Source organism: Pseudomonas sp. LPB4.O (assembly GCF_038383825.1).
GTDB classification, from domain to species: domain Bacteria; phylum Pseudomonadota; class Gammaproteobacteria; order Pseudomonadales; family Pseudomonadaceae; genus Aquipseudomonas; species Aquipseudomonas putida.
Window position 1 is genome coordinate 965,744 of sequence record NZ_CP151298.1, and the last position, 899,183, is coordinate 1,864,926.

Genomic DNA, 899,183 nt, shown 5'->3' on the forward strand with positions numbered 1-899,183 from the left:
ACTTGACGTTAAACTGTCATCTCCCCAGCAATGGACAGGAGATCCGGCGTGACCCCACCCCGCAGTTTCCCCAGTGACCTCTGCCTCGACAGCCCGCGTCTGCACTTGCGCCCCATGCGCCATGCCGATGCTGCGCAATGGCTGGCGATCATGGCCGACCCCGAGGTCATGCGTTATTGGCACCATGCCCCCTGGCAAGACCTGGCCGAAGCCGAAAGCGCCCTGGCCGCCGACCGCGAAGCCTATGCCAATGGCGACCAGCTCAAGCTCGGCATGTATCGCCGTGATAACGGCGAGCTCATCGGCATGGTGCAGCTGTTCAATATCGACGATGTGTCCCGCCGCGGCGAAATCGGCTACTGCCTGGCCAGTGCCGTGCAGGGCAGGGGCTACATGGACGAAGCATTGACCTGCTTCATCGACTACCTCGCCCACACCCTGCACATGCGCCGCCTTGAAGGGGAGATTGACCCGCGTAACCAGGGCTCGGCGCGCACACTCGAGCGGCAGGGCTTTGTGCTGGAAGGCACCCTGCGGGCGCGCTGGTGCGTGGCCGGCGAGTTGTCCGACTCGGGTATCTACGGGTTGTTGCTTGAACCACCTGTTGCATAGTCTTACGGCGAATAGCTACTATTCGGGAACAATTCTCACTTGTGTCCCGGTACCCGATGCCCGTAGCCGACTCAACCAGCCCGTACCCGCTTGAACAGCTGTACAGCGAGCACCACGGCTGGCTGTTCAGCTGGCTACGCCGCAAGCTGCGCTGCTCTCACAGCGCAGCCGACCTGGCCCAGGACACCTTCGTGCGCATCCTGGCTTCGCGTGATGCCCTGCTGGGCATGCGCGAGCCACGCGCCTACCTCAGCACTACGGCGCGCCGCCTGCTGATCGACCGGGTACGCCGGCAGCAGATCGAAGCGGCCTACCTCAGTGAACTGGCCCAGGCTGCCGAGGCGCTGGAAGGGCACCAGTCCCCCGAGAGCATCCTCATCACCCTTGAGGCGCTGGAGCAGATCGCCTTCCTGCTCGAAGGCCTGCATGTAAATGCACGTGAAGCGTTCGTGGGTTACTACCTGGACGACCTGACCCAGGTGCAGATTGCCGAGCGTCTGCAGATTTCCCCGCGCATGGTGCGCAAGTACCTGGCCCAAGCGCTTATCCACTGCCACCGCACGCTGGACATTGCCGCACCGTGAACCCGTCCCGCATCGAACAGGAGGCTGCCGAGTGGGCCCTGTGCCTGGGCGAAGGCGAACTGGATGCCGCTGATGCGTGCGAACTTGAGGCCTGGCTGCAGGCCGACCCGCGCCACGGCGCCACCTTGCGCCGCATGCAGGGGGTGATCAGCCAGGTCCAGGCGCTGCGCCAGCAACGCGGGCCGGTGGGCGCCGGGTTGCGCGCCGGGTTACAGCTTTCGACGCCACGCTCGGGTGCGCGGCGCACCCTGTTCGGCCTGGTGCTGGCGGCCTCGTTGCTGGGCGGCTTGCCGCTTGCCGGCGTATCGCCAACGGACTGGTTGGCCGACCTGCACACCGCGCCGGCCGAGTGGCATAGCGAAACCCTGGCAGATGGCTCACAGCTGACGTTGGCGGGCAATTCTGCCGTGGATGTGCAGTTCAGCGCTGGCGAGCGGCGCATCCGCCTGCTGCATGGCCAGGTGCTGGTGGATGTCAGCCATGACCCGACGCGGCCGTTCGTGGTGCAAACCGATGAGGGCAGCTTCAAGGCGCTGGGAACGCGCTTCGTGGTCAGCCAAGGTAACGCACGCAGCGAGCTGACCATGCTCGAATCCAGGGTCGAGGCGCGCAGTGCGGTGTCCGGTGATCAGTTGGTCGCCGGGCGAGGTGAACGCGCCTGGGTGGCACGCGACGGCCTTGGACCACTGCCGGCCATCGACCCGGTGCGGGTGGGCCGGGCCTGGCAGCGCCACCAACTGGTGGCCGAAGACGTGCCGCTTGATCAGGTGCTGGACGCGTTGTCGCAACAGCGGCGCGGCGTGCTGCGCTTCGACCGCCAGGCCATGCAGGCCATCAAGGTTTCGGCGGTGCTGCCGCTGGATGACAGCGAGCGCGCCCTGCGCCTGCTGGCCGAGGCGTTGCCGATTCGTATCGGCGGTGTTGGCCGCTGGTGGACCACGGTCGAGCCAGCCCCGCGAGAAAATCGATAAAGGTGGTTCCGCTTCTGCGCAGTGGCCCGTCAAACAAGAGGCCAACCGATCAAGAACAAGGAGCCGATCCACCATGCGCCGATTCCCTGGCCACCCCGTCTTCAGCCCGCTAGCCCTGGCCTTGCGCCTGTCCTGCGCCGGGCTGGCCCTATCCATTGCAGCCCTGCCGGCCGTGGCCGAGGAGGCCGCCCGCCGTAGCTTCGACGTGCCCGCCGGCAACCTGGCCGAGGCGCTTGGCAGCTATGCCCAGCAAGCCGCCGTGTCGCTGGCCTTCACCCCCGAAGCGCTGACCGGGCTGCAAAGTAGTGGCCTGCACGGTCTGTATTCGGTGGACAGCGGTTTTGCCGTGTTGCTGGCTGGCAGTGGTTACCGGGTGAAGCGCAGCGACAACGGCTACCGGCTGGTGGCCGAGCCGCAGGTGGCCGTGGCGGGTGACGCGATGGAACTGGGCGTTACTACCGTGGCCGGCCAAGGCATGGGCGAGAGTACCGAGAACACCGGCTCGTATGCCCCAGGCCTGATCAGCGTCGGCTCCAAGACCCCGACCAGCTTGCGCCAGACGCCGCAATCGGTATCGACGGTGACCCGACAGCTGATCGAAGATCAGCAACTGACCGACATCAACCAGGCGATGAAAGTAACGCCGGGCATCGTCACCCAGAGCACCACCTTCCGCACCCAAGACTTCCTTTCACGCGGCTTCAGCATCCAGAACCTGCAGATCGACGGCGCTGCGCCACAGGCATTGGGGACCGCGATGGGCTCGTTCTATTCGTCGAACATCTTCGAGCTGGCCGAGTTCGACCATATCGAGGTGCTGCGCGGTACCGCGGCGCTGTATGGCGGCTCGGGCGACCCGGGCGGCATCATCAACATGGTTCGCAAGCGGCCGACTGCTTACAACCAGCTCAAGATGACCCTGTCGGCCGGCACCTGGGACAACTACCGCCAGGAGTTCGACCTCTCCGGCCCGCTAGGCTGGGATGGCCGCCTGCGCGGACGCCTGGTGATGTCCAACACCGATCGCCAGTATTTCACCGACAACCGTGCCACCGAGCGGCCGTTGGTGTATGGCGTGCTGGAGGCGGACGTTACGGACGACACCATGCTCACCTTCGGTGCTCGCTACAACAAATCCCACGAAACCGGCAGCAATAGCGCGGTGCCGCGCTACAGCAATGGTGCGGACCTGAACCTGCCACGGCATACCGGCCTGACCAAGAATTGGGCCTACCTCGACGCCACCGCGCGCGAGTACTTCGCCAAGGTGGACCACCGATTCAACGACGACTGGAAGCTCAACCTCAGCTACACCAACACGTGGGACCTTGGGTTGTTCAAGACGGCGACCACCCTGAATGCAGTAGACCCGGTGACCAATAGCGGGGCGACCTGGTACGGCACCTCGACCCGCCAGGAGAACGAGCAGCACCTGTATGACGGTAACGTCTCTGGCCACTTCCAGGCCTTTGGTCTTGACCATGAAGTAGTCTTCGGTGCCGACTACCAAAAGATTGACAGCCGGTGGCTGGGCACTGCGCCTTATGCCGCCTCGGGCGCGCCGGCCAACGTGTTCGACCCCGACAGCTCGGCGTTCGACGACCCCGGCAACGGGCGTGACTACAAGCGCGACTACAGCCCCAACTCGCAACGCCAGTACGGCCTGTACGGCAGCCTGCGTTTGCAGCTGGCCGAACCCCTGCACCTGATTGTCGGGGCGCGAGCACAGCGTTTCCACTTTTGGCAGACCTACACCAACAACCTGACCTCGCCAGCAAGTATCTCCAGCCCGGAGCAGCGTATAGGCACGAAGGTCACCCCGTTCGGTGGCCTGGTCTACGACCTTGACGATCAATGGTCGACATACGTCAGCTATTCGGAAATCTACAAACCGCAGTCCAGCCGAATCAGCGGCCCTGCGCAAAGCGGTGCGCCGCTTGAGCCCATGACCGGCAAAACCTACGAAACCGGCCTCAAGGGTGAGTTGTTCAATGGCGCACTCAACGCCAGCGTGGCGCTGTACTACAGCACCCGCGAAAACGAAGCGGTGCAAGACCCGAACTTCCTGGCCACCAATGCCGGCTTCTCGGGCAGCTGCTGCTATGTGTCCAACGGTAAGGTGGTGAGCAAGGGCATCGACATGGAGCTGTCTGGCGAGCTGCTGCCGGACTGGATGCTGGTGGGGGGCTACACCTTCAACCTGAACCGTAACCGCAGCGCCGATGCACCGCTGAGCACGGTGATGCCAAAGCACCTGTTCAAGCTGTACAGCACCTACCGGCTGCCGGGTATCCTCAGCGACTTCAAGGTTGGCGGCGGCGTGCAGGTGCAAAGCGCCACGTACATGAGCGGTACAGTGAATCGCTACGACAGCAGCGGCGCGCTGGTTGAGCGAAACGTACCGTTCGACTTCGACCAGAGCGGCTATGCGATCTGGAACGCGTTGGTCGAATACCGTGTCGATGATCACTGGAACGTCACGCTCAACGGCAACAACCTGTTCGACAAGAAGTACTACGAAACCGTGGGTACTTCGACCTATGGCAACTACTATGGTGAACCACGCAACTTCATGGTGACCCTGCGCGGCACCTATTGAGGGTTTGGAAGCGGGGCAGGGCCTGGGTTAAGGTCGTAGGCTGTCCCGTTTCTCTCAGGAATCCCCTTTGCCCGCTTTCTACCTGAGTATCAGCCTGCTGCTGTATTTGCTCGCCCTGTTCTTCGATGGCGCGCTGATGAGCGGCGAGCGTCATATGCCGGCCTTGCAGATGTTGCTGTACGGGCCATGGGGCATGCCCTTCGGTTTGTACCAATGGTTTGCCAACCCGCTGCTGGCCCTGGCCATCCTTGCCCATCGGCGGTTCCGCCGCTTGGCATTGCTGGCCGGGTTGGCGGCGGTGTACCTGGCAGCCAGCAGCTTCGGCATCACCCGCCTGCCCGACAACCAGAGTTATGAGTTTCACGACCTGACCGGTTTTGGTGCTGGTTTCTATCTGTGGCTGGCGGCCATCGGGGTGTTCTGCCTGGGGCAGGCCTGGCATTGCTGGAAGGCACGTAGCGCCGACGACATGCCGGGCTGGAACTGGCTGGATGTGGCGTTGATTGCGGCGCTGGGCGTGGCGCTTTATTCAGCCACGCAGATGCCATCGCTGCGCTTCCACCCAGGCAAGGTACTGATGCCGCCGGAACAACCGCAGTCGTTTTGATACCCGCAAGGAGGGTTTGCATGATCAAGCATTGCCTGACAGGCCTGGCACTGGCCTGCGTTTTGCCGCTGGCCGTGGCGGACGATTACACGCCGGCCTACGGAAAGTGCATGGACAAGGCCTCCAGCACCGTGGCCATGAGCGAGTGCATCCAGGCCGAGACACACGTGCAGGACCAGCGTCTGAACCGGGTGTACAAGCAGTTGATGGGCAAGCTGGATGCCGGGCGGCAGAAAAGCTTGCGGGATGTGCAGCGTAAATGGCTTGCCTACCGCGATGGCAATTGCCAGTTTCATGTGCAGGCCAGTGGGGGGACGATGGCGCAGCTGGAGGGAGGGTCATGCATGATGGACATGACCCGCGACCGGGCGGCGGAGCTGGAACGGGTGCTCAGCCCCGGGCAGTGAGGTTGCCTGTCCCGGCCCCATCGCCGGCAAGCCAGCTCCCACAGGTACAGCTCACAGGCAGAAGATGGCACTCAACCTGTGGGAGCTGGCTTGCCGGCGATGGGGCGCGAAGCGGCCCCGCTTTTACTGGCGAGGCTCGCGCAGCGCCCGGGCCTTGAGGTATTCGCGCACTTCCACGGCATCCCCGGCAAACTCGATACGCTCTGCCTTGGCTGCACGCTGGTAGGCATACATCGGGTCGTAATACTCGTTGAGCAAGCCTTCGATCCAGCCCCGGTGCAGGTCCACCGCGCCGCTGCGCTGTTGCGCTTCAAGGGCGAGGCGCAGGATCTGCGAAAGCCGCTGATAGCGCTCCCCACCCAAGCGCTTGCAGATGTTGGCCATGCTTTGCAGCATGCGCTCGGCAAACAACCGGCGGCCATCCTCTTCGCCATGCACGGAGATAAACTCGGCACTCAAGTTGACCACGTAGTCGCGCAAGATGCGCTCCACGCGGTTGGCGAAGCTGTCTTCCAGCCACACCAGCGGGTACTGCTGCATACCCTGATACAACTCCAGTGGCACCGTGCAGCTGCCGACGATGCGGCCTTCATCTTCCAGCACGAACTGCTCGCAGCCGCGGGCGCGCTTTTTCAGCACATCGATGGCCAGCTGGTTTTCGAAGTCGATTTGCGCCGGCTGCGCGGTGGCGCGTTTGCCGAAGCTGGAACCGCGATGGTTGGCGTGGCCTTCCAGGTCGAGCACGTTGTCCAGCTGGTGCAGCACATCGGTCTTGCCGGTACCGGTCAAACCGCCCACCAGCACAAAATCGCATTGCGCCACCGCCTGCTGGGTGGTTTCCAGCAGGAAGGTGCGCATGGCCTTGTAGCCACCTTTGACACGCGGGTACTGGATGCCTGCTTCATCGCGCAGCCAACCCTGCACGATCTGTGAACGCAGGCCGCCCCGGAAGCAGTACAGGTAACCTTGCGGGTGGGTCTGGGCAAACGCTACCCAGGCATCCATCCGCGCCTGCTTGGTGGCGCCGCTGACCAGCTGGTGACCCAGGACGATGGCGGCCGCCTGGCCTTGCTGTTTGAAGCAGGTGCCGACCTTCTGCCGCTCCTGGTCGTTCATCAGCGGCAGGTTGACCACGCCAGGGAAGGCGCCTTTGGCGAATTCGAGCGGCGCGCGCATGTCCATCATCGGCACGTCGTCGAGGAACAGCTGACGGAAGTCGGTGCAGTCGGGGCGCATCAGATCACCTCGACCGCGTGGCTCTGTCGCTCGACCAGCTTGCCGATAGGCGACAGTTGCAGGCCCAGTTCGGCAGCCACGGCGAGGAAGTCGGTTTCACCCTCCGGGGTAACGGCCACCAGCAGGCCCCCGCTGGTCTGCGGGTCGCACAGCAGGTGCTTCTGGTCGTCAGTGAGGGTGCCGATCTTGTGCCCGTAGCTGTCGTAGTTGCGCAGGGTCCCACCGGGGATGCAGCCCTCGGCCAGGTAGTGGTCGACACTGGGCAGGCGCGGTACCGCGGCGTAGTCCAGGTGCGCGGTGAGGCCGCTGCCTTCGGCCAGCTCGACCAGGTGGCCGAGCAGGCCGAAGCCGGTGACATCGGTCATGGCCTTGACCCCGTCGAGTTTGCCGAAGCGGCTGCCAGGTGTGTTAAGGGTGCACATCCAGTCGCGGGCGAGGCCCTGGTCCTGCGGGCGCAGCTTGGCCTTTTTCTCGGCGGTGGTGAGGATGCCGATGCCCAGTGGCTTGGTCAGGTACAGCTGGCAGCCTGCAGTGGCGGTGTCGTTGCGCTTGAGGTGGCGCTTGCTGACCACACCGGTGACGGCCAGGCCGAAGATTGGCTCGGGGGCGTCGATGGAGTGGCCACCCGCCAGCGGGATACCGGCTTCGGCGCACACGGCGCGGCCGCCACGGATCACTTCACGGGCCACTTCCGGTGGCAGCACGTTGACTGGCCAGCCAAGAATGGCGATGGCCATCAGAGGGTCGCCGCCCATGGCGTAGATGTCGCTGATGGCGTTGGTGGCGGCGATGCGGCCGAAGTCGTACGGGTCATCGACGATCGGCATGAAGAAGTCGGTGGTCGAGACCACACCGCGCTCTTCGTCCAGCGCGTACACTGCTGCATCGTCGCGTGACGCGTTGCCGACCCACAGTTTAGGGTCCAGGGCCTGGGTGCCGCTTTCGGCGAGGATCACGTCCAGCACCTTGGGGGAAATCTTGCAGCCACAGCCGGCACCATGGCTGTACTGGGTCAGGCGAATCGGCTCGCTCATGTGTACCTCAGCAGGTCAAATTGTTGCGCGATTGTAGCAAAGCTGGCCTTTGGGCCCTTGCCTCTTATAATTCCCGATGTCGGCGGATTTGTCGGCACTTCCCCGCTATTGAACCGGAGAACACCCATGCTCAAACGCCCCCTGGCGCTCGCCGCCGGCCTCGTGCTGTCTTGCTGTGCCGTTGTCGTACAGGCCGCTGAAACCCTGCGGGTCAGCGCCATCCCCGACGAAGCGCCGACCGAGCTGCAGCGCAAATTCAAGCCACTGGGTGAGTACCTGGCCAAGCAACTGGGCATGGAGGTGAAGTTCGTACCCGTGGCGGACTACCCGGCGGTGGTGGAGTCGCTGGCCGCAGACCGTCTCGACCTGGCCTGGCTGGGGGGCTTCACGTTCGTTCAGGTGCACCTGAAGGACCCGACCGCCACGCCACTGGTACAGCGTGAGCAGGACGCACAATTCACGTCCAAGTTCATCACCGCCAACCCCGACGTGAAGAGCCTGAGTGATCTGAAGGGCAAGTCGTTTGCCTTCGGTTCCATTTCGTCTACTTCGGGCAGCTTGATGCCGCGTTACTTCATGCTCAAGCAGGACAATATCAAGCCTGAAGAGTACTTCAGCCGCGTGGCCTATTCTGGCGCCCATGATGCCACCGTGGCCTGGGTGCAGGCTGGCAAGGTCGAGGGTGGCGTGCTGAACGCCAGCGTGTGGCAAAAGCTGGTGGATGCAGGCAAGGTCGACACCACCAAGGTGAAGGTGTTCGCCACCACCCCAACCTACTTCGACTACAACTGGACCGTGCGCGGCAACATGGACCCGGCGTTGAAACAGAAAATCAAGAAAGCCTTCCTGGACCTCGACCCGAGCAACCCGGAGCACAAGGCGATCCTTGACCTGCAGGCCGCCAGCCGCTTCATCGAGACCAAGCCTGAGAACTACAAGGGCACCGAACAGGCTGCACGCGAGGCCGGCCTGCTCAAGTGACAGCTTCGAATGCGGCAATTCATCTGCACGGTGCCAGCCTGCGCCATGGCCAGGTACGCGCGCTTGACGCGGTGAGCCTGCGTATCGCGCAGGGCGAGCGTGTCGCCATCATCGGGCCGTCGGGGGCGGGCAAGTCCAGCTTGCTGCACCTGATGGCCACGGCCATCCAGCCCAGCAGTGGGCGCCTGGAGTTGCTTGGCGAGCAACCTTGGGCACTGTCGGCAAGGGCACGCCAGCGACTGCGTGCGCGGGTTGGCCTGGTGCATCAGTCGCCGCCTTTGCCACCGCGTCAGCGGGTGGTGACCGCCGTGCTGGCGGGTCGCCTGGGGCAGTGGGGTACGCTGCGCGGCTTGCTCAACCTGCTGTATCCCAGCGATGTGCCGGGGGCGCGCCAGGTGTTGGCTGAACTGGGCCTGGCCGACAAGCTATTCGTGCAGTGTGGGCAGTTGTCCGGTGGCCAGTTGCAGCGGGTGGGCATTGCTCGGGCGTTGTACCAGCGTCCGCAGGTGCTGCTGACCGACGAACCGGTGTCGGCCATGGATCCGGTGTTGGCCGACCACAGCCTGGCTTTGCTCAATCGCCATGCCCAGGCCACTGGCGTGACGTTGGTGGCGAGCCTGCACGCCGTAGAGTTGGCGCTGGCGCATTTTCCGCGGGTGATTGGCATTCGGGAAGGGCAGGTTGTGTTCGACTGCCCGGCCGAAGCGGTCACCGAGCAACTGCTGGACGCGCTATACGCCAACGAACAACTGGCTCCGCCGCCAACCCAGGGGCCGACCCTGACCGTGCAGATTCCGCGATGCTGAAGGCCGACGCCCGCGACCCCGCGCTGCTGCCGCGGTTGCTGCTGGCCCTGTTGGCGGTAGCGGTACTGTGGCCGGCTATCCTGACAAGCGAACTGAACCCCGGGGTGCTGTTGCAGGCGGACAACCGTCAGCAGATTGCCAGCTTTACCAGCGCCTTCTGGCCGCCGGCACATGATGCCGATTTTCTTGCACTGCTCTATGAAGCCACCTTGCAGACCCTGGCCGTGGCGACTGCCGGCATGGGGCTTGCGTTGTTGTTGGCGATCCCGGCTGGCTTGTTGGCCAGCCGTGCCTTGTCCTTGCGTGCTGCTTCACGCGGCGGGCGGGCCGGGTTCTGGTCGCGACTGTTGCGTCTGCCGGTGCGCGGGCTGCTGATTTTCCTGCGTAGCGTGCCGGAGATCGTCTGGGCGTTGCTGTTCGTGCGCGCCGTGGGGCTGGGGCCGACGGCGGGCGTACTGGCTATCGCCATCACCTACAGTGGCATGCTCGGCAAGGTTTACGCCGAAATATTCGAGTCGGTCGACCAGCGCCCGGCGCATGCCTTGTTGCAGGCGGGCAGTGGCCGGCTGGCGGCGTTTTTCTACGGCATCCTGCCCAATGCTGCCTCCGAAGTGGTGTCGTACACCGTGTACCGCTGGGAGTGCGCGGTGCGGGCTTCGGTGGTGATGGGCTTTGTCGGTGCCGGCGGGCTGGGCCAGCAGATCGACCTGTCGATGCGCATGTTCGATGGTGCGCAAGTGGCGAGCATGCTGCTTACGTTCTTGCTGCTGGTGATGCTGGCCGACCTGCTCAGCCGCCTGCTGCGCTGGAGGCTGGCATGAACCGCGCAATCAACCTGTTGCTGCTTGGCGCCATCGCGGTGGCGGTGGTGGCCTCGTTTGCTTACCTGGAGCTGGACCTGCGCGCACTGGTAGGCAACGGCGGGCTGGGGCAGATGGGCGAGTACGCCGGGCGCTTCCTGCAGCCGGATCTGTCTGCGGGGCATCTTAAGGCGGTGTGGCGCGGGGCGCTGGAAACCCTGGCCATGTCTGGCATGGGCACCTTGTTGGCAATGGTAGTGGGGATGTTGCTGGCACTGCCTGCGGCGGGCCGCTTCGGTTGGCCGTTGCAAGGGGCCGCGCGTTTGCTGCTCAATGCCTTGCGTGCCATTCCTGAACTGGTGTGGGCTGCGCTGACTGTGCTGGCGGCTGGGCTGGGGCCGAATGCCGGTACCCTGGCTTTGGCGTTGCACACCGCTGGCGTGCTGGGGCGGTTGTTTGCCGAGGCGCTTGAGAATGCCCCGCCCGAGCCGGCGGCGGCGATCCGTTTGCAGGGGGGCAGCCAAGTGGCGGCGTTCTGCTTTGGTACCCTGCCCAACCTGTGGCCGCAGTTGCTGGCCTACAGCTTGTACCGCTGGGAGAACAACATCCGCATGGCCAGCGTGCTTGGATTCGTCGGGGCGGGCGGGTTGGGGCAGATGCTGTACACCACCTTGAGCCTGTTCCAGGAGGCCCAGGCCAGCACGGTGATCATCGGGATGCTGGTGCTGGTGTTGCTGGTGGATGTGTTGAGTGACGTGTTGCGCCAGCGCTATGTGCGGGCCTGACGGAAAGCCCGGGCTGCAATGCAGCCCCGACATCTCTCAGGCGTCTACAGCCTCGGCACACTGCGCCTCCCGCTGCATCGACTCCAGGTTACGCTCGATCGTCTCGCATATGGTATCCATCTGGATCTGATGCTCGCTGAACCTGAACGGGCTCTGCAAGTCCGTGCCGATCCGCTCGATGGCCAGCAGCATGAACCCTACCACCGTCGATGCCAGCGGCGTGAACCAACCCAGCGATTCCACCAGCCCCACCGGCACGATCAAACAGAACAAAGTAATGAACAGCCGCGGAAAATACACATAAGGGTAGGGCAGCGGCGTGTTGGCGATCCGCTCCATGCCACCCTGGGCATTGGACAGGTCCACCAGCGTCGACTCCAGCCGTGCGAGGCGGATGCTGTCCAGCCGCCCGGCCTGGTATTCCCGCGCCAGCAAGGCCGCTGAACCGCCGAGAATGTCATTGGCGAAGTTATTCGAACGGTTGCGCCGCTCGAACTCCGCAGGCGGGATGAAGGCCATCAGCTCGTCCGGGCAGCGTTCACCCTTCAGGTGCGCCGCCAGGCAGTTCACATAGGCGATATGCCTGCGCAGCAGGGTGGCCTTGACCGGGTTCAGGCCATCATCCGGGTCGTCGATCAGGGTCAGCGTCTGCCGGGCGAAGCTGCGCGACCCGTTCACCAGCGCCCCCCACAACGTGCGTGCCTCCCACCAGCGGTTGTAGGCGCTACTGTTGCGAAAACTCACCAGCACCACCAGCGCCGAGCCCAGCAAGGTCAATGGGATCAGCGGCAGGGTGAACTTGCTGTTGAAGAACAGCATGAAGTCGATGGTGACCAGCACATCCCAGATCAGCAGCCAGAACAGCGACCAGCCGATGTAGCCGATGGTCTTCACGGCCAGGCGGTACTTGCGGGTGATGATGTCTTTCACGCGGGGGCGCCTCGAAACGCGGGGGATGCAGGATGGGACGCCGAGGCTCGTCGAAGGTTCGAGGGTTGAATGTTGCAAGGGATTTTGTAGCTGAAACGAAGGGAAAAATCCGACCAGCCTGTCAGATGTGCCTGAATTCCTGATTCAGCTCAAAAACGACAGAGTGGGTCGCTTCAATCCTTGAATAGGTGTATCCATAAGGATACGATTGGGTGACCATTTGATGTTTCTCGTTGAACAGACGGAAAGCTTTGCCGCTTGGCTACTGCCACCCAGGCCGCCGATATCCTCAAAGCCAGAAAGCTGCTGAAGGAGATGAAATGAGCGAAAAATTGATCCCGTTTGATATGGCAGCCTTGTTGAGCAGCGATGAGGCAATCAGTGAATACCTTAGCCAGGTGCTATCAGATGGCGATACCGAGGAAATCATTCGAGCACTTGGACATATCGCTCGTGCACGAGGCATGACAAATATTGCTACGGAGAGTGGGCTGGGTAGAGAAAGCCTGTACAAGGCGCTGAGCCCTGGCGCGAAGCCTCGTTTTGACACTGTATTGAGGGTCATTCGTGCTCTGGGGGTGGACCTTCTCGTTCAGCCACATGCAATGACCCGCTGATCCAGCTCGGTTAAGTCAGTATTTGCTTCATCTGCACCAACGCTACCCGCGTGCCGTCCCACGCCTGCCGCTCCTCGATGCCGAACGGTGTGAAGCCCAGCTGTGGATAAAGCAGCAGGCCGGCGGTGTTGTGATTGAAGCATGACACCCAGACCTCCCGAGCGCTGTACTGCTGACGGGCGAGGTCGATCATTGCCGTTACCAGATAACGCGCTACACCAAGGCCGCGGGCGCTGGGGGCCACCACTACGTTGCCCAGGGCACATACGCCGCCATGTTCGGCTTTGTAGAAATTGGCGAAGGCCAGGACAGCGCCGTTACCTTCCACTACCGTGGAGCCGCTGCGTTGGGCAATGGCGTCGCTCAGCTGGTTGGGGGTGAGGGGGTAGGTGGCTTTGGGGAACATGTAGAACAGTTCGTCCGGGTTCTGCGGGAAGCTGCAGATGACGGGGATGTCTTCAGGCCGGATGGGGCGGTGAGTCAGGTGCATGGCAGGTCCTTCTCGCGTTGGTTGGCACGGCCTCTTCGTGGGTACTGCACAAGGCTCAAATCCTGTGCAGGCCCTGTGGGAGCGGGTTTACCCGCGAAGAGGCCATCAGCCTCACATCATAGGCCGCTTTCCATCCAATACCGCGACCCGATTCACGGCTTGGCGGCCACCGCCACGTAGCCTTTGACCGAAGCCGGTGCCTGGGGCTTGGCCTTGTGCGCCAGCAGGTACTGGTAACGCCGCCATTCCTTGTCGATTTCGCTGAACGACATGAACACGCTGATGCGGTCCTTGCCGGCCAGGTCCGGCCGCTTGCCGGCGTCGATCTCGCTGGTGGGGATGATGGCCACGTTGATGCCCACCACCTTGCCGTCATCGGCAAACACCGGCCCACCCGACATACCCTTGGTGATCGGGCCGTCATGCACTGAGTAGAAGACGCTGCCAGGCGTACCTTCAAGCCGTACCAGTGACGACAGGGCATGGCCCTTGCCCTGCATTGGCATCATGAAACTGTTGAAACCCACCGCCGTCACGGCTTCCCCAGGCACGTACTGGCGCCAGTGCGGCACGCTGCTGGCCTTGTGCTTGAAGAACACTACATCACCGAGGCCCTCGTGGACCACGTTGCGCAGGAAGGGGGTGTGTTTGGCGGTTACTGCGTAATCCTCGTTCCACTGGATGGCGCTGGCCATCAGCAACATCGGCAGAGGGGCACCAGAAGTGACCACGAAAGCCTGGCTGTAGACGGGATCTGAAACGTACGACGTTGGCACTCCATTGCACCCACTGAGCAGCATCATTGCCGCCATGCAGGGCGCGATTGTTTTCATGTGTCACACAGGGTGTGGAGAAATGGGAGCGCAACTATGGCTAAGTGCCATTACGCTGGCAATACTTTCGGCATATACCCGACGAATGACAGCTTAAGTGTTAGTCATGACGGCGGCCAATAGAATGCAGGTATGGCTACAGGTCCCAGAGCCATTGGGGCGGCGTCAAAGTGGAGGGGTTTTTTTCGGGCGATCTGATGGGTGTGAGCTGCATTGGGCTATCACACTGACAAGCTACCTTTTTCAGGGCGACCTGTTCATAGTTGCCAGTCGACTTACCCTGAAAGGAATCAGAACATTGTTTAAGCTAAATCCCTTGGTGCCCGAGCTGATCGTTTCTGATCTACCTCGCAGCCTGGCATTCTACTGCGGCGTACTCGGCTTCAAGATTGAATACGACCGGCCAGAAGAGCATTTTGCCTTCCTGTCCTTTGGTGGCAGCCAGCTGATGCTGGAGCAGGACTGGCAGAGTGAGTCACCCTGGCGGGTCGGCCCGCTGGAGCCGCCGTATGGTCGAGGCATCAACCTGTCGATCGAATGCGCTGATGCACTGTCCTTGGTCGCGTCGCTGGGGGTTGCGGGGCATAGCATCAGAAAGCCGATTGAAGAGTGTTGGTACCGCCAGGGCGGCATGCTGGTCGGCCAGCGCAATTTCCTGGTGCAAGACCCGGACGGCTACCTGCTTCGGTTTGCTGAAGATCTCGGCGTGAAGAGCGCCTGAGCCAAGGGCGGATCCACGGAAAATTGACCCCAGGTTGCGCTCGATGGTCTCGAAAAGGGTATCCATCTGGGTCTGGTGCTCACTGAACCTGAACAGGCTCTGCAAATCCGTGCCGATCCGCTCGATGCCACCCTGTGCATTGGACAGATCTACCACCGTGAGATGCTGATGCCTTTGTCCACACTGAATATGTGGCAATGAAGAGTCGCCACATAGCGCTATACACCCCACAGTTACTGAATTCTCAGCGCTTATTGCCTCCGTGCACTTTCGAAACTAAGCCAGCATCTTTTCTCGAACTAACTTCCCTCTTTCGAGTGCTGAATGTCGCCATATCAACTATTTATGTCCCCTGCGCGATAGTTTCAAAATGGCTGAACTAAGTATTTGCCCACAGCGCTTTTTCCCGAAGTGGGTCATCAACAAAATAGCCGCCCCTCAATTTTAACCATCAGCCTGACGCGGTGGCCGAAAGTTGACCGCGGCGGCTGGCGGCCAAGTAGGTGGCTCGCCGCCTGAACTGATGACCCCACACCGTTTACCAGGAAAGGAAAGTGTCATGGGAATGACGAGGCGTAAGTTTTTGATCGGCGGCGGCGTCGTGGCCATTGCAGGTGGCGCAGGCATTCTGACCCCCTTGCTGACCCGCGAAGGCCGGTTGATCCCCGGCAAACCGCGGTTTGGTTTTGTAGAAGGCACGGAAGGTGCACTTCCCAAGCAGGCGGACGTGGTAGTTGTTGGCGCTGGTATTCTGGGGCTCATGACCGCGATCAATCTTGTCGAGCGTGGCCTCTCGGTAGTCGTCGTTGAAAAAGGTGATATTGCCGGCGAGCAGTCATGCAGGTTCTATGGTCAGGTCATGACCTACAAGATGCCTGATGCGACGTTCCAGTTGCACCATCTTGCCAAACAACGGTGGCGCGAGATGAACGCCAAAGTGGGTGCAGATACCAGCTATCGCACACAGGGCCGGGTCGAAGTTCCTTTCGATGAAGAAGATCTGGAAAGCGTCAGAAAGTGGATTGATGTCAAAAGCCGGGAAGTAGCAGCGGACAACCCCTTCAAGACTCGGATCATTCAGGGGAATGAACTCGAACAGCGGCTGCGCGGTGCATCATCGAGCTGGAAAATTGCAGGCTTCGAGGAAGACTCCGGTAGCCTGGACGCCGAGCGCGCATCGTTTGTCATGGCGGAGTACGCCAAGAAAATGGGGGTGCGCATCTACACCCACTGCGCCGCAAGGGGTCTGGAAACCCAGGCAGGCGTCATCTCCGATGTGGTGACCGAGAAGGGCGCCATCAGCACTTCTCGCGTGGTCGTGGCAGGCGGCGCCTGGTCCAGGCTGTTCATGCAGAACCTGGGCGTCGATGTGCCTACCTTGCCGGCCTACCAGTCCCAGCAAATCATCAGCGCGGCACCCCGTGCACCGGGGGGCAACGTTGCATTGCCAGGGAACATCTACTTCCGCGAGCAGGCCGACGGTACATACGCCACCTCACCGCGCGTCGTCGTTGCCCCGGTGGTCAAAGAATCGTTCATGTATGGCTATAAATACCTGCCATTGCTGGCCATCCCCGACTTCCCGGTGCACATCTCACTCAACAAGCAACTGATTGATTCGTTCACTCAGCCCACCCAGTGGAGGCTGGACGAGGTATCGCCCTTCGAGAAAAACAGGCTGATGACGGCGGCCCCGGATATTCCAGAGCTGGATGCATCTCTGGAAAAGCTCAAGGTCGAGTTCCCTGCCTTCCAGGATGCGAAGTTGATCGATCAGTGGAGCGGTGCCATGGCCATCGCCCCGGATGAGAACCCGATCATTTCGCAGGTCAATGAGTACCCTGGCCTGGTCATCAACACCGCCACCGGTTGGGGTATGACGGAAAGCCCGGTGTCGTCCGAGCTGACGGCAGACCTGCTGCTTGGAAAGGCGCCGGTGCTGGACCCTAAACCCTTCAGTTTGTATCGATTCTAAGCACACATACCGCAATGGAATGACCCGTACACGCATCACCGGTGCGTGTACATTCTTGTGTAACCATCAGGAGAGAAATATGAAATTCGCGTTCAAGACCGTTGCTGCATTGGCGTTGGGATTAGCCGGTGCCGGCAGCGTTCATGCACAAGATATCGTGCGCCATGGCGCAGGTAGTTTCCCTATCTCCTCGGCAGTAGAGATTCCTGCCGGGAAGTCGATCGTCTATCTGAGCGGTTCCGTCCCGTCGGTGATCCATCCCGACGCGCCCAAGGATTCGCTGGAAGCCTACGGTGATACCAAGGCACAAACCATCAATGTGCTTGAAAGCATCCAGCAGCAGCTGAAAGCGCTGGGTCTGGGCCTGACTGACGTGGTGAAGATGCAGGTATTCCTGGTGGGCGGGCCGGAGAACGGCGGGAAGATGGATTTCGACGGTTTCATGGCCGGCTACACCCAGTTCTTCGGGCCAGCCGCCAAGCAGCCGGTGCTACCTGCGCGCTCGGCGTTCCAGATTGCAGGCCTGGCGCACCCCGCCTGGCGGGTTGAGATCGAAGTGACAGCGGTTCGTCCCTGAGAGGACCTTGGCCCAGCCCGACATAATCGCCGGGCACAAAAAAACCGACCATAAGGTCGGTTTTTTCCGGATTTTGGTGCCCCGAGGGAGACTCGAACTCCCACTCCTTTCGAAAACGGATTTTGAATCCGCCGCGTCTACCAATTCCGCCATCAGGGCGTGTGGCGCGCAGTATAGAGAGGTGCCGCTAGTCGGTCAATCGGCTTTCATGGTCAATTTTCACACATTGGGCTAAACTTCCCGGCCCTGCCGAACCGAACATCATCATGCGCGTCGCCGATTTTTCCTTCGAACTCCCTGATTCCCTGATCGCCCGCCACCCGTTGGCCGAGCGCCATGGCAGCCGTCTGCTGGTGCTCGATGGGCCGACCGGCGCGCTGGCGCACCGGCAATTCCCCGACCTGCTCGAGTACCTGCGTCCCGGCGACCTGATGGTGTTCAACAACACCCGGGTCATCCCGGCGCGGTTGTTTGGCCAGAAAGCCTCCGGGGGCAAGCTGGAAGTGCTGGTCGAGCGCGTGCTCGACAGCCACCGGGTGCTGGCCCATGTGCGTGCCAGCAAGGCGCCGAAAGTGGGCTCGGTCATCCTCATCGATGGTGGTGGCGAGGCCGAAATGGTCGCGCGCCATGACACGCTGTTCGAGCTGCGTTTCACCGAAGAGGTGCTGCCATTGCTCGACCGCGTCGGCCATATGCCGCTGCCGCCCTACATCGACCGCCCCGACGAGGGCGCCGACCGTGAGCGCTACCAGACCGTGTACGCCCAGCGCGCCGGTGCGGTTGCCGCGCCCACTGCGGGCCTGCACTTTGACGAAGCGCTGCTGGAAAAAATTGCTGCCAAAGGTGTGGAGCGGGCTTTCGTTACCCTGCACGTGGGCGCGGGCACGTTCCAGCCGGTGCGGGTCGACAAGATCGAAGACCACCACATGCATAAAGAATGGCTCGAAGTGGGCCAGGATGTGGTCGATGCCATCGAGGCCTGCCGCGCACGTGGCGGCCGGGTGGTCGCGGTCGGCACCACCAGCGTGCGTTCGCTGGAAAGCGCGGCGCGCGATGGCGTGCTCAAGGCCTTCAGCGGCGACACCGACATCTTCATCTACCCGGGCCGGCCGTTCCATGTGGTCGATGCCCTGGTCACCAACTTCCACCTGCCGGAGTCCACGCTGCTGATGCTGGTCTCGGCGTTCGCCGGTTACCCCGAGACCATGGCTGCCTACGCGGCGGCGGTCGAGAACGGGTACCGCTTCTTCAGTTACGGTGATGCCATGTTCATCACCCGCAATCCGGCGCCACGCGGCCCCGAGGATCAAGCATGAGTCGCACCTGTCGAATGTCCTTCGAACTGCTGGCTACCGACGGCAAGGCCCGTCGTGGTCGCATCACCTTCCCACGCGGCACGGTGGAAACCCCGGCGTTCATGCCGGTGGGCACCTATGGCACGGTCAAGGGCATGCTGCCACGCGACATCGAGGCCATTGGCGCCGAGATGATCCTGGGCAACACCTTCCACCTGTGGCTGCGCCCGGGCACCGAGGTGATCAAGAAGCACAACGGCCTGCACGATTTCATGCAGTGGAAAGGCCCGATCCTCACCGACTCCGGTGGCTTCCAGGTGTTCAGCCTGGGCGCCATGCGCAAGATCAAGGAAGAGGGCGTGACCTTCGCCTCGCCAGTCGATGGCTCGAAGGTGTTCATGGGCCCTGAAGAGTCGATGCAGGTGCAACGCGACCTGGGCTCGGACGTGGTGATGATCTTCGACGAGTGCACCCCGTACCCGGCCGAGCACGACGTGGCACGTACTTCCATGGAGCTGTCGCTGCGCTGGGCCCAGCGCTCGAAGAACGCCCACGCCGACAACACGGCGGCGCTGTTCGGCATCGTCCAGGGCGGCATGTACCAGGACCTGCGCATGCGCTCGCTGGAAGGCCTGGAAAACATCGGTTTCGACGGCCTGGCCATCGGCGGCCTGTCGGTGGGCGAACCCAAGCACGAAATGATCAAGGTGCTGGATTACCTGCCGGGCATGATGCCTGCTGACAAACCTCGTTACCTTATGGGGGTAGGCAAACCGGAAGATCTCGTTGAGGGTGTGCGCCGCGGCGTCGACATGTTCGACTGCGTGATGCCTACGCGTAACGCGCGTAACGGCCATCTGTTCGTCGATACAGGGGTGATCAAGATCCGCAATGCGTTTCATCGCCACGATGAATCGCCGCTGGATCCGACCTGTGACTGCTACACCTGCACCAACTTCTCCCGTGCCTATCTCCATCACCTGGACAAGTGCGGCGAAATGTTGAGCAGCATGCTGAATACCATCCACAACTTGCGCCATTACCAGCGCTTGATGGCCGGTTTACGCGAGGCTATTCAACAGGGTAAATTGGCCGCCTTCGTCGACGCCTTCTACGCCAAGCGCGGGCTTCCTGTACCGCCTTTGGACTGACTGTCTGCATCCATTATTAGAAAATTACATTAGGAGTGCCCAATGAGCTTCTTCATCCCCGCCGCATACGCGGACGCTGCAGCACCTGCCGCTGGCCCAGCCGGTACCGGTTTCGAGTGGATTTTCCTGGTCGGTTTCCTGGTCATCTTCTACCTGATGATCTGGCGCCCACAGGCCAAACGTGCCAAAGAGCAGAAGAACCTGCTCGGCAACTTGCAGAAAGGTGACGAAGTTGTCACCAACGGCGGTATCGCCGGCAAGATCGTCAAGGTTTCCGATGATTTCGTGGTGCTGGAAGTTTCCGACACTGTCGAGCTGAAGTTCCAGAAGGGCGCCATCGCGGCAACCCTGCCAAAAGGTACGCTCAAGGCTATCTGAGTTACCGGTTTTATTTTCCAGTCGGGGCGCGCAAAGCGCCCCGCGTCTTGAACGGGCGGCGTGATGCTGAACAAATACCCTCTGTGGAAATATGCACTGATCGTGCTGGTACTGGTGGTCGGTTTCATTTATTCCGCTCCCAACCTCTACCCGGATGATCCGGCGGTACAGATCAGCGGTGCCAGTTCGGCGCTGCAGGTGAACCAGGCCGACCTCGATCGCGTCAGCAAGGCGCTGGTCGATTCCAAGATCGCCGTCAAGGGCGTTAGCCTGGGTGAGAAGGGCAGCGGGCTGATCCGCCTGACCAACCAGGAAGACCAGCTGCCAGCCAAGGATGTGGTACGCAAGGCACTGGGCGATGATTACGTCGTGGCCCTGAACCTGGCACAAACTACCCCGCAATGGCTGCGCAACCTGGGTGCAAGCCCGATGAAGCTGGGCCTGGACCTGTCCGGTGGTGTGCACTTCCTGCTGGAAGTGGACATGGACAAGGCCATGACGGCCCGCATGAAAGTCTACGAAGGCGAGGTCAAGACCTTGCTGCGCAAAGAGCGCGTCCGCTACCGCAGCCTGCCTCAGCAGGATGGCGGCATCATGCTGGGCTTCGCTGACGATGCTACCCGCGAACAGGCACGTGCCCTGATCCGCAAGAATTTCAATGATTTCGACCTGACCACCACCGAGCGCAACGACCTCGCCGTGCTGCGTCTGGCGCTGACTCAGGCAAAAGTTGCCGAGATCCGCGAATACTCGATCAAGCAGAACCTCACCACCGTCCGCAACCGTGTCAACGAGCTGGGCGTGGCCGAGCCGCTGGTGCAGCGCCAGGGCGCCAACCGTATCGTGGTCGAGCTGCCGGGCGTGCAGGACACTGCCGAAGCCAAGCGTATCCTCGGTAAAACCGCCAACCTGGAGTTCCGCTTTGGTGCCGAGCCGGGTGCGTCCAAGGCCACTACCGAAGTGTTCGAGTTCCGCGAAGGCGGCCGTTCTGCGCCGGTCGAGCGCGGCCTGATCATCACCGGTGACCAGGTTACCGACGCCCAGGCCAGCTTTGACGAGCACGGTCGCCCACAAGTGAACATCCGCCTGGATGGCCACGGTGGCGAGCTGATGAGCCGTGCTACCCGTAGCAACGTCGGCCGCAGCATGGCAGTGATCTTCATCGAGCAGAAGCCGGTCACTCGCTACGTGAAGCAGACCGTCGACGGCGTCGAGAAGGACGTTGCCGTACAAAGCTTCGTGGAAGAAAAGAAGATCATCAGCCTGGCGACCATCCAGTCGCCACTGGGCAGCCAGTTCCGCATCACCGGCCTGAACGGCCAGGGCGAATCGTCCGAGCTGGCCCTGCTGCTGCGTGCCGGTGGTCTGGCCGCGCCGATGTACTTCGCTGAAGAACGTACCATTGGCCCAAGCCTGGGTGCCGACAACATCACCAAGGGTATCGATGCGTCGCTGTGGGGCATGCTGTTCGTCTCGCTGTTCATCATCGCCATCTACCGCGGCTTTGGCGTGATCGCCACCATCGCCCTGGCGGGCAACATGGTGCTGCTGCTGGCGCTGATGTCGCTGCTCGGTGCCACCCTGACCCTGCCGGGTATTGCCGGTATCGTGTTGACCATGGGTATGGCGGTGGACGCCAACGTGCTGATCTTCTCGCGTATTCGCGAAGAGCTGAAAGCCGGCATGTCGGTACAGCGCGCCATCCACGAAGGCTTCAACCGCGCCTACACCGCGATCATCGACGCCAACCTGACCAGCCTGCTGGTCGGCGGCATCCTGTTCGCTATGGGTACCGGCCCGGTCAAAGGCTTTGCGGTTACCATGTCCCTCGGGATTTTCACCTCGATGTTCACCGCCGTCATGGTGACCCGCGCAATGGTCAACCTGACCTGCGGCGGGCGTGACATCAAGAAGCTGTGGGTTTGAGGGAGCTGCGATGAAAACCATCAACTTCATGGGCGTGCGCAATGTTGCGTTCGCCATTACCGTGCTCCTCACCGTGCTGGCGCTGTTCAGCTGGTGGCAGAAGGGCCTCAACTTTGGCCTGGACTTCACCGGCGGTACGCTGATCGAGCTGACATACGAGCGCCCGGCCGACCTCAAGGCGGTGCGTGCCGAGCTGGTCGACTCCGGCTTCCACGAGGCCGTGGTGCAGAGCTTCGGCGCTACCACCGACCTGCTGGTGCGTATGCCGGGCGATGACCCGCAGCTGGGTAACAAGGTAGCCGCTGCCCTGCAGAAGGCTGGCGGCGACAACCCGGCCACGCTCAAGCGTGTCGAGTTCGTTGGCCCGCAGGTGGGGGAAGAGCTGCGCGACCAAGGCGGCATGGGCATGCTCATGGCCTTGGGCGGCATCCTTATCTACCTGGCCTTCCGTTTCCAGTGGAAGTTCGCCGTGGGTGCGATCGTTTCGCTGATCCACGACGTGGTGGTCACCCTGGGTATCCTGTCGTTCTTTCAGATTACCTTCGACCTGACGGTGCTGGCGGCGGTGCTGGCGATCATCGGCTACTCGCTGAACGACACCATCGTCGTGTTCGACCGGGTGCGTGAAAACTTCCGCGTCATGCGCAAGGCTTCGCTGATCGAGAACATCAACGTTTCGACCACCCAGACCCTGCTGCGCACCATCGCTACCTCGGTTTCGACCTTGCTGGCCATTGCCGCACTGCTGTTCTTCGGTGGCGACAACCTGTTCGGCTTCTCGCTGGCCCTGTTCATCGGTGTCATGGCCGGTACCTACTCGTCGATCTACATCGCCAACGTGGTACTGATCTGGCTGAACCTGAACAGCGAAGACCTGATCCCTCCAGTCAAGGCTGAAGGTGTGGACGAGCGCCCGTAAGGCCTTTTCCCTACGCCGTGCGGCGACCAAAAGGCGCGAGTGTTGAACTCGCGCCTTTTTTTTTGCTCCAAGGCTGGGAGAAGCGCGGGTTAATGCCCGCTGGTACGATCAGGAGGTTCACGTGAACAAATCAATGCTGGTGGGTGCGGTACTGGGTGCTGTCGGTGTAACAGCCGGAGGTGCTGTGGCGACCTACAGCTTGGTGAACAAAGGCCCCGAAGTCGCCCAGGTGACGGACGTGCAGCCGATCAAGCAGCAGGTGAAAACCCCGCGTGAAGTATGCAAGGACGTGGCCGTGACGCGTCAGGCGCCGGTCAAGGACCAGCACCAGATTGCCGGTACCGTGGTCGGTGCGCTGGCAGGTGGCTTGTTGGGTAACCAGATTGGTGGTGGTACTGGCAAGAAGATCGCTACCGTAGCCGGTGCGGTCGGTGGTGGTTATGCCGGTAACAAGGTGCAGGAAGGCATGCAGCAGCGTGACACCTACACCACCACGCAAACCCGCTGCAATACGGTCAATGACATCAGCGAGAAGGTGGTGGGTTACAACGTGACCTATTCCATCGGTGATCAGGTAGGCAAGGTGAAGATGGACCGCGAGCCGGGGTCCACCATTCCGCTGGACAAGAATGGCAAGCTGATCCTGAGCGAAGCTGCCCAGTAATCAATGTCGCCTGGTTTGGCCTCTTCGCGGGTGAACCCGATCCCACATCTGTAATGCGATCGCTGGGGGAGCGGGTTCACCCGCGAAGAGGCCAGACCAGGCAATACACAGCTGTCAGGTATAAAAAAAGCACCCCGAGGGGTGCTTTTTGCTTTCTGGCAATTCGCGCTTAGCGCTTCATGCTTTCTGGCAGGTGCGGCTGGATTGCGGTCAGCACGGCCTTGAAGCACTTGATGTTGCCTGCAACGATGTGGCCTTTGTCGAGGAAGTCGTGGCCACCGTTGAAGTCGCTCACCAGGCCACCGGCTTCCTGGATCAGCAGCACGCCAGCTGCCATGTCCCATTCGGACAGGCCCGACTCCCAGAAGGCGTCGAAGCGGCCGGCGGCTACGTAGGCGAGGTCCAGGCTGGCGGAGCCGGCGCGGCGGATGCCGGCGGTCTGGCCAGTCAGGGCGCGGAACATGCCCAGGTAGTTGTCCATGTCGGCCATCTGGCCATCACGGAACGGGAAGCCGGTACCCAGCAGGGCGCCTTCCAGGCTGGTGCGCGAGCTGACACGCAGGCGACGGCCATTGAGCTGGGCGCCACGGCCACGGCTGGCGGTGAATTCTTCCTGGCGTACCGGGTCGAGCACCACGGCGTGCTCAAGGCGACCACGGTATTTGCAGGCGATGCTGACGGCGAAGTGGGGGATACCGCGCAGGAAGTTGGTGGTACCGTCCAGTGGGTCGATGATCCACAGGTAGTCTTTACCTTCTTCGCCGGTGCCCGCGTGCATGCCCGTCTCTTCACCCTGGATGGAGTGGTTCGGGTAGGCCTTGCGCAGCGCGTCGACGATCTTCTGCTCGGCGGCACGATCAACCTCGGAAACGTAGTCCTTAGCCTCTTTCTCGTCCACCTTGATGCTATCCAGGCGTTCGATGGAGCGGAAAATCAGTTCACTGGCGCTGCGAGCGGCGCGCAGGGCGATATTCAGCATAGGCTGCATGGGCGGGTCACCTGGAGATGTTAAAGAAGAAAGCCGATCATTCTAGCAGAAAAGTTTGTCGGCAGAAGTGTCACATTTGCTTTCATGGCGTTACGTCTGTCGGTTCTGTAAGATCGAAGGCCCTGATTCCTGCATCTGTGAGCACAACACCTTGCTGCAAAATATTCGTGTTGTTCTGGTCAATACCAGCCACCCCGGCAACATCGGCGGCGCTGCGCGTGCCATGAAAAACATGGGCTTGTCGCGCCTGGTGCTGGTGCAGCCGAAAGAATTCCCCGCCCTGGAAGCCAGTGCCCGCGCCTCGGGCGCCGACGATGTGCTGGATAACGCCCAGGTGGTCGACAGCCTTGAACAGGCGCTGGTCGGCTGTAACCTGGTGATGGGTACCAGCGCCCGTGAGCGCAGCATCCCCTGGCCGTTGATTGGCCCGCGCGAGTGCGGCGCCAAGGCGGTGGAGCATGCCAAGGGGGGCGAAGAAATCGCCCTGGTGTTCGGGCGCGAACACGCCGGCCTGACCAACGAAGAACTGCAGCGATGTCACTTCCACGTGCACATTCCCTCCAACCCCGACTTCAGCTCGCTGAACCTTGCGGCCGCTGTGCAGGTGCTCTCTTACGAGGTGCGCATGGCATCGCTGGCTGCCGGTGAGGCGCCGGGCAAAGTCGAGAAGGTTGACGCCAGCGAGCTGGCGACAATGGACGAAATGGAGCTGTTCTACGACCATCTGGAGAAAACCCTGGTGGGCATCGGCTTCCTCGACCCCGAAAAACCCAAGCACCTGATGCCGCGCCTGCGCCGGCTGTATGGGCGGGTGGCGGTCGAGCGTACGGAAATGAGCATTTTGCGCGGCATCCTCACCGAGACCCAGAAAGTGGTCCGTGGCGAGCCGCATAAACGGAAGGACTGACAGATGTTCGAACGCCTGCGTGAAGATATTCAAAGCGTATTCCACCGTGACCCGGCTGCGCGCAATGCCTTCGAGGTGCTCACCTGCTACCCGGGCATGCATGCCATCTGGCTGCACCGCCTGGGCAATGCCCTGTGGAAACGTGATTTCAAGTGGCTGGCCCGGCTGGTGTCGAACTTCGGCCGCTGGCTGACCGGTATCGAGATCCATCCCGGTGCCACCATCGGCCGGCGCTTCTTCATTGACCACGGCATGGGCATCGTCATCGGCGAAACCGCCGAGATCGGCGACGACGTCACCCTTTACCAGGGTGTGACCCTGGGCGGCACCAGCTGGAACAAAGGCAAGCGCCACCCCACCCTGGAAAACGGCGTGGTGGTAGGGGCGGGGGCCAAGGTGCTGGGCCCGTTCACCGTCGGCGCCGGGGCCAAGATCGGCTCCAATGCGGTGGTGACCAAGGCTGTACCGGCCGGCGCCACAGCGGTGGGTATCCCGGGGCGGATCATCGTCAAGAGCGAGGACACCGAAGTCGAGGCCAAGCGCAAGGCCATGGCCGAGAAGATCGGCTTCGATGCCTACGGTGTCAGTGGCGACATGCCTGACCCGGTGGCGCGAGCCATCGGCCAGATGCTCGACCACTTGCAGGCCGTCGACGAGCGGTTGGAGGGCATGTGTGGCGCCCTGACCAAGATGGGTAGCGACTACTGCGCCAAGGAACTGCCGGCTCTGCCGGAAGATGATTTCACCGAGGTTGCCCAGGTGGCCCAGCGCGACACTCAGTCGCATTGATTGCGCCGCGCTGAAACCCTGGTGACATACGGGGCGTGTGCTCACGCCCCTCGTCTGCTACAATCGCGCCCGCCTCCCCGACGCAAACCCGACTAAAGCAGTAGGTCTAATAGTTGACTTAAATGCTCGGGAATCGCATACTCGCACACATCCCGAAACTCCCGTGGTACCCAATAGCCATGCGACTGACTACCAAAGGCCGATACGCCGTGACTGCCATGCTCGACCTGGCGTTGCACGCGCAGCATGGGCCGGTGTCTTTGGCCGACATTTCCGAGCGCCAGGGCATTTCCCTCTCTTATCTGGAACAGCTGTTCGCCAAGCTGCGCCGCAGCAGCCTGGTCTCCAGCGTGCGCGGTCCAGGTGGTGGCTACCAGCTGTCGCGGGGCATGGAAACCATCCAGGTGGCCCAGGTCATCGATGCGGTCAACGAATCGGTCGATGCTACCCGTTGCCAGGGCCTCGGGGACTGCCATGCCGGTGATACCTGTCTGACCCACCACCTGTGGTGTGACCTCAGTCAGCAGATCCATGAATTCCTCAGCGGCATCAGCCTGGCCGACCTCGTCATGCGCCGTGAGGTGCAGGAAGTTGCCCAGCGCCAGGACCTGCGTCGTGTCGCAGGCCGAACCGCCCAGCTGGACAAGATTGAGACGTCCGCCGTCGATTGATCCCCCAGGGACGACGAGCGACGCCACCGCCTGATAGGAGAGACAAATGAAGTTGCCGATCTACCTCGATTACTCCGCGACCACCCCGGTCGACCCACGTGTGGCCCAGAAAATGGCCGACTGCCTGCTGGTCGACGGGAACTTCGGTAACCCGGCCTCGCGCTCCCACGTTTTCGGCTGGAAGGCCGAGGAAGCGGTCGAGAACGGTCGTCGCCAGGTTGCCGAACTGATCAACGCCGATCCGCGCGAAATCGTCTGGACCAGCGGTGCCACCGAGTCCGACAACCTCGCACTTAAAGGCGTCGCGCACTTCTATCAGACCAAGGGCAAGCACATCATCACCTCCAAGATCGAGCACAAGGCGGTCCTGGATACCGCTCGCCAGCTCGAGCGTGAAGGTTTCGAAGTGACCTACCTCGAGCCAGGCGCAGACGGCATCGTCACCCCGGCCCAGGTCGAGGCAGCATTGCGCGATGACACCATTCTGGTCTCGCTGATGCACGTGAACAACGAAGTCGGCTCGATCAACGACATCGCCGCCATTGGTGAACTGACCCGTTCGCGCGGCGTGCTGTTCCATGTCGACGCCGCCCAGTCGGCCGGCAAGGTCGAAATCGACCTGCAAAAGCTGAAAGTCGACCTGATGTCGTTCTCGGCGCACAAGGTCTACGGCCCGAAAGGCATCGGCGCGCTGTACGTCAGCCGCAAGCCGCGTGTACGCCTTGAAGCCATCATTCACGGCGGTGGCCATGAGCGCGGCATGCGTTCGGGCACCCTGCCGACCCACCAGATTGTCGGTATGGGCGAAGCGTTCGCCATTGCCAAGCAGGAAATGGCCGCCGAAAACGTGCGCATCAAGGCCCTGAGCGACCGCTTCTTCAAGCAGGTCTCGGACCTCGAAGAGCTGTACGTCAACGGCAGCAGCACCGCTCGCGTGCCGCACAACCTGAACCTGAGCTTCAACTACGTCGAAGGCGAGTCGCTGCTGATGTCGCTGAAAGACATCGCCGTATCGTCCGGTTCGGCCTGCACCTCCGCTTCGCTCGAGCCGTCGTACGTACTGCGCGCTCTGGGCCGCAACGACGAGCTGGCGCACAGCTCGATCCGCTTCTCCTTCGGCCGCTTCACCACCGAAGAAGAAGTCGACTACGCCGCGCAGAAAGTCTGCGAGGCCGTTAACAAACTGCGTGAGCTGTCGCCGCTGTGGGACATGTACAAAGACGGCGTTGACATCTCCAAGATCGAGTGGGCCGCCCACTAAGCAGTCGCCGGCAAGAGCGGCTCCCTGATGAGGAAGGAATTGCACCATGGCATACAGTGAAAAGGTCATCGACCACTACGAAAACCCACGCAACGTCGGCAAGATGAATGCCGAGGACCCGGATGTCGGTACCGGCATGGTCGGTGCTCCAGCGTGCGGTGACGTGATGCGCCTGCAGATCAAGGTCAACGAGCAGGGCGTCATTGAAGACGCCAAGTTCAAGACCTACGGCTGCGGTTCGGCCATCGCTTCCAGCTCCCTCGCCACCGAGTGGATGAAGGGCAAGACCCTGGACGAAGCCGAAACCATCAAGAACACCCAGCTGGCGGAAGAACTGGCGTTGCCGCCAGTGAAGATCCACTGCTCGGTACTCGCCGAGGATGCCATCAAGGCAGCCGTTCGCGATTACAAGCAGAAAAAAGGCTTGATCTAAGTCGCCTGCAAGGTAAGAGGTAAGGAGTTCTGATGGCTATCAGCATGACAGAAGCCGCCGCCAACCACGTGCGGCGTTCCCTCCAGGGGCGCGGCAAGGGCGAAGGCATTCGCCTGGCCGTGCGCACCACCGGCTGCTCGGGCCTGGCCTACGTGCTGGAGTTCGTCGACGAAGTGGCGGGCGAAGACCAGGTGTTCGAGAACCACGGCGTGAAGGTCATCATCGACCCTAAAAGCCTGGTGTACCTTGACGGCACCGAACTGGACTTCGTCAAGGAAGGGTTGAACGAAGGCTTCAAGTTCAACAACCCCAACGTGCGCGGTGAGTGTGGCTGCGGCGAAAGCTTCAACGTCTGAGGCTGGCTGTGGGTACTCCTTGTCATTACGCTCTGTTTGATCTCCAGCCGTGCTTTCGGCTGGACCTCGACAAGCTGGCCACTCGCTACCGCGAGCTGGCCCGCGAGGTCCATCCTGACCGCTTTGCCGACGCTTCCGAGCGTGAGCAGCGGGTAGCGCTGGAGAAGTCCGCGGCCCTCAACGACGCCTACCAGACGCTGCGCAGTGCGCCGCGCCGTGCCCGCTATCTGCTGGCCATCGGCGGCCACGAAGTGCCCCAGGAGGTCACGGTCCACGACCCCGACTTCCTGCTGCAGCAAATGCAGTGGCGCGAAGAGCTTGAAGAGCTGCAGGATGAAGCCGACCTCGATGGTGTTGCCGTGTTCAAGAAGCGCCTCAAAGGTGCACAGGACACGCTGAACGAGGATTTCGCCGCCTGCTGGGATGTGCCTGCCGAGCGCGACAAGGCCGAGCGCCTGATGCGCCGCATGCAGTTCCTCGACAAGCTCGCCCAAGAAGTGCGCCAACTGGAAGAGCGCCTCGACGATTAACCCGGCGTTGCCCGTGATGACGCCTAAGGTATTCAGATAAGCATGGCCCTACTGCAGATCGCCGAACCCGGTCAAAGCCCTCAGCCGCACCAGCGCCGCCTGGCGGTTGGTATCGACCTGGGTACCACCAATTCTCTGGTCGCTGCCGTACGCAGCGGTCGCAGCGAACCCCTGCCCGATGCGCAGGGCAACGTCATTCTGCCCTCTGCGGTACGCTACCTGGCTGACCACACTGAGGTCGGCCAGGCTGCGCGTGAGGCGGCCGCCAGTGACCCGCTGAACACCGTGTTGTCGGTCAAGCGCCTGATGGGGCGCGGCCTGGCCGACGTCAAGCAATTGGGTGAGCAGCTGCCGTACCGCTTCATTGGCGGTGAATCGCACATGCCGTTCATCGACACCGTCCAGGGGCCGAAGAGCCCTGTGGAAGTGTCCGCTGACATCCTCAAGGTGCTGCGTGAGCGTGCCGAAGCGACCCTGGGCGGTGACCTGGTAGGCGCGGTGATCACCGTGCCGGCTTATTTCGACGACGCTCAGCGCCAAGCGACCAAGGATGCGGCCAAGCTAGCCGGCCTGAATGTGCTGCGCCTGCTCAACGAGCCAACTGCCGCTGCCGTTGCCTACGGCCTGGACCAGAATGCCGAAGGCCTGGTGGCCATCTATGACCTGGGGGGCGGTACTTTCGATATTTCGATCCTGCGCCTGACTGCTGGTGTGTTCGAAGTGCTGGCCACTGGCGGTGATACCGCTTTGGGTGGTGACGACTTCGACCACGCCATTGCTGGCTGGATCATCGAGCAGGCCGGCCTGTCCTCCGACCTCTCCCCGGGTACCCAGCGCCAACTGTTGCAGGCTGCCTGCGCCGCCAAGGAAGCCCTGACCGACGCTGACGTGGTCAGCGTCAGTCACGGTGCCTGGCAGGGCGAGCTCAGCCGGGCGGCCTTCGATGCCATGATCGAGCCGCTGATCGCCCGCAGCCTCAAGGCCTGCCGCCGCGCCGTCCGCGACAGCGGTGTCGAGCTTGAGGAGGTAGGTGCGGTGGTCATGGTCGGTGGTTCGACCCGCGTACCGCGTGTGCGTGAGGCTGTCGGTACACTGTTTGGCCGCACGCCGCTGACTTCGATCGACCCTGATCAGGTGGTCGCCATCGGTGCCGCCATCCAGGCCGATACCCTGGCAGGGAACCGCCGCGAAGGCGGTGAGCTCCTGCTGCTTGACGTCATCCCGCTGTCCCTGGGTCTTGAGACCATGGGTGGGCTGATGGAGAAAGTGATCCCGCGCAACACCACCATTCCGGTGGCGCGTGCCCAGGAGTTCACTACTTATAAAGATGGCCAGTCGGCCATGATGATCCACGTGCTGCAGGGCGAGCGCGAGCTGATCAGCGACTGCCGCTCGTTGGCGCGCTTCGAGCTGCGCGGCATTCCAGCGATGGTTGCCGGGGCTGCAAAAATTCGCGTCACCTTCCAGGTGGATGCCGACGGTCTGCTCAGCGTTGCCGCCCGGGAACTGGGTTCGGGTGTGGAAGCCAGCATCCAGGTCAAGCCGTCCTACGGCCTGACCGACGGCGAAATCGCCCGCATGCTCAAGGATTCCTTCGAACACGCAGGTTCCGACAAGCAGGCCCGCCAGTTGCGTGAGCACCAGGTGGACGGCGAGCGCTTGCTCGAAGCGGTACAGGGCGCCCTGGACGCCGACGGTGAGCGCCTGCTTAGCAGCGACGAGCGCGACGCCATTGCATTCCAGATGCAAGAACTACGTGATTTGCTGGCCGGCACCGATGGCGCAGCCATCGAGCAACAGACCAAGCGTCTGTCGCAGGTGACCGACGCATTTGCCGCCCGTCGCCTTGATTCGACGGTCAAAGCCGCACTGGCCGGGCGCAACCTGAATGAGATCGAGGAGTAACCGATGCCGCTGGTGACATTCCTGCCGCATGAGAAGTTCTGCCCAGAAGGGCTGACCGTGGAGGTCGAGCCCGGGACCAACATCCTGGAGCTGGCCCACGACCATCACATCGAGATGGAAAGCGCCTGCGGCGGCGTCAAGGCCTGCACCACTTGCCACTGCATCGTGCGCAAGGGCTTCGATTCGCTCGAAGAAGCCGACGAGCTGGAAGAGGACATGCTGGACAAGGCATGGGGCCTGGAAGCGCAGTCGCGCCTTGGTTGCCAGGTGGTCGTGGGGGATACCGACCTGACCATCGAGATCCCCAAGTATTCGCTCAACCACGCTGCCGAAGCGCCGCACTGAGGTCTTGTACATGAGTCTGAAATGGGTTGATGTACTTGAGATCGCCATCCAGCTTGCAGAAAGCAAGCCTGAGGTCGATCCTCGTTATGTGAATTTCGTGGACCTGCACCGCTGGGTGCTGGCATTGCCAGAGTTCAGCGACGATCCGTCACGCGGCGGTGAGAAAGTGCTTGAGGCAATCCAGGCCGCCTGGATCGACGAAGCCGACTAAGCGTCATGTGCAGGTTAGGCAATCCCCTGAAACCCGCGTATAATTCGCGGGTTTAATTTTTCGTAACACTCATATTCTGGAGTTTTCCATGGCTGTTCAACGTACTTTCTCGATCATCAAGCCTGACGCAGTTGCCAAAAACGTCATCGGCAAGATCACCACTCGCTTTGAAGACGCCGGCCTGAAAATCGTTGCCTCGAAAATCAAGCAACTGTCCAAAGCCGAAGCCGAAGGCTTCTACGCTGAGCACAGCGAGCGCGGCTTCTTCGGTGACCTGGTTGCCTTCATGACTTCCGGCCCGGTTGTTGTTCAGGTTCTGGAAGGCGAAAACGCCATCGCTCTGAACCGCGAGCTGATGGGCGCTACCAACCCTAAAGAAGCTGCTGCCGGTACCATCCGTGCTGACTTCGCCGAGTCGATCGACGCCAACGCCGTTCACGGTTCGGACTCCGAAGCTGCTGCTGCTCGCGAAATCGCTTACTTCTTCGCTGCTACCGAGGTAACCACTCGCTAAGCGAAAGCTTACGGGTGAGGGTGAATCCATGACGACATCTACTGGCAAAATCAACCTGTTGGGTCTGACCCAGCCGGAAATGGAACAATTCTTCGACTCAATCGGGGAGAAGCGCTTCCGTGCCGGCCAGGTGATGAAATGGATTCACCATTTTGGCGTGTCCGACTTTGCGGCCATGACCAACGTAGGCAAGGCCTTGCGCGAAAAGCTTGAGGCCGTTGCCGAGATTCGCCCACCGGAAGTGGTCAGTGAAGACATTTCCGCCGACGGCACCCGTAAGTGGGTGATCCGCGTTGCCTCCGGCAGCTGCGTCGAGACCGTCTACATTCCTACCGACGACCGCGGCACCCTGTGCGTATCGTCGCAAGCCGGCTGTGCCCTGGATTGCAGCTTCTGCTCCACCGGCAAGCAAGGCTTCAACAGCAACCTCACCGCCGCTGAAGTCATCGGCCAGGTGTGGCTTGCCAACAAATCCTTCGGGACCGTTCCTGCCAAAGTCGACCGCGCGATTACCAACGTGGTCATGATGGGCATGGGCGAGCCCTTGCTGAACTTCGACAACGTCATCGCTGCCATGAAAATCATGATGGATGACCTGGGCTATGGCATTTCCAAGCGTCGCGTCACTTTGTCCACCTCGGGCGTGGTGCCGATGATCGACGAACTGGCCAAGCACATCGACGTGTCGCTGGCCCTGTCGCTGCACGCACCGAACGACGAGCTGCGCAACAAACTGGTACCTATCAACAAGAAGTACCCGCTGAAAGTGCTGCTGGAGTCGTGCATGGGCTACATGTCCACCTTGGGTGGCAAGCGCGTGCTCACCGTCGAGTACACCTTGCTCAAGGACGTCAACGACCAGCCCGAGCATGCCGCGCAGATGATCGAGTTGCTGCGCGATGTGCCGTGCAAGATCAACCTGATCCCGTTCAACCCATTCCCGCATTCGGGCTACGAGCGGCCGAGCAACAACGCCATTCGTCGCTTCCAGGACCTGCTGCACCACGGTGGTTTCAACGTCACCACCCGTACCACCCGTGGTGAGGACATCGATGCCGCCTGTGGCCAGCTGGTCGGCCAGGTCAACGACCGCACCCGTCGCAGCGAGCGCTACATCGCCGTACGCCAGCTTTCCGCGGACGTCGAGCTGCAAGACAGCGCCGCCAGCCACTGACCGGGACTTAGCCCATGAGCCTGCGCGCTGCGCTGTCGATCCTTGCGCTTTTGCTGCTGGCCGGCTGCGTGTCGGGCGGCGCGGGCGACCCCCTGGCCAGCCGCCAGGGCAGGGCGGATGCGGGGCGTGCTTATGTGCAGCTTGGCCTGGGTTATTTGCAACAGGGTTTGACCGAGCAGGCCAAGGCGCCGCTGGGCAAGGCCCTGGCCCTGGACAGCCGTGATGCCGACGCACATGCCGCCCTGGCGCTGGTGTTCCAGGCCGAAGGTGAGCCGCCACTGGCGGAGGCGCATTTTCGCAAAGCCTTGCAGGCCCGCACGGGCGACACGCGAATTCGCAATAATTACGGCAGTTTCCTTTATGCTCAGGGGCGATTTGCCGAGGCCGAGCAGATGTTTCGCCTGGCCAGTAGCGATACCCTGTATCCTGAGCGCTCACGCGTGTACGAGAACCTGGGCCTGACCGCCCTCAAGCTCGATAGCCGCGAGGCGGCGCACGCGTATCTGCTCAAAGCGTTGCAACTCAACCAGCGGCAACCGAAAGCGTTGCTGGAAATGGCTGAGTTGTCCTACGAAAACAGGCATTATGTGCCGGCCCGGGACTACTACGATCGTTTCAGCCAGCTGAGCGACCACGATGCCCGTAGCCTGCTGCTGGGTAGCCGCCTTGCCAGGGTGTTCGACGAGCAGGGCACATTGGCCGAGCTGGGCCAGCAATTACAACGACTTTATCCCGGTACGCCGGAATATCAGCAATACCTGTCGGAGCAACGATGAACGCCGCGCATCCCGAAGTAGCAGTAGCGCCTGGCCAGAACCCCGGTGAGCTTTTGCGCCTGGCCCGTGAGAAACGGGACTGGTCTCAAGCCGAGGTGGCCCGCAAGCTCAACCTCACTGTCAGTTCGTTGAACCATGTGGAAACCGGCGCCTTCGACAAGCTGCCCGGGCATACCTTCGCCCGTGGCTATATCCGCGCCTATGCCAAGTTGATGGACCTTGACCAGGCCACCCTGGTAGAAGCCTTCGACCGCTACACCGGTACCCACGCCAAAGGCAGCGATGTGCACTCGCTGGGGCGCATCGAAGAGCCGGTACGCCTGTCGCACAACATCCTGCGCGGCGTCAGCCTGTTGTTGCTGGTGGCCGTGGTCGGCGGTGGCTTCGTCTGGTGGCAGGACCAGGGCAGCCTGCGTGGCAAGGACCTGGCCAAGATGGCCCTGGAGCACGTCGAAGTCGAAAGCGCCGACGGCACCACTCAGATTCACCCGCTTGACGAGCCTGAAGATCAGGCTGTTACCGCTGGCCAGCAGCCTGAGAGCGCGCCGCTGGCACTGGAGCAGGGCACTGCCGAACAGCCTGCCGCTACCGCCGAACAGGCCCCGGCAAGCCCGGCGCCAACGGCTGCTGCACCCGCACCCGCCCAGCAGGTGCCTGCGCAGCCCGCAGCCAGCGTAGCGCCTGCTCCGGTCGCACCGGCCACCCCTGCACCGGCCGCCGTTGCGCCAGCAGCACCTGCAGCCGCCGTGGCCGCTGCCGAGCCCGCCGCAGTACCGGCAGGCAGCGCCAAGGTCGCCATCCAGTTCACCGCCGATTGCTGGACCCAGGTCTCCGATGGCAACGGCAAGGTGCTGTTCAGCGCCGTCAAGCGCAAGGGGGACAACCTCGAGCTGACCGGCAAGCCGCCGTTCGCGGTGCGCCTGGGCTTTGCCCGTGGCGCCCAGGTCAGCTACAACGGCCAGGCCGTCGATGTTGCCCCGTTCACCAGTGGCGAGACTGCTCGCCTGAAGTTGGGACAGTAAGTCATGCACGGCGAATCTCCGATCAAACGTCGCGAATCCCGCAAAATCTGGGTCGGCAATGTGCCGGTAGGTGGTGATGCACCTATCGCGGTGCAGAGCATGACCAACACCGACACCAACGATGTCGCCGCCACCGTGGCGCAAATCCAGCGCCTGGTCGATGCCGGCGTGGACATCGTGCGGGTTTCGGTGCCGGACATGGACGCGGCCGAGGCGTTTGGCAAGATCAAGCAACTGGTCAGCGTGCCGCTGGTCGCCGACATCCACTTCGACTACAAGATCGCCCTGCGCGTGGCCGAACTGGGCGTCGATTGCCTGCGTATCAACCCGGGTAACATCGGCCGCGAAGACCGTGTACGCGCCGTGGTCGATGCTGCCCGCGACCGTGGCATCCCGATCCGCATCGGCGTCAACGCCGGGTCCCTGGAAAAGGACCTGCAGAAGAAGTACGGCGAACCGACCCCGGCGGCGCTGGTGGAGTCGGCCCTGCGCCACGTCGAGCACCTCGACCGCCTGGACTTCCAGGACTTCAAGGTCAGCGTCAAGGCATCCGATGTGTTCATGGCCGTCGAAGCCTACCGGCTGCTGGCCAGGCAGATCGTGCAGCCGCTGCACCTGGGCATCACCGAAGCCGGTGGCCTGCGTTCAGGGACGGTGAAATCCGCCGTCGGCCTCGGTATGCTGCTGGCCGAGGGCATTGGCGATACCATCCGTATCTCGCTTGCGGCCGACCCGGTCGAAGAAGTGAAAGTCGGCTACGACATCCTCAAGTCGCTGCACCTGCGTTCGCGTGGCATCAACTTCATCGCCTGCCCGAGCTGCTCGCGGCAGAACTTCGATGTGGTCAAGACCATGAACGAGCTGGAAGGGCGCCTGGAAGACCTGCTGGTGCCGCTGGACGTGGCGGTGATCGGTTGTGTGGTCAACGGCCCGGGTGAAGCCAAGGAAGCCCATGTAGGCTTGACCGGCGGCACGCCGAACCTGATCTACATCGACGGCAAGCCGGCGCAGAAGCTGACCAATGACAACCTGGTCGATGAGCTGGAAAGGCTCATCCGTCAGAAAGCGGCCGAAAAGGCCGAAGCCGACGCGGCGCTGATCGCCCGTGGCTGACACACAGAATTCGTAAGGACTTTTCGTGAGCAAATCGCTGCAAGCCATCCGTGGCATGAACGACATCCTGCCAGAACAGTCGCCACTGTGGCGCTACTTCGAAGGCACCGTGGCCGGTCTGCTGGACACCTACGGGTACAGCCAGATCCGTACGCCGATCGTCGAGTTCACCGAGCTGTTCAAGCGCTCGATCGGTGAAGTGACCGACATCGTCGAAAAAGAGATGTACACCTTCGAGGACCGCAACGGCGATTCGCTGACCCTGCGCCCCGAAGGCACCGCCGCGTGCGTACGTGCCGTGCTGGAGCATGGCATCACCGGCAACGGCCAGGTGCAGAAACTGTGGTACATCGGCCAGATGTTCCGCCACGAGCGCCCGCAGAAGGGTCGCTACCGGCAGTTCCACCAGATTGGCGTGGAAGTGTTCAACCTGGATGGCCCGGACATCGATGCCGAGCTGATCATGCTGACCTGGCGCCTGTGGGGCCTGCTGGGCATCCAGGATGCGGTCAAGCTGGAGCTCAACAGCCTGGGTACCAGCGAAGCCCGTGCGCGCTACCGTGATGCGCTGGTCGAGTTCCTCTCGGCGCGCCTGGAGCAACTGGACGAAGACAGCCAGCGCCGCCTGAAGAGCAACCCGCTGCGCATCCTCGACAGCAAGGACCAGAACACCCAGGCGGTGCTGGTGGGTGCGCCGAAGCTGGAAGATTACCTGGACGAAGCCTCGCGCGTGCACTTCGAGGGCCTCAAGGCCCGCCTGGACGCCGCCGGCATTCCGTTCGTGATCAATACCAAGCTGGTGCGTGGCCTGGACTACTACAGCAAGACCGTATTCGAGTGGGTCACCGACAAGCTCGGCTCCCAGGGCACCGTGTGCGCCGGTGGCCGCTACGACGGCCTGGTCGAGCAGATGGGCGGCAAGCCGACCACTGGCGTCGGTTTCGCCATGGGTATCGAGCGCCTGATCCTGCTGCTGGAAACCCTGGGCAAGGTGCCGGAGTCCATCAACCGCCAGATCGACGTCTACCTGTGCGCCTTTGGCCAGCAGGCCGAGCTGGCTGGCCTGCGGCTGTCCGAAACCCTGCGCGACCGTTTGCCGGGCCTGCGCCTGGCGGTGAACGCGGGCGGTGGCAGCTTCAAGAGCCAGTTCAAGAAAGCCGACAAGAGCGGGGCGCTGTTCGCCCTGATCCTCGGTGACGAGGAACTGGCCAGGCAAGAAATCGGCTTCAAGCCCCTGCGTGGCCAGGGCGAACAACAGAACATTGCCTGGGATGCTCTGGCAGAGCACCTGGAAACCGCGATCGCGCAAGCGTAACGCGGTTCAACAAGCGAATAGGCGAAAAGGAGTATTGGGGTGTCGAGTACCGATGATGATGACCTGGCAGGGGTCAAGGACTGGTGGAACCGCAACGGCAAGCCGCTGCTGACTGGCGCATTGCTGGCAGGCGTGGTGGTGTTGGGCTGGAATACCTGGCACAAGTACCAGAACAACCAGTCGCAAGGTGCCTCGCAGCTGTATCAGGCGTTGCTTGAAACCAGCCTGACGCCGACTGGCCAGCCAGACGCCACCAAGGTTGCGGAACTGGCCGGCAAGCTCAAGAGCGAGTTTGGCGGTACCGCCTATGCCCAGTACGGCAGCCTGTTCGTGGCCAAGGTCGCGGTCGAGAGCGGCAAGCTCGACGACGCCGCTGCCGAGCTCAAAGGCGTGCTGGACAAGCCGGCCGACGTGACCCTGGGCGAGATTTCGCGCCAGCGTCTGGCCCGCGTGCTGGCCGCCCAGAACAAGGCCGAGGATGCCCTCAAGCTGCTCGACGGCGACGCCGACAAAGCCTTCCTGGCCAGCCGTGAAGAGTTGAAGGGTGACCTGCTGGTACAGCTGGGTCGCGCCGACGACGCGCACAGCGCTTACGAAAAAGCCAAGGCTGCGTTGTCCGATGAGGCGGCGGTCGGTGGCCTGCAATTGAAGCTGGATGACCTGGCTAAAGGGGACGCGTAAGTGATCGGTTGGAAACATGCAGCAGTGCTGACCCTGGCCGTACTGGCCGCCGGTTGCAGCAGCAACAGCAAGAAGGAACTGCCCCCGGCCGAGCTGACCAAGTTCACCGAGGAAGTGGTCCTGAAGAAGCAGTGGAGCCGTTCGATCGGTGACGGCCAGGGTGAGACCTACAACACCCTGGTACCGGCCATCGAAAACGACCGTATCTACGCCTCCGACGTCAATGGCGAAGTCTTCGCCCTCGACCGCATCACCGGTGACGTGGTGTGGAAGAAGGACCTGGAGCTGCAGGTTTCCGGCGCTGTCGGCGTGGGCTACGGCCTGGTCATGCTCGGCACCCTCAAGGGCGAAGTCATTGCCCTGGACTCCAGCACCGGTGAAGAGCGTTGGCGCTCGCGCGTGACCAGCGAAGTGCTGGCCCCGCCTGCCAACAACGGTGATGTGGTGGTGGTGCAGACCCAGGACGATCGCCTGATCGGCCTGGATGCCGCCACTGGCGACCGCCGCTGGATCTACGAGAACTCCCCGGCCGTACTGACCCTGCGTGGTACCGGTGCTCCGATCGCCACCAACCGCCTGGCCGTCGCCGGCCTGTCCACCGGCAAGGTGGTGGCGGTGGACATCAACAACGGTGTGCCGGTGTGGGAAAGCCGCGTGGCCATCCCGAAGGGCCGTTCCGAGCTGGACCGTGTGGTTGATATCGACGGCGGCTTGCTGCTGTCTGGTGGTACCCTGTACGTCAGCACCTACCAGGGCCGTGTAGCGGGCCTGGACCTGGAAAGCGGCCGCGAGCTGTGGCAGCGCGATGCTTCCAGCTATGTGGGCGTCGCCCAGGGCTTCGGTAACGTCTACGTCAGCGAAGCTTCGGGTACTGTGGAAGGCGTGGATGAGCGCTCTTCCAGCGCCCTGTGGAGCAACGACAGCATGGCTCGCCGCCAGCTGACCGCCCCTGAAGTGTTCAGCAGCTACGTGGCTGTGGGTGACTTTGAGGGTTACCTGCACCTGCTGAGCCAGGTGGATGGCCGCTTCGTCGGCCGTGAACGTATCGATAGCGATGGCCTGCGCGCCCGCCCACTTGTGGTCGGCGACACCATCTATGTCTTTGGCAACAGCGGCAAGCTCGAGGCACTGACCATCCGCTGAAGCTATGCTTGAAGCCTTGGCGGGCTTCAAGCCGCGGCGTAGGACACGCCGCCCAAACTCCGGCCGCTGCCTTGCAGCGGCCTTTGCATTTTCAAGAATTCGAGAGTGGAGAGCCGATGGTTCCCGTAATTGCCCTGGTGGGCCGCCCGAACGTCGGCAAATCCACCATGTTCAACCGCCTGACCAAAACCCGCGATGCCATCGTGGGTGACCTGTCGGGCCTGACCCGTGACCGCCAGTATGGTGATGCCAGCTGGCAGGGTCGTTCCTTCATCCTGATCGACACCGGCGGTATTACCGGTGACGAAGTAGGCATGGACGAAAAAATGGCCGAGCAGTCGCTCATGGCCATCGAAGAAGCCGACTATGTGCTGTTCCTGGTCGATGCCCGCGCCGGCATGACCGCCGCTGACCAGATGATTGCCGAGCACCTGCGCAAGCGCAACAAGTCGGCGATTCTGGTCGCCAACAAGATCGACAACATCGACCCCGATGTTGCCCGCGCCGAGTTCTCGCCGATGGGCATGGGCAACGCCATTCCGGTGGCGGGCTCCCAGGGCCGTGGTATCAGCGCCCTGATGGAAGCCGTGCTCGGCCACCTGCCACGTGATGCCGAGGAAGAAGCCCTCGACCAGAACGTCGCCGAAGGCGAGGAGGCTGTGCGCATTCCTGGCCCGAGCGAGAAGGATGGCATCAAGATCGCCATCATCGGCCGCCCGAACGTCGGCAAGTCGACCCTGGTCAACCGCATGCTCGGCGAAGAGCGTGTGGTGGTCTACGACGAGCCGGGTACTACCCGAGACAGTATCTACATCCCGTTCGAGCGTGATGGTGACAAGTACACCTTCATCGACACCGCCGGGGTGCGCAAGCGCGGCAAGATCCACGAGGAGGTCGAGAAGTTCTCGGTGGTCAAGACGCTGCAGGCGATCAAGGACGCCAACGTCGTCATCTTCGTCATGGACGCCCGTGAAGGGGTGGTCGACCACGACCTGAACCTGCTGGGCTTCGCCCTCGAAGCCGGCCGCGCCATCGTCATCGCGCTGAACAAGTGGGATGGCATGGAGCCGGGTGAGCGCGCCTACGTGAAGACCGAACTGGAGCGCCGGCTGTTCTTCGTCGACTTCGCCGACATCCACTTCATCTCCGCCTTGCACGGCACCGGTGTAGGCAACCTGTACAAGTCGGTGCAGGCCGCATTCACCTCGGCTGTGACCCGCTGGCCAACCAGCCGCCTGACGCAGATCCTCGAAGATGCTGTCAGCGAGCACCAGCCACCGCTGGTCAACGGCCGCCGCATCAAGCTGCGCTATGCCCACCTTGGTGGTGCCAACCCGCCGCTGATCGTGATCCACGGCAACCAGACCGAGAGCATTCCCAAGTCGTACTCGCGTTACCTGGAAAACACCTACCGCCGGGTGCTGAAGCTGGTCGGTACGCCGATCCGCATCGAGTACAAGGGTGGTGAGAACCCGTTCGAGGGCAAGAAGAACACCCTCACCGACCGCCAGGTCAACAAGAAGCGCCGCTTGATGTCGCACCACAAGAAGGCTGAGAAGAAGCGCCGCGACAAGCGCTGATTCCGCGTCAGATTCTTCGCGGGCTTGCCCGCTCCCACAGGTCCTCCACAGATTTTGAATATTGTGCAGCACCAATGGGAGCGGGTTCACCCATGAAGAGGCCCTTTGATCCAAAGCAATCCCCCTATTGTTTCAACCTTTTTCCTGACTGCTTGATCCGCTATGCTCGGTCTCCACCCCGTGCCGGATACACCCCAGGAAAGAGGGCTCCATGATCCGCAGCAAACTGCCGAATGTCGGCACGACCATCTTCACCACCATGTCCCAGCTCGCCGTGCAGACCGGCGCGCTCAACCTGTCCCAGGGCTTCCCTGATTTCAACGGCCCGCAGGCCCTGCTTGATGCAGTGGGCCGGCATGTGGCTGCCGGGCACAACCAGTATTCGCCAATGACCGGCCTGCCGGCCTTGCGCCAGCAAGTGGCGGCGAAGGTGGCGCGACTGTATGGCGCACAGGTGGATGCCGACCAGGAAGTGACCATCACCCCCGGTGCTACCGAGGCGATCTTCTGTGCCATCCAGGCGGTGGTCCACGCCGGTGACGAGGTGATTGTCTTCGACCCGTGCTACGACAGCTACGAGCCGTCGGTGGAACTGGCCGGTGGCCGCTGTGTGCATGTGCAACTGAGCGACGGCGACTTCCGTATCGACTGGCAGAAGTTCAGTGATGCCCTGAGCCCGCGCACCCGCATGGTCATCCTCAATTCGCCGCACAACCCCAGCGGCGCTCTGATCACTCGCGAAGACCTTGAGCAGTTGGCAACGCTTATTGCCGACCGCGATATCTACCTCATCAGCGATGAGGTCTACGAGCATCTGGTTTACGACGGCGTTCACCACGCCAGCGTGCTGGCCTACGAGCAGTTGTATCAACGTGCCTTTGTGGTCAGTTCGTTCGGCAAGACCTACCACGTTACCGGCTGGAAGACCGGCTACGTAATCGCGCCCCCGGCGCTGAGCGCAGAGCTGCGCAAGGTGCACCAGTACGTCAACTTCTGTGGCGTGACGCCATTGCAATGCGCCCTGGCTGATTTCATGGCCGAGCACCCTGAGCATATCGATGAGCTGCCGGCCTTCTACCAGGCCAAGCGCGACCTGTTCTGCGGCTTGCTGGAAGGCTCGCGTTTCAACTTTACCCGTACGGCGGGCACTTATTTCCAGCTGGTGGACTACTCGCAGATCCGCCCGGACCTGAACGATGTCGACATGTCGCTATGGCTCACCCGTGAGCACGGTGTGGCGACCATCCCGGTATCGGTGTTTTACCAGCAACCCATCCCCGAGCAACGCCTGGTACGCCTGTGCTTTGCCAAACGTGAGGAGACGCTGCGTGAGGCAGCGGAACGACTATGCGCGATCTGAGCACTCTGCCCAACCTGAAAGTCGCCCTGGTGCAAACCACCCTGGCCTGGCATGACCGCGAGGCCAACTATGCACACTTCGAGGTGTTGCTGGAGCAGGTAGGGGAGGTGGACCTGGTGATCCTGCCAGAGATGTTCACCACCGGTTTTTCGATGGACTCCGAAAGCCTGGCCGAACCGGAAAATGGCCCGAGCTACAAATGGCTGAAGGCCCAGGCGAAGAAGTACAACGCGGTGATCACCGGCAGCGTGATCATCCAGGCCGCCGATGGCAGCCACCGCAACCGCCTGCTATGGGCGCGGCCGGACGGCGAGATATTGCACTACGACAAGCGCCACCTGTTCCGCATGGCCGGTGAGCACAAGCACTACACCCCCGGTGAACGCCAGGTGCAGTTCGAGCTCAAGGGTTGGCGAATTCGCCCGCTGATCTGCTACGACCTGCGGTTCCCGGTGTGGAGCCGTGACGCCCAGGACACTGACCTGCTGCTGTACACCGCCAACTGGCCGGCTGCGCGCCGCCAGCACTGGAACCGTCTGCTACCGGCGCGGGGCATCGAGAACCTGTGCTATGTGGCAGCGGTGAACCGGGTGGGCACGGACGGCAAGGGCTTTGCCTATTCGGGCGACAGCCAGGTGCTGGACTTCCAGGGCGAGAGCCTGCTCAGTGCAGGCGAGGCAGACGGGGTGTTTACCGCCGTGCTGAGTGCGTCGGAACTGGCGGCGTACAGGGCCAAGTTCCCGGCCAACCTGGATGCCGATACCTTCGATTTACACTGACAGCTTGTACCGGCCCTGTCGCCGGCAAGCCGGCTCCCACAGGTACAGCACTGGGCCCGAGGGCAGTGGGTTACCTGTGGGAGCCGGCTTGCCGGCGACAGGGCCAGCACCGGCTACATCAATGGATGATCAGTACACATCCCGCCGATACCGCCCATCCTCGATCAACTGCTGCACAGCGGCTTCACCAAGCATGCCGTTGAGCGCCGCATCCACCCCCGCAGCCATCCCTTGCAGGCTGCCGCAGACATACACACAGGCGCCATCCGCCACCCAGCGTTTGAATTCCTCGGCTTGCTGCAGCAACACATCCTGCACATACACTTTCTCGGCCTGATCCCGCGAGAACGCCAGGTCCAGGCGTGCCAGGTCGCCGCTCTGCAGCCAGCCTTGAAGCTCGTCACCACACAGCAGGTCATGCGCCCGGTTACGCTCGCCAAACAGCAGCCAGTTGCGCTGTTCGCCAGCATTCACCCGTGCGCGGATCAGGCTGCGCAGGCCGGCCAGGCCGGTGCCGTTACCGATCAGGATCATCGGTGCTGCGGTCTCCGGCAGGTGGAAGCCGCTGTTGCGCCGCAGGCGCAAGCTCAGCGTGCCGTTCAGTGGCAGGTATTCGGTGAGCCAGCCGGAGCCCAGGCCCAGGTTGCCATCGGTATGGCGCTCCTGGCGCACGATCAGCTCCAGCGCGCCGTCACTGGCGATTGAGGCGATGGAGTATTCGCGGCTGCCGATCGGCACCAGGGCGTCTACCAGCGCTTGCGGCTGCAAGCCGATCAGGTGATCACGGCGCGCCGGCAACTGGCGGCCAGCGAGGGCTTGGGCAAGTGTTTCGCCCAGGCCATTCACCTGTACCGGGGCGCTGGCGTCCAGCGCCATGCCCTTGAGGAACGCGTCGATCCGTGGCTGCCCATTGAGCGGCAGTATTTCAACCAGGTCGCCGGCTTCCCAACTGGCAGGCTCTTCAGCCAGCAGGCCAAGCAAGTACACCGGCTGGCCCTGGCTGCCCGGGTTGAGCAGTTCGCGACGCACCAGTGACCAGTTGCCAAAGCTTGGCGGCTGCCAGGCGGCCACTGGCTGGGCGCCGGTCAGTTGCGCCAGCTCCTGCTGCCACTGCTGCAGGGCGGCCTGGTCGGCGTTGTCCACTTCCACCGGGCTGAACGCGCTGCTGGCACCGCGCTCCCCCAGCCACGCCTGCAGGCGACGGGCGAAGCCGCAGAAGTGCGGGTACTGGCGGTCGCCGAGGGCGAGCAGGGCGTAGTTGAGGTTGTTCAGCGCCCAAGGCTGGCCGAGCACCTTGCGCTCGAACCCGCGGGCGCTGTCGGGTGCTTCGCCGTCGCCGAAAGTACTGACCACGAACAACGCGCGGCGGGCCTGGCGCAGGTCGTCTTCACGCAGTTCGGCCAGTGCGCGAACCTGCACCGGTAGGCCGGCTGCCTGCAACTGGCCGGCACTTTGCCAGGCCAGTTGTTCGGCAAAGCCGCTTTGGCTGGCAAAGCCGATCAGCCAGCTGTCGCCGCTGCCGGTGCCGGTGGCGACGTTGCCACGGGCTGCGCGGACTTGGCGCTTCTTGCGGCGGCGGTCGAGGTATAGCAGCCAGCCCGTGACGAAGAACAGTGGCATGGTCAAGCTGGCGATGGTGACGATGATGCGCCCCGGCAGGCCGAAGTATTCGCCCACGTGCAGCGCGTAGACGCTCTGCAGCAGCTGGGCCTTGAAGGATTTGTCGGAGTAGCGGTCGTGTCTTTTCACCTGGCCGGTTGCCGGGTCCAGTTCCAGGGTGTTGAAGGCGCGCGGGTGATCGGCGCTCTCCAGCAGGTAGAAGAGGTTGGCCGGCTGGCCGCCAACCGGTGGCAGGCGCAGGTTGTAGGCGGCAAGGCCTGGGCCTGCGGCGTCTTTGAGGTTGGCCCAGATGGCGTCGTAGTCGACCACCAGCGGCGGGGCGTTCTTGTCGACCTTCTGTGGCCCGTGACGGCCACGGCCTTCGCCGCGTTTTTGTTGCTGGCCGGCTGCCGGCGCGTCGGCCAGCAGCTTGTTCAGGCCTTCGCGGTACCACTCATAGGACCAGAACAGGCCGGTCAGGGCGAACAGAAGATAGAACAGCAGGCACCATGTACCAGCCACGGCGTGCAGGTCCCAGTTGAAGGCTCGGCCTTTCTTGGCCCAGTCGAAGGTCAGCCAGGTACGCCAGTCCAGCGCCTTGCGCGGCCAGCGCAGGTACAGGCCGGACAGGCAGAAGAACACCAGCATCAGGGTGCAGGCGCCGGTGATTTGCCGGCCGGTGTCGCCAATGGCCAGAAAACGGTGCAGGTTGAGCATGAGGTTGAAGAAGCCTTGCCCGGCCACTTCACCTTTGAGTTCGCCCGTATACGGGTCGGCATAGCGCAGCTCGCCACGGCGCTCGCCCGGTGCCGGCATGAAGAAGATGCGTGCGGCATTGCCTTCACGCACGTCCACCCACAGCATCGACACCTTGTCGTGTTGCTGGGCCTCGACCCGTTGCACCAGCTCGGCCGGCGGCAGTACGCCTTCGGCGCGCACTTCTACCTTGAGCACATCGGCATTGAACGCGCGCAGCAGTTCTTCCTGGAACGAATACAGGGCCCCGGTGATGCCCATCAAGGCCAGCACCAGGCCAGCGGTGATGCCAAAGAACCAGTGCAATTGGAACAGCGTCTTCTTCACCACATCGATCACCTTGTGTTGCTGCCGCAGACTGCGCGGCGTGCATTATGCCTTGATACGCAAAAGCCCCGCTCACTGGAATGAACGGGGCCCTTGGTTGTTGCTTTAGAAGTGGACGCTGGTGGTCAACAGTGCAGTCCGCCCGGCCGCCTGATTGGCAAAGTGGGTGGAGAAGGCCTTGTCGTAGTACACCTCGTTGGTCAGGTTCTGCACGTTCAGCTGCAGGTCGACGTTTTTGGTCAGCTTGTAGGCGGCCATGGCGTCGTAGCGTACGTAGCTGTCGACCATGGTGGTGTTGGCCACGCTGCCATACACGTCATCCACGTAGAACGCACCACCACCCACGGTCAGCTTTGGCGTGATCGAGTAGGTCGTCCACAGGCTGGCGCTGTTGTTCGGGGTGTTCGGCAACTGGTTGCCATCGTTGGCTTTGCCCAGCGGGCCGCCGTCGATCTGGCGAGCCTGCATGTAGGTGTAGCCGGCAAACACCTGCCACTTGTCGGTGATCTTGCCGCTGGCCGACAGCTCGATGCCCTGTACGCGGGTTTCGCCGACGTTTTCGTAGGTGGTGGTGTCCACCTGGACGCGGGCGTTTTCCTTCTCGGTCCGGAACAGCGCTGCGGTCAGCGACAGGCGCTGGTCGAGCAGGTCCCACTTGGTGCCGATCTCGTAGTTGGTGGTTTCCTCTGGCTCCATGTCACTGGCCAACAGGTTGCCGTTACGATCCGGGGTGCCACCCAGCGGGTTGCCTTCTGTACCTTCGCCGAGCATCGAGCCTGGTGGCGTTGCAGAAGTGGCGTAGGAAACATAGATACTGCCGTTTTCGGCCGGTTTCCACACCAGGCCCAGTTGGCCGGTCACGAACTCGCTGACATCCTTGCCTTTGGCGGTGGTGGTGCCAGCGGCGTTGTAGGTCTTGTAGTCGGTATCGAAGTGGTCGTAGCGCAGGCCCAAGTTGACCAGCCACTCGGGGGTAAGCTCCAGAGTGTCGAACACGTAGATCGCCCGGGTCTTGCTATTGGTGGTGGTGCCGGCGTAGTTGCGCGAGATGGTACCGTTCCACGGGTCATCCGGGTTCGGGTTGCTCAGTGAGGTGCAGTTGTAGCCACTGGTGGCGCCGATCATGCCGGGGGTGCAGTTGGTGTTGGCGGCGCCGCCTGGCACGGTGTCGGTGTCGACGGTGTAGGACGAACGGTCGCTCTCTTCACGGCTCAGCTCGATACCGGTGGAGAAGCTGTTTTTCAGACCACCGACGTAGAACTCGCCGAACAGGTCGGTCTGGTTGGTGGTGGTGGCGGTGTTGCCAACACGGGTGTTGGCACGGCGCCAGACGCTGCCGTTGTTAACGTTGCCCTTGCTGTCGTCAGGCTGGGTCAGGATGTAGTCCTGCATGCTGTTGCCGTGACGCAGGGTGTTCTTGATGGTCAGCGAGTCGGTCAGGTCGTGCTCGATCGCGAAGGTGGCGATGTCTACACGGCTCTTGCGGAAGTCACGGCCGGTCAGGCCATAGAAGTTGTCGCTGTCGCCGCCGTCATTCGGCTTGCTCGGGTGTGCCGAGGTGCGCCCGCCGCTGCCGTTGGTCGGGATGGTGTACGGGATGCCCGAATCCGGCAGGTCGTCGCTTTCCAGGTGGTAGTAGTCGAGGTTGACGCGCGTCGGTGTGCCCAGGCCGAAGGCCAGCGACGGGGCGATGCCCCAACGGTCGTAGTTGACCTTGTCGCGGCCGGCGACGTTGCTTTCGTGGGTCATCAGGTTCAGGCGGCCGGCAACGGTATCGCTGAACTGGTAGTTACCATCGAAGGTGTAGCGCTGGGTCTGGTCACTGCCCCAAGTCCAGGCGCCGTCCAGCGAGTTGCCCAGGTGCGCACGCTTGCTCACCAGGTTGATGGTACCGCCGGCAGCACCACGGCCACCGATGGCCGAGTTCGGGCCCTTGGCCACTTCTACCGACTCGATGGCGAAGATTTCGCGGGTTTGCGCGCCAGTGTCACGCACGCCGTCCAGGTAAGTATCGCCTTGGGCGTCGAAGCCGCGGATGAACGGGCGGTCGCCTTGCGGGTTGCCGCCTTCGCCGGCGCCGAAGGTGATGCCTGGCACGGTGCGCAGGGCGTCCTGCAGGGTCAAGGCGTTGGTGTCCTTGATCACTTGCTGCGGGATGACGGTGACCGAGCGCGGGGTGTCTACCAGCGGCGCGGTGTACTTCTGCGAGGCGGCCTTCTCGACTTTGTAATCGGTGCTGGCCTGTTCAGCCTTGCCGTTGACGCTGGTAGCGTCGAGGGTGATCGCGCTATTGGCGGCCGGGTCGGCGGCATACACCGATGTGGCGCTAAGCGCGACGCCCATGGCGGATACGATCAGGCGTGGCGAACTCACTGCAGATGGTACGTACTGGCGCATTGCTAAGGACCTTCCCCAAGGTGTTGAGGCGGCGGATCTTAATGTAAGCAATTGTGACTAACAATTGAGAGTCGTTACCATTCGTGAAGAATTTACAATCTTTACATTTGGCCTTTACGGTTTCATCAAGCTGAAACGTCTTAAGCGGCGAAAAGGCTTGTGCAGCGCAAAAGGGAATCAATATCATTGCCACCTTTACATTTCCTAACGGTGCTGCCGCCATGCTGCTTCACATCCCAGGCCTGTTTGACGCTGACGAACTGGCCCGTATCCGCGAGGCGCTGGAGCAGGCCGACTGGGCTGATGGCAAGGTGACTGCCGGTTATCAGTCGGCCAAGGCCAAACACAACCTGCAGTTGCCGGAAGGGCACCCGTTGGCCAAGGAGATCGGCACTGCGCTGATCGACCGCCTGTGGAAAACCCCGCGCTTCATGTCGGCGGCCCTGCCGCACAAGGTGTTCCCGCCGTTGATCAACTGCTACCGCGAGGGCGGCAATTTCGGCTTTCACATCGATAACGCCTTGCGTCAGCCCAAGGGCAGCCCGGAGCGGGTGCGTACCGACCTGTCATCGACGTTGTTCCTCAGCGACCCGGACAGCTACGACGGCGGTGAACTGGTGATTCAGGACACCTATGGTGAGCGGCAGGTGAAGCTGGCGGCCGGTGATCTGGTGCTGTACCCCGGTACCAGCCTGCACAAGGTCAACCCGGTGACCCGAGGCCAGCGTTACGCCGCGTTCTTCTGGACCCAGAGCCTGGTGCGCGAGGACAGCCAGCGGGCGCTGCTGTTCGAGATGGACAATGCCATCCAGCAACTGACTGCCGATGTACCCGAGCACCCCTCGTTGCTGCAGCTGACCGGCACCTACCACAACCTGCTACGCCGCTGGGCCGAGGTCTGAACCGTGTCCTATCAGTTGCGACGTGAGGAAGTGGTGGATGTGGCTGGCTTGCAGTCCATGCTAGAGGAGAGCCCCGGCAAAGCTGCCCAGGCAATCCTGGCAGCGGCGGGGCAGGGCGCGGTCGAGGCGCAGTTGCTGCTGGGGCAGATCCTGCTGGATGGGCGCGGTATCGAAGAAGATGCCACCGTGGCCCGGCGTTGGTTCGGCATCGCCGCACAGGGCGGCAGTGCCATGGCGCACAACATGCTCGGGCGTTGCCTGGAGCATGGCTGGGGCGGTGAGCCAAGCCTGACGCAGGCGGCCATTCATTATGCGCGTGCGGCCGACGCCGGGCTGGACTGGGGCCTTTACAACCTGGGCAACCTGCTGGCCACCGGGCGCGGGGTGCCGGCCAACCAGGCACAGGCGCTGCAGTGTTACGAGAAGGCTGCGCAGCTGGGGCATGCCAAGTCGATGAACCTGTATGGGCGTTACCTGGAGCAGGGCATTGCCACGGCGCCCAGCCCGGCGCGGGCGGTGCGCTGGTATCGGCGCTCGGCCGAGGCGGGGGATTTCCGTGGGATGTTCAGCCTGGGGCTGGTGCTGGTCGAGCGCGGGCAGCTGGCCGAAGCAGGGCAATGGCTGGAGCAGGCGCGGGTTGAGGGGAACATGAATTTCCTGCGTGCTGCGTTGGTAACCTTGCAGGGTGCAGGGCCGGTGTTGATGGCCTTTGCGGCGCGGTATGCCGAAGAGATCGAACGGCGCGGGGATTGAAGTTGCCTGTGCTGGCCTCTTCGCGGGCAAGCCCGCGAAGGGGCCGGTACAGCGGAGCACACATGAAAACGGGGCCTTGCGGCCCCGTTTTGCGTTACAGGTAGTAAGCCTTCAGCGGCGGGAAGCCGTTGAATTCGACCGCGCTGTAGCTGGTGGTGTAGGCACCGGTCGACAGCCAGTACAGGCGGTCACCGATGGCCAGGTTCAGCGGCAGGCCGTACTTGTAGTTTTCGTACATGATGTCGGCGCTGTCGCAGGTCGGGCCGGCGATGACGACTTCTTCGGTTTCGCCTTTCTTCTCGGTCCAGATCGGGAACTTGATGGCTTCGTCCATGGTTTCGATCAGGCCGGAGAATTTGCCCACGTCGGTGTAGATCCAGCGCTCGACGGCAGTGCGCGACTTGCGCGCAACCAGCACCACTTCGCTGACCAGGATGCCGGCGTTGGCAATCAGCGAACGGCCTGGCTCCAGGATGATTTCCGGCAGCTCGTCACCGAAGTCTTCCTTGAGGAAGCGGATGATTTCTTCGGCGTAGGTTTCCAGGCTGTTGGTACGGGTGATGTAGTTGGCCGGGAAGCCGCCACCCATGTTGATCAGCTTAAGCTCGATGCCGTCTTCTTCCTTCAGGCGCTCGAAGATCACCTTGACCTTGGCGATGGCGGCGTCCCACACACTGATGTCGCGCTGCTGCGAGCCCACGTGGAAGGAGATGCCGTAAGGCACCAGGCCCAGGTCACGGGCGAGGATCAGCAGGTCCATGGCCATGTCGGTCTGGCAGCCGAATTTACGCGACAGCGGCCAGTCGGCAGTGGTGGAGCCTTCAGTCAGGATACGCACATACACTTTCGAACCCGGTGCGGCCTTGGCGATGTTGCGCAGGTCGGCTTCCGAGTCGGTGGCGAACAGGCGCACGCCCTTCTCGAAGAAGTAGCGGATGTCCTTGGACTTCTTGATGGTGTTGCCGTAGCTGATGCGGTCGGCGCTGACACCGCGGTCCATCACCTTGTCCAGTTCGTAGATCGAGGCGATGTCGAAGCTCGAACCTTTCTCTTTGAGCAGGTCGATGATTTCGACGGCAGGGTTGGCCTTGACCGCGTAGTAGACCTTGGCGAATTCGAAACCGGCGCGCAGGTCGTCATAGGCCTGGCTGATCATCTGGGTATCGATGAGTACGAACGGGGTTTCCTGCTTGTCGGCGAACGCCTTCATTTTCTGGAAGGTGTCACGCGCGAAATAGTCTTCGACCTGGATCGACATGCTCAGGGACTCCATGGGCAAACAAAAAGAATAAGTGGCTGCAAACTGAACGTCCTCCGTATCCCCACTTTGGTTCGCCTACTCAGTACTTGAGCCGGATGGATCGTTTCCAGCATGGACGTTCGGCGCGCACTTTAGGGCGTGAAGAATGCAGAATCAACAGGCAATCCGGGCGTGATCGGCGTGGATCGACGACCAGCCATTTGAATAACCGACTCATGTGACCGGCTGATGTTCCCCGCGATGTTTCAAGCGTTAAATATTGTGGAATAGACCGTGTTGGTCCCTTTGTAGGTAAACCCGCTCCCATAGGCTTTTCGCAATTCTCGGGTGGGCGGGGTCACCCGCGAAGGGGCCAGAGGTGTTCATATTTATGGCCACATTTTCCTGGTACCCACGTACAGGAAATGGCCCATAAATTTTTTGTTACCGACTGGCGGATTTGCTGGTTTTGATGAGAAACATTACTATTCGCACCCTTATCCGCCTCCCTGATGACCCAGACCGTGTCCGGACACAAAGGCTTCCTCGACCATTACCATGAGCTGATCGGCACCTGGACGCGCAAACTGCGCAATCGCCAGCAGGCTGAAGACCTCACCCACGATGCCTTTGTCCGGGTACTGGAAAACCCGCGCGACCAGGTCGAGCAGCCCCGCGCCTACCTGCACCAGACCGCACGTAACATTGCCGTGGATGGCTTGCGCCGCGAAGACCGCCGCCAGGCCCTGGCGCTGGAAGCGTTCGACGAGGGCACTGGTGGCAGCGATGACCCGGAGGCCTACGTGCATGCGCTGGAATTGGCCGACAGCGTCGAGCGGGCGCTGGCCGAGTTGCCGCTCAACTGCCGGCAGGTGTTCATCTGGCAGAAGCTCGAAGGCCTGACCCAGGCCGAGATCGCCGAGCGGATGGGGTTGAGCAAGAACATGGTCGAAAAGTATATGATCCGCACGCTCCGGCATTTGCGTGAGCACCTGGATGTGTCGGCATGATGAGTCAGGAGACCTTTTCGATGAAACAGCACGGTACCGATACCGTCCGCGAGCAGGCGGCCGCATGGTTTGCCCGCGTGCAGGATGCGCCTCGGGATGCCGGGCTGCAGAAACAGTTGCGCGCCTGGTTGGCCAGCGACGAGCGTCACCGGGAGGAGTACCAGCACCTGTGCCGCGTGTGGCAGGCCGCCGACTTCATTCCACGCCAGCGCCTTGAAGCGTTGTGCCAGCCGGACCCGGTGCAGCAACTGCCGCGTCGGCGCTTCGTGCGTCAGGCCCTGGCCGCCAGTGTCGCGGTGTTGGCGTTGGGCCTGGGTTGGGGCGGCTGGCACTACCAGCAACTGAATCACCAGGGTAGCTTGCAGACCGCCTTCAATGAACGCCGCCAGGTCGAACTGCCGGATGGCTCCTTGCTGGATCTCAATGGCAGCACACAGCTGCAGGTCGACTTCAGCGCCGGCCAGCGGCATATCCGCCTAAGTGCCGGCGAGGTGATGTTCAACGTCGCCCACGACAGTGCCCGGCCGTTTGTGGTCGACACCGCCCAGGGCAGCGTGACGGTAACCGGTACCCGCTTTGACGTGCGCCAGGACCCTGTCAGCACCCGGGTGGCGGTGGAGCAGGGTTCGGTGCGTGTGCAGGGCAAGGGCGACGCGCTGGCGCAGCTTACGGCCGGCCAGGGTTCACATATAGATGCACAGGGCGGGGTGGCTGCGCCCTACGCCGTCAACACCGCTGCCGTGACAGCCTGGCGCCAGGGCAAGCTGGTGTTCGACAACGCCACCCTCGCCGAGGTGGTGGCCGAAGCCTCGCGCTATCGTAGCCAACCGCTGCGGGTCGCCCCCGGTAAAGTCGCCCAGATGCGCCTTTCGAGCACCTTCAGCACCGACGACACCGACGCACTGTTGCGGGCCTTGCCGAGCATCCTGCCGGTGGCCATCAAGGCCCATGAAGACGGCTCTCGCGAAATAATTGCGAAATAGATTCAGGTTTTTTTTCGCTCGTTCGTCTTCCTCGCCAGCTGCAACTGCCAAGCATTTCCATTTGCACGCGGTTGGCGTTTATTCCGCACTCCAGGATGTTTCGACGACGTGAACAACAACAAACCCTTCCCACGCTTCCGCGCCCTGGCGCTGGCCCTGGCGGTCAGCGCCGTGGCCGTCAACAGCCAGGCTGCTGAGGCGGGCAACACCATCCAGATCCAGGCCCAACCGCTCGCCTCGGCCCTGAATCAGCTGGGTCAGCAAACCAACCTGCAGCTGTTCTTCAGCCCCGAGCTGGTGGCCGGCAAACAGGCCCCGGCGGTGTCCGGCAACCTGGCGCCGGTGCAGGCGCTGCAACAGTTGCTGCAAGGCAGCGGGCTGACCTTCGAGATGTCCCAGGACACCGTCGTGGTAAAGCCGCTGCCGACTACCCTCGACCTGGGCAGCGGCAGCCTGGAGCTGGCGCCCACCGACATCAAGGTGGTCGGTGACTGGTTGGGCGATGCCCAGCAGAGCGTGGTGCAGAACCACCCCGGTGCGCGCACCGTGGTGCGCCGCGAGGCGATGGTGGAGAAGGGCGCTATGAACGTGCGCGACGTACTGCGCGGCATCCCGGGTGTGCAGGTGCAGGACTCCAACGGCACCGGCGGCAGCGACCTGTCGCTGAACGTGGGCGTACGCGGCCTGACCTCGCGCCTGTCGCCGCGCTCCACCGTATTGATCGACGGCATCCCCGCCGCCTTCGCGCCGTATGGCCAGCCACAGCTGTCGATGGCGCCGATCTCCTCGGGCAACCTCGACAGCATCGACGTGGTGCGTGGAGCCGGCTCGGTACGCTATGGCCCGCAGAACGTGGGAGGGGTGATCAACTTCGTCACCCGGGCGATTCCGGAAAAGGCATCAGCGGAACTGTCCACCACCCTGGAAACCTCCCAGCACGGCGGCTGGAAGCACACCGAGTCGGCTTTCGTCGGCGGCACGGCTGACAACGGCATGGGCGTGGCGCTGCTGTACACCGGGGTGAACGGCAACGGTTACCGTGAAAGCAACAATGGCAACGACATCGACGACGTCATCCTCAAGACCCACTGGGCGCCCACCGATGTCGATGAGTTCTGGCTCAACTTCCATTACTACGATGGCCGTGCCGACATGCCCGGCGGCCTGACCCAGGCCCAGTACGACAGCAACCCGTACCAGTCGCTGCGCGACTATGACTACTTCGCCGGTCGGCGCAAGGATGTGTCGTTCAAGTGGCAGCGCCAGCTTGACGATGCCACCCAGTTCGAAGTGCTGACCTACTACACCGACAGCTTCCGCGGCAGCGCCATCGCCTCGCGTGACATGAAGACCCTGTCGTCGTACCCGCGCAACTATCACACCTTCGCCATCGAGCCACGGGTGTCGCGCATCTTCTTTGCCGGCCCGACCACCCAGGAAGTCAGCGTGGGTTATCGCTACCTGAAGGAAGCGATGCGCGAACAGTCGACCCGCCTGGCGCTGATCGACAACGTGCCGACCGTGACGCCGACCTCTGACGGCCACGTGTTCCAGGACCGCAGCGGGGGTACCGAGGCCAGCGCCTACTACATCGACGACAAGATCGATGTGGGCAACTGGACCATCACCCCGGGCGTGCGCTTCGAGCACATCAATACCGACTGGCGCGACCGCCCGGTGCTGGATGCCAACAACCGCCCGGTGGCGGAGAAGAAGCGCAGCATCACCAGCAACGAGCCGCTGCCGGCGCTGAGCGTGATGTACCACATCTCCGACGCATGGAAAGTGTTTGCCAACTACGAAACCTCGTTCGGTAGCCTGCAGTACTTCCAACTGGGCCAGGGCGGTACCGGCAACAGCACGGCCAATGGCCTGGAGCCGGAAAAGGCCAAGACCTACGAAATCGGCACGCGCTATGACAATGGTGGCTTTGCCGGCGAGCTGACGGCGTTCTACATCGACTTCGATGACGAGCTGCAGTACATCAGCAACGATGTGGGCTGGACCAACCTCGGGGCGACCAAGCACCAGGGTATCGAGGCGTCGGTGCGCTACGACCTGGCCGGGCTGGACCCGCGCCTGGAAGGGCTTTCGGTGAGCGGTGGGTACACCTTTACCCGCGCCACATATGAAGGTGAGATCCCGGGTTTCAAGGGCCGTGACTTGCCGTTCTATTCACGTCAGGTGGCCACCGCCGGCGTGCGTTACGCGGTCAACCGCTGGACCTGGAACCTGGACGCCTACGCCCAATCCAAGCAGCGCGCGCCGGGGACCGGGATCAACGCCGATGGCAGCTTCAACGGCGACTACATCACCGAGCCAAGTGCGGATGGGCAGTATGGCGATATTCCGGGTTACGTGACCTGGCATGCCCGTGGCGGGTATGAATTCGGGCCCGAGATGTCCAACCTGAAGCTGGCGGCGGGGGTGAAGAACCTGTTCGACAAGCAGTACTTCACCCGCTCCAGCGACAACAATGCCGGCATCTATGTAGGTGAGCCGCGGACCTTTTATGTGCAGGCCAGCGTAGGGTTCTGACTCGAGATTGCTGGGGCGCGAAGCGCCCCCGGCTTTCTAGGAAACCACCGCGTCAGCCGGCGAAACAATGCTGGTCTTGCCCCCGCGCGATCTGCCCGAGCTCAGGTACGCCGCAATCGACTCCTGCGTCACCTCGCCCAAAAACACCTGCTCAGCGTCCAGCACCGGCAACCACGCCCGGTTGAACTCGTACATGCGCGACAGCAGGATGCGCAAATGCTCATCGTGCGAGGCCGTGGCATTGAACGGCCGCAGGAAGTCGCCACACGTCCCTTGCTGGCGGTGCATGTCACGTCGGCGTACATAGCCCAGTGCCTTGTTCTGTGCATCGGTCACCACCACGTAGCGGCGGTCGTGCTCATCCAGCAGCTCCAGTGCATCGCTCACGGGCGTCTCCGGGCTCACCGATGGCGCGTTGTCCGCTGCATCCTCGGCACGCACCAGCAGCAGGCGCTTGAGCGTGCTGTCCTGGCCAACGAAGTTGCTGACAAAGTCATCCGCCGGGTGCGCCAGCAGCGTGTCCGGGTGGTCCAGCTGCAACAGTTTGCCGGCACGGAAGATGGCAATCTTGTCGCCCAGCTTGATCGCTTCGTCGATGTCGTGGCTGACCATGATCACGGTCTTGTTCAGCGCCCGCTGCATCTCGAAGAACTCGTTCTGGATCATCTCGCGGTTGATCGGGTCGACTGCGCCGAATGGCTCGTCCATCAGCAATACCGGTGCGTCGGCGGCAAGCGCGCGGATCACGCCGATGCGCTGCTGCTGGCCACCGGACAGCTCGCGCGGGTAGCGCTGCAGGTACTGCTTGGGTTCGAGCTTGATCATGTGCATCAGCTCGCGGGCGCGTTCATGGCACTTTTGCTTGTCCCAGCCGAGCAGGCGCGGGACCACGGTGATGTTTTCTTCGATGGTCATGTTGGGGAACAGGCCGATCTGCTGTATCACATAGCCGATATGGCGGCGCAGGGTGACTTCGTCCAGCCCGGTGGTGTCCTCGCCATTGATGAACACCTGGCCCGAAGTAGGCGTGATCAGCCGGTTGATCATTTTCAGCGTGGTGCTCTTGCCGCAGCCCGAGGGGCCGAGGAACACGCAGATTTCCCCTTCGTTGACAGTGAGGCTTACCGCGTCGACGGCTTTGACGTCCTTGCCGTTGACGTTGAAGGTTTTGCTGAGGTTCTTCAGTTCGATCATGGGCGCAGTCCTTCTGGAGTCAGGGCACGTTGCAGGGTTTGCAGCAGCAGGTCGGCAATGATGGCCAGCAGGCTGACCAGTACGGCACCGACCAGCAGCATCGACATGTCGCTGCGGCTGATGGAGGTAAGAATGAGCACGCCCAGGCCGCCGGCGCCGATGGTGGCGGCAATGGTCATGACGCCGATGTTCATGACCACGGCAGTGCGCACACCGGCGAGGATCACCGGCACGGCGATGGGCAGCTCGACCATGCGCAGGCGCTGGCCGAAGGTCATGCCGATGCCGCGCGCAGCTTCACGGATACCGGGCTCTACGTTGGTCAGGGCCAGGTAGGTGTTGCGCAGGATCGGCAGCAGCGAATAGAGGAACACCGCAGTGATCGCTGGCAATGGCCCCAGCCCCTGGCCGAACTTGGAATAGAACGGCAGCAGCAGGCCGAACAGGGCAATCGACGGGATGGTCAGCAGCACCGTGGCGCTGGCTTGCAGCGGCCCGGCAACGGCCGGGAAGCGGGTCATGAGGATGCCCAGCGGCACGCCGACGAGAATGGCCAGGCTCACCGCAACGCCCACCAGCATGATGTGCTGCCAGGTCAGTTGCAGCACCTGGGCCCAGTCCAGGTGGCTGAAGGTATCGATCAGGTTCATGGCTGGCCCTCGCTGTTCAGTGGGTGCTCGCGCAGGAAGGTGGCGGCCACGGCGGTGGGGTTCTGGTGCTCCACGTCGACCTTGGCGTTGAGCTGGCGCATGGTTTCGTCATCCAGCTGCTCGGCCAGTGGCTTGAGCAGTGCGGCCAGTTGCGGGTTTGCGTCGAGCACGGCTTTGCGCACCACGGGCGCTGCGGTGTAATCGGGGAAGTAGTGCTTGTCGTCTTCCAGCAGCTTGAGGTTGAACGCACTCAGGCGGCCGTCGGTGGTGTACACCAGCCCGGCGAATACCTGGTTGTTGCGCATGGCGGTGTACACCAGGCCACCGTCCATCTGGCGGATGTTGCGCCGGTCCAGCGGCAGGCCGTACATCTCGCGCAGGCCAACGAGGCCGTCGGGGCGGTTGGCGAACTCGGTGTCCAGCGCCACCAGGTGGTTGTGCTGGCTTTCGTCACGCAGTACCTGGTTGAGGTCACTGATGGTGTTGACCTGCGGGTAGGCCTCGGCCACTTGCTTGGGCAGGCCCAGCGCGTAGGTGTTACTGAACTTCGACGGGGACAGCCAGATCAGGTCCTTCTTTGCATCCAGCTCCTTGACCTTGGCGAAGGTGGCTTCGGCACTGGGCATGCGCTCGTCGATGTGGTTGTACGACACCAGCGAAACCCCGGTGTATTCCCACATCAGGTCGAGCTGGCCGGTCTCCTGGGCCTGCCGCGCGATGTTGCTGCCAAGGCCGCTGGTGACACGCACGTCAAAGCCATTGGCGCGCAGGTATTGCGCAGTGATTTCGGCGAGCACGGTCTGCTCGGTGAACACCCGCGCGCCGATGCGCACCAGCGGTTTTTCCACTGCCTGGGCAAATCCTGCGAACAGCAGGGCCGCGCCCAGCAGCAAGGCGATTCTCTTGTTCATACGTTCCCTATCCTTATTGGGCCAGGCCACGTTCCAGCCAGCGCTTGCTGGAGAAACTCACCGCCGCGTCCAGCACCAGTGCCAGCAGTGCGGTGCAGGCGGCACCCAGCAGCAGCTGTGGCTGGTTGTTCAGGGCGATGCCGGGGAAGATCAGGCTACCCAGGCTGTTGGCGCCGATCAGGAAGGCCAGCGGTGCGGTGCCCACGTTCAATGCCAAGGCCACACGGACACCACCGACGATGATCGGCACGGCATTCGGTAGCTCCACCTGCCAGAGCTGCTGGCGCGGGGTCATGCCGATGCCGGTGGCGGCTTCCTTGAGCGAGGCGGGGACATTTTTCAGGCCCTCGTAGGTGTTGCGCACGATGGGCAGGAGGGAGGCGAGGAACAGCGCGAAGATCGCAGGCCCGGCGCCGATGCCCAGGATACTGAGCGCGATGGCCAGAACGGCCAGGGGAGGAATGGTGTTGCCAACGTTGAAAAACTGCATGAAGCGCTCGGCTTTGTCGACCCGGTGCGGTCGACTGAGGGCAATGCCAGCCGGGATGCCCACGGCCAACGCCGCCGCCATCGAAGCCAGAACAAGAACCAGGTGCGCTTGCAGGTAGAACCCAAGATCGTCGCGGTAACGCGCGATCGTGTCGATGCCGATCCAGTGGACCAGCAGGGCCAGGATGACGAGCACGGTGGCGCATCCCAACAGCCCTTTTCCGTAGCGTTTAGCCACAGGCGGACTCCTTGTGTTGTCGGCGAGCACACTTCTTTTTTGCCGGCCAGTCCTGGCGGCGGTTGGTGTGTTCGCGAGTAGCAGCGTGACGCACGCCGAAGGCTGCGATCAGGCCATGAGCCGAACCCCGTCGGGCCCGAAAATGCTGATGAAACCAGTCCCCAACCGAAGCGGGTTGCAGGGGAATGGACGTCTCCGTGGGCGCAAAGGTTCCCATTTGAGGCGGCATTTGGCCAGCGTTAATCACTGGGTGTCAGGAATTTTGGCGAGAAAAAACAGCAGCTTAATGCGCTGCAGGCGTTGAAATAACTGCGCTTTGGCCATTTGTCGTGATAAAGCGATTGCCTGATGATTTTTTGCTGTCGGGCTGGCCCTGTCGCCGGCAAGCCAGCTCCCACAGGTACTGCTCAAGGCTTGAAAACAGCGCAGTCATTGTGGGAGCGGGTTCACCCGCGAAGAGGCTGGAACAAGTGCCGCTGGTTCAGCAGATTTTGGTCCCAGCCCAACTTCAGGTATGATATCGCCCCTTTTTGAATCCCCCAGTCAGGCGATTTCCCATGACCAACCAGGCCGCCGAAGTCGCGAAGCGCCGCACTTTCGCAATCATTTCCCACCCCGACGCCGGTAAGACCACCATCACCGAGAAGCTGCTGCTGATGGGCAAGGCCATTGCCGTCGCCGGTACCGTGAAGTCGCGCAAGTCCGACCGCCACGCCACCTCCGACTGGATGGAAATGGAGAAGCAGCGCGGCATCTCCATCACCACCTCGGTGATGCAGTTCCCGTACCGCGAGCACATGATCAACCTGCTCGACACCCCCGGCCACGAAGACTTCTCGGAAGACACCTACCGCACCCTGACCGCGGTGGACTCGGCGCTGATGGTGCTCGACGGCGGTAAAGGTGTAGAGCCGCGTACCATCGCCCTGATGGACGTGTGCCGCCTGCGCGATACGCCAATCGTCAGCTTCATCAACAAACTCGACCGTGACATCCGCGACCCGATCGAACTGCTCGACGAGATCGAAGCCGTTCTGAAGATCAAGGCTGCGCCGATCACCTGGCCGATTGGCTGCTACCGTGACTTCAAGGGTGTGTACCACCTGCAAGGTGACTACATCATCGTCTACACCCCGGGCCACGGCCATGAGCGTACCGAGGTGAAGATCATCGAGAAGCTCGACTCCGATGAAGCCCGCGCGCACCTGGGTGACGAATATGATCGCTTCCTCGAACAGCTTGAGCTGGTACAGGGCGCATGCCACGAGTTCGATCAGGACGAGTTCATCAATGGCCAACTGACCCCGGTGTTCTTCGGTACGGCGCTGGGCAACTTCGGTGTCGACCATGTGCTCGATGCCGTTGTCGACTGGGCGCCGCGCCCGCTGGCCCGTGTCGCCCACGAGCGTACCGTGGAGCCGGTGGAAGAGAAGTTCACAGGCTTCGTGTTCAAGATCCAGGCGAACATGGACCCGAAACACCGCGATCGTATCGCCTTCATGCGCATCTGCTCGGGCAAGTACGAGAAGGGCATGAAGATGCGCCACGTGCGTACCGGCAAGGACCTGCGCATCGGTGACGCGCTGACCTTCTTCTCCTCCGAGCGCGAGCAACTGGACGAGGCCTTTGCCGGTGACATCATCGGCCTGCACAACCACGGCACCATCCAGATTGGCGACACCTTCACCGAAGGTGAGGCGCTGGGCTTCACGGGTATTCCGCACTTCGCCCCGGAGCTGTTCCGCCGCGTGCGCCTGAAGGACCCGCTCAAGTCCAAGCAGCTGCGCCAGGGCCTGCAGCAGCTGGCCGAAGAGGGTGCAACCCAGGTGTTCTTCCCGGAGCGCAGCAACGACATCATCCTCGGGGCGGTCGGTGTGCTGCAGTTCGATGTGGTCGCCAGCCGCCTGAAGGAAGAGTACAAGGTCGAATGCGCCTACGAGCCAATCACCGTGTGGTCGGCGCGCTGGATCAGCTGCGATGACAAGAAGAAGCTCGAGGAATTCCAGACCAAGGCCATGGAGAACCTGGCCATCGACGGTGGCGGGCACCTGACCTACCTGGCGCCGACCCGGGTCAACCTGGCACTGATGGAAGAGCGCTGGCCGGACGTCAAGTTCCGCGCGACCCGCGAACACCATTAAGGCCTGAAATCGGGGGCCGCTAGGCGGCCCCATTTCAATTTCCGGCTTTGATACTGGTCCAGATCCGGGTGCGAATGCGGTCGATCTTCGCCGGCATCGCTTCCAGCGCATACAATTTACCCATCATGTCTTCGCTCGGGTAAATCATCGTATTGCCCTTCATGGCCGGCTCCACCAGCCCGTCCGCTTTCAGGTTGCCGTTAGCGTATTGCACATGGTTGCTGATGTTGGCCATCACCTCTGGCTGCAGCAGGTAGTTCATGTAGGCATACCCGGCTTTTTCGTCCGGAGCATCGGCCGGCATGGCCACCATGTCAAACCACATGGGCGCGCCTTCCTTGGGTATCGAATAGCCCACCTTCACCCCGTTCTTCGCTTCTTCGGCACGGTTTTTCGCTTGCAGCACATCCCCCGAGAAGCCCACCACCACACAGATATCGCCATTGGCCAGGTCGCCGGTGTACTTCGATGAATGGAAGTAGCTGATGTAAGGCCGCACCTGCATCAACAACGCCTTGGCCTTGTCGTAGTCCGCCGGGTTCTGGCTGTGGTGCGGCAGGCCCAGGTAGTGCAGGGCAATCGGCAGCAGTTCGGGGCCGTTGTCCAGTACGGCGACGCCACAGCTTTTCAGCTTGCTCATGTACTCGGGCTTGAAGATCAGGTCCCACGAGTCCACCGGCGCGTTGTCGCCGAGCACCGCCTTGACCTTGTCGATGTTGTAGCCGATGCCGGTACTGCCCCACAGGTACGGGAAGCCGTACTGGTTGCCCGGGTCGTTCACCTCCAGTGCCTTGAGCAGCACCGGGTTGAGGTTTTGCCAGTTGGGCAGCTGCGACTTGTCCAGCTTCTTCAGGGCCTTGCCCTGGATCTGCCGGGCCATGAAGTGGTTGGAAGGGAACACCACATCGTAGCCGGAGTTGCCGGTCATCAGCTTGCCGTCGAGGGTTTCGTTGCTGTCGTACACGTCGTAGGTGGGCACGATGCCGCTGGCTTGCTGGAAGTTCTTCAGCGTGTCGGGGGCGACGTAGCTGGACCAGTTGTAGATTTTCACCGTTTCGGCGGCGCCGGCCACACTGGCGGCCAGCATCAGGGGAGCGAGAAGGAGCGTGCGCATGTCGGGTTTACCTTGCTTTGTCTGTTGTTATCGAAGGCAGGCGATCAGCGGATCAGAAAATGAGTACGTAGGTCTTGCGCACGGTCTCCTGGATGTCCCAGATGCCGGTGCTGTTGGCCGGTAGCATCAATGCGTCTCCGGCTTCTATGACCAGGGGCTCGCCACCGTCGGGGGTGAAGGTGCAGCGGCCCTTGATGAAATGGCAGAACTCCTGTTGCACGATCTGCCGCCGCCAGCGCCCCGGGGTGCACTCCCAGATGCCGGTTTCGACGCCATCACTGCGTTCCACGCAGGTGACAGATGTCACCGCCACGGGTTCGCCAAGCGGCACCGCGACCGGGTTGGAGCTGTCGAGCACAGCGCTGTCGGTGTTCTTGAACTGGGTAATGCTCATGACCGGTGGATCCTGTGCAGTTGATAAGGGAAGTCAGTGCATGAAGCCTTCCATGAAGTCCGCAAGCGAGCTGGCCAGGCGCCGCCTCCACGGCGCGCTGGCGGGGTTGGCGAGGGTCCGGTCCTCGTGGACGAAGCTTTGGATGATCGCGTTGTAGCCCAGCCAGCGGCAGGGCTCTGGCGGCCAGCTGGCCAGACTCGATACGGGGCGGTTGTCCAGTACCCAAGGTTGCGCAGTCAGTTCGTTGTGCTGGTTAAGGATTAGCGCCGCCAGGGTGCGTCCGCCCAGGTTGGTGGCACCGACGCCTTCGCCACCGTAGCCACCGGCCAGGGCAATGCCGCGCTGACGGTCGCAGAGCATGTGCGGGCGGAAGCGTCGCGCCATGCCCAGGTTGCCGCCCCAGGAGTGGGTGATGCGCACATGCTTGAGCTGCGGGAACAGCTCGCTGAACAGGTAGCGGCGCAGTTCGATTTCGTGCTCTTGGAGGTTGAAGTTTTCGCGCAGGCGGCCACCGAAGCGATAACCACCGCGTGCGCCGAATACCAGGCGGTTGTCGGCAGTGCGCTGGCCATAGGTGACCTGACGGCTGCTCTCGCTGAAGGCTTGGCCCTGGCTCAGGCCGATCTGCTCCCAGGTCGATTCCGGCAGCGGTTCGGTGGCTATCAGCAAACTCTGTACTGGTAACTGGTGCTTGCCCAGCGGCGGCAGGCTGGCGGCGTAGCCTTCGACGGCCGGCACCATCCACTGGCAGCGAATCCGCGCCAGCGGGGTGCGCACCTCGCCGGGTTGCCAGTCGATGGCCGGGGCGTTTTCGTAGATTGGCACCCCCAGCGCTTCCACGGCCCGCGCCAGGCCACGCACCAGCTTGGCCGGCTGGATGGTCGCTGTGTGCGGGCTGTAGATGGCACCAAATGCATTACTGACCCGCAGCTGGTTTTCCAGTTGCTCGGGGCGTAGCCAGCGGTAGTCGTCCTCGGTCATGCCTTGGCGATACAAGTCATCGAGGTAGGCACGCAGGCTGCGTTCTTGCTCCGGGTAGCGCGCGGCGCAGTACAGCACGCCGCCCTTGCGGTAGTCGCAGTCGATGCCTTCGCGTTGCAACACACCCTGCACTTCATCGGGAATGCCGTGCAGCAGGTCGATGCTGGCGCGGCGCTGTTGTGGCGACAGGGTGGCGAGCAGGCGGTCTTCGCCCAGCAGGTTGCCCATCAGCCAGCCGCCATTGCGCCCGGACGCGCCGAAGCCGGCGATGTTGGCGTCGATCACGGCGATGCTCAGTTGTGGCGCCTGGCGCTTGAGGTAGTAGGCGGTCCACAGGCCGGTGTAGCCGGCACCGATGATGCACACATCCACTGCCAGGTCTTCGTGCAGGGCCGGGCGGGCGCACAATGGCTCTTCGAGCTGGTCCATCCACAGGCTGAGCGTGCGCAGGGGTTGCATCGGGTTCGGCTCCACATCGGTCAAGGTCTGTGGGCGATCCTAGTGCTGTCAGCCAGTGGCTGTCTTACGTGCGTGCACGCAGAGAAATTTGCTTGAGGTAGGCCTTGGGCGTGAGCCCGGTGTGCTCGCGGAAGCACTTGTAGAACGCCGACAGCGAGTTGAAACCGGCGCTGAACGCCAGCTCGTCGATCGTCGCCTCGACGCTGTCGTCGTCGAGGCTGGCCATCAGGTGCTGCAGGCGGGCCTGGTTGACGTAGCGGTAGAAGCTTTGCCCGAGCACCTGGTTCAGCAGGTAGGAAATCTGGTTGCGGCTGTAGCCGCTGGCGTCGGCCACCTGCTGCAGGTCCAGCTCCGTGTCCAGGTAGGGGCGCTGGCGCTGGAAGTAGTGCTCCAGGTCCTGGGCCATGGTCGACAGCTGCCGCGGCGACAGGCCCAGGCGGCTGGTGGCCGGGCGCGGGCCGCTGCGGCCATCCCCGCTGTCGTTCTGGCGAACCAGCGTGGCGTATTCGTTGACCCGCCAGATCAGCCCGTCCTTGACGGTGATCGCCTCGCTGGACTGGAACGCCACCAGGCCGTCACCGCCCTGGACGGTGACCTGGTACTGGATGAATGCGGTGCAGCCATCGACGCGGATTCGGTCGCTGTGAACGATATCTTCGCCGGCTTCATGGGGCAGGCAGGCGCGCACGTAGTCGCGCAACTCAACGTAGCCAAGCACGCGGTTCTGGAAGAAATCGTGGTACTGGATGTCGGGGTGGTACAGCGCAATGACGCCGTCGAGGTCGCGATGCTTCCAGCACAGGTGGTAGCGCAGCACCGTGTCGGCGGTAATCGGGGTCTGGGCAGGGCCATCAGGGAGCGTCATGGGTGAATGATGCCTCGGCGCAAAGCTTGCTACAAGAATGCAGAACACCTGATGCACAGCGCCAAGTCGCGCAATTTGCACGATCATGAACAAGCCGATATTTCTAACTCTTTGTTTTATAAGGGTGTAATTTTTTGTCGCAAATGGCACAGCCGCTGCAGTGGTTACTGCGCGAATGGACTTGTCGCTAACCACTTAAGGCGAAAACATCATGATCACCCCTGCCGACTATCCCGCTGTCGATTCACAAAGCCGCTCAGGTGTTTCCTGGGCTGCGATTTTCGCTGGCGCCGCTACCGCAGCTGCCTTGTCCCTGATCCTGGTGGTCCTTGGTGCAGGGCTTGGCTTCGCAGCTACTTCCCCTTGGGCAGACGAGGGGGCCAGTGCCAAGGCCCTGGGCATTTCCACCATCGTATGGCTGCTGCTGACGCAGATCATCGCTTCGGGCCTGGGCGGCTACATTGCCGGTCGGTTGCGGGTGAAATGGGCCAACTTGCATGGCGATGAAGTGTATTTCCGCGATACCGCGCATGGCTTCCTGTCCTGGGCTGTAGCTACCCTGGTCACGGCCATGCTGGTGCTGGGCGCTGCGGGCAACCTGGTGGGCGCTGGTGCCAGCGCGGCTTCGCAGGCGGCCACAGTATCGGCGGCTGCCGGTGGTGTGGCGGCGTCCGGTGACAACAACGATTCGATGGGCTATTTCGTCGATAGCCTGTTCCGTGGCGATGGCCCTGCACCCGTGAGCGACGATGCAGCAAACGGCGTAGCCGCACGCATCCTGGCCAAAGGCATTGCCAGCGATGGTGCGCTACCTGCCGAGGACCGCACCTACCTGGCGCAGCTGGTGGCCCAGCGCACCCGTCTGACCCAAGCCGAGGCCGAAGCCCGTGTCGATCAGGTGATGGCCCAGGTGCAACAGTTGAAAGTGCAGGCCAAGCAAGCCGCTGATACCGCCGCCAAAGTAGCTGCCTGGACAGCATTGTGGACCTTCGTCGCGCTGCTGTGTGGCGCCTTCTTCGCCAGCCTTGCAGCGCTTTACGGTGGTCGCCGTCGTGACCAGGTGCAGTGGCTGGAAGGTGAGTACGTCGCACATCGCACCATTCAACGTTAAGCAAGGAGAACCGACATGCGCTCGATACTGCTCTGGATGCTTGGTGTACCGATCCCGGTCATCATCCTCATCGCCATTTTCATGCATTGACCGAGAGGGCCGCCTTGCGGCCCTCTCGCAGCACAAGGCTGCTCCTACAGACGACCGCGATATCCCCTGTTATCGCGATCCCTTGCAGGAGCAGCCTTGTGCTGCGAATGGGGCGCAAAGCGCCCCCGGTCATCTACAGGAACTGCTCGGCATAGTGGCAAGCCACCTGCCGGCTACTCACCTGCCGTAACGCCGGCACCTCCTTGGCACACCGCTCGGTCGCATACGGGCAACGCTTGTGAAACGCGCACCCATCCGGTGGATTCAGCGGGTTGGGCAGCTCCCCGACAATGCGGATCTTCGGCTTCAGCGGGTCGGGATGAATGGCTGGCGTCGCCGACAGCAGCGCCTGGGTGTAGGGATGCAGCGGTTTCTCGTAGATATCATCCTTGGCCCCCATTTCCACCGGGCGCCCCAGGTACATCACCAGCACGTGATCGGCCACATGTCGCACCACAGCCAGGTTGTGCGAGATGAACACGTAGGCGGTGTCGAACTCCTTCTGCAAGTCCATGAACAGGTTCAGCACCTGTGCCTGGATCGACACGTCCAGCGCCGAGGTCGGCTCGTCCGCCACCAGCACTTTGGGTTGCAGCATCATCGCCCGGGCCAGGGCAATGCGCTGGCGCTGGCCCCCGGAGAACATGTGCGGGTAGCGCTGGTAGTGTTCCGGGCGCAGGCCCACCTGCTCCATCATTTTTTGCACTTTCTCGCGCCGCTCGGCCTTGCTCAGCGAGGTGTTGATCAGCAGTGGCTCGGCCAGCTGGTCACCAATTTTCTGCCGTGGGTTAAGCGAGGCGTAAGGGCTCTGGAACACCATTTGCACATCGCGGCGCAGTTGCTTGCGCTGCGCCTTGCTGGCGCCTGTCACCTCGGTACCGGCGATTTGCAGCGAACCGGACGACGGTTCTTCGATGAGGGTCAGGGCACGGGCCAGGGTCGACTTGCCGCAGCCGGACTCGCCGACCACCGCCAAGGTCTTGCCGGCTTCCAGTTCGAACGACACGCCATTCAGTGCGCGGACCAGGGCGTGGCCTTTGAACAGCCCGCGGGAGACTTCGTAATGCCGGGTCAGGTCCCGGGCAGATAGAACGACGGCCATCACGCCACCTCCTGGTTCAGCGGATAGAAGCAACGCACCAGGCTGTGGGCCTGAGGATCGAGAGGCGGGCGCTGGCGCCGGCAGTTGTCTCGCACGTAGGGGCAGCGCGGCGACAACAGGCAGCCGACCGGGCGGTCGTAGCGGCCGGGGACGATGCCGGGCAGGGTGGCCAGGCGCTCGGCGCCGATGCTGTGCTCGGGGATCGCCGCCAGCAAGGCTTCGCTGTAAGGGTGGGCGGGCACGTCGAACAGCGTCGGCACCTGGCCCACTTCGACGGCTTCGCCTGCGTACATCACGCATACCCGCCTGGCCGTTTCGGCGACCACGGCAAGGTCGTGGGTGATCAGGATGAGCGCCATGTTGCGCTCCTTCTGCAGGTTGACCAGCAGCTCCATGATCTGCGCCTGGATGGTCACGTCCAGCGCGGTGGTCGGCTCGTCTGCGATCAGCAGCTTGGGCTCGCCGGCAATGGCCATGGCAATCGCCACGCGCTGGCTCATGCCGCCAGACAGCTGGTGCGGGTAGGCGTCCAGGCGGCTTTCCGCTGCCGGGATCTCGACCTTTTTCAACAGTTCAAGGGCACGCTGGCGCGCGGCCTTGCCCTTCAGGCCCAGGTGCTGGCGCAGCACTTCTTCGATCTGGTAGCCCACGGTATAGCTGGGGTTGAGCGCGGTCATCGGGTCCTGGAAGACCATGGCGATGTCCTTGCCCACCACCTTGCGCCGCTGGCGGCCGCTGAGCTTGAGCATGTCGGTGCCGTCGAAGCTGAGGGTGTCGGCGGTGATGCGCCCGGGGGCGTCGATCAGGCCCATCAAGGCCATCATGGTCACGGATTTGCCCGAGCCGGATTCGCCGACGATGGCCAGGATTTCCCCGGCGTCCACCGACAAGTCCAGGCCATCGACCACGGGTACCGCATTGGCATCGCCGAAGCGCACGTTCAGGTTTTTGATTTGCAACAGTGACATGGCGTTCTCCTCAGGCGGCGTTCTTGAGTTTCGGGTCCAGCGCATCGCGCAGGCCGTCGCCCATCAGGTTGATTGCCAGCACACTGAGCAGAATGGTCAGGCCGGGCAGGCTCACCACCCACCAGGCACGCTCGATGTAGTCACGGGCCGAAGCCAGCATGGTGCCCCACTCCGGGGTCGGCGGTTGCACGCCCAGGCCGAGGAAGCCCAGGGCGGCAGCGTCGAGGATCGCCGAGGAGAAGCTGAGGGTGGCCTGCACGATCAGCGGCGCCATGCAGTTGGGCAGCACGGTGACGAACATCAGCCGTGGCAGCCCGGCACCTGCCAGGCGTGCGGCGGTGACGTAGTCGCGGTTCAGCTCGACCATCACCGCAGCCCGGGTCAGGCGCACGTAGGAGGGCAGGGATACGATGGCGATGGCGATCACCGTATTGATCAGCCCTGGGCCGAGGATGGCGACGATGGCCACGGCCAGCAGCAGGGAGGGCAGGGCCAGCATCACGTCCATCAGGCGCATGATCGACGGGCCGAGGATGTGCGGGAAGAAGCCGGCCAGCAGGCCCAGCAGGATGCCCGGGATCAGCGACATCACCACCGACGACAGGCCGATCAGCAGCGACAGCCGCGCCCCTTGGATCAAGCGCGAAAGCAGGTCGCGGCCCAGTTCGTCGGTGCCGAGGATGAACTGCCAGGTGCCGCCTTCGAGCCATACCGGCGGGGTCAGCAGGAAGTCGCGGTACTGCTCGCTCGGGTCATGGGGGGCAACCCATGGCGCGAACAGTGCGCAGAACACCACCAGGCACATGAAGGCCAGGCCCATTACCGCGCCTTTGTTGCGCGCGAAGGCTTGCCAGAATTCTTTGTACGGCGAGGGGTAGAGCAGGCTCTGGTCCACCGGGCTGGCCGGCGACACGGATTTTGCAATCGGGCTAGTCATGGCAAAGGCCTCAGCGCTGATGACGGATGCGTGGGTTGGCCAGTCCGTAGAGGATGTCCACGACGAAGTTGACCAGGATCACCAGGCAGGCAATCAACAGGATGCCGTTCTGGACCACGGGGTAGTCACGGGCACCGATGGCTTCGATCAGCCACTTGCCGATGCCCGGCCAGGAAAAGATGGTTTCGGTCAGCACTGCACCGGCCAGTAGTGTGCCGACCTGCAGGCCGAACACCGTGAGCACCGGAATCAGGGCGTTGCGCAGGCCATGCACGAACACCACCCGGGCGGGCGAAAGGCCCTTGGCGCGAGCGGTGCGGATGTAGTCTTCGCGCAGCACTTCAAGCATCGACGAACGGGTCATGCGGGCGATTACCGCCAGCGGGATGGTGCCGAGCACGATGGCTGGCAAAATCAGGTGCATCACCGCGTCCTTGAACGCGCCTTCTTCGTCGCTGAGCAGGGTATCGATGAGCATGAAGCCGGTCTTCGGCTCGATGTCGTAAAGCAGGTCGATACGCCCGGACACCGGGGTCCAGCCCAGGCTTACCGAGAAGAACATGATCAGGATCAGGCCCCACCAGAAGATCGGCATCGAGTAGCCGGCCAGGGATATGCCCATGACCCCGTGGTCGAACAGTGAGCCGCGCTTGAGCGCGGCAATCACCCCGGCCAGCAGGCCGACGATGCCGGCGAACAGCAGGGCAGCGAAGGCCAGTTCGAGGGTGGCCGGGAACAGCGTGAGGAATTCGGTCCACACGCTTTCGCGGGTGCGCAGCGATTCCCCGAGGTCACCCTGGGCGAGCTTGCCGACGTAGTCCAGGTACTGGACCGGCAGCGGCTTGTTAAGGCCCAGGCGTTCCATGGCCTGGGCGTGCATTTCGGGGTCGACCCTGCGCTCGCCCATCATCACTTCCACCGGGTCCCCGGGGATCAGGCGTATGAGCGCGAAGGTGAGCAAGGTGATGCCGAAAAAGGTCGGTATCAACAGGCCAAGGCGCCGGGCAATAAAACTCAACATTGTCGGGGTTACCTCATCAGGCCGTGGGGCGATCAGCCCGCTACGGCAGTGCCGCCGGTTCCCGTATGGGTTGCCGGCGGTCGTTGTTGTTCTACTTCACCTTGGTGGTGGCGAAGTTATTGTTGGTCAGAGGGCTGATCACGTAGCCCTCCACGTTGTCACGCATGGCGGTGAACATCTTTGGATGGGCCATGCTGATCCAGGGTTGGTCGTCATCGTACACCTTCAATGCCTCGCTATAGAGCCTTGCACGCTCCTCGTTGTCGACCACCTCGCGGGCACGGGTGATCAGTTCCTGGAATTTCGAGTTGCACCAGCGGGCATAGTTCTCGCCGGTCTTGGCCGCGTCGCAGCTAAGCAGTGGGGTGAGGAAGTTGTCTGGATCGCCGTTGTCGCCCGCCCAGCCGGTGGACACCATGTCGGCTTCGCCCTTCTTGGCGCGGCGCAGCATTTCGGCCCACTCCATCACGCGGATATCCAGCTTCAGGCCGATCTGTTTCAGGTCGGCCTGCAGCATTTCGGCAGATAAGCGAGGGTTGGGATTGGTCATACCGCCGCCGTTGCGGGTGAATAGCGTCATCACCGTGCCGTCCGGCACGCCAGCTTCCTTGAGCAGGGCGCGTGCTCTTGCGAGGTCACGGGGCGGGTTCTGGTTTGCAGTGTTGTAGCCAGGCATGGTCGGCGGGTAGGGGTTCACACCCACCAGCGCGTTGCCTTTGCCAAACAGCTGGTCAACATGGGTCTGGCGGTCGAAAGCCATATTGATGGCTTTGCGCACGCGTACATCGCTGAGGTATTTGTGCTCGGTATTCATGGCGATGTAGCCGGTGACCAGGGCTTCGATTTCGGCGACCTGGAGCTTTGGGTCGGTCTTGATCGATGGCACGTCATCCGGCTTGGGATACAGGGCGACCTGGCATTCATTGGCGCGCAGCTTTTGCAGGCGCACGTTGCTGTCGGAGGTAATGGCGAACACCAGGGCGTCGGCCGGCGGTTTACCGCGGAAGTAGTCCGGGTTGGGTTTGAAGCGCACCTGCGCGTCCTTGTTGTAGCGCTGGAAAATGAACGCGCCGGTGCCGATCGGCTTGCTGTTCAGCTCAGCGGTTTTACCAGCCTTGAGTAACTGGTCACCGTACTCGGCGGAGTAGATCGAGGTGAAACCCATGGCCATGTCATGCAGGAAGGGCGCTTCCGGGCGGGCTAGGGTGATCACCACGGTGCGCTCGTCGGCCTTCTTCACCGACTTGAGCAGCTCTTTGAAGGCCATGCTTTCAAAATACGGGTAACCGACACTGGTCTTGTCGTGCCACGGATGGTTCGGATCCAGTTGGCGGTTGAGGCTCCACAACACGTCGTCGGCGTTGAAGTCGCGGGTTGGCTTGAAGTAGTCGGTGGTGTGAAACTTCACCCCTTGGCGCAGATGGAAGGTGTAGGTCAGGCCGTCTGGCGAGATATCCCAGCGCTCGGCCAGGGCTGGCTGGATGTCAGTGGTGCCGGGCTTGAAGTCGACCAGGCGGTTGAAGAGCGTCTCGGCCGAAGCATCAAAGGTGACGGCGGTGGTGTACTGGACAACGTCGAATCCTTCCGGGCTGGCCTCGGTACACACCACCAGCGGTTTGGCTGCAAGCTGCGCGGCGCTGCCCAGCACCAGCGCGGCCAGGGCCAGGCGTAGCGGTAGCGATTTGATGAAAGCTCTCTGCATGGGTTGAAGACTCCCTGCTTTTGCATTGATTCCAGCGTAGCCGCCACGGCCCGTCACGAAGGGGCCGTGGCGCCAGCGGTCAAAGAATGTTGAATGGAATGGTGGTGACCACGCGGAACTCGTCCAGGCTGCCGTCACCCTGGGCCTTGCTGGCACGGTGGGTGGTGTAGGTGGCGCGGACGCTGGTGTCTTTCAGCGGCCCGCTCTGCACCGCGTAGCTGGTGCCGATGCCCCACTCGTAGTGGGTTTCGCCGTTCAGGCCATTCACGTCGTAGGCGGTGCCGCGGTAGTGGGTGCCGTCGATGCCCCAGCCGCGGGCGTTGTACAGGTTGAACTTCAGGCCGGGCACGCCGTAGGGCGCCATGTTCAGTACGTAGGAGATCTTCAGCGATTTTTCGTTGGGGCCGTTGAAGTCCGACAGCAGCGAGTTGGCCAGGTAGATGCCGTTGGTTTCGTGCAGGTAGTCGAAGTACTCGTTGCCGTTCACCTGCTGCCAGGAGGCACCGAGGGTGTGGGCCTGGTGGGTCAGGTCGAGCGACAGGCTGTAGGTGTCGTTGTCGATCTTGCCCATTTTCTGGCTGCCGGCATCCACGGTCTTGTAGTAGTTCAGGCCGGTGCTCAGGCTGAGCACTGCGCTGTCGCCGAGCACGTGGTTGGCGCCGAAGTAGTACTGGTTCCAGAAGTCGTCGACCTGGGTGGCGTACAGGCTGGTGCTCAGGCTCCTGAACGGCTGGTAGTTGATGCCGGCGGTGCTGGCGCGGTCGGTTTCCACACCCGTGGCGCTGTATTCGCTGCGGAACTTGCTCAGGCTCTGTTCGGTACGTGGCGAGACACGGTCGAAGGTGCCCAGGTCGAAGCTCAGGTTGTCGAACTCGGCGCTGTGCAGGAACGCGCCCTGGAAGCTCGATGGCAAGGCGCGGTTGCCGATGTAGGCGATCATCGGCGTGTCCACCGACTGACGGCCGAGGGTAAGGGTGGTGTTGGACACACGCGCCTTGATATTGCCCAGGCCCAGCTTGCTCCACTGGCCGATGGGGTCGCCATCGCTGTGGGTCAGGGTGCGGTTGTTGGGGCCGGCGACGGCCTGGCGGTTCTGTTGCAGGGCAATGGCGTTGTAGGCTGCGGCCTCGACGGCGATGCCCACGGTGCCTTGGGTGAAACCGGAGCTGTAGTTGAGGATGGTGCCTTGCACCCAGTTTTCCCGGCTGTGGGTGGGGTGGCGGGTGCCGTCGCTCTTGTAGTAGCGCCACAGCGGCGCGCGTGCGGCGCGTTCACGGGCGTACCAGTTGCGGGTGGTGCCGGACAGGCTCTGGCCGTCGATGAAGCCGCTGGCTTGCGCCTGCTCGCTGCTGGCTTTGAGGGTGAGCGGGATGAAGGCCTGGCTTTGCGGACCGGCCTGGGCCACGGTGGAAAAGGCACTGATGGATAAGGCCAGTGCGGTCAGGGTGAATACTCTCAAGGTTGAAGCTCCCATTTTTTTCTAGTCATTGCCGGCCTTGTGGGCCGGATGGTTGTTGCGGTGTTGCCAGGGTTGCCCGGGGTCGCCGGGCTAAATCGGGGGTGTTGTGCTACCTGTACCGGCCTTTTCGCGGGTAAACCCGCTCCCACAGGGACCTGTGCAGGCCCTGGCTGATGGGGGTACTTGTGGGAGCGGGTTTACCCGCGAAGAGGCCCTTGAAGGCTAAAAGTCAGTCAACACTCACGCCGGAGAAATCATTGCGCCCAAACGGGCTGACCTTGAACCCGGAAACCTTGACGCTGAGCGGCTGGTTCACGGTGGAGTGCGCCACCGGGGTAATCGGCACCTGCTGCTTGAGCCGCTGCTGGGCCTGCTGGTACAGGGCGCTGCGCTGCGCCTGGTCGGTGACCTGCTTGGCCTGCTTGACCAGGCTGTCGTACTGCGGGTCGCACCACAGCGAGTAGTTGTTGCTGCCGATGGCATCGCAGCTGTAGAGGGTGCCCAGCCAGTTGTCCGGGTCGCCGTTGTCGCCGGTCCAGCCAATCAGGGCGATGTCGTGTTCGCCGCTTTTCATGCGCTTGAGGTACTCGCCCCATTCGTAACTGACGATGCGCACCTTGAAACCAAGCTTGTTCCAGTCGGCCTGGAGCATTTCGGCCATCAGCTTGGCGTTGGGGTTGTACGGGCGTTGCACCGGCATGGCCCACAGGGTGACTTCGGTGCCCGGTTTGACGCCCGCCTGCTGCAGCAGCTGCCTGGCCTTTTCGGGGTCGTAGGGCTCGTCCTTGAGGCTTTCGTCATAGGGCCACTGGGTGGGCGGCATGGCGTTGACCGCCAGTTGGCCGGAGTCCTGATAAACCGCCTGCAGGATGGCTTTCTTGTTCACAGCCATATCCATCGCCTGGCGCACCTCCAGCCGGTCGAAGGGTGGGTGCTGTGTGTTGTAGGCGATGTAGCCGAGGTTGAAGCCCGGTTGCTGCAGCACCTGCAGCGAACGGTCGGCCTTGAGCGCCGGCAGGTCGGCGGGGCGTGGGTGCAGGGTGACCTGGCATTCGTTGCGGCGCAGCTTCTGGATGCGTACCGAAGGGTCGATATTGATCGAGAACACCAGGTTGTCGATCTTCACTTCATCCGGTGCCCAGTAATCCTTGTTGCCCTTGTAGCGGATCTGCGAATCCTTCTGGTAACGCTGGAACACGAACGGCCCGGTGCCAATGGGCTGCTGGTTGATGTCGCTCGGCCTTGCGCTGGCCATCAGGTGTTCGGCGTATTCGGCGGAGAGGATGGAAGCGAAGCTCATGGCCAGATTCTGGATGAACGCGGCATCGACCGTGTTCAGGGTGAATGCCACGGTGAGTGGGTCGATTTTCTCGACGTGGGCGATGTTCTTGTCCAGGCCCATGCTGATGAAGTAAGGGAACTCGGTGGGGTAGGCCTGGCGGAACGGGTGGCTCTTGTCGAGCATGCGGTTGAAAGTGAACAGCACGTCGTCGGCATTGAAGTCACGGCCAGGTTCGAAGGCCTTGTTGCTGTGGAACTTCACCCCTTCACGCAGGTGGAAGGTGTAGCGCAAGCCATCGTCGGAGACTTCCCAGCGGGTCGCCAGGGCAGGGTGCACGGCAGTACCGCCGCGCTCGAACTCGACCAGGCGGTTGTAGACCGGTTCGGCGGCGTCGTTGTCGGTGGCGCTGGTGTACTGGGCGGTGTCGAAACCGGCGGGGCTGCCTTCGGAGCAGAACACCAGGTTGTTGGCCAGCACGACAGGGGATTGGCTGAGCAGGCCCAGGGCCAGCAGCGCAGAAAGGCGGGTAACGTGGCGCATGGCAAATCCTTTTTCATCTGTTCGCGCCGCCTCCGGGTACGAATGGCGGCAACAGTTTGCCGACCCCGCAGCGTTTGGCCGCAGGACAACATGAAGAGGTGGCGGGGGTGAAGGGCACCCGCGATTCAGCGGGTGCCTCAGTCAGCCTATTTGTCCACGCTGACGCCGTAGAAGGAGTTCAGCGCGAATGGGCTGATCTTGAAGTCCTTCACCTTGGCGCTCATGGGCTGGTACACGGTGGAGTGGGCGATCGGGGTGATCGGCACCTGCTCCTTGAGGATGTGCTGCGCCTTTTGGTACAGCTCGGTGCGCTTGGCCTGGTCGGAGGTGGCCTTGGCCTGCTTGATCAGGTCGTCGTAGGGCTTGTAGCACCACTTGGAGAAGTTGTTGCCGTCGACGGCATCGCAGCCGTAGAGGGTGCCCAGCCAGTTGTCCGGGTCACCGTTGTCGCCGCTCCAGCCAATCAGCATGGCGCCCTGTTCGCCACCCTTGGAGCGTTTGATGTACTCGCCCCATTCATAGCTGACGATCTTTGCCTTGATGCCGATCTTGGCCCAGTCGGATTGCAGCATTTCGGCCATCAGCTTGGCGTTGGGGTTGTACGGCCGTTGTACGGGCATGGCCCATAGGGTGATCTCGGTGCCTTCCTTGATACCGGCTTCCTTCAGCAGTTGTTTGGCCTTTTCGGGGTCGAAGGCGGCGTCCTTGATGCTGTCGTCATAGGACCATTGCGTTGGCGGCATGCCATTGACTGCCAACTGGCCGGCACCCTGGTAGACCGACTCGATGATCTTCTTCTTGTCCACGGCCATGTCCAGCGCCTGGCGCACTTTCAGCTGGGCCATGGGGTTGGGCTCGTTGCTGCCCTTGATCTTGCCCATCACGTTGTAGGCGATGTAGCCGAGGTTGAACCCGGCTTGCTGCGGCATTTGCAGATTTTGGTCGGCCTTTAGCGGCTCGATGTCGGCCGGGCGCGGGAACAGGGTGACCTGGCACTCGTTCTTCTTCAGCTTCTGCATGCGCACCGAGGCATCGGTGGTGATGGCGAAGATCAGGTTATCGATCTTCACGTCATCGGGCTTCCAGTAGTCCTTGTTGCCCTTGAAGCGGATCTGCGCGTCCTTCTGGTACTTGCTGAACACGAACGGGCCGGTGCCGATCGGTTTCTGGTTGATGTCGGCAGCCTTGCCATTCTTGAGCAACTGGTCGGCGTATTCGGCCGACTGGATGGAAGCAAAGCTCATGGCCAGGTTCTGGATGAACGCTGCGTCGACTTCGTTGAGGGTGAACTTCACCGTCTTCTCGTCTAGTTTCTCCACCTTGGCGATGTTCTTGTCCATGCCCATGTCGGTGAAGTACGGGAACTCGGTGGGGTAGGCCTTACGGAACGGGTTGTCCTTGTCGAGCATGCGGTTGAACGTGAACAGCACGTCGTCGGCGTTGAAGGGGCGGCTGGGCTTGAAGTAGTCGGTGGTATGGAACTTGACCCCTTCGCGCAGGTGGAAGGTGTAGGTCTTGCCGTCGTCGGACACTTCCCATTTGGTCGCCAGGCCCGGGATGACCGCAGTGCCGCCCCGTTCAAACTGGGTCAGGCGGTTGAACACGGTCTCTGCCGAGGCGTCGAAGTCGGTCCCGGTGGTGTACTGCCCCGGGTCGAAACCGGCCGGGCTGCCTTCGGAGCAGAACACCAGGTTGGACGCGGCCAGGGCCGACGGTGCACCGGTGAGTAAGCCTGCGCCAAGCAGGAACGGAATGACTGCGTGTTTGAGCATGGTGGCCTCATTGTTGTCATTTTTTGGATGAGGTGGCCTCGTGAGCCGACCTGCGGATACTTATGCAGGGGATGTTCCCAATGCAACAGGTAGAAGGATAGTTGGCGCCGGAAAAGTGGTACGACCGTACATGGATGTCGCATCGCTATAACTTTCGACGAAGTTAAACGTTTGCGCAGGCAAAATGATGGCATTTTGCGGGATGTTTCGAGCCGGGGGTATGCGTAGGATGCACCTTGGTGGTGCGTAGGAAACGTCTGAAAAGCAGGTTCAAGCGGCAGGCTTCAAGCAACAAGACAAAGCAGACCGGGTTCACCGTCAACTTGAAACTTGCCGCTTGAAGCTTGTGGCTGTCAGGGCATCTGCACTTCGATCAGGCCATCGGCATTCATGCTCACTTCGCTGGTACCCGCCTCGATGTCCGGCGCTGGCGCGGCTTCATCAGCCCCCATGGCTTTCATTGCCATCGGCGCACTGCGCAGGTACGGGCGCGGGTAACCGCTGCTGTTGAGGTTCAGGCTGACCACTTTATAGCCCTTGCCGCCCAGCGCTTCGGTGGCCAGTTGCGCGCGTGCCTTGAAGGCATCGACCGCGTCCTTGAGCAGTGCATCCTCGCTTGCCTTGCGCGTGGCCGGGGCGATGGCGAAGTCCATGCCGCCCATTTTCAGCTCTTGCAGCAGGTCGGCGGTAAGCTGGGACAAGGCCGGGAAGTTGTCGCTTTCCAGGCGCAGCTCGGCGCGCTCGCGCCAGCCGGTAATCTTCTGGCCCTTGCTGTCATACACCGGGTAGCTGTTGCGGCTGCCCTGGCTGATCTTCACGTCCTTGACCTGGCGCGACTGCTGCACGGCCTGGTTCATGGTTTCGGTGATCTGCTTGGCGAGCTTGCCCGGGTCGGTGTTCTGCGCTTCGCTGTACAGGGTCACGACCATCAGGTCGCGCGCCACTTCCTTGCTCACTTCGGCACGCAGCGATACCTGGTTGTAACGTGGCTCATCGGCAGCCAGCGCCGGCAGGCTGGCGAGCAAGCCGCAAGACAGGATCAGGGCGGCGCCGCGACGTGGGATTTGCATGTGGTACTCCTTGGCAATAAAAGGCGTGGGGTCTGGTCATCCATTCCACGCATGGCCCATCAGACCGGCAACAGTGTAGTGGGTTCAAAAGTGCCATCATCAACCTGTGACAAAGTGTGGCGCTTTGCCGCATCGCTGCAGTGAGGCGCCCGGCTTCGGTATACTCCAGCCGATTTTCTGGAGCACTCATCAGGAGAGCTCATGCTCGCTGCCGTACAACCGCTGTCCGCTACCCGCCAGAACCTGTGGCGCCTGACCGTCATTCGGGTCCTGGTCCTGGCTGCCCAGGCCGGCTCCGTGGGCGTCGCCTACTGGACCGAATTGCTGCCGTTGCCCTGGCTGTCGCTGGCTGGCACCTTGGCGTTGTCCTCGCTGCTGTGTGCCTTTACGGCGCTGCGCTTGCGCCTGTCGCTGCCAGTCACCGAAATGGAGTACGCCCTGCAGCTGGCCTGCGACCTGCTGATCCACAGTGCCTTGCTGTACTACTCCGGCGGCTCGACCAACCCGTTCGTGTCGTATTACCTGGTACCGCTGGCGATTGCCGCGGTGACCTTGCCGTGGCTGTATTCGCTGATACTTTCGGGTATCGCCCTGACCGCCTACAGCCTGCTGCTGGTGCAGTTCTACCCGCTCGAAGGCCTGCCCATGGCGCGGGACAAGATGCAGGTCTACGGCATGTGGCTGAGCATTGCCCTCGCCGCGGCGGTGATTACCTTCTTTGCCGCGCGCATGGCCGAAGAGCTGCGCCGCCAGGAGCAGCTGCGCTCCGAACGGCGTGAAGAAAGCCTGCGCGACGAGCAATTGCTGGCCGTGGCCACCCAGGCCGCCGGTGCCGCCCATGAGCTGGGCACGCCGCTGGCGACCATGAGTGTGCTGATCAACGAAATGCGCCAGGACCATACCGACCCGCTGCTGCAGGAAGACCTGCAGATCCTCCAGGACCAGGTAAAGCTGTGCAAAGAGACCTTGCAACAGCTGGTGCGCGCTGCCGAAGCCAACCGCCGCCTGGCGATCGTGGAGCAGGATGTGACCGCCTGGCTGGACGAGGCGCTGAACCGTTGGCACCTGATGCGCCCCGAAGCCAGCTACCGCTTCCAGCGCCTGCGCGATGGCAAGGTGCCGCGGCTGACACCGCCGCCAGACCTGACCCAGGCGTTGCTGAACCTGCTGAACAATGCTGCCGATGCCTGCCCCGATGACCTGGAGGTGCACCTGGACTGGGATGCCCAGGACATCGTCATCAGTATCCGCGACCATGGCCCTGGCGTGCCGCCGGCCATTGCCGAAGCCATCGGCAAACCCTTCATTACCACCAAAGGCAAAGGCTTCGGCCTGGGCCTGTTCTTGAGCAAGGCCAGCGTGACCCGTGCGGGCGGTTCGGTAAAACTCTATAGTCATGAACAGGGTGGCACCCTGACCGAATTGCGCCTGCCCTATGGCAAGCGAGGAGATGAATGATGAGCGAAGAAAACCAGGTCGAAAGCGAAGAGCTGCCGCACCTGCTGTTGGTGGATGACGATGCCACCTTCACCCGGGTCATGGCCCGGGCAATGAGCCGTCGCGGTTTCCGCGTGAGCACCGCCAGTTCTGCCGAAGAAGGCTTGATCCTGGCGCAGCAGGACTTGCCGGACTACGCCACGCTGGACCTGAAGATGGACGGTGATTCCGGCCTCGTGCTGCTGCCCAAGCTGCTGGAGCTGGACCCGGAAATGCGCGTGGTGATCCTGACCGGCTACTCGAGCATTGCGACTGCGGTGGAAGCGGTCAAGCGCGGCGCCTGCAACTACCTGTGCAAGCCGGCCGACGCCGATGATGTGCTGGCAGCGCTGCTGTCGGAGCACACCGACCTGGATACCCTGGTGCCGGAAAACCCCATGTCGGTCGACCGCCTGCAGTGGGAACACATCCAGCGCGTGCTGAACGAGCACGAGGGCAACATTTCGGCCACCGCACGGGCGCTGGGCATGCACCGGCGGACCTTGCAGCGCAAGCTGCAGAAGCGCCCGGTCCGGCGCTGATCCCTTTCGCCTGTACCGGCCTCATCGCCGGCAAGCCAGCTCCCACAGGGACCCCGCGGGTTCCGGCCTGCATGCAATACCTGAGGGGAGCCGGGTTGCCGGCGATAGGGGCGGCACTGTCGGAAACGTCTCTTTATCGCACCTGATCCCCGCAACTAGCGGCCGTTGGCGTATCATTAGCCACCTAACGGCAACCCTCTCCAGGATCGCTTGCGCATGCTCGCCCTTCTCATCCAGACGCTGAACATCACGGCACCTGTCTTCGCCATGCTGTTCATGGGCGTGCTGCTCAAGCGCATCCACCTGATCGACGACAATTTCAACCGTGTCGCCTCGCAGTTGGTGTTCAACGTCTGCATGCCGGCGCTGCTGTTCCTCGGTATCTACCACGCCGACCTGGCTGCAGCGGTAAAGCCCGGCGTCATCCTCTACTTCATTGCCGCCACCCTGGTTGGCTTCGCCGTCGCCTGGGGCATGGCCATCTGGCGCAGCCCGCTGGCCGACCGGGGCATCTATACCCAGGGCGCGTTCCGCGGCAACAACGGCGTGATCGGCCTGGCCCTGGCTGCCAGCCTGTACGGCGACTACGGCATTTCGCTGGGGGCGGTGCTCGCCGGCCTGGTCATCCTCATGTACAACTCGCTGTCGGCCGTAGTACTGGCGGTGTACAGCCCGGACCTGAAGTCCGACCCGTGGAGCATCTGCAAGAGCATCTTCAGCAACCCCCTGATCATCAGTGTGCTGGTCGCGACACCCATGGCTTACGGCCAGGTGCCGCTACCCAACTGGCTGCTGACTTCGGGGGATTACCTGGCGCAAATGACCCTGCCGTTGGCGCTGATGTGTATTGGCGGCACCCTGTCGCTGGCGGCATTGCGCGACAGCGGCAGGCTGGCCATCGACGCCAGCCTGGTGAAGATGGTCTGGCTACCGCTGGTCGGCACCCTCGGGGCCTGGCTGTGCGGCTTTCGCGGGGCCGAACTAGGCATCCTGTTCCTGTACATCGGCAGCCCTACCGCAGCAGCCAGTTACGTCATGGCGCGAGCAGCCAATGGCAACCATGAGCTGGCTGCGTCGATCATCGTCATTACTACGCTAATGGCGGCAATCACCACCAATATCGGCATTTTCATCTTGCAGTGGGGCGGATGGATCTAGATCCTTGACTGCAAACAACACAAAAAACACAGCCTCACTGAGCTAAAGGACACTTCATGCAAGACCAGAGCACGCCCGAGCTACAGCGCGGGCTGAAGAATCGCCATATCCAGCTGATCGCGCTGGGCGGGGCCATCGGTACCGGCTTGTTCCTGGGCATCGCCCAGACCATCCAGCTGGCCGGCCCCTCCGTGTTGCTGGGGTATGCCATCGCGGGCCTGATGGCCTTCCTGATCATGCGCCAGCTGGGCGAAATGGTGGTGGAAGAGCCGGTAGCCGGTAGCTTCAGCCACTTTGCCCACCAGTACTGGAGCGAGTTTGCAGGCTTCGTGTCGGGCTGGAACTATTGGGTGGTGTATGTGCTGGTGGGCATGGCCGAGCTGACGGCTGTGGGTATCTACGTGCAGTACTGGTGGCCGGATTTCCCCACCTGGGCCACGGCGGCGATCTTCTTCGTGGTGATCAACCTGATCAACCTGACCCAGGTCAAGGTCTACGGCGAAATGGAATTCTGGTTCGCCCTGATCAAGGTAGTGGCCATCGTCAGCATGATCGGCTTCGGCGCCTGGTTGCTGAGCAGTGGCCATGGCGGCCCGGATGCCAGCGTGGCCAACCTCTGGCAATACGGCGGCTTCTTCCCTAACGGTGTTAGCGGCCTGGTGATGGCGCTGGCGGTGATCATGTTCTCGTTCGGTGGCCTGGAGCTGGTGGGTATCACCGCTGCCGAGGCCGACAACCCGCGCGAAAGCATCCCCAAGGCCACCAACCAGGTGGTGTATCGCATCCTGATCTTCTACATCGGTGCCCTGGCGGTGCTGCTGTCGCTGTACCCGTGGCAGAAGGTGGTGCAGGGCGGTAGCCCGTTCGTGATGATCTTCCACGAACTGGACAGCGACCTGGTGGCGACCATTCTCAATATCGTGGTGCTGACGGCCGCGCTGTCGGTCTACAACAGCTGCGTATACGCCAACAGCCGCATGCTGTTTGGTCTTGCCAGCCAGGGCGATGCACCGCGCCAGTTGCTGAAAGTCAGCCGCAGCGGTGTGCCGCTGACTGCGCTGGGCGTGTCGGCCTTCGCTACCGGGCTGTGCGTGGTGATCAACTACCTGATGCCGGGTGAGGCCTTTGGCTTGCTGATGGCCTTGGCGGTGTCGGCGCTGGTGATCAACTGGGCGAGCATCAGCATTACCCACCTGAAGTTCCGCAAGGCCAAGCTGGCGGCCGGGATTACCCCGTTCTACAAGAGCCTGGGGCACCCGCTGACCAACTACCTGTGCCTGGCGTTCATTGTGCTGATTCTGGTGGTGATGTACCTGACCCCGCCGATTCGCATCTCGGTGATGCTGATCCCGGCATGGATTGCCGTGCTGTGGGTGGCCTTCAAGCTGAAGAAGGCTCGGCAGGTTCGCCGTTAGATTTGTATCGCCTGTGAGATCGAGCGCCGCCCGCGCGGCGCTCGATCTAAAGGGCGACACAAGGCTTAAGGCATGCGCCAGATGACATGGCCCGATCAATGCTGCCGGCGCCAGGCACGCACAGTGGTATACAGCAGCACCACGCCGAGCACAGGCAGTACATAGAACAGCATCAACCGCTCCAGGCGCCCGGCCAGCGGCATGCCCATTGTGAATGCCGCCACGTGCAGCCCGTACGCCAGGTACAGGCAGAGGAATACCAAGCCTTCGGCGCGGGTGATCCGGTAACCGGAATAGAACACCGGCAGGCTCAGCACGGCAACCCCGAGCATTACTGGCAGGTCGAACGCCAGGGCGTTGGGCGAGATCGACAGCGGCTCAGGGGTGATCAGGGCGGTCAGGCCCAGCACGGCCAGCAGGTTGAACAGGTTGCTGCCGATGACCGTGCCCACGGCAATTTCCCGTTCACCGCGCAGGGCAGCGATCAATGCGGCGGCGAGCTCTGGCAGGGATGTGCAGATGGCGACGACGGTCAGGCCGATGATGCGCTCGGACAGCCCCAGGTCGGTGGCAACCTCCACGGCGGCCTCCAGCAGCAGGTGCCCCGCCAGGCTCAGCAGGGCAAGGCCGGCCAACACCAGCAGCAGCGTGCCTGACCAGAAGCGCCGGGCGCTGGATTTGGCGGTGTCCGGCGCGGGGAAGGTGCGTGCGTAGTGGCGCGACTGGTGCCAGAGCATTACCAGGTAGCCGACCAGGCCAAGCAGCAGCAGCCCTCCTTCAACCCGGCCCAGGTAACCGTTGGCGCACAGGGCATAGACCAGGCCGCTGGCGACGATCATCAGCGGAATGTCCAGGCGCACCAGCTGGCGCGACACGCGCAAGGGGATGATCAGCGCGGCCAGGCCGAGAATGACCAGTACGTTGAATATGTTGCTGCCGATCACGCTGCCGACCGCCACATCCGGCGCACCCTGGTAGGTGGCCTGCAGGCTCACGGTGAGTTGTGGCGCGGTACTGCCGAAAGCCACCAGGCTCAGGCCGATGATCAACGGGCGAACATGAAGGCGTTGTGCCAGGCGCAGCGCTGCGCGCACCAGCAATTCGGCGCCGCCGACCAGCAACAGCAGGGCAATGCCCAATTGCAGCAGGCTGAAGGTGGGAAGGGTGGCCAGGTCGAAAATGGTCGGACTCCTGTCGCGTCAGTCGCTAAGCCCTTGTACTCGCACGCGCGCTGTTCCGCTACGGAGCATGCCGATTTTTTCTGCTGCGGCGCGAGACAGGTCGATCAGGCGGCCGCGGGTGTGCGGGCCACGGTCGTTGATGCGCACCACCACACTGCGCTGGTTGGTCGTGTTGGTGACCAGTACGCGAGTGCCGAACGGCAGGCTGCGATGGGCGGCGGTAAGGCCGTGCTGGTTGAACGGTTCGCCGCTGGCGGTGCGTTTACCGTGGTGGCGCGAGCCGTAATAGGAAGCGGTGCCCGTCTGGTCGTAACCGCGCGGGTCGATGTCGTGGCTGGCGCAGCCGGCCAGCAGGGAGAAGAGGGCGAGAGTACCCAGGGATCTTTTCAGCAAGTCAGATGCGCTCCAGTGCGGCCATTCGCGGGCTTGCCCGCTCCCACAGGCATATCACCGCCTGTGAGAGCGGTCCAGTACTGTGGGAGCGGGCAAGCCCGCGAACGAGGGCAGAGCCCTCGCAGCATATTCAGGTCAGCCTTCGAGCTTGGCCTTGAGCAATTGGTTCACCTGCCCCGGGTTGGCCTTGCCTTTGGAAGCTTTCATCGCCTGGCCGACAAAGAAGCCGAACATCTTGCCACGCTTGGCCTCGTCGGCGGCGCGGTACTGTTCGACCTGCTCGGCATTGGCTGCCAGCATTTCGTCGAGCATCTTGTCGATCGCACCGGTGTCGGTAACCTGCTTCAGGCCTTTGCTTTCGATGATGCTGTCAGCATCGCCTTCACCGGCAGCCATGGCCTCGAACACGGTCTTGGCGATCTTGCCGCTGATGGTGTTGTCGCGGATGCGCAGCAGCATGCCACCCAGGTGCGCGGCGCTGACCGGTGACTGGTCGATCTCGATGCCCAGCTTGTTAAGCAGGCTGCCCAGCTCGACCATGACCCAGTTGGCCGCCAGCTTGGCGTCGCCACCAATTTTCACTACTTCTTCGAAGTAGTCCGCCTGTTCGCGGCTGGATGCCAGCACATTGGCGTCGTAGGCCGACAGGCCGTACTGGCTCTGGAAGCGTTCGACCTTCTGCGGCGGCAGCTCCGGCAGGCCGGCGCGGATGGTTTCGAGGAAGCTGTCCTCGATCACCACCGGCAGCAGGTCCGGGTCGGGGAAGTAACGGTAGTCGTTGGCTTCTTCCTTGCTGCGCATGGAGCGGGTTTCGTCTTTGTTCGGGTCGTACAGGCGGGTTTCCTGCACGACCTTGCCGCCGTCTTCGATCAGGTCGATCTGGCGCTGGATTTCGCTGTTGATCGCGCGCTCGATGAAGCGGAACGAGTTGACGTTCTTGATCTCGCAGCGGGTGCCGAACTCGACCTGGCCTTTCGGGCGGATCGACACGTTGCAGTCGCAGCGTAGCGAGCCTTCGGCCATGTTGCCGTCGCAGATGCCCAGGTAGCGCACCAGCGCGTGGATCGCCTTGACGTAAGCCACGGCTTCCTTGGCACTGCGCATGTCAGGCTCGGAGACGATTTCCAGCAGCGGGGTGCCGGCACGGTTGAGGTCGATGCCGGTGGAGCCGCTGAAGTCTTCGTGCAGGCTCTTGCCGGCATCTTCTTCCAGGTGCGCGCGGGTTACCCCGATGCGCTTGATGGTGCCGTCTTCCAGGGCGATATCCAGGTGACCCTTGCCGACGATCGGCAGGTCCATCTGGCTGATCTGGTAGCCCTTGGGCAGGTCCGGGTAGAAGTAGTTCTTGCGCGCGAACACGTTGCGCTTGCCGATTTCGGCATCGATGGCCAGGCCGAACATGCACGCCATGCGCACGGCTTCCTGGTTCAGCACCGGCAGTACGCCGGGCATCCCCAGGTCAACCAGGCTGGCCTGGGTGTTCGGCTCGGAACCGAAGGTGGTGGCGCTGCCGGAGAAGATCTTCGACTGGGTGGCGAGCTGAGTGTGGATTTCCAGCCCGATCACAACTTCCCATTGCATGTGTGAACTCCTCAGAAGCCGTTGGGGGCACGGGTGTGCCAGTCGGTCACTTGCTGGTAGCGGTGCGCGACGTTGAGCAGGCGGCCTTCCTGGAAGTACGGCGCCAGCAGCTGCACACCGACCGGCAGGCCGTCGACGAAGCCGGCCGGCATCGACAGGCCCGGCAGGCCCGCCAGGTTGGCGGTGATGGTGTAGACGTCTTCCAGGTAGGCGGCGACCGGGTCGCTGCTCTTGGCGCCAAGCTTCCAGGCCGGGTTCGGCGTGGTAGGGCCGAGGATCAGGTCGACATCGTTGAAGGCGGCCATGAAGTCGTTCTTGATCAGGCGGCGGATCTGCTGCGCCTTCACGTAGTACGCGTCGTAGTAGCCGGCCGACAGGGCGTAGGTGCCGACCATGATGCGGCGCTGCACTTCAACGCCGAAGCCTTCGCCACGGGAACGCTTGTACAGGTCGGTGAGGTCTTTCGGGGCTTCGCAGCGGTAGCCGAAGCGCACGCCGTCGAAGCGCGACAGGTTGGAAGAGGCTTCAGCCGGGGCGATCACGTAGTAGGCCGGGATGGCGTGCTGCATGTTCGGCAGGCTGATTTCCTTGACCACTGCGCCGAGCTTTTCCAGCTCTTTGACACTGGCCTGGACCAGGTCGGCGATACGCGGGTCGAGGCCTGCACCGAAGTACTCTTTCGGCAGGCCGATGCGCAGGCCCTGCAGCGAACCATTGAGGTTGGCGCTGTAGTCCGGCACCGGCTCTTCGATGCTGGTGGAGTCCTTGGCGTCGAAACCGGCCATGCCTTGCAGCAGCAGGGCGCAGTCCTCGGCAGTGCGGGCCAGCGGGCCGCCCTGGTCGAGGCTGGAGGCGTAGGCGATCATGCCCCAGCGCGAAACACGACCGTACGTCGGTTTGAGGCCGGTGAGGTTGGTCAGTGCCGCCGGCTGGCGGATCGAACCGCCGGTGTCGGTGCCAGTGGTGGCCGGCAGCAGGCGCGCGGCCACGGCAGCGGCCGACCCGCCCGACGAACCGCCTGGGACGTGTTCGAGGTTCCACGGGTTCTTCACCGCGCCGTAGTGGCTGGATTCGTTGGCCGAACCCATGGCGAACTCGTCCATGTTGGTCTTGCCCAGGGTGACCATGCCGGCTTCAGCCAGCTTGGCGACCACGGTGGCGTCGTACGGCGCCTTGAAGTTGTCGAGCATCTTCGAGCCGCAACTGGTGCGTACGCCGTTGGTGCAGAACAGGTCCTTGTGGGCGATGGGGGCACCCAGCAGCGTGCCGGTTTCGCCTGCGGCGCGACGGGCGTCGGCGGCACGCGCCTGGCCCAGGGCCAGCTCTTCGGTGACGCTGATGAAGCTGTTGATTTGAGGGTCGAGTTGCTTGATGCGCGCCAACAGGGCGCCGGTCAGCTCTTCGGAGGAAAACGACTTGTCGGCGAGTCCGCGGGCGATCTCGGCCAGGGTCAATTGATGCATGGCAGGCTCTATCCCTTACTCGATGACTTTGGGAACCAGGTACAGACCGCTTTCGGTCGACGGCGCGATAGCCTGGTAGGCGTCGCGCTGGTTGCTTTCGGTGACCTGGTCGGGGCGCAGGCGCTGGCTGGCCTCCAGCGGGTGGGCCAGGGGCTCGATGCCAGTGGTATCGACCGCTTGCATCTCGTCGACCAGCCCGAGGATGCTGTTCAGGGCATCGGTAATGCGTGGCAGTTCGCCATCATTCAGCCCCAGACGGGCCAGATGGGCGATCTTTTCCACGTCGCAGCGTTCAAGCGCCATGAAGATCTCCAAGGGAAACAAAGAACGGAATTTGGGTCCGCGATGAGGAACATGTCAGCTTTCTGGCGGTCCAACGGCCGCGATCATCGGCTGGCATGCTCGGAAAAACAGCCAATTTAACATATTGGCTCCTTGCCCAAAATCCCTGCCATTGTTAGAGTTTGCCGCACTTTTTTACCCACGCTTTCCCCAGGGTCACTTTCCCATGTTCAAGAAACTGCGTGGCATGTTTTCCAGCGATCTCTCCATCGACCTGGGTACTGCCAACACCCTTATTTACGTGCGTGAGCGCGGTATCGTCCTGAATGAGCCCTCGGTTGTTGCCATCCGTACCCATGGCAATCAGAAAAGCGTTGTCGCCGTCGGTACCGAAGCCAAACGCATGCTGGGCCGTACGCCTGGCAACATTGCTGCCATTCGTCCGATGAAGGACGGCGTTATCGCCGACTTCAGCGTTTGCGAAAAAATGTTGCAATATTTTATCAACAAGGTTCACGAGAACAGCTTCCTGCAGCCAAGCCCGCGCGTGCTGATCTGCGTGCCGTGCAAGTCGACCCAGGTAGAGCGCCGCGCCATTCGCGAGTCGGCCCTGGGTGCCGGTGCCCGTGAAGTGTTCCTGATCGAAGAGCCAATGGCGGCTGCCATCGGTGCCGGCTTGCCGGTTGAAGAGGCTCGCGGTTCGATGGTCGTCGATATCGGTGGTGGTACCACTGAAATCGCACTGATCTCCCTGAACGGCGTGGTCTATGCCGAATCCGTACGTGTTGGCGGCGACCGCTTCGATGAAGCCATCGTCACCTACGTGCGCCGCAACTACGGCAGCCTGATCGGCGAGTCCACCGCCGAGCGCATCAAGCAGGAAATCGGTACCGCTTACCCGGGCGGCGAAGTGCGCGAAGTCGATGTGCGTGGCCGCAACCTGGCCGAAGGCGTACCGCGTGCCTTCACCCTGAACTCCAACGAAGTGCTCGAAGCGCTGCAGGAATCGCTGGCGACCATCGTCCAGGCCGTGAAGAGCGCCCTGGAGCAATCGCCGCCCGAGCTGGCTTCGGACATCGCCGAGCGTGGCCTGGTGCTGACCGGTGGTGGCGCGCTGCTGCGTGACCTCGACAAGCTGCTGGCCCAGGAAACCGGCCTGCCGGTGATCGTCGCCGAGGACCCGCTGACCTGTGTCGCCCGTGGCGGCGGTCGCGCCCTGGAGATGATGGACAAGCACGCGATGGACCTGCTCTCCAGCGAGTGATCCCACTCGCTGTTCACGAGCGCCCGGTTTACAGGTAGCACGCACAGTGCTACCTGTATGTGCTGGGCTGGCGCCCGTCAAGGGCGCCGTATCCGTCAACCCGCAACCAGGCTGGTGCGTAGTTCCATGTCCAATGACCTCCTGAGTCGTCCACGAGGAACGGCCCATTAAACCGCTTTTCTCCAAGGGCCCTTCGCTGGGCGTTCGCCTGCTCGTTCTGGTGGTGATGTCGGTCGCGTTGATGGTTGTCGACGCGCGCTTTGACGTGCTCAAACCCGTGCGCAGCCAGATGGGCATGGTGCTGATGGAGTCGTACTGGATCACCGACCTGCCGCAACGTGCGTGGCAAGGCGTGGCCGGCCAGTTCGGCAGCCGCACTGAACTGATCGCCGAAAACGAAAAGCTCAAGACCGAAGCCCTGCTGTTGCAGGGGCGTCTGCAGAAACTGGCAGCCCTGACAGAGCAGAACGTGCGCCTGCGCGAGTTGCTGAACTCTTCGGCGCTGGTCAACGAAAAGGTCGAAGTGGCCGAGCTGATCGGTGTCGACCCCAACCCGTTCACCCACCGCATCCTGATCAACAAGGGCGAGCGTGATGGTGTGTTCCTTGGTCAGCCGGTGCTCGATGCGCGCGGTCTGATGGGCCAGGTGGTCGAGCTGATGCCCTACACCTCGCGGGTACTGTTGCTGACCGATACCACCCATAGCATTCCGGTGCAGGTCAACCGCAACGGCCTGCGCGCCATTGCCAGTGGCACCGGCAACCCGGAGCGCCTTGAACTGCGTCACGTGGCCGATACCGCCGACGTCAAGGAAGGCGACCTGCTGGTCAGCTCCGGCATGGGCCAGCGCTTCCCGGCTGGCTACCCGGTGGCGACGGTCAACGAGGTGATCCACGATTCCGGGCAGCCGTTCGCCATCGTGCGCGCCATCCCCACCGCCGCGCTCAATCGCAGCCGTTACATGCTGCTGGTGTTCAGCGACCGGCGTACCCCGGAGCAGCGCGCCACTGATGCTGCCATCGCCCAGGAAGAGGCTGACCGCAAGGGCACCACGGTCCCCGGCCAACCGGCGGGTACGGGCGAGCAGGGCACACCTGCCAGCACTACGCCTGTAACCCCAGTCACACCCGCAGCGCCGACAGCACCGGCCGTACAGCCTGCAGCCCCGGCGGCTAACCCTGCCACGCCTGCCGCAGCGCCTGCCGCACCCGCTCACACCCGGAGACAATGATGGCTGCTTCGCGCCGCAACAACGGCTGGGTCATCTGGCTGACTTTCGCCATCGGCCTGCTGCTCAGCGTCTCGCCCATGCCGCAGTTCATGGAAGTGTTCCGGCCCATGTGGCTGGCTTTGCTGGTGTCATTCTGGACCCTGGCGGTGCCGGGCAAGGTCGGCATGACCACGGCGTTCGTGCTGGGCCTTGCCGAGGACGTGTTGTACGGCACCCTGCTGGGCCAGAACGCGTTGATCCTCACCCTCATCACCTTCCTGGTGTTGTCCCTGCAGCAGCGCTTGCGCATGTTCCCCATGTGGCAGCAGAGCCTGGTGATCCTGGTCATTTTCGGCATCGCCCAGCTCATCCAGCTATGGCTCAGCGCCCTGACCGGCAACCGGTTGCCTACCCTGGCGCTGGTCTGGTCGGCGGTCATCAGTGCCTTGCTTTGGCCATGGATCAGTTTCGCCCTGCGCGACCTGCGCCGACGCTTGCATATCAACTGACGGCGATGCCGCAACTGACAGGGAGATGTCTGCATGAACCCGTTATACCTGGCCTCTGGCTCTCCCCGTCGTCGTGAACTGCTGACCCAGATCGGTGTGCCTTTCACCGTTGTCAGTGCACCCATCGATGAATCCCCGCTGCCTGACGAAAGCGCCCCGGCCTACGTTGAGCGCCTGGCTCGGGCCAAGGCTGCGGCTGGTCTGGCCCGTGTCGAGGGCCCGGCTGTGGTGCTGGGGGCGGACACTGCCGTGGTGCTCGATGGTCGTATTCTGGGCAAACCGGAAAACCGCGAAGATGCCATGGCCATGCTGGCTGGCCTGTCGGGCCGCGAGCACCAGGTATTGACTGCGGTTGCTCTCAGCGACGGCCTGCATACGCAAAGCCTGTGCGTCACCAGCAAGGTGCGCTTCCGGGCGATCAGCGCCGATGAAGCACAACGCTACTGGGCCAGCGGCGAGCCTGTGGACAAGGCCGGTGGCTACGCCATCCAGGGCCTGGGCGCAGTGTTCGTCACCGGTCTGTCCGGCAGTTATTCGGCCGTGGTAGGCCTGCCCCTCAGTGAGACGGCCGAGTTGCTTGGCACGTTTGGTATCGCCTGTTGGCAATCGCCCGTGCATACGCCAGAGGTAACAAACCCGCAGTAGCCAGCACGGCATACGCCATCCATCATTACAAAAGACCTTTGACGAGAGCCGGCCATGAGTGAAGAGATCCTGATCAACATCACCCCGATGGAGTCACGCGTGGCGGTGGTGGAAAACGGGGTACTGCAGGAAGTGCACGTCGAGCGCACCCAGCGCCGTGGCATCGTCGGCAATATCTACAAGGGCAAGGTGGTGCGTGTGCTGCCAGGCATGCAGGCGGCCTTCGTCGACATCGGCCTGGAGCGCGCTGCGTTCATCCATGCGTCGGAAATTTCTCAGCGTGAAGGCTCGGCGGTCGAGACCATCACGGCGCTGGTGCACGAAGGCCAGGCCCTTGTGGTGCAGGTGACCAAGGACCCGATTGGCACCAAGGGCGCACGCCTGACCACCCAGCTGTCGATCCCTTCCCGCTACCTGGTGTACATGCCGCGCAGCAGCCATGTCGGCATTTCGCTGAAGATCGAAGACGAAGCCGAGCGAGACCGCCTCAAGCAGGTGGTCAGCAACTGCATGGAAAGCGAAAACATCAAGGATGCCGGTGGTTTCATCCTGCGCACCGCCGCCGAAGGCGCTCGTGCCGAAGAGATCTTGCAGGACATCCGCTACCTGCGCCGCCTGTGGGAGCAGATCGGCGCCCAGATCAAGACCTGCGGCGCGCCGATGGTCATCTACGAGGATCTGGGCCTGGCCCTGCGTACCCTGCGTGACCTGGTCAACCCGAAGATCGAGAAGATCCGCATCGACTCGCGTGAAACGTTCCAGAAGACCACGCAGTTCGTCGGTGAACTGATGCCGGAAATCGCCGACCGCCTCGAACACTACCCGGGCGAACGGCCAATCTTTGACCTGTACGGTGTCGAAGACGAAATCCAGCGCGCCCTCGAGCGCAAGGTGCCGCTCAAGTCCGGTGGCTACCTGGTGGTCGACCCGGCCGAAGCGATGACCACCATTGATGTGAATACCGGTGCATTCGTCGGCCATCGCAACCTTGAAGAGACCATCTTCAAGACCAACCTGGAGGCTGCCACCGCCATCGCCCGGCAACTGCGCCTGCGCAATATCGGCGGCATCATCATCATCGACTTCATCGACATGGAAGATGAAGAACACCAGCGCCAGGTGCTGCGCACACTGGAAAAACAGCTGGAACGGGATCACGCGAAGACCAACATCATCGGCATCACCGAGCTGGGGCTGGTGCAGATGACCCGCAAGCGCACCCGTGAAAGCCTGGAGCAGGTGCTGTGCGAGCCGTGCCTGGCCTGTCAGGGCCGCGGCAAGCTGAAAACCCCCGAGACCATCTGCTACGAAATCTTCCGCGAGATCCTGCGCGAGGCACGTGCCTATCAGGCCGAGGGCTACCGTGTGCTGGCCAACCAGAAGGTGGTCGACCGCCTGCTGGATGAAGAATCGGGCAACGTGGCAGAGCTGGAGGCGTTCATCGGTCGAACCATTCGCTTCCAGGTCGAGTCGATGTATTCGCAGGAACAATACGACGTGGTGCTGCTCTGAGGTCTTCTCGAACGCGCCACTGGATGGTCGGGCTGGCAAAACCGCCACTACCGGCCATCATGGATAAACGACTTGGAGGGCCATGGCCATGGGACGTCTGACCCGCGTTCTTGTCGCCTTGACCCGCTGGGGGCTGGGCTTTTGCGCCCTGCTGGCGGTATTGGTGGCGTTGTATGTCAGCCTCGGCCGCGAGCTGGTACCGCTGGTGGCCGAATACCGTGCCGATGTGGAACGCAAAGCCGAGCAGGCGCTGGGGCTGCCGGTGCATGTCGGTGCCCTTGAGGGGCGCTGGAGCGGCCTGGCACCGGTGCTGCGTGTGCGTGACCTGCAACTGGGTGAAGGCGCGACGGCGCTGCGCCTGGACGACGTCAAGGTTGTGCCCGATGTCTGGGCCAGCCTCAGTGCCCGCGAAGTGCGCCTGGCGCGTATACAGTTGGGTGGCCTGCAACTGATCCTGCGTGAGAACGAGCAGGGGGCCTGGGACCTTGAAGGCCTGCCGAAGAAGGACGATGCGCCGCTTGACCCCGCCGAACTGCTGCAGCGCCTGCGCCAGCTGGGCCGCATTGATGTGTTCAACAGCCAGGTCACCTTGCACCCGTGGCAGCGAGACCCGCTCACCCTGACGTATGTGAGCGCCGGCCTGCAGGCGGGTGCTTCGCGCCAGGCCCTGGACTTGAGTGCGACCCTGCCCGATGGCCAGCCCCTGGCGCTGAACCTGCGTAGCCGTGCGTCGGCAAAGGCCTGGCGTGACGCCCAGGTAGATGCCTACCTGAGCCTGCCGCAAAGTGACTGGGCGCGATGGTTGCCCCCACGCCTGCTGGGCCAGTGGCATGCCGAGGCGCTGCGAGCGGGCGGCGAGTTGTGGGTCGACTGGCGCGAAGGGCAATTGCAGCAGGCAGTGGTGCGGCTCAATGCACCCGAGCTGCAGGGCGGTTATGCCGGGCGCAAGTCCGCGACACTGAACAACCTGGCTGTGGGCGCCTGGTTCCAGCGCCAGGCCCAAGGCTTTGATGTAGTGGTCGACTCCCTGGCCATGGACATCGGCAAGACCCGTTGGGAGTCGCACCTGCAGTTGCAGCAGCGTCCCGGCCAGAGCGCTGCTGATGAAAGCTGGAAGCTGCAGGCTGACCGGCTGCACCTTACGCCCCTTACCCCGCTGATCGAAGCCCTGGCACCGCTGCCTGACAATGTCATGGCCGTAGTCGATGGCCTCAAGGTAACCGGCGCGTTGCGCAATGTACGGCTGGAGGCCCGGCCCAAGGCCGAGGGTGACCAGCGCCTGCAATTCGACGCCAACCTGGAGAAGGTCGGTTTCGATGCCTATCACGGTGCCCCGGCTGCCGGTAACGTCAGCGGCAGCATCAGCGGCGACCTGGGGCATGGTGAACTGCGCCTGGATACCGATGCATTCATGCTGCACCTGTACCCGATCTTCGCTAAACCCTGGCACTACCAGAAAGCCAACGCGCGCCTCACCTGGGCGCTGGACAAGGAAGGCTTCACCCTGGTTGCGCCTTACCTCAAGGTGTTGGGCGAGGAGGGCAAGATTGCTGGTGACTTCCTTATTCGCCTGTTGTTCGAAGAAGGCCGCGAGGACTACATGGACCTGCGTGTCGGCCTCACCGAGGGCGATGGCCGCTACACCGCCAAGTACCTGCCCGAGGTGCTCAGCCCGGCCCTCGACGAATGGCTGCGCAGCGCCATCGTCAAAGGCACGGTGGATGAGGGCTACTTCCAGTACCAGGGCTCGCTGAATCATGGCGCCGCACCGCAAGCCCGCAGCATCAGCCTGTTTTTCAAGGTGCGGGACGCGGCGCTGGACTTCCAGCCTGGCTGGCCGCAGGTTCAGCACGTAGATGGCGATGTGTTCATCGAGGACAGCGGTGTGCGCATCAAGGCCCAGCGTGGCCTGTTGCTCGACACCAAGGTGAGCGATGTCAGCGTTGATATCCCGCATGTCGAGGGTGAGCAGCACAGTCGCCTGTACCTGGATGGCGACTTCGACGGCAGCCTGGGCGATGGCCTGAAAATACTCAAGGAAGCGCCGATCGGCACGGGCGAGATCTTCGCCGGCTGGGAGGGCGAAGGGCCGTTGAAGGGCAAGGTCAAGCTCGACATCCCGCTGGCTCGTGGGGAACGGCCGAAAGTGCAGGTGGATTTCGCCACCAGCGATGCGCGCCTGAAAGTTGCCCCGCCGAGCCTGGAGTTGAGCCGCTTGAAGGGTGATTTCAGCTTCGATTTTGACAAAGGCCTGAGTGGCAAGGGCATCAGCCTGCAGGCGTTCGGCAAGCCGGTGACGGCGCAAATTACTGCCGAAGGCCAGCCGGGGCAGATGCAGACGCGCATCGACGCCAATGGCCAGGTATCGCTCAAGGCACTGACCGACTGGCTGCAGTTCAAACAGGCTTTGCCAGCGTCCGGTGACCTGCCTTACCAGTTGCAACTCAGCCTGGGTAGCCGGGACAACCGGCTGAGCGTCAATTCGAACCTGAAGGGCTTGGCCATCGACCTGCCGGCGCCCTTCGGCAAAGCCGCAGCAGACACCCGCGACAGCCGTTTCAGCATGAGCCTGCAAGGCCAGGAGCGGCGGTTCGATGCCGCTTACACCGACCTTGCACGCTTTGCCTACGCCGCACCGGCCGACAAGCTCATGCAGGGGCGTGGTGAATTGCTGTTGGGCACTGGTGACGCCCAACTCCCGGCTGGCCAGGGTTTGCGGGTACGCGGGCGCCTGGAGTCGCTGGACCTGGCGCCCTGGCAAGAACAGGCGGCCCGGCTTGCCGGTGACGACCCAGGTGGCAGCGCGCGACAGAACCTGCAAAGTGTCGACCTGAGCATCGGCCAGCTGAAAGCCTTCGGCATGGACCTGAACCAGGCCGTGGTGCGTATGGCCCGTGGCGGCCCGGCCTGGGACCTGCGCCTGGACAGCAAGGAAGTGATTGGCAACGCCCGTGTGCCGGATGCCAAGGGTGCGCCAATGGTCGTGCGTATGCAGACCCTGCGCCTGCCCGCTGCCGACCCTGCCCAGGCTCAGGCCGAAGAGGGCCCGGACCCGTTAGCCTCGTTCGACCCGCGCAAGGTACCGGCGCTGGACTTGAGCATCGATAAGCTTTACCGCGGCGACGACCTGTTCGGCAGCGCGGCGATCAAATTGCGACCGACAGCGCGGGGCGTGACCGCCAGCGATATCGACCTCGACTTCAAAGGGCTGCGCATCGACGGCGGTGGCGGCTGGGAGGGTGAGCAGGGCAGCACCAGCAGCTGGTACAAAGGGCGCCTGGACGGCAAGAACCTGGCCGATGTGCTCAAGGCCTGGGGCTTCGCTCCGACTGTGACCAGCCGTGACTTCCGCCTGGATGTGGACGGCCGCTGGCCGGGTTCGCCCGCTGCGGTGGGCCTGAAGCGCTTCTCTGGCAGCATGGACGCGGCGCTGCGCACCGGCCAGTTCGTCGAAGTCGAAGGCAGTGCACAGGCACTGCGCGTGTTCGGCCTGCTCAACTTCAACTCCATTGGCCGGCGCCTGCGCCTGGACTTCTCCGACCTGTTCGAAAAGGGCCTCGCCTATGACCGGGTCAAAGGCCTGCTCGTGGCCAGTAATGGTGTCTATGTCACCCGCGAGCCGATCAGTGTCACCGGCCCGTCGAGCAACTTTGAGCTGGAGGGCACCCTGGACATGGTGCGCGACCGGGTCGATGCCAACCTGCAAGTGAGCCTGCCGGTGACCAACAACCTGCCGCTGGCGGCACTGATTATCGGTGCGCCAGCCGTAGGCGGCGCGCTGTTCCTGGTCGACCGGTTGATCGGTGACCGCGTGTCGCGCTTTGCCAGCGTGCACTACCGTGTCGAAGGGCCGTGGAAAGAGCCTAGAATCACATTTGTGAAACCTTTCGAGAAAACCCGCTAGGAGTGCCCATGAAGGCAGCGGTAATCCAGATGGTCAGCCAGGATGATGTGCTGGCCAACCTGCAACGTGCCGGTGCCCTGTTGGAGCAGGCCGCATCTGGCGGCGCACGGCTGGCGGTGCTGCCGGAAAACTTCGCCGCCATGGGCCGCAAGGACGCCGCTGCCATCGGCCGCGCCGAAGCATTGGGGGAAGGGCCGATCCTCCCATGGTTGAAACGCACCGCCCGCGACCTCAAGTTATGGGTTGTGGCCGGTACCTTGCCCTTGCCTCCGGTCGGCCAGCCCGAGGCCAAGGCGCATGCCTGCTCGCTGCTGATCGACGAACACGGCGAGGTGGCGGCACGCTATGACAAGCTGCACCTGTTCGACGTGGACGTTGCCGACAACCGCGGTCGGTACCGTGAGTCGGATGATTACGCCCATGGCGCCCAGGTGGTGGTGGCTGACACGCCGGTTGGGCGGTTGGGGCTGAGTGTGTGCTACGACTTGCGCTTTCCTGAGCTGTACAGCGCACTGCGTGCTGCCGGCGCGGAACTGATCACTGCCCCAGCGGCCTTTACAGCCGTGACAGGGGCGGCACATTGGGAGGTGCTGGTACGCGCCCGCGCAATCGAAACCCAGTGCTACCTGCTGGCTGCGGCGCAGGGCGGCACCCATCCAGGCCCTCGGGAAACCCATGGCCATGCGGCGATCGTCGACCCTTGGGGGCGCATCGTCGCACAACAGGCGCAAGGCGAAGCAGTACTGCTTGCCGAGCGCGACATTGAAGAACAAGCGTCCATCCGGGCGCGCATGCCGGTGGTATCGCACCGGCGCTTTTTCTCGCAGGGCGCGTTGCGGCCTGCGCACACCTCGGAGTGACTATGAGCCAGATGTTATCCACCGTCAGTGAGCAGCTCCTGGCCCCAGGCGGCTTGACCCTGGACAGCCTGCAGAGCGTACTGGGTGAGTTGGCCGGCCCCGGCATCGACGCCGCCGACCTGTATTTCCAGGGTCAGATCTCGGAAACCTGGGCGCTGGAAGACGGCATCGTCAAAGAGGGCAGCTTCAACCTGGACCAGGGCGTGGGCGTACGTGCCCAGTCCGGTGAAAAGACCGGCTTCGCCTACAGCAATGCGATCAACCTCGAGGCATTGACCTCGGCGGCGCGCGCCGCCCGTTCGATTTCACGTGCCGGGCAAAACGGCAAGGTCCAGGCTTTCCGCAGTCAGGAAGTGGCCGCCCTGTATGCCGCAGACAACCCGCTGGATGTACTCAGCCGTGCCGAAAAGGTCGAGCTGCTCAAGCGTGTCGATGTCGCCACCCGCGCCCTGGACCCGCGCATCCAGCAAGTCAGCGTGAGCATGGCCGGGGTCTGGGAGCGCATCCTGATCGCTGCGGCCGATGGCAGCCTGGCCGCCGACGTGCGCCCACTGGTGCGCTTCAACGTCAGCGTCATCGTCGAACAGAATGGCCGTCGCGAGCGCGGCGGGCAGGGCGGTGGCGGGCGTACCGACTACCGTTTCTTCACCGAAGAACGGGTAATGGGCTATGCCCGCGAGGCATTGCGCCAGGCGCTGGTAAACCTTGAGGCGATCCCGGCACCTGCAGGCACCTTGCCGGTTGTACTGGGCTCGGGCTGGTCGGGCGTGTTGCTGCACGAGGCTGTAGGCCATGGCCTGGAGGGTGACTTCAACCGCAAAGGCAGTTCGGCGTTCAGCGGCCGCATTGGCGAGAAGGTGGCATCGAGCCTGTGCACCATCGTTGACGATGGCACGCTCGAGGGCCGCCGTGGCTCACTGAGCGTGGATGACGAAGGCACTCCGACCGAATGCACCACGCTGATCGAGAACGGTGTGCTCAAGGGTTACATGCAGGACAAGCTCAACGCGCGCCTGATGGGCATGGCGTTGACCGGCAACGGTCGCCGGGAGTCCTACGCGCACCTGCCGATGCCCCGCATGACCAACACCTACATGCGTGCAGGCGAAAGCGACCCGCAGGAAATCATCGCGTCGGTGAAGAAGGGTATCTATTGCGCCAACCTGGGCGGTGGCCAGGTGGACATCACCAGCGGCAAGTTCGTGTTCTCGACCAGTGAGGCCTACCTGATCGAAGACGGCAAGATTACCGCGCCGGTCAAGGGTGCGACCCTGATTGGCAATGGCCCGGAGGCGATGAGCCGGGTGTCGATGGTCGGGAACGACCTGGCGCTGGACAGCGGGGTAGGGACGTGCGGCAAGGACGGGCAGTCGGTGCCGGTCGGGGTGGGGCAGCCTACCTTGAAGCTGGATGCGATTACCGTCGGCGGTACCGGGGCGTGATGGCCATCTGGGACCGCTTTGCGGTCCTTTCGCGACGCAAGGCCGCTCCCACAGGGGCTGCGCCACGCAGGAATGGCTGCGCGAATACTGTGGGAGCGGCCTTGTGTCGCGATTGGGCCGCACAGCGGCCCCAGGGGCTCAGCGCAAACCGCGCTGCAGCTCGTCGAGGTCGCGGATGTACTTGAACACCTTGCGCGCAGCAGCAGGCGGCTTGTTACGCGCTTTTTCGTGCTGGGCATGTCGGATCAGCGAGCGTAGTTGCTGGCGATCGGTATCGGGGTATTCGTTGACGAAACGCTCGAGGTCTTCGTCATTACCGTCGATGAGCCGGTCGCGCCAGCGCTCCAGGCCGTGGAAGCGCTCGTTGTACTGGCGGGTCGAGCTGTCCATCTGCTCAAGCAAGGCGTGGATGGCATCCAGGTCCTGCACGCGCATCAGCTTGCCGACAAACGACATGTGGCGTTTGCGGGCACCGTGAGCGGTGTGCTTGGAAGCCTCGGCCAGGGCCTTGCGTAGCTCGTCGGTCAACGGCAGACGCGCCAGAGTGTCGGCCTTGAGCGTAGTGAGGCGCTCGCCGAGTTCAACCAGCTCATGCAGTTCGCGCTTGATCTGGGTTTTGCTTTTTTCGCCGTCGTAGGCGTCGTTTGAATCAACCATGGTGGCAGTCCGCTAGAAATCGTCGCCATGATAACCAGTCGGGGGCCGCTTGTCCGGCCCGGTCGTAGAATGACCCCAAGCCGTACGCAGAATTTTAGTGGAGAGAACCATGAGTGCAGTCCAGAGCGTAGGTCCGAAAGACCTGCCAGCATTGCAGGAGCAGGTCGAGGCGATCATTGCCGAGGCGCGCCGCCAGGGGGCCAGCGCCTGCGAAGTGGCGGTGTCGCTGGAGCAGGGCCTGTCCACCACGGTACGCCAGCGTGAGGTTGAAACGGTCGAGTTCAACCGCGACCAAGGCTTTGGTATCACCCTTTATGTTGGCCAGCGCAAAGGCTCGGCCAGCACCTCGGCCAGTGGCCCGGACGCGATCCGCGAGACCGTCGCCGCAGCGTTGGCCATTGCCAAGCATACCTCCGAGGACGAATGCTCAGGCCTGGCCGACGCGGCGCTGATGGCCCGCGAAATCCCGGATCTGGACCTCTATCACGACTGGGCCATGGAGCCTGAAAAGGCCATCGAAATGGCCTTGGCCTGCGAGGCTGCGGCGTTCGATGAAGACCCGCGCATTCTCAATGCCGATGGCACCACACTCAATACCCACCAGGGCTGCCGGGTGTATGGCAACAGCCATGGCTTCATCGGCAGTTATGCTTCGACCCGGCACAGCCTGAGCTGCGTGATGATCGCTGAAGGCGACGGGCAGATGCAGCGTGACTACTGGTACGACGTGAACCGCCAGGGCAACCTGCTGGCCGACCCGCGCAGTATCGGCGCCCGCGCTGCCCAGCGCGCAGCCAGCCGTTTGGGCGCACGCCCGGTACCGACCTGCGAGGTGCCGGTGCTGTTCTCCGCCGAGCTGGCCGGTGGCCTGTTCGGCAGTTTCCTCTCGGCCATTTCCGGCGGCAACCTTTACCGCAAGTCGTCGTTCCTTGAAGGCACCATTGGGCAACGCCTGTTCCCCTCCTGGCTTACCCTTGACGAGCGCCCCCATATCCCACGGGCACTGGGTAGCGCGGCATTCGACGGTGATGGCCTGGCTACCTATGCCAAGCCGTTCGTCGACAAAGGCGAGCTGGTGTCGTACCTGCTGGGCACCTATTCCGGGCGCAAGCTGGGCTTGCCTAGCACGGCCAACTCCGGTGGCGTGCATAACCTGTTCGTCACTCACGGTGTGGAAGACCAGGCCGCATTGATCCGCCGTATGGGGCGCGGGCTGCTGGTGACCGAGTTGATGGGGCATGGGCTGAATATGGTGACGGGGGATTACTCCCGTGGTGCGGCTGGCTTCTGGGTCGAGAATGGCGAGATTCAGCATGCGGTTCAGGAAGTGACCATTGCCGGCAATATGAAGGATATGTTCCAGCAGATTGTCGCGATTGGTAGCGATCTGGAAACCCGCAGCAACATCCATACGGGCTCGGTTCTGATCGAACGGATGACTGTTGCTGGTAGCTGATCATTAACCTGTACTGCTCAGATAAAATGAAGACCCGGCCCCTGCGCCGGGTTTTTTTCATCACCTTTTTCTTGAAGTGATTCTGTTTATCACTTAATAATGAATATCATTATCCAGTAACCCGGCGATGATGTTCATGAAACCCGTCCTCCGCGAACTGCCCTACCTGGAAAACTGGCGCTGGCTCAGCCGGCGCATCCGCTGTGCGCTCGAGCCCGACGAGCCGCGCCTGATCGAGCATTACCTTGCCGAAGGCCGCTATCTGGTGTGCTGCACCGAGACCTCGCCATGGACGGTGGCACTCACCTCTTTCCGCCTGCTGCTGGATACCGCCTGCGACCGCATGCTGCCCTGGCATTGGCGCTGCCTGTGCCTGGACCAGGCCTGGCGCCCACTGCTGGACATGCGCAACCTCGACCGCCAGGAACAGAACCAGCGCTGGCAGCCCTATGCCCTGCAGTTGGCCAATTGCCGTCTGCTGCCGTCGATTTCTCCCGATGAACTGATGCAAGGATTTGATGATGAGTGATACCCGTATCGAGCGTGACAGCATGGGTGAGCTGCAGGTGCCGGCCCAGGCCCTGTATGGTGCCCAGACCCAGCGCGCGGTCGACAACTTCCCGGTCAGTGGTCTGCGCATGCCGGCCCAGTTCATTCGTGCCTTGTTGCTGGCCAAAGCTGCTGCCGCCAAGGCCAACGTGGAGCTGGAGCAACTGTCTGCAGCGCAGGGCCACGCCATCGTCAAGGCTGTCGAGCAACTGCTGGCGGAAGACTTCATCCAGCACTTCCCGGTGGATGTGTTCCAGACCGGCTCCGGCACCAGCTCGAACATGAACGCCAACGAGGTGATTGCCACCTTGGCAAGCCGCGTGCTGGGTGACGCTGTCAACGCCAATGACCACGTCAACTGTGGCCAGAGCAGCAACGACATCATCCCCACGACCATTCATGTCAGCGCTGCGCTGGCCTTGCACGAACAGTTGCTGCCGGCCCTGAGCCACCTGGTACAGGTGATCGAGACCAAGTCGGCGCAAGTGCATCAGTATGTGAAAACGGGCCGTACCCACTTGATGGACGCCATGCCGGTGCGCATGAGCCAGGTGCTGGATGGCTGGGCGGCACAGATCAACGCTGCCAAGGGGCACATCGAAGCGACCCTGCCGAGCTTGCAGGCGCTCGCCCAGGGCGGCACCGCCGTGGGTACGGGCATCAACGCCCACCCTCTGTTCGCTGCCGGTTTCGCCCGACAGCTCAGCGGCCTGACCCAGGTCCAGTTCACCCCAGGGCAGAACCTGTTCGCCCTGATCGGCTCGCAGGACACCGCCGTGGCGCTGTCTGGCCAGCTGAAGACCACCGCCGTGGCACTGATGAAGATCGCCAACGACCTGCGCTGGATGAACTCCGGCCCACTGGCCGGCCTGGGCGAAATCGAGCTGCAAGGCTTGCAGCCGGGTTCTTCGATCATGCCAGGCAAGGTCAACCCCGTGATCCCGGAGGCCACCGCCATGGTTGCCGCCCAGGTGATCGGTAATGACGCGACCATCGCTGTAGCTGGCCAGTCCGGCAACTTCGAGCTGAACGTGATGCTGCCGGTGATCGCCCGCAACTTGCTGGAGAGCATCGAGCTGATGGCCAACGTCAGCCGTTTGCTGGCCGACAAGGCCATCGCCAGCTTCAAGGTCAACGAGGCCAAGCTCAAGGAAGCCCTGGCGCGCAACCCGATCCTGGTCACTGCGCTGAACCCGATCATCGGTTACCTCAAGGCTGCCGAAATTGCCAAGACCGCCTACAAGCAGGGTCGCCCGGTCATCGATGTGGCGCTGGAGCACACCGACCTGTCACGTGACCAGCTTGAAGCGCTGCTGGACCCGGAAAAACTCACCGCCGGCGGTATCTGACCCTGCGTCACCGCCCAGGAGACAACCCATGCAGCACTGGAAACGCACCACGGAAACCGCCAACCGCCTGTTCGAACAAGGCGAGCTGGTCGACGCCCGGGAACACTACCTGCAAGCCCTGGCGCTGGCCCAGGTGCTGTTCGAGCGCTGGCATGACGTCGACGAAGCGGTGGCCGTGTTCGTCATCGCCCACCACAACCTGGCCGACCTGCACGTGCGCCTGAATCAGCCGCACGAGAGCGCCGACTACTTGTGCGCCGCCCACCAGCGGCTGCTGCACGCCAGCCAGGAGGCGCGATTGCCCCAGCCGCTGCGTGACGCAGCGCTGCGCCACAGTGGGCGAACCTACACCGAACTGCTGAATTTCATCGCCGAGTACGGCCAGTACCCGCGAACCGAGCGCCTGCTCAACCGCCACAATGCCGGGGCCAGCGAACTCGCTGCCCAGCCGGACGTGGCGCCTGGAACCCATGCCTACGGAATTCACTGACATGCCCCATACCTTGCCTGCTTTGCCTTACGCCTACGATGCGCTGGAGCCGCACATCGACGCCCAGACCATGGAGATCCACCACAGCAAGCACCATCAGACCTACGTCAACGGCCTCAATGCCGCCATCGAAGGCACTGAGTGGGCCGAATGGCCGGTGGAAAAACTGGTCGGTGCGGTCAAGCAGCTGCCAGAAAACCTGCGCGCTGCGGTAACCAACCATGGCGGCGGCCACGCCAACCACAGCCTGTTCTGGACTGTGATGTCGCCGCAGGGCGGCGGTGAGCCACAGGGCCAGCTGGTACAAGCCATCTCCTCGCAACTGGGCGGTTTCGATGCCTTCAAGGATGCCTTCACCAAAGCGGCGCTGACCCGCTTCGGCAGCGGCTGGGCCTGGCTCAGCGTGACCCCGCAGAAAACCTTGGTGGTGGAAAGCAGCGGTAACCAGGACAGCCCGCTGATGCACGGCAATACGCCGATCCTCGGCCTGGACGTGTGGGAGCATGCCTACTACCTGAAGTACCAGAACCGTCGCCCGGAATACATCGGTGCTTTCTACAACGTCATTGACTGGGCGGAAGTGGAACGTCGTTACGTTGAAGCCCTGAAGTGAGTCGGACCGGTATGCGCTCTGAAGTGATGTCTGTCAGCAGTGTGCGCCTGTTTCGCCTGGCGCTTGGGACTTTGCTTTTGCTGGCGGGCACCGCGCTGTTGGTAGCGCGTGGCCTTGCCTGGCTGGACCTGGAACCACGGATGTTGCGCGCCCTGGAGGGCGGCGCATTGTGCGCACTGGGGACGGCGTTGGGGGCGGTACCGGTACTGGTCATTCGCAACATGCCAGTGGCGCTGGCCGACACGCTGCTGGGCTTCGGTGCTGGCGTTATGCTGGCAGCCACCGCGTTTTCCCTGATCATTCCGGGTCTGGGCGCGGCCCAGTCCATCGGTTTCAGCCCTTGGGGCGCGGGCGGCCTGATCAGCTTTGGCTTGTTGTTCGGTGCGCTCTGCCTGTTTCTGGTTGACCTCAAGGTGTCTGGCACCTCACCAGAAGCGCTGGTCGGCACCGACAACCAGCCGGTGATTGCTGCGCGCATCTGGCTGTTTGTCATCGCCATCATCGCGCACAACATTCCCGAGGGCATGGCCATCGGTGTGTCCGCCGGTGGTGGCATGGCCGACGCCGACAGCCTGGCCATGGGCATTGCCTTGCAGGATGTGCCTGAGGGGCTGGTAATTGCGCTGGTGCTGGCCGGGGCGGGCATGTCGCGCTTCAAAGCCTTCTTGATAGGCGCAGCGTCAGGCCTGGTCGAGCCGGTGGCTGCGGTGATCTGCGCCTGGCTGGTGAACATCGCCGAACTGCTGCTGCCGCTGGGCCTGGCCTGCGCGGCGGGGGCAATGCTGCTGGTGGTGACCCAGGAGATCATCCCGGAATCGCGCAGTAACGGCCATCATCGTCTGGCCAGCCTGGGGCTGTGTATTGGCTTCTGCCTGATGATGGTGATGGATACAGCATTGTCGTGAGCAAGCTTGGGTGCGCCTGCTCCATGCAGGCGGCACTCAGGTGATAATGACTTCAACCCGCCCTTCGCGACGGGAGCGAGGGGCTGGCTTGACCACAATCTGGATATCGCGCCCCAGTCGCGCCAGGCAATCGATCATCTTGGTCTCACTGATGCCGCGAAACTTGCCCCGCATCATTTCAGATACTTTGGGTTGGGGTAATCCAAGTACCGCTGCGGCTTCCAACTGGGTGAGGTGCCGAGCCTTGATGATGCTGCAGATCTTGCTGGCAAGCTGTGCCTTTACCAGCATTTCATTGGCGTCGGCACCGTTGAGGTCGGCATAGACGTTCCCACTGCCTGCTTCGATCTCAGTCATTTATTTCTCCTCTTGAGTGTGCCTCGGCCAGCTTCAGACGAGACCTGATCAAGGCGATGTCGTGACTGGAAGTCTTGATGCCGGAGACGGACTTCTTCTGAAAGCAATGCAGGACATAAATAGCCGAGCCAAAGCTCACGGTGTAGACCGCCCGGTAGGTGTTCCGGTTGTGATCCTCCATGATTTCCAGCACCCCCGCGCCTGAGAATCCCTTGAGGCATTTGGTTTGCTGATGCTTGCCGCCTTCCTGCGCCAAGTGCAGTGCAAAGCCGAAGATGTCCTGTACATCTTCAGGAAGTGCCTGAAGGTCTTTCTTGCTGCTGCCAACCCAATACAGCGCCCTGATTCGTTTTAATGCATCCATTGCATGGCCACAATCTATACCCATATAGGTATAAAGACAACCACGGCCGATTGCATCCTGATAATTGGCAGGAGATGTTGCGGGAGGGCTATTCGCCTTCGTCGAAGAAGTTGTTGATCAGCTCGACCAGCGCATCCATGGCGTCGTTGTCCTGCTCGCCTTCGGTGTGCAGGTGCACCTGGGTGCCTTTGCCGGCCGCCAGCATCATCACCGCCATGATGCTCTTGCCGTCCACCAGCTTGTCCGGCGTACGGCCAACCCGCACCTGGCAGGGGAAGCGGCCTGCCACGCCGACGAACTTGGCTGCCGCCCGGGCATGCAGGCCCAGCTTGTTGATGATGGTGATTTCGCGGGCGGGCATCGTGGGGCGGATCCTTGGGCTAGAGGTCGCGGTGGCGGACCTGGACGTTTTTCAGGGATTGCTGCAGCAACTGGCCAAGGCGCTCAGTGATGTACACCGAGCGGTGGTGGCCGCCGGTGCAGCCGATGGCAATGGTGACGTAGGCACGGTTGCTGGCGGCGAAGCGGGGCAGCCACTTGAGCAGATAGCTGGAAATGTCGCTGAACATGTCTTCGACATCCGGCTGTGCGGCCAGATAGTCGATTACCGGTTGGTCGAGGCCGGAGTGCTCGCGCAGCTCGGGCTTCCAGTAAGGGTTTGGCAGGCAGCGCACATCGAACACCAGGTCTGCATCGACCGGCATGCCACGCTTGAAACCGAACGACTCGACCAGGAACGCGGTGCCGGGCTCGGGTTGGTTGAGCAGGCGCAGCTTGATCGAATCACGCAGCTGATACAGATTCAGGTTGGTGGTGTCGATCTTCAGGTCGGCCAGGTCGGCGATCGGGCCCAGAAGCTCACTCTCGACCCGAATTGCTTCGGCCAGCGAGCGGTTGGCATTGGTCAGTGGGTGGCGTCGGCGGGTTTCCGAGAAGCGCTTGAGCAGCATGTCTTCGTCGGCATCCAGGAACAGCACATCACACTGGATGTTTCGCGCACGGGCTTCTTCGAGCAATTCGGGGAAGCGCGTCAGGTGGCTGGGCAGGTTACGCGCGTCGATCGACACGGCAACCTTCGGCTGTAGCAGTTCGGTGTTGATCAGAGCCTCTTCCGCCAGCTCCGGCAGCAGCCCGGCGGGCAGGTTGTCAATGCAGTAGAAACCGTTGTCTTCCAGTACATCGAGGGCGGTGCTCTTGCCGGAGCCGGAGCGGCCGCTGACAATGATCAGGCGCATGTTCAGTGCTCGTTCTGTACGTCCAGGACAACCTGGAACAGGGCCTCGTTACTGCTGGCGGCACGCAAGCGATCACGAACCTCCTTGCGATCGAGCATGCTGGCAATCTGGCGCAGCAGTTCCAGATGGGCATCGGTAGCGGCTTCAGGCACCAGCAGGACGAACAGCAGGTCCACGGGCGCGCCATCGATGGCGTCGTAATCGATTGGAGCTTGCAGATGCAGCAAGGCACTGACCGGGGCGGAACAGCCTTCAAGCCGGCAGTGGGGGATGGCGATGCCATTGCCGAAACCGGTCGAGCCGAGTTTTTCCCGGGCGACCAGTTTTTCGAAGACGTCTTGCATCTCCAGTTCTGGCACTTGGTCGGCGATGACGGTGGCGACCTTTTCCAGGGCGCGCTTCTTACTGCCGCCCGGCACGTTCACGAGTGAACGGCCGGGGGTCAGGATGGTTTCAAGTCGGATCATGGATGAGGGGGATCAGCGTGCAGCTGCACCTTGCAGCAGGCTTTGCTGTTTTTCCTTGTGTTTTTTCAGTTGGCGGTCGAGCTTGTCGGCCAAGGCGTCGATTGCTGCATACATGTCTTGGTCTTCGGCATTGGCAACCACTTCACCGCCAGGAATCTGCAGGGTCGCTTCGACCTTCTGCTGCAGCTTCTCGACTTTCATGATGACCTGCACGTTGGTGATCTTGTCGAAGTGACTCGCTACGCGTTTGAGCTTCTGCTCCACATAATCACGCAGCGGTGGGGTGACTTCTACATGCTGTCCACTGATATTGACTTGCATACAGCTTCTCCTTTGTTGCCCGTGCATAAAGAGGCAGGTCTCGCACCTGCCCCACAAACGCTGTGGCTCATCTCAGGGGCTACATCAGTCGCTTGCGCTCGCTCGACGGTGCGATGCCGAGGGACTCGCGGTACTTGGCGACGGTGCGACGGGCTACCTGGATGCCTTGTGCCTCCAGTAAACCAGCGATCTTGCTGTCACTCAATGGCTTTTTCTGATTTTCCGCCGCAACCAGTTTCTTGATGATCGCGCGAATCGCCGTGGACGAGCATTCTCCGCCTTCGGAGGTGCTGACGTGGCTGGAGAAAAAGTATTTCAGTTCGTAGATGCCACGCGGTGTGTGCATGTACTTTTGCGTGGTAACCCGCGAAATGGTCGACTCGTGCATCCCCACCGCTTCGGCAATGTCATGCAGCACCAGCGGCTTCATCGCTTCGTCGCCGTGGTCGAGGAAACCCCGCTGGTGCTCGACGATCTGCGTGGCAACCTTCATCAGGGTTTCGTTACGGCTTTGCAGGCTCTTGATGAACCAGCGCGCTTCCTGCAACTGGTTGCGCATGAAGGTGTTGTCGGCGCTGGTGTCGGCGCGGCGCACGAAACCGGCGTATTGCGGGTTCACCCGCAGGCGCGGTATGGCTTCCTGGTTCAGCTCCACCAGCCAACGGTCGGTATCTTTGCGCACGATGACGTCGGGCACCACGTACTCGGGTTCGCTGGACTCGATCTGCGAACCAGGGCGCGGGTTGAGGCTTTGTACCAGTTCGATGACCTGGCGAAGCTCGTCTTCCTTGATTTTCATGCGCCGCATCAGCTGGCTGTAGTCGCGGCTGCCGAGCAGGTCGATGAAATCGGTGACCAGGCGCTTGGCTTCGGTCATCCACGGGGTATTGGCAGGTAGCTGGCGCAGTTGCAGCAGCAGGCATTCGCCCAGATTGCGGGCGCCGACACCTGCCGGTTCGAACTGTTGGATGCGGTGCAGTACCGCCTCGACTTCGTCCAGCTCGATGTCCAGCTCAGGGTCGAAACCGGCGCAGATTTCTTCGAGGGTGTCTTCCAGGTAGCCCTGGCCGTTGATGCTGTCGATGAGGGTAACGGCGATCAGGCGGTCGGTGTCGGACATCGGCGCCAGGTTCAGTTGCCACAGCAGGTGGCTTTGCAGGCTTTCGCCGGCCGATGTGCGGGTGGTGAAGTCCCACTCGTCGTCATCGTTGCTCGGCAGGCTGCTGGCGCTGGTCTGGTAGATGTCTTCCCATGCGGTATCGACTGGAAGCTCGTTGGGAATGCGCTCGCTCCATTCACCGTCTTCCAGGTTGTCGGCACTGATGGTGCTTTCCTGGAAGCTGTTGTCCTGGGCTTCGGCTGTCGGCTTGTTCTCGGCGTTGTCCGCCATCGGGTCGCTGTTGTCGAAGTCCTCGCCGTCTTCCTGACGTTCGAGCATCGGGTTCGACTCCAGCGCTTCCTGGATTTCCTGTTGCAGGTCCAGGGTGGAAAGCTGGAGCAGACGGATGGCCTGTTGCAACTGCGGTGTCATCGTCAGTTGCTGGCCCATTTTTAGGACGAGCGATGGTTTCATGGCAGGGGCTTGTACCTTGTTCGCCGGCGCGCATGCGCCATCCACTACACGAGGGCGCCGGGGCGCCAGATCAAGCAAGTTTTATGCCTTAAATTGTAGCGTTTGCCTAGAGCACCGTAACAACTTTACCCGCAGTTGTGCGGCTATTTTCCGGTGCTCCAGGCGCGTGCCGGGGTCAGAGACGGAACTCGTGGCCCAGGTAAACCTCTTTGACCAGGTCGTTGGCCAGGATGGTTTCGGCGTCGCCTTCGGCGATCAGTCGGCCATCATTGACGATATAGGCGGTTTCGCAGATATCCAGGGTCTCGCGCACGTTGTGGTCGGTGATCAGCACACCGATGCCCTTGGCCTTGAGGTGGTGGATGATCTGCTTGATGTCGCCGACCGAGATCGGGTCGACACCGGCGAATGGTTCGTCCAGCAAGATGAACTTGGGTGCGGTCGCCAGGGCGCGGGCAATCTCGACGCGACGGCGTTCACCACCAGAGAGGCTCATGCCGAGGTTGTCGCGGATGTGGCTGATGTGGAACTCCTGCAGCAGGCTTTCCAGCTCCTTGCGCCGGCCGTCGCGGTCGATGTCCTTGCGGGTCTCGAGGATGGCCATGATGTTGTCGGCCACCGACAGCTTGCGGAAGATCGAGGCTTCCTGCGGCAGGTAGCCGATGCCAGCACGGGCGCGGCCGTGCATGGGCTGGTGGCTGACATCGAGGTTATCGATGAGCACGCGCCCCTGCTCGGCCTGGACCAGCCCGACAATCATGTAGAAGCAGGTGGTCTTGCCGGCGCCGTTGGGGCCGAGCAGGCCGACGATCTGGCCGCTGTCGATCGACAGGCTGACATCGCGTACGACCTGCCGCCCCTTGTAGCTCTTCGCCAGGTGCTGGGCTTTGAGGGTTGCCATTTACTCGGCCTTCTTCTTGGGCTGGATCACCATGTCGATGCGCTGACGCGGTGTAGTCACGTTGCCACCGCGACCGGCGGTCGCCACCTGGGTCTGGGTGTTGTAGACGATCTTCTCGCCTTCGGTGGTGTTGCCTTCGTTCTCGACCTTGGCGCGGTCGGTGAGGATCACCAGGTCTTTCAGCGCCTGATACTGGATGGTCACGCCCCAGCCTTTCATCTTGTCTGGCTTGGCCGCGCTCTGCTGCTGCTCGAAGTAGGCCAGGTTGCCCACCGAGGTCACCACATCGATGTCGCCGGAAGCGGAGCGGGTGATGGTCACGGTGTTGCCTTTGATCATCATCGAGCCCTGGGTAATGACCACGTCGCCGGTGTAGGTGGCTACGCCTTGCTTGTCATCCAGGTGGGCCTGGTCGGCCTGGATGCGGATCGGCTGATCACGGTCATTCGGCAGTGCGAAGGCGCTCGCGCTTCCCAGTGCTGCGCTCAGGCTGAGCAAAAGGGGGAGGGTTTTAACGAGCCTCATACTGTCCTCTTACGTTAGAGAGCAGGTCCATCCTGCTTTCTTTCAAATACGCTTTCATTCCTTTGCCCGTAGTTGTGCCACCGGCGCCGTCGATTCTAACGGCTTGCTCGGTCTGCGCATATTGCTTCTGCGGGAACACGGTCATGCGTGAGCTGGTAATGATGGTTTCACGCTGCTTTTCGTCGATGCGCGCAATCCGGACCTTGTCGATCAGTTCGACCTCGGTGCCGTCCGGGTTGACCTCGGCGCGGGTGCTCTGCACGTGCCACGGGTATTCGGTACCGCGGTACAGGTGCAGGTCCGGCGTGGTCAGCAACGTGATTTCGCTGGCCTTGAGGTGCTCGACCTTGTCGGCAGTCATTTCGTACTGCAGCTTGCCATCAGGCAGAAACTGCACGCTGTGGGCGTTGATCGCATAGTAGTCGATGGCGCTTTCGTCGACCTGGGCCACCGGCTTGTCGAGGAAGCTTTCCGGGCTGACGTTCCAGTAGCCGACCGCCGCCAGCAGGGCGGCGATCACTGCTAGCAGCGCAATATTGCGGGCTTTCTTGCTGAACATGGGCAGCCTTACAGGTAATTGGCGTTGGCAGCGTCCAGGGTGCCCTGGGCCTGCATGATCAGTTCGCAGAATTCACGGGCTGCGCCTTCGCCGCCGCGTGCCTGGGTCACGCCGTGGGCGTGCTGGCGAACAAACGGAGCGGCGTTGGCCACGGCCATGCCCAATGCTACCCGGCGAATGACCGGCAGGTCGGGCAGGTCGTCGCCCAGGTAGGCCACTTGATCATAGCTTAGGCCCAGTTCGGCGAGCAGGCCGTCAAGCACGACCAATTTGTCCTCGCGGCCCTGGTACAGGTGCGGGATGCCGAGGTTTTTCGCCCGGCGTTCGACCACAGGCGTTTTACGCCCGCTGATGATCGCGGTGGTCACGCCCGAGGCCATGAGCATCTTGATGCCCTGGCCGTCGAGGGTGTTGAAGGTCTTGAACTCGCTGCCGTCTTCGAGGAAGTACAGGCGCCCGTCGGTGAGCACGCCGTCCACATCGAACACTGCCAGTTTGATGGTTTTGCCGCGTTGCATGAGATCCTGGTTCATTCCATCACTCCTCACATTACACCGGCGCGCAGCAGGTCGTGCATGTTCAGGGCGCCGGTCGGGCGGTCCTCGCGGTCCACCACCACCAGTGCGCCGATCTTGTGGTCTTCCATGATCTTCAGGGCTTCGGCAGCGAGCATTTCGGCGCGGGCCGTCTTGCCGTGCACGGTCATCACCTGGTCGATCAGGGTGGTGTGTACGTCGATGTTGCGGTCCAGGCTGCGGCGCAGGTCGCCGTCGGTGAAGATCCCGGCCAGCGTGCCGTCGGCTTCGACGATCACGGTCATGCCCAGACCTTTGCGGGACATTTCAAGCAGCGCATCCTTGAGCAGGGTGCCGCGGGCTACCTGGGGCAGCTCGTCGCCGCTGTGCATCACGTTCTCGACCTTGAGCAACAGGCGGCGGCCCAGTGCACCGCCCGGGTGCGAGAAGGCAAAGTCTTCTGCCGTGAAGCCGCGGGCTTCGAGCAGGGCGATGGCCAGGCAGTCGCCCAGCACCAGCGATGCGGTGGTGGAAGAGGTGGGTGCCAGGTTAAGTGGGCAGGCCTCTTGCTCTACGCGGGCGTCGAGGTTGACCTCGGCCGCCTGGGCCAGGGGCGAATCGGGGTTGCCGGTCAGGCTGACCAGCTTGATGCCCAGGCGCTTGATCAGCGGCAGCAGGGTGACGATTTCGGCAGTGCTACCGGAATTCGACAGGGCAAGGATGACATCATCGCGGGTTATCATGCCCATGTCGCCATGGCTGGCTTCAGCCGGGTGCACGAAAAACGCCGGCGTACCGGTGCTGGCCAGGGTGGCGGCGATCTTGTTGCCGATATGCCCGGACTTGCCCATGCCGACCACGACCACCCGGCCCTTGCTGGCCAGGATCAGTTCGCAGGCTTTGACGAAATTGTCGTCGATGCGCGCCAACAGGGCCTCTACGGCCTCGAGTTCCAGGCGCAGGGTGCGTTGGGCGGATTGGATCAGCTCGCTGGATTGGCTCATGTCGAGAAAGCAATGCCTGATGAAAAGGCAGCGATTATACGCGCAATGACGAAAACCCTCACCCCTTCGATTGCTGTAGCGAATGTCATCAAAGCCTGTCACAGGGCTGAACGACTGCTTGCCTGGCCTTGGGGCGGTGGCGTCAGCGGTGCTATAGTTCGCCGCTATTCGGCCTGGCAGGGGCGCTTGTGCCTTCCTGATGGAGGCTGGCGTCCACTAGGACGAGGCTGCACTAGCAAGGAGTCTAGATGAGTGTGGATAGCGCCTACGCGGTCGAGTTGAAGGGGGTTACCTTCAAACGCGGTTCGCGCAGCATTTTCAGCAACGTCGACATTCGCATCCCGCGCGGCAAGGTCACCGGCATCATGGGGCCATCGGGTTGCGGCAAGACCACGTTGCTCCGCCTGATGGGCGCGCAGCTGCGCCCCTCCAGCGGTGAGGTATGGGTTGCCGGGCAGAACCTGCCGACCCTGTCGCGCAGCGACCTGTTCGATGCCCGCAAGCAGATGGGCGTGCTGTTCCAGAGTGGTGCACTGTTCACCGACCTTGATGTGTTCGAGAACGTCGCGTTCCCGCTGCGCGTGCACACCCAGCTGTCGGAAGAAATGATCCGCGACATCGTGCTGATGAAGCTGCAGGCCGTGGGCCTGCGCGGTGCCATCGACCTCATGCCCGACGAGTTGTCCGGTGGCATGAAGCGCCGTGTGGCGCTGGCACGGGCAATTGCCCTGGACCCGCAGATCCTCATGTACGACGAACCGTTCGTCGGCCAGGACCCCATTGCCATGGGCGTACTGGTGCGCCTGATCCGCCTGCTCAACGATGCCTTGGGCATCACCAGCATCGTCGTCTCCCACGACCTGGCGGAAACCGCCAGCATCGCCGACTACATCTATGTGGTAGGCGACGGCCAGGTGCTGGGGCAGGGCACCCCTGACGAGCTGATGGGCTCCGACAACCCACGGATTCGCCAGTTCATGAAGGGCGACCCGGACGGCCCGGTACCCTTCCACTTTCCTGCGCCTGACTACCGCGCCGACCTGCTGGGAGCGCGTTGATGCGCAAAAAATCCTTACTCGAACGTGTACGCCTGCTGGGGCGTTCGGCCATCGACGTGCTGGCCGTGCTGGGGCGTTCGTGCCTGTTCCTGTTCCATGCGCTGGTCGGCCGTGGCGGCATCGGCGGCGGCTTCCAGTTGCTGACCAAGCAGCTGTATTCGGTAGGCGTGCTGTCGCTGGCAATCGTTGTCGTGTCCGGTGTGTTCATCGGTATGGTGCTGGCGCTGCAGGGCTACAGCATCCTGACCAAGTACGGTTCGGAGCAGGCGGTGGGGCAGATGGTCGCCCTGACCCTGCTGCGGGAGCTCGGCCCGGTGGTGACGGCGTTGCTGTTTGCCGGCCGTGCAGGTTCTGCGCTGACCGCCGAAATCGGCAACATGAAGTCCACCGAGCAGCTGTCGAGCCTGGAAATGATCGGCGTCGACCCGCTCAAGTACATCGTCGCGCCGCGCCTGTGGGCCGGCTTCATCTCGCTGCCGCTGCTGGCGCTGATCTTCAGCGTGGTAGGCATCTGGGGTGGCTCGTGGGTAGCCGTGGACTGGCTGGGCGTCTACGAGGGCTCGTTCTGGGCCAACATGCAGAACAGTGTTTCGTTCACTGACGACGTGCTCAACGGGCTGGTCAAGAGCCTGGTGTTCGCCTTCGTCACAACCTGGATCGCCGTATTCCAGGGGTACGACTGTGAGCCCACCTCAGAAGGGATCAGCCGTGCCACCACCAAGACCGTGGTCTATGCCTCGTTGGCAGTGCTGGGTCTGGACTTTATTCTGACCGCCTTGATGTTTGGAGATTTCTGATGCAAAACCGCACCCTGGAAATCGGTGTCGGCCTGTTCCTCCTGGCCGGGATCCTGGCGCTGCTGCTGCTGGCCCTGCGTGTCAGCGGGCTGTCGGCCAGCCCGAGCAGCGATACCTATAAAGTTTATGCCTACTTCGACAATATCGCCGGTTTGACGGTCAGAGCTAAAGTGACCATGGCCGGTGTGACCATCGGCAAGGTCACCGCCATCGATCTGGACCGCGATTCCTACACCGGTCGGGTAACGTTGCAGTTGGACAAGACGGTAGACAACCTGCCGACCGACTCCACTGCCTCGATCCTGACCGCCGGTTTGCTTGGCGAGAAGTACATCGGCATCAGCGTGGGCGGTGAAGACCAGGTGCTCAAGGATGGCGCGACCATCCACGACACCCAGTCGGCACTGGTGCTGGAAGATCTGATTGGCAAGTTCCTGCTCAACTCCGTTGGCAAGGAACCGAAAGAAGCGCAACCGGCTAATTAAGGAGTTTCCATGATTTCGATCCTGCGACGTGGCCTGCTGGTTTTGCTGGCGGCTTTCCCCCTGCTGGTCGTGGCCGCGCAGTCGCCCCACGATGTGATTCAGGGCACCACCACCGAACTGTTGGGCGACCTCAAGGCCAACAAGGAACAGTACAAGTCCAACCCTGGCGCCTTCTACGATGCACTTAACCGCATCCTCGGCCCGGTGGTGGACGCCGACGGCATTTCCCGCAGCATCATGACCGTCAAGTACTCGCGCAAGGCCACGCCTGAGCAGATGCAGCGCTTCCAGGAAAACTTCAAGCGTAGCCTGATGCAGTTCTATGGCAACGCGCTGCTCGAATACAACAACCAGGGCATCATCGTCGACCCGGCCAAGGCCGATGACGGCAAGCGCGCCAGTGTCGGCATGAAGGTCACCGGCAACAACGGTGCCGTTTACCCGGTGCAGTACACCCTGGAAAACATTGCCGGCGAGTGGAAGGTGCGTAACGTCATCGTCAACGGCATCAACATCGGCAAGCTCTTCCGTGACCAGTTCGCCGATGCCATGCAGCGCAACGGCAACAATCTGGACAAGACCATCGACGGCTGGGCCGGCGAAGTGGCCAAGGCCAAGCAAACCGCGGACAGCTCGCCTGACAAGGAAGTGAAATGAGTGATACCGGTGTGAGCATGGCCGAACCAGGCGTGCTGCGCCTGGCTGGCGTGCTGGATTACCGCAGCGGCCCGGGCTTGCGCAAGCAAGGCAAGGCGTTGATCGAAGCCTCTCGCGAGCCACGCCTGGTGCTGGATTGCTCGGCTGTCGAGAAGTCGTCGAGTGTCGGCCTGTCGCTGTTGCTGGCGTTCATTCGCGATGGTCAAGCCGCCGGCAAGGCCTTCGAGGTGCGCGGCATGCCCGACGACATGCGGGAAATCGCCGAGGTTTATGACCTCGATGAAGTGCTGGCGAGCTGATGGCCCGCCACTGATTGAGGCCCCTCGGTCAGCGCACGCCCTCGGTGGGCTTCGCAGGCGAGGGGCTTTTTTGTATGATGGCCGACCCGTGCGCATCGGGCGCCGATTGAGGTTGAGCATGCAGGCCCTAGAAGTTAAGAGCTTCCTTGAAGAAAAATTGCCGGGATCCCTGGTTGAAGTTGAAGGCGAAGGCTGCAACTTCCAGTTGAACGTGATCAGCGACGAGTTGGCTGGCCTGAGCCCGGTCAAGCGCCAGCAGGCGATCTATGCTCACCTTAATCCCTGGATCGCCAATGGCAGCATCCACGCGGTAACCATGAAATTTTTCAGCAGCGCAGCCTGGGCTGAGCGCACCTGAGCCAACTTGGCGGCGAGACTCCAATGGACAAACTGATTATTACTGGCGGCGCTCGCCTTGACGGCGAGATCCGCATTTCGGGCGCGAAGAACGCAGCCCTGCCGATTCTGGCGGCGACCCTGCTGGCCGATGGCCCGGTCACCGTGGGCAACCTGCCGCACCTGCACGACATCACCACCATGATCGAGCTGTTCGGCCGCATGGGCATCGAGCCTGTGATCGACGAAAAGCTGTCGGTGGAGATTGACCCACGCACCATCAAGACCCTGGTTGCGCCTTACGAGCTGGTCAAGACCATGCGCGCCTCGATCCTGGTGCTGGGCCCGATGGTTGCCCGTTTCGGCGAAGCCGAAGTGGCCCTGCCTGGCGGTTGCGCGATTGGTTCGCGCCCGGTCGACCTGCACATCCGCGGCCTCGAGGCCATGGGCGCGAAGATCGAAGTGGAAGGTGGCTACATCAAGGCCAAGGCGCCTGAGGGTGGCCTGCGCGGCGCGCACTTCTTCTTCGACACCGTCAGCGTCACCGGTACCGAGAACATCATGATGGCCGCTGCCCTGGCCAAGGGCCGCAGCGTGTTGCAGAACGCCGCACGCGAGCCTGAAGTGGTCGACCTGGCCAACTTCATCAATGCCATGGGCGGCAATGTCCAGGGCGCGGGTACCGACACCATCACCATCGATGGCGTCGAGCGCCTGCACTCGGCCACCTACCGCGTGATGCCGGACCGCATCGAGACAGGTACCTACCTGGTCGCTGCTGCCGTCACCGGTGGCCGCGTCAAAGTCAAGGACACCGACCCGACCATCCTTGAAGCCGTACTGGAAAAACTCAAGGAGTCCGGTGCCGACATCAACGTCGGCGAAGACTGGATCGAGCTGGACATGCACGGCAAGCGGCCGAAAGCCGTCAACCTGCGTACCGCCCCGTACCCGGCGTTCCCGACCGACATGCAGGCGCAGTTCATTTCGCTGAACGCCATTGCCGAAGGCACTGGCGCGGTGATCGAGACCATCTTCGAAAACCGCTTCATGCACGTTTACGAAATGCACCGCATGGGCGCGCAGATCCAGGTCGAAGGCAACACTGCCATCGTCACTGGCGTCAAGTCGCTCAAAGGCGCACCGGTCATGGCCACCGACCTGCGTGCTTCCGCCAGCCTGGTGCTGTCGGCGCTGGTTGCAGAAGGCGATACCCTGATCGACCGCATCTACCACATCGACCGTGGTTACGAGTGCATCGAAGAGAAACTGCAGATGCTCGGCGCAAAAATCCGCCGCGTACCGGGCTGATAGCCCGCAGGTGCAAGGATGCACCTTTCGAATTGAATGCGGCCAGGTCGATGACCTGGCCGGCAGCAGCCGCTTAAGGACCGACGTTCCAATGTTGACCATCGCGCTTTCCAAAGGCCGTATTCTCGACGACACCCTGCCGTTGCTGGCCGAGGCCGGTATCGTGCCGACCGAGAACCCGGACAAGAGCCGCAAACTGATCATCCCCACCACGCAGGACGATGTGCGCCTGCTGATCGTGCGTGCCACCGACGTGCCGACCTATGTCGAGCATGGTGCCGCCGACCTGGGTGTGGCCGGCAAGGACGTGCTGATGGAGTACGGCGGCCAGGGTATGTACGAACCCCTGGACCTGCAGATTGCCCAGTGCAAGCTGATGACTGCCGGCGTGGTCGGCGCAGCCGAGCCCAAGGGCCGCCTGCGCGTGGCCACCAAGTTCGTCAACGTAGCCAAGCGCTACTACGCCGAACAGGGCCGGCAGGTCGACATCATCAAGCTGTACGGCTCGATGGAGCTGGCACCGCTGATCAATCTCGCCGACAAGATCATCGACGTGGTCGACACCGGCAACACCCTGCGTGCCAACGGCCTGGAACCCCAGGACCTGATCGCCACGATCAGCTCGCGCCTGGTGGTCAACAAGGCCTCCATGAAAATGCAGCATGCCCGTATCCAGAGCCTGATCGACACACTGCGTAACGCGGTCGAATCGCGACACCGCGGCTGACTCCTGAGCGCGGCCTTCGCTGTCGCGCCCGTCTATCCGCGTCATAGCCACTTTTCTCGGGTGCCCGCGCGGATGGACTGGTAGCCTAGGGCGCCTGAGCATTCGCTAATAATCGAGGCCCTCGCCATGACCGTGTCCACTGCAATTGCCCGTCTCAACGCTGCTGATCCGGATTTCGCCCGACATCTGGATCATCTGCTGAGCTGGGAAAGTGTGTCTGATGACGCGGTCAACCAGCGCGTGCTCGACATCATCAAGGGCGTGCGCGAGCGCGGCGATGCAGCACTGGTGGAGTTCACCCAGCGTTTCGACGGCGTTGCCGCCAACAGCATCGATGACCTGATCCTTGGTCGCGAGCGCCTTGAACTGGCCCTGACCCGCATTACCCCGGTGCAGCGTGAAGCCCTGGAAAAGGCCGCCAACCGTGTGCGCATGTACCACGAGCGGCAGAAGCAGGACTCCTGGCAGTACACCGAGGCCGACGGCACGGTGCTGGGCCAGAAGGTTACCCCGCTGGACCGTGCAGGCCTGTACGTGCCGGGCGGCAAGGCGTCGTACCCGTCGTCGGTGCTGATGAACGCCATTCCGGCCAAGGTTGCCGGCGTGGCCGAAGTGGTGATGGTAGTGCCGACCCCACGTGGTGAGGTCAACGAACTGGTGCTGGCCGCCGCCTGCATCGCCGGCGTCGACCGCGTGTTCACCGTCGGTGGTGCGCAAGCTGTCGCGGCGCTGGCCTACGGCACCGAAAGCGTGCCGCAGGTGGACAAGATTGTCGGCCCGGGCAACATCTACGTGGCCACTGCCAAGCGCCACGTGTTTGGCCAGGTAGGCATCGACATGATCGCCGGCCCGTCGGAAATCCTCGTGGTATGTGACGGCCAGACCGACCCGGACTGGATCGCCATGGACCTGTTCTCCCAGGCCGAGCACGACGAGGATGCCCAGGCCATCCTGGTCAGCCCGGATGCCGCGTTCCTCGACCGCGTTGCCGCCAGCATCGACAAGCTGATGCCGACCATGGAGCGTGCCGATATCATCGAGAAATCGATCAACGGTCGCGGCGCGCTGATCCAGGTGCGTGACATGCAACAGGCCATGGATGTGGCCAACCGCATCGCCCCGGAGCACCTGGAGCTGTCGGTGGCCGACCCGCAAGCCTGGTTGCCGCACATTCGCCACGCTGGCGCGATCTTCATGGGCCGCCACACCAGCGAAGCGCTGGGTGATTACTGCGCCGGCCCCAACCACGTGCTGCCTACCTCCGGCACCGCGCGTTTCTCGTCGCCGCTGGGGGTGTATGACTTCCAGAAGCGTTCGTCGATCATCTTCTGTTCCGAGCAGGGCGCGTCCGAGTTGGGCCACACCGCTTCCGTGCTGGCCCGCGGCGAGTCGCTGACCGCCCACGCCCGCAGCGCTGAATACCGTATCCTGACCCAAGAGAAGGGGAACTGAGCATGAGTCGATTCTGGAGCCCCTTCGTCAAGGATTTGGTGCCTTACGTGCCGGGCGAGCAACCCAAGCTGGCCCGTCTGGTCAAGCTCAACACCAACGAAAACCCCTACGGCCCGTCGCCCAAGGCGCTGGAGGCCATGCGTGGCGAGCTGAACGACAACCTGCGCCTGTACCCGGACCCGAACGGCGACCGGCTAAAGCAGGCGGTTGCCGAGTACTACGGCGTAACCCCGGGGCAAGTGTTTGTCGGCAACGGCTCGGACGAGGTGCTGGCGCACATTTTCCACGGCCTGTTCCAGCACGATGCACCGCTGCTGTTCCCGGACATCAGCTACAGCTTCTACCCGGTCTATTGCGGCCTGTACGGTATTGCCTTCGAGCAGGTGGCGCTGGATGAGCAGTTCCAGATCCGCATCGAGGACTACAACAAGCCCAACGCCGGCATCATCTTCCCCAACCCCAACGCGCCGACTGGTTGCCTGATGCCGCTGCAGGCGGTGGAGCAATTGCTGCAGGCCAACCGTGACTCGGTGGTGGTGGTCGACGAGGCCTATATCGATTTCGGTGGCGAGACGGCCATCAGCCTGGTGGACCGCTACGACAACCTGCTGGTGACCCAGACCCTGTCGAAGTCGCGCTCCCTGGCCGGCCTGCGGGTTGGCCTGGCGGTCGGGCACCCGGACCTGATCGAGGCGCTGGAGCGGATCAAGAACAGCTTCAACTCCTACCCGCTGGACCGTGCGGCGATCGTTGGCGCGGCGGTGGCGTTTGAAGACCGCGAGTACTTCGAGCAAACCTGCCGCAAGGTGATCGACAGCCGCGAAGTGCTGGTCGGGCAGCTTGAGGCCAAGGGCTTCGAGGTACTGCCTTCGGCCGCCAACTTCATCTTCGCGCGCCACCCGCAGCAGGATGCCGGCGAGCTGGCAGCACGTCTGCGCGAGCAAGGTGTAATCGTGCGTCACTTCAAGCAGCCACGCATTGCTCAGTTCCTGCGCATTACCATCGGTACGCCAGAGATGAACCAGGCGCTGCTCGATGCGTTGAACTGATTGCATCGCCACTCAGGCTGACGCATCACCCTGTAGGAGCAGCCTTGTGCTGCGAAGAGGCCGGTAAGGCAAGAGACTTTCTTTGGCTGCAATGGCCTCTTCGCAGCACAAGGCTGCTCCTACAGGGCTTTTGTTAACCTTGAAATCGACGCAGGACTGCTCCAGCACGGCTTAATAGCTGCTCTCTTCGATAACAAATGCCTTGGCCGCTGGCCGGTTGCGCACCGCCGTCGGCGTGCCATCAAGCACCAGCACGTAATCGTTCTGCTTCTCCATCCCTTGCGGATCAGTCCATTGCCCGTCCTTGGCCGGTACCTGTGCAACCACTTGCCCGTTCTTCAGAATCGTCAGGTAGCCAGTGGCATTGCTGTTCCAGCGTAACCGTCCCTTGTGTTCATCGGCCCGAGCCTTGCGCGCACCGGTTTTTCCCAGCAAAGGCGTGCCATCCAGTAGCCATTCCGGCTGCAGCGTCAGGCCCATGTGGCGTAGCACAGTGGGTGCTACCGAAGTCTGCGCGGGAAGGCCGTACAGGTTGTTGGGCCCTGGCATTTCCGCAGGAATACTCAGCTCGGTCAGCTCCTGATTCAGCGGCTTGTTGCTGGCGATGAAGATGCTCTTTTCCTGCTCCGAAGCGCTGCCATGGCCTTTCCCCCAGTAATCGCGCCCATGGTCTGTGCTGATGATCACCAGCCAGTCTTCCTGCGGGTGCAGGCGCCGGCGTTCGTCGACCTTGTCCAGCAAATGCCCGATCTGGCTATCGAGTGTGCGCAACGCCTGCTGATAGTGATCGCCAAAGCCACTGTCGTGCCCGACCTGGTCTGCCGCATCCAGCTGAATGAATGTGAAGTCGGCGGGCGTGTTGGCAAGGATTTCCAGCGTTCGCTCAATTACCCGCGCATCTGACAAACCACTCTCGCGTACATCGGCACCATGGGCATCTTCCAGCAGGAATGCCGTGTTCAGCGGTGACCAACCCACCACACTGGACAGGTAAGCGTTGGGCATGGCCAGGCGGAGCCGTTTGAACAGGCTGGGAAACGCCGGATCTACCCGCAACGACTCGGTATCCGAGTCGACGCCATGCTTGTTGCTCCAGACGCCGGTAAGCAGCGTGACCCAGCCCGGACCGCTCAAGGTAGGCTGCTCGCTGGCGCTGCCGTTGATTCCGCCAGCGTAGGCCTTGCCGTAATACAGCCGTTGATTCAGGTTGGTGGCGTCGCCCAACAGCAGGTATTGCTCCAACTGCACACCGTCCAGCCCGATGAGCAAGGCTTTGGGGCGGCTGGGGTGTCTGGCCGGATCGCAACCCGGCAGCATTGCCAGAAACAGCATTAACAGCAGGCTCGCCAGTCGCATGTAAGTACACCCCTGAAAAAACAATGCGAGCGTTGCAACAAAGGGTTTTCTTCACAACTGGCAGAAATACCAGGTGGTTTGCGGCGTTACCCGGCATCCAGTAAGCTGTGCCAATTCATCGGATGATTGGTTGAGTAAGATGAGCACTGAGTTGACCAAGCGTTCCCTGGTCGAACTGGCCGTGGAGCGCATGCGCGAGCGCATCGTGTTGGGCGACTGGCAAGTCGGCCAGCGTTTGCCCACCGAGCCGGAACTGGCCCTTCAGCTGGGCATTAGCCGCAACACTGTGCGTGAGGCCATGCGCGTGCTGGCGTTCAGTGGCCTGGTGGAAATTCGTCAGGGCGACGGCAGCTACCTGCGCACGGCCCAGGACCCATTGCAGGCGGTGCAGGCAATGTCCCGCTGCACCCCCGAGCAGGCCCGTGAAACCCGCCATATCCTCGAAGCCGAGGCCATTGGCCTGGCGGCGTTGCGCCGCACGGATGCCGACCTGCAAGCGCTGCGCGAGGCCCTGGCCGGCAGTGCCGGGCACTTCCACGGGAATGTCGATGCCTATGTGGCGTGTGACCTGGTGTTTCACCAGCGGCTGGTAGATGCCGCCCACAACCCGGCATTGAGCGAGCTGTACCGGTACTTTTCCGGGGTGGTGGCTGCCGCTCTTCAGCACAACATGGCGACCGTGCCCCGTTGCCAGGCCACGTTCGATCTGCATGGGCAGATCCTCGATGCCATCGAACAACGTGATGCGGAGCGGGCCAAGCGCCTGAGCCGTACCCTCATCGAATCCTGACTCCGAGAAGGCCATGGCTGAATCCATCACCCGTAACAACCCGCGCAACGAGCGGGATCTCGATGAGCTGCTGATCGACGCTGAAGCGGACGACGAGCAGGTGCAGCAACAGCCTGTGGTATTGCGGCGGCCCTGGCTGTTGCTGCTTGGCCTGGTGCTGGTGGCATTGAACCTGCGCCCTGCATTGTCGAGCATGGCGCCGGTGCTGGGGCAGGTTGCCGAAGGCCTGGGGCTGAGTGCTTCGCAGGCCGGGTTGCTGACCACCTTGCCGGTGCTGTGCCTAGGGCTGTTCGCCCCACTGGCGCCGGTGCTGGCGCGGCGTTTTGGCAGCGAGCGGGTGATCCTGGGCATCCTTGTCACCCTGGCGCTGGGCATCGTTGTGCGAAGCGCCTTTGGGGCTATCGGGGTCTTCCTTGGCAGCCTGATGGCGGGGGCCAGCATCGGAATTATCGGCGTGCTGTTGCCGGGTATCGTCAAGCGCGACTTCCCGCAGCACGCTGGCACACTGACCGGTGTGTACACCATGGCGTTGTGCCTGGGCGCAGCGATGGCAGCCGGTGCCACCGTACCTTTGGCCCAACATTTTGACGGCAGCTGGGCGCTGGGGCTGGGCTTCTGGGTGCTACCGGCCTTGATGGCCATGCTGGTGTGGCTGCCGCAGGCCCGCCAGGGGCATGGCCTGCACAAGGTGGCCTATCGCGTGCGTGGCCTGTGGCGTGACCCGCTGGCCTGGCAGGTGACCCTTTACATGGGCCTGCAGTCATCGCTGGCTTACATCGTGTTCGGCTGGTTGCCATCGATCCTCATCGGTCGCGGCCTGAGCCCGACCGAGGCGGGGCTGGTGTTGTCGGGGTCGGTGATCGTGCAGCTGGTCAGCTCGCTGAGTGCGCCTTGGCTGGCCACTCGCGGCAAGGACCAGCGGCTGGCGATCGTGCTGGTCATGCTGATTACCTTGGCTGGCCTGTTCGGTTGCCTCTATGCACCGGTGTCGGGGCTGTGGGGATGGGCCGTGGTGTTGGGCCTGGGGCAGGGCGGAACCTTTGCCCTGGCGCTGACCTTGATCGTGCTGCGCTCGAAAGATGCCCATGTGGCCGCGAACCTGTCGAGCATGGCCCAGGGGGTAGGTTATACCCTGGCGTCGATGGGGCCCTTCGCTGTGGGCCTGGTGCATGACCTGACAGGGGGCTGGGCGGCAGTAGGGTGGATTTTTGCTGTGCTGGGGGTAGGGGCAATCGTGTTCGGGCTGGGTGCCGGGCGGGCGTTGCATGTGCAGGTGACCAGCGAAAAAGTTTGAGACTGGCATAAGCCATCGGGGCAGATTATCGTGCTGCTTTCGACCCCAGGACGGACCTGCCCCATGAGTGACGCCAACCGCGACCTGATCACCCGCTTCTACCAGGCCTTCCAGCGCCTGGACGCCGAGGGCATGGTCGCTTGCTACAGCGACGATATCGTTTTCAGCGACCCGGTTTTCGGTACCCTGCGCGGCAAGGATGCGGGGGACATGTGGCGCATGCTCACCACCCGCGCCAAAGACTTCACCCTGGCATTCGACAGTGTGCGCGCCGACGAGCGCAGCGGCGGCGCGCACTGGGTGGCGACTTACCTGTTCAGCCAGACTGGCCGTATTGTGGTCAACGACATCCAGGCCCGCTTTGTGATCCGCGATGGGCTGATCTGCCAGCATGACGACACCTTCGACCTGTGGCGCTGGTCGCGGCAGGCGTTGGGTGTGCCGGGTATGTTGCTGGGCTGGTCGCCACTGGTGCAGAACAAAGTACGCCTGCAGGCATTCAAGGGATTGCGCGCATTCCAGCAGGCCCAAGGTGAGTGATGCCTTTGAGACGGTTGTTGGCAAACCCTGGTATGTCTACCTGGTAAGGGCTGCCAACGGCTCGCTGTACTGCGGCATCAGTGATGACCCGCAGCGCCGGTTTACCGCGCATCAGAAAGGGCAGGGCGCGCGTTACTTCAAGACCAGCCCGGCCCAGGCGCTGGTGTATGTCGAGCAATGGCCGGACAAAGGCGAAGCGTTGCGCCAGGAGCGGTTGGTGAAGCGGCTGCGCAAGTCGGCCAAGGAGGCGCTGGTGGCCTCCTTCAGCGGCCTTGGGGGTATCAGTCCTTGCGCCGCTTCAGCTGATCCACCAGGGTTGTAGGCAAGCCCTTGATGATCAAGGTCCCCGCCTCTTCGTCATACTCCACTTTGTCGCCCAGCAAGTGCGCCTCGAAGCTGATCGACAGCCCCTCGGCACGCCCGGTGAAGCGGCGGAACTGATTGAGGGTGCGCTTGTCTGCGGGGATTTCCGGCGACAGGCCGTAATCCTTGTTGCGGATATGATCGTAGAACGCCTTGGGCCGGTCCTCGTCGATCAGGCTGGACAGTTCTTCCAGCGTTACCGGTTCGCCCATTTTGGTCTGGCTAGTCGCGTATTCGACCAGGGTCTGGGTCTTTTCGCGGGCGGACTCTTCGGGCAAGTCTTCGCTCTCCACGAAGTCACTGAAGGCCCTGAGCAGGGTGCGGGTTTCGCCCGGGCCGTCGACGCCTTCCTGGCAGCCGATGAAGTCGCGGAAATAGTCCGAAACCTTTTTGCCGTTCTTGCCCTTGATGAACGAAATGTACTGCTTGGAATTCTTGTTGTTCTTCCACTCCGACAGGTTGATGCGCGCTGCCAGGTGCAACTGGCCAAGGTCAAGGTGGCGCGAAGGGGTCACATCAAGCTCGGCGTTCACCGCCACGCCTTCACTGTGGTGCAGCAGGGCAATCGCCAGGTATTCGGTCATGCCTTGCTGGTAGTGAGCAAAAAGGGTGTGGCCGCCGGTGGACAGGTTGGACTCTTCCATCAACTTTTGCAGGTGCTCCACCGCCACGCGGCTGAATGCGGTGAAGTCCTTTTCCTCGTCGAGGTACTGCTTCAGCCAGCCGCTCAGCGGATACGCCCCGGACTCACCGTGGAAGAACCCCCAGGCCTTGCCTTGCTTGGCGTTGTAACTATCGTTGAGGTCTGCCAACAGGTTTTCGATGGCGTCGGAAGCCGCCAGCTCGGCGTCGCGGGCGTGCAATACAGCAGGGCTGCCATCGGGCTTTTTGTCGATCAGGTGAACGATGCAATGACGGATTGGCATGGGATTCTCGGCGAGCTGCAAAAGGCGTCAAGTTTACCCTAGACACAAGGTGATGCAGTGGCCGTATGTTGGCAGATATGTCGGTTGTTCGTTTTTTGTTCAGTTTTGCGCGTTTTAGGCTAAAACCCCCGAAAAACCTGCATTAAATCGAAGTGCGCAGCGGATATTTATCCATTCCTGTGGTAGTTTTGCGCGGTCTTGCGCCCCTCGTGTGGCGCAGTGCTGGCAGCGTGCTGTCGTCGTGTCGAACCAAACGTCGATTTACGTATCTACATACGCGATTGGCGCGGCCCTCCACTGTAAGGGGCTGGCCCGATAACGTCGTAGTTCGCTGCATAACCATCGAATTTGATAGGGAAGGAACATCACCATGGCATTGACCAAAGACCAACTGATTGCCGACATCGCCGAATCGATCGCCGCGCCAAAAGCCACCGCTAAAAACGCTCTGGAGCAACTGGGCCAGATCGTTGCCGACCAACTGGAAAACGGCGCTGAAATCACTCTGCCAGGCATCGGCAAGCTGAAAGTCTCCGAGCGTCCTGCCCGTACCGGCCGCAACCCTTCGACTGGCGCTGCCATCGAAATCGCTGCCAAGAAAGTCGTCAAGTTCGTTCCAGCCAAAGTGCTGACCGATGCCATCAACAAGTAATTGTTGAAGCGTTGACAAAAACCGCGCCTGGCTTGCCAGGCGCGGTTTTTTCATGCCTGTGATTTACGCTGGGCGTGCCAGGCCTGGCGCGCGGCGTCGTCATGGAAGCTCCAGGCGACCATGCGGCTCTGTTTCTGCCCCTGGCCCATCTCGATGATGCGTACGGCCTTGGCACCGGCCTTTTTCAACGCAGCGTCTATCCCCGGCAGGTTGCTGACCTTGGACACCAGGCTGGTAAACCACAGCACCCGCTTGGCGTACTGCACGCTTTCGCCAACCAGTTGGGTGACAAAGCGGATTTCGCCGCCTTCGCACCACAATTCATTGTTCTGGCCCCCGAAGTTCAGCACCGGCAGCTTGCGCTTGGGGTCCTGCTTGCCGAGGTTTTTCCACTTGCGCTGGCTGCCGCGGGTGGCTTCCTCGCGCGAGGCATGGAAGGGCGGGTTGCACAGGGTCAGGTCGAAGCGGTCGTCATCCTGCAGCAGGCCGCTGAGGATATGCGCGCGGTTGGCCTGCTGGCGCAGGGTGATGGCCTTGCCCAGGCCATTGGCCTGGACGATGGCCTTGGCCGAGGCCAAGGCCATCGCGTCGATGTCCGAGCCGAGGAAGCGCCAGCGGTAGTCGCTGTAGCCCAGCAGCGGGTAGATGCAGTTGGCACCCACGCCGATATCCAGCGCACGCACCTGTGCGCCTTTGGGCACCTCACCGGCATTGTCGTCGGCCAGCAGGTCGGCGGCCGCGTGGATGTAGTCGGCGCGACCGGGAATGGGTGGGCACAGGTAATCGGCGGGGATGTCCCAGTGCTGGATGCCGTACTGGGCCTTGAGCAGGGCGCGGTTGAACACCCGCACGGCTTCGGGGTTGGCGAAGTCGATGCTGGGTTTGCCGTGGGGGTTGGTGATGGTAAAGCGCGCCAGGTCAGGGTGGGCCTTGATCAGGCTGGGGAAGTCGTAACGGCCCTGGTGGCGGTTGCGCGGGTGCAGGGTGGGTTTGTCTTGGGTCATGCTCGGGTCCGGTGCTGCATGTGCTGGCCAGGCGGCCGCTGTGCGGCCCATTCGCGGCACAAGGCCGCTCCTACAGGATAGCGGCGCCCTTGAAACCGGCGCCGTCCCTGTAGGAGCGGCCTTGTGCCGCGAACGAGGGCGAAGCCCTCGCTGGTCAGATCAGCAGTGTCAAGTTACAGCGCTGCAATCCGCGCATGCTGCTCGGTGAAGTTGGCCAGGGCCTGTTCGGACTCGGCCAGCTTGGCGCGTTCCTTCTCGATCACGGCAGGCGGAGCCTTGTCGACGAAGGCGGCGTTGGACAGCTTGCCGCCTACACGTTGCACTTCGCCTTGCAGACGCTGGATTTCCTTGTTCAGGCGCGCCAGCTCGGCATCCTTGTCGATCAGGCCGGCCATTGGCACCAGCACTTGCAGGTCACCGACCAGGGCAGTGGCCGACAGCGGCGCTTCGTCGGTATCGCCGAGGACGGTGAACGACTCGACCTTGGCCAGCTTCTTCAGCAGCGCTTCGTTTTCGTGCAGGCGGCGCTGGTCGTCGGCATTGGCGTTTTTCAGGAACAGCGGCAGCGGCTTGCCCGGGCCGATGTTCATCTCGGCGCGGATATTGCGCAGGCCGACCATCAGTTCCTTCAGCCACTCGATGTCGCCTTCGGCAGCTGCGTCGATGCGCGCTTCATTGGCCACCGGCCACGGCTGCAGCATGATGGTCTTGCCTTCGATACCGGCCAGCGGCGCGATGCGCTGCCAGATTTCTTCGGTAATGAACGGCATGAACGGGTGCGCCAGGCGCAGCGCCACTTCCAGTACGCGCACCAGGGTGCGACGGGTGCCGCGGGCGCGCTCGACCGGGGCGTTTTCGTCCCACAGTACCGGCTTGGACAGCTCCAGGTACCAGTCGCAGTACTGGTTCCAGATGAACTCGTACAGCGCCTGGCTGGCCAGGTCGAAGCGGAACTGCTCCAGCTGGCGGGTCACTTCGGCTTCGGTGCGCTGCAGCTGCGAGATGATCCAGCGGTCAGCCAACGACAGTTCGTAGGCTTCGCCGTTCTGGCCGCAGTCTTCGCCTTTGTCCAGCACGTAGCGGGCGGCGTTCCAGATCTTGTTGCAGAAGTTGCGGTAGCCTTCGACGCGGCCCATGTCGAACTTGATGTCGCGGCCAGTGGAGGCCAGCGAGCAGAAGGTGAAGCGCAGGGCGTCGGTGCCGTAGCTGGCGATACCTTCGGGGAACTCGGCCTTGGTCTGCTTGGCGATCTTCTCGGCAAGCTTGGGCTGCATCATGCCGCTGGTGCGTTTTTCCAGCAGGGCGTCGAGGGTAATGCCGTCGACGATGTCCAGCGGGTCGAGGACGTTGCCCTTGGACTTGGACATCTTCTGGCCCTGGCCGTCACGCACCAGGCCGTGCACGTACACGGTCTTGAACGGGACTTGCGGGGTGCCGTCTTCGTTCTTGATCAGGTGCATGGTCAGCATGATCATGCGCGCAACCCAGAAGAAGATGATGTCGAAGCCGGTTACCAGTACATCGGTGGAGTGGAACTTCTTGAGGAACTCGGTCTGTTCCGGCCAGCCCAGGGTGGAGAAGGTCCACAGGCCCGAGCTGAACCAGGTGTCGAGTACGTCGTCGTCCTGGCGCAGGGCCACGTCGGCGCCCAGGTTGTGCTTGGCACGCACTTCGGCTTCGTCGCGGCCAACGTAGACCTGGCCGGCCTCGTCGTACCACGCCGGGATGCGGTGGCCCCACCACAGCTGGCGGCTGATGCACCAGTCCTGGATGTCACGCATCCAGGAGAAGTACATGTTCTCGTACTGCTTGGGCACGAACTGGATACGGCCATCTTCAACGGCAGCGATGGCAGGTTCTGCCAGCGGCTTGGTGGAGACGTACCACTGGTCGGTCAGCCACGGCTCGATGACGGTGCCCGAACGGTCGCCTTTCGGCACTTTCAGGGCGTGGTCGTCGATGCTTACCAGCAGGCCCTGGGCGTCCAGGTCGGCAACGATCTGCTTGCGCGCGACGAAGCGGTCGAGGTTGGCGTACTGGGCCGGCAGGCGGGTGTCGACCTGCTCGTTGATACTGCCGTCGAGGTTGAAGGCCTGGGCGCTGGCCAGCACGAAGGCATTCTTGTCGAAGATGTTCAGCAGCGGCAGGTTGTGGCGCTTGCCGACTTCGTAGTCGTTGAAGTCGTGAGCCGGGGTGATCTTCACGCAGCCGGTACCGAACTCGGGGTCGCAGTAGTCGTCGGCGATGATCGGGATGCGGCGGCCAACCAGCGGCAGTTCGACGAACTTGCCGATCAGCGCCTGGTAGCGTTCGTCAGTCGGGTTGACCGCAACGGCCGCGTCACCCAGCAGGGTTTCCGGACGGGTGGTGGCAACGACCAGGTAGTCCAGGCCCTCGGCGGTCTTGGCGCCGTCGGCCAGCGGGTAGCGCAGGTTCCACAGGTGGCCCTTTTCGTCGTGGTTTTCCACTTCGAGGTCGGAGATGGCGGTGTGCAGCTTGGTGTCCCAGTTGACCAGGCGCTTGCCGCGGTAGATCAGGCCGTCTTCGTGCAGGCGCACGAAAGCTTCCTTGACCGCGTCGGACAGGCCGTCATCCATGGTGAAACGCTCGCGGCTCCAGTCTACCGACGAGCCCAGACGGCGGATCTGGCGGCTGATGTTACCACCGGACTGGTCCTTCCATTCCCAGACTTTTTCCAGGAACTTCTCGCGGCCCAGGTCATGCCGGTTCTGGCCCTTGGCTTCGAGCTGGCGTTCGACCAGCATCTGGGTGGCGATACCGGCGTGGTCGGTACCTGGCTGCCACAGGGTGTCGCGGCCTTGCATGCGGCGGAAACGGATCAGGGCGTCCATGATCGCGTTGTTGAACCCGTGGCCCATGTGCAGGCTGCCGGTCACGTTCGGCGGCGGGATCATGATGGTGTAGGACTCGCCTGCACCTTGTGGGGCGAAATAGTTCTCGGACTCCCAGGTGTTGTACCAGGAAGTTTCGATGGCGTGCGGCTGGTAGGTCTTATCCATGCGCGGCGGGACCCTGTGCATTTATTCGGGAAAGCCGGGAAGTATAACCAAGCTGGGGTGTTGAGGCGACAGCCGCTGGGGCTGCTTTGCAGCCCATTCGCGGCACAAGGCCGCTCCTACAGGGATCGCGGTGCCTGCAGAAGCTGCCTTGTGCTGCGAATGGGCCGCAAAGCGGCCCCGGAATATCACTCGGTACGCTTGATCAAGCGCTCGATCCGCGCATCCAGCCGGCGCTTGATCTCGTTCTCGATATGCGGGGTAAAGTCGTTGATCACGTCCTGCATGATCATCTGCGCCGCTGCGCGCAGCTCGCTTTCCAGGTGCAGCAGGGTGTCCTGCCGGCGTGTCTGCGGGTCTTCCACGGGCTCGACAGCGATTGGTTCACCATCAGGCGCAGGGTTACCGGCAGGTTCTTCCAGCAGCAACGGGATCTGCTCCACCGTCTCGGTCAGCAGCGGTGGTTGCAGGTCGGCGTCGCCAAGCAGCTGGCGGATCGACTCGAGGTCATCGAGCAGATGGGCGGAGTCGGGCAAAGAGGAGGGCTTGTCCATCGTCGTCAAAGTCGCTGTAAGCGGTGGTCTTGCAGAGCATAGCCCTGTTCACGGTAGAAACGGAATCGCTCCCGGGCTGATTGGCGGATGCCAGGCTCTTCCACCACGATTTCGGCCACCCGCACGAACTGGCCGACGAAGCCCGGCACGCCGGCCCCCAGGTTGATCAGCAGGTCGCAGTGATCGCCCGCGTTGTCAGCCAGGCCAAGGGCCACGCCGGCATCGGCATGCAGCTCGGCCAGGTCGTGGGGCACGAAGGCCTCACCCTTGAAGCGCCACAAACGCAGGTCCAGCTCGCTGCGCTGTTCTTCATCCTGGCAATGCAGATAGACCCGGTGGCCGAGGCGCCAGGCCTTTTCGCACAGTTTGCAGGCGAAATCGAGCCGCGCCGACAGCGAGTCGGTGGGCAGGATGTAAAAGTCGACTTTGCTCATGGTGGTAATCGCCGGCCGGAGGTGCGCAAGGCACCACCGGCCTCACGGCGTCAGGCGCCAGCGCGGTCCAGCAGGTACTGGGTCAGCAGGGGCACTGGGCGGCCTGTGGCGCCTTTGTCCTTGCCACCACTGATCCATGCGGTACCGGCGATGTCCATGTGCGCCCAGTTGTAGGCCTTGGCGAAGCGTGACAGGAAGCAGCCTGCGGTGATGGTGCCGGCCTTCGGCCCGCCGATGTTGCCCATGTCGGCGAACGGGCTGTCCAGCTGCTCCTGGTATTCATCGAACAGCGGCAACTGCCAGGCACGGTCGTCGGCGCGCTTGCCAGCGTCGAGCAACTGGCCCACCAGGTCGTCGTTGTTGCCCATCAGGCCGGTGGTGTGGCTGCCCAGGGCGACGATGCAGGCGCCGGTCAGGGTGGCGATGTCGATCACCGCCTGCGGCTTGAAACGCTCGGCGTAGGTCAGGGTGTCGCACAGCACCAGGCGGCCTTCGGCGTCGGTGTTGAGGATTTCGACGGTCTGGCCGCTCATGGTGGTGACGATGTCACCCGGGCGGGTGGCGCCGCCGCTTGGCATGTTCTCGGCACAGGCCAGCAGGCACACCAGGTTGACCGGCAGTTGCAGTTCGAGCACCGCACGCAGGGTGCCGAACACGCTGGCAGCACCGCACATGTCGTACTTCATTTCGTCCATGCCGGCGCCTGGCTTGAGGCTGATGCCGCCGGTATCGAAGGTGATGCCCTTGCCCACCAGCACGAACGGCTTGTCTGCCTTCTTGCCGCCCTGGTAGTTGAGCACGATCAGGCGGGGTGGCTGGTCGCTGCCCTGGCCCACGGCGTAGAACGCGCCCATGCCCAGGTCCTTGATCTTCTTCTCGTCCAGCACCTCGACCTTCAGCGCCTTGTGCGCCTTGCCCAGCTCCTTGGCCTGTTCGGCGAGGAAGCTTGGGTGGCACAGGTTAGGCGGCAGGTTGCCCAGGTCGCGGGTGAAGGCCATGCCGGTGGCAATGGCGCTGGCGTGCTTGACGGCGCGCTCGACCTCGGCCTGGCCGGCCTTGTCGGCCAGCAGGGTGACTTTTTTCAGGGCGCGTGGCTCGACCTTCTGGCTCTTGAAGCGGTCGAACACGTACTCGCCGTCGAGCAGGGTTTCGGCCAGCAGGCGGTATTTGCCGTAGTGTGCATCGCGGTTGTTGACCGCGACATCGTCCAGGGCCAGCACTGCATCGGCGCCATTCAGGCCCTTGAGCACGCCGGCCACGCTGGCGACCAGTTTGCGCCAGGCGCGGTCGCCCAGGGCTTCGTCCTTGCCGCTGCCTACCAGCAGCACGCGCTCGGCTTTCAGGCCCTGCAGGTTCTGCAGCAGCAGGGTCTGGCCTGGCTTGCCAGCCAGGTCGCCGCGCTTGAGCACAGCGCTGATGGCACCTTCGCTGGCCAGGTCGACAGCCTTGGCAACAGTGCCGAGCTTGCGGTTTTCACCTACCGGAATGACCAGGGTGGCGGTTTTTACGGATGCAGCAGCTACGCTTTTTACAACCAGTTCCATGTCAGGGTCCCCGAATGATCGATACGAATGGCGCTGTGTATTCCAGCGCTCTGGACGGGCCTGGCGGCGGAGTCGCGCGCCAGCGGAAAAGCTGCCAGTTTGAGCCTGCGGCAAGCGTGCTGACAACCCCGTTATGCGCCTTCATGCGCGGCCAAGTGACAGGCGCGGTCAATCACAGGATAATGCGCGCACTTTACATGGAGGTTCGCCTTTGGCGAACCGGCATTGGTCTTGGCTGTACTAAGTCATTGTTTGGCGCCATTGCATGGCAGTCCGCCCTGACAACCCAGGAGTGTCTGGTTTGATCGTCTTTCGTTATCTGTCCCGCGAGGTCCTGGTGACCTTGAGCGCCGTCAGCGCTGTGCTGCTGGTGATCATCATGAGCGGGCGCTTCATCAAGTATCTGGCCCAGGCGGCCCAGGGCGTGCTCGACCCGGGCGTGCTGTTCCTGATCATGGGCTTCCGGCTGCCGGGTTTCCTGCAACTGATCCTGCCTCTGGGGCTGTTCCTCGGCATTCTCCTGGCGTACGGGCGGCTGTACCTGGAAAGCGAGATGACCGTGCTGTCCGCAACCGGTATGAGCCAGCAGCGCCTGTTGGGGCTGACCATGGTACCGGCGGCGCTGGTCGCCCTGCTGGTGGCCTGGCTGAGCCTGAGCCTTGCGCCGTTGGGCGTTGCCCAGGTGCAGCAGATCATTGCCCAGCAGGACACGCTGACCGAGTTCGACACCTTGGTGCCGGGCCGCTTCCAGACCTTGCGTGACGGTTCGCGGGTGACCTACACCGAGCAGCTGTCGGACGACCGCGTCAACCTGGCCGGGGTGTTCATCTCCGAGAAGCGCTTCAACCAGGACAAGACCAAGGACCGCGCCCCATCGGTACTGGTCGCTGAAAAAGGTCACCAGGAGATCCAGGCCGACGGCAACCGCTACCTGGTGCTGGAAAACGGCTATCGCTATGACGGTAACCCGGGCCAGGCCGATTACCGCGCGATCAAGTACGACACTTATGGTGTGCTGCTGCCCAAACCGGAAGTCGCCGAGGAAGTCACCGAGCGCGAGGCCATCCCCACTTCCGAGCTGATCGGCAAGAAGGGCCTGCGAGAGCGTGCCGAGCTGCAATGGCGGCTGTCGCTGCCGATCCTGGTATTCGTCGTGACCCTGCTGGCGGTACCGCTGTCCCGGGTCAACCCCCGCCAGGGCCGCTTCCTCAAGCTGCTGCCGGCAATTCTCTTGTACATGGCCTACCTGACAATGCTGATTTCCGTACGCGGCGCCCTCGAGAAGGGCAAATTGCCGATTGGCCTGGGCATGTGGTGGGTCCACGGCCTGTTCCTGCTGATCGGCCTCGGCCTGTTGTACTGGGAACCGATGCGCCTCAAGCGCGCCGCCCGTCGTGCGGAGGTGGCCCATGGGTAAGCTGGACCGCTACATCGGCCAGAGCGTACTGCTGGCCATCCTGGCTGTGCTGGGCATCATCCTCGGCCTGGCCTCGCTGTTCGCCTTCATCGACGAGATGAGCGACCTGAGTGACACCTACACGGTGATGGAGGCTGGCAACTTCGTCATGCTCACCGCACCTCGGCGGCTGTACGACATGCTGCCGATGGCCGCCCTGATCGGCTGCCTGATCGGCCTGGGCAGCCTGGCCAGCAGCAGCGAACTGACCATCATGCGTGCGGCCGGGGTGTCCATCGGCCGCATCGTCTGGGCGGTGATGAAGCCGATGCTGGTGCTGATGCTGGTCGGCCTGCTGATTGGCGAATACGTGGCGCCGGTGACCGAGAACAAGGCCCAGGCCGACCGTTCCCTGGCCCAGGGCGGTGGTGAGGCGCAAAGCTCCAAGCGCGGCATGTGGCACCGACAGGGTGAAGAATACGTGCACATCAACGCCGTGCAGCCCAACGGCCTGTTGCTGGGTGTGACCCGTTACCGCTTCGACAGCGAGCGCAAGATCGTTACTTCGAGCTTCGCCCGCCGCGCGCAGTACCAGAGCGACCACTGGTTGCTCGCCGACGTGCGTACCACCTACTTCCGTGGCGACCACACTGAAGTCGTCAGCGCACCGCAGGAGCGCTGGGATGTCTCGCTCACGCCAGAACTGCTCAATACGGTAATCCTGGCGCCGGAGTCGCTGTCCATTACCGGGTTGTGGGATTACATCCACTACTTGTCCGACCAGGGCCTGAACAATGCCCGTTACTGGTTGGCGTTCTGGACCAAGGTGCTGCAGCCGATGGTCACCGCGGCGCTGGTGCTGATGGCGATTTCCTTCATCTTCGGCCCGCTGCGCTCGGTAACCCTCGGCCAGCGCGTGTTCACCGGTGTGCTGGTGGGTTTCGTGTTCCGCATCGCCCAGGACCTGTTGGGGCCTTCGAGCCAGGTGTTCGGCTTCCCGCCGCTGCTGGCGGTGGTGATCCCGGCGGGGATCTGCGCCTTGGCCGGTGTCTGGCTGTTGCGTCGGGCAGGATAGTGGCCTGAGTTGTACAAAAAAGCCGACCTCAGTGTCGGCTTTTTCATGGGTGTTGCCTGTTCAGGCCTCTTCGCGGGTAAACCCGCGAAGAGGCCTGAACAGGCAACACAACGCTCGGATCATTTCTTCTGCTTCGGCACCCGCACCAGCTGGCTTTCCGAATAGATGTCATGCCAGCCACGCTTTCGCTTGTCGATCAACACCCAGAAAAAACCCAGCCCCAGACACAGCCATGAGGCAATCGATACCACGAAGCGCAACAACGCCTGCCACAGGCTGATGGCAGAACCATCGGCATTCTGCACGCGCACGCCCCACACCTGCATACCCAGCGTCTGCCCGCCATGGGTCCAGAACTTGGCAAAGAAGCCGAACAAGGCGAACAGCAGTACCGTCGACAATAGCGGGTCGCCATCCAGTGCGCCGGCTTCGGTCAGCTCTCGCATGCGCGCTTCGCCGATGATCGCCATCTGGATCAGCTTGTAGGCACCGGCTGTCACGATGAGCAGCGCAGTACATAGCAGGAAGTCATAGAACATTGCGGCCAGTCGTCGGCCCAGGCCAGCAGCGGGGAAATCGCCCTGAGGGATAAGGTGGGGCTTGGGCATCGCTCGGCAACTCCAGGGGAAAAAGCTCATTCTATGGAATCGCAAGCAAAAAAAAGCCCCTGCGCGTCAACGCAGGGGCTCTTTTTTAGAAGTATCAGGCTTCAGCCTGGACTTCGTCAGCCTGCATGCCTTTTTGGCCTTGCACAGCAACGAAGGTCACTTTCTGGCCTTCTTTCAGGCTCTTGAAGCCGTTGCCCTGGATGGCGCGGAAGTGCACGAACAGATCCGGACCGCTTTCTGGGGTGATGAAACCGTAACCTTTTTCGTCATTGAACCACTTGACGGTACCGTTCTGACGCTCAGCCATTGTCTTATTTCCTATGAAACTTAAATTTTGATGACAGTTTCTTCTGCATTGTTTGTAAGCAAAAGATTACTGGGCTGGGTTGCAGGAAAGTAAGAGACGTCGAACGGGTTGTAGCAGATTGCGGCTACTGGCCCAGGTCACGAACTGTTGCGACCCATGCAAACACAGTGCACTGACTCTACGACAACTCCCGAGCGAAAAACAAGCCCTTGGTCGAATGGAAAATCGGCCGCTTGCCGATAACCGACCAATTTGTCGGAAACGGCATGGCGCCTGGCCTGGCGCCATGTTCAAAAGTTATTGGGCAGGTTCGAAAACGAATATGTCGAACCTGGCCATAATCTTCACAAAGCCGTTTCAACCACGGTAGTAACGTTGCGCCACGAAAGGCATTTTGCTGACTTTCAAGGCAACCTTCTTGCCGCGCACCACGGCAAACAATGCGGTGTCGAGTGCAGCATGTTCACTATCGATATAACCCATTGCAACAGGTGCGCCGAGTGTCGGGCCAAAGCCGCCGCTGCACACTTTACCTACCGGCTTATCGTTCGCATCGACAATATCCGCGCCTTCACGTACTGGCGTGCGCTCCTGCGGCAACAGGCCGACACGTTTGCGCGCCACACCGTCGCGCTGGTGGGCAAAGATCGCTTCGGCGCCGGGGAAGCCGGCCGCACGTGCACCTTCGGCACGGCGCACCTTGGAAATCGCCCACAGCAGGCTGGCTTCGATCGGGGTGGTCTCGGTATTCATGTCATGGCCATACAGGCACAGGCCGGCTTCCAGGCGCAGCGAGTCGCGTGCGCCCAGGCCGATAGGCTGTACTTCGGGCTCGGCCAGCAGGCGGCGGGCCAAGGCTTCGGCGGCCTGGACCGGTACCGAAATCTCGTAGCCGTCTTCGCCGGTGTAGCCTGAGCGGCTGACGAAGCAGTCTTCACCCAGCAGTTTTACCGGCCGGAACTGCATGAAGGTCATGCCGCCCACTTCCGGGGCCAGGCGCTCCAGTACCTTGACCGCTGCCGGCCCTTGCAGGGCAAGCAGGGCACGTTGTTCGAACAGCGGCTGCACCTCGCAACGGCTACCGATGTGCGTTTGCAGGTGAGCCAGGTCCTGGTCCTTGCAGGCGGCGTTGACCACCAGGAACAGGGTGTCGTCGCCCAGGTTGGCAACCATCAGGTCGTCAAGGATGCCGCCTTGTTCATTGGTGAACATGGCATAGCGCTGCATGCCCACCGGCAGGTCGATGATATCCACCGGTACCAGGCTTTCCAGGGCCTTGGCGGCATCGGCACCGCGCAGGATGATCTGGCCCATGTGCGAGACATCGAACAGGCCGGCCTGCTCGCGAGTGTGCAGGTGTTCCTTGAGCACGCCCAGCGGGTACTGCACCGGCATGTCGTAGCCGGCAAACGGCACCATGCGCGCACCCAGTTCCTGGTGCAGGGCGTGCAGTGGGGTCTTGAGCAGTGTTTCGGACATCGGTGACTCCTTGGTTTTATTGTTGGGTCAACATTCGATGATGTTGACGGCAAGACCGCCGCGGGCGGTCTCCTTGTATTTGCTTTTCATGTCGGCGCCGGTCTGGCGCATGGTGCGGATGACCTTGTCGAGCGACACGAAGTGCTGCCCGTCGCCGCGCAAGGCCATGCGCACCGCGTTGATCGCCTTCACCGAGCCCATGGCGTTGCGCTCGATGCAGGGCACCTGGACCAGCCCGCCGATCGGGTCGCAGGTCAGGCCCAGGTTGTGTTCCATGCCGATTTCGGCAGCGTTTTCCACCTGCTGCACGCTGCCGCCCATCACTTCGCACAGCGCGCCGGCGGCCATGGAACAGGCCACGCCGACTTCACCCTGGCAGCCCACTTCGGCGCCGGAGATGGAGGCGTTCTCTTTGTACAGGATGCCGATCGCCGCGGCGGTGAGCAGAAAACGCACCACCCCGTCGTCGCTGGCGCCCGGCACGAAGCGCATGTAGTAGTGCATCACCGCCGGGACGATGCCCGCCGCGCCGTTGGTGGGTGCGGTAACCACACGCCCGCCATTGGCGTTTTCCTCGTTCACTGCCAAGGCGTAGAGGTTGACCCAGTCGAGCACCGACAACGCATCGCGCAGGCTGGCTTCCGGGTGGCGGCTCAGCTGGCGATACAGGGCTGGCGCCCGCCGCTTGACCTTGAGCCCGCCCGGCAGGATGCCTTCATGCTGGCAGCCGGCTTCGACGCAATCCTGCATCACCTGCCAGATACGCAGCAGCCCGGCGCGGGTCTCCGCCTCCGGGCGCCAGGCGGCCTCGTTGGCCAGCATCACCTGGCTTACCGACAGGTTTTGCGTGGTGCAGTGGCCAAGCAGTTCCTTGGCGGTCTTGAACGGGTAGGGCAGCACTGTGCTGTCCTCGACGATACGGTCGTGACCGGCGGCATCCTCGTCGACCACGAAACCACCGCCCACCGAGTAGTATTCGCGGCTGCGGATTTGCAGGCCGGCGTCGTCGAAGGCGCGGAAGATCATGCCGTTGGGGTGGTAGTCCAGCGGCTTGCGGATCATTGCCAGGTGCTGCTTTTCGATGAACGCAATGCGCTGTTCGCCCAGCAGGTTGATGTGGCCGCTGTCGCGGATGGCTTGCAGGCGGCCTGGGATGGAGCCGGTGTCGACGGTGTCGGGGTGTTCACCTTCAAGGCCTAGCAGTACGGCCTTGTCACTGCCGTGGCCCTTGCCGGTGGCGCCCAGGGAGCCATACAGCTCGGCCTTGACGCTAACCGTGCTGGGCAGCAGTCCGTCGCGGCGCAGGCCTTCGGCAAAACGTGCGGCAGCACGCATCGGGCCGACCGTATGGGAGCTGGAGGGGCCGATGCCGATCTTGAACAGGTCGAAGACGCTCAGTGACATGGTGGTTCCTCCAGCCAGGAAAATTAGGCGGACGGTGAACCCTGTGGGAGCGGGCGTGCCCGCGAATGCGTCGGTGAAGGCATCATCGCATTCGCGGGCGCGCCCGCTCCCACAGAGGTCCACACCTCAAGTCAGGTAGCGGGCCTGAGCGCAATCAGGCGTCCTGATAGCTCTCGATCGACGGGCAGGCGCACACCAGGTTGCGGTCGCCGAACACGTTGTCGACCCGGCCGACCGGCGGCCAGTACTTGCTTTCCACCAGGCTTGGCAGCGGGTAGACCGCCTGCTCGCGGCTGTAGCCGTGGGCCCACTCGCCAACCAGCTCGGCCGCCGTGTGCGGGGCGTTCTTGAGCGGGTTGTCGTCCTTGTCCAGGCTACCGCTTTCGACCGCACGGATTTCTTCGCGGATCTGGATCATCGCGTCGCAGAAGCGGTCCAGTTCTTCCTTGGCCTCGCTTTCGGTCGGTTCGATCATCAGCGTGCCGGCCACCGGGAAGGACATGGTCGGGGCGTGGAAACCGAAGTCGATCAGGCGCTTGGCCACGTCGTCGACGCTAATGCCGCTGGTGTCTTTCAGTGGGCGCAGGTCGAGGATGCACTCGTGGGCCACCAGGCCATTGCCACCGGTATACAGAACAGGATAGTGCTCTTCCAGGCGGCGGGCGATGTAGTTGGCGTTGAGGATCGCCATCTGCGAAGCACGCTTGAGGCCGGCACCGCCCATCATGCGGATGTACATCCAGGTGATCGGCAGGATGCTGGCGCTGCCGAACGGTGCGGCGCACACCGCCCCTTCGGTGTTTTCCAGCTGCGCATGGCCTGGCAGGAACGGCGCCAGGTGCGACTTGACGCCAATCGGGCCAACGCCCGGGCCGCCGCCACCGTGCGGGATGCAGAAGGTCTTGTGCAGGTTCAGGTGCGATACGTCGCCGCCGAACTTGCCCGGCGCGCACAGGCCGACCATGGCGTTCATGTTGGCGCCGTCGATGTACACCTGGCCACCGTTGTCGTGGATGATCGCGCAGATTTCGCCGATCGCTTCCTCGAACACACCGTGGGTCGACGGGTAGGTGATCATGATCGCGGCCAGGCGTTCGCGGTGCTCGATGGCCTTGGCGCGCAGGTCCTCGACATCGACGTTGCCGCGGGCGTCACAGGCGGTGACGACTACGCGCATGCCAGCCATGTGTGCGGTGGCCGGGTTGGTGCCGTGGGCCGACGACGGGATCAGGCAGATGTCGCGGTGGCTTTCGCCACGGCTGCGGTGGTAGGCGCGGATGGCCAGCAGGCCTGCGTACTCGCCTTGGGAGCCGGCGTTGGGCTGCAGCGACACGGCATCATAGCCGGTGGCGGCGCACAGCATGGCTTCCAGCTCGGTGGTCATCTGCAGGTAGCCCTGGCTCTGCGCGGCCGGGGCGAACGGGTGCAGGTTGCCGAACTCGGCCCAGGTAACCGGGATCATTTCACTGGCCGCGTTCAGCTTCATGGTGCACGAGCCCAGCGGGATCATGCTGCGGTCCAGTGCCAGGTCCTTGTCGGCCAGGCGGCGCAGGTAGCGCATCAGCTCGGTTTCGCTGTGGTAACGGTTGAACACCGGGTGTTCGAGGATGGCCGACTGGCGCAGCAGGGCGGCAGGCAGGAGCGAACCGGTGCTGGCGGCCAGGGCGGCGAAGTCAGGCTGGGCCTTGTCGTCACCGAACAGCTGCCACAGGGATTCAACGTCAGCCTGGCTGCTGGTTTCGTCCAGCGACAGGCCCACGTGGGCGGCATCGATCTGGCGCAGGTTGATGCCCTGGGCGCGTGCCTTGTCATGCAGGGTTGCGGTGGCAGTGCCAGTAGCCAGGGTCAGGGTGTCGAAGGCGCTGGCGCCCACTACCTGTACGCCCAGCGTCTTCAGGCCGGCGGCCAGGATCGCGGTCAGTGCATGGGTGCGTTCGGCAATGCGCTTGAGGCCGGCCGGGCCGTGGTAAACGGCGAACATGCTGGCGATGTTGGCCAGCAGCACCTGGGCGGTGCAGATGTTGCTGGTGGCCTTTTCGCGGCGGATGTGCTGCTCGCGGGTCTGCATGGCCAGGCGCAGGGCGGTCTTGCCGAAGCGGTCGATCGATACGCCGACCAGGCGGCCCGGCATGTCGCGCTTGAACGCGTCCCGGGTGGCGAAGTAAGCCGCGTGCGGGCCACCGAAGCCCAGTGGTACGCCAAAACGCTGGGCGCTGCCGATGGCCACGTCGGCATCAAACTCGCCCGGTGGGGTCAGCAGGGTCAGGGCCAGCAGGTCGGCCGCGACGGCGACCAGCGCGTTGGCGGCGTGGAAGCGCTGTACCACTTCACGGTAGTCAAACACTTCACCGTTGCTGGCGGGGTATTGCAGCAGGGCGCCGAAGAAGGCACTGACATCGCCCAGCTCACGCTCGTCGCCGACCACCACCTCGATACCCAGCGGCTCGGCACGGGTGCGCAGCACGTCGAGGGTTTGCGGGTGGCAGTGCACGGAGGCGAAGAAGGCGTGGCTGGCCTTGTTCTTCGACAGGCGCTTGCAGAAGGTCATGGCCTCGGCCGCAGCAGTGGCTTCGTCGAGCAGGGAGGCGTTGGCGATCGGCAGGCCGGTCAGGTCGCTGATCAGGGTCTGGAAGTTCAGCAGCGCTTCCAGGCGGCCTTGGGAAATTTCTGGCTGGTACGGTGTGTAGGCGGTGTACCAGGCCGGGTTTTCCAGCAGGTTGCGCAGGATCGGCGCCGGGGTGTGGGTGTTGTAGTAGCCCTGGCCGATGTAGCTTTTGAACAGCTGGTTCTTGCCGGCGATGGCCTTGAGCGCGGCGAGCGCGTCGGCTTCGCTCTGGCCGTCGTGCGAGCCCAATACGCTGGTGCCCTTGATGCTGTCTGGGATGACTGCGGCCGTCATGGCGTCCAGCGAGTCGAAGCCCAGGGCGGCGAGCATGGCCTGCTCGTCAGCGGCGCGAGGGCCGATGTGGCGGGCGATGAATTCGTTGGCTGTGCTGAGGTTGATGGTCATGGCGGGGTTCCTCAGGCGTCGTCGTTGGCTTTGATCAGGCGGTCGTACGCGTCCTGGTCGAGCAGGGCGGTGACTTCGCTCATGTCGGCCGGGTTGAAGCGGAAGAACCAGCCTTCCCCCATCGGGTCTTCGTTGACCAGTTCAGGGCTGCTTTCGAGCTGGCCGTTGACCTCGACCACTTCGCCGGTCAGCGGCATGTACACGCCGCTGGCGGCCTTGACCGACTCGACGGTGGACGCTTCGCTACCTTTCTCATACTGCTGCAACTCGGGCAGTTGCACGAAAACCACATCGCCAAGGGCGTTCTGGGCGTAGGCAGTGATGCCCACGGTGACGCTGCCATCGGCTTCGACGCGCAGCCATTCGTGATCTTCAGTGAAACGCAACTCGCTCATGGGGAATCCTCGGGAAGCAGGGCGTTGGGCGCGGTGGCTCCGCGCTCTTGGGTTGGGATTCCCTAAGCAATAATGCGGCCAATCATAATAAATCCTTTTAAATCAACAACTTATCTAGTTAATTCAATCCATTTGTCATTTTTGTGGAATGAAAACGCTACAGTTAGCGAGGAGGAGGAATGGGTTTTGGGATCAAACCCTTGTGCAGGCGCATTCGAATGCGTGTGTATCGATTTCAATCCGATGTATTGAAATCGATACAGGTGGGGTTGTCGGGATTCAACCTCCAGTAAGGAAGGGCAATGCCAGGTACAACTTGATCACGATCACATTGATGATGTCGATGAAGAACGCGCCCACCATCGGCACTACCAGGAAAGCAATGTGCGAGGCGCCGTAGCGCTGGGTCACCGCCTGCATGTTGGCGATGGCCGTCGGCGTTGCCCCCAGGCCGAAGCCGCAGTGCCCGGCAGCCAGTACTGCCGCATCGTAGTTGCGGCCCATCACCCGGAACGTCACGAAGATCGCGAACAGTGCCATGACCAGTGTTTGCGCGGCCAGCAATATAAAGAAGGGTAAGGCCAGTGCGGCCAGGTCCCACAACTTCAGCGACATCAAGGCAATGGCCAGGAACAGGGACAAACTGACATTGCCCAAGACCGAAACTTCCCGCTCGAATACACGGTAGAAGCCGAATGCGGAAAGAACGTTGCGCAACAGCACGCCGACGAACAATACGCACACGAAGGTCGGTAATTCAAATGCAGTGCTTTTCAATAAACCGTGAAGGAGGGTGCCCGCCAGCAAGCTGACGGCAATCAGGGCCAAGGTTTCGATGAATGAAGATGATGTAATCAGGCGCTCTTTATTCGGCTGCTCAAAGCCTTTTGGCAGTTGGGGGGCTTCTTCTTCGCTGCCGTGCGTCTTTACCCGCTTGATCAGCAGCCTGGCAACCGGGCCGCCAATAAGGCCGCCCAATACCAGGCCGAAAGTGGCAGAGGCCATCGCCAGTTCGGAGGCCGAAGGCAGGCCAAATTTTTCAGTGAACGTCGCGCCCCAGGCGGCGCCTGTGCCGTGGCCACCGGAGAGACTGATCGAACCGGCCAGCAGGCCCATCAACGGGTCGAGCCCCAAGGCCGTTGCCAGGCCGATGCCCATGGCGTTCTGCACCAGGAGCAAGCCAGTCACCACCAGCAGGAACACGGCGACCACACGCCCGCCTTTCTTCAGGCTGGCGAAGTCTGCACTCAAACCGATGGTGGCGAAGAACGCCAGCATCAACGGGGTTTGCAATGAGGTATCAAACTGGACCTGTATATCGAAGCTGCGTAATGCCAAAAGTGCCAAGGCAACGACCAATCCGCCTGCAACAGGTTCCGGGATATTGTAAACGCGCAGGAAACCAATGCGCGCGACCAGCCCGCGCCCCAGTAGCAGTACTAAAGAGGCGGCTACAAGTGTCCCGTAAAAATCGAGTTCAAACATCAAGGTACTCTTCGTTCAAGGTGACATGCGAAATTACGATGTCACCATTCTACGGCGAGCACTCCAGTCAATTGCGGCTACACGGCTAGGAAAAGTCTGAATGAGCTGTCGGTTTTGACGACACGCATCAAAGTTTCCCGGGTATTCCATATTTACGCAGCCGCTGGGCAATAGCGGTGTGCGAAGTTTGCAAGCGCCCGGCCAGCTGCCGCGTCGACGGGTAACTGGCATACAGGCGCTGTAACAGTTCCCGCTCGAAATCACCCACGGCCTGTTCCAGGCTGGCCACTTCGCCGTCCTGCCCGCGGGCCACCGAGGTGCCAGCAATGTCCAGGTCGCCGATATCCACCAGGTTGCCCTCGCAGATGGCTGCAGCGCGGAAAATCACGTTCTGTAGCTGGCGCACGTTGCCCGGCCAAGGGTTGGCCAGCAGTGCAGAGTGGGTGGCGGGGGTCAGCCGGCAGGCTGGGCGCTGGATCTGTGTGCAGGCTTGCTGCATGAAGAAGTGCGCCAGCATCAGGATGTCCTGGCCCCTGTCGCGCAAGGGCGGTACCTGCAGGTTGAGCACGTTGAGGCGGTAGAACAGGTCTTCGCGGAAGCTGCCTTCGGCGACCATGCGCTCCAGGTCGCGGTGGGTGGCGCTGATGATGCGCACATCCACCTTCACTTCGCGGTCGCCGCCCACCCGACGGAAGCTGCCATCGCTTAGAAAACGCAGCAGCTTGGCCTGCAAATACGGTGACATTTCGCCAATTTCATCAAGGAACACCGTGCCCTGGTTGGCCAGCTCCATCAGCCCAGGCTTGCCACCGCGTTGCGCGCCGGTGAAGGCGCCAGGGGCGTAACCGAACAACTCGCTCTCGGCCAGGCTTTCGGGCAGTGCGGCACAGTTCAGCGCCAGGAATGGTGCCGCATGGCGGCTGCTGATGGCATGGCAGGCGCGGGCCACCAGCTCTTTACCGGTGCCGGTTTCGCCATGCACCAGCAGCGGTGCATCGAGCGCCGCCACGCGCAGGGCCCGGGCCTTGAGGGTGCGGATGGCGGGCGACTCGCCGAGCAGGGCATCGAAGCCTTCGGCGTGGTCGTGGTGCAGGGCCGACAGGCGTTCGCCCATGCGCGTCGGGGGGTACAGCGTCAGCAGGCCACCGGCGTTGGTGATCGGCATGGCGTCCAGCAGCAGGCTCTGGCCGTTGAGCTGCATCTCGCGCATGGGCAGGTGGAAGTTGTTGTCCAGCAGCGCTTGCAGCAGCGCGGGGTCGCCGAACAGTTCACCCACCGAGCGCCCGGCGGATTCGCGGCCGCACAGGGCGATCAGCGCCGGGTTGGCCAGCAGCACCAGGCCTGCGCTGTCCACTGCCAGCACCGGGTCGCTCATCGCTGCCAGCAGGGCATCGAGCTGCAGGTGACGACGCTGGCCTGGGAGGATGTCGACCACGTCCACCGATTGCACGCCCTGCACCTCGAACAGTGCATCATGCAGTTCTTCGAGCACGGCGGGGCTGAGGGTGGGGGCGTCGATGTAGACGTTCGGCGGGACCATCTCCACGGCGTCCAGGTTGAGGTGGCGGGCACCGAGCAGGGCGAGGACTTCCTGGGTGATGCCGACGCGGTCGATGAAGCTGACGTGGATGCGCATGAGGAGGCGAAAGGTGGTGGCCGGGGAGGGCGGTAGTATGCCTTAACATTGCCGGGGCCGCTTTGCAGCCCCATCGCGACACAAGGCCGCTCCCACAAAGTTTATGCATTCTCCTGTAGGAGCGGCCTTGTGCCGCGAATGGGCTGCAAAGCAGCCCCAAAATTCTGAAATCACTCCAGATGTTCAGGCTTGATCGAGTCGCCCGACTTCACATCCAGTTTGGCGCGGATATCTTCGAACATCGCGTCGTAGATCTTGTGCGGTGAGCTAAGGGTTTCGAATTTCTTGGGCGGGGCGAGGTGGGCCTGGGCCTTGCGGCTCATCACCATCAAGAAACTGGGCAGCACCTGGTCCTTGGGCAGAAAGAACTTTTCATCAATCGTCTTGCCTTCGATGCTGCCATGCATATGGAACTGTATGCCGCGGCCTTCCTTGGGATCTTGCGTCGCTTCGTACTCGATGTTGAGGTCGTAACTGTGGTCGGTGCTGTTCAGCGCAGTGCGCTCGATATGCACGTGACCGGGTTGAAACTGAGCCATGGCGAATCCTCCCGGAGGTCGAAAACGGCGGGCGCCAGGCACCCGCCAACTGCATTCAACGGTAGCTGATCCCAGGCTTCTCGGTGGAAACCCGTGTGCCGGCAGTACCTTTGACAATGTCTTCAATGTTTTCCAGCGAACTGATCACCGCCACCTTGCCGGTGTTGCGGGCAAAGTCACTGGCAGCTTGCACTTTCGGCCCCATGGAACCGGCGGCGAAGCCGAGGCGTTCGAGTTCGTCCGGGTGGGCCTGGGCAATGGCTTTTTGCGTCGGCTTGCCCCAGTCAATGTAGGCTGCATCGACGTCAGTGGCGATGATCAGAAGGTCGGCTTCCAATTGCTCTGCCAGCAGTGCCGAGCACAGGTCCTTGTCGATGACCGCTTCGATACCTTTGAGCTTGCGGTTTTCATCGTACATGGTGGGGATGCCGCCACCGCCTGCGCAAATCACGATGCTGTTCTTTTCCAGCAGCCACTTGATCGGGCGGATTTCGAAGATGCGCTTGGGTTTCGGGCTGGCCACCACACGACGGTACTTGTCGCCATCGGCCTTGACCACCCAGCCTTTCTCTTTGGCCAGGCGCTCGGCCTCTTCCTTGCTGTAGACCGGGCCGATGAACTTGGTCGGGTCCTTGAAGGCGGGGTCGTTGGCGTCCACTTCCACCTGGGTGAGCAGGGTGGCGAACGGCACCTCGAAAGCCAGCAGGTTGCCCAGTTCCTGTTCGATCATGTAGCCGATCATGCCTTCGGTTTCTGCACCCAGCACGTCCAGTGGGTAAGCCTCGTCAGGCTTGTAGGACAGGGCCTGAAGCGACAGCAGCCCGACTTGCGGACCGTTGCCGTGGGCGATGACCAGTTCGTTGCCAGGGTGAATCTTAGCGATCTGTTCGGTGGCGGTGCGGATATTGGCGCGCTGGTTGTCAGCGGTCATGGGCTCGCCGCGACGCAGCAGGGCGTTGCCGCCCAATGCAACAACGATACGCATGGGGAATGTCCTTTACGCAGATGGGGTGAGCGCCTCGATCCTTTGTGGGAGCTGGCTTGCCGGCATCGCCGGAAGCCAGCTCCCACAGGAGCGAAGTGATTGTCAGAGGTCAGCCAGGGTCGAAACCAGGATCGCCTTGATGGTGTGCATGCGGTTTTCCGCCTGCTCGAAGGCGATGCAGGCCGGCGACTCGAACACGTCGTCAGTCACTTCGATGCCGTTGGCCAGGTCCGGGTACTGTTCGGCGATCTGCTTGCCGACCTTGGTGTCGGAGTTATGGAACGCTGGCAGGCAGTGCATGAACTTGGTCCGTGGGTTGCCAGTGGACTTCATCAGCTCGGCATTCACCTGGTAAGGCTTGAGCTGCTTGATGCGCTCACCCCAGGCTTCGATCGGCTCGCCCATCGAAACCCACACGTCGGTATGAACAAAGTCCACACCCTTGACCGCCGCTTTCGGGTCTTCGGTGAGGGTGATGCGGGCGCCGCTTTCCTCAGCGTACTTCTTGCAGCGCTCGACCAGGTCGTCATGCGGCCACAGTGCCTTGGGCGCAGCGATGCGCACATCCATGCCGAGCTTGGCGCCAATCAGCAGCAGCGAGTTGCCCATGTTGTTGCGGGCGTCGCCCAGGTAGGCGTAGCTGATGTCGTGCAGCGGCTTGTCGCTGTTCTCGCGCATGGTCAGCACGTCAGCGATCATCTGGGTGGGGTGGTACTCATCGGTCAGGCCGTTGAACACCGGTACGCCGGCAAACTTGGCCAGCTCTTCGACGATTTCCTGCTTGAAACCGCGGTACTCGATGGCGTCGTACATGCGCCCGAGCACGCGGGCGGTGTCCTTCATGCTCTCTTTGTGGCCGATCTGCGAAGAGTTGGGGTCGATGTAGGTAACGTTCGCGCCCTGGTCGTAAGCCGCCACTTCGAAGGCGCAGCGTGTACGGGTGGAGGTTTTTTCGAAGATCAGCGCGATGTTGTTGCCCTTCAGGTGCTGCTGCTCGGTGCCAGTGTACTTGGCACGCTTGAGGTCGCGGGACAGGTCCAGCAGGTAGCGCAGCTCACGGTTGGTATGGTGTTCCAGGCTGAGCAGGTTGCGGTTGTGAATGTTGAACGCCATGATTGCTTCTCCTTGAGTTCGGTAGTGTCCCGGCCGGCACTTTGTGGGCGCGGCCGGGTGCAATGGTCGTTAGTAGTCGATCGGGTCACGCACAATCGGGCAGGTCATGCAGTGGCCGCCGCCCCGACCCCGGCCCAGTTCGCCGGCGCTGATGGTGATGACCTCGATGCCGGCCTTGCGCAGCAGGGTGTTGGTGTAGGTGTTGCGGTCATAGCCCATGACCACGCCCGGCTCGATGGCCACCACGTTGTTGCCGTCATCCCATTGTTCGCGCTCGGCGGCAAAGCTGTTGCCGCCGGTCTCGACCACGCGCAGTTTGTCTTTGTTGCCCAGCAACTGTTCGGATACCACCTCGAGGAACGAGGCATCCTGCGGCGCGATGTTCATGCCATAGGGCTTGCTGGAGTCTGGGGTGATGATGAATGGCTTGATCTCTTTCACCACCTCCGGGAACACCGTTACCAGGTCGCGGTCGCAGAAGCTGAACACGGTGTCCAGGTGCATCGCCGCGCGGGACTTCGGCAGGCCAGCGACGATGACTTTCTCGGCCGCGCCTTTCTCGAACAGGTTCTGAGCCAGTTGGCCGATGGCATGGCGCGAGGTGCGCTCACCCATGCCGATCAGCACGATGCCCTTGCCGACCGGCATCACGTCGCCGCCCTCGAGGGTGGCGTTACCGTGATCCTTGTCCGGGTCGCCGTACCACACCTGGAAGTCGGCGCCGGTGAATTCCTTGTGGAACTTGTAAATGGCTGTGGTCAGCAGGGTTTCCTGGCGTCGCGCAGGCCAGTACATCGGGTTGAGCGTCACGCCACCGTAGATCCAGCAGGTGGTGTCGCGGGTGAACTGGGTGTTGGGCAGCGGCGGCAGAATGAAGCTGGAGTGGCCCAGGTACTTGTTGTACATCTTGATCACTTCGGCGCCTTCGCTTACTGGAAGGTCCTGGCCCGCCACGCCGCCAATCAGGAACTCTGCCAGGTGGCGTGGTTCCAGCCCTTCGAGCCAGCTACGCACCTCGTTGGTCAGGCCGACACCCACGGTGTCAGAGGTAATCTTGCGGTCAAGGATCCACTTGAGGGCTTCGGGTTGCTGCACGATGTCGGTCAGCAGGTTGTGCATTTCCAGCACATCCACGCCGCGCTCGCGCATTTTGGTGACGAAGTCGAAATGGTCACGCTTGGCCTGGTCGACCCAGATCACATCGTCGAACAGCAGCTCGTCACAGTTGCTCGGCGTCAGGCGCTTGTGCGCCAGGCCCGGCGAGCAAACCATCACTTTGCGCAGTTTGCCGGCTTCGGAGTGGACACCGTACTTCTGTTTTTCAGCGGACATGGTTTCATTCCTCCAATTGAACGAAGACGTGGGTCAAAGGGTCAGGAAGCCGTCGTACAGGCCATAAGCTGCCACCAGGGCGCCAATGACCACGGCTGCGAAGATCAGTTTTTCCACGCTGGTGAAGATAGGTTGGCCAACTTCACGCTTGGCTTTGGCGAACAAAATCGCCCCAGGTGCGTAGAGCAGGGCCGAGAGCAGCAGGTATTTCACGCCGCCGGCGTACAGCAGCCAGATGGCGTACAGCAGGGCGATGCCGCCGATGATCAGGTCTTTCTTGCGTTCGGCCAGGGCCTGCTCGTAGGTTTCGCTGCGCAGTGCCAGCAGGAACGCATAGGCTGCCGACCACAGGTAGGGCACCAGGATCATCGAGGTGGCGAGGTAGATCAGCGACAGGTAGGTGCTGTTGGAGAACAGCGTGATCACCAGGAAGATCTGCACCATGGCGTTGGTAAGCCACAGGGCGTTGGCCGGTACCTGGTTGGCATTTTCGCGGCGCAGGAACTCCGGCATGGTGTGGTCTTTGGCGGCAGCGAACATGATCTCGGCGCACAGCAGTACCCACGAAAGCAAGGCCCCCAACAGCGAGATGATCAGGCCGACGCTGATAAGCACCGCGCCCCAGTGGCCGACCACATGCTCCAGTACGGCTGCCATCGACGGGTTCTGCAGCTTGGCCAGTTCCGGTTGGGTCATGATGCCCAGCGACAGTACGTTGACCAGCACCAGGAACAGCAGCACGGTGACAAAGCCGATGACCGTGGCCTTGCCCACGTCAGAGCGCTTTTCCGCCCGGGACGAGAAGATGCTCGCGCCCTCGATGCCGATGAACACCCACACGGTGACCAGCATCATGTTGCGCACCTGGTTCATCACGCTGCCCAGCTCCGGTGTACCCAGGGCCCAGATGTCGGCGGTGAAGATGTCGAGCCTGAAGGCAAACAGGCAGATCAGCGCGAACAGCACCAGCGGCACCACTTTGGCCACGGTGGTGACCAGGTTGATGAATGCGGCTTCCTTGATGCCGCGCAGCACCAGGAAGTGCACCGCCCACAACAGCACCGATGCGCCAATGATGGCGGCCGGCGTGTTGCCTTCCCCGAAGATCGGGAAGAAGTAACCCAAGGTGCTGAACAGCAGCACGAAGTAGCCGACGTTACCCAGCCAGGCACTGATCCAGTAGCCCCAGGCCGAGGAAAAGCCCATGTAGTCGCCGAAACCGGCCTTGGCGTAGGCATACACCCCGCCATCCAGGTCAGGCTTGCGGTTGGCCAGGGTCTGGAACACGAACGCCAGGGTCAGCATGCCGACCGCGGTGATGCCCCAGCCGATCAGCACGGCGCCAACCCCTGCACTGGCGGCCATGTTTTGCGGCAGCGAGAAGATCCCGCCGCCAATCATCGAACCGACGACAAGTGCAACTAACGCGCCGAGCTTTAGTTTTCCGGATGAATCAGACATTTAACAACTCCTGCCAGGAGAAAGTTGACGTCAGCATAAATCCGACGCCGTTGCCGTAAGCTGACTTGTGTCAGTTTAAGGCGACGTGAAGGAGGCAATTCCTTCACGGGTGCTCCTGGAGAGTGCCGACAGCTAAAGCTGCAAGCCTTGCGCGCTGGCACCTCCATGTCTTTCTAGAGCAAACGCTCTGTTCAGCCTGCGATGCTTGAAGCTAGCCGTTTTTGACGCTTTCGCAAATTTTTCACAATAATTTTGAGTTTTATCGGGAACTGTTCTAGTTGCTGTCCAGCTGCTAGCTTTTAAGGAAGGGTGCATAGACAAAGCAGTTATGAGTGCTATAGCTTGAGTGGCGGGTTCCCTTATAAGTAACCACATTTATATGACCCGCAGGGCTGTTTCAAAGGCATGACAGCGCGTAAAAAAATGGGGGATGCATGAGCGAACCGGGACAGAAGCTGCGCCTGGGCGCGCTGATCGCACTGGTGGTCGGCTCGATGATCGGTGGCGGGATCTTCTCGCTGCCACAGAACATGGCGGCGCGTGCCGATGTCGGGGCGGTGCTGATCGGCTGGTGCATCACCGCCGTCGGCATGCTGGCCCTGGCGTTTGTGTTCCAGACACTGGCCAACCGCAAGCCGGAACTGGACTCGGGGGTGTACGCCTACGCCAAGGCAGGGTTCGGCGACTACATGGGCTTCTCGTCAGCCTGGGGCTACTGGATCAGCGCCTGGCTGGGTAATGTCGGCTATTTCGTACTGCTGTTCAGCACCCTGGGCTTTTACTTTCCGGTTTTCGGCGAAGGCAACACGCCGATCGCCATCGGCTGTGCCTCGTTGCTGCTGTGGTCAGTCCACTTTCTGGTTCTGCGCGGCATCAAGGAAGCTGCGTTCATCAACCAGGTGACCACCGTGGCCAAAGTGGTGCCGTTGCTGATGTTCGTGGTGATTGCGGCGTTCGCCTTTCGTGCCGATATCTTCACCCGTGACATCTGGGGCTTGAGCAACCCGCAATTCGGCAGCGTGCTGGAGCAGGTGCGCAACATGATGCTGGTGACCGTGTTCGTGTTCATCGGCATCGAGGGCGCCAGCGTGTACTCCGGGCGCGCCGAGCGTCGTTCGGATGTGGGCAAGGCTACCGTTATCGGTTTTCTTGGTGTGCTGGCGCTGCTGGTGCTGGTCAACGTGCTTTCGCTGGGGGTGATGACCCAGCCTGAACTGGCCGGTTTGCAGAACCCGTCGCTGGCCTCGGTCCTGGAGCATATCGTCGGCCCTTGGGGGGCGTTGCTGATCAGCCTCGGCCTGGCGGTTTCGCTGCTGGGTGCGTTGCTGTCCTGGGCGCTGCTGTGTGCCGAGATCCTGTTCGCCACGGCGCGGGACAAGACCATGCCGCGCTTTCTGGCCAAGGAAAACGCCAACCATGTGCCCTCCAACGCCCTGTGGCTGACCAACTGCATGATCCAGGGCTTCCTGCTGATTACGCTGTTCTCGGCCGGTACCTACACCAGCCTCATCTACCTGGCTTCGTCGATGATCCTGGTGCCTTACCTGTGGTCGGCGGCGTATGCCGTGCTGCTGGCTGTGCGTGCAGAAACCTACGCCGGGCAACCGGGGCTGCGCCGCAAGGACTTGCTGGTGGCGCTGGTTGCCTTGCTTTATGCCGTGTGGCTGTTGTATGCCGGCGGGCTCAAGTACCTGCTGCTGTCGGCGCTGCTGTATGCCCCCGGCGTGATCCTGTTCGCCAGGGCCAAGCATGAGCAGGGCCAGGCATTGTTCACCACATGGGAAAAGCTGATTTTCGCCGCCGTGCTGGCGGGCGCTGCACTGGCGGCCTACGCCCTGTATTCAGGGTTGTTGAGCTTGTGACGGGGCAGGGCAGGCGTGTTCCGGGCGTGACCAGATCCACAGGTTGCCCAGGGTCATGCCGGCGATTGCCACGAACACCGGCCAGTGGTGCTCCAGAAACGTCAGCATCAGGCCCGCGCACAGCAGCATGCTGATGGTAGCGCTTACCTTGGCCCGGCGCTGGATCACCTTGCCGTTGCGCCAGTTGTAGAGAATCGGCCCGAACAGCCGGTGGTTCTCCAGCCAGGCAGACAGGCGCGGCGAGCTGCGGGTCGCCGCCCAGGCGGCCAGCAGGATGAATTCGGTGGTCGGCAAACCGGGTATGACGATCGCGACCAAGCCCACCCCGAGGCTCACGTAAGCCAGGATTCCATACAACAGGCGGGCGATCTTCGAGCGGGCAGGTCGGGTCATGGTCTCACTGCAAAAAGCGGTTCGGCCACCGGTAGGGTGGCCGGGTACGGCGTATCAGACCAGCGCGGCATCCGCAGCATAGGCATGTTTGAGCAGTTCGGTGAAACGCTCGAAGGCGGCAACTGCACCGCGTTCGGCAGCGGCTTCCTCTTCAGCGGACAGCTCAAGGCCATCGAGGATGCGGGTGAACTGCTTCCAGCCTTCGGCACGGCCACCGGCTGGCTCGCCCAGGTGGCGGGCACCGAAGGTGTCGGACAGCTCCAGGGCCACGGCACGCTTGATCAGAAACGCAGCGCCCAGTTTGGAGCCTTCAGAGACGAAGATCCAGCCCATTGCCTCGCCCAGGCTCGGCTTGCCCACGGCGCCTGGCACGGCGGCTGGCACTTCGGTGTCGAGGTCGGCGAGGTCCAGGCGGGCCTGGTCGGCACGGCAGCGCTCGGCCAGGTCGGGGACTATGGCGTTCAGCTGCGGATCGTTGTACAGGGCTTGCAGCTCGGACTGGAACAGGTACTGGGCAACGACGAAGCGGGCGAAGCTTTCGCGGCTGTCGAAGGGCGCGTGGGATTTGACCAGGCCATCCAGCTCGGCGTGCGGGGCGTGGGTGATCTGGTTCAGGCGCTGGGAGCGCAGGGCTGGGCGTTCGGTCATGGGGGCAGTCCTTGGAAAGAGGGGCATCTAGATACAAGACGAAACAGCGGCGGCGGGACAGTAAAAAAACTGCGTTTTTGGCTTGAGAGCGGCAGCGTCTGTGGAATCGAGCGCCGCCCGCGCGGCGCTCGATCTCACAGGCGATTCAAAGTTAAAGCCCTCAGATATCCCAAACCACATTGATACCGAAGTTGCGCCCCGGCATGGTCAGGCGGTCGATGTTGGCTGGCTGGGTCACAGCCGCTTCACCCTGGCCGTCGTAGCTGCGTACCGAATCCCACTGCCAGTACTTCTTGTCGGTGAGGTTGTACAGGCCGGCGTTGATGGTCACGTCGTCGGTGACCTTGTAGTAGCCGGTCAGGTCCAGCACGCCGTAGCCCGGGGTGCGGAACTTCGAGCTCGAACCGTCTGGCGAGTAGAAGCTGGAGTCGTCGACACGGGTCTTGCGCTTGACCAGCGTCCAGCTCAGCAGGCCGCCGTAGTTCTGCTGCTCGTAACCAAGGCCGAACACGCCCTTCAGCGGGTTGACGCTGTTCAGCGGCTCACCAGTGTCATCGTTACGACCATAGGTGTAGGCAATCGAGCCCTGGGTATACAGGCCTTGCGGCGCGCCGAAGTGGTCGAGGTTCAGGCGGCCCTTGACCTCGGCACCCTTGATGGTGGCGTGCTTGATGTTGTTGGCCTGGAAGGTCTGTTCCAGATTGGCGCTTTGCACCGCATCTTCGTCGATGAAGTCGCGGTACTTGTTGTAGTACACCGCCACATCGAAGTTACCTGCGTCGAAGTTGCCACGCAGGCCCGTTTCGTAGCTCTTGCTCTTTTCCGGTTCCAGGCCTGGGTTGCCTTCTACGCGGTAACCTTCCTCAAGGTTCACGAACTTTCCGTACATGGCCTTGGCGGTCGGAGTACGGAAGCCTTCGGCATACTGACCATACCAGGTGTAGTTGTCGTTGAAGGCGTAGGTCAGGCCGAACTTGGGCGAGACGCGGTGCCACTTCTTGTCCGAGTCGTCCTGGGAGGTGGGTGCCGTGCCGGTGGACTCCAGGCCACGCAGGAATTCGTCGGTGAACTTGGGTTCCATGCGCGTGTAGTCGTAGCGCGCACCGGGCATGAAGGTCCAGTTGTTCCAGCGGATTTCATCCTGCACGAACAGGCTGTAGGTGTTCACGGTCGGGTCCGGGAAGTCGCTGACCAGAACCTGGCCGTCTGCCGGGCGTTCGGCGCCTGCGGCGGAGCAACCGGAGCCCACGGCCAGGCAGGTGCCCGTGCCGCTGCGCGTACCGGTGATTTTCTCGTGCTTGATCGTGGTGCCATAGGTCAGCAGGTGGCCGGTGGCGCCGATGCTGAATGCCTTGTCCAGCTGGGCATCGAAGACCCACTGGCGGTCCTTGTAGGTCGTGTCACGCGTGCGCAGTACCTGGCGGCCAGGCGGTGCGTAGACTTCTTCGGTGTGCTGGTCGGTCTTGGCGATCTGGTAGTTGAGGCTCCACTTGACGTGGTCAGCGACCAGCGAATCCAGGCCGAACTCATGGTTGATGCCAAAGCGCTCGCGGGTGATGGTGTCGTTGCCACTGCGCGCCTTGTAGTAACCCATGCCGCCAAAGCCCGGAATGAACGGCCCGCCCACCGCGCTGAGGATGTTCTGGTCGCGGTCATCCTTGTAGCGCTCGTAGGTGAAGCCCAGGCGCGCGTCGTCGTCGTAGTTCCAGCCCAGCTTGGCCAGCACGTTGGTGGTGCGCACGTCCATCGGGTTGGCTTCGGTGCGCGACAGGCCGGCACCGCTGTGGCTGCCGTGGGTTTCGGTCTCGTGGCCGTTACGCTGGCTCAGGTGCAGCAGGCCATCGAAATCACCCTCCCGGCCGGCAACGGTGGCGGAGGTCAGCCAGCTTTCGTCGGCCGAGCTGTAGCCGGTCTTCAGCCGCGCACCCACGTCTTTGCCGGGCTTGATGATGTCGTCGGGGTCGAGGGTGAAGTAGCTCACAGCGCCGCCGATGGCATTGCTGCCGTACAGCACCGAGGCCGGGCCGCGGAGGATTTCCACGCGCTTGACGATTTCCGGGTCGACGTAGTTGCGTTGGGTCTGGGCGTAGGGGCCGTAGAAGAAACTGTCCGGGATCGATACACCGTCGACCTGGGTGAGGATCCGCTCGCCGTCGATACCACGGATGTTGTAGCCGTTCAGGCCGCTGCGCTGGCCGGTGCCGGCCACCGATACGCCCGGCTCGTAGCGCACCAGGTCCTGGATGTTGTTGACGTTCTGCCGGTCCAGCTGCTCTCGGGTCTGCACACTGACGGTGCTTGGCACCAGGCTGACGTCCTGGGCACTCCGGGTTGCGCTGACGGTCACCTGCTGCAGGGCGATTACGTTGCCGCCAGCCTGGCGCTCAAGCACCACGTTGCCGTTGCTGATCTTGCGAAAACTCAGCCCGGTACCGTGCAGCAGGCGCTTGAGGGCGGCATCTGGCGGCAGCGAGCCTTGTACACCCGGCGAAGCCACGCCGTCGGCCAGCTCGGCGCTGAAGCCGACTTGCCAGCCGGTGACCTGGCTGAAGGCGTTGATCGCCGACACCAGCGGCTGCTGGCCGATGCTGAAGCGGTAGTCCCCCATGCGCGGGCTGCTGGCCCGGGCCGGTTCGGCGGCCAGCGCTGGCAGGCTGCAAGCGCCGCTGGCGAGCAGGGCCAGGGTCAACAGGGACAGTTGCCCGGTTCGGCGGGGAAGGGTGGACGTGCGGGTAGGACCAGTGGACATCGAAAGCGCTCCCTGATGCGCGGGCTGTTATAGATGATTGCTGTTCTCGTTTTCAAACAAGAATCAGTTGCATTGGCTATAACGAGACGGGCGGGGCAGGGCGATCGCGTAAAAATAATTTCGGGGTCAGTTCAGAATCACCAGCGCAGGGTACTCATGCAGCTGTGCCGAGGTGATATGGGCCAGTGCGCGCAGGGTTTCCAACGGCTGGTCGAGGCGGTAATTGCCGGTGACTGAAACGTCTTCGAGCTGGGCATTGCGGTTGATGATCCAGCCGGGATAGTAGCGCCGCACTTCAGCCAGCACCTGGCTCAGTGGGCAATTCTCGAACACCAGGCGGCCGTCGACCCAGGCCAGGTCCTTTTGCATGTCGGCGCGTTGGCGCTGGCCGAAGCCCTGCGGGCCCACGCTGATGCTGTCGCCGGCACTCAGGCGGATGCGCTGGTCGCGTGCCCCTTGCAGGTCGACATCACCGCGTTGCACCCGCAGCTGGGCCTCGCCATCGAGGTAGCGCACGGCAAAGTCGGTATCGCGCACCTGTGCGCGCAACGGCCCGGCCTCTACTTCAAGCGGCAGCAGTGCGCCCTCCGGTATCTGGAAGTAGGCCTCACCCTGCAGCAGGCGGGCGACCGGGCGGCCGTCCCGGCGGTCGCTGGCAAATGCCGAGTTGGTGTTAAGCAGCACTTTCGCGCCGTCTTCCAGTTGCAGGCGCTGGCGCTCGCCTACCACCGTCAGGTGGTCGGCCTGCAGGCGGGTGGGCAGGTCGCCAACGGTGAACAGGCCGACCAGCAGCACCGCAGCGGTGGCCAAGGGTTTCCAGTGGCTGCGCAAGCGCCCGCGCCATGAGCGGCGCTGCTGCTGGTGCATCTGCGTGGCAGCCTGGTGCAACGGCATACCGTTCCACAGTGCTTCTGCCTCGACATAGGCCTCGGCGTTTTCCGGTGCGGCGCTCAGCCAGGCTTCAAAGGCCTGGGTGTCTGCGGCATCGGCGCATTGCAGGCGCACCAGCCAGTCCAGCGCCTCGTCCATGGCACGAGCACGGGCACTAGGCCCGGCAGGTGACGGGCGAGGGGCAGGGCTGTCGGTCACGGTGAATCCTTGAATGGTTTTTTGCGAATGATCAAGGCTAAGACGGGGTGTGGCAAGGGCTTTGCGTCGCCGTTCGCCTGCGGTCAGCTTACTTGAGGCGTTCGGCAACACCCATGCAGATCGCCATGATCAGTTTCAGTTCCTTTTGCACCGTACTGGGCGAAACACTGAGTTGTTCGGCGATTTCCAGGTATGTGGCGCCGTGCAGGCGGCTGAGGATGAAAATGCGCTGCTGGCGTTCACTCAGCTGGTTGAGGCTGACGCTCAGGTGCTTGAGCAGCTGCTCGGCGTGGGCGGCATCCTCGCTGCTGGTGGCGGGTGCGGCCACGCTGTGCAGCACTTCGTCGGGCACGTCGTCGACCAGCATGCGTGCCTGCACCCGGCGTGCGCGCAGGTGGTCCAGTGCCAGGTTGCGCGCGGTCTGGAACACGAACGGCTCGATGTGCTCGATGGGCCGCTCGCCCAAGGCGCGCGACACCCGCAGGTAGGTTTCCTGCAGCAGGTCTTCGGCCGTGCTGGGGTTGCCAACCATGCGCTGCAAGGTACGCAACAGGGTGAGGCGCTGGACGAGGAAGACGGAGTTGAACCGGGACTGACTCACGGGGTGACCTGGCCGACGAAAGGTTAATGATAATGCTTATCATCCGTAGCGTTGGTCAAGTGTGGATGTGCTAGGAAATGGTAAAGATTGTGAGTTCCCAGTCGCTGCGCATTCCTTGTAGGAGCAGCCTTGTGTTGCGAAGAGGCCGATAGCCGCACAGAAAATGATGGGCTTTACCGGCCTCTTCGCAGCACAAGGCTGCTCCTGCAGGGGAGCGTATGCCCTATGGATTACCGGGCCTGGCACAACGCCAGGCAGTTATCCAGCATGCGGTTGCTGAACGCCCACTCGTTGTCATACCACGCCAGCACCTTGAGCATGCGCCCGTTGGCCCGGGTATGGTTGGCATCGAAAATCGACGACAGCGGGTTGTGGTTGAAATCGCAGGAAACCAATGGCAACGCGTTGTAGCCCAATACCTTGGAATGCTGGCTGGCTTCAAGGAACAGTTGGTTGACCTGCTCGGCCGTGGCCTCGCGCTTGAGGTTGACGGTGAGGTCCACCAGCGACACGTTGATCACCGGCACCCGCACTGCCATGCCAGTGAGCTTGCCGGCCAGCTCCGGCAGCACCAGGCCCACGGCCTCGGCGGCGCCGGTCTTGCTGGGGATCATCGACTGGGTGGCCGAGCGAGCCCGGTACGGGTCGCTGTGGTACATGTCGGTCAGCACCTGGTCATTGGTGTAGGCGTGAATGGTGGTCATCAGGCCTTGCTCGATGCCGAACTCGCGGTGCAGCACCTGGGCGATCGGTGCCAGGCAGTTGGTGGTGCAGGAGGCGTTGGAAATGACCTGGTGCGAGGCCCGCAGGATGTCATGGTTTACCCCGTACACCACGGTGGCATCGGCACCTTTGGCCGGCGCCGAGACAATGACCTTGCCCGCCCCTGCCGCAAGGTGTGCAGCGGCCTTGGCGCGGTCGGTGAACAGCCCTGTGCACTCGAACACCACGTCGATCGCCTCGGCTTTCCAGGGCAGTTCGGCCGGGTTGCGGATGGCACTGACCGCGATACGGTCACCATTGACCGTCAGGCTTTCGTGGTCGGCCTCGACCGTGGCGTCGAACGTGCCGTGCACGCTGTCGAACTTGAGCAGGTGAGCATTCATGGCGCTGTCGCCCAGGTCGTTGATGGCGACGACCTGCAGGTCCTGGCGGTAGCCTTGGGTATACAGTGCGCGCAGGACGTTGCGACCGATGCGGCCGAATCCATTGATGGCGATGCGTAGGGTCATGACAGTACCTCTGGCAGTCCGAGTGAAACCTGTGGCAAAAAGGAGCTTCACTGAAACGGTTTTGTTGTTGGAATTACAAGATTATTCACTAGCCGATAGAAAACAAGCCTTTTTAATGGCAGTATTTTGTTTAAACATACAACGAGTGGTTGGGCGATGCGCCTCCACCGATGCAGCAGGCTCCTTTGCTTGAGCCTAGGCCGCAATCGTTTGGAGGGGAAATGCCCGGTAAACCGCCCTTACAATTAGCCTGGAGTCCAGTACATGCATCCGCGCATCCTTGAGGTCACCCAGCGGCTGATCGAACGCAGCCGAGCCACCCGCGAACGCTACCTGCAGCTGATTCGCGGCGCGGCCAGTGAAGGCCCCATGCGTGCCAGCCTGCAATGCGCCAACTTCGCCCATGGCGTGGCCGGCTGTGGCAGCGAGGACAAGCAGACTCTGCGCCTGATGAACGCGGCCAATGTGGCTATCGTCTCGGCCTACAACGACATGTTGTCTGCCCACCAGCCGTACCTGCACTTCCCCGAGCAGATCAAGCAGGCCCTGCGCGAGGTCGGTTCGGTCGGGCAGTTCGCGGGGGGCGTGCCGGCCATGTGCGACGGCGTGACCCAGGGTGAGCCTGGCATGGAGCTGGCCATCGCCAGCCGCGAAGTCATCGCCATGTCCACGGCGGTAGCGCTGTCGCACAACATGTTCGATGCCGCGCTGATGCTGGGCATCTGCGACAAGATAGTCCCAGGCCTGATGATGGGCGCGCTGCGCTTCGGCCACCTGCCGACCATCTTTGTCCCGGGCGGGCCGATGGTGTCCGGCATTTCCAACAAGCAGAAGGCCGATGTGCGCCAGCGTTATGCGGAAGGCAAGGCCAGCCGTGAAGAGCTGCTGGAGTCGGAGATGAACTCCTATCACAGCCCGGGTACCTGCACCTTCTACGGCACCGCCAATACCAACCAGCTGGTGATGGAAGTGATGGGCCTGCACCTGCCGGGCGCCTCGTTCGTCAACCCGTACACGCCGCTGCGCGACGCCCTCACCGCCGAGGCCGCGCAGCAGGTCACGCGCATGACCAAGGCCAGCGGCAGTTTCATGCCGTTGGGCGAAATCGTCGACGAGAAGGCACTGGTCAATTCGATTGTCGCCCTGCACGCCACGGGCGGCTCGACCAACCACACCCTGCATATCCCGGCGATCGCCCAGGCGGCAGGTATCCAGCTGACCTGGCAGGACATGGCCGACCTCTCCGAGGTGGTGCCAACCCTGTCCCACGTCTACCCCAACGGCAAGGCCGACATCAACCACTTCCAGGCCGCCGGTGGCATGGCCTTCCTGATTCGCGAGCTGCTGGATGCCGGGCTGCTGCACGAAGATGTCAACACCGTGGCTGGCCACGGCCTGCGCCGCTATACCCAGGAGCCGTTCCTCGACAATGGCAAGCTGGTGTGGCGTGAAGGGCCGCAACAGAGCCTGGACGAAAGCATCCTGCGCCCGGTGGCGCGGCCGTTCTCGGCCGAAGGCGGCCTGCGGGTGATGGAAGGCAACCTGGGCCGTGGCGTGATGAAGGTGTCTGCTGTCGCCCCCGAGCACCAGGTGGTCGAAGCCCCGGCGCGCGTGTTCCAGGACCAGCAGTCGCTGGCCGAAGCGTTCAAGGCCGGCGAGCTGGAACGTGACTTTGTCGCCGTGGTGCGCTTCCAGGGCCCGCGTTGCAACGGCATGCCCGAATTACACAAGCTCACACCCTTCCTCGGTGTGCTGCAGGACCGTGGCTACAAGGTGGCGCTGGTCACCGACGGGCGCATGTCCGGTGCCTCGGGCAAGATCCCGGCGGCCATCCACGTTTGCCCCGAGGCGTATGACGGCGGCCCGCTGGCGCGGGTGCGCGATGGTGATATCGTGCGGGTCGACGGTGTCGAAGGCACATTGCGGGTCATGGTGTCGGCCGAAGAACTGGCCAGCCGCGACCTGCCGCCGGCCCCCCAGGGCAATGACCTGGGCTGCGGGCGCGAGCTGTTCGGCTTCATGCGCATGGCGTTCAGCCCGGCAGAACAGGGCGCGAGTGCCTTCACCTCGGCCCTGGAGAACCTCAAATGAAGGACCTGCTGGTTGGCGACATTGGTGGCACCAATGCCCGTTTTGCGTTGTGGCGTGACAACCAGCTGCATGAGGTAAAAGTCTTCGCCACTGTGGACTACACCAGCCCGGAGCAGGCTATCGAGGCTTATCTCGAAGACCAAGGTATCGCCCGTGGCGGGTTGGCGGCTGTATGCCTGGCGGTAGCCGGGCCGGTCGATGGCGATGAATTTCGCTTTACCAACAACCATTGGCGCCTGAGCCGTACGGCTTTCTGCAAGACTTTGCAGGTTGAACGGCTGTTGCTGATCAACGATTTCACCGCCATGGCGCTGGGCATGACCCGCCTGCGCGATGGGGAGTTTCGCGAGGTGTGCGCTGGGCAGGCTGACCCGTTGCGACCTGCGCTGGTGATCGGGCCAGGCACAGGCCTGGGCGTGGGTTCGCTGCTGCGCCTGGGCGAACAGCACTGGCATGCCTTGCCGGGGGAGGGCGGCCATGTCGACCTGCCAGTGGGCAATGCGCGCGAAGCGGCGATCCATCAGCAGATCCACGGCCAGATCGGCCATGTCAGTGCCGAGACCGTGCTCAGTGGCGGTGGCCTGGTGCGGCTGTACCAGGCAATCTGTGCGCTGGATGGCGATACAGCCCGGCACAAGACCCCGGCGCAGATTACCGACGCAGCGCTGGGCGGCGAGCCACGGGCGCTGGCGGTGGTCGAGCAGTTCTGTCGGTTTCTTGGGCGCGTGGCGGGTAACAATGTGCTGACCCTGGGCGCGCGGGGTGGGGTCTATATTGTCGGCGGTGTGATTCCGCGTTTTGCCGAGTTGTTCCTGCGTAGCGGTTTTGCCGCGAGTTTTGCCGACAAGGGCTGCATGAGTGGTTATTTCGCCGGTGTGCCGGTGTGGCTGGTAACGGCGGAGTTTTCCGGCTTGCTGGGGGCCGGTGTGGCCCTGCAGCAGGCCTTGGACCACAGATAAATGTAAGGGGCCGCTGATAGTTCCGGCACAGCACGCTCCCGGTAGGAGCGGCCTTGTGCCGCGATGGGGCGCGAAGCGGCCCCAATAACAGGCAACCAAGACCTGTAACTAACAAGAGGAAGGACCACCTTGAGCACTGCCGGCAAATCGATCCTGATGGTCGACGACGACCAGGAAATCCGCGAACTGCTGCAAACCTACCTGAGCCGCTCAGGCTTCCAGGTGCATGCCGAAGCCGATGGAAAAGGCTTTCGTCACGCGCTGGAAACCACCCCCTGCGACCTGGTCATCCTCGACGTCATGCTGCCCGACGAAGATGGCTTCAGCCTGTGCCGCTGGGTGCGCCAGCACCCGCGCCAGGCACGCGTGCCGATCATCATGCTCACCGCCAGCTCCGACGAAGCCGACCGAGTCATTGGCCTGGAGCTGGGCGCCGACGACTACCTGGGCAAACCCTTCAGCCCTCGGGAACTACAAGCAAGGATCAAGGCCCTGCTGCGCCGCGCCGAATTCGGTCAGTCGGCGCCGGGCAGTGCGGTGCTGGCTTTCGACGACTGGCGCCTGGACACGGTCAGCCACCGTCTGTTCCACCACGACGGCGAAGAGGTGATTCTGTCCGGCGCCGACTTCGCCCTGCTCAAACTGTTCCTCGACCATCCGCAGCAGATTCTCGACCGCGACACCATAGGCAACGCCACCCGTGGTCGCGAGCCGATGCCGCTGGACCGCATCGTCGACATGGCGGTCAGCCGCCTGCGCCAGCGCCTGCGCGATACCGACAAGCCCCCGCGGCTGATCCGTACGGTGCGTGGCAGCGGCTACCTGTTGGCGGCGCATGTCTGCAGTGCGCCCTGAGCGGCGCTGGCGCCTGCTGCCGCGCTCGCTGCTGGGGCGCATGCTGCTACTGACCCTGCTGGTGGTGCTGCTGGCCCAAGGCTTGTCGAGCATCATCTGGGTGGCGCAGTTGCGTGCCAGCCAGCTGCAGGGCCTGCGCGCCAGCGCCAGCAGCCTGGCCCATTCCATGAGCGCCAGCGTCAGTTACTTCCGCTCGCTGCCGGTGGCCTATCGGCCGATGGTGCTCGACCAGTTGCGCAGCATGGGCGGCACGCGGTTTTTCGTCTCGCTCAACGCCAAGCCGCTCGACATGCCGGTGCTGCCCATCACCCCGCGCAAGCAGGCGGTGATCGATGTATTCCAGCAGGTACTGCATGAGCGACTGGGCTCGCAGATGGATATTTCCGTTGAGTTCGTCGCGCCCGACGATCTGCGCATTTTCAACAGCGGCCTGAAACTCGACGAGCTGCCACGCTCCTGGGCGCATTACTCACTGACCCTGGAGCCGCTCAACCCGCCGGTGCTGGTGACGCAGATCCGCCTGGGCGAGGGCGAGTGGCTGTACATCGCCTCGTTGCTGCCCGAGCCCTATACCAGCCTTGAGGCCGAACGCCTGCCACGCCAGCAGATCGGTTTCATCGTGCTCACCACCGCCTTGCTGCTGTTGTTCATCGGTTTGCTGGTGCACTGGCAGAGCTGGCCGCTCAAGCGCCTGGCGCGCGCTGCGCGGGAGATGTCGCTGGGCGCCGATGTGGCGCCGGTGGCGGAAGGGGGTGGTAGCGAGGTGGTCGAAGTAAGCCGGGCGTTCAACAGCATGCGTGAGCGCATCAGCCGCTACCTGACCGAACGCAGCCAGCTGTTCAGCGCCATCTCCCACGACCTGCGCACGCCGATCACCCGCCTGCGGCTGCGTGTCGAACTGCTGGAGGACGAGCGCCTGCAGGCCAAGTTCAGCCAGGACCTGGACGAGCTGGAGCTGCTGGTCAAAGGTGCCTTGCAGTGCGTGAAGGACACCGATATCCACGAGAACATAGAGCCGGTCGACCTCAACCAGGTGCTGGAGATTCTGGCCGAGCCTTATTTGCGTGATGGCCGTATCACCGTCGAAGGTCGGGCGCTGGCGCCTTACCCAGGCAAGCCGCTGGCGCTGCGGCGCTGCATCGGCAACCTGATCGACAACGCCATCAAGTACGGCGCGCAGGCGCGGCTGCGCATCATCGACAGTGCCGAGGGCTTTGTGCTGCAGGTGGACGACCAGGGGCCGGGCGTACCGCAGCAGCAGTTGGAGCAAGTGTTCGAGCCGCATTTCCGCCTGGCTGGACAGCAGCAGGGCTATGGGCTGGGGTTAGGGATTGCGCGCAACATTGCCCATAGCCATGGTGGCGAGGTGAGCTTGCTGAACCTCAGGCAGGGTGGCTTGCGGGTGACTTTGCACCTGCCGCGGGGCATGGAGTGAAGCGTTGTGTTGCCTGCGCGGGCAATGTAACCAAACGATGACATTCACGCATCGCTTCGTTACCTGGCGGGGTGGGCACGCTGTTTAGAATCCATGCAACGCAAGCGACCGACTTGCACGGCATAACAACAAGAAAGGTGCTTCGATGAATCCCACGCTCCGTCTCGCTGCCGCAATTTCCCTGGCTTCCTTACTCCCGCTCAGTGCCCTGGCTGCCGAACCCAAAGGCAGTGTCGAGGTGGTGCACTGGTGGACCTCCGGTGGTGAAAAAGCAGCCGTCGATGTGCTCAAGGCCCAGGTCGAGAAAGACGGCTTTACGTGGAAGGATGGAGCCGTGGCTGGCGGTGGCGGTGCCACGGCCATGACCGTGCTCAAGAGCCGCGCCGTAGCCGGCAACCCGCCGGGTGTCGCGCAGATCAAAGGGCCAGACATCCAGGACTGGGCGGCCACCGGCCTGCTCGACGGCGATGTGCTCAAGGATGTGGCCAAGGAAGAAAAGTGGGACACATTGCTCGACAAGAAGGTCGCCGACACCGTGAAGTACGACGGTGACTATGTCGCCGTGCCGGTAAACATCCACCGTACCAATTGGCTGTGGATCAACCCCGAGGCCTTCAAGAAAGCTGGCATCGACAAGGCGCCTGCCACCCTCGACGAATTTTACGCTGCTGCCGACAAGCTCAAGGCCGCCGGTTTCATCCCGCTCGCCCACGGCGGCCAGCCGTGGCAGGACAGCACCGTGTTCGAAAGCGTGGTGCTGTCGGTGATGGGCGCCGAGGGCTACAAGAAGGCCATGGTCGACCTCGACAACGCCGCCCTGACCGGCCCGGACATGGTCAAGGCGCTGACCGAACTGAAGAAGGTTGCCACCTACATGGACCCGGACGGCAAAGGCCAGGACTGGAACCTGGAAGCGGCCAAGGTCATCAACGGCAAGGCCGGCATGCAGATCATGGGCGACTGGGCCAAGAGCGAATGGACCTTGGCCAAGAAAACCGCCGGCAAGGATTACCAGTGCGTGCCGTTCCCCGGTACCGAAAACGCCTTCCTCTACAACATCGACTCGCTGGTGGTGTTCAAGCAGAACAACGCCGGCACGTCTGCCGGCCAGCAGGACATTGCCCGCAAAGTGCTGGGCCAGGACTTCCAGAAGGTCTTCAGCGGCAACAAGGGGTCGATCCCGGTGCGTAACGACATGCTTGCCGACATGGGCAAGCATGGCTTCGATGCCTGCGCGCAGGCGTCGGCCAGGGACTTCCTGGCCGACGCCAAGAATGGCGGCTTGCAGCCGAGCATGGCGCACAACATGGCCACCACGCTGGCCGTGCAGGGCGCGTTCTTCGATGTGGTGACCAACTACATCAACGACCCCAAGGCCGACCCGGCCGATGCGGCGAAGAAGCTGGCGGCGGCGATCAAGGCTGCCCAGTAAAGCTGACAATCATCCTGTAGGAGCAGCCTTGTGCTGCGAAAGGGCCGGGATGGCTTGAGGCATTGCTGTGCCTGCAATGGCCTCTTCGCAGCACAAGGCTGCTCCTACAGCAGTGCGTGCCGTTTCTGAAACGGGGATCTGAACCATGACCACGACTACCGCCCAACTGCGGGCCTCACCCCTGGACGCGCTTCAGCGCTGGCTGCCCAAGCTGGTGCTGGCCCCCAGCATGTTCATCGTCCTGGTGGGCTTCTACGGCTACATCCTCTGGACGTTCGTGCTGTCCTTCACCACCTCGACCTTCCTGCCCACCTACAAATGGGCCGGCCTTGCGCAATACGCGCGGCTATTCGACAACGACCGTTGGTGGGTCGCCAGCAAGAACCTGCTGCTGTTCGGTGGCCTGTTCATCGCCATCAGCCTGGCCATCGGCGTGTTGCTGGCGGTGCTGCTGGACCAGCGCATCCGCCGTGAGGGCTTCATCCGCACCATTTACCTGTACCCCATGGCGTTGTCGATGATCGTTACCGGCACCGCCTGGAAGTGGCTGCTCAACCCCGGCATGGGCCTGGACAAGTTGTTGCGCGACTGGGGCTGGGAGGGCTTTCGCCTGGACTGGCTGATCGACCCCGACCGGGTGGTGTATTGCCTGGTGATCGCTGCTGTGTGGCAGGCGTCGGGCTTCATCATGGCGATGTTCCTGGCCGGCCTGCGCGGGGTCGACCCGTCGATCATCCGTGCGGCGCAGATGGATGGCGCCAGCCTGCCGCGCATCTACTGGACCGTGGTGCTGCCCAGCCTGCGCCCGGTGTTTTTCAGTGCACTGATGATCCTTTCGCACATTGCCATCAAGAGCTTCGACCTGGTGGCGGCGATGACCGCTGGCGGCCCGGGCTACTCGTCCGACCTGCCGGCAATGTTCATGTACTCGTTCACCTTCAGCCGCGGCCAGATGGGTATGGGCTCGGCCAGCGCCATCCTCATGCTCGGGGCGATCCTGGCGATCCTCGTGCCGTACCTGTACTCGGAGCTGCGGAGCAAACGCCATGCATAGCCCTGTCGACAAACCCACGCTCAGCCTCAGCCGCATCGCCATCCACGCGGTGTTGCTGAGCGCCGTGCTGCTGTACCTGGTGCCGCTGGTGGTGATGCTGCTGACCAGCTTCAAGACCCCTGAAGACATCAGCACCGGCAACCTGCTGAGCTGGCCGGCGGTGATTACCGGCATTGGCTGGGTCAAGGCCTGGAGCACGGTCAGCGGTTACTTCTGGAACTCGATCATGATCACCGTGCCAGCGGTGCTGATCTCCACCACCATCGGCGCACTGAACGGCTATGTGCTGTCGATGTGGCGCTTCCGTGGTTCGCAGCTGTTCTTCGGCCTGCTGCTGTTCGGCTGCTTCCTGCCATTCCAGACCGTGTTGCTGCCGGCCTCGTTCACCCTCGGCAAGCTGGGCCTGGCCAGCACCACCGGCGGCCTGGTGCTGGTGCACGTGGTCTACGGCCTGGCCTTCACCACGCTGTTTTTCCGCAACTTCTACGTGAGCATCCCTGATGCGCTGGTCAAGGCCGCGCGCCTGGACGGGGCCGGGTTCTTCACCATCTTCCGGCGCATCATCCTGCCGATGTCCACGCCGATCATCATGGTCTGCCTGATCTGGCAGTTCACTCAGATCTGGAACGACTTCCTGTTCGGCGTGGTGTTTTCCAGCGGTGATTCGCAACCGATCACCGTGGCCTTGAACAACCTGGTCAACACCAGCACCGGAGCCAAGGAATACAACGTCGACATGGCGGCAGCGATGATCGCCGGCCTGCCAACCCTGCTGGTCTATGTGGTTGCAGGCAAATATTTCGTGCGCGGGCTGACGGCCGGCGCGGTAAAGGGGTAAGTCATGGCAACGCTCGAACTTCGCAATGTGAACAAGTCCTACGGCAGCGGCCTGCCGGACACCCTCAAGGACATTCAGCTGTCGATCAAAGATGGCGAGTTCCTGATCCTGGTCGGCCCCTCTGGCTGTGGCAAATCCACCTTGATGAACTGCATCGCCGGCCTGGAGCAGATCACCGGCGGTGCGATCCTCATCGACGAGCAGGACGTCAGCGGCATGAGCCCCAAGGACCGTGACATCGCCATGGTGTTCCAGTCCTACGCGCTGTACCCGACCATGAGCGTGCGCGAGAACATCGAATTCGGCCTGAAGATCCGCAAGATGCCGCAGGCGGCCATCGATGAAGAAGTGACGCGGGTCGCCAAGCTGCTGCAGATCGAGCACCTGCTGGCGCGCAAGCCGGCACAACTGTCCGGTGGCCAGCAACAACGGGTAGCCATGGGCCGCGCGCTGGCGCGGCGGCCGAAGATCTACCTGTTCGATGAGCCGCTGTCCAACCTCGATGCCAAGCTGCGGGTCGAGATGCGCACCGAAATGAAACTGATGCATCAGCGCCTGAAGACCACCACCGTTTACGTCACCCATGACCAGATCGAGGCCATGACCCTGGGTGACAAGGTGGCGGTGATGAAGGACGGCATCATCCAGCAGTTCGGCACCCCGCAGCAGATCTACAACGACCCGGCCAACCAGTTTGTTGCCAGCTTCATCGGTTCGCCGCCGATGAACTTCATTCCGGTGCGCCTGGCCAGGCAGGATGGCCGCTTGCTGGCGCTGCTCGACAGCGGCCAGGCGCGCTGCGAGTTGCCCCTGGGGCTGGCAGCTGACGAACTGGATGGCCGCGAGATCATCTTGGGCATCCGCCCTGAGCAGATCGCCCTGGGCGCTGTGCAGGGCAATGGCTTGCCGGGTATTCGCGCCGAGGTGCAGGTTACCGAACCTACCGGGCCCGACTTGCTGGTGTTTGTCACCCTCAACCAGACCAAGGTGTGCTGCCGCCTTGCGCCGGATGTGGCGTGCAGCGTGGGTGACACCCTCAACCTGCAATTCGACCCGGCCCGGGTGCTGCTGTTCGACGCCGGCAGTGGCGAGCGGATACGCCTGGCCAGCACTGTCGCAACCGCAAAGGACAACGTGGCTCACTTGAAAGGCCGTTGACTCGTCTACACCATCAATAAGAAAAAAGAGGACGCAAAGGGATGGAACAGCGCAAACGTATCAGGACATTGGGCTCGCTGGCTTTGCTCGCCGTTGTCGGCAGCAGCGGCGCGCAGGCTGCCGAGGCTTTTTCCAGCGAATCGAAATGGATGACCGGGGATTGGGGCGGCACTCGTACCGAGTTGCTGGAGAAGGGCTACGACTTTACCCTCGACTACGTCGGGGAGGTGGCCGGCAACCTTCATGGTGGCTACAACGACGACAAGACTGCACGCTACAGCGACCAGTTTGCCCTTGGCGCACACCTGGACCTGCAGAAGATCTTCGGTTGGCACGATGCCGAGTTCAAGCTGGCGATCACCGAGCGCAGCGGCCGCAACCTGTCCAACGACCGCATCAGCGACCCGCGCGCCGGGCAGTTCAGCTCGGTGCAGGAGGTGTGGGGCCGCGGCCAGACCTGGCGCCTGACCCAGATGTGGATCAAGCAAAAGTACTTCGACGGCGCGCTGGACGTGAAATTCGGCCGCTTTGGCGAGGGCGAGGACTTCAACAGCTTCCCGTGCGACTTCCAGAACCTGGCCTTCTGTGGCTCGCAAGTGGGCAACTGGGTGGGCGGCATCTGGTACAACTGGCCGGTCAGCCAGTGGGCGCTGCGGGTGAAGTACAACATCACCCCGGAATTCTTCGTGCAGGTCGGCGCCTTCGAACAGAACCCCTCCAACCTGGAAACCGGTAACGGCTTCAAGCTCAGCGGCAGCGGTACCAAGGGGGCAATCCTTCCGGTGGAAGCGGTGTGGTCGCCCAAGGTCAACGGCCTGCCGGGGGAGTACCGTCTGGGTTACTACTACAGCACGGCCAAGGCCGACGATGTGTTCGACGACGTCAACGGCAACCCGCAGGCGCTGACAGGTGGGGCATTCAAGTCGCATTCCAGCAAGCACGGTTGGTGGGTAGTGGCGCAGCAGCAGGTCACCGCCCAAGGTGGCGACGTCAACCGCGGCCTCAGCCTGTTCGCCAACTTTACCGTGCACGACAAGGCCACCAACGTGGTCGACAACTACCAGCAGGTGGGGTTGGTCTACAAAGGCGCCTTCGACGCCCGGCCCAAGGATGACATCGGCTTCGGTGTGGCGCGTATTCATGTGAATGACGACGTGAAGAAGCGCGCCGAACTGCTCAACGCCCAGAGTGGTATCAACGATTACGACAACCCAGGCTTCGTGCCGCTGCAACGCACCGAGTACAACGCCGAGCTCTACTACGGCTTCCACGTCACCAATTGGCTGACCGTACGGCCCAACCTGCAGTACATCAAGAGCCCGGGCGGGGTGGACGAAGTGGACAACGCGCTGGTCGCAGGCTTGAAGATTCAGTCGTCATTCTGAGGGCATTTGTTGTAAATTTACGCCAATCCCTTTTCGGTTCCCGGCACCCACTGGCCTGCAGTGGTTGTCGGGGATAGGCCGAGACAGCGCTATCTCAAACAACAAGAGCTCTGAACCATGCCCGAACATCCGCTCCATCGCTTCTTTTCCTCGCAGCGGCCAAGGCCGACATTCGAGTGGGAGCGTTACCAGCAGCGCGATGTGCTGATCATCGATCACCCCCGTTGCCAGGCGGTATTCAGCCGCCAGGGCGCACAGCTGCTGCACTTTCAGCCGGCAGGTGAACGGCCTTGGCTGTGGTGCGCCGAGCAGTGGCCGCAGGTGGGGGCGATCCGTGGCGGTGTGCCGGTGTGCTGGCCGTGGTATGGCCGTCACCCCAGTGAGGACCTGTGGCCGGCCCATGGCTGGGCGCGCCTGCTGGACTGGAAGCTGGTGGACAGCCGCGAAGACGAGGAGGGCGTGACCTTGAAGTGGCGCCTGGACCTGTGCGACTGGCAGGTCGACCTGCACGCAAGGCTGGGCAGCCGTATGGAGCTGAGCCTGAGCACCGAGCACCAGGACAGCGAACCCTGCCAGCTGAGCCATGCGCTGCTGGCGTACTGGCGTATCAGCGACGTGTCCGAGATAGCGCTGTCCGGGTTGGAGGATATCGAAGGTTACGACCGCCTCAACCGCCAGGCCTGCCGTGAAGAGGGCGCGCTGAAGCTCAAGGGCGGCTGTCAGAAGGTTTACCCCGGCACGCCGAGGGTGCAGCTGCAGGACCCGGCCTGGCAGCGCGAGCTGTGCATCGATACCGGCGACAGCGACGACACCGTGGTCTGGCACCCGGGTAACCGACCGCTGATGGGCGTGACCGGCCGTGAAAGCCAGCGCTTTGTCTGTGTCGAGGCCGCCAGCGGCAGTGGCGAGGGCCTGAGCCTGGCGCCGGGGCAGCGTGCCCACCTGCGGCTGCAGGCGCACCGGCTCAGTTGAGTTCGTCGTCCTCGATCGGGTAGCGGCTGGCGTTCAGGCTTTCCTTGATCTTGCGCAGGTGCGGCTGGAAGTCGACGCCACGGCGCAGGGTCATGCCAGTGGCCAGCACATCGAGCACGGTCAGCTGGATGATCCGCGAGGTCATCGGCATGTAGATGTCGGTGTCTTCCGGCAACGGGATGTGCAGGCTCAGGCTGCAGGCGTTGGCCAGCGGCGAGCCTGCGGCGGTCAGGCCCAGCACCGAGGCGCCGTTTTCACGGGCCAGGCGGGCCACTTCGACCAGTTCGCGGGTGCGCCCGGTGTAGGAAATGATCACGAACAGGTCGCCAGTGTGGGCCACCGAGGCCAGCATGCGCTGCATCAGTACATCGGCGTGGGCCGACACCGCCAGGTTGAAGCGGAAGAACTTGTGCTGGGCGTCCAGGGCCACCGGGGCCGAGGCGCCCAGCCCGAAGAAGTGGATCTGCCGGGCCTGGATCATCATGTCCACGGCGCGGCTGACCTGCTGCGGGTCCAGTTGCTGGCAGGCGCCGTCGAGCGAGGCGATGGCACTGGCGAAGATCTTCTGGGTGTAGGCTGCCGGGTCATCGTCGGCCTCTACCGCGCGGCTGACGTAGGCGGCGCCGCTGGCCAGGCTCTGTGCCAGTTGCAGCTTGAGTTCGGGGTAGCCGCTGACGCCAAACGAGCGGCAGAAGCGGTTGACGGTCGGTTCGCTGACCTTGGCCGCCTGGGCCAGCGCAGCAATGCTGAAGCGGGTGGCTTGTTGCGGGTTGAGCAGGATGACTTCGGCGACTTTGCGTTCGGCCTTGTTCAGCTCGTCGAGGCGTCCCTGGATCTGCTCCAGGAGGTTTCGCACGCGGTCCATGGGTGTGTCCTTGGGTCGGGAAGACAGCCGGCTGACGAAGCAGCAGGCTTTTTGCACGGTCGTCTATCGTACTGTCGGTGCGGGTGGCGCACCACTTGTCTGTAATACTTGTGTTTAATGTTGTGGTTTTTACTACATTATCCCTTGAAAACCGTATTCGAAAGCGGTATTCCTAGACCAACTTTAGGAAAGAACCTACATCATGGCTGCGATCAGTGTCGATCCTTGCACATTTGCCCTGTTTGGCGCCCTTGGCGACCTGGCGTTGCGCAAGCTGTTTCCTGCGCTCTACCAGCTCGACCGTGCCAACCTGCTGCACCCGGACACCCGCCTGCTGGCGCTGGCCCGCGAGGCAGGCAGCGCGCAGGAGCACCTGAACAGCATCGAAGCCCACCTGCGCCGGCATGTGCCCGAGGCCGATATCGAGCCTGCTGCATTGGGCCGCTTCCTGGCCCGGTTGAGCTACCAGCACCTGGACTTCCTGCAACCTGAGGGTTACCAGGCCCTGGCCGAGCAGTTGCCGGGCGACCTGCCGCTGATCGCCTACTTCGCCACGGCGGCAGCGGTGTACGGGGCCATCTGCGAAAACCTCGACAACGCCGGGCTGGCCCCGCGTACCCGGGTGGTGCTGGAAAAGCCCATCGGTCACGACCTGGAGTCGTCGCGACGGGTCAACGATGCCGTGGCGCGGTTCTTCCCCGAAAACCGGGTGTACCGTATCGACCACTATCTGGGCAAGGAGACGGTGCAGAACCTGATTGCCCTGCGTTTCGCCAATAGCCTGTTCGAAACCCAGTGGAACCAGAATTCCATCTCCCACGTGGAGATCACCGTTGCCGAAAAGGTCGGTATCGAAGGCCGCTGGGGCTACTTCGACAAGGCCGGCCAGCTACGCGACATGATCCAGAACCATCTGCTGCAGTTGCTGTGCCTGATCGCCATGGACCCGCCCAGCGAGCTGTCCGCCGATGCCATTCGTGATGAGAAGGTGAAGGTGCTAAAGGCCCTCGCACCGATCACGGGCGAGGGTTTGAGCACCCAAGTGGTGCGTGGTCAGTACATTGCCGGCTACAGCGAGGGCAAGCCGGTACCTGGCTACCTGGAAGAGGACAACGCCAACGCCCGCAGCGACACCGAAACCTTCGTCGCCCTGCGAGCCGATATCCGCAACTGGCGCTGGTCGGGTGTGCCGTTCTACCTGCGCACCGGCAAGCGCATGCCGCAGAAGCTGTCGCAGATCGTCATCCACTTCAAGGAAACGCCGCACTACATCTTCGCCCCGGAACAGCGTTTGCAAATCGGTAACAAGCTGATCATTCGCCTGCAACCGGACGAAGGCATTTCTTTACGGGTGATGACCAAGGAGCAGGGCCTGGACAAAGGCATGCAACTGCGCAGCGGCCCGTTGCAGCTCAATTTTTCTGACACCTGGCGCAGTACGCGGATTCCGGATGCCTACGAGCGCCTGTTGCTCGAAGTGATGCGTGGCAACCAGAACCTGTTCGTGCGCAAGGACGAAATCGAATATGCCTGGAAGTGGTGCGACCAGTTGATCGCTGGCTGGCGTAATGCGGGCGATGCGCCCAAGCCATACGCGGCGGGCTCCTGGGGGCCGATGAGCTCGATTGCATTGATCACACGCGATGGGAGGGCGTGGTATGGGGATATCTGAACTGAAATTGCCGGCAGCCGTGAAGGTTCACGAGCTGGCCGACGCCAAGACGCTGGCTGCAACCCTGGCCCATGATGTGGCCGAGCGCCTTCGTGCAGCCATTGCCGCCAAGGGCCAGGCCTGCGTGGTGCTGTCTGGTGGCCGCAGCCCGGTGCCATTCCTTGAGAAGCTGGCCAGTGAACACCTGGACTGGGCCAAGGTTACCGTCAGCCTGGCCGATGAGCGCTGGGTGCCGGTGGAGCATGCTGATAGCAACGCTGGCCTGTTGGCCCGCCACCTGCTCACGGGGGCGGCGGCCAAGGCCCGCTTTGTTAGCCTGTACCAGCAGGCGGAAAACCTTGATGCCGCTGCGCTCAAGGCCGACCAGGCCTTGACCGGGCTGCCGCCGATCGACGTGCTGGTGCTGGGCATGGGTGACGATGGCCATACCGCCTCGCTGTTCCCCGCCAGCCCCAACCTGGAAGCAGGCCTGGACCTGGCCAGCCCGCGTCGCTGCCTGCCGTTGCTGGCGCCGAGCGTGCCGCACCAGCGCCTGTCGATGACCCGCTCGCTGCTGGCCAGCGCCGCCTTCATCGCGCTGTCCGTGCAAGGGCCGGGCAAACTCGCTACCCTGCGCGCCGCGCTGGCTGGCAACGACCTTACTGAAATGCCGATTCGCGCTTTTCTTCACGACCCCCTGGACATCTACTGGTGCCCATGAGCCAAGGATCCACTGTCATGACCACCCTCGAACGCCCACAGCCAAAGCTCTCGATGGCCGACAAGGCCGCCCGGATCGATGCCATCTGCGAAAAGGCGCGCATCCTGCCGGTGATCACCATCGCCCGTGAGGAAGACATCCTGCCGCTGGCCGATGCCCTGGCCGCCGGCGGTATCCGTACCCTGGAAGTGACCCTGCGTTCCCAGCATGGGCTCAAGGCCATCCAGGTGCTGCGTGAGCAGCGCCCAGAGTTGTGCGTTGGCGCAGGCACCGTACTGGATCGCAGCATGTTCGCCGCCGTCGAGGCTGCCGGCGCACAGTTCGTCGTCACCCCGGGCATTACCCAGGACATTCTCGAAGCGGGCGTGGACAGCGAAATCCCGCTGCTGCCAGGCATCAGTACGCCCTCCGAAATCATGATGGGCTATGCCCTGGGCTACCGCCGGTTCAAGTTGTTCCCGGCGGAAATCAGCGGCGGCGTTGCGGCGATCAAGGCCTTTGGTGGCCCGTTTGGCGATATTCGTTTCTGCCCAACCGGCGGCGTGAACCCGGCCAATGTGCGTAACTACATGGCCTTGCCCAACGTGATGTGCGTGGGCGGAACCTGGATGCTCGACAGCAGCTGGATCAAGAACGGCGACTGGGCGCGGATCGAAGCGTGCAGTGCGGAGGCGATGGCACTGTTGGACGCCAGCTGAATTTGTTGTGTGCTTTACAGCTTGAGGGGCGCTTGGTCAGCGCCCCTTTTTTTATGGGCGTTTTTTGTGTGACCGGGTCGCCGGTGCAAGAAGCCTTTCCCGATTATCGATACCGAATACGACGATTACGATGGCGCTGCAATCCTGAATGCAAAGCGGAGAGTTTGTATGGGCTTCATCGATAAAGAAATGATTAGAACGATTGGCAACTTTCCCCATAAGCGGGGAGCTTATGAAATAGAAACTTATTTGTATGGCGTAGACGGTAAGGTCAATCCTGGCTGCTGGATACTTGGCGACACCGTTTACGGTGACATGTATGTCGTCAATCAGAACTGGGGTACCTACTCTACCCCGATAATGGCGTATCTGGAGTATGCGGGAATGGCACGGGTTCCCAGTAGCGTAACGCATACTGAAGAAGTGTCTACGGTGGAGGGGTATAGCCGCTCGTTCTCTTCCTCTGTAGAAACAGAGGTCAACCTCGGGGCGGGATTTCTGGGGAGCGTTGTGGGTGGGAAGCTGACATCCACGACCACTCAGGGTATTAGCCACTCGACTACGCGGTCCCGGAAAATTGAATTGGAAGGGCCGGGTATTTTCAACTTTTATCAGATGCACATGGTCTATGCGCATTGTGTTACAGGTGCCGGAAATTTCGCGGATTTCTTTAAATACGCAAAGGCTAAAACCTACGCCAAAGCGGGTAGGAAGGACAGGGAGGATCTGTGCATACTTACGTCTATTGCAACCAGTTCAATCATCACGGTAGCTGCTGAAAATTCGGTCAAGCCGCTAGGGTGGGATGAAATTCAAGAGGCAGCGTTGGTGAAGGGCCATCAGTTCCCGGAAAATAGTGGCCGATGGGTATTCAATTATGGTGCTTACTTCACACCCGGTAATCGCTATTAAATTCTGACGGAAAAAAACCGCATCATGGATGCGGTTTTTTTGTAGCTGGAACCATCAGGCTGCTTTGGCTTCCTGCTGACTCAGCGAGCGGTTCAGCGCGCTGAACAGGGCCTTGAAGCTGGCCGTGGTGATGTTCTCATCGATACCCACGCCATGTACCGGGCGGCCACCGGCCACGCGCAGTTCGATGTAGGCAGCTGCCTTGGCGTTGGTGCCAGCGCCAATCGCATGCTCGTTGTAGTCCATGATCTCCACGGCAATCGGCAGGCCGGCCACCAGTGCTTCCAGGGCGCCGTTGCCCTTGCCGCGCCAGTGCAGTGTGGTTTCGCCTTCGCCAGCAACTTCCACTTCCACGGCGCTGTGGCCGTTTTCTTCCTGCAGGCGGTGGCTGACCAGCGCGTACGGCGCGTTGGCCTGGAGGTATTCCTTGTGCAGCAGGCTGTAGATCTGCTGGGCGGTCATTTCCAGGCCCAGGCGGTCGGTTTCACCCTGTACCACCTGGCTGAATTCGATCTGCATGCGACGCGGCAGGCTGATGCCATATTCCTGCTCGAGCAGGTAGGTGATACCGCCTTTGCCCGACTGGCTGTTGACGCGGATTACCGCTTCGTAGCTGCGGCCGATGTCGGCCGGGTCGATCGGCAGGTATGGCACTTCCCACAGTTCGCCATCCTGCTGCTTGGCGAAGCCCTTGCGGATGGCGTCCTGGTGCGAGCCGGAGAAAGCGGTGTGGACCAGGTCGCCCACGTACGGGTGACGTGGGTGCACCGGCAGCTGGTTGCACTCTTCGACCACTTTGCGCACGCCGTCGATGTCGGAGAAGTCCAGCAACGGGTCGATGCCTTGGGTGTAGAGGTTCAGTGCCAGGGTCACCAGGTCGACGTTACCGGTACGCTCGCCGTTGCCGAACAGGCAACCTTCGGCACGGTCGGCGCCGGCCATCAGGCCCAGCTCGGTGGCGGCGATGCCGGTGCCACGGTCGTTGTGGCAGTGCAGGCTGATGATCACGCTGTCGCGGCGGCTGACATTGCGGCAGAACCATTCGATCTGGTCGGCGTAGATGTTCGGCGTGGACACTTCCACGGTGGCCGGCAGGTTGAGGATGATCTTGTGCTCGGGCGTCGGGTTCCATACCTCGATGACCGCGTCGCAGACTTCCTTGGCGAAGTCCATCTCGGTGGCACTGAAGGTTTCGGGCGAGTACTGGAAGGTCCACTGGGTTTCCGGCTGCTGGGCAGCGTACTTGACGAACAGCTTGGCCGCGTTCACCGCGATGTCCTTCACGCCTTGCTTGTCCTGGTTGAAGACAATGCGGCGGAACGACGGGCTGGTGGCGTTGTACAGGTGGACGATGGCCTTCTTTGCGCCGCGCAGCGATTCGAAGGTGCGTGCGATCAGGTCTTCACGGGCCTGGGTCAACACCTGGATGGTGGTGTCGTCCGGGATGTGGCCGTCCTCGATCAGGGTGCGCACGAAGTCGAAATCGGTCTGCGAGGCAGACGGGAACGACGCTTCGATTTCCTTCACGCCCACCTGCACCAGGGTCTTCCAGAAGCGCAGTTTCTTCTCCGAATCCATCGGCTCGATCAGCGACTGGTTGCCATCACGCAGGTCGGAGCTGCACCAGATCGGCGCGGCGGTGATGGTCTTCGACGGCCAGGTACGGTCGGGCAGGTCGATGGTCGGGAAGGCGCGGTACTTCTTCGAAGGGTCTTTGAGCATGGACATGGAAGCAATCCTTTTTGTGTGCGGCCGAGATCGGGCCTGCCGAGCGATAACGAGATGAAGAGGCGAGGCGACGCGATTCAGCCTGGTAGTCGGGCGCTGACCAGGCAGAGGCTGCGATGTTGTCGGAGCAGGATGAGGGTGCTGAAGGTTTTCATGCCTTCAACCCTAACCAGAGAGGTCAGGGATGGCAAGTGCTCGGGAAAAATTGAGAGAAATGCTTAAAAAAAGCCATTGAGCGAGATTTTATGGCTGTAATTAGCTGAGTGTTTCTTTATTTTTGCGCGGTATATTTCGATGGCGCAACCCAGTGGTATGGGTGATGACAGTGCTGGCCTCAGGGTTGGAATGCGCCAATGAAAATCGCCGGGTCCACCCGCGCGTCATTCAGGCTGATGTTCCAGTGCATGTGCGGCCCGGTTGCCCGCCCGGTCGAGCCCACGCGCCCGACCACCTCGCCACGGCGCAGTTGCTGCCCCACCTGCACATCGATCTTCGACATATGGCAGAACATGCTGATAAAGCCCTGCCCATGGTCGACGAACACCGTGCGGCCATTGAAGAAGTAATCCCCCACCAGGATCACCTTGCCATTGGCCGGGGTCTTGATGGGTGTGCCCGCCGGCACCGCGAAGTCCAACCCGGCATGGGGGTTGCGCTCCTCACCGTTGAAGAAGCGGCGCACGCCGAATTTGCTCGACAGCGGGCCGTTGACCGGCTTGTCGAGGATCAGGTTGCTCGGCAGGGTAGGGCTGAAGCTACGGTAGGCCTTGATCTGCTCGGCCAGTTCGCGGTCGATGCGCTTGAGGTCGGCCGGGTTCGGGTTCACCTGGCGAGTGTTCTTCAGGGTGATGCGCTGTTCAGGGTACTTCTTGCTCCCGACGCTGAAGGGCAGGGTGCGGCCGTCCTGGCTCAGCACGGCTGTACCGGGCTTCTGGGTCAGCGGGATGCCGACGATGGCCAGCCAGTTGTCCTGCTCCTTCACCACCAGCACCGGCTTGCCGTCGAAACGGGCGCTGGGCGCGCTGGTGGCGGGGCCCAGGTCAACCACCGCCACGCCACCCGGCACCGGCTTGTTCAGTGTGCGGGTGATATAGCTGGCCTGGGCGCCGCTAGCCAGCAGCAGGAGGGAGAGGGCGAGCAGGGGCGCGAGCAGGCGGGGCATGTGTCAGTCCAGTAGTGAAAGAGTGACCGGGGTCAGGTGGTTGTCTTCGACCCGCACCTGCAGTTCGCCTTCGTTCAGGCGGGCGGTGAGGCGCTGGCCGTTGCGGGTCTGTTCGGCACTGCGAATGGCCTGGCCCTGGTCGTCCAGCAGGATGCTGTAGCCGCGGGCGAGGGTGGCCAGCGGGCTGACCACTTGCAGGGTTTGCAGCTGGGCCTGGAAGCGTTGGCGACGGTCTTTCAACACATCGCGCATGGCCCGGGGCAGGCGCTCGGCCAGGCTGTCGAGGCGCTGGCTCAGCAGTTTCAGATTGCGCCCCGGGTGCTGCGCGGCCAGGCGGGTGTCCATGCGTGCCAGGCGCTCGCGGCGCTGGTTGAGGCTGAGCATGAAGGCGCGGCGCAGGCGCATGTCCAGGTCGTCCAGGCGCTGGGCTTGCTGACGCAGGCGCTCGCCCGGGTGACGCAGGCGCCGGGTCAGTGACTCCAGGCGCAGGCGGTCATGGGTCAGACGGTTCTGCATGCGCAGCAACAGGCGCCGTTGCAGGCCGTCCAGCCGTTGCTGCAAGCCACTGTTGTCGGGGGCCAGCAACTCGGCCGCGGCAGACGGCGTGGGGGCGCGTACGTCGGCGACGAAGTCGCTGATCGACACGTCGGTTTCATGGCCCACGGCGCTGACAATAGGGGTGACGCAGGCGGCCACGGCACGCGCCACGGCTTCTTCGTTGAAGCACCACAGGTCTTCCAGCGAACCACCACCCCGGGCCAGGATCAGCGCATCGAAACCAAGGCTGTCGGCCAGGCGAATGGCGCGCACGATCTGCGCGATGGCTTCGCGCCCCTGAACCGCCGTAGGGATCAGGTTCAGTTCCACCTGTGGGGCTCGGCGGCCAAACACGCTGATGATGTCGCGGATCACAGCGCCGGTAGGCGAGCTGATGATGCCGATCCGTTGAGGATGGGCCGGTAGCGGTTTTTTGCGTTCGGTGCTGAACAGCCCCTCGGCACTGAGCTTTTCCTTCAGCGCCTCGAAGGCAAGGCGCAATGCGCCGTCACCGGCTGGCTCGACGGTGTCGAGAATCAGCTGGTAGTCGCCACGCCCTTCGAACAGCGAAACCTTGCCGCGTACCCGCACCGCCAGGCCGTCGCGCAGGGCCTGGCGCACCCGCGTGGCGTTTTGCCGGAACAGCGCGCAACGCACCTGGGCGCCGCTGTCCTTGAGGGTGAAGTACATGTGGCCGGATGCCGGGCGGGCAAGATTGGAGATTTCGCCTTCCACCCAGACGCTGCGGAACACGTCTTCCAGCAGCACGCGGGCGCGGCCGTTGAGTTGGCTGACGGTAAGGACCTCACGGTCCAGGCCGAGTCGTTCGAAGGGGTCTTTGATCATGGCGGGCATCATCGCAGTTGCAGGCAGAGAGCTTCAAGCAATATGAACCTCCATTTGCCAGATTGGCGCCACCTCAACTCAGACCTGACATATTGTACATAGGCTCAAATTGAGGCACGGCGACGACTGGGTGAATTGGCTCGTAACTCATGTGCCTGCATTCTGATATCTGTTACCTCCGTTGTGTTCGGAGTTGTAGTTTGCACCGATTGTTGTATCGCCGACGGGAGGTCGGTGAGCGAAGAGTTTTCACTGCTTTGCAGGCTCTCCATTGACGCGTAAGGGGTCGCTTCAGCGCTACCGATAACCTCCTGCGGGCGGGGTTGTGCACGCTGCGTCAGTTCCCGTTGCAGGGTGAGAGCTCGCTCAGTTTGTGCAATTAGATCTGCGGCTTCAGTCGTTTCTTGCTGCTGCGCAAGCCTCTCGAATGCCGAAGTAAGGCTGGGTCGCCTGGAAGAGGTTGCCCGGCGTGTTTGGGCAATACGTTTCGGAGGCGCTAAATGCCCAGATGGGTCAGCAAAGTTCACCGGGTCACCCGCACAGTAGGCATAGCTATTGATTCCCCCTTTGCCGAAGGGGCTCAGGCTATCTGGCGAAAGGAAACGCAATAGGCGTGGGTTGTAGGCGCGATATCCTCTGCCCAGCATGTAGTACTCAGATTGTCGGTCTTGGGGTTCTCCGTTGAATCCCAGCCAAGTTGTAAGGTGGCCTTCCGATTTGCGGTGCCCGTAAGGGCAGTACGGCGTTGCGCGTTGAAGTGCGCAGCACTTGATGCTTTGCAGTGGTTTGAACGCTTCCATGGCGTGAGCCCTGCTTCGTTTCCAGATGTTATTCAAACCCTCTAGCGGGGCAAACTCAACTGGCAGATTTGACTGGTAGGGTGGTGGCTTGGGTCAACGCTGCATCGCTGCCACGAACTGCCGCACCATCTGCCCCGCATCACGTCGGCAAGCCAGCGCTACGGTGCTCTCGCAGCCCCCTTTCAGCGCCACGAAACTGACCGAAGCCGATGCAATTTCACGCATGCACGCTGGCAGTAACGCCACCCCGAACCCCGCCTGAATCAGCTGCAATTGTGTAGTTTTGCGCGACAGCACCTGCGCCGCGCGCGGAAAGAAGCCGGCCTCCATGCACAACGAAGCCGACAGGTAACTCAGCCCGCCACGGTCCCGGTGCGGGATGGAAATAAAGCGTTCTTCCCTCAATTGCTCCAGTTGAACGTGCTGCGCGTTGGCCAACGGGTGCCCAGCGGCGACCGCCAGCAACAGCGGTTCGCTGAACAGTTCATGCAGCATCACGCCTTCGTGCTGGCGCAGCACTGGCAAGCGCAGCAGGCCAATGTCCAGCCGGCCGGCCGCAATATCTTCCAGCTGGGCCTCCGACGACTGCTGCGCGATCTCCAGCGAAACTCCCGGGTTTTCCCGCAAATAGTCCCCCAGGCGAGCCAGCATCGGGCCGATCAGCGGCACAGTACTGGAATGATTCAGGCGCAGGCTGCCCTGCAACCCCTCCCCAATGTCGCGCGTTACGCGCTCAGCTTGCGCCAGGTCGGCCAGCAAGCGGCGTGCCCGTTCCAGAAAGGCCTGGCCGGCCAGCGTCAGGCGCGGCAGGCGTGCCGTGCGTTCGAACAGCGGCGTGCCCAATTGCTGCTCCAGCTCCTTGATCTGCCGGCTCAGCGCCGACTGGGCGATGTACAGCCGTTCGGCGGCGCCGCTGAAGCTGCCACACTCGGCAATTTCCACGAAGTAACGCAACTGGCGGATCGACGTCATGTCATGCCTTTTCGAGATGGCTTTGGCGATAAAGGCATATTAGTCGGCATGGCTCATCGCTGGCTAACCTTGGCCTGTCTTCCCAGGAATTGCTGCCATGCTTGCCCAACTGTCTTTTTCCGGCCTTGAATGGTTACCCATCCTGCTGGGTGTTGGTGTTGCCTACATCGTCTTTGGTATTGCCGGTTTCGGTACCGCGCTGGTGGCCGGGCCGGTACTGATCCATTTCATGCCGTTGTCACGCATCATCCCGCTGCTGGTGCTGCTGGACTTTGTTGCCGCGTTCGGCAACCTGCTGCCGTCGCGCCGGGATGTGGTGCGCAGCGAGTTGTTACGGCTGTTGCCGTTCATGGCCCTGGGCTGCACGTTGGGCGTGGTGTTCCTGCTGCAACTGAAGTCCGACCTTTTGCTGCTGTTGATGGGGGTGTTCGTGACCGCCTATGCGTTGTACGGGCTGGCAGTGAAAGTGCGGCCGGCCAGCCTGTCGGGCTTGTGGGCGTTGCCGATGGGTACGGCAGGCGGGTTGTTCGGGGCGCTGTTCGGCAGCGGCGGGTTTCTTTATGCCCTTTACCTGAGCGCACGGCTGGAAGTGAAGGAACAGGTACGCGCCACCCAGAGCGCGCTGATCAGTTGCAGCACGGTCGTACGCCTGACGCTGTTCCTGATCGCCGGTGTGTATGCCGACCAAAGCCTGTTGCTGCTCGCCGCCTGCTTGCTGCCAGTCATGTTCGTCGGCCTCTGGGTGGGGCGCCGGCTGACCAACCGGCTGTCCCGTGAAGCCTTTGTTCGGCTGGTCACCTGGCTGGTGCTGGCCAGTGGGCTGGCGTTGATTGGTCGCTACCTGAGCGCCTGAGCGGTAGAATTGCGTCATTACCGGCGTTTTTCAGGCTTGTCCCGTACATGAACACCCAGAGCATCATCGTTCCCAAGCTGTCCACCGTCCCGGTGCATGAAGCCCGCGCCCGCGCCATCCTGCGCTGGCTGGTGCGCGAGAAGGTCGTCGAAGAACAGCTGACTACCTGTGGCCGCACCGGCAACCGTATGGGCCATGCCCTGGCCGCAGGGGCGCGCAAGGTGGCCCTCCACCCGGAAAAGCTGCCCTTCGACCAGCAGGTCAACGGCATGGAGGTGGTGCTCAAGCGCTGCATCTACACCCCCACCGAAGGCTTTCTCGAAGAAGCCGGTTGCCCGGAGTGCCGGCGCGAGGTGGGCGAGCCGCTGTTCGAAAGCCTGGAAGAGTGGTCGCCGGCGGTAACCGACAACTTCACCTGCCCGCTGTGCGGCTTTGAAGATGACATCAATGGCTTCATTTACCTGCAGCCATGTGCCTTTTCCAACCTGGGGTTCATCTTCAACAACTGGGGCGAGGCCGGGTTTACCCAGGCCTTTCTCGACAGCTTTGCCGACTGGCTCGACCAGCCGGTGGCCGTGGTGCAGGTAAAAGTGCCACAAGGCTGACCGAAGGCCCTTATTTTGCATTGAGCGGCGCGCCCTGCATGAGTATAATGGCGCGCTTCCATTTTTCCCGCCCGGGAGCCCCCGCGATGCTGCGTATCAGCCAAGAAGCCCTGACCTTCGACGATATCCTCCTTGTACCTGGCTACTCTGAGGTACTGCCTAATGAAGTCAGTCTCAAGACCCGTTTGACCCGTGGCATCGAGCTGAACATTCCGCTGGTTTCCGCCGCCATGGATACCGTGACCGAAGCGCGTCTGGCCATTGCCATGGCCCAGGAAGGCGGCATCGGCATCATCCACAAGAACATGACCATCGAACAGCAGGCCGGCGAAGTACGCAAGGTCAAGAAGTTCGAGGCTGGCGTGGTCAAGGACCCGATCACCATCGAAGCCGACGCCACCGTGCGTGACCTGTTCGACCTGACCCGCCTGAACAACATCTCCGGTGTTCCGGTGCTGGCGAACGGCGACCTGGTCGGTATCGTCACCTCCCGTGACGTGCGCTTTGAAACCCGCCTGGACGCCAAGGTCCGCGAGGTGATGACCCCCAAAGAGCGTCTGGTCACCGTCCGCGAAGGCGCCGACAAGAACGAAGTCCGCGAGCTGCTGCACAAGCACCGTCTGGAAAAAGTCCTGATCGTCGACGACAAGTTCAGCCTCAAGGGCATGATGACCGTCAAGGACATCGAAAAAGCCAAGGCCTACCCGCTGGCCAGCAAGGACGACCAGGGGCGTCTGCGCGTCGGCGCTGCGGTCGGCACCGGCAAGGACACCGGCGAGCGCGTTGCCGCCCTGGTTGCCGCTGGCGTTGACGTGGTGGTTGTCGACACTGCCCACGGTCACTCCAAAGGCGTGATCGACCGCGTTCGCTGGGTTAAAGAAACCTACCCGCAAGTGCAGGTGATCGGCGGCAACATCGCCACCGGCGCCGCAGCCAAGGCTTTGGCCGAAGCTGGCGCTGACGCCGTCAAGGTCGGTATCGGCCCAGGCTCGATCTGCACCACCCGTATCGTTGCCGGTGTCGGCGTGCCGCAAATCAGCGCCATCGCCAACGTCGCCGCTGCACTGGAAGGCACTGGCGTGCCACTGATCGCCGACGGCGGTATCCGCTTCTCCGGTGACCTGTCCAAGGCCATCGTTGCCGGTGCTTCCTGCGTGATGATGGGTTCGATGTTTGCCGGTACCGAAGAGGCCCCGGGTGAAGTCGAACTGTTCCAGGGCCGTTCCTACAAGGCCTACCGCGGCATGGGCTCGCTGGGTGCCATGGCACAGGCGCAAGGCTCGTCCGACCGTTACTTCCAGGACTCCTCGGCCGGCGCCGAGAAGCTTGTTCCTGAGGGGATCGAAGGCCGCGTGCCTTACAAGGGCGCCCTGGCCGCGATCATCCACCAGCTGATGGGCGGCCTGCGTTCGTCCATGGGCTACACCGGCAGCGCAACCATCGAAGAGATGCGCACCAAGCCGGAATTTGTACGCATCACTGGTGCCGGCATGGCCGAGTCCCACGTGCATGATGTGCAAATCACCAAAGAAGCCCCTAACTACCGCGTAGGCTGAGGCTTCCAGCAATATAAGGATGCGGGGCTGTCACGACAGCCCCGCGTCGTTTCCGATTTCCACTGACGAGATTGAGTCATGGCCCTCGACATTCACGCTCACCGCATCCTGATCCTCGATTTCGGTTCCCAGTACACCCAGCTGATTGCCCGCCGCGTGCGCGAAATCGGCGTGTACTGCGAACTGCACCCGTTCGACATGGACGATGAAGCGATCCGCGAATTCAACCCGCGCGGCATCATCCTCGCTGGCGGCCCCGAGTCGGTCCACGAAGCCAACAGCCCGCGTGCCCCGCAGGCTGTGTTCGACCTGAACGTACCGGTGCTGGGCATCTGCTACGGCATGCAGACCATGGCCGAACAGATGGGCGGCAAGGTCGAAGGTTCCGAGCTGCGTGAGTTCGGTTATGCCCGCGTAGACGTGGTCGGCAAGAGCCGCCTGCTCGACGGCATCGAAGACCACGTTGACGCCGACGGCGTGCTGGGCCTGGATGTGTGGATGAGCCACGGTGACAAGGTCACCCAGATGCCGGGCAACTTCCATGTACTGGCCAGCACCCCGAGCTGCCCGATCGCCGGCATGTTCGACGATACTCGCGGCTACTATGGCGTGCAGTTCCACCCTGAAGTGACCCACACCAAGCAGGGCGGTCGCATCCTGTCCCGCTTCGTGCAGGACATCTGCGGCTGTGAGGCCCTGTGGACCGCCTCCAACATCGTTGAAGACGCCATCGCCCAGGTGCGTGCGCAAGTCGGTTCGGCCAACGTCCTGCTGGGCCTGTCTGGCGGCGTAGACAGCTCGGTGGTTGCCGCACTGCTGCACCGCGCCATCGGCGACCAGCTGACCTGCGTCTTCGTCGACAACGGCCTGCTGCGCCTGCATGAAGGCGACCAGGTGATGGCCATGTTCAAAGAGAACATGGGCGTCAAGGTGATCCGCGCCGACGCTGAAAAGCAGTTCCTCGACAACCTGGAAGGCGAAGCCGACCCGGAGAAGAAGCGCAAGATCATCGGCCGCACCTTCATCGACATCTTCGATGCCGAAGCCAGCAAGCTGGATAACATCCAGTTCCTCGCCCAGGGCACCATCTACCCGGACGTGATCGAGTCGGCTGGCGCCAAGAGCGGCAAGGCCCACGTGATCAAGTCGCACCACAACGTGGGTGGCCTGCCGGAGGAAATGAACCTCAAGCTGGTTGAGCCGCTGCGTGAACTGTTCAAGGACGAAGTGCGCAAGATCGGCCTGGAACTGGGCCTGCCGTACGACATGGTCTACCGCCACCCGTTCCCGGGCCCGGGCCTGGGCGTGCGTATCCTGGGTGAAGTGAAGAAGGAATACGCCGACATCCTGCGTCGCGCCGACCACATCTTCATCGAAGAACTGCGCAAGGCCGACTGGTACCACAAGACCAGCCAGGCATTCGTGGTGTTCCAGCCGGTCAAGTCGGTGGGTGTTGTTGGCGACGGTCGTCGCTACGCCTGGGTCGTGGCGCTGCGTGCCGTCGAAACCGTGGACTTCATGACTGCGCGTTGGGCACACCTGCCATACGAGCTGCTGGAAACCGTCAGCGGCCGTATCATCAACGAAATCGACGGTATCTCGCGCGTTACCTACGACGTGTCGAGCAAGCCGCCGGCCACCATCGAGTGGGAATAAGTTGAGCCACAAGGGCGCCGCAAGGCGCCCTTGTCGTATCTGCGCCTTGCCTGGCTCAAGGAGCAATGTGTTGCATGCCGCGTAATCTCAGCTGGGCATGAAGCTCGGCAAGGTTTTGAAAGCGACGTTCATGAATGGCCGGCCAGTCGGGGCGCTCCACGTAGTAAAATCGCCCATCGCGCTTGATCAGCGTGCGTCGCAAGGTCGAATCCCGGCTGCGGTTGATCAGGTATTCCTGGCCATTGGTGCGTTCGATCGCGTAATCGCCAGGCCTTACCAGCAGGCTGTCAAAGTCCGGTGATGGCGGGCGGGTGGTCAATACTGCGGCACGTAGACGCAGGTCGCTTTGCACATGCCTCACCGTGCCACCTTCGTCCAGGGCATCCATACCAGGGTCTTCGCTGTAAGCGTCAGGCTCGCCGATTGGGCGGTCTTCGACGCGCAGTCCAATCGCGCCTTCGGTTTCTGCCAGGCCGGTTACGCCATGGAAGGTGTTGGCGTGGGTACTGCCTACCAGCGCAATCCATTTTCCCGAGCCGCGCGCTGCCTGGTCTGCCTCGATAATCAAGTGTGCATGGAAGTTCATCATGCGCTGGCGTGCCACATCGGAAACGGGTGTCGCCCACGCCTGGCGGTAACTGGCCATGCAGTCGATGGACTGTATGCGTACGCCGTTTTTCTGTGCGCTGACCAGTACCTGCCGAAAGGTGTAGCGGCCTTCGGCGTCGGTGCGGTGGCCGACATCCTGGCCTTCTACATAGCGATCCAGCTCCTGCGGCATCACGCCTGTGCGGTTGAAGGTATCGATGTCTGCTTGCTGAAAGTCGGTGGTGAAGTGCTCCATGTACAGTGTGTTTACCTTCAGCTTGCGTAGCAGGCGCATGTTGTCGATCAGCAATCGCTTGCTGCCAAGGCCACTGTGCGCTTCGCCAATCACCAAGCCGTTAGTGTTCTGGTACAGGGTTTTGAAAACGGTTTTGGATGAAGCGTTGGCGGGGATTTCGGGTATCTGTGGACGTGGCGGTGTTTGCACTGTGGCCATGAACGCATCGGCATCGGCCGCCAGTTGATCACGTACCTGGCGGAAGCGGGCTATGGCGGCCTGTCGATCCGGGGCGTCGAGGAACGCTCGCGCACCTGTAATCTCATCATCGGAAACATCCTTCAGCGAGGCGCGCAAGTCAGCTGGTATTTCGTAAGGGGTGCCGGGCAAGGGCGGCACGCTTGCGCTTGCCGACGGCCGACCCCAGATTTTCAGGCTCGAAAGCATACCCCCGTTGAGGCCGAGGCGTTCCACTGGCTGCCACTGGCCTGCGCCATCCAGGCGGATGGGTAAGCTTTTGTAAAATGAGAAAGGGTTTTCAGGGTCGACGATGGTCCAGGATTTCAGTTCGGGTACAAAACGCACTTGGTAAGGCATCTCATCGATCAGTGCGTAAAACTGCCCATCTTGCAGATGGATACCTTCAAGAAATCCTGTACCAGGTTTGCCGCCAAGTACTACATTCGTCTCGAAAGGGCGTAGTGCAGCCCACCTTTCGCTTGGCTGGAAGGGCTGAGGTACCCAGGTTTCAATCGCGTCCGCCACCTCTGAAGCACTTTCATCAGTGGGTTCCCCGCTGTGTTCATGCGCTGATTCTTCCGCCGGTATCGGGGCTTCCCCTTCCTCAGTCGCAGCGCCTGCTTCAGCCACCTCTGCGACCTCGTCAAGGGGTTTGCCGGGTGCGCTGAGCAGAAAGGTCGCGTTGAACAGTGTCTCGATGGCGGCGAAAATCGCGCCGGTAATACCTGCCTTGCGTTCACGCGTGGTGTGCCCGTGAATCGCCTGGTAGATGTTCAAACCCATTTCAGCAATGCCGGCCCCCACCAGCGCCAAAGCTACCGGCCAACTCACTGCCGCCATGGGGCCGAACACCTGCACGCCCGCTTTCAGATAACCGATCCACAATTGTCTGCGCAGGTCGGCGTTGGAGCGCAAAGAGAAATGCGCATCATCGATCATCCGCTGGCGAGCTTTGTTGCGCAGCCAGTCGAAGGCATCCTCTTCAATTGCCAGGTCGAGGGTGTTGAGACCGGTGTAATCCTGTTTGCTCAAACCATGAAAGAGCAGATCAATCAGGTGATTCAGCCCGACTTTACCGTCAGCCTCTTCGCGATCGTCGAGGGAGAAATGTGCCAGAAAACGGGTTCGGTTTTCGACATAAGTGCAGTTCGTGAGCACCCAACAGAACAGTGCCAGGTCATTTGGAAAGTAATGTAGACCGTCGACATCGCCCGGCATGTAAATCAGCTGGCTGCCATTGGCCAACTGCAGGCGAAGGATGTCCGTCGCCACATACCCGCCAATGTCCAGCGCGCATACGCGCGTTGCTCCACCCGGCAAGACCCTTTGTTGCAGTGCTTCCAGCGACGGCGGCCAGGTCGTCTCGCCCACCAGGGCATGAGCGATATCCTGGCCGTGGCGGGCTAGCTCGGATGAGGGATCTTCCGCGCATGCCTCCAGTAATTTGCTCATGAAGTTGGCTTTGGCCAACGTGCGGAAGTTCTCTGAATGCTCGGCCCAGAAAGACGTCATCCGCGTTTTGAATGCCGTGGCAAAATCAATGCTCCAGAAATAATCCAGAACATCCTTGGCTTGGAGTCGAACTTCATTGCGCTCGTCATACGCGTCTTTGCCTGGCCCATCGCTGTAGAAGCCAGCGAGATAACTGAGCACGTCTGCGTTGTCCTGGGCCTGGGCATCGAAGCGGTGCATCACCAGTTGTGGCAGGGTCAGGGATTCATACGGCTGATCCAGGTGTTGCCAACCGTTGAAGGTTCGAGGGCTGCTGACGGCGGTGTGAAAACGGTGCAGGTAGACATTGTCGGGCTCCAGCGCTTTCAGATCATGGCGCGCGAGGAGTTGTTGCGCGACTTCACGCGCCATCTCGCGCATGTCAGGGCAGTCTTCAGTGAGGTGTGCGGCGAGGGTCATCAGCATTTGCTGGTCGCCAGGGAGGGTGTCGGTAAGCATCACGGTGGTCCAGTTAAAGTGAAAGGGTGCCAGCTTCGAACGGCCGTGAGCCAGGGCGGTGGTGCTTATTGCTTGTCAGGTCGCTTCGGGATGCCGGGTTTTCACTTAATATTTCCCATTTGCAGGTGTATCGTATTCGCCCTTTATCGCCAGCCACGGCTGGCAGCTTGATTGCGCAGAACACGAGGTACCCGCACCGATGTCCTTCACCCGTCGACAAATGCTCAAGGGCCTGACCGGCCTGGTTGTGGTTGGCCTGGGCGCCGGTGGCGCGGCGCGTTACTGGCTGGGCAAAGTCGAAGATGACAATGCCGGGCATGATTACGAGCTGATCGCCGCGCCGCTGGATGTCGAGCTGGTGCCAGGCTTCAAGACCGAGGCCTGGGCGTTCGGGCCGTCGGCACCGGGCACCGAGCTGCGCGTGCGCCAAGGCACCTGGTTGCGGGTGCGCTTCATCAACCACCTTCCGGTGGAGACCACTATTCACTGGCACGGCATTCGCCTGCCGCTGGAAATGGACGGCGTGCCTTATGTGTCGCAATTGCCGGTCAAGCCGGGCGAGTACTTCGACTACAAGTTCCGCGTGCCGGATGCTGGCAGCTACTGGTATCACCCGCATGTCAGTAGCTCCGAAGAGCTCGGCCGCGGCCTGGTCGGCCCGCTGATCGTCGAGGAGCGTGAGCCCACCGGGTTCCAGCATGAGCGCACGTTGAGCCTGAAAAACTGGCATGTGGACGAGCAGGGCGCCTGGCTGCCTTTCAGCATCCCTCGCGAGGCGGCGCGCAATGGCACCGCAGGGCGCTTGATCACCATCAATGGTCAGGCCGGCTCGGTCACCGAGCTGCCGGCTGGCCAAGTGGTGCGGGTGCGCCTGCTGAACCTCGACAACACCTGGACGTACCGCCTGAACCTCAAGGGCAACTGCGAGGCGAAAATCTATGCCCTCGACGGCAATCCGGTGACCCCGCGACTACTGGAGGACGAGTACTGGCTCGGCCCCGGCATGCGCATCTGCCTCGCCATCCGTATTCCCCAGGCCGGCGAGGAGATCTCCCTGCGCGATGGTTTCGTGCGCCTGGGTACCCTGCGTTCGGTGGCCAGCAATGACGCACCGAGTGACTGGCCGCCAGCGCTGCCGGCCAACCCGATCGCCGAGCCGGACCTGGAGAATGCCGAAAAGCTCAACTTCAATTTCGAGTGGGCGGCCGGCGTCTCGGTCACCCCAGACCCGGGCAAGCCGTCGAGCATGTGGCAGATCAACGGACAGGCCTGGGATATCACCGACAAGACCTGCGCCGACCGCCCTATCGCCACGTTGACAAAGGGCAAGAGCTACATCTTCGAGCTGAAGAACATGACCCAGTACCAGCACCCGATCCACCTGCATGGCATGAGCTTCAAGGTGATCGGCTCCAACCGTCACGACATCAAGGAGCCGTGGTTCACCGACACCTACCTGCTGGGCAAGAACGAGCGCGCACAGGTGGCACTGGTGGCGGATAACCCGGGCACCTGGATGTTCCATTGCCACGTCATCGACCACATGGAAACCGGCCTGATGGCCGCGATTGCGGTGGTCTGATGCGCCCGCAAATCGTCGATCGCAGCCGCGATCAGGAATTCATGCGCCTGGCCCTGGCCCTGGCCGCCGAAGGTGCGGCGCTGGGCGAGGTGCCCGTGGGGGCGGTGCTGGTGCAGCATGGGCAGGTGATCGGCCAGGGCTTCAACCGGCCGATCATCGACAGCGACCCCAGTGCGCATGCCGAGATGGTGGCCATCCGTGCAGCGGCGAAATCGGCCAGCAATTACCGCCTGCCCGGCAGCACCCTGTACGTGACCCTGGAACCGTGCAGCATGTGCGCGGGGCTGATCGTGCATTCGCGGGTGATGCGCGTGGTATTTGGCGCGCTGGAGCCCAAGGCAGGTATTGTGCAGAGCCAGGGGCAGTTCTTCGGCCAGGGGTTCCTCAACCACAGGGTGATGGTGGAGGGCGGGGTGTTGGCGCAGGAGTGCGGGCAGATCCTCAGCGACTTCTTCAAGGCCCGCCGGGCCAAGACCTAGCGCTCCAGAGAGGCGCGGTTCCTGTAGGAGCAGCCTTGTGCTGCGAAGAGGCCCGCATGGCAATAGATTCTTTGTGGCTATACCGGCCTCTTCGCAGCGCAAGGCTGCTCCTACAGGAAATCTATTGGCCTGAGGGCGATGGTGCCTACATCGGCGGCGACTGGTCCGCCGGCTTGGTCTTGTTGACCCCGGGCACATGCAGGTTGCCTTCGGCCACCTGGCCTTCGAGCTGCGGCTGGGTCACCCAGGTAAGGATGTCGTAGTAGCGGCGAATGTTGGCCACGAAGTGCACCGGCTCGCCGCCACGGGCATAACCGTATTTGGTCTGGCGATACCACTGCTTCTGCGACAGGCGCGGCAGCATCTTCTTCACGTCCAGCCACTTGTTCGGGTTGAGCTTCTCGCGCTTGGCCAGGGTACGGGCGTCTTCCAGGTGGCCACTGCCGACGTTATAGGCAGCCAGGGCGAACCAGGTGCGGTCCGGCTCCTGGATACTGTCGTCCAGCTCGGCCTTGATCTTCATGAAATACTTGGCACCACCCTGGATGCTCTGTTTCGGGTCCAGCCGGTTGGACACACCCATGGCCTGGGCGGTGCGCTGGGTCAGCATCATCAGGCCGCGAACACCGGTCTTGGAGGTGACCTCCGGCTGCCACATCGATTCCTGATAGCCGATGGCGGCCAGCAGACGCCAGTCCACCTGCTCGACCTTGGCGTAGCTCTTGAAGTGCTTTTCGTACTTGGGCAGGCGCTGTTGCAGATGCTGGGCGAAGGTGTAGGCACCCACATAACCCAATACGTCGACATGGCCGTAATAACGGTCTTTCAGGCGTTGCAGGGTGCCGTTCTTCTGCGCCTTGTCGAGAAATTCGTTGATTTCGTTAAGCAGGCTGTTGTCTTCGCCGGCTGCCACTGCCCAGCGTTGGTCGCGGGTGTCGCCCACGTCGAAGGCCACGCGCACGTTGGGGAAGTACACCTGGTTCATCGCCAGCTCGTTGGAGTCGACCAGGGTCAGCTCGATCTGCCCTTCGTCGACCATGCGCAGCAGGTCGACCACCTCCACGGCATCCGACTCTTCATATTCCAGGCCGGGGTTCTGTTTTTTCAGCTCGGCCAGCAGGTCGGCATGGCTGCTGCCTTTGAGCACCATGATTTTCTTGCCGACCAGGCCCTTGGCATTGGTCGGGCGCGGGCGGCCGTTGCGGTAGATGACCTGCGGGGTCACTTCCAGGTACGGGTGCGAGAATTTCGCCTGGGCCGTGCGCCGCTCGCTGCTGACCAGGCCGGCGGCTGCCAGCACCGGGCCGGAGGGTTTGCCGAGGTCGTCGAACAGCTCATCGAGGTTGTCGGCAGTCTCGATCTCCAGCTTCACCCCGAGATCGTCGGCGAAATGCTTGACCAGCTCGTACTCGAAACCGGTTTCGCCGTTGCGATCCTGAAAGTAGGTGGCCGGGCTGTTGCGGGTGATCACGCGCAGCACGCCATCCTCCTTCACGCGCTCGAGGGTGCTGGGTTTTTCAACGCAGGCACCGAGCAGCAGAAAGAGTCCGGTTGCGAGAAGCCATTTGGCGCAACGCTGGCGCAAAGCAGTGTGGGCGAACATAGGTTGCAGTATACGCAAAGGACCGGTTCAACCATATCTCGACAACGGTTAGCTTGTCTGGTAGCGGGTTTTGTGGTTTGAGGGGCTTGCCTGGCGATGCGCCGCGCGGGCGGCGCTCGATTCCCCAAGCGCTGAAGAACCCAAGGCGAACCCCTCGGAAATCTGACCCGAAAGTCCGGTTACGCCGCCCGGCAGCCGTGGCGTAGAGCGGGTGCCGAAAGCCATCGAATTAGGCTAGAATGCACGGCCTCTAAGCACACCCCTTCCTGAGGCTGTCCCGACGATGTTGATCCTGCGCGGCGCTCCTGCCCTTTCTGCCTTTCGCCACGGTAAATTACTCGAGCAACTGAGCCAGAAAGTCCCCGCTGTTACTGGTTTGTATGCCGAATTCGCCCACTTCGCCGATGTCGATGGCGAGCTGACCGCCGACCAGCAGCAGGTGCTGGGCCGTCTGCTCAAGTACGGCCCGAGCGTGCCGGTACAGGAGCCGACCGGCCGCCTGTTCCTGGTCGTGCCGCGGTTGGGCACCATTTCGCCGTGGGCCAGCAAGGCCAGCGACATCGCCCACAACTGCGGCCTGCAGTCGATTCAGCGCCTGGAGCGCGGTATCGCCTACTACGTGGCCGGCACCCTGAGCGACGCTGATGCCGCACTGATTGCCGCCGAATTGCACGACCGCATGACCCAGCGTGTGCTGGCCCAGCTGGAGCAGGCATCCGACCTGTTCAGCCACGCCCAGCCCAAGCCGATGACCTCGGTGGATATCCTGGGCGGTGGCCGTGAGGCCCTGGCCCAGGCCAACATCGACCTGGGCCTGGCCCTGGCCGAAGACGAGATCGACTACCTGGTCGCCGCCTTCCAGGGGCTCAAGCGCAACCCGAACGACATCGAACTGATGATGTTCGCCCAGGCCAACTCCGAGCACTGCCGCCACAAGATCTTCAACGCCAGTTGGGACATCGACGGCCAGGCTCAGGAAAAAAGCCTGTTCGGCATGATCAAGAACACCTACCAGATGCACAGCGAAGGCGTGCTGTCTGCGTACAAGGACAACGCCTCGGTCATCGTCGGTAACGTGGCCGGCCGCTTCTTCCCGAACCCTGAGACCCGCCAGTACGGCGCGGTGCAGGAGCCGGTGCACATCCTGATGAAGGTGGAAACCCACAACCACCCGACCGCCATCGCCCCGTTCTCCGGCGCCTCCACCGGCTCTGGTGGCGAAATTCGCGACGAAGGTGCTACTGGCCGTGGCGCCAAGCCCAAGGCGGGCCTGACCGGCTTCACCGTGTCCAACCTGCGCATTCCGGGCTTCGAACAGCCTTGGGAGCAGGCCTACGGCAAGCCTGAGCGTATCGTCGACGCCCTCGACATCATGATCGAAGGCCCTCTGGGTGGCGCAGCGTTCAACAACGAATTCGGTCGCCCCGCCCTGACCGGTTACTTCCGTACCTTCGAGCAGTCGATCAACACTCCGCACGGCGAAGAAGTGCGCGGCTACCACAAGCCGATCATGCTGGCCGGTGGTATGGGCAACATCCGTGAAGACCACGTGCAAAAGGGCGAGATCACCGTCGGCGCCAAGCTGATCGTGCTCGGTGGCCCGGCCATGCTGATCGGCCTGGGCGGCGGCGCCGCTTCGTCGGTGGCGACCGGTGCCAGTTCGGCTGACCTGGACTTTGCTTCGGTACAGCGCGAAAACCCGGAAATGGAGCGCCGTTGCCAGGAGGTCATCGACCGCTGCTGGCAGCTGGGCGACAACAACCCGATCGCCTTCATCCACGACGTGGGCGCCGGCGGTATCTCCAACGCCTTCCCCGAGCTGGTCAACGACGGTGGCCGTGGTGGCCGCTTCGAGCTGCGTAACGTGCCCAATGACGAGCCGGGCATGGCCCCGCACGAAATCTGGAGCAACGAATCGCAAGAGCGTTACGTGCTGGCCGTCAGCGCCGTCGACTTCGAGCGCTTCCAGGCCATCTGCGAGCGTGAGCGTTGCCCGTTTGCCGTGGTCGGGGAAGCAACCGAAGAGCCACACCTGACCGTAAGCGACAGCCACTTCGGCAACACGCCTGTGGACATGCCGCTGGACGTGCTGCTGGGCAAACCGCCGCGCATGCACCGTTCGGTTACCCGCGAAGCCGAGCTGGGCGATGACTTCGACCCGAGCGAGCTGGACCTGGACAACGCCGTCCAGCGCGTGTTGAACCACCCGGCCGTGGCCAGCAAGAGCTTCCTGATCACCATCGGCGACCGCACCATCACCGGCCTGGTTGCCCGCGACCAGATGGTCGGCCCTTGGCAGGTACCGGTCGCCGACTGCGCCGTCACCGCCACCAGCTTCGACGTCTACACCGGTGAAGCCATGGCCATGGGCGAGCGCACCCCGCTGGCGCTGCTGGATGCCCCGGCGTCCGGCCGCATGGCCATCGGCGAAACCCTGACTAACCTGGCGGCCTCGCGCATCGATAAGCTGTCCGACATCAAACTGTCGGCCAACTGGATGTCCGCTGCCGGCCACCCGGGTGAAGACGCCCGCCTGTACGACACCGTCAAGGCTGTCGGCATGGAACTGTGCCCGGAGCTGGGCATCACCATTCCGGTCGGCAAAGACTCGATGTCGATGAAGACCAAGTGGAGCGATGAGGGCGGCGAGAAGAGCGTCACCTCGCCAATGTCGCTGATCATCACCGGCTTTGCCCCGGTCACCGACATCCGCAAGACCCTGACTCCTGAGCTGCGCATGGACAAGGGCGAAACCGACCTGATCCTGATCGACCTGGGCCGTGGCAAAAACCGCATGGGCGCCTCGATCCTGGCCCAGACCTACGGCAAGATCGCTGCCCAGGCACCGGACGTCGACGACGCCGAAGACCTCAAGGCCTTCTTCGCCGTAATCCAGGGCCTGAACGCCGACGGCCACCTGCTGGCCTACCACGACCGCTCCGACGGCGGCCTGGTCACCACCGTGCTGGAAATGGCCTTCGCCGGCCACTGCGGCCTCGACCTGCAACTCGACCCGCTGACCGACAACCGCAAGGACGTCCCGGCCATCCTCTTCAACGAAGAGCTGGGTGCGGTCATCCAGGTTCGCCAGGATGCCACCCCGGACGTACTGGCACAGTTCAGCGCCGCTGGCCTGGGTGAAGAGTGCGTCGCGGTGATCGGCAAGCCGGTCAACAACGCCGAAGTGTCCATCAGCCTGAACGGCGAAGTGCTGTTCGACGACGACCGTCGCATGCTGCAGCGCCAGTGGGCCGAGACCAGCTACCAGATCCAGCGCCTGCGCGACAACGCTGACTGTGCCGACCAGGAATTCGACCTGCTGCTCGAGGAAGACAACCCGGGCCTGTCGGTCAAGCTGGGCTTCGACGTCAACGACGACATCGCCGCACCGTACATCAAGAAGGGCGTGCGCCCGCAAGTGGCCATCCTGCGTGAGCAGGGCGTCAACGGCCAGGTCGAGATGGCAGCCGCCTTCGACCGCGCCGGTTTCGCCGCCATCGACGTGCACATGAGCGACATCCTCGCGGGCCGTGTCGACTTCGAGGCCTTCAAGGGCCTGGTCGCCTGCGGTGGCTTCTCCTACGGTGACGTGCTGGGTGCCGGTGAAGGCTGGGCCAAGTCGGCGCTGTTCAACGCCCGTGCCCGTGACGCCTTCCAGGCCTTCTTCGAGCGTACCGACAGCTTCGCCCTGGGTGTGTGCAACGGTTGCCAGATGATGTCCAACCTGCACGAGCTGATCCCGGGCACCGAGTACTGGCCGCACTTCGTGCGTAACCGCTCGGAGCAGTTCGAGGCACGCGTGGCCATGGTCGAGGTGCAGAAGTCGAACTCGATCTTCCTGCAGGGCATGGCCGGTTCGCGCATGCCAATCGCCATCGCCCACGGTGAAGGCCATGCCGAGTTCGCCAACGAAGCGGCACTGCTGGAAGCCGACCTGTCCGGTTGCGTGGCCCTGCGCTACGTCGACAACCACGGCAAGGTTACCGAAGCCTACCCGGCCAACCCGAACGGCTCGCCGCGTGGTATCACCGGCCTGACCAGCCGTGACGGCCGCGTGACCATCATGATGCCGCACCCGGAGCGTGTGTTCCGCGCCGTGCAGAACTCCTGGCGCCCGGATGAGTGGCAGGAAGATGCCGCGCTGATGCGTATGTTCCGCAACGCGCGGGTGTGGGTGAACTAAGGCGTGTACAAGCTCGCCTTCTTCGTCCCCGCCAGCCACGTCGAAGTGGTCAAGGCCGCTGTGTTCGCTGCGGGTGGCGGGCGCATCGGTCACTATGACCACTGTGCCTGGCAAACCCTGGGCCAGGGCCAGTTCCGCCCGTTGGACGGCAGCCAGCCGTACCTCGGGCAAACCGGCCAGGTCGAGGTGGTAGAAGAGTGGAAGGTGGAGCTGGTGGTGGCTGACGACCTGATTGCCCAGGTCGTCGCAGCGCTCAGGCAAAGCCACCCGTACGAGACGCCAGCCTATGAGGTCTGGCGGCTCGCCGAGTTCTAGACCGCATCAAGGCCATCGCCGGCAAGCCAGCTCCCACAGGGATATCACCCTTTTCACATCCTGTGATATCCCTGTGGGAGCTGGCTTGCCGGCGATAGGGCACTGTCAGTCAGCCACAATCTCCTTGCCTTGCCCAGGCTGCTTCAACATTCCACAAGCCAGCAACCCCACCTCGAACAGCACCCACATCGGCACCGCCAGCATCGTCTGCGAAAACACATCCGGCGGCGTCAGGATCATCCCCACCACAAAGCACCCGACGACCACGTAGGGCCTGCTGCGCCTCAGTGTGGCTACATCTGCCAACCCCACCCAGACCACGATGAACGTCGCCACCGGGATCTCGAACGCCAACCCGAACGCCAGGAACAGCGCCAGGATGAAGTCCAGGTACTGGCTGATATCGGTCATCATCGCCACGCCGTCCGGCGTTACGCTGGCAAAAAAGCCGAACATCATCGGGAACACCAGAAAGAACGCGAACGCCATGCCGGCATAGAACAACACGATGCTCGACACCAGCAGCGGCAAGGCAATGCGCTGCTCTCGGCGGTACAGCCCCGGTGCCAGAAAACCCCAGGCCTGGTGCAGCAGTAGCGGCATGGCCACGAACAGTGCGCACATTGCGGTCAGCTTGAAGGGTGTCAAGAATGGCGAGGTGACGCTTGTGGCGATCATGCTCGCGCCTTCCGGCAAAAAGCGCCGCAGCGGCTCGGATACGAGCGTGTACAGCGTCTGGGCGAAAGGGAACAGGCCGGCGAACACCACTGCTACCAGCGCCAGGCAACGCACCAGGCGTTTGCGCAGGTCGCGCAGGTGTTCGGTCAGCGGCATGCCGGCCGCCGGGTCCATGGCAATACTCATGAGGCGTTTTCCTTGGGCAGCGTGACGGTGGCCGCGTCATTGGCCGGCTCCGTGTTCAGGCTGATGCCTTGGCGGATCTCCTGTTCCAGGCGCTGCAAGGGGGCGCTGTCGAGGTCGGGCAACTCGATCTCGCGCTCTACCTGCGTGCGCAAGGCATGCATGGCCCGGCGCGCCTGGCCCAGGCCGCGCCCGAGGGTGCGCGCTGCCACCGGCAGGCGCTCCGGGCCCAGCACCAGCAGCGCGACGACGCCAACCAGCAGCAGTTCGCTGAAGCCTACCTCGAACATCAGGCCTGACGGTCCGCTTGAGGCTGCTGCGTGGCCTGGCCGGTCAGCGGGGCCTGTTGCTGAACCTGCGCCTGGCCAGGTGCGTTGGCGTCAGCGTCGCCGCCCATGGACTTGCGAAAACCCTGGATCGCCTCGCCCACATCGCTACCAAGGCCCTTGAGGCGCTTGGTACCAAACAGCAGAAATACGATCAGCAGTACGATCACCAGTTGCCAGATTCCAATGCCACCCATTGCGACCACTCCTGTAAGGTCATGAAAAGGAACGGCAATCCTGCCTCGTGTAGATGACGTGCACATGACGAACGGGCATTGCCATCTACCTGCAACACGCCGCGTGTTGACTGGCGTCTTTATTCCACGAGCGAGGCACGCACGGATGGGTGGCAGGCAACAGCAGGGTGCGGCCCTGCTGATGGTGATGGTGGTGCTGGCAATGCTGGCGGCGGGCATGGCCTGGCTGGTGGAAGATGGCCGGCGCCAGGTGGATGAAGTGCGCCTGCTGCACCAGCGGGTGCAGGCGCGGGCCATGGAGCAGGCTGGCCTGGCCTATGCCGGGCAGGCCCTGCGCGACCCCGCCTGGCGGCTTAGCCCGCTGTTTTGGCAGGCCTTGCGTGGGCAGCCGCTGAACTACGATTTTGGCGCCGGTCAGGCGCAACTGCGGGTGCGCGACCAGCACACCTGCTTCAACGTCAATGCGCTGCTGGGCGCCGATGGCGAGCGTGCCGAACGCCAGTTGCGCTACCTGCTGGGCGACGACATGGCTGCCGAGCGCCTGGTCGATGCGCTGGCCGACTGGCTCGACGCCGACAGCGACACCCGCCTGCAGGGCGCCGAAAGCGCCCAGTACCTGCGCCAACAACCGCCGCGCCTGGCGGCCAACCAGCCGATGCTCGACACCAGCGAGCTGAACCTGCTGCTGAAGCCGGACGCCGCTCGCCAGGCTCGTTACCCGATGCTGTGTGCCTTGCCCCAGGTCACCGGCTGGCGCCTGAACGCCAATGCGCTTGGGCTGGAGCACCTTCCGTTACTGGAGGCGCTGTATGAAGGGCGCTATTCGCGGTCGTTGCTCAGCCGCATCATCAGCGGGCGGCCGGCGTCGGGGTACGTGGATGCAGCCGCGTTGCGCCAGGCGCTGGGGGCGGTGGATGACGAAACGTTCGAACGGCTGAGCGAAGGGTTGCTGCTGAACAGCGGGTATTTCCTGTTGCAGTTGTCGTTCGAGGAAGAGGGGCGGGCGATACGCAGCGAATTCCAGGTGGAAGCGCTGGGGGTGGTGCAATGGCATGCCCGGGTGCCGGCGCAGCAAGTGCGGGTGCGTAGCCGGGAGCCGATGGCCTGGTAAGGCTTGAGATGGTCGGGGCTGCTGTGCAGCCCATTCGCGGCACAAGGCCGCTCCTACAGGGGTACGCGATCCCTTGTAGGAGCGGCCTTGTGCCGCGAATGGGCCGCAAAGCGGCCCCTGTACGCTGGACGATCAGGCAGTTCCGATCTCCCCGCCATCATTGCGCTGAATCACTACCGTCGAAGCCCGCGGGCGAACGGTGGCACCAGCCGGCGTAGCATCGGTCGCCTTGTCGGTATACGGCCAGTTCCCCGGGTGCTGAATGTTGACGAACAGCGTCTTGTTGTCCGGGGTAAAGGCAATCCCGGTCACTTCGCAATCATTCGGCCCAACAAAGAAGCGGCGCAGGTCTACCTGGTTCTGTGCGTTCACCGGCACTTGCTTGCCGGTGGCATCCACCAGGTCGGTAGGGATCACCGCCAGCAACTGGTCGTTGGTGTAATCGGTGAGGGTACTCTCGCCGTTGTCGGTCTCGAACCACAACACGCCGCGGCTATCGAAGCTCATGCCGTCGGGGCTTGCGAACTGGTTCAGTTCGGTCAGGCCGGAACGGTTGATGTCGGCAGTACCGGCGGCGTTTGCGCCGAACACGAAGATGTCCCAGTTGAAGCTCAACTGGTCGTCGCTGTCGTGCCAGCGAATGATGTGGCCGTGGCGGTTCGGGCCTCGCGGGTTGGCCGCATCGACCTTTTCCGGAGTGCGCGCGCTGTTGTTGGTCAGGGTCAGGTACACGTCGCCGTTCAGCGGGTTGACCGTCGTCCATTCCGGGCGGTCCATCGGCGTTGCGCCCACGGCATCGCCAGCCCCACGGGTGTTGAGGATGATGCCTGGCAGGTCACCATACAGCGCACCCAGGGTGCTGCCACCCGTGGTGGCGGTGGCCACGTCCAGCAGCAGCCATACGCCGGTGCCATCGGCATTGAAGCGCGCCACATAGAGCTTGCCCTGGTCCAGGTACTTGGCGCCGGTGGCGAGGCGGTCGGCCGGGTTGGCATCGGCGGCATCCCACACAGCGGTGGACACCCACTTGTACAGGTACTCGTTGTTCGAGTCGTCACCCATGTACCACACCAGCGGCTTGCCGGCGACTGGCAGGCCTGGGGCGCAGCCCTCGTGGCGGAAGCGGCCCAGCGCGGTGCGTTTGGTGGCCAGGGTGCTGCTGTTGTACGGGTCGATCTCGACGATGTAACCGTAGGTGCTGGCTTCGTTGCGGTAGTCGTCGGTGGCGCTGGCGCCCTTGACGGTGACGTCGAAACGGGCGAACTCGTCGGCCACTTCGGTGCTGTCACCGGCAGCGCTTTCCCACTTGTACTGGCCGCTGGAGGTGCCCACGCCAATACGGCGCTGGTCTTCGGGGCGGGTGCCCTTGTTGACGAAGATGCCCGGCCAGTTCTCTTCACAGGTCAGGTAGGTGCCCCACGGGGTGTAACCGTTGCCGCAGTTGTTGTTGGTGCCACGGCAGTGGGTACCGGCGGTGGAGTATTTGGTCTTGACGTGGTCGGTGCCGCGCAGCGGTCCGGTGATTTCCATGCGCGACGCTGTGGTGAAGCGGCGGTTCAACGGGTCGTTGTCGACCACCTGCCAGCGGCCGCTGACTTTCTTCAGGCGCACCACGCCAGCCCCATGGGCGTTGATTTCCTTGCGCACTTCCTCGACCGGGCGCTTGCCGTTGACATCGGTGGTCGGGCCGGCCGGGTGCAGGGCGGCGGCGTCGATGTACTCGAAGTTGATCGCCAGCAGGCCGTCTTCCGAGCTGCCGTTGATGGGGAAGAAGTGCATGCCGTCATGGTGCATGCCCATGGCGTTGGCTTGGTCGGTCGAGGTGTTGCTGCCGTCGGACTTCCATGGGTTGGCGTTGCTGTTCAGCGGCGTGCCCCACGGCGCCAGCACGTAGGCGCTGTAGCCGGCGGCAACCACACAGGCGTCGGTGCGCGAGCCCGGGATGGACTGGAAGCCCAGTGCCAGTTTCGGTACTTCCGGCTCGGTGACAGGCGGCTCGGTCACCGGTGGCTCGGTGACCGGATCATCGTGATCGGAACCACCACCGTCGAAGCAGCCTGTCAGGCCGGTACCGGCAATCATGGCGATGGCGGCGCCCAGGCTGCCGCGCATCACGCTGCGGCGGCTGAGGTAGGCGTCCATGACGTTGGCCATCGGCATGTTGGCGCTGTGGTTCCGGTCCAGGTTGTCGCCGGTATCTCGACTCATCAGGGTGTCCTTGTAGTGGCTGAGTTAGAGGAACCCGCGACTTTAGTGAGGAAATATGATGATTGATTGGCAGAAATGTTAAGGGGTTTTTAAAACGGCTCGCTCTTAGAAGGTCTTCTGACAGATCAATTTGGAATGTCTGTCGGATTTCTGCCATCAAACTGTAATGCCAACGCCGCAACATCCGGGGCCCGGAATGAATGTGGAAAAGGATGGCAGGTGCGATGGCGAGCAGTGTGCACAGGCGCGAAGTGATCGGCTGGATGGGTGTCGGGGCATTGGCACCGCTGCTCGGCGCTTGTTCCGCCTTCCCTGGGCAGCAGGGCAGCAACGCCGGGCTCGATCTGCTGTACGTGGCCGATACGCTCGATGCCCGCCAACCCGGCCAGGCCGTGGTGCCAGCGACCCGCCTGGGCCCGGTCAGCCACTTGGGCCGCGCGCCCTGGATGACCGGCAGCAGCGCCCGCCTTGCCTACCCGCACCTGGCACCTCTGCTCGATGCCAGCCAGGCAGCCGCCGCGCAGCTGGGCGGCTATGCGGTGCTGGCGGCGCTGCTGGAGCAACTGCGCGGCGAGGCCGGCGCAGGCAACAGCCTGACCCTGGAGAATGGCCAAGGCTGGAACGGCAGTGGCCTGGCCTACCTGACCCAAGGCGAAAGCGGGGTGCAGGGCAGTCAACTGCTGGGCACCGAAGCGCGGGTCAGCAGTGACGAGCGTGTGCTGTGGCCACAACGCAGTACCGGGCTGTATCGCCAAGCTGGCGGCGTTACCCTCGGCGCAGGCCTGGCGGACGCGCAACGCAAAGCCCTGGGCCTTGAAGCCTTGCACGTCTTCGAGCGCGGCGGTGCACGGATTGCCGTAGTCGGCGTGACCGACCCCTATGCCCAGGATCAGAAAGCCTCCCTCAAACTGTGGTACCAGTCGCTGCAGCCGGTGTTCGAGCAGGCCCGGCGCGAGGCCGACCTGGTGGTGGCCATGGCCGATGTCGGCACCGGCCCCGGCCTGTGGCTGGCCGAGCGGGTGCCGCAAATCGATGTGCTGTTGTGCGCCCGTGGCCAGGACCTGTGGCCGGCGCCCGTCGAGGTAACCCAGGCCAGTGGTCGGCGTGTGCCGGTGCTGTTTGCCGGTTGCCGGGGCAGCGGTGCCTTCCGCCTGCGCTGCCAGCGCGTGGCCGGGCTGTGGCAGTTCGACGGGCGGTTCTTCCCGGCCTTTGAACAGCAACTGGCGCCTGCCGCGCAGCTGCGTGTGGGGGCATTGCAGGCAGAACTGCGCCAGCAACGTGCCGGCCATGCGGCGTGGCTCGATCAACCGCTGGCCCGCGCGCCACAGGCCTTGTGGCGCCGTGATACCCGTGGCGGCAGCTGGGACCGCCTGCTGCATCAGGCCTTGGCCGATGACAGCGGCATGCCCGTGCTGTTGCCGGGCCTGCGTTACGACTACCCGCTGCCCAAAGGTGCGTCGATCACACGGGAACACCTGATCAGCCTCACCGGTGGCTACCCGGCACCGGTGGTCGAAGCGCCGGCCCGGCAGGTGGAACAAGTGCTGGAGAACGCTGCAGAGCAGCTGTTCGGCGACCCGCTGCTGCTCGACAACAGCCAGGACCTGCCGCGCTGGCAGGGCCAGGCCTGGGGTGTCAGCTACAGCCCGCAAGGCAAGCGCATCACTGGGCTGGAGCCGGTGCAGGGCCTGTGCCGCACCTTCGGCCTGCAGTTTGAAAGCCAGGCTGGCGAACCCCTGTGGCAACGGGTCGAAGCCTGGCTCGCCCGCCAACCTGGCGACTGGCAACTGGCGCCGCTGCAATTGCCCGAAGTGCGTTACGTGCAGGGGCACCCGGGCTGGCACCCACGGCAGTTGGCCTCGTGACACTCGCCTCGCGCTTTTTCACCGGCGCTGGCCTGACGCTGGCCGGCTGGCTGGCCGCCCAGTGCGTGCTGCAACTGAGCCGCCAGCCGCAGCCGGCCATGGCGCCGACGGCAGCCGTAAGCCCGCTGCCAGGGCTGATGGTCGGTCACTGGCAAGCGCCCATCGACGACGGCGCCATCGCCATCACTCGCCTGCCATTGCACTACCTCGGCGGCCTCAGGGCGCAGCCGCTGTCTTCCAGTGTGGTGGTGCTGCGCTACGGCGAGCAGGTGCGCACCCTGGCCCGCGGTCAGCGCCTGGCGCCGGGGATCGTGCTGCAGGACATCGACACCGATGGCCTGATTTTCAACAACCAGGGGCGGCGTGAACGCCTGCCCTGGCCGCCACGCCCCGCCGTGACCGGCTTCAAGCGGCAAGGATGAACGATGCCTGTTAGATACTGCGTGGCCGCCGTGCTGAGCTTGGCCCTGGCCACAGGCCTGCCAGAGGCCCGCGCCGAAGAGCCGGTGTTCGATGAAAATGGTACGCCGATGTACGAGGTGAACTTCGTCGACACCGAACTGGGCGAGTTCATCGACAGCGTGTCGCGCATCACCGGCACCACCTTCATCGTCGACCCCCGGGTCAAGGGCAAGGTCACCGTGCGCACCGTCGACCTGCACGACGCCGATGCCATCTACGACATCTTCCTGGCGCAGTTGCGCGCCCAGGGCTACGCCACTGTCGACCTGCCCAACGGCAGCGTGAAGATCGTCCCCGACCAGGCCGCGCGCCTGGAGCCGGTGCCGGTGGAGGCGGGTGGGCAGCAGGGCGAAGGCAGTGACAGCGTGGCGACGCGGGTATTCAACGTGCGCAACGCCGCCAGCGAGCAGGTGCTGGGCATCCTCAAACCGCTGATCGACCCACGGGTCGGTGTGATCACACCGTACCCGGCGGCGCACCAGTTGGTGGTGACCGACTGGCGCAGCAACCTGGACCGAATCGCCAGCCTGCTGCGCCAGCTCGACCGCCCCCAGGAAGCACCTGGCAACGGCAGTACCCAGGTCATCTACCTGCGGCACGCCAATGCAGGTGAAGTGGTCAAGGTGCTGCGCGGGCTGAGCCAGGAAGGCATGGCGCCGGCTGAAGGCACGGGCGAAGGCGAGGGCAAGGACAGGCCGGTAATGGCCGCCGCCGGTGGCCCGGGCATTCGCCTGGAGTACGAAGAAGGCACCAACGCTGTGGTCATGGTCGGCCCCGACAGCGAGCTGGCCGCCTACCGCACCATCGTCGAACAGCTGGATATCCGTCGTGCCCAGGTGGTGGTGGAGGCCATCATCGCCGAGGTGTCCGACAGCAGCGCCCAGGAGCTGGGTGTGCAATGGCTGTTTGCCGACGAAAAATTCGGCGCCGGCATCGTCAACTTCGGCAGCAACGGGGTGAACATCGCCAATATCGCCGGGGCTGCTGCCAGTGGTGACAACGAGGCGCTTGGCGACCTGTTGTCCGCGACCACCGGCGCCACGGCGGGCATCGGCCATTTCGGCGGCGGGTTCAACTTTGCCATGCTGGTCAATGCACTGAAGGGCAAGAGCGGCTTCAACCTGCTGTCCACGCCCACCCTGTTGACCCTGGACAACGCCGAAGCGTCGATCCTGGTCGGCCAGGAAGTGCCCTTCGTTACCGGCTCGGTCACGCAAAACAACGCCAACCCGTACCAGACCATCGAGCGCAAAGAGGTCGGGGTGAAGCTGCGTATCAAGCCGCAGATCAACATCGACAACAGCGTGCGCCTGGACATTGTCCAGGAGGTGTCGTCGATTGCCGAGTCCAGCGCGGCCAGCGACGTGATCACCAACAAGCGCGAGATCAAGACCAAGGTCATGGTCGAAGACAATGGCCTGGTCATTCTCGGCGGCCTGATCAGCGACGAGTTGAGCACCAGCAACCAGCGCGTGCCGCTGCTCGGTGATATCCCTTACCTGGGCCGGCTGTTCCGCTCCGATGCCACCAGGAACACCAAGCAGAACCTGATGGTGTTCATCCGCCCGCGCATCCTGCGGGACGGGCCGAGCCTGGCCGGGCTCAGCGAAGACAAATACCGCACCCTGCAGCAGACCACAGCGCTGCAATTGCCGGACCTTGCAGAGGGCACGCCGCTGTTGCAGGTGTTCCCCTCCAGCCGCGCACGCCTCGAAGGCGGTGCCTGGTGATGTTGCCGTATCGCCAGGCACGCCAGAGCGGGGTGGCCATGACCACGACGGAACAGGGCTGGCAGCTGTGGCTGCGGCCCGACGCCGACAGTGCCCAGTTGCAGGAACTGCTGCGGGTACATGGCCAGCCCTGCATGCTCGAATACCTGGAGCCTGCCGTGTTCGACGAGCGCCTCGGCCAGCTGTACCAGGCCGGCGATGGCGCCAATCAAGCGCTGATCGAAGGCATCGGCGACCAGGTCGACCTGGACAGCCTGATGAGCGAGATGCCCCAGGTCGAAGACCTGCTGGAAAGCGATGACGAAGCCCCGGTAATTCGCCTGATAAACGGCCTGTTCGGCCAGGCGCTGCGCCTGCGCGCCTCGGACGTCCATATCGAAACCTTCGAGCAAAGCCTGGTGGTGCGCCTGCGCGTCGATGGCCACCTGCGCGAAGTGCTGCGCCCGCCGCGTGCGCTGTCGGCCATGCTGGTGTCGCGGATCAAGGTCATGGCACGGCTGGATATTGCCGAGAAGCGCCAGCCCCAGGACGGCCGTATTACCCTGCGCGCGGCAGGGCGCGAGGTGGATGTGCGGGTTTCGACCCTGCCCGGCATTCATGGCGAGCGCGTGGTCATGCGTGTGCTCGACAAGCAGGCCAGCTTGCTCGCACTGGGCAACCTGGGCATGCCGCCCGCGGTGTTGCAGGGCCTGCGCAGTTGCCTGGCGCGGCCCAACGGTATCGTGCTGTCCACCGGCCCGACCGGTTCGGGCAAAACCACCACCCTGTACGCCAGCCTCAACAGCCTCAACGATGGCAGCCGCAACATTCTCACCGTCGAGGACCCGGTGGAATACGCCATCGCCGGCATCGGCCAGACCGCCATCAACCCGCGTGCGGGGCTGACCTTCGCCAGTGGCCTGCGCGCCATCCTGCGCCAGGACCCGGACGTGATAATGCTCGGCGAAATCCGTGACCAGGAAACCGCGCAGATAGCCGTGCAGGCCAGCCTGACCGGCCACCTGGTGCTGTCCACCCTGCACACCAACAGTGCCGTGGGGGCGGTGACCCGCCTGCGCGACATGGGTATCGAGCCGTTCCTGATTGCCTCGTGCCTGCGCGGTGTGCTGGCCCAGCGGCTGGTGCGGCGTTTGTGCAGTTGCGCCGTGGCGCACCCGCTGCAAGCTGCCGAGCGTGACCTGTGGCCAGAACTGACGTCGCTGGGCAGCAGCTACCACGCGGTGGGCTGCGAGCAGTGCCAGGGCAGCGGCTATGTCGGGCGCTTGGGCCTGTACGAATTCATCGAACTGGATGCCGGGCTGATCGGCCTGCTGTATGACGGCGCCAGTGAACTGGCCATGCAGGAGTACCTGGCCGGGCGCCGGCAGAGCCTGGTCGCAATGGCCAGCGACTGCCTGGCCAGTGGCGAGACCAGCCTGGCCGAAGTACTGCGTGTGGTGCAGGGCTAAACCATGCCGACCTATCGCTACGTGGCCGTCGACCTCGCCGGCAAGACCCGTAAGGCCAGCGTGCAGGCTGACAGTGAACGCCATGCGCGCCAGTTGCTGCGCGATCAGGGGCTGTTTGCCCGCCAGTTGCAGCGCCAGGACATCGGTAATCGGCAACCCCGACGCCAGCGTTTGAGCCGTGCCCAGCTGTGTGAACTGACCCGTCAGCTGGCCACATTGACCGGTGCCGGCATCCCCTTGGTCGATGCCTTGGGCACCCTTGAGCGCCAGTTGCGTCAACCTGCCCTGCACAGTGTGCTGGTGGCCCTGCGCGGCTCCCTTGCCGAAGGCCTGGGCCTGGCCCGCAGCCTGGCGCGCCAGGGGGCGCCATTCACTGGCTTGTACTGCGCGCTGGTCGAGGCCGGCGAACGCTCCGGGCGCCTGGCACAGGTGCTGACCCGGCTGGCCGATCACCTTGAACAGGTCCAACGGCAACAGCACAAGGCGCGTACTGCGCTGATCTATCCCACCGTACTGATGGGCGTATCGCTTGCCGTGGTCGTTGGCCTGATGACTTTTGTCGTGCCCAAGCTCACCGAACAGTTTGCCCACGCCGGGCAAAGCCTGCCGCTGATCACCGCGTTGCTGATCGGCCTGAGCCAGGGGCTGGTGCAGGCCGGGCCCTGGTTGCTGGGCCTGGCGCTATTGATGGGCGTGCTCGGCACCTTGCTGTTGCGCAAGCCGCACTGGTGCCTGCGCCGCGACCAGATGCTGCTGCGCCTGCCTCGTATCGGCAGCCTGTTGCAGGTGCTGGAAAGCGCACGCCTGGCACGCAGCCTGGCGATTCTCAGCGGCAGTGGCGTAGCCCTGCTCGAAGCTTTGCAAGTAGCTACCGAAACGGTCGGCAACCGGCGCATCCGCCTGGCCATGGAGCAGGTGCGCCAGCAAGTGCAGGGTGGCACCAGCCTGCACCGTGCGCTGGATGCCAGCCAGCAATTCCCGCCGCTGCTGGTGAACATGGTCGGCAGCGGCGAGGCCAGCGGCACCCTGGCCGACATGCTCGAGCGCGTGGCCGACGACCAAGAGCGCGGCTTTGCCCGCCAGGTGGATACCGCCATGGCGCTGTTCGAACCCCTGATGATCCTGGTGATGGGCGCCGTGGTGCTGTTCATCGTGCTGGCGGTGCTGCTGCCGATCATGCAACTCAACCAGGGCCTGCAACTGTGAATACAAGGAGTACTGCCATGCAGCATCGACGTAACCGCCAGCGCGGTTTCACCCTCATGGAAATCATGGTGGTGATCTTCATCATCGGCCTGCTGATCGCCGTGGTCGCGCCCAGCGTGCTGGGCAACCAGGACAAGGCCATGAAGCAGAAGGTGATGGCCGACCTGGCCACCCTGGAGCAGGCGCTGGACATGTACCGCCTGGACAACCTGCGCTTTCCCAGCACTGAACAGGGCCTGGCCGCGCTGGTGAAAAAGCCGAGCCAGGAACCGCAGCCGCGGGCCTGGCGCAGTGACGGCTATGTGCGCCGCCTGCCGGAAGACCCATGGGGCACCCCGTACCAGTACCGCATGCCCGGTGAGCATGGCCGGGTGGATGTGTATTCGCTGGGTGCCGATGGCCAGCCGGGCGGTGAAGGCCAGGATGCCGACCTGGGTAACTGGGCGCTGTAAGGGTGAGCCGTCAGCGGGGCTTCAGCCTGATCGAGCTGCTGGTGGTGCTGGCCATCGCCGGCCTGATGACGGGGCTGGCAGTGGCCGGGCTCGGCAGCGGTCAAGCGCCTGTCGATCAGGCCCTGCAACGCCTTGCCAGCGAAACCCGGGCCCAGGCGGCGCTGGCCCGGCATGCGGGGCAACTGCGTGGGCTGCGCTGGAATGGGCAGCGCCCGGAGTTCGTGCGGCGTGAGGGCAATGCCTGGGTGGTCGAGGCGGTCGGGCTTGGCGACTGGCCCAAGGGCCTGCACCCGGACTGGCCCGCCAGCCCGCAGCCCCACTTGCTGTTCACCCCGCACGGCTGGGCACAGCCGGGCAGCGTGCGCTGGCGCTGGGCCGATGGCAGCCAGCAATGGGCGTGGGGCCGCGATGGCCGCTTGCAGGTGGCGGTTGCGCCATGAAGCAACGTCAGCGTGGCTTCACCTTGCTGGAGGTCACTGTGGCCTTGGCGATTGCCGCCGTGTTGGCGGTGATCACCAGCCAGGTCCTGCGTCAGCGCCTGGCCGTACAAGATAACCTGCAACAACACCGCCTTGGCCTGTTGTGTGCTCGTGAACTGCAAACACGTTTCGCCGTCGAGCAATTCTGGCCTTCTGCCAATCAAGTGAAGGGTGAACTGAGCCAGGGTGGCCTGCCGTGTCATTGGCAACTGCAACTGCGCCGCACCGGCGTGCGTGACCTGCGCCGTGGCGAACTGCAACTGTACGCCGACCGCGACCAGCGCCTGCCGCTGGGCCAGTACACCGTGTTTCTGGAACGCCCATGAAAAGCTCCCCACCACTCCGCGGACCCGGTAGGAGCAGCCTTGTGCTGCGAAGTGGCCAGTGTGGCCACAGCAAATCTGCCAGTCATTCCGGCCTCTTCGCAGCACAAGGCTGCTCCTGCAAAGGTTCTGGGCAGGCATTGAACCCGAGCATCAATACATGAAGCGCCGCCAGGCAGGCCTGACCCTGATCGAACTGATGGTGGCCCTGGCCCTGACAGTCCTGCTCGGCATCATGCTCGCTGCGTTGGTCAATGGCTGGATGAAAGTGCGCGAACGCCTGCAAGTGACCACCCAAGAAACCTCGGTGCTGGATTTCTGCCTGGCCCTTGAGCGGCGTTTCGACAGCCCGGTGCTGCGCCGCGTCTACGACCAGCGCCTACCCCTGGCCAGCCGCTGGCTGGACTGGCAACCGGCAAGCAACCAATTACAGTGGGTCGCCACCACCGGCCTGCCGGAAGCCGAAGGTGGCTCGCGGCTGCAACGCCAGCGGCTGCGCTTCGAGGCCCGTGAGCAGCGCCTGCTGCTGGAAAGCTCGGTCGACCTGTACGCCGCCGCCACGCCGCGCTGGGTCCAGCGTGAGCGGCTCGACCGGGTTGGCGCCATGAACGTCCTTTATTACCAGGGCGGCCAGTGGCTGGCCTGGCCTTCTGACCAACCTGCGCACCCCGGCCGTGGTGTGCGTCTGGAACTGCAGCGTGATGGAGCACCCTATGTCTGCACCTTCGCCCTCCCGTGGGGGCGCTCATGAAATTTGAATGGCGACAGCGCGCACCTGCTCAACCGTGGTTGTTGCTGCGCCCGGGTGTTGTCTGGCACTGGGCGCTGGCCGAGGGCGGCATCGTGCAAAGCCAGGGGCAGGGTGAGCCACCGGCAAACCTGCAAGCCCGGGTTGCCCTTGTTCTGCCTGCCGAGGCCTGTAGCGTCTTCCACGTGCCTGCCCCACCCGGGCTCAAGCGTGAGGAGTGGCCGTTGTTGCTCGAAGACCGCTTGCTGCAACCGCCGCACGAGGTGGACTGCGCCTGCCTGGCCCGCCAGCCCGGCCACCTTCGCTTGCTGGTGGTGGCGCGTCAGCAACTGGACGACTGGCGCGGACAGTGTGGCGTATGGGGCTTGCAGGTAGAACGTTGCTGGGCGGAGTTGCAGTTGCTGCCCAGGCCTGAGGCAGGCAGTGCCTGGCATTGGCAGCGAACGCCCGGCATGTCCTTGTACAAAGGGCTGGCCGAGGACGAGCAGGAGCATTGGCTGGCATGGCCGCAAGCACTGGGTGAAGCGCCGCGGCAACCCTGGGCACACATGCAAAGCGTGCCACTGAGTGGCGACTGGCCAAGCACGCTGGCACCGCTTGACGCGATGCCCGGCCTGTTCGAGCGCGCTCGCAAGGTACCTTCGTTGCCCATCGTTTCACGCCCGCAGCAACGCCTGTTGGCCGCCTGCCTGGTACTGGCGGCAGTCTGGGGTGGGCTGTGGTTGAACCAGCAGTGGCGTCAGGCACAACTCTGGCGCGCCCAGGTGTTTGCCGTGACGGGTAAGCAGGCCAGCCCACGGCACGCCGCGCAGGCGCTCAAACGCCTGCGGGAAAGCGAGCTTCAACAGCAAGTACGCACCCGCCAGCTCGAAGACCTGCAGGCAGCCTTGCAGGCCTGGCTGCAGGATCACCCTGGCTGGCGCTTGCAAGCGGTGCGCTTCGATGGCCAGCGCTGGCACCTGCGGTTAGAGGGCGACGGCGCCGCGCCACCCTGGCAGGACATGGCCAACGCCGCCGGTGCTGCCGTACAGATACAAGGTGGCGAAGTGGTCTTTGACCTGGGAGTAGCAACATGAGCCGGGACTGGATACAGCGTCATCGGCTGAAGGTCGCCTGGCTGCTGATCGCCGTGTTGCTGACCTTTCTGGCCCTGCGCGAGGGCCTCGCGCAATGGCGCGAGCTCAGCCAGTGGCAGGGGCTGGCAGAACAAGCCGCAAGCCTGCATGGCGGCCAGCGCTTGAGCCTGGAGCGTCTGAAGCAGTCGGCTGAAGCGCGACGGGTCGTACTGGCCGAGGTCGATGCGCAAGGCAAGACCTGGCAACTGCGTGGCCAGGTGGCCGATGAGCGGGTGCTGCAGGGCTGGTTGCAGTCCCTGCATGAAGAGGGCGCAACGCCGCTGCAATGGGGGCTGGAACAGGATGGCAAGGCGTTGCGCTTCGACGTGGTGGTGCAGCCATGAGCCGTAAAGGTGTGGCGTGGGTCCTGCTGGTTTTCGGCCTGACCGTGCTCGTTGAGCTGCCCGCCGCCTGGGTCGCTCGCGGGGCTGGGCTGCCAGTGCGTGAGGCCAGCGGCAGCCTGTGGCAGGGACAGGCACAACAGTTGGGGCCAGTGGGGCCCCTGCGCTGGTCGGTGCAGCCTTGGCGCTTGCAGGCGACTGCGCAGTTGGGGTTCCAGGGGCAGGCCTGGCAGTTGCGCGCCGAAGGCTGGCCGTGGCGCTGGCGGCTGGAGGCAACGGCGATGGGCGCCCAGGCGACGGTGGCCACGGATTACCGCCTGGCCGGGCTGTGGCAGGGCGCAGTCCGCATGCAGGGGGCAGGGCGCCAATGCCTGGGCAGCGAGGGCCGTGTAACGGTGAGCGACCTGGCGCTCAGCGAACCGTGGTCACTGGGCCTGGGGCAGGGCTGGCTGGAAATGGACTGCCGCAGTGGCTGGCGCCTGCGGGGGCAACTGGCGCAGCAGGGGCAACATGAGCTGTTCGTGGATGCTGACCTGCCAGGGCGGCGGGCCCAGGTGGGGTTCGAGCTGCAGCCGGAGGCGGCGTTGACGCCCTTGCTGCGGGGCGCGCAGTGGCTGGGGCCGCAGGCGCTGGCAGGACAACGCGATTTACGCTGGTAAGCTGTGGGCGCAACTGTCTTTCATCATCACGCCGGCTACCGCCTCACCTTGTAGGAGCAGCCTTGTGCCGCGAAGAGGCCCGTATGGCTAAAGATCATCTTCGTCTGCAATGGCCTCTTCGCAGCACAAGGCTGCTCCTACATGAGACTGTGTTTCTCTTCAGGGCCGGATTTCGATCAGCGTGCCATCGCGCACCAGTTCCCAGACTTCCTGCATGTCACGGTTACGCATGGCAATGCAGCCATCGGTCCAGTCCAGGGTGTGGAAATACCACTCCGGGTACTCGTCGTTGATCGGCGTGCCGTGAATCATGATCATGCTGCCGGCACTCACCCCTTCGCGGGTGGCGCGGGCGGCATCGCTCACGTTCGGATAGTTGATGTGCATGGCCAGGTTGAAGCGGTCGCTCTGCTTGCGCCAGTCCAGCCAGTACAGGCCTTCGGGGGTTTTCTTGTCGCCTTCGCGTTCCTTGGCGCCCTTTGGTTGCTTGCCCAGGGAAATACGGTAGGTTTTCAGCGGCTCGCCGCGGCTGATCAGTTGCAGGCGACGCTCGGACTTGATCACCAGCACCTTGTCGATCAGCGGTTGCATCGCCTGCTGTGAAGGCGATGGCGTTTGCGCTGCCGGCACGGGCTTGCGAATGATGGTCTCGGTGAAAGCCGCCTGGGACACCGAGGTAACGCAAAGGCAGAAAAGGGCAAGCAACCAGCGCATGTAACGGTATCCCTGAAGGCTTCTTCTAAGTAGAGGTCGAGGTCGAGACGTTCATCGGCGGCAGGTACTCATGGCCTATGGGGTAGTGCTGCCCGATGCGGTCGCGATAGTAGCATTCTAGTGTGCGTGTGACGGTGCGGAAAGCCAGCTCGCCCCACGGTATCTCATGTTGCTCGAACAACCGCACTTCCAGGCTTTCGACACCCACATCAAACGCCAGGTCTGCCAGCTCAGCGCGGAAGAACACATGCACCTGGTCGATGTGCGGCAAATCGAACAGCTGGTACAGGCTCATCGGCCCGACTCGGGCGCAGGCTTCCTCGACGGTTTCGCGACGGGCGGCCTGGTCGAGGGTTTCGCCGTTCTCCATGAAGCCGGCGGGCAGGGTCCAGAAGCCGCGGCGTGGTTCGATGGCACGCCGGCACAGCAGCACCTGGCTGCCCCAGGTCGGTAGCACGCCGGCGACGATGTTGGGGTTCTGGTAATGGATGGTCTGGCAAGACTCGCAGACATACCGCAGGCGGCTATCGCCTTCGGGAATCCGCTGAGTGACCGGCTGGCCGCACGCGCTGCAGAATTTCATGTGGGGTTCCCTTTTGTTCAAGGCTATCTTGGCGCGCCGGCAGGGCCGCCGCAAGCGCGGGGGCTTGGGTGCTTCGCGGCTTTGGTGCATCATGCAAGGCAGGCCTTGGATACGAGCGTGCGCAATGCTGGACGAGCTACTTCGCCGAATGAGCAATCACCAACCCGCATCACTGGAAACCGACCGGCGGTTCCCCGAAGCGGCGGTCCTTTTGCCCATCACCCGCAGCGAAGCGCCCGAACTGGTCCTGACCCTGCGCGCTCAGGGCCTGTCCACCCATGGTGGCGAAGTGGCCTTTCCCGGTGGCCGACGCGACCCGGAAGACCCGGACCTGGTGTTTACCGCCCTGCGTGAAGCCGAAGAAGAAATCGGCCTGCCCCCTGGGCTGGTGGAGGTGATAGGCCCGCTGAGCCCGCTGATTTCGCTGCATGGCCTTAAAGTGACGCCATTCGTCGGGCTTATTCCCGACTTCGTCGAATACCGCGCCAACGATGCCGAAATCGCGGCAGTATTCACCGTGCCGCTGGAATTCTTCCGCCAGGACCCGCGTGATCATACCCACCGTATCGATTATCAGGGGCGCAGCTGGTACGTGCCCAGCTACCGCTATGGCGAATACAAGATCTGGGGGTTGTCGGCGATCATGATCGTCGAACTGGTCAACGTGCTGTTCGATGCCGGCATCAGCCTGCACCAGCCCCCTGAGCGTTATATCGAAAACTGAGCGGGGCCTGCCCCGCCGTCTGCGTTCCAGCCTGAGGAGCATGCATGAAATACCGCCTGGGCGACCTGCGGGTCGAAAGCCACCCCACCAGTTGGGCCGCACCCAACGCCACGCTGATCGGCAACGTGCGCCTGCAGGCCAATGCCAGTGTGTGGTTTGGCGCGGTGCTGCGCGGGGATAACGAGCTGATCGATATCGGCGAAGGCAGCAACGTGCAGGATGGCACGGTGATGCACACCGACATGGGCTCGCCGCTGACCCTGGGCAAGGGCGTCACCGTTGGTCACAACGCCATGCTGCATGGCTGCACGGTGGGCGACTACAGCCTGGTCGGTATCAATGCCGTGATCCTCAATGGCGCGCGCATTGGCAAGCACTGCATCATCGGCGCCAATGCACTGATCGCCGAGGGCAAGGAAATCCCCGACGGTTCGCTGGTGGTCGGCTCGCCCGGCAAGGTCGTACGTGAATTGACCGAGCAGCAGAAGCGCATGCTTGAAGCCAGTGCCGCGCATTACGTGCAAAATGCCCAGCGTTATGCGCAGGAGCTGGTGGTTGATGATGAGTAAGGTGGTAGAGCGGCCGGTGGCTTCGCCGTGCGTAAGCATTTGCGCGCTGGACGAGCAGGATATCTGCACGGGCTGCCAGCGTACCGTGGCGGAGATTGGCCGCTGGGGGCGGATGGACAACGATGAGCGCCGGGCGGTGCTGAAGCTGTGCCATGAACGGGCAGTAGAGGCCGGCCTCATCCTGTAGGAGCGGCGTTGCCTGTCGAGGGCGCCAGCGGTAATCTGTACGGCTTGCCCATAGACTACCCGCCATGTTCTATCTGATTGCCTACATCAGCAGCGTAGTGCTGATCAACTACGCCTTTTCCAGCGCGCCGCACCTGGACATCATCTGGTCCGCCTGGGGCGGCCTGGTGTTCATCCTGCGCGACATGGTGCAGACCCGCTTCGGCCATGGTGCGCTGGTTGCCATGCTGGTGGCCCTGGTGCTGTCCTATGTCACCTCGGAACCGGCCATCGCCCTGGCCAGCGCCACCGCGTTCTTCATTTCCGAGCTGATCGACTGGCTGGTGTTCAGCATCACCCGCCGGCCGTTGCGCGACCGCCTGTGGCTGAGCTCGGCGCTGAGCATCCCGGTGGATACCTTCATCTTTTTCGGCATGATCGGCGCCCTGACCCCGGCAGTGATCGGCACCGCCATGGCGTCGAAGTTCGCCGGTGTCACTGCCGTGTGGCTGGCCATGGCATTTCGCGCCCGACGGGCTGCCGTCGCCGGTTGATGGTGTAGAATAGCGGTCCTTTTTCAGCGGGCGGCGCATAGCCTGGCGCGGCCCCGGACGCCTTCGAGGACCTGAAATGACCCGTATCGGAACCCCCTTGTCGCCCACCGCGACCCGTGTACTGCTGTGCGGCTGTGGCGAGTTGGGCAAGGAAGTGGTGATCGAGCTGCAGCGCCTGGGCGTCGAAGTGATCGCCGTCGACCGCTACGCCAATGCCCCGGCCATGCAAGTGGCGCACCGCAGCCACGTGGTCAACATGCTCGATGGCGTTGCCCTGCGCGCGGTGATCGAGGCCGAGAAGCCGCATTATATCGTCCCGGAAATCGAAGCCATCGCCACCGCCACCCTGGTCGAGCTGGAAAACGAAGGTTTCAACGTGGTGCCGACAGCCCGCGCCACGCAGCTGACCATGAACCGTGAAGGCATCCGCCGTCTGGCCGCCGAAGAGCTGGACCTGCCAACCTCGCCGTATCACTTCGCCGACACCTATGAAGACTACGCCAAGGCCGTGGCCGATGTCGGTTACCCATGCGTGGTCAAGCCGGTGATGAGTTCGTCTGGCAAAGGCCAGAGCCTGCTGCGCAGCGACGCCGACCTGCAGAAGTCGTGGGACTACGCCCAGGAAGGCGGCCGCGCCGGCAAGGGCCGGGTGATCGTCGAGGGCTTTATCGACTTTGAATACGAAATCACCCTGCTGACCGTGCGCCACGTCGGCGGTACCACCTTCCTGGAGCCGGTTGGCCACCGCCAGGAAAAGGGCGACTATCAGGAGTCGTGGCAGCCGCAGGCCATGAGCCCGAAAGCGCTGGCCGAGTCGCAGCGCGTGGCCAAGGCTGTTACCGATGCCCTGGGCGGTCGTGGCCTGTTTGGCGTGGAACTGTTCGTGAAGGGCGACCAGGTGTGGTTCAGCGAAGTGTCGCCGCGCCCGCATGACACCGGCCTGGTCACCCTGATTTCCCAGGACCTGTCGCAGTTCGCCCTGCATGCCCGTGCCATTCTCGGCCTGCCGATTCCGGTGGTGCGCCAGTTTGGCCCGTCGGCCTCGGCGGTGATCCTGCCAGAAGGGCAGTCGCAGCAGACCAGCTTCGCCAACCTGGGCGCAGCGCTGAGCGAACCGGATACCGCCATTCGCCTGTTCGGCAAGCCGGAAATCAACGGCACCCGCCGCATGGGCGTGTGCCTGGCGCGTGATGAGTCGGTCGAGTTGGCGCGGGCCAAGGCGACCCGCGCTTCGCAGGCGGTAAAGGTCGAGTTCTGATTCGAAACCGCAGGGGGCCGCGTTGCGGCCCATTCGCAGCACAAGGCTGCTCCTACAACGGCAACGCACGTCCCTGTAGGAGCAGCCTTGTGCTGCGAATGGGGCGCAACGCGGCCCCCATTGCTTACAGCTCGGTATTACGGGTCTCTTTCAGGCACAGCACCGCAATCAGGCTGATCACCGCCGCAGCCGACACATAGCCCCCCACCCAGCTCAACCCGCCCATGCTCACCAGCTTCTGGGCAAAGAACGGTGCCGCCGAGGCCCCGACGATCCCGCCCAGGTTATACGCCGCCGAAGCCCCGGTATAACGCACGTGAGTCGGGAACAGCTCGGGCAGCAGTGCCCCCATCGGCGCAAAGGTCACACCCATCAGGAACAGCTCGATGGCCAGGAACAGCGCCACACCCGTCGTCGATCCCGAAGTCAGCAGTGGCTCCATGGCAAAGCCCGAAGCTACGGCCAGCAGGCCGCCGACGATCAGCACCGGCTTGCGCCCGTAACGGTCGCTGAGCCAGGCCGACAGCGGCGTGGCCAGGGCCATGAACACCACCGCGAAGCACAGCAGGCCCAGGAACGTCTCGCGGCTGTAGCCCAACGTGGTCACGCCGTAGCTCAGCGAGAACACCGTGGAGATATAGAACAGCGCGTAGCACACCACCATCGCCGCAGCGCCCAGCAGGGTGGGCAGCCAGTAGCTGGAAAACAGCTCGACCACTGGCATTTTCACCCGCTCGTGGCGGGCGACAGCTTTGGCGAAGACCGGGCTTTCTTCAAGTTTCAGGCGCACATACAGGCCCACCAGCACCAGCGCCGCACTGAGCAGGAACGGAATACGCCAGCCCCATTCACGGAACTGCTCGTCGCTGAGCGTCAGGGCCAGGCTCAGGAACAGGCCGTTGGCGGCCAAAAAGCCGATCGAAGGGCCCAACTGGGGGAACATGCCGAACCAGGCGCGCTTGCCTTCGGGGGCGTTCTCGGTAGCCAGCAGCGCCGCGCCACCCCATTCACCGCCCAGGCCCAGGCCTTGGCCAAAGCGCAGCAGGCACAGGATGATCGGCGCCCACACGCCAATGCTGTCATAGCCCGGCAAAACGCCGATGGCGGTGGTGGAGACACCCATCAGCAGCAGCGAGGCAACCAGGGTCGATTTGCGGCCGATACGGTCGCCAAAGTGGCCGAACAACGCCGAACCCAGCGGGCGAGCGAGGAAGGCGATGCCGAAGGTGAGGAAGGCTGCCAGCATTTGCGCGGTGCCCGACCCGGATGGGAAGAATACCGGGCCGATCACCAGGGCAGCAGCAGTGGCGTACACGTAGAAGTCGTAGAACTCGATGGCGGTGCCGATGAAGCTGGCAGTGGCTACCCGCGCGGGCGAGTTGACCGGCGCGGCAGGCGCTTCGGCGTAGGTGCTGCTTGTCATTAAGTAGGTCCCTAACAGTCTGGTCCGGCTCCATGGGCATGGCCCGCGCGGTGTGCTGAGCGAAAGGGCAGGCACGGTTGCGCGGACGCCGGAGCGTTTTGTTGTTGTGTGCGCCCGACTGACGATAGCCCAGGGGGGATAGGGGCGGGGCGGGCACTGTTCGGGGTGTTGAAGCAGGACCGCGGGGCGTGTCAGTGGAGCGGACTGGCCGTGGAACGCCGGGTGCGGGTAGCAGGCGTGACGGCGGGGCTGGGTAAGCGTGACCCGAGTATAGCTATCGGGTCACGGTCCACACCAGTACCTTACTGGCACAATTGTCCTCTGTTTCGAGGATTTCCAGGCGATAGCGGCCGATCTTCAGGCAAACGGCACTTTCCGGGATGCTTTCCAGTGCTTCGGTAACCAGCCCGTTGAGGGTTTTCGGCCCGCCGTCGCAGGGCAGGTGCCAGCCCAGGGTGCGGTTGATTTCGCGCAGCGAGGCGTTGCCGTCGATGACGAAGGTGCCATCGGGCTGCGGGTGTACGTGGGGGTTTTCCAGGCTCTGTTCGTCCTCGAACTCGCCAACGATCTCTTCGAGGATGTCTTCCAGGGTGACGATGCCCTGCACCTCGCCGTACTCGTCCACTACCACACCCAGCCGGCGCTGCTGCTTGTGGAAGTTCAGCAGCTGCATTTGCAGGGGCGTGCTTTCTGGCACGAAATAGGGTTCGTAGCAGGCACCGTGCAGTGCCTCCAGGGTCAGGTCGCCCTTGGGCAGCAGGTGGCTGATCAGCTTGGTGTTGAGGATTGCTTCTACCTGATTGATGTCGTTGTGGTAGACCGGCAGGCGGGTGTGGCGGCTGACGATCAACTGCTCGATGATGCGCTCGATCGGCTCGTCGAGGTTGATGCCGTCCACTTCGTTGCGCGGTACCAGGATGTCGTTGACGGTGATTTTGTCCAGCGACTGCAGGCCGTCGAGCAGGCCATGGCGAGGTGGTTCGTGCTCCTCGTCTTCGTCGAAATCATCGGCTTCCTGCGGGTGCAGGGCCACGGCCGTAGGCTGCACGCGGAACGGGCGCAGGAGCAGCTTGGCGAAACCGTCCAGCAGGCAGGCCAGCGGCTGCAGGAGGGCGAGGGGCACTTTAAGCAGGCTGCTACCGAGGCTGACGCAGGCGTGCGGGTTACGCCGGGCCAGGCGCCGCGGCACGTACTCGGCAAACACCAGCAATGTGAGGGTGGCGGCCAGCCCTGCCAGCCAGAAGCCGTGCTCGCCGCTATGGCGCTGGCCTATCAGGCAGGCGAGGCCCAGCACCAGCAGCTTGCCCAAACTGGCGCACAGCACCAGTGCCTGGGCCGGGAGCAAGGGCTGGCCGTCATCAAGGGTGCGCAGCGAGCCATTGAGCAGCAGGCGGGCGGCATCCACCGTGGTGAACAGCGCCGACCACAGCAGCGCCAGTGCCAGGGTGCCGAGTAGCGGTGCGTACGGCAGTGTGTCCATGAGCGGCCGTCAGATATGCAGGATGAATTCGCGAACCAGCTTGCTGCCGAAATAGGCCAGCATCAGCAGGCAGAAACCGGCCAGCGTCCAGCGGATGGCCTTGTGACCACGCCAGCCCAGGCGGGTGCGGCCCCACAGCAGTACGCTGAAAACCACCCAGGCGACACAGGCCAGCAAGGTCTTGTGTACCAGGTGCTGGGCAAACAGGTTGTCGAGGAACAGCCAGCCGGAGATCAGCGACAGCGACAGCAGGCACCAGCCGGCCCAGAGGAAGCCGAACAGCAGGCTTTCCATGGTTTGCAGGGGCGGGAAGTTGCGAATCAGCCCGGAGGGGTGCTTGTTCTTCAGCTGGCGGTCCTGCAGCAGCAGCAGCAGCGACTGGAACACCGCGATGGTGAACAGCCCGTACGCCAGGATCGACAGCAGGATATGCGCGAGGATGCCGGGCTCTTCGTTGATCAGCGGCACGGTGCCAGGCGGCGCGAACTGCGCCAGCAGCGCCGTCACCGCGCCCAGCGGGAACAGCAACACCAGCAGGTTTTCGACCGGTATGCGCAGGCAGGCCAGCAGGGTCAGGCCGATGACGGCCACGGCGATCAGGCTGGCGGCGCTGAAGAAGTCCAGGCTCAGGCCCAGCGGGGTGATCAGCTGGAAGTACAGCGCACCGGCCTGGGCGAGCACCGCGAAGGTACCCAGCAGGGCGAGCAGGCGCTTGTCGGACTTGCGGCCCTGGGCCAGGTGCGAGCCCTGGTAGATGGCCGCCGCTATATATAGGCCGGCAGCGATCAGGTTGGGGATGAGGCTGGGAGAGGAGACCATAAGTCCTGGTTGGCGAGCCTTAAAGAGACGGAGTTTGGCATAGATTCCGCTGATCAAGGAAGACTGAAGGCTTGCGTCAGGGCATTCGCGGGCTCGCCCGCTCCCACAGGTAAGGCGCAGGTCCGCAACAGGGTTGAAATCCTGTGGGAGCGGGCATGCCCGCGAAGGGGGCAGTGCAGCCACCGAATATCTCCCAAGGTGTGCGCCGCCGCCGCACTTCGCTATAATCGCCGCCTTGCTGTGCCCGGCGGGTGTGTATTTCCCCCAGGGTGCCTGACAAACCTCGGCTTTTACTGGGCCTGAAAGGATCACCATGTTCGAAAACCTGACCGACCGCCTGTCACAGACGCTGCGCCATGTCACCGGCAAGGCCAAGCTGACCGAAGACAACATCAAGGACACGCTGCGCGAAGTGCGCATGGCCCTGCTCGAGGCCGACGTTGCCCTGCCGGTGGTCAAGGATTTCGTCAATAGCGTCAAGGAACGTGCGGTCGGCACCGAAGTGTCGCGCAGCCTGACCCCGGGCCAGGCGTTCGTGAAGATCGTCCAGGCCGAGCTGGAAAGCCTGATGGGCGCGGCCAACGAAGACCTCGCGCTCAATGCCGCACCGCCTGCCGTGGTACTGATGGCCGGCCTGCAGGGCGCGGGTAAGACCACCACCGCCGGCAAGCTGGCGCGCTTCCTTAAAGAGCGCAAGAAAAAGACCGTGATGGTGGTATCCGCTGACGTCTACCGCCCGGCGGCGATCAAGCAGCTGGAAACCCTGGCCAACGACATCGGCGTCACCTTCTTCCCGTCCGACATCAGCCAGAAGCCTGTGGCCATTGCCGAAGCGGCCATCCGCGAAGCCAAGCTGAAGTTCATCGATGTGGTCATCGTCGACACCGCCGGCCGTCTGCACATCGACGCCGACATGATGGACGAGATCAAGGCGCTGCACGCTGCGGTCAAGCCGATCGAGACCCTGTTCGTGGTCGACGCCATGACCGGCCAGGACGCCGCCAACACTGCCAAGGCCTTTGGCGAGGCCCTGCCGCTGACCGGCGTGGTCCTCACCAAGGTTGACGGTGACGCCCGTGGCGGTGCTGCACTGTCGGTGCGTGCCATCACTGGCAAGCCGATCAAGTTCATCGGTATGGGTGAGAAGACCGAGGCCCTCGAGCCGTTCCACCCCGACCGCGTCGCTTCGCGCATCCTCGGCATGGGCGACGTGCTCAGCCTGATCGAGCAGGCCGAGCAGACCATCGACAAGGCCAAGGCCGACAAGCTGGCCAAGAAGCTGAAGAAGGGCAAGGGCTTCGACCTCGAAGACTTCCGCGACCAGCTGCAACAGATGAAGAACATGGGCGGCCTGGGCGGCCTGATGGACAAGCTGCCGAGCATCGGCGGGGTCAACCTGTCGCAGATGGGCAATGCCCAGGGCGCGGCCGAGAAGCAGTTCAAGCAGATGGAAGCGATCATCAACTCAATGACCCCGGCCGAGCGCCGCGACCCTGACCTGATCAGCGGTTCGCGCAAGCGCCGTATCGCCCTTGGCTCCGGCACCCAGGTGCAGGACATCGGCCGGCTGATCAAGCAGCACAAGCAAATGCAGAAGATGATGAAGAAATTTTCTGCCAAAGGCGGCATGGCCAAGATGATGCGCGGCCTTGGCGGCATGATGCCCGGCGGCGGCATGCCCAAGCTGTAAACAGATTCAGGCCAGTGGCGGCAACCCCGCCACTGACCGGAACCCGCTTCGGCGGGAACACCGCCGCCCCTATGATGAGGCGGCTTAATAGCAGATCAGCAGGCTGGCCGTTTTATTTGAAGTAAAAAGGCATTTGCAAATGTCCGTATATTCCTTGAGAATGTGCGGCCTTTCGGGCACCCGTGTGCCCGCTGTGCATCATGATTTGCAGCACCGACTACAGGAACGATGTTCAATGCTTACCATTCGTCTTGCCCGTGGCGGCTCCAAAAAGCGCCCGTTTTACCAACTGACCGTAACCGACTCGCGTAACCCGCGTGACGGCTCCCACATCGAACAGGTTGGCTTCTTCAACCCGATCGCTCGTGGTCAGGAAGTTCGTCTGTCCGTTAAACAAGACCGCGTTGCTCACTGGCTGAGCATCGGCGCACAGCCGTCTGAGCGTGTTGCTCAGCTGCTGAAGGAAGCGGCCAAGGCTGCTGCCTGAACCGTATGAACGCGACGCCAGAAAAGGCTGACGACCTCATCGTCGTTGGCAAGATTTTTTCGGTTCACGGCGTTCGCGGCGAGGTGAAGGTGTATTCCTTTACCGATCCGATTGAAAACCTGTTGGATTACCGTAACTGGACGCTTCGGCGCGAAGGGTCGGTCAAGCAGGTCGAGCTGGTCAGTGGCCGTTCCAATAAAAAGGAGCTGGTCGCCAAGCTCAAAGGGCTCGACGATCGTGACGAAGCGCGTCTTCTGAGCGGTTACGAGATTTGCATCTCGCGCAGCCTTTTGCCCAACCTGACGGACGACGAGTACTACTGGTACCAGTTGGTCGGTCTGAAAGTCATCAACCAGGACGAACAGCTGTTCGGCACGGTTGATCACCTGTTGGAGACCGGCGCGAACGATGTAATGGTGGTCAAGCCTTGCGCAGGCAGCCTGGATGACCGTGAGCGCTTGTTGCCCTATACGGCGCAATGTGTGCTGGCAGTCGACCTTGAAGCCGGTGTGATGCGGGTCGAATGGGACGCGGATTTCTAACTGATGGGTAACCTTCGCGTAGAAGTCATCACGTTGTTCCCCGAGATGTTCTCGGCCATTACGGAGTACGGCATTACCAGCCGCGCGGTGAAGCAGGGCTTGTTGCAAGTCACTTGCTGGAATCCGCGGGACTACACCAGTGATCGCCACCACACGGTGGATGATCGGCCTTTTGGCGGTGGTCCGGGGATGGTGATGAAGATCAAGCCTCTGGAAGATGCGCTGGCCAGTGCCAGGCAAGCGACCGGAGCAACGGCAAAGGTAATCTATCTTTCGCCACAAGGCCGCAAGCTGGATCAGCAAGCGGTCAAAGGCTTGGCCGAACAGGAATCTTTGATCCTGATCGCCGGCCGTTATGAAGGCATTGACGAGCGTTTTATTGATGCTTATGTCGATGAAGAGTGGTCGATTGGCGACTATGTGCTTTCCGGTGGTGAGCTACCGGCCATGGTACTGATCGATGCGGTTACGCGGCTGCTGCCCGGAGCTTTAGGGCATGTAGGCTCGGCGGAGGAAGATTCCTTCACCGATGGCTTGCTGGATTGCCCGCACTACACCCGACCTGAGGTGTATGCGGATCAGCGTGTTCCCGACGTGTTGCTAAGTGGCAACCATGCACATATCCGGCGATGGCGGATGAAGCAGTCCCTTGGTAGGACCTTCGAACGACGCGCCGATCTTCTGGAAAGTCGCTCACTTTCTGGAGAAGAGAAAAAGCTGCTCGAGGAATACCTCCGCGAGCGGAACGATAGTTAACGTATCGATGGTGGATCACGTTTGTCCACCTTAGGAGCACAGCATGACTAACAAAATCATCCAGCAGCTCGAAGCAGAGCAGATGAGCAAGGAAATCCCGACCTTCGCACCAGGCGACACCGTTGTCGTTCAGGTTAAAGTGAAGGAAGGTGAGCGTTCCCGTCTGCAGGCGTTCGAAGGCGTTGTTATCGCCAAGCGTAACCGTGGTCTGAACAGCGCCTTCACCGTGCGCAAGATCTCGAGCGGCGTTGGTGTTGAGCGTACCTTCCAGACCTACAGCCCGCAAATCGACAGCCTGGCCGTGAAACGTCGTGGTGACGTGCGTAAAGCCAAGCTGTACTACCTGCGCGACCTGTCCGGCAAAGCCGCTCGCATCAAGGAAAAACTGTCCTGAGGACAGTTTGCCCGGTGGCCAAGGCCGCCTAGCGAGAAAAAAGCAGCCTTCGGGCTGCTTTTTTGCGTTTTGAACCCCCGAAGATGTGATTGCCATGACTACCCGAGACCAGGAAATCCAGCGCCGCACCGAGTTGTCGGTGACCCGCGTGACCAAGGCGGTGTTCCCCAACACCACCAACCACCACAACACCCTGTTTGGCGGCACCGCCCTGGCCTGGATGGACGAAGTGTCGTTCATTGCCGCCACGCGCTTCTGTCGCCTGCCGCTGGTGACCGTGTCCACTGACCGCATCGACTTCAAGCACCCGATCCCGGCGGGCTCGATCGTCGAATTGGTGGGCTCGGTGATCAAGGTCGGCAATACCAGCCTGCAGGTGCAGGTGGACGTGTTTGTCGAGAACATGTACCTGGACGGCCGCGAGCGGGCGATTCACGGTGTCTTCAGCTTCGTCGCCATTGATGAAGACAAACGCCCGGTGCCGGTGCTGCCAGGCGCCTGAGTATCATGCTTGCGGCGCTGGTTCGATCAGTGCCACCAAGGTCCACCCCGGTTGCGGCTGTAACGGGTTGTCGGGGCTGGCTACATGCACCCAGCCATGCCCGTCGCGAGCAAACAGCAAGTGCGCACGCTCGCCGTGCAGGGCCTGGTAGGCGTCCCAATCAAAGCCTTCGGTCAGGTTGGTGCTGTACAGCTCGGCGCCCTGATGCAAGCGGTTGGCCAGTTGCAGATACGTCATCGAGCTGGCCCCCAGCAAGTGCCCGCGGTGCTCCTCGGCCGCCCGATGCTTGTCGCTGCGTTGTTTCTCCAGGCCGCTTGCCAGCACGAACAGCCGGCCGTGGCCGAAATCATGGCGGAACCTGGCGCAGGCCAGGGCATTGATTTCGCCGGCGGGGGAGAGGCCAAGCAAGTGCCCGAGCCCGACCAGGTCCAGGTGGGCGTCGGCATGCTGCGAGGCGGGGTTGCCAAAATAAGTCGGTAGCCCGTCCATGCGCGCGGCGCGAATGTTTTCCCAGCTGGAATCCGTCAGTAAAACCCGGCAGCCCAATTGTTGCAGGGCTTTGGCGATGGCCCGGGCCGGCCCGTTGGCACCGACGATGAGAAACCCGCTGGGTGCCGGTTCGGCGACCTTCAGCAAGCGCGCCAGCGGCCTGGCCGTGGCGCTTTGCAGTACCACCGTGCCGATGATCACTGCGAAGGTGAGCGGTACCAGCAGCAAGGCGTCCTCGTGGCCGGCCTGGTGCAGGCGGATGGCGAAAATCGCCGAAACGGCCGCGGCAACGATACCGCGTGGCGCGATCCACGCCAGCAGCGTGCGCTCCCGCCAGCTGAGTGCCGAGCCTAGTGTGGCCAGCCATACGTTGAGCGGGCGTGCCAGCAACTGGATCACCAGCAGCAATGCCAATACTGCCGGGCCGAGCCCCAGCAGGGCATGCAGGTCAAGGCGCGCAGCCAGCAGGATGAACAGACCGGAAATCAGCAGCACGCTGAGGTTTTCCTTGAAGTGCAGGATTTGCCGCACATCGACCCCGCGCATGTTGGCCAGCCACATCCCCATCACGGTCACCGCCAGCAACCCGGACTCGTGCATTATCTGGTTGGCGGCGATGAAAATACCCAGCACAGCCGCCAGCGAGGCCAGGTTGTGCAGATACTCCGGTAGCCACTGCTCGCGCATGATCTGCCCCAGCAGCCACCCACCGGCCGCGCCCAGGGCAGTGCCGCAAAAAATCACCCCGGCAAAGGTGGTCAGGCTGTGGCTCAGGCCGTTGCCGTCGGCGCTGGCGATGATGAAGCTGTACACCACCACGGCGAGCAGCGCGCCGATCGGGTCGATCATGATCCCTTCCCAGCGCAGGATATTGGCGATGGTCGACTTTGGCCGCACCACACGCAACATGGGCACGATTACCGTGGGGCCGGTCACCAGGGTCAAGGTGCCGAACAGGATAGACAGCGGCCAGTCGAACCCGAGCAACCAGTGGGTCGCCAGGGCGATCACCAGCCAGGTGACCAATGCGCCCACGGTGACCAGGCGATGCACCACGCTGCCGATCTCGCGCCACTGCGACAGGTGCAGGGTCAGGCTGCCTTCGAACAGGATCAGCGCTACGGCCAGCGACACCAGCGGCATCAGAAACGGGCCGAACAGCGCCTCGGGGTCGAGCCAGCCCAGTGCCGGCCCCGCGATGATCCCGGCCAGCAGCAGAAACAGAATCGCTGGTAGTTTCAGGCGCCAGGCCAGCCATTGGCAGGCAAGCGCAGCGGCACCGATACCACCGACGCTGAGAAGAATCTGCTGTTCGTTCATACGGGCTCCCTATGCCTGCAGTGTTATGAAAGACTAAGCGCCAATTCGCCGTTTGCCACCGAGTCTTCATGCCCGCCCTCGACCACCCCCTGATCGACCAGTTTCTCGACGCCCTGTGGCTTGAAAAAGGCCTGTCCGACAACACCCGCGTGTCCTACCGCAGCGATCTGGCATTGTTCAACGGCTGGTTGCAGGAACATTCGGTTTCCCTGCCCGACGCTGGCCGTGACCTGATCCTCGACCACCTGGCCTGGCGCCTCGATCAGGGCTACAAGCCACGCTCCACGGCGCGCTTCCTGTCCGGCCTGCGCGGTTTCTTCCGCTATCTGCTGCGGGAAAAGCTGGTGGCGGTAGACCCGACCCTGCAGGTCGACATGCCGCAACTGGGCAAGCCGCTGCCCAAGTCGTTGTCCGAAGCCGACGTTGAAGCCTTGCTGCAGGCCCCGGACCTGGGCGAAGCCATCGGCCAGCGCGACCGCGCCATGCTCGAAGTGCTCTATGCGTGCGGCCTGCGCGTCACCGAGCTGGTCAGCCTGACCCTCGACCAGGTCAACCTGCGCCAGGGTGTGCTGCGGGTGATGGGCAAGGGCAGCAAGGAGCGCCTGGTGCCCATGGGCGAGGAGGCAGTGGTGTGGCTGGAACGCTACCAGCGCAATGGCCGTGCCGAGTTGCTCAATGGCCGCCCCAGCGATGTGCTGTTCCCCAGCCAGCGCGGCGAGCAGATGACCCGCCAGACCTTCTGGCACCGCATCAAGCACCATGCCCGGGTGGCAGGTATCGACAAATCGCTGTCGCCGCACACGCTGCGCCACGCGTTCGCCACCCACCTGCTCAACCATGGCGCCGACCTGCGCGTGGTGCAGATGCTGCTTGGTCACAGCGACCTTTCGACCACCCAGATTTACACCCACGTTGCCAAGGCCCGCCTGCAGCAGTTGCACGCGCAGCACCACCCGCGTGGATGAATGTTTTTCATGTTCCGCCGACTGGTCCTTGCAAGGCCCTTCACCGGTGGTGTGATGTGGTAGGCTTGGGCGGTTTGCACCAAGGGCCGCACGGCCACCGCGTCTTTTCCGCAGGTGGCGCCCTCCGGTCCCTGTCCGCCTTCAGGAGTTCCCATGCGCGTGACCCAGTTTTTCGCCGCCGCCGCGTTGGCGCTGGCCAGTACCTTCGCTGTTGCCGCGGCAACCGATAGCAACGCCGTCGCCGAGCAGGCCATCCGCAAATCGCTGCAGAACCTCGAGCTGGAAGTGCCCGTCGAAAGCGTGGCCAGCAGCCCGCTGAACGGCCTGTATGAAGTCAAGCTGCAGGGCGGCCGCGTGCTGTACGCCAGCGCCGACGGCCAGTTCGTGATGCAGGGCTACCTGTTCCAGATCCAGGACGGCAAGCCGGTCAACCTCACCGAGAAAACCGAGCGTATGGGCGTCGCCAAGCTCATCAACGGCATTCCAGCGGCCGAGATGGTGGTTTATCCTGCCAAGGGCGAGACCAAGTCGCACATCACCGTGTTCACCGACACCACCTGCCCGTATTGCCACAAGCTGCACGCCGAAGTGCCCGAGCTGAACCGTCGCGGTATCGAAGTGCGCTATGTCGCCTTCCCGCGCCAGGGGCTGGGCTCGCCGGGTGACCAGCAGTTGCAGGCTGTGTGGTGCTCCAGCGATCGCCGTGGGGCGATGGACAAGATGGTCGAAGGTGAAGAGATCAAGGCCGCCAAGTGCGCCAACCCGGTCGGCAAGCAGTTCCAGTTGGGGCAGTCGATCGGTGTCAATGGCACGCCGGCCATCGTCCTTGAAAGCGGCCAGGTCATTCCGGGCTACCAGCCGGCACCGCAAGTCGCCAAGCTGGCACTTGCCAAGTAATCCAATTCAGTACGCCGTCGTCATGGGGTGACGGCATGTTTCACGGTCGGCGAAGGTGTCGGCCGTTCAATGGGGAGTTCACAGTGAAACCGGTCAAAGTAGGCATCTGTGGGTTGGGGACCGTCGGTGGCGGAACCTTCAATGTACTTCAGCGCAACGCCGAGGAGATTGCCCGCCGTGCCGGGCGCGGTATTGAAGTGGCACAGATCGCCATGCGCTCGCAGAACCCGAACTGCCAGATTACCGGTACCCCCATTACCGCTGACGTGTTCGAAGTTGCGAGCAACCCGGAGATCGATATTGTCATCGAGCTGATCGGTGGCTACACCATCGCCCGCGACCTGGTGCTCAAGGCCATCGAAAACGGCAAGCACGTGGTCACCGCCAACAAGGCGCTGATTGCCGTGCACGGTAACGAAATCTTTGCCAAGGCCCGCGAGAAGGGCGTGATCGTCGCCTTCGAAGCGGCCGTGGCGGGCGGCATCCCGGTGATCAAGGCCATCCGCGAAGGCCTGTCGGCCAACCGCATCAACTGGCTGGCCGGCATCATCAACGGCACCGGCAACTTCATCCTCACCGAAATGCGTGAGAAGGGCCGTGCCTTCCCGGACGTGCTGGCCGAAGCCCAGGCGCTGGGTTACGCCGAAGCCGACCCGACCTTCGACGTCGAGGGCATCGACGCCGCGCACAAGCTGACCATCCTGGCGTCGATCGCTTTTGGCATTCCGCTGCAGTTCGACAAGGCCTACACCGAAGGCATTACCCAGCTGACCACTGCTGACGTGAACTATGCCGAGGCCCTGGGCTACCGCATCAAGCACCTGGGCGTGGCGCGTCGCACCGCCGAAGGCATCGAGCTGCGCGTGCACCCGACGCTGATCCCGGCCGACCGCCTCATCGCCAACGTCAACGGCGTGATGAACGCTGTCATGGTCAACGGTGACGCCGCCGGTTCCACCCTGTACTACGGTGCGGGCGCCGGCATGGAGCCTACTGCTTCGTCGGTGGTGGGCGACCTGGTCGACGTGGTCCGTGCCATGACCTCCGACCCGGAAAACCGCGTACCGCACCTGGCCTTCCAGCCAGACTCGCTGTCGGCCCACCCGATCCTGCCGATCGAAGCCTGCGAAAGCGCCTACTACCTGCGCATCCAGGCCAAGGATCACCCGGGCGTACTGGCCCAGGTGGCCAGCATCCTGTCGGAGCGTGGCATCAACATCGAGTCGATCATGCAGAAGGAAGCCGAGGAGCAGGACGGCCTGGTGCCGATGATCCTCCTGACCCATGGTGTGGTCGAACAGAGCATCAACGACGCCATCGTCGCCCTGGAAGCCCTGCAGGACGTGATCGGCAAGGTCGTGCGTATCCGCGTCGAACAGCTCAACTGACAAAATTATTGCCGTCGGGCCGCCAGCGCGGCCCCGGCCCCAGCATCGAAGGTTTGCACCCATGCGCTATATCAGTACCCGCGGCCAGGCACCGGCCCTGAATTTCGAAGACGTGTTGCTGGCTGGCCTGGCCAGTGACGGCGGCCTGTACGTGCCAGAAAACCTGCCACGCTTCACCCAGGAAGAAATCGCTTCCTGGGCTGGCCTGCCATACCACGAGCTGGCCTTCCGCGTGATGCGCCCGTTCGTTGAAGGCAGCATCGCCGACGCCGATTTCAAGAAGATCCTCGAAGAAACCTACGGCGAGTTCGCCCACGCTGCGGTCGCCCCGCTGCGTCAGCTGAATAGCAACGAATGGGTGCTGGAGCTGTTCCACGGCCCGACCTTGGCGTTCAAGGACTTCGCCCTGCAACTGCTCGGCCGCCTGCTCGACCACGTGCTGGCCAAGCGCAACGAGCGCGTGGTGATCATTGGCGCCACCAGCGGTGACACCGGTTCCGCCGCCATCGAAGGCTGCCGCCGTTGCGATAACGTCGACATCTTCATCCTGCACCCGCACCAGCGCGTGTCGGAAGTGCAGCGCCGCCAGATGACCACCATCTTCGGGGACAACATCCACAACATCGCCATCGAAGGCAACTTCGACGACTGCCAGGAAATGGTCAAGGCCAGCTTCGCCGACCAGTCGTTCCTCAAGGGCACCCGCCTGGTGGCAGTCAACTCGATCAACTGGGCGCGCATCATGGCCCAGATCGTCTACTACTTCCACGCAGCCCTGCAGCTGGGCGGCCCGGCACGTTCGGTGGCGTTCTCGGTACCAACCGGCAACTTCGGCGACATCTTCGCCGGTTACCTGGCGCGCAACATGGGCCTGCCGATCAGCCAGCTGATCGTCGCCACCAACCGCAACGACATCCTGCACCGCTTCATGAGCGGCAACCAGTACGTCAAGGACACCCTGCACGCGACCCTGTCGCCGTCGATGGACATCATGGTCTCGTCCAACTTCGAGCGCCTGCTGTTCGACCTGCACGGCCGCAACGGCGCCTCCATTGCCGAGCTGATGGACAACTTCAAGCAAGGTGGCGGCTTCAGCGTCGAGCAAGGCCGGTGGACCGAAGCCCGCAAACTGTTCGACTCGCTGGCTGTCAGCGACGAGCAGACCTGCGAAACCATTGCCGAAGTCTTCGCTGCCACCGGTGAAGTGCTGGACCCGCACACCGCGATTGGCGTCAAGGCTGCCCGCGAGTGCCGTCGTAGCCTGGACACGCCAATGGTGGTGCTGGGTACCGCGCACCCGGTCAAGTTCCCGGAAGCGGTGGAAAAGGCGGGTGTAGGCAAGGCGCTGGAGCTGCCGGCGCACCTCAGTGACCTGTTCACCCGTGAAGAGCGTTGCACGGTGCTGGCCAATGACCTGAAAGCAGTGCAGGGCTTTGTCAGCCAGCACGGCAACCGCGGCAAACCGTTGTAAGCGCGTTGCCATGTGGGGCCGCAAAGCGGCCCCACATGTCAGCCTTTTCCTTTGATCCTTCAGAAATTTCCTCTTCGGCCCGTCCAGCGCCAAGCCTAAATTAGCCGGTCCTCCCACCAGGAGCGGCATATGCACCAGCCCTACGTGTTGATCCACCAGGCTCGCCCGTCCCACCAGATCCTCCTGCACCAGGCCCTCAACGCCCAAGGCATTTTCAACGTGCGCATCAGCGCAAACGCCACCGACCTGGACGCTTGCCTGGCTGCTGAACGTCGCCCCGACCTGCTGATTCTCGACCACGCCATGCCAACCCGGGCCGGCCTTTCTCTGCTCGCACGGCAGCATCGATCACGAGCGTTGCTGTTCGTCGGTCAGGCTACCCCCAAGCACCAGAACCTTGCCCAGGAGGCAAGAAAGCGGGGCCTCTGGGTACTCGCCGAACTCCCCTGGCCGCTTTCGACGACACGCCTGCAGCGTGCCCTGCAAGCGCTGCACGAGCGCCCGTGGCGGCGTATTCAAACTGTCATGTCTGCCCCGCATGCTCAATGAAACAGCTGCGGCATACGAACTTTGCGCTGCGCCTGTTGGTCAGTTCCTTTATATCCCACCACGCAGCGAGTGAACCGGATGGAAAGAATCTGCAAACTGCTCAACGAAGCCCTGACTCCCTATCAGGCCCAGCTTGGCATCGCCGATGCCAGCGGCAATCGTCAGTTGACCGTTCACGACCGCGTTGCCGGTATTACCTTGCGACGCATGGTCAGCGAGCGTCAGTTGCAAGAGCAACGCCTGTTGATCGATCTGGTAGATGGCCTGCACCGTGACTTGCAGATTGCCGAAGGGCGGTTGCAGCCTTGTGTGATCGCGGCGCTGCAGCAGCGTCAGCAACCCCAGGGAACCTTTGCCTGAGTGGTGTATCAGACAGTGTAAGGGTAGCCAGCCAGTGCTTTGCTCCGGTGCTGGCAAGGCTGCCTCGGGAAGTCCCCAAGGACTTTCGCTTGGCCCCGGGCGTCCTCCCCAGCGTCCGGGGTTTCTTTTTTCTGCGCAGGCACATTTCCCTGCAGGAGCAGCCTTGTGCTGCGAAAGGGCCAGTGCAGCTTGAGAATGTCGTTTGTCATGAGGGCCTCTTCGCAGCACAAGGCTGCTCCTACAGCGACCGTGTATGTCGGTTGGCTTATTGGCCTTCGAAGAAGCGTTTGCTGTCTTCCAGATAGTCTTCCTGTAACGCCGGATCCAGCCAACGCGCATACAACGCCGGCAAAACATCCCGGCGCAGTGCAGGTAACAGCTGATCGATATGCGCGATCGCTTCGCGGCCCAAAGGGCTGTCCGTGCAACCCACATGCAGAAACTGGTAGCGCTCTACCCCCTGCACCGGATGAAACTGGTAATCCGCCAGTGCCTCCCCTTGCTGCTGAATCAGATAGCGCACTTCCGGCCAGTAGCCGAGCACCATGCGCAGGCGCCCCAGCTGTTGCATCTGTAGCAGGTTGGCGGTGGCATCGTTGCCGTAGTGACGGCTGAGCACGCTGTCGGGCAACTGGCGCAGGATGGCGTCGATCTGGGTGCCGTAGCTGCGTTCTGCAACAATCCCCAGCTTCAGCGAGTCGTTGCTCAGCAGACCATGCAGGTCTACCTGCTGACCGTCGAGGTACGGCACCACCAGCGCCTGGTTTTCCTTGCGCAGCACCAGGCCACCGCTGAGCACGCCCAGCGATGGCATGGAAAAGCGCACATATTCGGCACGTTCCGGGGTCCATAGCAGGGTAGGGTCGCAGGTGAAGCTGTTGCGGTCTTGCAGCATCTGGATGCCACGGGCGCGGTTGACCCGCACAATGCTGTGGTCGTATTCGGGCATCTGCCCAATCAGCAGCGGCAACAACTGGTCGATCACCCCTTGGCCTTTTTCCGGGCCTGCAAAAATGGTGAACGGCGGCAGGTCACGCACCAGCCAGAACATGCGTTCCTTGGCACTGACAGGCTGTAGCAGCAATGCGGGCAGTAGCCCGCACAGCAGGATCAGGTGGCGTAGCCCGCGGGTAGCGCGCATGGGCGAGGGCGGCGCCAGGCGTCAGACCGCGCCGGCTTCGCGCAGGCCGGCAATGGCCGCTGCGTCGTAGCCCAGGCGGGAGAGCAATGCCTCGGTGTGTTCGCCCAGCGCCGGGCCGACCCATTCGGTGGAGCCAGGGGTATCCGACAGCTTCGGCACGATGCCCGGCATGCGGAACGTCTTGCCGTCCGGCAGCTTGGCCTGCAGGAACATTTCCCGCGCCAGGTACTGCGGGTCATTGAACATGTCCTCGGCCGAATAGATACGGCTGGCCGGTACTTCGGCCGTGGTCAGTACCTGCATCAGTTGCTCAAGAGGCAGGCTGTTGGCCCAGCGGTCGATCACCCCGTACAGCTCGTCACGGCGCAGGTCGCGGCCATCGTTGCTGGCCAGGGTCGGGTCATCTGCCAGGTCGGCACGGCCGATGGCCTGCATGAAGCGCTTGAAGATCGCATCGCCGTTGGCGCCGATCTGCACGTGCTTGCCGTCGGCGCTGGTGTGGATGGAGGAGGGGGTGATACCCGGCATGATGTTGCCGGTGCGCTCGCGGATAAAACCGAACACATCGAACTCCGGGACCATGCTTTCCATCATGGCGAAGATCGCTTCGTACAGCGCCACGTCCACCACCTGGCCCTGGCCGCCATTGACCTCACGGTGGCGCAGCGCCATCAACGCACCGATCACCCCCCACAGGGCGGCGATCGAATCGCCGATGGAAATGCCCGTGCGTACCGGCGGGCGGTCGTCGAAGCCGGTGATGTAGCGCAAACCGCCCATCGACTCGCCCACCGCGCCGAAGCCCGGTTGGTCTTTCATCGGCCCGGTCTGGCCAAAGCCCGAGAGGCGCACCATTACCAGGCGCGGGTTAAGGGCATGCAGCACATCCCAGCCCAGGCCGAGTTTTTCCAGCACGCCCGGGCGGAAGTTCTCGATCAGGATGTCGGCGTCGGCCAGTAGGCGCTTCAGAATCTCGAGGCCTTCGGGGTGCTTGAGGTTGAGGGTGAGCGATTGCTTGTTGCGCGCCTGCACGAACCACCACAGCGAAGTGCCCTCGTACAGCTTGCGCCACTTGCGCAACGGGTCGCCGCCATCGGGGGATTCGACCTTGATCACCTCGGCGCCGAATTCGGCACAGATGCGCGAGGCGAACGGCCCGGCAATCAGGGTACCAAGTTCGACAACTTTGAGGCCGGCGAGGGGTTTGCTGGGCGTCGACATGGGGCATCCGTGGCAGCTGGGCAGAGCCGTGGTTTTATCACACGTCGGTTTCGCCGGGTACTGCTGCGGCGCATGGAAGGTGCGGATGGGTTAGACTGTGCCACTTTTCTTTTGCACGAAGCCCGTCGACCATGGCCCAGCCGTCCACCACCTACAAGTTCGAATTGAATCTGACCGACCTTGATCGCAATGTCTACGAAAGCGTCAAGCAGACCATTGCTCGCCACCCTTCGGAAACCGAAGAGCGTATGGCGGTTCGTCTGTTGGCGTATGCGCTCTGGTACAACGAGAACTTGTCGTTTGGCCGCGGTCTGTCGGATGTCGATGAGCCGGCACTGTGGGAAAAGAGCCTGGACGATCGCGTGTTGCACTGGATCGAAGTGGGCCAGCCAGACGCCGACCGCCTGACCTGGTGCTCGCGCCGTACCGAACGCACCAGCCTGCTGGCCTATGGCAGCCTGCGTGTGTGGGAAGGCAAGGTGGTGGGCGCGGTCAAGAACCTGAAAAACCTGAACATCGCTGCCGTGCCTCAGGAGGTGCTGGAGACGCTGGCCACCGACATGCCGCGCAGCATCAAGTGGGACGTGATGATCAGCGAAGGCACGGTGTTCGTGACGGATGACCGTGGCCAGCACGAAGTGCAACTGCAGTGGCTGCTTGGTGAGCGTGGCTGAAGCGACCCATGCGCATCGAACCTCGTCCCCTGCCGCCGACCCTGCCATTTCTGGGTAACTTGCCACCCTTGCTGACCCGCCTGTACGCCGCGCGCGGCGTGCAGTCCGAGGCCGAACTGGACAAAAGCCTGGCGCGCCTGCTGCCGTACCAGCAGCTCAAGGGCATCGAGGCCGGTGTCGACCTGCTGGTCGAGGCGCTGGACCAGCGCCAGCGCATTCTTATCGTTGGCGACTTCGATGCCGATGGCGCCACCGCCAGCACCGTCGGGGTGCTGGGCCTGCGCCTGATGGGTGCAGCCCACGTCGATTACCTGGTGCCCAACCGCTTCGAATACGGCTACGGCCTGACCCCGGAAATCGTCGAGGTGGCACTGCAGCGTCAGCCGCAACTGCTGATCACCGTGGACAACGGCATTTCCAGCGTCGAGGGTGTGGCGGCAGCCAAGGCCGCCGGGCTCAAGGTACTGGTCACCGACCACCACCTGCCGGGCCAGCAATTGCCCGATGCCGACGCCATCATCAACCCTAACCAGCCGGGCTGTACGTTCCCGAGCAAGGCGCTGGCCGGGGTAGGGGTGATCTTCTATGTGCTGATGGCCCTGCGCGCGCGCCTGCGCAGCCTGGGGCGCTACGAGACGCACCCACAGCCGAACATCGGCGAACTGCTCGACCTGGTCGCGCTAGGCAGCGTCGCCGACGTGGTGCCGCTGGATGCCAACAACCGCATCCTGGTGCACCAGGGTCTCGAGCGCATCCGCGCCGGCCGCGCCCGGCCAGGGCTGAAGGCGATTCTCGAAGTGGCCCGCCGCGATCACCGGCGCATCACCTCGACTGACCTGGGTTTCATCCTCGGCCCACGGCTGAACGCCGCCGGTCGCCTGGACGACATGAGCCTGGGCATTGAATGCCTGCTGTGCGAAGACGCGGCACTGGCCCAGGACATGGCCCAGCAGCTGGACGACCTGAACCAGGACCGCAAGTCCATCGAGCAGGGCATGCAGCGCGAGGCCCTGGCCCAGCTCAAGGACCTGCCGGTCGAGTCGATGCCGTATGGACTGTGCCTGTTCGATGCCGACTGGCACCAGGGTGTGATCGGTATTCTGGCTTCGCGCCTTAAAGAGCGTTATCACCGGCCAACCATCGCCTTCGCTGATGCCGGCGAGGGCATGCTCAAAGGTTCGGCGCGCTCGGTACCAGGCTTCCACATCCGCGATGCACTGGATGCCGTGGCGGCGCGTCACCCGCAACTGATCAGCAAGTTCGGCGGCCACGCCATGGCTGCGGGCTTATCGTTGCCTGAGGGTAATTTCCCGGCCTTTGCCGAGGCGTTCGACGAAGAAGTGCGGCGCCAGCTGCGTGAGGAAGACCTGACAGGCCGGCTGTTGTCAGATGGCAGCCTGGCCGTGGAGGAATTCCACCTCGACCTGGCCAAGGCCCTGCGCCATGCCGGGCCTTGGGGCCAGCATTTCCCCGAGCCGCTGTTCCACGGCGTGTTCCAGCTGGTGGAGCAGCGCGTGGTGGGCGAGCGGCACCTGAAGGTGGTGCTCAAGAGCGAGTGTGGTTCGGTTCGACTGGATGGCATTGCCTTTGGCGTCGACCGCGAAGTGTGGCCGAACCCGACCGTGCGCTGGGTCGAACTGGCGTACAAGCTGGATGTGAACGAGTTTCGTGGCAACGAAAGTGTGCAGTTGATGATTGCCCACATGGAGCCGCGCTGACGGGTTCGCTGGGCTTGCCTTGATTCTTGTGGTGTGCGGAAATCCAGCGCCGCCCGCGCGGCGCTCGATCTCAAAGCCGACATCACTCTCAAGGCAGGCACCCAAATCCCATGGAACCTCCCCCCCACCCATTCTGGTCTAGTCTGAAGTTATGACCGGACCTGGGCCAGGGACGTGCAATTGAGTGTCCGGGCCGGATCACCATTGGAGTCCTTGGGAGGTGCCCTCATGAGCCTGCTGCTCGAGCCTTACACCCTGCGTCAGCTGACCTTGCCCAACCGCATCGCGGTATCGCCGATGTGCCAGTATTCCGCCGTCGATGGCCTGGCCAACGACTGGCACCTTGTCCATTTAGGCAGCCGTGCCGTTGGTGGCGCGGGCTTGGTGATCACGGAAGCCGTGGCGGTGACCGCCAATGGCCGTATCACCGCCGAAGACCTCGGCCTGTGGGACGACACCCAGATAGCGCCGCTGCAACGCATCACCCGCTTCATTACCGCCCAGGGTGCCGTACCTGGCATCCAGTTGGCCCATGCCGGGCGCAAGGCCAGCACTTACCGCCCATGGTTGGGCAAGCAAGGCAGCGTCAAGCTGGAAGAGGGCGGCTGGCAGCCAGTAGGCCCGTCGAAGATCGCGTTCGACCCGCAACACACACCGCCACATGAGCTGACCCCGGCCGAGATCCAGGATGTGATCGCGGCCTTCGTCGCCTCGACCGCGCGCGCCTTGAAGGCCGGTTTCAAGGTGGTGGAAATCCATGCAGCCCATGGCTACCTGTTGCATCAGTTCCTGTCACCTTTAAGCAACCAGCGCCGCGACGAGTACGGCAGTTGTTTCGAAAACCGCATCCGCCTGACCCTGCAGGTGGTCGAGGCCGTGCGCAAGGTGTGGCCTGCCGAGTTGCCACTGATGGTGCGGGTATCGGCAACCGATTGGGTGGAGGACGGCTGGAACCCGGATGAAACCGTCGAACTGGCTCGTCGCCTGCGAGGGTTGGGTGTGGACCTGATCGATGTATCCTCTGGGGGCACCTCGGTAAACGCCGAGATCCCCACCGGCCCCGGCTACCAGACCCGCTTCGCTGAACGCGTGCGCAAGGAATCGGAAATTGCCACCGGCACCGTGGGCATGATCACCGAACCGGCCCAGGCCGAGCACATCCTGCGCACCGGCCAGGCCGACCTCATCTTCCTCGCCCGCGAGCTGCTGCGTGACCCGTACTGGCCACTGCACGCCGACGACGACCTGGGCGGCAACAAGGCCACCTGGCCTGCGCAATACCAACGCGCGACCAGCCGCGCCAACCCGATTCACGAGTCCGACCTGCGCGATTGACCCAACCCTTGCGCGGTCCCTGTAGGAGCGGCCTTGTGTCGCGACAGGGCTGCGAAGCGGCCCCAGATTTTTCAGCTCCGCCGCTGACAATTCTGGGGCCGCTTCGCAGCCCTTTCGCGACGCAAGGGCGCTCCTACAATGACCGTGTTGGCAGCTCGAATCAGTTATGGGCAGCCTTGCTGAGGATATCGCTGACCCATTGGTTGATGCTCTTTTCCGCCAGCTCTGCCTTGGCCGCCACGCTGGCGTGAAGGGTAGGCTCAAGGCGTAGGCTAAGCTTTCCGGAGTACGTTTTCTGCGGCTCCCTCCCGAGGCGTTCGCAAGTCTCAAGATAATCGTCAACGGCCTCTTCAAATGCTTGACGCAATTCACTGATCGATTCGCCATGAAAACCGATCACGTCGCGAATACCTGCGACATGGCCGATCAGCAACTGGTCTTCGTCGCTGTATTCGATACGAGCGGCGTAGCCGCGGTAAGTCATTACATTCATGGTAATAGTCCTGCCTGCTCAATGAACTGACGGGCGTCTCGCAGTTGATAAGGCTTGGCGTGCCTGTCCGGATGAGGGCGGTGGAAGGTTGCCACCGCTCCATTGAGTTCAAAGCGAACCCGTGACCCCCTTCCTTCTATGACCCTTGCACCCAGCGATACCAGCAGTGACTCCACTCGCGCCCAATCCAGTGTCTTGGGAACCGGCCTTTTCAGTAATGCTTCAAGTGTGGCTTGCTGATGATTATTAATGGTATCAGATTATGATACCAATCATAAAGGCTCAATGGGCGCGCAGTAGGAGGACGTAGATCGCGGTTGAAGGAAAATTCTGAGATGTTGACCGAGGGGCATTGGAGGCCCTCGGCCAACGCGAGCGCTTAGTGCTTGATCATCACATGCCGCACACAGGTGTAGTCCTCCAGCCCATACATCGACATATCCTTCCCATACCCCGAATGCTTCTGCCCGCCATGGGGCATTTCGCTGACCAGCATGAAGTGGGTATTCACCCAGGTGCAGCCATACTGCAGGCGCGCCGCCAGGCGGTGGGCGCGGCCGGTGTCGCGGGTCCAGACCGATGAGGCCAGGCCGTAGTTGGAGTCGTTTGCCCATTCCAGCGCCTGCGCTTCGTCCTTGAAGCGGGTGACCGATACCACCGGGCCGAACACTTCGTTGCGCACGATCTCGTCGTCCTGCTGGGCATCGGCCAACACCGTCGGTTCGAAGAAGAAACCATCGCCATCAATCGCCTTGCCGCCGGTCACCAGGCGAATGTGCGGTTGGGCGATGGCCCGCTGCACAAGGCCTGCGACCTTGTCGCGGTGCTGGGCACTGATCAATGGCCCCAGCTCGGTGTCCTCGGCCTCCTGCAGGCCCGGTTTGAGGCTGGCTACGGCTTCACCCAGGCGCTCGACAAAGCGCTCGTAGATGCCGTCCTGCACGTACAGGCGGCAGGCTGCGGTGCAGTCCTGGCCGGCGTTGTAGAAGCCGAAAGTGCGGATGCCGTCGATGGCAGCGTCGATGTCGGCGTCGTCGAACACCAGCACCGGGGCCTTGCCACCCAGCTCCATGTGCATGCGTTTCACGCTGTCGGCGGTGGCGCTGATGATGTGCGCACCAGTGGGGATGGAGCCGGTCAGCGACACCATGCGCACCTTGGGATGGTTGACCAGCGGGTTGCCGACGGTCTGGCCGCGGCCAAAGAGAATGTTGAGGACGCCCGGTGGCAGCAGATCCTGGGCCAGTTCACCCAGGCGCAAGGCGGTCAGCGGGGTCAGTTCGGAGGGTTTGATCACCACTGTATTGCCGGCTGCCAGGGCCGGCGCGATCTTCCACGCCAACATCATCAGCGGATAGTTCCACGGTGCGATGGAAGCAACTACGCCCAATGGGTCGCGGCGGATCATCGAGGTGTGGCCGGGCAGGTACTCGCCCGCCGCCAAGCCCCCCAGGCAACGCGCTGCACCGGCGAAGTAGCGGAACACGTCGGCAATCGCCGGGATTTCATCGTTCAGCGCGGCGCTCAGGGGCTTGCCGCAGTTCTGCGATTCCAGCCGGGCCAGTTCATCGCCATGGGCTTCGATGGCATCCGCCAGCGCCAGCAAGGTTTGCGAGCGGTCCTTGGGGCTGGTTTGCGACCAGCTGTCGAAGGCCTGGTCGGCGGCGCGCACGGCGCTGTCCACCTGGGCTTCGGTGGCTTCGTTGATCTGTGCCAGGGCGGTTCCCAGCGCCGGGTTGAGCACGGTCCAGGCCGGGCCTTGGCCAGCGACCAGTTGGCCGTTGATCAGCATCTGCGTTTGCATCGGGGACTCCTCCAGGGTCATTTGCCACTGCCCGCGACGCTCTCGCCGCCACGGGTCAGGTAGTAGGCGCCAAGGATTGGCAGCATGGTCACCAACATCACCAGCATGGCGACCACGTTGGTCACCGGCACGTCGCGCGGGCGGCTGAGCTGGTTCAACAGCCAGATCGGCAGGGTGCGTTCGTGGCCGGCGGTGAAGGTGGTGACGATGATTTCATCGAACGACAGGGCAAAAGCCAGCATGCCACCGGCCAGCAGTGCCGAGCCAAGGTTGGGCAGGATGATGTAGCGGAAGGTCTGCCAGCCATCGGCGCCCAAATCCATCGACGCTTCAATCAGGCTCTGCGAGGTGCGCCGCAGGCGGGCGATCACGTTGTTGTAGACGATCACCACGCAGAACGTGGCGTGACCGATCACGATGGTGAACACCCCGGGCTCTATCCCCAGGGACTTGAAGGCCGAGAGCAGGGCGATGCCGGTGATGATGCCGGGCAGGGCGATAGGCAGGATCAGCATCAGCGAAATGCTCTCTTTGCCGAAGAAGCTGCGCCGATACAACGCGACCGACGCCAGTGTGCCCAGCACCAGGGCAATCAGCGTGGCCAGGCAGGCCACCTGCAGCGACAGCTTGATCGCCTCCAGTACATCGGGCCGGGCGAAAGCCACGCCGATCCATTTCAGGGTAAAGCCCTTGGGCGGGAAGCTGAACGCCGCGTCTTCGGTGTTGAAGGCGTACAGGAAGATGATCAGGATCGGGAAGTGCAGGAATAGCAGCCCGCCCCAGGCCGCCAGTCGCAGCCCTGTTGAAGCTTTTTCAGAGTGCATCGAAGGCCCCCAGGCGCTTGACGATGGACAGGTACACGGCAATCAGCGCGATGGGCACCAGGGTGAACGCGGCGGCCATCGGCATGTTGCCGATCGCCCCTTGCTGGGCATAGACCATGCTGCCAATGAAGTAACCGGGTGGGCCGACCAGCTGCGGCACGATGAAGTCACCCAGGGTGAGCGAGAAGGTGAAGATCGAGCCGGCGGCGATGCCTGGGATCGAAAGCGGCAGGATCACCTGCACGAAGGTTTGCCCGGGCCGTGCGCCAAGGTCTGCCGAGGCTTGCAGCAGCGAAGGCGGCAGGCGCTCCAGCGAGGCCTGGATCGGCAGGATCATGAATGGCAGCCAGATGTACACGAACACCATGAAGCGCCCCAGGTGGGAAGTCGACAGCGTGCTGCCGCCCACGCCCGGCACGGCCAGCAACGCCTGCAGCAGGCCATCCAGGTGCAACTGCTGGACGAACCACTGGGCGACGCCGCCCTTTGCCAGCAGCAGGGTCCAGGCATAGGTTTTGACGATGTAGCTGGCCCACATCGGCATCATCACCGCGATGTAGAAAAACGCCTTGGTCTTGCCGCTGGTGAAGCGCGCCATGTAGTAGGCGATGGGGAAGGCCAGTACCGCGCTGGCCAATGATACGGCCACCGCCATGCCCAGGGTGCGCAGGATGATGTCGAAGTTCGACGGGTTGAACAGCGCGGCGAAGTTGCCCAGGGTCAGGTCCGGGGTCACCGCCATGGTGAAGTCGTCGAAAGTGTAGAAACCTTGCCACAGCAGGTTCAGCAACGAGCCCAGGTAGATTGCGCCGAACCACGTCAGCGGGGGGGCCAGCAGCAGTGCGAGGTAAAGGCTCGGGCGCCGGTACAGCAGGTTGGACAGGCTGCGCAGTGTGCTCATGTCAGCGGGCCTCGGTTTCCTGCAGCACCGTCATGGCCTCGCGGGGCCAATGTGCCAGCACCCGTTGCCCGGGCTGCCACGCTGGGGGCTGCGCCTGCCAGCGGTCGTTGGCCTGGCTCACCGCCAACAGCTGGCCGCTTTCCAGTTGCAGCTCGAAGCGTGTGGCGCTGCCCTGGTACTGGACATCGCGCAACAAGCCGCTGACCTGCACTTCATGGCTGGTCACCACCGGCTCGCCCAGGCGGATGTGCTCGGGGCGGATGGAGAAGGGCGCCGGGCTGCCATTGAGCTGCTTGGCCAGCTCGCCACGCACTACGTTGGAGGTGCCGACGAATTCGGCGACGAAGGTGGTAGCGGGCTTCATGTACAGGTTGCGCGGGGTGTCGACCTGTTCGATACGGCCGCGGTTGAACACCGCGACCCGGTCGGACATCGACAGGGCCTCGGTCTGGTCGTGGGTGACGAAGATGAAGGTGATGCCCAGTTGGCGCTGCAGTTTTTTCAGCTCGCCCTGCATCTGTTCGCGCAACTTCAGGTCCAGCGCGCCCAGGGGTTCATCCAGCAGCAATACCCGTGGCCGGTTGACCAAGGCACGGGCCAGGGCCACACGCTGGCGTTGGCCGCCGGACAGCTGCGCCGGCTTGCGCGCGCCATAGCCGGCCAGGGCCACCATGGCCAGGGCTTCTTCGGCGCGGCCGTGGCGCTCGGCCTTGGCCACACCTTTCACTTTCAGGCCATAGGCGATGTTGTCCAGCACGTTCATGTGCGGGAACAGCGCGTAGTCCTGGAACACGGTGTTGACGTCGCGCTGGTAGGGCGGCACGCCAGCGGCTTCGATGCCGTGGATACGGATCGAACCGCCGGTGGGTTGTTCGAAGCCGGCGATCAGGCGCAGGCAGGTGGTCTTGCCCGAGCCGGAAGGGCCGAGCATGGAGAAGAATTCGCCATCGATGATGTCGATGCTGACCTGATCGACAGCCTTGACCTCGCCGAAGGTGCGGGAAACCTGGGTGAACTGGACGGCTAGGGGCATAGGCAGTACTCAGTTGTCTATGTATTGCCTGCCCTGGCCCTGTCGCCGGCACGCCAGGGCAGGCCAAGTAACTTTTAGCGCCCACCCATGATCGCAATGTAGTCCTGGGTCCAGCGGCTATACGGCACGAACTTGCCCCCCTGGGCCTGCGGGGTTTTCCAGAAGGCGATCTTGTCGAAGTTGTCGAACCCGTTGGTCTTGCAGCCCTCGGCGCCCAGCAGTTCGCTGCCGGTGCACGCTGCCGGCACCGCCGGCAACGAGCCGAACCAGGCCGCTACGTCACCCTGCACCTTAGGTTGCAGCGACCAGTCCATCCACTTGTAGGCGCAGTTGGGGTGCTTGGCCTCGCTGTGCAGCATGGTGGTGTCGGCCCAGCCGGTTGCGCCTTCCTTGGGAATGGTCGAGGCCACCGGCTGGTTCTCGGCCTTCAGGCCATTGACCATGTAGCCCCAGGAACTGGCGGCGACCACGCCTTCGTTCTTCACGTCGCTCATCTGCACCGTGGCGTCATGCCAGTAACGGTGGATCAGCGGTTGCTGCTGGCGCAGCAGTTCCAGCACGGCCTTGTATTGCTCCTCGTTCAGCTCGTAGGGGTCCTTGATGCCCAGTTCGGGCTTGGTCGACTTCAGGTACAGCGCCGCGTCGGCTATGTAGATCGGCCCGTCGTAGGCCTGCACGCGGCCTTTGTTCGGCTTGCCGTCGGGCAGGTTCTGCGGCTCGAACACCACACCCCAGCTGGTAGGGGCCTGCTTGAAGGTGTTGGTGTTGTACAGCAGCACGTTCGGCCCCCACTGATACGGGGTGCCGTACACCTGCTTGTCGACCACGTACCAGCCACCGTTCTGCAGGCGCGGGTCGATGTTCTTCCAGTTGGGGATCAGGGTGGTGTTGATCGGCTGCACGCGCTTGCCCACGATCAGCCGCAGCGAGGCATCGCCCGAGGCGGTGACCAGGTCATAACCGCCCTTGGTCATCAGGCTGACCATCTCGTCCGAGGTGGCGGCGGTCTTCACACTCACCTTGCAGCCGGTTTCCTTCTCGAAGCCGGTCACCCAGTCGTAGGCCTTGTCGCTTTCACCGCGCTCGATGTAGCCGGGCCAGGCAACGATATCCAGGCGCCCCTCGCCGGGCCCCAGGGCTTTGGGCGGTTCGGCAGCCTGCAGGCTGGCGCTGGCCAGCACGGCACCGGTCATGGCGCCGAGCAATGCGGTCTTGAGCACTGACATGGTGTTCCCTCTTTTTGGAGATCTTGTTCGGGGCAGTCATCAAGCAAGCCGTGAAGCAATTGTTATAAGCGTAGTGCGATCGCGCGAGGTATTGGCGATATCGAGTCTAGTTGGCTTTTTGCCAGCCAATGCAACATCCGGAAGCAAATCCGCGATGGCGTGCGTTCTGCCAAGCCTTACTCTGGCGGTTGAATCTTCTTGCGTGGAGACACATGAATGAACACTCGGGGCTTGCTTGATCAACTCCTCAAATCCGGCCAGCAGATGCTCGAAAAACAGGGGGGCGCCAACAAGTCCGGCGGCGCTGGCGGTGGGCTTGGCGGGCTGTTGTCCGGTGCCGGTGGCGGCCTGTTGGGTGGGGGCGCCCTGGGCCTGCTGCTCGGTAGCAAGAAAGCCCGCAAGTACGGCGGCAAGGCCCTGACCTACGGCGGCCTGGCTGCGCTGGGTGTGCTGGCCTACAAAGCCTACGGCAACTGGCAGGCCAATCAGCAGGGGGCCGCAGCCGAACCGCAAACCGTCGACCGCCTGCCGCCTGCCCAGGTCGAGCAGCATAGCCAGGCGGTGCTGCGGGCGCTGGTAGCGGCGGCCAAGTCCGATGGCCATATCGACGAGCGCGAACGGGCGCTGATCGAGGGCGAATTTACCCGCCTGGACAGCGACCGTGAACTGCAGCACTGGCTGCATGCCGAGCTGAACAAACCGCTGGACCCGGCCGAGGTGGCCCGCGCCGCGCAAACACCAGAAATGGCCGCCGAGATGTACCTGGCCAGCGTGATGATGGTCGATCAGGAAAACTTCATGGAGCGCTCCTACCTGGACGAACTGGCCCGCCAGCTGCGTTTGGACCCGGCGCTGCGTCAGGAACTGGAAAGCCAGGTACGGCTTGCTGCTGGCCAGTAATCACTCATTCAGGCGTGCGCGCTCCCTGTAGGAGCAGCCTTGTGCTGCGAAGAGGCCATGAAGGCCCATGCAGAAGCATTGATCATCCAGGCCCTTTCGCAGCGCAAGGCTGCTCCTACAGGGGCCATGGTGCGCTCATGATCTACGAAACAAATGGCATGTCCATCAGCAGGGATGCCTGTTTACCCCTCACTTCATCCGAAAATGTGTAAGGCCTCTGGGCTATACTTCAGCGATTTTTCCCGCTCGTTGAGAATTCCTGAGGGCTGAATGTGAAAAACTGGACCTTGCGCCAACGGATCCTGGCAAGTTTCGCCGTGATCATCGCCATCATGCTGCTGATGATCGTGGCCGCCTACTCGCGGTTGGTGGCCATCGAAACCGCCGAGGAGGCAGTGGGGACCGACAGCATTCCCGGGGTCTACTACAGCTCGATGATCCGCAGCGCCTGGGTCGACAGCTACGTCACCAGCCAGCAACTGGTGGGCCTGTCCAACCACCGGGAAATCACTTCGGCCGACATGGAGCTGTTCAAAAGCTTCGAGGACCGGCTCAAGCAACACATGGCCAGCTACCAGACCACCATCCAGGACAAGGACGACCAGACCCGCTTCGACAGCTTCGTGCAGTTGGAACAGAACTACATGAAGATCGTCGGTCAGGTACTGGACACATACCGTCAGCACAACTACGCCGAAGCCGAACGGCTGATCATCGAGGTGCTGACGCCGGCCTGGGTAGATGGCCGCAAGCACCTGAATGAAGTGATCGAGCACAATCGGGCCTCTGCCGACACCGCCACCAACGAGATCGTCAGCGCCGTCAGCACGGCCAAGGGCAGCATGGTGGTATCGCTGCTGCTGGCAATCGTCGCCGCCGGCATCTGCGGCCTGTTGCTGATGCGCGCCATCACCGCGCCCATGCAGCGCATTGTCCATGCCCTCGACAAGCTGCGTTCGGGTGACCTGAGCATGCGCCTGAGCCTGGACCGCAAGGACGAGTTCGGCGCCATCGAAAGCGGCTTCAACGAAATGGCCGAAGCACTGGCCAACCTGGTAGCCCAGGCCCAGCGCTCGTCGGTGCAGGTGACCACGTCGGTTACCGAAATTGCCGCCACGTCCAAGCAACAGCAGGCCACCGCCACCGAAACGGCCGCCACCACCACCGAAATTGGCGCCACCTCGCGGGAAATCGCCGCCACTTCGCGTGATCTGGTGCGTACCATGACCGAAGTCACCTCCGCCGCTGATCAGGCTTCCAGCCTGGCCGGCTCCGGCCAGCAGGGGCTGGCGCGCATGGAGGAGACCATGCACCAGGTGATGGGCGCCGCCGACCTGGTCAACGCCAAGCTCGGTATCCTCAACGAAAAGGCCAGCAACATCACCCAGATGGTGGTGACCATCGTCAAGGTGGCCGACCAGACCAACCTGCTGTCGCTCAACGCCGCCATCGAAGCGGAAAAGGCCGGCGAGTACGGCCGTGGCTTTGCCGTGGTGGCCACCGAAGTGCGCCGCCTGGCCGACCAGACCGCCGTGGCCACCTACGACATCGAGCAGATGGTGCGTGAAATCCAGTCCGCAGTGTCTGCCGGGGTCATGGGCATGGACAAGTTTTCCGAAGAAGTGCGCCGCGGCATGTTCGAGGTGCAGCAGGTGGGCGAGCAGCTCAGCCAGATCATTCACCAAGTGCAGGCCCTGGCGCCGCGTGTGCTGATGGTCAACGAAGGCATGCAGGCCCAGGCCACCGGTGCGGAGCAGATCAACCAGGCGCTGGCGCAGCTCAGCGATGCCAGTACCCAGACCGTCGAGTCGCTGCGACAGGCCAGCTTTGCCATCGATGAACTGAGCCAGGTGGCCGCCGGCCTGCGTGGCGGCGTGTCGCGTTTCAAAGTCTGAACGCGATGAACGACTTGCCACCGCACGCCGCATCCGCGCACAACGCCAAGGGCGCGTTGTACCTGCAGTTTCGCCTCAGGGAACAGCGCTTTGCCCTTAGCGTGCACGAGGTGATCGAGGTGCTGCCGCGCCAGCCGCTCAAGCCGATTGCCCAGGCACCTGCCTGGGTCGCGGGCATCCTCGCCCATCGTGGCCATCTGGTTCCTGTGATCGACCTTGGCGCGCTGAGTTTTGGCCAGCCGGCGGCGCAGCGCACCAGTACGCGCCTGGTGCTGGTGCATTATCGTGGCAGCCTGCAACTCGGCCTGATCCTGGAGCAGGCCACCGAGACCCTGCGTTGCCACCCGGAGGAATTCCAGCCTTATGGCGTGGACAGCGGCGAAGCGCCGTATCTGGGCCCGGTACGCCAGGATGAGCAGGGCCTGCTGCAGCGCATCGAAGTCAACGATCTGCTGCCTGATGCCGTGCACCACCTGCTGTACACGGATGAGCCGACAGGGATGCCGACATGAACGAACAGCGTTTCTTCCGCTTCTTGCGCGAGCGCATCGGCCTGGATGTTGAGTCGGTAGGTGCGCCCATGGTCGAGCGCGCGCTGCGTCAGCGTTGCGTGGCCGTGGGCGCCGTCGACCTGGACCATTACTGGCTGCGCCTGCAGCAGTCGGCGGATGAGCAACAGGCGTTGATCGAGTCGGTGATCGTTCCGGAAACCTGGTTTTTCCGCTACCCGGAGTCTTTTACCGCCCTGGCCGGCCTGGCACACAAGCGCCTGGCCGAACTGGCCGGGGCCCGCCCACTGCGCCTGCTCAGCCTGCCATGCTCGACCGGCGAGGAACCCTATTCGCTGGCCATGGCCTTGCTCGACGCGGGCATTGCGCCTGGTGCGTTTCTGATCGATGGCATGGACATCAGCCCCAGTTCGGTGACCAAGGCCGGGCAGGCCGTGTATGGGCGCAATGCGTTTCGCGGCAGCAACCTGGGCTTTCGCGAGCGCTACTTCGATGCCCTCGATGAAGGCCACCGCCTGCACGGTCGGGTGCAGCAGCAAGTCAGCCTGCAGGTGGGCAATGTGCTCGATCCCGCGCTGGCCAGCCGCGACGGCCTGTACGACTTCGTGTTCTGTCGCAACCTGTTGATCTATTTTGACGTGCCTACCCAGCAGCGTGTATTCGAGGTGCTCAAGCGCCTGCTGCATCCGCAGGGTGTGCTGTTCATCGGCCCGGCCGAAGGCAGCTTGCTGGCGCGGCTGGGCATGCGCCCGCTAGGGATCGCCCAGTCGTTTGCCTATGTACGCCAGGAAGGTGGCAATGTCCCGTTGGCAGTGGCACCTGAACCCGCACGGCGCACCGTACCGCCGCTGGCCACGGCGGGTTATCCGCCACCCGGCGCGCCGCTGCCGCGCCCGCTGCGTGTATTGCCGATGGCGCCCAAGCCAGCGCCGGCCCGCGAGCGTGCGCGTGAGGACGCGAGCGAGCTGCTGGCCAGTATCGCCCGGCTTGCCAACGCCGGCGCCAGCGAGCGGGCGCGTGCCGAATGCCAGCGCTACCTGGGCCAGTTCGCGCCGTCGGCGCAGGTGTACTACTGGCTAGGGCTGCTCAGTGATACCGAAGGCGATGCGCAGCAGGCGCTGACCCATTATCGCAAAGCCCTGTACCTGGAGCCGCAGCACCCCGAGGCGCTAGTACACCTGGCGGCCTTGTTGGCGTCCCAGGGTGACCTGGCCGGTGCCCGGCGCCTGCAGGACCGCGCTGCACGGGTTGGCAGGGAGCCTGAACGATGAAGGGTGAAATGGCGATGCAACTGCTGGCCGAAGATGACGCGCACATCGACGACTGCTGGAACCGCATTGGCGTCCACGGCGACAAGCAGTGCCCGCTGCTGGAGCGGCATGTCCACTGCCGAAACTGCGATGTGTATGCGGCTTCGGCCACCCGGCTGCTTGACCGCTACGCGCTGATGCAGGACCACCAGGCTGCGCCGGCGCAGCCAGTAGAGGAAAACACCGGCCGCTCCATGCTGCTGTTCCGCCTGGGCGAAGAGTGGCTGGCGCTGGCCACCGCCAGCCTGGCCGAGATCGCCCCGATGCAGGCCGTGCATTCGCTGCCGCATCAGCGCTCGCGGCTGCTGCAGGGGGTTGCCAATGTGCGCGGTGCGTTGGTGCCGTGCCTGTCACTGGCTGACTTGCTGGGTGTGCAGGCCGACACCGCCGAGCAACGCAGCGGTCGGGCCATGCCACGCATGCTGATTCTGGCGGCCGAGGGAGGGCCGGTAGTGATGGCCGTTGAGGAAATCGACGGTATTCACCGGCTAGACCCACTGCTGCTCGGCAGCGGCCAGGACGCCACGCGCTTTACCGCCGCAGTCCTGCAGTGGCGCGGCCGCAGCGTGCGGGTGCTGGACGATCAACACTTACTGTCTGCCGTGCAGCGGAGCCTGTCATGACCCCAGAGCAAATGCGCGACGCATCGTTGCTCGAACTGTTCAGCCTGGAGGCAGAGGCGCAGACCCAGGTCCTCAGCGCCGGCCTGATGGCGCTGGAGCGCAACCCTACCCAGGCTGACCAGCTTGAGGCTTGCATGCGCGCCGCCCACTCGCTGAAGGGCGCGGCGCGCATCGTTGGGGTGGATGCCGGCGTCAGCGTCGCCCACGTCATGGAAGACTGCCTGGTGGCGGCACAGGAGGGCCGCTTGCGCCTGAGTGCCGAGCACATCGACGCGCTGTTGCAAGGCACCGACCTGCTGATGCGTATCGCCACACCCGGCGACGTCGGGGCGCAGGCGACCCTGCCCGTGTTCCTGGCGCAAATGGCCAGCCTGCTCGACCCAAGGGCTGCGGCCATGCCTGCCCCGCCGCCGTCAGTGCCCGTGCTGCCAGACTTGCCGCTGGCAACCTTGCCAGCCGAGCCTATGGCGTTGCCACTTGATGCTTTGGAGTCCGACCCCGAACCTGCCCCGCGCCGCAAGGCCGGCAAACGCGGCGGCGAAGGTGCCGAGCGGGTGCTGCGGGTCACCGCCGACCGCCTCAACAGCCTGCTCGACCTGTCCAGCAAGTCGCTGGTGGAAACCCAGCGGCTCAAACCTTACCTGGCCACCTTGCAGCGGCTCAAGCGCATGCATGGCCAGGGTATGCAGGCGCTTGATGGCCTGCGCATGCAGTTGGAGGACAGTGGCCAGGACAGCGAGGTGCTCGAAGCCCTGGCACAAACCCAGCGTCTGCTGGCCGAAACCCAGCAGATCCTGCAGCAGCAGGCCGCCGATCTGGACGAATTCGGCTGGCAGGCCAGCCAGCGTGCACAGTTGTTGTACGACACCGCCCTGGCCTGCCGAATGCGGCCGTTCGCCGATGTGCTGACCGGCCAGAGCCGTATGGTCCGAGACCTTGGCCGCTCGCTGGGCAAACCGGTACAGCTGGCGGTAGAGGGGGAAAAGACCCAGGTCGACCGCGATGTGCTGGAAAAGCTTGAAGCACCGCTGACCCACCTGCTGCGCAACGCGGTTGACCACGGCATCGAGCTGCCGGAGCGTCGCCTGCTGGCGGGCAAGCCAGAGGAAGGCGTGATTCGCCTGCGCGCCTCGCACCAGGCCGGCATGCTCAGCCTGGAACTGATCGACGATGGTGCCGGCATCGACCTGGAGCGCTTGCGCAGCAGCATCGTCGAGCGCGCCCTGTCGCCTGCCGACACGGTGGCGCGGATGAGTGATGCAGAACTGCTGACGTTCTTGTTCCTGCCCGGCTTCAGCCTGCGCGACAAGGTCACCGAGGTGTCTGGGCGCGGCGTGGGGCTGGATGCGGTGCAACACATGATCCGCGAGCTACGCGGCTCCATCGAGCTGACCCAGGTGGCGGGGCAGGGCTGTCGCTTCCATCTGCAGGTGCCATTGACCCTGTCGGTGGTGCGCAGCCTGGTGATCGAGGTGGGTGGCGAGGCCTATGCCTTCCCGCTTGCCCACATCGAACGCACGCTGGAAGTGACCACCGAGCAGATCGTGCAGATCGAAGGGCGCCAGCATTTCTGGCACGAAGGCCGGCTTATCGGCCTGGTGGCGGCCAGCCAGTTGTTGAACCGGCCTGCCGGCCAGGCGCAAGACGGCAGCCTGCGGGTGGTGGTGATCCGTGAGCGCGAGCAGCTGTACGGCGTGGCCGTGGAGCGGCTGATAGGTGAGCGGGTACTGGTTGTGATGCCGCTCGACTCACGGCTAGGCAAGGTGCAGGACATTTCTTCCGGCGCCTTGCTCGATGACGGCTCGGTGGTGTTGATCGTCGATGTCGAAGACCTGCTGCGTTCGGTGGAGAAACTGCTCAGTACCGGCAGCCTGGAACGCGTCGAACGCGGAAGCAGCGGCGCTCGTGGTGTGGTGCGCAAGCGCATCCTGGTGGTCGACGATTCGCTGACCGTGCGCGAGCTGCAACGCAAGCTGCTGGGCAACCGTGGCTACGATGTGGCGGTTGCGGTAGATGGCATGGACGGCTGGAACGCCCTGCGCAGTGAGGACTTCGATCTGCTGATCACTGACATCGACATGCCACGCATGGACGGCATCGAACTGGTCACCCTGGTGCGTCGCGATCAGCGCCTGCAATCGCTGCCGGTGATGGTGGTGTCCTACAAAGACCGTGAGGAAGACCGACGGCGTGGCCTGGATGCTGGCGCCGACTACTATTTGGCGAAAGCCAGTTTCCACGACGATGCGTTGCTGGAGGCTGTAGTCGAGCTGATCGGAGGTGCTCAAGGATGAAGATCGCCATCGTCAATGACATGCCCATGGCTGTCGAGGCCCTGCGCCGGGCGGTTGCCTTCGAGCCCGCACACCAGGTGGTGTGGGTGGCCAGCAATGGCGCCGAGGCGGTGCAGCGTTGCGCCGAGCAACTGCCGGACCTGATCCTGATGGACCTGATCATGCCGGTGATGGACGGCGTGGAGGCCACCCGGCGGATCATGGCCGAAACCCCGTGCGCCATCGTCATCGTCACGGTGGACCGCCAACAGAACGTGCACCGCGTGTTCGAGGCCATGGGCCATGGCGCCCTCGACGTGGTCGACACCCCGGCACTGGGCGCTGGGGATGCCCGCGAAGCGGCGGCGCCACTGCTGCGTAAAATCCTCAATATCGGCTGGTTGGTCGGCCAGCAGCGCACGCCAGCGGCAAGGCCGGTGGCCACACCGCTGCGTGAGGCCTCGCAGCGTCGCGGGCTGGTGGCGATCGGTTCGTCGGCGGGTGGCCCGGCAGCCCTCGAAGTGCTGCTCAAGGGCTTGCCTGCAGCGTTTCCGGCGGCCATCGTACTGGTTCAGCATGTGGACCAGGTGTTTGCTGCCGGCATGGCAGAGTGGCTCAGCAGCGCAGCCGGCCTGCCGGTGCGCCTGGCCCGTGAAGGCGAGCCGCCGCAGCCGGGCCAGGTATTGCTGGCCGGCACCAACCACCACATTCGCCTGCTACAAAATGGCCAACTGGCCTACACTGCCGAACCTGTCAATGAAATCTACCGGCCCTCGATCGATGTGTTCTTTGAGAGCGTGGCACGTTACTGGAATGGCGATGCGGTGGGCGTGCTGCTCACCGGCATGGGGCGCGACGGCGCCCAGGGCCTGAAGCTGATGCGTCAGCAGGGCTTTCTGACCATTGCCCAGGACCAGGCCAGCAGCGCAGTGTACGGCATGCCCAAGGCCGCCGCGGCAATCGATGCCGCAGTGGAAATTCGCCCGCTGGAACGCATCGCCGGGCGCTTGATGGACTTTTTCGCAAAATGACGAAATGTATTGAATCACGCCGCCAGAACGGCAGTGATCGGGTGAACAGGTATGAATGACTTACCGATCGAAGGTTTTGCCACCACCAACGAAAACTCGGCGATGGTGCTGCTGGTCGACGACCAGGCCATGATCGGCGAGGCGGTGCGGCGTGGTCTGGCCAATGAAGACAACATCGACTTCCACTTCTGTGCCGACCCGCACCAGGCGGTGGTCCAGGCCATGCGCATCAAGCCCACGGTTATCCTCCAGGACCTGATCATGCCTGGCCTGGACGGCTTGACCCTGGTACGCGAATACCGCAACAACCCGGCCACCCAGGACATCCCGATCATCGTACTGTCGACCAAGGAAGACCCGCTGGTCAAAAGCGCGGCGTTTGCCGCCGGGGCCAACGATTACCTGGTCAAGCTGCCGGACACCATCGAACTGGTAGCGCGCATTCGCTACCATTCGCGCTCCTACCTTACCCTGCTGCAACGCGACGAGGCTTACCGCGCCCTGCGCGTCAGCCAGCAGCAGTTGCTCGACTCCAACCTGATGCTGCAGCGGCTGATGAACTCCGATGGCCTGACCGGGCTGTCCAACCGCCGTCACTTCGACGAATACCTGGAGCTGGAGTGGCGCCGCGCCATGCGTGAACAGCAGCAGTTGTCGTTGCTGATGATCGATGTGGACTATTTCAAGGCCTACAACGACAGCTTCGGTCACCTGGCCGGCGACGAGGCCTTGCGCCAGGTGGCCGAGGCGATCCGTGGCTCATGCTCGCGGCCGACCGACCTGCCGGCCCGCTATGGTGGCGAGGAGTTTGCCCTGGTGCTGCCCAACACCTCGCCAGGCGGGGCACGCCTGGTGGCTGAAAAGCTGCGTCAGACCGTTCTCGGCCTTGGCATCCCGCACAGCGCCCCGGTGGCCGACTCACACCTGACCGTGAGCATCGGCCTGGCCACCCAGACCCCGGCCGTCGGCAGCCACTGCCGGCAGCTGATTTCGGCGGCGGACAAAGGCTTGTACCAGGCCAAGAACAGCGGGCGTAACCAGGTGGGTATCGCCTGACACAGTGCCGCTCCTGCAGTGCCCGCTGACAGGCTATACGAATGTGACCGCCCGGCGGGTCTGCCGCCGTGCTGCGGACTCGGTTATACTCGCGGGCTTTTCACCGAATTCGTACGAGAGCCGCGCGCCCATGGAAATCCAACCGATTCTGAACACCATCAAGGACCTCACCGAGCGTTCCCAGTCCATTCGGGGGTATCTTTGACTACGATCACAAGCATGACCGCCTGATCGAAGTCAATCGCGAGCTGGAAGACCCAAACGTCTGGAACAAGCCCGAATACGCCCAGGAGCTGGGCCGCGAGCTCGCTGCCCTGAAGCAGATCGTCGAAACCCTGGATGAACTGTCCGGTGGCCTGAACGACTGCCGCGACTTGCTGGACATGGCCGTCGAAGAAAAAGACGAAGCCGCTGTCGAGGACGTGACCGCCGAGCTGCAGCGCCTGGAAGAAGCCCTGGCGAAGCTTGAGTTCCGCCGCATGTTCAGCGGCGAGATGGACATGAACAACGCCTACCTGGACATCCAGGCCGGTTCCGGCGGCACCGAAGCCCAGGACTGGGCCAACATTCTGTTGCGCATGTACCTGCGCTGGGCCGACAAGCGCGGTTTCGACGCCACCATCATCGAGCTTTCCGAAGGTGAAGTCGCCGGCATCAAAGGCGCTACCGTGCACATCAAGGGCGAGTACGCCTTTGGCTGGCTGCGCACCGAGATCGGCGTGCACCGCCTGGTGCGCAAGAGCCCGTTCGACTCCGGCGCCCGTCGTCACACCTCGTTCTCGGCGGTGTTCGTGTCGCCCGAGATCGACGACAAGGTCGAGATCGACATCAACCCGTCCGACCTGCGTATCGACACCTACCGCTCCTCGGGCGCCGGTGGTCAGCACGTGAACACCACCGACTCCGCGGTACGTATCACCCACGTGCCGACCAACACCGTGGTGGCTTGCCAGAACGAACGCTCCCAGCACGCCAACAAGGACACCGCCATGAAAATGCTGCGGGCCAAGTTGTACGAGCTGGAAATGCAGAAGCGCAACGCCGCTTCGCAAGCGCTGGAAGACAGCAAGTCGGACATCGGCTGGGGTCACCAGATCCGCTCGTACGTGCTCGACGCGTCGCGTATCAAGGACCTGCGTACCAACGTTGAACGCAGCGACTGCAACAAGGTGCTCGACGGTGATATCGACGAATACCTGGAAGCCAGCCTGAAACAGGGCCTGTAAGCTTCACTCCTGCTGAAAGACCCTCGCCTGCGGGCGAGGGCAATGAATTCCCTGATGGAAGATGTGACGACATGAGCGACCTCAAGACCGACTCGCAAGACCTGCAACAGGAAGAAAATGCCCTGATCGCCCTGCGCAAGGAAAAACTTGCCGCCGAGCGCGCCAAAGGCAACGCCTTCCCCAACGACTTCCGTCGCGACAGCTACTGCAACGACCTGCAGAAACAGTACGCGGACAAGACCAAGGAAGAGCTGGAAGCAGCCGCGATTCCGGTCAAGGTTGCCGGCCGTATCATGCTCAACCGTGGCTCGTTCATGGTTATCCAGGACATGACCGGTCGCATCCAGGTCTACGTCAACCGCAAGACCCTGTCGGAAGAAACCCTGGCCGCAGTCAAGACCTGGGACCTGGGCGACATCATCAGCGCCGAAGGCACCCTGGCACGTTCCGGCAAGGGTGACCTGTACGTCGAAATGACCAACGTGCGCCTGCTGACCAAGTCGCTGCGCCCGCTGCCCGACAAGCACCACGGCCTGACCGACACCGAACAGCGCTACCGCCAGCGTTACGTCGACCTGATGGTCAACGAAGAAACCCGCCACACCTTCCGTGTGCGTTCGCAGGTTATCTCGCACATTCGCAAGTTCCTCATCGAGCGTGACTTCCTCGAAGTCGAGACGCCGATGCTGCAGACCATCCCGGGCGGCGCCGCTGCCAAGCCGTTCGAAACCCACCACAATGCCCTGGACATGGCCATGTTCCTGCGTATCGCGCCGGAGCTGTACCTCAAGCGCCTGGTGGTGGGTGGCTTTGAGAAAGTGTTCGAGATCAACCGCAACTTCCGTAACGAAGGTGTTTCGACGCGTCATAACCCCGAATTCACCATGCTCGAGTTTTACCAGGCCTACGCCGACTACAACGACAACATGGACCTCACCGAGGAACTGTTCCGCGAGCTGGCGCAGTTGGTACTGGGCAGCACCGACGTGCCTTACGGCGACAAGGTGTTCCACTTCGGCGAGCCGTTCGTGCGCCTGTCGGTGTTCGACTCGATCCTCAAGTACAACCCGGAACTGACCGCTGCCGACCTGCAGGACGTTGACCGCGCCCGGGACATCGCCAAGAAGGCCGGTGCCAAGGTGCTGGGCCACGAAGGCCTGGGCAAGCTGCAGGTGATGATTTTCGAAGAGCTGGTCGAGCACAAGCTGGAGCAGCCTCACTTCATCACCGAGTACCCGTTCGAAGTGTCGCCGCTGGCTCGTCGCAACGACGACAACCCGGCCGTTACCGACCGCTTCGAGCTGTTCATCGGTGGCCGCGAAATCGCCAACGCCTACTCCGAGCTCAACGATGCCGAAGACCAGGCCGAGCGCTTCCTGGCCCAGGTGGCCGAGAAGGACGCTGGTGACGACGAGGCCATGCACTACGACGCCGACTTCGTGCGTGCGCTGGAGTACGGCATGCCGCCGACCGCCGGTGAAGGCATCGGCATCGACCGCCTGGTCATGTTGCTGACCAACTCGCCGTCGATCCGCGACGTGATCCTGTTCCCGCACATGCGTCCACAGGCCTGAGTGAATTGAACAAGCCGCCTTTCGAGGCGGCTTTTTCTTGCCTGAAGCTTTATGTTGTCTGTACTGGCTCCATCGCCGGCCAGTGCAGGCCGCAGATGACTTGAACCGTGAGGTATCCCCCGTGACACCCGCCATGCCTGATCAAGGCGCCGCCGGCATCGCTACCGCCGTCGCCGAAAACGTGCAATACCAAGGCCGCAAGACTGCCCGCCAAGGCAGCGAACAGCGCCGCCAGCTGATCCTCGACGCCGCCATGCGTATCGTCGTGCGCGATGGCGTGCGCGGTGTGCGCCACCGTGCGGTGGCCGCCGAGGCCGCTGTGCCGCTGTCGGCCACCACCTACTACTTCAAGGACATCGAGGACCTGCTCACCGATACCTTCGCCCAGTATGTCGAGCGTAGTGCCGCCTACATGGCCAAGTTGTGGGCCAACACGGAAGTGGTACTGCGCCAGTTGCTGGCCCAGGGTGACGGCAGCCCGGCGGCACGGGCGCGGCTGGCTGACGAAGTGGCGCGCATGACTGCTGACTATGTTCAGCGGCAACTGCTGAACCGCCGCGACTTCCTGATGGCCGAACAGGCCTTCCGCCAAGAGGCGCTGCTGTGCCCACGCCTGGCTGAGCTGGTGCGTGCCCACGAGCAGATCCTGCTGCACGGCACCCGTCAATTGCTGCAGGTGGTGGGGTCGCGACAACCAGAACAGGACGCCCAGATGTTGACGGCGATTATCGAGCAGATGGAATATCAGGGCCTGCTCAAGGATGCGAACGCGCAAGCCGATGGGCAGATGCTCGCTATGCTTACCCGATACCTGCAGCTGGTGCTGGCATCGGCCTGAGCCGAGACCGATTTTTCAAGGAGAACCTGATGAAAGCCTGGCGTGTGGTGTTGTTGACTCTGTCATTCCTGCTGCTGGGCGGTTGTCTGGTGACCTTCCATGAGCCCTTGCCCAGCAACCAGGCGGCGCCCAAGGCGCTGCTCGGCAAGTGGAGCAGCAAGGACGCCTGGGGCGAGCCGTTGAAGCTGACCATCAGCCGCAGCGGTGGCGGTGCCTACAAGGCGGTGGCCACGGCCAAGGGCAAGGCCCCTGAGGAGTACGTGTTCACCGTGTCGCGCCACGGCAACCGCTGGTACCTGTCGGCCGGAGTGCCCAAACGACTGGGGGGCAACTTCCTGATCGGCGGTTTCGACATCGTCGAGGGCAAGGAGCTGGTGGTCTACAACCTGGATGTCGAGCAGGTGCAGCAGGCGGTGGACAAGAAGGAACTGACCGGGCGCAGCACCGAGGTGCCTGAAGACAACGGCGACGGCGTGCTGATCGATAGCCCCTCGGCGCGGGTGCTGGCGTACCTGGACGACCCGGCCAACTCCGACCTGTTCGTCGAAGTGGCGCGGTTCCAGCGTACTGGCAAGTAGTTACCTGTGCCGGCCTTTTCATGGTTTGAAATTGCAATGCGATCCCGGTAGGAGCAGCCTTGTGCTGCGAAAGGGCAGGTAAGACAACAGATATTTGCTGCCGATAGAGGCCTCTTCGCAGCACAAGGCTGCTCCTACAGGGACCGAGGCCGAGACAGATAAGGAGTCCCCGTTGGACGAATACCAGCAAACCATCCGTGCCCTGTCCGACCGCATCGTTGCGGCGCAGACCCCGATCCGGGTCCTGGACGCGGTTAAATGGGACGAAAACATTCGTCAGGGCTTCCTCAAAGCCAAGGGCAAAGAGCCGCCGGCCGTCGACCGTGCCTATTACCAGTCGCGCCCGCTATCGTTCGACTCCGGCGCGGTGAAGGCCGAGTTCCAGGGCATCGAGCGTGACATCATCCGCCAGCTAGGTCAGTTCAACCCGGTCGGGCAGATCATGAAGCGCATGTGCCGCGAGTACCGCATGGTGGTGCGCATGCTCGAAGCGCGCGGGACCGAGGACTTCGGCCTGATCTCCCAGGAACTGTATGGCGCTGCCTCCGATGCCTTCCATGCCGGTGACCCGACCCTGGCCGACCTCGGTCTGATGCTGTCGGATTACCTCAACAATATCGATGGCCGTGGCGACCTGAAGGACGAACCGAAGAACCTCACCGCCAAAGAGGCGGTGGAGATCCTCCAGCGCCGGCTGAACAAGGTGTTCGGCGAGGCCGAGGGAACCATCCGCGTGTTCGAGTCCGACGGTATCGTCGCCGATGCCGCGGCCGGTGCCGACTACATCAAGGTGCGCGCCGATGCCATGTTCAACGCCCGCGACGTGCGCGCCCTGGAGGTGCACGAGGGGCTGGTGCATGTCGGTACCACGCTCAATGGCCTGAACCAGCCGATCTGCACCTTCTTGGCCAAGGGCCCGCCCTCGTCGACGGTGACCCAGGAAGGCCTGGCCATCCTCATGGAAGTGATTGCCTTCGCCTCCTACCCCAGCCGCCTGCGCAAGCTCACCAACCGCACTCGCGCCATCCACATGGTCGAGGAGGGCGCCGATTTCCTCCAGGTGTTCGATTTTTTCCGTGGGCAAGGCTTCGAGATGGCGCAGAGCTACAGCAACGCCAGCCGGGTGTTCCGCGGTTCGGTGCCCAATGGCCTGCCATTCACCAAGGACTTGTCCTACCTCAAGGGCTTCATCATGGTTTACAACTACATTCAGTTGGCCGTGAAGAAGGGCAAGCTCGAACAGATCCCGTTGCTGTTCTGTGGCAAGACCACCCTGGAAGACATGCGTACCTTGCGCCAGCTGGTGGAGGAGGGCCTGGTTGCGCCGCCCAAGTACTTGCCCGAGCAGTTCCGCGACCTTAACGCGCTGTCGGCCTGGATGTGCTTCTCCAACTTCCTCAACCACCTGAGCCTGGACCGTATTGAAGCCGACTACGCGAACATTCTCTGAGTGCTGCCGCCTGCTGGCCCTGGGCTTGGTCCTGCTGGGCCTTGGCGGCTGCAGCAGCCTGCTGTTCTACCCCGAGCGTGGTCAGGCCTTTACGCCTGAGCGGGCCAAGCTGGCGTACCGCGATGTAACGTTGACCACAACTGATGGCATCCGCCTGCACGGTTGGTGGTTGCCGGCCAAGGTCGGGGTCGAGGTCAAAGGTACGGTACTGCACTTGCACGGCAACGGCGGCAACCTGCCGGGGCACTTGGGTGGCAGCTACTGGCTGCCGGAGCAGGGCTATCAGGTGCTGATGATCGATTACCGCGGTTATGGCCTGTCGCAGGGGGCGCCAAGCCTGCCAGAGGTGTACGAAGATATCGCCGCCGCCATGGCCTGGCTGGACCAGGCGCCCGAGGTAAAGGGCAAGCCCCTGGTGCTGCTGGGGCAAAGCCTTGGAGGGGCCATGGCCATTCACTACCTGGCGGCCCACCCCGAGCAGCGCCAGCGCTTCAGTGCCCTGGTGTTCGATGGCGTGCCGGCCAGTTACCGTTCAGTCGGGCGCTTTGCCCTCAGCACGTCGTGGATGACCTGGCCGTTGCAGGTGCCGCTGTCGTGGCTGGTGCCGGACGGTGACAGTGCAATCCGTTCGATCGAGCAACTGAGCAGCCCGCCCAAGCTGTTTTTCCATAGCATTGACGACAACCTGGTGCCGATGGACAACGGCATCCGCCTGTACCAGCACGCGCCACCGCCGCGGGTGCTGCAACTGACCCGCGGTGGCCACGTGCAGACCTTCGCCGACCCCACATGGCGCCAGGTGATGCTGCGTTTCCTCGACGACCCTAGCCATTTCAACGGCCTGCGGCGGCTTGCCGAAGTGCCCAATTTCCCTGACGAGAAGAACAAGCAATGAGTGAAGAACGCAACGCCATCCCGCTGATCCTGACCGGCGTCGGCAGCATCATCGTGACGGTGGGGGCCTTGTGGTACTACGGTTACCTGCATTTCGCCAAACCCGAGGATGCCCTGTTGCTGCAGGACTTCACCATGCTCAAGACCATCCCGGGCGAGGACTACAAGGTTTCGCTGGACCCGGCGCCGCAAGTGGCCCAGTGCGTCGATGGCGTGCTGGTGTTGTTCGACACCGAGCAGAAAGGCCTGACCGGCGTGCTGGTGGACAACCGCAAGCGTGCGGTGCGCTGCATGGGCGAGGAAACCCCGCAGCAGGTGAAGTGAGCCATTATCCCTACTGCCTGTACCGGCCTCTTCGCGGGCGTGCCCGCGAAGAGGCCGGTACAGGCAAAAAAAAGCCCCGCGTCGAGCGCGGGGCTTTCTTTTCAGCTAGCCAGCCTTACCGCTGAACCTGGCTCACCGAACGGGGTGCCACTGGCTGGTTGTCGTTGGAGATGGTTACCTCCACGCGACGGTTTTGCGCACGGCCCGAGTTGCTGCCGTTGTCCGCTACCGGGTACTCCTTGCCATAGCCCTGGGAGACGATGCGCGCCGGATCTACGCCGGCACGTACCAGTGCCATGCGTACGCTGTTGGCGCGGCGCTCGGACAGGGTCTGGTTGTAGTTGGCCGAGCCGACGCTGTCGGTGTAGCCCTCGACAATCACCTTGCGCTCCGGGTTTTCCTGGAGGAACTGGGCCAGCTTGGTGACGTTCGGGTAGGCGTTGCTCTTGAGTTCGGCCTTGTTGAAGTCGAACAGCACGTCGCCGAAGGTCACCAGCGTACCGCGGTCGGTCTGCTTGGCGTTGAGGCTGTCCTGCAGCTTGGCGATCTGGGCGTCGCGGGCATCCAGCTTGGCCTGGGCGCGTTGGGCCGAGGCATTTTTCAGCTCGCCTTCGGCGGTGCGCAGGGCAATGGTCTGCTTGGCCACTTCAACGCGCTGGTTGGTCAGATAGGCCAGTTGGTCGACCTTCTTCTCGTCTTCACGGTCCATGTAGGCCTTGTCGGCCTTGTTCAGCCAGTCCTGGGCGTCCTTGGTCTCCAGTGCCGCGACCTTGCTCGATTGCGGGTCGCTCTGCAGCGAGGAGAAGTTGGTGCGGGCCGACTCCAGGTTGGCGTTAGGGTCGTGCGAGCAGGCAGCAAGACCAACGCTGAGGGCCAGCAGGGCGGGAATCATGACGTAATTGCGCATAGTGTTCATCCTTTGATCGAGTGCGAAGGCTAAGGTTGGCGGGGCAGGGCTCACTGAGCGCTGCGCAGGCCTTCCTCACGTACGTCCTGAACGCCCTGACGGGCATCCTGCACGGCCTTCTGGGCCTTGGCCGCCTGGGCCTTGCGTTCGGCGAGGCGTGCGTCCCACTCGGCCTGTTGGGCCAGGCGCTTGGCCTCGTCGTACTTCTTGTCGTGCATGGCGATTTCGGCTTGCTTGAACTTGTCCTGGGCCGCTTTCATTTCCACGGCGGCGAACTCGGTGCCACCCGCGCTCACGGCGGAGTTCACGGCGGATTGGGTAACTGCGTACTGCTCGGTAGGCGGGTTGCCCGCACAGCCGGCCAGGACCAGGCTACTGCCCAGGGCCAGCGCGGCCAGCTTGAACCCGCGCACATGAGTGGATGACAGTTTGCTAGTGCGGGTCTTCATGGTGGTCAGTTCCATTGGATCACTCCTGATTACGACGATGTCCGTAGCAGTCCATCGCTTATTCCCTGACAAAACCGCGCGCTTCAGCTGAACGGTGCACGAGGGCAGTGTGCAGGGTTTTAGCGTGATGGCTATTGGCTCCGACTCGACCGCTTTTGGAATGGTTCAGAAAAAAGTGCACTAAACGAGGAATTATTTCTGACTGATCGGTCAGCGCGATTTGCCTGGAACTTTCGCAGGAAAAGGCGGTACTCCGGGCCTTGCCGAGGCCCGGAACGGTGGTGCGGGTGGTTATCTTTCGCTATCGTCGTCGGTGGTGCTCAGGCTGTGCAGGTGCTGTCGCGAGAGGGCCAGAAAGCGCGGAGTAGAGCCGACATCTTCGTACAGCGGGTCACCTTCTTCATCGGTGGCGATGACCTGGCGACCCTGCACATAGGGGAAGCTGGCTTCCAGCTCTTCGAGTGCGGCCGCCACCAGTTCGCCGAGCAGTTCCTCGGCGGTGCGCTTGGGGTACATGTCGATCAGCGCGGCCAGGCGCGCCTCGGACTCCAGGTCCAGATGCAATACATGGCCCGTGCGGCTGAGGGTACCGGCGGCATTCTGTTCCCAGTGCTGGGCGAGTTCACGGATTTTCATGATGACCTCTGTTGACGCCTGCTATGGCTGCATTGCATGGGAGTGCTTGCGTTCACTTTAGTTTGCTTTGGCTGATCACGGCTTGCCATTGGCGCTCGGCAGGGGGCACTCTTCGGTAGAGCTGTGTACAGGAGTGCGCCAGAGCCGCGCCAAAGAGAGGGCCAATGACCGATATCGATGTGCGTTTGCGTGAAGATGTCCATGTGTTGGGTGAGCTGCTCGGCGAAACCATTCGCCAGCAGCATGGCGATGCGTTTTTGCAGAAAATCGAAGATATCCGCCACAGTGCCAAGGCCGACCGCCGTGGCCCTGGCGAGCAACTGACGTCCACCCTGGCCGACCTTGCCGAAGAAGACTTGCTGCCCGTGGCCAGGGCCTTCAACCAGTTCCTCAACCTGGCCAACATGGCCGAGCAGTACCAGTTGATCCGCCGCCGCGACGCCGGCCAGCCCGAACCCTTCGAGGCCCGTGTGCTGCCCGAATTGCTGGCGCGCCTGAAGCAGGCCGGGCATAGCAACGATGCCCTGGCTCGGCAGCTGGCCAAGCTCGACATCCAATTGGTGCTTACCGCGCACCCCACCGAGGTGGCCCGCCGCACCTTGATCCAGAAGTACGACGCCATCGCCGGCCAGCTGGCTGCCCAGGACCACCGTGACCTGACCCCGGACGAACGCCAGCAGGTGCGGGAACGCCTGCGCCGGCTGATTGCCGAGGCCTGGCACACCGAAGAAATCCGCCGCACCCGGCCGACGCCGGTAGACGAAGCCAAGTGGGGCTTCGCGGTGATCGAGCATTCGCTGTGGCACGCCATCCCCAGCCACCTGCGCAAGGTCGACAAGGCTCTGCTGGATGCCACCGGCCTGCGCCTGCCGCTGGAGGCCGCGCCAATCCGCTTTGCCTCGTGGATGGGCGGTGACCGTGACGGCAACCCCAATGTGACTGCCGCCGTTACCCGGGAAGTGCTGTTGCTGGCGCGCTGGATGGCCGCCGACCTGTTCCTGCGCGACATCGATGCACTGGCCGCCGAGTTGTCCATGCAGCAGGCCAGTGACGCTTTGCGCGAACGGGTGGGCGACAGTGCCGAACCCTACCGCGCGGTGCTCAAGCAACTGCGCGACCGCTTGCGGGCGACGCGTGCCTGGGCGCATTCGGCATTGACCAGCAGCCAACCGGCCAGCGCCGAAGTGCTGGTGGATAACCGCGACCTGATTGCGCCGCTGGAGCTGTGCTATCAGTCGCTGCACGAATGCGGCATGGGCGTTATCGCCGAAGGGCCGTTGCTCGATTGCCTGCGCCGCGCCGTCACTTTCGGCCTTTTCCTGGGCCGCCTGGACGTGCGCCAGGACGCTGCCCGCCACCGTGACGCGCTGACCGAAATCACCGACTACCTGGGCCTGGGCCGCTATGCCGACTGGGATGAAGATCGCCGCATCGAATTCCTTCAGGCCGAGCTGAAAAACCGCCGCCCGCTGTTGCCCGCGCACTTCAGGCCGCAGGCAGACACCGCCGAGGTGCTGGCCACCTGCCGGGAAGTCGCCGCCGCGCCCGCTGCCTCGCTGGGCTCCTATGTCATTTCCATGGCCGGGGCCGCTTCGGATGTGCTGGCGGTGCAACTGTTGCTCAAGGAAGCCGGCCTGACCCGCCCCATGCGTGTGGTACCGCTGTTCGAGACCCTGGCTGACCTGGACAACGCCGGGCCGGTGATGCAGCGCCTGCTCGGCCTGCCGGGTTACCGGGCCGGGCTGCGCGGCCCGCAGGAAGTGATGATCGGCTACTCCGACTCGGCCAAGGATGCTGGCACCACGGCGGCGGCCTGGGCGCAGTACCGGGCCCAGGAAAACCTGGTGCGCATCTGCGCCGAACACCAGGTCGAACTGCTGCTGTTCCACGGCCGGGGCGGTACGGTAGGGCGCGGCGGTGGCCCGGCCCACGCAGCGATCCTGTCGCAGCCACCGGGTTCGGTGGCGGGGCGGTTCCGCACCACCGAACAGGGCGAAATGATCCGCTTCAAGTTCGGTTTGCCGGGCATCGCCGAGCAAAACCTGAACCTGTACCTGGCCGCTGTGCTCGAAGCCACGCTGTTGCCACCGCCGCCCCCGCAACCGGCCTGGCGCGAGGTGATGGACCAGTTGGCTGCTGATGGCGTCAAGGCGTACCGCAGCGTGGTGCGCGACAACCCCGATTTTGTCGAGTACTTCCGCCAGTCCACGCCGGAACAAGAACTGGGGCGCCTTCCGCTGGGCAGCCGCCCGGCCAAGCGCCGGGCAGGCGGGATCGAAAGCCTGCGGGCCATCCCATGGATCTTCGGCTGGACCCAGACCCGGCTGATGCTACCGGCCTGGCTGGGCTGGGAAACCGCGCTGAGCAATGCCTTGGCCCGTGGCCAAGGTGAGTTGCTGGCGCAGATGCGCGAGCAATGGCCGTTCTTCCGCACCCGCATCGACATGCTGGAAATGGTGCTGGCCAAGGCCGATGCGCAAATTGCCGAGGCCTACGACGAACGTCTGGTGCAACCCCGCTTGCTTCCTTTAGGTGCACACCTGCGCGACCTATTGTCGCAGTCTTGCCAGGTGGTACTGGGGCTGACCGGGCAGCAGGTGCTACTGGCGCACAGCCCCGAGACGCTGGAATTCATCAGCCTGCGCAACACCTACCTGGACCCGCTGCACCGCCTGCAGGCCGAGTTGCTGGCCCGCTCGCGCAGCCGCGAAGCCGCTCTGGACAGCCCGTTGGAGCAGGCCTTGCTGGTGACCGTGGCGGGTATTGCCGCCGGGCTGCGCAATACCGGATGACGGTGTGCCCAAGCCAGCAGGGGTGAGTGGCGTGCAGGCCCTGCACGGGTAAGGGGAGGGTGGTTGCGCCGGGCGCAACCACCTGCCCGGTCGGCCACAAGTGGCGCATTCCTGCAACTTTGGGACGCTTGTATGGCTGCCGGGCGCTGTGTATCTTGAGCAGCCTTCTGACCGTTTTATGGTCATACCCGATTTTCCGGACTTGGCCCTGGTTGCCGAATCCATTGAATTTCATAAAAAAATTTGAGGAGCACAAGATGCGCGTAATTCTGCTGGGAGCTCCCGGGGCCGGTAAAGGTACTCAGGCAAAGTTCATCACCGAAAAGTTCGGTATTCCACAGATCTCCACCGGTGACATGCTGCGTGCCGCCGTCAAGGCCGGCACCCCGCTGGGCCTGGAGCTGAAGAAAGTCATGGATGCCGGCCAGCTGGTCTCCGACGAGCTGATCATCAGCCTGGTCAAGGAGCGCATCGCCCAGCCTGATTGCGCCAACGGCTGCCTGTTCGACGGCTTCCCACGCACCATCCCGCAGGCCGAAGCCATGGTCTCTGCCGGTGTCGACATCGACGCCGTGGTCGAAATCGCCGTGGACGACGAAGAAATCGTCGGCCGCATGGCTGGCCGCCGCGTACACCTGGCCTCGGGCCGTACCTACCACATTCAGTACAACCCGCCGAAAGTGGAAGGCAAGGACGACGTCACTGGTGAAGACCTGATCCAGCGCGACGACGACAAGGAAGAAACCGTTCGTCATCGCCTGTCGGTCTACCACACCCAGACCAAGCCGCTGGTGGAGTTCTACCAGAAGCTGTCGGCCGCCAATGCCGGCAAGCCGAAGTACAGCCACATTGAAGGTGTCGGTTCGGTCGACGCCATCACTGCCAAGGTCCTGGCAGCCCTGAGCTGATCAGCGCCTGACGCCCCCCGACAACGGCCCGCTAGCGGGCCGTTGTCGTTTCAGGCCTGCGATCCACGGCCTGGCGCTCCTACAGGGACCGCGCCAGGCCACCTGCAAAGGCCGCACAGCGCCCCTTCGGGACACAACGCCGCTGCTGCTCTATACTGCCGCTCTTTTCATTCGCACCTGGATACCCGTTCGATGACCACCCTGCTGGCCCTGGATACCGCCACCGAAGCCTGTTCCGTCGCGCTGCTGCATGACGGCAAGGTAACCAGCCATTACGAGGTGATCCCGCGTCAGCACGCGCAGAAGCTGCTGCCGATGATCAAGCAGTTGCTGGCGGAATCCGGCGTTGCGCTGAATGCACTGGATGCTATCGCCTTTGGCCGTGGCCCGGGCGCCTTCACCGGCGTGCGCATTGCCATTGGTGTGGTCCAAGGCCTTGCCTTCGCGCTGGAGCGCCCGGTGCTGCCGGTGTCCAACCTGGCCGCGCTGGCCCAGGGTGCCTTGCGCGAGCAGGGCGTGCAGCAGGTGGCGGCTGCGATCGATGCGCGTATGGATGAAGTGTACTGGGGCTGCTACCAGGCCACGGCCGGCGAAATGCGCCTGGTCGGCCGCGAGGCGGTGTTGCCGCCCGAACAGGTAGCGCTGCCGGCGGGCAGCAGTGGCGAGTGGTTCGGTGCCGGTACCGGATGGGGCTATGCCGAGCGCCTGGCGGTACAGGTGGCGGCCAGCAACCCTGGCGCCTTGCCCAATGCGCTGGACATTCTCAGCCTGGCTACCTTCGCCTGGGCTCGTGATGAGGCAATCGTTGCCGAGCAGGCGCAACCGGTATATCTGCGCGATAATGTAGCTACGCCCAAGAAGCACTGAGTGTTGTTCGTCGGTTATCGCCGATCACTCTAAAACCTTTTGCGCGATCTGTGGTCCAGTTATCAGTCAAGCATTAGCGACGGAACCCTGATGCTGCTAAATTGCCATCATTGGTCCTGAGTGCTCATGCCATGCGTATCGACGGTTTCTCTTCGCAGTCCTACCCGGTCAAGCGCACCCCGCGCAAGGCACCGGCGCGTGACGAGGCCATCGATGATGCCGAGCTGATTGAAGACAGCCAGGGCGCCCCCGTGGAGGCCACCGCCCGCCGCCGCAGCGGTGGCCTGCCAGCCCGCCAGCAGGACATGGTCTTCCCCCGCGCCCGTGACCGGCGCACCGCCACTGCCTTGGCCAGCTACCTGAGCACCGCCGGTTTCACCGACTGGGACATGGAAGTACTGGGGCTCGACCTGTACATTTAGTGGATGAGTCCACCACCACTGCCTTATTTTCTCGGTTGCCCGTCCTGGAGCGAAAACGCCTGGCGCGACTACCTCTATCCCGCCGATGCCAACAGCAACGAAATGCTTGGCCTTTACAGCCAGGTGTTCAACGCCGTCGAGGGCAATACCACCTTCTATGCACGCCCCGCCCCCGGCACCATTGCCCGCTGGGCGCAGGTGATGCCCGGGCACTTCCGTTTCACCGCCAAGTTTCCCCGGGACATCAGCCACGAGGGTGACCTGCGTGATCAACTGGAGCCTGCCTTCGACTTCACGCGGCTGATGGCCCCGCTGGGCAAGCGCGTTTCGCCGTACTGGCTGCAGTTGCCGGCCCAGTTCGGCCCGGCGCGCCTGGGCGAGCTTTGCCACTTCCTCGATGAGATCGGCCTGCCGGTGGCCGTGGAAGTGCGTAACCAGGCCTTCTTCGCCAAGGGTGAAGAAGAACGCCTGCTCAACCGCCTGCTGCACGAACGCGGCGTGGAGCGCATCTGCCTGGACCCGCGTGCGTTGTTCAGCTGCACCTCGCGCGACCCTGCCGTGCTGCATGCGCAGTCGAAGAAGCCCAAGGTGCCGCCACGCCCTGCGGCCTTCAGCCAGCACCCACAGGTGCGCTTCATCGGCCATCCGGAGCTGGAGGCCAATCACACCTTCCTCAGCCCTTGGGTAGAAAAAATCGCCGATTGGATCGAGGAAGGCCGCAACCCCTATATCTTCCTGCACACCTCGGACAATCGCCTGGCTGCGGCGTTGGCCCAGCATTTCCATCAACGCCTGATGGCACGCCTGCCAGGTCTTGCACCTTTGCCGGAATTGCCGCGCGCGCCCGAGGTCGAACAACTGGGCTTACTCTGACCTTTCCCTGACTGCCGGAGGTTGAACCATGGATGTGCAAACCCTGCGAGCCGAAGCCTTCAAGGCTTTACACGAGCGCGAAGGCGCGTTCGTCATCCCCAACCCGTGGGACGCCGGCTCCGCCAAGCTGCTTGCCAGCCTGGGTTTCGAGGCGCTGGCCACCACCAGTGCCGGCCTGGCATTCAGCCTGGGCCGCCCAGACGCCGAAGGCGCCTTGAGCCTGGACGATACCCTGGACAACGCCGGCGAGATCGTCGATGCCACTGCGTTGCCGGTGGCTGCGGACCTTGAGAACGGCTTCGGCGACATGCCTGAAGATTGTGCCCAGACCATATTGCGTGCTGCCGAAATCGGCCTGGTAGGTGGTTCCATCGAAGATGCCAGTGGCCGCAGTGATGCGCCCATCTATGACCTCGGGCTGGCCGTGGAGCGCGTGCGCGCCGCCGTGCAGGCTGCGCGTAGCCTGCCGTTCCCGTTCACGTTGTGCGCCCGGGCAGAAAACCTGCTGCATGGCCGCATGGACCTCGACGACACCATCCTGCGCCTGCAAGCCTATGCCGAGGCCGGCGCCGATGTGCTCTATGCCCCCGGGCTGCGCACCGTCGAGGAAGTACGTGCGGTGGTGCAGGCCGTCGCACCGCGGCCGGTGAACGTACTGATGGGCATGGCGGGTGTGTCGCTGAGCGTGAACCAGTTGCAGGACCTGGGCGTGCGCCGCATCAGCGTCGGCTCGTCGCTGGCCCGTGCTGCGCTGGGGGCCTTCCACCGTGCTGCGTTGGAGATTCGCAACGAGGGTACGTTCGGCTACGGTGAGCAGGCACTGCCGTTTGCCCAGCTCAACGACCTGTTCCGCCGCTGATGCGGGCAATGCTGGCGCTGCTGGCCGGCCTGTTGGTGCTGGCCGGCCTGGCCTGGCACTTCGGCTGGCGCCTGCCTGCCGTGTGGAACCCCTGGGCGCCGCTGGATGTGCGTCAGCCGCCCAACCTGCTGACGCCGTACAAGCTTTCACGCCTGCGCAATGACCCGGCCTTGTGCCGGCAGGCACTGGAAACCAGCCAGCTGCGCTACCGGGCGCAAGCCGACAGCCCGGCTGCGGCCAACTGCCCGTTGCAGAACGTGTGGCGCATCGAGGGCGGCCAGGCGCGGCTAAGCAGCAGCTTCCTGGCCAGTTGCCCGCTGGCGGTGGCTTATGCACTTTTCGAAAACCACGGCTTGCAGCCGTTGGCGCAGCGGGTGCTGGGCCAACCGGTGACGCAGGTCGATCACCTGGGCAGCTTTGCCTGCCGCAATGTCTACCACCGCAAGCAGGGCCGCCTGAGCCAGCACGCTACGGCCAATGCGCTGGATATCAGCGGTTTTCGCTTGCAGGACGGCCAGCGCATCGTCCTGGCGCGTGACTGGCAGGCAGGGGGGCAGAAGGCAGAATTCTTGCGTCAGGTGCAGCAGGCGGCTTGCGAGAGCTTCAGCACAGTACTGGGGCCGGGCTACAACGCCGCGCACCACAATCACTTCCACCTGGACATGGGGCGCTGGCAGGTGTGCCGTTAGCCTCAGGCGTGAACGCGTACGTTGTTCAGCACCACCGGGCGTGCCCAATGGATGTCGAATTCCAGATCGTTCTGCTGCCTGGCCAAGGTAGCGTCGTCGAACGGCTCGGGGGCCGGGTCCAGCAAGTTGGTCTCGAACTCGGCAATGGGCAGGAACAACGACCGCGGGGCTGGGCCCGGGCCGGGCTCGGCAATCGGATGGCCTTGGCTCATCACCACCGGGCGCATCCAGCTATTGCTGGTGTCGAGCTGGCGCTGCTGTTCAATCAGTTCCATGGCACTGAACGGCTCAGGCGCAGGCGGCAGCAGGCTGGCTTCAAGCTCTGCCTTGGGCAAGAACAACGGCTCGGGCGGTGTTACCTCGTTGTCCAGCACCGGGCAGGCGCGCTGGGCGTCGATCAGGGCCAGCGCACGGGCGCCGCCGATGGGTTCGCCGCTGTCGTGGTCGTACTGCACGAACGACTGGCTGACGCTGTCTACGGGCTCTTCCTGCTGCTCGGCCATGGCCCGGGCAAAGAAATCCTGCCACAGGTGGCTGACGCCCCCGAGTGCCTGGGTGTTGTGCTGACTGTAGTTGCCGACAGGCGACAAATAGGTCAAGCCGATAGGAAGAGTATCTGACATGGCAGTCGCGCGCGTTGTGCTCTGGCAGAATAGCGGGATATTGCCTGTATCGGCCGTGGCTGCTGATTCATTAAGGCTTGGTTTGATTTTTTAGGTGTGGACGATGGAAGAGCAAGGCACGGGTATCAGGGTCGAGGCGATGTCGGCTGAGTATGCGGAGCAGGCCAAGGTGTGGGCTGAACGCCTAAGCCTGCCGCTACAGGACGAGAGCGCCGGCTTCGCCGTGCAGGTCGGCGCCGAGGGTTTGCAGATCCAGCAGCTTGGGCCACAGGCACCAGGGCCGGTGCGGGTGGACTTTGTCGAAGGCCAGGCCGCCCACCGGCGCCAGTTTGGCGGTGGCAACGGGCAGATGATCGCCAAGGCCGTGGGCATTGCCCAAGGCGTGCGGCCGCAGGTGCTGGATGCTACGGCAGGTCTTGGCAAAGATGCGTTCGTGCTGGCCAGCCTGGGCTGCCAGATGACCCTGATCGAGCGCCAGCCGCTGATTGCCGCGCTGCTGGAAGATGGCTTGGCGCGGGCGCGCTCGGATGACGAGGTGGGCCCGATTGTCGGGCGCATGCGCCTGCTGACCGGCAACGCCATCGAGCGTATGCGCGCCTGGGAAGGGGAGGCGCCGCAGGTCATCTACCTCGACCCGATGTTCCCGCACCGCGACAAGAGCGCCCTGGTGAAAAAGGAAATGCGCGTGTTCCGGCCCTTGGTGGGGGACGACCTGGATGCCCCGGCCCTGCTCGAAGCGGCCCTGGCGCTGGCCAGCCACCGGGTGGTGGTAAAGCGCCCGCGCAAGGCGCCGATCATCGACGGGCCGAAGCCCAGCCATAGTCTAGAGGGCAAGTCGAGCCGGTATGATATATATCCGAAGAAGGCGCTGAAGGCCTGAGCGCAACTGTGAAATCACTTTGTTAGCTTCGCCTTAAGGCCATTCTGCGATACTGCGGAGTCTATTTACTTCCCGGTTGATGTAATTACCTGTGAAATCAAGGAGGTTTTGCGATGGTGGCTTGTTTCTCGGCCAGGTATGCGAAGGCTGATTCGGTATCCCCGAGAAGGTAGCGGAGGTAGGGGCAATGTCGCTCATGCCTACAGCTTTGATTTTTTCAAATCTGTCGTTTAGATCTTCCCAGGATGGTAAGTCTATCGAGCCGATGTATCGTGTTTTACCCTTGATTTTTACAGGCGTAAGGCTCGTTAATATGGATTCTTGGAGGGTGGCGTTGAGTATTCTTTGGTCACCTTCGTTTTTTATTTTGTTGTCGTGGGATTTTGTCTCTGTCGCGCCTTTAGCTTTTTGGGTCGCAATGTGATTTTTAAGTATTTTGTATTGTCGGCGTGTGAGGCTGGGGTTTTCTTGATCCAAGCGGGAAGAAATTTTTTTTACGCTGTATCCTCCCTTCATGAGTTTTACTATCGAAAACATGCCGCTAGGATCCGATCTGTTAATAGGATCATTGGTGCAGTAAGCGTAAGCATTAATCCCCCCCCTTTCAAATGGCGACCAGGTATCTGGACTGTGAAAGCGCATCAGTCCTGGATTGAACAGACGATGACCATTACCCAGCAAGTAGCCTATGGCAGAGGGTAACCAGCTCTGGCCTGTGAATCGAGATAACAATGTATTGGCCGGCGGGGTACTGTCATAGCCGTAGGGGCCGTAAGTAATGGTCGTCTGGCTTTCTGAAACCATGTTAATGGTTGATGCTTGTGTGTCAGTGCCCAAGAGGCTCGCTTGCGAAGGTAGGCTTATCATTTCGCATAGGTTTAGGTTATTGGCGCTGAGCACGGTCTGCTGAGCGCTGCTTGTATATAAAGTTGACAGCTTATTGCCTTTGTAAAAGATCTTCAGTTTTTGAACTGTCATGGGGGCGTGCTTATATTCGTAGCTTAAATACAAGCTTGCGGGCGAATTGCATGGTTGGCTACTGGCAAAAATGCTAGGTGGGCGTGTCGGTTAAACGGGCTCTGGCTGATTGGCGAGCGTGGTCCGTGCAGGAGCGGCTTGTATCCAGCCCCCGATGTGTGTCCACCACCGATCAGTGTGGAGGTTTACCCTCGAATACGGTGGTGGCTGCAACGGTGAACGGCAGGTGGGAATTGGCCGGTAGGCCCAGCCCTTTCGCGGGTAAACCCGCTCCTACCGTGGGGCGTGATAGGTGTTTTCAGGATGGAAAGCCCGCAAGAATACTCTTACCACCTCGCGCACATGCGCCTCGGCTTCATCGCCCTCCAGCGGCCCCGCGCACCCCAGCAGCAAGCGGTAATCCGGCGCTCCCTTGACCAGGCAGAAGAAGTGCTCCGCCGCACGCAGCGGGTTGTCGATGCGCAACAGCCCGCGCTCATCCGCGCCGCGCAGCAGCGCTTCCATCCCTGCCAGCACGCGCTTGGGCCCGGCTTCGTAGAAGTACTCGCCAAAACTCGGGTCCAGGCTGCCCTGGGCCATGATCAGGCGGCTGAGCTTGACCGCTTCGTCACTGCTGATAAGCGCCTGGAAGTTGCGGGCAATGGTCAGTAGCACTTCTTCCACCGGCACCCCCTCGGGATACTCGAACAGCAGGTCAGGCAATTGGATCTGGCAGGTGGCCATGACCGCCGAGCAGAACAGGGTCTGCTTGTCGGTGAAGTGGCTGTACACGGTGAGTTTTGAAACACCTGCCGCCGCAGCGACCGCATCCATGCTGGTGTTGGCGTAACCAAGGCTGAGGAACAGGGCCTTGGCCGCTTCGAGAATCGCCTCGCGCTTGACCAGGTCCTTTGGCCGGCCTGGGCCGATGGGTGCGTCGTTGGGCATTGTGGTCTGCATCTGGTTTAAGAATCACCATCTTAACGGGTCAGGCGCGATCCGGCTAAAACCAGCTCACATTTGCCTGCTGTCTGCCAGCGGACAGTTGTTCGACAGTGATGTCGTCGCTCAGGCATCAGTGCTGTTTTTTTGTATATAAATTACTGATTTATAACGATTATTTTTGGCATGAATCGTGTTGATAAAGAACTCGCCGACTGGGTCGGCATCGGCGGCTTTGGCCCGCTGATCGTCGGCAGTGCGCAAACGGTGGCGGACGAACTGCAGGCCTGGGTTGAAGAAACCGATGTCGACGGCTTCAACCTGACCTATGCCCTGGCCCACGAAACCTTCCGCGACGTGGTCGAGCTGCTGGTCCCCGAGCTGCAGCAACGCGGCGCCTACAAGACCGAATACCGCGCCGGCACCCTGGGCGAGAAGCTGTTCGGCGACGGCCCGCGGCTGCCGGCCAGCCACCCGGCAGCCGGTTATCGCGACCTCAGCCGCCAACACCAAACAGCCTGAAATAGTCGGGGCTGCAAAGCAGCCCCGCTTTTACGACTGCTTCGCACCCCCGCCAATCTGCCAAACGTACGGCGGTTGAGTACCGTTCACGTGCCAGTCACCAATAATCCGCTCCTTGTAGATCACCGGGTTGTGCGAGGCCGCCGTGCGGGCATTGCGCCAGTGGCGGTCGAGCTGGCGGCTGGTGCTGGTGGTGGAGGCACCCAAGGCGTTGAACAGGTCGCTGGTGGCGCGTAGCACCAGGTCGATGGCCGCCACCTGGGCCTGGGCGGACGCCAGTTCGGCAAACACATTGGCCTGCTGTTCAGCGGCCGGGTCATTGGCAAAACGTGCCAGGTACGCCTGCTGACTGGCCTCGGCGGCACGCAGGGTCGCAGCTTCGGCTGCATACACCTGGCCCGAGGCCTTGCCGATCACCTGCAGCACCTGTGGGTCCTGGCTGACGGCAGCGCCGTTACCATGGCTGAACACGCGGGTGCGCTGGCTGGTCTCGTGGCTGAAATCGCGCACTGCAGCACGCCCGGAGCCGGTGATCACTGCCAGCAGGACCAGCTGGTAGAAGGCGGTCTGGTATTTGAAACGGGTGGCGAAGTCGATGATGTTCTCTTCCTCGACCACGGCATTTTCGAACACCGAGGTACCGCTGCCGGTGGTGCGCTGGCCGAAGCCATCCCAGTCGTCGCTCTGGCGCACGCCGGGCTGGCGGGTGCGAATGGCCGCTATCACGTCGGCGCCGGTGTCGTCGCGGCGGGCGAACAGGTCGATCCAGTCGGAGAACAGGCTGCCGGTGCTGTAGTACTTGGTGCCATTGACCACCCACTGCTCGCCCTGGCGTGACACGCGCGTGATGACATCGCCAATCTTCACCGCGCCAATCTCGGTCCAGGCACAGCCCACCAGGTCGCCGGCGACAAAACGCCGGAACCATACATCCTGTGGCGCGCTGGCGTGGGCGTTGAGCCGGTCTTCGACGAAGGCGAAGTGGCCGCGCAGCGCTTGGGGCACATTGGAGTCGGCTGCGGCCAGTTCGATCAGCAGCTGAAACAACTGCGGCAAGGATGCGCCGCCACCGCCATGTTCTACCGGTACCCGCACGGCGCCAAAGCCAGCTTCCTTGAGCCACTGGATAGCCTCATGGGGCAGGGTGCGGTTGCGCTCGCGCGCCACGCTGGTTTCGGCAATGCGGCTGAAGATCGGCCGAAAGCGTGCGGCGAGCGTGGCGTAGTCGGCGCCGTTGGCGGAGGCGGGCAGGTGTTGTTCGAGGGCAGTCATCGGAATACTCCAGGTACATGAAGAAGGGTATGTACGGGTGATTGCACAGGTCGTGCCGGGCGCTGGAGGGGCCGTGGGGCGGGGTTTGCGCCGTGTTTGCCGGTTTTAGGCTGTGGCGGGGCAGGGCAATTTGTTGGTCGGCTGTGGGCTGGGCAACAGCGGGCGGCCTTGCAAAAAACGCTTGGATTTCTTTGTAACGCTGGCTTCCCGGCATCGCTTGCCTGACTTAATATACTCGCCAGTACAAATATTCGAAGTGCCCTCCGCGAAAGGATTCATCATGTTGCGCCATGCCTTGTCCATCGCCTTGCCCGCCGTTGCCGCGTTGTTACTGACGGCATGCGGTCAGGAAGCCACCCCGCCTGCCGCGCCGCGCCCGGCGCTGGTGGTGCAGCCGCAGCCGGCCGAAGCCGCTGCCGACAGTTACCCCGGCGAAGTACGTGCGCGCTTCGAGCCGGACCTGGCCTTCCGCATTGGCGGCAAGGTCACCAAGCGTCTGGTTGAGGAGGGGCAGCGAGTCAAGGCCGACCAGCCGCTGGCTGAGCTGGACCCGCAGGACGTGCGCCTGCAACTGGAAGCCAACCGCGCCCAGATGGCGGCTGCCGAGGCCAACCTGGCGCTGGTGCGCGCCGAGCGTGACCGCTACCAGAAGCTGCTGGACCGGCAGATGGTCAGCCATTCCCAGTTCGATAATGCCGAGAACCTGTACCGCGCCGGCCTCGCCCGGCTGAAACAGGCCAAGGCCGAGTTCGACGTGGCTGGCAACCAGGCCGAATATGCCGTGCTGCGCGCGCCGCAGGCCGGGGTGGTTGCCAAGCGTCAGGTCGAAGTGGGCCAGGTGGTTGCCGCCGGGCAAACCGTGTTCACCCTGGCCGCCGATGGCGAGCGCGAAGTGGTGATCGGCCTGCCGGAGCAGCAGTTCGCCCGCTTTGCCGTGGGGCAACCGGTCAGTGTGGAGCTGTGGTCACACCCGCAAGCGCGCTTTCAGGGCCGTATCCGCGAGCTGTCACCGGCCGCCGACCCCCGCTCGCGCACCTTTGCTGCGCGCATCGCCTTTACTTCGGCCGCCACGCCGGCGGAGCTGGGCCAGAGTGCCCGGGTGTTCATCGCCCATGAGGGGCTGATCCCGTTGGCAGTGCCGCTGTCAGCGGTTACAGCGGAAAACGGCCAGGCCTATGTGTGGCGCGTCAACAAGGATAGCCGCCTGGAGCGGGCCGAGGTGCGTCTGGGGGCTTATGGCAGCGACAGTGTGCCAGTGCTCGAAGGCCTCGCCGCCGGTGACTGGGTGGTCGCCGCCGGTGGCCATGTACTGCGTGAGGGCCAGGAAATACGCCCTGTTGACCGCAGCAACCGTGTAGTGAAGCTGACGGCCAAGGAGTAAGTCCCGATGGGTTTCAACCTTTCTGCCTGGGCGCTGCGCAATCGCCAGATCGTCCTGTTCCTGATGATCCTGCTGGCGGCCATTGGCGCCATGTCCTACACCAAGCTCGGCCAGAGCGAGGACCCGCCATTCACCTTCAAGGCCATGGTCATTCGTACCCTGTGGCCGGGCGCCAGCGCCGAGGAAGTGTCGCGCCAGGTCACCGAACGTATCGAGAAGAAGCTGATGGAAACCGGCGAGTACGAGAAGATTGTCTCGTTCTCGCGCCCCGGCGAATCGCAAGTCACCTTCATGGCCCGCGACTCGCTGCATTCCAAGGACATCCCCGAGCTGTGGTACCAGATCCGCAAGAAGGTCGCGGACATTCGCCACACCCTGCCACCGGAGATCCAGGGCCCGTTCTTCAACGATGAGTTCGGCACCACCTTCGGCAATATCTATGCGCTGACCGGTAAGGGCTTCGACTACGCGGTGCTCAAGGACTACGCAGACCGCATCCAGATTCAGCTGCAGCGGGTCAAGGATGTGGGCAAGGTCGAGCTGGTGGGCCTGCAGGACGAGAAAATCTGGATCGAGCTGTCCAACCTCAAGCTGGCCACCCTCGGCGTACCCCTGGAGGCCGTGCAGCAGGCCCTGCAGGAGCAGAACGCGGTGAGCACCGCCGGCTTCTTCGAGACGCCCAGCGAGCGGTTGCAACTGCGGGTGAGCGGGCGCTTCGACAGCGTGGAGCAGATTCGCCAGTTCCCCATCCGCGTAGGTGACCGCACGTTCCGCATCGGCGATGTGGCCGAAGTGCACCGTGGCTTCAATGACCCACCCGCGCCACGTATGCGCTTCATGGGCGAGGATGCCATTGGCCTGGCCGTGTCGATGAAGGACGGCGGCGACATCCTGGTACTGGGCAAGGCCCTGGAAGGCGAGTTCGAGCGCGTGGCGCGCAACCTGCCGGCCGGCATGGAGCTGCGCAAGGTCTCGGACCAACCTGCGGCGGTCAAGGCCGGTGTGGGCGAATTTGTCCAGGTGCTGGTCGAGGCGCTGGTCATCGTGCTGTTGGTGAGCTTCTTCTCGCTAGGCCTGCGCACCGGCCTGGTGGTGGCGCTGGCCATCCCCCTGGTACTGGCCATGACTTTCGCCGCCATGCACTATTTCGGCATCGGCCTGCACAAGATTTCCCTTGGCGCGCTGGTACTGGCGCTGGGCCTGCTGGTGGACGACGCGATCATTGCCGTGGAAATGATGGCGATCAAGATGGAGCAGGGTTACGACCGGCTCAAGGCAGCCAGCTATGCCTGGAGCAGCACTGCCTTCCCGATGCTGACCGGTACCCTGATCACTGCGGCAGGCTTCTTGCCCATCGCCACTGCTGCTTCCAGCACTGGCGAATACACCCGCTCGATTTTCCAGGTGGTGACCATCGCCCTGTTGACCTCGTGGGTGGCGGCGGTGGTGTTCGTGCCCTACCTGGGCGAGCGCCTGCTGCCAGACCTGGCCAAGCTGCACGCTGCGCGTCATGGCAAGGACGGCCACGCGCCAGACCCTTACGCCACGCCCTTCTACCAGCGTGTGCGGCGGGTGGTGGAGTGGTGCGTGCGACGGCGCAAGACGGTGATTCTGCTGACCATCGCGGCCTTTGTCGGCAGTATCCTGCTGTTCCGCTTCGTGCCCCAGCAGTTCTTCCCGGCCTCCGGGCGTCCGGAGTTGATGGTTGACCTGAAGCTGGCCGAAGGCGCCTCGCTGGCCAATACCGCCGAGCGGGTCAAGCAATTGGAGGCACTGCTCAAGCAGCAGGATGGCATCGATAACTACGTGGCCTACGTGGGCACCGGCTCGCCGCGCTTCTACCTGCCGCTGGACCAGCAGCTGCCTGCAGCCAGCTTTGCCCAGTTCGTGGTGCTGGCCAAGTCGATGGAGGACCGCGAGCGCCTGCGCAGCTGGCTGATCAGCACCGTGGACCAGCAATTCCCCGACCTGCGTGCCCGCGTCACGCGCCTGGAAAACGGCCCGCCCGTGGGTTACCCGGTGCAGTTCCGGGTCACCGGCGAGCACATCGAGAAGGCCCGTGCGCTGGCCCGCGAAGTGGCCGACAAGGTGCGCGAGAACCCGCATGTGGTGAACGTGCACCTGGACTGGGAAGAACCCAGCAAGGCTGTGTTCCTCGAAATCGACCAGGACCGCGCCCGCGCCCTGGGCGTGAGCACCGCGCACCTGGCCAGCTTCCTGCAAAGCTCGTTGACCGGTACCACGGTCAGCCAGTATCGCGAGGACAACGAGCTGATCGAGATCCTGCTGCGCGGCACCCAGCAGGAGCGTGGCGAACTGGGTAACCTCGGCAGCCTGGCACTGCCGACCGACAACGGCCAGAGCGTGGCGCTGTCGCAGGTAGCGACCCTGGAGTACGGCTTCGAGGAAGGCATCATCTGGCACCGCAACCGCTTGCCGACGGTAACCGTGCGCGCCGATATCTACGACAAGGAGCAACCGGCCACGCTGGTGAAACAGATCGAGCCGACCCTGCAGGCGATACGCGCCAAGCTGCCGGATGGCTACCTGCTGGAAGTGGGCGGTACGGTTGAAGATTCCGAGCGTGGGCAGAAGTCGGTGAACGCCGGCATGCCGCTGTTCGTGGTAGTGGTGCTGAGCCTGCTGATGATCCAGCTGCGCAGCTTCTCGCGCACGGTGATGGTGTTCCTCACCGCACCGCTGGGGCTGATTGGCGTGACTCTGTTCCTGCTGGTGTTCCGCCAGCCGTTCGGCTTTGTCGCCATGCTGGGCACCATTGCCCTGGCGGGCATGATCATGCGCAACTCGGTGATCCTGGTGGACCAGATCGAGCAGGACATTGCGGCAGGGATGGAGCGTTGGCAGGCGATCATCGAAGCCACGGTGCGGCGCTTCCGGCCAATCGTGCTGACTGCACTGGCGGCGGTGCTGGCGATGATCCCGTTGTCGCGTAGCGTGTTCTACGGGCCGATGGCGGTGGCGATCATGGGTGGCTTGATCGTGGCCACGGCGTTGACCCTGTTGTTCCTGCCGGCATTGTATGCGGCATGGTTCAGGGTGAAGAAAACCTGACTGACCTCACCGCCCTGTAGGAGCAGCCTTGCGCTGCGAAGAGGCCGGTGCAGCAAATGAAAATTCATCTTGCTGTCCCGGCCTCTTCGCAGCACAAGGCTGCTCCTGCGAGGGTACTGCGGCCGCGTTGCGGATCAGAGGGCGCCGAAGACCTTCTTGGCCAGGCTGGTAGCGGCCTGCGCCGGGTTCTGGCGAATGCTCTGCTCCTGCTTGCCAATCATCTCGAACAGGCCGTCCAGCGCCTTCTCGGTCACGTAGTTCTCGATGCTGGCGCTCTTGGCGTCGACCACACCCAGTGCCACCGCCTGCCCGGCGAAGTTGTTGTACTGCTGGGCCAGGCCGACCTTGTCGGTAGCCTGCTTGACGATTGGCAGGAACTTGGCGCGGATCTGCTCGCGGCTGCTCTTGTTCAGGTACTGCGTGGCCGAGTCGTCACCGCCGCTGAGGATACCTTTGGCATCGGTCACGCTCATGTTCTTCACGGCATCGACCAGAATCGCCTGGGCCTGCGGCACGGCGGCTTCGGCGGCCTTGTTCATGCTGGCTTCAAGGGCATCGACCTGTGCACCTTTGCCGAACATCTTCATGGCCTTGGCCGCTTTGCCCAGGTTGCCCGGCAATTCGATGCGCACGTCGGGGTTATTGCTGAAACCACCCGGGGTGCTCAACTGCTTGACGGCCAGCTGCGCACCCTGGGTCAGGGTATCTTTCAGGCCGCCAGTGGCGTCTTTCTGGCTCAGGTCGCCCAGCGACAGGGCCAGTGCGCTGGCCGACAGCAGCAGGCCGGCGCACAGGGTGGAAAAACGCAGGGAAGTGCGGATCATGAAGCTTTCCTTGTAAACAGATGAATACGGGTGTCAGCGAACCTGGTCGACCTTGATGCGTACAGTTTTCGGGTCACTGCCGTCGAGCATGACACCATGGTGTTCGGTATTGATGAACAGCAGCTTGCCATCCAGCTCGATGCGCGCACTCACCGCATAGCGGTGGCCGGGTTTGACCTGGGCTGGGTCGTAGCTGAGGTGGAACGGCAGCGGCACGTTGCCTTTGACCGGGCCGGCCTGGCGGGCGAGGGTCACGGCAGGGGCGTCCATCAGCGAAACATCCTGCAGCTCCACGCTCAAGGTAGCAGCAGGCGGCAGGGCGATACGCTGCAGGTAGAAGACTTCACCGTCCAGGCTGGCCTGGGTGGATGGGCTTTGGCTGGAACAGGCTGCGAGCAGGGATGCGCAACACAGCATAAAGAGCTTTTTCATGGAATCTCCATAAGTCCTTGGAGCTGGCTTGTGGCCAACCCCAGGGACTTTAGCGGATTTTCCCGGTAGATGAACCGTTAGATGGTCGAAGTTTCCAGGCCATCGTCACGGTGCAGGGCCACCTGGCGGATCGACAGGCGCAGCTCGGCCGACAGCACACGCTTGGCTACGCCCTCGGCCAGCTCGGCGAGCTTGTCGTGATAACCCAGCTTGCCGTGCCCGTCTGCATGCACCACGCCTTGCTGGAGCAGGGTCTGGATGAAGTGGCGGAACAGCGTCTTGTCGAAGAACTCCGGGGCATTCAGGCCATGCAGGATCGACAGGCGCTGGGCCATCATCACGCAGAGGTCTTCCAGCGCTTCGGCGCTGAGTGTGTTTTGTCCGCTATTGAGCAGCAGCGAGGTGGCCATGTAGAAGCGCTGCAGGGTCTGGGTGATGGTGCGGGCGAGCAGGGTCAGCAGCACGAACTGCCGCGAGCTGGGCGCCGGGCGTACGTACACGTCGTTCTCCTGGCGCAGCAGGCCTTGCCCGACCAGCGCGGCCAGCCATTGGTCGATCACCTCGTCCAGTTGCTCTGGCGTCCAGCGCAGGAACAGTTCGGCCTGCAGGTATGGGTACAACGCGTGCACATACTGGCCCAGCAGTTCGCGGCTCATGCGCGAGCTGCTGAGGAAGAAGCTGGCCAGCAGCGCCGGCAGGGCGAAAATGTGCAGCACGTTGTTGCGGTAGTAGGTCATTAGTACCGCATTGCCTTCATCCAGGTAGAGGATGCGGCCCAGTGCGTCCTTCTGCTCGGCCACCAGGTTCATGCTGCGCACGTGTTCGATCAGTGCCTGGCCGTCGCCGTCGGGCAGGGTGGTGTGCGGCGAGTAGGGCACCTGGCGCAACAAGGCCAGGTAAAGGTCGAGCACGCGGGTCAGGGCGCGTTCGTCCAGGGCCAGGCGGCTGGTGGACAACAGCGCCAGGGCCACCAGGTTGACCGGGTTGATGGCGGCCGCCTCGTTGAGGTGACGGGCCACGGTTTCGCCCAGGCGGGTAGTGGCGGCGTTGAGCCAGGCCGGGCGGTACTGCGGGCCGTGATCCTGTTCACGCCAGCCGGGCTGCTGCTCATCGAGGAAACCGGCGAGACGGATGGGTTCGCCGAAGTTGACGTAGACCTGGCCAAAGCGCTGCCTGAGCGCGCCAAACACCTTGAAGATGTCGAACACCGACTCCTTCTTTTTGCTGGCACCGCGCAACTCGCCCAGGTAGGTGCGGCCTTCGAGCACGCGCTCGTAGCCGATGTACACCGGCACGAACACGACCGGCGTGCGTGACGAGCGCAGGAAGCTGCGCAGGGTAATGGCCAGCATCCCGGTACGCGGCTGCAGCATGCGCCCGGTACGCGAGCGGCCACCTTCGACGAAGTACTCGACCGGAAAACCTTTGGTATACAGGGTATGCAGGTACTCGTTGAACACGGCGGTGTACAGCGGGTTGCCCTTGAACGTGCGGCGCATGAAGAAGGCGCCGCCACGGCGCAGCAGGTTACCCACCACCGGCATGTTGAGGTTGATGCCTGCGGCCACGTGCGGTGGGGTAAGGCCGTTGCGGAACAGCAGGTACGACAGCAGCAGGTAATCGATGTGGCTGCGGTGGCACGGCACGTAGATCACTTCGTGGCCGGGGGCTATGCCCTGAACCTGTTCGATATGGTTGACCTTGATGCCGTCGTAGATCTTGTTCCAGAACCAGCTGAGCACCACTTCGAGAAAGCGGATGACCGTGTAGGTGTAGTCCGAGGCGATCTCGTTACCATAACGCAGTGCCTGTGCTTCGGCCTTGGCCAGCGGCAGGTTCTCGCGTTGGGCCTCGTCGGCGATGGCCTGGCGCACCTGCGGGGCATGGATCAGGCCTTTGACCAGGTTGCGCCGGTGCGAGATGTCCGGGCCGATGACGGCGGTCTTGAGGTTGCGAAAATGCACGCGCATCAGGCGCTGGGCCATGCGCACGGTGCGCTCGTGGCCCTTGTTGTGCTGCACCAGTTCGCGCAGGTGGATGGGCGCGGAGAACTGCACCCGGGTCTTGCGCCCCAGGATCAGCACGGTCAGCAGCCGGCGCAAACGCCCGGTCACCGCCCAGCTGTCGGCGAACAGCAGCTTCCATGGGCTGGACTCACTGGCCGGGGTCTGGCCCCAGAACACGCTGACCGGGATGATCTGCGCATCTTCTTCGGCATGCTGGCTGACGGCAGCCACCAGGCGCTCAAGCGTGGGCGGGGCGCCGCTTTTGTCCTGGCGGCCAAGCCAGTCCGGGTCGGGGGTCAGGTAGAAGAACCCGGCCGGCTCCTGCAGCGGGCCGACAGCCACCGGCAGCACCGGGCGCGGCAGCCCCGCCTTGGTGCACTCGTGGTCGAGCACGGCCAGGTCGGTGAGCGCGGGCGAGGGCAGCGCATAGAACACCGGCCGACTGCGGTCGAGGTTGAGGGACATGGAAGACTGGTTGATGGTCTCGGAGCGCACCCACAGGTACAACAGGCGACGCAGGGCGCCGAAGATCAGGCGGCGCAGGGGGGAACGGGTCATGGGGTGAGTGCCCTGGGTGTGATTTTCAGGTGAGTATCCAGCTATTTAGTCTGCCGTATCGGCGTAAGTTCAGCAAAAAACGGCCAACTGCGGGACCGTCATCAATTTTTTTTGTTCTGTGTCATATACTCGGCCTGCCACTTGCAGGATATTTCAGCAAGCGGCGTTGGCACGGGGCCGTGAGCTCATGCCTACAAGGCGATCTTCACAATAAAAATCCGGAGTAGTTCAGATGTCGTCTCGTGAGACTGGGAATGTAAAGTGGTTCAACGATGCCAAAGGCTTTGGCTTCATTCAGCGCGAAGGTGGTGCGGATGTGTTCGTCCATTATCGGGCGATCCGCGGTGAGGGGCATCGTTCCCTGGTCGAGGGGCAGCGGGTTGAGTACTCCTGCGTGCAAGGCCAGAAAGGCCTGCAAGCCGAGGACGTAGTAGGGCTCTGAGCCTCAAGCTGTAAGCCTCAAGCTGCAAGTGACCGTGTACTTGCAGCCTGATGCGATCCGTCTTGGCGCTTGCAGATTAAAGCTTGCAGCTCAAGAAGTGCGCCAGGTGATTTCCTCTTCACCGTCGGCGCTGATGCGGACCCAGCGGTCGGCATCTTCTTCCCCGTCTTCCTCGACCCAGCCACCCGGCGCGCAGCGCACTTCCACACCCAGTGCGGCGAATGCAGCGCGGGCGCAGGCGATATCATCGGCCCATGGCGTCTGATCACTTTCCAGGTACAGGCTGTTCCATTTCCCTACAGCCTTGGGTAGCCAGGTGACCGGAATGTTACCGGCCTTGCATTTGAACGTCTGGCCTTTCTGCTGCCATTCGCTGCAGGGGCCAATCGCCTGGGCGAGCCACTCGGCAATCTGCTTGTGGTCGACGTCGGCGTCCTTCAGGTAGATCTCGATATCGGGTTGGCGCATAAGGGCTCCGGGTTTGCTCAGTCTTGGCGCACGAAATAGTCATAACGCATTGAAACCGTGACCTCGAACGGCTCGGGCTGGTCGATCACCCGGGCGCGCTTTTCGGCGCTGGCGCGCCACCCGTGCGGGGTCATCGCCAGCAGGTCGGCGCGTGCCTTGGGCACGGCCAGGCTCAGGCGGAACTCGAGCGTTTCGCTGTGGGCGTGGGTCATGCCTTCGGGGACGAGGGCCAGGTGCTTGTCGTCGGCGTAAGGGCGTACTTCATCGTACAGCACCTCGCGCAACTCCATCAGGTGGCCGCTGGTCGGGCCCACCCGCATCAGGCCACCGCCGGGGCTGAGCAGGCGCTTGGCCTCGGCCCAGTCCAGCGGGCTGAACACGCTGGCGATGAACTGGCAGGTGGCGTCGGCCAGCGGCACGCGGGCCATGCTGGCGACCATCCATGTAACCTGCGGCGCGCGGCGGCAGGCACGCTTGACCGCCTCGCGGGAGATGTCCAGGGCGTAACCGTCGGCAGCCGGCAGGGCCTGGGCGAGCAGCGCTGTGTAGTAACCCTCGCCGCAGCCGATGTCCAGCCAGGCGCCGGGCTGGCGCTCGGCGGCCAGCTCGGCCAGGCGGCGGGCCACCGGGGCGTAGTGGCCAGCGTCGAGGAAGTCGCGGCGGGCCTCGACCATGGCCTGGTTGTCACCTGGGTCGCGGCTGTTCTTGTGCTGCACCGGCAGCAGGTTCAGGTAACCCTGGCGGGCGCGGTCGAAGCGGTGGCCGGCCGGGCACACCACACTATTGTCGAGCCGGCTCAGCGGCGCCTGGCAAAGGGGGCAGGCGAGCATCAGGCGAGCAACCGAACCAGAGTCTGGTAGTAGATTTCGGTCAGCAGGTCGAGGTCGCTGGCCAGGATCCGCTCGTCCACCTGGTGAATGGTGGCGTTGACCGGGCCAAGCTCGACCACCTGGGTGCCCATGGTGGCGATGAAACGGCCATCGGAGGTGCCGCCGCTGGTGGATGGCTGGGTATCGCGGCCGGTGACGCCCTTGATGCTATGTGCCACTGCGTCGAGCAGTTCACCAGGTTCGGTGAGGAACGGCAGGCCCGACAGCGCCCAGTCGACCGACCAGTCGAGTTCATGCTTGTCGAGAATCGCCGACACTCGCGCCTGCAGGCCTTCGACAGTCGACTCGGTGGAGAAGCGGAAGTTGAACAGCGCGGTCAGGTCGCCCGGTACCACGTTGGTGGCGCCGGTGCCGGAATTGAGGTTGGAGATCTGGAAGCTGGTTGGCGGGAAGAACGCGTTGCCTTCGTCCCAGTGCTCGGCTGCCAGTTCCGCCAAGGCCGGGGCGGCCAGGTGGATCGGGTTACGTGCCAGGTGCGGGTAGGCCACGTGGCCCTGCTTGCCGCGCACGGTCAGCTTGGCACCCAGCGAGCCACGGCGGCCGTTCTTGACCACGTCACCCAGCTGGGTGGTGCTGGAGGGTTCGCCGACGATGCACCAGTCCAGGCGTTCGTTGCGTGCTTTCAGGCGCTCGACCACTGCCTTGGTGCCGTGGTGGGCCGGGCCCTCCTCGTCGCTGGTGATCAGGAAGGCGACCTTGCCGCGGTGGTTCGGGTAGTCGTGCACGAAGCGCTCGCTGGCGATCACCATGGAGGCCAGGCTGCCTTTCATGTCGGCGGCGCCGCGGCCGCAGAGCATGCCGTCAGCGTCGATCAGCGCTTCGAACGGTTCGTGCTGCCATTGCTGCACCGGGCCGGTGGGCACCACGTCGGTGTGGCCGGCAAAGCACAGCACCGGGCCGTCCTGGCTGCCATGGGTGGCCCAGAAGTTGTCTACGTCTTCAATGCGCATCGGCTCGAGCTCGAAGCCCACGGCGCCCAGGCGTTTCATCATCTGCGCCTGGCAGTCGGCGTCGACAGGGGTGACCGAGGGGCGACGGATCAGGTCGCAGGCCAGTTGAAGGGTAGGCGAGAGCTCGGCAGGGGCCGTCATGGGGGACTCCGGGGCAAGGCAAGGCGGGGAAATCTGAGGGGCGTTATCTTATATCAAACCGAAGGGCCAATGGGGCCGCTTTGCGGCCCTGTCGCGACGCAAGGCCGCTCCCACAAGCGATCGCGGGTTATCTGGCTGCCGCGGTCCCCTGTAGGAGCGGCCTTGTGCCGCGAAAGGGCTGCAAAGCAGCCCCGGCAATCTCAAGCCTGTTGCGGCTCGGCAGCCTTCTCCACTGGCTTGGGCAGCGAAGACAGCAACGCCATCACCAGCGCCGCCACGTAAGGCAACGACTGCACCAGCAGCATCCCCACCCAGAAGCGCATGTCCGAACTCGGCAGCCCCTGCACCAGGTAGATACCCAGCGCCGCACCCCACAGCAGCAACATGATGAACAGCTCTTCCCGCGCTTCGGAAAGTGCCACCAGCAGCCCATGGCTGTCGGCATTCTTTGGCGTGCGGAAGAACGGCATGCTGCTGGTGAAGAAACCGTACAGCACCGCCTTGGCAATGGTATGCGACAGCGCCAGCCCGGCCAGTGCTGCGGCAAAGGCGTCCTTGAGGTTGACCCCCACTGCGCGGCGGTAAAGGAAGATGATCTTGCCGACCTTGAAGAAGAACAACGCCAGCGGCGGGATGGCGAAGATCATCAGCGGCGGGTCGACCCGGTGCGGCACGATGATCATCGCCGCCGACCACAGCAGCGCGCCGATGGTGAAGAAGATGTTCATGCCGTCGGCGACCCACGGCAGCCAGCCGGCCAGGAAGTGGTAGCGCTGGCCACGGGTCAGCTCGCTGCCCTTGCCGCGCAGCAGGGCACTGGCGTGGTGCTTGATGATCTGGATGGCGCCGTAGGCCCAGCGGAAGCGCTGCTTCTTGAAGTCGATGAAGGTGTCGGGCATCAGGCCCTTGCCGTAGCTGTTGTGGGCGTAGGCGGCCGACAGGCCCTTCTCGAACACGCGCAGGCCCAGCTCGGCGTCCTCGCAGATGCACCATTCGGCCCAGCCCAGCTCTTCCAGTACCGTGCGTCGGGTCATGGTCATGGTGCCGTGCTGAATGATGGCGTCACGGTCGTTGCGGGTGACCATGCCGATGTGGAAGAAGCCCTTGTACTCGCTGTAGCACAGCTTCTTGAAGGCGCTTTCGTGCTGGTCGCGATAGTCCTGCGGCGACTGCACCACGGCAATTTTCGGGTCGGCGAAATGCGGCACCATGTGCTTGAGCCAGTTGCGGTCGACGCAGTAGTCCGAGTCGATCACCGCGATCACTTCGGCGTCCTTGGCCGTGTGCGGGAGCAGGTAGTTCAGTGCGCCGCCCTTGAAGCCGGCCAGTGGCGCGACGTGGAAGAACTTGAAGCGCTCGCCGAGCTTCTCGCAGTGGGCCTTCAGCGGCTCCCACACGGCCGGGTCCTTGGTGTTGTTGTCGATCACCAGCACTTCGTAGTCGGGGTAGTCCAGTGCGGCCAGGGCGTCGAGGGTCTGCTTTACCATCTCGGGTGGCTCGTTGTAGCACGGCACATGCACCGACACCTTGGGCCGGTAGGCGCTGTCGGCCTGTACCGGCAGGAACTCGCGTCGGCGCTTGTGTATCCATACTGCCTCGGCCAGTTCATGGGCCTCGGTCAGCAGCACGATGAACACGCCCAGCGCGCCAAGGGCAAGCAGCACGCCCACGGTGAGGCTGAACCAGGTGCTGTATTGCTGGCTGTAGTCATAGGCAATCCACACCAGCACCGACCCGCACAGGAAGGTGATGAAGGTGAGGAATGTGCGGCCACGCTGGCGCAGCGCCGAGCCGTCGATGAACAGCACCATCAGCGCAATCATCGCCAGCACCACCGAGGCTACCGCCAGGGCACGCCACTGCGGGATCGCCACCACGGGGCCGTCGAAGTTGAATTTTTGCTGGCGCTCGGCGTTGTACACGCCCCAGTAGGCGCCTACCGAGCCTTCGTCGCTGGCCTTCCACGGCTGGTCATAGGCTTCGATGACGAAGTAGTTGTAGCCACGGCGGTTTAGGGTGTTGACCAAGGTGCGCAGGTAAATGGCCTGGTCGGCCTGGCTGGCATCGGCACCACCGCGCATGCGGCCGTTGCTCGGCCAGCCGACTTCCGACAGCAGCAGCGGTTTGCGCGGGAACTGGTGCTTCAGCTCACGGGCGCGGTCGAGCACGAACTCGACCGAATCCTTCATCGGCACGAATTCCCAGTAGGGCAGGATGTGCGCGGCAATCAGGTCGACGTGCTTGGCGATCTCCGGGTTTTCCTTCCAGATGTGCCATTGCTCACTGGTGGTCACCGGTACCTTGACGGCTGCGCGTACCCGGTCCAGGTATTTGATCAGGTTTTCCGGGGTGACTTCTTCACGGAACAGCGCCTCGTTGCCAACCACTACCCGCACCACGCTGCGCGAGGTGTTGGCCAACTGGATGGCCGTGGCGATTTCGCGTTCGTTGCGCTCCAGGTCCGGGCTGATCCATATCCCCAGGGTCACGCGCAGGCCGAATTCCTCGGCCAGACGCGGGATGTCGGCCTGGGTGCCCTCCACCGTATAGATACGGATGCTGTCGGTGAGTTTGCTCAACTGCTCCAGGTCCTGGCGCATCTCGTCGTCAGTGGGGTACTGGCCCTTCTGCGGGCTTTCACCCAGACGGAACGGCGAATACGAAAAGCCAGAGATCTGCTCTGGCCAGGCGGGGGCGGAGACCGGGCGGTTGATCAGTGCCCAGAACCCGGTGAACAGCGCGGCGATGGCCAGCACCACAACCAGGTTCAGGCCGAATTTACGTGAAGACATTGTCGTCCATTTGTGTCGAAGTGATAGGACATTAAAGCAGGGTTGGTAGTGTCTTTCCTAACGATGCAGGCCATGGGCCCGCTGGCATATAATGCGCGCCGGTTTTTTGGGGTATGAACATGAGCACAGAAGATCCACGCTTCGCCGGCGTTGCCCGGCTATATGGCGACCAGGGGCTGCAACGCCTGGGCCAGGCCCATGTGGGCGTGGTCGGTATTGGCGGGGTTGGCTCGTGGGTGGCCGAAGCGCTGGCCCGCAGCGGCGTGGGTGAAATTTCCCTGTTTGATCTGGACGACGTCTGCGTCAGCAACACCAACCGCCAGGCCCATGCCCTGGAAGGGCAGGTGGGGCGGCCCAAGGTGGAGGTCATGGCTGAGCGCCTGCGGGCGATCAACCCGGCATGCACGGTGCATGCGGTGGCCGACTTCGTCACCCGTGAAACCATGGCCGAGCACATCCACGAGCAGCTGGACTGTGTAATTGACTGCATCGATAGCGTCATGGCCAAGGCTGCGTTGATTGCCTGGTGCCGGCGGCGCAAGATCGCCATCGTGACCACGGGTGGCGCTGGTGGTCAGATCGACCCGACACAGATCCAGATCGCCGACCTGAACAAGACCTTCAACGACCCGTTGGCCTCGCGGGTGCGCTCCACCCTGCGCCGCGATTACAACTTCTCGCGCAATGTCAGCCGCAACTATGGTGTGCCGTGCGTGTTCTCCAGCGAACAGCTGCGTTACCCCAAGGGAGATGGCAGCGTTTGCCTGCAGAAGAGCTTCGTGGGTGAGGGTGTAAGGCTGGACTGCTCGGGTGGCTTTGGCGCGGTGATGATGGTGACCGCGACCTTTGGCATGGTGGCGGCGAGCAAGGCGATCGAGAAACTGGTGGCAGGTGCACGGCGGCCTTCGGAACGTATCAAGCCTGAGTAATCATTCACAGGTCAACTCGGTCCTTGTAGGAGCGGCCTTGTGCCGCGAAAGGGGCGCGTAGCGGCCCCATTTCAGCCTCTCCACGAAGATTGCTGGGGCCGCTGGGCGGCCCTTTCGCGGCACAAGGCCACTCCTACAGGGAGCAGCGTATGCCCTGGATTTAGCGGGTAGACGCCAATTTTGTCATCCGCTGCAACACTGCATGCAGCCCATTGCTGCGCGACGGCGAGAGCTGGCGCTCTAGCCCCAGTTGGGTGAACCACTCGCGCAGATCAAGCCTGGCCAGCTCTTCACTGGTCAAACCCTGCACCCGCACCAGCAACAACGCCAGCAGCCCGCGCAACAAGCGTGCATCGCTACTGGCCTTGAACCGCCACTGCCCATCGACGCGTTCGGCCACCAGCCAGACCAGGCTTTCGCAGCCATGCACCCGGTTGGCTTCGGTCTTGTCAGTCTCGGCCAGTGGTTCCAGGCGGTCGCCCCACTGCATCAGCAGCCGGGCGCGCTGTTCCCAGCCCTTGCCCTCCTCAAACGCTTCCAGCGCCTGGCGCGCCTGTTCCGACATGCTCATCGCAGCAACTCCAGACCCTGATCAAGCGCAGCGAAGAAGCGCTGCAAGTCGTCGCTGTCGTTGTACAAGCCCAGCGATACGCGGATTGCGCCCTCCAGCCCCAGCCCTTGCAAGAGCGGCATGGCGCAGTGGTGTCCGGCACGCACGGCTATCCCTTGCTCGGTGAGCAAGTGGGCGATATCGGCGTTGTGCACGCCCTCGATGACGAAGCTGGCCAGCGCCGTCTGCGGTGCCCCCAATACCCGCACGCCCTCACGGTCAGCCAGGCCGCGCAGCAGGTGCTGGTGCAGGCTGGTTTCGTGGGCTTCGACAGCCTGGGCGTCGAGGCTGGCCAAATAATCCAGGGTTGCCCCCAGGCCTATCACCCCGGCGATTGGCGGCGTACCTGCCTCGAACCCCAGCGGTGCGGGGCGAAAGCTGGCGCTCTGGTACTCGGCCAGTTGCACCATCTCGCCACCGAACTGCCAATGGCGCAGCAGCTCCAGCGCCTGAGTGTGGCCGTACAGCACGCCAACCCCATCCGGGCCGTACAACTTGTGGCTGGAGAACACATAGAAGTCGCAGCCCAGTTGCTGCACATCGTGGCGGCCATGCACCACGCCCTGGGCACCGTCGACCACGGTCAGCGCGCCTTGTGCGCGGGCATGGGAAAGCAGGGCCGGCAGCGGTTGCCAGGTACCCAGTACGTTGGACAGCTGGCTGACGGCGAGCACCCGGGTGCGCGGGCCTATCAGTTGCAGTGCCTGGTTCAGGTCGATGCGGCCAAAGGCATCCAGCGGCAGTATCACCAGGCGCAGGTTGCGCCGGCGTGCCAGCTGTTGCCAGGGCAGCAGGTTGGCATGGTGCTCCAGCGCGCTGATGGCAATTTCGTCACCGGCTTCGAAGCGGTGCTCAAGGCCGTAGGCCAGCAGATTCAAGGCCGAGGTGGCACCGTGAGTGAACACGATCTGCCGTGAGTCCGCAGCATTCAACCAGGCGGCGACCTTGTCGCGGCTGGTTTCGAAGGCCTGGGTCGCCAGTGCACCGGGCAGGTGCTGGGCACGGTGTACGTTGGCCGCGCCATGACCGTAGTAATGGCTCAAGGCATCGATCAGGGCTTGCGGCTTTTGGGTGGTAGCGGCGCTGTCCAGATAGGTCTGGTGCTGCCGTTGCAGGGCGGCGATGGCGGGGAAGTCGGCACGCCAGGGGGAGGGCTGGAACATGTTCACGGGGCCTGGAATGAAAATCGGGTCTGGCGTGGTGCCAGACCCGATCTTAACATTTCAAACGCCGAGCATGCTCAGTTGTGAGCGTGCAGGGCCTCGTTCAGCTCGATGGCCGACTTGTGGGTCTTGCACTCTACCGCGCCGTTCAGCGAGTTGCGGCGGAACAGCAGGTCGGTCTGGCCGGCCAGGTCGCGGGCCTTGACCACTTTGACCAGCTCGTTGTTTTCGTCCAGCAGGTTCACCTTGGTGCCAGCGGTGATGTACAGGCCGGCTTCAACGGTGTTGCGGTCGCCCAGCGGGATGCCGATACCAGCGTTGGCGCCGATCAGGCAGCCTTCGCCCACCTTGATGACGATGTTGCCGCCACCGGACAGGGTACCCATGGTCGAGCAACCGCCGCCCAGGTCGGAACCTTTGCCAACGAATACGCCGGCGGACACGCGGCCTTCGATCATGCCCGGGCCTTCGGTGCCAGCGTTAAAGTTGACGAAGCCTTCGTGCATGATGGTGGTGCCTTCGCCGATGTAGGCGCCCAGGCGCACACGGGCGGTATCGGCGATGCGCACGCCGGCCGGGACCACGTAGTCGGTCATCTTCGGGAACTTGTCCACCGAGAACACTTCCAGCAGCTCGCCCTTCAGGCGCGCTTCCAGTTGCAGCTCGGCCAGTTCGGCCAGGTCGACCGCGCCTTGGTTTGTCCAGGCTACGTTCGGCAGCAGCGGGAAGATGCCAGCCAGGCTCAGGCCGTGTGGCTTGACCAGGCGGTGCGATAGCAGGTGCAGCTTGAGGTAGGCCTCCGGGGTGGAGGTCAGGGCAGCGTCTTCGGCCAGCAGGGTGGCGACCAGCGGCTTGTGGCTTTCGGCCAGGCGGGTCAGCAGGGCGGCCTGGGCAGCATCCACGCCTTTCAGGGCTTCGGCCAGTTTCAAGGCCTGGCCGTTGCTGAAGGCGATGGCCTGGTTGCCACCTTCGTAACCGAGAACAGGGGCTACAGCGGCAACCAGCTCGGCGCTCGGGTTGAGCAGCGGTTGTGCGTAGAACACTTCCAGCCAGGCGCCCTGGCGGTTCTGGGAGCCGACACCGAAGGCCAGGCTGAACAGGGTATTGGACATGTGATTACCTCGTGCGAAATAGGGTGGGGGCTCAGGCCAGGGCAGCGGCGTACAGGTCCGGCTTGAAGCCGACCAGGGTGCGCGCGCCAAGGTCCAGCACCGGGCGTTTGATCATCGACGGCTGGGCCAGCATCAGCTCGACGGCCTTGGCCTGGTCGAGGTCTGCCTTGCTGGCGTCGTCCAGCTTGCGGAAGGTGGTGCCGGCACGGTTGAGGATGACTTCCCAGCCGTGTTCGTCGCACCAGCGGTTCAGGCTGTCGCGATCGATGCCTTGGTTTTTGTAGTCGTGGAATTCGTAGGCGATGGCTTTGTCTTCGAGCCAGGTACGCGCCTTTTTCATGGTGTCACAGGCTTTGATGCCGTAGAGCGTGTAGGTCATTGTGTACATTGGGGTTACAAGTCGCCCCAATCTCTCCGTTTTTCGATGTCAGTCGCGGGATTATGCGGGAACGAAACAGTGAGCGCCACGGGTGTGCTTGCCTTGAGCCTTGCAGCGTGTCGGAGATCGAGCGCCGCCCGCGCGGCGCTTCGCAGCACAAGGCTGCTCCTACATTTATTTCGGGCCAGTGACGCCTTTTCCAAAGCACCCGCCCGCCTTGTTCGTCGATTGAGGTGGACGCCAAGGGGCCGCGCGCCTCCGTCACAGGAATAATTGGCCCGAAACAACTGTAGGAGCAGCCTTGTGCTGCGAAGCGCCGCGCGGGCGGCGCTCGATCTCAAGGGCGCTGCAAGAATCAAGGCCTCCACCTCCTGATCGACAAGGTATCCACCCGGCCCCACCACCCTCATGAAGTATCATCATGTTACATATTCCCCCGTCACCTGCGACTATCGTGCAGCGGCCCCGAACCGTCGGTCGCCGCTAACATATTGTTCCAATGGCGATGTTTCGCCTTGCTATCGTTTCTGGTTCACAAAGGAAGCTTTCCCGGATGCAGTCCGCCTACACCGTCCTCATCCTGCTGACGCTGGTCAGCCTGTCGAAGCTGGTCGGCCGCATGATTCCGCTGCCCCTGCCGCTGGTACAGATCGCTGCCGGTGCCTTGCTGGCCCTGCCGACCCTGGGCCTGCACGTGGCCTTGGACCCCGAGTTGTTCCTGTTCCTGTTCTTGCCGCCGCTCCTGTTTGCCGATGGCTGGCGCATCCCTAAGCGTGAGTTGTGGCGCATTCGCGGGCCAGTGGTGGCGCTGGCCGTTGGTCTGGTGCTGTTCACCGTGGTCGGGGCCGGCTACTTCATTCACTGGCTGCTGCCGAGCATCCCCCTGCCGGTAGCGTTCGCCTTGGCGGCGGTACTCTCGCCGACCGATGCCGTGGCGGTTTCGGCCATCGCCCAGGACCGCCTGCCCACCCCGCTGATGCACATGCTGCAGGGGGAGGCCCTCATGAACGACGCATCGGGCCTGGTGACCTTCAAGTTCGCCCTGGCGGCGGCGATCACCGGGGTGTTCTCGCTGACTGATGCAAGCTTCAGTTTCGTCCTGGTGGCGCTTGGCGGCCTCGCGGTGGGTGTGGGCCTCAGCTGGCTGGTGGGCCGTCTGCGCGCCTGGATGATCGCCCGCGGTTGGGACGACCCGGCCACCCACGTGGTGTTCATGTTGTTGCTGCCATTCGCCGCCTACGTGCTGGCCGAGCGTCTGGGCGTGTCGGGCATCCTGTCGGCGGTGGCCGCCGGCATGATGCAAAGCTGGCTTGACTTGCTGCCACGGCAGACCAGCACCCGCCTGCTCAATCGCAGCGTCTGGTCGCTGCTGGAGTTCGCCTTCAATGGCCTGATCTTCCTGCTATTGGGCCTGCAGTTGCCGGACATCATCAAGGCGGTGGTCAGCCACGAAGCCACCGTCTGGCCGACCCTGGCCTACCGATGCCTGGACGTGGTGGCGATCTTTGCTGCGCTGATCCTGCTGCGGTTCATCTGGGTGCAGAGCATCTGGCGCTCGATCGGCGTGGTGCGCCGCTGGCGCGGCAAACCGGCGCTGGTGCTGATGCCTACGGCGCGCTCCTGCTGGCTGCTGACCCTGGGCGGTGTGCGCGGTGCGGTGACCCTGGCGGGTGTGATGTCGGTGCCGTTGCTGATGGGCGCGGGCAAGGCCTTCCCTGAGCGTGACTTGCTGATCTTCATTGCCGCCGGGGTGATCCTGCTGTCGTTGATCAGCGCCTGCATCGCGCTGCCGATATTGCTGCGCGGGGTGACCAAGAGCCCGGACGAGCGCTTGCACCAGGAAGTGCAGGAAGCCTGGCGGCGCACGGCCGAGGCGGCGATCCATGCCCTGGAAGCAGAGGAAGTGATCGACGCCAATGCCCCGCAGGATGCTGCGCAGGCAACCCTGGCGACCGAGCTGAAGGCGCGCTTGATGGCTGAGTACCGGGATGAGCTGAACAGCTACAACGACAGTGCCGAAGCCAAGGCCCTGGCCGAGCAGATGGACTTGCTGGAGCGGCGCTTGCGCTTGCGTGCGCTGAGGGCGCAGCGGCTGGAGCTGTATAACCTGCATCGCCAGCACCTGGTGGGCGATGAGGTGGTGCGGCAGGTCCTCGGGGAGCTGGATATGAGCGAGGCCAACCTGGGGCAGGTCAGGTAGACCCTTCGCGGGCACGCCCGCTCCCACAGGTGCTGCGCTGGGCTTGGAATCAGCGCATTACCTGTGGGAGCGGGCATGCCCGCGAATTGGCTGTCAGCGGTTTTGCAGGAAGGCGCGAATCCGTTCTGCCGCCTCGATGCATTCGGCCAGCGGTGCCACCAGCGCCATGCGCACGCGCCCGGCACCGGGGTTTACACCATCCACTTCACGCGACAGGTACGAGCCCGGTACCACCGTCACATGTTGGGCTTCGAACAGGTCGCGGGTGAACTCGGCATCACAGCCCGGCACCTTGGCCCACAGGTAGAAGCTGCCGTCCGGGCGCTGCACGTCCAGCACCGGCTGCAGGATGTCCAGCACGGCATCGTACTTGGCGCGGTACTGGTCGCGGTTCGCGCGTACATGCGCCTCGTCCTGCCAGGCGGCGATGCTGGCCAGCTGGGTTTGTACCGGCATGGCGCAGCCGTGGTAGGTGCGGTACAGCAGGAACGGTTTGATGATCTCGGCATCGCCAGCCACGAAGCCCGAGCGCAGGCCCGGCAGGTTGGAGCGCTTGGACAGGCTGTGGAACACCACGCAGCGCTTGAAATCACTGCGGCCGAGCTCGGCGCAGGCGGTCAGCAGGCCCGGTGGTGGCGCGTCTTCATCGAAGTAAAGCTCGCTGTAGCACTCGTCGGCGGCGATCACGAAGTCGTGTTCGTCGGCCAGGGCGATCAGCTTCTTCAGGGTGTCCATCGGCACCAGCGCGCCGGTGGGGTTGCCCGGCGAGCACAGGAACAGGATCTGGCAGCGCTTCCACACCTCGGCTGGTACGGCGTCGAAGTCAGGGTTGAAACCGTTGTTTTCCAGGCACGGCAGGTAGTGCGGGGTAGCCCCGGCCAGCAGCGCTGCGCCTTCGTAGATCTGGTAGAACGGGTTCGGGCTGATCACCAGGCCGTCATCGGCACGGTTGACCACCGCCTGGGTGAAGGCGAACAGCGCTTCACGGGTGCCATTGACCGGCAGGATGTGACGGTCGGCATCCAGCCAGCCGGCTGGCACGCCAAAGCGACGCTCGCACCACTGGCCGATCGCCTGGCGCAGGCCCGGCAGGCCGATAGTGCTGGGGTATACCGCCAGTTTGTCGAGGTTGTCGGCCATGGCCTGGGCGACGAACGCCGGAGATTCGTGCTTTGGCTCACCGATTGACAGGGCGATGGCGCGTTTGTCTGCCGCAGGCTTCACGCTGCCCAGCAGGGCACGGAGTTTCTCGAACGGGTAGGGCTGAAGCTGGGTCAAGGCATGGTTCATCGGCGCAAGGTCTCGTCAATCGTCTAGTCGTTAAAAGGTCACGCGGGTAGGGCTGGCATCGCTGGCCTGGCCGGCCTGCAACTGCTGGACGATGGCCTCCTGCAGGCGGCTGCACAGCTGCGGGTCGGACAGCGGCTGGTTGTCGGCATCAGTGATGAAGAACACGTCTTCCACCCGTTCGCCGAGGGTGGCGATCTTGGCGTTCTGCAGCGACAGGTCGAACTCCAGGAAGATCCGCCCCAGCCGGGCCAGCAGGCCTGGGCGGTCTGGTGCGGTGATTTCGAGGATGGTCACCGGCCGCTGGGCATCGTTGAGGATGGTCACCTGCGGCGGGAAGTTGAAGTGTTTGAGCTGGCGCGGTACCCGGCGCTGGATGATGGTCGGGTAGTCCTCGGGGTTGCGCAGCGCTTCGGTCAGGCCGTCGCGAATCTGCTTGACCCGCTGCGGGTTGTCGCCGATAGACCCGCCGTCGTTGTCCAGCACGATGTAGGTGTCGAGGGTGAACTGGCTGCTCGACGTGATGATGCGTGCATCGTGGATGTTCAGGTTCAGCTGCGACATGGCCGCCACCGTCACGGCGAAGAAATCGTGCTGGTCAGGGGCGTAGATGAAGATCTGCGTGCCGCCTTCGAACTCGCGCTGGGTGGTTTCCTTGATCAGCACCAGCGGCCCGCCATCGGCCGGTTGCTGCAGGATCGCGTCCGTGTGCCAGGCCACATCGCCGGCGTTGTGCTTGAGAAAGTAGTCATCGCCCAGCTGCGACCACAGTTGCTCGACATCGTCCGGGTCGGTGCCCTCGCGTACAAGGATGTCCAAGGCTGCAGACTGGGTCTGGCGAATCTGTTCTTCGCGGTCCAGCGGGTTTTCCAGGCCGCGGCGCAGGGCGCGCTTGGTTTCGCTGTAGAGCTGGCGCAGCAGGCTGGCCCGCCACGAGTTCCACAGGCTGGGGTTGGTGGCGTTGATATCGGCCACGGTCAGCACGTACAGGTAGTCAAGGCGCGTCTCGTCGCCCACGTGCAGGGCAAAGTCGTTGATCACCTGCGGGTCGGACAAGTCCTTGCGCTGGGCGGTGGTCGACATCACCAGGTGGTTTAGCACCAGCCAGACGATCAGCCGGCTGTCCCAGGCCGGCAACTGGTGGCGCTCGCAGAACTTCTGCGCATCCACCGCGCCCAGCTCGGAATGGTCGCCCTGGCGACCTTTGCCTATGTCGTGGTAGAGGCCGGCCAGGTAGATCAGTTCGGGCTTGGGCAGGCGCCCCATCAGCTTGCTTGCCAGCGGGAATTTCTCGGACACCGGCGTGTACTGCAGCTTGCGCAGGTGCTTGATGAGGTTGAGCGTGTGCGCATCGACCGTATAGATGTGGAACAGGTCGTGCTGCATCTGCCCGACGATCAGGCCGAACTCCGGCAGGTAGCGGCCAAGGATGCCGTAGCGGTTCATCCGCCGCAGGTTGCGGTGGATGCCGATTTCGCACTTGAACAGCTCGATGAACAGGCTGGTATTGCGGATATCGGTGCGGAAGGTGTCGTCGATCAGGTGGCGGTGCTCACGCAGCAGGCGCACCGTATCGGCACGCACGCCCTTGATTTCGGGGTGCTGGGCCATCAGCACGAAGATTTCCAGCATGGCGAACGGTGTGCGTTTGAACACATTCGGGTTGGTAGCCTCGATATAGCCGTCATGCAGGCGAAAGCGTGCATTCAGCGGCTGGGTGGTGCCGCTGTCTTCGTCGGCGAGGATGACCTCTTCGAAGTGCTGAATGATCAGGTCGCACAACTGGCTGATGCTCATCACCACCCGGTAGTACTGCTGCATGAACTGCTCGATTGCCCGCTTGGGGTTCTCGTCGCTGTAGCCCAGCAGTGCGGCGAGGCTGCGCTGGTGGTCGAACAGCAGGCGGTCCTCGGCGCGACCGGCCAGCATGTGCAGGGCGTAGCGCACCTTCCACAGAAAATCCTGGGACGAAGCCAGCAGTTCGTTCTCACTTTCCAGCAAGAAACCTTCGCCGGCCAATGCGTGCAGGTTCAGGGTGCCGTACTGACGGCGGGCCACCCACAGCACTGTCTGGATGTCACGCAGGCCACCGGGCGAGCCCTTGACGTTGGGTTCGAGGTTGTACTCGGTGTCGTTGTACTTGTGGTGACGGGCCTTGAGTTCGGCGCGTTTGGCCAGGAAGAAGTCTTTGCTCGGCCACATGTGCGCGGTGCTGGTCACCTCCAGCATGCGCTGGCGCAGGGTTTCGGGCCCTGCAATGGTGCGGCTTTCCATCAGGTTGGTAATCACCGTCAGGTCGGCGCGGGCCTGTTCGGCGCACTCGTCGACGGTGCGCACGCTTTGGCCCACTTCCAGGCCGATGTCCCACAGCAGGGTGAGAAAACGCTCAATGGCGTTGCGGTACTGCTCGTGCTCGGCGGCGCCCAGTAAAATGAGCAGGTCGATGTCTGAATGCGGGTGCAGCTCACCACGCCCGTAGCCACCCACTGCGACCAGGGCGATACCGCTGTGGTCGCCCCAGTCGAACTGGTTCCAGGCCTGTTGCAGGATATTGTCCACGAGCCACGCGCGGGCTTCGATCAGCGGGCGGATTTCGCCGCCACTGCGGAAACGCTTGTCGAGCACCTCGCCGGCCTGGCGGATGGCTTTCTTGAAGGCGGCGATGGGGCTCGCCTTGAGGGCCAGTTCCGCCTGGAACTGGCCGCGATCGAACAGCTCGGGGTCCACCTGGGGCATCGCGTCACGTTCCTGTCGTCGGGTGGCCTGTCTCGGTGCGGTCAGGCCGAGGTGCGCGGGATGGTGTCGTCCTTGCGCAGGGTGAAGATCTCGTAGCCGGTCGCAGTCACCACCAGGGTGTGTTCCCACTGAGCCGAAAGCTTGCGGTCCTTGGTGATGGCGGTCCAGCCGTCGCCCAGCACCTTGGTGTCGGCCTTGCCCTGGTTGATCATCGGTTCGATGGTGAAGGTCATGCCTTCTTTCAGTTCCATGCCGGTGCCGGCGCGGCCATAGTGCAGGATCTGCGGCTCTTCGTGGAACACCTTGCCGATGCCGTGGCCGCAGAACTCGCGCACCACCGAGAAGCCGTTCTTTTCAGCGTGCTTCTGGATCACTTCGCCGATATCGCCCAGGCGGCAGCCCGGCTTGACCAGCTCGATGGCCTTGTACATGCACTCCTGGGTAACCTTGGACAGGCGCTCGGCCCAAACCGGCACAGTACCGACGTGGAACATGCGGCTGGTATCGCCGTGGTAGCCGTCCTTGATCACGGTGACGTCGATGTTCAGCGTGTCACCTTCCTTGAGCGGCTTGTCGTTGGGGATGCCGTGGCAGACCACATGGTTGATCGAGGTGCAGATCGACTTCGGGTAGCCCTTGTAGTTGAGGGGCGCCGGGATGGCCTGCTGGACGTTGACGATATAGTCGTGGCACAGGCGGTCGAGCGCTTCGGTGGTAACACCGGGCTTGACGTGCTCCTCGATCATTTCCAGCACGTCAGCGGCCAGGCGGCCGGCGATGCGCATCTTCTCGATGTCTTCTGCGGTCTTGATGTTGACGGTCATTACAGGCTCTCTACGGCGCCGCACGCGGCGCGAACAAACGGGAAAGGCCGGATTCTAGCAGAGCAGGGCGGCATTCTGTCGGGATAAAGGCGGCCATGCTGCTGTCTACAGGAGGCATTCTGGCCTGTTTGGCGGGGCGCTGCAAAAACCGCTGACAGACGCAACCTCATTCGGGTTTCGTTCGCTCGCGGTCTGTGGTATAACATGCGCCGCTTTCGGGGACGACCCCGTGAGCTTAAACCCACACACGTGTCGACACGATGACCTGGGTGCCCCGGATTTTCGAATTTGCGGGTTGGTCATTGGGATGCGTGGAGGCCCAACCCGACTTATCAAGGAACTATCATGTCCCAAGTCAACATGCGCGATATGCTGAAGGCCGGTGTGCACTTCGGCCACCAGACCCGTTACTGGAACCCGAAAATGGGCAAGTACATTTTCGGCGCGCGTAACAAGATCCACATCATCAACCTGGAAAAAACCCTGCCAATGTTCAACGAAGCTCTGGCTTTCGTAGAGCGTCTGGCTCAGGGCAAGAACAAGATCATGTTCGTCGGCACCAAGCGTTCCGCCGGCAAGATCGTCGCCGAGCAAGCTGCTCGTGCCGGTTCGCCATACGTTGACCACCGCTGGTTGGGCGGCATGCTGACCAACTACAAAACCATCCGTGCTTCGATCAAGCGTCTGCGCGACCTGGAAACCCAGGCCGAAGATGGCACCTTTGCCAAGCTGACCAAGAAAGAAGCCCTGATGCGTTCGCGCGATCTGGAAAAGCTGGACCGCAGCCTGGGTGGTATCAAGGACATGGGCGGTCTGCCTGATGCCCTGTTCGTGATCGACGTTGATCACGAGCGCATTGCTATCACCGAAGCTAACAAGCTGGGCATCCCGGTTATCGGCGTTGTCGATACCAACAGCAGCCCGGAAGGTGTTGACTACATCATCCCAGGCAACGACGACGCCATCCGCGCCATCGAGCTGTACATGACTTCGATGGCCGACGCCATCATCCGCGGCCGCAACAACGTTGCTGGCGGCACCGAAGTCTATGTTGAAGAAGCGGCTGCACCTGCTGCTGAGTAATAGGCGCTAGCGTCTACTTGGCACGCAAAAAGGGGGCTTAGCCCCCTTTTTGCCACCTTGAAATCCTGCTGTCAGCAAGGGCCCCGCATTATGGGGTGGCTGAGACAATAACAGCGGATTCGCAGAATTTAACGCCCGTGTCGAGCGGGTGGAATGGTTGAAAAACTTTCCAAGAGGATTTTGAAATGGCAGCAATTACTGCAGCGCTGGTAAAAGAACTGCGCGAGCGTACTGGCGAAGGCATGATGGATTGCAAGAAAGCCCTGGAAAAGGCTGGCGGCGACATCGAAAAAGCCATTGACGACATGCGTGCCTCGGGCGCCATCAAGGCCGCCAAAAAGGCTGGCAACGTCGCTGCTGAAGGCGCTATCGCGGTCAAGACCGACGGTAAATCCGCCGTTCTGCTGGAAGTGAACTCGCAGACCGACTTCCTGGCCCTGCAAGACGACTTCAAGAACTTCGTTGCCGAAAGCCTTGAAGAAGCCTTCGCCCAGAAGCTGACCGACGCTGCTCCGCTGATCGCCTCGCGTGAAGCTGCTCGTGAAGCCCTGGTTGCCAAGTGTGGCGAAAACGTCAACATCCGTCGCCTGGTGCGCGTTGAGGGTGACGTTGTCGGTGCCTACCTGCACGGCAACAAGATCGGCGCTGTCGTCGTTCTGAAAGGCGGTGACGTCGAGCTGGCGAAGAACATCGCCATGCACGTTGCAGCGTCGAACCCTGAGTTCCTGGATTCGTCGGAAATCTCCGCCGAGGCCATCGAGCGCGAGAAGAATGTCTTCCTGCAGCTGAACGCCGACAAGATCGCCGGCAAGCCGGAAAACATCGTTGAGAACATGATCAACGGCCGTATCACCAAGTTCAAGGCCGAAGCTTCGCTGAAAGAGCAGGCTTTCGTCATGAACCCAGAAGTCAAGGTTGGCGAGCTGGCCAAGAAAGCCGGCGCTGAAATCGTTTCGTTCACCTACTTCAAAGTAGGTGAAGGCATCGAGAAGCCAGTCGACGACTTCGCTGCTGAAGTTGCCGCTCAGGTAGCTGCTGCCAAGCAGTAAGACAGCCCCGTCTGTCGCCCCAAAGAGGCTGCCCGCTCACGCGCGCAGCCTCTTTGTCAAAGCGGGAGCGGTTTACGAGACCGTTGCTCGCTGACGCAGTCGCTGCGTCACGTTAGAGTTACATGCAGGCTCAAGCAGCCCGCCAGAATTTTTTACAAACGCCGCAGGAGAGATTCGCAATGGCTCAGCAGGGCAGTGGTCATCAGGCTCGCTATAAACGCATTCTACTCAAACTTAGCGGCGAGGCCCTGATGGGCTCGGAAGAGTTCGGGATCGACCCAAAAGTCCTGGATCGCATGGCGCTGGAAGTCGGCCAACTGGTCGGCATCGGTGTTCAGGTAGGTCTTGTGATCGGTGGTGGCAACCTGTTCCGTGGTGCGGCGCTCAGTGCAGCCGGCATGGACCGCGTCACCGGTGACCACATGGGCATGCTGGCGACCGTAATGAACGCCCTGGCCATGCGCGACGCGCTGGAGCGGGCGAACATTACCGCCATTGTCATGTCGGCTATTTCCATGGTTGGCGTGACCGATCACTATGATCGCCGCAAAGCCATGCGCCACCTGAACGCCAAAGAAGTCGTAATTTTCGCGGCCGGTACCGGCAACCCGTTCTTCACCACCGACTCTGCTGCCTGCCTGCGCGCCATCGAAATCGATGCCGACGTGGTATTGAAGGCAACCAAGGTCGATGGTGTATACACTGCTGATCCATTCAAGGACCCGCATGCCGAGAAGTTCGATCATCTGACCTACGATGAAGTGCTGGATCGCAAGCTGGGTGTGATGGATCTGACGGCAATCTGTCTCTGCCGCGACCACAAGATGCCGCTGCGCGTCTTCAATATGAACAAGCCCGGCGCCCTGCTGAACATCGTGCACGGCGGCGCGGAAGGAACCCTGATCGAGGAAGTTCAAAAATGATCAACGCTATCAAGAAAGACGCCCAGGACCGCATGGGCAAGTCCATCGAGGCGCTGGGTCGTCACCTGGCGGCGATCCGTACCGGTCGTGCCCACCCAAGCATCCTGGACAGCGTCAAAGTCACTGCCTGGGGTAGCGAAATGCCGCTGAACCAGGTCGCTGCGATCAGCGTCGAAGATGCCCGCACCCTGAAGATTGTCGCTCACGACAAAAACCTCAGCGCTGCCATTGAGAAGGCCATTCTCACCTCCGACCTGGGCCTGAACCCGTCCAGCGCCGGCACCACCATTCGCGTGCCGATGCCAGCCCTGACCGAGGAAACCCGCAAGGGCTACACCAAGCAGGCCAGCGGCGTGTGCGAGGATGCCAAGGTAGCCGTGCGCAACGTGCGCCGCGACGCCTTGGCCGACCTGAAGAAGCTGACCAAGGACAAGGAAATCAGCGAGGACGAAGAACGTCGCGCCGCTGACGAGATCCAGAAGCTTACCGACAAGTTCGTTGCCGAAGTCGATGCTGCCTTCAAGGCCAAGGAAAAGGACCTGATGGCCGTCTAAGGCCGGGGTTTCTTAATGGAAAAGACCAAGCCAGTGGCGCCGTCCTCGGTGCCGCGTCATGTCGCGATCATCATGGATGGCAACAACCGCTGGGCGAAAAAACGCCTGCTGCCCGGCGTTGCCGGGCACAAGGCGGGTGTCGACGCCGTTCGCGCGGTCATCGAGGTGTGTGCCAAGTCCGGGGTCGAGGTATTGACCCTGTTCGCGTTCTCCAGCGAAAACTGGCAGCGCCCCGCCGAAGAGGTCGGTGCGCTGATGGAGCTGTTCTTCTCGGCCCTGCGCCGTGAAGCCAAGCGCCTCAACGAGAACAACATCAGCTTGCGCATCATCGGTGACCGTTCGCGCTTCCATCCCGAGTTGCAGGCTGCCATGCGCGAAGCCGAGGCGCTGACCGCCGGCAACAACCGCTTCATCCTGCAGATCGCGGCCAACTACGGCGGCCAGTGGGACATCGCCCAGGCCGCGCAGCGGCTGGCGCGGGAAGTGCAGGCCGGGCACCTGCGCCCGGAAGACATCACCCCGGGCCTGCTGCAGACCTGCCTGGCAACCGGCGAGCTACCGTTGCCGGACCTGTGCATTCGCACCGGTGGCGAGCACCGCATCAGCAATTTCCTGTTGTGGCAGCTGGCCTACGCCGAGCTGTACTTCTCCGACCTGTACTGGCCGGACTTCAAACACGAGGCCATGCGCAATGCCCTGGTCGATTTCGCTTCGCGCCAGCGCCGCTTCGGTAAGACCAGCGAGCAGGTCGAGGCTGGAGCTCGTGCTTAATGCTTAAACAACGCATCATTACTGCGCTGATCCTGCTGCCGATCGCGCTGGGTGGCTTCTTCCTGCTCAACGGCGGGGATTTCGCCCTGTTCATCGGCTTCGTGGTGACCCTTGGCGCCTGGGAGTGGGCGCGCCTGGCCGGGTTGATGACCCAGCCAATGCGCATCGCCTATGCCGCGGTGGTCGCCGGAGCGCTGATGTTGCTGTACATCCTTCCGGAGCTGGCGCCCTGGGTGCTGGGTGCCGCGGTGATCTGGTGGGGGCTGGCCACCTGGCTGGTGCTTACCTACCCGCGCAGCAGCGAGCTGTGGGCCAGTGCGGCCTGCCGGTTGCTGATCGGCCTGCTGGTATTGCTGCCGGCCTGGCAGGGGCTGGTGCTGCTCAAGCACTGGCCGCTGGGCAACTGGCTGATCCTGTCGGTCATGGTGCTGGTGTGGGCCGCCGATATTGGCGCTTACTTCTCTGGCAGGGCCTTCGGCAAGCGCAAGCTGGCCCCGCAGGTCAGCCCGGGCAAGAGCTGGGAAGGCGTGTATGGCGGCCTGGCGGTGAGCCTGGCCATTACCTTGGCGGTCGGCATCAGTCGCGACTGGGGTTTCGGTCAGATCCTGCTGGGCCTGCTGGGCGCCGCACTGCTGGTCATGTCCTCGGTGGTCGGTGACCTGACAGAGAGCATGTTCAAGCGCCGTTCCGGTATCAAGGACAGCAGCAATCTACTGCCCGGCCATGGTGGTGTACTCGACCGCATTGACAGCCTTACAGCAGCGATCCCGATTTTCGCCGTGTTGTTGTGGGCTGCCGAATGGGGTGTGATGTGAGCCGCCCGCAGCGTATTACCGTTCTCGGGGCCACCGGCTCCATCGGCCTGAGCACGCTGGATGTGATCGCGCGCCATCCCGATCGCTACCAGGTGTTCGCCCTCAGCGGGTATTCGCGCATCGACGAGTTGCTGGCCCTGTGCGTGCGCCATCGCCCGGCGTTCGCTGTGGTGCCGAGTGCCGAGGCGGCCGTGCGGCTGCGCGAAACCCTGGCAGCGGCCGGCTGCGCCACCGAGGTGCTGGAAGGCGAGGCCGGGCTTTGCCAGGTGGCTTCGGCAGCGGAAGTGGATGCAGTGATGGCAGCGATTGTCGGTGCCGCCGGCCTGCGCCCGACCTTGGCTGCCGTGGAGGCGGGCAAAAAGGTGTTGCTGGCCAACAAGGAAGCCCTGGTGATGTCCGGTGCGCTGTTCATCGAGGCAGTGCGGCGCAGCGGCGCCGTATTGTTGCCGATCGATAGCGAGCACAATGCGATCTTCCAGTGCATGCCCGGCGACTACGCACGCGGCCTGAGCGCGGTTGGCGTGCGTCGGATTCTGCTGACGGCTTCCGGTGGCCCGTTCCGCGAAACGCCGGTCGAGGCGTTGCTCGATGTGACGCCGGAGCAGGCCTGTGCGCACCCCAACTGGTCGATGGGGCGCAAGATTTCCGTGGATTCGGCCAGCATGATGAACAAGGGGCTCGAACTGATCGAGGCTTGCTGGTTGTTCGATGCCGCGCCGGCCAAGGTCGAGGTGGTGGTGCACCCACAGAGTGTCATCCACTCCCTGGTCGATTACGTGGACGGCTCGGTATTGGCGCAGCTGGGTAACCCGGACATGCGTACGCCCATCGCCAATGCCCTGGCCTGGCCTGAGCGCATCGATTCCGGGGTGGCTCCGCTGGACCTGTTTGCCATCGCCCGTCTGGATTTCCAGGCGCCCGACGAACAGCGCTTCCCTTGCCTGCGCCTGGCGCGGCAGGCTGCCGAGGCCGGCAACAGCGCACCCGCCGTACTCAATGCGGCCAACGAAGTGGCGGTCGAGGCATTTCTTGAGCGGCGTATCCGCTTCCCGGAGATCGCGGGTATGATCGAACAGGTGCTCGATCAGGAGCCCGTCGTGCCGCTGCCGTCGCTGGACGCGGTGTTCGCCGCCGACCAGCGTGCCCGGGAGCTTTCCCGTGAGTGGCTGAGGCGTCACGGTCGCTGATGCAAGCCCCCCCAGGTTCGTGAGGGGGTTGGCATGATGCCGGCCCGCTGAACATCATTCGGAGATGGACATGACAGCGCTCTACATGATTATCGGCACCCTCGTGGCTTTGGGTGTGCTGGTCACTTTCCATGAATTCGGCCACTTCTGGGTGGCACGCCGCTGCGGCGTCAAGGTGCTGCGCTTCTCGGTGGGCTTCGGCACGCCGCTGCTGCGCTGGCATGACCGCCATGGCACCGAATTTGTGGTAGCAGCAATTCCGCTGGGCGGCTACGTGAAGATGCTCGACGAGCGCGAGGGCGATGTACCGCCTGCGCTGGCTGATCAGTCGTTCAACCGCAAGTCCGTGGGCCAGCGTATCGCGATTGTCGCGGCGGGCCCGATTGCCAACTTCCTGCTGGCCATCCTGTTCTTCTGGGTGCTGGCGATGCTGGGTACCCAGCAGGTCCGTCCCGTGATCGGTACGGTCGATGCTGGCAGCCTGGCAGCATCGGCCGGGCTGACTGCAGGTCAGGAAATCGTTTCAATCGACGGCAAGCCGACCAACGGTTGGTCGGCGGTCAACCTGCAGCTGGTTCGTCGCCTGGGCGAAAGCGGCACGTTGCAGGTTGGCGTGCGCGACGAAGGCGCCACGGCTGAGCGCCAGCTGCAGGTCAAGCTGGACAGCTGGCTCAAGGGTGCTGACGAGCCGGACCCTATCCAGTCCTTGGGGCTGCACCCTTGGCGCCCGGCGATGGTGCCGGTGCTGGCCGAGATTGATCCGAAGGGGCCGGCTGCCGCTGCGGGTCTCAAGACAGGCGACAAGCTGCTGAGTGTCGATGGCGTGCCGGTGACGGAATGGCAGCAGGTCGTCGACAGCGTGCGTGCTCGCCCGGATGCCAATGTGGTCGTGCGTGTGGAGCGCGACGGCGCTGCCCTGGAGGTGCCGGTGACCCTGGCACGCAAGGGTGAGGGCAAGGCTGCCGGTGGCTATCTTGGCGCCGGGGTAAAAGGTGGCGAATGGCCTGCCAGCATGCTCCGCGAAATCAGCTACGGCCCGCTCGAGGCGGTGGGTGAGGGGTTGTCCCGCACCTGGAACATGAGCGTGCTGACCCTTGAATCGCTGAAGAAAATGCTGTTCGGGGAGCTCTCGGTAAAAAACTTGAGTGGACCGATAACCATTGCTAAAGTGGCGGGCGCTTCAGCCCAGTCCGGCGTGGGGGATTTCCTGAATTTCCTGGCCTACCTGAGCATAAGCCTGGGGGTTCTTAACTTGCTGCCCATCCCGGTACTGGATGGGGGGCATTTGCTGTTTTACCTGGTCGAGTTGGCGCGCGGTCGTCCGCTGTCAGATCGGGTGCAAGGTTGGGGGGTCCAGATCGGTATCAGTTTGGTCATAGGGGTGATGTTGCTCGCCCTGATCAACGATCTGGGTCGACTATAAAGCTTCGCTCAATTGCGAACCTGCCGCGTTGTCGCGGCAGGTTGTTTATTGCCAGTTGGAATAAAAGGACTTCATGAAACGTCTGCTGCTAACTGCGGTCATGTCCGCACTGATGATCGCTGAAGTTCACGCCGAGTCCTTCACCATCTCCGATATTCGCGTCAACGGCCTGCAGCGGGTTTCCGCTGGCAGTGTCTTCGGTGCCTTGCCGCTGAACGTCGGCGATCAGGCCGATGACCGCCGCCTGGTGGACTCGACCCGTTCCCTGTTCAAGACCGGGTTCTTCCAGGACATCCAGCTGAACCGCGATGGCAATGTGCTGATCATCAACGTGGTCGAGCGCCCGTCGGTGTCGAGCATCGAGATCGAAGGCAACAAGGCGATCAGCACCGAAGACCTGATGAAGGGCTTGAAACAATCGGGCCTGGCCGAAGGCGAGATCTTCCAGCGTGCCACCCTTGAAGGTGTGCGTAACGAGCTGCAGCGCCAGTACGTGGCCCAGGGCCGCTATTCGGCCGAGGTCGACGCCGAAGTCGTGCCGCAGCCGCGCAACCGCGTGGCGCTGAAGATCAAGATCAACGAAGGCACCGTCGCTGCCATCCAGCATATCAACATCGTTGGCAACAACGTGTTCGATGATGACACCCTGGGCCAGCTGTTCGAGCTGAAGACCACCAACTGGCTGTCGTTCTTCAAGAACGACGACAAGTACGCCCGCGAAAAACTGTCCGGTGACCTGGAGCGGCTGCGTTCCTACTACCTCGACCGCGGCTACATCAACATGGACATCGCCTCCACCCAGGTGTCCATCACGCCAGACAAGAAACACGTCTACATCACCGTCAACATCAACGAAGGCGAGAAGTACACCGTTCGCGACGTGAAGCTGTCCGGTGACCTGAAAGTGCCGGAAGACCAGGTCAAGTCGCTGCTGCTGGTGCAGCCGGGCCAGGTGTTCTCGCGCAAGGTGATGACCACCACCTCCGAGCTGATCACCCGTCGTCTGGGCAACGAAGGCTACACCTTCGCCAACGTCAACGGCGTGCCACAGCCGAACGACCAGGACCACACGGTCGACATCATGTTCGTGGTCGACCCGGGCAAGCGTGCCTACGTCAACCGCATCAACTACCGCGGCAACACCAAGACCGAAGACGAAGTGCTGCGTCGCGAAATGCGCCAGATGGAAGGCGGCTGGGCTTCGACCTACCTGATCGACCAGTCCAAGACCCGCTTGGAGCGCCTGGGCTTCTTCAAGGAAGTCAACGTCGAGACTCCGCCGGTGCCAGGCACTGACGACCAGGTCGACGTCAACTACAGCGTTGAAGAGCAAGCCTCCGGCTCGATCACCGCCAGCGTCGGTTTCGCCCAGAGCGCCGGCCTGATCCTCGGTGGTTCGATCAGCCAGAGCAACTTCCTGGGTACCGGTAACAAGGTGTCCATCGGCCTGACCCGTTCGGAATACCAGACCCGCTACAACTTCGGCTTCGTGGACCCCTACTTCACCGCCGACGGTGTCAGCCTGGGTTACAACGCCTTCTACCGCAGCACCGACTACGACGACCTCGACGTCGATGTGGCCAGCTATGCGGTGGACAGCCTGGGTGCCGGCGTCAGCCTTGGCTACCCGATCAGCGAAACCTCGCGCCTGACCTACGGCCTGAGCGTGCAGCAGGACAAGATCAAGACCGGTAAGTACACCGTTGACGAGATCTTCGACTTCCTCGAACAGGAGGGCGAGAACTTCCTGAACTTCAAGGCCTCGATCGGCTGGTCCGAGTCGACCCTGAACAAAGGCGTGCTGGCCACCCGTGGTCACTCGCAAAGCCTGACCCTGGAATCCACCATTCCGGGCAGCGACCTGTCGTTCTTCAAGCTCGATTATCGTGGCCAGCTGTTCCAGCCGATCAACAACGACTACACCCTGCGCCTGCACACCGAGCTGGGCTATGGTGATGGTTATGGCAGCACTTCCGGCCTGCCGTTCTACGAGAACTACTTCGCAGGGGGGTTCAACTCTGTCCGTGGCTTCAAGGACAGCAGCCTGGGCCCGCGCAGTACGCCAAGTGACGGTACGCGAGAGGGCACCATCGCCGACCCGGATCAGGATCCGTTGCCGTTCGGCGGTAACGTGCTGGTGCAAGGTGGCGTCGAGTTGCTGTTCCCGCTGCCGTTCGTCAAGGACCAGCGTTCGCTGCGCACCTCCGTGTTCTGGGACGTGGGTAACGTGTTCGACACCAATTGCGGCAACAAGCCTGATTGCGAGAAAGTCGGCTTCTCGGGCATGGCCAGTTCGGTCGGCTTGGGTGTGACCTGGATTACCGCACTGGGCCCGTTGAGCTTCAGCCTGGCAATGCCGGTCAAAAAGCCGGACGATGCCGATACCCAGGTGTTCCAATTCTCTCTGGGCCAGACCTTCTAAGGTCGGCCCTTGCTTAACGACAACGGTTTATCCAGGAGTGCATCGTGCGTAAATTGGCTCAACTGGCCGTAGTGGCCGCGGCGCTGGTCGCCACCCCGGCATTCGCCGAAATGAAGGTTGCCGTGCTGAACTATCAGATGGCCCTGCTCGAATCGGATGCCGCCAAGAAATACGCGGTCGATGCCGAGAAGAAGTTCGGTCCGCAACTGACCAAGCTGAAAAGCCTGGAAAGCAGCGCCAAGGGCATCCAGGACCGTCTGATCAAGGGCGGCGACAAGATGCAGCAGCAGGAGCGTGAGCGCCTGGAGCTCGAGTTCAAGCAAAAGGCCCGTGACTTCCAGTTCCAGTCCAAAGAACTGAACGAAGCCAAAGCCGTTGCTGACCGCGACATGCTCAAGCAACTGAAGCCGAAGCTGGATGGTGCTGTCGAGGAAGTGATCAAGAAGGGCGGTTTTGACCTGGTCCTCGAGCGTGGTGCGGTCATCGATGTCAAACCTCAGTACGACATCACCCGCCAGGTCATCGAGCGCATGAACCAAGCCCGTTGATATGAGTGTGACCATGACGCTAGGCCAACTGGCCGAGGCCCTCGGTGCCACCCTCAAGGGGCCCGAGGCGTTGCAGATTACCGGGCTGGCCACCTTGCAGGAGGCAGGCCCCGGTCAATTGAGCTTCCTCGCCAACCCGCAGTACCGCAAGTACCTGGATAACTGCCAGGCAGGTGCGGTATTGCTCAAGGCTGCGGATGCCGAAAGTTTCGCTGGCAATGCCCTGATCGTGGCCGACCCGTACCAGGCGTATGCGCGTATTTCCCACCTGTTCGACCCCAAACCCAAGGCTGTGGCGGGAATCCATCCCAGCGCCGTGGTGGCTGGGGACGCGCAGGTGGACGCCAGCGCCAGCATCGGGCCGTTCGCGGTGATCGAAAGCGGTGCGCGCATCGAGGCTGATGTCTGCATCGGCGCCCATTGCTTCATCGGTGCGCGTTGCGTTGTAGGTGAAGGCGGCTGGCTGGCGCCGCGGGTGACGTTGTATCACGACGTCGTGATCGGCAAGCGCGTGGTCATCCAGTCGGGTGCTGTGATCGGCGGCGAAGGCTTCGGCTTTGCCAATGAGAAGGGTATCTGGCGCAAGATCGCCCAGATCGGCGGCGTCACCATTGGTGATGACGTGGAAATCGGCGTCAATACTGCCGTCGACCGTGGTGCGCTGTCCGACACGCGGATCGGCGACGGGGTCAAGCTCGACAACCAGATCCAGATCGCCCACAACGTGCAGATCGGTGACCACACGGCCATGGCCGCTTGTGTGGGCATTTCCGGCAGTACGCGCATCGGCAAGCATTGCATGCTGGCCGGGGGCGTGGGCCTGGTAGGGCACATTGATATTTGCGATAACGTATTTGTTTCAGGGATGACAATGGTAACCCGTTCGATCACTGAACCCGGTTCCTATTCATCCGGCACAGCCATGCAGCCTTTGGCTGACTGGCGCAAGAGCGCTGCGCGGATCCGCCAGCTGGATGACATGGCCAAGCGTCTTCAGCAGCTGGAAAAACGCGTCGATACCGTGACCTCAGGTGGCCTGCCGACATCAGAAGGCTGATACCATTCCCTGAGCAAGAGTGAACAGTCGCTAGCTGGCTCCTCTTTGGATTGCTAAAGGAGCGTGTGGTCAGCACCTGCGCTCCCTATTCTTATTACAGGCTTCCCCCCCGAAATGATGGACATCAACGAGATTCGCGAATACCTGCCTCACCGTTACCCGTTCCTGCTGGTGGACCGGGTGACGGATCTGGACTTCGAGGCCCAGAGCATTCGTGCCTACAAGAATGTCAGCATCAACGAGCCGTTCTTCAACGGCCATTTCCCGGCGCACCCGATCATGCCGGGCGTTTTGATCATTGAAGCCATGGCCCAGGCGGCCGGCATCCTCGGTTTCAAGATGCTCGATGCCAAGCCCGCTGATGGCACCCTGTACTACTTCGTTGGTTCTGACAAGCTGCGTTTCCGTCAGCCGGTACTGCCGGGTGACCAGTTGGTGCTGGAAGCCAAGTTCCTCAGCCGCAAGAGCATGATCTGGAAGTTTGAATGCCGCGCCCTGGTCGACGGCAAACCGGTTTGCTCGGCACAGATCACATGCGCGGAACGCTCCCTATGAATTCGATTGATCCTCGGGCCATTATCGACCCGTCGGCCAAGCTGGCCGATGGTGTCGAGGTCGGCCCTTGGTCGATCGTTGGCCCCGATGTGGAAATCGGGGAGGGTACCGTTATCGGCCCGCATGTTGTGCTCAAAGGGCCGACCCGCATCGGCAAGCACAACCGTATCTTTCAGTTTTCCTCCATTGGCGAAGATACCCCGGACCTCAAGTACAAGGGTGAGCCGACGCGCCTGGTGATCGGCGATCACAATGTGTTCCGCGAAGGGGTGACCATTCACCGCGGCACCGTTCAGGACCGTGCGGAAACCACCGTGGGCGACCACAACCTGATCATGGCCTATGCCCACATCGGCCACGACAGCGTCATTGGCAACCACTGCATCCTGGTCAACAACACGGCCTTGGCCGGCCACGTGCACGTAGGCGACTGGGCGATTCTGTCCGGCTATACCCTGGTGCATCAGTACTGCCATATCGGTGCCCACGCGTTTTCCGGCATGGGCACGGCGATCGGCAAGGACGTCCCGGCCTTCGTCACCGTGTTCGGCAGCCCGGCCGAAGCCCGCAGCATGAACTTCGAGGGCATGCGCCGCCGCGGTTTCAGCGACGAGGTGATCCACGTGCTGCGCCGTTGCTACAAGATTGTCTATCGTCAGGGCCTGACCGTCGAAGACGCGCTCAAGGAACTGGCCGAAATGGCGGCGAAGCACCCTGAGGTCGACCTGTTCCGTCAGTCGATCGTGAATTCCGCCCGCGGCATCACCCGCTGACATGGCCCCGCTTTGCGTAGCCTTGGTCGCAGGTGAGGCCAGCGGCGATATTCTTGGTTCAGGCTTGATGCGTGCCCTCAAGGCACGCCACCCCGATGTACGTTTCATTGGCGTTGGCGGCCCGTTGATGGAAGCCGAAGGCCTGCAATCGTACTTCCCCATGGAGCGCCTGGCGGTCATGGGCCTGGTCGAAGTGCTGGGGCGCCTGCGCGAGCTGCTCAAACGCCGCAAGCTGCTGATCCAGACACTGATCGACGAAAAGCCGGATGTTTTCATCGGCATCGACGCCCCCGACTTCACCCTCAACATTGAACTGAAACTGCGCCAGGTCGGAATCAAGACCGTGCACTACGTCAGCCCGTCGGTCTGGGCCTGGCGGCAGAAGCGCGTACTGAAGATTCGCGAAGGCTGCGACCTGATGCTGACGCTGCTGCCGTTCGAGGCGCGGTTCTATGAAGAGCAGGGAGTGCCGGTGCGCTTTGTCGGTCACCCGCTGGCCGACACCATACCGCTTGAAACCGACCGCCCGGCAGCACGTGCTGCACTGGGCCTGGGCGACGGGCCGGTGGTTGCACTGATGCCTGGCAGCCGGGGTGGCGAGGTAGGGCGCCTGGGGGCGTTGTTCCTCGACGCCGCCGAGCGCCTGCAGCAGCAGGTGCCAGGCGTGCACTTCGTGCTGCCCTGCGCCAACGCCGCGCGGCGTGCCCAGGTCGAACAGATGCTCGAAGGGCGCCAACTGCCACTGACCCTGCTCGATGGCCGGTCGCACCAGGCCCTGGCGGCCTGTGATGCAGTACTGATCGCCTCGGGCACAGCCACCCTCGAAGCGCTGCTGTACAAGCGGCCAATGGTGGTGGCCTACCGCCTTGCGCCCTTGACCTACTGGATCCTCAAGCGCCTGGTGAAGAGCCCTTACGTGTCCCTGCCAAACCTGCTCGCCCAGCGTGAACTGGTGCCCGAACTGTTGCAGGACGCCGCCACCAGCGAAGCCTTGGCCAACACCCTTGCACCGCTGGTGCGCGATGGCAGCCAGCAGACCGAACGTTTCGACGAAATTCACCGCACCCTGCGCCGTGACGCCTCCAACCAGGCGGCCGAGGCGGTACTGGCCTTGCTCAAGGACCGCTGACATGCAAATTGGACTGGACTTCAACCTGGTCGAGGACCTGGTCGCCGGCGTCGACGAAGTGGGCCGCGGGCCGCTGTGCGGGGCGGTGGTGACGGCGGCGGTGATCCTTGATCCGGCGCGCCCGATCCTCGGCCTGAACGATTCGAAGAAACTCACCGAAGCCAAGCGCGAGGCGTTGTTCGACGAGATCTGTGAAAAGGCCTTGAGCTTCTGCATCGCCCGCGCCGAGGTCGAGGAAATCGACCGCCTGAACATCCTGCAGGCCACGATGCTGGCCATGCAGCGTGCGGTGCAGGGCCTGCACATTACGCCGAAGCTGGCCCTGATCGATGGCAACCGCTGCCCGAAGCTGGCCGTGCCGGCGTCGCCGGTGATCAAAGGCGATAGCCAGGTGCCGGCTATTGCAGCTGCCTCGATCCTGGCCAAGGTAACCCGTGACCGTGAGATGAGCGCGTTCGAGCTGATCTACCCAGGGTATGGCATGGGTGGGCACAAAGGTTACCCGACCCCGGTGCACCTTGAGGCGCTCGCACGCCTGGGCCCTACGCCCATCCATCGGCGTTCCTTTGCCCCGGTGCGTGCGGCCTTGGAAGCACGCGAAGGCGTCACCGATTCCCTTATCTGACCTGCCAGGGCACTTCGCGGCCCTTTCGCTCTTGTAGGAGCAGCCTTGTGCTGCGAAAGCGCCAGTCAGGTAAATGAAGTTGCTGTGCCTGTACTGGCCCTTTCGCAGCACAAGGCTGCTCCTACAGGGAGGGTGCAAGCAGCCCCAAATCTCTTCCCCATTTAAGCTACAATCCCGCCCTTGTCGTTAAGCACTGCTACAGGATCTTCCATGTCGGTTCCCTTCGTTCACCTGCGCGTCCACTCCGAATTCTCGCTGGTCGACGGCCTGGTGCGGATCAAACCGCTGGCCAAGGCGCTGGCCGGGATGAACATGCCGGCGGTGGCGATCACCGACCAGAGCAACATGTGCTCGCTGGTGAAGTTCTACAAGGCTGCCATGGGCGCGGGCATCAAGCCGATCTGTGGTGCCGACCTGTGGCTGGCCGGTGCCGATCCGGAGGCGCCGCTGTCGCGCATCTGCTTCCTGGCCATGGATGCCAAGGGCTATCGCAACCTCACCGAGCTGATCTCGCGCGGCTGGACCGATGGCCAGCGCAACGGCTTGGTCATCCTCCAGCGTGAATGGATCGCCCCCGCCAGCGAGGGCCTGATTGCCCTGTCAGCGGGCAAGGAAGGCGATATCGGCATGGCCTTGTTGTCCGGCCGGGATGAAGAAGCCCAGGCCCTGCTGCAAGACTGGATGGGCATGTTCCCCGAGCGCTTCTACGTTGAAGTGCAGCGCACCAACCGCGCCCGCGATGAAGAATACGTGCACGCGGCGGTGGCCCTGGCCGACAAGCTTGGCGCCCCGCTGGTGGCCACCAACGACGTGCGTTTCATCAAGCAGGCGGACTTCGACGCCCACGAAACCCGCGTTTGCATTGGCGAGGGCTGGACCCTTGACGACCCGCGCCGCCCGCGTGGCTACAGTGACCAGCAGTACCTGAAATCGTCCGAGGAAATGGCCGAGCTGTTCAGCGACCTGCCCGACGCCATCGCCAACACCGTCGAGATCGCCAAGCGCTGCAACATCCAGGTTCAGCTGGGCAAGCACTTCCTGCCCGACTTCCCCACGCCGAACGGTATGGGCATTGACGACTACCTGCGGCTTGTGTCCCACGAAGGCCTGGAAGAGCGCCTGGCGGTGTTGTGGCCGAAAGACACCACACCCAATTACGAAGAGAAGCGCCAGGTCTACCTGGACCGCCTGAAGTTCGAGCTGGATATCATCATCCAGATGGGCTTCCCCGGTTACTTCCTGATCGTGATGGACTTCATCAAGTGGGCCAAGAACAACGGCGTGCCGGTCGGACCTGGCCGTGGTTCGGGCGCAGGCTCGCTGGTGGCCTACGTGCTGAAGATCACCGACCTCGACCCGCTGGCCTACGACTTGCTGTTCGAGCGCTTCCTCAACCCTGAACGGGTTTCCATGCCCGACTTCGACGTCGACTTCTGCATGGATGGCCGGGATCGGGTGATCGAATACGTGGCCGATGCCTACGGGCGCAATGCGGTCAGCCAGATCATCACCTTTGGTACCATGGCCGCCAAGGCGGTAGTGCGAGACGTGGCGCGGGTGCAGGGCAAGTCCTACGGCCTGGCCGACCGCCTGTCGAAGATGATCCCGTTCGAAGTGGGTATGACCCTGGAGAAGGCCTACGAGCAGGAAGAAATCCTGCGCGACTTCCTCAAGGGCGACGAGGATGCCCGCGAAATCTGGGATATGGCGCTGAAGCTGGAAGGCGTCACCCGGGGTACCGGCAAGCACGCCGGTGGTGTGGTTATCGCGCCGACCAAGCTCACCGATTTTTCGCCGATCGCCTGTGACGAAGAGGGCGGCGGCCTGGTAACCCAGTTCGACAAGGACGACGTCGAGGCCGCCGGCCTGGTCAAGTTCGACTTCCTCGGCCTGCGGACCCTGACCATCATCAAGTGGGCGATGGAGATCATCAACCGCGAGCAGGCCAAGAAAAACCTGCCAGATCTCAACATCGACTTCATCCCGCTGGATGACCGCAAGACTTACGAGCTGCTGCAAAAAGCCGAAACCACTGCGGTGTTCCAGCTTGAATCCCGTGGCATGAAGGAGCTGATCAAGAAACTCAAGCCCGACTGCCTCGAAGACCTTATCGCACTGGTGGCGCTGTTCCGCCCGGGCCCGCTGCAGTCGGGCATGGTGGACGACTTCATCAACCGCAAACACGGCCGCGCCGAGCTGGCCTACCCGCACCCCGATTACCAGTATGAAGGCCTGCAACCGGTGCTGGCGCCTACCTACGGCATCATCCTGTACCAGGAACAGGTGATGCAGATCGCCCAGGTGATGGCAGGCTACACCCTCGGTGGTGCAGATATGCTGCGTCGGGCTATGGGTAAGAAAAAACCCGAGGAAATGGCCAAGCAGCGTGGTGGCTTCATCGAAGGTTGCGCCAACAACGGCATCGATGCCGACCTGGCCGGTAACATCTTTGACCTGGTGGAAAAGTTTGCGGGTTATGGCTTCAACAAATCCCACTCCGCCGCCTATGGCCTGGTGTCCTACCAGACGGCCTGGCTGAAAACCCACTTCCCGGCGCCGTTCATGGCTGCCGTGCTGTCCGCGGACATGCACAACACCGACAAGGTGGTGGTGCTGGTCGAGGAGGTGCGCAGCATGAAGCTGCGCCTCGACGCGCCGGATGTGAACTTTTCCGACTTCAAGTTCACCGTCAACAACGATGGTCGTATCGTCTATGGCCTGGGCGCCATCAAGGGTGTCGGCGAAGGCCCGGTGGAAGCGATCGTCGAGGCGCGTGCCCAAGGCGGGCCGTTCAAGGACCTGTTCGACTTCTGCGAGCGCATCGACCTCAAGCGGGTCAACAAGCGCACCCTGGATGCGCTGGTGCGCAGTGGCGCACTGGACCGTCTTGGCCCGCACTTCCATGATGAGATCAAGGCCTACCAGGCCAACATCGACATCAACCGTGCAACCTTGCTCTCGGCCCTGGGTGAGGCCATCAAGGCTGCAGAGCAGGCGGCTCACACCGCTGACAGCGGCCATGTCGACCTGTTCGGCAGCATGTTCGACGAGGTGGAAGTCGACGTCTATGCCAACCACCGCAAGGTGCGCGAGCTGACCCTCAAAGAGCGCCTGAAGGGCGAGAAGGACACCCTTGGCCTGTACCTCACCGGCCACCCGATCGATGAGTACGAGGCCGAGATCCGCCGCTTCGCCCGCCAGCGCATCATCGACCTCAAGCCGTCGCGCGAAACCCAGACTGTCGCCGGCATGATCATTGCCCTGCGCGTAATGAAGAACAAGAAGGGCGACAAGATGGGCTTCGTCACCCTGGATGACCGCTCCGGGCGCATCGAGGCTTCGCTGTTCGCCGATTCCTTCATGGCGGCACAGTCCTTGCTGCAGGCCGATGCGATGGTGGTCGTCGAAGGCGAGGTCAGCAACGACGACTTCTCCGGCGGCCTGCGCCTGCGGGTAAAGCAGGTGATGACAATGGAAGACGCGCGCACCAAGCTGGCCGAGAGCCTGCGCCTGAAGGTGGCACACGAGGCGCTCAAGGGCGACCGGCTGAAGTGGCTGGGCGAACTGATCACCCGCCATCGCGGTGCTTGCCCGATCACCCTGGAGTACACCGGCAGCGACGCCAAGGCCATGCTGCAGTTCGGTGAGCAGTGGTCTATCGACCCGGCCGATGGGCTGATTCAGGCGCTGCGTGACCAGTTCGGGCGTGAGAACGTCTTCCTGCAATATCGTTGAATCGACAAAAATTTAATCTCGACCTGAATGCGCCTGATCCCTTAAGGTAGGGCGCCAAACGGATCAACCGGCCGGCCGCCTGGCCGTAGACCCAAGACGGATGACTATGAACCCGAATTTTCTCGATTTCGAACAGCCGATTGCCGACCTGCAAGCCAAGATCGAAGGCCTGCGCCTGGTAGGTAACGACAACTCGCTGAACATCAGCGATGAAATTGCCCGTCTGCAAGACAAGAGCAACACACTGACCGAAAGCATCTTCGGCAACCTGACCAGCTGGCAGATCGCCCGCCTGGCACGTCACCCGCGTCGTCCTTACACACTGGACTACCTGGAGCACATCTTCACCGAGTTCGAAGAGCTGCACGGTGACCGCCACTTCTCCGACGACGCCGCCATCGTCGGTGGTACCGCGCGCCTGGATGGCAAGCCGGTCATGGTGATCGGCCACCAGAAGGGCCGTGAAGTGCGCGAGAAGGTACGCCGCAACTTCGGTATGCCGCGCCCTGAAGGCTACCGCAAGGCTTGCCGCCTGATGGAAATGGCCGAACGCTTCAAGATGCCGATCCTGACCTTCATCGACACCCCGGGTGCCTATCCGGGTATCGATGCCGAAGAGCGCAACCAGAGCGAGGCAATCGCCTGGAACCTGCGCGTGATGGCGCGCCTGAAAACCCCGATCATTGCCACCGTGATCGGTGAGGGTGGTTCTGGCGGTGCACTGGCCATCGGCGTGTGCGACCAGCTGAACATGCTGCAATACTCCACCTACTCGGTGATCTCGCCGGAAGGCTGCGCGTCGATCCTGTGGAAGACTGCCGACAAGGCGGCCGACGCCGCTGAGGCCATGGGCATCACTGCCGAACGCCTGAAGAGCCTGAACATCGTCGACAAGGTCATCCAGGAGCCGTTGGGCGGCGCCCATCGTGATCCGGTGAAAGTGTCGGAAAGCATCCGTGCTGACCTGATCGAACAGCTGGACATGCTCGGCAAGTTCGATAACGACGCGCTGCTGGCTCGCCGCTACGAGCGCCTGATGAGCTACGGCCTCTGACATACCACCGGGGCCGCTCTGCGGCCCATTCGCCGGCAAGCCAGGCTCCCACAAGGCTCACTGTGGGAGCCTGGCTTGCCGGCGAAAGAGGTGCAAAGCACCCCCGGCAATCTCAAGCCATGTGAGGCCCTCATGATCAACCTCACCCCCTGGCTGCAAGCCCCCACCTGGTGCATAGCCTTCTCCGGCGGCCTCGACTCCACCGTCCTCCTGCACCTGCTGGCCGACCACGTCCGCAACCACGCATCCCCCCCACTGCGCGCCCTCCATATCCACCACGGCCTGCAAGCCGCTGCCGACGCCTGGCCCGCCCATTGCAAAGCCGTCTGTGACAATCTCGGCATCGAACTCCAGGTCATCCACGTCCAGGTCAGCCCCGGCGCGAGCCTGGAACAGGCTGCCCGCGACGCTCGCTATGCCGCTTTCAAGCAGTCCCTCGGCCCTGGCGACATTCTGTTCACCGGGCAGCACCGCGACGACCAGGCCGAAACCCTGTTGTTCCGCCTGTTGCGCGGCGCCGGGTTGCGTGGCCTGGCGGCGATGCCCGGGCAGCGGGCGCTAGGGCAGGGCACCCTGGTCAGGCCGTTGCTGGGTTGTTCACGCCAGCAACTGCATGACTATGCCAAGGTGAATGGGCTTGCATGGATCGAAGACCCGTCAAACACCGACACACAATTTGCCCGCAACTACCTGCGCGGCGAAGTGTTCCCGCAGTTGCAACAACGTTGGCCACAGGCCAGCCAGAATCTCGCACGCGCCGCAGAGCACCTGGGTGAAGCCCTGGGCCTGCTGGATGAACTGGCCCAGGGCGACCTGGCGCCTGCGCAGGAGGGGGCGTCCGTCGCCTGGTCGGGCCTGGACTCCCTTGACCTGGCCACGCTCACGGCGCTGTCGCCAGCCCGTCAGCGCAATGCCTTGCAATACTGGCTGAGCCGGCGCACCCGTCTGCCCGACACTCGGCATTGGGCCGGCTGGGCAGACCTGCGCGATGCTGCCGCCGATGCCCGGCCGGTCTGGCGGCTTGCCGATGGGCAGCTGCTGCGCAGCGATGGCCGCATCTGGTGGCTGAGCGGCGACTGGCTGCAACAGCCTGTCGGAGAAATGGCCTGGCCGAATTCAACGTTGCCCTTGGTACTGCCAGGTAACGGCAGGGTGCGTCTTGATGTCGCCGTGCCAATGGCTGGTCTGCGCATTGCCTACCGCCAGGGCGGCGAAATGCTGGAGGTTCCCGGTCGCGGCCGGCGCGATCTCAAGCGTCTGCTCAATGAGCAGCGGGTGCCGTATTTCCTGCGTCCGCGCCTGCCGTTGCTGTACCAGGGGGAGCGCCTGCTGGCGGTGGCCAACCTGCCTGGGCTGGTGCAGGCGGATTGCCAGCTGCATTGGCAGTTGCCGACGAGCGCGCAAGGTTTGAGATGAAGGGTACATTCCGGTAGACTACCCTCCCTTCTTGATACAACTTCTGTGGCTTCCGCGAAAACACAGGGGTTGCCGGTTACCAAGCAGTTTTTTGCTGGGCTGATTCTGAAAATGACGAGCGAGCTCCATGCCGGGGATACCCCTGGTCTGTACAGACGCGACAGTTTTTCGAGATGCACTGTGACTGACGCAGGTGATCGGGGGCTTCGGCCTTCCTTCGCTTTCTCCGGCGGCGCTGGCCGCCTTAACGCAGACTTCTAGGGTTTTTCATGACGCGCTACATATTCGTCACGGGCGGTGTTGTTTCTTCATTGGGGAAAGGCATTGCCTCGGCTTCCCTGGCGGCCATCCTGGAAGCGCGGGGCCTGAAGGTCACCATGCTCAAGCTGGATCCGTACATCAACGTCGATCCGGGCACCATGAGCCCGTTCCAGCACGGTGAAGTGTTCGTCACCCACGATGGCGCCGAGACTGACCTCGACCTGGGCCACTACGAGCGGTTCATCCGCACCACCATGACCCAGAACAACAACTTCACCACGGGTCGAATTTACGAGCATGTGCTGCGTAAAGAGCGTCGTGGTGACTACCTGGGCGCGACCATCCAGGTCATCCCGCACATCACCGACGAGATCAAGCGTCGCATCATCAAGGGCGCCGGCGATGCCGACGTGGCCCTGGTGGAAATCGGCGGTACCGTGGGTGACATCGAGTCGCAGCCGTTCCTCGAGGCCATTCGCCAGCTGCGCGTCGAGGTGGGCTCCAAGCGCGCCATGCTGATGCACCTGACCCTGGTCCCGTACATCGCCACCGCTGGCGAAACCAAGACCAAGCCGACCCAGCACTCGGTCAAGGAGCTGCGCTCCATCGGCCTGCAGCCTGACGTGCTGATCTGCCGCTCCGACCACCCGGTCGATGCTTCGTCGCGTCGCAAGATCGCGCTGTTCACCAACGTTGAAGAGCGTGCGGTGATTTCGCTGGAAGACGTCGACACCATCTACAAGATTCCGGGCGTGCTGCATGCACAGGGCCTGGACGACTTCGTCGTCGAGCGTTTCGGCCTGCAGTGCAATGGCGCCGACCTGTCCGAGTGGGACAAAGTGGTCGATGCCAAGCTCAACCCTGAGCACGAAGTGACCATCGCCATGGTCGGCAAGTACATGGAGCTGCTGGATGCGTACAAGTCGCTGATCGAAGCGATGAGCCACGCCGGCATCACCAACCGCACCAAGGTCAACCTGCGCTACATCGACTCGGAAGACATCGAGAACCAGGGCACCAGCCTGCTCGAAGGCGCCGACGCCATTCTGGTGCCGGGCGGTTTCGGCCTGCGCGGCGTGGAAGGCAAGATCACCGCGGTGCAATACGCCCGTGAGAACAAGGTACCGTACCTGGGCATCTGCCTGGGCATGCAGGTGGCCGTGATCGAGTTCGCCCGTAACGTGATGGGCTGGAAAGACGCCAACTCCACCGAGTTCGACCGCAACAGCGGCCACCCGGTCGTCGGCCTGATCACCGAGTGGGCTGATGCCACCGGTGCCGTCGAGACCCGTACCGAGGCTTCCGACCTTGGCGGCACCATGCGCCTGGGCGCACAGGACTGCCAGCTGGCTGCCGGTTCCAAGGTGCACGACTGCTACAACAAGGACGTGATCACCGAGCGTCACCGTCACCGCTACGAAGTGAACAACAACCTGCTGCCGCAACTGGTCGATGCCGGCCTGGTGGTTTCCGGCCGTTCCGAAGACGGGGCGCTGGTGGAAGTGGTCGAGTCCAAGGACCACCCATGGTTCGTTGCCTGCCAGTTCCACCCGGAATTCACCTCCACCCCGCGTGACGGCCACCCGCTGTTCAGTGGTTTCGTCAAGGCAGCCCTGGCTCAGAAGAACAAGGCCTGATCAATGACCCAGAAGATCATTCGCGTCGGTAACATCGAGATCGCCAACGACAAGCCGTTCGTCCTGTTCGGCGGGATGAACGTCCTGGAGTCCCGTGACCTGGCAATGAAGGTCTGCGAAGAGTACGTGCGGGTGACCGAGAAGCTCGGTATCCCGTACGTGTTCAAGGCCAGCTTCGACAAGGCCAACCGTTCGTCGGTGACGTCCTACCGTGGTCCGGGCATGGAAGAAGGGCTGAAGATCTTCGAAGAGATCAAGCGCACCTTCAACGTGCCGGTGATCACCGACGTGCACGAGCCTTACCAGGCCGAGCCCGTAGCCAAGGTGTGCGACATCATCCAGCTGCCGGCCTTCCTGTCGCGGCAGACCGACCTGGTGGTGGCCATGGCCAAGACCGGCGCGGTGATCAACATCAAGAAGGCCCAGTTCCTCGCACCCCAGGAAATGAAACACATCCTGGCCAAGTGCGCTGAGGCCGGTAACGACCAGTTGATCCTCTGCGAGCGTGGTTCGAGCTTCGGCTACAACAACCTTGTAGTGGACATGCTCGGCTTCGGCATCATGAAGCAGTTCGAGTACCCGGTGTTCTTCGACGTGACCCACGCCCTGCAGATGCCGGGTGGTCGCAGCGATTCCGCCGGTGGCCGCCGCGCCCAGGTCACCGACCTGGCCAAGGCCGGCATGAGCCAGGGCCTGGCCGGCCTGTTCCTCGAAGCCCACCCCGACCCGGACAACGCCAAGTGCGATGGCCCATGCGCCCTGCGCCTGGACAAACTGGAGCCATTCCTGGCCCAGCTCAAGCAACTGGACGACCTGGTGAAAAGTTTTCCGACGGTAGAAACCGCGTAAAGCTCATTTCTCGGGTAAAGTACCGCCCGATCCACCCCTGACCAATCGGTCAGGGGCTCCCTTCACCCGGCCTGCCCACTGCAAAGTCCGCCTGGTGAACGGCAAGAATTTCTTAAGCTAGGTTGTTTTCGTCAATTCTGGAGTGCTTACAACAATGGCAAAAATCGTCGACATCAAAGGTCGTGAAGTTCTCGATTCGCGTGGCAACCCCACCGTGGAAGCCGATGTACTGCTCGACAACGGCATCATCGGCAGCGCTTGCGCGCCGTCCGGTGCTTCCACCGGCTCGCGCGAAGCGCTGGAGCTGCGTGATGGCGACAAGAGCCGTTACCTGGGCAAGGGCGTGCTGAAAGCCGTCGGCAACATCAACGGCCCGATCCGTGAGCTGCTGCTGGGCAAGGACCCTTCCGACCAGAAGGCCCTGGACCGCGCCATGATCGAACTGGACGGTACCGAGAACAAGGCCAAGCTGGGCGCCAACGCCATCCTGGCTGTTTCCCTGGCTGCCGCCAAGGCCGCTGCCCAGGACCAGGACCTGCCGCTGTACGCGCACATCGCCAACCTGAACGGTACCCCGGGCCAGTACTCGATGCCGGTACCGATGATGAACATCATCAACGGTGGCGAGCACGCCGACAACAACGTCGACATCCAGGAGTTCATGGTTCAGCCGGTTGGCGCCAAGACCTTCTCCGACGGCCTGCGCATGGGCACCGAAATCTTCCACCACCTCAAAGCCGTGCTGAAGGCCCGTGGCCTGAACACCGCCGTGGGTGACGAAGGTGGCTTCGCGCCTAACCTGGCTTCCAACGAAGACGCCCTGGCTGCCATCGCCGAAGCGGTCGAAAAAGCCGGCTACAAGCTGGGCACCGACGTGACCCTGGCACTGGACTGCGCGGCTTCCGAATTCTACGAAGACGGCAAGTACAACCTGTCCGGCGAAGGCAAATCGTTCGACGCCGAAGGCTTCGCCGAGTACCTGAAAGGCCTGACCGAGCGCTTCCCGATCATCTCGATCGAAGACGGCCTGGACGAGTCCGACTGGGCTGGCTGGAAGATCCTCACCGACAAGATCGGCGAGAAGGTACAGCTGGTTGGCGACGACCTGTTCGTGACCAACACCAAGATCCTCAAGGAAGGCATCGAGAAGGGCATCGGTAACTCGATCCTGATCAAGTTCAACCAGATCGGCTCGCTGACCGAAACCCTGGAAGCCATCCAGATGGCCAAGGCTGCCGGCTACACCGCGGTGATTTCGCACCGTTCCGGTGAAACCGAAGACTCGACCATTGCCGACCTGGCCGTGGGTACTGCTGCCGGCCAGATCAAGACCGGTTCCCTGTGCCGTTCCGACCGCGTTTCCAAGTACAACCAACTGCTGCGCATCGAAGAGCAACTGGGTGCCAAAGCGGTTTACCGTGGTCGTGCCGAGTTTCGCGGCTAAGCAAGAGATGGTAAAAAGACAGCAGCCGGAGCTGTAGGACGTTCGTGCTGAACGTTACTGCGTTCCAACGGGTTTCTGTCTACGAAGCCTGGCCTCGGCCAGGCTTCGTGCTATTTGAGACCCCGAAATGCATAGTGTGCGGCGGTCTTTTTAACCTGGATACCTAGATGCGCAGTCCTTATTGGTTGTTCCTCGTCCTGCTCCTGCTGCTGGGTGGCCTGCAGTACCGCCTGTGGGTGGGTAATGGCAGCCTGGCGCAAGTGGCCGAGCTGAAGCAGCAGATTGCCGAGCAGCATGCCGAGAACGAGCGCCTGCTCGAGCGTAATCGTGTGCTCGATGCCGAAGTGCTGGAGCTGAAAAAAGGCATGGAGACCGTTGAAGAGCGGGCTCGCCACGAATTGGGAATGGTCAAAGAGGGCGAAACCCTCTTCCAGTTGCCACAGAAATGATCGATACCTTGCCGGCCTTCTGGGCCGTGATTCCTGCTGCGGGCGTTGGTGCCCGCATGGCTGCCGACCGCCCCAAGCAATACCTGGAGCTGGCCGGGCAGACCCTTCTCGAGCACAGCCTCGACTGTTTTCTTGGCCATCCGGGGCTTAACGGCGTGGTGGTCAGCATTGCTGAAGATGACCCGTTCTGGCCCACCCTGCGTTGCGCCAGCGACTCGCGCATCCAGCGCGCAGCGGGCGGGCGTGAGCGCGCCGACTCGGTGCTTAATGCGTTGCTGTTGCTGCATGCCCAAGGGGCCTCGGACAGCGACTGGGTGCTGGTGCACGATGCCGCGCGGCCGAACCTTGCGCGCAGCGACCTGGACAAGTTGTTGTCGGAGCTGGCAAACGACCCGGTGGGTGGCCTGCTGGCCGTGCCGGCGCGCGACACCCTCAAGCGTGCCGACAGCGATGGCCGGGTCAGCGCTACCGTGGACCGCAGTACTATCTGGCAGGCGTATACGCCGCAGATGTTCCGCCTGGGGGCGTTGCATCGGGCGCTGGCCGAGTGCCTGGTATCGGATGTGGTGGTGACCGATGAGGCCTCTGCCATCGAATGGTCCGGCCAGGCGCCGCGGCTGGTGGAAGGGCGCAGTGACAACATCAAGGTGACCCGCCCCGAAGACCTGGAATGGTTGCGCCAGCGCTGGGCGGGCAGGCGTTGAACGTCGCTCTTCTGTACCGGCCTCTTCGCGGGTGAACCCGCTCCCACAGGATCTCCACCGGATCAGCAACTTGTGGAATACCTGTGGGAGCGGGTTCACCCGCGAATGGACCGGTACCGCAAATGTATCCCTTCAGCCAAGCTTATATTCCGGCAACCCCGCCAACCCTTCCTTCAGGTAATCCACCAGCCGCCGCACCTTCGGTGACAGGTGCCGCTGCTGCGGATACAGCGCCCACACTGCCGTATTTGGCGGCTGGTGCGCCTCCAGCAAGGACACCAGCGCACCACTGTTCAGGTGCTCCAGCACGTAGTAATCCGGCAACTGGCACAACCCTATCCCCTGCAGCGCCGCGTCCAGCACTGCCTGGCCACTGTTGCAGCGCCAGTTGCCCTGTATCCGCTGGCTGAGCTCGCGGCCGTCCTGTTGCAATGCCCACAAGTCCGAACTGCCCACCAGGCAATTGTGCCGCGCCAGTTCCGACAGGCTGTGCGGCCGGCCATAACGTTCCAGGTAGGCCGGCGAGGCGCACAGGTACATGCGCCGCGGCGCCAGGCGCGTGGCCACCAGCCGGGAATCGGCCAGGCGGCCCAGGCGGATGGCCAGGTCCATGCCCTCATGCAGCAAGTCGAGGGTGTGGTTGCTCAGTTCCACATCCACCCGCAACTGTGGGTATAGCGCCATGAACCGTGTTACCAGCGGCACGATGAAGCGCTCGCCGTAGGCGACCGCGCAGGTCATGCGCAGCAACCCTTTGGGTTCGCTGGCCAGGTCACCCATCGCGCGCAGGGCTTCCTCGCGGCCATCCTGGAGGCGCTGGCAATGCTGCAGAAAAGTCTGCCCGGCCTCGCTCAGGGTGACCCGACGGGTGCTGCGGTAAAGCAGGCGCGTCTGCAGGCGCTCCTCCAGCCGCGCGATCTGGCGACTGATGTGCGATGACGAAACCCCCAGGCGTTCGGCTGCTGCCGTGAACTGGCCCGATTCGGCCACGGCGACGAATTCGTCGATGCCTTCCCAGCGGCTGCTCATGGATTGTCCCTGTGTGGCAATAATGTTTTGTCTTTGGCCGGATTATTCATCAAAAGGCGGTGAATTACACTGTTAGTCTGAATCGACCCTCTGTCTGGAGACCTTTGATGATCAAGTCCCGTGCTGCCGTAGCCTTCGAAGCCAAGAAACCCCTGGAAATCGTCGAAGTCGACGTGGCCATGCCCAAGGCCGGTGAAGTGCTGCTGCGTGTGGTCGCCAGTGGTGTCTGTCACACCGATGCCTATACCCTGTCCGGTGCCGACCCGGAAGGCATCTTCCCGTCGATCCTCGGCCATGAAGGCGGCGCGATCGTCGAAGCGGTAGGCGAGGGCGTGACCTCGGTGGCCGTGGGCGACCATGTGATCCCGCTGTACACCCCGGAATGCGGCAAGTGCAAGTTCTGCCTCTCGGGCAAGACCAACCTGTGCCAGGCCATCCGCGCTACCCAGGGCAAGGGCCTGATGCCGGACGGCACCACGCGCTTCTCGTACAAGGGCCAGCAGCTGTTCCACTACATGGGTACCTCGACCTTCTCCGAGTACACCGTGCTGCCGGAAATCTCCGTGGCCAAGATCCAGAAAGAAGCACCCCTGGAAAAGGTCTGCCTGCTGGGCTGTGGCGTCACCACCGGTATCGGCGCGGTGCTCAACACCGCCAAGGTCAAACCCGGTGATACCGTGGCCATCTTCGGCCTGGGCGGCATCGGCCTGTCGGCAGTGATCGGTGCGGTCAAGGCCAAGGCCTCGCGCATCATTGCCGTCGACATCAACCCGGCCAAGTTCGAGATCGCCCGCCAACTGGGTGCCACCGACTGCATCAACCCGAAAGAATACGACCGCCCGATCCAGGAAGTGATCGTCGACCTCAGCGACGGCGGCGTGGACTTCTCCTTCGAGTGCATTGGTAACGTGCAACTGATGCGCGCTGCCCTGGAATGCTGCCACAAGGGCTGGGGCGAGTCGGTCATCATCGGCGTAGCCGGTGCCGGGCAGGAAATCGCCACCCGTCCGTTCCAGCTGGTCACCGGGCGCGTCTGGCGTGGTTCGGCGTTTGGCGGCGTGCGTGGCCGCAGCGAGCTGCCAAGCTACGTGGAAATGTCTGAAAAAGGCGAGATTCCGCTGGATACCTTCATCACCCATACCATGGGCCTGGAGGACATCAACAAAGCCTTTGACCTGATGCATGAAGGCAAGAGCATCCGCAGCGTGATCCACTTCTGAGAGGTGTGCCATGAGCCTGGATAACATCTCCTGCCAGAAGAGCTTCGGCGGCTGGCACAAGCGTTACCGGCATCACTCCAAGGTGCTGGGCTGCGACATGGTGTTTGCCGTGTACCTGCCACCGCAGGCCGAGCAGGGCGAGAAGCTGCCGGTGCTGTACTGGCTTAGCGGCCTCACCTGCACCGACGAGAACTTCATGCAGAAGGCCGGCGCCCAGCGCATGGCTGCGGAGCTTGGGCTGATCATCGTGGCCCCCGACACCAGCCCGCGTGGCGAGCAGGTGCCGGGCGACCCGGACGGCGCCTGGGACTTCGGCCTGGGGGCCGGCTTCTACCTCAACGCCACCCAGCAACCCTGGGCCCAGCACTACCGCATGCACGACTATGTGGTGGAGGAGTTGCCGGCGCTGATCGAGGCGCACTTCCCGGCGTCGGGCGAGCGCAGCATCAGCGGCCACTCCATGGGTGGGCACGGCGCGCTGGTGTGCGCCTTGCGCAACCCGGGGCGCTACCGCTCGGTGTCGGCGTTCTCGCCGATCAGCAACCCGATGGATTGCCCGTGGGGCGAGAAGGCCTTCAGCCGCTACCTGGGTGAAGACCGGGCGCGCTGGCGCGAGTGGGATGCCAGCGTGCTGCTGGCCGAAACCCCTGCTGGCCAATGCCCGCCGTTGCTGGTCGATCAGGGCGACCGTGACGACTTCCTCGAAAAGCAGCTCAAGCCTGAAGCGCTGGAGCAGGCGGCACGCAAAGGGGGGCATGAAATGACCCTGCGTTTGCAGCCGGGCTACGACCATAGCTACTACTTCATTGCCAGCTTCATCGAGGATCACCTGCGCCATCATGCGGTGGCACTGGGGCGGGTTTAACGCTTCGAAGGCTGCGTTGTTTTCTTCGCGGGCACGCCCGCGAAGGGCTGCACAGCAGCCCCAATCCCACAAATCCCCTGCAAAGCAGGTAGAATCACGCCCTGACTCATTCAGGGCGTTTTTCTATGCGTATTGGCCATGGCTACGATGTGCACCGTTTCTGCGACGGTGATTTCATTACCCTGGGCGGGGTGCGTATCCCCTACAAGTACGGCCTGCTGGCCCATTCCGACGGCGACGTGCTGCTGCATGCCCTGAGCGATGCCTTGCTGGGCGCCGCGGCGCTGGGCGACATCGGCAAGCACTTCCCCGACACCGACCCACAATTCAAGGGTGCCGACAGCCGCGTGCTGCTGCGCCATGTAGTCGGCATCGTCAAGGCCAAGGGCTGGAAGGTCGGCAATGTCGACGCCACCATCGTCGCCCAAGCGCCGAAGATGGCCCCGCACATCGAGACCATGCGCCAGCTGATCGCCGAAGACCTGCAGGTCGAACTCGACCAGGTCAACGTCAAGGCCACCACCACTGAAAAGCTGGGCTTCACCGGCCGTGAGGAGGGGATTGCCGTGCATTCGGTCGCCCTGCTGCTGCCTGCATGACCGAACCGGAACTGCTGGGCCCGCGCGCATCGGGCGAACCCTTGGGCACTGCCGTCCTCAAGGCGGTAGCTGAAGACTTCCAGGTCGATGAAGTGCTGGACATTCCGCTGTCCGGCCAAGGCGAGCACCTGTGGCTGTGGGTCGAAAAGCGTGACCTGAACACCGAAGAGGCTGCCCGCCGCCTGGCGCGCGCCGCAGGCGTGCCGGTGCGTTCGATCAGCTACGCCGGGCTCAAGGACCGTCAGGCCCTGACCCGCCAGTGGTTCAGCCTGCACCTGCCGGGCAAGGCCGACCCGGACCTGTCGCGCGCTGAAGATGCCAGCCTGCGCGTGCTCAAGCAGGTGCGCCACCAGCGCAAGCTGCAGCGTGGCGCGCATTCGGCCAACGGCTTCACCCTGCGCCTGACGGCCCTGGCTGCCGACCACCAGGCTGTGGATGCACGCCTGGCACAGCTCAAGCAGCACGGCGTGCCCAACTATTTCGGTACCCAGCGCTTCGGTCACGGCGGGGGCAACGTCCATGACGCCCTCGACTGGGCCGCGCGCAAAGCATTACCCGAGCAGCGCAACCTGCGTTCGCGGCTGCTTTCGGCCGGGCGCAGCTACCTGTTCAACCAGGTGCTGGCGGCACGTGTCGCCGAAGGTAGCTGGGCGCGGGCCCAGGTCGGCGACCTGCTGGCGTTCACCGACAGCCGTAGCTTCTTCCCGGCTGGCGAGGCGGAATGCGCCGATCCACGCCTGGCGATTCTCGACCTGCACCCGACCGGCCCGATGTGGGGCGAGGGCGACTCGCCTGCAGGCGCCACCACCGCGCAGCTGGAAAATGCCGTCGGTGCACGGCAGCCGGCACTTTGCCAGTGGTTGGCCCAGGCGGGCATGGATCACGAACGGCGTATTTTGCGGCTCCCTATTGGCGGCCTGACATGGCATTATCCCGAGCCTGATATCCTGCAACTGGAATTCGTCCTGCCGGCCGGATGCTTCGCCACCGTAGTGGTACGCGAAGTCTTGGATCTGGTGTCGGCAGGGCAGACGGACAGCCCATGCGTATTCTGATTTCGAACGACGACGGTGTTACCGCACCCGGCCTCGCCGCGCTGCACGCTGCGCTGGCGGATTACGCCGAGTGCGCGGTGATCGCCCCGGATCAAGACAAGAGCGGCGCCAGCAGTTCACTGACGCTGGACCGGCCACTGCACCCGCAGACCCTGGCCAACGGCTTCATCAGCCTCAACGGCACACCGACCGACTGTGTGCACCTGGGGCTCAATGGGCTGTTGCCGCAGGTGCCGGACATGGTCGTGTCGGGGATCAACCTCGGCGCCAACCTGGGTGATGACGTGTTGTACTCCGGTACGGTCGCCGCTGCGTTGGAGGGCCGTTTCCTGGGCACCACATCGCTGGCGTTTTCGCTGTTGTCGCGTCAGCCGGACAACCTGCCGACGGCGGCCTACATCGCCCGTCGCCTGGTCGAGGCACAGTCGCGTCTGGTGCTGCCGCCACGCACCGTCCTCAACGTCAATATCCCCAACCTGCCGCTGGAGCACATCCGTGGCATCCAGCTCACCCGCCTCGGTCACCGGGCGCGGGCGGCGGCACCGACCAAGGTGGTCAACCCGCGCGGCAAGGAAGGCTACTGGATCGCCGTGGCCGGTGATGCCGAAGATGGCGGTCCTGGCACCGACTTCCATGCGGTGATGCAAGGCTTCGTCTCGATCACGCCGCTGCAGCTCGACCGTACCTTCAATGATGCCTTCGAGCAGCTCGACGGTTGGCTGGAGGGCGTGCTCTGATGCGCGAGGACGATATGCTGCGGCGTGGCATCGGCATGACCTCCCAGCGTACCCGGGAGCGTCTGATCCAGCGCCTGTGCGAAGAGGGTGTGTCGAACACCAAGGTGCTCGACGTGATCCGGCGTACCCCGCGTCATCTGTTCGTCGACGAGGCACTCGCGCATCGTGCATACGAAGACACCGCGTTGCCGATCGGCCACAACCAGACCATCTCCCAGCCCTTCATGGTTGCCCACATGAGCGAGCTTCTGCTCGAAGCCGGTCCGTTGGACAAGGTGCTGGAGATTGGCACTGGCTCGGGTTACCAGACGGCGATCCTTGCCCAACTGGTGGAGCGGGTATTCTCGGTTGAGCGTATCAAGGTGCTGCAGGACCGGGCCAAAGAGCGCCTGGTGGAGCTGAACCTGCGCAATGTGGTATTCCGCTGGGGCGATGGTTGCGAAGGCTGGCCGGCGCTGGCCCCGTACAACGGCATCATCGTCACGGCAGTGGCGCCGGAAGTGCCGCAGGCACTGCTTGACCAACTGGCACCTGGTGGCCGCATGGTTATCCCGGTGGGGCCGGCCGGCGAAACCCAGCAACTGATGCTGATCGTGCGCGAGGAGCATGGATTCTCCCGCCGAGTGCTGGGGGCAGTGCGCTTCGTACCGCTGCTCAATGGCCCGCTGGCCTGAGCACTGCGTCGAGCCGGGCGCTGGCGGTGTAAGCTGCGCGGTATTTTTGCGCCGGCGGCGAATTCTTGCAGCTTCGCCCTGTCTATCTGGCGGAGCGAAGCGCTAGTACGCAGCGCGCACCATGGCTTTGCAACAGCCTTTTGCATCAGCCTGCCATTACCGGCCGGCTTGGTTATAATTGCAACAATATTGCATTTCTTGTCTTCATATCGTATTTCGGCACCATGAGGGGAGCGCGGGTGGGTCACACAGTCATTCGGCAGCGCAAGGATGGGTCGGGTTTCAAGCTTCTGGTGATTGCACTGGCCATGGGCACGCTACTGGTGGGTTGTTCGAGCACCAGTAACACCAGCGCGCGGGTTGTCGACCGCAACAACAGCGTGCCCAAGCGCCCGGCGGTTACGTCCGGGCAGTACGTCGTCAAGCCGGGTGACACGCTGTTCTCCATCGCCTTCCGCTACGGCTGGGACTACAAGGAGCTGGCTGCGCGCAACGGCATCCCGGCGCCTTATACCATCCGGCCGGGCCAGGCGATTCGTTTCAGCAGTGGTTCGAGCAGCAGTACCACGGTCGTGACCAACCCGTCCTCGTCGAGCCGCACCACGGTCACGCGGCGGCCTGTGGGCAGCACTGCCACGGTGCCTGCCAGCACCGGCAAACCGGCCACGCCGGCACCTTCCGCCAGCTCGCCGGTGGTTGCCACCGTGCCCGCTGCGGAGCGCGCGGTAGGCGGCTGGACCTGGCCTGCCAACGGCGTGCTGATTGGAAAATTTGCTTCAAACGGTAGTTTGAATAAAGGCATTGATATCGCCGGTGATTTGGGACAGCCTGTTTTTGCTGCGTCTGATGGTGCGGTGGTTTACGCCGGGAGTGGTTTGAGGGGCTACGGCGAGCTGATCATCATCAAACACAGCGATACCTACGTCAGTGCCTACGGTCATAACCGCAGGCTGTTGGTTCGGGAGGGGCAGCAGGTCAAGGCAGGGCAGTCGATTGCTGAAATGGGGTCCACGGGCACAGATCGGGTGAAGCTGCATTTTGAGATTCGCCGCCAGGGCAAACCCGTCGATCCACTCCAGTTCCTGCCACGCCGTTGATTGTTGTACCCGGCCTGTTCCTGTGATGTAGAGGGGACAGGCTCCAGCGCTGCCAGGGATCAAGGTGCCGCTCGAGTCTGAGTTCGAACTCAGCAAAGGACTATAACAATGGCTCTCAGTAAAGAAGTGCCGGAGTTTGACATCGACGATGACGTCCTCCTCATGGAGACGGGCATCGTTTTGGAAACGGATGTGGTGTCAGACGAACCTGCTGTATCTTCGGTTCGGACGAGGGCCAAGTCGGGCTCTTCGCTCAAGCAACACAAGTACATCGATTACACCCGGGCGCTAGATGCCACCCAGTTGTATCTCAACGAGATCGGCTTCTCGCCGCTGCTTTCGCCGGAAGAAGAAGTGCACTTTGCGCGCCTGTCGCAGAAGGGCGACCCCGCTGGCCGCAAGCGCATGATCGAAAGCAACCTGCGCCTGGTTGTAAAAATTGCCCGTCGTTACGTGAACCGCGGCCTATCGCTGCTCGACCTGATCGAGGAAGGCAACCTGGGGTTGATCCGTGCGGTCGAGAAATTCGACCCAGAGCGTGGTTTCCGTTTCTCGACCTATGCGACCTGGTGGATTCGCCAGACCATCGAACGGGCGATCATGAACCAGACCCGCACCATCCGCCTGCCGATCCACGTGGTCAAGGAACTCAACGTCTACTTGCGCGCCGCACGCGAGCTGACCCAGAAACTCGACCACGAACCCTCCCCGGAAGAAATCGCCACGCTGCTGGAGAAGCCGGTCGCAGAGGTCAAGCGCATGCTGGGCCTGAACGAGCGGGTATCGTCGGTGGATGTGTCGCTTGGCCCGGATTCGGACAAGACCCTGCTCGACACCTTGACCGACGACCGCCCCACCGACCCGTGCGAATTGCTGCAGGATGACGACCTGTCACAGAGCATCGACCAGTGGCTGGGCGAGCTGACTGACAAGCAGCGGGAAGTGGTGGTGCGCCGCTTTGGCCTGCGTGGGCATGAAAGCAGCACCCTGGAGGATGTTGGCCTGGAGATTGGCTTGACCCGGGAACGGGTACGGCAGATCCAGGTAGAGGGGCTCAAGCGTCTGCGCGAGATCCTTGAAAAGAACGGCCTGTCCAGCGAGTCGTTGTTCCAGTAGCGAAGGCCTGTGACACAAAACGCCCCGATGACCTCGGGGCGTTTTTGTGTGTGTCATTTGAGAATGTCGGGGGCGCTGCGCGCCCCATTCGCAGCAGAAGGCTGCTCCTACAAGAGACCGTGATTGCCTGCATGATCGCGTATATCTGTAGGAGCAGCCTTGTGCTGCGAATGGGCTGCAAAGCAGCCCCCAAAATCTGCCAGGTAAAACAGATATCTAATGTGTACTGCGCTACCCCAGTAACATTGCGTGTAAGCCTTTTCTTACTTGTTTTGTAAGCTATCTATGCAAGTCGCAGTAAATCATTGTCGTTTTCAGCCCCTGTATTTTTACAACCCATTGAAAAGCATGGCTTATTCGGTTGTGAGGAAATGTGTCCCCTGTAATACCTTGTGAGGTCTCGCGCTTGCCCGCCCGGCTGAACCCGCTAGTATTCGAACTGTGCACAGGGACATGCACAGGCATTCAGGACGAAGGCCAAGGACATCGCAAGAAGCGATTTCATCAGGAAGATGTTCGGGACAAGCAGGGACTACGGAAAAAAATGTGGGCGGGTCAAACCGCCCCTTTTTTTGCCCGCAGAAAAACAAAAAAGGCCCCGAGGGGCCTTTTTCGTGTCCGGTCGCTATCAGCGCTCCAGGTCTGCAATCTTGCCAGTCTTGCCGTCCCACTCTTCAGCGTCAGGCAGGGCATCCTTGCGCTCGGTGATGTTTGGCCAGACTTCCGCCAGTTCGGCGTTCAGCTCGATGAAGTTCTCCATCCCGGCAGGGATTTCGTCTTCCGAGAAGATGGCTTGCGCCGGGCATTCCGGTTCGCAGAGCGCGCAATCGATGCACTCGTCCGGGTGAATGACCAGGAAGTTCGGGCCTTCGTAGAAGCAGTCCACCGGACAGACTTCCACGCAGTCGGTGTATTTGCATTTGATGCAGTTGTCGGTGACGACGAAGGTCATTTCTAGTTCTCTCCTCAGGCGACGGCGGCGGCCCTTCCTCTCAGGGCCGCGCGGTTTACAGGTATGTGGCTGCAGGCCAGGCTAATAACCTGCAGCACCAGCAAACCGCGGCGGATTCTACCAGCTTGTAGTGGGCGCCGTTATAACAGGTTCTTTAGTTGATATAGCATTTCGATAGCTTGGCGCGGGGTCATGTCGTCCAGTTGCAGCTTGCCCAGCTTCTCGATGGCCGGGTGTGGCAGGCTGGCGAACAGATCGCTCTGGTGCGGCACCTGTGGCACATCCCTGGCCTTCTCGCTCGGGACTTGCTCATGCGGCAGGCTGGTGGTTTCCAGGCGCGCCAGGTGTTCGCGAGCACGCTGGATCACCACACCCGGCACGCCGGCCAGTTGTGCCACGGCCAGGCCGTAGCTCTGGCTGGCAGGGCCAGGCAGTACATGGTGCAGGAACACGATGCGCTCGTTGTGCTCGGTGGCATTCAGGTGCACGTTGGCCACCAGCGGCTCACTTTCTGGCAGCACGGTGAGCTCGAAATAGTGAGTGGCGAACAGTGTATAGGCGCGCAGCTGGGCCAAACGCTCGGCGGCAGCCCACGCCAGCGACAGGCCGTCGAAGGTGCTGGTGCCGCGGCCCACTTCGTCCATCAGCACCAGGCTGCGGTCGGTCGCGTTGTGCAGGATGTTGGCGGTTTCGCTCATCTCGACCATGAAGGTCGAGCGCCCGCCGGCCAGGTCGTCACTGGAGCCGATGCGGGTGAAGATGCGGTCGACCAGCGACAGTTCGCAGCTGGCCGCCGGCACGAAGCTGCCGATGTGCGCCAGCAGCACGATCAGGGCGGTCTGGCGCATGTAGGTGGATTTACCGCCCATGTTCGGGCCGGTGATGATCAGCATGCGCGTGCTGTTGTCCAGGCCCAGGTCGTTGGCCACGAACGGCGTGGTCAGTACCTGCTCCACGACCGGGTGGCGGCCTTGCTCGATACGCAGGCACGGCTCGTCGACGAAGCGGGGGCAGTTCAGGTCGAGGTTCAGCGCACGTTCGGCCAGGTTGCTGAGCACATCCAGTTCGGCGAGGGCGGCGGCGCTGTCTTGCAGTGGCGCCAGGTGGCTGATCAGGGTTTCCAGCAGGGCGTCGTAGAGCATCTTCTCACGGGCCAGGGCGCGGCTCTTGGCCGACAGCGCCTTGTCCTCGAACACTTTCAGCTCGGGGGTGATGAAGCGCTCGGCGCCCTTGAGGGTCTGACGGCGGATGTAGTCGCCCGGCGCCTGCTCGGCCTGCTTGGTCGGCAGCTCGATGAAGTAGCCGTGCACGCGGTTGTAGCCGACCTTGAGGTTGGCAAGGCCGGTGCGGGCCTTTTCCCGGGTTTCCAGGTCGATCAGGAACTGGCCGGCGTTCTCGCTGATCGCCAGCAGCTCGTCCAGCTCGTTGTCATAGCCGGTCTTGAGTACGCCGCCGTCGCGGATCACCGCTGGCGGGTTGTCGATGATCGCCCGCTCCAGCAGGCTGGCCAGCTCCGGGTAGGTGCCGGTAATGGCCGCCAAGCGTGCAAGGTGCGGCGCCTCCAGCTCGCTCATGGCATTCTGCAGTTCGGGCAAGGCACCCAATGCGTCGCGCAGGCGCGCCAGGTCACGAGGGCGGGCATTGCGCAGGCCGATTCGGGCGAGGATCCGCTCGATGTCGCCAATTTCTTTCAACTGCGGCTGCAGCTTCTCGAAGCTGTAGCTGTCGAGCAGGCAGCGGATCGAGTCCTGGCGTGCCTGCAATACCTTGAGGTCGCGCAACGGGCGGTTCAGCCACCGGCTCAGCAAGCGGCTGGCCATGGCAGTCTGGCAGCGGTCGACCACCGATTGCAGGGTATTGTCACGCCCGCCCGCCAGGTTGACGTCCAGCTCCAGGTTGCGACGGCTGGCACCATCGAGGATGACAGTGTCGTCCAGGCGTTCGTGGCGCAGGCTGCGCAGGTGCGGCAGGGCAGTGCGCTGGGTTTCCTTGGCGTAGGTCAGCAGGCAGCCGGCGGCGCCGATGGCCAGCGTCAGCTTGTCGCAGCCAAAGCCCTTGAGGTCCTTGGTCGCGAACTGCTGGCACAGGGCCTTGCGCGCCGAATCGCGGTCGAAGTCCCACGGCGCACGGCGGCGTGCGCCCGGGCGTTTTTCGGCGGGCAGGTCGCGCGGCCAGTCGTCAGGGATCAGCAGCTCGACCGGGTTAAGGCGCTCAAGCTCGGCCAGCAGGTTCTCCCAGCCTTTGATTTCCTGCACGCTGAAATTGCCGCTGGTGATGTCCAGCACGGCCAGGCCGAACAGGCGTTCGTCACCGAGTAGCGCGGCAATCAGGTTGTCGCGACGCTCGTCCAGCAGCGCCTCGTCGCTGACCGTGCCTGGGGTGATGATGCGCACCACCTGACGCTCCACCGGGCCCTTGCTGGTGGCCGGGTCGCCAATCTGTTCGCAGATCACCACCGATTCGCCCAGCTTGACCAGCTTGGCCAGGTAACCTTCCAGCGAATGGAACGGAATCCCGCACATGGGGATGGACTGGCCGGCCGACTGACCGCGCGCGGTCAGGGTGATGTCCAGCAGTTTCGCGGCCTTCTTCGCATCTTCGTAGAAGATTTCGTAGAAGTCGCCCATGCGGTAGAACATCAGCTGGTCCGGGTGCTGGTTCTTCAGCTTCCAGTACTGCTGCATCATCGGGGTGTGTGCGGAAAGATCGGAGATTGCTTTATTCATCAAAGGCTTAGAAAGTAGGTCTCAACATTGTGGGGCAAATTGGGGCGTTCCGTGTTGCGTGCGCGGCGCCGAGACCCACCTGATTTTTCAAGCCGCATAGCGTACCACGGCAACCGCACGGGCAGTACCTGCACGTCCTGGCAGCGATCAGGGTTGAAGTGAGGGCATATTGACAGCACGGCGCCCCCATGGAGAATTGGCGGCTTTTTCACATCAGGGAAGACCTGCCGGAATCAACTGCGGTGGCGTGTGACCCAATAAACAGTTATTGCAATCGGGTTGATTAAAGCAGTGAGCGGAATTCGTTTTGATGTCGATGCAGTTTTTTGCATCTCTCTCGATACCCGGGGTGACCGGCGTAAACTATTCACAGAAACTATCGGTCAGCAGCTGGACAATGAGGTGGTTTTTCATGTCGTCCAGAAACACAGCGATCCCGCGCGTGGTTGCTACGAGTCGCATCAGCAACTGGCTCGCCATGCACTGGAAAACGGCCTGGATAGAATTTTGATTTTCGAGGACGATGCCAAGGCCTATGAATTTACGGCTACGCGGGTTCGCTGGGTAAACCGCTTCATGCAGAAGCGGCCTTTCGAGGCTCTGCACCTGGGCTACTCCATGGGGCGGACGTGGCTGACCTGGTTTCCGTTTATCGCCCGGGGGCGGGTGGTCGCGTTGCACGCCTATGTGTTGTCGCGCCAAGGCTGCCGGATCCTGGCCGACACGCCCTACGATGGCACGCCGGTGGATGTGGTTGTCAAACACAGGATCCGCCAGCATTGCGTGTTCCCCATGATGTTCCGCCAGCATGCTGCCGCTGTTACCGGCAGTGATCTGGAGCAGGTGGTACGCAATGAAGATGAATGGTGGGAGCGCAACTGGGCCAAGCATCGTCGTTCACCGGCGAAGAACATCTGGCGCACCGTGCTTCGGTTGAACTTCTGATATGACCGAATGGCTCAGGCTTGTGCTGTGCCGGCTGTACAGGCACAAGCCTGTCGAAGTCGAGCGCGTGTTTGTCGGCGAAATCGTCATTTCACGGCAGGCCTGCTGCCGTTGTGGTCGCAGGCTTCGCGAGCTGGCCGAATATCAGTGAAACACACAAGCTGGTAGGGTAGGTGCAGCCTTCAGGAGCCCGACATGGACCCGATCACCACACTTGCCACCCGCCTGGGTAAACACCTGCGCCGTTTCAATGCACAGGTGGCTACCGCCGAATCCTGCACCGGCGGTGGCATTTCCGAAGCCATCACCCGTATACCTGGCAGCTCGGCCTGGTTCGAGGTTGGCTACGTGACTTATTCCAACGCCCAGAAAACCCGCCTGTTGGGCGTGCCCGAGGCCTTGTTCGGCCAGGTGGGCGCAGTCAGCCAGGAAGTGGTCGAAGCCATGGTCCGCGGTGCCCAGGCCGCCAGCGGCGCGCGCTTCGCCGTGGCGGTGAGCGGCGTGGCCGGGCCGGACGGTGGTTCGCCAGCCAAACCGGTAGGTACCGTATGGCTCGCCTGGGGTGACGGCAACCGGGTGTTCAGCGAGCGCCGCCAGTTCGAGGGTGACCGCGAAGCGGTACGCCGACAGACGGTGAGCGCCGCGTTAGACGGCTTGTTACAGCTTGGTGCCGAGTAAATCGACGACAGGGGTTTGCGCGGGCGCCTGCCTGTGGAATAATACTGGCTACTTATACAGGTATTCCGGCCGTCAGGGCCAAGTCGAACACGTGAGGATTTCAATGGACGACAACAAGAAGCGCGCCTTGGCTGCGGCCCTGGGTCAGATCGAACGCCAATTCGGCAAAGGCGCAGTCATGCGCATGGGTGACCAGGAGCGCCAAGGCATTCCGGCCATCTCCACCGGCTCCCTGGGCCTGGATATTGCCCTCGGCATCGGCGGCCTGCCAAAAGGCCGTATCGTCGAGATCTATGGCCCGGAATCGTCGGGTAAGACCACGCTGACCCTGTCGGTCATCGCCGAAGCCCAGAAAAGCGGTGCCACCTGCGCCTTCGTCGATGCCGAACACGCCCTCGACCCTGAGTACGCCGGCAAGCTGGGCGTCAATGTCGACGACCTGCTGGTCTCGCAGCCGGACACCGGCGAACAGGCCCTGGAAATCACCGACATGCTGGTGCGCTCCAACGCCGTTGACGTGATCATCGTCGACTCCGTGGCCGCGCTGGTACCCAAGGCCGAGATCGAAGGTGAAATGGGTGACATGCACGTGGGCCTGCAGGCTCGCCTGATGTCCCAGGCCCTGCGCAAGATCACCGGTAACATCAAGAACGCCAACTGCCTGGTCATCTTCATCAACCAGATCCGTATGAAGATCGGCGTGATGTTCGGCAGCCCGGAAACCACCACCGGTGGTAACGCCCTGAAGTTCTACGCCTCGGTGCGTCTGGACATCCGCCGTACCGGTGCGGTCAAGGAAGGCGACGAGGTGGTCGGTAGCGAAACCCGCGTCAAGATCGTCAAGAACAAGGTTTCGCCGCCGTTCCGTCAGGCCGAGTTCCAGATTCTGTACGGCAAAGGTATTTACCGTAATGGCGAGATCATTGACCTGGGTGTGTCCCAAGGCCTGATTGAGAAGTCGGGTGCCTGGTACGCCTACCAGGGCAACAAGATCGGTCAGGGCAAAGCCAACGCTGCCAAATACCTGGCCGAGAACCCGGCTATTGGTACCGAGATCGAGAAGCAGATTCGTGAGAAGCTGCTGAAAGCCGGTGCTGCCGCTGAAGCCAACAAAGCTGCCGCCGTTGATGTCAGCGCCGACGATGTGGCTGACGCCGAAGCCGGTTATTGATTGCGCGGTAGATAGCCAATATGTCCGCCGTACTCGACACCCCCGTCGCCATTCGGCGGACAGCCATGGACCTGCTCGCGCGACGTGAGCACGGTCGCGTCGAGCTGACGCGCAAGTTGCGTCAGCGCGGCGCTTCGGACGAGCTGATCGAGCCTGAGCTCGACCGGCTCGCCGAAGAAGGGCTGCTTTGTGAAGCCCGCTACCTCGAAAGCTTCATCAGGTACCGTTCCAGCGCTGGCTATGGCCCTTCGCGTATTCGTGAGGAGCTGGGCCAGCGTGGTCTGGCGCGTGCTGATATCGAGCAGGCATTGCGCAAGAGCGAGGTGGACTGGCGCGAGCGCATGCGTGATGTGTGGCAGCGCAAGTTTGCCGGGCAGCACCCGCAGGATCCGCGCAGCCGTGCCCGGCAAACCCGTTTTCTGGCTTACCGGGGTTTCCCCATGGACATGATCAGCCGCCTGCTCAGTGGGCGTGATCTCGACGATTACTGACCACCAGATCTGCAGTTGTAGGCGGTCTTGCATGGTTAAGGTCTGACTTAAAATCCGAAAGCTGACGCAATCCATGTGGGAGTGGGCGAGCCCGCGAACACCGGCAGCGCCGGTGCCATCCACCGCGCTGGATTCTTCGCGGGCACGCCCGCTCCCACAGGTACAGTGCAGGAAGCGAATCTCAAGCGGCATCAGCTCACCTTCAACGCCTCCCTGGCCCGCTGCGTGGTATGCATTGGCTGAGGCTTGGCCCAGTTCTCCGGCAAGTTGATGAAATCCACCAGCTCGCGCAGCCGGCCCTGGTCGCGGCCATTGAAGGCGAATGACAGCCGGGTCAGGTGGTTGAAGTTGCCCACTTCATGTTCGGCACTGCTATCCGCTTGCTGGTGGTACTTGCCACTCAGGCGCAAGTCGGCAAAGCCTTCCTGAATATCAAACAGCGCTGCTTCGCTGAGCGGGTGGTGCATGCGGATCACGAACTGGTTCTTCAGCCAGCGGCTGGAGTGATAGTTGCTGTAGAACTGGTTGATTTCCTCCACGGCCTCATCGGCACTGTGCACCAGGCGCACCAGCTTCAGGTCGCTGGGCAGGATGTAGCGGTTTTCTTCCAGCTGGCGGCTGATGAAGTCCAGGCAGTCGCGCCAGAAGCTGCCGCCGGGCGAGTCCAGCAGCACCACCGGCACCAAGGGGCTCTTGCCGGTCTGGATCAGCGTCAGCACTTCGAGCGCTTCATCCAGGGTGCCGAAGCCGCCCGGGCACAGCACCAGGCCATCAGCTTCCTTGACGAAGAACAGCTTGCGGATAAAGAAGAAATGGAAGGGCAGCAGCTTGTCGGTGCCGCCCACGGTGGGGTTGGCGTGTTGCTCGAAGGGCAGGGTGATGTTGAAACCCAGGCTGTGGTCGCTGCCAGCGCCTTCGTGGGCGGCAGCCATGATGCCGCCGCCGGCACCGGTGATGACCATCAGATCGGAGCGCGCCAGGGTAGCGCCCAACTCGCGGGCCAGGGCGTACATCGGGTGCTCCAGCGGGGTGCGTGCCGAGCCGAACACGGTCACCTTGCGCCGGCCCTTGTAGCGCTGCAGAGTGCGGAACGATTGGTCCAGTTCGCGCAGCGCCTGCAGGGTGATCTTGGCGCTCCAGCGGTCGCTGTCGTCATGGGCCATGCGCAGGATGGTCAGCATCATGTCGCGGTATAGCGGCAGGTTGGGGCTGTCGGGGGCTACCAGTTGAAGTTGTGCGTCGATGTTGCTCAGGTCGATATTGTTGTCACGGAAGTGGCTGAACAGCAGTTCATTCGCTTGGTAAGGCATGCAACGTCTCCTTCTGCACCAATACCTCTGACCTCAATCTAGACCCTCGCGCAGGATCGTGCCGGGCTGTTTGGCGCAGCCGCCCGTCGGTATGTGGCCACCGGCAGCAGGGGTTTGGTTAACTGGTAAAGCGAAACGTATCGATGCAGGAGGTGGCGGTATGCATCGCTTGATCATCGAGATTGACCGGCAGCTCTACCAGCAGCTGGAGAGTGCGGCTCAGGTGCATCACTTGAGCCTTGAGGACGAGTGCTGCCGCAGGTTGGCGGGGCTGGAGTGCCAGTCGCGCTACTTGCAGGCGTTATTGGCCGAGATGCGCGCCGATGCGGCCGAAGGGCGCTGGCGCGCCCGTGAGGATGAGAAGGTATAGCTTGAACAGCTGCTGTTACTTCTTCTTGTTGCCGGCCACGCAGCTGGCACTGTCGAATGCCTGGTCCATGATCGGCTGGTTGGTCTTGTACACCGTGAAGCGATAGACCATGACCGCGCCCTTGGACATCAGGTTGCGAAAGCCGCTGTTGCGGCACACGCTGTCGCCCAGCTGGCTGCGTACCTGGGCGGGATTGGCCTGCATGCGCTCGGCGTGGCTCTGGCGTACGCTCAGGTGGTTGACCAGTGCCTTGCCTTCCACGGTGTAGCCCTGGTCGAGGATGTCCTCGTTGATCGCGCGCGGGGTACCGACGCTGCTTTCTTTGGCAACCTTCTGCAATGTCCTGTTCAGGTCGTAATCCTGCTTGGAGGCTGCCTGGGCTGCCAGGGGCAGAGCGAGTAGCAGGCTCAGGGCGGGGACGATAAGGCGCAGCATGAATCTCTCCTGGTTCGATGACTGGCGCTTTGACATGCGCAGGTCGACGGCGTTCCGTGAAAGTCGCGCGAGCGCGAGGTTCGGGCACGGTAAGCGTCGATTATAAGGGGCACTTCGCCAGCTGCACAGTAAATGGCCCCTGTTCTGCTAAACTGGGCGCCTTGTTTTTTCCGAGTCATCCTTGTGCCCATTTCCTACCTGTCCAGAGGCCTGCCGGCATGAGCCACGCGGTAGCGCGGCTGCGCGCCGAACGCCTGGCCCGCAGCAACAAGCCTTTCATCGCCCGTGGCTCGCGTGCCGAGCGCTGCGCGGATTGCCGGGTCATCGCCACCCATTGCCTGTGTGCCTGGAAGCCTCGGGTGCAGGCCGAGTCGGGCGTATGCCTGCTGATGCATGACACCGAGCCGTTGAAGCCCACCAACACCGGCTGGCTGATTGCCGACCTGATCCAGGACACCTGGGCCTTTGGCTGGCTGCGCACCTCGGTCGACGAGCGCTTGTTGGCGTTGCTGGACGACCCGCACTGGCAGCCCTATATCGTCTTCCCCGGTGAGTTCGTGGCCGAGCAGCGGGTGGTCAGCGAGGTGGCGCGTGAGCCGGGCAAGCGCCCGCTGTTCATCCTGCTGGATGCCACCTGGACCGAAGCCCGCAAGATGTTCCGCAAAAGCCCGTACCTTGACCGCTTCCCGGTGTTGAGCCTGCAGGCCGAGCAGATGTCGCGCTACCGCCTGCGGCGCTCCAAGCGCGACGACCATTTCTGCACGGCAGAGGTCGCAGCCATGTGCCTGGACCTGGCCGGCGACAGCCAGGCTTCGCAGGCGCTGGATGCCTACCTGGATGTATTCAGCCTGCACTATCTGAGCGGCAAGCGGCGTCTGCCGCTGGATGATCAGGACGACACCCACCAGCGTTTGCATACCTTCCTATAGTCCAAGGGGCACAACCCCTGCTTTGGTTCATAATGACGGGGCTGGCAGCCAAGGTGGGCGAGACGGCAGGGCAATGGCTTGACCACCCTTGACCGTGCTCGGCATCCTTGGCGCCGATTCCCCGCCGGGCGCTTCTCAATCCCCCGAGCGCCTGGCATAGAACAGGATCCTTAGATCGATGGCCACTTACGAAATCCTGATTGCCGATGACCACCCGCTGTTCCGTGGCGCCCTGCGCCAGGCCGTTACCCTTGGCCTGGGCCCGGATGTGCGCCTGGTCGAAGTCGCAAGCATTGCCGAACTGGAAACCCGCCTGAGCGAAAAAGCCGACTGGGACCTGGTGCTGCTGGACTTGAACATGCCGGGTGCTTATGGTTTTTCCGGGCTGGTGCTGCTGCGCGGGCAATACCCGCAGATCCCGGTGGTGATGGTGTCGGCACAGGAGGAGGCCGCGGTGGTGGTCAAGTCCCGCGAGTTTGGCGCCAGTGGCTTCATTCCCAAGTCCAGCACCCTCGAAGTGATCCAGGATGCCGTGCGCAAGGTGCTCGATGGCGAAGTCTGGTGGCCGCCGCAGGCGTTCGAAAAGGTCGATGTCTCGGCCGAGGCCAAGGCCGCAAGCGAGGGACTGGCCAGCCTCACGCCGCAGCAGTTCCGCGTGCTGACCATGGTCTGCGAAGGCCTGCTGAACAAGCAGATTGCGTATGAGCTGAGTGTCTCCGAGGCCACGATCAAGGCCCACGTCACTGCAATATTCCGCAAGCTGGGCGTGCGTACCCGCACCCAGGCCGCGCTGCTGCTGCAACAACTTGAATCGGTTGCCAGCAACTGACTGCGCGTGGCTTCACGCTTTTTTGACCCGAGCCGGTCTAGTCTGCTGGCCTTTCTGTTGTTAAGTGACCCACATGACATCGCCATTCAAGGGCCAGACCGGCCTGAAACGCATCTTCAACGCCGCCGGCTACTCGCTGGATGGCCTGCGTGCCGCCTTCAAGGGTGAGGCCGCATTCCGCCAGCTGGTGCTGCTTAACGTGCTGCTGATCCCGATTGCCTTCTGGCTGCCGGTCAGCCGTGCCGAGCGGGCGATCATGATTGCGGTGTGCCTGTTGGGGCTGATCGTCGAGCTGTTCAACTCGGCGGTGGAGGCGGCCATCGACCGCATCTCGCTGGAGCGCCACCCGCTGTCGAAAAACGCCAAGGACATGGGCAGCGCCGCGCAACTGGTGGCACTGACCATGGTGGCGCTGGTTTGGGGCGTGATCCTGCTCTAAGCGATCGGCGGCAGCACGATTTCATCACTGCGGGTATAGCCCGCAGTGAAGTTGCGGCACAGTTCCAGAAACTCGCGCATGGCCGAGGTCTGGTACTTCTGTTTGTGCCAGATGAAATAGAACTGGCGCATCAGGTCCAGTTCCGGCGTTTCCACCGGTACCAGGCTGCCCCGGCGGAAAGCGTCACGCAGCGCCAGCCGCGAAATGCAGCCAATGCCCAGGCCCGACTCCACCGCGCGCTTGATCGCTTCGGTGTGTTCCAGCTCCAGGCGGATGTTGAGGTTGGCGCGGTGATGGCGCATGGCCTGGTCGAAGGTGAGGCGGGTGCCTGAGCCTTGCTCGCGTAATATCCACGCCTCTTGCGACAGGCTTTCGATATCAGCCCGGCCCGGCTTGGCCAGTGGATGCTGCGGCGCGCAGAACACCACCAGTTCGTCCTCGACCCACGGCTGCACTTCCAGGTCGGGGTGGTTGCAGTCACCTTCGATTAGACCCAGATCAATTTCGTAGTGCGCGACCTGTTGCACGATATGCACTGTGTTCTGTACATGCAGCTTGACCTGGCTTTCCGGGTGGGTCTGCATGAAGCTGCCGATCAGCAGGGTGGCCAGGTAGTTGCCGATGGTCAATGTGGCGCCGACCGCCAGCGAACCGAAACCGGACTTGCCGTTAAGCAGGTCTTCAATTTCCTTGGCCTGGTCGAGCAGGGCCACTGCCTGTGGCAACAGTTGATGGCCCAAGGCGTTGAGCGCCAGGCGCTTGCCGGCACGGTCGAACAGCTGGCAGCTCGATTGCCGCTCCAGTTCGGTGATGGAAGTGCTGGCGGCCGACTGCGACAACGCCAGCAGGCTAGCGGCCCGGGAGACGCTTTGGTGCTGTGCGACGGCGACGAAGACTTGCAGTTGACGGAGTGTGAATCGCATATCGATATAACCGATAACACATATCTTGATAATCCAGTTAACAGATATTGTCGCTGCCCCTAAACTATCGCGCAACTGCGCGTTTTGCGCGCCGCGTTTTTCTTCAGGAGCCCCATCGATGAGCAACATGAACCACGAACGTGTCCTCAGTGTGCACCACTGGAACGACACCCTGTTCAGCTTCAAGTGCACCCGCGACCCGGGGCTGCGCTTCGAGAACGGTCAGTTCGTGATGATCGGCCTGCAGCAGGAAAGCGGCCGTCCGCTCATGCGTGCCTATTCCATCGCCTCGCCGAACTGGGAAGAGCACCTGGAGTTCTTCAGCATCAAGGTACCTGACGGCCCGCTGACCTCGCAGCTGCAGCACCTGAAGGAAGGCGATGAGATCATCATCAGCAAGAAGCCTACCGGTACCTTGGTGCTCGACGACCTGAACCCGGGCAAGCACCTGTATCTGCTGAGCACCGGCACTGGCCTGGCGCCGTTCATGAGCGTCATCCAGGACCCGGAAACCTACGAGCGCTTCGAAAAAGTGATCCTGGTACACGGCGTGCGTTACGTGAACGAAGTGGCTTATCGCGAGTTCATCACCGAGCACCTGCCGCAGAACGAGTTCTTCGGTGAGTCGGTCCGCGACAAGCTGATCTACTACCCGACAGTGACCCGCGAGCCTTTCGAAAACCAAGGCCGCCTGACCGACCTGATGCGCAGCGGCAAGCTGTTCAGCGACATTGGCCTACCACCGATCAACCCGCAGGACGACCGTGCGATGATCTGCGGCAGCCCGAGCATGCTCGACGAGACCAGCGAAGTGCTGGACAGCTTCGGCCTGAAAGTCTCCGCCCGCATGCGCGAGCCGGGTGACTACCTGATTGAGCGTGCCTTCGTCGAGAAGTAAGACGCAGGCTGGTACTAGAAGGCGACCCCCGGGTCGCCTTTCTTATGCCGGTGATTTTTGCATTGCTTGTGTCGGCTTTTTCGCGGGCTTGCCCGCGATGAGGCCGGCCCCTATTCGACGCGGGTCTCGCCGCTGTACACCAGAATCTCCCGGCAGCGTTTGCACAGGTACCGCCGCCCCTGGCGCACCAGCTTGTGCCGCTGTGCGGTAAACGGGAAATCACCCTGCGGGCACGGGCAGCGGTAGATGTAGCGAGTTACCACGCGCCGTTGCACTTCATAGTTGTGGCAACGGTTGGGTGGCAGCTCATACACCCCGCGCATGATCAATTGCCACTCTTCGCCATGGGCCTGTATGCGGTCGCCAAACAACTGGTGGGCCACCAGGTGCGCCACTTCGTGGGCAACGGTCTGGCGCAGGAAGTCTTCCTGGTTTTCCCGGTAAAGCTGCAGGTTGAAGCGCAGCAGGTTCTCGTGCAGGTGGGCGACGCCGGCTTTTTGCCCGCGCAGCTTGAAGCTGACTTCCGGGCGCGGGAAGGGGCGTTTGAAAAAGGTTTCGGCTTGCTGGTAACAGGTTTCGACGCGTTGTTTGAGCAGCTCGGGCATGGTGGGGCGGTTCTCCTGACCGGGCATTATGCCGCAAGCATCGGCGGCCTGCCGTGCCACCGGTCTGCGCACAGCCAGAGGCCGCCTTGCGGCGGCCCCTGGTTGATGCCCCAGTGTTGGTTGAGTCTGTTCTAGTTGGTGTAGACGGGCCCCACGCCCAGTCCCCAGATAATTACCGTGGCAGCCATGATCGCCACGAGTACCACAAGGCCCACTGCCAGCACCGAGCTGGAGAACAGGAAGCCTTCGTCGGACGGTATGTTCATGAACGTCGGCAAGCCGACATACAGCAGGTACACCGTGTAGCAGATAGCAGCAGTGCCGATCAGCATGCCCAGCCAAAGGTGCGGGTACAGCGCCGCCAAGCCGCCGATGAACAACGGTGTGGCGGTGTAGGTGGCAAAGGCGATGCACTGCGCCATGGACGGATTGGCATCGTAGGTGCGAGCCATCCAGTGGATGAACGCGCCCATTACCGCCACCCCGCCGAGCATGGCCAAGTACGACATGATGCTCATCCAGATGGCGCTTTCCATGGTGAGCATCACGGCTGGCCGGTCACCGATTACCCAGCCCACCTGGGTGGTGCCGATGAATGCGGAAACGGCAGGGATCGCCGCCAGGATCAAGGTGTGCGTCAGGTACATGTGGCTGATGGTTTCTTCTTCGCCACGAATTTCCCGCCATTCCTGATCGGGATGGGTAAACAGCCCCACAACGTGATGAATCATGCCGATCACTCCTCTCAATGTTGCCAAACGCCCCCCAGATGGAGCGCAAGCGGCCCGAGGCCCGAACACCGATGCAAGCGGTAATGTGGCCTTATGTCGCAGTATAGGAAGCGGTTACCGGCACGAACCGTGCTTTTTAGAGCAAATTGCGCTGTAAGGGGGGCTGTTGATTACATCGAAGTCTTTATCGGAATGCCTACAGCGATGCTGCGTTTGTGCGTAAAATAGCCGGCTTTTGTCACACCTCGCGGATCCAAGCGCTATGGGCACCCTCTCGGTCAACCAGAACAAACTGCAAAAACGCCTGCGTCGTCTCGCCGGCGAAGCCATCACCGACTTCAACATGATCGAGGATGGCGACAAGGTCATGGTCTGCCTGTCTGGCGGCAAGGACAGCTACACCATGCTCGACGTTCTGTTGCACCTGCAGAAGGTGGCACCGATCAAGTTCGAGATCGTCGCGGTGAACATGGACCAGAAGCAGCCAGGCTTCCCTGAGCACGTGCTGCCGGCCTACCTCAAAGAGCTGGGCGTCGAGTACCACATTGTCGAGAAAGACACCTACTCGGTGGTCAAGGAGCTGGTACCCGAGGGCAAGACCACGTGTTCGCTGTGCTCGCGCCTGCGCCGTGGCACCCTGTACACCTTCGCCGACGAAATCGGCGCGACCAAGATGGCGCTGGGGCACCACCGCGACGACATCGTCGAAACCTTCTTCCTCAACATGTTCTTCAACGGTGCGCTCAAGGGCATGCCGCCGAAGCTGCGCGCCGACGACGGCCGCAATGTGGTGATCCGCCCCCTGGCCTACTGCAGCGAGAAGGACATCCAGGCCTACTCGGACATGAAGGAATTCCCGATCATCCCGTGCAACCTGTGTGGCTCGCAGGAAAACCTGCAGCGTCAGGTGGTCAAGGACATGCTGGTGGAGTGGGAGCGCAAGCACCCGGGCCGTACCGAGAGCATCTTCCGTGCCCTGCAGAACGTGGCGCCGTCGCAACTGGCCGACCGCAACCTGTTCGACTTCATCGGCCTGAAGATCGACGAAAACGCCACGCCGCGTTTCCTCGACGTGCTGAATATCTGAGCCCATGCGCGATTACCAGTGGCTGCATGAGTACTGCCTGAACCGTTTTGGCTCGGCCCAGGCGCTGGAGGCCTTCCTGCCGCAGCCGCGCACAGCTGTGCAACTGCGCGGTATCAGCGACGACCGCTACCTGTCGACCTTGGCCCTGCGCGTGTTCCGCGCGGGGCTCAAGCACAGCCTGGTGGATGCCAAGTGGCCAGCGTTCGAGCAGGTGTTTTTCGGCTTCGACCCGGAGAAGGTCGTGCTGATGGGCGCCGAGCACCTGGAGCGGCTGATGCAGGACGAGCGCATCATCCGCCACCTGGGCAAGCTCAAGAGCGTACCGCGCAATGCGCAGATGATCCTCGACGTGACGAAGGAGAAGGGCAGCTTTGGCGCCTTCATCGCCGACTGGCCGGTGACCGACATTGTCGGCTTGTGGAAGTACCTGGCCAAGCACGGCAACCAGCTGGGTGGGCTGTCGGCGCCGCGCTTTTTGCGTATGGTTGGCAAGGATACCTTCATCCCTACCGATGACATGGCGGCGGCGTTGATTGCACAGAAGGTGATCGACAAGCAGCCGACCAGTCAACGCGACCTGGCCTTGGTGCAACAGGCGTTCAACCAGTGGCATGAAGAAAGTGGGCGGCCGCTGTGCCAGTTGTCGGTGATGCTGGCGCATACCGTCAACCATTGAGATCGTCGGGGCTGCAGGGCAGCCCCCGAATTCAACTCCCTTCGCCCGCCATGCGCCGCTCATGCTGGAACTTCCAGCGCACATACAGCAGCCCGGCAATGAACAACCCCAGGCTCACCAGCACTTCAACCCAGCCAAACACCGCCCGCGCCGGGTCGAACGCCGCCAGCACGCCCTTGATGAAATAGATATTCACCACGAAACAGGCCCAGGCATGTGCCCGGGCGCTGCCTGTCAGCATGCCCGGCAACAGCAGCAGCAGTGGCACCAGTTCGATTGCCAGAATCACCCCGACTCGCGCCCCATGCAGGTTGGCGAACCACAGGTTGTTCACCAGCAGCAGGCCGATCAGGCCGAAGAAAAACGCCAGGCTCAACGCCCGTGTCAGGCGCAGGCGCGGTGCCAGCCATTCCAGCGGCGGCAACACCTTGGGCTTTTTAGCCACGCGCGTCCTCCAGGGCCTTGGCCGTGGTCGCCAGGCGTTGGCCCAGAGCGCGGCACAGGGCAATTTCGTGCTGATCAAGCTCACGCTTGCCATCGGCCCCCGCATGGTGGCTGGCGCCGTAAGGGGTGCCGCCGCCGCGGGTTTCCAGCAAGGCCGACTCACTGTACGGCAGGCCCATCACCAGCATGCCGTGGTGCATCAACGGCAACATCATCGACAGCAGGGTGGTTTCCTGGCCACCGTGCAAACTGGCGGTAGAGGTGAACACCCCCGCCGGCTTGCCGACCAGATCACCGCCCAGCCACAGGCTGCTGGTGCCATCCAGGAAGTACTTCAGCGGCGCTGCCATGTTGCCGAAGCGGGTCGGGCTGCCCAGTACCAGGCCTGCGCAGTGGCGAAGGTCGTCCAGGGTGGCGTACAGCGCACCACTGGCCGGAATGTCCGGTGCCACCGCTTCACATTCGGTAGAGATAGCAGGCACTGTGCGCAGGCGCGCCTCCATACCGGCCAGTTCGATGCCGCGGGCGATGTGCCGGGCCATTTCGCTGGTCGAGCCATGGCGGCTGTAGTACAGCACCAGGATGTAGGGCGCGCTCACGGCAGGATCTCCAGCACTTTTTCCGGCGGGCGGCCGACCACGGCCTTGTCACCAGCGACCAGAATCGGCCGTTCGATCAGTTTAGGGTGCTGGGCCATGGCCTCGATCAGTTGTGCGTCGGTCAGCGCCGGGTCGGCGAGGTTCAGCGTTTTGTATTCGTCCTCGCCGGTACGCAACAGCTCGCGCGGGGCGATGCCCAGCTTGGCGAGCAGGGCCTTGAGGGTGGCGGCGTCGGGCGGGGTTTCCAGATAACGCACGATGGTCGGGGCGAGGCCACGGGCTTCGAGCAGTTCCAGCGCGCCGCGGGATTTCGAGCAGCGCGGGTTATGATAGAGCGTCAGGTCAGTCATGTCGGGTCGCATCCAGCTGGGTGTGGCGGCTATTCTAACCGCAGCGACTGACCCATTTGCTTTAAAACTCGAGAAGGATTGACCCATGGCAAGGCGTCTGGCAGCAGTACTGGCCATCACCGCGAGCCTGTTGCTCGGTGGTTGCGGTGCCGATTATGGCGTGGACCAGCACGGTAATACGGTTAAGGCCGAACAGATAGAAGGGCACTGGGTGGTGCTCAACTATTGGGCCGAATGGTGCGGGCCGTGCCGTACCGAAATCCCGGAGCTGAACACGGCGGCCAAGCAGTGGGCGGCCGATGGCATCAAGGTGGTGGGGGTGAACTTCGATGGCTTGCAGGGGCAGGACCTGAAACAGGCCTCTGAAACCCTGGGCATCGGTTTTACCGTGCTGGCCCAGGACCCGGCCGAGCGCTATGACTTGCCGCGTAGCGAGGCGCTGCCGGTGACCTACATCATCGATGACAAGGGCAAGGTGCGCGAACAGCTGCTGGGCGAGCAGACCCTGGAAGGGCTGCAGGCCAGGATCAAGGCCCTGAAAGGCGCCTGATGCAGTTGGGGCCGCTTTAGCGGCCCATCGCGGCACAAGGCCGCTCCTACAGGGAATCGCGCGCCCTTGTAGGAGCGGCCTTGTGCCGCGAAGGGCTGCAAAGCAGCCCCCATGATGTCAGCCTTCCTCTGGCCAGAACCGCAGCGGCTTGCCTTCGGCCGGCCAGAAGCGCATCTGCTCCACCGGCGACACATCCCAGCGCTCTACCGTTTCCAGCGCCTGCAAAAAGCGCTTTTCCTGCTCCATCAACGCCGGTGCGCACAGCTTGCGGGTCTTGCCGACCTTGCCGAAGCTCAGGCGCTCACCCTCCAGCGTATACGGCGCAAACCAGTGGTTGCAGCCGCCATTGCCGTAGGCGCGGCCGTCGCTGGCCAAGGTCAGGGTCAGGTGGCTGTAGTCGATCAGCGGGCGCTCGCCAATCCACTCCAGCACGTAGCTGCGCTCCTGCTGCAGCTTTGAAGGTTCTGCGGCGCAGCCGAGCAGGCCGGTTGCAATCAGCACGCCGGTCAGCAGATTCTTCACTCGGCGCTCTCCTGGCAACGCGGGCACAGGTGTTTTTCGCCACGGCTGGCCCAACCCAGTTCGGCAATGCGTGCGCTGGCGGCGGGCTGACGGGCTTTCTTGCCCAGCTTGGCGTCCACGGCAAATTCAAAATCCAGCACGGCGTCGCAGCTGTCGCACTCGACCTGCCAGGTGAGAATTTCCAGTTCGTTGAACACCGGTCCGCTGGCCACGGCGACCCACTGGCCGCGCGGGTTGATCAGGTGGCGCACGCTGTCCACGGTCAATCGCATGGACAAATCCTTGCTGCCCTTGAGGGTCACCAGCAGGGTGTCGCCTTTATGCATCGAACCACCGTTGCCGGTGACTTGATAGCGGCCCGGCACCAGTGCACGGCACTCGATCAGGGTGTGTTGCGGGTTGAAAAGGGTGTAGCGGAAATCGTGCTCGACCATGGGTCCTCCAGAAATGCCGCGTATCCTAGCACTAACCCATTACCAGATTCTGTGGATTGCCCGCCGCCCAGCAGTTGATGTTGTCGAGCGTGGTCGCGGCAATGGCGTCCAGCGCCTCGCGGGTAAGGAAGGCCTGGTGGGCAGTGATGATCACGTTGGGGAAAGTCAGCAGGCGGGCCAGCACATCGTCTTGCAGCGGCAGGTCGGAGCGGTCCTCGAAGAACAGCTGGGCTTCTTCTTCGTAGACGTCCAGGCCCAGGTAGCCAAGCTGGCCGCTTTTCAGCGCGTCGATCAGTGCCGGGGTGTCGACCAGTGCGCCACGGCCAGTGTTGATCAGCATGGCGCCGTGCTGCAGTTGGGCCAGGCTTTGTGCATTGATCAGGTGCCGGGTGTGCTCGGTCAGCGGGCAGTGCAGGCTGATGATACGGGCTTCGCGCAGCAGCTCAGGCAACGTCAGGTAGCGCGCGCCGAGGGCCAGCAGCTCCGGGTTGGGGTAAGGGTCGTAGGCCAGCAGTTGGCAGCCGAAGCCGGCCATGATGCGGGCGAAGGCAACGCCGATCTGGCCGGTGCCGACCACGCCGACGGTTTTGCCATGCAGGTCGAAACCGGTCAGCCCGTGCAGGGTGAAGTCGCCTTCGCGGGTGCGGTTGTAGGCCCGGTGCAGGCGCCGGTTGAGGGCCAGGATCAGTGCCACGGCGTGTTCGGCCACGGCGTGTGGCGAGTAGGCCGGCACGCGTACCACGGCAAGGCCCAGGCGCTTGGCAGCGGCCAGGTCGACGTGGTTGTAGCCGGCCGAACGCAGGGCGATCAGGCGTGTGCCGCCTTCGGCCAGGCGCTGGAGCACCGGGGCGTCGAGTTCGTCATTGATGAAGGCACAAACGGCTTCGTAGCCACTGGCCAGGGCGGCGGTGTCGAGGGTCAGGCGGGTGGGCTGGAAATGCAGCTCCAGCGCGCTGCCATTGGCGGCCTGGGTGAAACTTTCCTGGTCGTAATGTTGGCTGCTGAACAACAGGACGCGCATGGTGAAGGTTTCCTTTGTGGTACATGTCTTGTGTTGGCCGCTGCCCGTGAGATCGAGCGCCGAATCTAGCCGTTCAGGCACTCAACCTGGCCTGCGCCGCCAGCCGGCTGATCGCGCCGTCCAGCTCATCCAGCGCTTGCTGCGCCTGTGGGTGTTCCTGCTTGAGCAAGGTCTCGCTGCGCTGGCAAGCGGCGCGCAGCTGTGGCACCCCGCAATAACGCGAGGCACCGTTCAGGCGGTGTACCTGTTCTATCAGGCGGTCGCGGTCGTCCGCCTCGCGAGCAGCGCGTATGGCATCGCGGTCCGCGTCCAGCGACGACAGCAGCATGCTCAGCATGTCGGCCGCCAGGTCCGCCTTGCCCGCCGCCAGGCGCAGGCCTTCTTCGGGGTCGAGCACCTTCAGGTCATCACTGCTGGTCGCTTGCTCGGCCTGCGCCTGTTGCGGCACGCCCAGGCTCATGCCGGTCCACTTCATCACCACCTGGGCCAGTTGCCGCTCGCTGATCGGCTTGGTCAGGTAGTCGTCCATGCCGGCGTGCAGCAATGCGCGTTTTTCGTTGGCCATGGCATGGGCGGTAAGGGCGACGATCGGCAACGGGTTGCCACTTTGGGTGTTTTCCCAGAGGCGGATCTGCTCGGTGCAGACACGGCCGTCCATGCCGGGCATCTGCACGTCCATCAGCACCAGGTCGAACGGTTCATCCTGCACGGCCTGTACCGCTGCATAGCCGTTGTCGACGGCCAGCACCTCGGCGCCCAGGTCTTCGAGCAGGGTCTGCACCAGCAGCAGGTTGGCGGCATTGTCGTCGACGCAGAGGACCTTCGGCTGGCGCTGGCCGTTGAGGCTCTGTGCCTCGCTCTGCGGGCGGCGCGGTTGCACCAGTTCCATCAGCAGGCGGCGCAGTTTGCGGGTGCAGGTGGGCTTTGACAGCAACTGGCCATGGCCGTTGGGCAGGTACGGGTGGTACAGCGCCTGCTCGGTGGTCGGGCACAGCACCACGCACTGGCAGTGGTAACGTTCGAGTTGCTGGTAGTAGTGGCCCAGTTGCTCGGGCGAAAGGTTGCCCAGGTTGGCCCCGAGCACGGCGAACTCGAACGGCAGGCCGGCCTGGCTGGCAGCCTGAACCGCCTGCAGCAACTGGTCGTAGGAAGCAAACAGGCTAACGCTGAGGCCGCAGTCTTCCAGTTGGTGCTCCAGCGCCTGGCGTGCCAGCTCGTGGCCATCGACGATGGCTGCGCGACGGCCCAGCAGCGGCTGCATCGGCTGCTCCTCGAGGTCGTCGTGGGCTTTGGGCAGGTTAAGGCTGATCCAGAACTGCGAGCCCTCGCCCGGGGTGCTGTCGACGCCGATTTCGCCGCCCATCTGCTCGATCAGGCGCTTGGATATCACCAGTCCCAGCCCTGTGCCGCCGGGTTGGCGGGCCAGCGAGTTGTCGGCCTGGCTGAAGGCCTGGAACAGCGTGCGCACCTCCTGCGGCGACAGGCCGATACCGGTGTCCTGCACGCTGATGCGCAGCTGCGCGCTGTCTTCGTGCTCGTCTTCGAGCATGGCGCGCACGACGATGGTGCCTTCGCGGGTGAACTTGATGGCGTTGCTGACCAGGTTGGTGAGGATCTGCTTGAGCCGCAGCGGGTCGCCGATCAGCGAAGCAGGGGTGTCGCGGTAGATCAGGCTGAGCAATTCCAGCTGCTTGGCGTGGGCGGCCGGGGCGAGGATGGTCAGGGTGTCCTGGATCAGGTCGCGCAGGTTGAACGGAATGCTGTCGAGTACCAGCTTGCCGGCCTCGATCTTGGAGAAGTCGAGGATCTCGTTGATGATCCCCAGCAGGTTGTCGGCGGACTTCTCGATGGTGTTCAGGTAGTCCAGCTGGCGTGGCGTCAGCTCGCTTTTCTGCAGCAGATGGGTAAAGCCGAGGATGCCGTTGAGCGGGGTGCGGATCTCGTGGCTCATGTTGGCCAGGAATTCCGATTTGATGCGGCTGGCCTCAAGGGCCTCCTTGCGCGCCATGTCCAGCTCGATGTTCTGGATTTCGATGGTTTCCAGGTTCTGGCGCACGTCTTCGGTGGCCTGGTCGATGCTGTGCTGCAGTTCTTCGTGGGCGTTCTGCAGGGTTTCGGCCATGCGGTTGATGCCGCGGGCGAGCTCGTCCAGCTCATGGCTGCCCATGGTTGGCAGGCGTTCTTCGAGGTGACCGTCCTTGAGTTGGTTGACCGCGTGCTTGATGCGTTCGATGGGGTCGTTGATGGTGCGGCTCATGCGCAGCGCCAGCAGGCCGCTGAGCACCAGGCAGGCGAGGATCAGAAGCAGGCTTGTGAACAGGTTGCGGTAACCGCGCAGCAGGGTGCCGTCGTGCGACAGCTCGATCTCGACCCAGCCTAGCAGGCGCTCGGCTTCGGCCGGCACGGCATCGGTGGCGAGATCGCGGTGGTGGCCGAATACGGGCATCAAATAGCGGGTGGCGTCATTGCCGCTGCGCTGCAGCAATTGCGTGCCGGTACCGCCGCTGGGAGGCTGGTTGAGCATGCTCGGGCCGGCGTGTGCCAGGCGCGTGCGGTCCGGGGCCAGGAAGGCAACGGCGCGAACGTCGGCCTGCTCCAGGGTTTGCGCGGCAATGCGCTCCAGCTGTGCGGGCGCAAGCCGGGCCATGGCGGGCGCAGCCAATGGCGCCAGTTGCTCGGCGATCATCTTGCCGCGTTGCAGCAGCTGGGTGCGCAGGTCGTTCTGTTGCAGCCAGGTGAAGTAACTGCCCAGCACCAGGGCCATCAGGCCGGCAGGCAGCAGGGCTAGTAGCAGAACCCGGCTGCGGATTCCCAAGCGATCGAGCACACTCGCCTCCTGTGATGTGCCTGGAAGCCGTCAAGCGATGACGGCCAAGCCGGGAAGTTACTCCGCCTGCAGCGCTATTGCACCTCTTTAGTCGCTGTTTTGCGTTGTTGCCGGGGCATTGGTCGCAGGGCGGTTGCCTGACCGGTAGTGGATACTCAATAATTGCGCAATTGAGAATGCATGGCAGTTGCCAATGAATCCTGTAGCTATTTACAACTCCAATATCCTCGCCATCGAGGATGACCCGGTCCTGGGTGCCTACCTGCACGAAGAGCTGCAACGTGGCGGCTTCCAGGTCACCTGGTGCCGTAATGGGCTGGAAGGCCTGGAAACGGCTGGTCGCGAGATTTTCGATGTGGTGCTCATGGATATTCTGCTGCCCGGGCTGAACGGCCTGGACGCCCTGGCGCAGCTGCGCAAGCGCAGCGCTACGCCGGTGATCCTGATGTCGGCGCTGGGGGCCGAGGCCGACCGCATCAGTGGCTTCCAGCGCGGGGCCGACGATTACCTGCCCAAGCCCTTCAGCATGGCCGAGCTGCAGGTGCGCATCGAGGCAATCCTGCGCCGCGTGGCCCTCGAACGCCGTCATCAAGCCCCGCAGGAGCAGGCTGCCTGCGGCGAGCTGCAGTTCGACGAGGGGCTGTGCGATGTACGCCTGAATGGCCGCCTGGCAGGCCTGACCCCCAGCGAGTACCGGTTGTTCGACATCCTCAACCGCAACTTCGATGATGTGCTGAGCAAGCCGTTCCTTTACCAGCAGGTGTTGCAGCGCGGCTATTCGCGGCACGACCGCAGCCTGGACATGCACGTCAGCCAGATCCGCCGCAAGCTCAAGGGCATCGACTATCACGAGCGGCAGATCCGTACCGTGTGGGGCAAGGGGTACGTACTCAGCACCGGCGAGGCAGAGTGAGCCATGCTTGACCGCCATTCGCTGTTCTGGAAGCTGGCCATCCTGCTGGTGGGCTTTTGCCTGCTGATGATCGGCCTCAGTTACACGTGGGGCCGGCACATGGAAATCCAGAATGCCTTCCTCTCGGAACCGGCGCGGCAGACGCTGCGAGGCTACGCCAGTGAGGCTGAGCAGGCGTGGCGCAGTGGTGGGCGGGAAGGGCTGGACAAGTGGGTGACGGCGATGCACCAGCGCGAACGGGGCTGGGTTGGCGTGCTCGATATCAACCTGCGACCGCTCGACAGCGCTACTCTCGATCCGCAGATCATGCAGCGACTGACGCGTCTGCGCGGTGTCGACTGGCCGATGAGCCGGCGCAGCGTCGACCAGCCGTGGGTACGCATACCGTTCCCGGGGGCACCGGAGCAGGGCATGCTGGTGATCGAACTGCCGCAGCGGTTCAACCCGGACCAGTACCGGTTGCTGTGGCGCATCGTCACCAACGGCATCATCCCTGGCCTGTTCACCTTGCTGTTGTGCGTGGGCCTGTACCGTATGTTGATCGTGCCGCTGAACCAGCTGCGTGAGCAGGCCAATGCCTGGCGCGCCGATCAGCTATCGGCGCGCCTCGACTCGCGCACCATTGCCCGGCATGACGAACTGGGCGAGCTGGCCCGCGCTTTCGACCAGATGGCCGAGCGGCTGCAGGGCACGGTGGCCATGCAGCAGCAGTTGCTGCGCGACCTGTCGCACGAAATGCGCACGCCATTGAGCCGGTTACGGGTGGCCTGTGACGGCGAAACCGACCTGACGCGCCTGCGCGAACGCCTGACCCGTGAAGTGGACTGCATGCAGCAGTTGGTGGAGGACACCCTGCAGCTGGCCTGGCAGGACGCCGAGCGTGCGCCGATGAACCTGGAACCCATCGAAGTCCACGCGCTTTGGGAACTGCTGGCCGAAAATGCCAGCTACGAGAGTGGCTGGTCGCCCGAGCGCCTGCGCTGCGAAGTACCGGCCGACTGCTGGGTGCAGGGCAACCTCAATCATCTGGCCCAGGCGCTGGAAAACATCTTGCGCAATGCCATTCGTCACTCGCCGCCCGAGGGTGTGGTGCGCCTGGGTGGGCAACGCGAAGGCAGTTATTGGTGGCTGTGGCTGGAGGACGAGGGTGGCGGTGTGGCTGAAGAGGACCTGGAGCGGATCTTCGCGCCCTTCTCGCGGCTGGACGGTTCTCGGCCGGGGGATGGTGGTTTTGGCCTGGGCTTGAGCATCGCCCGCAGTGCCATCCAGCGCCAGGGCGGCACCTTGTGGGCGCAGAATGGCAAGCATGGGCTGCGGCTGTGGATGCGATTGCCGTTACATGTGGCGGCCCCTTCGCGGGTAAACCCGCTCCCACAGGGTCACCACTACTCTTGAGGCCAGTGGAGTACCTGTGGGAGCGGGCGTGCCCGCGAAGAGGGCGATGCAGACCATCGATATAGCTTGTAGCTATATGCACCACAGATTGCGTGATATGGCCGCGAAGGGTTTGCCGGTATGATAGGCGCCCCTGCCGTCCGGATTGTGAAATACGCCATGACCTTGCAGTACCCAACCATCGCCGATTGCGTCGGCAATACGCCCCTGGTTCGCCTGCAGCGCATTGCTGGTGAAACCAGCAACACCCTCCTGCTCAAGCTTGAAGGGAACAATCCTGCCGGCTCGGTGAAGGATCGCCCGGCGCTGTCGATGATCACCCGCGCCGAATTGCGTGGCCAGATCAAGCCCGGCGACACCCTGATCGAAGCCACGTCCGGCAACACCGGTATCGCCCTGGCAATGGCGGCGGCGATCAAGGGCTACAAGATGATCCTGATCATGCCCGACAACTCCACCGCCGAGCGCAAGGCCGCCATGACCGCCTATGGCGCCGAGCTGATCCTGGTGACCAAGGAGGAGGGCATGGAAGGCGCCCGCGACCTGGCCGAGAAGCTGCAGGCCGAAGGCCGTGGCCTGGTGCTCGACCAGTTCGCCAACGGCGACAATCCGATTGCCCACTACAACAGCACCGGCCCTGAGATCTGGCAGCAGACCCAGGGCAACATTACCCATTTCGTCAGCTCCATGGGTACCACCGGCACCATCATGGGCTGCTCGCAATACCTCAAGGAGCAGAACCCGGCGGTACAGATCATCGGGCTGCAACCTATGGAAGGCTCGGCCATTCCGGGCATTCGCCGCTGGCCCGAGGAATACCTGCCGAAAATCTTCGACGCCACGCGCGTCGACCGCGTGGTCGACATGTCGCAGCAGGAAGCCGAAGACACCACCCGCCGCCTTGCCCGTGAAGAGGGCATTTTTTGCGGCGTGTCCTCAGGTGGTGCGGTTGCAGCCATGCTGCGCCTCTCCCGCGAAGTGGAAAATGCCGTGATGGTCGCCATCATCTGCGACCGCGGCGACCGTTACCTGTCCACCGGCCTGTTTGATCCGAGCTAAATGTCCAAGAAAAAAAGCAACAGTGGCCTGCGCTTCCAGCCGGCCGGCGGCAACCGCACTCCCCAGGTCCCCGTGGGCAAGAAGCAGCGCCTGGACATCGAGCGCCTGGCCGGTGACGGCCGTGGCATCGCCTTCCTCGACGGGCGCACCTGGTTCGTCAGTGGTGCCCTGGCCGGTGAGGCCGTGGAGGCGCGGGTGCTCAACGCCCGTGGCAAAGTGGTCGAGGCCCGCCTGGAGCGGCTGCTGCAGGCCAGCCCTGAGCGCCGTGAGGCACCGTGCCGCCATTATGCGCGCTGTGGTGGCTGCAACCTGCAGCATCTGCCGCATGACGCGCAGCTGGCGCTCAAGCAGCGCACCCTGGCCGAGCAACTGCAGCGGGTGGCCGGCGTGCAACCCGAGGAATGGGCCGCACCCCTGAGCGGGCCGGAATTCGGCTACCGGCGCAGGGCCCGTGTGGCCGTGCGCTGGGACGTCAAGGCGCGTCAGCTGGAGGTGGGCTTCCGTGCCGAAGCCAGCCAGGACATCATTGCCATCGACGATTGCGCAGTGCTGGTACAGCCCTTGCAGTCGATTCTGCGCCACTTGCCGACGGTGCTGCGCTCGTTGAGCAAACCGCAGGCGCTGGGCCACGTGGAACTGTTCAGTGGCACCGCCGAGGCGGTGTTGGTGCGCCACGTTGCGCCGCTGCCGGCAGAAGACCTGGCAAAGCTGCAGGCGTTCTGCGACCAGGCCAATGCCCAGCTGTGGCTGCAAGGTGAAGATGAGCCGGCGCCGGTGAACCCTGCCGCGCAACTGGGCTTTGCCCTGGCGCCGTGGCAGCTTGAGCTGGCCTGGCGCCCAGGTGACTTCGTGCAGGTGAATGCCCAGGTCAACACGGCGATGGTCGAGCAGGCCCTGGCCTGGCTCGCACCGCAGGCCGACGAGCGGGTGCTGGACCTGTTCTGCGGCCTGGGCAACTTTGCCCTGCCGCTGGCCCGCAAGGCCCGCGAGGTAGTGGCAGTCGAAGGTGTACAGGCCATGGTCGATCGGGCCGCGGCCAATGCCCGGAACAACAATGTGCATAACGCACGGTTTTTTCAGGCCGATTTATCGCAGCCTTTGGCAGGCACCGGATGGGCCGCCGAGGGCTTTTCTGCGGTACTCTTGGATCCACCGCGCGACGGTGCGTTCGAGGTGGTGCAAGGCATCGCACGCCTCCAGGCCAAACGGCTGGTTTACGTATCGTGCAACCCGGCCACGCTGGCGCGAGACGCGCAGGTGCTGGTCGGCCAGGGGTACCGGTTAAAAAGGGCCGGGATTCTCGACATGTTTCCTCAAACGGCGCATGTCGAGGCCATGGCGTTATTCGAAGCGGGCTAGCAGACTGGCCCCTTGGTGTGGCTTCCATGGAATGGCAGCCACACGGTGATCGCCAGCGCACCCGCGTGGTGCGCTGTATGGAAAGGTAAAACAAAGATGGTACAGGTGAGAGTGCACCAGCCGGTCAACACCGACGGCAGTATCAATCTCGAAGGATGGTTGGACCATGTGGTAAGCGTCGATTCGGCACTGGATCGCGCAGCGCTCAAAGAAGCCTGCGAGTTTGCCCATGAGATCGAGAAAAAGGGCAACCCGGCCAAGCATTCCTGGGCGGACGGTACGTCCAGCTTCCAGGCGGGCCTGGAAATTGCCGAAATCCTGGCTGACCTCAAGCTGGACCAGGATTCCCTGGTGGCCGCGGTCATCTACCGTTCGGTACGCGAGGGCAAGGTGACCCTGGCCGAGGTCAGCCAGCGGTTCGGTCCGGTGGTGTCCAAGCTGATCGACGGCGTGTTGCGCATGGCCGCCATCAGCGCCAGCCTCAGCCCGCGGCAGTCGCTGGTGCTGGGCTCGCAGGCGCAGGTCGAGAACCTGCGCAAGATGCTTGTGGCCATGGTCGATGATGTGCGTGTGGCACTGATCAAGCTGGCCGAGCGTACCTGCGCGATCCGTGCGGTCAAGGCCGCCGACGACGAGAAACGCCTGCGTGTCGCGCGTGAGGTATTCGACATCTATGCGCCGCTGGCGCACCGCCTGGGTATCGGCCACATCAAGTGGGAGCTGGAAGACCTGTCCTTCCGCTACCTCGAACCCGACCAGTACAAGCAGATCGCCAAACTGCTGCACGAGCGCCGGCTGGACCGCGAACGCTTCATCAGCGACGTGATGAACCAGCTGCAGAACGAGCTGCTGGCCACGGGCGTCAATGCCGACATCAGCGGCCGGGCGAAACATATCTATTCGATCTGGCGCAAGATGCAGCGCAAAGGCCTGGAATTCAGCCAGATCTACGACGTGCGTGCAGTGCGCGTGCTGGTGCCGGAAATTCGCGACTGCTACACCGCGCTGGGTATCGTGCACACGCTGTGGCGGCACATCCCCAAAGAGTTCGACGACTACATCGCCAACCCCAAGGAAAACGGCTACCGCTCGCTGCACACCGCAGTGATCGGCCCCGAGGGCAAGGTGCTGGAAGTGCAGATCCGCACCCACGGCATGCATGAAGAGGCCGAGCTGGGGGTTTGTGCCCACTGGCGATACAAGGGCACCGACGTCAAGCCCAGCTCCAACCATTACGAAGAGAAGATCTCCTGGCTGCGCCAGGTGCTGGAATGGCACGAAGAGCTGGGCGACATCGGTGGCCTGGTCGAGCAATTGCGGGTCGACATTGAGCCGGACCGGGTCTACGTGTTCACTCCTGACGGCCACGCCATCGACCTGCCCAAAGGGGCGACCCCGCTGGACTTCGCCTACCGTGTGCACACCGAGATCGGCCACAACTGCCGGGGGGCCAAGATCAACGGCCGTATCGTGCCGCTGAACTACAGCCTGCAGACCGGTGAGCAGGTGGAGATCATCACCAGCAAGCACGGCAACCCCAGCCGTGACTGGTTGAACTCCAACCTGGGCTACGTCACCACCTCGCGGGCGCGGGCCAAGATCGTGCACTGGTTCAAACTGCAGGCGCGTGACCAGAACGTCGCCGCCGGCAAGACCTTGCTCGAGCGCGAGCTCAGCCGCCTGGGCTTGCCGCAGGTGGACTTCGAACGGCTGGCCGAGAAGACCAACGTCAAGACCGCCGAGGACATGTTCGCCTCGCTCGGCGCGGGCGACCTGCGCCTGGCCCACCTGGTCAACGCCGCTCAGCAGTTGCTGGAGCCCGAGCGTATCGAGCAGATCGAGCTGGTGCCACGCAAACCTACCGGGCCGCGTACCGGCAAGCGTGGTGACATCCAGATTCAGGGGGTCGGCAACCTGCTGACGCAGATGGCCGGGTGCTGCCAGCCACTGCCGGGCGATGCCATTGTCGGTTACATCACCCAGGGCCGAGGCGTGAGCATCCACCGCCAGGACTGCGCCTCGGTGCTGCAACTGGCGGGCAAGGAGCCGGAGCGCATGATCCAGGTGAGCTGGGGGCCGATCCCGGTGCAGACCTACCCGGTCGACATCGTCATCCGCGCCTACGACCGCCCAGGGCTGCTGCGCGATGTGTCGCAGGTGCTGCTGAACGAGAAGATCAACGTGCTGGCGGTGAACACCCGCTCGAACAAGGAAGACAACACGGCGCTGATGTCGCTGACCATCGAGATTCCGGGCCTGGACGCGCTGGGGCGCCTGCTGGGACGAATTTCGCAGTTGCCGAACATCATCGAGACGCGGCGTAATAGAACCCCTTGAGACCGGGGCGCCTGCTTCGCGGGTAAACCCGCTCCCACAGGTACGTTACAGGTGCTCGGTCCTGTAGCCATCCTGTGGGAGCGGGCAAGCCCGCGAAGAAGCCACCGCCGAAGGACCTGCCTAGATGACCTACACCCTCCAAGACCTGCTGCACCTCATGGCCCGTCTGCGCGACCCGCAGTACGGCTGCCCGTGGGACCTGAAGCAGAACTACGCGAGTATCGTTGCCCACACCATCGAGGAAGCCTACGAGGTCGCCGACACCATCGAGCGCGGCGACTTCGAGCACCTGCAGGGTGAGCTGGGCGACTTGCTGTTCCAGGTGGTCTATTACAGCCAGCTGGCCCGGGAAGAGGGGCGTTTCGAGTTCGATGGCGTGGTGGACAGCATCACCCGCAAGCTGATTCGCCGCCATCCGCATGTATTCCCCACTGGCGAGCTCTATGCGCCGCTGGACACCCCCAGCCTGAACGAGGCCCAGGTCAAGTCACGGTGGGAAGAGATCAAGGCGCAGGAACGTGCCGAGAAAAGCACGCCCGAACAATTGTCGCTGCTCGACGACGTACCGTCGGCCTTGCCGGCCCTGTCACGGGCAGCCAAACTGCAGAAACGTGCGGCCACGGTCGGTTTCGACTGGCCGGAAGCATTGCCGGTGCTGGACAAGGTGCGCGAAGAGCTGGATGAAGTACTGCAGGCCATGGCCGACGGTGATGCCGATGCGCTCGAGGATGAGGTCGGCGACTTGCTGTTTGCCGTCGTCAACCTGGCTCGCCATCTTAAGCAAGACCCTGAAAATGCCCTGCGCCGCGCCAACCGCAAGTTCGAGCGACGTTTCCGTTTTATCGAGCAGGCATTGCGCGACAGTGGCCGCTCCATTGAAGATTGTAACCTTGACGAACTGGACGCCCTTTGGGGTGAAGCCAAACGTCAGGAAAAGAACCTGCCCAGCTGCGGCTGAGCTGTTGCATAAGTGAGTGAACATTCATGAGCCTTTCCCTTCGCGACCAATTGCTCAAAGCCGGTCTGGTCAACCAGAAACAGGTCTCGCAGACCAACAAAGCTGAAAAGAAACAGAAGCGCATGGAGCACAAAGGCCAGGTCGAAGTCGACGACAGCCAACAGCGCATCGCCAAGGAAGCCATGGCCGAAAAGGTCAAGCGCGACCAGGAACTGAACCGCCAGCAGCAGGAAAAGGCTGAGCAGAAAGCCCGTGCCGCACAGGTCAAGCAGTTGATCGAAGCCACGCGCCTGCCCAAGCTGAACACCGAGGATTACTACAACTTCGTCGATGACAAGAAGGTCAAGCGCATTGCCGTCAACGCCCTGATGCGGACCCGGTTGAGTAACGGCGCACTGGCGGTGGTGGCCCATGCCGGCGGCTACGAGGTCATTCCCCGTGAGGCGGCGGTGAAGATCCAGGAGCGCGACCCCAGCCGTATCCTGCTGCTCAACACCCATGTCGAGGAAGCGGACGAGGACGACCCGTATGCGGCCTACAAGATCCCGGACGACCTGATGTGGTAAACACGAAAAACCCCGCTTTGGCGGGGTTTTTCATTTGAAGAGTGCTCACTGCGAGGTGCGCTGGCCTTCCAGGACTTCCAGCTCTACGCGGTACTGGTGCGCTTCGTGTTCATTGTGGAACATGCCCACCAGTTGGCCTTGTTGGTGCACATCCCAGATCCGCACGCCAGCGGCCAGGCCTTCGTGGGACATTTTCGATTCGTCGCGTTCGGTTACTTGGACTGTCATCGGTAAACTCCACTTCTTCAGTTGGCTGCGACAGTGTGTCGCACACCCTCTTTATAGAGTTTGTTAGCAGGCTAAGTAAATAAAACAGCCATGAAACAAGTTTCATGTACGGCTTCCGGGCCTGGCTTTTCGTAGGAGCGGCCTTGCGTCGCGATAAGGCCGCAGAGCGGCCCTGGAGAGCATGAAAAAGCCCCGCACTGGGCGGGGCTTCGGGGGCAGCAGGCGGTGCTGGATCAGTTGCCTTTCACCGGCTTGCCATCGACCGTGCCATCCTGCAGCACGATCACGTACTCCTTGCCATCCGTCTCGACCTGGCGCAGTTGCACCAGCAGGTAGTCCCAGTTCTTGGCGAACCACAGCTCGGTGATGCGCTTGCTCTGGCTCGGGTCGCGCACACGCTCGACCTTCACTGCATCAACCTGGCCGGTCTTGGTGGCGACCTTTTCAGTGCCCAGCACGCGGAAGTCGTAGGTGTCGATCTCGTCACCGTCAACGACCTGGTAGGTCATGCTTTTCTTGCCGGCGGCTACATCATGCTGCAGGGCCAGCTGGTAGGACGACTTGTCCAGCACGCCGCGGTTCAGCGGCAGGCTGACTGCATCGCCACGGTCGCTGCCGGTGACCTTCTTGCCGGTCCAGTCGAAGTTCAAATCGACCTTCTTGGCTTTGCCCAGGCCGCCGCGCTCGAAGTGGTACTTCTGCGGCAGCAGGGTATCGTTTTCCAGGCGCAGGGTGCTTTGCTCGGTCAGGCTGGCGATCATCATGGAAGCCTTGAAGTTAAGGTCCCAGGTACCGTTGGCATTCTTGACCAGGCTGCGCTCGGCGGTGCCACTCATGGGCAGCTGCTTCCAGTCGGCGGTGTAGCTGGCCGAGAAAGGCTTGAGATCAGCTGCCTGGAGGGGCAGGGCAAGCACGGCGAGAGCCAAGAGCAGGGCGCGACGCATAAATTCTCCTAGGATCGAATCAAGTGACCGCTGGCCGCCAGCGGCTGGCCATCCAGTAATGCACCCTGTTCGCCAAGGCGCAAGCGCCCTTCAGCGAACCAGCGCACCGCCAGCGGGTAGATCAGGTGTTCCTGGTGGTGTACCCGCTGGGCCAGGCTTTCGACGGTGTCGTCAGACGCCACCGGTACTACAGCCTGTACGACCAGTGGGCCGCCATCGAGTTCCTCAGTCACGAAGTGTACGCTGCAGCCATGCTCGGCGTCGCCTGCCTCCAGCGCCCGGCGATGGGTATGCAGGCCCTTGTATCTGGGCAGCAGCGACGGGTGGATGTTGAGCAGGCGGCCCTGATAGTGGCGTACGAAGCCGCCACTGAGGATACGCATGAAACCGGCCAGCACCACCAGGTCCGGGGCATAACCGTCGATGCGCGCAACCAGTGCGGCATCGAAGGCTTCACGGCCGTCGAACTGGGTGTGGTCGAGCACGACGGTGTCGATGCCGGCCGCCGCCGCACGTTGCAGGCCGTAGGCATCGGCGCGGTTGGAAACCACCGCACGGATGCGCACCGGGCTGTCCTGGCCTTGGCAGCTGTCGATCAGGGCTTGCAGGTTGCTGCCGGAACCCGACAGCAACACCACTACATTGCAGGTCTTGCTCGGCATCAGTGTGCCTTGAGGTTTTGCAGCTCGACCTGGGCGGCGCCTTCGGCGGCTTCGGCGATGTGGCCGATGACCCATGGCTGCTCACCGGCGGCGCGCAGTTCGTTCAGGGCAGCTTCGACCTGATCCTGGGCTACGCAGATGACCATGCCGACGCCGCAGTTCAGCACGCGGTGCATTTCATGCTCGTCGACGTTGCCTTTTTCCTGCAGGAAGTCGAATACCACCGGGCGCTGCCAGCTGGCGACGTCAACCACGGCCTGGGCGTTTTTCGGCAGTACGCGCGGGATGTTGTCCAGCAGGCCGCCACCGGTGATGTGGGCCATGGCCTTCACGGCACCGGTGTTCTTGATCAGCTGCAACAGCGGCTTGACGTAGATGCGGGTAGGCGCCATCAGCAGGTCGGTCAGCGGCTGGCCGTCCAGCTGGGTGTTCTCGATGTCGGTGGCGGACACTTCGAGGATCTTGCGGATCAGCGAGTAGCCGTTGGAGTGCGGGCCCGAGGACGGCAGGGCGATCAGCGCGTCGCCAGTGGCAACCTTGGAGCCGTCGATGATTTCGGCCTTTTCCACCACGCCGACGCAGAAGCCGGCCAGGTCGTAGTCTTCGCCTTCGTACATGCCAGGCATTTCGGCGGTTTCACCACCAACCAGCGAGCAACCGGCCAGTTCGCAACCGGCGCCAATGCCGGTGACGACGGTGGCAGCTACGTCAACGTTCAGTTTGCCGGTGGCGTAGTAGTCGAGGAAGAACAGCGGCTCGGCGCCGCACACCACCAGGTCGTTGACGCACATGGCGACCAGGTCCTGGCCGATGCTGTCGTGCTTGTTCAGGTTCAGCGCCAGGCGCAGCTTGGTGCCAACGCCGTCGGTGCCGGAGACCAGCACTGGCTGCTTGTAGCCGGCCGGGATCTCGCAGAGGGCGCCGAAGCCGCCCAGGCCACCCATGACTTCAGGGCGTGCAGTGCGCTTTGCCACGCCCTTGATGCGTTCGACCAGTGCTTCGCCGGCGTCGATGTCTACACCGGCGTCCTTGTAGCTCAGGGAGGGTTGCTTGCTCATTGATCCAGGCCTTTAGGAGGGAGGGATTCTTAAAAACGACCATGACGGCCAAGACCGACGGGTAAGCGGCGGCTGCCTGAAACATCAGTGGTCTGTGAAGGCGCGCGATTTTATCAGGGTTGCCGGGCAGCGGCCATCCTCAGGCCGACGGGCAGGGCGGTAAATTGTTGAAAAAGGGCCGAGGGTGGTTGATGTGGTTGCATGTGTATAAGCTGCAAGTAGCGAGCTTCGTGCTCGACTGGACAGGAATCCTCCATGCGTTTTTTCAATATTCTGGCAGCCGGTTGCCTGGCCCTGATAGCGGCCACCGCTCAGGCTGAAAACGTCTCCGGCCTTTATCAGGTACGCGAGCCGGTCACCGGGCAGGGCCCTGAAGCCCGTACCGCAGCTACCGCCAAAGCCCTCGACACGCTGGTGCTGCGCCTCACCGGCGACGCCAAGGCCGCGCAGAGCCCGGCGCTGGCCGAGCTGCGCAAGGACCCGCAGCAAATCATCAACCAGGTTGGCAGCGAAGCCGGCCCGCCCGAGTCGGTGCTGGTGGAGTTCGACCCCGGCAGTACCGAGCGTGCCCTGCGCAAGGCCGGCCTCGCGCTGTGGGGCAGCAATCGGCCTTCGATTCTCGGCTGGTGGCTGAATGACAGTGTCGACGGCAGCAGCCTGGTCGGTGACGGCCAGGCCAGCGCCCAGCCTCTGCGTCGTGCCGCCCAGCACCGTGGCCTGCCGCTGCGCCTGCCGCTGGCCGACCTGCAGGAGCAACTGGTGGCCAATGCCAAGCAGATCGAAGGCAGCGACCCGGCACCGTTGCGTGAGGCCTCCGAGCGCTATGGCGCCGACGCCTTGCTGGCGGTACATGCCCAGGAAGCCGATGGCAAGTGGCAGGGCAAGTGGCAGCTGTGGCTGGGCGACCAGCGTGAGCAAGGTACTGCCGAAGGGGCCGACCCGGCAGCCTTGGCCGATGCGGTGATGCTGGCGGTAAGCAGCCGCCTGGCGCCGCGTTATGTCGCCCGCCCGGGCGCCAGTAGCCAGATGCAGGTGCAAGTACAGGGGATGACCCTGCAGCGCTATGCCGAGCTTGGCCGCGTACTTGAGCCTTACGGCCCGCGCCTGAAGATGGTTGAAGGCACCACCCTGACCTATGGCGTGACCGGCAACCGCGAGCAATTGCGTGCCCAGCTTGGCCTGGCCAAGTTGCAGGAACTACCCGTCGAGCAAGCGCCCGCAGCGCCCGTCACGCCAGCCCCGGTCGCGAGTGCAACGGGTGAGCAACCCGCGCCGGCCTCGGCTGCGCCCAAGCCGTTCGACGGCCTGCATTTTCGCTGGTAAAGGGAGCATACCTTGATCGATGTCCGTCGATGGATCTGGCTGGGTGCAGCCCTGCTGATCGCTGTGCTGCTTTATAGCTTGCACAATATTCTTACACCGTTTCTGGTCGGCATCCTGCTGGCCTACCTGGCCGACCCGCTGGTTGACCGCCTGGAGCGCCTGGGGCTGTCGCGCACCTGGGGCGTGGTGGTGGTGTTCGGCCTGTTCACCTTGTTACTGATGGCCTTGCTGCTGGTGCTGGTGCCGATGCTGGCCAAGCAGCTGGTGCGCCTGTACGAGCTGGCGCCGCAGATGCTCGACTGGCTCGAACAGGTGGCGCTGCCATGGGTGCAGGGTCGTCTGGGCCTGGCCGATGGCTTCTGGAAGTTCGACAAGATCAAAGCCGCCATCGGCTCGCACATGGGGCAGACCACCGATATCGTGGGCATGCTGTTGTCCCATGCCACCGCCTCGAGCCTGGCGTTGATGGCCTGGTTGGCGAACATGGTGCTGATTCCTGTGGTGGGCTTCTATCTGCTGCGCGATTGGGACCTGATGATGGCCAAGCTGCGCGGCCTGCTGCCGCGCCAGCGTGAGCCGCAGGTGATGAACCTGGCTGGCGAATGCCATGAGGTACTCGGGGCATTCGTGCGCGGGCAGCTCATGGTGATGGTGGCCTTGGGTATCATCTATTCGGCCGGGCTCATGCTGGTGGGGCTCGAACTGGGCCTGCTGATCGGCATGCTCGCTGGCCTTGCGGCCATCGTGCCGTACATGGGCTTCATCATTGGCATTGGTGCCGCGCTGGTGGCTGGCCTGTTCCAGTTTGGCGGCGACCTGTACCCGATGCTGGGCATCGTCGCGGTATTCATGGTCGGGCAGGCGCTGGAAGGCATGGTGCTGACCCCGCTGCTGGTGGGCGATCGCATCGGTCTGCACCCGGTTGCGGTGATCTTTGCCATCCTCGCCGGTGGTGAGCTGTTCGGCTTTACCGGGGTGCTCCTGGCCCTGCCGGTGGCGGCGGTGATCATGGTGCTGCTGCGGCATATGCATGACTTGTACAAAGAATCGGACATGTATGCCGGGGATATTGACCCGGAGCTGTAACGTACAGGCTTATGTTAAACCTGTGGGAGCGGGCACGCCCGCTCCCACAGGCACCGATTTCAGCCGCAAGACAGCGCAACTTGTTGATTTTGCTTGCGCTATCTATTGCCGTGATTGTGCGCCTCGCGTTGCGGGTATAGACTTTGCAGATTGTTCACCAAAGGCCCCCTGCGGTCCTGCTGACCGCCCGCGAGCATGAAACCACCGATCCAGTTGCCCCTGGGTGTGCGCCTGCGCGATGACGCCACCTTCATCAACTACTATCCGGGCGCCAATGCTGCGGCATTGGGTTACGTCGAGCGGCTATGCGAAGCCGACGCCGGCTGGACCGAGAGCCTTATCTACCTGTGGGGCAAGCAGGGTGTTGGCCGTAGCCACCTGCTGCAGGCCGCCACCCATCGTTTCCAGCAACGTGGTGAGCCCGCCGTCTACCTGCCGTTGGCGCAATTGCTCGACCGTGGCGTAGAGGTGCTCGACTACCTGGCCCAGTACGAACTGGTCTGCATCGACGACCTGCATGTGATTGCAGGCAAGGCAGACTGGGAAGAGGCCATGTTCCACCTGTTCAACCGCCTGCGCGACAGCGGCCGGCGCCTGCTGCTGGCCGCCTCGGCATCGCCACGGGAGCTGCCGATCAAGCTCCCCGACCTGAAGTCGCGCCTGACCCTGGCCCTGGTGTTCCAGATGCGTGGCCTGTCCGACGAAGACAAGCTGCGCGCCCTGCAATTGCGTGCTTCGCGCCGCGGCCTGCACCTTACCGACGAAGTCGGCCACTTCATCCTCACCCGCGGTGCGCGCAGCATGAGCGCGCTGTTCGACCTGCTCGAACGCCTCGACCAGGCCTCGCTCCAGGCACAACGCAAGCTCACCATCCCTTTCCTCAAGGAAACCCTCGGCTGGTAACCCCCTGAAAACGCTGGGCCAGAGCGGCAAAACAGAAAAGTCACATCTTTTTCGATAAAATTTGCAAATGGCCATGATAGAGGGCATAGTTTCCCCCTCTAAAGGATTACAGACACGGTCGTGCCCATGCTAAAGCGCTTCGCACCCCTCGTGCCACTCGCACTCGTGACCCTGCTGTTTGGCTGCGCGGCCCAAGGCCCAGCTTCTCAGGTTCAGGATCACACCCCGGTCGCCGCACAATCGGTGATCAAGGCCAAGGCCTCGTCCTCGTCGGTATTCGGCGAACCGGAAGAGCTGGCCACTGAAGATGATCTGGAGGCTTTCTCCAGCAACAGCAAGCCTTACCAGCTGCCAGTGCTGGCGGACAGCATTCTCGAGCGCGGTATGTCGTTGATCGGCACCCGCTACCGCTTCGGTGGTACCTCGGAGAAGTCTGGTTTCGATTGCAGTGGTTTCATCGGCTACCTGTTCCGCGAAGAGGCGGGCATGACCCTGCCGCGCTCCACGCGTGAAATGATCAACGTCGATGCCCCGAAAGTGGCACGCAACAAGCTCAAGCCAGGTGACTTGCTGTTCTTCAGCACCAATGGCCGCGGCCGCGTCAGCCATGCCGGCATCTACCTGGGTGACAACCAGTTCATCCACTCCAGCAGCCGCCGCAGCGGTGGCGTGCGCATCGACAGCCTCGGTGACCGCTACTGGAGCAAGACCTTCATCGAAGCCAAGCGTGCCTTGGCCATGGCGCCGACCAACATCGCGCGCAACTGATGGCGAAATGATATATCCTGCCGCGGCGGCGATGCTTTGAAAAAAGCTCGCCGCCGTGCGCATTTATAGAAAGCGTCTAATCTAAATTCTCAACTCTTTTCGGCTGCTGCGCAGCGGTCTCAGACAGGATGTTCTGGCCATGATAAAGATGGCGCGCTTCGCATTTCTCTCCTTGGCGACATTGCTTGCTGCCTGCTCCAGCCGTGCGCCTGCGCCGGCCCCTGTGGTTCAGCCGCAGGTTAGCTATAGCCAACCGAGCCCTTCGCCGATTGCCGATGACGTGCTAATCCGCGCCATTGGCCTGGTGGGTACGCCTTATCGCTGGGGCGGCAACACCCCGGACTCCGGCTTCGATTGCAGTGGTTTGATCAAATATGTCTACCGTGATGCAGCCGGCATCAGCTTGCCGCGTTCCACGCGGGAGATGATCGTCATGCGTGCACCGACGGTGGATGCCAAGGCGCTGCAATCCGGTGATCTGGTGTTCTTCGCCACCAGTGGCGGCTCGCAGGTCAGCCATGCAGGCATTTATGTAGGGGAAGGGCGTTTCGTGCATGCGCCCTCAACGGGCGGCACGGTACGATTGGACTACCTGTCCAACAGCTACTGGGCCAAGGCCTATCTGCAAGCCAAGCGTGTGATTCCGCAAGGCCATCTGGCACAGAACCCCTGATTCTCAATGCCTGAAGCAGCGGCCCCGTTCAGCGGGGCCGGTACAGGCCGTCGGGTTCAAGGTGCTTTGCTCACCCGCCAGATGACATTGCCCACATCGTCGGCCACCAATATCCCGCCTTTCCCGTCGTTGATCACTCCCACCGGTCGCCCCATCGCCTTGCCATCGCTGTCGAGAAACCCGGTGAGCAGGTCGATGGGGTGGCCTGCAGGTTTGCCTGCACGGTTGAAGGGTACGAACAACACTTTGTAGCCACTGTGGGGTTTACGGTTCCACGACCCGTGCTGGCCGACCAAAGCTCCCTGTTCGAAAGGCGGCGGCAGCATGCCAGGTTGGACAAATGCCAGCCCCAGGGATGCGGTATGCGGGCCCACCGCGTAGTCGGGCGCTAGCGCCTGGGCGACCTTCTGCGGGGCCTGCGGTTGCACCCGTTGGTCTACGTGCTGCCCGTAGTAACTGTATGGCCAGCCATAAAAGCCGCCGTCTGTCACTGAGGTGATGTAGTCCGGCACCAGGTCGCTGCCGATTTCGTCACGTTCGTTGACTGCTGTCCACAAGGCGTTGCTGTGCGGCTCCCAGGCCAGTCCGTTGGGGTTGCGCAGGCCGGTGGCGAACAGCCGGTGCTTGCCGCTTGCCCGGTCCACTTCCCAGATCGCGGCGCGGCCTTGCTCTTTTTCCATGCCGTTTTCCCCGACGTTGCTGTTCGAGCCAACCGTGACGTAGAGCTTCTTGCCGTCGGGGCTTGCGATCACGTTCTTGGTCCAGTGATGGTTCAGCGGCCCGCCCGGCAACTCGGTCACCGGGTGGCCCTTGTCGGTCACCTTCATGGCGCCCGGTTCATAGTGAAAGCGCAGCAGCCTGTCGGTGTCGGCCACGTACAAGTCCTTGCCCACCAGCGTCATGCCGAACGGTGAGTTGAGCCCTTCGATGAAAGGGCTGCGGATTTCTGCCACGCCATCGTGGTCGGCATCGCGCAGCAGGGTGATGCGGTTGGCGCTGGGTACGGTCGCGCCGGCGCGTTTCATCGCCTTGCCCATGGCCCAGCCGCGGATGCCCTTGCCATCTTCGGGCTTGGGTGGCGCGTTGGTCTCTGCCACCAGCACATCGCCGTTGGGCAGCAAGTAGAGCCAGCGCGGGTGGTCGAGGCCGCTGGCGAAGGCTTCGACTTGCGTGCCTGCAGCTGCGGTCGGCTTGCTGCCTTTTGGCCAGCCGACGGCGGGGGCGATTTTTACGGTGGGGATCAGTGTTTTGACGGGGGCGGGGAGGCTAGGGGTTGGCCCGCTGCCCTCGTTTACGCTCAACAGGGCTGTTTCGCCGCAGCCTGCCAAGCTGGCTGCGATTAACCAAGGCATCAGGCATTTCATGTGCGGCGTCCTCTCAAGAAGCCTGTTGAATTGAGAGGCCGGCCGTGTTCGCCAGGTTCCCCACCGTTTGCTCTGGCTATTGCTCTTGCTCTTGCTCTTGCTTCGGCTTTTGCTTCTAAGCGCGCGGTAGTTCAAGCGACGCAGATTGCGACTTCAGGAGGGCGAGCGCAGGGCTTGCGAAGGGAGGTGACGGGCATGGATGCCCGTCAAGCGCTGGGCCCCAGGATGGGGCCTGCAGCGCGGTCCTCCCGGGAGCAAGCCCGGAGCGAGGGGACCCCGGAGCGCAGCGCAGGGGCCGGATGATGGGAGCGGACGGTTTTTGGTTCCTTTTTGCCACGACAAAAAGGGACCCGCCGTAAGGGCGGAAAGGTGACTAAGCGCCACCTTTGAAAATGAATGTTGACCTCATTGTTGATGCCCACGCCTTCAAGCGAAAAGCGAAACAGTGGTGGTTTTTAGCTCGCGCAAAGGCCATTTGCGATGGCGACGCTGACTCACCTTTTCGCCCTTACGGCGAGTCACTTTTTGTCAAACGCGGTGCGTGTCAATGTACCTGTCGCCTTAACGTCAGCTAGCTATGGCAACGCCAGCTTCAGAGCGCTCCGGATTCAAGTAAACAGCATCTGCAAGTCGCCAATTTCGCGTCTCACCGCTCCAGCGTGTTGGATTAGCTGCTTTGGCAGACGAATACAATGCCGCTCGCGCCTCTAGCAACGCGGTCGCTCTGCCTTCGTGACGCTCGTTGGGCGTGATGTATCGCAGGGCACTGTGCCGGTGCTCTTCGTTGTACCACTCGACAAATCTCTGTACGCAGAGTCTCGCTTCCGTAAGGCTGTCGAACGGATGGTCGGGCCACAGTGGGCAGTACTTCGCAGTGCGGAAGAGTGTTTCCGCATAAGCATTATCATTGCTCACCCGCGGACGACTGAACGAAGGCTTAACACCCAGCGAAATCATTTGTTCGCGTAACAGTGAGCCCCTCATCACGAGGCCGTTGTCAGAGTGCAGCACCAAAGGACGACCCGCTGTTCGCTCACGCAAACACCCCTTCTCAAGCAGCACGCAGGCGTTCTCAGCACATTCGGATTCATGGACTTCGTTAACTACAAGCTTGCGGCTGTAGATGTCTTTGACCATGTACCAGTAGTAGAAACGCCCCTTGATCGTGGTCGGCAACCATGTGATGTCCCAGCACCACACCTGGTTCGGGCCATCCGCTCGATGCGTAGTCAAGATTCGGCGTTTCGGTGCTTTAGCCCGGCCTCGGCGCACATTTTGATTCGCCTCTTTGAGCACTCGATAGAAAGTCGACTCCGATGCTAGGTAAATGCCTTCATCCGCTAACTTTGGCACGATCTGATGCGGCGTCAGACTTGCATAACCTGGCTGATTTGCAGCGGCTAATACTGCCTGTCGCTCCGCCACACTTAGCTTGTTCGGTGGTGCCTTGCGTTGAACTGTCTGACGCCTATCACCGTTGCTATGGCGCCAGCGCTGGATCGTTCGAAGGCACAGCCCTAGCTCGCGGCACGCATGGGATCTTCTTGCCCCCGCTTCCACAGCTTCGGCTATTAAACCTAACGCCTGCATGCGATCTGAGGGACTGATCAGTCTTCCTTGTCCTTGCCCCAGATCGCATTGGCTTTTTTTCGCAGTTCCAGTAAAGCCTCCGCCTCTTTGCGACCAGCATCTGACTTCGACAACTGACGTTCTAGTTCCTTGATGCGTCGTTGTTCGGCAGTTTTCTTGGCGCAAGGTTGGGGCTCAGCTACCTCGTTGGCGTTCTGGCAAGCCAAACGCCACTGCTGGATCTGCTCAGGGAATATCCCTTTCATACGGCAATACTGTGAGAGCTCAATCTCACTCAAGGGAGCTGTCTCCATGACAGCATTGAATTTGTCGGCGCTGGACCATTGATCGCTGGTCTTGTTGTTACCAGGGACGATCAACCCTTTATCTCTAGCCATTTGTCTCCAGTTTCGCAGCGACTGCGGAGTAACGCCGATTGCAACGGCAAGCTCCGCCACAGAACGGTTCAGAGGCGGCATCATTTGCTGGACAGCCCAGTCTCTGAACTCATTGTCATAATGCTCTTTCATTACTGTGCACCTTCGCCCCCTTGAATAATTGAGTCAATCAGTAGAGGCGACAGGTAGGCTGACACGGGGGGAACGCGACAAAAAGTAACCAAAAAACGCTGCGCTCCGATCATCCGGCCCCTGCGCTGCGCTCCGGGGTTCCCTCACTCCGGCCTCGCTCCCGGGAGGACCGCGCTGCAGGCCCCATCCTGGGGCCCAGCGCTTGACGGGCATCCATGCCCGTCACCTCCCTTCGCAAGGCCTGCGTTCGGCCTCCTGAAGTCGCGAAGATCAAAAGCAAGATCAAGAGCCAGATCAAGAGCCAGATCAAAAGCCGGAGCAAGATCAAGCGCATACGTCGCGGCAACACCCGCTTCGATTGACGCTCAGGGTGCAACCCTCTAACCTTCGCGCGTGTTTCAGGTGCCCTGCCAGCCCCAACTGGGCAGGGTGAAACTGGGAAGCCGGTGGGCGCCAGCATGGCGCGATTCCGGCGCTGCCCCCGCAACGGTAGGTGAGTAGAAGGCCGCGCAGGGCCACTGGATGCCAGCATCCGGGAAGGCGCGCAGGCCAGGGCCAAGGCCCGCTCACAAGCCCGGAGACCGGCCTGAAACTGTCAACGGCATCACGGAGGGTGATGCGCGGTGCACCGTGGCGCCCTGCCATGGCCCCTGCGCGTTCTTCGTCTGCCTGCCTATTACCTGTCGCCACGCCTTGCCGTGGCGCCAGCCTGCGGAGAACCCTTGATGAGCGAACCCACCGACCGCGACGAACGCCACCTCGCGCGCATGCAGCGCAAGAAGGCGGTCATCGACGAACGCATCGCCAATTCCCCCAACGAATGCGGCCTGCTGCTGGTGCTGACCGGCAATGGCAAGGGCAAGAGCAGCTCGGCCTTCGGCATGCTCGCGCGCGCCCTGGGCCATGGCATGCAGTGCGGTGTGGTGCAGTTCATCAAGGGCCGCAACAGCACCGGCGAAGAGCTGTTTTTCCGCCGCTTCCCCGAGCAGGTACGCTACCACGTGATGGGCGAAGGCTTTACCTGGGAAACCCAGGACCGCCAGCGTGACATCGCCGCCGCCGAAGCCGCCTGGGCGGTGTCGCGCCAGTTGCTGCAGGACCCGAGTGTGCAATTTGTGGTGCTGGATGAGCTGAATATCGCCCTCAAGCACGGCTACCTCGACCTGGATCAGGTACTGTCCGACATCCAGGCCCGTCCGCCCATGCAGCACGTGATCGTCACTGGCCGCGCTGCAAAGCCGGAGATGATCGAACTGGCTGATACCGTGACCGAGATGGGTATGCTCAAGCACGCCTTCCAGGCCGGTATCCGCGCGCAGAAGGGCGTCGAACTGTGAGTCAATCGCGCCACTGCCCCGCCGTGTTGATTGCGGCACCGGCCTCTGGCCAGGGCAAGACCACTGTCACTGCTGCCCTGGCCCGCCTGCACCGCAACCTCGGGCGCAAGGTGCGGGTGTTCAAGTGCGGGCCCGATTTTCTGGACCCGATGATTCTCGAGCGGGCCAGTGGCGCGTCGGTGTACCAGCTGGATTTATGGATGATCGGTGCCGAGGAAAGCCGCCGCTTGCTGTGGGAAGCGGCCGGCGAGGCCGACCTGATCTTGATCGAAGGGGTGATGGGGCTGTTCGATGGCACCCCGTCCAGCGCCGACCTGGCGCGCCACTTCGGCGTGCCGGTGCTGGCGGTGATCGACGGCACGGCCATGGCCCAGACCTTCGGCGCCCTGGCCTTGGGCCTGGCGCGATACCAGGCCGACCTGCCGTTCGCCGGCGTACTGGCCAACCGGGTGGGCAGCCTGCGCCACGCGCAACTGCTCGAAGGCAGCCTGACCGAAGGGCTGCGCTGGTATGGCGGCTTGTCCCGCGAGCGCGGCATCGAGCTGCCCAGCCGCCACCTTGGGCTGGTGCAGGCCAGCGAGCTGAACGACCTGGATGCCCGCCTGGACGCCGCAGCCGAGGCGCTCGGCGCCAGCTGCGACGCAACCTTGCCACCGCCGGTGACTTTTGCCGAACCCGAACCGCAAGCGTGTGCTGCCTCGCTGGCTGGTGTGCGCATTGGTGTGGCGCGGGACGAGGCGTTCGCCTTCACCTATGGCGCCAACCTGGAACTGCTGCGCAACCTGGGTGCACGGCTGGAATTCTTCTCGCCGCTGCATGACCGTGAACTGCCGGTGGTGGACAGCCTGTACCTTCCGGGTGGTTATCCCGAGCTGCATCACCACGCCCTGGGCGCCAATGCGTCGATGAGCGAGGCAATTCGTGCCCATCATGCTCAGGGCAAGCCGTTGCTGGCTGAATGTGGCGGCATGCTGTACCTGCTCGATGCCCTGACTGACGTGGCCGGTGAGCGTGCCGAACTGCTCGGCCTGCTGCCGGGCGAGGCGACCATGCAGAAGCGCCTGGCGGCCCTGGCCTTGCAGGCGGTGGAGCTGCCGGAAGGTACCCTGCGCGGTCACACCTATCATCACTCGCTGACCAGCACGGCGCTGGACCCGATTGCCCGTGGCCTCAGCCCCAACGGTGGGCGTGGCAACGAAGCGGTGTATCGCCTGGGCCGGTTGACGGCCTCCTACGTGCACTTCTACTTCCCCTCCAACCCCGATGCGGCGGCGGCGTTGTTGCGACCATGAGCGAACACGCTTACAGCGACGCCGAACGCGCCGCGATCTACCGCGCCATCGGCGAGCGCCGTGACATGCGCCATTTCGCCGGTGGCCAGGTGGCGCCGGAGCTGCTTGGCCGCCTGCTGGCGGCCGCGCACCAGGCACCCAGCGTCGGCCTGATGCAGCCCTGGCGGTTCATCCGCATTACCCAGCGTGACTTGCGCACCCGCATCCAGGCCCTGGTGGAGGCGGAGCGGCTGCGCACCGCCGAAGCATTGGGCGAGCGGTCGGATGACTTCATGAAGCTGAAAGTAGAAGGCATCAACGACTGTGCCGAGTTGCTGGTAGCGGCCTTGATGGACAACCGCGAGCCGCACATCTTCGGCCGTCGCACCCTGCCGGAGATGGACCTGGCCTCGCTAGCCTGCGCCATCCAGAACCTGTGGCTGGCGGCCCGTGGCGAAGGGCTGGGCATGGGCTGGGTATCGCTGTTCGACCCCCTGGCGCTGGCGGCACTGCTGGGCATGCCTGATGGAGCCAAGCCGGTCGCGGTGCTGTGCCTGGGGCCGGTGACCGAATTTTACCCGGCACCCATGCTGGTGCTGGAAAACTGGGCCGATGAACGGCCCCTGAGTGACATGCTGTACGAAAACCAATGGGGAGAGCGCCAATGAGCGTGGCCTTGCTGACCATGGCCGGGGTGGCCCTGGATGCCTTGCTGGGCGAACCGCAGCGGCGCCACCCGCTGGTGGCCTTCGGCAATATGGCCGGTAACCTGGAGCGCCGCCTGAATGCAGGTGGCCGCGGCTGGCGCAGCCACGGTGTGAGTGCGTGGTTTCTGGCAGTGGTGCCGCTCACCCTGGTGGCGCTGATCCTGTCCTGGCTGCCCTATATTGGCTGGCTGGTGGATGTGCTGGCGCTGTACTGCGCCCTGGGCCTGCGCAGCTTGGGTGAACATGTGCTGCCGGTGGCCAACGCCTTGCGCCAGGGCGACCTGGAAGAAGCGCGACGCCGCGTCGGCTACCTGGTCAGCCGCGAAACCCGCGAGCTGGACGAGCCTGCCGTGGCCCGGGCCGCCACCGAGTCGGTGCTGGAAAACGGCAGTGACGCGGTGTTCGCCGCGCTGTTCTGGTTTGTGGTGGCCGGTGCGCCGGGCGTGGTGTTGTACCGCCTGAGCAACACCCTGGACGCCATGTGGGGGTATCGCAACGAGCGCTTCGAGCGCTTCGGCTGGTGCGCGGCGCGCGTTGATGACGTGCTCAACTATATTCCCGCAAGGCTTGTGGCGCTCACCTACGCACTGCTGGGCAAGACCCGCCTGGCTCTGGCCTGCTGGCGCAAGCAGGGCCCGTTGTGGGACAGCCCCAACGCCGGGCCTGTGATGGCCGCCGGTGCTGGTGCGCTGGGGGTAGAGCTGGGCGGCCCGGCGGTTTACCACGGCGAACTGCATCAGCGGCCACGACTGGGTGAAGGGCCGATGGCTGACGCCGATGCCATCGAGCGTGGCTGGAGCCTGGTGCAGCGCGGCGTGTGGCTGTGGCTGTTGTTGATCTGCCTGGGGGCTTACGTCAATGCTTGAACACGGTGGCCGCCTGCTGCGCGCGGTGCAGCAATACGGTATCCCTCGCGAGCAGTGGCTCGACCTGTCCAGTGGCATCGCGCCCTGGCCATTCCCGATTCCCGCGATACCCACTGATGCCTGGGCCCGCCTGCCAGAGACCGAGGACGGCCTGGAAGAGGCTGCCCGTGCGTATTACGGCGCCCGCCAGTTGCTGCCGGTGGCGGGCTCCCAGGCGGCGATCCAGGCGTTGCCGCTGCTGCGTGCGGCTGGCCGGGTAGGGGTGTTGACGCCGTGTTATGCCGAACACCCGTACGCCTGGCAACGGGCGGGGCATCAACTGGTTGAGCTGGATGAGGCGCAGGTCGAGGCAACACTCGACAGCCTCGATGTACTGGTGCTGGTCAACCCCAACAACCCGACCGGGGGGCGGGTGCCGCGTGAGCGCCTGCTGGGCTGGCATGCCCGCCTGGCTGCCCGTGGTGGCTGGCTGTTGGTCGATGAGGCGTTCATGGACAACACCCCGGCGGATGGCGTGGTCGATTGTGCCGAGCGCCCGGGGCTTATCGTGCTGCGCTCGTTCGGCAAGTTCTTTGGCCTGGCCGGGGTGCGCCTGGGCTTCGTCGCCGCCGAGCGCAGCCTGTTGCTGCGCCTGGCAGAGCTGCTTGGCCCGTGGACGGTCAACGGGCCAACCCGGGTGCTGGCCCAGGCCAGCCTGGCCGACAAGCCTGCCCAGCGCATGCAGATAGAGCGTTGCGCTGCCGCCAGCCAGCGCTTGGCTACATTGCTGTCCAGTAACGGCCTTGCGCCCAGCGGTGGCTGTGACCTGTTCCAGTACGTGCGCAGTGAGCGCGCCGTGCAGTTGCATGGCTTTCTCGCCCGCCGCGGCATTCTGGTGCGCTTGTTCGAACACCCACCGGCCGTGCGCCTGGGGCTGCCCGAATGTGCGGCGGACGAACAGCGCCTGGCCCAGGCCCTGGCGGACTACCAAAAGGAATCGGCATGACCACCCTCATGGTGCAAGGCACCACCTCCGACGCCGGCAAGAGCACGCTGGTAACTGCCCTGTGCCGCTGGCTGTTGCGCCAGGGCGTTGGCGTGGTGCCGTTCAAGCCACAGAATATGGCGCTGAACAGCGCGGTGACTGCCGACGGCGGCGAAATTGGCCGCGCCCAGGCGGTGCAAGCGCAAGCGTGCCGGCTGGCACCCCACACCGACATGAACCCCGTGTTGCTCAAACCCAACAGCGATACCGGCGCCCAGGTCATCATCCATGGCCGTGCGGTCACCAGCATGAACGCGGTGGCTTACCACGACTACAAAGCCATCGCCATGCAGGCGGTGCTGGCTTCGCACCAGCGCCTGAGTGCCGCCTGGCCGGTGGTCATGGTCGAAGGCGCGGGGTCGCCGGCGGAGATCAACCTGCGTGCTGGCGACATCGCCAACATGGGGTTTGCCGAAGCGGTGGACTGCCCGGTGATCCTGGTCGCCGACATCAACCGCGGCGGCGTGTTCGCCCACCTGGTGGGCACGCTGGAGTTGCTGTCGCCCAGTGAGCAGGCGCGGGTCAAAGGCTTTGTCATCAACCGCTTCCGTGGTGATATCGCCTTGTTGCAGCCGGGGCTGGACTGGCTGGAGCAACGCACCGGCAAGCCAGTGCTGGGGGTGCTGCCTTACGTCACCGACCTGCACCTGGAAGCCGAAGACGGCATCGATGTGCGCCAAGGCGCCAAAAGCGAGCGTGTGCTCAAGGTGATCGTCCCGGTATTGCCGCGCATCAGTAACCACACCGACTTCGACCCGTTGCGCCTGCACCCGCAGGTCGACCTGCAGTTCATTGGCCCGGGCCAGCCGATCCCGGCTGCCGACCTGATCATCCTGCCGGGTTCCAAGAGCGTGCGCGGTGACCTGGCGCAGTTGCGCGAGCGCGGTTGGGACAAGGCCATCGAGCGGCACCTGCGCTACGGTGGCAAGCTGATCGGGGTCTGCGGCGGCCTGCAGATGCTTGGCCGCGACGTGCATGACCCGCTGGGTCTCGAAGGGGCTGCCGGTTCAAGCCCGGGGCTGGGCCTGCTCGATTACGCCACGGTGCTGGAAGCCGAGAAGCAACTGCGCAACGTTGCCGGCACGCTGAACCTTGAAGCAGCACCGGTTGGCGGCTATGAAATTCACGCTGGCGTCACCACCGGTCCTGCCTTGGAGCAGCCCGCCGTGCAGTTGGCCGATGGCCGCTGTGATGGCGCTGTCAGTGCCGATGGCCAGATCCTCGCCACCTATCTGCATGGCCTGTTCGAGGGCAGCCAGTCGTGTGCTGCGCTGCTGCGCTGGGCTGGCCTGGAGGATGTGCAGAGCATCGATTACGAAGCCCTGCGTGAACGCGACATCGAGCGCTTGGCCGACCTGGTGGAAAAGCACCTGGACACCGCTCACCTGCGCCAACTGTGCGGGGTGGCCTGACATGCGCAGCCTGATCCTCGGTGGCGCCCGCTCCGGCAAGAGCCGCCTGGCCGAACAGTTGGCCAGCGCCAGCGGCCTGCCAGTGACCTACATCGCTACCAGCCAGCCGCTGGACGGTGAAATGAACGAACGAGTGTCGCTGCATCGCCAGCGCCGTCCCGCAGACTGGGGGCTGATCGAAGAACCGCTGGCCCTGGCGGCAGTACTGCGCGCCGAAGCGGCCGAAGGGCGCTGCCTGCTGGTGGACTGCCTGACGTTGTGGTTGACCAACCTGCTGATGCTCGAAGACGACCAGCGCCTGGCCGAAGAGCGTGATGCCCTGCTGGCCTGCCTGGAGCAGCTGCCTGGCACCCTCATTCTGGTCAGTAACGAAACCGGCCTGGGCGTGGTGCCCATGGGCGAGCTGACCCGTCGCTATGTCGACCTGGCCGGCTGGTTGCACCAGGCCGTGGCCGAACGCTGCCAGCGTGTGGTGCTGACCGTGGCCGGCCTGCCCTTAATGCTCAAAGGAGCTGCACTATGACTCAAGCCTGGTGGCGCGACGCCTGCCAATCCCTCGACAATGCCGCCATGGACCAGGCCCGCGCCCGTCAGCAACAGCTGACCAAACCTGCCGGTTCACTCGGCCAGCTGGAGGGCCTGGCCATCCAGCTGGCGGGCCTGCAAGGGCGTGAACGGCCAACCCTGGACCAGGCTGCCATCAGCATTTTTGCCGGTGACCACGGTGTGGTCGAAGAGGGTATCTCGGCCTATCCGCAGGCGGTCACCGGGCAGATGCTGCGCAACTTCGTCGGCGGTGGTGCGGCGATCAGCGTGTTGGCCCGCCAGCTGGAGGCCAGTCTTGAGGTGGTCGATCTGGGCACCATCGACCCTCATCTGGAACTGCCTGGTGTACGCCACCTGCGCCTGGGGGCCGGTACGGCCAACTTCGCCGGTCAGCCAGCGATGACCGAGGGGCAGTTGCAAGCTGCCTTGCAGGCCGGCCGCGACAGCGCCTTGCGTGCCGCCGAACAGGGCGCGCAGCTGTTCATCGGCGGCGAGATGGGTATTGGCAACACCACGGCCGCCGCTGCCTTGGCCAGCGTCCTGCTAGGTTGCCCGCCTGCTGAACTGAGCGGCCCGGGCACCGGCCTGGACAACGCTGGCGTGCGGCACAAGGCCGAGGTCATCGAGCGGGCGCTGAGTCTGCATGGCCTGCAGGCCGCAGATCCATTGCAGGCACTGGGTTGTGTCGGCGGTTTCGAGATCGCGGCCTTGGCCGGGGCCTATATCGGCTGCGCGCAGGCGGGCATCGCCGTGCTGGTGGACGGCTTCATTTGTAGCGTTGCCGCCCTGGTGGCGGTGCGCCTCAACCCGCAGTGCCGGGCGTGGTTGCTGTTTGCCCATCAGGGCGCAGAGCCTGGGCACAAGGCGTTGCTGGATGCATTGCAGGCTGAACCGCTGTTGGCGTTGGGCCTGCGCCTGGGCGAGGGCAGTGGTGCTGCGTTGGCCGTGCCATTGTTGCGCCTGGCCTGTGCGCTGCACGGACAGATGGCGACCTTTGCCGAGGCCGCCGTGGCGGACCGCCCGGCATGATCCTCGACCTGTTGCGCCACGGTGAAACGGAGCAGGGCGGCCTGCGTGGCAGCCTGGACGATGCGCTCACCGACAAGGGCTGGGCACAGATGCGCAGCGCCGTGGCCGAAGCCGGCCCGTGGCAGGTGCTGGTCAGTTCGCCGCTGCAGCGCTGTGCGTGTTTTGCCGATGAACTGGGTGGGCGGCTTGATTTGCCTGTGCAGCGTGAACCAGGTTTGCAAGAGCTGCATTTCGGTGACTGGGAAGGCCGTAGCGCGGCGCAGATCATGGAAGACCAGGCCGATGCGCTGGGGCGCTTCTGGGCGGACCCGTACGCCTACACCCCGCCCAATGGCGAACCGGTGCAGGCATTTGCCGAGCGAGTGCTGGACGCTGTCGAGCGTTTGAGCCGCCAGCATGCAGGTAAGCGGGTGCTGCTGGTTACCCATGGCGGTGTGATGCGGTTGCTGCTGGCCCGGGCGCGAGGCTTGCCGAAGGCGCAGTTGCTGCAGGTTGACGTCGGGCATGGGGCGCTGGTGCGGCTAGTGATGGGTGACGACGGTCAACTGGCCGAGGGCCACTGAAATGTTGCCGTTCTGGATCGCCTTGCAGTTCCTCAGCAGCTTGCCCGTGAGCCTGCCGGGCATGCCGGAGCCGCGTGAGCTGGGGCGTTCGCTGCTGTTCTATCCGCTGATCGGGGTGTTGTTCGGGCTGCTGCTGTGGCTGGCCAGCCTTCTGCTGCAGGGTACGCCAGCGCCGTTGCATGCGGCTTTGCTGCTGACGGTGTGGGTATTGCTCAGTGGCGCCTTGCATCTGGATGGCCTGGCCGACAGCGCTGATGCCTGGTTGGGTGGTTTCGGCGACCGTGAGCGCACCCTGCAGATAATGAAAGACCCGCGTAGCGGGCCGATTGCCGTGGTCACCCTGGTGCTGGTGCTGTTGCTGAAGTTCTGCGCCTTGTGGGTGCTGGTGGAGCAGGGTATCGGGGCGCAATTGCTGCTGGCTCCCTTGATTGGGCGCGCGGCGATGTTGGGCCTGTTCCTCTGTACCCCTTATGTGCGGCCTGGCGGCTTGGGCCAAGCGTTGGCCGAGCACTTGCCGCGACGTGCAGCTGGGTGGGTGCTGCTGGCCAGTGCACTTTTCTGTCTGGTCTTGGGCGGCTGGGTGGTGGTGCTGGCGCTGGCCATGTTTGCCTGGCTGCGGCACCTCATTTGCCGACGACTGGGTGGGACTACCGGGGATACAGCGGGTGCGCTGCTGGAGTTGCTGGAACTGGCAGTGATACTTGGCTTGGCAATGGGCCTTTAATCGCTCGGCCAGGGCCTGGGATCTGTAGGAGCGGAGTTGCCGGTAGCGAGGGTGCAGTAACGTCTGGCAACGGTTTGATAAATCCTGCACTCCATTGTCATCGTATTCTCAGTCTTCCCCCCTGCAACCAGGTAGGCCTCCCGTGCGAAACCGGATCCTCGCCAGTCTATTGGTGCTGTCCAGCCTTCCAGCCACTGCGGCAGATCTCATGGCATTCTGGGACGCGCCACGCCACGGCGGCAACAGCTTCAACCGGCTGCCACCCGATCAAGCCTACTTCGATGCCCTGAGGGGCTATGGCGCGACATGGGTACGATTGTCGTACGATAAATGGCAACCGGTAGAACGTGATTTCCTCCTCGGTAATGCCGATGGCTATGAAGGCCTGCCCGCCGCCGACCTGGCTACGCTGCGCGCCACCCTCGATCGTGCTCATCAGGCGGGCCTCAAGGTCGTCATTGCCCCTCTCTCGCTACCCGGTATGCGCTGGTCGCAAAACAACCAGGGCCAATTTGATGATCGGCTGTGGCAAGACAAGCGCTACTGGTCCCAGGCTATGACCTTCTGGCGAGACATGGCGCGCGAACTGAAGGGCCACCCGGCCATTGCCGCCTACAACCTGATCAATGAACCCGCCCCGGAAAAACAGGGCGGCCTGGCCGAACACGACGAACTGGGGCAAATGCGGCAGTGGTATGTGAAAGAGCAGGGCACCGCGCGGGATCTGCCGTTGCTGTACCGGCAACTGATAGCGGCAATTCGCGAGGAGGACGCCGACACTCCGATCATGGTCGATGCCGGCTGGTATGCCGCCGCAGACGCCTTCGGCTACTGGCCTGCCCACCTGGAAGACCCGCGAGTACTGTACAGCGTGCACATGTACGAACCCTATGCCGCTACCAGTGCGCCCAACATGGCGCGTAAACACCCCATCCCCTACCCCGGCCCCACACCCTTCGCCGGGCAGACACAGCAGTGGGATGGTCAACGCGTTGAGCGCTATTTGCGCCAGCCGCTGGCATGGGCCGAAGCCATGGGCCTGCCGCGGTCGCGGCTGGTGGTAGGCGAATTTGGCTGCATGCGCAGGCTACCGGGTTGCTCGCAGTATCTGGAAGACGTACTCACCGTTCTGGATCGCAACCAGTTGCACTGGGCTTTCTATAGCTTCCGTGAAGACAACTGGGACGGCATGGACTACGAACTAGGTTCGGCAAAGGTGCCGTGGCGCTACTGGCAGGCGATCGAGCAAGGGGCGCCAGACCCTTTGGCGCGCAAGGCCACGGCTGAGTTCGAGCCGATTCGAAGGCGCTTGAACACGGACTGATGCGTATCGGCAACAGTGAACCCTCTTGCAACACTCATGATGCGGGTATATACACGTATCCATGCTGACCAGTGAATGCATCTGTACCCATCTGCGTCGTGCCGCCCGCGGGGTGAGCCGGCATTACGACGAGGCTCTTGCCGGCTTCGGGGTCAATGTCGCGCAGTTTTCCCTCCTAAGGCACCTGCAGCGGCTTGATCGCCCCAGTATCACTACCTTGGCCGAAGCCATGGGCCTGGAGCGCAGTACCCTGGGCCGTAACGTGCGGGTGCTGGAGGCTGAAGGGCTGGTGGCCCTGGCTGATGGCGACGACCAGCGCAACCGCGTGGTGCTGCTGACCGAGGCTGGAACGAAGCTGCTGCGCGACGCGCATCCGGCCTGGGAACAAGCCCAGATCGAGCTGGTGGAGCGATTGGGCGCAGGGCAACGGGATGAACTGGTGCGTTTGCTGGACCAACTGGCTTGAATTGATACGACTCTAAGCGGGTATATACCCGTAAAAACCTTGCGATGTGCTGGAGATAACGACAATGACTTCGGTGTGGCGAACCAGCGGGTGGGTATTGGTAGGGGCGGCTTTGATTCTGGCGCTGTCTCTGGGTGTGCGGCACGGCTTTGGTCTGTTTCTGGCGCCGATGAGCGCCGATTTTGGCTGGGGTCGTGGGGTGTTCGCCTTTGCCATTGCCTTGCAAAACCTGATCTGGGGGCTGGCGCAACCGTTCGCCGGTGCCTTGGCCGACCGTATGGGGGCGGCGCGGGTGGTAATCATCGGCGGTATTCTTTACGCCGCCGGCTTGCTCCTCATGGGCATGGCTGATTCTGCCTGGTCGTTGTCGCTCAGTGCCGGTTTGCTGATCGGCATCGGCCTGTCCGGCACATCGTTCTCGGTCATCCTCGGCGTGGTCGGGCGTGCGGTGCCGGCAGAGAAGCGCAGCATGGCCATGGGCATTGCCAGCGCCGCCGGTTCGTTTGGCCAGTTCGCCATGCTGCCGGGCACCCTTGGCCTGATCCAGTGGCTGGGTTGGTCCGCAGCGTTGCTGGTGCTGGGCCTGATGGTGGCGTTGATCGTGCCCTTCGTTGGCCTGCTGCGTGACCGCCCGCTGCCCAGCCATGGCGCCGAACAGACCTTGGGCCAGGCGCTGCGCGAGGCGTGCTCGCATTCCGGCTTCTGGTTGCTGGCGCTGGGTTTCTTCGTGTGTGGTTTCCAGGTGGTGTTCATTGGCGTGCATCTGCCGGCCTACCTGGTTGACCAGCACCTGGCCGCGACCACCGGTACCACCGTGCTGGCGCTGGTCGGCCTGTTCAATATCGTGGGTACGTTCACGGCTGGCTGGCTGGGTGGTCGCATGTCCAAGCCGCGCCTGCTGACCGGGCTGTACCTGCTGCGTGCGGTGGTGATCGTGTTGTTCCTCTGGGCGCCGGTGAGTGCCTTCAGTGCCTACCTGTTCGGCATCGCCATGGGCCTGCTGTGGTTGTCCACGGTGCCGTTGACCAATGGCACCGTGGCTACATTGTTCGGGGTGCGTAACCTGTCCATGCTCGGCGGTATCGTCTTCCTGTTCCACCAGCTGGGTGCCTTCCTCGGTGGCTGGTTGGGCGGGGTGGTCTATGACCGTACCGGCAGCTACGACCTGGTCTGGCAGATTTCCATCCTGCTCAGTCTGTTGGCCGCTGCCCTTAACTGGCCCGTGCGCGAACGGCCGGTTGCGCGCCTGCAGGCGCAGGCCGCATGAACCGCTACCTGGCCCGCGGGTTGCTGGCCTTTGGCGCGCTGGTGCTGCTGGCGCTGGCGTGGTGGGGATGGCACAAGGGTGGGATGGCATTGATGCAACTGGGCATGAGTGTTTGTTAGGCGCTACCCTGCAAGCTCAAGGGTTGTCTAGCAGGAGAAACGAATCATGCGTGCTCATTGGTTGACAGTGCCGTTGTTGGCCGTGCTTGCCAGCGCTTCGAGCTGGGCTGCCGATTGCCCGGCGTTATTGCAGGGCAGCCTGCCGGAGTTGCGTGGCAAGGGGCAGGTCGACCTGTGCCAGCGCTTTTCCGGCAAGGCTTTGGTGGTGGTCAACACGGCCAGTTATTGTGGTTTTGCACCGCAGTTCGAGGGGCTTGAGGCGACGTACAAGGAGTATCACGACCAAGGCCTGGAAATGCTTGGTGTGCCGTCCAATGACTTCAAGCAGGAAGATGCCGACAGCGAGAAGACTGCCAACGTTTGCTATGCCAACTATGGCGTCACCTTCACCATGACCAAGACGCAGGCCGTGCGGGGCAAGGATGCGATACCGCTGTTTGCTGAGTTGGCCAGCCAGAGCAGTGCGCCGAAGTGGAATTTCTACAAGTATGTTGTCGATCGCAAGGGCAAGGTGATCGGTGACTTCTCCAGCCTCACCAAACCGGATGATCCGGAATTCCGCGCAGCCATCGAGAAGGCCATCGCTTCGCAACAGTAATCGGGCAGCTCTGGATCTTGATCTTGATCTTGATCTTGATCTTGATCTTGATCTTGATCTTGCTTTGGCTGCTAAGCGCGCGGAAGTTCAGGCGACGCAGATTGCGACTTCAGGAGGCCGAGCGCAGGGCTTGCGGAGGGAGGTGACGGGCATGGATGCCCGTCAAGCGCTGGGCCCCAGGATGGGGCCTGCAGCGCGGTCCTCCCGGGAGCAAGCCCGGAGCGAGGGGACCCCGGAGCGCAGCGTAGGGGCCGGATGATGGGAGCGGACGGTTTTTGGTTCCTTTTTGCCACGACTGTAGAGACCGGACACATGGTGGACACGTGTACGGAGACATGGTTGACACTTTCTGGTAGCCCACTTGCCAGGATTTTCACCATGCCTTGGAACGTGAGAAACGCCATGAGCCTGAAAGAAGAGTTCGTATCCCTGGCGCGACAACCGGATGCCAATATTCGAGCGTTATGCCGACACTTCAGTATCAGCCCTCAAACCGGATACAAATGGCTGCGCCGTTTTGAAGAAGGCGGCTCGGCCGCTTTACAAGAGCGATCTCGGCGGCCGGCTAGCAGCCCTCGCTTGACCGAGGCTAGCTTGGAAGCCCAAGTCGTAGCCCTTCGACAGGAGCATCCGGCCTGGGGCGGACGCACCATCAGCAACCTGCTGAGCAAGGGTATTGCCCCCAGTACCGTCACTAACGTGTTGCACCGTCATGAACTGATCCAGAGTCCTGAAAAGACGCGAGAGGCGCGGCTTAGGTTTGAACACGATGCGCCCAACGATCTCTGGCAGATGGACTTCAAAGGCCACTTCGCCCTGCAGCAAGGCCGGTGCCACCCGCTGACCATTCTTGACGATCACTCCCGCTTCAACTTGGCCATTCATGCTTGCGATAACGAGCGAGGAGCGACGGTCAGGGCTAAAATGATCGAGGTCTTCCAGCGCTATGGCCTACCGGTACGAATCAACGTCGATAATGGTGCTCCCTGGGGTTCGCCGCGCAACCCTGGAGAGGTGACAGAACTAAGTATCTGGTTGATTCAGTTGGGAATAAGGATCAGTTTTAGTCGCCCGTACCACCCTCAGACGAATGGCAAGATTGAGCGTTTCCACCGCTCCTTGAAGGCTGAAGTACTCGATGGTCGGCAGTTCTCGACCCTGGAACAAGCCCAAACGGCGTTTGATCGATGGCGTGAAATTTACAACCTACAGCGACCCCACCAGGCTTTGGGGTACCAAGTACCGATGGCCAGATATCACACCAGCCCGTGGGCCTACCCCAATCGGCTTGAGGAGTTTGAATATGGGCCGGACGATATCCTCGCCAAGGTTTATCACAGTCGCTTCCACTTCCAGAAACGCTATTTCAGCATCGCAAAAGGCCTGGTTGGGCATACTGTAGCGATTCGCCCTGGGCGGGATGGCGGGGACATGTTCGATGTCTATTTTTGCCATCAGCGGCTGCGAACCATCGACGTAAATAAACCTGATTACGGACCATAATGTGTCAACCATGTCTCCGTACACGTGTCAGCGATGTGTCCGGTCTCTACAGCCACGACAAAAAGGGACCCGCCGTAAGGGCGGAAAGGTGACTAAGCGCCACCTTTGAAAATGAATGTTGACCTCATTGTTGATGCCCACGCCTTCAAGCGAAAAGCGAAACAGTGGTGGTTTTTAGCTCGCGCAAAGGCCATTTGCGATGGCGACGCTGACTCACCTTTTCGCCCTTACGGCGAGTCACTTTTTGTCAAACGCGACAAAAAGTAACCAAAAAACGCTGCGCTCCGATCATCCAGCCCCTACGCTGCGCTCCGGGGTTCCCTCACTCCGGTCTCGCTCCCGGGAGGACCGCGCTGCAGGCCCCATCCTGGGGCCCAGCGCTTGACGGGCATCCATGCCCGTCACCTCCCTCCGCAAGGCCTGCGTTCGGCCTCCTGAAGTCGCGAAGATCAAAAGCAAGATCAAGATCAAGATCAAGAGCCGGCGCCGATGGCGTGGCTCGGCATCGGATTATTTCATTTCGCATGCACCGTAATCGCCACCAACCGCACCACCACCGGCCTGACCATCAACACGCAAACGAACGCCACTGGCATCGCCAATTGATAGGCCTTTAGCACATTGCTCAGGTACTGCGCAGTAACCCCGGCATTCGCCGCGGTGATCACGAAGCACATTAGCAGCGCCATGATTGACGACATGAAAAAGGCAAAAACGTAGGGCGTAGCGCCCGGGTGCAATTTGCGTCGGCTGCGCGACTGGGACAGGTTGCTCATGTGAACTCCTGAAAGGTGAGTGGACGCGCAGGTTAACAATCCCCTCAGCCGCAGCTGTAGACCAGCCTCGCTGAGTTCTTTATAAAGAGATTCTTATGAATGCACGAGCTCTCGCATGGACCTGCTCAACGCCATCCGCAGCTTCATCAAGGTGGTCGAGGCCGGCAGCATCGCCGGGGGCGCCCGTACCCTGGGCCTTAGCCCGGCAGCGGTCAGCCAGAACCTGGCACGCCTGGAGGGCCATCTGCAGGTGCGCCTGCTCAGCCGTACCACCCGCAGCATGGCGCTGACGCCGGCGGGTACGCAGTATTATGAGCGTGTCAGGCATATCGAACGTGACCTGGCCCTGGCGGAGCAGGCCATCGCTACGCCAGACAGTGAACCCCAAGGGCGGCTTTGCATCGCCTCTACATCCGCGTTTGGCCGCCACGTGCTGGCGCCACTGATACCCGCCTTCAGTGCCCGCTATCCACTGCTTTCGATAGAGTTGCTAACGACTGATCGTCGGGTCAACCATGCACGTGAAGACGTCGACGTCAGCCTGCGCATTGCCCCGCAGCTGGAAGACCAGCTGATGGCCAGGCATATCGCTCGGATCCCGTTCATTTGCTGTGCCTCGCCCGGGTACTTGCAAAGCGCTGGGGTGCCGGGTTCGCCTGAGGCATTGCGCGACCACCGTTGCCTGGTGTTCCGTTACCCGGTGGATGGGCGGTTTCTGCGCTGGGGTTTCATGCGTGATGGGCTGCGTTTTTGAAGCGGAGTTCGGCAGTGTACTGATCAGCGACGACATCGACGCCCTGACCCAGATGGCGCTGCACGATGGCGGTATCACCCGCCTCGCCGAGTTCATCGTGCGACCGCACCTGGCCAGCGGTGCGCTGGTGCCGTTGTTCGAGTACTGCGACAGTGGCCAGGCCTACGCCCAGACCGAACCAATGGACATCTACCTGTGCCTGGCCGACCGTTTCGCCATGACCGCGAAAGTGCGTGTGTTCATGGACTACCTGCGTGAATGCCTGGGGGACAGTTGGCAGGTGCAGGCATGAAAAAACCGCCACGAGGGCGGTTTTTAATGGGGTGCGTACGAATCAGAAGCGGTAGGTGAGGGATGCACCGATACCGTGAGCGCTGTTCTCGTACTTGGCCTGGTAGCTGCCTTTGGTCGCGCTTACCTGATTGACCTTGGTGTCTTCTTCCCACAGGTAGGAATAGGCCACGTCGATGGTCATATCGTTGGTTGGACTCCAGCCGGCACCCAGGCTGAACACCTTGCGGTCGCCCGTCGGGATACGTGGTGAACGGTCATGGTTGTTGGTCGGCGACTGGTCGACGGTGAAGCCGGTGCGCAGCACCCACTCCTTGTTGACCTTGTACGACGCACCAATGGCGTGGGCCCAGGTGTCATGCCAGTTCTGTTCTTCGGTGATGGTCTGGAACGCCGAACCTGCCAATGGCGCCGGGACATCGTTCTGCACGGTGATGTCTTTCAGGCGGCTCCAGCGGGTCCAGGTGCTGCCTGCATACAGGGTCCACTGGTCGTCGAGTTCGTGGGTAACCGAGAAGTCGACCGATTCCGGCGTCTTGATCTTCAGCGAGGCGTCGAACTTGTTGCCGTTGAACGGCCCGATCAGCGGGGTGCTGACGCGGGTCTTGCCCTCGAGCTTGTAGTCGACCATCGAGTGGTAGGTCAGACCGAGGCGGGTGCTGTCGGTAGCCTGTACCAGGATGCCGATGTTGTAACCAACGGCGGTATCGTCGCCCTTGATTTTCACTTCGCCATCGTTGCGGCCGGGGGTGAACGGGTTGATCAGGCTCGAACCCAGTTCACCCTTGATGCGGTTGATGGTAGGGCCGAAACCGATCGAGACCTTGTCATTGAAGGCGTAGCTGACGGTTGGCTGGAAGGTGACTACCTCGACGTGGCTCTTCTTGCCCCAGTAGCGTGCGGCATCATCGCTGCCGTAGTCGGTTACCAGGCCGAACGGTACATAGACACCGAAGCCGACGCTCCAGTGGTCGTCGATCGGCTTGACGTAGTAACCCATGGGGACGCCAACGAGAGGCACCATGTCACCATCGGTTTCCCCCCCGAGGTTGCTGCCCCGGCCCGAGATGTCGGACTTGGCGATGACGGCAGCGCCGCCCACGGTGAATTGTTCGCGTTTGAGGCGAGACATGCCGGCCGGGTTGCCAAACACGGTGCTGGCATCTTCGGCAGAAGAAGAACGTCCCGCGAAACCTGTCCCCATGCTGCTGATGCTCTGTTCGTTCAGGGCGAAGCCTGCAGCGAACACTTGGCTGGATGCCACGGCAACAGCGACGGCGAGGGAGGTTTTGAGCATTACTTTTTTCATTATTAGAAAACTCCTTGGGATCTCCGGGGCGAAAAGCTACCAACAAATCACGCACCGCGCCATAGCCTCAATCGCGGAAGATAGAGCCGTTTTGTAGGACAATCCGACCAAAATTCCCTTTTTTCCGGTAATGTTGTAGGACGATTCTTAAGATACCTGTGGCAATCTCTGATCTATGCAGGTCTGCCAGGCATGAGTGAAGTCGCGCAAGCGACCTTGGGGGTGGAAAATCTGGCGCCATATCCGCGCCAATGCCAACAGGTCGTCAGCGGCAGGCAGTGGCGTGGCCTGCTCTTCGATGAGCATCCAGGCAATGGCTGTGGAATAGCGCAGGTTTACGGTGAGTTCCAGGTGCGGGCCGCCGAGGAAGGCGTGCTGGCTGGCCAGGCCGCGCACAAGGCTGGCCAGGTCGGGGTCGCGGGCCAGGTAATCATCCCAGAGCGCCTGGTGACGGTGTTCGCCAATGCGGTAAAGGCCGTGCCCGCGTCGGTCATGCAAGGCGGACCCGAGCGCCGACTGGCTGGCGGCAATGCCCAATAGCAGGGCTTCCGCGCTGGCACAGTGACGGTTCAGGTAGACCAGGGTGGGTCGGATCACATACTGACACAATTCATTCGCCGCAATACCCATGATGCCCTCGAGCAATTAAGGGCCGGACGGGCGCTGGAGCTTGGCAGCTGGTGAATGATCAGGCCCGCCGGAAGCGGCAAGCACCGCTCGAGTTGAAGTGTAGTGTGATAATCGTGGTGTAAAGGGCTGTTTTTAAATCGATTGCTGCCTGACGTACCGGGCTATATGCCCGTAGGCAATTACGCCAAGAACGTTCAGGCAGGCTTGCGATGGGATGATTCAGCGCTTGAATGCCCCGGTATTCGCCACTCACGCGGTGAGCGATTGGCGAGTCCGGGCGATGACCGCCTGCAGCGGTTCATTGCGGCTGTACTGTTCATGGTACAGGCGCTCGGTGTGGCAGGCGACGCCGTGTTCGTCTACCAAGGTGAAGCTGAAGCTGCCCTTGCGTGGGGCAACGATAAGGCACTTCAACGGCGAGAAGGCCTGGGAGAGCGTGCCAATGGCAGCCTGAATCTGATGATGAGTTTGCATATTGTTGGAGGTTCCTGCTTTAAACACGGGAGATATGATCCGTGCATGATAGAAACGTTCCAGTGACGCCTTTATTAAGGGACGAACGAACCTGACTGGAACAAAGCAGCCAGAGAGAGCGCAATCAAAAGTGGGCGCTTGGGCTGACTGGTAGGTACTTCGGAAGGCAGGCAGCACGTCGGGGCCAAGGTTCTAGGCCGTCGGGTGGAATCCTGATCAATCTGTCACGTGATTCGTGCTTGAGCAGCCTGAGGCTGGCGAGTGAATCATCGAATGGGCAATCCTGCTTCAGCAGCGCACTCTTGGGAAAGTGGGTCTGCAAGGATGTTGTGGCCCGAATTGACTTTCAGCTTGGTACTAACGAGGCGCACCTTACCGGAAATACCGGCGCTTGGCAAGCACTACGTTTGTTCAGGTGAGCCGAGCAGTATGGCGCGTATTTGTACCGCTGTGAAGAGGGGGCAAATAGCCCACACACAGGCGGATGTGCCCATTTCGTGCACTCATATGAGGGATCATGGTGCACTTGTTCACATTCGGGGCAAGGGTTGTAACAGGCCGGCAACAGGCTGCAACGGCCTCGCCAATGCCTTGACTAGGCGGTTAAGTCAATGAAAAAAAACACTATTTTCAGCTGGTGAAAAAATCGTCAGTTTGACACAAAGCCCCAATTCACGGGGCTTTGCGGGGTGTGCAAGGGGGTTGTCCACCGAGTTATCCACAGGAACTGTGGATTGTCCCGGGCGCTTGCTCTAGAACGGGCGTGCCAGCAGTGCAGTGAACTGTCCGACAATCGACATGCCCCGACAGACCGGTCGGTCATCCACTCGAAAACGTCAAGAAAAGATCATTGAAATATTTTTTCAATTCTCCATAAATCGACAGTTCACAGCGAAAAAAAAAGAGTAGAGTGGCGCGCCTTTCGAGTTGCCAAACCTGTTGCTCATGAAGTTTCGCGGTAAACACCTCGCCAGCGCTGCAGCATCGACGCCTCCTTCCGAGCGCTTTTCCTTGAAAGTGGCCTTGTGGCTGCTCGACAGCCCGCGCCTGGGCGACAAGCCCCAGGTCAAGCACCTGGCCGGGCGCCTGCTCAAGCAGCCGGCGCGTCAGGGCGTGGTGGTGGCACAGAGCCGCTTGGGGCAGATGCTGTGCCGCGATTGTGGCAACGCCCGTGACCGGCGTATTGGCCACGAACTGCTGCGCCAGGCAGCCCGCGCCGGTGACCGGCGAGCACAGCTGGAGTATGCGCGGCTATGCCAGCAAAACGATCCGGACCAGGCGAAGTAATGCTCCGACAAGCCCCAGGCTGATAAGCTGCACTCAATTTGCATCAGCGTGATCGGGGTAAGCATGACAGTGGATCTGGCCAGCATTCTGCTGGGCTTGGTGGCAGGTGCTTTACCCTGTCTTTTTTGGGTCATGCAGGTGCAGCGCCGGCAGGGCGCGCGGCAAGGCGAGCAGGCCTTGCTCGAAGAGCGCCTCAACGCAGCCCTGCTGGCCCAGGCCGGCCTGCAGGCGCAGCTTGAGGCCAGCCGCGACGAAGTCAGCGACCTCAGCGAAGCCAACACCGTCAAGCAGGCCCAACTGGCCGCCCAGGGCCGTGAACTTGAACTGCTGCAGATCGACCGCGACAACGCCCGTGACGCTGCCCACGCCTGGAGCCTGGAGCGCGCCAACCGTGAAGCCGAGCTGCGTCGTCTGGAGTCTCAGGGTGCGCGCCTGGAGGCTGAACTGCGCGAACAGCAAGAAAGCCATCAGCAGCGCCTGGAAGACCTGCAGGAAGCCCGCGACACCCTGCGCGCCCAGTTCGCCGACATGGCCACCAAGATCTTCGACGAGCGCGAGCAACGCTTCGCCCAGACCAGCCAGCAGCACTTGGGCCAGTTGCTCGACCCGCTCAAGGAGCGTATCCAGTCCTTCGAAAAACGCGTCGAAGAAAGCTATCAGCAGGAAGCCCGCGAACGCTTTTCCCTGGGCAAAGAGCTTGAGCGCCTGCAACAGCTCAACCTGCGCCTGTCCGACGAAGCCACCAACCTGACCCAGGCCCTCAAAGGCCAGAAAACCCAGGGCAACTGGGGCGAACTGATCCTCGAGCGGGTGTTGGAACATGCTGGCCTGGAAAAAGGCCGCGAATACCAGACCCAGGTCAGCCTCAAGAGCGCTGACGGCGAGCGTTTCCAGCCCGATGTGCTGATCATGCTGCCCGGCGACAAACAGGTGGTGGTGGACGCCAAGGTCAGCCTTACGGCGTACCAGCAGTTTGTCGCCAACAACGACGAGGCCGCGCTCAAACAGCACGTGCAGTCACTGCGCAGCCACGTCAAAGGCTTGTCGAGCAAGGACTACAGCCGCCTCGAAGGCCTGCACAGCCTGGATTTCGTGCTGCTGTTCGTGCCCATCGAAGCGGCCTTCTCGGCAGCCCTGCAGGCTGAGCCGAATCTGTTCCAGGAAGCCTTCGACCGGCATATCGTGATCGTCAGCCCTACCACCTTGCTGGCTACCTTGCGGGTGATCGACAGCCTGTGGAAACAGGAGCGCCAGGGCCAGAACGCCCGGGAAATTGCCGAGCGCGCCGGCTGGCTTTACGACAAGTTCGTGTTGTTCATCCAGGACCTGGACGAGCTGGGCAGCCGCCTGCAACAGGTGGACAAGGCTTATGCCGCTGCCCGTAACAAGCTGTGCGAAGGGCGCGGCAACCTGGTCAGCCGCAGCGAACAGCTGAAGCTGCTGGGCGCCCGCGCCAGCAAGAGCCTGCCGGCAGACTTGCTGGAACGGGCGCTGTCCGATGAGGTGCCGGACACCACAGTTACTGAACCTGGCTCAGATGGCGATTGAGCATGGCGCGCAAGGCTGCCGGCTTGACCGGTTTGGCCAGGTAATCCAGGCCTGCCGCATGCACCATGGCGATGGTTTCCTTGCTGCCGTCGGCGCTGATCACCACGCCTGGCACCGGTTCGCCCAGGCGCGCACGTAGCCAGCCCATCAGCCCGGTGCCGGTCTCGCCGTCATCCAGGTGGTAGTCGACCAGTGCCAGATGCGGGCGCATGCCCTTGGCCAGCAGGGCTTCGCATTCCGCCTGGTTGCGCGCGGTCCATACCTGGCAGCCCCAGCGGCTGAGCAGGCTGTTCATGCCAATCAGGATGCTGTCTTCGTTGTCCACGCACAGCACTTGCAGCCCGGCCAGCGGCTGGCCGCCCTGTTGTTCAGCGGGGGCGCTTGGTGCCGGGGCGGCCTGGCGGGCAATCGGCACGCTGACGCGGAACACCGTGCCCTTGCCCGGCCACGACCGCACTTCCAGCGGGTGCCCCAGCACCCGGCACAGGCCGTCGGCAATTGCCAGGCCCAGGCCCAGGCCTTTCTCGGCGCGTGTCTGGTGACTGTCCAGGCGTTTGAACTCCTGGAAGATCACTTGCAGCTTGTCGTCGGCGATGCCCGGGCCACGGTCCCACACCTCCAGCCACAGGCGCTCGCCCTGGCGGCGCGCGCCCAGCAGGATCGGGCTCTTGCCGTAGCGCAGGGCATTGGTGAGGAAGTTCTGCAGTACCCGGCGCAACAGCTTCATGTCGCTGTCCACCCGCAGGCGGCTGCCACGCAGGCGGAACTCCAGGTTTTTCTCGGCCGCCAGCACCTTGAACTCGGCACCCAGCGTGTCGAACAGTTCGTTGAGGGCGAAGGGCTTGGCGTCTGGGGTGATCTTGCCGTTTTCCAGGCGCGAGATGTCCAGCAGGTCGCTGATCAGTTCTTCGGCCGAGCGCAGCGAGCTGTCCATGTGCTGCACCAACTGCTGGGCCTCTTCGTTCATGCCCTCCGCCTGCTGCGACAGGGCGGCGGAGAACAGCCGGGCGGCGTTCAGGGGTTGCATCAGGTCGTGGCTGACCGCAGCCAGGAAGCGGGTCTTGGACTTGCTCACCGCCTCGGCCTGGCTCTTGGCTTCGGACAACGCCTGGTTCAGTTGCGACAGTTCGTGGGTGCGCTCGGCCACCCGTTGTTCCAGGCCTTCGTTGGCATCGCGCAGGGCCTGCTCGGCCTCCCGGAACGGGGTGATGTCGGTGAAGCTCATGACGAAGCCGCCACCCGGCATCGGGTTGCCGATCAGCTCGATCACCCGGCCATTGGGGAACAGCCGTTCGGAAGAATGCGCGCGGCCTTGGCGCATCCAGTGCAGGCGCCGCGCCACATGCACCTGCGCTTCGCCCGGGCCGCACAGGCCGCGCTCGGCGTTGTAGCGGATGATGTCGGCAATCGGCCGGCCCACGCTGATCAGCCCGTCGGGGTAGTTGAACAGCTCCAGGTAGCGACGGTTCCAGGCCACCAGGTGCAGGTTCTGGTCGACCACGCTGATGCCCTGGTTGATGTTCTCGATGGCGCCTTGCAGCAGCGCGCGGTTGAACTGCAGCACCTCGCTGGCTTCGTCGGCAATGCGTACCACGTCTTCCAGCTGCATGTCGCGGCCTTCAATGGCGGCCTTGACCACGGCGCGGGTCGACGAGGTCCCGAGCACCCCGGCCAGCAGGCGTTCGGTGTGTTCGATCCAGTCGCCGTCGGCATTCTGGTTGGGGTTGAAGCCCTTGCCCTGGCGGTAGGCAAAGCGGATGAAGCTCTGCCGGGCGCGTTCCTCACCGACAAAACGCGAGGCCAGGGTCAGCAGGTCGTCGATCTGCACCGCCAGCAGTGGTTTGCTGCTGGGGCGGGCGCTGGTCTGCTGGCCGATGAAGCGGCCGGCCTGCCAGTGTTCGGAAACCCGTGTGCGCGACAGTACCGAAACCCAGGCGAACAGGGTGAAGTTGCCTGCCAGCGACAGCACCACCCCTTGGGTCAGCGGGCTGATCGGCAGGCCCAGCGGGTTGCCATGCAGCCACGCCAGCCCTGGGAACAGCTGCAGTGACCAGCCCAGGCTGTGCGCGGCAATCGGCAGGACCAAGGTGTAGAACCACAGGAAGATGCCTGCCGCCAGGCCGGCGAACACGCCGCGACGGTTGGCCTGCTTCCAGTACAGCGCGCCGAGCATGGCCGGGGTGAGCTGGGTGACGGCGGCGAAGGCGATCTGGCCGATGGTCGCCAGGCTGGCGGTGGAGCCCAGCAGGCGGTAGCTGACGTAGGCCAGCAGCAGGATCACCACGATGGTTACCCGGCGTACCGAGAGCATCCAGTGGCGGAACGCCTCGAACGGCCGCTCGGCGTTGTTGCGCCGCAGCAGCCAGGGCAGCAGCATGTCGTTGGACACCATGGTCGACAGCGCCACCGCTTCGACGATGACCATGCCGGTGGCTGCCGAAGCGCCGCCAATGAATGCCAGCAGGGCCAGGCTTGGGTGCGCCTCGGCCAGTGGCAGGCTGATGACGAACGAGTCGGAGATCACCGTGCCCGGCAGCAGCATCTGCCCGGCCAGGGCAATCGGCACCACGAACAGCGCGGCCAGCACCAGGTACATCGGGAACACCCAGCGCGCCAGGCGCATGTCCTGGGGCTCGATGTTCTCCACCACGGTGACGTGAAACTGCCGCGGCAGGCAAATGATCGCCATCATCGCCACAGCGGTTTGCACCACCATTGACGGCCAGTTGATGGTCTCTTGCCAATAGTCCTGCAAGTGGATCGACTGGCGAGCCTGGCTGAACAGGTCGTCAAAGCCGTCATACAGGTTGAATACGACGAAAATGCCCACGGCCAGGAAGGCCAGCAACTTGATCAGCGATTCGAAGGCAATCGCCAATACCATTCCCCGGTGGTGTTCGGTCACGTCCAGGCTGCGGGTGCCGAACACGATGGCGAATAGTGCCAGCACCAGTGACACCACCAGCGCGGTGTCCTGCACGCGGGTGCCGGTGGCGTCGGCGTTGGCCCCGATCAGCAGGTTGACGCCCAGCACGATGCCCTTGAGCTGCAGGGCGATGTACGGCAGCACACCGACCAGGCAAATCAGTGCCACCACCACCGCCAGGGTTTGCGACTTGCCGTAGCGTGCGGCGATGAAGTCGGCGATTGAAGTGATGTTCTGCTGTTTGCTGATCAGCACCATCTTCTGCAGCACCCAGGGCGCGAAGACCATCAGCAGCACCGGGCCCAGGTAGATCGGCAGGAATGCCCAGAGCTGTTCGGCGGCCTGGCCGACGGCGCCGAAGAAGGTCCAGCTGGTGCAGTAAACGGCCAGCGACAGGCTGTACACCCAGGCGCGCAGTTTCGGCGGCAACGGCGTGCTGCGGCGGTCACCATAGAAGGCGATGGCGAACATGACGGCCATATAGGCCAGGGCGACCACGGCGATCAGCCCGCTGGACAACGACATGAAGACTCCGAAGCAAAAAATATAACGCGGTCCCGATCAACCAGTCTGGCACGCAGGCGCCGCTTCGTCAGCGCAGACGATGGTTGTAGGCGAGAGCTTGCTCGCGATTGATCTGAAACAAAACATCAATTTTTTTGAGTGCCCAACCCGTAAAACACCCCCGCCAGCAACACCGACAACACCAGCAGGTAGAAGATTGCCCCCGGCCACAGGTGCACCAGGGCAAACCCTACCATCACCGGCCCCAGCGCAGCCCCCAGGTTGGACAGGTTCTGCGCGCCGTAATACACCCCGCGCAAGTGCTCCGGGGCGATCAGGTCGATGAACATGTATTCGGCAGGGATCACGATGATCTCGCCCAGGGTGAACACCAGCATCGCCAGGCACCAGGCCAGCACCGAGCCTGCCAACGAAAAGCCCAGCAGCCCTGCGATGAACAGGGCCATGCCGGCCAGCAACCAGGGCATCAGGTGCTGACGACTGATGCGTCGGCCAATCAGGTACTGCAGGGCAATCACCGTCACCGCGTTGGTGGTGACCAGGTAGCCGACCAGCCGCGCCGCTTCCGTCGGGCTGCTGGTTACCACCAGGTACTGCGACAGGTAGGCGGTGAACTGGCCGAACACCACCGCGCTCAGCACCCCGCCCAGGGTGAAATACACCAGCCGGCGGTCACGCGCCAGCCCCAGCGCCACCTGGCCGAAGCCGGCCGCAGGCTTGTCCGGTGCGCTCGCCTGCAGGTCACGGTCGCCAAGGCGCCAGTAGGCCAGGCACATGCCCAGGCCAAGCAGGGCCGAGGCGATGAACGGCATGTGGTCGTCCAGTTCCAGCATGGCGACCCCCAGCAGCGGGCCGGCGGCGTAGCCGACGTTGCTGAGGGTGTACTTGATGGCGAACACCTCGGCCCGCTCTTCCACTGGCAGCAAGGCACAGAAGCCTGCCTTGGCGGCGATGTCGACCACTGCAAGCGCCAGGTTGATCAGCACCAGGCACAAAAAGAACAACAGCGCCGATTCACTGACGACCGCGGCGACGAAGGCCAGGGCGAACAGCAGGGTGCTGGCGCTGACCAGCGTGTGGTTGCGCAAGGTGTCGACCAGGTGGCCGCCATACAGGCTCAGCAGCGAAGCGATGATCAGCGCGCCACCTATCAGCAGGCCGATCTGGCTGATCGGCAGCTGGAAGTTGTCGGCCAGGTACACCACCAGGTAGGGCAGGGTAAGGGCGCGGGCGACCGTGAGGGTGAAGGTGGTCAGCAGTAGCAGGCGTACGGTGTGCGGGTAGCGTTTCAGGGCGGCGAGCATTACCACGTCCTTGTTGTTCTGGTTTGCCGAGCACCAGCATAAGCCACATAGGGCACCTGCAGGAGCGCCTCGGCTGCTTCTGAAAAAAGCGTGTAGGCTTGCCAGCCAAGGCATTTCCCATGCAGATTTGTGGCCTGACGTGCCCGGCGCGCCTCCAATTGAAAAGCCTTCAGGACCAAGGACGATGAGTCACTCCTCGCAATTCACATTGCTCGGCAAGCGGCGCTTCCTGCCGTTTTTCATCACCCAGTCGCTGGGTGCCTTCAACGACAACCTCTTCAAGCAATCGCTGATCCTGGCGATCCTGTTCAAGCTCAGCCTGGGCGACGGTGACCGTTCGATCTGGGTCAACCTGTGCGCCTTGCTGTTCATCCTGCCGTTCTTTCTGTTTTCGGCGCTGGGCGGGCAGTTTGGCGAGAAGTTCGCCAAGGACGCGCTGATCCGTGCGATCAAGCTGGCCGAGATCGTCATCATGGCAATCGGTGCGCTTGGCTTCATCACCAACCACCTGGCGCTGATGCTGGTGGCGCTGTTCGGCATGGGGACCCACTCGGCGCTGTTCGGCCCGGTGAAGTACTCAATCCTGCCGCAGGCCCTGCGCGAGGAAGAGCTGGTCGGCGGTAACGGGCTGGTAGAAACCGGCACATTCCTCGCCATTCTCGCTGGCACCATCGGCGCCGGGGTCATGATGTCGGCCGACAGCTATGCCACGGTGGTGGCTGGTGGGGTGGTCGGCACTGCGGTGCTTGGCTACCTGGCCAGCCGCTGGATCCCGCGGGCCGCGGCCGCCTCGCCGAGCATGCCGCTGGACTGGAACATCTTCAGGCAGTCGTGGGCGATCCTGCGCATGGGCCTGGGGCAGCCGCCCGCCGTATCGCGCTCGATCGTGGGTAACTCGTGGTTCTGGTTTGTCGGTGCCATCTACCTCACACAGATCCCGGCCTACGCCAAGGACTGGCTGCACGGCGATGGCACGGTGGTCACCCTGGTGCTGACGCTGTTCTCGGTGGGCATCGCCCTGGGGTCGTTGCTGTGCGAGAGGCTTAGCGGGCGCAAGGTAGAGATCGGCCTGGTGCCGTTCGGCTCGTTCGGCCTGACCCTGTTCGGCCTGCTGTGGTGGTGGCACTCCGGCGATGTGCCGGCTGCAGCTGCGCCGCACGACTGGCTGGCGCTGCTGGGTATAGGCCAGGCCTGGTGGATCCTGCTGTCGATCGTGGGCCTTGGCGTGTTCGGTGGCTTCTACATTGTGCCGCTGTATGCGCTGATTCAGGCACGCACGGCCGAAGACCAGCGCGCCCGGGTGATTGCGGCCAACAACATCCTCAATGCCTTGTTCATGGTGGTGTCGGCGGTGCTTACCATCATCCTGATGGGGCTTGCCGAGCTGAGTATCCCGCAGCTGTTCCTGGTGGTGTCGCTGCTAAATATCGCGGTCAACGCCTACATCTTCAGGATCGTGCCCGAATTCACCATGCGCTTCCTGATCTGGCTGCTCAGCCATTCGATGTACCGTGTGCAGCACCGCGACCTTGAGCGCATCCCCGACGAAGGCGCGGCGCTGCTGGTGTGCAACCACGTGTCGTTCGTTGATGCATTGCTGCTGGGAGGAGCAATCCGCCGGCCGATCCGCTTTGTGATGTATTACAAGATCTACAACCTGCCAGTGCTCAACTTCGTGTTCCGCACTGCAGGCGCCGTCCCGATTGCCGGGCGCAACGAAGACCCCGCCACGTACGAGCGTGCGTTCGCGCGCATTGCCAGGTACCTGGCCGATGGAGAGCTGGTGTGCATCTTCCCGGAGGGCAAGTTGACTGGCGATGGTGAGATCGATGTGTTCAAGGGCGGCGTTAACCGCATCCTCGAAGAAACACCGGTGCCGGTGATCCCGCTGGCTTTGCAAGGGCTGTGGGGCAGCTTCTTCAGCCGCGACCCGGCCAAGGGCTTCTTCAAGCGCCTGTGGTCGCGGGTAACCATCGTGGCGGGCGCCGCCATCTCGGTGGAGGCAGCGCAGCCTGAGCTGTTGCGCGAGCAGGTCAGCCGCCTGCGCGGTGACCTGCGATAGGGGAGGGGGTTAGCTGGCGCTGACTTTCAGGCCGACCAGGCCGCAGATGATCAGCGCCACACTGACCAGCCGCACCAGGGCCATGGACTCGCCGAACAGGATGATCCCGGCGATGACTGTGCCGACTGCGCCAACACCCGTCCAGATGGCATAGGCGGTGCCCAGCGGCAGTTCTTTCATGGCCAGGCCCAGCAGGCCCAGGCTGATGACCATGGCGCCGACCGTGAGTACGGTGGGAATCGGTTTGCTGAAGCCGTCGGTGTATTTCAGGCCTACGGCCCAGCCGACCTCGAACAGGCCGGCGAAGAACAGGATGATCCAGGACATGAGTGTGTCTCCATCGTTTAAATGATGGGGCCGTCCCCGGAATGGTCACGCGGTGCGTCGTGAGGTCGTCCTCACAGTGGGCAATATAGTGCACACCCGAAGGTTTCAGGGCAAGCCAGTACTGGCCCTTTCGCGGGCAAGCCCGCGAAGAGGCCCGTACAGGCACCCTCAATGCCTGGCAGGCTCCACTTCTTCAGCTTCCACCGCAGGCTCATCCATCCGCCGGAACCAGGTCGACAGCAGCGCCCCGGAAATATTGTGCCAAACACTGAACAACGCACTGGGCACTGCCGCCAATGGCGAAAAGTGCGCCGCCGCCAGCGCCGCCCCCAGCCCGGAGTTCTGCATCCCCACCTCCAGCGCCAGCGACTTGCGTTGGGCCAGCGGCAACTTGCACAGCTTGCCGGTCAGGTACCCCAGCAAATAGCCAAAGCTGTTGTGCAGCATCACCACCGCCATGATCAACAGCCCCGATTCGGCGATCTTCGCCTGGCTGGCCGCCACCACCGCGCACACGATCATCACGATGCTCACCACCGATACCAGCGGCAGCACCTGCACCGCTGCCTGCACGCGGGCACCGAGCAAGCGCTGGGCCAGCACGCCGAGCACGATCGGCAGCATCACCAGCTGCAGGATCGACCAGAACATGTCCATGAAGGACACCGGCAACCAGGCCGACGCCAGGAACCAGATCAGCGCCGGGGTCAGCAGTGGTGCCAGCAGCGTGGTTACTGCAGCAATCGCCACGGCCAGCGCCAGGTCACCACGCGACAGCCAGACCATCACGTTCGAGGCGGTGCCGCTCGGGCAGCAGCCGACCAGGATCACGCCCACGGCAATTTCCGGCGGCAGGTGGAACAGCTGGCACAGCAGCCAGGCCATGCCCGGCATGATCACGAAGTGCGCGACCACCCCCAGCATCACCCGCCAGGGCTGGCGGGCGAGGGCGGCGAAGTCGTCGAGCTTGAGGGTAAGGCCCATGCCGAACATCACCAGCCCAAGCAGCGGCACGATGGCGACCTTCAAGGCGATGAACCATTGCGGTTGCAAAAAGGCCAGCACGGCAAACACCAGCACCCACAGGGCGAAGGTATTGCCGACAAAGCGGCTTAAGGCGGCGAGGGCACGCATGGGGCAATTCCTTTTCTACTTATAGCTTTGTGAATTTCCAGGGCCCTATCGCCGGCAAGCCAGCTCCCACAGGTACGCCAGAGGTTCGGAAAACCGTGGTGTACCTGTGGGAGCTGGCTTGCCGGCGATAGGGCCGGTGCAGGCAAAATGGCCTTCAGGCCTGCACTGGCATCTCAAGACACATCAGACCCCTTGTGGAATCTCCTCCCCACCCAGCGCCTCGAACAGCACCGGCAGGAACTCGGTAAAGGTCATCATCATCAGCAGGAAGCTGGCATCGAACTGCTGCGCAGCCTCATCGCCACCGTCCTGCTCGGCCTGCTCCTGCAGCAGCTCTTCGAACTTCAGGCGCTTGATCACCATCTTGTCGTCCAGAATGAACGACAGCTTGTCCTGCCAGGCCAGGGCCAGCTGGGTTACCACCTTGCCAGTGCTCAGGTGCAGCTGGATTTCCTCGCCGGTCAGGTCCTGGCGCTTGCAGCGTACGATACCGCCGTCTTCGGCGGTGTCACGCAGTTCGCACTCGTCCAGTACATAGAAGCCTTCGGCGGTTTGCTGCGACTTGACCCAGTCGGTCATGGTGGCGGTTGGCGCAATCTTCACCGTGGCCGGGCGCACCGGCAGCGAGCCCATCACTTCACGCAGGGTCGACAGCAGGTCTTCGGCGCGCTTGGCGCTGGCCGAGTTGACCAGGATCACACCCAGGCGCGGGGCGATGGCGGCGAAGATCATCGAGCGGCGGATGAACGCACGCGGCAGGAAAGCCTGGATGATCTCGTCCTTGATCTGGTCGCGTTCTTTTTTATAGACCTTGCGCATCTGCTCGGTCTCGATCTCTTCGACCTTTTCCTTGACCGCGTCGTTGACCACGCTGCTCGGCAGGATGCGTTCTTCCTTGCGTGCGGCAATCAGCAGGAACTCGCCGCTGACATGCACCAGGGGAGCGTCTTCGCCTTTGCCGAACGGCGCGACGAAACCGTAGGTGGTCAGCTCCTGGCTGGCGCAGGGGCGGGCCGGCTTGCTGGCCAGTGCGGCTTCCAGCGCTTCAGGCTCGAACGGGACTTCCTGGGTCAGGCGGTAGGTCAGCAGGTTCTTGAACCACATGAGGGGTAACTCTCCTTAATGCATAAGGCGGGCATTATTCTCCGAGCGGAGCTCTGAGGCCAACCCTGTCAGAGGGCCAGCAGTGGCTTATGCGTGAAAGAAACACCCGGCAACGCTAGGCCTTTGAAAGGAATGAAGTTTTTTTTGAAAAAAGTTTAAAAATTGCTTGCCAGGGTGCGGGGTCGTCCGTAGAATGCGCGCCACACCGAGACGAAGGGTGATTAGCTCAGCCGGGAGAGCATCTGCCTTACAAGCAGAGGGTCGGCGGTTCGATCCCGTCATCACCCACCACTCGATGTATAGCGCAGCGGTAGTTCAGTCGGTTAGAATACCGGCCTGTCACGCCGGGGGTCGCGGGTTCGAGTCCCGTCCGCTGCGCCATATTCCACTTCCAGGCCCACTGAACACCTGGAAGTAACAAAGAAAGCGACCTTAGGGTCGCTTTTTTTGTGCCTGAATTTTGGTGTTTAAACGAAGTTTGAAAAAACTTCGATAAGTGCTTGCCAGAGTGCAAAGTCGCCCGTAGAATGCGCGCCACACCGAGAGACATGGGTGATTAGCTCAGCCGGGAGAGCATCTGCCTTACAAGCAGAGGGTCGGCGGTTCGATCCCGTCATCACCCACCACTCGATGTATAGCGCAGCGGTAGTTCAGTCGGTTAGAATACCGGCCTGTCACGCCGGGGGTCGCGGGTTCGAGTCCCGTCCGCTGCGCCATATTCCGCTTCCAGGCCCACTGAACACCTGGAAGTAACAAAGAAAGCGACCTTAGGGTCGCTTTTTTTGTGTCTGCAATTTTTGTATCAGCGCTCTTCTTCTCGCAACGTCAGCACCTCGAACCCGTCCTCGGTCACCGCCACAGTATGCTCCCACTGCGCCGACAGGCTGTGGTCGCGGGTAATCACTGTCCAGCCATCCTTCAATGTGCGCGTACCGCGCCCACCCTGGTTGATCATCGGCTCGATGGTGAACACCATCCCCGGCTTCAGCTTCATGCCCATGCCGCGCTGGCCAATGTGCAGTACTTCAGGCCCTTCATGCATCTGCTGGCCGATACCATGGCCGCAATACTCGCGTACTACGCTGTAGCCCGCCGCCTCGGCATGGGCCTGGACGGCGTGGCCGATATCGCCCAGCGTGGCCCCGGGGCGCACCTGCTCGATGCCCTTCCACAGCGCGTCGTAGGTGGTGTCGACGAGGCGTCGGGCTTCATCGCTGATGTGCCCGATGCTGTACATCTTCGACGAGTCGGCAATGTAGCCGCCTTGTTCCAGGGTGATGTCGACGTTGATGATCGAGCCTTCCTTCAATACTTCATCGGCATTGGGCATGCCATGGCACACCACATGGTCCACCGAGGTATTGAGCGAATAAGGAAAGCCGTACTGGCCTTTGCTCGCCGGCCGGGCCTTGAGCGTGTCGACGATGAATGCTTCGGCACGGTCGTTGATCTGCATCGTGGTCACGCCGGGGCGGATGAAACCGTCGAGGTCGGCGAAAACCTGGGCCAGTAGTTGGCCTGCGCGGCGCATCAGGTCGAGTTGGGCGGGGGTCTTGAGAATCACCTGGGACATAGGGGGAGGGCAGTTGCTCATGCTGTAATTTGCCCCAGCATAGCGCCAGGGGGCGTGAGGTTGCCACCGCATGGTGCGTGAACTGGGCAGGCCTCTTCGCGGGCACGCCCGCTCCCACAGGCACATCACCACCCTCAGGCCCTGTGGAATCCCTGTGGGAGCGGGTTTACCCGCGAAGAGGCCGGTACAGCTGGCCCACTAATTGCTGATCCACCTCAATCCCGGGCTATCAACGTCGACAGCCCACAAAACTTCACGACAAAGGCGCCGTGTTGCCCCCGCTTGCTCAGCAAGCCAGGGCAGCCGGCGCCTTTTTGCGTTTCCCACAGGAGCCCGCCCATGGCCAACAGCGAAGTACGCAGCGTCTGCCCCTACTGCGGCGTTGGCTGCGGCATCGTCATGAGCGTTGCCGATGGCAAGGTCGTCAAGGTCAGCGGCGACAAGCAGCACCCCAGCAACTTCGGCCGGCTGTGCACCAAAGGCCTCACTGCGCACGTGCCGCTGACCGCCGCCGGCCGCCTGGAAGACGCCTATGTGCGCCAGCAGCGCAACCAGCAACCGGCGCGCACCGGCATGGACCAGGCCATCGCCGACACCGGCAAGCGCTTGCGCGGCATCATCGACCAGCACGGCCCCGACGCCGTGGCGCTGTACGTGTCGGGGCAGATGTCGCTGGAGGCTCAGTACCTGGCCAACAAGCTGGCCAAAGGCTTTATCCGCACCCGCCACATCGAGTCCAACTCGCGCCTGTGCATGGCCAGCGCCGGCAGCGGCTACAAGCTGTCGCTCGGCGCTGACGGCCCGCCTGGCAGCTACCAGGATTTCGAGCACGCCGACGTGTTCCTGGTGATCGGCGCCAACATGGCCGACTGCCACCCCATCCTGTTCCTGCGCCTGCTCGATCGGATCAAGGCCGGCGCGAAGCTGATCGTCGTCGACCCACGGCGCAGTGCCACCGCCGACAAGGCCGACCTGTTCCTGCAAGTACGCCCCGGCAGTGACATGGCCTTGCTCAACGGCTTGTTGTATCTGCTACACCGCAATGGCCACACCAACCCCGACTTCATCGCCCGCCACACCGAAGGCTGGAACGAACTGCCAGCCTTCCTCGATGACTACACCCCCGAGCGCGTAGCCGCCATCACCGGGCTGGCCGAGGCCGACATCATCAAGGCCGCCGAATGGATCGGCAGCGCCAACGACTGGATGAGCTGCTGGACGATGGGCCTGAACCAGAGCATTCACGGTACCTGGCACAGCAACGCCATCTGCAACCTGCACCTGGCCACGGGCGCCATCTGCCGCCCTGGTAGCGGGCCTTTTTCGCTGACCGGTCAGCCCAATGCCATGGGCGGCCGTGAGATGGGCTACATGGGCCTCGGCCTGCCAGGCCAGCGCTCGGCGTTGGTGGAAGGCGATCGCACATTTGTCGAGCAGCAGTGGCAACTGCCACCCGGCAGCCTGCGCAGTGAAGGCGGCGAGGGTACGGTGGCACTGTTCGAGCAGATGAACGCGGGTGAAGTAAAAGCGTGCTGGATCATCTGCAGCAACCCGGTAGCCAGCGTTGCCAACCGCCAGCAGGTGATCGATGGCCTGTGCCAGGCCGAATTGGTGATTACCCAGGATGCCTTCCTCGACACCGAAACCAACCGCTACGCCGACATCCTGCTGCCGGCCGCGCTGTGGGCCGAAGGCGAGGGCGTGATGATCAACAGCGAACGCAACCTCACCCTGATGCCGCGCGCCGTAGAGCCGCCAGGGCAGAGCCTGCCCGACTGGCTGATCATCGCCCGGGTGGCCTGCGCCATGGGCTACGCCGAAGCCTTCGACTACCCCGATGCCGAAGCGGTTTATGAAGAAATCCGCCGCTTCCATAACCCCGCCACCGGCTACGACCTGCGCGGCATCGGTTACGCCGAGCTGCGTCAGCAACCACGCCAGTGGCCTTGTGCGCCAGGCCATGGCAGCGATCGCAGCCCATTACGCTACATGAACGACGGCAGCAGCCAGGCGCTGCTGCACGATGCCCAGGGCGATTGCCCGGCGCTGGCGTTCCCCACCTCCAGCGGCAAGGCCCGCTTCTTCGCCCGGCCCTGGTTGCCGGCACCGGAGTTGCCGGATGACGACTACCCCATGGTGCTGAACACCGGCCGCGTGCAGCATCAGTGGCACACCCTGACCAAGACCGGCAAGGTGCCGGCGCTGAACAAGCTGGAGCCTGGCCCCTTCGTCGAGGTTCACCCAGACGACGCCGTACGGCTTGGCATCGCTGAAAAGGATCAGGTGGCCGTCCGCTCACGGCGCGGTCAAGCCGTACTGCCGGCGCGAATCAGCGACCGGGTCATGCCAGGCAACTGCTTTGCGCCGTTCCACTGGAACGACCTGGTCGGCGAGCAACTGGCAATCAATGCCGTCACCTGCGATGCCGTCGACCCGCTGTCGCTGCAACCCGCTTTCAAGCACTGCGCCGTGGCCCTGCAACGGGTCGCAGGCGAGCGTATCGACGCCCTTGACCTGAACGCTGCCATTTCGGAGCCAGCCCGCATGCCCACTGCCACCCTGTCCCGTCTGCTTGGCCTGGACACCTTGCCAGCCCCGGTGCTGGCAGAAGAAGAGCGCCATTACCTGCAAGGTTTCGTGCTGGGCCTGAACCAGGCCCGCGCCGAGGGCGTGCCCAGCCTGCCGGCCAGTGCGCCACTGGCGGCCAACCACCGGCTGTTTATCGACGGCTTGCTGGCCGGGCTGTTCGCCCAGCCTGCGGCACTGCCCGTTGCGGCGTTGGTGGCGCCACGGCATCAGGTGCTGTGGGCCTCGCAGACCGGCAACGGCGAGCAGCTGGCCGAGCGCTGTGCCGAACGCCTGCGCGGTGCCGGCCTGGATGTGCAGCTCAGTTGCATGGAGGCGGTCAGCCCGAGCCAGCTGCAGGGCGCCGCCAGCGTGGTATTGATCGCCAGCACCTTTGGCGATGGCGATGCGCCCGACAGCGCAGCGGCGTTCTGGAACGCCTTGCAGGGCGAGGAGGGCGCCTGCTGCGCCGAACTGCCCTATGCAGTGCTGGCCTTGGGCGACTCCAGTTACGACCAGTTCTGCGGCTTTGGCCGCAAGCTCGACCAGCGTCTGACCGAACTGGGTGGCCGGCGCCTGTTGCAACGGGTGGACTGCGAGCCAGACTTTGACGAAGCGTTCGCAGGCTGGCTTGACGCGTTGCTGCCCTTGCTGGGCAGGGCCGCTGCGCCACCACCGGCGAGTGAACCTGCACCTATGGCGGGCTGGAGCAAACAACAACCCTGGCCCGCCACCTTGCTGGAAAACCACCTGCTCAACGGCCCCGGTGCCAGCAAGGAAACACGGCAACTGGTGTTCGACCTGAGCGGTAGCGGCTTCAGCTATGCCGCCGGTGATGCCTTGGGCGTGTGGCCGCGCAATTGCCCAGCGCTGGTCGACGAACTGCTGGCGCTGATGCAGCTTGATGGCCAGGCCATGGTCGAGCTGAAGGGCCAACCTGCCATGCCACTGGCCGAAGCCCTGCACGCTCACCTGGAAATCGCCAAGGTCACCACGCAGCAACTGCAAGCCTTCGCGGGCAGCGCCCCGGACCTGCAACGTCTGCTGCAGCCCGAGTGCAAGGCCGAACTGCAGGACTGGCTGTGGGGCCGGCAACTGGTCGATGTGCTGCGGGCCTTTCCCCAGCAGCTACCGCTGGCCAGCTGGCTTGAACTGCTCAAGCCCTTGCAGCCGCGTCTGTACTCGATCAGCTCCAGCCCGTTAGCGCATCCCGGCCAGGTACACCTGACCGTTTCCACCGTGCGTTATGGCGAGCGCAAGGGCGTGTGCTCGGCCTTCCTCGCCGACCGCGCCCAAGCGTTGAAGGTGGCAATTTTCCCGCAGGCGTCCAGGCACTTCCGGTTGCCCGCGGACGACAGCGTGCCGGTGATCATGGTCGGCCCCGGTACCGGCATTGCGCCGTTCCGGGCGTTCCTGGAAGAGCGGGAGGCGCGGGGGGCGAAAGGGGGCAACTGGCTGTTCTTTGGCGAACAGTGCGCCGCTACCGACTTCTATTACCGGGAGCAGCTACAGGCTTGGCAGGCAAGCGGCCACTTGTGTCTGAATACGGCATTTTCCCGCGACCAGGCCGAGAAGATCTATGTGCAGCAGCGCATGCTGGAGCAGGGCGCGCAGCTGTGGCAGTGGCTGGAAGCGGGGGCGTATTTCTATGTGTGTGGGGATGCGCAGCGCATGGCCAAGGATGTGGATGCGGCGTTGCGGACGATTGTGGCTGAGCATGGCGGGATGGATGCGGCGCAGGCGGCTGCCTATGTGGAAGGTTTGAGCAAGGGCAAACGTTATCTGCGGGATGTGTACTGAGTGCACCGGGATGGGCTGATGTGCACCCCGGTTGTGCATTTTGATCGCCTGTGGGGCCCCTTCGCAGCACAAGGCTGCTCCTACAGGGGCTCGCGATAGCTGTAGGAGCAGCCTTGTGCTGCGAAGAGGCCGGTACAGGTAAAACAATTGGCACAGTCCCTGCTTTACCTCCAATACAACAAGCCCCACTGATCAACGGCGATCAACCCGGGGGCACACCGTGATGAATACAGGCAAAGGCGCCTGGAGCTTCGGCTCCAGGCGCTTTTTTTTTGATCGAGGATCGGCTTATGAAGGCAACAGCGAGCAGCGGGCAACGAGAGCGACTGGTCATCGTCGGCAACGGCATGGTCGGCCACCATTGCGTCGAACAACTGGTCAGCCGCGGCGCCCTGCAGCGCTTCGAGGTGCGGGTGTTCGGCGCAGAGCGCCAACGCGCCTACGACCGCGTGCACCTGTCCGAATACTTCGGCGGCAGCTGTGCCGAGACCCTGGCCCTGTGCGAGCACGATTTCTACAACGCCAACGGCGTGCACCTGCACCTCGGGGAGGCCGTGCTGGAAATCGACCGTGAACGCTGCGAAGTAGTCACCGCCGAGGGGCGCTACGGCTACGACCAACTGGTCCTGGCCACTGGCTCCTACCCCTTCGTGCCGCCGATCGAAGGCTCCAGCGGCAATGCCCGCCTGGTCTACCGTACCCTTGATGACCTCGATGCCATTCGCGCTGCCGCAGCCGGTGCCCGCCGTGGCGTGGTGGTCGGTGGTGGCCTGCTTGGCCTGGAGGCAGCCAACGCCCTCAAGTCGTTGGGCCTGGAAGCCCACGTGGTGGAGTTCGCCCCACGGCTGATGCCGGTTCAGCTGGACGGCGAGGGCGGTGCCGCGCTCAAGGCGCAGATTGAAGCGCTCGGTGTGGGCGTGCACCTGTCGCGCGCCACCCAGTCGATCAGCGCCGGTGAAGCCTACCGCTACCGCATGAACTTCGACGGTGGCGAGCATCTGGAAACCGACCTGATCGTGTTCTCCGCCGGTATCCGCCCGCAGGATGCCTTGGGCCGTGGCTGCGGCCTGGACATCGCCGCCCGTGGTGGCGTGGTGATCGACAACCATTGCCGCAGCAGCGACCCGCGCATCTTTGCCATCGGCGAGTGCGCCTCGTGGAACGGTAGCGTGTTCGGCCTGGTCGCCCCAGGCTACAGCATGGCGCGCAACCTGGCGGCTTTGCTGATGGGGGAAGCGGCGGTAGCGTTTACCGGTGCCGACATGTCGACCAAGCTCAAGCTGCTGGGCGTGGATGTCGGCTCGATTGGTGATGCCCATGGCGCCACCCCCGGTTCACGCAGCTACCGCTTCATCGACGAAGCCAACAGCGCCTACCGCCGGCTGGTGGTGGACGCCAGCGGCAAGCACGTGCTCGGCGCAGTGCTGGTCGGCGACAACAGCTACTACGACACCCTGCTGCAATACGCCCAGAACGGCATCGCCCTGCCAGCCGACCCGGCAGCGCTGATCCTGCCGCAAGGCGGTGGTGCACCAGCCTTGGGCGCCGATGCGCTGCCCGACAGCGCGACCATCTGCTCGTGCCACAACGTCAGCAAGGGCGCGGTGTGCGACGCCATCGACAGCGGGTGCAGCGACCTTGCTGCGGTCAAGGGCTGCACCAAGGCCGGCAGCGGCTGCGGCGGTTGTGCGGCCTTGCTCAAGCAGGTGTTCGAGCACGAACTGACCGCACGTGGCGTAGCGGTGGACAAGAGCCTGTGCGAGCACTTCGCCTACACCCGCCAGGAGCTCTACGGGCTGGTGCGGGTGGAGGGCATCCGCACCTACAGCGAGCTGCTCGCACGCCACGGTAAGGGCCACGTTGGCTGTGACATCTGCAAGCCGGCGGTGGGCAACATCCTCGCCTCCTGCTGGAACCAGCCGATCATGGACCCGGCGCTGGTGCCGCTGCAGGACACCAACGACACCTTCATGGCCAACATGCAGAAGAACGGCACCTACTCGGTGGTGCCGCGTATTCCGGGTGGTGAAATCACCCCCGACAAGCTCATCGTCATCGGCCAGGTGGCCAAGAAGTACGACCTGTACACCAAGATCACCGGCGGTCAGCGCATCGACCTGTTCGGTGCCCAGTTGCACGAGCTGCCGCTGATCTGGGGCGAGCTGATCGAGGCCGGCTTCGAAACCGGCCACGCCTACGGCAAGTCGACCCGCACGGTGAAATCGTGCGTGGGCAGCACCTGGTGCCGTTACGGCGTGCAGGACAGTGTCGCCATGGCCCTGCGCCTGGAAGACCGCTACAAGGGCCTGCGCAGCCCGCACAAGCTCAAGTTCGCGGTGTCTGGCTGCACCCGCGAGTGTGCCGAGGCGCAGAGCAAGGACATCGGCGTGATCGCCACCGACAAGGGCTGGAACCTCTACGTGTGCGGCAACGGCGGCATGCGCCCACGGCATGCCGAGCTGTTCGCCACCGACCTGGACGACGAAACCCTGGTACGCCTGATCGACCGTGTACTGATGTTCTACATCCGTACGGCCGACAAGTTGCAGCGCACCTCGGTGTGGCGCGAGAACCTGGAAGGCGGCCTGGACTACCTGAAGCAGGTCGTGATCGACGATAGCCTGGGCCTGGCCAGCGAGCTGGAAAGCCAGATGCAGCATGTGGTCGACCAGTATGAATGCGAATGGGCCAACGCCCTCAACGACCCCGAGAAGCTCAAGCGCTTCCGTACCTTTGTCAACGATCGCCGCGCTGACCCGGACGTGCACTTCGTGCGTGAACGCGAACAACGCCGGCCAGCGGCGCCGCTGCACCTGATCCCTACTGTCGAGGAGGCTGTCTGATGAACCTGTCCAATGCTGCTGTGAAAACCTGTGAGAACTGGCAGGCGGTGTGCCAGGCGCAAGACCTGGTGGCCGATTCCGGGGTCGTGGTGTGGCTCGACGGGGCTCAGGTGGCGCTGTTCTACCTGCCAGGGCAGGCGCAGCCGCTGTATGCGGTGGACAACCGCGACCCACGCTCCGGCGCCAACATCATCGGTCGCGGGCTGGTGGGCAGCGTGCAAGGTGAGTTGGTGGTGGCAGCGCCGCTCTACAAGCAGCACTTCAGCCTGCTGAGTGGGGAGTGCCTGGAGGATGCCGGGCAGAGGTTGCGGGTGTGGCCGGTGCGGTTGAAGGGGGAGGCCGTGGAGCTGTCTGTGGCCTGATCACCATTTGTTGGCTGCCCCCACTTCGCGGGCTTGTCCCGCGAACACGGGCGAAGCCCGTGCCATGCACCGTGTTGGATGCTTCGCGGGGGCAAGCCCGCGAAGAGGCCGGCACCAGCCGGCTAGATCACCAAGCCCTGCGGCGTGCGCCCGGCAAATACATCCACCAGGCTGGCCACCACCATCTCGCCCATGCGCGTGCGGGTCTGCACCGTGGCGCTGGCTCGATGCGGCTGCAGCACCACATCCTCACGCTCGAACAATGCCTCGGGCGCGCGGGGTTCGTCGGCAAACACATCCAGCGCCGCGCCAGCGATTTCCCCGGCCTGCAGCGCCGCGATCAACGCCGGCTCATCCACCAGCTTGCCGCGTGCGATGTTGATCAGGTATCCCTCTGCACCTAACGCCCGCAGCACTTGGCGATCGATCAGCGCCTCGCCCTTGTCGGCCGCCGCCGCCAGGATCAGTGCATCACTGTCCTTGGCCAGCTGCAGCAGGTCTGCCTCAAAGCCGTAAGGCACGTCCAGCGGCTGCAGGTCGGTGTAGCGAATCGGGCACCCGAACGCTGCCGCCCGTTGGGCGACTGCGCGGCCGACGCGCCCCATGCCGACGATGCCCACGCGCATGCCCGACACCTGCCGGGCCAGTGGCAACGGTGCCAGCGGCGTGGCACTGGTGGCCCAATGGCCGGCGCGAACGAAGCGGTCACCGGTGCAGATACCCCGGCACAAGCCGATCAGCAGGCCAATCGCGAGATCGGCGACGTCCTCGGTGAGGGCACCGATGGTTGCCGTTACCTGGATGCCACGATCGCGAGCATAGGCCAGGTCTACCGCGTCGGTACCGACACCATTGACCGCGATCACTTCAAGGTGGGGCAAGCGTGCCATCAGCGCCTGGCTGATACCGGTGTGGCCGCCGGTGATCACGCCGCGAATATTGCCGGCATGCTGGCTGACGTAGGCCTCCTTGTCGGCCTGTTCGTAGTAGCGGTGCACGGTGAACAGCTGTTCCAGGCGCTCGCGGATCTGCGGGATCAGGACAGGGCTCAGTTGCAGGACTTCGGGTTTCATCGGTCACTCCATCATAAACAGGGATCAGCCACGGCCAACGAACGGCATGTTGCTGGCCATCACGGTCATGTTCAGTACGTTGGCGTCCAGCGGCAGCGCCGCGATGTAGCGCACCGCATCGGCCACATGGCGCACGTCCAGCATCGGCTCGGCTGCGACCTCGCCATTGGCCTGGCGTACCCCCCGGGTCATGCGCTCGGACAACTCGGTCAGGGCGTTGCCGATGTCCACCTGGCTACACACGATGTTGTACGGCCGGCCATCCAGCGCCAGCGCCTTGGTCAGGCCAAGCACCGCATGCTTGCTGGCCGTGTAGGGTGCAGTGAACGGGCGTGGGGTGTGCGCCGAGATCGAGCCGTTGTTGATGATTCGCCCACCTTGCGGTTGCTGGCGGCGCATCAGGCCGAAGGCAGCGCGGGCGCACAGGAACACACCGTCGACGTTGGTGGCGATGACGTTGCGCCAGTTCTCCAGCGGCAGCTCGTCCACCGGCACGGCGGGCGCGTTGATACCGGCATTGTTGAAGATCACATCGAGCCGGCCGTGCACTTCTTCGATGGTGGCGAACAGCTGCGCGACGCTCTGCTCGTCGCGTACATCGGTGGGCACGGCCAGCGCCTCACCGCCTGCTGCCAGCGCCTGTGCAACCACGGCTTGCAGGGGTTCGGCGCGGCGCCCGGCGAGCACCAGGCTGAAGCCGTCATCCAGCAGGGCGAGGGCGACGGCGCGGCCGATGCCGCTACCGGCACCGGTGACCAGGGCGATTTTCTTGTTCTGGGTCATGTCGGGTCTCCGTCAGGTTCAGGCTGCGTTGGCTGTTTGCCCGGCAGGGCGGGGGCCGACACGCAGATGCAGTTCGCCGATACCGTCGATGCCGGCGTGTATCGTGTCCCCGGGGTTCAGCGGGGCCACGCCGGGCGGGCTGCCGGTCATGATCAGGTCGCCCGTGCGCAGCGGCAGCTGGCGTGACAGCCGGCTGATCACTTCGGCCAATGCCCAGGTCTGCTGGCTCAGGTGAGCACGCTGGCGCTCCTCGCCATTGACTTGCAGCCACAGCGACGCATCCAGTGGCCAGGCGCATTCGCTGGCGGGGACGATGGCGGTCATCGGTGCCGAGGCCTCGAATACTTTGGCACCTTCCCAGGGCAGGCCCTCGGCCTTGGCCTTGCGCTGGTGATCGCGGCGGGTCAGGTCCAGGCCGGCGGCGAAGCCGAACACGTGCTCCAGGGCGTGTCCCGGGGCAATGTCGGCACCGCCCTTGGCAATGGCCGCGACCAGCTCGATTTCATGGCAGAACTCGTCGGTCTGCGGCGGGAAGGGCAGCTCGCCCGATGCCTCGACGACGTTGCTCGCCGGCTTCATGAAAAACACCGGCTCCAGCGGCGCCGCGCCGTAGGATTCCGGCCACGGGTAGTTGCGGCCGATGCAGAACACCCGGCCGACGGGGAAGCGCGCATCGCTGCTGCGGATCGGCAGGCTGACGATGGCCGGCGGGTTGAACAGGTAGGTCATGGGTGAATCCTCCGTACTGGAGTGGCCAGCGTATCCAGCGGCTGGCCGGCAAAGTTGGACGAAAGCGGGGTTGGATTGGATTATCCAAGTAACCTGTACCGGCCCAATCGCCAGCACAGGCAGTGCAATCTCAAGCAGTTGTTTTCAGCTCGATGCGATAGAGCTTCCCAAGCAGCAGCGAGTAAGACAGCGTGCCCATCAACGCCACGCCGCCGATGAACCAGAACGCCATGGCGAACGAGCCACTGGCGTGCACGATGGCGCCGATCACGATCGGTGTGACGATGCCGCCGATGTTCGCCGCCAGGCTGGTGATGCCGCCGGTCAGGCCGATCAGCTCCTTCGGCGCCACTTCCGACACGGCAGCCCACGACGACGAGGCGATGCCCTGGGCGAAGAACGCCAGGGTCAGCACGGCGATGCACAGCACATTGGAATCGGTGAAGTTCACCAGCACGATCGACATCCCCAGCATCGAGCCCACCACCAGCGGCAGCTTGCGGGCAAACGACAGCGAGTAGCCCTTGCGGATCAGCAGGTCGGAGACGATGCCCGCCAGGAGGATGCCGACCGTGGCACCAATGAACGGCATGACCGCGAAGATGCCGACCTTGATCAGCGTCAGCTGGCGTTCTTCGATCAGGTAGGTGGGGAACCAGGTAAGGAAGAAGTACAGTGCCGAGGTGCTGGCGAACTTGCCCAGGCAGATCGCCCAGACCTGGCGATAGCGGAACAGTTCGGCGACCTGCCGCCAGTCGAAGCGGGTACGTTGCTGGCTGCTTTTCACCAGGCCACCGCCGTTCTCGATGTAGGCCAGTTCCTCCTTGCTGACCTTCTTGCAGTTCAGCGGGTCGCGGTATAGCACCAGCCACACGACGCCGAACAGGATGCCCACCAGGCCGGTGCTGTAGAACACGTGGCGCCAGTCATAGGTGGTCGCCAGCCACAGCAGCGCGCCGGTGAATAGCGCGGTGCCCAGGTACTGGCCACATACGTAGATGCTGCTGGCCATGCCGCGCTCGCGGGCGGGGAACCACACCGTGACCGCACGGCTGTTGGCCGGGAAAGCCGGGGCCTCCATGGCGCCGACCGCCAGGCGCAGGCCGAACAGTGAGGCGAAGCCGCTGGCCAGGCCTTGGGCCACGGTGACTGCCGACCAGCTGATCAGCGACACGCCGTAGGTCAGGCGCGAGCCGAAACGGTCGGCGATGAAGCCGGCCGGCACCAGTGCCAATGCGTAGGTCCAGGCGAAGGCGGAGAAGATCAGGCCCATCTCGACCTTGTCCAGGCCCAGGTCCTTGGCCATGAACGGCGCTGCGATGGAAATGTTCACCCGGTCGACGTAGTTGATGATGGTCGCCACCAGCAGCAGCGACAGCATGAACCAGCGGCGGCGGGAGGGCAGGCGCTGGGCAGGGGCCGCGTCCAGCGCGTACGACGACGCGGCGCGGGGGGTAGGCGTGCTCGACATGAGTCGACCTCGTTTGTTGTTGTTGGTAGAGGTTGGGCTGCAGTCCCGTTCCTACAGTGGTCGTACGACGTATTGAATGCAACGGCGGTTTTAGACCGTTTTTTTCGCTGAAGGCGGGGTAGGGCTGTGCTGTCCAAGAAAATCAGAAGGTGGGGTTTTGCGCGTATTTTCAGCTGTATGTCGCATTCCCAGCGGGTTGTGGACGGTTAGGGTTGCGCGAGTTTTTGCAGACAGGTTTAATTTGATGACTTTAGACATCGTACAACCTGTAGTGCATGCCCCTGGTCTCTCGCGGCCTTGCCCGTGAAGGGGCCAGACAGCGCCATCCTTGAAGACTGGAGCCAACCCAATGCCCCCCAAGCGCGAGGTTCCGACCTACGTCATGCAGCAGCGCAGCGAGCTGATGGATTTCTACATCCGCGACCAGCGCGGGCGCCCCGCCGAGACCGCGCCGCACCGTCACGAGTATTTTCAGATCCAGGTCAATTTAGGCGGCGACACGGTGCAACACATCGGCAGCGTGCAGCGCCCGTTCAGGCGCAACACTCTGGCTTTCATCCTGCCGCACAGGGTGCACGTGATCCCACATCCGGCGGACAGCGACTTCGTGGTGATCAATTTCTCCCAGACGTTCCTCCTGCCGCACCTGGCCTGCGACCCGATGGACCTGGAAGAAGTGTCGATCCTGCAGGCGCCGGAGCTGTCACCGTTCCGCTTTCAAGAGCATCTCGACTTTTGCCTGGGTGACGCCGACTTTGCCGAGGCCCGGCAAATCCTCGATCGCTTGCGTGAACTGGATGCCAACCGCCGCTTTGGCACCCGCGAAATGCTCAAGGGCCTGTTGCTGCAGCTGATCGGCCAGGTCTGCGGCCTGTACGCCGAGCCGCTGCGCGAACTGGCCGACAGCAACGCTGCCCAGCTCAGCCGCCGGGCCGCGCTGGGCCGCATGAGTGAATACCTGCGCCGGCATATCGATGACCCCGACCTGAACCTGCAAAAAGTCGCCGCCGCCACCTACCTGTCGCCCACCTACCTGACCCACTGGCTGCGCAAGGAAATCGGCAAGACCTTCAGCGAGCTGGTGCTGGAGCGGCGCATGCACACCGCGCGCAACTACCTGCTCAATGGCAGCCGCCCGGTGGGCGAGGTGGCGCGGCTCTGTGGCTTTGCTGATGAAGCCTACTTTTCCCGGCGCTTCCGGCAGATCCATGGCCTGCCGCCCGGGCAATTCCGCCGCCAGCAGCGCGACCCGGATACGCCGCAGGTAGCGATGCGGTAAGCTTGCCGCCATGAACCTCGACACCCGCATCAAATACCGCCACCTGCTGTGTTTCCTGGAGATTGCCCGGCAGGGCAGCCTGGCCAGGGCGGCCGATAACCTGTCGATCAGCCAGCCGGCGATTTCCAAGACCCTCAAGGAACTCGAAGGCCTGCTGGAAGCGCGCCTGTTCGCGCGCAGCCGCCAAGGCGTCGAGCTGACCCCGGCCGGGGCGCGTTTCATGCGTTATGCCGGGCCCAGCGTGCAGGCCCTGCGCGATGGCGTCAGCAGCTTGCGCGGCGAAGCGCGGGCGCCGTCGCAGGTGCGTATTGGCGTGCTGTCGACGGTCGAGGGCCTGCTCATGCCCGAGGTGCTGTGCCGCCTGCACCAGCGCCATGAAGCGCTGGTCATCAGTGTGGCCACCGGGGTCAGCGCGCAGCTGCTCGGCCAACTGCGTCTGGGTGAGCTGGAACTGGTAGTCGGGCGCATGACCGACAGCCCGCAGATCCAGGGCCTTTCGTTCGAGCACCTGTACAGCGAGTCGATGAGCCTGGTGGTACGCCCGGGCCACCCGTTGCTGGCCGCCACGCCGGTCGAGCGCGCCAAGGTCGGGCGTTACCCGTTGGTGTTGCCACCGGCGGGCACCACCATCCGCCAGCATGCCGACAGCCTGTTTGTGCAATGCGGCATCCAGATGCCGGCGCAGCGCCTGGAAACCCTGTCGTTGGCCCTGAGCCGGCGCTATCTGCTGGGCAGCGACGCGTTGTGGGTAGCGCCGCGCGATGCGGTGCTGCTCGACCTGCGCCGTGGTGAGCTGGTCGAGCTCGACCTGGGCGTGCGCGAGCCGGGCGGCTCGGTGGGTATCTGCCGCAATGCCGCCTTGCCGCAGAGCCTGCCTGGGCAGTGGGTGTGCGAGGTGTTGCGCGAGGTGGCAGGGGAGTACCGGGACGGCAACTACCCCTGAGTGCAGGCCTTTCAGAGTCCAGCGAAATAAATCCCCTTTAGAACCGGGCAAAAACGGCACAACCGGTCAATACTGGCCAATGGCTGCAAGCCCGGCATGAATTACCGTTTAACTACTGAACTTCCTTACCAAAACCCGCTCCTATGCCGGTAGCCATTGGTCATGGCCGCCTGCTAAGCTCGCGGCTTTACCCTGATTGCCCTTATGGCGCATGAACAAGGAAATAGCATGAAACAGCATCGTTTGGCGGCTGCGGTTGCCCTGGTAGGCCTGGTACTGGCTGGCTGTGATCAACAGGCCAGCAGCCCCGAGCTGAAGACTCCGGCGCAGAAAGCCTCCTACGGTATCGGCCTGAACATGGGCAAGAGCTTGGCTCAGGAAGGCATGGAAGACCTTGATTCGAAATCGGTCGCCCTCGGTATCGAAGACGCCGTTGGCAAGAAAGAACAACGCATCAAGGACGAAGAGCTGGTAGAGGCGTTCACCGCCCTGCAGAAACGCGCCGAGGAGCGCCTGGCCAAGGCCAGCGAAGAAGCCGCCTCCGCCGGCAAGAAATTCCTCGAAGAAAACGCCAAGAAGCCAGGCGTGGTCACCACTGCCTCGGGCCTGCAGTACGAAGTGGTCAAGAAGGCTGATGGCCCGCAGCCAAAGCCGACCGACGTAGTCACTGTCCACTACGAAGGCAAACTGACCGATGGCAAGGTGTTCGACAGCTCTGTCGAGCGTGGCAGCCCGATCGACCTGCCGGTCAGCGGTGTGATCCCGGGTTGGGTCGAAGGCCTGCAGCTGATGCACGTTGGTGAGAAGTACAAGCTGTTCATCCCGGCTGAGCTGGCCTACGGCGCCCAAAGCCCAAGCCCGCTGATCCCGGCGAACTCGGTACTGGTGTTCGACCTGGAACTGATCGCCATCAAGGATCCGGCCCAGCTGCAGGGTGGCGAGCCGGAAGCCGAGGCTCCAGCTGAAGCGCCTGCTGAAGCACCTGCCAAGTAACATTGGTTGGTTCTTGCAAAACGCCCCGTCCTGACGGGGCGTTTTCGTTTGTGGCGATTGGACGAACCAGCAACAACTGATACTGTCCGAGGAAATGCAGCTAGTAGATGTAGGATGTTTCTGGCGCAAATCGTTTGCGGTCAGGTACCCACGGCTTGAAACGGTTGTGTAAAAAACGCCCGATCTGACCGTGGGCCTTGCCTGGCAGGCACCTGGGCTCAGAAACGCGACCCTGTTCACAAGGTTATCCACAATAAATGTGGATAACCTGTTCCGCCTGGAGGCTCCATGAGCGCACCCTGGAATTTTGCCCGTTTCCTGCCCTTGGCCGAGCGCCTGCTCAGCCGTGGTCGGCTGCCGGCCCTGCTGTTTGCAGTGGCCCGCAAAGGCCCGCGCATCGGTCAGTTGCGTGAGGACGTGAAACTGCTGCAGTCGCTGTGCCTGGCGTGGTGGCGTGGCGAATACCGCGCCATCAGCCCCAAGGCCCTGGTCACCATCGTGGCTGGCCTGCTGTATTTCGTCAGCCCCATCGATGCCATCCCCGACTGGTTGCTGGGCGTGGGTTTTCTCGATGACATCGCGGTGCTGGGCTGGGTGCTGAAGACCGTGGCCGACGAACTGGCGCGCTTCAAGGCTTGGCGCGACAGCCAGGCACCCGAGCGGCTGCGCGTGGTCGAGCGCCTGCCGGCTACCCCGCAAGCGCTGGGGCTGGAGCGCAACACGCAATGAAAACAGCCTGAACTGCAGTCAACCGGACAGACCCCGGAGTTGGTAATATAATTGGCATAAGGGTTATGCCTACGGATTACATGCTGTAATCCTTTTTTAAGGGGTTTGTAATGGGTATTCAGGTCATTAGCCGGGACGGTCAACCCGAGTACGCCGTCGTTCCCTGGGAGCAGTACCAGGCACTGCTCAAGGCGGCTGGGCAGGCGCCTGCAGAGGCGGTCGTCAGCGAAGAGCCCGGCTCAGCTGCCGTGGCGCCATTGCCGGCGTTCAGCGAAGTGGCGCAGATTCGCCAGGCCAAGGGCATTGCCCCTGAGCAACTGGCGCGCAATGTCGGGGTGAGCCCGGCGTATCTGGCCATGATCGAATCGGGTGAACGCCAGCCGGATGCTGCCATCCGCCGCGCCTTGGCCTGGCATCTGGGGGTGGCTGGCTGGAGCGAGCCATCATGAGCCAGGTCAGGATCAGCCGTCAGCACTGGGATAACCTGCTGGGCGAGCTTGACCTGGCCCGTCGTCAACGTCACTTGCTGACGTACCGAGCGCTGATCGAGCGCTTGCAACTGCCTAGCCCTGCCATGCAGACGCTGACCGCTGCGCTGGAGTACCTGGCGGTGCTGGATGCCCGTGCCGAGCAGCCGTTGCGCAGCTCCTTGGTGATCAGCCAGGGCGCAAGCCGTTTGCCGCGTACCGGCTTCTTTGAATGTGTTGAACGGCTGGGGCGCTTTGCCGGGCCGGTCGATGGCATGGAGGCGGCGTCGTGGCATGCCTCCGAGGTGGTCCGGGTGTTCGAGTACAGCTACCCGGAAACAGCCTGATTGTCAGCATCAGCGCGGTCCCTCCCGCCGGTACACCACCGGCCTGTAGGAGCAGCCTTGTGCTGCTCCTACAGATACAGCGCGAGGCTCAAGGCCTGTGGTGAACATGTGGGAGCTGGCTTGCCGGCGATAGGGCCAGAGCAGGCAAACCATGCCGGTGGATCAATCCACAACCTTTGCCATCAGCATCCACCACCTCCAATGCCTCCAGGTGCTGATGCCGCTCGAACAACTCCAGCAACTGCCCAAGCGTCGCATTGAGCCGCACCGTCGGCTGTCCAGCCAGTGGCGCGCTCATCGGCGTCGGTAAAGGCCAGCTTTCCCGCACCCCCAACTCTTGCGGCCGCCCCAGCAGGTAGCCCTGCACCAGGTCTACACCCATCTCAGTCAGCACTTTCAGTTCTTCTGCCAGCTCGATACCTTCGGCAATAACCTGTGCCTTCGAGGCCCGGGCAATCTGCAATATCGAGCCGACGAACTCGCGCTTGAGCGGGTCGCGGTGAATGCCGTCTATGAAGTGGCGGTCGATCTTCACGTATTCGGGGCGCAGCTCCGACCACAGGCGCAAGCTCGAATAGCCCGCGCCCAGATCGTCGAGGGCTATCGAGAAGCCCATGTCGCGGTAGTGGTGCAGTGCATTGGACAGCAGCTGGAAGTCGTCGGTCGGGGTGTGCTCGGTCAGCTCGATCACCACCCGGCTGGGCGGCAGGCCGACCTGCTCCAGCAGCTTCAGGGTAAGGCCGGACGGGTAGTGTGGCTCCAGCAACGATTCGGGCGAGATGTTGAGAAACAGCTTGCCCTGCAGTTGTTGCTCGCTGAAGCGCCGGCAGGCGCTTTCTCGGCAGGCGGCTTCCAGCTCGGTCAGGCGGCCGGCATGGCGGGCGATACTGAAGAGGTTCAGCGGTGCATGCAGCGGGCTGTTGGACGGCCCGCGGCTCAGCGCTTCATGGGCGAAAACCCGTTGCTCGCTCAGGCACATGATCGGCTGGAACAGACTGTGAATGCTGCGTTGAGCCAGGATGGCACTCAAGGCACTGAGCTGTTCGGCGACGGTCATGACGTATTCCTGAAAATGAAAGGGCCGGGCATCTGCATGCCCGGCCCCCGTATTTCACGACAGCGCGATGACTGTTTGATGACAGGTCACATTATTCTGCCATCACTGCCGGTGCGCCTTACTTCTTGGCCACCTTGGTGCTGGCGCTGAGGTAGTCGATCAGGATACGACCGGTTTCGGACAGGTAGGCGTCGTCCTCCGGCTTGGTGTTTTCATCTTCGACCGGCAACGCGTCCTCATCCTCTTTCTTCAGCTCTTTGAGCGGCTCTTCACCCTTGGCCTTGCGGCGGATGTTTTCCAGCGCCAGCTGCTTGGCTTCGATTTCGTCGTGGCGTGCACGGCGATCCTGCTCGTTGAGGCTGACGGTTTTTTCGGTCATCAGCTTCTGCGTCAGGGCCAGGCGGTCGCGAATGTAGGTGAACTCGGCATCCTTGTCGCTGCGCGCTTCATGCTGTGCCTTGAGCTGGGCCAGGTACGGCTTGAACGGGTCGGCCGCCGGCTTGACGACCGGGCGAATGGTGTCCCAGGGCATGGCCTCGGGCAGGGCGCTCTCGCCAATTTCCTTGGTGTCGATGATCGACGGGTAGTCGATGTCCGGCAGCACGCCCTGGTGTTGGGTGCTCTGCCCGGAAACCCGGTAGAACTTGGCCAGGGTCAGCTTCAGCTCGCCATGGTTGAGCGGCTGGATGGTCTGCACGGTGCCTTTACCGAAGGTCTGGCCACCGATGATCAGCGCGCGGTGGTAGTCCTGCATGGCGCCGGCGAAGATCTCTGACGCCGAGGCCGACAGGCGGTTCACCAGCAGGGCCAGCGGGCCCTTGTAGAAGGCGCCCGGGTTTTCGTCTTCCAGCACGTCGACGCGGCCGTCGCTGTTGCGCACCAGTACGGTCGGGCCTTTCTCGATGAACAGGCTGGTCAGCTCGGTGGCTTCCTGCAGCGAGCCGCCGCCGTTGTTGCGCAGGTCGATGACCACGCCGTCGACTTTCTCCTTCTGCAGTTCGGTGAGCAGTTTCTTCACGTCACGCGTGGTGCTCTTGTATTCCGGGTCACCGGCGCGGTAAGCCTTGAAGTCGAGGTAGAAGGCCGGGATCTCGATGATGCCCAACTTGTAGTCACGCCCGTCCTGCTTGAGCTTGAGCACCGACTTTTTCGCCGCCTGCTCTTCGAGTTTTACCGCTTCACGGGTGATCGACACGACCTTGCTGGTCTGGTCGCTCGGCGCATTGCTGGCCGGGATGACTTCCAGGCGTACCACCGAGCCTTTCGGGCCACGGATCAGCTTGACCACTTCGTCCAGGCGCCAGCCGACCACGTCGACCATTTCCTTGTTGCCCTGGGCCACGCCGATGATCTTGTCGGCCGGGGCTACCTGCTTGGTCTTGGCTGCCGGGCCTGCCGGCACCAGGCGCACGATCTTGACCTGGTCGTTGTCGCTTTGCAGCACCGCGCCGATGCCTTCGAGCGACAGGCTCATGTTGATGTCGAAATTCTCGGCGTTATCCGGCGACAGGTAGTTGGTGTGCGGGTCGTAGGACTGGGCGAAGGTGTTGATGTAGGCCTGGAAGATATCCTCGGCACGGGTCTGGTCGAGGCGCGCCAGCTGGTTCTTGTAGCGCTTGGTCAGGGTTTCCTGGATCTGCTTGGGTTCCTTGCCGGCGATCTTCTGGCGCAGCACTTCGTCCTTGACGCGTTTGCGCCACAGGTCGTCGAGCTCGGCTTGGTCCTTCATCCACGGGGCATCCTTGCGGTCGATCAGCAAGGTTTCCTTGGTGTTGAAGTCGATCTTGTCCACGCCCTTGTTCAGCTCGGCCAGGGCAAAGTCCAGGCGCTGCTTGACGCGGTCCAGGTAGCGTTTGTAGATGGTGAAGCCCGGGTCAAGGTTGCCGCTCTTGAGGAAATCGTCGAATTGCGTTTTCCACTTGTCGAATTCGGCAATGTCGGCAGCGGTGAAGTAGCTGCGCGCCGGGTCCAGCAGCTTGATGTAGCTGTCGTAGATGATGAGCGAACGGGCATCGTCCAGAGGCGGCTTGCTGTAGTGGTGGCGCTTGAGCAATTCCACCACGTTGAGGCTGGCGACGATCTCGTCGCGGTCCGGCTGCAGGCCGTCCCACTTGTTGGCGGCCGCTGCATTGCCGCCGAGCGCGAGGCTACCCAGGCCGATCATTACAGCGAGGGCGGTGCTTGGGAGGAAATGCTTCATGCTGATTCGACGTGGAGGCAATTGATCACGCATAGTAGGCCGTCTTTTCCGTTGCCGGTTCCATGGAACCGGGCAAATACTGCAAAAAGCCTGGGGTGTGCGTTCCCCAGGCCCAGTCATGATTCAACTATGGAGGCACTGTGAAGGCATTGCAAGGCGTTGACGGACATGTGGAGTGGGTCGAGGCCGAACGCCCGGCCTGTGACGCGGGCCAAGTGCGCATTCGCGTGGCGGCTGCGGGCCTGAACCGCGCCGATCTGCTGCAAATGAAAGGTTTGTACCCGCCGCCGCCCGGTGCCAGCCCGTACATGGGCCTTGAATGCGCCGGTGTGGTTGAGGAAGTGGGCGCCGGTGCCGACTGGCGCGTGGGCGACCGGGTGTGCGCACTGCTGGCTAGCGGCGCCATGGCCGAGGAGGTGGTGGTCGATGCCCGCCATGTACTGCCGGTACCCGAAGGGCTCAGCTTGCATGAAGCGGCAGCCTTGCCGGAGGTGTATGCCACTGCCTGGCTGAACATCTTCCAGCTGGGTGGCGTGAAGGCCGGTGAGAAGGTGCTGGTGCATGCTGGCGCCAGTGGCGTTGGCTCGGCCGCCATTCAGCTGTGCAAGGCATTCGGCAGCCCGGTGTGGGTCAGCGTCGGCTCGCCCGATCGCCTGGCCTATTGCGAAGCGCTGGGCGCTGCGGGTGGTGTGGTACGTAACGAGAACCTGGATGCACTGGAAGGTTTCGGGCCGTTCGACGTGATTCTCGACCCGGTGGGCGCCAGCTACGGTGAGCTCAACCTCAAGCTGCTGGCCCGTGACGGCCGTTGGGTGATCATCGGCCTGATGGGTGGGCGCAAGTTTGAGCTGGACCTGGCCCAGGTGCTGGGCAAGCGCCTGGAGATTACCGGCTCTACGCTGCGCAACCGTGACGACGGCTTCAAGGCCGAGTTGCTGCGCGAGCTGCAACAGCAGGTGTGGCCGCTGTTCGCCGAAGGGCGCTTGTCGCCGCAGCTGGTCGATACCTACCCGGTGGAGTTTGCCCAGGCGGCGTATGCCGAGCTTGAGACCAACCAGGTGTCGGGCAAGTTGGTGATGGTCATAGATCCGAGCCAGGCTTGATATTGCCGGGGCTGCTTTGCAGCCCTTTCGCGGCACAAGGCCGCTCCTACAAGGGATCGCATCAGGTCGAACCTGTGCGTAAATCCCTGTAGGAGCGGCCTTGTGCCGCGAAAGGGGCGCAAAGCACACCCAAGGCCTTCAAGACCAGCTCAGAATCGGCCATCCATTGGTCTGGGCATGCTCGCGCAGCACCGCATCCGGGTTCACCACATGCGGGTGATCTACCTTCAGCAACAACGGCAAGTCATTGCGCGAATCGGAATAGAAACTCGCCCCCTCCAGGTTTTCCTGTTCCTGATCCAGCCACTCCAGCAACCGGGTGATCTTGCCCTCGCGGTAGGTCAGCACCCCGTGAGTCTTGCCCGTATACACCCCGTTCACCGCCTCCAGCTCGATCGCCAGGTACTCATCCACCCCCAGGCGCGCCGCAATGGGCCCGACCAGGTGCGTCCCCGAAGCGGAAATGATCAGAATGCGGTCCCCACGCTGGCGGTGCTCGGCAATGCAGCGGCAGGCGTCGCCGTAGATGATGGGCTCGATCACGTCCTCGACCCACGGCTCAACCAGATGCTCGACCTCCTCCAGCGTACGCCCGGCCATCGGCTCCAGGCTGAAGGCCATGTAGTCCTCCATCTGCAGGTGGCCCTTGCCGTAGGCCTCCATCAGCTCACGGTCGCGGCGCAGGAAGTCCTTGCCGTCGACCCAGCCCAACCGGGCCATTTGCTCGCTCCACAGCGACGCACAGTCCCCGTGGATCAGGGTTTCGTCCAGATCGAAAATTGCCAGTGCCATTGTGTTGAATCTCCTTAAGCCACTTCCCGCAGCGCTGTCGGGTCGATCGACAAGCTAACGCGTTTTCCGTCCGCGTGCAGGTCGGCCGGCGAGCGGTTGAGCACGTCGACCACCAGTTCCACCTCGCGCACGTTTACGCGGTAGCGAATCACATTGCCCAGCAGGCTGTGGCTGCGTACTTCTGCGTCCAGTTCGCCATTCACGCCCAGGGTGATCGACTCCGGGCGGATCGCCAGGCGGCTGGCCACCGGGCGTTGCAGCAGGCGGCTGGCGCTGTCGGCGTCGAGCAGGTTGTAGTTGCCGATAAAGCCGGCGGCAAACAGGTCCACGGGCGCTGTGTAGAGGGTTTCGGCATCGCCGCTCTGCACGATACGCCCCTGGTTCATCAGGAAGATGCGGTCGGACAGGGTCAGCGCTTCTTCCTGGTCGTGGGTAACGAAGATGGTGGTCAGCCCAAGTTCACGCTGAATGGCACGAATCTGCTCGCGCAGGTGTTTGCGAATGCGCGCATCCAGTGCCGACAATGGCTCGTCGAGCAGCAGCAGGCGCGGGCGGGTAACCAGCGAGCGGGCCAGGGCCACGCGCTGGCACTGGCCGCCAGACAACTGGTGCGGGTAGCGCCCGGCAAAGTTGCCCAGCTCCACCAGCGCCAGCACCTCGCGCACCCGGGCCTGGCTTTCGTCGGCCTTGACCTTCTGCATGCGCAGGCCAAAAGCCACGTTCTGTTCCACGGTCATGTTGGGGAACAGCGCGTAGCTCTGGAACACCATGCCTATGCCACGCTTTTGCGGGCTCAGCGGCACGATGTCGTGGCCGTCGAGGAGTATCTGCCCGCTGTCTACCGGGGTCAGCCCGGCGATGCAGCGCAGCAGGGTGGACTTGCCGCAGCCGGACGGGCCCAGCAGGGTAACGAACTCGCCGCGTTCGATGTGGCAGTCGATGTTCTCGAATACCGGGCTGCCGGCGTAGCTTTTCTGCAGTTTCTGTACGCTGACGAAGCTCATGTCAGGTCTTGTCCTTGTTCAGGCGGTTGGCGACCCAGGTCAGTACCAGCACGAAGGCGAAGTACGAGATCACCAGTGCGCTGTTGAAGTGGCCGCTGCTGTTGCGCATGTTGTTCAGGTACACCTGCAGGGTCTCATAGCGGGTGCCGACCAGCAGGTTGGCGAACACGAATTCGCCGAACAGGAACGAGAACGACAGCAGCAGCGCCACCATCAGGCCCTTGCGCAGGTTTGGCAGCACCACCAGCAGCGCGGCCTGCCAGGTGCTGGCGCCGAGCAGTTGGGCGGCGTCCATCAGGTCGCGCAGGTTGATGGCCTGCAGGTTGTTGGTAATGGCCCGGTACATGAACGGCAGGGCGATGGTGAAGTAGCAGCCGATCAGGATCCATGGCGTGCCGACCATGGCCATCGGCCCGCTGCCGTACAGCTGCAGCAGCCCTACCGACGACACTACCGGCGGTACCGCGAACGGCAGCAGGATGAGGATGTTCATCAGCGCGTCGAGCCGCGGGAAGTGGTAGTGCACCACGAACAGCAGCGGCAGTATCAGCACCACCGACAGCAGCAGCGCCCCCATGCACACCAGCAGCGACTGGCCGAAGGCGGCCAGGAAGCGCGGCTCGCTCCACAATGCCACGTACCATTTCAGGGTCAGGCCGCTGGGCAGCAGGCTGGCCGACCAGCTGGTCGCCAGCGAATAGAGCAGGGTGCCGGCCAGTGGCAGCAGCAGGATCAGGAACAGCAGGTAGACCACGATGCGGTGGTACCAGCCGCCGGAACGGGTGTCAGCGCGCATGGTAGCTCCGTTTCAGTAGCCATTGATGCACCACCGTGACCAGCGTCATCAGCCCCACCAGCACCATCGCCAGGGCGCTGGCCAGGTTGGGGTCGAGGCTGATGTCGCCGGCCACCAGGCCAGCGATGCGGATCGGCAGTACGTTGAAATTGCCGGTGGTCAACGCATACACGGTGGCGTAGGCGCCCAGGGCATTGGCCAGCAGGATGACGAACGTGCCCAGCAGTGCCGGGGTCAGCACCGGCAAGCCGATGTGCCGCCAGTATTGCCAGTGATTGGCACCGAGCAGCGCGGCCGACTCGCGCCAGTCTTCACGCAGGGCGTCGAAGGCGGGGTAGAGCAGCAACACGCCCAACGGGATCTGGAAGTAGGTGTACACCAGGATCAGCCCGCTTTTGGAGTAGATGCTGAAGTCTTCCAAAAGGCCGATCTGCTTGAGCAGCAGCGTCAGTGCGCCGTTGAAACCGAGCAGGATGATGAAGGCGAAGGCCAGCGGCACCCCGGCAAAGTTGCTGGTCATGTTGGCGAAGGCGCTGACGAAGTCGCGCAGTTTCGAGTTCACCTGGCGCAGCGAATAAGCGCCAAGGGTGGCGATGACGATGCCGAACAGACTCGACCAGAAGCTGATTTCCAGGCTGCGTTGCAGTGCCTGCAGGTAGAACTTCGAGCTGAATACCTTGCTGAAATTTTCGACGCCCCAGCCGGCTTCCGATTGCACGCTGTTGATCGCTACCCAGGCCAGCGGGGCAATCTGGAATACGACAAAGAACACGGCAAATGGCAGCAGGCAGAGCAGGGCCAGGTAGCGGCCACGGGCGCCGCTGCGCTTGGGTGCCGTCACTTCAGCAGCTCCCGGCACACGGTCTTGTCGTGGGCAGCGCCAAGCAGCTCGCACATGGTGCCGCACAGCTCGGTCTGCAACGGCTTGGCCGCCGGGTCCAGGCTGAACGCGTCGCCAAAGACGAATAATGGCACTTCGCGCTCCTCGGCCAGCAAACCGTTGTGCGAGCGGTCGTTGTTCATGCCGTGGTCGGCGGTGACCAGTACCTGGTAGCCCTCTTCGAGCCAGCCTGGCAGGTAGTCGGCCAGCAAGATATCGGCGCTGCGCGCGGCGTTGCGGTACTGGCTGCTGTCCAGGCCGTGGTGGTGGCCGACATCGTCGATGCTCATCGGGTGCACCAGCAGGAAGTTGGGGGCATGGCGGCGGCGCAGGTATTCGCCATCGGCCAGCAGGTGCGAATCGGGGTAGCGGTCGTCCCAGTAGAACAGCCCGTGCTGGATCGGCAACTTCGGCGCGTGGGTATGGCGGTCGCGCTGCGGGTCGAAGGGCGAGCGGTTGTACAGCTCGCTCATCCAGTGATAAGCCGCCGCTGCGGTGCCCAGGTTGGCCTCGCGGGCGTAGTGGAACACGCTGCGCTGGTTGGACAGGCGGTTGACGTTGTTGTGCACGATGCCGCTGTCGATCGGCGGTACGCCGGTGAGGATGCATTCGTACAGCGGCCGTGACAGCGATGGTAGCTCGCATTCCACGCGGTACAGCGCGGCGCGGTCGGCCTCGACATAGGCATGCAGGTGGCCCATGGCGTGGTGGGCGACCTGATAGTTCAGGCCGTCTAGCAGGACCAGGATGACGTTGTGTTGCATGGTGGCTCCAGTCATAAACCGCGTTGGCTTCTTCGCGGGCATGCCCGCTCCCACAGGGTTTTGCACGGTCTCTGTGGGAGCGGGCGTGCCCGCGAAAGGGCCGGGTCAGGCACTAGACAAGCTAGCCCTTTACTCCATCTCGATGATCACCTGCTCCTGCCACATCTGCGGCAGTTTCTTGGAGGTGGCTTCCCAGGCTTCGGCATTCTTGATCGGCTGGGCGGCACCGTACTGCTCGTTAGGCAGCAACTTGGCCTGCACATCCGCCGGCAGCTTCAGGTGCTCGGCACGGATCGGCCGGGCATGCCCTTTGGCCAGATTGATCTGCCCGGCATCGCTGAAGATGTATTCGCGGGTCAGTTTGGCCGCGTTGGGGTGCTTGGCGTATTTGTTGATGACCGTGGTATAGCCGGAGATTACCGAGCCGTCCGACGGGATCAGCACTTCGAAGCGCTTGGGGTCGATCTGTTCACGGTAGCTCAGGCCGTTGAAGTCCCACACCACGCCGACTTCCACCTCGCCTTTCTCCAGGGTCTGGATGGTCGGGTTGGCCAGCGACAGGCGCTTCTGCTGGGCCAGTTTGGTGAACAGCTGCAGGCCCGGCGCCACGTTGCTTTCGTCGCCTTTGTAGGCGATGGCGGCGGCGAGCACCCCATTGGCGGCCTGGGCGGCAGTGCCCACGTCGCCGATGGCGACCTTGTACTTGCCTTTTTCCAGGTCATGCCAGGTTTTTGGCCGTTCCTCTTCCTTGACCAGGTCCTTGTTGATAATGAAGGCGATGGTACCGGTATAGGCCAGCGCCCAGTGGCCGTCCTTGTCCTTGGCCCACTCCGGCACCTGGTCCCAGGTGCTTGGTTTGTACGGCTGGCTCACGCCCTTGGTCACGGCGATGGGGCCGAAGGCGGCACCCACGTCACCGATGTCGGCGCTGGCGTTGTCCTTCTCGGCTTCAAACTTGGCGATTTCCTGGGCCGAGCTCATGTCGGTGTCGCTGTGCTTGAGGCCGTACTTGCTGGCCAGGTCTTCCCAGGTGCCTTTCCAGTTGGCCCAGGCATCGGGCATGCCCACGCTGTTGACGGTGCCTTCCTTGCGGGCGGCATCTTCCAGGGCCTTGAGGTCCTCGGCCATGGCCGAGGTACAGAACGCGATGGCCGAACCGAGCAGTGACGCCATGAACAACTTTTTCATCCGTAGCTCCTTGGGTGGGTGCCTTTAACCGATCGTTGTTATGAGTGAAGCCGTTGCCTGGAACCTTTGGTCTAGGTCAGCAAACCTTGAGCCAAGGTAGGCCGCTTGCGTGACAATTTGATGTAGGGAAGGGCCCGTGCCGCTGGCTGCGGGCTCCTGGCAATACAGCGTAGACCATGGTGAACCCGCGGTTTTGCGGGGCTGGCCCGATTCTGGCAGTACCCCGTGGGCAGCCTTGTCACAGGATGTTCATCAGCCCTGCCTAGGCTTGCACTATTCTCCAAGTGCCCTGTTCTGGGGCTGGACTAGTCCAGATAGGTAACCTTTGATGCAGCCGATGCCACCGCGTGCGGTAACAGCCATCTGCCATGCCTTGCAGGAGCAGATCGAGCACGGCCTGCTGGCGCCGGGCGGCAAGCTGCCGGCCGAGCGCAAGCTGAGCGAGGTGTTCGACACCACGCGCATCACCCTGCGCGAGGCGCTGGCGCAGCTGGAGGCCCAGGGCATGATCTACCGCGAAGAGCGCCGCGGCTGGTTTGTCGCGCCCGAGCGGCTGACCTACGACCTGATCGAGCGCAGTCACTTCCATGCCATGGTCCGCGACCAAGGGCGTGTGGCCAGTACCGAACTCCTGTCGGCACGGCTGCAGCCGGCCTCGGCGGCGATCTGTGCGCGCTTGCAGCTGCCGGCGTTGTCCAGCGTGGTGCGCATCTGCCGGTTACGGCGGATTGACGGGCGGGCGGTGCTGTATGCCGAGCACTATCTGAATCCCAGGTATTTCCCGGACATTCTCGAACAGGACCTGGCGCAGTCGCTGACCGAAATTTATGGGCGGGTGTATGGCATCCGGTATGGGCAGGTGTGCTTCGAGATTTTGCCGACGGCGTTGCCGGTGGAGGCGGCAGGGGCGTTGAAGGTGTCGGTGGGCAGCCCGGGGTTGCACATTACCCGGGTCAACAGCGACCAGCATGGGCACCTGATCGACTGCGACCTGGAGTATTGGCGGCACGATGCAATCCGCATTCGTGCACAGGCCGGTTGATCCTGGATTCTGGGGCTGCTTTGCAGCCCATCGCCGGCAAGCCCGCTCACACCTTGACTGCATGGGTGTCAGGCCCTGTGCAGTACCTGTGGGAGCTGGCTGGCCGGCGATAGGGCGCTAACTGGAGGAACCTGCCTCCGTCATGCCACCGCCCCCGGCGGTCACCACCTGTACCGACAACCGCGGCGTCGCCAGGTCCAGCCCGGCCTCATCCAGCTGCCGCTTCAGTGCCAGGTTGAATGCCCGCGACACTTCCCACTGCTTGATCGGCGCGGTCTTGAACCGGGCCCGCAAGATCGCCGACCCCGACTCGAAGCTCTCCACGCCTTGCAGCTCCAGCGGCGACCAGATGTTGCGGCGCATCAATGGGTCATTGCGCAGCTTCTGCCCCACCTCGCGAACCAGCGTGATCGCCTGGTCGATGTTCATGCTGTGCGGGACGGCCACACGGAAGATGGCGTAGCCGAACTCCCGCGAGTAGTTCTTGATGCTCTTGATCTCGCTGAACGGGATGGTGTGCACGATGCCGTCGATGTCCCGCAGGCGTACGGTACGGATGGTCAGCCCCTCCACCGTGCCTAGGTGCCCGCCCACATCCACGTAGTCGTCGATGGCCAGCGAGTCTTCTATGATGATGAACAACCCGGTGATCAGGTCGGCCACCAGCGATTGCGCGCCAAAGCCGATGGCCAGGCCGATCACACCGGCACCGGCCAGCAGCGGGGTGACGTTCATGCCCATGTTGGCCAGGGCGACGATCACCGCAATGATGAAGATCACCACGAACAGCACGTTGCGGATCAACGGCATCATGGTTTGTGCGCGGGCGTTGGCCAGGCCCCGGCGCGAACGCACCAGGGCGTGGTGCACGGCGGTGTCGGCAAGGATCCACACCAGCCAGGCGACGATCAGCGTGCCGGCCAGGCCCAGCAGGCGCAGGCTGACTTCGTGGCCGTCGCCCTCGGCAAAGCCGATCATCGACAGGCCCCACACCCGCAGCCCCAGTTCGATGAACACCAGCCAGATGAACAGGTGCACCAGCAGGTAGCCGAAGTTGCGCAGGCGTTCGGCGTACACGGCCTGGCGCTTGTTGGCGCGTTTGGGGTTGGCGGCGTGGCGGCGTACCAGGCCGTTGAGCACCATGCACACCACCACCAGCACGGTACACATCAGCGACTGACGCAGGGCGGTGCTGGTGTCGCCGGCCGAGACGAAGGTGGCGAACAGCGAAATCGCCACCAGGATCAACGCCGGGATGAACCAGAAGCTGCCGAGGATCTCGATGGTGTCGCTGAGGGTGCGGCGGGTCAGGCGTCGCGCCAGGGGCTGGTTGCGGATCAGGTGGGCGATCGGGCGGCGGAAGCGCAGAATGAACAGCCCGGTGCACAGCGCGGCGATGACGTTGGCCAGGGTCGCCAGGGCATGGGCCAGGTGGGTCCCCAGTGCGACCAGCATGCGCGGGTCGCTCATGGCCTCGCCAAACGCTGCGAAGCTGCCGATCAGCCACAGCGGGCGGAACGCCTGGTGCCGCAAAATGTGAAGGGCGCGGTGGCGGTGCGGGCCGTCGAGCAGCGAGAAGGCGATCACGCAGATGGCCGAGAAGCAGGTGCCGACGACCAGCGCGTAGGCCAGCACCATGGCCAGCGACTTACCCAGCGACGGCGGCAGCACAAAGCTCAGGTACACGGTGAACACCAGCGCCACCAACCACGGGCCGAGCTTGCGCAGGGCAAAGCGCACCAGGTCCCAGGTACGCGGGTGCTGGGGCAGTTCTTCGCTCAGGCCAAAGCGCAGGCGTATCCGGTGGCCGACCCAGTTGAAGGCGTAGGCCAGCACGCTCCACACGGCAATGACGGCGGCAAAGCCGAACAGGATCGGCGGCCACTGGTGCACCGGCACCACCAGTTCGGTCAGTTCGGCCTGGGCTTGTTCGATTTCCGTAGACCAGCGGTGGAACGGGCTGGCATCGCCACTGAACTGTTTTTCGAAATCATGCAGGGCGCCGCCGATCAGGCCGAGCACGCCCTGTTCCACGCTGGGTTGTGATTGCTTGGTGGCGTCGCGCAGCTTTTTCAGGTCGGCCAGCAGCTTGGCCCGCTGCTGGTCGTTTTCCAGGTTCTTGATCACTTCGTCCAGCGACTTGCCCAGTGGCTCGGTGGCCTCCGGCTGCGCGGGCGCACTGCCGCCCAGCAGGCCGGGGAGGCCCGCTGCCTGTACCGGAGTGATGAACAGCAACAGCAGCAGGAACAGGTAACGCAGGAGGGCAGGCACGGGTAAATCTACCTCAGGTCAAACGATTGACCGAGTGTAGAGGTTTATGTCGGCAGTTTCTCGAGGATCTTCCAGCAGGTGAGGCCGAAGATGCCCAAGGTGCCGATCCACATCATCAGCACTCCGATATTGCGCTCGCGCATGCTGAAGCCGATGGTCAGCAGCATCAGGAACAGGAACACCGGCACGAACAGTGACAGAAACGGGGACATGGACAGCAATCCTTTTGCAGTGGGGCCATGTAACAAGCATAGCGCTTGGCAAGCGAGGCGGGATTGACCTTGAGCATTCGATCAGGTCACATCCCTTTTATGTAGGAGCAGCCTGTGCTGCGAAGAGGCCGGTACACCCAGTAAAGATGCATGGGTTGTACTGGCCTCTTCGCAGCACAAGGCTGCTCCTACAAGTGCGGTATGGGGCTCAACTGCTCAGGGCAGCTCGCGGCTACGGTAGAAGGCAGTTAGCACCTTCACCAGGTGTGCAAGGTCGTGGCTGCCGCACAGCTCGCGAATGGAATGCATGGCAAAGGTCGGCAAACCGATATCCACCGTGCGCACGCCCAGGTGGCTGGCTGTGATCGGCCCGATGGTCGAGCCACAGCCCATGTCGCTGCGCACCACAAAGCTTTGCACCGGCACTTCCTCGGCCATGCACAGGTGGCGGAAGAAACCGGCGGTTTCGCTGTTGGTGGCGTAGCGCTGGTTGTTGTTCACCTTGATCACCGGCCCGGCGTTGAGCTTGGGCCCGTGGTTGCCATCGTGCTTGTCGGCGTAGTTGGGGTGTACGCCGTGGGCGTTGTCTGCCGACACCATCAGCGAGCGCTGGATGGTGCGCACGTAAGCGTCGCCATTGGGCAGCAGGCGCTGCAGGGTCTGTTCCAGCATTGGGCCGTCGGCGCCGCAGGCTGAGCTGCTGCCGACTTCCTCGTGGTCGTTGCACACCAGCACGCTGGTTTCGTCGCTGTCGGCGGCCAGCAGGGCTTGCAGGCCGGCGTAGCACGACAGCAGGTTGTCCAGGCGGGCCCCGGCGATGAAGTCGCCATTCAGGCCGACCAGCGCGGCGCCTTGGGTATCGTAGAAGCTCAGTTCGTAATCCAGCACCACGTCGGCGATCAGCTCATGCTCGCGGGCCAGTTGCTCGGTAAGCAGGGCGCGGAAGTCGATGCGATCGTCACCCGCGACTTGGGCCAGGATGGGCGGCAGCTCGTTCTGCGGGTTGATCGCCCAGCCTTCATTGGCGGTGCGGTTCAGGTGGATGGCCAGGTTGGGAATGATCGCGATAGGCAGTTTGAAGTCGATCAGCTGGCTTTCTACCTTGCCGTCACGGCGATAGGTAACGCGGCCGGCCAGGGACAGGTCGCGGTCGAACCAGGGCGCCAGCAGGGCGCCGCCATACACTTCCACACCCAGTTGCAGGAAACCGTGGCGCTGCAGCTCGGGCTGCGGCTTGACCCGCAGGCACGGGCTGTCGGTATGGGCACCGACCATCCGGATACCGTTCAGCAACGGTTCGTGCTTGCCCAGTTTGATGGCGATGATCGACGAGTCGTTGCGGGTGACGTAGTAGCGGCCGCCAGGCACGGTGACCCAGCTGTCACGCTCGTCCAGGCGCTGGTAGCCGGCAGCTTCCAGGCGCTGGGCCAGGCTGGCGGTGGCATGGAAGGGCGTGGGGGAGGCCTTGAGGAAATCGATAAGGCCAGAATTCAGTTCGTCGCGCATAGCTCACTCCAGACAGCAGTGGCGCGAGTTTAACGCACAATGTCGACAATTTGTGTCTGCATTACACCCTGTAGGAGCAGCCTTGTGCTGCGAAGAGGCCGGTGCGAACAACCTCTATCTGTGTTGTTGGGACTGGCCTCTTCGCAGCACAAGGCTGCTCCTACAGGGGGGGCGAGGTGCGGCTTAGAAGGGCGCAGGGCACTCGAACTTCAACCGCTCCCCGGACACCGGGTGGGTAAAGCTCAGCATGGATGCATGCAGGCAAAGCCGCTCGTGCGCCGCCAGCGCTTCGGGGTTGGCATACAGCCGGTCACCCAGCAGCGGGTGGCCGATCGACAGCATGTGCACGCGCAACTGGTGCGAGCGCCCGGTGATCGGCGTCAGTTCTACCCGGCAGTGGTCGCCGCAGCGCTCGACGATGCGCCAGAACGTCAGCGCATGCTTGCCCTGCTCGTGGTCCACCACATGCCGTGGCTTGGTTGGCGGGTCGTAGCGCAGCGGCAGGTCGATGCTGCCGCTGTCCAGTGCCGGTTGGCCCCAGCACAGCGCGGTGTAGGCCTTTTCGGTTTCGCGGTCGTGGAACTGGCGCGACAGCTCGCGGTGGCTGTCGGCATCGCGGGCCAGCAGGATGATGCCGGAGGTTTCCCAGTCCAGGCGGTGCACGATCAGCGCGTCGGGGTAGCCGTTTTCCTGCAGGCGGGTGATCAGGCAGTCCTTGTTGTCCTCGGCGCGGCCAGGCACCGACAGCAGCAGGGTCGGTTTGTTGATCACCAGGATGGCGGCGTCTTCGTGCAGGATCTGGATATTGGACAGCGGCATTGCGTGTTCTCTGTTAAATCGGGAGAAAAAAGCGGGGCCGCTCTGCGGCCCATTCGCGGCACAAGGCCGCTCCTACAGGGGAACGAGATCCCTTGCAGGAGCGGCCTTGTGCCGCGAATGGGCTGCAAAGCAGCCCCGGCTTTCAGCCAGATCAGCGATCCGGCAGGGTAATGTTCAGCTCCAGAATCGAGCAGCTGCCCTGGTTTTCCAGCTCGATATGCACGTCATCGTTGCCGATGTTCACATACTTGCGGATCACTTCCAGCAGTTCTTTCTGCAGCGCCGGCAGGTAGTCCGGCTCGCTGCGTTGGCCGCGCTCGTGCGCCACGATGATCTGTAGACGCTCTTTCGCTACCGACGCGCTGGTCTGTTTCTGTCTGCCACGAAAGAAGTCAAAAAGGTTCATGGTTTACTTGCCTCCAAACAGGCGCGCGAAGAATCCTTGCTTCGGCACTTCAACAAAACGCAGGGGTTTGTCTTTCCCCAGCAGGCGGTCGACGGTGTCGCTGTACGCCTGGCCAGCATCGCTCTGGTCGTCGAGGATGACCGGGATACCTTGGTTGGAGGCCTTGAGCACAGCCTGGGACTCAGGGATTACGCCCTTGAGCTTGATCGCCAGGATGTCGGTGACGTCGTCGATGCTCAGCATCTCGCCGTTGACGACGCGCTCTGGGTTGTAGCGAGTGATCAGCAGGTGTTCCTTGATCGGCTCCTCGCCGTTTTCGGAGCGGCGCGATTTGCTCGACAGAATGCCCAGCATGCGGTCCGAGTCACGTACCGAAGAAACCTCAGGGTTGGTTACCACGATGGCTTCGTCGGCGAAGTACATCGCCAGGTGCGCACCTTTCTCGATACCGGCCGGGGAGTCGCAGATGACGTACTCGAAATCTTCTTTCAACGCCATCAGCACCTTCTCGACGCCTTCCAGGGTCAGCGCGTCTTTATCGCGGGTCTGGCTGGCGGCAAGTACATACAGGTTCTCGAGGCGCTTGTCCTTGATCAGGGCCTGCTGCAGGTTGGCTTCTTCGTTGACCACGTTGACGAAGTCGTACACCACGCGGCGCTCGCAGCCCATGATCAGGTCGAGGTTACGCAGGCCCACGTCGAAGTCGACGATGACGGTCTTGTGGCCACGCAGTGCGAGGCCGGTACCAATGGCGGCGCTGGTGGTGGTCTTGCCCACACCCCCCTTGCCGGAAGTAACCACGAGAATCTTGGCCAAGGTGTTTCACCCCTAAAATAAGTCGGGACACGTGTCCCGGCAAAAAGCAAATAAACGGCAACAGTTAAAAAAGTTGCTCTGAAAATGACGGCAAGTATCCGTTAAAGACGGGTGATGTTCAACACATCACCGGACAGGCTGACTTGCACACCTGTGCCCCACAGGGGGTCGCGGCGCAGGTCTTCGCAAACCTTGTACTGGCCGGCGATGGAGACCATTTCGGCGGTCATCTGCTGGCAGAAGATCCGCGCCTTGGTATTGCCTTTGATGCCGGCCAGGGCCCGGCCGCGCATGGCGCCGTACACATGGATGTTGCCATCGGCCAGAAGTTCCGCACCCGGGCTGACCGAGGCGGTAACGATCAGGTCGCCACCCTGAGCATAGATCTGCTGGCCGCCGCGCACCGGCGCAGTAATGATCCGGGTCGGCCGCACCTCGGGCTCGGGGGCCGGTGGTGGGGCGGGCGCCGGCTCGGGCTTTCTGACTACCTCGGGCTCGGGCTCCAGCGGCCGCTCGCGGGCGCCGGACGGCGGTAGCACCGGCAGGTCGATGGCGATGGCGGCGGCGATGTCCTCAATGCGGTTGGCGCGGATGGCCAGGGTACGCAGGCCATGGTGGCGGCAGATGCGCATCAAGCCTGGCAGGTCGATTGCCCCTTCGCCGGCCGGCAGTTTGTCCAGCGCCAGCACCAGTGGCGTATTGCTGAAGAAGTTCGGTGCCTGGGCAACTTTGGCCGCCAGCTGGCGGTCGAGGGCTTCAAGATCATTGCGTGCCAGCTCCAGCACTGTGATGGCGAGCATGCTGCCCTTGAGCTGGAACACGGAGGCGGTGTCGGATGTGTGGTTTGGGCTCATGGTCTGCATAGACGGCTTGTTGCGAAAAAAGTGCCCTGATTTATAACGAGAACACCGGTTGCCCGCAACATACGCTGATCCGTTGTAGAATGCGCAGCCTTTGTCTTTCCGGAAGCTTCAATGGAACGCCCGCGTTTTCGTCCCTATTTCCTTCACCCAAAGTTCTGGGGCCTGTGGCTGGGCCTTGGCCTGCTGTGGCTGGTGGTCCAGTTGCCGTACCGGGCCCTGTTGAAAGCCGGTGCCGCGCTGGGGGCCGTGATGTATTGCTTTGCCGGCGAACGTCGGCGCATTGCCGCGCGCAACCTTGAGCTGTGCTTTCCGGAGCTGTCGGTCGACGAACGGCGGCGTTTGCTCAAGGCCAACTTCGCCTCCACCGGTATCGCCTTCTTCGAAATGGCCATGAGCTGGTGGTGGCCCAAGGCCAGGCTGGCGCGCCTGGCTCATATCGAGGGGTTGGAGCACCTGCAGGCCGCCCAGCAGGCGGGGCAGGGCGCCATCCTCATGGCTGTGCACTTTACCACCCTGGAAATCGGCGCCGCCCTGCTGGGCCAGCAGCACACCATCGACGGCATGTACCGCGAGCACGGCAACGCGCTGTTCGACTTCATCCAGCGCAGCGGCCGCGAGCGGCATAACCTCGACTCGCTGGCGGTGGAGCGCGAGGATGTGCGTGGCATGCTCAAGCTGCTGCGTTCGGGCCGGGCGATCTGGTATGCACCGGACCAGGACTACGGCGCCAAGCAGAGCATTTTCGTGCCGCTGTTCGGCATCCCGGCCGCGACGGTAACCGCCACCACCAAGTTCGCCCGGCTGGGCAAGGCGCAGGTTATTCCGTTCACCCAGAAGCGCCTGGAGGATGGCAGTGGCTATCGTCTGGTCATCCACCCGCCATTGGCGGACTTCCCCGGCGAAAGCGAAGAGGCCGACTGCCTGCGCATCAACCAGTGGGTCGAGAGTGTGTTGCGCGAGTGCCCCGAGCAGTACCTGTGGGCGCACCGCCGTTTCAAGTCGCGGCCCGAGGGTGCGCCGCGGCTGTACGACAAGAAAAAGCGCTGAACTGACTTTACCTGTGCCGGCCCTTTCGCGGGCCTGCAAACAGCTGATCCAGGAAGGAAGCGATGGCCCCACCCCCGGTAACCGGTCTTATCCTTTCTGGCGGCGGCGCCCGCGCCGCCTATCAGGTCGGCGTATTGGCCGGCATCGCCGAGCTGCTGCCCGCAGGCGCGCACAATCCGTTCCCGGTCATCGTCGGCACCTCTGCCGGTGCCATCAACGCCGTCACCCTCGCCAGCGGCGCCACCCACTTCAACGATACCGTTCAGCGGCTTACCGCCTTCTGGCAGAACTTTCGCAGCCACCTGGTCATCCGCAGTGACTGGCCCGGCGTCGTCCGCCAGGCCAGCCGTTTCGTCGGCCACAGCCTGTTGGGGTTAGGCGGCCAGGCGCCGGTGGCGCTGCTGGACAGCAGCCCGTTGCGCAGCCTGCTGGAGGCACACCTGAACCTGGATGGCATCGGCCATTCCCTGGCCGCCGAGCAGTTGCGCGCGGTGGCAGTCACCGCCTTTGGCTACGAGTCCGGCCAAGCGGTCACCTTCTACCAGGGGCGTGGCACCATTGAAGCCTGGCTACGCCACCGCCGCATCGGCGTGCCCACGCCATTGACCATCGACCACCTGCTGGCCAGCGCGGCCATTCCGCTGCTGTTTGCGCCGGTGCAGCTGGGCGACGAATTTTACGGGGACGGCGCGGTGCGCCAGTCGGCGCCGATCAGTCCGGCGTTGCACCTGGGTGCCAGCCGGGTGCTGGTGGTCGGGGTCAGCGGTAACCCGCAGCGGCCAGCGCCTCCGTTGCCCACTCAGCGTGTGTTCAGCGGGCAGCAGCCGAGCCTGGCGCAGATCGGTGGGCACATGCTCAACAGCACGTTCATCGACAGCCTGGAAGACGACATCGAACTGCTGCAGCGGCTCAACCATTTGAGCCGGCTGTTGCCGGCGCACCTGGATGCCCGCCGCTTGGGGTTGGCGCCGATCGAGGTGCTGGTGGTAGCGCCCAGCCAGCCGTTGGACGAGATCGCCGCCCGGCACCGGCGTGAGCTGCCGGCGGCGTTGCGCCTGTTCCTGCGCGGGCCGGGGGCGACGCGCACCAGCGGGGCGGGGGTATTGAGCTATCTGCTGTTCGAGGCCAGTTATTGCAGTGAACTGATCGAACTGGGGCGCAAGGATGCCCTGGCCAAGAAGCGGGAGCTGTGCCAGTTCCTCGGAATTTGATGTTGCCTGTACCGGCCTCATCGCCGGCAAGCCAGCTCCCACAGGATCACCACAGCCTTGGGCATTGTGCGGACCTGTGACAGCCGGCTTGCCGGCGATTGGGCCGAAGCAGGTTTACTCCGCAATCTGCAACTTGCGCGCCTGGGTATACACGTATCGCACCTTCTCGTACTCGAACGGTGAGTTCAGCTGGCCATAGCGGAAGTTGGTGGTATAGCGCTTGTCCACCACGCGCAGGGCGAAGATTTCCGGGTGGTCGGTGCTGGTTTCGGCCACGTTCAGGTAATTGATTGCCTGCTCGCCCGCATAGTCCACCACCAGCCCGGTGGTGTCGCGCAGGTTCGAAGGCCCCAACACCGGCAGCATCAGGTACGGCCCCTCCGGTACGCCATAGAAGCCCAGGGTCTGGCCAAAGTCTTCGCTCTGGCGCGGCAGGCCCATGCTGGTCGCCGGGTCCCATAGCCCACCCACCCCGATCAGGGTGTTGAACATCAGCCGCGCCGTGATCTCGGCCGAACGCTTGGCCTTGAGCTGCAGCACGCTGTTGAACAGGTTTGGCACATCGCCCAGGTTGTTGAAGAAGTTGCTTACCCCCGTGCGCACGAAGCGCGGGGTTACATACTGGTAACCACTCACCAGCGGCAGCAGCACCCATTGGTCCAGCCGGTAGTTGAAGTGATAGACGCGCCGGTTGATCGACTCCAGCGGGTCGTACACGTTCAGCGCTTCCAGGGTTGAGCGCTCGAACTCGCGCTGGTCCAGCCCCGGGTTGAATTTCAGCTCGCGCAGCGGGTCGATGAAGCCATCGGATTCAGGTACCAGCGGCGCGGTACCGATCACTTGCGGGTCGGCCTCGATCACGCTGGCCCGGGGGGCGGTTTCGGCGGCCAGGCTGTGGCCGGCGGCAAGCAGGGCAGTGGCGAAGAGGAGTTTGTTAACCACGGAAGAACTCCAGCATGGCGTCACTGTTGACGCGGTAGTTGAGGTTGCCGCAATGGCCGCCATGGGGGTAGAGGGTCAGCCGGTCACCAAATACCTTGCGCAGGAAGCCGATGTCGCCCGGGCCGAGAATGACGTCGTCGGCGTTGTGCATCACCGCGATCTTGTCACTGCCGCGCAGGTAGTCTTCCAGGGCGTACAGGCTCACCTGGTTGACCAGCTGCAGGATGCTGTTGCCGTCGGTGCGGGCACGCCACATCGGGATCACCTGTTCGGTCATGTAGCAGTCGAAATCACACTGCAGGGCACGCTTGAAGAACGGCGTGAGACTGCTGCCCTCGGTAATCGGAAACTTCGGCGGAATGATCAGGCCGCGGCGGTTGATCAGGTCGGAAGTGAAGGCAATGTCGGCTGCCGAGAAACGGAACGAAGTGCCGATCAGCATGGCCATCTGTTCGTTGGACAGGTGCTGTCTGGACTGCTGGAAGTCATACAGAAGGGCGTCGTTGAGGTCGATGTAGCCCTTGTCCTGGAAGTAGCGGGTCAGCTTGGTCAGCATCAGCTCGTAGAACGTAGTGCTGCGGTCGATGCCCTTGACCTGGGTTTGCACCAGTTTGTCCAGGTTGTTGATCGAGGTGTACAGGTTGACCGGTGGGTTCAGCAGCAGCACACGCTTGAAGTTGAAGCTGCGGCGGGTTTCGTCCAGGTGGCTGACGAAAGCAGCGTCCAGCGCACCCAGGCTGTAGCCGGTGAGGTAGAACTCACTGACTGGCAGGCGCGGGTGCTGGGCACGCACGGCCTGCATCACCCGGTACATGTCTTCGGCGTCTTCCTGGCTGACGCCGGGGGTGGCAAAGCGCGAGGCGGCACTCATGAAGTCGTAGCTGGTGGGCGATGACAGTTGCACCACGTGGAAGCCGCCCTGGTAGAACAGCTTCTTCAGGTATTCATTGATGCTGCTGCTGTACGGCGCACCGGTGCCGGCGATGATGAAGATCAGCGGCGCTTCGTGATCCTGGCGGGCCAGGCGGTACTTGAGCTTTTTCACCGCCCAGAAATTGTCGGGCAAGGTGAACTCACGCTCCGGGCGCAGGTTGAGGCTGTAGTCCGATTGGTCGATGTCCTCGTCGCTGGGCAGGGTCGGGCGCTGGTCCGGCGGCGTGGTGGCGATGGTCGCCTCGAACGGGTTGGTCAAGGGGTAGCCGTAGCTGGCAGCGTCGATATCCCGCGCTGAAGCGGCCACCGCCATGAGCAGGCTACCGAGCACGGCAGCGAGGCGCAAAGATCGAAGCATGTAATCCCCCAAAAGAACGCAAGGTCGAGCAGTGTGCAGGCTAGGACCACAGCCAACCGGGCAAAGTTGCCAGTGGCGGTGGCCTTTGGTGTGCTTGTTATCTGCAACATAGCTGCAGGGTTGTGATTTTGCCTTACAACCGGGCATAAGCGATCATGGATGCTTTCGATTACCGCTATTGGAGAACAGGATGTCTCGTTCGCTGCCGGCTGCGCTGTTTGTGCTGTTTCTGGGGCTGTGGCTCGCTGCCAGCTATGGCGTGCGCTATGGGCTGATGGAGGATGGCCAGTGGGTTGGACTGTGCACGGTGCCTGCGGCGTATTGGCAGTGTGAGGTGCGCTCGCTGCTGGGGTTGGGCATTCACCTCCAGGTGCTGGCCTGGAGCGGGCTAGGCCTGGCGCTGCTGGCGCAGTTCGTACCCGCGCGCGCGGGCTGGTGGCTGGCGGTGTTGGCATTGGTGTTCGCTGTGCCGGCGCTGGTGTTATATACCGCCAGCATTGCCGTGTTTGCGCTGGTGCTGGCGGGGTTGCGCCTGGTCAGGTAACCGCGCCCCACCCCAACAATCAAGCCGGTCGCAACCGCAAGCTGCGCCACAATGCGGCTGTCATCAGCACACTCACCACCGCCCAACCCCAGGCCTGCTGGTTTTCCAGCCCTTCAACGAACAACTGCGGCGCCACCCCGGCCCCGACAATGAACGCCAGCAACGCCACCTCCGCCCGCCGTGCGCGCACCGGCCACAGCACATACACCAGCGCCGGCAGGGCCAGCGCGGCGCTGGGGAAGCTGCGGTAGCGCGGGTCGAACACCATCGCCAGCATGCTCACCGCCGCGGCAAAGCCCGCCGCCAGCAACAGCCAGCCCGTCCGCGCCTGCAGCCAGGCGAACAAGCGCTCGCGCCAGCCGGCCCGCTGCGCCAACGCCAGCAGCGCATGGGCCAGCACCAGCAGGTTCAGCCCGGCCAGCGCAACGGCCCACAGCCACTCCCCGGCAAAGCGTGCATGGGTGCGCATCAGTTCGCCCCACAACCCCAGGCAACCTGCGCCAAACGCGGCCAGCAGTGGCAACAGCAAGGCCGCCATCGGCGTAGCAGGGCGCCCGGCCAGCAACAACATGGCCGCCATCAGCAGTGCACTGGCCAGCAGCCATTGCGGCCAGTCATGCAGGTTGCTCACCGGCCCTTCCAGCACGCCCTTGTCCTGCCGGTCGGCATCGTAAAGCCCCCAGTAACCGCCAACTGCCCCTTCATTGGCGCGCTTCCACGGCTGGTCGAACGCTTCGATCAGGTTGTAGTGCCAGCCGTTGCTTTCGGCCATGGCCACGAAGCCGCGAATAAAGCGTGCCTCGTTGACCCGGCTGGGTATTGCGGTTTCGCGTTGGCGGCCTTCGCTGGGCCAGCCGGTTTCGCCAATCAGGATGTCCTTGGGCGCAAAGCGTGTGCCGAACACCCGGCGCACATCGGCCACGTGGGCCAGCGCATCGTCGATGCCGCGCGGATCGTCTTCCCAGTAGGGCAGCAGGTGGATGGTCAAAAAGTCCACCTCGGGTGCTACCTGCGGGTGCTGCAGCCAGAACTCCCACACATCCGCGTAGGTCACCGGCACCTTCACCTGGCTTTTCACCCGGGCGATCAGCTTGGCCAGCTGCGCGCCTGTGACTTCCTTGCGCAGCAACGTCTCGTTGCCCACGATCACCGCGCTGACCACATCGGGGTTGGCGTTGGCGGTGGCGATCAGCAGGTCGATTTCCTTTTCGGTGTCGGCCGCGTGAGCGTTGACCCAGGCGCCCAGCATCACTTTCAGCCCATGCTTGCGCGCCAGCGCCGGGATTGCCTCAAGGCCGGTCACGGAATAGGTGCGGATGCACTGGAAACGCTCAGCCAGCAACGCCAGGTCGGCGTCCATGCGTGCCGGGCGCAGGCGAAATGGTTGGTCGTAGGGCGACTGGTCCTTGTCGAACGGGGTGTAGGACGCGCATTGCAACTTGTGCGTCGGGCTGGCCGCATCGGGCAGGTGCACCGGCTTGCCAAGCCCGTACCAGAGCCCGGCGAGCCCGAGCAGGGCCAGCAGGCAGGCAAGCAGGTACAGCGGCAGCAACAGGCGGGCAGAACTGGGCATCGGGCGGTCCATCGTCAGGCGCAAAAGGGTAGATAGTAGCCCGGCGCCAAAGCTTTGGCATGCAAGGATCGCGCAGGCGGGTGTAGGCCGATGACGCTAATGGCACAGTGCTGTCGCATATGGGGCGGGTGCAGGTCGCAGCTGGATCAGGTCGACCTGTGTTGCAGGAAGATGATGCAATCTCCAAGACCTGACGAGGGGATGCTTTGATGGCAACTTTGAAAAAAATGCGACGTTTACTGGGTGTGGGCACCGCCCTGGTAATGGCCATGAGCGCTGCACAGGCAATGGCCAAAGAAGTAAGCATAGGTTACGTGGATGGTTGGGCCGACAGTGTGGCCACCACCAACGTGGCCGCCGAAGTGATCAAGCAAAAGCTCGGCTACGACGTGAAGTTGCAGGCTGTGGCCACGGGGATCATGTGGCAGGGTGTGGCAACCGGCAAGCTCGATGCCATGTTGTCGGCATGGTTGCCGGTGACCCATGGTGAGTACTGGACCAAGAACAAGGACAACGTGGTCGACTACGGTGCCAACTTCAAGGACGCCAAGATCGGCCTGATCGTCCCCGAGTACGTCAAGGCGGCGAGCATCGCCGACCTCAAGACCGATAGTAGCTTCAAGCAGAAGATTGTCGGCATCGACGCGGGCTCCGGCGTGATGCTCAAGACCGACCAGGCGATCAAGGACTACGACCTGACCGGTTACAAGCTGCAGGCGAGTTCGGGCGCGGCGATGACGGCGGAACTGGGCCGTGCCTATGCCAAGCAACAGTCGATTGCAGTGACTGGCTGGGTACCGCACTGGATGTTCGCCAAGTGGAAGCTGAAGTTCCTCGAAGACCCGAAAGGCGTGTATGGCGCGGCGGAAACCGTGAACAGCATCGGCAGCAAGGAACTGGCCACCAAGGCACCGGAAGTGGCGGAGTTCCTGAAGAAATTCAGCTGGCAGTCCAAGGACGAGATTGGCGAGGTGATGCTGGCGATCCAGGAAGGGGCCAAGCCTGAAGCGGCGGCCAAGGATTGGGTTGCCAAGCACCCAGATCGCGTGAAGGAGTGGACGGGTAAGTAAGCAGCTGTTGCAAATTCCTGTAGGAGCAGCCTTGTGCTGCGAAGAGGCCGGTACAAGCTGCGAAGATTCGGGCAGCCTGCACCGGCCTCTTCGCAGCACAAGGCTGCTCCTGCAGGGCAGGCGCAAGCTGTTTTGTTGCGCAATCGGTAAAACACCGTTGCATCTAAGACTAAGGTCGTCTGGTTGCCGTCCAACAGCCGCATAAAGTAAGGGCGTGGGTTTCACCCCTACCTGTGCTGCTAGGACAAAAACAATGAACGACAGCATTTACCTCTCGATACAAAACAGCCCCCGTTTCAAGGAGCTGGTCACCAAACGCGAACGGTTCGCCTGGATTCTCTCGGCGATCATGCTCGGCCTGTACTGCGGCTTCATCCTCCTCATCGCCTACGGTCCTCATCTGCTGGGCGCCAAGCTCAGCCCTGAGTCGTCGATTACCTGGGGCATTCCCCTGGGCGTCGGCCTGATCGTTTCGGCATTCGTCCTGACCGCCATCTACGTACGCCGCGCCAACGGCGAATTCGATGAGCTGAACAAGGCCATCCTGAAGGAGGCGCAACAATGATTCGCCACGCCAAAGCCCTGGCTGTACTGGCCTGCGGAGCCTTCGCACCCGCCGTGTGGGCAGCCGATGCCCTGACCGGCGAGGTGCAGAAACAGCCGCTGAACGTTGCCGCGATCGCCATGTTCGTGGCTTTTGTCGCCTTCACCCTCGGTATCACCTACTGGGCCTCCAAACGCAACAAGTCGGCGGCGGACTACTACGCTGCCGGTGGCAAGATCACCGGCTTCCAGAATGGTCTGGCGATCGCTGGCGACTACATGTCGGCTGCCTCCTTCCTGGGTATTTCCGCGCTGGTGTTCACCTCTGGCTACGACGGCCTGATCTACTCGATCGGCTTTTTGGTCGGCTGGCCGATCATCCTCTTCCTGATCGCCGAACGCCTGCGCAACCTGGGTAAGTACACCTTTGCCGATGTGGCCTCGTACCGCCTCGGGCAGAAGGAAATCCGTACCCTGTCGGCCTCCGGCTCGCTGGTGGTGGTGGCGTTCTACCTGATCGCGCAAATGGTCGGTGCCGGCAAGCTGATTGAGCTGCTGTTCGGCCTGGACTACCACGTTGCGGTGATCCTGGTGGGTATCCTGATGTGCCTGTATGTGCTGTTCGGCGGCATGTTGGCCACCACCTGGGTACAGATCATCAAGGCCGTGCTGCTGCTGTCCGGTGCCAGCTTCATGGCGCTGATGGTGATGAAGCACGTAGGCTTCGATTTCAACACCCTGTTCTCCGAAGCGATCAAGGTGCACAGCAAGGGCGAGGCGATCATGAGCCCGGGCGGCCTGGTCAAGGACCCGATCTCGGCCTTCTCGCTGGGCCTGGCACTGATGTTCGGTACCGCCGGCCTGCCACACATCCTGATGCGCTTCTTCACCGTCAGTGATGCCAAGGAAGCGCGCAAGAGCGTGCTCTACGCCACCGGCTTCATCGGCTACTTCTACATCCTGACCTTCATCATCGGCTTCGGCGCGATCCTGCTGGTCAGCACCAACCCGGACTTCAAGGACGCCGCCGGTGCCCTGTTGGGCGGCAACAACATGGCAGCGGTGCACCTGGCCGATGCCGTGGGTGGCAGCATCTTCCTCGGCTTCATTTCGGCAGTGGCATTCGCCACCATCCTGGCAGTGGTTGCCGGCCTGACCCTGGCCGGTGCCTCGGCGGTGTCCCACGACCTGTACGCCAGCGTATGGCGCAAGGGTAAGGCCAACGACAAGGACGAGATCCGCGTGTCGAAGATCACCACCATCGCCCTGGGCGTGCTGGCGATCGGCCTGGGTATCCTGTTCGAGAAGCAGAACATCGCCTTCATGGTCGGCCTGGCGTTCTCCATCGCCGCCAGCTGCAACTTCCCGGTCCTGCTGCTTTCGATGTACTGGAAGAAACTGACCACCCGGGGCGCCATGATTGGCGGCTGGCTGGGCCTTGTAAGTGCGGTAACACTGATGATCCTCGGCCCGACCATCTGGGTGCAGATCCTCGGCCACGAGAAGCCGATCTACCCGTACGAGTACCCGGCGCTGTTCTCCATGGCCATCGCCTTCGTCAGCATCTGGTTCTTCTCGGTCACCGACAAGTCCAAGGCTGCCGACGACGAGCGTGCGCTGTTCTACCCGCAGTTCGTGCGTTCGCAGACTGGCCTGGGTGCCAGCGGGGCGGTTTCCCACTGATGCAATAGCAATAACGCGCTGAAATGCATAACGCCCCGCTAGCCGGGGCGTTATGCATTCTGGGGTTTCTCCCGGCAATACTGGCAAGCTGCGTCCCTTGGGAAATTTCCTAAATCCGCTCGGAACGGTCCTAACTTCCAATCGCCAGCGTTCACGAATAATCGCCACCACTGATCGGGCAGTCGCCCGTCAGCCAGTGATTCCCTCAAGGAGATTTGATCGTGAAACGTATGCTGCTTGCCCTCCCTCTGGCCATGCTGTTTGCCGGTGCCGCCCACGCCTTGGACCCGATCGAAAAGCAAGTGCAAGTCACTGCCCAGGTGCCGACCGATGCGTTCTTCGTCGAGCCGGTGGGCGGCAACTGGATGAACGACCCGCAAGAACTGGGCTGGAACCCCAATCAGGCCAAGCTCGACCCGGTCCGCAAGGAGCTGCAGGTCAAGAGCACCGTTGGCGCTATCAACGCCTACCTGGTTTCGCCCGCAGTCATTGCCAGCGGTTCCCACAACATTGGCCTGGATGTGAAGGTTGGCGGCACCGTGCTGCAGACCACCCCAGCCGAAGTGGTCAGCGCCACCCAAGCCGCACCGGGGGCGATCATCGGCTTCGAAATTGCAGCCCAGCCAGCCCCCGCCGCGGGTTATGAGCCAGGCAACTACCAAGGCCTGGTGAGCATGATCTTCGAAACTGGCACGCCTTGATTCCCCCCCATCGTTCATCCGTTGTTGCCTGTTCCTGCCCTCGGCGCTTGCCGCGGGGCGGGCAGGTATTGCCCGCAAGCGACGCCAATGACCCTACAGTTTCCCCTTTCCGCGCTGTACCTGAGCTTGCCGTTGGCAGCCTGCCTGGCCGCAGTGCCAGTTACGGGCCACGCTGCGACCGCGGCGCTGGGTGGCATCGAAGGCCTGCCCAGTGAATTCGAAGCGCACTTCTATGAAGTACCGTTGGCCGTGAGGGTAGACCTGGACGGCCGCTATCTGGGTGATGCAATGGTCGTGCTCAGCCGGGATCAGCGCGTGCAACTGCTGGAATTCACCGAAACCGTCGACAGCCGTGAGCCAGAAAGCCTGAGGCGGCGCTGGCGCGAACGCCTGGTCGAAGGGCGCCCGTTGGGTGATTGCCAGGCTGACTGCCCAGATGGCCTGCGCGCAGTGCACTACAGCTTGGCCAATTCGCAGTTGTCACTGCTTACCGACCAGGTCGAAGCGTCAACGGCAGACGAGCGTTATCACCGGCTTCCCGAACAAGGCAGCTATGGCCTGCTGGTGCGTAACCAACTCAACCTGGTCAATGATGGCCGGGTCACCAGCGGCCGCTATGCATTGCAAGGGCAGGGCAGCCTGGGTAACTGGACGACCCTGGCCGATGGCCAGCTTGACCGTGGCAGCGACAGTCAACAGGGCACGCGCTACCGGGTTGATCAGTTGTACGGTGAGCGACTGGTGCAGGACCATTTTTATCGCCTGGGTTATTTCACCCCCAGTGCCCAAGGCTTGACCCGCCAGCCACGGCTTATGGGTGCCAGCCCTGATACCACCCTGGGCCTGATGTTCGGCAGCAGCGACAGCCTGGCCACCGACAATGGCGCGCCCAGCGCGACGCCCATCTATGTCACGCCTAACCGCCCCGCCGTGGCGGAAATCTACCGCAACGGCGTACTGATCAATAGCCAGCCGGTACAGCCCGGCCTGCAGACGCTGGACAGCAAAGTGTTGCCCGGGGGCATCTATGAAGTGGAAATCCGCCTGGTCGAGGACGGCCAGGTGACCTCGCGCAGCCAGGCATTCATCTACAAACCCGGCAACTGGCGCAGCACCGATGCCCCTTGGCGCTACAATCTGTACCTGGGGCGGCAGACCAGCCTGTTGAGTAACTGGCAGCGTGACGCAGATGACAGCCTGGCGGCAGGCGTGCTGGCCAATTACCTGGTGCACCCCCGGGCTATCCTCGGCGTCTCGGCACAGCGCATCGACCAAACCCGGCAATACGGCACGTCGCTGGACTGGGATGTGCGCGACCGTTTCAAACTGTACGGCAACCTGTTTCGGGCCCAGGGCTACGGCAACGGCTACGACCTGCAAATGATCCACGCTGGTGAAAACAGCTCATTGGTGGCCAGCCAGAGCAGCACCTGGCTGACCCGCCCCGAGTCACTGCGTGATGACCGTCAGCCGAGCCGCTGGCAGGCGCGGCAAACCCAGACGTCGGTGTCTTACAACCATCGCCTCGACCCGCGCAATACCGCCAGCGTGCGTGTGTCGCACAGCAGTGGGGCCAGCGCCGGTACGGGGGTGGATATGGGCTGGTCGTACTTCGGCCAGTTACTGGGGTCGCAGGCCAACTGGCGCCTGTCGCTGTTCGACCGACCGGGCAACGCGGGTACCGGTGAGGCCCGCAGCCGCGGCGTCAACCTGAGCCTGAGCATGAGCCTGGGTGGCACGAGTGGGCGGCGCCTGTCGGCCAGCGTCGGCAGCCGTACAGCGCGCGATGGCGGGCGTGACCTCAATGCTGCGGTGGCCTATCAGCAGGACGTCGACCTGGGCCCGTTGCGCAGCGTTGGCCTGACCGCCAGCGCCGACCGCTATGGCGCCGGCCTGGGTGGTGACACGCAGTTCGAGAGCCAGCAGCTGCACGGTGATGCCTATTTCCAGCGTTCTTCCTACAACGGTGAGTTCAGCGGCGGCCTCAACCTGGAAAGCATGCTGGCTGTCGGGGCTGGCAAGGCGGCCGTGAGCGGCCAGTACTTGCCGCACCAGGCTGGGCTGATCGTCGATGTCGAAACCGATATCCAAGGCTTGAAACTACGCGCTGACGACCGCCATGGCGGTACTGCCAATCTGCGGCCTGGGCGCAACCTGGTCCCGGTGGCCGCTTACAAGGCCGGACATGTGCAATTCGACCTTGAAGGCGCGCAAGCTACCGCCGCGGTGATTCAGCCTTCCAGTGTGGACTACCACCTGAACCGTGGCGGCATTGGCTACCGGCAGCTGCGGGTATTGCGCACGCTGACCGTCATCGGCCGCCTGCTCGACAGCCAGGGTCGTCCGCTGCGGGGCGCGCAGGTGATCAACCACGCCAGTCGCAGTGTCAGTGAGGCCGATGGGTTCTTTGCGGTGGAAATGAGCGAGTCCACCCCCAGCCTGGAGGTGCGTCAGCAAGGGCAGGTCGTATGCCTGCTGACGCTGAATCTTACGCAGCTGGTACGTGAAGACGATGTGCTGTTGGCCGGCGACCAGCGTTGCACGCCGGCAAGCCTGGCCAAAGCCGCTGATAACGGGGGTGAGCCTGTTGAGAGCTAGCTCAGGGTCAGTAACAGAGCCGCCTTACCGTCGTTGCAGACGGCTCCTACATATCCTGCGATTGCTCCCGGTTTACGGTATGCCAATCGCTGTACTTATCCAAGGAACCTTCAAACGTGAATATCCATCGTCTGCTTGCCCTGGCCTTTCTGGTTACCCCGCTGGCAGCCATTGGGGCGCCCGAGCTTAACGTCGGCGCGTTGTACGATTACCTGGATTCCGGCAAAAGCACCTTGCTCAAGCGGGTGCGCAATAGCGGTGATACCACGGCGTTCGTCAAGGTGAGTGTCGCTGAGCTGGTGTACGACAGCGATGGCAATGCCCGCGAGGTCGACACCGAAGGCCTGCCGTTGGAACAGCGCGGCCTGGTAGCCAGCCCGGCGCGGCTGATCGTGCCGGCGCAGGGCATGCAAGCGGTGCGCCTGGTGTACCGCGGCCAGCGCGATACAGAGCGCTATTTCCGCTTGCGCTTCGTCCCGGTACTGCCCGAGCTGGGTGATGGGTTCACCGTGGACGAGGGAGAGGCCGAGCGTTACCGCAGTAGCCTGAAGGCTGGGGTCAACTTGCTGGCCGGCTATGGCACGTTGCTGTTCGTTCGGCCTGGCGAAACCCGGTTCCAGACGCCTGTGCAGCGCAAGGGCGGTAGCCTTACGGTCAGCAACCAGGGCAATGCCACTGTCGTGCTGGATCTTTTCCGGCAGTGCCAGGCGGCTGGCGTGGCCTGCGAGACTGCCACCAAACATCATGTGTTGCCGGGGCGTACACGGCAATTCGAAGGGCAGGCGGCCAAGGTTCATCAGTTTGAGTTGCATGAAGGCGAAGCGCGCAAGCGCATGGTGGTGGAAGGATGAGTAGCAGCACAGGGCGCTTGGCCCGCATCCGTCACTTGCGCGCCGGGCTGGTCGCAGGTTTGCTGGCATTCGCGCCCTTGGCCAGCGCGCTGGAGGTGACGCTTTCGGCGCAATACCGTGGCGGTGGGTCGGGGCGCTTCGAAAACACCACGCCGCCTGCTGAATTTTGCAGGGTCTGGTCTAGCCTGTGCGCCAGTACCGGCACCGTAAGCCTGCCAATTACCTACCAGAAGACAAGCATCAACCGTGCCCCCGACATGCGCGATCGATATTTCGTGAAACTGCCGGGGCGTCGTGAGGTGGAGGTACGCCACCAACAGACGGGCGAGCCCAGGCAGATGACCTTCGAGGTACGCTCCATCAGCCAGGAAGCTGTGTTGGGCAGCCCTTACAACCCTCTCAACGGCACCTGGGTAGGCGGTTGTCGTGGCAAGAACGCCGTCGGCAACCAAAGCCGCTTCAGATACTACACCTCGTTGGTCAACCCGCAGAGTCCGACCCCTTGCGTTATCAGCTACTCATGGGTGCCGGATGATCAGGTAGATACTACGACGGTATTGGACATGGGTATTTCCTTCGAGCTGGACATCCCCCCGCCGTATCGCCTGCGCGCCGGTATGTACCGTGGCAGCCTCACTTACACCATAGGCCCTGGGGGCGACTTTGATTTCGGCAACAATGTCACCGGCCTGAGCGGCGATACGTTGGTGATCAACTTCGAACTGGATGTTCAGCATGCTTTCATCTTTGAGTTCCCGCCTGGCTCGGAGCGCGCCGTGCTTGAGCCCAAGGGTGGCTGGCAGGCCTGGCTGGGAGGCGGCCAGGCCCCCGGGCTCATCTACCGTGACCTGCCGTTCCGGCTATGGTCCACCGGCCCATTCAAAGCCTACAAGTTGTGCCAGCACTACACCGCAGGTACGTGCGGTATCCGTAACGACGCCAACCATGAAGTGCCTGTGACCGTGGCCATTACCTTGCCCGGAGGTATCGAGCACCAGGGCCGGCCGGTTCAGCAACTGGCGTTGCCGAGCGGGCAGGCGGCTGCGTTAGCGTTCGAGTCGGCGATGCCCACGCTCAATCGCCCTGGCCAGTTGCGTTTCCAGGTGGAGCGCAACGACGTGCAGGCCATGCTCCGATACCCTGGCGCCACCTATGCCGGCCAGGTCACCGTCGTTTTCGACGCTGAGCTTTAGCCCACCGCCATGATGCGCGAGGTTAACCTATGTACAAAGTCGTGGTGGTTGACGACCATCCGTTCATCCGGGCCACCGTTTGCATGCTGCTGCGCAAGGAACGGCTCGATGTCGTCGGCCAGGCAGACAATGGTATTGACGCGGTGCGGCTGGCGCGTGAGTTGGCGCCGGACCTGGTCATCCTCGATATCGCCATGCCCGGGCTCGATGGCCTTGAGGTAATCGCCCGCATCAAGGCCATGACGCAGCCGCCCAAGGTTCTGGTGCTGACGTCGCAATTGCCCGAGGCCTATTCGCTACGCTGCATGCAGGCCGGTGCAATGGGCTTCGTGGCCAAGACCGATGAGCTGGACGAGCTTGGCAAGGCGGTGCGCGCAACGTTGTCGGGTTATATGTATTTCCCTGAAGTGACATTGAGTTCGGTGCACAAGCAGGACCTCAAGTTCACAGACGCGCAATGCATCGCCTCACTGACCGACCGTGAGCTGATGATCTTGCAGCAGCTCGCCCGCGGGCTGAGCAACAAGGCGATCGGCGAAGCCATGCTGCTGAGCAACAAGACCATCAGCACCTACAAAACCCGGCTCATGGAAAAACTGCGGGTCAACTCTTTGATCGACCTGGCGGACTTCGCCCGTCGCAATGCGCTCATCTAGTCGCTACCCGTGCCAATCCGCGTCCTGCTGCTGTGGCTGCTGTATTGCCTGAACCCGCTACCTGCTTTCTGCGCACCGCAGCTCTACACCCGGGGCGTGGAAACGGGCCCTGCGCTGGCGCTGGCCCCCGCCGACCTGCGCTGGCTGTGGGAGAAGCGCCATCTGAACCTGGGGGTAGTCGGCCGCGACAACCCGCCCTTCGACATGCTCGGCACCGGCCACGCCTACGAAGGCATCAGCGCCGAGTACGCCAGTGTGCTGGCCGAGAAGCTAGGCCTGGAAGTACGCCTGCGGCTGTTCGAGACCTACGACGCTGCCTTCGCGGCCTTGCGCAAGGGTAGTGTCGACCTGGTCAGCTCGGTAACAGCACAGCAGGCGCACGAAGCCAAGCTGCGCCTGTCCAGCCCCTACATCGTTGACCAGCCATTACTGCTGGCCAGTGAGCAGTTCGTCAGTGGTAACAACGCAAGCCCGCAGCTGCTGGCGGTCGAGGGATATCGACCGTTGGCCCTGCTTCAGCACACCTACCCCAACGCACGGATCCAGCTGCATCCCACCCCCTACAGTGCCTTGGCGGCGTTACAGCTTGGCGAAGCCGAGTTGTTTCTAGGCAATGCCCTGAGCAGCCGCTATCTGTTGGCCCGAGGGCAACTGCCAGGCCTGGAATGGGTCGACCAGCCCGATTTTGCAGCCCAGCCCATGGGATTTGCCATGCTCGGGGACCGCGACACATTACCCAGGTTGGTCGATGCCGTGCTGCAAGGCCTGACCGAACAGCAACATGCCCGCATTCGCGGACACTGGAGCCCACAGCCTGCCAGCCCGGTCAAACCCGGCCTGGTTGAACTCAGCGAAGCCCAGCAGCGCTGGATAGCGGAAAACCCCGTGGTCAAGGTGTTGCTCGGTGAGCACCAACTCCCGTTGAGCTACCGCGATGAGCATGGCCAGTTGCGCGGCTTGAGCATGGACTTGCTGCAACGCATCAGCCGCCTCACTGGCTTGCACTTCGAGGTGCACGGGAGCACAGACATACAGCACATGATCGGGCAGGTGCGCCAGGGACAGGCCGAACTGATTGCCGGGCTTGGGTACAGCCCGGCACACGCCAGGCAACTGCGTTTCAGCCGCAGTTTTCTAAGCTTGCCGCTGGTGCTGGTAACGCGCAACGAGACGGTGGCCCCCAGCAGCCTGGCGCAGCTCGGCAGGCGGTCGCTGGCGCTGGTACGTGGCAGCGCCCAGGCGCAGACGCTGGCCAAGTCATACCCGGGTATCCGTCAGCGGCTCGTGCCTCATCCATTGGCTGCGCTGCAGGCGCTGGAGCAAGGTAAGGCAGGCGCCGCCGTGCTGCCACTGGACCAGGCATGCTCGCTGGTTGCACGTCACTTCCCCAGCAGGCTGCGTATCGCTGCCAGCCTGGCGTTGCCACCGATGCACTTCGCCTTTGCCAGTAGCCATGCCGACGAAGAGCTGCTGGGTATTCTCGACAAAGCCTTGCTCGCGCTGCCCACGGCAGAAATGGAGACCATGCTGCGACGCTGGGGTAACCCGATGATCGTTGGCGACGGGCTATGGCGCCGTTATGGCGGGCTCATGCTGGCGGGCATCGCCTTGGCATGCAGCCTGCTGTTGCTGGCCTTGCTGTGGGTTCGCTACCTGCGGCGGATGCAGGGGCAACTGCATCGTGCAAAGCGCGAGGCCGAGGCGGCCAACCAGGCCAAGACGCAGTTTCTCGCGGCCATGAGCCATGAAATCCGCACGCCACTGCATGCCGTGCTGGGCATGCTGGAGCTTGCCCGACGCAAGGCAGGGCAGGGCGAACTAGACCATCTGGCCATCGAAGTAGCGGCGGATGCCGCTATCGGGCTGCAGGAGTTGATCGGCGATATACTCGACATCACACGCATCGAAACCGGCCAGTTGCAGCTGGCACTGGTGCCGGTGAGCCTGCGCGAGCAAGTCGCCCGGGTGGTTCAGCTGTTCGAGCAACAGGCACGCGGCAAGGGGCTGGCCCTGGACATGGTGTGCAAGGGGGCGGTGGAAAACTGGGTGATGCTTGACCCGGTGCGTTTCAAGCAGGTCCTGGCCAACCTGGTCAGTAATGCAATCAAGTTTACCGCGCAGGGCAAGGTCCTGGTCAGCCTGAATATGCAGGCTGCAGCCGGGCGGGCAAGTGTATTGCTGGAAGTGGCAGACACTGGCATAGGCATTGCCCAGGCCGAGCTGGAAAGCCTCGGGCAGCCTTTTCGCCAAGCCAGCAATCAGCGCCAGTCGCCACGCAGCAGTGCCGGGCTGGGGCTGGGGATCAGCCGCAGCTTGTGTGAAATGCTTGGCGGGCAATTACGCTTGCACAGCGTGCTGGGCCAAGGTACGCGGATTGAAATCCGCCTGGACCTGGCGCTGGCAGCCCGGCCGGTGCTGGCCAAGCCGGCAACGCCGCAGGGCAACCCTGCCAGGCTGGCTGCCCTGCGCGTGCTGGTGGTCGATGACTACCCGGCCAACCGCTTGCTACTCGCGCACCAGTTGGCGTTTCTCGGTCACCAGGTACAGGTTGCCGAAGATGGCGATCAAGCCTTGCGTCTCTGGTTGCAGCAAACGTTCGACGTCGTCATCAGCGATTGCAACATGCCCAGGCTTGGCGGTTTTGCCTTGGCCCGGGCAATCCGCGAACACGAACGGCGCCGGGCGAGGCCGCGCTGTCGGGTGGTGGGGCTCACCGCCAGTGCCCTGCAAGAGGAGCGCCGTCGCGCAAGGCTTGCAGGTATGGACCACTGCCTGTTCAAGCCGCTGAACCTGGATACCCTCATGCAAACGTTGCAAGCTTTCCAGTACGTCAGCCGCGAGCCAGACGAACATTTGCCTGCCGTTGATCTGGCCCATTTGCGTAAGCTGGTATGCGATGACCGGGCTGTGCTGGTGGCACTGCTGGCCGATCTGGCCCGCAGTAACCTGGCGGATCTGGCGCAGCTCAGATACTCGAGCGACAACCCCTCGGCGCTCGTTGAAGTGGCGCACAGGGTGAAAGGCGGTGCACGCATTGTGCGGGCACAAGCGTTGGTTGCGTCATGTGAACGGCTTGAAGCCCAGTGTATGCAACGGCCGGCGGATGCGTCACAGGTGCGCCAGGCCGCCAGAGCGCTGGAGGAGACCATGCTGCGCCTGGACCGCTGGCTTGCCCGCTACCTCGCGGAGCATGCCCCGCGCCGCGAGGGCGGTACCGACCACACAGTCATGTCTGCCCATTCACTACCCTGATGAACCCTGCCAGCCCCCCAGGCCTTGATTAGACTCGCTGCATTACCTGCCAGAACAAGGCCAGCCAACATGCATAACCGCATCATGATCACCGGCGCCGGGTCCGGCCTCGGTCGCGAGATCGCCCTGCGCTGGGCGCGCGAGGGCTGGCGCCTGGCGCTGGCCGATGTCAACGAAAACGGCCTGCGCGAAACCCTGGAACTGGCCCGTGCCGCCGGCGGCGAAGGCTTCATCCAGCGCTGCGATGTGCGTGATTACAGCCAGCTCACTGCCCTGGCCCAGGCATGCACCGAGCAGTTCGGGGGCATCGACGTGATCGTCAACAACGCTGGCGTTGCGTCTGGCGGGTTTTTCGCCGAACTGTCCCTGGAAGACTGGGACTGGCAGATCGCGGTCAACCTGATGGGCGTGGTCAAGGGCTGCAAGGCCTTTTTGCCGCTGCTGGAGCGCAGCAAGGGCCGGATCATCAACGTTGCATCGATGGCCGCACTGATGCAGGGCCCTGGCATGAGCAACTACAACGTCGCCAAGGCTGGCGTGCTGGCGCTTTCGGAAAGCCTGCTGGTGGAGTTACGCCAGCTGGAGGTGTCGGTGCACGTGGTGTGCCCGTCGTTCTTCCAGACCAACCTGCTGGACTCGTTTCGCGGGCCGAACCCGGCGATGAAGGCGCAGGTGGGCAAGCTGCTGGAGGGTTCGCCGATCAGCGCCGCTGACATTGCCGGGTACATTCATCAGCAGGTCGCCGCGGGCGAGTTCCTGATTCTGCCCCACGAGGCCGGGCGCCAGGCCTGGCAGCTGAAATGCCAGGCGCCTGAGCGGCTGTATGATGAGATGGCCGATATGGCGGTGAAAATGCGCGCAAAGGCCCCTTCGCGATGAAGGGGCTGTAGAAGCACTGACCGGGGCAGGCTGGTGCAAGCCTGCGCTCGACAAGTCCCAGGCAGCTGATGCGCTAAATCGGAGCAATCGCAGCACTCAAGAACGCCCCGCTTGTCGGGGCGTTTTCATTTCAGCGGTCGCCTGAAGTGGCTGTCCGCATCGGGTCATATCATCCCGAGCAACAGTAAGACCAGCAGAATCACCAATACCACGCCAATAATGCCGGACGGGCCATAGCCCCAGCTACGCGAGTGGGGGAAGACCGGTAAGCCGCCGATCAGCAGCAGAATCAGGATGATGATAAGGATCGTGGTCATGGTGGAGTCCTTGCGTGGTTGAGGGGCAAGGGCCTCGAACTGCAGGCCTCTTGTTAAATCGGACCGGCGCCGCTTGCGAAAGATTCCATCGGTGTACCGCTTGTTCCGGCCGCTTCGCAGCACAATGCCGATAGGCCGGTGAAAGTGCGCGCCAAGTCCTGTTCACGAGGAATAGTCTGTAGGGGAAGTTACCCTGAAATGTAGGGCTCTTCTGAATTGTAGTGGAACTATTGAGTAGCCGAATGCCTGGCAGGCAGTCTCCGGTTTTCCCTTTGGCAAGAGGATCGGAACATGTTGGTAATCGGGCGTGAAGTGGGGGAAATCATCGTGATTGGCGATAACATCCGCATCATGGTGGTGGATGTCCGGGAGGGCGTGGTGCGTTTTGGCGTGGAAGCCCCGCGCTCGGTGCAGGTGCACCGGGCCGAGGTGTACAAGCGCATCAAGGAGGCCAAGCAAGGCGAGGCCTGATGGTGCCTTCAGCATCCCTGCGCAGTCTTGCCCGCGAAGGGGGCCGGGCCTGCTAGTCGAGCAGCTCGCGGGGCACGTCATGCTTGGCGAGCAACTGGCATTGCTGGCTTTCCAGGTCGAACAGGATGAATGCCTGGCCCTTCGCCAACGCCTGGCGCACCCGCAGTACGCGCGTCTCCAGCGGGGTATCGTCGCCGTTGTCGGTGCCATCGCGGGTGACGAAGTCCTCGATCAGCAGGGTCAGGGTTTCGGCTTGCAGTTGGTCGTAGGGGATCAGCATGGTGGGTCGTTTCTGAAGTAAGTGTGGCAATGCTACGCGAAACGTTCGGGAATTGGGGGGGCTGCCAAGCAGCCCCCCAAGGCCATCAGCTTTTATTGCCGACCAGGCTGTCCACCGCAGGCACTCGCGTGTCGCTTTCCATCTGTGCATCGTGCTCCAACTGGTGGCTGAACCTTTCCAGCGAGGCATTGGCCGGCTGCGAGTCGCTGGCAAACACTGGCGGGCTCAACAAGTACGCCGACAGCAACCGGCTCAACGCCGCAAGGCTGTCGATGTGCGTGCGTTCGTAGCCATGGGTGGCGTCGCAACCAAATGCAACTAGTGCGGTGCGGATGTCATGCCCCGCCGTCACCGCCGAATGGGCATCGCTGAAGTAATAGCGGAACAGGTCACGGCGCACCGGCAAATCGTGGTCGCCGGCCAGCTTCAGCAAATGCCGGGACAGGTGGTAGTCGTAGGGCCCTGACGAGTCCTGCATGGCCACGCTCACCGCATGCTCGCTGGACGCCTGGCCGGGTGCCACCGGGGCAATGTCGATGCCGACGAACTCGCTGACATCCCATGGCAGGGCGCCGGCTGCGCCCGAGCCGGTTTCCTCGGTGATGGTGAACAGCGGATGGCAGTCGATCAGCGGCTGGCGACCGCTTTCCACCACAGCTTTCAGTGCCGCCAGCAATGCCGCGACACCGGCCTTGTCGTCCAGGTGACGGGCGCTGATATGGCCGCTTTCGGTAAACTCTGGCAACGGGTCGAAGGCGACAAAGTCACCAATGCTGATCCCCAGTGCCTCACAGTCGGCGCGGGTGGCGCAGTAGGCATCCAGACGCACTTCCACATGCTCCCAGCTCACCGGCATCTGATCGATGGCGGTATTGAAGGCATGCCCGCTGGCCATCAGCGGTAGCACGCTGCCACGGAACACGCCGGTATCGGTGAATACACTGACCCGGCTACCTTCGGCAAAGCGGCTGGACCAGCAACCCACCGGTGCCAGCGCCAGGCGGCCGTTGTCCTGCAACTGGCGCACGCTGGCGCCGATGGTGTCCAGGTGGGCCGACACGGCGCGGTCGGGGGATGTCTGGCGGCCTTTGAGGGTGGCGCGAATGGTGCCGCGGCGGGTCAGCTCGAAGGGTATGCCCAACTCGTCCAGGCGTTCGGCCACGTAGCGCACGATGGTGTCGGTGAAACCGGTGGGGCTGGGGATGGCCAGCATCTCCAGCAGCACACGTTTGAGGTAGTCGAGATCGGGTTCGGGGAGTCGTTCGGACATGAGTACTCCTTAGAGTTGCGTTGACTTCTTCGCGGGCCCGGCCGCGCCCACAGGGACCCCACAAGCCTCAGGAACTGTGGCGGGCCTGTGGGAGCGGGCGCGCCCGCGAAGAGGCCATCAGCGGTTACGCCAACGGCCGGCTATGCGGAAACAGCAGGTCGATAAAGCGCTCGGCCGTTGGCTGGGGTTCATGGTTGGCCAGGCCGGCACGTTCGTTGGCTTCGATGATCACGTACTCCGGCTGCCCGGCATCGCGCACCATGAAGTCCAGCCCGACCACAGGAATTTCCAGCGCCCGTGCAGCACGCACGGCAGCGTCCGCCAGCACCGGGTGCAGGCGTTCGGTCACATCTTCCAGGGTGCCACCGGTGTGCAAGTTAGCGGTGCGTCGCACGGCCAGGCGCTGGCTGGCAGGCAACACATCGTCATAGCCAAGCCCCGCGGCGCGCAGGGTGCGCTCGGTTTCGTCGTCCAGCGGAATGCGGCTTTCGCCGCCGGTGGCAGCCTGGCGCCGACGGCTCTGGGCTTCGATCAGCTGGCGCACGCTGTGTTTGCCATCGCCCAGCACCTGTGCCGGGTGGCGGATGGCAGCGGCCACCACTTCGTAGCCGATCACCACGATGCGCAGGTCGAGCCCGGCATGGAAGCTTTCCAGCAGCACGCGGCTGTCGAACTGGCGAGCGTGCGCCACGGCGCGGGTGATGTCATCGATGCAGGTCAGGTTAACCGCCACGCCCTGGCCTTGCTCGCCGTCGACCGGCTTGACCACCACCGCGCCATGCTCGTCGAGAAACGCCAGATTGTCGTCGGCATTACCCGCCAACTGCTGCGCCGGCACCTGCAGCCCGGCGTTGCCCAGGGCGTGCTGGGTCAGGCGCTTGTCCTGGCACAAGGTCATGGTCACGGCACTGGTCAGGTCGCTGAGCGATTCACGGCAGCGAATGCGTCGCCCGCCCAGGCTTAAGGTGAACAGACCGCCAGCGGCGTCATCCACCTGCACCTCGATGCCGCGGCGCCGGGCCTCATCGACAATGATGCGGGCGTAGGGGTTGAGGTCCGCCTGCGGCCCGGGGCCAAGAAACAACTGCTCGTTGATGCCGTTCTTGCGCTTGACCGCAAAGGTGGGCAGGTTGCGAAAACCCAGCTTTTCATACAGGCGCTTGGCCTGGCGGTTGTCGTGCAGCACCGACAGGTCGAGGTAAGCCAGGCCACGGCTCATGAAGTGCTCGATCAGGTGGCGCACCAGCACCTCGCCCACGCCAGGGCGGGTGCAGTGCGGGTCGACTGCCAGGCACCACAGGCTGCTGCCATGCTCGGGGTCATCGAACGCCTTGGCGTGGTTCAGGCCCATGACGCTGCCGATCACCGCGCCGCTGTCTTCGTCCTCGGCCAGCCAGTACACCGGTCCGCCCAAGTGCCGGGGCGTAAGCAGTTCGGCGTCGACCGGCAGCATGCCGCGCGCCTGGTACAGGGTGTTGATCGCCTGCCAGTCGGCGGGGTTCTGCGCCCGGCGCACGCGGAAACCGCGGAACACCCGCTGCGCTGGCCGGTAGTCGGTAAACCACAGACGCAGGGTGTCGGACGGGTCGAGGAACAGTTGCTGCGGGGCCTGGGCCAACAACTGCTGCGGCGCGGCCACGTACAGGGCGATGTCGCGCTCGCCGGGGCTTTCGTCCAGCAGCGCCTCGGCCAGGCTGGCCGGGTCGGGGTAGGTATGGCCGATCAGCAGCCGGCCCCAGCCGCAGTGCACGGCACGCGGCTGGTCGTGGGGCAGGCTGCCGTCGCCGGCCAGGCGCGCCTGCAGGCGCTCGTAGGACGGCGCCTGGCCGCGCAGCAGGCGCTGACCGTATGCGATTTCATGGGCTTTCATCGGTCAGATTCCTTGTTCGCTCAGCCACAGGTTCAGCGCCGCCAGCTGCCACAGCTTGGAGCCGCGCAGCGGGGTGAGCTGGCCGTGCGGGTTGCTCAGCAGGCGGTCGAGCATGGCCGGGTTGAACAGCCCACGGTCCTGGCTGGGGTCGGTCAGCAGCTCACGCACCCAACCCAGGGTGGCGCCTTCAAGGTGCTTGAGGCCCGGCACCGGGAAGTAGCCCTTCTTGCGGTCGATCACCTCATGCGGGATCACCCGTCGCGCCGCCTGCTTGAGCACCTGCTTGCCGCCATCGGGCAGCTTGAAGCGCGCCGGAATACGCGCCGACAGCTCCACCAGGCGGTAATCGAGGAATGGCGTACGTGCCTCCAGGCCCCAGGCCATGGTCATGTTGTCCACTCGCTTGACCGGGTCATCAACCAACATCACCGTGCTGTCCAGGCGCAGGGCTTTGTCCACCGCGTCGCGGGCGCCGGGGCGGGCGAAGTGCTCGCGCACGAAGTCGCCGGCCGCGTCGGTTTCAAGCAGCCAGGGCGCCTGCACGGTGTCGCGGTATTCGGCGTGGCTGCGGTCGAAGAATGCATCGCGGTAAGCCGCAAAGGCGTCATCGGCGCCGTCCACCTGCGGGTACCAGTGGTACCCGGCGAACAGCTCGTCGGCGCCCTGGCCGCTTTGCACGCCCTTGCAGTGCTTGGCCACTTCCCGCGACAGCAGGTAGAAGGCGATGCAGTCGTGGCTGACCATTGGCTCGCTCATGGCGCGGAATGCCGCTGGCAGCTGGTCGATTATCTCGTGTTCGGCGATGCGCAGCTGGTGGTGGCGGGTGCCGTAGTGCTTGGCGATCAGGTCGGAATACTGGAACTCGTCGCCACGTTCGCCACCGGCATCTTCAAAACCGATGGAGAAGGTCGACAGGTCGTCCACGCCCGCTTCGCGCAGCAGACCGACCAGCAGGCTGGAGTCGACACCACCGGACAGCAGCACGCCGACGTCGACGGCCGCGCGTTGGCGGATGGCCACGGCGTCGCGGGTGGCGTCGAGCACGCGGGTGGTCCAGCCTTCCAGGTCCAGCTCACGCTCATCCGGGTTGGCACCGTATTTCAGCTGCCACCAGGTCTGGCGCTCGATCTCGCCATGGCGGTCGATGCGCATCCAGGTGCCGGGCTCCAGCTTTTGCACGTTGGCCAGCAGGGTACGTGGTGCCGGCACCACGGCATGGAAGTTCAGGTAATGGTTGAGCGCCACCGGGTCGAGCATCGGGTCGATGTCGCCGCCCTTGAGCAGCGCTGGCAGGGTCGAGGCAAAACGCAGGCGCTCGCTGTTGCGCGACAGGTACAGGGGCTTTACGCCCAGGCGGTCGCGGGCCAGGAACAGGCGCTGGTTGTCGCGCTCCCAGATGGCCAGGGCGAACATGCCGTTGAGCTTGGGCAGCAAGGCCGCGCCCCAGGCGTGGTAGCCCTTGAGCAGCACCTCGGTGTCGCCGTCGGACCAGAAGCTGTAGCCCAGGTCTTGCAGCTCCTGGCGCAGTTCGGGGAAGTTGTAGATGGCACCGTTGAACGCCAGTGACAGGCCCAAGGTGTTGTCGACCATCGGCTGCGCCGAGCCGTCAGACAAGTCCATGATTTTCAGGCGCCGGTGGCCGAGGGCAATAGGGCCTTGGCTATGGAAGCCCCACGCATCCGGGCCGCGAGGCGCCAGGTGATGCGTTATGCGCTCTACTGCAGCCAGGTCGGCTGGGCGAGGGGCCTGGTCGATGGGGGTGAAACGCAACTCTCCTGCTAATCCGCACATAAGTCCTTACCGGTTTTTCCGTTGGGGAGGGGGCGCCCAGGATTAGGGCACCTTAAGGAACTGACCGATGTGCTTTTTGAGAGTTTTAGAACGATTTGTTATATGTGGCCGCTGGGCAATGTCCGGGGGCAAGCCCGACTCGTGCTATGCCTGTGGGAGCGGGCGAGCCCGCGAAGGGCCGCACAGCGGCCCGATTTCTTACTTCCCCCGAATCAGCTTACGCAAGGCAAACCGGTTCGGATGACACGCCTCTGCCACTGCCCGGGGCAACGGCAGCGGTTCACCACACACCCAGGCCGCCACCAGCTCGCCACTGAGCGGCGCCGTGATCAACCCGCGCGACCCATGCCCGCTGTTCACATACAACCCATCCAGCCAAGGGCAGGCTACATCCGGCACTTGCCGCGCATCCCGGCCCAACACCGCATAGGCCTCGGTAAACGCCTGTACATCAGCTACCGGCCCCACGATCGGCAGGTAATCCGGGCTGGTGCAACGGAATGCCGCGCGCCCCTGCAACTGCTCAGGGGCCAACCTGGCTGTGCCCAGGCGCTGCGCCAGGTCGACGGAAATCTCGTCCAGCAACGCCAGGTTGCCCTGGTGCTCGGCCAGCGTCGGCGCCAAGTCTTCGCTGTGAAAATCAAAGCTTGCGCCCAGGGTATGTTCATCACCGCGCGGCGGCGCCACGTAGCCCTCCGCACACACCACGGTGCGCAACGCCCGGCTGCTGGCGGTGGCGGGCAAGCGGGTAATCTGCCCCCGGATACGCTTGAGCGGCAGTTGCGCGCAAGGCTCGAAGCGCCTTACTTCGGCGGCACCGGCCAGAATCACCACGGGCGCGCTGGCAATCAGGCGGTCACCTGCCCAGGCCTGCCACTGCTGGTCTGCCTTGCGCAGCTCCAGCACTTCCTGATGGGTGACCAGCCGAATCCCTGGGTGCTGCAGCTGTTGCTGGCACAACGCAGGTGGGTGCACCCAGCCGCCTTCGGGGTAAAACAACCCGCCGGCCGGCAAGGCCACCCCGGCGATGGCTTCGGCGTCGGCGCGCTCCAGTGCGTGCAGCAAATCGTGGTCGAAGGCGGCAGCCAGCTTGCCTTGACGCTCAGCTTCCTTGTTATCGAAGGCCAGTTGCAGCACGCCGCAGGCATCCCAGTCGCGGCCACGCTGCAGGCGTTCAAGCTGGCGCCGGGTGTAGCCGAAACCGGACAGGATCATCTGTGAAAGTGCGGTGCCATGGGCGGACAGCTTGAGGTACAGCACCCCCTGCGGATTGCCCGAAGCTTCCTGGGCCGGCGCTTCGTGGCGCTCCAGCACGGTGACCTGCCAGCCACGCCGGGCCAGGCTGGCAGCGGTTGTGCTGCCGGCCAGCCCGGCACCGATCACCAGTGCCTCGCGTGGCCCCTGTGAAGGGGCGGGGCGTGCGTACCAAGGTGCGCCTTGGGCTGGCTGGGGGCCGACGTAGGCGCCGCTCATAACCTCCCACTTCTTGCCGATGCCTGGCACCTTCTTCATGGCGAAACCGGCGTCGACCAGGCTGCGGCGCACCCAGCCGGTGGTGGTGAAGGTGCCCAGCACAGTGCCCGGGTGCGATAGCCGCGCCAGCTGCGCGAACAGCTCCGGTGTCCACATGTCGGGGTTCTTGGCCGGGGCGAAACCGTCGAGGAACCACACATCGATCTGCGCATCGAGCTGTGGCAGCTGCTCGAGCACGTCGCCGATCAGCAGGGTCAGGGTGACCCGGCCATTGGCGAAGGTGAATTGCTGAAAGCCCGGGTGCACCGCCACATATTGTTCCAGCAGGGGCTCGGTGTAGGCGGCAAGTTCAGGCCACAGGCGCACGGCGCGGGCCATGTCGTCGTGGCCGAGGGGGTATTTCTCGACACTCACGAAGTGCAGGCGTGCGTCGCTGTGGGCGTGCTGGTCAAACAGCTGCCAGGCGCAGAAAAAGTTCATGCCGGTGCCAAAACCGGTTTCGCCGATCACCATGCAGCTGTGCGGCGTCAGGTTGGCAAAACGCTCGGCCAGGCGGGTCTGGCCGAGGAATACGTGTTTGGTTTCTTCGATGCCTTCGTTGACCGCGAAATAGACGTCGTCATATTGCCGCGAGTGGGGGCGGCCCTGGTCGTCCCAGTCGATCTGGGCGTGCTGGAGGAGGGTGGACATGGTTGGCTCGGTTGCAGCGGATGGCGGGATTTTATGCCATCCGGGTTACCTGTGGGAGCGCGTTCACTCGCGAACAGGTCAGTACAGGCATAAATGAAATCCGCTAGTCTTGCTTATCCATTGAAGGAGCCAGTGCATGTTCGAATCCGCCGAAATCGGCCACAGCATCGACAAGGAGGCTTACGACGCCGAGGTGCCCGCTTTGCGCGAGGCCCTGCTCGAAGCCCAGTACGAACTCAAGCAGCAGGCGCGCTTCCCGGTGATCGTGCTGATCAACGGCATCGAAGGCGCTGGCAAGGGTGAGACGGTAAAGCTGCTCAACGAGTGGATGGACCCGCGCATGATCGATGTGCTCACCTTCGACCAGCAAACCGACGAAGAGCTGGCACGGCCGCCCGCCTGGCGTTACTGGCGGGCTTTGCCACCCAAGGGGCGGATGGGCGTGTTCTTTGGCAACTGGTACAGCCAGATGCTGCAGGGGCGGGTGCACGGCGTGTTCAAGGATGCCGTGCTCGATCAGGCCATCATGGGCGCCGAGCGCCTGGAGCAGATGCTGTGTGATGAAGGTGCGCTGATCATCAAGTTCTGGTTCCACCTGTCCAAGAAGCAGATGAAGGCACGGCTGAAATCGCTCAAGGACGACCCGCTGCACAGCTGGAAGATCAGCCCGCTGGACTGGCAGCAGTCGCAAACCTACGACCGCTTCGTGCGCTTTGGCGAGCGCGTGCTGCGCCGCACCAGCCGCGACTATGCGCCGTGGCATGTCGTCGAAGGGGTAGACCCGAACTACCGTAGCCTGGCGGTGGGGCGCATCCTGCTGGACAGCCTGCAAGCCGCGCTGGCCAACAACCCCAAGGGCAAGCACCAAGGCAATGTCGCCCCGCTGGGCCGCAGCATCGACGACCGCAGCCTGCTCGGCGCCCTGGACATGACGTTGCGCCTGGACAAGGCTGACTATCAGGAGCAGTTGGTCACCGAACAGGCCCGCCTGGCCGGCCTGCTGCGCGACAAGCGCATGCGCCGGCACGCCCTGGTGGCCGCGTTCGAAGGCAACGATGCTGCCGGCAAGGGCAGTGCCATCCGCCGCGTGGCGGCGGCGCTGGACCCGCGCCAGTACCGCATCGTGCCGATTGCCGCGCCCACCGAAGAAGAGCGGGCGCAGCCCTACCTGTGGCGGTTCTGGCGGCATATTCCGGCACGCGGCAAGTTCACCATCTTCGACCGTTCCTGGTATGGCCGGGTGCTGGTGGAACGGGTCGAGGGATTTTGCAGTTCGGCCGACTGGATGCGTGCCTACAGCGAGATCAACGACTTTGAAGAGCAGTTGGTGAACGCCGGTGTGGTGGTGGTGAAGTTCTGGCTGGCGATCGACCAGCAGACCCAGCTGGAGCGTTTTCAGGAGCGTGAGCAGATCCCGTTCAAGCGCTACAAGATCACCGAGGACGACTGGCGCAACCGCGACAAGTGGGACGAGTATGCCCAGGCGGTGGGCGACATGGTCGACCGCACCAGCAGCGAGATTGCGCCATGGACGCTGGTGGAGGCCAACGACAAGCGCTGGGCGCGGGTCAAGGTGCTGCGCACCATCAACCAGGCGCTTGAAGCGGCGTTTGCCAAGGACAAGAAATAGCCAGGGCTCTTGATTGCCTGTTCTGGCCTCTTCGCGGGTGAACCCGCGAAGAGGCCAGAACAGGCTGCACACCTGCCAAGCCATGCCACACAAGAATGACCTGATGAATTCTTTTCTTGGCACTCTTCCCCGTCACTGCCCTCCAAGCCCGTAGAATTCAGTCACCCCCACTACGGGCTTGATCGAGGACGCTATGCACACCACTTCCGGCCGCTGGAGCTATGGCCTGTTCCTGGCACTTCTGACCGCATTGCTCTGGGGCATCTTGCCGATCAAGCTCAAACAGGTACTGCAGGTGGTCGACCCGATCACCGTCACCTGGTACCGCCTGCTGGTTTCCGGTGGCCTGCTGTTCGCCTGGCTGGCAGCCAGGCGGCGCCAGCCGTCATTCACCCGGCTGGCACCCAGGGGCAAAGGCCTGGTAGTGGTGGCCGTGCTGGGCCTGATGGGCAACTACGTGCTGTACCTGATCGGCCTAAACCTGCTCAGCCCTGGGACCGCGCAACTGGTGGTACAGGTCGGCCCGGTGCTGTTGCTGGTGGCCAGCGTGTTCGTGTTCCGCGAGCGCTTCAGCCTGGGGCAGGGCGTGGGCCTGGTGATTCTGCTGGCGGGGTTTGGCCTGTTTTTCAACCAGCGCCTCGAAGAGCTGCTGACTTCATTGGGCACCTACACCACCGGCGTGCTGACCATTCTGCTGGCCACCAGCATCTGGGTGTTCTACGCCCTCAGCCAGAAGCAACTGCTGACCGTGTGGCATTCACAGCAGGTGATGATGGTGATCTACCTCAGTTGTGCTGCGCTGCTCACGCCTTGGGTACACCCGCTGGAGGCGTTGCAACTGACTCCGGTGCAGGGCTGGCTGCTGCTGGCCTGCTGCCTGAATACCCTGGTGGCTTACGGCGCATTTGCCGAGGCGCTGGCGCACTGGGAGGCGTCGCGGGTGAGTGCCACCCTGGCGTTGACACCGCTGGTGACCTTTGTTGCGGTGGCACTCGCGGCACTGGTGTGGCCGGAGTATGTGCACGCCGAGGACATCAATGCGCTGGGCTATGTAGGGGCGGTGACCGTGGTGTCCGGCTCGGCGCTGGTGGCGCTGGGGCCCTCGCTGGTGGCCAGTTGGCGTGCGAGGCGGGCGCGGCTGGCCCAGGTTCATTGATCGCTTGCTCCGGCCCGATCGCCGGCAAGCCAGCGATCGAGCCGGGGCAGGCAATAAAGAGCTCAGCCCTTGCCACCCGGTGCCAGCATGTTCTCCGGCCGCACCCACTGGTCGAACTGCTCATTGGTCAGGTACTTCAACTCCAGCGCAGCCTCGCGCAAGGTCTTGCCTTCGCTGTAAGCCTTCTTGGCAATTTCCGCCGCCTTGTCATAGCCGATATGCGGGTTCAACGCTGTCACCAGCATCAAGCCCCGCTCCAGGTGCGCGGCCATTTGCTCGGCATCGGGCTCGATGCCCGCCACGCAGTGCAACTGGAAGTTGCGGCAGCCATCGGCCAGCAGTTCGATCGACTGCAACAGGTTGTGGATGATCACCGGCTTGAACACGTTCAGCTGCAGATGCCCCTGGCTAGCGGCAAAACCGATGGCGGCATCGTTGCCCAGCACCTGGCAAGCCAGCATCGACAGCGCCTCGCACTGGGTCGGGTTAACCTTGCCGGGCATGATCGAACTGCCCGGTTCGTTGGCCGGCAGGCGCACTTCGGCAAAGCCTGCGCGTGGGCCGGAGCCCAGCAGGCGCAAGTCGTTGGCGATTTTCATCAGCGCCACGGCCAGGGTTTTCAAGGCGCCTGCCAGGCTGGTCAGCGGTTCATGGCCGGCCAGCGCCGCGAACTTGTTTGGCGCCGTCACAAACGGCAGGCCGGACTCCGCCGCCAACTCGGCAGCGATGGCTTCGGCAAAGCCATGCGGGGCATTGAGCCCGGTGCCCACAGCGGTGCCGCCCTGGGCCAGTTCGCATACCGCCGGCAGGGTGGCGCGGATGGCGCGCTGGGCATAGTCGAGCTGGGCGACGAAGGCGGACACCTCCTGGCCGAAAGTGATCGGCGTGGCGTCCATCATGTGCGTGCGGCCGGTCTTCACCAGCTTTTGGTGGCGGGCCGACAGCTCGGCAAGCCCCGACGACAGTTCGGCGACCGCCGGCAGCAGCTGCTCGTGCACCGCCTGCGCCGCAGCGATGTGCATGGCTGTGGGGAAGCAGTCGTTGGAGCTCTGCGAGCGGTTGACGTGGTCGTTGGGGTGCACTGGCGCTTTGCCGCCACGGCCATTGCCGGCCAGTTCGTTGGCGCGCCCGGCGATCACTTCGTTGACGTTCATGTTGCTTTGCGTGCCGCTGCCGGTCTGCCACACGACCAACGGGAACTGGTCGTCGTGCTGGCCATCAAGCACTTCGTCGGCGGCTTGTTCGATCAGTCGGGAGATGTCGGCCGGCAGGTCGCCGTTGCGGTCGTTGACGCGTGCCGCGGCTTTCTTGATCAGCGCCAGGGCGTGCAGCACCGCGAGGGGCATGCGTTCCTTGCCAATGGCGAAATTGATCAGCGAACGCTGGGTTTGCGCACCCCAGTAGGCGCCATCAGGAACTTCGACCGGGCCCAGGCTGTCTGTCTCGATACGGCTCATTCTGTACTCACTCCTGTGTAGTTCGAAATCGCAGTTTAGGCCCTGATTCGACCGAGCGGTTCCGTCGCTCGTCGTGCCACTTGAGCACATCGCCACCACGGCGCAGAATGCTCTACTCTGAGGTACCCGCCTCCCTCTTCTTGAAGGAAATGCAATGACCCGTCTCCGTGTCCTTTGTGCCGCCGTTGCCCTGGCTTGCGCCAGCGGCCAGGTGCTCGCTGCCACCGCCAGCCACAACGCTGCTGCCGAGAAATTCCTGACCCTGGCCAACGCCGACAAGCTGGGCACCCCGGTGTACATGCAGGTCCAACAGATGTTCGCCCAGCGCTTCGCGCAAACCAAGGCCCCGGCCGCCAAACAGCCAGTGCTGGAAAGCTACCAGGGCAAAGCCAACGCCGCGCTGGACAACGCCATCGGCTGGAACAAGCTGAAGCCGAAGATGGTCGACCTGTACACCCAGACCTTCACCGAGCAAGAGCTGAAAGACCTGGTCAAGTTCTATGAATCGCCGCTGGGCAAGAAAGTCCTGCGTGAAATGCCCAAGGTTACCCAGCAGTCGGCCCAGCTGACCCAGCAGAGCCTGGAGCCAGCAGTGCCGGTGGTGAACAAGCTGCTGGAAGACATGACCAAGGAACTGGACCCTAACGCTGGCAAGGCTGCCGTCCCTGCCAAGAAGTGAGCACGCCGCAATGACCATGCAACAGCGCATTGAACAACAGCTGGGCGCCCTGGCGCCGCAGCACCTGCAAGTGCTCGACGAAAGCCACATGCACAGTCGTGGTCAGGAGACCCACTACAAGGCAGTGATCGTCAGCGAGCAGTTTGCCGGGTTGAACAGCGTCAAGCGCCACCAGAAGGTGTACGCCACCATGGGTGAGCTGATGGGCCAGATCCATGCCCTGGCCATTCATACCTACACCGCGGAAGAGTGGGCCAAGGTCGGCGTTGCGCCGGCCTCGCCGGTGTGCGCCGGCGGCGGGCACTGAAACCTTTTTGTTGTTCTGGTAGAATCCGTACCATCCAAGGGGGCCGCTGTGCGGCCCATTCGCGGCACAAGGCCGCTCCTACAGGGATTGCACCACCCGTTGGGTTGTGTATTTCCCTGTAGGAGCGGCCTTGTGCCGCGAATGGGGCGCAAAGCGCCCCCTGCTTTTTGTCAAACCCGGTCCGCCCCTTACGAGGGCAACCACCTGGAGAACCCGCTTCATGTCACAACCTATCGTCGTCGCGGCGCTGTACAAGTTCGTCACCCTGCAAGACTACGTCGAGCTGCGCGAGCCGCTGCTCAAGGCCATGCTCGACAATGACGTCAAAGGCACCCTGCTGCTGGCCCACGAAGGCATCAACGGCACCGTGTCGGCCACCCGCGAAGGCATCGACGGCCTGCTGGCCTGGCTGCGCAACGACCCGCGCCTGGCTGATGTCGACCATAAAGAGTCGTACTGCGACGAGCAGCCGTTCTACCGCACAAAGGTCAAGCTCAAGAAAGAGATCGTCACCCTCGGCGTGCCGGGCGTGGATCCGAACCAGGCGGTCGGCACCTATGTCGAGCCCAAGGACTGGAACGCGCTGATCAGCGACCCGGAAGTGCTGCTGATCGATACCCGCAACGACTACGAAGTGGCCATCGGCACCTTCAAGGGCGCGATGGACCCGAAGACCGAAACATTCCGCGAGTTCCCGGCGTACATCAAGGCCAACTTCGACCCCAGCAAGCACAAGAAAGTGGCCATGTTCTGCACCGGCGGCATTCGTTGCGAAAAAGCCTCCAGCTACATGCTCGGTGAAGGCTTCGAGGCGGTCTATCATCTTAAGGGTGGCGTGCTGAAGTACTTCGAGGAAGTGCCTCAGGAAGAAAGCCTGTGGGACGGCGACTGCTTCGTCTTCGACAACCGCGTTACGGTGCGCCATGACCTGAGCGAAGGCGAGTACGACCAGTGCCACGCCTGCCGCCACCCGATCAACGCAGAGGAGCGCGCGTCCGAGCACTATTCGCCAGGTGTCAGCTGCCCGCATTGCTGGGACACCCTGAGCGAGAAAACCCGGCGCAGTGCCATCGACCGGCAGAAGCAGATCGAGCTGGCCAAGGCCCGCAACCTGCCGCACCCGATCGGTTACAACTACAAAGCCGAGGCCTGATGCATGCCTGCACGCCTGATTTATGTGATGGACCCGATGTGCTCCTGGTGCTGGGGTTTCGCGCCGGTAGCCGCCGCCCTGATCGCCCAGGCGCGTGAGGCGGGCGTTGTCACCCGCGTGGTGCCGGGCGGGCTGCGCACCGGCGGCAGCGCCCTGGACAGCTCCACCCGCAAGTACATCCTCGAACACTGGCAGGCGGTGGCCGACGCCACCGGCCAGACATTTCGTTTCGAAGGGGCCATGCCTGAGGGCTTCGTCTACGACACCGAGCCGGCCTGCCGCGCCCTGGTCACTGCCCGTGAGCTGGACGCCGAACGCGTCTGGCCGCTGCTGGCGCTGATCCAGCGTTCGTTCTACGAGCAGGGCGTGGACGTGACCACGGCGCCGCAGCTGGTCGAGCTGGCCTCGCAGTGCGGCTTCGACCGCACCGTGTTTGCCGAAACCTTCGCCCGCGCCGATACCCGCGCCGCCACCGCAGCCGATTTCAGCTGGGCCCAGGACCTGGGTATTGCCGGCTTTCCGACCCTGCTGGCCGAGCGCAATGGCCAACTGGCCCTGCTGACCAACGGCTACCAGCCGCTGGAGCGCCTGCAACCCTTGCTTGGCCGCTGGCTGCAGCAGGCCGCCTGTGCTTGATGTGCCTGGGTCACCCGACCCGGTGCCGGGCAAGCCTCACGCTGCGGGTGATCGACTGAGCTGGGCGGAAATCCGCCGCCTGGCCCTGCATCACAAGAAGAACCTCTGGTCTGCCAACTTCATCGCCGTGCTGGCGGCTTGCTGCAGCGTGCCCATTCCGTTGCTGCTGCCCCTGTTGGTGGACGAAGTACTGCTCGGTCATGGCGATGCTGCGCTGAAGTGGATGAACCACCTGCTGCCCTCCAACTGGCAGGTGGCAGCCGGTTATATCGGGCTGATGCTGGCGCTCACCTTGTGCCTCCGCGTGGCTGCCCTGGCGTTCAACGTGATCCAGGCCAAGCTGTTTGCCGGTTTGGCCAAGGATATCGTCTACCGCCTGCGCATCCGCCTGATCGAGCGGCTCAAGCGCATTTCGCTGAAGGAATACGAAAGCCTGGGCAGCGGCACGGTAACCACCCACCTGGTCACCGACCTGGACACCCTGGACAAGTTCGTGGGCGAAACCCTCAGCCGCTTCCTGGTGGCCATGCTGACCCTGACCGGTACAGCGGCGATCCTGATCTGGATGCACTGGCAGCTGGCCTTGCTGATCTTGCTGTTCAACCCGCTGGTGATCTATTTCACCGTGCAGCTGGGCAAACGCGTCAAACACCTGAAAAAGCTTGAGAACGACAGCACCGCGCGCTTTACCCAGGCGCTGACGGAAACCCTCGATGCCATCCAGGAAATCCGTGCCAGCAACCGCCAGGGTTACTTCCTTGGCCGTTTGGGCCTGCGCGCCCGCGAAGTGCGTGACTACGCCGTGGATTCGCAGTGGAAGAGCGATGCCAGTGGCCGTGCCAGCGGCTTGTTGTTCCAGTTCGGCATCGATATCTTCCGCGCCGCAGCCATGCTGACCGTACTGTTCTCCGATTTGTCGATCGGCCAGATGCTGGCGGTGTTCAGCTACCTGTGGTTCATGATCGGGCCGGTGGAGCAACTGCTCAACCTGCAATATGCCTACTACGCCGCCGGCGGTGCGCTGAGCCGCCTCAACGAGCTGCTGGCGCGCGATGACGAACCGCAGTACCCGGCCGCCAGCGACCCGTTCGCCGGCCGTGAGACGGTGGGCATCGAAGTGCGCGACTTGCGCTTTGCCTATGCCGACGAGCCGGTGCTGGAAAACCTCGACCTGTCTATCGCTCCGGGCGAAAAGGTGGCGATTGTCGGCGCCAGTGGTGGCGGCAAGAGCACCCTGGTGCAACTGCTGCTGGGCCTTTACAGCGCCCAGGCCGGGACCATCCGCTTTGGCGGTGCCAGCCTGCAGGAAATCGGCCTGGAAACCCTGCGCGAAAACGTCGCGGTGGTGTTGCAGCACCCGTCGCTGTTCAATGACACCGTACGCGCCAACCTGACCATGGGCCGCGACAGCAGCGACGACGCCTGCTGGCAGGCGCTGCGCATCGCCCAGCTGGACGCCACCATCGCCGCCTTGCCGCAGGGCCTGGACAGTGTGGTGGGGCGCTCCGGCGTGCGCTTGTCTGGCGGGCAGCGGCAGCGCCTGGCCATCGCCCGCATGGTGCTGGCCGAGCCCAAGGTGGTCATTCTCGACGAAGCCACCTCGGCGTTGGACGCCGCCACCGAGTACAACCTGCACCTGGCCCTGGCGCGCTTCCTCAGCGGCCGCACCACGCTGATCATCGCCCACCGGCTGTCGGCGGTGAAGCAGGCCGACCGGGTGCTGGTGTTCGATGGCGGGCATGTAGCCGAAGATGGCGACCACCAGCAGCTGATTGCCGAGGGTGGGTTGTACGCCAAGCTTTATGGGCACTTGCAGCAAAGCTGACGTTCAGGCTTGATCGTGTGTTGGCGCTCGATCCAACAGTCGCCACCTACCTCAAGCCAGCCCCTAAAAAAACCCCGTCACGTTGATGGCAGATGGCCTACGCTGTGCTTGTCTGGGTCGATTTGCGCCTTATCTGCTCTGTGACAGGGACTCCATGAAGGGACATCGCACACTCGAAGCGCCGAAGTTGCTCGGCATCACCTGGCCCTTCATCGCCGTTGTGGTCTTTCAGGTGGCGCTGGGCAGCCTCAGCCTTTATACGCTCTCGGCCGTGCGCGCCTATGTCGCGGGCGAAAGCCTGTGGTCGAAGGCGCAGAAAGACGCCATCTATTACCTGAACCTGTACGCCGACACCCGCGACGAAAGCACCTATCAGCGCTATCGCCAGGCCATTACGGTGCCCCAGGGCGACCACCAGCTGCGCGAGGTGCTCGATCAGCCCAGCCCCGACCTGGAGGCTGCTCGCCAGGCCGTTCTGCAAGGCGGCAACCACCCCGACGATGTCGAGCGGATCATCTGGTTCTACCGTAACTTCCGCAACATCAGCTACATGCAGACAGCCATCGACTACTGGGATATCGGCGACGACTACCTGGCCAAGCTGGATGTGCTGGCCGGCGAGATGCGCCAGAGCTTTGCCAGTGGCCCGGTCGACGCCCAGGCCGTCAATGCCTGGAAGGCGCGCATCGTCACCATCAACGAAGGGGTCACGCCCGCTGCCAAAGCGTTCAGCGATGCCTTGGGCGAAGGCTCGCGCATGTTGCTGCGGGTGCTGCTGATCACCAACCTGCTGACAGCGATGTTCCTCATTACCATTGCCTGGCGCCGCTCCAGCAAGCTGCTGGCCCAGCGTCAGGCTTTCGCCACCGCCCTGCAGGCAGAAAAAGAGCGGGCACAGACCACCTTGCAGGCCATTGGCGATGCGGTCATTACTGCCGACGTGGATGGCTGCATCGGCTACATGAACCCGGCCGCCGAGCAACTGACCCATTGGCAGTCTGGCCAGGCCCAGGGCCTGCCACTGTCGGCGCTGTTCAGCCTGGTGGACGAGCAGGCCGAGGAAGATGGCCGCAGCCTGGTCGAGCAGGTGCTTAGCGGCAGCCTCAAGGGCGGTGCCGAGCATGCCCGGCTGATCCAGCGGCTGGACGGCAGCACCGTGTCGATCAATCTGGTGGGCTCGCCGATCGTCAGTGACGGCCAGCTCAGTGGCATCGTGCTGGTGCTGCATGACATGACCCAGGAGCGCCAGTACATCGCCAACCTGTCCTGGCAGGCCACCCATGACGCCCTGACCGGCCTGGCCAACCGCCGTGAGTTCGAATACCGCCTGGAGCAGGCGCTGAACGGCCTTGCGCGCCAGGCCGGGCGGCATTCGCTGATGTTCCTGGACCTCGACCAGTTCAAGCTGGTGAACGACACCTGCGGCCATGCCGCGGGTGACGAATTGCTGCGGCACATCTGCGCCGTGCTGCAATCTGGCCTGCGCGAAGGTGACACGCTGGCCCGGCTGGGTGGCGACGAGTTTGGCGTGCTGCTGGAAAGCTGCCCGCCAGACCAGGCCGAGCGCATCGCCGAGCAGTTGCGCCAGATGGTGCAGAGCCTGCACTTCGTGTGGAAGGGGCGGCCGTTCGTCACCACGGTCAGTATCGGCCTGGTGCACATCGCCCAAACCCCGGGCACCCTGGAAACCTCGCTGCGTGCTGCCGACATGGCCTGCTACATGGCCAAGGAGAAGGGGCGCAACCGCGTGCAGGTGTACCACGCCGACGACAGTGAGCTGTCCATGCGTTTTGGCGAAATGGCCTGGATCCAGCGCTTGCATGTGGCGCTGGAAGAAAACCGCTTCTGCCTGTACGCACAGGAAATTGCCCCGCTGAAAACCTTCGAAGGCCCAGGCCACATCGAAATCCTGCTGCGCCTGCACGACGAAAGTGGCCGCACCATCCTGCCCAGCAGCTTCATCCCCGCAGCCGAGCGCTACGGCCTGATGACTGCGCTGGACCGCTGGGTGGTGCGCAATGTGTTCCAGGTTGTGCGCCAATGCCTGGACGAAGGCCGCGAAGGGCCGCTGTCGATCTGCGCGATCAACCTGTCGGGGTCGAGCATCGGCGATGACAAGTTCCTCGATTACCTGCAGCGGTTGTTTGTCGAGTACGCCATTCCGCCGCGGATGATCTGTTTCGAAATTACCGAAACCAGCGCGATTGCCAACCTGGGCAGTGCCATTCGCTTCATCAACGAGTTGAAGGGGCTGGGCTGTCGCTTCTCGCTCGATGACTTCTGCGCCGGCATGTCGTCGTTCGCCTACCTCAAGCATTTACCCGTGGATTACCTGAAGATCGACGGCAGTTTCGTCAAGGACATGCTCGATGACCCGGTCAACCGGGCCATGGTAGAGGTCATCAACCACATCGGCCATGTCATGGGCAAACGCACCATAGCCGAGTTCGTCGAAACACCCTTGATCGAGCAGGCCCTGCAGGAAATCGGCGTGGATTACGCCCAGGGTTACCTGATCGAACGCCCCCAGGTGTTCACCTGTGACAGTCTGCAGCGCCAACGGATCGCCGCCCGGCCTCTGTTGCAGCGGGCGCCTGGCACGTTTCGCTAGCGAGAAATCACAAGGATCAAGGAGCTGAAAGTGATTGATGCATTCGTTCGTATCGGGCCTTTGATGGACCCCGCCAGCTATCCCCAATGGGCCCAGCAACTGATTGAAGACTGCCGCGAGAGCAAGCGCCGGGTGGTGGAGCATGAGTTCTACGCGCGCCTGCGCGACGGCCAGCTCAAGCAGTCGACCATTCGTCAGTACCTGATCGGTGGCTGGCCGGTGGTGGAGCAGTTCTCGCTGTACATGGCCCACAACCTGACCAAGACCCGCTATGGCCGCCATCAGGGCGAAGACATGGCGCGGCGCTGGCTGATGCGCAATATCCGGGTTGAGCTCAACCATGCCGACTACTGGGTGAACTGGTGCCAGGCCCATGGTGTGCACCTGCATGAGCTGCAGGCCCAGGAAGTACCTCCCGAGCTCAACGGCCTGAACGACTGGTGCTGGCGCGTGTGCGCCACCGAGAACCTGGCCATTTCCATGGCGGCGACCAACTACGCCATCGAAGGTGCGACCGGGGAATGGTCGGCGGTAGTGTGCTCGACCGATACCTACGCCCAGGGCTTCCCGGAAGACCAGCGCAAGCGGGCGATGAAATGGCTGAAGATGCATGCCCAGTATGACGATGCGCACCCGTGGGAGGCGCTGGAAATCATCTGTACCTTGGCCGGCGAGAACCCGACCCTGGGGCTGCGTACCGAGTTGCGCAGGGCGATTTGCAAGAGTTATGACTGCATGTACCTGTTCCTGGAGCGGTGCATGCAGCTGGAAGGGCGCCAGCAAGGCCGTTTGCGCCCGGCGTTGGCGGCGGGCTGATCATCCGCCTGTACCGGCCCATTCGCGGCACAAGGCCGCTCCTACAGGGATAGCGTTCCTGGCGGGTTGTACATTCCCCTGTAGGAGCGGCCTTGTGCCGCGAATGGGCTGCAAAGCAGCCCTGGCAATCTCAAGGCTTATTGGGCGTTCAACGCCTGCCCATTCACCTCTTTGCTATCCGGCCCCATCAGGTACAGGTACACCGGCATGATCTCTTCAGGCAGCGGGTTGTTCTGCGGGTTTTCGCTGGGGTAAGCCTGGGCCCGCATCGCCGTGCGCGTGGCGCCCGGGTTGATGCTGTTGGAGCGCACGGGTGCCACGCCTTCCAGTTCGTCGGCCAGGGTCTGCATCAGGCCCTCGGTGGCGAACTTCGACACGCCATAAGCGCCCCAGTAGGCCCGGCCCTTGCGCCCGACGCTGCTGCTGGTGAATACCACCGAGGCGTCTTCCGACAGTTTCAGCAGTGGCAGCAGGGTGCTGGTGAGCATGAAGGTAGCATCGACGTTGATGTGCATCACGCGCATGAAGTTGTCGCCCGACAACTGCTCCAGCGGCGTGCGCGGGCCAATGATCGAGGCGTTGTTCAGCAGGCCGTCCAGGCGGCCGAACTGGTCTTCGATCATCACGGCCAGCTCGTCGTACTGGTGGGGCAGGGCGGTTTCCAGGTTGAACGGGATGACCACCGGTTGCGGGTGCCCGGCGGCTTCGATCTCGTCGTAGACCTCGTTCAGGTTGGCTTCGGTCTTGCCCAGCAGTAGCACGGTGGCGCCCACTGCCGCGTAAGCCTTGGCGGCCGCAGCACCGATGCCGCGGCCGGCGCCGGTAACCAGGATGACCCGGCCTTGCAGCAGGTCGGGACGGGCGGTGTAGTCGAACATTGTGTATTCCCTGTCTCTAGTTCAGCAGCCACACAGCGCGCTGTCGATCACTTTGCGCAGTTCCAGCGGGTGGTCCACCACCACGTCGGCACCCCAGTTGTTGGGGTTGTCCTCTGGATGAATATAGCCGTAGCGCACCGCTGCCGTGCGGGTGCCGGCGTCGCGGCCAGACTCGATGTCGCGCAGATCGTCGCCGACGAACAGCACAGTGGCAGGGTCCAGGCCCAGCGTCGTGCAGGCCAGGGTCAGTGGCTCGGGGTCAGGCTTGCTGTTTTTCACGTGGTCCGGGCAGATCAGCAGTGCCGAGCGCTCGGCCAGGCCCAGCCGCTGCATGATCGGCTCGGCGAAGCGCACCGGCTTGTTGGTGACCACGCCCCACAGCAGGTTGCCTTTCTCGATGTCGGCCAGCAGCTCGGCCATGCCGTCGAACAGCTTGCTGTGTACCGCGCAGTCGCGCTGGTAGCGCTCCAGAAACTCCAGGCGCAGGGCCTCGAAGCCTTCGGCTTCCGGGTCCATGGCAAACGTGGTGGCAACCATGGCGCGGGCGCCGCCAGAGATCACGCCACGGATCAGGTTGTCGTCAATGGCCGGCAGGCCGCGCTCGGCGAGCATGGCCTGGCAGATGGCGATAAAGTCCGGCGCCGTGTCGAGCAAGGTGCCGTCCATGTCGAAGAGTACTGCTCGCAAACGCATGCTCATTCCTCGCGCAGGGTCTGGATCATGTAGTTGACGTCGACGTCGCTGTTGAGCTTGTAGTGCTTGGTCAGCGGGTTGTAGGTGAGGCCGATGATGTCCTTCACCTGCAGGCCGGCATCGCGGCTCCAGGCGCCCAGTTCGGACGGGCGGATGAACTTCTTGAAGTCATGGGTGCCGCGCGGCAGCATCTTCAGGATGTACTCGGCGCCGACGATGGCCAGCAGGTAGGCCTTGGGGTTGCGGTTGATCGTGGAGAAGAACACCTGGCCGCCAGGCTTGACCATGCGGTAGCAGGCGCGAATCACCGAGGATGGGTCGGGCACGTGCTCGAGCATTTCCAGGCAGGTGACCACGTCGAACTGTTCAGGCATTTCTTCGGCCAGGGCTTCGGCGGTGATCTGCCGGTATTCCACCTGTACGCCCGACTCCAGCTGGTGCAGCTGGGCCACGGCCAGGGGGGCCTCGCCCATGTCGATACCGGTGACCGTGGCGCCGCGCAGGGCCATGGCTTCGCTGAGGATGCCGCCGCCGCAGCCTACGTCCAGCACTTTCTTGCCGGCCAGGTTGGCCCGCTCGTCGATCCAGTTGACGCGCAGCGGGTTGATTTCGTGCAGCGGCTTGAACTCGCTTTCGCGGTCCCACCAGCGGTGGGCCAGCGCTTCGAACTTGGCGATTTCGGCGCGGTCGACGTTGCTCATTGAACAGTCCTCTGAAACTTCGCAAAATTGCGCCGGAGTATACCCGAGCGCTCGGCCCCCAGGCTCGCTATAATCGCCGGCTTTTGACATGCGAACCACGGGGAGAGGCGATGCGCGAGCGACTTTTGGCGGCGGAGAAGGTGACCGGGATCCGCTGGCAGGGCGGCATCTTGCACCTGCTCGACCAGCGCCTGTTGCCGTCGGAAGAACGCTGGCTGGCCTGCGACAATGTCGCGCAGGTGGCGGCGGCAATCCGCGACATGGCAGTGCGCGGCGCCTCGGCCATCGGCATTGCTGCCGCCTACGGCCTGGTACTGGCCCTGGAAGAGCGGCTGGCAGAGGGTGGCGACTGGGAAATGGACCTCGAAGAGGACTTTCTCACCCTTGCCGAAGCACGCCCCACGACGGCCAACCTGTTCTGGGCACTGAACCGCATGCGTGAGCGCCTGCTGCGTCTGCGCCCGGATGAAGACGTGCTGGCAGCGCTGGAGGCAGAAGCAGTGGCCGTCCACGAAAGCGACCGTGAAGCCAACCTGACCATGGCCCAGCAAGGCATCGAGCTGATCCGCCGTCATCAGGGCAATGCCCAGACGCTGCTTACCTACGGCAATGCCGGTGCCTTGGCCAGTGGCGGTTTCGGCACTGCGCTGGGGGTGATCCGCGCCGGCTACCTGGAGGGCATGGTGGAGCGGGTGTATGCCGGCGAAACTCGCCCTTGGCTGCAAGGCTCGCGCCTGACGGCCTGGGAGATGGCCAACGAGGGAATTCCGGTGACCCTGTGCGCCGACTCGGCGCTGGCGCATCTGATGAAGACCAAGGGCATCACCTGGGTGGTGGTGGGCGCGGACTGCATCGCTGCCAATGGCGACGTGGCCAGCAAGATCGGCACTTACCAGTTGGCGGTCAGTGCCATGCACCATGGTGTGCGCTTCATGGTGGTGGCGCCGAGCACCAGCATCGACCTGAACCTGGCCACCGGCGAGGATATCCCGCTGGAAGAGCGTGACGCCGACGAGTGGCTGGACTTTGGCGGTGCCCCGGCGGTACGGGATGTGCAGGTATTCAACCCGGTGTTCGACGTGACCCCGGCCGACCTGATTGACGTTATCGTGACCGAGCGGGGTGTTGTCGAGCGCCCGGATACCGCCAAACTGGCCCAGTTGATTTGCCGCAAGCGCCTGCACTGATACCTCGGTGGAGCGCGCACTTTGTGGGAGCGGCCTTGCGTCGCGACAGGGCCGCAAAGCGGCCCCGGGATGTTGACGAAGAAGCAAAAATTGCCGGGGCTGCTGCGCAGCCCTTTCGCGACACAAGGCCGCTCCCACAATGACCGTGTACTGCCGTTCAGATCTCCCCACCGCCCCCGCCTTTGTGATAACATCCGGCAGTTTCCAAGACCGCCCATCACGGCGGCCTTCATTGCGCAGATCCATGGCACAACTCATTGATTTGTCGTAAGTCGTCGCACGCTTGAACGCTGCGGCGGCGAGCTTCGTTCGGCCCTTGATGGAGCTGCGAAGTTTCACCAGAAAAAGGAATCAGGCTTCTCATGGGCGAACTGGCCAAAGAAATCCTCCCGGTCAATATCGAAGACGAACTGAGACAGTCTTACCTCGACTACGCGATGAGCGTGATTGTCGGGCGAGCGCTGCCCGATGCGCGTGACGGCTTGAAGCCCGTGCATCGTCGCGTTCTCTATGCGATGAGCGAACTGGGCAACGACTGGAACAAGCCGTACAAGAAATCCGCCCGTGTGGTCGGTGACGTGATCGGTAAGTACCACCCGCACGGCGACACTGCGGTCTACGACACCATCGTGCGTATGGCCCAGCCGTTCTCGCTGCGCTACCTGCTGGTCGACGGCCAGGGCAACTTCGGTTCGGTGGACGGCGATAACGCCGCAGCCATGCGATACACCGAAGTGCGCATGACCAAGCTGGCGCACGAGCTGCTGGCCGACCTGCACAAGGAAACCGTCGACTGGGTGCCCAACTACGACGGCACCGAGCAGATCCCGGCGGTCATGCCGACCCGTATTCCCAACCTGCTGGTCAACGGTTCCAGCGGTATCGCCGTGGGCATGGCGACCAACATTCCGCCACACAACCTCGGTGAAGTCATCGACGGCTGCCTGGCGCTGATCGACAATCCGGAAGTCACCATCGATGAGCTGATGCAGTTCATCCCTGGGCCAGACTTCCCGACTGCCGGCATCATCAACGGTCGCCAAGGCATCATCGAGGCCTATCGCACCGGTCGTGGCCGCATCTACATGCGCGCCCGCTCCGAGATCGAAGACATCGACAAGGTGGGCGGCCGTCAGCAGATCGTCGTCACCGAGCTGCCGTACCAGCTGAACAAAGCGCGCCTGATCGAAAAGATCGCCGAGCTGGTTAAAGAGAAGAAGATCGAAGGCATCACCGAGCTGCGCGACGAGTCCGACAAGGACGGCATGCGCATCGTCATCGAGCTGCGTCGCGGCGAGGTGCCGGAGGTGGTGCTCAACAACCTCTACCAGCAGACCCAGCTGCAGAGCGTGTTTGGCATCAACGTGGTCGCCCTGATCGACGGTCGTCCGCGCCTGCTCAACCTCAAGGACCTGCTCGAAGCGTTCGTCCGTCACCGCCGCGAAGTGGTGACCCGTCGCACCGTATTCGAGTTGCGCAAGGCCCGTGAGCGTGGCCACATCCTTGAAGGCCAGGCGGTTGCGCTGTCCAACATCGACCCGGTCATCGCCCTGATCAAGGCTTCGCCGACCCCGTCCGAGGCCAAGGAAGCCCTGGTTTCCACACCGTGGGAATCCAGTGCCGTGCAGGTCATGGTCGAGCGCGCCGGCGCCGATTCCTGCCGCCCTGAAGACCTGCCGGAGCAGTACGGCCTGCATGATGGCAAGTACTTCCTGTCGCCGGAGCAGGCCCAGGCCATTCTCGACCTGCGCCTGCATCGCCTGACCGGCCTGGAGCACGAGAAGCTGCTGGCCGAGTACCAGGAAATCCTTGAGCAGATCGGCGAGCTGATCCGCATCCTCAGCAGCGCCGAGCGCCTGATGGAAGTGATCCGCGAAGAGCTGGAAGCCATCCGTACCGAGTACGGCGATGTGCGCCGTACCGAAATTCTCAATGCCAGCCACGACCTCAACTACGGCGACATGATCCCGGAAGAAGAGCGCGTGGTTACCATCTCCCACGGTGGTTATGCCAAGACCCAGCCATTGTCCGCTTACCAGGCCCAGCGCCGGGGCGGCAAAGGCAAGTCGGCAACCGGCGTGAAGGACGAGGACTACATCGAGCACCTGTTGGTCGCCAACAGCCATGCCACCCTGTTGCTGTTCTCCAGCAAGGGCAAGGTGTACTGGAAGAAGACCTACGAAATCCCCGAAGCGTCCCGCGCTGCCCGTGGTCGCCCGCTGGTCAACCTGCTGCCGCTGGAGGAGGGTGAGCGCATCACCGCCATGCTGCAGATCGACCTCGAAGCGCTGCAGCAGAACGCCGACCTCGACGAAGAACTGGAAGACGCTGATGACACCGTGCTCGAGGGTGAGCTGGTAGAGACCGAGGAAATCGACGAAGAAGACGGCGACACCGCAGAATGGGTGGCAGAGCCTACTGGCGCTTACATCTTCATGGCCACCGCTTCCGGTACCGTCAAGAAGACCCCGCTGGTGCAGTTCGCCCGTCCGCGCTCCAACGGCCTGATCGCCTTGAAGCTGAAGGAAGGGGACACCCTGATTGCGGCGGCCATCACCGACGGCGCCAAAGAAGTCATGATGTTCTCCGACGCCGGCAAGGTCATCCGCTTCGCCGAAAGCGTCGTGCGTGAAATGGGCCGTACGGCCCGCGGTGTGCGCGGCATGAAACTGGGCAAAGGCCAGCAGATCATTTCGATGCTGATCCCGGAGTCCGGCGCGCAGATCCTCACCGCCTCCGAGCGTGGCTTCGGCAAGCGCACCCCGCTGTCCAAGTTCCCGCGTCGCGGCCGTGGTGGCCAGGGCGTGATCGCTATGGGGACCAAGGGGCGCAACGGTCTGCTGGTCGGTGCTATCCAGGTGCAGGAAGGCGAGGAGATCATGCTGATTTCCGACCAGGGCACGCTGGTGCGTACCCGGGTTGGCGAGGTGTCCAGCCTGAGCCGTAACACCCAGGGTGTTACGCTGATCAAGCTGGCGGCTGACGAGACCCTGGTGGGCCTGGAGCGTATCCAGGAGCCGTCCGAGGACGAACTCGATGATGTGATCGAGATGGACGAGGAGGGCGTCGAGGCTGAAGCGCCAGACAATGAAGAGGCTGCGGGTGCCGAAGAGGCCCCGCAGGAGTAAGCAAGCGTAAACCCGAACGGGGCGACCAAGGTCGCCCCGTTTGACTGATTACGGCAGGCAACGCCTGGCCCTGTAGGAGCAGCCTTGTGCTGCGAATGGGGCGCGAAGCGGCCCCTGGGGTTCAGAGATAGCACATGAATAGCCGGGGCCGCTTTGCGGCCCATTCGCAGCACAAGGCTGCTCCTACAAAGAGCGGCGAGCAGCATGCAATAACGAATGTGTTCTATTTGGCAGAGCGAGAGTGGATGTGAGCAAACGAGCCTTTAACTTCTGCGCAGGCCCTGCCGCGCTTCCTGATGCTGTCTTGCAGCGCGCCCAGGCAGAGATGCTGGACTGGCGCGGCAAGGGCTTGTCGGTGATGGAAATGAGCCATCGCAGCGACGACTACGTGGCCATCGCCGAAAAGGCCGAGCAGGACCTGCGTGACCTGCTGTCCGTCCCCTCCAACTACAAGGTGCTGTTCCTGCAGGGCGGCGCCAGCCAGCAGTTCGCCGAGATTCCGCTGAACCTGCTGCCTGAAAGTGGCACTGCCGACTACATCGAAACCGGTATCTGGTCGAAAAAGGCCATCGAGGAAGCGCGCCGCTTCGGCAACATCAACGTCGCCGCCAGTGCCAAGCCCTACGACTACCTGAATATCCCGGGCCAGAACGACTGGAACCTGACCAAGAACGCTGCCTACGTGCACTATGCGTCCAACGAGACCATCGGTGGCCTGCAGTTTGACTGGGTGCCGCAGACTGGTGATGTGCCGCTGGTGGTCGACATGTCCTCCGACATTCTCTCGCGCCCCATTGACGTGTCGCAGTTTGGCCTGATCTACGCCGGCGCGCAGAAAAACATCGGCCCAAGCGGCCTGGTGGTGGTCATCGTGCGCGAAGACCTGCTGGGCCATGCCCGCAGCAGCTGCCCGACCATGCTCGACTACAAGGTTTCGGCTGACAACGGCTCGATGTACAACACCCCGGCCACTTATTCCTGGTACCTCTCGGGCCTGGTCTTCGAGTGGCTGAAAGAGCAGGGTGGCGTCGACGCCATGGAGCAGCGCAACCGCGCCAAGAAAGAGCGCCTGTACGGCTTCATCGACAACAGCGATTTCTACACCAACCCGATCAGCGTCAACGCCCGTTCGTGGATGAACGTGCCGTTCCGCCTGGCTGACGAGCGCCTGGACAAGGCCTTCCTCGCCGGCGCCGATGCCCGCGGCCTGCTCAACCTCAAGGGCCACCGTTCGGTGGGCGGCATGCGCGCTTCCATCTACAACGCCTTGGGCCTTGAGGCTGTAGAAGCCTTGGTGGGCTACATGGCCGAATTCGAGAAGGAGCACGGCTGATGTCCGAACAGGAACTCAAGGCGCTGCGTGTACGCATCGACAGCCTCGACGAGAAGATTCTCGAGCTGATCAGCGACCGTGCCCGTTGCGCTGAAGAAGTCGCCCGGGTCAAGACCGCCTCGCTGAAAGAAGGCGAAAAGCCGGTGTTCTACCGCCCTGAGCGCGAAGCTGCTGTGCTCAAGCGCGTCATGGAACGCAACAAGGGCCCGCTGGGCAACGAAGAGATGGCGCGGTTGTTCCGCGAAATCATGTCGTCGTGCCTGGCCCTTGAAGAGCCGCTGAAAATCGCCTACCTCGGCCCTGAGGGTACCTTCACCCAGGCTGCGGCCATGAAGCACTTCGGCCACGCGGTGATCAGCCGGCCGATGGCGGCCATCGATGAAGTGTTCCGCGAAGTGGCGGCCGGTGCCGTCAACTTTGGCGTGGTGCCGGTGGAAAACTCCACCGAAGGCGCTGTCAGTCACACCTTGGACAGCTTCCTTGAGCACGACATGGTCATTTGCGGCGAAGTCGAGCTGCGAATCCACCATCACCTGCTGGTAGGTGAGAGCACCAAGACCGACAGCATCACGCGCATCTACTCCCACGCCCAGTCGCTGGCCCAGTGCCGCAAGTGGCTGGACGCGCACTACCCGAACGTGGAGCGCGTGGCGGTTTCGAGCAATGCCGAGGCGGCCAAGCGAGTCAAGGGCGAGTGGAACTCGGCGGCGATTGCCGGCGACATGGCGGCCAACCTGTATGGTTTGACCCGCCTGGCAGAAAAGATCGAAGACCGCCCGGACAACTCCACGCGCTTCCTGATGATCGGCAGCCAGGAAGTGCCGCCGACCGGCGACGACAAGACCTCGATCATTGTCTCGATGAGCAACAAGCCAGGTGCCTTGCACGAGTTGCTGGTGCCGTTCCACCAGAACGGCATCGACCTGACCCGCATCGAGACCCGCCCGTCGCGCAGTGGCAAGTGGACCTACGTGTTCTTCATCGACTTCGTTGGCCACCACCGCGACCCGCTGATCAAGGCGGTCCTCGAGCAGATCAGCCAGGAGGCTGTGGCGCTGAAGGTGTTGGGCTCTTATCCGAAGGCGGTGCTTTGATTCAAGGCCCTTGGGGCTGCTTTGCAGCCCTTCGCGGCACAAGGCCGCTCCTACAGGGTCCTTGTAGGAGCGGCCTTGTGCCGCGAAGGGTCGCGAAGCGGCCCCGTAGGGTCCAGCAGGCTGTCCAGATTTCAGAACAGGGTTCGCACCAGTGGTAAAAGCAGCAAAAACCAAACCCGCGCCAATCATCAGCCGCCTGGTCGTGGTCGGCCTCGGCCTGATCGGTGGCTCGTTCGCCAAGGGCCTGCGTGAAAGTGGCCTGTGCCGCGAAGTGGTCGGTGTCGACCTGGACGCCCCTTCGCGCAAGCAGGCCGTGGCTCTGGGCGTGGTCGACCGCTGCGAAGAAGACCTCGCCGCAGCCTGTGTCGGTGCCGATGTCATCCAGCTGGCCGTGCCGATCCTGGCCATGGAAAAAGTCCTGGCCCTCCTGGCCCGGCTCGACCTGGGCGATGCGATCATTACCGATGTCGGCAGTGCCAAGGGTAATGTCGTCCGTGAGGCGCGTTCTGTTTTTGTAAACGAGAGCGGTCAGCGCCTGCCGCGCTTCGTCCCCGGCCACCCGATCGCCGGTTCCGAGCAGAGCGGGGTAGAGGCCTCGAACGCCACCCTGTTCCGTCGGCACAAGGTGATCCTCACGCCGCTGGCCGAAACCGACCCGGCCGCGCTGGCTCTGGTCGACCGCCTGTGGCGTGCGCTGGGTGCCGATGTGGAGCACATGTCGGTCGAGCGTCATGACGAGGTGCTGGCAGCCACCAGCCACCTGCCGCACCTGTTGGCCTTTGGCTTGGTCGATTCGCTGGCCAAGCGCAATGAAAACCTCGAGATCTTCCGGTACGCTGCGGGAGGCTTCCGCGATTTCACAAGAATCGCCGGCAGCGACCCGACCATGTGGCATGACATCTTCCTCGCCAACCGCGACGCTGTCCTGCGCACACTCGATACATATCGCAGCGATCTCGACGCCTTGCGCGACGCGATCGCAGAAGGGGACGGGCACCAGTTGCTGGGTGTATTCACCCGTGCGCGTGTTGCCCGCGAGCATTTCAGTAAAATCCTGGCCCGCCGGGCCTATGTGGACGCTATGAACGCCAACGATCTGATTTTCCTGGCCCAACCGGGTGGCCGCCTGAACGGGCGGATCCGCGTACCGGGCGACAAGTCGATTTCCCACCGCTCGATCATGCTCGGCTCGCTGGCCGAAGGCACCACCGAAGTCGAAGGCTTCCTCGAAGGTGAGGACGCACTGGCGACCCTGCAGGCATTCCGCGACATGGGTGTGGTCATCGAAGGCCCCAACCACGGTCGCGTGACCATTCATGGTGTTGGCCTGCACGGCCTCAAGCCGCCGCCCGGGCCGCTGTACGTGGGCAACTCGGGTACCTCGATGCGCCTGCTGTCGGGCCTGCTGGCCGGTCAGTCGTTCGACGTGACCATGACCGGCGACGCTTCGCTGTCCAAGCGCCCGATGAACCGTGTGGCCAACCCGCTGCGTGAAATGGGTGCTGTGGTCGAAACCGGTCCGGAAGGCCGTCCGCCGCTGACCATTCGCGGTGGCCACAAGCTCAAAGGGCTGACCTACACGCTGCCGATGGCCAGCGCCCAGGTCAAATCCTGCCTGCTGCTGGCCGGCTTGTACGCTGAAGGCAAGACCACCGTTACCGAGCCTGCGCCTACCCGTGACCACACCGAACGCATGCTGCGCGGCTTTGGCTATGCGGTCGAGTCGAACGGCCCGGTGGCCTCGCTGCAGTCCGGCGGCAAGCTGACCGCTACCCGCATTGAAGTGCCGGCCGACATTTCCTCGGCAGCCTTCTTCCTGGTGGCGGCCTCCATTGCCGAAGGTTCCGAGCTGGTGCTGGAACACGTTGGCATCAACCCGACCCGCACCGGTGTAATAGACATCCTGCGCCTGATGGGTGGCGACATCACCCTGGAAAACCAGCGCGAAGTCGGCGGCGAGCCAGTGGCTGACCTGCGCGTGCGCGGTGCCAGGCTGAAAGGTATCGACATCCCTGAAGAGCTCGTGCCGCTGGCCATCGACGAATTCCCGGTACTGTTCGTGGCTGCCGCCTGCGCCGAAGGGCGTACCGTGCTGCGTGGCGCTGAAGAGCTGCGGGTGAAGGAGTCCGACCGTATCCAGGTGATGGCCGATGGCCTGATCACCCTGGGCATCAAGTGCGAACCAACCCCGGACGGCATCATCATCGACGGCGGCCAGTTGGGCGGTGGCGAAGTGCATGGCCACGGTGACCACCGTATTGCCATGGCCTTCAGCGTCGCCTCGCTGCGCGCCAGCGCGCCCATCCGCATCCACGACTGTGCCAACGTCGCCACCTCGTTCCCCAACTTCCTGGCGCTGTGCGCCGAAGTGGGAATCCGCGTGGCGGAAGAGGGCAAGTCGTGAATTCGCTGGCACCGGTCATCACCATCGACGGGCCGAGCGGCTCGGGCAAGGGCACGGTCGCCGGCCTGCTGGCCCGCGAGCTGGGCTGGAAGCTGCTGGACTCCGGCGCGCTGTACCGCTTGCTGGCGTTCAACGCCAGCAATCATGGCGTCGACCTGACCAACGAAGAGCTGCTGACCAGGCTTGCCGCCCATCTGGATGTGCAGTTCATCGCTGCCCAGCCCGGTAAGCTGCAACAGATCATCCTTGAGGGTGAGGACGTCAGCAATGTCATCCGCACCGAAACCGTCGGCGCCGGCGCGTCGATGGTGGCCTCGCTACCGGCAGTGCGTGATGCCCTGCTGGTGCGTCAGCGCGAATTTCGCGATGTGCCGGGGTTGATCGCCGACGGCCGCGACATGGGTACCGTGGTATTCCCTGACGCGCCGTTGAAGGTCTTTCTGACCGCCAGCGCAGAAGAGCGCGCACGTCGCCGTTACCTGCAGTTGAAGGGCAAGGGTGAAGATGTTAGTCTGTCGAGTCTGCTGGATGAGATTCGTGCGCGTGATGAGCGCGACACCCAACGTGCAGTGGCCCCGCTGAAGCCAGCGGCCGATGCCATTCAGTTGGACTCTACCGAGTTGTCCATCGAGCAGGTGTTGCAACGTATCAGAAGCGAGATCGCCCTGCGCGACCTCGCCTGATCGCCAGGAAAGCAGGCAGGGGCACCAGTCAACGTCCTGCCAGCTTTCCTTTACTTAAAACGAACCCACATTGTCTGGAATGTGGTTATGGGCGTTTGTTTCGCCCGAATCTACAGGAATTAAAATGAGCGAAAGCTTTGCAGAACTCTTTGAAGAAAGCCTGAAAACCCTCAATCTTCAGCCGGGTGCCATCATCACCGGTATCGTTGTCGACATCGACGGCGACTGGGTTACCGTACACGCTGGCCTGAAGTCCGAGGGCGTCATCCCGCTCGAGCAGTTCTACAACGAAGCTGGCGAGCTGACCATCAAGGTCGGTGACGAAGTTCACGTTGCGCTGGACGCGGTCGAAGACGGCTTTGGCGAAACCAAACTGTCCCGTGAAAAAGCCAAGCGCGCCGAGTGCTGGATTGTTCTGGAAGCAGCTTTCGCCGCTGAAGAAGTGGTCAAGGGCGTTATCAACGGTAAGGTTAAAGGCGGCTTCACTGTCGACGTTAACGGCATCCGTGCGTTCCTGCCGGGCTCCCTGGTTGATGTCCGCCCTGTGCGCGACACCACCCACCTCGAAGGCAAAGAGCTGGAATTCAAGGTCATCAAGCTGGACCAGAAGCGCAACAACGTTGTTGTTTCGCGTCGCAGCGTGCTGGAAGCCGAGAACAGCGCCGAGCGCGAAGCCCTGCTGGAAACCCTGCAGGAAGGCCAGCAAGTCAAAGGTATCGTCAAGAACCTCACCGACTACGGCGCATTCGTGGACCTGGGCGGTATCGACGGCCTGCTGCACATCACCGACATGGCCTGGAAGCGCATCAAGCACCCTTCGGAAATCGTTAACGTTGGCGACGAAGTCGACGTACGCGTTCTGAAGTTCGACCGCGAGCGTAACCGCGTTTCGCTGGGTCTGAAGCAGATGGGCGAAGATCCGTGGGTAGCTATCACTGCCCGTTACCCAGAAGGTACTCGCGTACAAGCTCGCGTTACCAACCTGACCGACTACGGCTGCTTCGCTGAGCTGGAAGAAGGCGTTGAAGGTCTGGTACACGTTTCCGAAATGGACTGGACCAACAAGAACATCCACCCGTCGAAAGTCGTTCAGGTTGGCGACGAAGTGGAAGTCATGGTTCTGGACATCGACGAAGAGCGTCGTCGTATCTCCCTGGGCATCAAGCAGTGCAAGTCCAACCCATGGGAAGACTTCTCCGGCCAGTTCAACAAGGGTGACAAGATCACCGGTACCATCAAGTCGATCACCGACTTCGGTATCTTCATCGGCCTGGACGGCGGCATCGACGGCCTGGTTCACCTGTCCGACATCTCCTGGAACGAAACCGGCGAAGAAGCCGTACGTCGTTTCAAGAAGGGCGACGAGCTGGAAACCGTCATCCTGTCGGTCGACCCAGAGCGCGAGCGCATCTCCCTGGGCATCAAGCAGCTGGAAGACGATCCGTTCTCCAACTTCGTTGCTGTCAATGACAAGGGCGCTATCGTCAAGGGCATCGTGAAAGAAGTTGACGCCAAAGGCGCCATCGTCACCCTGGCCGACGACATCGAAGCTACTCTGAAAGCTTCCGAAATCAGCCGTGACCGCGTTGAAGACGCGCGTAACGTTCTGAAGGAAGGCGAAGAGATCGAAGCCAAGATCATCAGCGTTGACCGCAAGTCCCGCGTTATCAGCCTGTCGATCAAATCGAAAGACGACGCTGAAGAGCGTGAAGCCATCCAGAGCCTGAAAAACGCTCCGGAAGCGGCTGCCGACACCACCATGGCTGCGCTGCTGCGCGAAGCAATGGCCAAGCAGAACTGAGTTCTGTTTGATCGGTAAAAAAGGGCGACCCTCGGGTCGCCCTTTTTTTATGTCTGAAATGCGTCAGCCGTGGGGGTGTTCATGTTGATGTTTGGCGACGTTATGAAAGGTCGCGGGCGTGATAATAATTTTCTGATCATCCGGTTGCTGGCGGCGACCGCTGTGGTGATTGGGCATTCTTTTGCGCTTTCCTATCTGGAGTGCCTGAGTTGCGCGGACCCTGCTATGCAGCTGGGCATGCCGGTGCCCGTCCACAGCCTTGGGGTGGAAGTGTTCTTCGTGGTCAGTGGGTTCTTGATCGCTGCCAGCGGTGAGCGCAATAGCGCCAGGGATTTCTACCTGGCACGCGCGCTCAGAATCCTGCCTGGTCTGGTGATGTGCCTGTTGCTCATGGCCTTTGTGCTAGGGCCTGCCGTTACCTCGCTGCCGCTTGCCGAGTATTTTTCGCAAGCCCAGGTATACAAATACTTCTACAGCCCGCTGCTGATTTTCAAAGATGCCCAGTTCGTACTGCCTGGGGTGACCTTTACCCCGCGTTTCCAGGGGGTTTCGGTCAATGGCAGTTTGTGGACCATTCCGCTGGAAATGCGCATGTACCTGGTATTGGGAGTGGTGGTGCTTGTAGCCAGGCTTTTCCGGTGGCCAATGTCGGGGCTGACGCTTGCGGCACTCTTGGTTGCGTTGGGGTTGCATGCCTGGCATCCGGCATTTGCAGCGTACCCATTCAAGCTGGTGGTGTGTTTCCTGGCGGGGTCGGCATTCTATTCGTGCCGAGCGGTGATACCGCACACCGGGTGGCTGTTGCTTGGCTGCGTCGCGTTATTCTTGCTGAGCAAGGGAGGGCGTTTTGAGGTGTTCGCGTTCGCCATCCTGACGATTTACGCCACGCTTTATTTTGCGTATTGCCCGCAGTTGAAGCTGCCTTCGGTGGTGCAGGACTACTCCTACGGTATCTACCTGTATGCGTTTCCGATTCAGCAGATTTTGGCGGGGGCGATGCCGTGGGCCGGGCCATATTGGCTAATGCTGGTTGCAGTGCCGGCCTCGTGGGTGGCGGGGTATGCGTCGTGGCAGCTGGTGGAGAAGCCTGCGCTGGCGATACGAAAGCGCTTTTCGCAGGAAAGTCCTCGGCAGCAATTGGCGTGAGAGAGGGGGCCGGGAGCCGGCATGCCGGCGATGGGGCGGTTCCTGGTAACCCCTTCGGCTAGACCATTCTTGTAAAACTTCAATCTTGAATTTTTTTATTAAGTCAAGAACCGCCCTGTTCAAATCCCTCCCGGCGTGCTACAAACTGGTTAAGCAATGATCTAGCTGCTTGATAACGAAGGGAAAAATATGACGAAGTCGGAGCTGATCGAACGTATTGTCACCCATCAGGGGCTGCTCTCGTCCAAGGATGTGGAGCTGGCCATCAAGACCATGCTTGAGCAGATGTCACAATGCCTTGCCACTGGTGATCGCATCGAGATTCGCGGTTTTGGCAGCTTCTCGCTGCATTATCGCGCCCCGCGCGTGGGTCGTAACCCGAAGACCGGCCAGTCGGTCAGCCTCGAGGGCAAGTTTGTGCCGCACTTCAAACCCGGCAAAGAGCTGCGTGACCGGGTCAACGAAGAAGACGAGGCTGAAGCCTGAACAATCAAGGAGCATTCTGATGCGTAACCTCAAGCGCGCCCTGGCGGCGGTGTTCGTGCTGCTGTTGGCGGCTGTGGTGCTGTTCTTCGTGCTGGAGAACCAGCAAGCCGTGTCGCTGGTCCTGTTCGGTTGGGCTGCGCCGGAAATGCCGGTTGCCGTGCTGGTATTGGCCGCCCTGGTCATTGGCTTGGCAGTAGGGCCGTTGCTGGGGGCCTACGGCGTGCAGCGCAGCAAGCGCAAGATCAGGGAGTCTGCCCGTCAGGCGGCACTGAGCAGCAACTAAGGAAGTTTCCTGCACCTACTTAGGAAAGTCTCACCTATGCATGCACCGGCCGTCATGGAGTAATAGCCCACTTCATTTTCGGCCCCGGCGAGTGTGCGCAGCATGGAATACCCCAGCCTTTCCCATCACGGTGGTACCCGTGGTGTCACCGGGTCTTGCCACCAGCTGCACCTTGATTCAGCCACCAGTCTGCTGATCGACTGCGGGCTTGAGCAGGGGAGCGAGGCTGCACCGGGTGCCGAAAGCGCGGCGCTCGGTTTCGACATACAGGGCATCCAGGCCCTGGTTGTTACCCATGTTCATCTCGACCACGTTGGCCGCATTCCTGCGCTGCTGGCCGCCGGCTATCGCGGCCCTATCCTGTGCAGCGAGCCATCCGCCCGGCTGCTGCCGCTGGTACTGGAAGATGCCTATAAGCTAAGCATCAGCAGCGAGCCTGCGCAGGTGTCGCGGTACATCGATTTCATCCGTGAGCTTATCGTGCCGCTGACTTTTGAGCGGTGGCACGCGGTGGTCGAGCGCCCTGGCCTGGTTTGCCGTATTCGCCTGCAGCGCGCCGGGCATCTGCTGGGTTCGGCTTATGTCGAGTGCGACATGCAGCATGAGCTAGCCAATACCCGCTATGTGTTTTCGGGCGACTTGGGTGCCTGTGGCAACCCGTTGCTGCGCCCGGTCCAGCCTCCGGAGCGTGCCGACGTACTGGTGCTGGAAAGCACCTATGGCGACCGCCTGCATGCGCAGGCCGGCGACCGCAGGCAGCGGCTGGAAGCCGCCATCGATCGCGCCTTGGCCGACAAAGGTACCATCCTCATCCCGGCTTTTAGCCTGGGGCGCACCCAGGAGCTGTTATACGAGCTCGAAGACATCCTTCATCGCAAGGCTTTGTTGGGCGGCGCTGGTCCCGGGCCTGATGGCGACCCGCTCGACTGGTCGCAGTTGCCCATCATCCTCGACTCACCCCTGGCCCAACGCATCACCAGCGTGTACCGGGAGCTGCACGACTACTGGAATGTCGAAGCCAGGGCGCGCCTTGCAGAAGGGCGCGACCCCCTGGGCTTCAGCCAGCTGATCAGCGTGGACTCCCATGCCCGACACCAGCAGGTGGTCAACTACCTCAAGAGCACCGGCCGGCCTGCGATCGTGATTGCCGGCAATGGCATGTGCTCGGGTGGGCGTATTGTCAATTACCTCAAGGCCATGCTGGCGGATGCGCGACATGAGGTGATGTTCGTGGGGTATCAGGCCAAGGGCACGCCAGGGGCGATGATACAGGCCGGCGAAGGCGCAGAGGGGGTTGTGCAGATCGATCTGGATGGCCAGATGTATGAGGTGTGGGCGAAGGTCATGACGCTGTCAGGGTACTCGGCGCACGCTGATCAGGCAGGCTTGCTGCAGTTCGCGCTCGGTGGCCCGGTGCAGCCAGGCAAGGTGCTGCTGGTGCATGGCGAAAAAGCCGCGAAAACCACGTTGAAAAAAGCCCTGATGCAGCGCGCCGCGCGCGAGGGTGCTGGGCTGGAGGTGTGCATACCCTGAACCCTTGGTCTGACTATGGAGTGCTGGCCGACGCAAGGCGGGAACTAATCACGCTAGCGTTTATCTACTGCGACTAACCCTGGCGCTGGATGTGTAAGATGTTGGCATAATGCCGCTACACTCAAGAGGCGTGCGCCTGGTCGGGTTCCGGGCAGTCGCTCGTGATGTTTTGGTATGCCAGAAACCGTGTACACAGTCAGACCCAAGGAAAAACACAAGAAATGCGCAATGACCTTGAGCGCCGCAGTAACGAAAGTGAAGAAGTTGACCTGTTGGAGTTTCTGGAAGGTGTGTGGCGGCAAAAGCTTCTCATCTTTCTGGTAGCGCTTGTAGTCACTGCAGTTGCACTGGCTTATGCACTGTTGGCGAAACCGGTTTACGAGGCCAAAGTATTTCTGGCAGCCCCGGCGACCAGTGATATCGCCGATCTCAACTATGGCCGTACCAGCCAGACCGGGTTGGAGCCTTTCACGTCGCGTAAGGTTTTTGATATCTTCGTCGAACATTTGAACGGTGAAACCCTGCGTCGTCAGTTCTTCAAGGAAGTTTACTTGCCTTCCGCAGATGCGGGGCAGGGGACGCAAGGTGCATTGTATGCCGCGTTCAATGGCTCCTTTGATGTCGTGCAACTGGCAGGTGAGCCGCCGCGTGCCTATGTCGCCTTCCGTGGGCGTGATCCTGTCGTGGCTTCACAGTGGGCTGCTGCCTATGTCGAGAAGGCCAGCGCCGCCGCCAAGGCCGAGCTGTTGCAGGATGCCACCCGAGAGGCCGATGTCCGCGCAAACGCCTTGCAGCTGGAACTCGACAACCTGCGTGAAAACGGCCAGCGACAACGTGAAGACAAGATTACCCGCCTGCAAGAGGCACTGCGTATTGCCAATGCCATTGGCCTGGAAAACCCCCCGCTGATAAACGGCGAAATCTCCAAGGCGTTGTCGTCAAAAATGGATGGCGAGCTGACTTACATGCGTGGCAGCAAGGCGTTGGCCGCCGAGATTGCCAATTTGCAACAACGTAAAAGTGAAGACCCGTTCATTCCTGAACTCAGCGAAATAAAAACGAGAAAGCAGTTTTACCAAGGGTTGGTTGCCGCGAAGCGTAATGTAAGTGTGTATCAGCTTGACGGCACGATAGAACAACCAGATGTACCGATTAAACCTAAGCGGAACTTGATCGTTGCCTTGGGTGTGATTGTTGGCCTGGGCCTGGGTTGCCTGATCGCTACCCTGAGATATGCCGTACAGAATTTGCAAAGACGCCGGGCCTGACCCGGGAAACGAACAGCATCGCGCACGCCACATTTTGCGCGAGACATTTGCCGTGCAAACGGTGAAACTGCACTAATAAAGGGGGGCGGCGCGACTGGCCCCGACAAAAAATCATGCCAAAGGTTTACCGATGAAGCTTGTTCAAACGAACATTCCCGATGTAGTCATAGTCGAGCCCGCCGTGTACGAGGATGATCGCGGGTGGTTCACGGAAACCTTCAATGAAACACGCTTTCATGGCGCATTGCTTGAGCTGGGCTTGAGCAAGCCCCGTGCGTTCGTCCAGGACAACCACTCGATGTCCCATCGCGGTGTGCTGCGCGGGCTGCACTTCCAGCGTTCGCCGAATGCCCAGGGCAAGCTGGTGAGGGTAGTGCGTGGTGCGGCCTATGACGTGGCGGTCGATATCCGCCCTGGCTCTCCGACGTTCGGGCAGTGGGTAGGTGTTGAGCTGACCGAACACAATAACCGCATGCTGTGGATTCCCGAAGGGTTCGCGCACGGGTTTATTGCCCTCGAGGACGAAACACATTTTCTGTACAAGACAACGGATGTGTACAACAAGGACGCCGAAGGCAGTATCCATTGGGATGACCCCGACCTGGCGATTGAATGGCCAATGCGCGACGGCCTCATTGTCAGCGAGAAGGATAACCAGGCCCCGTCGTTCCGCCACCACCTGAACGTCGCGGAGGAAGGGGCGCTTGCCCAGACCGAACTGTTCAAGGTGCTGGGTGATCATCGTGGCCAGTTGGTAGCCCTGCAAGCCTTGGATAACGTACCGTTCGCCATACAGCGCGTGTATTACCTGACCGAAACGCTGCCAGGGGTTTCCCGTGGCTTCCACGCCCACAAGGCACTCAATCAGCTGGCAATCTGCGTGTCAGGGCGTTGCCGGATGGTCATGGATGATGGCACCACCCGCACAGACCATTGGCTGGACGCGTTCAACAAGGGCATCCTGATTCCCCCCATGGTCTGGCACGAAATGCATGATTTCAGCCCGGACTGCGTGCTGCTCGTACTGGCCGACGCCCATTACGACGAGGCCGACTACATTCGTGACTACACCTCGTTCACGGAGCTGAAGCGCAATGCCTAGCATTCATCAACTGGCCGATGTGAAAAGCGACTTCATCGGTGAAGGCACCCGGGTGTGGCAATTCGTGGTGATCATGAAAGGTGCGCAGATCGGGCGTAATTGCAACATCTGTGCGCATACCCTTATTGAAGGTGATGTGGTGCTGGGTGATAACGTGACGGTGAAGTCCGGTGTTTACCTGTGGGACGGTACCCGCATTGCCGATGACGTGTTCATCGGCCCCAATGCCACCTTTACCAATGACGCGATGCCGCGCTCCAAGGTTTACCCGGAGCAATTCAGCGGTATTACGCTGGAGCGTGGCGCCAGCATTGGTGCCAATGCGACCTTGCTGCCAGGCATTGTCGTTGGCGAGTACGCGATGGTGGGCGCAGGGGCAGTGGTGACCAAAGACGTCCCGCCTTATGCCGTTGTTGTAGGGAATCCAGCAAAAATTATCAGGGTGATAGACCGCAATGGTTAAGTTTCTCGATCTGCAAGGTGTGAATGCGCAATACCGTCAGGCGTTGATCGATGCCTGCACCGAGGTCATCGACTCGGGCTGGTACATCATGGGCGAGAAGCTCAAGCAGTTTGAAACCCAGTTCGCCGGCTATTGCGGGGTAAAGCACTGCATCGGCGTGGCCAACGGCCTGGACGCGCTGACCCTGACCTTGCGGGCCTGGAAGCTGTTGGGGCGTATCGCCGAGGGCGACGAGGTACTGGTACCTGCCAACACCTACATTGCAACCATCCTGGCGATTACCGAGAACAAACTGGTACCCGTGCTGGTGGAGCCTGATGAAGGCAGCTTCAATCTGGGCGCGCACAACCTGGCGCAAGCGCTGACCCCGCGTACCCGTGTGATCATGCCGGTGCACCTGTACGGCCGACTGGCCGACATGCCGGCGATCAACGCATTCGCCGGGGAGCATGGCCTGCTGGTGCTTGAGGATTCTGCCCAGTCGCACGGTGCCGAGCTGGATGGGCGCCGGGCAGGGGCGTGGGGCGATGCCTCGGGCTTCAGCTTCTACCCAGGCAAGAACCTTGGCGCGCTGGGTGACGCCGGTGCAGTCACCACCAACGACGATGCGCTGGCCGACACCCTGAAATCGCTGCGCAACTATGGTTCGCATGTGAAGTACATGAACATGTACCAAGGGGTCAACAGCCGCCTGGACGAACTGCAAGCTGCGTTGTTGAGCGTCAAGCTGGCGTACCTGGACAACGAAACCCGCCTGCGCCAGCAAGTTGCGCAGCAGTACCTGGCCGGCATCGACAACCCGGCGATCCAGTTGCCCGACCCGGGCGTCGCCGGCCAGCACGCCTGGCACCTTTTTGTGGTGAGAAGTGAATGCCGTGAGCAGTTGCAGCAGCATCTGGCTCAACAGGGCGTGCAAACGCTGGTGCACTACCCGATACCGCCGCATCGGCAGCAGGCCTACCCGCAGTTGGCCGACCTTTCGCTACCGCTGACCGAGCGGCTGCATGAGCAGGTACTGAGCCTGCCCATGGACCCGACCCTGACTGTGGCCTCTATCCAGCACGTCATTGACGCCTGCAACAGCTTTTCGCGTCCTTGAGTGCCAGGTATGACCCTGATCAGAACTAGTCTTCTCAATGCGATAGCGGTTGCGGTAAAGATGGCCACCTTGCTTGGCCTTAACAAAGTGTTGGCCCTGTATGTGGGGCCGGCCGGTTACGCGGCCATCGGCCAGCTGCAGAATGCGGTGACCATGTTCACCACCCTGGCCAGTGGTGCCGTCAGCACCGGCGTTACCAAGTACACGGCGGAATTCGCCGAACAGCCCGACGAGCAGCGCAAGATATGGAGAACCGCCGGCACGCTGTCGGTGGTGGTTTCGCTGCTGCTCGCAGTACTGATCATGGGACGGCGCAAGCCCTTGGCCAGCTGGTTTTTCAATGACGAATCGCTGGCGTCGGTGCTGGTCTGGTTTGCCGCCACGCTGGTGTTCTTTGCCTTCAACTCGTTATTGCTTGGCGTGCTCAACGGCAAGAAGGATGTGCCCCGCTATGTGCTGGCCAATATCCTCGGCAGCCTCATTTCGCTGGTGGTCACCTGTGCGCTGACCATCCAGCTTGGGCTGTACGGTGCGCTTGTGGCGCTGGCGGTGTATCAGTCGCTGAGCTTCGTGGCCACCCTGGTTATCTGCATGCGCACGCCCTGGTTCCACCTTGGCGACTTTTTTGGCGGGCTGGACCGTCAGGCCCTGAGGCGGCTGTCGAAGTTTGCGCTGATGGCCGTGGTCACGGCCTGTTCCCTGCCGGTTTGCCACGTGTTCCTGCGGGACTACCTGGGCAATACCTTTGGCTGGGAGCAAGCGGGATACTGGGAAGCCATGTGGCGCCTGAGTTCGGCGTACCTCATGCTGATTACCACCACCCTGGCGGTGTATTACCTGCCGCGGTTGTCCGAACTGAAGGATGCCGGTGAGCTGCGCAGGGAGATTCTGCAGGGCTACAAGCTGATCCTGCCCATGACCATAGTGGCCGGGCTGATCATCTACCTGCTGCGCGATTTCATCATCCAGGTGCTGTTCTCCGAATCGTTCCTACCCATGCGCGAGCTGTTCGCCTGGCAGATGGTGGGCGACAGCCTGAAGATCGCCAGCTGGCTGATGGCCTACCTGATGCTGGGCAAGGCCTTGACGCGGCTGTACCTGGTGACGGAAATCCTCGCCACTTTGTCGCTTTACGCCCTGACCGTGTACCTCACGCAACTCTGGGGGTATGAGAAGGTCACACTTGCCTACGCGGTTAATTACCTGTTGTACGCAATCGTCATGTATTTCACGGTTTTCCGGCGTTTGTCGTCGATTGTCGCTGATTCGGCACGGAGCTGAGCAATGAAGCAAGTGGTTGAGCAGCTGCACGCCCGGATACTGAAGGCAGCACCAGGGCCGGCTTTGGCTGAGGCGCAAGTCTATGGTGCACTGCTGTGGGCCGTGGACCTGGACATCTACGAGGCCGCAGCGCTGGAGCGCCATCTGGTAGCCCAGTGCACCAGCCTGGTCACGGTACCGGTCGCCAGCGGCACATCCCGGGGCTGCCTGCACGTGGTCAGCGAACCCTACCTGCAAGGCGGGCACACCCGTTTGATGGAGCGCCTGGCGCACATGCACGAGGGCCCCGTGGACCTGCTGGTGGCGCGCAGCGCCAAACCCCAGGTAATCGAACGCCTGAATGACTACTTCGCCCACATCGAAGTGGCGCGGGGTGAGGACCCGTGCGCGCGGCTGCAATCCATCGTCGACACCCTTGCCCAGTACGACAAGGTGGTGCTGCACATTCACCCTGACGACATCATCACCACGGTCGCCTGTGGCCTGCTGAAGCAGCAGCGTGGCGCCGCGGTGACAGTGTATTTCGTCAACCACGCCGACCATGTGTTCAGTTTCGGCGCTTCAGTGGCTGATGTGTATTTCGAGATCAGCGCCTACGGGCACCACCTCGACAAGAAAAAACACCTCGCCTGCCAGAAGAGCTTCCTGGCGATACCGATCGAAACCAGCGGCGCAAAAGTGCCGGACGCCGCGCCCGCGCATGAGCGGATCAAGGTGTTCAGTGCCGCCTCGGCGGCCAAGTACAAGCCCCATGGCGGCCTGGACATGCGCCCGTCGATCACGGCTATTCTCGACAGGTTCCCGAACGCCGAGTGCTGGATCATTGGTGCCAACCCGCTGACCAACACCTGGTGGTGGACAGTGAAGCTGCGTTACCCCACGCGCTTTTTCATCCGCCGTCACCTGCCGTACAAGGACTACCTGGCGTTTGCGGAAAAAGCCGACTTTTATCTGGACAGCTACCCTATACCCGGCGGCACGGCGTTCGCTGAACAACTGCTCAAGGGCCGGCGCTGTGTCGGGTTGGTTGCGCCCATTCAGGGCTATTCACCCGCAGACAGCCTGAAGGTAGCCAGCGTCGACCAACTGCTGGCCAGCATCGAGCAACCGCGGCCCAGTGCACCGGTGGTCGAAGCCGTGAAGCAGGTGAACTCGCTAGAAGCCGTGAAAGCGCGCTACCTGGCTTGCATCGAGCGTGGCGAATACAGCGAAAACCAGCTGGCGACCATGCTGCCGTGGTCGGGCAACCTCGATTTCATGAAACCGACAGGTAAGGTCACTAGCATGGTGCCTGCGGATGTCTTCGACGCCTTGTGCCGTATGGACACAAAGCTGGCGTTGCGAGCGCTGCTTTCCTACGCCTGGGTGCCGCGCATCAAGATCCTCATCAAGGTCACGCTGTTGCGGCTGGCCAGGTTTGCCAAAGCGCGAGGGTGAGTGTGATCAAGATCTTTATCGGCGTGTTGTTCGGCCTGCTGTTCTTCAGCGACTTTGCAGTGCTGACGCTCGGCCTGGGCAGTGCCTTTGCCGGTTGGCGCGAAATGATCAGCCTGCTGATGATCATGTGGCTGCTGTTACGGGCACTGGCCAGCATCACGGCGCGGGGTGTGGTCAACCTCGAGGTGGGGCGGTCGTTGCTGATCCTTTTGTTCTTCGCCTTCCTGTACCTGCTGTTCGGTGACCTGAGCGCAGGGTCGTTGCGCATGTTCCGCGCATTGGCCGTGCCGGTGTTTATCGGTATGGCCGTGGCCATCTGGGCACAGGCGGTGTCGACCGAGAAGAAGCTGCGCCATGTGTACTGGTCGGTGCTGGCCATGAGCGTGCTCACCGGCGTGTATGCGCTGTACCAATACCTGACCATCGCCTCGGCCGAACAGTTCTGGTACTGGCCGCTGCTTACCGCCAAAGGTTATGAACTGCAGCCGTACAACTCGATGCGTGACGGGCTGCCGCGGGTTTCCGGCTTCTTCACCGGCACTCTGGAGTTTTCCGCCGTCATTCTCAATACCGCCGCCATGACGCTGGCCGTGTTGCTCAGCGGGCGCCACTGGTCGCTTACCCGGCGCCTGTTGCTGAGCGCCGCGTTTGTGCTGCTGTGCGGGTTGATTGCGATCGGTTCGGTGCGCACGGCCATGATCGGCCTGGTGTGCATCTGCGCGATGCTGGTGGTGGCGCGGGTGCTGCGTACGGCCTGGCTGATTTCGCTGCTGGGTTACCTGCAGTTCGTTGGCCTGACCGTGGCGATCTTTGCCTACCTGTCGATGGGTTACACCCAGGACTTGTCTGCGTTGGACCGTGAGCGCCAGTGGCTGCACATGTACGAGGTGCTGAGCGCGCACCCCATGGGCTATGGCTTTGGTTCGGTGGGCCCGGGCCAGCCGTACTGGTTCGATTCGTTCTGGCTCAACCTGCTGGCCACCTGCGGCTGGGTTGGCGCGCTGATCATGGCCGGGTTGATTCTGTGGTATCACAAGCTGGTGACGATCATCGTCCGGGACAGGCCGCATGCCAGCGCATGGAAGAACGGTTTGGGCAACTTCGTGATTGCCAGTTACCCGTTCTTCCTGAGCTCGTTCTTTTTCCAGTCCTATACGAACAGTGTGGTCCTTTACATATTCGCGATCGTGGTGATGGTGATCATTGGTGAAAACAGAAGAACAAAAGTTGAGCTTGGCCGTACTGATCGTTCTGTATCGGAAAGCTAGCCAGGACTCGATTGCCCTGCAGTCGCTGCTCGCACAAAAGGCACTGCTGCAGGATGAGGGTGTCGACCTGCAACTGCACGTCTGGAACAACTCTCCCAGCATGGCGCAGCCGTGCCCAGGCGTACGTTGGTACGAGGCGGACAACCAGCGGCTGTCGGTCATCTACAATCAGGTGGCCAAAGAGGCATTTGCCGCCGGGGTCGAGCTGTTCATGATCTCGGACGACGACACCAACTACTCGAACATTCGCCTGTCCAGTTGCCTGACGCAGATCGGCAAGGTGCGCAGTGCGCCGGGTGGCGATCAGGTGGGCGTGTTCATGCCCCGCCTGGTCAGCCATGGGCAACTGGTCAGCCCCGGCCAGCGCTGGTTGTTCATGGGCCGTCTTACCCCCGATGTGGCCCCTGGCCTGGTGGACTCGAAAAACCTGCTGGGTATCAATAGCGGCCTGATTTTCACCCGCCAGTGCTTCCAGCGCATGACGCCTTTCTATGACGAGCGGTTGCGCTTCTATGCCACCGATACCGATTTTTTCATCCGCTACGAGGGGTATTTCCCCAAGGCCTGTGTGCTGGATGTGGAAATTGCCCACGACCTGTCCGAACACAGCGCCGATACCCCGGAGCGTGCCTTGTTCCGCTTCGAGGAAATGATCCACGGCCTGCGAATCAGCTTTCATTCCCACAGCCTGCTGCAGCGGGGCCTGCTGGACCTGTACCTGGTCTATGCTGCCTTTCGCAAAGCGCTGGCCTATCGTCGCCCGGCTTTCATCAAGGCCTTGTTTACCCAGGTGAGGGCCGTGAAATGATGCATGCCTTGCTCGAAAAACTGGTGTTGGTGGTTAAAAAGCGCCCAATGGTGATCGACCGGCGCATCTCGTCGGGCTACCTGCTGGGGCTGATCGTGAGCAAGCTGGTAATGGCCTGTCGCGGGGTGATCCGGCTTCGCCAGCGGCGGCTGGCGTTCATCGGCTCGGGAGTGACACTGAAGGAAGTGGGCAAGATCCAGTACGGGCCTGGGCTGGTGATCGACCAGGGCTGCTTCGTCGATGCCTTGTCCAATGACGGCATTCGCTTCGGCACTGCGGTATCGCTGAACAAGCACATCATCATCGAGTGCACCGGCAGCCTGGCCAACATCGGCAAGGGCCTGGTAATTGGCGACAACGTCGGCCTGGGCGCCGGTTGCTTCCTGGGTTGCGCCGGCGGTATCGAGATTGGCAGCGACACCATCATCGGCAACTTTGTCAGCTTTCATTCTGAAAACCACAACTTCGAAGACCCGCTGCAACCCATCCGCCTGCAGGGCGTGACCCGCCAAGGCATCAAGGTTGGCCGCAACTGCTGGATTGGCGCCAAGGTGACCGTGCTCGATGGCGCGGTGATCGAAGACGGTTGCGTGTTTGCCGCGGGGGCCGTGGTGGCTGCGGGTGTGTACCGCAAGAACTCGATTTATGGCGGTGTGCCTGCCAAGTTCATCAAGGCGCGCATCGCAGAAGAAGGGGTGGCATGAAAACGTTGCACTTTGTTCATTTGCTGAATGATTACAGTGGTAGCCCCCGGGTACTTAACCAGACCATCACCGCGCTGCAGCAAAGTGGGGCCGACTGCACCCTGCATGTGGGCAGCAGCGGCCACGGCGTGCTCGACGAACTGCAGGTGCGCACCTGCAAGTTTGCCTACAAGCGTTTCGACAACCGCTGGCTGACACTGCTGGCGTATGCCGGTTCGCAACTGGCGCTGTTTTTCAGCCTGCTGCGCAAGGTGCGCCCCGGGCACGTTGTGCTGATCAATACCATGCTGCCCTTCGGTGCGGCGCTGGCTGCCCGCTTGCGCGGTGCCAAAGTGGTTTACCACGTGCACGAAACCTCCATTCGGCCTGCGCTGCTCAAGGCGTTTCTGCGGCGGGTGATTGCCGGCTGTGCCAGCAAGGTGGTCTACGTGTCGAAGTACTTGCAGGCACAAGAGGGCGTTGCCGGGGTGCCAGCGGTGACCGTTTACAACGGCCTGGCCGAGGGCTTCCAGCAGCAGGCGATGGCCACGGCGTACCAGCATCTTCATGGCGGCCGCTTCAATGTGCTGATGCTGGCGTCGCTGAAGGGCTACAAGGGCGTCGACGAGTTCATCGCACTGGCCACGGCACTGGCTGCGGACCCGGTGCTCAAGTTCACCCTGGTGCTCAATGCCAGCGCCCAGGAAGTGGACACTTATTTCGCCGGCAAGGTATTGCCGAAAAACCTCACCCTTAGCCCGGCCAGCGCCGACGTGGCGAGGTTCTACCGCGAAGCCAGCCTGGTGCTGAACCTGTCCCATGTGGATGGGTGGGTCGAAACCTTTGGCCTGACCATTCTCGAGGCGATGGCCTTTGGTATCCCGACCATCGTGCCCCCGGTAGGCGGCCCGGTGGAGCTGGTCAGTGATGGGGCAGAGGGTTATCAGATCGACTCGAAAAACCACCAACAGCTGGTGCGCACGGTTGCGCGCCTGTCGCAGGACCCACAGCTGTGCCAGGCATTGTCTGAGCGCGCACGCATGAAAGCGAGTGAGTTTTCCACCGCCAACTTCCAGAAAAATATCGTGATGGTGTTTGATGACCTATAAGATTGCAGTAATTGGTACGGTAGGTTTGCCCGCCCAATACGGTGGCTGGGAAACACTGACCGAACAATTGGTGCGCAACCTGCCGGGTGACTGCGAGCTCACCGTGTACTGCAGCGCGCCGCATTACCCCGAGCGCCCGAAGTTTTTCGAACGTGCCCGCCTGGTCTACCTGAACCTCAAGGCCAATGGCGTACAAAGCATTCCGTACGACGTGCTGAGCATGCTGCACGCCTACCGCAAGCATGACCTGATGCTGATCCTGGGGGTTTCCGGCTGCATCGCCCTGCCATTCATGCGCCTGCTGACGCGCAAGCCGATCGTGGTGAACATCGACGGCTACGAATGGAAGCGCGCCAAATGGTCCAACTTCGCCCGCTGGTTCCTGAAACTGTCTGAAGCCGTGGCCGTGCGCTTTGCCCACGCGGTCATCACCGACAACAAGGTGCTGCAGGAGTATGTGACCGCCGAATACAACAAGCCCAGCGAACTGATTGCCTACGGTGGTGACCAGGCCCGGGCCGGCCAGCCAAGCGAGCAAGCCCGCCAGGCGTACCCGTTCCTTGGCGCGCCTTACGCCTTCACGGTGTGCCGCATCGAGCCGGAGAACAACATCCACGTCATTCTCGAGGCCTTTGCCGGGTCTGGCATGCCGCTGGCGATCATCGGCAACTGGAACCACAGCGAATACGGCGTGCAACTGCGCAAGCAGTATGAAGGGGTGAGCAACATTCACCTGCTGGACCCGATCTACGACGTAGAGCAACTGAGCCCCCTGCGCAGCAATGCCACGGTATACCTGCACGGCCACAGCGCCGGCGGTACCAACCCGTCGCTGGTCGAGGCCATGTGGCTGGGCTTGCCGGTAGTGGCCTTCGATGTGTCATTCAACCGTGCCACTACCGAAGACCAGGCGCTGTACTTTGCCGACAGCACGTCGCTGCGCAACCACGTACAGACGCTGCTGGGCGATGCTGACGCTCGTGCGCAACTGTCGACGCACCTGCATGAAATTGCCAACCGCCGTTACCGCTGGTCGGTGGTAGCGGAGCAGTACCGCAGCGTGTTCACCCGATTGCTGGGCCGGGCGGGGAGAGGTTGATGGCCGGGCAAGGCAACGCACAATGCCCAGGCATCCTGGTCACCGGCGGTAGCGGTTTTGTCGGCAAGGTGCTGCTGCAGCGGCTTGCTGCAGACGAGCGCCGGGCGCCACGGGCCTTGGTGCGGAAGTTGCCCGGGCAGCCGCTGGAGGGCGTGGATTACCGTGCATTCAGCGAGCTGTCGGCGGTGGACGTTGCGTCCGGGCACTTCGACCAGGTGGACACCGTTATCCACTTGGCTTCCCGCGTGCACGTGATGCACGAAACCGCCACCGACCCACTGGCCGAGTTCCGCCGGGTAAACGTTGAAGGCACCCTGAACCTGGCTCGGGCTGCGGTCCAGGCAGGTGTACGGCGCTTCATCTTTGTCAGCTCGGTGAAGGTGAATGGCGAGACCACCGACGGCCGCCAGCCCTTCAGCGCGGACGAGGCGCCAGCGCCTTCAGACCCCTACGGCATCTCCAAGCGCGAAGCCGAAGACGGGCTGCGCCAGCTGGCAGCGCAAAGCGGGCTGGAAGTGGTGATCGTACGCCCGGTGCTGGTGTATGGACCTGGGGTGAAAGCCAATTTCCGCAGCATGATGAACTGGCTGAGCAAAGGCGTGCCGCTGCCGTTTGGCGCCATCCACAACAAGCGCAGCCTGGTGGCCCTGGATAACCTGGTGGACTTGCTGGTGACCTGCATCGACCATCCGGCCGCCGCCAACCAGACGTTCCTGGCCAGCGATGGCCACGACCTGTCCACCACCGAGTTGCTGCAGCGGCTGGGCAAGGCACTGGGCAAGCCCGCCAGGTTGCTGCCCGTACCTGCCAGCTGGCTGAAGGGGGCGGCGACCCTCGCCGGCAAGGGCGGCCTGGCGCAGCGCCTGTGCGGGTCGCTGGAGGTAGACAGTGGCAAAGCCCGTGAACTGCTGGGCTGGCAGCCCCCGCTGGATGTGGACCAGGCTCTGCGGGCCACGGCACTCAATTTTATGAAAGGGCAAGACAAATGACGGTTTGGTGGCTTATTCCCCTCGTCGCAGGGGCATCCCTGCTTTTGACTGCTGCGCTACGGCGCTACGCCCTGAACAAGCAGATCATCGACGTGCCCAACGCGCGTAGTTCGCACACCGTGCCCACCCCCCGGGGCGGTGGCGTGGCCATTGTGCTGAGCTTCCTGGCCTGCCTGCCGCTACTGGGCATGGCCGGTGCCGTGCCGCTGGCGCCGCTGGTCGCCATTGGTGGGGCAGGGGCGTTGATCGCGGTAATCGGCTTCATGGACGACCACGGCCACATCGCTGCCCGCTGGCGCCTGCTTGGCCACTTCGCCGCCGCCGCGTGGATGCTGTACTGGCTGGGCGGCCTGGCGCCGTTGCAGGTGTTCGGCTTTACCCTCGACCTGCAGTGGTTCGGCTTCATTCTTGCGGCGTTCTACACCGTGTGGATGCTTAACCTGTATAACTTCATGGACGGCATCGACGGCATTGCCAGCGTCGAAGCGGTCACCGCCTGCCTGGGTATGGTGCTGCTATCGGCCCTGGCCGGTGTGCCGCAATTGATGGCACTGCCGCTGTTGCTGGCTGCGGCAACGCTGGGTTTTCTGTTCTGGAACTTCCCGCCGGCCAAGATCTTCATGGGCGATGCCGGCAGTGGCTTCCTTGGCATTGTACTGGCGGGCTTGTCGCTGCAGGCTGGGTGGGCTTCGCCGCAATTGTTCTGGTGCTGGCTGATTCTGCTGGGCGTGTTTGTCGTAGATGCCACCTTCACCCTGATCCGCCGCTTGCTGCGCGGTGACAAGGTGTACGAAGCGCACCGCAGCCACGCCTACCAGTTTGCTTCTCGTCACTATGGCAAGCACCTGCCGGTAACCCTGGCGGTGGCTGCGATCAACCTGTTCTGGCTGCTGCCAGTTGCCCTGTGTGTGCTGTTGCTGGGCCTGGACGGCGTGTGGGGTGTGATCATTGCCTACCTGCCATTGGCATATCTGGCCGTGCGCTGGCGCGCCGGTGAGCTCGAACACTAGCTAAAGTGATAGGACGAAGACAGTAGACATGTCAGGTTGGAAAGCCCTAAGAGGTTCTATGGATAAGCTGCGCTCAAGACTGCTTGGACTACCTAGACGCCACAAACGGCTGATTCAGGTAGCGGCTGATGTGATTCTGGTCTGGTTCGCGCTGTGGCTGGCGTTTGTCGTGCGCCTGGGCATCGACGACCTGGCCAACCCTGTTGTGGACCACACCTGGTTGTTCATCACCGCGCCGATCATCTCGATCCCGTTGTTCATCCGCTTTGGCCTGTATCGGGCAGTCATGCGCTATTTCGGCAATGACGCACTGATCGCCATCATCAAGGCCGTGACACTGTCGGCGCTGATCCTGGGCTTCATCATCTACTGGGCCAGCAACCATCAAAACGTGGTGCCACGCTCGATCACCTTTAACTACTGGTGGCTGAGCCTGATCATGGTCGGCGGCCTGCGCCTGGCCATGCGCCAGTACTTCCTCGGTGACTGGTTTGCCACCGCCGTACAGCATGTGCCCTTTGCCAACCGCAACGATGGCCTGCCACGGGTTGCCATCTATGGCGCCGGCTCGGCCGGTAACCAGCTGGTTGCGGCCCTGCGCATGGGCAAGGCCATGCGCCCGGTAGCGTTCATCGACGACGATGGCAGCATCACCGACCGGGTGATCGCCGGCCTGCAGGTGTACCAGCCAGAACAACTGCAACGCATGATCGACGACACCGGCGCCGAAGAAATCCTGCTGGCGCTGCCCTCGGTCAGCCGCAGCCGCCGCCGCGAAATCCTCAACCTGCTCGAAGGCTACCCGCTGCACGTACGCAGTGTGCCCGGTTTCATGGACCTGGCCAGCGGCCGGGTCAAGGTGGACGATATCCAGGAAGTGGACATCGCCGACCTGCTAGGGCGCGACGCGGTGCCTGCACAAGGTGACCTGCTGCAGCACTGCATCATCGACCAGACCGTAATGGTGACCGGTGCCGGTGGCTCGATCGGCTCCGAGCTGTGCCGCCAGATCCTGGGGCAGGCGCCGCGTACCCTGCTGTTGTTCGAACACAGCGAATTCAACCTGTACACCATCGCCGGCGAGCTGGAGCAGCGCATCCTGCGCGAAGGCCTGGCCGTGCAGTTGATCCCGATACTGGGCTCGGTCCGCGACCAGGCCAAGATGCTCGACGTGATGCGCGCCTGGCAGGTAGACACCGTCTACCATGCCGCCGCGTACAAGCATGTGCCCATTGTCGAGCACAACATTGCCGAAGGCCTGTCGAACAATGTGTTCGGCACCCTGTACACCGCCCAGGCGGCGCTGCAGGCTGGCGTGTCGAACTTCGTGCTCATTTCCACCGACAAGGCCGTGCGCCCTACCAATGTGATGGGCAGCACCAAGCGCCTGGCCGAAATGGTGCTGCAGGCCCTGAGCAACGAGCTGGCGCCGGTACTGATGGGCGATACCGGCAATGTGTCGCAGGTGAACAAGACCCGTTTCACCATGGTGCGTTTCGGTAACGTGCTGGGCTCGTCGGGCTCGGTCATTCCGTTGTTCCACAAACAGATCAAGAACGGCGGGCCGCTGACGGTGACCCACCCGAAAATCACCCGCTACTTCATGACCATCCCCGAGGCTGCGCAACTGGTGATCCAGGCCGGCTCCATGGGGCAGGGCGGCGATGTGTTCGTGCTGGACATGGGCGAGCCGGTGAAAATCGTGGAACTGGCCGAAAAGATGATTCACCTGTCCGGCTTCAGCATCCGCTCCGAGCGCAACCCGCTGGGCGACATCGCCATCAACTTCACCGGCCTGCGCCCCGGCGAGAAACTGTACGAAGAATTGTTGATCGGCGACAACGTGATTGCCACGCGCCACCCCATGATCATGAGCGCCAACGAAGACTACCTGACCTGGGATGTGCTGAAGCAGCGCCTGGATGCACTGCGTACCGCGACCGCGGCCGATGACTTTGCCACCGTGCGCCAGCTGCTGCGCGACACCGTAAGCGGCTATGTGCCGGGCGGGGAAATTGTTGACTGGTTGTACCAGCGGCGGCGCCTGGAGCCCTGAACGCTGAACTGATAAATAGAACAGGCGTTGCCGGCAAAGCAACGCCCACATGAACTTCAAACGCAGTGAAGTTTGAAAGCGGCAATTGGGAAGAACTGAACGATGACTATTCTGGTAACTGGTGGTGCGGGCTTCATTGGCGCGAACTTCGTGTTGGACTGGCTGGCCGCCAGTGACGAGCCCGTGGTCAACCTCGACAAGCTCACCTATGCAGGCAACCTGCAAACCCTGAGCAGCCTGCAAGGCGACAAGCGCCACATCTTCGTGCACGGCGATATCGGTGACTCCGAGCTGGTAGCCCGCCTGCTGAAGGAGCACCAGCCGCGCGCCATCGTCAACTTCGCTGCCGAGTCCCACGTCGACCGCTCGATCCATGGCCCGGAAGACTTCATCGAAACCAATATCGTCGGCACCTTCCGCCTGCTGGAAGCCGTGCGCGCCCATTGGGGCGGCCTGGATGAACAGGCCCGCCGGGCGTTCCGCTTCCTGCACGTGTCCACCGACGAAGTGTATGGCTCGCTGGCTGCCGACGAGCCGGCCTTCACCGAAACCCACCAGTATCAGCCCAACAGCCCGTACTCGGCCAGCAAGGCCGCCAGTGACCACCTAGTGCGCTCCTACCACCACACCTACGGCCTGCCGGTGCTGACCACCAACTGCTCGAACAACTACGGCCCGTACCACTTCCCGGAAAAGCTCATCCCGCTGATGATCGTCAACGCCCTGGCTGGCAAGCCATTGCCGGTGTATGGCGACGGCCAGCAGATCCGTGACTGGCTGTACGTCAAGGACCACTGCAGCGCCATCCGCCGTGTGCTGGAAGCCGGCACCACCGGTGAGGTGTACAACGTGGGCGGCTGGAACGAAAAGCCCAACCTGGAAATCGTCAACCGCGTGTGCGCCCTGCTGGACGAGCTGCGCCCCCGCGCCGACGGCAAGCCTTACGCCGACCAGATCACCTACGTGACCGACCGCCCCGGCCATGACCGCCGCTACGCCATCGACGCCCGCAAGCTGGAGCGCGAGCTGGGCTGGAAACCCGCCGAAACCTTCGAGACCGGCATTCGCAAAACCGTAGCCTGGTACCTCGACAACCAGGACTGGGTGCAGAATGTACAGTCCGGCAACTACCGCGATTGGGTAGAGAAAAACTACGCAGGGCGTTCGGCATGAAGATTCTGCTACTGGGCAAGGACGGCCAGGTAGGTTGGGAGCTGCAACGCAGCCTGGCCCCCTTGGGCCAGGTGCTGGCGCTGAACAGCCGCAGCCAGGTGCACTGCGGTGACCTGGCCAACCTGCCAGGCCTGGCCGAAACCGTGCGCGCCTACGCCCCTGATGTCATCGTCAACGCCGCCGCTTACACCGCCGTCGACAAGGCCGAAAGCGACCGCGATCAAGCCTTCAAGGTAAACGCCGAAGCCGTCGGCGTGCTGGCCCGCGCCGCCGCCGACTGCGGCGCACTGCTGGTGCATTACTCCACCGACTACGTGTTCCCGGGGCAGGGCACCCAGCCTTGGCGCGAAGACGACAACGTCGGCCCGCTGAACACCTACGGCGAAAGCAAGCTGGCTGGCGAGCAAGCCATCCAGGCGGCCGGCTGCCAGCACCTGATATTCCGCACCTGCTGGGTGTATGCCGCCCGCGGCAACAACTTTGCCAAGACCATGCTGCGCCTGGCCGCCGAACGCGACAGCCTGGGCGTGATCGACGACCAGCACGGCGCCCCGACCGGTGCCGAACTGATCGCCGACATCACCGCCCACGCCATCACCGCCACCCGCCGCAACCCGGCCCTGGCCGGCCTGTACCACCTGGCGGCCGGCGGTGAAACCACCTGGTGCGGCTACGCCCGCTTCGTGCTCGAGCAGGCGGCGGCACAAGGGGTAGCGTTGAAAGCCCACGCCGAACAGGTCAACCCGTTGACCACCGACGCCTACCCGACGCCTGCCAAGCGGCCATTCAACTCACGTCTTGATACCCAAAAACTGCAGAAGGCTTTTGCCCTGACCCTGCCAGACTGGCGCCAGGGAGTGGCCCGCATGCTCACGGAAATACACGAGAAATGACCACTATGAACCGTAAAGGCATCATTCTGGCGGGCGGGTCGGGTACCCGCCTGCACCCGGCGACCCTGGCAATTTCCAAGCAGCTGCTGCCGGTGTACGACAAACCGATGATCTACTACCCGCTGACCACGCTGATGCTGGCGGGCATCCAGGACATCCTGATCATCTCCACCCCACAAGACACCCCACGCTTCGAGCAACTGCTTGGCGACGGCCACCAGTGGGGCATCAACATCACCTATGCCGTACAAGCCTCCCCGGACGGCCTGGCACAGGCGTTCCTGATCGGTGAAGACTTCATCGGCAACGACCTGTCGGCGCTGGTGCTGGGCGACAACATCTACTACGGCCATGACTTCCAGCAGTTGCTGCGCAACGCCATGGACCGAGACGACGGCGCCAGCGTGTTCGCCTACCACGTGCACGACCCGGAGCGTTATGGCGTGGTCGAGTTCGATGACACGGGCAAGGCCATCAGCCTGGAAGAAAAGCCCGCCAAGCCGAAGTCCAGCTATGCCGTGACCGGGTTGTATTTCTACGACAAGGACGTGGTCGAGATTGCCAAGGGCATCAAGCCGTCTCCCCGTGGCGAGCTGGAGATTACCGATTTGAACCGGGTGTACCTGGAGCAGAACCGGCTGTCGGTGGAGATCATGGGGCGCGGGTATGCCTGGCTGGATACCGGCACGCATGATTCGTTGCTGGAGGCGAGTGGGTATATCGCTACGATCGAGCGCCGGCAGGGGCTGAAGGTGGCTTGCCCGGAAGAGGTAGCGTACAGGCAGGGGTGGATTGGGGCGGAGCAGCTGTTGAAGCTGGCTGAGCCATTGGCCAAGAATGGGTATGGGCAGTATTTGAAGCGGTTGGTGGGGGATAGGGTTTATTGAGTTGTTTTCATGCTTCTAATGTTAGTGGAGAAATTGGCAGAGCGCGACTGATCATATCCGCCTACCCAGTCTTGATAAACAGGGTGAAAGTAATCTCAGATAGTTGCCAAGAGACCTGCTACCGAAGACGGTAGCAGGCTGTTCGAGTTACTTAGTTTACAACAATAGAAGGGTGAGACAGCGCTTGAAGCGATTTCGGTACTTTTCCGGACTGAATCGCAAGGTGGCCTAAAGTTTCTGAACCTACTCGGCTAAGGTGTCCGCTATCGTAGTAAAGCTGAGTTTTTCCTGAGAAGGCTGAGCAAGAAACTCCATTGCAAATCAAGTCGCGAACGCCAAAATACGAGACGTTCTCTCTTTCAGAAATACGCTTGATTATCTCTTGGTTCACTCGCATTTCACCTGTATCCGGTAAGGTCGTCCGTTTGCCGCAATCGAGGTATGGAATCTTCAGCGCTTTTTCCGAGCACTGTCTATCAATAGCGTTAAAAGTCGGTGCTTTTAAGGCAATTATGACTTTTTTGCCGCCTTTTTCTAGTTCGTCTAGCATTGCGTCAAAATCATCGAAGAATGCTGTTTTGTCCACTTGATGGTAAGAAGGCCAGCTAGCACCTACAATGACAGTTTCGTAGTTTTTAATTTGGTTCAAAACTTCTGCAAAGTAGGATGGGCAACTTATCTTATACCCCTCCTTGATATAGCGTATGCTGCGTTGACCGGGGAAAGGAGGGCATGCGCTGTGTTCCACATTTCTCATGGATATACCCTGCTTCAATGCAATGATATTTAAGTATCCAGCGAAATGCGCAGCATTGGAATCACCAACTAATATAGCAGTCGGCGGTTTGGATATGTCGCCAAGCAAGCATTTTGGGGACGTGAAGAGTTCAGGTTTGAATGCGTTCTGGCAAACATAAGGCAGTTCGGCTGCAGGGTCGGAGCCTGAACGATTGGCTGCTAGCGCAGCCTGATATCCAACTGGGCTGATCGCACCGAGCACGCCATTGTTTATATATAGAAGTCCTGCTAGAGCAAGTGCCAATGACGCCGAAACTGGGATTGCAACGGTGAACTTCCAGCTCTTTTTACTTCTGAATGGGACTTCTACCATGAAGTAGCTAAAGAGCGTCAGCGCAGTCATGGAGAATAAGCATATTACGTAGCCAAATACGTCAGGCTCGCCAAAACCATAACGATAAAATGCCAAAACTGGCCAGTGCCATAGGTACAGGGAGAAGGAGACCAGCCCGATTGCGACCATGGGTTTAAAAGATAGTAGTTTACCTGCGTATGTCCTATGGAAGCTCCCCGAGGCTAAGACCAATGCTGCACCAATTGCAGGCACTATTGAAATAAAGCCAGGGAAGCCTTCAGTCTCTCGGATAAATGCTAGAGACCAGATCAAAAGCAACGAGCCCAGCATAGCCAAAGCTTGGGCATAAATTTCCTTGACATGACCTTTGAGCGCATCTGTTAAGAAGAATGCGATGCCGCCGAGAAGGAGCTCCCCAGCCCGGGAAGGTAACATGTAATAAGCGAACGTAGGATCACTCGACAGCGTTAATTGGCCATATGCAAAGGAAGCTGCAGCAAGCACTAACGCGACTGCCACGGTCGCCCTGCGACCCCAGAACTTCAGCGTGACGAGAAGCAAAGCGGGCCAAACTAAGTAGAACTGCTCTTCAACGCCTAAAGACCACATGTGGAGCAGTGGCACTGTGTCAGAAGATGCAGCGAAATAGCTGGTGTCCAGAAACTTCCAGAAATAGATGTTCGCAGCTGATACAGTGGATGCGACAGCTGATAGCGATAAAGCTTTCGCATCATCTGGGAGCATGAAGATTGAACCGAAAGCTAGCGTTGTCAGGGTTGCTAGCAGAGCCGCTGGCAGAATGCGTCGAACGCGCCGCATATAGAAATCAGCGAACGAAAAAGATCCGCTCGCGGCTTGTTTGGCAACAATTCCGGTTATAAGGAAGCCAGAAATGACAAAGAAAATATCGACGCCGACGAAGCCGCCAGGCAACCACTGTTTGTTCAAGTGGAAAATCACAACGGCCAATACAGCCAATGCTCGTAGACCGTCGATATCGGCACGGTACGCAAGTGCTTTGTTGCTCATGAAATCCCTTTCGGCCGACATGGCTCTGGCAAAGAGTAGTAGAAGCGTGGATTTTACAGATGGTGGCTACGTGATGTAAGGGGAAAACTACATCATGGCTGCGAATTTTTGCGATTTTGATCGAAAAATGATCGGTTCGTGAGAGGGAAAGCTTTGATCCCGATGTGTATGTACTAGGGCAATTTCGGTCATATGTCTTAAACACCACAGCAGCTCAATTCTGATTGATGTTCAAGCGTCGTTCTTCTCAAATGTGCACTAAATCAAATTAATACGTGACGTCTAGCTGTAAGGAGGAGGTTATAAGGTCCCCTGCCCACCGACCCTCTATAAAGCAATTTTATTTTTGGAGAAACGTCGATATTCCGCGGAAGTGTGTCCAGTGCAAGTTTTTATGGGAGCATCGATTAGGTTGTTAACATTAAGTGAGGGTAGTGATTTTGATCGGATTGTCTGGTATGCTCCAAGTGTGTTGAGCATGTGTGCATGCTAAGGCTGCTCGTAAAACTGGCAATAGTTATAGCGCAGCAGCTGGGTAGATTTTTATGTCGTATCACTGGCTTGATTTGGCCGTGTTTTACTGGAGGTCTTGCGAACCTTATGAAATTATTCATTTATGGAAGTTGTGTTTCGAGGGATATATTTAATCTCGAGGAGAGTCGAGCGTTCAATCTTTGTACATATTTCGCAAGATCTTCTATGGCAGCACTGTGCAGTGGGGCTTATCATAATGACAGGGTCTTGGAAAATATTTCGTCAGACTTTCGGCGCCGCATGGTCGCCAATGATTTTTCTAAAGGCTTGCTGAGTGCTGAGGAAAGCATTAAAGAAGCTGATGTCATCCTGGTCGATCTCATAGATGAGCGGTTTGATATCCTTGTCTTGGAAACGGGCGAGCTCATCACGCATTCAAACGAACTAGTAGAAAGCGGTTTGTTGAAAGAGATTGAGGGGTCAGCTTTTAGACGCATTCCTCAGGGAACCTTGGAACGACGTGATTTATGGCTCAAGGGTATGAGATGTTTCATTGACCTTCTGCGAAAGTTCAATAAGCTCGATCAGCTTGTCGTGAACAGGGTTTTTTGGGCGAACAGGTTCGAGTCTGATTCAGTTACCATATTCCCGGTTGCTCAGGCATCTATCGAAAAAGCTAACGCTGAGCTGTCGTGGATGTACGATGTACTCAGCAAGGAATTAAAACCAAATCAGTTCTTGAGGTTTGCGCCTGAGTTTTTATCAGCTGATGAGCATCATCGGTGGGGAGCATCACCATTTCACTACAGTGAGCGTTATTATAAAGAAGCACTGGCGCAATTATTAGATGAAAAAAGGAGAGGTTCACCGGAGGAGCACGAAGTTCGTAAGGCTCCACTTGTTACTCCTGAGTTGGTTCTCAGCATTGCAGCGTACCGGACAGAGAAAGAGGTGTTTGCTAACTGCTCTCTCGAAAAAGAGGGTTGTGTATATGAAGATGGTGAATTTTCATTTTATCTTCTCGTCGACGGTGTTGGGCGCGAAGTGCGGTGGTATGGACGCTCTAGAAGCGTGAAGTTCTGCGCTCCAGCCGACAATAGCAGTCTAGAAGTGCTTGTTTTCTATAGGGATGAGGCTGGCCATAAGCTCGCTTCAAAATGCCGGGTGAAGAATTTGGTTAGCCAAGATGCTTAGGCTAACCTTTTGCACAATAACAGTTATATAGAATTCGTCTAAGCGCTAGGTGCCCATGAAATATCGTGGAGAGGGGAAGTTAGCTTGGCGTAGTGAAAACTATGTTTGATCTTTAGGTGTTATGTATTTCTCCCAGGCTCTGACATGGTCTACGTTAAATTCACATTTGCCATTGGGTGAAGAGCTCAGGTGTTTTGTGGCGCTTGATATGATGTAGTGGTCGGAATTTTTTCTGTAGACGATATAGTTTCGATCTGTATATTCATCGCCGTCAGCTATGTCGATCACTTGGTTTTTCTGCGTCACCAAGATCGACTCCCCCTCGTTGAACTTGACCTTTACTAGGCCACTATCCCCGTTGATCTTGATCGGATGAAGGAACGATGAGTTCGCTATGCATTCTTCATCACTTTGCATAAGGGATCTCGTTAGCGCGTTATATGTCAATATTCGGCCGTGAGTTGTTTTGATATGTACGCCGTGAGTGGTGGATTCTTTACTTTTGCAGCGTATCTTCAGTAATTTACAAATCCCATAGTCATTGATGTTTTTGGATGACGCATAGTTCTTAAGTAGAGCACTTGAAAGTGTGTTTCTAACGCGCTGATTGTCCTTGATTAAATTGCGGGAAAGCTTGGTTGCTAGCAGTTGCAAGGCAACAGCTGGGCGCCTTCTTAGAAGGTATTCGGCTAAGCTTTCAATATAGCTGGGGACTGCGTGGCGTCGCTCTCTGTATATGCTGAGCAAAACTGCGGGCCTCATTTCCTTCGCGCTGACTATCTCATCGATAAAGGAAGAGCATGCTAGAATTGTGGTGGCGCCGTGCATCGAGAAACGTAGTGGGAGGTATGTAATAGGATAGCCAAGTTTTTTGATCTGCTCGACATGCTGATCATCACCTGCGAAAGCGGGGTCGTGGGTGATAAATATTTCCCCGCTTAAGTCTTCGAGGCGAATCGCATTATTCGCATTGTTTTGCTCGTTGAAGTAAAAATTATAACGGTGGTCTTTGATGGCGCTCGGATCTATGGAGTACTGGGGTACTAATGAAATTACCCTGTCAGCACTCAGGAGTTTCGAAAACTTAAGTGCAGCATAACCGCCCATTGAACCACCATAGGCAGTGATAAAATGTGCCTTGTTAATGTGTTCCGTAATGTATTCTGCTGCTTTTTTAACGCTTTCTAATGGATACCAGTTGCGATCTTTGGCCATAAAGCCAATGGCATTCAAATTTCGCTTTGAGATCGGGTTTTCAGCGAAAAAGAAATTGTCATTTGCCAGCGAAAACATATCGCCAAACGTAATTACTAAGTTTTCATCTTCACCGGGATGGTATATGACTCGAATATGATCATCTTCATAGGAAATAGTCTTCACAAAGCACCCGTGTTGATAGTCTATGCTTGGTTGTTGAGGCTGTACTGTGCTGATCAGTGACATGCATTTTTGACGCCTGCGGAATCCTTCGTGCAATGAAGGATGTCGGGCACTAGATTCAATGCAGACTGATAGTCTCGTTTGTTCATGAATCTTTCGAATAGATACATAAACGAGGCTAGTTTAGCTACCTCAAAGCTAAATTTAGAGCCTGCTCTAATCGCCTCTGCCTGTTCTAATGACTCTGCTAATTTTGGATGCTCATTAACCGGCCAGTTGGCGCCTAGAGGTTCTAAATGCCAATTACCCCAATGAATACAGGAAAGATTTTTGTTGTCATCGACGAGCAAGGTATCAGGCGTAACATCAAAAGAAATGAGCTGCCGAGGAGACTGGCCCAGGCGCTCTTTTATGGTGTTAAAACTTTCATGTAGAGAATTGACATTTTGCTGCTCTTCATCGCTAACGGCGTGTAAAGTTAGTTCTTTTAGCATTTCGCTGTTGAGTCTTGACTCCAGGTAGCTTTTGGATCTTTCAAATTTCTTCAGAAACACCTGAGGCGGAGTTAAGCACATAAGTGCGGCATGAAAACTTAGCGAGCTGGTGTAGTATTCTCTTCCAGTCATTTTTTGCTCGTTTAAGCACTCGAATATGTGATAAGTACAGCCCCTTACTTGGCCGTATTGTAAGAGATTTGGGCTAAGGATCTCTGGGAATTCTGTAAGTAGTGACCTTTCTTGCGAGGCTGGATACTCGCGTGAAGTGTCAAACAATTTAATGATAAAGTTTCTGGCTATACCATCCGAGAAACAGTGGATCTCATAACAATGAATGTCAGGATAGCCGAGTTGAAAGCGTTTAACGCTTTCAATCGTAAAAGTATTGTGGAACAGAGGCTGTAGTATTTCAGGAATCCAGAGGTTGCGTTGTTCATTGGACAGCAGCGCGTGAATACTCTCTGTTTTTTGAGACGGCGCAATGACTAATGGACGGTCATGAAAAAACAATGCACTAACCTGATAGTGCTGCTGCCTCAGAAGAATAAGCTTGACGCAAAATCCAACCAGGCGTTGCAAGGATTGCCTGACTAATAGAAGTGAAATGAGTGCTGTGAATGCAGGTGGGGGCGTGAAATATAAAAAATCTGCAATCACGCCGAAGAACGTGACAAGAAAAATAAAGCCGCTTGCTGAGTTAAGGACTTCCTGATAATGGGCTGTAACTAGCTTTTGCAGTTTTGTGGAAAGTCCGCATATAGCTGAAATGACGGCGCAAAACAATGTGCTGCATGTCGCAATTAGAATGAATATAAGGGGGTAGAAAGCGCAAAGCGCAAGACCAGCCAAGATGAAAAAAAGTAGGTCGGCCAAGCCGCGAGTAAATCTTGAATATGCATTTATCGCAATGGAGTCTTGGTTATCAAAGAGTGAGATCTTCTTGGCTTTGGATATCAACAACCGAGCGCCATTGGCCGTAACCCTTGTTGCAAAAAACTCAAAAATCAGATGTGCAGTAAAAAATAGCAGCGCGCTAGCACTTAGCCAAATCACAACTGTGTTATGTGAGTACGCCTTAATGATTCCAGGGAAGTAACTGGGGATGCTCCCTGAGCTGACAATGATGATGGCTTTCAGGGGAAGAAAGAAAGCCAGGAGGAGGAGCACCTGACTTAAAATATAGATGATTTGTACTGATATCGTTTGAACAGGCGCCGCTCTTAAAAGCTTTTTTCCAAGCGAGAAAGCCCAGCGTATGCTTTTGTTGAGTTCAGCGCTTAATTGCGACATGGTGCCATTCCAATTGCATTCATGAGGATCGAGTGATTGCCAAGGCTTGAAGATATCTTGGCAATCACAAATTATCAAAAGTTCTCAATAAACTCTATAAGTTGTTTGTGGCTTTGGAACTGGTGAGTTGCCAAGTGCTCATCATAATAGCTTTTTTTGTTCTGGTTGGAGTAATTTCCACCATGGCGGTTGTAAGAGAATATCGGCTTATCCAAGCTGCAAATCTTGTGAGGTATATCCCGCACAGCACTGTTCTGAACTTCTTCAAAGCGCTCATAAATTGCATATGGAGTCAGAGGAATGATGCCGCGCGAGATTGAGAACTTACAGCCGGTCATCATTCTCGAGAATTTCACATCATGCACGACCGAGTTACCACCAGGGGTCAGGTGGGTAATCCAGACACGGTTGATGCCGATGACAATTTGTGGAGTTTGTTTATTAAGTTCTGGCGCTTGTCCAGTGGCCAGTTCGGCGATCTTGGCGAAATAGTGCGGTGACACAAAGTCATCATCATCGATCGCAACGCGAACCAGAATTTGTTCGGGAGCTATATCACTCCGATTGATTCCGGCAGCAGCTAGTGCATTATCGAATATTTTTTCACGCAGTTCAGGATAGGACGAGTTTGGTCGACGCAGGCGATCAATGTGTGTTTCATGTTCATTCTGATAGCCGCCCACGGGGTGGTCATAGATGTTGATTACAGTGTTATTATTAAGATCCAGGCGTTCAACAATTTTTCGGACTTCATCTATTGCCCTTCCTTTGTCACTGGAGATGTGAATGAACCAAATAAAGTTTCGGTATTGCTGTTTGGCAATCAGGCCAATTAGCCCTTTGAAATAGCTTAAATACTTTTCAATCGCGGAAGAATTCGATTCTGTGTCGCAAAAAAGGGTTTCTAGGAAAATTAATGGTTGCAGTTCAGAGTAAGATATTCTCTCTGCCTTTAAAGGGGTATGGTTAAAGCTATTATATTCAGTCATCAATGCCAGGACGCTATCACTATCGCCCGTTAGCATCGCGATTAAAAGATCCTCCGCCGGCCCGTACACCCGAAGAGCTACTCGGAAGTAAACCGTTCCTTCTGGAGGATTGAAAGAAATCATTTGGTTGGAGGGAAAAATTTTACTATCAAGCTTCGACTGAGAAGAGTCGAAGAAAAAGAAAGCTACGCTGACGGAATTGCCTTGTTTACAGAGGAGCGAAAACGTCGCAGTTTCAGGGTCGTTGAACCATTCCGAAAAATTAAGAATTTCAGAGTAAATATACTCGTGTTCGGACTCCCCCAGGGTTGAGATATACTCAATGCCTGCGTGCGTGAAGTTGAGCTTAACTTTTTTTGGTTTGCAATTTTTAAAAGTTGTTAAAAGATTCATTTTATCATGTATTCAGTGAGTGGCTAGAGTGCAAGTAGGTTGCTGCTAAAATTCATGTTTTTTGCAGCAGTTCGTTTGCCATCTTTTTGACAATATTTTTCCGTGAAAACTTTCTAATAAAATCTGTTCGGTCGGTCATGCCGATATGTAGCTTATGAAGTGCATTCATGGCGGATTGGACATCGCACGGCTCGAACAGTGCTATGTTGGCAATGTTGCTTGATGCGAATTCAGCTGAAAATCCGCTCAGTCCGCCAAGAATAGGTTTCTCAGTTGCAGCGTATTCAAAAAGTTTAGAGGGTATGACTGTTTTCAGTGAGGGCAAGTCATTCAAATGTAAGAATAGCACGTCTGCATTCTGATAATATTTTATAAGATCGGCTCTTTTTACAGGGTTGATAACCTTCACGTTGGTTGTTTTGTATTGTGCAAGGGTTGCCTTCAATTGATTGGCCGCTCTGCCGCAGCCAATTACTACGAATTGCGCTTTGTCCGTAAGCTGTGCAGCCAGTTGGGGGATTATACGATGTAGGCCTTGGCCGACCCCAATATTCCCAGCATAAAGTATGTTTAACTTTTCTGCGCTTGGCTTTGGTAGTGAAAACACCTTTTCTATGAAAATGTCATCGACGCCATTGGTGTGCACAGTGAAGGGTATACCCGGATATTTCTTTTCGAAATATTTAATAAAGCCAGGGGATGCCAAGTTTACAGATTGGGCTCTGACTACGGTCCAGCGCTCGACATAATGGAGCACCCAGGCGGCGGGAGACCCTAATTGCATCGGCAACATATCTGGGAGCGCGTCTACCAAAAGGTCCCTGAGGTCAAGGAAGAGCTTGGCATCGAGCTTTCGAGCAACCCATGAACCTAAAGAGGCGGTCATCATTCTGGAGGATGTGGCAAACACCAAATCATATGTTTTGCCTTTGATTGCCTGATTAACACCTAGTGCATATTGTGCGAAGAGTAGCGCCTGGCCGAAGACACCGCTTCCGCGCTGGGCAACGGGGATTCTTTTAATCGTCACAGCGCCCGATCTTTCAATAGATGAAGCTGTGGGCGAATAGGTGCTGTACCGACTCGGTTGTGTAGTAAGTACAGTAATGGTTACCTGCTTTTCAGTATCCTTTAAAAGCGAATTTACCAGCGCCATCGTCCTGAAAGACCCAGCGGACAAATCAGGTGGATAGTAAAAGCTTAATATCAGGATATTCATGATCAGGCAGCCTTATCCTGGCGAGTGGACAGGATTTTTTGATACAGGCCTATGAGCAGGTGTTCTTGGGATTCCCAGCTCAGTGCTTCAGCGGATTTTCTAGCATTTTCTGAAAGCAAAGTGCGCAGGTTCCTATCGTCAAGTAGCTTATTTACGCAATCCACAAAGCCGTCGTCATCGTTATCGGGGGCAAGAATTCCAACGTGGTATTCATTGATAATCTTCCGTATTTCCGGAAAATTAGTCGCCACAGACGGTACGCCCGCAATGATGTACTCGAATAGTTTGTTCGAGTCAGTGCTGAAATGGTTAAAGCACGTATTTTCAATGGGCTGTACGGCGATGTCGGCTGCAGCTGTATAATGAGGAAGATCCGAAAGTGCAACAGTCGGGATGAAATGGACTACGCTTTGTAGCTCCAGCGACTCACGGATATCCAGCAGCTTCTGAGTCAGGCGGCCGCCTCCAATCAGGACCACGTAGCAAGGTTGGAAGTGTTTGGCACAGCGGACAAGTTTCTCTAAACCGCGGCCGCTTTGAATTCCACCTTGATAAAGGACGATTGGCCAGTCCTCCGTCAGCCCGAGCTGCTCATGCAGAATTCGGGTTTTAGTACTTTCTACAAAGCGAGGGCGGTTTTGAAGCGTAAGGGGGCGGTTCACATTGTATAACCGAGCCAGGTACTTTGCGCGTGTGTCCGTCGTTGTGATAACTGCAGAAGCGCGAGGAATCAAATGCTGCTCTACGAGAGCAACAATTTTTTTGAATTTAGCGTACCCTTCACGGCTGGTGCTAATTTCATGTGCATCATAGACCAGCTTTGCACCGGTAACTAGTTTTGCCAGCCACGCGGTTGGCAAAGTGTTTACATCGTGTGCGTGAATCACGTCTGGTCGGAACGAAATTATATTTACCAGAAGCCCTAAGTGGGTCCAGGCTCTGGCTATCAATCTCAGGAGGGAAACATGAGCATGTTCAGGGATGCTCTTCGAAACTACTTCGCGCACATTGGCTTTGTATTTTGCCTTTCTCCAGCGCCAAAAAGGGGAGCGTGCAATTCTAAGTACGCTAAGGTTTTCTTGTATAACTTCATTCGCCAGGGTTTTTCCAGGCGTGTGAAGCGCGAAAACCTTAACGTCGTAGTGTGAGGTCGCGAGTGTTTGAGCTTCCTTCAATACTCTTGCGTCATTGACGAATTCATTCCAAACAATCATCGCGACCTTTGTCACTTTTCTACCTATACAGTTTTATTTGGTAATGTGGCTTATAAGAGCACTTAGTCGAAATTAGGAAGCGCTGAAGTACATCTTCATTTTGGTGACTGGAGCACTGCTTTCGCCACTTTCGGTGTAAATTGCGCCGATTGTCGAGGAACCTTCTTTTTTGTAGTGAACCTTGAATTGAGTGGCGCTATCTTCCATCACGCTTCGCTTGAAGCCAAGGTTTTTGAGCTGAGTGTAGACTGCGTTTTCTGTAGTCTTGGCGATGGCGTTAGAGAAAATCTCATAGTTTTTAACCTTGCCGTCCGTCGACTCACGGTCATATTCTCGGAAGGCCTCGCCAGTCGTGTTCAGGGTGTCCCCACTCGGCAGCACGATTGCGTAAGTATTTACGGTCTTCTCTGCCACAGGAGCTTGAGCACTTTTTTCTTCGCCCGAGCCGCAGCCGAACAGGGAAAGGGAGAGGAGGACGGCTGCTGTTACTTTCAGTTTAGTGTGCATATATTCAATTCTTGCTTTATCAGTGGTCGTTTTAGGAGGGGTCTATACGGTAATGATATTGAGCTCTCGCTCAATAATCTGACCTTTGGCAGTTTGACTCAGTACCCGCTTGTGTGCAGCGTGTGACATCTTGCTGAATAAATCAGGTGATTCAATAATTTTTTTAATGCCGTCAGCCATCATTTGGGCGTTATCGGCGTCTGCAAGGATGCCGCACTCATGGTCTACAAACTCTGGTATGGCGGTCACTCCGTTGGTCACTGCAATCAAGCCTGACGACATGGCTTCATCGCGTGAAACGCCCTGAGCGTCCATTCGCGTAGGACAGAGGAACAGTCCATATTCCTTATGAAGTGCTGCAATTTGCTCATGCCGCAAGAATCCACGCTCAATTTTTACATTCTTGAATTGGCGGAGGTCTGCGAGTGTTTCATCAAACAGAGCACCATCACCGATCATTCTAAATTCAATATCTTCAAAGTACTTTTCCCGAGACAGTATCTTAATCGCTTCCACGCTCAAGTCGTTTGCATACTTGGCTGACGCATACGGGCGAATGGAGAGGACTTTGAATCGTTGGGATGCCGGCTTTTCACGATAAGAGAATGTATCAGTATCAATAGGGTTGTGAATGATTTCGTACTGATCTTCAGGGATGCGGAAGCCCACGTCCTCCATCACCTCTTCAGCGAAGTAACGGGATACGAAGACAAATTTAAGATTGGCTGGCATGTTGGTCAGCGTCTCACGCCAGAACGCCATGCGTTTTTCGCTTTCAACTTTAGCGACTGCCAACTGGTTTTCATCTGAGTAGTTGTACTCGCGCCGCCACCAAGGCTGAACCTCTGCACCATGTACCCACACCACCACCTTGACCATGTGAGTGAAGCGTTTGAGTACCTCCCACATGTCAGGGTCCAGGAAGTGCACTAGAACGCTCTTGTACTGGCCACTTTCCAGCATCTTGGCGAGCGTAGACTGGCACCCAGTCACCACATCAACGTTCTGGAACTCGTGATAGCTGACAGCCTCGTTCTTGCGCAGACGGAATATATCAACGTTAACGTTCTGTTCCTGATAGGCCATCACTCGGCTATGAACAAAGCCGTTGCGGTACAGGTCAGCATAAGCCGGGTAGTGATTGGTAACGACCAAGTGCTTCGAGCGGCCCAGCATTTCCGAAGGCTGCAAATCTCGGTGGCCAAGCACCAGCGCCTTGATCTCGGTATTGCCGGCTGCGTAGGCACGCAGGCCGAAACGCACGAAGGCGGCTTCCGGTGGTACCTCGGATGTCTGGTTGCGGTTGGCATGCTGCATGACGTGGCTGATCCGCTGCTTTTCAGCATCCAGGAACAAGACCACCAGTTGCAAGTTCAGGCCGGGCGTGCAGTCGAGGTACAGCTTGAGCTGTCGGTCTTCGAGATTCAGTTGATCCAGGCTTACTTCTTTCAGGGCGTACACGTACTCATGCTTGCCATCTGCCAACGTGGAGCTGACGCGCCAGTTATCTACATCCACCGCCAGGTTCAGGAACTTGCTGTGCTTGGCACCAAACATCTCCGCCAGTTCGCGGCCGGTGATTTCTGGTGAATCGTGGCTGTCTTCCAGGGGGGCAATGGCCTGGGCACGCGCTTGAAGCTGGTCGATGGTCATGCCAAGGTTCAGCTCCAGGTCGTCCACCTTGGCGCTGATAGCCTCGTGCTGTGCGGCGCCGTTTTCGCAGTAGTTGAACGGATCTATCGCCAGGCCTTGTTCATGGGTGTATTGCAGCGATGGCAGGCTCTTCAACCAAGTGCGCAGCGGTTGGCCGGCAACGTTTTCAGTAGCCACCAGCGAGCGACGTGCGCTCAATGATTGAGCCGGGCGGTATGCCAGTCCATCTGACTGCAGCTGGGCATTTTGGCCTTCGCTGGTGAAGTGTGCGGCCTTACCCACGACCTGTGCTTGGCTGTAGCGAGTAGCGAGGGCCAGGTCCAACAGGTAGTTAGGGCCGTAGTAGTCGCCCGGTACAAAGCCGGCTACCCAAGGCGTATTGCCGACCAGCTCGCCAAGGCTGGTTTTCTTCAGCTGTGCAGGTTTAAGCACCAGAATGCGCGGGTCGTCGCTCACGATGCTGCTCTGGTAAGCATCGGTGATGATGACCATGCGTACCTGGCTGTAGGTCTGGCGGTTCAGGTGAGCGCGCAGCATGTCGAACTGCTGACGGTCTTGTGCTTCAGCAACGACCACGATTTCTGGCAGGCGTTGAGCCTTCACGGTGCCAGTGACCTTGCTCAGCACATATTCCAGGCGCTGGGTATAGGTGTGCTCTTGCATCACCTTGCGCAGGGCGGCGAGCTTCAGCTTGTCGCTGTTGAGCGGGTCTTCGGCCAGCAGTTGCAGACGGCGCAGCATTTCTTCGCCGTTGTCGGTGGTGACCACCAGGTCGCCGAACAGCAGGCGCACACCGCGCGAGAAGTTGCTGACGGTAATGGTGTTACAGCCCAGCAGTTCGAACACGCGACGTGCGAACATCGATTGCGATTGCTTGATCGAGTTCAGGTTGATCGCGTAGCGGTAGCCCTTGTAAGCCGTATCGATTTTCTCGAAGGGCAGGGTGCCGACGATGTACGGCTGGTATTCCTCGGGGAACTGGTAGTTGGCGTCGTTCTTGCCATAGTTGCGGTCGAAGATTTCCAGCGGGCGGAACTTCGGTAGCTCGCAGACGAAGTTGCCCAGGTCGCGGGTACGCTCCGGGTAACGGGCGTAGTAAGCGCCGGCGAAGCAGAAGGCGTCTTTGCGCTCGTACAGCTCGATCGGGTTGTGCAGCGCTGGCTGGCAGGCGAACGGCAGCAGGTAGACACGGTCGTGACCGAGCGCACCCTTGTACCGGTGGATGCAGTCGATGTCGGTGGTGAACACGTGGTCGAACTGCTTGGCAGTGGTAAGGAAGGTCTCGAAATGAACCGGGTCTTCCTTGTTCCAGAATACGGTCGGCACCTTGTTCTGACGGCACCAGTTCAGGATGTCCTGCAGTTCCTGGCTGTTGTGGCCTACCTTGCTACCCCACAGTTCATCCTTGCCGCGCCAGGCGGACTCGATGAACAACAGCTCAGGGCGGAAACCCTCCAGCTCTGCTTTCCAGCCGCCAGGAGTGAGCTGCATGAGGTCACATTCGTAGCGATAGGAACCGAAGGTGAACTCATCCATAACGCACGCCACTTTCAGGCGGCTTACGGGTTTGTCGGATTGGCGCAGCAGGGTAGAACGGCTCCGTTCACTGCTCGGCAGTGCAACAGGCAGCTTCAGATAACTGTCGTCCTGAACCACCGGTGCTGGTGGCAGAAGAGCCTTGAGCGGCTCATTTCCTAGCAACTTTTGCTCGTTCTGCTGACGTTGCTGGTTAGCTTTGCGGTAAAGGCGCAGAAGGCGTACAGGAAGCTTGACCAGACCGCCCAAGGAGTTTGCACTGTTCTTGATCTGATAGCCTAGCTGGTAAGTCATGCTTGAGCGTGTTTTGACCAAGCGCTGCTCTGCCAAGTGGCGCTGAGTATTAGCACGTTCCAGATTGGCGTTGAGCTCATCAATTTTACGCTGCTGGCTAGAGCTGCGATCCAGCAATTGCTTGAGATTGGCCTTTAATTGCGGTATGTGCTCAGCATTGAGGGTGCGGTACTTAAGGTTCGCGGCCCCCAGTCCTGCCTTCGACGAGTTCAACTCGCTCTCGAGCTGCATGCGAAGTACTTGCCATTGCTCGTTTGTGGCCGCGAGACTCGCCTCGGCCGCTTGTCGACTGGCGATTTCTAGCGCCAACTGCTCCTCAAGTTCTTCCTTTGCCTGAGAGAGAGAAGCAATAGCTTCAGCCTGTTCAGTTTTGGCTACTTGCGCCTCTGAACTCACAACCTCCAAGGCTTGAAGTTGGCCTTCCAAAATGCTGCGGTGCTCAACTAGGCTATTTATGGTATTTACCTGAGCGGTGTGCTCGCGCACAGCACGAGCCTGAGCTTCGGTAAGCTGTAGCAGTTGAGCTTCCAGCTCCGCCTGGCGCGTGTGCAGCTTGGCGATAGTTTCAGCTTGTGATGTCTGTTGCGCGAAACTCTGGTTTTGCAGTTCATTCATAGCCTGTCGGTGATCTTTAAGATCTGCCTCCAGCTCTACCTGACGAGTTTTCAACAGCGCGATGATTTCGGCCTGCGCTGCGTTGGCGCGCTGGCTTTGAGCCTGCAATTCCTTCATATACTCCAATTCGCTTTCCATTTCGGCTTCGAGTTCAGCCTGACGCGTGCGCAGCGCCGTGTTGATATTAGTCTGGTCTTCTACCACTTGTTGGCTTTGCGCTAACAAACTGCCCAGATGCTCCACTTGACATTCCAGCTCTGTTTCAAGCTCGGATTGGCCCTTGCGTAAGGCAGCAATGGTTTCTACATGGGTCGCATTAATTTGGTTCGCCTGTGCATTTGCTTCGGATAGCTCCTGCAACTGGCATAACAGTGCTTCATGCTGGACCTGAAGAGCTGCGAGGCTAGCGGCTCCTGACACCGCGCGCTCTTCCGCGTCAGTGCGTTGGTGCACAGCGCTCTGCAATTGCTCTTGAGTCGATTCGTGCAGTTGCTGCAGCGCTTCCAGCTCGCCACTGCGCTGGTTCAATGCCGAGCTTAGCTGGTTGATTCGGGTTACATGAAGATCAGAATCTTTCTGTGCTTGATCCAGTTGGCAATGGGCAGCCTGTAACTGCTCTTCCAATGCTTTTGATCTATCTACTGCGTTATGCAGTTCGACATTCAGTTGTGCATTGACATTAACCTTTTGGCTCAGCTCTTCGTTAGCTGCTTTGAGTTTGTCGTTCGCTTGCGCGTTCTCTATTTTCAGCTTGTTGTGCTGCTGCTCAGCCACCGTAACACTCTGCAGCCGAGCTTCTTCAAGTGCTGCAAACTGCTGCTCAAGCTGGGTATACTGCTCAGTAGCTGAGAAGTATTTTTGATTGGCTTCCCCTAGTTGGGATCTAAGCGAATTAAGCTCTTCGTTTAGCGCTTGAACGTTACGAACGCTAGCTTCTAAAGAGTGGCGTGCTGACTGTTCTAGTGTGGCGAACTCCAGTTGCTGAACTTGAAGTTGATGTGAAAGCGCTTCAGCCTTTTGCGCTTCAGGTCTGATCTGACCTATTAGCTCGTTAGCTCCACGATACTTGAGGTTTGCCTCGTCCAGCTTCTCCTTGATAGCGTCCAGCTCCCGGACTCGCTGAGCTTTAGCTTCGAGAATTTCAAGATTGGACTTCTGCAGTGCCTCGATATCAGCATCGCGCATTTGCAACTGGTTGGAGAGTGCTTCAGCCTTTTTCGCCTCAGGCTTCAGTTGGGCAATTTCCTCGGTGGCGCTCGTGTACTTGTTGTTAGCGTCTGACAGTTGAGCACCGATCGAAACGAGGCTCTCGCGCAAGGTGCGCTCAATCGACTCAAACGCCTTCTCCAGCTCACGTACACGCTCGATAGTCAGCGAGTCGATGCTACTCGGCTTATGCGCTTCACTCTTAACGGCCACTATCCCCAGCCACTTGCCCAGTATCTTCACTTCGATGATGTGCAAGTGCTCGGCCAGCAGCTGGAACGGCTCCATCAGGTAGAACGTGTGCTTGTGGTCAATGGGGTCATTGACCCCGAACGGTACGGTAATCACTAGCCGGCCACCCTGCTTGAGCAGGTCGTAGGCCTTTTCGACGAACAGTTCCGGGCGCACCAGGTATTCGAGTACTCCGCTGATGACTACGGTGTCCGGTTCAGCCTCGAGCGAATCCAGCGCGAGGAAGTCTGAATTGATATACGTGACGTTCTGCTGGATGCGGGGCGGCTCGGCAGACAGGTAATCCTTGGCCTCTTCAATGGCTTGTGAGTTTTTGTCTACCCCAGTGACCTGGCAACCCTCCCGCGCCAGCAGCAGGGGCACGATACCCTGCGAGCAGCCCACATCCAGGATCCGGCGCCCTTTGACCTGGGCGCAGATCCAATGGATGCGGGACTGCGTTTCGCGCATGAACTGATCCCCCAGCTTGCCGTAATAGGCTTCCATCACGCGATCATGAATATCGGCCAAAGGTGAAGGCAGCTCTGTGTTCACGGTAGGTTTCTCAAGCGTGGGGTTATTCATGCGGTTTGGTCCATCAGCCCTGGGTTACGCCAGCGGCGTCGATCACGAACGCTGCATCGCGTACGTTGAAGGTGCCGCGGAATTCGCGGTGCTTCACCAGCAGCACGTGAATGTCGGCGCTGTCCAGGGCGTAGATGAAGTCCACGTGCTCGTGATGCGCCAGGCGCTGTGGCAGCGCTTCGATGTTCGGCTCGACCAGTTGCAGGGTGGCTTCCAGTTCGTTGCCCAGGCGCTCGGCAATGCTCAGTGCCGGGCTTTCGCGCAGGTCGTCGATGTCGGCCTTGAAGGCCAGGCCGTAGCAGGCGATCTTCACTTGCTGGGCCGACTTGCCCGGGTTCTTGATCAGGAAGTTGGCCAGGGCCATCTTGACCTTGTCGATCACCCACTCAGGCTTGCTGTCGTTGACCACACGGGCGGTGCGGATCAGGCGCGCCTGCTCTGGGGTCTGGCTGACGATGAACCATGGGTCCACGGCGATGCAGTGGCCGCCCACGCCTGGGCCAGGCTGCAGGATGTTGACGCGCGGGTGGTGGTTGGCCAGGCGAATCAGCTCCCACACGTCGATATCCAGCTTGTCGCAGATGATCGACAGTTCGTTGGCGAAGGCAATGTTCACGTCACGGAAGCTGTTTTCGGTCAGCTTGCACATTTCGGCGGTGCGGGCGTTGGTGATGATGCACTCGCCTTCGACGAAGGTGCGATACAGGCGTACGGCTGCTTCGGAGCACTTCCTGGTCATGCCACCGATGATGCGGTCGTTTTCCACCAGCTCGCGCAGCACGTGGCCCGGCAGTACGCGCTCAGGGCAGTGGGCGATGCGCACGTCGGAGTCTTCACCGTGGGTCTGCGGGAAGCTCAGGTCTGGGCGGGCCTGGGCCAGCCAGAACGCCATCTGCTCGGTAGCGCCGACCGGGGAGGTGGACTCCAGGATGACCAGGTCACCCTTTTTCAGCACAGGCGCGATGGCCTTGCTGGCGGACTCGATGTAGCTCAGGTCCGGCTGGTGGTCATCCATGAACGGCGTCGGCACGGCGATCAGGAAGGCATCGGCTGCTTCCGGCACGGTGGAGGCGCGCAGGTAGCCTTCGGTTACGGCGGCGTGTACCACCATGTCCAGCTCAGGCTCGACGATGTGGATTTCGCCACGGTTGATGGTGTCGACCGCGTGCTGGTTAACATCGATACCGATCACGTGCTTCTTGCGGGCGGCGAAAACGGCAGCGGTTGGCAGGCCGATATAGCCCAGGCCGACGACGGAAATCTTGTTGAAGCTCATGCTGCGTCCTTGGAGTTAGAGAATGCGGAGAGTGCGTCGAGGATTCGCGCGCACGCTTTTCCATCGCCGTAGGGGTTGTGGGCGAAGCTCATCTCGCGGTAGGTCGACTCGTCGGTGAGCAGTTTCGCCAGGTTTTCGGTGATCGATGCCACATCGGTGCCCACCAGCTTGACGGTACCTGCTGCCACGGCTTCAGGGCGCTCGGTGGTGTCACGCATGACCAGTACCGGCTTGCCCAGTGCAGGGGCTTCTTCCTGGATGCCGCCGGAGTCGGTGAGGATCAGGTACGAGCGGGTCATCAGGTAGACGAACGGCAGGTAGTCCAGCGGCTCGATCAGGTGGATGTTGTTGACGTCGGCCAACAAGCGGTTAACCGGTTCGCGTACGTTCGGGTTCAGGTGGACCGGGTAGACGATATCCACGTCAGGGAATTGACGCGCGGTCTGTACCAGGCCCTGGCAGATACGCTCGAAGCCTCCACCAAAGTTCTCGCGGCGGTGGCCGGTGACCAGAACCATGCGGCGCTCCGGGTTCAGGAAGCTGAACTGGGCTTCGAACTGGTTTTTCAGTGCTGGGCTTTCCAGCTTGCGGACTACTTCCAGCAGCGCATCGATCACCGTGTTGCCAGTGGTGTAGATGGTCGCGGGGTCGGTGCCTTCACGCAGCAGGTTGTCCTGCGAGTTGCTGGTAGGCGCGAAGTGCAGGGCGGCCAGGGCGCCGGTCAGGCGGCGGTTGCCTTCTTCTGGCCAAGGCGAATACAGGTTGCCGGTGCGCAGGCCTGCTTCCACGTGGGCGATCGGAATCTGCTGGTAGTAGGCGGCCAGGCTGGTGGCCAGGGTTGTTGCGGTGTCGCCGTGCACCAGCACCACGTCGGGCTTGAACTCGGCCAGCACAGGTTTCAGGCCCTGCAGGATGGCAGTGGTCACATCGGTCAGGTCCTGGCCGGGCTTCATGATGTTCAAGTCGTAGTCGGGCGTGATCTCGAACAGTTCCAGTACCTGGTCAAGCATCTGCCGGTGCTGGCCGGTAACGCAGACGCGCGACTCGAAACGGTCGTCCTGGGCAAGGTTGAGGGCCAGCGGTGCCATTTTGATGGCTTCTGGGCGGGTGCCAAATACGATGAGGGTCTTGAGGGACACGGCGACGGTCTTCTGTATGAGAGTGAAGGCGGTTGGAACTGGCGCTAACGGTAAGGATCTCGGGTGTTACTCAGATCGGCCTGGGGTGGCCTGGTGGCGCAGCACGACGGAAATCGGGCACGGCCAAGGGGGGAGGTGAAAAAAAATTCATTCTGCTCGGATCCTTCAAGCGAAGCGGTTGTCCTATGTCCGCAAATTTATCATTTCGTCATCACTATGACATCCCATCTGGCACGTTTTTTTCCCCTGATCGAAGGAAAATGCCGACAAGTATCGATGGATTGGATCCTATTTATGTTTAAATGATCAACAAAAACGATTGTTTGATGTTATTCAGACATCATGCCAATGAAGTCGATATCACTCAGGTATACGACGAACGGGTGGGGGCCTTGTCCGGCAAGGCTCGTAGGAAAAACAACAGCGTTTGGTCTGAATGAAACCCAGGTTAAACGGGAATTTACCTGGCGGCGATTTGCTATCGCTTTTTTTTCATGAAGTTAACTTGAAATATGGCGTAACGCCATCATTTTCGTGTGGCCAAAGTTGCTTTTTTTACTGTTGGATTCGGTAACGATTAAATGGGCCGAGTCGCTGTTTGCAAATTCGCAGAACCGCTAGGGTTTGTTGCGCAGCCGAAGGAAAACGGCTGCTGGAAAATGACCAACCCAAGGAGTGTTCATCAATGCGTAACAACGTTCTGTCGTACCTGCTGCTGCCGCTGTTCGCCAGCCTGTCTTTTTCCCTTAGCGCGGCCCCGGCCAGCGCCACGGCGGTGCTCGAGCCGGTGCCGGTAGTGGCTCAAGCCCAGGCCCAGCAAGGGCTGCGGCTGGATCTGAACAAGGCCGATGCGCTGACTTTGCAGAAGGAGCTGAACGGGATAGGGAAGGCCAAGGCCGAGGCCATCGTGGCTTACCGCGAGGCCAATGGGCCGTTTGCTTCGGTGGATGAACTGCTGGAAATCAAGGGGATCGGGAACGCGTTGCTGGAGCGTAACCGGGACAAGGTGATGGTGGAGTAAGGGGCAGCAAGGCAGCCTGCGGGTGGGGTTGCCTTTTAGAAAACGGGGCTGCTTTGCAGTCCGTCGCGACTCAAGGCCGCTCCTGCCTGGACCACCTTCCTTGTTGAAGAGTGATTGGGGCAGGGGCGGTTTTTTGTTTGGAAGGGATAAAGCTTAATGAGGTAAAAATCCCATAAAACAATGGGTTAAAAGTACTATTCGGTTTTCGTCAAAAAGCCGCCTGAAAAAATGGCTGTAAAACTCAATGCTTAAACCTTTCAGCGGTCTTGCGCATCCTTGGCATCCGCTTCGGCATTGCGCTCATGCACCTTGCGCAGTTGCTCCTCAGTCAGTGGCAGTTTTTTTGCCGTATCGCGCAGCATCATCAGCCCACCGACGATGGAGCCGAGGGCTATGATGAGGATCAGCCAGGCATACCAGGGCATTGTCGTTCTCCTTAAACGGGTGGTGGGGCAGTGCTTGTACGAAATTTGAGCAGTAACCCGTTCCGTTGGTTCAATTATAGGAGCCAGCTGCCGCCGGGCCAATTCCGTGACCCGCGGGCCCCAAAGCCTGCGTCACTTCGTTTACAATGCGCGCCGTTTTCGACTTGCCAAGAGACCCTGCCCATGTCCGCCTGCCAGACGCCCCTGATCGTCGCCCTGGATTTCCCTACCCGTGAGGCCGCCCTGAAGCTGGCTGACCAGCTAGACCCCGCGCTGTGCCGGGTGAAGGTTGGCAAGGAGCTGTTCACCAGCAGCGCTTCGGGCATCGTCGAAACCCTTTGTGCCAAGGGCTTCGAAGTGTTCCTGGACCTCAAGTTCCACGACATCCCCAACACCACGGCCATGGCGGTAAAGGCTGCCGCCGAGATGGGTGTGTGGATGGTGAACGTGCATTGCTCCGGTGGCCTGCGCATGATGGCCGCCTGCCGTGAAGTGCTGGACAAGCGCAGCGGCCCGCAGCCATTGCTGATTGGCGTGACCGTGCTGACCAGCATGGAGCGCGAAGACCTGGCCGGCATCGGCCTGGATGTCGACCCGCAAGAGCAGGTGCTGCGCCTGGCAGCGCTGGCACAGAAGGCGGGCATGGACGGTTTGGTGTGCTCGGCGCTGGAGGCCCCGGCGCTGAAGGCGGCGCACCCGTCGCTGCAGCTGGTAACCCCGGGCATTCGCCCGGCGGGCAGCGCGCAGGACGACCAGCGCCGTATCCTCACCCCGCGCCAGGCGCTGGATGCGGGTTCGGATTACCTGGTGATCGGCCGGCCTATCAGCCAGGCCGCAGACCCTGCGCTGGCGCTGGCTGCGGTGGTGGCGGAGATTCGTGGGTAATTAACCCGCGTTATTTAGAAAGGCCAGCCCGAGTGTGCTGGCCTTTTTTTATATCCGTCCGCTCCCTCATTGGTGCTACCGCAGTCAGATCACGGTGCGCATCGGTTTCAACAGCCTGATCAGGTAGATCGGGACTAGAGTCAGCACGAACACAGCCACCGCCAGTACGGGTATCAACCACGCCAGCGAATGCCCCTCGATCAGCGGGCCGTAGAAGATACTGGCCCTGTTCATGACGAAAACGTGCAAGCAGTACAGGCCCAACGTGCAACCAGACAGCTCGGCCAGCAGCTTGCTGTGCTGTACCAGTCGCCCGCCGAGCGCAAGCAGCAGGCGGAAGGCGAAGATGGCGGCCAGTACCACCAGCGGGGATACGTAGGAATAGAAAATCTGGCTGGGCTCGCCTTGCTGCAGGGACAGGGTGTGCGTGGCGGCGGCGGTCAGGGCGCCGGTGATGGCGAAGCCGCCAAGGTTTACCCAAGGGTTGCCAGGGCCGTGCTGCCGAATCTGCTCGTAGACGTAAGCCCCCAGGAATGCATAACCCGCAAACCCCATGAACGAAAACAACTCATAGGTATGGACCATGCTGGCCAGTGCAGGGCTGAACTGGGCGGCGGTGGGCAGCAGGCAGCTGATTACCAGCCAAAGGCCCAGGAACACCCGCTTCTCTTGCGGCCCGCAGTGTTGGTAGACCTTGGCCATGAACGGCATGAACAGGTAGATGCCGATGATCGCGTAGAGGTACCAGAGGTGGTAGTACACGGGGCCGTGAAGCATCGCCACGGTCGCTTGCCACAGGCTGCCATACCCGGCGCCCATGGTGTCCCGCCACAGTGCATAGAACACTGACCAGAACAGCAGCGGCGGCAGTATGCGCAAGAAGCGCTTCTGGTAGAACGTGATTGCACCGTCTGTTCGGTTCAACAACAGGGCACCGGACAACATCAGGAACAGCGGGACGCAAGACCTGACCAAGGAGTTGTAGATGTTGGAGGACATCCAGTTGTCATCAAGTTGGATCGCCCCGGCTGACGCGATGTGAAGGAGTACCACCATGAAGCAGGCGGCGATCCTGCAAAAGTCGAGTCCGGCATTCAAGCGCTGCTGCATCGGTTGCCCACCTTGTCGCTACCTTGCGTAATGGGTGTTTGTCGATGCCTGAATGTACGGTGGGAGGGGAAAACTACAAGCGGCGAAAGTGCCACAACAAGGGCTGGCGCCCGATTTCACGGGCTGCGCCGCCCCTTCATGGTGCGGCGCAGGCCTACAGGGGTTAGACCTTCAGCACCAACTTGCCAAAATTCTCCCCATTGAACAGCTTCAGCAGCGTCTCGGGGAACGTCTCCAGCCCTTCCACCACATCTTCCTTGCTCTTCACCTGCCCGCTGGCCAGCCACCCGGCCATCTCCAGCGCGGCCTTGCCGTAGTCCTTGGCGTGGTCCATCACCACAAACCCTTCCATACGCGCACGGTTCACCAGCAGCGACAGGTAGTTGGCCGGGCCTTTCACCGCTTCCTTGTTGTTGTACTGGCTGATCGCGCCGCAAATCACGATGCGGGCCTTGAAGTTGATACGCGTCAGCACGGCGTCGAGGATGTCGCCGCCCACGTTGTCGAAGTACACGTCCACGCCTTTGGGGCATTCGCGCTTCAGGCCAGCCAGCACGTCTTCGGCCTTGTAGTCGATCACCCCGTCAAAGCCCAGTTCGTCCTTCAGGTACTGGCACTTCTCGGCGCCCCCGGCAATGCCGACCACGCGGCAGCCTTTGACCTTGGCAATTTGCCCGACAATGCTGCCCACCGCACCGGCCGCACCGGAGATGACCACGGTTTCGCCGGCTTTGGGCTGGCCAACTTCCAGCAGGGCGAAGTAGGCAGTCATGCCGGTCATGCCCAGTGCCGACAGGTAGCGGGGCAGGGGCGCCAGGTTGGGGTCGATCTTGTGCAGGCCCTGGGGCTCGCCGGTGAAGTAGTCCTGCACGCCAAGGGCGCCGCTAACGTGGTCGCCCGGCTTGAATGCCGGGTGGTTGGAGGCAACCACTTCGCCCACGCCGAGGGCTCGCATTACCTGGCCCAGGGCCACAGGAGGGATGTAGGACTTGCCTTCGTTCATCCAGCCGCGCATGGCCGGGTCCAACGACAGGTACAGGTTGCGCACCAGCACCTGGCCTTCGCCGGGTTGTTCGGCAGGCACGCTTTCAAAGGTGAAGTCGTCACGGCATACGGCGCCGACCGGGCGTTTGGCGAGCAGGAAGCGGCGGTTGGTCTGGGTCATGGCGGGGTCCTTGTGGGCAGTGGAAGATGCTAGGTGTTCAATCTACCTTGTTGATGTAGGCAGGTGGTTAACATCACTGACAAGCATGGTAGCCCAACCGTTGGTGTGATGATGCTGCCCGGCCAGGCAGTGGCTGACTATGCTCTGAACCCCAGCATCCCCTTCAGGAGCACGCAATGAGCATGACCTTTTCCGGCCAGGTAGCGCTGGTCACCGGCGGCGCTGCCGGCATAGGCCGGGCAACGGCCCTGGCGTTCGCCCGCGAGGGCCTGAAGGTGGTAGTGGCCGACCTCGACCCGCTGGGTGGCGAGGCCACCGTCGCGCAGATTAACGCCGCAGGCGGCGTGGCGTTGTTCATTGCCTGTGACGTCACCCGCGACGCCGAGGTGCGCCAGCTGCACGAGCGCCTGATCGCCGCCTATGGCCGGCTGGACTATGCCTTCAACAACGCCGGCATCGAGATTGAGCAGCACCGCCTGGCTGAAGGCAGCGAGGCGGAGTTCGATGCCATCATGGGCGTGAACGTGAAGGGCGTATGGCTGTGCATGAAGTACCAGTTGCCCTTGCTGCAGGCCCAAGGCGGTGGGGTGATCGTCAATACAGCCTCGGTGGCGGGGCTGGGAGCGGCGCCGAAGATGAGTATCTACAGCGCCAGCAAGCACGCGGTGATCGGCCTGACCAAGTCGGCAGCCATCGAATACGCGAAGAAGGGTATCCGCGTGAATGCCGTGTGCCCGGCGGTAATCGATACCGACATGTTCCGCCGCGCCTACGAGGCCGACCCACGCAAGGCCGAGTTCGCCGCCGCCATGCACCCGGTGGGGCGCATTGGCAAGGTCGAGGAAATCGCCAGCGCCGTGCTGTACCTGTGCAGCGATGGTGCGGCGTTTACCACCGGGCATTGCCTGACGGTTGATGGCGGGGCCACGGCGATCTGAGCCAACTCAGATAGCCTGTTCTGGCCCTATCGCCGGCAAGCCAGCTCTCACAGGGCCCGCAGGTACCCGAAGTTAACGCGAGCCCTGTGGGAGCTGGCTTGCAGGCGATAGGGCCCGGCCAGACCACCACAATGCAAGCCCAACCGCTGCACAGCCCACCACCAACACCCCACCGAATACCAGCAACGCCATCCGTGACCCCAACCGGTCACTCAGCAACCCGGTAAAGATTACCGGCAAGCTGAACCCCAGGTACGCCAGCAAGAAGAACCCGGCACTGGCCCGTGTTTTCTCACTGCCAGCCAACTGGTTCACCGCCGCCAGCCCACCCAGGTAGATAAACCCGTAGCACGCACTGCTGGCCGCCACAGCACCCAGCAATACCGCACTCAGCTGCCCGCTGTCCGCGCCCCAAGCCAGCACGGCATAGCTGCAGGGCAGTATCAGTAGCCCCAGCAGTGTGGCCGTGCGGCTGCTCAGGCGCCGGGCCATCGGCTGGAACAACAGCCCGCAGCTGATCACGCAGAAAGTCGAAAACCCTGACCAGTCACTAAGGCCATGCTGGCGCAGGATGCTTGGCAGCAAGGCGATCACCAGGCCCACGCAGGCCCATGCCAGCAAAATGGCCAGGCCATAGGCCACGCTGCCACGCGGGTAGCAGGGTAGGCGCAGCATGGGGTTGTGTTGTGCCGGGCGGGGGTCGGGCAGGCGCCATACCAGCAGGATGGCCAAGGCTGCCAACAGCAGTTGCAGGTGGAAGCTGCCGGGGGTGAGGCTTGGGCCGCTTAGCAGGAACACACTGGTCAGCGCCGCACCCAGGCCAAAGCCCAGCGAGGTGCTGGCGGTGACCCAGTTGGCCGCGCGGGTGGTGTGCTCACCGCCCATCAGCTCGCCCATGTAAGCGGTGGCCGTGGCCGAAGCCAGCCCGGTGCCCAGGCCCAGGAACAGCCGGGCTAGGCCCAGGGTCTGCAGGCTGGGGGCCAGCAGCATCAGCACGGTGGCGATCATCGACAGGGCAAGTGCCGCCACAATCAGTGGCCGGCGCCCGACCCGGTCGGCCAGGCCGCCCAGGGCCAGCAGCACGGGCAGTACGCCCAGCACATAGCCGGAGAACGCCACCGCAGTGGCAGCGGCACCCTGGCCGGAAAGGTCGGCGTAGGTGATGTACAGCGGGGCCTGCAGGTTGACGGCCAGGGTGATCAGGCAGAGGGCGAAGGCCAAGCGGGCCGGGGCGGAGGGCATGGGTAGGGGTCCTGGTTTCTCTAGTGGCTGTACCGGCCCTTTCGCGGGTTCACCCGCGAAAGGGCCGGGCCTGCTCACTCTGATGCCAGCCTATTCCACCTGCCAGACACACCGTCACTCCATTTATGCTTAACTGTTCGCTCAAAATCTGCGAACACTTACCCATGCACTTCTCCCTCGATCGCACCGGCCCCACCCCGTTGGTGCAGCAACTCACCGACCACCTCCAAGGCTGGATCGTCCAGCAACGCCTGCGCCCCGGCGCACGTCTGCCATCGATCCGCGCGCTGGCCCGCAGCCAGGCGGTCAGCGCGTCCTGTGTGATCGAGGCCTACGACCGCCTGGTCGCCAGCGGCTGGCTGGAGGCCCGCCACGGCACCGGTTTTTTTGTCGCCGAGCGCAAGCCCGGGCCCCCGATTGACGATACGCAACCCTGGGGTGAGTCTGGCGACGGCAACTGGCGGCAGTTTCGCGAGGGCCATGACGAGTTGCTGAAACTGGGCTGCGGCTGGCTGCCCAGCAATTGGCGCGCTGCAACCGAGCTGGCCCAGGTGGTGCGGCAGGTAAGCCGCGGCGCCCCGCAGGACCTGTTCGACTACTGCCCACCCCTGGGCCTGGCCAGCCTGCGTCAGCAATTGCACAAGCGCCTGGCGCAGCTGGGCATCGCTGCCGGCCCCGAGCACATCCTCACCACCCACGGCGCCAGTCACGGTCTAGACCTGCTGGTGCGTACCCTGCTGCGTCCAGGCGACACGGTATTGGTGGAAAACCCTGGTTACTACAACCTGTACAACCTGCTGCGTCAGCACCAGGTGCATATGCTGCCGGTACCGCGTACCGCAGAGGGCCCGGACCTGGCGGCCGTCGAAACCCTGCTGGCCACGCACAAGCCGCGCTGCCTGTTCATCAACAGCCTTTACCAGAACCCTACCGGCACCAGCCTGACACCCAAAGTCGCCTACCGCCTGCTCGAACTGGCCCGTGAACATGATCTGCGCATTGTCGAGGATGATATCTACGCCGACTTCCAGGAGGGCCCGGCTACACGCCTGGCCACCCTCGACAGCGAGCAACGGGTGATCTACATGGCCAGCTTTTCGAAAACCCTCAGCAGTTCGTTGCGGGTCGGCTACCTGGTCGCCGACCCTGCGTTGCTGGCGCGTCTGGCCGAGCTGAAGATGGTCAGCGGTATCGGCACGTCACGCTTTGCCGAGCAGGTGGTGGGCCAGATGCTCGCCAATGGCAGCTACCGCAAGAGTGTTCAACGCCTGCGCGTACGCCTTGGCCAGCACATGGCCAAGCTGCTGGGCCAGTTGGAGCAGGCGGGTTGGCAGGTATTTTGTGAGCCTTGTGGCGGCATGTTCGTCTGGGCGCGCGTGCCCGGCCGGGACTTCGCCAGCCTTGAGCAGGTGGCGCGGGAGCATGCGGTGCTGCTTACCCCGGGCAGCGCGTTCGATTACCAAGGCACGCCCAGCAGCTGGCTGCGCATCAATGTCGCCTATGGGCAGGATTCCCGTGCCCAGGCCTTCCTCCAGCATGCAGGGCGACCTCTGCCAAGCTGAAAACGACACGCTCATAGCTATTTGACACTATCCTGACGCCAAGCCCTTGTTCATCGGCAGGCAACGTTGCCACCCTTGGCCTTCGGGATAACCTCGCACGCAGAAGGGGAATCGGCGATGGGCGCGAGCAAGCACAGTGTGCTGGCCAACCTGGGCATGGCCCGCAAACTCGGCCTGGGCTTTGCCTTGGTGCTGGTGCTGACCCTGGCGGTGGCGGCCATCGGCATCGCCGCGCTGCACAGCGTGGGCCAGCGCTTCGACAGTTTGCGCCAGCTGGCACAGTTCAATACCGACCTGCTGCGTTTGCGTCAGCATGAGCAGGCGTTTGCCCTGCGCTCCGACATCCAGCAGGCCGAGGCCTTGCGCAGCGGCTTGCAGGGCTTGGCCGAGCGCGCCCGAGGCCTGCCGGCGCTGGTGGCGGCCGAAACCGATCTGGCTGCCTACGGCCAGGCGTTCGAAGCTTATGTGGCGGCGGTGCAGGCCAAGGAGCTGGCGCTGGACATGGCCAGCTGGTCGGTGTCCAGCGTCGCCAATAACCTTGATGTGCTGCAGGCCGGCCTGGCCGACGACGGCGTATACACACTCAAGCAGTCCCAAGGTCAGCAGGGGGGCGAGTTTCTTGAGCAGGCTGCGCAAGTGGCGCAGGTGTCGCGGCTGATGTTGCAGGCCATGGACGAAGCGCGGGTGCGCCTGGAAAAAAGCCGCAAGGGCGAAGAGGGCGTAAGCCAGGAGCGCATTGCCCAGACCGTGGAAGCCGCCAGCCTGGTTGGCCAGTTGCAGGGTGCGGTCAGTGATGCCGGCTACCAGAGCGTGCTGGGCGAGGTGGCCGGGCATATCGGCAGCTTCTCGGAAAAACTCAACGAATACACCGACCAGCTGGCCCGCGAGCAAGGGCTGAAAGCCCAGTTGCAGGCCAGTGCCGAGCAAGTCACCGGGAGGGTCGACCAGGCTTACCTGGGGCAGGAGCAGGCGCTGCAGGGTGAGCTGCAACGCAATGCCGTGGCCATTGCCCTGGCCACCGGCCTGGCACTGCTGGTGGGTGTGCTGGCCGCCTGGCTGATCACCCGCGCGGTGGTCGGCCCGCTCAAGCATGTGATCGCCCGCGCCCAGCGCATTGCCGCTGGCGAGCTGGGTTTTGACGCCCAGGCACCGCGTCGTGACGAGGTGGGGCAGCTGATGCAGGCCATGCAGCAGATGGCCGCGGGCCTTTCAGGCATTGTCAGCGGCTTGCAGCAAGGCATCGAACAGCTGGCGGGTAGCGCTCAGGCGTTGTCGGCAGTGACGGAGCAGACCAATCGCGAGGTGGGCAGCCAGAAGGAGGAAACCGAGCAGGTGGCCACTGCCATGCAGCAGATGACTGCCACCGTGCACGATGTGGCGCGCAATGCCGAGGAAGCGGCGCAGGCGGCCCAGGCGGCGGACGACAAGGTTGAGTCGGGGCAACAGGTGGTGCGCCAGAGCATGCAGCGCATCGAGCAGTTGGCGGCGGCGGCAGAAACCGCCAGCGCCGGCATCGACAGCCTCAGTGCCGAAATCCATACCATCGGCGACGTGCTGGAGGTGATCAAGAGTGTGGCCGAGCAGACCAACCTGCTGGCGCTGAACGCCGCCATCGAGGCTGCCCGCGCTGGCGAGCAAGGCCGTGGTTTTGCCGTGGTGGCCGATGAGGTGCGTGCGTTGGCGCGGCGTACCCGGCAGTCTACCGAGCAGATCGAGGTACTGGTTGCCAGCCTGCGCGGTAACGCCCAGCAGTCGGTGGCGCAGATTCGTGGCAGCACTGAACTGGTTCGCCTGGCAGTGGCTGATGCGCTGCAGACGGAAAGCGCGCTGGGCAGCATTGCTGCTGCGGTTTCATTGATTCAGCAGATGAACCAGCAGATTGCCGCGGCAGCCGAGCAGCAGAGCTCGGTGGCGGAAGAGATCAGCCGCAGTGTCACGCAGATTCGTGGCAGTGCGGACCAGGCGGCGCTGGCGATGCAGGACAATGCCCGGTCGAGTGTGCAACTGGCGCAGTTGGGCACCGATTTGAAGGGGATGGTGGGGCATTTCAGGTTGTGAGCCTGACCCGGAATATCTGTTGCCTGTGCGGGCCTCTTCGCAGCACAAGGCTGCTCCTACAGGAATATCATTGGGCCTGAGGGCTGTGGTGCCCTTGTAGGAGCAGCCTTGTGCTGCGAAGAGGCCCGCACAGGCACCAATAAACCTCAGGCCTTGCGCGGGTTGAGGATCATCAAGGCCAGCACCCCCGCCACAATCCCCCAGAACGCCGAGCCAATCGAGAACAATGTAAGCCCCGAGGCGGTGACCATGAAGGTAATCACTGCCGCCTCCCGCTCGCGCGCTTCGCTCATGGCCACGGTCAGCCCGTTCATGATCGAGCCGAACAGTGCCAGTGCGGCAATCGACAGCACCAGCTCTTTCGGCAACGCTGCAAACAGCGCCGCCAGCGTCGCGCCGAATACCCCGGCAATGCCGTAGAAAATCCCGCACCACACCGCGGCGGTATAGCGTTTGCTCGGGTCTTCATGGGCGTGCGGCCCGGTGCAGATCGCCGCGCTGATCGCCGCCAGGTTGACCCCGTGCGAGCCGAATGGCGCCAGCAGCAGGGAGGCAAAGCCGGTGGCCGAAATCAGCGGCGAGGCTGGCACCTGGTAGCCGTCGGCGCGCAGCACGGCCACGCCGGGCATGTTCTGGGAGGTCATGGCCACGACGAACAGCGGAATGCCAATGCTGATGGTGGCCGCCAGCGAGAAGCTCGGAGTGGTCCACACCGGCTTGGCCACTTCCAGGTGGAACCCGCTGAAGTCCAGCAGGCCCAGGGCGCCGGACAGTGCCGTGCCCACCAGCAGCGCCGCCAGCACGCAGTAACGCGGCGACAACCGCTTGACCAACAGGTAGCTGAAGAACATGCCCAGCACCAGCAATGTGCGATGCTGCGCCGCAACGAAGATTTCGCTGCCGATCTTGAACAGGATGCCCGCCAGCAACGCCGAGGCCAGCGAGGCCGGGATACGCTTGACCAGGCGCTCGAAGCTGCCAGTGAGGCCGCAGATGAGCACCAGCACGGCACAGGTGATGTAGGCACCAATGGCCTCGCCGTAGCTCACTCCGCCCAGACTTGTGATCAGCAACGCGGCGCCGGGGGTAGACCAGGCGATGGTGATGGGGGTGCGGTAGCGCAGCGACAGGCCGATGCTGCACACCGCCATGCCGATCGACAGCGCCCAGATCCATGACGAAATCTGCGCGGTGGTCAGCCCGGCCGCCTGGCCAGCCTGGAACATCAGCACCAGCGAACTGGTATAGCCGGTGAGCATGGCGATGAAGCCGGCGACCACCGCCGACGGGGAGGTATCTGCCAGGGGCCGCAGGCGTGCGGAAGTGGCATCGGTCATGAACAAAGTCCTTGTAAAGGTGTAAGCAGTTTTTTCAGACTACAGCGAGCAAGATTGATCCTTGCCATACAGCGGCCATTGCTTTTAGCCGTACAGTCGCCAACTATTGGGCGCAATTAAAAAACTGCACGGTTTGGCACCTGCCTTTTGTAGGAGCAGCCTTGTGCTGCGAAGAGGCCCTTACAGGCGCAGCAAATGCATGGGCTGAAACGGCCTCTTCGCAGCGCAAGGCTGCTCCTACAAGGGCGATACAGATACGGCGACAGGGGAGAGGGGCGATGTACAAGGTCTATGGCGACTACCAGTCGGGCAACTGCTACAAGGTCAAGCTGATGTTGAGCCTGCTGGGCCGGCCGTATGAATGGCACCCGGTGGACATCCTCAAGGGCGAGACCGAAACGCCCGAGTTTCTGGCGATGAACCCCAACGGCAAGGTGCCCGTGCTGGAGCTGGAGGACGGCAGCTACCTGTGGGAGTCCAATGCCATTCTCAACTTCCTGGCCGATGGCAGCGAGTTCCTGCCCAGCGAACCGCGCCTGCGCACGCAGGTGTTGCAGTGGCAGTTCTTCGAGCAGTACAGCCATGAGCCGTACATTGCCGTGGCGCGCTTTATCCAGTTTTACCTGGGGCTGCCGGATGAGCGGTTAGATGAGTACCGCAAGCTGCACAAGGGCGGCTACAAGGCACTGAGGGTGATGGAGCGACAGCTGCAGATGACGCCTTACCTGGTGGGTGAGCAGTATTCGATTGCCGATGTGGCCTTGTATGCCTACACCCATGTGGCGCAGCAGGGCGGGTTCGACCTGGCCGATTACCCGGCGGTCCGGGGCTGGCTGGAGCGTGTCAGCAGCCACCCGCGGCATGTGCCGATGGTGGGCTGATCTTCATCCTGGACCGGCCCTATCGCCGGCACAGGATGACTAGAATCTGTCAGGCCGACGCGAACCGCTCATCCAGGTAGGCAATGATGGCTTTGGACTCATACATCCAGGTCACCTTGCCGGCTTCTTCAATGCGCAGGCACGGCACTTTCACCCGGCCGCCACCTTCCTGCAGGGCCTGGCGGTGCACCGGGTCGTTCTTGGCATCGCGCAGCGCCACCGGCACGTTCAGCCGGTGCAGGGTACGGCGGGTCTTGACGCAGAACGGGCAGGCATGGAACTGGTACAGCTCCAGGCCCTTGGCCGCTTGCTCGACGCGGGCCTGGGCAGCGGCGTCGCGCTTGCGCTTGGCCGGGCGGCTGATCCAGTCAGCGAACACGATGAGCTGGCCGAGGCCAACCCGCAGGGCTTTGACGATCATGGGCAACTCCTGAAATGCAAAAGCCGACCCGGCGGGGTCGGCTTGGGGTCAGCAGCCAATCACTTGATCAGGCTGAGGAACTCGCTGCGGGTGGCGGCGTTATCGCGGAACTCACCCAGCATCACCGAGGTGATCATGGTCGAGTTCTGCTTCTCGACACCGCGCATCATCATGCACATGTGCTTGGCCTCGACGACCACGGCTACACCGGCGGCACCGGTGACCTGCTGCACGGCTTCGGCGATCTGGCGGCTGAGGTTTTCCTGGATCTGCAGGCGACGGGCATACATGTCGACGATGCGCGCTACCTTCGACAGGCCCAGTACCTTGCCCTTGGGCAGGTAGGCCACGTGTGCCTTGCCGATGAACGGCAGCATGTGGTGTTCGCACATCGAATACAGCTCGATGTCCCGGACCAGCACCATTTCGCTGTTGTCAGAGCTGAACAAAGCGTTGTTGGTGACTTCTTCCAGTGTTTGCTCATAACCGCGGCAAAGGTACTTCATCGCCTTTGCAGCCCGCTTGGGCGTGTCGAGCAGGCCCTCACGGGAGACGTCCTCGCCAATCTGGCTGAGGATCTCGGTGTAGTTCTGTTCCAGGGACATGGATCTACCTGTGGGAAAAAATCGCAAAAACGAAGGTTACGGCGGTGAGGGCGGCGCTGCAAGCGCGGCGTTACTCGTCGCGGCCTTCGAGCATGGTTCGCTTGAGCATCACATACACCGCGCCAGTGCCGCCGTGGCGGGCGCTGCACGAGGCAAAACCGAGCACTTGCGGGTGCTGGCGCAGCCAGGTGTTGACGTGGCTCTTGATCATCGGGCGCTTGCCGTCCAGGCGTGCCGCCTTGCCGTGGGTAACCCGTACGCAGCGCACTTCCAGCTTGGTGGCTTCGGCTATGAAGTCCCACAGGGTTTCGCGGGCCTTTTCCACGGTCATGCCGTGCAGGTCGAGGCTGCCCTCGAACGGGATCTGGCCCAGCTTAAGCTTGCGCAGCTGGCCTTCCTGCACGCCGTCGCGGCGCCACATAAGCTCGTCTTCGGCGCCAACATCGATGACGAACTGGTCGGACATGCCGTCGATGACCAGGGCCTTGTCACTGCGCACGGTTGCAGCGTGGCGCAGCCCGGCCAGCTTCTGGCGGTCGGCCTTGGGCTTGCCGACTTCGGCGCGGTCGTGGCGAATTTGCTTTACGCCACGCACTTCGGCCTTGAACAGGGAAAAATCGTCGTCTTGCATGATGCCTCCACGTGGGCGGCGTAGTTTACGCGACTGTGGGGCCAAGTGCAGCCTGTGCGGGCCTCTTCGCGGGTTCACCCGCGAAGAGGCCCGCACAGGCGACATAAAATCATCAGTCGTGCTTTTTCATCAGATGCGGCGACAGGTTCAATTCCCGCCCGCGACGCAAGCGAATGCGGCTGCGCCGCCAGAAGCGCACGCCCAGCCACAGCAGCAACAAGCCAGCCCCGGTGAGGATGCTGGACAATGGCTTGTTGGCATTGAGTTCTTGCAGGGCAGGGTAGTTGCCCAGCAGGCCTGCGACGCCGGCCATGGCCAGCAGCACGCCCAGGGTCGCCAGCAGCGCCGACAGGCCGGCCGCCAGGCGGGCGCCCCAGTTACGCGGCTGGCGCGTGCGCAGGCGCTTGGCGTCGAAACTGCCTTTAAGCTTCATTCCGCTCTCCTCTGTGGATATCCGGAATTCGACCTGCCGCCGCCCATCGGGTTCCGCCCGGCTGCCGGGCGGTCAAGCCCTGCCGCTCAGATCAGGCTGGCGGTGGGGGCCACGCAAGCGAAGTTGTCGGCCATGACGGCCATTTCGCACTGGTGAATCTGCGCCGCCGGGATGACACCATCCTTGAAGGCCAGGTCGCGGGTTGCCGAGGCGTCTTCCACCAGGGTGCACCGGTAACCATAGTCCTTGGCGCGGCGAACGGTGGTGCTGACGCTGGAATGGCTCATGAAGCCGCAAACAATCAGGTCGAGATGGCCAAGCGCCTGCAGCGTTTCGTGCAGTTGGGTGTTCTTGAATGCGTTGGGCATGCGCTTTTCAATGACGATTTCACCTTCCAGCGGCTCCAGCCCCGGAATGAACTGGCCGGCAGGCCCCTGTGGATCGAAGCGGCCACCGACTGTGCCCAGGTGGCGAACATGGATGATCGGACGGCCGCTCTTACGGGCGGCGTCGAGCAACCTGGCGATGTTGGCCACGGCCTCGTCCATGCCCGACAGCTGCAGGGGCCCACTGAGGTACTCCTTTTGCGCATCGATGATGATCAGGCTGGCGTGGCTCAGCTTGGCCGGCGGGTAGTCGCGGCCAGTGAGGCGGAACATCGTGGTTGGAACGGACATCAAGGGCTCCTTGGAAGGGCTTTTGTATACCTATTGTCCCCTGCCTTGACGCCAATGGGAATGGTTGACAACGCAAGCGGCATGGTTACTGGCCTGTGGCTAGCCTTTGGGCGCTGCAAACGAACAAATGTGCGGGTGGGGCTGTTAGACTTTTGTCCGGTCTGAAATAGGAGTACCCCGTGATCACATCCCGTCTGCGCACGCTGCGCGACTACATCCGCTGGGCGGTCAGCCGCTTCCACGAGCACGACCTGTTCTTCGGCCACGGTGCCGACAACGCCTGGGACGAGGCCCGCCTGCTGGTGCTGGGCGCAGTGCACCTGCCATGGGAGGTGGCCGACAGCTACCTGGACTGCATGCTCGAGGACGACGAGCGGGTACGCCTGCAGCATTTGCTCAAGCGCCGTATCGAAGAGCGGGTGCCAGCCGCCTATCTGTTGGGCGAAGCCTGGTTCTGCGGCATGTCGTTCATCGTCGACGAACGTGTGCTGGTGCCGCGCTCGCCCATTGGCCAACTGATCGAAAAACGCTTCGAGCCGTGGCTGGCGAGCGAGCCCGCGCGCATTCTCGACCTGTGCACGGGTTCGGGCTGCATCGGTATCGTCGCGGCCGACGTGTTCCCCGAGGCCGAGGTGGTGCTGGCCGACCTGTCGTTCGAGGCCCTTGAAGTGGCCAACCAGAATATCGAGCGCCATGGCCTGGACGGCCGTGTGTACACCGTGCAGGGCGATGGCTTTGGCGGTTTGCCGGGGCAGCGTTTCGACCTGATCCTGTCCAACCCGCCGTATGTCGATGCCGAAGACTTCGACGACATGCCGGCCGAGTACCACCACGAGCCAGAACTGGGCCTGGCCTGCGGCAACGACGGCCTGGACCTGGTGCGGCGCATGCTGGCGGAAGCTGCAGACCACCTGACCGACAAGGGCTTGCTGATTGTTGAAGTGGGCAACAGCCAGATCCATGTCGAGGCGTTGTACCCCGAGGTGGACTTTGCCTGGCTGGAGTTCGAGCGTGGCGGGCATGGGGTGTTCATGCTCACCGCGGAGCAGTGCCGCCAGCATCAGGAGTTGTTCAAGGCCCGCGTTTAGGCTATTTGGGGCCGCAAAGCGGCCCCAATATCCACCCGCTCACGCGATATCAGCGGGTGGCTATCCAGATCAACAACCCCGCCTGAAACACCGCAAACGCCACCAGGCAGGTAATGGTAAAGCGCAGGCCGCTGTCTTCGCGGTGGTACTTGGCCACCCGTTCATCGCGCTCGCGCAGTTGCCCTTCCTTTTCCTGCAACTGCTGGTCCGCCTGCTGCAGCAGGTTGGCAGCATCCAGAATGTCCACCCGCTGCAGGCGCTCGTTGCTCCAGGCGGCCTTCAGCTGGCCGACGGTCATGTCCACGGTACGGCCCTTCAGGTGCTGACCGTCCTCGTACTCCACCTCGATACCCACCCCGCGCAAGCAGTGGTCACGGCGCAGGCGCGAGTCCTCGTTGAGGGAATCCTTGTTCGGCAGCGCCATGCCTTCCACCCGGTAGTGCGGCCATTTGCGCTGCAGCCACTGTGCGGCCTGGGCCAGCATGAAGCGGCCGATGCCACGGTTCACCGGCTCCAGTTGCAGGCCATGTTCACTGCCAATGCGCACCAGTCGCTCGGCATGGTCGACGCGGATATCCAGGCGGTTTTGCTCTTTGTGCACCTTTTGCCCAGGCAACTGGATTTCCATGCGCAGCAGGCTGTGGGCCTTGTCGTGGCGCTCGGCATAACCGAACTGCACAAAGCGCAGCGGCCGTGCGCCGGTGCTGCGGTCGGTGGGCAGAGCGGCCAGGCGCAGCAGCTGGAAGTGTTCGGCGGCCAGCTCGGCCCAAGGCAGGGCAGGGCTTTCCTGGGGTTCATCGGCCGGCTCTACGGCGGCGGGGGCGGTGGTCATCAGGCTTGTCCTCGGCTATGCCTGCTGTATCGGCAGGCTTGCCACGGACCTGAGCCCTTACCTCACGCCGAAGGCAAATGCTGGATGAACGTCACAATTCGCTCCCCCAGCTCGCGCGCCAGCGGCAGCTCGGGGTTGAGGTAGCTGTCGCGCTGCTGGCTCATGCCCCTGGGGCTGATGCGCAGCATGTGGTTCATGCCGTCGATCAGCACAAGCTGCGCATCCGGCTTGGCCGCCTTCAGCCGTTCGGCGTCGGTGACGTCCACCTGCACGTCGTTGCGCCCCTGCACGATCAATGCGGGCATGGGCAGGCGGGCGAAGGCTGCCGCCGGGTTCTGCTGGAACAGCGAGATCAGGTACGGCTGCACGCTGGGGCGGAACACCTGGCGCAGTGGCGCGGGCACTTCCAGGCTGGTTTGCCCGGCCTGCAGGCGGTCGAGCAGGGCGCTGCCACCGGCCAGTTGCGCCGGGGGCAGGCGCTGGGCCAGTTGCTCGCGCAGTACGTCGGCCAGCGGCCTGCCGCTGCCGGCCAAGGTGATCACTGCGCTGGCGCCGGCCTGCTCGGCGGCCAGGCTGGCGATCAGCGCGCCTTCGCTATGGCCGACCAGGATCAGCGGGCCGAAGCGCGGGTCGGCCTTGAGTTTGTGGCTCCAGGCGATCACATCGGCCACGTAGCGCTCCACGCTGAGGTCGCGCTCATCGGGCGTGGCCGGCTGGCTGGCAGCCACCCCACGTTTGTCGTAGCGCACGCTGGCGATATGCTCGTTGGCCAGCAGCAGCGCCAGCCGCTTGAGGTTGTCGATGCGGCCCGACGCCGGGTTGTTGCCGTCGCGGTCTGTGGGGCCGGAGCCAGCGATGATCAGCACCACCGGCGGCGGGGTGGCCTGTTGCGGCAGCAGCAGGCTGCCGTGCAGCACGCCTTGGCCAGTGTCCAGGTCGATCGGGCGTTGCAGCACAGTAGGGGCGGCGGCCTGGGCCAGGCCGGTGCACAGCAGGAAGAGCAAGGCGACGAGGCGCGACATCATGCGGTACTACATGGAAAGATGAAGGTTTGACACAGTGTTTGCGGGAAGGTTCTAGGGTGGTGTGTTGCAGGATCGGCCCCATCGCCGGCAAGCCAGCTCCTACAGGTCTACCACAGGCCCAGGCCTTGTAGATTACCTCTGGGAGCTGGCCTGCCGGCGATAGGGCCAGTACAGACAACCAATCCATCTGTATACTGCCGCTTTCGTCCATTTCAGGCAGAACTCGCGGAGCGTCCATGTCCGGTAATACCTACGGCAAGCTGTTCACTGTCACCACCGCTGGCGAAAGCCATGGCCCGGCGTTGGTCGCCATTGTCGATGGATGCCCACCGGGCCTGGAAATTTCCCTGGCCGACCTGCAGCACGACCTCGACCGGCGCAAGCCCGGCACCAGCCGGCACACCACCCAGCGCCAGGAAGCCGATGAGGTGGAAATCCTTTCCGGCGTGTTCGAAGGCCGCACCACCGGCTGCTCGATTGGCCTGCTGATCCGCAACACCGACCAGAAGTCCAAGGACTACTCGGCCATCAAGGACCTGTTCCGTCCGGCCCACGCCGACTACACCTACCACCACAAGTACGGCATCCGCGACTACCGCGGCGGTGGCCGCAGCTCGGCCCGCGAAACCGCCATGCGCGTGGCCGCCGGTGCCATCGCCAAGAAGTACCTGGCCACCCAGGGCATCACCGTTCGTGGCTACATGAGCCAGTTGGGCCCTATCGAAATCCCGTTCAAGACCTGGGAATCGGTGGAGCAGAACGCCTTCTTCAGCCCCGACCCGGACAAGGTGCCGGAGCTGGAGGCGTACATGGACCAACTGCGCCGTGACCAGGACTCGGTGGGTGCCAAGATCACCGTGGTGGCCGAGGGCGTGATGCCGGGCCTGGGCGAACCGATCTTCGACCGCCTGGACGCAGAACTGGCCCACGCGCTGATGAGCATCAACGCGGTCAAGGGCGTGGAAATCGGCGCCGGCTTCGCCAGCGTGGCCCAACGCGGCACCGAGCACCGTGACGAGCTCACCCCGGAAGGCTTCCTCAGCAACAACGCCGGCGGCATCCTGGGCGGCATTTCTTCGGGCCAGCCAATCGTTGCCCACCTGGCGCTGAAACCGACCTCCAGCATCACCACCCCGGGCCGCTCGATCGACGTCGACGGCAACCCGGTGGACGTCATCACCAAAGGCCGCCACGACCCGTGCGTGGGCATCCGCGCCACGCCGATCGCCGAGGCGATGATGGCCATCGCGCTGATGGACCACCTGCTGCGCCACCGCGCGCAGAATGCCGATGTGAAGGTAACCACCCCGGTGCTGGGCCAGCTCTGACCGTGTTGCTTGCGCCGGCCCGCTCTTTGCAGGAGCAGCCTTGTGCTGCGAAAGGGCCGGTGCAGCAAGCACACATCTCTATGGCGACACCGGCCCTTTCGCAGCACAAGGCTGCTTCTACAGGTGGGTGCCGGTTCAGACGGTAAATCCATGCAACCCATCCCCTACTGGCGCCTGTCCAGCTTCTACCTCTTTTACTTCGCCCTGCTAGGTTCCACCGCCCCCTTCCTGGCGCTGTACTTCGACCACCTGGGCTTCTCCCCGGCGCGCATCGGCGAGCTGGTGGCCATCCCCATGCTGATGCGCTGCATCGCCCCCAACCTGTGGGGCTGGCTGGGCGACCGTACCGGCCAGCGCTTGCTGATCGTGCGCCTGGGCGCGTTGTCTACCCTGGCCACCTTCGCCCTGATCTTCTTCGGCAAAAGCTACGCCTGGCTGGCGCTGGTGATGGCCCTGCACGCGTTCTTCTGGCATGCCGTGCTGCCGCAGTTCGAGGTCATTACCCTGGCCCACCTGCACGGGCAAACAGCGCGCTACAGCCAGGTGCGCCTGTGGGGCTCGATCGGCTTCATCCTGACGGTGGTTGGCCTGGGCCGCCTGTTCGAATGGCTGAGCCTGGACATCTACCCGGTGGCCCTGGTCACGATCATGGCCGGCATTGTCGCCGCCAGCCTGTGGGTGCCCAATGCCCAGCCGGTGGAGCAGGGCGAGCGCAGCGGGGCGGGTGGTTTTGTGCAGCAGCTGCGTGCCCCGGGGGTGATCGCGTTCTACGCCTGTGTGGCGCTGATGCAACTCAGCCACGGGCCGTACTACACCTTCCTTACCCTGCACCTGGAGCACCTGGGCTACAGCCGCAGTGCCATCGGCCTGCTGTGGGCGCTGGGGGTGGTGGCCGAGGTGCTGATGTTCATGGTCATGAGCCGGCTGTTCGCGCGCTTCAGTGTGCAACGCGTATTGCTGGTCAGCTTCCTGCTGGCGGCGCTGCGCTGGTTGTTGCTGGGCAATCTGGCCCATGAACCGGCCGTGCTGATCTTCGCCCAGCTGCTGCACGCGGCCACCTTCGGCTGCTTCCACGCTGCCAGCATCGCGTTCGTGCAAGCCAGTTTCGGCGCCCGCCAGCAGGGCCAAGGCCAGGCATTGTACGCGGCGCTGTCGGGCACCGGCGGCGCGCTGGGGGCATTGTATTCGGGCTACAGCTGGAAACTGCTGGGCCCCACCTTCACCTTTGGTATGGCCAGTGCCGCAGCCCTGGCTGCAGCCGTTATCATTGCCCTTTGTTCGCAACCGACCAGGACCCGCCCCTGATGAGCATTCTCAGCGTTTTCCACCCCGCCAGCCCGGAACTGCCGAACAAGGTGCTGACCCACCACGAGGACATCGCCGCCACCCTGGCTGAACAGGGCGTGCGTTTTACCCACCGCGAGCATGGCCTGCGGGTGCGGCCCGGCACAGCACAAGACGAGGTGCTGGACGTATGCCGTGAGCATCTGGACCAGTTGATGACGGCACACGGCAGCAAGGCCTACGTGTTGTTGAACCGTGACGGTGAAGCCCCGGTGCAGGCCGATGTACGCGATGAGCATGTGCATGGCGCCGAAGAGGTGTTTGCCGTGGTCAGTGGACGTGCTCAGGTTGGCCTGCGGTTGGGCGACTGGGTGTACTCGGTACTGTGCGAGAAGGGTGACCAGCTAGTGATACCAGCGGGCACGCGTCGCTGGGTAGAGCTGGGCGATACGCCGTTTTGCCTGGCGCTGCGTCTGTATGGCAGCAAGCAAGGCGTGCAGGCGCAGTTTACCGGGGATGCGACTGCGCGGGCGTTTCTGGGGATTGACCAATTCTGACGACCTTGCCGTCCTCTTCGCAGCACAAGGCTGCTGCTACAGGGGATCGCGTCCGGTCGGCGGTCGCGTTCACTTGTAGGAGCAGCCTTGTGCTGCGAAGAGGCCAGATCAGGCAACACAAAACTCAGCGGTAGGTCGGCAGGGCAAACCGTTGCTGGCTTTGCAGCATGCCAATCACCGGCAATTCACTGGCCTGTTCAGCCAAGTCACGGCGGATGGCGCTGATTGCCCAGGACAACTGTTCGGCGCTGTGCAGTTGCCCATAGGTCAACACCCGGCGGGTCACCTTGCCATCCGTCGCGCGCAGCGTAAGCAACACCCCGCCATCAGGACGCGCCTGGGTGTTCACTTGATAGGCCGAAAATACCGAGACGAACTTTTGCTGGATGAGGTCCATATCAACTCCTGGCTGTTATGTGGCAGACATGAGTTGATGGTTGCAGCGACCGTGCCAGAACTTGATTGTAAGAAAAACCCAGTAAATACAGGTACTTATGGGTTGTTTTCAGAGGCGGCGCCGTGCAGGTTGCATGGTCGTGCATTTTGCACAGTGCATTTTGCACGGATCCGGCTTTACCTATCGGCCCTATAGAATCTGAACCTTTGACCGCAATGGCGTGCCTGACAAAGACTTGGGCAATCATTTATGCCAGGAGGTTCCCGATGTCCAGCCAAACCGCGCCCGCCACCATGACCGATGACGAAACCGCTGCATTCGCAGAGCAGGTATTCGAACGTGCCCGCCAGGGCGATGCCGAAATGCTTGGGCGCTTGCTTGCCAGTGGCCTGCCGGCCAACCTGCGCAACCACAAGGGCGACACCTTGCTGATGCTGGCCAGCTACCACGGCCACCACGACGCAGTGCGGGTGCTGCTGGCGCAGGGCGCCGACCCGCTGATTGCCAACGACAACGGCCAGTTGCCCATTGCCGGTGCTGCATTCAAGGGGGACCTGGCGATGATCCGCCTGCTGCTGGAGCACGGCGTGCCGGTGGACGCCGCTGCGCAGGACGGGCGTACCGCGTTGATGCTGGCGGCCATGTTCAACCGCAGCGAAATCCTTGAATACCTGTTGGCCCAAGGCGCCGACCCGGCGCGCCAGGATGCCCGCGGCGCCACCGCGCTGATGGCGGCGCAAACCATGGGTGCGGTGGACGCTGCTGCACGCTTGCAAACGCTGGCCGGCTAACCGCAAGGGGGCATTTGCGGCTATCCTTGGCGACTTTTCACCCGTCGCAGGCCCCCTTTCATGAAAACTCAGTTGCTCGAATTCATCAGCCTCATTGGCGCCGGCTGCATGCGTGAGGCCGACATCGAGCGCATCGCCGACGAGGCCGCCCAGGCCTACGCCGACCCGGCCGCTTTCTTGGCAGCCAACCCGGACATCAACTACGACGACAGCTTCCCCATCCCCCTGGGCGAATGGGTGGTGCTGGGCAGCCTGCCGGACACGGTGGTGTTCCAGGCCGACAGCTACCAGGACCTGTTCCAGCAGATCAGCGACTCGTTCGACAACAGCGTGCCGTTTACCCTCAAGCCCAAGCAGCTGGCCCGCACCGAGCCACTCACCGCGCTCAACCGCATCCAGGTACAGATGGGCGCGTTGAACAAAGAAGCCGGTGGTTATGTGCTGTTGAACTTCAGCCAGCTGCTGGATGACGAGCTGCAGGTGGTGATGGTGGGCCAGAACGACCTGGCGCGGGTGCTAGAGCTGGGTGCCGAGCTGGGCATCAAGGTCGAGCCGGCCCTGGAAGCCCTGAAAGTCGCTGTACACGTTTGATTTCATCGTTTGTTTCTTCGCGGGCAAGCCCGCGAAGAGGCCGGCACTGGCAACCTCAAAACCTCAGCCCAGCGCGGTATCCAGAAACATCATCACCGCAAACCCACCCATCAAACCCAGGGTCGCCGCCGTCTGGTGCCCGTTACGGTGGGTTTCGGGGATCACCTCGTGGCTTACCACAAAGATCATCGCTCCCGCCGCCAGCCCCATGCTGATCGGGTAGGCGAGGGCAAAGCCGGTCGAAATCCCCAGCCCGATCACCGCCCCCAGCGGCTCCATCAGCCCGGACCCTATCGCAACCAGTGCCGCTTTCATGTTCGACAGCCCGGTGGCGCGCAGGGCCAGCGCGACGGCCAGCCCCTCAGGGATGTCCTGAATGGCGATGGCGCTGGTCAGTGGCAGCCCGATGTTCATGTCGCCATTGGCGAAGCTCACGCCAATGGCCATGCCTTCGGGCAGATTGTGCAGGGTGATCGCCAGCACGAACAACCACACCCGGCTGATGCGCTCCGCCTCAGGGCCGCACGGGCCGGTGCTTTCGTGCTCATGCGGGGTGAAACGGTCCAGGCCCAGCATCAGCAGCACGCCCAGGCCCATGCCCAGCACCACGGTAAAGGCCGCAGCGGGGCCGTTGCCGGTGATCTCGCGGGCGGCGTCCAGGCCCGGCAGAATCAGCGAAAACGAACTGGCGGCCAGCATCATGCCGGCGGCAAAACCAAGCATCACATCCTGGTTGCGGGCGCTGACGTCGCGCAGCACCACTGCCAGCACCGCACCCAGCGCGGTGGCGCCAAAGCCGGACAACCCACCCAGCACGGCCAGGTGCAGGTTATCGGCATGGTCGCCGTTCACCGCGTTCCAGAAACTGGCCGCCAGCAGTGCGACCACAGCCAGCAGGCTCAGGCCCAGGCCGGCACTGAGCCAGGGGGTGTTGGCTACCTGCTGGCGCCAGGCGTGCAGCAGTGACGATGGGGCGGCGCTTTGGCTGTGTGCGGGGGGCATGCGAACCTCGAATCAATTATTGCAGTCAGTCTACTCAGGGACCTGCGCCAACGGCCAAGGATTCCCTTCTATTGGTGCGATAGCTGGCTATGCTGTGCAGCAAAGCCTCTGGGCAAGGAGTTTAAGCATGGGGTCTACATTCAACAGCCTGGTCGGGCTGATCATTCTGGCGCTGGATATCTGGGCCATCCTCAATGTGATCAAGAGTGGCCGCGAGGTGGGTATCAAGGTGTTGTGGATCTTGTTGATCGCACTGCTGCCGGTGGTGGGGCTGGTGATCTGGGCGATTGCCGGGCCGCGGGGGAATGTGCGCATCTGAACCCTGTGAGGTGCTCATTGTGGAAGCGGCCGGTGTAACAGGTATAAGCGGTAATGGGGCCGTGACAAAATTTTCACATTGGTTTAAACAGAATCCGCACCCGCACAATGCTGCGTTGGTCTAGCACCAGCGCCTCTTCGCAAACCGCAATCCTAGGACCTTCCCATTCATGGCTAACACGGACGCCTTGAAGCAACAGGGCGCGCGAACGTCGTTTTCGCCGACCCTGAAATCCCATTTGGCCTACACGCTGCTCAGCGGCCTGGTGATCATGCTGATGCTCAGCCTGGTGCGCCTGGCGCTGCTGGTCTACAACAGCGACATGATCGGCGATACCCCTTATTCGACTGTCGCCGAAGGCTTCCTCAACGGCTTGCGCTTCGACCTGCGGGTGGTGGTGTACCTCAGCATCCCGCTGCTGCTGGCCATCCTCAGCCCCTGGGCCATGGCCCGGCGGGGCGTGTTTCGCTTCTGGCTGACCCTCACCTCGAGCGTGGTGATGTTCCTTGGCCTGATGGAAATGGACTTCTACCGCGAGTTCCACCAGCGCCTCAACGGCCTGGTGTTCCAGTACATCAAGGAAGACCCTAAAACCGTCATGAGCATGCTCTGGTACGGTTTCCCGGTGGTGCGCTACCTGCTGGCCTGGGCATTCGGCACCTGGCTGCTGAGCCTGCTGTTCAAAGGGATCGACCGCGCCACCCGTGGCGATGGCCTGCACCGCGTTGCCCCGTGGTACAAACGCGTGGCGGTGTTCATGGTGATTCTGCTGGTGGCCGTGGTCGCTGCCCGTGGCACCCTGCGTCAAGGCCCGCCAATGCGCTGGGGTGATGCGTTCACCACCGACTCCAACTTCGTCAACCAGCTGGGCCTGAACGGCACCCTGACCCTGATCGACGCTGCCAAGAGCCGCTTTGGCGAAGACCGCGCCAATATCTGGAAGCCGGTGCTGGAGCAGAACGTGGCCACGCAAAGCGTGCGCGAACAGCTGCTGACCCCCCACGACACCCTGGTCGATGCCGACGAGGCTGCCATCCGCCGCGACTTCGTGCCGCCGGCCGAGCGCACCCTGCCGATCAAGAACGTGGTGGTGATCCTGATGGAAAGCTTCGCCGGCCACTCGGTGGGCGCGCTGGGCAGCCCCAACAACATCACCCCGTACTTCGACAAGCTGGCCAAAGAAGGCCTGCTGTTCGACCGCTTCTTCTCCAACGGCACCCATACCCACCAGGGCATGTTCGCCACCATGGCCTGCTTCCCCAACCTGCCAGGCTTCGAATACCTGATGCAGACCCCGGAAGGTGGCCACAAGCTGTCTGGCTTGCCGGCACTGCTCAGCGCCCGTGATTACGACGACGTGTACGTCTACAACGGCGATTTTGCCTGGGATAACCAGTCCGGGTTCTTCGGCAACCAGGGCATGACCACCTTCATCGGCCGTAACGACTTCGTCAACCCGGTGTTCTCCGACCCGACCTGGGGCGTGTCCGACCAGGACATGTTCGACCGCGGCAACGAGGAACTGGCCAAGCACGACGGCAAGAAGCCGATCTATGCGCTGCTGCAGACCCTGTCCAACCACACCCCGTACGCGCTGCCCAAAGACCTGCCGGTCGAGAAGGTCACCGGGCAAGGCCGCCTGGACGAGCACCTCACTGCCATGCGTTATTCGGACTGGGCGCTGGGCCAGTTCTTCGAGAAGGCGCGTAAAGAGCCTTACTTCAAGGAAACCCTGTTCGTCATCGTCGGCGACCATGGCTTTGGCAACCACCAGCAAGTCACCGAACTGGACCTGGGCCGTTTCAACGTGCCGCTGCTGCTGATTGCCCCGGGCATTCAGGAGAAGTTTGGTGCGGTGAACCACACCGTGGGTACCCAGGTCGACATTGTGCCGACCATCATGGGCCGCCTGGGTGGCCAGGCCCGCCACCAGTGCTGGGGCCGCGACCTGCTCAACCTGCCTGAGGGCGACCAGGGCGTGGGCATGATCAAGCCGTCGGGCAGCGAGCAGATCGTCGGCCTGGTGCAAGGCGACCGCATCCTGATCGAGTCCAAGGACATGACACCGCGCATGTACCGCTATCAGTTGGGCAGCGAGTTCAAGGCCGAACTGATCGAAAGCCCGGACCAGCCGGAAATGCTGAAAAAGCTGGAAGCGTATATCCAGACGGCGACCAAGAGCCTGCTGGATAACACGGCCGGTGTGGTACACGGCACACCGAAGTAAGGCTGCAAAAGGGGCCATTCGCGGGCTCGCCCGCTCCCACAGGTGCTGCACCGTGCTTTAGGCCGGTGGATTACCTTGTGGAAGCGGGCTTGCCGCGCGATGAGGCACCAACAGACTGAACATTCTCCCAGCCTCAAGGTCAGTTGATCAGGCATCACACCTTGGTGTCTCTGGATTGGGAGGACTTGTTCAATGAAAGAGTGGGAAGTCACTTTTGCCGATCAAAAAGGCGAACCGTCCACCATGATGCTGCGGGCTGAGCATCGTCCCAGCGAAGAGGAAGCTGCAAGGGCCATCCGTTCGCAGCTGTTCCCGGTGATGGACGAGCTGGACCTCAACGACTTCCAGGACCGCACCATTTCCCCGACTGCCCGCTGGCTCAAGGAGCATAGTGGGGTGACCATCACCAGCATCCACGAAGCGCCTTGACCCACACGTTTGCGTGGCGCCTGTTCAGGCGCTACGATGATGAAAGGTGCCCGCCTATTCTGCGGGTTGGCGCCGTTTCAATTCGCGTCTTGCATCAGCTCGGACTGTTCGGCCATTGATTGCCGGCAGGTGCGTAGTGCACGGAAAGTCTATCCATTGCTTTATTCAGGAGGACGATTCATGAGCAGCCAGAACGACGATATCAGCACCAACGTCCTGCGCCAGATGAAAGCAGGCGGTTTCGACTTCACCCAGATCCACCCCATCGAGTTCTATGCCGTATTCCCCGACGAAGCAGGGGCACGCCGTGCCGCCGGGCAGTTTCGTGGCGAATCGCTCAATGCCCAGGTGAAAGAGCTGGGCGACGGTGCCTGGCACCTGGAACTGAGCAAGGTCATGTACGCCACCTATGGCGGTATTGGCGACTTTGAAGAGACCTTTGAGCAACTGGTGACACCTTATGGGGGGGAGGTGGAAGGGTGGGGCGTCAAGCACGAACGGCAGACTGCCTGAAGGTATCCGTTGCCTTTTTCGCGGGGCTCCCAGAGATATCTCACAATGTTTAGCCCTGTGGTGATCCTGTGGGAGCGGGCAAGCCCGCGAAAAAGCACACGCTGCGCTTACGGTTTGCGCCCGGCCATATGCCCCAGATAGGCCAGCAACGCATCCAGTTCCTGTTCACTCAGTACACTTTCAGTAAACCCCGGCATCTTTGCCTGTGGCCACTGCCGCAGGCTTTGCGGGTCGCGAATCAACTTGCGCAAATAACCTGGTTGAAAATACTCGGTCGGGTTGTGCGGCATATTCAAATCCGGCCCCATCTGCGCATCCCCGGCGCCGTTCAGGCGGTGGCACGCCATGCAGTTCTGCTGGAACAAGGCAAAGCCCTGGCGCACGGAGCTGTCAGCTGGCAACTTCGGGTCGGGGAGCAATGCCGGGAACCGCGTCTCAACACCCGCCAGTTTACGCAGGGTAGAAATCTGGAATGGCCACTGCTCCGGGCGGATGCCGCTGGCCCGGGGTTCAGTCCACACGAGATAGAACGGCCCCGCGCTGGGTTTGCCCTTGCTCAGTGCCGGCCACGGTTTGTCGGGGTCTTCCACGGCTAGCCAGGCCCGTGCCGGCCCTTGCTGCAGCAGCGGTGCGGCGGGCATCTCGGCGGCAAAGCCATCCAGTGCCACGGCTTGCAGGTGATCGCTTGGGCTCACGCCTACAAGCAGCGTGGCCAACGGCACCGCCCTATAGTGCATGGGGCGTTTGTAGGAAACATCCTGATCGACGCTGATATCCTGGGCCTGTGGGTGGCCGAGCAACTCGGCGCTGCTCCACTCGCGCGCGCTGGTGCCCAGTTCAAGGTGCAGTTGCGCCGCCGACAGCGGCAGGCTCAGGAACAACGCAAACAGGGCAAGGCAGTGGCGCATGGGCAATCTCCGACCATCAAGGCCGGCAGGTTACCTGTGCGCTGCCTGTTGGCGCCACCGCCGCTGTCAGCCGAACAAACGTGTCAGGTTCGGCAAGATCAACAGCAAAGTCGTGGCAAACAGAATGAGCCCAGCTTGGCGAATTTTTGATTGTCTGAACATGGCGGACCGCCTTCTTGTTGTTATTCCTGAATACCCGTTGGCTTCCTTGTCGCGCTTCGGGTCGATCACAGTGGCACCGCGTGGTGCCAGAACTGCCTGCCTCTTGAAAGTGGATATACAACCAACAGTAGGGGGTGTGTGATCCATGTTTGAGAACCCTTTGTTCTAATTGTCTGGTCCGTTGATTTCCATTCGCTATGAGGCCATGTGCCATCTGGCTGGCATGCTCTGGCTAGACAGTGGCGCAACTGCCAGGCACGTACCGACGAAATGTGACCGTTCGTCAGTGCAGCCTACTTGCTTGTACGTGCCTTTCGCGTCAGTCTCTACAGCAGATTCCCACCCATGTCGTTCAGGACTACCCCTATGTCGTTACGCATCTGCATCCTTGAAACCGATGTCCTGCGACCGGAGTTGACGGCGCAGTACCAGGGCTACGGCAGGATGTTCGAGCAGCTCTTCTCGCGTCAGCCGATCGCCGCCGAATTTCGTGTCTACAACGTGATGCACGGCGACTACCCCGCCGACAATGAAGTGTTTGATGCCTACCTTGTGACGGGCAGCAAGGCCGATTCGTTCGGTACCGATGCCTGGATCCAGACACTCAAGGCCTACTTGCTGAAGCTGTACGAGCGTGGCGAGAAGCTACTGGGTGTGTGTTTTGGTCATCAGTTGCTGGCATTGACCCTGGGCGGCAAGGCCGAGCGGGCAGAGAAGGGCTGGGGCGTGGGCATCCATCGCTACTCGCTGGCGGCCCATGCGCCGTGGATGGACCCGGAGGTGTCGGAGCTGACCTTGCTGATCAGCCACCAGGACCAGGTCACCGAATTGCCGGAAGGCGCCACGGTCATTGCTTCAAGCGATTTCTGCCCGAATGCGGCGTATCACATTCGTGACCAGGTGCTGTGCTTCCAGGGCCACCCGGAGTTCGTGCACGACTACTCCCGCGCGCTGCTGGATGCCCGCCAGGAGTATTTGGGGGATGAGGTGTACCACAAGGCCGTGGCCAGCCTGGCCAGCGAGCACCAGGGCGACCTGGTTGGGGAGTGGATGATGCGCTTTATCCAGCAGCCGGCGAGTAAAGATAACGCAGCGTGATGACCGGGGGCTGCGGCGCAGCCCATCGCGGCACAAGGCCGCTCCTACAGATTGATCGTGATACCTTGTGGGAGCGGCCTTGTCGCGATGGGTCGCAAAACGGCCCCGGCAATCTCAGAGCCAGCCAGACTTCTTGAAGCTGGCAAACAACCCCGTACACCCCAGCACGATCACCCCCAGTACCCCGAAATACCCATAGTGCCACCCCAGCTCCGGCATGTTCTGAAAGTTCATCCCGTAAATCCCGGCAATCGCCGTAGGGAACGCCAGGATCGCCGCCCAGGCCGCGAACTTGCGCTGCACGATGCTCTGCCGTGACGACTCCAGCAGCATGCCGATCTCGATGGTCTGGCTGGCGATGTCACGGATGCCGGCCAGGTCTTCCATCTGCCGCGTCACGTGGATCTGCACATCACGAAAGTACGGGCGCATGTTCTTGTCGATAAACGGGAAGCTCAGGCGCTGCAACTCCTCGCTCACTTCCACCATCGGCGCCACATAGCGGCGCAGGCGCAGGATGTCGCGACGCAGGCTGTGCAGGCGGCGGATGTCGTCTTCCTGCAAGGAACCGCCGAGCACGCTTTGTTCCAGCTCTTCGATCTCGCCATGGATGGCCTCGCTGACCGGCTGGTAGTTCTCGGTGACGAAGTCGAGCAGGGCGTACAGCACAAAGTCTTCACCGTGCTCCAGCAGCAGCGGCCGGGCCTCGCAGCGCTGGCGCACCAGGGCGTAGGACTTGGAGTGGCCATTTCGGCAGGTGATTATGTAGCCGTTGCCGGCAAAGATATGGGTTTCGATGAACTCCAGCTTGCCTTCGTGGCGCACTGGCGAATAGGTGACGATGAACAGCGCGTCGCCGAAAGTTTCCAGTTTGGGCCGGCTGTGCTTTTCCAGGGCGTCTTCGATGGCCAGTTCGTGCAGGTTGAACTGGCATTGCAGGTTGGCCAGCTCCTCGGCATTGGGCTCTTCCAGGCCGATCCACACAAAGTGCCCCGGCTTGCGCGCCCACTCGCTGCCTTCGTCGATGCTGATGTTGGTGACCTTTCTGCCGGCGCTGTACACCGCCGATGCCACGACTCGACCCATGGTTGCCCGCTTATTCCGGTTGAACACGGGGTACAGCTTGGGCCGTAGCCGGCCCAAGAGCAACCCGCTTCAGGCCAGCTCGTGTTCCATGCGGTCGATGCATTGCTGCATCTGCACCCGGCACTGCTCGATCAGCGCCGGAATGTCCTTTTGAGTCATGCCGGTGGTGGCAATGGGCGGCAGCGAGCGCACCACCACCGTGCGCTGGCGCCAGCTGTTCAGGTTCATGCGCGTGGCGTAGCGGCTGACGCACACCGGCACAATCGGCACACCTGCCTCGATGGCCATGTGGAACGCGCCTTTCTTGAAGGGCAGCAAGTGTTCGCCAGGGTTACGCGTGCCTTCGGGGAATACCCAGATCGAGGTGTCATCCTGCAGCACACGGGTGGTTTCCTGCAGCGCCTTGCGGGCCTGGTAGCTGTTCTTGCGGTCGATCAGCACGTTGCCGCCCAGCCAGAACAGCTGGCCGAACAGCGGCACCCAGCCCAGGCTCTTCTTGCCGATGGCCACGGTGCGTCGTGGCACCGCCTGGCCCACCACGAACAGGTCGTAGTTGGATTGGTGGTTGGCGATGATTACGCAACCGGGTGGCTGGTCCCACAGCGGGCCGACTTCGGCCTTGACCTTGATGCGCATCAGCCAGGTGGCCGGCCGGCTGTAGAGGTGGGCGAATACCCGGCTGTTGTCGGGGTTGAAAGGGCGGCACAGGCCAATGACCAGGCCCACGACGCCAACCACAAGGAAATGCAGCGCCAGCAGAAGCATGCGCAAGGAATAAAGCATGGTACGACTCACACCAGACGGTCGCCGGAGTGTACGGGTGTGCACTGGTTCGGGCAAATTCAGGTGCTGCGCCCACTTTCCCTGTAGGAGCGTGAGCGCAGGGGTGAGTCGATTATCAGCCCATATGGTGCTGGTCCAGCTCGATCGCCTTGTCCAGCGCCTCCAGCAGGCCTTTGCGCACTTTCAGCTTGGTGTTCTTGTGCGCCAGCATGTTCAGCTTCTTCAATTCACGCGCCGCCGTCAGTGCCGCTTCTTGCAGTTGCTCAGCCGGCACCACCTTGTCGAGGAAGCCGGCATCAACCGCCGCGTGCGGGTCGAACACCTCGGCGTTGATCACCGACCGGTGGAAAGCTGAGCGGCGCAGGCGGTCGCGGGCCAGTTCGATACCGGCATGGTGCATGGTCATGCCGATCTGCACTTCGTTCAGGCACACCTTGTACGGGCCTTCGACGCCAATGCGGTAATCGGCCGATAGCAGCAGGAAGGCACCCTTCGCCACGGCATTGCCCGGGCAGGCAACCACCACCGGGAACGGGTGCGACAGCAGGCGGCGGGCGAGGGTGGAGCCGGCAGTGACCAGGCTGATGGCCTCTTTCGGGCCGCTGGTCATCACCTTGAGGTCGTAACCACCCGACAGGATGCCTGGCTGCCCGGTGATGATCACCACTGCACGGTCTTCGATCGCGCGGTCGAGCGCGGCGTTGAAGGCGGTGATGACGTCTGGCGAGATGGCGTTGACCTTGCCGTTGTTCAGGGTCAGGGTGGCGATGCCGTCTTCGGCGTGGTAGGTAATCAGCTCGCTCATGGCAGAGTCCTTTTGTTGGCGTGGCGACGACGTTACCCAGCGCCAGAGGCCAGGTAAAGCAGCAAGGCTGACTGGTCGGTCAGTGTTCACCGCGGTCCAAATGCAAATACATGAAAAATTTGAAAAAAGTGCTTGCCAAAGGGAATGTCTTTCACTAAATTAGCGCACCTCGACGGGCCGCAAGGCTTGAAGAGAAACGGTGAAGTGTCCGAGTGGTCGAAGGAGCACGCCTGGAAAGTGTGTATACGAGAAATCGTATCAAGGGTTCAAATCCCTTCTTCACCGCCACATTCTACGAAGAGCCCCCGCGCTGAAAAGCACGGGGGCTTTTTGTTTTCAGGGCCATTGGGGCCGCTTTGCGGCCCATTCGCAGCGCAAGGCTGCTCCTACAGGAGGGCGCGAGCCCTGCAACTGGCGCAGTCCCTTGTAGGAGCAGCCTCGTGCTGCGAATGGGCTGCAAAGCAGCCCCAACAAACCTAGAAGCTGACGGAGGCCGACAGCCGAGCCGTGCGTGGCGCGCCCTGGAACAGATAGTTATCTCCCAGGTAGTCCCCCACATCGCGCCAGTAACGCTTGTCGAACACGTTATCCACGGTCAGGCGCAGCACCGTGTCATACCCGCCAATGCGCGTACGGTACCGGCTCCCTACATCGAACACGGTATACCCGCCAACCTCCACATTGCCCGCCTGGCTCGCATACTTGCTGGCGCTGTAACGCGCCCCGCCCAACAGTGCCAAGCCCGGTACCGGCAGCGAGTATTGCGCGTGCAGTGCTGCCCGGAACTTGGGCACATTGATTGCCTGATGGCCTTCATAGGCATCGGTACCGCTGTTTTTCATCCGCGCACGAATGGCTGCGGCGCTGGCCTGCACTTGCAGGTTCTGGCTCACCCAGCCGCTGGCGCCCAGCTCCAGGCCGGTGTTTTTCTGCTGGCCCTGCTGTACGTAGGTGAAGTTGCCAGCACCGTCCGGGCGTGCGTACTGGTAGGCCTGGCGGATCTGGAACAGCGCGGCGCTGAAGCTCACGCCTTGCCAGTCGTGCTTGAGGCCAAGTTCCAGTTGGTGCGAAGTCGTGGGCGCGAGGATTTCGGCGGCGTTGCTGGCAAACCAGGGTGCCGTGCCGCCGGCAGACAGGCCCTTGGCGTAGCTGGCGTATAGCGTGGTGTCTGGCTGCGGCTTGTAGATAAGTGCAGCATTGGGCAGTAACTCGTATTGGCGGGTATGGCGCCCGGCAACACCGTTCTCGTCCCAGGTCTTTTCATCCAGGCGCACTTCACGGGCGCCCAGCACGGTCTGCCACTGGTCGTTGAAGCTGATGCGGTCGCTGACGAACAAGCCGTACTGACGGCTGTCCAGTCGGCGTTCGCTGGCGCCGACGGGTTTGTCGGACGGCTCGAAGGCAGGGGCCCCGGTGTAGATGTTGCCGGTGCCAAGCCACTCGTTGTAGTACGGGCGCTGATCCAGCGTGCGTCGCTGCGCACTGGTGCCCATGGTCAGTTCATGCCCCACGCCCAGCGCATCGAAGTGCCCGTTGAGCATGGCCTGTGCTTCATCGGTGCGGCGGGTGTCGTCGGGGCTGCGGAAGTCGTAGATGTCGTAGTCGCCATTGCTGCCAAAGAACGCGCCCTCGCTCGAACCCCAGGCAAAGGCGCTGTAATCGTCGATCACCACCTTGCTGCGCGAGGCACTCAAGGTGCCGGTCCAGGCCTCGTTGAAGCGGTACTCGAAGCGCCCGCCCAGGTTCAGCGAGTCGTTTTGCACGGGCTTTGCCCAATCCTGGTAAGCCAGGCGGTCGTCCGGGTCGATGCCGTGGGGCACTTCGGTGCCACCCAGCAGTTGATAACCCGGCACCGAGCGCTGCTCGCGGTGCTGGTATTCGGCATCCAGCTGCAGGGTGGCATCCGGGCTGATCTGCCAGTCGAATGCCAGCGAAGCGAAGTCGCGTTTGCCATCTGCGTGGTCGACGTAGGAGCGGATGTCTTCATGGGCGAGGTTGGCCCGCAGGCCGAACTGTTTTTCGCTGCCAAACCAGCCACCCAGGTCGGTGGCCAGGTAGCGTTCGCCTTGTTCGTTGGTCGACACCGTCACGCTGCGCACATCCTCCGCGCGCTTGGTTACGTAGTTGATCAGGCCGCCCGGCTCCGACACACCGCTTTGCAGCCCCGACAAGCCCTTTAGCAGCTCCACCTGCTGCTTGTTCTCCAAAGCCACGTTCTGCTCGCCGGCGATGGTCTGGCCGTTGATGCGGTAGCTGCTGGCGGCATTCAGCTCGAAGCCTCGGACGTTGAAGTTTTCGTAGTAGCCGATGGGGGCGTAGCTTTCGCCAACCGAGGCATCGCTTTGCAGCACTTCGCTGAGCTTGCGCACCTGGCGGTCTTCCAGCAGTTGCTGGCTGAACACGCTGATGGCGGCCGGGGTATCAAGCAAGGGCGCGGGCTGGAAGCTGCCCACCGCTGCCTGGCGAGCCTGGTAGCCGTCATTGGCATAGGTGTCGGACACCTGCAGTGGGGCCAGCACCACGCTGTCTTCGGCGAGCACATGGGGGCAATGCAGGGCCAGGCCCAGGCTGAGCAGGCTCAGGGGCAGGCGGGGGTGACACGGGGGCATGCGGGGCTCCTGGATGGGCACAGGCCATGAAAAAGGCGGCATCTTAGCAGCCGCCTTCAGCATAAAACGATCCAGGCCCCGCGATATTCAGCCCTGGTTGGCGGGGCGCTTGTGCTGGCGCCAGCTGTCATCGATCTTCGACCAGGTCTTGCCGTCGGTAATGGCCATGAGCTTGCGCCCATCCTTGAAGGTGGCCAGGAAGGTGGCTTCTTGCTCCTTGCCGCCTAGCCACAGCCCGGCAAGCAGCCCCACCGGCCCGGCCACCAGGGCCCCGGCGACGCCCCAGCCCAGGGCGCTGCCCAGGCTGCGGTTGGTTTCGAGGCTGGCCAGCCTGAGGTCGCTGATGCGGGACAGGGAAATCCGCTCACCCGGGGAAGGGCTACGCGGGGTCTTGAGTGTGAGCGATCCATTGCGATACTCGCCTTCACCTTGCAAGAAATCGCCGGATTGCACCGTGAGTCTTGTCATAACGTCGTCCTGTCGGGAAAGGGCATTGACCAGCGCCTAATGAGCGCTGCCCGGCCAGGCAAGTCAACGACCATGCGACGGAGGGTAGTGCGGTGCATTGTCGCCCACTGGGGTTACACGGTGGTTTTGCGGGCAGATACAAGCCACACCAGCAACGCCAGCCCGCCAATCACCAAGCCCGCCACCACAATGCCCATCCAGCCCTGGTGCTGGAACAATTGCGTGCCCAGCAACGACCCCAGCGCCCCGCCAATGAAGTAGCAGGTGATGTACCCGGCGTTCAGCCGCGTGCGTGCCTCGGGGCGCAGGGCGATCACCGCGTTCTGGTTGCTCACGTGCACCAGTTGCACCGCCAGGTCGAGCAACAGCACACCCAGCAGCAGGGCCAGCAACGAGTGCTCGGCAAAGCCCAGCGGCACCCACGACAGCAGCAACACCACCAGGCCCACGGTAGTACCCAGCGCGCCCTTGCCGCGGTCGGCCAGGCGCCCGGCCCAGTTGGCCGACAGCGCACCGGCCGCACCGGCCAGGCCGAACAGGCCGATCGCCGCATCCGAATAATGGTACGGGCCCTTGGTCAGCAGAAACGCCAGGGGCGTCCAGAACAGGGCGAACAGGCTGAACGCCAGCAGGCCGAGCAGCGAGCGCAGGCGCAGCACCGGTTCTTCAATAAACAGCCGGAACACCGAGCCTATCAGCGCCGGGTACTTCAGCCCGGCATGGCTGTGGTGCTGCGGCAGGTTGCGGTACAGCGCCACGGCGGTGATCGCCATCAGCACAGCGGCGAGCACGTAGATGCTGCGCCAGCCGCCCAGCTCGGCCATGAAGCCGGCAGCGGTACGTGCCAGCAGGATGCCCAGCAGCAGGCCGCTCATCAGCGTGCCGACTGCGCGCCCACGCTGATGCGGCTCGCTGAGGGCCGCAGCCATGGGCACGAGGATCTGCGCCACCACGGAGAACAACCCGGTCAGCGCCGTGCCGAGGAGCAGCCAAGGCAGGCTCGGCGCACAGGCACTGATCACCAGGCCCAGGGTAGCAATGGCGGTCATCACGGTGATCAGCCGGCGCTGCTCGAACAGGTCACCCAGTGGCGCCAGCAGCAACAGGCCGGCGCCATAGCTGAGCTGCGCGGCGATGACGATACTGCCGGCGCTGGCAGTGCTCAGGCCGAACTGCTGGGCGATGCTGTGCAGCAGCGGTTGGGCGTAGTAGTTGCTGGCCACGGCCAGGCCGGTGGCAGTGGCCATCAGCAGGATCATGGCGCGGCTGAGAGTGGGGGCGTTCATGGAGATCTCGTGGCGGGCAGTAGTCAAGCGGGGGAATTATCAAGAAGTATCAGGCATGACACCAATGTTTAGTTCTCAATCAACCATCCTGTTCTGGCCCCATCAGGAACACCACAGGTTCAAGGCCTGTGGTGTTCCTGATGGGGCCAGAACATGCAACTCATCAAATCAAGCTGCAAACCCACCATCGATCGTCAAACTTGCCCCGGTGATATACCCCGCCTCTGGCCCCGCCAGGTACGCCACAAAGCTGGCAATCTCTTCCGGCTCGCCATACCGCCCAATCGCCATCAACGGGATCAGGCTCTCGGCAAACTCGCCGCTGGCGGGGTTCATGTCGGTGTCCACCGGCCCCGGCTGTACGTTGTTCACGGTAATGCCCTGTGGCCCCAGGTCACGCGCCATGCCACGGGTCAGGCCAACCAGCGCCGACTTGCTCATGGCGTAAGGCGCTCCACCGGCAAAGGGCATGCGCTCGGCGTTGGTACTGCCGATATTGATGATGCGTCCGCCCGGGCCCATGTAGCGCGCTGCGGCCTGGCTGGCGACAAACACGCTGCGCACGTTTACCGCCAGCATGCGGTCGAAGTCGGCCAGGTCGAATTCGGTCACCGGTGCCACCGTCAGCACACCGGCGTTGTTGACCAGGATATCCAGCCTGCCGAAGGCCTTCACGGCGTCATCCACTGCCAGTTGCACGGCGGCTGCGTCGGCGCTGTCGGCCCGCAGGGCCAGGGCTTTGCCACCGTTTTCGGTAATTTCGCGGGCCAGTTCTTCTGCCGGGCCTGCGGAGCTGGCATAGGTGAAGGCCACCTGCGCACCTTCGCGGGCCAGGCGCCGCACGATGGCTGCGCCTATGCCGCGGGAACCGCCCTGAACCAGGGCCACTTTGCCTTCGAGTGAAAGTTGCTTGGACATGCTGATCTCCTGCTGGAAGCCAGGCCGAAATGCCTTGGATGTGCAAAGTATCGGCGCTTGATTACCTGCTGATAAGATGGCAATCACTATCAGCAGAGTAAACCTTTGGTTGCTAATCATGGCCATGGAATCGTTCAACGCGTTGGAATGCTTCATCCGCAGTGCCGAAGTTGGCAGTTTTGCCGAGGCTGCCAGGCGCCTGAGCATTACGCCCGCCGCCGTGGGCAAGCATGTGGCCCAGCTGGAGGCGCGCCTGGGCGTGCGGTTGTTCCAGCGTAGTACCCGCAAGCTGACCCTGACGGAGGCGGGGCAGCGTTTTCTTGGCGAGGTCGGCGACAGCTTCCGCACTATCCAGTACGCCGTGGCCAACCTGGCCAGCGCCGAAGGCCAGCCAGCCGGGCTGTTGCGGGTGAGCATGGGCACGGTGTTCGGGCGTTTGTATGTGCTGCCTTTGCTGGGCGAGTTCTTGCGCCGCTACCCGGCCATTACCCCGGATTGGCATTTCGACAACCGCCAGGTCGACCTGATCGGCCAAGGCTTCGATGCAGCGATTGGCGGTGGTTTCGATCTGCCGCCGGGGGTGGTGGCGCGCAAGCTGACCCCGGCCCACCGGGTGCTGGTGGCAGCACCGGCCTACCTGGAGCGGCACGCACCGATCGACGACCCGCAGGTGCTGCAGCGGCACGATGGCATCCTGATCCGCTCACCGCAGACGGGGCGGGTCCGCTCGTGGCCGTTGACCAGCCGCTGGCAGGTGCAACAGCCGATGCAACTGCGCCAGGCGATGACCATGAGCGATTCGGACGCGGCTTGCGCGGTGGCCGAGCAGGGGCTGGGGATTGCCTTGGTAAGCCTGCCGTTTGCCGTGCCTTACTTGCAGGGTGGTCGGCTGCGGCGAGTGTTGCCGGACTGGTACGTGGATGACGGGCATATCAGCCTGTATTTTGCCGAGCACAAGCTGATGCCGGGCAAAACCCGGGCTTTTATCGATTTTGTGGTGGAGCAGTTTGCCGAACAGGGGTTGGCGGGGCGGTTCGATGCCTTGCAAACCCGTTAGCTGTGTATTGCCTGTAGTGGCCCTATCGCCGGTAAGCCAGCTCCCACAGGGACCCCAAAGTATTCAGGCCTGTGGTAATCCTGTGGGAGCTGGCTTGCCGGCGATAGGGCCCGATCAGGCAATACCGGTAATGAAAAATGCCTGCGCCCCCAGGCTCACCTCATCATCCACCCGCTTGCCCATCAATTGCTGCCCCAGCGGTGAGCGCGGGGTGATCACGGTCACCAATTCATCCCCCTCGCCAATCTTCAACCCCGCCGCCTCAGGGCCGAGGAACAACCGGCGCTGCCCGCCAGCGTCATCTTCCAGGGTCACCAGGTTGCTGATCTGCACCCCGCGCGCAGGGTCATGGTCGCGCAGCAGCAATTGCTGGTAGATCAGCAGCGCCTGGCGGATTTCGGCGCTGCGGCGGGCCTGGCCGGTGGCCAGGTACGAAGCTTCCAGGCCCAGGGTGTCGTACTTGTTCTCGGCAATGTTCTCTTCGGCGGTGGCAGTTTCGTAGGCGCTTTGCGCCGCACGGGTCAGCACGTCGAGGTCATGCTCGAGGGTGGCGACGATCTGCACCAGCAGGCGGGTCTTGTCCATGGTCAGTAGCAGAACTCCAGCACATTGGCCTGGCTTTTGTCGGTGGGGGCGGTACGGTTCTGCTGCATCCAGAACTGGCATTTGGGGCTGTTGAGGTTGCGCGGGTTGCCCTGGGCGGCCTCGGCGGCCTGTTGCAGTTCCTGTTTGCGCAGCATGTCCTTGTAGTGCTCGAACATTTCGGCCTGGGCGTCTTGTGCCGGGGCTGGCGCCGAGGGGGCGGCAGGCCGGTAAACGCTGGGCGCCACGGCCTGGGCCAGCGGCTGCACCTGTTGGGGCCACAGTTGCAGCGCCAGCCACAGGCTCGCGGCAATGGCCACGGCGCCCAGCCACAGGCCAAAGGCAACGCATACAATCAACGGCAGCGGCTTGAGGGTGATTTTCAGTTCACGGTGGCGGGCCATGGCAGCCTCCTGGCAGGGTAGGTCGGGTGCATTGTCGCATGCGCTTGGGCATTTTTCCGTGCGGGTGCTTTTGTCGGCGACAATTTATCCGCAGAATTCGCGGTTTTTGCACCAGAACGGGAGGGGCGCATGAAAGCCACCTGGGACATTTTCTGCAGTGTCGTCGACAACTACGGCGATATCGGTGTGACCTGGCGCCTGGCCCGGCAACTGGTGGCTGAGCATGGCTTGGCGGTACGCCTGTGGGTAGACGACCTGCAAGCATTCACGCCCATGTGCCCAGGGGCGGATGCCAACGCTGCGCAGCAGTGGCAGCACGGTGTGGATGTGCGTCAGTGGCCGGCGGCCTGGCTGCCGGTGGCACCGGCGGATGTGGTGATCGGTGCCTTCGCCTGCCAGTTGCCGGCGGCTTACGTAGAGGCAATGCGTGCCCGCGCCACGCCGCCGCTGTGGCTGAACCTTGAATACCTCAGCGCCGAGGACTGGGTGGAGGGCTGCCATGGCTTGCCTTCGCCGCAGCCCAACGGCCTGCGCAAGGTGTTTTTCTTCCCCGGCTTTACCGAGAAAACCGGCGGGCTGCTGCGCGAGGGCTCGCTGCTGGCGCGGCGCGACGCGTTCCAGCAATCGGCCGAGGCACGCCAGTCGTTTCTGGAGGGGCTTGGTGTAGAGCCCGAGCAGGGGGCATTGCTGCTCTCGCTGTTTGCCTACGAAAACCCGCAATTGGCCAGTTGGCTCGATGCCCTGGCCACAGGCGCGCAACCGTGCCACCTGCTGGTGCCCCAAGGGCGCATCGTCGCGGGGCTGAGCCAGTGGCTTGGCGAGGCGCCGCTGCCAGTGGGCAGCGTGCGCCAGCGCGGGGCGCTGACCGTGCAGGTGCTGCCTTTCGTCAGCCAGGACGACTTCGACCGGCTGTTGTGGAGTTGCGACTTCAACGCGGTGCGCGGCGAGGACTCGTTCTTGCGTGCGCAGTGGGCCGGGCAGCCGATGCTGTGGCACATCTATGTGCAGGACGAGAACGCCCACTGGGAAAAGCTCGAAGCGTTTCTGGCGCATTATCGACGCGGCCTGTCAGATGAAGCCGATGCCGCCCTGCTGGGCCTGTGGCGTGCCTGGAACATGGACCGTGACATGGGCCAGGCGTGGCAGGCAGCCCGCCAGCACTGGCCAGAACTGCAACAGCATGCCCGGCTGTGGGCGGTTCGACAGGCCGCTCAGCTGGACCTTGCCACAGCGCTAGTACACTTTTACCGAAATTCGCTATGATACGCGGCCTCGATTTTTATAAATCCATCCAGATTCGGATACTTCGTAATGAAAACTGGTAAAGAGCTGAAACCCGGTACCGTCCTGCGGATCGACAACGACCCGTGGCTGGTTCAAAAAGCTGAGTTCACCAAGTCGGGCCGTAACAGCGCGATCATGAAGACCAAGCTGAAAAACCTGCTGACCGGCTACAAGACCGAAACCGTATACGGTGCGGACGACAAGCTGGACGACGTGATCCTGGATCGCAAAGAAGCGACCCTGTCGTTCATCAGCGGTGACTCGTACACCTTCATGGACACCACCGACTACACCATGTACGAGCTGAACGCCGAGGACATCGAAGCCGTTCTGCCGTTCATCGAAGAAGGCATGGAAGACATCTGCGAAGCCGTGTTCTTCGAAGGCCGTCTGGTATCGGTTGAACTGCCGACCACCATCAGCCGTCAGGTTGTCTACACCGAGAACGCTGCTCGCGGCGACACCTCGGGCAAGGTCATGAAGCCTGCCAAACTGAAGAACGGTACCGAACTGCAGGTTGCCGACTTCATCAACATCGACGAGTGGATCGACATCGACACTCGCGAAGGTGGCGTGTACAAGGGCCGTTCCAAGAAGTAATCCTTCTTGCAATGAGCACAAAAAACCCGGCCTCGGCCGGGTTTTTTTGTGCCTGTGTTTTCGCCAGTTCTCGATGCTTGCTCTGACGGGAGCAACTGTCTTGCACCATGACCCATGGCTAGCTCAGCACCCTGTAGGAGCAGCCTTATGCTGCGAAGAGGCCATTGCAGCCGAGATGATCTTTAGCCCTACCGGCCCCTTCGCAGCACAAGGCTGCTCCTACAGGGAATCGCGCAAACCGTCAGATTTACCGCCTTAGACGGTTACGTGCAGGCGCACATCCACGTTCCCGCGTGTGGCATTGGAGTAAGGGCACACCTGATGCGCCTTCTCCACCAGCCCTTCGGCATCGGCCTGCGCCAGGCCCGGCAGGCTGATGTGCAGGTCGATGTCCAGGCCGAAACCGCCCGGGATCTGGCCAATGCCCACCTTGGCGGTGATCGAGGCATCGGCCGGCAGGGCTTTCTTCTCTTGCCCGGCTACAAATTTGAGGGCGCCGATGAAGCACGCCGAGTAACCGGCGGCGAACAGTTGCTCGGGATTGGTGCCGTCACCGCCAGCGCCGCCCAGTTCCTTGGGGGTGCTCAGGCTGACGACCAGCTTGCCGTCGCTGGACTTGGATTTGCCGTCGCGCCCACCGGTGGAGGTAGCTTCTGCGATGTACAGCGGAGTGACCTTTTGCATCTTGAGCCTCGCTAATGTGCTGTGCGCTCCCGGTTGAAGGAGGGCGCGGGTTGGTGTGGGATTTAAGTTAACGCGCAATTAATTAGCGCGCAAGATAAATCGTCACCGCTCGTCCGAACGGCCATTGCACAGCATAGCTGTCAGAGGTTTTTCTGCAGGTTCTCGCGCAGGTTCAGCAGGTCGGCTTGCAGTTGCTGCAACTGCTCCAGGCTGCGCCCGCTGGCCTTGAGGATGCACGGCGGCACTGCTTTGGCTTGCTGTTGCAGGGCGCGGCCCTTGTCGGTCAGTTGCACCATCACCACCCGTTCGTCTTCCCGGCTGCGGTTACGCTGCAGCAGGCCTTCGCTTTCCAGGCGCTTGAGCAGCGGGGTGAGCGACCCCGGGTCGGTCAGCAGGTGCTGGCTGATTTCGCCCACGGTCAGGTCGTCGCGCTCCCACAGCACCAGCATGGCCAGGTACTGCGGGTAGGTCAGGCCCAGGGCCTGCAGCAGCGGTTTGTAGACTTTGGTCATCAGCAACGAGGTGGAGTGCAGGGCGAAGCAGACCTGGTTGTCCAGCAGCAGCTCGTCACAGGAGGCTTGGGTGTCGGCGTTCATGCAGGTCCTTGAAATTGATCAATGGGGAATTCTGGCACGCTTGTTTTTAGTGCGCGCATTACTCGCGCAGTTCACTGCGCAAGGCCAGGTCCCAGGGTGGAATCGGGCTGAAGCGGCTCTTGAGGAATTCGAGCAGCAAACGGCTGCGAGAGTTCGTTTCATGTTCCAGGCGTAGCGCATAAATGCCGCTGGTCTCGGCTTCGGGCAGGCCGCCGTCGCAAAACAGCGGCACCAGCTCGCCCCGCAGCAGGTATTCGCTGATCAGCCAAGTGGGCAGGTGGGCAACACCTAAGCCGGCGAGGGCGCCGAACAGCAGGGTTTCGGCATTGTTGGCGGCCATGCGCATGCGCGCGGGGCGGTACAGGCGGTTTTGCCCGGCCACGTTGAAGCGCCAGGCGAACGGCGGTGCCAGGCCGTCCCAGTCCAGGCCGTCGTGCCCGGGCAGTTCGCTGGGGCATGTGGGCACACCGCGGCTGGCCAGGTAGGCCGGGCTGGCACAGGCGATGCGCACCATGTAGGCCAGTGGCGTGGCGACCAGCCGGGTGTCGGCCAAGGGGCCGGCGCGCAGCACCAGGTCGACCTCGCCCAAGTGGCTGCCATGCAGGTCGACGAAGCTGTCGATCAGGCGCAGTTGCACGTCCAGGCCTGGGTAGGCCACCAGGAAGTCGGCGATGGCCGGGGCCAGGTGGCGACGGCCGAACGCGGCGGGGGCGTCGATGCGGATCAGGCCTTCAGGGGCGTTGCTCAGCGATACCGCCTCGGCCCGGGCCAGGCGCAGCTCCTCGATGATTCGCCTGGCCCGCTCGGCAAAGGCATTGCCGGCGGGTGTGGCGCGCACCGCGTGGGTGCTACGGGTGAACAGGCGGCTGCCGACGGCATTTTCCAGGTTATCGATGCGTCGGGCCACCGCGGACGGGGTCAGCGGATGGCGCCGGGCGGCGGCGGAAAAACTGCCGGTCTCCAGCACATCGAGGAACAGGCTCAACTGGTCGGTGAGGGTATCGGGGCTCATGGCTGCCTTGTTTTGCGAAAAACGCACAGCCATTGTGCGCTGCTGTGCGTTTCCCCGCCAGCACCCAGCCGTTAGGATGCTCGCATTATCTGTACAGGCGAACGAGGCCCTGATGATCGAGTGGTTGTTGTATATCGTGCTGGGCGCTGCCCTGGGCACCATGGGGGGCTTGTTCGGCATTGGTGGCGGGCTGATCGCGATTCCCGCGCTGGGTGTGCTGTTTGGCCTGGACCAGCAGTTGGCGCAGGGTACGGCGTTGGTGATGGTGGTGCCGAATGTGCTGCTGGCGTTATGGCGCTATCACCAGCGTAACCGCATCGAATTGCGTCATGCCTTGCCGTTGTCAGCGTGCAGTTTCCTGTTCGCCTGGCTGGGGTCGATCTGGGCCGTGGGGCTGGATGCGCACTCCATGCGCCTGGGCTTTGTCGGCTTTCTGGTGGCCTTGGCGGTGTGGAATGTGGCGCGGATGTTCATGAAAGTGTCGCCGCCCAGTGCCGAGCTGCGTCATGCCTGGCCATGGCTGGCCGTGCTGGGCAGCTTTGCCGGCACCATGGGCGGCTTGTTCGGCGTCGGCGGGGCGGTGGTGGCCACGCCGATCCTGACCAGTGTCTTCGGTACCACCCAGGTGGTGGCGCAGGGGCTTTCGCTGGCGCTGGCTGCGCCGAGTACCTTGGTGACGTTGGTGACCTATGGGGTGCACCACAGTGTTGACTGGGGCGTGGGGATTCCGTTGGCGGTGGGGGGCTTGCTCAGCATCAGCTGGGGGGTGAAGCTGGCCCATGCGTTGCCGGAGAAGGTATTGCGGGCGATGTTCTGTGTGTTTTTGGTGGTGTGTGCGGTGATGCTGGGATTCGAGTTGTGAGATTTGGGGCCGCATTGCGGCCCATCGCGACACAAGGCCGCTCCCACACGGTAATTACTTGAACCCTTCGATGATGTAACCGGCCATGCAGTCGGTAATTGGCGAAGGGTTCTGCGTACTGCGTACCAGCATCACATTGGCCACCGGCAGCTGCGGCAGGCCGTCCTGTTCACCCAGTATGCGGATGTTCCCGGTAATCAGACTTTGCAGCTGCGCCGTCACGGCCAACCCTGCCGTGACAATGGCAAAGATCGCCGCCAGGCTGGGGCTGGTATAGGCAATGCGGTAGTCGATACCTTGTGCTTCCAGGGCATTGCAGGTCCAGGCCCGGCAGAAGCAGTCGGTGTTGAACAGCGCCACCGGCATCGGTCGCTGTTCCTGTGGGCAAAAACCTTCGGCGGCGGCCCATACCAGGCGCTCCTGGCGCAGCAGTTGGCCAACCTCGTTACCTGGCTCGCGGGTGACGATGGTCAGGTCCAGGTCCTGGCGCAGCATCAGTTGCTTGGACGAATCGCAATGCACCTCTACCTGCACCAACGGGTAGGCCTGGGCAAAGCTCGACAAAATGGTCGGCAGAAAACGCATGGCATAGTCGTCGGGCGTGCCAATGCGCACCAGCCCGACCATGTGCGGCATGCGCAGGGTGTTGAACACCTCGCCATGCAGCTTGAGGATGCGTCGGGCATAGCCCAGCAGCACCTGGCCCTCGGCGGTCAGGCGTACCTGGCGGCCGTCGCGCTCAAACAGCTGGCGCTGCAGGATGTCCTCCTCCAGGCGCTTCATCTGCATGCTCACCGCCGACTGGGTGCGGTTGACCACTTCGCCGGCGCGGGTGAAACCGCCTTGCTCGGCAATGGCGACGAAGGTGCGCAAAACGTCCGCATCGAGGCTCTGGTACTGGGACATTGCATCAATCTCCGAGATGCATGGCATCAGAAACATTCGTTGGATTGATCTTAAGCCCGGCGCGAGACTGAGGCCATCCAACACGGAGGGCTTCACGATGAAAGGTCATGTCAGCAGCATCCAGCAACCTGCCTTTTCCCTGAACCACCTGTGGCATGCGGCCCTGCAACGCCCGGCGCGCTGGCTGCAGCTGTACCGCCAGCGCCAGGAGCTTGCCAGCCTCAGCGATGCAACCTTGCACGACCTGGGGTTGAGTCGGGCGGATATCCAGCAAGAGGCCGAGCGGCATTTCTGGGATGATCCGCTGAGGAAGTGAGTGTGGGCCGGGGCGCCTGGCCTCTCAAGGCATGCGCCCCAGCCTCACCGCCGTACCTGCTTCAACGTCTCGGCAATCAAAAACGCCAGCTCCAGCGACTGATCGGCATTCATCCGCGGGTCACAATGGGTGTGATACCGGTCAGACAACGCATCTTCGGTGATCGGCCGGGCGCCGCCGATGCATTCGGTGACGTTCTGCCCGGTCATCTCGATATGAATGCCGCCGGCATGGCTGCCCTCGGCCTGGTGCACCTGGAAGAACTGCTTCACCTCATCGAGGATTTGCGCAAAGTCGCGGGTCTTGTAGCCGCTGCTGGCCTTGATGGTGTTGCCGTGCATCGGGTCGGAGCTCCACAGCACCTTGCGCCCCTCGCGCTCGACGGTGCGGATCAGCCCCGGCAGGTGGTCGCCAACCTTGCTCGCGCCCATGCGCACGATCAGGTTCAGGCGCCCGGCGTCGTTGGCCGGGTTCAGCGTGTCGATCAGGCGGATCAGCTCTTCGGGGTTCATGCTGGGGCCAACCTTGACCCCGATCGGGTTGTGCACCCCACGCAAAAACTCCACGTGGGCGCCGTCGAGCTGGCGGGTGCGGTCGCCGATCCACAGCATGTGCGCCGAGCAGTCGTAGTAGTCGCCGGTCAGGCTGTCCTGGCGCACGAAGGCTTCTTCATAGTTGAGCAGCAGCGCTTCGTGGGCAGTGAAAAAGCTGGTTTCGCGCAGTTGCGGCGCGCTGTCCAGGCCGCAGGCACGCATGAATGCCAGGGTTTCGTCGATGCGGTTGGCCAGTTGGTGGTACTTGTCGGCCAGCGCCGAGTTGGCGATGAAGTCCAGGTTCCACTTGTGCACCTGGTGCAGGTCGGCAAACCCGCCCTGGGCGAAGGCGCGCAGCAGGTTGAGGCTGGCAGTGGACTGGTGGTAGGCCTGCAGCAGGCGGTCCGGGTCGGGGATGCGGCTTTTCGGGTCGAAGCCGATGCCGTTGACGATGTCGCCGCGGTAGGCGGGCAGGGTGATGTCGCCAATGGTTTCATCGCCCGAGGAGCGTGGTTTGGCAAACTGCCCGGCCATGCGGCCGACCTTGACCACCGGGCAGCCGGCAGCAAAGGTCATGACGATGGCCATCTGCAATAGCACCTTGAAGGTGTCGCGGATTTTTGCCGCAGAGAACTCGGCGAAGCTCTCGGCGCAGTCGCCCCCTTGCAACAGGAAGGCGCGGCCTTCGGTAACCTCGGCAAACTGCCTGCGCAGTTCGCGCGCCTCGCCCGCGAACACCAGCGGCGGGTAGCTGGCCAGGGTCTGTTCGACCTTCAGCAGGTGCGCGGCATCGGGGTAGGTCGGTTGCTGCTGGATCGGCAGTGCGCGCCAGCTGTCAGGGCTCCACGGTTGGTTCATCTCGGGCTCGGTCTTGTAGGTTATAGGCTATAGGCCATGGTAACAGTTGGCGCTGCGCTTGTTGCATCAAGGGCGTTGACGGACAATGCGCGTTTTTGCGCGGGTAGGTGGTCAGCATGACGGCGGAACGGGAAGAGCGGCTACTGGCACGGGTAGAGGACGCTTTTGGCGTCATCAGCGTGTATGAAGTGGACGACTACCGCTTTCTGGAATTCGGCGATGCCATCGAGCAGAGCTGCGTGTTCACGGCCGACCCCAGCTGGCTGGAGTACGACTACACCCGCGCCATGCTGGTGGGGGCGCTGTGCCATGAACAGCCGGAGAGCGCGCTGTTTCTTGGCCTGGGTGCCGGCACGCTGACCCAGGCGTGCATGAAGTTTCTGCCGCTTGAGGACATCGAGGCCATCGAACTGCGCCCGGACGTACCGCGCCTGGCCATGGAACACCTGGGCCTGGATGACGACCCTCGCTTGTACGTGCGCATCGGTGACGCCATTGAGTTGTTGCCCACGGCAGAAAAGGCTGACTTGTTGTTTGTCGACCTGTACACCGACCACGGGCCGGGCGTGGGGCACCTGGCGTGGAAGTTTCTGGAGAACTGCCAGCAGCAGTTGAACCCGGGTGGCTGGCTGGTGATCAACCAGTGGGCCACCGACGACGGCAGGCCGCTGGGCGCAGCGTTGTTGCGCGGGCTGTACCACCGGCATTACTGGGAGCTGCCGGTGAAGGAGGGCAATGTGATCTTGCTGGTGCCGGCTGACCTGGAGCAGGCGCTGGACCTGGAGGGGTTGCGGGCCCGGGCCGAAGCGCTGGCGCCGCAGCTGGGTTATAGCCTGGAAGGGTTGATCAAAGAGATTCGGCCAGCTACCTGAGAGACTGGCGCGGTCCCTGTAGGAGCGGCCTTGTGCCGCGAATGGGGTGCGAAGCGCCCCCAAGAATTTCAGCTTCGCCGCATACGTTGCCGGGGCCGCTCTGCGGCCCTTTCGCGACACAAGGTCGCTCCTACAGGGAATTATCGATTCAGCGTGGATTGATTGATGGCCCGGTAATGGCCTTGCACCCTGAAAAAATTCCTCACGGCTTCCACTATTTCGGGTATAGTACGCGCCGGTCTTTTAGCGGGCCGCAAAATCAGGTGGTGCAAATCCTCCGAGTCCAGCTTCGGCTGCACGTCCGCTAGGCGGACCTTCCCACGTTTTCTTTTTCAATCGTTTTCGCAAATCCCCGCCGCCAAAGCTGCCTGGGTGACCTGACGGTCTTTCAAGGCATGTGCAGCTTTGGAGCATGGGTCTTTGCGGATGCACCTAGAGGCAGACCCATGACCCAGGAAACCGGCGGCTTCGCCGCTCTCGATCTTAATCCGAACATTGTTGCTGCTGTTGTGGCTACCGGCTACGAAGAGCCGTCCGCCATTCAGCAACAATCGATCCCGATCATCCTCGCCGGTCACGACATGATCGGCCAGGCGCAGACTGGCACCGGCAAGACCGCTGCCTTCGCCCTGCCGATCCTCAACAAGATCGATGTGAGCAAGCGCGAACCGCAAGCCCTGATCCTGGCGCCAACCCGTGAGTTGGCGCTGCAAGTTGCTACCGCTTTCGAAACCTACGCCAAGCAGATGCCGGGCGTGAACGTGGTTGCCGTATACGGTGGTGCCCCGATGGGCCCACAGCTGCGTGCAATCCGCAACGGCGCGCAAATCGTCGTGGCCACCCCAGGCCGTCTGTGCGACCACCTGCGTCGTGACGAAAAAGTCCTGTCCACCGTGCAGTACCTGGTACTGGACGAAGCCGACGAGATGCTGAAGCTGGGCTTCATGGATGACCTCGAAGTGATCTTCGACGCAATCCCGGCTACCCGTCAGACCGTACTGTTCTCCGCTACCCTGCCGTCGTCGATCCGCTCGATCGCCGAACGTCACCTGCGCGAGCCCAAGCACGTCAAGATCCAGACCAAGACCCAGACCGTTACCGCAATCGACCAGGCCCACCTGATGGTCCACGCCGACCAGAAGATCCCGGCTGTGCTGCGTCTGCTGGAAGTGGAAGAGTTCGACGCGCTGATCGCCTTCGTGCGTACCAAGCAAGCCACCCTGGACCTGGCCGCCGCGCTGGAAGCCAAAGGCTACAAGGCTGCTGCGCTGAACGGTGACATTGCCCAGAACCAGCGTGAGCGCGTGATCGACTCGCTCAAGGATGGCCGCCTTGACATCGTCGTCGCCACCGACGTCGCTGCCCGTGGTCTGGACGTACCGCGCATCACTCACGTGTTCAACGTTGACATGCCGTACGACCCGGAATCCTACGTGCACCGTATCGGCCGTACTGGCCGTGCCGGTCGCGAAGGCCGTGCGCTGCTGCTGGTCACCCCGCGTGAGCGCCGCATGCTGCAGGTGATCGAGCGTGTGACCGGGCAGAAAGTTGCCGAAGCCCGCCTGCCGAATGCCCAGGCCGTGCTGGATGCCCGCATCAAGAAGCTGACCTCGAGCCTGGCGCCGCTGGTAGCCGAAGCAGAAGCCACCCACGGCGAGCTGTTCGACCGCCTCACCACCGACCTGGGTTGCAGCGCGCGTGCCCTGGCTTCGGCCCTGCTGCGCAAAGCCACCAATGGCCAGGCGCTGGACCTGGCTGCGGTAGAGCGTGAGCAGCCGCTGGTGCCGGGCGTTGGTGCCCCGCGTGGTGAGCGCAGTGAGCGCCCTGACCGTGGCGAGCGTCCTGACCGTGGTGACCGCGAGCGCCGTGCGCCGCTGCCACTGGCCGAAGGCCGTGTACGTTGCCGTACCGCCCTGGGCGCTCGTGACGGTATCGCTGCCAAGAACCTGCTGGGCGCGATCCTCAACGAGGGTGGCCTGGCGCGTGACGCCATTGGCCGTATCCAGGTACGCGACAGCTTCAGCCTGGTCGAGCTGCCGGAAGATGGCCTCGAGAAGCTGCTGTCCAAGCTCAAGGACACCCGCGTGGCCGGCAAGCAGCTGAAGCTGCGCCGCTACCGCGAGGATTGATCCTGGCGCACTAAAAAAATCCCCGGCCTAGGTCGGGGATTTTTTTTGCCTGTGCAGGACCTGTGGGAGCGGGCAAGCCCGCGAAGAGGCCCTTCAGTCGAACTGATATATATCCATCCCCAGCGCCCCCAGGGTAAACCCCTGATGAACCACCCCAAACCTGCCCCCAGCCCCCAGGGCAAAGAACAGCGGCAGCAAATGCTCATCACTGGGGTGGTTACGCACTGCATAGGGCGCCTGCCGGCGATAATCCAGCAATGCCGCCTGGTCATCTTCCTGCAGCCGCTCCACCACCCAATCCCTGAACGCCAGCGCCCACGGCTCGATCACATCCGGCCCTGCATGCCAGTCCAGTTCCCCAAGGTTATGGGTGATGCTGCCCGAACCTACCAGCAAGATGCCCTCGGCACGCAAGCTCGCCAGCGCCTGGCCCACCTTCACCTGCAGCGCCGGCCCCATGTGGCTGGGCAGGGAAACCTGCACCACGGGAATGCTTGCGTCCGGGTACATCAGCGACAGCGGTACCCAGGCGCCGTGGTCGAACGGTCGCTGAGCGTCCAGCCGGGCTGGCAGCCCCGCTGCCTTCAGCAACTCGCTGATCTGGCCTGCCAGGGCGGGCTCACCCGCCGCTGGGTACTGCACCGCGTACAAGGCCGGGGGAAAACCGTAGAAGTCGTGCCAGGTTTCTGGCTGTGCGCTGCTGGTCACCAGCAGCTCACGGCTCTCCCAGTGCGCCGACACCACCACGATGGCCTTGGGGCGTGGCAGGCTGTTGGCCAGCCCGGCCAAGGCCGGCCCGCTGGCACCGGGTTGCAGGGCTAGCATGGGGGAACCATGGGAGATGAACAGGCTGGGCAGCATGGCAAGGTCCTGAAGGTTAAGATGCACTCATCTTCGATCAGAAACTGATCGATAACCATCGCAAGTTTTACGCGATTTCTATCGGTTTACTCGATAAACAAGGAGCAACCATGGAGCCAGCGTTCTGGCACAAGCGGTGGGCCGACAACCAGATCGGCTTTCACCAGGGGCAGGTCAATTCGTACCTGCAGGCGCACTGGCCGGCACTGGGCCTGGCGCCTGGCAGCCGCGTGCTGGTGCCGCTGTGCGGCAAGAGCCTGGACTTGGCCTGGCTGGCCGGGCAGGGGTACCGCGTGTTGGGTGTGGAGCTGTCGCGGCGGGCGGTAGAGGATTTCTTCCGCGAGCACGGGCTTGAAGCCGAGGTGCAGCAGCGCGGGGACTTCGAAGTTTGGCGCAGTGGTGACGTGGAGCTGTGGTGTGGTGATTTCTTTGCGTTGCGTGCGCAGGATATCGGCGACTGCGTGGGGCTGTATGACCGGGCGGCGCTGATTGCGCTGCCGGCGCAAATGCGCGCGATGTACATGCAGGTGCTGACGGCTTTGCTGCCGGCGAATTGCCGGGGTTTGGTTGTGACCCTGGATTATGACCAGTCACTGCTGCCCGGGCCGCCGTTTTCAGTCAGGGACCCAGAGCTGCGGCAGGGGTTTGCAGGGTGGCAGCTGCATGAGCTGCAGACGGTAGAGGTGATTCAGGAGAGCCCCAAGTTTGTGCAGGCCGGGGTTTCCAGCCTGTTGGAGCGGGTTTACCGGCTTGGCCGGTAATACGAAAAAGGGCGACCGAAGTCGCCCTTTCTGTATTACCCGATGGATCAACCGCGACGGCGCAGGGCCTCGATACGGTCTTCCAGTGGCGGGTGGCTCATCAGCAGCCCGGCCAGGCCGTGCTTGAGGCCACCGTTGATGCCAAAGGCCTTCATGGTGTCGGGCATGTGCACCGGCAGGCCTTGCTCCACACGCAGGCGCTGCAGCGCGCCGATCATGGCCGAGGTGCCGGCCAGCTGTGCACCGGCTTCGTCGGCGCGGTACTCGCGGCGGCGCGAGAACCACATCACGATCATGCTGGCCAGGATGCCCAGGATCAGCTCGGCAATGATGGTCGCCACGTAGTAGGCAATGCCCTGGCCCTCTTCGTTCTTGAAGATGACCTTGTCGACGAAGTTGCCGATGATGCGTGCGAAGAACATCACGAAGGTGTTCACCACGCCTTGCACCAGCGCCAGGGTGACCATGTCGCCGTTGGCTACGTGGCCGATCTCGTGGGCCAGCACTGCCCGCACTTCATCGGGCGAGAAGCGCTCCAGCAGGCCCTGGGACACGGCTACCAGCGCGTCGTTGCGGTTCCAGCCGGTGGCGAAGGCGTTGGCCTCGTACGCCGGGAAGATACCTACCTCGGGCATTTTGATGCCCGCTTCACGGGACAGCTCTTCGACCGTTTGCAGCAGCCACTGCTCGTGGCGGGTGCGCGGCTGGCTGATGATCTGGGTGCCGGTGGTCATCTTCGCCATCCACTTGGAGATGAACAGCGAGACGAGGGAGCCGGCAAAGCCGAACACGGCGCAGAACACCAGCAGGCTGCTGAGGTTCAGGTCGACCCCGTTGGCGGCCATGAACCCGTTGAAACCGAACAGGCTCAAGGTAATGCTTGCAACCAGCACCACCGCAAGGTTGGTGGCCACAAACAACAGAATGCGCATCATGGTTGTTACGTTCTCCTGACGGATGAATTGTCGCTTACTGCGGGGTATATAAGGGGCCTGTCGCGTGGATTCAATCGTGCGACTATTTCAAACTGTGTACGGCGGAGTATGGCAGAGGATGGCGCGGGGGCAGTGGGATAGAGCATTGCAGGATGTAAGAAACACCCTGTGGGATTGCAAGGGGCTGCTGTGCAGCCCATTCGCAGCGCAAGGCTGCTCCTACAGGAGAACGCGTACACCTGTAGGAGCAGCCTTGCGCTGCGAAGAGGCCATCATTTACTGCGAATAAGTCCGCAGGAAATTGCCGATCCGGCCAATCGCCGCTTCCAGGTCATCCACTCGCGGCAAGGTCACCACGCGGAAGTGGTCCGGCCACGGCCAGTTGAACGCCGTACCTTGTACGATCAGCAGCTTTTCCGACAGCAGCAGGTCAAGGGCGAACTTTTCGTCGTTGAGAATCGGGCACACCTTCGGGTCGATCCGGGGGAACGCATACAGCGCACCCATCGGCTTCACACAGCTTACGCCCGGGATGTCGTTGAGCAGCTCGTAGGTACGGTTGCGTTGCTCAAGCAGGCGGCCTGGCGGCAGCACCAGGTCGTTGATGCTCTGGTAGCCGCCCAGTGCGGTTTGGATGGCATGCTGGGCCGGCACGTTGGCGCACAGGCGCATGTTGGCCAGCATGTCGATGCCTTCGATGTAGCTTAGCGCGTGGTGCTTGGGCCCGGAGATGATCAGCCAGCCGGAGCGGAAGCCCGCCACCCGGTACGACTTGGACAGGCCGTTGAAGGTCAGGCACAGCAGGTCGGGGGCCAGCGAGGCGGTGCTGATGTGCACGGCTTCGTCGTACAGGATCTTGTCGTAGATCTCGTCGGAGAACACCACCAGGTTGTGCTGGCGGGCCAGCTCCAGCATGCCCAGCAGCAGCTCCCTGGAGTACACTGCGCCGGTCGGGTTGTTCGGGTTGATGATCACCAGGGCCTTGGTGTTCGGGGTGATCTTGGCCTTGATGTCTTCAAGGTCGGGGAACCAGTCGGCCTGTTCATCGCACAGGTAGTGCACCGGCTTGCCGCCAGCCAGGCTCACTGCGGCAGTCCACAGCGGGTAGTCGGGGGCCGGGATCAGCACTTCGTCGCCGTTGTTCAGCAGCGCCTGCATCGACATGACGATCAGCTCGGACACACCGTTACCGAGGTAGATGTCCTCGATGGTGACGCCTTCGATTTCCTTTTGCTGGCAGTACTGCATCACCGCCTTGCGTGCGCTGAACAGGCCTTTGGAGTCGCTGTAGCCCTGGGCGGTAGGCAGGTTGCGGATCACATCCTGGAGGATTTCATCAGGCGCCTCGAAGCCAAACGGCGCCGGGTTGCCGATGTTCAGCTTGAGGATGCGGTGGCCTTCCTCTTCCAGGCGCTTGGCGTGCTTGAGCACTGGGCCGCGAATGTCGTAGCAGACATTGGCGAGCTTGTTCGATTTGCTGAACTGCATGATGGGATCCCGATATGAGAAAACGCGCTACGCCCCGCCGAAAGGTTTGAAACGGCAGGAAGCGGGTGCCAGACTGAACGCCTGGCACACGAAGCCAACTAATATACGTGCCACCCGCGCCCCGGAAAAGACGGTGCGGGGTGAAATTCAGCCTGCCGAGGTTTCCACATGCAAAAGATCGAGAAAACCCTGGAACAATGGCGGTCGATGCTCGACCCCGAGCAGTACCAGGTATGCCGCCTCAAAGGCACTGAGCGGCCGTTCAGCGGCAAGTACAACAGCGAGCGCCGCGACGGTATCTACCACTGCATCTGTTGCAGCGCGAAACTGTTCGATGCGCAGACCAAGTTCGATTCCGGCTGCGGCTGGCCAAGTTTCTACGCGCCGATCGAAGACAGCGCGATGATCGAGATCCGTGACACCTCCCACGGCATGATACGCACCGAAGTCACCTGCGCCCGCTGCGACGCGCACCTGGGCCACGTGTTCCCCGATGGCCCGCCACCAACTGGCCTGCGCTACTGTATCAACTCGGTGTGCATCGACTTGCGCCCGCGTGACTGACCGGAGCCCGAACATGGCTGGATCGATGCTGGACATCCCCTGCGTGACCCTGGGCGGCGAGCACAAGAAGCTCGGCGACTTCCCGGGCAAGGCGTTGCTGGTGGTCAATACCGCCAGCCAATGCGGCTTTACCCCGCAGTACAAGGGCCTGGAACAACTGTGGCAGGCCTACCACGAGCGTGGCCTGGTGGTGCTGGGCTTCCCGTGCAACCAGTTCGGCAAGCAGGAACCGGGCGATGCGCGGGACATTGCGCAGTTCTGCGAGCGCAACTTCGGCGTGAGCTTCCCGCTGTTTCGCAAGGTCGAGGTCAATGGCCCGGGCGCCCACCCGCTGTTCGTCGAGCTCAAGCAGCGCGCACCGGGCATTCTGGGCAGCCAGAAGATCAAGTGGAACTTCACCAAGTTTCTGGTCGACCCGGCCAGCGGCCAGGTGACGCGTTATGCCCCCACTACCAAGCCACAGGCCCTGGAAGCAGACATCGAGCGCCTGCTCAGCCGTTGAGCGGCACCCAGTGCTCGACCAGCGCCAGTAGCTCTTCGCGGCGGAACGGCTTGGCCAGGTAGTCGTTCATGCCCGCAGCCCGGCAGCGTTCGCGCTCCTCGGGCATGGCATTGGCGGTGAGCGCGACAATCGGCAGGTCGGGCCAGCGGCCGCTCTGGCGGATGCGCCGGCTGGCCTCGTAACCGTCCATCACCGGCATGTTGCAGTCCATCAGCACCAGGTCGAAGTCGTCCAGTTCCAGCAGCTCCAGGGCCTCGGCGCCCTGGGTGGCCAGTTGCACCTGGCAGCCGAGCTTGGCCAGCATGCCCTTGGCCACCAGCTGGTTCACCGGGTTGTCTTCCACCAGCAGAATCCGCGCACGGCCTGCCTCCAGGGTGATGGCCGGACTGGCCAGCGGGTGTTCGGGGTCGAAGCCTTGCAGGGTGCGGCGCAGGGTCTGGTACAGGGCGTTGCGCGCCAGCGGCCGGGCCAGTTGATGGAGCGGGGCGAGGGCGGCCGATTGCTCGCTGGGCAGGAAGTTACCGTAAGCGGTCACCAGCAGGATGGGGGTTTTCAGCGTTAGGCGCAGGTCGAACAGGCGGTCGACATCGTCGGTAATCAGCAGGTCCATCGCCGTGGCGTCCAGCGTCGCGCTGCTGTCATGCCGCTGGTAGGCCAGGCCCCAGGTGGGCAGCAGGCCCTGCAACAGTTCGTTAAGCCCGCTGCCTGCAGCGCTCAGGGCGGCTACGCGCCCGTGCAGCGGTACCGGGGCGATGGCTTCGGTGTGCTCGGCCAGCGGTAGTTCGGCGCTGAAACAGCTGCCAAACCCCGCTTCGGAGCGAATGTGCAAATGGCCTTGCATGGCCTTGCACAGGTTGCGCGTCAGGGCCAGGCCCAGGCCCGTGCCGCCGTACTGGCGGGTGATGCCGGCGCCGGCCTGGGTGAATGGCTGGAAGATCCGCGCCTGGGCCTCTTCGGGTATGCCGATGCCGGTGTCGCGCACCTCCAGGCGCACGCCGCCGACGATGCTCACCAGGCGCACATCGACACGGCCAAAGCGGGTGAACTTCAACGCGTTGGACAGCAGGTTGCTGACGATCTGCCGCACCCGCGTGGGGTCACCAAGCACACTGCTGGGGAAGTCACGGGCAATCAGGCAGGTCAGTTCCACGCTCTGTGCGGTGTTCTGCGACAGCAGGTTGGCGGTGTCTTCCACCATCGAACCCATGTCGAACGGGATGCGTTCCAGCTCCAGCTGGCCCGCATCGAACTTGGACAGGTCGAGGATATCGTTCAGCAGCTCCACCAGCACCTTGCCCGAGTCGTGGGCAATCGCCAGTTGCTGGCGCTGCTCGCTGGGCAGCGGGCTGTCCAGGGCCAGTGCGATCATGCCGAGCATGCCGTTGAGCGGGGTGCGGATTTCGTGACTCATGTTGGCCAAAAAGGCAGCACGCGCCTGGGCCATGTCCAGTGCGCGGCGGCGCGCTTGTTCCAGCTCCTGGTTGGACAGGCTCAGGCTGCTGTTGCTGGCCTTCAGTTCGTTGGTGCGTGCCGAGACGATGTCTTCCAGTTCGTTAAGGTACTGGGTAAGGCGGTTTTCGGCGGTACGCCGCTGCTCGATTTCGGTGGCCATGCTGACGAACTGCTGGTTGGCGACTTTCACCAGCACGCCGATTTCGTCGTTTTCGTGGCCGTGTGGGCAGTCCAGGCGGGTTTGCCGGGGTTTGCGCGGGTCGCTGCCGCTGAGCGCGCCGATCACCGTGACCAGCGGTTTGGTCAGCATCATGTAGAACAGCGCCAGCAGGATGCCGGTCAGCACCAGGCTGCGGGCAAAACCGTTCAGCAGGGTGATGCCGGCGCGGTCGAGAAAGCGGCTGCCGAAGGCAAAGGTGTCGACGTCCAGGTACAGCGTGCCCAGGTATTCCTCCGGCATGTGCGTCAGGTACAGGCGTGCCTTGAACTGACGCTGCTCACCAAACAGGAAGTCGCTCAGCGGCCGGTAGCGGTCCTGCAGCCTGGGCCGCTCGACATCGGCCAGCACTGTTTCGTTGTTGTCGATCAGCCGTGCACGGATGACGGCCGGCGACTGCAACAGGCCGCGGGTCAGCTCCAGCGCCAGCTCCGAGTCGATGTTGTAGGCGATGCGCGAGGCCGGGTTGTGGCTGATTTGCAGCAACGCGTTCACTTCACGGTTGATGGACGCGTCTTCGCTGGCATAATCGATGCCGATCTGGATGAGACTGAGCAATGTTCCCAGGATGAAGCCGACCAGGACTGTCAGCCGGGCTTGCTTGTATGACAGGCGATTGGTGAACTTTATATCCATGAGTCCCGAGCCGGTTTTCACGTTCCTTGCGCTGCGCAAGCATAGCCGAATAGCCCCGGCTGCTGGCGGGTCTGTCTGTTCATTTCAGTTGATCGCCAAGCGGGGACCGCTCTGCGCCCCAAAAACTGAAATTGTTAGGAGTCGTCATGGACGCTCGCTTGATTGCTTTTCTGGACCGCGCCGAATCGGTACTGGCGCGCCTTGAGCCCTTGTTGCCCGCACAACGCCCGAACATCGACTGGGGCACCACCTTGGCCGCCCGCTGGCAGCGCGATGGCCGCAGCGGCTACCTGCTGCCGCTGGAAGTCAGCCTGGACATCCGCCTGAGCGACCTGATAGGCGTCGACAAACAGCGCGACCAGCTGGGCCGCAACACCCACCAGTTCATCAACGGCCTGCCAGCCAACCACGCGCTGCTGTGGGGCTCGCGCGGTACCGGCAAGTCGTCGCTGGTGCGCGCCTTGCTCGCCGAACATGCCAGCGCCGGCCTGCGCCTGATCGAAATCGAACGTGACCACCTGGCCGACCTGCCGCGGGTGGTCGAGCAGCTGCAGAAGCTGCCGCAACGCTTCATCCTGTTCTGCGACGACCTGTCGTTCGAAGCCGGGGAGGGCGATTACCGGGTGCTCAAGAGTGTGCTTGACGGCTCGCTGGAGCAGGCCCCGGACAACGTGCTGCTGTACGCCACCTCCAACCGCCGCCACCTGGTGCCCGAGAAGGAAAGCGACAACGAGAACTGGAAGCGTGTGGACGGCGAACTGCACCCCAGCGAAGCGGTGGAGGACAAGATTGCCCTGTCGGACCGTTTTGGCCTGTGGCTGTCGTTCTACCCGTTTACCCAGGATCACTTCCTGAATGTGGTTGAGCACTGGATCGGCCAGTTGGCAAAACCTGCCGGCCTTGCCTGGCAGCGCTCCGAAGAACTCGACATCCTCGCCGTGCGCTGGGCCACCGGCCGCGGTAACCGTAATGGCCGTTGTGCCTATCAGTTCGCCCGCTACTGGGTCGGGCTGCAATTGCTGGAGCAAAAGTAAATGATCGACCTCAATGCCAGTGGCGCAGGCCTGGACGGCTACAACCTGCTGGCGGCGCAAGTGCAGGCGCTGTTTGCCGACGAGCGTGATTTTATCGCCAACGCCGCGCAGTTTTCGGCGTTTCTGTACAACCAGGTGGACGACCTGAACTGGGCGGGGTTCTACCTCAACCGCAACGAAGAGCTGGTGCTGGGCCCGTTCCAGGGCCAGGTGGCGTGTGTTCGCATTCCGTTCAGTAAAGGTGTGTGCGGGGCCGCGGCGGCAACGCGGCAAACCCAGCGGGTAGAAGATGTACATGCATTCCCGGGCCACATTGCCTGTGACAGTGCCTCCAACAGCGAGCTGGTGATCCCGTTGGTGAAGGAGGGCAGGCTGATTGGTGTGCTGGACCTGGATAGCCCCAAGGTTGGGCGGTTCAGCGAGGCGGACCAGGTGGGGCTGGAGCGCTTGGCGGCGGTCTTCCTTGAGCTGACCGACTGCTGACTACTGTTCGAAGGCTTGCGCTATCCCTGTAGGAGCGGCCTTGTGCCGCGATGGGCCGCAAAGCGGCCCCGGCGATATCGGCGTTGGTGCATAAATGTGGGGCCGCTTTGCGGCCCATCGCGGCACAAGGCCGCTCCTACAAGGGCGCGGCGCAGGGCTTAGTCGTAGATCACCTTCTTCTTCCAGGTCTCTTCCTCATCGGTCTTGAGCCCGTCGGTCAATTCGTTGTGCTCGTCCTCCGCCGGTGCCATGCGGTCCAGCACCTGGGCATTGGCCCGGGCCAGCAACTTCTCCAGGTACGTCAGCTGCTCTTCATACACCTTGGGCTCGGGCTGCTTGCGCAGGTATTGCACGCCGCGCTCGAATGCCAGGCGCGCCTGGCCCGGCTGGTTCTTCTGCAGGGCCTGCTGGCCGAGGTTGTTGAAGAACTCGATATGCAGCAACACCAGTATGTGGCGGATTTCCTTGACCCAGTGCTTGGCCTCGGGCGTGGGCAGGAAGCCTTCCTGGGCCGCACGGGTTACCTGGTTGTGCATGGCTTCCAGCAAGAACCGTACGTCCTTGGCCTTGACCTCGGTGTGGATCGGGTTGGGCGGGTTGTTCACCGGGATCTTGTCGCCCAGGGCTATCAGCCCCTCCAGCTCGGCAATGCGCGCCTTGAGTTCGGCATTGTGCTTGTCCACCGCCAGCTGGCGCTGATTGAGGTTCAGTTCCAGGCGGGTCAGCAGCAGTTTAAGGGCCGGGGTCATGAACTGGCCGGGGAAGGTCTCGGTGATTTCGCCACAGCGGCGCAGGCGGTCGGCCAGTTCGACCCTCGTCCGGACGCGTTCGATCTTGCCGTTCTCGACCACATTGTTTAGGTAGCCGATCACGATCAGCAACGCGATGCCTGCCACGATGAGCAGTGTGATCAGAAGTGGTGTCACCGTTAATGCCTCATGAATAGGTTTGCATTATTGAGTGTAGGAGCGAGCTTGCTCGCGAGAGGCCCCGACAGCCATTCTCTTTTTCTATCGGCAAACTGTGCCATAACTGGATGCTGGCACATTAATGCTGACTTGACGCCAGAAAATCAACGGCAACCCCCCGGAGGCTTGCCGAAACAGCGCTGGGTGTACCCGGAAGTCATTGATTTAAATAAATTTCTACAAAGGGGTTGACGCCTTCCCGAACCATCCATAGAATGCGCGCCACTTGCAGCGTAAAGCACACAGCGAAACGCAGCAGGGAGTGAAAGCAGGCAGTAATGCCAGCAGCGTGTCCCCTTCGTCTAGTGGCCTAGGACACCGCCCTTTCACGGCGGTAACAGGGGTTCGAGTCCCCTAGGGGACGCCAATGCGGGAATAGCTCAGTTGGTAGAGCACGACCTTGCCAAGGTCGGGGTCGCGAGTTCGAGTCTCGTTTCCCGCTCCAGTTTCTCCGGCACTGCTTAACGGCGGGGCAGGAAAAGAAAATCCAGGCTGAATCGTGAGGTTCATGTTCTGGTGCACTGAAAAGTGTTGTGTGTCCCCTTCGTCTAGTGGCCTAGGACACCGCCCTTTCACGGCGGTAACAGGGGTTCGAGTCCCCTAGGGGACGCCAAATGCGGGAATAGCTCAGTTGGTAGAGCACGACCTTGCCAAGGTCGGGGTCGCGAGTTCGAGTCTCGTTTCCCGCTCCAGTTTAAATACTGTGGCGTCTATGCGGTGCAGTGGTGGTGAAGGTCGTCAAGGCGCTTCACGCCGAAAGCGGTAAAGTTTCACAATGCGGGAATAGCTCAGTTGGTAGAGCACGACCTTGCCAAGGTCGGGGTCGCGAGTTCGAGTCTCGTTTCCCGCTCCAAAATCAAGATTTACAGCCTTCCACGGAAGTCTGTAGATCCTCGAAAATAGACGCTTCGGCGTCTTTTTTCGTTTCGGTCAAAGCCATCGGGATCCATGGTCATCCCGACATTTGGCTTCAACTGCAAAAAACGCCACTCTTTCGGGTGGCGTTTTTTTTGCATCGGGCTACGGCTTGTCTTCCAGTTGGGCTGCCGCATCGGGAAATTTCAACCAGCTCAGCTTATCGTCGAACGACACTTCAACCGACACCCGGAACTGATAGTTGATTGCCAGCCTCAACAGCTCGGTTTTCGTGACGGTACCCAGCACCATTACGTCCGTTTCGCTGGGTACAGGCAGCGCGGTGGCAATCGGCAGCCTGATTTCCCGAGTGACGTTGCCGCTTTCCACCCCGTCGATCCAGGCGTTGACGAATTGCGACGTATGCCGGAACGGCCAGCTTTCCAGGGTAAAGGTCGTGCTTTCGCCCAGTGTGCGCAGGTTCAGTGCGCGGTTGTGAATATCGCTGCACTGTACGATTGGCAGTCCTTCGATTTTCCGCACCGTGACATAGTGCGAAAGCGAGGGGGGCACGTCAGGCTTGTCGATTTGGTAATACAGTTCCACCCGGTCGTTCATGTGCGGCGGCACATATTGGCTGGGGATCAGGTATTCAAGTGCGCCTGGCGATATGGGCGTGTTGGTGGAGTAACCGCCGAGCGTCCCGGGTTGGCCCCAGAATACGGTGACAGTCTCATTCGGCCGGATTTCTGCCCCGTCGGGTATGACGAATGTGACGCCGTCGGATGCATTGCCAGGTTCCAGCGTGCTGGAGAATTCGCTGCCCTTCGCCTCCTTGATGTGTGGCGGTGGCAATTCGCGTGGTGCCAGGGAAAGGTCGGACTCCAACGCGACCGCTAGCGCACGCTGGGGCTGTGTGCCAGCGCGGTCCTGCACTTCATAACGCACGTAACGCGTGCCGTTGCCGGACTGGCGAATGAAAGCGCCCGGGAAGGTCAGCTCGAGCGGTTTGCTGGTGCCTAGCGGGCCCAGTGTTTCGATGTGCTCCTGAGTCAGTGTCATCATGTCGACCATTTCCTGCCCGGCGCCGTTTTCGCTGTAAAACCACTTCACGACATCGCCTGGCTCCGCACCAATGAACGAGGGGACTGTGCAGACGAGCTTGTCGCCGTTGGCCGCGAGGTAGTCCTCGGTGACACCTTCGCGAATAACGTAGTCGGGAAGCATCAATCGATCATCCGCGGGGAGCAGCGGCGGGGTCTTGTCGATGTAGATATCCAGTGGCCGTGAAGGCACATGGGTATCGTTGTGCAGCGTGACTGCGTAGTGCAGGCGGTGCGTGCCTTCAATAAGCCTGTCGACCGGTACCAAAATGAACAGCTCTTCAGGTTCGATAGGCTTGCTGAAGGTCTTCTTGTCGACCAGTACTTCATTCCAGTAGAGGAAAAGGTATTCCTCATCTATTTCCGGGTGCGAATTTGCCCACGGGTGAAACTCTACCCGCAGGGGGGAATAGGTTGCCCGGAACTCGACCGTGTTGGGTTTCCCCCCTTCAACATCGGGCACCACGCTTGGTACGGTTGGGGGGACAAGAGGGGCCGAGTCCAGTTCAGGGGTGGGAGTTCTGCGGTTACCGGAGCGCTTGTTCTGCGTCATCGTCCATCTCCATGTGTCACGCATGAATGCAAAAGGGAAGGCGCATTGGCCTTCCCACGTTTTTTCACCAGTTGTAACGGGCGCCGACGCTCACGCCCCATGGCTGTTCAAGCTTGCTGCCATGGCTGTAATCGAAGTCGGCGTGGGCCTGCCATTTTTCGCCCCAGGCGACCGCCACCCCTGCACCGATTTCAGCACGCGAACCGGCCAGGTTGCTGCTGAAGCGGTTGTCGTTGACTTTCACCTGGTTGTCGTTGACGAACTCATGAACTGCTGCCACCCGCAGGTAGGGTTGCACGCTACGGCCTGTGCCCGCACTGAAGGTGCGCCCGACCGAAGTGCCCACTTTGCCCAGCAGCGAGTGGGTACTGGTGCTGTTGGCGCGCATGCCGTTGTCCAGGCTGTAGTCCTTGCCCTGGACCACGAGCCCGGACAGTTGAGCGAACGGTTCGAGGAACCAGTCGTCGGCCAGGTTCAGATGACGTCCCACCTCCAGCGAAACGCCAGCACCCAGGTTGCTGTAGTCACCCTTGGCCTTGCTGCCGTCACTCAGGCGCACGTCGGCCCGGTTGTGGAAACGGTTGATGCGCGCCACGGTGTCGATGTAATAGCCGCTTTCGGGATCGAGCCAAGTGGCGTAGGCGCCGGCATGGTAGCTGTCTACGCTGGCCGAAGAGCCGCGGGCGAGGTTCAGGTCGGAATTGCTGTAGCCGGCCGTGATCCCGACCAGCCAGTTGCCGTCGCCAGCTGCCAGGGGCGCATCTGCGCCGATCGACAGGCCTTGTTGCTGTTGCTGGTACGCCGCGCCAGACGTCGCCGAGACATTGAATTGGTTACCGTAGCTGCGTACCCAGCCACCGGCTTTGCCAGGGTTGCGGCGCACGTCGCCCATGCGGCTACGCAGCACGCCGAGCTCGCCGTACCAGATGGTCGGCACGACGTTGGCCAAGGCCATCACTGTTTGTGTCCCGGGGCTGACCGTACGGGTGGTCGCGTCCAGGTACCAGTCGTTGTCGCTGCGTTGCACCAGGTCGTAGGAATAGGCGCCCAGGTCCACAGAGCTACCTAGCAGCGAGAATTGTGAATCGCCAGCAGCGGTATGCACCACATGCAGGCTGTTGTCTGTCAGCGGATCGTTGCCGCTGGCGCTGATCAGCAACTGGTGGTTGCCGCTGGCGGTGCCCGTCACGTCGAGGAAGTCCGACTGCGAGGTGCTGAAATCGGCCTCCATGATGAAGGTGCCGTTGCCGGTGAGGTTTTCCACGGAAAGGGTAAAGAATTCGCCCGGCCCGCCGAAGCGCACGGCACCGTTATCCAGTGACAGGTCGGTCACCTGGCTGTTGTCGACCAGGGCCCATTCGCCACCGCTGTTGATTTCCAGGCTTGCAACGTTGTCCAGCCGGCCTTTGAGGGTGGCGAAGTTTTCCAGCAGCACGTTGGCGGTGCCGCCGCTGGCGGCGACGATATCGCCGACCAGGTGGCTGTTGTTGACCCGCAGGTTGGCGGCAGCATCCTCCGCCACCTGCAGCAGCACGCCGTTGCCACCACTGAGGCTGGCACCGTTGATAACGTCGATCTGCGCCGATGCTGCAAAGCCGGCCCCTCGGCCGACGGCAATCGCTGGCCCGTTGCGTCCCTCGATCAGGCTGTTGTCGACCACCAGCGTAGAGCCGCGGCCGTCGTCCTCAAGAATGCGCGCGCCATAATTGCCGCCGCTGATGGTGCTGCCGTCCCTGGCAATCAGGGTGCCGGCAACCAGTCGTGCGCCCTCGCTGCTGGCGCCCGTGCCGCGTAGTTCGCTGCGCTGCAGTTCGGCAGAACTGGCATTGATGGTCGCGCCTTGTACGCCGCCTTCGATCACGCTGTCGTTGATCGAGGCGCGCGAGCCGTTGCCCGCCCCTGCAGCACTCAGCGCCAGGCCACGGGCGTCACTGCGGATGGTCGAGCGGTGTACGGTGGCACTGGCACCATTGAGCGCCAGGCCATTGCCATTCGATTCAGCGGTGACCTGGCTATCCGACAGGTTCACGGTGGCGCCCGCCTGGCCGGCGATCTGCAACGTCGTCGCCCCGGTGGCTGTCAGAATGGCCGGGCCGATCACCCGGTAGCTGTCGAGTGTGCTGCCGGCATCCAGCTGAGTATCGGCATCTATGAGGGTTTCTGCCCAGCATGCACTGGCGAAAAACAACGGGCCTGCCAGCACGAGATGAGCGGGTGTTGAACAGTGGCGAAGGGTGTGAAAAAGGCGGCTCGGCATTCAGGGAAAACCTCGAAGTGAACAAATTTTTGTAAGACCGTTCTGCTTTTCGTTGGAGAACAATCCGCATACCGCGAGGCTAAGCGCGTTAAATCGCAAAAAATGTAAGGAAATTCCTACTCCTCAACGGAAAATTCCTATAAGTGGATCGGCAGCGGACGATTGCCAAAGCCGCTGCCGAGGCTTGCTCAAGGTTGGCTTACGTCACACGAGCCCCCGGTACCCTGATCGGCGACGCTGATCTTGTTGGCCGTGGTATTGGAGGTAATGGGTGGCTGCGTGTTGAGGACGTAGCTCACCTCGGCCCGCCCGCCGGACGGCGCGGCGTCATAGATGGGCTTGATGTGCTGATCGTACGGCTCGACTCGCGTGACGAAGCCGTTCGCGATCTGCTCGGCGTTCAAGGTCACAGTCCAGGTTTTCTCAACGCCATCGATCAGGTTGCCATCCACAATTTGGTCATACACCACCCAGTTCAGTGTCATGGTGGTGTTTGGTGGCACATTGAAGCGGCTGCAGGGCGGTACCTGCACCCTGATCGCCGGGGCGGCGGAGGGGTCATCAGGGTCCCAGAGGGATCGGCAACTCAGCCAGAGCCGGTCCGTTAAACCCAGGAACTCGAGATCGTCGGCCGTCATGTCGATGGCCGATACCTCTACGAACTGTGGAAGCGACTCCTGTTCATTGAGCGCGTTTTCGTCGCCCTTCACGGTGTAATGCACAGGCAGCGCCAGCTGGTTACCAGCAGCCTCGATATAGCTCCACGGAATCGTGACGGACTTGTCGGCACCGGGTGCCTCATTGACAACCCAGCTTGTCACGTGCGTGCCGTCCCAGTAGAAGTCCACTACCTGGGGGGCTGCGGCGCCCTCGAATACCCTGAAGGTCAGCGTGGCGTCTTTGCCGCGGTCGGCCGGGGGAATGAGGTTCGTATCGCCGCTGAAACTGGTGATTGTGGGGGCGAGCATCTTGTCGTTGACCGGGTCCGGCCAGTCGGGGTCGGGGTCAGGGCGTTCCGGGCCAGCAACGGAAAAGTCGACAGCGAAGTTATCGGCCGCCGGTCCATAGGCGGCGTGGCCACGTAGCACCTGGTAGCTGACAGGGGTCGCTACCTCCCCGGAAGCCTTGCCGTATTCGTTTCGCAAGATATCGCTGGGTACGGATATCGATATAGGGAATGAGCGTGAGCCCACCTGTTCGGCGATCAGGGGCGTCGTGCCCCACTTGATCGCGATCTTGTCCTCTTTGCGGGAATTGGTGTAAGCCTGTATTTCTACCTGCACACCCGCCTGTGCATCTTTCAGGCTCAGTACGCCGTCATCTACCGCTAGCGGCACCTCTGGTGGCAGCAGGTCTTTGGGCTCTGGTGTGAGCACCACATCGACCGTCGCCGGCAGCCGGATGCGACTGCGGTTCTGGGCTTTATCGAACAGGTAGTAGACGATGTAGAACCTGCCATCACCCAGGCTGCGTACCACATCTGCCGGAATGGTTATCTTGCGGTCGTCTGTGACGGTGCCATCAACGACAGGGTTATCGTAGTCCGCATTTTCTTCAGGCCATTCCTTCAGATAGAACGCCTGGTATTTATCTTTGGATGTACGGTCCGGGTACTCGGGTATACCCAGTTCAATGCCGGCCTGGTGGTTGGTCAGGTAGGCTTCGTTGATGATGTCCGTGGGCGCGGTCAGCCGGGGAGCGGGCTCATCCCCCCAGGGCGGAACACTGTCACAGATCAGCTCGATGGGGTGCGAAACATATGGGTCGCTCTTGTGGTCGACCAGTTCGTATCGAATCCACAGTTTGCCATTGCGTGGAATGGACGCTTGGGGAAAAGCCAGTGCTAACGGAAAGTCTCCTGGCACGAGGGGCGGGAGGAACTTCTTGACAGGGCCAATGGCCCTGAAGGTGTTTTCGGCGCCAGTCAAGGTGAACTGCAGTTGTAACGTCGAGTAGTCATTTGGATCACTGCCCGGTGGCAGGTCAGACCATGCGGGGATCTCGACGGTCAGGTCGGTTTTCAAGCGGTCTTTGTGCAGCGTGCCATCGTCACTGTCGATGATGCCTTGGACATTGGGGGCGGTCACCGGTAACGGCGCTGTCTTGTCAGGGGCATCTTGCAAGTTCAGATACTTGCGCCGGGCTTTGGTGGTGCGGTCATGTTGCTGCGTGCTGAACGTTAGTGGTTTCATTGTTGTCTCCAACAAATATGACTACATGAGGTGTTGAACTGCAGCGACGGGTTTCGTGTTCGTGGCTTCGGGTTGTTATTCAGTGTCTGATATCAGTGGTGGATGGTAAATATATTTTGCGTCGCAGCCTTATTTGATTGACTGATTTTGTGAAGTGCCAGCTTTTTTCAGTTGGAGTGATGAGGGTTTCTGGTCTGGAGAAGTTATTGATTGATTTTACTTGGTGGAGGGTTCTTCCGCTATTTTGAAAAGTTTCAAATGCATGGTCGAGTGTATAACTTCCACTGCGTGTAAATAAATTTGCCAGCTTTGGCACTTGTGAAGCCAACTGCATCGCGCCCACCGCAAGCCCTAAAATAGCTGCCGAGTAATTCAGGATTGTCCCAATATTATTCCGCGTTTCATGTCCCGAAAGTATCGCTTCCGTTTGTAGCGTCGTACCGGCGACTGACAACGCGGCTGTAGCCACCGTGGCCGCCAACTTGATGCCGGCGGCGAGCGATACGCTGGCAATTGCCCCGACACCTGCCGAAAGTGCCGCACCCGCGCCACTGATGCCGCCACCGGCGGCTGACCAGGCAGCCGCGATTGCCGGCGCAGCTACGCCACCTGTCACCACGACGGCGGCCACGGAGGCAACTGCGGCGAAGAGTATGCCCAGGCCCATCCCGATCCAGCCGATCGCACCTAAGGCCATGCCCCGCGAGATGCTGTAGCTATTCAGATCTGCCAGCGATCGGCTCTGCCCGCTATAGCCGATGCTGTAGTGCCCGGTCGGGTCGCGGAAGGTTATCGGGTTGCCTTGGCAATAGCCGTAGTAGTTCAGCCCCCCCGCGCCGAAGGGGCTGAGTGCGTCGGGGCTGTGAAAGCGCATCAGCACCGGGTTGTAGGCGCGGTAGCCACTACCGAGCAGGTACCAGCCGCTGTCGGGATCGAGCGCTTCGCCGTTGTAGCCCAGGGTGCCGAGCAGTGGATCGTCGGCGTGCCGTTCGCCATAGGCGGTATAACGGACGGCGCGCGTGCTGCCGGCCTGGCTCTCGGCGATCACGCTGTGGCTGGCACTGGTGTGCAGCAGCAGGGGCGATTGCGCACCACTGCCTTTCTGCTGCTGGCCCAGCGCTTGCTCGTCATGATGCAGGTACAGGGTTTGCAGGCTGTCACGCACGGCCATGCGCAAACGCTGGCCGTCATGCAGCAGCAGCGTGCGCTCGCCGGCCTCGGGCCTGCTGACCAGCAAGCCGCCTGCGTCGTAGCCATAGGTGTCCGGGGCGCCGCTGTCGTTAAGGCCCAGCAACCGGTTCTGGCTGTCGTAGCGAATCGGCCGGGCTCGCTCGTCTCGGGTCAGGTTGCCATTGGCATCGTAGTTGAACTCAGGATTGGGCTCGGTGCGCGGCGGTGTGTACTCGATATGCTGCAGCTGGCAGGGGTCGCGTTCGGCATGAATGAACTTGGCGCGTTCAGCGGCCGGCCCACCTGTGAAGGAAGTGACGGTCAACTCGATGTTGTTGTAGGCATCGAAGTTGAACACCTGCATGGCGATGCTGCGGCCCAGCGCATCGCGAGGTTGGTCCGGCCCTGTGCAGTTGTACATGTTCAGGCGTGCATGGCTGTCGTAACCGAACTTTTCGACTAGTTGCGATACTCCGCCGACCTGCAGGGTGCGGCTGAGCAGGAGGTCATCCTTGTCCCAGACGGTTTGTTGTGTGCGTTCTGGCTGCCCGGGCTGACGTCAGGTGCGTTTGACCTCACGGTCCTGGTCGTCGTACTCAATCTCGGTTTCCAGGGCCTGTGCGCTGGCTCGGTCATGGCTTGTGATGAATTTGATACGGCCCAGATCATCGTATATGAACTCGGCCTGCAGCTGCCCCTGAAGGGTTGAGATCAGGCGGCCCTGGGTGTTGTATTCGTGGGTGGTGTCTTCACCGTAGGGTTCGTGGGTGTTCTTCAGACGATCCTGCAAGGTGCTGCTATGAATGCGGCTCCAGGTCTTGCCGTCGCGCTTGTCCTCCCAGTGTTCGGCGGTCAGCTGGTTGGCTTTGTTGTATTCGAAGCGCCGCGCGCATTGCCGGTTGTCGTCGCTCAGCAATCGGGCGCTGACAGGGTCGTAGGCGAAGCTGGCGTGGTCCTCGGGTGCGGTGTTGCTGATCGGCTCATTGGTCAGTTGCAGGTTGTAGTCCAGCTCGACGGTCTCGCCAGCGGGGTTGATGCGTTGGCGCGGTATCGATTCACCGTCGCGGAACAGGAAGTACTCCGTCCGGTCACCGGTGGTGGTACCTATCAGGCGGTCCAGGCCGTCGAAGTACTGCGCGCCGATCTGGCGGGCGGGCAACTGCACATTCGCCGGGGTCACCACCAGGCGGGTCGGCAGGTCTTCGGCAGAGTGTTCGGCGTAGGTGCGGGTGAGCAGGGTTTTATTCGGTTGCTCGGTCGTGAGCATCCGGCCCCAGGCGTCGTAGCTGAATGCAGTGGTGTGGTTTCGCTCATCCGTTTCGGTGAGCGTGCGTCCGAGGCCGTCATAGCTGTAGCGACGTTCGCCAATCAGCTCCCCCAACGCATCCAGGCGCTTGCGCAGCACCGGCTTGTTGAACAGGTTGAGCCAGGTCTCGGTCTTGCCGCTGATGGCCCGTGCCTGGTGGGTGAATCGGATGTTCCTGCCGTTGCGGTTCTGCACCTGGGGCCGTGATCTCTCTTTCCCGGCTACGCGCCAGCTGTAGCGAATGGCGCCCTGGTGATTGGCGTCGCCGATCGGGTCCAGTACGTTGTGCTGCTCCACGTCGTCCGGGCCGATGGTGCAGCATTGCTCACCCCAGTCGTCGTACCGCGTTTTTGTTACCAGGTGCAGGTACTGCTGGGCTTCCAGCCAGTCGGTAACGCTTTCCTTCACCCGATTGCCGTAGGCATCGTACTGGATGGCCAGGATTTCGTAGAAAGCGCCCGGCCTCGCCTCGAGCACGTTGTCACGGCTCTCCCGGGTCGGCCGTCCGAGGCCGTCCAGCTCGGTTTCGGTGGTGATGCCGCGAGCGTTGGTGACTCGGGCGCGGGCAATATCGACATCGCTGGCACAGAGTTCGTAATCGTAGCGTTTTTTGGCCTCGAACAGTGTCTCTGGCGATACCCTTTCCTCGGTGACTCGGCGCAGGGCGTCGTACGCCCATTGTGTGTGAACCCCGTTCTCGTTGAGTTCGTAGAGCTTCTCGCCATGCAGCAGCGAGCGCCGTTGAACGGTGGATCGTTGCGCGCCGTCGTAACCAAAGAGGGTCTTGCGGGTTTCCAGTACCTGATGGCCGCCCAGAGGGTCTAGCAGTGAATTGAACTGGTACTGGGTGGTGGTTTCCAGCTTGTTGCGTTTAACCACCTCCTGATAACGACGGCCATGCCGCAGGCTGGACTTGGGCGCGTCGAGGTAATAGTAAATTTTCTCTTCCAGGGGGTGCGCCGGATCGTGCGCCTGCGTCAGGGTTTCACTGTGCTCGACAATCATCGGGTTGAGGGTGATGGCGTTGCCTGCCAGTGGCGCCAGCGCCTTGTAGCGGTAGTGCTGAGTGAGAACAGGGGCTTGCCCCCGGCCGCTGCTCGCCGGGGTGGTGGTTTTGCTCTTCAGGTGACGAACGAAACCATTGGCATCACCGGGGTAGCCATCTTCCGCTTGCGTGCCATACCACTCTTGGGTCTCGGTCACGCCGTTGGCAAGTTTGCGCCAGATGATGTTGCCCGATGAATCGTAGGTGGTTTCGACGGTTTCAAGGCGGCTGCGCGTGATGTTGTCCGCCAGCGACCAGCGTGTCTGTTCCCTGATCGGCATTTGCAGGGTCGACGCCTGTAGAGCGAAGGGGGCGTCCTTGATGTTGTACTGCTTGGTGACTTCATGTACGCAGTTGTTCTGCACGGTTCTGGTCGAGGTCAGCAGATGGAAGCGGTTGAAGGTGCGGGTGATGTCGCGCAGTGCCGTTCCGTCCTTGTCGCGCAAGGTTTCGACCGTTTGATACTCAAAGTCATACCGTTTCGAATCGTACAAGTTGTCCAGCCCGTTGTCAGACCAACCGATCCCGGCGCCGTAACCCAGAAAGTTGTTTGAGCCCGGGTAGGTATAGGTTCGCTGGAACGCAGGTTGGCCACCGCGCGGTTCGATGACGTGCCGGGTCACCCGCGGCAGGGCTGTTGGCCGAGCGTTACCGGGGAACAGATGGCCACGGTCCTCGTAATAGAGATATTCACGGGCACCGGTAGGTGGCTCGACCTTGCTCACGCACAACAGCCCGTTCACCAGGCGGTATTCCAGGCGCCAACTGGCCAGCTCACGGGTTGGCAGAACGATCGATGTGACCCAGTCAGTATTGATCAGGTTCATCGTATAAAGGGCAACGGGCTGGCCGTTGTCGCCCTTATAAGGGCGCTCGCGCAATTCGATGCGGCCATCGTCGCGTTCGATTTCCAGCAGGATCTCCTTACGCTCGTCGCTGATCGAGCAGAGCATCATGTAAGACGGGTTGAACGGTTTGTATTCGAGGTCGATCCTGTGCCCCGTGGCCGCGTATATCTCCACCGGCAGGGCGATACGCCCGTTCGCGCTGCCCATTTCTTCGAGGATTTCCACCAGGCCTGAACGGTGCACCACGCGATAGCGCGCGTTGCCGCCTGGCCCGGCAGGTTCGCGGTAGAAGTGAAAGTGCGCCAGCCGTTGCTCCTGCATTAGCAAGCGTGAACCCGAACTACCGGTCACTTTGAATGATTCACCGCTGTACGTGGTGATGACCTGTGTATGTGGTGCGAACTGCGTCAGTGACAGATTCCATCCCCGCCCCCAACCCGAATCAATCGTATTGAGCGGGTTGAAGTTTAGGCTGAGTTCAAGCTCGGGGCCGGAGAAATAATTGGCGCCCAACTCGGGAAGTTTGATGGACAGTGTGTATTGTCCGGTGCGGCTATCGACACCGCTCTCCATGAAGCTCATAAAGTTAAGGGCGTTGGAATGCAGCGAAGATTCCGTACTCATAATGAACGTTCTCACTCTGCTTGTCAGGGGTGGCGGGCGCTGTAAGACAGGGGTTGCGCGTGCCGAATACGTGTCGACAGTAGTGGAAGTTTCGTGTGTTGACACCTATCAGTTTTGCCAGGTGTTCAGGTTCAGGGGCGGTGTTATATCTATGCCAACTCTCGAATCGGACATGTGCAAGGCGGAGATATTCATACATGGACATGCCAGAAGTTTCACACCTTAACGAACGTATGAACTCTGTCGACCTGGACGCGCTTGGCACCGCTGATCTGACGACTTGGATTAGCTATCCCGGCATTGCCGAGCACGACCTGGTATCTATCAACTGGCGGGGGTGCAAGGCCGACAACAGTGCCGAGGACCTCTTTGTTGAACGCGAAGTATTGAGCCTGGATGCCGGCCGCGGGGTGATCCTGATCGATAACGCACTCGTCACTGCCTTGCGCGGTGGCCAAGTGTTCTATTCGTTCACGCGTCTGGACAACGCCGGCGATCCTGTGGGGCCTGAGTCCAAGCGTCGTTTCTTCTTCGTTGACCGGCCTGCTGAAGGCATATGGGCTTTGCCGGTTGCTCACTTGCAAGATGCCCATGAGGGGGTGATCGACGTCAACCTGCTCAATCCCGAAGGCATATTGCTGGCAACAGCGCCCTATGCCGCCATGGCCGAAGGTGACAAGGTTTTCCTGAGTTGGGAGCCCTGGTTCAACGAGTCCTTGCCAGGTGAGCTGTTCGAGCAAGTACTGGAAGTGCAGGAGTCTGATCCTGGCCGACCACTGCTGTGGCACCTGGAGCTCGGCGTGGTCTTCATGTATCTCGGCGGGTTCGCCTTTTTGCACTATCGCATCGAATTCGCCGATGGCACCAGCAGCCGGTCGCCAGTGCAGCGCTTCGACATCGTTTCGCCCGCCGCCAGCGACCCACCGCCGGCACCTTTGCTGGCGGCGCCACGTATCCCCGGGGCGACGGATGGCGCGCTGGATCCTGATGACGAAACCTATCGCACCGGCCTTCTGGTGGAGGTGGATCCCTATCCGGAGCTGGAATTGGGCGATTCACTGGTGCTCTATACCGTAGGGCCGGAGGTGACGCTGCGCAGCCTGCGTGTGGATGCGACTTCGGTGGACAGCAAACGCTTGACCTTCCACCTGGAGCGGGAGTGGCTGCAGAGCGAGGTCAACCGCGGCAAGCGGTTCGCGTTCAGCTATGAGTTTTCGCGTCAGGGTGTGCAGATGCGCTCCCAAGTGCTGCATCTGGTCTTGCAGCGCAAGCTTTACCTGCCTTTACCGAATATCCCGGACGCCACGCAGGAGGACGGTGACGCGCCGTACCAGGGCGTGGTCCATCCGAGCAAGCTGGAGTCTGGCGCCACCGTGCGAATCCCGGATAAGGCCGAGCTGGGTGATGGCGAGGAGCCGGCGCTGACCGTCAACCTGCATTGGGAAGGGCACGGCAGCACGGGGGCGGCCATCATTCCCCGGCCGTCCACTGGTGACACACGCCTGTTCACCGTGCCGCGGTCGGCCATGGCCGCCAATCTGGGTAGACGTCTGTGGGTGTACTACACCGTCACCCGCACCGGCGAACCGCCACGCACATCAGAAAAGTTCGAGCTGCGGGTAAGCGATTTCGATCAGCGCAAATACTCGATACTTCAGGTCAAAGGTGCCGAGAACCGGGAATTGAAACTGCACGAAGTTCCAGTGGGTGGTGCTTTGTGCACGCTGCCTTTTTGGCCGTTCATGGCAGAAGGGCAATTGCTGGGTATCGAGGCGCTAGGCCGTTCGCCATCTGACCAGGATGTCACGCATATTCTGCGTCCCCCCACCGAGGCGGTGACATACGACGAATATTCTGATGGCGTTATTGAAGCCTACCTGCCCAAACAGTTTCTCGAAAAACTGGAATTTGGCAAAGATTTCAGGTTGAGCGTATCTGCAAGTTTCGATGACGGCGAAACCTGGCGGGCATTTCCAATCGTTGATATTAAGCTGTTCCCTTAAGCAGACGCGCCTGCGTGTGTGTAAATGTGAGGTGATGTATGTCGAGCAATTCGAAACAGGATTTGCTGGAGTGGTTGCAGTCTGACTACCGGATGTTGGGGTGGAATACGATTTTCGCTATCCAGAAGGACAAGGCGGACACTTTGTTGACCCAGGAATATATACGGCGCTTCAAGACCAGCTCTTACCTGGACCCTGTCAGCGGTGAGACGGCGCCGGACAATGGTTACAAGGTTTATATGCAGAACTTTGTTCTGGATCACCCGCGATTGTCATTCGATAATGCCGATATCACCGGTTCGCGTGCCAGCCTGCGTATGAAAATACTCGGCGGCAACCAGGTAGGGCTGAAGCAGGCGGGGGCCCATTGGTACCCACAGCGGATCGATCGGATAGAACCTCTGGTCGGGCCAGAGCTGCGCCTGCGACTGGAACTGTCCGACGTGCCTGGCTATGTCGCTGACAACGGCGCATTGACGCTGGACTTGCACAAAAGTGATGACTTTGTGGTGACCTTCTCGGATTCCAGGCGCGTTCGCGAGCTAGGGGGGGACTTCTTCAAGGAGTTGTTTCGCGGGTTGCCGGACCATCAACGTGTCTGGTCATTCGGCAGCATCGAACATGGCGAAAATGACCTGATGCGGCCCGAGTCGTTCATCCTGCGTACCCAGCGTAACCCCTCGGTCGCCCTGGCCCCGATGGAAAGCGATGACGCCGCTGACATGGATGGTGCACTCGTGGGGCTGGTCGCCATGGGGCCCAGTAACGGGCCGCAGAATATGCCTGGCCCGGAATACCGTTACTTGATTCCCGATGACAACGGTGATTACTCGGCGACGGTACTGCTTGATAAAACCTGGGTGGCGTTGGCTACCGTGTTAAGCAAACTGCCTTTGGAGTTTTTCAAAAATGTTGAATTTAAACTCGAACGTGCAGAAAACGGTGATCTGACAGCGACTGCCATTGCAGGTGTAATACCCTCAGAGACAGAAAGTCGTGTTGAGCCTTACCATGAGGCAAACTGGCGCGGTAGTGTTGATTGCCGGGCGTACATCGATTTAATTACCGATGAGCTGCCGCTCAAGGATGTGCTGAAGTTTCGTGTGTCAGGGGAGCGTGTGTCCATGGAGCTGGTCACCGTTCATACAGCCACTGCGGATTTTACCCGATATGAAGAAATCGTCGCCACGCCGCATTCCTGGACGTGGGGGTACGCGTGCGTGGGGCTCTGGCATGCTGAAATCAATGTGGAAATAACAGCCAGTTGGCAGATGCAAGACCTGCAAGGCGCTACGTTGAAACTTGAAGAGTATAAGCACTCTATATACCCCAAAGAGGACGGTTCGTTTAAATTTGAAGGTGACCCCTACGAAGATCAGATCAGGGCGTTGAGCCTTTTCCATGTACTGTGGGGAGTTGCAGCGCCGAATGTTTCATTTGTCTCGCTGATGAGCGATCGCGGCCCCCTTGCCGCAGCAAGAGCCGCACTCGCCAAGGACCTTCGTTCAGACCTGTACATGGAGGAATTAATCGATAAGACCATCAAACTGAACTTTGGTGACGCGATAGTCGCAGGCGAGCGGCACATGCCCCGCGACATTGCCTGTTTTGGCAGCGTCGCTCCACAGCGGACCACGTTCGCCGTCACCCCCCTGGAAAAAATCGTGACCCACGGCAGCCCGTTGCAGCTTGCCACCGTCCCGGCGCAAGCCAACGTAACCTGGTCGGCCGAGTCGGTAGAGGGCTCCTCGGATGACCCCGGCCATTTCGACCAACACACCCATGGCCTGTATCTGGCGCCCGGGGCCACGGGCATCGAAGGTGAATTTACCCGGGTGCGTGTCACTGCCACTGTTCCAGGCTCAAGCGTTGCCAGTTCGGCCCTGCTCACCGTGGTCAAGAACGCGCTGCAGGTCAGCCCATTGCTGTCGGTCTGCCAGGTGGGCGATGAGGGCGTCAGCCTCAAGGCGGACAGTGTCGTTGAAGGACCGCTGCAATGGCGCATCCTCGGCGCTTCACCCCATGGCAGGCTGGCGCAGGAATCGGGCACGGCCAATCGCTATATCCCCGGCGAGAACCTGCCCGACAAGTCATTCATCGTCGAAGAAGTCGAGGTCCGTAACAGCTTGACCGATGAGCACCGGACGCTGTGCATCGTTACCCAGATGACCCTGAAACGTCCCTCTGATGTGGTGGTGGAAAAGCGCGATGAACAACACGCCAGGGTGTGGCTGTCGATCCATTTCAGCGGGGTGTCAGGTGTCGACCAGTTGACGGTGGTGCATGGCCCGGGGCAGATCGATATCGATGAAGACGGCAAGCCTTACTACCAGGCCGACGCCGCGAGCCCCGCACATTTCTGCGTGGTTGACGCGGTCTGGAGGCCCTCCCCCGAATTACCCATCACGCTCCAGGGCTTCATCGTGCTGCCGCTGCCGCTGGGGCAGCACAGCCAAGCCTATCAGGCCCTTGAGCAGGCAGCGCAAAGGGCAACGCGCAGGTAGTCAACCGGCGTTCACCTAAACCCATACCTTTCAGCACTCCAGTTGAGCGGGGCCACATCATGCCTACCAATTACCTCTCGGTCATCACGGCCTGGATGAAGCATAACCACAAACACCTGAACTGGGACCTGACGTTCGCCACGCGTCCCGAGGCCATCAACGACCTGCTCGCGTTGGCACATTGCAGCCAACCAGACAGTGCCTTGGGCGATATCGAAGGTGAGATCGCCATGCCCGATTCCGATGTCACCCACATCCTGACGGGCTACCGCATGGGGCCGCCCGCACTGGTGGATATGCAAGCGAACTACACGTCGCCCAAGGTCCGGCAAAGCCTGGCATTGGAAGGTGGCAGCCACCTGGTCATGGACAAGACCGACGGGTTGCTCAGCCTGTCGGTTCATGACCTCCTCGACCCGTTGCCGGTTACTCAGACAGTGCCGCTGAGCGCCGATGCCCAGGGCGTGAGCGCCGACCTGCGTGAAGGCACGGACACCGAGCTGGACCTGGGCGGTGGTTTGCCACAGCGGCAGGCCGCCGGGCGATTCTTCAAGGAGGTGCTCAGCGGGTTGGGCAGCGCCCGGCAGGTCTATCCCTTGGCGGACTTTAAGGCGCTGTCTGGCAACCCCTACCTGGCGGTTCGGCACAGTGAAGTACGCACCCACGTCAGCAAAGCCGACGGCAAGTCCGCACTGGTGATATTTGCGGGTATCAACAATGGCTCTGTGGGCAACCTGCCCGCTGAGCAGTCCGATTACCCGTTCCTGCTACCCGATGATCTTGCGCAACCGGTCGACAGCACATTGTTGCTGACGGCGCGCTTCCTGCACCGTGCGGCTTACGCCACAGGCCTGGCGCAGATGCTCGAGGGGGGCGCGTTCGAGGCCCAGTTCGATGAAGACAATAACTTGCAGCGGCTGAATGCCACGGCCGGCCTGTTGGAGGTGTACCCCAGCACTTACGAGAGCGACAATTATCAGTTTGCCTGCGAGGGTTTCAAAATTGCCGTGGACGCAGGGGCCCCGGCCAGCGATCAGGCGCGGGCTGCCCTGGCGGATTTTCAGCCCCTTCTGAGTGTCACCTTCGAACACGATGAGGTCCGCCAGCAATGGAAGTCCCATTGCACGCTGACCTTCACCTACAAGCCCAAGCCAACAGGTCCCCTGTACAGCCGAACCGCAACGTTCCAGTTCGACCTGCAAACGGTGTTCACCCTGAATGCACCTGCATCACCTGAGGAAAGCGCTGGTTGTATGTTGCTAGGGCAGGTTTTGTGGCCGTGGCAGGCGGCCGAAGTGACGGAAGTCAGTGGCCTGCCCAGCGACACGCCATCGGCCCTGCGAGAGGAGATTTATGCGTTTGTCGCCTTCCTGGTCAAGCAGGCGGTACTTGAAGGGCTGGCCAGGGAGTTGACCGCGATGATCCCGGAACAGGTGATGGCCGGTCTGTCGCTGGCAGATGGCAAGCGCCTTGTACCGTTCGACTTCCAGTTACCCGATGGAATGGCCGTGTTCGACAGCGGCTATGGCACGGCCGGCATGCGCATCGTCGATCGCCCCGTGACGCTGGCACCCGGGCAGCGGCATACGTTCAGCGTTGAACCGCCGCGTGAAGGGCTGACATGGTCCCTGGAGGCTTTGCCAGGCACCGTCGGTGATCTGGGGCGCATCGACCCCGCCAGCGGTGAATACCGGGCACCGCCTGCGCACGCCATGGCGGGGGAACCCGTGCGGGTCCGGATCATCGCCACCGACCCGGGTACCAACAAGCAGGCCATCAGCATGGCCTCTGTGGCGCCCGCGACATTGACGGTCAATCCACTGATCCGGGTCTGCTACTTCGACGACAAACTGACCCTCACGGCGGGGGCGCTGACCGGAGACCTTGACTGGTCTGTGGTCGATGATGGCGAAGAAGGACGGGGCTCGGTCGTCGCTGAGGGCGATGGCAGGCGTTGCACCTATACCGCAGGCAGTAAGGTGGATGCCAACGTGGCCTACGTGCTCGATCAGGTCAGGGTACAGAACCGGGAGAACAGCGAGTCGCGTTCAATTTATGTGCTGGTACGCCAGCGGCGGCCTGAACTGGTGATCGACGTCGAGCAGTTGCCCGATGGCGACCTGCAGTTGACAGGTATTTTCGATGGGGTAGGCCGGCCAGACACCCAGTGGGCATTGCCAATTGCAGGGACTGGGGAGATCGATGAGGCCACTGGCCGCTATTCCCCTGCATCTGCCGACGCCGATGCGCGTTTCGCGCTGATTACCGCCAAATGGGCGATTCCAGGTTCTGTCTTCATCCTCGAAGGCCACCTCATTCTGCCGCTGCCCCTTTCCTTGCACTTCGACGCCGCACGGCGCGCTGCCAGCCCGACAGGCCTGCGTGTGGCCACATCACCATCCATTGGAGGCTGAGACCATGTCCAATTCACTGGAAGAACTGCTCGAGCACATGAAAAAGGGCTCAGTAACGCTAGGCTGGGGGGCGGTTGCTGTCTATAGCCGTGACCGGCTCAACCGCTTGCTGGAGCAGCAATACCTGACGCGCTTCAAGGAAAACCGCTACCTCCCGCCTTTCAGTCACACGTTCGCAGGCGTGGGGGTGAAGGAGGCCGTGAGCGTTAAGTCGCTGGAGTTCGGTACGCCCTTGCTGTCGTTCAGCAATGCGTCGACGAGCGATGCCAAAGCAACCCTGACCATGAACATCATCAAAGGTACGGTGAACAACAGTGGCAAGTTGGTCAGCAGCGTCGAGATCACCGAGGCGTCGGGGTACTGGCTGCAGATGGAGGTCGACCTGGAGACCGTGCGCGGTGAGGTTCACCCGTACGGCCTCGTTGCGCTCAACCTTGCCAAGGGGGGGCGGTTCACCAGCAACCTGTTCGAGGATAAACCCGACCTCGCTCAGCAGCTGATCGACGCACTGCAAGCCTGGATGGGCGAGATGCCTGGCCGTTGCGCCAGGTTCCAGCTGGGCACCGTGGACTTTTCTGGTTATGGCCCGCTGACACCTACAGGCTTCATCCTGCGCACCCAGGCGGCACCTGGTGCGCGAGTACGCGATGGCGTCAACTACGGCGATGGCGCAGTGCTGGTGTTCATCCGCCTGCGCGATAGCCTGATCGATGGTCAGCCGCCAGGCACAAGCTACCCGTATCTGTTGCCCGACGGCGATTACTCGGCAACGCTGGTGCTGAACAAGGACATGCTTGGCCATGCCTCCGACGACGGCCTGGAGCTACTCGCCCGACTGCTGTTCCCTGAGCTCAATGCCTTTGTCAAGAAAGTGGACAGTACGCCGTTGGACCGCGTCATGTTCGGCAATATCGACCCGTTGCGCACGCAACTGACGGTGAAACCGACCATGGACACCGTGGTGACGGCCGGCAAGACGCAGCAGTTTCGGCTGTACGACGGCAAGGATCAGGTGATCACTGCCAGCGCCTGGTCGGTGATCAACCCGCAAAGCCATGATGACGCAGGGCATGGTTCGATCGATGGAGATGGCCTTTTCACGGCCCCTTCACCGGAAGTGATCGGACAGGAAGTGCAGACATTCATCATCAAAGCTGAATACAAGCAGGGTGAGGACACTTACCATGCCGCCGCCCGCGCACTGGTGATTTCCGAGCCAGTGCTGGCGATGCCTGCCTTCGGCGCATATCGCCCGCAAGAGAGTGCGAACGGGATCGATCTGTGGAATGCAGGTAAAGGCAACGTCAGCTTTGAAATGCTCGGGCAGCCGCTGGGCCAGATAGCCAGCCTGGGCAATGGGCGCTCGCGCTTTGTGCCTGATCAGCAAGCCAGCCGGCGGATTCTGGGCGTGCAACGATTGCAAGCCAGTTCAACGGCAAAGGGCTACAACGCGCTTGTCCTGGTGAACAACCAGCCACTGGTTTCGGTTGACCCACCTTTCGTACCCAGGCTCGGCCACGGTGAGGCCACCCAGCTGAGCGAGGTGAACCGTATCATGCCCAACGAAGCGCGGCGTTGGCGGATGCTGGCAGGGCCGGGCAGCGTCTCGCCATCGGGCCATTTCCGGGCTTCTGAGCTTGCTGTTTCGCAACCCAACGTAGTGACCTGTGAAGTGGTGCGCAACGGTGTCGTGTTCGCGGCGGGCTACAGCGTGGTGAAAGAGACCGCGGTCAAAGCCATCAGCGGCTGGGTGGATCTGCAGCGCTTTGCCCTCACGGTCGGCAAGAGCCCTGACGGTGTGACCGGCACCGTGGGTTCCAATGGTTACCAGCAACTGGAACTCGAGGTCACCATCGAAACCATGCAGGCGGATGGCAAGGACTACAAACTGAATCTGGACGAGATAGCCTCCATCTCGCTGTTCGACAGGTCGGGGCAGAAGATTCCTTTTCTGTGCGAGGACGGGATAGGCTCGGGCTCTGGCAATGTCTGGCGCACACACCTGGAGCGGAATGATTTTATCCTCGCCAATGAAAGTCTGATGGCGACTGAAGGGCAGGGGCCGCAGCCCGCAGCGCCACAAGGCGTGGAGGACCGAACCATCCGCCTGCAGCTGTTCTTGCACCGCCGCGGAACCTCTTCGTCGGAAGTTTTTTACGCCGGTTTCCAGGCAAGGAGCGGGATATGGCACTACTCGAACGACACCCGTCATCAGAATGCCGAAATCGAGGTCAAGGTACACACGCCGGACGCCTACAAATCCACAGACTACACATTTACCCGCATACGGGCGGCGGGTGGCGGTGGTAACTCGGGCTCGACAGAACCGGAGCACGAAGATTTCGACCTGCACCCGGAGACCGACGATTACTGGATGTTGAGCTACAACCACGGGACCTTCTATACGGCCGAATTCGTCAAGGCCAGGGAAAGTGATAACGACAGGGATGTGAATACCTCGATGGTACGCTGGGAAAGTTCTTTTCCTGGAGAGAACTATCGCAGTTACACAGGGTATGTTTTTCAGGGCTACAACGAGCCGCTGCCGAAGTTTGTTTCCTTTGACCCCGATTCGAAGCCTTTGATCGATGGCGTCGAACGTGAAGTCAGCTCGGTGTACCAGGCCGGTCTTTTGGCAATTGTCAATTTCCGTCGGCGGGACCTGTCCTATGGTGAGGCGACCAATAATAAGGCTGTCTTTGAGAAGCTGAGTAAACCGTTATTTGTTCAGTTGCGCGACGCTCACGCGAATTTGCATATTGTCCAGATCGATTACCTGCCCGCTGACACCATCGGTGATCGTAATATTCTTGTCCACACGGTCCCTTGGCGACCGACGGGCAGACAAACTTCGATTGTCCGGCTTAGTAATTACCAAGAAGGAGAACACGTATGAAACGTTATTGCATGGCACCCCTTGTAATCGGTATGTTTTTCGGCTTCCACAGTGTGGGCCAGGCAGCGACTGAGCCAGTTCGTCCAGGTACGATTCAGTTCGCCGAGAATATGGATCCGTCAGGGCTACCCAGTGGCAAGCAATGTACGGTCTCGGGGAAAGAGGGTGGTGGATTCAAAAACATCGTAATGTCGGACACCACCTGTAAAAATGATTCGGCTTCCTACTTCAAATTCAATAATGTACCCTCAACGGCAACGGTGATGTTTAACTCCGAAGCAAACTGCCGCGATTTGGATGACTGGAGGTTTCGCGTTTTAACAATAAAGCAACCGACTACCACGGGTTGGATGAGTATCGAAGAGCTCAAGGCGCATGCTGAAGGTGACGTGGTGACGGCGGGATTGGAGCTAGATCAACATATTTATAATCATGGCAATATCCATGGCAAGTTATCTTGTGTGCGCATTTGGTTGCCGGGGCCCGAATATCCGTAATCATCAATAGTCTAGATTCTTTGATGGAGCTAACTAATGAGCACATCCACTTCAGTGCATTCCAACGCTTTTAACTTTTCTTCCTATATTGAAAACGGCGTTGATCCTCGCACCGGGCAATACACCGTGTCGATCAGGCTGCCCGAATTGCAAGGTAATGATTTGCAAGGCCCGGGTTTCGAACTGACGTTGTTCTATAGCCCTTTGAATGGCGAGGACTCTGGATTCGGCAAGGGCTGGAACCTGCAACTGACACAAGTACGCAAGCACATCGTGACGCTGAGCAGTGGTGAAACGTACAGGATCACCGGTAAGTCATCGGTTACCGGGCGGCTGGAAATGAAAGAACAGAAGCTGCGGCAGTTCGATCTGTATGAGGATCCCCCTGGGCCCGGTGGTGCCGCACGTTATCGCGTGGAGCACCGTTCAGGGTTGGTCGAGGTACTGGAAGTGATGGGCTCGGAAGATGGCGAGGTCGCCTTGCCCGTGGAGCTGCATTCACCGCTGGGGGACATGTTGCACCTGAGTTACCTGCCCTTCGGCGAGGGTCACATGCGTTTGGACGAGGTCCAGGATGAAAGTGACGTGCTGCTGAGGCTGCTACGCAGCGACAACAGCCGTGTCGAACTGCTTTGCTACCCTTCCGGTGGTGATGATGGTGGCCCGCTGGCCCGGTATGCGATGACGTTGCGCGAAAGCGACAACCGGGTCAGTGAGATCATCCTGCCCACGGCCAATCAGGCCCGCTGGCGCTTCACTTATGACTACGTATTGGGGTACTTGTGCGTACTTGAGTGCACAACACCCTATGGTGGGGTGGAGCGCGTGTTCTACGAGGACGCCGGGCATGAGTTCCCAAGCAGCGCAGCACGTGACAAAAATCTGCCCAGGGTTACCCGCCATGAAATCGATCCACGCTTTTGTCAGGCGGCGAAAGTGGTGCGGTATGAATACCCCGGCACGCACAACTTCATCGGCGGTGGCAGCAGCATCCCGTGGTCTGACGAGGGCCTGGACAATCTCTATGAGGTGCCGGAGGACTATACCTACCAGTCGCTACAGATACAGGAAGTGCTCAGGCAGCCTGTGCGTACGATCACGCGTACATTCAACCGCTTCCATTTGCTCACCGAGCAAGCCACCGCTCAGGGTGACAAGCTGTTGCAAGCCTTCACCCGTTACGCTGACAAGGCTGGCAAATTCGAGAGCCAGGAGCCTTATTTCCAGCTGCCCCATGACGAGACCCAGCGTTGGTCGCTGATCAGCAACTCCTCCCGGCAGCGAGAAGAGCAGCGAGTCACCCGCTATGATAGCCACGGCAACGTGTTGACTCGCCTTTTGCCGAATCAGGTACTGGAAACCAATGTCTGGTACTCGGCTGAGGAGGAGGGTGATGAGCACGGTTTCGTGCGCAACCTGAAGACCCGGACCGTGCAACCCGCAGCGACAGGACACGGGGCGGCGGCCACCTTGACCCAGGCGTACCAGTACCGGGCGCTGACCCCGCTGGGTAGCTACCTGAAGCAGCCCTGGCGCTTGCTGGAAAGCGAGACCCTGAGCGAATCAGGTAGCGCGCCTGATACGTTCCTGGAAAAAATCAGCAAGCTTTACCGGGAGGAATCGGCCGAGCGCTTCAGCTATGGGCGAGTCAGGCAGCAAACCGTCAGTTACCCCGGTGTCGATGGGGGCAGCCCGTTCGACACCCTGACCCATTATGGCTACTCCCTGCCGGACGATGAGCGTGCACTGCAGACGGTGGAAAAGCTGGTGGGTGTTGACGGTGAGTCCAAGACCATCACCTTGCGACATTCCCTGGAAACGGGCGAGCCGCTGCTCAACCTCGACGACAACGGTGTCGAAATCCGATACTACTACGACGCTTTGCGTCGGGTAACGCGCGAGGTCGTGGCGCCAGGCAAGATTTTCGAAGCGGAACGCAATTACAAGTACTTCCTCTGCGCATACGACAACGAGCAGGCCCAGCAATGGGCCTATGACGTGAAGCAAGTCGAGACGCACACGCTGCTCGACGGGCTCAGCCGACCCATCTTCGAAGAGCGCGCAGACAAGGACAGCGCGACGTATGCTGGTGCTTTGCGGCCTATCTACCGCGCACGTTACGACGAACTGGACCAGCTGGTCGAGGAAACCGAAATCGACTGGCTGGGTGATGGGTTGCTGGAATTGACCAGCCACATCAGTTACGACGACTGGGGCCAGAGGTACGCTGTCCTGAATCCGGATGGCACGACTCAAGTCGAGGAGATCGACCAGGTGGCGAGCAAGGACGGTCCGGTGCATCGCGCCTGGCGAGAGGTGGAGCACTCACGGGTCAGCGGCATCAACGAGACGTGGTACAACCTGTTCGAGAAGCCGGTGCGGATCGAGCGATTTGCCCTGGATGGAAGCACCAGTATCAGCTTGCAGGTCAATGACTACGATGGGCTTGGCCGGCTGAGCAGGGAAGCTCAAGGAAGCGGTACAGGCCAGCGTGTGGTTGAGTATCGTTACGACGCTTTCGACCGTGTCCGCGAGGAACGGCTGGCAGATCGAGTCAACACGGTCTATCGCACCTATGCCGGGCACAGTCGCAATGACCTGCCGGTCAGCATCAAGGTGGGTAACACCGAAAACGCCGCCGTGTTGTTGGGCGAACAGGTGTTCGATGGCCTTGAGCGGCGAACCGTGGCCATCACCGGAGGGCGAGAGCAGAAATTCGAATATGACCCAGGTGAGCGGCAACCGCACTGGGTGGAGGCGCCGGATGGTACCCGGATCGAGTACCATTACCGGCCAGAGTTGGGTGAAGAGCCCGTCCTTCGGGTCCTATCCGGCAAGGAAGCGAAATACACGTATGACGAGAAAAATGCCAGGCTTACCCATTGCGAAGAGCCTGGGGATGACGAGAATTCCGGTTACACATTGGACCGTAGCCATTTCCTGAGCAACGGTGAGGTCAAGCACGAGTCGCGTACGGTGGATGGTGAAGTGTTCAGCATGGCCTACGACTACAGTTTTCGCAGTCGCTTGCGTGCCTATGTGGATGTGCTGGGGCAGACACAGCTCTATGATTTCGACGATGTCGGGCGCCTGGAAAAAACCACGCTGCACGCGCCTGAGCCCAAAAGGACTCGCTACCGGCTGCAGCGTGCGCCTGCCGGGCAACTGCTGCTGGAGTCGACGTTCGGGTATGACCCCCAAGGACGCATGGAGTCCATTACCACCACCGATGCCAGCACCGGGAATGCTTTGGCAATTCTGCTCGAGTACGATGAATTCGACAGGGAGATCCTGCGGACCTTCGATTTTGGTGACACCGTGCAAACGTTGGCACAGGACTATGATGAGTTCGATTGTTTGAAGTTCCGCACTCTGAAAGAGCGCCCGAAGGGCAGCGACGAAAGCCAGGCCACGCTGTTGCGGCATGAGACTTACCTGTACGACCGGCGCGGGCGGCTGCAGATATACACCTGTGATGGCCCTGAAGCGCCCGTGGACCCCTCCGGTCAAACCATTGCCAGGCAGATATTCGGCTTCGATGGCCTGGACAACATCCTCTCGGTGATCACTTTCAGCCCGGACGAGTCGTGGCAGCGGACCTTGTACGAATTCAAGAATAGCGATCCGGCACAAATGAGCCGGATCATTCCGCCTGATGCGCTACTGGAGACCTATGACGTCGATCACGACCTGGAGGAGTTGTTCAAGATCGTCAAATACGATCCGCAGCTGGCTATAGAGTTGCATTACGACGACAATGGCAACCTGATCAGTGATGAGCAGGGGCGGGTACTGACGTATGACGGGCTCAACCGTTTGCTCAGGGTCGAGACCCCGGACGGTGAACGCTGTCGCTACAACTATGACCCAGAGAACATTCTGTCCGGCACGACACCTGGCTAAGGGCACCGGGGCCGACGAGGCCGGTATGGGAACCGGCCTTGTCGCATTTAGCGGTAGCGAATGGTGAAGTTCAAGGCACCCTTGGCCAAGCCCGGGCGCAGGCTGCTGTTGGGTTCTGTCTGGAAGAAGCGAGCCTGAAAATTCAAAGGCACCTTTCTGCTCGTCAGGGGTACCAGGTCGATCTCTTTGTTCAGGGGCATCGATACCCCGTTGTACAGCATCTGAATACCTATGCCACGGGCTGCGGAGTCGTCGGTCAGGCTGAACACGTTTTCATCCGCAGGGCCAATCGGTCGAGAACCATTGATGCCATCGAGTTCGATGGTAGCGAGGGCCTCGTTACCCGGGTCAGGGTCCACCTTGCAGTTGTTCAAGCGGACCTGGAATGCTGCAGGGGGCGTGGTGAAGCCTGGGCCGGTGAAGTCGTTGACGCTCCATTCGCCAAGGTCCACCGGGTTGGCACTGACGTCTGCTGAAGCATCGCACTGGGTCTGGATGACCTTTGCCCTGAGGGTGTATTCCAGAACTTTGCCAAAGCCTCCCCAGTCCAGATGGCCGGTCACCAGTACGCCATCCAACTCATGCTCGCCGGGCGGCAGATCGCCGGTCTTGACCAGCGTGATCCTGTGCCTGAACGTGGATAGCGTGGCCGGGCCCAACTGGGTCTGCTCGTAATAGGCCGTGAACGGCACCCTGGGTGGCCTGCTGTCGGGGATGAACTGGTCGGTGCCACCGAGAAAGGGGTACAGCAACTCTACGATCGCTCCGATGCCTGGAATGTTGGTCCTGAGGACGGGGGCGTCGAGGAAGCGTCCATCAACCGCAGGCAGGGGAGGATGTACCCCGCGGGCGGCCTGGAAGTTGAAATTTATCCGCTCGCCGTAGGTCCGGCACCGGAGGGTAAGGTTGTTCTGGTCGATAGTGCCGTCGAGCAGCTCAGGGGTGCCGATCGTTGTGCCGATCCGCGCATCGCGTGGCACATAAAGGGTGTACAGGTCGCGGATATGGACCTTGAGGTTTGCGCTGGTCAGCTGTTGGAACTCGCAGCCGGTCCGGTCTACCGGCATGGCCATGGCGTTTGCAGCCGGCCATGCCAGGGTGGCGAGCAGCGCCTTGAAAAGGGTCTTGTTGATGTTTTTCATGGGGGTCCTGAAAGACGCGGTACGGCCGTGGGTAAGGCGGCACCGCGTGAAGGTTGCTAGATACAGGTCAGGGTTTGCTGGCGATAGCCGTCGACGACGGGAGCGTCCAGTTCATCGAGATGCACCTGGCAGCCGGCGTTGGGCTGGTCGCCCCAACTCACCTGTAGCGGTTGCTCCTGGCTGGGGTTGGTGAGCATTACCAGGCCCGCCTGCCCGACCATGCCGAGTCGGGTACCGTTCTGGGCCAGCACCCGGGCCCCAAAGGGCAGCGGTTGACCCTGGGTATCGTGCAGGGTCAGTACAAGGCGTGAAACGCGGCGTGCCTCGAAGCGGTGCTTGACCACTGCACCCTGGCGAGGCACTACCTGGGCGATGCCGTTGTCGATTTCCACATCAGGATCGAGACGGTCGGTTTCCAGGACGACCGAATTGGTCCGGTACGGTTGCAAGTAGGGCAAAAGTGCATAACCGCGTGAATTGGTGCGCGTACCCGTTGCGTTTTGCAGGCCCACATTGGCCACGCCAGGGACTTCGATCAAGGCCGCGGTATCTCCCAGGTATCGGCCGAACTCCAGCCCGTCAGCATGCAGCAGCACCGCACCACTGGCATTCAAGGACAGGCTGCGGTAGTTGTCGGCTTCGGTATAGCCAGCACTCACGCTGGCATAGGGCGCCTGATGGCCGAGTGACAGTGCTGCTGTCTTGCGGGCGTGTTCGTCACGGCTCAGGCTGGTGCTGTAGCTCAGCGCGCTGTCACTGCCGCTGAGCGTGGCGCGCTGGCTGTAGCCGTTGGCGTTGTGCTGCAGGTCGAAGGTCGCATTGGCGCGGTGACCGAAATGCAAGGGTATCGTCACGCTCAGGCCGAACTGACGATCACTGCCGTAACGGTCGGTCAACGATTGTGAGGCGAACAGGTTGTAGCCTACACCCCGATGATGGGTATTGAAGTTGAACTGGTATTGCCGTTGGGTGGCATTGCTGCGCCAGTAGTCCTGTTGTGACAGCGTCAGGGTCAGCGAGCTGGTCCTGCCCAGGCTCTGGTGGACCGAGGCCTCCAGGCGGCTGCGGCGACTGCCGCTGAACGTAGTGTCTTGGCTGCGCTGGCGCACCACTTCATCGAAGTCACGGTAGCCTTGGGTCGAATAGCGATATCCGGCAAAGCGCAGGTTGGTTTGGGTGGTGAAGGCCTTGGCATACTTCAGGGCATAACTGGAACCCTGCACCTCGCGCTCATCGGCATTGTCGATTGCGCTGGACGCCTGCGTTACATCGAAGGCCACTGCACCCAAGTGGCCCAGGTCCTTGCTAAACCCCAGGTTGGCCGCGCGGTAGAATTCGCTGGCCATCAAGCCGCCGTAAACAGTGGTGTCCCAGTAGGAGCCTACGGCCAGCGTGCCTTGCCAGAGCAGAGGGGTCTCGAGGGCGCTGGAGGGGTTGTAGCGCCCGACCGTGGCACTGTAACGCCATACGCCTGGGCGCAGCAGATTGCTCATGGTCGAGTACGGCTGGATGAAGCGGCGGACCTGGCCATCGGCCTCGGTCACGACGACTTCCAGCTCGCCGCTGCCTGCGGTACTCAGGTCGTCGATGGCGTAGGGGCCGGCGCTGACGTACGTCGAGTAGATCGGATAACCATGCTGCCAGATCTCGACTTTCGCCCGGCTCTGGGCCACGCCGCGAATGATCGGGGCATAACCGCGCTGGTTGTCGGCCAGCATGCCCATGTCCGAGGCCACGCGTACGCCTGATATCGGCACCGAACGGAACACGTCCCTGTCCGTGAAGGTTTCGCCGATCGTCAGATTGGCGAGGGTACCCGGTATATCGCGCTGTGCGTAGGTCTGTGCCCGGGTCCATTCAGTTTTGCCCTGGCTGTCCTGGCGCCAGGACTGGGTACTGCGCAGGCGCCATTCGCCCAGGTTGATACCGCTGTTCAGGTACAGGTCGTTGCTGGTGTAACGGCCAGAGGAGCGATTGCGGCCATTCAGGGTGGAGGCCTGATAGTTGATGAAAGCGGCATTGATACCACTGTCCCAGCGGGAAGGGTCGACCTGGTTAGCGGTGTTCCGGCGCATGGCGATCTGCGGAATCGAGATGGCCAGGTGCAGCTCCGCAGGGGTGAAGACGATTTGTGCACCAGGAACGACGGCCAGCAAGTCCAGGCAGGCACTCGCCTGATCCTCTGGATTGGCCAGTGCGTCCAGGCGCATTCCCCATTCGCCAAGCAGCCTGGCTGGCAGGCAAGGCTGCAGCTCGCCGTCCGGGCCTGGCTGGAAGTCCAGCTCGTGCTGGCCGGCAGGTTCAAGATTGACCTGTACCTCTACCCGGTAGCGGCCAGGCGCGAGCCCCTGATCGCTGGTCAACATGCTCAGCGACCAGGCACTCGCTGCTTGCGGTTGGCCAGGCACCTGGCGCAGGAAGCCGCTCTGGAACCCGGAGTCTGCCTGGGAATAGGGCACTGAGAGCAAGGTGGAGCTACCCAGCAGGCACAGCAGTGCGCTGCGCTGGCGGCGCATAGTGCGCCAGCGTAGTGGGGGGAGGACCATGATGACGATTCCTGTTTGCGTGCGAGGCAGGCCCTAGTTGGCCAGTTGAATAGGCGCGCTCAGCGGTTCGGTGAAGCCACCGTAGTCATTGACGATGGAAAAACGGGCCTGCAGGCTGGAGGCGCGAGTGATGCCGGTCAGCGGGTAGGCTTTTTCGCCAAAGGGTTCCAGCATGGCGGTGTTTTTCAAGGTGTGTTGCTGGCCTGGGCCATTCACCTCCAGGCGGTTGAAGGTGATGTGGAAAGGCGATGGGTTCTTGACCACCAACTGCTCCACCCCGTTACGTACGCTCAAGGAAAATGTCAGCGAGCTCAGGTGATCGGTCGGCGTACCCTTGAGTGTGGGCGGCCGATAGAACAGTTTGATGCGTGTGCGCAAGGCGATGTTGAGTTGATTGCCCGTGTCGCTGCTGACTTGCGGAATCTCCTGCACGTTGAAGAAGAACAGCGACTCGCGGTCGTGCGGCAGTGTATTGGGCAGTCCAATTATCTTTAGAAGTTGTTCACTGTTCGGGTTGATTTTGAACAGCGGTGGGGACGTTGCAAAGGGTACGCTGGTCGTATTGTCGTCGGCGTCCGTATTTATCCAGGCCTGCACGGCATAAATGCTTTTCGATGGGTTTCGAACAACGACGGATGTACTGCGTTTGTCACCGTTGAAAACGAGGCGTGTGTTGTTTAATGTCAAGGCGGCATGACTGCTTACCGAGAGGGTAAGCATCCATAAGGTCAGGCAGGCGCAAGCAACGACGCGGGCGGGTATCGTGAATATTGACGGATTGGTCATCGGGTAACTCGCTGCATCCAGACGCACAACTACGCCTGGATGGTTTAACCGTGCAAGGACTGCACAGAATTTATGCGTAATTATTGATAGTCGACTGTGTAACGAACCTGGGCGGATGCAAGGCCGTGCGTCACGGTGCTGGCAGTGGAACGGTAGTAGGCGTCGAACCGGAGGTCGGTTGGGCCTGTCGCGTTGAGTGGGTAATCAACCGAGGTTCCACCGGGTTTGATCGAGGCCTTGGAACTGTCCCTGATCACAATCGAGATGTTTTCTGCCGTGCCGACACTGGTACCAATGCTGAAATAGTCGCCGCTGGCATCAGCGGCACCGTCAAACTTTACGAAGGCATTGTCTTCGCTGATGCCACAGACTGTTTTGTCGGGTACGCGGATGTTAAAAGATGCGCCACGGACTTCAACGTTGGCAGCGGGGAATCGCCCCATGGGAATTTCGCCCATGGCGACGCGGTCACTGACATTGCCGTCACCGGGATTGACGATCTCGATAGGGCACGTTTCGGGCGTGATGCGGCCTTCAAAGAATATCGAGCCGGAAGCGAATGCAGGCCAGTAAGCAGGCCGAGGGATAGTACTAAGGACTTCTTCATGACATAACCTGATTGGGTAAATGGGTCAAGTTTCAGTGCGGGGGTGGGCTGGGTCTTTCCAGTTTCCCGTTTTCGCCCCGGCGCTGATTCTATTTGTCATGAGATTTATCGGGCTGTAGGAATAAGCCGGAAAACTTTGCGATCTTTCGCTTTGTTACAAGATCTTGAGGTGTAAGCGTCCACAGGTGCCCTGGCGTTACCAGGGCACGTGAAATCAGGTTAATGGGTACTGCTTGGGCCACTCTGGCTCAGCAGTTGCTTTTCCAGGTTCCAGTCGAATGGCTCTGCGTTCAACTCGGCCTCGTGACGACGCTCTTCAAGCTGCTGATAAAGCGCCAGCTCCTCGTCTGGCATGAAGTGCAGGCAATCGCCAGCGAAGAACCACAGCAAGTCACGCGGCACCAGATGAGCGATCTGCGGGTAACGCTGGATAACCTGACACATCAGGTCCTGGCCCAGGTACTGGCTCTCAAGCGGATCCTGCGGCAATAGCGTCAGCAGTTCGTCGAAGCGTTCGAGGAACAGGGCGTGGCTTTCTTCTGGCACCTGCTCTGCTTCACCCAGCGCCACCAGAATGGTGCGCAGGTGCTGGAGCAGTTGCAGGTGATATTCCAGGTAGGGGTTGGCCATGGAATGGGTCCTCGGTATGGCTGAAACGGGGGCGGAGTATACGCCGCCCCCCCGTTTCTCGCGAAGGGTCAGCGCACCTTGCCCGGTTCGGCGAGCAACTGCGCCTTGTCGAAGGCATCGACATCGATCACCTTACGCCGAGCCTGTTCGGCCTCGTGCAGCCGCTGGCCCTCGCCGGGTTGCAGCACGCCTGCCTCGACGGCGGCGTCGATACCGGACTGGCCGGGGGCTGGCTGGACTTTGCCTTCCTTGACGGTTTGGTACAGGGCCTTGCTCAACTGTGCCGTGTCTTCGAGCAGGTCACTGGCCCGTTGCAGATCCGCGACCGGGTCGTGTTGTGCCTGCGGGCGGTAGCAGCCGGCCAGCAGTTCCTCCAGCGCCGGATCGCCCTTGCGCCGGCCGATCAGCTCGGCCACCTCGGCATCCAGTTCATCACTGGGGCCCTTATGGCGGCGGCCGAAGGGGAATACCAGTACCCGCAGCGCGCAGCCGGCGAAGCGGTTGGGGAAATTGTCGAGCAGGCGGTCCAGCGCACGCTCCGTTTGCGCAAGGCTTTCCTCCATGGCCCAGCGCAGCAGCGGCTGCAGGTATTCAGGCGAGCCCTGATCGTGATAGCGCTTCAGGGCGGCGCTGGCGAGGTACAGGTAGCTCAGCACATCGCCAAGTCGAGCGCTGAGGCGCTCGCGGCGCTTGAGCGCCCCACCCAGCAGCATCATCGAAAGGTCGGCCATCATGGCAAACGCCGCCGCCTGGCGGTTAAGGGCACGGAAGTAGCCCTGGCTCAGGGCATCGCCCGGCACCCGCTCAAAGCGACCCAGCCCCAGGCCGTAGACCAGGGTGCTTGCCGCATTGCCGGCGGCGAACAGGATGTGTTTCATTAGCAGGTCATCGAATTCCTTGAGTGCCTGATCGTGGTCTTCACGCCCGGCCAATGCCATTTCCTTGAGCACGAACGGATGGCAGCGAATGGCGCCTTGGCCGAAGATCATCAGGTTGCGCGAAAGGATGTTGGCGCCCTCGACCGTGATGAAGATCGGCGCACCTTGCCAGTTGCGGCCCAGGTAGTTGTTCGGGCCCATGATGATGCCCTTGCCACCGTGCACGTCCATGGCGTGCTGGATGCATTCGCGGCCACGCTCGGTCAGGTGGTACTTGAGGATCGCCGACAGCACCGAGGGCTTTTCGCCCAGGTCCACCGCCTTGGCGGTCAGCAGGCGGGCACTGTCCATCAGCCAGGCGTTGCCGCCAATGCGTGCCAGTGATTCCTGGATGCCCTCGAAGGCCGCCAGTGGCACGTTGAACTGCTCACGGATATTGGCGTACTGGCCGGTGACCAGGCTGGTGTACTTGGCAGCCCCTGTACCCACGGCAGGCAGTGAGATGGAGCGGCCCACCGACAGGCAGTTCATCAGCATCATCCAGCCTTTGCCGAGCATGGCTTGGCCGCCAATGAGGAAATCTAGCGGGACGAACACGTCCTTGCCGCTGTTGGGGCCATTCATGAACGCGGCGCCCAGTGGCAGGTGGCGTTTACCGATTTCCACCCCGGGGGTATCGGTGGGTATCAGCGCAAGGCTGATGCCCAGTTCTTCCTCATCGCCCAGCAGGTGGTCCGGGTCGTAGGCCTTGAATGCCAGGCCAAGCAGGGTAGCGACCGGGCCCAGGGTGATGTAGCGCTTTTCCCAGTTCAGGCGCAGGCCCAGCACTTCTTCGCCATTCCACTGGCCTATGCAGATGATGCCAGTGTCGGGCATGGCGCCGGCATCAGAGCCAGCGAGCGGGCCGGTCAGGGCGAAGCAGGGGATTTCCTCGCCTCGGGCCAGGCGGGGCAGGTAGTGGTTGCGTTGTTCGTCGGTGCCGTAGTGCAGCAGCAGTTCGGCAGGGCCGAGGGAGTTGGGCACCATCACCGTGGAGGCCAGGTCACCACTGCGGGTGGCCAGTTTCATCGCCACCTGCGAATGCGCGTAGGCAGAGAAGCCTTTGCCGCCATATTCCTTGGGGATGATCAGCGCGAAGAAACCATGCTGCTTGATGTGGTCCCAGGCTTCGGGCGGCAGGTCCAGGTCCTGGCCGATCTGCCAGTCGCTGACCATGGCACACAGGTCCTCAGTGGGGCCGTCGATGAAGGCCTGTTCTTCTTCGGTCAGCTTCGGTGCCGGGTAAGCCAGCAATGTGCGCCAATCGGGGCGCCCGCTGAACAGTTCGCCGTCCCACCATACCGTGCCGGCATCGATGGCCTCGCGCTCGGTTTGCGACATTGGCGGCAGGGTGCGCTGGAACCAGCTGAATACCGGGCCGGTGAACACTTTGCGGCGCCACTCCGGCAGCGCAACCAGGGCGATCTTCAAGGCCAGTACGATCCAGATCACAGCCAGAAGCCAGCCGGGCGCGCTGCTGAAAATGCCCATGAGCAGCACATAGGCCGCCATGATGCCGAGAATCTGCAAGGGCGCCAGGCGCCGGTGCGTGAGGTACGCCGCGCCGATCACCAGCACTACCAACCACAACAGCAACATAATCGGTCCTCCTTGGAACCAAGGGCTTGAGCCGTCCCAGACAGCTTAGACGCAATGCTGTGAACGGCAGCTTCAGAACAGTGACAGGGTGTGGCAGCGGGAGTTTCAGTTGATTTGTTCGTCTGTACCGGCCTCTTCGCGGGCGTGCCCGCGAAGAGGCCGGTACAGGCGGCGAAGGTCTGGAGTAGACTGCACTACCTCCGCATTTATAAGGACGTTGCCATGCTGAAGATCTGGGGCCGCAAGAATTCGAGCAATGTGCGCAAGGCACTGTGGATTGCCCAGGAACTGGGCCTTGATTTCGAGTCCATCGACGCCGGTGGCGCTTTCGGCGTGGTCAACGAGCCGCACTACCGCGCCCGCAACCCCAACGGGCTGGTGCCCATGCTCGAAGACGGCGACCTGACCCTGTGGGAGTCCAACACCATCGTCCGCTACCTGTGCGCCGAGTACGGCGCAGAGCAGGGCTGGTACCTGGAGGACCCGCGCCAGCGCGCCTTGGCCGACAAATGGATGGACTGGACCACCTCGTCCTTCGCCGCACCGTTCCGTCCGCTGTTCTGGGGCCTGTTGCGCACCCCGGAAGACCAGCGCGACTGGGTGGCGATCAACGCCGCGCACAAGCAGTGCGCCCAGCTGCTGGCCATTGCCGATGAAACCCTGGCCAAACAGCCCTACCTGTCCGGTGACCGGATCGGCATGGGCGACATCCCACTGGGTAGCTTCATCTATGCCTGGTTCGAAATGCCCATCGAGCGCCCGGCCATGTACAACCTGCAAGCCTGGTATGAACGCCTGAAACAACGCCCGGCCTACCAGGCCGCGGTGATGACCGCGCTCACTTGAACCTGCTTCGATAGTCATTATCAATAGATGTGACTGTACTTGTGCGGCCTGGCCTTGCACCATGGCTGCACTCACTGCGCCAGTGACTTTACCTGGCGTGTCCTGCACCTTTTTTCGGTAAATGACCCGCTATGAGTTTCGCCCTGTCCATCCGACAGCTGACCAAGACCTACGGCAATGGCTTCCAGGCCCTCAAAGGCATCGACCTCGATGTTGCCGAAGGCGACTTCTTCGCCTTGCTCGGCCCCAACGGCGCCGGCAAATCCACCACCATCGGCATTCTCTCCACCCTGGTGAACAAGACCAGCGGCACGGTGAGCGTGTTCGGCCATGACCTGGACCGCGAGCCTTCAGCGCTGAAGCGCTGCCTGGGTGTGGTGCCGCAGGAATTCAACTTCAACCAGTTCGAGAAAACCTTCGACATCGTCGTGACCCAGGCCGGCTATTACGGTATTCCGCCCAAGCTGGCCAAGGAGCGCGCCGAGCAGTACCTGACCCAGCTGGGCCTGTGGGACAAACGTGATGTGCAGTCGCGTTCGTTGTCCGGCGGCATGAAGCGGCGTCTGATGATTGCCCGTGCATTGATCCACGAACCGCGCCTGCTGATCCTGGACGAACCCACCGCCGGGGTGGATATCGAGCTGCGCCGCTCGATGTGGAGCTTCCTCACCGAGCTGAACCAGAAGGGCATCACCATCATCCTCACCACCCACTACCTGGAAGAGGCTGAACAGCTGTGCCGTAACATCGGCATCATCGACCATGGCACCATCGTCGAGAACACCAGCATGCGCCAGTTGCTGGGCAAGCTGCATGTCGAAACCTTCGTGCTCGACATCAAGCAGGACCTGGCCAGCGCGCCGGTGCTGCAAGGCTATCCGTGCCGGCTGCTGACCCCGCATACCCTGGAAGTGCAGGTGGAGAAGGACATCGGCATCACCGCGCTGTTTGGCCAGCTGGCGCTGCAGAACATCGAGGTGCAGAGCTTGCGCAACAAGACCAACCGACTCGAGGAGCTGTTCGTGTCCCTGGTGGAAAAAAACCTGTCGAAGGTGGCCGTATGAGTGTGGAACTGCGCACCAACTGGGTCGCCCTGAACACCATCGTCTACCGCGAAGTGCGGCGCTTCTTGCGCATCTGGCCGCAGACGTTGCTGCCGCCTGCGATCACCATGGTTTTGTACTTTGTCATCTTCGGTAACCTGATCGGCCGACAGATTGGCGACATGGGTGGCTTCACCTACATGCAGTACATCGTGCCGGGGCTGATCATGATGTCGGTGATCACCAACTCCTACGGCAACGTGGTGTCGAGCTTCTTCGGCAGCAAGTTCCAGCGTTCGATCGAAGAGCTGATGGTGTCACCGGTGTCGCCGCACACCATTCTTGTCGGCTATGTGCTGGGCGGCGTGCTGCGCGGTTTGGCGGTGGGGGTGATCGTAACCATCCTGTCGATGTTCTTCACCGACCTGCAGGTGCACCACCTGGGCGTGACCGTGGTCGTGGTGCTGCTGACGGCCACCATCTTCTCGCTGCTGGGCTTCGTCAACGCCGTGTTTGCGCGCAATTTCGACGATATCTCGATTATCCCGACCTTTGTGCTGACGCCGCTGACCTACCTGGGCGGGGTGTTCTACTCGATCAACCTGCTGCCGCCATTCTGGCAGACCGTGTCGCTGGCCAACCCGGTGCTGCACATGGTGAACTCGTTCCGCTACGGCATCCTAGGGGTGTCGGATATCAGTATTGGCACGGCGATCACCTTCATGCTTGTGGCCACCGCAGTGCTCTACACATTGTGCATCCGCCTGCTGGTCAGCGGCCGCGGGATGCGGGCATGAGCCCTGTTGTGAACATCTGAGCTTGCGCCGGCGCCACTGCCGGCCAATCCACCAGCGCCAGTACAGCAGGGTGGTGAAGTAGGCGGCAATGCCCAGCACCACCCCGCACACCACCGACCCCAGCAGGAACGGCTGCCACACGGTGGCAAGCTGGTCGGTGATCCAGTCGAACGTCAGTTCGTCGGGCAATGTGCGCGGCGGCACCTGCATCAGCCAGGCGCCGGTCATGTAGGTGACGAAGAACACCGGCGGCATGGTGAGCGGGTTGGTCAGCCACACCAGGCTGACCGCGATCGGCAAGTTGCCACGTACCGGGATTGCCAGCGCCGCCGCCAGCAGCATCTGCATGGGGATAGGAATCAACGCCGCGAACAGGCCCACGCCCATGGCCCGTGCCACCGAATGGCGGTTCAGGTGCCAGAGGTTGGGATCGTGCAGCAACTTGCCGAAAAAGCGTAAGGACTTGTGTTCCCGAATGCTGGTCGGGTCCGGCATGTAGCGTTTGAAAAGGCGGCGCGGCATGTAGGCTCCCGGAGCGTTGATCCGCGCAGTATGCCCTTAATCCTGCGCAGTCTCGTTTAGAGTTTGTGACAATTGTTGAGCAAGCTTTGCCGGCAATTGAGCTATGCCTCAGGGGGTGATTTACCTTCTGGAGCTCTACCTCATGCGCACAGGGATGTTTGCGCTCGCGCTCGGGCTGCTGTGCCTGGCCTATCTCCCCGTATTGCCATCGGTCGGATGGCTGCTGGCGCTGGCGGCCTTCGCTGTCCTAAGCCTGTTTTCCCGCGCTTGGCCGTTGGGCTGCTTTCTGCTGGGCCTGTGCTGGGCGTGCTGGTCTGCTCAGCACGCCCTGGATGATCGCCTGGCTGACGGCCTGGACGGCCGCACCTTGTGGCTGGAGGGGCGGGTGGTCGGCTTGCCAGCCCGAACGGCGCAAGGCGTGCGCTTCGAGCTGGAGGCAGCACACTCGCGGCGGGCCGAGCTGCCGCAACGGTTGCAACTGAGCTGGTTCGACGGGCCGCCGCTGCGGGCCGGTGAGCAGTGACGGCTGGCCGTGACCTTGCAGCGCCCCGCCGGGCTGCTCAACCCACATGGGCCCGACCGGGAGGCGCAACTGCTGGCGCGGCGGGTGGGTGCCACCGGTACGGTAAAAGCCGGGCAACTGCTGGCGCCGGTAGCCGGTGGTTGGCGCGATGTGCTGCGTCAGCGTTTGCTGGCGGTCGAAGCCAATGGCCGGCAGGCCGCGTTGGTGGCACTGGTGCTTGGCGACGGCACAGGCCTGGCCCGGGAGGACTGGCAGACGTTGCAAGCCACCGGCACGGTGCACCTGTTGGTGATCTCTGGCCAGCACATCGGCCTGGTGGCCGGCTTGCTGTACGGTCTGGTCGCCGGGCTGGCGCGTTGGGGGCTGTGGTCCGCTCGGTTGCCGTGGCTGCCCTGGGCGTGTGGTCTGGCCATGGCGGCGGCGCTGGCCTACGGCTGGCTGGCCGGTGCTGGGGTGCCGGTGCAGCGCGCCTGCCTGATGCTGGCGGTGGTGTTGCTCTGGCGCCTGCGCTTTCGCCACCTCGGTGCGACGCTGCCGCTGTTGCTGGCGCTGATCGCGGTGCTGCTGGTCGAACCACTGGCAGCGCTGCTGCCTGGGTTCTGGCTGTCATTTACGGCGGTGGCCACGCTTGTCTATTGCTTCAGTGCCCGGCTAGGGGGCTGGCGGCCTTGGCAGGCCTGGACGCGCGCGCAATGGGTGATCGCCATCGGCCTGCTGCCGGTGTTGCTGGCCACGGGCTTGCCGGTGAGCCTGAGTGCGCCGCTGGCCAATCTTGTCGCAGTGCCTTGGGTGAGCGTGGCGGTGCTGCCTTTGGCACTGCTGGGTACGTTGCTGCTGCCACTGGGCGGGGTAGGGGAGGCGTTGCTATGGCTGGCGGGTGGCCTGCTGGATGGGCTGTTCCGGCTGCTGGCGCTGGTGGCGCAGCAGCGTCCGGCATGGGTGGCGCCGGCCCTGCCATTATGGGCCTGGCTATTGGTGAGCCTGGGCGCTCTGTTGGTTTTGCTGCCCCGTGGTGTGCCGCTGCGCGGGTTGGGCGGGGTGATGCTGCTGGCTTTGTGGGTGCCCAGGGAACCGGTGCCCCACGGGCAGGTCGAGGTCTGGCAGCTGGACGTTGGCCAAGGGCTGGCGGTGCTGTTGCGCACCCGGCATCACAGCCTGCTGTACGACGCCGGGCCGGCCAGAGGCGAAAGCGACCTTGGGGAGCGGGTGGTGCTACCGACGTTGCGCAAGCTGGGGGTGGGCAGCCTGGACACGATGGTGATCAGCCACGCGCATGCCGACCATGCGGGTGGTGCCTCGGCCATACAGCGTGGTCTGCCGGTCAGGCGGCTGATCGGCGGGGAAGCGCTGGAAGAAGTGCCATTGCAGCCCTGTGCCAGTGGCGAACAATGGGACTGGGATGGCGTGCGCTTTTCGCTGTGGCGCTGGGCGGCCGGGCAGAGCAGCAATGACCGTTCCTGTGTGCTGTTGGTAGAGGCGCAGGGCGAGCGCTTGCTGCTGGCGGGGGATATGGAAGCTGCTGCCGAACGGGCCTGGCTGGCGGACCATGAAACGCCGCGTATCGACTGGTTGCAGTCACCGCACCATGGCAGCCGCAGTTCGTCCACCGAGGCATTCATCCGGGCTACTGCGCCGCGTGGGGTATTGATTTCGCGAGGGCGCAACAACAGCTTCGGGCACCCCCATGTTCAGGTCATGGAGCGTTATCAGCGGCATGGGCTGGCGGTGTATGACACGGCGGTGGAGGGGGCATTGAGGTTGGTGGTGGGGCAGCATGGCGAAGTCGAAGGTATGAGGGGGCAGCGGCGGTTTTGGCGGGTTCGAGCTGAGTGAGCGGGAGGCAGGCCGGTGCATACGCCAATTCCCTGACCTCCGGCAGATGAGCCCTCGGCGCGCCTATGGTAGAGTGGCGGCCTTTTTGCGAAGGGGCGTTTACTGTGTGGGAATTGGTCAAGTCCGGTGGTTGGATGATGCTGCCGATCATTCTGAGTTCCATCGCTGCCATGGCTATCGTCGTCGAGCGCCTGTGGACCCTGCGCGCCAGTCGCGTCACCCCGCCGCACCTGCTGGGCCAGGTGTGGATGTGGATCAAGGACAAGCAACTGACCAGTGACAAGCTCAAGGCCCTGCGCGCCGATTCGCCATTGGGCGAAATCCTTGCCGCGGGCCTGGCCAACTCGCGCCATGGCCGCGAAATCATGAAAGAGTGCATCGAGGAAGCCGCCTCGCGCGTCATTCACGAACTGGAGCGCTACATCAGCACGCTCGGCACCATCGCCGCCATGGCCCCGCTGCTGGGCCTGCTGGGCACCGTGCTGGGCATGATCGACATCTTCAGCGCCTTCATGGGCTCGCAGATGAATGCCAATGCGTCCGTGCTGGCCGGTGGTATCTCCAAGGCCCTGGTCACCACTGCGGCCGGCCTGATGGTCGGTATCCCGGCGGTGTTCTTCCACCGCTTCCTGCTGCGCCGCATTGATGAGCTGGTGGTGGGCATGGAACAGGAGGCAATCAAGCTGGTGGAAGTGATCCAGGGCGACCGTGAAGTGGAAGTGGCCGGAGGCAAGGCGTGAAGTTCCGGCGCAATCGCCAGCGGGAGAACGTTGACATCAACCTGGCGTCGTTGATCGACGTGGTGTTCGTCCTGCTGCTGTTCTTCGTGGTCACCACCACCTTCACCCGCGAGACCCAGTTGCGCGTCGAGCTGCCCGAAGCTGCCAGCGCCGAGAAGGCGCCGGCCGACCAGGACAAGCTGGTGGAAATCACCATCAGCGCCGAAGGCGTGTATTCGGTGAACAACCACCTGCTGCCCAAGAGCGACCTGGCCACCTTGAGCGAGGCCATCGAGCGTGAGTCGGGCGGTGACAACAAGCTGCCGCTGGCCATCAGCGCCGACGGCAAGACCCCGCACCAGGCTGTGGTCACCGCAATGGACGCCGCCGGCAAGCTCGGTTTCAGCCAGTTGCGCATGACCACCGTCGAGGCGGCCCAGGGCACGCCTTGATGGCTTTCGCCGACCGTTTGCTCGCCGCCTGGTACGCCGGGCACCCAGCGCTGGCGCTGCTGCGCCCGCTGGAGGCGTTGTACCGCCGCGTGGTCACGCGCAAGCGGGCACGTTTTCTCAGTGGCGAAAGTGCCAGCTACCGGGCGCCAGTGCCAATCATCGTGGTGGGCAACATCACCGTGGGCGGCACCGGCAAGACGCCGATGATTCTCTGGCTGATCGAGCACTGCCGCCAGCAGGGGCTGAAGGTGGGCGTGGTCAGCCGTGGCTATGGTGCCAAGCCGCCGCAGCTGCCCTGGCGGGTGCAGGCCGACCAGCCGGCCGACCAGGCGGGCGATGAACCGCTGCTGATCGTGCAGCGCACCGGCGTGCCGCTGATGATCGACCCCGACCGCTCCCGCGCTGTGCAGGCGTTGTTGGCCAGCGAACCGCTCGACCTGATCCTGTGCGATGACGGCATGCAGCACTACCGCCTGGCCCGCGACCTCGAACTGGTGCTGATCGATGCCGCCCGCGGCCTGGGCAATGGCCGCTGCCTGCCAGCCGGCCCTTTGCGCGAGCCCGCCGAACGCCTGCAGGATGCTGACGCGGTGCTGTTCAACGGTGCCAGTGCCGACCGCGCCGATGGTTTTGGCTTCTGCCTGCAGCCGTCCGCCCTGGTCAACCTGCGCAGCGGCGAGCGTCGTGCCCTCGACCATTTCCCCGCAGGCCAGCGCCTGCACGCGGTGGCCGGTATTGGCAACCCGCAACGTTTCTTCAATACCCTGCTGGGGCTAAACTGGCAGCCGGTTCCGCATCCCTTCGCCGACCATGCACAGTTCAGTGTCCAAAGCCTGGCCTTCAGCCCGCCGCTGCCGCTGGTGATGACCGAGAAGGATGCGGTGAAATGCCGGGCCTTCGCCGCTGATGACTGGTGGTACCTGGCCGTCGAGGCGCAGCCCACGCCGGCTTTCAGCGCCTGGTTCGACAACCAGCTGCAGTGTCTGCTGCGCAAGCCCTGAGCCCGTTTTCAATTTTCGGCCACCTGGCCTAGAAGGAAGCCTCCAATGGACACCAAACTGCTCGATATCCTGGCCTGCCCGATCACCAAGGGCCCGCTCAAGCTCAGCGCCGACAAGACCGAGCTGATCAGCAAGGGCGCTGGCCTGGCCTACCCGATCCGCGACGGCATCCCGGTCATGCTGGAAAGCGAGGCGCGTACCCTGACTGACGACGAGCGTCTGGACAAATGAGCCTGGACTTCACCGTGGTGATCCCCGCCCGGCTGCGCTCCACACGCCTGCCAGGCAAGCCGTTGCTGGCGATTGCCGGCAAGCCGATGGTGCAGCATGTGTGGGAGCAGGCGCGCAAAAGTGCTGCCAGCCGTGTGGTCATCGCCACCGACGACGCCAGTATCCTGGAAGCCTGCCAGGCGTTCGGCGCCGAAGTGCTGATGACCCGTGCCGACCATGAATCGGGCACCGACCGCCTGGCCGAAGTGGCGGCGCACCTGGGCTTGCCGGCTGACGCCATCGTGGTCAACGTGCAGGGCGACGAGCCGCTGATCCCGCCGATGATCATCGACCAGGTGGCGGCCAACCTGGCTGCGCACCCGGAAGCTGGCATCGCCACCCTGGCCGAGCCGATTCATGAGCCGGAAACCGTGTTCAACCCCAACGCGGTCAAGGTGGTGAGCGACAAGAACGGCCTGGCCCTGACGTTCAGCCGCGCGCCGCTGCCCTGGGCCCGCGATGCTTTTGCCAGGGACCGCAACGTGCTGCCAGAAGGCGTGCCGTATCGCCGCCACATCGGCATGTACGCTTACCGCGTCGGCTTCCTGCAGGACTTTGTCGGTTGGGGCCCGTGCGGGCTCGAACAGACCGAAGCGCTGGAGCAGCTGCGTGCCTTGTGGCACGGCGTGCGTATTCACGTCGAGGATGCCATCGAGGCGCCTGCCGTGGGCGTTGATACACCTGAAGACCTGGAGCGCGTAAGGCGCTTGCTGGAGGCTTGATGCGCGTCCTGTTCGTCTGCCTGGGCAACATCTGCCGCTCGCCTACCGCCGAAGGCGTGCTGCGCCATCAATTGCAGGCCGCCGGGCTTGCCGACCGGGTGCAAGTGGCTTCTGCCGGCACCGGCGACTGGCATGTCGGCAAGGCGCCAGACAGCCGCACCTGCAAGGCGGCGCTGGCGCGCGGTTACGACCTGTCGCCGCAGCGCGCCCAGCAGGTCAAGGCGGCGCATTTTGCCGAGTATGACCTGATCCTGGCCATGGACGAGAGCAACCTGCGCGATCTGCGCGCCCTGCGCCCGCACACCGCAGCGGGCGAACTCGACCTGTTCCTGCGCCGCTATGGCTCGGTGCTGGATGAGGTACCTGACCCGTACTACGGCGGAGCTGACGGCTTCGAGCAGGTGCTCGACCTGGTCGAGGCGGCCTGCCAGGCGCTGGTGCTGGAAATCAAGGGGCGGCTATGACAGGGCAGTGGCAGGAGCAGGTATCGCTCAAACCGTACAACACCTTCGGCATAGACGTGAAGGCGCGTTACTTCAGCCAGGTGCAGGATGACCAGCAGGTGCGTCAGGCACTGGGCCAGGCGCAGCAGCGCGGGCTGCCGGTGTTGGTCATCGGTGGTGGTAGCAACCTGCTGCTCACCCGCGATATCGACGCGCTGGTGCTGCACATGGCCAGCCGTGGCTGCCGTGTGCTCAGCGACGATGGTGAACATGTCGTGGTCGAAGCCGAGGCCGGTGAGCCGTGGCATGTATTTGTGCAGTGGACACTGGCGCAGGGCTTTTGCGGGCTGGAAAACCTCAGCCTGATCCCAGGCACCGTGGGCGCCGCACCGATGCAGAACGTGGGCGCCTATGGGGTGGAGATCAAGGACGTGTTTGCCGGCCTGACCGCCCTGGACCGCGAGACGGGCGAACTGCATGACTTCGGTTTGGCAGAATGTGCCTTCGGTTATCGCGACAGCCTGTTCAAGCGCAACCCCGGGCGCTGGTTGATCCTGCGCGTGCGTTTTGCCTTGAGCCGTACCTTGCAGGCCCATCTGGACTATGGCCCGGTGCGTCAGCGCCTGGCGGAGCAGGGCGTGGCCGAGCCGACTGCGCAGGCGATCAGTGATGCTATTTGCAGCATTCGCCGTGAAAAGCTGCCAGACCCGGTGGAGCTCGGCAACGCCGGGAGCTTTTTCAAGAACCCGGTGGTGTCGGCTGGGCTGGTTGAGCGTATTCGTGCGCAATACCCGGCAGTGGTCGCTTATCCTCAGGCCGATGGCCAAGTGAAGCTGGCCGCGGGCTGGTTGATCGAGCAGGCTGGCTGGAAGGGCCATCGCGACGGCGATGCGGGCGTGCATCGCTTGCAGTCGCTGGTGCTGGTCAATTACGGGCATGCGAGCGGGGCGCAGATGCATGCGCTGGCTCAGCAGATCCAGGCGGATATCCTGGAGCGGTTCGGGGTTGAGCTGGAGATGGAGCCTAACCTCTACTGAGCGTTCGGCTTTGTAATTGCGGGGTGGCAGAAATCGAGCGCCGCCCGCGATGCGCCGCGTGGGCGGCGCTCGATCTCATAGGCAATGCGGCAGTAGCGACGAACACAAGAAAAAGCCCCGCCAGTTCGCACTGGCGGGGCTTTTTCATTCAGCCTTGGCTATCAACCGTGATGAGGCTTGTGCTCATCGGCGGCTTCCAGGGCTGGCTCCTCGGTCGCTGCAGCAGCTTCCTGCGCGGCTTTGGCGGCGGCCTCGGCCTCACGCTTGCGGCGGCGCACTTCCCGCGGGTCGTTCGGCGCACGGCCGTTGGCCAGCATGACGGTGGCAGCTTCTGCCTCTACCGGGGCTTCGACCGGGGCAGGCTCGACGACCACAGGTGCAGGCTCTGCGACTACTTCTGGCTGTGCTTCGACAGCCGGTGCAGGCTGCTCGGCAACCGGAGCGGTTTCAACCACGGCCGGAGCCTGTTCGATTTCGCCCGCTTCGACAACAGGCGTTTCAACAGGGGCGTCGGCGACGATCACCGGTTCGGCAGCAGGCGCTTCTTCAACCACGGGTTGCGGGGCGACTTCGACCACAGGCTCGGCGGTGACCTCGGCCACGACAACCGGCTCGCTGACAGGCTGCTCCACCACTGGGGCTACGGCAACTTCTTCAGCCTTGGCGACAGCTTCAACCTGCTCGACCTTTTCAGCCTTCTCGACCGGCTGGGCGGCTTGGCTGTTGTCGGTCTCTGCTGCGGCAGCGACTTCGGCGGTGGCCAGTTCGGCCTGCTGGTTGGCCTGGGCTTCGGCGTCCGCGCTGATGTTGCTGCTGGCAACAGCGGCAGTCACGGCCAGGCCGGCGGCCAGTTCGGCACCCAGCTCGGTGGCCTGGTGCTGTTGTGGCTGCCCTTCGCTGCCTTCTTCCTCTTCGCCACCGTCGATCAGCTCGCCATTGGCGTTGCGCTGGCGCTCACGACGGTTGCTGCGACGACGCTGGCCACGGGAGCGGCGGCGCGGACGCTCGCCATCGGTGCCTTCCTGTTCGTCTTGCAGCAGCTCTTCGTTCGGCAGTTGCTCTTCGGCCAGTTCGGCAGCCTGCTCGGCCGCTTCTTCGGCTACGCGTGGCTGGCGCTCTTCGCGTGGTGGGCGCGGGGCACGTTCTTCGCGTGGGGCGCGTTCTTCGCGAGGAGCACGCTCTTCACGCGGAGCACGTTCTTCACGCGGAGCACGTTCTTCGCGAGGTGCGCGCTCTTCACGCGGAGCACGTTCTTCGCGAGGTGCACGCTCTTCACGTGGGGCGCGTTCTTCACGGGCTACACGCTCTTCACGTGGCTGGCGCTCTTCGCGTTCGGCTGGCGGGGTGGCATCCAGCGGCTCACGCAGTTCGCGCACGCGCTCTTCGCCGCGGTTGCTGCGGCGGTCTTCGCGTGGCTGGCGTGGGGCGCGTTCTTCGCGTGGGGCGCGTTCTTCACGAGGTGCACGCTCTTCACGAGGTGCACGCTCTTCACGTGGCGTGCGTTCTTCACGAGGTGCACGCTCTTCGCGCGGGGCGCGCTCGGCACGTTCTTCACGCGGCTTGCGCTCTTCGTCGCGGCGGCCGTTGCGGTTGCGGCTCTGTTGACGGCCGTTGCGGCGCTCCTCGTTGCGCGGGCTGCGCTCGGCGGCCGGTTTCTCGGCGACGACCGGTGCAGCAGCGGCAGGTTCGTCCTTGCCGGCGAACAGGCTGACCAGCGACTTCACCAGGCCTTTGAACAGGCTTGGCTCTGGGGCGCTCGGGGCCGGGGCGGCCGGGGCGACAGCCTGAGGCTCTTCAGCAACCGGTACCGGCGCGTTGGTGCGGGCCGGGGCGGTCTTGACCGCTGCTTCCTGGCGAACCAGGGTGCGGGTGGCGGTCTGCTGCGGTGCCTCTTCGGCTTCGGTGGTGGCGATCTCGTAGCTGGACTGGTTGTTCAGCACTTCCGGGTTGTCGTCGCGCAGGCGCTGGACTTCGAAGTGCGGGGTTTCCAGGTGATCGTTCGGCAGGATGATGATGCGGGCACGTGTGCGCAGTTCGATCTTGGTGATCGAGTTGCGCTTCTCGTTGAGCAGGAACGCGGCCACCGGGATCGGCACTTGTGCACGGACTTCGGCGGTGCGGTCCTTCAGGGCTTCTTCTTCGATCAGGCGCAGGATGGCCAGCGACAGCGACTCGACGTCACGGATGATGCCGGTGCCGGAGCAGCGTGGGCAGACGATGCCACTGCTTTCGCCCAGCGATGGGCGCAGGCGCTGACGGGACATTTCCAGCAGGCCGAAGCGCGAGATGCGGCCAACCTGCACGCGGGCACGGTCCGCTTCCAGGCATTCGCGCACGCGTTCTTCAACGGCGCGCTGGTTTTTCGCCGGGGTCATGTCGATGAAGTCGATCACGATCAGGCCGCCGATGTCACGCAGGCGCAGCTGGCGGGCGATTTCCTCGGCCGCTTCCAGGTTGGTCTGCAGGGCGGTTTCTTCGATGTCGCTGCCTTTGGTGGCGCGCGCCGAGTTGATGTCGATAGACACCAGGGCTTCGGTCGGGTCGATCACGATCGAGCCACCGGACGGCAGGTCGACCACGCGCTGGAAGGCGGTTTCGATCTGGCTTTCGATCTGGAAGCGGTTGAACAGCGGTACGCTGTCTTCGTACAGTTTCACCTTGCTGGCGTACTGCGGCATCACCTGACGGATGAAGGTCAGGGCCTCTTCCTGGGCGTCGATGCTGTCGATCAGCACTTCACCGATGTCCTGGCGCAGGTAGTCGCGGATGGCGCGGATGATGACGTTGCTTTCCTGGTAGATCAGGAATGGCGCGGCGCGGTCCAGGGACGCTTCCTTGATGGCGGTCCACAGCTGCAGCAGGTAGTCGAGGTCCCACTGCATTTCTTCGCTGCTGCGGCCAAGGCCGGCAGTGCGCACGATCAGGCCCATGTCGCCCGGCACGGTCAGGCCGTTCAGGGCTTCGCGCAGTTCGTTGCGCTCTTCGCCTTCGATGCGGCGGGAGATGCCGCCAGCACGCGGGTTGTTGGGCATCAGCACCAGGTAGCGGCCAGCCAGGCTGATGAAGGTGGTGAGGGCGGCGCCTTTGTTGCCGCGCTCTTCCTTCTCGACCTGGACGATGACTTCCTGGCCTTCGCTGAGCACTTCCTTGATGTTCACCCGGCCTTCGGGGGCTTTCTTGAAGTATTCGCGGGAGATTTCTTTCAGTGGCAGGAAGCCGTGACGTTCGGAACCGAAGTCGACGAAGGCGGCTTCGAGGCTGGGTTCGATGCGGGTGATCTTGCCTTTGTAGATGTTGGCCTTTTTCTGCTCACGTGCGCCGGACTCGATGTCCAGGTCGTAGAGGCGTTGGCCGTCCACCAGGGCTACACGCAACTCTTCGGGTTGAGTTGCGTTAATCAGCATTCTTTTCATGTTGTACCGTCGGTTTCCGGGCTGCCGGAAACGGCGTTCGGCACACACGACGTCTCATGGTCGGTGCCAAGGTGCGCAAAGGGTGGCCGGGCCACCCCCGTGTCGAGCGACGTTCGGCACCAGCCGGTTGCCCAGCCTGCCGTTGTCACGACGACGCGTCCTGTTTGCTGCGGTGCCAACAAGGCCCCGGTGGCTTCGAATGGATATCGAATCAACCAAGCGGGCCTTGTGCACTCAGTCAGGAGGAGGAATCAACCTTCAGCCGTGGACGCCCGGGGGCATCTGTTCAGGACCTTATCCGCTCGCCAGCCGTCAGTGGCTGGTGGCCGGACGCGGTGCTACACGGTCCGAGGGCTGTGCATCTCCACCCTGCACGTATCCCTGATAATTCGGGTGCTGCCGCGCGCTGAATCCGCAACGGGTTGCATTTTTCGCCACTGCAGGTACTGCACTGGCGCCATTCATGTCCAAGGCAGGTATTTCCGAAGCATTCGCCGTGCGTTGCGTGGAAGCGACTCGCGGGCAGAGGTACTGCGAAAAGAATCGGGTAAGCAGGTGAAACACCGCACTTGTCGTTTTTTTTCGCTCTTCTCTACACAGCGCTGGTGGCGATTCCAGGCAATTCGGTAAACTGGCGAAAACCCCGTAGGACGGCCTCGCGTCCTGGAGAATTGCGTTGGTCAGGGCCGGCTGAAAGCCTGGTGCCGCTGGCCTGCCGCTTTTGGCGGCGTTCGCGACTATAGCAGCAATGATTAAGTGCTTCAATTCCATAAAAAATTGTTATGATCCCGCAATGACGACCAATACCCCTCCGACTTCCGGCGTACAGCTGATCGAAGTCGCGCCGGAGCTTGCCGGCCAACGCATCGATAATTTCCTCATCACGGCCCTCAAGGGCGTGCCCAAGACCTTGGTCTACCGCATCCTGCGCAAGGGTGAAGTGCGGGTGAACAAAGGTCGGGTAAAGCCTGAGTACAAGATCCAGGCCGGCGATATCGTGCGGGTACCGCCCGTCCGCCTGCCGGAGCGTGACGAGCCGGCGCCGGTGGCTCAGGGCTTGCTGCAACGCCTTGAGGCGGCCATTGTCTACGAAGACAAGGCGTTGATCGTGATGAACAAGCCGTCCGGCATTGCCGTGCATGGCGGCAGCGGCCTGAGCTTTGGCGTGATCGAAGCGCTGCGCCAGCTGCGCCCGGACGCCAAGGAGCTGGAGCTGGTACACCGCCTGGACCGTGACACCTCCGGCCTGCTGATGATCGCCAAGAAGCGCAGCATGCTGCGCCACCTGCATGCCGCCCTGCGTGGCGATGGCGTCGACAAGCGCTACATGGCGCTGGTGCGCGGCCACTGGCCGACCTCGAAGAAGCAGGTAAACGCCCCGTTGCTCAAGAGCAACCTGCGCTCCGGCGAGCGCATGGTCGAAGTGAACGAAGAGGGCAAGGAGGCGTTGACCCTGTTCCGCGTGCTGCGCCGCTTTGGCGAGTTCGCCACCATTGTCGAGGCCCGTCCGATCACTGGGCGTACCCACCAGATCCGCGTGCACACACTGCATGCCGGGCACATGATTGCCGGTGACAGCAAGTACGGTGACGAAGACTTCAGTCGCGAAATTCGCGAGTTGGGGGGCAAGCGCCTGTTCCTGCATGCCTATGCGCTGACCGTGCCGCTGCCGGACGGTGGTGAGCTGAAGCTTGAAGCGCCTGTGGATGAAGTCTGGGCGAAAACCATTGAACGTCTGAGTGCGTCCTGATCCATGAATAAAGGCTATGAGCTACTGATCTTCGACTGGGACGGTACCCTGGCCGATTCCATCGGGCGTATTGTCGAGGCCATGAATGCCGCCGCCGAGCGTGCCGGCGAGGCGCCCAGCCAAGACGACGCGGTCAAGGGCATCATCGGTCTGGCCCTGGGTGAGGCGATCCATACCCTGTACCCGCACCTGGCGCCTGTGCAGGTCGAGCGCTTCCGTCAGCACTATGCCGATATCTACATGGCGCTGGACCAGCAGCCTTCGCCGCTGTTCGAGGGCGTGGTCGAGTCGCTGGATACCTTCCGTGCCGAGGGTTACCGCCTGGCGGTGGCCACAGGCAAGGCGCGTCGTGGGCTGGATCGGGTGCTCAAGGCCAATGGCTGGGAGGCGTTCTTTGACATCACTCGCGCTGCTGACGAAACCCGCGGCAAGCCGCATCCGCTGATGCTTGAGGAAATTCTCGGCCATTGCGGCGTCGAACCGGGGCGGGCGCTGATGGTCGGAGATTCGGCATTCGACCTGCAGATGGCCAGCAATGCCGGCATGCATTCGGTGGCGGTGGGCTATGGTGCCATGTCGCTGCAGGCGCTGGCCGAGTTTGGTCCGCAGGTGTGCATCGATCACTTTTCCCAGCTGCGTGAGTGGCTGGGCGGTTCCGCAATTCCACTTCCAAGGTAGGTAAGCATGGCAGACGAATGGAAAGCCCCCGAGGCCGAACCCGAGGAGCGCGAAGGGCGCGAAGAGCGCAAGAGCTGGCAGCTGCTGGAAAAGACCTTGCTGGCCAGTGTGCAGGAGCAGCGCCGGGCGCGGCGCTGGGGGATCTTCTTCAAGCTGCTGACTTTCATCTACCTCTTCGGCTTCCTGGCATTGTTCACGCCGCTGATGGACATGGACAAGGCGGCATCGCGCAGTGCCAGCCATACCGCGCTGGTCGAGGTGCGCGGGGTGATTGCCGACCAGGAGGGCGCCAGCGCCGACAACATCGTCAAGAGCCTGCGCGACGCGTTCAAGGACAGCAAGACCAAGGCCGTGGTCATGCGCATCAACAGCCCGGGCGGCAGCCCGGTGCAGGCGGGTTACGTGTATGACGAAATCCGCCGCCTGCGTGCTGAATACCCGGCTATCAAGCTGTATGCAGTCATCGCGGATCTCGGCGCTTCTGGTGCCTATTACATTGCCAGTGCAGCGGATGAGATCTACGCCGATAAAGCCAGCCTGGTGGGTTCCATTGGTGTGACGGCGGCCGGTTATGGCTTTGTCGGCACCATGGAGAAGCTAGGGGTGGAACGGCGTTCCTATACCTCGGGCGAGCACAAGGCCTTCCTCGATCCGTTCTCGCCTGAAAAGCCCGAAGAAACCCGATTCTGGCAGGGTGTGCTGGATACCACTCACCAGCAGTTCATTGCCATGGTCAAGCAGGGGCGGGGCGAGCGGCTGAAGGACAAGGAGCATCCTGAGTTGTTCAGCGGCCTGATCTGGTCGGGCGAGCAGGCCAAGGCGTTGGGGCTGGTAGATGGGCTGGGCAGTGCCAGCTATGTGGCGCGTGAGATTGTCGGCGAGAAAGAGCTGGTGGACTTCACCGTCCAGGAGTCGCCTTTCGACCGTTTCTCCAAGCGCGTAGGTGCTAGCGTGGCCGAGCACCTGGCGATGTGGATGGGGTTCCAAGGGCCTCAGCTACGCTGAAGCTGCTGGGGGGGGGGGCGCTTTGCGGCCCCCAAATATCAAGGGATGACAACCCCTTCCTTGGTCAGCATATCCACCAACCGAATCAGCGGCAGGCCGATCAGGCTGGTCGCATCGCACCCGTGGGTGCTCTGAAACAAACTCACCCCCAAGCCCTCTGCCTTGAAGCTCCCTGCGCAATCCAGTGGCTGTTCCGCCGTCACATAGCGCTCCACCCGCTCCCGGCTCAATTCGCGCAGCGTCACCGTAAACGGCACGCAGTCCACCTGGCAGTGCCCGGTCGCGCTATTGAGCAATGCCAATCCGGTCAGAAAGCTCACCTGCTGCCCGCTGCACTCCAGCAGTTGCTCGCAAGCCCGCTCGAACGTGTGTGGTTTGCCCAGCACCTGTTCGCCCAGTACTGCAACCTGGTCCGAACCGATAATCAGGTGCGCGGGATGGCTACCCGCCAAAGCTTCGGCCTTTTGCCTGGCCAGCCGGCGCACCAGTTCCACGGCGGGCTCGTCATCCCGTCGCTGTTCGTCTATATCGGGGCTTGCCCAAGTGAAGGGCAGGCGCAGGCGTGTCAGCAGTTCGCGGCGATAGGCAGAGCTGGAAGCCAGTAACAAAGGAAGCATGGTAGACTCCGTTTCGGTTGAACCAATCCTATCACGCACGATGCCGCCGAATTTCCTTTGACAGGGACGGGGGGCATCCCTAGAATGCTGCGCCTATGTTGAATGACCCGATTCCACCTCACGTTGACCCGCGCAAATTAGCCGATCGTGGCGTAACCCTCAACGGTTCGCTGCAACTCGCTGATTTGGAAAGACTCTGCGACCCGCTTTCCGACAATGTCGGTACGGTGCAGGCGAAGTTCGATTTTGAACGAGATGAACAGCACGTGGTGGTTATCCACACCGAGCTGAACGTCGAGGTCAAGATGGTTTGCCAGCGTTGTCTTGAGCTGGTCACCCTGCCGATCTACAGCGAATGTACATACGCTGTGGTGAAGGAGGGTGCGAATACCCAGTCGTTGCCGAAAGGCTATGACGTGCTGGAACTGGGCGAAGATCCTTTGGATCTGCAGGCATTGGTCGAGGAGGAGCTTCTGCTCGCCTTGCCAATCGTGCCTGCTCACCATCCGGAAGAATGCCAGCAGCCGGCGGGCGCAGACGAGCCCGAATCGAGCAAGGACGAGGTATCGCGGTCCAACCCGTTCAGTGTTTTGGCGCAGTTAAAGCGTGACCCAAACGTTTAGGAGTTAATCAATTATGGCTGTTCAGCAGAACAAAAAATCCCGCTCTGCCCGTGACATGCGCCGTTCGCACGACGCCCTGTCGGAAAACGCGCTGTCGGTAGAGAAAACCACCGGTGAAATTCACCTGCGCCACCACGTTTCGCCAGAAGGCGTATACCGTGGTCGTAAAGTGATCGATAAGGGCGCTGACGAGTAATCCTTGTCCGCTCAGATCATCGCGATCGACGCAATGGGCGGGGACTTCGGTCCCCGCAGCATTGTCCAGGCTAGCATTGCCTGCCTTTCGGCTACCCCCTCGCTGCACCTGACCCTCGTCGGTCAACCCTCCCTCCTAGAAGATCTTGTCAGCGGCCTTGCAGCTGCGGATCGCGCGCGCCTGCAGATTGTCGCCGCCAGTGAGGTGATCGGTATGGACGAGCGGCCCTCCCAGGCGCTACGCGGCAAGCCGGACTCGTCGATGCGCATCGCCCTCGAACTGGTGCGTGACGGCAAGGCCCAAGCCTGCGTCAGTGCCGGCAACACCGGGGCGCTGATGGCGCTGTCACGCTTCGTGCTCAAAACCTTGCCGGGTATCGATCGGCCAGCCATGGTGGCGGCGATCCCGACCCAGGCGGGTTACTGCCAGCTGCTGGACCTGGGTGCCAATGTCGATTGCAGCGCCGAGAACCTCTATCAGTTCGCGGTGATGGGCTCGGTGGCCGCCCAGGCCCTGGGTGTGCATCGGCCGCGTGTGGCATTGCTGAATATCGGTACCGAGGACATCAAGGGCAACCAGCAGGTCAAGCTGGCGGCCACGCTGTTGCAGAACGCTCGCGGCCTTAACTACGTCGGTTTCGTCGAAGGGGATGGCCTGTACAGAGGGGAGGCGGACGTGGTGGTGTGCGACGGTTTTGTCGGCAACATCCTGCTTAAATCCAGCGAGGGCCTGGCAACGATGATCGGTGCGCGCATCGAAAAGCTGTTCAAGGGCGGTGCATTTGCCCGGGTTGCCGGGGCCGTGGCCATGCCGCTGCTCAAGCGCCTGCAGGCCGACCTGGCGCCGGCGCGTCACAACGGTGCGAGCTTTCTGGGGTTGCAGGGTATCGTCATCAAGAGCCATGGCTCGGCAGGCGTGCAGGGTTTTCAGAGCGCCATTCAGCGCGCGCTGATCGAGATCCAGGAAAACCTGCCGCAGCGCCTGCATGGGCGCCTCGAAGACCTGTTGCCTTAGGCATTTCGCCGATGAAGTGCTTAAATGTGACCGCTTGGTCTGTGTTTCCATCCAAGTTTTCAGATTCTGCGTCTAGCCCCGGGCTCGGCGCACCCTATCCGACGACAAGATCATAAGGGCTTGTTCAATGTCTGCATCCCTCGCATTTGTCTTTCCCGGTCAAGGTTCCCAGTCGCTGGGCATGCTCAATGAACTCGGCGCCGAGAAGCCGGTAATCGTCGAGACCTTCAAGGAAGCGTCCGAAGCTCTGGGCTACGACCTGTGGAAGCTGGTCCAGGAAGGGCCGGAAGAGCAACTCAACCAAACCGACAAGACTCAGCCGGCGATCCTCGCTGCCTCCATCGCGCTGTGGCGCCTATGGCTGGAAGAGGGCGGCGCGAAGCCGGCCTTCGTTTCCGGTCACAGCCTGGGTGAGTACAGTGCGTTGGTCGCGGCGGGCAGCCTGTCGCTCAAAGATGCAGTGAAGCTGGTCAAGCGCCGCGGCGAACTGATGCAGGAAGCCGTGCCTGCCGGTCACGGTGCCATGGCCGCGATTCTCGGGCTGGACGACGCTGTCGTTGTCGAGATCTGTGCCAAGGCTGCCGAAGACGAAGTGGTCAGCGCAGTGAATTTCAACTCGCCAGGCCAGGTCGTGATCGCCGGTAACAAGGCGGCGGTAGACCGCGCCATGGCGCTGTGCAAAGAGGCCGGTGCCAAGCGCACTCTGCCGCTGCCGGTCAGCGTGCCGTCGCACTGCGCACTGATGAAGCCGGCTGCCGAGCGTTTTGCCGAATCGGTCAACGCCATCGAATGGAAGGCCCCACAGATTCCGGTGGTGCAGAACGTCACCGCCGCCATCGCCGCCGACCTCGATGCGCTCAAGCATGACTTGCTGGCGCAGCTGTACCAGCCGGTACGCTGGGTCGAGTGCGTGCAGACGCTCGCCGCAAACGGCGCGGTCAACCTGGTCGAGTGCGGCCCGGGCAAGGTCCTGGCTGGCCTGAACAAGCGTTGCGCCGACGGCGTGACCACCTACAACCTCAATACCCCTGACGCCGTTGCCGCCACCCGCGCGGCACTGGCCTGATTTGGAGAAGCTTGCATGAGCCTGCAAGGTAAAGTTGCACTGGTCACCGGCGCCAGCCGTGGCATTGGCCAGGCCATCGCCCTCGAGCTGGGCCGCCAGGGCGCGACCGTGATCGGTACCGCCACTTCGGCCTCCGGCGCCGAGCGCATCGCTGCCACCCTGAAAGAGCACGGCATCACCGGTACCGGCATGGAGCTGAACGTGACCAGCGCCGAATCCGTTGAAGCTGTTCTGGGTGCCATCGCCGAACAGTTTGGCGCGCCGGCCATCCTGGTCAACAACGCCGGTATCACTCGCGACAACCTCATGCTGCGCATGAAGGACGACGAGTGGTTCGACGTGATCGACACCAACCTGAACAGCCTCTACCGTCTGTCCAAGGGCGTGCTGCGTGGCATGACCAAGGCACGTTGGGGTCGTATCATCAGCATCGGCTCGGTCGTCGGTGCAATGGGTAACGCTGGCCAGGCCAACTACGCCGCCGCCAAGGCTGGCCTGGAAGGCTTCAGCCGCGCCCTCGCGCGTGAAGTGGGCTCGCGTGGCATCACCGTAAACTCGGTGACTCCGGGCTTCATCGACACCGACATGACCCGCGAACTGCCAGAAGCGCAGCGTGAAGCCCTGCAAACCCAGATTCCGCTGGGCCGCCTGGGCCAGGCTGATGAAATCGCCAAGGTGGTTTCGTTCCTGGCGTCCGACGGCGCGGCCTACGTGACCGGTGCTACCGTGCCGGTCAACGGCGGGATGTACATGTAACACTGCAACTCAATGTGACGGATTTCGTAAAAAAAGAGTCATACTGCGAGCCTAAAATCCGTTATAAAGCTGCAACCAGATTCCAGGCGGCGGGTGCGGTGACTGGTTTGAAGGTGCGTTTAGCTTGAAAAGCGAACGTCTTTCTATAAAATTAGCCACCGGCCAGCTGCCTGACATATATCCATTAGGAGTGAAAACTAGGTATGAGCACCATCGAAGAACGCGTCAAGAAAATCGTCGCCGAGCAACTGGGCGTGAAGGAAGAGGAAGTGACTAACGAGAAGTCCTTCGTCGATGACCTGGGTGCCGATTCGCTTGACACCGTTGAGCTGGTGATGGCTCTGGAAGAGGAATTCGAGACCGAAATCCCTGACGAAGAAGCCGAGAAAATCACTACCGTTCAAGCCGCTATCGACTACGTCAACAGCCACAAGGCCTAAGACGCTGTAGTCGTCGCTATTTGACGAGAAAAACCGCACTGCCTTTGCCGGCGTGCGGTTTTTTCTTTGCGAACGTGCTGCTTTCGGGCGAGCCGGCTTCGCTGACCGCGCACCAAGAGCCTGTTGCCATTCCATTCCTGCGCTTGAATGTAATCGCAAGAGACTCTGTTATTAGAAAAGGAGAGTACTGTGTCGCGTAGACGCGTCGTGGTCACCGGTATGGGTATGCTGTCGCCACTGGGTACCGATGTACCGAGCACCTGGCAGGGCATTCTGGCTGGCCGCAGTGGCATTGGTCCGATCGAACACACGGACCTGTCTGCCTACTCCACCCGTTTTGGCGGCTCGGTGAAAGGCTTCGAGGTCGAGCAATACCTGTCGGCCAAAGAGGCCCGCAAGCTTGACCTGTTCATCCAGTACGGCCTGGCGGCCGGTTTCCAGGCGGTGCGTAATGCCGGCCTGGATGTCACCGACGCCAACCGTGAACGCATTGGCGTGGCCATGGGCTCGGGGATCGGCGGCCTTACCAACATCGAGGAAACCAGCCGTACGCTGCACGATTCGGGGCCGCGTCGCATTTCCCCGTTCTTTGTGCCGGGCTCGATCATCAACATGATCTCCGGGTTCCTGTCGATCCACCTGGGCCTGCAGGGGCCGAACTACGCCATTGCCACCGCCTGCACCACCGGCACCCATTGCATCGGCATGGCCGCGCGCAATATCGCCTACGGTGAAGCTGACGTGATGATTGCAGGTGGCGCGGAGATGGCTGCCTGTGGCCTGGGCATGGGCGGCTTCGGTGCCTCGCGTGCGCTGTCCACCCGCAACGACGAGCCAAGCCGGGCCAGCCGCCCGTGGGACAAGGGCCGTGACGGCTTTGTATTGTCCGACGGTGCCGGTGCCCTGGTGCTCGAAGAACTGGAGCACGCCAAGGCCCGTGGTGCGACCATCTATGCCGAGCTGGTTGGCTTTGGCATGAGCGGCGACGCCTACCACATGACTTCGCCACCCGACACCGGCGAGGGTGCTGCCCGCTGCATGGCCAACGCCTTGCGCGATGCCGGTATCCAGCCGGAAGAGGTCAGCTACATCAACGCCCACGGTACCTCGACCCCTGCGGGCGACGTGGCCGAGGTGGCCGCGATCAAGCGCGTGTTCGGTGAGCATGCCTACAAGCTGGCTGTCAGTTCGACCAAGTCGATGACCGGCCACCTGCTGGGCGCCGCAGGCGCGGTGGAAGCGATCTTCAGTGTGCTGGCGATCAACAGTCAGATGGCCCCGCCCACCATCAACCTGGACGAACCGGACGAAGGTTGCGACCTCGACTTCGTTCCGCACCAGGCGCGCAGCATGCCGATCGACGTGGTGTTGTCCAACTCGTTCGGCTTTGGCGGCACCAACGGCTCGCTGGTGTTCCGCCGGTTCGCCGGTTGATGCACAGCTGGGTCGATGGCCAGCCCGCGGTTGCAGTCAACCTGCAGAACCGCGGCCTGGCCTACGGCGATGGCCTGTTCGAGACCATTGCCGTGCGCGGCGGCCAGCCCAGCTTGCTGGACGGCCACCTCGCACGCCTGGCGCTGGGTTGTCAGCGCCTGGCGATCAGTGCCGACATGGCGCTGGTGCGCGACGAGCTCCTGCGCTATACAAGCCAGCTCGGTGAAGGTGTAGCCAAACTCATCCTTACCCGTGGTGACAGCCAGCGTGGCTATGCGCCGGTTGCCGGTGCCGCGCCGCGGCGAATCCTGCAGGGCAGCCCGTTACCCAGCTATCCTGTGGAGCATGCCGAGCACGGCGTGCGCTTGTTTCCGTGCCAGACCCGGCTTGGGGAACAACCGCTGCTGGCCGGCCTCAAACACCTCAACCGCCTGGAGCAGGTGCTGGCCCGTGCCGAATGGCAGGACAGCGAGCATGCCGAAGGCCTGATGCGTGACGGGCAGGGCAGGGTGATCGAAGGGGTGTACAGCAATCTGTTCCTGGTGCGCGATGGCGTGCTGTTCACTGCCGACCTCAGCCGTTGTGGTGTGGCCGGGGTGATGCGTGCTGCATTGCTGGAACAGGCCGCGCTGCTGGGCATCCCGGCGCAGGTCGCTGACCTGCCGTTTGACGCGCTGGAGCAGGCAGATGAAGTATTTGTTTGCAATAGCGTTTACGGCATCTGGCCCGTGCGGGGCGTAGCCGCGCTAAACTGGTCGCCTGGCCCGCTCACCCGTAAACTGCAGGCCGTTGCCCGTACGTTACTGGAAACCTGAATTCGTGAGACGTAAATTCCTGCTACTGCTGGAAATGGGCTTGATACTTGCCGGGCTGGCGCTTGGCTGGTCGGCCTGGAAGGTCAACTCGGTCCTGGAGCAGCCCCTGCACGTGACGCAGGAGCGCCTGCTCGACGTGCCAAATGGCACCAACCCCAACCGCATGTTCTACCGCATGCAACAAGAAGGGTTGCTCGACGATGCTGTCTGGTTGCGCTTGTACTGGCGCTTCAACATGGCTGGCACCGCCCTGCACACCGGCGAATACCGCCTCACCCCAGGCATGACGGTCGAACAGTTGTTCGACGCTTGGCGCCGGGCCGATGTGGTGCAATACAACCTCACTCTGGTCGAGGGCTGGACCTTCCGTCAGGTGCGCTCGGCTGTGGCCAAGCATGAAAAGATCAAGCACACCCTGGACGGCCTGTCGGATTCCGAAGTGATGGACAAGCTCGGCCACACCGGCGTGTTCCCCGAAGGGCGCTTCTTCCCGGACACCTACCGCTTCGTGCGTGGCATGAGCGATGTCGAGTTGCTGCAGCAGGCCTACATGCGCCTGGACGAAGTGCTGGCAAAGGAGTGGGCCGAGCGCACCACCGACCTGCCGTATCGCGACCCGTACCAGGCGCTGATCATGGCCTCGCTGGTGGAAAAGGAAACCGGTATCCCCCAGGAGCGTGGGCAGATTGCCGGCGTATTTGTACGGCGCCTGCGCCTGGGCATGATGCTGCAGACCGACCCGACGGTGATCTACGGCATGGGTGAGCGTTACAACGGCAGGATTACCCGCGCCGACCTGCGCGATCCGACGCCCTACAACACCTATACCATGACAGGGCTACCGCCCACCCCTATTGCCATGGTCGGCCGCGAAGCGATTCACGCGGCGCTCAACCCGTCCGATGGCACCAGCCTGTACTTCGTCGCCCGCGGCGATGGCAGCCATGTGTTCTCCGACGACCTCGACGACCATAATTCGGCGGTGCGCGAGTTCCAGCTCAAGCGTCGTACAGACTACCGCTCCAGCCCTGCGCCGCAGCAAGAGGCACAGCCGGGTACTGACGACGCCCAGCCCCAGGTGCCCGCAACTGACGAGCCGGCTGCACAGCCAGCACCCGAAGCGCTGCCTGCGCAGGATGCCCCTGCTGGTGGTGCGCAAGCGGCCGAACGGCCGACGCCTGACGAACAACATTAAGGACTGCCTGTGAGCGGCTTGTTTATTACGCTGGAAGGCCCCGAAGGCGCGGGCAAGAGCACCAACCGCGATTACCTTGCTGCGCGCTTGCGCGAGCAGGGCCTGGATGTAGTGCTGACCCGTGAGCCCGGTGGTACGCCGCTGGCCGAAAAAGTGCGCGAGCTGCTGCTGGCCCCCACCGATGAAACCATGGCGGCCGACACCGAGCTGTTGCTGGTGTTCGCGGCGCGCGCCCAACACCTCGCGCAGGTAATCCGCCCGGCACTGGCCCGCGGCGCCGTGGTGCTGTGTGACCGCTTCACCGACGCCACCTATGCCTATCAGGGCGGTGGGCGCGGTTTGTCGGTCGAGCGCATCGCTACCCTGGAGCAATTCGTCCAGGGTGACCTGCGCCCGGACCTGACCTTGGTCTTCGACCTGCCAGTGGAAGTGGGCTTGGCCCGTGCCGCCGCCCGCGGCCGCCTGGACCGGTTCGAGCAAGAAGGCCAGGCGTTTTTCGAAGCGGTGCGCCAGGCATACCTGCAGCGCGCCCAGCGCGAGCCGCAGCGCTACAGCATGCTCGATGCCGCGCAAACGCTGGAAGCCGTGCAGCGCGCCATCGATGCGCTGCTGCCGGCGATTGTGGAGCGTTGCCGTGGCTGACGCCTACCCCTGGCAGCAGGCCCTCTGGCAGCAACTGGCCGGCCGCAGCCAGCACGCGCACGCCTACCTGCTGCACGGGCCGCAGGGTATCGGCAAGCGGGCCATGGCCGAGCGCCTGATGGCCCGCCTGCTGTGTCAGCAGCCCCAAGGGCTGGATGCCTGCGGCGGGTGCAAGTCCTGCCTGTTGCTCAAGGCCGGTAGCCACCCGGACAACTTTGTGCTCGAGCCTGAAGAGGCCGACAAGCCGATCAAGGTCGACCAGGTGCGCGAGCTGGTGGCATTCGTGGTGCAAACGGCGCAATTGGGCGGTCGCAAGGTGGTGCTGATCGAGCCTGTCGAGGCGATGAACGTCAACGCCTCCAACGCGCTGCTCAAAAGCCTCGAAGAGCCATCTGGCAATACGGTGCTGCTGCTGGTCACGCACCAGCCCAGCCGCTTGTTGCCGACCATCAAGAGCCGCTGCCAGCAGGTGGCGTGCCCGCAGCCAAGCCTGGCCCAGAGCCAGGCCTGGCTGGCCGGTGCGTTGCCTGACAGTGACGAGGCCGAGCGTGACGAGCTACTGACGCTGGCCGCTGGTTCGCCATTGATGGCGGTCAGCCTGCAGGCACAGGGTGTGCGCGAGCAACGTGCGCTGGTTACTGACGGGGTGAAGAAGCTGATCAAGCAGCAGCAATCGCCCAGCCAGCTGGCCGATGCCTGGAACGGCGTGCCACTGCTGTTGCTGTTCGACTGGTTCTGCGATTGGTCGCATCTGATCCTGCGCTACCAGTTGACCCAGGACGAGGAGGGGTTAGGCTTGGCCGATATGCGCAAGGTGGTGCAATACCTGGCGCAGAAGAGCCGCCAGTCCAAGGTGCTGGAGGTGCAGGCCTGGATTCTGGAGCAGCGCCAGAAGGTGCTGGGCAAGGCCAACCTCAACCGCGCCCTGCTGCTCGAATCGCTGCTGGCTCACTGGCTGCAACTGCCGGGTGCCCGCTGATTTTCATTTTTTCATGTGTGCCGTTATCCCATGCTCGTAGATTCCCATTGCCACCTCGACCGTCTTGACCTGAGCGCCCACCAGGGCTCCCTCGATGCTGCCTTGCAGGCGGCCCGTGAGCGCGGGGTCGGGCATTTTCTGTGTATCGGCGTAAGTGCCGAAAACGCCGGTGCGGTGAAGGCGTTGAGCGAGCAGTATGCTGACGTCGATTGCTCGGTGGGTGTGCACCCGCTGGACCTGGCGCCGGGTGAAACCCCTGCGCTGGAATGGCTGCTGCGCGAGCTGGCCCACCCCCATGTGGTGGCGATTGGCGAAACCGGGCTGGACTACCACTATGAGCCGGAAGCTGCCGAGCTGCAGCAGGCTTCGTTCCGCCTGCACCTGGAGGCCTCGCGGCAGACCGGCAAGCCGGTCATCGTGCACACCCGTGCGGCACGCGCCGATACCTTGGCACTATTGCGCGAGGCCAACCTGCCGCAGGCTGGGGTGCTGCATTGCTTCACCGAAGACTGGGAAATGGCCAAGGCCGCGCTGGACCTGGGGTATTACATCTCGCTGTCTGGCATCGTTACCTTCCGCAATGCCGATGCCCTGCGCGAAGTGGCGCGGCAGGTGCCGGTCGATCGTTTGCTGGTCGAGACCGATTCGCCGTATCTGGCACCCATTCCGTACCGTGGCAAGCCGAACCTTCCGCAGTATGTGCGGGAAGTGGCGGAGTATGTGGCTTCGTTGCGGGGCGCCAGTTATGAGCAACTGGCTGAGCAGACTACTGCCAACTTCAAGCGGTTGTTCCCGTTGGCGCGGATGGCTTGATGGCGCATGAGCCTGAGTGCACTTGCACTTGCACTTGCACTTGCACTTGCACTTGCACTTGCTCTTGCTTTGGCTTTGGCTTCTAAGCGCGCGGTAGCTCAGGCGACACAGATTGCGACTTCAGGAGGCCGAGCGCAGGGCTTGCGAAGGGAGGTGACGGGCATGGATGCCCGTCAAGCGCTGGGCCCCAGGATGGGGCCTGCAGCGCGGTCCTCCCGGGAGCAAGCCCGGAGCGAGGGGACCCCGGAGCGAAGCGCAGGGGCCGGATGATGGGAGCGGACGGCTTTGGTTACTTTGGCCAAGACCAAAGTAACCCGCCGGAAGGGCGGAAAGGTGACTCAGCGCCACCTGCGCGAACGAATGTTTACACTGTGTTAAGGCCCACATCGCAAGAAGCGAAAAGTGGATCTTGCTGTATTGGCTCAGCGAACAGTCCATTTGCGATGGCGACGCTGACTCACCTTTTCGCCCTTACGGCGAGTCACTTTTTGCCAAACGCGGCAAAAAGTAACCAAAAAACGCTGCGCTCCGATCATCCGGCCCCTGCGCTGCGCTCCGGGGTCCCCTCACTCCGGCCTCGCTCCCGGGAGGACCGCGCTGCAGGCCCCATCCTGGGGCCCAGCGCTTGACGGGCATCCATGCCCGTCACCCCCCTCCGCAAGGCCTGCGTTCGGCCTCCTGAAGTCGCGAAGATCAAGATCAAGATCAAGATCAATATCAATATCAAGATCAAGATCACAGGCACGGTACAGCACAAACTCCGAGCGGGGAGTGCGGGTCGCTGTGCGACCCGTCGCGCAAGCAAAAAAAACCCGGGTTCTGGGGGGGGAATCCGGGTTAAGACCATTAGGAGTAAAACAAAGGTACGCGGTCCCTGAGCACCTTTATCGGCGCGCCACTTGGGGGGGATGCGCCGCGCCAACACTTCAAGTATTGGTCAGGTTTGGCGCAGTGCCAGCGTATATTGGTCGTTTTTTAAACAAATTTGGAATACGCCGAGGTTTCAATCCTTCCGCAGCGCATGGCAGTAAGCATGGTGAAACACAGACATGCGTGGATGATCCGTGCAATTTCTTGCAAGTTAGGCATAATAAACCGCTTCGATTGTCATCCAGTCCTTCCCATGCAGAAAGAACCTCGTAAGGTCCGTGAGTTTCGCCGTCGCGAACAGGAAATCCTCGACACCGCGCTCAAGCTGTTTCTCGAACAGGGTGAGGACAGCGTCACCGTCGAAATGATCGCCGACGCCGTGGGTATCGGCAAAGGCACGATCTACAAGCATTTCAAGTCAAAGGCGGAAATCTACCTGCGCCTGATGCTCGACTATGAGCGCGACCTGAACGAACTGTTGCACTCGGCCGACGTCGACCGTGACAAGGAAGCCCTGTCACGCGCCTACTTCGAGTTCCGCATGCGCGACCCGCAACGTTACCGGCTGTTCGATCGCCTGGAAGAGAAGGTGGTCAAGGGTAACCAGGTGCCGGAAATGGTCGAGCAACTGCACAGTATCCGTGCTTCCAACTTCGATCGCCTGACTCAGCTGATCAAGGGCCGCATCAGCGAAGGCAAGCTCGAAGACGTACCGCCGTATTTCCATTACTGCGCGGCCTGGGCGCTGGTGCACGGCGCCGTGGCGCTGTACCACTCGCCGTTCTGGAGCAATGTGCTTGAGGATCAGGAAGGTTTCTTCCAGTTCCTGATGGACATCGGTGTGCGCATGGGCAACAAACGCAAACGCGATCCGGAACCGACGAACTGAAGCGTTCCGTCACTTGACGCTGAAACCGGCAGGGTGCGGGGGCTTGCAAAAACCTGATTTATGAGTCAGGTTTCGCCTGCCCCTTATCATCCATGCCGGAGTCATTCATGATTGTCGATCGTCAAGGCAGGCGCTTTCGCAACCTGCGTGTCAGCCTGACGGCTGCTTGCAATTATGCCTGCACCTACTGCGTGCCAGACGGCAAACGCCTGGTGGCGGCGCAAGACGAACTCTCGGCAGATGCCCTGGCCCGCGGCGTGGCCTACCTGATCGAAGCGGCTGGTATCGAGCGCCTGCGCATCACAGGGGGTGAGCCGCTTGTCAGCCCGCGCCTGGATGCCTTTCTGGCCGCCGTGGCCAAGCTCGACCTCGACGATATTTCGCTGACCACCAATGGCCAGCTGTTGGCGCGTAAGTTGCCCCAGCTGCAAGCGGCGGGTATCCGACGCCTGAATGTTTCCCTCGACACTCTCGACCCTCGGGCCTTCCGCCGCATTGCCCGGGGCGGCGACCTGACCAGTGTGCTGGCGGGTATGGAGCAGGCCAGTGCACTGGGCATGCGAATCAAGGTGAACATGGTGCCAATGCGCGGGCACAACCTCGACCAGGTATTGCCGCTGCTGGATTACTGCCTGGAGCGCGGCTTCGAGTTGCGCTTCATCGAACTCATGCGCATGGGCCACCTGGCCCGTGAGCACAATGCCTTTGTGCAGCAGTTCGTCGGGCTCGACCAGTTGCTGGCGCTGATCGGCGGCAAGCATGCCTATGTCCAGGTCGATGCGCCGCTGGACGCCACAGCCCTGCGCTATGAAATCCCGGGCATTGGCCACTTCGGCATCATCGCCAACGAGAGCGTACCGTTTTGCCGTACCTGCTCGCGCTTGCGCCTGTCCTCCACGGGCTGGTTGCATGGCTGCCTGTCTTCGAGCAATCGCCACTTCGTCGGTGACCTGCTGGAAAAGCCGCGTCATCAGGCCCTGCCGGCCCTGCAGCGCCTGTTGGTCAAGGCGCTGGCAGACAAGCAGGACTTGGCGTTTTCCGGTGATGTGATGGTGATGAAGGTGATTGGCGGCTGAAGCTGGCGCAAAAGCTGCATCCGCCGGCTATTCGCCGGTTTTTCGTCGCCGGCCACTGGAGGAAAGATGCGTAGCCTGGTCTTGCTGCTGGCGCTGATGGCGCTGGGCGGCTGCATGAATGTCAGCGATATGGGCGAAGGCGTCCGCTATCACATGAGCGATGCCGGTCTGCTGGACCACAGTGATACCCGGCGTACCCTGTCGATCCGCCTGCAGCCCGACTCGTTCATCTTCATCGGCCAGGGTGCATTCGTGCCGCCGGGCAAGGGGCCGGTGCCACGGCAGAACGCGGTGGCTGACGAGGCGTTCAAGAGCTTTGTCGAGTATTTCCCGTTGGTGCGCCGCGCCCAAGGCCCATTGGGCCTGGAAGACGCCATTGCCCAGGCACGTTCGGTGGGTGCCGACTACGTCCTGTACACCCGCTTCGCCCGTACCGATGACCGCATCGGCAATGGCGATGAGTGGTATGACGAACAGGCCGTCGACCGGCTGGGGTGGGACACTGGCGTGGTGCAGATGATGTTGATCGAAACCAATACCCGCTACCTGATCGACACCGCACGCATCAAGAGCCGTGGCGGTTTGTTGACGTTCCATGACAACACCCCGGAGGATTTGCTTGGTGCGCCGATGCGCGAGTACGCTCGTAGCCTTCTGGGTATGAGCGAATGAGGCAGGCGTGATGAGTGATTCCGGCAAGGCCAATGATCTTCTGGCACAGATCCCCAAGGCCAAGGGCCTGCCGCCGGTGCATCTGTGGAACCCGGATTTTTGCGGTGACATCGACATGCGCATTGCCCGCGATGGCACCTGGTATTACCTGGGCACGCCGATCGGGCGCAAGCCGATGGTGCGGTTGTTTTCCACGATCATTCGCCGCGATGGCGATGACTACTTCCTGATTACCCCGGTAGAAAAGGTTGGCATCCGCGTCGACGATGCCCCATTCGTGGCCGTGGCGCTGGAGGTGCTGGGGGAGGGGGAGCAGCAGGTGCTGCGCTTCACCAGCAATGTCGAGGACCAGGTTGACGCCGGGCCGGATAATCCCCTGCGGGTAGTGATTGACCCGGTGACGCAGGAGCCATCGCCGTATGTGTTGATGCGCAGCAACCTGGAAGCGCTGATACATCGCAATGTGTTTTACCAGCTGGTGGAACTGGCGGTGCCGCATGTAATCGAGGGGGAGGAATGGTTGGGCGTATGGAGCCGGGGGGAGTTTTACCCGATTGGGCGCAGTAGTTGAGGGCTCTGGGGCTGGAAGGCGCATGTCTTGAGTCTTGTGCTGCCTGGTAAATCGAGCGCCGCGCGGGCGGCGCTCGATTTACCAGGCGCTGACATACTTCCGGTGAACAACGAAAAAGCCCCCGGTTGCTTGCGCACCCGGGGGCTTTTCAATGTTTGGCTCCGCGACCTGGACTCGAACCAGGGACCCAATGATTAACAGTCATTTGCTCTACCTACTGAGCTATCGCGGAATCTGCGCCATATGTTACTGATTGCCCGGGAGATGTCAAGCCTCTCCCAGGCAAATCAATAGGTTACAGCACTTCGACGATGGCCTTGGTCACCACGTGGATGTTGCTCTGGTTCAGCGCGGCAACCGCGATCCGGCCTGTGTCCAGCGCGTAGATGCCAAACTCGTTCTTCAGGCGCGCCACTTGTTCAACGGTCAGGCCCGAGTAGGAGAACATGCCCGCCTGGCGGCCAACGAAGCTGAAATCGCGCTTGGCGCCATATTCAGCCAGCAGGCTGACCATTTGCTGGCGCATGCCGTGGATGCGCTGGCGCATCTCGCTCAGCTCGGCTTCCCACATCTGGCGCAGTTCGCCGCTGTTCAGCACGGTAGCGACGATGGTCGCGCCGTGGGTCGGCGGGTTGGAGTAGGTGGTGCGGATTACGCGCTTGACCTGCGACAGCACGCGAGTGCTTTCGTCTTTGTTGCCGGTGACGATCGACAGTGCGCCAACGCGCTCGCCATACAGCGAGAACGACTTGGAGAACGAACTGGAAACGAAGAAGTCCAGGCCCGACTCGGCGAACAGGCGCACGGCGAAGGCGTCTTCGGCGATGCCGTCACCAAAGCCCTGGTAGGCCATGTCGAGGAACGGCACATGGCCCTTGGCCTTGACCACTTCCAGGACGTTTTTCCAGTCGTCCAGGCCCAGGTCGACGCCAGTCGGGTTGTGGCAGCAGGCATGCAGCACGACGATCGAGCCGGACGGCAGGTTGTTCAGGTCTTCGAGCATGCCGGCACGGTTGACGTCGTTGCTCGGCGCGTCGTAGTAGCGGTAGTTCTGTACCGGGAAACCGGCGGTCTCGAACAGTGCGCGGTGGTTTTCCCAGCTCGGGTCGCTGATGGCAACCACGGCATTGGGCGACAGGCGCTTGAGGAAGTCGGCGCCGATCTTCAGCGCGCCGGTGCCGCCAACGGCCTGCACGGTGACCACGCGGCCGGCGGCCAGCAGTGGCGACTCGGCGCCGAAGATCAGTTTTTGCACGGCCTGGTCGTAAGTGGCGATGCCGTCGATCGGCAGGTAGCCGCGCGAGGCGTGCTGGGCGGCACGCTGGGTTTCGGCTTCGATCACGGCGCGCAGCAGCGGAATGCGGCCTTCCTCATTGCAGTACACGCCAACGCCCAGGTTGACCTTTTCGGTACGTGGGTCGGCGTTGAATGCTTCGTTGAGGCCCAGGATAGGGTCGCGGGGTGCCAGCTCGACAGCGGAAAACAGGCTCATTGTTACCTTGGCTCTGATTGGAGAGTGATAGGACGTACACGCTCCAGCCGAATGCACTGAAGCGGTGCACAAACGGGGAGTCAGTATAGTGATACCGCCCGGTCACTGCGACACTCTGGCACAGCTTTTCCGGCTATTTGCGCAAATATTTTTCGACCATTGGTCTAATTGCCGTGTCCACTGTAACAAGCGCTCACAGCCCGGCCTTGAAAGCGCGCCCGGATAGCCGCATTTGGGTATAGACTACTGGCTAAATTTACAGTTGCTGCAATACCGCGAGGTCCGACATGTCCGAGTTCCAGCTCGTCACCCGTTTCCAGCCGGCCGGCGACCAGCCCGAGGCCATCCGCCAGATGGTCGAAGGCATCGAGGCGGGGCTGTCGCACCAGACGCTGCTCGGCGTAACGGGCTCGGGCAAGACCTTCAGCATCGCCAACGTCATCGCGCAGGTACAGCGCCCGACCCTCGTACTGGCGCCGAACAAGACCCTGGCCGCGCAGTTGTACGGCGAATTCAAGGCGTTCTTCCCCAATAACGCGGTGGAGTATTTCGTTTCCTACTACGACTACTACCAGCCCGAGGCCTACGTGCCGTCGTCGGACACCTTCATCGAGAAGGACGCCTCGATCAACGACCATATCGAGCAGATGCGCCTGTCGGCGACCAAGGCGCTGCTGGAGCGGCGCGATGCAATCATCGTGACCACCGTGTCGTGCATCTATGGCCTGGGCAGCCCCGAGTCCTACCTGAAAATGGTCCTGCATGTGGACCGCGGCGACAAGCTCGATCAGCGCGCACTGCTGCGCCGGCTGGCCGACCTGCAGTACACCCGCAACGAGATGGACTTCGCCCGTGCCACCTTCCGTGTGCGCGGTGATGTGATCGACATCTTCCCGGCCGAGTCGGACCTTGAAGCCATCCGCATCGAACTGTTCGATGACGAGGTGGAGAACATCGCCGCCTTCGACCCGCTCACCGGCGAGGTTTTCCGCAAGTTGCCACGTTTCACCTTCTACCCCAAGAGCCACTACGTTACCCCGCGGGAAACCCTGCTGGAGGCCGTGGAGGGCATCAAGGAAGAGTTGAAGGAGCGCCTGGAGTACCTGCACAAGGCCAACAAGCTGGTGGAAGCGCAGCGCCTGGAGCAGCGCACCCGTTTCGATCTGGAAATGATCATGGAGCTGGGTTACTGCAACGGCATCGAGAACTACTCGCGCTACCTGTCCGGGCGCCCGGCCGGTGCGCCACCGCCCACCCTGTACGACTACCTGCCAGCCGATGCACTGCTGGTGATCGACGAATCACACGTCAGCGTTCCGCAGGTCGGTGCCATGTACAAGGGCGACCGTTCGCGCAAGGAAACCCTGGTCGAGTACGGCTTCCGCATGCCCTCGGCACTGGACAACCGGCCGATGCGCTTCGATGAGTGGGAAGATGTAAGCCCGCAGACCATCTTCGTGTCCGCTACCCCGGGCCCCTACGAAGCCGAGCATTCCGGGCGCGTGGTGGAGCAGGTGGTGCGTCCGACCGGCCTGGTAGACCCGCAGGTCGAGATACGGCCGGCACTGACCCAGGTGGACGACTTGCTGTCGGAAATCCGCAAGCGCGTGGCGCTGGGCGAGCGGGTGCTGGCCACTACGCTGACCAAGCGCATGGCCGAGGATCTCTCTGATTACCTCGCCGACCACGATGTGCGGGTGCGCTACCTGCACTCGGACATCGACACGGTGGAGCGGGTAGAGATCATCCGCGACCTGCGTCTGGGCACCTTCGACGTGCTGGTGGGCATCAACCTGCTGCGCGAAGGCCTGGACATGCCGGAGGTTTCGCTGGTGGCGATCCTCGATGCCGACAAGGAAGGCTTCCTGCGCTCGGAGCGCTCGCTGATCCAGACCATCGGCCGCGCTGCGCGTAACCTCAATGGCCGGGCCATCCTGTACGCCGACAACATCACCGGCTCGATGCAGCGGGCGATTGACGAAACCGAGCGACGCCGTGAAAAGCAGGTCGCCTTCAACGAAGCCAACGGCATCGTGCCCAAGGGCGTGGTCAAGGACATCACCGACATCATGGAAGGCGCCACTGTGCCTGGCGCGCGCAGCAAAAAGCGCAAGGGCATGGCCAAGGCGGCAGAAGAGAGCGCCCGTTACGAGGCCGAGCTGCGTACGCCGGGCGAGATCACCAAGCGTATCAAGCAGCTTGAAGAGAAGATGATGCAGTTCGCCCGCGACCTGGAGTTCGAAGCTGCGGCGCAGCTGCGCGACGAGATTACCCAGCTGCGCGAGCGGTTGATTACCAGCTGATCCCTTTGGGTGGCTGAACTGGCCCTATCGCCGGCAAGCTAGTGGGCTTCCCCAGCCTTCAACCCCGCCGGCAGCTTGCGGGTGAGCAACACTGCCACCATGCTCACCGCCAACCCGATCCCGACAAAGTGGAAGGCGTCGTTGTAGGCCATGATCATGGCCTGCTGGTGGGTGATTTCGCTTAACTTGCCCAGCGCCGCATTGTCATTGCCCAGCCGCTCGGCCAGTTGCGCCAGCCGTTCCGCTACCTGCGGGTTGCTCGGCACTACCGCTTCGCGCAGGTAGTCGAAATACACCTTGGTGCGCGCATCCAGCAGCGTGGCCAGCAAGGCGATGCCAATCGCACCCCCCAGGTTACGCAGGATATTGAACAGGCTCGATGCCGACCCCGCATCCTGCGGCTGGATGTAAGCCGTGGCGATCAGCGAAATGGTCACCATAATCATCGGCTGGCCAAGGGCGCGGATGATCTGGATATGGTTGAACTGCGGCCCGGCAAAGTCCGGGTTGAGCACCCCCGAGCCGAAACTGGCGGCGCCGAACAGACAGAACCCCAGGGCGCACAGCAGCTTGGGCGACACCACTTTCATCAGCTGTGGTACCAGCGGGATCAGAAACAGCTGCGGCACCCCCATCCACATGATCACCTCGCCGATCTGCAAGGCGTTGTAGCCCTGCACCTGGGCCAGGTACAGCGGCAGCAGGTAGATCGACCCGTACAGGCCTACGCCCATGCCCAGGCTGGCGATGCTCGACAGGCCGAAATTGCGGTTACCGAGGATGCGCAGGTTGATCAGCGGGTGTGGCTTGGAGAACTGCAGGATGACGAAGGTGATCAGGCTGACCAGGGCGACGCTGCCCAGGCCGACGATCAGGTGCGACTCCAGCCAGTCCTTGCGGTGCCCCTCTTCAAGAAACACCTGCAGGCAGCCCAACCCCAGGCCCAGGGTGACGATGCCTGCATAATCGGTGCTTTTCAGCAGCTCCCAGTGCGCCTCTTTCTTCTCCAGCCCGTACAGCAGGCCGGCAATCATGACCAGGCCAGGCGGGATGTTGATGTAGAAAATGTACTCCCAGCCCCAATTCTCTGTCAGCCAGCCGCCCAGGGTGGGGCCGATGGAGGGGGCAAACGTGGCGGTCATGGCGAACATCGCCATGCCTTTGGCGCGGTGGTGTTCGGGCAGCTTGATCAGCGTGAGGGTAAACGCCAGTGGGATCAGCGCGCCGCCGGTAAAGCCTTGCAGGGCGCGGAACAGGATCATGCTCTCCAGGTTCCAGGCCATCGAGCACAGCAGTGACGACAACAGAAAGCCCCCGGAAACCCACACGGCCAGGCGCCGGGCAGACAGCAGCTGCACCAGCCAGGCGGTCAGCGGAATCATGATGATTTCCGCCACCAGGTACGAGGTGGAAATCCACGAGCCTTCTTCCAGGGTTGCCGACAGGGCACCCTGGATGTCCTTCAGCGACGAGTTGGTGATCTGGATGTCCAGCACCGCCATGAACGCGCCGAGCATCACACTCATCACCGCGATCCAGTCGCGCCGGGTAGGCTCGTCGCTGGGCCTGAGCAGTTGGTCACCGGCCATCGTGGCCTTCGCTCTCGCTGCGCAGGTCGATGGTGGCGGTCACCGACATGCCGGGGCGGATGCGCCCATGCAGGGGGTTGTCGGCGCTGAAGGTGAGCTTGACCGGGATGCGCTGCACCACCTTGGTGAAGTTCCCGGTGGCGTTATCGGGTGGCAGCAGGCTGAACTGCGCCCCCGAGGCCGCGAACACACTGTTTACCCGGCCTTCGATGGGGGTGTCCGGGTAGCTGTCGAACAGCAGCTCGGCGCGCTGGCCAGGCTGCATGTGGCCGATCTGGGTTTCCTTGAAGTTGGCCTGCACCCAGATGTCTTCGTCGGGCACGATCGACAGCAGGTAGGCACCGGCCTGCACCACCTGGCCATTGCGCGCATTGCGCTGGCCGATAGTGCCGCTGATCGGCGCGCGGATTTCGCAACGGGTCAGGTTAAGCTCGGCCTGGGCCAGGTCGGCGCGGGCATTGGCGATTTGTGCATCGAGGCGTTTGAGGTCGGCGTTCAGGGCGTTGACCTGCTGGCGCTGGCTTTGCAGGTCGGCGCGGGCCTTGTCGACCTGAGAGCCGGCAACATGGCTGTCTGCCGATAGGGTGGTGACCCGCTCCTCGGATATGAAACCTGGCTTGCGCAGCTTTTCGGCACGGCTCAGGTCCACTCGGGAACGGTCGAACGTGGCCTGGTTGGCTGCCACCTGAGCCTGCCCGGCGGCGATCAGGCTACCTTGCTGGGTCAGGCGACTTTGTGCCTGTGCGTATTCCGCTTCACGGGTGGCCAGGGTGGCGCGGGCGCGGTCAACCGCCAGGTCAAAGTCTGCCGCTTCCAGGCGTACCAGCAGGTCACCTCTGTTAACGTGCTGGTTGTCCTCGACCGGCACCGCGTCGATACGTGCGCCCAGCTGGCTGGAGATACGGGTGATCTCGCCCTGTACGTAGGCGTTGTCGGTGCTCTCGTAGAAGCGGCCCTTGAAGTACCAGTGGGCCAGGAAGGCGAGGGCGATGATGGCCACCAGGGTGAAGAAGATCGCCAGGCGGCGTTTGAGTTGGACAGGCATGGGGACTATCGTTCCAGAAATGTAAGCAAATTTAACAGTGTCGCAGGGCCTGTCCACAAGTGACGTTCGCGCCATTGCTGGAGCCCGGTGCCTGCCTCCTGCTAACATCCCGCCTTTGTTTCATCTTCAGTTCGAGACCTTCCATGACCACCGTACGCACGCGTATCGCGCCATCGCCTACCGGCGACCCCCATGTCGGCACTGCCTACATCGCCCTGTTCAACTACTGCTTTGCCAAGCAGCACGGCGGTGAGTTCATCCTGCGCATCGAAGACACCGACCAGCTGCGCTCCACGCGCGAGTCGGAACAGCAAATCTTCGACGCCCTGCGCTGGCTCGGCATCGAATGGAACGAAGGCCCGGATGTGGGCGGCCCGCACGGCCCTTACCGCCAGAGCGAGCGTGGCGAGATCTACGCGAAGTATGCCAAGGAGCTGGTTGACGCCGGCCACGCCTTCTATTGCTTCTGCACCGCCGAAGAGCTGGAGCAGATGCGTGCCGAGCAACAGGCCCGCGGTGAAACCCCGCGCTACGACGGCCGCGCACTGCTGCTGAGCGCCGAGGAAGTGCAGCGCCGCCTGGATGCTGGCGAGCCACACGTGATCCGCATGAAGGTGCCGAGCGAAGGTATCTGCGTGGTGCCGGACATGCTGCGTGGCGATGTCGAAATCCCGTGGGACCGCATGGACATGCAGGTGCTGATGAAGAACGACGGCCTGCCGACGTACTTCCTGGCCAACGTGGTCGACGACCACCTGATGGGCATCACCCACGTCCTGCGTGGCGAAGAGTGGCTGCCGTCGGCGCCCAAGCTGATCAAGCTGTACGAATACTTCGGCTGGGACCAGCCCAAGCTGTGCTACATGCCGCTGCTGCGTAACCCGGACAAGTCCAAGCTGTCCAAGCGCAAGAATCCAACCTCGGTGACCTTCTACGAGCGCATGGGCTTCATGCCGGAGGCGATGCTCAACTACCTGGGCCGCATGGGCTGGTCGATGCCGGACGAGCGCGAGAAGTTCTCGCTGGACGAGATGGTCGAGCACTTCGACCTGTCGCGTATTTCGCTGGGTGGCCCGATCTTCGACATCGAGAAGCTGTCCTGGCTCAACGGCCAGTGGCTGCGCGAACTGCCGGTCGAGGAATTCGCCACACGCCTGCAGAAGTGGGCATTCAACAGCGACTACATGATGAAGATTGCCCCGCACGTGCAGGGCCGGGTCGAGACTTTCAGCCAGGTAGCCCCGCTGGGCGGGTTCTTCTTCGAAGGTGCGCTGAAGCTGGATGCCAAGCTGTTCGAAAGCAAGAAGCTGTCGGCCGACCAGGTGCGCCAGGTGATCCAGCTGATCCTGTGGCAGCTCGAAAGCTTGCGCCAGTGGGAAAAAGAGCGCATCACCGGCTGCATCCAGGCCGTGGTCGAGGCGCTGGAACTGAAGTTGCGTGATGCCATGCCGCTGATGTTCGCCGCCATTACTGGCCAGGCCAGCTCGGTGTCGGTGCTGGACGCCATGGAAATCCTCGGCCCCGACCTGACCCGCTACCGTCTGCGCCAGGCCCTGGACCTGCTGGGTGGTGTGTCGAAGAAAGAAAACAAAGAGTGGGAAAAGCTGCTGGCTTCGATCGCCTGATTCAGCGTTACACCTAACCTGTTGGGGCGGGCGTGCCCGCGAATGCGGTGTTTGATCTACCATCGCATTCGCGGGCACGCCCGCTCCCACAAGGTCCAGCTGAAGCCCGAAAAACCGGGGCAGGGCGGTAAGTGATTGTTATCTGTGAAAAAACTTTTGAATATTTTCAAAATTTCGTTTGACAGCCCTGCAATCCGATCTTAATATGCGCCCCGTCCACAGCGATGAACGAAAACGAAACGCCAGCCACCCAGCCAGCGATTCAGTTCAAAGCGACATTGTGGGGCTATAGCTCAGCTGGGAGAGCGCCTGCATGGCATGCAGGAGGTCAGCGGTTCGATCCCGCTTAGCTCCACCAAATTCCGCTTGTCAGTCACGGCTGGCGAGCAAGACCGGGTCCAGCAACCGGGTCTTGAAGGTAAGAAGGTTCGTCCCCTTCGTCTAGTGGCCTAGGACACCGCCCTTTCACGGCGGTAACAGGGGTTCGAGTCCCCTAGGGGACGCCAGTTTTACACAAGCGATGTTTCATGATGTCGCTGGGCCGCGAGGCTAGAAATCCGGGGCTATAGCTCAGCTGGGAGAGCGCCTGCATGGCATGCAGGAGGTCAGCGGTTCGATCCCGCTTAGCTCCACCAATTTTGCCGCGGTTCGCGTAAGCGGGCCGGCACGAAGGTTACGTCCCCTTCGTCTAGTGGCCTAGGACACCGCCCTTTCACGGCGGTAACAGGGGTTCGAGTCCCCTAGGGGACGCCACTTTTCCTGCGTTTTGCAGGGCTTAAAAAGGCTCGTCGATTATTGATGAGCCTTTTGTTTCGGGGCTATAGCTCAGCTGGGAGAGCGCCTGCATGGCATGCAGGAGGTCAGCGGTTCGATCCCGCTTAGCTCCACCATTTCTGCCAGGGTTCACGCAAGTGAATCTTCGCGAAGGTTACGTCCCCTTCGTCTAGTGGCCTAGGACACCGCCCTTTCACGGCGGTAACAGGGGTTCGAGTCCCCTAGGGGACGCCATCTTTACCCGCGTTTTGCGGGACTTTAAAGGCTCATTCGCTTATTGAATGAGCCTTTTGTTTTTTCTCCCTTCCGAACATTTCGCAGCTGACAAGTGGCGTGAAATTACGCTTGCCAAAAAATATGATATTGATAATATTTCGAGCATCATATTTTGAATGGCGAGTGCCTGATGAGCGACAAGAAGAGCAGAACCCGCGAGCGCATTCTGGAGGCGGCACGCAGCGCGCTGATCCAGCACGGCCCGGCCGAGCCCAGCGTCAGCCAGGTGATGGGCGCAGCAGGGCTGACCGTCGGCGGTTTCTATGCCCACTTCGACAGCAAGGACGAGCTGATGCTCGAAGCGTTCCGCCAGCTGTTGGGTGAGCGCCGCGCCTTGCTCGCCCAGATCGACCCCAACCTCGATGGTGCGGGCCGCCGGGCGCTGGCCAGTGCCTTCTACCTGTCGCGCAAACACCGGGATGCCGAGGTGCATGCCTGCCCGCTGCCCAACTCGCTGGGCGAGATGCAGCGCCTTCCGGAGGTCTTCCGCGAGGTATTGGCCGAGCACATCGAGCTGATGACTGCAGCCATGGTCGACCGCCCTGAAGATGCCGACAAGGCCCTGGCCGACCTGGCGCTCATGGTCGGTGGCCTTGCCCTGGCCCGCGCCTTGGGCACCAGCGAGCTGTCTGACCGTATTCTGCGCGCCGCCAAATCGGCGGTGCTTTAACCCTGGAGCATGGCGATGACTACCCTGAGCTGGATTCGTGGTGTCAATGGCACCCTGGGCCGCCTGGCCCCCGAGCATGTCGCGGGCAAGATGCGCCGTGCCTTCATGACCCCGCGCAATCTGCCGCCTCGGGATTGGGAGCTGCCCGTACTGGCCAACGCCGAGCGCATCACCCTGCGCTTCGGGTTGTCTGCCTTGCGCTGGGGGAAGGGGCCGACGGTGCTGCTGATGCATGGTTGGGAAGGGCGCCCGACCCAGTTTGCCGCTTTGATCGAGACCTTGGTCCAGGCCGGGCACACGGTGGTGTCGCTGGAAGGGCCGGGCCATGGCCGTTCGCCTGGCGAGCAGGCAAATGTGGTGTTGTTTGCCCGGGCGCTGCTGGAGGCCGCTGCCGAGCTGCCGCCGTTGCGTGCGGTCATTGGCCACTCCATGGGCGGTGCCAGTGTGCTGCTGGCCTTGCAGATGGGGCTACGCGCGCAGGCCGCGGTCAGCATTGCCGCGCCGGCGCGGCTGCTGGGCGTGCTGCGCGGTTTTGCCCATCGCCTGGGGATGCCGGCGCGCGCGCGGGCGGCGTTCATTCGCCAGGTTGAGCGGGATGTGGGCATGCAGATCGCGCGGCTGGATGTTACCGGTTACCAGCTGGAGCTTCCGGGGTTGGTGGTGCATGCCGCCGATGATGCCCTGGTGGCCGCCGATGAAGCCCAGGTAATCCACAGGGCCTGGTTCGACAGCCGCCTGATGCTGCTGGAGGAGGGTGGCCACCAGCGGGTGCTGTCCGATCCGCGCGTGAGTGAAGGTGTGCTCGAACTGCTGGCCAGGGCAGCTTCGCCGGCGCGCCAAAGCGCTTGAGCATCCGTTACACTCTGTGCGAATCCTGTAGGAGCAGCCTTGTGCTGCGAAGAGGCCCTTAGGAGCAGCGCATCTGTTGTGGCCGTAATGGCCTCTTCGCAGCACAAGGCTGCTCCTACAGGGGAGGGTTACATTTTCGATTCTCAGGAGTGTGCATGAGCTGGGACCTGGCAACACCCTTCGTCATCGACCTGCGCGTCGGCAGCGAGGATATCGACGGCCTAGGCCACGCAAACAACGCGGTGTACGTCACCTGGCTGGAGCGGTGCGCCTGGCGTCACTCCCAGCGGTTAGGCCTGGACCTGGCCGAGTATCGGCGCCTGGACCGGGCGATGGCTGTGGTGCGCCACGAAATCGACTACCTGGCCGCCGCCTATGAGGACGACGAACTGCAACTGGCCACCTGGATCATCGACTGGGACCAGCGCCTGCGCATGACCCGGCGCTTCCAGCTCAAGCGCCCGCGTGACGGGGTAACCCTGTTGCGCGCGCAAACCACCTTTGCCTGCATCGAGCTGTCCAGTGGCAAGCCCAAGCGCATGCCGGCGGAATTCGTCGAAGGTTACGGTCCGGCGCTGATCGGCGCCTGAATCGCCGGCAATTTTTGTTAGACTGCCGGCTTTTCCGCCGAGACCCCGACATGCAAATTGCCCTGGCCCCCATGGAGGGGCTGGTTGACAACATCCTGCGCGACGTATTGACCCGCGTGGGCGGTATCGACTGGTGCGTCACCGAGTTCATTCGCGTGTGCGACCGCCTGCTGCCGGCGTCCTCGTTCGACAAGTTGGCGCCCGAGTTGCGCCAGGGTGCGCGCACGGCCGCGGGGGTGCCCATGCGCGTGCAGTTGCTGGGTTCGGACCCGGTATGCCTGGCGGAAAACGCGGCGCTGGCCTGTGAGCTGGGTGCGCCCGTGATCGACCTGAACTTCGGCTGCCCGGCCAAGACCGTGAACAAGTCACGGGGTGGTGCCGTGCTGCTCAAAGAGCCGGAGTTGCTGCACGCCATCGTGCGTGAGGTGCGCCGCGCGGTACCAGCGCATATCCCGGTCACTTCGAAGATGCGCCTGGGCTTCGACAGCCCCGACGGCGCGCTGGAGTGTGCCACGGCCCTGGCAGAGGGGGGCTCGGCGCATCTGGTGGTGCATGCGCGGACCAAGGTCGAAGGCTACAAGCCGCCGGCGCATTGGGAGTGGGTGGCGCGGGTGCAGGATGTGGTCAAGGTGCCGGTGTTCGCCAATGGCGAGATCTGGACCGTCGATGACTGGCGCCGCTGCCGTGAGGTCAGTGGGGCCGAAGACATCATGCTGGGCCGAGGGCTGGTATCGCGCCCTGACCTGGGCCTGCAGATTGCCGCGGCGCGTGACGGGCGTGACTATCAGCCGATGAGCTGGGATGACCTGCTGCCGTTGTTGCGCGAGTTCTGGCGTCAGGCCCAGGCCAAACTGTCACCGCGCTATGCGCCGGGGCGGATGAAGCAGTGGTTGGCGATGCTGACCCGCAGTTACCCCGAAGCGGTGGTGTTGTTTGCCGAGTTGCGCCGGGAGGATGACTGCGCGCGGATCAGCCGGCTGCTGGGGGTGGAGGTGCAGGCTTTGGAGGCCTGTGTTGCCTGAGCTGGCCTCTTCGCGGGCGCGCCCGCTCCCACAGGTAGGGCACTGGTCCTGAGGCCTGTGGTGCTCCTGTGGGAGTGGGCATGCCCGCGAAAAGGGCTGCACCGATTTCAAATTTTTTACCCCTGGCCCCTTGAAAGCTTTTCCCTCGTCCATATCTCTTGAGTACGCGATGCCGAAGTCGGGTCGCGTAGTGACTTACTTGCTGAATCTCAGGAGTTTATGACCATGACTACCGCTTTCTCTCTTGCTCCACTGTTCCGCCATTCCGTTGGTTTCGACCGTTTCAACGACCTGTTCGAATCCGCGGCACGCAATGAGGCCGGTAGCAGCTACCCGCCCTACAACGTGGAAAAGCATGGCGAGGACCACTACCGCATCGTGGTTGCCGCAGCCGGTTTCCAGGAGCAGGACCTCGACCTGCAGGTCGAGAAAGGTGTCCTGACCGTAACCGGTGGCAAGCGCGACAATAGCGCCACTGAAGTGACCTACCTGCATCAGGGTATCGCGCAACGCGCCTTCAAGCTGTCGTTCCGCCTGGCCGACCATATCGAAGTGAAAGCCGCCGGCCTGGCCAACGGCCTGCTCAGCATCGACCTGCTGCGCATCGTGCCTGAAGAAGCCAAGGCCAAGCGCATCCCGATCAATGGCGAAAAACCAGCGCTGAACTGATCACGCTGCAATGATGAAGGGCACCCTCGGGTGCCCTTTTTTGTAGTCGCCTGCATCTGCTTCAGTAGTCTGCCGGCGCCTCCAGCAACAACTTGCGAAATTCCGGCAACGGCAGCGGCCGGCTGTGCAGGTAGCCCTGGTACAGGTGACAGCCCAGCTGTTCGAGAAACTCAAGTTGCTCGGTCAGCTCCACCCCCTCGGCAATCACTGCCAGGTCGAGGCTGCGGGCCATGGCGACAATGGCTCGGACGATTTCAGCGTCGTTGGGGTCGAACGGTGCGTCGCGCACGAAGGTCTGGTCGATCTTCAGCGCATCGACCGGCAGGCGCTTGAGGTAAGTCAGCGACGAATATCCAGTGCCAAAGTCATCCATGGCAAAACTCACCCCGTAACGCTTCAGTTCGCGCATCTTGCTGATGGTGTCTTCCAGGTTCTGGATGACGATGCCTTCGGTGATCTCCAGCTTGAGCATGTGCCGAGGCAGCCGGTAATCGTCCAGGCTGCGCAGCACGCGCTCGACAAAGTTGTTCTGGCGGAACTGCCGCGGGCTGATGTTCACGCACAGGCTGAAATCATCGGCGTCGATCAGCCCGTCGGCCAGCATGCGTGCGCAGGCATCGCAGGCTTCGTCAAGGATCCAGCTGCCAACTTCCAGGATCAGGCCGCTTTCTTCCAGTACCTGAATGAACTGCGCGGGCGGTTGCTGGCCCAGTTGCGGGTGGTGCCAGCGCAGCAGCACCTCGGCGCCGACGATACGGTTGTCGCGGGCATCCACCTGCGGCTGGAAGTGCAGCGCCAGTTCGCCCCGGGCCAAGGCCAGGCGCAGGTCGTTTTCCATGCGCAGGCGTTCGCTGGCGGCCTTCTGCATGGTGGTATGGAACAGCTGGGTGGTGTTGCGCCCGGAGTCCTTTGCCCGGTAAAGGGCGATATCGGCACGCTTGAGCAGATCGGCCGGGGTGGTGCCGTGGTCGGGGATCAGCGCCACGCCGATGCTGGGTGTTACCTGCAGGCGCTGGCCATCCAGTGACATCGGTTCGGCCAGCAGCTCACGCAGCGTGTCGGCCAGTTCGCGCACTTTTTCCTCCACCACCTCACGGCTGCCCTCCAGGCCGCTGAGCAGTACCACGAACTCGTCGCCACCCAGGCGGGCCACGGTGTCCTCCAAGCGCACACTGGCTTCCAGGCGGGCGGTGATGATCTTCAGCACCGTGTCGCCCACCGGGTGGCCCAGTGAGTCGTTGATGTGCTTGAAGTGGTCGAGGTCGAGGAACAGCAGGGCGCCGCGCAGGTTATGGCGCTTGAGCAGGGCGATCTGCTGGCTCAGGCGGTCCATCAGCAGGGCGCGGTTGGGCAGGTTGGTCAACGGGTCGTGATAGGCCAGGTGGCGGATCTGCGCCTGGGCGTTCTTCAACTGGCTGACGTCGCGGGCAGTCAATAGCAGGCAGTCGACTTCGTTGAGGGTGATCGGCTCTACAGAGACTTCAACGGTGAGGATATCGCCGCGCTTGTTACGGCCGAGCATTTCCCGGTGATGCACCCGGCCGCGGTCGCGCAATTCGGCCAGCAACGCGCTGCGCTGCTTGTCGTCGGCCCAGATACCGATTTCGTACACCGTGTGGCCGACCACATCGGCGGCGCTGTAGCCGGTCAGGCGGCAGAAGCCGTCGTTGATTTCCAGGTAACGGCCGCTGTGGCGTTCGGTGATGGTGATGGCGTCGGGGCTGGAGTGGAAGGCCTTGGCAAACTTCTCTTCGCTGGATTTGAGCGCCGCCTCGGCGCGTTGCTGCTGGGTGATGTCGCGCAGGGTGGTAACGCTGCAGGGCTGGTCGTCAACGGTGATCAGGCGGCTGGAGATCACGCAGGTCAACGGGGTGCCGTTGCGGTGGTTGACCACCACGGCGACGTTGCTCAAGGCCTGTTCGCGGATCACCCGCTCGATACGTTGCGCACGCTCGATGGACTCGGCCCACAGGCCGATTTCCTCGGCGGTGCGGCCGATCACCTGGCCGCTGTCCCAGCCAAAGGTCTGGCTGAACGCCGGGTTGATCTCGATGAACTGGCCGGTATCCTGGCGGGTCACGCAGATCGGGTCGGGGCTGACCTGGAACAGGCTCGCGAACTTCTCTTCCGAGGCGCTCAGGCGCTGCTCGCGCTCCACCTGGTCGGTGATGTCGAGCAGGGTACCGGCCATGCGCAGCGGGTTGCCCTGCTCGTCGCGGTACAGCCGTGCACGGCTTTCGATGTAACGCGAAATGCCGCTTTCCAGCTGCACCCGGTAGGTGATCTGGTAGTTCCCGGCGGGCCCTTCGCGCAGGCTGCGGTAGGCCTGGCGCATCGAGTTGCGTTCCTGCTCTGGCACCCCCTCGAAAAACGCATCGAACGATTCGTGAAAAGGGGTGGGCGGCAGGCCGTGCAGCTGCGCGGCGCGGGCCGAGCCGTAGAGCATGCCGCTGGGGATGTGCCAGTCCCAGGTGCCCAGCTGCGCCGAGTCCAGGGCCAGGTCCAGGCGCTCCTGGCTGTCCTTCAGGGCCTGCTCGGCGCGCTTGCGTTCGGTGGTGTCGACAAAGGTGCTGATCAGGAAGGTGACGCCCTCCAGTTCGATGCCCTGGGTGCAGAGTATGCCGTCGTGCACCTTGCCGCTGGTGGCGCGGAACTGCACCTCCATGATCAGCGGGCCGCCGCTGGCGCGGGTCGACTCCATCACCTGGTGGCGCTGTTCGGGGTTGACCCACAGGCCCAGCTCCAGGCTGGTCTTGCCTATTACCTGGCTGCCCGGCCAGCCAAACATGTCTTCGAAGTGCTGGTTGACCTCGAAGATCATGCCGTCGTGGCGGCGGGTGAGAAGAATGGCGTTGGGGCTGAGGTGGAACAGGGTGGCGAAGCGCTTTTCCGAATTGATCAGCGCTGTTTCCCGTTCGCGCTGGCGAGTGATTTCGCGGATCACCCCGATCATTTGTGGCCGGCCATGCTGGTCGTGGGTCAGGCTACCGTTGATCTCCAGCCAGTGCAGGCTACCGTCCGGCCAGCGAATACGGTGACGCATGGCCTGTTCCACCGGCTCGCCGTTGAATACCGCCTGGAATACCTGGCGCGTGCGCGCGCGGTCTTCCTCGGGCAGCAGGTCGAGGTAGTCGACATCGGCGGGCAACGGCCGCTGCGGGTCGAAGCCGAACAGGGCCTGGGTGCCCCGTGACCAGCTGACCCGGCCGCTTTCGATATCCCATAGCCAAGCCCCCAGGCGCGCACCGTTGAGGGCGGCCAGCAGTTGTGGGGCGTTTTGCCAGGCCTGTTCCGACTCTTGGGGATCGGCCGCTGGGATACGCGGCAGGCGCAAAAAGCGGTTTGCTGATTTGGGCATCGGTACCAGACCTTTGGCGTATGACGCGTCCTTGAATTGGAAGTACCGGGCTGACGGCCGGTCAGGCGGGCCCTGCGTGGCTGTCGAGCAGGGCCATGAATGCCCTGGCCGCGTTCGATAGCGTTCGCTCCGTGTGCAAGATGTAGCCTAGCTGGCGCGACAGCTGTATGCCCGGCAAGGCGATGGGTGCAACCTGTTCGTCGAGCATGGTGCGTGGCAATACGCTCCAGGCCAGGCCGATCGATACCATCATCTTGATGGTTTCCAGGTAGTTGGTGCTCATGGCGATGTTCGGCGTCAGGCCCTGGCTTTCGAACAAGCGCTGGACAATATGGTGGGTGAAGGTGTTGCCGCCAGGGAATACCGCCGGGTGGCGGGCGACATCCGCCAGGCTGACCTCATGGTTGTTGGCCAGCGGGTGCTCGGGGGCGGCGACGAAGTCCAGGGCGTCGTCCCACACCGGCACGGCTTTGACCAGGTGATGCGGGTCGGGCGCCAGGGTGATCACGGCAATTTCGGCGCGGCCATGCAGAATTTCGTCGTAGGCCTGTTCGGAATCCAGAAACTGAATATCCAGCGCCACGGCCGGGTACTGGCGGGTGAACGTCCGCAGCAGTGGTGGCAGGCGGTGCAGGCCGATGTGGTGGCTGGTGGCCAGGGTCAGACGACCGCTCACGGCCCCGGTCAGATTGGTCAGCGCGCGTCGGGTATCATCAAGGACATTGAGGATCTGGTAGGCCCGTGGCAGCAGGGCGCGCCCAGCCTCGGTCAAAGTCACCTCGCGGCCCAGGCGGTCGAACAGCCGTACACCCAGTTGCTGCTCCAGCCCGGCGATGCGTTTGCTGATGGCCGGCTGGGTCAGGAACAGCCGTTCGGCAGCCCCGGAAAAGCTGCCGGTTTCGGCAATGGCGATAAAGGCACTGAGGTTGGCCAGGTCCATGTAGTTGTATTCCTTTGGGTTATCCAAAGCATAAAAATTATGAATTTGAGTTATTCAATCTAACCCCATAGCATCGTCCGTACAAGCCAAGGGGTCTTTGGCATAGAAAGACGCTGATGAGGAACAGTCTGATGGCTGGCAAAACGCTCTACGACAAACTCTGGGAAGCCCATGAGGTCAAGCGCCGTGATGACGGCTCGTCCTTGATCTACATCGACCGCCACATCATCCACGAAGTGACGTCGCCCCAGGCCTTCGAAGGCCTGCGCCTGGCCAACCGCAAACCGTGGCGCATCGACACCAACATCGCCACCCCCGACCACAACGTGCCGACCACGCCAGAGCGCAAGGGCGGTATCGAGGCCATCGTCGACCAGGTGTCGCGCCTGCAGGTGCAGACCCTTGACGAAAACTGTGACGAATACGGCATCGTCGAATTCAAGATGAATGACGAACGCCAGGGCATCGTCCACGTCATCAGCCCGGAGCAGGGGGCCACCTTGCCTGGCATGACCGTGGTCTGCGGCGACTCGCACACCTCCACCCATGGCGCCTTCGGCGCCTTGGCCCACGGCATTGGTACTTCCGAGGTTGAGCACGTGCTCGCCACCCAGTGCCTGGTCGCCAAGAAGATGAAGAACATGCTGGTGCGCGTGGAAGGCCAGTTGCCTGCCGGCGTTACCGCCAAGGACATCGTCCTGGCCGTGATCGGCAAGATCGGCACCGCCGGTGGCAACGGCCACGCCATGGAGTTCGCCGGCAGCGCCATCCGCGAATTGTCGATGGAAGGCCGGATGACCATCTGCAACATGTCCATCGAGGCCGGTGCCCGTGTGGGCCTGGTGGCCACTGACGCCACCACCGTTGCCTATGTCGAAGGCCGCCCGTATGCGCCGAAGGGCGAGCAGTGGAAGCAAGCGGTCGAGTCGTGGAAAGACCTGGTGTCGGATGACGATGCCGTGTTCGACACCGTGGTCGAGCTGGATGCCAGCCAGATCAAGCCACAGGTCAGCTGGGGCACCTCGCCCGAGATGGTGTTGGCCGTCGACCAGCGCGTGCCGGACCCGGCTGCCGAAGCCGACCTGGTCAAGCGTGGTTCGATCGAGCGTGCCTTGAAGTACATGGGCCTGACCGCCAACCAGGCGATCACCGACATCCAGTTGGACCGCGTGTTCATCGGCTCGTGCACCAACTCGCGTATCGAAGACCTGCGCGCCGCGGCCGAAATCGCCAAGGGCCGCAAGGTCGCCGCTACCGTCAAGCAAGCCATCGTCGTGCCGGGCTCGGGCCTGGTCAAGGCCCAGGCCGAGCGCGAAGGCCTGGACAAGATCTTCGTCGAAGCCGGTTTCGAATGGCGTGAGCCAGGCTGTTCGATGTGCCTGGCGATGAACCCGGACCGTCTGGAGAGCGGCGAGCATTGCGCGTCCACCTCCAACCGCAACTTCGAAGGCCGTCAGGGCGCCGGTGGCCGTACCCACCTGGTCAGCCCGGCCATGGCGGCCGCTGCCGCAGTGACCGGCCACTTCATCGATGTCCGCGAGTTGATCCAAGGGAGCGCAGCATGAAAGCCTTTACCCAGCACACTGGCCTCGTCGCGCCGTTGGACCGTGCCAACGTCGACACCGACCAGATCATCCCCAAGCAGTTTCTGAAGTCGATCAAACGCACCGGCTTTGGCCCTAACCTGTTCGACGAATGGCGTTACCTGGACGTGGGCCAGCCCTACCAGGACAACAGCAAGCGCCCGCTCAACCAGGATTTCGTGCTCAACCACGAACGCTACCAGGGTGCCAGCGTGTTGCTGGCGCGGGAGAACTTCGGTTGCGGCTCCAGCCGTGAGCACGCCCCGTGGGCACTGGATGAGTACGGCTTCCGCAGCATCATTGCGCCGAGCTTTGCCGACATCTTCTTCAACAACAGCTTCAAGAACGGCCTGTTGCCGATCATCCTCAGCGATGAAGAAGTGGACGAGCTGTTCAAGCAGGTCGAAGCCAACCCGGGCTACCAGCTGACCGTCGACCTGCAAGCGCAGGCGGTGACCCGCCCGGATGGCAAGGTGCTGCACTTCGAGATCGATGCGTTCCGCAAACACTGCCTGCTCAACGGCCTTGACGATATCGGCCTGACCCTGCAGGACAGCGATGCGATCAAGGCCTTCGAAGGCAAGCACCGCGCCAGCCAGCCTTGGCTGTTCCGTGATGCCTGAGTGATGTAGGTGAGTTTGCTGGCCTCATCGCCGGCAAGCCAGCTCCCACAGGATCACCACAGGCCTGAATGCTGTTGGTTTCCTGTGGGGCTGGCTTGCCGGCGATAGGGCCAGTAAAAACAACCCAAGACCAAAAGGATTTAGACATGACCAGCACCCAACACACCGACGTGGTCCAGCGCCAGTTCGGCGAACAGGCCAGCGCCTACCTCAGCAGCGCCGTGCACGCCCAGGGCAGTGAATTCGCCCTGTTGCAGGCCGAGCTGGCGGGGCAGGCGAATGCCCGCGTGCTGGACCTGGGCTGCGGTGCCGGTCATGTCAGTTTCCACGTCGCCCCGCTGGTTGCCGAGGTGGTCGCCTATGACCTCTCGCAATCCATGCTCGACGTGGTCGCCAGCGCCGCCGCCGAGCGCGGCCTGGCCAATATCACCACCGAGCGTGGTGCTGCCGAACGCTTGCCGTTCGCCGATGCCTCGTTCGACTTCGTCTTCAGCCGCTACTCGGCCCACCACTGGAGCGACCTGGGCCTGGCCCTGCGCGAAGTGCGCCGGGTGCTCAAGCCAGGTGGCGTGGCGGCGTTCATCGACGTGATGTCGCCCGGCAGCCCGCTGCTCGACACCTACCTGCAAACGGTCGAAGTGCTGCGCGACACCAGCCATGTGCGCGACTACTCCGCTGCCGAATGGCAGCGCCAGGTCAGCGAAGCCGGCCTGCATGTGCGCAGCCACACGCGCCAGCCGCTGCGCCTGGAGTTCACCAGCTGGGTCGAGCGCATGCGTACCCCCGAGCCGATGCGCGTGGCCATCCGCCAATTGCAGCAAGCCATGGGTGAAGAAGTACGGCAGTATTACCAGATCGAGGCCGATGGCTCGTTCAGCACCGATGTGCTGGTGTTGTGGGCCGAGCGTTAAGCACTTTTCGGTGGGGCCCGTCTGGCCGCACCGCGTGAATGAATAGAGGAAAGCATGAGCAAGCAGATTCTGATTCTCCCAGGTGACGGTATCGGCCCGGAAATCATGGCCGAAGCGGTCAAGGTGCTGGAACTGGCCAACGACAAGTTCCAGCTCGGCTTCAGCCTGGAGCACGACGTGATCGGTGGCGCGGCCATCGACAAGCACGGTGTGCCGCTGGCCGACGAAACCCTGGAGCGTGCGCGCAAGGCCGATGCCGTGCTGCTGGGCGCCGTGGGTGGCCCGAAGTGGGACAAGATCGAGCGTGACATCCGCCCGGAGCGCGGCCTGCTGAAAATCCGTTCGCAACTGGGCCTGTTCGCCAACCTGCGCCCGGCCATCCTCTACCCGCAACTGGCCGATGCCTCGTCGCTGAAGCCGGAAATCGTTTCGGGCCTGGACATCCTCATCGTCCGTGAGCTGACCGGTGGCATCTACTTCGGTGCCCCGCGTGGCCAGCGCGAGCTGGAAGGCGGCGAGCGCCAGGCCTACGACACCCTGCCGTACAGCGAAAGCGAAGTGCGCCGCATTGCCCGTGTCGGCTTCGACATGGCCCGCGTGCGCGGCAAGAAGCTGTGCTCGGTGGACAAGGCCAACGTCCTGGCGTCCAGCCAGCTGTGGCGTGAAGTGGTCGAAGACGTGGCCAAGGACTACCCGGATGTCGAACTGAGCCACATGTACGTCGACAACGCTGCCATGCAGCTGGTACGTGCACCCAAGCAGTTCGACGTGATGGTGACCGACAACATGTTCGGTGACATTCTGTCGGATGAAGCTTCCATGCTGACCGGTTCCATCGGCATGCTGCCTTCTGCATCGCTGGATGCCGACAACAAGGGCATGTACGAGCCGTGCCACGGCTCGGCGCCGGACATCGCCGGCCTTGGCAGCGCCAACCCGCTGGCGACCATCCTTTCGGTGTCGATGATGCTGCGTTACAGCTTCAATCAGTTGGCCGCCGCCGACGCGATCGAGAAGGCCGTTAGCCTGGTTCTGGACCAGGGTTTGCGCACCGGCGACATCTACTCGGAAGGCTGCCGCAAAGTTGGTACGCAGGAAATGGGCGACGCAGTAGTCGCAGCGCTGCGGAATCTGTAATCTCTCTGGCCCGCCACCCCAAATTCCCGGTGGCGGCCCACTTTTAGCAAAGGTGTAGTTGCGATGAAACGTGTAGGTCTGATCGGTTGGCGCGGTATGGTCGGTTCCGTGCTCATGCAGCGGATGCTGGAGGAGCAGGATTTCGACCTTATCGAGCCGGTGTTCTTCACTACTTCCAACGTGGGTGGCCAAGGCCCGAACGTGGGCAAGGATACAGCGCCGCTCAAGGACGCGTATTCGATTGAAGAACTCAAGACCCTCGACGTTATCCTGACCTGCCAGGGCGGCGACTATACCAACGAGGTCTTCCCCAAGCTGCGTGAAGCCGGCTGGCAGGGTTACTGGATCGATGCTGCCTCGTCCCTGCGTATGCAGGATGACGCCGTGATCGTCCTCGACCCGGTCAACCGCAAGGTCATCGACCAGCAGCTGGACGCCGGTACCAAGAACTACATCGGCGGCAACTGCACCGTCAGCCTGATGCTGATGGGCCTGGGTGGCCTGTTCGAAGCCGGCCTGGTCGAGTGGATGAGCGCCATGACCTACCAGGCAGCCTCGGGTGCCGGCGCGCAGAACATGCGCGAGCTGATCAAGCAGATGGGTGCCACCCACGCCGCCGTTGCCGACGACCTGGCCAACCCGGCCAGCGCCATCCTCGACATCGACCGCAAGGTTGCCGAGGCCATGCGCAGCGAAGCCTTCCCGACCGAGAACTTTGGCGTGCCACTGGCGGGTAGCCTGATCCCGTGGATCGACAAGGAACTGCCGAACGGCCAGAGCCGTGAAGAGTGGAAGGCCCAGGCCGAGACCAACAAGATCCTCGGCCGCTTCAAGAGCCCGATCCCGGTCGACGGCATCTGCGTGCGCATCGGCGCCATGCGTTGCCACAGCCAGGCGCTGACCATCAAGCTGAACAAGGATGTGCCGATCGCCGACATCGAAGGCATGATCAGCCAGCACAACCCTTGGGTGAAACTGGTGCCGAACCAGCGTGAAATCAGCATGCAGGAACTGACCCCAACCAAGGTCACCGGCACCCTGAACATCCCGGTTGGCCGCCTGCGCAAGCTGAACATGGGCTCGCAGTACCTGGGCGCTTTCACCGTGGGTGACCAGCTGCTGTGGGGTGCTGCCGAACCGCTGCGCCGCATGCTGCGGATCCTGCTGGAGCGTTGATCGTTCTGCTTTGACTAAAAACCCGCGCTGGCGACAGCGCGGGTTTTTTTTGAGTGTTCGCCACAGCATTTTTAGTGCCGGTGAGATCGAGCGCCGCCCGCGCGGCGCTCGATATCACAAACACCGCAAATCCCAAGCCATCCCCGCTAGCCCTCACGCAACCCACAGCGACGAAGATACGGCCAGCACAGACAAAACCCTACAATCCGAGTAAAGTGCCGCCCCCGCCGTTTTCTGCAAGAGGATCCCTACCATGACACACCCTTTGGACATCGCCGTCGTCGGCGCCACCGGCAGCGTCGGTGAAGCCTTGGTGCAGATCCTCGAAGAGCTGGCGTTCCCGGTCGCCACCCTGCACCTGCTGGCCAGCATGGAGTCGGCAGGCAGCAGCGTGATGTTCGCCGGCAAGAAGCTCAAGGTGCGTGAAGTGGACAGCTTCGACTTTGCCCAGGTCAAGCTGGCCTTCTTCGCCACTGGCGCCGCAGTCAGCCGCAGCTTTGCCAGCAAGGCGCTGCAGGCGGGCTGCACGGTGATCGACCTGTCTGGTGGCCTGGACGACGCCCTGGCCCTGGTGCCTGAGGCCAACGCAGAGCGCCTGGCTGGCCTGACGCTGCCGGCGCGCATCGTCAGCCCATGCTCGGCCGCGGTTGCCGTGGCGGTTGCGCTGGCACCGCTCAAGGGCCTGCTGGACATTGAGCGGGTGCAGGTGATGGCGTCGCTGGCGGTGTCCGCGCAAGGCCGCGAAGCGGTCAGCGAACTGGCCCGGCAAACGGCCGAACTGCTCAATGCCCGGCCACTGGAGCCGCGTTTCTTCGACCGCCAGGTGGCATTCAACCTGCTGGCCCAGGTGGGGGCCGCCGATGAGCAAGGCCATACAGCGCCGGAGCGCCGCCTGGTCAGCGAGTTGCGCGTGCTGCTGGGCATGCCTGAATTGAAGATTTCCGTGAGCTGCGTTCAAGTCCCGGTGTTTTTCGGCGATAGCTTCAGTGTGGCCGTGCAGAGCCGTCGCCCGGTCGACCTGGCAGCGGTCAACCAGGCACTGGAGGCAGCTGATAGTGTCGAGCTGGTGGAACGTGATGATTATCCGACCCCGGTCGGTGACGCAGTGGGCCAAGACGTGGTCTATGTTGGTCGTGTACGTCACGGTGTTGATGAAGACCAGCAGCTCAACCTCTGGCTGACCACCGACAACGTGCGCAAAGGCGCCGCGCTCAATGCCGTGCAAGTGGCACAATTGTTGATTAAACAGATGCTGTAAAAGATACTGGCGAGCACTTTTGTCCTGCTCTGCTTGCAGGTTTCGGGACGATTCATACAAGGGAAGAGGTCATGCTTCGAATTCGCAAACTGGTTCTGGCCATGGCTGCAGCATCCGCGCTGTCGTCTGGCATGGCGAATGCGCTGGGCCTGGGGGAGCTGACCCTGAAGTCGGCACAGAATCAGCCGCTGGACGCCGAGATCGAATTGCTCGACGTGCGCGACCTCAAGGCCGCCGAAGTGGCGCCAAGCCTGGCGCCACCGGAAGAGTTCAGCAAGGCCGGGGTGGCGTTTCCGACCTACCTCGAAGACCTGACCTTTACACCGGTGATCAACCCCAACGGCAAGAGCGTGCTGCGTGTTACCTCCAGCCAGCCGCTGCCGGGGCCAGTGGTCAAGTTCCTGGTCCAGGTGATGTGGCCGCAGGGCCGCCTGCTGCGCGACTACAGCGTGCTGCTCGACCAGGCCAAGGCCCAAGGCGACAAGCCAGCAGCAGGTAATGTCACACCGGCCACAACCGGTGCCAGCAGCTACACCACCCAGCGCCGCGACACCCTGTGGCAAATTGCTGCGCGCAACACCCAGGGTGGCTCGATCCAGCAGACCATGATCGCGATCCAGGCGCTGAACCCCGACGCCTTCATCGGCAACAACATCAACCAGCTGAAAGTTGGCCAGGTACTGCGCCTGCCCGACCAGCAGCAGATCCAGAGCATTGCCCAGGGCGAGGCAAACAGCGAGGTGGCCGAACAGTATGCCGCCTGGCGTGAAGGCCGCCGCCTGGGCCCGCGTGCCCGCCAGCTCGACGCTACCCGCCGTGGCGCCGCCGAAGCTGCCCCGGCGCGCATCGCCCAGGGTGACAACCTGCGCCTGGTAAGCCCGGGTAACCAGACCGGTGCCGGCCAGGCCAAGGCACTCAACGACAAGCTGGCCGTGGCCCAGGAAAGCCTGGACACCAGCCGCCGCGACAACGACGAACTGAAAAGCCGCATGACCGACCTGCAGAGCCAGCTGGACAAGCTGCAGCGTCTGATCGAGCTGAAGAACGACCAGCTGGCGCGCCTTGAAGCCCAGGGTGCAGCCGCCCCGGCAGTGGCTGCTGCGTCGCCGGCCCAGCCGGCAGCGGCAGCCCAGCCGGTGGTCAAGCCGGCACCAGCTGCTGTGGATACCGCGCCCAAGCCGGTGCCGGCCGCCAAGCCTGCGCCAGCCAACCAGCCGAACAGTGCGCTCGACCAGGTCCTGGGTAACCCGTGGCTGCTTGGGTTGATTGCCGGCTCCAGCATTCTGGTGCTGGCGTTGCTGCTGTGGTTGCTGGCGCGCAAGCGCAAGGCCCAGCAAGAAGCTGAAAAGCACCTGCGCATGGCGCGGGCGCTGGAAGAAGAGCAAGCCCCAGGTTTTGACACTGATACCGAGAGCCTCGACGGCGTCGAAGTCTCGGAGCCGAGCGTGACCTTGTCGCCCGCTGTGGTCGCAGCTTCGGCTGCCGCTGCCGTTGCTGCGGAAAAAGTGGCAGCGCCAGTCGCCGAGGCAGACCTTGAGCCTGAGCCGCACGCCGACCCGCACGCCGCGCTGCTGGCGGAAGTCCATGAATGCCTGGCCGAAGGCCGCCTGAATCGCGCCACCGAACTGCTGGAGCCCGCTGTGGCCGCCGCGCCAGAGCGTGACGACCTGCGCCTGAAACTGATGGATGTGTACGCCCGCCAGGGTGACCAGAGCGCGTTCGCCGAACAGGAGCGCAAGCTGCCGGCCAGCGAGCAGAACACTGCCCAGGTTGCCGACCTGAAAGAGCGCTACCCGGCCATGCTTGGCCTGGCCGCGGCCGGCCTGGGTGCGGCGGCACTGGCTGCCGAAATGGATGAGCAGTACGTGCAGGAGCTGCTGCACGACGAGCCTGAGGCGCCGGTGGTTGCCGATGTGGTGTCTGACGAGGTGCCTGAGTTCGCGCCAGAGGCAGACGCTGAGCCGGAGGTTTTGGCGCAAGCAGAGCCTGAAGCCGAGCTGGACGCCTTCGAAGAAGTGCCAACCCTTGATGCACCGGGTCTGGGTGAACCGGACCTGGACAGCGACTTTGACCTGAGCCTGGGTGAAGACCTGCCGGAGGAAGATCCGCTGGCAGCGCCGTTGCTGGACGAGCCGGCGGCACAGGAACCTGTACCCGACGAGCTGGTAATTGCCGAGCCTGTGCTGGATGAGCCAGCGCTGGAAGAGGCTCAGCCAGAAGAGCAGCCGTTTGCCGTGGATGCCGAACTGCAAGCCGACGCCGACGCTGATTTCGAGGCCATGCTGGCCCAGGCAGAGCCACAGCCTGCCGTGGACCTGTCCGATTTCGACCTCGATGTCACTGAGCCGGTTGCCCCGGCCGCCCCGCAAGCGGTGGAAGAGGTCCCCGTGGACATCGCCGCTGAACTGGCTGCCTTCGACAGCGTGCCGGAGTTTGACCCGGTTTCCGAGTTCGACATGCCGTCGGACTTCGACCTGTCGCTGTCGCTGGACGACGATTCGCCGGCCGCCAAAAGCTTTGCCTCGGAGCTGGACGACGTCAACGCCGAGCTGGACAAGCTGTCGCAGAGCCTCGAATCGCCATCGCTGGAGCCGCACTTCACCAGCGAGGACGCGGTTGCGCAGCCTGAGCCCGAGCCCTTGGACGACCTGGACTTCGACTTCTTCTCCGGCAGTGACGAAGTAGCCACCAAGCTCGACCTGGCCCGCGCCTACATCGACATGGGCGACAACCAGGGCGCGCGCGATATCCTTGATGAAGTGGTCAAGGACGGCGACGACACCCAGCGCCAGGAAGCCGAGGACATGCTCTCTCGCCTGGTCTGATGCAAGCAGGGCAGGCCTCTTCGCGGGCTTGCCCGCTCCCACAGGGTCTCCACAAGTCTTCGTCCTTGTGAGTAACCTGTGGGAGCGGGCGCGCCCGCGAAGACGCCCGCAAGCGCTACACACCTCCAATGGCAGCCCTACAAGGCTGCCGTTGTCGTTATAATCCCCGCCATTCCGTACACCCCACAGGTTTCATGCGCTTGGACATCATCGACACCGCTGCCGCCGAATCCGCGGCCGAAGGCTACTCCCGAATCGCCCTGGGCGTGGAATACAAGGGCGCCCGCTATCGCGGCTGGCAGCGTCAGGCCAGTGGAGTGCCCAGTGTCCAGCAAGCGCTTGAACAAGCGTTGTCCAAGGTCGCCAACGAACCGATTTCGGTGATCTGCGCCGGGCGTACCGATGCCGGCGTGCATGGCTGCGGCCAGATCGTGCATTTCGATACCCGCGCCGTACGCGACGAGCGCGCCTGGACCTTGGGCACCAATTTCAACCTGCCGCACGACATCAGCGTGGTCTGGTCGCGGCCGATGCCGGCCGACTTCCATGCCCGCTTCAAGGCGTGTGCGCGGCGCTACCGCTACGTCATCTACAACGACCCGATCCGCCCGGCGCACCTGGCCGAGGAAGTGACTTGGAACCACCGCCCGCTGGATGTCGAGCGCATGGCCGAAGCGGCGCAGTTCCTGCTTGGCACCCACGATTTCAGCGCCTTCCGCGCCAGCCAGTGCCAAGCCAAGTCGCCGATCAAGCACATCTACCACCTGCGCGTTACCCGCCATGGCCAGATGATCGTGCTGGACGTGCGCGCCACCGCCTTCCTGCACCACATGGTGCGTAACATTGTCGGTGTGCTGACAGCCATCGGCGCCGGCGAGCGCCCGGTCACCTGGGCGCGTGAAGTGCTGGAAGGGCGCGACCGCCGTGAAGCCGGGGTCACCGCCCATCCGTACGGGCTTTACCTGGTCAAGGTGGAGTACCCCGAGGAATATGTGCTGCCCCAGCGTTACATCGGCCCACACTTTTTGACCGGCTACGAAGCGTTGGCAGACTGACGGACGAAAAGCCATTTGCTAACATCCGGCCTTTCACCGTAACAATCAGGGTTCGCTGTCCATGAGCAATGTTCGCAGCAAGATCTGCGGGATTACCCGAATCGAAGACGCACTGGCCGCTGCCGAAGCGGGTGCCGATGCCATCGGCTTTGTCTTCTACGCCAAGAGCCCGCGGGCCGTGGACGTGCGCCAGGCACGGGCGATCATTGCCGAGTTGCCACCGTTCGTGACCACGGTCGGGCTGTTTGTCAACGCTTCGCGTTGCGAGCTGAACGAGATCCTCGAAGTGGTTCCGCTGGACCTGCTACAGTTCCACGGCGATGAAACCCCGCAAGACTGCGAAGGCTACCACCGCCCCTGGATAAAGGCCCTGCGTGTGCGCCCGGGCGATGACCTGGAAGCGGCCTGCCAGCTTTACGCAGGGGCCCGCGGCATATTGCTGGACACCTACGTGGCAGGCGTACCCGGGGGAACCGGTGAAGCGTTCGACTGGTCACTGGTGCCGGCACACCTGAGCAAGCCCATCATCCTGGCGGGCGGGCTGTCGGCCGATAACGTCGGCCAGGCCATTGCCCAGGTGCGGCCTTATGCGGTGGATGTCAGCGGTGGCGTCGAACAGGCCAAGGGCATCAAGGACGCGGCGAAAATCGAGGCCTTCATGCAGGCGGTGAAACAGGCGTGATGGCAGATGTGACGGCTGGCTGCGCGCCATCGTCCATAGCTTTCGCAGCCCTGCGGGGCAGCCGCCGGTGGCGGCACAACAACACATTAGCGGTGGAGTGGCACGCTGGAAGCCCCGGCGGCCGGTCCATCATCGTTTCATAAAAGATTTTGAGCTCAAGGGCAGGGCAGGGCCGGTGAAGCCGACCCCCGCTTGCCAATACTGGAGAAAGAAAGCATGAGCAACTGGTTAGTCGACAAACTGATCCCTTCGATCATGCGTTCCGAGGTGAAGAAGAGCTCGGTGCCTGAGGGCCTGTGGCACAAGTGCCCGTCCTGCGAGGCCGTGCTGTATCGTCCGGAGCTGGAAAAGACCCTGGATGTCTGCCCCAAGTGCAACCACCACATGCGCATCGGCGCACGTGCGCGCATCGATATCTTCCTCGACGCGGAAGGCCGTGCCGAACTGGGTGCCGACCTGGAGCCGGTCGACCGCCTGAAGTTCCGTGACGGCAAGAAGTACAAGGACCGCCTGACCGGCGCCCAGAAGCAGACCGGCGAAAAAGACGCGCTGATCTCCATGAGTGGCACCCTGATGGGCATGCCGATCGTGGTCAGCGCCTTCGAATTCTCGTTCATGGGCGGCTCCATGGGGGCCATCGTCGGCGAGCGCTTCGTGCGTGCGGCCAACTACGCCCTGGAACACCGCTGCCCAATGGTCTGCTTCTCCGCTTCGGGCGGTGCGCGCATGCAGGAAGCGCTGATCTCGCTGATGCAGATGGCCAAGACCTCGGCCGTGCTGGCGCGCCTGCGCGAAGAAGGCATCCCGTTCATCTCGGTGCTGACCGACCCGGTGTACGGCGGCGTTTCCGCCAGCCTGGCGATGCTCGGCGACGTCATCGTCGGTGAGCCAAAGGCCCTGATCGGCTTCGCTGGCCCACGTGTGATCGAGCAGACCGTACGCGAGAAGCTGCCAGAAGGCTTCCAGCGCAGCGAGTTCCTGCTGGAGCACGGTGCTATCGACCTGATCATCTCCCGTGGCGAGCTGCGCCCGCGCCTGGCCCGCCTGCTGGCGCAGATGACCGGCCAGGAAACCCCGGAGCAAGCGCGTGAGGCGGCTGCCGTCGCGTGATGAAACAACGATCCCTGGGCGAATGGCTCGCCTACCTCGAGCAGTTGCACCCTTCGGCCATCGACATGGGCCTGGAGCGGTCGCAGAAGGTGCTTGCCCGGCTGGGGCTGGGCAAGCTGGCGCCCCGCGTGGTGACGGTGACCGGCACCAACGGCAAGGGCTCGACCTGCGCCTTCGTGGCCTCGCTGCTGCGCTCCCAGGGGCTCAAGGTCGGCGTTTACAGCTCGCCGCACCTGTTGCGTTACAACGAGCGGGTGGTGATCGATGGCCTAGAGGCCAGTGATGAGCGCCTGTGCGAAGCCTTTGCCGCCGTCGAGGCGGCGCGGGGCGAAATTTCCCTGACCTACTTCGAGATGGGCACGCTGGCCGCGTTCTGGTTGTTCTACCAGTCGCAGCTGGATGCCGTGGTGCTGGAAGTGGGCCTTGGTGGCCGCCTGGACACCGTGAACGTGGTGGATGCCGACCTGGCCCTGGTGACCAGTATCGGCGTCGACCATGTCGATTACCTGGGCGATACTCGCGAGCTTGTGGCCTTCGAGAAGGCCGGCATCTTCCGCGCGGGCAAGCCGGCCCTGTGCGGTGACCTGGACCCGCCGAAGCCGTTGCTGGACAAGGCCGCCGAACTGGCAGCGCCGCTGTTCCTGCGCGGTCGTGACTTCGATCTGGCCAGTGCCGATGGCAACTGGAGCTGGCGCGGTACGGCGGCTGATGGTGCGGAGGTAGAGCTGCGTGACCTGCCTTTGCTTGACCTGCCCATGGAAAACGCCACGCTGGCCCTGCAGGCTTACCTGCTGATGGGGCTGCCGTGGGATGCCGCGCAGGTGCGCCAGGCACTGCTGGATACCCGCATCACCGGCCGCCTCGACCGCCGCCTGCTGAACTGGCAGGGCAAGCCGGTGGAGCTGCTGCTGGATGTGGGGCACAACCCCCATGCAGCGGAGTACCTGGCCCGGCGCCTGGCGGCCCGGCCGCTCAAAGGGCGTCGCCTGGCGGTGTTCGGCCTGCTCGGAGACAAGGACCTGGACGGCGTTGTCGCGCCGCTGCAGGGCCTGGTCGACGACTGGGCCGTGGCGCCCCTGGATACCCCCCGCAGCCGCCCGGCTGCGGAACTGGCTACGGCCTTGACGAACCTCGGTGCTGCGGTGAAGTCTTATGTCAGCGTCGATGCCGCCCTTGAAGGGCAATGCGCGCAGGCGACGGCGGATGATCAGATCTTGCTGTTCGGTTCGTTTTTCTGTGTTGCCCAGGCGCTGGAGTGGCTGGAGCGGCACGCCCAGGAGGGTGGAGTAGATGGCAGTGCTGGATAAAGGGATGAAACAGCGCATGGTGGGTGCGCTGGTGCTGGTGGCGCTGGCGGTTATTTTCCTGCCGATGCTGTTCACCCGCGAGGACGAGATGCGCCAGGTGCACGTCGAAGCCCCGCAGGCACCGGCCATGCCAAGCCTGCCGGAAGTGAAAGTGGATCCGGTCGCCGTGCCGGAGCCGCAGGTCATTCCTGAAGAGCCGCAGCAGCCACCGGTGGTGGTCGACGAGTCCACTGCGCCGGCCGCTACGCCCAGCCAGCCAATCACGCCATCGCCGCAGACCCAGGCGCAGGTTCAGCCGGCCAAACCGCAGGTCCCGGCACCCAAGGTCGAGCCCAGGCCGGCGGCCACCCCGGCACCTGCCACGGCAGTGGCCAAGCCAGCTGCCCCCTCGAAGATCGACGTCAATGGCTTGCCTGTCAGCTGGTCCATCCAGTTGGCCAGCCTGTCCAACCGAGCCGGTGCCGAGAAGCTGCAGCAAACGCTGCGCAGTCAGGGCTACAACGCCTATATCCGCTCGGCGGGCGGGATGAACCGGGTGTATGTCGGGCCGCTGATCGAGCGGGCCGAAGCCGAGCGCACGCGCGACGCCATCAACCGCCAGAACAGCCTCAAGGGCTTTGTGGTGCGTTTCCAGCCAGAGCGCAGCTGAAAATCACCAGGGCGGCTTTGCCGCCCATCGCCGGCCAGCCAGTTCCCACCCCGATCGCACGGACCTCAAGGGCTGAGCTCTCCCTGTGGGGGCTGGCTTGCCGCGATGAAGCCAACACCATTCCGCCTGACATTCCGCTTACTCCCAGCGCATCGCTCTGGTAAAATGCGCCGCCTCAAACGTCTGCAGGCAGCACCGTGGCATTTACCTTGGTTGATTGGGCGATCATCGCGATCATCGCCGTCTCCACACTGATCAGTCTCAAGCGCGGCTTCGTCAAGGAAGCCTTGTCCTTGCTCATCTGGATCATTGCCGGTGCGGTTGCCTGGATGTTCGGCGGTTCGCTCTCGGTGTATCTTGAGAGCTATATCCAGACGCCATCGATGCGCGTCATCGCCGGCTGCGCCATTCTTTTCGTCGCCACCTTGCTGGTGGGGGCCATGGTCAACTTCCTCGTCGGTGAGCTGATCCGTGTGACCGGGCTGTCCGGTACTGATCGTTTCCTGGGCATGGCCTTCGGCGCCGCGCGCGGGGCCTTGCTGGTAGTGGTGGCCATCGGCCTGATCAGCCTGGGGCCTGTTCAACAAGACACCTGGTGGCAGGAATCACGCCTGATACCACAATTTCTCTTGGTCGCCGACTGGTCGAAAAACCTGATTTTGGGTTTCACCGGCCAGTGGTCGCCCAGTGGGTTGATCAGCGCTCCGGCTGATCTTCCGTTCAAGGAACAGTTGCTCGGTCCGTCCCGGCCCTGAGCGCTATTCACTCAAGTTTCGTCAAAGTAGGGGTTGCGTCGCATGTGTGGCATCGTCGGTATCGTCGGTAAGTCGAACGTCAATCAGGCGCTGTATGACGCGCTTACGGTCCTCCAGCACCGCGGCCAGGACGCTGCCGGTATCGTGACCAGCCATGACGGCCGGTTGTTCCTGCGCAAGGATAATGGCCTGGTACGCGACGTCTTCCAGCAGCGCCACATGCAGCGCCTGGTAGGTAGCATGGGCATTGGCCACGTGCGCTACCCGACTGCGGGCAGCTCGACCTCGGCCGAGGCCCAGCCGTTCTACGTCAACTCGCCATATGGCATCACCCTGGCCCACAACGGCAACCTGACCAACGTCGAGCAGTTGGCCAAGGAGATCTACGAGTCCGACCTGCGCCACGTCAACACCAACTCCGACTCGGAAGTGCTGCTGAACGTGTTCGCCCATGAGCTGGCGGTGCGCGGCAAGCTGCAGCCGACCGAAGAAGACGTGTTCGCTGCTGTTTCCCACGTGCACAGCCGCTGCGTAGGCGGTTACGCCGTGGTGGCGATGGTCACCGGTTACGGCATCGTCGGTTTCCGCGACCCCCACGGCATCCGCCCGGTGGTGTTCGGCCAGCGCCACACCGACGAAGGCGTGGAATACATGATCGCCTCGGAAAGCGTGGCCCTGGACGTGCTCGGCTTCACCCTGATCCGCGACCTGGCGCCGGGCGAAGCGGTATACATCACCGAAGAAGGCCAGCTGTTCACCAAGCAGTGCGCCGAATCGCCAAAACTGCAGCCGTGCATTTTCGAGCACGTCTACCTGGCGCGCCCGGACTCGATCATCGACGGTATTTCGGTGTACAAGGCCCGTCTGCGCATGGGTGAGAAACTGGCCGACAAGATCATGCGCGAACGCCCGGAGCATGACATCGACGTGGTCATCCCGATCCCGGACACCAGCCGCACTGCCGCGCTGGAGCTGGCCAACCGCCTGGGCGTCAAGTTCCGCGAAGGCTTCGTCAAGAACCGCTACATCGGCCGTACCTTCATCATGCCCGGCCAGGCCGCGCGCAAGAAATCGGTACGCCAGAAGCTCAACGCCATCGAACTGGAATTCCGCGGCAAGAACGTGATGCTGGTGGACGACTCGATCGTACGCGGCACCACCTGCAAGCAGATCATCCAGATGGCCCGCGAAGCCGGTGCCAAGAATGTCTACTTCTGCTCCGCAGCCCCAGCAGTACGCTACCCCAACGTCTACGGCATCGACATGCCGAGTGTTCACGAACTGATCGCCCACAACCGTACCACCGAACAAGTGGCCGAGTTGATTGGCGCCGACTGGCTGATCTATCAGGACCTGCCAGACCTGATCGACTCGGTCGGTGGCGGCAAGATCAAGATCGACCACTTCGATTGCGCGGTGTTCAACGGTGAGTACGTCACCGGCGATATCGACGATGCCTACCTCGAGCGTATCGAGCAGGCCCGTAATGACCTGGCCAAGGTCAAGAACCAGGCCGTCAGCGCGATCATCGACCTCTACAACAACTGATTCAGGGAGCGACGGCATGACAGATCAATGGGATGCCGGGCGACTGGACAGCGACCTCGAGGGTGTCGGTTTCGACACCCTGGCGGTGCGCGCCGGTCAACACCGTACACCCGAGGGCGAGCACAGCGAAGCGCTGTTCCTGACCTCCAGCTACGTGTTCCGCACGGCCGCCGACGCGGCCGCGCGCTTTGCCGGTGAAACGCCGGGCAACGTCTATTCCCGTTACACCAACCCGTCGGTGCGTGCCTTCGAGGAGCGCCTGGCGGCCATGGAGGGCGCCGAGCAGGCCGTGGGTACATCTACCGGCATGGCGGCGATCCTGGCCGTGGTGATGTCGCTGTGCAGTGCCGGTGACCACGTGCTGGTGTCGCAGAGCGTGTTCGGCTCGACCATCAGCCTGTTCGAGAAGTACTTCAAGCGTTTTGGCGTGCAGGTGGACTACGTGCCACTGGTCGACCTCGGCGGCTGGGAAAAGGCCATCAAGGCCAATACCAAGCTGCTGATCGTCGAGTCGCCGTCCAACCCGCTGGCCGAGCTGGTCGATATCACCGCGCTCAGTGAAATCGCCCATGCGCGCGGTGCCATGCTGGTGGTGGACAACTGCTTCAGCACCCCGGCGCTGCAGCAGCCACTGAAGCTGGGTGCCGACATCGTGTTCCACTCGGCCACCAAGTTCATCGACGGCCAGGGCCGTTGCATGGGGGGCGTGGTTGCCGGCCGTGCCGAGCAGATGAAAGAAGTGGTGGGCTTCCTGCGTACCGCAGGCCCGACGCTCAGCCCGTTCAATGCCTGGATCTTCACCAAGGGCCTGGAAACCTTGCGCCTGCGCATGCGTGCGCACTGCGAAAGCGCCCAGGCCCTGGCCGAATGGCTGGAGCAGCAGGACGGCGTGGAGAAGGTGCATTACGCCGGCCTGCCCAGCCACCCGCAGCACGAACTGGCCAAGCGCCAGATGAGTGGCTTTGGTGCGGTGGTGAGCTTCGAGGTCAAGGGCGGTAAAGAGGGCGCCTGGCGCTTCATCGACGCCACCCGGGTAATTTCCATCACCACCAACCTGGGTGACAGCAAGACCACCATCGCCCACCCGGCTACCACCTCCCACGGCCGCCTGTCGGCGCAGGAGCGTGAAGCCGCCGGTATCCGCGACAGCCTGATCCGCGTTGCCGTAGGCCTGGAAGATGTGGCCGACCTGCAGGCTGACCTTGCACGCGGGCTGGCCGCACTGTGATCGAAATCCGCGGCAGTACCCCGGGCCAGAATGGCCGGGTAGCCTTGGTCACCGGTGCCGCGCGCGGCATCGGCCTGGGCATTGCCGCATGGCTGATCTGTGAAGGCTGGCAGGTGGTGCTGAGCGACCTGGACCGTCAGCGTGGCGGCAAAGTGGCCAAGGCCTTGGGCGACAATGCCTGGTTCATCACCATGGACGTCGCCGACGAGGCCCAGGTCATTGCCGGGGTGTCCGAAGTGCTTGGGCAGTTCGGTCGGCTGGACGCGCTGGTGTGCAATGCGGCCATCGCCAACCCGCACAACCAGACGCTGGAAAGCCTGAGCCTGGCACAGTGGAACCGGGTGTTGGCGGTTAACCTCAATGGCCCGATGCTGCTGGCCAAGCATTGTGCGCCGTACCTGCGTGCGCACAACGGGGCCATCGTCAACCTCACTTCTACCCGGGCGCAGCAGTCCGAGCCCGACACCGAGGCCTACGCAGCGAGCAAGGGCGGCCTGGTGGCCTTGACCCATGCCCTGGCCATGAGCCTGGGCCCGGAGATTCGTGTCAATGCAGTGAGCCCGGGCTGGATCGATGCCCGTGACCCGTCGCAGCGCCGTGCCGAGCCGCTGACCGAGGCCGACCATGCCCAACACCCGACGGGCAGGGTAGGCACCGTAGAAGATGTGGCGGCGATGGTTGCCTGGCTGTTGTCGCGCCAGGCGGCGTTTGTCACCGGTCAGGAGTTTGTGGTCGATGGCGGCATGACCCGCAAGATGATCTACACCTGAGCTCGGCGCTGTAAGGGAAGGGGACCGAAAGGTCCCTTTTCTGTTTTTGCTTTTTTTGAAAAAAATTCAATGGGGCTATTGACTTAGCTTCGCCACCTGCGTAAATTTCGCGGCCTCAGAGAAGCAAACGCAACAAGCAACACAGCGAGGGTGATTAGCTCAGCCGGGAGAGCATCTGCCTTACAAGCAGAGGGTCGGCGGTTCGATCCCGTCATCACCCACCACTTCCTGAGAAGTTCCTGGTGCAAAAGTTTCGCAAGAAGCCGATAGCCAGAGAGGAACGCACTGCGCAGCGGTAGTTCAGTCGGTTAGAATACCGGCCTGTCACGCCGGGGGTCGCGGGTTCGAGTCCCGTCCGCTGCGCCATTTTTCAGTAACAGATGGGTGCCATGCACCGGTCTGAAGCCACAAGGCAAAATGCCTTTGGCTGATCCCAGTTTCAATCAGGCGCAAGCCTGAACGATACGCAGCGGTAGTTCAGTCGGTTAGAATACCGGCCTGTCACGCCGGGGGTCGCGGGTTCGAGTCCCGTCCGCTGCGCCATCTTCGTTTCAAGGTCCCTAGAACACCTTGAAGCAAACACAAGAGAAGCGATCGTGTTGTCGCTTTTTTTGTGCCTGCCCTGAGGCCATTGCGCCGGAAGGGTAGACCCAGGTTTCAATCGGGCGCAAGCCTGAATGATACGCAGCGGTAGTTCAGTCGGTTAGAATACCGGCCTGTCACGCCGGGGGTCGCGGGTTCGAGTCCCGTCCGCTGCGCCATCTTAGCCTCAAGGCCCCTTGAACGCCTTGAAGCACGAAAAAAGCGACCTTCGGGTCGCTTTTTTTGTTTCTACGGCTGGAAACCCCCGGCTTTACCCAGATTTACGCCAACCTGACAGACTCTTCACCGACCAGTGGTTCCTGTGCCTGCCTGCTGTGTTGCACAATAGGCACCTTCTCGACTTACCCGGAATTCGCAATGACCAGATCTTCCGTCTTTGGTGCGCTCGGGCTGGCCCTGGTGCTGGCGGGGGTGGCCGGTTGTTCCTCGAAAAAAACCGCCGTGTACGAGCACGAGAACTTCGATGACTCGGGTACCTTCTCGCGCAGTTTTCCGGTGAGCGATGCCGGCTCCTGCGAGGCCGCCCGGCGTGCCTTGCTCAGCCAGGGCTACATCATCACCAACAGCGGCACCAACCAGGTGGTGGGCAACAAGAGCTTCCAGCAGAACAGCGAGAACCACCTGCAGATCAGCTTCAACGTGACCTGCGCGCCGGATGTGAGCGACGAGCAGCGTTCGACCATGTTCGCCAACGCCCTGCAGGACCGTTACGCCCTGAAAAAGTCCAACACCTCCGCCAGCCTGGGCGTGGGCGTGCTGGGTTCGGTATCGATGCCGATCGGCTCCAGCGACGACTCGATGGTCAAGGTGGCCAGCGAAACGGTGACGGCGGCGCAGTTCTATGACCGGTATTTCGCCCTGGTAGAGAGCTACCTGCCCAAACCGAAGCCGAAGAAGGTCGAAGAGGCCAAGGTCGAGGCGCCCAAGGTACAGAAACCCGCGGTGGAACTGGGGCTGCCGGAGCAGGCAGCTGCGAACCCGGTGGCACCTGCCCCGGCTCCGGAAGCCGTACCTGTGGCGCAAGTTGCACCAGCGGCTGCGGCCGTTGCCCCGGCCAGTGAAGCAGCAGCGGCACCGGTGGTGAATGACAGCCAGGGCTCGCAGCCGGTCGCGCCGCCGGCCGAAGCAGCGCCGATTCAGGTGCAGCAGGAAGCCCAGCCTGCCGAGGCCGCGTCGCCTTCCCTTTGACGGGGCGCCCGTACCGGCCCTTTCGCGGGCTTGCCCGCTCCCACATGTAATGCGCAAGTTTCAGAGCTTGTGAAGGACCTGTGGGAGCGGGCAAGCCCGCGAAGAGGCCGGTACAGGCTTTCAACATTCCCTGTTACAGACACCCCGCGATAACTTCCTGAACACCTGCTACGTTTATCACTCATAAGCTTGTCATCATCTCTTCATCCCACCTGCCTAGGCTGAAGGTGATACCTACGAAGACATAACGAGCAAAGAGGACGCAGGGCGATGGATGAATACCAGGAAGAACTACTCGAAACCCAGGCTTACGAACTGGACACCCCGGAACCGGCTGAAGACGCTACCGAGCTTTAGCCCGCCCGCCGCTGGCTGCGGCGGAACTCCCCCGGCGTAAGGCCCGTCCAGCGCTTGAACGCGCGCTGGAAGGCCTCGGCCGAAGCAAACCCCAACAGATAGGCAATCTCGCCAAAGGCCAGCTCCGTGTCACGGATATAGGTCTCGGCCAGGTCGCGCCGCGTTTCATTGAGCAAGTCGCGAAAGCGCGTGCCTTCCTCGGCCAGCTTGCGGCGCAGGGTCCAGGTGGGCAACTGCAAGTGCAGCGCCACTTCTTCCAGGTCCGGTTCACGGCCGCCATTGAGCAGCGGGCCCAGCAGATGAGTAATGCGCTCACCCAGGCTGCGCACCCGCGTAAGCTGTTGCATTTGCGCCTCACACAGCTGCAGCAGGTGCTGCCAGGTGCTTGGGCAGTGCCTGGGGTTGGCCAGCTGCAGTGTGGCGCGGCTCAGACGCAGCTGGTTGCCCTCGGCCGCGAACTGTACGGGTGCGCTGCACAGCGGCTGATAGCGCGCCGCATAGGGAGGCGCGGAAAATTCGATGTCCAGGCGCTCGGCCTGCACCGTTGTGCCAGCCAGATCGGCCAGCTGCGCCAGCCAGCCGGCAAGCAGTGAATCCACCACGAAGCGGTTGTAGGCGTTGTAGGGGCTGATGGAGTAGAAGCGCAACCAGGCGCCCTGGGCATCTTCCTCGAAGCTGGAATGGCCACGGTAGTTGGCCGCATACAGTGGCTCGAAGCGCAGCAGGGTGCGCGCCGCATCGCCCAAGGTCGGCGCCTGGGCGGCGGTGACCCCGGCGAGACCGGCATGCGCCAGTCGGCTCAGGCGCCCCATGTGCAGGCCCAGCGCGGCGTCACCGCACAGCTCGATGGCGGCGTGGCCCAGGTGCATGTAACGGGGGATCGACAAGCGCGCGCCGGCCTCTGCGAGGCGGGGTGCATCCAGGCCATAGCGGCGCAGCAGAGGCTCAGGCTCGTGACCCAGTTCGCGCAGGGCATCGGTCAGCGGCTGGACAAAGCCTACCGAAAGGTCGCCCAGGCGTACACGGGGGCGGGCCATGGGCCTATAGCCACAAGTTCAGCAGGCGAGCGCCATGGCTGGGGGTACCCGCCAGCAACTCACCCGACTGGCGGGCAAAGCCCTGGCCGTCGCTGGCCTGTTCCCAGAACTGCCCGCGCATGAACACGCTCATGCTGCTGACGCTGGCCCCTGCGGCCTCGGTCAGGCGTTGCCAGGCGCTCTGTTCGCTGACCTCGCCACGTTGCAGGGGCAGCCCGGCGCTGGCCTCCTGGTGGCGATTGCCACGCCATGGCGCTTCCCAACTGCCCTTGCCGCTGAGGAATACCGGGTTGGCGATCAGTTGTACCGCTTGTTGTGCCAGTTGCTGATGGTTTTCCGGGTACCAGCTGTCACTGCCCACCAGTACACCCAGGCGCCCGGCAGGGGTTTGCACCACTTGCAGGGGTTGTTGGCGGCCATCGTGGACATAGCGGCGCATTTCACTGTCGGGGAATTGCTGGCGCTGTGGCTGGCCCAGCAGTGAGCCATCACCGGCAAACACCAGGCTGCTATTGAACAGCGGGCCACTGCCGGCGTGCAGCACGCCCTGTTTCACGTATGGCGCAGGCAGCACGATGGAGCCAGCCACCAGGGTGACGCCAAACTCTTTGGCCAGCCCGCCGAACAGCTGTTGGTAGTCCGCGGCCATCTGCTCGGCCTTCATGCGCAGGTGTGCATCCGCGCGCCAATCGTCGCCGTCGGCACCCAGCATGGCCAGGCCGTAACGCAGCGGGTTGCTCAGCTCCAGCCATTGCAAGGCCTCGCGGCTTTGCGTGACCTGATACAGCTCGTTCTTTTCCCCGCGAGCCCATAGCCAGGTACCGATGTGCTCCGGCAGCACCACCACCGTGCGCGGGCTCACCAGGCCCTGGGCGCGGGCCTGCTCCAGATAGGCTGCCAGCTTGCGGTGAAGGCGTTGCAGGTTCTGGTAGTCGCCTGGGTACAGCAGCGGCTCGACGCCCAGCAGGTTGCCGTGCTCGCCCGGTACGCCATGGTTGAGTGCCAGCTCGATGCGCAGGTCGGAAAGGTAGTGGCCTTCCGGGCGCTGTTGGGTCCAGAAACCGTAGCCGCAGAGGGAAGCGATCATCACCAGCGCCAGGGCGCTTGCCAGGAGTTTTCGCATGAAACAGGACGACGCCTTAAGAAACGAGGGTTCCCTAGCGTAGTCCTGCTGTTCGTCAGGATCAATAACTTGTCAGTTTCGATCATTGAGCCAATTCAAACGGCTGTTTAATGTCGCTGACAGACAAACGACGGGCCCCGCCGACCAGTGAGGTGCCCGCATCCCGTGATCACGCCACCAGGGGACCTTCCATGGCCGCCGACCGCTACCCGCACCTGCTCGCTCCGCTGGACCTGGGCTTCACCACTCTGCGCAACCGCACCTTGATGGGCTCGATGCACACCGGCCTCGAAGAGCGCCCCGGCGGCTTCGAGCGCATGGCCGCGTACTTTGCCGAACGCGCCCGGGGCGGCGTCGGCCTGATGGTCACGGGCGGCATTGCGCCCAACGATGAAGGCGGGGTGTATTCCGGCGCGGCCAAGCTCAGCACCGAGGAAGAAGCCGACAAGCACCGCATCGTCACCGAAGCCGTGCACGCCGCCGGTGGCAAGGTGTGCCTGCAGATCCTGCATGCCGGGCGCTACGCCTACAGCCCACGGCAGGTGGCACCTAGCGCAATCCAGGCGCCGATCAACCCGTTCAAGCCCAAAGAGCTGGACGAGGAGGGCATCGAGAAACAGATCGCCGACTTCGTCAATTGCGCGGCACTGGCCCTGCGCGCCGGCTACGACGGCGTCGAGATCATGGGTTCGGAGGGCTACTTCATCAATCAGTTCCTGGCTGCCCATACCAACCACCGCACCGACCGCTGGGGCGGCAGCTACGAAAACCGCATGCGCCTGGCGGTGGAAATCGTCAGCCGGGTGCGCGGCGCGGTAGGGCCGAATTTCATCATCATCTTCCGCCTGTCGATGCTCGACCTGGTCGAGGGTGGCAGCACCTGGGACGAGATCGAGCTGCTGGCCAAGGCCATCGAGCAGGCCGGCGCGACCTTGATCAACACCGGCATCGGCTGGCACGAAGCGCGTATCCCGACCATTGCCACCAAGGTCCCGCGTGCGGCATTTACCAAAGTAACCGCCAAGCTGCGTGGTGTGGTGAGCATTCCGTTGATCACCACCAACCGTATCAATACGCCGGAAGTGGCCGAAGCCGTATTGGCCGAAGGCGATGCCGACATGGTCTCGATGGCCCGGCCGTTCCTGGCCGACCCGGACTTCGTCAACAAGGCAGCGGCTGGCCGCGCCGACGAGATCAATACCTGCATCGGCTGCAACCAGGCCTGCCTGGACCATACTTTTGGCGGCAAGCTGACCAGCTGCCTGGTCAACCCGCGTGCCTGCCACGAAACCGAGCTCAACTACCTGCCAGTACGGGCAGTGAAGCGCATTGCCGTGGTTGGCGCCGGCCCCGCCGGTTTGGCTGCGGCCACCGTGGCAGCCGAGCGTGGCCATGCGGTGACGCTGTTTGACGCCGCCAGCGAAATCGGCGGCCAGTTCAACGTGGCCAAGCGGGTGCCTGGCAAGGAGGAGTTCTTCGAAACCCTGCGCTATTTCCGCAACAAGGTGAAAAACACGGGCGTGGACCTGCGCCTGAATACCCGTGTCGACGTACAGGCGTTGGTGAGCGGCGGCTACGACGAAATCATCCTGGCCACTGGCATCGCACCGCGTACCCCGGACATCCCAGGTGTCGAGCATGCCAAGGTGCTCAGCTACCTGGACGTGCTGCTTGAGCGCAAGCCGGTGGGCAAGGCGGTTGCGGTGATTGGTGCGGGTGGCATCGGTTTCGATGTGTCCGAGTACCTGGTGCACGAGGGCGTGGCCACCAGCCAGGACCGTGAGGCGTTCTGGAAGGAGTGGGGCATCGATACCCAGCTTGAGGCGCGTGGTGGTGTGGCCGGGGTCAAGGCCGAGCCGCATGCCCCGGCGCGCCAGGTCTACCTGTTGCAGCGCAAGAAGTCCAAGGTGGGTGATGGCCTGGGCAAGACGACCGGCTGGATTCACCGCACCGGGTTGAAGAACAAGCGGGTGCAGATGCTGAACAGCGTCGAGTACCTGGGTATCGACGATGCCGGTTTGCACATCCGCGTGGCGGACGGCGAGCCGCAGGTGCTGCCGGTGGACAACGTGGTGATCTGCGCCGGGCAGGACCCGCTGCGTGAGTTGCAGGACGGCCTGGTGGCGGCGGGGCAGTCGGTGCACCTGATTGGCGGGGCCGATGTGGCGGCCGAGCTGGATGCCAAACGGGCGATCAACCAAGGTTCAAGGCTGGCGGCTGAGCTCTGAGGTTGCTGGGGCCGCACAGCGGCCCCAGGATTTCGCTGGTAAACTCGCACGATGCTTTTCGACTTCCCTCAAGCGCCCCTGCAACCCCTGAGCCTGCCTTGGCTGGCAATTGCCAATGTCGAGGCCGCCATCCTGCGGCTGGACCTGATCGACCCACTGATCAGCGGCAACAAGTGGTTCAAGCTTCGCCATCACCTGCAGCAAGCCAGCGTCAGCAAAGCCCCGGGCCTGATCAGCCTCGGCGGCAACCATTCCAACCACCTGCACGCCCTGGCCGCCGCCGGCAAGCGCTTCGGCTTCGCCACCGCCGGCCTGCTGCGGGGTCACGCTCAGGAAACACCTACGGTGCGTGACCTTCAGGCGCTGGGCATGGAGCTGCACTGGCTGGGCTACGGCGGCTACCGCGCGCGCAACGAACCCGGATTCTGGGGGCCCTGGCAGGCACGCTACCCAGGCTGGCATTGCATTCCGGAAGGCGGCGGCGGGCCGGCCGGTGCACAGGGCTGTGGCCTGATCATGGAACAGGCACGCGCGCAGATCACGGCACTGGGCTGGTCGGGCTACGATGCCTGGTGGCTGGCTGCCGGAACAGGTACTACCTTGGCCGGCCTGGTACTGGCCGAGGCGGGTGCACATGCCGTCCATGGCGCGCTGGCTGTGCCCAGGGATCATGGTGTGCCGGACGCGGTGACAGCATTGGCCGGTGCGCACGGCTACCAGCTACACGACGCTTGCCGTGGCGGTTTCGGCAAATTCGACGATGAGCTGCTGGGATTCGTCGCAGAGTGCGAGCTGCACAGCGGTGTACCGCTTGAAGCCCTCTACACCGGCAAGGCCCTGCTGGCCTTGCGTGATCAGGTCGAGGCCGGGCTGTTCGCGCCCGGCACCCGCCTGATCGTGGTACACACCGGTGGCCTGCAGGGCCGGCGAGGTTACTTGTAGGGCAGCATGCGCAGCAGCGTGTTGTCGCGCTGCACATAGTGGTGGTACAGCCCGGCCACCGCGTGCAGGCCGATCAGCCAGTAGCCCCAGCTGCCCACGCGTTCATGCCAGCCTTTGATGAACTTGGCCTGGTCCGGGTCCGGACCGATCAGGTGCGGCAGTTCCAGGCCGAAGAACGGCACCGGTTTGTCGGCGGCGCTGAGGATCAGCCAGCCGGCCAGCGGCAGGCCGATCATCAGCAGGTACAGCGCCAGGTGCATCAGGTGCGCAAGGCCGGTCTGCCAGGCCGGCGGCTTGGGCACGATGGGCGGGGTAGGGCGGCTCAGGCGCATGGCCAGGCGCAGCCAGACCAGCACGAACACGCTGAGCCCGAGCATGAAGTGCAGGTCCTTCATCAGGTTGCGTTCGGCACTGTCCTTGGGGAACAGGCCGCGCAATTCGATGAGTGCATAGACAGCGGCCAGCAGCACCAGCATCAGCCAATGCAGGGCAATGGACAGGCGCGCGTAATGGGTCGCGGGGGTGGATGAAACCATGATCGGTCCTCGTCATCAGGTCAAAATGGCGCTCTTGCTGGCGCTCAGGTACCACTGTAGTGGTTACCAGAAACAAATCTTTGCGCTAGGTCTGTGAAAATTGTGTTGCCTGTGCCGGCCTCTTCGCAGCACAAGGCTGCTCCTACACGGGCAGCACGGCTCTCAAGACCTGTACGGTCCCTGTAGGAGCAGCCTTGTGCTGCGAAGAGGCCGGGTCAGGCAACATCATGCCTGCGCTGAAAATGGCCAACTGTCAGCCACCAGAAACACCCGCTCCACCTCCTGCCAGGCACCATCAGCATCAGGCTCCAACCTCACCAGCAACTGCGCCGGCGCCTGCCGCTCAAGCATGTGCAACCAGGCCGCAAACTGCTCCACCGTCCAGCCGTCGCCTGCCTCGACCCGCGCAGGTGCCAGCCAGGCATGCCGCTGCAATGGCTGCCAATGCTCACCCTCTGCCATGACCCAGTCCCGCCGGCGCACCCAGCGCCCGCGCAAGTGCTGCGGGTTGGCGCCCGCAGGTGGTTCGGCATGCCCAGGCCACGGATAGAACAGGTAGCCACCCAGCCACACGTGTGCCTGCACCTGCTCAACCCCCAACCGTGCCAACAGCTCGCGGCTGTGCGCGCCGTTCGACATGGGCAACTGGTGCCCGGTCAGGTGCGCAAGCTTGGTCTCCAGCCGGTCATGGCACCCAGGCCCCAGCCAGGCATGCGGGTCGTGCCCGGCGTCTTGCGGCCCCAGGTACAACTTGATCGCCAGCTCAAGGTGGTGCACACCGTCGCGGTCGCGCAGCACCACGTCCAGCTCGCCCAGGGTGTGCCCACCGTCACGGATTGCCAGGTTGGCCGCCAGCAGCTCGATGCCGGGTGCCTGGCCCAGGGCAAATTGCCACAGCCGTTCGTAGTAAAGCCCCAGCCGCCGGCTGCCGAGCTTTGCCAGCCAATCGCGCAACGGGCGATCGTCGGCATCCAGCGCCCGCAACCAGCCCTCGAGGCGCTGCGGCTGCTCCGCCCAGAGGCTGCCCGTCAGCGGGTGGCGCTGGGGGCAGGGCGGGGCGCTGAGCAGGGGCGGCGACAGCAGGGCCCAGGCCAGGTCGCGCACGGCGGGGCGGCGTAGCTGCCGGGGCAGGTCGTTGAGCAGGGCGAATGGAGTCATCCAGCGAGCATAGCCGGTTTGCCGCTGCCCGGTGGTTTCGCCCATAATCGGTCCATCGTCACCCGTCGCAGAGCCCCGCAGGAGCCCCATGGAGCAATTTCGCAATATCGGTATCATCGGTCGCCTTGGCAGCTCGCAGGTGCTCGACACCATTCGCCGACTGAAAAAATTCCTCCTCGAGCGCCACTTGCATGTGATTCTCGAAGACACCATTGCCGAAGTACTGCCCGGCCATGGCCTGCAAACCTCCACCCGCAAGCTGCTGGGCGAGGTCTGTGACCTGGTCATCGTGGTCGGCGGCGACGGCAGCCTGCTGGGCGCCGCCCGCGCCCTGGCCCGGCACAACATTCCGGTGCTGGGCATCAACCGTGGCAATTTGGGCTTCCTCACCGACATCCGCCCCGACGAGCTGGAAGAGAAAGTGGCGCAAGTGCTCGACGGCCACTACCTGGTGGAAAACCGCTTCCTGCTGCAGGCCGAGGTGCGTCGCCACCACGAAGCCATCGGCCAGGGTGATGCGCTGAACGACGTGGTTCTGCACCCGGGCAAGTCCACGCGCATGATCGAGTTCGAGATCTACATCGACGGCCAGTTCGTCTGCAGCCAGAAGGCCGACGGCCTGATCGTCGCCACCCCCACCGGTTCCACCGCCTACGCGCTGTCGGCCGGTGGCCCGATCATGCACCCCAAGCTCGACGCCATCGTCATCGTGCCAATGTACCCGCACACCCTGTCGGGCCGGCCGATCGTGGTCGACGGCAACAGCGAGCTGAAGATCGTGGTGTCCAAGGACCTGCAGATCTACCCGCAGGTGTCCTGTGACGGCCAGAACCACTTTACCTGCGCCCCCGGCGACACCATCACGGTGAGCAAGAAACCGCAGAAGCTGCGCCTTATCCACCCGCTGGACCACAATTACTACGAGGTCTGCCGCACCAAACTGGGTTGGGGCAGCCGTCTGGGGAGCAGGGACGACTGATGCTCGATCCGGCGCGAAGTTTCGACATCATTGGTGACGTGCACGGCTGTGCACTGACCCTTGAACGCCTGCTCGACGCCCTCGGTTACAAGCGTGTGGCCGGCGTGTGGCGCCACCCAAGGCGCCTGGCGCTGTTCCTGGGCGATATCGTCGACCGCGGGCCACGCATTCGCGAGGCGCTGCACATCGTCCATGACATGGTCGAGGCCGGCCAGGCGTTCTGCATCATGGGCAACCACGAATACAACGCCCTGGGCTGGGTCACCCCGGCGCTGCCCGGCAGCGGCAAGGCCTATGTGCGCGAGCACACGCCACGCCACGCCCGGCTGATCGACGAAACCCTCACCCAGTTCGCCAACCACCCCGGCGACTGGCACGACTTCGTCAACTGGTTCTACCAGCTGCCGCTGTTCATCGACGCCGGGCGCTTCCGCCTGGTGCACGCCTGCTGGGACCCGCGGTTGATCGAGCCGCTGCGCCAGCAATACCCTGACGGGCGCATTGATGAGCACTTCATCCAGGCCTCGGCGGTGAGTGGCAGTTTCGCCGACACGGTGTGCAACCGCCTGCTGCGCGGCACCGACATGCGCCTGCCGGACGGCCTGACCCTGACCGGCGGCGACGGCCTGACCCGTGCCTTCTTCCGCACCAAGTTCTGGGAAGAAGACCCGCAAACCTACGGCGACATCGTGTTCCAGCCCGATGCCCTGCCCGAAGAGGTGGCCAGTACCCCGCTCAGCCACAGCCAGAAGAACGCCTTGCTGCGTTATGCCGAAGACGAGCCGTTGCTGTTCGTTGGCCACTACTGGCGCAGCGGCCGGCCGGCGCCGATCCGCGCCAACCTGGCCTGCCTGGACTACAGCGCCGTGCTCTACGGCAAGCTGGCCGCCTATCGGCTGGATGATGAAACCCGCATCGACCCGCACAAGTTCGTCTGGGTCGACGTCGACCGCCCACAGGCCAACCAATGAACATTATCGAAGTGATGCGCCTGCCGCTGTCGGTCGACCTCAGCGGCTTCATCCACCTGCTGCAGCGCCTGCAGGTGCCGCACCGGGTGAGCGAGGACGGCGATGCCCAGGTGCTCTGGGCTCCTGACACCCTGGTTGAAGACGTGCTGCAACTCTACCAACGCTACCCCGACGGCAATGCCGACATCCAGGTGGCAGAGGAACCAGGGCAAGCGAGCATGCCCACGAATAGCCCCACACAGCCCTCCCTGGTAGAACAGGCCAAAGCCTGCAAGGTCACCACCCTAACCCTGCTGTTGTGTTTCATCGTCGCCGGCCTCACCAGCCTGGGCGACAACTTCACCACCATCAGCTGGTTCACCTTCCTCGACTTCCGCGTCCAGGGCGACTACCTGTATTTCAGCTCGCTGGCGCAAGTTCTGGACGAAGGCCAGTGGTGGCGCCTGGTATCGCCCATGCTGCTGCACTTCGGTGTGCTGCACCTGGCCATGAACAGCCTGTGGTACTGGGAGCTGGGCAAGCGAATCGAACTGCGCCAGGGCCCCTGGATGCTGCTGGGCCTGACCCTGCTGTTCAGCCTGGTGTCCAACCTGGCCCAGCACTACACCAGCGGGCCGAGCCTGTTCGGCGGCCTGTCTGGCGTGCTGTACGGTTTGCTCGGGCATATCTGGCTGTATCAGTGGCTGGCGCCCAATCGTTACTTCAACCTGCCAAAGGGCGTGCTGGTGATGATGCTGATCTGGCTGGTGGTATGCCTGACCGGTGTGGTCGGCACGCTGGGCCTCGGCCAGATCGCCAACGCCGCCCATGTTGGCGGGTTGCTCATCGGATGCCTGACCGGGCTCTTGGGTGGGGCGCTGGCCCGGCGTAAACTGTCGGCTTGAATCAGGAGACACTATGTCCACTTTCGCGCAAATGATTGAAAACATCACACCGGAAATCTACGAGAGCCTGAAACTGGCCGTGGAAATCGGCAAATGGTCCGATGGCCGCAAGCTCACCGCCGAGCAAAAAGAGCTTTCGCTGCAAGCCGTGATCGCCTGGGAGATCCAGAACCTGCCCGAAGACCAGCGCACCGGCTACATGGGCCCGCAGGAATGCGCATCGAAGTCTGCGCCGATCGCCAACATTCTGTTCAAATCGGACTCGGTACATTGATCGAACTCGCTCGTGGCTCGTTGAGCAAAATGGCGGTAAGCCTGCAGGCACCCGTGGTGCAATACAGCTTCCGCCTGGATGACACGCAGGTGCCGGTCAACCCGCTGATCGGCCAGCGCCTGCGCCTGGAATACCTCGGCGCCATTCACTGCAACCACTGCGGCAAACGCACCAAGACCAGCTTCAGCCAGGGGTACTGCTACCCGTGCATGACCAAGCTGGCCCAGTGCGATGTGTGCATCATGGCCCCGGAAAAATGCCACTACGACGCTGGCACCTGTCGCGAGCCGTCGTGGGGCGAACAGTTCTGCATGACCGACCACGTGGTCTACCTGGCCAATTCGTCAGGGATCAAGGTCGGCATCACCCGCGCCACTCAGCTGCCCACCCGCTGGCTCGACCAGGGCGCCAGCCAGGCCCTGCCGATCATGCGTGTGGCTACCCGTCAGCAGTCAGGCCTGGTCGAAGACGTGCTGCGCAGCCAGGTGCCGGACCGCACCAACTGGCGCGCGCTGCTCAAAGGCGATGCCGAGGTGCTCGACTTGCCGGCTATCCGCGATCAGATCTTCGACGCCTGCGCCGATGGCCTGCGTGAGTTGCACGGGCGCTTTGGCCTGCAGGCGATCCAGCCGCTGGCCGACGCCGAAGTGGTGCAGATGAAGTACCCGGTCGAGGCCTACCCGAAAAAGATCGTCAGCTTCAACCTCGACAAGGACCCGGTGGCCGAAGGCACGCTGCTGGGCATCAAGGGCCAGTACCTGATCTTCGACACCGGTGTGATCAATATTCGCAAGTACACGGCCTACCAGTTGGCCGTGCTCCAGTAAAAAGGACCTGCACATGCGTACCGAACAACCGCAAGTGATCTACCTGAAGGATTACCAGGCGCCCGAGTACCTGATCGACGAGACGCACCTGACCTTCGAGCTGTTCGAGGACCACACCCTGGTTCACGCGCAACTGGTGATGCGCCGCAACCCGGCACGCGGTGCCGGCCTGCCGCCGCTGGTGCTCGACGGCCAGCAGCTGGAACTGCTGCGCGCCGCGCTGGACGACCAGGAACTGCAGGCGGGCGACTACCAGCTCGAAGCCGACAGCCTGACGCTGCACCCCAAGGCCGAGCAGTTCACCCTCGACACCAGCGTAAAGATCCACCCCGAGAGCAACACCGCGCTGGAAGGCCTGTACAAGTCGGGCAAGATGTTCTGCACCCAGTGCGAGGCCGAGGGCTTCCGCAAGATCACCTACTACCTCGACCGCCCGGACGTGATGAGCACCTTCACCACCACGGTGATCGCCGAGCAGCATCGCTACCCGGTGTTGTTGTCGAACGGCAACCCAACGGGCAGCGGGCCGGCCGAGGACGGCCGCCACTGGGCCACCTGGGAAGACCCGTTCAAGAAGCCGGCCTACCTGTTCGCGCTGGTGGCCGGTGACTTGTGGTGCGTCGAGGACAACTTCACACGTCAGTCTGGCCGCGATGTGATGCTGCGCATCTATGTCGAGCCCGAAAACCTCGACAAGTGCGACCACGCCATGGTCAGCCTGAAGAAGTCCATGCGCTGGGACGAAGAAGTCTACGGCCGCGAGTACGACCTGGACATCTTCATGATTGTTGCGGTCAACGACTTCAACATGGGCGCCATGGAAAACAAGGGCCTGAACATCTTCAATTCCAGCTGTGTGCTGGCCCGTGCCGAAACCGCCACCGATGCCGCGCACCAGCGCGTCGAAGGCGTGGTCGCCCACGAGTACTTCCACAACTGGTCGGGTAACCGTGTCACCTGCCGTGACTGGTTCCAGCTGTCGCTGAAAGAAGGCTTCACGGTGTTCCGCGATGCCGAGTTCAGCGCCGACATGAACTCGCGCACGGTCAAGCGCATCGAAGACGTCGCCTACCTGCGCACCCACCAGTTCGCCGAAGACGCCGGCCCCATGGCCCACCCCGTGCGCCCGGACAGCTTCATCGAAATCTCCAACTTCTACACCCTGACCGTGTACGAGAAGGGCGCCGAAGTGGTACGCATGGTCCGTACCCTGCTAGGTAACGAAGGCTTCCGCAAAGGCAGCGACCTGTACTTCGAACGCCATGATGGCCAGGCGGTGACCACCGACGACTTCATCAAGGCCATGGAAGACGCCAACGGCGTCGACTTCACCCAGTTCAAGCGCTGGTACAGCCAGGCCGGTACCCCGCGCCTGGAAGTCAGCGAAGCCTATGACGCTGCTGCGCAGACCTACAGCCTGGCCTTCCGCCAGAGCTGCCCGCAAACCCCGGACAAGGCCGAAAAGCTCCCGTTCGTGATCCCGGTCGAGCTGGGCCTGCTGGACGCCGAAGGCAATGACCTGCCGCTGCGTCTGGCCGGTGAGCCGGCTGCTGGCGGTACCAGCCGTGTGCTGTCGGTGACCGAGGGCGAGCAGACGTTCACCTTCGAGGGTATCCAGGCCAAGCCGTTGCCCTCGCTGCTGCGCGGCTTCAGCGCCCCGGTGAAGCTCAGCTTCCCTTACAACCGCGACCAGCTGATGTTCCTGATGCAGCACGACAGCGACGGTTTCAACCGCTGGGAAGCGGGCCAGCAGCTGTCGGTGCAGGTACTGCAAGAACTGATCGGCCAGCATCAACGCGGCGAAGCCCTGAAACTCGACCAGCGCCTGATCACTGCCCTGGGCACCGTGCTGGGCAACGAGTCGCTGGACGCCGCCATGGTTGCCGAAATGCTTTCGCTGCCGGGCGAGGCCTACCTCACCGAAATCAGCCAGGTGGCCGACGTCGATGCCATCCACGCTGCCCGTGAGTTCGCCCGCCAGCAGATCGCCGCACAGCTGTTCGACGCCCTGTGGGCGCGCTACCAGGCCAACCGTGAAGTGTCGCGCAGCACCCCTTATGTGGCCTCTGCCGAGCACTTCGCCCGCCGTAGCCTGCAGAACATCGCCCTGTCGTACCTGATGCAGAGCGGCAAGCCGCAGGTGCTGGAAGCGACCCTGGAGCAGTTCGATCAGTGCGACAACATGACCGAACGCCTCACGGCCCTGGCGGTGCTGGTCAACTCGCCGTTCGAAGCCGAGCGGGCCAAGGCCCTGGAAGCCTTTGCCGAGCACTTCAAGGACAACCCGCTGGTCATGGACCAGTGGTTCAGCGTGCAGGCGGCCAGCGCGCTGCCGGGCGGGCTGGCGCGGGTCAAGGCGTTGATGCAGCACCCGGCGTTCACCCTGAAGAATCCGAACAAGGTACGTGCGCTGGTGGGTGCCTTTGCCGGGCAGAACCTGGTCAACTTCCATGCGGCAGATGGCTCGGGCTACCGTTTCCTGGCGGACCTGGTGATCGAGCTGAATGCGCTGAACCCGCAGATTGCCTCGCGTCAACTGGCACCGCTGACCCGCTGGCGCAAGTATGACGCTGCGCGTCAGGCCCTGATGAAGGGCGAGCTGGAGCGGATCTTGGCTTCGGGTGAGCTGTCCAGTGATGTGTATGAAGTGGTGAGCAAGAGCCTGGCGTAAGCCTGGTAGATCATGGGGCCGCGAAGCGGCCCCCTGCATTCCCGGATAACAAAACATAACACCCCGCCCGTTGTATCCCCGCCAACATCCCCGCTACGATCCCCTCAAGCTATTGCAGGCCTCTAGATCAGGCTTTTCGCAGTACCTGCAATGCATTGACCCACCAACAAGAACACAACAAGGGGGCAGTCATGAGGGAACCGCTATGGGCGCCAGCCAGGCGTGGTGCCTGGCCATGGGCGGCCAGCGCAGTGCTGGCACTGGCTTTGGGGGTGTGGGCCGACAGTGCCCAGGCCGCCGCCGCCGACGAATACTCCACCGAATCCGCCAAGGCCAGCCAAAGCCTGTTGATCGACGCCACCCATGCCGGCAAGCGCCTGGTGGTGGTGGGTGATCGCGGCCACATTCTGTTCTCCGACGACCAGGGCAGCACCTGGACCCAGGCCCGGGTCCCCACCCGGCAGTTGCTCACCGCCGTGTTCTTCCTCGATGACAAGCGCGGCTGGGCGGTCGGCCATGATGCGCAGATCCTCGCCAGCAACGACGGCGGGGCCACCTGGAGCAAGCAGTTCGAAGACCTCGCCCGCGAAGCGCCCTTGCTCGATGTTGCCTTCCTTGACGCCCAGCACGGCTTTGCCGTGGGTGCCTACGGCGCCTTGCTGGAAACCACAGACGGCGGGCAGCACTGGCAGGACGTGGCCGAGCGCCTGGACAACCCTGACCAGTTGCACCTGAACGGTATCGCCCGGGTGCGTGACGCCGGCCTGTTCATCGTGGGCGAGCAGGGTGGCATGTTCCGCTCCGCCGACAACGGCCAGACCTGGTCCAAAGTCCAGGGCCCTTACGAGGGCTCGCTGTTCGGCGTGATCGGCACCGCCCAGCCAAACGCCCTGCTTGCGTACGGCCTGCGCGGCAACCTGTTCCGTTCCACCGATTTTGGCGACAGCTGGCAGCCGATCGAACTCAAGGCCGCGCGCGGTAACCTCGAATTCGGCCTGGCAAGCGCTACGCTTCTCGATGATGGCACCCTGGTGCTGGTCGGCAACGGCGGCAGCGTGCTGCGCAGCGCCGATGGCGGTCAGACCTTCAGCGTGTACAACCGCGCCGACCGCATCGCCTTGGCTGGCGTCAGCGGCCTGGCCAATGGCGGCCTGCTGCTGGTAGGGCAGGGCGGTGTACACCTGGCGGATGCCCAGGGTGCCGAGGGGGCGAGCCAATGACCAGCAGGGAGAGCATTACCATGCACCCGCACCACCAGGACAAGGCCACGCTGCTCGAACGCCTGATCTTCAACAACCGCCCCGTGGTCATCGCGCTGTGCGTGCTGGTGAGCATATTCCTGTTCTGGCAGGCCACGCAGATTCGCCCGTCCACCAGCTTCGAGAAGATGATCCCGCTGCAGCACCCGTTCATCGAGCAGATGATGGAGCACCGCAACGACCTGGCCAACCTCGGCAACACCGTACGCATTTCGGTCGAAGCGGTGAACGGCGACATCTTCGACAAGGACTACATGGAGACCCTGCGCCAGGTCCACGACGAGGTGTTCTACATCCCAGGCGTCGACCGTGCCGGGCTGAAGTCGCTGTGGAGCCCCAGCGTGCGCTGGAGCGAGGTGACCGAAGAGGGCTTTTCCGGTGGCGAGGTAATCCCCAACACCTACAACGGTTCGCAGGACAGCCTCGATACCCTGCGCGACAACGTGCTCAAGTCCGGCCAGGTGGGGCGCCTGGTGGGTAACAATTTCAAGTCCAGCATCGTCGACGTGCCGCTGCTGGAGAGCTACCCCGACCCGCAGGACCCAGGCAAGCAGGTCAAGCTGGACTACCAGCAGTTCTCGCACCTGCTGGAAGAGAAGATCCGCGACAAGTTCCAGGCGCAGAACCCCAATGTGAAAATCCACATTGTCGGCTTCGCCAAGAAGGTCGGCGACCTGATCGACGGCCTGGTGATGGTGGCGATGTTCTTCGGCGTCGCCCTGGCCATTACCTGGGTGCTGTTGTACTGGTTCACCTGGTGCATCCGCAGCACCATCGCCGTGCTCATCACCACCCTGGTGGCGGTGGTCTGGCAGCTTGGGCTGATGCATGCGGTGGGCTTTGGCCTGGACCCTTACTCGATGTTGGTACCGTTCCTGATCTTCGCCATCGGCATTTCCCACGGGGTGCAGAAGATCAACGGCATCGCCTTGCAGTCGAGTGACGCCGACAACGCCCTCACGGCGGCCAGGCGCACCTTCCGCCAGCTGTTCCTGCCGGGCATGATCGCCATCCTCGCAGACGCGGTGGGCTTCATCACCCTGCTGATCATCGATATCGGGGTGATCCGAGAGCTGGCCATCGGTGCGTCCATCGGCGTGGCGGTGATCGTATTCACCAACCTGATCCTGTTGCCGGTGGCTATTTCCTACGTTGGCATCAGCAAGAAGGCCATCGAGCGCAGCAAGAAGGACGCCACCCGCGAGCACCCGTTCTGGCGCCTGTTGTCGAACTTCGCCAGTGCCAAGGTGGCGCCGGTGTCTGTAACCCTGGCGCTGGTCGCCTTCGCCGGCGGCCTGTGGTACAGCCAGAACCTGAAGATCGGCGACCTCGACCAGGGCGCGCCGGAGCTGCGCCCCGACTCGCGCTATAACCAGGACAACAGCTTCATCATCAGCAACTACTCGACCAGTTCCGACGTGCTGGTGATCATGGTCAAGACCCCGCCGGAGCAGTGCTCGGTCCACTCGACCATGGCGCCGATCGACGAGCTGATGTGGACCATGCAGAACACCCCGGGTGTGCAGTCGGCGATTTCCCTGGTGACCGTGTCCAAGCAGGTGATCAAGGGCATGAACGAGGGCAGCCTGAAATGGGAAACCCTGTCGCGCAACCCGGACATCCTCAACAACTCCATCGCCCGTGCCGACGGCCTGTACAACGGTGACTGCTCGCTGGCGCCGGTGTTGGTGTTCCTCAACGACCACAAGGCCGAGACCCTGGAGCGGGTTACTGCTGCGGCCAAGGCGTTTGCCGACAGCCACAACAAGGAAGGCCTGCAGTTCCTGCTGGCGGCGGGCAACGCCGGGATTGAGGCAGCGACCAACGAGGTGATCAAGTCGGCCGAGCTGACCATCCTGATCCTGGTGTACATCTGTGTGGCAGTGATGTGCCTGATCACCTTCCGCTCGTTCGCCGCCACCCTCTGCATCGTCCTGCCGCTGGTACTGACCTCGGTGCTGGGCAATGCGCTGATGGCCTACATGGGCATCGGGGTGAAGGTGGCGACCTTGCCGGTGGTGGCGCTGGGCGTGGGGATTGGCGTGGATTACGGCATCTACATCTACAGCCGGCTGGAAAGCTTCCTGCGTGCCGGGCTGCCGTTGCAGGAGGCCTATTACCAGACCCTGCGTTCGACGGGTAAAGCCGTGTTGTTCACTGGCTTGTGCCTGGCCATCGGCGTGTGCACCTGGATCTTCTCGGCAATCAAGTTCCAGGCTGATATGGGGCTGATGCTGACCTTCATGCTGCTGTGGAACATGTTTGGCGCGCTGTGGCTGCTGCCGGCGCTGGCACGGTTCCTGATAAAACCGGAGAAGATGGTGGGCAAGGAAGGTGGGTCCATTTTCGCCCATTGAATCGCAAGGGGCCGCTTTGCGGCCCATTCGCAGCACAAGGCTGCTCCTACAAGGGTTACGCGATCCCCTGTAGGAGCAGCCTTGTGCTGCGAATGGGCTGCAAAGCAGCCCCAGGGTTATAATGCCGCCACATCTCCCACAGGTACCCCCATGTCCCCCCTCGCCACCGCCCTGCAGTCCTGCGACATGCTCCTGATCGACGGCCTGCACGCCTTCGATTTCACCGCCGACGCATCCGGCCTCACTGTCGAATGCATGGACGGCCGCCAGCTGCGTCGCTGGTCCTTCACCCCCGAACAAGTCGCTGCGGCTATTGCCACCGGTGATGAATGGCAACTCAACGATGCCAACGGCGAGCATCGGCTAGTCTGTATGAGTGCCTTTCGCGCCCCGGATGATGACCAAGATGAACCGGATCTGGACGAGCCTGCTGACCGCTAGCCTGATGAGCCTGACAATCCCCGCCCACGCCGCAACCTTGCTGGTGGGCAGCTACACCGACGGCGCCAGCCAGGGTATCTACCGCTACCAGTTTGACGACAAGGCCGGCCAGATCGGCCCCTCACCCCTGCAGGTGGTGAAAAGCGTCAGCCCTTCGTGGCTGGTGCTGTCGGCCGACCAGCGTCAGCTGTTTGCGGTGAATGAGACCCCGCAGGGCCATGCCAGCAGTTTCAGCATCAGCAGCAATGGCGAAATCAAGCCGCTCAACCAAGTGGCCACCCAGGGCGACGAGCCCACCCACGCCAGCCTCAGCCGTGACCAGCGCTACCTGTTCGTGGCCAACTACGCGGTCAACCCTGACCCCGGTGGCAGCCTGGTGGTGATCCCGGTGGCCAAGGACGGCACGCTCAAGCCCGTGGTGCAACAGGCCCGGCATAAGGCGAGCGGGGTCAACCCTGAGCGCCAGGCCGGTGCCCACGTGCATTCGCTGGTGCTGTCGCCGGATGGCCAGCACCTGTATGCCAGCGACCTGGGGGCCGACAAGGTGTTCATCTACCGCTACGACGGTGCCAGTGCGGACCACCCGCTGACAGCGGCGATACCTGCGTCCGTGGCCTTGCCGCCGGGCAGCGGGCCGCGTCACCTGCTGTTCGACGCCAAGGGCCGGCACGCCTACCTCACCCTGGAAATGAATGCCGAGGTGGTGATGTTCGATGTGCAGGACGGCAACCTGGTTGAACGCCAGCGCTTACCCCTGACCGAGCGCCAGGAGGCCGCAGCGAAGGCAGCAGGTGGCTTGCACCTGTCGGCGGACGGGCGCTTCCTGTACGTGAGCAACCGTGGCACGGCCAATGAAATTGTGGCGTTCAGCGTGGGCAAGCAGGATGGTCAGTTGACGTTCCTGCAGCGTCGCCCGGTAGAAGGCGATCACCCTCGGGAGTTTGCCCTGGCCCCGAGTGACAACTTCCTGCTGGTGGCCAACCAGAAGAGCAACCAGATCGTGGTGATACGTCGCGATCCGCGCAGTGGCAAGCTGCTGGAGACGGTGCAGACGCTGAAGCAGGATGCACCGTCGGACCTCAAGTTCATCGAGTGATATCGATCAGCGTGATAATCGGTACTGCCGCAATGAATTTTTGCGTGCGGCCTCGGCGGCGTAAGTTTGACTCAAGGCCCAAACGGGCCACCGTCAAACCACCGCCGTCGAGGTCAGCCCAGATGAACTTCAATCTCTTCCCGGTTATTGCCGCATCCGCCATTTCCGCATCGGTCGTACTGCCGGCGCATGCCCATGCCGACAGCAGCAAGGCTTCTGCCACCCACAGCTACACCGAGCAGTACCTGCGCCAGAGTGCCAATTTCCATGCGGCGTTGAGTGGCAAACAGCAGCACTGAGCCTTGTGCGTTCTCCTACGAGGGATCGCGTGAACTCATTTGGCCATGACTGACCTGAACAGCTCCGAAGCCAACCACTCCTCCAGCCAGCTCCGCACCTGCGGATAAGCCGCCTCGGCGAACCACTGCGGTTCGACCCCGGCAAACTGGCGCATCAGGGGTAGCAACGCGGCATCGGCAATGCTCGGGTGGTCGGCCAGCAGGTAGGGTCGTCCTGCCAGCAGGCCTTCGAGCTCCGCCAGCCAGGTTTCAGCCTGCTGGCGGTAATGCTCGCGGGAATGCTGCGGGTAACGCTCGGCATACTTGTACAGGTTCACCTGCGCCTTGAATGTGCTGTCATTGCGCGCAATCAGCGCTTCAGCCTGCTGCGCCGCCGCAGGGTCGGCCTGTAGTCGCCAGTCTTGCGGGTCGTTTTGCGTCAGCGCCCAGCGCATGATGTCCAGGCTCTCCTCCAGCACGCCAGCACCGGTATCCAGCACTGGCACTGTGCCCTTGGGCGACAAGGCCAGCAGTGCTGGCGGCTTGTTCTTCATCGCCACCTCACAGATTTCCACCTCGCACCCGGCATAACGCAAGGCCAGGCGCGCGCGCATGGCCCAGGGGCAGCGGCGGAACGAGTAGAGGATCACCCGCACACCTCCACGTCACTCAGGCCATTGCCTTGGCGACGCACCTGGATCTGCACCGGGATGCGCTCGTGCATTTCCTGCACGTGGGAAATCACCGCCACTTTTCGGCCCTGAGCCTGCAAGCCGTCGAGGGCGTCCATGGCCAGTTGCAACGACTCGGGGTCGAGGCTGCCGAAGCCTTCGTCGATGAACAGCGATTCGATGCGCAGCGTGCTGGAGGCCATCGAAGCCAGGCCCAGGGCCAGGGCCAGCGAGACCAGGAAGGTTTCCCCGCCCGACAGCGAGTGCACCGAACGCAGTTCGTCCCCCATCTCGGTGTCCAGCACCAGCAGGCCGAGGGCGCTGCCGCCGCGCTTGAGGCGGTAGCGGCGGGCCAGCTGGCGCAGCTGGGTGTTGGCGTGGTGCAGCAGCAGGTCGAGGTTGTAACCCTGGGCGATCTTGCGGAACACATCACCCGAGGCCGAGCCGATCAGGGCGTTCAAGCGGGCCCAGCGTTGCCATTGCTTATGGGCCTGTTCGATTTCTGCCGCCAACGCCTGGTGTGCCTGCTGGCGACGCTGGTCGTCGGCCTGCTGTGCACGCAGTTCGGCGCACTGCTGCTCGTGGCCGGCCAGGCGCTCGCGCAGCTCGGTCAGGGCTTGCTCCACGGCTTCGGCCGAGGTGTCCACGGTCATTTGTGCGGCGTGTTGTTGCAGGCGTTGTTCACGTTCCTGCAGCAGTACGCGACCTTGTTCGATGGCTTTCTCGGCGTTTTGCAGGTGCTGGCGCAGTTCACTGACGTGCGCATCGTCCATGGCCAGCAGGCGATCCAGGCCTGCGTCATCCAGTTCCGGGTGCTCGCTGCGCCACTGGGCGATCTGCCCTTGTAACTGCTGGCACTCGGCGTCCAGCGCCTGTTGCTGCTGGGCGTTGGCCTTGAGCTCACTGGCCAGTTGCACACCCTGGGTGCGCAGGTCTTGCAGGCGTTGTGCGGTGTCGGCGTCGAGGGCGCGGGCATGTTCCAGCGCGCAGTCCATGTGTTGTTGCCAGGCTTCGGCGCTGGCATGTTCGCCGAGCAGTTCGCCGAGCGAGGCCTGGGCTTGCTGGCGTTGCGCGTCGAGGGCGGCCAGATTCTGCTGCAATTGCTGCTGGCCTTGCACACGCGCTTGTTGTTGGTCGCGTAGCTTGTCCAACTGGGCCTGGCGGGCTTGTTGTTCTTCCTGTTCGTCCTTGCGTTGCTCCAGTTGTTGCAAGCGTTGGGCAATCTGCTGGTCCAGGGCGAGGAAAGCATTGGCCGGGTCGTCGTTAAGGGCCTTGACGGCTTCCTCAGGCAGCACGCCGGTCAGGCCGTTCAGGCCTTGCTGCAGTTGCTGCTCGTCGTTGGCCAGGGCCTGGTGCTGGTGCTCCAGGTGGCGCTGGGCCTGTTGTTGCGCTTCATGGGCGGCCTGCAACTGCTGGTTGAGGCGGGATGCATCTTTTTGCAGGGTGAGCAGGGCGCTCTGGCGCTTTTGGTCGTGACTGATTTCTTCTTCAAGACGCCGCAGTTGGCTGTCGAGCCAGGTGCGGCGGGCCTTGTCGTCCTGCGGGGCGAGGGCAGGCCACAGGCTGTGCGCCTGTACCTCGGCCACCAACGGTTGCAGCTGTTCGCCCAGTTGCTGCTGCTGTTGTTGGTAGTCCTTGAGCTGGGCGTTGATCACACCCAGCTGGGTACGCAGCTCTACCAGCTTGCTGCCGAGGGTTTCGACCTGCTGCTGCGCGGCGTCTACTTCGGCCTGATCGTGGCGACCCAGGCTTTGCAGCAGCGCTTCGGGTTGATGGAACGGGTGTTCGGCGCTGCCGCACACGGGGCACGGTTCGCCATCGCGCAGTTGGCCGCGCAGTTCTTCGACGCTGGTATTGCGCGCCAGGCGCTGGCGTTCCAGCAGCTGGCGGGTAAGGTTCAGCGCTTGCTCGGCGGCTTCCAGCTCGGCCTTGGCGGCGGTGCCTTCGGTAATCAGTTGCTGGCGTTGCTGCATGGCCTGCTGCTGCCGTTCGCGCACGGCATGCAGCTGCTGGCGCAGCTCTTGTTCACGGCCATGCAGGCGCGACAGTTCTTCGACGGCGCGCTGCTGCTTGCGGTTGTCCTGCAGCATGCCACCGAGCAGGTCGATTTGCTCGGCAAGGGCCTGCGGTTCGGCCTTGGCTTCGCGGAACAGCAGGTCGTAGGCGTCGCGCTCGGCCTGCAAGTGTGCATTGGCCTGGCTGGCCTGGGCCTGAAGGCCGGGCAGTTCTTCACGGCCTTTGGCCAGGCGCCCACCGATCAGCATCACCTGCTTCAGCTGTGGCAGGTAGGCGTGCCAGGCATTTGCCAGGCCTGCCAGGTGCTGGCTGTCGGCCAGCGCGGTGTCGATCTGGGCCAGTTGCTGCAGGCTGCGCTGCTGGTTGTCTTCAAGCTGCTGCAACTGCTGCTGGCCGTCGGCGACCTGCTGTTCAGCCTGTTGGCTGGTGCTGCGCTGCGCGGCCAGTTCCTGGTCCAGGCGCGCCAGGTTGTCCTGGGCGGCAAAGGCCTGGCGCAGGCGCGGTGCGTTTTCGCCATGCTGCGCCTGGCTGTCGGCAAGCGCCTGGCGTGCGGCGCCCAGCGCCTGTTCGAGCTCAAGGGTGCGCACCTGCAGCTCGGCTTGCTGCTGCTGTTGCTCAGCGATTTTCGCGGCCACGGGTGCCAGTTGCGCAGTCAGCGCCTGCTGGCGGTGGAACTGGTGGCGCTGGGGGGCCAGGCGCTCCAGGCGAACGAGGTCCAGGCGGGGTTCGGCCAGTTGCTGCCAGCTTTGTTCAGCGGCCTGTAGCGCGGTGCCGGCTTCGGCATGTTGGGCCTGCAGCTGGCGTTGTTCATTCAGCCAGTTGCGTTGCTGTTCCAGTTGGCGCTCGCCAGCCTGGTCGGCCTTGAACTGCTGCTGCGCCTGCTCCAGGCGCTGGTCAAGATCGATGCGGGCTTCGGCGGCCATCGGCAGCAGGTGGCTGGCGCGGTCCTTGAGGGCGTTGTGGGCCTCGCCGGCTTCACGGGCCTTGCTGAAGGCACGCTGGCCAAGGCGGGTGTAGATGGCGGTATTGGTGAGTTTTTCCAGCAGCTCGCTGCGCTCTTTGTCGTCCGCCTTGAGGAAAGCGCCGAACTCGCTCTGGGCCAGCATCACCGCACGGGTGAACTGCTCGAAGTTCAGGCCAAGACGGGCCTCGACCAGTTGCTTGTATTCGTTCTTGCCACTGCCCAGCACCTGTTCGCTGTCCAGGTCGTAGAAGCTCTGGCGGCTGTGTTGCAGCTTGCCGTTGGCCTTGTCGCGGGCGCGGTTGGCTTCCCAGCGGGCGCGGTAGCGGCGGCCGTCGATGCCGACGAAATCGACCTCGGCAAAGCCACTGCCGGTGCCACGGCGCAGCAGGTTACGCGGGTCGTAGGTGGGGATTTCGCCGTCGGCGTCGGGCACCTTGGCCTCGCGGCCGATGTCGTTCAGCCGTGGCACTGTGCCAAACAACGCCAGGCACAGGGCGTCGAGCAGGGTGCTTTTGCCGGCCCCCGTTGGCCCGGTGATGGCGAACAGGCCAGCGCTGGCCAAGGGCTCTGCGGTGAAGTCGATTTCGACCGGGCCGGCCAGCGATGCCAGGTTCTTCAGGCGAATGGCGAGAATCTTCATGGCTGCTCCTCTTCCTGCTGCACGTCCTGCAACAGCAGGGCAAAGTCGGCCAGCGCCTGCTCATCTGCGGGGTTGCCGTAAGCCTGCTCCCAGGCGCGGCTGAACAGGTCTTGCGGGGTCATCTGGGAAAGCTCGACAAAGGCCAGGTCATCGTCTTCGGCGTTATTGCGGCCGGCGTATTCGGCGCTGATGCGGATCAGCCGCACGGCCTTGCCTTCCAGTGCAGTTTCAATCTGCTGGCGCAGGTCGGGTTGCGGCTCGTCCAGTATCACCCGCACCTCCAGCCAGGGCTGGCGGTTGGGGTCTTCGAGCAGGTCGATCACGGGCAGGTCGGCCAGTTGTTGCAGCAGTTCGCCCAGGGGTGCCGGGCCAACCCGCTGCAGGGCCACCGCGCGCGGTACCGGGCGCGGTTCGACGCTGACCAGTTCGGTGCCGTCCAGCTCCACTTCCAGCACCTGGTGCGGGTAGTTGATTTCGGCGAACGACAGCGGGATTGGCGAGCCGCTGTAGCGGATGCGTTCTTCGCGGTTGACCTTCTGCGGTTTGTGCAGGTGGCCCAGGGCGACATAGCTGATGGCCTTGTCGAACAGCTTGGCCGGCAGTGCCTCGGCGTTGCCGATGATCAGGCTGCGCTCCGAGTCTTCCGACACCGAGCCACCGGCCATGTGCGCATGGCTGATGGCGATCAGCGCCTGGTCTTTCTTGCGCTTGGCTTGCGCGGCGGTGATCAGTTGCTGGTGGACCTGGGTGATGCCTTGCAGGTAGTCGTCGCCCAAGCTCGGGCCGGTGACCTCGGCCGGGCGCAGGAAGGGCAGGGCCAGGCACCATGCGGCGACCTTGCCGCGGCCGTTGGTCAGTGGGATCAACAGGCGCTCGGCATCCAGCTGGCCTTCGTCCAGCCAGTGCACACGGCCCAGGGCATGGGTGCGCAGGCGCCGCATCAATGCGGCGGGCAGCTCGATGCGCGAGCCGGAGTCGTGGTTGCCGGCGATCATCACGATATCCAGCTTGGGCTGTTGCTCATGGGCCTGGACGATGAAGTCGTAGAGGCGCTCCTGGGCTTTGACCGGCGGGTTGACCGTGTCGAAGATGTCGCCGGCAATCAGCAGTGCATCGGGCTGGCGCAGGCGCAGCTGGCCGAGCAGCCAGTCGAGGAAGCAGGCGTGTTCGAAGTCGCGTTCCTGGCCGTGCAGGCTTTGGCCCAGGTGCCAGTCGGAGGTATGAAACAGACGCATGGATGACCTGTTGGTGTCGAGTCGGACAAGCGGGGAAAGGGCGGTATGGTAACCCAAGGTTGGGGCTGAGAGGTGCCTGCCTGGAGATGTTTGGCGCCTGTGAGATCGAGCGCCGCCCGCGCGGCGCTCGATCCCACAGGCGCTGAAAACCTTGTGGCGAACACCCTGGTGGCCTACTTGGGATAGAGCGGCGGCAAGCTGCCGTTTTCACCTGCGGGCAGCAACACCTGCTCAGCCGGCGGAATGGTGCCAATCGCCCGCCACAAATCCTCACCCTGCCAATACTGCCCGGTTTCGCTGTACAGCGCCCCGTTCAGCCCATCCAGCGCATCCGACAACGGCACGAAACGCGCGGCCATCTCGGCCAGGGTTTCCGGCTGTTGCCGGGCCCACGCATCCAGCGCCTGGCGTGTGGCCTGCGGGTCGTTTGCCTGGCACGCACGCTTGAGGTCGTCCAGCAATGTGCGCGGGCTTGGCCCGTTTTGCGCCGCGCGCAGCACCGCTGGCCGCGAGCGGGCGCGCCACCACAGGGCGAAGCCCAGCACGGTGGTCAGGGCGAACAGCAGTGTGGCCAGTTGCCAAGGCCACAGCAGGGTGCTGGCGCTGCTGTTGTCGCCCACCGGGGTGTCTGCGCTCAGCGCCGGGTTGTCTTGCACGTTCAATGTGCGCGCTGGCAGGCTGCTGTGTTCCAGATGGTCTTCGCGGGTGTTCCACCAGGCCACTTCCAGCGCTGGCAAGGTCAGCGCACCTGCGTGGGTCGGCACCAGGGCTTCGCGCTCTTCGCGGTTGGCGGTCATGCCGCGCTCGCTGATTTCGTTGCGCAGCAGCGGCTGGTCGGGGTAGCGGCGCAGGCCGATGATTTCTGTGGCGGGCAGCGGCGGCAGTTGGGTGCTGGACAAGCCCTCGGCACGCAAGGTGATGTTGCGCGTCAGCGAGTCGCCAATCTGCACTTGCTGGCTGCCCGGGTCGGGGTTCCAGTGCTCTTCCAGGGTCAGGCTGCGGGCTGGTAGCCACGGCACGCCAGCGGGCCAGGCCGCGGGAATCGGCCGCACGTTCAGGCGCAAGGGCAGCGAACTGACCTGCACCTGGCGGCCGGCGCGGGCCGTGCCATTGGCCTGTGAGGCTTCGTCGTTGCTGGCGGCGGCAGTGGCGGTAAAGGTCAGCGGTGGAATGTCGAGGCTGCCACTTTGCTGGGCGTACACCGCATAGCGGGTTTCGATCACGCCATGACGCACGCCGTTGATTTCCTTTTCATACGTGCGCGATTCGCCCAGTGGCTCGACCTTGGCGTTCTCCAGTTGCAGCGGGCTGAGGTTGCTGTCGTCGTACAGCGCCACCGAATGGTAGATGCGCAGAGTCAGTACGGCCTGGGCCTGGACGTAGACGTCGCTGCTGTCCAGGGTCGCTTCGATGAACACTTGCGAGGCGCTGTCCTGGCGATTGGCATCGGCCTGCAGCACTTGCAGTTCGATGGCCTGGCTGTGCGACTGGCCCAGTTGCAGTTCGGGAATACGCAGGCTGCCGCTGCGCCGTGGCAGCAGGGTGATGATCCAGCGGGTGCTTGCGCGGGTTTCGCCGTCGAGGGTGTGCAGGCTGTTCAGCTGGCGCGTGCCACGCACTTCAAAGTCGCCTTCCAGGGCTTGCAGGTCGGGCTTGCCGAACTGGGTGACGTCCTGGCTTTCCAGGGTCAGCTCCAGGCTCTCGCCAGCTTCCAGGCGGGTGCGGTCAACGCTGGCTTGCAGCAGCGGCTCGGCCTGGGCCAGCACGGCCCATAGCAGGGTGAGCAGAAAGACGCCGAAGCGACTCATCGTGGGGTTTCCTGATGCAATTGCTGTTCATACCAGAATTTGCGCCGCAGCAGCTCCGCCGGGTTATCGGGGATCTCTCGCAGCCATTGTTCCAGGGCCTGGCGCTGTTCGGTGTCGAGGTTGGTCGATACCGGGCGCTGTGGCGGCTGGATGACGTCGTCGTCAGCACCCGCCTGGTTGCCGGGCGCGGCCTGGCTGTTATTGCTGCTTTCACCGGGCTGTTCGGCGTTGGCTTGTTCGTCGCTGCCGGGCGTGCCTTGGGCGGGGCTGCTGGCCGAGCTGCTGTTGCCCTCGGTTTCGCTGCCGGGGGTACCTTGGGCATCGCCGTTGGCCGGCTGCTCTTCAGCCTTGGCCTCGCGCTGTTGCAGCATTTGTTGCACCAGCGCCTGGTTGTCCAGCGCGGGTTGCAGGTCTGGCTGGCGCTCCAGGGCTTGCTCGTAGGCGTCCAGGGCGGCTTCCAGTTCACCGCTGCGGGCAAGGGCATTGCCTCGATTGTAGTGGGCGGCGGCGGTATCGCCTTGGGAAAACGCCTCGGCGGCACCTGCATAGTCGCCAGCCTGGTACAGGGCCATGCCGCGCCACTGCGGGTCCTGGAAGTGGCGTGCGGCGCTGGCCGGGCGGTTTTGCTCCAGCAGGCGCTGGCCTTGCTGGTCGGGGCGCAGCCACAGGTCGTTGAACTCGAAGGCCTGGCTGGGCTGTGGCAAGGCCAGCAGCAGTGGCAGGCAGAACAGCCAGCCACGACGGCCGGCGCAGGCGGCCAGCAGCAACAACGGGATCAGCAGCCAGTAACCCTGATCGGCCCAGCTGTCCAGTTGCAGGGTCTGGCCGTCATTGCGCGCGGTGCGGGGGTTGTCGAACAGGCCAAGGCCGCGCAGGTCGAGGTCGTCGATGCGGGCATGCCGGTAGCGCCCGCCAGTGCCGCTGATGAAGCCCTTGAGGCTGGCGCTGTCCAGCCGAGGCAGCAAGATACCGCCCTGGTCGTCCTTGAGGTATTCGCCGCTGGCCCGGCGCACCGGGGCGCCTTCGCGGCTGCCGATACCCAGCATCAGCAGGCTCGGGCCCTGGCGGCCGAGTGCCTGGCTGATGCCTTGGCGTTCCGGGGCGCTCAGCGACGAGCCGATCAGCAGCAAGCGGCCTTGGCCCAGGCCACTCTGGGCCAGCAGGGCCAGGCCCTTTTGCACGGCCAGGTCGGCGCGCTGGCCGGGTTTTGGCATGATCGACGGGTCGATGGACTCCAGCAGGTTCCGGGTGGTGGCCAGGTCATCGGACAGCGGCACCAGGGTGTGCGCCGAGCCGGCGTACACCACCAGCGCGGTCTGGCTGTCGCGGCGGTGTTCGAGCAGGTCGAGGACCTTGCGCCGGGCTTGCTCCAGGCGGTTGGGCGGGCTGTCTTCGGCGAGCATCTGTGGGGTCAGCTCCAGCAAGATCACCAGCGGGTCGGCCGGGCGTTGGCGGCTTTCTTCCACGCGTTGCCAGCTGGGCCCGAGCAGGGCCAGGACCACCAGCGCCCAGGCCAGGCCCAGTGCTATCCACGGCAGCTTGCTGGTGCTGCCGCTGCCACCGCCCAGCAATACGCCATGGAAGGCGGGCGGCAAGATCATCTGCCAGCGCCCGGCGCGCTTGCGCCTGTGCCACAGCTTGTACAGCAGCCAGCCGAGCAGGGGCACGGCCAGCAACCACAGCGGGCGCAGCCATTGGGGCCAAAGATCGATCATCGCCGCCTCCTCAGACGCAGGCGCTTCAGGCGCTGGCGCCATTCCGGGTGCGGCTGCAGGAACCGCGGCTTGCGCAACAGCCGTTGCAGCAGGTTGTCGGGCCATTGCACGGCCACCACCAGCAGCACGCTGAGCAGCAGGGCCAGGGCCAGGGGCCAGGCGTACAGGGCCTGGGCCGTGCGTGCCTGGGTCGGTTGCTGTGCTACTGGCTCCAACTGATCGAGGGCGTCGCCGATGGCGTCCAGCTCGGCACCGTCATGGGCACGGAAATAGGCACCGTGGGTGATGTCGGCGATTTCCTTGAGTGAGGCCTCATCCAGGTCCAGGCTGGGATTGAGGCCAAGCAGGCCGGGGGTGCCACTGGCGTCGGGGTTGGCGCCAATGCCGATGGTGTAGATGCGTACCCCTTCCTGGGCGGCCAGGCGAGCAGCGGTCAGCGGGTGGATTTGCCCGCCGTTGTTGGCGCCGTCGGTGATCAGCACCAGCACCCGGCTTTGGGCCGGCCGTTGGCGCAGGCGCTTGACCGCCAGGCCGATGGCGTCGCCGATAGCGGTGTTTTTACCGGCGATGCCGATCTGCGCCTCGATCAGGAATGTGCGCACGGTGCGCCGGTCGAAGGTGAGTGGCGCCTGCAGGTACGCCTGGCTGCCGAACAGGATCAGGCCCACGCGGTCGCCTTCACGGTCTTGCAGAAAGTCGCCCATCAGTGCCTTGACCAGGTCGAGGCGGCTGATCTCTTCGTTTTGCCACTGCATGTCGGGGAAGTCCATCGACCCGGACACGTCCACCGCCACCAGCAGGTCGCGGCCACTGGCAGCTACCGGTACCGGTTCGCCCAGCCATTGCGGGCGGGCGGCGGCGCATAGCAGCAACAGCCAGATGACCACGAACGGCGCCTGCTGGCGCCAGGTGGGCAGGTTGAGGCGTGCGCGGCGCCCGGCCAGGCTTTCCAGTTCGTTGAGGAAGCCTACCTTGAGCACCGGCTCGCCGCTGTCGGCGGCTGGCAACAGCAGGCGCGCCAGCCAAGGCAGCGGCAACAGGGCGAAGACCCACGGCCAGGCCAGTTCAAACATGCTTGCGGATCCAGGTTTCGACGGCCTGGCTGAGCCCGACAATGGCCTTGTCGTCGAGCTTGCACTCGGGCTTGTAGGCGCCCTCGACCAGCACCATCCAGCGGGTCAGGCCGGCGGCCGGGCAGCGGTTGTCGAGAAATGCCAGCCACTGGCGGCCGTTGAGGGTGTGGCTGTTGGCACCCGGATAATGGCTGCGGCACAGGCGTTTGAGCAGGGCATTGATCTGTTGCAGCCAGGCGCCGGCCGGGGCGCCGTCGTACGGGCGCGGCAGGCGTGCCAGCTCGGCCAGGGCTTCCACACGCACCGGGTCCAGGGGTTGTTCGGCGCGCACGATGCGGCGTTTGCCCGGGCGCCAGCGGCGCAGCCGCCACAGCCCCCAACCCAGCAATGGCAGCACGGCCAGCAGCAGCCACCAGCCGGGTGCCGGCGGCCACAGGCCGACAGGCGTAGGGTCGATCAGCGGATGCAACTGGTCGAGCGGGTTCATGACGCGCTCCTTGGCCGCTGGGCGTTCAGGTATTCGCGCAACTGCTCGATCATGTCGCTTTGGGTGCTAAGTGGCATCAGCACGACGCGCAGCTTCTGGGCCATCAGCTCCCAGCGCTCGATGCGTGCCTCGGCCTGCTTGCGATAAGCCTGGCGCAGGTTGGCGTCCAGGGTGTCGAGCTCCAGCTGCGCACCGCGCTGGGCGAAGCGTAACAGGCCGGCGGCGGGCAGGGCGTGGTCGAGCGGATCGGATACGGGCAATAGCAGCAGGTCGCAGTGACGCGAGAGCATGGCCAGGTGCTGTTCGCACTGTGCGCTCAACGAACGCTCGTCACAGATGACAATGGCCAGGCTGCCTGGGCGCAGTACTTCGCGGGCCCGGCGCAAGGCCAGGCCAAGGCTGTCAGCTTGCGGCACGGCTTCGGTGTGCAGCGACTGGTTGACCTTCGCCAGGCGGTTGAGCAGTTGCAGCAGGCTCTGCTTGCTGCGCCGAGGCTTGATTTCGTGGGGGTCGTTGTCGCCGAATACCAGCCCGCCGATGCGGTCGTTGTGCCCCAATGCGGCCCAGCCGAACAGGGCCGCGGCCTGGGCCGCCAATACAGACTTGAACAGCAGGCCCGAACCGAAGAACAGCCGCTGGCTTTGTTCGACAAGGATGAAGATTGGCCGCTCGCGCTCTTCGTGGAACAGCTTGGTGTGCGGTTCCTGAGTGCGTGCAGTGACCCGCCAGTCGATGTTGCGCACATCGTCGCCGGCCTGGTACACGCGCACCTGGTCGAAGTCCACTCCGCGTCCACGCAGCTTGGAGTGGTGCAGGCCCACCAGCGGGCTGCGTTGGCCGGGCTTGGAAAACAGCTGGATTTCGCGCACGCGGTGGCGCATGTCGATCAGTTCGGCAAGGCCGATGCGGATGCCGGGTTCGGCCAGCTGCGCGGTGGGCATGGGCTCAGGCAACGGCGACGACGTCGAGGATGCGCTGGACCACGCGGTCCTGGTCGATCCCCGCCGCCTCGGCCTCGAACGAGAGGATGATGCGGTGGCGCAGCACGTCGAACAGCACGGCCTGGATGTCTTCTGGGCTGACGAAGTCACGCCCGGCCAGCCAGGCGTGGGCACGCGCACAGCGGTCCAGCGAGATGGAACCGCGTGGGCTGGCGCCGTACGCGATCCAGTCGGCCAGCTCGGTGTCGAACTTGGCCGGGGTGCGGGTAGCCATCACCAGCTGCACCAGGTATTCCTCCACCGCGTCGGCCATGTACAGGCCTAGGATTTCCTTGCGCGCGGCAAAGATGGCCTGCTGGCTGACCCGGCGCTCGGGCTTGGTTTCGCCGCCCAGCGCTTCGCCACGGGCCTGCGCCAGGATACGCCGCTCCACGGCTGCGTCGGGGAAGCCGATTTTTACGTGCATCAGGAAGCGGTCGAGCTGGGCTTCGGGCAGGGGGTAGGTACCTTCCTGCTCGATCGGGTTCTGCGTGGCCATGACCAGGAACAGCGGCGACAGGTCGTAGGTGCTGCGGCCCACGCTGACCTGGCGTTCGGCCATGGCTTCGAGCAGTGCCGACTGCACCTTGGCCGGGGCGCGGTTGATTTCGTCGGCCAGTACCAGGTTATGGAAGATCGGCCCCTGCTGGAACACGAAGCTGCCGGTTTCCGGGCGGTAGATTTCGGTACCGGTGATGTCGGCCGGGAGCAGGTCTGGGGTGAACTGGATGCGATGGAACTGCGCCTCGATGCCTTCGGCGAGTTCTTTGATGGCCTTGGTCTTGGCCAGGCCCGGGGCACCTTCGACCAGCATGTGGCCGTCGGCCAGCAGCACGATCAACAGCCGTTCGACCAGTTTCTCCTGGCCTAGGATCTGCGAAGAAAGAAAGGTGCGCAGCGCGGTCAGCGCTTCACGGTGTTCCATCGGTGACGGTTCCTGGTATGGGGCCGCAGGCGGGGCTGGAGGCAGCTGCCCTGGCAAGGGGTGATACTTTAATCCATCCGGGGGGGTGGCGACCAATGGCGGCTTGGAAATTTATCCAGCCTTGGGCCATGCAAGTACAGAATTGTCCTGCAAATGGCTGGCCATAGGCTGATGTTCAGCGTCGGCGCCCTGGCGCCTGCTTGTGTTTTTGACGCAAGCAGGCGCACAACGATGATCTTGAGATTTGGCGTGTTTTTCGATGGCACCGGTAATAACCAGCACAATGTGATGCCCACAGAGTCGAACGGCGGCAAGGGCGCCAGTTACACCAACGCCTTGAGCAATGTGGCCCTGTTGCACGCGCTTTATCCGGCAGAGGGGCAGAGCGGCGACGGCGCCATGGCGTTTCTCAGCCGTTATGTCGAGGGGGTGGGCACCTTGGAGGGCGCTGAGGATCATGCGTATGCCTCGGCCACCGGGCGCGGGCGCACCGGCGTCGAAGCGCGAGTCACCGAGGCATTGGAGGGTATCGCCGGCCAGCTGCTGGATTGGGCGCACGCCCATCCGCTCGCAAGACTCGAGGGGGTCGAGTTCGACCTGTTCGGCTTCAGCCGCGGTGCCGCGGCGGTGCGTCACTTGGCGAATCTGCTGCACGCTGACGGGGGCCGGGTGCTGGCCGTCGCTTGCGGCATCACGATCAATTTCATAGGCCTGTTCGACACCGTGGCGGCGATCGTTGCGCCGTTGCAGGGCGATTTCGACCCTGCCGACGACCGCCATGGCGGCTTGCGCCTGGGCCTGGGTGAGGGTATTGCCCGGCACGTGGTGCAATTGGTGGCCGGGGATGAGCAGCGGCACAACTTCCCATTGGTGAGCAGTGGTCACGACATCGTGTTGCCGGGTGTGCATTCGAATATTGGTGGTGGTTACCCGAACAGTACGCAAGAGCAGGTACTGCTGTGCAAACCGCAGTCACAGCGTGTGCCGCTGCGCATCCGCGCTGAACAGACCCGCGTGTACAGCACAGTCAGCGCCTTGGTGGCGTCGGCGTTTGGCGGCCTTGGCGCGCGGGTGATTACCTGGGAAGAAGCGATTGCCGGTGGGCGGCCGGATGAGGCGCAAAAGCAGGTGTATGCGGCGGTGTACCGGGAGCGGGAGGTGGCGGGGCAGCTTTCACGGGTTTACCTGAGTGTCATGCGCGCGCTGGCGGTGCGTGCGGGGGTGCCGTTTGGGCCGTTGGGCGGGCAGGCTGAGCATGGGTTGCCGTTTGAATTGCTGGAGATCAGCCGCAAGTTGCATGCGTTTGCCCTGGGTGAATGTGAGCAGCTGCGGCTGACCGAGGATGAGCAGCGGTTGTTGCGTGACAGGTATGTGCACGCCTCGGCGAACTGGAATGCGCTGAAGGGGTTGCGTAACAGTGTGCTGGATGTGCTGTTCATCAATCGGCCAGCGGCAGGCGGTCGAGTGGTGCATCCGAACCGGTAGCTTTATCAACCTGAACCGGCCTCATCGCCGGCAAGCCGGCTCCCACACGGATCGCGCCGCACTCAAGAAGTGTGGAGTCCTGTGGGAGCTGGCTTGCCGGCGAATGGGCTGCAAAGCAGCCCTAGGGTCTAAGCCAGCTGGCGACGCTTACTGGCGAAATATGCCTCCTGCGCCAGGGTCAGCAGCACGGTCAGCAGCATGAACACCACCGAAGCGATGAAGATGCCCTCAGGCAGGCGCTGGTCGAGCATCCAGCCGAACGCAACCGGCCCGATGGCGCCGCCGATATTGAAGCCGGTCGAGACCAGCCCGAAGGTTTTGCCCTCGGCACCACGTGGTGCTGCTGCCTTGACCAGCATGTCCCGCGATGGTGCGATGACCCCGGTCAGCAAGCCGATGGCCCCGAGCACCACCACCAATGCCCAGCCCTGCACCAGCCCCAGCGCCACCAGCGTCGTCAGCGCCGCCGCCAGGGCAAAGGCCATGGCGGCCACCAGGCCATGGCGGCGGGTGCGGTCAGCCAAGGCCCCGCCGCACAAAACGCCCACTGCACTGCACAGCAGAAAAGCCGTGAGCGCCGTGTTCGCCCAGGCCAGGGTCAGGCCTTGGCCCTGGACCAGGGCGGCTACGGAGAACTTCTCGATGGCACTGGTACTCAGGTTCAGCAGGATGAACAGCACCGTCAACACGCCGATCATCGGCGTGAGCAAGCGCACGCGGCCCGGCGCAGCGGCAGCCCCAGCGCCACTTGTGCGGCCATGCCCGGATACCTGATAGACACCGCTGCCTGGCACCGAGATCAGCAGCAGAGCGGCAACACCCACCACTGCACCCGCTGCCAAGGCTGCCTGTGTACCGAACGCGGCGGCAATGCCGAGAAACACCGCTGGCGTTACCGCCGAACCGAGGAAACCGGCGAACGTATGGATCGAAAACGAGCGCCCCAGGCGGCCTTGCTCGATGCCGTTGGCCAGCAACGCGTAATCGGCAGGGTGGTAAACGCCATTGGCGAGGCCCGCCATGGCCATCGTTACCAGCAACACCGCATAGCCGGGGCTGACCGCCAGCAGCAGGAAACTGAGGCTGCCCAGCAACAACCCTGCCTTGAGCACCTTGCGCGCGCCGTAGTGGTCGACGGCATAGCCCAGCGGTGCCTGCACCAGGGCAGAGACGATGTTGAACACCGCCAAGGCCACGCCAAGCTCGACAAACCCCACGCCCAGCAGGCCGGGGAGGACGGGCAGCAATGCCGGGATCAGCATGATGTGCACATGGCTGACGAAGTGCACGGCAGCAATCTGTGTAAGTAGCTTGGGGCCAGCGTGGGGCATGTCGATACCTGTCGAACGGCGTGGGCACATGGCGCAGGGTAGGGGGGGCAAGATTTTACCGGGGTGAGCGGTTGACGCGAGGCAGGCGCCCGTTCAGCACGGCATAGGCCAGCAGGCCAATGACCAGCCCCCAGAAGGCTCCGCCAATGCCGAACAGGCTGATGTTGGCCGCCGCCGCCAGGAAGGTGATCAGTGCGGCTTCGCGCGAGCGGGCATCGGCCATTGCACTGGCCAGGCTGCCTCCGATGGTGCCCAGCAGGGCCAGGCCGGCCAGGGTGGTGATGAAGGTACCCGGCAGGGCCATGAATACACTCGCCAGGGTGACCCCGAACACCCCCACGAGGATGTAGCAGGCACCGGCAGCAATCCCCGCCACCCAGCGCTTGCCCGGGTCTTCATGGGCTTCCTTGCCGGTGCAGATGGCCGCGGTGATGGCGGCGATGTTGAAGGCGTGTGAGCCGAATGGCGCCATCAGCAACGAGCCCAGGCCGGTGACCGCGACAATCGGGTTGGCGCTGGTCTTGAAGCCGTCGTTGCGCAGCACCAGCATGCCGGGCATGTACTGGCCGGTGAGGGTGATCAGGAACAAGGGCAGGGCCACGCTGAGGGCAGCGTTGAGGGAGAAGGTGGGCGCCGTGAACACCGGTGCGGCGAACTCCAGGCGCAGCGTCGCCAGGCCTGCTTGCCCCTGCAGCAGCAGGTAGCCCAGCCCCAGTATCAGAATGCCCACCACGGCGTAGCGGGCGGTGAAGCGTTTGAAGGCCACGTAGGCCACAATCAGCAGCCCTGCCAGGGCCGGGTCGACCGACAGGCCGGCAAAGGCACCGATGCCGAACTGCAGCAGGATACCCGCCAGCAATCCTGCCGCAACGCCTCCGGGGATGACCCGCACCAGGCGCTCGAAGCACCCGGTCAGCCCTAGCACCACGAAGCCGGCGGCCGACAACAAGTAGGCACCGATGGCTTCGCTGTAAGGCACGGTGGCCAGGGCCGTGACCAAAAATGCGGCTGCCGGCGTGGACCAGGCGGTGATCACCGGTTCGCGGCTGTACCAGGACAGCACCAGGCCGCTGAGGCCGACACCGATCGACACGGCCCAGACCCAGGATGAAGTCAGCTCCGGGCTCAGCCCGGCAACCTTGGCGGCCTGGAACACCAGGATGAAGGTGCCGCCATAGTTGACGATGACTGAAACGAGCCCCGCCACCACGGGGTGGAGGATGTCTGTCAGCCGTAATGGCGTTGAAGGTGTGTGTGCAGGCGCGTCCATGGTTGCCTCTGGTCAAAAGTCAGGTACAGGCGCAGCACCAGGCTGATCCTGAAAAAACGATGCCCGGCAGCGTTATGCCGCCGGGCGGGTTTCACGGTTAATTGGCCAGTTCGGCCAGCAGACCTTTTAGGTAAGTGCTGCCCTGGGCATCCAGCGGCTGCAGGGGCAGGCGTGGGGCGCCGACATCCTGGCCGAGCATTTTCAGGCCGGCCTTGATGGTGGTGGGCAGGCCGCGGCGGGTGATGTACTCCAGCAGCTCGTACTGGCGGTAGAACAGCGCGCGGGCTTCGGCCAGGTCGCCTTGCTGCACGGCATCCCACAGCGCCAGGTTCAGTGCCGGGATCAGGTTGGGTGCGGCGGTGCACCAGCCTGTGGCGCCGGCCACCAGCGCTTCCAGGGTCAGCGGGTTGCAGCCGTTGTAGAACGCCACCTGGCCATCGGTGGCCTTGTACAGGCGGTGCATGCGCTGAATGTCACCAGTGCTTTCCTTGACCATGGTCACACTGGGCACCTCGCCGAGGATGCGCAGGATCAGTTCAACCGACAGGTCAGTGCCGCTGGTGCCTGGGTTGTTGTAGAGCATGATCGGGATGTCGATGGCCGCGCCGACGGCCTTGTAGTGGGCGATCACTTCGGCTTCGGTGAGCTTCCAGTAGGAAATGGGCAGCACCATCACTGCCGTGGCGCCGCAGGCCTGCGCCAGGCGCGCGCGCTGCACTGTACGGGCGGTGGTCAGGTCGGAAACGCTGACCACACTGGGCACGCGCCCGGCAATGCGTGCCTGGCTGAAGCGCACCACGGTTTCCCATTCGCTGTCGGACAGGTAGGCCCCTTCGCCGGTGCTGCCCAGCGGTGCGATGGCGTGCACGCCGTTTGCGATCAGGCTATCGATGGACGTGCCCAGGGCATCCAGGTCGAGCGTGCCGTCAGCCGTGAAGGGAGTGATGGTGTAACCGATAACGCCGCGAATTACAGGTGTAGACATGACCAGGCACCTCTGCCGTTGTTGAGGAAAGAGTACAGCTTCGATCAGCCCAGGCAGTCGCCGTGGGCACGCAAGGCCCGGCGTGCGTAGTAGCTGAACGCGGCGCCGTGACGTTTGGGGGTGGAGATCCAGTCGTGGGCTTCTTTGCCCAGTGCTTCGGGGATGGGGCGGATGTCACCGGCGCCCATGGCCAGCAGTTGCATCTTTGCTGCGCGCTCGAACAGCAGGGCAAGTACGCAGGCTTCCTCGATCGAGCCACCGGCAATCAACAGGCCGTGGTGCGAAAGCAGGATCGCACGCTTGTCACCGATCGCCTTCGCGATGATTTCACCTTCCTCGTTGCCCACCGGCACCCCTGGCCATTCCTTGAGGAATGCGCAATCGTCAAATAGCGGGCACAGGTCCATGTGCGAGATGGCCAGCGGCACCTCCAGCATCGACAGGGCGGCGCTGTGCAGCGGGTGGGTGTGGATGATGCAGTTGACATCGGGGCGGGCGCGGTACAGCCAGCTGTGGAAACGGTTGGCCGGGTTGGCCATGCCGCGGCCTTGCAGCACGGTGAGGTCTTCGTCCACCACCAGCAGGTTGGAGGCGGCGATTTCATCGAAGCCCAGGCCCAGTTGCTGGGTGTAGTAGGTGCCAGGCTCCTGCGCACGTGCGGTGATCTGCCCGGCAAGGCCAGAGTCGTGGCCGCCGTCGAACAGGATGCGGCAGGTAAGGGCAAGTTTTTGCCGGGCCGTGTAGGTGTTGTCGGCCAGGGCCGTCAGCATCTGCTGCTGGGCGAGTTTGACCAACTGGTCCTTGGGGGTGTGCATGGTGGTCGTCATGGGCGGTACCTGCGTGGAAAAGGGCGGGTACTGGCTGATCGTCGTAGTGGCGCTGCCAGGACACATGGCGATATTAATGACACCTTGTGTCATTTGCAAGCGTTGTGTCATTCCCACGGTGAAGGCCGGCAGGCATGCGTGGTACGTTCTGATAGCAAATCCTTCGCGGGTAGTCGCGCAGGCTTCAGGCAGTACCTGTGGGGACAACTGTCTTGCACAACACTTGAAAGCTGGCGCGATCACTGTGGGCGCGGCTTTAGCCGCGAACACCGGCGGAGCCGGTGCCATTCACCGCGCAGGCTTCAGGCTAATGCAGTACCTCATGCGCCTATGCAAAGGTCGCCCAGCCTGCTTGCCACATCCCTTGGCGGGTACTGCCGGAAAGCATCTGAAATGGCAGTGATCAGCTGCGTGTCCCTGATCGGGTCCAGCCCTGGAAAACGCTTGCCGTTGCAATCAACTTCATGAGTAAGCACGGCCTCCACACTGGCGTCGTTTTCCCTGTAAACCCGCCTGATGGCCTGTGCTTCCAGCGCCTTGTCGTCTTTGCAGTGCAGGGCATGGTGAATGGCCAGTGCCGCGCCAAACGCCAGCGACGGGGTTTCAATACCATGCTTGCGTGCAAGGTCGATGCTGCTGAGGATGCGTTCGTTGCGCTGAAGCTTGCGCAACGGGTCGCGCCCCACCCGGGCACAAGGGTCTTTGAACGAAGTTGCACAGCGCTCCAGGAAGGTATCGGCAAAACGGCTGACCACTTCTGCCATGTGCGGGTACTCCGCCACCAGTGCCGGCCCGACTTCCTGGCGAATCAGCCGTTCGGCCAGTTCGCTGACACGCGCGTCGCCCATACCCTGGCCCACCGAGTCATGGCCCAGCAGGCTCGCGTACCAGGCAACGATGGCATGTGGGCCGTTCCACAGGCGGTTCTTGATGACCTGGATCTGGGTGATGTCAGGCACCGTCTTCACCTGGCGCAGGCGTTCGAGCAGCTCGCTGCCGTGCTCTACATACAGCGGCATGTCGGGTTCGCTGTTGAACAGGATCAGGTGCAGCTGGCTCATCGCACTGCTGGGCTGGGCAAAAGGCCTGAAGCGCCCGATCAGTCGCTCGTATTCAGGCACGGGCGTCGATGCCTTGGTGGCGACTGCCGGTTCGTCTTCCAGGCTGTTCTGGAACATCTGCGACTTGATGCGCAGTTGACGCACCAGTGCGTCGTTGCTGAGCTTGGAGACGATGCGGCTGACGACTGTTTCGGCGAAATGGGTCTTTTCCAGCACCTGCTTGCCAATTGCCGGCGGACACAGCAATGCCAGCTCTGCCTGCACATGGCGGCGCACAAACGCGGCGCCGCCCACCTTGTTCAGCACGATCAGCAACGTCAGCTCACGGCCACGTCGTTCGAAACGTTGCAGCAGCCCCTTGGCAATCACCTTCGCCTGGTTGCGGATGGCCTGCTCGGGCAGGCTCAGGCCGATAATTTCGGCCGTGGTGTACATGCCGATGACTGCGTCGTCATCGTCCAGGTCGATCATGCGCACATTGTCGAGGGTCTGGTCGAACGAAGTGGCCCCGTAGCGCACGCTGTAACGGCCGAAGGCATTGACGCTTTCGCGCAGCATGCGCGAGCGGGTCGCGGCGATGATTTCACGGGGCCGGGTGTAGCCATCCCAATGGGAAAACACCTGTGTCAGGTAACCACCGCCGATGGCGCCGAAGCCATGAATGCCCACGCTGAACTGGTTCAACGAAGCCGGGAATGGCTCGCTCAATGCCGGCATGCCCAAGTCAGGTACGCACCCGCTAAGGTCGGCGAGAAACTCATGCATGCTGCGGTAGGCTTTGAGCGCGCCAGCCTTGATCTCGGCAGCGGGCGGCTTGATGTCTTCGATCAGGATCGCCTGGCCTTCGGCACGGATGGCCGACAGCATGCCGTTCTCTGAATCCTCGACCATGAAGCACTGATCGGGTTCGCAATTGAGCGCGCGGGCGGCTTTCAGGAAAATCTCGGGGTGGGGTTTGCCCTGGCTTACTTCATCGCCACAGACAGTGATGTCGAAATACTTCAGCACATTGGCATTGATCAGGTATTCCTCGGCAATGGCACGGCGGCTGGAGGTGGCCACTGCCATGGTCAAGCCCGACTTGCGCAGGCGCTCCAGCACTTCCAGCAAGCCGGCCTTGATGGGTACGCCGTGATTGCGCACGTACTCCAGCTCAAGTTCATCCGCACGTTTGCGGATCTCGGCGTAGGGGAAGTCTTCACCGTTATGTGCCTTGGCAAGGGCTTCGGCCTTGGTCGCGCTCAGGCCAAGCGAGCCTATCAATGTGTCCTCGCTCAGCGCTGTGCCGAAGATCTCCAGAGAGGCTTGTTTCAGTGTCTTGAAGCGCAGGCGCTCGGTGTCGAAGAGGGTGCCATCCATATCGAAGATGGCGCTGAAAATGCGTTTACCGTGAAAGAAAAGCATTGGGTGTTGCCCCTTGTTGTTGCGTCAGACATCCCGCCTGTAACAGGCGAATTCGGTGTGTGAGCTGCAGCGGTGGCAGTCAGGTCGGGGGCACACGGTCGACAGGGGGGCGCTCAGGGGTAACGCAGAAGTAAGGTGGGGCGGAGCGGGGAGTGCAGAGCAGGTTTGCAACCTTTGAGGCGAGGCGGGCGGCTGGTTTGGCCTTGAGGTCACGCCCACTGGCTGCAGTCGGTTTTGCAGGCAGTGGGCGCAAATAGCGATGGATACGTGTGATTCCAAGCATAAGGTGCTTTGCTTCCTTTTCGTTATGGGTGATCCTTTTTCAGCCTTGCACGTATGCGCGCCGCCATGCAAGGCTTGGGCTTCCGTTACAAGGTGAACCGCAATGACCCAAGCTACCGATCAGGCCTTTTATGACCGCGCCGATGCGCACATCGACCTGGCCAACCAGCAGATTGAAAAATTCGAAGACCTGGGCAAGGTGAGTGCCTCGCTGACCTTCGGCGCAACGCGTTTCAGCGCCTGGATGAGCGCCCGCAGCTTCAAGAGCGGCGCGGAACTGGCGGCAGCCCGGGAGGAGATTCTGAAGTACTTCTGCGAGCAGTACCGGATGATGCTCGAAGACAACCTGGATGAGCACATCGAGCATTTTGACCACCTGGTACTCGGCAAGGACGCCTGACCTCGCCTGCCTGCGCAGCGGCGACTCAACGGTTGGGCCACTGCTGCAGCAGGATCGAAACGAACTTCTCCGCCGCAGGCGACAACGACGCGCCGCGCCGGTACACCAGCCCCAGGGTGCGTGTGACTTGCGGCTCGATCAACGGCACGCTCACCAGCGTTGGGTGATCAGCGTTGGGCATGGCCAGGCTGGGCATGGCCGACACGCCCAGCCCGGCCTCGACCATGCCCAGCGACGTCGACAGGTGTTGCACTTCGTAGAACCATTTGGGCCGCAGGTTGAGCCCGGACAACGCATGGTCCAGCAGCATGCGGTTGCCGCTCAGGCGGCCGACGCCGATCAGGCGGTAATCCGCCAGCTCTGTCCAGGTAACGGAGGCCCGGTTTGCCAGTGGGTGGTCGCGCCTGCAGGCCAGTACAAAGTGCTCTTGCACCAGCGTGACAAACTCGATGTCCGGGTGCTGGCCGCTCATCATGTTGATGCCGAAGTCGGCCTCGCCGCGCAACACGGCTTCGAGCCCGTCGTTGGCACTAAGGTCCAGCAGGCGAATGCGGATTTTCGGGTACTGCTCGTTGTAATCGCGGATCACCGACGGCAGGAAGTAGAACGCTGCGGTGGGGATGCAGGCGAGGGTGACCTGGCCGGTCTGGCGCTCGGCCAGCTCGCGGATGCTGAGGATGGAGTCTTCAAAATCATCCAGCAGGCGCCTGGCCTTGGGCAGGAAGTCGCGCCCCACGCTGGTCAGGCTGACCCGGCGGGTGGTGCGCTCCAGTAGCGAGGTGCCCAGGCCTTCCTCAAGCTTCTTGATCCGCCGACTCAATGCCGGCTGGGACAGGTGAAGCGCCTCGGCGGCCTCGTGGAAACTACCGAGTTCGGCGATTTTCACGAAAGATCTGATGTCTTGCAGCTCATATTCCATAAGAAAGCCCGCTACTGTCGCCGTGCATGATTAATGTTTGAATCGCAATAATGACTACGATATTTGCATTGGATTGATTTATCCATGCCTGTCACTCTTTTGCTCACAGCATCAATGATGTCCATTGATCAACAAGGGTGCAAAATCATGCAGCGAATTCCTTGCGTACTCATGCGCGGTGGTACCTCTAAAGGGCCGTTCTTCCACGCCTGGGACCTGCCTGCCAATGTAGTCGAACGTGACGAGTTGCTGATCAACCTGATGGGCTCCGGCCACGAGCTTGAAATCGACGGCATTGGTGGCGGCAGCCCGCAGACCAGCAAGGTGGCGATCATCAGCCCGTCTTTGCACGCCGACGCCGACGTCGACTACCTGTTCGTGCAGGTGATGGTTGCACAGCGGCGGGTCGATACTGCCCCCAACTGCGGCAACATGCTGTGTGCCGTTGGCCCGTTCGCCATCGAACAGGGGTTGGTCAAAGGCAAGGAAGGGAAGACCCTGGTCCGTATTCGCAACCTGAACACCGGTACCTTCGTCAATTCGCTGGTAGAAACCCCAGGCGGTATTGTGCGCTACGAAGGCCGTACCGCCATCGACGGCGTACCCGGCACTGCCGCCCCGGTGCACCTCACTTTCCTGGACGCAGTCGGCAGCAAGACTGGCAAGCTGTTTCCTACCGGCCAGGCCAAGGACCTGATCGATGGTGTCCCGGTGACCTGCATCGATATGGCCATGCCGATGATGGTGGTGGAGGCCAGCCAGCTGGGTGTCACCGGCTCGGAAACCCCGGCCCAGCTGGACGCCAACAGCGAACTGCTCGAACGCCTCGAAGCATTGCGCTTGAAGGCCGGCAAGGCCATGGGCCTGGGCGATGTCAGTGGCATGGTCATCCCCAAGCCAGTGCTGGTGTCCAAGCCTCGCTATGACGGCACGCTGCAGGTTCGCTATTTCATGCCGCACAACTGCCATCGCGCCCTGGCGATCACTGGCGCAGTGGGGCTGGCGACTGCCTGCGTCAGCCCCGGCACGGTGATTGCCGATCTGCTGGGCGAAGACGCGCAGCAGCTGACCGAAGTCCGCCTCGAGCACCCCAGTGGCGGCATCGATATCGCCCTGACGCGCAGCGGTGCCGATGGCCAGACGATCCAGGCCTCGGTAGTACGAACCGCCCGGCGGCTCTTCTCAGGGTTCGTCTACGCCCCTACATTCCGCAGGTTGGCCGGGTAGCCCGAGGCGTCGATCCAGATCCGCACATTCGTAACAAGCGCATCCGCACAATTTCAACAATGGTGATGCCCCATGAAACTCGCCAAATCGCTGTATTTCCAGATCCTCTGCGCCGTACTGCTGGGCGTGGTAGTCGGCCACTTCTGGGCGCAACAGGCCGTGGCCCTCAAGCCGCTGGGTGATGCGTTTATCAAGCTGGTCAAGATGATGATTGCGCCGGTGGTGTTCTGCACCATCGTCACCGGCATCGCGGGGATGACCGACAAGCGTTCGCTGGGGCGCCTGATGAGCAAGACGTTGCTGCTGTTCCTGGGCCTGACGGTGGTGAGCCTGGTGATCGGACTGGCGGCGGTATACCTGTTCAAGCCAGGGAGTGGCATGAACATCGACCCTGCCACCCTGAGTACTGCGGGCCTGAGCCAGTACACCGCCTCGGCCGCCAAGCTGAGCGTGGTGGACTTCTTCATGCACATCATCCCGGACACCTTCGTCGGTGCCTTCAACAAGGGAGAGGTCTTGCCGGTACTGTTCATCGCCGTGCTCAGCGGTTTCGCGCTGTCGTCGATGGGCGAAAAGGGCAAGCCGGTACTGGATGTGCTGGAATCGGCTTCGACCATGGTGTTCCGCATCTTCGGCTACCTGATGCGCTTTGCCCCGATCGGCGCTTTCGGCGCACTGGCATTCACCGTAGGCCAGTACGGTATTACTTCCCTCGGCGCGCTGGCCAAGCTGGTGGGGACGTTGTACATCGCCTGCGCATTCTTCGTTCTGGTGGTGCTCGGTGGTATCTGCCGGGCCCATGGCTTCAGCCTGTGGAAGCTTCTGCGCTATTTCCGCGAAGAGTTCCTGGTGGTGCTTGGCACGTCCTCCACCGAGCCTGTGTTGCCGCGCATGCTCGAGAAGCTCGAGAAGCTTGGGTGCAAGAAAGGCGTGGTCGGCCTGGTGCTGCCCACCGGCTATTCTTTCAATCTTGACGGTACTGCCATCTACCTGTCATTGGCAGCCGTTTTCATCGCACAGGCCTGCAACATCGACCTGAGCCTGGGCCAGGTGGTGACCATGCTGGCCATCATGCTGTTGTCTTCCAAAGGCGCGGCAGGTGTCACCGGCAGCGGTTTCGTGGCCTTGGCCTCGACCCTTACCGTTATCCACGACATTCCCCTGGCCGGCCTGGCCCTGCTGATCGGCGTCGATCGCTTCATGTCGGAAGCCCGTGCACTGACGAGTCTTGCCAGCAACGCAGTGGCTACGGTGGTGGTTTCGCTGTCGGAAAATGCCTGTGACCGCCAGACGCTTCATAGCCGCCTGAACGGCGAGCCGGTGGCCAGCACCGTGGTTGAACCTGCCGACTGGGTCGCCGAACCGCGCCGCCACGGCTGAACACCGACCCCTTCACGCTTTTGACAAGGCCCCCACCAGGCACTGCCGGGTGGGGTTGGGGGCTGTCTGCGCTGCAGGTGGCCACATAGACTATAAAAACAAGAGAACAAACCATGCTCGCACTCTTGGGCCTGATCATGGTGGTGACGTTCACCTACCTGATCATGAGTAAACGCCTGTCCCCAATCGTTGCACTGACCGTCGTTCCGATTGTTTTCGCCCTGGTGGGCGGCTTCGCGCCAGACCTGGGCAAGATGATGCTCGATGGGCTGAAAATGGTCGCACCGTCTGCCGCGCTTCTGTTGTTTGCCATCTTGTTCTTCGGCTTGATGATCGACGCTGGCCTGTTCGACCCGCTGATCCGCAAGATCCTCAAGCGGGTAAACGGCGACCCGGTCAAGATCGCCATCGGCACCGCACTGCTGTCGCTGCTGGTGGCGCTGGACGGTGATGGCACCACGACCTACATGATTACCTGCGCCGCCATGCTGCCGCTGTACAAGCGTATCGGCATGAACCCGATGATCCTGGCCACCGTGTCGATGCTGTCGTTGAGTATCATGAGTGGCATGAGCCCTTGGGGCGGCCCCGCCACCCGCGCCATTGCCGCCCTCGGGCTGGATGCGACCGAATACTTCATTCCGATGTTGCCCACCGTCATCGGCGGGGCATTGTGGGTAGTGTTCACTGCCTACCTGCTTGGCCGCACCGAGCGCCGGCGTATCGGCAATATTGCGCTGGAGTCCGGAGGGGGCAACTGCTACATCAAGGAAATCCTCGGTGACAGCCCGCACAAGCGCCCGCGCCTTGCCTATGTGAACCTGGTGCTGGTGATTGTCGTCATGACTGCGCTGGTGCTGGGGCTGATGCATGCGGCCATCCTGTTCATGATCGGTTTCGTCGCGGCACTGATGATCAACTATCCGCAGTTGGACGTGCAGAAAGAGCGCATCCTCGCCCATTCAGGCAACGCCATGACCGTGGTGCTGCTGGTGTTCGCCGCAGGCATATTCGCCGGTATTTTCTCGGGTACCAAGATGGTCGATGCGTTGGCGCAGACCCTGGTGGACTGGATTCCGGAAAGCTGGAGCCACTGGTTCCCGCTGGTGGTGGCGCTGACCAGCATGCCGCTTACCTTCGTGCTGTCCAACGACGCGTACTACTTCGGCGTTGTGCCGATCCTGGCAAACGCCGCTGCCGCGTACGGCATCGACCCGGTGGAAATTGCCCGCGCCTCGGTGCTGGGGCAGCCTGTGCACCTGATGAGCCCTCTGGTGGCTTCCACCTTGTTGCTGGTGGGCATGGTCGACCGCGATATCGGTGACTTCCAGAAGGCCACCGTGAAATGGGCCGTGCTCACCTCGTTGGTGATCACAGCACTGGCGTTGTTAACGGGCGCCTTGTCCTTCTTCGTCTAAGCATTACCGGGCGTTGCCAAGCGCCCGGGCTCCCGCTCACTCAGAAAATAACAATAGAGTACAGATCATGTCCCAAGCTGTGTTCCGTGGGGCCACCTGTGGCCTGCTTTGCGGCTGGCTGCCTGTTGCCGGCGCTTCCGGTTTTGTCGACGACAGCAAGCTCAAGCTGCAGTTGCGCAATGTGTATTTCAACGAGAATTTCCGTGACGAGCACGGTCTGAGCGCCCGCGCTGCCGCCACCGCCAAAAGCGAACGGGTGGAATGGGCGCAAGGCTTTCTGCTTGACTACCAGTCAGGGTTTACCGAAGGTACGGTGGGCGTGGGGCTCGATGCGCTGGGGCTGCTAGGCTTGCGCCTCGATTCCGGTCGTGGGCGCAGTGGCACGGGGCTTCTGCCGGTGCACGACGATGGCCGTGCAGCGCAGGAGTTTGCCAGTGCTGGGGCCACGGCCAAGGCACGCCTGGGCCAGACTGTGGTCAAGCACGGTACCTTGCTGCCAAAGACACCCGTGCTGGTCTACAACGATGCACGGCTGTTGCCGCAGACGTACCAGGGCACGCAGCTGACCAGCACGGATATCGATGGGCTGGCCCTGACGGCGGGGCACCTGGACCGCTTCAAGCAGCGTGACTCGTCCGACAGCACCGGTATCTATCTGGACGGATATGGGGGCGGCAAATCGGGTGACTTCAGCTTTGCAGGTGCCGATTATGCCGTGAGCAAACAATTGCGCCTGAGTGTCTACCATGGCCAGCTGGCGAACTTCTATCGCCAGGATTTTGCCGGGCTGGTCCATGACCTGCCGTTGGCCGGCGGGGTACTGACCACCGACCTGCGCTACTTCAAAAGCCGCGACAGCGGGGCGGCCTACGGCGGCGGCATCGACAACCACATGTTCAGCGGCCAGGTGGCGTATGCGCATTCCGGTCATTCTGTGGGTGCCGGTTACCAGGTGCTCGATGGCGAAGCCGGCTTGCCGTACATCAGCGGTGCGACCGTGTATTCGTTCAGCAACGTCGGCATCGGCAAATTCATCGAGGAGGAAGAGAAAACATGGATGGCCAGCTACGGCTACAACTTCGCTGCGGCCGGGGTACCGGGGCTGACCTTCATGACGCGGTACCTGAGTGGGGACAATGGCCGTTCAGCTGGCGAGGGCATCAAGGAGTGGGAGCGTGACGCCGAGATTGCCTACGTGGTGCAGGGCGGACCGCTGAAAGGGCTGGGCGTGAAGCTGCGAAACTATGTGTATCGATCAGATTTCGCCCGCGGCCGAGACAGCAATCGCCTGTACCTGACCTACGATATTGCCATCTGGTGATGGCACAGGCCGGACGATATCTCCGGCCCTGAGCCGCCTGAGGCGCCGTGGTTCAGCGGCGCAGCAGGCGAGAAACCACCAGTGTGACGGCGGCGGTGATGGCCAGTGCGGCGAAGGGCTTTTCCTTGACGAACGAAGACACCGTATCCAGGGTGTCGCCGTAGGTCTTGGTCACCTGGCCTGCGGCCTGACGCGCATCGCCTTCGGCTTCCAGCACCGGGTCTTCGACCAGACGGCCTACAGCGCTTTGTGCCTTGCCTGCGAGGTTCTCTGCAACACCTTCGATCTGTTCACGTTTCATGATGGCTTAGTTCCTTCCTGTGATCGGCTTTGGGTTAACAGCACAGGGTTAGGGCGGTGAAGGGCCGCAATGGTTCCAAGCGTCTGCTTGCAACCTGCAGGCCACGCGCTTTTGCGAAGGGTTGCACATGGCTCGAGAGCGCGAGGCTAGCGGGCTTTGTTCTCGAGGATCCGCGCCCCGGTACCTTCCTTGCCCAGCACATCCTCGGGGTTGCGCAGCGGGCAGTCCTCCAGTGACAGGCAACCGCAACCAATGCAGTTGTCCAGGCTGTCGCGCAGTGCCTGCAGCGTGCGGATGCGGGCGTTCAGGTCTTCGCGCCAGGCGGTGGACATCTCGCCCCATTGCGCCGCCGTAAGCTTGCTGTTGGGCGCATAGCGGCTGAACGCCTGCTTGATTTCCTCCAGCGGAATACCCGTGCGCTGCGCCACCTTGATGATCGCCAGTGTACGCAGCACCAGCGAGGGATAGCGCCGCTGGTTGCCTGCCGTGCGGACGCTGGCGATCAGCCCCTTGGTCTCGTAGAAGTGCAGCGCAGACACCGCCACGCCGCTGCGTCTGGCCACTTCACCCACTGTGAGCATCCGCGTGTTGTCCGCTGCCATGCCTGTTGACCTCAAGTTAAGTTGAGCTCTTATAGTCCTGCCCGATCTTCCCCGCAACCGCTTTCCCTCTGATCGGAGCTGTGCATGAACAAAAGGACGTTACTGGCCTGGGCCGGCGCTGTTGCCGGTGTGCTGGCCGCTGCCTATGCGTTGGTGGGTAGCGGGTCGGCGCCGCTCGCTGCGGCGGCGTGGCCGGCGACCAAGGTGGCGCTGGCCACGGCCGAGCAGGTGCAGCTGGCGCGGCAGAACTTTGCTTCGGGGGAGCTGGAGGCGGTCAACCAGGTACAGGTGGCGGCCGAGACGGCGGGACGCATTACCCGCATCGCCTTCGAGTCGGGGCAGGCGGTCACTGCCGGGCAATTGCTGGTGCAGCTCAACGACGCGCCGGAGCAGGCCCAGCGGGTGCAGTTGCGAGCGAAATTGCGTAACGCGCAAGTGGTGCTGCAGCGCAGCCGCAAGCTGCGGGCGATGAATGCCGTTTCGCAAGAGCTGCTGGACAACGCCGCCACCGCCGTGGACGTGGCCAGCGGTGAGCTGCAGCATGTCGAGGCGCTGATTGCGCAGAAGGCCATTCGCGCACCGTTTGCCGGCAAGTTGGGTATTCGCCGGGTGCATCAGGGCCAGTATCTGGGCGCCGGCGAGGCCATCGTCAGCCTGGCCGACATCAGCCAGTTGCATGTGAATTTCGCCTTGGGCGAGCAGGCCGCCCCCGAAGTGCATGCCGGGCAAGTGCTGGCACTGACGGTGGACGCCGTGCGCGGGCGAGGCTTCCAGGCCCGGGTGGTGGCGGTCGATCCGGTGGTCAGCAAGGCGCGCCTGGTGCAGGTGCAGGCAGCCTTGCCGAACCCGGACGGGCAGTTGCAGCCGGGCATGTACGCTGGCGTGCGCCTGGATGCTGTGCAGCCGTCGACTGTATTGGCTGTGCCAGAAACGGCGATCACCTACGCCGCCTATGGCCAGACAGTATTCGTTGCCACTCAGGACGCGGCGCATGGTACCCGGGTCAGCAGGGTACGGGTAACCACTGGTGAGCGCTGGCAGGGGCGGGTGGAGGTTACGTCCGGCTTGGCGCCCGGTGACCGGGTGGTGGTGTCTGGCCAGTTGAAACTGAGCGACGGCATGTCGGTCGAGCCGGTGGCGCAGGACAGCTTGCAGGCCAACCTCGGAGGGGGGCAGCCATGAAGTTTACCGACCTCTTCGTGCGCCGCCCGGTGCTGGCGCTGGTGGTCAGCAGCCTGATCATCCTGATGGGGCTGTTTGCCATGGGCAAGTTGCCGATCCGTCAGTACCCGTTGCTGGCAAGCTCGACCATTACCATCAGCACCGAGTACCCCGGCGCCTCGGCCGAGCTGATGCAGGGCTTTGTGACCCAGCCGATCACCCAGGCGGTCTCGTCGGTGGAGGGCATCGACTACCTGTCCTCGTCGTCGCAGCAGGGGCGCAGCCTGATCACCTTGCGCATGGTGCTCAACCGCGATTCGACCCAGGCGCTGGCCGAGACCATGGCCAAGGTCAACCAGGTGCGCTACCGCCTGCCGGAAAAGGCTTACGACCCGGTGGTGGAGCTGTCGGCAGGCGACTCCACCGCCGTGGCCTATGTGGGTTTTGCCAGTGACAGCCTGTCGATACCGGAGCTGAGCGATTACCTGTCGCGGGTGGTGGAACCGCAGTTCTCAGGCATCGACGGCGTGGCCAAGGTGCAGTCGTTCGGCGGGCAGCGCCTGGCCATGCGCCTGTGGCTGGACAGCGAACAGATGGCCGGGCGCGGGGTGACCGCAGCGGACGTGGCGCAGGCGGTGAGGGCCAACAACTACCAGGCGACGCCGGGCCAGGTGCGTGGGCAGTATGTGCTGGCCGATATCCAGGTGGACACCGACCTGTCCCGGGTCGAGGACTTCCGTGAGCTGATCATCCGCAACGATGGCACCGACCTGGTGCGCCTGCGCGATGTCGGCACTGTCGAGCTGAGTGCGGCTGCCACCCAGACCAGCGCCACCATGGACGGCAAGCCGGCCGTGCACCTGGGGCTGTTCCCCACGCCGACCGGTAACCCGCTGGTGATCGTCGAGGGCATTCGCCAACTGCTGCCGCAGATCCAGCAGACCCTGCCGCCCGGGGTGAAGGTGGCGCTGGCCTACGAGACGGCGCGCTTCATCGATGCTTCGATCCATGAGGTGCTGCGCACCCTGGTGGAGGCGATGCTGATCGTGGTGCTGGTGATCTGGCTGTGCCTGGGCTCGCTGCGCAGCGTGCTGATCGCGGTGGTCGCCATTCCGCTGTCGATGCTCGGTGCCGCAGGCCTGATGCTGCTGTTTGGCTTCAGCCTCAACCTGCTGACCTTGCTGGCGATGGTGCTGGCCATCGGCCTGGTGGTGGACGATGCCATCGTGGTGGTGGAGAACGTGCACCGGCATATCGAAGAGGGCAGGTCGCCGGTCGCTGCAGCATTGGCCGGGGCACGGGAAATTGCCGGGCCGGTGATCGCCATGACCCTGACCCTGGCAGCGGTGTATGCGCCGATCGGGCTGATGGGCGGGCTGACCGGTACGCTGTTCCGCGAATTCGCCCTGACTTTGGCGGGCGCGGTGATCGTATCCGGCATCGTGGCGCTAACCCTGTCGCCGGTGATGAGCTCGTTACTGTTGCAATCCGGGCAGCAGCATGGCGCGATGGCCAATAGGGCGGATCGGTTGTTTGCTGCGTTGACGGGTACCTATGGGCGGGTGCTGGCCTACACCTTGTCACATCGCTGGATCGGCGGTGGCGTGGCGCTGCTGGTGTGTTTGAGCCTGCCCTGGCTTTACCTGCTGCCCCAACGCGAGCTGGCGCCGCCCGAGGACCAGGCAGCGGTGCTGACCGCCATCAAGTCGCCGCAGCATGCCAGCCTCGAATATGCGGAACGCTTTGCGCTGAAGCTTGACCAGGTGATGAAGGCCATCGCCGAAACCACCGACACCTGGATCATCAACGGTACCGACGGCCCGGCCGCCAGTTTCGGGGGTATCAACCTCAGCGCCTGGGAGGCGCGCGAGCGGTCCGCCGCACAGGTGCAGGCGCAGTTGCAGCAGGCCGTGGCGGATATCGAAGGCAGCAGTATCTTTGCCTTCCAGGTCGCTTCGCTGCCGGGCTCCAGTGGCGGACTGCCGGTGCAGATGGTGCTGCGCAGCGCCAGGGATTATCCCGAGCTGTACCAGACCATGGAGGTGCTCAAGCAGCGCGCCCGCGACAGCGGCCTGTTCGCCGTGGTGGACAGCGACCTCGACTACAACAACCCGGTGGTCAAGGTGCGCGTCGACCGGGCCAAGGCGGCTAGCCTGGGCATCAGCATGCAGGCCATTGGCGAGTCGCTGGGTGTGCTGGTGGGCGAGCAGTACCTCAACCGCTTTGCCCTGTTCGGGCGTTCCTACGACGTGATCCCTCAGAGTATCCAGGACCAGCGCCTGAGCCCTGCGGCGCTGAACCGTCAATACGTGCGCGCCGAAGATGGCAGCCTGGTGCCGCTGGCCACGGTGGTGCACCTGGAAATCGAAGTGGCGCCCAACCGCCTGTTGCAGTTCGATCAGCAGAACGCCAGTACCCTGCAGGCCATCCCGGCGCCAGGGGTGTCGATGGGTAACGCCGTGGCCTTTCTCGAACAGCTCACCGGTGAACTGCCGCCGGGCTTCAGCCACGACTGGCAATCGGAATCGCGCCAGTATGTGCAGGAGGGCTTTGCCTTGATGTGGGCGTTTCTTGCTGCGCTGGTGGTGATCTACCTGGTGCTGGCGGCGCAGTACGAAAGCCTGGTTGACCCACTGATCATCCTGGTAACCGTGCCGCTGTCGATCTGCGGTGCACTGCTGCCGCTGGCGCTGGGCTGGGCCACGTTGAACATCTACACGCAGATTGGGCTGGTGACGCTGATCGGCCTGATCAGCAAGCACGGCATCCTGATGGTGGAGTTCGCCAACGAGATCCAGGTGCGCGACAACCTCGACCGTGCTGCCGCCATTGTTCGTGCTGCGCAGATACGTTTGCGGCCGGTGCTGATGACCACCGCAGCGATGACCTTCGGCGTGCTGCCACTGCTGTTCGCCAGCGGCGCCGGGGCCAACAGCCGCTTCGGGCTGGGGGTGGTGATTGTGTGCGGGATGCTGGTGGGGACCTTGTTTACCTTGTTCGTGCTACCGACCATCTATGCCTGGCTGGCGCGCGATCACCGGGTGACCACGGTGCGGGGGCAGCAGTTGATCGAAGCCGAAAGGCAATTGGGGACGCTGTAGGAGCAGCCTTGTGCTGCGAAGAGGCCGGCATGGTCAACACATTTCTTTGGCAGTAATGGCCTCTTCGCAGCACAAGGCTGCTCCTACAGGGATTTGCGCGCGCCTTTGGGACGGATCAGGTGGGCGAGCGATCCCGGCGCATCTGGGTGACCAGGGTAAAGCGGTCATCCGGGTGCACGGTTTCGGAAACCGCCATCAGATCACCGTTTTCCTCGCGGTAATGGCGGATGATCTTCAACCCCGGTGAACCCGCTTCGGCCTTCAGCGCCCGGGCCATTTCTGCGGTCAGCAGCACTGCCCGCACCTGCTGGTCGACCACCGCGATCGCCCGGCCATAGTGCTGCTCGATCAACCCCGCAATCAGCTGGTCGGGGTGCTCGCGGGCCCGTTCGATGACCTCGGCATAGTCGCGCTGGGCGTACACATCGGTCCAGCACAGCGGCGCGGCATTGTGCAGGCGGTCGACGCGAATGCTCGACACGCAGAAGTAATGCTCGCCCGGTACCAGCCCCAGCCGCGCCGCTTCGCTCAGGTCGGCGACGAAATGGCGAACGTCCTGGATTTCCCGCTGCTGGGTTTCGGCCAGGTGGGCCAGGTCGGCCACGCTGGCCAGCGACTGCGAGTAGCCGCCGCGCGGGCTGCTGGCTTCTACCCGGGTGCCCACGCGCTTGCGCCGTGACACCAGCCCCTGGTTGAGCAGCTGGTCGATCGCGGCGCGCACCGTGTGCCGGCTCACATCGTAAAGGTCGCACAGCTCGAACTCGGTCGGCAGCAGGCTGCCCACCGGGTAGCGGCCGTTGGCGATGCCTTCCATCAAGTCCTTTGCCACGGTGGAGTAGCGCGTCGGGTTCATACCTCTGGTCTGTCTCGCAAATTCATCGGTTGGCAGTGTAGCAGCGGCAGGGACAGGTTCGGCACCGCCGAAATGCGTGCGGTGCCGGGCCGCGCGCCGGGTGCGGCACTCTAAGCGCATGCCCCTTGTAGGAGCAGCCTTGTGCTGCGAAGAGGCCGGCATGGCCAACACGTTTCTTTGGCAGTAATGGCCTCTTCGCAGCACAAGGCTGCTCCTACAGGGAGATGTGTCGGCATCACAATTGGTGTTTTGACCGTAACAGCAATGCCGATACTGCACACCCGACCAACGCCAGGCACGCCAGGTAGAACGCATCACTATAAGCCATCAGGTAAGCCTCCCGCCGAATGGTCACCGCCAACCCCTCCAGCAGCTGCTGCTGGTGCGGCAACCAGCTCTGCACTGTCTGGTTGATGCGCTCTTGCATGCCAGGCTCGAACACTGTCACCTGCTCGTGAATACGCTCACTGTGAAAGCGCTCACGGGTGGCCACCAGTTGCGTCAACCCGGCCGTGCCGATGGCACCCCCCAGGTTGCGCAGCATGGAGAACACCGCCGAGGCCGAGCCGGCTTCACGCTTGTCCAGCCCGGCCACCGCCAGCACCGACAACGCCACCATGATGAATGGCTGGCCAATACCGCGCACCACCGTGGACGGGATGATCACGTTGTCGGCACTGTCGGCGCTCAGGCTAGCCCCCAGCCAGCAGCCCAGGGCCATGATCAGAAAACCGCTGGCGACCATGAACTTGGCGCTGGTCCAGCCCATCAGCCGGGGCATCAACGGCGCCAGCAGCAGCTGCACCACGCCATAGGCGATCAGCGCCACGCCGACATCGTGCGCGCTGAAACCCTGCAGCTGCGACAGGTAGTTGGGCACCAGAAATACCAGGCCGAACGTGGCGGCGCCAAATATGAACATGGCCACGCTGGCGACGCCGAAGTTGTAGCGCCCGAGCAAGCGCAGGTTGATGAACGCGCGCTGGCCGAACAGCTGGGTCACCACGAACACCACCAGGGCAATGGCGGCGACCCCGCTCATGGCAACGATGAATGGCGAGCCGAACCAGTCCAGCCGGCCGCCTTCTTCCAGCACGATCTGCAAGCCACCCAGGCCGATCACCATGGCGGCGATACCCAGCCAGTCACCTTTGCGTAGCAGCTCAAGCTTCATGGGCTTGGCCTCGATCGACCAGGCGATGGCGAACAGCAGTGCAATGCCGGGGAACAGTTGCAGATAAAAGATCCAGCGCCACGAATAGGCATCGGTCAGCCAGCCACCAATCGAGGGCCCGGCCGCCTGCGCCACGCTGTTGGCCAGGCTGAACAGCGCCATGCCCATGGCCATCTTGCTGGCCGGCAGTTCGGTGATGATCAGCTGGAACGACAGGGGAATCAGCACCGCGCCCGCAGCACCCTGGATCACCCGGATGGCAATCATCGCCTCCAGATTGGGCGCCCAGGAACAGGCCACCGAAGCTATCAGGAATATGAGTGAGCCGGTCCACATCACCCGGCGCAGCGAGAACACCTCCACCAGCCAGGCCGTCAGCGGAATCATCACGATTTCCGCCACCAGGTAGGCGGTGGAAATCCATGAGCCTTCCTCGAAGCTGGCACCCAGCGAGCCGCGGATTTCCGGCAAAGCGGCGCTGGTGACATGCACGTTCATGCCGGCCATGAAGCAGCCGAGCAGGCCGCCGAGCACCGCTACCCAGGCGCGCAGCGTGACCGTTTGTTCAGTGCGCATCGGCCACCTCAGCGGGGCGGGTGTCGACCGTGCTCACCACCGACATGCCGGGCAGTACCTGCGGGCTATCCAGCGGTTTGTCGAGCAGAATGCGCACCGGGAAACGCTGGACGATCTTGGTGAAGTTGCCGGTGGCGTTGTCCGACGGCAGCAAGGCGAAGACATTGCCCGAGGCTGGCGAAAAACTGGCCACATGGCCATGCAGTGGCTGGCTGGCGAAGCTGTCGACACGTATTTCTACCGGTTGCCCGGGGCGCATGCGGGCCAGTTGGGTTTCCTTGTAGTTGGCCACCACATAGGCTTGCTGCAGGGGCACCACAGCCAGCAGCGGCTGGCCCGGCACCACGTACTGGCCGGTGCGCACGCGGCGCTGGCCGACCACGCCGGTGATCGGCGCGCGGATCACGGTGTCCTGCTCGTCCTGCTCGGTGAGCTGTTGGTGGGCCTGGGCGCGTGCCAGGGCCGCAGCCCGTTGTTGCTGTTTGGCCTCGGCCTGGGCTGACTGGGCCTTGGCCATGGCCAGTTGTGAGCGTTGCTGGCGCAGCGCGGCCTGGGCACCTTGCAGCGCGGCTTGTGCCTGGCTGGCATGGGCACTGGCGGTTTCCAGGCGCTGCACGGTCGCTGCGTCGTCACGCACCAGGCCACGGTAGCGTTGGACATCCAGTTCACTGCGACGCTGTTCGGCGGTGGCGCTGCGCACGACGGCCTCGGCCTGCAGGATGGCTTGCTGTTGCTGGTCGATGCGCTCGGTCGCTACCTGTTGGCTGGCCTGGGCGGCGGCCAGTGCCGCCTGTGCCTCGGTCACGCCAGCCCGGGCCTGGTCGAGGCGGGCGCGGTAGTCGCGGTTTTGCAGGCGCACCAGCACATCGCCGGCTTTCACCGGCTGGTCGTCAGCCACCTCGACCTCGGCTACGTAGCCCGCCACGCGTGGGCTCAGGGCCACCCAGTCGGCGCGGACGTAGGCGTCGTCGGTGGTCTCCAGGTAGCGGCCGGTGGTGAGCCAGTAGCTGGTGAAGGCCAGCAGGGCGATTGCTGCCAGGCTGCCGCTGGCGGTGTAGGCCAGGCGGCGACGGGATCTGGCTTTGGCCCGCTGTTCAGTTTCGGCTGGTGCGGTTTGTTCTACGGCGACATTCATGTTCGGTTTCCATGCTTGATTTCTGGGGCCGCTAAGCAGCCCCATTTGTTGTTACCTGAGCTACCACCGCCCGCCCAGGGCGCGGAACAGGTTGACCTGCGCCTGCGCCAGGCGCCCTCGGGCTTCTACGTGGCTGGCCCGCAGGCGGATCAGTTCTCGCTCGCTGTCGAGCAAGGCCAGCCCGTCCACGGTACCGGCGCGGTAGTTGCCCTGGGCCAGGGCATAACCGCGCTGGCTGTGCGTCAGGGCGGCATCCAGCGCCTGCAACCGCTGCCGCTCACCGTCATAGCGGGCAAGGGCTTGGCGCACGTCCTTGAGCGCGCTCAGCGCCGCACCGCGGTAATGGGCAACCTGCGTTTGCTGCAATGCCTCGGCTTTGCCGACCCTCGCACGGTTGGCCTTCATATTCGGAAACTCCCAACGGATCAGCGGGCCAATGCCGAACATCACCGCGCGGCTGTCGCCGAGGTTGGCCAGGTGATGGTCCGAGGAGGTCAGCGAAGCGCCGAAGCTGACCTTCGGATACAGGTCGGCCCGGACGATGTCGGTTTCCAGGGTGGCAGCCTGCAGTTCCCGTTCGGCCTGGCGCACATCCGGCCGGCGTTCGAGCAAATGCCAGCCATCGCCGGCCGGTAGCGGCGCCGACAGCGTGGGGATGGTGGTGCAAGTCGCAGTGTCGGCCAGCGAGGCCTGGCCACTGAGCATGCCAAGTTCGTAAAGCGCCATCTGCCGCCGGGCTGCAAGCATCGGCAGCTGCGCCCGCACTTGTTCCCGTAAGCCCAGCAGGCGCTCGCTGTCGAGGGCAGTGGCCACGCCGGCCTGGCGCTGGCGTTCGCTCAGTTGCACGCTGTGGTCGAGGGTTTGCAAGGACTGCTTAGCCTCGTCCAGGCGCGCCGCGTAGATGCACTGGTCGATGTAGGCGCGGCTGGTCTGGGCGACCACTTGCAGGCGCACCAGGTCCAGCGCCGCAGCACTGGCTTCGGCCTGGGCACGGGCGCGCTCGATGGCAGCGCGCACCTGGCCCCAGATATCCAGCTGGTAGGCCAACTCGATACCTGGGTTGAATTGCCATTGAGCCGGCGCGTGGCTGTAGGTCGCCTCGGCCAGGGTCTGGTCATCGGCGCTCTTGCCATAGGTGGCGGCAACGCCCATCGAGGTTGACGGCCAACGCCTGGCATCGAACTCGCCGATGCCGGCCAGCATGGCCTGCACGTTGGCCTCGGCCTGGGCCAGGTCCTGATTGTGCGCCAGGGCTTGCTGTACCCAGTGGTTAAGTTGCGGGTCCTGGAACAGCGCCCACCATTGTTCGGGTAATGGTTGCCGGCTGACACCGGCCGGCACATTCGCCAGCGGGTTGGCCAGCAGCGCTGCGGGTGGCTCGGCAGGTGCGGGTTGCCGGGTGCACGCCGCCAGTACGCCGAGCATGGCGAGTACGGCAAACCGGGCCCGGAAGGGGAATGAAGGCTGTAAGGGCATCACACATGTCGCTCAAGGGTGGTGATGCGAGGTTAACGAGGGTGGGACGCACGCCGCTGCCGCAAGCGGGACAACCCTGCGCGCAAGTGGGACAACCTGGGGCTCAGTACCCGCGCGCGGTACTGTTTTGCCAATCGCTCGGCGCGTAGCCGAGGATGCGCTTGAACATGGCGGCAAAGGCGCTGGCGCTCTGGTAGCCGTGCTCCAGCGCCACGTTCAGGATCGGCTGGCCATCGGCCAGGCACTGCTGGCTGAGCATCACCCGGGCACGGGCGCGCCATTCGCCATACGACATGCCCACCTCGCGCTGGAACAGCCGCGCCACGCTGCGGGCACTCATGTTCAGTTGCGCGCCGCATTGCTCCAAGGTCAGGTCCTGGGCCGGGTCTTGCAGGAAGCGCTCGCACCAGGCGCGCAGCCGCGCATGTTGCGGTTGCGGCACAAAGGCATCGATGCGCCTGGCAGTGGCCAACTCAAGCTGGATCAGTGCCCGCACGTGCTCGCCGTCACGCAGGTCGAGCATGCGTGATGCAGCCAGGATCAGTTCGTGCAGCAGGCCGGACACAACGATGACCTGGCAGCGGTCGATGCGCGCATCGAGCAGCAGGGTGCGCATGCAGACCACCCCCTCCATGCGGATGGCATGGCTGACCCCGGCGGGCATCCACAACGCATGCCCGCCAGGGATCACCCAGCTACCGCCTTCGCTGCTGACCCGCATGACGCCGCTGGCGGCGTAGATCAGCTGGTCTTCGGCGTGGCAGTGGCTGGCCACCTCTTCGCCGTGTCCGTAGTCCATTTCCAATGCTTGCATACGGGGCATCCTCGGTGTTGGATCCGATTATACGGCGGCCTATTGGTGCTGGATTGCGAAGATTGGTGGTTCGGCGCAATTATTCAACGCCTGTGCGATCGAGCGCCGCCCGCGCGGCGCTCGATCTTGTAGGCGCTGAACATGTTGCGGCAAGCACCTGGTGGCCCTGACCCGATCCCTTGGCAGGCACCTCAAAGCCATGCCCTGTAAGACAATTCTGAACATGAAACCAAATGCTTCAGAATCAACCCGCTTAGGAATTATCCTACGCGCGCTGCTGAACTATCGCTGTTGTCGGGGAAGTACCTCAGGGATAACGTTTTCGCGTCGCTCCGGCGACCGGGCATGAGAACCCGACAGTCAAGCTAGCAGCACCTTCATGGTGGCCGTACGTAGGCGGGCCTTCGCCTGGCCGGGCCTTTGCTAGCTTCTGCCCGGTTTTCTCACACCTGCGTACGGCTGCCGCCTTCAATCCATGAGAAAGATTCAGGTGGTGGTTCCTTCCCTAGAAGCTGGAATTACACAATGAAAAAGCTCGTCCCCGATCCACCCCTCCGCCCAATCAATACCCCGTTCTTCACCCCCAAATCCGACATCTACCCGCCCCTCGCCCTCGCGCACGTGATCGAGCTGCTACGCGGCGTCATCGAAACCCTTGACGAACAATGCCGCAGCCACGCTGGCGATGCCGGCCTGGGCAATGCCCTGCATGCAACTGAAATCGCCCATTCGCTGGTAACACATTCGCATGCACGGCTGTTCGGCCAAAAGGAAGAGGGATGAAAACATGGCAGACGAACCCAAGGTCATCCTCACCATCGGCGCAGAAACCTTCCTCGAAGTCGGCAACCCGCCAAAGGATCTGCTGCGGGTCCAGCCCGGCATTCCTATCGATGATGCCTACGAGCAAGTTTCGATCCTGCTGAGCTACATCAAGCATCTACTGCGCGAAGGCGATATGGAGGACGACCACAAATTCCTGGGCGCCGCCGATTACCTCACGGCGTTGGCCAAGGCATTGATGAACGAAGTCGAACTGACCAAAAATACCTTGCGCTGAGCGGCTGCCCTCGGGGGGGCCGCTTTGCGGCCCTTTTTGCGACACATGGCCCGATGGACCGGTCCATCGCGGTGTGTGCCTTCTGGTCACGCCTGGGTGGGCAAGCTCATATGCAGCAAGGGGAACGGCCGGCCTTCGCCATCCAGCGGAGAGCGGCCCGTCTGGACGAAGCCGTAGTGCTCGTAGAACCCTGTTGCCTGGGGGTTCTGCTCGTTGACATCGACACTCATCGCGTTACGCGACTGGCGGCCAAAATCCAGCAGCGCCCGGCCAATACCTTGGCCATGTCGCTCGGGGTCGACGAAGAGCATTTCCACGTGGTTTTCATTGAAACCGATGAAGCCCAGCAGCTGGTCATCGGTGTCTGCTGCAACCCACAGCTCGACGGCCGGGAAATACACGTCGCGCAGCTGTGGCAACAGCGCGTCGATGTCGGACGGTTGCAGAAATTGGTGTGTGGCGCGTACGGCGCACAGCCAGATGTCGAGCAGCTGCGGATAGTCTGCAGCAATGCCTTGGCGAATGATCATGGGGTCATCCTGAATGTATAGATGGCAGATGGGCGCGCCAAAAGGTGGCGGCCATGCAGGTGTCGGCATCATGAATGACCGCTTCGCGATTTAACGCCTGGGCGGTGCACGGCAGGGGAAGCCGGAAGGGAAGTTGGCGGAAGGTTACCCGGATTGCGCAGTGTGGGGCAATGCAGCCTGAGTCGGGTTTTCCGGTTTTTACTCGACCGCAATCCATATCGATGCTGGAATTGAGTCCGCACGTCATGGCGATGGCCGGGAGCCCCAATGAACCGCAACGAACTGCGCAAAGCCGATATCAATTTGATGGTGGTGTTCGAAGCCCTGATGCAGGAGCGCAACCTCACCCGTGCCGCAGAAAAGCTGTTTGTCGCCCAACCCACGGTCAGTGCCGCGCTGGCCAGGTTGCGGGCAATGTTCAACGACCCGTTGCTGATCCGCGTGGGCAACCGCATGGAACCGTCGGCCAGGGCCGAGGAGGTCATCAAGTACCTCACCCCGGCACTGGACGCGATGTCCGTCGCCCTCAGCCTGTCCCATGATTTTGACCCGCTCACCAGCAAGATGACCTTCCGCATCGGTTTGTCCGATGATGTCGAGTCGGGGCTGTTGCCGCCGTTGCTGCGGGCGCTGCGGGTGGAGGCGCCGAATGTGGTGGTGGTCGTGCAGCATGTCGATTACTGGCGCATTCCGGATCTGCTGGCTGCAGGCGATGTAACAGTGGGCATCAGCCAGACCAAGGGGCTGCCGGCCAACGCCAAGCGCAAGGTGCTGCGCACGATGCAGGGCAGGGTGGTGCGGGCCGACAAATCAGCCACACCACTGACGCTGGATGAGTTCTGCGCCCGCCCGCACGTTCAGGTCTCGCCCACCGCCAATACACAAGGTGTGGTCGATGACTGGCTGAAAGAGATCGGCCGCGAACGCAAGGTGGTGTTGTCGGTGCCGCAGTTCAGCTCGTTGCCGGCGATTCTGGCCGGGACCGACCTGCTGGCCTGCTGCCCGGACTATGCCGCGCAAGGTATGGAGCGTTGGGGCAACCTGCAGGCCGAGACGCTGCCGTTCGAGACGGCTGCGCTGGAGCTGGCCATGGTGTGGCTGAGCACTACCGACAGCGACCCGGCCGAACGCTGGCTGCGCAGCCGCCTGCAGCAATACATGAGCGGCGAGCGTGAAGTGGCGATCGGGCTCTAGCCGCGATCATTGTGCGGATGACTACCGGGCAAGCCTTGTTCGGGCGCATGAGCGATTTCCTTATCTGCTAAAACAATCAATGGGTTGACGCGGCCCGTGTAGGAGCGACCTTGTGTCGCGATGGGCCGCGCAGCGGCCCCAGGGTTTCAGCCAACCTGCATCATTTGCCGGGGCCACCTTGCGCCCCATCGCTCTGTTCTCTGCACGATCCCCCGCAACCGCTGCGTGATCGCTTAGAACGCCCCTTGCAACGTCATCATGAAGTTGCGCGGTTCGCCATAGAAGTTGCCCCACGCCGGCGCACCGATGGTGGCATAGTACTTCTTGTCGAACAGGTTGTTGCCGTTGAGGGCGACCGTCCAGTTCGGGTCGATGCGGTACTGCACGCGGCCGTTCCATACGGTGTAGCCCGCCTGCTCGACGCGGGTAGTGCCGGTGGTACGGAAGTTCTCGCTCTGGCTGTTCAGGCCGGCGCCGACGGTGAAGCGCTCCAGTGCACCGCCCAGCTGGTAGTCACCCCACACCTTGAGCATGTGCCGCGGGATGAAGCTGGAGGTGAAGGTCAGCTCGGTGGGGTCGGTGTCTTCGATGGTACTCAGGTACTTGGTCTGGGTGTAGGTGTAACCCGCCAGCAGCTGCAGCCGCTCGATTGGCGAGCCGCTGATCTCGGCCTCGAAACCCTGCGCACGCACCTTACCGCTGTCGGTGTAGCAATAGCCGTCGCCTGACGGGCAGGCTTCGTTGTAGTCGGTTTCCGCGCGGTGATTCTCGATGGTGCGGAACAGGTTGAACGAGGTGTTCAATGCGCCGTCAAGCAGCTCGCCCTTGATGCCAATCTCATAGTTGGCACCGGTCTTGGGCTGTAACGCCTGCCGCTCGGCATTCACCTTGTCGCTCTGCGGCTGGAAGATGTCGGCGTAGCTGGCGTAGGCGGTCCACTGGTCGTTCAGGTCGTACAACACAGCGGCGAACGGCGTGACCTGGCCGTTTTCTTCACTGCGGTTATGTACCCAGTAATCGTAGAGCTGGGTATAGGAGTCGCTCTTGTTGCGGTACCAGCTGACCCGCGCGCCCAGCACCAGGGTCAGCGGCTCTGCCAGCTTCAGCCGCAGGTTGGCGTAAGTGCCGTACTGGGTGGTGGTGGAGTCGGTTGGCACGCTGCCGCCGCGGGTCGGGTTGACCAGGTAATCGCCCTTGGACGGTTGTGGGAAGTTCGCGGTCGGATTGAACGGGTCCTGCTTGGCGTTCAGCAGCATAAGCGCGAAATAGTCATGGGTTTTCTGCCGGCTGGCGTTGGCGCCGATGATCAGCTCGTGCTGCAGGCCGAACGCTTCGAACTTGCCATCGACATAGCTATCGAAGCCGTAGTCGTCCTGGTCGTAGTCGAAACGACCGGCTCGCACGTTCATGCTTGCGGTGCTGGCGCCGACCGGTACCGTGCCTTCGGAGTAGGCGTATTCGATGTCCTGGTTGTTGTGGGTGTAGATCGAGGCGAAGTTCAGCGTCCAGTCATCGTTGAAGCGGTGCTTGAGGTCGGCGAACCCGGTAATACGTTGGCTTTGCAGGTCGTTCCAGCTGGCCCCCAGGCAGGTGGAGCGCGACAGCTTCAGGTCACTGCCATCGGCGTAGCGTGGCAGGCCGGAATAGCACGGTGTGGCATCGACATCCTCGTAGGCCAGGCCAAAGCCAAGGGTGGTGTCGGCGGTGACGTCCCAGTCGATGGCGCCGTACAGTATCTGGTCCTGGCGCTTGGCTGTGTCATAGAAGTACTGGCGGTCCTGCAGCGACGCCACGGCGCGCCCCCGCACGGTTCCCGACTCGTTCAGCGGACCGCCTACATCCACCTGGCCGCGGTAGTTGTCCCAGCTGCCTGCAGACAGGGTGACGGTGGTGGCGGCTTGTTCCTGGCCGCGCTTGCGTACGAAGTTGACGCCCCCGGCAGAAGAGCCGGAGCCCTTCATCATGCCGGCTGCGCCTTTGAGGATTTCAACGCGGTCGTAGAACGCCATGTCGCTGGAAAAGCTGTTGGCCTGCACGTAGTTGCCGCCCACGTCCAGCGGCACGCCGTCGTACTGGTACTGGCCGTCCAGGTTGAAACCACGGGAATAGAAGTACTTGCCGCCCATGGGCGAGTCGTACACGGTGATGCCTGGGGTCTTGTCCAGCACCTGTTCCAGCGTGTTGAGGTTCTGGTCGTCGAGCATCTTGCGGGTCATCACGGTGACCGATTGCGGCGTTTCTTTCAGCGTGTGCACGCCTTTACCGATGGTCACGGCACGGGCGGTGTACGACTGGGTGCCCTCGCTGGTTGCATCCAGCCGGTTGGCGTCGATGTTCAGCGGCCCGAGCTCCATGGCCGAGCCGGTGTCGGCAGGTACCAGCACATAGCCGCCATTGCCCTGACGCTGCGCCTGCAAGCCACTGTTGCCCAGCAGGCGCATCAGCCCTTCCTCGACGCTGTAGCTGCCCTCCAGGCCCGCGCTGCTGAGGTGGCGCGTTTGTGCGGTGTCGAACGAAATGGTCACGCCCGCCTGCACGCCAAACTGGGTGATGGCATTGCCCAACGGGCCAGCGGCGACATGGTAGGCAGTCTGGCTTTGGGCCATGGCCTGGGCAGGCATCAGCAGCAGGCCCGGCGCGCTGGCCAAAGACATGCCGAACAACACCAGGCGCACGGCCTGGCTCAGCTTGGTTGCAGGGGTGGGGTGCAGGTGAGGCATTTCGTGATCCTTCCGAGTCATGGCAGAAAGTCGCTGTCGTCGCGGCTTGTGTCAGGGACGGACGAGAATCGAAATCAGCAAGATTGCGGCGAAAGTTTTTTCGCAGTGGCTCAGACCGGTTCCACACTCACCCAATAGCGGCTGAGGTAGCGGAGCTTCACGGGCAGTGTTTTTGGCAGGTTGGCCAGGGCGATGTCGGTGTCGTCAATACGGAACGCGCCGGAAATGCTCATGGCCTGAATCGACGAGGCGCAGCGCAGCACGCCTGGGCGATAACGCCCCAGTTCTTCGATGAAGTCGCCCAGCTGCCAGTCGTTCACACTCAGCATGCCCTGCAGCCAGGCTGTCGAATCCACGGGCAGGGCATGTGCGCTGGCGAAGTCGTCGCGGTCAAAATTCACTTGCTGGCTGGCCTGCAGTTGCAGCACCCGATCAGGGTGGTGCTGCGGGCGTACTTCGACAGAGCCCTGCAGCACGCCCACGCGCGTCTGCCGGGCAAGTTTGCGGATGCTGAACTCGGTACTACGGGTGAGCACGCTGCCGTCTTCGGTGTGCACGATGAACGGGCGCTGCTGAAGGCCATTGATCGGGCGCACCAGGATTTCCCCTTGGTACAGCTGGATCGCCCGTACCTTGGCGTCGTAGCGCACATCCAGCGCGGTATTCACGTTCAGCTCAAGCTGCGAGCCATCCTCCAGCTGCATGGCGCGCCGTTCGCCGCCACGGGTGCGTTGCTGGGCCAGCAAGGCGCGATAGGGGACCTGCTCGGCTGCCAGCCAGCCACCGCCGCCCATGGCCAGCAACAGGCTCAGCACCTTCAGCACATCGCGCCGCTGTGCTTGTGCCGCGCCCAGGCTGGACAGCGCTGCCTGTGGCGGCACCATGGCCCATTGCTGCTGCAGTTTTTCTACCCGCGCCCAAGCGGCAGCGTGTTGCGGGCTGGCCTGCAGCCACTGCCGCCAGGCGTAGGTGCGGGCCTCGTCGCTGGCGCCATCGTTGAGCTGCACATACCAGGTGGCAGCGGCTTCGAGTGTCTTGAGATCCATCGCCCTCAGCCTTCGACTGCCAGCAGGCAGCGGGTCATCGCCTTGATCAGGTGGTTCTTCACGGTGGTAACCGACACGCCGAAGCGCTCGGCCGCAGCGCCGTAGGTCAGGCCTTCGAGTTGAACGGCAAGGAAGATGGCGCGGGTCTTGGCGCCGAGTTCGTCGAGCAGGCTGTCGACGGCCACCAGCATTTCGATGATCGACAAGCGCACTTCCGGCGAAACCTCGACCGGCTCCGGGCGCAGGGCCAGGGCTTGCAGGTAGGCTTTTTCGATGGCGCGGCGGCGGGCTTTGTCGATCAGCAGCGCGCGGGCGATAGCGCTGAGGTAGCTGCGCGGCTCTCGGATCGGCAACGGATTACGTGCGGTCATTACCCGCAAGAACGTGTCGTGGGCCAGGTCGGAAGCATCGGCGGCGTTGCCCAGGCGGACGCGCAGCCAGCCCTTCAGCCAGCTGTTGTTTTCGCTGTACAGCTGGTGCAGGGCCTGGGGATCGAGCGTTGACATGGCGTCAAGACCGCAATATTAATGGGAATTGATCGCATTGTCGTAGTAGGGCAGGCTGATTGCAAGGATCGTGTGCATGCACACATCCTTGTGGGAGCGGGCGTGCCCGCGAAACAGGCAACACGGTGGATGGCACCGGCTCTGCCGGTGTTCGCGGGCATGCCCGCTCCCACAGAGGTTGCGCCAGCTTCTGGATGTTGAGCAAGGCAATTGCTCACACAAAGGCAGCGCGCGCACATTGAATACGTTGTTAGAACCCGGCCTCCAGGCTCAGCAGGTCCTGCACCGTCTGCCGCCGGCGAATCATCCGCAGCGTCCCGTCTTCGATCAGAAACTCCGGCAGCAACGGCCGGCTGTTGTAGTTCGACGACATCGATGCACCGTAGGCGCCGGCATCATGGATCACCAGCAGGTCGCCCACCTGAGCCTGGGGCAGGTCCTGCGGAGTCAGTTCCTGGTCATCCTGGGTGAACACGTCACCCGATTCGCACAATGGCCCGGCCACCACGGTCGGCTGCCGTGGGCGGTCCACCGGCTGGCCGTTGGCGTCGAGCAGGGTCATGCCGTGGTAAGCGCCGTACATCGCCGGGCGCATCAGGTCGTTGAAGCCGGCGTCGATCATGACGAAGGTGTTGCGGCCCACTTGCTTGACGGCGCGCACTTCAGCCACGAGGTAGCCCGACTCGGCCACCAGGAAGCGCCCTGGCTCGATTTCCATGCGTACGGGGTGGCCCAGCATTGCTTCGATTTCCTTGCGCGCCACCGCCCAGGTCTGGGCGTAGCGTTGCAGGTCGACCGGCTTGTCGGTGCTGCGGTAAGGGGTGGACAGCCCGCCGCCGATGGAGAACGCCTCGATATCCACGCCCAGGCGGCCGACCAGTTCGATCATCGAGCGCGCCACCTGTTCCAGGTGCTGGTAGTCCACCCCCGAACCAATGTGCATGTGCACGCCTACCAGGTGCAGGCCATTGGCCTTGATGCACGCGAGGGCCTCGTCCAGTTCTTCGTGCCAGATGCCGTGCTTGCTGTTTTCGCCGCCGGTGTTGGTCTTGCGGCTGTGGCCATGGCCGAACCCCGGGTTGATGCGGATCCACACGCGGTGGCCGGGCGAGCGTTCACCCAGTTGGCGCAGCATGTCGATGGAGCCGGCGTTGACTTCGATCTTCTCTGCCACCACGCGCTCCAGGGTGGGCCGGTCCAGCGCGTCGCAGGTCAGCACCACGCCGGCAGGGTCACCGTCCACGCTCGCACCCGCAGCGAAGGCCCGCTCCATTTCACCCAGCGACACGGCGTCCAGCACCAGGCCATGGGCGCGCATCAGGCGCAGCACATGCAGGTTGGGGTTGGCTTTCTGGGCGAAGCGTACGGTGTCGAATACGTTCAGCTGTTCGACACGCTCGGCGATGGTGCTGGCGTCGTACGCCCAAAGCGGCGAGCCGTGCTGGCGAACTGCCTCGGCCAGAAGGGTGAAGGGTGCGGTCATGGTGGCGCTACTCGTATAAGGAAGGCCACGAGGATGAATCAAAGCGGGAATTCAGAAAAATAGCTATTTTTCTGCTAGTCATTCATATCTGATATACCCATTGTCGACTCACCGGGTATTGCCGTGAAATTGTCCGTCCGCCACATCGAAGTGTTCCGCGCCATCATGGCCGCTGGCAGTGTCACCGGGGCGGCGCGCCTGCTGTTCACCTCGCAGCCCACTGTCAGCCGCGAATTGGCGCGCCTGGAGCAGGTGACTGGCCTGAACCTGTTCGAGCGCGAGGGAGGGCGCCTGGTGGCGACGGCCCAGGCGCTGCTGCTGATCGAAGAGGTCGAGCGTGCCTACGTCGGGCTGGAGCGCATTGATCGCTTTGCCCAGGCCATCCGCAACTTCGAGCAGGGACGGCTGGCCATCACCTGTCTGCCGCTGTTCTCCCAGACCTTGCTGCCCAAGGCCTGCCAGCGCTTCCATCAGCAGCACCGCGGTGTGAGCGTGAGCATCGTGGCGCAGGAGTCGCCGTTGCTGGAGGAGTCACTGGTGGCCCAGCAGCATGATCTTGGCCTGACCGAAATCGAGCAGATACCGCGCGGCGCTTATGGCGAATTGCTGTTCAGCGCCAACATGGTGTGCGTGTTGCCCGAGCATCACCCGTTGCAGGCCAAGGCCGAGTTGGAGCTAAGCGACTTTCACGAGGTCGATTTCATCAACCTGGCCAGCCTGGACACCTACCGCCAGCGCCTGGACCAGCACTTTCGCGCGGCGGGGGTGAACCGCCGCACGGTGATCGAGACCACCAGTGCCGCCTCGGTGTGCGCCATGGTCAGGCAAGGCCTCGGGGTGGCGATCATCAACCCGCTGAGCGGCCTGGAGGCGGCCCAGGGCGGGTTGCCGATCCGCAGGTTGCGGGTGTCGGTGCCCTACCAGGTCATGCTGATACGCCCCGACCACCGGCCGGCATCGGCAGCGGTGGAGCCGTTTTGCGAAGCGCTGCGGGTGCAGGCTAAAGCAATGCAACAAGCGCTGGCATGATCATTGTGAGAGCGGCCTTGTGTCGCGAAAGGGCTGCGCAGCAGACCCAGCAACAGGTGCCGTGATGCCGCGGCGCTTTCGCGACACAAGGCCGCTCCCACAGAGATCGTGCAACCTTTCAGCTTTATTAAAGTTCGCAGACGAAGGTCCCGGTCCCGGTCAGGATGTTTTCCAGGGTTTGCTTCACTTCGTCCAGGTCGCTCAGGTCGCTGGTAAGGGTGATCTCCAGCACCTCGTCCCCCTTCAGCGCATCCTGGTCGCCGGCCGCCACTTCGATCAGCAGGCGCTTGGCACTCAGCGTCACTTTCAGCCCATCCAGCGTCGACGGCTCGTCATCCAGGGTCAGGTCGACGGTGTCTTCGTCCGGGTAGCGGGTAAGCAGGAACATCTGTCCCTTGTCGCTGTGGCAGCACAGGGTCGCCATGTTGTCTTCCTCGTCATCGCAAGGGGTGGCGAACAGCAGGGCGGTGTTGATTTGCATGAGCAGGCTCGGATCAAAGGAAACGGAAGGGAATTCTGACAGTCTTGCGTACAGGCATAAACGTAAAGTTACCGCCCCTTGACCGAAATTGTCGCAGCGCTGCAAGCGTTGATGACCGATCAGTCGTTAAGCTTCGGCGAGCCCTGGGCGTGCCCGCGCACGTTCAACGCCTGGTTTTACCGTCCGCCTTGCCACGGGTTGGCTATCGTTGATCCGTACACGGCGCACGCAGCGACGCTTCAACTATTACAAAGCCCAAGCGGAGTACCACAGATGGCGTTCTTCACCGCAGCCAGCAAAGCCGACTTCCAGCATCAACTGCAAGCGGCCCTGGCGCAGCACATCAGCGAACAGTCCCTGCCACAAGTGGCGCTGTTCGCCGAGCAGTTCTTCGGCATCATCTCTCTGGACGAACTCACCCAGCGCAGGCTTTCCGACCTGGCCGGCTGCACCCTGTCAGCCTGGCGCATCATCGAACGTTTCGACCCCGAATACCCGCAAGTACGCGTATACAACCCCGATTACGAACGCAATGGCTGGCAGTCGACCCATACCGTGGTCGAGGTGCTGCACCACGACCTGCCGTTTTTGGTCGACTCTGTGCGCACCGAGCTCAACCGCCGCGGCTACAGCATCCACACCCTGCAGACCACCGTGCTCAGCGTGCGCCGCGGCGCCAAGGGCGAGCTGCTGGAACTGCTGCCCAAGGGCACCCAGGGCGAAGGCGTGCGCCATGAGTCGCTGATGTACCTGGAGATCGACCGCTGCGCCAATGCCGCCGAGCTGACCGTGCTGACCCGCGAGATTGAGCAGGTGCTGGCCGAAGTACGTGTAGCCGTGGCCGACTTCGAACCGATGAAGGCCAAGCTGCGTGAAGTGGTGGCGCAGGTTGAACAGACCGCCTTTGGCCCAGCCCAGAACGAGAAGGGCGAGGTCAAAGCGTTCCTGGAGTGGTTGCTGGACAACCATTTCACCTTCCTGGGCTATGAAGAATTCACCGTCAAGGGCGACGCCGACGGCGGCCAGATGGTCTACGACGAGCAGTCGTTCCTCGGCCTGCCGCGCCGCCTGCGTGTGGGCCTGACGGCCGAAGAGCTGCGCATCGAAGACTACGCCGTGGCTTACCTCAACGAACCGCTGCTGCTGTCGTTTGCCAAGGCCGCGCTGCCCAGCCGCGTGCACCGCCCGGCCTACCCGGACTACGTGTCGATCCGCCAGCTGGACGCCGACGGCAAAGTCATCAAGGAACACCGCTTCATGGGCCTGTACACCTCGTCGGTGTATGGCGAAAGCGTGCATGCCATTCCGTATATCCGCGTGAAGGTGGCTGAAGTCGAGCGCCGCTCGGGCTTCGACGCCAAGGCCCACCTGGGCAAGGAACTGGCCCAGGTACTGGAAGTGCTGCCGCGCGACGACCTGTTCCAGACGCCAATCGACGAGCTGTTCACCACCGTCATGGCGATCGTGCAGATCCAGGAGCGCAACAAGATTCGCGTGTTCCTGCGCAAGGACCCGTACGGTCGCTTCTGCTACTGCCTGGCCTATGTGCCGCGGGAAATCTACTCCACCGAAGTACGGCAGAAGATTCAGCAAGTGCTGATGGAGCGCCTGAAGGCCAGCGACTGCGAGTTCTGGACCTTCTTCTCCGAATCGGTGCTGGCACGCGTGCAGCTGATTTTGCGGGTAGACCCGAAAAACCGCATCGACATCGACCCGCAGCAGCTGGAGCGTGAAGTCATCCAGGCCTGCCGCTCGTGGCATGACGACTATTCGACGCTGGTGGTCGAGAACTTCGGTGAAGCCCAGGGCACTAACATCCTGGCCGATTTCCCCAAGGGCTTCCCGGCCGGCTACCGTGAGCGCTTCGCCGCGCACTCGGCAGTGGTCGACCTGCAGCACGTGCTGAACCTGTCGGAAAGCAAGCCGCTGGCGATGAGCTTCTACCAGCCGCTGACCCAGGTTGGCGAGCGCATCCTGCACTGCAAGCTGTACCACGCCGATACGCCACTGGCGTTGTCTGATGTGCTGCCCATCCTGGAAAACCTCGGCCTGCGCGTGCTTGGCGAGTTCCCGTACCGCCTGCGCCATGCCAATGGCCGCGAGTACTGGATCCACGACTTCGCCTTCACCTACAGCGAAGGCCTGAGCCTGGATATCCAGCAGCTCAACGACACCCTGCAGGACGCCTTCATCCACATCGTGCGCGGCGATGCCGAGAACGACGCCTTCAACCGCCTGGTGCTCACTGCCGGCCTGCCATGGCGCGACGTGGCGCTGCTGCGCGCCTACGCCCGTTACCTGAAGCAGATCCGCCTGGGCTTCGACCTGGGCTACATCGCCAGCACCCTGAACAACCACACCGACATCGCCCGCGAGCTGACCCGGTTGTTCAAGACCCGCTTCTACCTGGCCCGCAAGCTCACCCAGGAAGACCTGGACGACAAGCAGCTGCGCCTGGAGCAAGCGATTTTGACTGCGCTGGACGACGTGCAGGTCCTCAACGAAGACCGCATCCTGCGCCGCTACCTGGACCTGATCAAGGCTACCCTGCGCACCAACTTCTACCAACCGGATGCCAACGGCCAGAACAAGTCGTACTTCAGCTTCAAGTTCAACCCCAAGCTGATCCCCGAACTGCCCAAGCCGGTGCCCAAGTTCGAAATCTTCGTCTATTCACCGCGCGTCGAGGGCGTGCACCTGCGCTTTGGCAACGTCGCCCGTGGCGGCCTGCGCTGGTCCGACCGCGAGGAAGACTTCCGTACCGAAGTGCTGGGCCTGGTAAAAGCCCAGCAGGTGAAAAACTCGGTCATCGTGCCGGTTGGCGCCAAGGGTGGCTTCCTGCCGCGCCGGCTGCCGCTGGGTGGCGGCCGCGACGAGATCGCTGCCGAGGGCGTGGCGTGCTATCGCATCTTCATTTCCGGCCTGCTCGACATCACCGACAACCTCAAGGACGGCGGCGTGGTGCCACCGGCCAACGTGGTGCGCCATGACGATGACGACCCGTACCTGGTGGTGGCGGCCGACAAAGGCACGGCAACCTTCTCCGACATCGCCAACGGCATCGCCATCGACTACGGCTTCTGGCTGGGCGACGCCTTTGCCTCGGGCGGTTCGGCCGGTTACGACCACAAGAAGATGGGCATTACCGCACGCGGCGCCTGGGTGGGCGTGCAGCGCCACTTCCGCGAGCGCGGCATCAACGTGCAGGAAGACCCGATCACCGTGATCGGTGTGGGCGACATGGCCGGCGACGTATTCGGCAACGGCTTGCTAATGTCCGACAAGCTGCAATTGGTGGCGGCCTTCAACCACCTGCACATCTTCATTGACCCGAACCCGGAGCCTGCGTCCAGCTTTGCCGAGCGCAAGCGCCTGTTCGACCTGCCGCGCTCGGCCTGGAGCGACTACGACACCAGCATCATGTCCGAAGGCGGCGGGATCTTCCCGCGCAGTGCCAAAAGCATCGCCATCAGCCCGCAGATGAAAGAGCGTTTCGCCATCGAAGCCGACCGCCTGACCCCGACCGAGCTGCTCAACGCGCTGCTCAAGGCACCGGTCGACCTGCTGTGGAACGGCGGCATTGGTACCTACGTGAAGGCCAGCACCGAAAGCCACGCCGACGTCGGCGACAAGGCCAACGATGCGCTGCGGGTCAACGGCAACGAACTGCGCTGCAAAGTGGTGGGTGAGGGCGGCAACCTGGGCATGACCCAGCTTGGCCGGGTCGAGTTCGGCCTGAACGGCGGCGCCACCAACACCGACTTCATCGACAACGCCGGCGGCGTGGACTGCTCCGACCACGAGGTCAACATCAAGATCCTGCTCAACGAAGTGGTGCAGGGTGGCGACATGACCGAGAAGCAGCGCAACCAGCTGCTCGGCAGCATGACCGACGAAGTGGCCGGCCTGGTGCTGGGCAACAACTACAAGCAGACCCAGGCGCTGTCGCTGGCCGCCCGCCGTGCCCGTGAGCGGATTGCCGAGTACAAGCGCCTGATGGCCGACCTGGAAGCCCGTGGCAAGCTGGACCGCGCCATCGAGTTCCTGCCGTCCGAGGAGCAACTGGCCGAACGCCTGGCTGCTGGCCATGGGCTGACCCGCGCCGAGCTGTCGGTGCTGATTTCGTACAGCAAGATCGACCTCAAGGAACAGCTGCTGAAGTCGCTGGTGCCGGACGACGACTACCTGACCCGCGACATGGAAACCGCCTTCCCGCCGTCGCTGGTGAGCAAGTTTGCCGACTCCATGCGCCGCCACCGGCTGAAGCGCGAAATTGTCAGCACCCAGATTGCCAACGACCTGGTCAACAACATGGGCATCACCTTCGTCCAGCGCCTGAAGGAGTCGACTGGCATGAGCCCGGCCAACGTGGCCGGGGCCTATGTGATCGTGCGCGACATCTTCCATCTGCCGCACTGGTTCCGCCAGATCGAGGCACTGGACTACCAGGTGCCGGCAGAAATCCAGCTCACCCTGATGGACGAACTGATGCGCCTGGGCCGCCGTGCCACGCGCTGGTTCCTGCGCAGCCGCCGCAACGAGCAGGACGCCGGGCGTGATACCGCGCACTTCGGGCCGAAGATCGCGCAACTCGGGCTCAAGCTCGATGAGCTGCTCGAAGGCCCGACCCGCGAACGCTGGATGGTGCGCTACCAGGGCTTTGTCGAGGCCGGTGTGCCAGAACTGCTGGCGCGCATGGTGGCGGGTACCAGCCACCTGTACACCCTGCTGCCGATCATCGAAGCGGCCGACGTCACCGGTCACGACCCGGCCCAGGTGGCCAAGGCGTTCTTCGCCGTGGGCAGCTCGCTGGACCTGACCTGGTACCTGCAGGAAATCAGCAACTTGCCGGTGGAGAACAACTGGCAGGCGCTGGCCCGCGAAGCCTTCCGCGACGACATCGACCTGCAGCAGCGGGCGATCACCATTTCGGTGCTGCAGATGGCCGATGCGCCGGATGACATGGACGCTCGCGTGGCACTGTGGGCCGAGCAGCATCGGGTGATGGTGGAGCGCTGGCGTGCCATGCTGGACGACCTGCGCAATGCCACCGGCACCGACTATGCGATGTACGCGGTGGCCAACCGTGAGCTGGTCGACCTGGCCATGAGCGGGCAGGCGACGGTGGTGCCCTCCTGAGCTTGAGCTGAAATGAAAAACCCGGCAGAGATGCCGGGTTTTTTTATCCCTGTGCGGGCCTCTTCGCGGGCATGCCCGCTCCCACAGGTATCACACAAGGTTCGAGATTGGCACGGGACCTGTGGGAGCGGGCGAGCCCGCGAAAGGGCCGGTTCAGGCTTACTTGAACCTGCGCTCGACCCCTTTTTCCACCAGGATCTTCGCCGAAATCTCTTCCACCGAAAAATGCGTGGAATTGATGTTGGGTATGTTCTCCCGGCGGAACAGGCTCTCTACCTCACGCACTTCAAACTCGCACTGGGCAAAGCTGGAATAGCGGCTGTTGGGCTTGCGTTCATGGCGGATGGCGGTGAGGCGGTCTGGGTCGATGGTCAGGCCGAACAGCTTGTTGTGGTGTTTTTTCAACACCGCCGGCAGTTGCAGGCGCTCCATGTCGTCTTCGGTCAACGGGTAGTTGGCGGCGCGGATGCCGAACTGCATGGCCATGTACAGGCAGGTGGGGGTCTTGCCGCAGCGTGACACACCCACCAGAATCAGGTCGGCCTTGTCGTAGTAGTGGGTGCGCGCACCGTCGTCGTTGTCCAGGGCGAAATTCACCGCCTCGATGCGTTCCATGTAGTTGGAATTGCCGCCGATCGAGTGCGATTTGCCCACGGAATACGACGAATGGGCGGTCAATTCCTGCTCTAGCGGGGATAAAAACGAAGAAAAGATGTCGATCATGAAGCCGTTCGACGTCGCCAGGATCTCCCGGATGTCCTGGTTGACGATCGTGTCGAAGATGATCGGGCGTACCCCGTCACGTTCGGCCGCAGCGTTGATTTGCTGGACCATGGTCCGCGCTTTGTCTGGCGAATCGATGTACGGACGGGTGAATTTGTTGAACGGAATGCTCTCGAATTGCGCGAGCAAACTCTGGCCCAGGGTTTCGGCAGTGATACCGGTGCCGTCGGAGATGAAGAACGCGGTTCGTTTCATTTGCGATCTAGGCCTTAAGCTGATGACGTTTCTTGGATATGATAAGTTCGGTTTGCCGAATGCGGCTGTCGGCATTCTCACTTATTTTCCAGGTACAGGCCACAAACGCCCGGCCAAGTCACCGAAGACAGGCGGGCGCCTTTTTGAGCTTTTCCAACACAGTTAGTGGAGAGATCACCTTGGTAGAGTACGTAGTTTCCCTCGATAAGCTCGGCGTCCATGATGTAGAGCATGTGGGGGGCAAGAACGCATCCCTGGGCGAGATGATCAGCAACCTTGCCGGTGCTGGTGTATCGGTGCCGGGCGGCTTTGCCACTACGGCGCAGGCGTACCGCGATTTTCTCGAACAGAGTGGTCTGAACGACAAGATTCACGCCGCGCTCGACGCGCTGGATGTGGATGACATCAATGCCCTGACCAAAACCGGCGCACAAATCCGCCAGTGGGTCATGGAAGCCGAGTTCCCTGCGCGTCTGGATTCGGAAATCCGAACCGCCTTCGCCGAAATGGCCGCTGGCAACGACAACATGGCCGTTGCCGTGCGTTCCTCGGCCACCGCCGAAGACTTGCCGGACGCCTCGTTCGCCGGCCAGCAGGAAACCTTCCTCAACATCCGTGGCGTCGACAACGTGATCCGCGCGGCCAAGGAAGTGTTCGCCTCGCTGTTCAACGACCGCGCCATCGCCTACCGCGTGCACCAGGGCTTCGACCACAAGCTGGTGGCCTTGTCGGCCGGCGTGCAGCGCATGGTCCGCTCCGAAACCGGCACTGCAGGCGTGATGTTCACCCTCGACACCGAGTCGGGCTTCCGCGACGTGGTGTTCATCACCGGCGCCTACGGCCTGGGCGAAACCGTGGTGCAGGGTGCGGTCAACCCTGACGAATTCTACGTGCACAAGCAAACCTTGCAGGCCGGCCGCCCGGCCATCCTGCGTCGCAACCTGGGCAGCAAGGCCATCAAGATGGTCTATGGCGAAGAAGCCAAGGCCGGCCGTTCGGTCAAGACTGTCGAAGTCGACCGTGCCGAGCGTGCGCGCTTCTGCCTGAGCGACAACGAAGTCAATGAACTGGCCAAGCAGGCCATGATCATCGAGCAGCACTACCAGCGTCCGATGGACATCGAGTGGGCCAAAGACGGTGACGACGGCAAGCTGTACATCGTGCAGGCACGCCCGGAAACGGTGAAGAGCCGTTCCAGCGCCAACGTCATGGAACGCTACCTGCTGAAAGAAAAAGGCACCGTACTGGTCGAAGGCCGCGCCATCGGCCAGCGCATCGGCGCCGGCAAGGTGCGCGTGATCAACGACGTATCGGAAATGGACAAGGTCCAGCCGGGCGACGTACTGGTCTCCGACATGACCGACCCGGACTGGGAACCGGTGATGAAGCGCGCCAGTGCCATCGTTACCAACCGCGGCGGCCGTACCTGCCACGCGGCGATCATCGCGCGTGAGCTGGGTATTCCGGCCGTGGTCGGTTGCGGCAACGCCACCCAGCTGCTGAAAGACGGCCAGGGTGTGACCGTGTCCTGCGCCGAAGGCGACACCGGTTTCATCTTCGAAGGCGAGCTGGGCTTCGACATCAAGCAGAACTCGGTTGATGCCATGCCGGAGCTGCCATTCAAGATCATGATGAACGTCGGCAACCCCGACCGTGCGTTCGACTTTGCCCAGCTGCCCAACGCCGGTGTCGGCCTGGCGCGCCTGGAATTCATCATCAACCGCATGATCGGTGTGCACCCCAAGGCGCTGCTCAACTACGCAGGCCTGCCGCCGGAGCTCAAAGACAGCGTCGACAAGCGTATTGCCGGCTACAGCGACCCGGTCGGCTTCTATGTCGAGAAGCTGGTAGAAGGCATCAGCACCCTGGCTGCGGCCTTCTACCCGAAAAAGGTCATCGTGCGCCTGTCGGACTTCAAGTCCAACGAGTACGCCAACCTGATCGGCGGCAAACTGTACGAGCCGGAAGAAGAAAACCCCATGCTGGGCTTCCGCGGTGCTTCGCGTTACATCAGCGAGTCGTTCCGTGACTGCTTCGAGCTCGAGTGCCGTGCACTGAAACGTGTACGCAACGAGATGGGCCTGACCAACGTCGAGATCATGGTACCGTTCGTGCGTACCCTGGGCGAAGCCAGCCAGGTCGTCGACCTGCTCGCCGAAAACGGCTTGTCCCGTGGCGACAACGGCCTGCGCGTGATCATGATGTGCGAACTGCCGTCCAACGCCATTCTGGCTGAGGAGTTCCTTGAGTACTTCGATGGCTTCTCGATCGGCTCCAACGACCTGACCCAGCTGACCCTGGGCCTGGACCGTGACTCGGGCATCATCGCCCACCTGTTCGACGAGCGTAACCCTGCAGTGAAGAAGCTGCTGGCCAACGCCATTGCCGCGTGCAACAAGGCGGGCAAGTACATCGGCATCTGCGGTCAGGGCCCATCGGACCACCCGGACCTGGCCAAGTGGCTGATGGAGCAGGGCATCGAAAGCGTGTCGCTGAACCCGGACTCGGTACTCGAGACCTGGTTCTTCCTGGCCGAGGGCCAGGGCGCAGCCTGACGAGGTAAAACGCGGGGGGACGTCTGGCGTACCCCCGCCTGGTTTTTTCCAGGGCGTGTTCCAGTAATGGTTCCCGCCCTTTTTTGTGCACCAAGCAACCTTATGCAAAGCAGCAGCATTCTATTCCCCGTGGCCCTGCTCAGTGCCGAGCGCCGCGGCGACCTCAGCGAAGACGTGTACCGGATCAAGGCCGGCAATGGCCCTGACCCTAGCGTCGAGCTTGCCCTTACCCGTCTGGGGCTGGCGGATCAGGGCCAGCCTCTGGGTGTGCCGGTCATTCTTCTGCACGGCAGCTTTTCCAATCGGCGTTTCTGGTACTCGCCCAAAGGGATTGGCCTGGGTGCGTATCTCGCCCGTGCCGGTTTCGATGTGTGGATCCCGGAAATGCGCGGCCACGGCCTGTCGCCACGTAACCACACCTGGCAGCACAACAACGTAGCCGCCTATGCCCGTGATGACCTGCCGCTGATTGCAGCGTTCGTGCGCGAGCAGTCGGGCCAGGCGCCACACTGGATTGGCCATTCCCTGGGCGGCACTACCCTGGCGGCAGCCTTGGGTGGTGGCTTTCTTGCTGCCGGGGAGGTGGCCAGCGTCGCGCTGTTCGGCACCCAGATCAGTCGCGTCTACTGGCCGCTGAAAGTGCCACCGCTGGCCTGGGGCGCGAAGCTGCTGCTCAAGCGCTGGGGGCAGATTTCCGGGCCACGTTTCAAGCGTGGACCAGAGGACGAGCCCATCGGCCTGGCGCTGGAGAGCATGCGCTGGCACGGCCTGTTCGGGCGCTTTGGCGACAAGCAGAGCGACTGGTGGGCGGGGCTGGCAGAGGTGGATGTGCCGCTGCTGGCGGTGGCCGGCGCGGGGGACTTCCAGGACCCGGTGTGGGCCTGCCGCAAGCTGTTCGAGCAGCTGGGGGGGGAGCGCAAGCAGTTCCTGCGGCTGGGGCGTGAAGAAGGCTTCGATGCCTTCGGCCATGTCGACATGCTGGTGAGCAAGGCTGCGCAGGTGCAGGTGTGGCCGCTGGTGGAGCGCTGGTTGCGCAACCCGCTGTTGCCGGTACAGGATGAATACAAATGACTGCCCGGTCCCGGATGACTACGGCAGCCTCCAAGGTGTAGCCTTGGCCGATACCCGCTTTCGTTGTGACTGACAGGAGCCTCCCATGCAGCATTACGTAACGCCCGACCTGTGTGACGCCTACCCGGACCTGGTACAAGTGCTGGAACCGATGTTCAGCAATTTCGGCGGCCGCGACTCGTTCGGTGGCCAGATCGTCACCATCAAGTGCTTCGAGGACAACTCGCTGGTCAAGGAGCAGGTAGAGCTCGACGGCAAGGGCAAGGTGCTGGTGGTCGATGGCGGTGGCTCGCTGCGCCGGGCGCTGCTCGGCGACATGCTCGCCGAAAAGGCCGCCAAAAACGGTTGGGAAGGCCTGGTGATCTACGGCTGCGTGCGTGACGTGGATGTATTGATCCAGACCGACGTCGGCGTACAGGCCCTGGCCAGCCACCCGATGAAAACCGACAAGCGCGGCATCGGCGACCTCAACGTGGCGGTGACCTTCGCCGGTGTGACCTTCCGCCCGGGCGAGTACGTGTATGCCGACAACAATGGCGTGCTGGTCTCGCCAAGCCCGCTGAAAATGCCGGAGTGATGCGCCGCACGCGCTGATGGAGCTTTGATGTTCGAGGAAGACAACGCGCAGTGGGGGCTGGTGCATGCCCTGGTGCTCGATGGTAAAGGCGGCGCGCGCTCGATTGCCCGTACTGAACTGGACGACCTGCAGCTGCAACCGGAGCAGAGCCTGTGGCTGCACTGGGACCGCAGCCATCCCCAAACCCGCACCTGGCTACTGCATGACAGCGGCCTGAGCGAGTTCGCCTGCGAGCTGCTGCTGGAAGAAAACACCCGGCCGCGCCTGCTGCCCATGGCTGACGAACAGCTGTTGCTGTTTTTGCGTGGGGTCAACCTCAACCCGGGCGCAGAGCCCGAAGACATGGTATCGGTGCGCATCTTCGCCCAGGCGCAGCGGGTCATCTCACTGCGCTTGCGGCCATTGCGCGCCAGTGACGAGATGCTTCAGTTGCTGGAGCAGGGCAGGGGGCCGAAGTCGGCTTCCGAGCTGTTGCTGCTGATGGGCGAACTGCTGACTGAAAAGGTCCAGGGCCTCGTCAGCGACCTGTCCGAACTGGTCGACCTGGAAGAAGAAAAGGTCGAATCCGACGAACGGTACACTCCGGAGAACGGCAGCCTGCAGCAGATCCGCCGGCGTGCAGCGGGCCTGAGGCGTTTCCTGGCCCCGCAGCGGGAGATCTACGCCCAGCTGTCACGCAGCAAATGGAGCTGGTTTGCCGATGCTGATGCCGATTACTGGAACGAGCTGAACAACAGCCTGATCCGCTACCTCGAAGAGCTGGAACTGACCCGCGAGCGTGCCGCGCTGGTGCTGGAAAGCGAAGACCGCCGGCGCAGCGAGCGCATGAACCGCACCATGTACCGCTTTGGCATCATCACCTGCATCTTCTTGCCCATGAGTTTCGTTACCGGGCTGCTTGGCATCAATGTCGGCGGTATCCCGGGGGCAGAAAACCCCTATGGCTTCCTGTTCGCCTGCATCGTCGTGCTTGGGCTGGCGGTGGGGCAGTGGTGGATGTTCCGGCGGTTGCGATGGGTCTAGGTGTTCATCTTGAAACATTCGTCCCAATCGGATGTGTGACCCATTGCCCGGCCATCTCGTCTCTTGCTGACACTGCGCGAGGTGCCCATGCACGATCCGTTTGAAGAATCCCTGCGTGACCTGCTCAAGGCGTCACCCTCCGGCAATGACCGCGATGACCGGGATGACGCTGCCTGCCTGGGTCGCGTGCTGAAAACCGCCAACCGCCAGGTTGGCGCGGGCGATCTGTTCAGCCTGCTTGGCCGCTGGAGCCAGGCGCTGCTGATTGCCGTCAATAATGGCTCGGCGCATGTCGCGCCGGTGCGTCGACACTCTTCCCGCAACGCTGCCACCGGCAGCAAAGCAGATAAGGCCGATTGAATATGGAACTCGATCTCTGGACCCAGAGCCTGGTCGCCGCGATGACTGCACTTTGGACCAAGGTAGCGAACTTCATCCCCAACCTGTTCGGCGCGCTGGTCGTGGTGCTGCTCGGTTTCGTGGTGGCCAAGTTGCTCGACACGCTGTTGTCCAAACTGCTGGCCAAGCTTGGCCTGGACCGCCTGATGGCCGGCACCGGCCTCACCAAGATGCTCGGCCGGGTCGGCATCCAGGTGCCGATCTCGACCTTGATCGGCAAGATTGTCTACTGGTTCGTGCTGCTCATCTTCCTCGTCTCGGCCGCTGAGTCGCTAGGCCTGGAGCGGGTTTCCGCGACCCTCGACATGCTCGCCCTGTACCTGCCAAAAGTGTTCGGCGCCGCCTTGGTGTTGCTGGCCGGCGTGCTGCTGGCGCAGGTGGCCAACGGGCTGGTGCGCGGCGCCGCCGAAGGCATCGGCCTGGAATATTCGGCAGGCCTTGGGCGTATTACCCAGGGTCTGGTGATCATCATCAGCATCTCGGTTGCCATCAGCCAGCTGGAGGTGAAAACCGACCTGCTGAACCACGTGATCGTCATCGGGCTGATTACCGTTGGTCTGGCGGTAGCCCTGGCCATGGGCCTTGGCAGCCGCGAAATTGCCGGGCAGATTCTGGCCGGCATTTACGTGCGTGAGCTCTACCAGGTCGGCCAGCAGGTGCGAATTGGAGAGGTCGAAGGGCATATCGAGGAAATCGGCACGGTCAAGACAACGCTGCTGACCGATGATGGCGAACTGGTGTCGCTGGCCAATCGCGAGCTGCTTGAGCAGCGCGTCAATAGCCGCTAACCGCACAAAAGCTGTTAATGTATGCCGCCGCGAAATTCGACCCACGGGGTCGCGCGGCGACATTGACCTGACTGTCGGCCAGATCCGTTTTGAATAAAGTTCATTCGCCGCCCATGCGTTATGACCCCCGCGAGCTCACCGATGAAGAGTTGGTGGCGCGTTCGCATGAGGAGCTGTACCACGTTACCCGCGCCTATGAGGAGCTCATGCGGCGCTACCAGCGGACCCTGTTCAACGTCTGTGCGCGTTATCTGGGGAACGACCGTGACGCGGACGATGTCTGTCAGGAAGTGATGCTCAAGGTGCTGTACGGGCTGAAGAACTTCGAGGGTAAATCCAAGTTCAAGACGTGGCTGTACAGCATCACCTACAACGAGTGCATCACCCAGTACCGCAAGGAGCGCCGTAAACGCCGGCTGATGGATGCCTTGAGTCTGGACCCTATCGAAGAGGCGTCCGAAGACAAGGCCCCGAAGCCGGAAGAAAAAGGCGGGCTGGACAAGTGGCTGGTGCATGTGAACCCGATTGACCGGGAAATTCTGGTGCTGCGTTTTGTCGCAGAGCTGGAATTCCAGGAAATTGCCGACATCATGCACATGGGCCTGAGCGCAACGAAAATGCGCTACAAGCGTGCGCTAGACAAGCTTCGTGAGAAATTTGCCGGCCTTGATGAAACTTAGTGGCGTGCAAATATCTCTAACGAATCGGCGAGTTCTGCTAGACTTGCCGTCGAGTTGTCCCCCTTGTTTGTGGTGGGACTGCTTAACTATCACCAGATGGGGATTTAACGGATGAAATTGAAAAACACCTTGGGCTTGGCCATTGGTTCGCTCGTAGCCGCCACCTCGATTGGCGCTATGGCACAAGGCACAGGCGCTGTGGAAGTCGAAGGCTTCTACAAGAAAGAATTCTTCGACAGCCAGCGTGACTTCAAGAACGACGGCAACCTGTTCGGCGGCTCGATCGGTTACTTCCTGACCGACGACGTTGAACTGCGCCTGGGTTACGACGAAGTTCACAACGCTCGTGGCGAAGACGGCAAGAACATCAAGGGCTCGAACACCGCCCTGGACGCCGTTTACCACTTCAACAACCCGTATGACGCCATCCGTCCGTACGTTTCCGCTGGTTTCTCGCACCAGTCGCTGGGCCAGACCGGCCGTGGCGGTCGTGACCACTCCACCTTCGCCAACGTTGGCGCTGGCGCCAAGTGGTACATCACCGACATGTTCTACGCCCGTGCCGGCGTAGAAGCTCAGTACAACATCGACCAGGGCGACACCGAGTGGGCCCCAAGCGTTGGTGTTGGTCTGAACTTCGGCGGTAGCCCGAAGCAAGCCGAAGCCGCTCCAGCTCCAGTTGCTGAAGTTTGCTCCGACTCCGACAACGACGGCGTTTGCGACAACGTCGACAAGTGCCCAGACACCCCGGCCAACGTTACCGTTGACGCCGACGGCTGCCCGGCTGTTGCCGAAGTCGTTCGTGTTGAGCTGGACGTGAAGTTCGACTTCGACAAGTCGGTCGTCAAGCCTAACAGCTACGGCGACATCAAGAACCTGGCTGACTTCATGAAGCAGTACCCACAAACCACCACCGTGGTTGAAGGTCACACTGACTCCGTGGGTCCAGACGCTTACAACCAGAAGCTGTCCGAGCGTCGTGCCAACGCTGTCAAGCAAGTCCTGACCCAGCAGTACGGCGTAGAATCTACCCGTGTTGACTCGGTAGGCTACGGCGAAACCCGTCCGGTTGCTGACAACGCCACCGAAGAAGGCCGTGCTGTCAACCGTCGCGTTGAAGCTCAGGTAGAAGCTCAGTCCAAGTAATTGGCCTGATGTTTCATGAAAAACCCGGCCTCGGCCGGGTTTTTCTTTCCCTGGGTTTTAACCGGCCTCACAGCCTGCACAGCACCTGTAGGAGCAGCCTTGTGCTGCGAAAAGGCCGGTAAGGGCAAAGGTATTCTGTTGCTGTAATGGCCTCTTCGCAGCACAAGGCTGCTCCTACAGTGACGGGTATTCAGCCCGCGATGGAAACCAGCTCCAGCTTCTGCTGTTCCCCGACCACTTCCCCAATCACCAGAATCGCCGGGCTACGCAAGCCAAACCTTCGCGCATCTTCAGCCATGCCCAGCACATCGCTCCTGCACTCACGCTGCTGCGGCATCGAGGCATTTTCGATCATCGCCACCGGCATGCCCGGTGCCATGCCCCCCGCCAGCAAGCCCTGGCGTACCTGCTCCAGCCGCGCCACCCCCATGTAAACCACCAGCGTCGTCCCGCCCTGTGCCAGAGCCGTCCAGTTCAGCTCGCTGTCGTCCTGGGTGTGCGCCGTCACCAGTGTCACCCCGCGGCTGACACCGCGTGAAGTCAGCGAAATGCCGCATTGCGTGGCGCCTGCCAGGCCCGCCGTGATGCCGTTGACCAGCTCCACCTCGATGCCATGCCCCTGCAGCCATAGCGCCTCCTCACCTCCGCGACCAAAAATACACGGGTCGCCACCCTTGAGCCGTACCACGCAACGCCCTTGTCGAGCATGGCGCAACATCAGGCGCTGGATGAACGCCTGTGGTGTGGAGCGGCAGCCGCCGCGCTTGCCCACTGCGATCACCCGGGCCTGGGGGGAATGTTCCAGTACTGCCGGGTTGACCAGGTCGTCGATCATCACCACGGCGGCTTGCTGCAGGGCACGTACCGCCTTGAGGGTGAGCAGTTCAGGGTCGCCAGGGCCGGCACCCACCAGCCAGACTTTTGCATTCATCGGGGTACTCCTCATCGGCAGGGTGCGCTCAGCCTTTTAGCAGGCTGAGCAGCAAAATCAGGTTGAACAGCAGGGACAGCAGGGCCAGCGTGCGCCACACTTTCAGTGGCTCGCGCTCCAGCAATGGCCTTGGCCGGCTGGGCAGCTCCTGGCGGTCGCCGCGTTCAAGCAGCAGCAACCAGTGTTCGGCCGTTTCGAAGCGTTGCGCCGGGTCGGCGGCCACCGCCTGTTGCAGGTTGTGCTGCAGCCATTCCGGCAGGTCGGGGCGGTAGCGAGCGGCGTTGACTGGCTGGCCGAAACGCGGGCGCTGGAAGGCTTCCACCTCGCCATACGGGTAGTGCGCGGTCAGCAGGTGGTACAGCGTCACGCCCACGGCATACAGGTCTTGGCGTGGGCTGGGCGGTTGGCCGTCGAACGCTTCCGGGGCGAGGTAGGAGGGTGTGCCGGGCACGTCGTGCAGCGGGTCTTCGGACAGGCCTGGGCAGTAGGCCAGGCCGAAGTCCAGCAGGCGCAGCTGGCCATCGCTGCCCAGGTGCAGGTTGTCTGGCTTGATATCGCGGTGCAGCAGGTTGCGCCGGTGCAGCACGCCGACCGCCTGCAGCAGTTGCCGGGCCATTTCCAGCCACTGTGGCAAGGGCAGCGGGCCATGTTCGGCCAGCAGCGTTGCAAGGGTCTGGCCGGGATATTCGCGCATCACGTAGTACAGGTGTTGCCGCTGGCTGGCTGCATGCAGCTCGGGGAAATGTCGGCCAGCGACCCGGCGCAGGAACCATTCTTCCAGCAACAGCCCTTGCGCCGCCTTCGGCTCCTGCTCGCGTGCGCCAGGCAGGGTCTTGAGCAGCCAGGTTTGACCTTGGCCGTCGCGCACCCGGTACAGCAGCGACTGGCGGCTGTGCGACAGCAGCTGTTCGGTAAGCCAGCCATCGATCACCTGGCCTTCGCGCAGGGGGCCGGGTAACGGCCATTGCTGCAGCTGTGCCAGGGTGTCACCGAGGTTGGCCGTGCCCAGTTGCTCGACCTTCACCAGCAAGGCGCTGGCGTTGTCCTGGCTGCCATTGAGGTGCGCGCTGGCAACCAGCGTGTCGACGGCCAGTTGCAGGTCGGGCTGTTCACGCAGTACCGCCTGGATGTGCTGGTCGCCCAGGCTGGCCCAGACTCCGTCGCTGAGTAGCAAAAAGCACTCACCCGGCTGCAGCTCGCCCTCGAGGTAATCCACCAGCAGATGTTGGTCCAGGCCCAGCGCGCGTTTCAGCACATGCTGCATGCCCGGCTGGTCCCACACATGGTCTTCGCTCAGGCACTGCAGGTGCCCGGCGTGCCAGCGGTACACACGACAGTCGCCGACATGGGCCAGGGTGAATCGTCGGCCCCGCAGTACCAGTGCGCTGAGGGTGGTCAACAATGGCTGGCCGCTGCCTTGAGCGCGCAGCCAGCGGTTCTGTGCCAGCAGCAGGCGATCGAGTGCCTGGGCCACGCTCCAGGTGGCGGGGGTGGCGTAGTAGTCCAAGGCCAGCGCCTGCAAGCTGGCGCGTGCTGCCAGGCCACCATCGGCGCATTGGCTGACGCCGTCGGCAAGGGCGAACAGGTAGCCCTTGCTGGCGGCCAGCTCTGGTGCCGGTGTCACCAGGCGCAGGGCGTCCTGGTTTTCCGCGCGCGGCCCGGTGGCGCTGGCCTGGGCAAAGCTCAGTTGCAGGCTCATCGGCGTGCCTCAGACCCGCGCTGCAGTGACTGCAGCCGAGCCCCAGGTGGTGCGCCAGCGCTGTTTCACGCCATGCAGGCCGAACCACGCCAGCAGGCCCAGGCTGGCGAACAGCCACAGCCCCAGCTGGTAATCGCCGGTGTGCTGCTTGATGGTGCCGAGCCCTGCCGCCAGCAGGAAGCCGCCGATACCGCCGGCCATGCCGATCAGCCCGGTCATTACGCCGATTTCCTGGCGGAAGCGTTGCGGTACCAGCTGGAATACCGCGCCGTTACCAGCGCCCAAGCCAAGCATGGCGCTGATGAACAGCGCCAGTGCGGCAGCCGCAGAAGGCAGGTTGAACCCGACTGCGGCAATGCAGATGGCTGCAACGCTGTACATACCCAGCAGGGTGCGGATGCCGCCGAAGCGGTCGGCCAGGGCGCCGCCGAGTGGGCGCATCAGGCTGCCGGCGAACACGCAGGCAGCGGTGTAGTAGCCGGCAGTGACCGGGCTCAGCCCGTACTGGTCGCTGAAATAGCCGGGCAGGGCGCTGGCCAGGCCAATGAAGCCGCCGAAGGTGACACTGTAGAAGAACATGAACCACCAGCTGTCACGGTCGCCGAGGGCCTTGAGGTAGTCCGCCATTGCTTTGGGCTTGGGGCGCTCTGGGGCGTTGCGTGCCAGCAGGGCGAACACCACCAGCACCAGCGTCAACGGAATCAGCGCAAAGCCGAACACATTGTTCCAGCCAAAGCCGGCGGCCAGCGCCGGCGCCAGCAGGGCGGCGAACACCGTGCCGGAATTGCCGGCGCCAGCAATGCCCATGGCCTTGCCCTGGTGTTGTGGCGGGTACCACTGCGACGCCAGCGGCAGCGACACGGCGAACGAAGCGCCGGCAAAGCCGAGGAACAAGCCCAGCAGCAGCACCTGTTCATAGCTGTGTACGCCGAAGTGCCAGGCCGCCGCCAGCGCGACGATGACCACCACCTGGCCGATCAGCCCTGCGGTCTTGGGTGACAGGCGGTCGACCAGCACGCCCATGGCAAAGCGCAGGATCGCCCCGGAGAGGATCGGCATGGCTACCATCAGGCCCCGTTGTTGTGCACTGAGTTGCAAGTCACCGGCAATCTGCACCGCCATCGGGCCCAGGAGGTACCAGACCATGAAGCTCAGGTCGAAATACAGGAACGCAGCGAACAGCGTGGGCACATGCCCGGATTTCCAGAAGCTGGTACTCATCGAACACCTCACTCGGCAATGCAACAGAACGAAAAAGACGCCGCTACCCACTCCAGGAAGCTGGAGGGGAGAGCGACGTCTTTGTCGGGATTTAAGTGGGGCAACCGCCGTTGGCTACCGGTGCTGTTTGCTCAGCAAGAGATGGGCCAACTTATGGGAGCGGCCGGCATGACATTTTCTGCGCCTGTGAGATCGAGCGCCGCCCGCGCGGCGCTTCGCAGCACAAGGCTGCTCCTACATTTGTTTCGGGCCAATAATTCCTGAGGCAGAGGCGCGCGGCCCCTTGGCGCCTGTCTCAATATCGAGTCGGACAGACAAGGCGGTCGCGCGCAAATGCCACAGGCTTGACTGGCCCGAAACAAATGTAGGAGCAGCCTTGTGCTGCGAAGCGCCGCCCGCGCGGCGCTCGATCTGACAGGCGCCAGAAATCTCATGCCTGGCACCTCAGCCGAGCATTTCGTGCATGGCAATGATCTGCTCTGCCACCTGAATCAGCTTCTGCTGCCGGCTCATGGCCTGTCGGCGCATCAGGGTGTAGGCCTGTTCTTCGTTGCAGTCTTTCATTTTCATCAGTAAACCTTTGGCCTGTTCGATGCGTTTGCGTTCGGCCAGTTGCTGGTCGCGTGCCACCAACTGCGCCTTCAGTGCCTGGTCGCTTTCGAAGCGGGCCATGGCCACATCCAGAATCGGCTGCAACCGGGCGGCATGGATGCCTTCTACGATATAGGCACTGACGCCCGCCTGGATCGCCTGGCGCATCACCCCGGGGTCGTGCTCGTCAGTGAACAGCACGATGGGGCGCGGCTGGTCACGGCTGACCAGCACCACCTGTTCCATCACATCACGGTCAGGTGAGTCGGTGTCGATCAGCACCACATCCGGGCGCACCGTTTCGACGCAGGCGGGCAGGTCGATGGTCAAGCCTGGGGCTTCGGTGACCTCGAAGCCCGCCTCGATCAACGCCGCCTTGAGGCGGCCGAGTTTGTGCTGGGTGTCGTCAATCAGCAGGATGCGCAACATGTTGGTCCCCTCACGCGCCGACACGGGCATCGGGCAATTCGCCCAGTGCATGCAAGCTGAAACTGCGGGCGTAGCCGTAGGGGTCGCTGCCGTCCCAGCAGCTGCCGTCAATCAGCATGCTGCTGCGCATCGGCAGCGAAGGGCAGGCCACGCCAAGGCTTTGCGCGGCCTCGCTGTACAGGGCCAGCTGCTGTACCTGGCGGGCCACATCGAGGTAGTCGGGGTCTTCGCGCAGCAGGCCCCAGCGGCGGAACTGGGTCATGAACCACATGCCGTCGGACAGGTACGGCAGGTTGGCCCGGCCGTGGTCGAACAGGCGCAGGGCATGCGGGTCTTGCCAGTGGTTGCCCAGGCCGTCCTGGTAGTTGCCGAGCAGGCGTGGCTCGATACTCTCCAGCGGCGTATCCAGATAGGCACTGCCGCTAAGCAGTTGCGCGGTGCTGCGGCGGTTTTCCGGGCTTTGCTCGATGAACCGGCTGGCGGCGAGGATTGCCTTGATCAAGGCGCGGGCGCTGTTGGGGTATTGCTCGGCAAAGGCGCGGGCACAGGCCAGGACTTTTTCCGGGTGGTCCGGCCAGATCGACTGGCTGGTGGCGAGGGTGAAGCCTTGGGCCTTGGCAACCGCATCGGCGGCCCAGGGCTCGCCCACGCAAAAGCCGTCGATGCGCCCGGCCTGGATATGTGCGGCCATTTGTGCCGGCGGCACCACCACGCTGTCGACGTCGCGCAGTGGGTGGATGCCCTGGCTGGCCAGCCAGTAATACAGCCACATGGCGTGGGTGCCGGTGGGGAAGGTCTGGGCGAAGGTAAGGCGCGCGCCATGCTGGTGCACCAATCGCGCCAGTGCTTCAGGGTTGGTCACGCCTTTGCGCTGGAGGGCCGGGGACAGGTTGATGGCCTGGGCGTTCTGGTTCAGCCCCATGAGCACCGCCATATCACTGGCCAGTACGCCACCAATGCCAAGATGCACGGCGTAGACCAGGCCATACAGGCAGTGCGCGGCGTCCAGTTCGCCGTTGACCAACTTGTCGCGCAGCCCCGCCCAAGAGCCCTGGCGCTTGAGGTTGAGGGTAAGGCCGTGTTGCTGGGCGAAGCCCTGAGTGGCCGCGACCACCACCGAGGCGCAGTCGGTCAGGGCCATGTAGCCGATGTTCAGGCTGGGCTTCTCGGGCGCATCGCTGCCGTTGACCCAGGCCAGGGGCGTTGCTCGGGGTGCAGTGTTCACAAGGTTCCTCGCCTGTACTGATTAGGCTGTGGGCCAAACCGGTGCAACCGATGTGCCAGGGCTGCAGTGGCCCCATGATTTACTGTCCTGTCAGCGCCACGGTGGCTATAATCGCCCCCTCACTCACCCCGAGTCTTGCCCGCCCATGTATACCCTGGCCCGCCAGCTGCTGTTCAAGCTTTCTCCGGAAACTTCCCACGACCTGTCCCTGGACCTGATCGGTGCCGGTGGCCGCCTTGGCCTCAACGGCATGCTGTGCAAGCAGCCGGCGGCCTTGCCGGTTTCGGTCATGGGCTTGAACTTCGCCAACCCGGTGGGCCTGGCTGCCGGCCTGGACAAGAACGGCGCGGCCATCGACGGTTTTGCCCAGCTGGGCTTCGGCTTTGTCGAGATCGGCACCGTCACCCCGCGCCCGCAGCCGGGCAACCCCAAGCCACGGCTGTTCCGGCTGCCGGAGGCCACGGCCATCATCAACCGCATGGGCTTCAACAACCTGGGTGTCGATAACCTGCTCGACCGGGTACGAGCCTCGCGCTACAGCGGTGTGCTGGGCATCAACATCGGCAAGAACTTCGACACCCCGGTCGAGCGTGCCGTCGATGACTACCTGATCTGCCTGGACAAGGTGTACACCGCCGCCAGCTACATCACCGTCAACGTCAGTTCGCCGAACACCCCGGGCCTGCGCAGCCTGCAGTTTGGTGATTCGCTGAAGCAGCTGCTCGATGCACTGGCCGTGCGCCGTGAGCAACTGGCCGCTACCCATGGCAAGCGCGTGCCGCTGGCCATCAAGATTGCCCCGGACATGAGCGACGAAGAAACCGCATTGGTGGCAGCCGCGCTGATGGAATCGGGTATGGATGCGGTAATTGCCACCAACACCACGCTGGGTCGTGAAGGTGTCGAGGGGTTGCCGTACGGTGGCGAGGCGGGCGGCCTGTCGGGCGCGCCGGTTCTGGAAAAGAGCACCCACATCGTCAAGGTGCTGGCAGGCGAGCTGGGCGGCAAGCTGCCGATCATCGCTGCCGGTGGCATTACCGAAGGCCGCCACGCTGCCGAGAAAATCGCCGCCGGGGCGAGCCTGGTGCAGATCTACTCGGGCTTCATTTATAAAGGCCCGGCACTGATCCGCGAGGCGGTGGACGCTATCGCGGCAATGCCGCGGGTTTGATCGACAGGCAAAAAAAGGGCCCCTTCAAGGGGCCCCTGGGCCTTCGCCCGCCGCCCGGATGGGGCGTGCATGGTAAATCGAATTCAGTGTCCTCGATCAGCCAACGGCGTGATTTTCGTTGAGTCTATGGATGCCAGCGGTGCCAGTCATTCCGTCCCAGTTATCACCGCGACCTTCGCGCCAGCCGTTGATCCAGGCTTGGCGAACAGAAGGAAGATTGAAGGGGCAAAGTTCGCGGGATTTGCCGGTGACCCCGTATTGGTAGCCACGTGAATATGCTCTTTCCAACGGATCACGCTTAAGTCTTCTCATAGGGTGTTGCCCTCACTTGTTGACTGTAATGTCCCGTCGGCCTCTCTGAGGCCGGGCAGAGTCTTTCTGCCGGTTTGCGCTCGCTGCCGGCGTGGCGAGCTGAAAGTGCCGCCTCGTTGCGAAGCGGCCTGAGACCAGTTCTAACGAATGCGAGTCACGGTGTGAATGATCGATTTGTCATAAGCACGTAACCTTTCATAGGGTCAGGGGATAAGTAAATAAATGCGACTTAACCTTATTTGAGGTTTAGCCCGCTATGATCAGGGTTTGCTGATCATTGACGTCATTTCGCCAGCGTTGCTCGCGGGTGACAGAAATAATTTGAAATGCGACGAAGGGTCACACAGGCCCCTCTATCGCCAGAATTTTTTGTACTGCCTGATGATCTAAGCTGTCTTTGCCACTTGGCCGAGCGCAGATCGGTCAGGCGGCCCGGCCCTTCGCGGCACGCTTATGTGCCAGAAAAGGCCACCCGCACGCCTGCTGGAAAGGCATGCGGGCAAACATCGCGTGGCGATGCGTCGCCTCGTCAGTCAAATAGCCCAAGGCTCTGGAATACTCATGTCGGACCGTTTCGAACTCTACCTCACCTGCCCCAAAGGCCTCGAAAGCCTGCTTGCCGAAGAGGCCAAGGGCCTTGGCCTTGACGAGGTGCGTGAGCACACCTCGGCCATTCGCGGCGCCGCCGACATGGAAACCGCCTACCGCCTGTGCGTATGGTCGCGCCTGGCCAACCGGGTGCTGCTGGTGCTCAAGCGCTTCTCCATGAAGAACGCCGACGACCTTTATGACGGCGTCAACGCGGTTGACTGGGCCGACCACCTGGCAGCCGACGGCACCCTCGCGGTGGAGTTCAGCGGCCATGGCTCGGGCATCGACAACACCCACTTCGGTGCGCTGAAGGTCAAGGATGCGATCGTCGACAAGCTGCGCAACCGCGAAGGCCTGCGCCCGTCGGTGGAAAAGATCGACCCTGACGTGCGTGTGCACCTGCGCCTGGACCGTGGCGAGGCCATTCTTTCCCTCGACCTGTCCGGCCACAGCCTGCACCAGCGCGGCTATCGCCTGCAGCAAGGTGCTGCGCCGCTGAAGGAAAACCTGGCGGCAGCAGTGCTGATCCGCTCGGGCTGGCCGCGCATTGCCGCCGAAGGTGGCGCACTGGCCGACCCGATGTGTGGTGTGGGTACCTTCCTGGTCGAAGCGGCGATGATCGCTGCCGATATCGCGCCCAACCTCAAGCGTGAACGTTGGGGTTTCAGTGCCTGGCTCGGCCACGTGCCGGCGCTGTGGCGCAAGGTACACGATGAGGCGCAGGCCCGGGCGCAGGCCGGCCTGGCCAAGCCACCGCTGTGGATCCGCGGTTACGAAGCCGACCCGCGGCTGATCCAGCCGGGCCGCAACAACGTCGAGCGCGCCGGCCTGGGCGACTGGGTGAAAATCTATCAGGGCGAGGTCAGTACCTTCGAGCCACGCCCGGACCAGAACCAGAAAGGCCTGGTCATCAGCAACCCGCCTTATGGCGAGCGCCTGGGTGACGAAGCCAGCCTGCTGTACCTCTACCAGAACCTGGGCGAGCGCCTGCGCCAGGCCTGCATGGGCTGGGAGGCGGCGGTGTTCACAGGCGCGCCGCAGCTGGGCAAGCGCATGGGTATTCGCAGCCACAAGCAGTACGCGTTCTGGAACGGCGCCTTGCCGTGCAAGCTGTTGCTGTTCAAGGTGCAGCCCGACCAGTTCGTGACCGGTGAGCGCCGCGAAGCGCAGGCTGACAACGCCGAAATCCGTGAGCAAGCGCCGGTAGCCAGTGAGCCGGCGCGCCTATCGGAAGGGGCGCAGATGTTTGCCAACCGCCTGCAGAAGAACCTCAAGCAACTGGGCAAATGGGCCCGCCGCGAGCAGGTTGACTGCTATCGCCTGTACGATGCCGACATGCCCGAGTACGCCCTGGCGGTCGACCTGTACCACGACTGGGTGCATGTGCAGGAGTACGCCGCGCCACGTTCGATCGACCCGGAGAAGGCTCAATCGCGCCTGCTCGATGCCCTGGCAGCCATCCCCCAGGCACTGGGTATTTCGCCGCAGCGTGTAGTACTCAAGCGCCGCGAGCGGCAGAGTGGTACGCGCCAGTACGAGCGCCAGGCCACCGAGGGCCGTTTCCAGGAGGTGAACGAAGGTGGCGTCAAGCTGCTGGTCAACCTCACCGACTACCTCGACACCGGGCTGTTCCTTGACCACCGCCCGATGCGCATGCGTATCCAGCGCGAGGCTGCCGGCAAGCGCTTCCTCAACCTGTTCTGCTACACCGCCACGGCTTCGGTGCATGCGGCCAAGGGCGGCGCACGCAGCACCACCAGCGTCGATTTGTCGAAAACCTACCTCGACTGGGCGCGGCGCAATCTGGCGCTCAATGGCTTTTCCGAGCGCAACCGCCTGGAGCAGGGTGATGTGATGGCATGGCTGGAAGCTAACCGCGACAGCTACGACCTGATCTTCATCGACCCGCCAACATTCTCCAACTCCAAGCGCATGGAAGGCGTCTTCGATGTGCAGCGTGACCACGTACAGCTGCTGGACCTGGCCATGGCTCGCCTGGCGCCGGATGGCGTGTTGTATTTCTCCAACAACTTCCGCAAGTTCCAGTTCGACGAGCACCTGATGGCGCGCTATGCCGTGGAAGAAATCACCGCCCAGACGCTGGACCCGGACTTTGCCCGAAACAACCGGATCCACCGCGCCTGGCGCCTGCAATTGCGTTGAGCCGACGAGGTACATTGCGCGGCTAATGGCCAATAGCTATAAATGTGAGGAGGGCGAGATAATCCGCAGGACGCTGACGTGACGAGATGGGTGTATGTCAAAGTGTGGCGTGCGTGCGCGGTTATTTGGCCTGTGCACAGAAGCGGTGTCCGCCTGGGCGGTGGCGCTGGTGGCTTTGGTGGCGGGCGGCCTGTTGACGGCCGCCTTGGCGCTTGCCGCGCAGACGTTCTACAAGCAGCAGTTGCGCCAGCGTTTCGAGTTGCTGGCCAGCGAGCGCTTCAGCCGCATTGCCGAGCGTTTTGATGAACAGCAGCAGCGCCTGGACGGCCTGCGACGGTTCTTCAGCTTTTCCAACGAAGTCACCCCGCTCGAATTTGACGGTTACGCCCGGCCATTGCTCCAGCGCACCCTGGCCTACGCTTGGGCGCCGCGTGTCGAAGCCGCGCAACGCGCCGAGTTCGAGCGCCATGCCAGTGAGCATTCAGGCCCGGACTATGTGATCCGTGACCAGGACGCACAAGGCCAATGGCGCCCTGCGCCGCTGCGCGACCATTACTTCCCTGTGCTGTATACCCAATCTGGTGAAATGCCAGGGCTGCCCTATGGGCTGGACCTTGCCGGCCAGGCAGCATCCCAGGCTGCCCTGGCACGGGCACTCGGGCCTGGCAGCATGGCGGTGTCCGAACCCCTGGCCATGTACGAGATCCCTTCGTACGCGCGTGGCTTGCTGCTGGTGGCGCCGGTGTTTTCCGACGCTAATCCGCATGGCGCAGCAGTAGGTTATGTGACGGCCTTGCTGAGCATGCGCGAGCTGGTCAGTGATGGGCGGCCAGTGGCGGCAGATGACAACCTGGTGGTGCGCATCGTTGATCCGTCCGGGTTGCAGGGGCCGGAAGTGATGTTCGACTCGCTGAACCAGGTCGCCCCCTTGTCGCTGGCCAGCAATCAGCAGTTGCACCTGGCCGATCGCCACTTCCAGTTGAGCATCCTGCCGAGCCTGGCGTTCGTGAAGGCCAATCGTTCGTCGGCAGTGCTGGCGGTGGTCCTGCTGGGTGGGTTGTTGAGCCTGCTGCTCAGTGCCTTGCTCTACAGCCTGTTCAGCCAGCGCCAACGCGCCTTGGCCCTGGTCGAGCAGCGCACCGCCGAACTGCGGGTCAGCGAGCAGTCGCTGCGCGGCACCCACAACCAGCTGCGCAGCGTGCTGGATGCGGCGACCCAGGTGGCAATCATCGCCACCAACCTCAAGGGTGTGGTCAGTACCTTCAATGCCGGCGCAGAGCGTATGTTCGGTTACCCGGCCAGCGAGGCGATCGGGCAGTTGCGCCTTGAGAACCTGGTGCTGCCCGAGGAACTGAGCCAGCGCGGCCATGCCCTGAGCCTGCGCTATGGTCGCCCGATTGCCGGTGGCCAGGCCATGTTCGCCGAAACGGTGCAAGCACATGGCGCCGAACCTGGAGAATGGACCTTGTTGCGCGCCGATGGCAGCCAGTTGGTGGCCAACATGCTGGTTACCGCCATGCTGGATGAGCAGGATTTGTGGGTTGGCTACCTGGCCATCTGCATTGATGTCACCGAGCGGCGTCGGGTACACGAGGCGCTGGCGGCGCGCGACCGGCTGCTGGAAAAGCTCAGTGCCGAGGTGCCGGGGGGCATTTACCAGTATCGCCTGGATGCCAACGGCCATTCGTGCTTTCCCTATGCCAGCCAAGGCCTGTACGACATCTACGAAGTGGACCTGCAGCAATTGCGCGAGGATGCCACGCTGGTGTTCGAGCGCATCCACCCCGATGACCTGGACCGCGTGCGCCGCTCGGTGCGTTACTCGGCCGAGCACCTGGCGCCCTGGCGCGAGGAATACCGGGTGTGCCTGCCGCGTGCCGGCCTGCGCTGGGTCCGTGGCGAAGCGACGCCAGAGGTGGGGGAGCAAGGCTGCACCCTGTGGCATGGCTACCTGACGGATATCTCCGACCTCAAGGGTGTGGAGGAGGAATTGCGGGCGTTGTCGGTCACCGACTCGCTGACCGGCATCCATAACCGCCGCTACTTCCAGGACCGGCTCAAGGTCGAACTGGAGCGCGCCCAGCGCGACGGCCTGGCGTTGGCCGTGATCATGCTCGACATCGATCACTTCAAATGCATCAATGATCGCTTCGGCCATGCCATGGGCGACCGGGTGTTGCGCAGCTTGTGTCAGCGTATTGGCCAGCGCTTGCGGCGTACTGATGTGTTCTGCCGGCTGGGTGGGGAAGAATTCATGGTGCTGTGCCCGGGCAGCGATGCCGAGCAGGCGCGGCTGCTGGCGCTTGAGTTATGGCAAGGGGTGCGCACGATGCCGGTGGAAGGCGTGGGCCAGGTGACCGCAAGTTTTGGAGTGGCGGGCTGGCGGCCGGGGGAGGGCGCCGACGCCTTGCTGCTGCGGGCTGATGCGGGTGTCTATACAGCCAAGCAGGCCGGGCGGGACCGGGTGGAAGGGGAATCCGCCTGGTAGCTGCCAGTTGTCGGTACTGGCCCTTTCGCGGCTAAAGCCGGTCCCACAGGATCTTCACGGCACTTGAGGCCTGTGCAGTACCTGTGGGAGCGGCTTTAGCCGCGAAAGGGCCGGTACTGGCTGACCAATCAGTTGGCCGCGGTGCTACCGGCCAGCTTCGGCTGGCGATACAGGTCGAGCAGCACCTGGTCGAGCACCTGCGACGCACCCCACGGTTTCGGGTCGTTGAGAATCGCTGCCACCGCCCAGGTATGGCCGTTGCTGTCGCGGCTGAAGCCGGCAATCGCCCGCACGGTGTTCAGCGTGCCGGTCTTGATGTGCCCCTCACCGGTCATGGCGGTGCGCTTCAGGCGCTTGCGCATGGTGCCGTCCATGCCTACCAGCGGCATCGAACTCATGAACTCGGCAGCGTAGGGGCTCTTCCAGGCAGCCTGCAGCATCTGGGCCATTTCCCGGGTGCTGACCCGCTCCGCACGTGACAAGCCAGAGCCGTTCTCCATCACCAGGTGCGGCGCGGTAATGCCCTTTTTCGCCAGCCATTGGCGCACTACGCGCTGGGCGGCGCGGGCATCGTCGCCATCGGCATCGGTGCGGAACTGCGCGCCAAGGCTCAGGAACAGCTGCTGGGCCATGGTGTTGTTGCTGTATTTGTTGATGTCGCGGATCACTTCCACCAGGTCTGGCGAGAAGGCGCGGGCCAGCAGGCGGGCACTCTTGGGCACGTTCTCGATGCGGTCGCCACCCTGGATGCTGCCGCCCAGCTCGTTCCAGATCGCGCGCACGGCACCGGCGGCATAGGTTGCGTGGTCGAGCAGCGACAGGTAGGTCTGCGAGTTGCAGCCGTCACCCAGCTGGCCACTGACGGTTACACTGATGCCATCGGCCTGGGGTACCGGGTTGTAGCGCACATCGCCAGTGCACTGCTTCGAAGCCACCGCCTTGACCTGGTTGTCGATACGGATGCTGGCAATCGGTGGCTCGACCGCGACGGTGACTTTGCCCCCATCGTTGCGGGCCACGAAGCGCAGGGCCTTGAGGTTGACCAGCAGCGAATCGGGCTTGACCAGGAACGGCTTGTTTTCATCGCCGCCGTCATCATTGAACTGCGGCAGGTTGGGTTGCACGAAGTGGCTGCGGTCCAGCACCAGGTCACCGGTGATGGTGCGCACGCCATTGGCGCGCAGGTCACGCATCAGCAGCCACAGCTTTTCCATGTTCAGCTTCGGGTCGCCGCCCCCTTTGAGGTACAGGTTGCCATTGAGCACGCCGTTGCTCAGGGTGCCATCGGTGTAGAACTCGGTTTTCCACTGGAAGGTGGGGCCGAGCAGTTCGAGGGCAGCGTAGGTAGTGACCAGTTTCATGGTCGAGGCCGGGTTTACCGAAACATCGGCATTGAACACGGTCGGCGTGCCGGGGCCGTCCAGCGGCAGCATTACCAGCGACAGGGCTGTGTCCTGCAGCTTGTTGGCCTTGAGCGCCTGCTGCACTTTGGCGGGCAGGGTGGTATTGACGGCGGCGGCCTGGCTGGGCAATGCGAGTGGCAACAGCAGGCTTGCAAGAATGAAGGGACGAAGCGTTTTGATCATAATGGATAAATACCCTGCGGCGAGGGAAAAGGGCACTGGGGCTGTAAGAGATGATGGCCCCACGACGAAAGAGTACGCATTATGCCCCAAGCGTAGCGACGATGCGCCACGTTCGACGGAAAAGCACCGCCAATAAAAAAGGCCACCCGCAAGGGCAGCCTTTTCAGCGATCAAGCCAGGCAGGTATCACTCAGCCTTGTTGATCGGCTTTTCCGGGTACCAGGCGTCCAGCAGCGGGCTGACTTCGATCTTGGTCAGTTCGCTACGGCCCTTCAGCCAGGTTTCAACGGCAGCGCGCTGTTCTTCGCTGGCCGAGCCGCGTTTGACCGAGCACACCAGGCCGTAATCGTCACCGCCTACATAGTCCAGGCCGTTGGCGTCCATCGCTTCTTCCAGGAACGCATCGAGGAAAGCATCGATTGCCTGGTCATCCAGATCTTCCTTGAATTCCAGGTTCAGCTCGAAGCCCAATTCCTGAAACTCGTCGACACACAGCTTTTTGCGCAGACGACGGGAGCGGTTTGTGGCCATGAAACAATCCTCTTAGGTAATAACGCCGCGCAGTCTACCAGTTAACACGTCTGGCTGCCTGCCTGTGTGCACGCGCCGGTGGACAGTTCCTTGGCCAGAGCCCGTTCTACACGGCACATGTGCCGCGCCAGTGCCTGGCGCCGCAGGCGCAACTGGTGCGTGGGCAGGCCGCGGGCCTCCAGCGCCTCGCAGGCCTGCATCAGGTCGGGGGCTTCCAGCATGCGGGCCGCACTCAGCACCTTGTGGGCCTGCTCGGCAATGGCGTCGCTGTCATGCTCCGGATGCAGCGCCATCAAACTGGCCAGATCGGCCTGCAGGCTTTGCTGCAAGGCCAGCAGGAAGCGCTGGCGGTCGGCGGGGTCATGCCCGACCACTGCAGCCAGGCCGTCCAGATGGTAAAGCTTGCGCCGGGGCTTTTGCTGGCGGCGCGGACGAATGCTCGCCAGGTGCTGGCTGAGGGTGCCCAGGCTGATCGGCTTGAGCAGGCAGTCGTCCATGCCGGCGCTCAGGCACCGGCGGCGCACCTCTGGCTGCGCGTTGGCGGTATAGCCGAGAATGGTGCAGCGCAGCCGCTTGCCATGGCGTTCTTCGGCACGGACGGCGGTCGCCAGTTGGTATCCGTTCATGTGCGGCATGTTGCAGTCGAGCACCAGCACATCGAAGTCGCCTGCGCGCCAGGCCGCCAGGCCTTCGCGGCCATCGCGGGCGCTGGCGTGCGGCAGGCCCAGGTAGCCGAGCTGCTGCGCCATCAGCTGCAGATTGGCCGGGTGGTCGTCGATCACCAGTACGTTCAGCCGCGGGTCAGGCACATCGAGGTGCTCGAGGAGCGACGCTGGGGGTGGGGCGGCGTCAATCCGCTGCAGCGGCATCTTCAGGCGCACCTGGGTGCCAACATCTTCCAGGCTCTTGATGGTCAGGCTGCCGCCCATCATTTCGCACAGGCTGCGGCAGATGGCCAGGCCCAGCCCGGTACCGGCACGGGCGCCCTGGCTGTGCGGGTTGGCCTGGATGAACGGATTGAACAGGCGTTGCAGGTCGTCGGCATGGATGCCGATGCCACTGTCGCGCACTTCCAGTTCCAGCACTGCGGGCGTGGTGTTGCCGTCATCCTGCAGACTGACGCTGATACGGACCTGGCCATGCTCGGTGAACTTGATGGCATTGCTCACCAGGTTGGACAACACCTGTTTGAAACGCAGGGGATCGAGCAGTGCGTGGCAGCGCGCGGCGGGTGCAATCTTTACCTCCAGAGCAAGGCCTTTCTGGCGCGCCTGCCCCTCGAAAATACGCCCTACCGATTCGACCAGTGCTGCAAGGTCGACGGCCTCCGGGGCCAGGGACAAGTGGCCAGACTCGATGCGCGCGATGTCGAGAATATCGCCGATCAGGCCCAGCAGGTCCTTGGCTGAATGGTGGGCCAGCTGCAGTGCGCTGCGGTCTACCCGGCCCTGGTCGGCGCGCTTGACTGCCAGTTCGAGCATGCCGATGACGGCATTCATCGGGGTGCGGATTTCATGGCTGATGGTGGCCAGGAAGGTGCTCTTGGCGCGGTTGGCATCGTCGGCCTGCTGCTTGGCCTGACGCAGTTCCATGACCAACTGGCGGCGCTCGCTGATGTCGATCCAGCCGCCGATGATGCCCTGCACCTCTCCCAGCGAGTCGCGGTACGGCAGTATCCAGTGATAGATGGTCATTTCGCGGCCCTTGATCCGCAGTGGCCGGTCCATGATCAACGGCGAGCCTGCGGCCATGACTTTCAGGTAGTCGGCCTGGATCTGCCGGGTTTGCTCTTCGTCGGCAAACAGGCTGCCGTCCAGCTGTTTGCCGATGACTTCGTCGGAGCGGGCTTGCACGGCTTCCAGATAGCTGTAATTGCAGCTTTGCAGGCAGGCCTCGCGGTCACGTACGTACATGGGGTGGGGGGTACCGTTGAGCAGGGCGCGCATGAACGCCAGTTGGTCGCTCAGTGCTCGTTCGGCGCGTTGGCGCTGGCGGATCTGCAGGCGCAGGCGGGCGTTCCAGAGCAAGGCCAGCAACAGCAGCGCGACCATGCCCAGCACCACCTGTAGCGCAAGCTGGCTGTAGCCGTTGCCGTTGCCATCGTCGTGCTGCCCGAAGCCGCGCCAGCGGTTGTTGATTACCCCCAGCTCTTCTGGCGAAATGCTAAGCAACGCCTTGTCGAGGATCGACATCATCGCCTGTGACGGAGTGCTTGTGGCCATGGCGAAGTTGGCGGGCTCGCTGCCCACCGTGGTGCGGATGACCAGCCCGGGGTTGTTGGCCAAGGCATGGTTTGCGTCGAGCAACGTGGTGATCACTGCGTCCACCGCCCCGCTGTTGAGCAATGCCATGGAATAGAACCCGCTTTCGGTCTCGACCCAGCCGATTGTCGGATAGTGCCGTGAGAGCTTCGCGTTCATGGCGCTGTAGCGGGTAATGGCCACGCGATGCCCCTGCAACTGCTCCAGGGTGTTCAGGGCCATATCGTCCTTGCGGCCTACCAGCACGAAGGCGCTCTCCAGGTAGGGCCGACTGACTTGCAGGTCATCGTCGGTCACCGCGCCGGTGGCCAGTGCGGCAATCACATCTGCGCGGCCATCTTTGAGGCGGGCGATCATGTCGGCGATGCCGCTGGTACGCTGCACTTCAAAACGCAAGCCGGTGCGCAGGCTGATGAACTCCAGCAGGTCGGCAGTGATGCCGCGAAAATGCCCCGAGCCATCGAAATACGATAGCGGCGCAGCCGTATCATCGATCGTCACGCGCATCACCGGGTGATCTTGCAGCCATTGTTCCTCGGCGTCTGTCAGTTGCAGCTTGCGCTCGGTCAGCAGCAGGTCGCTGCCGGCGCTCCAGCGTTTGAAGATGCTGGCGCGCAGGGCGGGGGGCTGGCTGTCCAGTGTGGCGTTCACCACCTCCAGCAGCAGCGTGTCCTGCTGGCGCACGGCAAAGCCGAAGCCAATGGCCTCGTGCTTGCCGAAATTGGCCATGCGCAGACGCGGCAGGTGGCCGCGGTTAAGCAGATAGTGGGTGGAGATGGTATCGCCGATGTACACGTCGGCCTGCCCGAACGCCACGGCGTTCAAGGCCTGGCTGGAGGAGCCAAAGGCCAGCAGCTCGGCCATGGGGTAGGTGCTGTGTACCTCCTGCTTGGGCAGGTAATGGTAAAGCATGCCCAGGCGCAGGCCGGCCAGGTCCATGTCGAGCGCCCGGCTTTCGTCTTCGCGTGTTACCAGCACCGGCTGGTCAACGGCATACGGTTGCGACAGCGCCAGGCCGTCGCTGGCCGCTTCGTAGCCATTGGCGCTGCCAAGCAGGTCGATATCACCATGCCTGAGCGCCTCCACCGCCGCCTGCCGACTGGGGAAGCGCAGCACCCGTACGGGTAAGTGCAGGGCTGTGCCGATCAGGCTCGCGTAATCGGCGGTGAGGCCCTGATAGTCGCGGCCGCCACTGGTGATGTCGAACGGCGGGTAGTCTGGCGCCGACGTGCCCAGTACCAGTTCCTGACGGCCTTCGAGCCATTGCCGTTGTTCGGCCGTGAGCATGGGTTGGGTCGGCTTGGCCGATGACCGAGCCAGTAAAGTATAGGACGAAGCCCCTTGATAGGTGGCCTGCGCTACGCCGCTGAACAGGAGCAGGGCGAGCAGCAGGCGAGCAATAGGGTGCGGCATGACCACCCTCAGACCAGCGCGTTGCGTTTGGCTATTTCGATCAGGTCAACCAGTGTACTGACCTGAAGTTTGTGCATGAGGCGCTTCTTGTAGGTGCTGACAGTCTTGCTGCTGAGGAACATGCCCTTGGCAATTTCCTTGTTGCTGCGGCCTTGGGCGAAGAGTTGCAGTACCATCAGTTCGCGGTCATTTACCTGGCGGAAAAGTTGCAGCTCGGTATCGGTTGTCTGGTTGTGTTTTATTGCCTGGCTGGGGAAATAGTTGTAGCCGGCCAGTACCGCCTTGATAGCACTGAGCAATTCGCTCAGGTCTTCCTGCTTGCACACATAGCCTGCGGCGCCGGAGTGCATGCAACGCACGGCAAACAATGCGGGAGACTGGGCGGTCAATACCAGAACCTTCAATGGCAGGGCCATGGCCTGGAAGCGGGAAAGTACCTCCAGCCCGTCTAGCTTGGGGATGCTGATGTCGAGGATGACCAGGTCGGGCGCGGCTTCACGAATCATCTGCATGGCGTCCACGCCATTGTCCGACTCGCCGACGATCTTGTAATTCTGGTTTTCCAGCAACATACGGACGGCCAGGCGGATGACAGGATGATCGTCGACAATAAATATGGAATGCATGTTCAACTTCCCTGCGGGCGATTGAGGGGGACAACCGGCACCTTATCGCAGTTGGAAGTCATCGGGCATGCGAGGGAGGGCGATTCGCTCCTTATGGGAAATGGCTTACAAGATAAAACAAAACGGGCTACGAAATTTTTGTGTTTGACCCAATGTCAAAGCGTCTTTGGTAACTTTTCATGGGCTTTTATTCGTACTGTTTAACTTGCTGCCAGTATATGTAGGAAGTTTCCTGCAGTACGCGGTGCAGCACTGGCTGAGGGGCCGTGGCTGCACCGGCGTGACTCAGGTGGGGCTGGAGCGCCCGGTCATTTCCCGGGCCATTTCGCTGGCATAGCTGTCGGTCATCCCGGCGATGAAGTCGATCATGCGCAGGAAGGCGCTGTGCAGCGAGGCATGCGGATCCGGGGCATTGTTGCCGATCAGGTCCAGCACCCGGCGGCTCTTGAACGAGGGGGTGCGCCCGCCGTGCTGTTCGAGCGCTGCGCCACAAAAGGTGTTGAGCAGAATCTCCAGGGTGGTGTAGGCGCCGATTTCGTGCAGGGTCTTGCGCTTGTCCTGGAAGATCTTGTTGCGCGCCATGTCCTTGGCCTGCAGCACGCAGCGCTTGGCCGGGCCGTGCATGTGCTCGACCAGGTCGCCCGCCAGGTGCCCGGCCAGCAATGCCTGCTGCTGCTCGACGAACGCGTGGGCGGCGGCGTTGGTCAGGTGCTCGATGGCCTTGCCACGCAGAATCGCCAGCTTGCGCCGGCGGGAATCGCGTGGGCCGAGCTGGCGGTAAGTTTCTGGCAGGTCTTCGCCGACCAGGTCAAGCAGCAGCGTTTCGACTTCGGCGTATTCCAGCAACTCCATTTCCAGGCCGTCTTCCAGGTCGATCAGCGCATAGCAGATGTCATCGGCGGCCTCCATCAGGTACACCAGCGGGTGGCGCGCCCAGCGTTGCTCTTCCAGTTGCGGCATGCCGAGCTTGCGGGTGATCTGCTCGAGCAGGGGCAGTTCGCTCTGGTAGCTGCCGAACTTGTGCTTCTTGTAGCCCAGGGCGTCGGCGTGGCGCGCGCTCCAGGGGTACTTGAGGTAAGTGCCGAGGGTGGCGTAGGTCAGCCGCGTACCGCCGTCGAACTGGTGGTACTCCAGCTGGGTGAGTACGCGAAAGCCTTGGGCATTGCCCTCGAAATTCAGGAAATCAGCCCGCTCGTCGTCGCTCATGTCATCCAGCCACCCACGCCCGGCGGCCTGCTGGAACCAGTGGCGGATGGCGTCCTCGCCGGAGTGGCCGAATGGCGGGTTGCCGATGTCGTGGGCCAGGCAGGCTGACTGCACGATCATCCCCAGGTCGCTGGGGGCGCACCAGTCGGGCAGGTTGTCGCGCAGGGTTTCGCCGACGCGCATGCCGAGCGAGCGACCTACGCAGCTGACTTCCAGCGAGTGGGTGAGACGCGTATGGATATGGTCGTTGCTGGTAACCGGGTGCACTTGGGTCTTGCGCCCGAGGCGGCGAAAGGCGCCGGAGAAGATGATGCGGTCATGGTCTTTGTGGAAAGGGCTGCGCCCGAGTTCATCGGCGCTGTAGAGGGCTTTGCCCAGGCGTTCACGGGTGAGCAGGGTGTGCCAGTCCAAGGCGCATTCTCCTGTGGATCGAAGGAAGCAGCATATCCTGTAGGAGCAGCCTTGTGCTGCGAAGAGGCCCGTTTGATCGATACACGTGTGTCGCCGGGCCGGTCTCTTCGCAGCACAAGGCCGCTCCTGCAAAGGAACGGGCAGTGTTCAGGGGCGGCGGTTGCCTTGCAGGTACAGGCGCACCAGCGGCAGCAGGCTGCTGCCCAGGCGCACCAGCCGCGCCAGGTTACCGCTGCGCACGCCCTTGCCGGTGAGGAAACCCAGCGCCACCACAGCGCCAATCCCCCACAAAGGCGCATGCTTGATCCCCAGCCCTTCATGCAGCGAGCTGCCCATGCCGCGCACGCGGCGCAGCGGTTCCATCAGTTGGCCGGACTCATGGCGAATTTCCTGGCGGTGCATCTCCATGCGCAGGCGCAGCAGTGCTTTGCGCAGTTCGCGCGGGTTACGGGTGTTTGGCAGTTGTGGCAGGCTCATGGCAACAGGCGCTCCCGGTCCTTGGCGAGTTCGTCGAGGGTGGCCCCGAAGGGCGACGATTCGTCGAACACCGCAGCCTTCAGGCGCAAGCCGCAGTACAGCGCGGCAAGGCCATAGAACACGCACAGGCCGATGATGCCGGCCAGGCGATAACTGTCCCACAGCAGCACCAGCAGCAACCCGGAAAGGGCCGTCAGCAGCAACAGGGCAAACACCAGGGCGAGGCCTGCGAACAGCAGCAGGCTCAAGGTGCGGCCCTTTTGCTCCTGCAACTCGATGCCGAACAGTTCGATATGGCTGTGCAGCAGCCCCAGCGCTGCGGCGCCCAGGCGCTTGCCCGAGGCGCTGGCGCCGTTGGCGTCATTCTCCATGGGAACCCCTTAGCGCCGGTTGGCCAGCAGGCCGATCAACAGGCCGACACCGGCCGCGATGCCGATTGCCTGCCACGGGTTTTCCTGCACGTACTGCTCGGCGCTGCCCAGCGCGGCTTGGCCGCGTTCGCGGACAGAGTCCTGGGTCAGTTGCAGGGTTTCGCGAGCTTGGGTCAGGCGGTCGTGAATCTGTTCGCGCAATTCGTCGGCCTGGTCGCCGGCCAGGTTGGCAGTGTCTGCCAGCAGCCGCTCGGTGTCGCGTACCAAAGCCTGGAAGTCAGCCATCAGAATCTCTTGTGCAGTCTTTGCCGATTTGCTGGCCATGGGCCTCTCCCTGTCGATGAGTGATGGTAATTCGAGTAATAGCACGCGCGGAAGGTTCAAGTGCCGGTGCTGGTATGGGCCTTGCTAAGGCATTGCCACGTTGCGGGGCGTCGCTGGCAGCTGTTGCGCCGATTCAGGGCGCTAGCGCAGCGGGTACCGATAAACCTTAACCCAATCCTCGACAAACCCAAGAAAAAACCACGCAGGCTCCGACCCGGTCACCGAAACAGGGCAGGGGGCTGGCACCGATTCGGTGCAGGGATGCAGGTTCTTGAACTGTCCTGGTGCCTTTTTCAGCAGGTCTGCCTATTTCATGGAAAACATGCACAGCGCGATGGACTCCCTGGTCCACGGTTCCAATACCCTGTTCATTCTCATGGGCGCCATTCTGGTGCTGGCCATGCATGCCGGCTTCGCGTTCCTCGAAGTGGGCACGGTGCGCCACAAGAACCAGGTCAACGCCTTGTCGAAGATCCTCAGCGACTTTGCCATTTCGGCACTGGTGTATTTCTTCATCGGTTACTGGATAGCCTATGGCGTCAATTTCTTCCAGCCGGCAGCGGCGCTGGCGGTCGACCATGGCTATGCGCTGGTCAAGTGCTTCTTTCTGCTGACCTTCGCTGCGGCGATCCCGGCGATCATCTCCGGGGGCATCGCCGAGCGGGCGCGCTTTGCGCCGCAACTGTGTGCCACGGCGTTGATCGTGGCGTTTGTCTACCCGTTCTTCGAGGGCGTGGTGTGGAATGGCAACCTGGGGCTGCAAACCTGGCTGCAGGCCCGTTTCGGCGCGCCTTTCCACGATTTTGCAGGGTCGGTGGTGGTGCATGCCATGGGCGGCTGGCTGGCCCTGGCGGCGGTGCTGCTACTGGGCGCGCGCCGTGGACGTTACCGCGAGGGCCGGTTGGTGGCGTTTGCGCCGTCGAGCATTCCCTTCCTGGCGTTGGGCTCGTGGATTCTGATCATCGGCTGGTTCGGCTTCAACGTGATGAGTGCGCAGACGTTGCAGGGGGTGAGCGGGCTGGTAGCGATCAACTCGCTCATGGCCATGGTCGGTGGCACCCTGTCGGCCTTGCTGGCCGGGCGCAACGACCCAGGCTTTCTGCACAACGGGCCGTTGGCCGGCCTGGTAGCGATCTGCGCCGGCTCCGACCTGATGCACCCGATTGGCGCACTGGCCACCGGCCTGGTGGCCGGCGCGTTGTTCGTCTGGACCTTCACTGCAGCGCAAAACCGCTGGAAGATCGACGACGTGCTGGGCGTGTGGCCACTGCATGGCCTGTGCGGCGTGTGGGGTGGCATTGCCTGCGGCGTCTTTGGCCAGGCGGCACTGGGGGGCATGGGCGGTGTCAGCCTGATCAGCCAGTTGCTGGGCAGCCTGATGGGCGTGGTGGTGGCATTGGTCGGCGGCTTTGCCGTCTATGGCGCAATCCGCGCGCTGCATGGGCTGCGCTTGAGCCATGAGCAGGAGTTCCAGGGCGCGGACTTGTCGCTGCACCGTATCGGCGCCACCAGCCAGGATTGAGCCAGGTCAGGTGCATGACGGGCGCGACAGACCTAGAATAGGTTTCTCTGCATGCCAAACCGGGACCTGCCCATGCTGCCTGAATGCCAACTTTTCGGCACCCTCGGCTGCCACCTGTGTGAAGTGGCCGAAGCTGTGCTGATGCCTTTCGTCGATCATGGCCTGCTGGTGGAGCTGGTCGACATTGCCGAGAGCGAGCCCTTGTTCGAGCGTTACGGCCTGATCATTCCGGTGTTGCGACGCTGCGACAATGCCGCCGAGCTGCACTGGCCGTTCGATGCCGAACAGGTGGTGGCGTTCCTTGGGCAATGAAGGCCGCAGAGGAGTCGCAACCCTGCTCCATGATCTGTGACGCGAGCTGATGATCAGGTGCCGGCGCACTCTGGCGCCGTTACCTCCCTCATCATCGGAATAGTTCGCCATGTTGATCACCCCACATTTCACGTTCGATGAAATGACCGTTTCCCAGCTCGCCGCCAGGGACGGATTCGATAACACCCCGCCCCCTGAAGCCAGGGCCAACCTGCAATTGCTGTGTGGTGCGCTGGAGCAGGTGCGCGCACTGTTCGGTGCGCCAATCATCATCAGCAGCGGTTTTCGCAGCGAGAGGGTCAACCGGTTGATCGGCGGTGCCACGAACAGCCAGCATGTACAAGGCCTGGCGGCGGACTTCACGGTAATTGAAGTCAGCCCTCGGGAAACCGTACGCAGGATCAGCGAAAGCGCCGTGCCGTTCGATCAACTCATCCTGGAGTTCGACAGGTGGGTGCATCTGTCGGTGGCCCGGGGCACGCCGCGTCGGCAGGTTTTGACCATGCGCAAAGGAAGTGGCTGCCTGGCGGGGCTGCAATGAAGCGCATTGACGGCGGCAAGGGGATGTTCGTATGCTGTATATAAATACAGTATCGAGGTAAAGCCATGCTCAACGTCGAGCAACTCAAGTACAGCGTCAACCGCATGCCCGTGGATCGGGTGGCTGACGCCGTTCTGGAACTGCGCCTCGAAGGCCTGGTGACCGACGACCGCACGCCGTTCGGTAAAGTGCACTTCAATACCTGCTTCGCCGAAATCGAGGCCTTGTTCCAGCGTGCCGGTTACCACCGCGGGCTGGATGTGGTGGGTTACCAAGGGTTGCTCTATGCCCTTTACGACCCCAGCCGTTGGGAGCCGGTGCAGGTGCTGCGCTGGCTGAAGGAACGCAGCGAGGCGATAGTCCAGGCTGGTTGAGGGCGCGGGCTTGGGCGATAATGCGCGGCCGTGAACGTTTCGAGCCCTGCCATGACCGCGCCCTTCGACCCCGCCCGCCAGCAAGCCAGTACGGTGTGCCTGCCCCCCGGTAACTGGGCGACGGTGCTCGATTGCCTGTGCGACCATTTCAAGGCCATCGACCGCGCCCAGTGGCTCGACCGTTTTGCCCGTGGCAGGGTGCTGGATGCCGAGGGCCGGGCGGTTGCCGCCGAGTTACCCTACAAGCGTGGCATGCGTTTGCACTACTTCCGCGAAGTGCCGAACGAGCGGCCGATCCCGGTGCAGGAGGTGGTACTGCACGCGGACGAACACCTGGTGGTGGCAGACAAACCGCATTTCCTGCCGGTGACGCCAACCGGTGAGTACGTTGAGCAGACCTTGCTGCGCCGCCTGATCCGTCGCCTGGATAACCCGCACCTGGTGCCGCTGCACCGCATTGACCGGCACACCGCCGGGCTTGTGCTGTTTTCTGCCAACCCGCACAGCCGCAGCGCCTACCAGCGCCTGTTCCCTGAACGGCGCATCGACAAGCGCTACCAGGCCATTGCGGCGGCTATGCCGCAGCATGCATTTCCACTGGTGCACAAAAGCCGCCTGGTGCATGGTGAGCCGTTTTTCCGAATGCACGAAGTAGCAGGGGAGGCCAACAGCGAAACCCTGGCCGAGGTGCTGGAGAAGAACGGTGAGCTGTGGCGCTATGGGCTGTCGCCAGTGACCGGCAAGACCCATCAGCTGCGCGTGCACATGGCAGCCTTGGGGGCGGGGATCTGCAATGACCCGTTCTATCCGCAGCTGCTTGATGCAGCGGATGACTACCAGCGGCCGCTGAAACTGCTGGCGCAGAGCTTGCGTTTCGAGGACCCGTTGAGCGGCGAAGAGCGCTATTTCGAGAGCCGCCTGCGTCTGGACTGGTAACACAGACCGCAGGCATACGCGGCCCTTGTGGGAGCGGGCATGCCCGCGAACACCGGCCGGGCCGGTGCCATCCACAGCGGTGGAGTGCTTAAGTCGCGAGCATTAGCGGTTGAACCGCTCCACCAGTGAATACTGGCTACCCGCCGTGCTGGTCAGCTCCTCGCTCAGCAGTGCCGAATGCTGCGCCTGTTCGGCGGTTTGGTCGGCCAGTTCGGCAATGGTGCTGATGTTGCGGCTGATTTCGTCGGCCACTGCAGTCTGCTCTTCGGTAGCGGCGGCAATCTGGGTGGCCATGTCGGTGATGTTGGCCACCGCTTCGCTGATCCCCACCAGTGCCTCGTCAGCCTGCATCACACGGTCGACGCCTTCCTGCGCCTGGCGGTGGCCGGTTTCCATGGTCAGCACGGCGTTGCTGGCGGTTTGTTGCAGCTTGGCAATCAGGCCGTGGATCTGCCCGGTGGACTCGGCAGTACGTTGGGCCAACTGGCGTACTTCGTCAGCCACCACGGCAAAGCCACGGCCCATTTCACCGGCACGCGCCGCTTCGATGGCCGCATTCAGTGCCAGCAGGTTGGTCTGGTCGGCAATGCCCTTGATCACATCGACCACGCCACCAATCTCGTCGCTGTCCTTGGCCAGTTGGGTGACCGTCTGACCGGTTTCGCCCACCGCTGCCGACAGGCGCTCGATGGCCTCGCGGGTCTCCCCGGCAATCTGCCGGCCCTGGCTGGTCAGGCGGTTGGCTTCCTGGGTGGCATCGGCGGTGCGCTGAACGTGGTTGGCCACTTCCTGTGTGGTGGCGGCCATCTGGTTGACGGCGGCGGCGACCTGCTCGGTCTCCACCCGCTGGCGCTCCAGCCCCGAAGAACTCTTGTGTGCCAGGGCGTCGGACTGGCGCGCCTGGTCGCTGAGGTGTTCGGCACTGTCCTGCAGGCGGGTCAGGCAGGTTTTCATGCGGGCATCTTGGCTGAGCATGGCCATTTCCAGGCGCGCCTGTACGCCACGGCTATCGGTGAACATCTGCGCGATCAGCGGGTCGGAGGTGGTCTGTTCGGCCAGGCGCAATAGGCGCTTGAGGCCGCGCTGCTGCCAGCTCAAGCCCAGCAGGCCCAGGGGTACGGATAGCGCGGCAGCCAGGGCAAAGCCCCAGGAATGGCCCAGCCAGTTGCCGATCAGGAAGCCCACCTGGCTGATCAGGATGAAAGGCAACCAGTCCTGCAGCACCGGCAGCCACTTGTCCCTGCGAGGTACCGCTGGCTTACCCTGGTTGATGCGCTGGTACAGTGCTTCGGCGCGGCGAATCTGCTCAGCGGTTGGCTTGACCCGCACCGACTCGAAACCGACAACCTGGTTATTGTCGTAAATCGGTGTGACGTAGGCGTTGACCCAGTAGTGGTCGCCGGACTTGCAGCGGTTCTTGACGATGCCCATCCACGGCTGGCCCTGCTTCAGGGTTTGCCACATATGGGCAAACACGGCAGGCGGCACGTCGGGGTGGCGTACCAGGTTATGCGGCGCGCCGGTCAACTCTTCGCGGGTGAAACCACTGATGTCGATGAAGGCATCGTTACAGTACGTGATCACGCCCTTGGCGTTGGTGGTGGAGATCAACCGCTGCTGGGCAGGGAAAGTCCGTTCTCTCTGGGTAATCGGCTGGTTGTTACGCATGGGGTGATAGTCCGCAGGGCTTTGGACAGGTATCGGCAAGCCACTGGTTTTATTGAATGATTATTTAATGTGGCTGGGTTGGGGTTGTCGTTGTCGCTATGGCGCCTGAGAATCGAGCGCCACCCGCGCGGCGCTCGGTCTATCTCCAGCCGTACCTCCCAGCCTCAGCCGGCGATCATCTGTCGCAACACGTAGTGCAGAATTCCGCCGGCTTTGAAGTACTCCACCTCATTCAAGGTATCGATCCGGCACAGCACCTCGATCTGTTCCTGCTGCCCATCTTCGCGGGTAATGCGCAACGGCAGGCTCATGCCTGGGCGGATCTGTGCACCGCTCAAGCCCAGCACGTCGATCCGCTCCTTGCCGGTCAGCACCAGCTGCTTGCGGTCGTGGCCGGCCTTGAACTGCAGCGGCAGCACGCCCATGCCCACCAGGTTGGAGCGGTGAATGCGCTCGAAGCTTTCCGCCAGCACCGCCTTGACCCCCAGCAGGTTGGTGCCCTTGGCCGCCCAGTCGCGGCTGGAGCCGGTGCCATATTCCTGGCCGGCGATCACCACCAGCGGGGTGCCTTCCTGCTGGTAGCGCATGGCCGCATCGTAGATCGACAACTTCTCGCCGCTTGGCACGTGAAGGGTATTGCCACCTTCCTCACCCCCCAGCATTTCGTTGCGGATACGGATGTTGGCAAAGGTACCGCGCATCATCACTTCATGGTTGCCACGCCGCGAGCCATAGGAGTTGAAGTCGCGGGGCTCCACGCCCTTCTCGCGCAGATAGCGCCCGGCAGGGCTGTCGGCCTTGATGTTGCCGGCAGGGGAGATATGGTCGGTGGTCACCGAGTCGCCCAGCAGCGCCAGTACTCGCGCGCCCTGGATGTCGGCGATTTGGGGGGGCGGCCCGCCGATGTCGTCGAAGAACGGCGGGTGCTGGATGTAGGTAGAGTCGGCCTGCCACACGTAGGTGGCAGCCTGTGGCACCTCGATGGCCTGCCACTGCGTATCGCCGGTAAACACTTCGGCGTATTCCTTGTGGAACATCGCCGTATCGACCTTGGCCACTGCGTCGGCGATTTCCTGTTGGGTGGGCCAGATATCGCGCAGGTACACCGGCTGCCCATCCTTGCCCGTACCCAGTGAATCGCGGGTCAGGTCTACCCGCACGCTGCCCGCCAGGGCGTAGGCCACCACCAGCGGCGGCGAGGCCAGCCAGTTGGTCTTGACCAGCGGGTGCACGCGGCCTTCGAAGTTGCGGTTGCCCGACAGCACCGAGGCCACGGTGAGGTCGGCGCTGCCGATGGCTTTCTCGATCGCTTCGTCCAGCGGGCCGGAGTTGCCGATGCAGGTGGTGCAGCCATAGCCGACCAGGTCGAAGCCCAGTTGATCGAGGTAAGGGGTGAGCCCCGCTGCCTCGAAGTAGTCGGTGACGACCTTGGAGCCCGGCGCCAGCGAGCTCTTGACCCAGGGTTTGCGTTGCAAGCCTTTTTCCAGGGCCTTTTTCGCCACCAGCCCAGCCGCCATCATCACACTGGGGTTGGAAGTGTTGGTGCAGGAGGTGATTGCGGCAATCACCACCGCGCCATCGCGCAGGGTGTGAGTCTGGCCTCCATGGCTGTAGTCGATCTCGCCAGCCTGGTCGGCGTTGCCCACCGCTACACCGCCGCCGCCCTCGCTTTCCAGGCGGCCGACTTCCTTGGCCAGCGGCTTGGGCTGCAGTTCGATGAAATGGTCAAAGGCCTGGCTGACCTGGCCCAGCGCCACGCGGTCCTGCGGCCGCTTGGGCCCGGCCAGGCTTGCTTCGACCTCGTGCATGTCCAGTTCCAGGCTGTCGCTGAACAACGGCTCCTGCCCCGGCAGGCGCCACAGGCCCTGAGCCTTGCAGTACTGCTCGACCAGTTGCACAGTCGCGTCCGGTCGGCCCGACAGGCGCAGGTAGTCCAGGGTCACCTCGTCAACCGGGAAGAAGCCACAGGTGGCGCCATACTCCGGTGCCATGTTGGCGATGGTCGCACGGTCTGCCAGCGGCAGCTCGGCCAGGCCGTCGCCATAGAACTCGACGAACTTGCCCACCACACCTTTCTTGCGCAGCATCTGCGTTACCGTCAGCACCAGGTCGGTGGCGGTGATGCCCTCGCGCAGCTTGCCGGTCAGTTTGAAGCCGATCACCTCGGGAATCAGCATCGACACGGGTTGGCCGAGCATGGCCGCCTCTGCCTCGATGCCACCGACACCCCAGCCGAGCACGCCCAGGCCATTGATCATGGTGGTGTGCGAGTCGGTACCGACCAGGGTGTCGGGGAAGGCGTAGGTGCGGCCATCGGCTTCACGGGTCCACACCGTGCGGCCCAGGTATTCCAGGTTGACCTGGTGGCAGATGCCGGTGCCCGGCGGCACTACGCGGAAGTTGTCGAAGGCGCTCTGGCCCCAGCGCAGGAAGGCATAGCGCTCGCCATTGCGCTGCATTTCGATATCCACGTTCTCGCCGAAGGCCTGCGGCGTGCCGTAATGGTCGACCATTACCGAGTGGTCGATCACCAGGTCTACCGGTGACAAGGGGTTGATCCGCTGCGGGTCGCCGCCGGCCTTGGCCATGGCTGCGCGCATGGCGGCCAGGTCGACCACGGCCGGCACGCCGGTGAAGTCCTGCATCAGCACGCGCGCCGGGCGGTATTGGATCTCGCGGTCGGAGCGCCGCTCGCTTAACCATTGGGCAATGGCGCGCAAGTCATCGCCGGTGACGGTGTGGCCGTCCTCCCAGCGCAGCAGGTTTTCCAGCAGCACCTTCAGCGACATGGGTAGGCGTTGCAGGTCGCCCAACTGGCGGGCGGCCTCGGTAAGGCTGAAATAGTGATAGGTCTGGTTGCCGACCTGGAGGGTCTTGAGGGTGTTCAGGCTGTCGAGCGAGGGCATTGCCAACTCCTTCTGCGCCGGTGCCCGGCAAATACTCAAGGTCTGCCGGTGTCACCGCTCTGTTTCGATCCGCACGGTACGGACCTGGCTGAGTGGTCAGGTTAGACCGGTTTGCGGCCCCTGACCCTTTTCTGGACCGGCGGGGCGTGTCGCAGGTTCCGAACTTCCTTTATTATCGCCGCCCTGCCGGCGCCTGTTGCGCGCCAGCCGTAGTGGAGTGAGAGATGAATACCCTGTTCATGCATTGCCGGCCCGGTTTCGAGGGCGAGGTGTGCGCCGAAATCAGCGAACATGCCGCCCGTCTGGGTATTGCTGGCTATGCCAAAGGCAAGCCGCACAGTGCCAGCGCCGAGTTTGTCTGTACCGAAGAAGGCGGCGCCGAGCGGCTGATGGGGGCGCTGCGTTTCAACGAGCTGATTTTCCCGCGCCAGTGGGCCCGGGGCGGTTATGTCGAACTGCCGGAAACTGACCGCATCAGTGTGCTGCTGGCGGAGCTGGCCGACTTGCCTGTGTTCGGCAGCCTGTGGCTGGAAGTGCTGGACAGTAACGAAGGCAAGGAATTGTCTACCTTTTGCCGCAAGTTCGAAGTGCCGCTGCGCAAGGCGCTGGAGAAGGCCGGCCGCCTGGTTGACGACGCCAGCCGCCCACGCCTGCTGCTCACCTTCATCAGCGGCCGGCGGGTGTTCGCCGGTGTTGCGCCGGCCAACAACAGTGCCCTGTGGCCCATGGGCATTCCGCGCCTGAAATTCCCCCGCGAGGCACCCAGCCGCTCGACCCTCAAGCTGGAAGAAGCGTGGCATCAGTTCATCCCGCGCGAGCAGTGGGAGCAGCGCCTGGGCGATGACATGACCGGCGTTGATCTGGGCGCTTCGCCGGGTGGCTGGACTTACCAGCTAGTGCGCCGGGGCATGCTGGTGACCGCCATCGACAACGGCCCGATGGCCGAAAGCCTGATGGACACCGGCCTGGTTCAGCACTTGATGGCTGACGGTTTTACCTGGCAGCCGAAGCAGCCGGTGGACTGGATGGTGTGCGATATCGTCGAGAAGCCGGCGCGCACCACCTCGCTGATCGAAACCTGGCTGGGCGAGGGACTATGCCGCGAGGCAGTGGTCAACCTGAAGCTGCCGATGAAGCAGCGCTATGCCGAAGTACGCCGGCTGCTCGACCGCATGGAGGCGACGTTCAAGGCGCGCAAGATCAGGGTATCGATTGCCTGCAAGCAGCTGTACCACGACCGCGAGGAAGTGACTTGCCACCTGCGCCGGCTCGATCTGAAACCGCGCTGAGCCCAGCGCGCTGTTCGCGCTCCGGCTGTAGCTCTTGCTTCGGTTTTTGCTTCTAAGCGCGCGGTAGCTCAGGCGACGCAGATTGCGACTTCAGGAGGCCGAGCGCAGGGCTTGCGAAGGGAGGTGACGGGCATGGATGCCCGTCAAGCGCTGGGCCCCAGGATGGGGCCTGCAGCGCGGTCCTCCCGGGAGCAAGCCCGGAGCGAGGGGGCCCCGGAGCGTAGCGCAGGGGCCGGATGATGGGAGCGGACGGCTTTGGTTACTTTGGCCAAGATGTAGAGACCGGACACATCGCTGACACGTGTACGGAGACATGGTTGACACATTATGGTCCGTAATCAGGTTTATTTACGTCGATGGTTCGCAGCCGCTGATGGCAAAAATAGACATCGAACATGTCCCCGCCATCCCGCCCAGGGCGAATCGCTACAGTATGCCCAACCAGGCCTTTTGCGATGCTGAAATAGCGTTTCTGGAAGTGGAAGCGACTGTGATAAACCTTGGCGAGGATATCGTCCGGCCCATATTCAAACTCCTCAAGCCGATTGGGGTAGGCCCACGGGCTGGTGTGATATCTGGCCATCGGTACTTGGTACCCCAAAGCCTGGTGGGGTCGCTGTAGGTTGTAAATTTCACGCCATCGATCAAACGCCGTTTGGGCTTGTTCCAGGGTCGAGAACTGCCGACCATCGAGTACTTCAGCCTTCAAGGAGCGGTGGAAACGCTCAATCTTGCCATTCGTCTGAGGGTGGTACGGGCGACTAAAACTGATCCTTATTCCCAACTGAATCAACCAGATACTTAGTTCTGTCACCTCTCCAGGGTTGCGCGGCGAACCCCAGGGAGCACCATTATCGACGTTGATTCGTACCGGTAGGCCATAGCGCTGGAAGACCTCGATCATTTTAGCCCTGACCGTCGCTCCTCGCTCGTTATCGCAAGCATGAATGGCCAAGTTGAAGCGGGAGTGATCGTCAAGAATGGTCAGCGGGTGGCACCGGCCTTGCTGCAGGGCGAAGTGGCCTTTGAAGTCCATCTGCCAGAGATCGTTGGGCGCATCGTGTTCAAACCTAAGCCGCGCCTCTCGCGTCTTTTCAGGACTCTGGATCAGTTCATGACGGTGCAACACGTTAGTGACGGTACTGGGGGCAATACCCTTGCTCAGCAGGTTGCTGATGGTGCGTCCGCCCCAGGCCGGATGCTCCTGTCGAAGGGCTACGACTTGGGCTTCCAAGCTAGCCTCGGTCAAGCGAGGGCTGCTAGCCGGCCGCCGAGATCGCTCTTGTAAAGCGGCCGAGCCGCCTTCTTCAAAACGGCGCAGCCATTTGTATCCGGTTTGAGGGCTGATACTGAAGTGTCGGCATAACGCTCGAATATTGGCATCCGGTTGTCGCGCCAGGGATACGAACTCTTCTTTCAGGCTCATGGCGTTTCTCACGTTCCAAGGCATGGTGAAAATCCTGGCAAGTGGGCTACCAGAAAGTGTCAACCATGTCTCCGTACACGTGTCCACCATGTGTCCGGTCTCTACACCAAGACCAAAGTAACCCGCCGGAAGGGCGGAAAGGTGACTCAGCGCCACCTGCGCGAACGAATGTCTACACTGTGTTGAGGCCCATCTCGCAAGAAGCTAAAAAGCGGATCTGGCTGTTTTGGTTCAGCGAACAGTCCATTTGTGATGGCGACGCTTACTCACCTTTTCGCCCTTACGGCGAGTCACTTTTTGTCAAACGCGACAAAAAGTAACCAAAAAACGCTGCGCTCCGATCATCCGGCCCCTGCGCTTCGCTCCGGGGTTCCCTCACTCCGGCCTCGCTCCCGGGAGGACCGCGCTGCAGGCCCCATCCTGGGGCCCAGCGCTTGACGGGCATCCATGCCCGTCACCTCCCTCCGCAAGGCCTGCGTTCGGCCTCCTGAAGTCGCGAAGATCAAGATCAAGATCAAGAGCAAGAGCAAGAGCAAGAGCAAGAGCAAGAGCAAGAGCAAGAGCAAGAGCAAGAGCTGGGCTGGCGGGCAGCTGCGCATTTCTCAAGCGGTGCTTGGACCGCGTCGCGCTATGCGCGACAATGGCGATCATTTTCGGAGCCCCCCATGACCGATTTCACCCCCGACGCCATCCTCGATGCCACCGGCCTGAACTGCCCGGAACCGGTGATGATGCTGCACCAGCACGTGCGCGACCTGGCCGCCGGCGGCCTGCTCAAGGTTATCGCCACCGACCCGTCGACCCGCCGCGACATCCCCAAGTTCTGCAACTTCCTCGGCCACGAACTGCTGCAGCAGCAAGAAGACGCCGGTACCTTCCTGTACTGGATTCGCAAGAAAGCCGACTGAAGCGCTCTGGAACACGCCCGACGTTGCGCCTACACTGCGTTCCCCAGACAGGAGAGCGCCATGCTGATAGTTGCCGACGAGAACATCCCGCTGCTCGATGCCTTTTTCCAGGGTTTCGGTGAAATCCGCCGTTACCCCGGCCGAAGTCTCGATGCCGCCAGCGTCAAGGACGCCGATATCCTGCTGGTGCGCTCGGTAACCAAAGTCGACCGCCAGTTGCTCGAAGGCAGCCGCGTACGCTTTGTCGGCACCTGCACCATCGGTACCGATCACCTGGACCTGGACTACTTTGCCGAAGCCGGCATTTGCTGGAGCAGTGCGCCGGGCTGCAATGCCCGCGGTGTGGTCGACTACGTGCTGGGCAGCCTGTTGACCCTGGCCGAGCTGGATGGCGCGGCACTCCCCGAGCGGGTGTATGGCGTGGTGGGCGCGGGTGAAGTGGGTGGCCGCCTGGTGCGGGTGCTGCACGGCCTGGGCTGGAAGGTGCTTGTGTGCGATCCGCTACGCCAGGCCGCCGAGGGCGGCAACTACGTCAGCCTCGAAACCATCGTGCAACAGTGCGATGTGATCAGCCTGCATACCCCGTTGCAGCGCGATGGCGAGCACCCGACCTGGCACCTGTTAGGCCAGGCGCAGCTGGCGCAGTTGCGGCCGGGTGCCTGGCTGATCAACGCCAGCCGTGGTCCGGTGGTGGACAACGCCGCCCTGCGCGAGCTGCTGCTGGACCGTGAAGACGTGCACGCAGTGCTGGACGTGTGGGAGGGCGAGCCACAGGTCGACCTGCAACTGGCCGACCTGTGCACATTGGCCTCACCGCACATTGCCGGCTACAGCCTCGACGGCCGCCAGCGTGGCACGGCGCAGATCTACCAGGCGCTGTGCCGGTTCCTGGGTGTGGACGAGCAGGTGCAACTGGCCGACTTGCTGCCCCGACCGCCGCTGGCGCAAATCGAACTGGATGCCAGCACTGACCCGGCCTGGGCCTTGGCGACCCTGTGCCGCGCGGTGTACGACCCACGCCGCGACGATGCCGACTTCCGCCGCAGCCTGAGTGACGACCCGCAGCAGCAGCGTGCGGCGTTCGACCAGCTGCGCAAGCAATACCCGCCGCGGCGCGAGATCGAAGGGTTGGCAGTGCGCTTGCGTGGGGAGTCGCCGCAGTTGGCGCAGCTGGTGAGTGCCTTGGGGGCGGAGTTGGTCTGACAAGCTCGCAATTCCCCCAGGTTTTTACAGCCCCTGTAGGAGCGGCGTACAGCGGCTGTCAGGCAATAAAAACCCGGCGCAGGCGCCGGGTTGCAAAAAAATCGCTGATCAACCTTTGTGTACGCGCTCGACCCGGCTTTCTTCCAGGGCCTTGCAGGCCTGCTGGATCATCTGCTCGGTAATTGGCACTTCGCGCCCCTTGCCGTCGATGATCGAACCGCATGCCTGGGGTGGCGGGGTGGTCTGAGGCTTCTGGTTGTCACTGCCATGCTGCAAGCTCATGCACTGTCTCCTCTTCAGGTTCAAGTTCAGGGTAGCCCTGCGCCGTGACTGGGCTGTGACAGCTTCTGTGTCACGGCAGCAACAGTCCAACAGAAACCCTGTGAAAGCTCCATCATCTGTTTAGACCGATGCGTTATAGCAACCTGCATGCATTCCCCCTGCCGGATGAGTGGTAGTCTGCGGTTTCCCCGCCATCGTAGCCGCCGCCATGCCCGATTCGGTTTCCCCTCGCCAACGCCGAGCCTTGCGCCTGGCCTGGCAGTTCGTTCGTCCGTACCGTCGACAGGTGCTGCTGGCCTTGTTGGCCCTGGTGGTTACTGCCGCCATCACGCTGTCCATGGGGCAGGGCATCCGCCTGCTGGTAGACCAGGGCTTCATGACCCGCTCGGCGCACCAGCTCAACCAGACCATCGGCCTGTTCCTGCTGCTGGTGCTGGCCCTGGCGGTGGGCACCTTCAGCCGTTTCTACCTGGTGTCGTGGATTGGCGAGCGTTGCGTGGCCGATATCCGTCGTGCCGTGTTCGACCACCTGATCGGCCTGCACCCCGGCTTTTTCGAAGACAACCGCAGTTCCGAGATCCAGTCGCGGCTGACCGCCGATACCACCTTGCTGCAATCGGTTATCGGCTCATCGCTGTCGATGTTCCTGCGCAACGCGCTGATGGTCATTGGTGGTGTGGTGCTGTTGTTCATCACCAACCCCAAGCTCACCAGCATCGTGGTGGTGGCCTTGCCGCTGGTGCTGGCACCGATCCTGCTGTTTGGTCGCAGGGTGCGCAGCCTGTCGCGCCAGAGCCTGGATCGGGTGGCCGATGTGGGCAGCTACGTGGCCGAGACCCTGGGGCAGATCAAGACGGTACAGGCCTACAACCACCAGGCGCATGACCGCGAACGGTTCGCCGACACGGTCGAAGCCGCCTTTGGCGTGGCCCGCAAGCGGATTGCCCAGCGTGCCTGGCTGATTACCCTGGTGATCGTGCTGGTGCTGGGGGCAGTGGGGGTGATGCTGTGGGTCGGCGGCATGGATGTGATTGCCGGGCGTATCTCCGCAGGCGAACTGGCGGCGTTCGTGTTCTACAGCCTGATCGTCGGTAGCGCGTTCGGCACCCTCAGTGAGGTGATCGGCGAGCTGCAACGGGCAGCGGGTGCGGCCGAGCGCATTGCCGAGCTTTTGGCGGCGCGCAGTGCGATCCTGCCACCCACCGTGGCGCAGACGCTACCGCAGCAACGGGCCAGTGGACGTATCGAGTTGCAGCAGTTGGTGTTCGCCTACCCGTCACGGCCCTCGGTGGCAGCCGTCGATGGCCTGAGCCTGGTCATCGAGCCCGGGCAGACCGTGGCCCTGGTTGGCCCCTCGGGGGCGGGCAAGTCGACCCTGTTCGATTTGTTGCTGCGCTTTTACGACCCACAGCAAGGGCGCATCCTGCTCGATGGCCTGCCGGTGACCGAGCTGGACCCCGACCAGTTGCGCCGCCAGTTCGCCCTGGTGGCGCAAAACCCCTCACTGTTTCGCGGAACGGTGGAGGCCAACATCCGTTATGGCCGGCCCGATGCGACCCTGGCCGAAGTCGAAGCAGCGGCGCACGGTGCCCATGCCGACGAATTCATCCGGCAGCTACCGCAAGGCTACCAGACGCCCTTGGGCGAGGGTGGCATCGGCCTTTCTGGCGGGCAACGCCAGCGCCTGGCGATTGCCCGGGCGTTGCTGGTGGATGCACCGATCCTGCTGCTGGACGAGGCCACCAGCGCGCTCGACGCGCAGAGCGAACACTTGATCCAGCAGGCGTTGCCCAGCCTGATGGCCGGGCGTACCACGCTGGTGATCGCCCATCGGCTGGCCACGGTGCAGCATGCCGAGCGCATTGCGGTCATCGACAAGGGCCGGGTGGTGGCGGTGGGTACCCACCGCCAGTTGATCGAGGAAAGCCCGCTGTATGCGAGGCTGGCGGCCTTGCAATTCACCAGCGGCTAACGCTTCGCGAGTTTGTAACAATTTTGTAGCAATTGCCTGAGAATATCTGGCTCAACTGTTGCGTAAGTGCTCGACCTGGCTGCCATTGCTTGATGGCAGCTTTTTTTTGGCCTGCCAACAAGGACATGGAATGTCTTACCTGGTGTTGCGGATGCGCGCCATTCCTTTCCTTCCGGTTTCGAGATCCACGATGTTGCGTAAATCCCTCAGAGTGCAAATTCTCTCGCTGCTCGGCGGCAGCCTGGTGGCGATGCTGTTGATCGCCCTGGTGTGTTTCCAGTTTTTGTCGTCCAGCGTGCGCGGTTATGCCGAGCTGGTGGAGGGGCCGCTGCGGGCCTCGCAATTGATCGATGAAGCCAACCTGCAGTTCAAGATCCAGGTGCAGGAATGGAAGAACGTGCTGTTGCGCGGGCGCCAGCCGGCTGAGATGGACAAGTACTGGCAGCAGTTTCAGGCTCGCGAACAGCAGGTGCAACAACTGCTCGGGCAACTGATCGACAGCAGCGACGCCAGGCTCAAGGCGCCGTTGCAGCAACTGCGTGACAGCCATCGGCAGTTGGGCCAGGCCTATGCGCAGGGCCGTCAGGCCTTCCTCGCCGCCGGTGGCGACCCGGTAGCCGGCGACCTGGCGGTGAAGGGTGTAGACCGCGCCGCCAGTGAGCAGATGAGCGAACTGGTCGAGCAACTGCGTGCCGATGCCCGCCAGCGTGCGGCCAGCATCAACGCCAGTGCCGAACGCACGGTATGGCTGGGCTTGCTGGTGATGCTGGCCTCGGCGGTACTGGTGGGGCTGTTCAGCCTGTGGCTGGTCAACCGCAGCCTGATCGAGCCGATCCGCCAGTTGATCGAGTACGTCGCGCAGCTTAGCCAGGGCCGTTTTGCCGCCCGCGTGGACAGCCGCCGCGAGGACGAACTGGGGCGCCTGGCGCGGGCGGCCAACACCTTGCGCGACTTTCTCGCGGACACCGTCGGCCGGCTGAAGGACAATGCCCAGGAGCTGGAAGGTGCCAGTGGCCAGTTGCGCAGCATTGCCGGCGACATGGCCCGCGGCACCCATGACCAGTTCCAGCGCACCGACCAGGTGGCCACGGCCATGCACGAGATGTCTGCCACCGCCCAGGAAGTGGCCCGCCATGCTGCTGAAGCTGCCCGCGCAGCGGATGACGCCGACCACAGTGCCCAAGCGGGTGAGCAGGTGATGCAGCAGACCATCGATATCATTGGCGTGGTCAACCGCGAAATCGCCGGCACGGCGGCGGTAATCCGCGACCTGGAACACGACAGCACGCGCATCGGCAAAGTGCTCGAAGTGATCCGCGGTATTGCCGAGCAAACCAACCTGCTGGCGCTGAACGCGGCCATCGAAGCGGCCCGTGCCGGCGAGGCCGGGCGTGGCTTTGCGGTGGTGGCCGATGAGGTGCGCAGCCTGGCCCAGCGCACGGCAGCCTCGATTGCCGAGATCCATCAGATCATCGAAGCGGTGCAGTCAGGTGCGGTTGAAGCGGTCAAGGCCATCGAAAGCGGCCAGCAGCGAAGCGAAGAGGGGGCCGAGCAGGTGCAGCAGGCCGGGCAGATGCTGCAACGCATCACCCAGGCGGTAGAGGCGATCCGCGACATGAACCGGCAGATCGCCACGGCGGCCGAAGAACAGACCAGCGTGGCCGAAGACATTTCGCGCAACCTGATCGAAATCACCCGCATTGCCACGGCCAACCAGGAGTCGGTGCAGCACACCGAGCAGGCGGGGCAACGCCTGCATGGGTTGTCCGGGCAGCTGGGCGAAGTAACCTCGCGCCTGAGCGCCTGACACTTTTCAGGGGCAACAAAAAGCCCGCGCAAGGCGGGCTTTTTGAAAAGGATCTGGTCGGAGAGACAGGATTCGAACCTGCGGCCTTCTCGTCCCGAACGAGACGCGCTACCTGGCTGCGCTACACTCCGATGAACAAAATCCTACTGCATCCCGTTTTCGCCCACAAGCCCTTGTTGTTGTAGGGGCCTTTGCCAAAACAGGTGCTTGATCAGAGCTCTTTGACGGTGCGGATCTGGTCCTTGTTCAGGCGCGTGCGCTTACCGTCGAGTTGCTCGAATTCGTAGAAACCGGAGTCTTCGTCGAAGGAGGGTTTATCCGTTGCCTGGATCTCCCGGCCATCGTTCAGGGTGATGACGGTAGGGGTCGAGCAGCCAGCGAGGGCGCCCAGGCCCAAGGCTAGCAGGAAGGCGGGTAGGGTCCGTTTGATCATCGTGTTTCTCCAAGTGCGATGGTGCTAGATGACATTTATGACGCAGGACATTAGTGTAAGTTCACTCCAAGTGCAGCATAGCGACAAATCTGTCTTCTTGATCCAGGGCAAGGCTGATGGCGCAACGCCGGGCAAAGGTACGCTGTGATATAACTGCGGCCATCTCATCCTGTTGTGACGGACACCCATGAAAGCCAAGGCAGATACCCCCTTCGTGGCGCTGAACATCGCCGTGCTGACGGTCAGCGACACTCGCACCTTCGACACCGACACCTCTGGCCAGCTGTTCGTCGACCGCCTGAGCGCAGCGGGCCACCGCCTGGCCGAGCGCGTACTGCTGAAAGACGACCTGTACAAGATCCGCGCCCAGGTCGCCACCTGGATTGCCGATGACTACGTGCAGGTGGTACTGATCACCGGTGGCACCGGCTTTACCGGCCGTGACAGCACGCCCGAGGCGGTGGCCTGCCTGCTGGACAAGCAGGTCGAAGGCTTTGGCGAGCTGTTCCGGCAGATTTCCGTGGCCGACATCGGCACCTCCACCGTGCAGTCGCGCGCCCTGGCCGGGTTGGCCAACGGCACCTTGGTGTGCTGCTTGCCGGGCTCGACCAATGCGGTGCGCACCGGCTGGGACGGCATCCTGGCGGAGCAGCTCGATGCACGCCATCGCCCATGCAACTTCGTGCCGCACCTGAAGCAGGCAGCGGCCTGTGACAGCCGTGGCTGAGGCTAGCCAGGCCCGGCCATTGATGCCGGTGGAGCAAGCCCTGGAGCAACTGCTGGCGCTGGCCGAAGCGGCGCCGATCCGTGACACCGAGAACCTGCCGTTGGCCGAGGCCGAGGGCCGCGTGCTGGCCACTGACCTGGTGGCCACGCTCGACCTGCCGCCCTGGCCGAACAGTGCCATGGACGGCTATGCCTTGCGCAAGGCCGACTGGCAGGGCGAGCCACTGCCGGTCAGCCAGAGGATCTTCGCCGGCCATGCGCCGCAGCCCCTGCAGCCGGGCACCTGCGCGCGCATCTTCACCGGGGCGCCAGTGCCTGAAGGTGCCGATTGCGTCGAGATGCAGGAAAACACCGAGGTGGCCGAAGACGGTCGGGTGCGCTTTCTCGAGCCCTTGCATGCCGATCAGAACATCCGCCCTCAAGGCCAGGAGACCCGCAAGGGCGAGCAGGTGATGAGCGCCGGCACCCGGCTGGGGCCTATCGAACTGGGCCTGGCGGCGACCCTGGGCCACGGCCGACTGGACGTGGTGCGCAAAGTGCGGGTGGCGGTGCTGTCCACGGGTGACGAACTGGTCGAGCCCGGCCTGCCGCTGGGGCCGGGGCAAATCTACAACAGCAACCGCCGGCTGCTGGTCAGCTGGTTGCAGCGGCTGGGCTGCGACGTGGTCGATGCAGGCATCCTGCCTGATGATTTGGCGCTTACCCGCGCCTGTTTGGCCTCGCTTGGCGACGTTGATCTGATCTTGTCTACCGGTGGTGTCTCGGTGGGCGAGGCCGATTACCTGGGTGCAGCCCTACGCGAGGCGGGCGAGCTGGCCTTGTGGAAGCTGGCGATCAAGCCGGGCAAGCCACTCACCTTCGGCCACTTCCAGGGCGTACCGGTGATCGGCCTGCCGGGTAACCCGGCCTCTACCCTGGTCACCTTTGGCCTGCTGACCAGGCCCTATCTGTTACGTCGCCAGGGCGTGGGCGATGTCACGCCGCTGCGCTTCGACATGCCGGCAGGCTTTGACTGGCCCAAGGCCGGCAAGCGGCGCGAGTACCTGCGTGCACGCATCGAGCAGGGCCAGGTGCGTATCTACAAGAACCAGAGCTCCGGTGTGCTGCGCAGCGCAGCGTGGGCCGAAGGTTTGGTGGAAGTGCGAGAGGGCAGCACGCCGAAACAGGGCGACAGCGTGCCGTTCATTCCCTTCAGCGAGCTACTTGGCTGAGCGGCCCAGCCAGGCACTGCCCAGCGGCGCGGCGTCGGCCGGCGCTGCCTGGGCCAGGCGCATGTGCACGTTCTCCAGTTGCTGGGCGGCCACGCTCCAGTCGTGGCGTTGGCGGGCGAACTGGCGCCCGGCAGCGCTCAACTGGCTCATGCGCCAGGGCTGGTTGAGCAGTTGGGTGATCAGCAGGGCCAACTGGTCGCCGTCATCACTGCCCAGATAGTGCTCGCCGTTGTTTGCGGTCAGGCCCGATACGCCTTTGCCGGTGGTGATCACCGGTAGGCCTGCGGCCATGGCCTCCAGGATTTTTACCTTGGAGCCCCCGGCATAGCGCAGCGGCGCGAAGAACAGTGCCGAACGCTTTTGCAGCTCACGCAGGTCAGGGCGGTAGCCGAACCATTCGATGCGCGGGTCGTTCCAGTGCAGTTTCCAGCTGGCCGGCAGGGCATGCCCGGCTATTGCCAGGCGCACAGCCGGGTTGCTCATCCACACCTGCGGCATGATATCTTCCAGCGCCCACTCGATGGCCTCGAGGTTGGCGCCATATTCGAAGTTGCCGACGAACAGCAGGCGCTGGCTGTGTAACGCGGGCTCCACGTGCTGGTAGAAGTCACAATCCACACCGTTGACCACCACATTCACCGGTCGCCCGCTGATCTGCGCGATCAGCTCGGCGTCGTGGGCGCTGACTGCCACCAGCTCGGTGGGCTGGCATAGCACCCGCTGTTCCCAGCGCCGGTAGCGCCAGCGGTCGAAGGCGTTGAGTGGGCGCAGCCACAGGGGCAGCCGGTCATGGCAGGCACCGCCCATCACCGACTCGAGCGTGTGTTCGCTGAGCATGTAGGGCAACCCGCGGGCCTGCAGGGCCTTCTCGAACGGTTGAAAACTGTAGCTGTGCTCGATCTGGATCACGTCCCAGGGTTCGTCCAGCAATTGCTCGAAACGGTGCCGCAGGCAAGGGGACAGGCCGTTGATGATGGCCCGCATGGGGTAGTCGATGATGGGCGAAGCCAATAGGTTCAGCGGGCTGTGCAACGGCCGACGGGGCATTACGATCAGGCGTTCGAGCAGTGGCTCCAGGGCTTCGCGGGCTGTATCGCTGAGGGGGATTTTCGACTGCGCCAACAGGGTAATGCGGTGGCCCTGCTGTGCCAGTGCGCGCATCAGGTGGTATTGCCGGGTTTTGCTACCGCTGGTGGTCGGCCAGGGTAGGTAGGGCAGTGTCCAGAGAATGCGCATGACCCGGAATCCTCGTGAAAGGCCGCGGATGAAAAGACGCGCCCATCGGCAGTGTGCTGAACACCACTGCCGGGGCGCGTCCATGGCTAGGGTTTCGAGCCCGGCAAACAGAAGTCAAAAGGCTGACTTCCCAGGTAGCTGTGTTTGCCTAGGTCAAAAACTTGTCAAAAGTTCATTTTCTGAGCATAGCGCGCATTGTCGGGTGTGGGAAAAAGACCACGCTGGCTTCTGTATTTTTTTGTGGGCATGCAACGATCGGTGAGCGGGCATGGTCGAGATCTGGGTCGGTCAACTTCACGGAGAAGCGCGATGCAAAGGCGCAAGGCAATGCTGATCCTCCATGGCAAGCAGGCGATGAATGAAGCGCTGCGCAGCGCCGTTTGCGACCTGCGCGATACCGGCTGGGTGCTGGATGTGCGTGTCACCTGGGAGGCGGGTGACGCGCAGCGCCTGGTCGGCGAGGCGCTCGCGGCGGGCTACAGCCATATCGTCGCAGGCGGTGGCGACGGCACTTTACGGGATGTGGCCGAGGCCATGGGCCTGGCAGATGCCGAGGCCAGCCTGGCGCTGTTGCCGCTGGGCACGGCCAACGATTTCGCCAAAGCCGCCGGCATACCCCTGGAGCCTGCAGAGGCACTGGCGCTGCTGAATACACCGGCGCAGGCTATCGACCTGGGCCAGGCCGGCGACCAGTTGTTCCTCAACATGGCCACGGGCGGGTTTGGTAGCCAGGTCACCGCCAACACCTCCGAAGACCTGAAGAAGGTGCTGGGTGCTGCGGCCTACCTGTTTACCGGGTTGTCGCGCTTCAGCGAGCTGCAGGCAGCCTCGGTGGAACTGCAAGGGCCTGACTTCCAGTGGCAAGGGAGCCTGCTGGCGCTGGGTATCGGCAATGGTCGCCAGGCGGGCGGCGGGCAAGTGCTGTGCCCTGAGGCGGTGGTGAATGACGGCTTGCTCGACATCGCCATCCTGCCAGCGCCGCAAGAGGTAGTCGGGGCACTGCGCGACCTGTTGGCCGGTGACGGGCTTTTCGTCCGCGCCAGGTTGCCCTGGGTCGAGATCAAGAGCGCGCAGGGCCTGGACATCAACCTCGATGGCGAGCCGTTGCAGGCCGGCAACCTGCGCTTTCAGGCCAAGCCTGGCGCGTTACACCTGCACCTGCCGGCCGGGTCGCCGCTGCTTAGTCATCCAGGCTGATGATTTTCTCGCGTACAGCGAACAGCACCAGGCCGGCCACATCATGAATCTGCAGGCGCTTCATGATTTGCGAGCGGTGGGTTTCCACGGTCTTGATCGACAGGCCCAGGCCCGCGGCGATTTCCCGGGTGGACTTGCCGCGCACGATCAGGCGCAGGATTTCCAGTTGTCGCGCAGTGAGGTTATGCCGTTCGCCAGTCGCTTGGTTGCCCTGCTTGGTGTGCCGTAGGGCCTGGTTGATGACGGTGTGGGCAATGGCCGGGCTGAGGTAGCGCTCGCCGTTGCGCACTGCGCTCAGGGCCTGCTCCAGCTCGGTGGCGCTGGTGTCCTTGAGCAGGTAGCCGTGGGCGCCGCTTTCCAGGGCCCGCATGATCAGGTCAGGGTCGGTGTGCATCGACAGGATCAGCACCTTGCATGTACTTGCGCTTGCCCGCAGTTGGGTGAGGGCGTCCAGGCCGCTGGTCGACCGCATGGAGATGTCCAGCAAGACGATGTCGGGCGCCAGCGCGCGCACCTGTTCGAGCAGTTGGCTGCCGTCGTCGGCTTCACCGATCACGTCATAGCCGGGGATGTCGCAGACCAGTGCGCGCACACCGGCGCGGATCAGCGAGTGGTCGTCAACCAGCAGCAGTCTACAGGTCATGGGTGGCCTTGCTCCCGGCGCGTTGCTGGGTACGCGCAGGCCACGGGAACACCGCCTCGATACGCGTACCCAAGCCGAGCTGGCTGGTGATGTCGAGGCTACCCTGCAAGGCGGTGACCCGTTCCTGCATGCCAGCCAGGCCGCGCTGGCCTGCGTCGGCCGGGTGCCGTGCCGGGACGAAACCACGGCCATCGTCGTGGATCGACAACGCCAGCCCCTCAGGGGTGCGCTGCAGCTGGATGATCAGGTTATCTGCCTGGGCGTGGCGCAGCATGTTGGTCACGGCCTCCTGGGTAATGCGAAACACCGCCATGGCCACAGCTTCGTCGATGCCGCCCAGGCGCTGGTTGCACGCCAGGCTCCAGTGCACGCTGCTGCTGGCCAGGGTACGCACCAGGTGCGCGCGCAGGCTGGCTTCCAGGCCCAGGCTGGCCAATTGCCGAGGGTTGAGCAGGGCGGACACGTCGCGTACGTTGTCCAAGGTGTCATCCAGCGTGCTGCGCAGGGTGTTGCAGTGGCCTTGCAGCTCGTCGGGCATGCGCCTTTGCAGCCACTGCAGCTGCAGCTTGGCGGCAGTGAGCAGCTGGCCGATGTCGTCGTGCAGTTCCCGGCCCAAGTGCTGGCGCTCGTCTTCCTGGACCTTGAGCATGCGCTCGGCCAGTTCTGCCGGGCGCAGGCTGATCGACTTGGCGCTCAGGCCCAGGTAGACGACGGTGCCCAGCGTAGCGACCAGTTGCAGCACCAGCAGGCTGGCCGGGGCTGCCTGGTTGGCCAGGTACAGCATCAGGTTGGCGACCAGCGAGGCCACGCATAACGCGGCCGTCACCCAACGCAGCAGGGCAACGCGGGAGCAGCAACGCAAAGAAGTCTTCAAGCGTGGAAGCATAGGTAGGGAAGCCACTGAAGTATTGCTGATGGAGGCCTTGCACAATGCTGCTCAGAGGCTTTGGCGCAGTACTTTCGATATTTTTTTGAGCACGTGATCGTTCAACCTTTATTCAGGTTGCAAGCGTTTATGGGGGCGCATATTACCACTTCGCACTGTATCGGTCGCGGCGGGGTAATGCCTTGAAACGCCTGCGGGTCGGGCACTGGCGAGTGGCAAAGTGCCACCCATTGATCGCGCATTACGTACTTGTAGTGCAACTAGCGCGTTAGAGATTCATCTTGGCCCCCGAAAACTTGGCTAACTTCCCTAGTTCGATCTTTGTGGGGCATGAACGAACGTGCTTAGTTGCACTTCGTGTCAGGTTAATACGGTGGGTTCCACCGGCCTGTGCCTGTGCCGCGTGCCACTGGAGCGTGCGGGTGGATGCACACGCTGCCGTGCTCGTCGCAGGAGGTACAGGCTTGCGCAAACGGTTGCTTCACGACCTTGGCCAGGTCGCTGAGCAGCACCAGTTGCTCGCCGATGTCCAGGTTCAGCCGCCCGGTACGGGTATCGACCAGTTCCAGTTGCCAGGCCAGCAAGGTAAGGCAGGCCCCTAGCGCGGGCAGGGCTTCACGTTGCAGGCAGCCGCGGTGACAGGCGGGGGCAAGCAACTGATGCAGGGCATTGGTGTAATGGGCGACTTCACGCAGGCCCAAGCGTGTAGCCTGCCTGGCAAGGCTCTCGAGGGTGTTGTCCAGGCAGCGGCAGGCATCTGGATCATTGTCGATCAGTTCCAGATGCTGCAGACACTCCTGGGCCTGGGTCAGCAAGACCTGGGCATCCAGCAGATAACCCTGCAGGGCGTCATCGAACGATAAGGCAGTGTCCATGATCAGGTCCCCGCGCGTAGGGCAGGCGCAGGGGGCGGGCACGCCGAAACGATAGCTAGCAAAAGCCTGACTCCATTCATGCATTGAGAATGGCGTCACATTAATGGCTAAAGGATATCGCGAACATCAGGTTGCACCCGATTGCAGGTAGGGGTTTCCCTGATATCGAGCTCAGGTGGGGAACTTTTGTCGCGCTGCTGATTTGCCGTGTAATGCCCGCAGTAAAGCATGATGGTAAAGTGATATCAATTGCCTTCACGGCATTTTCGCGCAAGGGTCAAGGTGCGCGTGAAGCCGCCGATACAGGGTGGATGCTTACACTTTTTTGACTCAAGCCTGGGGGTTTTCCAATGGCTGGCATTCTCGACACAGTAGACCAACGCACGCAACTGGTGGGTGAGAACCGCCTGGAAATTCTGATGTTTCGCCTGGCCGGCCGCCAGTTGTTCGCGATCAACGTGTTCAAGGTGCAGGAAGTGCTGCAACTGCCTAAGTTGACCCTGATGCCCCAGCGCCACGCCTTCGTCTGCGGGGTGGTCAACCTGCGCGGCCAGACCCTGCCAGTGATCGACCTGTCCCAGGCGATCGGCATGCGCCCGCTGCAGCCGGGGCCGGACAGCACCATCATCGTCACCGAGTACAACCGGTCGGTGCAGGCCTTCCTGGTGGGTGGTGTCGACCGTATCGTCAACATGAACTGGGAGTCGATCATGCCGCCGCCTGCCAGCGCGGGTCGCCAGCATTACCTGACCGCCATCACCAAGGTGGATGAAAAGCTGGTGGAGGTGATCGACGTGGAGAAGGTGCTGGCTGAGATTGTGCCGTACAACGCCCGGGTCTCCGGTGAGAAGCTCGCCGACCCGGTGCTGGCCCGTGCCCGCGGGCGCGAGGTGCTGCTGGTGGACGACTCCAGTGTGGCTCTGGCGCAATTGCGTGACACCCTGTCCCAGTTGGGGGTGAAGCTGCACGTGGCCAGTGACGGCCTGAAGGCGCTGCGCATGCTCAAGGGCTGGGCCGATGCGGGCGAGGATGTGTGCGAAAAGCTGCTGATGGTGTTCACTGACGCCGAAATGCCGGAAATGGACGGCTACCGGCTGACCACCGAGATTCGCAGCGATGCCCGTTTGCGCCAGCTCTACGTCGTGCTGCACACCTCGCTGTCGGGCAGCTTCAATGAATCCATGGTGAAGAAGGTGGGTTGCGACAACTTCCTGTCCAAGTTCCAGCCTGATCGCCTGGTCGATGTGGTCAAGCAACGCCTGCTGCTGGATACTGCCACTGCGTGATCGCCGGGCCAGCCAGGTATAAGCTTGGCTTTTGGCATGACGCGAGGCGGCAGGGATGTTTCTCAGTGAGTTGTATCGATACCCGGTGAAGTCGGGCCAGGCGCAAAGCTTGCAGGCATCACGGGTGGGGCTGTTGGGGTTGCAGGGTGACCGGCGCTGGATGGTGGTCGAGGAAGAAACTGGACGCTTCCTGACCCAACGGGCCTGGCCACAACTTGGCCAGATCGACGCGCGTGATGACGACAACGGCCAGTTACTGCTGCAGGCGCCCGGGCTTGTGCCGTTGCGGGTGCCTGTACCTGCAGGCGATGACGGCCTGCGTTGCGTGACGATCTGGCGCGACACCCTGCGCGTGCCCGACGCTGGCGACGCAGCAGCGGCCTGGTTGAGCGCGTTGCTAGGCAAGGCCGTACGGCTGGTGCACTGCCCGGAGCAGCGCGCGCGTTACCTGCCCAATGGCTATGGCTACAACAGTGACCGGGCGGCGTTTCCCGACGGCTTTCCCTTGCTGCTGATTGGGCAGGGCTCGCTCGACGAGCTTAACCGGCGTATTGGCCGGCCCATGGAAATGCTCCGCTTTCGACCGAACCTGGTGGTGCAAGGGGCAGAACCGTTTGCCGAGGATGGCTGGAAGCGGATTCGCATTGGCAGCCTGGAATTTCGCGTGCTAAAGCCCAGTGTGCGGTGCATCTTCACGACCATCGACCCGGCCACCGGGGAGCGCAGTGCCGACCGCGAGCCGATGGCAACCCTCAAGACCTTCCGCGAGAAGGAGGGGGATGTGCTGTTCGGGCAGAACCTGGCGGTGGATGGCAGTGGGTGGCTTGAACCAGGAATGCAGGTGGAAGTTCTGAAGTGAATGTGCTGCCTGAACCGGCCCTATCGCCGGTTCAGGTTCAGCTGGCCTTACATGTCATCGAAATACCGCTCATGCCAATCCACCAGCGGCTGCGGCGAATTCAGCTTCTGCCCGTAGATCACCGAATAAGACAGCACGTTCTGTACATACTGGCGTGTTTCGTCGAACGGGATCGATTCAACCCACACATCGAAGCTCAGGTGCTTGGCGCCTTTCAGCCACTGCCGCACGCGGCCGGGCCCGGCGTTGTAGGCCGCCGAGGCCAGCACCCGGTTGCCGTTGAACTGGCTGTGCACCTGGCTCAGGTAGGCCGCGCCCAGCTGGATGTTCTTGTCCGGGTTCAGCACCTGCGCCGGTGATGCCAGCGGGATGCTGAACTTGCGCGCGGTCTCTTTGGCCGTGGCCGGCATCAGCTGCATCAGGCCGCTGGCACCCACCGGCGAGCGCGCATCCTCCATGAATGCACTTTCCTGGCGGGTGATGGCGAATACCCAGCTCGAATGCAGGCCGCGGACCTTGGCTTCGCGCACCAGGGTGTCGCGGTGGGCCATCGGGAAGCGGATGTCCAGGTCGTCCCAGTATTGCGCCTGGCTGATGGTGCGGATGGCCGGGAAGTACCAGCGCAGGTCGTAGCCCAGGCGTGCCTGGGCAACCATCTCGTCGCGGGTGAAATGGCGGCTGACGTGGTACCACTCGCGGCGGCCCTCGACGATCTGGCCACGTGCGTGGAATTCCAGTGCACGCTGGATGCCGGGCGTGTTGCGCACCTTCTTGACCAGTTGCGGGCTTAGCAGCAGCGGCTTGTTGTTCAGCTGGTATGGCGTCTGTGCCCGGTCGGCAGCGAGGAAGCCATAGAAGTCGCGCTCACGTGCCACGGTCTTGTACAGCAGCGGGATCTGCGGGTTGTTCGGCTGGGCCAGCTCCAGGCTGCGTGCCTGCCAGTATTTCCAACGGCTGCTGCTGGCCAGGTCCTGGGGCAGGCGCTTGGTCAGCTCGTAGGCGTCTTCCCAGCGGCCCAGGCGCAGCAGCAGGCGCAGGCGCCATTCGCTGACGGTGTTGTCGCGCAGTTCGGGGTCGTAGCGGGTCATCAGGTCGAGCGCGCGCGGGTCGTAGCGGCGAGCCAGGGTCAGGCCGATTTCGCGGGCGATGGCCACCTTCTCGTTGCGAGAGAAGTGCATGCGCTGGGCATAATCGTCGAGCAGTGCCATGGCCCGCTCCGGGTCCTGCCGGGCCAGGCGGCGCAGGCCGAGGCTGACGACATCGGACATGGCTTCGTTGACCGGGGTAAAGCGCGACGGCTGATTGAGCAGCTCTGGCTTTTGCGCCACGTCGACCAGAAGGCGCCCCTGAGGGCCGAGGGTGGTCAGGGTCTTGACCAGGTTGTTGGCCAAAGCGTAGTTGCGCGCCTGGGCCGCCAGCTTGGTGCGTTCCCAGCGCTTGGCCTCGGTCAACTGGCCTTCGGCCGCCCACATGCCGAACAGCGTGTCGCAGGCGGCAGGTTGCGACTTCCCGACGTTCCACAATTTGTCAGCTGTGGCATAGCCCTCGGCGCGCAGGCCATGGCTGAGCTGATACTGGCCGTTGAGGCAGTCCAGTTCGGTGAAATTGAGCTTGGGGTCGTAGTATTTGACGAAGGTGTCCCATTCGCCGCGTTCGGCCAGCCAGCGTAGCCAGCGCAGTTTCATCCAGTTGGCCTGGGGCAGGTCGCCATGCTTTGCGAGAAAGCCTTCGATCTCCTGGTTGCTGGCGCTTTTGAGGCGGGCGGTAAGCTCGTCGTAGGCCAGGTAAGGTGTCAGCGGGTAGTCGCTCAGGGCTTGCGCATAGCGCAAGTACGGGCCTTTGTCGCCTTTGGCCAGCGCACGCTTGGCCTCGTCGTAGTACTGGCGTTGCTGGGTGAGGTCGGAGGCCTGCGCTGCGCAGGTGGCAGCGGTGAGCAGCAGGCATGATGCAATGTGTAACAGGCGGCTGCGCATGATACGTCCGGGCAGTAGAACCATGGGGAAGTGACGGCGGAGCCAGCACTGTTGGAAGCAATTGCCTTAGCTTAGCTGTTTGCCGGCGGCGGGTGAAAGCACTGTGCTTGTATCGGGATATTAACTTCGACCAGATGTCGCAAAGCGCTCGTCGGGTGGCCAAGCGGATGCTGTCGAGGGCCAAGTCAGGTAGAATGCGCGCCCGATTTATGGAGACCAACATGACCCTGCTCAAATTCAGCGATGTGTCCCTCGCATTCGGCGCCATGCCGCTGCTGGACAAAGTGTCCTGGCAGATCGCTCGTGGTGAGCGGGTGTGCATCATCGGCCGCAACGGTACTGGCAAATCCAGCATGCTGCGCCTGGTCAAGGGCGAGCAGAAGGGCGACGACGGTGAAGTCTGGCGTGCCCCGGGCCTGAAGATCGGCGAGCTGCCGCAGGAACTGCCGGTGGCCGACGATCGCACGGTCTTCGATGTGGTGGCCGCAGGCCTGGATGGCGTCGGTGAGTTGCTGGCACAGTTCCATCACCTGAGCATGAATATCCAGAACGACGAAGACCTGGAAAAGCTCATGCACGTCCAGCACGAGCTGGAAGCCCGTGATGGCTGGCGCCTGCAGCAAGTGGTGGAAAGCACCCTCAGCCGCCTGCAGTTGCCGGCCGACAAGACCCTGGCCGAGCTGTCCGGTGGCTGGCGCCGCCGTGTGCTGCTGGCCCAGGCGCTGGTGTCCGAGCCCGACCTGCTGCTGCTCGACGAGCCTACCAACCACCTGGACATCGGTGCCATTGCCTGGCTCGAAGAGGCCCTGCGCAGCTTTAACGGCGCGGTCCTGTTCATCACCCACGACCGGTCCTTCCTGCAGAACCTGGCCACCCGTATCCTTGAACTGGACCGTGGCGGCCTGATCGACTGGAACGGTGACTACGCCAGCTTCCTGGTGCACAAAGAGGCCGCACTGGCCGCCGAAGAAACCGCCAACGCGCTGTTCGACAAGCGCCTGGCCCAGGAAGAAGTGTGGATCCGCCAAGGCATCAAGGCCCGCCGCACTCGTAACGAAGGTCGCGTGCGTGCGCTGAAAGCCTTGCGCGTGGAGCGTGGTGAGCGCCGCGAACGCCAGGGCAAGGCCAACATCCAGATCGAGTCGGCAGAAAAATCCGGCAAGCAGGTGATGGTGCTGGAAAACGTCAGCTTCCATCACGCCGGCGGGCCAATGCTGGTCAAGGACTTTTCCATGGTCCTGCAGCGCCAGGACCGTATCGGCCTGCTGGGCGCCAACGGCACCGGCAAGACCACCTTGCTCAAGCTGATGCTCGGCGGCCTGGAACCCACGTCGGGCAAGGTCGAGAGCGGCACCAAGCTGGAAGTCGCCTACTTCGACCAGATGCGCCACCAGCTCGAGCTGGAAAAGACCGTAATCGACAACCTGGCCGAAGGCCGTGACTTCATCGAGATCGACGGCCAGAACCGCCACGTGCTGAGCTACCTGGGCGACTTCCTGTTCAGCCCGCAGCGTGCCCGGACGCCGGTCAAGGCATTGTCGGGTGGCGAGCGTGCGCGCCTGTTGCTGGCCAAGCTGTTCAGCAAGCCGGCCAACCTGCTGGTGCTCGACGAACCGACCAACGACCTGGACGTTGAAACCCTCGAACTGCTCGAAGAAGTGCTGTCCAACTACAAGGGCACCGTGCTGATGGTCAGCCACGACCGGGCCTTCCTCGACAACGTCGTCACCAGTACCCTGGTGTTCGAAGGCGAGGGCAAGGTGCGTGAGTACGTCGGCGGCTACGAGGACTGGATTCGCCAGGGTGGCTCACCGAAGCTGCTGGGCGTGACCGAGAGCAAAGGCGGCAAGTCGGCGCTCAACAGCGCAGTGGTGGAGAAAGTCGAGGACAAGCCCGCGCCAGTTGCTGCGCCGGTGGCGGAAGAAGCTTCGAAGAAGAAGCTCAGCTACAAGCTGCAGCGTGAGCTGGAGATGCTGCCAGGGCAGATCGACCAGGTTGAGCAGCGCATGGCTGAGGCTCAGGAAGAAGTGAATGCGGCTGGCTTCTACCAGCGGCCGATTACTGAAACTTCCGCAGTGCTGGCCAAGATCGAGAAGCTCCAAGGTGAGCTGGATGCGCTGGTAGAGCGCTGGGCCGAGCTGGAAGGCTGATCGGCGTCAGCCTGAACTGGCCCTATCGCCGGCAAGCCAGCTCCCACAGGTGCACCACAGGTTTCAAGCTTTGTGGTATCCCTGTGGGAGCTGGCTTGCCGGCGATAGGGCCGGGGCAGGTTAAATCATTCTTTCTTTTGCAGCCGCACTGCCAGTACATCACACGGTGCGCCGTGCAGCACGTCATTGGCCGTGGAACCCAGCAGCAACGCCAGGCCATGGCGGCCATGGCTGCCGACCACGATCAGGTCGCACTTCTGGTCCTTGGCCAGTTGGTGGATTTCCTGGCGCGGCTGGCCGTAGGTCAGGTGTGAGTCGCCCCGGTTGATCTCAGGGTATTTGTTGAACAGGCGGTCCATGCGCTCCTTGGCCTGGTCGAACTGTTGCTGTTGCAACTGCGACAGGTCCATGGGCACGTCACCGCCGAATGCCATGGCCATCGGCTCGACGATGTGAACCAGGGACACCTTGGCGCCTGAGGGCTCGGCGAGCTTCATGGCACGCTTGATCACCGGGTCGCATTCTTCGGTCAGGTCGACGGCGACCAACAAATGTTCATATTGCATGAGCGGTACTCCTGGCAATCGCGATAGAAGAAGTATGGTCGCTTTCGGGCGGGTCTTCCGTGAAAAATGGCTAACCAGCTCATTTGCAACGCTTTATGGGAACTACTGATATGACGGTATTGCTGGTGGTGTCAATCCTTGCGCTGATTCTCAGCCCGCTTTCCTGGCTGCGCGGCTCGCGCAAGCAGAGCGAGCAGATGAAGCTGCGCCTGGAGGCACGGCGAATGGGGCTGGGTATGCAGCTGGCGCCGCAGCAATGGCCGCACTGGCTCGAAAAGGAGCCGCCAAGCCCTTGCCCGCAGTACCATCGGGCACGGCGTCGGGGGCACGAAGACAGCTTCAGCTTCTGGCAGATCAGCCCGGGGGTGTGGTGGAACCAGTGGCGTGAGCCCTGCGAAGATCCACGCTTCATTGAGCCTCTGGCGCGCTTGCCGGCGAGCGTCTACAAGGTCGAAGCTGATGCGCGGATGATCGCCCTGTACTGGACTGAACGCGGCGACACGGCTGTGTTGCAGGATGTTGCCTACGTCCTCGAAACCCTGGCTTGAACCCTGGGGCCACCTCGTACCTGTAGGAGCAGCCTTGTGCTGCGAAGAGGCCGATACGCCCGGAACACCTCTATCAGGCATACCGGCCGCTTCGCAGCACAAGGCTGCTCCTACAGGTACGGCGTAGGCGTTCAGGGCTTTAAACGACAAAGCGGCGGCTTGGCAGAACCCTGAAGGGGTGGGGTGCCAAGTCGCCGCTTTGCGTTCTGCTGCGCAGAAAAGGCCAGGCAGGCCGGGTATTCATTCAAGCAGGTGGCAGTGTAGCCGCCTTGGGTTGCGGCGCAAGTCGAAAGTCGCAGCGTTATTCAATCGGCCGTGGTCAATCGCTGACATGAATGGTCGGCGATCACTGTCATCATGTTTTGTACCCAGACGATACAAAGTGACTGGAAAGTCGCGTTTTCGCCGTGCTCGTGAGCATTTGACAACGCCGATCTTTTCGGAGAATGTGTGCACACCCAAATCAAACGGGCGTATGAATTGAGCGTTTGTATGTCATGACGCCAAGCCATACTTCCGACTAGCGCGCTGACGGGTGTGCCTGGGGCAGGGCAGCTAGGCCTGCTTCTGCTGCAGCGATCGGCGTGTACAGTTCAGCTTCCATATCGTGGAGATCAGTTGATGATTTACGAAGGTAAAGCCATCACGGTTAAGGCTCTTGAAAGTGGCATCGTCGAGCTCAAGTTCGACCTCAAGGGTGAGTCCGTCAACAAGTTCAACCGCCTGACCCTGAACGAGCTTCGCCAGGCCGTCGATGCCATCAAGGCCGACGCCTCGGTCAAGGGCGTTATCGTCAGCAGTGGCAAGGACGTGTTCATCGTCGGCGCCGACATCACCGAGTTCGTCGACAACTTCAAGCTGCCCGAGGCCGAACTGGTCGCCGGCAACCTGGAAGCCAACCGCATCTTCAGCGCCTTCGAAGACCTCGAAGTGCCGACCGTTGCGGCCATCAACGGCATCGCCCTGGGCGGCGGCCTGGAGATGTGCCTGGCCGCCGACTACCGGGTCATGTCCACCAGCGCCAAGATCGGCCTGCCAGAAGTCAAGCTGGGCATCTACCCCGGCTTTGGCGGCACCGTACGCCTGCCGCGCCTGATCGGTTCGGACAACGCTGTCGAGTGGATCGCCTCCGGCAAGGAAAACCGTGCCGAAGACGCCCTGAAAGTGGGTGCCGTCGACGCCGTGGTCGCCCCTGAGTTGCTGCAGGCCGGTGCCCTGGACCTGATCAAGCGCGCCATCAGTGGCGAGCTGGACTACAAGGCCAAGCGCCAGCCCAAGCTGGAAAAGCTCAAGCTCAATGCCATCGAGCAGATGATGGCCTTCGAGACCGCCAAGGGCTTCGTTGCCGGCCAGGCCGGCCCGAACTACCCGGCCCCGGTCGAAGCCATCAAGACCATCCAGAAAGCCGCCAACTTCGGCCGCGACAAGGCCTTGGAAGTCGAAGCAGCAGGCTTTGCCAAGCTGGCCAAGACGTCGGTTGCCGAAAGCCTGATCGGCCTGTTCCTGAACGACCAGGAACTCAAGCGCAAGGCCAAGGCGCATGACGAGATCGCCCATGACGTGAAGCAGGCCGCCGTGCTCGGTGCCGGCATCATGGGTGGCGGCATCGCTTACCAGTCGGCGGTCAAAGGCACCCCGATCCTGATGAAGGATATCCGCGAGGAAGCCATTCAGCTGGGCCTGAACGAAGCCTCCAAGCTGCTCGGCAACCGCGTCGACAAGGGCCGCCTGACCCCGGCCAAGATGGCCGAGGCGCTCAACGCCATTCGCCCGACCCTGTCCTATGGCGATTTCGCCAATGTCGACATCGTCGTCGAAGCCGTGGTCGAGAACCCGAAAGTGAAGCAGGCCGTGCTGGCCGAGGTGGAAGGCCAGGTGAAAGAGGATGCGATCCTTGCGTCCAACACCTCGACCATCTCCATCAACCTGCTGGCAAAAGCGCTCAAGCGCCCGGAAAACTTCGTCGGCATGCACTTCTTCAACCCGGTGCACATGATGCCGCTGGTGGAAGTGATCCGTGGCGAGAAGTCCAGTGAAGTGGCGGTCGCCACCACCGTGGCCTACGCCAAGAAAATGGGCAAGAACCCGATCGTGGTCAACGATTGCCCGGGCTTTTTGGTCAACCGCGTGCTGTTCCCGTATTTTGGCGGCTTTGCCAAGCTGGTCAGTGCCGGTGTCGACTTCGTGCGCATCGACAAGGTCATGGAAAAATTCGGCTGGCCGATGGGCCCAGCCTACCTGATGGACGTGGTCGGCATCGACACCGGCCACCACGGGCGTGACGTGATGGCCGAAGGCTTCCCGGACCGCATGAAGGACGAGCGCCGCTCGGCCGTCGACGCGCTGTACGAGGCGAACCGCCTGGGCCAGAAGAACGGCAAGGGCTTCTATGCCTACGAAACCGACAAGCGCGGCAAGCCGAAGAAAGTCTTCGACGCCGCCGTACTGGACGTGCTCAAGCCAATCGTGTTCGAACAGCGCGAAGTCACCGACGAAGACATCATCAACTGGATGATGGTCCCGCTGTGCCTGGAGACCGTGCGCTGCCTGGAAGACGGCATTGTCGAAACCGCTGCCGAAGCCGACATGGGCCTGGTGTATGGCATTGGTTTCCCTCCCTTCCGCGGTGGTGCGCTGCGTTACATCGACTCGATCGGTGTGGCCGAATTCGTCGCCCTGGCCGATCAGTACGCCGATCTGGGGCCGCTGTACCACCCGACTGCGAAGCTGCGTGAAATGGCCAAGAACGGCCAGCGCTTCTTCAACTGAGCGGTCAACGAGCTAGAGCGAGAGATTTGATATGAGCCTTAATCCAAGAGACGTGGTGATTGTCGACTTCGGTCGCACGCCAATGGGCCGCTCCAAGGGTGGCATGCACCGCAATACCCGCGCCGAGGACATGTCGGCGCACCTGATCAGCAAGCTGCTGGAGCGTAACGACAAGGTCGACCCGAAGGAAGTCGAGGACGTGATCTGGGGCTGCGTCAACCAGACCCTGGAGCAGGGGTGGAACATCGCCCGCATGGCGTCGCTGATGACCCCGATCCCGCACACTTCTGCAGCGCAGACCGTCAGCCGCCTGTGCGGCTCGTCGATGAGTGCACTGCACACCGCTGCCCAGGCGATCATGACCGGTAACGGCGATGTATTCGTGATTGGCGGGGTGGAGCACATGGGCCACGTCAGCATGATGCACGGCGTCGACCCCAACCCGCACCTGTCCTTGCATGCTGCCAAGGCTTCCGGGATGATGGGCCTGACTGCGGAAATGCTCGGCAAGATGCACGGCATCACCCGTGAGCAGCAGGACCTGTTCGGCGTGCGTTCGCACCAGTTGGCCCACAAGGCCACGGTCGAAGGCAAGTTCAAGGACGAGATCATCCCGATGCAGGGCTATGACGAGAACGGCTTCCTGAAGGTGTTCGATTTCGACGAAACCATTCGCCCGGAAACCACCCTCGAAGGCCTGGCGTCGCTCAAGCCCGCGTTCAACCCGAAAGGCGGTACCGTCACTGCCGGTACCTCGTCGCAGATCACCGACGGCGCTTCGTGCATGATCGTCATGTCCGGCCAGCGTGCGATGGACCTGGGTATCCAGCCATTGGCGGTGATCCGTTCGATGGCGGTGGCCGGTGTCGATCCGGCGATCATGGGTTATGGCCCGGTGCCGTCGACCCAAAAAGCCCTCAAGCGCGCCGGGCTGACCATGGCCGATATCGACTTCATCGAGCTCAACGAAGCCTTTGCTGCACAGGCCTTGCCAGTGCTGAAAGACTTGAAAGTGCTCGACAAGATGGATGAGAAGGTTAACCTGCACGGCGGCGCCATTGCTTTGGGCCACCCGTTCGGTTGCTCCGGGGCGCGCATTTCGGGCACCCTGCTCAACGTCATGAAGCAGAATGGCGGTACCCTGGGGGTGGCGACCATGTGCGTCGGCCTCGGTCAAGGTATCACCACTGTCTTTGAACGCGTCTGATCGCGTTGCGGGACAGCAACCGGGGCCTTGTGCCCCGGTTTTGTTTTTACAGGATTAATTCAAGAGGGTGGGCAACATGCAGATACAACCAGGCGTATACCGGCATTACAAAGGGCCTGAGTACCGTGTCTTCAGCGTTGCGCGGCATTCCGAGAACGAAGAGTGGATGGTGTTCTACCAATGCCTGTATGGTGATTACAGCTTCTGGGTGCGCCCCCTTTTGATGTTCCAGGAGTCTGTCGAGGTTGACGGCGAGCAGGTGCCACGCTTTGCTTTGGTCAAGGCCGAAGAAGGGCTGCCAGGGTTGCTGGGCAAGTCGCACGAGTGATCACCCGAGCTTGACCTCACACTTTTGCCACTATATATAGCGGTGCCGCGTTTGGTACCTGACGCGTTTTTCATTTTCAGATTCAGGAATACTCCGATCCATGGGCAAATCGCTGGTCATTGTGGAATCCCCGGCCAAGGCCAAGACCATCAACAAGTATTTGGGCAACCAGTACGTGGTGAAGTCGAGTATCGGCCATATCCGAGACCTCCCCACCAGCGGTTCGGCCAGCGCAAGCAAAGAGCCAGCCGCCAAGCGTGGCAAGGCCGCGGGGGAGGCTCCGGCGCTGTCGCCGAAAGAAAAGGCCCGCCGCCAGCTGGTGGCACGCATGGGCGTCGACCCGGATCACGGCTGGAAGGCCAAGTACGAGATCCTGCCTGGCAAGGAAAAGGTGATCGAAGAGCTGCGTCGCCTGGCGAAGGATGCCGACACCATCTATCTCGCAACCGACTTGGACCGCGAGGGGGAAGCCATTGCCTGGCACCTGCGCGAAGCCATCGGCGGTGACGACACCCGCTACAAGCGCGTGGTGTTCAACGAAATTACCAAGAAGGCCATCCAGGAGGCTTTCTCGCAGCCAGGCGAGCTGGACATCGACCGGGTCAATGCCCAGCAGGCGCGGCGGTTCCTCGACCGTGTGGTCGGTTACATGGTTTCGCCGCTGCTGTGGGCCAAGATTGCCCGCGGCCTGTCCGCTGGCCGTGTGCAGTCGGTCGCGGTGAAGCTGGTGGTGGAGCGCGAGCGTGAAATCCGCGCATTCATCCCGGAAGAGTATTGGGAGATCCACGCCGACCTCGGTACCGCCAAGAACGCCAAGGTGCGTTTCGAGGTGGCGCGCGAGAAGGGCGAGGCCTTCAAGCCGCTGAACGAAGCCCAGGCCATGGCTGCGCTGGAGAAGCTCAAGGCTTCCAGCTACAGCGTGGTCAAGCGTGAAGACCGCCCGACCAGCAGCAAGCCATCGGCGCCGTTCATTACCTCCACCCTGCAGCAGGCGGCCAGTAACCGCCTGGGCTTCGGGGTGAAGAAGACCATGATGATGGCCCAGCGCTTGTATGAAGCCGGCTACATCACTTACATGCGTACAGACTCGACCAACCTGTCGGTCGACGCCCTGGACATGGCGCGCAACTATATCGAGCGCGAGTTCGGCAAACAGTACCTGCCGGATGCGCCGCTGGTATACGGCAGCAAGGAAGGGGCCCAGGAGGCGCACGAAGCGATTCGTCCTTCCGATGTGAACACCCACCCGACCAAGCTCAGTGGCATGGAGCGCGACGCCGAGCGCCTGTACGAGCTGATCTGGCGCCAGTTCCTGGCCTGCCAGATGCCGCCGGCGCAGTACCTGTCCACCAGCGTCACCGTGGCTGCTGGCGACTTCGAACTGCGTGCCAAGGGCCGTATCCTCAAGTTCGACGGTTATACCCGTGTGTTGCCGCAGCAGAGCAAGCCGGGCGAAGACGACGTGCTGCCAGAGATGGTCCAGGGCGAAGCGCTGAAGCTGATTCAGATCGATCCGAGCCAGCACTTCACCAAGCCACCGGCACGCTTCACTGAAGCCAGCCTGGTCAAGGAAATGGAAAAGCGCGGTATTGGTCGCCCGTCGACCTATGCGGCGATCATCTCGACCATCCAGGACCGTGGCTATGTGACGTTGCACAACCGCCGTTTCTATTCCGAGAAAATGGGCGACATCGTCACCGAGCGCCTGTCGGAAAGCTTCTCCAACCTGATGGACTACGGTTTTACCGCCGACATGGAGGAGAACCTCGACGACGTGGCCCAGGGCGAACGTGACTGGAAGAACGTGCTCGACGAGTTCTACGGCGACTTCAGCAAGAAGCTGCAGACTGCCGAGTCCAGCGAAGGCGGGATGCGCGCCAACCAGCCGACCATGACCAACATTCCGTGCAAGGAATGTGGCCGGCCGATGATGATTCGTACCGCTTCCACCGGTGTGTTCCTGGGTTGCTCGGGTTACACCTTGCCGCCAAAAGAGCGCTGCAAGGCCACCGTCAACCTGGTGCCGGGTGACGAGATTGCCGCTGACGACGAGGGTGAATCGGAATCCCGCGTGCTGCTGGGCAAGCACCGTTGCCCGATCTGCGCCACGGCGATGGACGCCTACCTGCTGGATGAGAAGCACAAACTGCACATTTGCGGTAACAACCCGGATTGCGTGGGCTACGAGATCGAAGAGGGCAGCTACCGCATCAAGGGTTACGAAGGGCCGAGCCTGGAGTGCGACAAGTGTGGCAGCGAGATGCAGTTGAAGACCGGCCGTTTTGGCAAGTTCTTCGGCTGCACCAATCCAACCTGCAAGAACACCCGCAAGCTGCTCAAGAGTGGCGAGGCGGCACCACCGAAGATGGACAAGGTGGACATGCCGGAGCTCAAGTGCGAGAAGGTCGACGACACTTACGTGCTTCGTGACGGCGCTTCGGGGCTGTTCCTGGCCGCCAGCCAGTTCCCGAAAAACCGCGAAACCCGTGCGCCGCTGGTGATGGAAATCGTGCCGCACAAGCACGAAATCGATCCGAAGTACCACTTCCTGTGCGATGCGCCGCAGAAAGACCCGGATGGCCGCCCGACGGTAATCCGCTACAGCCGCAAGACCAAGGAGCAGTACGTGCAGTCCGAAGTCGATGGCAAGCCGACCGGCTGGAAGGCGTTCTACGACGGCAATGCCTGGAAGGTTGAAGACAAGCGCTGATCTTTCAGTGCTTTAATTGGGGCCGCTTCGCGCCCCTTCGCGGCACAAGGCCGCTCCTGCAAGGAATCGTGTTCTCTTGTAGGGGCGGCCTTGTGCCGCGAAGGGGCGCGAAGCGGCCCCAATCATTTATGATGCATGTATTCGCCTTGCAGCCTGATGGGAGGGCACAGAAATGGCCCAGGAAACCTACACCCGCACCAACCAGAAACTATTCTTCGCCGGTCTCGCCCTCGAGTCCATGGCCAAGGCTGAACAAAGCCAGGCCATGAACGCCCAAGGCATGGTTCAGGCTGAGCGCGAGTCGGCGCTGTTTCACCTGTATGGCGCGCTGCTGGGCCTATGCCATGAAATCGGAGTCTTCTACCGACTGCCGGTTGTCGCAACGGTCGAGCAGGCGCTGGCCGACGATGCGCTCAATGGCATCGCCATACCGGAAGTGGCCGAGTTGCTGGAATTGGCCCGCCAGCGCGAAACCTGGCTGGCGCAGATGCTGAGTGCTTATGCCGATTTGTTCCGACCACCGGTCGCCAGGAAAGCGCCAAAAACCGACGTCACCCAGCCATTGATCCAGGCCGTCAATCTCGATGAGCCCGAGCATCCTGCGCTGTCGCGTGCCGAGCTGGAAAGCTGGCGCAACAACCTCAAGGGCCTGGTGAGACGTTTCCGCGATGCGTTGAGTGAGTGCTGATAGCCGTTACGGCTGGTACAATATTGGCCTTTCGCGGAGAACTGCCATTTATGTCTACGTCTTTTCTAGAAATTGTCGAGTTGCCTGATGGCCGCATCGAACTGCGTCGCGCCGAGGATGAGGGCTCCCTGGTAACCTTGGATTTCTCGGAAGACGCCAAGGCGTTCCTGCAGGGCCAGCACGTAGAAGTGGCCAAGGCCATGCTCAGCGTGGGTGTGCAGATGGCAGGTCGCCTGATGGATGGCGAGCTTGAGCGTGATGAAGGGCCGCGCGTGCTGCACTGAAGGTGCAGCAGGGCATCAGGTTTGTTCAAATGACAGGCAAAGCCTGAACATCAGCCGAGGCGGATGTTCAGGCTTTGTGCGTTTCCGACACTGGCAGCGCGCTGCAATTGCTGGCGTGCAGTGGCGTTGACGTTGCCCAGCCAGCTGACCACGGTGTGGCTGAGGCCCAGGCGCAGGGCTTCGCAGGCCAGTTGCAGCGGGGTTTGGTTAGCGCGAGGTTGCAGCAGCAGGATGCGTTCACGGTTGAGGCCGGCATCGCGCAGCCAGGCCTGGGTCAGGCTCGACGGCGGGGCGATCAGGGTCAGCCAGCGGGCCTCGTCCTCTTCGCTCAGCTCGCGCAGTACCGGTGCCAGCAGGCTTTGGCAGTGCCCGGGGGCGCCGCGCAGCGACAATTCGCTGAACAGTTCAGGCTGGTTGCTCTTGCGCGCCAGTTCGCTGGCTTTCAGGCCCGGTAGTACGGGCTGGGCGAGAAATGCTTCGAACAGGGGCAACTGGGCTTGCTCGGGTGCGTGAATGAACTGCTGCATGACGCCTCCTGGATCAGCGGCGAATGACGCCGACGCTCAAGCCCTCAATCACCAGTTCCTGATCTTTCAGGTCAACTTCGATGGGGGCGAATTCGGGGTTTTCGGCAAGCAGCCAGACCTTGCTGCCTTCACGCTTGAAGCGCTTGACGGTCACTTCGTCACCAATGCGGGCCACGACGATCTGACCGTTGCGGGCTTCGCGGCAGGTGTGAACTGCCAGAAGGTCGCCGTCGAAGATGCCGACGTCCTTCATGCTCATGCCGTGGACGCGCAGCAAATAGTCGGCCTGGGGGTGGAAGAAGGCAGGGTTGATATTGCAGGATTGCTCAATGTGCTGTTCGGCAAGAATTGGCGCACCGGCAGCAACCCTGCCGATGATCGGCAAGCCGCTTTCTTCTGCCTTGGTATCCAGGCCCGGGATGCGGATGCCGCGCGAGGCGCCCGGGGTCATCTCGATCGCGCCCTTGCGGGCGAGGGCCTTGAGGTGCTCCTCGGCAGCGTTGGGCGACTTGAAGCCCAGCTCCTGAGCGATCTCGGCGCGTGTCGGCGGGAAGCCGTTGTCTTCCAGGCAGCGCTTGATGAACGCGAGAATTTCGGCTTGGCGTGGCGTCAGTTTCAACATGGTGAGCGCTCTGTCTTTTTGTACAGTGACTGGGATTATATACAGTACTGGATGCGCTGCAAGCCAAAGGGCGCAATAAACCTGAGCGGTGGCGCTTGCACCCCGCAGCCAGGCTGCTTTTAAATGGCGACCGCCCGGTCACCGAGCCTTGACAGAAGCAGGCCTGAAACGTATGTTTCAAACACCTGTTTGTCTGGCGGAGCACGCGGAGTAGTCATGGCCCAATCGGAAACCGTTGAACGCATTCTCGATGCTGCCGAGCAGCTGTTCGCGGAAAGGGGGTTCGCCGAGACCTCGTTGCGGCTGATCACCAGCAAGGCCGGGGTCAACCTGGCGGCGGTCAACTATCATTTCGGCTCCAAGAAGGCACTTATTCAGGCCGTGTTCTCGCGCTTCCTCGGGCCCTTCTGCGCCAGCCTCGAGCGCGAGCTGGAGCGGCGCCAGGCGAAGCCGGAGCACAAGCCCAGCCTCGAAGAACTGCTGGAAATGCTGGTGGAGCAGGCGTTGGCCGTGCAGCCTCGCAGCAATAACGACCTGTCGATCTTCATGCGCCTGCTGGGCCTGGCCTTCAGCCAGAGCCAGGGCCACCTGCGGCGTTACCTGGAAGACATGTACGGCAAAGTGTTCCGCCGCTACATGCTGCTGGTCAACGAGGCCGCGCCTCGTATTCCGCCACTGGAACTGTTCTGGCGCGTGCACTTCATGCTGGGTGCCGCCGCCTTCAGCATGTCCGGTATAAAGGCCCTGCGGGCAATTGCCGAGACCGACTTTGGCATCAACACCTCGATCGAGCAGGTGATGCGCCTGATGGTACCGTTCCTGGCCGCAGGCATGCGTGCCGACAGCGGCGTCACCGACGAGGCCATGGCCACGGCGCAGCTGCGGCCACGCAGCAAGACTACCGCGATCACCGCCAAGGCCTGAAGGCTGGGCGGGGCAGGGCGCTTCGGCTAAGCTAGCGCCCATGCCCGATCTCGACCTGCTGCACATTTCCCTCGCCGACCAATGCCTGTATGGCTTTGGCCGTGACCAGCTGCGCGTGCGCCTGCCGGTTTCCACGGCGCGCAACGGTGCCGGCGAGCGCAATGGCTCGGGCTGCACGCCGCGTGGCTTGCACCAGGTGCGGGCGAAGATCGGCGCGGGCCTGCCACTTAATGCGGTGCTGGTCGGGCGGCGCTGGACGGGTGAGGTGTGGTCGCCGGCGTTGCACGCGCAATACCCCGGCCGCGACTGGATCCTGACTCGCATCCTCTGGCTAAGCGGCTGCGAACCTGGCGTCAATCGCCTGGGCGCGGTCGACACCTTCCGCCGCTTTATCTACCTGCACGGCACCCCGGATACGGAACCCATGGGCGTAGCGCTGTCCCATGGCTGCATACGCCTGCGCAACACTGACTTGCTTGGCCTGTTCGACCGTATCGGGGTGCATTGCCCGGTGCAGGTCGCAGAGGCCGCATGCCCTGATTGGGCTTCTCTCGTTCTGCAATGAAGGATTACCTATGACCGCCAGCCTGCAAGGCTCCCTGATGGTGGATATCGCCGGTAAATGGCTGACCGCCGAAGACCGTCACTTGCTGCGCCAACCCGAAGTGGCCGGCCTGATCATCTTTGCCCGCAACATCGACAGCCCACGTCAGGTGCGTGAGCTGTGCGCGTCGATCCGTGCCATCCGCCCCGACCTGATTCTGGCGGTGGACCAGGAAGGTGGTCGCGTGCAGCGCCTGCGTCAGGGTTTCGTGCGCCTGCCGGCCATGCGTGCGCTGGCCGATAATGACAACGCCGAATATCTGGCGGAGCAGTGCGGTTGGCTGATGGCGACCGAGGTGCTGGCGGTTGGCCTGGACCTCAGCTTTGCCCCGGTGCTCGACCTGGACCACCAGCGTAGCGCCGTGGTCGGCAGCCGTGCCTTCGAGGGTGACCCGCTGCGTGCCACGCAACTGGCCGGGGCGTTCATTCGCGGTATGAATGCGGCGGGCATGGCTGCCTGTGGCAAACACTTCCCGGGGCATGGCTGGGCCGAGGCTGACTCGCATGTGGCCATTCCCACCGATGAGCGCAGCCTTGAACAATTGCGCCAGGTCGACCTGGTGCCATTCTCGCGCCTGAGCGGGCAATTGGCGGCGGTGATGCCGGCGCATGTCATCTACCCGCAGGTCGACAACCAGCCAGCCGGTTTCTCCCGGCGTTGGCTGCAGGACATCCTGCGCGGCGAGCTGGGCTTTGACGGGGTGATCTTCAGTGATGATCTGTCGATGGCCGGTGCGCATGTGGTGGGTGATGCGGCCAGCCGTATCGAGGCGGCGTTGAGCGCCGGCTGTGACATGGGCCTGGTGTGCAATGACCGGGCGGCAGCAGAGCTGGCACTGAGTGCTGCGCAGCGCATGAAGGTCAAGCCATCGCCGCGGATTGCGCGGATGCGCGGGCAAGGGTTTGCGCGGACCGACTATCGCCAACAGCCGCGCTGGCTGGAGGCGTTGGGGGCGTTGAAGGAAGCTCAGCTGGTCGATTGACTGCGCAGGCCTCTTCGCGGGTTTACCCGCGAAGAGGCCAGTACAGGCAGTACAACATGCTGAATTACCGCCCGCGCTTGCCTGGCAAGGGCGCAAACAGTGCCTCGATTTCTTCATCGCCCATGCGCCATTGCCCAGCCTGCCCGCCATCCAGCAAGCTGGCTGCCAGCGCCGCTTTTTCCTGCTGCAGCAACTGGATCTTCTCTTCAACCGTACCCCGGGTAATGAGCTTGAATACGAACACCGGCTTGTCCTGGCCAATGCGGTAGGCGCGGTCGGTGGCCTGGTTTTCGCTGGCCGGGTTCCACCAGGGGTCGAAGTGGATCACCGTGTCCGCGGCCGTCAGGTTCAAGCCCACGCCACCGGCCTTGAGGCTGATCAGGAACACTTCGCTATCACCCTGCTGGAACTGCTGCACAGGCGTGCGACGGTCCCGGGTATCGCCGGTCAGCAGGCTGTAGCGGATACTGCGCTTTTCCAGCTCCTGCTGGATCAGCGCCAGCATCGAGGTGAACTGCGAGAACAGCAGCACCCGGCGCCCTTCGCTTAACAGCTCTTCGAGCATTTCCAGCAGTGCGCCCAGCTTGCCCTTGTCGGCCTGGTTGCCTTTGCTTTCCACGCCCTTGACCAGCCGCAGGTCGCAGCACACCTGGCGCAGTTTGAGCAGCGCGTCGAGGATGACGATCTGGCTGCGTGCCGCGCCATTGCGGGCGATTTCGTCGCGGACTTTCTTGTCCATGGCCACCCGCACCGCCTCGTAGGTATCGCGCTGGGCGTCGCTGAGCTCGACCCAGTGCACCATCTCGGTCTTGGCCGGCAACTCGGTGGCCACCTGCTCCTTGGTGCGGCGCAGCAGGAACGGGCGGATGCGCGTGACCAGATGGCCCAGCCGCTCAGCGTCGCCATGGCGTTCGATCGGGGTGCGGTAGTCCTGGTTGAAGCGTTTGACATCGCCCAGCCAGCCGGGCATCAGGAAGTGGAAGATCGACCACAGCTCGCCCAGGTTGTTTTCCATCGGCGTGCCGGTCAGGCACAGGCGCTGGCCGGCCTGTAGCTCGCAGACGGCGAGGGCGGCCTTGCTGGTGCTGCTCTTGATGTTCTGCGCCTCGTCCAATACCAGCACGTGCCAGGCCTGGGCGCGCAGGTGTTCGAGGTCGCGTGGCACCAGGGCATAGGTGGTCAGGACCAGGTCGTATTCATGCAGCTTGGCAAAATGCTTGCTGCGACCCGGCCCATGCAGTGCCAGCACGCGCAGGTCGGGGGCAAAGCGCTGGGCTTCGTCCAGCCAGTTGGGTATCAGGCTGGTGGGCATGACCGCCAGGGCCGGTGTGCCCAGGCGCCCGGACTCTTTCTCCAGCAGCAGGTGCGCCAGGGCCTGCAGGGTCTTGCCCAGGCCCATGTCGTCACCGAGGATGCCGCCGGTGCCCATATCGCGCAGTGCCTGTAGCCAGTTCAGGCCCTGCTGCTGATAAGGGCGCAAGCTGGCCTGCAGCCCGGCGGGTGGTTCCACTTGCAGGTCGCGGGCATCGCGCAGGCGGCGGCCCAGATCGCGAACGTGCTCGCCACCCTCCCAGAGCAGGGGCAACCCTTCGATTTCGTTGAGGCGCGCGGCGTCGGCGCGTTCCATGCGTAGCGCCGGGCCCGCTGTGTCTTCGTGCAGGTACAGCTTGCCCAGGGTGCCCATCACGGCCTTGATGCGGCCGTAGGGCAGGGCGACGCGCAACGCCGGGGCATCCAGGCGGCCGCGGTTGAGGTCGATCAGCAGGTGTTCATCGTCACTGCGCCGGGCCAGTTCGTTGGGGCGCAGCAGCTCCGGGCTGCTGCGCAGCAGTTGCAGCACGATTGGCAGCAAGCTGTGACGCTGACCGTCGACCACGATGCCCAGCTCCAGGTCGAACCATTCATGGCCGGGCGCTTCGTCGATGGTGGCGTACCAGTCGTCCACCTCCTGCAGGTTGAAGGCGAAGTCACGGTGGACGTCTATGTTCCAGCCGGCTTGGCGCAGGCGTGGCAGGCCCTCACGGGCGAAGCGCAGCCAGGCTTCGTCGTCGGGCAGTTGGAACATTTCGCCGGCACTGTCGGGCAGGGCCTTGCTCTGGCGAGTGGCGGGTTTGAAGCCCAGGTCACGTAACGCCTTGCGCAGGGCCTGCTCGGCTTGCGGCTGTCGGCGAATTCGCTGGCTGGTATTGCCGACCAGGCGGGTCAACGGCTTTTCGTCATTGCCGCTGGCGCGCAGGTCGTCGTAGTCGAATGCCAGTGCGGCACGGTGTTGCATTTGCCGCTGCATACGCCCGGTCTTGGGCATGTAGGCGCTGAATTCGAGGCTGCCCAACGTCAATCGCCCTCTTGGCGTGATGTCTTCGATGTGCTCGGTGCTCACGGCAGTGGGGGTGGGGACGTGACGGTTCAAGGCGTTCAATCGATGACTCAAGGGGATGACCAGATGCTCGGGCACGATGGGCGCGCGTGCAAGCTGGCTGGCAATGAAGGGGTCGAGGTCGTGGCGCAGCATGCCGGTCAGATGCTGCTGCCGGTCAACATAGTGCATGGGCTCGATGGGCACCGCCTGCAACTGCTCGTGACCATTGTGATACCAGGCGCCACGGTAGCTGCCATTGTCCAGCCTGACCCAGCGGAACTCGGCGTGTAGCTCCGGCCCCGGGGCCAGTGGCGCCAAGTCGTCTTCAAACAGAAGGCGGCCCGTGGCCAGGGCATAGCTGTAGAGCTCACCGCCCGGTTTGCCCTCCAGTTGCACCGTGGACGCCATCGTTTCGCGGCGGGAATCGATCAGGCGCAACAGCCGCGCATCGTCTTCTGTGACGTAGCGAGGCGTGTAGTAGAGCATTTCGGGCATCGATGTGATGCGGCCGATCTTCAGGGTGTCGTCTGCCTGGCGGGTACCTTTGATTGGCTCAAGCCGCCAGAGCCCGTGATCCACCTGGATTCGGTAATAGATTGCCGGGCCTTTGCGCGCTGGCCCTTGAGGCGTTGGTTGCGAGGGGGACTCAAGGGCTTCCACCCATAGGTTGAGGTCCGGTGGCAGCGACAGGGCGGATTGTTCATGGGGGGCTGTGGCGTCGGGGCTGTCCTGCAATTGCAGCAGCGCCGCAACGCAGTGTTTGCAGTTGAGCCCGACTGGGCAGCTGCATTTCCCAAATACCCGCAGGTCCCCATAGTTGACGACCAGGCGGATTATCTGCTGGTAGGTCTCGCCTGCCGAACCCTGGCAGATGGCCTCGATCGTTGCGTCATCCTGCGACAGGATGCGTGCCCGCGCTTGCGCAGCATAGCTGCGGCCTCGTGCCAGCGTGCCGGCCTCGATGAAGTCGACCCAGCCCGGATAGGCCCTTAGCAGCTGCTGCGCATCGCCATCGCTCACATCACTGCTCCATCATCTCCGGGTCCATCACCGGCATTTTCGGCGTGCCCGGTGGCGTGACCTTCAGCAGCACCGCCAGGTGCCCGCCGTCGAGGAAGGTCAGCTGGCCGCCCTTGACGTTGCTGTTGCTCTGCTTGAACTGCTCGCTTTGCAGGACGCTGCCGTTGCCGTCCAGCTGGTTGACCCAGAAGTTGGCCTCGACCGAGATAAAGCGGCCTTCAGCGATGCTCAGGTTGCCTTCGATGGGGAAGTGGCCGAACTGTTCGGTGCCTTCGCCCAGGGCGATGCGGCCAGGCTCGCTGCCGACCTGCTGCTGCCAGGCCTTGTGCATCAATACGGTGTAGTCGGCAGTGGCTTCCAGGCGGGTGGCTTCGTCTTCCAGCGCCAGGCGGCGCTCGGCGTCCTTCGCCAGGCGCGGGGCGCCGGCGCTCCAGTCTTCAGGGGCAAACGGGCTGGTGAAGGCAGGCACGCTGTTCTGCCGCACCAGAATCATTTCTACCTGATACAGGCCTTCGGCGAAGGCGGCTGGCGCGAACAGCGCCAGCAGCAGGGTCAGGCAACGGATGGCACGCATGGATCTTCCTTAGGCAGGCTGTGGTGTCAGGCGCTCGAACAGCGCCTCCAGGGTATTGAAGCGTTCGTCGGGGCGTTCCATCGGGACCAGGAAGCGGAACTGGGTGGCGCCTTCGAACTTGTAGCGTTTGGGCTGGCCCTGGATCAGCTTGATCAGGGTCAGCGGGTCGACCGGGGTTTCGGCTTCGAACTCGAGCTTGCCGCCATTGGGGCCGGCATCGACTTTCTTGATGCCTAGCTTTTCTGCGTGCAGCTTGAGCGAGGTCAGGCGCATCAGGTTCTTGGTCGGCTCTGGCAGCAGGCCGAAGCGGTCGATCATTTCCACCTGCAGGTCCTTGAGGCCTTCTTCGTCGGCGGCCGAGGCAATGCGCTTGTACAGGATCAGCCGCGCATGCACGTCGGGCAGGTAGCTCTCGGGGATCAGCGCCGGCAGGCGCAGGTTGATCTCCGGGCCGCCGCCCAGCGGCTGCTCCAGATTTGGCTGGGTACCCTTGCGGATCGCCTTGACCGCGCGCTCGAGCATTTCCATGTACAGGGTGAAGCCCACCGCCTGGATCTGCCCGCTCTGGCCTTCGCCCAGCAGCTCGCCCGCACCGCGGATTTCCAGGTCGTTGGTGGCCAGCACGAAGCCGGCGCCCAGGTCTTGGGTGTTGGCGATGGCCTCCAGGCGTTTTTCGGCGTCGGCGCTGACTTTTTGCCGGGTAGGCGTCAGCAGGTAGGCGTAGGCCTGGTGGTGGCTGCGGCCGACCCGGCCACGCAGCTGGTGCAGCTGCGCCAGGCCAAATTTGTCGGCGCGCTCGATGACGATGGTGTTGGCGCTGGGCACGTCGATGCCGGTTTCGATGATGGTCGACGCCACCAGCACGTTGAAGCGCTTGTGGTAGAAATCGCTCATCACCTGTTCCAGCTCGCGCTCGCGCATTTGCCCGTGGCCGATGCCGATACGTGCCTCGGGCACCAGTTCGGCAAGGTCGGCGGCGCATTTTTCGATGGTTTTCACATCGTTGTGCAGGTAGTACACCTGGCCACCGCGCAGCAGCTCACGCAGCAGCGCCTCCTTCACGGTGCTGTTGTTGTGCTCCATGACGAAGGTGCGCACCGACAAGCGGCGCGCCGGCGGCGTGGCGATGATCGACAGGTCGCGCATGCCGGCCACTGCCATGTTCAGCGTGCGAGGGATCGGCGTGGCGGTCAGGGTGAGGATGTCGACCTCGCTGCGCAGGGCCTTCAGCTGCTCCTTCTGGCGCACGCCAAAGCGGTGCTCTTCGTCGATGATGGCCAGGCCCAGGTCCTTGAAGCGCACATCGTCCTGCAGCAGCTTGTGGGTGCCGATGAGGATGTCGATCTTGCCTTCGGCCAGGTCGGCGGCGGCGGCGGCCACCTCTTTGGCCGACTTGAAGCGGCTCATCACTTCCACGGTCACCGGCCAGTCGGCAAAACGGTCGCGGAAGCTGTTGTAGTGTTGCTGGGCGAGCAGGGTAGTGGGCACCAGCACCGCTACCTGGCGGCCACTGTGCACGGCGATGAACGCGGCGCGCATGGCCACTTCGGTCTTGCCGAAGCCGACGTCGCCGCACACCAGGCGGTCCATCGGCTTGGGCGCCAGCATGTCAGCCCGCACGGCCTCGATGGCGGTTTGCTGGTCCGGGGTTTCTTCGAACGGGAAGCCGGCGCTGAAGGTGGCGTAGTCGGCGGACGGATCGGCAAACGCATAACCCTTGCGCGCGGCGCGGCGGGCATAGATGTCGAGCAGTTCGGCGGCCACGTCGCGTACCTGTTCGGCGGCCTTGCGCTTGGCTTTCTGCCAGGCCTCGGAGCCCAGCCGGTGCAACGGTGCCAGGGCATCGTCGCTGCCGGTGTAGCGGGCGATCAGGTGCAGGTTGGCCACCGGCACGTACAGCTTGGCGTTCTCGGCGTATTCCAGGGTGAGGAACTCGGCAGCCTGGCCGTCGATCTCCAGGGTGGCCAGGCCCAGGTAGCGGCCCACGCCATGGTCGATGTGCACCACCGGCGCACCTTCGCGCAGCTCGGTGAGGTTCTTGATGACCGCGTCGTTGGCGGTTTCGCCGCGCTTGTCGCGGCGGCGGCGCTGCATCACCCGCTGGCCGAACAGTGGGCTTTCGGCAATCAGGGCCAGCCCTGGATCGTCCAGCAGCAGGCCGTCGTCCAGCGGGGCGATGGTGATCGCCAGGCGCTCGGCACCGGTAATGAAGTCGTCCCAGCCTTCGACGGTATGCGGGCGCAGCTTCAGTCGTTCGAGCAGCTCCAGCAGCACTTCGCGGCGGCCCGCTGATTCGGCGGTGAACAGCACGCGGCCGGGGAACTGGTCGAGGAAGTTGGCCAGTTCGGCCAGCGGCTGGTTGGCCTTGGCCTCGATAGCCAGGTTGGGCAGGGCGCGGGCCGGGAAGCGCTCACGGCCTGCGCCCGGCTCGATGTCTTCGCTGCTGACCACCACCCGCGGCCATTGCTTGAGCCGGGCGAAGCAGTCTTCCACCGGCATGAACAGCTCGGCGGGCGGCAGCAGCGGGCGGCTGAGGTCGCCGCGGCGGTCTTCATAACGCCCGCGCACGTCGTTCCAGAAGTGTTCAGCGGCCTGTTCCACACCGGGCAGCGAAAACACCTGGGTGTCGGCTGGCAGGTAGTCGAACAGGGTGGAGGTTTCTTCGAAGAACAGCGGCAGGTAGTACTCGATGCCGGCAGGGATGATACCGCTGGCCAGGTCCTGGAAGATTGCGCTGCGGCGGAAGTCGACGTCGAAGCGTTCACGGAAGCGTGCCTTGAAGCGGGTCACTTCCTCTTTCTGCATGGGAAATTCGCGTGCCGGCAGCAGGCGCACCGAATCCACCTTGTCGATCGAGCGCTGGGTCTCGGGGTCGAAGGTGCGCAGTGTCTCGATCTCGTCGTCGAACAGGTCGATGCGGTAGGGCAGCTTGCTGCCCATCGGGAACAGGTCGATTAGCGCGCCGCGCACGGCGAACTCGCCATGTTCATAGACGGTGTCGACGCAACGATAGCCACTGGCCTCCAGGCGCGTGCGCATCTGCTCCACGTCGATGGTCTGGCCCACGTCCAGCACCAGGCTGCTGCCCAGCAGGAAGCGCGTGGGCGCCAGGCGGTGCAGGGCGGTGGTGACCGGCACCACCAGGATGCCGTGGCTCAGCTCCGGCAGGCGGTACAGGCTGGCGATGCGCTGGGAAATGATGTCCTGGTGTGGCGAGAACAGGTCGTAGGGCAGGGTTTCCCAGTCGGGGAACGGCAGCACTGGCAGGTCGGGGGCGAAGAAGCGCAGCTCCTGCTCCAGACGGTCGGCGGCCTGGCTGTCGGCGGTCAGCAGCAGGGTGAAGCGGCCAGCGTTGCTGGCAGCCTCGGCGATGGCAAGGCTGAGGGCGGCACCGGGCAGGTTACCCCAGGTTTGTTTGCCGGCCGTGGCCGACATGTGCGGTAGGCGCAGAACTGACACGGGAGATTGCACTCCAAGCGTTGCGGCAAAGACACCGATTGTACCGGTGAGCGTGCCGGCTGTCAGGCTCGAAAGGGCGTGAACGCTGGCTTGCATCGCTACGACAGGCGCTCATTGCCGGTTCCGCGTCGGGGCGTCATAATGTAGCCCCTTTTTTCTGTCCCTACATGTGGAAGGTTCCCGTGACTCAGAAGCCCGACCAGTGTCTTGGTGAGTGGATTGATCGTGAAGCTCTGGCTGAAGCGATGATCCCGCTTATCGGTCAGCTCTACCGCAACAATAACGTGGTGAGCTCGATTTATGGCCGTAGCCTGATCAACCGTTCGGTTATCTCGATCCTCAAGGCGCACCGCTTTGCGCGTCATCGTCAAACCGACGAAACCGAACTGTCCGTCCACGAGACATTCCCCCTGCTCAAGGCCATGAGCGAGCTGAAACTGGGCGCCGCTTCGGTCGACCTGGGCAAGCTGGCCAACAAGTTCAAGCAGGAAGGCAATGGCCGCACTGCCGAGCAGTTCGTCCGTGAAGAGCTGGCCGACGTGGTTGGCCAGCAGAACGCTTCGGCGCGCAAAGGCACCGACGTTGTCCTGTACGGCTTCGGCCGCATTGGCCGCCTGCTGGCGCGCATCCTGATCGAGAAGACCGGTGGCGGCGACGGCCTGCGCCTGCGTGCCATCGTCGTGCGCAAAGGCGCCGAGAACGACCTGGTCAAGCGTGCCAGCCTGCTGCGTCGTGACTCGGTGCACGGCCCGTTCGATGGCACCATCACCATCGACGAAGCCAACAACACCATCACCGCCAACGGCAACCTGATTCAGGTTATCTACGCCAAGAGCCCGAGCGAAGTCGACTACACCCAGTACGGCATCGACAACGCGCTGATCGTCGACAACACCGGCGTATGGCGTGATGCCGACGGCCTGGGCCAGCACCTGGCCTGCCCGGGCGCTGCCCGCGTGATCCTCACCGCACCTGGCAAGGGCGCGCTGAAGAACATCGTGCACGGCATCAACCACGGTGACATCGCTGCTGATGACAAGATCATCTCGGCGGCCTCCTGCACCACCAACGCCATCGTGCCGGTGCTGAAGGCGGTGAACGACAAGTACGGCATCATCAACGGCCACGTCGAAACCGTTCACTCGTTCACCAACGACCAGAACCTGATCGACAACTTCCACAAGGGCAGCCGCCGTGGTCGTGCCGCGCCGCTGAACATGGTCATCACCGAAACCGGCGCCGCCACTGCTGCTGCCAAGGCGCTGCCAGTGCTGAAGGGCAAGCTGACCGGCAACGCCATTCGTGTGCCGACGCCAAACGTTTCGATGGCCATCCTGAACCTGAACCTGGAAAAGGCCACCAACCGCGACGAGATCAACGAGTACCTGCGCCAGACGGCCATGCACTCGGAGCTGCACAAGCAGATCGACTACGTCAGCTCGCAGGAAGTGGTTTCGACCGACTTCGTTGGCTCGCGCCACGCCGGTGTGGTTGATGCTGAAGCCACCATCGCCAATGACAACCGCGTTGTCCTGTACGTCTGGTACGACAACGAATTCGGTTACAGCTGCCAGGTGGTTCGCGTGATGGAAGACATGGCCGGTGTGAACCCGCCAGCGTTTCCGCGCTGATTTGCTTGTAAGGCAATGAAAAAACGGGAACCTTCGGGTTCCCGTTTTTTTTGCCTGATGAACTGATCGGGCATCTACTGTGTCTGTACTGACCTCATCGCCGGCAAGCCAGCTCCTACAGGTACAGCAAAGTCGTCAGACTCGGCTCAGTACTTGCGGGAGCTGGCTTGCCGGCGATGAGGCCAGTGCAGGCAACCGAGAGCCCGAACCTTGCGCACAGCCTTACTGTTCATCCTCCTGCTGCTCACCGCCTGCAACCAGGGCCCCACCCTGGAGCGCCTGGGCGGCCCGACCATGGGTAGCAGCTACAGCATCCAATACGTCCGCGAGCCCGGTGGCCCGGGGCCGGCCCAGGTACAGGCGGCGGTCGAAACCATCCTTGGCGACATCGACCGGCACTATTCGACCTACCGCAGCGACTCCACCGTCAGCCTTTTCAACCAGCTGCCCGCCAACCAGTGCCTGACCCTGCCGCCCGACATGCTCGAGCTGGTTGCCCTCGGCCAGCACCTGGCCGAGCAAAGTGATGGCGCCTTTGACCTCACCGTCGAGCCCTTGCTCGACCTCTGGGGCTTCGGCCCTCAGGCCCGCCACGAGCAGGTGCCGGACCCGCAAGCACTGGCCCAGGTTCGTCAGCGTGTGGGCCATCGGCACTTGCATATCGAAGGCCAGACCCTGTGCAAGGACGCCCCGGTGCAGCTCGACTTCAACAGCATCGCCGCCGGCCATGCCGTAGACTTGATCGCCGCGCGCCTGCTTGCCATGGGTGTCGCCAGCTTTGTCGCCGAGGCCACTGGCGAGCTCAAGGCGGTTGGCCGCAAACCCGACGGCACCCCTTGGCGCATCGCCCTGGAATTGCCCCGCGAAGACCGTCAGATCGCCCGGCAGATCATCGCGGTCAATGGCCTTTCGGTCTCAACCTCGGGTGACTATCGGCACTATTTCGAGGAGAATGGCCGGCGCTATTCGCACACCTTCGATGCCCGCCTCGGGCGCCCTGTGCAGCACGACCTGGCCGCAGTCACCGTGCTGGATGTCTCGGCGTTGCAGGCCGACGGCTACTCGACACTGCTGCTGATACTTGGCCCTGAGCGTGGCTGGGATTATGCCGTGGCGCATGGCCTGGCCGCAGTATTGGTGACTCGGGCCGAGGGTGGCTTCGTCTCTCGAGCTACGCCCGCATTCGAACGGGCAGTGAAAGGCGATTGAAAGCGCAGACAGGGATGATTGCCGCCAGGGAATGGGTGAACCATATGTAGTGCGGGCAAAATTGGCCTACGACGCGACCAAGGGTTAATGTGCGCGGCGTTCACGCTTGATTAGACTGCACCCGAATTTTCTCATGACGCCCCGGCGGCATGATCGCGCCCCGCGAGCGACCGTGGCTTGCGGGCAGTTCTGAAGGAGTACGCATGGCTGTCTACAACTACGACGTAGTGGTGCTGGGTTCTGGCCCGGCCGGTGAAGGCGCGGCAATGAACGCCGCCAAAGCAGGGCGCAAGGTAGCGATGGTCGATGACCGTCGCCAAGTCGGTGGCAACTGCACGCACCTGGGTACCATCCCGTCCAAGGCACTGCGTCACTCGGTGCGGCAGATCATGCAGTTCAACACCAACCCGATGTTCCGGGCCATTGGTGAGCCGCGCTGGTTCTCGTTCCCGGACGTGCTGAAAAGCGCCGAGAAGGTGATTTCCAAGCAAGTGGCATCGCGCACCGGCTACTACGCCCGCAACCGTGTCGATGTGTTCTTCGGCACCGGCAGCTTCGCCGACGAGCAAACCGTTGAAGTGGTGTGCCCGAACGGTGTGGTGGAAAAGCTCAACGCCAAGCACATCATCATTGCCACCGGCTCGCGCCCGTACCGCCCGGCCGACATCGACTTCCACCACCCGCGCGTCTACGACAGCGACACCATCCTCAGCCTCAGCCACACCCCGCGCAAGCTGATCGTATACGGCGCTGGTGTGATCGGTTGCGAATACGCGTCGATCTTCAGCGGCCTGGGTGTGCTGGTCGAGCTGGTGGACAACCGTGGCCAGCTGTTGAGCTTCCTGGATTCGGAAATTTCCCAGGCACTGAGCTACCACTTCAGCAACAACAACATCACTGTGCGCCACAACGAAGAGTATGAGCGCGTCGAAGGCCTGGACAACGGGGTGATCCTGCACCTGAAATCGGGCAAGAAGATCAAGGCCGACGCCTTGCTGTGGTGCAACGGCCGTACCGGCAACACCGACAAGCTGGGCCTGGAAAACATCGGCATCAAGGTCAACAGCCGTGGCCAGATCGAGGTCGACCAGGCTTACCGCACCACCGTGCCGAACATCTACGGTGCCGGTGACGTGATCGGCTGGCCGAGCCTGGCCAGTGCCGCCCATGACCAGGGGCGTTCTGCGGCTGGCAGCATCGTCGACAATGGCAGCTGGCGCTTCGTCAATGACGTACCGACTGGTATTTACACCATTCCGGAAATCAGCTCGATCGGCAAGAACGAGCAGGAGCTGACCCAGGCCAAGGTGCCGTACGAAGTGGGCAAGGCCTTCTTCAAGAGCATGGCGCGTGCGCAGATCGCCGGCGAGCCGCAGGGCATGCTGAAGATCCTGTTCCACCGTGAAACCCTGGAAATCCTCGGCGTACACTGCTTCGGCTACCAGGCTTCGGAAATCGTCCACATTGGCCAGGCGATCATGAATCAGCCGGGTGAGCTGAACAACCTGAAGTACTTCGTCAACACCACGTTCAACTACCCGACCATGGCCGAAGCTTACCGGGTAGCTGCCTACGACGGCCTGAACCGGCTTTTTTGAGCGGCTCCGACCGGTGGCCTGAGCCGGTCGGAGAGACCGATTTCAACCCTACCCGAGGGTGGTCTTGGCCAAACCGGGAAAGTCTGTAATCAGGCTGTCCACGCCAAAGTCAGCGAGCCGGCGCATAAGCGCCGGTTCGTTGACCGTCCACACCGACACGTGCAAACCCTGGCCCTGTGCTTTCAGCAGGCGCTCGGGGGTGCACAGTGTCCAGTTCAATGCCAGCAGCTCGCAACCGTAGTTCTGTGCCACCTTCAGCGGGTCGAGCCAGGCGTACTCGGCGACCAGCCCGCGTTTCACGTCCGGCACCAGCTCCACGGCCGCGCCCAGCACTTCGCGTGAGCTGGAGGTGATGGTGACCTTGTCCAGCAGGCCGTATTGCTGGGCCAGTTCGCGAATCGCCAGCACGGTAGTTGCGGCGCGGGTGCGCGAAGCGCTTTTCACTTCCAGCTGCCAGTGCTCGAACGGGCATTTCTCGAACAGCTCTTCCAGTTTCGGGATAGGGCAGGGCTGCACGTGGCCCGGGCCGCCGTTGCGCGCATCGATCTTCACCAGGTCGGCGGCAGGGTGATCGACCACCTTGCCGCGTCGGCCGGTGGTGCGCTTGAGGGTTGGGTCGTGGATCACCATCAGCTCGTTGTCGGCCGACAGGTGCAGGTCCAGTTCGCAGCGGGTGACGCCGTGGGACAGGCACTGGCGAAAGCTGTGCAGGGTGTTCTCGGGCGCTTCGCCCTTGGCGCCGCGATGGCCGTAGATCAGGGTCACGTTCGTTCCTTCAAATCAGAGAAAAACAGGGTCATGAGGCGGGATCGTTCTGTTCCAGCTGCTGGCGCCGTTGTTGTTGCTGGCGCTGCAGGATGTAGCGAGCCAGCAGTTGGCGCTGGGCGTCGGTCATGTCGATGAATTCGGTGCCGACCTCGAAGCCGCCCTCGGGGCAAGGGTCGCAATGGGTGACCTTGCCGCGCAGCAGCAAGCCATGGGCGCGCGGCATCAGCACCATCTTCACTTTTACCCGGGTGCCTGGGGCAATGTGCGTCGCCTGCGCGAATTCGATACCGCCTTCGGAAAGGACCACCGGCAGAGGCTGGCCTACTTCGCCGAGCAGGGTCTGGGCAACGACTGCGCTGAGCAGGTCGAGGCGTTTGTTTTGTGCCCGCAGGAAGGCCGCGAGGGTGCGGTCCTTGTCGCTTAGCTGACGCAGCAGGTGCTGCGACTCGAAGTCGGACAGGTGCAGCTCGCTGAGCAGGTTGAACAGCGGAGAATCATCTTGCAATACATCTGGCTCAAGGGCTTCGGCCGCGCTGAGGGGGCTGATTTGAAGTGCGATCCGATCTTCGATGCGGTAGTATTCGCGGCGATCTTCTTCGTCTAATGTCGTCATGGCGAACCCAAGGTAGCGGCGGTGGTCCGAGTGTAAAGCCGCCGTAGGCGCCTCGCCACAAGGACGTTCCCTTTCATCCGAACAAGCCCCGACATGTTCAGACCTCTTTTCGCATTCATAGGCACGCGTTATACCCGTGCCAAACGCCGTAATCACTTCGTCTCGTTCATTTCCCTGACCTCGATGATCGGCCTCGCCCTGGGCGTGGTGGTGATGATCGTGGTGCTGTCGGTGATGAACGGTTTCGACCACGAAATGCGCACCCGCGTGCTGGGCATGATCCCCCATGCCACGCTGGAGAGCGGCCAGCCCATTGCTGACTGGCCTGCCCTTGCCCAACAAGTAAAGCAGAATCCGCAGGTGGTGGCGGTTGCGCCGTTCACCCAGATGCAGGGCCTGCTGACCCATGATGGCAAGGTGCAGAAGGTGCTGCTCAACGGCATCGATCCGGCCCGCGAGCGTGAGGTGTCGATCATCGACAACTTCGTCCTGCAAGGCCGCCTCGACCAGCTGGCGCCGGGTGAGTGGGGCATCATGATCGGCGACAAGGCTGCGGCCAAGCTGGGTGTGGCCATCGGCGACAAACTCACCTTCGTCGCCCCCGAGGTCAGCGTGACGCCGGCGGGCATGTTCCCGCGCATGAAGCGCTTCACCGTGGTTGGCACCTTCCACGTGGGCGCAGGCGAGATCGACGGTTACCTGGGGTTGACCAACATCAGCGACCTTTCCCGCCTGCACCGCTGGAAGCCCGACCAGGTGCAGGGCCTGCGCCTGAAGTTCGACGACCTGTTCCAGGCGCCGCGCGTGGCTTGGAGCATCGCACAGCAGCTGGGCGACCAGGAGTTCTACAGCCGTGACTGGACCCGCACCCACGGCAACCTGTACCAGGCCATCCGCATGGAAAAGGCCATGATCGGCCTGCTGTTGCTGCTGATCGTGGCGGTGGCGGCGTTCAACATCATTTCCACCCTGGTGATGGTGGTCAACGACAAGCGCGGCGACATTGCCATCTTGCGCACGCTGGGCGCCACCCCCGGGCAGATCATGCTCATCTTCATGGTCCAGGGCACGGTGATCGGGGTGATCGGTACCCTGATCGGCGCCGTGGTCGGGATCGTTGCCGCGCTGAACGTGAGCGCGGCCATCGCAGGCATCGAGAAGCTGATCGGGCACAAGTTCCTCAATGCCGATGTGTACTTCATCGATTACCTGCCGTCGCAGATCCAGTCCCAGGACGTGTACATGGTCTGCGGTGCGGCGCTGGTCCTGAGTTTCTTCGCCACCCTGTACCCGGCCTGGCGTGCGGCCCGCACCCAGCCTGCAGAGGCGCTACGTTATGAGTGAGTCGCGCATGAGTGATAAAGCCGTTCTGAGTTGCCGCAACCTGGGCAAGTCCTACGACGAGGGCCCGGAATCGGTAAAGGTGCTGTCCGGGCTCAACCTTGAGCTGCATGCCGGTGAGCGGGTAGCCATTGTCGGTAGCTCCGGCTCGGGCAAGAGTACCTTGCTCAACCTGCTGGGCGGCCTTGACCGGCCGACCCAGGGCAGCGTCTGGCTGGCTGGCGAAGAGCTGTCGGCGCTGGGCGAACGTGCCCGTGGCCTGCTGCGCAACCGTGAGCTGGGCTTTGTCTATCAGTTTCACCACCTGTTGCCGGAATTCACTGCCATCGAGAACGTGTGCATGCCGCTGCTGATCGGCCGCACGCCCATCCCCGAGGCCCGGGAGCGTGCCGAAGCGCTGCTCAAGCGCGTGGGCCTGGGCCACCGCCTGACCCACAAGCCGGCCGAGCTGTCCGGCGGTGAACGCCAGCGTGTGGCGATTGCCCGGGCACTGGTCAACCGCCCCGGCCTGGTGATGCTCGATGAGCCTACCGGCAACCTCGACCACCATACCGCTCAGGGCATCCAGGAACTGATGCAGGAGCTGTCCAGCTCGTCGCGCACGGCGTTCCTGGTGGTGACCCACGACCTCAACCTGGCGCGTCAGATGGACCGTGTATTGAAGCTCGACGACGGCCACCTGGTGGCGATCTGATCGACTGCTCGGGGTGGCAGGTGCCGCCCCGTTTTCCTGTTTTCATTGGGTGATTTCGTACATGTTCAGACCCTTGCCCATCTTCATCGGCGCGCGCTACACCCGAGCCAAGCGCCGCAACCACTTCATCTCGTTCATCTCGATGACCTCGATGATCGGCCTGTCGCTGGGCGTGCTGGCGATGATCGTGGTGCTGTCGGTGATGAACGGCTTCCAGCGCGAAATGAGCTCGCGCATTCTCGGCCTGGTACCGCATGCCGCCATCCTCGGCGTGCAGCCGCTGGACGACTGGCACAAGGTGGCCGACGCAGCCTTGCAGAACCCGGCGGTGATGGCGGCTGCGCCGATTACCGAAATGGAGGGCATGCTGTCGTACAAGGGTGCGATGCAGCCGATCCAGGTGGGCGGTATCGACCCGGCCGAAGAGGGCAAGGTCTCGATCGTTGGCCAGCACATTGTCCAGGGCCGCCTGCAGGACCTGCAGCCGGGTGAGTTCGGTGTGGTAATCGGTGAATTGACCGCGCGGCGCTTCCGCCTGAACACCGGCGACAAACTGACCCTGATCGTGCCGGAAATCAGCAAGGAACCGGGTGGTATCACCCCGCGCATGCAGCGCCTGACGGTGGTTGGTATCTTCAAGGTCGGCGCCGAGCTGGATGGTTCGCAGGCCTATATCCACGTGGCCGATGCCGGCGAGATGCAACGCTGGGCACCGGGCCAGGTGCAGGGCGTTCGCCTGAAGCTGCATGACCTGTATGCGGCGCCGCAGGTGTCCAAGGCGATTGCAGCCGGGCTGGGTGATGCCTACCGCGCCGATGACTGGTCGCACACCCAGGGCAGCCTGTTCAGCGCCATGAAGATGGAAAAGACCATGATCGGGCTGCTGCTGATGATGATCATCGCCGTGGCGGCCTTCAATATCATTGCCACCTTGGTGATGGTGGTGAACGACAAGGGGCCGGACATTGCCATTCTGCGTACCTTGGGTGCTACACCCGCGCAGATCATGGGCACGTTCATGGTCCAGGGCAGCCTGATTGGTGTGGTCGGGACGTTGATCGGCGGCGTGCTGGGCGTGATTGCGGCGTTCAATGTCAGCCAGATCGTGGGTTGGCTGGAGCGGGTGAGCGGGCAGCACATCTTTACGTCGGACGTGTACTTCGTCAGCAGCTTGCCGTCGCAATTGCAGTGGGGCGATGTGGTGATGATCTGCACGGCCGGGTTGGTGATGAGCTTCCTGGCGACCATTTACCCGGCTTATCGGGCGTCGCAGGTGCAGCCGGCGATTGGCCTGGCGGTTTGATGTAGGTTCCAGGGCCTCATCGCCGGCAAGCCAGCTCCCACAGGTACCGCGCAGGCTCCGGGCTTGATGCAGTCCTGTGGGAGCTGGCTTGCCGGCGATGGGCTGCGAAGCAGCCCCAATTTCACCGATCCTGAGTGAACTCGATCACAAACCGTGTCCACCCATTTTCACATTCCGCCCGAATGGCCCCGCCATGGGCCTGCACGATCGACCGGGTAATCGCCAAGCCCAACCCAGCATGCTCGCTACTGCCTTCGCGCCGTGCCGGGTCCACACGGTAAAAGCGGTCGAACAACCGCGGCAAAGCAGCTGGCTCGATGGCCGGCCCGGTATTGGCCACGCTGATTCTCGGCCCAGGCGCCAGCGTTACCCTTATCTGCCCGCCCGCCGGGGTAAAGCGCATGGCGTTATCCAGCAGGTTGGACAGCGCCCGGCGCAGCATATGCCGGTCACCGTGCAACATGGCCTGCCCCTCGCGCAGCATCTGCACATTGTTGTCTTCGGCCAGCGGCGCGTAGTACTCCAGCAGCGCATCCACCTCGTCATGCAGCGCCAAAGGCGCTTGCCCCGGTACCAGCAGGCCGTGGTCGGCCTTGGCCAGGAACAACATGTCGTTGATCATCTGCGCCATCCACTGCAGTTCTTCCAGGTTGCCATGCAGCGCTTCGCGGTACTCCTCAAGGCTGCGCGGGCGGGTGAGGGTAACCTGGGTATGAGTTAGCAGATTGGACAGCGGCGTGCGCAGCTCATGGGCAATGTCGGCAGAAAATGCCGACAGGCGCTGGAAGGCATCGTCCAGGCGCTGCAGCATGGCGTTCATGCTGGTGGCCAGTTCGGCCAGCTCTTCGGGCATTTGCGCCACCGGCAGGCGTGTGGTGAGCGAGCGTGCCGACACGCTGGCGGCCACCTGGCCCATCTGCCGTAACGGGCGCAGGCCGCTGCGTACCGCCCAGGCGCCGAGCAGCGCGGTGGCAAGCGCTGAAAGGCCGACAGTCAGCCAGATCAGGCGTTGCATGCCCTGCAGGAAATGCTGGTGGTGGGTGATGTCGAGGTACAGGGCCAGTTGTGGCGACTGCACGGCGCCCTGCGCCAGGTGCACAGCCAGGCTGCGGTAGTCGGTGCCTTGTGCATGCAGGGTGGCCAGCCCGGCGGGCAGCGGTGCCTGCGGTAGCCCGGTGCGGCTTTCGAACCAGGTGGTGCCGTCGCTGCCGCTGATGCGCAGCGCCAGGTCGGCCTGGTGGCTCAGCTCATCGCGCAGGGCGGGCAGGCGTGCCTGCAGCTGGGTTGGGGTGGCGATGCCAGCCAGTTGCGTACGGAACAGTGACAGGCGCGAGTCCAGCAGTTGCTGGTCGAGTTCGACGAAGTGCTGCTCGCTGGCCCGGCTGAACAACACGCCGGCGCCCAGCGAAACGGCGGCGGTGCAGGCGGCGAACAACAGGGCCAGACGGCTGCCGAGGGAAACCCTGCGCATCATTCCGTGCGCTCTTCGAGCACATAGCCCATGCCACGTACGGTGTGGATCAGCTTGTTGGGGTGCGGGTCGTCGATTTTCAGGCGCAGGCGGCGGATCGCCACTTCGATCACGTTGGTGTCGCTGTCGAAATTCATGTCCCACACCTGCGATGCGATCAGCGATTTTGGCAATACCTCGCCCTGGCGCCGCAGCAGCAGTTCGAGCAGGGCGAACTCCTTGGCGGTCAGGTCGATGCGCTGGCCGGCGCGCTCGGCGCGGCGGCGGATCAGGTCCAGGCGCAGGTCGGCCAGGTTCAGGGTGGTGTCCTGGCTGGGGCTGGTGCCACGGCGCAGCAGGCTGCGCACCCGGGCCAGCAGTTCGGAAAAGGCGAACGGCTTGACCAGATAGTCGTCGGCGCCCAGCTCCAGGCCATGCACGCGGTCCTCGACGGCATCGCGGGCGGTGAGGAACAGTACTGGCGTATCCAGGCCGGCCTGGCGCACGGCCTGGAGGATCTGCCAGCCGTCACGGCCAGGCAACATTACGTCGAGGATCAGCAGGTCGTGGTCGCCGGTCAGGGCCAGGAACTGGCCGGTTTCGCCATCGGTGGCCAGCTCGGTGGCGAAGCCGGCCTCGCTCAAGCCCTGGCTGAGGTACTGGCCGGTGCGGGCCTGGTCTTCGACGATCAGCAGTTTCATGCACTGTCCATAATCTGAAAGTTTGTACCTGCCGTGTGGAAGCGGGTGGTGTAGTGGCTGAAATGATACGTGACGAAGCGTGGGCACGCCCAAGCTGACAAAGTTGTAATCTCCCTGTCAGGTAGCTGCCAGTCGCCCGTGACTAAGGTGGCCTCATCCTGTTGTACATTTCCGGAGTCATCATGAAACGCCTGTTCATCGCCGCCCTTGCCCTGGCCAGCCTGCCGACCTTTGCCGGCGAGGCGCAAACTTTCGCCTTTGGCGAGCCGGCCCCGGCGAACAAAGCCACCCGCACGGTCAACGTGGTGCTCAAGGACATCGCCTTCGAGCCCAAAGACCTGCAGGTAAAGGCCGGCGAGACAGTGCGCTTCGTGCTGGTCAACGAGGGTAAGCTGCCGCATGAATTCAACCTGGGTGACAAGGCCATGCACGCCGAGCACCAGAAGGAAATGGTCGCCATGCAAGGCAAGATGTTCACCGAGGCCATGAACCACGAAGGCATGGACCACGGCCAGATGATGGGTCACGGCGGCGGCCATGGCCACGGTGGCGGCAACACGGTGCTGGTCATGCCAGGCCAGCGCGCCGAGCTGACCTGGGCCTTCCGCAAGTCGGCGCCCATCGAGTTCGCCTGCAACGTGCCGGGGCATTATCAGGCTGGCATGGTCGGGGTGTTGACCATCGAGTGACTTGCGCTCCAAGGCAGGGTGCAAAAACGGTAGACTAGGGGCAATTTCGAACCTCTAGGTCAGTTTCCATGCATCCTGCTGCCGAACACTCGCCGCTGGGCAAGTCCAGCGAATACATCGCCACCTACTCCCCGGAGCAGCTGTTCCCGATCCCGCGTACTGCCAAGTGGGCCGAGCTGGGCGTCACCGCGCAGACCTTGCCCTGGCATGGCGTGGATTACTGGAACTGCTTCGAACTGAGCTGGCTGCTGCCGTCGGGCAAACCGGTGGTGGCGATCGGCGAGTTCGCCATCCCGGCCGACTCGCCGAACATCATCGAGTCCAAGTCGTTCAAGCTATACCTCAACTCGCTGAACCAGACGGTGTTTGCCTCGCTGGGCGAATTGCAGGCCTGCCTGGAGAAAGACCTGTCTGCCGCGGCCGGCAAGCCGGTGGGGGTGAAGGTACGTACCTTGGCTGAGGTCGAGGCCCAAGGCGTGGAGGCCTTGCCGGGGCTGTGCATCGATGCGCTGGACGTTGCCATCAGCAACTACGAGCAGCCGCAGCCAGAGCTGCTGCGCTGCAACCCGGAGCACGTGGTGGAAGAAACCTTGCACAGCCACCTGCTGAAGTCCAACTGCCCGGTAACCGGCCAGCCGGACTGGGGCAGCGTGGTGGTCGAGTACAAGGGCAGGGCGCTGGACCACGCCAGCCTGCTGACTTACCTGATCAGCTTCCGACAGCACGCCGACTTCCATGAGCAATGCGTCGAGCGCATTTACCTGGATTTGAAGAACCTGCTGCAGCCTGAGCACCTGACGGTGTATGCGAGGTATGTGCGCCGGGGTGGGCTGGATATCAACCCGTACCGTAGCACCGGGGCGATCAGCCCGGGTAACAAGCGGCTGGTTCGGCAGTAAGGCTCAAGTACGTTGGGGCGCTCTGCGTCCCTTTTCGCGACACAAGGCCGCCCCCACAGGTTCAGTGCATGATCAGGGTTTTGCGCTGAACCTGTGGGAGCAGCCTTGTGCTGCGAATGGGCTGCCGAGCAGCCCCGGCTATATCAGATCCCCATGCTGTGCAGCGAGTTGACGATACTGCGCAGGGTGGCGGTGAGGTCGGGGTGGTCGGCCTCGAAGCGTTCGATTGCCAGGTTCACGCCATCCACCACGTTGTTGTCTGGCGTGGCTTCTTCCAGTTTCAGTTGCGCTTCGATCTGGCGCGCTTCTTCGTGCAGTGCGGCCAGTTCGTCGTCCGAAAGCGGTACGTTGCGGTCCAGTTGCTCGCGCAAGCTGTTCAGGCGCTCTTGCAATTCGCGGGCAGGCATTGGTAGTTCTCCATCAAGGGCTTGGCAAACCATGGACCTCAGCGAAGCGGCAAAGGTTCTGGCCTGTCTTCAGCGTAATCCACCTGCCGCCGCTTTGCATGATCCGCGTCAAAGTTGCTGTATCAGGGTTTTTCACCTTTGCGCCGGCGCTGGGCGATGTCCTGCAGGCAGGTGTCCAGCGCCTCCAGGTGGTCGATTACCGAGTGCACGCCCAGGCCGAACAGTTCCAGCGTTGCCTTGCCACGGGCCACGTCCTGTTGCTGTGAGGTCATGGCTTGCCATTGCCGCGAGCTGCGGTCGCAGAACGGGCTGCAGGCGGCCAGGCCCACCGTCCACAAGCCCGCGTTAAGCCCGGACTGCAGCAGGCGCGGGTCGCCGCTGACCAGTACACAGCCGTCCAGGCGTTCGCTTTCCAGGCTCATCAACGCCTGCCAGCAGGCGTTGGGCGCCGGCCAGCGCGCGCCATTGACCGAATGCCCCGGCAGCCAGCCAGGCAGTACGTGGGCCAGGCGCTTGCTTTGGGTGGCGCCGAGATCATCCAGCCAGATGCACGGCACCTGGTGCTGGTGCAGCTTGGCGAGGGTAGCCAGGGCGCCGGGGGCGGGCGAGGGGGCGCCACCAGTGGCGGCCTGTACCAGGCAGCCGCGCAAACCGAACAGCACGGCAGTGAAGGTGGGTGCAGCGTCCATGGCAACTTCCCCCAAATAGTCCGCAGGCTATGCGGTGATTGTTACCGCCCTGTGACATCGGCCTTTTTGCAACAGTTGTTCACAAAATATTGAGCAAAGATGTGTAAAGCTGTTTATCAGCCCGCAAGCCTCTATACTGCCGCCTTACCAGCAGCGCGACCCGTTGCGCTTGCGGCCGAGAAATTCGATGGAGAGACATCTATGCGTAGGATCGGTGCCAGTGTGATCGAACGAGTCACCCAGGCCTGTGTCTGCGCCAGCATGCTGCTGGCGCCCGTGGCAGCCACCCAGGCAGCCACCGAGGAAGATCCCTGGGAAGCGGTCAACCGGCCGATCTTCCGCTTCAACGATACCCTCGACACCTATGCCCTCAAGCCGTTGGCCAAGGGCTACCAGGCGGTCACTCCGCAGTTCCTTGAAGATGGCATCCACAACATCTTCCGCAACCTGGGTGACGTGACCAACCTCGCCAACAACGTGCTGCAGCTCAAGCCTCATGCGGCGGGCGTGGATACTGCGCGGCTGATCGTCAACACCACCTTTGGCCTGGGCGGTTTCTTCGACGTGGGCACCACGATGGGCCTGCAGCGCAATGACGAAGACTTTGGCCAGACCCTGGGCTACTGGGGTGTGCCGAGCGGCCCGTACGTGGTCATCCCGTTGCTGGGGCCAAGCACGGTGCGTGACGGCGTTGCCAAGTACCCGGACAGCTACACCAAGCCTTACCGCTACATCGACCATGTGCCGACGCGCAATTCGATCTTTGCCCTGGACGTGATCGACACGCGTGCCGACCTGCTCTCTGCCGAGAAGCTGATACAGGGTGACAAGTACATCTTCATTCGTAACGCCTACCTGCAGAACCGCGAGTTCAAGGTCAAGGATGGCGAAGTCGAAGACGATTTCTGATCTGTGAACAGGGGCCGCAATAGGCCCCTTTTCAATGCATGGCCAGCACGCGCAGCCCGAACTTCTGCTGCCCACCCGGCTGGTCGGCAATCCATACCACTTCGGTGCTGGCATGCAGCCCTTTCAGCGCCGGGTGGTCGGACTCGATCCGCACCTCGATATGATCCCCCACCTGGAAGCGTTGCGGCGCCTGCACTTGCATGCCGCTGCTGGACAGGTCCAGGCACACGGCTGCGATCACCTGGCCCTCATGCAGCAGGCTGACCGCGGTATCGATGCGCATGCGGATGAAATCGCGTTTTTCGCTGTGGCTGGAGGGTGTGTGGGGCATGCTGCATCCTTCCCATCGGGGTGCGCTGGTCGACTTTCTTATAACTCCCAGTGATTTGCCCTGTAAAGAGCGGCGAGGTCGACCCTCGCATGCTTGAAACGCCTGCCGGATGGGAGTACCGTCTGCGCCTTACAAGGTACCTCTGAACAGTTGCCGGGCAGGTGTTCTTGTCCTACAACTCAAGTAGAGTGTGACCACAAAGAATTCCCGTAGCTGGCCGTCTGCTTTGCCGACACCGCTGCACCCACCCAAATCGGCGCCGTTCGCCCACATGCAGAAAACCAGTGCAACGCTGCTGATTATCGATGACGACGACGTGGTCCGTGCGAGCCTCGCCGCCTATCTTGAAGACAGTGGCTTCAGCGTCCTCCAGGCCGGTAATGGCCAGCAGGGGCTTCAGGTCTTCGAAGAACACCAGCCCGACCTCGTGATCTGCGATCTGCGGATGCCGCAGATGGGCGGCCTCGAACTGATCCGTCAGGTCAGCGAGCGTGCGCCGCAGTTGCCGGTGATCGTGGTGTCTGGTGCCGGTGTCATGAGTGATGCGGTGGAAGCCTTGCGCCTGGGCGCCGCCGACTACCTGATCAAGCCGCTGGAAGATCTGGCCGTCCTTGAGCATTCGGTGCGCCGCGCCCTCGACCGCTCGCGCCTGGTGCTGGAAAACCAACGCTACCGCGACAAGCTCGAAACGGCCAACCGCGAACTGGAAGCCAGCCTGCACCTGCTGCAGGAGGACCAGACCGCCGGTCGCCAGGTGCAGATGAACATGCTGCCGGAAAGCCCCTGGGTAGCTGGCGAGTTCGCCTTCGAGCACCAGATCATCCCGTCGTTGTACCTGTCGGGTGATTTTGTCGATTACTTCCGCGTCGACGAGCGGCGCATTGCCTTCTACCTCGCCGATGTCTCCGGGCATGGCGCGTCGTCGGCCTTTGTCACCGTGTTGTTGAAATTCATGACCACGCGGCTCATGTTTGAGCTAAAGCGCAGCAGGATGCGCGAGTTCAAGCCGTCCGAAGTGCTCAGCCACATCAACCGCGGCCTGATCAATAGCAAGCTGGGCAAGCACGTGACCATGGTCGGCGGGGTAATCGACGAAGAGGCCGGTCTGTTGACCTACGCCGTGGGTGGCCACTTGCCGCTGCCCGTGCTGCATACCCCCGGGCATACCCGCTACCTGGAAGGCCGTGGCCTGCCGGTGGGGCTGTTCGACGAGGCTACCTACCAGGACTTGGTGGTGGAGCTGCCACCTCAGTTCAGCCTCAGCCTGATGTCCGATGGCATTCTGGACCTTTTGCCGGGTGACACGCTCAAAGATAAAGAGGCTGCCTTGCCGGAGATCGTCAAGGCAGCAGGTGGCAGCCTGGATGGGCTGCGTCAACGATTCGGATTAGCTACGCTTGGGGATATGCCGGATGATATCGCCCTATTGGTGTTGAGCAGGAACCTTCAATGAGTACCGGTAGAATCCAGTTCGCCGAGCAGAGTGGTACCTTCGTATTGAAGTTCGTCGGTGAAGTGCGCCTGACCCTGTGTTCGGCGCTGGATGCGACGATCGAGAAGATATTCACGGCGTTGAACTTCTCGGCGATTGTCATCGACCTGACCGAAACCGAGAGTATCGACAGCACCACCCTGGGCCTGCTGGCCAAGCTGTCGATCCTGTCGCGGCAGAAGGTAGGCCTGTTGCCGACCGTGGTCACCACCAACCCGGACATTTCCCGGTTGTTGCAGTCGATGGGGTTCGATCAGGTGTTCAACATCGTCGATCGCCCGATTCCGTGCCCCGAGTGCCTGACCGACCTGCCGTCGCAGGACCAGAACGAAGAGGTGGTGCGCTCCAAGGTACTGGAGGCGCACAAGATCCTCATGGGCCTGAACGACTCCAACCGCGAAGCCTTCCATGACCTGGTCAATGCGCTGGAGCGGACCTGATTCTTGACCTGTGCCGGCCCTTTCGCGGGTAAACCCGCGAAGAGGCCAGCACAGACTGAAGACGAGACTCAGCCAGTAAACTCGGTAGCCTCACCCCCACCCGCATCGAGCTGATACACCCGTATCGGCCGCCCCTGTTCATCAAAGAACACCTGCCCCAGCCCCGCACCGTTCCACAAACGCTCCCCGGCCTTGCTGTGGCTGGGCGTACGCGGCACCACTTCCATCTCCCGGCGCTTGGTAAACCAGTTCAGCGGGGAGCGCGGTGCATACAGCCAGCGGTTGAGCCGGTCGAGTACGTCCAGCAGGCGCCGGGGGAACTCGTTCTTGATCCCGCTGCTGGTCACCTGCCACAAATGCGGGCTGCGCTGGCGGTGGCGGATCAGCACTTCATAGACGAACGAGTAGTGCACATCCCCGGACAACACCACGTAGTGCCCCGGCGTGCGCGAGTGGCGGAAGATGTTGAGGATGACCTGCGCCGCACCCCGGTGGGCCATCCAGTTTTCGGCATCCACCAAAAGCGGGTAGCCCAGCCAGCTGAACACCTTCTGCACAGTCTCGATCAGCTTCACGCCAAAAATCGGCGCAGGCGAGACAATCACCGCTGACGGGTGGTCGAGCAGCGCCTGCTGCAATTCGCTCAGTGCTTCCCAGTCGAGCAGGCCGGATGGCTTGGCCAGGTTGCTTTCGCTGCGCCAGCGGCGGGTACGGGTGTCCAGTACCAGCAAGGGAGGGTTTGTCGGCAAGCTGAATTGCCAGCCCTGAAAGCGCAGCAGTTCGCCGATCAATTCATCGCGGGCCTGGCTGCACAAGGCCTGGCATTGCCTGACCAGTGGCTTGCAGCTGTCCGGATCGTTGCCCCAGGCCTGACACAGCAGGTAGCCAAGCAGTGCGTTGCCAATGATCCGCCGCGAGAAGGGGTGGCCGTAGGCGGTTTCTTCCCACTGTGCCGAGAGGTTCCAGTCGTCGGTGATGTCGTGGTCGTCGAAGATCATCAGGCAGGGCAGGTGGGCCATCACCCGCGCCACCTGGCCAAGGTTCCCGGCAAACCCCTGGATAAGCGGCAGCTCCTGTCGATAACGGGCCTGGCGCTGGTCGGTCAGCCCGCTGGGCATCGCCATGTCCACCAGCTGCCAAGGCACGGGTGACCACACCAGCAGGTACATGGCCATGACCTCGGCGAAGGTCACCAGATGGTTGTCGGCATTGCTGGACGAAAAGATCGGCTTGCGCTTGCCGCCAAAAAACCGCTCGCGCAAGGTGTCGTTGGTTTCCTGCGCCGGCAGCAGGTCGGCGCGGTGGTAGTAGCTGGCCGGGTGCTGGTACAGCGCCTGGCTGTCGGCAACCACGGCGCCATCCAGCTGCTCGTCGAACAGGCCCAGGCGCTCAATCAGGCTATGGATAGCACGCAGCATCGGGCCGGCGACATCGTCGGCGTACACCTGGTCGCCGGTCATCAGCAGCACGGCCGGGCGATCTTCAGGCTGCTCGCAGGCCTGCAGCAGGCGGTCAGCGCACAGCAAGCCATCGGCAGCGGGGTGGTGCGGCTTGCGGCAAGAACCGTGCAGCAAGTGGTCGAGACGGTCGCGCAGCACCAGGCTCGGGCGCTGGGTGCCGGGGTAGAGCAGGTGCGGCGCCCAGCCCGCGATGCCCTGGCCGTTGATGAGCAGGTCGTAGTCGAGCTGCTGGTTGCAGGGCAGGGGGTTGGCGAAGTGGATTTCCAGCAGGTGAATGAAAGCGTGCTGGCCGATCGGGACGACCTGGCAATCCACCTTGGCCTCGCTTGCCGGGAAGATGAATTCGGGTTGCAGCGGTTGGGTAGCGACCAGCCAGATGGCCAGGCGCTGGGGTTCCAGGCGGCGCAGTACCGGGCCGGTGAGTACAAGGGGCAAGGATGGGGTCATCAACAGCTCTGAAGGCTAGTCGACCCCTTCGCGGGCAAGCCCGCTCCCACAGGTACGGCACTGCACTCAAGGGCTGCACTTTACCTGTGGGAGCGGGCTTGCCCGCGAAAGGGCCCTTGGATTCAAGAAAATGCTAAAGCCTGGCGCGGAAACGATAGCAAACAAAAACGGGCGGAAAATGCTGAACACTTCCCGCCCGTCAGGCAAATTCGATATGTGTCAGGCTTTTTCAGCCATCAACTTCTCCAGTTTCTCCTGGTCCCGCGCAAACTGGCGAATACCCTCGGCCAGCTTCTCGGTGCCCATTGCATCTTCGTTCATTGCCCAGCGGAACTGGCTTTCATTCAGCTGCTGCTTGGGCTCGCCGGCATTGCCCGGCTTGAGCACGCGCGGCAGTTCACCCTGGTCATCGCTTAACTGCTGCAACAGTTCAGGGCTGATGGTCAGGCGGTCACAGCCGGCCAGTTGTTCGATCTGGCCGATATTGCGGAAGCTGGCGCCCATGACCACCGTGTTGTAGCCATTGGCCTTGTAGTAGTCATAGATGCGCGTCACCGACTGCACGCCAGGGTCGTCGGCGCCCACGTAATCCGTGCCGGTGCTCTTCTTGTACCAGTCGTAGATACGGCCCACAAATGGCGAAATCAGGAACACCCCGGCATCGGCACAGGCCTGGGCCTGGGCGAAGGAGAACAGCAGGGTGAGGTTGGTCTGGATGCCTTCCTTCTCCAGCTGCTCGGCAGCACGGATGCCTTCCCAGGTGGAGGCCAGCTTGATCAGCACGCGGTCTTTGGAGACCCCGGCTGCCTCATACAGCCCGATCAGCTGGCGGGCCTTGTTCAGCAGTGCCGGCTCATCGAACGACAGGCGAGCATCCACTTCCGTGGAGATACGCCCCGGAATCGCCTTGAGGATACCCGCGCCCACGGCCACAGCGAACTTGTCGCAGGCCAGGTCGACATCGCCCTTGGCGTCGCCTTTGACCTGCTTGAGCAGCTCGGCATAGCCCGGGATGGCGGCAGCCTTGAGCAACAGCGACGGGTTGGTGGTGGCATCCACCGGCTTGAGGCGGGTGATGGCGTCCAGGTCCCCGGTGTCGGCGACCACGGTGGTGAACTGCTTCAGTTGTTCCAGCTTGGAAGTCATGGGCGTGCTCTGTCCTGTGCATTTACTCGACATTACCCGAGCCCCGACAGCCGCTCAAGGGCCTGTAGAAGCGGGCTTGCCCACGAAGGGCCGTACGTAAGGTGAAGATTCGAGTGCCCGGCTGCCTTGAGGTTCCACATACTGCAATTCTCAAGCTCGCACGATCGTCTGCAAGAGCCGCCGGGTCGCGTGCACGGGTAGTATCACCGGCCTTGCAGCAACTCGACCGCCTGGTCAAACACGGCCAACGGCTGCGCCGCCTTGTGAATGTCCGCCGACAGCAACTGACGGAAGCGCCGCGCCCCTTTGAACCCTTGGGCCAGCCCCAGAATATGCCGGGTAACGTGGTGCATCGCGCCACCGCTTTCCATATGCGCCACGATATATGGCCGCAACTGCGCCAACGCCTCGCTACGGCTGACCACCGGCGCATCGCTGCCAAACAGCTGCTGGTCCACCTCGGCCAGCAGGTAAGGGTTGTGATACGCCTCACGCCCCAGCATCACACCATCGAAGGTTTCAAGGTGTGCCTGGCATTCTGCCAGGGTCTTGATCCCGCCATTGAGCACGATTTCCAGGTCCGGGAAGTCCGCCTTCAGCTGCGCCGCGATGTCATAGCGCAGGGGCGGAACCTCGCGGTTTTCCTTCGGCGACAGCCCCTCCAGAATCGCGATACGCGCATGCACGGTAAAACTCCGGCACCCAGCCTCACGTACCTGTCCGACGAAATCGCACAGTTCGGCGTAGCTGTCGCGGCCATTGATGCCGATACGGTGCTTGACCGTCACCGGTGTCGACACCGCATCCCGCATGGCCTTCACGCAATCGGCCACCAGCGCCGGGTGAGCCATCAGGCAAGCGCCGATCATGTTGTTCTGCACCCGGTCGCTCGGGCAGCCGACATTGAGGTTGACCTCGTCATAGCCCGCGTCCTCGGCCAGGCGTGCGCAGGCTGCCAGGTCGGCGGGTACGCTACCGCCCAGTTGCAGGGCCAGCGGGTGCTCGGAGGCATCGTGGCGCAGGAAACGGTGGGCGTCGTTGTGCAGCAGGGCACCGGTGGTGACCATTTCGGTGTAGAGCAGGGTTTGCTTGGACAGCAGGCGCAGGAAGAAGCGGCAGTGGCGGTCTGTCCAGTCCATCATAGGTGCAACGCTGAAGCGGCGTGACGGCTCAGGGCGTGTGTTTTCTGGCTTGTAGCCTGATTTTGCGGTCATTTCGTTCAACGTGTTTTTTACCAATTTTCGGGGTTTTGGGGCGTTTTTACCAAGCGCTTGGTGCAATGTACCAATCGACAGACGACGTGTACCAATCTCAGATGGCAACGATCAGAACGCGTAAAAAGGCCGATGGCAGCAGCTACCTCGTCCAGATCCGCATTAATCGCGACAAGGTGACAGTCTATCAAGAGAGCCAAACGTTCGCCCGCAAACAGGCTGCAGTGGCCTGGGCGAAGCGACGGGAAACCGAGCTGGCTGAACCTGGTGCTATCGAGCGCGCCAATCGGGTAGGGCACACAGTCAAACACATGATCGACCGCTATCTGGTTGAGGCCGAGAAAGCTCGGCCTCTGGGCGAGACTAAGCGACGCACGCTGAACGCCATCAAGAACAGCTATCTGGGTGAGATGGTCGATTCTGACATCAGCCAGCAAGCACTGGTGGACTATGCCCTATGGCGTATGAGCCCTGCAGGCGGTGCCATCAAACCGCAGACAGCAGGAAATGATCTGGCTCACTTGGGTTCAGTGCTGTCGCTGGCTAGGGCAGCGTGGGAGTACGAGATCAACCCCCAGGCTATGCCCGACGCACGCCTTGTCCTGAAGCGCCTCGGCTACAACATGAAAAGCCGGGAGCGGGATCGCAGGCCAACGCTCGAAGAGCTCGACAAGGTGCTTGAGCACTTTTTCGAGATGCTTGCACGTCGACCGACAGTCATTCACATGCCGAAGGTCGTGGCGTTTGCCATCTTTTCTACGCGCCGTATGGACGAGATTGCTCGCATCATGTGGGAGGATCTGGATGAGCACCGCCAGGCGGTGAAAGTGCGGGATATGAAGAACCCCGGTCAGAAGATCGGCAACGATGTGTGGTGCCATCTGCCGGATGAGGCGTGGGCGATTGTGCAAAGCATGCCGCGTCTGTGCACCGAGATCTTACAACACCGATTCAATCGGCACGGCCTGGTCCAGGGCGTGCAAGATGGTTGGCGTGGAGGACCTGCATTTTCACGATCTGCGCCACGAAGGTGTGAGCCGGTTGTTCGAAATGGATTGGGATATCCCGCGGGTATCGAGTGTATCCGGTCATCGTGACTGGAACTCGCTGCGGCGTTACACCCATCTGAGGGGGCGCGGCGACCGATACATGGAATGGAGCTGGTTGGAGCGGATTATCCAGGCACCAGTCACCCTAGGCGCCCGGGTAGGTTAGTGGGTCGGGTTATACGCAGAATTGACCATCGCTTGTACTCGTCTTGACGAATCAGTGCATTTGATCTGATCAGTGCATTGGGTGGTTTGCTGGTCTTCGATCTTAGGCGCCGACGGCGCGTTGTTCATGATGCGAAACGGCATCAACTGTTTCATGTCTTCCCCTTCTCGCCTGGCTCATCAGAATCATCCTCGACGGCCGGCAGGCTGGTGTATTTGAGGCCCAAGGCCGTTGCCCGGGCGATATCGGCGGCGTTCTCTTCGTCAACCACTTCGGCGTCGGTACCATTACGCAGGCATGCCTCGCTGCGCGACCCGAAGCCAGCAGCGATTTCCAAGCTGCGCGATTGAACGTCTTGAACCGGGTGGATGTAAGCCCACCCCTGTGGCACCCAACGGGTGCGCTGGTACTCGCGGCGGCGCAGCGAGTAGTCCGGCAAGTCCAGCGCGCCTGCAAGGACGGCCATGTCTAACCAGGCCTGCCGCACCGGCCGACACAACTGGTGGACGTATACCTGGAACTGGAGCTGCTCCAGGCGCCGACGAAACTCGTTCAGCACCACCCGGATTGCCCGGTCGTTCACGCCCTGCATGTCACCGGTCATCAGCTCGTAGGGCAGCCCCGAGCCCGCAGCCGCTGCCATCAGTTGCTGCCGCATGAAATCGGGGTAGTTGTTACCAGCGTCCGGCGGATCCGAGAACTCGACCTGTTCACCCGGGAGCAGCTCCTGCATCGTGCCAGGCTCCAGTCCCACCATCGGCGTGAAGCCATCCCGGTCGAGTCTGACCGGCGCCCCGGTGACCATGTCGAGTTGAGGTGCACCTTCGGGGGCAGGCTTGCGAACGAAGCCCGCGAACAGGTTGGCCACCTCCTGCCGGAACAACACCGCATCATCGAAGTTGTCCAGACTACGCAGGCGCTTCAGGACCGGCGCCAAGCGCGGCACGCCACGCAACTGCCCAGGCTCCAGAGGCTCGAAGATGTGCAGCATCTGCTCTGCCGGTATACGTACCAGCTGGTTGTAGCCGACATTGAGCGATGACTTGTCGCTGGGGTGGTTGCGGTAGCACCAGTACGCCACACGCCGGCCCATGCCGTTGAACTCGATTCCAGCCCGGATCACATTGCCGAACCGGGTCAGCTCGAACTTGTCGTCCGGGACGAACTCCGGTGCCAGGCACTGCAGCTGCAGCGGCACCGCGTAACCATCCTCCAGCCGACGCGGGCGCAGCCGGATGAAGCATTCACCCGACTGTTCAACAGTCCGCGCCACCAGCGCCTGCAGCCCGGAGAAGTCCGTGAGCTGATCGGCGTCGGCCTCATCAACCCAGTCTTCCCACAGCTCCTGCATCGCCTTGCGGATCGCTTTGTCTAGCAAACGCGGGTGCGGGGTGATGCCGGTGCCGATCAGGTTGCTGACACGCTTGTCAATGACGTTGGCGGCATAGGGGTCATTGCGCAGTTCGGAGCACAGCACATGCAACCCTCCCAATATGCACTCAGCGCCGGGATCGTCTTACTCTTCGTCTCGGCGATCCTGCCCTACTTGCTCGCTGGAGCCCGTCGCCGGGCACGCTACGCCAAAAGTTCAGCGTTGTCGTTGAGAAGACAGCCCGGGAGCTCGCCGGCACACCGTGCCTTGAGCTAGAGGAGGCTGCCCCGCCCAAGCAAGAGATTTGCTGCAGCCGCATGTTTGGCAAGCGCCTGACTGATTTGGCGCGGATCAAGCAGGCGGTGGCCAGCTATGCCGGCCGAGCGGCCGAGAAACTCCGGGTGCAGGGATCTGTGTGCAAGCGTATGCGAGTAAGCATCCGCACGGGCATGTTCAACCCGGACGAAGCCAAGTACGCCAAGGGTGTGCTGGTGGAGCTGCCGTATCCCACCAACGATACGTTGCTGCTTACCAGGGCGGCGACCGAGGCGGTGGAGCAGGTCTACCGGCCAGGGTATCGATACAGCAAAGCCGAGGTGCTCCTGATGGATCTGCGACAGCCGGGCGAGTTCACCGATGACTTATTTGCAGTAACACAACCGGTTGTCTGTGGCCGTCTGATGTCGGTGCTGGACGAGATAAATGGGAAGTATGGTCGGGGCACGATGCGTTCTGCCAGCGTCCCCCGCGCGCCAGATTGGGGGATGCGCCGCGAGATGATGAGCCGTTCATACACGACCCGGCTTGATCAATTATGGAGGGGGCGCTGAGTCGTTTGATGATTCAATCATTTGATGAGTTCTGCGGCCTAGAGTCCGGTGTGCCCTGGAACGCGCAGATGGGGCAAAACTTAGCCAAACGAACGCAATTGACGTGCCCTGTTGTTCCTTGACGCCTGACACACGAGAGAAATGCGCCCGGGCCCTGGTTTGCGGAGCGTGATGTATTTCTTCTATTGTTTCAGCGCAGTCGGAGTGGAGATCAAGATGCTCTAAAACGTGCTGCTTTTTTCAATAAGTAGATTTTGCGGTTAATGTCGCCGTCCGGTAGCGGAGAGTCTAAGAAAGAATTAGCCTCTTTGAGGCTCGCAAAATCTTTATTCCCAACGTAGAAAAAGATCAGAGATCTGAATATTCGATGTATTTGATAGGAAATTGAGTCCGCTAATGCTGAGGTCACGCCTGCATGTACGTTCCGGTTTCTATAGAATTTGGAGGCTTCAAGAATTTGTCTCACCAATTCATGATCCTTATATAAATAAGAGCAGCGGCGGACAATCAGTTCGCTATTGTCGTTTTCTCCAACCGTGGATTCAAGCGCACCCCAAAGCCGAATGATGGAGTAATCGCTGTCGCTTTCATCCAGTGCTCGGGTATAGCGGACGATACCCTCTCGAATCTTGTCTCCGCCCTTTATTTCTGAAATATGGTTTAATATTTTTCTAATGCTTCTGGCGGTTGCCGCATTTTTCGTGGCATCGAAGGAGTAGGTTTTTTGCTTGCCTTCGTTATGTTCGAACCAATATTGTTCTATGGCAAGCGAGCCGTCGGCTTGATGGATAGTATGCATTCCGGCAATCCGGATCCTGTTTATTGCTCCCTTACGGCGTCCAAATAATGGAAGACTCATTCCAGGATTCGCAAAAAAAGAAAGCACCCCTCTGATAAAGTCGAGGAAGTCCATAGCAGCATAGAAAGCATCTGTAGTGTTGCGCGCTTGGACACGAACAGTCACGCCTGTGTAGCCTGGCGGGGTATGCGGATGGTTACAGTTCCATAGGTCAACGAGGGAGGAACGCGGGCGAAGATATTTCTTGGGAATTCCAGTGGGGTGGAAGGTTATTTCGTTTTTGTCGAGTTGATATTTTTTTATAGGTATCGTAGGCGATAATGATATGCTGGTCACTATGTAATAAGTCTTTTTGGCAATCTTAAAGTAGTTTTTTAGGTGCTCGTTTATATGGGGAAGAAGTCCTTCTTTATCATGTGTGCCGGTGCTTATCTTGAATGCGATGAATGAATTCAGGCCGTTATCAAAAATCTTATCAAGGGACTCTGATGACACAGAGTTGCAGCCCACAAAGTCGATCATGCTGCGAAGGATGGATTTGTACTCGAAGTAGTTGAATCCAGAAAATTGGACGTTTCCGTCAGTATTTATCGTCGCGCCTTTTGCTATTATGTCGATTATGAGGTCGGGCTTGAATCCCTTATTTTTGCTCCACTGAACAGGCATGATGGGTTTCCTTAATGGTTAATGCTAAGCGTAGGCGGAAAGTTCATACTTGCGCGATCAAAGCAATGTGGAATTGCAAGTTTGGTGCCTCTGACGGAAGGCGTGCTGTCGCAGTGTATTGAACTCCGTACTTTACGTGAGCTATAGAGCTTCGGTAAAATTCTTTGATTCATGAACGTAGGCGCTCAATCCCTTTAGAGATTGATTCCGCGTAGTTGTCCAGCGTCGTCAGTGTGACCATGACGTTTTCATGGATGTGGACTGAACCGCGCTGACTGACATAGCGATCTGGTTAAGAAGCATCAACTCGAGTATATCTGCTGTGGTAGAAGCTTGATCATCCATGAGTTACTCCATGTTCGGGATGTATTAAGGAGGAGTCTAGAATGTGGTAAGCATAGTAATCAGTAACGGCTCGGCACAGTCGGAGCGTGTTCTCATTTGAAATTCACAAGTAAGTAGCATCCTTTCACGCGAACAAAGGATGCTACCCTCAAAAGTCATAGATTTTATTTGGAGCGCTAGCTAGATCGATATCGATTGCGGAGAATTTTTGACGGACAATGTAGCGCCCGTGTCTTTGTGAAAAGAAATGCACCTTTGTCGTATGGTTGATCCATGCTTAGGTACTCGGGTAGTTACCGCAAAGCATGCCTTTTTATGCTTGGCCAAAAAGGTTTTGGTGTGCGTGATTGTGGATCTGAGCTGGGAAATCGCTTTGTCTAAATCACATCCTTTTAATTCAATAAAAAGAGCGGTTTTCCTTGGGTCTTCATAAGTTATGAGCCAGTCGCATTTTTCAAGTTCAGGCCCAATTAGACAGCCGTCCACTTGTATCTTGTTTATGTCAACTCGCTTCGCGTTGTTAACTTCTATTCGACTTTTGTTTTCGCTCAGTACAATGATGGGGTCGTTTGTTTTAATTGTGCATGCAGCGTAATTCACTCGTCTTCTCCGCAAGTCAGGAGAGCGTTCATCACATCCTCAAAATGCTCAGAGATATTGTCAAGCATATCCGCGCCTATCATGCGATATTCAGTATTTGCGATGTTTTGCGACACGCCATCGGAAACTGTATAAGCTGACACATCTTCAAAGGCCAAGGGGAAACTTGGTCCGTTTATTTCTTGGAATTCTGAAAGAGTAATTTTGTTCTCGCTAAGCTTGTCATGAGCGAGAATCAAATTGTTGAAAGCGGAAAGAATGTAAGGGCTGTGCGAAGTGATAAATATCCGACTATTTGTCGTTTCCATGATTTGTGATAGGAAAGTGACAATTCGGCTTTGCGAGGTAGGGAATAAGTGGGCTTCTGGCTCTTCGATAAAATACATGTTTGTACAGCCCGCAAGCTTTCGCATTATGGGCCAGACAGTTAAGGTAATAAGCATCGGTAGAGATTCTTGCTGGCCAGAGGAAGCATGAGCCAGGTTTATTTTACGATTTTTCGAAACGATCCAGTCTTGGTCGTCTTGGAATTCGTATTTCCCACATACTATAGCTTCTAAAGCACTTTGGAATTGCTCGTACGCCGCGCGGTTTCCTCTGGTGAGAAATCGCTGATTGTAAATAGACTTTCCATGTTCGTAAAGACTTCCGAACTCTTTCAGGAATGGATCAATTTCGATGTTCGATGCCAAAAACGTAAAAATATTTTTCTGTAGGTTGGCAAAGAAGCTCCGGCTAGCAGGGATAAACATAGGAAATCCAAACAGATATCCGAATTCCTCACGGAGTGGCGCCCATATATTATCATTTACGAGCTGCCATTCTGAGAAGTGACCTGCTTCCGCACGCGTTCTTGCTTCTTCAGTTTTTCTTTGAAGTAATGCCTTTTTTCCGTTGAATATTTTTACAAAGGTTTCGCAGGATCTGAAGTAGAGCGTTGTTTTGCCCTTTGCGTTTTTCTTTCCTTCGATTTCAAACCGAAAGGCCCCGATATTGTAGTCAATATGGAAACTGGAGCCCTCCCAAGAATATCGAGGAAATCGTTGTTCAAAATCAGCTAGCAGGGCACGGTCAAGTTCCCTTTTTGTATCAAGTTTGCGAATGCTTGATACTAGCTTGTCAGGAATGTTCCGAAAGAAAAAGCAAAGCTTCGCAAGTAAACTTTTGCCATTTGCTTGAGGCCCAATTATGATATTCAGCTTTTTGAGCTCAATGTCGGCCTTCTTGATTACGACAAAGTTTCTAACTGATAGCGTTTCCTTAACATTTATATCCATATGCATCGCTGAATCCTTTGAAATATATGCATGGTGGTGGCGTAATGATGTCATTGGGCGCGACTGCTGTCTACGCATCGGGACGTCTATAGCGTGCTGAATCGATCTTAGCAAGACTAGAGAGATTTCTATCTGGGAGGGAGGCGTCGATGCCGGGATGAGGCACGCTTAGCTAGCAAACAAGAATGGCGAGGGGTCTGAATGGTACAAAAATGGTACTAGAGCTTTCTGTGTGGGCTGGAGATGGCGCTGTTAAGGACCCTCAGGAAGAGTATGCCCAATCCATCATAGGTGCAACGCTGAAGCGGCGTGACGGCTCAGGGCGCGTGGTTGTTGGGTTAGAGCCTGTATTAGCGGTCATATCGTTCAACGTTTTCGGTACCGGATGCTGGATTTTGGGGCGTAGCAGCAAATTGCAGGGGGCGGCTTAGCAAATGCTGGCAACAAAAAGGATCTGCGCTTGCCCTGGGTGTTGGCTAGTTTACCAAGACAGCTTGGTATCCGTCTGGTAACAGGTCGACCGCTCGCTCTACGGCCAACATGCGCTTGTAAGTCAAATTGATCCACGCGTGTAGACGTTAGCTAGACGTGCCGGTACCGTCGCTGTGTGGAGATCGCTCCACAGCTATGAGAAATAGTCATGTCGGCTCAAATCAACGAGGGTGATAAGCCCGTACCGATCAACATGCGAGTGGATACCAAGAGACGCAGCCTGATCGATGCGGCGGTAGAGCTGCTGGAAACGGACAGAACCAGCTTCATCCTGGATGCTGCCTGCCGGCGAGCAGAAGAGGTGATCATGGACCGTCAGGTTTATCTTCTCAGCGACGAAGCCTTCGACCGCTTTGAGCAGGCACTGGTGCAGAACGCGTTAAAGGATAACAAGTGCCTAGAGAAGGTCATGTCGAAACCCGCCCCGTGGAGCTGAGCAAGCCCCTTCGTCGGCGATTCTGGTTCATCCGCTTGATTAACCGCTTGGCGATTTCTATGCCCGCAAGGCCGGTTTTGCTCGCTGTCCCGATTTTTCGCCGCTGACCATGATGTTGTCCTAGCGCTAGGGGCGCAGCAAGCGAGCAGGCCGTGGCCTGCCGCCAAGGCGAACCTTGGCCTACTTCAGCGGTACATAGATATCCGTTTCCCACTGCTCCAGCGGCGTTTCCGGATACACGCTCAAATAATGGAAGAACAACGGATGGTCGCGCAGTTCTTCATTGCTCGACGGCAACCAGTCCCGGTACAGCGGGTAGATGGTTTCGCCAATGTAGTCAGGCGAGCCGCTATGCCGAATCACGGCACAACGGCTCGCCGGTATAACCCGTTCATGCACACCGAATTCATTGGGCTGCACAGCCTCGTCCATCTCCCCACAAACGGCGAAGCGAAAGGCGTGGGGAGGGGTGGTGTCGGGGTTGTCGTAGGGGATGCCGAAGGTGCGGCTGCTGGCCACCGGCGACTGGCCGCTGTTTATGCGCCATTGGCGAAAACGCGCAACGCTTTCACCGACCAGGCTGGGCGGCCCTCGGTGTTCGAGCGCGGCCACGCGGGTTTCGGCGAACTCGACTATACGGATCTGCATGGTGATACTCCTGCAAAGGCGTGGAACAACGAATACCGCACTCCATGCCTGCCAATTCGGCGCCTTGGCGAACACGCTCGGCGCCATGCCGAACGCACGCTTGAACGCTCTGGAAAAGGCTTCGGGGCTTTCGAAGCCGGCGCCGAATGCGGCGTCCAGAACGGGTGTTGCGGGCGAGGCGACCAGCTGGTGCGCCGCACGTCGAAGCCTCATCAGTTGCACATACCGTGAAACCGGAACGCCCATGTATGCCGTGAACTGCCGGTGAAAGTGAAACGCCGAAAAGTTGGCGATGCGGCTCAGGGCATTCACCGACAGGTCACCTTCGAGGTGGCTGTCGATGTAGGCAAGCACGGCTTCGAACCGTTTTGCATAGGCAGGGCTGTGCTGTGAGTCAGTCAACGAGCGAAGTCTCCGGAAGGTGCGGTGAGCGCTAGCATCCGTTGTTCAGGCATCGAGGTGCCTAGCCGTGATTGCTCTGTTGCGGATTATCCTGACGCTACCGTGGATGGCAGCGCCGTTGCATTGAGCTCAGCGGTCAACTGATCTGTTCTTGCAATCAGACGGGATGAGCGGAAAGCACCAAGGGGCAGCAGAGTCGACGTGCAGATGTTTCTGCTTCTTGGGCAGGAACGGTGTATCAAGCGTGCCCAGTGCTATCGAAACCCAGTCGGCAAACTCACCTTCAGAGCGTGACCAGAACAAGGTCGAGCCGCACTCTACGCAAAATTCCCGCACCACCGTCGGCGAAGACGCATAGGTCTTGATACTGGTGGCGCCACGAAGGATGCGCAGCATGCTGCGCGGAACGCTGCCGTATGAAGCGAATGCTGCCCCGTGGCCTTTGCGGCACTGGCTGCAATGGCAGTGGCTCACAGCTTTTGGCGTGGTAAGCAGCAGGTAACTGACCGCTGCGCACAAGCAGCTTCCTTGGTATGCCTCTTTCACTGGCGCTTCCGTGCAGGTGGAAAACGCCAGCGTAACCGCCCCGGCGTGATCAGTCGACCGTGGCACGCCTGTACACCTGCTTCGCTGTCAGCACGGTATCGATAACGAGCATGCAAAATTATTGTTGAGCCGGTGCATCCAGAACGGCACCCCGATGGGTAGTTCTTATCAGGCAGTCGGTGATTGCCTGACCCATGACCCCCACGGAGTTCGCCCCATGATCATCAAGCCCGCTTTCTCCCTGCTCGCCGCCTGCCTTGTACTGGCATCTGCCCCCGCCCATGCCCAGTCGGGCGTCCCGGAGGCGGTCAAGGTTCCCGATGGCCACGCCATAATGCTGGAAACCGTCGGTGTCGGTGAGATCACCTACGAATGCCGCGACAAGGCCAATGCGCCAGGCCAGACGGAGTGGATCTTCGTCGGCCCCAAGGCGGTGCTCAATGATCGCAGCGGCAAACCTGTAGGTGACTATTTTGGTCCTCCGGCCACCTGGCAGGCCAAGGACGGTTCGAAAGTGACCGGCACCCAGCTTGCCGTCGCCCCGGCGGCCAAAGGCGATATCCCGTATCAACTGGTCAAGGCCAACCCTGCCGAGGGCAAGGGCGCGATGCAAGGGGTCAGCTACATCCAGCGCCTGGCGACGCGCGGTGGCGTAGCGCCTTCTGTGGACTGTACGGCGCAGAGCAAAGGCGCGCAGCAGATGGTCAAGTACCAGGCGGACTACGTGTTCTGGTCCGCCAAGTGACGAGGGCTTGAGCGGCACGCCAGCGATTGATCATCTACGCTGCTGGACGTGCCCCAGGCCGCTAAGCCAGGGCACCGTCCAGGTTTCATGATGAAGGAACGCCCCATTTTGAATTCGCCCGTTGTTCCATTTGATTTCGAGGGCTGTCTTGCCGCTTGTGCCCAAGGAGACCGCCACGCCTTGCAGGCGCTCTATGAGCATGAGGGGGCACGTTTGCTGGGCGTCGCACGGCGCATCGTGCGCGATCACGCGAGCGCGGAGGACATCGTTCACGATGCCTTTGTGCGTATCTGGACACGTGCTGCCAGCTATGACCCATCGCGCGGTTCAGCCCGGGGCTGGGTGTACAGCATCACCCGTCACCTGGCGCTGAACTTCGTGCGTGACGGCCGCTGGGAAACCGACCTGGGCGAGCCTGGCATGATCGCGGCTGTAACCTTGGCCCCGGAGCTGGACGACCTGCAACTGTGGTCAGGTTCGGCGAAAATCTATCGCTGCCTTGAGCAACTGCAACCCTCTCCCCAGCGTTGCATCCTGCATGCGTATGTGGACGGTTGCAGCAATGCCGAAATCGCAGCCCTGCTGGGTGCGCCGTTGGGCACCGTGAAGGCATGGATCAAGCGAAGCCTGAAGGCCCTGCGGGAGTGCATGACATGAAGCGTACCCCAGGTGATGACAGCGCCGAGAACCTGGACGACCTGGCAGCCGAGTATGTGCTGGGTACCTTGAGTGGCGAGCAGCGTGCTGCCATGCAGGACCGTTTGAAAACGGAGCCGGCCGTACGAGCCGCGGTTGATGCCTGGGAGGCGCGACTGCTCGAACTGACCACGCAGGTTGAACCCATCACGCCAAGCCACCGCTTGTGGGGCCGGATCGAGCGCAGCCTTGCAGAGGCTTACCCGCCCAGGCATCCACGCGCTGGCTGGTGGCAGCGGCTTGGACTTTGGCAGGGCTTGAGCGCTGCGGGGCTTGCAGCGAGCTTGCTTCTGGCCTTTGCGCTGTTGACCAAGGCGCCGCCTGTGACCACCTACATGGTGGTGCTCGTAGCGCCGTCGGGCCAGGCTCCGGGGTGGGTAGTGCAGGCCAACGATGCGAGCATGATCGAACTGATCCCGCTTGGCCTGGACGATGTGCCCGAAGGCATGACCTTGCAGTTCTGGACCAAGGGTGAGCAGTGGCGCGCACCTGTTTCGCTGGGGTTGGTCAAACCGGGCGAACAGTACCGCGTGCCGCTGAGGCGCTTGCCTGCGCTTGAGTCGAACCAGTTGTTCGAGCTGACCCTTGAGAAAGCGGGGGGCTCTCCTACTGGTGCTCCAACAGGCCCGGTCAAGTTCATCGGCCGCGCAGTGAAAGTAATATGACGTAGGCGGGCCCAGGCAATACTGATTTGCTTGGCCGACCGATGACTCCAGCTTTAAAGTCAACTCAGGGTCGATAGCATTTTCAGGGTGGGTTATGAGAATAGGTGAACTGGCGAAGATCAGCGGATTGGCGCCGTCACGCATCCGCTTCTACGAGGCCAGCGGCTTGATCAGATCTGTCGAGCGCAAAGCAAATGGCTACAGGGACTACGCGCCTGATACCCAGTGGGTTCTGCAGATCATCACCGGGGCGCAGGCGGCGGGTTTTTCATTGGACGAAATCCGCCAACTGATGCCGATGAATGCCAGCGGCTGGCAGCACGATGAGTTGCTCAGCGGCCCTCGGCGAGCGCGCAGGGTTCACTGGCGTGGAAATCCACGCTGCCCATGGCTATTTACTGAGCCAGTTCCTGTCGCCGTTGACCAACCAGAGGACGGACGAGTGGGGCGGGGCTCTGGAAAACAGGGCACGCCTGTTGCTCGAAATCGTCAAGGCGGTCAGGGCTGTGGTTTCTGCGGATTTTGCAGTGGCGGTCAAGCTCAACTCGGCTGACTTCCAGCGCGGAGGCTTCACCGCCGATGACGCGAAAAGGGTAGTTGGGTGGCTCAACGACCTGGGCGTGGATATGGTGGAGTTGTCGGGAGGCAGCTACGAAGTACCGGCCATGCAAGGTGAAGCGCGCGATGGCCGTACCCTGGCTCGCGAAGCATATTTCGTCGAGTTCGCCCGTGATATCCAGACCGTCGCCAGGATGCCGGTGATGGTCACCGGCGGTATACGTCGCCGCCCGGTAGCCGAAAGCGTCGTGCAGCGTGGTGTGGACATGGTGGGCATCGGAACCGCGTTGGCCATCGACCCGCATTTGCCTCGTGACTGGCTGCAGGGCAAGGACACTGCCCCGCAATTGCCGCCCATCACCTGGAAAAACAAGGCCCTGGCAGCCTTGGCGAACATGGCAGTAGTGAAGTACCAATTGCGCAAACTCAGCCGAGCTAAAAAGCCCGACCCGAGTGTTTCACCAGTACGCGCGCTGATCTTGCAACAGCTCTCCATGGCCGTTCGTACTCGCCAGTATCGGAGATGGATAGAAAAGGCTTCGCATAATGGGCTGGGAGACGTAGGGTGAGCATGCCCTGGAACACTCCCCGATGACCTCAGAATGCGACTGACCTGCGGTGCTCAGCGGTTGCCACCACCCTGCCGCGCTTGAGTACCATCAGCCGTGTCGGCAGGTCGAGAATGACATCGGCCACAGCCCGGCAATCCACCATCACCAGGTCGGCATCATTGCCCACCGCCAAACCGTGGCGTTTCAAGCCCAAGGCTTTGGCAGGGTTTGTCGTGAGCATCGACAACACGGTGGCCTGATCATCCGCGCCGCCCAAGTGGCACGCGGGAATGGCCAGTTGCGCAATGTGCAGCAGGTCGCCAGTGCCATACGGTGTGAA

At 62.5% G+C, this 899,183-nt stretch carries 792 protein-coding genes, 23 tRNA genes, 13 pseudogenes and 1 riboswitch (1 of these 829 cut by a window edge); of the genes and pseudogenes, 501 read left to right on the forward strand and 327 right to left on the reverse strand.

Annotated elements, in window-relative coordinates; translation table 11 throughout:
- The first annotated feature begins 48 nt into the window (after positions 1-48).
- The 6 genes from MRBLPB4O_RS04280 to MRBLPB4O_RS04305 all read left to right on the forward strand — a co-directional run bounded on the left by MRBLPB4O_RS04280 (position 49) and on the right by MRBLPB4O_RS04305 (position 5,780).
- Complete coding sequence (locus MRBLPB4O_RS04280; protein ID WP_016501424.1) at positions 49-612, forward strand: GNAT family N-acetyltransferase; 564 nt, start codon at positions 49-51, stop codon at positions 610-612.
- Positions 613-668: 56 nt separating this feature from the next.
- On the forward strand, positions 669-1,196 hold the full coding sequence (locus MRBLPB4O_RS04285) for a sigma-70 family RNA polymerase sigma factor (RefSeq protein WP_341797603.1): 528 nt from the start codon (positions 669-671) through the stop codon (positions 1,194-1,196).
- Entirely contained in the window at positions 1,193-2,167 is a 975-nt protein-coding gene (locus MRBLPB4O_RS04290; RefSeq protein WP_341797604.1) for a FecR domain-containing protein, read from the forward strand. Before MRBLPB4O_RS04285 ends, MRBLPB4O_RS04290 begins: the two co-directional genes overlap by 4 nt.
- Before the next feature lie 73 nt (positions 2,168-2,240).
- On the forward strand, positions 2,241-4,766 hold the full coding sequence (locus tag MRBLPB4O_RS04295; RefSeq protein WP_341797605.1) for a TonB-dependent siderophore receptor: 2,526 nt from the start codon (positions 2,241-2,243) through the stop codon (positions 4,764-4,766).
- A gap of 67 nt (positions 4,767-4,833) precedes the next feature.
- A complete protein-coding gene (locus MRBLPB4O_RS04300) occupies positions 4,834-5,373 on the forward strand; it encodes a hypothetical protein (protein ID WP_341797606.1) in 540 nt (179 codons plus the stop codon).
- Positions 5,374-5,393: 20 nt separating this feature from the next.
- On the forward strand, positions 5,394-5,780 hold the full coding sequence (locus MRBLPB4O_RS04305; RefSeq protein WP_341797607.1) for a lysozyme inhibitor LprI family protein: 387 nt from the start codon (positions 5,394-5,396) through the stop codon (positions 5,778-5,780).
- A 123-nt stretch (positions 5,781-5,903) separates the two neighbouring features.
- Here the strand turns inward: MRBLPB4O_RS04305 and mnmH are convergent, their stop codons facing one another.
- A complete protein-coding gene (gene mnmH / locus MRBLPB4O_RS04310) occupies positions 5,904-7,016 on the reverse strand; it encodes a tRNA 2-selenouridine(34) synthase MnmH (RefSeq protein WP_341797608.1) in 1,113 nt (370 codons plus the stop codon).
- Complete coding sequence (gene selD / locus MRBLPB4O_RS04315; RefSeq protein WP_341797609.1) at positions 7,016-8,050, reverse strand: selenide, water dikinase SelD; 1,035 nt, start codon at positions 8,048-8,050, stop codon at positions 7,016-7,018. The genes mnmH and selD overlap by 1 nt, the downstream gene beginning before the upstream one ends.
- 126 nt (positions 8,051-8,176) lie before the next feature.
- On the opposite strand from selD, the gene MRBLPB4O_RS04320 reads away from it, so the two are divergent.
- From MRBLPB4O_RS04320 to phnE, 4 genes are read left to right on the forward strand one after another with little or no spacing between them, the layout of a single operon-like run.
- The gene (locus tag MRBLPB4O_RS04320) at positions 8,177-9,031 is read left to right on the forward strand and encodes a putative selenate ABC transporter substrate-binding protein (protein WP_341797610.1); all 855 of its coding nucleotides are present in this window, start codon (positions 8,177-8,179) and stop codon (positions 9,029-9,031) included.
- Entirely contained in the window at positions 9,028-9,837 is an 810-nt protein-coding gene (locus MRBLPB4O_RS04325) for an ATP-binding cassette domain-containing protein (protein WP_019438899.1), read from the forward strand. Before MRBLPB4O_RS04320 ends, MRBLPB4O_RS04325 begins: the two co-directional genes overlap by 4 nt.
- On the forward strand, positions 9,831-10,658 hold the full coding sequence (locus tag MRBLPB4O_RS04330) for an ABC transporter permease subunit (RefSeq protein ID WP_341797611.1): 828 nt from the start codon (positions 9,831-9,833) through the stop codon (positions 10,656-10,658). Before MRBLPB4O_RS04325 ends, MRBLPB4O_RS04330 begins: the two co-directional genes overlap by 7 nt.
- A complete protein-coding gene (gene phnE, locus MRBLPB4O_RS04335; protein ID WP_341797612.1) occupies positions 10,655-11,422 on the forward strand; it encodes a phosphonate ABC transporter, permease protein PhnE in 768 nt (255 codons plus the stop codon). Before MRBLPB4O_RS04330 ends, phnE begins: the two co-directional genes overlap by 4 nt.
- Positions 11,423-11,458: 36 nt before the next feature.
- Here phnE and MRBLPB4O_RS04340 read toward each other — a convergent pair whose 3' ends face one another.
- Positions 11,459-12,352, reverse strand: coding sequence for a bestrophin family ion channel (locus MRBLPB4O_RS04340; protein WP_063426321.1), 894 nt, complete (start codon positions 12,350-12,352; stop codon positions 11,459-11,461).
- A 320-nt stretch (positions 12,353-12,672) separates the two neighbouring features.
- On the opposite strand from MRBLPB4O_RS04340, the gene MRBLPB4O_RS04345 reads away from it, so the two are divergent.
- Positions 12,673-12,969, forward strand: coding sequence for an addiction module antidote protein (locus MRBLPB4O_RS04345; protein WP_341797613.1), 297 nt, complete (start codon positions 12,673-12,675; stop codon positions 12,967-12,969).
- Between the two features lie 10 nt (positions 12,970-12,979).
- Here the strand turns inward: MRBLPB4O_RS04345 and MRBLPB4O_RS04350 are convergent, their stop codons facing one another.
- Positions 12,980-13,459, reverse strand: a complete 480-nt coding sequence (locus tag MRBLPB4O_RS04350; RefSeq protein ID WP_341797614.1) for a GNAT family N-acetyltransferase — start codon at positions 13,457-13,459, stop codon at positions 12,980-12,982.
- A gap of 152 nt (positions 13,460-13,611) precedes the next feature.
- Positions 13,612-14,259: a trypsin-like peptidase domain-containing protein gene (locus MRBLPB4O_RS04355; RefSeq protein ID WP_341798855.1), complete on the reverse strand. Its 648-nt coding sequence runs from the start codon at positions 14,257-14,259 to the stop codon at positions 13,612-13,614.
- A gap of 331 nt (positions 14,260-14,590) precedes the next feature.
- Between MRBLPB4O_RS04355 and MRBLPB4O_RS04360 the strand changes: the two genes are divergently transcribed.
- Positions 14,591-15,013 carry a VOC family protein gene (locus MRBLPB4O_RS04360; protein ID WP_096425602.1) on the forward strand — a complete coding sequence of 141 codons (423 nt, stop codon included), beginning with the start codon at positions 14,591-14,593 and terminating at the stop codon, positions 15,011-15,013.
- 15 nt (positions 15,014-15,028) lie between these two features.
- Here the strand turns inward: MRBLPB4O_RS04360 and MRBLPB4O_RS04365 are convergent.
- A pseudogene (locus MRBLPB4O_RS04365) lies at positions 15,029-15,139 on the reverse strand (effector protein); the annotation flags it as partial.
- A gap of 433 nt (positions 15,140-15,572) precedes the next feature.
- Here MRBLPB4O_RS04365 and MRBLPB4O_RS04370 point away from each other — a divergent pair.
- The gene (locus MRBLPB4O_RS04370) at positions 15,573-16,988 is read left to right on the forward strand and encodes an FAD-binding oxidoreductase (protein WP_016501409.1); all 1,416 of its coding nucleotides are present in this window, start codon (positions 15,573-15,575) and stop codon (positions 16,986-16,988) included.
- A gap of 79 nt (positions 16,989-17,067) precedes the next feature.
- The gene (locus MRBLPB4O_RS04375; protein WP_063426328.1) at positions 17,068-17,565 is read left to right on the forward strand and encodes a RidA family protein; all 498 of its coding nucleotides are present in this window, start codon (positions 17,068-17,070) and stop codon (positions 17,563-17,565) included.
- 74 nt (positions 17,566-17,639) lie between these two features.
- Here the strand turns inward: MRBLPB4O_RS04375 and MRBLPB4O_RS04380 are convergent.
- Positions 17,640-17,724, reverse strand: a tRNA-Leu gene (locus MRBLPB4O_RS04380).
- Positions 17,725-17,831: 107 nt separating this feature from the next.
- Between MRBLPB4O_RS04380 and queA the strand changes: the two genes are divergently transcribed.
- From queA to MRBLPB4O_RS04410, 6 genes are all read left to right on the forward strand, one after another.
- Positions 17,832-18,881, forward strand: a complete 1,050-nt coding sequence (gene queA / locus MRBLPB4O_RS04385) for a tRNA preQ1(34) S-adenosylmethionine ribosyltransferase-isomerase QueA (RefSeq protein WP_341797615.1) — start codon at positions 17,832-17,834, stop codon at positions 18,879-18,881.
- 14 nt (positions 18,882-18,895) lie between these two features.
- Positions 18,896-20,011 carry a tRNA guanosine(34) transglycosylase Tgt gene (tgt, locus tag MRBLPB4O_RS04390; protein WP_016501406.1) on the forward strand — a complete coding sequence of 372 codons (1,116 nt, stop codon included), beginning with the start codon at positions 18,896-18,898 and terminating at the stop codon, positions 20,009-20,011.
- Positions 20,012-20,053: 42 nt separating this feature from the next.
- Positions 20,054-20,389 carry a preprotein translocase subunit YajC gene (gene yajC / locus MRBLPB4O_RS04395; protein WP_016484964.1) on the forward strand — a complete coding sequence of 112 codons (336 nt, stop codon included), beginning with the start codon at positions 20,054-20,056 and terminating at the stop codon, positions 20,387-20,389.
- 63 nt (positions 20,390-20,452) lie between these two features.
- Positions 20,453-22,315, forward strand: a complete 1,863-nt coding sequence (secD, locus tag MRBLPB4O_RS04400; RefSeq protein WP_341797616.1) for a protein translocase subunit SecD — start codon at positions 20,453-20,455, stop codon at positions 22,313-22,315.
- Positions 22,316-22,325: 10 nt separating this feature from the next.
- Complete coding sequence (gene secF / locus MRBLPB4O_RS04405; RefSeq protein ID WP_016484966.1) at positions 22,326-23,234, forward strand: protein translocase subunit SecF; 909 nt, start codon at positions 22,326-22,328, stop codon at positions 23,232-23,234.
- Between the two features lie 121 nt (positions 23,235-23,355).
- The gene (locus MRBLPB4O_RS04410) at positions 23,356-23,898 is read left to right on the forward strand and encodes a glycine zipper 2TM domain-containing protein (RefSeq protein WP_026034597.1); all 543 of its coding nucleotides are present in this window, start codon (positions 23,356-23,358) and stop codon (positions 23,896-23,898) included.
- A gap of 169 nt (positions 23,899-24,067) precedes the next feature.
- Here the strand turns inward: MRBLPB4O_RS04410 and suhB are convergent, their stop codons facing one another.
- Positions 24,068-24,886 carry an inositol-phosphate phosphatase gene (suhB, locus tag MRBLPB4O_RS04415; RefSeq protein WP_012270588.1) on the reverse strand — a complete coding sequence of 273 codons (819 nt, stop codon included), beginning with the start codon at positions 24,884-24,886 and terminating at the stop codon, positions 24,068-24,070.
- A gap of 151 nt (positions 24,887-25,037) precedes the next feature.
- On the opposite strand from suhB, the gene trmJ reads away from it, so the two are divergent.
- The 21 genes from trmJ to MRBLPB4O_RS04520 all read left to right on the forward strand — a co-directional run bounded on the left by trmJ (position 25,038) and on the right by MRBLPB4O_RS04520 (position 43,751).
- Positions 25,038-25,793, forward strand: coding sequence for a tRNA (cytosine(32)/uridine(32)-2'-O)-methyltransferase TrmJ (gene trmJ, locus MRBLPB4O_RS04420; RefSeq protein ID WP_043196986.1), 756 nt, complete (start codon positions 25,038-25,040; stop codon positions 25,791-25,793).
- A gap of 3 nt (positions 25,794-25,796) precedes the next feature.
- Complete coding sequence (cysE, locus tag MRBLPB4O_RS04425; protein WP_016501401.1) at positions 25,797-26,582, forward strand: serine O-acetyltransferase; 786 nt, start codon at positions 25,797-25,799, stop codon at positions 26,580-26,582.
- Between the two features lie 179 nt (positions 26,583-26,761).
- Complete coding sequence (iscR, locus tag MRBLPB4O_RS04430; RefSeq protein WP_008092572.1) at positions 26,762-27,253, forward strand: Fe-S cluster assembly transcriptional regulator IscR; 492 nt, start codon at positions 26,762-26,764, stop codon at positions 27,251-27,253.
- 46 nt (positions 27,254-27,299) lie between these two features.
- Entirely contained in the window at positions 27,300-28,514 is a 1,215-nt protein-coding gene (locus MRBLPB4O_RS04435; RefSeq protein WP_016501400.1) for an IscS subfamily cysteine desulfurase, read from the forward strand.
- Between the two features lie 46 nt (positions 28,515-28,560).
- Positions 28,561-28,947 carry a Fe-S cluster assembly scaffold IscU gene (gene iscU, locus MRBLPB4O_RS04440; protein ID WP_003248539.1) on the forward strand — a complete coding sequence of 129 codons (387 nt, stop codon included), beginning with the start codon at positions 28,561-28,563 and terminating at the stop codon, positions 28,945-28,947.
- A gap of 32 nt (positions 28,948-28,979) precedes the next feature.
- Entirely contained in the window at positions 28,980-29,303 is a 324-nt protein-coding gene (gene iscA, locus MRBLPB4O_RS04445; protein ID WP_016501399.1) for an iron-sulfur cluster assembly protein IscA, read from the forward strand.
- Positions 29,304-29,311: 8 nt separating this feature from the next.
- A complete protein-coding gene (gene hscB, locus MRBLPB4O_RS04450; protein WP_016501398.1) occupies positions 29,312-29,833 on the forward strand; it encodes a co-chaperone HscB in 522 nt (173 codons plus the stop codon).
- Between the two features lie 42 nt (positions 29,834-29,875).
- Complete coding sequence (hscA, locus tag MRBLPB4O_RS04455; RefSeq protein ID WP_341797617.1) at positions 29,876-31,738, forward strand: Fe-S protein assembly chaperone HscA; 1,863 nt, start codon at positions 29,876-29,878, stop codon at positions 31,736-31,738.
- 3 nt (positions 31,739-31,741) lie between these two features.
- Positions 31,742-32,083 carry an ISC system 2Fe-2S type ferredoxin gene (gene fdx / locus MRBLPB4O_RS04460; protein ID WP_016501396.1) on the forward strand — a complete coding sequence of 114 codons (342 nt, stop codon included), beginning with the start codon at positions 31,742-31,744 and terminating at the stop codon, positions 32,081-32,083.
- Between the two features lie 10 nt (positions 32,084-32,093).
- Positions 32,094-32,294, forward strand: a complete 201-nt coding sequence (gene iscX / locus MRBLPB4O_RS04465) for a Fe-S cluster assembly protein IscX (protein ID WP_003248529.1) — start codon at positions 32,094-32,096, stop codon at positions 32,292-32,294.
- A gap of 88 nt (positions 32,295-32,382) precedes the next feature.
- Entirely contained in the window at positions 32,383-32,808 is a 426-nt protein-coding gene (gene ndk, locus MRBLPB4O_RS04470; RefSeq protein ID WP_033701183.1) for a nucleoside-diphosphate kinase, read from the forward strand.
- A gap of 28 nt (positions 32,809-32,836) precedes the next feature.
- On the forward strand, positions 32,837-33,982 hold the full coding sequence (rlmN, locus tag MRBLPB4O_RS04475; RefSeq protein WP_016484976.1) for a 23S rRNA (adenine(2503)-C(2))-methyltransferase RlmN: 1,146 nt from the start codon (positions 32,837-32,839) through the stop codon (positions 33,980-33,982).
- A 14-nt stretch (positions 33,983-33,996) separates the two neighbouring features.
- On the forward strand, positions 33,997-34,758 hold the full coding sequence (gene pilW / locus MRBLPB4O_RS04480; RefSeq protein WP_341797618.1) for a type IV pilus biogenesis/stability protein PilW: 762 nt from the start codon (positions 33,997-33,999) through the stop codon (positions 34,756-34,758).
- On the forward strand, positions 34,755-35,780 hold the full coding sequence (locus MRBLPB4O_RS04485; protein ID WP_016501394.1) for a RodZ domain-containing protein: 1,026 nt from the start codon (positions 34,755-34,757) through the stop codon (positions 35,778-35,780). Before pilW ends, MRBLPB4O_RS04485 begins: the two co-directional genes overlap by 4 nt.
- A 3-nt stretch (positions 35,781-35,783) precedes the next feature.
- The gene (ispG, locus tag MRBLPB4O_RS04490; RefSeq protein ID WP_341797619.1) at positions 35,784-36,893 is read left to right on the forward strand and encodes a flavodoxin-dependent (E)-4-hydroxy-3-methylbut-2-enyl-diphosphate synthase; all 1,110 of its coding nucleotides are present in this window, start codon (positions 35,784-35,786) and stop codon (positions 36,891-36,893) included.
- Between the two features lie 25 nt (positions 36,894-36,918).
- Positions 36,919-38,208, forward strand: a complete 1,290-nt coding sequence (gene hisS / locus MRBLPB4O_RS04495; RefSeq protein ID WP_341797620.1) for a histidine--tRNA ligase — start codon at positions 36,919-36,921, stop codon at positions 38,206-38,208.
- A gap of 39 nt (positions 38,209-38,247) precedes the next feature.
- Complete coding sequence (locus MRBLPB4O_RS04500; protein WP_016501391.1) at positions 38,248-38,889, forward strand: tetratricopeptide repeat protein; 642 nt, start codon at positions 38,248-38,250, stop codon at positions 38,887-38,889.
- The gene (gene bamB / locus MRBLPB4O_RS04505; RefSeq protein WP_003248513.1) at positions 38,890-40,032 is read left to right on the forward strand and encodes an outer membrane protein assembly factor BamB; all 1,143 of its coding nucleotides are present in this window, start codon (positions 38,890-38,892) and stop codon (positions 40,030-40,032) included.
- 116 nt (positions 40,033-40,148) lie between these two features.
- Positions 40,149-41,612 carry a ribosome biogenesis GTPase Der gene (der, locus tag MRBLPB4O_RS04510; RefSeq protein WP_016501390.1) on the forward strand — a complete coding sequence of 488 codons (1,464 nt, stop codon included), beginning with the start codon at positions 40,149-40,151 and terminating at the stop codon, positions 41,610-41,612.
- A gap of 211 nt (positions 41,613-41,823) precedes the next feature.
- Positions 41,824-42,972: a pyridoxal phosphate-dependent aminotransferase gene (locus MRBLPB4O_RS04515; protein WP_341797621.1), complete on the forward strand. Its 1,149-nt coding sequence runs from the start codon at positions 41,824-41,826 to the stop codon at positions 42,970-42,972.
- Positions 42,960-43,751 (forward strand): amidohydrolase, encoded by a 792-nt coding sequence (locus tag MRBLPB4O_RS04520; protein WP_341797622.1) that lies wholly within the window; start codon positions 42,960-42,962, stop codon positions 43,749-43,751. Before MRBLPB4O_RS04515 ends, MRBLPB4O_RS04520 begins: the two co-directional genes overlap by 13 nt.
- Before the next feature lie 129 nt (positions 43,752-43,880).
- Here MRBLPB4O_RS04520 and MRBLPB4O_RS04525 read toward each other — a convergent pair whose 3' ends face one another.
- Positions 43,881-46,436 carry a sulfite reductase flavoprotein subunit alpha gene (locus MRBLPB4O_RS04525; protein ID WP_341797623.1) on the reverse strand — a complete coding sequence of 852 codons (2,556 nt, stop codon included), beginning with the start codon at positions 46,434-46,436 and terminating at the stop codon, positions 43,881-43,883.
- 102 nt (positions 46,437-46,538) lie between these two features.
- On the reverse strand, positions 46,539-48,830 hold the full coding sequence (locus tag MRBLPB4O_RS04530) for a TonB-dependent siderophore receptor (RefSeq protein ID WP_341797624.1): 2,292 nt from the start codon (positions 48,828-48,830) through the stop codon (positions 46,539-46,541).
- Positions 48,831-49,051: 221 nt separating this feature from the next.
- On the opposite strand from MRBLPB4O_RS04530, the gene MRBLPB4O_RS04535 reads away from it, so the two are divergent.
- On the forward strand, positions 49,052-49,732 hold the full coding sequence (locus MRBLPB4O_RS04535) for a Fe2+-dependent dioxygenase (RefSeq protein WP_132844052.1): 681 nt from the start codon (positions 49,052-49,054) through the stop codon (positions 49,730-49,732).
- 3 nt (positions 49,733-49,735) lie between these two features.
- Entirely contained in the window at positions 49,736-50,485 is a 750-nt protein-coding gene (locus tag MRBLPB4O_RS04540) for a tetratricopeptide repeat protein (RefSeq protein ID WP_341797625.1), read from the forward strand.
- Positions 50,486-50,579: 94 nt separating this feature from the next.
- On the opposite strand, the gene MRBLPB4O_RS04545 is transcribed toward MRBLPB4O_RS04540, so the two are convergent.
- Entirely contained in the window at positions 50,580-51,743 is a 1,164-nt protein-coding gene (locus MRBLPB4O_RS04545; RefSeq protein WP_043196964.1) for a type III PLP-dependent enzyme, read from the reverse strand.
- Between the two features lie 494 nt (positions 51,744-52,237).
- On the opposite strand from MRBLPB4O_RS04545, the gene MRBLPB4O_RS04550 reads away from it, so the two are divergent.
- The 3 genes from MRBLPB4O_RS04550 to MRBLPB4O_RS04560 all read left to right on the forward strand — a co-directional run bounded on the left by MRBLPB4O_RS04550 (position 52,238) and on the right by MRBLPB4O_RS04560 (position 56,256).
- Entirely contained in the window at positions 52,238-52,735 is a 498-nt protein-coding gene (locus tag MRBLPB4O_RS04550) for a sigma-70 family RNA polymerase sigma factor (protein WP_341797626.1), read from the forward strand.
- Between the two features lie 20 nt (positions 52,736-52,755).
- Positions 52,756-53,718: a FecR family protein gene (locus tag MRBLPB4O_RS04555; RefSeq protein ID WP_341797627.1), complete on the forward strand. Its 963-nt coding sequence runs from the start codon at positions 52,756-52,758 to the stop codon at positions 53,716-53,718.
- A gap of 108 nt (positions 53,719-53,826) precedes the next feature.
- On the forward strand, positions 53,827-56,256 hold the full coding sequence (locus tag MRBLPB4O_RS04560) for a TonB-dependent siderophore receptor (RefSeq protein WP_341797628.1): 2,430 nt from the start codon (positions 53,827-53,829) through the stop codon (positions 56,254-56,256).
- Positions 56,257-56,292: 36 nt separating this feature from the next.
- Here MRBLPB4O_RS04560 and MRBLPB4O_RS04565 read toward each other — a convergent pair whose 3' ends face one another.
- Genes MRBLPB4O_RS04565 through MRBLPB4O_RS04580 form a run of 4 tightly spaced genes read right to left on the reverse strand, consistent with a single transcriptional unit; the run spans position 56,293 to position 59,738 of the window.
- Entirely contained in the window at positions 56,293-57,450 is a 1,158-nt protein-coding gene (locus tag MRBLPB4O_RS04565) for an ABC transporter ATP-binding protein (RefSeq protein WP_341797629.1), read from the reverse strand.
- Complete coding sequence (locus MRBLPB4O_RS04570; protein WP_016501377.1) at positions 57,447-58,100, reverse strand: ABC transporter permease; 654 nt, start codon at positions 58,098-58,100, stop codon at positions 57,447-57,449. The genes MRBLPB4O_RS04565 and MRBLPB4O_RS04570 overlap by 4 nt, the downstream gene beginning before the upstream one ends.
- A complete protein-coding gene (locus tag MRBLPB4O_RS04575) occupies positions 58,097-59,011 on the reverse strand; it encodes a glycine betaine ABC transporter substrate-binding protein (protein WP_341797630.1) in 915 nt (304 codons plus the stop codon). Before MRBLPB4O_RS04575 ends, MRBLPB4O_RS04570 begins: the two co-directional genes overlap by 4 nt.
- 13 nt (positions 59,012-59,024) lie before the next feature.
- Positions 59,025-59,738, reverse strand: coding sequence for an ABC transporter permease (locus tag MRBLPB4O_RS04580; RefSeq protein ID WP_016501375.1), 714 nt, complete (start codon positions 59,736-59,738; stop codon positions 59,025-59,027).
- A gap of 557 nt (positions 59,739-60,295) precedes the next feature.
- Between MRBLPB4O_RS04580 and MRBLPB4O_RS04585 the strand changes: the two genes are divergently transcribed.
- Positions 60,296-61,879 (forward strand): peptide chain release factor 3, encoded by a 1,584-nt coding sequence (locus tag MRBLPB4O_RS04585; protein WP_016501372.1) that lies wholly within the window; start codon positions 60,296-60,298, stop codon positions 61,877-61,879.
- A 34-nt stretch (positions 61,880-61,913) separates the two neighbouring features.
- On the opposite strand, the gene MRBLPB4O_RS04590 is transcribed toward MRBLPB4O_RS04585, so the two are convergent.
- From MRBLPB4O_RS04590 to MRBLPB4O_RS04605, 4 genes are all read right to left on the reverse strand, one after another.
- On the reverse strand, positions 61,914-62,993 hold the full coding sequence (locus MRBLPB4O_RS04590; protein ID WP_016501371.1) for a polyamine ABC transporter substrate-binding protein: 1,080 nt from the start codon (positions 62,991-62,993) through the stop codon (positions 61,914-61,916).
- A 52-nt stretch (positions 62,994-63,045) separates the two neighbouring features.
- On the reverse strand, positions 63,046-63,387 hold the full coding sequence (locus MRBLPB4O_RS04595; RefSeq protein ID WP_341797631.1) for a cupin domain-containing protein: 342 nt from the start codon (positions 63,385-63,387) through the stop codon (positions 63,046-63,048).
- A 33-nt stretch (positions 63,388-63,420) separates the two neighbouring features.
- Positions 63,421-64,827, reverse strand: coding sequence for an FAD-binding oxidoreductase (locus tag MRBLPB4O_RS04600; RefSeq protein WP_341797632.1), 1,407 nt, complete (start codon positions 64,825-64,827; stop codon positions 63,421-63,423).
- A gap of 64 nt (positions 64,828-64,891) precedes the next feature.
- A complete protein-coding gene (locus tag MRBLPB4O_RS04605) occupies positions 64,892-65,692 on the reverse strand; it encodes a nuclear transport factor 2 family protein (protein ID WP_341797633.1) in 801 nt (266 codons plus the stop codon).
- 211 nt (positions 65,693-65,903) lie between these two features.
- Here MRBLPB4O_RS04605 and MRBLPB4O_RS04610 point away from each other — a divergent pair, with 211 nt between their 5' ends.
- Positions 65,904-66,803 (forward strand): hypothetical protein, encoded by a 900-nt coding sequence (locus tag MRBLPB4O_RS04610; RefSeq protein ID WP_341797634.1) that lies wholly within the window; start codon positions 65,904-65,906, stop codon positions 66,801-66,803.
- A 223-nt stretch (positions 66,804-67,026) separates the two neighbouring features.
- Here the strand turns inward: MRBLPB4O_RS04610 and MRBLPB4O_RS04615 are convergent, their stop codons facing one another.
- The 9 genes from MRBLPB4O_RS04615 to MRBLPB4O_RS04655 form a co-directional block, all read right to left on the reverse strand.
- Entirely contained in the window at positions 67,027-67,995 is a 969-nt protein-coding gene (locus MRBLPB4O_RS04615) for a peptide ABC transporter ATP-binding protein (RefSeq protein ID WP_341797635.1), read from the reverse strand.
- Positions 67,995-68,963: an ABC transporter ATP-binding protein gene (locus tag MRBLPB4O_RS04620; RefSeq protein ID WP_341797636.1), complete on the reverse strand. Its 969-nt coding sequence runs from the start codon at positions 68,961-68,963 to the stop codon at positions 67,995-67,997. The genes MRBLPB4O_RS04615 and MRBLPB4O_RS04620 overlap by 1 nt, the downstream gene beginning before the upstream one ends.
- 10 nt (positions 68,964-68,973) lie before the next feature.
- Positions 68,974-69,900 carry an ABC transporter permease subunit gene (locus MRBLPB4O_RS04625; protein WP_016485005.1) on the reverse strand — a complete coding sequence of 309 codons (927 nt, stop codon included), beginning with the start codon at positions 69,898-69,900 and terminating at the stop codon, positions 68,974-68,976.
- A gap of 10 nt (positions 69,901-69,910) precedes the next feature.
- The gene (locus MRBLPB4O_RS04630) at positions 69,911-70,921 is read right to left on the reverse strand and encodes an ABC transporter permease subunit (protein WP_016485006.1); all 1,011 of its coding nucleotides are present in this window, start codon (positions 70,919-70,921) and stop codon (positions 69,911-69,913) included.
- Between the two features lie 91 nt (positions 70,922-71,012).
- Positions 71,013-72,623 carry an ABC transporter substrate-binding protein gene (locus tag MRBLPB4O_RS04635; protein ID WP_341797637.1) on the reverse strand — a complete coding sequence of 537 codons (1,611 nt, stop codon included), beginning with the start codon at positions 72,621-72,623 and terminating at the stop codon, positions 71,013-71,015.
- A gap of 79 nt (positions 72,624-72,702) precedes the next feature.
- Positions 72,703-74,082, reverse strand: coding sequence for an OprD family porin (locus MRBLPB4O_RS04640; RefSeq protein ID WP_341797638.1), 1,380 nt, complete (start codon positions 74,080-74,082; stop codon positions 72,703-72,705).
- Positions 74,083-74,311: 229 nt separating this feature from the next.
- On the reverse strand, positions 74,312-75,904 hold the full coding sequence (locus MRBLPB4O_RS04645; RefSeq protein WP_341797639.1) for an ABC transporter substrate-binding protein: 1,593 nt from the start codon (positions 75,902-75,904) through the stop codon (positions 74,312-74,314).
- A gap of 146 nt (positions 75,905-76,050) precedes the next feature.
- Positions 76,051-77,676 (reverse strand): ABC transporter substrate-binding protein, encoded by a 1,626-nt coding sequence (locus MRBLPB4O_RS04650; RefSeq protein WP_341797640.1) that lies wholly within the window; start codon positions 77,674-77,676, stop codon positions 76,051-76,053.
- A 353-nt stretch (positions 77,677-78,029) separates the two neighbouring features.
- Positions 78,030-78,746: an SIMPL domain-containing protein gene (locus MRBLPB4O_RS04655; RefSeq protein WP_341797641.1), complete on the reverse strand. Its 717-nt coding sequence runs from the start codon at positions 78,744-78,746 to the stop codon at positions 78,030-78,032.
- A 201-nt stretch (positions 78,747-78,947) separates the two neighbouring features.
- Between MRBLPB4O_RS04655 and MRBLPB4O_RS04660 the strand changes: the two genes are divergently transcribed.
- The 4 genes from MRBLPB4O_RS04660 to MRBLPB4O_RS04675 all read left to right on the forward strand — a co-directional run bounded on the left by MRBLPB4O_RS04660 (position 78,948) and on the right by MRBLPB4O_RS04675 (position 83,337).
- On the forward strand, positions 78,948-80,204 hold the full coding sequence (locus MRBLPB4O_RS04660) for an ATP-binding protein (protein ID WP_016501358.1): 1,257 nt from the start codon (positions 78,948-78,950) through the stop codon (positions 80,202-80,204).
- Complete coding sequence (locus MRBLPB4O_RS04665; RefSeq protein WP_003255244.1) at positions 80,204-80,764, forward strand: response regulator; 561 nt, start codon at positions 80,204-80,206, stop codon at positions 80,762-80,764. Before MRBLPB4O_RS04660 ends, MRBLPB4O_RS04665 begins: the two co-directional genes overlap by 1 nt.
- Positions 80,765-80,980: 216 nt before the next feature.
- Positions 80,981-81,922, forward strand: coding sequence for an AEC family transporter (locus MRBLPB4O_RS04670; RefSeq protein WP_019473925.1), 942 nt, complete (start codon positions 80,981-80,983; stop codon positions 81,920-81,922).
- 56 nt (positions 81,923-81,978) lie between these two features.
- On the forward strand, positions 81,979-83,337 hold the full coding sequence (locus MRBLPB4O_RS04675) for an amino acid permease (RefSeq protein WP_016501356.1): 1,359 nt from the start codon (positions 81,979-81,981) through the stop codon (positions 83,335-83,337).
- Between the two features lie 95 nt (positions 83,338-83,432).
- On the opposite strand, the gene MRBLPB4O_RS04680 is transcribed toward MRBLPB4O_RS04675, so the two are convergent.
- From MRBLPB4O_RS04680 to gatC, 5 genes are all read right to left on the reverse strand, one after another.
- On the reverse strand, positions 83,433-84,476 hold the full coding sequence (locus MRBLPB4O_RS04680; protein WP_341797642.1) for a calcium/sodium antiporter: 1,044 nt from the start codon (positions 84,474-84,476) through the stop codon (positions 83,433-83,435).
- A 60-nt stretch (positions 84,477-84,536) separates the two neighbouring features.
- On the reverse strand, positions 84,537-84,911 hold the full coding sequence (locus MRBLPB4O_RS04685) for a septal ring lytic transglycosylase RlpA family protein (RefSeq protein WP_341797643.1): 375 nt from the start codon (positions 84,909-84,911) through the stop codon (positions 84,537-84,539).
- Between the two features lie 135 nt (positions 84,912-85,046).
- Complete coding sequence (gatB, locus tag MRBLPB4O_RS04690) at positions 85,047-86,492, reverse strand: Asp-tRNA(Asn)/Glu-tRNA(Gln) amidotransferase subunit GatB (RefSeq protein WP_341797644.1); 1,446 nt, start codon at positions 86,490-86,492, stop codon at positions 85,047-85,049.
- Between the two features lie 11 nt (positions 86,493-86,503).
- Entirely contained in the window at positions 86,504-87,955 is a 1,452-nt protein-coding gene (gene gatA, locus MRBLPB4O_RS04695) for an Asp-tRNA(Asn)/Glu-tRNA(Gln) amidotransferase subunit GatA (RefSeq protein ID WP_341797645.1), read from the reverse strand.
- A gap of 15 nt (positions 87,956-87,970) precedes the next feature.
- A complete protein-coding gene (gatC, locus tag MRBLPB4O_RS04700; protein ID WP_341797646.1) occupies positions 87,971-88,258 on the reverse strand; it encodes an Asp-tRNA(Asn)/Glu-tRNA(Gln) amidotransferase subunit GatC in 288 nt (95 codons plus the stop codon).
- Between the two features lie 205 nt (positions 88,259-88,463).
- On the opposite strand from gatC, the gene mreB reads away from it, so the two are divergent.
- The 8 genes from mreB to tldD all read left to right on the forward strand — a co-directional run bounded on the left by mreB (position 88,464) and on the right by tldD (position 99,583).
- The gene (gene mreB / locus MRBLPB4O_RS04705) at positions 88,464-89,501 is read left to right on the forward strand and encodes a rod shape-determining protein MreB (protein WP_003255163.1); all 1,038 of its coding nucleotides are present in this window, start codon (positions 88,464-88,466) and stop codon (positions 89,499-89,501) included.
- A gap of 166 nt (positions 89,502-89,667) precedes the next feature.
- Positions 89,668-90,732 carry a rod shape-determining protein MreC gene (mreC, locus tag MRBLPB4O_RS04710; RefSeq protein WP_341798856.1) on the forward strand — a complete coding sequence of 355 codons (1,065 nt, stop codon included), beginning with the start codon at positions 89,668-89,670 and terminating at the stop codon, positions 90,730-90,732.
- Complete coding sequence (mreD, locus tag MRBLPB4O_RS04715; protein ID WP_016485021.1) at positions 90,732-91,220, forward strand: rod shape-determining protein MreD; 489 nt, start codon at positions 90,732-90,734, stop codon at positions 91,218-91,220. The genes mreC and mreD overlap by 1 nt, the downstream gene beginning before the upstream one ends.
- Before the next feature lie 33 nt (positions 91,221-91,253).
- Entirely contained in the window at positions 91,254-91,865 is a 612-nt protein-coding gene (locus tag MRBLPB4O_RS04720; RefSeq protein WP_341797647.1) for a Maf family protein, read from the forward strand.
- Positions 91,866-91,919: 54 nt separating this feature from the next.
- The gene (gene rng, locus MRBLPB4O_RS04725; protein WP_049275123.1) at positions 91,920-93,377 is read left to right on the forward strand and encodes a ribonuclease G; all 1,458 of its coding nucleotides are present in this window, start codon (positions 91,920-91,922) and stop codon (positions 93,375-93,377) included.
- Between the two features lie 82 nt (positions 93,378-93,459).
- Entirely contained in the window at positions 93,460-97,281 is a 3,822-nt protein-coding gene (locus MRBLPB4O_RS04730) for a YhdP family protein (RefSeq protein ID WP_341797648.1), read from the forward strand.
- An 8-nt stretch (positions 97,282-97,289) separates the two neighbouring features.
- Positions 97,290-98,141, forward strand: coding sequence for a carbon-nitrogen hydrolase family protein (locus MRBLPB4O_RS04735; protein ID WP_341797649.1), 852 nt, complete (start codon positions 97,290-97,292; stop codon positions 98,139-98,141).
- Positions 98,142-98,143: 2 nt separating this feature from the next.
- Positions 98,144-99,583, forward strand: a complete 1,440-nt coding sequence (gene tldD / locus MRBLPB4O_RS04740; RefSeq protein ID WP_341797650.1) for a metalloprotease TldD — start codon at positions 98,144-98,146, stop codon at positions 99,581-99,583.
- A 138-nt stretch (positions 99,584-99,721) separates the two neighbouring features.
- On the opposite strand, the gene yjgA is transcribed toward tldD, so the two are convergent.
- On the reverse strand, positions 99,722-100,240 hold the full coding sequence (gene yjgA / locus MRBLPB4O_RS04745) for a ribosome biogenesis factor YjgA (protein WP_027595596.1): 519 nt from the start codon (positions 100,238-100,240) through the stop codon (positions 99,722-99,724).
- Between the two features lie 109 nt (positions 100,241-100,349).
- Between yjgA and pmbA the strand changes: the two genes are divergently transcribed.
- The 6 genes from pmbA (at position 100,350) to MRBLPB4O_RS04775 (ending at position 105,602) form a co-directional block, all read left to right on the forward strand.
- A complete protein-coding gene (pmbA, locus tag MRBLPB4O_RS04750) occupies positions 100,350-101,696 on the forward strand; it encodes a metalloprotease PmbA (protein WP_063426389.1) in 1,347 nt (448 codons plus the stop codon).
- A gap of 127 nt (positions 101,697-101,823) precedes the next feature.
- On the forward strand, positions 101,824-102,225 hold the full coding sequence (locus tag MRBLPB4O_RS04755) for a FagA protein (RefSeq protein WP_341797651.1): 402 nt from the start codon (positions 101,824-101,826) through the stop codon (positions 102,223-102,225).
- Positions 102,218-103,594, forward strand: coding sequence for a class II fumarate hydratase (locus tag MRBLPB4O_RS04760; RefSeq protein WP_341797652.1), 1,377 nt, complete (start codon positions 102,218-102,220; stop codon positions 103,592-103,594). The genes MRBLPB4O_RS04755 and MRBLPB4O_RS04760 overlap by 8 nt, the downstream gene beginning before the upstream one ends.
- A gap of 28 nt (positions 103,595-103,622) precedes the next feature.
- Positions 103,623-104,084 carry a hypothetical protein gene (locus tag MRBLPB4O_RS04765; protein ID WP_016501341.1) on the forward strand — a complete coding sequence of 154 codons (462 nt, stop codon included), beginning with the start codon at positions 103,623-103,625 and terminating at the stop codon, positions 104,082-104,084.
- A gap of 1 nt (position 104,085) precedes the next feature.
- On the forward strand, positions 104,086-104,697 hold the full coding sequence (locus MRBLPB4O_RS04770; RefSeq protein WP_016501340.1) for a superoxide dismutase: 612 nt from the start codon (positions 104,086-104,088) through the stop codon (positions 104,695-104,697).
- An 11-nt stretch (positions 104,698-104,708) separates the two neighbouring features.
- Complete coding sequence (locus MRBLPB4O_RS04775; protein ID WP_341797653.1) at positions 104,709-105,602, forward strand: ZIP family metal transporter; 894 nt, start codon at positions 104,709-104,711, stop codon at positions 105,600-105,602.
- 36 nt (positions 105,603-105,638) lie between these two features.
- Here MRBLPB4O_RS04775 and MRBLPB4O_RS04780 read toward each other — a convergent pair whose 3' ends face one another.
- The 12 genes from MRBLPB4O_RS04780 to MRBLPB4O_RS04835 all read right to left on the reverse strand — a co-directional run bounded on the left by MRBLPB4O_RS04780 (position 105,639) and on the right by MRBLPB4O_RS04835 (position 113,423).
- Complete coding sequence (locus MRBLPB4O_RS04780; protein WP_341797654.1) at positions 105,639-105,959, reverse strand: helix-turn-helix transcriptional regulator; 321 nt, start codon at positions 105,957-105,959, stop codon at positions 105,639-105,641.
- Positions 105,952-106,323 (reverse strand): type II toxin-antitoxin system RelE/ParE family toxin, encoded by a 372-nt coding sequence (locus MRBLPB4O_RS04785; RefSeq protein WP_341797655.1) that lies wholly within the window; start codon positions 106,321-106,323, stop codon positions 105,952-105,954. Before MRBLPB4O_RS04785 ends, MRBLPB4O_RS04780 begins: the two co-directional genes overlap by 8 nt.
- Before the next feature lie 88 nt (positions 106,324-106,411).
- Positions 106,412-106,684 (reverse strand): HPr family phosphocarrier protein, encoded by a 273-nt coding sequence (locus MRBLPB4O_RS04790; RefSeq protein WP_341797656.1) that lies wholly within the window; start codon positions 106,682-106,684, stop codon positions 106,412-106,414.
- A gap of 19 nt (positions 106,685-106,703) precedes the next feature.
- On the reverse strand, positions 106,704-107,558 hold the full coding sequence (rapZ, locus tag MRBLPB4O_RS04795) for an RNase adapter RapZ (RefSeq protein ID WP_016501338.1): 855 nt from the start codon (positions 107,556-107,558) through the stop codon (positions 106,704-106,706).
- A 2-nt stretch (positions 107,559-107,560) separates the two neighbouring features.
- The gene (gene ptsN, locus MRBLPB4O_RS04800; protein ID WP_341797657.1) at positions 107,561-108,025 is read right to left on the reverse strand and encodes a PTS IIA-like nitrogen regulatory protein PtsN; all 465 of its coding nucleotides are present in this window, start codon (positions 108,023-108,025) and stop codon (positions 107,561-107,563) included.
- Positions 108,026-108,037: 12 nt separating this feature from the next.
- The gene (gene raiA, locus MRBLPB4O_RS04805) at positions 108,038-108,346 is read right to left on the reverse strand and encodes a ribosome-associated translation inhibitor RaiA (protein WP_016501336.1); all 309 of its coding nucleotides are present in this window, start codon (positions 108,344-108,346) and stop codon (positions 108,038-108,040) included.
- 79 nt (positions 108,347-108,425) lie between these two features.
- Positions 108,426-109,919: an RNA polymerase factor sigma-54 gene (locus MRBLPB4O_RS04810; RefSeq protein ID WP_041167860.1), complete on the reverse strand. Its 1,494-nt coding sequence runs from the start codon at positions 109,917-109,919 to the stop codon at positions 108,426-108,428.
- Between the two features lie 175 nt (positions 109,920-110,094).
- The gene (gene lptB / locus MRBLPB4O_RS04815) at positions 110,095-110,820 is read right to left on the reverse strand and encodes an LPS export ABC transporter ATP-binding protein (protein ID WP_016501334.1); all 726 of its coding nucleotides are present in this window, start codon (positions 110,818-110,820) and stop codon (positions 110,095-110,097) included.
- Entirely contained in the window at positions 110,821-111,345 is a 525-nt protein-coding gene (gene lptA, locus MRBLPB4O_RS04820) for a lipopolysaccharide transport periplasmic protein LptA (protein ID WP_016501333.1), read from the reverse strand. It lies immediately after the preceding gene.
- The gene (lptC, locus tag MRBLPB4O_RS04825; protein WP_016501332.1) at positions 111,332-111,904 is read right to left on the reverse strand and encodes an LPS export ABC transporter periplasmic protein LptC; all 573 of its coding nucleotides are present in this window, start codon (positions 111,902-111,904) and stop codon (positions 111,332-111,334) included. The genes lptA and lptC overlap by 14 nt, the downstream gene beginning before the upstream one ends.
- Positions 111,905-111,912: 8 nt before the next feature.
- On the reverse strand, positions 111,913-112,437 hold the full coding sequence (locus MRBLPB4O_RS04830; RefSeq protein WP_016501331.1) for an HAD family hydrolase: 525 nt from the start codon (positions 112,435-112,437) through the stop codon (positions 111,913-111,915).
- A gap of 11 nt (positions 112,438-112,448) precedes the next feature.
- Positions 112,449-113,423, reverse strand: a complete 975-nt coding sequence (locus tag MRBLPB4O_RS04835) for a KpsF/GutQ family sugar-phosphate isomerase (protein WP_016501330.1) — start codon at positions 113,421-113,423, stop codon at positions 112,449-112,451.
- A gap of 248 nt (positions 113,424-113,671) precedes the next feature.
- Between MRBLPB4O_RS04835 and MRBLPB4O_RS04840 the strand changes: the two genes are divergently transcribed.
- From MRBLPB4O_RS04840 to hisC, 10 genes are all read left to right on the forward strand, one after another.
- Positions 113,672-114,481 (forward strand): ATP-binding cassette domain-containing protein, encoded by an 810-nt coding sequence (locus MRBLPB4O_RS04840; RefSeq protein ID WP_016501329.1) that lies wholly within the window; start codon positions 113,672-113,674, stop codon positions 114,479-114,481.
- Positions 114,481-115,278 carry a lipid asymmetry maintenance ABC transporter permease subunit MlaE gene (mlaE, locus tag MRBLPB4O_RS04845; RefSeq protein WP_016501328.1) on the forward strand — a complete coding sequence of 266 codons (798 nt, stop codon included), beginning with the start codon at positions 114,481-114,483 and terminating at the stop codon, positions 115,276-115,278. The genes MRBLPB4O_RS04840 and mlaE overlap by 1 nt, the downstream gene beginning before the upstream one ends.
- Positions 115,278-115,763 (forward strand): outer membrane lipid asymmetry maintenance protein MlaD, encoded by a 486-nt coding sequence (mlaD, locus tag MRBLPB4O_RS04850; RefSeq protein WP_016501327.1) that lies wholly within the window; start codon positions 115,278-115,280, stop codon positions 115,761-115,763. Before mlaE ends, mlaD begins: the two co-directional genes overlap by 1 nt.
- Before the next feature lie 9 nt (positions 115,764-115,772).
- Positions 115,773-116,420 carry an ABC transporter substrate-binding protein gene (locus tag MRBLPB4O_RS04855; RefSeq protein WP_341797658.1) on the forward strand — a complete coding sequence of 216 codons (648 nt, stop codon included), beginning with the start codon at positions 115,773-115,775 and terminating at the stop codon, positions 116,418-116,420.
- On the forward strand, positions 116,417-116,719 hold the full coding sequence (locus tag MRBLPB4O_RS04860; RefSeq protein WP_341797659.1) for an STAS domain-containing protein: 303 nt from the start codon (positions 116,417-116,419) through the stop codon (positions 116,717-116,719). The genes MRBLPB4O_RS04855 and MRBLPB4O_RS04860 overlap by 4 nt, the downstream gene beginning before the upstream one ends.
- Before the next feature lie 118 nt (positions 116,720-116,837).
- Positions 116,838-117,077, forward strand: a complete 240-nt coding sequence (locus MRBLPB4O_RS04865; RefSeq protein ID WP_016501324.1) for a BolA family protein — start codon at positions 116,838-116,840, stop codon at positions 117,075-117,077.
- A gap of 23 nt (positions 117,078-117,100) precedes the next feature.
- Entirely contained in the window at positions 117,101-118,366 is a 1,266-nt protein-coding gene (gene murA / locus MRBLPB4O_RS04870; RefSeq protein WP_016501323.1) for a UDP-N-acetylglucosamine 1-carboxyvinyltransferase, read from the forward strand.
- 91 nt (positions 118,367-118,457) lie between these two features.
- A complete protein-coding gene (gene hisG / locus MRBLPB4O_RS04875) occupies positions 118,458-119,093 on the forward strand; it encodes an ATP phosphoribosyltransferase (protein WP_016501322.1) in 636 nt (211 codons plus the stop codon).
- A 126-nt stretch (positions 119,094-119,219) separates the two neighbouring features.
- Complete coding sequence (gene hisD / locus MRBLPB4O_RS04880; RefSeq protein ID WP_016501321.1) at positions 119,220-120,545, forward strand: histidinol dehydrogenase; 1,326 nt, start codon at positions 119,220-119,222, stop codon at positions 120,543-120,545.
- Positions 120,546-120,547: 2 nt separating this feature from the next.
- A complete protein-coding gene (gene hisC / locus MRBLPB4O_RS04885) occupies positions 120,548-121,594 on the forward strand; it encodes a histidinol-phosphate transaminase (protein ID WP_174370917.1) in 1,047 nt (348 codons plus the stop codon).
- Positions 121,595-121,765: 171 nt separating this feature from the next.
- Here hisC and MRBLPB4O_RS04890 read toward each other — a convergent pair whose 3' ends face one another.
- Complete coding sequence (locus tag MRBLPB4O_RS04890) at positions 121,766-122,950, reverse strand: alkaline phosphatase family protein (protein ID WP_341797660.1); 1,185 nt, start codon at positions 122,948-122,950, stop codon at positions 121,766-121,768.
- A gap of 139 nt (positions 122,951-123,089) precedes the next feature.
- On the opposite strand from MRBLPB4O_RS04890, the gene MRBLPB4O_RS04895 reads away from it, so the two are divergent.
- The 4 genes from MRBLPB4O_RS04895 to MRBLPB4O_RS04910 all read left to right on the forward strand — a co-directional run bounded on the left by MRBLPB4O_RS04895 (position 123,090) and on the right by MRBLPB4O_RS04910 (position 125,896).
- Complete coding sequence (locus tag MRBLPB4O_RS04895) at positions 123,090-123,740, forward strand: FadR/GntR family transcriptional regulator (protein ID WP_016501318.1); 651 nt, start codon at positions 123,090-123,092, stop codon at positions 123,738-123,740.
- 13 nt (positions 123,741-123,753) lie between these two features.
- Entirely contained in the window at positions 123,754-125,034 is a 1,281-nt protein-coding gene (locus MRBLPB4O_RS04900; RefSeq protein ID WP_341797661.1) for a CynX/NimT family MFS transporter, read from the forward strand.
- Between the two features lie 63 nt (positions 125,035-125,097).
- The gene (locus MRBLPB4O_RS04905) at positions 125,098-125,574 is read left to right on the forward strand and encodes a nuclear transport factor 2 family protein (RefSeq protein WP_016501316.1); all 477 of its coding nucleotides are present in this window, start codon (positions 125,098-125,100) and stop codon (positions 125,572-125,574) included.
- Complete coding sequence (locus tag MRBLPB4O_RS04910) at positions 125,567-125,896, forward strand: GIY-YIG nuclease family protein (protein WP_341797662.1); 330 nt, start codon at positions 125,567-125,569, stop codon at positions 125,894-125,896. Before MRBLPB4O_RS04905 ends, MRBLPB4O_RS04910 begins: the two co-directional genes overlap by 8 nt.
- On the opposite strand, the gene yejK is transcribed toward MRBLPB4O_RS04910, so the two are convergent.
- The gene (gene yejK / locus MRBLPB4O_RS04915; protein ID WP_016501314.1) at positions 125,856-126,863 is read right to left on the reverse strand and encodes a nucleoid-associated protein YejK; all 1,008 of its coding nucleotides are present in this window, start codon (positions 126,861-126,863) and stop codon (positions 125,856-125,858) included. The two genes, MRBLPB4O_RS04910 and yejK, sit on opposite strands and share 41 nt — an antisense overlap.
- 370 nt (positions 126,864-127,233) lie before the next feature.
- Here yejK and MRBLPB4O_RS04920 point away from each other — a divergent pair, with 370 nt between their 5' ends.
- Complete coding sequence (locus MRBLPB4O_RS04920) at positions 127,234-127,515, forward strand: HU family DNA-binding protein (RefSeq protein ID WP_003255106.1); 282 nt, start codon at positions 127,234-127,236, stop codon at positions 127,513-127,515.
- Between the two features lie 50 nt (positions 127,516-127,565).
- On the opposite strand, the gene rlmF is transcribed toward MRBLPB4O_RS04920, so the two are convergent.
- From rlmF to MRBLPB4O_RS04945, 5 genes are all read right to left on the reverse strand, one after another.
- On the reverse strand, positions 127,566-128,519 hold the full coding sequence (gene rlmF / locus MRBLPB4O_RS04925; protein WP_341797663.1) for a 23S rRNA (adenine(1618)-N(6))-methyltransferase RlmF: 954 nt from the start codon (positions 128,517-128,519) through the stop codon (positions 127,566-127,568).
- 173 nt (positions 128,520-128,692) lie between these two features.
- Complete coding sequence (locus MRBLPB4O_RS04930; protein WP_341797664.1) at positions 128,693-131,539, reverse strand: valine--tRNA ligase; 2,847 nt, start codon at positions 131,537-131,539, stop codon at positions 128,693-128,695.
- Between the two features lie 185 nt (positions 131,540-131,724).
- Positions 131,725-132,090 carry a DNA polymerase III subunit chi gene (locus MRBLPB4O_RS04935; RefSeq protein WP_341797665.1) on the reverse strand — a complete coding sequence of 122 codons (366 nt, stop codon included), beginning with the start codon at positions 132,088-132,090 and terminating at the stop codon, positions 131,725-131,727.
- Between the two features lie 5 nt (positions 132,091-132,095).
- Positions 132,096-132,524, reverse strand: a complete 429-nt coding sequence (locus tag MRBLPB4O_RS04940; RefSeq protein ID WP_341797666.1) for a DNA polymerase III subunit chi — start codon at positions 132,522-132,524, stop codon at positions 132,096-132,098.
- A 50-nt stretch (positions 132,525-132,574) separates the two neighbouring features.
- Positions 132,575-134,068: a leucyl aminopeptidase gene (locus MRBLPB4O_RS04945; RefSeq protein ID WP_341797667.1), complete on the reverse strand. Its 1,494-nt coding sequence runs from the start codon at positions 134,066-134,068 to the stop codon at positions 132,575-132,577.
- 301 nt (positions 134,069-134,369) lie between these two features.
- Here MRBLPB4O_RS04945 and lptF point away from each other — a divergent pair, with 301 nt between their 5' ends.
- Together lptF and lptG are read left to right on the forward strand one after the other, a co-directional pair.
- Positions 134,370-135,485: an LPS export ABC transporter permease LptF gene (lptF, locus tag MRBLPB4O_RS04950; protein WP_016501308.1), complete on the forward strand. Its 1,116-nt coding sequence runs from the start codon at positions 134,370-134,372 to the stop codon at positions 135,483-135,485.
- A complete protein-coding gene (lptG, locus tag MRBLPB4O_RS04955) occupies positions 135,478-136,539 on the forward strand; it encodes an LPS export ABC transporter permease LptG (protein ID WP_063426410.1) in 1,062 nt (353 codons plus the stop codon). Before lptF ends, lptG begins: the two co-directional genes overlap by 8 nt.
- Before the next feature lie 119 nt (positions 136,540-136,658).
- Here the strand turns inward: lptG and MRBLPB4O_RS04960 are convergent, their stop codons facing one another.
- The 13 genes from MRBLPB4O_RS04960 to arcD (MRBLPB4O_RS05020) form a co-directional block, all read right to left on the reverse strand.
- Positions 136,659-137,147: an RDD family protein gene (locus MRBLPB4O_RS04960; protein ID WP_016501306.1), complete on the reverse strand. Its 489-nt coding sequence runs from the start codon at positions 137,145-137,147 to the stop codon at positions 136,659-136,661.
- Between the two features lie 94 nt (positions 137,148-137,241).
- A complete protein-coding gene (locus MRBLPB4O_RS04965) occupies positions 137,242-137,454 on the reverse strand; it encodes a cold-shock protein (RefSeq protein WP_016501305.1) in 213 nt (70 codons plus the stop codon).
- A 357-nt stretch (positions 137,455-137,811) separates the two neighbouring features.
- Positions 137,812-138,933, reverse strand: a complete 1,122-nt coding sequence (gcvT, locus tag MRBLPB4O_RS04970; RefSeq protein WP_341797668.1) for a glycine cleavage system aminomethyltransferase GcvT — start codon at positions 138,931-138,933, stop codon at positions 137,812-137,814.
- A gap of 27 nt (positions 138,934-138,960) precedes the next feature.
- Entirely contained in the window at positions 138,961-140,337 is a 1,377-nt protein-coding gene (locus MRBLPB4O_RS04975) for an L-serine ammonia-lyase (RefSeq protein WP_341797669.1), read from the reverse strand.
- Between the two features lie 154 nt (positions 140,338-140,491).
- Complete coding sequence (gene gcvP, locus MRBLPB4O_RS04980; RefSeq protein ID WP_341797670.1) at positions 140,492-143,347, reverse strand: aminomethyl-transferring glycine dehydrogenase; 2,856 nt, start codon at positions 143,345-143,347, stop codon at positions 140,492-140,494.
- 11 nt (positions 143,348-143,358) lie between these two features.
- Positions 143,359-143,742, reverse strand: a complete 384-nt coding sequence (gene gcvH / locus MRBLPB4O_RS04985; protein WP_016501301.1) for a glycine cleavage system protein GcvH — start codon at positions 143,740-143,742, stop codon at positions 143,359-143,361.
- A 279-nt stretch (positions 143,743-144,021) separates the two neighbouring features.
- Positions 144,022-145,227 carry a sodium/glutamate symporter gene (gene gltS / locus MRBLPB4O_RS04990; RefSeq protein ID WP_341797671.1) on the reverse strand — a complete coding sequence of 402 codons (1,206 nt, stop codon included), beginning with the start codon at positions 145,225-145,227 and terminating at the stop codon, positions 144,022-144,024.
- A 127-nt stretch (positions 145,228-145,354) separates the two neighbouring features.
- The gene (locus tag MRBLPB4O_RS04995; RefSeq protein WP_016501299.1) at positions 145,355-146,863 is read right to left on the reverse strand and encodes a sigma-54-dependent transcriptional regulator; all 1,509 of its coding nucleotides are present in this window, start codon (positions 146,861-146,863) and stop codon (positions 145,355-145,357) included.
- Positions 146,864-147,033: 170 nt separating this feature from the next.
- Positions 147,034-147,402, reverse strand: coding sequence for a DUF5064 family protein (locus tag MRBLPB4O_RS05000; RefSeq protein WP_341797672.1), 369 nt, complete (start codon positions 147,400-147,402; stop codon positions 147,034-147,036).
- Positions 147,403-147,457: 55 nt separating this feature from the next.
- On the reverse strand, positions 147,458-148,387 hold the full coding sequence (gene arcC, locus MRBLPB4O_RS05005; protein WP_049277590.1) for a carbamate kinase: 930 nt from the start codon (positions 148,385-148,387) through the stop codon (positions 147,458-147,460).
- Between the two features lie 102 nt (positions 148,388-148,489).
- A complete protein-coding gene (locus MRBLPB4O_RS05010) occupies positions 148,490-149,500 on the reverse strand; it encodes an ornithine carbamoyltransferase (protein WP_016501296.1) in 1,011 nt (336 codons plus the stop codon).
- Positions 149,501-149,569: 69 nt separating this feature from the next.
- Positions 149,570-150,832: an arginine deiminase gene (arcA, locus tag MRBLPB4O_RS05015; RefSeq protein WP_341797673.1), complete on the reverse strand. Its 1,263-nt coding sequence runs from the start codon at positions 150,830-150,832 to the stop codon at positions 149,570-149,572.
- Between the two features lie 33 nt (positions 150,833-150,865).
- The gene (gene arcD / locus MRBLPB4O_RS05020; RefSeq protein WP_341797674.1) at positions 150,866-152,293 is read right to left on the reverse strand and encodes an arginine-ornithine antiporter; all 1,428 of its coding nucleotides are present in this window, start codon (positions 152,291-152,293) and stop codon (positions 150,866-150,868) included.
- 434 nt (positions 152,294-152,727) lie between these two features.
- On the opposite strand from arcD (MRBLPB4O_RS05020), the gene arcD (MRBLPB4O_RS05025) reads away from it, so the two are divergent.
- On the forward strand, positions 152,728-154,155 hold the full coding sequence (arcD, locus tag MRBLPB4O_RS05025) for an arginine-ornithine antiporter (RefSeq protein WP_341797675.1): 1,428 nt from the start codon (positions 152,728-152,730) through the stop codon (positions 154,153-154,155).
- On the opposite strand, the gene MRBLPB4O_RS05030 is transcribed toward arcD (MRBLPB4O_RS05025), so the two are convergent.
- The 6 genes from MRBLPB4O_RS05030 to gap all read right to left on the reverse strand — a co-directional run bounded on the left by MRBLPB4O_RS05030 (position 154,135) and on the right by gap (position 160,867).
- A complete protein-coding gene (locus tag MRBLPB4O_RS05030) occupies positions 154,135-154,548 on the reverse strand; it encodes a YbaN family protein (protein WP_341797676.1) in 414 nt (137 codons plus the stop codon). The genes arcD (MRBLPB4O_RS05025) and MRBLPB4O_RS05030 overlap by 21 nt on opposite strands.
- Positions 154,549-154,602: 54 nt before the next feature.
- Positions 154,603-155,196: a biliverdin-producing heme oxygenase gene (locus MRBLPB4O_RS05035; RefSeq protein ID WP_341797677.1), complete on the reverse strand. Its 594-nt coding sequence runs from the start codon at positions 155,194-155,196 to the stop codon at positions 154,603-154,605.
- 160 nt (positions 155,197-155,356) lie between these two features.
- Positions 155,357-157,945 carry a TonB-dependent receptor gene (locus MRBLPB4O_RS05040; protein ID WP_341797678.1) on the reverse strand — a complete coding sequence of 863 codons (2,589 nt, stop codon included), beginning with the start codon at positions 157,943-157,945 and terminating at the stop codon, positions 155,357-155,359.
- A gap of 126 nt (positions 157,946-158,071) precedes the next feature.
- Positions 158,072-159,034, reverse strand: coding sequence for a FecR domain-containing protein (locus tag MRBLPB4O_RS05045; protein ID WP_341797679.1), 963 nt, complete (start codon positions 159,032-159,034; stop codon positions 158,072-158,074).
- A gap of 88 nt (positions 159,035-159,122) precedes the next feature.
- Positions 159,123-159,635, reverse strand: a complete 513-nt coding sequence (locus MRBLPB4O_RS05050; RefSeq protein ID WP_003255059.1) for a sigma-70 family RNA polymerase sigma factor — start codon at positions 159,633-159,635, stop codon at positions 159,123-159,125.
- 230 nt (positions 159,636-159,865) lie between these two features.
- Entirely contained in the window at positions 159,866-160,867 is a 1,002-nt protein-coding gene (gap, locus tag MRBLPB4O_RS05055) for a type I glyceraldehyde-3-phosphate dehydrogenase (RefSeq protein ID WP_049277581.1), read from the reverse strand.
- Between the two features lie 264 nt (positions 160,868-161,131).
- Here gap and edd point away from each other — a divergent pair, with 264 nt between their 5' ends.
- From edd to MRBLPB4O_RS05105, 10 genes are all read left to right on the forward strand, one after another.
- Entirely contained in the window at positions 161,132-162,958 is a 1,827-nt protein-coding gene (gene edd, locus MRBLPB4O_RS05060; protein ID WP_341797680.1) for a phosphogluconate dehydratase, read from the forward strand.
- On the forward strand, positions 162,955-163,917 hold the full coding sequence (locus tag MRBLPB4O_RS05065) for a glucokinase (protein WP_341797681.1): 963 nt from the start codon (positions 162,955-162,957) through the stop codon (positions 163,915-163,917). Before edd ends, MRBLPB4O_RS05065 begins: the two co-directional genes overlap by 4 nt.
- Before the next feature lie 129 nt (positions 163,918-164,046).
- Complete coding sequence (gene gltR, locus MRBLPB4O_RS05070) at positions 164,047-164,772, forward strand: two-component system response regulator GltR (RefSeq protein ID WP_043196841.1); 726 nt, start codon at positions 164,047-164,049, stop codon at positions 164,770-164,772.
- Entirely contained in the window at positions 164,753-166,207 is a 1,455-nt protein-coding gene (locus tag MRBLPB4O_RS05075; protein WP_341797682.1) for an ATP-binding protein, read from the forward strand. The genes gltR and MRBLPB4O_RS05075 overlap by 20 nt, the downstream gene beginning before the upstream one ends.
- A gap of 145 nt (positions 166,208-166,352) precedes the next feature.
- Entirely contained in the window at positions 166,353-167,639 is a 1,287-nt protein-coding gene (locus tag MRBLPB4O_RS05080; RefSeq protein WP_341797683.1) for an ABC transporter substrate-binding protein, read from the forward strand.
- Between the two features lie 145 nt (positions 167,640-167,784).
- Positions 167,785-168,693 carry a sugar ABC transporter permease gene (locus MRBLPB4O_RS05085; protein ID WP_003255050.1) on the forward strand — a complete coding sequence of 303 codons (909 nt, stop codon included), beginning with the start codon at positions 167,785-167,787 and terminating at the stop codon, positions 168,691-168,693.
- Positions 168,686-169,531: a carbohydrate ABC transporter permease gene (locus MRBLPB4O_RS05090; protein ID WP_341797684.1), complete on the forward strand. Its 846-nt coding sequence runs from the start codon at positions 168,686-168,688 to the stop codon at positions 169,529-169,531. The genes MRBLPB4O_RS05085 and MRBLPB4O_RS05090 overlap by 8 nt, the downstream gene beginning before the upstream one ends.
- A gap of 3 nt (positions 169,532-169,534) precedes the next feature.
- Complete coding sequence (gene ugpC / locus MRBLPB4O_RS05095) at positions 169,535-170,689, forward strand: sn-glycerol-3-phosphate ABC transporter ATP-binding protein UgpC (RefSeq protein ID WP_341797685.1); 1,155 nt, start codon at positions 169,535-169,537, stop codon at positions 170,687-170,689.
- A gap of 41 nt (positions 170,690-170,730) precedes the next feature.
- Positions 170,731-172,074, forward strand: coding sequence for a carbohydrate porin (locus tag MRBLPB4O_RS05100; RefSeq protein ID WP_059394649.1), 1,344 nt, complete (start codon positions 170,731-170,733; stop codon positions 172,072-172,074).
- Positions 172,075-172,191: 117 nt separating this feature from the next.
- Positions 172,192-173,046 (forward strand): D-hexose-6-phosphate mutarotase, encoded by an 855-nt coding sequence (locus tag MRBLPB4O_RS05105; protein ID WP_043196831.1) that lies wholly within the window; start codon positions 172,192-172,194, stop codon positions 173,044-173,046.
- On the opposite strand, the gene hexR is transcribed toward MRBLPB4O_RS05105, so the two are convergent.
- On the reverse strand, positions 173,039-173,902 hold the full coding sequence (gene hexR, locus MRBLPB4O_RS05110) for a DNA-binding transcriptional regulator HexR (protein ID WP_169725179.1): 864 nt from the start codon (positions 173,900-173,902) through the stop codon (positions 173,039-173,041). The genes MRBLPB4O_RS05105 and hexR overlap by 8 nt on opposite strands.
- Before the next feature lie 211 nt (positions 173,903-174,113).
- Between hexR and zwf the strand changes: the two genes are divergently transcribed.
- The 4 genes from zwf to MRBLPB4O_RS05130 all read left to right on the forward strand — a co-directional run bounded on the left by zwf (position 174,114) and on the right by MRBLPB4O_RS05130 (position 177,893).
- Entirely contained in the window at positions 174,114-175,583 is a 1,470-nt protein-coding gene (zwf, locus tag MRBLPB4O_RS05115) for a glucose-6-phosphate dehydrogenase (protein ID WP_016501277.1), read from the forward strand.
- Positions 175,570-176,283, forward strand: coding sequence for a 6-phosphogluconolactonase (gene pgl, locus MRBLPB4O_RS05120; protein ID WP_341797686.1), 714 nt, complete (start codon positions 175,570-175,572; stop codon positions 176,281-176,283). The genes zwf and pgl overlap by 14 nt, the downstream gene beginning before the upstream one ends.
- 17 nt (positions 176,284-176,300) lie before the next feature.
- Positions 176,301-176,981 carry a bifunctional 4-hydroxy-2-oxoglutarate aldolase/2-dehydro-3-deoxy-phosphogluconate aldolase gene (locus MRBLPB4O_RS05125; protein ID WP_341797687.1) on the forward strand — a complete coding sequence of 227 codons (681 nt, stop codon included), beginning with the start codon at positions 176,301-176,303 and terminating at the stop codon, positions 176,979-176,981.
- Positions 176,982-177,149: 168 nt separating this feature from the next.
- Positions 177,150-177,893 (forward strand): monalysin family beta-barrel pore-forming toxin, encoded by a 744-nt coding sequence (locus tag MRBLPB4O_RS05130; protein ID WP_341797688.1) that lies wholly within the window; start codon positions 177,150-177,152, stop codon positions 177,891-177,893.
- 54 nt (positions 177,894-177,947) lie between these two features.
- On the opposite strand, the gene leuA is transcribed toward MRBLPB4O_RS05130, so the two are convergent.
- The 5 genes and pseudogenes from leuA to MRBLPB4O_RS05155 form a co-directional block, all read right to left on the reverse strand.
- Entirely contained in the window at positions 177,948-179,621 is a 1,674-nt protein-coding gene (leuA, locus tag MRBLPB4O_RS05135) for a 2-isopropylmalate synthase (protein ID WP_341797689.1), read from the reverse strand.
- A 334-nt stretch (positions 179,622-179,955) separates the two neighbouring features.
- Complete coding sequence (locus tag MRBLPB4O_RS05140; RefSeq protein ID WP_341797690.1) at positions 179,956-180,783, reverse strand: peptidoglycan DD-metalloendopeptidase family protein; 828 nt, start codon at positions 180,781-180,783, stop codon at positions 179,956-179,958.
- A 3-nt stretch (positions 180,784-180,786) separates the two neighbouring features.
- Positions 180,787-182,166 (reverse strand): exodeoxyribonuclease VII large subunit, encoded by a 1,380-nt coding sequence (gene xseA / locus MRBLPB4O_RS05145; protein ID WP_063426450.1) that lies wholly within the window; start codon positions 182,164-182,166, stop codon positions 180,787-180,789.
- Between the two features lie 497 nt (positions 182,167-182,663).
- Positions 182,664-182,897 (reverse strand): annotated as a pseudogene (locus tag MRBLPB4O_RS05150) (RHS repeat-associated core domain-containing protein); the annotation flags it as partial.
- 162 nt (positions 182,898-183,059) lie between these two features.
- Positions 183,060-183,938 (reverse strand): LysR substrate-binding domain-containing protein, encoded by an 879-nt coding sequence (locus MRBLPB4O_RS05155; protein ID WP_341797691.1) that lies wholly within the window; start codon positions 183,936-183,938, stop codon positions 183,060-183,062.
- A gap of 97 nt (positions 183,939-184,035) precedes the next feature.
- On the opposite strand from MRBLPB4O_RS05155, the gene MRBLPB4O_RS05160 reads away from it, so the two are divergent.
- From MRBLPB4O_RS05160 to guaA, 4 genes are all read left to right on the forward strand, one after another.
- Entirely contained in the window at positions 184,036-184,791 is a 756-nt protein-coding gene (locus MRBLPB4O_RS05160) for a sulfite exporter TauE/SafE family protein (RefSeq protein WP_341797692.1), read from the forward strand.
- A 47-nt stretch (positions 184,792-184,838) separates the two neighbouring features.
- Positions 184,839-185,396: a sugar ABC transporter ATPase gene (locus tag MRBLPB4O_RS05165; RefSeq protein WP_341797693.1), complete on the forward strand. Its 558-nt coding sequence runs from the start codon at positions 184,839-184,841 to the stop codon at positions 185,394-185,396.
- 86 nt (positions 185,397-185,482) lie between these two features.
- On the forward strand, positions 185,483-186,952 hold the full coding sequence (gene guaB, locus MRBLPB4O_RS05170; protein ID WP_341797694.1) for an IMP dehydrogenase: 1,470 nt from the start codon (positions 185,483-185,485) through the stop codon (positions 186,950-186,952).
- A 78-nt stretch (positions 186,953-187,030) separates the two neighbouring features.
- The gene (guaA, locus tag MRBLPB4O_RS05175) at positions 187,031-188,608 is read left to right on the forward strand and encodes a glutamine-hydrolyzing GMP synthase (protein WP_341797695.1); all 1,578 of its coding nucleotides are present in this window, start codon (positions 187,031-187,033) and stop codon (positions 188,606-188,608) included.
- A 55-nt stretch (positions 188,609-188,663) separates the two neighbouring features.
- Here the strand turns inward: guaA and MRBLPB4O_RS05180 are convergent, their stop codons facing one another.
- Entirely contained in the window at positions 188,664-191,621 is a 2,958-nt protein-coding gene (locus tag MRBLPB4O_RS05180) for a membrane-targeted effector domain-containing toxin (protein ID WP_341797696.1), read from the reverse strand.
- 199 nt (positions 191,622-191,820) lie between these two features.
- On the opposite strand from MRBLPB4O_RS05180, the gene MRBLPB4O_RS05185 reads away from it, so the two are divergent.
- Positions 191,821-193,203 (forward strand): multicopper oxidase family protein, encoded by a 1,383-nt coding sequence (locus MRBLPB4O_RS05185; RefSeq protein ID WP_341797697.1) that lies wholly within the window; start codon positions 191,821-191,823, stop codon positions 193,201-193,203.
- Positions 193,203-193,682: a tRNA adenosine(34) deaminase TadA gene (gene tadA, locus MRBLPB4O_RS05190; RefSeq protein WP_341797698.1), complete on the forward strand. Its 480-nt coding sequence runs from the start codon at positions 193,203-193,205 to the stop codon at positions 193,680-193,682. The genes MRBLPB4O_RS05185 and tadA overlap by 1 nt, the downstream gene beginning before the upstream one ends.
- A 145-nt stretch (positions 193,683-193,827) precedes the next feature.
- Here tadA and mltF read toward each other — a convergent pair whose 3' ends face one another.
- Complete coding sequence (gene mltF, locus MRBLPB4O_RS05195) at positions 193,828-195,285, reverse strand: membrane-bound lytic murein transglycosylase MltF (RefSeq protein WP_341797699.1); 1,458 nt, start codon at positions 195,283-195,285, stop codon at positions 193,828-193,830.
- A 283-nt stretch (positions 195,286-195,568) separates the two neighbouring features.
- On the opposite strand from mltF, the gene purL reads away from it, so the two are divergent.
- Positions 195,569-199,468 carry a phosphoribosylformylglycinamidine synthase gene (purL, locus tag MRBLPB4O_RS05200; RefSeq protein ID WP_341797700.1) on the forward strand — a complete coding sequence of 1,300 codons (3,900 nt, stop codon included), beginning with the start codon at positions 195,569-195,571 and terminating at the stop codon, positions 199,466-199,468.
- Between the two features lie 3 nt (positions 199,469-199,471).
- A complete protein-coding gene (locus MRBLPB4O_RS05205; RefSeq protein WP_341797701.1) occupies positions 199,472-199,783 on the forward strand; it encodes an NGG1p interacting factor NIF3 in 312 nt (103 codons plus the stop codon).
- A 105-nt stretch (positions 199,784-199,888) separates the two neighbouring features.
- On the opposite strand, the gene tatC is transcribed toward MRBLPB4O_RS05205, so the two are convergent.
- Genes tatC through tatA form a run of 3 tightly spaced genes read right to left on the reverse strand, consistent with a single transcriptional unit; the run spans position 199,889 to position 201,167 of the window.
- Positions 199,889-200,647, reverse strand: coding sequence for a twin-arginine translocase subunit TatC (gene tatC / locus MRBLPB4O_RS05210; RefSeq protein WP_341797702.1), 759 nt, complete (start codon positions 200,645-200,647; stop codon positions 199,889-199,891).
- Positions 200,644-200,934 (reverse strand): Sec-independent protein translocase protein TatB, encoded by a 291-nt coding sequence (gene tatB / locus MRBLPB4O_RS05215; RefSeq protein WP_016501258.1) that lies wholly within the window; start codon positions 200,932-200,934, stop codon positions 200,644-200,646. Before tatB ends, tatC begins: the two co-directional genes overlap by 4 nt.
- On the reverse strand, positions 200,934-201,167 hold the full coding sequence (gene tatA / locus MRBLPB4O_RS05220) for a twin-arginine translocase TatA/TatE family subunit (protein ID WP_016501257.1): 234 nt from the start codon (positions 201,165-201,167) through the stop codon (positions 200,934-200,936). Before tatA ends, tatB begins: the two co-directional genes overlap by 1 nt.
- Positions 201,168-201,312: 145 nt before the next feature.
- Between tatA and gspK the strand changes: the two genes are divergently transcribed.
- Positions 201,313-202,278, forward strand: a complete 966-nt coding sequence (gene gspK, locus MRBLPB4O_RS05225) for a type II secretion system minor pseudopilin GspK (protein ID WP_341797703.1) — start codon at positions 201,313-201,315, stop codon at positions 202,276-202,278.
- A 132-nt stretch (positions 202,279-202,410) separates the two neighbouring features.
- Here the strand turns inward: gspK and MRBLPB4O_RS05230 are convergent, their stop codons facing one another.
- A complete protein-coding gene (locus MRBLPB4O_RS05230) occupies positions 202,411-204,486 on the reverse strand; it encodes a PhoX family phosphatase (RefSeq protein ID WP_341797704.1) in 2,076 nt (691 codons plus the stop codon).
- A 224-nt stretch (positions 204,487-204,710) separates the two neighbouring features.
- Here MRBLPB4O_RS05230 and MRBLPB4O_RS05235 point away from each other — a divergent pair, with 224 nt between their 5' ends.
- From MRBLPB4O_RS05235 to gspN, 12 genes are all read left to right on the forward strand, one after another.
- Entirely contained in the window at positions 204,711-206,351 is a 1,641-nt protein-coding gene (locus MRBLPB4O_RS05235; protein ID WP_341797705.1) for a lipoprotein UxpA, read from the forward strand.
- Positions 206,348-206,773, forward strand: a complete 426-nt coding sequence (locus tag MRBLPB4O_RS05240; RefSeq protein ID WP_341797706.1) for a pilus assembly protein PilZ — start codon at positions 206,348-206,350, stop codon at positions 206,771-206,773. Before MRBLPB4O_RS05235 ends, MRBLPB4O_RS05240 begins: the two co-directional genes overlap by 4 nt.
- 3 nt (positions 206,774-206,776) lie before the next feature.
- Positions 206,777-208,543 carry a type II secretion system secretin GspD gene (gene gspD / locus MRBLPB4O_RS05245; protein WP_341797707.1) on the forward strand — a complete coding sequence of 589 codons (1,767 nt, stop codon included), beginning with the start codon at positions 206,777-206,779 and terminating at the stop codon, positions 208,541-208,543.
- Positions 208,543-209,991: an ATPase, T2SS/T4P/T4SS family gene (locus MRBLPB4O_RS05250; RefSeq protein ID WP_341797708.1), complete on the forward strand. Its 1,449-nt coding sequence runs from the start codon at positions 208,543-208,545 to the stop codon at positions 209,989-209,991. The genes gspD and MRBLPB4O_RS05250 overlap by 1 nt, the downstream gene beginning before the upstream one ends.
- A 3-nt stretch (positions 209,992-209,994) precedes the next feature.
- Positions 209,995-211,197, forward strand: a complete 1,203-nt coding sequence (gene gspF, locus MRBLPB4O_RS05255) for a type II secretion system inner membrane protein GspF (RefSeq protein WP_341797709.1) — start codon at positions 209,995-209,997, stop codon at positions 211,195-211,197.
- Between the two features lie 17 nt (positions 211,198-211,214).
- Entirely contained in the window at positions 211,215-211,649 is a 435-nt protein-coding gene (gene gspG / locus MRBLPB4O_RS05260) for a type II secretion system major pseudopilin GspG (RefSeq protein ID WP_341797710.1), read from the forward strand.
- Positions 211,650-211,651: 2 nt separating this feature from the next.
- Positions 211,652-212,089: a type II secretion system minor pseudopilin GspH gene (gene gspH / locus MRBLPB4O_RS05265; RefSeq protein ID WP_341797711.1), complete on the forward strand. Its 438-nt coding sequence runs from the start codon at positions 211,652-211,654 to the stop codon at positions 212,087-212,089.
- A complete protein-coding gene (locus tag MRBLPB4O_RS05270; protein ID WP_341797712.1) occupies positions 212,086-212,454 on the forward strand; it encodes a type II secretion system protein GspI in 369 nt (122 codons plus the stop codon). Before gspH ends, MRBLPB4O_RS05270 begins: the two co-directional genes overlap by 4 nt.
- Positions 212,455-212,611: 157 nt before the next feature.
- Positions 212,612-213,202 carry a prepilin-type N-terminal cleavage/methylation domain-containing protein gene (locus MRBLPB4O_RS05275; protein ID WP_049275605.1) on the forward strand — a complete coding sequence of 197 codons (591 nt, stop codon included), beginning with the start codon at positions 212,612-212,614 and terminating at the stop codon, positions 213,200-213,202.
- Positions 213,199-214,275: a type II secretion system protein GspL gene (gene gspL / locus MRBLPB4O_RS05280; protein WP_341797713.1), complete on the forward strand. Its 1,077-nt coding sequence runs from the start codon at positions 213,199-213,201 to the stop codon at positions 214,273-214,275. Before MRBLPB4O_RS05275 ends, gspL begins: the two co-directional genes overlap by 4 nt.
- Positions 214,272-214,658 carry a type II secretion system protein GspM gene (gene gspM, locus MRBLPB4O_RS05285; protein ID WP_341797714.1) on the forward strand — a complete coding sequence of 129 codons (387 nt, stop codon included), beginning with the start codon at positions 214,272-214,274 and terminating at the stop codon, positions 214,656-214,658. The genes gspL and gspM overlap by 4 nt, the downstream gene beginning before the upstream one ends.
- The gene (gene gspN, locus MRBLPB4O_RS05290) at positions 214,655-215,314 is read left to right on the forward strand and encodes a type II secretion system protein N (RefSeq protein WP_341797715.1); all 660 of its coding nucleotides are present in this window, start codon (positions 214,655-214,657) and stop codon (positions 215,312-215,314) included. Before gspM ends, gspN begins: the two co-directional genes overlap by 4 nt.
- Before the next feature lie 159 nt (positions 215,315-215,473).
- On the opposite strand, the gene MRBLPB4O_RS05295 is transcribed toward gspN, so the two are convergent.
- The gene (locus MRBLPB4O_RS05295; RefSeq protein ID WP_016501242.1) at positions 215,474-216,028 is read right to left on the reverse strand and encodes a L,D-transpeptidase family protein; all 555 of its coding nucleotides are present in this window, start codon (positions 216,026-216,028) and stop codon (positions 215,474-215,476) included.
- 25 nt (positions 216,029-216,053) lie between these two features.
- On the reverse strand, positions 216,054-216,611 hold the full coding sequence (locus MRBLPB4O_RS05300) for an NUDIX hydrolase (RefSeq protein WP_016501241.1): 558 nt from the start codon (positions 216,609-216,611) through the stop codon (positions 216,054-216,056).
- Positions 216,612-216,735: 124 nt separating this feature from the next.
- Here MRBLPB4O_RS05300 and MRBLPB4O_RS05305 point away from each other — a divergent pair, with 124 nt between their 5' ends.
- The 5 genes from MRBLPB4O_RS05305 (at position 216,736) to purT (ending at position 219,881) form a co-directional block, all read left to right on the forward strand.
- On the forward strand, positions 216,736-217,335 hold the full coding sequence (locus MRBLPB4O_RS05305) for a CoA pyrophosphatase (protein WP_341797716.1): 600 nt from the start codon (positions 216,736-216,738) through the stop codon (positions 217,333-217,335).
- Between the two features lie 44 nt (positions 217,336-217,379).
- Positions 217,380-217,904 (forward strand): gamma carbonic anhydrase family protein, encoded by a 525-nt coding sequence (locus MRBLPB4O_RS05310; protein WP_341797717.1) that lies wholly within the window; start codon positions 217,380-217,382, stop codon positions 217,902-217,904.
- Positions 217,894-218,091 carry a DUF1289 domain-containing protein gene (locus MRBLPB4O_RS05315; RefSeq protein ID WP_341797718.1) on the forward strand — a complete coding sequence of 66 codons (198 nt, stop codon included), beginning with the start codon at positions 217,894-217,896 and terminating at the stop codon, positions 218,089-218,091. The genes MRBLPB4O_RS05310 and MRBLPB4O_RS05315 overlap by 11 nt, the downstream gene beginning before the upstream one ends.
- Positions 218,092-218,155: 64 nt before the next feature.
- Positions 218,156-218,623: a VUT family protein gene (locus MRBLPB4O_RS05320; protein ID WP_010952556.1), complete on the forward strand. Its 468-nt coding sequence runs from the start codon at positions 218,156-218,158 to the stop codon at positions 218,621-218,623.
- A gap of 76 nt (positions 218,624-218,699) precedes the next feature.
- The gene (gene purT, locus MRBLPB4O_RS05325; RefSeq protein ID WP_016501237.1) at positions 218,700-219,881 is read left to right on the forward strand and encodes a formate-dependent phosphoribosylglycinamide formyltransferase; all 1,182 of its coding nucleotides are present in this window, start codon (positions 218,700-218,702) and stop codon (positions 219,879-219,881) included.
- A gap of 124 nt (positions 219,882-220,005) precedes the next feature.
- On the opposite strand, the gene MRBLPB4O_RS05330 is transcribed toward purT, so the two are convergent.
- From MRBLPB4O_RS05330 to MRBLPB4O_RS05340, 3 genes are all read right to left on the reverse strand, one after another.
- Positions 220,006-221,304 carry an MFS transporter gene (locus tag MRBLPB4O_RS05330; protein WP_341797719.1) on the reverse strand — a complete coding sequence of 433 codons (1,299 nt, stop codon included), beginning with the start codon at positions 221,302-221,304 and terminating at the stop codon, positions 220,006-220,008.
- Positions 221,305-221,578: 274 nt separating this feature from the next.
- Positions 221,579-222,784, reverse strand: coding sequence for a transporter associated domain-containing protein (locus MRBLPB4O_RS05335; RefSeq protein ID WP_341797720.1), 1,206 nt, complete (start codon positions 222,782-222,784; stop codon positions 221,579-221,581).
- Between the two features lie 9 nt (positions 222,785-222,793).
- Positions 222,794-223,603 (reverse strand): inner membrane protein YpjD, encoded by an 810-nt coding sequence (locus MRBLPB4O_RS05340; RefSeq protein WP_016501234.1) that lies wholly within the window; start codon positions 223,601-223,603, stop codon positions 222,794-222,796.
- Positions 223,604-223,916: 313 nt separating this feature from the next.
- On the opposite strand from MRBLPB4O_RS05340, the gene ffh reads away from it, so the two are divergent.
- The 6 genes from ffh (at position 223,917) to MRBLPB4O_RS05370 (ending at position 227,974) form a co-directional block, all read left to right on the forward strand.
- Positions 223,917-225,293, forward strand: coding sequence for a signal recognition particle protein (gene ffh, locus MRBLPB4O_RS05345; RefSeq protein WP_016501233.1), 1,377 nt, complete (start codon positions 223,917-223,919; stop codon positions 225,291-225,293).
- 235 nt (positions 225,294-225,528) lie between these two features.
- Entirely contained in the window at positions 225,529-225,780 is a 252-nt protein-coding gene (rpsP, locus tag MRBLPB4O_RS05350) for a 30S ribosomal protein S16 (protein WP_016501232.1), read from the forward strand.
- 5 nt (positions 225,781-225,785) lie between these two features.
- Positions 225,786-226,322 carry a ribosome maturation factor RimM gene (gene rimM, locus MRBLPB4O_RS05355; protein ID WP_016501231.1) on the forward strand — a complete coding sequence of 179 codons (537 nt, stop codon included), beginning with the start codon at positions 225,786-225,788 and terminating at the stop codon, positions 226,320-226,322.
- 3 nt (positions 226,323-226,325) lie between these two features.
- The gene (gene trmD / locus MRBLPB4O_RS05360; RefSeq protein ID WP_049275611.1) at positions 226,326-227,078 is read left to right on the forward strand and encodes a tRNA (guanosine(37)-N1)-methyltransferase TrmD; all 753 of its coding nucleotides are present in this window, start codon (positions 226,326-226,328) and stop codon (positions 227,076-227,078) included.
- Positions 227,079-227,121: 43 nt separating this feature from the next.
- Positions 227,122-227,472 (forward strand): 50S ribosomal protein L19, encoded by a 351-nt coding sequence (gene rplS / locus MRBLPB4O_RS05365; RefSeq protein ID WP_003252148.1) that lies wholly within the window; start codon positions 227,122-227,124, stop codon positions 227,470-227,472.
- A gap of 94 nt (positions 227,473-227,566) precedes the next feature.
- Positions 227,567-227,974 (forward strand): acyl-CoA thioesterase, encoded by a 408-nt coding sequence (locus MRBLPB4O_RS05370; protein WP_016501229.1) that lies wholly within the window; start codon positions 227,567-227,569, stop codon positions 227,972-227,974.
- 3 nt (positions 227,975-227,977) lie between these two features.
- Here the strand turns inward: MRBLPB4O_RS05370 and MRBLPB4O_RS05375 are convergent, their stop codons facing one another.
- Positions 227,978-229,783, reverse strand: a complete 1,806-nt coding sequence (locus tag MRBLPB4O_RS05375; RefSeq protein WP_341797721.1) for a sodium:proton antiporter — start codon at positions 229,781-229,783, stop codon at positions 227,978-227,980.
- 68 nt (positions 229,784-229,851) lie between these two features.
- Here MRBLPB4O_RS05375 and xerD point away from each other — a divergent pair, with 68 nt between their 5' ends.
- The 6 genes from xerD (at position 229,852) to MRBLPB4O_RS05405 (ending at position 235,413) form a co-directional block, all read left to right on the forward strand.
- Entirely contained in the window at positions 229,852-230,748 is an 897-nt protein-coding gene (gene xerD, locus MRBLPB4O_RS05380; protein WP_016501227.1) for a site-specific tyrosine recombinase XerD, read from the forward strand.
- A 153-nt stretch (positions 230,749-230,901) separates the two neighbouring features.
- Positions 230,902-231,645: a thioredoxin fold domain-containing protein gene (locus MRBLPB4O_RS05385; protein ID WP_016501226.1), complete on the forward strand. Its 744-nt coding sequence runs from the start codon at positions 230,902-230,904 to the stop codon at positions 231,643-231,645.
- A gap of 83 nt (positions 231,646-231,728) precedes the next feature.
- Positions 231,729-233,033, forward strand: coding sequence for a homoserine dehydrogenase (locus tag MRBLPB4O_RS05390; RefSeq protein ID WP_016501225.1), 1,305 nt, complete (start codon positions 231,729-231,731; stop codon positions 233,031-233,033).
- Between the two features lie 61 nt (positions 233,034-233,094).
- Entirely contained in the window at positions 233,095-234,504 is a 1,410-nt protein-coding gene (gene thrC / locus MRBLPB4O_RS05395) for a threonine synthase (RefSeq protein ID WP_341797722.1), read from the forward strand.
- A gap of 129 nt (positions 234,505-234,633) precedes the next feature.
- The gene (locus MRBLPB4O_RS05400; RefSeq protein ID WP_341797723.1) at positions 234,634-235,053 is read left to right on the forward strand and encodes a histidine kinase; all 420 of its coding nucleotides are present in this window, start codon (positions 234,634-234,636) and stop codon (positions 235,051-235,053) included.
- 78 nt (positions 235,054-235,131) lie between these two features.
- Positions 235,132-235,413 (forward strand): DUF3509 domain-containing protein, encoded by a 282-nt coding sequence (locus MRBLPB4O_RS05405; protein ID WP_016501222.1) that lies wholly within the window; start codon positions 235,132-235,134, stop codon positions 235,411-235,413.
- 265 nt (positions 235,414-235,678) lie between these two features.
- Here MRBLPB4O_RS05405 and MRBLPB4O_RS05410 read toward each other — a convergent pair whose 3' ends face one another.
- Both MRBLPB4O_RS05410 and MRBLPB4O_RS05415 read right to left on the reverse strand, forming a co-directional pair.
- Positions 235,679-236,554 carry a TIGR02285 family protein gene (locus tag MRBLPB4O_RS05410; RefSeq protein ID WP_341797724.1) on the reverse strand — a complete coding sequence of 292 codons (876 nt, stop codon included), beginning with the start codon at positions 236,552-236,554 and terminating at the stop codon, positions 235,679-235,681.
- 21 nt (positions 236,555-236,575) lie between these two features.
- The gene (locus tag MRBLPB4O_RS05415) at positions 236,576-237,775 is read right to left on the reverse strand and encodes a CaiB/BaiF CoA-transferase family protein (RefSeq protein ID WP_341797725.1); all 1,200 of its coding nucleotides are present in this window, start codon (positions 237,773-237,775) and stop codon (positions 236,576-236,578) included.
- Between the two features lie 131 nt (positions 237,776-237,906).
- On the opposite strand from MRBLPB4O_RS05415, the gene MRBLPB4O_RS05420 reads away from it, so the two are divergent.
- From MRBLPB4O_RS05420 to MRBLPB4O_RS05430, 3 genes are all read left to right on the forward strand, one after another.
- The gene (locus MRBLPB4O_RS05420; protein WP_016485154.1) at positions 237,907-238,449 is read left to right on the forward strand and encodes a YaeQ family protein; all 543 of its coding nucleotides are present in this window, start codon (positions 237,907-237,909) and stop codon (positions 238,447-238,449) included.
- 8 nt (positions 238,450-238,457) lie between these two features.
- On the forward strand, positions 238,458-240,167 hold the full coding sequence (recJ, locus tag MRBLPB4O_RS05425; protein WP_341797726.1) for a single-stranded-DNA-specific exonuclease RecJ: 1,710 nt from the start codon (positions 238,458-238,460) through the stop codon (positions 240,165-240,167).
- A gap of 228 nt (positions 240,168-240,395) precedes the next feature.
- Positions 240,396-241,502 (forward strand): NADH:flavin oxidoreductase/NADH oxidase, encoded by a 1,107-nt coding sequence (locus MRBLPB4O_RS05430; protein ID WP_341797727.1) that lies wholly within the window; start codon positions 240,396-240,398, stop codon positions 241,500-241,502.
- Between the two features lie 160 nt (positions 241,503-241,662).
- Here MRBLPB4O_RS05430 and MRBLPB4O_RS05435 read toward each other — a convergent pair whose 3' ends face one another.
- From MRBLPB4O_RS05435 to ydcS, 7 genes are all read right to left on the reverse strand, one after another.
- A complete protein-coding gene (locus MRBLPB4O_RS05435; RefSeq protein ID WP_341797728.1) occupies positions 241,663-241,995 on the reverse strand; it encodes a type II toxin-antitoxin system HicB family antitoxin in 333 nt (110 codons plus the stop codon).
- Positions 241,992-242,246 carry a type II toxin-antitoxin system HicA family toxin gene (locus MRBLPB4O_RS05440; protein ID WP_174369763.1) on the reverse strand — a complete coding sequence of 85 codons (255 nt, stop codon included), beginning with the start codon at positions 242,244-242,246 and terminating at the stop codon, positions 241,992-241,994. The genes MRBLPB4O_RS05435 and MRBLPB4O_RS05440 overlap by 4 nt, the downstream gene beginning before the upstream one ends.
- 128 nt (positions 242,247-242,374) lie before the next feature.
- Complete coding sequence (locus tag MRBLPB4O_RS05445; RefSeq protein ID WP_341797729.1) at positions 242,375-243,799, reverse strand: gamma-aminobutyraldehyde dehydrogenase; 1,425 nt, start codon at positions 243,797-243,799, stop codon at positions 242,375-242,377.
- Between the two features lie 17 nt (positions 243,800-243,816).
- A complete protein-coding gene (locus MRBLPB4O_RS05450) occupies positions 243,817-244,623 on the reverse strand; it encodes an ABC transporter permease (protein WP_063426516.1) in 807 nt (268 codons plus the stop codon).
- Entirely contained in the window at positions 244,613-245,524 is a 912-nt protein-coding gene (locus MRBLPB4O_RS05455) for an ABC transporter permease (RefSeq protein WP_341797730.1), read from the reverse strand. Before MRBLPB4O_RS05455 ends, MRBLPB4O_RS05450 begins: the two co-directional genes overlap by 11 nt.
- A gap of 1 nt (position 245,525) precedes the next feature.
- The gene (locus tag MRBLPB4O_RS05460; protein ID WP_341797731.1) at positions 245,526-246,557 is read right to left on the reverse strand and encodes an ABC transporter ATP-binding protein; all 1,032 of its coding nucleotides are present in this window, start codon (positions 246,555-246,557) and stop codon (positions 245,526-245,528) included.
- Positions 246,558-246,631: 74 nt separating this feature from the next.
- The gene (gene ydcS / locus MRBLPB4O_RS05465) at positions 246,632-247,783 is read right to left on the reverse strand and encodes a putative ABC transporter substrate-binding protein YdcS (protein ID WP_341797732.1); all 1,152 of its coding nucleotides are present in this window, start codon (positions 247,781-247,783) and stop codon (positions 246,632-246,634) included.
- 216 nt (positions 247,784-247,999) lie between these two features.
- On the opposite strand from ydcS, the gene MRBLPB4O_RS05470 reads away from it, so the two are divergent.
- The 15 genes from MRBLPB4O_RS05470 (at position 248,000) to MRBLPB4O_RS05540 (ending at position 264,264) form a co-directional block, all read left to right on the forward strand.
- On the forward strand, positions 248,000-248,683 hold the full coding sequence (locus tag MRBLPB4O_RS05470; RefSeq protein ID WP_341797733.1) for a tellurite resistance TerB family protein: 684 nt from the start codon (positions 248,000-248,002) through the stop codon (positions 248,681-248,683).
- Positions 248,684-248,955: 272 nt separating this feature from the next.
- Complete coding sequence (locus MRBLPB4O_RS05475) at positions 248,956-250,578, forward strand: methyl-accepting chemotaxis protein (protein WP_341797734.1); 1,623 nt, start codon at positions 248,956-248,958, stop codon at positions 250,576-250,578.
- Between the two features lie 5 nt (positions 250,579-250,583).
- Positions 250,584-251,090, forward strand: a complete 507-nt coding sequence (locus MRBLPB4O_RS05480; protein ID WP_341797735.1) for a chemotaxis protein CheW — start codon at positions 250,584-250,586, stop codon at positions 251,088-251,090.
- Positions 251,087-252,358 (forward strand): CheR family methyltransferase, encoded by a 1,272-nt coding sequence (locus MRBLPB4O_RS05485; RefSeq protein ID WP_341797736.1) that lies wholly within the window; start codon positions 251,087-251,089, stop codon positions 252,356-252,358. Before MRBLPB4O_RS05480 ends, MRBLPB4O_RS05485 begins: the two co-directional genes overlap by 4 nt.
- Positions 252,355-253,020 carry a chemotaxis protein CheW gene (locus MRBLPB4O_RS05490; RefSeq protein WP_016501207.1) on the forward strand — a complete coding sequence of 222 codons (666 nt, stop codon included), beginning with the start codon at positions 252,355-252,357 and terminating at the stop codon, positions 253,018-253,020. Before MRBLPB4O_RS05485 ends, MRBLPB4O_RS05490 begins: the two co-directional genes overlap by 4 nt.
- Complete coding sequence (locus tag MRBLPB4O_RS05495; RefSeq protein WP_341797737.1) at positions 253,017-255,314, forward strand: hybrid sensor histidine kinase/response regulator; 2,298 nt, start codon at positions 253,017-253,019, stop codon at positions 255,312-255,314. The genes MRBLPB4O_RS05490 and MRBLPB4O_RS05495 overlap by 4 nt, the downstream gene beginning before the upstream one ends.
- Positions 255,311-256,324 (forward strand): Wsp signal transduction system protein-glutamate methylesterase WspF, encoded by a 1,014-nt coding sequence (gene wspF / locus MRBLPB4O_RS05500; RefSeq protein ID WP_043203417.1) that lies wholly within the window; start codon positions 255,311-255,313, stop codon positions 256,322-256,324. Before MRBLPB4O_RS05495 ends, wspF begins: the two co-directional genes overlap by 4 nt.
- A 51-nt stretch (positions 256,325-256,375) precedes the next feature.
- A complete protein-coding gene (gene wspR / locus MRBLPB4O_RS05505) occupies positions 256,376-257,380 on the forward strand; it encodes a Wsp signal transduction system regulator diguanylate cyclase WspR (RefSeq protein WP_043203418.1) in 1,005 nt (334 codons plus the stop codon).
- 130 nt (positions 257,381-257,510) lie between these two features.
- Positions 257,511-258,606 (forward strand): peptide chain release factor 2 gene (gene prfB, locus MRBLPB4O_RS05510; RefSeq protein ID WP_114942480.1). Its coding sequence is split into 2 segments (ribosomal slippage): positions 257,511-257,582 and positions 257,584-258,606, totalling 1,095 coding nucleotides; the frame shifts between segments, so codons are not numbered across the junction.
- Between the two features lie 71 nt (positions 258,607-258,677).
- On the forward strand, positions 258,678-260,180 hold the full coding sequence (gene lysS, locus MRBLPB4O_RS05515) for a lysine--tRNA ligase (RefSeq protein WP_341797738.1): 1,503 nt from the start codon (positions 258,678-258,680) through the stop codon (positions 260,178-260,180).
- A gap of 133 nt (positions 260,181-260,313) precedes the next feature.
- Complete coding sequence (locus MRBLPB4O_RS05520; RefSeq protein WP_041167855.1) at positions 260,314-261,018, forward strand: TetR family transcriptional regulator; 705 nt, start codon at positions 260,314-260,316, stop codon at positions 261,016-261,018.
- A gap of 29 nt (positions 261,019-261,047) precedes the next feature.
- Positions 261,048-261,596 (forward strand): hypothetical protein, encoded by a 549-nt coding sequence (locus MRBLPB4O_RS05525; RefSeq protein WP_016485172.1) that lies wholly within the window; start codon positions 261,048-261,050, stop codon positions 261,594-261,596.
- Positions 261,597-261,768: 172 nt separating this feature from the next.
- Positions 261,769-263,046 carry a flavohemoglobin expression-modulating QEGLA motif protein gene (locus MRBLPB4O_RS05530; protein ID WP_341797739.1) on the forward strand — a complete coding sequence of 426 codons (1,278 nt, stop codon included), beginning with the start codon at positions 261,769-261,771 and terminating at the stop codon, positions 263,044-263,046.
- Positions 263,018-263,941 carry an alpha/beta hydrolase gene (locus MRBLPB4O_RS05535; protein ID WP_341797740.1) on the forward strand — a complete coding sequence of 308 codons (924 nt, stop codon included), beginning with the start codon at positions 263,018-263,020 and terminating at the stop codon, positions 263,939-263,941. The genes MRBLPB4O_RS05530 and MRBLPB4O_RS05535 overlap by 29 nt, the downstream gene beginning before the upstream one ends.
- On the forward strand, positions 263,938-264,264 hold the full coding sequence (locus MRBLPB4O_RS05540; RefSeq protein ID WP_016501197.1) for a hypothetical protein: 327 nt from the start codon (positions 263,938-263,940) through the stop codon (positions 264,262-264,264). The genes MRBLPB4O_RS05535 and MRBLPB4O_RS05540 overlap by 4 nt, the downstream gene beginning before the upstream one ends.
- Before the next feature lie 115 nt (positions 264,265-264,379).
- Here MRBLPB4O_RS05540 and MRBLPB4O_RS05545 read toward each other — a convergent pair whose 3' ends face one another.
- The 3 genes from MRBLPB4O_RS05545 to MRBLPB4O_RS05555 all read right to left on the reverse strand — a co-directional run bounded on the left by MRBLPB4O_RS05545 (position 264,380) and on the right by MRBLPB4O_RS05555 (position 266,256).
- On the reverse strand, positions 264,380-265,171 hold the full coding sequence (locus MRBLPB4O_RS05545) for an OmpA family protein (protein WP_174369753.1): 792 nt from the start codon (positions 265,169-265,171) through the stop codon (positions 264,380-264,382).
- 50 nt (positions 265,172-265,221) lie between these two features.
- Complete coding sequence (locus tag MRBLPB4O_RS05550) at positions 265,222-265,635, reverse strand: DUF4398 domain-containing protein (RefSeq protein WP_014592166.1); 414 nt, start codon at positions 265,633-265,635, stop codon at positions 265,222-265,224.
- 276 nt (positions 265,636-265,911) lie between these two features.
- Positions 265,912-266,256 (reverse strand): pilin assembly protein, encoded by a 345-nt coding sequence (locus tag MRBLPB4O_RS05555; protein ID WP_341797741.1) that lies wholly within the window; start codon positions 266,254-266,256, stop codon positions 265,912-265,914.
- Positions 266,257-266,420: 164 nt separating this feature from the next.
- Here MRBLPB4O_RS05555 and ppc point away from each other — a divergent pair, with 164 nt between their 5' ends.
- The 7 genes from ppc to MRBLPB4O_RS05590 all read left to right on the forward strand — a co-directional run bounded on the left by ppc (position 266,421) and on the right by MRBLPB4O_RS05590 (position 273,666).
- Positions 266,421-269,048, forward strand: a complete 2,628-nt coding sequence (gene ppc / locus MRBLPB4O_RS05560) for a phosphoenolpyruvate carboxylase (protein WP_341797742.1) — start codon at positions 266,421-266,423, stop codon at positions 269,046-269,048.
- Positions 269,049-269,305: 257 nt separating this feature from the next.
- Positions 269,306-269,956, forward strand: a complete 651-nt coding sequence (gene adk / locus MRBLPB4O_RS05565; RefSeq protein ID WP_016501192.1) for an adenylate kinase — start codon at positions 269,306-269,308, stop codon at positions 269,954-269,956.
- 192 nt (positions 269,957-270,148) lie between these two features.
- Positions 270,149-270,823 carry a tRNA (adenosine(37)-N6)-threonylcarbamoyltransferase complex dimerization subunit type 1 TsaB gene (gene tsaB, locus MRBLPB4O_RS05570; protein WP_016501191.1) on the forward strand — a complete coding sequence of 225 codons (675 nt, stop codon included), beginning with the start codon at positions 270,149-270,151 and terminating at the stop codon, positions 270,821-270,823.
- Positions 270,824-270,954: 131 nt separating this feature from the next.
- The gene (locus MRBLPB4O_RS05575) at positions 270,955-271,245 is read left to right on the forward strand and encodes a hypothetical protein (protein WP_016501190.1); all 291 of its coding nucleotides are present in this window, start codon (positions 270,955-270,957) and stop codon (positions 271,243-271,245) included.
- Between the two features lie 3 nt (positions 271,246-271,248).
- Entirely contained in the window at positions 271,249-272,118 is an 870-nt protein-coding gene (locus tag MRBLPB4O_RS05580) for a DUF72 domain-containing protein (RefSeq protein ID WP_341797743.1), read from the forward strand.
- A gap of 28 nt (positions 272,119-272,146) precedes the next feature.
- Complete coding sequence (locus MRBLPB4O_RS05585; RefSeq protein WP_241799655.1) at positions 272,147-272,977, forward strand: isocitrate lyase/phosphoenolpyruvate mutase family protein; 831 nt, start codon at positions 272,147-272,149, stop codon at positions 272,975-272,977.
- On the forward strand, positions 272,977-273,666 hold the full coding sequence (locus MRBLPB4O_RS05590; RefSeq protein ID WP_341797744.1) for an extensin family protein: 690 nt from the start codon (positions 272,977-272,979) through the stop codon (positions 273,664-273,666). The genes MRBLPB4O_RS05585 and MRBLPB4O_RS05590 overlap by 1 nt, the downstream gene beginning before the upstream one ends.
- Before the next feature lie 2 nt (positions 273,667-273,668).
- Here MRBLPB4O_RS05590 and MRBLPB4O_RS05595 read toward each other — a convergent pair whose 3' ends face one another.
- Positions 273,669-274,289: an energy transducer TonB gene (locus MRBLPB4O_RS05595; RefSeq protein WP_341797745.1), complete on the reverse strand. Its 621-nt coding sequence runs from the start codon at positions 274,287-274,289 to the stop codon at positions 273,669-273,671.
- Between the two features lie 103 nt (positions 274,290-274,392).
- On the opposite strand from MRBLPB4O_RS05595, the gene MRBLPB4O_RS05600 reads away from it, so the two are divergent.
- On the forward strand, positions 274,393-275,169 hold the full coding sequence (locus MRBLPB4O_RS05600; RefSeq protein ID WP_049275042.1) for a class I SAM-dependent methyltransferase: 777 nt from the start codon (positions 274,393-274,395) through the stop codon (positions 275,167-275,169).
- Positions 275,170-275,202: 33 nt separating this feature from the next.
- Here MRBLPB4O_RS05600 and MRBLPB4O_RS05605 read toward each other — a convergent pair whose 3' ends face one another.
- On the reverse strand, positions 275,203-276,147 hold the full coding sequence (locus tag MRBLPB4O_RS05605) for an RHS repeat-associated core domain-containing protein (protein WP_341797746.1): 945 nt from the start codon (positions 276,145-276,147) through the stop codon (positions 275,203-275,205).
- A 273-nt stretch (positions 276,148-276,420) separates the two neighbouring features.
- A complete protein-coding gene (locus tag MRBLPB4O_RS05610; protein WP_341797747.1) occupies positions 276,421-277,086 on the reverse strand; it encodes a TetR/AcrR family transcriptional regulator in 666 nt (221 codons plus the stop codon).
- Between the two features lie 183 nt (positions 277,087-277,269).
- Here MRBLPB4O_RS05610 and MRBLPB4O_RS05615 point away from each other — a divergent pair.
- Positions 277,270-277,590: pseudogene (locus tag MRBLPB4O_RS05615) on the forward strand (5,10-methylene tetrahydromethanopterin reductase); the annotation flags it as partial.
- A gap of 30 nt (positions 277,591-277,620) precedes the next feature.
- On the opposite strand, the gene MRBLPB4O_RS05620 reads toward MRBLPB4O_RS05615, so the two are convergent.
- Positions 277,621-278,862: an acyl-CoA dehydrogenase family protein gene (locus MRBLPB4O_RS05620; protein ID WP_341797748.1), complete on the reverse strand. Its 1,242-nt coding sequence runs from the start codon at positions 278,860-278,862 to the stop codon at positions 277,621-277,623.
- Positions 278,863-279,142: 280 nt separating this feature from the next.
- On the opposite strand from MRBLPB4O_RS05620, the gene MRBLPB4O_RS05625 reads away from it, so the two are divergent.
- Entirely contained in the window at positions 279,143-280,243 is a 1,101-nt protein-coding gene (locus MRBLPB4O_RS05625) for an efflux RND transporter periplasmic adaptor subunit (protein WP_341797749.1), read from the forward strand.
- A gap of 6 nt (positions 280,244-280,249) precedes the next feature.
- A complete protein-coding gene (locus MRBLPB4O_RS05630; protein WP_341797750.1) occupies positions 280,250-283,315 on the forward strand; it encodes an efflux RND transporter permease subunit in 3,066 nt (1,021 codons plus the stop codon).
- Between the two features lie 134 nt (positions 283,316-283,449).
- Here MRBLPB4O_RS05630 and MRBLPB4O_RS05635 read toward each other — a convergent pair whose 3' ends face one another.
- The 3 genes from MRBLPB4O_RS05635 to plsB form a co-directional block, all read right to left on the reverse strand.
- Complete coding sequence (locus tag MRBLPB4O_RS05635; RefSeq protein WP_016501182.1) at positions 283,450-284,139, reverse strand: DUF4197 domain-containing protein; 690 nt, start codon at positions 284,137-284,139, stop codon at positions 283,450-283,452.
- A gap of 33 nt (positions 284,140-284,172) precedes the next feature.
- Entirely contained in the window at positions 284,173-284,571 is a 399-nt protein-coding gene (locus tag MRBLPB4O_RS05640) for a YbaY family lipoprotein (protein WP_016501181.1), read from the reverse strand.
- A 77-nt stretch (positions 284,572-284,648) separates the two neighbouring features.
- The gene (gene plsB / locus MRBLPB4O_RS05645) at positions 284,649-287,135 is read right to left on the reverse strand and encodes a glycerol-3-phosphate 1-O-acyltransferase PlsB (protein ID WP_341797751.1); all 2,487 of its coding nucleotides are present in this window, start codon (positions 287,133-287,135) and stop codon (positions 284,649-284,651) included.
- A gap of 232 nt (positions 287,136-287,367) precedes the next feature.
- Between plsB and MRBLPB4O_RS05650 the strand changes: the two genes are divergently transcribed.
- A complete protein-coding gene (locus MRBLPB4O_RS05650; protein ID WP_016501179.1) occupies positions 287,368-287,577 on the forward strand; it encodes a cold-shock protein in 210 nt (69 codons plus the stop codon).
- Positions 287,578-287,667: 90 nt separating this feature from the next.
- Here the strand turns inward: MRBLPB4O_RS05650 and MRBLPB4O_RS05655 are convergent, their stop codons facing one another.
- The 4 genes from MRBLPB4O_RS05655 to MRBLPB4O_RS05670 form a co-directional block, all read right to left on the reverse strand.
- The gene (locus tag MRBLPB4O_RS05655; RefSeq protein ID WP_016501178.1) at positions 287,668-288,045 is read right to left on the reverse strand and encodes a hypothetical protein; all 378 of its coding nucleotides are present in this window, start codon (positions 288,043-288,045) and stop codon (positions 287,668-287,670) included.
- Between the two features lie 17 nt (positions 288,046-288,062).
- The gene (locus MRBLPB4O_RS05660; protein WP_341797752.1) at positions 288,063-288,875 is read right to left on the reverse strand and encodes a putative RNA methyltransferase; all 813 of its coding nucleotides are present in this window, start codon (positions 288,873-288,875) and stop codon (positions 288,063-288,065) included.
- On the reverse strand, positions 288,875-290,026 hold the full coding sequence (gene dapE / locus MRBLPB4O_RS05665; protein WP_341797753.1) for a succinyl-diaminopimelate desuccinylase: 1,152 nt from the start codon (positions 290,024-290,026) through the stop codon (positions 288,875-288,877). Before dapE ends, MRBLPB4O_RS05660 begins: the two co-directional genes overlap by 1 nt.
- 200 nt (positions 290,027-290,226) lie before the next feature.
- Positions 290,227-292,818, reverse strand: coding sequence for a glycosyltransferase (locus MRBLPB4O_RS05670; protein WP_341797754.1), 2,592 nt, complete (start codon positions 292,816-292,818; stop codon positions 290,227-290,229).
- A gap of 119 nt (positions 292,819-292,937) precedes the next feature.
- On the opposite strand from MRBLPB4O_RS05670, the gene tcdA reads away from it, so the two are divergent.
- Positions 292,938-293,747, forward strand: coding sequence for a tRNA cyclic N6-threonylcarbamoyladenosine(37) synthase TcdA (tcdA, locus tag MRBLPB4O_RS05675; protein ID WP_162465285.1), 810 nt, complete (start codon positions 292,938-292,940; stop codon positions 293,745-293,747).
- Between the two features lie 160 nt (positions 293,748-293,907).
- Here the strand turns inward: tcdA and MRBLPB4O_RS05680 are convergent, their stop codons facing one another.
- The 4 genes from MRBLPB4O_RS05680 to MRBLPB4O_RS05695 form a co-directional block, all read right to left on the reverse strand.
- Positions 293,908-294,318, reverse strand: a complete 411-nt coding sequence (locus MRBLPB4O_RS05680) for a SufE family protein (RefSeq protein WP_341797755.1) — start codon at positions 294,316-294,318, stop codon at positions 293,908-293,910.
- Positions 294,315-295,520 carry a cysteine desulfurase gene (locus tag MRBLPB4O_RS05685; protein WP_341797756.1) on the reverse strand — a complete coding sequence of 402 codons (1,206 nt, stop codon included), beginning with the start codon at positions 295,518-295,520 and terminating at the stop codon, positions 294,315-294,317. Before MRBLPB4O_RS05685 ends, MRBLPB4O_RS05680 begins: the two co-directional genes overlap by 4 nt.
- A 77-nt stretch (positions 295,521-295,597) precedes the next feature.
- Positions 295,598-296,632 (reverse strand): 2,3,4,5-tetrahydropyridine-2,6-dicarboxylate N-succinyltransferase, encoded by a 1,035-nt coding sequence (gene dapD / locus MRBLPB4O_RS05690; protein WP_016485200.1) that lies wholly within the window; start codon positions 296,630-296,632, stop codon positions 295,598-295,600.
- A gap of 31 nt (positions 296,633-296,663) precedes the next feature.
- Entirely contained in the window at positions 296,664-297,011 is a 348-nt protein-coding gene (locus tag MRBLPB4O_RS05695) for an ArsC family reductase (protein ID WP_341797757.1), read from the reverse strand.
- Between the two features lie 553 nt (positions 297,012-297,564).
- Here MRBLPB4O_RS05695 and MRBLPB4O_RS05700 point away from each other — a divergent pair.
- The gene (locus tag MRBLPB4O_RS05700; protein WP_341797758.1) at positions 297,565-299,211 is read left to right on the forward strand and encodes a Na+/H+ antiporter; all 1,647 of its coding nucleotides are present in this window, start codon (positions 297,565-297,567) and stop codon (positions 299,209-299,211) included.
- 93 nt (positions 299,212-299,304) lie between these two features.
- On the opposite strand, the gene dapC is transcribed toward MRBLPB4O_RS05700, so the two are convergent.
- The 3 genes from dapC to map (MRBLPB4O_RS05715) are packed head-to-tail and all read right to left on the reverse strand — an operon-like array spanning position 299,305 to position 304,058.
- Positions 299,305-300,501 carry a succinyldiaminopimelate transaminase gene (gene dapC, locus MRBLPB4O_RS05705; protein WP_341797759.1) on the reverse strand — a complete coding sequence of 399 codons (1,197 nt, stop codon included), beginning with the start codon at positions 300,499-300,501 and terminating at the stop codon, positions 299,305-299,307.
- Between the two features lie 30 nt (positions 300,502-300,531).
- Positions 300,532-303,234, reverse strand: a complete 2,703-nt coding sequence (locus MRBLPB4O_RS05710) for a [protein-PII] uridylyltransferase (RefSeq protein ID WP_341797760.1) — start codon at positions 303,232-303,234, stop codon at positions 300,532-300,534.
- A 41-nt stretch (positions 303,235-303,275) separates the two neighbouring features.
- On the reverse strand, positions 303,276-304,058 hold the full coding sequence (gene map / locus MRBLPB4O_RS05715) for a type I methionyl aminopeptidase (RefSeq protein WP_341797761.1): 783 nt from the start codon (positions 304,056-304,058) through the stop codon (positions 303,276-303,278).
- A 345-nt stretch (positions 304,059-304,403) separates the two neighbouring features.
- Here map (MRBLPB4O_RS05715) and rpsB point away from each other — a divergent pair, with 345 nt between their 5' ends.
- From rpsB to ispD, 23 genes are all read left to right on the forward strand, one after another.
- The gene (gene rpsB, locus MRBLPB4O_RS05720) at positions 304,404-305,141 is read left to right on the forward strand and encodes a 30S ribosomal protein S2 (protein ID WP_016501167.1); all 738 of its coding nucleotides are present in this window, start codon (positions 304,404-304,406) and stop codon (positions 305,139-305,141) included.
- A 185-nt stretch (positions 305,142-305,326) separates the two neighbouring features.
- Positions 305,327-306,190 (forward strand): translation elongation factor Ts, encoded by an 864-nt coding sequence (tsf, locus tag MRBLPB4O_RS05725; RefSeq protein WP_016485208.1) that lies wholly within the window; start codon positions 305,327-305,329, stop codon positions 306,188-306,190.
- Positions 306,191-306,369: 179 nt separating this feature from the next.
- Positions 306,370-307,113: a UMP kinase gene (pyrH, locus tag MRBLPB4O_RS05730; RefSeq protein WP_009686950.1), complete on the forward strand. Its 744-nt coding sequence runs from the start codon at positions 306,370-306,372 to the stop codon at positions 307,111-307,113.
- A complete protein-coding gene (gene frr, locus MRBLPB4O_RS05735) occupies positions 307,110-307,667 on the forward strand; it encodes a ribosome recycling factor (protein ID WP_043202602.1) in 558 nt (185 codons plus the stop codon). The genes pyrH and frr overlap by 4 nt, the downstream gene beginning before the upstream one ends.
- A gap of 15 nt (positions 307,668-307,682) precedes the next feature.
- The gene (gene uppS, locus MRBLPB4O_RS05740; RefSeq protein ID WP_341797762.1) at positions 307,683-308,438 is read left to right on the forward strand and encodes a polyprenyl diphosphate synthase; all 756 of its coding nucleotides are present in this window, start codon (positions 307,683-307,685) and stop codon (positions 308,436-308,438) included.
- Positions 308,438-309,253, forward strand: coding sequence for a phosphatidate cytidylyltransferase (locus MRBLPB4O_RS05745; protein ID WP_341797763.1), 816 nt, complete (start codon positions 308,438-308,440; stop codon positions 309,251-309,253). Before uppS ends, MRBLPB4O_RS05745 begins: the two co-directional genes overlap by 1 nt.
- Positions 309,250-310,440 carry a 1-deoxy-D-xylulose-5-phosphate reductoisomerase gene (gene ispC, locus MRBLPB4O_RS05750; RefSeq protein ID WP_016501163.1) on the forward strand — a complete coding sequence of 397 codons (1,191 nt, stop codon included), beginning with the start codon at positions 309,250-309,252 and terminating at the stop codon, positions 310,438-310,440. Before MRBLPB4O_RS05745 ends, ispC begins: the two co-directional genes overlap by 4 nt.
- Before the next feature lie 70 nt (positions 310,441-310,510).
- On the forward strand, positions 310,511-311,863 hold the full coding sequence (gene rseP, locus MRBLPB4O_RS05755; protein WP_341797764.1) for an RIP metalloprotease RseP: 1,353 nt from the start codon (positions 310,511-310,513) through the stop codon (positions 311,861-311,863).
- A 73-nt stretch (positions 311,864-311,936) separates the two neighbouring features.
- Positions 311,937-314,285: an outer membrane protein assembly factor BamA gene (gene bamA, locus MRBLPB4O_RS05760; protein WP_341797765.1), complete on the forward strand. Its 2,349-nt coding sequence runs from the start codon at positions 311,937-311,939 to the stop codon at positions 314,283-314,285.
- 44 nt (positions 314,286-314,329) lie between these two features.
- A complete protein-coding gene (locus MRBLPB4O_RS05765; protein WP_012270843.1) occupies positions 314,330-314,833 on the forward strand; it encodes an OmpH family outer membrane protein in 504 nt (167 codons plus the stop codon).
- A gap of 1 nt (position 314,834) precedes the next feature.
- Positions 314,835-315,890 carry a UDP-3-O-(3-hydroxymyristoyl)glucosamine N-acyltransferase gene (gene lpxD / locus MRBLPB4O_RS05770; RefSeq protein WP_341797766.1) on the forward strand — a complete coding sequence of 352 codons (1,056 nt, stop codon included), beginning with the start codon at positions 314,835-314,837 and terminating at the stop codon, positions 315,888-315,890.
- Between the two features lie 114 nt (positions 315,891-316,004).
- Positions 316,005-316,445, forward strand: coding sequence for a 3-hydroxyacyl-ACP dehydratase FabZ (fabZ, locus tag MRBLPB4O_RS05775; RefSeq protein WP_008094893.1), 441 nt, complete (start codon positions 316,005-316,007; stop codon positions 316,443-316,445).
- Positions 316,442-317,218 (forward strand): acyl-ACP--UDP-N-acetylglucosamine O-acyltransferase, encoded by a 777-nt coding sequence (gene lpxA / locus MRBLPB4O_RS05780; RefSeq protein ID WP_019473001.1) that lies wholly within the window; start codon positions 316,442-316,444, stop codon positions 317,216-317,218. Before fabZ ends, lpxA begins: the two co-directional genes overlap by 4 nt.
- Before the next feature lies 1 nt (position 317,219).
- Positions 317,220-318,347 carry a lipid-A-disaccharide synthase gene (gene lpxB, locus MRBLPB4O_RS05785; RefSeq protein WP_341797767.1) on the forward strand — a complete coding sequence of 376 codons (1,128 nt, stop codon included), beginning with the start codon at positions 317,220-317,222 and terminating at the stop codon, positions 318,345-318,347.
- Position 318,348: 1 nt separating this feature from the next.
- Positions 318,349-318,972, forward strand: coding sequence for a ribonuclease HII (gene rnhB, locus MRBLPB4O_RS05790; RefSeq protein WP_341797768.1), 624 nt, complete (start codon positions 318,349-318,351; stop codon positions 318,970-318,972).
- 210 nt (positions 318,973-319,182) lie between these two features.
- Entirely contained in the window at positions 319,183-322,707 is a 3,525-nt protein-coding gene (dnaE, locus tag MRBLPB4O_RS05795; protein ID WP_341797769.1) for a DNA polymerase III subunit alpha, read from the forward strand.
- Between the two features lie 106 nt (positions 322,708-322,813).
- The gene (gene accA, locus MRBLPB4O_RS05800; protein ID WP_016501155.1) at positions 322,814-323,761 is read left to right on the forward strand and encodes an acetyl-CoA carboxylase carboxyl transferase subunit alpha; all 948 of its coding nucleotides are present in this window, start codon (positions 322,814-322,816) and stop codon (positions 323,759-323,761) included.
- Positions 323,762-323,893: 132 nt separating this feature from the next.
- Entirely contained in the window at positions 323,894-325,177 is a 1,284-nt protein-coding gene (tilS, locus tag MRBLPB4O_RS05805) for a tRNA lysidine(34) synthetase TilS (protein WP_341797770.1), read from the forward strand.
- Positions 325,178-325,446: 269 nt separating this feature from the next.
- Positions 325,447-327,075, forward strand: coding sequence for a CTP synthase (locus MRBLPB4O_RS05810; protein ID WP_016501153.1), 1,629 nt, complete (start codon positions 325,447-325,449; stop codon positions 327,073-327,075).
- A gap of 3 nt (positions 327,076-327,078) precedes the next feature.
- Entirely contained in the window at positions 327,079-327,924 is an 846-nt protein-coding gene (gene kdsA / locus MRBLPB4O_RS05815) for a 3-deoxy-8-phosphooctulonate synthase (protein WP_016501152.1), read from the forward strand.
- A gap of 154 nt (positions 327,925-328,078) precedes the next feature.
- Positions 328,079-329,368, forward strand: coding sequence for a phosphopyruvate hydratase (gene eno / locus MRBLPB4O_RS05820; RefSeq protein ID WP_016501151.1), 1,290 nt, complete (start codon positions 328,079-328,081; stop codon positions 329,366-329,368).
- Between the two features lie 167 nt (positions 329,369-329,535).
- A complete protein-coding gene (ftsB, locus tag MRBLPB4O_RS05825; protein WP_023381955.1) occupies positions 329,536-329,817 on the forward strand; it encodes a cell division protein FtsB in 282 nt (93 codons plus the stop codon).
- Complete coding sequence (ispD, locus tag MRBLPB4O_RS05830; protein WP_341797771.1) at positions 329,814-330,521, forward strand: 2-C-methyl-D-erythritol 4-phosphate cytidylyltransferase; 708 nt, start codon at positions 329,814-329,816, stop codon at positions 330,519-330,521. Before ftsB ends, ispD begins: the two co-directional genes overlap by 4 nt.
- A 132-nt stretch (positions 330,522-330,653) precedes the next feature.
- On the opposite strand, the gene MRBLPB4O_RS05835 is transcribed toward ispD, so the two are convergent.
- Positions 330,654-331,550: a LysR substrate-binding domain-containing protein gene (locus tag MRBLPB4O_RS05835; protein WP_341797772.1), complete on the reverse strand. Its 897-nt coding sequence runs from the start codon at positions 331,548-331,550 to the stop codon at positions 330,654-330,656.
- 107 nt (positions 331,551-331,657) lie between these two features.
- On the opposite strand from MRBLPB4O_RS05835, the gene MRBLPB4O_RS05840 reads away from it, so the two are divergent.
- From MRBLPB4O_RS05840 to rpoS, 8 genes are all read left to right on the forward strand, one after another.
- Positions 331,658-332,770, forward strand: coding sequence for an S-(hydroxymethyl)glutathione dehydrogenase/class III alcohol dehydrogenase (locus MRBLPB4O_RS05840; protein WP_341797773.1), 1,113 nt, complete (start codon positions 331,658-331,660; stop codon positions 332,768-332,770).
- A gap of 10 nt (positions 332,771-332,780) precedes the next feature.
- Positions 332,781-333,635, forward strand: a complete 855-nt coding sequence (gene fghA / locus MRBLPB4O_RS05845; RefSeq protein ID WP_016501147.1) for an S-formylglutathione hydrolase — start codon at positions 332,781-332,783, stop codon at positions 333,633-333,635.
- Between the two features lie 125 nt (positions 333,636-333,760).
- On the forward strand, positions 333,761-334,234 hold the full coding sequence (gene ispF / locus MRBLPB4O_RS05850) for a 2-C-methyl-D-erythritol 2,4-cyclodiphosphate synthase (RefSeq protein WP_341797774.1): 474 nt from the start codon (positions 333,761-333,763) through the stop codon (positions 334,232-334,234).
- Positions 334,231-335,289: a tRNA pseudouridine(13) synthase TruD gene (gene truD, locus MRBLPB4O_RS05855; protein ID WP_341797775.1), complete on the forward strand. Its 1,059-nt coding sequence runs from the start codon at positions 334,231-334,233 to the stop codon at positions 335,287-335,289. The genes ispF and truD overlap by 4 nt, the downstream gene beginning before the upstream one ends.
- Positions 335,277-336,026 (forward strand): 5'/3'-nucleotidase SurE, encoded by a 750-nt coding sequence (gene surE / locus MRBLPB4O_RS05860; RefSeq protein WP_016501144.1) that lies wholly within the window; start codon positions 335,277-335,279, stop codon positions 336,024-336,026. The genes truD and surE overlap by 13 nt, the downstream gene beginning before the upstream one ends.
- 35 nt (positions 336,027-336,061) lie before the next feature.
- Entirely contained in the window at positions 336,062-336,700 is a 639-nt protein-coding gene (locus MRBLPB4O_RS05865; protein ID WP_015269209.1) for a protein-L-isoaspartate(D-aspartate) O-methyltransferase, read from the forward strand.
- A gap of 239 nt (positions 336,701-336,939) precedes the next feature.
- Positions 336,940-337,797, forward strand: a complete 858-nt coding sequence (locus MRBLPB4O_RS05870; protein ID WP_341798857.1) for a peptidoglycan DD-metalloendopeptidase family protein — start codon at positions 336,940-336,942, stop codon at positions 337,795-337,797.
- Positions 337,798-337,905: 108 nt separating this feature from the next.
- Positions 337,906-338,913: an RNA polymerase sigma factor RpoS gene (gene rpoS / locus MRBLPB4O_RS05875; protein ID WP_009686059.1), complete on the forward strand. Its 1,008-nt coding sequence runs from the start codon at positions 337,906-337,908 to the stop codon at positions 338,911-338,913.
- Positions 338,914-339,541: 628 nt separating this feature from the next.
- On the opposite strand, the gene fdxA is transcribed toward rpoS, so the two are convergent.
- Together fdxA and mutS are read right to left on the reverse strand one after the other, a co-directional pair.
- Entirely contained in the window at positions 339,542-339,865 is a 324-nt protein-coding gene (gene fdxA / locus MRBLPB4O_RS05880; RefSeq protein WP_012270863.1) for a ferredoxin FdxA, read from the reverse strand.
- Between the two features lie 140 nt (positions 339,866-340,005).
- The gene (gene mutS / locus MRBLPB4O_RS05885) at positions 340,006-342,579 is read right to left on the reverse strand and encodes a DNA mismatch repair protein MutS (protein ID WP_341798858.1); all 2,574 of its coding nucleotides are present in this window, start codon (positions 342,577-342,579) and stop codon (positions 340,006-340,008) included.
- Positions 342,580-342,882: 303 nt separating this feature from the next.
- On the opposite strand from mutS, the gene MRBLPB4O_RS05890 reads away from it, so the two are divergent.
- The 5 genes from MRBLPB4O_RS05890 to recX all read left to right on the forward strand — a co-directional run bounded on the left by MRBLPB4O_RS05890 (position 342,883) and on the right by recX (position 345,876).
- Positions 342,883-343,536, forward strand: coding sequence for a hypothetical protein (locus MRBLPB4O_RS05890; protein ID WP_341797776.1), 654 nt, complete (start codon positions 342,883-342,885; stop codon positions 343,534-343,536).
- Between the two features lies 1 nt (position 343,537).
- Positions 343,538-343,687 (forward strand): hypothetical protein, encoded by a 150-nt coding sequence (locus MRBLPB4O_RS05895; protein ID WP_155737839.1) that lies wholly within the window; start codon positions 343,538-343,540, stop codon positions 343,685-343,687.
- 44 nt (positions 343,688-343,731) lie between these two features.
- Positions 343,732-344,214 carry a CinA family protein gene (locus MRBLPB4O_RS05900; protein ID WP_341797777.1) on the forward strand — a complete coding sequence of 161 codons (483 nt, stop codon included), beginning with the start codon at positions 343,732-343,734 and terminating at the stop codon, positions 344,212-344,214.
- A gap of 103 nt (positions 344,215-344,317) precedes the next feature.
- On the forward strand, positions 344,318-345,385 hold the full coding sequence (gene recA / locus MRBLPB4O_RS05905) for a recombinase RecA (protein ID WP_341797778.1): 1,068 nt from the start codon (positions 344,318-344,320) through the stop codon (positions 345,383-345,385).
- A 20-nt stretch (positions 345,386-345,405) separates the two neighbouring features.
- Positions 345,406-345,876 (forward strand): recombination regulator RecX, encoded by a 471-nt coding sequence (gene recX / locus MRBLPB4O_RS05910; protein WP_341797779.1) that lies wholly within the window; start codon positions 345,406-345,408, stop codon positions 345,874-345,876.
- 191 nt (positions 345,877-346,067) lie between these two features.
- On the opposite strand, the gene MRBLPB4O_RS05915 is transcribed toward recX, so the two are convergent.
- Positions 346,068-347,186, reverse strand: a complete 1,119-nt coding sequence (locus tag MRBLPB4O_RS05915) for an LOG family protein (RefSeq protein WP_174370640.1) — start codon at positions 347,184-347,186, stop codon at positions 346,068-346,070.
- 160 nt (positions 347,187-347,346) lie between these two features.
- On the opposite strand from MRBLPB4O_RS05915, the gene MRBLPB4O_RS05920 reads away from it, so the two are divergent.
- On the forward strand, positions 347,347-347,556 hold the full coding sequence (locus MRBLPB4O_RS05920; RefSeq protein WP_016501136.1) for a hypothetical protein: 210 nt from the start codon (positions 347,347-347,349) through the stop codon (positions 347,554-347,556).
- Between the two features lie 15 nt (positions 347,557-347,571).
- Here the strand turns inward: MRBLPB4O_RS05920 and MRBLPB4O_RS05925 are convergent, their stop codons facing one another.
- The gene (locus MRBLPB4O_RS05925; protein WP_016501135.1) at positions 347,572-347,991 is read right to left on the reverse strand and encodes a quorum-sensing-regulated virulence factor family protein; all 420 of its coding nucleotides are present in this window, start codon (positions 347,989-347,991) and stop codon (positions 347,572-347,574) included.
- 218 nt (positions 347,992-348,209) lie between these two features.
- On the opposite strand from MRBLPB4O_RS05925, the gene MRBLPB4O_RS05930 reads away from it, so the two are divergent.
- The 3 genes from MRBLPB4O_RS05930 to MRBLPB4O_RS05940 all read left to right on the forward strand — a co-directional run bounded on the left by MRBLPB4O_RS05930 (position 348,210) and on the right by MRBLPB4O_RS05940 (position 350,188).
- Positions 348,210-348,920, forward strand: coding sequence for a tRNA-uridine aminocarboxypropyltransferase (locus MRBLPB4O_RS05930; protein ID WP_341797780.1), 711 nt, complete (start codon positions 348,210-348,212; stop codon positions 348,918-348,920).
- Positions 348,921-349,098: 178 nt separating this feature from the next.
- Positions 349,099-349,749 carry a response regulator transcription factor ErdR gene (erdR, locus tag MRBLPB4O_RS05935; protein WP_003252375.1) on the forward strand — a complete coding sequence of 217 codons (651 nt, stop codon included), beginning with the start codon at positions 349,099-349,101 and terminating at the stop codon, positions 349,747-349,749.
- 73 nt (positions 349,750-349,822) lie between these two features.
- Positions 349,823-350,188, forward strand: a complete 366-nt coding sequence (locus MRBLPB4O_RS05940) for a diacylglycerol kinase (protein WP_010952700.1) — start codon at positions 349,823-349,825, stop codon at positions 350,186-350,188.
- Here MRBLPB4O_RS05940 and finR read toward each other — a convergent pair.
- Positions 350,185-351,111, reverse strand: coding sequence for a LysR family transcriptional regulator FinR (finR, locus tag MRBLPB4O_RS05945; RefSeq protein WP_016501131.1), 927 nt, complete (start codon positions 351,109-351,111; stop codon positions 350,185-350,187). The genes MRBLPB4O_RS05940 and finR overlap by 4 nt on opposite strands.
- Positions 351,112-351,229: 118 nt before the next feature.
- Between finR and fpr the strand changes: the two genes are divergently transcribed.
- Entirely contained in the window at positions 351,230-352,009 is a 780-nt protein-coding gene (fpr, locus tag MRBLPB4O_RS05950; RefSeq protein ID WP_016501130.1) for a ferredoxin-NADP reductase, read from the forward strand.
- 110 nt (positions 352,010-352,119) lie between these two features.
- Here the strand turns inward: fpr and MRBLPB4O_RS05955 are convergent, their stop codons facing one another.
- Positions 352,120-352,614 (reverse strand): SprT family zinc-dependent metalloprotease, encoded by a 495-nt coding sequence (locus MRBLPB4O_RS05955; RefSeq protein WP_016501129.1) that lies wholly within the window; start codon positions 352,612-352,614, stop codon positions 352,120-352,122.
- Positions 352,615-352,745: 131 nt separating this feature from the next.
- On the reverse strand, positions 352,746-353,345 hold the full coding sequence (locus MRBLPB4O_RS05960) for a Yip1 family protein (protein ID WP_016501128.1): 600 nt from the start codon (positions 353,343-353,345) through the stop codon (positions 352,746-352,748).
- 262 nt (positions 353,346-353,607) lie between these two features.
- On the opposite strand from MRBLPB4O_RS05960, the gene ttcA reads away from it, so the two are divergent.
- A complete protein-coding gene (gene ttcA / locus MRBLPB4O_RS05965; RefSeq protein WP_016501127.1) occupies positions 353,608-354,432 on the forward strand; it encodes a tRNA 2-thiocytidine(32) synthetase TtcA in 825 nt (274 codons plus the stop codon).
- 4 nt (positions 354,433-354,436) lie between these two features.
- On the forward strand, positions 354,437-355,108 hold the full coding sequence (locus MRBLPB4O_RS05970; RefSeq protein ID WP_341797781.1) for a DNA-3-methyladenine glycosylase I: 672 nt from the start codon (positions 354,437-354,439) through the stop codon (positions 355,106-355,108).
- A 31-nt stretch (positions 355,109-355,139) separates the two neighbouring features.
- Here MRBLPB4O_RS05970 and MRBLPB4O_RS05975 read toward each other — a convergent pair whose 3' ends face one another.
- Genes MRBLPB4O_RS05975 through arsC form a run of 3 tightly spaced genes read right to left on the reverse strand, consistent with a single transcriptional unit; the run spans position 355,140 to position 356,501 of the window.
- Positions 355,140-355,553, reverse strand: a complete 414-nt coding sequence (locus tag MRBLPB4O_RS05975; RefSeq protein WP_341797782.1) for a DUF2069 domain-containing protein — start codon at positions 355,551-355,553, stop codon at positions 355,140-355,142.
- The gene (gene wrbA / locus MRBLPB4O_RS05980) at positions 355,546-356,151 is read right to left on the reverse strand and encodes an NAD(P)H:quinone oxidoreductase (RefSeq protein ID WP_341797783.1); all 606 of its coding nucleotides are present in this window, start codon (positions 356,149-356,151) and stop codon (positions 355,546-355,548) included. The genes MRBLPB4O_RS05975 and wrbA overlap by 8 nt, the downstream gene beginning before the upstream one ends.
- Positions 356,148-356,501 carry an arsenate reductase (glutaredoxin) gene (arsC, locus tag MRBLPB4O_RS05985; protein ID WP_258655544.1) on the reverse strand — a complete coding sequence of 118 codons (354 nt, stop codon included), beginning with the start codon at positions 356,499-356,501 and terminating at the stop codon, positions 356,148-356,150. The genes wrbA and arsC overlap by 4 nt, the downstream gene beginning before the upstream one ends.
- Positions 356,502-356,586: 85 nt before the next feature.
- Here arsC and MRBLPB4O_RS05990 point away from each other — a divergent pair, with 85 nt between their 5' ends.
- On the forward strand, positions 356,587-357,051 hold the full coding sequence (locus MRBLPB4O_RS05990) for a TlpA disulfide reductase family protein (protein ID WP_341797784.1): 465 nt from the start codon (positions 356,587-356,589) through the stop codon (positions 357,049-357,051).
- A 117-nt stretch (positions 357,052-357,168) separates the two neighbouring features.
- Here MRBLPB4O_RS05990 and MRBLPB4O_RS05995 read toward each other — a convergent pair whose 3' ends face one another.
- The 4 genes from MRBLPB4O_RS05995 to MRBLPB4O_RS06010 all read right to left on the reverse strand — a co-directional run bounded on the left by MRBLPB4O_RS05995 (position 357,169) and on the right by MRBLPB4O_RS06010 (position 361,855).
- A complete protein-coding gene (locus tag MRBLPB4O_RS05995; protein WP_041167849.1) occupies positions 357,169-357,573 on the reverse strand; it encodes an META domain-containing protein in 405 nt (134 codons plus the stop codon).
- A complete protein-coding gene (locus MRBLPB4O_RS06000; protein WP_016501120.1) occupies positions 357,570-358,007 on the reverse strand; it encodes a hypothetical protein in 438 nt (145 codons plus the stop codon). The genes MRBLPB4O_RS05995 and MRBLPB4O_RS06000 overlap by 4 nt, the downstream gene beginning before the upstream one ends.
- 31 nt (positions 358,008-358,038) lie before the next feature.
- Positions 358,039-359,028 carry a 2-hydroxyacid dehydrogenase gene (locus MRBLPB4O_RS06005; protein ID WP_341797785.1) on the reverse strand — a complete coding sequence of 330 codons (990 nt, stop codon included), beginning with the start codon at positions 359,026-359,028 and terminating at the stop codon, positions 358,039-358,041.
- A 73-nt stretch (positions 359,029-359,101) separates the two neighbouring features.
- Positions 359,102-361,855, reverse strand: coding sequence for a response regulator (locus tag MRBLPB4O_RS06010; protein ID WP_341797786.1), 2,754 nt, complete (start codon positions 361,853-361,855; stop codon positions 359,102-359,104).
- 193 nt (positions 361,856-362,048) lie between these two features.
- Here MRBLPB4O_RS06010 and MRBLPB4O_RS06015 point away from each other — a divergent pair, with 193 nt between their 5' ends.
- From MRBLPB4O_RS06015 to MRBLPB4O_RS06045, 7 genes are all read left to right on the forward strand, one after another.
- Positions 362,049-362,768 carry a response regulator transcription factor gene (locus MRBLPB4O_RS06015; RefSeq protein ID WP_341797787.1) on the forward strand — a complete coding sequence of 240 codons (720 nt, stop codon included), beginning with the start codon at positions 362,049-362,051 and terminating at the stop codon, positions 362,766-362,768.
- Between the two features lie 3 nt (positions 362,769-362,771).
- Positions 362,772-364,163 (forward strand): sensor histidine kinase, encoded by a 1,392-nt coding sequence (locus MRBLPB4O_RS06020; protein WP_341797788.1) that lies wholly within the window; start codon positions 362,772-362,774, stop codon positions 364,161-364,163.
- 159 nt (positions 364,164-364,322) lie between these two features.
- Complete coding sequence (gene cysM / locus MRBLPB4O_RS06025) at positions 364,323-365,222, forward strand: cysteine synthase CysM (RefSeq protein ID WP_041167848.1); 900 nt, start codon at positions 364,323-364,325, stop codon at positions 365,220-365,222.
- Entirely contained in the window at positions 365,223-366,581 is a 1,359-nt protein-coding gene (rlmD, locus tag MRBLPB4O_RS06030; RefSeq protein ID WP_341797789.1) for a 23S rRNA (uracil(1939)-C(5))-methyltransferase RlmD, read from the forward strand.
- Positions 366,582-366,677: 96 nt separating this feature from the next.
- Entirely contained in the window at positions 366,678-368,918 is a 2,241-nt protein-coding gene (gene relA, locus MRBLPB4O_RS06035) for a GTP diphosphokinase (RefSeq protein WP_019473071.1), read from the forward strand.
- Positions 368,919-369,042: 124 nt separating this feature from the next.
- Positions 369,043-369,876 (forward strand): nucleoside triphosphate pyrophosphohydrolase, encoded by an 834-nt coding sequence (gene mazG / locus MRBLPB4O_RS06040; RefSeq protein WP_341797790.1) that lies wholly within the window; start codon positions 369,043-369,045, stop codon positions 369,874-369,876.
- Positions 369,877-369,902: 26 nt separating this feature from the next.
- Positions 369,903-370,442, forward strand: a complete 540-nt coding sequence (locus tag MRBLPB4O_RS06045; RefSeq protein ID WP_086974697.1) for a DUF2058 domain-containing protein — start codon at positions 369,903-369,905, stop codon at positions 370,440-370,442.
- Between the two features lie 45 nt (positions 370,443-370,487).
- Here the strand turns inward: MRBLPB4O_RS06045 and MRBLPB4O_RS06050 are convergent, their stop codons facing one another.
- The 4 genes from MRBLPB4O_RS06050 to purM all read right to left on the reverse strand — a co-directional run bounded on the left by MRBLPB4O_RS06050 (position 370,488) and on the right by purM (position 373,334).
- Positions 370,488-370,670 (reverse strand): hypothetical protein, encoded by a 183-nt coding sequence (locus MRBLPB4O_RS06050; protein WP_341797791.1) that lies wholly within the window; start codon positions 370,668-370,670, stop codon positions 370,488-370,490.
- 233 nt (positions 370,671-370,903) lie between these two features.
- Positions 370,904-371,614, reverse strand: a complete 711-nt coding sequence (locus tag MRBLPB4O_RS06055; RefSeq protein ID WP_016501109.1) for a DUF3108 domain-containing protein — start codon at positions 371,612-371,614, stop codon at positions 370,904-370,906.
- A gap of 8 nt (positions 371,615-371,622) precedes the next feature.
- Positions 371,623-372,276 carry a phosphoribosylglycinamide formyltransferase gene (purN, locus tag MRBLPB4O_RS06060; RefSeq protein WP_341797792.1) on the reverse strand — a complete coding sequence of 218 codons (654 nt, stop codon included), beginning with the start codon at positions 372,274-372,276 and terminating at the stop codon, positions 371,623-371,625.
- Positions 372,276-373,334 carry a phosphoribosylformylglycinamidine cyclo-ligase gene (gene purM / locus MRBLPB4O_RS06065; RefSeq protein WP_043204324.1) on the reverse strand — a complete coding sequence of 353 codons (1,059 nt, stop codon included), beginning with the start codon at positions 373,332-373,334 and terminating at the stop codon, positions 372,276-372,278. The genes purN and purM overlap by 1 nt, the downstream gene beginning before the upstream one ends.
- Before the next feature lie 255 nt (positions 373,335-373,589).
- On the opposite strand from purM, the gene MRBLPB4O_RS06070 reads away from it, so the two are divergent.
- The 5 genes from MRBLPB4O_RS06070 (at position 373,590) to MRBLPB4O_RS06090 (ending at position 378,087) form a co-directional block, all read left to right on the forward strand.
- The gene (locus tag MRBLPB4O_RS06070; protein ID WP_341797793.1) at positions 373,590-374,657 is read left to right on the forward strand and encodes a DUF2066 domain-containing protein; all 1,068 of its coding nucleotides are present in this window, start codon (positions 373,590-373,592) and stop codon (positions 374,655-374,657) included.
- A 12-nt stretch (positions 374,658-374,669) separates the two neighbouring features.
- Positions 374,670-375,743 carry an AI-2E family transporter gene (locus MRBLPB4O_RS06075; RefSeq protein ID WP_341797794.1) on the forward strand — a complete coding sequence of 358 codons (1,074 nt, stop codon included), beginning with the start codon at positions 374,670-374,672 and terminating at the stop codon, positions 375,741-375,743.
- A 195-nt stretch (positions 375,744-375,938) separates the two neighbouring features.
- Positions 375,939-376,646 (forward strand): DnaA regulatory inactivator Hda, encoded by a 708-nt coding sequence (gene hda, locus MRBLPB4O_RS06080; RefSeq protein WP_016485270.1) that lies wholly within the window; start codon positions 375,939-375,941, stop codon positions 376,644-376,646.
- A gap of 126 nt (positions 376,647-376,772) precedes the next feature.
- Complete coding sequence (locus MRBLPB4O_RS06085) at positions 376,773-377,414, forward strand: NlpC/P60 family protein (protein WP_041167847.1); 642 nt, start codon at positions 376,773-376,775, stop codon at positions 377,412-377,414.
- Between the two features lie 139 nt (positions 377,415-377,553).
- On the forward strand, positions 377,554-378,087 hold the full coding sequence (locus tag MRBLPB4O_RS06090) for a C40 family peptidase (protein ID WP_341797795.1): 534 nt from the start codon (positions 377,554-377,556) through the stop codon (positions 378,085-378,087).
- Positions 378,088-378,143: 56 nt separating this feature from the next.
- Here the strand turns inward: MRBLPB4O_RS06090 and MRBLPB4O_RS06095 are convergent, their stop codons facing one another.
- Together MRBLPB4O_RS06095 and MRBLPB4O_RS06100 are read right to left on the reverse strand one after the other, a co-directional pair.
- Positions 378,144-379,451: a sorbosone dehydrogenase family protein gene (locus MRBLPB4O_RS06095; protein WP_341797796.1), complete on the reverse strand. Its 1,308-nt coding sequence runs from the start codon at positions 379,449-379,451 to the stop codon at positions 378,144-378,146.
- A 567-nt stretch (positions 379,452-380,018) separates the two neighbouring features.
- A protein-coding gene (locus MRBLPB4O_RS06100; protein WP_341797797.1) for an IS3 family transposase occupies positions 380,019-381,550 on the reverse strand; the annotation gives its coding sequence in 2 pieces (ribosomal slippage) (positions 380,019-381,091 and positions 381,091-381,550; 1,533 coding nt in all).
- 215 nt (positions 381,551-381,765) lie between these two features.
- Between MRBLPB4O_RS06100 and MRBLPB4O_RS06105 the strand changes: the two genes are divergently transcribed.
- The 17 genes from MRBLPB4O_RS06105 to MRBLPB4O_RS06185 all read left to right on the forward strand — a co-directional run bounded on the left by MRBLPB4O_RS06105 (position 381,766) and on the right by MRBLPB4O_RS06185 (position 396,306).
- Entirely contained in the window at positions 381,766-381,912 is a 147-nt protein-coding gene (locus MRBLPB4O_RS06105) for a hypothetical protein (protein ID WP_341797798.1), read from the forward strand.
- A gap of 21 nt (positions 381,913-381,933) precedes the next feature.
- Positions 381,934-382,155, forward strand: a riboswitch (cobalamin riboswitch).
- Positions 382,156-382,275: 120 nt separating this feature from the next.
- Positions 382,276-382,887, forward strand: coding sequence for a cob(I)yrinic acid a,c-diamide adenosyltransferase (gene cobO, locus MRBLPB4O_RS06110; RefSeq protein WP_341797799.1), 612 nt, complete (start codon positions 382,276-382,278; stop codon positions 382,885-382,887).
- Positions 382,884-384,179 carry a cobyrinate a,c-diamide synthase gene (locus tag MRBLPB4O_RS06115; RefSeq protein WP_341797800.1) on the forward strand — a complete coding sequence of 432 codons (1,296 nt, stop codon included), beginning with the start codon at positions 382,884-382,886 and terminating at the stop codon, positions 384,177-384,179. The genes cobO and MRBLPB4O_RS06115 overlap by 4 nt, the downstream gene beginning before the upstream one ends.
- A complete protein-coding gene (bluB, locus tag MRBLPB4O_RS06120) occupies positions 384,176-384,826 on the forward strand; it encodes a 5,6-dimethylbenzimidazole synthase (RefSeq protein WP_341797801.1) in 651 nt (216 codons plus the stop codon). The genes MRBLPB4O_RS06115 and bluB overlap by 4 nt, the downstream gene beginning before the upstream one ends.
- Positions 384,823-385,731, forward strand: coding sequence for an adenosylcobinamide-phosphate synthase CbiB (gene cbiB / locus MRBLPB4O_RS06125; protein ID WP_341797802.1), 909 nt, complete (start codon positions 384,823-384,825; stop codon positions 385,729-385,731). The genes bluB and cbiB overlap by 4 nt, the downstream gene beginning before the upstream one ends.
- Positions 385,724-386,716: a threonine-phosphate decarboxylase CobD gene (gene cobD, locus MRBLPB4O_RS06130; protein ID WP_341797803.1), complete on the forward strand. Its 993-nt coding sequence runs from the start codon at positions 385,724-385,726 to the stop codon at positions 386,714-386,716. Before cbiB ends, cobD begins: the two co-directional genes overlap by 8 nt.
- The gene (locus MRBLPB4O_RS06135; protein ID WP_341797804.1) at positions 386,713-388,167 is read left to right on the forward strand and encodes a cobyric acid synthase; all 1,455 of its coding nucleotides are present in this window, start codon (positions 386,713-386,715) and stop codon (positions 388,165-388,167) included. The genes cobD and MRBLPB4O_RS06135 overlap by 4 nt, the downstream gene beginning before the upstream one ends.
- Before the next feature lies 1 nt (position 388,168).
- Positions 388,169-388,690 (forward strand): bifunctional adenosylcobinamide kinase/adenosylcobinamide-phosphate guanylyltransferase, encoded by a 522-nt coding sequence (gene cobU / locus MRBLPB4O_RS06140; protein ID WP_341797805.1) that lies wholly within the window; start codon positions 388,169-388,171, stop codon positions 388,688-388,690.
- Positions 388,687-389,742 carry a nicotinate-nucleotide--dimethylbenzimidazole phosphoribosyltransferase gene (cobT, locus tag MRBLPB4O_RS06145; protein ID WP_341797806.1) on the forward strand — a complete coding sequence of 352 codons (1,056 nt, stop codon included), beginning with the start codon at positions 388,687-388,689 and terminating at the stop codon, positions 389,740-389,742. The genes cobU and cobT overlap by 4 nt, the downstream gene beginning before the upstream one ends.
- Complete coding sequence (gene cobC / locus MRBLPB4O_RS06150) at positions 389,739-390,305, forward strand: alpha-ribazole phosphatase family protein (protein WP_341797807.1); 567 nt, start codon at positions 389,739-389,741, stop codon at positions 390,303-390,305. Before cobT ends, cobC begins: the two co-directional genes overlap by 4 nt.
- A 1-nt stretch (position 390,306) precedes the next feature.
- Positions 390,307-391,029 (forward strand): adenosylcobinamide-GDP ribazoletransferase, encoded by a 723-nt coding sequence (locus tag MRBLPB4O_RS06155; protein WP_341797808.1) that lies wholly within the window; start codon positions 390,307-390,309, stop codon positions 391,027-391,029.
- A gap of 208 nt (positions 391,030-391,237) precedes the next feature.
- Positions 391,238-392,353, forward strand: coding sequence for a cellulase family glycosylhydrolase (locus tag MRBLPB4O_RS06160; protein ID WP_341797809.1), 1,116 nt, complete (start codon positions 391,238-391,240; stop codon positions 392,351-392,353).
- A gap of 61 nt (positions 392,354-392,414) precedes the next feature.
- A complete protein-coding gene (locus MRBLPB4O_RS06165; protein ID WP_341797810.1) occupies positions 392,415-392,819 on the forward strand; it encodes a MarR family winged helix-turn-helix transcriptional regulator in 405 nt (134 codons plus the stop codon).
- Between the two features lie 73 nt (positions 392,820-392,892).
- A complete protein-coding gene (locus MRBLPB4O_RS06170) occupies positions 392,893-394,086 on the forward strand; it encodes an MFS transporter (protein WP_341798859.1) in 1,194 nt (397 codons plus the stop codon).
- The gene (locus tag MRBLPB4O_RS06175; protein WP_258655568.1) at positions 394,083-394,205 is read left to right on the forward strand and encodes a hypothetical protein; all 123 of its coding nucleotides are present in this window, start codon (positions 394,083-394,085) and stop codon (positions 394,203-394,205) included. Before MRBLPB4O_RS06170 ends, MRBLPB4O_RS06175 begins: the two co-directional genes overlap by 4 nt.
- 46 nt (positions 394,206-394,251) lie before the next feature.
- Positions 394,252-394,803, forward strand: coding sequence for a glutathione peroxidase (locus MRBLPB4O_RS06180; protein ID WP_341797811.1), 552 nt, complete (start codon positions 394,252-394,254; stop codon positions 394,801-394,803).
- A 378-nt stretch (positions 394,804-395,181) separates the two neighbouring features.
- On the forward strand, positions 395,182-396,306 hold the full coding sequence (locus MRBLPB4O_RS06185; RefSeq protein WP_341797812.1) for an IS481 family transposase: 1,125 nt from the start codon (positions 395,182-395,184) through the stop codon (positions 396,304-396,306).
- Positions 396,307-396,821: 515 nt separating this feature from the next.
- Here MRBLPB4O_RS06185 and MRBLPB4O_RS06190 read toward each other — a convergent pair.
- Positions 396,822-397,082: a DUF2798 domain-containing protein gene (locus tag MRBLPB4O_RS06190; RefSeq protein WP_016485290.1), complete on the reverse strand. Its 261-nt coding sequence runs from the start codon at positions 397,080-397,082 to the stop codon at positions 396,822-396,824.
- A 115-nt stretch (positions 397,083-397,197) separates the two neighbouring features.
- Between MRBLPB4O_RS06190 and MRBLPB4O_RS06195 the strand changes: the two are divergent.
- Positions 397,198-398,128 (forward strand): annotated as a pseudogene (locus tag MRBLPB4O_RS06195) (LysR family transcriptional regulator).
- Between the two features lie 42 nt (positions 398,129-398,170).
- On the opposite strand, the gene MRBLPB4O_RS06200 reads toward MRBLPB4O_RS06195, so the two are convergent.
- The 3 genes from MRBLPB4O_RS06200 to MRBLPB4O_RS06210 all read right to left on the reverse strand — a co-directional run bounded on the left by MRBLPB4O_RS06200 (position 398,171) and on the right by MRBLPB4O_RS06210 (position 400,540).
- Entirely contained in the window at positions 398,171-399,436 is a 1,266-nt protein-coding gene (locus MRBLPB4O_RS06200; RefSeq protein WP_341797813.1) for an outer membrane protein transport protein, read from the reverse strand.
- A 147-nt stretch (positions 399,437-399,583) separates the two neighbouring features.
- On the reverse strand, positions 399,584-400,066 hold the full coding sequence (locus MRBLPB4O_RS06205) for a hypothetical protein (RefSeq protein WP_341797814.1): 483 nt from the start codon (positions 400,064-400,066) through the stop codon (positions 399,584-399,586).
- Between the two features lie 249 nt (positions 400,067-400,315).
- Positions 400,316-400,540 (reverse strand): hypothetical protein, encoded by a 225-nt coding sequence (locus MRBLPB4O_RS06210; RefSeq protein ID WP_016501083.1) that lies wholly within the window; start codon positions 400,538-400,540, stop codon positions 400,316-400,318.
- A gap of 945 nt (positions 400,541-401,485) precedes the next feature.
- Here MRBLPB4O_RS06210 and MRBLPB4O_RS06215 point away from each other — a divergent pair.
- Positions 401,486-401,824: pseudogene (locus tag MRBLPB4O_RS06215) on the forward strand (sel1 repeat family protein); the annotation flags it as partial.
- A gap of 180 nt (positions 401,825-402,004) precedes the next feature.
- Positions 402,005-403,375 carry a DNA recombination protein RmuC gene (rmuC, locus tag MRBLPB4O_RS06220; RefSeq protein WP_341798860.1) on the forward strand — a complete coding sequence of 457 codons (1,371 nt, stop codon included), beginning with the start codon at positions 402,005-402,007 and terminating at the stop codon, positions 403,373-403,375.
- Here rmuC and MRBLPB4O_RS06225 read toward each other — a convergent pair.
- Positions 403,347-406,826 carry a NahK/ErcS family hybrid sensor histidine kinase/response regulator gene (locus tag MRBLPB4O_RS06225; RefSeq protein ID WP_341797815.1) on the reverse strand — a complete coding sequence of 1,160 codons (3,480 nt, stop codon included), beginning with the start codon at positions 406,824-406,826 and terminating at the stop codon, positions 403,347-403,349. The genes rmuC and MRBLPB4O_RS06225 overlap by 29 nt on opposite strands.
- A gap of 125 nt (positions 406,827-406,951) precedes the next feature.
- Entirely contained in the window at positions 406,952-408,130 is a 1,179-nt protein-coding gene (locus MRBLPB4O_RS06230; RefSeq protein WP_341797816.1) for an MFS transporter, read from the reverse strand.
- A gap of 184 nt (positions 408,131-408,314) precedes the next feature.
- Here MRBLPB4O_RS06230 and MRBLPB4O_RS06235 point away from each other — a divergent pair, with 184 nt between their 5' ends.
- Positions 408,315-410,192: a 1-acyl-sn-glycerol-3-phosphate acyltransferase gene (locus MRBLPB4O_RS06235; RefSeq protein ID WP_341797817.1), complete on the forward strand. Its 1,878-nt coding sequence runs from the start codon at positions 408,315-408,317 to the stop codon at positions 410,190-410,192.
- A 9-nt stretch (positions 410,193-410,201) separates the two neighbouring features.
- Here MRBLPB4O_RS06235 and sugE read toward each other — a convergent pair whose 3' ends face one another.
- From sugE to rdgC, 3 genes are all read right to left on the reverse strand, one after another.
- Positions 410,202-410,519, reverse strand: a complete 318-nt coding sequence (sugE, locus tag MRBLPB4O_RS06240; RefSeq protein WP_016501077.1) for a quaternary ammonium compound efflux SMR transporter SugE — start codon at positions 410,517-410,519, stop codon at positions 410,202-410,204.
- 168 nt (positions 410,520-410,687) lie between these two features.
- Positions 410,688-411,653: a bile acid:sodium symporter family protein gene (locus tag MRBLPB4O_RS06245; RefSeq protein ID WP_043202841.1), complete on the reverse strand. Its 966-nt coding sequence runs from the start codon at positions 411,651-411,653 to the stop codon at positions 410,688-410,690.
- Positions 411,654-411,836: 183 nt separating this feature from the next.
- The gene (gene rdgC, locus MRBLPB4O_RS06250; RefSeq protein WP_016501075.1) at positions 411,837-412,757 is read right to left on the reverse strand and encodes a recombination-associated protein RdgC; all 921 of its coding nucleotides are present in this window, start codon (positions 412,755-412,757) and stop codon (positions 411,837-411,839) included.
- Positions 412,758-412,972: 215 nt separating this feature from the next.
- Here rdgC and MRBLPB4O_RS06255 point away from each other — a divergent pair.
- The 4 genes from MRBLPB4O_RS06255 to MRBLPB4O_RS06270 all read left to right on the forward strand — a co-directional run bounded on the left by MRBLPB4O_RS06255 (position 412,973) and on the right by MRBLPB4O_RS06270 (position 413,473).
- Positions 412,973-413,048: transfer RNA gene (locus tag MRBLPB4O_RS06255), tRNA-Val, on the forward strand.
- Between the two features lie 13 nt (positions 413,049-413,061).
- Positions 413,062-413,138 (forward strand) — tRNA-Asp (locus MRBLPB4O_RS06260).
- 169 nt (positions 413,139-413,307) lie between these two features.
- Positions 413,308-413,383: transfer RNA gene (locus MRBLPB4O_RS06265), tRNA-Val, on the forward strand.
- 13 nt (positions 413,384-413,396) lie between these two features.
- Positions 413,397-413,473: transfer RNA gene (locus MRBLPB4O_RS06270), tRNA-Asp, on the forward strand.
- Between the two features lie 86 nt (positions 413,474-413,559).
- On the opposite strand, the gene map (MRBLPB4O_RS06275) is transcribed toward MRBLPB4O_RS06270, so the two are convergent.
- Entirely contained in the window at positions 413,560-414,351 is a 792-nt protein-coding gene (gene map, locus MRBLPB4O_RS06275; RefSeq protein WP_196304835.1) for a type I methionyl aminopeptidase, read from the reverse strand.
- Positions 414,352-414,669: 318 nt separating this feature from the next.
- Between map (MRBLPB4O_RS06275) and MRBLPB4O_RS06280 the strand changes: the two genes are divergently transcribed.
- The 3 genes from MRBLPB4O_RS06280 (at position 414,670) to nirD (ending at position 421,900) form a co-directional block, all read left to right on the forward strand.
- A complete protein-coding gene (locus tag MRBLPB4O_RS06280; RefSeq protein WP_341797818.1) occupies positions 414,670-418,695 on the forward strand; it encodes a bifunctional nitrate reductase/sulfite reductase flavoprotein subunit alpha in 4,026 nt (1,341 codons plus the stop codon).
- Between the two features lie 290 nt (positions 418,696-418,985).
- Positions 418,986-421,538 (forward strand): nitrite reductase large subunit NirB, encoded by a 2,553-nt coding sequence (gene nirB / locus MRBLPB4O_RS06285; protein ID WP_341797819.1) that lies wholly within the window; start codon positions 418,986-418,988, stop codon positions 421,536-421,538.
- Positions 421,538-421,900 (forward strand): nitrite reductase small subunit NirD, encoded by a 363-nt coding sequence (gene nirD / locus MRBLPB4O_RS06290; protein ID WP_132844468.1) that lies wholly within the window; start codon positions 421,538-421,540, stop codon positions 421,898-421,900. Before nirB ends, nirD begins: the two co-directional genes overlap by 1 nt.
- A gap of 122 nt (positions 421,901-422,022) precedes the next feature.
- Here nirD and MRBLPB4O_RS06295 read toward each other — a convergent pair whose 3' ends face one another.
- From MRBLPB4O_RS06295 to MRBLPB4O_RS06310, 4 genes are all read right to left on the reverse strand, one after another.
- Positions 422,023-422,973, reverse strand: coding sequence for a 2-hydroxyacid dehydrogenase (locus MRBLPB4O_RS06295; protein WP_341797820.1), 951 nt, complete (start codon positions 422,971-422,973; stop codon positions 422,023-422,025).
- 24 nt (positions 422,974-422,997) lie between these two features.
- Positions 422,998-423,756 carry an SDR family oxidoreductase gene (locus tag MRBLPB4O_RS06300; protein WP_132844474.1) on the reverse strand — a complete coding sequence of 253 codons (759 nt, stop codon included), beginning with the start codon at positions 423,754-423,756 and terminating at the stop codon, positions 422,998-423,000.
- Between the two features lie 18 nt (positions 423,757-423,774).
- Positions 423,775-424,485 (reverse strand): fumarylacetoacetate hydrolase family protein, encoded by a 711-nt coding sequence (locus MRBLPB4O_RS06305; protein WP_341797821.1) that lies wholly within the window; start codon positions 424,483-424,485, stop codon positions 423,775-423,777.
- 130 nt (positions 424,486-424,615) lie between these two features.
- Entirely contained in the window at positions 424,616-425,956 is a 1,341-nt protein-coding gene (locus tag MRBLPB4O_RS06310) for an MFS transporter (protein ID WP_110745601.1), read from the reverse strand.
- A 349-nt stretch (positions 425,957-426,305) separates the two neighbouring features.
- Here MRBLPB4O_RS06310 and MRBLPB4O_RS06315 point away from each other — a divergent pair, with 349 nt between their 5' ends.
- The 6 genes from MRBLPB4O_RS06315 to MRBLPB4O_RS06340 all read left to right on the forward strand — a co-directional run bounded on the left by MRBLPB4O_RS06315 (position 426,306) and on the right by MRBLPB4O_RS06340 (position 430,714).
- On the forward strand, positions 426,306-427,235 hold the full coding sequence (locus tag MRBLPB4O_RS06315; protein WP_110745600.1) for a helix-turn-helix domain-containing protein: 930 nt from the start codon (positions 426,306-426,308) through the stop codon (positions 427,233-427,235).
- A gap of 10 nt (positions 427,236-427,245) precedes the next feature.
- On the forward strand, positions 427,246-428,178 hold the full coding sequence (gene pcaQ, locus MRBLPB4O_RS06320; protein ID WP_341797822.1) for a pca operon transcription factor PcaQ: 933 nt from the start codon (positions 427,246-427,248) through the stop codon (positions 428,176-428,178).
- Positions 428,179-428,406: 228 nt separating this feature from the next.
- Positions 428,407-429,171: an FKBP-type peptidyl-prolyl cis-trans isomerase gene (locus MRBLPB4O_RS06325; protein ID WP_234229165.1), complete on the forward strand. Its 765-nt coding sequence runs from the start codon at positions 428,407-428,409 to the stop codon at positions 429,169-429,171.
- A gap of 288 nt (positions 429,172-429,459) precedes the next feature.
- Complete coding sequence (locus tag MRBLPB4O_RS06330) at positions 429,460-429,900, forward strand: YkvA family protein (protein WP_341797823.1); 441 nt, start codon at positions 429,460-429,462, stop codon at positions 429,898-429,900.
- Positions 429,901-430,010: 110 nt separating this feature from the next.
- A complete protein-coding gene (locus tag MRBLPB4O_RS06335; RefSeq protein WP_016501065.1) occupies positions 430,011-430,349 on the forward strand; it encodes a helix-turn-helix transcriptional regulator in 339 nt (112 codons plus the stop codon).
- Positions 430,346-430,714 (forward strand): hypothetical protein, encoded by a 369-nt coding sequence (locus MRBLPB4O_RS06340; RefSeq protein ID WP_016501064.1) that lies wholly within the window; start codon positions 430,346-430,348, stop codon positions 430,712-430,714. The genes MRBLPB4O_RS06335 and MRBLPB4O_RS06340 overlap by 4 nt, the downstream gene beginning before the upstream one ends.
- A gap of 88 nt (positions 430,715-430,802) precedes the next feature.
- Here MRBLPB4O_RS06340 and MRBLPB4O_RS06345 read toward each other — a convergent pair whose 3' ends face one another.
- Both MRBLPB4O_RS06345 and MRBLPB4O_RS06350 read right to left on the reverse strand, forming a co-directional pair.
- Positions 430,803-431,771: an EAL domain-containing protein gene (locus MRBLPB4O_RS06345; RefSeq protein WP_341797824.1), complete on the reverse strand. Its 969-nt coding sequence runs from the start codon at positions 431,769-431,771 to the stop codon at positions 430,803-430,805.
- A 118-nt stretch (positions 431,772-431,889) separates the two neighbouring features.
- Positions 431,890-433,971, reverse strand: coding sequence for a carboxy terminal-processing peptidase (locus MRBLPB4O_RS06350; RefSeq protein WP_341797825.1), 2,082 nt, complete (start codon positions 433,969-433,971; stop codon positions 431,890-431,892).
- Between the two features lie 140 nt (positions 433,972-434,111).
- Between MRBLPB4O_RS06350 and MRBLPB4O_RS06355 the strand changes: the two genes are divergently transcribed.
- On the forward strand, positions 434,112-435,074 hold the full coding sequence (locus MRBLPB4O_RS06355) for an NAD(P)H-quinone oxidoreductase (RefSeq protein WP_341797826.1): 963 nt from the start codon (positions 434,112-434,114) through the stop codon (positions 435,072-435,074).
- Positions 435,075-435,212: 138 nt separating this feature from the next.
- Here the strand turns inward: MRBLPB4O_RS06355 and MRBLPB4O_RS06360 are convergent, their stop codons facing one another.
- The 6 genes from MRBLPB4O_RS06360 to MRBLPB4O_RS06385 all read right to left on the reverse strand — a co-directional run bounded on the left by MRBLPB4O_RS06360 (position 435,213) and on the right by MRBLPB4O_RS06385 (position 440,498).
- The gene (locus MRBLPB4O_RS06360; protein ID WP_341797827.1) at positions 435,213-435,866 is read right to left on the reverse strand and encodes an HAD family hydrolase; all 654 of its coding nucleotides are present in this window, start codon (positions 435,864-435,866) and stop codon (positions 435,213-435,215) included.
- Positions 435,867-435,880: 14 nt separating this feature from the next.
- Positions 435,881-436,870, reverse strand: a complete 990-nt coding sequence (locus tag MRBLPB4O_RS06365; RefSeq protein ID WP_016501059.1) for an ABC transporter ATP-binding protein — start codon at positions 436,868-436,870, stop codon at positions 435,881-435,883.
- A gap of 1 nt (position 436,871) precedes the next feature.
- Complete coding sequence (locus MRBLPB4O_RS06370; RefSeq protein WP_059395324.1) at positions 436,872-437,666, reverse strand: ABC transporter permease; 795 nt, start codon at positions 437,664-437,666, stop codon at positions 436,872-436,874.
- Positions 437,656-438,507, reverse strand: coding sequence for an ABC transporter permease subunit (locus MRBLPB4O_RS06375; protein WP_341797828.1), 852 nt, complete (start codon positions 438,505-438,507; stop codon positions 437,656-437,658). Before MRBLPB4O_RS06375 ends, MRBLPB4O_RS06370 begins: the two co-directional genes overlap by 11 nt.
- Positions 438,504-439,310, reverse strand: coding sequence for an alkaline phosphatase family protein (locus MRBLPB4O_RS06380; RefSeq protein ID WP_341797829.1), 807 nt, complete (start codon positions 439,308-439,310; stop codon positions 438,504-438,506). Before MRBLPB4O_RS06380 ends, MRBLPB4O_RS06375 begins: the two co-directional genes overlap by 4 nt.
- 129 nt (positions 439,311-439,439) lie before the next feature.
- Complete coding sequence (locus tag MRBLPB4O_RS06385) at positions 439,440-440,498, reverse strand: extracellular solute-binding protein (protein ID WP_341797830.1); 1,059 nt, start codon at positions 440,496-440,498, stop codon at positions 439,440-439,442.
- Between the two features lie 328 nt (positions 440,499-440,826).
- Here MRBLPB4O_RS06385 and MRBLPB4O_RS06390 point away from each other — a divergent pair, with 328 nt between their 5' ends.
- Positions 440,827-441,540, forward strand: a complete 714-nt coding sequence (locus MRBLPB4O_RS06390; RefSeq protein WP_341797831.1) for a UTRA domain-containing protein — start codon at positions 440,827-440,829, stop codon at positions 441,538-441,540.
- A gap of 117 nt (positions 441,541-441,657) precedes the next feature.
- Here MRBLPB4O_RS06390 and MRBLPB4O_RS06395 read toward each other — a convergent pair whose 3' ends face one another.
- The 7 genes from MRBLPB4O_RS06395 to minC form a co-directional block, all read right to left on the reverse strand.
- Positions 441,658-443,811 carry a mechanosensitive ion channel family protein gene (locus tag MRBLPB4O_RS06395; protein ID WP_341797832.1) on the reverse strand — a complete coding sequence of 718 codons (2,154 nt, stop codon included), beginning with the start codon at positions 443,809-443,811 and terminating at the stop codon, positions 441,658-441,660.
- Between the two features lie 44 nt (positions 443,812-443,855).
- A complete protein-coding gene (locus MRBLPB4O_RS06400) occupies positions 443,856-444,023 on the reverse strand; it encodes a hypothetical protein (RefSeq protein ID WP_016501052.1) in 168 nt (55 codons plus the stop codon).
- A gap of 216 nt (positions 444,024-444,239) precedes the next feature.
- Complete coding sequence (locus MRBLPB4O_RS06405; RefSeq protein ID WP_341797833.1) at positions 444,240-445,529, reverse strand: M18 family aminopeptidase; 1,290 nt, start codon at positions 445,527-445,529, stop codon at positions 444,240-444,242.
- A gap of 183 nt (positions 445,530-445,712) precedes the next feature.
- Entirely contained in the window at positions 445,713-446,348 is a 636-nt protein-coding gene (locus tag MRBLPB4O_RS06410; protein ID WP_019472567.1) for an RluA family pseudouridine synthase, read from the reverse strand.
- Positions 446,349-446,499: 151 nt separating this feature from the next.
- Positions 446,500-446,754: a cell division topological specificity factor MinE gene (gene minE, locus MRBLPB4O_RS06415; RefSeq protein WP_003252572.1), complete on the reverse strand. Its 255-nt coding sequence runs from the start codon at positions 446,752-446,754 to the stop codon at positions 446,500-446,502.
- Positions 446,755-446,757: 3 nt separating this feature from the next.
- Positions 446,758-447,570 (reverse strand): septum site-determining protein MinD, encoded by an 813-nt coding sequence (gene minD / locus MRBLPB4O_RS06420; protein WP_016501049.1) that lies wholly within the window; start codon positions 447,568-447,570, stop codon positions 446,758-446,760.
- A gap of 101 nt (positions 447,571-447,671) precedes the next feature.
- Positions 447,672-448,433 carry a septum site-determining protein MinC gene (gene minC / locus MRBLPB4O_RS06425; RefSeq protein ID WP_016501048.1) on the reverse strand — a complete coding sequence of 254 codons (762 nt, stop codon included), beginning with the start codon at positions 448,431-448,433 and terminating at the stop codon, positions 447,672-447,674.
- Between the two features lie 111 nt (positions 448,434-448,544).
- On the opposite strand from minC, the gene MRBLPB4O_RS06430 reads away from it, so the two are divergent.
- Together MRBLPB4O_RS06430 and MRBLPB4O_RS06435 are read left to right on the forward strand one after the other, a co-directional pair.
- Positions 448,545-449,480 (forward strand): lipid A biosynthesis lauroyl acyltransferase, encoded by a 936-nt coding sequence (locus MRBLPB4O_RS06430; protein WP_114942682.1) that lies wholly within the window; start codon positions 448,545-448,547, stop codon positions 449,478-449,480.
- A 62-nt stretch (positions 449,481-449,542) separates the two neighbouring features.
- Complete coding sequence (locus MRBLPB4O_RS06435; protein ID WP_341797834.1) at positions 449,543-450,691, forward strand: patatin-like phospholipase family protein; 1,149 nt, start codon at positions 449,543-449,545, stop codon at positions 450,689-450,691.
- 114 nt (positions 450,692-450,805) lie between these two features.
- Here MRBLPB4O_RS06435 and MRBLPB4O_RS06440 read toward each other — a convergent pair whose 3' ends face one another.
- Positions 450,806-451,633: a VacJ family lipoprotein gene (locus MRBLPB4O_RS06440; protein ID WP_341797835.1), complete on the reverse strand. Its 828-nt coding sequence runs from the start codon at positions 451,631-451,633 to the stop codon at positions 450,806-450,808.
- Positions 451,626-452,924, reverse strand: coding sequence for a serine/threonine protein kinase (locus MRBLPB4O_RS06445; protein ID WP_341797836.1), 1,299 nt, complete (start codon positions 452,922-452,924; stop codon positions 451,626-451,628). Before MRBLPB4O_RS06445 ends, MRBLPB4O_RS06440 begins: the two co-directional genes overlap by 8 nt.
- Before the next feature lie 190 nt (positions 452,925-453,114).
- Here MRBLPB4O_RS06445 and MRBLPB4O_RS06450 point away from each other — a divergent pair, with 190 nt between their 5' ends.
- Complete coding sequence (locus MRBLPB4O_RS06450) at positions 453,115-453,468, forward strand: hypothetical protein (RefSeq protein ID WP_341797837.1); 354 nt, start codon at positions 453,115-453,117, stop codon at positions 453,466-453,468.
- Positions 453,469-453,487: 19 nt separating this feature from the next.
- On the opposite strand, the gene MRBLPB4O_RS06455 is transcribed toward MRBLPB4O_RS06450, so the two are convergent.
- Positions 453,488-455,053, reverse strand: a complete 1,566-nt coding sequence (locus MRBLPB4O_RS06455) for a beta (1-6) glucans synthase (protein ID WP_341797838.1) — start codon at positions 455,051-455,053, stop codon at positions 453,488-453,490.
- A 197-nt stretch (positions 455,054-455,250) separates the two neighbouring features.
- Here MRBLPB4O_RS06455 and MRBLPB4O_RS06460 point away from each other — a divergent pair, with 197 nt between their 5' ends.
- The 10 genes from MRBLPB4O_RS06460 (at position 455,251) to MRBLPB4O_RS06505 (ending at position 468,467) form a co-directional block, all read left to right on the forward strand.
- On the forward strand, positions 455,251-456,111 hold the full coding sequence (locus tag MRBLPB4O_RS06460) for a glycine betaine ABC transporter substrate-binding protein (RefSeq protein WP_264362115.1): 861 nt from the start codon (positions 455,251-455,253) through the stop codon (positions 456,109-456,111).
- 253 nt (positions 456,112-456,364) lie between these two features.
- Positions 456,365-456,676, forward strand: a complete 312-nt coding sequence (locus MRBLPB4O_RS06465; RefSeq protein ID WP_019473848.1) for a DUF485 domain-containing protein — start codon at positions 456,365-456,367, stop codon at positions 456,674-456,676.
- Positions 456,673-458,337 (forward strand): cation acetate symporter, encoded by a 1,665-nt coding sequence (locus MRBLPB4O_RS06470; protein ID WP_016485333.1) that lies wholly within the window; start codon positions 456,673-456,675, stop codon positions 458,335-458,337. Before MRBLPB4O_RS06465 ends, MRBLPB4O_RS06470 begins: the two co-directional genes overlap by 4 nt.
- Before the next feature lie 221 nt (positions 458,338-458,558).
- The gene (locus MRBLPB4O_RS06475) at positions 458,559-459,038 is read left to right on the forward strand and encodes a CS1 type fimbrial major subunit (protein ID WP_341797839.1); all 480 of its coding nucleotides are present in this window, start codon (positions 458,559-458,561) and stop codon (positions 459,036-459,038) included.
- An 87-nt stretch (positions 459,039-459,125) separates the two neighbouring features.
- Positions 459,126-461,636 carry a CS1-pili formation C-terminal domain-containing protein gene (locus MRBLPB4O_RS06480; RefSeq protein ID WP_341797840.1) on the forward strand — a complete coding sequence of 837 codons (2,511 nt, stop codon included), beginning with the start codon at positions 459,126-459,128 and terminating at the stop codon, positions 461,634-461,636.
- Between the two features lie 116 nt (positions 461,637-461,752).
- Positions 461,753-462,487 carry a molecular chaperone gene (locus MRBLPB4O_RS06485; RefSeq protein ID WP_341797841.1) on the forward strand — a complete coding sequence of 245 codons (735 nt, stop codon included), beginning with the start codon at positions 461,753-461,755 and terminating at the stop codon, positions 462,485-462,487.
- A complete protein-coding gene (locus tag MRBLPB4O_RS06490) occupies positions 462,484-463,680 on the forward strand; it encodes a hypothetical protein (RefSeq protein ID WP_341797842.1) in 1,197 nt (398 codons plus the stop codon). Before MRBLPB4O_RS06485 ends, MRBLPB4O_RS06490 begins: the two co-directional genes overlap by 4 nt.
- Before the next feature lie 29 nt (positions 463,681-463,709).
- The gene (locus MRBLPB4O_RS06495; RefSeq protein WP_341797843.1) at positions 463,710-464,336 is read left to right on the forward strand and encodes a response regulator transcription factor; all 627 of its coding nucleotides are present in this window, start codon (positions 463,710-463,712) and stop codon (positions 464,334-464,336) included.
- A 9-nt stretch (positions 464,337-464,345) separates the two neighbouring features.
- A complete protein-coding gene (locus MRBLPB4O_RS06500) occupies positions 464,346-467,588 on the forward strand; it encodes a transporter substrate-binding domain-containing protein (protein ID WP_341797844.1) in 3,243 nt (1,080 codons plus the stop codon).
- 69 nt (positions 467,589-467,657) lie between these two features.
- Positions 467,658-468,467 carry an SDR family oxidoreductase gene (locus MRBLPB4O_RS06505; protein WP_016501033.1) on the forward strand — a complete coding sequence of 270 codons (810 nt, stop codon included), beginning with the start codon at positions 467,658-467,660 and terminating at the stop codon, positions 468,465-468,467.
- 164 nt (positions 468,468-468,631) lie between these two features.
- Here the strand turns inward: MRBLPB4O_RS06505 and MRBLPB4O_RS06510 are convergent, their stop codons facing one another.
- Positions 468,632-468,784 (reverse strand): DUF3309 family protein, encoded by a 153-nt coding sequence (locus MRBLPB4O_RS06510; RefSeq protein ID WP_003252624.1) that lies wholly within the window; start codon positions 468,782-468,784, stop codon positions 468,632-468,634.
- Between the two features lie 291 nt (positions 468,785-469,075).
- Here MRBLPB4O_RS06510 and csrA point away from each other — a divergent pair, with 291 nt between their 5' ends.
- Positions 469,076-469,255, forward strand: a complete 180-nt coding sequence (csrA, locus tag MRBLPB4O_RS06515; RefSeq protein WP_341797845.1) for a carbon storage regulator CsrA — start codon at positions 469,076-469,078, stop codon at positions 469,253-469,255.
- A gap of 52 nt (positions 469,256-469,307) precedes the next feature.
- On the opposite strand, the gene MRBLPB4O_RS06520 is transcribed toward csrA, so the two are convergent.
- The 5 genes from MRBLPB4O_RS06520 to mnmC form a co-directional block, all read right to left on the reverse strand.
- Positions 469,308-469,535 (reverse strand): YheU family protein, encoded by a 228-nt coding sequence (locus MRBLPB4O_RS06520; RefSeq protein ID WP_059395309.1) that lies wholly within the window; start codon positions 469,533-469,535, stop codon positions 469,308-469,310.
- Between the two features lie 85 nt (positions 469,536-469,620).
- A complete protein-coding gene (locus tag MRBLPB4O_RS06525; protein WP_341797846.1) occupies positions 469,621-470,805 on the reverse strand; it encodes an osmoprotectant NAGGN system M42 family peptidase in 1,185 nt (394 codons plus the stop codon).
- 124 nt (positions 470,806-470,929) lie between these two features.
- Positions 470,930-472,675, reverse strand: coding sequence for an N-acetylglutaminylglutamine synthetase (gene ngg / locus MRBLPB4O_RS06530; protein ID WP_341797847.1), 1,746 nt, complete (start codon positions 472,673-472,675; stop codon positions 470,930-470,932).
- A gap of 3 nt (positions 472,676-472,678) precedes the next feature.
- Positions 472,679-474,466, reverse strand: coding sequence for an N-acetylglutaminylglutamine amidotransferase (locus tag MRBLPB4O_RS06535; RefSeq protein ID WP_341797848.1), 1,788 nt, complete (start codon positions 474,464-474,466; stop codon positions 472,679-472,681).
- A gap of 198 nt (positions 474,467-474,664) precedes the next feature.
- Entirely contained in the window at positions 474,665-476,629 is a 1,965-nt protein-coding gene (gene mnmC / locus MRBLPB4O_RS06540) for a bifunctional tRNA (5-methylaminomethyl-2-thiouridine)(34)-methyltransferase MnmD/FAD-dependent 5-carboxymethylaminomethyl-2-thiouridine(34) oxidoreductase MnmC (protein WP_341797849.1), read from the reverse strand.
- Positions 476,630-476,765: 136 nt separating this feature from the next.
- Between mnmC and pap the strand changes: the two genes are divergently transcribed.
- Both pap and MRBLPB4O_RS06550 read left to right on the forward strand, forming a co-directional pair.
- Positions 476,766-478,259 carry a polyphosphate:AMP phosphotransferase gene (pap, locus tag MRBLPB4O_RS06545; RefSeq protein ID WP_341797850.1) on the forward strand — a complete coding sequence of 498 codons (1,494 nt, stop codon included), beginning with the start codon at positions 476,766-476,768 and terminating at the stop codon, positions 478,257-478,259.
- Between the two features lie 193 nt (positions 478,260-478,452).
- Positions 478,453-479,415 (forward strand): DMT family transporter, encoded by a 963-nt coding sequence (locus tag MRBLPB4O_RS06550; protein ID WP_341797851.1) that lies wholly within the window; start codon positions 478,453-478,455, stop codon positions 479,413-479,415.
- A gap of 62 nt (positions 479,416-479,477) precedes the next feature.
- Here MRBLPB4O_RS06550 and MRBLPB4O_RS06555 read toward each other — a convergent pair whose 3' ends face one another.
- Positions 479,478-480,872 carry a class II fumarate hydratase gene (locus tag MRBLPB4O_RS06555; protein ID WP_341797852.1) on the reverse strand — a complete coding sequence of 465 codons (1,395 nt, stop codon included), beginning with the start codon at positions 480,870-480,872 and terminating at the stop codon, positions 479,478-479,480.
- 154 nt (positions 480,873-481,026) lie between these two features.
- On the opposite strand from MRBLPB4O_RS06555, the gene MRBLPB4O_RS06560 reads away from it, so the two are divergent.
- The 7 genes from MRBLPB4O_RS06560 (at position 481,027) to MRBLPB4O_RS06590 (ending at position 488,899) form a co-directional block, all read left to right on the forward strand.
- Positions 481,027-481,551 carry a DUF2059 domain-containing protein gene (locus MRBLPB4O_RS06560; RefSeq protein ID WP_341797853.1) on the forward strand — a complete coding sequence of 175 codons (525 nt, stop codon included), beginning with the start codon at positions 481,027-481,029 and terminating at the stop codon, positions 481,549-481,551.
- A gap of 10 nt (positions 481,552-481,561) precedes the next feature.
- Positions 481,562-481,858, forward strand: coding sequence for a BolA family protein (locus tag MRBLPB4O_RS06565; protein ID WP_016501024.1), 297 nt, complete (start codon positions 481,562-481,564; stop codon positions 481,856-481,858).
- Positions 481,859-482,078: 220 nt separating this feature from the next.
- The gene (locus MRBLPB4O_RS06570) at positions 482,079-483,011 is read left to right on the forward strand and encodes a rhodanese-related sulfurtransferase (RefSeq protein WP_019473004.1); all 933 of its coding nucleotides are present in this window, start codon (positions 482,079-482,081) and stop codon (positions 483,009-483,011) included.
- A 3-nt stretch (positions 483,012-483,014) separates the two neighbouring features.
- Positions 483,015-483,647 (forward strand): DsbA family protein, encoded by a 633-nt coding sequence (locus MRBLPB4O_RS06575; RefSeq protein ID WP_341797854.1) that lies wholly within the window; start codon positions 483,015-483,017, stop codon positions 483,645-483,647.
- Positions 483,640-485,472, forward strand: coding sequence for an ABC transporter ATP-binding protein (locus MRBLPB4O_RS06580; protein ID WP_341797855.1), 1,833 nt, complete (start codon positions 483,640-483,642; stop codon positions 485,470-485,472). Before MRBLPB4O_RS06575 ends, MRBLPB4O_RS06580 begins: the two co-directional genes overlap by 8 nt.
- Positions 485,473-485,626: 154 nt before the next feature.
- Positions 485,627-488,083 carry an EAL domain-containing protein gene (locus tag MRBLPB4O_RS06585; RefSeq protein WP_341797856.1) on the forward strand — a complete coding sequence of 819 codons (2,457 nt, stop codon included), beginning with the start codon at positions 485,627-485,629 and terminating at the stop codon, positions 488,081-488,083.
- Positions 488,084-488,113: 30 nt separating this feature from the next.
- Positions 488,114-488,899 (forward strand): iron-containing redox enzyme family protein, encoded by a 786-nt coding sequence (locus MRBLPB4O_RS06590; RefSeq protein ID WP_059395300.1) that lies wholly within the window; start codon positions 488,114-488,116, stop codon positions 488,897-488,899.
- Positions 488,900-489,036: 137 nt separating this feature from the next.
- Here MRBLPB4O_RS06590 and MRBLPB4O_RS06595 read toward each other — a convergent pair whose 3' ends face one another.
- Genes MRBLPB4O_RS06595 through ubiG form a run of 3 tightly spaced genes read right to left on the reverse strand, consistent with a single transcriptional unit; the run spans position 489,037 to position 491,171 of the window.
- Positions 489,037-489,777 carry a YciK family oxidoreductase gene (locus MRBLPB4O_RS06595; RefSeq protein ID WP_341797857.1) on the reverse strand — a complete coding sequence of 247 codons (741 nt, stop codon included), beginning with the start codon at positions 489,775-489,777 and terminating at the stop codon, positions 489,037-489,039.
- A gap of 21 nt (positions 489,778-489,798) precedes the next feature.
- A complete protein-coding gene (gene mupP, locus MRBLPB4O_RS06600) occupies positions 489,799-490,470 on the reverse strand; it encodes an N-acetylmuramic acid 6-phosphate phosphatase MupP (protein WP_016501017.1) in 672 nt (223 codons plus the stop codon).
- Between the two features lie 2 nt (positions 490,471-490,472).
- Positions 490,473-491,171 carry a bifunctional 2-polyprenyl-6-hydroxyphenol methylase/3-demethylubiquinol 3-O-methyltransferase UbiG gene (gene ubiG / locus MRBLPB4O_RS06605; protein WP_016501016.1) on the reverse strand — a complete coding sequence of 233 codons (699 nt, stop codon included), beginning with the start codon at positions 491,169-491,171 and terminating at the stop codon, positions 490,473-490,475.
- Between the two features lie 110 nt (positions 491,172-491,281).
- Here ubiG and mtnA point away from each other — a divergent pair, with 110 nt between their 5' ends.
- The 28 genes from mtnA to rfbA all read left to right on the forward strand — a co-directional run bounded on the left by mtnA (position 491,282) and on the right by rfbA (position 524,874).
- The gene (mtnA, locus tag MRBLPB4O_RS06610) at positions 491,282-492,358 is read left to right on the forward strand and encodes an S-methyl-5-thioribose-1-phosphate isomerase (protein WP_341797858.1); all 1,077 of its coding nucleotides are present in this window, start codon (positions 491,282-491,284) and stop codon (positions 492,356-492,358) included.
- A 362-nt stretch (positions 492,359-492,720) separates the two neighbouring features.
- Positions 492,721-495,486 (forward strand): DNA gyrase subunit A, encoded by a 2,766-nt coding sequence (gene gyrA / locus MRBLPB4O_RS06615; RefSeq protein ID WP_341797859.1) that lies wholly within the window; start codon positions 492,721-492,723, stop codon positions 495,484-495,486.
- A gap of 247 nt (positions 495,487-495,733) precedes the next feature.
- Positions 495,734-496,819: a 3-phosphoserine/phosphohydroxythreonine transaminase gene (serC, locus tag MRBLPB4O_RS06620; RefSeq protein ID WP_059395297.1), complete on the forward strand. Its 1,086-nt coding sequence runs from the start codon at positions 495,734-495,736 to the stop codon at positions 496,817-496,819.
- Complete coding sequence (pheA, locus tag MRBLPB4O_RS06625; protein WP_016501012.1) at positions 496,819-497,913, forward strand: prephenate dehydratase; 1,095 nt, start codon at positions 496,819-496,821, stop codon at positions 497,911-497,913. The genes serC and pheA overlap by 1 nt, the downstream gene beginning before the upstream one ends.
- A gap of 151 nt (positions 497,914-498,064) precedes the next feature.
- Entirely contained in the window at positions 498,065-500,317 is a 2,253-nt protein-coding gene (locus MRBLPB4O_RS06630) for a bifunctional prephenate dehydrogenase/3-phosphoshikimate 1-carboxyvinyltransferase (protein WP_341797860.1), read from the forward strand.
- A complete protein-coding gene (gene cmk / locus MRBLPB4O_RS06635; protein ID WP_016501010.1) occupies positions 500,314-501,000 on the forward strand; it encodes a (d)CMP kinase in 687 nt (228 codons plus the stop codon). Before MRBLPB4O_RS06630 ends, cmk begins: the two co-directional genes overlap by 4 nt.
- 124 nt (positions 501,001-501,124) lie before the next feature.
- Positions 501,125-502,801, forward strand: a complete 1,677-nt coding sequence (rpsA, locus tag MRBLPB4O_RS06640) for a 30S ribosomal protein S1 (protein WP_003252673.1) — start codon at positions 501,125-501,127, stop codon at positions 502,799-502,801.
- An 81-nt stretch (positions 502,802-502,882) separates the two neighbouring features.
- Complete coding sequence (locus MRBLPB4O_RS06645; RefSeq protein ID WP_341797861.1) at positions 502,883-503,947, forward strand: acyltransferase; 1,065 nt, start codon at positions 502,883-502,885, stop codon at positions 503,945-503,947.
- A gap of 189 nt (positions 503,948-504,136) precedes the next feature.
- A complete protein-coding gene (gene ihfB, locus MRBLPB4O_RS06650) occupies positions 504,137-504,433 on the forward strand; it encodes an integration host factor subunit beta (protein ID WP_003252675.1) in 297 nt (98 codons plus the stop codon).
- Between the two features lie 19 nt (positions 504,434-504,452).
- Positions 504,453-504,716, forward strand: coding sequence for a lipopolysaccharide assembly protein LapA domain-containing protein (locus tag MRBLPB4O_RS06655; protein WP_059395294.1), 264 nt, complete (start codon positions 504,453-504,455; stop codon positions 504,714-504,716).
- A 102-nt stretch (positions 504,717-504,818) separates the two neighbouring features.
- Complete coding sequence (locus tag MRBLPB4O_RS06660) at positions 504,819-506,249, forward strand: MBL fold metallo-hydrolase (protein ID WP_341797862.1); 1,431 nt, start codon at positions 504,819-504,821, stop codon at positions 506,247-506,249.
- Between the two features lie 221 nt (positions 506,250-506,470).
- A complete protein-coding gene (locus MRBLPB4O_RS06665; protein WP_341797863.1) occupies positions 506,471-507,517 on the forward strand; it encodes a Wzz/FepE/Etk N-terminal domain-containing protein in 1,047 nt (348 codons plus the stop codon).
- 130 nt (positions 507,518-507,647) lie between these two features.
- The gene (gene rfbC, locus MRBLPB4O_RS06670; RefSeq protein WP_016501005.1) at positions 507,648-508,619 is read left to right on the forward strand and encodes a dTDP-4-dehydrorhamnose 3,5-epimerase; all 972 of its coding nucleotides are present in this window, start codon (positions 507,648-507,650) and stop codon (positions 508,617-508,619) included.
- A complete protein-coding gene (locus MRBLPB4O_RS06675; RefSeq protein WP_341797864.1) occupies positions 508,612-509,082 on the forward strand; it encodes an acyltransferase in 471 nt (156 codons plus the stop codon). The genes rfbC and MRBLPB4O_RS06675 overlap by 8 nt, the downstream gene beginning before the upstream one ends.
- Positions 509,075-510,181 (forward strand): DegT/DnrJ/EryC1/StrS family aminotransferase, encoded by a 1,107-nt coding sequence (locus MRBLPB4O_RS06680; protein WP_341797865.1) that lies wholly within the window; start codon positions 509,075-509,077, stop codon positions 510,179-510,181. The genes MRBLPB4O_RS06675 and MRBLPB4O_RS06680 overlap by 8 nt, the downstream gene beginning before the upstream one ends.
- 60 nt (positions 510,182-510,241) lie before the next feature.
- Complete coding sequence (locus tag MRBLPB4O_RS06685; RefSeq protein WP_341797866.1) at positions 510,242-511,462, forward strand: O-antigen translocase; 1,221 nt, start codon at positions 510,242-510,244, stop codon at positions 511,460-511,462.
- A gap of 3 nt (positions 511,463-511,465) precedes the next feature.
- Positions 511,466-512,899: a hypothetical protein gene (locus MRBLPB4O_RS06690; protein WP_341797867.1), complete on the forward strand. Its 1,434-nt coding sequence runs from the start codon at positions 511,466-511,468 to the stop codon at positions 512,897-512,899.
- A 2-nt stretch (positions 512,900-512,901) separates the two neighbouring features.
- Positions 512,902-514,167 (forward strand): hypothetical protein, encoded by a 1,266-nt coding sequence (locus MRBLPB4O_RS06695; RefSeq protein ID WP_341797868.1) that lies wholly within the window; start codon positions 512,902-512,904, stop codon positions 514,165-514,167.
- Positions 514,127-514,975 (forward strand): hypothetical protein, encoded by an 849-nt coding sequence (locus MRBLPB4O_RS06700; protein WP_341797869.1) that lies wholly within the window; start codon positions 514,127-514,129, stop codon positions 514,973-514,975. Before MRBLPB4O_RS06695 ends, MRBLPB4O_RS06700 begins: the two co-directional genes overlap by 41 nt.
- Entirely contained in the window at positions 514,972-515,679 is a 708-nt protein-coding gene (locus tag MRBLPB4O_RS06705) for an acyltransferase (RefSeq protein ID WP_016500998.1), read from the forward strand. The genes MRBLPB4O_RS06700 and MRBLPB4O_RS06705 overlap by 4 nt, the downstream gene beginning before the upstream one ends.
- Positions 515,676-516,767, forward strand: coding sequence for a glycosyltransferase family 4 protein (locus MRBLPB4O_RS06710; RefSeq protein ID WP_341797870.1), 1,092 nt, complete (start codon positions 515,676-515,678; stop codon positions 516,765-516,767). Before MRBLPB4O_RS06705 ends, MRBLPB4O_RS06710 begins: the two co-directional genes overlap by 4 nt.
- Entirely contained in the window at positions 516,757-517,866 is a 1,110-nt protein-coding gene (locus MRBLPB4O_RS06715; RefSeq protein WP_341797871.1) for a DUF1972 domain-containing protein, read from the forward strand. The genes MRBLPB4O_RS06710 and MRBLPB4O_RS06715 overlap by 11 nt, the downstream gene beginning before the upstream one ends.
- Positions 517,866-518,855 (forward strand): SDR family oxidoreductase, encoded by a 990-nt coding sequence (locus MRBLPB4O_RS06720; protein ID WP_341797872.1) that lies wholly within the window; start codon positions 517,866-517,868, stop codon positions 518,853-518,855. Before MRBLPB4O_RS06715 ends, MRBLPB4O_RS06720 begins: the two co-directional genes overlap by 1 nt.
- Entirely contained in the window at positions 518,852-519,865 is a 1,014-nt protein-coding gene (locus tag MRBLPB4O_RS06725; protein WP_341797873.1) for a glycosyltransferase family 4 protein, read from the forward strand. Before MRBLPB4O_RS06720 ends, MRBLPB4O_RS06725 begins: the two co-directional genes overlap by 4 nt.
- Before the next feature lie 58 nt (positions 519,866-519,923).
- Positions 519,924-521,921 carry a nucleoside-diphosphate sugar epimerase/dehydratase gene (locus MRBLPB4O_RS06730; protein WP_341797874.1) on the forward strand — a complete coding sequence of 666 codons (1,998 nt, stop codon included), beginning with the start codon at positions 519,924-519,926 and terminating at the stop codon, positions 521,919-521,921.
- A gap of 102 nt (positions 521,922-522,023) precedes the next feature.
- Positions 522,024-523,094, forward strand: coding sequence for a dTDP-glucose 4,6-dehydratase (rfbB, locus tag MRBLPB4O_RS06735; RefSeq protein WP_341797875.1), 1,071 nt, complete (start codon positions 522,024-522,026; stop codon positions 523,092-523,094).
- Positions 523,091-523,987: a dTDP-4-dehydrorhamnose reductase gene (gene rfbD, locus MRBLPB4O_RS06740; RefSeq protein WP_341797876.1), complete on the forward strand. Its 897-nt coding sequence runs from the start codon at positions 523,091-523,093 to the stop codon at positions 523,985-523,987. Before rfbB ends, rfbD begins: the two co-directional genes overlap by 4 nt.
- A 5-nt stretch (positions 523,988-523,992) precedes the next feature.
- Entirely contained in the window at positions 523,993-524,874 is an 882-nt protein-coding gene (rfbA, locus tag MRBLPB4O_RS06745; RefSeq protein ID WP_341798861.1) for a glucose-1-phosphate thymidylyltransferase RfbA, read from the forward strand.
- Between the two features lie 151 nt (positions 524,875-525,025).
- Here rfbA and MRBLPB4O_RS06750 read toward each other — a convergent pair whose 3' ends face one another.
- The gene (locus tag MRBLPB4O_RS06750; RefSeq protein WP_341797877.1) at positions 525,026-526,996 is read right to left on the reverse strand and encodes an acyltransferase family protein; all 1,971 of its coding nucleotides are present in this window, start codon (positions 526,994-526,996) and stop codon (positions 525,026-525,028) included.
- Between the two features lie 600 nt (positions 526,997-527,596).
- On the opposite strand from MRBLPB4O_RS06750, the gene MRBLPB4O_RS06755 reads away from it, so the two are divergent.
- Positions 527,597-528,664 carry a DUF6270 domain-containing protein gene (locus MRBLPB4O_RS06755; protein ID WP_341797878.1) on the forward strand — a complete coding sequence of 356 codons (1,068 nt, stop codon included), beginning with the start codon at positions 527,597-527,599 and terminating at the stop codon, positions 528,662-528,664.
- Positions 528,665-528,763: 99 nt separating this feature from the next.
- Here MRBLPB4O_RS06755 and MRBLPB4O_RS06760 read toward each other — a convergent pair whose 3' ends face one another.
- The 9 genes from MRBLPB4O_RS06760 to wecB form a co-directional block, all read right to left on the reverse strand.
- Positions 528,764-530,107, reverse strand: coding sequence for a hypothetical protein (locus tag MRBLPB4O_RS06760; RefSeq protein ID WP_341797879.1), 1,344 nt, complete (start codon positions 530,105-530,107; stop codon positions 528,764-528,766).
- A complete protein-coding gene (locus tag MRBLPB4O_RS06765) occupies positions 530,098-531,831 on the reverse strand; it encodes a hypothetical protein (RefSeq protein WP_341797880.1) in 1,734 nt (577 codons plus the stop codon). Before MRBLPB4O_RS06765 ends, MRBLPB4O_RS06760 begins: the two co-directional genes overlap by 10 nt.
- 74 nt (positions 531,832-531,905) lie before the next feature.
- Positions 531,906-533,213, reverse strand: coding sequence for a hypothetical protein (locus tag MRBLPB4O_RS06770; RefSeq protein ID WP_341797881.1), 1,308 nt, complete (start codon positions 533,211-533,213; stop codon positions 531,906-531,908).
- 52 nt (positions 533,214-533,265) lie between these two features.
- Entirely contained in the window at positions 533,266-534,432 is a 1,167-nt protein-coding gene (locus MRBLPB4O_RS06775) for a glycosyltransferase family 4 protein (RefSeq protein WP_254612393.1), read from the reverse strand.
- Between the two features lie 2 nt (positions 534,433-534,434).
- Positions 534,435-535,661: a glycosyltransferase gene (locus MRBLPB4O_RS06780; protein ID WP_341797882.1), complete on the reverse strand. Its 1,227-nt coding sequence runs from the start codon at positions 535,659-535,661 to the stop codon at positions 534,435-534,437.
- Between the two features lie 57 nt (positions 535,662-535,718).
- The gene (locus MRBLPB4O_RS06785; RefSeq protein ID WP_341797883.1) at positions 535,719-536,153 is read right to left on the reverse strand and encodes a hypothetical protein; all 435 of its coding nucleotides are present in this window, start codon (positions 536,151-536,153) and stop codon (positions 535,719-535,721) included.
- A gap of 42 nt (positions 536,154-536,195) precedes the next feature.
- The gene (locus MRBLPB4O_RS06790) at positions 536,196-542,273 is read right to left on the reverse strand and encodes a glycosyltransferase (protein WP_341797884.1); all 6,078 of its coding nucleotides are present in this window, start codon (positions 542,271-542,273) and stop codon (positions 536,196-536,198) included.
- 13 nt (positions 542,274-542,286) lie between these two features.
- On the reverse strand, positions 542,287-543,549 hold the full coding sequence (gene wecC, locus MRBLPB4O_RS06795; protein ID WP_341797885.1) for a UDP-N-acetyl-D-mannosamine dehydrogenase: 1,263 nt from the start codon (positions 543,547-543,549) through the stop codon (positions 542,287-542,289).
- Positions 543,546-544,688 carry a UDP-N-acetylglucosamine 2-epimerase (non-hydrolyzing) gene (gene wecB, locus MRBLPB4O_RS06800; protein WP_341797886.1) on the reverse strand — a complete coding sequence of 381 codons (1,143 nt, stop codon included), beginning with the start codon at positions 544,686-544,688 and terminating at the stop codon, positions 543,546-543,548. The genes wecC and wecB overlap by 4 nt, the downstream gene beginning before the upstream one ends.
- 685 nt (positions 544,689-545,373) lie before the next feature.
- Between wecB and MRBLPB4O_RS06805 the strand changes: the two genes are divergently transcribed.
- Entirely contained in the window at positions 545,374-545,709 is a 336-nt protein-coding gene (locus tag MRBLPB4O_RS06805) for a ComEA family DNA-binding protein (protein WP_341797887.1), read from the forward strand.
- Positions 545,710-545,966: 257 nt separating this feature from the next.
- Here MRBLPB4O_RS06805 and MRBLPB4O_RS06810 read toward each other — a convergent pair whose 3' ends face one another.
- A complete protein-coding gene (locus MRBLPB4O_RS06810; RefSeq protein ID WP_003252762.1) occupies positions 545,967-546,134 on the reverse strand; it encodes a DUF2897 family protein in 168 nt (55 codons plus the stop codon).
- 183 nt (positions 546,135-546,317) lie between these two features.
- Here MRBLPB4O_RS06810 and pyrF point away from each other — a divergent pair, with 183 nt between their 5' ends.
- On the forward strand, positions 546,318-547,019 hold the full coding sequence (gene pyrF, locus MRBLPB4O_RS06815) for an orotidine-5'-phosphate decarboxylase (RefSeq protein WP_341797888.1): 702 nt from the start codon (positions 546,318-546,320) through the stop codon (positions 547,017-547,019).
- Between the two features lie 84 nt (positions 547,020-547,103).
- Here the strand turns inward: pyrF and MRBLPB4O_RS06820 are convergent, their stop codons facing one another.
- Positions 547,104-548,129 carry an acyltransferase family protein gene (locus tag MRBLPB4O_RS06820; RefSeq protein WP_341797889.1) on the reverse strand — a complete coding sequence of 342 codons (1,026 nt, stop codon included), beginning with the start codon at positions 548,127-548,129 and terminating at the stop codon, positions 547,104-547,106.
- 163 nt (positions 548,130-548,292) lie between these two features.
- Entirely contained in the window at positions 548,293-549,294 is a 1,002-nt protein-coding gene (locus tag MRBLPB4O_RS06825) for an NADP-dependent oxidoreductase (protein WP_341797890.1), read from the reverse strand.
- A 176-nt stretch (positions 549,295-549,470) separates the two neighbouring features.
- Between MRBLPB4O_RS06825 and MRBLPB4O_RS06830 the strand changes: the two genes are divergently transcribed.
- Positions 549,471-550,232 carry an SDR family oxidoreductase gene (locus MRBLPB4O_RS06830; protein WP_341797891.1) on the forward strand — a complete coding sequence of 254 codons (762 nt, stop codon included), beginning with the start codon at positions 549,471-549,473 and terminating at the stop codon, positions 550,230-550,232.
- Positions 550,233-550,304: 72 nt separating this feature from the next.
- Here MRBLPB4O_RS06830 and MRBLPB4O_RS06835 read toward each other — a convergent pair whose 3' ends face one another.
- Complete coding sequence (locus tag MRBLPB4O_RS06835) at positions 550,305-551,474, reverse strand: MFS transporter (protein WP_341797892.1); 1,170 nt, start codon at positions 551,472-551,474, stop codon at positions 550,305-550,307.
- 164 nt (positions 551,475-551,638) lie between these two features.
- On the opposite strand from MRBLPB4O_RS06835, the gene MRBLPB4O_RS06840 reads away from it, so the two are divergent.
- Positions 551,639-553,036, forward strand: coding sequence for a PLP-dependent aminotransferase family protein (locus MRBLPB4O_RS06840; RefSeq protein ID WP_341797893.1), 1,398 nt, complete (start codon positions 551,639-551,641; stop codon positions 553,034-553,036).
- A gap of 117 nt (positions 553,037-553,153) precedes the next feature.
- Complete coding sequence (locus MRBLPB4O_RS06845; RefSeq protein ID WP_341797894.1) at positions 553,154-555,094, forward strand: methyl-accepting chemotaxis protein; 1,941 nt, start codon at positions 553,154-553,156, stop codon at positions 555,092-555,094.
- Between the two features lie 146 nt (positions 555,095-555,240).
- Here MRBLPB4O_RS06845 and MRBLPB4O_RS06850 read toward each other — a convergent pair whose 3' ends face one another.
- The gene (locus MRBLPB4O_RS06850) at positions 555,241-556,431 is read right to left on the reverse strand and encodes a benzoate/H(+) symporter BenE family transporter (protein ID WP_019471938.1); all 1,191 of its coding nucleotides are present in this window, start codon (positions 556,429-556,431) and stop codon (positions 555,241-555,243) included.
- A gap of 278 nt (positions 556,432-556,709) precedes the next feature.
- On the opposite strand from MRBLPB4O_RS06850, the gene MRBLPB4O_RS06855 reads away from it, so the two are divergent.
- The gene (locus MRBLPB4O_RS06855) at positions 556,710-557,312 is read left to right on the forward strand and encodes a glutathione S-transferase family protein (RefSeq protein WP_341797895.1); all 603 of its coding nucleotides are present in this window, start codon (positions 556,710-556,712) and stop codon (positions 557,310-557,312) included.
- A 49-nt stretch (positions 557,313-557,361) separates the two neighbouring features.
- On the opposite strand, the gene MRBLPB4O_RS06860 is transcribed toward MRBLPB4O_RS06855, so the two are convergent.
- From MRBLPB4O_RS06860 to MRBLPB4O_RS06880, 5 genes are all read right to left on the reverse strand, one after another.
- On the reverse strand, positions 557,362-557,733 hold the full coding sequence (locus tag MRBLPB4O_RS06860) for a glutaredoxin (protein WP_016500969.1): 372 nt from the start codon (positions 557,731-557,733) through the stop codon (positions 557,362-557,364).
- A gap of 59 nt (positions 557,734-557,792) precedes the next feature.
- Complete coding sequence (gene folE / locus MRBLPB4O_RS06865; protein ID WP_003252789.1) at positions 557,793-558,338, reverse strand: GTP cyclohydrolase I FolE; 546 nt, start codon at positions 558,336-558,338, stop codon at positions 557,793-557,795.
- Between the two features lie 70 nt (positions 558,339-558,408).
- Positions 558,409-558,969, reverse strand: coding sequence for a Smr/MutS family protein (locus MRBLPB4O_RS06870; RefSeq protein WP_341797896.1), 561 nt, complete (start codon positions 558,967-558,969; stop codon positions 558,409-558,411).
- A gap of 112 nt (positions 558,970-559,081) precedes the next feature.
- Positions 559,082-559,402 (reverse strand): hypothetical protein, encoded by a 321-nt coding sequence (locus MRBLPB4O_RS06875; protein WP_114942694.1) that lies wholly within the window; start codon positions 559,400-559,402, stop codon positions 559,082-559,084.
- 86 nt (positions 559,403-559,488) lie between these two features.
- Positions 559,489-560,079 (reverse strand): cysteine hydrolase family protein, encoded by a 591-nt coding sequence (locus MRBLPB4O_RS06880; RefSeq protein WP_012271080.1) that lies wholly within the window; start codon positions 560,077-560,079, stop codon positions 559,489-559,491.
- Positions 560,080-560,258: 179 nt separating this feature from the next.
- Between MRBLPB4O_RS06880 and prmB the strand changes: the two genes are divergently transcribed.
- Positions 560,259-561,167: a 50S ribosomal protein L3 N(5)-glutamine methyltransferase gene (gene prmB, locus MRBLPB4O_RS06885; RefSeq protein WP_016500966.1), complete on the forward strand. Its 909-nt coding sequence runs from the start codon at positions 560,259-560,261 to the stop codon at positions 561,165-561,167.
- Positions 561,168-561,216: 49 nt separating this feature from the next.
- Here prmB and MRBLPB4O_RS06890 read toward each other — a convergent pair whose 3' ends face one another.
- Both MRBLPB4O_RS06890 and MRBLPB4O_RS06895 read right to left on the reverse strand, forming a co-directional pair.
- Positions 561,217-561,999, reverse strand: a complete 783-nt coding sequence (locus MRBLPB4O_RS06890; RefSeq protein WP_341797897.1) for a hypothetical protein — start codon at positions 561,997-561,999, stop codon at positions 561,217-561,219.
- Between the two features lie 62 nt (positions 562,000-562,061).
- Positions 562,062-563,024, reverse strand: coding sequence for an alpha/beta fold hydrolase (locus MRBLPB4O_RS06895; RefSeq protein ID WP_341797898.1), 963 nt, complete (start codon positions 563,022-563,024; stop codon positions 562,062-562,064).
- A gap of 236 nt (positions 563,025-563,260) precedes the next feature.
- Between MRBLPB4O_RS06895 and aroC the strand changes: the two genes are divergently transcribed.
- The 3 genes from aroC (at position 563,261) to MRBLPB4O_RS06910 (ending at position 566,193) form a co-directional block, all read left to right on the forward strand.
- Positions 563,261-564,352, forward strand: coding sequence for a chorismate synthase (gene aroC / locus MRBLPB4O_RS06900; protein WP_016500963.1), 1,092 nt, complete (start codon positions 563,261-563,263; stop codon positions 564,350-564,352).
- A 150-nt stretch (positions 564,353-564,502) separates the two neighbouring features.
- Complete coding sequence (locus tag MRBLPB4O_RS06905) at positions 564,503-565,657, forward strand: MFS transporter (protein ID WP_341797899.1); 1,155 nt, start codon at positions 564,503-564,505, stop codon at positions 565,655-565,657.
- Entirely contained in the window at positions 565,657-566,193 is a 537-nt protein-coding gene (locus MRBLPB4O_RS06910; RefSeq protein ID WP_341797900.1) for an oxidase, read from the forward strand. Before MRBLPB4O_RS06905 ends, MRBLPB4O_RS06910 begins: the two co-directional genes overlap by 1 nt.
- 124 nt (positions 566,194-566,317) lie before the next feature.
- Here MRBLPB4O_RS06910 and MRBLPB4O_RS06915 read toward each other — a convergent pair whose 3' ends face one another.
- A complete protein-coding gene (locus MRBLPB4O_RS06915; protein WP_016500960.1) occupies positions 566,318-566,590 on the reverse strand; it encodes a DUF3509 domain-containing protein in 273 nt (90 codons plus the stop codon).
- 266 nt (positions 566,591-566,856) lie between these two features.
- On the opposite strand from MRBLPB4O_RS06915, the gene MRBLPB4O_RS06920 reads away from it, so the two are divergent.
- Both MRBLPB4O_RS06920 and MRBLPB4O_RS06925 read left to right on the forward strand, forming a co-directional pair.
- Positions 566,857-567,381 carry an ankyrin repeat domain-containing protein gene (locus MRBLPB4O_RS06920; protein WP_341797901.1) on the forward strand — a complete coding sequence of 175 codons (525 nt, stop codon included), beginning with the start codon at positions 566,857-566,859 and terminating at the stop codon, positions 567,379-567,381.
- Positions 567,382-567,441: 60 nt separating this feature from the next.
- A complete protein-coding gene (locus MRBLPB4O_RS06925; protein ID WP_016500958.1) occupies positions 567,442-567,972 on the forward strand; it encodes a hypothetical protein in 531 nt (176 codons plus the stop codon).
- A gap of 63 nt (positions 567,973-568,035) precedes the next feature.
- Here MRBLPB4O_RS06925 and MRBLPB4O_RS06930 read toward each other — a convergent pair whose 3' ends face one another.
- A complete protein-coding gene (locus tag MRBLPB4O_RS06930; protein ID WP_049274066.1) occupies positions 568,036-568,974 on the reverse strand; it encodes a ZIP family metal transporter in 939 nt (312 codons plus the stop codon).
- Positions 568,975-569,101: 127 nt separating this feature from the next.
- Between MRBLPB4O_RS06930 and MRBLPB4O_RS06935 the strand changes: the two genes are divergently transcribed.
- The 4 genes from MRBLPB4O_RS06935 (at position 569,102) to MRBLPB4O_RS06950 (ending at position 572,462) form a co-directional block, all read left to right on the forward strand.
- The gene (locus MRBLPB4O_RS06935; protein WP_258655678.1) at positions 569,102-569,293 is read left to right on the forward strand and encodes a PLD nuclease N-terminal domain-containing protein; all 192 of its coding nucleotides are present in this window, start codon (positions 569,102-569,104) and stop codon (positions 569,291-569,293) included.
- Between the two features lie 169 nt (positions 569,294-569,462).
- On the forward strand, positions 569,463-571,520 hold the full coding sequence (locus MRBLPB4O_RS06940) for an LTA synthase family protein (RefSeq protein ID WP_341797902.1): 2,058 nt from the start codon (positions 569,463-569,465) through the stop codon (positions 571,518-571,520).
- Between the two features lie 192 nt (positions 571,521-571,712).
- Positions 571,713-571,949, forward strand: a complete 237-nt coding sequence (locus tag MRBLPB4O_RS06945) for a hypothetical protein (RefSeq protein ID WP_016500955.1) — start codon at positions 571,713-571,715, stop codon at positions 571,947-571,949.
- A gap of 180 nt (positions 571,950-572,129) precedes the next feature.
- Positions 572,130-572,462 carry a ribonuclease E inhibitor RraB gene (locus MRBLPB4O_RS06950; RefSeq protein WP_016500954.1) on the forward strand — a complete coding sequence of 111 codons (333 nt, stop codon included), beginning with the start codon at positions 572,130-572,132 and terminating at the stop codon, positions 572,460-572,462.
- A gap of 107 nt (positions 572,463-572,569) precedes the next feature.
- Here MRBLPB4O_RS06950 and MRBLPB4O_RS06955 read toward each other — a convergent pair whose 3' ends face one another.
- Complete coding sequence (locus tag MRBLPB4O_RS06955) at positions 572,570-573,370, reverse strand: cytochrome c (protein ID WP_341797903.1); 801 nt, start codon at positions 573,368-573,370, stop codon at positions 572,570-572,572.
- A gap of 528 nt (positions 573,371-573,898) precedes the next feature.
- On the opposite strand from MRBLPB4O_RS06955, the gene MRBLPB4O_RS06960 reads away from it, so the two are divergent.
- Positions 573,899-574,630 (forward strand): amidotransferase, encoded by a 732-nt coding sequence (locus MRBLPB4O_RS06960; RefSeq protein ID WP_341797904.1) that lies wholly within the window; start codon positions 573,899-573,901, stop codon positions 574,628-574,630.
- Between the two features lie 114 nt (positions 574,631-574,744).
- Here the strand turns inward: MRBLPB4O_RS06960 and MRBLPB4O_RS06965 are convergent, their stop codons facing one another.
- The 3 genes from MRBLPB4O_RS06965 to MRBLPB4O_RS06975 form a co-directional block, all read right to left on the reverse strand.
- Positions 574,745-575,716, reverse strand: a complete 972-nt coding sequence (locus MRBLPB4O_RS06965) for a magnesium and cobalt transport protein CorA (protein ID WP_024717731.1) — start codon at positions 575,714-575,716, stop codon at positions 574,745-574,747.
- Between the two features lie 69 nt (positions 575,717-575,785).
- Positions 575,786-576,499 carry a 1-acylglycerol-3-phosphate O-acyltransferase gene (locus MRBLPB4O_RS06970; RefSeq protein WP_341797905.1) on the reverse strand — a complete coding sequence of 238 codons (714 nt, stop codon included), beginning with the start codon at positions 576,497-576,499 and terminating at the stop codon, positions 575,786-575,788.
- Positions 576,500-576,614: 115 nt separating this feature from the next.
- Positions 576,615-577,304, reverse strand: coding sequence for a crotonase/enoyl-CoA hydratase family protein (locus tag MRBLPB4O_RS06975; RefSeq protein WP_341797906.1), 690 nt, complete (start codon positions 577,302-577,304; stop codon positions 576,615-576,617).
- Positions 577,305-577,502: 198 nt separating this feature from the next.
- On the opposite strand from MRBLPB4O_RS06975, the gene MRBLPB4O_RS06980 reads away from it, so the two are divergent.
- Positions 577,503-577,592 (forward strand) — tRNA-Ser (locus MRBLPB4O_RS06980).
- 188 nt (positions 577,593-577,780) lie between these two features.
- Here the strand turns inward: MRBLPB4O_RS06980 and MRBLPB4O_RS06985 are convergent.
- The 4 genes from MRBLPB4O_RS06985 to MRBLPB4O_RS07000 form a co-directional block, all read right to left on the reverse strand.
- Positions 577,781-579,913: a TonB-dependent siderophore receptor gene (locus MRBLPB4O_RS06985; RefSeq protein ID WP_341797907.1), complete on the reverse strand. Its 2,133-nt coding sequence runs from the start codon at positions 579,911-579,913 to the stop codon at positions 577,781-577,783.
- Between the two features lie 87 nt (positions 579,914-580,000).
- Positions 580,001-580,381 carry a hypothetical protein gene (locus MRBLPB4O_RS06990; RefSeq protein ID WP_341797908.1) on the reverse strand — a complete coding sequence of 127 codons (381 nt, stop codon included), beginning with the start codon at positions 580,379-580,381 and terminating at the stop codon, positions 580,001-580,003.
- A gap of 113 nt (positions 580,382-580,494) precedes the next feature.
- Entirely contained in the window at positions 580,495-581,667 is a 1,173-nt protein-coding gene (locus MRBLPB4O_RS06995) for an MFS transporter (RefSeq protein WP_341797909.1), read from the reverse strand.
- Between the two features lie 168 nt (positions 581,668-581,835).
- A complete protein-coding gene (locus tag MRBLPB4O_RS07000; RefSeq protein WP_341797910.1) occupies positions 581,836-582,585 on the reverse strand; it encodes a 3-oxoacyl-ACP reductase family protein in 750 nt (249 codons plus the stop codon).
- A 118-nt stretch (positions 582,586-582,703) separates the two neighbouring features.
- Here MRBLPB4O_RS07000 and MRBLPB4O_RS07005 point away from each other — a divergent pair, with 118 nt between their 5' ends.
- Positions 582,704-583,642, forward strand: a complete 939-nt coding sequence (locus MRBLPB4O_RS07005) for a LysR family transcriptional regulator (protein WP_341797911.1) — start codon at positions 582,704-582,706, stop codon at positions 583,640-583,642.
- A gap of 114 nt (positions 583,643-583,756) precedes the next feature.
- On the opposite strand, the gene MRBLPB4O_RS07010 is transcribed toward MRBLPB4O_RS07005, so the two are convergent.
- Positions 583,757-584,227, reverse strand: coding sequence for a GreA/GreB family elongation factor (locus MRBLPB4O_RS07010; RefSeq protein ID WP_341797912.1), 471 nt, complete (start codon positions 584,225-584,227; stop codon positions 583,757-583,759).
- 2 nt (positions 584,228-584,229) lie between these two features.
- Positions 584,230-584,628, reverse strand: a complete 399-nt coding sequence (locus tag MRBLPB4O_RS07015; protein ID WP_063425517.1) for a hypothetical protein — start codon at positions 584,626-584,628, stop codon at positions 584,230-584,232.
- Between the two features lie 129 nt (positions 584,629-584,757).
- Between MRBLPB4O_RS07015 and earP the strand changes: the two genes are divergently transcribed.
- Positions 584,758-585,891 (forward strand): elongation factor P maturation arginine rhamnosyltransferase EarP, encoded by a 1,134-nt coding sequence (gene earP / locus MRBLPB4O_RS07020; RefSeq protein WP_341797913.1) that lies wholly within the window; start codon positions 584,758-584,760, stop codon positions 585,889-585,891.
- A gap of 48 nt (positions 585,892-585,939) precedes the next feature.
- The gene (locus MRBLPB4O_RS07025) at positions 585,940-586,512 is read left to right on the forward strand and encodes an elongation factor P (RefSeq protein ID WP_172222905.1); all 573 of its coding nucleotides are present in this window, start codon (positions 585,940-585,942) and stop codon (positions 586,510-586,512) included.
- Positions 586,513-586,767: 255 nt separating this feature from the next.
- On the opposite strand, the gene MRBLPB4O_RS07030 is transcribed toward MRBLPB4O_RS07025, so the two are convergent.
- From MRBLPB4O_RS07030 to MRBLPB4O_RS07040, 3 genes are all read right to left on the reverse strand, one after another.
- Complete coding sequence (locus tag MRBLPB4O_RS07030) at positions 586,768-587,196, reverse strand: organic hydroperoxide resistance protein (RefSeq protein WP_341797914.1); 429 nt, start codon at positions 587,194-587,196, stop codon at positions 586,768-586,770.
- Positions 587,197-587,336: 140 nt separating this feature from the next.
- Positions 587,337-587,792, reverse strand: a complete 456-nt coding sequence (locus MRBLPB4O_RS07035; RefSeq protein ID WP_341797915.1) for a MarR family transcriptional regulator — start codon at positions 587,790-587,792, stop codon at positions 587,337-587,339.
- Between the two features lie 58 nt (positions 587,793-587,850).
- Positions 587,851-588,804, reverse strand: coding sequence for a LysR family transcriptional regulator (locus MRBLPB4O_RS07040; RefSeq protein ID WP_341797916.1), 954 nt, complete (start codon positions 588,802-588,804; stop codon positions 587,851-587,853).
- A gap of 112 nt (positions 588,805-588,916) precedes the next feature.
- Between MRBLPB4O_RS07040 and MRBLPB4O_RS07045 the strand changes: the two genes are divergently transcribed.
- On the forward strand, positions 588,917-589,666 hold the full coding sequence (locus tag MRBLPB4O_RS07045; RefSeq protein ID WP_341797917.1) for a sulfite exporter TauE/SafE family protein: 750 nt from the start codon (positions 588,917-588,919) through the stop codon (positions 589,664-589,666).
- Between the two features lie 54 nt (positions 589,667-589,720).
- On the opposite strand, the gene MRBLPB4O_RS07050 is transcribed toward MRBLPB4O_RS07045, so the two are convergent.
- Entirely contained in the window at positions 589,721-590,572 is an 852-nt protein-coding gene (locus MRBLPB4O_RS07050; RefSeq protein ID WP_016500935.1) for a LysR substrate-binding domain-containing protein, read from the reverse strand.
- Between the two features lie 97 nt (positions 590,573-590,669).
- Between MRBLPB4O_RS07050 and MRBLPB4O_RS07055 the strand changes: the two genes are divergently transcribed.
- Positions 590,670-590,888: a DUF1127 domain-containing protein gene (locus tag MRBLPB4O_RS07055; RefSeq protein ID WP_013971536.1), complete on the forward strand. Its 219-nt coding sequence runs from the start codon at positions 590,670-590,672 to the stop codon at positions 590,886-590,888.
- A gap of 44 nt (positions 590,889-590,932) precedes the next feature.
- On the opposite strand, the gene MRBLPB4O_RS07060 is transcribed toward MRBLPB4O_RS07055, so the two are convergent.
- Positions 590,933-592,279, reverse strand: coding sequence for a 3-deoxy-7-phosphoheptulonate synthase class II (locus tag MRBLPB4O_RS07060; protein WP_341797918.1), 1,347 nt, complete (start codon positions 592,277-592,279; stop codon positions 590,933-590,935).
- 116 nt (positions 592,280-592,395) lie between these two features.
- Between MRBLPB4O_RS07060 and MRBLPB4O_RS07065 the strand changes: the two genes are divergently transcribed.
- A complete protein-coding gene (locus MRBLPB4O_RS07065) occupies positions 592,396-593,151 on the forward strand; it encodes a spermidine synthase (RefSeq protein WP_341797919.1) in 756 nt (251 codons plus the stop codon).
- A gap of 446 nt (positions 593,152-593,597) precedes the next feature.
- Entirely contained in the window at positions 593,598-595,280 is a 1,683-nt protein-coding gene (locus tag MRBLPB4O_RS07070; protein ID WP_016500932.1) for a DEAD/DEAH box helicase, read from the forward strand.
- Positions 595,281-595,373: 93 nt separating this feature from the next.
- Here MRBLPB4O_RS07070 and MRBLPB4O_RS07075 read toward each other — a convergent pair whose 3' ends face one another.
- Positions 595,374-596,141: a class III extradiol ring-cleavage dioxygenase gene (locus MRBLPB4O_RS07075; protein WP_341797920.1), complete on the reverse strand. Its 768-nt coding sequence runs from the start codon at positions 596,139-596,141 to the stop codon at positions 595,374-595,376.
- Between the two features lie 110 nt (positions 596,142-596,251).
- Here MRBLPB4O_RS07075 and MRBLPB4O_RS07080 point away from each other — a divergent pair, with 110 nt between their 5' ends.
- Complete coding sequence (locus MRBLPB4O_RS07080) at positions 596,252-596,902, forward strand: thiopurine S-methyltransferase (RefSeq protein WP_341797921.1); 651 nt, start codon at positions 596,252-596,254, stop codon at positions 596,900-596,902.
- 47 nt (positions 596,903-596,949) lie between these two features.
- On the opposite strand, the gene htpX is transcribed toward MRBLPB4O_RS07080, so the two are convergent.
- Both htpX and MRBLPB4O_RS07090 read right to left on the reverse strand, forming a co-directional pair.
- On the reverse strand, positions 596,950-597,837 hold the full coding sequence (htpX, locus tag MRBLPB4O_RS07085) for a protease HtpX (protein WP_341797922.1): 888 nt from the start codon (positions 597,835-597,837) through the stop codon (positions 596,950-596,952).
- Between the two features lie 276 nt (positions 597,838-598,113).
- Positions 598,114-599,325 (reverse strand): pyridoxal phosphate-dependent aminotransferase, encoded by a 1,212-nt coding sequence (locus MRBLPB4O_RS07090; RefSeq protein WP_016485452.1) that lies wholly within the window; start codon positions 599,323-599,325, stop codon positions 598,114-598,116.
- A 168-nt stretch (positions 599,326-599,493) separates the two neighbouring features.
- Here MRBLPB4O_RS07090 and msrB point away from each other — a divergent pair, with 168 nt between their 5' ends.
- Together msrB and MRBLPB4O_RS07100 are read left to right on the forward strand one after the other, a co-directional pair.
- Positions 599,494-599,889 (forward strand): peptide-methionine (R)-S-oxide reductase MsrB, encoded by a 396-nt coding sequence (gene msrB / locus MRBLPB4O_RS07095; RefSeq protein WP_019472410.1) that lies wholly within the window; start codon positions 599,494-599,496, stop codon positions 599,887-599,889.
- A gap of 13 nt (positions 599,890-599,902) precedes the next feature.
- Complete coding sequence (locus MRBLPB4O_RS07100; protein WP_016500927.1) at positions 599,903-600,391, forward strand: glutathione peroxidase; 489 nt, start codon at positions 599,903-599,905, stop codon at positions 600,389-600,391.
- Here MRBLPB4O_RS07100 and MRBLPB4O_RS07105 read toward each other — a convergent pair.
- Positions 600,381-602,739 (reverse strand): annotated as a pseudogene (locus tag MRBLPB4O_RS07105) (response regulator). The gene MRBLPB4O_RS07100 and the pseudogene MRBLPB4O_RS07105 sit on opposite strands and share 11 nt — an antisense overlap.
- A 103-nt stretch (positions 602,740-602,842) precedes the next feature.
- Here MRBLPB4O_RS07105 and MRBLPB4O_RS07110 point away from each other — a divergent pair.
- Both MRBLPB4O_RS07110 and MRBLPB4O_RS07115 read left to right on the forward strand, forming a co-directional pair.
- Complete coding sequence (locus tag MRBLPB4O_RS07110) at positions 602,843-603,730, forward strand: ATP-binding protein (protein ID WP_341797923.1); 888 nt, start codon at positions 602,843-602,845, stop codon at positions 603,728-603,730.
- Positions 603,731-604,213, forward strand: coding sequence for a GAF domain-containing protein (locus MRBLPB4O_RS07115; protein WP_341797924.1), 483 nt, complete (start codon positions 603,731-603,733; stop codon positions 604,211-604,213).
- A 158-nt stretch (positions 604,214-604,371) separates the two neighbouring features.
- Here MRBLPB4O_RS07115 and MRBLPB4O_RS07120 read toward each other — a convergent pair whose 3' ends face one another.
- A complete protein-coding gene (locus tag MRBLPB4O_RS07120) occupies positions 604,372-605,139 on the reverse strand; it encodes a hypothetical protein (protein ID WP_341797925.1) in 768 nt (255 codons plus the stop codon).
- Positions 605,140-605,472: 333 nt separating this feature from the next.
- On the opposite strand from MRBLPB4O_RS07120, the gene MRBLPB4O_RS07125 reads away from it, so the two are divergent.
- From MRBLPB4O_RS07125 to MRBLPB4O_RS07145, 5 genes are all read left to right on the forward strand, one after another.
- A tRNA-Glu gene (locus MRBLPB4O_RS07125) sits at positions 605,473-605,548 on the forward strand.
- A gap of 2 nt (positions 605,549-605,550) precedes the next feature.
- A tRNA-Gly gene (locus MRBLPB4O_RS07130) sits at positions 605,551-605,626 on the forward strand.
- A 92-nt stretch (positions 605,627-605,718) separates the two neighbouring features.
- Positions 605,719-605,794, forward strand: a tRNA-Glu gene (locus MRBLPB4O_RS07135).
- A gap of 3 nt (positions 605,795-605,797) precedes the next feature.
- Positions 605,798-605,873, forward strand: a tRNA-Gly gene (locus MRBLPB4O_RS07140).
- A gap of 85 nt (positions 605,874-605,958) precedes the next feature.
- Positions 605,959-606,034: transfer RNA gene (locus MRBLPB4O_RS07145), tRNA-Gly, on the forward strand.
- A gap of 167 nt (positions 606,035-606,201) precedes the next feature.
- On the opposite strand, the gene MRBLPB4O_RS07150 is transcribed toward MRBLPB4O_RS07145, so the two are convergent.
- From MRBLPB4O_RS07150 to MRBLPB4O_RS07170, 5 genes are all read right to left on the reverse strand, one after another.
- Positions 606,202-607,692 carry a hypothetical protein gene (locus MRBLPB4O_RS07150; protein WP_341797926.1) on the reverse strand — a complete coding sequence of 497 codons (1,491 nt, stop codon included), beginning with the start codon at positions 607,690-607,692 and terminating at the stop codon, positions 606,202-606,204.
- A gap of 64 nt (positions 607,693-607,756) precedes the next feature.
- Positions 607,757-609,949 carry an autotransporter outer membrane beta-barrel domain-containing protein gene (locus MRBLPB4O_RS07155; RefSeq protein ID WP_341797927.1) on the reverse strand — a complete coding sequence of 731 codons (2,193 nt, stop codon included), beginning with the start codon at positions 609,947-609,949 and terminating at the stop codon, positions 607,757-607,759.
- Between the two features lie 188 nt (positions 609,950-610,137).
- Positions 610,138-612,141 (reverse strand): hypothetical protein, encoded by a 2,004-nt coding sequence (locus MRBLPB4O_RS07160; protein ID WP_341797928.1) that lies wholly within the window; start codon positions 612,139-612,141, stop codon positions 610,138-610,140.
- A gap of 79 nt (positions 612,142-612,220) precedes the next feature.
- Positions 612,221-613,732 carry an RHS repeat-associated core domain-containing protein gene (locus MRBLPB4O_RS07165; protein ID WP_341797929.1) on the reverse strand — a complete coding sequence of 504 codons (1,512 nt, stop codon included), beginning with the start codon at positions 613,730-613,732 and terminating at the stop codon, positions 612,221-612,223.
- 138 nt (positions 613,733-613,870) lie between these two features.
- The gene (locus tag MRBLPB4O_RS07170) at positions 613,871-616,831 is read right to left on the reverse strand and encodes a hypothetical protein (protein ID WP_341797930.1); all 2,961 of its coding nucleotides are present in this window, start codon (positions 616,829-616,831) and stop codon (positions 613,871-613,873) included.
- 500 nt (positions 616,832-617,331) lie between these two features.
- Here MRBLPB4O_RS07170 and MRBLPB4O_RS07175 point away from each other — a divergent pair, with 500 nt between their 5' ends.
- The 6 genes from MRBLPB4O_RS07175 to MRBLPB4O_RS07200 are packed head-to-tail and all read left to right on the forward strand — an operon-like array spanning position 617,332 to position 631,351.
- Positions 617,332-619,137, forward strand: coding sequence for a hypothetical protein (locus MRBLPB4O_RS07175; RefSeq protein ID WP_341797931.1), 1,806 nt, complete (start codon positions 617,332-617,334; stop codon positions 619,135-619,137).
- A gap of 38 nt (positions 619,138-619,175) precedes the next feature.
- A complete protein-coding gene (locus tag MRBLPB4O_RS07180; protein ID WP_341797932.1) occupies positions 619,176-621,641 on the forward strand; it encodes a hypothetical protein in 2,466 nt (821 codons plus the stop codon).
- Positions 621,642-621,700: 59 nt separating this feature from the next.
- A complete protein-coding gene (locus MRBLPB4O_RS07185; RefSeq protein ID WP_341797933.1) occupies positions 621,701-624,055 on the forward strand; it encodes a hypothetical protein in 2,355 nt (784 codons plus the stop codon).
- 4 nt (positions 624,056-624,059) lie between these two features.
- On the forward strand, positions 624,060-626,951 hold the full coding sequence (locus MRBLPB4O_RS07190) for a hypothetical protein (protein ID WP_341797934.1): 2,892 nt from the start codon (positions 624,060-624,062) through the stop codon (positions 626,949-626,951).
- On the forward strand, positions 626,948-627,448 hold the full coding sequence (locus MRBLPB4O_RS07195; protein WP_341797935.1) for a hypothetical protein: 501 nt from the start codon (positions 626,948-626,950) through the stop codon (positions 627,446-627,448). Before MRBLPB4O_RS07190 ends, MRBLPB4O_RS07195 begins: the two co-directional genes overlap by 4 nt.
- Positions 627,449-627,484: 36 nt before the next feature.
- Positions 627,485-631,351 (forward strand): RHS repeat domain-containing protein, encoded by a 3,867-nt coding sequence (locus MRBLPB4O_RS07200; RefSeq protein ID WP_341797936.1) that lies wholly within the window; start codon positions 627,485-627,487, stop codon positions 631,349-631,351.
- 47 nt (positions 631,352-631,398) lie between these two features.
- On the opposite strand, the gene MRBLPB4O_RS07205 is transcribed toward MRBLPB4O_RS07200, so the two are convergent.
- The 6 genes and pseudogenes from MRBLPB4O_RS07205 to MRBLPB4O_RS07230 form a co-directional block, all read right to left on the reverse strand.
- Positions 631,399-632,493, reverse strand: coding sequence for a fimbrial protein (locus tag MRBLPB4O_RS07205; RefSeq protein ID WP_341797937.1), 1,095 nt, complete (start codon positions 632,491-632,493; stop codon positions 631,399-631,401).
- Between the two features lie 56 nt (positions 632,494-632,549).
- Positions 632,550-635,039 carry a fimbria/pilus outer membrane usher protein gene (locus MRBLPB4O_RS07210; RefSeq protein WP_341797938.1) on the reverse strand — a complete coding sequence of 830 codons (2,490 nt, stop codon included), beginning with the start codon at positions 635,037-635,039 and terminating at the stop codon, positions 632,550-632,552.
- 33 nt (positions 635,040-635,072) lie between these two features.
- Positions 635,073-635,825, reverse strand: coding sequence for a molecular chaperone (locus tag MRBLPB4O_RS07215; protein WP_341797939.1), 753 nt, complete (start codon positions 635,823-635,825; stop codon positions 635,073-635,075).
- An 80-nt stretch (positions 635,826-635,905) separates the two neighbouring features.
- Positions 635,906-636,432, reverse strand: a pseudogene (locus MRBLPB4O_RS07220) (fimbrial protein).
- 219 nt (positions 636,433-636,651) lie between these two features.
- Positions 636,652-637,062: a PA2817 family protein gene (locus tag MRBLPB4O_RS07225; protein ID WP_010952919.1), complete on the reverse strand. Its 411-nt coding sequence runs from the start codon at positions 637,060-637,062 to the stop codon at positions 636,652-636,654.
- A gap of 68 nt (positions 637,063-637,130) precedes the next feature.
- Positions 637,131-639,578 carry an acyl-CoA dehydrogenase gene (locus tag MRBLPB4O_RS07230; protein WP_341797940.1) on the reverse strand — a complete coding sequence of 816 codons (2,448 nt, stop codon included), beginning with the start codon at positions 639,576-639,578 and terminating at the stop codon, positions 637,131-637,133.
- A 222-nt stretch (positions 639,579-639,800) separates the two neighbouring features.
- Between MRBLPB4O_RS07230 and MRBLPB4O_RS07235 the strand changes: the two genes are divergently transcribed.
- The 3 genes from MRBLPB4O_RS07235 (at position 639,801) to MRBLPB4O_RS07245 (ending at position 642,264) form a co-directional block, all read left to right on the forward strand.
- Positions 639,801-640,424, forward strand: a complete 624-nt coding sequence (locus tag MRBLPB4O_RS07235) for a glutathione S-transferase (protein WP_341797941.1) — start codon at positions 639,801-639,803, stop codon at positions 640,422-640,424.
- Between the two features lie 131 nt (positions 640,425-640,555).
- Positions 640,556-641,488: an ABC transporter ATP-binding protein gene (locus MRBLPB4O_RS07240; RefSeq protein ID WP_341797942.1), complete on the forward strand. Its 933-nt coding sequence runs from the start codon at positions 640,556-640,558 to the stop codon at positions 641,486-641,488.
- Complete coding sequence (locus MRBLPB4O_RS07245; RefSeq protein ID WP_016500910.1) at positions 641,485-642,264, forward strand: ABC transporter permease; 780 nt, start codon at positions 641,485-641,487, stop codon at positions 642,262-642,264. The genes MRBLPB4O_RS07240 and MRBLPB4O_RS07245 overlap by 4 nt, the downstream gene beginning before the upstream one ends.
- On the opposite strand, the gene MRBLPB4O_RS07250 is transcribed toward MRBLPB4O_RS07245, so the two are convergent.
- Positions 642,148-642,786, reverse strand: a complete 639-nt coding sequence (locus MRBLPB4O_RS07250; RefSeq protein WP_341797943.1) for a DUF2062 domain-containing protein — start codon at positions 642,784-642,786, stop codon at positions 642,148-642,150. The two genes, MRBLPB4O_RS07245 and MRBLPB4O_RS07250, sit on opposite strands and share 117 nt — an antisense overlap.
- A 142-nt stretch (positions 642,787-642,928) precedes the next feature.
- On the opposite strand from MRBLPB4O_RS07250, the pseudogene MRBLPB4O_RS07255 reads away from it, so the two are divergent.
- From MRBLPB4O_RS07255 to murB, 8 genes and pseudogenes are all read left to right on the forward strand, one after another.
- A pseudogene (locus MRBLPB4O_RS07255) lies at positions 642,929-645,142 on the forward strand (DNA internalization-related competence protein ComEC/Rec2).
- Positions 645,143-645,246: 104 nt separating this feature from the next.
- A complete protein-coding gene (locus MRBLPB4O_RS07260; protein WP_016500907.1) occupies positions 645,247-645,882 on the forward strand; it encodes a MotA/TolQ/ExbB proton channel family protein in 636 nt (211 codons plus the stop codon).
- Positions 645,879-646,313 (forward strand): biopolymer transporter ExbD, encoded by a 435-nt coding sequence (locus tag MRBLPB4O_RS07265; protein WP_016500906.1) that lies wholly within the window; start codon positions 645,879-645,881, stop codon positions 646,311-646,313. The genes MRBLPB4O_RS07260 and MRBLPB4O_RS07265 overlap by 4 nt, the downstream gene beginning before the upstream one ends.
- Positions 646,313-647,314, forward strand: coding sequence for a tetraacyldisaccharide 4'-kinase (gene lpxK, locus MRBLPB4O_RS07270; protein WP_341797944.1), 1,002 nt, complete (start codon positions 646,313-646,315; stop codon positions 647,312-647,314). The genes MRBLPB4O_RS07265 and lpxK overlap by 1 nt, the downstream gene beginning before the upstream one ends.
- A gap of 45 nt (positions 647,315-647,359) precedes the next feature.
- A complete protein-coding gene (locus MRBLPB4O_RS07275; RefSeq protein ID WP_003247142.1) occupies positions 647,360-647,545 on the forward strand; it encodes a Trm112 family protein in 186 nt (61 codons plus the stop codon).
- Positions 647,542-648,306 carry a 3-deoxy-manno-octulosonate cytidylyltransferase gene (gene kdsB / locus MRBLPB4O_RS07280; RefSeq protein WP_341797945.1) on the forward strand — a complete coding sequence of 255 codons (765 nt, stop codon included), beginning with the start codon at positions 647,542-647,544 and terminating at the stop codon, positions 648,304-648,306. Before MRBLPB4O_RS07275 ends, kdsB begins: the two co-directional genes overlap by 4 nt.
- Positions 648,306-648,770: a low molecular weight protein-tyrosine-phosphatase gene (locus tag MRBLPB4O_RS07285; protein ID WP_049276734.1), complete on the forward strand. Its 465-nt coding sequence runs from the start codon at positions 648,306-648,308 to the stop codon at positions 648,768-648,770. Before kdsB ends, MRBLPB4O_RS07285 begins: the two co-directional genes overlap by 1 nt.
- On the forward strand, positions 648,767-649,786 hold the full coding sequence (gene murB / locus MRBLPB4O_RS07290) for a UDP-N-acetylmuramate dehydrogenase (protein WP_341797946.1): 1,020 nt from the start codon (positions 648,767-648,769) through the stop codon (positions 649,784-649,786). The genes MRBLPB4O_RS07285 and murB overlap by 4 nt, the downstream gene beginning before the upstream one ends.
- Positions 649,787-649,947: 161 nt before the next feature.
- On the opposite strand, the gene rne is transcribed toward murB, so the two are convergent.
- Positions 649,948-653,199 carry a ribonuclease E gene (gene rne, locus MRBLPB4O_RS07295; protein WP_341797947.1) on the reverse strand — a complete coding sequence of 1,084 codons (3,252 nt, stop codon included), beginning with the start codon at positions 653,197-653,199 and terminating at the stop codon, positions 649,948-649,950.
- Between the two features lie 793 nt (positions 653,200-653,992).
- On the opposite strand from rne, the gene rluC reads away from it, so the two are divergent.
- From rluC to MRBLPB4O_RS07310, 3 genes are read left to right on the forward strand one after another with little or no spacing between them, the layout of a single operon-like run.
- Positions 653,993-654,949 (forward strand): 23S rRNA pseudouridine(955/2504/2580) synthase RluC, encoded by a 957-nt coding sequence (gene rluC, locus MRBLPB4O_RS07300; protein ID WP_043200393.1) that lies wholly within the window; start codon positions 653,993-653,995, stop codon positions 654,947-654,949.
- 3 nt (positions 654,950-654,952) lie between these two features.
- Positions 654,953-655,627, forward strand: a complete 675-nt coding sequence (locus MRBLPB4O_RS07305) for an HAD family hydrolase (RefSeq protein ID WP_341797948.1) — start codon at positions 654,953-654,955, stop codon at positions 655,625-655,627.
- 6 nt (positions 655,628-655,633) lie between these two features.
- Entirely contained in the window at positions 655,634-656,632 is a 999-nt protein-coding gene (locus MRBLPB4O_RS07310) for a S49 family peptidase (protein ID WP_341797949.1), read from the forward strand.
- Between the two features lie 38 nt (positions 656,633-656,670).
- Here the strand turns inward: MRBLPB4O_RS07310 and MRBLPB4O_RS07315 are convergent, their stop codons facing one another.
- Positions 656,671-657,249, reverse strand: a complete 579-nt coding sequence (locus tag MRBLPB4O_RS07315) for a nucleoside triphosphate pyrophosphatase (protein WP_341797950.1) — start codon at positions 657,247-657,249, stop codon at positions 656,671-656,673.
- Positions 657,250-657,344: 95 nt separating this feature from the next.
- Between MRBLPB4O_RS07315 and MRBLPB4O_RS07320 the strand changes: the two genes are divergently transcribed.
- From MRBLPB4O_RS07320 to MRBLPB4O_RS07400, 17 genes are all read left to right on the forward strand, one after another.
- Positions 657,345-657,872, forward strand: coding sequence for a YceD family protein (locus tag MRBLPB4O_RS07320; RefSeq protein ID WP_016500896.1), 528 nt, complete (start codon positions 657,345-657,347; stop codon positions 657,870-657,872).
- A gap of 13 nt (positions 657,873-657,885) precedes the next feature.
- Entirely contained in the window at positions 657,886-658,068 is a 183-nt protein-coding gene (gene rpmF, locus MRBLPB4O_RS07325) for a 50S ribosomal protein L32 (protein ID WP_016485486.1), read from the forward strand.
- A 3-nt stretch (positions 658,069-658,071) separates the two neighbouring features.
- Entirely contained in the window at positions 658,072-659,082 is a 1,011-nt protein-coding gene (gene plsX / locus MRBLPB4O_RS07330; RefSeq protein WP_016500895.1) for a phosphate acyltransferase PlsX, read from the forward strand.
- Positions 659,083-659,209: 127 nt separating this feature from the next.
- Positions 659,210-660,148, forward strand: coding sequence for an ACP S-malonyltransferase (gene fabD, locus MRBLPB4O_RS07335; RefSeq protein WP_341797951.1), 939 nt, complete (start codon positions 659,210-659,212; stop codon positions 660,146-660,148).
- Positions 660,149-660,163: 15 nt separating this feature from the next.
- Complete coding sequence (gene fabG, locus MRBLPB4O_RS07340; RefSeq protein WP_016500893.1) at positions 660,164-660,904, forward strand: 3-oxoacyl-ACP reductase FabG; 741 nt, start codon at positions 660,164-660,166, stop codon at positions 660,902-660,904.
- Between the two features lie 203 nt (positions 660,905-661,107).
- Complete coding sequence (gene acpP / locus MRBLPB4O_RS07345) at positions 661,108-661,344, forward strand: acyl carrier protein (RefSeq protein ID WP_008096410.1); 237 nt, start codon at positions 661,108-661,110, stop codon at positions 661,342-661,344.
- Positions 661,345-661,533: 189 nt separating this feature from the next.
- Positions 661,534-662,778 (forward strand): beta-ketoacyl-ACP synthase II, encoded by a 1,245-nt coding sequence (fabF, locus tag MRBLPB4O_RS07350; protein ID WP_341797952.1) that lies wholly within the window; start codon positions 661,534-661,536, stop codon positions 662,776-662,778.
- Positions 662,778-663,593: an aminodeoxychorismate lyase gene (pabC, locus tag MRBLPB4O_RS07355; protein ID WP_341797953.1), complete on the forward strand. Its 816-nt coding sequence runs from the start codon at positions 662,778-662,780 to the stop codon at positions 663,591-663,593. The genes fabF and pabC overlap by 1 nt, the downstream gene beginning before the upstream one ends.
- A 4-nt stretch (positions 663,594-663,597) precedes the next feature.
- Positions 663,598-664,788 (forward strand): endolytic transglycosylase MltG, encoded by a 1,191-nt coding sequence (mltG, locus tag MRBLPB4O_RS07360; protein ID WP_341797954.1) that lies wholly within the window; start codon positions 663,598-663,600, stop codon positions 664,786-664,788.
- Positions 664,789-664,797: 9 nt separating this feature from the next.
- The gene (gene tmk, locus MRBLPB4O_RS07365; RefSeq protein WP_341797955.1) at positions 664,798-665,430 is read left to right on the forward strand and encodes a dTMP kinase; all 633 of its coding nucleotides are present in this window, start codon (positions 664,798-664,800) and stop codon (positions 665,428-665,430) included.
- On the forward strand, positions 665,423-666,409 hold the full coding sequence (locus tag MRBLPB4O_RS07370) for a DNA polymerase III subunit delta' (protein ID WP_341797956.1): 987 nt from the start codon (positions 665,423-665,425) through the stop codon (positions 666,407-666,409). The genes tmk and MRBLPB4O_RS07370 overlap by 8 nt, the downstream gene beginning before the upstream one ends.
- A gap of 30 nt (positions 666,410-666,439) precedes the next feature.
- Entirely contained in the window at positions 666,440-667,222 is a 783-nt protein-coding gene (locus MRBLPB4O_RS07375; protein ID WP_341797957.1) for a TatD family hydrolase, read from the forward strand.
- A 638-nt stretch (positions 667,223-667,860) separates the two neighbouring features.
- Positions 667,861-668,100 (forward strand): hypothetical protein, encoded by a 240-nt coding sequence (locus MRBLPB4O_RS07380; protein ID WP_341797958.1) that lies wholly within the window; start codon positions 667,861-667,863, stop codon positions 668,098-668,100.
- A gap of 245 nt (positions 668,101-668,345) precedes the next feature.
- Positions 668,346-668,981: a TetR/AcrR family transcriptional regulator gene (locus MRBLPB4O_RS07385; protein ID WP_016485495.1), complete on the forward strand. Its 636-nt coding sequence runs from the start codon at positions 668,346-668,348 to the stop codon at positions 668,979-668,981.
- 107 nt (positions 668,982-669,088) lie between these two features.
- Positions 669,089-670,057: a radical SAM protein gene (locus tag MRBLPB4O_RS07390; protein ID WP_341797959.1), complete on the forward strand. Its 969-nt coding sequence runs from the start codon at positions 669,089-669,091 to the stop codon at positions 670,055-670,057.
- A 66-nt stretch (positions 670,058-670,123) separates the two neighbouring features.
- Positions 670,124-670,729, forward strand: coding sequence for a DUF4823 domain-containing protein (locus MRBLPB4O_RS07395; protein ID WP_016485497.1), 606 nt, complete (start codon positions 670,124-670,126; stop codon positions 670,727-670,729).
- Positions 670,730-670,739: 10 nt separating this feature from the next.
- Positions 670,740-671,300, forward strand: coding sequence for a DUF1285 domain-containing protein (locus tag MRBLPB4O_RS07400; protein WP_341797960.1), 561 nt, complete (start codon positions 670,740-670,742; stop codon positions 671,298-671,300).
- 156 nt (positions 671,301-671,456) lie between these two features.
- On the opposite strand, the gene MRBLPB4O_RS07405 is transcribed toward MRBLPB4O_RS07400, so the two are convergent.
- Both MRBLPB4O_RS07405 and MRBLPB4O_RS07410 read right to left on the reverse strand, forming a co-directional pair.
- Positions 671,457-671,532 (reverse strand) — tRNA-Asn (locus MRBLPB4O_RS07405).
- Positions 671,533-671,595: 63 nt separating this feature from the next.
- Positions 671,596-672,792 (reverse strand): amino acid aminotransferase, encoded by a 1,197-nt coding sequence (locus MRBLPB4O_RS07410; protein WP_341797961.1) that lies wholly within the window; start codon positions 672,790-672,792, stop codon positions 671,596-671,598.
- 287 nt (positions 672,793-673,079) lie between these two features.
- On the opposite strand from MRBLPB4O_RS07410, the gene uvrB reads away from it, so the two are divergent.
- Positions 673,080-675,095, forward strand: coding sequence for an excinuclease ABC subunit UvrB (gene uvrB, locus MRBLPB4O_RS07415; RefSeq protein ID WP_016500881.1), 2,016 nt, complete (start codon positions 673,080-673,082; stop codon positions 675,093-675,095).
- Between the two features lie 38 nt (positions 675,096-675,133).
- Here the strand turns inward: uvrB and MRBLPB4O_RS07420 are convergent, their stop codons facing one another.
- Both MRBLPB4O_RS07420 and MRBLPB4O_RS07425 read right to left on the reverse strand, forming a co-directional pair.
- Positions 675,134-676,624: an MDR family MFS transporter gene (locus MRBLPB4O_RS07420; protein WP_341798862.1), complete on the reverse strand. Its 1,491-nt coding sequence runs from the start codon at positions 676,622-676,624 to the stop codon at positions 675,134-675,136.
- A 49-nt stretch (positions 676,625-676,673) separates the two neighbouring features.
- Entirely contained in the window at positions 676,674-677,729 is a 1,056-nt protein-coding gene (locus MRBLPB4O_RS07425; RefSeq protein WP_341797962.1) for an HlyD family secretion protein, read from the reverse strand.
- A gap of 143 nt (positions 677,730-677,872) precedes the next feature.
- On the opposite strand from MRBLPB4O_RS07425, the gene gltX reads away from it, so the two are divergent.
- From gltX to MRBLPB4O_RS07485, 12 genes are all read left to right on the forward strand, one after another.
- Entirely contained in the window at positions 677,873-679,354 is a 1,482-nt protein-coding gene (gene gltX, locus MRBLPB4O_RS07430; protein ID WP_341797963.1) for a glutamate--tRNA ligase, read from the forward strand.
- A gap of 282 nt (positions 679,355-679,636) precedes the next feature.
- Positions 679,637-679,712 (forward strand) — tRNA-Ala (locus tag MRBLPB4O_RS07435).
- Positions 679,713-679,784: 72 nt separating this feature from the next.
- Positions 679,785-679,860: transfer RNA gene (locus MRBLPB4O_RS07440), tRNA-Glu, on the forward strand.
- A gap of 53 nt (positions 679,861-679,913) precedes the next feature.
- Positions 679,914-679,989: transfer RNA gene (locus tag MRBLPB4O_RS07445), tRNA-Ala, on the forward strand.
- A 42-nt stretch (positions 679,990-680,031) separates the two neighbouring features.
- Positions 680,032-680,107 (forward strand) — tRNA-Glu (locus MRBLPB4O_RS07450).
- Positions 680,108-680,168: 61 nt separating this feature from the next.
- Positions 680,169-680,244, forward strand: a tRNA-Ala gene (locus MRBLPB4O_RS07455).
- Between the two features lie 42 nt (positions 680,245-680,286).
- Positions 680,287-680,362, forward strand: a tRNA-Glu gene (locus tag MRBLPB4O_RS07460).
- A gap of 172 nt (positions 680,363-680,534) precedes the next feature.
- Positions 680,535-681,074 carry a TetR/AcrR family transcriptional regulator gene (locus MRBLPB4O_RS07465; RefSeq protein ID WP_049274396.1) on the forward strand — a complete coding sequence of 180 codons (540 nt, stop codon included), beginning with the start codon at positions 680,535-680,537 and terminating at the stop codon, positions 681,072-681,074.
- 15 nt (positions 681,075-681,089) lie between these two features.
- Positions 681,090-681,923, forward strand: coding sequence for an alpha/beta fold hydrolase (locus MRBLPB4O_RS07470; RefSeq protein WP_341797964.1), 834 nt, complete (start codon positions 681,090-681,092; stop codon positions 681,921-681,923).
- A gap of 155 nt (positions 681,924-682,078) precedes the next feature.
- On the forward strand, positions 682,079-682,513 hold the full coding sequence (locus MRBLPB4O_RS07475) for a thioesterase family protein (RefSeq protein WP_016500875.1): 435 nt from the start codon (positions 682,079-682,081) through the stop codon (positions 682,511-682,513).
- A gap of 50 nt (positions 682,514-682,563) precedes the next feature.
- Positions 682,564-683,535 carry a tRNA-dihydrouridine synthase gene (locus MRBLPB4O_RS07480; RefSeq protein ID WP_284399556.1) on the forward strand — a complete coding sequence of 324 codons (972 nt, stop codon included), beginning with the start codon at positions 682,564-682,566 and terminating at the stop codon, positions 683,533-683,535.
- 225 nt (positions 683,536-683,760) lie between these two features.
- On the forward strand, positions 683,761-684,204 hold the full coding sequence (locus MRBLPB4O_RS07485; RefSeq protein ID WP_041168109.1) for an Hsp20 family protein: 444 nt from the start codon (positions 683,761-683,763) through the stop codon (positions 684,202-684,204).
- A gap of 61 nt (positions 684,205-684,265) precedes the next feature.
- Here the strand turns inward: MRBLPB4O_RS07485 and MRBLPB4O_RS07490 are convergent, their stop codons facing one another.
- Together MRBLPB4O_RS07490 and MRBLPB4O_RS07495 are read right to left on the reverse strand one after the other, a co-directional pair.
- The gene (locus MRBLPB4O_RS07490; protein WP_341797965.1) at positions 684,266-687,562 is read right to left on the reverse strand and encodes a PAS domain S-box protein; all 3,297 of its coding nucleotides are present in this window, start codon (positions 687,560-687,562) and stop codon (positions 684,266-684,268) included.
- A gap of 61 nt (positions 687,563-687,623) precedes the next feature.
- Entirely contained in the window at positions 687,624-688,502 is an 879-nt protein-coding gene (locus MRBLPB4O_RS07495) for a LysR family transcriptional regulator (RefSeq protein WP_341797966.1), read from the reverse strand.
- Between the two features lie 131 nt (positions 688,503-688,633).
- Here MRBLPB4O_RS07495 and leuC point away from each other — a divergent pair, with 131 nt between their 5' ends.
- The 21 genes from leuC (at position 688,634) to MRBLPB4O_RS07600 (ending at position 708,910) form a co-directional block, all read left to right on the forward strand.
- Positions 688,634-690,067 (forward strand): 3-isopropylmalate dehydratase large subunit, encoded by a 1,434-nt coding sequence (gene leuC / locus MRBLPB4O_RS07500; RefSeq protein ID WP_016500870.1) that lies wholly within the window; start codon positions 688,634-688,636, stop codon positions 690,065-690,067.
- Entirely contained in the window at positions 690,064-690,708 is a 645-nt protein-coding gene (leuD, locus tag MRBLPB4O_RS07505; RefSeq protein WP_341797967.1) for a 3-isopropylmalate dehydratase small subunit, read from the forward strand. Before leuC ends, leuD begins: the two co-directional genes overlap by 4 nt.
- Positions 690,709-690,854: 146 nt before the next feature.
- Positions 690,855-691,619: a methyltransferase domain-containing protein gene (locus MRBLPB4O_RS07510; protein ID WP_341797968.1), complete on the forward strand. Its 765-nt coding sequence runs from the start codon at positions 690,855-690,857 to the stop codon at positions 691,617-691,619.
- A gap of 54 nt (positions 691,620-691,673) precedes the next feature.
- Positions 691,674-692,756, forward strand: a complete 1,083-nt coding sequence (gene leuB, locus MRBLPB4O_RS07515; protein WP_341797969.1) for a 3-isopropylmalate dehydrogenase — start codon at positions 691,674-691,676, stop codon at positions 692,754-692,756.
- Between the two features lie 63 nt (positions 692,757-692,819).
- Complete coding sequence (gene asd / locus MRBLPB4O_RS07520; protein WP_019473016.1) at positions 692,820-693,932, forward strand: aspartate-semialdehyde dehydrogenase; 1,113 nt, start codon at positions 692,820-692,822, stop codon at positions 693,930-693,932.
- Between the two features lie 253 nt (positions 693,933-694,185).
- Positions 694,186-695,190, forward strand: a complete 1,005-nt coding sequence (locus tag MRBLPB4O_RS07525; protein ID WP_341797970.1) for an aspartate-semialdehyde dehydrogenase — start codon at positions 694,186-694,188, stop codon at positions 695,188-695,190.
- A 71-nt stretch (positions 695,191-695,261) separates the two neighbouring features.
- Complete coding sequence (locus MRBLPB4O_RS07530) at positions 695,262-698,015, forward strand: FimV/HubP family polar landmark protein (RefSeq protein WP_341797971.1); 2,754 nt, start codon at positions 695,262-695,264, stop codon at positions 698,013-698,015.
- Positions 698,016-698,215: 200 nt separating this feature from the next.
- A complete protein-coding gene (gene truA / locus MRBLPB4O_RS07535; protein WP_197538701.1) occupies positions 698,216-699,070 on the forward strand; it encodes a tRNA pseudouridine(38-40) synthase TruA in 855 nt (284 codons plus the stop codon).
- 61 nt (positions 699,071-699,131) lie between these two features.
- Complete coding sequence (locus MRBLPB4O_RS07540; RefSeq protein WP_016500862.1) at positions 699,132-699,752, forward strand: phosphoribosylanthranilate isomerase; 621 nt, start codon at positions 699,132-699,134, stop codon at positions 699,750-699,752.
- A 216-nt stretch (positions 699,753-699,968) separates the two neighbouring features.
- Complete coding sequence (accD, locus tag MRBLPB4O_RS07545) at positions 699,969-700,862, forward strand: acetyl-CoA carboxylase, carboxyltransferase subunit beta (protein ID WP_009686024.1); 894 nt, start codon at positions 699,969-699,971, stop codon at positions 700,860-700,862.
- The gene (folC, locus tag MRBLPB4O_RS07550; protein ID WP_341797972.1) at positions 700,862-702,169 is read left to right on the forward strand and encodes a bifunctional tetrahydrofolate synthase/dihydrofolate synthase; all 1,308 of its coding nucleotides are present in this window, start codon (positions 700,862-700,864) and stop codon (positions 702,167-702,169) included. The genes accD and folC overlap by 1 nt, the downstream gene beginning before the upstream one ends.
- A complete protein-coding gene (locus MRBLPB4O_RS07555; RefSeq protein WP_016500860.1) occupies positions 702,153-702,818 on the forward strand; it encodes an SPOR domain-containing protein in 666 nt (221 codons plus the stop codon). The genes folC and MRBLPB4O_RS07555 overlap by 17 nt, the downstream gene beginning before the upstream one ends.
- A gap of 197 nt (positions 702,819-703,015) precedes the next feature.
- Positions 703,016-703,573: a CvpA family protein gene (locus MRBLPB4O_RS07560; protein ID WP_016500859.1), complete on the forward strand. Its 558-nt coding sequence runs from the start codon at positions 703,016-703,018 to the stop codon at positions 703,571-703,573.
- A 42-nt stretch (positions 703,574-703,615) separates the two neighbouring features.
- Positions 703,616-705,121: an amidophosphoribosyltransferase gene (gene purF / locus MRBLPB4O_RS07565; protein ID WP_016485526.1), complete on the forward strand. Its 1,506-nt coding sequence runs from the start codon at positions 703,616-703,618 to the stop codon at positions 705,119-705,121.
- Positions 705,122-705,137: 16 nt separating this feature from the next.
- A complete protein-coding gene (locus MRBLPB4O_RS07570; protein WP_016500858.1) occupies positions 705,138-706,349 on the forward strand; it encodes an O-succinylhomoserine sulfhydrylase in 1,212 nt (403 codons plus the stop codon).
- Positions 706,346-707,119: an SDR family oxidoreductase gene (locus MRBLPB4O_RS07575; RefSeq protein ID WP_341797973.1), complete on the forward strand. Its 774-nt coding sequence runs from the start codon at positions 706,346-706,348 to the stop codon at positions 707,117-707,119. The genes MRBLPB4O_RS07570 and MRBLPB4O_RS07575 overlap by 4 nt, the downstream gene beginning before the upstream one ends.
- Before the next feature lie 148 nt (positions 707,120-707,267).
- A tRNA-Val gene (locus tag MRBLPB4O_RS07580) sits at positions 707,268-707,343 on the forward strand.
- A gap of 65 nt (positions 707,344-707,408) precedes the next feature.
- Positions 707,409-707,485: transfer RNA gene (locus MRBLPB4O_RS07585), tRNA-Asp, on the forward strand.
- 100 nt (positions 707,486-707,585) lie between these two features.
- Positions 707,586-707,662: transfer RNA gene (locus tag MRBLPB4O_RS07590), tRNA-Asp, on the forward strand.
- Positions 707,663-707,803: 141 nt separating this feature from the next.
- Positions 707,804-707,880 (forward strand) — tRNA-Asp (locus MRBLPB4O_RS07595).
- 199 nt (positions 707,881-708,079) lie between these two features.
- A complete protein-coding gene (locus tag MRBLPB4O_RS07600) occupies positions 708,080-708,910 on the forward strand; it encodes a DUF2242 domain-containing protein (protein WP_341797974.1) in 831 nt (276 codons plus the stop codon).
- A 353-nt stretch (positions 708,911-709,263) separates the two neighbouring features.
- On the opposite strand, the gene MRBLPB4O_RS07605 is transcribed toward MRBLPB4O_RS07600, so the two are convergent.
- Both MRBLPB4O_RS07605 and MRBLPB4O_RS07610 read right to left on the reverse strand, forming a co-directional pair.
- Positions 709,264-710,304 carry an AraC family transcriptional regulator gene (locus MRBLPB4O_RS07605; RefSeq protein WP_341797975.1) on the reverse strand — a complete coding sequence of 347 codons (1,041 nt, stop codon included), beginning with the start codon at positions 710,302-710,304 and terminating at the stop codon, positions 709,264-709,266.
- A gap of 4 nt (positions 710,305-710,308) precedes the next feature.
- The gene (locus MRBLPB4O_RS07610) at positions 710,309-711,427 is read right to left on the reverse strand and encodes a nitrilase-related carbon-nitrogen hydrolase (RefSeq protein ID WP_341797976.1); all 1,119 of its coding nucleotides are present in this window, start codon (positions 711,425-711,427) and stop codon (positions 710,309-710,311) included.
- 191 nt (positions 711,428-711,618) lie between these two features.
- Between MRBLPB4O_RS07610 and MRBLPB4O_RS07615 the strand changes: the two genes are divergently transcribed.
- Positions 711,619-713,655: an NADPH-dependent 2,4-dienoyl-CoA reductase gene (locus tag MRBLPB4O_RS07615; protein ID WP_341797977.1), complete on the forward strand. Its 2,037-nt coding sequence runs from the start codon at positions 711,619-711,621 to the stop codon at positions 713,653-713,655.
- A gap of 51 nt (positions 713,656-713,706) precedes the next feature.
- Positions 713,707-714,597 (forward strand): pyridoxal-phosphate dependent enzyme, encoded by an 891-nt coding sequence (locus MRBLPB4O_RS07620; protein WP_341797978.1) that lies wholly within the window; start codon positions 713,707-713,709, stop codon positions 714,595-714,597.
- On the opposite strand, the gene MRBLPB4O_RS07625 is transcribed toward MRBLPB4O_RS07620, so the two are convergent.
- Together MRBLPB4O_RS07625 and MRBLPB4O_RS07630 are read right to left on the reverse strand one after the other, a co-directional pair.
- Positions 714,588-715,133, reverse strand: a complete 546-nt coding sequence (locus MRBLPB4O_RS07625) for a cytochrome b (protein WP_341797979.1) — start codon at positions 715,131-715,133, stop codon at positions 714,588-714,590. The two genes, MRBLPB4O_RS07620 and MRBLPB4O_RS07625, sit on opposite strands and share 10 nt — an antisense overlap.
- Positions 715,134-715,358: 225 nt before the next feature.
- Entirely contained in the window at positions 715,359-716,336 is a 978-nt protein-coding gene (locus MRBLPB4O_RS07630; protein WP_341797980.1) for a DUF1853 family protein, read from the reverse strand.
- 43 nt (positions 716,337-716,379) lie between these two features.
- Here MRBLPB4O_RS07630 and MRBLPB4O_RS07635 point away from each other — a divergent pair, with 43 nt between their 5' ends.
- From MRBLPB4O_RS07635 to MRBLPB4O_RS07685, 11 genes are all read left to right on the forward strand, one after another.
- Positions 716,380-717,270 carry an NAD(+) kinase gene (locus MRBLPB4O_RS07635; RefSeq protein ID WP_341797981.1) on the forward strand — a complete coding sequence of 297 codons (891 nt, stop codon included), beginning with the start codon at positions 716,380-716,382 and terminating at the stop codon, positions 717,268-717,270.
- Positions 717,267-718,241, forward strand: coding sequence for a metallophosphoesterase (locus tag MRBLPB4O_RS07640; protein WP_341798863.1), 975 nt, complete (start codon positions 717,267-717,269; stop codon positions 718,239-718,241). Before MRBLPB4O_RS07635 ends, MRBLPB4O_RS07640 begins: the two co-directional genes overlap by 4 nt.
- Entirely contained in the window at positions 718,238-719,125 is an 888-nt protein-coding gene (locus MRBLPB4O_RS07645) for a rhomboid family intramembrane serine protease (RefSeq protein ID WP_341797982.1), read from the forward strand. Before MRBLPB4O_RS07640 ends, MRBLPB4O_RS07645 begins: the two co-directional genes overlap by 4 nt.
- Before the next feature lie 13 nt (positions 719,126-719,138).
- Complete coding sequence (locus MRBLPB4O_RS07650; protein ID WP_016500845.1) at positions 719,139-719,399, forward strand: DUF1315 family protein; 261 nt, start codon at positions 719,139-719,141, stop codon at positions 719,397-719,399.
- Positions 719,396-720,226 (forward strand): DUF2797 domain-containing protein, encoded by an 831-nt coding sequence (locus MRBLPB4O_RS07655; protein WP_341797983.1) that lies wholly within the window; start codon positions 719,396-719,398, stop codon positions 720,224-720,226. Before MRBLPB4O_RS07650 ends, MRBLPB4O_RS07655 begins: the two co-directional genes overlap by 4 nt.
- Before the next feature lie 13 nt (positions 720,227-720,239).
- Entirely contained in the window at positions 720,240-722,897 is a 2,658-nt protein-coding gene (gene pepN, locus MRBLPB4O_RS07660; protein ID WP_341797984.1) for an aminopeptidase N, read from the forward strand.
- Between the two features lie 191 nt (positions 722,898-723,088).
- Positions 723,089-724,117 carry a YCF48-related protein gene (locus MRBLPB4O_RS07665; protein ID WP_341797985.1) on the forward strand — a complete coding sequence of 343 codons (1,029 nt, stop codon included), beginning with the start codon at positions 723,089-723,091 and terminating at the stop codon, positions 724,115-724,117.
- A gap of 20 nt (positions 724,118-724,137) precedes the next feature.
- Positions 724,138-726,513 (forward strand): RND family transporter, encoded by a 2,376-nt coding sequence (locus MRBLPB4O_RS07670; protein ID WP_063425058.1) that lies wholly within the window; start codon positions 724,138-724,140, stop codon positions 726,511-726,513.
- Between the two features lie 150 nt (positions 726,514-726,663).
- A complete protein-coding gene (locus MRBLPB4O_RS07675; protein ID WP_004577427.1) occupies positions 726,664-726,954 on the forward strand; it encodes a DUF5629 family protein in 291 nt (96 codons plus the stop codon).
- The gene (locus MRBLPB4O_RS07680) at positions 726,920-728,050 is read left to right on the forward strand and encodes a lactonase family protein (protein WP_341797986.1); all 1,131 of its coding nucleotides are present in this window, start codon (positions 726,920-726,922) and stop codon (positions 728,048-728,050) included. Before MRBLPB4O_RS07675 ends, MRBLPB4O_RS07680 begins: the two co-directional genes overlap by 35 nt.
- 122 nt (positions 728,051-728,172) lie before the next feature.
- The gene (locus tag MRBLPB4O_RS07685) at positions 728,173-728,349 is read left to right on the forward strand and encodes a hypothetical protein (RefSeq protein ID WP_016500839.1); all 177 of its coding nucleotides are present in this window, start codon (positions 728,173-728,175) and stop codon (positions 728,347-728,349) included.
- Between the two features lie 35 nt (positions 728,350-728,384).
- Here the strand turns inward: MRBLPB4O_RS07685 and MRBLPB4O_RS07690 are convergent, their stop codons facing one another.
- From MRBLPB4O_RS07690 to MRBLPB4O_RS07730, 9 genes are all read right to left on the reverse strand, one after another.
- Positions 728,385-728,978: a glutathione S-transferase gene (locus MRBLPB4O_RS07690; protein ID WP_341797987.1), complete on the reverse strand. Its 594-nt coding sequence runs from the start codon at positions 728,976-728,978 to the stop codon at positions 728,385-728,387.
- The gene (locus tag MRBLPB4O_RS07695) at positions 728,975-732,619 is read right to left on the reverse strand and encodes an AAA family ATPase (RefSeq protein ID WP_341797988.1); all 3,645 of its coding nucleotides are present in this window, start codon (positions 732,617-732,619) and stop codon (positions 728,975-728,977) included. Before MRBLPB4O_RS07695 ends, MRBLPB4O_RS07690 begins: the two co-directional genes overlap by 4 nt.
- Entirely contained in the window at positions 732,616-733,854 is a 1,239-nt protein-coding gene (locus tag MRBLPB4O_RS07700) for an exonuclease SbcCD subunit D C-terminal domain-containing protein (protein ID WP_049277543.1), read from the reverse strand. The genes MRBLPB4O_RS07695 and MRBLPB4O_RS07700 overlap by 4 nt, the downstream gene beginning before the upstream one ends.
- 173 nt (positions 733,855-734,027) lie before the next feature.
- Positions 734,028-735,662 carry a BatD family protein gene (locus MRBLPB4O_RS07705; protein ID WP_341797989.1) on the reverse strand — a complete coding sequence of 545 codons (1,635 nt, stop codon included), beginning with the start codon at positions 735,660-735,662 and terminating at the stop codon, positions 734,028-734,030.
- On the reverse strand, positions 735,659-737,377 hold the full coding sequence (locus tag MRBLPB4O_RS07710; protein WP_341797990.1) for a tetratricopeptide repeat protein: 1,719 nt from the start codon (positions 737,375-737,377) through the stop codon (positions 735,659-735,661). The genes MRBLPB4O_RS07705 and MRBLPB4O_RS07710 overlap by 4 nt, the downstream gene beginning before the upstream one ends.
- Positions 737,374-738,450, reverse strand: coding sequence for a VWA domain-containing protein (locus MRBLPB4O_RS07715; RefSeq protein ID WP_341797991.1), 1,077 nt, complete (start codon positions 738,448-738,450; stop codon positions 737,374-737,376). Before MRBLPB4O_RS07715 ends, MRBLPB4O_RS07710 begins: the two co-directional genes overlap by 4 nt.
- Complete coding sequence (locus tag MRBLPB4O_RS07720) at positions 738,443-738,937, reverse strand: DUF4381 domain-containing protein (protein ID WP_016500832.1); 495 nt, start codon at positions 738,935-738,937, stop codon at positions 738,443-738,445. The genes MRBLPB4O_RS07715 and MRBLPB4O_RS07720 overlap by 8 nt, the downstream gene beginning before the upstream one ends.
- Entirely contained in the window at positions 738,934-739,878 is a 945-nt protein-coding gene (locus MRBLPB4O_RS07725) for a DUF58 domain-containing protein (protein ID WP_016500831.1), read from the reverse strand. Before MRBLPB4O_RS07725 ends, MRBLPB4O_RS07720 begins: the two co-directional genes overlap by 4 nt.
- A 4-nt stretch (positions 739,879-739,882) precedes the next feature.
- Complete coding sequence (locus MRBLPB4O_RS07730; protein WP_016500830.1) at positions 739,883-740,842, reverse strand: MoxR family ATPase; 960 nt, start codon at positions 740,840-740,842, stop codon at positions 739,883-739,885.
- 231 nt (positions 740,843-741,073) lie between these two features.
- Here MRBLPB4O_RS07730 and MRBLPB4O_RS07735 point away from each other — a divergent pair, with 231 nt between their 5' ends.
- A complete protein-coding gene (locus tag MRBLPB4O_RS07735) occupies positions 741,074-742,327 on the forward strand; it encodes a DUF2235 domain-containing protein (RefSeq protein ID WP_341797992.1) in 1,254 nt (417 codons plus the stop codon).
- A gap of 128 nt (positions 742,328-742,455) precedes the next feature.
- On the opposite strand, the gene MRBLPB4O_RS07740 is transcribed toward MRBLPB4O_RS07735, so the two are convergent.
- The 5 genes from MRBLPB4O_RS07740 to MRBLPB4O_RS07760 all read right to left on the reverse strand — a co-directional run bounded on the left by MRBLPB4O_RS07740 (position 742,456) and on the right by MRBLPB4O_RS07760 (position 749,205).
- Positions 742,456-743,658 (reverse strand): MFS transporter, encoded by a 1,203-nt coding sequence (locus MRBLPB4O_RS07740; protein ID WP_341797993.1) that lies wholly within the window; start codon positions 743,656-743,658, stop codon positions 742,456-742,458.
- 55 nt (positions 743,659-743,713) lie between these two features.
- Positions 743,714-744,928 carry a benzoate/H(+) symporter BenE family transporter gene (locus tag MRBLPB4O_RS07745; protein WP_284399910.1) on the reverse strand — a complete coding sequence of 405 codons (1,215 nt, stop codon included), beginning with the start codon at positions 744,926-744,928 and terminating at the stop codon, positions 743,714-743,716.
- A 97-nt stretch (positions 744,929-745,025) separates the two neighbouring features.
- The gene (locus MRBLPB4O_RS07750; protein ID WP_341797994.1) at positions 745,026-745,913 is read right to left on the reverse strand and encodes a dihydrodipicolinate synthase family protein; all 888 of its coding nucleotides are present in this window, start codon (positions 745,911-745,913) and stop codon (positions 745,026-745,028) included.
- Positions 745,914-745,957: 44 nt separating this feature from the next.
- The gene (locus tag MRBLPB4O_RS07755) at positions 745,958-746,740 is read right to left on the reverse strand and encodes an aldolase (protein WP_012271240.1); all 783 of its coding nucleotides are present in this window, start codon (positions 746,738-746,740) and stop codon (positions 745,958-745,960) included.
- A gap of 320 nt (positions 746,741-747,060) precedes the next feature.
- A complete protein-coding gene (locus tag MRBLPB4O_RS07760; protein WP_341797995.1) occupies positions 747,061-749,205 on the reverse strand; it encodes an HAD-IA family hydrolase in 2,145 nt (714 codons plus the stop codon).
- 385 nt (positions 749,206-749,590) lie between these two features.
- Between MRBLPB4O_RS07760 and MRBLPB4O_RS07765 the strand changes: the two genes are divergently transcribed.
- On the forward strand, positions 749,591-749,887 hold the full coding sequence (locus MRBLPB4O_RS07765) for a DUF3144 domain-containing protein (RefSeq protein WP_016500823.1): 297 nt from the start codon (positions 749,591-749,593) through the stop codon (positions 749,885-749,887).
- A 25-nt stretch (positions 749,888-749,912) separates the two neighbouring features.
- On the opposite strand, the gene MRBLPB4O_RS07770 is transcribed toward MRBLPB4O_RS07765, so the two are convergent.
- A complete protein-coding gene (locus MRBLPB4O_RS07770) occupies positions 749,913-750,806 on the reverse strand; it encodes a LysR family transcriptional regulator (RefSeq protein ID WP_016500822.1) in 894 nt (297 codons plus the stop codon).
- 147 nt (positions 750,807-750,953) lie between these two features.
- Here MRBLPB4O_RS07770 and MRBLPB4O_RS07775 point away from each other — a divergent pair, with 147 nt between their 5' ends.
- From MRBLPB4O_RS07775 to MRBLPB4O_RS07790, 4 genes are all read left to right on the forward strand, one after another.
- Complete coding sequence (locus MRBLPB4O_RS07775; RefSeq protein WP_341797996.1) at positions 750,954-752,033, forward strand: 4-oxalomesaconate tautomerase; 1,080 nt, start codon at positions 750,954-750,956, stop codon at positions 752,031-752,033.
- A 72-nt stretch (positions 752,034-752,105) separates the two neighbouring features.
- A complete protein-coding gene (locus tag MRBLPB4O_RS07780) occupies positions 752,106-753,413 on the forward strand; it encodes a dicarboxylate/amino acid:cation symporter (protein WP_341797997.1) in 1,308 nt (435 codons plus the stop codon).
- A gap of 113 nt (positions 753,414-753,526) precedes the next feature.
- Positions 753,527-754,831 (forward strand): citrate:proton symporter, encoded by a 1,305-nt coding sequence (locus MRBLPB4O_RS07785; RefSeq protein ID WP_341797998.1) that lies wholly within the window; start codon positions 753,527-753,529, stop codon positions 754,829-754,831.
- Between the two features lie 67 nt (positions 754,832-754,898).
- Positions 754,899-756,152 carry an OprD family porin gene (locus tag MRBLPB4O_RS07790; RefSeq protein ID WP_341797999.1) on the forward strand — a complete coding sequence of 418 codons (1,254 nt, stop codon included), beginning with the start codon at positions 754,899-754,901 and terminating at the stop codon, positions 756,150-756,152.
- A 52-nt stretch (positions 756,153-756,204) separates the two neighbouring features.
- Here the strand turns inward: MRBLPB4O_RS07790 and MRBLPB4O_RS07795 are convergent, their stop codons facing one another.
- Together MRBLPB4O_RS07795 and soxR are read right to left on the reverse strand one after the other, a co-directional pair.
- Positions 756,205-756,453, reverse strand: a complete 249-nt coding sequence (locus MRBLPB4O_RS07795) for a CsbD family protein (protein ID WP_341798000.1) — start codon at positions 756,451-756,453, stop codon at positions 756,205-756,207.
- A gap of 146 nt (positions 756,454-756,599) precedes the next feature.
- Positions 756,600-757,055 (reverse strand): redox-sensitive transcriptional activator SoxR, encoded by a 456-nt coding sequence (gene soxR / locus MRBLPB4O_RS07800; protein WP_341798002.1) that lies wholly within the window; start codon positions 757,053-757,055, stop codon positions 756,600-756,602.
- An 84-nt stretch (positions 757,056-757,139) separates the two neighbouring features.
- On the opposite strand from soxR, the gene MRBLPB4O_RS07805 reads away from it, so the two are divergent.
- Positions 757,140-758,237, forward strand: coding sequence for an efflux RND transporter periplasmic adaptor subunit (locus MRBLPB4O_RS07805; protein WP_341798003.1), 1,098 nt, complete (start codon positions 757,140-757,142; stop codon positions 758,235-758,237).
- Complete coding sequence (locus MRBLPB4O_RS07810) at positions 758,234-761,317, forward strand: MexW/MexI family multidrug efflux RND transporter permease subunit (RefSeq protein ID WP_341798004.1); 3,084 nt, start codon at positions 758,234-758,236, stop codon at positions 761,315-761,317. Before MRBLPB4O_RS07805 ends, MRBLPB4O_RS07810 begins: the two co-directional genes overlap by 4 nt.
- A gap of 115 nt (positions 761,318-761,432) precedes the next feature.
- Here MRBLPB4O_RS07810 and MRBLPB4O_RS07815 read toward each other — a convergent pair whose 3' ends face one another.
- The 5 genes from MRBLPB4O_RS07815 to MRBLPB4O_RS07835 form a co-directional block, all read right to left on the reverse strand.
- Positions 761,433-762,170, reverse strand: a complete 738-nt coding sequence (locus MRBLPB4O_RS07815; RefSeq protein ID WP_341798005.1) for a GntR family transcriptional regulator — start codon at positions 762,168-762,170, stop codon at positions 761,433-761,435.
- Between the two features lie 235 nt (positions 762,171-762,405).
- Positions 762,406-763,920, reverse strand: a complete 1,515-nt coding sequence (locus MRBLPB4O_RS07820) for a DHA2 family efflux MFS transporter permease subunit (RefSeq protein WP_341798006.1) — start codon at positions 763,918-763,920, stop codon at positions 762,406-762,408.
- Entirely contained in the window at positions 763,910-765,055 is a 1,146-nt protein-coding gene (locus tag MRBLPB4O_RS07825) for an HlyD family secretion protein (protein WP_341798007.1), read from the reverse strand. Before MRBLPB4O_RS07825 ends, MRBLPB4O_RS07820 begins: the two co-directional genes overlap by 11 nt.
- Before the next feature lie 60 nt (positions 765,056-765,115).
- The gene (locus MRBLPB4O_RS07830) at positions 765,116-766,531 is read right to left on the reverse strand and encodes a TolC family protein (protein ID WP_341798008.1); all 1,416 of its coding nucleotides are present in this window, start codon (positions 766,529-766,531) and stop codon (positions 765,116-765,118) included.
- 103 nt (positions 766,532-766,634) lie between these two features.
- Positions 766,635-767,345, reverse strand: a complete 711-nt coding sequence (locus MRBLPB4O_RS07835; protein ID WP_341798009.1) for a helix-turn-helix transcriptional regulator — start codon at positions 767,343-767,345, stop codon at positions 766,635-766,637.
- A gap of 525 nt (positions 767,346-767,870) precedes the next feature.
- Between MRBLPB4O_RS07835 and MRBLPB4O_RS07840 the strand changes: the two genes are divergently transcribed.
- Entirely contained in the window at positions 767,871-768,128 is a 258-nt protein-coding gene (locus tag MRBLPB4O_RS07840; RefSeq protein WP_341798010.1) for a hypothetical protein, read from the forward strand.
- A gap of 4 nt (positions 768,129-768,132) precedes the next feature.
- A complete protein-coding gene (locus MRBLPB4O_RS07845; protein ID WP_019472880.1) occupies positions 768,133-768,405 on the forward strand; it encodes a DUF3077 domain-containing protein in 273 nt (90 codons plus the stop codon).
- An 86-nt stretch (positions 768,406-768,491) separates the two neighbouring features.
- Here MRBLPB4O_RS07845 and MRBLPB4O_RS07850 read toward each other — a convergent pair whose 3' ends face one another.
- Entirely contained in the window at positions 768,492-768,935 is a 444-nt protein-coding gene (locus MRBLPB4O_RS07850; RefSeq protein WP_341798011.1) for an acetyltransferase, read from the reverse strand.
- Positions 768,936-769,202: 267 nt separating this feature from the next.
- On the opposite strand from MRBLPB4O_RS07850, the gene MRBLPB4O_RS07855 reads away from it, so the two are divergent.
- Entirely contained in the window at positions 769,203-770,129 is a 927-nt protein-coding gene (locus MRBLPB4O_RS07855) for a LysR substrate-binding domain-containing protein (protein ID WP_341798012.1), read from the forward strand.
- Positions 770,130-770,362: 233 nt separating this feature from the next.
- On the opposite strand, the gene MRBLPB4O_RS07860 is transcribed toward MRBLPB4O_RS07855, so the two are convergent.
- The 4 genes from MRBLPB4O_RS07860 to lysA all read right to left on the reverse strand — a co-directional run bounded on the left by MRBLPB4O_RS07860 (position 770,363) and on the right by lysA (position 775,884).
- Entirely contained in the window at positions 770,363-772,849 is a 2,487-nt protein-coding gene (locus MRBLPB4O_RS07860; RefSeq protein WP_341798013.1) for a TonB-dependent siderophore receptor, read from the reverse strand.
- Between the two features lie 110 nt (positions 772,850-772,959).
- A complete protein-coding gene (locus tag MRBLPB4O_RS07865; protein ID WP_341798014.1) occupies positions 772,960-773,895 on the reverse strand; it encodes a FecR domain-containing protein in 936 nt (311 codons plus the stop codon).
- 5 nt (positions 773,896-773,900) lie between these two features.
- Positions 773,901-774,401, reverse strand: coding sequence for a sigma-70 family RNA polymerase sigma factor (locus MRBLPB4O_RS07870; protein WP_341798015.1), 501 nt, complete (start codon positions 774,399-774,401; stop codon positions 773,901-773,903).
- A gap of 250 nt (positions 774,402-774,651) precedes the next feature.
- Complete coding sequence (gene lysA, locus MRBLPB4O_RS07875; RefSeq protein ID WP_016500800.1) at positions 774,652-775,884, reverse strand: diaminopimelate decarboxylase; 1,233 nt, start codon at positions 775,882-775,884, stop codon at positions 774,652-774,654.
- A 123-nt stretch (positions 775,885-776,007) separates the two neighbouring features.
- Here lysA and MRBLPB4O_RS07880 point away from each other — a divergent pair, with 123 nt between their 5' ends.
- Entirely contained in the window at positions 776,008-776,913 is a 906-nt protein-coding gene (locus MRBLPB4O_RS07880) for a LysR family transcriptional regulator (RefSeq protein ID WP_341798016.1), read from the forward strand.
- A gap of 127 nt (positions 776,914-777,040) precedes the next feature.
- On the opposite strand, the gene MRBLPB4O_RS07885 is transcribed toward MRBLPB4O_RS07880, so the two are convergent.
- Positions 777,041-777,394 carry a hypothetical protein gene (locus MRBLPB4O_RS07885; RefSeq protein WP_016500798.1) on the reverse strand — a complete coding sequence of 118 codons (354 nt, stop codon included), beginning with the start codon at positions 777,392-777,394 and terminating at the stop codon, positions 777,041-777,043.
- Between the two features lie 273 nt (positions 777,395-777,667).
- On the opposite strand from MRBLPB4O_RS07885, the gene MRBLPB4O_RS07890 reads away from it, so the two are divergent.
- Positions 777,668-782,533, forward strand: coding sequence for an NAD-glutamate dehydrogenase (locus MRBLPB4O_RS07890; RefSeq protein ID WP_341798017.1), 4,866 nt, complete (start codon positions 777,668-777,670; stop codon positions 782,531-782,533).
- 159 nt (positions 782,534-782,692) lie between these two features.
- Here the strand turns inward: MRBLPB4O_RS07890 and MRBLPB4O_RS07895 are convergent, their stop codons facing one another.
- Complete coding sequence (locus MRBLPB4O_RS07895) at positions 782,693-783,511, reverse strand: pyruvate, water dikinase regulatory protein (protein ID WP_012271263.1); 819 nt, start codon at positions 783,509-783,511, stop codon at positions 782,693-782,695.
- 179 nt (positions 783,512-783,690) lie between these two features.
- On the opposite strand from MRBLPB4O_RS07895, the gene ppsA reads away from it, so the two are divergent.
- From ppsA to MRBLPB4O_RS07935, 8 genes are all read left to right on the forward strand, one after another.
- A complete protein-coding gene (gene ppsA, locus MRBLPB4O_RS07900; protein ID WP_341798018.1) occupies positions 783,691-786,066 on the forward strand; it encodes a phosphoenolpyruvate synthase in 2,376 nt (791 codons plus the stop codon).
- 102 nt (positions 786,067-786,168) lie between these two features.
- A complete protein-coding gene (locus MRBLPB4O_RS07905; RefSeq protein WP_341798019.1) occupies positions 786,169-787,137 on the forward strand; it encodes an alpha/beta fold hydrolase in 969 nt (322 codons plus the stop codon).
- Positions 787,138-787,222: 85 nt separating this feature from the next.
- Positions 787,223-787,714, forward strand: coding sequence for a ribonuclease E activity regulator RraA (rraA, locus tag MRBLPB4O_RS07910; RefSeq protein ID WP_021785500.1), 492 nt, complete (start codon positions 787,223-787,225; stop codon positions 787,712-787,714).
- 27 nt (positions 787,715-787,741) lie between these two features.
- Complete coding sequence (locus MRBLPB4O_RS07915) at positions 787,742-788,737, forward strand: zinc transporter ZntB (RefSeq protein WP_016500793.1); 996 nt, start codon at positions 787,742-787,744, stop codon at positions 788,735-788,737.
- 87 nt (positions 788,738-788,824) lie between these two features.
- Complete coding sequence (locus MRBLPB4O_RS07920; protein ID WP_014591816.1) at positions 788,825-789,097, forward strand: hypothetical protein; 273 nt, start codon at positions 788,825-788,827, stop codon at positions 789,095-789,097.
- A 2-nt stretch (positions 789,098-789,099) separates the two neighbouring features.
- A complete protein-coding gene (locus MRBLPB4O_RS07925) occupies positions 789,100-789,924 on the forward strand; it encodes a mechanosensitive ion channel domain-containing protein (RefSeq protein WP_016500792.1) in 825 nt (274 codons plus the stop codon).
- A 113-nt stretch (positions 789,925-790,037) separates the two neighbouring features.
- Positions 790,038-790,604 carry an RNA polymerase sigma factor SigX gene (gene sigX, locus MRBLPB4O_RS07930; protein ID WP_016500791.1) on the forward strand — a complete coding sequence of 189 codons (567 nt, stop codon included), beginning with the start codon at positions 790,038-790,040 and terminating at the stop codon, positions 790,602-790,604.
- A gap of 111 nt (positions 790,605-790,715) precedes the next feature.
- Entirely contained in the window at positions 790,716-791,750 is a 1,035-nt protein-coding gene (locus tag MRBLPB4O_RS07935; RefSeq protein ID WP_016500790.1) for an OmpA family protein, read from the forward strand.
- A 190-nt stretch (positions 791,751-791,940) separates the two neighbouring features.
- On the opposite strand, the gene cobA is transcribed toward MRBLPB4O_RS07935, so the two are convergent.
- The 5 genes from cobA to MRBLPB4O_RS07960 all read right to left on the reverse strand — a co-directional run bounded on the left by cobA (position 791,941) and on the right by MRBLPB4O_RS07960 (position 797,846).
- Positions 791,941-792,681: a uroporphyrinogen-III C-methyltransferase gene (cobA, locus tag MRBLPB4O_RS07940; RefSeq protein ID WP_341798020.1), complete on the reverse strand. Its 741-nt coding sequence runs from the start codon at positions 792,679-792,681 to the stop codon at positions 791,941-791,943.
- A gap of 28 nt (positions 792,682-792,709) precedes the next feature.
- On the reverse strand, positions 792,710-794,380 hold the full coding sequence (locus tag MRBLPB4O_RS07945; protein ID WP_341798021.1) for a bifunctional protein-serine/threonine kinase/phosphatase: 1,671 nt from the start codon (positions 794,378-794,380) through the stop codon (positions 792,710-792,712).
- Between the two features lie 9 nt (positions 794,381-794,389).
- Positions 794,390-795,601 (reverse strand): nitrate/nitrite transporter, encoded by a 1,212-nt coding sequence (locus tag MRBLPB4O_RS07950; RefSeq protein ID WP_341798022.1) that lies wholly within the window; start codon positions 795,599-795,601, stop codon positions 794,390-794,392.
- A gap of 444 nt (positions 795,602-796,045) precedes the next feature.
- Positions 796,046-796,621 carry an ANTAR domain-containing protein gene (locus MRBLPB4O_RS07955; RefSeq protein WP_016500786.1) on the reverse strand — a complete coding sequence of 192 codons (576 nt, stop codon included), beginning with the start codon at positions 796,619-796,621 and terminating at the stop codon, positions 796,046-796,048.
- Between the two features lie 10 nt (positions 796,622-796,631).
- Entirely contained in the window at positions 796,632-797,846 is a 1,215-nt protein-coding gene (locus tag MRBLPB4O_RS07960; protein WP_341798023.1) for a CmpA/NrtA family ABC transporter substrate-binding protein, read from the reverse strand.
- Positions 797,847-797,991: 145 nt separating this feature from the next.
- Here MRBLPB4O_RS07960 and MRBLPB4O_RS07965 point away from each other — a divergent pair, with 145 nt between their 5' ends.
- Complete coding sequence (locus MRBLPB4O_RS07965; RefSeq protein WP_016500784.1) at positions 797,992-799,017, forward strand: quinone-dependent dihydroorotate dehydrogenase; 1,026 nt, start codon at positions 797,992-797,994, stop codon at positions 799,015-799,017.
- Between the two features lie 96 nt (positions 799,018-799,113).
- Here the strand turns inward: MRBLPB4O_RS07965 and MRBLPB4O_RS07970 are convergent, their stop codons facing one another.
- Entirely contained in the window at positions 799,114-799,329 is a 216-nt protein-coding gene (locus MRBLPB4O_RS07970; RefSeq protein WP_003248687.1) for a ribosome modulation factor, read from the reverse strand.
- A gap of 561 nt (positions 799,330-799,890) precedes the next feature.
- Here MRBLPB4O_RS07970 and rlmKL point away from each other — a divergent pair.
- Both rlmKL and MRBLPB4O_RS07980 read left to right on the forward strand, forming a co-directional pair.
- Positions 799,891-802,083: a bifunctional 23S rRNA (guanine(2069)-N(7))-methyltransferase RlmK/23S rRNA (guanine(2445)-N(2))-methyltransferase RlmL gene (rlmKL, locus tag MRBLPB4O_RS07975; protein WP_341798024.1), complete on the forward strand. Its 2,193-nt coding sequence runs from the start codon at positions 799,891-799,893 to the stop codon at positions 802,081-802,083.
- Positions 802,084-802,177: 94 nt separating this feature from the next.
- Complete coding sequence (locus tag MRBLPB4O_RS07980; RefSeq protein ID WP_341798025.1) at positions 802,178-804,571, forward strand: diguanylate cyclase; 2,394 nt, start codon at positions 802,178-802,180, stop codon at positions 804,569-804,571.
- 128 nt (positions 804,572-804,699) lie between these two features.
- Here the strand turns inward: MRBLPB4O_RS07980 and dacB are convergent, their stop codons facing one another.
- From dacB to MRBLPB4O_RS08020, 8 genes are all read right to left on the reverse strand, one after another.
- Entirely contained in the window at positions 804,700-806,157 is a 1,458-nt protein-coding gene (gene dacB, locus MRBLPB4O_RS07985) for a D-alanyl-D-alanine carboxypeptidase/D-alanyl-D-alanine-endopeptidase (RefSeq protein WP_016500780.1), read from the reverse strand.
- Between the two features lie 186 nt (positions 806,158-806,343).
- Entirely contained in the window at positions 806,344-806,688 is a 345-nt protein-coding gene (locus MRBLPB4O_RS07990) for a YggL family protein (protein WP_016500779.1), read from the reverse strand.
- Between the two features lie 41 nt (positions 806,689-806,729).
- Complete coding sequence (locus MRBLPB4O_RS07995; protein WP_341798026.1) at positions 806,730-810,362, reverse strand: transporter substrate-binding domain-containing protein; 3,633 nt, start codon at positions 810,360-810,362, stop codon at positions 806,730-806,732.
- 8 nt (positions 810,363-810,370) lie between these two features.
- Positions 810,371-810,988: a response regulator transcription factor gene (locus MRBLPB4O_RS08000; protein ID WP_016500777.1), complete on the reverse strand. Its 618-nt coding sequence runs from the start codon at positions 810,986-810,988 to the stop codon at positions 810,371-810,373.
- Between the two features lie 285 nt (positions 810,989-811,273).
- Positions 811,274-812,605 carry a deoxyguanosinetriphosphate triphosphohydrolase gene (locus MRBLPB4O_RS08005; protein WP_059395422.1) on the reverse strand — a complete coding sequence of 444 codons (1,332 nt, stop codon included), beginning with the start codon at positions 812,603-812,605 and terminating at the stop codon, positions 811,274-811,276.
- Between the two features lie 147 nt (positions 812,606-812,752).
- A complete protein-coding gene (locus tag MRBLPB4O_RS08010) occupies positions 812,753-813,082 on the reverse strand; it encodes a hypothetical protein (RefSeq protein WP_016500775.1) in 330 nt (109 codons plus the stop codon).
- Positions 813,079-813,453, reverse strand: a complete 375-nt coding sequence (locus MRBLPB4O_RS08015; RefSeq protein ID WP_016500774.1) for a phage holin family protein — start codon at positions 813,451-813,453, stop codon at positions 813,079-813,081. Before MRBLPB4O_RS08015 ends, MRBLPB4O_RS08010 begins: the two co-directional genes overlap by 4 nt.
- A gap of 9 nt (positions 813,454-813,462) precedes the next feature.
- The gene (locus tag MRBLPB4O_RS08020) at positions 813,463-813,777 is read right to left on the reverse strand and encodes a YqjD family protein (RefSeq protein WP_016500773.1); all 315 of its coding nucleotides are present in this window, start codon (positions 813,775-813,777) and stop codon (positions 813,463-813,465) included.
- Positions 813,778-814,090: 313 nt separating this feature from the next.
- Between MRBLPB4O_RS08020 and MRBLPB4O_RS08025 the strand changes: the two genes are divergently transcribed.
- From MRBLPB4O_RS08025 to MRBLPB4O_RS08045, 5 genes are all read left to right on the forward strand, one after another.
- Positions 814,091-815,299, forward strand: coding sequence for an ammonium transporter (locus tag MRBLPB4O_RS08025; protein ID WP_341798027.1), 1,209 nt, complete (start codon positions 814,091-814,093; stop codon positions 815,297-815,299).
- Between the two features lie 72 nt (positions 815,300-815,371).
- Positions 815,372-815,611, forward strand: coding sequence for a glutaredoxin family protein (locus MRBLPB4O_RS08030; protein WP_019473185.1), 240 nt, complete (start codon positions 815,372-815,374; stop codon positions 815,609-815,611).
- 109 nt (positions 815,612-815,720) lie between these two features.
- The gene (locus MRBLPB4O_RS08035) at positions 815,721-816,152 is read left to right on the forward strand and encodes a D-Ala-D-Ala carboxypeptidase family metallohydrolase (RefSeq protein ID WP_341798028.1); all 432 of its coding nucleotides are present in this window, start codon (positions 815,721-815,723) and stop codon (positions 816,150-816,152) included.
- A gap of 65 nt (positions 816,153-816,217) precedes the next feature.
- Entirely contained in the window at positions 816,218-816,526 is a 309-nt protein-coding gene (locus MRBLPB4O_RS08040) for a transcriptional regulator (RefSeq protein WP_258655900.1), read from the forward strand.
- A gap of 51 nt (positions 816,527-816,577) precedes the next feature.
- Entirely contained in the window at positions 816,578-817,462 is an 885-nt protein-coding gene (locus MRBLPB4O_RS08045) for a pseudouridine synthase (protein WP_341798029.1), read from the forward strand.
- A 102-nt stretch (positions 817,463-817,564) separates the two neighbouring features.
- Here the strand turns inward: MRBLPB4O_RS08045 and MRBLPB4O_RS08050 are convergent, their stop codons facing one another.
- Complete coding sequence (locus MRBLPB4O_RS08050; protein ID WP_341798030.1) at positions 817,565-819,130, reverse strand: PAS domain-containing methyl-accepting chemotaxis protein; 1,566 nt, start codon at positions 819,128-819,130, stop codon at positions 817,565-817,567.
- Between the two features lie 164 nt (positions 819,131-819,294).
- On the reverse strand, positions 819,295-822,036 hold the full coding sequence (gene acnA / locus MRBLPB4O_RS08055) for an aconitate hydratase AcnA (protein ID WP_341798031.1): 2,742 nt from the start codon (positions 822,034-822,036) through the stop codon (positions 819,295-819,297).
- A 224-nt stretch (positions 822,037-822,260) separates the two neighbouring features.
- Between acnA and rlmM the strand changes: the two genes are divergently transcribed.
- Positions 822,261-823,325: a 23S rRNA (cytidine(2498)-2'-O)-methyltransferase RlmM gene (gene rlmM, locus MRBLPB4O_RS08060; protein ID WP_016500765.1), complete on the forward strand. Its 1,065-nt coding sequence runs from the start codon at positions 822,261-822,263 to the stop codon at positions 823,323-823,325.
- A gap of 325 nt (positions 823,326-823,650) precedes the next feature.
- Here the strand turns inward: rlmM and MRBLPB4O_RS08065 are convergent, their stop codons facing one another.
- On the reverse strand, positions 823,651-824,775 hold the full coding sequence (locus MRBLPB4O_RS08065; protein ID WP_341797812.1) for an IS481 family transposase: 1,125 nt from the start codon (positions 824,773-824,775) through the stop codon (positions 823,651-823,653).
- 423 nt (positions 824,776-825,198) lie between these two features.
- On the opposite strand from MRBLPB4O_RS08065, the gene MRBLPB4O_RS08070 reads away from it, so the two are divergent.
- From MRBLPB4O_RS08070 to pdxB, 3 genes are read left to right on the forward strand one after another with little or no spacing between them, the layout of a single operon-like run.
- The gene (locus MRBLPB4O_RS08070) at positions 825,199-825,420 is read left to right on the forward strand and encodes a hypothetical protein (RefSeq protein ID WP_341798032.1); all 222 of its coding nucleotides are present in this window, start codon (positions 825,199-825,201) and stop codon (positions 825,418-825,420) included.
- Positions 825,417-825,659 carry a sulfurtransferase TusA gene (gene tusA / locus MRBLPB4O_RS08075; RefSeq protein WP_016500764.1) on the forward strand — a complete coding sequence of 81 codons (243 nt, stop codon included), beginning with the start codon at positions 825,417-825,419 and terminating at the stop codon, positions 825,657-825,659. The genes MRBLPB4O_RS08070 and tusA overlap by 4 nt, the downstream gene beginning before the upstream one ends.
- A gap of 60 nt (positions 825,660-825,719) precedes the next feature.
- Positions 825,720-826,862, forward strand: coding sequence for a 4-phosphoerythronate dehydrogenase PdxB (gene pdxB, locus MRBLPB4O_RS08080; protein ID WP_341798033.1), 1,143 nt, complete (start codon positions 825,720-825,722; stop codon positions 826,860-826,862).
- Positions 826,863-826,970: 108 nt separating this feature from the next.
- Here pdxB and MRBLPB4O_RS08085 read toward each other — a convergent pair whose 3' ends face one another.
- Positions 826,971-827,144, reverse strand: a complete 174-nt coding sequence (locus tag MRBLPB4O_RS08085) for a PA1571 family protein (protein ID WP_193393751.1) — start codon at positions 827,142-827,144, stop codon at positions 826,971-826,973.
- 208 nt (positions 827,145-827,352) lie between these two features.
- On the opposite strand from MRBLPB4O_RS08085, the gene MRBLPB4O_RS08090 reads away from it, so the two are divergent.
- The gene (locus tag MRBLPB4O_RS08090) at positions 827,353-829,116 is read left to right on the forward strand and encodes an ABC transporter transmembrane domain-containing protein (protein WP_341798034.1); all 1,764 of its coding nucleotides are present in this window, start codon (positions 827,353-827,355) and stop codon (positions 829,114-829,116) included.
- A 190-nt stretch (positions 829,117-829,306) separates the two neighbouring features.
- Positions 829,307-830,923: a methyl-accepting chemotaxis protein gene (locus MRBLPB4O_RS08095; protein WP_341798035.1), complete on the forward strand. Its 1,617-nt coding sequence runs from the start codon at positions 829,307-829,309 to the stop codon at positions 830,921-830,923.
- Positions 830,924-830,977: 54 nt separating this feature from the next.
- Here the strand turns inward: MRBLPB4O_RS08095 and MRBLPB4O_RS08100 are convergent.
- Both MRBLPB4O_RS08100 and MRBLPB4O_RS08105 read right to left on the reverse strand, forming a co-directional pair.
- Positions 830,978-831,054 (reverse strand) — tRNA-Pro (locus MRBLPB4O_RS08100).
- Between the two features lie 80 nt (positions 831,055-831,134).
- Entirely contained in the window at positions 831,135-831,356 is a 222-nt protein-coding gene (locus MRBLPB4O_RS08105; RefSeq protein ID WP_016485624.1) for a YgdI/YgdR family lipoprotein, read from the reverse strand.
- A 187-nt stretch (positions 831,357-831,543) separates the two neighbouring features.
- On the opposite strand from MRBLPB4O_RS08105, the gene moaB reads away from it, so the two are divergent.
- Complete coding sequence (gene moaB / locus MRBLPB4O_RS08110; protein ID WP_341798037.1) at positions 831,544-832,083, forward strand: molybdenum cofactor biosynthesis protein B; 540 nt, start codon at positions 831,544-831,546, stop codon at positions 832,081-832,083.
- On the forward strand, positions 832,067-833,293 hold the full coding sequence (gene glp / locus MRBLPB4O_RS08115; protein WP_341798038.1) for a gephyrin-like molybdotransferase Glp: 1,227 nt from the start codon (positions 832,067-832,069) through the stop codon (positions 833,291-833,293). The genes moaB and glp overlap by 17 nt, the downstream gene beginning before the upstream one ends.
- On the opposite strand, the gene MRBLPB4O_RS08120 is transcribed toward glp, so the two are convergent.
- Positions 833,282-834,529: a glycosyltransferase family 4 protein gene (locus tag MRBLPB4O_RS08120; RefSeq protein WP_341798039.1), complete on the reverse strand. Its 1,248-nt coding sequence runs from the start codon at positions 834,527-834,529 to the stop codon at positions 833,282-833,284. The genes glp and MRBLPB4O_RS08120 overlap by 12 nt on opposite strands.
- A 309-nt stretch (positions 834,530-834,838) precedes the next feature.
- Here MRBLPB4O_RS08120 and yegS point away from each other — a divergent pair, with 309 nt between their 5' ends.
- The gene (gene yegS / locus MRBLPB4O_RS08125; RefSeq protein WP_341798040.1) at positions 834,839-835,726 is read left to right on the forward strand and encodes a lipid kinase YegS; all 888 of its coding nucleotides are present in this window, start codon (positions 834,839-834,841) and stop codon (positions 835,724-835,726) included.
- Here the strand turns inward: yegS and MRBLPB4O_RS08130 are convergent.
- From MRBLPB4O_RS08130 to MRBLPB4O_RS08140, 3 genes are all read right to left on the reverse strand, one after another.
- Entirely contained in the window at positions 835,710-836,369 is a 660-nt protein-coding gene (locus MRBLPB4O_RS08130; RefSeq protein ID WP_341798041.1) for a response regulator transcription factor, read from the reverse strand. The genes yegS and MRBLPB4O_RS08130 overlap by 17 nt on opposite strands.
- Entirely contained in the window at positions 836,359-837,255 is an 897-nt protein-coding gene (locus MRBLPB4O_RS08135; protein ID WP_341798042.1) for a histidine kinase, read from the reverse strand. Before MRBLPB4O_RS08135 ends, MRBLPB4O_RS08130 begins: the two co-directional genes overlap by 11 nt.
- A 365-nt stretch (positions 837,256-837,620) precedes the next feature.
- Complete coding sequence (locus MRBLPB4O_RS08140) at positions 837,621-838,130, reverse strand: histidine kinase (RefSeq protein ID WP_341798043.1); 510 nt, start codon at positions 838,128-838,130, stop codon at positions 837,621-837,623.
- A 350-nt stretch (positions 838,131-838,480) separates the two neighbouring features.
- On the opposite strand from MRBLPB4O_RS08140, the gene MRBLPB4O_RS08145 reads away from it, so the two are divergent.
- Complete coding sequence (locus MRBLPB4O_RS08145) at positions 838,481-839,416, forward strand: chemotaxis protein CheV (protein WP_341798044.1); 936 nt, start codon at positions 838,481-838,483, stop codon at positions 839,414-839,416.
- A 55-nt stretch (positions 839,417-839,471) separates the two neighbouring features.
- On the forward strand, positions 839,472-840,275 hold the full coding sequence (locus tag MRBLPB4O_RS08150) for an MOSC N-terminal beta barrel domain-containing protein (protein WP_341798045.1): 804 nt from the start codon (positions 839,472-839,474) through the stop codon (positions 840,273-840,275).
- Between the two features lie 47 nt (positions 840,276-840,322).
- Here the strand turns inward: MRBLPB4O_RS08150 and MRBLPB4O_RS08155 are convergent, their stop codons facing one another.
- Positions 840,323-842,248, reverse strand: coding sequence for a transglycosylase SLT domain-containing protein (locus tag MRBLPB4O_RS08155; protein WP_341798046.1), 1,926 nt, complete (start codon positions 842,246-842,248; stop codon positions 840,323-840,325).
- A gap of 221 nt (positions 842,249-842,469) precedes the next feature.
- Here MRBLPB4O_RS08155 and MRBLPB4O_RS08160 point away from each other — a divergent pair, with 221 nt between their 5' ends.
- Complete coding sequence (locus tag MRBLPB4O_RS08160) at positions 842,470-844,398, forward strand: ATP-binding cassette domain-containing protein (RefSeq protein ID WP_016500749.1); 1,929 nt, start codon at positions 842,470-842,472, stop codon at positions 844,396-844,398.
- 125 nt (positions 844,399-844,523) lie between these two features.
- On the opposite strand, the gene MRBLPB4O_RS08165 is transcribed toward MRBLPB4O_RS08160, so the two are convergent.
- On the reverse strand, positions 844,524-844,964 hold the full coding sequence (locus MRBLPB4O_RS08165) for a universal stress protein (RefSeq protein ID WP_016500748.1): 441 nt from the start codon (positions 844,962-844,964) through the stop codon (positions 844,524-844,526).
- A gap of 110 nt (positions 844,965-845,074) precedes the next feature.
- Between MRBLPB4O_RS08165 and MRBLPB4O_RS08170 the strand changes: the two genes are divergently transcribed.
- The 7 genes from MRBLPB4O_RS08170 (at position 845,075) to MRBLPB4O_RS08200 (ending at position 853,498) form a co-directional block, all read left to right on the forward strand.
- Positions 845,075-845,512: a hypothetical protein gene (locus MRBLPB4O_RS08170; RefSeq protein WP_016500747.1), complete on the forward strand. Its 438-nt coding sequence runs from the start codon at positions 845,075-845,077 to the stop codon at positions 845,510-845,512.
- A 621-nt stretch (positions 845,513-846,133) separates the two neighbouring features.
- The gene (fadB, locus tag MRBLPB4O_RS08175) at positions 846,134-848,281 is read left to right on the forward strand and encodes a fatty acid oxidation complex subunit alpha FadB (RefSeq protein WP_016500746.1); all 2,148 of its coding nucleotides are present in this window, start codon (positions 846,134-846,136) and stop codon (positions 848,279-848,281) included.
- A gap of 31 nt (positions 848,282-848,312) precedes the next feature.
- Positions 848,313-849,488 carry an acetyl-CoA C-acyltransferase FadA gene (fadA, locus tag MRBLPB4O_RS08180; protein ID WP_016500745.1) on the forward strand — a complete coding sequence of 392 codons (1,176 nt, stop codon included), beginning with the start codon at positions 848,313-848,315 and terminating at the stop codon, positions 849,486-849,488.
- A gap of 76 nt (positions 849,489-849,564) precedes the next feature.
- On the forward strand, positions 849,565-849,816 hold the full coding sequence (locus MRBLPB4O_RS08185) for a DUF1653 domain-containing protein (protein ID WP_016485639.1): 252 nt from the start codon (positions 849,565-849,567) through the stop codon (positions 849,814-849,816).
- A 100-nt stretch (positions 849,817-849,916) separates the two neighbouring features.
- On the forward strand, positions 849,917-852,526 hold the full coding sequence (gene topA, locus MRBLPB4O_RS08190) for a type I DNA topoisomerase (RefSeq protein WP_016500743.1): 2,610 nt from the start codon (positions 849,917-849,919) through the stop codon (positions 852,524-852,526).
- A 172-nt stretch (positions 852,527-852,698) separates the two neighbouring features.
- Complete coding sequence (locus MRBLPB4O_RS08195) at positions 852,699-853,214, forward strand: DUF6586 family protein (RefSeq protein ID WP_341798047.1); 516 nt, start codon at positions 852,699-852,701, stop codon at positions 853,212-853,214.
- Between the two features lie 50 nt (positions 853,215-853,264).
- Positions 853,265-853,498: a hypothetical protein gene (locus MRBLPB4O_RS08200; RefSeq protein ID WP_004376430.1), complete on the forward strand. Its 234-nt coding sequence runs from the start codon at positions 853,265-853,267 to the stop codon at positions 853,496-853,498.
- Positions 853,499-853,548: 50 nt separating this feature from the next.
- Here the strand turns inward: MRBLPB4O_RS08200 and sulA are convergent, their stop codons facing one another.
- Together sulA and lexA are read right to left on the reverse strand one after the other, a co-directional pair.
- Positions 853,549-854,025 (reverse strand): SOS-induced cell division inhibitor SulA, encoded by a 477-nt coding sequence (sulA, locus tag MRBLPB4O_RS08205; RefSeq protein ID WP_229609948.1) that lies wholly within the window; start codon positions 854,023-854,025, stop codon positions 853,549-853,551.
- A gap of 13 nt (positions 854,026-854,038) precedes the next feature.
- Entirely contained in the window at positions 854,039-854,647 is a 609-nt protein-coding gene (gene lexA, locus MRBLPB4O_RS08210) for a transcriptional repressor LexA (protein WP_016500740.1), read from the reverse strand.
- 216 nt (positions 854,648-854,863) lie between these two features.
- On the opposite strand from lexA, the gene MRBLPB4O_RS08215 reads away from it, so the two are divergent.
- The 3 genes from MRBLPB4O_RS08215 to nagZ are packed head-to-tail and all read left to right on the forward strand — an operon-like array spanning position 854,864 to position 857,157.
- Positions 854,864-855,571, forward strand: coding sequence for a TetR/AcrR family transcriptional regulator (locus tag MRBLPB4O_RS08215; RefSeq protein WP_016500739.1), 708 nt, complete (start codon positions 854,864-854,866; stop codon positions 855,569-855,571).
- A gap of 40 nt (positions 855,572-855,611) precedes the next feature.
- Complete coding sequence (locus MRBLPB4O_RS08220) at positions 855,612-856,136, forward strand: L,D-transpeptidase (RefSeq protein ID WP_341798048.1); 525 nt, start codon at positions 855,612-855,614, stop codon at positions 856,134-856,136.
- A 22-nt stretch (positions 856,137-856,158) separates the two neighbouring features.
- Positions 856,159-857,157: a beta-N-acetylhexosaminidase gene (gene nagZ, locus MRBLPB4O_RS08225; protein WP_172439606.1), complete on the forward strand. Its 999-nt coding sequence runs from the start codon at positions 856,159-856,161 to the stop codon at positions 857,155-857,157.
- 64 nt (positions 857,158-857,221) lie between these two features.
- Here the strand turns inward: nagZ and MRBLPB4O_RS08230 are convergent, their stop codons facing one another.
- The 3 genes from MRBLPB4O_RS08230 to mfd are packed head-to-tail and all read right to left on the reverse strand — an operon-like array spanning position 857,222 to position 864,569.
- Positions 857,222-860,536, reverse strand: a complete 3,315-nt coding sequence (locus MRBLPB4O_RS08230; RefSeq protein WP_341798049.1) for a DEAD/DEAH box helicase — start codon at positions 860,534-860,536, stop codon at positions 857,222-857,224.
- Position 860,537: 1 nt separating this feature from the next.
- Positions 860,538-861,110, reverse strand: a complete 573-nt coding sequence (locus MRBLPB4O_RS08235; RefSeq protein WP_341798050.1) for a CsiV family protein — start codon at positions 861,108-861,110, stop codon at positions 860,538-860,540.
- Positions 861,111-861,119: 9 nt separating this feature from the next.
- A complete protein-coding gene (mfd, locus tag MRBLPB4O_RS08240) occupies positions 861,120-864,569 on the reverse strand; it encodes a transcription-repair coupling factor (protein ID WP_341798051.1) in 3,450 nt (1,149 codons plus the stop codon).
- A 167-nt stretch (positions 864,570-864,736) separates the two neighbouring features.
- Here mfd and MRBLPB4O_RS08245 point away from each other — a divergent pair, with 167 nt between their 5' ends.
- The 3 genes from MRBLPB4O_RS08245 (at position 864,737) to sthA (ending at position 869,007) form a co-directional block, all read left to right on the forward strand.
- The gene (locus tag MRBLPB4O_RS08245) at positions 864,737-866,200 is read left to right on the forward strand and encodes a glyceraldehyde-3-phosphate dehydrogenase (RefSeq protein WP_041167813.1); all 1,464 of its coding nucleotides are present in this window, start codon (positions 864,737-864,739) and stop codon (positions 866,198-866,200) included.
- Between the two features lie 210 nt (positions 866,201-866,410).
- A complete protein-coding gene (locus MRBLPB4O_RS08250) occupies positions 866,411-867,409 on the forward strand; it encodes an FAD:protein FMN transferase (protein ID WP_341798052.1) in 999 nt (332 codons plus the stop codon).
- A 203-nt stretch (positions 867,410-867,612) separates the two neighbouring features.
- Positions 867,613-869,007 (forward strand): Si-specific NAD(P)(+) transhydrogenase, encoded by a 1,395-nt coding sequence (sthA, locus tag MRBLPB4O_RS08255; RefSeq protein ID WP_258911806.1) that lies wholly within the window; start codon positions 867,613-867,615, stop codon positions 869,005-869,007.
- A gap of 48 nt (positions 869,008-869,055) precedes the next feature.
- Here the strand turns inward: sthA and MRBLPB4O_RS08260 are convergent, their stop codons facing one another.
- A complete protein-coding gene (locus MRBLPB4O_RS08260) occupies positions 869,056-869,772 on the reverse strand; it encodes a glycerophosphodiester phosphodiesterase (protein WP_016500730.1) in 717 nt (238 codons plus the stop codon).
- A 31-nt stretch (positions 869,773-869,803) separates the two neighbouring features.
- Complete coding sequence (locus tag MRBLPB4O_RS08265) at positions 869,804-870,388, reverse strand: PilZ domain-containing protein (RefSeq protein ID WP_041167812.1); 585 nt, start codon at positions 870,386-870,388, stop codon at positions 869,804-869,806.
- 93 nt (positions 870,389-870,481) lie between these two features.
- On the opposite strand from MRBLPB4O_RS08265, the gene MRBLPB4O_RS08270 reads away from it, so the two are divergent.
- From MRBLPB4O_RS08270 to MRBLPB4O_RS08280, 3 genes are all read left to right on the forward strand, one after another.
- Positions 870,482-871,732, forward strand: coding sequence for a lipoprotein-releasing ABC transporter permease subunit (locus MRBLPB4O_RS08270; RefSeq protein ID WP_016500727.1), 1,251 nt, complete (start codon positions 870,482-870,484; stop codon positions 871,730-871,732).
- A gap of 7 nt (positions 871,733-871,739) precedes the next feature.
- Entirely contained in the window at positions 871,740-872,423 is a 684-nt protein-coding gene (gene lolD / locus MRBLPB4O_RS08275; RefSeq protein ID WP_177313761.1) for a lipoprotein-releasing ABC transporter ATP-binding protein LolD, read from the forward strand.
- 61 nt (positions 872,424-872,484) lie between these two features.
- Entirely contained in the window at positions 872,485-873,726 is a 1,242-nt protein-coding gene (locus MRBLPB4O_RS08280) for a lipoprotein-releasing ABC transporter permease subunit (RefSeq protein WP_024717337.1), read from the forward strand.
- A gap of 121 nt (positions 873,727-873,847) precedes the next feature.
- Here the strand turns inward: MRBLPB4O_RS08280 and MRBLPB4O_RS08285 are convergent, their stop codons facing one another.
- Complete coding sequence (locus MRBLPB4O_RS08285) at positions 873,848-875,200, reverse strand: heavy metal sensor histidine kinase (protein ID WP_341798053.1); 1,353 nt, start codon at positions 875,198-875,200, stop codon at positions 873,848-873,850.
- Positions 875,197-875,877 (reverse strand): two-component system response regulator CinR, encoded by a 681-nt coding sequence (gene cinR, locus MRBLPB4O_RS08290; protein WP_016485658.1) that lies wholly within the window; start codon positions 875,875-875,877, stop codon positions 875,197-875,199. The genes MRBLPB4O_RS08285 and cinR overlap by 4 nt, the downstream gene beginning before the upstream one ends.
- Positions 875,878-876,059: 182 nt before the next feature.
- On the opposite strand from cinR, the gene MRBLPB4O_RS08295 reads away from it, so the two are divergent.
- Together MRBLPB4O_RS08295 and queF are read left to right on the forward strand one after the other, a co-directional pair.
- A complete protein-coding gene (locus tag MRBLPB4O_RS08295) occupies positions 876,060-876,566 on the forward strand; it encodes a cupredoxin family protein (protein WP_341798054.1) in 507 nt (168 codons plus the stop codon).
- A 68-nt stretch (positions 876,567-876,634) separates the two neighbouring features.
- Positions 876,635-877,465 carry an NADPH-dependent 7-cyano-7-deazaguanine reductase QueF gene (gene queF / locus MRBLPB4O_RS08300; RefSeq protein ID WP_341798055.1) on the forward strand — a complete coding sequence of 277 codons (831 nt, stop codon included), beginning with the start codon at positions 876,635-876,637 and terminating at the stop codon, positions 877,463-877,465.
- Positions 877,466-877,608: 143 nt separating this feature from the next.
- Here queF and MRBLPB4O_RS08305 read toward each other — a convergent pair whose 3' ends face one another.
- Together MRBLPB4O_RS08305 and MRBLPB4O_RS08310 are read right to left on the reverse strand one after the other, a co-directional pair.
- Positions 877,609-877,872, reverse strand: coding sequence for a DUF4404 family protein (locus tag MRBLPB4O_RS08305; RefSeq protein WP_174369904.1), 264 nt, complete (start codon positions 877,870-877,872; stop codon positions 877,609-877,611).
- A 122-nt stretch (positions 877,873-877,994) separates the two neighbouring features.
- A complete protein-coding gene (locus MRBLPB4O_RS08310; RefSeq protein WP_341798056.1) occupies positions 877,995-878,561 on the reverse strand; it encodes a phosphonoacetaldehyde phosphonohydrolase-related protein in 567 nt (188 codons plus the stop codon).
- Between the two features lie 201 nt (positions 878,562-878,762).
- Between MRBLPB4O_RS08310 and MRBLPB4O_RS08315 the strand changes: the two genes are divergently transcribed.
- Positions 878,763-879,470 carry a VacJ family lipoprotein gene (locus MRBLPB4O_RS08315; protein WP_019471258.1) on the forward strand — a complete coding sequence of 236 codons (708 nt, stop codon included), beginning with the start codon at positions 878,763-878,765 and terminating at the stop codon, positions 879,468-879,470.
- Positions 879,471-879,501: 31 nt separating this feature from the next.
- Here MRBLPB4O_RS08315 and MRBLPB4O_RS08320 read toward each other — a convergent pair whose 3' ends face one another.
- Complete coding sequence (locus MRBLPB4O_RS08320; protein ID WP_016500717.1) at positions 879,502-879,801, reverse strand: PilZ domain-containing protein; 300 nt, start codon at positions 879,799-879,801, stop codon at positions 879,502-879,504.
- Between the two features lie 271 nt (positions 879,802-880,072).
- On the opposite strand from MRBLPB4O_RS08320, the gene rssB reads away from it, so the two are divergent.
- Together rssB and rssC are read left to right on the forward strand one after the other, a co-directional pair.
- A complete protein-coding gene (gene rssB / locus MRBLPB4O_RS08325; RefSeq protein WP_016500716.1) occupies positions 880,073-881,254 on the forward strand; it encodes a two-component system response regulator RssB in 1,182 nt (393 codons plus the stop codon).
- On the forward strand, positions 881,251-881,733 hold the full coding sequence (rssC, locus tag MRBLPB4O_RS08330; protein ID WP_016500715.1) for an anti-sigma factor antagonist RssC: 483 nt from the start codon (positions 881,251-881,253) through the stop codon (positions 881,731-881,733). Before rssB ends, rssC begins: the two co-directional genes overlap by 4 nt.
- A 68-nt stretch (positions 881,734-881,801) precedes the next feature.
- Here the strand turns inward: rssC and MRBLPB4O_RS08335 are convergent, their stop codons facing one another.
- The 3 genes from MRBLPB4O_RS08335 to dusA form a co-directional block, all read right to left on the reverse strand.
- Positions 881,802-883,643, reverse strand: a complete 1,842-nt coding sequence (locus tag MRBLPB4O_RS08335; protein ID WP_341798057.1) for an alkaline phosphatase D family protein — start codon at positions 883,641-883,643, stop codon at positions 881,802-881,804.
- 216 nt (positions 883,644-883,859) lie between these two features.
- Positions 883,860-884,786 (reverse strand): transaldolase, encoded by a 927-nt coding sequence (gene tal / locus MRBLPB4O_RS08340; protein ID WP_341798058.1) that lies wholly within the window; start codon positions 884,784-884,786, stop codon positions 883,860-883,862.
- Positions 884,787-884,989: 203 nt separating this feature from the next.
- Positions 884,990-886,000, reverse strand: coding sequence for a tRNA dihydrouridine(20/20a) synthase DusA (gene dusA / locus MRBLPB4O_RS08345; RefSeq protein WP_341798059.1), 1,011 nt, complete (start codon positions 885,998-886,000; stop codon positions 884,990-884,992).
- A 101-nt stretch (positions 886,001-886,101) separates the two neighbouring features.
- Here dusA and MRBLPB4O_RS08350 point away from each other — a divergent pair.
- A pseudogene (locus tag MRBLPB4O_RS08350) lies at positions 886,102-887,215 on the forward strand (site-specific integrase).
- A gap of 151 nt (positions 887,216-887,366) precedes the next feature.
- On the opposite strand, the pseudogene MRBLPB4O_RS08355 reads toward MRBLPB4O_RS08350, so the two are convergent.
- Positions 887,367-888,677 (reverse strand): annotated as a pseudogene (locus MRBLPB4O_RS08355) (phage portal protein); the annotation flags it as partial.
- Between the two features lie 110 nt (positions 888,678-888,787).
- On the opposite strand from MRBLPB4O_RS08355, the pseudogene MRBLPB4O_RS08360 reads away from it, so the two are divergent.
- Positions 888,788-889,417, forward strand: a pseudogene (locus MRBLPB4O_RS08360) (DUF4113 domain-containing protein); the annotation flags it as partial.
- A gap of 211 nt (positions 889,418-889,628) precedes the next feature.
- Here the strand turns inward: MRBLPB4O_RS08360 and MRBLPB4O_RS08365 are convergent.
- Positions 889,629-890,882 (reverse strand): hypothetical protein, encoded by a 1,254-nt coding sequence (locus MRBLPB4O_RS08365; RefSeq protein ID WP_341798060.1) that lies wholly within the window; start codon positions 890,880-890,882, stop codon positions 889,629-889,631.
- Between the two features lie 941 nt (positions 890,883-891,823).
- Complete coding sequence (locus tag MRBLPB4O_RS08370; RefSeq protein ID WP_341798061.1) at positions 891,824-893,110, reverse strand: AAA family ATPase; 1,287 nt, start codon at positions 893,108-893,110, stop codon at positions 891,824-891,826.
- Between the two features lie 634 nt (positions 893,111-893,744).
- Between MRBLPB4O_RS08370 and MRBLPB4O_RS08375 the strand changes: the two genes are divergently transcribed.
- Positions 893,745-894,032, forward strand: a complete 288-nt coding sequence (locus MRBLPB4O_RS08375) for a DUF1778 domain-containing protein (protein WP_341798062.1) — start codon at positions 893,745-893,747, stop codon at positions 894,030-894,032.
- A gap of 180 nt (positions 894,033-894,212) precedes the next feature.
- On the opposite strand, the gene MRBLPB4O_RS08380 is transcribed toward MRBLPB4O_RS08375, so the two are convergent.
- Both MRBLPB4O_RS08380 and MRBLPB4O_RS08385 read right to left on the reverse strand, forming a co-directional pair.
- The gene (locus MRBLPB4O_RS08380; RefSeq protein ID WP_341798063.1) at positions 894,213-895,082 is read right to left on the reverse strand and encodes an AraC family transcriptional regulator; all 870 of its coding nucleotides are present in this window, start codon (positions 895,080-895,082) and stop codon (positions 894,213-894,215) included.
- 129 nt (positions 895,083-895,211) lie between these two features.
- Positions 895,212-895,628, reverse strand: a complete 417-nt coding sequence (locus tag MRBLPB4O_RS08385; RefSeq protein ID WP_341798064.1) for a GFA family protein — start codon at positions 895,626-895,628, stop codon at positions 895,212-895,214.
- A 217-nt stretch (positions 895,629-895,845) separates the two neighbouring features.
- Here MRBLPB4O_RS08385 and MRBLPB4O_RS08390 point away from each other — a divergent pair, with 217 nt between their 5' ends.
- The 5 genes and pseudogenes from MRBLPB4O_RS08390 to MRBLPB4O_RS08410 form a co-directional block, all read left to right on the forward strand.
- A complete protein-coding gene (locus MRBLPB4O_RS08390) occupies positions 895,846-896,373 on the forward strand; it encodes a DUF3455 domain-containing protein (RefSeq protein ID WP_341798065.1) in 528 nt (175 codons plus the stop codon).
- Positions 896,374-896,481: 108 nt separating this feature from the next.
- The gene (locus tag MRBLPB4O_RS08395; protein ID WP_341798864.1) at positions 896,482-897,030 is read left to right on the forward strand and encodes a sigma-70 family RNA polymerase sigma factor; all 549 of its coding nucleotides are present in this window, start codon (positions 896,482-896,484) and stop codon (positions 897,028-897,030) included.
- Positions 897,027-897,734 (forward strand): anti-sigma factor, encoded by a 708-nt coding sequence (locus MRBLPB4O_RS08400; protein ID WP_341798066.1) that lies wholly within the window; start codon positions 897,027-897,029, stop codon positions 897,732-897,734. The genes MRBLPB4O_RS08395 and MRBLPB4O_RS08400 overlap by 4 nt, the downstream gene beginning before the upstream one ends.
- Before the next feature lie 94 nt (positions 897,735-897,828).
- Positions 897,829-898,083: pseudogene (locus MRBLPB4O_RS08405) on the forward strand (MerR family transcriptional regulator); the annotation flags it as partial.
- Positions 898,067-898,861: pseudogene (locus tag MRBLPB4O_RS08410) on the forward strand (tRNA-dihydrouridine synthase); the annotation flags it as partial. The pseudogenes MRBLPB4O_RS08405 and MRBLPB4O_RS08410, both read left to right, overlap by 17 nt.
- Before the next feature lie 28 nt (positions 898,862-898,889).
- Here MRBLPB4O_RS08410 and MRBLPB4O_RS08415 read toward each other — a convergent pair.
- Positions 898,890-899,183: the end of an amidohydrolase family protein gene (locus MRBLPB4O_RS08415; protein ID WP_341798067.1), read on the reverse strand. The gene runs 930 nt beyond the window's last position; only the last 294 of its 1,224 coding nucleotides appear in the window; the start codon falls outside the window, past its right edge — the gene reads right to left on this strand; it ends in the stop codon at positions 898,890-898,892.

What these genes read in the sequence shown, in the direction of transcription:
- MRBLPB4O_RS04285 (WP_341797603.1), top strand. Translation starts at nt 669, where the DNA reads ATGCCCGTAGCCGACTCAACCAGCCCGTACCCGCTTGAACAGCTGTAC.
- MRBLPB4O_RS04295 (WP_341797605.1), top strand. Translation starts at nt 2,241, where the DNA reads ATGCGCCGATTCCCTGGCCACCCCGTCTTCAGCCCGCTAGCCCTGGCC.
- MRBLPB4O_RS04305 (WP_341797607.1), top strand. Translation starts at nt 5,394, where the DNA reads ATGATCAAGCATTGCCTGACAGGCCTGGCACTGGCCTGCGTTTTGCCG.
- mnmH (WP_341797608.1), bottom strand. Translation starts at nt 7,016, where the DNA reads ATGCGCCCCGACTGCACCGACTTCCGTCAGCTGTTCCTCGACGACGTG.
- selD (WP_341797609.1), bottom strand. Translation starts at nt 8,050, where the DNA reads ATGAGCGAGCCGATTCGCCTGACCCAGTACAGCCATGGTGCCGGCTGT.
- MRBLPB4O_RS04320 (WP_341797610.1), top strand. Translation starts at nt 8,177, where the DNA reads ATGCTCAAACGCCCCCTGGCGCTCGCCGCCGGCCTCGTGCTGTCTTGC.
- MRBLPB4O_RS04330 (WP_341797611.1), top strand. Translation starts at nt 9,831, where the DNA reads ATGCTGAAGGCCGACGCCCGCGACCCCGCGCTGCTGCCGCGGTTGCTG.
- phnE (WP_341797612.1), top strand. Translation starts at nt 10,655, where the DNA reads ATGAACCGCGCAATCAACCTGTTGCTGCTTGGCGCCATCGCGGTGGCG.
- MRBLPB4O_RS04345 (WP_341797613.1), top strand. Translation starts at nt 12,673, where the DNA reads ATGAGCGAAAAATTGATCCCGTTTGATATGGCAGCCTTGTTGAGCAGC.
- MRBLPB4O_RS04350 (WP_341797614.1), bottom strand. Translation starts at nt 13,459, where the DNA reads ATGCACCTGACTCACCGCCCCATCCGGCCTGAAGACATCCCCGTCATC.
- MRBLPB4O_RS04355 (WP_341798855.1), bottom strand. Translation starts at nt 14,259, where the DNA reads ATGCTGCTCAGTGGGTGCAATGGAGTGCCAACGTCGTACGTTTCAGAT.
- MRBLPB4O_RS04370 (WP_016501409.1), top strand. Translation starts at nt 15,573, where the DNA reads ATGGGAATGACGAGGCGTAAGTTTTTGATCGGCGGCGGCGTCGTGGCC.
- MRBLPB4O_RS04375 (WP_063426328.1), top strand. Translation starts at nt 17,068, where the DNA reads ATGAAATTCGCGTTCAAGACCGTTGCTGCATTGGCGTTGGGATTAGCC.
- queA (WP_341797615.1), top strand. Translation starts at nt 17,832, where the DNA reads ATGCGCGTCGCCGATTTTTCCTTCGAACTCCCTGATTCCCTGATCGCC.
- tgt (WP_016501406.1), top strand. Translation starts at nt 18,896, where the DNA reads ATGTCCTTCGAACTGCTGGCTACCGACGGCAAGGCCCGTCGTGGTCGC.
- yajC (WP_016484964.1), top strand. Translation starts at nt 20,054, where the DNA reads ATGAGCTTCTTCATCCCCGCCGCATACGCGGACGCTGCAGCACCTGCC.
- secD (WP_341797616.1), top strand. Translation starts at nt 20,453, where the DNA reads ATGCTGAACAAATACCCTCTGTGGAAATATGCACTGATCGTGCTGGTA.
- secF (WP_016484966.1), top strand. Translation starts at nt 22,326, where the DNA reads ATGAAAACCATCAACTTCATGGGCGTGCGCAATGTTGCGTTCGCCATT.
- suhB (WP_012270588.1), bottom strand. Translation starts at nt 24,886, where the DNA reads ATGCAGCCTATGCTGAATATCGCCCTGCGCGCCGCTCGCAGCGCCAGT.
- cysE (WP_016501401.1), top strand. Translation starts at nt 25,797, where the DNA reads ATGTTCGAACGCCTGCGTGAAGATATTCAAAGCGTATTCCACCGTGAC.
- iscR (WP_008092572.1), top strand. Translation starts at nt 26,762, where the DNA reads ATGCGACTGACTACCAAAGGCCGATACGCCGTGACTGCCATGCTCGAC.
- MRBLPB4O_RS04435 (WP_016501400.1), top strand. Translation starts at nt 27,300, where the DNA reads ATGAAGTTGCCGATCTACCTCGATTACTCCGCGACCACCCCGGTCGAC.
- iscU (WP_003248539.1), top strand. Translation starts at nt 28,561, where the DNA reads ATGGCATACAGTGAAAAGGTCATCGACCACTACGAAAACCCACGCAAC.
- iscA (WP_016501399.1), top strand. Translation starts at nt 28,980, where the DNA reads ATGGCTATCAGCATGACAGAAGCCGCCGCCAACCACGTGCGGCGTTCC.
- hscA (WP_341797617.1), top strand. Translation starts at nt 29,876, where the DNA reads ATGGCCCTACTGCAGATCGCCGAACCCGGTCAAAGCCCTCAGCCGCAC.
- fdx (WP_016501396.1), top strand. Translation starts at nt 31,742, where the DNA reads ATGCCGCTGGTGACATTCCTGCCGCATGAGAAGTTCTGCCCAGAAGGG.
- iscX (WP_003248529.1), top strand. Translation starts at nt 32,094, where the DNA reads ATGAGTCTGAAATGGGTTGATGTACTTGAGATCGCCATCCAGCTTGCA.
- ndk (WP_033701183.1), top strand. Translation starts at nt 32,383, where the DNA reads ATGGCTGTTCAACGTACTTTCTCGATCATCAAGCCTGACGCAGTTGCC.
- rlmN (WP_016484976.1), top strand. Translation starts at nt 32,837, where the DNA reads ATGACGACATCTACTGGCAAAATCAACCTGTTGGGTCTGACCCAGCCG.
- pilW (WP_341797618.1), top strand. Translation starts at nt 33,997, where the DNA reads ATGAGCCTGCGCGCTGCGCTGTCGATCCTTGCGCTTTTGCTGCTGGCC.
- MRBLPB4O_RS04485 (WP_016501394.1), top strand. Translation starts at nt 34,755, where the DNA reads ATGAACGCCGCGCATCCCGAAGTAGCAGTAGCGCCTGGCCAGAACCCC.
- ispG (WP_341797619.1), top strand. Translation starts at nt 35,784, where the DNA reads ATGCACGGCGAATCTCCGATCAAACGTCGCGAATCCCGCAAAATCTGG.
- der (WP_016501390.1), top strand. Translation starts at nt 40,149, where the DNA reads ATGGTTCCCGTAATTGCCCTGGTGGGCCGCCCGAACGTCGGCAAATCC.
- MRBLPB4O_RS04515 (WP_341797621.1), top strand. Translation starts at nt 41,824, where the DNA reads ATGATCCGCAGCAAACTGCCGAATGTCGGCACGACCATCTTCACCACC.
- MRBLPB4O_RS04520 (WP_341797622.1), top strand. Translation starts at nt 42,960, where the DNA reads ATGCGCGATCTGAGCACTCTGCCCAACCTGAAAGTCGCCCTGGTGCAA.
- MRBLPB4O_RS04530 (WP_341797624.1), bottom strand. Translation starts at nt 48,830, where the DNA reads ATGCGCCAGTACGTACCATCTGCAGTGAGTTCGCCACGCCTGATCGTA.
- MRBLPB4O_RS04535 (WP_132844052.1), top strand. Translation starts at nt 49,052, where the DNA reads ATGCTGCTTCACATCCCAGGCCTGTTTGACGCTGACGAACTGGCCCGT.
- MRBLPB4O_RS04545 (WP_043196964.1), bottom strand. Translation starts at nt 51,743, where the DNA reads ATGTCGATCCAGGTCGAAGACTATTTCGCGCGTGACACCTTCCAGAAA.
- MRBLPB4O_RS04550 (WP_341797626.1), top strand. Translation starts at nt 52,238, where the DNA reads ATGACCCAGACCGTGTCCGGACACAAAGGCTTCCTCGACCATTACCAT.
- MRBLPB4O_RS04555 (WP_341797627.1), top strand. Translation starts at nt 52,756, where the DNA reads ATGAAACAGCACGGTACCGATACCGTCCGCGAGCAGGCGGCCGCATGG.
- MRBLPB4O_RS04565 (WP_341797629.1), bottom strand. Translation starts at nt 57,450, where the DNA reads ATGATCGAACTGAAGAACCTCAGCAAAACCTTCAACGTCAACGGCAAG.
- MRBLPB4O_RS04570 (WP_016501377.1), bottom strand. Translation starts at nt 58,100, where the DNA reads ATGAACCTGATCGATACCTTCAGCCACCTGGACTGGGCCCAGGTGCTG.
- MRBLPB4O_RS04575 (WP_341797630.1), bottom strand. Translation starts at nt 59,011, where the DNA reads ATGAACAAGAGAATCGCCTTGCTGCTGGGCGCGGCCCTGCTGTTCGCA.
- MRBLPB4O_RS04585 (WP_016501372.1), top strand. Translation starts at nt 60,296, where the DNA reads ATGACCAACCAGGCCGCCGAAGTCGCGAAGCGCCGCACTTTCGCAATC.
- MRBLPB4O_RS04590 (WP_016501371.1), bottom strand. Translation starts at nt 62,993, where the DNA reads ATGCGCACGCTCCTTCTCGCTCCCCTGATGCTGGCCGCCAGTGTGGCC.
- MRBLPB4O_RS04595 (WP_341797631.1), bottom strand. Translation starts at nt 63,387, where the DNA reads ATGAGCATTACCCAGTTCAAGAACACCGACAGCGCTGTGCTCGACAGC.
- MRBLPB4O_RS04600 (WP_341797632.1), bottom strand. Translation starts at nt 64,827, where the DNA reads ATGCAACCCCTGCGCACGCTCAGCCTGTGGATGGACCAGCTCGAAGAG.
- MRBLPB4O_RS04605 (WP_341797633.1), bottom strand. Translation starts at nt 65,692, where the DNA reads ATGACGCTCCCTGATGGCCCTGCCCAGACCCCGATTACCGCCGACACG.
- MRBLPB4O_RS04610 (WP_341797634.1), top strand. Translation starts at nt 65,904, where the DNA reads ATGATCACCCCTGCCGACTATCCCGCTGTCGATTCACAAAGCCGCTCA.
- MRBLPB4O_RS04615 (WP_341797635.1), bottom strand. Translation starts at nt 67,995, where the DNA reads ATGGCCGTCGTTCTATCTGCCCGGGACCTGACCCGGCATTACGAAGTC.
- MRBLPB4O_RS04620 (WP_341797636.1), bottom strand. Translation starts at nt 68,963, where the DNA reads ATGTCACTGTTGCAAATCAAAAACCTGAACGTGCGCTTCGGCGATGCC.
- MRBLPB4O_RS04625 (WP_016485005.1), bottom strand. Translation starts at nt 69,900, where the DNA reads ATGACTAGCCCGATTGCAAAATCCGTGTCGCCGGCCAGCCCGGTGGAC.
- MRBLPB4O_RS04630 (WP_016485006.1), bottom strand. Translation starts at nt 70,921, where the DNA reads ATGTTGAGTTTTATTGCCCGGCGCCTTGGCCTGTTGATACCGACCTTT.
- MRBLPB4O_RS04635 (WP_341797637.1), bottom strand. Translation starts at nt 72,623, where the DNA reads ATGCAGAGAGCTTTCATCAAATCGCTACCGCTACGCCTGGCCCTGGCC.
- MRBLPB4O_RS04645 (WP_341797639.1), bottom strand. Translation starts at nt 75,904, where the DNA reads ATGCGCCACGTTACCCGCCTTTCTGCGCTGCTGGCCCTGGGCCTGCTC.
- MRBLPB4O_RS04650 (WP_341797640.1), bottom strand. Translation starts at nt 77,676, where the DNA reads ATGCTCAAACACGCAGTCATTCCGTTCCTGCTTGGCGCAGGCTTACTC.
- MRBLPB4O_RS04655 (WP_341797641.1), bottom strand. Translation starts at nt 78,746, where the DNA reads ATGCAAATCCCACGTCGCGGCGCCGCCCTGATCCTGTCTTGCGGCTTG.
- MRBLPB4O_RS04660 (WP_016501358.1), top strand. Translation starts at nt 78,948, where the DNA reads ATGCTCGCTGCCGTACAACCGCTGTCCGCTACCCGCCAGAACCTGTGG.
- MRBLPB4O_RS04665 (WP_003255244.1), top strand. Translation starts at nt 80,204, where the DNA reads ATGAGCGAAGAAAACCAGGTCGAAAGCGAAGAGCTGCCGCACCTGCTG.
- MRBLPB4O_RS04670 (WP_019473925.1), top strand. Translation starts at nt 80,981, where the DNA reads ATGCTCGCCCTTCTCATCCAGACGCTGAACATCACGGCACCTGTCTTC.
- MRBLPB4O_RS04675 (WP_016501356.1), top strand. Translation starts at nt 81,979, where the DNA reads ATGCAAGACCAGAGCACGCCCGAGCTACAGCGCGGGCTGAAGAATCGC.
- gatB (WP_341797644.1), bottom strand. Translation starts at nt 86,492, where the DNA reads ATGCAATGGGAAGTTGTGATCGGGCTGGAAATCCACACTCAGCTCGCC.
- gatA (WP_341797645.1), bottom strand. Translation starts at nt 87,955, where the DNA reads ATGCATCAATTGACCCTGGCCGAGATCGCCCGCGGACTCGCCGACAAG.
- gatC (WP_341797646.1), bottom strand. Translation starts at nt 88,258, where the DNA reads ATGGCGCTTGAACGCTGCGACGTGGAAAAGATCGCCCATCTGGCCCGT.
- mreB (WP_003255163.1), top strand. Translation starts at nt 88,464, where the DNA reads ATGTTCAAGAAACTGCGTGGCATGTTTTCCAGCGATCTCTCCATCGAC.
- mreD (WP_016485021.1), top strand. Translation starts at nt 90,732, where the DNA reads ATGGCTGCTTCGCGCCGCAACAACGGCTGGGTCATCTGGCTGACTTTC.
- MRBLPB4O_RS04720 (WP_341797647.1), top strand. Translation starts at nt 91,254, where the DNA reads ATGAACCCGTTATACCTGGCCTCTGGCTCTCCCCGTCGTCGTGAACTG.
- rng (WP_049275123.1), top strand. Translation starts at nt 91,920, where the DNA reads ATGAGTGAAGAGATCCTGATCAACATCACCCCGATGGAGTCACGCGTG.
- MRBLPB4O_RS04730 (WP_341797648.1), top strand. Translation starts at nt 93,460, where the DNA reads ATGGCCATGGGACGTCTGACCCGCGTTCTTGTCGCCTTGACCCGCTGG.
- MRBLPB4O_RS04735 (WP_341797649.1), top strand. Translation starts at nt 97,290, where the DNA reads ATGAAGGCAGCGGTAATCCAGATGGTCAGCCAGGATGATGTGCTGGCC.
- tldD (WP_341797650.1), top strand. Translation starts at nt 98,144, where the DNA reads ATGAGCCAGATGTTATCCACCGTCAGTGAGCAGCTCCTGGCCCCAGGC.
- yjgA (WP_027595596.1), bottom strand. Translation starts at nt 100,240, where the DNA reads ATGGTTGATTCAAACGACGCCTACGACGGCGAAAAAAGCAAAACCCAG.
- pmbA (WP_063426389.1), top strand. Translation starts at nt 100,350, where the DNA reads ATGAGTGCAGTCCAGAGCGTAGGTCCGAAAGACCTGCCAGCATTGCAG.
- MRBLPB4O_RS04755 (WP_341797651.1), top strand. Translation starts at nt 101,824, where the DNA reads ATGATGTTCATGAAACCCGTCCTCCGCGAACTGCCCTACCTGGAAAAC.
- MRBLPB4O_RS04760 (WP_341797652.1), top strand. Translation starts at nt 102,218, where the DNA reads ATGAGTGATACCCGTATCGAGCGTGACAGCATGGGTGAGCTGCAGGTG.
- MRBLPB4O_RS04765 (WP_016501341.1), top strand. Translation starts at nt 103,623, where the DNA reads ATGCAGCACTGGAAACGCACCACGGAAACCGCCAACCGCCTGTTCGAA.
- MRBLPB4O_RS04770 (WP_016501340.1), top strand. Translation starts at nt 104,086, where the DNA reads ATGCCCCATACCTTGCCTGCTTTGCCTTACGCCTACGATGCGCTGGAG.
- MRBLPB4O_RS04775 (WP_341797653.1), top strand. Translation starts at nt 104,709, where the DNA reads ATGCGCTCTGAAGTGATGTCTGTCAGCAGTGTGCGCCTGTTTCGCCTG.
- MRBLPB4O_RS04780 (WP_341797654.1), bottom strand. Translation starts at nt 105,959, where the DNA reads ATGACTGAGATCGAAGCAGGCAGTGGGAACGTCTATGCCGACCTCAAC.
- MRBLPB4O_RS04785 (WP_341797655.1), bottom strand. Translation starts at nt 106,323, where the DNA reads ATGGATGCATTAAAACGAATCAGGGCGCTGTATTGGGTTGGCAGCAGC.
- MRBLPB4O_RS04790 (WP_341797656.1), bottom strand. Translation starts at nt 106,684, where the DNA reads ATGCCCGCCCGCGAAATCACCATCATCAACAAGCTGGGCCTGCATGCC.
- rapZ (WP_016501338.1), bottom strand. Translation starts at nt 107,558, where the DNA reads ATGCGCCTGATCATTGTCAGCGGCCGCTCCGGCTCCGGCAAGAGCACC.
- ptsN (WP_341797657.1), bottom strand. Translation starts at nt 108,025, where the DNA reads ATGATCCGACTTGAAACCATCCTGACCCCCGGCCGTTCACTCGTGAAC.
- raiA (WP_016501336.1), bottom strand. Translation starts at nt 108,346, where the DNA reads ATGCAAGTCAATATCAGTGGACAGCATGTAGAAGTCACCCCACCGCTG.
- MRBLPB4O_RS04810 (WP_041167860.1), bottom strand. Translation starts at nt 109,919, where the DNA reads ATGAAACCATCGCTCGTCCTAAAAATGGGCCAGCAACTGACGATGACA.
- lptB (WP_016501334.1), bottom strand. Translation starts at nt 110,820, where the DNA reads ATGGCAACCCTCAAAGCCCAGCACCTGGCGAAGAGCTACAAGGGGCGG.
- lptA (WP_016501333.1), bottom strand. Translation starts at nt 111,345, where the DNA reads ATGAGGCTCGTTAAAACCCTCCCCCTTTTGCTCAGCCTGAGCGCAGCA.
- lptC (WP_016501332.1), bottom strand. Translation starts at nt 111,904, where the DNA reads ATGTTCAGCAAGAAAGCCCGCAATATTGCGCTGCTAGCAGTGATCGCC.
- MRBLPB4O_RS04830 (WP_016501331.1), bottom strand. Translation starts at nt 112,437, where the DNA reads ATGAACCAGGATCTCATGCAACGCGGCAAAACCATCAAACTGGCAGTG.
- MRBLPB4O_RS04835 (WP_016501330.1), bottom strand. Translation starts at nt 113,423, where the DNA reads ATGAGCCAATCCAGCGAGCTGATCCAATCCGCCCAACGCACCCTGCGC.
- MRBLPB4O_RS04840 (WP_016501329.1), top strand. Translation starts at nt 113,672, where the DNA reads ATGAGTGTGGATAGCGCCTACGCGGTCGAGTTGAAGGGGGTTACCTTC.
- mlaE (WP_016501328.1), top strand. Translation starts at nt 114,481, where the DNA reads ATGCGCAAAAAATCCTTACTCGAACGTGTACGCCTGCTGGGGCGTTCG.
- mlaD (WP_016501327.1), top strand. Translation starts at nt 115,278, where the DNA reads ATGCAAAACCGCACCCTGGAAATCGGTGTCGGCCTGTTCCTCCTGGCC.
- MRBLPB4O_RS04855 (WP_341797658.1), top strand. Translation starts at nt 115,773, where the DNA reads ATGATTTCGATCCTGCGACGTGGCCTGCTGGTTTTGCTGGCGGCTTTC.
- MRBLPB4O_RS04860 (WP_341797659.1), top strand. Translation starts at nt 116,417, where the DNA reads ATGAGTGATACCGGTGTGAGCATGGCCGAACCAGGCGTGCTGCGCCTG.
- MRBLPB4O_RS04865 (WP_016501324.1), top strand. Translation starts at nt 116,838, where the DNA reads ATGCAGGCCCTAGAAGTTAAGAGCTTCCTTGAAGAAAAATTGCCGGGA.
- murA (WP_016501323.1), top strand. Translation starts at nt 117,101, where the DNA reads ATGGACAAACTGATTATTACTGGCGGCGCTCGCCTTGACGGCGAGATC.
- hisG (WP_016501322.1), top strand. Translation starts at nt 118,458, where the DNA reads ATGTTGACCATCGCGCTTTCCAAAGGCCGTATTCTCGACGACACCCTG.
- hisD (WP_016501321.1), top strand. Translation starts at nt 119,220, where the DNA reads ATGACCGTGTCCACTGCAATTGCCCGTCTCAACGCTGCTGATCCGGAT.
- hisC (WP_174370917.1), top strand. Translation starts at nt 120,548, where the DNA reads ATGAGTCGATTCTGGAGCCCCTTCGTCAAGGATTTGGTGCCTTACGTG.
- MRBLPB4O_RS04890 (WP_341797660.1), bottom strand. Translation starts at nt 122,950, where the DNA reads ATGCGACTGGCGAGCCTGCTGTTAATGCTGTTTCTGGCAATGCTGCCG.
- MRBLPB4O_RS04895 (WP_016501318.1), top strand. Translation starts at nt 123,090, where the DNA reads ATGAGCACTGAGTTGACCAAGCGTTCCCTGGTCGAACTGGCCGTGGAG.
- MRBLPB4O_RS04900 (WP_341797661.1), top strand. Translation starts at nt 123,754, where the DNA reads ATGGCTGAATCCATCACCCGTAACAACCCGCGCAACGAGCGGGATCTC.
- MRBLPB4O_RS04905 (WP_016501316.1), top strand. Translation starts at nt 125,098, where the DNA reads ATGAGTGACGCCAACCGCGACCTGATCACCCGCTTCTACCAGGCCTTC.
- yejK (WP_016501314.1), bottom strand. Translation starts at nt 126,863, where the DNA reads ATGCCAATCCGTCATTGCATCGTTCACCTGATCGACAAAAAGCCCGAT.
- MRBLPB4O_RS04920 (WP_003255106.1), top strand. Translation starts at nt 127,234, where the DNA reads ATGGCATTGACCAAAGACCAACTGATTGCCGACATCGCCGAATCGATC.
- rlmF (WP_341797663.1), bottom strand. Translation starts at nt 128,519, where the DNA reads ATGACCCAAGACAAACCCACCCTGCACCCGCGCAACCGCCACCAGGGC.
- MRBLPB4O_RS04930 (WP_341797664.1), bottom strand. Translation starts at nt 131,539, where the DNA reads ATGGATAAGACCTACCAGCCGCACGCCATCGAAACTTCCTGGTACAAC.
- MRBLPB4O_RS04935 (WP_341797665.1), bottom strand. Translation starts at nt 132,090, where the DNA reads ATGGACAAGCCCTCCTCTTTGCCCGACTCCGCCCATCTGCTCGATGAC.
- MRBLPB4O_RS04940 (WP_341797666.1), bottom strand. Translation starts at nt 132,524, where the DNA reads ATGAGCAAAGTCGACTTTTACATCCTGCCCACCGACTCGCTGTCGGCG.
- MRBLPB4O_RS04945 (WP_341797667.1), bottom strand. Translation starts at nt 134,068, where the DNA reads ATGGAACTGGTTGTAAAAAGCGTAGCTGCTGCATCCGTAAAAACCGCC.
- lptG (WP_063426410.1), top strand. Translation starts at nt 135,478, where the DNA reads ATGGGTAAGCTGGACCGCTACATCGGCCAGAGCGTACTGCTGGCCATC.
- MRBLPB4O_RS04960 (WP_016501306.1), bottom strand. Translation starts at nt 137,147, where the DNA reads ATGCCCAAGCCCCACCTTATCCCTCAGGGCGATTTCCCCGCTGCTGGC.
- MRBLPB4O_RS04965 (WP_016501305.1), bottom strand. Translation starts at nt 137,454, where the DNA reads ATGGCTGAGCGTCAGAACGGTACCGTCAAGTGGTTCAATGACGAAAAA.
- gcvT (WP_341797668.1), bottom strand. Translation starts at nt 138,933, where the DNA reads ATGTCCGAAACACTGCTCAAGACCCCACTGCACGCCCTGCACCAGGAA.
- MRBLPB4O_RS04975 (WP_341797669.1), bottom strand. Translation starts at nt 140,337, where the DNA reads ATGTCACTGAGCGTCTTCGACCTGTTCAAGATCGGCATCGGCCCCTCC.
- gcvP (WP_341797670.1), bottom strand. Translation starts at nt 143,347, where the DNA reads ATGACCATCAACCTCAGCACAGCCAACGAATTCATCGCCCGCCACATC.
- gcvH (WP_016501301.1), bottom strand. Translation starts at nt 143,742, where the DNA reads ATGAGCGAGTTGCGTTTCACTGAAGATCACGAATGGCTGCGCGTCGAA.
- gltS (WP_341797671.1), bottom strand. Translation starts at nt 145,227, where the DNA reads ATGTTTGAACTCGATTTTTACGGGACACTTGTAGCCGCCTCTTTAGTA.
- MRBLPB4O_RS04995 (WP_016501299.1), bottom strand. Translation starts at nt 146,863, where the DNA reads ATGCGCATCCACGTCAGCTTCATCGACCGCGTCGGCATCACCCAGGAA.
- MRBLPB4O_RS05000 (WP_341797672.1), bottom strand. Translation starts at nt 147,402, where the DNA reads ATGGCTCAGTTTCAACCCGGTCACGTGCATATCGAGCGCACTGCGCTG.
- arcC (WP_049277590.1), bottom strand. Translation starts at nt 148,387, where the DNA reads ATGCGTATCGTTGTTGCATTGGGCGGCAACGCCCTGCTGCGTCGCGGC.
- MRBLPB4O_RS05010 (WP_016501296.1), bottom strand. Translation starts at nt 149,500, where the DNA reads ATGGCGTTCAACATTCACAACCGCAACCTGCTCAGCCTGGAACACCAT.
- arcA (WP_341797673.1), bottom strand. Translation starts at nt 150,832, where the DNA reads ATGTCCGCTGAAAAACAGAAGTACGGTGTCCACTCCGAAGCCGGCAAA.
- arcD (WP_341797674.1), bottom strand. Translation starts at nt 152,293, where the DNA reads ATGTCTGATTCATCCGGAAAACTAAAGCTCGGCGCGTTAGTTGCACTT.
- arcD (WP_341797675.1), top strand. Translation starts at nt 152,728, where the DNA reads ATGAGCGAACCGGGACAGAAGCTGCGCCTGGGCGCGCTGATCGCACTG.
- MRBLPB4O_RS05030 (WP_341797676.1), bottom strand. Translation starts at nt 154,548, where the DNA reads ATGACCCGACCTGCCCGCTCGAAGATCGCCCGCCTGTTGTATGGAATC.
- MRBLPB4O_RS05035 (WP_341797677.1), bottom strand. Translation starts at nt 155,196, where the DNA reads ATGACCGAACGCCCAGCCCTGCGCTCCCAGCGCCTGAACCAGATCACC.
- MRBLPB4O_RS05040 (WP_341797678.1), bottom strand. Translation starts at nt 157,945, where the DNA reads ATGTCCACTGGTCCTACCCGCACGTCCACCCTTCCCCGCCGAACCGGG.
- gap (WP_049277581.1), bottom strand. Translation starts at nt 160,867, where the DNA reads ATGACCCTACGCATCGCCATCAATGGATTCGGCCGCATCGGTCGCAAC.
- edd (WP_341797680.1), top strand. Translation starts at nt 161,132, where the DNA reads ATGCATCCGCGCATCCTTGAGGTCACCCAGCGGCTGATCGAACGCAGC.
- MRBLPB4O_RS05065 (WP_341797681.1), top strand. Translation starts at nt 162,955, where the DNA reads ATGAAGGACCTGCTGGTTGGCGACATTGGTGGCACCAATGCCCGTTTT.
- MRBLPB4O_RS05075 (WP_341797682.1), top strand. Translation starts at nt 164,753, where the DNA reads ATGTCTGCAGTGCGCCCTGAGCGGCGCTGGCGCCTGCTGCCGCGCTCG.
- MRBLPB4O_RS05080 (WP_341797683.1), top strand. Translation starts at nt 166,353, where the DNA reads ATGAATCCCACGCTCCGTCTCGCTGCCGCAATTTCCCTGGCTTCCTTA.
- MRBLPB4O_RS05085 (WP_003255050.1), top strand. Translation starts at nt 167,785, where the DNA reads ATGACCACGACTACCGCCCAACTGCGGGCCTCACCCCTGGACGCGCTT.
- MRBLPB4O_RS05090 (WP_341797684.1), top strand. Translation starts at nt 168,686, where the DNA reads ATGCATAGCCCTGTCGACAAACCCACGCTCAGCCTCAGCCGCATCGCC.
- ugpC (WP_341797685.1), top strand. Translation starts at nt 169,535, where the DNA reads ATGGCAACGCTCGAACTTCGCAATGTGAACAAGTCCTACGGCAGCGGC.
- MRBLPB4O_RS05100 (WP_059394649.1), top strand. Translation starts at nt 170,731, where the DNA reads ATGGAACAGCGCAAACGTATCAGGACATTGGGCTCGCTGGCTTTGCTC.
- MRBLPB4O_RS05105 (WP_043196831.1), top strand. Translation starts at nt 172,192, where the DNA reads ATGCCCGAACATCCGCTCCATCGCTTCTTTTCCTCGCAGCGGCCAAGG.
- zwf (WP_016501277.1), top strand. Translation starts at nt 174,114, where the DNA reads ATGGCTGCGATCAGTGTCGATCCTTGCACATTTGCCCTGTTTGGCGCC.
- pgl (WP_341797686.1), top strand. Translation starts at nt 175,570, where the DNA reads ATGGGGATATCTGAACTGAAATTGCCGGCAGCCGTGAAGGTTCACGAG.
- MRBLPB4O_RS05125 (WP_341797687.1), top strand. Translation starts at nt 176,301, where the DNA reads ATGACCACCCTCGAACGCCCACAGCCAAAGCTCTCGATGGCCGACAAG.
- MRBLPB4O_RS05130 (WP_341797688.1), top strand. Translation starts at nt 177,150, where the DNA reads ATGGGCTTCATCGATAAAGAAATGATTAGAACGATTGGCAACTTTCCC.
- leuA (WP_341797689.1), bottom strand. Translation starts at nt 179,621, where the DNA reads ATGTCCATGCTCAAAGACCCTTCGAAGAAGTACCGCGCCTTCCCGACC.
- MRBLPB4O_RS05140 (WP_341797690.1), bottom strand. Translation starts at nt 180,783, where the DNA reads ATGCCCCGCCTGCTCGCGCCCCTGCTCGCCCTCTCCCTCCTGCTGCTG.
- xseA (WP_063426450.1), bottom strand. Translation starts at nt 182,166, where the DNA reads ATGATCAAAGACCCCTTCGAACGACTCGGCCTGGACCGTGAGGTCCTT.
- MRBLPB4O_RS05155 (WP_341797691.1), bottom strand. Translation starts at nt 183,938, where the DNA reads ATGACGTCGATCCGCCAGTTGCGTTACTTCGTGGAAATTGCCGAGTGT.
- MRBLPB4O_RS05160 (WP_341797692.1), top strand. Translation starts at nt 184,036, where the DNA reads ATGCTTGCCCAACTGTCTTTTTCCGGCCTTGAATGGTTACCCATCCTG.
- MRBLPB4O_RS05165 (WP_341797693.1), top strand. Translation starts at nt 184,839, where the DNA reads ATGAACACCCAGAGCATCATCGTTCCCAAGCTGTCCACCGTCCCGGTG.
- guaB (WP_341797694.1), top strand. Translation starts at nt 185,483, where the DNA reads ATGCTGCGTATCAGCCAAGAAGCCCTGACCTTCGACGATATCCTCCTT.
- guaA (WP_341797695.1), top strand. Translation starts at nt 187,031, where the DNA reads ATGGCCCTCGACATTCACGCTCACCGCATCCTGATCCTCGATTTCGGT.
- MRBLPB4O_RS05180 (WP_341797696.1), bottom strand. Translation starts at nt 191,621, where the DNA reads ATGCTTACCGACACCCTCCCTGGCGACCAGCAAATGCTGATGACCCTC.
- MRBLPB4O_RS05185 (WP_341797697.1), top strand. Translation starts at nt 191,821, where the DNA reads ATGTCCTTCACCCGTCGACAAATGCTCAAGGGCCTGACCGGCCTGGTT.
- tadA (WP_341797698.1), top strand. Translation starts at nt 193,203, where the DNA reads ATGCGCCCGCAAATCGTCGATCGCAGCCGCGATCAGGAATTCATGCGC.
- mltF (WP_341797699.1), bottom strand. Translation starts at nt 195,285, where the DNA reads ATGTTCGCCCACACTGCTTTGCGCCAGCGTTGCGCCAAATGGCTTCTC.
- purL (WP_341797700.1), top strand. Translation starts at nt 195,569, where the DNA reads ATGTTGATCCTGCGCGGCGCTCCTGCCCTTTCTGCCTTTCGCCACGGT.
- tatC (WP_341797702.1), bottom strand. Translation starts at nt 200,647, where the DNA reads ATGAGTATTGCCATGGACCCGGCGGCCGGCATGCCGCTGACCGAACAC.
- tatB (WP_016501258.1), bottom strand. Translation starts at nt 200,934, where the DNA reads ATGTTCGAGGTAGGCTTCAGCGAACTGCTGCTGGTTGGCGTCGTCGCG.
- tatA (WP_016501257.1), bottom strand. Translation starts at nt 201,167, where the DNA reads ATGGGTGGCATTGGAATCTGGCAACTGGTGATCGTACTGCTGATCGTA.
- gspK (WP_341797703.1), top strand. Translation starts at nt 201,313, where the DNA reads ATGGGTGGCAGGCAACAGCAGGGTGCGGCCCTGCTGATGGTGATGGTG.
- MRBLPB4O_RS05230 (WP_341797704.1), bottom strand. Translation starts at nt 204,486, where the DNA reads ATGAGTCGAGATACCGGCGACAACCTGGACCGGAACCACAGCGCCAAC.
- MRBLPB4O_RS05235 (WP_341797705.1), top strand. Translation starts at nt 204,711, where the DNA reads ATGGCGAGCAGTGTGCACAGGCGCGAAGTGATCGGCTGGATGGGTGTC.
- gspD (WP_341797707.1), top strand. Translation starts at nt 206,777, where the DNA reads ATGCCTGTTAGATACTGCGTGGCCGCCGTGCTGAGCTTGGCCCTGGCC.
- MRBLPB4O_RS05250 (WP_341797708.1), top strand. Translation starts at nt 208,543, where the DNA reads ATGTTGCCGTATCGCCAGGCACGCCAGAGCGGGGTGGCCATGACCACG.
- gspF (WP_341797709.1), top strand. Translation starts at nt 209,995, where the DNA reads ATGCCGACCTATCGCTACGTGGCCGTCGACCTCGCCGGCAAGACCCGT.
- gspG (WP_341797710.1), top strand. Translation starts at nt 211,215, where the DNA reads ATGCAGCATCGACGTAACCGCCAGCGCGGTTTCACCCTCATGGAAATC.
- MRBLPB4O_RS05270 (WP_341797712.1), top strand. Translation starts at nt 212,086, where the DNA reads ATGAAGCAACGTCAGCGTGGCTTCACCTTGCTGGAGGTCACTGTGGCC.
- MRBLPB4O_RS05275 (WP_049275605.1), top strand. Translation starts at nt 212,612, where the DNA reads ATGAAGCGCCGCCAGGCAGGCCTGACCCTGATCGAACTGATGGTGGCC.
- gspL (WP_341797713.1), top strand. Translation starts at nt 213,199, where the DNA reads ATGAAATTTGAATGGCGACAGCGCGCACCTGCTCAACCGTGGTTGTTG.
- gspM (WP_341797714.1), top strand. Translation starts at nt 214,272, where the DNA reads ATGAGCCGGGACTGGATACAGCGTCATCGGCTGAAGGTCGCCTGGCTG.
- gspN (WP_341797715.1), top strand. Translation starts at nt 214,655, where the DNA reads ATGAGCCGTAAAGGTGTGGCGTGGGTCCTGCTGGTTTTCGGCCTGACC.
- MRBLPB4O_RS05295 (WP_016501242.1), bottom strand. Translation starts at nt 216,028, where the DNA reads ATGCGCTGGTTGCTTGCCCTTTTCTGCCTTTGCGTTACCTCGGTGTCC.
- MRBLPB4O_RS05300 (WP_016501241.1), bottom strand. Translation starts at nt 216,611, where the DNA reads ATGAAATTCTGCAGCGCGTGCGGCCAGCCGGTCACTCAGCGGATTCCC.
- MRBLPB4O_RS05305 (WP_341797716.1), top strand. Translation starts at nt 216,736, where the DNA reads ATGCTGGACGAGCTACTTCGCCGAATGAGCAATCACCAACCCGCATCA.
- MRBLPB4O_RS05310 (WP_341797717.1), top strand. Translation starts at nt 217,380, where the DNA reads ATGAAATACCGCCTGGGCGACCTGCGGGTCGAAAGCCACCCCACCAGT.
- MRBLPB4O_RS05315 (WP_341797718.1), top strand. Translation starts at nt 217,894, where the DNA reads ATGATGAGTAAGGTGGTAGAGCGGCCGGTGGCTTCGCCGTGCGTAAGC.
- MRBLPB4O_RS05320 (WP_010952556.1), top strand. Translation starts at nt 218,156, where the DNA reads ATGTTCTATCTGATTGCCTACATCAGCAGCGTAGTGCTGATCAACTAC.
- purT (WP_016501237.1), top strand. Translation starts at nt 218,700, where the DNA reads ATGACCCGTATCGGAACCCCCTTGTCGCCCACCGCGACCCGTGTACTG.
- MRBLPB4O_RS05330 (WP_341797719.1), bottom strand. Translation starts at nt 221,304, where the DNA reads ATGACAAGCAGCACCTACGCCGAAGCGCCTGCCGCGCCGGTCAACTCG.
- MRBLPB4O_RS05335 (WP_341797720.1), bottom strand. Translation starts at nt 222,784, where the DNA reads ATGGACACACTGCCGTACGCACCGCTACTCGGCACCCTGGCACTGGCG.
- MRBLPB4O_RS05340 (WP_016501234.1), bottom strand. Translation starts at nt 223,603, where the DNA reads ATGGTCTCCTCTCCCAGCCTCATCCCCAACCTGATCGCTGCCGGCCTA.
- ffh (WP_016501233.1), top strand. Translation starts at nt 223,917, where the DNA reads ATGTTCGAAAACCTGACCGACCGCCTGTCACAGACGCTGCGCCATGTC.
- rpsP (WP_016501232.1), top strand. Translation starts at nt 225,529, where the DNA reads ATGCTTACCATTCGTCTTGCCCGTGGCGGCTCCAAAAAGCGCCCGTTT.
- rimM (WP_016501231.1), top strand. Translation starts at nt 225,786, where the DNA reads ATGAACGCGACGCCAGAAAAGGCTGACGACCTCATCGTCGTTGGCAAG.
- trmD (WP_049275611.1), top strand. Translation starts at nt 226,326, where the DNA reads ATGGGTAACCTTCGCGTAGAAGTCATCACGTTGTTCCCCGAGATGTTC.
- rplS (WP_003252148.1), top strand. Translation starts at nt 227,122, where the DNA reads ATGACTAACAAAATCATCCAGCAGCTCGAAGCAGAGCAGATGAGCAAG.
- MRBLPB4O_RS05370 (WP_016501229.1), top strand. Translation starts at nt 227,567, where the DNA reads ATGACTACCCGAGACCAGGAAATCCAGCGCCGCACCGAGTTGTCGGTG.
- MRBLPB4O_RS05375 (WP_341797721.1), bottom strand. Translation starts at nt 229,783, where the DNA reads ATGAACGAACAGCAGATTCTTCTCAGCGTCGGTGGTATCGGTGCCGCT.
- xerD (WP_016501227.1), top strand. Translation starts at nt 229,852, where the DNA reads ATGCCCGCCCTCGACCACCCCCTGATCGACCAGTTTCTCGACGCCCTG.
- MRBLPB4O_RS05385 (WP_016501226.1), top strand. Translation starts at nt 230,902, where the DNA reads ATGCGCGTGACCCAGTTTTTCGCCGCCGCCGCGTTGGCGCTGGCCAGT.
- thrC (WP_341797722.1), top strand. Translation starts at nt 233,095, where the DNA reads ATGCGCTATATCAGTACCCGCGGCCAGGCACCGGCCCTGAATTTCGAA.
- MRBLPB4O_RS05400 (WP_341797723.1), top strand. Translation starts at nt 234,634, where the DNA reads ATGCACCAGCCCTACGTGTTGATCCACCAGGCTCGCCCGTCCCACCAG.
- MRBLPB4O_RS05405 (WP_016501222.1), top strand. Translation starts at nt 235,132, where the DNA reads ATGGAAAGAATCTGCAAACTGCTCAACGAAGCCCTGACTCCCTATCAG.
- MRBLPB4O_RS05410 (WP_341797724.1), bottom strand. Translation starts at nt 236,554, where the DNA reads ATGCGCGCTACCCGCGGGCTACGCCACCTGATCCTGCTGTGCGGGCTA.
- MRBLPB4O_RS05415 (WP_341797725.1), bottom strand. Translation starts at nt 237,775, where the DNA reads ATGTCGACGCCCAGCAAACCCCTCGCCGGCCTCAAAGTTGTCGAACTT.
- MRBLPB4O_RS05420 (WP_016485154.1), top strand. Translation starts at nt 237,907, where the DNA reads ATGGCCCAGCCGTCCACCACCTACAAGTTCGAATTGAATCTGACCGAC.
- recJ (WP_341797726.1), top strand. Translation starts at nt 238,458, where the DNA reads ATGCGCATCGAACCTCGTCCCCTGCCGCCGACCCTGCCATTTCTGGGT.
- MRBLPB4O_RS05430 (WP_341797727.1), top strand. Translation starts at nt 240,396, where the DNA reads ATGAGCCTGCTGCTCGAGCCTTACACCCTGCGTCAGCTGACCTTGCCC.
- MRBLPB4O_RS05435 (WP_341797728.1), bottom strand. Translation starts at nt 241,995, where the DNA reads ATGAATGTAATGACTTACCGCGGCTACGCCGCTCGTATCGAATACAGC.
- MRBLPB4O_RS05445 (WP_341797729.1), bottom strand. Translation starts at nt 243,799, where the DNA reads ATGCAAACGCAGATGCTGATCAACGGCCAACTGGTCGCTGGCCAAGGC.
- MRBLPB4O_RS05450 (WP_063426516.1), bottom strand. Translation starts at nt 244,623, where the DNA reads ATGCACTCTGAAAAAGCTTCAACAGGGCTGCGACTGGCGGCCTGGGGC.
- MRBLPB4O_RS05455 (WP_341797730.1), bottom strand. Translation starts at nt 245,524, where the DNA reads ATGAGCACACTGCGCAGCCTGTCCAACCTGCTGTACCGGCGCCCGAGC.
- MRBLPB4O_RS05460 (WP_341797731.1), bottom strand. Translation starts at nt 246,557, where the DNA reads ATGCCCCTAGCCGTCCAGTTCACCCAGGTTTCCCGCACCTTCGGCGAG.
- ydcS (WP_341797732.1), bottom strand. Translation starts at nt 247,783, where the DNA reads ATGTCAGTGCTCAAGACCGCATTGCTCGGCGCCATGACCGGTGCCGTG.
- MRBLPB4O_RS05470 (WP_341797733.1), top strand. Translation starts at nt 248,000, where the DNA reads ATGAACACTCGGGGCTTGCTTGATCAACTCCTCAAATCCGGCCAGCAG.
- MRBLPB4O_RS05480 (WP_341797735.1), top strand. Translation starts at nt 250,584, where the DNA reads ATGAACGACTTGCCACCGCACGCCGCATCCGCGCACAACGCCAAGGGC.
- MRBLPB4O_RS05485 (WP_341797736.1), top strand. Translation starts at nt 251,087, where the DNA reads ATGAACGAACAGCGTTTCTTCCGCTTCTTGCGCGAGCGCATCGGCCTG.
- MRBLPB4O_RS05490 (WP_016501207.1), top strand. Translation starts at nt 252,355, where the DNA reads ATGAAGGGTGAAATGGCGATGCAACTGCTGGCCGAAGATGACGCGCAC.
- MRBLPB4O_RS05495 (WP_341797737.1), top strand. Translation starts at nt 253,017, where the DNA reads ATGACCCCAGAGCAAATGCGCGACGCATCGTTGCTCGAACTGTTCAGC.
- wspF (WP_043203417.1), top strand. Translation starts at nt 255,311, where the DNA reads ATGAAGATCGCCATCGTCAATGACATGCCCATGGCTGTCGAGGCCCTG.
- wspR (WP_043203418.1), top strand. Translation starts at nt 256,376, where the DNA reads ATGAATGACTTACCGATCGAAGGTTTTGCCACCACCAACGAAAACTCG.
- lysS (WP_341797738.1), top strand. Translation starts at nt 258,678, where the DNA reads ATGAGCGACCTCAAGACCGACTCGCAAGACCTGCAACAGGAAGAAAAT.
- MRBLPB4O_RS05520 (WP_041167855.1), top strand. Translation starts at nt 260,314, where the DNA reads ATGCCTGATCAAGGCGCCGCCGGCATCGCTACCGCCGTCGCCGAAAAC.
- MRBLPB4O_RS05525 (WP_016485172.1), top strand. Translation starts at nt 261,048, where the DNA reads ATGAAAGCCTGGCGTGTGGTGTTGTTGACTCTGTCATTCCTGCTGCTG.
- MRBLPB4O_RS05540 (WP_016501197.1), top strand. Translation starts at nt 263,938, where the DNA reads ATGAGTGAAGAACGCAACGCCATCCCGCTGATCCTGACCGGCGTCGGC.
- MRBLPB4O_RS05545 (WP_174369753.1), bottom strand. Translation starts at nt 265,171, where the DNA reads ATGCGCAATTACGTCATGATTCCCGCCCTGCTGGCCCTCAGCGTTGGT.
- MRBLPB4O_RS05550 (WP_014592166.1), bottom strand. Translation starts at nt 265,635, where the DNA reads ATGGAACTGACCACCATGAAGACCCGCACTAGCAAACTGTCATCCACT.
- MRBLPB4O_RS05555 (WP_341797741.1), bottom strand. Translation starts at nt 266,256, where the DNA reads ATGAAAATCCGTGAACTCGCCCAGCACTGGGAACAGAATGCCGCCGGT.
- ppc (WP_341797742.1), top strand. Translation starts at nt 266,421, where the DNA reads ATGACCGATATCGATGTGCGTTTGCGTGAAGATGTCCATGTGTTGGGT.
- adk (WP_016501192.1), top strand. Translation starts at nt 269,306, where the DNA reads ATGCGCGTAATTCTGCTGGGAGCTCCCGGGGCCGGTAAAGGTACTCAG.
- tsaB (WP_016501191.1), top strand. Translation starts at nt 270,149, where the DNA reads ATGACCACCCTGCTGGCCCTGGATACCGCCACCGAAGCCTGTTCCGTC.
- MRBLPB4O_RS05575 (WP_016501190.1), top strand. Translation starts at nt 270,955, where the DNA reads ATGCGTATCGACGGTTTCTCTTCGCAGTCCTACCCGGTCAAGCGCACC.
- MRBLPB4O_RS05580 (WP_341797743.1), top strand. Translation starts at nt 271,249, where the DNA reads ATGAGTCCACCACCACTGCCTTATTTTCTCGGTTGCCCGTCCTGGAGC.
- MRBLPB4O_RS05585 (WP_241799655.1), top strand. Translation starts at nt 272,147, where the DNA reads ATGGATGTGCAAACCCTGCGAGCCGAAGCCTTCAAGGCTTTACACGAG.
- MRBLPB4O_RS05590 (WP_341797744.1), top strand. Translation starts at nt 272,977, where the DNA reads ATGCGGGCAATGCTGGCGCTGCTGGCCGGCCTGTTGGTGCTGGCCGGC.
- MRBLPB4O_RS05595 (WP_341797745.1), bottom strand. Translation starts at nt 274,289, where the DNA reads ATGTCAGATACTCTTCCTATCGGCTTGACCTATTTGTCGCCTGTCGGC.
- MRBLPB4O_RS05600 (WP_049275042.1), top strand. Translation starts at nt 274,393, where the DNA reads ATGGAAGAGCAAGGCACGGGTATCAGGGTCGAGGCGATGTCGGCTGAG.
- MRBLPB4O_RS05605 (WP_341797746.1), bottom strand. Translation starts at nt 276,147, where the DNA reads ATGACAGTTCAAAAACTGAAGATCTTTTACAAAGGCAATAAGCTGTCA.
- MRBLPB4O_RS05610 (WP_341797747.1), bottom strand. Translation starts at nt 277,086, where the DNA reads ATGCAGACCACAATGCCCAACGACGCACCCATCGGCCCAGGCCGGCCA.
- MRBLPB4O_RS05620 (WP_341797748.1), bottom strand. Translation starts at nt 278,862, where the DNA reads ATGACTGCCCTCGAACAACACCTGCCCGCCTCCGCCAACGGCGCCGAC.
- MRBLPB4O_RS05625 (WP_341797749.1), top strand. Translation starts at nt 279,143, where the DNA reads ATGTTGCGCCATGCCTTGTCCATCGCCTTGCCCGCCGTTGCCGCGTTG.
- MRBLPB4O_RS05630 (WP_341797750.1), top strand. Translation starts at nt 280,250, where the DNA reads ATGGGTTTCAACCTTTCTGCCTGGGCGCTGCGCAATCGCCAGATCGTC.
- MRBLPB4O_RS05635 (WP_016501182.1), bottom strand. Translation starts at nt 284,139, where the DNA reads ATGATCCGCACTTCCCTGCGTTTTTCCACCCTGTGCGCCGGCCTGCTG.
- MRBLPB4O_RS05640 (WP_016501181.1), bottom strand. Translation starts at nt 284,571, where the DNA reads ATGAAAAAGCTCTTTATGCTGTGTTGCGCATCCCTGCTCGCAGCCTGT.
- plsB (WP_341797751.1), bottom strand. Translation starts at nt 287,135, where the DNA reads ATGACCCGTTCCCCCCTGCGCCGCCTGATCTTCGGCGCCCTGCGTCGC.
- MRBLPB4O_RS05650 (WP_016501179.1), top strand. Translation starts at nt 287,368, where the DNA reads ATGTCGTCTCGTGAGACTGGGAATGTAAAGTGGTTCAACGATGCCAAA.
- MRBLPB4O_RS05655 (WP_016501178.1), bottom strand. Translation starts at nt 288,045, where the DNA reads ATGCGCCAACCCGATATCGAGATCTACCTGAAGGACGCCGACGTCGAC.
- MRBLPB4O_RS05660 (WP_341797752.1), bottom strand. Translation starts at nt 288,875, where the DNA reads ATGCTCGCCTGCCCCCTTTGCCAGGCGCCGCTGAGCCGGCTCGACAAT.
- dapE (WP_341797753.1), bottom strand. Translation starts at nt 290,026, where the DNA reads ATGACGGCCCCTGCCGAGCTCTCGCCTACCCTTCAACTGGCCTGCGAC.
- MRBLPB4O_RS05670 (WP_341797754.1), bottom strand. Translation starts at nt 292,818, where the DNA reads ATGTCTTCACGTAAATTCGGCCTGAACCTGGTTGTGGTGCTGGCCATC.
- tcdA (WP_162465285.1), top strand. Translation starts at nt 292,938, where the DNA reads ATGAGCACAGAAGATCCACGCTTCGCCGGCGTTGCCCGGCTATATGGC.
- MRBLPB4O_RS05680 (WP_341797755.1), bottom strand. Translation starts at nt 294,318, where the DNA reads ATGAGCATGTCGGAACAGGCGCGCCAGGCGCTGGAAGCGTTTGAGGAG.
- MRBLPB4O_RS05685 (WP_341797756.1), bottom strand. Translation starts at nt 295,520, where the DNA reads ATGTTCCAGCCCTCCCCCTGGCGTGCCGACTTCCCCGCCATCGCCGCC.
- dapD (WP_016485200.1), bottom strand. Translation starts at nt 296,632, where the DNA reads ATGTCCAATACCCTGTTCAGCCTGGCCTTCGGTGTCGGCTCCCAGAAC.
- MRBLPB4O_RS05695 (WP_341797757.1), bottom strand. Translation starts at nt 297,011, where the DNA reads ATGACCTACACGCTCTACGGCATCAAAGCCTGTGACACCATGAAAAAG.
- MRBLPB4O_RS05700 (WP_341797758.1), top strand. Translation starts at nt 297,565, where the DNA reads ATGCAGTCCGCCTACACCGTCCTCATCCTGCTGACGCTGGTCAGCCTG.
- dapC (WP_341797759.1), bottom strand. Translation starts at nt 300,501, where the DNA reads ATGAACCATGCCTTGACCCAGCTTCAGCCCTACCCGTTCGAGAAACTC.
- MRBLPB4O_RS05710 (WP_341797760.1), bottom strand. Translation starts at nt 303,234, where the DNA reads ATGCCCCAGGTGGACCCCGAGCTGTTCGATCGCGGCCAGTTCCAGGCG.
- map (WP_341797761.1), bottom strand. Translation starts at nt 304,058, where the DNA reads ATGACCGTCAACATCAAGACCGCAGAAGACATCGAGAAGATGCGCATC.
- rpsB (WP_016501167.1), top strand. Translation starts at nt 304,404, where the DNA reads ATGTCCCAAGTCAACATGCGCGATATGCTGAAGGCCGGTGTGCACTTC.
- tsf (WP_016485208.1), top strand. Translation starts at nt 305,327, where the DNA reads ATGGCAGCAATTACTGCAGCGCTGGTAAAAGAACTGCGCGAGCGTACT.
- pyrH (WP_009686950.1), top strand. Translation starts at nt 306,370, where the DNA reads ATGGCTCAGCAGGGCAGTGGTCATCAGGCTCGCTATAAACGCATTCTA.
- frr (WP_043202602.1), top strand. Translation starts at nt 307,110, where the DNA reads ATGATCAACGCTATCAAGAAAGACGCCCAGGACCGCATGGGCAAGTCC.
- uppS (WP_341797762.1), top strand. Translation starts at nt 307,683, where the DNA reads ATGGAAAAGACCAAGCCAGTGGCGCCGTCCTCGGTGCCGCGTCATGTC.
- MRBLPB4O_RS05745 (WP_341797763.1), top strand. Translation starts at nt 308,438, where the DNA reads ATGCTTAAACAACGCATCATTACTGCGCTGATCCTGCTGCCGATCGCG.
- rseP (WP_341797764.1), top strand. Translation starts at nt 310,511, where the DNA reads ATGACAGCGCTCTACATGATTATCGGCACCCTCGTGGCTTTGGGTGTG.
- bamA (WP_341797765.1), top strand. Translation starts at nt 311,937, where the DNA reads ATGAAACGTCTGCTGCTAACTGCGGTCATGTCCGCACTGATGATCGCT.
- lpxD (WP_341797766.1), top strand. Translation starts at nt 314,835, where the DNA reads ATGAGTGTGACCATGACGCTAGGCCAACTGGCCGAGGCCCTCGGTGCC.
- fabZ (WP_008094893.1), top strand. Translation starts at nt 316,005, where the DNA reads ATGATGGACATCAACGAGATTCGCGAATACCTGCCTCACCGTTACCCG.
- lpxA (WP_019473001.1), top strand. Translation starts at nt 316,442, where the DNA reads ATGAATTCGATTGATCCTCGGGCCATTATCGACCCGTCGGCCAAGCTG.
- lpxB (WP_341797767.1), top strand. Translation starts at nt 317,220, where the DNA reads ATGGCCCCGCTTTGCGTAGCCTTGGTCGCAGGTGAGGCCAGCGGCGAT.
- rnhB (WP_341797768.1), top strand. Translation starts at nt 318,349, where the DNA reads ATGCAAATTGGACTGGACTTCAACCTGGTCGAGGACCTGGTCGCCGGC.
- dnaE (WP_341797769.1), top strand. Translation starts at nt 319,183, where the DNA reads ATGTCGGTTCCCTTCGTTCACCTGCGCGTCCACTCCGAATTCTCGCTG.
- accA (WP_016501155.1), top strand. Translation starts at nt 322,814, where the DNA reads ATGAACCCGAATTTTCTCGATTTCGAACAGCCGATTGCCGACCTGCAA.
- tilS (WP_341797770.1), top strand. Translation starts at nt 323,894, where the DNA reads ATGATCAACCTCACCCCCTGGCTGCAAGCCCCCACCTGGTGCATAGCC.
- MRBLPB4O_RS05810 (WP_016501153.1), top strand. Translation starts at nt 325,447, where the DNA reads ATGACGCGCTACATATTCGTCACGGGCGGTGTTGTTTCTTCATTGGGG.
- kdsA (WP_016501152.1), top strand. Translation starts at nt 327,079, where the DNA reads ATGACCCAGAAGATCATTCGCGTCGGTAACATCGAGATCGCCAACGAC.
- eno (WP_016501151.1), top strand. Translation starts at nt 328,079, where the DNA reads ATGGCAAAAATCGTCGACATCAAAGGTCGTGAAGTTCTCGATTCGCGT.
- ftsB (WP_023381955.1), top strand. Translation starts at nt 329,536, where the DNA reads ATGCGCAGTCCTTATTGGTTGTTCCTCGTCCTGCTCCTGCTGCTGGGT.
- ispD (WP_341797771.1), top strand. Translation starts at nt 329,814, where the DNA reads ATGATCGATACCTTGCCGGCCTTCTGGGCCGTGATTCCTGCTGCGGGC.
- MRBLPB4O_RS05835 (WP_341797772.1), bottom strand. Translation starts at nt 331,550, where the DNA reads ATGAGCAGCCGCTGGGAAGGCATCGACGAATTCGTCGCCGTGGCCGAA.
- MRBLPB4O_RS05840 (WP_341797773.1), top strand. Translation starts at nt 331,658, where the DNA reads ATGATCAAGTCCCGTGCTGCCGTAGCCTTCGAAGCCAAGAAACCCCTG.
- fghA (WP_016501147.1), top strand. Translation starts at nt 332,781, where the DNA reads ATGAGCCTGGATAACATCTCCTGCCAGAAGAGCTTCGGCGGCTGGCAC.
- ispF (WP_341797774.1), top strand. Translation starts at nt 333,761, where the DNA reads ATGCGTATTGGCCATGGCTACGATGTGCACCGTTTCTGCGACGGTGAT.
- truD (WP_341797775.1), top strand. Translation starts at nt 334,231, where the DNA reads ATGACCGAACCGGAACTGCTGGGCCCGCGCGCATCGGGCGAACCCTTG.
- surE (WP_016501144.1), top strand. Translation starts at nt 335,277, where the DNA reads ATGCGTATTCTGATTTCGAACGACGACGGTGTTACCGCACCCGGCCTC.
- MRBLPB4O_RS05865 (WP_015269209.1), top strand. Translation starts at nt 336,062, where the DNA reads ATGACCTCCCAGCGTACCCGGGAGCGTCTGATCCAGCGCCTGTGCGAA.
- rpoS (WP_009686059.1), top strand. Translation starts at nt 337,906, where the DNA reads ATGGCTCTCAGTAAAGAAGTGCCGGAGTTTGACATCGACGATGACGTC.
- fdxA (WP_012270863.1), bottom strand. Translation starts at nt 339,865, where the DNA reads ATGACCTTCGTCGTCACCGACAACTGCATCAAATGCAAATACACCGAC.
- MRBLPB4O_RS05895 (WP_155737839.1), top strand. Translation starts at nt 343,538, where the DNA reads ATGACCGAATGGCTCAGGCTTGTGCTGTGCCGGCTGTACAGGCACAAG.
- MRBLPB4O_RS05900 (WP_341797777.1), top strand. Translation starts at nt 343,732, where the DNA reads ATGGACCCGATCACCACACTTGCCACCCGCCTGGGTAAACACCTGCGC.
- recA (WP_341797778.1), top strand. Translation starts at nt 344,318, where the DNA reads ATGGACGACAACAAGAAGCGCGCCTTGGCTGCGGCCCTGGGTCAGATC.
- recX (WP_341797779.1), top strand. Translation starts at nt 345,406, where the DNA reads ATGTCCGCCGTACTCGACACCCCCGTCGCCATTCGGCGGACAGCCATG.
- MRBLPB4O_RS05915 (WP_174370640.1), bottom strand. Translation starts at nt 347,186, where the DNA reads ATGCCTTACCAAGCGAATGAACTGCTGTTCAGCCACTTCCGTGACAAC.
- MRBLPB4O_RS05920 (WP_016501136.1), top strand. Translation starts at nt 347,347, where the DNA reads ATGCATCGCTTGATCATCGAGATTGACCGGCAGCTCTACCAGCAGCTG.
- MRBLPB4O_RS05925 (WP_016501135.1), bottom strand. Translation starts at nt 347,991, where the DNA reads ATGCTGCGCCTTATCGTCCCCGCCCTGAGCCTGCTACTCGCTCTGCCC.
- MRBLPB4O_RS05930 (WP_341797780.1), top strand. Translation starts at nt 348,210, where the DNA reads ATGAGCCACGCGGTAGCGCGGCTGCGCGCCGAACGCCTGGCCCGCAGC.
- erdR (WP_003252375.1), top strand. Translation starts at nt 349,099, where the DNA reads ATGGCCACTTACGAAATCCTGATTGCCGATGACCACCCGCTGTTCCGT.
- MRBLPB4O_RS05940 (WP_010952700.1), top strand. Translation starts at nt 349,823, where the DNA reads ATGACATCGCCATTCAAGGGCCAGACCGGCCTGAAACGCATCTTCAAC.
- finR (WP_016501131.1), bottom strand. Translation starts at nt 351,111, where the DNA reads ATGCGATTCACACTCCGTCAACTGCAAGTCTTCGTCGCCGTCGCACAG.
- fpr (WP_016501130.1), top strand. Translation starts at nt 351,230, where the DNA reads ATGAGCAACATGAACCACGAACGTGTCCTCAGTGTGCACCACTGGAAC.
- MRBLPB4O_RS05955 (WP_016501129.1), bottom strand. Translation starts at nt 352,614, where the DNA reads ATGCCCGAGCTGCTCAAACAACGCGTCGAAACCTGTTACCAGCAAGCC.
- MRBLPB4O_RS05960 (WP_016501128.1), bottom strand. Translation starts at nt 353,345, where the DNA reads ATGATTCATCACGTTGTGGGGCTGTTTACCCATCCCGATCAGGAATGG.
- ttcA (WP_016501127.1), top strand. Translation starts at nt 353,608, where the DNA reads ATGGGCACCCTCTCGGTCAACCAGAACAAACTGCAAAAACGCCTGCGT.
- MRBLPB4O_RS05970 (WP_341797781.1), top strand. Translation starts at nt 354,437, where the DNA reads ATGCGCGATTACCAGTGGCTGCATGAGTACTGCCTGAACCGTTTTGGC.
- arsC (WP_258655544.1), bottom strand. Translation starts at nt 356,501, where the DNA reads ATGACTGACCTGACGCTCTATCATAACCCGCGCTGCTCGAAATCCCGC.
- MRBLPB4O_RS05990 (WP_341797784.1), top strand. Translation starts at nt 356,587, where the DNA reads ATGGCAAGGCGTCTGGCAGCAGTACTGGCCATCACCGCGAGCCTGTTG.
- MRBLPB4O_RS06000 (WP_016501120.1), bottom strand. Translation starts at nt 358,007, where the DNA reads ATGGTCGAGCACGATTTCCGCTACACCCTTTTCAACCCGCAACACACC.
- MRBLPB4O_RS06005 (WP_341797785.1), bottom strand. Translation starts at nt 359,028, where the DNA reads ATGCGCGTCCTGTTGTTCAGCAGCCAACATTACGACCAGGAAAGTTTC.
- MRBLPB4O_RS06015 (WP_341797787.1), top strand. Translation starts at nt 362,049, where the DNA reads ATGAATCCTGTAGCTATTTACAACTCCAATATCCTCGCCATCGAGGAT.
- MRBLPB4O_RS06020 (WP_341797788.1), top strand. Translation starts at nt 362,772, where the DNA reads ATGCTTGACCGCCATTCGCTGTTCTGGAAGCTGGCCATCCTGCTGGTG.
- cysM (WP_041167848.1), top strand. Translation starts at nt 364,323, where the DNA reads ATGACCTTGCAGTACCCAACCATCGCCGATTGCGTCGGCAATACGCCC.
- rlmD (WP_341797789.1), top strand. Translation starts at nt 365,223, where the DNA reads ATGTCCAAGAAAAAAAGCAACAGTGGCCTGCGCTTCCAGCCGGCCGGC.
- relA (WP_019473071.1), top strand. Translation starts at nt 366,678, where the DNA reads ATGGTACAGGTGAGAGTGCACCAGCCGGTCAACACCGACGGCAGTATC.
- mazG (WP_341797790.1), top strand. Translation starts at nt 369,043, where the DNA reads ATGACCTACACCCTCCAAGACCTGCTGCACCTCATGGCCCGTCTGCGC.
- MRBLPB4O_RS06045 (WP_086974697.1), top strand. Translation starts at nt 369,903, where the DNA reads ATGAGCCTTTCCCTTCGCGACCAATTGCTCAAAGCCGGTCTGGTCAAC.
- MRBLPB4O_RS06050 (WP_341797791.1), bottom strand. Translation starts at nt 370,670, where the DNA reads ATGACAGTCCAAGTAACCGAACGCGACGAATCGAAAATGTCCCACGAA.
- MRBLPB4O_RS06055 (WP_016501109.1), bottom strand. Translation starts at nt 371,614, where the DNA reads ATGCGTCGCGCCCTGCTCTTGGCTCTCGCCGTGCTTGCCCTGCCCCTC.
- purN (WP_341797792.1), bottom strand. Translation starts at nt 372,276, where the DNA reads ATGCCGAGCAAGACCTGCAATGTAGTGGTGTTGCTGTCGGGTTCCGGC.
- purM (WP_043204324.1), bottom strand. Translation starts at nt 373,334, where the DNA reads ATGAGCAAGCAACCCTCCCTGAGCTACAAGGACGCCGGTGTAGACATC.
- MRBLPB4O_RS06070 (WP_341797793.1), top strand. Translation starts at nt 373,590, where the DNA reads ATGCGTTTTTTCAATATTCTGGCAGCCGGTTGCCTGGCCCTGATAGCG.
- hda (WP_016485270.1), top strand. Translation starts at nt 375,939, where the DNA reads ATGAAACCACCGATCCAGTTGCCCCTGGGTGTGCGCCTGCGCGATGAC.
- MRBLPB4O_RS06085 (WP_041167847.1), top strand. Translation starts at nt 376,773, where the DNA reads ATGCTAAAGCGCTTCGCACCCCTCGTGCCACTCGCACTCGTGACCCTG.
- MRBLPB4O_RS06090 (WP_341797795.1), top strand. Translation starts at nt 377,554, where the DNA reads ATGATAAAGATGGCGCGCTTCGCATTTCTCTCCTTGGCGACATTGCTT.
- MRBLPB4O_RS06095 (WP_341797796.1), bottom strand. Translation starts at nt 379,451, where the DNA reads ATGAAATGCCTGATGCCTTGGTTAATCGCAGCCAGCTTGGCAGGCTGC.
- MRBLPB4O_RS06105 (WP_341797798.1), top strand. Translation starts at nt 381,766, where the DNA reads ATGCCCGTCACCTCCCTTCGCAAGGCCTGCGTTCGGCCTCCTGAAGTC.
- cobO (WP_341797799.1), top strand. Translation starts at nt 382,276, where the DNA reads ATGAGCGAACCCACCGACCGCGACGAACGCCACCTCGCGCGCATGCAG.
- bluB (WP_341797801.1), top strand. Translation starts at nt 384,176, where the DNA reads ATGAGCGAACACGCTTACAGCGACGCCGAACGCGCCGCGATCTACCGC.
- cbiB (WP_341797802.1), top strand. Translation starts at nt 384,823, where the DNA reads ATGAGCGTGGCCTTGCTGACCATGGCCGGGGTGGCCCTGGATGCCTTG.
- cobD (WP_341797803.1), top strand. Translation starts at nt 385,724, where the DNA reads ATGCTTGAACACGGTGGCCGCCTGCTGCGCGCGGTGCAGCAATACGGT.
- MRBLPB4O_RS06135 (WP_341797804.1), top strand. Translation starts at nt 386,713, where the DNA reads ATGACCACCCTCATGGTGCAAGGCACCACCTCCGACGCCGGCAAGAGC.
- cobU (WP_341797805.1), top strand. Translation starts at nt 388,169, where the DNA reads ATGCGCAGCCTGATCCTCGGTGGCGCCCGCTCCGGCAAGAGCCGCCTG.
- cobT (WP_341797806.1), top strand. Translation starts at nt 388,687, where the DNA reads ATGACTCAAGCCTGGTGGCGCGACGCCTGCCAATCCCTCGACAATGCC.
- cobC (WP_341797807.1), top strand. Translation starts at nt 389,739, where the DNA reads ATGATCCTCGACCTGTTGCGCCACGGTGAAACGGAGCAGGGCGGCCTG.
- MRBLPB4O_RS06155 (WP_341797808.1), top strand. Translation starts at nt 390,307, where the DNA reads ATGTTGCCGTTCTGGATCGCCTTGCAGTTCCTCAGCAGCTTGCCCGTG.
- MRBLPB4O_RS06160 (WP_341797809.1), top strand. Translation starts at nt 391,238, where the DNA reads ATGGCATTCTGGGACGCGCCACGCCACGGCGGCAACAGCTTCAACCGG.
- MRBLPB4O_RS06165 (WP_341797810.1), top strand. Translation starts at nt 392,415, where the DNA reads ATGCTGACCAGTGAATGCATCTGTACCCATCTGCGTCGTGCCGCCCGC.
- MRBLPB4O_RS06175 (WP_258655568.1), top strand. Translation starts at nt 394,083, where the DNA reads ATGAACCGCTACCTGGCCCGCGGGTTGCTGGCCTTTGGCGCGCTGGTG.
- MRBLPB4O_RS06180 (WP_341797811.1), top strand. Translation starts at nt 394,252, where the DNA reads ATGCGTGCTCATTGGTTGACAGTGCCGTTGTTGGCCGTGCTTGCCAGC.
- MRBLPB4O_RS06185 (WP_341797812.1), top strand. Translation starts at nt 395,182, where the DNA reads ATGCCTTGGAACGTGAGAAACGCCATGAGCCTGAAAGAAGAGTTCGTA.
- MRBLPB4O_RS06190 (WP_016485290.1), bottom strand. Translation starts at nt 397,082, where the DNA reads ATGAGCAACCTGTCCCAGTCGCGCAGCCGACGCAAATTGCACCCGGGC.
- MRBLPB4O_RS06200 (WP_341797813.1), bottom strand. Translation starts at nt 399,436, where the DNA reads ATGAAAAAAGTAATGCTCAAAACCTCCCTCGCCGTCGCTGTTGCCGTG.
- MRBLPB4O_RS06205 (WP_341797814.1), bottom strand. Translation starts at nt 400,066, where the DNA reads ATGGGTATTGCGGCGAATGAATTGTGTCAGTATGTGATCCGACCCACC.
- MRBLPB4O_RS06210 (WP_016501083.1), bottom strand. Translation starts at nt 400,540, where the DNA reads ATGCAAACTCATCATCAGATTCAGGCTGCCATTGGCACGCTCTCCCAG.
- MRBLPB4O_RS06225 (WP_341797815.1), bottom strand. Translation starts at nt 406,826, where the DNA reads ATGTCGTTGTCCAGCGGGCTGATCGCCGTGGTCGCCCTGGCCTATATG.
- MRBLPB4O_RS06230 (WP_341797816.1), bottom strand. Translation starts at nt 408,130, where the DNA reads ATGCTCGCCGCCCTGAAACGCTACCCGCACACCGTACGCCTGCTACTG.
- MRBLPB4O_RS06235 (WP_341797817.1), top strand. Translation starts at nt 408,315, where the DNA reads ATGAGTCACTCCTCGCAATTCACATTGCTCGGCAAGCGGCGCTTCCTG.
- sugE (WP_016501077.1), bottom strand. Translation starts at nt 410,519, where the DNA reads ATGTCCTGGATCATCCTGTTCTTCGCCGGCCTGTTCGAGGTCGGCTGG.
- MRBLPB4O_RS06245 (WP_043202841.1), bottom strand. Translation starts at nt 411,653, where the DNA reads ATGCGTGCCCTCGCCGCCTTAAGCCGCTTTGTCGGCAATACCTTCGCC.
- rdgC (WP_016501075.1), bottom strand. Translation starts at nt 412,757, where the DNA reads ATGTGGTTCAAGAACCTGCTGACCTACCGCCTGACCCAGGAAGTCCCG.
- map (WP_196304835.1), bottom strand. Translation starts at nt 414,351, where the DNA reads ATGAGCAACTGCCCTCCCCCTATGTCCCAGGTGATTCTCAAGACCCCC.
- MRBLPB4O_RS06280 (WP_341797818.1), top strand. Translation starts at nt 414,670, where the DNA reads ATGGCCAACAGCGAAGTACGCAGCGTCTGCCCCTACTGCGGCGTTGGC.
- nirB (WP_341797819.1), top strand. Translation starts at nt 418,986, where the DNA reads ATGAAGGCAACAGCGAGCAGCGGGCAACGAGAGCGACTGGTCATCGTC.
- nirD (WP_132844468.1), top strand. Translation starts at nt 421,538, where the DNA reads ATGAACCTGTCCAATGCTGCTGTGAAAACCTGTGAGAACTGGCAGGCG.
- MRBLPB4O_RS06295 (WP_341797820.1), bottom strand. Translation starts at nt 422,973, where the DNA reads ATGAAACCCGAAGTCCTGCAACTGAGCCCTGTCCTGATCCCGCAGATC.
- MRBLPB4O_RS06300 (WP_132844474.1), bottom strand. Translation starts at nt 423,756, where the DNA reads ATGACCCAGAACAAGAAAATCGCCCTGGTCACCGGTGCCGGTAGCGGC.
- MRBLPB4O_RS06305 (WP_341797821.1), bottom strand. Translation starts at nt 424,485, where the DNA reads ATGACCTACCTGTTCAACCCGCCGGCCATCGTCAGCCTGCCGATCCGC.
- MRBLPB4O_RS06310 (WP_110745601.1), bottom strand. Translation starts at nt 425,956, where the DNA reads ATGTCGAGCACGCCTACCCCCCGCGCCGCGTCGTCGTACGCGCTGGAC.
- MRBLPB4O_RS06315 (WP_110745600.1), top strand. Translation starts at nt 426,306, where the DNA reads ATGCCCCCCAAGCGCGAGGTTCCGACCTACGTCATGCAGCAGCGCAGC.
- pcaQ (WP_341797822.1), top strand. Translation starts at nt 427,246, where the DNA reads ATGAACCTCGACACCCGCATCAAATACCGCCACCTGCTGTGTTTCCTG.
- MRBLPB4O_RS06325 (WP_234229165.1), top strand. Translation starts at nt 428,407, where the DNA reads ATGAAACAGCATCGTTTGGCGGCTGCGGTTGCCCTGGTAGGCCTGGTA.
- MRBLPB4O_RS06330 (WP_341797823.1), top strand. Translation starts at nt 429,460, where the DNA reads ATGAGCGCACCCTGGAATTTTGCCCGTTTCCTGCCCTTGGCCGAGCGC.
- MRBLPB4O_RS06335 (WP_016501065.1), top strand. Translation starts at nt 430,011, where the DNA reads ATGGGTATTCAGGTCATTAGCCGGGACGGTCAACCCGAGTACGCCGTC.
- MRBLPB4O_RS06340 (WP_016501064.1), top strand. Translation starts at nt 430,346, where the DNA reads ATGAGCCAGGTCAGGATCAGCCGTCAGCACTGGGATAACCTGCTGGGC.
- MRBLPB4O_RS06345 (WP_341797824.1), bottom strand. Translation starts at nt 431,771, where the DNA reads ATGACCGTCGCCGAACAGCTCAGTGCCTTGAGTGCCATCCTGGCTCAA.
- MRBLPB4O_RS06350 (WP_341797825.1), bottom strand. Translation starts at nt 433,971, where the DNA reads ATGAAGCATTTCCTCCCAAGCACCGCCCTCGCTGTAATGATCGGCCTG.
- MRBLPB4O_RS06360 (WP_341797827.1), bottom strand. Translation starts at nt 435,866, where the DNA reads ATGGCACTGGCAATTTTCGATCTGGACGAAACCCTGATCCACGGGGAC.
- MRBLPB4O_RS06365 (WP_016501059.1), bottom strand. Translation starts at nt 436,870, where the DNA reads ATGAGCTTCGTCAGCGTACAGAAACTGCAGAAAAGCTACGCCGGCAGC.
- MRBLPB4O_RS06370 (WP_059395324.1), bottom strand. Translation starts at nt 437,666, where the DNA reads ATGCGCGCTGACACCCGTTCCGGCGGCTGGTACCACCGCATCGTGGTC.
- MRBLPB4O_RS06380 (WP_341797829.1), bottom strand. Translation starts at nt 439,310, where the DNA reads ATGCAACACAACGTCATCCTGGTCCTGCTAGACGGCCTGAACTATCAG.
- MRBLPB4O_RS06385 (WP_341797830.1), bottom strand. Translation starts at nt 440,498, where the DNA reads ATGAAAAAGTTGTTCATGGCGTCACTGCTCGGTTCGGCCATCGCGTTC.
- MRBLPB4O_RS06390 (WP_341797831.1), top strand. Translation starts at nt 440,827, where the DNA reads ATGCAGCCGATGCCACCGCGTGCGGTAACAGCCATCTGCCATGCCTTG.
- MRBLPB4O_RS06400 (WP_016501052.1), bottom strand. Translation starts at nt 444,023, where the DNA reads ATGTCCCCGTTTCTGTCACTGTTCGTGCCGGTGTTCCTGTTCCTGATG.
- MRBLPB4O_RS06405 (WP_341797833.1), bottom strand. Translation starts at nt 445,529, where the DNA reads ATGCGCGACGAACTGAATTCTGGCCTTATCGATTTCCTCAAGGCCTCC.
- MRBLPB4O_RS06410 (WP_019472567.1), bottom strand. Translation starts at nt 446,348, where the DNA reads ATGCCGCTGTCCAATATCCAGATCCTGCACGAAGACGCCGCCATCCTG.
- minE (WP_003252572.1), bottom strand. Translation starts at nt 446,754, where the DNA reads ATGAACCTTTTTGACTTCTTTCGTGGCAGACAGAAACAGACCAGCGCG.
- minC (WP_016501048.1), bottom strand. Translation starts at nt 448,433, where the DNA reads ATGCAGACCATGAGCCCAAACCACACATCCGACACCGCCTCCGTGTTC.
- MRBLPB4O_RS06430 (WP_114942682.1), top strand. Translation starts at nt 448,545, where the DNA reads ATGGAACGCCCGCGTTTTCGTCCCTATTTCCTTCACCCAAAGTTCTGG.
- MRBLPB4O_RS06435 (WP_341797834.1), top strand. Translation starts at nt 449,543, where the DNA reads ATGGCCCCACCCCCGGTAACCGGTCTTATCCTTTCTGGCGGCGGCGCC.
- MRBLPB4O_RS06445 (WP_341797836.1), bottom strand. Translation starts at nt 452,924, where the DNA reads ATGCTTCGATCTTTGCGCCTCGCTGCCGTGCTCGGTAGCCTGCTCATG.
- MRBLPB4O_RS06450 (WP_341797837.1), top strand. Translation starts at nt 453,115, where the DNA reads ATGTCTCGTTCGCTGCCGGCTGCGCTGTTTGTGCTGTTTCTGGGGCTG.
- MRBLPB4O_RS06455 (WP_341797838.1), bottom strand. Translation starts at nt 455,053, where the DNA reads ATGGACCGCCCGATGCCCAGTTCTGCCCGCCTGTTGCTGCCGCTGTAC.
- MRBLPB4O_RS06460 (WP_264362115.1), top strand. Translation starts at nt 455,251, where the DNA reads ATGGCAACTTTGAAAAAAATGCGACGTTTACTGGGTGTGGGCACCGCC.
- MRBLPB4O_RS06465 (WP_019473848.1), top strand. Translation starts at nt 456,365, where the DNA reads ATGAACGACAGCATTTACCTCTCGATACAAAACAGCCCCCGTTTCAAG.
- MRBLPB4O_RS06470 (WP_016485333.1), top strand. Translation starts at nt 456,673, where the DNA reads ATGATTCGCCACGCCAAAGCCCTGGCTGTACTGGCCTGCGGAGCCTTC.
- MRBLPB4O_RS06480 (WP_341797840.1), top strand. Translation starts at nt 459,126, where the DNA reads ATGACCCTACAGTTTCCCCTTTCCGCGCTGTACCTGAGCTTGCCGTTG.
- MRBLPB4O_RS06490 (WP_341797842.1), top strand. Translation starts at nt 462,484, where the DNA reads ATGAGTAGCAGCACAGGGCGCTTGGCCCGCATCCGTCACTTGCGCGCC.
- MRBLPB4O_RS06495 (WP_341797843.1), top strand. Translation starts at nt 463,710, where the DNA reads ATGTACAAAGTCGTGGTGGTTGACGACCATCCGTTCATCCGGGCCACC.
- MRBLPB4O_RS06505 (WP_016501033.1), top strand. Translation starts at nt 467,658, where the DNA reads ATGCATAACCGCATCATGATCACCGGCGCCGGGTCCGGCCTCGGTCGC.
- MRBLPB4O_RS06510 (WP_003252624.1), bottom strand. Translation starts at nt 468,784, where the DNA reads ATGACCACGATCCTTATCATCATCCTGATTCTGCTGCTGATCGGCGGC.
- csrA (WP_341797845.1), top strand. Translation starts at nt 469,076, where the DNA reads ATGTTGGTAATCGGGCGTGAAGTGGGGGAAATCATCGTGATTGGCGAT.
- MRBLPB4O_RS06520 (WP_059395309.1), bottom strand. Translation starts at nt 469,535, where the DNA reads ATGCTGATCCCCTACGACCAACTGCAAGCCGAAACCCTGACCCTGCTG.
- MRBLPB4O_RS06525 (WP_341797846.1), bottom strand. Translation starts at nt 470,805, where the DNA reads ATGTCCGAACGACTCCCCGAACCCGATCTCGACTACCTCAAACGTGTG.
- ngg (WP_341797847.1), bottom strand. Translation starts at nt 472,675, where the DNA reads ATGAAAGCCCATGAAATCGCATACGGTCAGCGCCTGCTGCGCGGCCAG.
- MRBLPB4O_RS06535 (WP_341797848.1), bottom strand. Translation starts at nt 474,466, where the DNA reads ATGTGCGGATTAGCAGGAGAGTTGCGTTTCACCCCCATCGACCAGGCC.
- mnmC (WP_341797849.1), bottom strand. Translation starts at nt 476,629, where the DNA reads ATGTCCACCCTCCTCCAGCACGCCCAGATCGACTGGGACGACCAGGGC.
- pap (WP_341797850.1), top strand. Translation starts at nt 476,766, where the DNA reads ATGTTCGAATCCGCCGAAATCGGCCACAGCATCGACAAGGAGGCTTAC.
- MRBLPB4O_RS06550 (WP_341797851.1), top strand. Translation starts at nt 478,453, where the DNA reads ATGCACACCACTTCCGGCCGCTGGAGCTATGGCCTGTTCCTGGCACTT.
- MRBLPB4O_RS06555 (WP_341797852.1), bottom strand. Translation starts at nt 480,872, where the DNA reads ATGAGCCGTATCGAGACAGACAGCCTGGGCCCGGTCGAAGTTCCTGAT.
- MRBLPB4O_RS06560 (WP_341797853.1), top strand. Translation starts at nt 481,027, where the DNA reads ATGACCCGTCTCCGTGTCCTTTGTGCCGCCGTTGCCCTGGCTTGCGCC.
- MRBLPB4O_RS06565 (WP_016501024.1), top strand. Translation starts at nt 481,562, where the DNA reads ATGACCATGCAACAGCGCATTGAACAACAGCTGGGCGCCCTGGCGCCG.
- MRBLPB4O_RS06570 (WP_019473004.1), top strand. Translation starts at nt 482,079, where the DNA reads ATGTCACAACCTATCGTCGTCGCGGCGCTGTACAAGTTCGTCACCCTG.
- MRBLPB4O_RS06575 (WP_341797854.1), top strand. Translation starts at nt 483,015, where the DNA reads ATGCCTGCACGCCTGATTTATGTGATGGACCCGATGTGCTCCTGGTGC.
- MRBLPB4O_RS06585 (WP_341797856.1), top strand. Translation starts at nt 485,627, where the DNA reads ATGAAGGGACATCGCACACTCGAAGCGCCGAAGTTGCTCGGCATCACC.
- MRBLPB4O_RS06595 (WP_341797857.1), bottom strand. Translation starts at nt 489,777, where the DNA reads ATGTTCGACTACACCGCCCGTCCCGACCTGCTGCAAGGCCGGGTCATC.
- mupP (WP_016501017.1), bottom strand. Translation starts at nt 490,470, where the DNA reads ATGCGTTTGCGAGCAGTACTCTTCGACATGGACGGCACCTTGCTCGAC.
- ubiG (WP_016501016.1), bottom strand. Translation starts at nt 491,171, where the DNA reads ATGAGCAACGTCGACCGCGCCGAAATCGCCAAGTTCGAAGCGCTGGCC.
- mtnA (WP_341797858.1), top strand. Translation starts at nt 491,282, where the DNA reads ATGCGCGAGCGACTTTTGGCGGCGGAGAAGGTGACCGGGATCCGCTGG.
- gyrA (WP_341797859.1), top strand. Translation starts at nt 492,721, where the DNA reads ATGGGCGAACTGGCCAAAGAAATCCTCCCGGTCAATATCGAAGACGAA.
- pheA (WP_016501012.1), top strand. Translation starts at nt 496,819, where the DNA reads ATGTCCGAACAGGAACTCAAGGCGCTGCGTGTACGCATCGACAGCCTC.
- rpsA (WP_003252673.1), top strand. Translation starts at nt 501,125, where the DNA reads ATGAGCGAAAGCTTTGCAGAACTCTTTGAAGAAAGCCTGAAAACCCTC.
- MRBLPB4O_RS06645 (WP_341797861.1), top strand. Translation starts at nt 502,883, where the DNA reads ATGTTGATGTTTGGCGACGTTATGAAAGGTCGCGGGCGTGATAATAAT.
- ihfB (WP_003252675.1), top strand. Translation starts at nt 504,137, where the DNA reads ATGACGAAGTCGGAGCTGATCGAACGTATTGTCACCCATCAGGGGCTG.
- MRBLPB4O_RS06655 (WP_059395294.1), top strand. Translation starts at nt 504,453, where the DNA reads ATGCGTAACCTCAAGCGCGCCCTGGCGGCGGTGTTCGTGCTGCTGTTG.
- MRBLPB4O_RS06660 (WP_341797862.1), top strand. Translation starts at nt 504,819, where the DNA reads ATGGAATACCCCAGCCTTTCCCATCACGGTGGTACCCGTGGTGTCACC.
- MRBLPB4O_RS06665 (WP_341797863.1), top strand. Translation starts at nt 506,471, where the DNA reads ATGCGCAATGACCTTGAGCGCCGCAGTAACGAAAGTGAAGAAGTTGAC.
- rfbC (WP_016501005.1), top strand. Translation starts at nt 507,648, where the DNA reads ATGAAGCTTGTTCAAACGAACATTCCCGATGTAGTCATAGTCGAGCCC.
- MRBLPB4O_RS06675 (WP_341797864.1), top strand. Translation starts at nt 508,612, where the DNA reads ATGCCTAGCATTCATCAACTGGCCGATGTGAAAAGCGACTTCATCGGT.
- MRBLPB4O_RS06680 (WP_341797865.1), top strand. Translation starts at nt 509,075, where the DNA reads ATGGTTAAGTTTCTCGATCTGCAAGGTGTGAATGCGCAATACCGTCAG.
- MRBLPB4O_RS06685 (WP_341797866.1), top strand. Translation starts at nt 510,242, where the DNA reads ATGGCCACCTTGCTTGGCCTTAACAAAGTGTTGGCCCTGTATGTGGGG.
- MRBLPB4O_RS06690 (WP_341797867.1), top strand. Translation starts at nt 511,466, where the DNA reads ATGAAGCAAGTGGTTGAGCAGCTGCACGCCCGGATACTGAAGGCAGCA.
- MRBLPB4O_RS06705 (WP_016500998.1), top strand. Translation starts at nt 514,972, where the DNA reads ATGATGCATGCCTTGCTCGAAAAACTGGTGTTGGTGGTTAAAAAGCGC.
- MRBLPB4O_RS06710 (WP_341797870.1), top strand. Translation starts at nt 515,676, where the DNA reads ATGAAAACGTTGCACTTTGTTCATTTGCTGAATGATTACAGTGGTAGC.
- MRBLPB4O_RS06715 (WP_341797871.1), top strand. Translation starts at nt 516,757, where the DNA reads ATGACCTATAAGATTGCAGTAATTGGTACGGTAGGTTTGCCCGCCCAA.
- MRBLPB4O_RS06720 (WP_341797872.1), top strand. Translation starts at nt 517,866, where the DNA reads ATGGCCGGGCAAGGCAACGCACAATGCCCAGGCATCCTGGTCACCGGC.
- MRBLPB4O_RS06725 (WP_341797873.1), top strand. Translation starts at nt 518,852, where the DNA reads ATGACGGTTTGGTGGCTTATTCCCCTCGTCGCAGGGGCATCCCTGCTT.
- MRBLPB4O_RS06730 (WP_341797874.1), top strand. Translation starts at nt 519,924, where the DNA reads ATGGATAAGCTGCGCTCAAGACTGCTTGGACTACCTAGACGCCACAAA.
- rfbB (WP_341797875.1), top strand. Translation starts at nt 522,024, where the DNA reads ATGACTATTCTGGTAACTGGTGGTGCGGGCTTCATTGGCGCGAACTTC.
- rfbD (WP_341797876.1), top strand. Translation starts at nt 523,091, where the DNA reads ATGAAGATTCTGCTACTGGGCAAGGACGGCCAGGTAGGTTGGGAGCTG.
- rfbA (WP_341798861.1), top strand. Translation starts at nt 523,993, where the DNA reads ATGAACCGTAAAGGCATCATTCTGGCGGGCGGGTCGGGTACCCGCCTG.
- MRBLPB4O_RS06750 (WP_341797877.1), bottom strand. Translation starts at nt 526,996, where the DNA reads ATGAGCAACAAAGCACTTGCGTACCGTGCCGATATCGACGGTCTACGA.
- MRBLPB4O_RS06755 (WP_341797878.1), top strand. Translation starts at nt 527,597, where the DNA reads ATGAAATTATTCATTTATGGAAGTTGTGTTTCGAGGGATATATTTAAT.
- MRBLPB4O_RS06760 (WP_341797879.1), bottom strand. Translation starts at nt 530,107, where the DNA reads ATGTCACTGATCAGCACAGTACAGCCTCAACAACCAAGCATAGACTAT.
- MRBLPB4O_RS06765 (WP_341797880.1), bottom strand. Translation starts at nt 531,831, where the DNA reads ATGTCGCAATTAAGCGCTGAACTCAACAAAAGCATACGCTGGGCTTTC.
- MRBLPB4O_RS06770 (WP_341797881.1), bottom strand. Translation starts at nt 533,213, where the DNA reads ATGAATCTTTTAACAACTTTTAAAAATTGCAAACCAAAAAAAGTTAAG.
- MRBLPB4O_RS06775 (WP_254612393.1), bottom strand. Translation starts at nt 534,432, where the DNA reads ATGAATATCCTGATATTAAGCTTTTACTATCCACCTGATTTGTCCGCT.
- MRBLPB4O_RS06785 (WP_341797883.1), bottom strand. Translation starts at nt 536,153, where the DNA reads ATGCACACTAAACTGAAAGTAACAGCAGCCGTCCTCCTCTCCCTTTCC.
- MRBLPB4O_RS06790 (WP_341797884.1), bottom strand. Translation starts at nt 542,273, where the DNA reads ATGAATAACCCCACGCTTGAGAAACCTACCGTGAACACAGAGCTGCCT.
- wecC (WP_341797885.1), bottom strand. Translation starts at nt 543,549, where the DNA reads ATGAGCTTCAACAAGATTTCCGTCGTCGGCCTGGGCTATATCGGCCTG.
- MRBLPB4O_RS06805 (WP_341797887.1), top strand. Translation starts at nt 545,374, where the DNA reads ATGCGTAACAACGTTCTGTCGTACCTGCTGCTGCCGCTGTTCGCCAGC.
- MRBLPB4O_RS06810 (WP_003252762.1), bottom strand. Translation starts at nt 546,134, where the DNA reads ATGCCCTGGTATGCCTGGCTGATCCTCATCATAGCCCTCGGCTCCATC.
- pyrF (WP_341797888.1), top strand. Translation starts at nt 546,318, where the DNA reads ATGTCCGCCTGCCAGACGCCCCTGATCGTCGCCCTGGATTTCCCTACC.
- MRBLPB4O_RS06820 (WP_341797889.1), bottom strand. Translation starts at nt 548,129, where the DNA reads ATGCAGCAGCGCTTGAATGCCGGACTCGACTTTTGCAGGATCGCCGCC.
- MRBLPB4O_RS06825 (WP_341797890.1), bottom strand. Translation starts at nt 549,294, where the DNA reads ATGACCCAGACCAACCGCCGCTTCCTGCTCGCCAAACGCCCGGTCGGC.
- MRBLPB4O_RS06830 (WP_341797891.1), top strand. Translation starts at nt 549,471, where the DNA reads ATGAGCATGACCTTTTCCGGCCAGGTAGCGCTGGTCACCGGCGGCGCT.
- MRBLPB4O_RS06835 (WP_341797892.1), bottom strand. Translation starts at nt 551,474, where the DNA reads ATGCCCTCCGCCCCGGCCCGCTTGGCCTTCGCCCTCTGCCTGATCACC.
- MRBLPB4O_RS06840 (WP_341797893.1), top strand. Translation starts at nt 551,639, where the DNA reads ATGCACTTCTCCCTCGATCGCACCGGCCCCACCCCGTTGGTGCAGCAA.
- MRBLPB4O_RS06845 (WP_341797894.1), top strand. Translation starts at nt 553,154, where the DNA reads ATGGGCGCGAGCAAGCACAGTGTGCTGGCCAACCTGGGCATGGCCCGC.
- MRBLPB4O_RS06850 (WP_019471938.1), bottom strand. Translation starts at nt 556,431, where the DNA reads ATGACCGATGCCACTTCCGCACGCCTGCGGCCCCTGGCAGATACCTCC.
- MRBLPB4O_RS06855 (WP_341797895.1), top strand. Translation starts at nt 556,710, where the DNA reads ATGTACAAGGTCTATGGCGACTACCAGTCGGGCAACTGCTACAAGGTC.
- MRBLPB4O_RS06860 (WP_016500969.1), bottom strand. Translation starts at nt 557,733, where the DNA reads ATGATCGTCAAAGCCCTGCGGGTTGGCCTCGGCCAGCTCATCGTGTTC.
- folE (WP_003252789.1), bottom strand. Translation starts at nt 558,338, where the DNA reads ATGTCCCTGGAACAGAACTACACCGAGATCCTCAGCCAGATTGGCGAG.
- MRBLPB4O_RS06870 (WP_341797896.1), bottom strand. Translation starts at nt 558,969, where the DNA reads ATGCAAGACGACGATTTTTCCCTGTTCAAGGCCGAAGTGCGTGGCGTA.
- MRBLPB4O_RS06875 (WP_114942694.1), bottom strand. Translation starts at nt 559,402, where the DNA reads ATGAAGCTTAAAGGCAGTTTCGACGCCAAGCGCCTGCGCACGCGCCAG.
- MRBLPB4O_RS06880 (WP_012271080.1), bottom strand. Translation starts at nt 560,079, where the DNA reads ATGTCCGTTCCAACCACGATGTTCCGCCTCACTGGCCGCGACTACCCG.
- MRBLPB4O_RS06890 (WP_341797897.1), bottom strand. Translation starts at nt 561,999, where the DNA reads ATGACCACCGCCCCCGCCGCCGTAGAGCCGGCCGATGAACCCCAGGAA.
- MRBLPB4O_RS06895 (WP_341797898.1), bottom strand. Translation starts at nt 563,024, where the DNA reads ATGATGTCGCGCCTCGTCGCCTTGCTCTTCCTGCTGTGCACCGGCCTG.
- aroC (WP_016500963.1), top strand. Translation starts at nt 563,261, where the DNA reads ATGTCCGGTAATACCTACGGCAAGCTGTTCACTGTCACCACCGCTGGC.
- MRBLPB4O_RS06905 (WP_341797899.1), top strand. Translation starts at nt 564,503, where the DNA reads ATGCAACCCATCCCCTACTGGCGCCTGTCCAGCTTCTACCTCTTTTAC.
- MRBLPB4O_RS06910 (WP_341797900.1), top strand. Translation starts at nt 565,657, where the DNA reads ATGAGCATTCTCAGCGTTTTCCACCCCGCCAGCCCGGAACTGCCGAAC.
- MRBLPB4O_RS06915 (WP_016500960.1), bottom strand. Translation starts at nt 566,590, where the DNA reads ATGGACCTCATCCAGCAAAAGTTCGTCTCGGTATTTTCGGCCTATCAA.
- MRBLPB4O_RS06920 (WP_341797901.1), top strand. Translation starts at nt 566,857, where the DNA reads ATGTCCAGCCAAACCGCGCCCGCCACCATGACCGATGACGAAACCGCT.
- MRBLPB4O_RS06925 (WP_016500958.1), top strand. Translation starts at nt 567,442, where the DNA reads ATGAAAACTCAGTTGCTCGAATTCATCAGCCTCATTGGCGCCGGCTGC.
- MRBLPB4O_RS06930 (WP_049274066.1), bottom strand. Translation starts at nt 568,974, where the DNA reads ATGCCCCCCGCACACAGCCAAAGCGCCGCCCCATCGTCACTGCTGCAC.
- MRBLPB4O_RS06935 (WP_258655678.1), top strand. Translation starts at nt 569,102, where the DNA reads ATGGGGTCTACATTCAACAGCCTGGTCGGGCTGATCATTCTGGCGCTG.
- MRBLPB4O_RS06940 (WP_341797902.1), top strand. Translation starts at nt 569,463, where the DNA reads ATGGCTAACACGGACGCCTTGAAGCAACAGGGCGCGCGAACGTCGTTT.
- MRBLPB4O_RS06945 (WP_016500955.1), top strand. Translation starts at nt 571,713, where the DNA reads ATGAAAGAGTGGGAAGTCACTTTTGCCGATCAAAAAGGCGAACCGTCC.
- MRBLPB4O_RS06950 (WP_016500954.1), top strand. Translation starts at nt 572,130, where the DNA reads ATGAGCAGCCAGAACGACGATATCAGCACCAACGTCCTGCGCCAGATG.
- MRBLPB4O_RS06955 (WP_341797903.1), bottom strand. Translation starts at nt 573,370, where the DNA reads ATGCGCCACTGCCTTGCCCTGTTTGCGTTGTTCCTGAGCCTGCCGCTG.
- MRBLPB4O_RS06960 (WP_341797904.1), top strand. Translation starts at nt 573,899, where the DNA reads ATGTCGTTACGCATCTGCATCCTTGAAACCGATGTCCTGCGACCGGAG.
- MRBLPB4O_RS06965 (WP_024717731.1), bottom strand. Translation starts at nt 575,716, where the DNA reads ATGGGTCGAGTCGTGGCATCGGCGGTGTACAGCGCCGGCAGAAAGGTC.
- MRBLPB4O_RS06970 (WP_341797905.1), bottom strand. Translation starts at nt 576,499, where the DNA reads ATGCTTTATTCCTTGCGCATGCTTCTGCTGGCGCTGCATTTCCTTGTG.
- MRBLPB4O_RS06975 (WP_341797906.1), bottom strand. Translation starts at nt 577,304, where the DNA reads ATGAGCGAGCTGATTACCTACCACGCCGAAGACGGCATCGCCACCCTG.
- MRBLPB4O_RS06985 (WP_341797907.1), bottom strand. Translation starts at nt 579,913, where the DNA reads ATGCCCCCGTGTCACCCCCGCCTGCCCCTGAGCCTGCTCAGCCTGGGC.
- MRBLPB4O_RS06990 (WP_341797908.1), bottom strand. Translation starts at nt 580,381, where the DNA reads ATGACAAGACTCACGGTGCAATCCGGCGATTTCTTGCAAGGTGAAGGC.
- MRBLPB4O_RS06995 (WP_341797909.1), bottom strand. Translation starts at nt 581,667, where the DNA reads ATGAACGCCCCCACTCTCAGCCGCGCCATGATCCTGCTGATGGCCACT.
- MRBLPB4O_RS07000 (WP_341797910.1), bottom strand. Translation starts at nt 582,585, where the DNA reads ATGTCCAAGCAACTTTCACTCGAAGGCAAAGTGGCCCTGGTTCAGGGC.
- MRBLPB4O_RS07005 (WP_341797911.1), top strand. Translation starts at nt 582,704, where the DNA reads ATGGCCATGGAATCGTTCAACGCGTTGGAATGCTTCATCCGCAGTGCC.
- MRBLPB4O_RS07010 (WP_341797912.1), bottom strand. Translation starts at nt 584,227, where the DNA reads ATGGACAAGACCCGCCTGCTGGTGCAGATCGTCGCCACCCTCGAGCAT.
- MRBLPB4O_RS07015 (WP_063425517.1), bottom strand. Translation starts at nt 584,628, where the DNA reads ATGGCCCGCCACCGTGAACTGAAAATCACCCTCAAGCCGCTGCCGTTG.
- earP (WP_341797913.1), top strand. Translation starts at nt 584,758, where the DNA reads ATGAAAGCCACCTGGGACATTTTCTGCAGTGTCGTCGACAACTACGGC.
- MRBLPB4O_RS07025 (WP_172222905.1), top strand. Translation starts at nt 585,940, where the DNA reads ATGAAAACTGGTAAAGAGCTGAAACCCGGTACCGTCCTGCGGATCGAC.
- MRBLPB4O_RS07030 (WP_341797914.1), bottom strand. Translation starts at nt 587,196, where the DNA reads ATGCAAAAGGTCACTCCGCTGTACATCGCAGAAGCTACCTCCACCGGT.
- MRBLPB4O_RS07035 (WP_341797915.1), bottom strand. Translation starts at nt 587,792, where the DNA reads ATGAACGCCGACACCCAAGCCTCCTGTGACGAGCTGCTGCTGGACAAC.
- MRBLPB4O_RS07040 (WP_341797916.1), bottom strand. Translation starts at nt 588,804, where the DNA reads ATGAGCCCCGATACCCTCACCGACCAGTTGAGCCTGTTCCTCGATGTG.
- MRBLPB4O_RS07045 (WP_341797917.1), top strand. Translation starts at nt 588,917, where the DNA reads ATGATCGAGTGGTTGTTGTATATCGTGCTGGGCGCTGCCCTGGGCACC.
- MRBLPB4O_RS07050 (WP_016500935.1), bottom strand. Translation starts at nt 590,572, where the DNA reads ATGTCCCAGTACCAGAGCCTCGATGCGGACGTTTTGCGCACCTTCGTC.
- MRBLPB4O_RS07055 (WP_013971536.1), top strand. Translation starts at nt 590,670, where the DNA reads ATGAAAGGTCATGTCAGCAGCATCCAGCAACCTGCCTTTTCCCTGAAC.
- MRBLPB4O_RS07060 (WP_341797918.1), bottom strand. Translation starts at nt 592,279, where the DNA reads ATGAACCAACCGTGGAGCCCTGACAGCTGGCGCGCACTGCCGATCCAG.
- MRBLPB4O_RS07065 (WP_341797919.1), top strand. Translation starts at nt 592,396, where the DNA reads ATGACGGCGGAACGGGAAGAGCGGCTACTGGCACGGGTAGAGGACGCT.
- MRBLPB4O_RS07070 (WP_016500932.1), top strand. Translation starts at nt 593,598, where the DNA reads ATGACCCAGGAAACCGGCGGCTTCGCCGCTCTCGATCTTAATCCGAAC.
- MRBLPB4O_RS07075 (WP_341797920.1), bottom strand. Translation starts at nt 596,141, where the DNA reads ATGCTGCCCAGCCTGTTCATCTCCCATGGTTCCCCCATGCTAGCCCTG.
- MRBLPB4O_RS07080 (WP_341797921.1), top strand. Translation starts at nt 596,252, where the DNA reads ATGGAGCCAGCGTTCTGGCACAAGCGGTGGGCCGACAACCAGATCGGC.
- htpX (WP_341797922.1), bottom strand. Translation starts at nt 597,837, where the DNA reads ATGATGCGCATTCTGTTGTTTGTGGCCACCAACCTTGCGGTGGTGCTG.
- MRBLPB4O_RS07090 (WP_016485452.1), bottom strand. Translation starts at nt 599,325, where the DNA reads ATGCAGTTCAGCAAATCGAACAAGCTCGCCAATGTCTGCTACGACATT.
- msrB (WP_019472410.1), top strand. Translation starts at nt 599,494, where the DNA reads ATGCAAAAGATCGAGAAAACCCTGGAACAATGGCGGTCGATGCTCGAC.
- MRBLPB4O_RS07100 (WP_016500927.1), top strand. Translation starts at nt 599,903, where the DNA reads ATGGCTGGATCGATGCTGGACATCCCCTGCGTGACCCTGGGCGGCGAG.
- MRBLPB4O_RS07110 (WP_341797923.1), top strand. Translation starts at nt 602,843, where the DNA reads ATGGACGCTCGCTTGATTGCTTTTCTGGACCGCGCCGAATCGGTACTG.
- MRBLPB4O_RS07115 (WP_341797924.1), top strand. Translation starts at nt 603,731, where the DNA reads ATGATCGACCTCAATGCCAGTGGCGCAGGCCTGGACGGCTACAACCTG.
- MRBLPB4O_RS07150 (WP_341797926.1), bottom strand. Translation starts at nt 607,692, where the DNA reads ATGACGCAGAACAAGCGCTCCGGTAACCGCAGAACTCCCACCCCTGAA.
- MRBLPB4O_RS07155 (WP_341797927.1), bottom strand. Translation starts at nt 609,949, where the DNA reads ATGCCGAGCCGCCTTTTTCACACCCTTCGCCACTGTTCAACACCCGCT.
- MRBLPB4O_RS07160 (WP_341797928.1), bottom strand. Translation starts at nt 612,141, where the DNA reads ATGAAACCACTAACGTTCAGCACGCAGCAACATGACCGCACCACCAAA.
- MRBLPB4O_RS07165 (WP_341797929.1), bottom strand. Translation starts at nt 613,732, where the DNA reads ATGTACAACTGCACAGGGCCGGACCAACCTCGCGATGCGCTGGGCCGC.
- MRBLPB4O_RS07170 (WP_341797930.1), bottom strand. Translation starts at nt 616,831, where the DNA reads ATGCAGGAGCAACGGCTGGCGCACTTTCACTTCTACCGCGAACCTGCC.
- MRBLPB4O_RS07175 (WP_341797931.1), top strand. Translation starts at nt 617,332, where the DNA reads ATGGACATGCCAGAAGTTTCACACCTTAACGAACGTATGAACTCTGTC.
- MRBLPB4O_RS07180 (WP_341797932.1), top strand. Translation starts at nt 619,176, where the DNA reads ATGTCGAGCAATTCGAAACAGGATTTGCTGGAGTGGTTGCAGTCTGAC.
- MRBLPB4O_RS07185 (WP_341797933.1), top strand. Translation starts at nt 621,701, where the DNA reads ATGCCTACCAATTACCTCTCGGTCATCACGGCCTGGATGAAGCATAAC.
- MRBLPB4O_RS07190 (WP_341797934.1), top strand. Translation starts at nt 624,060, where the DNA reads ATGTCCAATTCACTGGAAGAACTGCTCGAGCACATGAAAAAGGGCTCA.
- MRBLPB4O_RS07195 (WP_341797935.1), top strand. Translation starts at nt 626,948, where the DNA reads ATGAAACGTTATTGCATGGCACCCCTTGTAATCGGTATGTTTTTCGGC.
- MRBLPB4O_RS07200 (WP_341797936.1), top strand. Translation starts at nt 627,485, where the DNA reads ATGAGCACATCCACTTCAGTGCATTCCAACGCTTTTAACTTTTCTTCC.
- MRBLPB4O_RS07205 (WP_341797937.1), bottom strand. Translation starts at nt 632,493, where the DNA reads ATGAAAAACATCAACAAGACCCTTTTCAAGGCGCTGCTCGCCACCCTG.
- MRBLPB4O_RS07210 (WP_341797938.1), bottom strand. Translation starts at nt 635,039, where the DNA reads ATGGTCCTCCCCCCACTACGCTGGCGCACTATGCGCCGCCAGCGCAGC.
- MRBLPB4O_RS07215 (WP_341797939.1), bottom strand. Translation starts at nt 635,825, where the DNA reads ATGACCAATCCGTCAATATTCACGATACCCGCCCGCGTCGTTGCTTGC.
- MRBLPB4O_RS07225 (WP_010952919.1), bottom strand. Translation starts at nt 637,062, where the DNA reads ATGGCCAACCCCTACCTGGAATATCACCTGCAACTGCTCCAGCACCTG.
- MRBLPB4O_RS07230 (WP_341797940.1), bottom strand. Translation starts at nt 639,578, where the DNA reads ATGTTGCTGTTGTGGTTGGTAGTGCTGGTGATCGGCGCGGCGTACCTC.
- MRBLPB4O_RS07235 (WP_341797941.1), top strand. Translation starts at nt 639,801, where the DNA reads ATGCTGAAGATCTGGGGCCGCAAGAATTCGAGCAATGTGCGCAAGGCA.
- MRBLPB4O_RS07240 (WP_341797942.1), top strand. Translation starts at nt 640,556, where the DNA reads ATGAGTTTCGCCCTGTCCATCCGACAGCTGACCAAGACCTACGGCAAT.
- MRBLPB4O_RS07245 (WP_016500910.1), top strand. Translation starts at nt 641,485, where the DNA reads ATGAGTGTGGAACTGCGCACCAACTGGGTCGCCCTGAACACCATCGTC.
- MRBLPB4O_RS07250 (WP_341797943.1), bottom strand. Translation starts at nt 642,786, where the DNA reads ATGCCGCGCCGCCTTTTCAAACGCTACATGCCGGACCCGACCAGCATT.
- lpxK (WP_341797944.1), top strand. Translation starts at nt 646,313, where the DNA reads ATGGCTTTCGCCGACCGTTTGCTCGCCGCCTGGTACGCCGGGCACCCA.
- MRBLPB4O_RS07275 (WP_003247142.1), top strand. Translation starts at nt 647,360, where the DNA reads ATGGACACCAAACTGCTCGATATCCTGGCCTGCCCGATCACCAAGGGC.
- kdsB (WP_341797945.1), top strand. Translation starts at nt 647,542, where the DNA reads ATGAGCCTGGACTTCACCGTGGTGATCCCCGCCCGGCTGCGCTCCACA.
- MRBLPB4O_RS07285 (WP_049276734.1), top strand. Translation starts at nt 648,306, where the DNA reads ATGCGCGTCCTGTTCGTCTGCCTGGGCAACATCTGCCGCTCGCCTACC.
- murB (WP_341797946.1), top strand. Translation starts at nt 648,767, where the DNA reads ATGACAGGGCAGTGGCAGGAGCAGGTATCGCTCAAACCGTACAACACC.
- rne (WP_341797947.1), bottom strand. Translation starts at nt 653,199, where the DNA reads ATGAAAAGAATGCTGATTAACGCAACTCAACCCGAAGAGTTGCGTGTA.
- rluC (WP_043200393.1), top strand. Translation starts at nt 653,993, where the DNA reads ATGACGACCAATACCCCTCCGACTTCCGGCGTACAGCTGATCGAAGTC.
- MRBLPB4O_RS07305 (WP_341797948.1), top strand. Translation starts at nt 654,953, where the DNA reads ATGAATAAAGGCTATGAGCTACTGATCTTCGACTGGGACGGTACCCTG.
- MRBLPB4O_RS07310 (WP_341797949.1), top strand. Translation starts at nt 655,634, where the DNA reads ATGGCAGACGAATGGAAAGCCCCCGAGGCCGAACCCGAGGAGCGCGAA.
- MRBLPB4O_RS07315 (WP_341797950.1), bottom strand. Translation starts at nt 657,249, where the DNA reads ATGCTTCCTTTGTTACTGGCTTCCAGCTCTGCCTATCGCCGCGAACTG.
- MRBLPB4O_RS07320 (WP_016500896.1), top strand. Translation starts at nt 657,345, where the DNA reads ATGTTGAATGACCCGATTCCACCTCACGTTGACCCGCGCAAATTAGCC.
- rpmF (WP_016485486.1), top strand. Translation starts at nt 657,886, where the DNA reads ATGGCTGTTCAGCAGAACAAAAAATCCCGCTCTGCCCGTGACATGCGC.
- fabD (WP_341797951.1), top strand. Translation starts at nt 659,210, where the DNA reads ATGTCTGCATCCCTCGCATTTGTCTTTCCCGGTCAAGGTTCCCAGTCG.
- fabG (WP_016500893.1), top strand. Translation starts at nt 660,164, where the DNA reads ATGAGCCTGCAAGGTAAAGTTGCACTGGTCACCGGCGCCAGCCGTGGC.
- acpP (WP_008096410.1), top strand. Translation starts at nt 661,108, where the DNA reads ATGAGCACCATCGAAGAACGCGTCAAGAAAATCGTCGCCGAGCAACTG.
- pabC (WP_341797953.1), top strand. Translation starts at nt 662,778, where the DNA reads ATGCACAGCTGGGTCGATGGCCAGCCCGCGGTTGCAGTCAACCTGCAG.
- MRBLPB4O_RS07375 (WP_341797957.1), top strand. Translation starts at nt 666,440, where the DNA reads ATGCTCGTAGATTCCCATTGCCACCTCGACCGTCTTGACCTGAGCGCC.
- MRBLPB4O_RS07380 (WP_341797958.1), top strand. Translation starts at nt 667,861, where the DNA reads ATGCCCGTCACCCCCCTCCGCAAGGCCTGCGTTCGGCCTCCTGAAGTC.
- MRBLPB4O_RS07385 (WP_016485495.1), top strand. Translation starts at nt 668,346, where the DNA reads ATGCAGAAAGAACCTCGTAAGGTCCGTGAGTTTCGCCGTCGCGAACAG.
- MRBLPB4O_RS07390 (WP_341797959.1), top strand. Translation starts at nt 669,089, where the DNA reads ATGATTGTCGATCGTCAAGGCAGGCGCTTTCGCAACCTGCGTGTCAGC.
- MRBLPB4O_RS07395 (WP_016485497.1), top strand. Translation starts at nt 670,124, where the DNA reads ATGCGTAGCCTGGTCTTGCTGCTGGCGCTGATGGCGCTGGGCGGCTGC.
- MRBLPB4O_RS07400 (WP_341797960.1), top strand. Translation starts at nt 670,740, where the DNA reads ATGAGTGATTCCGGCAAGGCCAATGATCTTCTGGCACAGATCCCCAAG.
- MRBLPB4O_RS07410 (WP_341797961.1), bottom strand. Translation starts at nt 672,792, where the DNA reads ATGAGCCTGTTTTCCGCTGTCGAGCTGGCACCCCGCGACCCTATCCTG.
- uvrB (WP_016500881.1), top strand. Translation starts at nt 673,080, where the DNA reads ATGTCCGAGTTCCAGCTCGTCACCCGTTTCCAGCCGGCCGGCGACCAG.
- MRBLPB4O_RS07425 (WP_341797962.1), bottom strand. Translation starts at nt 677,729, where the DNA reads ATGCCTGTCCAACTCAAACGCCGCCTGGCGATCTTCTTCACCCTGGTG.
- gltX (WP_341797963.1), top strand. Translation starts at nt 677,873, where the DNA reads ATGACCACCGTACGCACGCGTATCGCGCCATCGCCTACCGGCGACCCC.
- MRBLPB4O_RS07465 (WP_049274396.1), top strand. Translation starts at nt 680,535, where the DNA reads ATGAGCGACAAGAAGAGCAGAACCCGCGAGCGCATTCTGGAGGCGGCA.
- MRBLPB4O_RS07470 (WP_341797964.1), top strand. Translation starts at nt 681,090, where the DNA reads ATGACTACCCTGAGCTGGATTCGTGGTGTCAATGGCACCCTGGGCCGC.
- MRBLPB4O_RS07475 (WP_016500875.1), top strand. Translation starts at nt 682,079, where the DNA reads ATGAGCTGGGACCTGGCAACACCCTTCGTCATCGACCTGCGCGTCGGC.
- MRBLPB4O_RS07480 (WP_284399556.1), top strand. Translation starts at nt 682,564, where the DNA reads ATGCAAATTGCCCTGGCCCCCATGGAGGGGCTGGTTGACAACATCCTG.
- MRBLPB4O_RS07485 (WP_041168109.1), top strand. Translation starts at nt 683,761, where the DNA reads ATGACTACCGCTTTCTCTCTTGCTCCACTGTTCCGCCATTCCGTTGGT.
- MRBLPB4O_RS07490 (WP_341797965.1), bottom strand. Translation starts at nt 687,562, where the DNA reads ATGCCCAAATCAGCAAACCGCTTTTTGCGCCTGCCGCGTATCCCAGCG.
- MRBLPB4O_RS07495 (WP_341797966.1), bottom strand. Translation starts at nt 688,502, where the DNA reads ATGGACCTGGCCAACCTCAGTGCCTTTATCGCCATTGCCGAAACCGGC.
- leuC (WP_016500870.1), top strand. Translation starts at nt 688,634, where the DNA reads ATGGCTGGCAAAACGCTCTACGACAAACTCTGGGAAGCCCATGAGGTC.
- leuD (WP_341797967.1), top strand. Translation starts at nt 690,064, where the DNA reads ATGAAAGCCTTTACCCAGCACACTGGCCTCGTCGCGCCGTTGGACCGT.
- MRBLPB4O_RS07510 (WP_341797968.1), top strand. Translation starts at nt 690,855, where the DNA reads ATGACCAGCACCCAACACACCGACGTGGTCCAGCGCCAGTTCGGCGAA.
- leuB (WP_341797969.1), top strand. Translation starts at nt 691,674, where the DNA reads ATGAGCAAGCAGATTCTGATTCTCCCAGGTGACGGTATCGGCCCGGAA.
- asd (WP_019473016.1), top strand. Translation starts at nt 692,820, where the DNA reads ATGAAACGTGTAGGTCTGATCGGTTGGCGCGGTATGGTCGGTTCCGTG.
- MRBLPB4O_RS07525 (WP_341797970.1), top strand. Translation starts at nt 694,186, where the DNA reads ATGACACACCCTTTGGACATCGCCGTCGTCGGCGCCACCGGCAGCGTC.
- MRBLPB4O_RS07530 (WP_341797971.1), top strand. Translation starts at nt 695,262, where the DNA reads ATGCTTCGAATTCGCAAACTGGTTCTGGCCATGGCTGCAGCATCCGCG.
- MRBLPB4O_RS07540 (WP_016500862.1), top strand. Translation starts at nt 699,132, where the DNA reads ATGAGCAATGTTCGCAGCAAGATCTGCGGGATTACCCGAATCGAAGAC.
- accD (WP_009686024.1), top strand. Translation starts at nt 699,969, where the DNA reads ATGAGCAACTGGTTAGTCGACAAACTGATCCCTTCGATCATGCGTTCC.
- folC (WP_341797972.1), top strand. Translation starts at nt 700,862, where the DNA reads ATGAAACAACGATCCCTGGGCGAATGGCTCGCCTACCTCGAGCAGTTG.
- MRBLPB4O_RS07555 (WP_016500860.1), top strand. Translation starts at nt 702,153, where the DNA reads ATGGCAGTGCTGGATAAAGGGATGAAACAGCGCATGGTGGGTGCGCTG.
- purF (WP_016485526.1), top strand. Translation starts at nt 703,616, where the DNA reads ATGTGTGGCATCGTCGGTATCGTCGGTAAGTCGAACGTCAATCAGGCG.
- MRBLPB4O_RS07570 (WP_016500858.1), top strand. Translation starts at nt 705,138, where the DNA reads ATGACAGATCAATGGGATGCCGGGCGACTGGACAGCGACCTCGAGGGT.
- MRBLPB4O_RS07600 (WP_341797974.1), top strand. Translation starts at nt 708,080, where the DNA reads ATGACCAGATCTTCCGTCTTTGGTGCGCTCGGGCTGGCCCTGGTGCTG.
- MRBLPB4O_RS07605 (WP_341797975.1), bottom strand. Translation starts at nt 710,304, where the DNA reads ATGGCCCGCCCCCGTGTACGCCTGGGCGACCTTTCGGTAGGCTTTGTC.
- MRBLPB4O_RS07610 (WP_341797976.1), bottom strand. Translation starts at nt 711,427, where the DNA reads ATGCGAAAACTCCTGGCAAGCGCCCTGGCGCTGGTGATGATCGCTTCC.
- MRBLPB4O_RS07615 (WP_341797977.1), top strand. Translation starts at nt 711,619, where the DNA reads ATGGCCGCCGACCGCTACCCGCACCTGCTCGCTCCGCTGGACCTGGGC.
- MRBLPB4O_RS07620 (WP_341797978.1), top strand. Translation starts at nt 713,707, where the DNA reads ATGCTTTTCGACTTCCCTCAAGCGCCCCTGCAACCCCTGAGCCTGCCT.
- MRBLPB4O_RS07625 (WP_341797979.1), bottom strand. Translation starts at nt 715,133, where the DNA reads ATGGTTTCATCCACCCCCGCGACCCATTACGCGCGCCTGTCCATTGCC.
- MRBLPB4O_RS07630 (WP_341797980.1), bottom strand. Translation starts at nt 716,336, where the DNA reads ATGGGCGAAACCACCGGGCAGCGGCAAACCGGCTATGCTCGCTGGATG.
- MRBLPB4O_RS07635 (WP_341797981.1), top strand. Translation starts at nt 716,380, where the DNA reads ATGGAGCAATTTCGCAATATCGGTATCATCGGTCGCCTTGGCAGCTCG.
- MRBLPB4O_RS07645 (WP_341797982.1), top strand. Translation starts at nt 718,238, where the DNA reads ATGAACATTATCGAAGTGATGCGCCTGCCGCTGTCGGTCGACCTCAGC.
- MRBLPB4O_RS07650 (WP_016500845.1), top strand. Translation starts at nt 719,139, where the DNA reads ATGTCCACTTTCGCGCAAATGATTGAAAACATCACACCGGAAATCTAC.
- pepN (WP_341797984.1), top strand. Translation starts at nt 720,240, where the DNA reads ATGCGTACCGAACAACCGCAAGTGATCTACCTGAAGGATTACCAGGCG.
- MRBLPB4O_RS07665 (WP_341797985.1), top strand. Translation starts at nt 723,089, where the DNA reads ATGAGGGAACCGCTATGGGCGCCAGCCAGGCGTGGTGCCTGGCCATGG.
- MRBLPB4O_RS07670 (WP_063425058.1), top strand. Translation starts at nt 724,138, where the DNA reads ATGCACCCGCACCACCAGGACAAGGCCACGCTGCTCGAACGCCTGATC.
- MRBLPB4O_RS07675 (WP_004577427.1), top strand. Translation starts at nt 726,664, where the DNA reads ATGTCCCCCCTCGCCACCGCCCTGCAGTCCTGCGACATGCTCCTGATC.
- MRBLPB4O_RS07680 (WP_341797986.1), top strand. Translation starts at nt 726,920, where the DNA reads ATGAACCGGATCTGGACGAGCCTGCTGACCGCTAGCCTGATGAGCCTG.
- MRBLPB4O_RS07685 (WP_016500839.1), top strand. Translation starts at nt 728,173, where the DNA reads ATGAACTTCAATCTCTTCCCGGTTATTGCCGCATCCGCCATTTCCGCA.
- MRBLPB4O_RS07695 (WP_341797988.1), bottom strand. Translation starts at nt 732,619, where the DNA reads ATGAAGATTCTCGCCATTCGCCTGAAGAACCTGGCATCGCTGGCCGGC.
- MRBLPB4O_RS07700 (WP_049277543.1), bottom strand. Translation starts at nt 733,854, where the DNA reads ATGCGTCTGTTTCATACCTCCGACTGGCACCTGGGCCAAAGCCTGCAC.
- MRBLPB4O_RS07705 (WP_341797989.1), bottom strand. Translation starts at nt 735,662, where the DNA reads ATGAGTCGCTTCGGCGTCTTTCTGCTCACCCTGCTATGGGCCGTGCTG.
- MRBLPB4O_RS07710 (WP_341797990.1), bottom strand. Translation starts at nt 737,377, where the DNA reads ATGATCGATCTTTGGCCCCAATGGCTGCGCCCGCTGTGGTTGCTGGCC.
- MRBLPB4O_RS07715 (WP_341797991.1), bottom strand. Translation starts at nt 738,450, where the DNA reads ATGTTTGAACTGGCCTGGCCGTGGGTCTTCGCCCTGTTGCCGCTGCCT.
- MRBLPB4O_RS07720 (WP_016500832.1), bottom strand. Translation starts at nt 738,937, where the DNA reads ATGAACCCGCTCGACCAGTTGCATCCGCTGATCGACCCTACGCCTGTC.
- MRBLPB4O_RS07725 (WP_016500831.1), bottom strand. Translation starts at nt 739,878, where the DNA reads ATGCCCACCGCGCAGCTGGCCGAACCCGGCATCCGCATCGGCCTTGCC.
- MRBLPB4O_RS07730 (WP_016500830.1), bottom strand. Translation starts at nt 740,842, where the DNA reads ATGGAACACCGTGAAGCGCTGACCGCGCTGCGCACCTTTCTTTCTTCG.
- MRBLPB4O_RS07735 (WP_341797992.1), top strand. Translation starts at nt 741,074, where the DNA reads ATGATCTTGAGATTTGGCGTGTTTTTCGATGGCACCGGTAATAACCAG.
- MRBLPB4O_RS07740 (WP_341797993.1), bottom strand. Translation starts at nt 743,658, where the DNA reads ATGCCCCACGCTGGCCCCAAGCTACTTACACAGATTGCTGCCGTGCAC.
- MRBLPB4O_RS07745 (WP_284399910.1), bottom strand. Translation starts at nt 744,928, where the DNA reads ATGGACGCGCCTGCACACACACCTTCAACGCCATTACGGCTGACAGAC.
- MRBLPB4O_RS07750 (WP_341797994.1), bottom strand. Translation starts at nt 745,913, where the DNA reads ATGTCTACACCTGTAATTCGCGGCGTTATCGGTTACACCATCACTCCC.
- MRBLPB4O_RS07755 (WP_012271240.1), bottom strand. Translation starts at nt 746,740, where the DNA reads ATGACGACCACCATGCACACCCCCAAGGACCAGTTGGTCAAACTCGCC.
- MRBLPB4O_RS07760 (WP_341797995.1), bottom strand. Translation starts at nt 749,205, where the DNA reads ATGCTTTTCTTTCACGGTAAACGCATTTTCAGCGCCATCTTCGATATG.
- MRBLPB4O_RS07765 (WP_016500823.1), top strand. Translation starts at nt 749,591, where the DNA reads ATGACCCAAGCTACCGATCAGGCCTTTTATGACCGCGCCGATGCGCAC.
- MRBLPB4O_RS07770 (WP_016500822.1), bottom strand. Translation starts at nt 750,806, where the DNA reads ATGGAATATGAGCTGCAAGACATCAGATCTTTCGTGAAAATCGCCGAA.
- MRBLPB4O_RS07775 (WP_341797996.1), top strand. Translation starts at nt 750,954, where the DNA reads ATGCAGCGAATTCCTTGCGTACTCATGCGCGGTGGTACCTCTAAAGGG.
- MRBLPB4O_RS07780 (WP_341797997.1), top strand. Translation starts at nt 752,106, where the DNA reads ATGAAACTCGCCAAATCGCTGTATTTCCAGATCCTCTGCGCCGTACTG.
- MRBLPB4O_RS07785 (WP_341797998.1), top strand. Translation starts at nt 753,527, where the DNA reads ATGCTCGCACTCTTGGGCCTGATCATGGTGGTGACGTTCACCTACCTG.
- MRBLPB4O_RS07790 (WP_341797999.1), top strand. Translation starts at nt 754,899, where the DNA reads ATGTCCCAAGCTGTGTTCCGTGGGGCCACCTGTGGCCTGCTTTGCGGC.
- MRBLPB4O_RS07795 (WP_341798000.1), bottom strand. Translation starts at nt 756,453, where the DNA reads ATGAAACGTGAACAGATCGAAGGTGTTGCAGAGAACCTCGCAGGCAAG.
- soxR (WP_341798002.1), bottom strand. Translation starts at nt 757,055, where the DNA reads ATGGCAGCGGACAACACGCGGATGCTCACAGTGGGTGAAGTGGCCAGA.
- MRBLPB4O_RS07805 (WP_341798003.1), top strand. Translation starts at nt 757,140, where the DNA reads ATGAACAAAAGGACGTTACTGGCCTGGGCCGGCGCTGTTGCCGGTGTG.
- MRBLPB4O_RS07810 (WP_341798004.1), top strand. Translation starts at nt 758,234, where the DNA reads ATGAAGTTTACCGACCTCTTCGTGCGCCGCCCGGTGCTGGCGCTGGTG.
- MRBLPB4O_RS07815 (WP_341798005.1), bottom strand. Translation starts at nt 762,170, where the DNA reads ATGAACCCGACGCGCTACTCCACCGTGGCAAAGGACTTGATGGAAGGC.
- MRBLPB4O_RS07820 (WP_341798006.1), bottom strand. Translation starts at nt 763,920, where the DNA reads ATGCGCACTGAACAAACGGTCACGCTGCGCGCCTGGGTAGCGGTGCTC.
- MRBLPB4O_RS07825 (WP_341798007.1), bottom strand. Translation starts at nt 765,055, where the DNA reads ATGAATGTCGCCGTAGAACAAACCGCACCAGCCGAAACTGAACAGCGG.
- MRBLPB4O_RS07830 (WP_341798008.1), bottom strand. Translation starts at nt 766,531, where the DNA reads ATGCCCTTACAGCCTTCATTCCCCTTCCGGGCCCGGTTTGCCGTACTC.
- MRBLPB4O_RS07835 (WP_341798009.1), bottom strand. Translation starts at nt 767,345, where the DNA reads ATGCAAGCATTGGAAATGGACTACGGACACGGCGAAGAGGTGGCCAGC.
- MRBLPB4O_RS07840 (WP_341798010.1), top strand. Translation starts at nt 767,871, where the DNA reads ATGAAAAAGCTCGTCCCCGATCCACCCCTCCGCCCAATCAATACCCCG.
- MRBLPB4O_RS07845 (WP_019472880.1), top strand. Translation starts at nt 768,133, where the DNA reads ATGGCAGACGAACCCAAGGTCATCCTCACCATCGGCGCAGAAACCTTC.
- MRBLPB4O_RS07850 (WP_341798011.1), bottom strand. Translation starts at nt 768,935, where the DNA reads ATGATCATTCGCCAAGGCATTGCTGCAGACTATCCGCAGCTGCTCGAC.
- MRBLPB4O_RS07855 (WP_341798012.1), top strand. Translation starts at nt 769,203, where the DNA reads ATGAACCGCAACGAACTGCGCAAAGCCGATATCAATTTGATGGTGGTG.
- MRBLPB4O_RS07860 (WP_341798013.1), bottom strand. Translation starts at nt 772,849, where the DNA reads ATGCCTCACCTGCACCCCACCCCTGCAACCAAGCTGAGCCAGGCCGTG.
- MRBLPB4O_RS07865 (WP_341798014.1), bottom strand. Translation starts at nt 773,895, where the DNA reads ATGGATCTCAAGACACTCGAAGCCGCTGCCACCTGGTATGTGCAGCTC.
- MRBLPB4O_RS07870 (WP_341798015.1), bottom strand. Translation starts at nt 774,401, where the DNA reads ATGTCAACGCTCGATCCCCAGGCCCTGCACCAGCTGTACAGCGAAAAC.
- lysA (WP_016500800.1), bottom strand. Translation starts at nt 775,884, where the DNA reads ATGACCGCACCCTTCACCCTTCTGGCCGAGGCAGTTCGCCAGCACGGC.
- MRBLPB4O_RS07885 (WP_016500798.1), bottom strand. Translation starts at nt 777,394, where the DNA reads ATGCAAATCAACACCGCCCTGCTGTTCGCCACCCCTTGCGATGACGAG.
- MRBLPB4O_RS07890 (WP_341798017.1), top strand. Translation starts at nt 777,668, where the DNA reads ATGGCGTTCTTCACCGCAGCCAGCAAAGCCGACTTCCAGCATCAACTG.
- MRBLPB4O_RS07895 (WP_012271263.1), bottom strand. Translation starts at nt 783,511, where the DNA reads ATGAAACGAACCGCGTTCTTCATCTCCGACGGCACCGGTATCACTGCC.
- MRBLPB4O_RS07905 (WP_341798019.1), top strand. Translation starts at nt 786,169, where the DNA reads ATGCAAAGCAGCAGCATTCTATTCCCCGTGGCCCTGCTCAGTGCCGAG.
- rraA (WP_021785500.1), top strand. Translation starts at nt 787,223, where the DNA reads ATGCAGCATTACGTAACGCCCGACCTGTGTGACGCCTACCCGGACCTG.
- MRBLPB4O_RS07915 (WP_016500793.1), top strand. Translation starts at nt 787,742, where the DNA reads ATGTTCGAGGAAGACAACGCGCAGTGGGGGCTGGTGCATGCCCTGGTG.
- MRBLPB4O_RS07920 (WP_014591816.1), top strand. Translation starts at nt 788,825, where the DNA reads ATGCACGATCCGTTTGAAGAATCCCTGCGTGACCTGCTCAAGGCGTCA.
- MRBLPB4O_RS07925 (WP_016500792.1), top strand. Translation starts at nt 789,100, where the DNA reads ATGGAACTCGATCTCTGGACCCAGAGCCTGGTCGCCGCGATGACTGCA.
- sigX (WP_016500791.1), top strand. Translation starts at nt 790,038, where the DNA reads ATGCGTTATGACCCCCGCGAGCTCACCGATGAAGAGTTGGTGGCGCGT.
- MRBLPB4O_RS07935 (WP_016500790.1), top strand. Translation starts at nt 790,716, where the DNA reads ATGAAATTGAAAAACACCTTGGGCTTGGCCATTGGTTCGCTCGTAGCC.
- cobA (WP_341798020.1), bottom strand. Translation starts at nt 792,681, where the DNA reads ATGAATGCAAAAGTCTGGCTGGTGGGTGCCGGCCCTGGCGACCCTGAA.
- MRBLPB4O_RS07945 (WP_341798021.1), bottom strand. Translation starts at nt 794,380, where the DNA reads ATGAGCCTGCAACTGAGCTTTGCCCAGGCCAGCGCCACCGGGCCGCGC.
- MRBLPB4O_RS07950 (WP_341798022.1), bottom strand. Translation starts at nt 795,601, where the DNA reads ATGAGTACCAGCTTCTGGAAATCCGGGCATGTGCCCACGCTGTTCGCT.
- MRBLPB4O_RS07955 (WP_016500786.1), bottom strand. Translation starts at nt 796,621, where the DNA reads ATGTTGCGCATCCTGCTGATTGACGACACCCAGCACAAACTCGGCCGC.
- MRBLPB4O_RS07965 (WP_016500784.1), top strand. Translation starts at nt 797,992, where the DNA reads ATGTATACCCTGGCCCGCCAGCTGCTGTTCAAGCTTTCTCCGGAAACT.
- MRBLPB4O_RS07970 (WP_003248687.1), bottom strand. Translation starts at nt 799,329, where the DNA reads ATGAGAAGACTTAAGCGTGATCCGTTGGAAAGAGCATATTCACGTGGC.
- rlmKL (WP_341798024.1), top strand. Translation starts at nt 799,891, where the DNA reads ATGTCGGACCGTTTCGAACTCTACCTCACCTGCCCCAAAGGCCTCGAA.
- MRBLPB4O_RS07980 (WP_341798025.1), top strand. Translation starts at nt 802,178, where the DNA reads ATGTCAAAGTGTGGCGTGCGTGCGCGGTTATTTGGCCTGTGCACAGAA.
- dacB (WP_016500780.1), bottom strand. Translation starts at nt 806,157, where the DNA reads ATGATCAAAACGCTTCGTCCCTTCATTCTTGCAAGCCTGCTGTTGCCA.
- MRBLPB4O_RS07990 (WP_016500779.1), bottom strand. Translation starts at nt 806,688, where the DNA reads ATGGCCACAAACCGCTCCCGTCGTCTGCGCAAAAAGCTGTGTGTCGAC.
- MRBLPB4O_RS07995 (WP_341798026.1), bottom strand. Translation starts at nt 810,362, where the DNA reads ATGCCGCACCCTATTGCTCGCCTGCTGCTCGCCCTGCTCCTGTTCAGC.
- MRBLPB4O_RS08000 (WP_016500777.1), bottom strand. Translation starts at nt 810,988, where the DNA reads ATGCATTCCATATTTATTGTCGACGATCATCCTGTCATCCGCCTGGCC.
- MRBLPB4O_RS08010 (WP_016500775.1), bottom strand. Translation starts at nt 813,082, where the DNA reads ATGAGCCTGCCACAACTGCCAAACACCCGTAACCCGCGCGAACTGCGC.
- MRBLPB4O_RS08015 (WP_016500774.1), bottom strand. Translation starts at nt 813,453, where the DNA reads ATGGAGAATGACGCCAACGGCGCCAGCGCCTCGGGCAAGCGCCTGGGC.
- MRBLPB4O_RS08020 (WP_016500773.1), bottom strand. Translation starts at nt 813,777, where the DNA reads ATGGCCAGCAAATCGGCAAAGACTGCACAAGAGATTCTGATGGCTGAC.
- MRBLPB4O_RS08025 (WP_341798027.1), top strand. Translation starts at nt 814,091, where the DNA reads ATGGAAAACATGCACAGCGCGATGGACTCCCTGGTCCACGGTTCCAAT.
- MRBLPB4O_RS08030 (WP_019473185.1), top strand. Translation starts at nt 815,372, where the DNA reads ATGCTGCCTGAATGCCAACTTTTCGGCACCCTCGGCTGCCACCTGTGT.
- MRBLPB4O_RS08035 (WP_341798028.1), top strand. Translation starts at nt 815,721, where the DNA reads ATGTTGATCACCCCACATTTCACGTTCGATGAAATGACCGTTTCCCAG.
- MRBLPB4O_RS08040 (WP_258655900.1), top strand. Translation starts at nt 816,218, where the DNA reads ATGCTCAACGTCGAGCAACTCAAGTACAGCGTCAACCGCATGCCCGTG.
- MRBLPB4O_RS08045 (WP_341798029.1), top strand. Translation starts at nt 816,578, where the DNA reads ATGACCGCGCCCTTCGACCCCGCCCGCCAGCAAGCCAGTACGGTGTGC.
- MRBLPB4O_RS08050 (WP_341798030.1), bottom strand. Translation starts at nt 819,130, where the DNA reads ATGCGTAACAACCAGCCGATTACCCAGAGAGAACGGACTTTCCCTGCC.
- acnA (WP_341798031.1), bottom strand. Translation starts at nt 822,036, where the DNA reads ATGCCCTCGCTCGACAGCCTGAACACCCTCAAGACCCTCCAGGTCGGC.
- rlmM (WP_016500765.1), top strand. Translation starts at nt 822,261, where the DNA reads ATGAATACCCTGTTCATGCATTGCCGGCCCGGTTTCGAGGGCGAGGTG.
- MRBLPB4O_RS08065 (WP_341797812.1), bottom strand. Translation starts at nt 824,775, where the DNA reads ATGCCTTGGAACGTGAGAAACGCCATGAGCCTGAAAGAAGAGTTCGTA.
- MRBLPB4O_RS08070 (WP_341798032.1), top strand. Translation starts at nt 825,199, where the DNA reads ATGCCCGTCACCTCCCTCCGCAAGGCCTGCGTTCGGCCTCCTGAAGTC.
- tusA (WP_016500764.1), top strand. Translation starts at nt 825,417, where the DNA reads ATGACCGATTTCACCCCCGACGCCATCCTCGATGCCACCGGCCTGAAC.
- pdxB (WP_341798033.1), top strand. Translation starts at nt 825,720, where the DNA reads ATGCTGATAGTTGCCGACGAGAACATCCCGCTGCTCGATGCCTTTTTC.
- MRBLPB4O_RS08085 (WP_193393751.1), bottom strand. Translation starts at nt 827,144, where the DNA reads ATGAGCTTGCAGCATGGCAGTGACAACCAGAAGCCTCAGACCACCCCG.
- MRBLPB4O_RS08090 (WP_341798034.1), top strand. Translation starts at nt 827,353, where the DNA reads ATGCCCGATTCGGTTTCCCCTCGCCAACGCCGAGCCTTGCGCCTGGCC.
- MRBLPB4O_RS08095 (WP_341798035.1), top strand. Translation starts at nt 829,307, where the DNA reads ATGTTGCGTAAATCCCTCAGAGTGCAAATTCTCTCGCTGCTCGGCGGC.
- MRBLPB4O_RS08105 (WP_016485624.1), bottom strand. Translation starts at nt 831,356, where the DNA reads ATGATCAAACGGACCCTACCCGCCTTCCTGCTAGCCTTGGGCCTGGGC.
- moaB (WP_341798037.1), top strand. Translation starts at nt 831,544, where the DNA reads ATGAAAGCCAAGGCAGATACCCCCTTCGTGGCGCTGAACATCGCCGTG.
- MRBLPB4O_RS08120 (WP_341798039.1), bottom strand. Translation starts at nt 834,529, where the DNA reads ATGCGCATTCTCTGGACACTGCCCTACCTACCCTGGCCGACCACCAGC.
- yegS (WP_341798040.1), top strand. Translation starts at nt 834,839, where the DNA reads ATGCAAAGGCGCAAGGCAATGCTGATCCTCCATGGCAAGCAGGCGATG.
- MRBLPB4O_RS08130 (WP_341798041.1), bottom strand. Translation starts at nt 836,369, where the DNA reads ATGACCTGTAGACTGCTGCTGGTTGACGACCACTCGCTGATCCGCGCC.
- MRBLPB4O_RS08135 (WP_341798042.1), bottom strand. Translation starts at nt 837,255, where the DNA reads ATGCTTCCACGCTTGAAGACTTCTTTGCGTTGCTGCTCCCGCGTTGCC.
- MRBLPB4O_RS08140 (WP_341798043.1), bottom strand. Translation starts at nt 838,130, where the DNA reads ATGGACACTGCCTTATCGTTCGATGACGCCCTGCAGGGTTATCTGCTG.
- MRBLPB4O_RS08145 (WP_341798044.1), top strand. Translation starts at nt 838,481, where the DNA reads ATGGCTGGCATTCTCGACACAGTAGACCAACGCACGCAACTGGTGGGT.
- MRBLPB4O_RS08150 (WP_341798045.1), top strand. Translation starts at nt 839,472, where the DNA reads ATGTTTCTCAGTGAGTTGTATCGATACCCGGTGAAGTCGGGCCAGGCG.
- MRBLPB4O_RS08155 (WP_341798046.1), bottom strand. Translation starts at nt 842,248, where the DNA reads ATGCGCAGCCGCCTGTTACACATTGCATCATGCCTGCTGCTCACCGCT.
- MRBLPB4O_RS08160 (WP_016500749.1), top strand. Translation starts at nt 842,470, where the DNA reads ATGACCCTGCTCAAATTCAGCGATGTGTCCCTCGCATTCGGCGCCATG.
- MRBLPB4O_RS08165 (WP_016500748.1), bottom strand. Translation starts at nt 844,964, where the DNA reads ATGCAATATGAACATTTGTTGGTCGCCGTCGACCTGACCGAAGAATGC.
- MRBLPB4O_RS08170 (WP_016500747.1), top strand. Translation starts at nt 845,075, where the DNA reads ATGACGGTATTGCTGGTGGTGTCAATCCTTGCGCTGATTCTCAGCCCG.
- fadB (WP_016500746.1), top strand. Translation starts at nt 846,134, where the DNA reads ATGATTTACGAAGGTAAAGCCATCACGGTTAAGGCTCTTGAAAGTGGC.
- fadA (WP_016500745.1), top strand. Translation starts at nt 848,313, where the DNA reads ATGAGCCTTAATCCAAGAGACGTGGTGATTGTCGACTTCGGTCGCACG.
- MRBLPB4O_RS08185 (WP_016485639.1), top strand. Translation starts at nt 849,565, where the DNA reads ATGCAGATACAACCAGGCGTATACCGGCATTACAAAGGGCCTGAGTAC.
- topA (WP_016500743.1), top strand. Translation starts at nt 849,917, where the DNA reads ATGGGCAAATCGCTGGTCATTGTGGAATCCCCGGCCAAGGCCAAGACC.
- MRBLPB4O_RS08195 (WP_341798047.1), top strand. Translation starts at nt 852,699, where the DNA reads ATGGCCCAGGAAACCTACACCCGCACCAACCAGAAACTATTCTTCGCC.
- MRBLPB4O_RS08200 (WP_004376430.1), top strand. Translation starts at nt 853,265, where the DNA reads ATGTCTACGTCTTTTCTAGAAATTGTCGAGTTGCCTGATGGCCGCATC.
- sulA (WP_229609948.1), bottom strand. Translation starts at nt 854,025, where the DNA reads ATGCAGCAGTTCATTCACGCACCCGAGCAAGCCCAGTTGCCCCTGTTC.
- lexA (WP_016500740.1), bottom strand. Translation starts at nt 854,647, where the DNA reads ATGTTGAAACTGACGCCACGCCAAGCCGAAATTCTCGCGTTCATCAAG.
- MRBLPB4O_RS08215 (WP_016500739.1), top strand. Translation starts at nt 854,864, where the DNA reads ATGGCCCAATCGGAAACCGTTGAACGCATTCTCGATGCTGCCGAGCAG.
- MRBLPB4O_RS08220 (WP_341798048.1), top strand. Translation starts at nt 855,612, where the DNA reads ATGCCCGATCTCGACCTGCTGCACATTTCCCTCGCCGACCAATGCCTG.
- MRBLPB4O_RS08235 (WP_341798050.1), bottom strand. Translation starts at nt 861,110, where the DNA reads ATGCGTGCCATCCGTTGCCTGACCCTGCTGCTGGCGCTGTTCGCGCCA.
- MRBLPB4O_RS08245 (WP_041167813.1), top strand. Translation starts at nt 864,737, where the DNA reads ATGTGGAAGGTTCCCGTGACTCAGAAGCCCGACCAGTGTCTTGGTGAG.
- sthA (WP_258911806.1), top strand. Translation starts at nt 867,613, where the DNA reads ATGGCTGTCTACAACTACGACGTAGTGGTGCTGGGTTCTGGCCCGGCC.
- MRBLPB4O_RS08265 (WP_041167812.1), bottom strand. Translation starts at nt 870,388, where the DNA reads ATGACGACATTAGACGAAGAAGATCGCCGCGAATACTACCGCATCGAA.
- MRBLPB4O_RS08270 (WP_016500727.1), top strand. Translation starts at nt 870,482, where the DNA reads ATGTTCAGACCTCTTTTCGCATTCATAGGCACGCGTTATACCCGTGCC.
- lolD (WP_177313761.1), top strand. Translation starts at nt 871,740, where the DNA reads ATGAGTGATAAAGCCGTTCTGAGTTGCCGCAACCTGGGCAAGTCCTAC.
- MRBLPB4O_RS08280 (WP_024717337.1), top strand. Translation starts at nt 872,485, where the DNA reads ATGTTCAGACCCTTGCCCATCTTCATCGGCGCGCGCTACACCCGAGCC.
- MRBLPB4O_RS08285 (WP_341798053.1), bottom strand. Translation starts at nt 875,200, where the DNA reads ATGATGCGCAGGGTTTCCCTCGGCAGCCGTCTGGCCCTGTTGTTCGCC.
- cinR (WP_016485658.1), bottom strand. Translation starts at nt 875,877, where the DNA reads ATGAAACTGCTGATCGTCGAAGACCAGGCCCGCACCGGCCAGTACCTC.
- MRBLPB4O_RS08295 (WP_341798054.1), top strand. Translation starts at nt 876,060, where the DNA reads ATGAAACGCCTGTTCATCGCCGCCCTTGCCCTGGCCAGCCTGCCGACC.
- queF (WP_341798055.1), top strand. Translation starts at nt 876,635, where the DNA reads ATGCATCCTGCTGCCGAACACTCGCCGCTGGGCAAGTCCAGCGAATAC.
- MRBLPB4O_RS08305 (WP_174369904.1), bottom strand. Translation starts at nt 877,872, where the DNA reads ATGCCTGCCCGCGAATTGCAAGAGCGCCTGAACAGCTTGCGCGAGCAA.
- MRBLPB4O_RS08310 (WP_341798056.1), bottom strand. Translation starts at nt 878,561, where the DNA reads ATGGACGCTGCACCCACCTTCACTGCCGTGCTGTTCGGTTTGCGCGGC.
- MRBLPB4O_RS08315 (WP_019471258.1), top strand. Translation starts at nt 878,763, where the DNA reads ATGCGTAGGATCGGTGCCAGTGTGATCGAACGAGTCACCCAGGCCTGT.
- MRBLPB4O_RS08320 (WP_016500717.1), bottom strand. Translation starts at nt 879,801, where the DNA reads ATGCCCCACACACCCTCCAGCCACAGCGAAAAACGCGATTTCATCCGC.
- rssB (WP_016500716.1), top strand. Translation starts at nt 880,073, where the DNA reads ATGCAGAAAACCAGTGCAACGCTGCTGATTATCGATGACGACGACGTG.
- rssC (WP_016500715.1), top strand. Translation starts at nt 881,251, where the DNA reads ATGAGTACCGGTAGAATCCAGTTCGCCGAGCAGAGTGGTACCTTCGTA.
- tal (WP_341798058.1), bottom strand. Translation starts at nt 884,786, where the DNA reads ATGACTTCCAAGCTGGAACAACTGAAGCAGTTCACCACCGTGGTCGCC.
- dusA (WP_341798059.1), bottom strand. Translation starts at nt 886,000, where the DNA reads ATGACCGCAAAATCAGGCTACAAGCCAGAAAACACACGCCCTGAGCCG.
- MRBLPB4O_RS08365 (WP_341798060.1), bottom strand. Translation starts at nt 890,882, where the DNA reads ATGCCTGTTCAGTGGAGCAAAAATAAGGGATTCAAGCCCGACCTCATA.
- MRBLPB4O_RS08370 (WP_341798061.1), bottom strand. Translation starts at nt 893,110, where the DNA reads ATGCATATGGATATAAATGTTAAGGAAACGCTATCAGTTAGAAACTTT.
- MRBLPB4O_RS08375 (WP_341798062.1), top strand. Translation starts at nt 893,745, where the DNA reads ATGTCGGCTCAAATCAACGAGGGTGATAAGCCCGTACCGATCAACATG.
- MRBLPB4O_RS08390 (WP_341798065.1), top strand. Translation starts at nt 895,846, where the DNA reads ATGATCATCAAGCCCGCTTTCTCCCTGCTCGCCGCCTGCCTTGTACTG.
- MRBLPB4O_RS08400 (WP_341798066.1), top strand. Translation starts at nt 897,027, where the DNA reads ATGAAGCGTACCCCAGGTGATGACAGCGCCGAGAACCTGGACGACCTG.